At 43.9% G+C, this 922,746-nt stretch carries 771 protein-coding genes, 14 pseudogenes, 4 riboswitches and 1 other annotated feature (3 of these 790 running past the window's edge); of the genes and pseudogenes, 363 read left to right on the top strand and 422 right to left on the bottom strand.

The genetic code is table 11. The features are described 5' to 3' along the window. Window positions 1-13, top strand: partial view of an ABC transporter ATP-binding protein gene (locus MHB43_RS19690; RefSeq protein WP_221820427.1) — the end only. Its footprint begins 758 nt before the window's first position; 13 of the gene's 771 nt are visible here — the last part of the coding sequence; the start codon falls outside the window, past its left edge; it ends in the stop codon at window positions 11-13. Further along, a protein-coding gene (locus MHB43_RS19685) for an ABC transporter permease (RefSeq protein WP_221820429.1) crosses the window boundary here: on the top strand, window positions 1-1,946 show its 3' portion. Its footprint begins 13 nt before the window's first position; 1,946 of the gene's 1,959 nt are visible here — the last part of the coding sequence; its start codon lies off the left edge, out of view; the stop codon is at window positions 1,944-1,946. Before MHB43_RS19690 ends, MHB43_RS19685 begins: the two co-directional genes overlap by 26 nt. Window positions 1,947-2,090: 144 nt before the next feature. Next, window positions 2,091-2,432, top strand: coding sequence for a cupin domain-containing protein (locus MHB43_RS19680; protein WP_221820430.1), 342 nt, complete (start codon window positions 2,091-2,093; stop codon window positions 2,430-2,432). A 223-nt stretch (window positions 2,433-2,655) separates the two neighbouring features. On the opposite strand, the gene MHB43_RS19675 is transcribed toward MHB43_RS19680, so the two are convergent. From MHB43_RS19675 to MHB43_RS19655, 5 genes are read right to left on the bottom strand one after another with little or no spacing between them, the layout of a single operon-like run. Continuing rightward, window positions 2,656-2,955, bottom strand: coding sequence for a metal-sulfur cluster assembly factor (locus tag MHB43_RS19675; protein ID WP_221820562.1), 300 nt, complete (start codon window positions 2,953-2,955; stop codon window positions 2,656-2,658). Window positions 2,956-2,986: 31 nt separating this feature from the next. Next, a complete protein-coding gene (locus MHB43_RS19670; RefSeq protein ID WP_221820431.1) occupies window positions 2,987-4,219 on the bottom strand; it encodes a hypothetical protein in 1,233 nt (410 codons plus the stop codon). Between the two features lie 13 nt (window positions 4,220-4,232). Then, complete coding sequence (locus MHB43_RS19665) at window positions 4,233-4,838, bottom strand: DUF2249 domain-containing protein (RefSeq protein ID WP_221820432.1); 606 nt, start codon at window positions 4,836-4,838, stop codon at window positions 4,233-4,235. Next, entirely contained in the window at window positions 4,825-5,199 is a 375-nt protein-coding gene (locus MHB43_RS19660) for a hypothetical protein (RefSeq protein WP_221820433.1), read from the bottom strand. Before MHB43_RS19660 ends, MHB43_RS19665 begins: the two co-directional genes overlap by 14 nt. Before the next feature lie 18 nt (window positions 5,200-5,217). Beyond that, on the bottom strand, window positions 5,218-5,451 hold the full coding sequence (locus MHB43_RS19655) for a DUF2249 domain-containing protein (RefSeq protein WP_036613358.1): 234 nt from the start codon (window positions 5,449-5,451) through the stop codon (window positions 5,218-5,220). Window positions 5,452-5,770: 319 nt separating this feature from the next. Here MHB43_RS19655 and moaA point away from each other — a divergent pair, with 319 nt between their 5' ends. The 6 genes from moaA to MHB43_RS19625 are packed head-to-tail and all read left to right on the top strand — an operon-like array spanning window position 5,771 to window position 14,952. Continuing rightward, on the top strand, window positions 5,771-6,772 hold the full coding sequence (gene moaA, locus MHB43_RS19650) for a GTP 3',8-cyclase MoaA (protein WP_221820435.1): 1,002 nt from the start codon (window positions 5,771-5,773) through the stop codon (window positions 6,770-6,772). Window positions 6,773-6,829: 57 nt separating this feature from the next. Then, window positions 6,830-10,582 (top strand): nitrate reductase subunit alpha, encoded by a 3,753-nt coding sequence (locus MHB43_RS19645; RefSeq protein ID WP_405117789.1) that lies wholly within the window; start codon window positions 6,830-6,832, stop codon window positions 10,580-10,582. Then, the gene (gene narH / locus MHB43_RS19640) at window positions 10,572-12,041 is read left to right on the top strand and encodes a nitrate reductase subunit beta (RefSeq protein ID WP_076210001.1); all 1,470 of its coding nucleotides are present in this window, start codon (window positions 10,572-10,574) and stop codon (window positions 12,039-12,041) included. Before MHB43_RS19645 ends, narH begins: the two co-directional genes overlap by 11 nt. Beyond that, complete coding sequence (gene narJ, locus MHB43_RS19635; protein WP_405117788.1) at window positions 12,041-12,718, top strand: nitrate reductase molybdenum cofactor assembly chaperone; 678 nt, start codon at window positions 12,041-12,043, stop codon at window positions 12,716-12,718. The genes narH and narJ overlap by 1 nt, the downstream gene beginning before the upstream one ends. Further along, the gene (gene narI / locus MHB43_RS19630; RefSeq protein ID WP_076210003.1) at window positions 12,715-13,440 is read left to right on the top strand and encodes a respiratory nitrate reductase subunit gamma; all 726 of its coding nucleotides are present in this window, start codon (window positions 12,715-12,717) and stop codon (window positions 13,438-13,440) included. Before narJ ends, narI begins: the two co-directional genes overlap by 4 nt. Continuing rightward, window positions 13,441-14,952: an MFS transporter gene (locus MHB43_RS19625; RefSeq protein ID WP_405117787.1), complete on the top strand. Its 1,512-nt coding sequence runs from the start codon at window positions 13,441-13,443 to the stop codon at window positions 14,950-14,952. Between the two features lie 122 nt (window positions 14,953-15,074). Here the strand turns inward: MHB43_RS19625 and MHB43_RS19620 are convergent, their stop codons facing one another. Next, complete coding sequence (locus tag MHB43_RS19620; protein ID WP_339297223.1) at window positions 15,075-15,776, bottom strand: Crp/Fnr family transcriptional regulator; 702 nt, start codon at window positions 15,774-15,776, stop codon at window positions 15,075-15,077. Between the two features lie 70 nt (window positions 15,777-15,846). Between MHB43_RS19620 and MHB43_RS19615 the strand changes: the two genes are divergently transcribed. Together MHB43_RS19615 and MHB43_RS19610 are read left to right on the top strand one after the other, a co-directional pair. After that, the gene (locus MHB43_RS19615) at window positions 15,847-16,575 is read left to right on the top strand and encodes a YwiC-like family protein (RefSeq protein WP_405117786.1); all 729 of its coding nucleotides are present in this window, start codon (window positions 15,847-15,849) and stop codon (window positions 16,573-16,575) included. Window positions 16,576-16,713: 138 nt separating this feature from the next. Further along, window positions 16,714-17,439 (top strand): ZIP family metal transporter, encoded by a 726-nt coding sequence (locus MHB43_RS19610; protein WP_405117785.1) that lies wholly within the window; start codon window positions 16,714-16,716, stop codon window positions 17,437-17,439. Window positions 17,440-17,584: 145 nt separating this feature from the next. On the opposite strand, the gene MHB43_RS19605 is transcribed toward MHB43_RS19610, so the two are convergent. From MHB43_RS19605 to MHB43_RS19590, 4 genes are all read right to left on the bottom strand, one after another. Beyond that, entirely contained in the window at window positions 17,585-18,913 is a 1,329-nt protein-coding gene (locus MHB43_RS19605) for an IS3 family transposase (protein ID WP_338539556.1), read from the bottom strand. 137 nt (window positions 18,914-19,050) lie between these two features. Then, window positions 19,051-19,476, bottom strand: coding sequence for a YlbF family regulator (locus MHB43_RS19600; protein WP_076210007.1), 426 nt, complete (start codon window positions 19,474-19,476; stop codon window positions 19,051-19,053). 146 nt (window positions 19,477-19,622) lie between these two features. Continuing rightward, window positions 19,623-20,309, bottom strand: a complete 687-nt coding sequence (locus MHB43_RS19595; protein WP_405117784.1) for a Crp/Fnr family transcriptional regulator — start codon at window positions 20,307-20,309, stop codon at window positions 19,623-19,625. A 56-nt stretch (window positions 20,310-20,365) separates the two neighbouring features. Further along, the gene (locus tag MHB43_RS19590; protein ID WP_405117783.1) at window positions 20,366-21,358 is read right to left on the bottom strand and encodes a multicopper oxidase domain-containing protein; all 993 of its coding nucleotides are present in this window, start codon (window positions 21,356-21,358) and stop codon (window positions 20,366-20,368) included. A 279-nt stretch (window positions 21,359-21,637) separates the two neighbouring features. Between MHB43_RS19590 and MHB43_RS19585 the strand changes: the two genes are divergently transcribed. Genes MHB43_RS19585 through MHB43_RS19555 form a run of 7 tightly spaced genes read left to right on the top strand, consistent with a single transcriptional unit; the run spans window position 21,638 to window position 26,678 of the window. Continuing rightward, window positions 21,638-22,246 carry a hypothetical protein gene (locus tag MHB43_RS19585; protein WP_405117782.1) on the top strand — a complete coding sequence of 203 codons (609 nt, stop codon included), beginning with the start codon at window positions 21,638-21,640 and terminating at the stop codon, window positions 22,244-22,246. A 39-nt stretch (window positions 22,247-22,285) separates the two neighbouring features. Continuing rightward, window positions 22,286-22,936 carry a hypothetical protein gene (locus tag MHB43_RS19580; protein ID WP_405117781.1) on the top strand — a complete coding sequence of 217 codons (651 nt, stop codon included), beginning with the start codon at window positions 22,286-22,288 and terminating at the stop codon, window positions 22,934-22,936. Then, a complete protein-coding gene (locus MHB43_RS19575) occupies window positions 22,933-23,493 on the top strand; it encodes a hypothetical protein (RefSeq protein ID WP_405117780.1) in 561 nt (186 codons plus the stop codon). Before MHB43_RS19580 ends, MHB43_RS19575 begins: the two co-directional genes overlap by 4 nt. Window positions 23,494-23,538: 45 nt before the next feature. Further along, entirely contained in the window at window positions 23,539-24,273 is a 735-nt protein-coding gene (locus tag MHB43_RS19570) for an SMI1/KNR4 family protein (protein ID WP_405117779.1), read from the top strand. A gap of 21 nt (window positions 24,274-24,294) precedes the next feature. Then, window positions 24,295-25,596: a hypothetical protein gene (locus MHB43_RS19565; RefSeq protein ID WP_405117778.1), complete on the top strand. Its 1,302-nt coding sequence runs from the start codon at window positions 24,295-24,297 to the stop codon at window positions 25,594-25,596. A gap of 32 nt (window positions 25,597-25,628) precedes the next feature. Continuing rightward, window positions 25,629-26,051 (top strand): hypothetical protein, encoded by a 423-nt coding sequence (locus MHB43_RS19560; RefSeq protein ID WP_405117777.1) that lies wholly within the window; start codon window positions 25,629-25,631, stop codon window positions 26,049-26,051. 21 nt (window positions 26,052-26,072) lie between these two features. Then, the gene (locus MHB43_RS19555) at window positions 26,073-26,678 is read left to right on the top strand and encodes an SMI1/KNR4 family protein (RefSeq protein ID WP_405117776.1); all 606 of its coding nucleotides are present in this window, start codon (window positions 26,073-26,075) and stop codon (window positions 26,676-26,678) included. 91 nt (window positions 26,679-26,769) lie between these two features. Here the strand turns inward: MHB43_RS19555 and MHB43_RS19550 are convergent, their stop codons facing one another. Further along, window positions 26,770-27,105, bottom strand: a complete 336-nt coding sequence (locus MHB43_RS19550; RefSeq protein ID WP_405117775.1) for a hypothetical protein — start codon at window positions 27,103-27,105, stop codon at window positions 26,770-26,772. 109 nt (window positions 27,106-27,214) lie between these two features. Between MHB43_RS19550 and MHB43_RS19545 the strand changes: the two genes are divergently transcribed. Together MHB43_RS19545 and MHB43_RS19540 are read left to right on the top strand one after the other, a co-directional pair. Beyond that, window positions 27,215-28,264, top strand: a complete 1,050-nt coding sequence (locus tag MHB43_RS19545; protein WP_405117774.1) for a leucine-rich repeat domain-containing protein — start codon at window positions 27,215-27,217, stop codon at window positions 28,262-28,264. Between the two features lie 149 nt (window positions 28,265-28,413). After that, the gene (locus MHB43_RS19540) at window positions 28,414-29,175 is read left to right on the top strand and encodes a cupin domain-containing protein (RefSeq protein ID WP_405117773.1); all 762 of its coding nucleotides are present in this window, start codon (window positions 28,414-28,416) and stop codon (window positions 29,173-29,175) included. A 467-nt stretch (window positions 29,176-29,642) separates the two neighbouring features. On the opposite strand, the gene MHB43_RS19535 is transcribed toward MHB43_RS19540, so the two are convergent. Beyond that, a complete protein-coding gene (locus MHB43_RS19535; protein ID WP_405117772.1) occupies window positions 29,643-30,689 on the bottom strand; it encodes a Rieske 2Fe-2S domain-containing protein in 1,047 nt (348 codons plus the stop codon). A gap of 408 nt (window positions 30,690-31,097) precedes the next feature. Between MHB43_RS19535 and MHB43_RS19530 the strand changes: the two genes are divergently transcribed. Both MHB43_RS19530 and MHB43_RS19525 read left to right on the top strand, forming a co-directional pair. Next, window positions 31,098-31,544 carry a carboxymuconolactone decarboxylase family protein gene (locus MHB43_RS19530; protein WP_339177304.1) on the top strand — a complete coding sequence of 149 codons (447 nt, stop codon included), beginning with the start codon at window positions 31,098-31,100 and terminating at the stop codon, window positions 31,542-31,544. Between the two features lie 32 nt (window positions 31,545-31,576). Beyond that, window positions 31,577-32,512, top strand: a complete 936-nt coding sequence (locus tag MHB43_RS19525) for a sigma-70 family RNA polymerase sigma factor (RefSeq protein ID WP_405117771.1) — start codon at window positions 31,577-31,579, stop codon at window positions 32,510-32,512. 98 nt (window positions 32,513-32,610) lie between these two features. On the opposite strand, the gene MHB43_RS19520 is transcribed toward MHB43_RS19525, so the two are convergent. Both MHB43_RS19520 and MHB43_RS19515 read right to left on the bottom strand, forming a co-directional pair. Next, window positions 32,611-33,564 carry a hypothetical protein gene (locus tag MHB43_RS19520; RefSeq protein WP_405117770.1) on the bottom strand — a complete coding sequence of 318 codons (954 nt, stop codon included), beginning with the start codon at window positions 33,562-33,564 and terminating at the stop codon, window positions 32,611-32,613. A gap of 240 nt (window positions 33,565-33,804) precedes the next feature. Then, window positions 33,805-34,449 (bottom strand): spore coat protein, encoded by a 645-nt coding sequence (locus MHB43_RS19515; RefSeq protein WP_405132450.1) that lies wholly within the window; start codon window positions 34,447-34,449, stop codon window positions 33,805-33,807. Window positions 34,450-34,592: 143 nt separating this feature from the next. On the opposite strand from MHB43_RS19515, the gene MHB43_RS19510 reads away from it, so the two are divergent. Further along, window positions 34,593-35,129, top strand: a complete 537-nt coding sequence (locus MHB43_RS19510) for a hypothetical protein (RefSeq protein WP_405117769.1) — start codon at window positions 34,593-34,595, stop codon at window positions 35,127-35,129. Window positions 35,130-35,182: 53 nt separating this feature from the next. Beyond that, a complete protein-coding gene (locus tag MHB43_RS19505; protein WP_405117768.1) occupies window positions 35,183-35,887 on the top strand; it encodes a DUF1361 domain-containing protein in 705 nt (234 codons plus the stop codon). Between the two features lie 139 nt (window positions 35,888-36,026). Here the strand turns inward: MHB43_RS19505 and MHB43_RS19500 are convergent, their stop codons facing one another. Continuing rightward, window positions 36,027-36,965, bottom strand: a complete 939-nt coding sequence (locus MHB43_RS19500) for an alpha/beta fold hydrolase (RefSeq protein WP_405117767.1) — start codon at window positions 36,963-36,965, stop codon at window positions 36,027-36,029. 169 nt (window positions 36,966-37,134) lie between these two features. On the opposite strand from MHB43_RS19500, the gene MHB43_RS19495 reads away from it, so the two are divergent. Together MHB43_RS19495 and MHB43_RS19490 are read left to right on the top strand one after the other, a co-directional pair. Then, window positions 37,135-37,743 carry a TetR/AcrR family transcriptional regulator gene (locus MHB43_RS19495; RefSeq protein WP_405117766.1) on the top strand — a complete coding sequence of 203 codons (609 nt, stop codon included), beginning with the start codon at window positions 37,135-37,137 and terminating at the stop codon, window positions 37,741-37,743. 142 nt (window positions 37,744-37,885) lie between these two features. Further along, window positions 37,886-38,908, top strand: coding sequence for a serine hydrolase domain-containing protein (locus tag MHB43_RS19490; RefSeq protein WP_405117765.1), 1,023 nt, complete (start codon window positions 37,886-37,888; stop codon window positions 38,906-38,908). A gap of 86 nt (window positions 38,909-38,994) precedes the next feature. Here MHB43_RS19490 and MHB43_RS19485 read toward each other — a convergent pair whose 3' ends face one another. Continuing rightward, on the bottom strand, window positions 38,995-39,975 hold the full coding sequence (locus tag MHB43_RS19485; RefSeq protein WP_405117764.1) for a serine hydrolase domain-containing protein: 981 nt from the start codon (window positions 39,973-39,975) through the stop codon (window positions 38,995-38,997). Window positions 39,976-40,168: 193 nt separating this feature from the next. On the opposite strand from MHB43_RS19485, the pseudogene MHB43_RS19480 reads away from it, so the two are divergent. Together MHB43_RS19480 and MHB43_RS19475 are read left to right on the top strand one after the other, a co-directional pair. Further along, window positions 40,169-41,235 (top strand): annotated as a pseudogene (locus tag MHB43_RS19480) (ankyrin repeat domain-containing protein). Window positions 41,236-41,702: 467 nt separating this feature from the next. Beyond that, the gene (locus MHB43_RS19475) at window positions 41,703-42,422 is read left to right on the top strand and encodes a hypothetical protein (RefSeq protein WP_405117763.1); all 720 of its coding nucleotides are present in this window, start codon (window positions 41,703-41,705) and stop codon (window positions 42,420-42,422) included. 20 nt (window positions 42,423-42,442) lie between these two features. Here MHB43_RS19475 and MHB43_RS19470 read toward each other — a convergent pair. Beyond that, window positions 42,443-43,096: pseudogene (locus tag MHB43_RS19470) on the bottom strand (IS30 family transposase); the annotation flags it as partial. A gap of 209 nt (window positions 43,097-43,305) precedes the next feature. On the opposite strand from MHB43_RS19470, the gene MHB43_RS19465 reads away from it, so the two are divergent. The 4 genes from MHB43_RS19465 (at window position 43,306) to MHB43_RS19450 (ending at window position 45,741) form a co-directional block, all read left to right on the top strand. Continuing rightward, entirely contained in the window at window positions 43,306-43,767 is a 462-nt protein-coding gene (locus tag MHB43_RS19465) for a hypothetical protein (protein ID WP_405117762.1), read from the top strand. Window positions 43,768-43,981: 214 nt separating this feature from the next. Then, window positions 43,982-44,494 carry a pilus assembly protein gene (locus MHB43_RS19460; RefSeq protein ID WP_405117761.1) on the top strand — a complete coding sequence of 171 codons (513 nt, stop codon included), beginning with the start codon at window positions 43,982-43,984 and terminating at the stop codon, window positions 44,492-44,494. A 102-nt stretch (window positions 44,495-44,596) separates the two neighbouring features. Next, complete coding sequence (locus tag MHB43_RS19455) at window positions 44,597-45,337, top strand: AAA family ATPase (protein WP_405132449.1); 741 nt, start codon at window positions 44,597-44,599, stop codon at window positions 45,335-45,337. Between the two features lie 98 nt (window positions 45,338-45,435). After that, complete coding sequence (locus MHB43_RS19450) at window positions 45,436-45,741, top strand: hypothetical protein (protein WP_405117760.1); 306 nt, start codon at window positions 45,436-45,438, stop codon at window positions 45,739-45,741. Window positions 45,742-45,965: 224 nt separating this feature from the next. On the opposite strand, the gene MHB43_RS19445 is transcribed toward MHB43_RS19450, so the two are convergent. Together MHB43_RS19445 and MHB43_RS19440 are read right to left on the bottom strand one after the other, a co-directional pair. Beyond that, window positions 45,966-46,136, bottom strand: a complete 171-nt coding sequence (locus tag MHB43_RS19445) for a hypothetical protein (RefSeq protein ID WP_405117759.1) — start codon at window positions 46,134-46,136, stop codon at window positions 45,966-45,968. A gap of 25 nt (window positions 46,137-46,161) precedes the next feature. Further along, the gene (locus MHB43_RS19440) at window positions 46,162-46,350 is read right to left on the bottom strand and encodes an acetyltransferase (RefSeq protein ID WP_405117758.1); all 189 of its coding nucleotides are present in this window, start codon (window positions 46,348-46,350) and stop codon (window positions 46,162-46,164) included. Between the two features lie 279 nt (window positions 46,351-46,629). On the opposite strand from MHB43_RS19440, the gene MHB43_RS19435 reads away from it, so the two are divergent. After that, window positions 46,630-46,926, top strand: coding sequence for a hypothetical protein (locus tag MHB43_RS19435; RefSeq protein ID WP_405117757.1), 297 nt, complete (start codon window positions 46,630-46,632; stop codon window positions 46,924-46,926). 714 nt (window positions 46,927-47,640) lie between these two features. On the opposite strand, the pseudogene MHB43_RS19430 reads toward MHB43_RS19435, so the two are convergent. After that, window positions 47,641-48,592: pseudogene (locus MHB43_RS19430) on the bottom strand (IS30 family transposase). 441 nt (window positions 48,593-49,033) lie between these two features. Then, window positions 49,034-49,609, bottom strand: coding sequence for a hypothetical protein (locus MHB43_RS19425; RefSeq protein ID WP_405117756.1), 576 nt, complete (start codon window positions 49,607-49,609; stop codon window positions 49,034-49,036). A gap of 161 nt (window positions 49,610-49,770) precedes the next feature. Here MHB43_RS19425 and MHB43_RS19420 point away from each other — a divergent pair, with 161 nt between their 5' ends. From MHB43_RS19420 to MHB43_RS19390, 7 genes are all read left to right on the top strand, one after another. Further along, on the top strand, window positions 49,771-50,577 hold the full coding sequence (locus MHB43_RS19420; protein WP_405117755.1) for a helix-turn-helix transcriptional regulator: 807 nt from the start codon (window positions 49,771-49,773) through the stop codon (window positions 50,575-50,577). Between the two features lie 135 nt (window positions 50,578-50,712). Beyond that, window positions 50,713-51,669, top strand: coding sequence for an aldo/keto reductase (locus MHB43_RS19415; RefSeq protein WP_405117754.1), 957 nt, complete (start codon window positions 50,713-50,715; stop codon window positions 51,667-51,669). A 137-nt stretch (window positions 51,670-51,806) separates the two neighbouring features. Beyond that, window positions 51,807-52,403: a cupin domain-containing protein gene (locus tag MHB43_RS19410; RefSeq protein WP_237174803.1), complete on the top strand. Its 597-nt coding sequence runs from the start codon at window positions 51,807-51,809 to the stop codon at window positions 52,401-52,403. A gap of 202 nt (window positions 52,404-52,605) precedes the next feature. After that, window positions 52,606-53,286, top strand: coding sequence for a hypothetical protein (locus MHB43_RS19405; RefSeq protein WP_339177272.1), 681 nt, complete (start codon window positions 52,606-52,608; stop codon window positions 53,284-53,286). A gap of 549 nt (window positions 53,287-53,835) precedes the next feature. Next, window positions 53,836-55,425 (top strand): methyl-accepting chemotaxis protein, encoded by a 1,590-nt coding sequence (locus MHB43_RS19400; protein WP_237174804.1) that lies wholly within the window; start codon window positions 53,836-53,838, stop codon window positions 55,423-55,425. 24 nt (window positions 55,426-55,449) lie between these two features. Then, window positions 55,450-55,875 (top strand): chemotaxis protein CheW, encoded by a 426-nt coding sequence (locus tag MHB43_RS19395; RefSeq protein WP_221820509.1) that lies wholly within the window; start codon window positions 55,450-55,452, stop codon window positions 55,873-55,875. Between the two features lie 14 nt (window positions 55,876-55,889). Beyond that, window positions 55,890-57,905, top strand: a complete 2,016-nt coding sequence (locus MHB43_RS19390) for a chemotaxis protein CheW (protein WP_405117753.1) — start codon at window positions 55,890-55,892, stop codon at window positions 57,903-57,905. Between the two features lie 96 nt (window positions 57,906-58,001). Here MHB43_RS19390 and MHB43_RS19385 read toward each other — a convergent pair whose 3' ends face one another. Beyond that, window positions 58,002-58,886 (bottom strand): LysR family transcriptional regulator, encoded by an 885-nt coding sequence (locus MHB43_RS19385; protein WP_036672843.1) that lies wholly within the window; start codon window positions 58,884-58,886, stop codon window positions 58,002-58,004. Between the two features lie 112 nt (window positions 58,887-58,998). On the opposite strand from MHB43_RS19385, the gene zwf reads away from it, so the two are divergent. From zwf to MHB43_RS19365, 4 genes are all read left to right on the top strand, one after another. Beyond that, window positions 58,999-60,522: a glucose-6-phosphate dehydrogenase gene (gene zwf / locus MHB43_RS19380; protein WP_405117752.1), complete on the top strand. Its 1,524-nt coding sequence runs from the start codon at window positions 58,999-59,001 to the stop codon at window positions 60,520-60,522. A gap of 36 nt (window positions 60,523-60,558) precedes the next feature. Further along, window positions 60,559-61,224 (top strand): fructose-6-phosphate aldolase, encoded by a 666-nt coding sequence (gene fsa / locus MHB43_RS19375; RefSeq protein WP_076210039.1) that lies wholly within the window; start codon window positions 60,559-60,561, stop codon window positions 61,222-61,224. Between the two features lie 60 nt (window positions 61,225-61,284). Next, window positions 61,285-62,703 carry an NADP-dependent phosphogluconate dehydrogenase gene (gndA, locus tag MHB43_RS19370; protein ID WP_405117751.1) on the top strand — a complete coding sequence of 473 codons (1,419 nt, stop codon included), beginning with the start codon at window positions 61,285-61,287 and terminating at the stop codon, window positions 62,701-62,703. A 246-nt stretch (window positions 62,704-62,949) separates the two neighbouring features. Next, complete coding sequence (locus tag MHB43_RS19365) at window positions 62,950-64,053, top strand: metallophosphoesterase (protein ID WP_405117750.1); 1,104 nt, start codon at window positions 62,950-62,952, stop codon at window positions 64,051-64,053. A gap of 34 nt (window positions 64,054-64,087) precedes the next feature. Here the strand turns inward: MHB43_RS19365 and MHB43_RS19360 are convergent, their stop codons facing one another. Further along, a complete protein-coding gene (locus MHB43_RS19360; protein ID WP_339304719.1) occupies window positions 64,088-64,585 on the bottom strand; it encodes a stalk domain-containing protein in 498 nt (165 codons plus the stop codon). Window positions 64,586-64,979: 394 nt separating this feature from the next. On the opposite strand from MHB43_RS19360, the gene licT (MHB43_RS19355) reads away from it, so the two are divergent. The 4 genes from licT (MHB43_RS19355) (at window position 64,980) to MHB43_RS19340 (ending at window position 70,135) form a co-directional block, all read left to right on the top strand. Next, window positions 64,980-65,834, top strand: a complete 855-nt coding sequence (gene licT / locus MHB43_RS19355; protein WP_036613466.1) for a BglG family transcription antiterminator LicT — start codon at window positions 64,980-64,982, stop codon at window positions 65,832-65,834. A gap of 132 nt (window positions 65,835-65,966) precedes the next feature. Then, entirely contained in the window at window positions 65,967-67,886 is a 1,920-nt protein-coding gene (locus MHB43_RS19350; RefSeq protein WP_405117749.1) for a beta-glucoside-specific PTS transporter subunit IIABC, read from the top strand. Between the two features lie 49 nt (window positions 67,887-67,935). Beyond that, window positions 67,936-69,399, top strand: a complete 1,464-nt coding sequence (locus tag MHB43_RS19345) for a glycoside hydrolase family 1 protein (protein ID WP_405117748.1) — start codon at window positions 67,936-67,938, stop codon at window positions 69,397-69,399. 169 nt (window positions 69,400-69,568) lie between these two features. After that, complete coding sequence (locus MHB43_RS19340) at window positions 69,569-70,135, top strand: 5' nucleotidase, NT5C type (protein WP_405117747.1); 567 nt, start codon at window positions 69,569-69,571, stop codon at window positions 70,133-70,135. 9 nt (window positions 70,136-70,144) lie between these two features. Here MHB43_RS19340 and MHB43_RS19335 read toward each other — a convergent pair whose 3' ends face one another. Further along, a complete protein-coding gene (locus tag MHB43_RS19335; protein ID WP_405117746.1) occupies window positions 70,145-71,029 on the bottom strand; it encodes a helix-turn-helix domain-containing protein in 885 nt (294 codons plus the stop codon). Between the two features lie 134 nt (window positions 71,030-71,163). Here MHB43_RS19335 and MHB43_RS19330 point away from each other — a divergent pair, with 134 nt between their 5' ends. From MHB43_RS19330 to MHB43_RS19280, 11 genes are all read left to right on the top strand, one after another. Then, complete coding sequence (locus MHB43_RS19330) at window positions 71,164-73,884, top strand: family 78 glycoside hydrolase catalytic domain (RefSeq protein WP_405117745.1); 2,721 nt, start codon at window positions 71,164-71,166, stop codon at window positions 73,882-73,884. Window positions 73,885-73,999: 115 nt separating this feature from the next. Beyond that, complete coding sequence (locus MHB43_RS19325) at window positions 74,000-74,476, top strand: putative immunity protein (RefSeq protein WP_405117744.1); 477 nt, start codon at window positions 74,000-74,002, stop codon at window positions 74,474-74,476. After that, the gene (locus MHB43_RS19320) at window positions 74,457-74,990 is read left to right on the top strand and encodes a GNAT family N-acetyltransferase (RefSeq protein ID WP_405117743.1); all 534 of its coding nucleotides are present in this window, start codon (window positions 74,457-74,459) and stop codon (window positions 74,988-74,990) included. Before MHB43_RS19325 ends, MHB43_RS19320 begins: the two co-directional genes overlap by 20 nt. A gap of 140 nt (window positions 74,991-75,130) precedes the next feature. Beyond that, on the top strand, window positions 75,131-76,219 hold the full coding sequence (locus tag MHB43_RS19315) for an acyltransferase (RefSeq protein ID WP_405117742.1): 1,089 nt from the start codon (window positions 75,131-75,133) through the stop codon (window positions 76,217-76,219). A 227-nt stretch (window positions 76,220-76,446) separates the two neighbouring features. After that, entirely contained in the window at window positions 76,447-76,947 is a 501-nt protein-coding gene (locus tag MHB43_RS19310; protein WP_405132448.1) for a shikimate kinase, read from the top strand. Window positions 76,948-77,000: 53 nt separating this feature from the next. Then, a complete protein-coding gene (locus tag MHB43_RS19305; RefSeq protein WP_237174816.1) occupies window positions 77,001-77,300 on the top strand; it encodes a hypothetical protein in 300 nt (99 codons plus the stop codon). 230 nt (window positions 77,301-77,530) lie between these two features. Further along, window positions 77,531-78,370 carry a BglG family transcription antiterminator LicT gene (licT, locus tag MHB43_RS19300; RefSeq protein WP_036613486.1) on the top strand — a complete coding sequence of 280 codons (840 nt, stop codon included), beginning with the start codon at window positions 77,531-77,533 and terminating at the stop codon, window positions 78,368-78,370. Between the two features lie 167 nt (window positions 78,371-78,537). Next, window positions 78,538-80,475 carry a beta-glucoside-specific PTS transporter subunit IIABC gene (locus tag MHB43_RS19295; protein WP_405117741.1) on the top strand — a complete coding sequence of 646 codons (1,938 nt, stop codon included), beginning with the start codon at window positions 78,538-78,540 and terminating at the stop codon, window positions 80,473-80,475. 446 nt (window positions 80,476-80,921) lie between these two features. Continuing rightward, a complete protein-coding gene (locus tag MHB43_RS19290; RefSeq protein WP_405117740.1) occupies window positions 80,922-82,835 on the top strand; it encodes a beta-glucoside-specific PTS transporter subunit IIABC in 1,914 nt (637 codons plus the stop codon). 34 nt (window positions 82,836-82,869) lie between these two features. Next, window positions 82,870-84,312 (top strand): 6-phospho-beta-glucosidase, encoded by a 1,443-nt coding sequence (locus MHB43_RS19285; RefSeq protein WP_405117739.1) that lies wholly within the window; start codon window positions 82,870-82,872, stop codon window positions 84,310-84,312. Window positions 84,313-84,625: 313 nt separating this feature from the next. Next, window positions 84,626-85,024: a RidA family protein gene (locus MHB43_RS19280; RefSeq protein ID WP_405117738.1), complete on the top strand. Its 399-nt coding sequence runs from the start codon at window positions 84,626-84,628 to the stop codon at window positions 85,022-85,024. A 120-nt stretch (window positions 85,025-85,144) separates the two neighbouring features. On the opposite strand, the gene MHB43_RS19275 is transcribed toward MHB43_RS19280, so the two are convergent. After that, window positions 85,145-86,302 carry a S8 family peptidase gene (locus tag MHB43_RS19275; protein WP_405117737.1) on the bottom strand — a complete coding sequence of 386 codons (1,158 nt, stop codon included), beginning with the start codon at window positions 86,300-86,302 and terminating at the stop codon, window positions 85,145-85,147. Window positions 86,303-86,514: 212 nt separating this feature from the next. Between MHB43_RS19275 and MHB43_RS19270 the strand changes: the two genes are divergently transcribed. The 6 genes from MHB43_RS19270 (at window position 86,515) to MHB43_RS19245 (ending at window position 112,564) form a co-directional block, all read left to right on the top strand. Then, window positions 86,515-87,045 carry a GNAT family N-acetyltransferase gene (locus MHB43_RS19270; protein ID WP_405117736.1) on the top strand — a complete coding sequence of 177 codons (531 nt, stop codon included), beginning with the start codon at window positions 86,515-86,517 and terminating at the stop codon, window positions 87,043-87,045. 231 nt (window positions 87,046-87,276) lie between these two features. Next, a complete protein-coding gene (locus MHB43_RS19265; protein WP_405117735.1) occupies window positions 87,277-88,137 on the top strand; it encodes a Cof-type HAD-IIB family hydrolase in 861 nt (286 codons plus the stop codon). Window positions 88,138-88,545: 408 nt separating this feature from the next. Further along, window positions 88,546-89,751, top strand: a complete 1,206-nt coding sequence (gene fabD / locus MHB43_RS19260) for an ACP S-malonyltransferase (protein ID WP_405117734.1) — start codon at window positions 88,546-88,548, stop codon at window positions 89,749-89,751. A gap of 271 nt (window positions 89,752-90,022) precedes the next feature. Continuing rightward, window positions 90,023-101,914 (top strand): amino acid adenylation domain-containing protein, encoded by an 11,892-nt coding sequence (locus tag MHB43_RS19255; protein ID WP_405117733.1) that lies wholly within the window; start codon window positions 90,023-90,025, stop codon window positions 101,912-101,914. Between the two features lie 35 nt (window positions 101,915-101,949). After that, window positions 101,950-111,771 (top strand): amino acid adenylation domain-containing protein, encoded by a 9,822-nt coding sequence (locus tag MHB43_RS19250; RefSeq protein ID WP_405117732.1) that lies wholly within the window; start codon window positions 101,950-101,952, stop codon window positions 111,769-111,771. A gap of 610 nt (window positions 111,772-112,381) precedes the next feature. Further along, on the top strand, window positions 112,382-112,564 hold the full coding sequence (locus MHB43_RS19245; RefSeq protein ID WP_017687882.1) for a YjfB family protein: 183 nt from the start codon (window positions 112,382-112,384) through the stop codon (window positions 112,562-112,564). A gap of 145 nt (window positions 112,565-112,709) precedes the next feature. Here MHB43_RS19245 and MHB43_RS19240 read toward each other — a convergent pair whose 3' ends face one another. From MHB43_RS19240 to MHB43_RS19220, 5 genes are all read right to left on the bottom strand, one after another. Continuing rightward, a complete protein-coding gene (locus MHB43_RS19240; RefSeq protein ID WP_405117731.1) occupies window positions 112,710-113,447 on the bottom strand; it encodes an HAD family hydrolase in 738 nt (245 codons plus the stop codon). Window positions 113,448-113,517: 70 nt separating this feature from the next. Beyond that, window positions 113,518-114,567 carry a zinc-binding dehydrogenase gene (locus MHB43_RS19235; protein ID WP_405117730.1) on the bottom strand — a complete coding sequence of 350 codons (1,050 nt, stop codon included), beginning with the start codon at window positions 114,565-114,567 and terminating at the stop codon, window positions 113,518-113,520. A 236-nt stretch (window positions 114,568-114,803) separates the two neighbouring features. Continuing rightward, entirely contained in the window at window positions 114,804-116,042 is a 1,239-nt protein-coding gene (locus MHB43_RS19230; RefSeq protein WP_339177219.1) for an aspartate aminotransferase family protein, read from the bottom strand. Between the two features lie 92 nt (window positions 116,043-116,134). Further along, a complete protein-coding gene (locus MHB43_RS19225; protein ID WP_405117729.1) occupies window positions 116,135-117,343 on the bottom strand; it encodes an MFS transporter in 1,209 nt (402 codons plus the stop codon). A gap of 342 nt (window positions 117,344-117,685) precedes the next feature. Further along, window positions 117,686-118,318 carry a hypothetical protein gene (locus MHB43_RS19220; RefSeq protein ID WP_405117728.1) on the bottom strand — a complete coding sequence of 211 codons (633 nt, stop codon included), beginning with the start codon at window positions 118,316-118,318 and terminating at the stop codon, window positions 117,686-117,688. Window positions 118,319-118,522: 204 nt separating this feature from the next. On the opposite strand from MHB43_RS19220, the gene MHB43_RS19215 reads away from it, so the two are divergent. Further along, window positions 118,523-119,224 (top strand): pseudouridine synthase, encoded by a 702-nt coding sequence (locus MHB43_RS19215; RefSeq protein ID WP_405117727.1) that lies wholly within the window; start codon window positions 118,523-118,525, stop codon window positions 119,222-119,224. Window positions 119,225-119,335: 111 nt separating this feature from the next. On the opposite strand, the gene MHB43_RS19210 is transcribed toward MHB43_RS19215, so the two are convergent. The 3 genes from MHB43_RS19210 to MHB43_RS19200 all read right to left on the bottom strand — a co-directional run bounded on the left by MHB43_RS19210 (window position 119,336) and on the right by MHB43_RS19200 (window position 122,424). Continuing rightward, window positions 119,336-120,235, bottom strand: a complete 900-nt coding sequence (locus MHB43_RS19210; protein ID WP_405117726.1) for a DMT family transporter — start codon at window positions 120,233-120,235, stop codon at window positions 119,336-119,338. Beyond that, the gene (locus MHB43_RS19205; protein ID WP_405117725.1) at window positions 120,232-121,083 is read right to left on the bottom strand and encodes an AraC family ligand binding domain-containing protein; all 852 of its coding nucleotides are present in this window, start codon (window positions 121,081-121,083) and stop codon (window positions 120,232-120,234) included. Before MHB43_RS19205 ends, MHB43_RS19210 begins: the two co-directional genes overlap by 4 nt. A 225-nt stretch (window positions 121,084-121,308) precedes the next feature. Further along, window positions 121,309-122,424 (bottom strand): NADH:flavin oxidoreductase, encoded by a 1,116-nt coding sequence (locus MHB43_RS19200; protein ID WP_405117724.1) that lies wholly within the window; start codon window positions 122,422-122,424, stop codon window positions 121,309-121,311. Between the two features lie 223 nt (window positions 122,425-122,647). Here MHB43_RS19200 and MHB43_RS19195 point away from each other — a divergent pair, with 223 nt between their 5' ends. The 8 genes from MHB43_RS19195 to tyrS all read left to right on the top strand — a co-directional run bounded on the left by MHB43_RS19195 (window position 122,648) and on the right by tyrS (window position 130,531). Further along, on the top strand, window positions 122,648-123,229 hold the full coding sequence (locus MHB43_RS19195; protein ID WP_076317587.1) for a TetR/AcrR family transcriptional regulator: 582 nt from the start codon (window positions 122,648-122,650) through the stop codon (window positions 123,227-123,229). 119 nt (window positions 123,230-123,348) lie between these two features. Beyond that, window positions 123,349-123,582, top strand: coding sequence for a Dabb family protein (locus MHB43_RS19190; protein ID WP_405117723.1), 234 nt, complete (start codon window positions 123,349-123,351; stop codon window positions 123,580-123,582). A gap of 45 nt (window positions 123,583-123,627) precedes the next feature. After that, window positions 123,628-124,407 carry an NRDE family protein gene (locus tag MHB43_RS19185; protein WP_405117722.1) on the top strand — a complete coding sequence of 260 codons (780 nt, stop codon included), beginning with the start codon at window positions 123,628-123,630 and terminating at the stop codon, window positions 124,405-124,407. Between the two features lie 314 nt (window positions 124,408-124,721). Beyond that, window positions 124,722-126,038, top strand: coding sequence for a nucleobase:cation symporter-2 family protein (locus MHB43_RS19180; RefSeq protein WP_221821715.1), 1,317 nt, complete (start codon window positions 124,722-124,724; stop codon window positions 126,036-126,038). A 313-nt stretch (window positions 126,039-126,351) separates the two neighbouring features. Continuing rightward, window positions 126,352-127,821: a YdiU family protein gene (locus tag MHB43_RS19175; RefSeq protein WP_221821713.1), complete on the top strand. Its 1,470-nt coding sequence runs from the start codon at window positions 126,352-126,354 to the stop codon at window positions 127,819-127,821. A 91-nt stretch (window positions 127,822-127,912) separates the two neighbouring features. Further along, window positions 127,913-128,365, top strand: a complete 453-nt coding sequence (locus MHB43_RS19170) for an Imm63 family immunity protein (protein WP_221821712.1) — start codon at window positions 127,913-127,915, stop codon at window positions 128,363-128,365. A gap of 10 nt (window positions 128,366-128,375) precedes the next feature. Further along, a complete protein-coding gene (locus tag MHB43_RS19165; RefSeq protein WP_221821711.1) occupies window positions 128,376-128,825 on the top strand; it encodes a DUF4375 domain-containing protein in 450 nt (149 codons plus the stop codon). 99 nt (window positions 128,826-128,924) lie between these two features. Then, window positions 128,925-129,152: a binding site (T-box leader), on the top strand. Window positions 129,153-129,268: 116 nt separating this feature from the next. Then, window positions 129,269-130,531: a tyrosine--tRNA ligase gene (gene tyrS, locus MHB43_RS19160; protein WP_036672932.1), complete on the top strand. Its 1,263-nt coding sequence runs from the start codon at window positions 129,269-129,271 to the stop codon at window positions 130,529-130,531. Between the two features lie 156 nt (window positions 130,532-130,687). Here the strand turns inward: tyrS and MHB43_RS19155 are convergent, their stop codons facing one another. From MHB43_RS19155 to MHB43_RS19140, 4 genes are all read right to left on the bottom strand, one after another. Further along, on the bottom strand, window positions 130,688-130,966 hold the full coding sequence (locus MHB43_RS19155; protein ID WP_017687903.1) for a YxcD family protein: 279 nt from the start codon (window positions 130,964-130,966) through the stop codon (window positions 130,688-130,690). Window positions 130,967-130,971: 5 nt separating this feature from the next. After that, window positions 130,972-131,469 (bottom strand): hypothetical protein, encoded by a 498-nt coding sequence (locus MHB43_RS19150; RefSeq protein ID WP_221821710.1) that lies wholly within the window; start codon window positions 131,467-131,469, stop codon window positions 130,972-130,974. Window positions 131,470-131,567: 98 nt separating this feature from the next. Continuing rightward, window positions 131,568-132,134, bottom strand: coding sequence for a PadR family transcriptional regulator (locus MHB43_RS19145; RefSeq protein WP_036613540.1), 567 nt, complete (start codon window positions 132,132-132,134; stop codon window positions 131,568-131,570). Window positions 132,135-132,307: 173 nt separating this feature from the next. Next, window positions 132,308-132,883: a carbonic anhydrase gene (locus tag MHB43_RS19140; protein WP_036613541.1), complete on the bottom strand. Its 576-nt coding sequence runs from the start codon at window positions 132,881-132,883 to the stop codon at window positions 132,308-132,310. Between the two features lie 349 nt (window positions 132,884-133,232). Here MHB43_RS19140 and MHB43_RS19135 point away from each other — a divergent pair, with 349 nt between their 5' ends. The 13 genes from MHB43_RS19135 to MHB43_RS19075 all read left to right on the top strand — a co-directional run bounded on the left by MHB43_RS19135 (window position 133,233) and on the right by MHB43_RS19075 (window position 151,611). Then, window positions 133,233-134,747 (top strand): carboxypeptidase M32, encoded by a 1,515-nt coding sequence (locus MHB43_RS19135; RefSeq protein ID WP_221821709.1) that lies wholly within the window; start codon window positions 133,233-133,235, stop codon window positions 134,745-134,747. A 159-nt stretch (window positions 134,748-134,906) separates the two neighbouring features. After that, window positions 134,907-135,911 carry an ABC transporter substrate-binding protein gene (locus MHB43_RS19130; RefSeq protein ID WP_237174840.1) on the top strand — a complete coding sequence of 335 codons (1,005 nt, stop codon included), beginning with the start codon at window positions 134,907-134,909 and terminating at the stop codon, window positions 135,909-135,911. A gap of 29 nt (window positions 135,912-135,940) precedes the next feature. After that, entirely contained in the window at window positions 135,941-136,735 is a 795-nt protein-coding gene (locus MHB43_RS19125; protein ID WP_221821705.1) for an ABC transporter ATP-binding protein, read from the top strand. A gap of 38 nt (window positions 136,736-136,773) precedes the next feature. After that, complete coding sequence (locus MHB43_RS19120; RefSeq protein WP_370511416.1) at window positions 136,774-137,565, top strand: ABC transporter permease; 792 nt, start codon at window positions 136,774-136,776, stop codon at window positions 137,563-137,565. Between the two features lie 346 nt (window positions 137,566-137,911). Continuing rightward, window positions 137,912-138,889, top strand: coding sequence for an aromatic acid exporter family protein (locus MHB43_RS19115; protein WP_221821701.1), 978 nt, complete (start codon window positions 137,912-137,914; stop codon window positions 138,887-138,889). 75 nt (window positions 138,890-138,964) lie between these two features. Beyond that, a complete protein-coding gene (locus tag MHB43_RS19110) occupies window positions 138,965-139,525 on the top strand; it encodes an outer spore coat protein CotE (protein ID WP_062835006.1) in 561 nt (186 codons plus the stop codon). Window positions 139,526-139,726: 201 nt separating this feature from the next. Continuing rightward, a complete protein-coding gene (locus tag MHB43_RS19105) occupies window positions 139,727-140,977 on the top strand; it encodes a putative amidoligase domain-containing protein (protein ID WP_339177187.1) in 1,251 nt (416 codons plus the stop codon). 385 nt (window positions 140,978-141,362) lie between these two features. After that, complete coding sequence (mutS, locus tag MHB43_RS19100) at window positions 141,363-144,164, top strand: DNA mismatch repair protein MutS (protein ID WP_339177185.1); 2,802 nt, start codon at window positions 141,363-141,365, stop codon at window positions 144,162-144,164. Window positions 144,165-144,185: 21 nt separating this feature from the next. Continuing rightward, window positions 144,186-146,402: a DNA mismatch repair endonuclease MutL gene (gene mutL, locus MHB43_RS19095; protein ID WP_221821697.1), complete on the top strand. Its 2,217-nt coding sequence runs from the start codon at window positions 144,186-144,188 to the stop codon at window positions 146,400-146,402. A gap of 17 nt (window positions 146,403-146,419) precedes the next feature. Next, window positions 146,420-147,205: a class I SAM-dependent methyltransferase gene (locus MHB43_RS19090; protein WP_307411327.1), complete on the top strand. Its 786-nt coding sequence runs from the start codon at window positions 146,420-146,422 to the stop codon at window positions 147,203-147,205. Beyond that, window positions 147,186-148,142 carry a tRNA (adenosine(37)-N6)-dimethylallyltransferase MiaA gene (gene miaA, locus MHB43_RS19085; protein ID WP_260632777.1) on the top strand — a complete coding sequence of 319 codons (957 nt, stop codon included), beginning with the start codon at window positions 147,186-147,188 and terminating at the stop codon, window positions 148,140-148,142. The genes MHB43_RS19090 and miaA overlap by 20 nt, the downstream gene beginning before the upstream one ends. A gap of 373 nt (window positions 148,143-148,515) precedes the next feature. Next, window positions 148,516-148,758: an RNA chaperone Hfq gene (hfq, locus tag MHB43_RS19080; RefSeq protein ID WP_017687918.1), complete on the top strand. Its 243-nt coding sequence runs from the start codon at window positions 148,516-148,518 to the stop codon at window positions 148,756-148,758. A 171-nt stretch (window positions 148,759-148,929) separates the two neighbouring features. Beyond that, window positions 148,930-151,611, top strand: coding sequence for a PBP1A family penicillin-binding protein (locus MHB43_RS19075; RefSeq protein ID WP_221821693.1), 2,682 nt, complete (start codon window positions 148,930-148,932; stop codon window positions 151,609-151,611). 93 nt (window positions 151,612-151,704) lie between these two features. On the opposite strand, the gene MHB43_RS19070 is transcribed toward MHB43_RS19075, so the two are convergent. Both MHB43_RS19070 and MHB43_RS19065 read right to left on the bottom strand, forming a co-directional pair. Further along, window positions 151,705-152,541, bottom strand: coding sequence for an IS3 family transposase (locus MHB43_RS19070; RefSeq protein WP_405132377.1), 837 nt, complete (start codon window positions 152,539-152,541; stop codon window positions 151,705-151,707). 23 nt (window positions 152,542-152,564) lie between these two features. Beyond that, complete coding sequence (locus MHB43_RS19065) at window positions 152,565-152,885, bottom strand: transposase (RefSeq protein WP_405117721.1); 321 nt, start codon at window positions 152,883-152,885, stop codon at window positions 152,565-152,567. 317 nt (window positions 152,886-153,202) lie between these two features. On the opposite strand from MHB43_RS19065, the gene MHB43_RS19060 reads away from it, so the two are divergent. From MHB43_RS19060 to glnA, 6 genes are all read left to right on the top strand, one after another. Next, complete coding sequence (locus MHB43_RS19060; protein WP_062835000.1) at window positions 153,203-153,766, top strand: DUF402 domain-containing protein; 564 nt, start codon at window positions 153,203-153,205, stop codon at window positions 153,764-153,766. A gap of 113 nt (window positions 153,767-153,879) precedes the next feature. After that, window positions 153,880-154,851, top strand: coding sequence for an AAA family ATPase (locus tag MHB43_RS19055; protein WP_036613563.1), 972 nt, complete (start codon window positions 153,880-153,882; stop codon window positions 154,849-154,851). A gap of 119 nt (window positions 154,852-154,970) precedes the next feature. Beyond that, window positions 154,971-156,257 carry a GTPase HflX gene (gene hflX / locus MHB43_RS19050; protein ID WP_076210080.1) on the top strand — a complete coding sequence of 429 codons (1,287 nt, stop codon included), beginning with the start codon at window positions 154,971-154,973 and terminating at the stop codon, window positions 156,255-156,257. Between the two features lie 84 nt (window positions 156,258-156,341). Beyond that, the gene (locus MHB43_RS19045; protein ID WP_339177174.1) at window positions 156,342-157,595 is read left to right on the top strand and encodes a methionine gamma-lyase family protein; all 1,254 of its coding nucleotides are present in this window, start codon (window positions 156,342-156,344) and stop codon (window positions 157,593-157,595) included. Between the two features lie 82 nt (window positions 157,596-157,677). Continuing rightward, entirely contained in the window at window positions 157,678-158,091 is a 414-nt protein-coding gene (locus tag MHB43_RS19040) for a MerR family transcriptional regulator (RefSeq protein WP_017687924.1), read from the top strand. Between the two features lie 129 nt (window positions 158,092-158,220). Continuing rightward, complete coding sequence (glnA, locus tag MHB43_RS19035) at window positions 158,221-159,549, top strand: type I glutamate--ammonia ligase (RefSeq protein WP_076210082.1); 1,329 nt, start codon at window positions 158,221-158,223, stop codon at window positions 159,547-159,549. Window positions 159,550-159,660: 111 nt separating this feature from the next. On the opposite strand, the gene MHB43_RS19030 is transcribed toward glnA, so the two are convergent. Next, window positions 159,661-160,215, bottom strand: a complete 555-nt coding sequence (locus tag MHB43_RS19030) for a site-specific integrase (RefSeq protein WP_405117720.1) — start codon at window positions 160,213-160,215, stop codon at window positions 159,661-159,663. Between the two features lie 41 nt (window positions 160,216-160,256). Between MHB43_RS19030 and MHB43_RS19025 the strand changes: the two genes are divergently transcribed. After that, window positions 160,257-160,556 (top strand): hypothetical protein, encoded by a 300-nt coding sequence (locus tag MHB43_RS19025; protein WP_339177169.1) that lies wholly within the window; start codon window positions 160,257-160,259, stop codon window positions 160,554-160,556. 22 nt (window positions 160,557-160,578) lie between these two features. Here the strand turns inward: MHB43_RS19025 and MHB43_RS19020 are convergent, their stop codons facing one another. Both MHB43_RS19020 and MHB43_RS19015 read right to left on the bottom strand, forming a co-directional pair. Then, window positions 160,579-160,917, bottom strand: a complete 339-nt coding sequence (locus tag MHB43_RS19020) for a hypothetical protein (RefSeq protein WP_047843403.1) — start codon at window positions 160,915-160,917, stop codon at window positions 160,579-160,581. A 923-nt stretch (window positions 160,918-161,840) separates the two neighbouring features. Continuing rightward, on the bottom strand, window positions 161,841-162,320 hold the full coding sequence (locus MHB43_RS19015) for a hypothetical protein (protein ID WP_405117719.1): 480 nt from the start codon (window positions 162,318-162,320) through the stop codon (window positions 161,841-161,843). Window positions 162,321-162,919: 599 nt separating this feature from the next. Here MHB43_RS19015 and MHB43_RS19010 point away from each other — a divergent pair. Next, window positions 162,920-164,221 (top strand): aldehyde dehydrogenase, encoded by a 1,302-nt coding sequence (locus MHB43_RS19010; RefSeq protein WP_405117718.1) that lies wholly within the window; start codon window positions 162,920-162,922, stop codon window positions 164,219-164,221. Window positions 164,222-164,326: 105 nt separating this feature from the next. On the opposite strand, the gene lexA is transcribed toward MHB43_RS19010, so the two are convergent. After that, window positions 164,327-164,953, bottom strand: coding sequence for a transcriptional repressor LexA (lexA, locus tag MHB43_RS19005; RefSeq protein ID WP_017688034.1), 627 nt, complete (start codon window positions 164,951-164,953; stop codon window positions 164,327-164,329). A 296-nt stretch (window positions 164,954-165,249) separates the two neighbouring features. On the opposite strand from lexA, the gene MHB43_RS19000 reads away from it, so the two are divergent. The 8 genes from MHB43_RS19000 (at window position 165,250) to MHB43_RS18965 (ending at window position 172,249) form a co-directional block, all read left to right on the top strand. Further along, the gene (locus MHB43_RS19000; RefSeq protein WP_076210088.1) at window positions 165,250-165,627 is read left to right on the top strand and encodes a LysM peptidoglycan-binding domain-containing protein; all 378 of its coding nucleotides are present in this window, start codon (window positions 165,250-165,252) and stop codon (window positions 165,625-165,627) included. A gap of 95 nt (window positions 165,628-165,722) precedes the next feature. After that, the gene (locus MHB43_RS18995) at window positions 165,723-165,932 is read left to right on the top strand and encodes a DUF896 domain-containing protein (protein ID WP_017688036.1); all 210 of its coding nucleotides are present in this window, start codon (window positions 165,723-165,725) and stop codon (window positions 165,930-165,932) included. Window positions 165,933-166,057: 125 nt separating this feature from the next. Further along, window positions 166,058-166,567 carry a hypothetical protein gene (locus MHB43_RS18990; RefSeq protein WP_017688037.1) on the top strand — a complete coding sequence of 170 codons (510 nt, stop codon included), beginning with the start codon at window positions 166,058-166,060 and terminating at the stop codon, window positions 166,565-166,567. A 28-nt stretch (window positions 166,568-166,595) separates the two neighbouring features. After that, the gene (locus tag MHB43_RS18985; protein ID WP_405117717.1) at window positions 166,596-167,387 is read left to right on the top strand and encodes an HAD family hydrolase; all 792 of its coding nucleotides are present in this window, start codon (window positions 166,596-166,598) and stop codon (window positions 167,385-167,387) included. Window positions 167,388-167,975: 588 nt separating this feature from the next. Then, window positions 167,976-168,905, top strand: coding sequence for an ABC transporter permease subunit (locus MHB43_RS18980; RefSeq protein ID WP_339177159.1), 930 nt, complete (start codon window positions 167,976-167,978; stop codon window positions 168,903-168,905). 12 nt (window positions 168,906-168,917) lie between these two features. Further along, complete coding sequence (locus tag MHB43_RS18975; RefSeq protein ID WP_036613592.1) at window positions 168,918-169,790, top strand: carbohydrate ABC transporter permease; 873 nt, start codon at window positions 168,918-168,920, stop codon at window positions 169,788-169,790. Window positions 169,791-169,837: 47 nt separating this feature from the next. After that, a complete protein-coding gene (locus tag MHB43_RS18970) occupies window positions 169,838-171,472 on the top strand; it encodes an extracellular solute-binding protein (protein ID WP_339177157.1) in 1,635 nt (544 codons plus the stop codon). Between the two features lie 102 nt (window positions 171,473-171,574). Then, complete coding sequence (locus MHB43_RS18965; protein ID WP_145322120.1) at window positions 171,575-172,249, top strand: GntR family transcriptional regulator; 675 nt, start codon at window positions 171,575-171,577, stop codon at window positions 172,247-172,249. A gap of 96 nt (window positions 172,250-172,345) precedes the next feature. On the opposite strand, the gene MHB43_RS18960 is transcribed toward MHB43_RS18965, so the two are convergent. After that, window positions 172,346-172,891 (bottom strand): cupin domain-containing protein, encoded by a 546-nt coding sequence (locus tag MHB43_RS18960; protein WP_047843398.1) that lies wholly within the window; start codon window positions 172,889-172,891, stop codon window positions 172,346-172,348. A 179-nt stretch (window positions 172,892-173,070) separates the two neighbouring features. On the opposite strand from MHB43_RS18960, the gene metH reads away from it, so the two are divergent. From metH to MHB43_RS18830, 26 genes are all read left to right on the top strand, one after another. After that, window positions 173,071-176,511 carry a methionine synthase gene (metH, locus tag MHB43_RS18955; RefSeq protein WP_405117716.1) on the top strand — a complete coding sequence of 1,147 codons (3,441 nt, stop codon included), beginning with the start codon at window positions 173,071-173,073 and terminating at the stop codon, window positions 176,509-176,511. Between the two features lie 77 nt (window positions 176,512-176,588). Next, the gene (gene rnz / locus MHB43_RS18950) at window positions 176,589-177,527 is read left to right on the top strand and encodes a ribonuclease Z (protein ID WP_221821679.1); all 939 of its coding nucleotides are present in this window, start codon (window positions 176,589-176,591) and stop codon (window positions 177,525-177,527) included. Between the two features lie 356 nt (window positions 177,528-177,883). Continuing rightward, window positions 177,884-178,693, top strand: coding sequence for a TIGR01457 family HAD-type hydrolase (locus MHB43_RS18945; RefSeq protein ID WP_091020714.1), 810 nt, complete (start codon window positions 177,884-177,886; stop codon window positions 178,691-178,693). 6 nt (window positions 178,694-178,699) lie between these two features. Continuing rightward, window positions 178,700-179,521 (top strand): Fpg/Nei family DNA glycosylase, encoded by an 822-nt coding sequence (locus MHB43_RS18940; RefSeq protein ID WP_405117715.1) that lies wholly within the window; start codon window positions 178,700-178,702, stop codon window positions 179,519-179,521. Then, window positions 179,511-180,359, top strand: coding sequence for a deoxyribonuclease IV (locus MHB43_RS18935; RefSeq protein WP_237175735.1), 849 nt, complete (start codon window positions 179,511-179,513; stop codon window positions 180,357-180,359). Before MHB43_RS18940 ends, MHB43_RS18935 begins: the two co-directional genes overlap by 11 nt. 19 nt (window positions 180,360-180,378) lie before the next feature. After that, the gene (locus MHB43_RS18930; RefSeq protein WP_017688046.1) at window positions 180,379-180,717 is read left to right on the top strand and encodes a cyclic-phosphate processing receiver domain-containing protein; all 339 of its coding nucleotides are present in this window, start codon (window positions 180,379-180,381) and stop codon (window positions 180,715-180,717) included. After that, window positions 180,717-181,034 carry a thioredoxin family protein gene (locus MHB43_RS18925; RefSeq protein WP_237174856.1) on the top strand — a complete coding sequence of 106 codons (318 nt, stop codon included), beginning with the start codon at window positions 180,717-180,719 and terminating at the stop codon, window positions 181,032-181,034. The genes MHB43_RS18930 and MHB43_RS18925 overlap by 1 nt, the downstream gene beginning before the upstream one ends. Before the next feature lie 2 nt (window positions 181,035-181,036). Further along, window positions 181,037-181,810 (top strand): ABC transporter ATP-binding protein, encoded by a 774-nt coding sequence (locus MHB43_RS18920; RefSeq protein ID WP_221821791.1) that lies wholly within the window; start codon window positions 181,037-181,039, stop codon window positions 181,808-181,810. Window positions 181,811-181,816: 6 nt separating this feature from the next. After that, window positions 181,817-182,866: an SAM-dependent methyltransferase gene (locus MHB43_RS18915; protein ID WP_339186892.1), complete on the top strand. Its 1,050-nt coding sequence runs from the start codon at window positions 181,817-181,819 to the stop codon at window positions 182,864-182,866. Window positions 182,867-183,056: 190 nt separating this feature from the next. Beyond that, on the top strand, window positions 183,057-184,535 hold the full coding sequence (locus tag MHB43_RS18910) for a serine/threonine protein kinase (RefSeq protein ID WP_405117714.1): 1,479 nt from the start codon (window positions 183,057-183,059) through the stop codon (window positions 184,533-184,535). Between the two features lie 26 nt (window positions 184,536-184,561). After that, window positions 184,562-185,581 (top strand): SAF domain-containing protein, encoded by a 1,020-nt coding sequence (locus MHB43_RS18905; protein WP_405117713.1) that lies wholly within the window; start codon window positions 184,562-184,564, stop codon window positions 185,579-185,581. A gap of 75 nt (window positions 185,582-185,656) precedes the next feature. After that, window positions 185,657-186,370, top strand: a complete 714-nt coding sequence (locus MHB43_RS18900; protein ID WP_221821662.1) for a hypothetical protein — start codon at window positions 185,657-185,659, stop codon at window positions 186,368-186,370. Next, on the top strand, window positions 186,367-187,197 hold the full coding sequence (locus MHB43_RS18895; RefSeq protein WP_405117712.1) for a hypothetical protein: 831 nt from the start codon (window positions 186,367-186,369) through the stop codon (window positions 187,195-187,197). The genes MHB43_RS18900 and MHB43_RS18895 overlap by 4 nt, the downstream gene beginning before the upstream one ends. Window positions 187,198-187,204: 7 nt before the next feature. After that, window positions 187,205-189,031, top strand: coding sequence for an ATPase, T2SS/T4P/T4SS family (locus tag MHB43_RS18890; RefSeq protein ID WP_405117711.1), 1,827 nt, complete (start codon window positions 187,205-187,207; stop codon window positions 189,029-189,031). Then, window positions 189,021-191,087, top strand: a complete 2,067-nt coding sequence (locus tag MHB43_RS18885) for a hypothetical protein (protein ID WP_405117710.1) — start codon at window positions 189,021-189,023, stop codon at window positions 191,085-191,087. The genes MHB43_RS18890 and MHB43_RS18885 overlap by 11 nt, the downstream gene beginning before the upstream one ends. A gap of 62 nt (window positions 191,088-191,149) precedes the next feature. After that, window positions 191,150-191,635 (top strand): hypothetical protein, encoded by a 486-nt coding sequence (locus tag MHB43_RS18880; protein ID WP_062834890.1) that lies wholly within the window; start codon window positions 191,150-191,152, stop codon window positions 191,633-191,635. Window positions 191,636-191,651: 16 nt separating this feature from the next. Further along, entirely contained in the window at window positions 191,652-192,050 is a 399-nt protein-coding gene (locus MHB43_RS18875) for a hypothetical protein (protein WP_221821654.1), read from the top strand. Then, window positions 192,047-192,598 (top strand): hypothetical protein, encoded by a 552-nt coding sequence (locus MHB43_RS18870; protein WP_237174865.1) that lies wholly within the window; start codon window positions 192,047-192,049, stop codon window positions 192,596-192,598. Before MHB43_RS18875 ends, MHB43_RS18870 begins: the two co-directional genes overlap by 4 nt. Then, complete coding sequence (locus MHB43_RS18865) at window positions 192,585-193,568, top strand: hypothetical protein (RefSeq protein WP_405117709.1); 984 nt, start codon at window positions 192,585-192,587, stop codon at window positions 193,566-193,568. The genes MHB43_RS18870 and MHB43_RS18865 overlap by 14 nt, the downstream gene beginning before the upstream one ends. 138 nt (window positions 193,569-193,706) lie before the next feature. Then, complete coding sequence (locus MHB43_RS18860; RefSeq protein WP_405117708.1) at window positions 193,707-195,257, top strand: ABC-F family ATP-binding cassette domain-containing protein; 1,551 nt, start codon at window positions 193,707-193,709, stop codon at window positions 195,255-195,257. A gap of 75 nt (window positions 195,258-195,332) precedes the next feature. Then, window positions 195,333-195,442, top strand: a riboswitch (TPP riboswitch). A 191-nt stretch (window positions 195,443-195,633) separates the two neighbouring features. Then, window positions 195,634-196,329, top strand: coding sequence for a thiamine phosphate synthase (locus MHB43_RS18855; RefSeq protein WP_405117707.1), 696 nt, complete (start codon window positions 195,634-195,636; stop codon window positions 196,327-196,329). Window positions 196,330-196,346: 17 nt separating this feature from the next. Then, window positions 196,347-197,519, top strand: coding sequence for a glycine oxidase ThiO (gene thiO / locus MHB43_RS18850; RefSeq protein WP_405117706.1), 1,173 nt, complete (start codon window positions 196,347-196,349; stop codon window positions 197,517-197,519). Then, entirely contained in the window at window positions 197,516-197,719 is a 204-nt protein-coding gene (gene thiS, locus MHB43_RS18845; protein WP_405117705.1) for a sulfur carrier protein ThiS, read from the top strand. The genes thiO and thiS overlap by 4 nt, the downstream gene beginning before the upstream one ends. A gap of 2 nt (window positions 197,720-197,721) precedes the next feature. After that, window positions 197,722-198,489, top strand: a complete 768-nt coding sequence (locus MHB43_RS18840; RefSeq protein WP_237175737.1) for a thiazole synthase — start codon at window positions 197,722-197,724, stop codon at window positions 198,487-198,489. After that, window positions 198,486-199,535, top strand: coding sequence for a ThiF family adenylyltransferase (locus tag MHB43_RS18835; RefSeq protein ID WP_405117704.1), 1,050 nt, complete (start codon window positions 198,486-198,488; stop codon window positions 199,533-199,535). Before MHB43_RS18840 ends, MHB43_RS18835 begins: the two co-directional genes overlap by 4 nt. Before the next feature lie 119 nt (window positions 199,536-199,654). Next, the gene (locus tag MHB43_RS18830) at window positions 199,655-200,359 is read left to right on the top strand and encodes a winged helix-turn-helix domain-containing protein (protein ID WP_405117703.1); all 705 of its coding nucleotides are present in this window, start codon (window positions 199,655-199,657) and stop codon (window positions 200,357-200,359) included. 110 nt (window positions 200,360-200,469) lie between these two features. Here the strand turns inward: MHB43_RS18830 and MHB43_RS18825 are convergent, their stop codons facing one another. Continuing rightward, window positions 200,470-200,970 carry a C40 family peptidase gene (locus MHB43_RS18825; RefSeq protein ID WP_221821642.1) on the bottom strand — a complete coding sequence of 167 codons (501 nt, stop codon included), beginning with the start codon at window positions 200,968-200,970 and terminating at the stop codon, window positions 200,470-200,472. A gap of 297 nt (window positions 200,971-201,267) precedes the next feature. Then, window positions 201,268-201,909 carry a thiamine diphosphokinase gene (locus MHB43_RS18820; protein ID WP_221821641.1) on the bottom strand — a complete coding sequence of 214 codons (642 nt, stop codon included), beginning with the start codon at window positions 201,907-201,909 and terminating at the stop codon, window positions 201,268-201,270. A gap of 182 nt (window positions 201,910-202,091) precedes the next feature. Here MHB43_RS18820 and MHB43_RS18815 point away from each other — a divergent pair, with 182 nt between their 5' ends. Together MHB43_RS18815 and MHB43_RS18810 are read left to right on the top strand one after the other, a co-directional pair. Beyond that, a complete protein-coding gene (locus MHB43_RS18815) occupies window positions 202,092-202,793 on the top strand; it encodes a trimeric intracellular cation channel family protein (RefSeq protein ID WP_076210112.1) in 702 nt (233 codons plus the stop codon). 1 nt (window position 202,794) lies between these two features. After that, window positions 202,795-203,265 (top strand): low molecular weight protein-tyrosine-phosphatase, encoded by a 471-nt coding sequence (locus tag MHB43_RS18810; protein ID WP_221821639.1) that lies wholly within the window; start codon window positions 202,795-202,797, stop codon window positions 203,263-203,265. A gap of 165 nt (window positions 203,266-203,430) precedes the next feature. Here MHB43_RS18810 and MHB43_RS18805 read toward each other — a convergent pair whose 3' ends face one another. Next, window positions 203,431-204,165 (bottom strand): esterase family protein, encoded by a 735-nt coding sequence (locus MHB43_RS18805; RefSeq protein ID WP_017688071.1) that lies wholly within the window; start codon window positions 204,163-204,165, stop codon window positions 203,431-203,433. Window positions 204,166-204,421: 256 nt separating this feature from the next. On the opposite strand from MHB43_RS18805, the gene pdhA reads away from it, so the two are divergent. From pdhA to MHB43_RS18760, 9 genes are all read left to right on the top strand, one after another. After that, entirely contained in the window at window positions 204,422-205,489 is a 1,068-nt protein-coding gene (pdhA, locus tag MHB43_RS18800; RefSeq protein ID WP_017688072.1) for a pyruvate dehydrogenase (acetyl-transferring) E1 component subunit alpha, read from the top strand. A gap of 101 nt (window positions 205,490-205,590) precedes the next feature. Then, entirely contained in the window at window positions 205,591-206,568 is a 978-nt protein-coding gene (locus MHB43_RS18795) for an alpha-ketoacid dehydrogenase subunit beta (protein WP_405117702.1), read from the top strand. Window positions 206,569-206,744: 176 nt separating this feature from the next. Beyond that, window positions 206,745-208,067, top strand: a complete 1,323-nt coding sequence (locus tag MHB43_RS18790; RefSeq protein ID WP_091029377.1) for a dihydrolipoamide acetyltransferase family protein — start codon at window positions 206,745-206,747, stop codon at window positions 208,065-208,067. A gap of 3 nt (window positions 208,068-208,070) precedes the next feature. Further along, window positions 208,071-209,486 (top strand): dihydrolipoyl dehydrogenase, encoded by a 1,416-nt coding sequence (lpdA, locus tag MHB43_RS18785; RefSeq protein WP_221821637.1) that lies wholly within the window; start codon window positions 208,071-208,073, stop codon window positions 209,484-209,486. Between the two features lie 476 nt (window positions 209,487-209,962). Continuing rightward, on the top strand, window positions 209,963-210,757 hold the full coding sequence (gene thyA / locus MHB43_RS18780; protein ID WP_339177114.1) for a thymidylate synthase: 795 nt from the start codon (window positions 209,963-209,965) through the stop codon (window positions 210,755-210,757). A gap of 50 nt (window positions 210,758-210,807) precedes the next feature. Further along, the gene (locus MHB43_RS18775; RefSeq protein WP_036613663.1) at window positions 210,808-211,296 is read left to right on the top strand and encodes a dihydrofolate reductase; all 489 of its coding nucleotides are present in this window, start codon (window positions 210,808-210,810) and stop codon (window positions 211,294-211,296) included. Window positions 211,297-211,913: 617 nt separating this feature from the next. Then, window positions 211,914-213,401: a glutamate synthase subunit beta gene (locus MHB43_RS18770; RefSeq protein ID WP_221821631.1), complete on the top strand. Its 1,488-nt coding sequence runs from the start codon at window positions 211,914-211,916 to the stop codon at window positions 213,399-213,401. 232 nt (window positions 213,402-213,633) lie between these two features. Continuing rightward, window positions 213,634-214,125, top strand: coding sequence for a Fur family transcriptional regulator (locus MHB43_RS18765; RefSeq protein WP_036613667.1), 492 nt, complete (start codon window positions 213,634-213,636; stop codon window positions 214,123-214,125). A 125-nt stretch (window positions 214,126-214,250) separates the two neighbouring features. Next, window positions 214,251-216,590: a DNA topoisomerase 3 gene (locus MHB43_RS18760; RefSeq protein WP_405117701.1), complete on the top strand. Its 2,340-nt coding sequence runs from the start codon at window positions 214,251-214,253 to the stop codon at window positions 216,588-216,590. 35 nt (window positions 216,591-216,625) lie between these two features. Here MHB43_RS18760 and MHB43_RS18755 read toward each other — a convergent pair whose 3' ends face one another. Continuing rightward, window positions 216,626-217,390, bottom strand: coding sequence for an HAD family hydrolase (locus MHB43_RS18755; RefSeq protein WP_221821627.1), 765 nt, complete (start codon window positions 217,388-217,390; stop codon window positions 216,626-216,628). Between the two features lie 49 nt (window positions 217,391-217,439). After that, entirely contained in the window at window positions 217,440-218,360 is a 921-nt protein-coding gene (locus MHB43_RS18750) for an ArsR/SmtB family transcription factor (protein WP_405117700.1), read from the bottom strand. 206 nt (window positions 218,361-218,566) lie between these two features. Here MHB43_RS18750 and MHB43_RS18745 point away from each other — a divergent pair, with 206 nt between their 5' ends. The 5 genes from MHB43_RS18745 (at window position 218,567) to MHB43_RS18725 (ending at window position 224,095) form a co-directional block, all read left to right on the top strand. Next, window positions 218,567-219,757, top strand: coding sequence for an MFS transporter (locus tag MHB43_RS18745; protein WP_339177102.1), 1,191 nt, complete (start codon window positions 218,567-218,569; stop codon window positions 219,755-219,757). Window positions 219,758-219,840: 83 nt separating this feature from the next. Next, window positions 219,841-220,566, top strand: a complete 726-nt coding sequence (locus tag MHB43_RS18740) for a phosphonate ABC transporter ATP-binding protein (RefSeq protein ID WP_091020744.1) — start codon at window positions 219,841-219,843, stop codon at window positions 220,564-220,566. Between the two features lie 22 nt (window positions 220,567-220,588). Beyond that, complete coding sequence (locus tag MHB43_RS18735) at window positions 220,589-221,908, top strand: hypothetical protein (protein ID WP_221821621.1); 1,320 nt, start codon at window positions 220,589-220,591, stop codon at window positions 221,906-221,908. Next, complete coding sequence (locus MHB43_RS18730; protein WP_017688086.1) at window positions 221,901-222,599, top strand: response regulator transcription factor; 699 nt, start codon at window positions 221,901-221,903, stop codon at window positions 222,597-222,599. Before MHB43_RS18735 ends, MHB43_RS18730 begins: the two co-directional genes overlap by 8 nt. Beyond that, window positions 222,596-224,095, top strand: coding sequence for a HAMP domain-containing sensor histidine kinase (locus MHB43_RS18725; protein WP_339177097.1), 1,500 nt, complete (start codon window positions 222,596-222,598; stop codon window positions 224,093-224,095). The genes MHB43_RS18730 and MHB43_RS18725 overlap by 4 nt, the downstream gene beginning before the upstream one ends. A 114-nt stretch (window positions 224,096-224,209) precedes the next feature. Here the strand turns inward: MHB43_RS18725 and MHB43_RS18720 are convergent, their stop codons facing one another. Further along, a complete protein-coding gene (locus tag MHB43_RS18720; RefSeq protein WP_339177094.1) occupies window positions 224,210-225,433 on the bottom strand; it encodes a glucose-1-phosphate adenylyltransferase in 1,224 nt (407 codons plus the stop codon). Window positions 225,434-225,626: 193 nt separating this feature from the next. Between MHB43_RS18720 and glgB the strand changes: the two genes are divergently transcribed. From glgB to MHB43_RS18705, 3 genes are all read left to right on the top strand, one after another. Continuing rightward, window positions 225,627-227,633, top strand: a complete 2,007-nt coding sequence (gene glgB, locus MHB43_RS18715; protein ID WP_405117699.1) for a 1,4-alpha-glucan branching protein GlgB — start codon at window positions 225,627-225,629, stop codon at window positions 227,631-227,633. After that, window positions 227,630-229,069: a glycogen synthase GlgA gene (glgA, locus tag MHB43_RS18710; RefSeq protein WP_405117698.1), complete on the top strand. Its 1,440-nt coding sequence runs from the start codon at window positions 227,630-227,632 to the stop codon at window positions 229,067-229,069. The genes glgB and glgA overlap by 4 nt, the downstream gene beginning before the upstream one ends. 137 nt (window positions 229,070-229,206) lie before the next feature. Next, window positions 229,207-230,913, top strand: coding sequence for a right-handed parallel beta-helix repeat-containing protein (locus MHB43_RS18705; protein WP_405117697.1), 1,707 nt, complete (start codon window positions 229,207-229,209; stop codon window positions 230,911-230,913). A 78-nt stretch (window positions 230,914-230,991) separates the two neighbouring features. Here the strand turns inward: MHB43_RS18705 and MHB43_RS18700 are convergent, their stop codons facing one another. Both MHB43_RS18700 and MHB43_RS18695 read right to left on the bottom strand, forming a co-directional pair. Beyond that, on the bottom strand, window positions 230,992-232,743 hold the full coding sequence (locus tag MHB43_RS18700) for an alpha-glycosidase (RefSeq protein ID WP_405117696.1): 1,752 nt from the start codon (window positions 232,741-232,743) through the stop codon (window positions 230,992-230,994). Between the two features lie 237 nt (window positions 232,744-232,980). After that, window positions 232,981-234,156, bottom strand: a complete 1,176-nt coding sequence (locus MHB43_RS18695; protein WP_405117695.1) for a M20 family metallopeptidase — start codon at window positions 234,154-234,156, stop codon at window positions 232,981-232,983. A 209-nt stretch (window positions 234,157-234,365) separates the two neighbouring features. Here MHB43_RS18695 and MHB43_RS18690 point away from each other — a divergent pair, with 209 nt between their 5' ends. The 3 genes from MHB43_RS18690 to MHB43_RS18680 all read left to right on the top strand — a co-directional run bounded on the left by MHB43_RS18690 (window position 234,366) and on the right by MHB43_RS18680 (window position 237,603). Beyond that, complete coding sequence (locus MHB43_RS18690; RefSeq protein ID WP_397376263.1) at window positions 234,366-235,802, top strand: ABC transporter substrate-binding protein/permease; 1,437 nt, start codon at window positions 234,366-234,368, stop codon at window positions 235,800-235,802. Next, the gene (locus tag MHB43_RS18685; RefSeq protein ID WP_017688094.1) at window positions 235,789-236,511 is read left to right on the top strand and encodes an amino acid ABC transporter ATP-binding protein; all 723 of its coding nucleotides are present in this window, start codon (window positions 235,789-235,791) and stop codon (window positions 236,509-236,511) included. Before MHB43_RS18690 ends, MHB43_RS18685 begins: the two co-directional genes overlap by 14 nt. Window positions 236,512-236,731: 220 nt before the next feature. Next, window positions 236,732-236,929, top strand: a riboswitch (cyclic di-AMP (ydaO/yuaA leader). Window positions 236,930-236,931: 2 nt separating this feature from the next. Further along, complete coding sequence (locus MHB43_RS18680; RefSeq protein ID WP_221821611.1) at window positions 236,932-237,603, top strand: 3D domain-containing protein; 672 nt, start codon at window positions 236,932-236,934, stop codon at window positions 237,601-237,603. A 104-nt stretch (window positions 237,604-237,707) separates the two neighbouring features. Here MHB43_RS18680 and MHB43_RS18675 read toward each other — a convergent pair whose 3' ends face one another. Next, the gene (locus MHB43_RS18675) at window positions 237,708-238,499 is read right to left on the bottom strand and encodes a polysaccharide deacetylase family protein (protein ID WP_339177081.1); all 792 of its coding nucleotides are present in this window, start codon (window positions 238,497-238,499) and stop codon (window positions 237,708-237,710) included. Between the two features lie 153 nt (window positions 238,500-238,652). On the opposite strand from MHB43_RS18675, the gene MHB43_RS18670 reads away from it, so the two are divergent. The 5 genes from MHB43_RS18670 to MHB43_RS18650 all read left to right on the top strand — a co-directional run bounded on the left by MHB43_RS18670 (window position 238,653) and on the right by MHB43_RS18650 (window position 241,554). Next, complete coding sequence (locus MHB43_RS18670) at window positions 238,653-238,994, top strand: hypothetical protein (protein WP_221821609.1); 342 nt, start codon at window positions 238,653-238,655, stop codon at window positions 238,992-238,994. A gap of 111 nt (window positions 238,995-239,105) precedes the next feature. Continuing rightward, window positions 239,106-239,777: a PspA/IM30 family protein gene (locus MHB43_RS18665; protein ID WP_076210133.1), complete on the top strand. Its 672-nt coding sequence runs from the start codon at window positions 239,106-239,108 to the stop codon at window positions 239,775-239,777. 95 nt (window positions 239,778-239,872) lie between these two features. Then, on the top strand, window positions 239,873-240,274 hold the full coding sequence (locus MHB43_RS18660; protein ID WP_036613690.1) for a DUF350 domain-containing protein: 402 nt from the start codon (window positions 239,873-239,875) through the stop codon (window positions 240,272-240,274). Window positions 240,275-240,297: 23 nt separating this feature from the next. Continuing rightward, window positions 240,298-240,804, top strand: coding sequence for a DUF4178 domain-containing protein (locus MHB43_RS18655; RefSeq protein WP_076210134.1), 507 nt, complete (start codon window positions 240,298-240,300; stop codon window positions 240,802-240,804). A 12-nt stretch (window positions 240,805-240,816) separates the two neighbouring features. Further along, the gene (locus tag MHB43_RS18650; RefSeq protein WP_221821608.1) at window positions 240,817-241,554 is read left to right on the top strand and encodes a DUF4247 domain-containing protein; all 738 of its coding nucleotides are present in this window, start codon (window positions 240,817-240,819) and stop codon (window positions 241,552-241,554) included. A 111-nt stretch (window positions 241,555-241,665) separates the two neighbouring features. On the opposite strand, the gene MHB43_RS18645 is transcribed toward MHB43_RS18650, so the two are convergent. Further along, window positions 241,666-241,956: an HNH endonuclease gene (locus tag MHB43_RS18645; RefSeq protein WP_339177079.1), complete on the bottom strand. Its 291-nt coding sequence runs from the start codon at window positions 241,954-241,956 to the stop codon at window positions 241,666-241,668. Window positions 241,957-242,155: 199 nt separating this feature from the next. Between MHB43_RS18645 and glp the strand changes: the two genes are divergently transcribed. Together glp and mobB are read left to right on the top strand one after the other, a co-directional pair. Further along, window positions 242,156-243,445, top strand: coding sequence for a gephyrin-like molybdotransferase Glp (gene glp, locus MHB43_RS18640; RefSeq protein WP_405132447.1), 1,290 nt, complete (start codon window positions 242,156-242,158; stop codon window positions 243,443-243,445). 6 nt (window positions 243,446-243,451) lie between these two features. Next, window positions 243,452-244,012 carry a molybdopterin-guanine dinucleotide biosynthesis protein B gene (gene mobB, locus MHB43_RS18635; RefSeq protein ID WP_221821606.1) on the top strand — a complete coding sequence of 187 codons (561 nt, stop codon included), beginning with the start codon at window positions 243,452-243,454 and terminating at the stop codon, window positions 244,010-244,012. Window positions 244,013-244,231: 219 nt separating this feature from the next. On the opposite strand, the gene xerS is transcribed toward mobB, so the two are convergent. Next, window positions 244,232-245,338: a tyrosine recombinase XerS gene (gene xerS / locus MHB43_RS18630; RefSeq protein ID WP_339177077.1), complete on the bottom strand. Its 1,107-nt coding sequence runs from the start codon at window positions 245,336-245,338 to the stop codon at window positions 244,232-244,234. A gap of 179 nt (window positions 245,339-245,517) precedes the next feature. On the opposite strand from xerS, the gene MHB43_RS18625 reads away from it, so the two are divergent. From MHB43_RS18625 to MHB43_RS18615, 3 genes are all read left to right on the top strand, one after another. After that, on the top strand, window positions 245,518-246,006 hold the full coding sequence (locus MHB43_RS18625; RefSeq protein WP_076210139.1) for a GNAT family N-acetyltransferase: 489 nt from the start codon (window positions 245,518-245,520) through the stop codon (window positions 246,004-246,006). 115 nt (window positions 246,007-246,121) lie between these two features. Beyond that, complete coding sequence (locus MHB43_RS18620) at window positions 246,122-246,895, top strand: SDR family NAD(P)-dependent oxidoreductase (RefSeq protein WP_405117694.1); 774 nt, start codon at window positions 246,122-246,124, stop codon at window positions 246,893-246,895. Between the two features lie 126 nt (window positions 246,896-247,021). Next, complete coding sequence (locus tag MHB43_RS18615) at window positions 247,022-247,915, top strand: aldo/keto reductase (RefSeq protein ID WP_339177074.1); 894 nt, start codon at window positions 247,022-247,024, stop codon at window positions 247,913-247,915. Window positions 247,916-248,384: 469 nt separating this feature from the next. Here MHB43_RS18615 and MHB43_RS18610 read toward each other — a convergent pair whose 3' ends face one another. Both MHB43_RS18610 and MHB43_RS18605 read right to left on the bottom strand, forming a co-directional pair. Then, window positions 248,385-249,029, bottom strand: a complete 645-nt coding sequence (locus tag MHB43_RS18610; protein WP_221821602.1) for a LysE family translocator — start codon at window positions 249,027-249,029, stop codon at window positions 248,385-248,387. Window positions 249,030-249,184: 155 nt separating this feature from the next. Beyond that, on the bottom strand, window positions 249,185-249,934 hold the full coding sequence (locus MHB43_RS18605) for a YqcI/YcgG family protein (RefSeq protein ID WP_405117693.1): 750 nt from the start codon (window positions 249,932-249,934) through the stop codon (window positions 249,185-249,187). Between the two features lie 139 nt (window positions 249,935-250,073). Between MHB43_RS18605 and MHB43_RS18600 the strand changes: the two genes are divergently transcribed. After that, entirely contained in the window at window positions 250,074-250,937 is an 864-nt protein-coding gene (locus MHB43_RS18600) for a manganese catalase family protein (RefSeq protein WP_339185411.1), read from the top strand. Between the two features lie 204 nt (window positions 250,938-251,141). After that, window positions 251,142-251,996 (top strand): manganese catalase family protein, encoded by an 855-nt coding sequence (locus MHB43_RS18595; protein WP_336758586.1) that lies wholly within the window; start codon window positions 251,142-251,144, stop codon window positions 251,994-251,996. Between the two features lie 154 nt (window positions 251,997-252,150). Here MHB43_RS18595 and MHB43_RS18590 read toward each other — a convergent pair whose 3' ends face one another. Then, the gene (locus MHB43_RS18590; protein WP_145321997.1) at window positions 252,151-252,504 is read right to left on the bottom strand and encodes an AMP-dependent synthetase and ligase; all 354 of its coding nucleotides are present in this window, start codon (window positions 252,502-252,504) and stop codon (window positions 252,151-252,153) included. 173 nt (window positions 252,505-252,677) lie between these two features. Between MHB43_RS18590 and MHB43_RS18585 the strand changes: the two genes are divergently transcribed. Further along, a complete protein-coding gene (locus MHB43_RS18585; RefSeq protein ID WP_339177069.1) occupies window positions 252,678-254,126 on the top strand; it encodes an amino acid permease in 1,449 nt (482 codons plus the stop codon). Here MHB43_RS18585 and MHB43_RS18580 read toward each other — a convergent pair. Further along, a complete protein-coding gene (locus tag MHB43_RS18580; protein WP_272907476.1) occupies window positions 254,119-254,784 on the bottom strand; it encodes a LysE family transporter in 666 nt (221 codons plus the stop codon). The two genes, MHB43_RS18585 and MHB43_RS18580, sit on opposite strands and share 8 nt — an antisense overlap. Before the next feature lie 97 nt (window positions 254,785-254,881). Between MHB43_RS18580 and MHB43_RS18575 the strand changes: the two genes are divergently transcribed. Genes MHB43_RS18575 through MHB43_RS18565 form a run of 3 tightly spaced genes read left to right on the top strand, consistent with a single transcriptional unit; the run spans window position 254,882 to window position 258,834 of the window. Further along, entirely contained in the window at window positions 254,882-256,486 is a 1,605-nt protein-coding gene (locus tag MHB43_RS18575) for a spore germination protein (RefSeq protein WP_339177067.1), read from the top strand. A gap of 12 nt (window positions 256,487-256,498) precedes the next feature. Beyond that, window positions 256,499-257,707: a Ger(x)C family spore germination protein gene (locus MHB43_RS18570; RefSeq protein ID WP_307411499.1), complete on the top strand. Its 1,209-nt coding sequence runs from the start codon at window positions 256,499-256,501 to the stop codon at window positions 257,705-257,707. A gap of 20 nt (window positions 257,708-257,727) precedes the next feature. Next, window positions 257,728-258,834 (top strand): endospore germination permease, encoded by a 1,107-nt coding sequence (locus tag MHB43_RS18565; protein ID WP_339177064.1) that lies wholly within the window; start codon window positions 257,728-257,730, stop codon window positions 258,832-258,834. Window positions 258,835-258,910: 76 nt separating this feature from the next. On the opposite strand, the gene MHB43_RS18560 is transcribed toward MHB43_RS18565, so the two are convergent. From MHB43_RS18560 to MHB43_RS18530, 7 genes are all read right to left on the bottom strand, one after another. Next, on the bottom strand, window positions 258,911-259,222 hold the full coding sequence (locus MHB43_RS18560) for a spore coat protein (protein WP_339177062.1): 312 nt from the start codon (window positions 259,220-259,222) through the stop codon (window positions 258,911-258,913). Window positions 259,223-259,235: 13 nt separating this feature from the next. Then, window positions 259,236-259,427: a spore coat protein gene (locus MHB43_RS18555; RefSeq protein ID WP_339185410.1), complete on the bottom strand. Its 192-nt coding sequence runs from the start codon at window positions 259,425-259,427 to the stop codon at window positions 259,236-259,238. A gap of 107 nt (window positions 259,428-259,534) precedes the next feature. Beyond that, window positions 259,535-260,374 (bottom strand): manganese catalase family protein, encoded by an 840-nt coding sequence (locus MHB43_RS18550; protein ID WP_339177060.1) that lies wholly within the window; start codon window positions 260,372-260,374, stop codon window positions 259,535-259,537. Between the two features lie 174 nt (window positions 260,375-260,548). After that, complete coding sequence (locus MHB43_RS18545) at window positions 260,549-261,061, bottom strand: DUF3231 family protein (RefSeq protein ID WP_237174895.1); 513 nt, start codon at window positions 261,059-261,061, stop codon at window positions 260,549-260,551. 211 nt (window positions 261,062-261,272) lie between these two features. After that, the gene (locus MHB43_RS18540; RefSeq protein ID WP_405117692.1) at window positions 261,273-262,769 is read right to left on the bottom strand and encodes an amidase; all 1,497 of its coding nucleotides are present in this window, start codon (window positions 262,767-262,769) and stop codon (window positions 261,273-261,275) included. 309 nt (window positions 262,770-263,078) lie between these two features. Then, complete coding sequence (locus tag MHB43_RS18535; protein ID WP_074095439.1) at window positions 263,079-264,059, bottom strand: DMT family transporter; 981 nt, start codon at window positions 264,057-264,059, stop codon at window positions 263,079-263,081. Window positions 264,060-264,203: 144 nt separating this feature from the next. Continuing rightward, window positions 264,204-264,357, bottom strand: a riboswitch (FMN riboswitch). 84 nt (window positions 264,358-264,441) lie between these two features. After that, the gene (locus MHB43_RS18530; protein WP_339177056.1) at window positions 264,442-264,942 is read right to left on the bottom strand and encodes a DinB family protein; all 501 of its coding nucleotides are present in this window, start codon (window positions 264,940-264,942) and stop codon (window positions 264,442-264,444) included. Window positions 264,943-265,087: 145 nt separating this feature from the next. On the opposite strand from MHB43_RS18530, the gene MHB43_RS18525 reads away from it, so the two are divergent. From MHB43_RS18525 to MHB43_RS18510, 4 genes are all read left to right on the top strand, one after another. Further along, complete coding sequence (locus tag MHB43_RS18525; protein ID WP_405117691.1) at window positions 265,088-265,639, top strand: CGNR zinc finger domain-containing protein; 552 nt, start codon at window positions 265,088-265,090, stop codon at window positions 265,637-265,639. A gap of 120 nt (window positions 265,640-265,759) precedes the next feature. After that, window positions 265,760-267,130, top strand: a complete 1,371-nt coding sequence (locus MHB43_RS18520) for an amidohydrolase family protein (protein WP_405117690.1) — start codon at window positions 265,760-265,762, stop codon at window positions 267,128-267,130. Window positions 267,131-267,749: 619 nt separating this feature from the next. Next, window positions 267,750-268,829, top strand: coding sequence for a hypothetical protein (locus tag MHB43_RS18515; RefSeq protein ID WP_339177050.1), 1,080 nt, complete (start codon window positions 267,750-267,752; stop codon window positions 268,827-268,829). Window positions 268,830-269,065: 236 nt separating this feature from the next. After that, complete coding sequence (locus MHB43_RS18510; RefSeq protein WP_405117689.1) at window positions 269,066-269,986, top strand: tyrosine-type recombinase/integrase; 921 nt, start codon at window positions 269,066-269,068, stop codon at window positions 269,984-269,986. A 279-nt stretch (window positions 269,987-270,265) separates the two neighbouring features. On the opposite strand, the gene MHB43_RS18505 is transcribed toward MHB43_RS18510, so the two are convergent. Further along, window positions 270,266-271,195, bottom strand: coding sequence for an L-lactate dehydrogenase (locus MHB43_RS18505; RefSeq protein WP_405117688.1), 930 nt, complete (start codon window positions 271,193-271,195; stop codon window positions 270,266-270,268). A 337-nt stretch (window positions 271,196-271,532) separates the two neighbouring features. On the opposite strand from MHB43_RS18505, the gene MHB43_RS18500 reads away from it, so the two are divergent. From MHB43_RS18500 to MHB43_RS18400, 21 genes are all read left to right on the top strand, one after another. Further along, window positions 271,533-272,810 carry a YCF48-related protein gene (locus tag MHB43_RS18500; protein ID WP_405117687.1) on the top strand — a complete coding sequence of 426 codons (1,278 nt, stop codon included), beginning with the start codon at window positions 271,533-271,535 and terminating at the stop codon, window positions 272,808-272,810. Between the two features lie 146 nt (window positions 272,811-272,956). Beyond that, window positions 272,957-273,166: a hypothetical protein gene (locus MHB43_RS18495; RefSeq protein ID WP_405117686.1), complete on the top strand. Its 210-nt coding sequence runs from the start codon at window positions 272,957-272,959 to the stop codon at window positions 273,164-273,166. A gap of 593 nt (window positions 273,167-273,759) precedes the next feature. Next, on the top strand, window positions 273,760-275,382 hold the full coding sequence (locus MHB43_RS18490; RefSeq protein WP_405117685.1) for a serine hydrolase domain-containing protein: 1,623 nt from the start codon (window positions 273,760-273,762) through the stop codon (window positions 275,380-275,382). A 61-nt stretch (window positions 275,383-275,443) separates the two neighbouring features. Beyond that, complete coding sequence (locus MHB43_RS18485; protein WP_405117684.1) at window positions 275,444-276,223, top strand: phosphotransferase; 780 nt, start codon at window positions 275,444-275,446, stop codon at window positions 276,221-276,223. Window positions 276,224-276,431: 208 nt separating this feature from the next. Next, window positions 276,432-277,067 (top strand): SMI1/KNR4 family protein, encoded by a 636-nt coding sequence (locus MHB43_RS18480; RefSeq protein ID WP_339177041.1) that lies wholly within the window; start codon window positions 276,432-276,434, stop codon window positions 277,065-277,067. A gap of 63 nt (window positions 277,068-277,130) precedes the next feature. Further along, on the top strand, window positions 277,131-277,556 hold the full coding sequence (locus MHB43_RS18475; RefSeq protein ID WP_221821582.1) for an NUDIX hydrolase: 426 nt from the start codon (window positions 277,131-277,133) through the stop codon (window positions 277,554-277,556). Window positions 277,557-277,792: 236 nt separating this feature from the next. Beyond that, a complete protein-coding gene (locus MHB43_RS18470; protein ID WP_339177039.1) occupies window positions 277,793-278,539 on the top strand; it encodes a class I SAM-dependent methyltransferase in 747 nt (248 codons plus the stop codon). Between the two features lie 143 nt (window positions 278,540-278,682). After that, on the top strand, window positions 278,683-279,177 hold the full coding sequence (locus tag MHB43_RS18465) for an AAA family ATPase (RefSeq protein ID WP_221821580.1): 495 nt from the start codon (window positions 278,683-278,685) through the stop codon (window positions 279,175-279,177). Between the two features lie 41 nt (window positions 279,178-279,218). Continuing rightward, a complete protein-coding gene (locus MHB43_RS18460; protein ID WP_221821578.1) occupies window positions 279,219-279,812 on the top strand; it encodes a C39 family peptidase in 594 nt (197 codons plus the stop codon). A 317-nt stretch (window positions 279,813-280,129) separates the two neighbouring features. Next, on the top strand, window positions 280,130-281,260 hold the full coding sequence (locus MHB43_RS18455) for a collagen-like protein (RefSeq protein ID WP_339177037.1): 1,131 nt from the start codon (window positions 280,130-280,132) through the stop codon (window positions 281,258-281,260). 254 nt (window positions 281,261-281,514) lie between these two features. Further along, window positions 281,515-281,907 (top strand): hypothetical protein, encoded by a 393-nt coding sequence (locus MHB43_RS18450; RefSeq protein ID WP_339177035.1) that lies wholly within the window; start codon window positions 281,515-281,517, stop codon window positions 281,905-281,907. Next, window positions 281,894-282,082, top strand: coding sequence for a hypothetical protein (locus MHB43_RS18445; protein WP_339177033.1), 189 nt, complete (start codon window positions 281,894-281,896; stop codon window positions 282,080-282,082). The genes MHB43_RS18450 and MHB43_RS18445 overlap by 14 nt, the downstream gene beginning before the upstream one ends. Before the next feature lie 209 nt (window positions 282,083-282,291). Beyond that, window positions 282,292-282,684, top strand: a complete 393-nt coding sequence (locus tag MHB43_RS18440) for a DUF2500 domain-containing protein (protein ID WP_017688132.1) — start codon at window positions 282,292-282,294, stop codon at window positions 282,682-282,684. Between the two features lie 147 nt (window positions 282,685-282,831). Beyond that, complete coding sequence (locus MHB43_RS18435) at window positions 282,832-283,581, top strand: glucose 1-dehydrogenase (RefSeq protein WP_076217071.1); 750 nt, start codon at window positions 282,832-282,834, stop codon at window positions 283,579-283,581. A gap of 204 nt (window positions 283,582-283,785) precedes the next feature. Beyond that, window positions 283,786-285,471, top strand: a complete 1,686-nt coding sequence (locus tag MHB43_RS18430; protein ID WP_339177032.1) for a hypothetical protein — start codon at window positions 283,786-283,788, stop codon at window positions 285,469-285,471. Window positions 285,472-285,631: 160 nt separating this feature from the next. Beyond that, window positions 285,632-286,054, top strand: coding sequence for a cell wall hydrolase (locus MHB43_RS18425; protein ID WP_221821779.1), 423 nt, complete (start codon window positions 285,632-285,634; stop codon window positions 286,052-286,054). Window positions 286,055-286,129: 75 nt separating this feature from the next. Continuing rightward, on the top strand, window positions 286,130-286,588 hold the full coding sequence (gerQ, locus tag MHB43_RS18420) for a spore coat protein GerQ (RefSeq protein WP_076217085.1): 459 nt from the start codon (window positions 286,130-286,132) through the stop codon (window positions 286,586-286,588). A gap of 225 nt (window positions 286,589-286,813) precedes the next feature. Beyond that, the gene (locus MHB43_RS18415; protein ID WP_339177031.1) at window positions 286,814-288,397 is read left to right on the top strand and encodes a sigma-70 family RNA polymerase sigma factor; all 1,584 of its coding nucleotides are present in this window, start codon (window positions 286,814-286,816) and stop codon (window positions 288,395-288,397) included. Window positions 288,398-288,625: 228 nt separating this feature from the next. After that, window positions 288,626-289,039: a MerR family transcriptional regulator gene (locus MHB43_RS18410; protein WP_339177030.1), complete on the top strand. Its 414-nt coding sequence runs from the start codon at window positions 288,626-288,628 to the stop codon at window positions 289,037-289,039. Then, window positions 289,039-289,563, top strand: coding sequence for a hypothetical protein (locus MHB43_RS18405; RefSeq protein WP_339177029.1), 525 nt, complete (start codon window positions 289,039-289,041; stop codon window positions 289,561-289,563). The genes MHB43_RS18410 and MHB43_RS18405 overlap by 1 nt, the downstream gene beginning before the upstream one ends. 606 nt (window positions 289,564-290,169) lie before the next feature. After that, window positions 290,170-291,486, top strand: coding sequence for a hemolysin family protein (locus MHB43_RS18400; RefSeq protein ID WP_221821572.1), 1,317 nt, complete (start codon window positions 290,170-290,172; stop codon window positions 291,484-291,486). 68 nt (window positions 291,487-291,554) lie between these two features. On the opposite strand, the gene MHB43_RS18395 is transcribed toward MHB43_RS18400, so the two are convergent. Further along, the gene (locus tag MHB43_RS18395; RefSeq protein WP_339177028.1) at window positions 291,555-292,205 is read right to left on the bottom strand and encodes a hypothetical protein; all 651 of its coding nucleotides are present in this window, start codon (window positions 292,203-292,205) and stop codon (window positions 291,555-291,557) included. Between the two features lie 231 nt (window positions 292,206-292,436). Between MHB43_RS18395 and MHB43_RS18390 the strand changes: the two genes are divergently transcribed. Then, window positions 292,437-292,949, top strand: a complete 513-nt coding sequence (locus MHB43_RS18390; protein ID WP_339177026.1) for a hypothetical protein — start codon at window positions 292,437-292,439, stop codon at window positions 292,947-292,949. 5 nt (window positions 292,950-292,954) lie between these two features. Here the strand turns inward: MHB43_RS18390 and MHB43_RS18385 are convergent, their stop codons facing one another. The 4 genes from MHB43_RS18385 to MHB43_RS18370 all read right to left on the bottom strand — a co-directional run bounded on the left by MHB43_RS18385 (window position 292,955) and on the right by MHB43_RS18370 (window position 297,277). Beyond that, window positions 292,955-293,905 (bottom strand): hypothetical protein, encoded by a 951-nt coding sequence (locus MHB43_RS18385; RefSeq protein ID WP_221821569.1) that lies wholly within the window; start codon window positions 293,903-293,905, stop codon window positions 292,955-292,957. Beyond that, complete coding sequence (locus tag MHB43_RS18380; protein WP_074095416.1) at window positions 293,883-294,473, bottom strand: RNA polymerase sigma factor; 591 nt, start codon at window positions 294,471-294,473, stop codon at window positions 293,883-293,885. The genes MHB43_RS18385 and MHB43_RS18380 overlap by 23 nt, the downstream gene beginning before the upstream one ends. A gap of 247 nt (window positions 294,474-294,720) precedes the next feature. Beyond that, the gene (locus MHB43_RS18375) at window positions 294,721-295,953 is read right to left on the bottom strand and encodes an aminopeptidase (protein ID WP_339177025.1); all 1,233 of its coding nucleotides are present in this window, start codon (window positions 295,951-295,953) and stop codon (window positions 294,721-294,723) included. A gap of 91 nt (window positions 295,954-296,044) precedes the next feature. Continuing rightward, a complete protein-coding gene (locus MHB43_RS18370; protein ID WP_221821567.1) occupies window positions 296,045-297,277 on the bottom strand; it encodes an aminopeptidase in 1,233 nt (410 codons plus the stop codon). Between the two features lie 210 nt (window positions 297,278-297,487). On the opposite strand from MHB43_RS18370, the gene MHB43_RS18365 reads away from it, so the two are divergent. The 19 genes from MHB43_RS18365 (at window position 297,488) to MHB43_RS18275 (ending at window position 324,575) form a co-directional block, all read left to right on the top strand. Further along, on the top strand, window positions 297,488-297,760 hold the full coding sequence (locus MHB43_RS18365; RefSeq protein WP_047843332.1) for a hypothetical protein: 273 nt from the start codon (window positions 297,488-297,490) through the stop codon (window positions 297,758-297,760). 180 nt (window positions 297,761-297,940) lie between these two features. Further along, complete coding sequence (locus MHB43_RS18360) at window positions 297,941-298,750, top strand: MBL fold metallo-hydrolase (RefSeq protein ID WP_036673769.1); 810 nt, start codon at window positions 297,941-297,943, stop codon at window positions 298,748-298,750. A 179-nt stretch (window positions 298,751-298,929) separates the two neighbouring features. Further along, window positions 298,930-299,940 carry an aldose 1-epimerase gene (locus MHB43_RS18355; RefSeq protein WP_339177023.1) on the top strand — a complete coding sequence of 337 codons (1,011 nt, stop codon included), beginning with the start codon at window positions 298,930-298,932 and terminating at the stop codon, window positions 299,938-299,940. A gap of 132 nt (window positions 299,941-300,072) precedes the next feature. Next, entirely contained in the window at window positions 300,073-301,461 is a 1,389-nt protein-coding gene (gene fumC, locus MHB43_RS18350; RefSeq protein ID WP_074095411.1) for a class II fumarate hydratase, read from the top strand. A gap of 176 nt (window positions 301,462-301,637) precedes the next feature. Next, window positions 301,638-304,382 (top strand): CHASE3 domain-containing protein, encoded by a 2,745-nt coding sequence (locus MHB43_RS18345; RefSeq protein ID WP_405117683.1) that lies wholly within the window; start codon window positions 301,638-301,640, stop codon window positions 304,380-304,382. Window positions 304,383-304,807: 425 nt separating this feature from the next. Then, window positions 304,808-306,430, top strand: coding sequence for a PucR family transcriptional regulator ligand-binding domain-containing protein (locus tag MHB43_RS18340; protein ID WP_339177021.1), 1,623 nt, complete (start codon window positions 304,808-304,810; stop codon window positions 306,428-306,430). A 239-nt stretch (window positions 306,431-306,669) separates the two neighbouring features. After that, window positions 306,670-308,175: a factor-independent urate hydroxylase gene (gene pucL / locus MHB43_RS18335; protein ID WP_405117682.1), complete on the top strand. Its 1,506-nt coding sequence runs from the start codon at window positions 306,670-306,672 to the stop codon at window positions 308,173-308,175. Beyond that, complete coding sequence (gene uraH / locus MHB43_RS18330; protein WP_221821561.1) at window positions 308,175-308,552, top strand: hydroxyisourate hydrolase; 378 nt, start codon at window positions 308,175-308,177, stop codon at window positions 308,550-308,552. Before pucL ends, uraH begins: the two co-directional genes overlap by 1 nt. 43 nt (window positions 308,553-308,595) lie before the next feature. After that, window positions 308,596-309,999, top strand: a complete 1,404-nt coding sequence (allB, locus tag MHB43_RS18325) for an allantoinase AllB (RefSeq protein ID WP_405117681.1) — start codon at window positions 308,596-308,598, stop codon at window positions 309,997-309,999. Then, window positions 309,996-311,303: a Zn-dependent hydrolase gene (locus tag MHB43_RS18320; protein WP_339177016.1), complete on the top strand. Its 1,308-nt coding sequence runs from the start codon at window positions 309,996-309,998 to the stop codon at window positions 311,301-311,303. Before allB ends, MHB43_RS18320 begins: the two co-directional genes overlap by 4 nt. 6 nt (window positions 311,304-311,309) lie before the next feature. Continuing rightward, complete coding sequence (locus MHB43_RS18315) at window positions 311,310-312,551, top strand: alanine--glyoxylate aminotransferase family protein (RefSeq protein ID WP_076217052.1); 1,242 nt, start codon at window positions 311,310-311,312, stop codon at window positions 312,549-312,551. Further along, window positions 312,545-314,140, top strand: coding sequence for a gamma-glutamyltransferase (gene ggt / locus MHB43_RS18310; RefSeq protein ID WP_339177015.1), 1,596 nt, complete (start codon window positions 312,545-312,547; stop codon window positions 314,138-314,140). Before MHB43_RS18315 ends, ggt begins: the two co-directional genes overlap by 7 nt. 45 nt (window positions 314,141-314,185) lie before the next feature. Continuing rightward, complete coding sequence (locus MHB43_RS18305) at window positions 314,186-315,508, top strand: 5'-deoxyadenosine deaminase (RefSeq protein ID WP_091029542.1); 1,323 nt, start codon at window positions 314,186-314,188, stop codon at window positions 315,506-315,508. 42 nt (window positions 315,509-315,550) lie between these two features. Next, on the top strand, window positions 315,551-316,831 hold the full coding sequence (locus tag MHB43_RS18300; protein WP_339177012.1) for an XdhC family protein: 1,281 nt from the start codon (window positions 315,551-315,553) through the stop codon (window positions 316,829-316,831). Then, on the top strand, window positions 316,797-317,444 hold the full coding sequence (locus MHB43_RS18295; RefSeq protein ID WP_339177010.1) for a nucleotidyltransferase family protein: 648 nt from the start codon (window positions 316,797-316,799) through the stop codon (window positions 317,442-317,444). Before MHB43_RS18300 ends, MHB43_RS18295 begins: the two co-directional genes overlap by 35 nt. 290 nt (window positions 317,445-317,734) lie before the next feature. Continuing rightward, complete coding sequence (locus MHB43_RS18290) at window positions 317,735-318,649, top strand: FAD binding domain-containing protein (RefSeq protein ID WP_405117680.1); 915 nt, start codon at window positions 317,735-317,737, stop codon at window positions 318,647-318,649. 33 nt (window positions 318,650-318,682) lie between these two features. Then, window positions 318,683-321,115 carry a molybdopterin cofactor-binding domain-containing protein gene (locus MHB43_RS18285; protein WP_339177008.1) on the top strand — a complete coding sequence of 811 codons (2,433 nt, stop codon included), beginning with the start codon at window positions 318,683-318,685 and terminating at the stop codon, window positions 321,113-321,115. After that, window positions 321,112-321,630, top strand: a complete 519-nt coding sequence (locus MHB43_RS18280) for a (2Fe-2S)-binding protein (RefSeq protein WP_221821545.1) — start codon at window positions 321,112-321,114, stop codon at window positions 321,628-321,630. Before MHB43_RS18285 ends, MHB43_RS18280 begins: the two co-directional genes overlap by 4 nt. Before the next feature lie 365 nt (window positions 321,631-321,995). Then, the gene (locus tag MHB43_RS18275) at window positions 321,996-324,575 is read left to right on the top strand and encodes a X2-like carbohydrate binding domain-containing protein (RefSeq protein ID WP_405117679.1); all 2,580 of its coding nucleotides are present in this window, start codon (window positions 321,996-321,998) and stop codon (window positions 324,573-324,575) included. Between the two features lie 106 nt (window positions 324,576-324,681). On the opposite strand, the gene MHB43_RS18270 is transcribed toward MHB43_RS18275, so the two are convergent. Continuing rightward, window positions 324,682-325,302 (bottom strand): YitT family protein, encoded by a 621-nt coding sequence (locus MHB43_RS18270; RefSeq protein ID WP_339177006.1) that lies wholly within the window; start codon window positions 325,300-325,302, stop codon window positions 324,682-324,684. Between the two features lie 122 nt (window positions 325,303-325,424). Between MHB43_RS18270 and MHB43_RS18265 the strand changes: the two genes are divergently transcribed. The 6 genes from MHB43_RS18265 (at window position 325,425) to MHB43_RS18240 (ending at window position 332,502) form a co-directional block, all read left to right on the top strand. After that, window positions 325,425-325,943, top strand: coding sequence for a GNAT family N-acetyltransferase (locus MHB43_RS18265; protein WP_405117678.1), 519 nt, complete (start codon window positions 325,425-325,427; stop codon window positions 325,941-325,943). Between the two features lie 691 nt (window positions 325,944-326,634). After that, a complete protein-coding gene (glpX, locus tag MHB43_RS18260) occupies window positions 326,635-327,717 on the top strand; it encodes a class II fructose-bisphosphatase (RefSeq protein WP_076217229.1) in 1,083 nt (360 codons plus the stop codon). Between the two features lie 509 nt (window positions 327,718-328,226). Continuing rightward, window positions 328,227-329,273 (top strand): LacI family DNA-binding transcriptional regulator, encoded by a 1,047-nt coding sequence (locus MHB43_RS18255; RefSeq protein ID WP_405117677.1) that lies wholly within the window; start codon window positions 328,227-328,229, stop codon window positions 329,271-329,273. 57 nt (window positions 329,274-329,330) lie between these two features. After that, a complete protein-coding gene (locus MHB43_RS18250) occupies window positions 329,331-330,503 on the top strand; it encodes a Gfo/Idh/MocA family oxidoreductase (RefSeq protein ID WP_339176999.1) in 1,173 nt (390 codons plus the stop codon). Between the two features lie 70 nt (window positions 330,504-330,573). Next, the gene (locus MHB43_RS18245) at window positions 330,574-331,299 is read left to right on the top strand and encodes a ThuA domain-containing protein (RefSeq protein WP_405117676.1); all 726 of its coding nucleotides are present in this window, start codon (window positions 330,574-330,576) and stop codon (window positions 331,297-331,299) included. Between the two features lie 96 nt (window positions 331,300-331,395). Further along, complete coding sequence (locus tag MHB43_RS18240; RefSeq protein WP_405117675.1) at window positions 331,396-332,502, top strand: Gfo/Idh/MocA family protein; 1,107 nt, start codon at window positions 331,396-331,398, stop codon at window positions 332,500-332,502. Window positions 332,503-332,669: 167 nt separating this feature from the next. On the opposite strand, the gene MHB43_RS18235 is transcribed toward MHB43_RS18240, so the two are convergent. Both MHB43_RS18235 and MHB43_RS18230 read right to left on the bottom strand, forming a co-directional pair. Next, on the bottom strand, window positions 332,670-333,488 hold the full coding sequence (locus tag MHB43_RS18235; RefSeq protein ID WP_339176994.1) for a radical SAM protein: 819 nt from the start codon (window positions 333,486-333,488) through the stop codon (window positions 332,670-332,672). Further along, window positions 333,485-334,069, bottom strand: coding sequence for a bifunctional transcriptional activator/DNA repair enzyme AdaA (locus tag MHB43_RS18230; protein WP_339176992.1), 585 nt, complete (start codon window positions 334,067-334,069; stop codon window positions 333,485-333,487). Before MHB43_RS18230 ends, MHB43_RS18235 begins: the two co-directional genes overlap by 4 nt. A 382-nt stretch (window positions 334,070-334,451) precedes the next feature. Here MHB43_RS18230 and MHB43_RS18225 point away from each other — a divergent pair, with 382 nt between their 5' ends. The 3 genes from MHB43_RS18225 to MHB43_RS18215 are packed head-to-tail and all read left to right on the top strand — an operon-like array spanning window position 334,452 to window position 337,104. Next, window positions 334,452-335,432 (top strand): Gfo/Idh/MocA family protein, encoded by a 981-nt coding sequence (locus tag MHB43_RS18225; protein WP_405117674.1) that lies wholly within the window; start codon window positions 334,452-334,454, stop codon window positions 335,430-335,432. A 30-nt stretch (window positions 335,433-335,462) separates the two neighbouring features. Continuing rightward, on the top strand, window positions 335,463-336,197 hold the full coding sequence (locus tag MHB43_RS18220; protein WP_339176989.1) for an SAM-dependent methyltransferase: 735 nt from the start codon (window positions 335,463-335,465) through the stop codon (window positions 336,195-336,197). A 13-nt stretch (window positions 336,198-336,210) separates the two neighbouring features. Then, entirely contained in the window at window positions 336,211-337,104 is an 894-nt protein-coding gene (locus tag MHB43_RS18215; RefSeq protein ID WP_339176988.1) for an NAD-dependent epimerase/dehydratase family protein, read from the top strand. Window positions 337,105-337,332: 228 nt separating this feature from the next. Here MHB43_RS18215 and MHB43_RS18210 read toward each other — a convergent pair whose 3' ends face one another. Then, entirely contained in the window at window positions 337,333-338,349 is a 1,017-nt protein-coding gene (locus tag MHB43_RS18210) for a LacI family DNA-binding transcriptional regulator (protein ID WP_339176987.1), read from the bottom strand. Between the two features lie 412 nt (window positions 338,350-338,761). Here MHB43_RS18210 and MHB43_RS18205 point away from each other — a divergent pair, with 412 nt between their 5' ends. The 4 genes from MHB43_RS18205 (at window position 338,762) to MHB43_RS18190 (ending at window position 343,382) form a co-directional block, all read left to right on the top strand. After that, window positions 338,762-340,552 (top strand): L-fucose isomerase, encoded by a 1,791-nt coding sequence (locus MHB43_RS18205; RefSeq protein ID WP_339176985.1) that lies wholly within the window; start codon window positions 338,762-338,764, stop codon window positions 340,550-340,552. Window positions 340,553-340,676: 124 nt separating this feature from the next. Continuing rightward, a complete protein-coding gene (locus MHB43_RS18200; protein WP_221821521.1) occupies window positions 340,677-342,167 on the top strand; it encodes a rhamnulokinase family protein in 1,491 nt (496 codons plus the stop codon). A 70-nt stretch (window positions 342,168-342,237) separates the two neighbouring features. Continuing rightward, window positions 342,238-342,900, top strand: a complete 663-nt coding sequence (locus MHB43_RS18195) for a class II aldolase/adducin family protein (protein WP_339176984.1) — start codon at window positions 342,238-342,240, stop codon at window positions 342,898-342,900. A 131-nt stretch (window positions 342,901-343,031) separates the two neighbouring features. After that, window positions 343,032-343,382, top strand: coding sequence for a hypothetical protein (locus tag MHB43_RS18190; RefSeq protein WP_405117673.1), 351 nt, complete (start codon window positions 343,032-343,034; stop codon window positions 343,380-343,382). 111 nt (window positions 343,383-343,493) lie between these two features. Here MHB43_RS18190 and MHB43_RS18185 read toward each other — a convergent pair whose 3' ends face one another. Then, window positions 343,494-344,120, bottom strand: a complete 627-nt coding sequence (locus MHB43_RS18185) for an FMN-dependent NADH-azoreductase (RefSeq protein ID WP_339176981.1) — start codon at window positions 344,118-344,120, stop codon at window positions 343,494-343,496. A gap of 236 nt (window positions 344,121-344,356) precedes the next feature. Between MHB43_RS18185 and MHB43_RS18180 the strand changes: the two genes are divergently transcribed. The 6 genes from MHB43_RS18180 to MHB43_RS18155 all read left to right on the top strand — a co-directional run bounded on the left by MHB43_RS18180 (window position 344,357) and on the right by MHB43_RS18155 (window position 351,173). Then, window positions 344,357-345,295: a sugar-binding transcriptional regulator gene (locus tag MHB43_RS18180; RefSeq protein WP_062836066.1), complete on the top strand. Its 939-nt coding sequence runs from the start codon at window positions 344,357-344,359 to the stop codon at window positions 345,293-345,295. Window positions 345,296-345,520: 225 nt separating this feature from the next. Then, window positions 345,521-346,171, top strand: coding sequence for a deoxyribose-phosphate aldolase (gene deoC, locus MHB43_RS18175; RefSeq protein WP_076215422.1), 651 nt, complete (start codon window positions 345,521-345,523; stop codon window positions 346,169-346,171). 226 nt (window positions 346,172-346,397) lie between these two features. Then, window positions 346,398-347,585: a NupC/NupG family nucleoside CNT transporter gene (locus tag MHB43_RS18170; RefSeq protein WP_036613804.1), complete on the top strand. Its 1,188-nt coding sequence runs from the start codon at window positions 346,398-346,400 to the stop codon at window positions 347,583-347,585. A 30-nt stretch (window positions 347,586-347,615) separates the two neighbouring features. After that, window positions 347,616-348,794, top strand: coding sequence for a phosphopentomutase (gene deoB, locus MHB43_RS18165; protein WP_405117672.1), 1,179 nt, complete (start codon window positions 347,616-347,618; stop codon window positions 348,792-348,794). Window positions 348,795-348,930: 136 nt separating this feature from the next. Further along, window positions 348,931-349,638: a purine-nucleoside phosphorylase gene (gene deoD / locus MHB43_RS18160; RefSeq protein ID WP_017688193.1), complete on the top strand. Its 708-nt coding sequence runs from the start codon at window positions 348,931-348,933 to the stop codon at window positions 349,636-349,638. 233 nt (window positions 349,639-349,871) lie between these two features. Then, window positions 349,872-351,173: a pyrimidine-nucleoside phosphorylase gene (locus MHB43_RS18155; RefSeq protein WP_036613808.1), complete on the top strand. Its 1,302-nt coding sequence runs from the start codon at window positions 349,872-349,874 to the stop codon at window positions 351,171-351,173. Window positions 351,174-351,297: 124 nt separating this feature from the next. On the opposite strand, the gene MHB43_RS18150 is transcribed toward MHB43_RS18155, so the two are convergent. Beyond that, a complete protein-coding gene (locus tag MHB43_RS18150; protein ID WP_405117671.1) occupies window positions 351,298-352,281 on the bottom strand; it encodes a TIGR03943 family putative permease subunit in 984 nt (327 codons plus the stop codon). Between the two features lie 83 nt (window positions 352,282-352,364). Then, entirely contained in the window at window positions 352,365-353,399 is a 1,035-nt protein-coding gene (locus MHB43_RS18145) for a permease (RefSeq protein WP_339176977.1), read from the bottom strand. A 235-nt stretch (window positions 353,400-353,634) separates the two neighbouring features. Here MHB43_RS18145 and rpmG point away from each other — a divergent pair, with 235 nt between their 5' ends. From rpmG to MHB43_RS18115, 6 genes are all read left to right on the top strand, one after another. After that, entirely contained in the window at window positions 353,635-353,784 is a 150-nt protein-coding gene (gene rpmG / locus MHB43_RS18140) for a 50S ribosomal protein L33 (protein WP_339176975.1), read from the top strand. Between the two features lie 50 nt (window positions 353,785-353,834). Next, window positions 353,835-354,542, top strand: coding sequence for a metal ABC transporter ATP-binding protein (locus MHB43_RS18135; RefSeq protein WP_339176974.1), 708 nt, complete (start codon window positions 353,835-353,837; stop codon window positions 354,540-354,542). Beyond that, window positions 354,488-355,381 carry a metal ABC transporter permease gene (locus MHB43_RS18130; RefSeq protein WP_339176973.1) on the top strand — a complete coding sequence of 298 codons (894 nt, stop codon included), beginning with the start codon at window positions 354,488-354,490 and terminating at the stop codon, window positions 355,379-355,381. The genes MHB43_RS18135 and MHB43_RS18130 overlap by 55 nt, the downstream gene beginning before the upstream one ends. Further along, on the top strand, window positions 355,368-356,495 hold the full coding sequence (locus MHB43_RS18125) for a metal ABC transporter substrate-binding protein (protein WP_339176972.1): 1,128 nt from the start codon (window positions 355,368-355,370) through the stop codon (window positions 356,493-356,495). The genes MHB43_RS18130 and MHB43_RS18125 overlap by 14 nt, the downstream gene beginning before the upstream one ends. 163 nt (window positions 356,496-356,658) lie before the next feature. Further along, complete coding sequence (locus MHB43_RS18120; protein WP_339176971.1) at window positions 356,659-357,126, top strand: hypothetical protein; 468 nt, start codon at window positions 356,659-356,661, stop codon at window positions 357,124-357,126. A gap of 59 nt (window positions 357,127-357,185) precedes the next feature. Continuing rightward, a complete protein-coding gene (locus tag MHB43_RS18115) occupies window positions 357,186-357,887 on the top strand; it encodes a M50 family metallopeptidase (RefSeq protein WP_405132446.1) in 702 nt (233 codons plus the stop codon). Window positions 357,888-358,001: 114 nt separating this feature from the next. Here the strand turns inward: MHB43_RS18115 and MHB43_RS18110 are convergent, their stop codons facing one another. The 5 genes from MHB43_RS18110 to MHB43_RS18090 all read right to left on the bottom strand — a co-directional run bounded on the left by MHB43_RS18110 (window position 358,002) and on the right by MHB43_RS18090 (window position 361,944). Then, window positions 358,002-358,373 (bottom strand): DUF4363 family protein, encoded by a 372-nt coding sequence (locus tag MHB43_RS18110; protein ID WP_237174956.1) that lies wholly within the window; start codon window positions 358,371-358,373, stop codon window positions 358,002-358,004. Between the two features lie 26 nt (window positions 358,374-358,399). Continuing rightward, a complete protein-coding gene (locus MHB43_RS18105) occupies window positions 358,400-359,128 on the bottom strand; it encodes a DUF421 domain-containing protein (protein ID WP_339176969.1) in 729 nt (242 codons plus the stop codon). A gap of 170 nt (window positions 359,129-359,298) precedes the next feature. Beyond that, complete coding sequence (locus tag MHB43_RS18100) at window positions 359,299-360,162, bottom strand: SDR family oxidoreductase (protein ID WP_124115137.1); 864 nt, start codon at window positions 360,160-360,162, stop codon at window positions 359,299-359,301. Further along, complete coding sequence (uxuA, locus tag MHB43_RS18095) at window positions 360,159-361,226, bottom strand: mannonate dehydratase (RefSeq protein ID WP_036673719.1); 1,068 nt, start codon at window positions 361,224-361,226, stop codon at window positions 360,159-360,161. Before uxuA ends, MHB43_RS18100 begins: the two co-directional genes overlap by 4 nt. Window positions 361,227-361,266: 40 nt before the next feature. Then, window positions 361,267-361,944 (bottom strand): GntR family transcriptional regulator, encoded by a 678-nt coding sequence (locus MHB43_RS18090; protein ID WP_026081054.1) that lies wholly within the window; start codon window positions 361,942-361,944, stop codon window positions 361,267-361,269. A 273-nt stretch (window positions 361,945-362,217) separates the two neighbouring features. On the opposite strand from MHB43_RS18090, the gene MHB43_RS18085 reads away from it, so the two are divergent. Both MHB43_RS18085 and MHB43_RS18080 read left to right on the top strand, forming a co-directional pair. Beyond that, window positions 362,218-362,520: a helix-turn-helix transcriptional regulator gene (locus MHB43_RS18085; RefSeq protein WP_017688208.1), complete on the top strand. Its 303-nt coding sequence runs from the start codon at window positions 362,218-362,220 to the stop codon at window positions 362,518-362,520. A 90-nt stretch (window positions 362,521-362,610) separates the two neighbouring features. Beyond that, the gene (locus MHB43_RS18080) at window positions 362,611-364,014 is read left to right on the top strand and encodes an aldehyde dehydrogenase (RefSeq protein ID WP_405117670.1); all 1,404 of its coding nucleotides are present in this window, start codon (window positions 362,611-362,613) and stop codon (window positions 364,012-364,014) included. Between the two features lie 76 nt (window positions 364,015-364,090). On the opposite strand, the gene MHB43_RS18075 is transcribed toward MHB43_RS18080, so the two are convergent. Beyond that, window positions 364,091-365,002, bottom strand: coding sequence for an AraC family transcriptional regulator (locus tag MHB43_RS18075; RefSeq protein WP_405117669.1), 912 nt, complete (start codon window positions 365,000-365,002; stop codon window positions 364,091-364,093). A 220-nt stretch (window positions 365,003-365,222) separates the two neighbouring features. Here MHB43_RS18075 and MHB43_RS18070 point away from each other — a divergent pair, with 220 nt between their 5' ends. The 9 genes from MHB43_RS18070 to MHB43_RS18030 all read left to right on the top strand — a co-directional run bounded on the left by MHB43_RS18070 (window position 365,223) and on the right by MHB43_RS18030 (window position 375,961). Then, on the top strand, window positions 365,223-367,412 hold the full coding sequence (locus MHB43_RS18070) for a glycoside hydrolase family 52 protein (protein ID WP_405117668.1): 2,190 nt from the start codon (window positions 365,223-365,225) through the stop codon (window positions 367,410-367,412). Continuing rightward, complete coding sequence (locus MHB43_RS18065; protein ID WP_405117667.1) at window positions 367,409-369,556, top strand: alpha-glucuronidase family glycosyl hydrolase; 2,148 nt, start codon at window positions 367,409-367,411, stop codon at window positions 369,554-369,556. The genes MHB43_RS18070 and MHB43_RS18065 overlap by 4 nt, the downstream gene beginning before the upstream one ends. 81 nt (window positions 369,557-369,637) lie before the next feature. Next, the gene (locus tag MHB43_RS18060) at window positions 369,638-370,705 is read left to right on the top strand and encodes an NAD(P)-dependent alcohol dehydrogenase (RefSeq protein WP_405117666.1); all 1,068 of its coding nucleotides are present in this window, start codon (window positions 369,638-369,640) and stop codon (window positions 370,703-370,705) included. 166 nt (window positions 370,706-370,871) lie between these two features. Next, on the top strand, window positions 370,872-371,138 hold the full coding sequence (locus tag MHB43_RS18055) for an HPr family phosphocarrier protein (RefSeq protein ID WP_026081056.1): 267 nt from the start codon (window positions 370,872-370,874) through the stop codon (window positions 371,136-371,138). A 144-nt stretch (window positions 371,139-371,282) separates the two neighbouring features. After that, the gene (locus MHB43_RS18050) at window positions 371,283-371,534 is read left to right on the top strand and encodes a type B 50S ribosomal protein L31 (protein WP_062834756.1); all 252 of its coding nucleotides are present in this window, start codon (window positions 371,283-371,285) and stop codon (window positions 371,532-371,534) included. Between the two features lie 149 nt (window positions 371,535-371,683). Beyond that, on the top strand, window positions 371,684-371,989 hold the full coding sequence (locus tag MHB43_RS18045; RefSeq protein WP_221821497.1) for a Dabb family protein: 306 nt from the start codon (window positions 371,684-371,686) through the stop codon (window positions 371,987-371,989). Window positions 371,990-372,140: 151 nt separating this feature from the next. Beyond that, the gene (locus MHB43_RS18040) at window positions 372,141-372,902 is read left to right on the top strand and encodes an SDR family oxidoreductase (RefSeq protein WP_339176958.1); all 762 of its coding nucleotides are present in this window, start codon (window positions 372,141-372,143) and stop codon (window positions 372,900-372,902) included. Between the two features lie 253 nt (window positions 372,903-373,155). Beyond that, window positions 373,156-374,883, top strand: coding sequence for a ubiquinone-dependent pyruvate dehydrogenase (gene poxB / locus MHB43_RS18035; protein WP_405117665.1), 1,728 nt, complete (start codon window positions 373,156-373,158; stop codon window positions 374,881-374,883). Window positions 374,884-375,205: 322 nt separating this feature from the next. Then, window positions 375,206-375,961 (top strand): SDR family NAD(P)-dependent oxidoreductase, encoded by a 756-nt coding sequence (locus MHB43_RS18030; protein ID WP_124115125.1) that lies wholly within the window; start codon window positions 375,206-375,208, stop codon window positions 375,959-375,961. 108 nt (window positions 375,962-376,069) lie between these two features. Here MHB43_RS18030 and MHB43_RS18025 read toward each other — a convergent pair whose 3' ends face one another. From MHB43_RS18025 to MHB43_RS18010, 4 genes are all read right to left on the bottom strand, one after another. After that, window positions 376,070-377,254 carry an MFS transporter gene (locus MHB43_RS18025; protein ID WP_405117664.1) on the bottom strand — a complete coding sequence of 395 codons (1,185 nt, stop codon included), beginning with the start codon at window positions 377,252-377,254 and terminating at the stop codon, window positions 376,070-376,072. A gap of 232 nt (window positions 377,255-377,486) precedes the next feature. Then, the gene (locus MHB43_RS18020; RefSeq protein WP_036613842.1) at window positions 377,487-377,771 is read right to left on the bottom strand and encodes a helix-turn-helix transcriptional regulator; all 285 of its coding nucleotides are present in this window, start codon (window positions 377,769-377,771) and stop codon (window positions 377,487-377,489) included. Window positions 377,772-377,941: 170 nt separating this feature from the next. Continuing rightward, window positions 377,942-378,283: a ribosomal protein L7/L12 gene (locus tag MHB43_RS18015; protein WP_237174968.1), complete on the bottom strand. Its 342-nt coding sequence runs from the start codon at window positions 378,281-378,283 to the stop codon at window positions 377,942-377,944. Between the two features lie 40 nt (window positions 378,284-378,323). Next, a complete protein-coding gene (locus MHB43_RS18010) occupies window positions 378,324-379,523 on the bottom strand; it encodes a cytochrome P450 (protein ID WP_405117663.1) in 1,200 nt (399 codons plus the stop codon). A gap of 189 nt (window positions 379,524-379,712) precedes the next feature. Here MHB43_RS18010 and MHB43_RS18005 point away from each other — a divergent pair, with 189 nt between their 5' ends. The 15 genes from MHB43_RS18005 to MHB43_RS17935 all read left to right on the top strand — a co-directional run bounded on the left by MHB43_RS18005 (window position 379,713) and on the right by MHB43_RS17935 (window position 402,731). Further along, the gene (locus MHB43_RS18005; RefSeq protein WP_405117662.1) at window positions 379,713-380,690 is read left to right on the top strand and encodes an aldo/keto reductase family oxidoreductase; all 978 of its coding nucleotides are present in this window, start codon (window positions 379,713-379,715) and stop codon (window positions 380,688-380,690) included. A 418-nt stretch (window positions 380,691-381,108) separates the two neighbouring features. Next, window positions 381,109-382,209: an AAA family ATPase gene (locus MHB43_RS18000; RefSeq protein WP_405117661.1), complete on the top strand. Its 1,101-nt coding sequence runs from the start codon at window positions 381,109-381,111 to the stop codon at window positions 382,207-382,209. Beyond that, window positions 382,197-384,665 carry a DUF5682 family protein gene (locus MHB43_RS17995; protein ID WP_237174971.1) on the top strand — a complete coding sequence of 823 codons (2,469 nt, stop codon included), beginning with the start codon at window positions 382,197-382,199 and terminating at the stop codon, window positions 384,663-384,665. The genes MHB43_RS18000 and MHB43_RS17995 overlap by 13 nt, the downstream gene beginning before the upstream one ends. Next, window positions 384,650-385,873 carry a VWA domain-containing protein gene (locus tag MHB43_RS17990; protein WP_237174972.1) on the top strand — a complete coding sequence of 408 codons (1,224 nt, stop codon included), beginning with the start codon at window positions 384,650-384,652 and terminating at the stop codon, window positions 385,871-385,873. Before MHB43_RS17995 ends, MHB43_RS17990 begins: the two co-directional genes overlap by 16 nt. Before the next feature lie 19 nt (window positions 385,874-385,892). Next, window positions 385,893-389,450: a DUF4132 domain-containing protein gene (locus MHB43_RS17985; RefSeq protein ID WP_405117660.1), complete on the top strand. Its 3,558-nt coding sequence runs from the start codon at window positions 385,893-385,895 to the stop codon at window positions 389,448-389,450. Between the two features lie 4 nt (window positions 389,451-389,454). Then, on the top strand, window positions 389,455-391,287 hold the full coding sequence (locus tag MHB43_RS17980) for a hypothetical protein (protein ID WP_405117659.1): 1,833 nt from the start codon (window positions 389,455-389,457) through the stop codon (window positions 391,285-391,287). Beyond that, window positions 391,274-391,552, top strand: a complete 279-nt coding sequence (locus MHB43_RS17975; RefSeq protein WP_405117658.1) for a hypothetical protein — start codon at window positions 391,274-391,276, stop codon at window positions 391,550-391,552. Before MHB43_RS17980 ends, MHB43_RS17975 begins: the two co-directional genes overlap by 14 nt. Window positions 391,553-391,759: 207 nt before the next feature. Beyond that, window positions 391,760-392,302: a sigma-70 family RNA polymerase sigma factor gene (locus MHB43_RS17970; RefSeq protein WP_405117657.1), complete on the top strand. Its 543-nt coding sequence runs from the start codon at window positions 391,760-391,762 to the stop codon at window positions 392,300-392,302. Window positions 392,303-392,315: 13 nt separating this feature from the next. Then, complete coding sequence (locus MHB43_RS17965) at window positions 392,316-393,731, top strand: hypothetical protein (RefSeq protein WP_405117656.1); 1,416 nt, start codon at window positions 392,316-392,318, stop codon at window positions 393,729-393,731. 173 nt (window positions 393,732-393,904) lie between these two features. Next, on the top strand, window positions 393,905-396,412 hold the full coding sequence (locus MHB43_RS17960; RefSeq protein ID WP_405117655.1) for a WG repeat-containing protein: 2,508 nt from the start codon (window positions 393,905-393,907) through the stop codon (window positions 396,410-396,412). Between the two features lie 426 nt (window positions 396,413-396,838). Further along, window positions 396,839-398,638 carry an ABC transporter ATP-binding protein gene (locus tag MHB43_RS17955; RefSeq protein ID WP_405117654.1) on the top strand — a complete coding sequence of 600 codons (1,800 nt, stop codon included), beginning with the start codon at window positions 396,839-396,841 and terminating at the stop codon, window positions 398,636-398,638. Next, window positions 398,635-400,383: an ABC transporter ATP-binding protein gene (locus tag MHB43_RS17950; RefSeq protein WP_405117653.1), complete on the top strand. Its 1,749-nt coding sequence runs from the start codon at window positions 398,635-398,637 to the stop codon at window positions 400,381-400,383. Before MHB43_RS17955 ends, MHB43_RS17950 begins: the two co-directional genes overlap by 4 nt. A gap of 83 nt (window positions 400,384-400,466) precedes the next feature. Continuing rightward, entirely contained in the window at window positions 400,467-401,429 is a 963-nt protein-coding gene (locus tag MHB43_RS17945; RefSeq protein ID WP_339304028.1) for an ABC transporter substrate-binding protein, read from the top strand. A 139-nt stretch (window positions 401,430-401,568) separates the two neighbouring features. Beyond that, window positions 401,569-402,033, top strand: coding sequence for a hypothetical protein (locus MHB43_RS17940; RefSeq protein ID WP_405117652.1), 465 nt, complete (start codon window positions 401,569-401,571; stop codon window positions 402,031-402,033). Between the two features lie 299 nt (window positions 402,034-402,332). Further along, entirely contained in the window at window positions 402,333-402,731 is a 399-nt protein-coding gene (locus tag MHB43_RS17935) for an RDD family protein (RefSeq protein WP_339176930.1), read from the top strand. A 263-nt stretch (window positions 402,732-402,994) separates the two neighbouring features. Here MHB43_RS17935 and MHB43_RS17930 read toward each other — a convergent pair whose 3' ends face one another. From MHB43_RS17930 to MHB43_RS17915, 4 genes are read right to left on the bottom strand one after another with little or no spacing between them, the layout of a single operon-like run. Next, window positions 402,995-404,479 (bottom strand): hypothetical protein, encoded by a 1,485-nt coding sequence (locus tag MHB43_RS17930; protein WP_405117651.1) that lies wholly within the window; start codon window positions 404,477-404,479, stop codon window positions 402,995-402,997. Further along, window positions 404,476-405,450 (bottom strand): AAA family ATPase, encoded by a 975-nt coding sequence (locus MHB43_RS17925; protein ID WP_405117650.1) that lies wholly within the window; start codon window positions 405,448-405,450, stop codon window positions 404,476-404,478. The genes MHB43_RS17930 and MHB43_RS17925 overlap by 4 nt, the downstream gene beginning before the upstream one ends. Before the next feature lie 17 nt (window positions 405,451-405,467). Next, window positions 405,468-407,444: a hypothetical protein gene (locus MHB43_RS17920; protein WP_405117649.1), complete on the bottom strand. Its 1,977-nt coding sequence runs from the start codon at window positions 407,442-407,444 to the stop codon at window positions 405,468-405,470. Beyond that, entirely contained in the window at window positions 407,437-408,114 is a 678-nt protein-coding gene (locus MHB43_RS17915) for a Tn7 transposase TnsA N-terminal domain-containing protein (protein ID WP_405117648.1), read from the bottom strand. Before MHB43_RS17915 ends, MHB43_RS17920 begins: the two co-directional genes overlap by 8 nt. A 131-nt stretch (window positions 408,115-408,245) precedes the next feature. Here MHB43_RS17915 and MHB43_RS17910 point away from each other — a divergent pair, with 131 nt between their 5' ends. Further along, a complete protein-coding gene (locus MHB43_RS17910) occupies window positions 408,246-408,461 on the top strand; it encodes a helix-turn-helix domain-containing protein (protein ID WP_405117647.1) in 216 nt (71 codons plus the stop codon). Between the two features lie 88 nt (window positions 408,462-408,549). Next, window positions 408,550-409,587, top strand: coding sequence for a tyrosine-type recombinase/integrase (locus MHB43_RS17905; protein WP_405117646.1), 1,038 nt, complete (start codon window positions 408,550-408,552; stop codon window positions 409,585-409,587). Between the two features lie 55 nt (window positions 409,588-409,642). Here the strand turns inward: MHB43_RS17905 and MHB43_RS17900 are convergent, their stop codons facing one another. Continuing rightward, the gene (locus tag MHB43_RS17900; RefSeq protein ID WP_405117645.1) at window positions 409,643-409,969 is read right to left on the bottom strand and encodes a hypothetical protein; all 327 of its coding nucleotides are present in this window, start codon (window positions 409,967-409,969) and stop codon (window positions 409,643-409,645) included. A 128-nt stretch (window positions 409,970-410,097) separates the two neighbouring features. Here MHB43_RS17900 and MHB43_RS17895 point away from each other — a divergent pair, with 128 nt between their 5' ends. Next, entirely contained in the window at window positions 410,098-410,439 is a 342-nt protein-coding gene (locus MHB43_RS17895) for a helix-turn-helix domain-containing protein (RefSeq protein ID WP_405117644.1), read from the top strand. A gap of 47 nt (window positions 410,440-410,486) precedes the next feature. Here the strand turns inward: MHB43_RS17895 and MHB43_RS17890 are convergent, their stop codons facing one another. Together MHB43_RS17890 and MHB43_RS17885 are read right to left on the bottom strand one after the other, a co-directional pair. Then, window positions 410,487-411,326 carry a hypothetical protein gene (locus MHB43_RS17890; RefSeq protein WP_405117643.1) on the bottom strand — a complete coding sequence of 280 codons (840 nt, stop codon included), beginning with the start codon at window positions 411,324-411,326 and terminating at the stop codon, window positions 410,487-410,489. Window positions 411,327-411,610: 284 nt separating this feature from the next. Next, entirely contained in the window at window positions 411,611-411,775 is a 165-nt protein-coding gene (locus MHB43_RS17885; RefSeq protein WP_405117642.1) for a hypothetical protein, read from the bottom strand. 246 nt (window positions 411,776-412,021) lie between these two features. Here MHB43_RS17885 and MHB43_RS17880 point away from each other — a divergent pair, with 246 nt between their 5' ends. Further along, complete coding sequence (locus tag MHB43_RS17880) at window positions 412,022-412,180, top strand: hypothetical protein (RefSeq protein ID WP_405117641.1); 159 nt, start codon at window positions 412,022-412,024, stop codon at window positions 412,178-412,180. Between the two features lie 987 nt (window positions 412,181-413,167). Here MHB43_RS17880 and MHB43_RS17875 read toward each other — a convergent pair. The 9 genes from MHB43_RS17875 to MHB43_RS17835 all read right to left on the bottom strand — a co-directional run bounded on the left by MHB43_RS17875 (window position 413,168) and on the right by MHB43_RS17835 (window position 422,464). After that, window positions 413,168-413,854 carry a hypothetical protein gene (locus tag MHB43_RS17875; RefSeq protein WP_405117640.1) on the bottom strand — a complete coding sequence of 229 codons (687 nt, stop codon included), beginning with the start codon at window positions 413,852-413,854 and terminating at the stop codon, window positions 413,168-413,170. 547 nt (window positions 413,855-414,401) lie between these two features. Next, window positions 414,402-414,689, bottom strand: coding sequence for a helix-turn-helix domain-containing protein (locus MHB43_RS17870; protein WP_405117639.1), 288 nt, complete (start codon window positions 414,687-414,689; stop codon window positions 414,402-414,404). A gap of 241 nt (window positions 414,690-414,930) precedes the next feature. Beyond that, complete coding sequence (locus MHB43_RS17865) at window positions 414,931-415,296, bottom strand: type II toxin-antitoxin system RelE/ParE family toxin (protein WP_405117638.1); 366 nt, start codon at window positions 415,294-415,296, stop codon at window positions 414,931-414,933. Window positions 415,297-415,862: 566 nt separating this feature from the next. Next, window positions 415,863-416,444, bottom strand: coding sequence for an IS3 family transposase (locus MHB43_RS17860; RefSeq protein ID WP_405117637.1), 582 nt, complete (start codon window positions 416,442-416,444; stop codon window positions 415,863-415,865). 9 nt (window positions 416,445-416,453) lie between these two features. Beyond that, on the bottom strand, window positions 416,454-416,654 hold the full coding sequence (locus MHB43_RS17855) for a hypothetical protein (RefSeq protein ID WP_405117636.1): 201 nt from the start codon (window positions 416,652-416,654) through the stop codon (window positions 416,454-416,456). Continuing rightward, window positions 416,642-416,968 (bottom strand): transposase, encoded by a 327-nt coding sequence (locus MHB43_RS17850; RefSeq protein WP_405117635.1) that lies wholly within the window; start codon window positions 416,966-416,968, stop codon window positions 416,642-416,644. The genes MHB43_RS17855 and MHB43_RS17850 overlap by 13 nt, the downstream gene beginning before the upstream one ends. Window positions 416,969-417,115: 147 nt before the next feature. Beyond that, a complete protein-coding gene (locus MHB43_RS17845) occupies window positions 417,116-421,156 on the bottom strand; it encodes an NACHT domain-containing protein (protein ID WP_405117634.1) in 4,041 nt (1,346 codons plus the stop codon). 1 nt (window position 421,157) lies between these two features. Then, entirely contained in the window at window positions 421,158-421,553 is a 396-nt protein-coding gene (locus tag MHB43_RS17840; RefSeq protein WP_405117633.1) for a DUF6375 family protein, read from the bottom strand. Then, a complete protein-coding gene (locus tag MHB43_RS17835) occupies window positions 421,550-422,464 on the bottom strand; it encodes a radical SAM protein (RefSeq protein WP_405132445.1) in 915 nt (304 codons plus the stop codon). Before MHB43_RS17835 ends, MHB43_RS17840 begins: the two co-directional genes overlap by 4 nt. A 365-nt stretch (window positions 422,465-422,829) precedes the next feature. Here MHB43_RS17835 and MHB43_RS17830 point away from each other — a divergent pair, with 365 nt between their 5' ends. Both MHB43_RS17830 and MHB43_RS17825 read left to right on the top strand, forming a co-directional pair. Then, a complete protein-coding gene (locus MHB43_RS17830) occupies window positions 422,830-423,612 on the top strand; it encodes a hypothetical protein (protein ID WP_405117632.1) in 783 nt (260 codons plus the stop codon). A gap of 232 nt (window positions 423,613-423,844) precedes the next feature. After that, entirely contained in the window at window positions 423,845-424,045 is a 201-nt protein-coding gene (locus MHB43_RS17825; protein WP_405117631.1) for a hypothetical protein, read from the top strand. A gap of 22 nt (window positions 424,046-424,067) precedes the next feature. Here the strand turns inward: MHB43_RS17825 and MHB43_RS17820 are convergent, their stop codons facing one another. The 12 genes from MHB43_RS17820 to MHB43_RS17765 all read right to left on the bottom strand — a co-directional run bounded on the left by MHB43_RS17820 (window position 424,068) and on the right by MHB43_RS17765 (window position 443,043). After that, a complete protein-coding gene (locus MHB43_RS17820) occupies window positions 424,068-425,006 on the bottom strand; it encodes a hypothetical protein (protein ID WP_405117630.1) in 939 nt (312 codons plus the stop codon). Between the two features lie 211 nt (window positions 425,007-425,217). Then, the gene (locus MHB43_RS17815) at window positions 425,218-425,793 is read right to left on the bottom strand and encodes a hypothetical protein (RefSeq protein WP_405117629.1); all 576 of its coding nucleotides are present in this window, start codon (window positions 425,791-425,793) and stop codon (window positions 425,218-425,220) included. Window positions 425,794-426,234: 441 nt separating this feature from the next. Continuing rightward, the gene (locus MHB43_RS17810) at window positions 426,235-426,405 is read right to left on the bottom strand and encodes a hypothetical protein (RefSeq protein ID WP_405117628.1); all 171 of its coding nucleotides are present in this window, start codon (window positions 426,403-426,405) and stop codon (window positions 426,235-426,237) included. 40 nt (window positions 426,406-426,445) lie between these two features. Continuing rightward, on the bottom strand, window positions 426,446-427,045 hold the full coding sequence (locus tag MHB43_RS17805; RefSeq protein ID WP_405117627.1) for a hypothetical protein: 600 nt from the start codon (window positions 427,043-427,045) through the stop codon (window positions 426,446-426,448). Between the two features lie 1,058 nt (window positions 427,046-428,103). Next, complete coding sequence (locus MHB43_RS17800; protein WP_405117626.1) at window positions 428,104-432,006, bottom strand: CHAT domain-containing protein; 3,903 nt, start codon at window positions 432,004-432,006, stop codon at window positions 428,104-428,106. Window positions 432,007-432,182: 176 nt separating this feature from the next. Next, window positions 432,183-432,587 carry a hypothetical protein gene (locus MHB43_RS17795; protein ID WP_036673688.1) on the bottom strand — a complete coding sequence of 135 codons (405 nt, stop codon included), beginning with the start codon at window positions 432,585-432,587 and terminating at the stop codon, window positions 432,183-432,185. A 528-nt stretch (window positions 432,588-433,115) separates the two neighbouring features. Continuing rightward, window positions 433,116-434,618: a PIN-like domain-containing protein gene (locus MHB43_RS17790; RefSeq protein ID WP_405117625.1), complete on the bottom strand. Its 1,503-nt coding sequence runs from the start codon at window positions 434,616-434,618 to the stop codon at window positions 433,116-433,118. A gap of 119 nt (window positions 434,619-434,737) precedes the next feature. Beyond that, the gene (locus MHB43_RS17785) at window positions 434,738-435,277 is read right to left on the bottom strand and encodes a DUF4145 domain-containing protein (RefSeq protein WP_036673684.1); all 540 of its coding nucleotides are present in this window, start codon (window positions 435,275-435,277) and stop codon (window positions 434,738-434,740) included. 702 nt (window positions 435,278-435,979) lie between these two features. Then, entirely contained in the window at window positions 435,980-436,627 is a 648-nt protein-coding gene (locus tag MHB43_RS17780; protein WP_405117624.1) for a restriction endonuclease, read from the bottom strand. Between the two features lie 853 nt (window positions 436,628-437,480). Further along, window positions 437,481-438,509 (bottom strand): hypothetical protein, encoded by a 1,029-nt coding sequence (locus MHB43_RS17775; protein ID WP_405117623.1) that lies wholly within the window; start codon window positions 438,507-438,509, stop codon window positions 437,481-437,483. A 292-nt stretch (window positions 438,510-438,801) separates the two neighbouring features. Beyond that, entirely contained in the window at window positions 438,802-441,828 is a 3,027-nt protein-coding gene (locus tag MHB43_RS17770) for a DEAD/DEAH box helicase (protein WP_405117622.1), read from the bottom strand. A gap of 624 nt (window positions 441,829-442,452) precedes the next feature. Then, window positions 442,453-443,043, bottom strand: coding sequence for a hypothetical protein (locus tag MHB43_RS17765; protein WP_339185409.1), 591 nt, complete (start codon window positions 443,041-443,043; stop codon window positions 442,453-442,455). 336 nt (window positions 443,044-443,379) lie between these two features. Here MHB43_RS17765 and MHB43_RS17760 point away from each other — a divergent pair, with 336 nt between their 5' ends. Next, entirely contained in the window at window positions 443,380-444,588 is a 1,209-nt protein-coding gene (locus MHB43_RS17760; RefSeq protein ID WP_339185407.1) for an IS110 family transposase, read from the top strand. A 792-nt stretch (window positions 444,589-445,380) separates the two neighbouring features. Here MHB43_RS17760 and MHB43_RS17755 read toward each other — a convergent pair. From MHB43_RS17755 to MHB43_RS17740, 4 genes are all read right to left on the bottom strand, one after another. Next, window positions 445,381-446,217 (bottom strand): alpha/beta fold hydrolase, encoded by an 837-nt coding sequence (locus tag MHB43_RS17755; protein ID WP_145148156.1) that lies wholly within the window; start codon window positions 446,215-446,217, stop codon window positions 445,381-445,383. A 344-nt stretch (window positions 446,218-446,561) separates the two neighbouring features. Then, window positions 446,562-447,584 (bottom strand): glycoside hydrolase family 43 protein, encoded by a 1,023-nt coding sequence (locus MHB43_RS17750; RefSeq protein ID WP_339176878.1) that lies wholly within the window; start codon window positions 447,582-447,584, stop codon window positions 446,562-446,564. 479 nt (window positions 447,585-448,063) lie between these two features. Then, a protein-coding gene (locus MHB43_RS17745) for an IS3 family transposase (RefSeq protein WP_339183318.1) occupies window positions 448,064-449,397 on the bottom strand; the annotation gives its coding sequence in 2 pieces (ribosomal slippage) (window positions 448,064-448,995 and window positions 448,995-449,397; 1,335 coding nt in all). A 715-nt stretch (window positions 449,398-450,112) separates the two neighbouring features. Beyond that, the gene (locus MHB43_RS17740) at window positions 450,113-450,523 is read right to left on the bottom strand and encodes a sigma-70 family RNA polymerase sigma factor (protein WP_339176876.1); all 411 of its coding nucleotides are present in this window, start codon (window positions 450,521-450,523) and stop codon (window positions 450,113-450,115) included. Window positions 450,524-451,184: 661 nt separating this feature from the next. Between MHB43_RS17740 and MHB43_RS17735 the strand changes: the two genes are divergently transcribed. After that, entirely contained in the window at window positions 451,185-452,393 is a 1,209-nt protein-coding gene (locus MHB43_RS17735; RefSeq protein WP_339176875.1) for a sugar efflux transporter, read from the top strand. A 149-nt stretch (window positions 452,394-452,542) separates the two neighbouring features. On the opposite strand, the gene MHB43_RS17730 is transcribed toward MHB43_RS17735, so the two are convergent. Further along, complete coding sequence (locus tag MHB43_RS17730; RefSeq protein WP_405117621.1) at window positions 452,543-459,859, bottom strand: DUF5695 domain-containing protein; 7,317 nt, start codon at window positions 459,857-459,859, stop codon at window positions 452,543-452,545. Between the two features lie 415 nt (window positions 459,860-460,274). Between MHB43_RS17730 and MHB43_RS17725 the strand changes: the two genes are divergently transcribed. Further along, window positions 460,275-461,168 carry a helix-turn-helix domain-containing protein gene (locus MHB43_RS17725; RefSeq protein ID WP_405117620.1) on the top strand — a complete coding sequence of 298 codons (894 nt, stop codon included), beginning with the start codon at window positions 460,275-460,277 and terminating at the stop codon, window positions 461,166-461,168. A gap of 137 nt (window positions 461,169-461,305) precedes the next feature. On the opposite strand, the gene MHB43_RS17720 is transcribed toward MHB43_RS17725, so the two are convergent. The 5 genes from MHB43_RS17720 to MHB43_RS17700 form a co-directional block, all read right to left on the bottom strand. Continuing rightward, window positions 461,306-463,291, bottom strand: a complete 1,986-nt coding sequence (locus MHB43_RS17720; RefSeq protein ID WP_339176869.1) for a beta-L-arabinofuranosidase domain-containing protein — start codon at window positions 463,289-463,291, stop codon at window positions 461,306-461,308. Window positions 463,292-463,907: 616 nt separating this feature from the next. Further along, on the bottom strand, window positions 463,908-464,891 hold the full coding sequence (locus MHB43_RS17715) for a family 43 glycosylhydrolase (RefSeq protein WP_237175072.1): 984 nt from the start codon (window positions 464,889-464,891) through the stop codon (window positions 463,908-463,910). Between the two features lie 28 nt (window positions 464,892-464,919). Then, window positions 464,920-465,738 (bottom strand): carbohydrate ABC transporter permease, encoded by an 819-nt coding sequence (locus MHB43_RS17710; protein WP_397376262.1) that lies wholly within the window; start codon window positions 465,736-465,738, stop codon window positions 464,920-464,922. Window positions 465,739-465,769: 31 nt separating this feature from the next. Continuing rightward, window positions 465,770-466,666, bottom strand: coding sequence for a carbohydrate ABC transporter permease (locus tag MHB43_RS17705; protein WP_221821455.1), 897 nt, complete (start codon window positions 466,664-466,666; stop codon window positions 465,770-465,772). 84 nt (window positions 466,667-466,750) lie between these two features. Then, window positions 466,751-468,088, bottom strand: coding sequence for an ABC transporter substrate-binding protein (locus MHB43_RS17700; protein WP_237175749.1), 1,338 nt, complete (start codon window positions 468,086-468,088; stop codon window positions 466,751-466,753). Between the two features lie 262 nt (window positions 468,089-468,350). Here MHB43_RS17700 and MHB43_RS17695 point away from each other — a divergent pair, with 262 nt between their 5' ends. Further along, the gene (locus MHB43_RS17695) at window positions 468,351-469,415 is read left to right on the top strand and encodes a GntR family transcriptional regulator (protein WP_339176867.1); all 1,065 of its coding nucleotides are present in this window, start codon (window positions 468,351-468,353) and stop codon (window positions 469,413-469,415) included. Window positions 469,416-470,454: 1,039 nt separating this feature from the next. Here MHB43_RS17695 and MHB43_RS17690 read toward each other — a convergent pair. Continuing rightward, entirely contained in the window at window positions 470,455-470,967 is a 513-nt protein-coding gene (locus MHB43_RS17690) for an AAA family ATPase (RefSeq protein ID WP_339176865.1), read from the bottom strand. Window positions 470,968-471,098: 131 nt separating this feature from the next. Further along, complete coding sequence (locus tag MHB43_RS17685; RefSeq protein WP_339176864.1) at window positions 471,099-471,548, bottom strand: MerR family transcriptional regulator; 450 nt, start codon at window positions 471,546-471,548, stop codon at window positions 471,099-471,101. 173 nt (window positions 471,549-471,721) lie between these two features. Here MHB43_RS17685 and MHB43_RS17680 point away from each other — a divergent pair, with 173 nt between their 5' ends. Next, window positions 471,722-472,573, top strand: coding sequence for an aldo/keto reductase (locus MHB43_RS17680; RefSeq protein WP_145321661.1), 852 nt, complete (start codon window positions 471,722-471,724; stop codon window positions 472,571-472,573). Window positions 472,574-472,949: 376 nt separating this feature from the next. On the opposite strand, the gene MHB43_RS17675 is transcribed toward MHB43_RS17680, so the two are convergent. From MHB43_RS17675 to MHB43_RS17665, 3 genes are all read right to left on the bottom strand, one after another. Next, complete coding sequence (locus tag MHB43_RS17675; RefSeq protein ID WP_339176861.1) at window positions 472,950-473,969, bottom strand: DUF4367 domain-containing protein; 1,020 nt, start codon at window positions 473,967-473,969, stop codon at window positions 472,950-472,952. After that, window positions 473,930-474,514, bottom strand: a complete 585-nt coding sequence (locus tag MHB43_RS17670) for a sigma-70 family RNA polymerase sigma factor (RefSeq protein WP_339176859.1) — start codon at window positions 474,512-474,514, stop codon at window positions 473,930-473,932. The genes MHB43_RS17675 and MHB43_RS17670 overlap by 40 nt, the downstream gene beginning before the upstream one ends. A gap of 942 nt (window positions 474,515-475,456) precedes the next feature. Beyond that, window positions 475,457-475,780, bottom strand: a complete 324-nt coding sequence (locus tag MHB43_RS17665) for a helix-turn-helix domain-containing protein (protein WP_339176858.1) — start codon at window positions 475,778-475,780, stop codon at window positions 475,457-475,459. Window positions 475,781-475,924: 144 nt separating this feature from the next. On the opposite strand from MHB43_RS17665, the gene MHB43_RS17660 reads away from it, so the two are divergent. Beyond that, window positions 475,925-476,809, top strand: a complete 885-nt coding sequence (locus MHB43_RS17660; protein ID WP_339176857.1) for an NmrA family NAD(P)-binding protein — start codon at window positions 475,925-475,927, stop codon at window positions 476,807-476,809. 174 nt (window positions 476,810-476,983) lie between these two features. On the opposite strand, the gene MHB43_RS17655 is transcribed toward MHB43_RS17660, so the two are convergent. After that, window positions 476,984-478,183: an MFS transporter gene (locus MHB43_RS17655; RefSeq protein WP_339176856.1), complete on the bottom strand. Its 1,200-nt coding sequence runs from the start codon at window positions 478,181-478,183 to the stop codon at window positions 476,984-476,986. Between the two features lie 509 nt (window positions 478,184-478,692). On the opposite strand from MHB43_RS17655, the gene MHB43_RS17650 reads away from it, so the two are divergent. Both MHB43_RS17650 and MHB43_RS17645 read left to right on the top strand, forming a co-directional pair. Next, window positions 478,693-479,649, top strand: coding sequence for an IS30 family transposase (locus MHB43_RS17650; protein WP_076210700.1), 957 nt, complete (start codon window positions 478,693-478,695; stop codon window positions 479,647-479,649). Between the two features lie 337 nt (window positions 479,650-479,986). Further along, the gene (locus MHB43_RS17645; protein WP_339176855.1) at window positions 479,987-480,535 is read left to right on the top strand and encodes a cysteine hydrolase family protein; all 549 of its coding nucleotides are present in this window, start codon (window positions 479,987-479,989) and stop codon (window positions 480,533-480,535) included. A gap of 177 nt (window positions 480,536-480,712) precedes the next feature. Here MHB43_RS17645 and MHB43_RS17640 read toward each other — a convergent pair whose 3' ends face one another. The 9 genes from MHB43_RS17640 to ytxJ form a co-directional block, all read right to left on the bottom strand. Next, window positions 480,713-482,143 carry a 6-phospho-beta-glucosidase gene (locus MHB43_RS17640; RefSeq protein WP_339176854.1) on the bottom strand — a complete coding sequence of 477 codons (1,431 nt, stop codon included), beginning with the start codon at window positions 482,141-482,143 and terminating at the stop codon, window positions 480,713-480,715. A 43-nt stretch (window positions 482,144-482,186) separates the two neighbouring features. After that, window positions 482,187-484,118 carry a beta-glucoside-specific PTS transporter subunit IIABC gene (locus tag MHB43_RS17635; protein WP_339176853.1) on the bottom strand — a complete coding sequence of 644 codons (1,932 nt, stop codon included), beginning with the start codon at window positions 484,116-484,118 and terminating at the stop codon, window positions 482,187-482,189. Window positions 484,119-484,226: 108 nt separating this feature from the next. Further along, complete coding sequence (gene licT / locus MHB43_RS17630; RefSeq protein WP_339176851.1) at window positions 484,227-485,069, bottom strand: BglG family transcription antiterminator LicT; 843 nt, start codon at window positions 485,067-485,069, stop codon at window positions 484,227-484,229. A gap of 233 nt (window positions 485,070-485,302) precedes the next feature. Beyond that, complete coding sequence (locus tag MHB43_RS17625) at window positions 485,303-485,701, bottom strand: rhodanese-like domain-containing protein (RefSeq protein WP_339176850.1); 399 nt, start codon at window positions 485,699-485,701, stop codon at window positions 485,303-485,305. Between the two features lie 86 nt (window positions 485,702-485,787). Beyond that, window positions 485,788-485,943, bottom strand: a complete 156-nt coding sequence (locus MHB43_RS17620) for a hypothetical protein (protein ID WP_339176848.1) — start codon at window positions 485,941-485,943, stop codon at window positions 485,788-485,790. A 142-nt stretch (window positions 485,944-486,085) separates the two neighbouring features. Continuing rightward, window positions 486,086-486,427, bottom strand: a complete 342-nt coding sequence (locus tag MHB43_RS17615; protein ID WP_339176846.1) for a thioredoxin family protein — start codon at window positions 486,425-486,427, stop codon at window positions 486,086-486,088. A 40-nt stretch (window positions 486,428-486,467) separates the two neighbouring features. Further along, window positions 486,468-486,959 carry an OsmC family protein gene (locus tag MHB43_RS17610; protein ID WP_105598995.1) on the bottom strand — a complete coding sequence of 164 codons (492 nt, stop codon included), beginning with the start codon at window positions 486,957-486,959 and terminating at the stop codon, window positions 486,468-486,470. A 36-nt stretch (window positions 486,960-486,995) separates the two neighbouring features. Next, window positions 486,996-487,460: a DinB family protein gene (locus MHB43_RS17605; RefSeq protein ID WP_339176845.1), complete on the bottom strand. Its 465-nt coding sequence runs from the start codon at window positions 487,458-487,460 to the stop codon at window positions 486,996-486,998. Between the two features lie 41 nt (window positions 487,461-487,501). Beyond that, a complete protein-coding gene (gene ytxJ, locus MHB43_RS17600; RefSeq protein WP_076331732.1) occupies window positions 487,502-487,840 on the bottom strand; it encodes a bacillithiol system redox-active protein YtxJ in 339 nt (112 codons plus the stop codon). Window positions 487,841-488,065: 225 nt separating this feature from the next. Between ytxJ and MHB43_RS17595 the strand changes: the two genes are divergently transcribed. Further along, on the top strand, window positions 488,066-488,740 hold the full coding sequence (locus MHB43_RS17595) for a GntR family transcriptional regulator (RefSeq protein ID WP_181155444.1): 675 nt from the start codon (window positions 488,066-488,068) through the stop codon (window positions 488,738-488,740). Between the two features lie 162 nt (window positions 488,741-488,902). On the opposite strand, the gene MHB43_RS17590 is transcribed toward MHB43_RS17595, so the two are convergent. Further along, a complete protein-coding gene (locus tag MHB43_RS17590) occupies window positions 488,903-490,225 on the bottom strand; it encodes a 6-phospho-beta-glucosidase (RefSeq protein WP_339176843.1) in 1,323 nt (440 codons plus the stop codon). A 139-nt stretch (window positions 490,226-490,364) separates the two neighbouring features. Here MHB43_RS17590 and MHB43_RS17585 point away from each other — a divergent pair, with 139 nt between their 5' ends. Beyond that, the gene (locus tag MHB43_RS17585) at window positions 490,365-491,330 is read left to right on the top strand and encodes a LacI family DNA-binding transcriptional regulator (RefSeq protein ID WP_339176841.1); all 966 of its coding nucleotides are present in this window, start codon (window positions 490,365-490,367) and stop codon (window positions 491,328-491,330) included. A gap of 197 nt (window positions 491,331-491,527) precedes the next feature. Here the strand turns inward: MHB43_RS17585 and MHB43_RS17580 are convergent, their stop codons facing one another. Continuing rightward, window positions 491,528-492,721 (bottom strand): MFS transporter, encoded by a 1,194-nt coding sequence (locus tag MHB43_RS17580; RefSeq protein ID WP_339176840.1) that lies wholly within the window; start codon window positions 492,719-492,721, stop codon window positions 491,528-491,530. 141 nt (window positions 492,722-492,862) lie between these two features. Here MHB43_RS17580 and MHB43_RS17575 point away from each other — a divergent pair, with 141 nt between their 5' ends. Further along, window positions 492,863-493,282, top strand: coding sequence for an Lrp/AsnC family transcriptional regulator (locus MHB43_RS17575; protein WP_339176838.1), 420 nt, complete (start codon window positions 492,863-492,865; stop codon window positions 493,280-493,282). 122 nt (window positions 493,283-493,404) lie between these two features. Here the strand turns inward: MHB43_RS17575 and MHB43_RS17570 are convergent, their stop codons facing one another. Next, window positions 493,405-494,412 carry an LLM class flavin-dependent oxidoreductase gene (locus MHB43_RS17570; protein WP_339176837.1) on the bottom strand — a complete coding sequence of 336 codons (1,008 nt, stop codon included), beginning with the start codon at window positions 494,410-494,412 and terminating at the stop codon, window positions 493,405-493,407. Between the two features lie 333 nt (window positions 494,413-494,745). On the opposite strand from MHB43_RS17570, the gene MHB43_RS17565 reads away from it, so the two are divergent. After that, window positions 494,746-495,504 (top strand): MBL fold metallo-hydrolase, encoded by a 759-nt coding sequence (locus MHB43_RS17565; protein ID WP_339176836.1) that lies wholly within the window; start codon window positions 494,746-494,748, stop codon window positions 495,502-495,504. A 188-nt stretch (window positions 495,505-495,692) separates the two neighbouring features. On the opposite strand, the gene MHB43_RS17560 is transcribed toward MHB43_RS17565, so the two are convergent. Together MHB43_RS17560 and MHB43_RS17555 are read right to left on the bottom strand one after the other, a co-directional pair. Continuing rightward, complete coding sequence (locus MHB43_RS17560; RefSeq protein WP_339176835.1) at window positions 495,693-497,141, bottom strand: 6-phospho-beta-glucosidase; 1,449 nt, start codon at window positions 497,139-497,141, stop codon at window positions 495,693-495,695. Beyond that, window positions 497,039-497,254 (bottom strand): PTS transporter subunit EIIB, encoded by a 216-nt coding sequence (locus tag MHB43_RS17555; protein WP_405132444.1) that lies wholly within the window; start codon window positions 497,252-497,254, stop codon window positions 497,039-497,041. The genes MHB43_RS17560 and MHB43_RS17555 overlap by 103 nt, the downstream gene beginning before the upstream one ends. Before the next feature lie 590 nt (window positions 497,255-497,844). On the opposite strand from MHB43_RS17555, the gene MHB43_RS17550 reads away from it, so the two are divergent. Continuing rightward, window positions 497,845-498,753, top strand: a complete 909-nt coding sequence (locus MHB43_RS17550; protein WP_339176834.1) for a DMT family transporter — start codon at window positions 497,845-497,847, stop codon at window positions 498,751-498,753. A 664-nt stretch (window positions 498,754-499,417) separates the two neighbouring features. On the opposite strand, the pseudogene MHB43_RS17545 reads toward MHB43_RS17550, so the two are convergent. The 10 genes and pseudogenes from MHB43_RS17545 to MHB43_RS17500 form a co-directional block, all read right to left on the bottom strand. Next, a pseudogene (locus MHB43_RS17545) lies at window positions 499,418-499,639 on the bottom strand (AAA family ATPase); the annotation flags it as partial. Further along, window positions 499,615-499,968: a hypothetical protein gene (locus MHB43_RS17540; RefSeq protein ID WP_339176833.1), complete on the bottom strand. Its 354-nt coding sequence runs from the start codon at window positions 499,966-499,968 to the stop codon at window positions 499,615-499,617. The pseudogene MHB43_RS17545 and the gene MHB43_RS17540, both read right to left, overlap by 25 nt. Then, on the bottom strand, window positions 499,969-500,175 hold the full coding sequence (locus MHB43_RS17535) for a helix-turn-helix transcriptional regulator (RefSeq protein ID WP_076215179.1): 207 nt from the start codon (window positions 500,173-500,175) through the stop codon (window positions 499,969-499,971). Window positions 500,176-500,457: 282 nt separating this feature from the next. Then, entirely contained in the window at window positions 500,458-500,895 is a 438-nt protein-coding gene (locus MHB43_RS17530; protein WP_339176831.1) for an Imm26 family immunity protein, read from the bottom strand. A gap of 192 nt (window positions 500,896-501,087) precedes the next feature. Next, the gene (locus tag MHB43_RS17525) at window positions 501,088-501,462 is read right to left on the bottom strand and encodes a DUF2750 domain-containing protein (protein WP_339176830.1); all 375 of its coding nucleotides are present in this window, start codon (window positions 501,460-501,462) and stop codon (window positions 501,088-501,090) included. Next, a pseudogene (locus MHB43_RS17520) lies at window positions 501,443-501,574 on the bottom strand (hypothetical protein); the annotation flags it as partial. The gene MHB43_RS17525 and the pseudogene MHB43_RS17520, both read right to left, overlap by 20 nt. 249 nt (window positions 501,575-501,823) lie before the next feature. After that, the gene (locus tag MHB43_RS17515; RefSeq protein ID WP_405117619.1) at window positions 501,824-503,872 is read right to left on the bottom strand and encodes a glycoside hydrolase family 16 protein; all 2,049 of its coding nucleotides are present in this window, start codon (window positions 503,870-503,872) and stop codon (window positions 501,824-501,826) included. A gap of 153 nt (window positions 503,873-504,025) precedes the next feature. After that, entirely contained in the window at window positions 504,026-505,567 is a 1,542-nt protein-coding gene (locus MHB43_RS17510; RefSeq protein WP_339176827.1) for a response regulator, read from the bottom strand. Window positions 505,568-505,570: 3 nt separating this feature from the next. After that, window positions 505,571-507,409 (bottom strand): sensor histidine kinase, encoded by a 1,839-nt coding sequence (locus MHB43_RS17505; RefSeq protein ID WP_405117618.1) that lies wholly within the window; start codon window positions 507,407-507,409, stop codon window positions 505,571-505,573. A gap of 74 nt (window positions 507,410-507,483) precedes the next feature. Continuing rightward, entirely contained in the window at window positions 507,484-509,136 is a 1,653-nt protein-coding gene (locus MHB43_RS17500; RefSeq protein ID WP_405132443.1) for an extracellular solute-binding protein, read from the bottom strand. Window positions 509,137-509,336: 200 nt separating this feature from the next. On the opposite strand from MHB43_RS17500, the gene MHB43_RS17495 reads away from it, so the two are divergent. Further along, window positions 509,337-509,594, top strand: a complete 258-nt coding sequence (locus tag MHB43_RS17495; protein ID WP_036613911.1) for a GlsB/YeaQ/YmgE family stress response membrane protein — start codon at window positions 509,337-509,339, stop codon at window positions 509,592-509,594. 209 nt (window positions 509,595-509,803) lie between these two features. Here MHB43_RS17495 and MHB43_RS17490 read toward each other — a convergent pair whose 3' ends face one another. Then, a complete protein-coding gene (locus tag MHB43_RS17490; protein ID WP_036673638.1) occupies window positions 509,804-510,232 on the bottom strand; it encodes a MarR family winged helix-turn-helix transcriptional regulator in 429 nt (142 codons plus the stop codon). A 166-nt stretch (window positions 510,233-510,398) separates the two neighbouring features. On the opposite strand from MHB43_RS17490, the gene MHB43_RS17485 reads away from it, so the two are divergent. Then, window positions 510,399-511,709 carry an amidohydrolase family protein gene (locus MHB43_RS17485; protein ID WP_405132442.1) on the top strand — a complete coding sequence of 437 codons (1,311 nt, stop codon included), beginning with the start codon at window positions 510,399-510,401 and terminating at the stop codon, window positions 511,707-511,709. Window positions 511,710-512,117: 408 nt separating this feature from the next. On the opposite strand, the gene MHB43_RS17480 is transcribed toward MHB43_RS17485, so the two are convergent. The 7 genes from MHB43_RS17480 to MHB43_RS17450 form a co-directional block, all read right to left on the bottom strand. After that, a complete protein-coding gene (locus MHB43_RS17480; protein ID WP_237175123.1) occupies window positions 512,118-512,483 on the bottom strand; it encodes a hypothetical protein in 366 nt (121 codons plus the stop codon). Window position 512,484: 1 nt separating this feature from the next. Then, on the bottom strand, window positions 512,485-512,832 hold the full coding sequence (locus tag MHB43_RS17475; protein ID WP_405117617.1) for a YolD-like family protein: 348 nt from the start codon (window positions 512,830-512,832) through the stop codon (window positions 512,485-512,487). Next, window positions 512,829-514,067 (bottom strand): DNA polymerase IV, encoded by a 1,239-nt coding sequence (locus MHB43_RS17470; RefSeq protein WP_405117616.1) that lies wholly within the window; start codon window positions 514,065-514,067, stop codon window positions 512,829-512,831. Before MHB43_RS17470 ends, MHB43_RS17475 begins: the two co-directional genes overlap by 4 nt. A 354-nt stretch (window positions 514,068-514,421) precedes the next feature. Then, the gene (locus tag MHB43_RS17465; protein ID WP_405117615.1) at window positions 514,422-514,637 is read right to left on the bottom strand and encodes a hypothetical protein; all 216 of its coding nucleotides are present in this window, start codon (window positions 514,635-514,637) and stop codon (window positions 514,422-514,424) included. 638 nt (window positions 514,638-515,275) lie between these two features. After that, window positions 515,276-516,079, bottom strand: coding sequence for an undecaprenyl-diphosphate phosphatase (locus tag MHB43_RS17460; protein ID WP_405117614.1), 804 nt, complete (start codon window positions 516,077-516,079; stop codon window positions 515,276-515,278). Between the two features lie 202 nt (window positions 516,080-516,281). Next, window positions 516,282-516,473 carry a TetR-like C-terminal domain-containing protein gene (locus MHB43_RS17455; protein ID WP_405132441.1) on the bottom strand — a complete coding sequence of 64 codons (192 nt, stop codon included), beginning with the start codon at window positions 516,471-516,473 and terminating at the stop codon, window positions 516,282-516,284. Continuing rightward, complete coding sequence (locus MHB43_RS17450; protein WP_405117613.1) at window positions 516,470-517,405, bottom strand: copper amine oxidase N-terminal domain-containing protein; 936 nt, start codon at window positions 517,403-517,405, stop codon at window positions 516,470-516,472. The genes MHB43_RS17455 and MHB43_RS17450 overlap by 4 nt, the downstream gene beginning before the upstream one ends. 147 nt (window positions 517,406-517,552) lie before the next feature. On the opposite strand from MHB43_RS17450, the gene MHB43_RS17445 reads away from it, so the two are divergent. Beyond that, window positions 517,553-518,923 (top strand): TolB family protein, encoded by a 1,371-nt coding sequence (locus MHB43_RS17445; protein ID WP_405117612.1) that lies wholly within the window; start codon window positions 517,553-517,555, stop codon window positions 518,921-518,923. A 955-nt stretch (window positions 518,924-519,878) separates the two neighbouring features. Here MHB43_RS17445 and MHB43_RS17440 read toward each other — a convergent pair. From MHB43_RS17440 to MHB43_RS17410, 7 genes are all read right to left on the bottom strand, one after another. Beyond that, the gene (locus tag MHB43_RS17440; protein WP_047843212.1) at window positions 519,879-520,208 is read right to left on the bottom strand and encodes a metal-sensitive transcriptional regulator; all 330 of its coding nucleotides are present in this window, start codon (window positions 520,206-520,208) and stop codon (window positions 519,879-519,881) included. Between the two features lie 245 nt (window positions 520,209-520,453). Then, a complete protein-coding gene (locus MHB43_RS17435) occupies window positions 520,454-520,693 on the bottom strand; it encodes a glutaredoxin family protein (RefSeq protein WP_145325338.1) in 240 nt (79 codons plus the stop codon). A gap of 33 nt (window positions 520,694-520,726) precedes the next feature. Continuing rightward, window positions 520,727-520,930 carry a heavy-metal-associated domain-containing protein gene (locus MHB43_RS17430; protein WP_307412308.1) on the bottom strand — a complete coding sequence of 68 codons (204 nt, stop codon included), beginning with the start codon at window positions 520,928-520,930 and terminating at the stop codon, window positions 520,727-520,729. A 5-nt stretch (window positions 520,931-520,935) separates the two neighbouring features. After that, window positions 520,936-521,565, bottom strand: a complete 630-nt coding sequence (locus tag MHB43_RS17425; RefSeq protein ID WP_405117611.1) for a nitrite reductase — start codon at window positions 521,563-521,565, stop codon at window positions 520,936-520,938. A 16-nt stretch (window positions 521,566-521,581) separates the two neighbouring features. After that, window positions 521,582-522,436, bottom strand: a complete 855-nt coding sequence (locus MHB43_RS17420; RefSeq protein ID WP_405117610.1) for a hypothetical protein — start codon at window positions 522,434-522,436, stop codon at window positions 521,582-521,584. A gap of 51 nt (window positions 522,437-522,487) precedes the next feature. Next, window positions 522,488-524,926, bottom strand: a complete 2,439-nt coding sequence (locus tag MHB43_RS17415; protein WP_405117609.1) for a heavy metal translocating P-type ATPase — start codon at window positions 524,924-524,926, stop codon at window positions 522,488-522,490. A gap of 29 nt (window positions 524,927-524,955) precedes the next feature. Beyond that, a complete protein-coding gene (locus MHB43_RS17410) occupies window positions 524,956-525,156 on the bottom strand; it encodes a cation transporter (protein WP_047843207.1) in 201 nt (66 codons plus the stop codon). A 438-nt stretch (window positions 525,157-525,594) separates the two neighbouring features. Between MHB43_RS17410 and map (MHB43_RS17405) the strand changes: the two are divergent. After that, window positions 525,595-526,332: pseudogene (gene map, locus MHB43_RS17405) on the top strand (type I methionyl aminopeptidase). A 113-nt stretch (window positions 526,333-526,445) separates the two neighbouring features. Here map (MHB43_RS17405) and MHB43_RS17400 read toward each other — a convergent pair. The 7 genes from MHB43_RS17400 to MHB43_RS17370 form a co-directional block, all read right to left on the bottom strand. Beyond that, window positions 526,446-527,732 (bottom strand): diguanylate cyclase domain-containing protein, encoded by a 1,287-nt coding sequence (locus MHB43_RS17400; RefSeq protein WP_405117608.1) that lies wholly within the window; start codon window positions 527,730-527,732, stop codon window positions 526,446-526,448. A gap of 326 nt (window positions 527,733-528,058) precedes the next feature. Then, a complete protein-coding gene (locus tag MHB43_RS17395; protein WP_237175141.1) occupies window positions 528,059-528,712 on the bottom strand; it encodes a GntR family transcriptional regulator in 654 nt (217 codons plus the stop codon). A 155-nt stretch (window positions 528,713-528,867) separates the two neighbouring features. Then, window positions 528,868-529,872, bottom strand: a complete 1,005-nt coding sequence (locus MHB43_RS17390) for a tyrosine-protein phosphatase (RefSeq protein ID WP_405117607.1) — start codon at window positions 529,870-529,872, stop codon at window positions 528,868-528,870. A gap of 47 nt (window positions 529,873-529,919) precedes the next feature. After that, the gene (phnE, locus tag MHB43_RS17385; protein WP_405117606.1) at window positions 529,920-530,759 is read right to left on the bottom strand and encodes a phosphonate ABC transporter, permease protein PhnE; all 840 of its coding nucleotides are present in this window, start codon (window positions 530,757-530,759) and stop codon (window positions 529,920-529,922) included. Continuing rightward, window positions 530,756-531,547 carry a phosphonate ABC transporter, permease protein PhnE gene (gene phnE / locus MHB43_RS17380; RefSeq protein ID WP_076216831.1) on the bottom strand — a complete coding sequence of 264 codons (792 nt, stop codon included), beginning with the start codon at window positions 531,545-531,547 and terminating at the stop codon, window positions 530,756-530,758. Before phnE (MHB43_RS17380) ends, phnE (MHB43_RS17385) begins: the two co-directional genes overlap by 4 nt. A 1-nt stretch (window position 531,548) precedes the next feature. Further along, window positions 531,549-532,316 carry a phosphonate ABC transporter ATP-binding protein gene (phnC, locus tag MHB43_RS17375; protein ID WP_405117605.1) on the bottom strand — a complete coding sequence of 256 codons (768 nt, stop codon included), beginning with the start codon at window positions 532,314-532,316 and terminating at the stop codon, window positions 531,549-531,551. A 30-nt stretch (window positions 532,317-532,346) separates the two neighbouring features. After that, on the bottom strand, window positions 532,347-533,267 hold the full coding sequence (locus tag MHB43_RS17370; protein ID WP_405117604.1) for a phosphate/phosphite/phosphonate ABC transporter substrate-binding protein: 921 nt from the start codon (window positions 533,265-533,267) through the stop codon (window positions 532,347-532,349). A 633-nt stretch (window positions 533,268-533,900) separates the two neighbouring features. Here MHB43_RS17370 and MHB43_RS17365 point away from each other — a divergent pair. Next, a complete protein-coding gene (locus MHB43_RS17365; protein ID WP_237175144.1) occupies window positions 533,901-534,059 on the top strand; it encodes a hypothetical protein in 159 nt (52 codons plus the stop codon). Between the two features lie 79 nt (window positions 534,060-534,138). Here the strand turns inward: MHB43_RS17365 and MHB43_RS17360 are convergent, their stop codons facing one another. The 15 genes and pseudogenes from MHB43_RS17360 to MHB43_RS17290 all read right to left on the bottom strand — a co-directional run bounded on the left by MHB43_RS17360 (window position 534,139) and on the right by MHB43_RS17290 (window position 549,170). Then, entirely contained in the window at window positions 534,139-534,909 is a 771-nt protein-coding gene (locus tag MHB43_RS17360) for an ABC transporter permease (protein ID WP_405117603.1), read from the bottom strand. Beyond that, the gene (locus MHB43_RS17355; RefSeq protein ID WP_405117602.1) at window positions 534,909-535,667 is read right to left on the bottom strand and encodes an ABC transporter ATP-binding protein; all 759 of its coding nucleotides are present in this window, start codon (window positions 535,665-535,667) and stop codon (window positions 534,909-534,911) included. Before MHB43_RS17355 ends, MHB43_RS17360 begins: the two co-directional genes overlap by 1 nt. Before the next feature lie 15 nt (window positions 535,668-535,682). Next, window positions 535,683-536,033: a DUF1048 domain-containing protein gene (locus MHB43_RS17350; protein ID WP_405117601.1), complete on the bottom strand. Its 351-nt coding sequence runs from the start codon at window positions 536,031-536,033 to the stop codon at window positions 535,683-535,685. A 12-nt stretch (window positions 536,034-536,045) separates the two neighbouring features. Further along, a complete protein-coding gene (locus MHB43_RS17345) occupies window positions 536,046-536,393 on the bottom strand; it encodes a DUF1048 domain-containing protein (RefSeq protein WP_405117600.1) in 348 nt (115 codons plus the stop codon). After that, window positions 536,390-536,698 carry a PadR family transcriptional regulator gene (locus MHB43_RS17340; RefSeq protein WP_405132440.1) on the bottom strand — a complete coding sequence of 103 codons (309 nt, stop codon included), beginning with the start codon at window positions 536,696-536,698 and terminating at the stop codon, window positions 536,390-536,392. The genes MHB43_RS17345 and MHB43_RS17340 overlap by 4 nt, the downstream gene beginning before the upstream one ends. Window positions 536,699-537,062: 364 nt before the next feature. After that, a pseudogene (locus MHB43_RS17335) lies at window positions 537,063-537,592 on the bottom strand (amino acid permease); the annotation flags it as partial. Continuing rightward, a complete protein-coding gene (locus tag MHB43_RS17330) occupies window positions 537,580-539,064 on the bottom strand; it encodes a glycoside hydrolase family 32 protein (RefSeq protein WP_405117599.1) in 1,485 nt (494 codons plus the stop codon). The pseudogene MHB43_RS17335 and the gene MHB43_RS17330, both read right to left, overlap by 13 nt. Window positions 539,065-539,075: 11 nt before the next feature. Then, window positions 539,076-539,462: pseudogene (locus tag MHB43_RS17325) on the bottom strand (MFS transporter); the annotation flags it as partial. A gap of 116 nt (window positions 539,463-539,578) precedes the next feature. Further along, window positions 539,579-541,039, bottom strand: a complete 1,461-nt coding sequence (locus MHB43_RS17320) for a glycoside hydrolase family 1 protein (protein ID WP_405117598.1) — start codon at window positions 541,037-541,039, stop codon at window positions 539,579-539,581. 13 nt (window positions 541,040-541,052) lie between these two features. Continuing rightward, window positions 541,053-542,918, bottom strand: a complete 1,866-nt coding sequence (locus MHB43_RS17315) for a beta-glucoside-specific PTS transporter subunit IIABC (protein WP_405117597.1) — start codon at window positions 542,916-542,918, stop codon at window positions 541,053-541,055. Window positions 542,919-543,065: 147 nt separating this feature from the next. Next, on the bottom strand, window positions 543,066-543,905 hold the full coding sequence (gene licT / locus MHB43_RS17310; RefSeq protein ID WP_076216836.1) for a BglG family transcription antiterminator LicT: 840 nt from the start codon (window positions 543,903-543,905) through the stop codon (window positions 543,066-543,068). A gap of 303 nt (window positions 543,906-544,208) precedes the next feature. Then, complete coding sequence (locus MHB43_RS17305; RefSeq protein ID WP_405132439.1) at window positions 544,209-545,096, bottom strand: RCC1 domain-containing protein; 888 nt, start codon at window positions 545,094-545,096, stop codon at window positions 544,209-544,211. Window positions 545,097-545,274: 178 nt separating this feature from the next. Continuing rightward, a complete protein-coding gene (locus MHB43_RS17300) occupies window positions 545,275-547,206 on the bottom strand; it encodes a fructose-1,6-bisphosphatase (protein ID WP_405117596.1) in 1,932 nt (643 codons plus the stop codon). 274 nt (window positions 547,207-547,480) lie between these two features. Next, complete coding sequence (locus tag MHB43_RS17295; protein WP_405117595.1) at window positions 547,481-548,197, bottom strand: class I SAM-dependent methyltransferase; 717 nt, start codon at window positions 548,195-548,197, stop codon at window positions 547,481-547,483. Window positions 548,198-548,261: 64 nt separating this feature from the next. Then, window positions 548,262-549,170, bottom strand: a complete 909-nt coding sequence (locus MHB43_RS17290; RefSeq protein ID WP_405117594.1) for a LysR family transcriptional regulator — start codon at window positions 549,168-549,170, stop codon at window positions 548,262-548,264. Window positions 549,171-549,315: 145 nt separating this feature from the next. On the opposite strand from MHB43_RS17290, the gene MHB43_RS17285 reads away from it, so the two are divergent. Next, window positions 549,316-550,335: an alpha/beta fold hydrolase gene (locus MHB43_RS17285; protein ID WP_405117593.1), complete on the top strand. Its 1,020-nt coding sequence runs from the start codon at window positions 549,316-549,318 to the stop codon at window positions 550,333-550,335. Between the two features lie 4 nt (window positions 550,336-550,339). Here MHB43_RS17285 and MHB43_RS17280 read toward each other — a convergent pair whose 3' ends face one another. The 8 genes from MHB43_RS17280 to MHB43_RS17245 all read right to left on the bottom strand — a co-directional run bounded on the left by MHB43_RS17280 (window position 550,340) and on the right by MHB43_RS17245 (window position 557,209). Next, complete coding sequence (locus MHB43_RS17280) at window positions 550,340-550,489, bottom strand: hypothetical protein (RefSeq protein ID WP_405117592.1); 150 nt, start codon at window positions 550,487-550,489, stop codon at window positions 550,340-550,342. A 72-nt stretch (window positions 550,490-550,561) separates the two neighbouring features. Next, a complete protein-coding gene (locus MHB43_RS17275) occupies window positions 550,562-551,602 on the bottom strand; it encodes an NADH:flavin oxidoreductase (RefSeq protein ID WP_405117591.1) in 1,041 nt (346 codons plus the stop codon). Window positions 551,603-551,806: 204 nt separating this feature from the next. Next, window positions 551,807-552,382, bottom strand: coding sequence for a TetR/AcrR family transcriptional regulator (locus tag MHB43_RS17270; RefSeq protein ID WP_221821419.1), 576 nt, complete (start codon window positions 552,380-552,382; stop codon window positions 551,807-551,809). Between the two features lie 215 nt (window positions 552,383-552,597). After that, window positions 552,598-552,843, bottom strand: coding sequence for a hypothetical protein (locus MHB43_RS17265; protein WP_405117590.1), 246 nt, complete (start codon window positions 552,841-552,843; stop codon window positions 552,598-552,600). A gap of 32 nt (window positions 552,844-552,875) precedes the next feature. Continuing rightward, window positions 552,876-553,850, bottom strand: coding sequence for a phosphotransferase enzyme family protein (locus MHB43_RS17260; RefSeq protein ID WP_405117589.1), 975 nt, complete (start codon window positions 553,848-553,850; stop codon window positions 552,876-552,878). 409 nt (window positions 553,851-554,259) lie between these two features. Continuing rightward, the gene (locus tag MHB43_RS17255) at window positions 554,260-554,964 is read right to left on the bottom strand and encodes a hypothetical protein (protein WP_405117588.1); all 705 of its coding nucleotides are present in this window, start codon (window positions 554,962-554,964) and stop codon (window positions 554,260-554,262) included. 101 nt (window positions 554,965-555,065) lie between these two features. After that, a complete protein-coding gene (locus MHB43_RS17250) occupies window positions 555,066-556,430 on the bottom strand; it encodes a HAMP domain-containing sensor histidine kinase (protein WP_313771458.1) in 1,365 nt (454 codons plus the stop codon). Between the two features lie 71 nt (window positions 556,431-556,501). After that, complete coding sequence (locus tag MHB43_RS17245; RefSeq protein ID WP_127549319.1) at window positions 556,502-557,209, bottom strand: response regulator transcription factor; 708 nt, start codon at window positions 557,207-557,209, stop codon at window positions 556,502-556,504. Between the two features lie 157 nt (window positions 557,210-557,366). Between MHB43_RS17245 and MHB43_RS17240 the strand changes: the two genes are divergently transcribed. Continuing rightward, window positions 557,367-557,624, top strand: a complete 258-nt coding sequence (locus tag MHB43_RS17240; protein WP_024630063.1) for a GlsB/YeaQ/YmgE family stress response membrane protein — start codon at window positions 557,367-557,369, stop codon at window positions 557,622-557,624. Window positions 557,625-557,767: 143 nt separating this feature from the next. Here MHB43_RS17240 and MHB43_RS17235 read toward each other — a convergent pair whose 3' ends face one another. Continuing rightward, window positions 557,768-558,403 carry a TetR/AcrR family transcriptional regulator gene (locus MHB43_RS17235; RefSeq protein WP_405117587.1) on the bottom strand — a complete coding sequence of 212 codons (636 nt, stop codon included), beginning with the start codon at window positions 558,401-558,403 and terminating at the stop codon, window positions 557,768-557,770. Between the two features lie 130 nt (window positions 558,404-558,533). On the opposite strand from MHB43_RS17235, the gene MHB43_RS17230 reads away from it, so the two are divergent. After that, entirely contained in the window at window positions 558,534-560,126 is a 1,593-nt protein-coding gene (locus tag MHB43_RS17230) for an FAD-dependent monooxygenase (RefSeq protein ID WP_405117586.1), read from the top strand. Window positions 560,127-560,208: 82 nt separating this feature from the next. Here MHB43_RS17230 and MHB43_RS17225 read toward each other — a convergent pair whose 3' ends face one another. Next, complete coding sequence (locus MHB43_RS17225; protein ID WP_221821414.1) at window positions 560,209-560,667, bottom strand: pentapeptide repeat-containing protein; 459 nt, start codon at window positions 560,665-560,667, stop codon at window positions 560,209-560,211. Window positions 560,668-561,043: 376 nt separating this feature from the next. On the opposite strand from MHB43_RS17225, the gene MHB43_RS17220 reads away from it, so the two are divergent. Next, complete coding sequence (locus tag MHB43_RS17220; RefSeq protein WP_221821413.1) at window positions 561,044-562,600, top strand: BCCT family transporter; 1,557 nt, start codon at window positions 561,044-561,046, stop codon at window positions 562,598-562,600. A gap of 164 nt (window positions 562,601-562,764) precedes the next feature. Here MHB43_RS17220 and MHB43_RS17215 read toward each other — a convergent pair whose 3' ends face one another. The 3 genes from MHB43_RS17215 to MHB43_RS17205 all read right to left on the bottom strand — a co-directional run bounded on the left by MHB43_RS17215 (window position 562,765) and on the right by MHB43_RS17205 (window position 565,211). After that, on the bottom strand, window positions 562,765-563,196 hold the full coding sequence (locus tag MHB43_RS17215; protein ID WP_405117585.1) for a universal stress protein: 432 nt from the start codon (window positions 563,194-563,196) through the stop codon (window positions 562,765-562,767). A 5-nt stretch (window positions 563,197-563,201) separates the two neighbouring features. Next, window positions 563,202-564,434 (bottom strand): MFS transporter, encoded by a 1,233-nt coding sequence (locus tag MHB43_RS17210; RefSeq protein WP_221821411.1) that lies wholly within the window; start codon window positions 564,432-564,434, stop codon window positions 563,202-563,204. A gap of 216 nt (window positions 564,435-564,650) precedes the next feature. Further along, window positions 564,651-565,211, bottom strand: coding sequence for a helix-turn-helix domain-containing protein (locus MHB43_RS17205; protein WP_221821410.1), 561 nt, complete (start codon window positions 565,209-565,211; stop codon window positions 564,651-564,653). A 178-nt stretch (window positions 565,212-565,389) separates the two neighbouring features. Between MHB43_RS17205 and MHB43_RS17200 the strand changes: the two genes are divergently transcribed. Next, a complete protein-coding gene (locus MHB43_RS17200) occupies window positions 565,390-566,334 on the top strand; it encodes an NAD(P)-dependent oxidoreductase (protein WP_405117584.1) in 945 nt (314 codons plus the stop codon). A gap of 31 nt (window positions 566,335-566,365) precedes the next feature. Here the strand turns inward: MHB43_RS17200 and MHB43_RS17195 are convergent, their stop codons facing one another. From MHB43_RS17195 to MHB43_RS17105, 19 genes and pseudogenes are all read right to left on the bottom strand, one after another. Further along, the gene (locus tag MHB43_RS17195; RefSeq protein ID WP_237175179.1) at window positions 566,366-566,851 is read right to left on the bottom strand and encodes a nitroreductase family protein; all 486 of its coding nucleotides are present in this window, start codon (window positions 566,849-566,851) and stop codon (window positions 566,366-566,368) included. Between the two features lie 16 nt (window positions 566,852-566,867). Next, window positions 566,868-567,443: a nitroreductase gene (locus MHB43_RS17190; RefSeq protein ID WP_237175180.1), complete on the bottom strand. Its 576-nt coding sequence runs from the start codon at window positions 567,441-567,443 to the stop codon at window positions 566,868-566,870. 20 nt (window positions 567,444-567,463) lie between these two features. Further along, window positions 567,464-567,946 carry a MarR family transcriptional regulator gene (locus MHB43_RS17185; RefSeq protein WP_221821406.1) on the bottom strand — a complete coding sequence of 161 codons (483 nt, stop codon included), beginning with the start codon at window positions 567,944-567,946 and terminating at the stop codon, window positions 567,464-567,466. Between the two features lie 194 nt (window positions 567,947-568,140). Further along, window positions 568,141-568,330, bottom strand: a pseudogene (gene tnpA / locus MHB43_RS17180) (IS200/IS605 family transposase); the annotation flags it as partial. Between the two features lie 177 nt (window positions 568,331-568,507). Beyond that, window positions 568,508-569,470, bottom strand: a complete 963-nt coding sequence (locus tag MHB43_RS17175) for a glycosyl hydrolase (protein WP_405117583.1) — start codon at window positions 569,468-569,470, stop codon at window positions 568,508-568,510. A gap of 36 nt (window positions 569,471-569,506) precedes the next feature. After that, window positions 569,507-571,186, bottom strand: a complete 1,680-nt coding sequence (locus MHB43_RS17170) for an ABC transporter substrate-binding protein (RefSeq protein ID WP_405117582.1) — start codon at window positions 571,184-571,186, stop codon at window positions 569,507-569,509. 65 nt (window positions 571,187-571,251) lie between these two features. Then, window positions 571,252-572,190 (bottom strand): carbohydrate ABC transporter permease, encoded by a 939-nt coding sequence (locus MHB43_RS17165; protein ID WP_076210480.1) that lies wholly within the window; start codon window positions 572,188-572,190, stop codon window positions 571,252-571,254. 15 nt (window positions 572,191-572,205) lie between these two features. After that, complete coding sequence (locus MHB43_RS17160; protein WP_221821403.1) at window positions 572,206-573,165, bottom strand: sugar ABC transporter permease; 960 nt, start codon at window positions 573,163-573,165, stop codon at window positions 572,206-572,208. A gap of 184 nt (window positions 573,166-573,349) precedes the next feature. Further along, window positions 573,350-575,512, bottom strand: a complete 2,163-nt coding sequence (locus MHB43_RS17155; protein ID WP_339303966.1) for an alpha-galactosidase — start codon at window positions 575,510-575,512, stop codon at window positions 573,350-573,352. A gap of 65 nt (window positions 575,513-575,577) precedes the next feature. Continuing rightward, entirely contained in the window at window positions 575,578-577,149 is a 1,572-nt protein-coding gene (locus tag MHB43_RS17150; RefSeq protein ID WP_405117581.1) for a glycosyl hydrolase, read from the bottom strand. Window positions 577,150-577,337: 188 nt separating this feature from the next. Next, entirely contained in the window at window positions 577,338-578,927 is a 1,590-nt protein-coding gene (locus tag MHB43_RS17145) for a response regulator (protein ID WP_405117580.1), read from the bottom strand. After that, window positions 578,905-580,707: a sensor histidine kinase gene (locus tag MHB43_RS17140; protein WP_405117579.1), complete on the bottom strand. Its 1,803-nt coding sequence runs from the start codon at window positions 580,705-580,707 to the stop codon at window positions 578,905-578,907. The genes MHB43_RS17145 and MHB43_RS17140 overlap by 23 nt, the downstream gene beginning before the upstream one ends. Window positions 580,708-580,973: 266 nt before the next feature. Continuing rightward, complete coding sequence (locus tag MHB43_RS17135) at window positions 580,974-581,933, bottom strand: nitronate monooxygenase family protein (RefSeq protein ID WP_237175195.1); 960 nt, start codon at window positions 581,931-581,933, stop codon at window positions 580,974-580,976. A 39-nt stretch (window positions 581,934-581,972) separates the two neighbouring features. After that, window positions 581,973-583,100 (bottom strand): NtaA/DmoA family FMN-dependent monooxygenase, encoded by a 1,128-nt coding sequence (locus MHB43_RS17130; protein WP_405117578.1) that lies wholly within the window; start codon window positions 583,098-583,100, stop codon window positions 581,973-581,975. Window positions 583,101-583,554: 454 nt separating this feature from the next. Next, a complete protein-coding gene (locus MHB43_RS17125; RefSeq protein ID WP_405117577.1) occupies window positions 583,555-587,358 on the bottom strand; it encodes a GH32 C-terminal domain-containing protein in 3,804 nt (1,267 codons plus the stop codon). Between the two features lie 172 nt (window positions 587,359-587,530). Beyond that, a complete protein-coding gene (locus MHB43_RS17120) occupies window positions 587,531-587,641 on the bottom strand; it encodes a GH32 C-terminal domain-containing protein (RefSeq protein WP_405117576.1) in 111 nt (36 codons plus the stop codon). Between the two features lie 155 nt (window positions 587,642-587,796). Further along, window positions 587,797-588,045: a hypothetical protein gene (locus tag MHB43_RS17115; RefSeq protein ID WP_405117575.1), complete on the bottom strand. Its 249-nt coding sequence runs from the start codon at window positions 588,043-588,045 to the stop codon at window positions 587,797-587,799. A 423-nt stretch (window positions 588,046-588,468) separates the two neighbouring features. Next, complete coding sequence (locus MHB43_RS17110; RefSeq protein ID WP_405117574.1) at window positions 588,469-588,618, bottom strand: hypothetical protein; 150 nt, start codon at window positions 588,616-588,618, stop codon at window positions 588,469-588,471. A gap of 225 nt (window positions 588,619-588,843) precedes the next feature. Next, window positions 588,844-589,725 carry a LysR family transcriptional regulator gene (locus MHB43_RS17105; protein ID WP_405117573.1) on the bottom strand — a complete coding sequence of 294 codons (882 nt, stop codon included), beginning with the start codon at window positions 589,723-589,725 and terminating at the stop codon, window positions 588,844-588,846. Window positions 589,726-589,901: 176 nt separating this feature from the next. On the opposite strand from MHB43_RS17105, the gene MHB43_RS17100 reads away from it, so the two are divergent. Both MHB43_RS17100 and MHB43_RS17095 read left to right on the top strand, forming a co-directional pair. Further along, window positions 589,902-590,696 (top strand): SDR family oxidoreductase, encoded by a 795-nt coding sequence (locus tag MHB43_RS17100; protein ID WP_405117572.1) that lies wholly within the window; start codon window positions 589,902-589,904, stop codon window positions 590,694-590,696. A gap of 28 nt (window positions 590,697-590,724) precedes the next feature. Beyond that, entirely contained in the window at window positions 590,725-591,066 is a 342-nt protein-coding gene (locus MHB43_RS17095) for a nuclear transport factor 2 family protein (protein ID WP_405117571.1), read from the top strand. Window positions 591,067-591,185: 119 nt separating this feature from the next. Here MHB43_RS17095 and MHB43_RS17090 read toward each other — a convergent pair whose 3' ends face one another. The 7 genes from MHB43_RS17090 to MHB43_RS17060 form a co-directional block, all read right to left on the bottom strand. Then, on the bottom strand, window positions 591,186-592,280 hold the full coding sequence (locus tag MHB43_RS17090) for a Ger(x)C family spore germination protein (RefSeq protein WP_221821384.1): 1,095 nt from the start codon (window positions 592,278-592,280) through the stop codon (window positions 591,186-591,188). Continuing rightward, window positions 592,277-593,398 (bottom strand): GerAB/ArcD/ProY family transporter, encoded by a 1,122-nt coding sequence (locus tag MHB43_RS17085; RefSeq protein ID WP_221821755.1) that lies wholly within the window; start codon window positions 593,396-593,398, stop codon window positions 592,277-592,279. Before MHB43_RS17085 ends, MHB43_RS17090 begins: the two co-directional genes overlap by 4 nt. Beyond that, complete coding sequence (locus MHB43_RS17080) at window positions 593,395-594,855, bottom strand: spore germination protein (protein WP_221821383.1); 1,461 nt, start codon at window positions 594,853-594,855, stop codon at window positions 593,395-593,397. Before MHB43_RS17080 ends, MHB43_RS17085 begins: the two co-directional genes overlap by 4 nt. A gap of 449 nt (window positions 594,856-595,304) precedes the next feature. Then, window positions 595,305-596,387, bottom strand: a complete 1,083-nt coding sequence (locus tag MHB43_RS17075; protein ID WP_405117570.1) for a nucleotidyltransferase domain-containing protein — start codon at window positions 596,385-596,387, stop codon at window positions 595,305-595,307. 156 nt (window positions 596,388-596,543) lie between these two features. Continuing rightward, window positions 596,544-596,810 (bottom strand): CD3324 family protein, encoded by a 267-nt coding sequence (locus tag MHB43_RS17070; protein WP_237175200.1) that lies wholly within the window; start codon window positions 596,808-596,810, stop codon window positions 596,544-596,546. Window positions 596,811-597,161: 351 nt separating this feature from the next. Continuing rightward, entirely contained in the window at window positions 597,162-598,247 is a 1,086-nt protein-coding gene (locus tag MHB43_RS17065) for an L-dopachrome tautomerase-related protein (RefSeq protein WP_405117569.1), read from the bottom strand. 250 nt (window positions 598,248-598,497) lie between these two features. After that, on the bottom strand, window positions 598,498-598,779 hold the full coding sequence (locus MHB43_RS17060; RefSeq protein ID WP_405117568.1) for a hypothetical protein: 282 nt from the start codon (window positions 598,777-598,779) through the stop codon (window positions 598,498-598,500). A gap of 187 nt (window positions 598,780-598,966) precedes the next feature. On the opposite strand from MHB43_RS17060, the gene MHB43_RS17055 reads away from it, so the two are divergent. Genes MHB43_RS17055 through MHB43_RS17035 form a run of 5 tightly spaced genes read left to right on the top strand, consistent with a single transcriptional unit; the run spans window position 598,967 to window position 601,280 of the window. After that, entirely contained in the window at window positions 598,967-599,209 is a 243-nt protein-coding gene (locus MHB43_RS17055) for a hypothetical protein (RefSeq protein WP_036615405.1), read from the top strand. 11 nt (window positions 599,210-599,220) lie between these two features. Then, window positions 599,221-599,607, top strand: coding sequence for a spore coat protein (locus MHB43_RS17050; RefSeq protein WP_221821374.1), 387 nt, complete (start codon window positions 599,221-599,223; stop codon window positions 599,605-599,607). After that, a complete protein-coding gene (locus MHB43_RS17045; protein WP_221821372.1) occupies window positions 599,604-600,740 on the top strand; it encodes a zinc-dependent alcohol dehydrogenase in 1,137 nt (378 codons plus the stop codon). Before MHB43_RS17050 ends, MHB43_RS17045 begins: the two co-directional genes overlap by 4 nt. Before the next feature lie 31 nt (window positions 600,741-600,771). Beyond that, window positions 600,772-600,972, top strand: a complete 201-nt coding sequence (locus tag MHB43_RS17040; RefSeq protein WP_221821370.1) for a hypothetical protein — start codon at window positions 600,772-600,774, stop codon at window positions 600,970-600,972. Window positions 600,973-600,983: 11 nt separating this feature from the next. Beyond that, window positions 600,984-601,280: a spore coat protein gene (locus tag MHB43_RS17035; RefSeq protein WP_047843175.1), complete on the top strand. Its 297-nt coding sequence runs from the start codon at window positions 600,984-600,986 to the stop codon at window positions 601,278-601,280. A gap of 164 nt (window positions 601,281-601,444) precedes the next feature. Here the strand turns inward: MHB43_RS17035 and tenA are convergent, their stop codons facing one another. The 5 genes from tenA to MHB43_RS17010 all read right to left on the bottom strand — a co-directional run bounded on the left by tenA (window position 601,445) and on the right by MHB43_RS17010 (window position 609,826). Further along, window positions 601,445-602,107, bottom strand: a complete 663-nt coding sequence (tenA, locus tag MHB43_RS17030) for a thiaminase II (RefSeq protein ID WP_405117567.1) — start codon at window positions 602,105-602,107, stop codon at window positions 601,445-601,447. 113 nt (window positions 602,108-602,220) lie between these two features. Then, window positions 602,221-602,318: riboswitch (TPP riboswitch) on the bottom strand. A gap of 207 nt (window positions 602,319-602,525) precedes the next feature. Continuing rightward, complete coding sequence (locus tag MHB43_RS17025) at window positions 602,526-605,198, bottom strand: endo-1,4-beta-xylanase (protein ID WP_405117566.1); 2,673 nt, start codon at window positions 605,196-605,198, stop codon at window positions 602,526-602,528. A 298-nt stretch (window positions 605,199-605,496) separates the two neighbouring features. Then, window positions 605,497-606,348 (bottom strand): PRD domain-containing protein, encoded by an 852-nt coding sequence (locus MHB43_RS17020; protein WP_221821364.1) that lies wholly within the window; start codon window positions 606,346-606,348, stop codon window positions 605,497-605,499. 17 nt (window positions 606,349-606,365) lie between these two features. Next, entirely contained in the window at window positions 606,366-607,808 is a 1,443-nt protein-coding gene (locus MHB43_RS17015) for a glycoside hydrolase family 1 protein (RefSeq protein ID WP_221821362.1), read from the bottom strand. A 59-nt stretch (window positions 607,809-607,867) separates the two neighbouring features. Then, window positions 607,868-609,826, bottom strand: a complete 1,959-nt coding sequence (locus tag MHB43_RS17010; protein ID WP_221821361.1) for a beta-glucoside-specific PTS transporter subunit IIABC — start codon at window positions 609,824-609,826, stop codon at window positions 607,868-607,870. Window positions 609,827-610,231: 405 nt separating this feature from the next. Here MHB43_RS17010 and MHB43_RS17005 point away from each other — a divergent pair, with 405 nt between their 5' ends. Further along, window positions 610,232-611,452, top strand: coding sequence for a cytochrome P450 (locus MHB43_RS17005; protein ID WP_221821359.1), 1,221 nt, complete (start codon window positions 610,232-610,234; stop codon window positions 611,450-611,452). A 71-nt stretch (window positions 611,453-611,523) separates the two neighbouring features. Here the strand turns inward: MHB43_RS17005 and MHB43_RS17000 are convergent, their stop codons facing one another. From MHB43_RS17000 to MHB43_RS16980, 5 genes and pseudogenes are all read right to left on the bottom strand, one after another. Next, window positions 611,524-612,930, bottom strand: coding sequence for an MFS transporter (locus MHB43_RS17000; RefSeq protein WP_405117565.1), 1,407 nt, complete (start codon window positions 612,928-612,930; stop codon window positions 611,524-611,526). Between the two features lie 289 nt (window positions 612,931-613,219). Further along, complete coding sequence (locus MHB43_RS16995) at window positions 613,220-613,993, bottom strand: glucose 1-dehydrogenase (protein ID WP_313771463.1); 774 nt, start codon at window positions 613,991-613,993, stop codon at window positions 613,220-613,222. A gap of 533 nt (window positions 613,994-614,526) precedes the next feature. Continuing rightward, window positions 614,527-614,640, bottom strand: a pseudogene (locus tag MHB43_RS16990) (alpha/beta hydrolase); the annotation flags it as partial. A 639-nt stretch (window positions 614,641-615,279) separates the two neighbouring features. Further along, window positions 615,280-618,120 (bottom strand): alpha-L-rhamnosidase, encoded by a 2,841-nt coding sequence (locus MHB43_RS16985; RefSeq protein WP_221821356.1) that lies wholly within the window; start codon window positions 618,118-618,120, stop codon window positions 615,280-615,282. A gap of 52 nt (window positions 618,121-618,172) precedes the next feature. Then, complete coding sequence (locus MHB43_RS16980; protein ID WP_221821355.1) at window positions 618,173-619,819, bottom strand: extracellular solute-binding protein; 1,647 nt, start codon at window positions 619,817-619,819, stop codon at window positions 618,173-618,175. Between the two features lie 192 nt (window positions 619,820-620,011). Here MHB43_RS16980 and MHB43_RS16975 point away from each other — a divergent pair, with 192 nt between their 5' ends. Both MHB43_RS16975 and MHB43_RS16970 read left to right on the top strand, forming a co-directional pair. Further along, window positions 620,012-621,694 carry a sensor histidine kinase gene (locus MHB43_RS16975; RefSeq protein WP_405117564.1) on the top strand — a complete coding sequence of 561 codons (1,683 nt, stop codon included), beginning with the start codon at window positions 620,012-620,014 and terminating at the stop codon, window positions 621,692-621,694. A gap of 150 nt (window positions 621,695-621,844) precedes the next feature. Beyond that, the gene (locus MHB43_RS16970) at window positions 621,845-622,405 is read left to right on the top strand and encodes a TetR/AcrR family transcriptional regulator (protein WP_221821349.1); all 561 of its coding nucleotides are present in this window, start codon (window positions 621,845-621,847) and stop codon (window positions 622,403-622,405) included. Between the two features lie 190 nt (window positions 622,406-622,595). On the opposite strand, the gene MHB43_RS16965 is transcribed toward MHB43_RS16970, so the two are convergent. Next, window positions 622,596-624,878: a glycoside hydrolase family 3 C-terminal domain-containing protein gene (locus tag MHB43_RS16965; protein WP_339185405.1), complete on the bottom strand. Its 2,283-nt coding sequence runs from the start codon at window positions 624,876-624,878 to the stop codon at window positions 622,596-622,598. Window positions 624,879-625,219: 341 nt separating this feature from the next. On the opposite strand from MHB43_RS16965, the gene MHB43_RS16960 reads away from it, so the two are divergent. Beyond that, window positions 625,220-626,821, top strand: coding sequence for a response regulator (locus MHB43_RS16960; RefSeq protein ID WP_047843166.1), 1,602 nt, complete (start codon window positions 625,220-625,222; stop codon window positions 626,819-626,821). 324 nt (window positions 626,822-627,145) lie between these two features. Continuing rightward, window positions 627,146-627,529, top strand: a complete 384-nt coding sequence (locus MHB43_RS16955) for a hypothetical protein (protein WP_047843165.1) — start codon at window positions 627,146-627,148, stop codon at window positions 627,527-627,529. Window positions 627,530-627,599: 70 nt separating this feature from the next. Here the strand turns inward: MHB43_RS16955 and MHB43_RS16950 are convergent, their stop codons facing one another. The 5 genes from MHB43_RS16950 to MHB43_RS16930 all read right to left on the bottom strand — a co-directional run bounded on the left by MHB43_RS16950 (window position 627,600) and on the right by MHB43_RS16930 (window position 634,132). Beyond that, window positions 627,600-629,339 carry an ATP-binding cassette domain-containing protein gene (locus MHB43_RS16950; RefSeq protein WP_339176758.1) on the bottom strand — a complete coding sequence of 580 codons (1,740 nt, stop codon included), beginning with the start codon at window positions 629,337-629,339 and terminating at the stop codon, window positions 627,600-627,602. A 144-nt stretch (window positions 629,340-629,483) separates the two neighbouring features. Further along, window positions 629,484-630,866: an erythromycin esterase family protein gene (locus MHB43_RS16945; RefSeq protein ID WP_339176756.1), complete on the bottom strand. Its 1,383-nt coding sequence runs from the start codon at window positions 630,864-630,866 to the stop codon at window positions 629,484-629,486. Window positions 630,867-631,116: 250 nt separating this feature from the next. After that, on the bottom strand, window positions 631,117-632,148 hold the full coding sequence (locus MHB43_RS16940) for an alpha/beta fold hydrolase (RefSeq protein WP_221821343.1): 1,032 nt from the start codon (window positions 632,146-632,148) through the stop codon (window positions 631,117-631,119). A 180-nt stretch (window positions 632,149-632,328) separates the two neighbouring features. Beyond that, window positions 632,329-632,973 carry a response regulator transcription factor gene (locus tag MHB43_RS16935; protein WP_221821341.1) on the bottom strand — a complete coding sequence of 215 codons (645 nt, stop codon included), beginning with the start codon at window positions 632,971-632,973 and terminating at the stop codon, window positions 632,329-632,331. Continuing rightward, complete coding sequence (locus MHB43_RS16930) at window positions 632,960-634,132, bottom strand: sensor histidine kinase (RefSeq protein ID WP_339176755.1); 1,173 nt, start codon at window positions 634,130-634,132, stop codon at window positions 632,960-632,962. Before MHB43_RS16930 ends, MHB43_RS16935 begins: the two co-directional genes overlap by 14 nt. Window positions 634,133-634,832: 700 nt before the next feature. Between MHB43_RS16930 and MHB43_RS16925 the strand changes: the two genes are divergently transcribed. After that, entirely contained in the window at window positions 634,833-635,243 is a 411-nt protein-coding gene (locus MHB43_RS16925; protein ID WP_339176753.1) for a VOC family protein, read from the top strand. Between the two features lie 349 nt (window positions 635,244-635,592). After that, a complete protein-coding gene (locus tag MHB43_RS16920; protein ID WP_405117563.1) occupies window positions 635,593-637,356 on the top strand; it encodes a methyl-accepting chemotaxis protein in 1,764 nt (587 codons plus the stop codon). Window positions 637,357-637,499: 143 nt separating this feature from the next. Here MHB43_RS16920 and MHB43_RS16915 read toward each other — a convergent pair whose 3' ends face one another. From MHB43_RS16915 to MHB43_RS16905, 3 genes are all read right to left on the bottom strand, one after another. Then, a complete protein-coding gene (locus MHB43_RS16915) occupies window positions 637,500-638,219 on the bottom strand; it encodes a CPBP family intramembrane glutamic endopeptidase (protein ID WP_339176750.1) in 720 nt (239 codons plus the stop codon). A gap of 1 nt (window position 638,220) precedes the next feature. Beyond that, on the bottom strand, window positions 638,221-638,769 hold the full coding sequence (locus MHB43_RS16910; protein ID WP_221821331.1) for a PadR family transcriptional regulator: 549 nt from the start codon (window positions 638,767-638,769) through the stop codon (window positions 638,221-638,223). A 175-nt stretch (window positions 638,770-638,944) separates the two neighbouring features. After that, entirely contained in the window at window positions 638,945-639,346 is a 402-nt protein-coding gene (locus tag MHB43_RS16905; protein ID WP_221821329.1) for a hypothetical protein, read from the bottom strand. Between the two features lie 245 nt (window positions 639,347-639,591). On the opposite strand from MHB43_RS16905, the gene MHB43_RS16900 reads away from it, so the two are divergent. After that, complete coding sequence (locus tag MHB43_RS16900) at window positions 639,592-641,352, top strand: methyl-accepting chemotaxis protein (protein ID WP_339176746.1); 1,761 nt, start codon at window positions 639,592-639,594, stop codon at window positions 641,350-641,352. 125 nt (window positions 641,353-641,477) lie between these two features. Here MHB43_RS16900 and MHB43_RS16895 read toward each other — a convergent pair whose 3' ends face one another. From MHB43_RS16895 to MHB43_RS16855, 9 genes are all read right to left on the bottom strand, one after another. After that, the gene (locus MHB43_RS16895) at window positions 641,478-642,365 is read right to left on the bottom strand and encodes an aldo/keto reductase (protein ID WP_339176745.1); all 888 of its coding nucleotides are present in this window, start codon (window positions 642,363-642,365) and stop codon (window positions 641,478-641,480) included. Between the two features lie 347 nt (window positions 642,366-642,712). Continuing rightward, a complete protein-coding gene (locus MHB43_RS16890; protein ID WP_339176744.1) occupies window positions 642,713-644,407 on the bottom strand; it encodes an alpha-glucosidase in 1,695 nt (564 codons plus the stop codon). A 52-nt stretch (window positions 644,408-644,459) separates the two neighbouring features. Then, window positions 644,460-646,088 (bottom strand): alpha-glucosidase, encoded by a 1,629-nt coding sequence (locus tag MHB43_RS16885; protein ID WP_339176743.1) that lies wholly within the window; start codon window positions 646,086-646,088, stop codon window positions 644,460-644,462. A gap of 22 nt (window positions 646,089-646,110) precedes the next feature. Next, entirely contained in the window at window positions 646,111-647,004 is an 894-nt protein-coding gene (locus MHB43_RS16880; RefSeq protein WP_339176742.1) for a carbohydrate ABC transporter permease, read from the bottom strand. Window positions 647,005-647,017: 13 nt separating this feature from the next. Then, window positions 647,018-647,932 (bottom strand): sugar ABC transporter permease, encoded by a 915-nt coding sequence (locus tag MHB43_RS16875; protein WP_076253174.1) that lies wholly within the window; start codon window positions 647,930-647,932, stop codon window positions 647,018-647,020. Between the two features lie 61 nt (window positions 647,933-647,993). Continuing rightward, window positions 647,994-649,730 (bottom strand): sugar ABC transporter substrate-binding protein, encoded by a 1,737-nt coding sequence (locus MHB43_RS16870; protein WP_339176741.1) that lies wholly within the window; start codon window positions 649,728-649,730, stop codon window positions 647,994-647,996. A gap of 252 nt (window positions 649,731-649,982) precedes the next feature. Next, entirely contained in the window at window positions 649,983-651,389 is a 1,407-nt protein-coding gene (locus tag MHB43_RS16865) for a response regulator (RefSeq protein WP_339176739.1), read from the bottom strand. Then, a complete protein-coding gene (locus tag MHB43_RS16860; protein WP_339176737.1) occupies window positions 651,382-653,097 on the bottom strand; it encodes a histidine kinase in 1,716 nt (571 codons plus the stop codon). The genes MHB43_RS16865 and MHB43_RS16860 overlap by 8 nt, the downstream gene beginning before the upstream one ends. 276 nt (window positions 653,098-653,373) lie before the next feature. After that, entirely contained in the window at window positions 653,374-659,757 is a 6,384-nt protein-coding gene (locus MHB43_RS16855) for a GDSL-type esterase/lipase family protein (protein ID WP_339176736.1), read from the bottom strand. Window positions 659,758-659,964: 207 nt separating this feature from the next. Between MHB43_RS16855 and MHB43_RS16850 the strand changes: the two genes are divergently transcribed. Next, the gene (locus MHB43_RS16850; RefSeq protein ID WP_339176735.1) at window positions 659,965-660,837 is read left to right on the top strand and encodes an AraC family transcriptional regulator; all 873 of its coding nucleotides are present in this window, start codon (window positions 659,965-659,967) and stop codon (window positions 660,835-660,837) included. Window positions 660,838-660,965: 128 nt separating this feature from the next. Here MHB43_RS16850 and MHB43_RS16845 read toward each other — a convergent pair whose 3' ends face one another. Continuing rightward, on the bottom strand, window positions 660,966-661,703 hold the full coding sequence (locus tag MHB43_RS16845) for an SDR family NAD(P)-dependent oxidoreductase (RefSeq protein ID WP_076210575.1): 738 nt from the start codon (window positions 661,701-661,703) through the stop codon (window positions 660,966-660,968). Window positions 661,704-661,879: 176 nt separating this feature from the next. Between MHB43_RS16845 and MHB43_RS16840 the strand changes: the two are divergent. Continuing rightward, window positions 661,880-662,495 (top strand): annotated as a pseudogene (locus MHB43_RS16840) (TetR/AcrR family transcriptional regulator). On the opposite strand, the gene MHB43_RS16835 reads toward MHB43_RS16840, so the two are convergent. Further along, window positions 662,440-662,694 carry a helix-turn-helix domain-containing protein gene (locus MHB43_RS16835; RefSeq protein WP_405132438.1) on the bottom strand — a complete coding sequence of 85 codons (255 nt, stop codon included), beginning with the start codon at window positions 662,692-662,694 and terminating at the stop codon, window positions 662,440-662,442. The pseudogene MHB43_RS16840 and the gene MHB43_RS16835 sit on opposite strands and share 56 nt — an antisense overlap. Further along, entirely contained in the window at window positions 662,615-663,055 is a 441-nt protein-coding gene (locus tag MHB43_RS16830; protein WP_405132493.1) for a hypothetical protein, read from the bottom strand. Before MHB43_RS16830 ends, MHB43_RS16835 begins: the two co-directional genes overlap by 80 nt. A 35-nt stretch (window positions 663,056-663,090) precedes the next feature. On the opposite strand from MHB43_RS16830, the pseudogene MHB43_RS16825 reads away from it, so the two are divergent. Next, window positions 663,091-663,234 (top strand): annotated as a pseudogene (locus tag MHB43_RS16825) (L-serine ammonia-lyase, iron-sulfur-dependent, subunit alpha); the annotation flags it as partial. Window positions 663,235-663,344: 110 nt separating this feature from the next. Here MHB43_RS16825 and MHB43_RS16820 read toward each other — a convergent pair. Together MHB43_RS16820 and MHB43_RS16815 are read right to left on the bottom strand one after the other, a co-directional pair. Next, window positions 663,345-664,079 (bottom strand): hypothetical protein, encoded by a 735-nt coding sequence (locus MHB43_RS16820; protein WP_221821305.1) that lies wholly within the window; start codon window positions 664,077-664,079, stop codon window positions 663,345-663,347. A gap of 80 nt (window positions 664,080-664,159) precedes the next feature. Continuing rightward, window positions 664,160-664,459 carry an immunity 53 family protein gene (locus MHB43_RS16815; protein WP_221821304.1) on the bottom strand — a complete coding sequence of 100 codons (300 nt, stop codon included), beginning with the start codon at window positions 664,457-664,459 and terminating at the stop codon, window positions 664,160-664,162. A gap of 176 nt (window positions 664,460-664,635) precedes the next feature. Between MHB43_RS16815 and MHB43_RS16810 the strand changes: the two genes are divergently transcribed. Further along, complete coding sequence (locus tag MHB43_RS16810; RefSeq protein ID WP_221821303.1) at window positions 664,636-664,992, top strand: DUF3221 domain-containing protein; 357 nt, start codon at window positions 664,636-664,638, stop codon at window positions 664,990-664,992. A 302-nt stretch (window positions 664,993-665,294) separates the two neighbouring features. On the opposite strand, the gene MHB43_RS16805 is transcribed toward MHB43_RS16810, so the two are convergent. From MHB43_RS16805 to MHB43_RS16790, 4 genes are all read right to left on the bottom strand, one after another. Further along, window positions 665,295-666,881 (bottom strand): glycoside hydrolase family 43 protein, encoded by a 1,587-nt coding sequence (locus MHB43_RS16805; RefSeq protein WP_221821302.1) that lies wholly within the window; start codon window positions 666,879-666,881, stop codon window positions 665,295-665,297. A 62-nt stretch (window positions 666,882-666,943) separates the two neighbouring features. Beyond that, on the bottom strand, window positions 666,944-668,920 hold the full coding sequence (locus MHB43_RS16800; RefSeq protein ID WP_339176732.1) for a YjhG/YagF family D-xylonate dehydratase: 1,977 nt from the start codon (window positions 668,918-668,920) through the stop codon (window positions 666,944-666,946). Between the two features lie 16 nt (window positions 668,921-668,936). Next, entirely contained in the window at window positions 668,937-670,403 is a 1,467-nt protein-coding gene (gene gucD / locus MHB43_RS16795) for an alpha-ketoglutaric semialdehyde dehydrogenase GucD (protein WP_339176731.1), read from the bottom strand. 21 nt (window positions 670,404-670,424) lie between these two features. Then, on the bottom strand, window positions 670,425-671,300 hold the full coding sequence (locus tag MHB43_RS16790; protein ID WP_221821298.1) for a fumarylacetoacetate hydrolase family protein: 876 nt from the start codon (window positions 671,298-671,300) through the stop codon (window positions 670,425-670,427). A 217-nt stretch (window positions 671,301-671,517) separates the two neighbouring features. On the opposite strand from MHB43_RS16790, the gene MHB43_RS16785 reads away from it, so the two are divergent. Then, a complete protein-coding gene (locus MHB43_RS16785) occupies window positions 671,518-672,441 on the top strand; it encodes an AraC family transcriptional regulator (protein ID WP_339176730.1) in 924 nt (307 codons plus the stop codon). Window positions 672,442-672,636: 195 nt separating this feature from the next. Here the strand turns inward: MHB43_RS16785 and MHB43_RS16780 are convergent, their stop codons facing one another. Both MHB43_RS16780 and MHB43_RS16775 read right to left on the bottom strand, forming a co-directional pair. Beyond that, entirely contained in the window at window positions 672,637-673,092 is a 456-nt protein-coding gene (locus MHB43_RS16780) for a DinB family protein (protein WP_221821294.1), read from the bottom strand. A gap of 85 nt (window positions 673,093-673,177) precedes the next feature. Beyond that, window positions 673,178-674,272, bottom strand: a complete 1,095-nt coding sequence (locus MHB43_RS16775; protein ID WP_339176729.1) for a stalk domain-containing protein — start codon at window positions 674,270-674,272, stop codon at window positions 673,178-673,180. A gap of 163 nt (window positions 674,273-674,435) precedes the next feature. On the opposite strand from MHB43_RS16775, the gene MHB43_RS16770 reads away from it, so the two are divergent. Further along, window positions 674,436-674,912 (top strand): hypothetical protein, encoded by a 477-nt coding sequence (locus MHB43_RS16770; protein ID WP_339176728.1) that lies wholly within the window; start codon window positions 674,436-674,438, stop codon window positions 674,910-674,912. A gap of 262 nt (window positions 674,913-675,174) precedes the next feature. Here the strand turns inward: MHB43_RS16770 and MHB43_RS16765 are convergent. From MHB43_RS16765 to MHB43_RS16725, 9 genes and pseudogenes are all read right to left on the bottom strand, one after another. Further along, window positions 675,175-675,265, bottom strand: a pseudogene (locus tag MHB43_RS16765) (ArsR family transcriptional regulator); the annotation flags it as partial. A 324-nt stretch (window positions 675,266-675,589) separates the two neighbouring features. Then, window positions 675,590-676,768, bottom strand: coding sequence for an MFS transporter (locus MHB43_RS16760; RefSeq protein WP_339176727.1), 1,179 nt, complete (start codon window positions 676,766-676,768; stop codon window positions 675,590-675,592). 24 nt (window positions 676,769-676,792) lie between these two features. Then, window positions 676,793-677,611, bottom strand: coding sequence for a helix-turn-helix domain-containing protein (locus MHB43_RS16755; RefSeq protein ID WP_339176726.1), 819 nt, complete (start codon window positions 677,609-677,611; stop codon window positions 676,793-676,795). 249 nt (window positions 677,612-677,860) lie between these two features. Continuing rightward, window positions 677,861-678,280: an arsenate reductase (thioredoxin) gene (gene arsC, locus MHB43_RS16750; protein WP_047843093.1), complete on the bottom strand. Its 420-nt coding sequence runs from the start codon at window positions 678,278-678,280 to the stop codon at window positions 677,861-677,863. 38 nt (window positions 678,281-678,318) lie between these two features. Further along, entirely contained in the window at window positions 678,319-679,620 is a 1,302-nt protein-coding gene (locus tag MHB43_RS16745; protein ID WP_339176725.1) for an arsenic transporter, read from the bottom strand. Window positions 679,621-679,687: 67 nt separating this feature from the next. Next, window positions 679,688-680,014 carry a metalloregulator ArsR/SmtB family transcription factor gene (locus tag MHB43_RS16740; RefSeq protein ID WP_221821278.1) on the bottom strand — a complete coding sequence of 109 codons (327 nt, stop codon included), beginning with the start codon at window positions 680,012-680,014 and terminating at the stop codon, window positions 679,688-679,690. Between the two features lie 153 nt (window positions 680,015-680,167). Continuing rightward, the gene (locus MHB43_RS16735) at window positions 680,168-682,636 is read right to left on the bottom strand and encodes an FAD-dependent oxidoreductase (RefSeq protein ID WP_339176724.1); all 2,469 of its coding nucleotides are present in this window, start codon (window positions 682,634-682,636) and stop codon (window positions 680,168-680,170) included. Further along, window positions 682,633-682,947: a helix-turn-helix transcriptional regulator gene (locus MHB43_RS16730; protein ID WP_036615511.1), complete on the bottom strand. Its 315-nt coding sequence runs from the start codon at window positions 682,945-682,947 to the stop codon at window positions 682,633-682,635. Before MHB43_RS16730 ends, MHB43_RS16735 begins: the two co-directional genes overlap by 4 nt. Before the next feature lie 233 nt (window positions 682,948-683,180). Beyond that, entirely contained in the window at window positions 683,181-684,995 is a 1,815-nt protein-coding gene (locus MHB43_RS16725) for a family 43 glycosylhydrolase (RefSeq protein ID WP_405117562.1), read from the bottom strand. Window positions 684,996-685,346: 351 nt separating this feature from the next. On the opposite strand from MHB43_RS16725, the gene MHB43_RS16720 reads away from it, so the two are divergent. The 3 genes from MHB43_RS16720 (at window position 685,347) to MHB43_RS16710 (ending at window position 688,228) form a co-directional block, all read left to right on the top strand. Next, entirely contained in the window at window positions 685,347-686,708 is a 1,362-nt protein-coding gene (locus tag MHB43_RS16720) for an alkaline phosphatase (protein ID WP_339185404.1), read from the top strand. A gap of 502 nt (window positions 686,709-687,210) precedes the next feature. Further along, window positions 687,211-687,651 carry a hypothetical protein gene (locus MHB43_RS16715; protein ID WP_339176722.1) on the top strand — a complete coding sequence of 147 codons (441 nt, stop codon included), beginning with the start codon at window positions 687,211-687,213 and terminating at the stop codon, window positions 687,649-687,651. 106 nt (window positions 687,652-687,757) lie between these two features. After that, window positions 687,758-688,228 carry a ferritin-like domain-containing protein gene (locus MHB43_RS16710; RefSeq protein WP_339176721.1) on the top strand — a complete coding sequence of 157 codons (471 nt, stop codon included), beginning with the start codon at window positions 687,758-687,760 and terminating at the stop codon, window positions 688,226-688,228. A gap of 128 nt (window positions 688,229-688,356) precedes the next feature. Here the strand turns inward: MHB43_RS16710 and MHB43_RS16705 are convergent, their stop codons facing one another. From MHB43_RS16705 to MHB43_RS16630, 16 genes are all read right to left on the bottom strand, one after another. Beyond that, on the bottom strand, window positions 688,357-689,244 hold the full coding sequence (locus MHB43_RS16705; protein ID WP_221821269.1) for a cation diffusion facilitator family transporter: 888 nt from the start codon (window positions 689,242-689,244) through the stop codon (window positions 688,357-688,359). 338 nt (window positions 689,245-689,582) lie between these two features. After that, a complete protein-coding gene (locus MHB43_RS16700; RefSeq protein ID WP_405117561.1) occupies window positions 689,583-694,646 on the bottom strand; it encodes a hypothetical protein in 5,064 nt (1,687 codons plus the stop codon). 230 nt (window positions 694,647-694,876) lie between these two features. Continuing rightward, window positions 694,877-696,085: a GDSL-type esterase/lipase family protein gene (locus MHB43_RS16695; protein ID WP_339176719.1), complete on the bottom strand. Its 1,209-nt coding sequence runs from the start codon at window positions 696,083-696,085 to the stop codon at window positions 694,877-694,879. 17 nt (window positions 696,086-696,102) lie between these two features. Then, window positions 696,103-698,319, bottom strand: a complete 2,217-nt coding sequence (locus MHB43_RS16690; protein WP_405117560.1) for an FAD-dependent oxidoreductase — start codon at window positions 698,317-698,319, stop codon at window positions 696,103-696,105. Between the two features lie 110 nt (window positions 698,320-698,429). Next, window positions 698,430-700,040 carry a response regulator gene (locus MHB43_RS16685; protein WP_339176717.1) on the bottom strand — a complete coding sequence of 537 codons (1,611 nt, stop codon included), beginning with the start codon at window positions 700,038-700,040 and terminating at the stop codon, window positions 698,430-698,432. Continuing rightward, a complete protein-coding gene (locus MHB43_RS16680; RefSeq protein WP_405117559.1) occupies window positions 700,040-701,779 on the bottom strand; it encodes a histidine kinase in 1,740 nt (579 codons plus the stop codon). Before MHB43_RS16680 ends, MHB43_RS16685 begins: the two co-directional genes overlap by 1 nt. Window positions 701,780-701,871: 92 nt before the next feature. Then, window positions 701,872-703,458 (bottom strand): extracellular solute-binding protein, encoded by a 1,587-nt coding sequence (locus MHB43_RS16675; RefSeq protein WP_339176715.1) that lies wholly within the window; start codon window positions 703,456-703,458, stop codon window positions 701,872-701,874. 65 nt (window positions 703,459-703,523) lie between these two features. After that, complete coding sequence (locus MHB43_RS16670) at window positions 703,524-704,393, bottom strand: carbohydrate ABC transporter permease (RefSeq protein WP_036615551.1); 870 nt, start codon at window positions 704,391-704,393, stop codon at window positions 703,524-703,526. A 13-nt stretch (window positions 704,394-704,406) separates the two neighbouring features. Next, on the bottom strand, window positions 704,407-705,354 hold the full coding sequence (locus tag MHB43_RS16665; RefSeq protein WP_036671347.1) for a sugar ABC transporter permease: 948 nt from the start codon (window positions 705,352-705,354) through the stop codon (window positions 704,407-704,409). Window positions 705,355-705,629: 275 nt separating this feature from the next. Further along, entirely contained in the window at window positions 705,630-707,915 is a 2,286-nt protein-coding gene (locus tag MHB43_RS16660) for a DEAD/DEAH box helicase (protein ID WP_339176714.1), read from the bottom strand. A 116-nt stretch (window positions 707,916-708,031) separates the two neighbouring features. Continuing rightward, window positions 708,032-710,332: a stalk domain-containing protein gene (locus MHB43_RS16655; protein WP_339176713.1), complete on the bottom strand. Its 2,301-nt coding sequence runs from the start codon at window positions 710,330-710,332 to the stop codon at window positions 708,032-708,034. Between the two features lie 265 nt (window positions 710,333-710,597). Next, complete coding sequence (locus MHB43_RS16650) at window positions 710,598-710,939, bottom strand: YxeA family protein (protein WP_221821249.1); 342 nt, start codon at window positions 710,937-710,939, stop codon at window positions 710,598-710,600. 23 nt (window positions 710,940-710,962) lie between these two features. Further along, the gene (locus MHB43_RS16645) at window positions 710,963-712,909 is read right to left on the bottom strand and encodes an FtsX-like permease family protein (protein ID WP_339176712.1); all 1,947 of its coding nucleotides are present in this window, start codon (window positions 712,907-712,909) and stop codon (window positions 710,963-710,965) included. Further along, window positions 712,896-713,681, bottom strand: coding sequence for an ABC transporter ATP-binding protein (locus MHB43_RS16640; RefSeq protein ID WP_221821246.1), 786 nt, complete (start codon window positions 713,679-713,681; stop codon window positions 712,896-712,898). The genes MHB43_RS16645 and MHB43_RS16640 overlap by 14 nt, the downstream gene beginning before the upstream one ends. A 141-nt stretch (window positions 713,682-713,822) precedes the next feature. After that, complete coding sequence (locus MHB43_RS16635; RefSeq protein ID WP_339176711.1) at window positions 713,823-714,869, bottom strand: sensor histidine kinase; 1,047 nt, start codon at window positions 714,867-714,869, stop codon at window positions 713,823-713,825. 13 nt (window positions 714,870-714,882) lie between these two features. Next, the gene (locus tag MHB43_RS16630; RefSeq protein WP_339176710.1) at window positions 714,883-715,566 is read right to left on the bottom strand and encodes a response regulator transcription factor; all 684 of its coding nucleotides are present in this window, start codon (window positions 715,564-715,566) and stop codon (window positions 714,883-714,885) included. A 216-nt stretch (window positions 715,567-715,782) separates the two neighbouring features. Here MHB43_RS16630 and MHB43_RS16625 point away from each other — a divergent pair, with 216 nt between their 5' ends. Beyond that, window positions 715,783-715,962: an H-type small acid-soluble spore protein gene (locus MHB43_RS16625; protein WP_145325494.1), complete on the top strand. Its 180-nt coding sequence runs from the start codon at window positions 715,783-715,785 to the stop codon at window positions 715,960-715,962. Between the two features lie 87 nt (window positions 715,963-716,049). Here the strand turns inward: MHB43_RS16625 and MHB43_RS16620 are convergent, their stop codons facing one another. The 4 genes from MHB43_RS16620 to MHB43_RS16605 form a co-directional block, all read right to left on the bottom strand. Beyond that, window positions 716,050-716,676 carry a spore coat protein gene (locus tag MHB43_RS16620; RefSeq protein WP_145325495.1) on the bottom strand — a complete coding sequence of 209 codons (627 nt, stop codon included), beginning with the start codon at window positions 716,674-716,676 and terminating at the stop codon, window positions 716,050-716,052. Between the two features lie 714 nt (window positions 716,677-717,390). Continuing rightward, complete coding sequence (locus MHB43_RS16615) at window positions 717,391-718,617, bottom strand: multidrug effflux MFS transporter (RefSeq protein ID WP_339176709.1); 1,227 nt, start codon at window positions 718,615-718,617, stop codon at window positions 717,391-717,393. A 168-nt stretch (window positions 718,618-718,785) separates the two neighbouring features. Beyond that, window positions 718,786-719,418, bottom strand: coding sequence for a nitroreductase family protein (locus MHB43_RS16610; RefSeq protein WP_339176708.1), 633 nt, complete (start codon window positions 719,416-719,418; stop codon window positions 718,786-718,788). 40 nt (window positions 719,419-719,458) lie between these two features. Continuing rightward, a complete protein-coding gene (locus tag MHB43_RS16605) occupies window positions 719,459-720,052 on the bottom strand; it encodes a TetR/AcrR family transcriptional regulator (protein WP_339176707.1) in 594 nt (197 codons plus the stop codon). A gap of 127 nt (window positions 720,053-720,179) precedes the next feature. On the opposite strand from MHB43_RS16605, the gene MHB43_RS16600 reads away from it, so the two are divergent. Beyond that, window positions 720,180-721,361, top strand: coding sequence for an MFS transporter (locus tag MHB43_RS16600; protein WP_339176706.1), 1,182 nt, complete (start codon window positions 720,180-720,182; stop codon window positions 721,359-721,361). Window positions 721,362-721,491: 130 nt separating this feature from the next. On the opposite strand, the gene MHB43_RS16595 is transcribed toward MHB43_RS16600, so the two are convergent. From MHB43_RS16595 to MHB43_RS16575, 5 genes are all read right to left on the bottom strand, one after another. Beyond that, the gene (locus tag MHB43_RS16595; protein WP_339176705.1) at window positions 721,492-722,715 is read right to left on the bottom strand and encodes a macrolide family glycosyltransferase; all 1,224 of its coding nucleotides are present in this window, start codon (window positions 722,713-722,715) and stop codon (window positions 721,492-721,494) included. 70 nt (window positions 722,716-722,785) lie between these two features. Further along, the gene (locus MHB43_RS16590; protein WP_339176704.1) at window positions 722,786-724,225 is read right to left on the bottom strand and encodes an MFS transporter; all 1,440 of its coding nucleotides are present in this window, start codon (window positions 724,223-724,225) and stop codon (window positions 722,786-722,788) included. Window positions 724,226-724,347: 122 nt separating this feature from the next. Then, window positions 724,348-724,635: a Fe-S cluster assembly protein HesB gene (locus MHB43_RS16585; RefSeq protein WP_339176703.1), complete on the bottom strand. Its 288-nt coding sequence runs from the start codon at window positions 724,633-724,635 to the stop codon at window positions 724,348-724,350. A 21-nt stretch (window positions 724,636-724,656) separates the two neighbouring features. Beyond that, window positions 724,657-725,016 (bottom strand): iron-sulfur cluster assembly accessory protein, encoded by a 360-nt coding sequence (locus MHB43_RS16580; protein WP_339176702.1) that lies wholly within the window; start codon window positions 725,014-725,016, stop codon window positions 724,657-724,659. Beyond that, on the bottom strand, window positions 725,006-725,341 hold the full coding sequence (locus MHB43_RS16575; protein ID WP_076317828.1) for a helix-turn-helix domain-containing protein: 336 nt from the start codon (window positions 725,339-725,341) through the stop codon (window positions 725,006-725,008). Before MHB43_RS16575 ends, MHB43_RS16580 begins: the two co-directional genes overlap by 11 nt. A gap of 264 nt (window positions 725,342-725,605) precedes the next feature. Between MHB43_RS16575 and MHB43_RS16570 the strand changes: the two genes are divergently transcribed. Both MHB43_RS16570 and MHB43_RS16565 read left to right on the top strand, forming a co-directional pair. Beyond that, window positions 725,606-726,265 (top strand): metalloregulator ArsR/SmtB family transcription factor, encoded by a 660-nt coding sequence (locus MHB43_RS16570; protein WP_339176701.1) that lies wholly within the window; start codon window positions 725,606-725,608, stop codon window positions 726,263-726,265. 200 nt (window positions 726,266-726,465) lie between these two features. Continuing rightward, entirely contained in the window at window positions 726,466-726,867 is a 402-nt protein-coding gene (locus MHB43_RS16565; RefSeq protein ID WP_339176700.1) for an extradiol dioxygenase, read from the top strand. A gap of 29 nt (window positions 726,868-726,896) precedes the next feature. Here the strand turns inward: MHB43_RS16565 and MHB43_RS16560 are convergent, their stop codons facing one another. After that, window positions 726,897-728,075 carry an MFS transporter gene (locus tag MHB43_RS16560; protein WP_339176699.1) on the bottom strand — a complete coding sequence of 393 codons (1,179 nt, stop codon included), beginning with the start codon at window positions 728,073-728,075 and terminating at the stop codon, window positions 726,897-726,899. After that, on the bottom strand, window positions 728,065-728,904 hold the full coding sequence (locus MHB43_RS16555; protein WP_339176698.1) for an SDR family NAD(P)-dependent oxidoreductase: 840 nt from the start codon (window positions 728,902-728,904) through the stop codon (window positions 728,065-728,067). Before MHB43_RS16555 ends, MHB43_RS16560 begins: the two co-directional genes overlap by 11 nt. Window positions 728,905-729,061: 157 nt before the next feature. Here MHB43_RS16555 and MHB43_RS16550 point away from each other — a divergent pair, with 157 nt between their 5' ends. After that, on the top strand, window positions 729,062-729,949 hold the full coding sequence (locus MHB43_RS16550; protein ID WP_405117558.1) for a LysR family transcriptional regulator: 888 nt from the start codon (window positions 729,062-729,064) through the stop codon (window positions 729,947-729,949). Between the two features lie 37 nt (window positions 729,950-729,986). On the opposite strand, the gene MHB43_RS16545 is transcribed toward MHB43_RS16550, so the two are convergent. Beyond that, window positions 729,987-730,874, bottom strand: coding sequence for an AraC family transcriptional regulator (locus tag MHB43_RS16545; RefSeq protein ID WP_237175277.1), 888 nt, complete (start codon window positions 730,872-730,874; stop codon window positions 729,987-729,989). Window positions 730,875-731,029: 155 nt separating this feature from the next. Here MHB43_RS16545 and MHB43_RS16540 point away from each other — a divergent pair, with 155 nt between their 5' ends. Beyond that, entirely contained in the window at window positions 731,030-731,962 is a 933-nt protein-coding gene (locus MHB43_RS16540; protein WP_405117557.1) for a DMT family transporter, read from the top strand. 9 nt (window positions 731,963-731,971) lie between these two features. Next, a pseudogene (locus tag MHB43_RS16535) lies at window positions 731,972-732,121 on the top strand (tRNA-binding protein); the annotation flags it as partial. Between the two features lie 129 nt (window positions 732,122-732,250). Here MHB43_RS16535 and MHB43_RS16530 read toward each other — a convergent pair. Then, complete coding sequence (locus MHB43_RS16530; protein ID WP_405117556.1) at window positions 732,251-732,931, bottom strand: TetR/AcrR family transcriptional regulator C-terminal domain-containing protein; 681 nt, start codon at window positions 732,929-732,931, stop codon at window positions 732,251-732,253. 136 nt (window positions 732,932-733,067) lie between these two features. Between MHB43_RS16530 and MHB43_RS16525 the strand changes: the two genes are divergently transcribed. Beyond that, window positions 733,068-734,420 carry an MATE family efflux transporter gene (locus MHB43_RS16525; RefSeq protein WP_405117555.1) on the top strand — a complete coding sequence of 451 codons (1,353 nt, stop codon included), beginning with the start codon at window positions 733,068-733,070 and terminating at the stop codon, window positions 734,418-734,420. 91 nt (window positions 734,421-734,511) lie between these two features. Here MHB43_RS16525 and MHB43_RS16520 read toward each other — a convergent pair whose 3' ends face one another. The 5 genes from MHB43_RS16520 to MHB43_RS16500 form a co-directional block, all read right to left on the bottom strand. Further along, window positions 734,512-735,489 carry an alpha/beta fold hydrolase gene (locus MHB43_RS16520; protein ID WP_405117554.1) on the bottom strand — a complete coding sequence of 326 codons (978 nt, stop codon included), beginning with the start codon at window positions 735,487-735,489 and terminating at the stop codon, window positions 734,512-734,514. Between the two features lie 164 nt (window positions 735,490-735,653). Beyond that, window positions 735,654-737,300: a DUF4179 domain-containing protein gene (locus tag MHB43_RS16515; protein WP_237175281.1), complete on the bottom strand. Its 1,647-nt coding sequence runs from the start codon at window positions 737,298-737,300 to the stop codon at window positions 735,654-735,656. Beyond that, entirely contained in the window at window positions 737,275-737,820 is a 546-nt protein-coding gene (locus MHB43_RS16510; protein WP_405117553.1) for an RNA polymerase sigma factor, read from the bottom strand. Before MHB43_RS16510 ends, MHB43_RS16515 begins: the two co-directional genes overlap by 26 nt. Window positions 737,821-737,966: 146 nt before the next feature. Continuing rightward, a complete protein-coding gene (locus MHB43_RS16505) occupies window positions 737,967-739,265 on the bottom strand; it encodes an NCS2 family permease (RefSeq protein WP_076210644.1) in 1,299 nt (432 codons plus the stop codon). A 365-nt stretch (window positions 739,266-739,630) separates the two neighbouring features. After that, window positions 739,631-739,759, bottom strand: a complete 129-nt coding sequence (locus tag MHB43_RS16500; protein WP_219845137.1) for a DUF6254 family protein — start codon at window positions 739,757-739,759, stop codon at window positions 739,631-739,633. 181 nt (window positions 739,760-739,940) lie between these two features. On the opposite strand from MHB43_RS16500, the gene MHB43_RS16495 reads away from it, so the two are divergent. Further along, complete coding sequence (locus MHB43_RS16495) at window positions 739,941-740,792, top strand: aldo/keto reductase (protein WP_405117552.1); 852 nt, start codon at window positions 739,941-739,943, stop codon at window positions 740,790-740,792. A gap of 123 nt (window positions 740,793-740,915) precedes the next feature. Here MHB43_RS16495 and MHB43_RS16490 read toward each other — a convergent pair whose 3' ends face one another. Genes MHB43_RS16490 through MHB43_RS16480 form a run of 3 tightly spaced genes read right to left on the bottom strand, consistent with a single transcriptional unit; the run spans window position 740,916 to window position 747,261 of the window. Next, a complete protein-coding gene (locus tag MHB43_RS16490; RefSeq protein ID WP_339308561.1) occupies window positions 740,916-745,373 on the bottom strand; it encodes a carbohydrate binding domain-containing protein in 4,458 nt (1,485 codons plus the stop codon). A gap of 43 nt (window positions 745,374-745,416) precedes the next feature. After that, window positions 745,417-746,295: a carbohydrate ABC transporter permease gene (locus tag MHB43_RS16485; RefSeq protein ID WP_221821204.1), complete on the bottom strand. Its 879-nt coding sequence runs from the start codon at window positions 746,293-746,295 to the stop codon at window positions 745,417-745,419. Window positions 746,296-746,310: 15 nt separating this feature from the next. After that, a complete protein-coding gene (locus MHB43_RS16480) occupies window positions 746,311-747,261 on the bottom strand; it encodes an ABC transporter permease subunit (protein ID WP_145325512.1) in 951 nt (316 codons plus the stop codon). A gap of 146 nt (window positions 747,262-747,407) precedes the next feature. Here MHB43_RS16480 and MHB43_RS16475 point away from each other — a divergent pair, with 146 nt between their 5' ends. Beyond that, window positions 747,408-749,117, top strand: coding sequence for a sensor histidine kinase (locus tag MHB43_RS16475; protein ID WP_405117551.1), 1,710 nt, complete (start codon window positions 747,408-747,410; stop codon window positions 749,115-749,117). Between the two features lie 11 nt (window positions 749,118-749,128). Beyond that, window positions 749,129-750,769, top strand: a complete 1,641-nt coding sequence (locus tag MHB43_RS16470) for a response regulator (RefSeq protein ID WP_237175285.1) — start codon at window positions 749,129-749,131, stop codon at window positions 750,767-750,769. 155 nt (window positions 750,770-750,924) lie between these two features. Here the strand turns inward: MHB43_RS16470 and MHB43_RS16465 are convergent, their stop codons facing one another. From MHB43_RS16465 to MHB43_RS16440, 6 genes are all read right to left on the bottom strand, one after another. Further along, on the bottom strand, window positions 750,925-752,610 hold the full coding sequence (locus MHB43_RS16465) for an extracellular solute-binding protein (RefSeq protein WP_405117550.1): 1,686 nt from the start codon (window positions 752,608-752,610) through the stop codon (window positions 750,925-750,927). 188 nt (window positions 752,611-752,798) lie between these two features. Beyond that, window positions 752,799-753,512 (bottom strand): glycoside hydrolase family 16 protein, encoded by a 714-nt coding sequence (locus MHB43_RS16460; RefSeq protein ID WP_221821745.1) that lies wholly within the window; start codon window positions 753,510-753,512, stop codon window positions 752,799-752,801. A 310-nt stretch (window positions 753,513-753,822) separates the two neighbouring features. Next, the gene (locus tag MHB43_RS16455) at window positions 753,823-754,527 is read right to left on the bottom strand and encodes an ankyrin repeat domain-containing protein (RefSeq protein ID WP_405117549.1); all 705 of its coding nucleotides are present in this window, start codon (window positions 754,525-754,527) and stop codon (window positions 753,823-753,825) included. A gap of 34 nt (window positions 754,528-754,561) precedes the next feature. Beyond that, a complete protein-coding gene (locus MHB43_RS16450) occupies window positions 754,562-756,046 on the bottom strand; it encodes an S-layer homology domain-containing protein (RefSeq protein WP_405117548.1) in 1,485 nt (494 codons plus the stop codon). A gap of 119 nt (window positions 756,047-756,165) precedes the next feature. Further along, window positions 756,166-756,858, bottom strand: coding sequence for a response regulator transcription factor (locus tag MHB43_RS16445; protein WP_237175289.1), 693 nt, complete (start codon window positions 756,856-756,858; stop codon window positions 756,166-756,168). Between the two features lie 3 nt (window positions 756,859-756,861). Then, on the bottom strand, window positions 756,862-758,334 hold the full coding sequence (locus MHB43_RS16440) for an ATP-binding protein (RefSeq protein WP_405117547.1): 1,473 nt from the start codon (window positions 758,332-758,334) through the stop codon (window positions 756,862-756,864). 218 nt (window positions 758,335-758,552) lie between these two features. On the opposite strand from MHB43_RS16440, the gene MHB43_RS16435 reads away from it, so the two are divergent. Both MHB43_RS16435 and MHB43_RS16430 read left to right on the top strand, forming a co-directional pair. Continuing rightward, window positions 758,553-759,380: a helix-turn-helix transcriptional regulator gene (locus MHB43_RS16435; protein ID WP_405117546.1), complete on the top strand. Its 828-nt coding sequence runs from the start codon at window positions 758,553-758,555 to the stop codon at window positions 759,378-759,380. Between the two features lie 79 nt (window positions 759,381-759,459). Further along, window positions 759,460-759,798: a cupin domain-containing protein gene (locus MHB43_RS16430; protein WP_047843047.1), complete on the top strand. Its 339-nt coding sequence runs from the start codon at window positions 759,460-759,462 to the stop codon at window positions 759,796-759,798. 131 nt (window positions 759,799-759,929) lie between these two features. Here MHB43_RS16430 and MHB43_RS16425 read toward each other — a convergent pair whose 3' ends face one another. The 5 genes from MHB43_RS16425 to pdxS all read right to left on the bottom strand — a co-directional run bounded on the left by MHB43_RS16425 (window position 759,930) and on the right by pdxS (window position 765,279). Beyond that, a complete protein-coding gene (locus MHB43_RS16425) occupies window positions 759,930-761,066 on the bottom strand; it encodes a choline esterase (protein WP_405117545.1) in 1,137 nt (378 codons plus the stop codon). Continuing rightward, the gene (locus MHB43_RS16420; protein ID WP_405117544.1) at window positions 761,063-761,722 is read right to left on the bottom strand and encodes a TetR/AcrR family transcriptional regulator; all 660 of its coding nucleotides are present in this window, start codon (window positions 761,720-761,722) and stop codon (window positions 761,063-761,065) included. The genes MHB43_RS16425 and MHB43_RS16420 overlap by 4 nt, the downstream gene beginning before the upstream one ends. A 275-nt stretch (window positions 761,723-761,997) precedes the next feature. After that, window positions 761,998-762,846: a stalk domain-containing protein gene (locus MHB43_RS16415; RefSeq protein WP_405117543.1), complete on the bottom strand. Its 849-nt coding sequence runs from the start codon at window positions 762,844-762,846 to the stop codon at window positions 761,998-762,000. Between the two features lie 204 nt (window positions 762,847-763,050). Further along, the gene (locus MHB43_RS16410) at window positions 763,051-764,133 is read right to left on the bottom strand and encodes an ABC transporter substrate-binding protein (RefSeq protein ID WP_339185257.1); all 1,083 of its coding nucleotides are present in this window, start codon (window positions 764,131-764,133) and stop codon (window positions 763,051-763,053) included. 261 nt (window positions 764,134-764,394) lie between these two features. After that, the gene (gene pdxS, locus MHB43_RS16405; RefSeq protein ID WP_200869424.1) at window positions 764,395-765,279 is read right to left on the bottom strand and encodes a pyridoxal 5'-phosphate synthase lyase subunit PdxS; all 885 of its coding nucleotides are present in this window, start codon (window positions 765,277-765,279) and stop codon (window positions 764,395-764,397) included. A 147-nt stretch (window positions 765,280-765,426) separates the two neighbouring features. On the opposite strand from pdxS, the gene MHB43_RS16400 reads away from it, so the two are divergent. The 4 genes from MHB43_RS16400 (at window position 765,427) to MHB43_RS16385 (ending at window position 769,676) form a co-directional block, all read left to right on the top strand. Next, complete coding sequence (locus MHB43_RS16400; protein WP_405117542.1) at window positions 765,427-766,917, top strand: PLP-dependent aminotransferase family protein; 1,491 nt, start codon at window positions 765,427-765,429, stop codon at window positions 766,915-766,917. Window positions 766,918-766,976: 59 nt separating this feature from the next. After that, window positions 766,977-768,023: a DEAD/DEAH box helicase gene (locus MHB43_RS16395; RefSeq protein WP_405117541.1), complete on the top strand. Its 1,047-nt coding sequence runs from the start codon at window positions 766,977-766,979 to the stop codon at window positions 768,021-768,023. Further along, window positions 768,020-768,997 carry an ATP-dependent DNA helicase gene (locus MHB43_RS16390; protein WP_405117540.1) on the top strand — a complete coding sequence of 326 codons (978 nt, stop codon included), beginning with the start codon at window positions 768,020-768,022 and terminating at the stop codon, window positions 768,995-768,997. The genes MHB43_RS16395 and MHB43_RS16390 overlap by 4 nt, the downstream gene beginning before the upstream one ends. 151 nt (window positions 768,998-769,148) lie before the next feature. Continuing rightward, window positions 769,149-769,676, top strand: coding sequence for a DinB family protein (locus MHB43_RS16385; protein ID WP_405117539.1), 528 nt, complete (start codon window positions 769,149-769,151; stop codon window positions 769,674-769,676). A 78-nt stretch (window positions 769,677-769,754) separates the two neighbouring features. On the opposite strand, the gene MHB43_RS16380 is transcribed toward MHB43_RS16385, so the two are convergent. The 5 genes from MHB43_RS16380 to MHB43_RS16360 form a co-directional block, all read right to left on the bottom strand. Then, entirely contained in the window at window positions 769,755-770,327 is a 573-nt protein-coding gene (locus MHB43_RS16380) for a family 43 glycosylhydrolase (RefSeq protein WP_405132437.1), read from the bottom strand. A 143-nt stretch (window positions 770,328-770,470) separates the two neighbouring features. After that, window positions 770,471-772,189 carry a discoidin domain-containing protein gene (locus MHB43_RS16375; protein WP_405117538.1) on the bottom strand — a complete coding sequence of 573 codons (1,719 nt, stop codon included), beginning with the start codon at window positions 772,187-772,189 and terminating at the stop codon, window positions 770,471-770,473. A gap of 71 nt (window positions 772,190-772,260) precedes the next feature. After that, complete coding sequence (locus MHB43_RS16370) at window positions 772,261-773,946, bottom strand: hypothetical protein (protein WP_405117537.1); 1,686 nt, start codon at window positions 773,944-773,946, stop codon at window positions 772,261-772,263. A gap of 291 nt (window positions 773,947-774,237) precedes the next feature. Beyond that, the gene (locus tag MHB43_RS16365) at window positions 774,238-775,107 is read right to left on the bottom strand and encodes a carbohydrate ABC transporter permease (RefSeq protein ID WP_062325227.1); all 870 of its coding nucleotides are present in this window, start codon (window positions 775,105-775,107) and stop codon (window positions 774,238-774,240) included. 18 nt (window positions 775,108-775,125) lie between these two features. Beyond that, window positions 775,126-776,010, bottom strand: coding sequence for an ABC transporter permease subunit (locus MHB43_RS16360; protein ID WP_338708955.1), 885 nt, complete (start codon window positions 776,008-776,010; stop codon window positions 775,126-775,128). 316 nt (window positions 776,011-776,326) lie between these two features. On the opposite strand from MHB43_RS16360, the gene MHB43_RS16355 reads away from it, so the two are divergent. Beyond that, window positions 776,327-778,036, top strand: coding sequence for a sensor histidine kinase (locus MHB43_RS16355; RefSeq protein ID WP_405117536.1), 1,710 nt, complete (start codon window positions 776,327-776,329; stop codon window positions 778,034-778,036). Beyond that, window positions 778,036-779,385, top strand: a complete 1,350-nt coding sequence (locus MHB43_RS16350; RefSeq protein ID WP_339185238.1) for a response regulator — start codon at window positions 778,036-778,038, stop codon at window positions 779,383-779,385. The genes MHB43_RS16355 and MHB43_RS16350 overlap by 1 nt, the downstream gene beginning before the upstream one ends. On the opposite strand, the gene MHB43_RS16345 is transcribed toward MHB43_RS16350, so the two are convergent. The 4 genes from MHB43_RS16345 to MHB43_RS16330 form a co-directional block, all read right to left on the bottom strand. Beyond that, complete coding sequence (locus tag MHB43_RS16345) at window positions 779,379-780,245, bottom strand: aldo/keto reductase (protein WP_405117535.1); 867 nt, start codon at window positions 780,243-780,245, stop codon at window positions 779,379-779,381. The two genes, MHB43_RS16350 and MHB43_RS16345, sit on opposite strands and share 7 nt — an antisense overlap. A gap of 29 nt (window positions 780,246-780,274) precedes the next feature. Then, the gene (locus tag MHB43_RS16340; protein WP_260632752.1) at window positions 780,275-780,625 is read right to left on the bottom strand and encodes a helix-turn-helix transcriptional regulator; all 351 of its coding nucleotides are present in this window, start codon (window positions 780,623-780,625) and stop codon (window positions 780,275-780,277) included. A gap of 210 nt (window positions 780,626-780,835) precedes the next feature. Then, window positions 780,836-781,666: an SDR family oxidoreductase gene (locus MHB43_RS16335; protein WP_221821742.1), complete on the bottom strand. Its 831-nt coding sequence runs from the start codon at window positions 781,664-781,666 to the stop codon at window positions 780,836-780,838. A gap of 45 nt (window positions 781,667-781,711) precedes the next feature. After that, entirely contained in the window at window positions 781,712-782,464 is a 753-nt protein-coding gene (locus tag MHB43_RS16330) for an SDR family NAD(P)-dependent oxidoreductase (protein ID WP_221821177.1), read from the bottom strand. Between the two features lie 116 nt (window positions 782,465-782,580). Here MHB43_RS16330 and MHB43_RS16325 point away from each other — a divergent pair, with 116 nt between their 5' ends. Then, complete coding sequence (locus MHB43_RS16325) at window positions 782,581-783,024, top strand: MarR family winged helix-turn-helix transcriptional regulator (RefSeq protein WP_221821176.1); 444 nt, start codon at window positions 782,581-782,583, stop codon at window positions 783,022-783,024. Window positions 783,025-783,320: 296 nt separating this feature from the next. Here MHB43_RS16325 and MHB43_RS16320 read toward each other — a convergent pair whose 3' ends face one another. From MHB43_RS16320 to MHB43_RS16305, 4 genes are all read right to left on the bottom strand, one after another. Continuing rightward, window positions 783,321-783,599 (bottom strand): hypothetical protein, encoded by a 279-nt coding sequence (locus MHB43_RS16320; protein WP_221821175.1) that lies wholly within the window; start codon window positions 783,597-783,599, stop codon window positions 783,321-783,323. A 183-nt stretch (window positions 783,600-783,782) separates the two neighbouring features. Continuing rightward, complete coding sequence (locus tag MHB43_RS16315) at window positions 783,783-785,021, bottom strand: DUF418 domain-containing protein (RefSeq protein ID WP_221821174.1); 1,239 nt, start codon at window positions 785,019-785,021, stop codon at window positions 783,783-783,785. Window positions 785,022-785,190: 169 nt separating this feature from the next. Next, on the bottom strand, window positions 785,191-785,931 hold the full coding sequence (map, locus tag MHB43_RS16310) for a type I methionyl aminopeptidase (protein ID WP_221821173.1): 741 nt from the start codon (window positions 785,929-785,931) through the stop codon (window positions 785,191-785,193). A 157-nt stretch (window positions 785,932-786,088) separates the two neighbouring features. Next, complete coding sequence (locus MHB43_RS16305) at window positions 786,089-787,051, bottom strand: YafY family protein (RefSeq protein ID WP_221821172.1); 963 nt, start codon at window positions 787,049-787,051, stop codon at window positions 786,089-786,091. 129 nt (window positions 787,052-787,180) lie between these two features. On the opposite strand from MHB43_RS16305, the gene MHB43_RS16300 reads away from it, so the two are divergent. Further along, window positions 787,181-788,305, top strand: coding sequence for a GerAB/ArcD/ProY family transporter (locus tag MHB43_RS16300; protein ID WP_405132369.1), 1,125 nt, complete (start codon window positions 787,181-787,183; stop codon window positions 788,303-788,305). Window positions 788,306-788,426: 121 nt separating this feature from the next. Here MHB43_RS16300 and MHB43_RS16295 read toward each other — a convergent pair whose 3' ends face one another. After that, entirely contained in the window at window positions 788,427-789,326 is a 900-nt protein-coding gene (locus MHB43_RS16295; protein ID WP_339185220.1) for a sugar-binding transcriptional regulator, read from the bottom strand. Between the two features lie 257 nt (window positions 789,327-789,583). On the opposite strand from MHB43_RS16295, the gene MHB43_RS16290 reads away from it, so the two are divergent. The 6 genes from MHB43_RS16290 (at window position 789,584) to MHB43_RS16265 (ending at window position 795,888) form a co-directional block, all read left to right on the top strand. Further along, entirely contained in the window at window positions 789,584-790,318 is a 735-nt protein-coding gene (locus MHB43_RS16290; RefSeq protein ID WP_221821170.1) for an MBL fold metallo-hydrolase, read from the top strand. A 27-nt stretch (window positions 790,319-790,345) separates the two neighbouring features. Next, window positions 790,346-791,212 carry a Cof-type HAD-IIB family hydrolase gene (locus MHB43_RS16285; protein WP_405132368.1) on the top strand — a complete coding sequence of 289 codons (867 nt, stop codon included), beginning with the start codon at window positions 790,346-790,348 and terminating at the stop codon, window positions 791,210-791,212. Window positions 791,213-791,290: 78 nt separating this feature from the next. Next, complete coding sequence (locus MHB43_RS16280; protein WP_221821740.1) at window positions 791,291-792,286, top strand: ABC transporter substrate-binding protein; 996 nt, start codon at window positions 791,291-791,293, stop codon at window positions 792,284-792,286. A gap of 17 nt (window positions 792,287-792,303) precedes the next feature. Beyond that, entirely contained in the window at window positions 792,304-794,058 is a 1,755-nt protein-coding gene (locus MHB43_RS16275; protein WP_405132367.1) for an ABC transporter permease, read from the top strand. Beyond that, the gene (locus MHB43_RS16270) at window positions 794,055-795,104 is read left to right on the top strand and encodes an ABC transporter ATP-binding protein (protein ID WP_405132366.1); all 1,050 of its coding nucleotides are present in this window, start codon (window positions 794,055-794,057) and stop codon (window positions 795,102-795,104) included. The genes MHB43_RS16275 and MHB43_RS16270 overlap by 4 nt, the downstream gene beginning before the upstream one ends. Window positions 795,105-795,108: 4 nt before the next feature. Then, window positions 795,109-795,888: a Cof-type HAD-IIB family hydrolase gene (locus MHB43_RS16265; RefSeq protein WP_221821166.1), complete on the top strand. Its 780-nt coding sequence runs from the start codon at window positions 795,109-795,111 to the stop codon at window positions 795,886-795,888. Window positions 795,889-796,095: 207 nt separating this feature from the next. Here the strand turns inward: MHB43_RS16265 and MHB43_RS16260 are convergent, their stop codons facing one another. Continuing rightward, entirely contained in the window at window positions 796,096-797,364 is a 1,269-nt protein-coding gene (locus MHB43_RS16260; protein WP_221821165.1) for a cytosine deaminase, read from the bottom strand. Continuing rightward, entirely contained in the window at window positions 797,333-798,610 is a 1,278-nt protein-coding gene (gene codB / locus MHB43_RS16255; protein WP_221821164.1) for a cytosine permease, read from the bottom strand. The genes MHB43_RS16260 and codB overlap by 32 nt, the downstream gene beginning before the upstream one ends. Window positions 798,611-799,107: 497 nt before the next feature. Here codB and MHB43_RS16250 point away from each other — a divergent pair, with 497 nt between their 5' ends. Continuing rightward, window positions 799,108-800,061: an ABC transporter substrate-binding protein gene (locus MHB43_RS16250; protein WP_339185203.1), complete on the top strand. Its 954-nt coding sequence runs from the start codon at window positions 799,108-799,110 to the stop codon at window positions 800,059-800,061. 172 nt (window positions 800,062-800,233) lie between these two features. Further along, the gene (locus tag MHB43_RS16245; protein ID WP_221821162.1) at window positions 800,234-801,958 is read left to right on the top strand and encodes an AraC family transcriptional regulator; all 1,725 of its coding nucleotides are present in this window, start codon (window positions 800,234-800,236) and stop codon (window positions 801,956-801,958) included. Window positions 801,959-801,993: 35 nt separating this feature from the next. Here MHB43_RS16245 and MHB43_RS16240 read toward each other — a convergent pair whose 3' ends face one another. The 3 genes from MHB43_RS16240 to MHB43_RS16230 all read right to left on the bottom strand — a co-directional run bounded on the left by MHB43_RS16240 (window position 801,994) and on the right by MHB43_RS16230 (window position 804,631). Then, the gene (locus MHB43_RS16240; protein WP_405132365.1) at window positions 801,994-802,611 is read right to left on the bottom strand and encodes a hypothetical protein; all 618 of its coding nucleotides are present in this window, start codon (window positions 802,609-802,611) and stop codon (window positions 801,994-801,996) included. A 228-nt stretch (window positions 802,612-802,839) separates the two neighbouring features. Continuing rightward, window positions 802,840-803,871: a ketopantoate reductase family protein gene (locus MHB43_RS16235; protein ID WP_221821160.1), complete on the bottom strand. Its 1,032-nt coding sequence runs from the start codon at window positions 803,869-803,871 to the stop codon at window positions 802,840-802,842. 13 nt (window positions 803,872-803,884) lie between these two features. Then, a complete protein-coding gene (locus MHB43_RS16230) occupies window positions 803,885-804,631 on the bottom strand; it encodes an acetoacetate decarboxylase (protein ID WP_082704226.1) in 747 nt (248 codons plus the stop codon). Between the two features lie 346 nt (window positions 804,632-804,977). Between MHB43_RS16230 and MHB43_RS16225 the strand changes: the two genes are divergently transcribed. Then, the gene (locus tag MHB43_RS16225) at window positions 804,978-805,865 is read left to right on the top strand and encodes a LysR family transcriptional regulator (protein WP_405132364.1); all 888 of its coding nucleotides are present in this window, start codon (window positions 804,978-804,980) and stop codon (window positions 805,863-805,865) included. Between the two features lie 88 nt (window positions 805,866-805,953). On the opposite strand, the gene MHB43_RS16220 is transcribed toward MHB43_RS16225, so the two are convergent. Continuing rightward, window positions 805,954-807,311, bottom strand: a protein-coding gene (locus MHB43_RS16220) for an IS3 family transposase (protein WP_405131066.1) whose coding sequence is annotated in 2 segments (ribosomal slippage) — window positions 805,954-806,858 and window positions 806,858-807,311 — 1,359 coding nt in all. Because the reading frame shifts where the segments join, the coding sequence is not laid out codon by codon here. Between the two features lie 90 nt (window positions 807,312-807,401). Further along, entirely contained in the window at window positions 807,402-808,808 is a 1,407-nt protein-coding gene (locus MHB43_RS16215) for a glycoside hydrolase family 4 (RefSeq protein ID WP_405132363.1), read from the bottom strand. Window positions 808,809-808,984: 176 nt separating this feature from the next. Here MHB43_RS16215 and MHB43_RS16210 point away from each other — a divergent pair, with 176 nt between their 5' ends. Beyond that, the gene (locus tag MHB43_RS16210; RefSeq protein WP_405132362.1) at window positions 808,985-809,836 is read left to right on the top strand and encodes an AraC family transcriptional regulator; all 852 of its coding nucleotides are present in this window, start codon (window positions 808,985-808,987) and stop codon (window positions 809,834-809,836) included. Between the two features lie 104 nt (window positions 809,837-809,940). Here the strand turns inward: MHB43_RS16210 and MHB43_RS16205 are convergent, their stop codons facing one another. The 5 genes from MHB43_RS16205 to MHB43_RS16185 form a co-directional block, all read right to left on the bottom strand. After that, window positions 809,941-811,059 carry a phosphotransferase enzyme family protein gene (locus tag MHB43_RS16205; RefSeq protein WP_405132361.1) on the bottom strand — a complete coding sequence of 373 codons (1,119 nt, stop codon included), beginning with the start codon at window positions 811,057-811,059 and terminating at the stop codon, window positions 809,941-809,943. Window positions 811,060-811,232: 173 nt separating this feature from the next. Beyond that, complete coding sequence (locus MHB43_RS16200; protein ID WP_405132360.1) at window positions 811,233-812,699, bottom strand: glycoside hydrolase family 1 protein; 1,467 nt, start codon at window positions 812,697-812,699, stop codon at window positions 811,233-811,235. A gap of 41 nt (window positions 812,700-812,740) precedes the next feature. Next, on the bottom strand, window positions 812,741-814,678 hold the full coding sequence (locus tag MHB43_RS16195) for a beta-glucoside-specific PTS transporter subunit IIABC (protein ID WP_339185193.1): 1,938 nt from the start codon (window positions 814,676-814,678) through the stop codon (window positions 812,741-812,743). Window positions 814,679-814,836: 158 nt separating this feature from the next. Then, window positions 814,837-815,685 carry a BglG family transcription antiterminator LicT gene (gene licT / locus MHB43_RS16190; protein WP_336757865.1) on the bottom strand — a complete coding sequence of 283 codons (849 nt, stop codon included), beginning with the start codon at window positions 815,683-815,685 and terminating at the stop codon, window positions 814,837-814,839. Window positions 815,686-815,917: 232 nt separating this feature from the next. Further along, complete coding sequence (locus MHB43_RS16185) at window positions 815,918-816,850, bottom strand: ArsR family transcriptional regulator (RefSeq protein ID WP_339185189.1); 933 nt, start codon at window positions 816,848-816,850, stop codon at window positions 815,918-815,920. A gap of 208 nt (window positions 816,851-817,058) precedes the next feature. Here MHB43_RS16185 and MHB43_RS16180 point away from each other — a divergent pair, with 208 nt between their 5' ends. Next, window positions 817,059-818,567, top strand: coding sequence for an alpha-N-arabinofuranosidase (locus tag MHB43_RS16180; RefSeq protein ID WP_339185187.1), 1,509 nt, complete (start codon window positions 817,059-817,061; stop codon window positions 818,565-818,567). 554 nt (window positions 818,568-819,121) lie between these two features. Here the strand turns inward: MHB43_RS16180 and MHB43_RS16175 are convergent. The 6 genes from MHB43_RS16175 to MHB43_RS16150 form a co-directional block, all read right to left on the bottom strand. Beyond that, window positions 819,122-819,703: a hypothetical protein gene (locus MHB43_RS16175; RefSeq protein ID WP_339185184.1), complete on the bottom strand. Its 582-nt coding sequence runs from the start codon at window positions 819,701-819,703 to the stop codon at window positions 819,122-819,124. Window positions 819,704-819,840: 137 nt separating this feature from the next. Then, on the bottom strand, window positions 819,841-820,404 hold the full coding sequence (locus MHB43_RS16170) for a GNAT family N-acetyltransferase (protein WP_405132359.1): 564 nt from the start codon (window positions 820,402-820,404) through the stop codon (window positions 819,841-819,843). Window positions 820,405-820,477: 73 nt separating this feature from the next. After that, window positions 820,478-821,497, bottom strand: a complete 1,020-nt coding sequence (locus tag MHB43_RS16165; RefSeq protein ID WP_405132358.1) for an alpha/beta hydrolase family protein — start codon at window positions 821,495-821,497, stop codon at window positions 820,478-820,480. After that, window positions 821,484-822,131: a GNAT family N-acetyltransferase gene (locus MHB43_RS16160; RefSeq protein ID WP_405132357.1), complete on the bottom strand. Its 648-nt coding sequence runs from the start codon at window positions 822,129-822,131 to the stop codon at window positions 821,484-821,486. The genes MHB43_RS16165 and MHB43_RS16160 overlap by 14 nt, the downstream gene beginning before the upstream one ends. Further along, window positions 822,128-822,913 (bottom strand): MerR family transcriptional regulator, encoded by a 786-nt coding sequence (locus tag MHB43_RS16155; RefSeq protein ID WP_405132356.1) that lies wholly within the window; start codon window positions 822,911-822,913, stop codon window positions 822,128-822,130. The genes MHB43_RS16160 and MHB43_RS16155 overlap by 4 nt, the downstream gene beginning before the upstream one ends. A 165-nt stretch (window positions 822,914-823,078) precedes the next feature. After that, entirely contained in the window at window positions 823,079-823,993 is a 915-nt protein-coding gene (locus tag MHB43_RS16150; protein ID WP_405132355.1) for a DsbA family protein, read from the bottom strand. 133 nt (window positions 823,994-824,126) lie between these two features. Here MHB43_RS16150 and MHB43_RS16145 point away from each other — a divergent pair, with 133 nt between their 5' ends. Continuing rightward, window positions 824,127-824,474 (top strand): helix-turn-helix domain-containing protein, encoded by a 348-nt coding sequence (locus MHB43_RS16145; protein ID WP_076253083.1) that lies wholly within the window; start codon window positions 824,127-824,129, stop codon window positions 824,472-824,474. A 162-nt stretch (window positions 824,475-824,636) separates the two neighbouring features. Here MHB43_RS16145 and MHB43_RS16140 read toward each other — a convergent pair whose 3' ends face one another. Both MHB43_RS16140 and MHB43_RS16135 read right to left on the bottom strand, forming a co-directional pair. Further along, complete coding sequence (locus tag MHB43_RS16140) at window positions 824,637-825,101, bottom strand: NUDIX domain-containing protein (RefSeq protein ID WP_165980276.1); 465 nt, start codon at window positions 825,099-825,101, stop codon at window positions 824,637-824,639. A 111-nt stretch (window positions 825,102-825,212) separates the two neighbouring features. Beyond that, the gene (locus MHB43_RS16135) at window positions 825,213-826,097 is read right to left on the bottom strand and encodes a LysR family transcriptional regulator (protein WP_405132354.1); all 885 of its coding nucleotides are present in this window, start codon (window positions 826,095-826,097) and stop codon (window positions 825,213-825,215) included. A 124-nt stretch (window positions 826,098-826,221) separates the two neighbouring features. On the opposite strand from MHB43_RS16135, the gene MHB43_RS16130 reads away from it, so the two are divergent. From MHB43_RS16130 to MHB43_RS16115, 4 genes are all read left to right on the top strand, one after another. Further along, window positions 826,222-827,232, top strand: coding sequence for an alpha/beta fold hydrolase (locus tag MHB43_RS16130; protein ID WP_405132353.1), 1,011 nt, complete (start codon window positions 826,222-826,224; stop codon window positions 827,230-827,232). Between the two features lie 186 nt (window positions 827,233-827,418). Further along, window positions 827,419-829,023 (top strand): hypothetical protein, encoded by a 1,605-nt coding sequence (locus MHB43_RS16125; protein WP_405132352.1) that lies wholly within the window; start codon window positions 827,419-827,421, stop codon window positions 829,021-829,023. 90 nt (window positions 829,024-829,113) lie between these two features. Next, window positions 829,114-830,004, top strand: coding sequence for a sugar ABC transporter permease (locus MHB43_RS16120; protein WP_221821140.1), 891 nt, complete (start codon window positions 829,114-829,116; stop codon window positions 830,002-830,004). Between the two features lie 18 nt (window positions 830,005-830,022). Then, a complete protein-coding gene (locus MHB43_RS16115) occupies window positions 830,023-830,913 on the top strand; it encodes a carbohydrate ABC transporter permease (RefSeq protein WP_307412710.1) in 891 nt (296 codons plus the stop codon). Between the two features lie 105 nt (window positions 830,914-831,018). On the opposite strand, the gene MHB43_RS16110 is transcribed toward MHB43_RS16115, so the two are convergent. Both MHB43_RS16110 and MHB43_RS16105 read right to left on the bottom strand, forming a co-directional pair. Beyond that, on the bottom strand, window positions 831,019-832,764 hold the full coding sequence (locus MHB43_RS16110; RefSeq protein WP_405132351.1) for a sensor histidine kinase: 1,746 nt from the start codon (window positions 832,762-832,764) through the stop codon (window positions 831,019-831,021). A 28-nt stretch (window positions 832,765-832,792) separates the two neighbouring features. Then, window positions 832,793-834,409 carry a helix-turn-helix domain-containing protein gene (locus MHB43_RS16105; protein ID WP_405132350.1) on the bottom strand — a complete coding sequence of 539 codons (1,617 nt, stop codon included), beginning with the start codon at window positions 834,407-834,409 and terminating at the stop codon, window positions 832,793-832,795. A 187-nt stretch (window positions 834,410-834,596) separates the two neighbouring features. Between MHB43_RS16105 and MHB43_RS16100 the strand changes: the two genes are divergently transcribed. Continuing rightward, complete coding sequence (locus tag MHB43_RS16100) at window positions 834,597-834,872, top strand: hypothetical protein (RefSeq protein ID WP_405132349.1); 276 nt, start codon at window positions 834,597-834,599, stop codon at window positions 834,870-834,872. Window positions 834,873-835,065: 193 nt separating this feature from the next. On the opposite strand, the gene MHB43_RS16095 is transcribed toward MHB43_RS16100, so the two are convergent. From MHB43_RS16095 to MHB43_RS16055, 9 genes are all read right to left on the bottom strand, one after another. Then, the gene (locus MHB43_RS16095) at window positions 835,066-837,726 is read right to left on the bottom strand and encodes an ABC transporter permease (protein ID WP_405132348.1); all 2,661 of its coding nucleotides are present in this window, start codon (window positions 837,724-837,726) and stop codon (window positions 835,066-835,068) included. After that, window positions 837,719-838,408 carry an ABC transporter ATP-binding protein gene (locus MHB43_RS16090; RefSeq protein WP_405132347.1) on the bottom strand — a complete coding sequence of 230 codons (690 nt, stop codon included), beginning with the start codon at window positions 838,406-838,408 and terminating at the stop codon, window positions 837,719-837,721. The genes MHB43_RS16095 and MHB43_RS16090 overlap by 8 nt, the downstream gene beginning before the upstream one ends. Window positions 838,409-838,513: 105 nt before the next feature. After that, window positions 838,514-839,761: an ATP-binding protein gene (locus MHB43_RS16085; protein ID WP_405132346.1), complete on the bottom strand. Its 1,248-nt coding sequence runs from the start codon at window positions 839,759-839,761 to the stop codon at window positions 838,514-838,516. Window positions 839,762-839,763: 2 nt separating this feature from the next. Then, window positions 839,764-840,459, bottom strand: coding sequence for a response regulator transcription factor (locus tag MHB43_RS16080; protein WP_405132345.1), 696 nt, complete (start codon window positions 840,457-840,459; stop codon window positions 839,764-839,766). A 240-nt stretch (window positions 840,460-840,699) separates the two neighbouring features. Further along, window positions 840,700-842,427 carry a thiol reductant ABC exporter subunit CydC gene (gene cydC, locus MHB43_RS16075; RefSeq protein ID WP_405132344.1) on the bottom strand — a complete coding sequence of 576 codons (1,728 nt, stop codon included), beginning with the start codon at window positions 842,425-842,427 and terminating at the stop codon, window positions 840,700-840,702. Further along, on the bottom strand, window positions 842,424-844,250 hold the full coding sequence (cydD, locus tag MHB43_RS16070) for a thiol reductant ABC exporter subunit CydD (protein WP_405132343.1): 1,827 nt from the start codon (window positions 844,248-844,250) through the stop codon (window positions 842,424-842,426). Before cydD ends, cydC begins: the two co-directional genes overlap by 4 nt. A gap of 14 nt (window positions 844,251-844,264) precedes the next feature. Next, window positions 844,265-845,278: a cytochrome d ubiquinol oxidase subunit II gene (locus MHB43_RS16065; protein WP_179088516.1), complete on the bottom strand. Its 1,014-nt coding sequence runs from the start codon at window positions 845,276-845,278 to the stop codon at window positions 844,265-844,267. Beyond that, complete coding sequence (locus tag MHB43_RS16060; protein WP_405132342.1) at window positions 845,278-846,642, bottom strand: cytochrome ubiquinol oxidase subunit I; 1,365 nt, start codon at window positions 846,640-846,642, stop codon at window positions 845,278-845,280. Before MHB43_RS16060 ends, MHB43_RS16065 begins: the two co-directional genes overlap by 1 nt. A gap of 398 nt (window positions 846,643-847,040) precedes the next feature. After that, window positions 847,041-848,435, bottom strand: coding sequence for an MFS transporter (locus MHB43_RS16055; protein ID WP_405132341.1), 1,395 nt, complete (start codon window positions 848,433-848,435; stop codon window positions 847,041-847,043). A gap of 109 nt (window positions 848,436-848,544) precedes the next feature. Here MHB43_RS16055 and MHB43_RS16050 point away from each other — a divergent pair, with 109 nt between their 5' ends. Together MHB43_RS16050 and MHB43_RS16045 are read left to right on the top strand one after the other, a co-directional pair. After that, window positions 848,545-849,420 (top strand): LysR family transcriptional regulator, encoded by an 876-nt coding sequence (locus tag MHB43_RS16050; RefSeq protein ID WP_405132436.1) that lies wholly within the window; start codon window positions 848,545-848,547, stop codon window positions 849,418-849,420. A gap of 30 nt (window positions 849,421-849,450) precedes the next feature. After that, complete coding sequence (locus MHB43_RS16045) at window positions 849,451-850,017, top strand: GNAT family N-acetyltransferase (RefSeq protein WP_405132340.1); 567 nt, start codon at window positions 849,451-849,453, stop codon at window positions 850,015-850,017. Window positions 850,018-850,104: 87 nt separating this feature from the next. Here MHB43_RS16045 and MHB43_RS16040 read toward each other — a convergent pair whose 3' ends face one another. The 4 genes from MHB43_RS16040 to MHB43_RS16025 form a co-directional block, all read right to left on the bottom strand. After that, window positions 850,105-851,079, bottom strand: a complete 975-nt coding sequence (locus MHB43_RS16040; protein ID WP_405132339.1) for a hypothetical protein — start codon at window positions 851,077-851,079, stop codon at window positions 850,105-850,107. Beyond that, the gene (locus MHB43_RS16035; protein WP_036615805.1) at window positions 851,079-851,570 is read right to left on the bottom strand and encodes an RNA polymerase sigma factor; all 492 of its coding nucleotides are present in this window, start codon (window positions 851,568-851,570) and stop codon (window positions 851,079-851,081) included. The genes MHB43_RS16040 and MHB43_RS16035 overlap by 1 nt, the downstream gene beginning before the upstream one ends. Before the next feature lie 150 nt (window positions 851,571-851,720). Next, window positions 851,721-853,301 (bottom strand): histidine-type phosphatase, encoded by a 1,581-nt coding sequence (locus tag MHB43_RS16030; protein ID WP_405132338.1) that lies wholly within the window; start codon window positions 853,299-853,301, stop codon window positions 851,721-851,723. A 241-nt stretch (window positions 853,302-853,542) separates the two neighbouring features. Continuing rightward, a complete protein-coding gene (locus MHB43_RS16025; RefSeq protein ID WP_237175352.1) occupies window positions 853,543-853,965 on the bottom strand; it encodes a DUF3237 domain-containing protein in 423 nt (140 codons plus the stop codon). Window positions 853,966-854,115: 150 nt separating this feature from the next. Between MHB43_RS16025 and MHB43_RS16020 the strand changes: the two genes are divergently transcribed. Then, on the top strand, window positions 854,116-855,318 hold the full coding sequence (locus tag MHB43_RS16020) for an MFS transporter (protein ID WP_405132337.1): 1,203 nt from the start codon (window positions 854,116-854,118) through the stop codon (window positions 855,316-855,318). Continuing rightward, window positions 855,311-855,955 carry a TetR/AcrR family transcriptional regulator gene (locus tag MHB43_RS16015; protein WP_405132336.1) on the top strand — a complete coding sequence of 215 codons (645 nt, stop codon included), beginning with the start codon at window positions 855,311-855,313 and terminating at the stop codon, window positions 855,953-855,955. Before MHB43_RS16020 ends, MHB43_RS16015 begins: the two co-directional genes overlap by 8 nt. Before the next feature lie 173 nt (window positions 855,956-856,128). On the opposite strand, the gene MHB43_RS16010 is transcribed toward MHB43_RS16015, so the two are convergent. The 4 genes from MHB43_RS16010 to MHB43_RS15995 all read right to left on the bottom strand — a co-directional run bounded on the left by MHB43_RS16010 (window position 856,129) and on the right by MHB43_RS15995 (window position 862,693). Beyond that, complete coding sequence (locus MHB43_RS16010) at window positions 856,129-856,686, bottom strand: PTS glucose transporter subunit IIA (RefSeq protein ID WP_076210790.1); 558 nt, start codon at window positions 856,684-856,686, stop codon at window positions 856,129-856,131. Between the two features lie 264 nt (window positions 856,687-856,950). Further along, a complete protein-coding gene (locus tag MHB43_RS16005; protein ID WP_076210792.1) occupies window positions 856,951-859,362 on the bottom strand; it encodes a helix-turn-helix domain-containing protein in 2,412 nt (803 codons plus the stop codon). Between the two features lie 426 nt (window positions 859,363-859,788). After that, entirely contained in the window at window positions 859,789-861,204 is a 1,416-nt protein-coding gene (locus MHB43_RS16000) for a glycoside hydrolase family 1 protein (protein ID WP_218639188.1), read from the bottom strand. A 22-nt stretch (window positions 861,205-861,226) separates the two neighbouring features. Beyond that, a complete protein-coding gene (locus MHB43_RS15995) occupies window positions 861,227-862,693 on the bottom strand; it encodes a PTS transporter subunit EIIC (protein WP_405132335.1) in 1,467 nt (488 codons plus the stop codon). A 376-nt stretch (window positions 862,694-863,069) separates the two neighbouring features. Between MHB43_RS15995 and MHB43_RS15990 the strand changes: the two genes are divergently transcribed. From MHB43_RS15990 to MHB43_RS15980, 3 genes are all read left to right on the top strand, one after another. Further along, window positions 863,070-864,232 (top strand): IS3 family transposase gene (locus tag MHB43_RS15990; RefSeq protein ID WP_405132334.1). Its coding sequence is split into 2 segments (ribosomal slippage): window positions 863,070-863,334 and window positions 863,334-864,232, totalling 1,164 coding nucleotides; the frame shifts between segments, so codons are not numbered across the junction. 140 nt (window positions 864,233-864,372) lie between these two features. Beyond that, window positions 864,373-864,693: a transposase gene (locus tag MHB43_RS15985; protein ID WP_405117721.1), complete on the top strand. Its 321-nt coding sequence runs from the start codon at window positions 864,373-864,375 to the stop codon at window positions 864,691-864,693. After that, a complete protein-coding gene (locus tag MHB43_RS15980; protein WP_405132428.1) occupies window positions 864,690-865,553 on the top strand; it encodes an IS3 family transposase in 864 nt (287 codons plus the stop codon). The genes MHB43_RS15985 and MHB43_RS15980 overlap by 4 nt, the downstream gene beginning before the upstream one ends. 111 nt (window positions 865,554-865,664) lie before the next feature. Here MHB43_RS15980 and MHB43_RS15975 read toward each other — a convergent pair whose 3' ends face one another. The 12 genes from MHB43_RS15975 to MHB43_RS15920 form a co-directional block, all read right to left on the bottom strand. Further along, window positions 865,665-867,926: a glycoside hydrolase family 3 N-terminal domain-containing protein gene (locus MHB43_RS15975; RefSeq protein WP_405132333.1), complete on the bottom strand. Its 2,262-nt coding sequence runs from the start codon at window positions 867,924-867,926 to the stop codon at window positions 865,665-865,667. Window positions 867,927-868,024: 98 nt separating this feature from the next. Further along, window positions 868,025-868,945 (bottom strand): carbohydrate ABC transporter permease, encoded by a 921-nt coding sequence (locus MHB43_RS15970; protein WP_339308501.1) that lies wholly within the window; start codon window positions 868,943-868,945, stop codon window positions 868,025-868,027. 15 nt (window positions 868,946-868,960) lie between these two features. Continuing rightward, the gene (locus MHB43_RS15965; protein WP_051153902.1) at window positions 868,961-869,902 is read right to left on the bottom strand and encodes a sugar ABC transporter permease; all 942 of its coding nucleotides are present in this window, start codon (window positions 869,900-869,902) and stop codon (window positions 868,961-868,963) included. Window positions 869,903-870,223: 321 nt separating this feature from the next. Beyond that, window positions 870,224-871,900: an ABC transporter substrate-binding protein gene (locus MHB43_RS15960; RefSeq protein WP_405132332.1), complete on the bottom strand. Its 1,677-nt coding sequence runs from the start codon at window positions 871,898-871,900 to the stop codon at window positions 870,224-870,226. A gap of 42 nt (window positions 871,901-871,942) precedes the next feature. Beyond that, window positions 871,943-873,604 (bottom strand): ABC transporter substrate-binding protein, encoded by a 1,662-nt coding sequence (locus MHB43_RS15955; protein ID WP_405132331.1) that lies wholly within the window; start codon window positions 873,602-873,604, stop codon window positions 871,943-871,945. A 121-nt stretch (window positions 873,605-873,725) separates the two neighbouring features. Continuing rightward, window positions 873,726-875,465, bottom strand: coding sequence for a sensor histidine kinase (locus MHB43_RS15950; RefSeq protein WP_405132330.1), 1,740 nt, complete (start codon window positions 875,463-875,465; stop codon window positions 873,726-873,728). After that, window positions 875,447-877,033 carry a response regulator gene (locus MHB43_RS15945; protein ID WP_405132329.1) on the bottom strand — a complete coding sequence of 529 codons (1,587 nt, stop codon included), beginning with the start codon at window positions 877,031-877,033 and terminating at the stop codon, window positions 875,447-875,449. The genes MHB43_RS15950 and MHB43_RS15945 overlap by 19 nt, the downstream gene beginning before the upstream one ends. A 472-nt stretch (window positions 877,034-877,505) precedes the next feature. Further along, a complete protein-coding gene (locus MHB43_RS15940; protein ID WP_405132328.1) occupies window positions 877,506-879,824 on the bottom strand; it encodes a glycosyl hydrolase family 95 catalytic domain-containing protein in 2,319 nt (772 codons plus the stop codon). Between the two features lie 288 nt (window positions 879,825-880,112). Further along, entirely contained in the window at window positions 880,113-880,538 is a 426-nt protein-coding gene (locus MHB43_RS15935) for a MarR family transcriptional regulator (RefSeq protein WP_339308490.1), read from the bottom strand. Window positions 880,539-880,682: 144 nt separating this feature from the next. Next, window positions 880,683-881,423, bottom strand: a complete 741-nt coding sequence (gene nfsA / locus MHB43_RS15930) for an oxygen-insensitive NADPH nitroreductase (protein WP_405132327.1) — start codon at window positions 881,421-881,423, stop codon at window positions 880,683-880,685. A gap of 14 nt (window positions 881,424-881,437) precedes the next feature. Beyond that, the gene (locus MHB43_RS15925) at window positions 881,438-882,784 is read right to left on the bottom strand and encodes an NtaA/DmoA family FMN-dependent monooxygenase (RefSeq protein ID WP_237175366.1); all 1,347 of its coding nucleotides are present in this window, start codon (window positions 882,782-882,784) and stop codon (window positions 881,438-881,440) included. Window positions 882,785-882,897: 113 nt separating this feature from the next. After that, the gene (locus MHB43_RS15920; protein WP_405132326.1) at window positions 882,898-884,001 is read right to left on the bottom strand and encodes a Gfo/Idh/MocA family protein; all 1,104 of its coding nucleotides are present in this window, start codon (window positions 883,999-884,001) and stop codon (window positions 882,898-882,900) included. Between the two features lie 266 nt (window positions 884,002-884,267). Between MHB43_RS15920 and MHB43_RS15915 the strand changes: the two genes are divergently transcribed. Beyond that, on the top strand, window positions 884,268-884,612 hold the full coding sequence (locus MHB43_RS15915) for a helix-turn-helix domain-containing protein (protein WP_074095086.1): 345 nt from the start codon (window positions 884,268-884,270) through the stop codon (window positions 884,610-884,612). A 72-nt stretch (window positions 884,613-884,684) separates the two neighbouring features. On the opposite strand, the gene MHB43_RS15910 is transcribed toward MHB43_RS15915, so the two are convergent. From MHB43_RS15910 to MHB43_RS15845, 14 genes are all read right to left on the bottom strand, one after another. Beyond that, window positions 884,685-885,482: a peptidase gene (locus MHB43_RS15910; protein ID WP_405132325.1), complete on the bottom strand. Its 798-nt coding sequence runs from the start codon at window positions 885,480-885,482 to the stop codon at window positions 884,685-884,687. A gap of 621 nt (window positions 885,483-886,103) precedes the next feature. Further along, window positions 886,104-887,066, bottom strand: coding sequence for a sensor domain-containing diguanylate cyclase (locus tag MHB43_RS15905; RefSeq protein WP_221821114.1), 963 nt, complete (start codon window positions 887,064-887,066; stop codon window positions 886,104-886,106). Beyond that, the gene (locus tag MHB43_RS15900) at window positions 887,059-887,694 is read right to left on the bottom strand and encodes a hypothetical protein (RefSeq protein WP_017688455.1); all 636 of its coding nucleotides are present in this window, start codon (window positions 887,692-887,694) and stop codon (window positions 887,059-887,061) included. Before MHB43_RS15900 ends, MHB43_RS15905 begins: the two co-directional genes overlap by 8 nt. Continuing rightward, window positions 887,684-888,058 carry a response regulator transcription factor gene (locus MHB43_RS15895; protein ID WP_036615858.1) on the bottom strand — a complete coding sequence of 125 codons (375 nt, stop codon included), beginning with the start codon at window positions 888,056-888,058 and terminating at the stop codon, window positions 887,684-887,686. Before MHB43_RS15895 ends, MHB43_RS15900 begins: the two co-directional genes overlap by 11 nt. A 282-nt stretch (window positions 888,059-888,340) precedes the next feature. After that, window positions 888,341-889,243 (bottom strand): carbohydrate ABC transporter permease, encoded by a 903-nt coding sequence (locus MHB43_RS15890; protein WP_017688457.1) that lies wholly within the window; start codon window positions 889,241-889,243, stop codon window positions 888,341-888,343. A 12-nt stretch (window positions 889,244-889,255) separates the two neighbouring features. Next, on the bottom strand, window positions 889,256-890,221 hold the full coding sequence (locus tag MHB43_RS15885) for a sugar ABC transporter permease (protein WP_083657036.1): 966 nt from the start codon (window positions 890,219-890,221) through the stop codon (window positions 889,256-889,258). 110 nt (window positions 890,222-890,331) lie between these two features. After that, window positions 890,332-891,987: a sugar ABC transporter substrate-binding protein gene (locus MHB43_RS15880; protein ID WP_339185130.1), complete on the bottom strand. Its 1,656-nt coding sequence runs from the start codon at window positions 891,985-891,987 to the stop codon at window positions 890,332-890,334. Window positions 891,988-892,126: 139 nt separating this feature from the next. Then, window positions 892,127-893,668 carry a response regulator gene (locus MHB43_RS15875; RefSeq protein ID WP_339308479.1) on the bottom strand — a complete coding sequence of 514 codons (1,542 nt, stop codon included), beginning with the start codon at window positions 893,666-893,668 and terminating at the stop codon, window positions 892,127-892,129. A 13-nt stretch (window positions 893,669-893,681) separates the two neighbouring features. Then, window positions 893,682-895,463 carry a sensor histidine kinase gene (locus MHB43_RS15870; RefSeq protein ID WP_237175374.1) on the bottom strand — a complete coding sequence of 594 codons (1,782 nt, stop codon included), beginning with the start codon at window positions 895,461-895,463 and terminating at the stop codon, window positions 893,682-893,684. Between the two features lie 4 nt (window positions 895,464-895,467). Further along, complete coding sequence (locus MHB43_RS15865) at window positions 895,468-896,583, bottom strand: response regulator (RefSeq protein WP_237175375.1); 1,116 nt, start codon at window positions 896,581-896,583, stop codon at window positions 895,468-895,470. 348 nt (window positions 896,584-896,931) lie between these two features. Continuing rightward, window positions 896,932-897,771 (bottom strand): SUMF1/EgtB/PvdO family nonheme iron enzyme, encoded by an 840-nt coding sequence (locus tag MHB43_RS15860; RefSeq protein WP_101313768.1) that lies wholly within the window; start codon window positions 897,769-897,771, stop codon window positions 896,932-896,934. 132 nt (window positions 897,772-897,903) lie between these two features. After that, window positions 897,904-898,539, bottom strand: coding sequence for a glycoside hydrolase family 11 protein (locus tag MHB43_RS15855; protein ID WP_405132324.1), 636 nt, complete (start codon window positions 898,537-898,539; stop codon window positions 897,904-897,906). A gap of 71 nt (window positions 898,540-898,610) precedes the next feature. Continuing rightward, on the bottom strand, window positions 898,611-899,384 hold the full coding sequence (locus MHB43_RS15850) for an alpha/beta hydrolase (RefSeq protein ID WP_405132323.1): 774 nt from the start codon (window positions 899,382-899,384) through the stop codon (window positions 898,611-898,613). Between the two features lie 41 nt (window positions 899,385-899,425). Further along, window positions 899,426-900,709: an SGNH/GDSL hydrolase family protein gene (locus MHB43_RS15845; protein ID WP_405132322.1), complete on the bottom strand. Its 1,284-nt coding sequence runs from the start codon at window positions 900,707-900,709 to the stop codon at window positions 899,426-899,428. Between the two features lie 290 nt (window positions 900,710-900,999). Between MHB43_RS15845 and MHB43_RS15840 the strand changes: the two genes are divergently transcribed. Further along, on the top strand, window positions 901,000-902,142 hold the full coding sequence (locus tag MHB43_RS15840) for a glycosyl hydrolase family 8 (protein WP_405132321.1): 1,143 nt from the start codon (window positions 901,000-901,002) through the stop codon (window positions 902,140-902,142). A gap of 220 nt (window positions 902,143-902,362) precedes the next feature. On the opposite strand, the gene MHB43_RS15835 is transcribed toward MHB43_RS15840, so the two are convergent. The 14 genes from MHB43_RS15835 to MHB43_RS15770 form a co-directional block, all read right to left on the bottom strand. Then, window positions 902,363-904,021, bottom strand: coding sequence for an ABC transporter substrate-binding protein (locus tag MHB43_RS15835; protein ID WP_405132320.1), 1,659 nt, complete (start codon window positions 904,019-904,021; stop codon window positions 902,363-902,365). Window positions 904,022-904,041: 20 nt separating this feature from the next. Continuing rightward, window positions 904,042-904,971 (bottom strand): carbohydrate ABC transporter permease, encoded by a 930-nt coding sequence (locus MHB43_RS15830; RefSeq protein WP_237175380.1) that lies wholly within the window; start codon window positions 904,969-904,971, stop codon window positions 904,042-904,044. A gap of 27 nt (window positions 904,972-904,998) precedes the next feature. Beyond that, window positions 904,999-905,853, bottom strand: a complete 855-nt coding sequence (locus MHB43_RS15825; protein ID WP_036671100.1) for a sugar ABC transporter permease — start codon at window positions 905,851-905,853, stop codon at window positions 904,999-905,001. 275 nt (window positions 905,854-906,128) lie between these two features. Beyond that, complete coding sequence (locus MHB43_RS15820; protein ID WP_405132319.1) at window positions 906,129-908,480, bottom strand: helix-turn-helix domain-containing protein; 2,352 nt, start codon at window positions 908,478-908,480, stop codon at window positions 906,129-906,131. A 294-nt stretch (window positions 908,481-908,774) separates the two neighbouring features. After that, window positions 908,775-910,481 carry an RICIN domain-containing protein gene (locus MHB43_RS15815; protein WP_405132318.1) on the bottom strand — a complete coding sequence of 569 codons (1,707 nt, stop codon included), beginning with the start codon at window positions 910,479-910,481 and terminating at the stop codon, window positions 908,775-908,777. A 275-nt stretch (window positions 910,482-910,756) separates the two neighbouring features. Then, window positions 910,757-911,704, bottom strand: coding sequence for a carbohydrate ABC transporter permease (locus tag MHB43_RS15810; protein ID WP_036615897.1), 948 nt, complete (start codon window positions 911,702-911,704; stop codon window positions 910,757-910,759). Between the two features lie 17 nt (window positions 911,705-911,721). After that, window positions 911,722-912,567, bottom strand: coding sequence for a carbohydrate ABC transporter permease (locus MHB43_RS15805; RefSeq protein WP_082219083.1), 846 nt, complete (start codon window positions 912,565-912,567; stop codon window positions 911,722-911,724). 53 nt (window positions 912,568-912,620) lie between these two features. Further along, complete coding sequence (locus MHB43_RS15800; protein ID WP_405132317.1) at window positions 912,621-915,197, bottom strand: DUF5696 domain-containing protein; 2,577 nt, start codon at window positions 915,195-915,197, stop codon at window positions 912,621-912,623. A gap of 17 nt (window positions 915,198-915,214) precedes the next feature. Further along, a complete protein-coding gene (locus tag MHB43_RS15795; protein ID WP_036670948.1) occupies window positions 915,215-915,850 on the bottom strand; it encodes a YIP1 family protein in 636 nt (211 codons plus the stop codon). Next, window positions 915,834-917,297: a hypothetical protein gene (locus MHB43_RS15790; protein ID WP_405132316.1), complete on the bottom strand. Its 1,464-nt coding sequence runs from the start codon at window positions 917,295-917,297 to the stop codon at window positions 915,834-915,836. Before MHB43_RS15790 ends, MHB43_RS15795 begins: the two co-directional genes overlap by 17 nt. Window positions 917,298-917,312: 15 nt before the next feature. Further along, on the bottom strand, window positions 917,313-918,188 hold the full coding sequence (locus MHB43_RS15785) for a carbohydrate ABC transporter permease (RefSeq protein ID WP_026081082.1): 876 nt from the start codon (window positions 918,186-918,188) through the stop codon (window positions 917,313-917,315). A 2-nt stretch (window positions 918,189-918,190) separates the two neighbouring features. After that, complete coding sequence (locus MHB43_RS15780; protein ID WP_036615906.1) at window positions 918,191-919,147, bottom strand: carbohydrate ABC transporter permease; 957 nt, start codon at window positions 919,145-919,147, stop codon at window positions 918,191-918,193. 19 nt (window positions 919,148-919,166) lie between these two features. Continuing rightward, window positions 919,167-922,064 (bottom strand): extracellular solute-binding protein, encoded by a 2,898-nt coding sequence (locus MHB43_RS15775; RefSeq protein WP_221821089.1) that lies wholly within the window; start codon window positions 922,062-922,064, stop codon window positions 919,167-919,169. A gap of 105 nt (window positions 922,065-922,169) precedes the next feature. Beyond that, window positions 922,170-922,746, bottom strand: partial view of an extracellular solute-binding protein gene (locus tag MHB43_RS15770; protein WP_076317898.1) — the end only. Its footprint extends 779 nt past the window's final position; 577 of the gene's 1,356 nt are visible here — the last part of the coding sequence; its start codon lies beyond the right edge, outside the window; its stop codon occupies window positions 922,170-922,172.

The raw sequence follows: 922,746 nt of genomic DNA, 5'->3' as shown, positions 1-922,746 counted from the left end.
AGTTCGCGTTTAATAACATTCGCCGGAATGGGCGAGCGTATATTGCTTTTTTTCTTAGTAGTGTGTTTATGGTCATGATTTTCTTCGCGTATGCGGTATTTATCTATCATCCATATGTGGCAGAGTTGCCAATGGGTGACACAACCGCTACGGGGATGCAGATCGCTTCGGTTATTGTGTATGTGTTTGCATTTTTCTTTGTTATGTATTCCATCAGTGCTTTTCTCAAATCACGGAACAAAGAGTTTGGCATTCTGACCATACTTGGTGCGGAGCCTAGGCAGATTCGGAGATTGGTCATTCTGGAGAACATGTTGATCGGCTGCCTGTCCATTATTGCCGGGATCGGCGGAGGTATGTTGTTGTCCAAGCTGTTCCTGATGTTAACTACTCGTTTTATCGGGATGGATGATCTGCCCTTTTATTTTCCGGTGAAAGCGATTCTGATTACGATCGGGGCCTTTCTGTTATTATTTTTCTGCATATCACTCTTCACATTGGTTTTTATCGGGAACAAACGAACGTTAGAACTTTTGACGGGAACCAGCAAGCCTAAAAAAGAGCCCAAAGCTTCATGGTTCTTCTCACTTCTGGGTTTTGCATTACTAACAGTAGGTTTTGTGGTACTCCGCAGCGAGTTAAATGGCGGAACAATCATGATTGCAGCTGTAACAGGGATAGCGGGAACGTATTTTTTCTACTCTCAACTGTCTGTCATGATCATTCGCTTATTGAAACGTAATCGTAAAACCGTATGGCAGGGTACACGTCTGTTATGGATCTCAGAGATGAGTTATAAAATGAAGGATAATGCACGCATGCTCTTTATGGTGACCGTGGTGATTGCGATTGCTTCAATGAGTGCAGTTGTAATTTTGTCACTGGATCAGGAGAACCGGGAACAGTTTACGAACAACGATTTTCCAATTCAATACAACGTCTTCAGACCAGCGGAGCAATTGGATATGAGCGCTATTGATTCGAAACTTGAAGCCGCAGGCTTGGATTATCAACAGATATATCTGGAATATCTGTGGTCCTCTGCAGATCAGAGTGCTGTCTCGGTTATGCCGCTTAGTCACTACAACCAATACAATCGGACACAAGGGAGAAAGATGTTCCAATTGGATACCGGATCCGTTTTATTTGTGGATACCCGCAATGAGAAGGATCAGGGTCAGATCGAGCGCAACAGATTTCGTAATTATGCGAAGGGAGACAAGTTGACGTTGAATCTGAACGATAGCCCTCTGGAAGCCCGGGTTACGGATACAGATATCGATCCACGGTTTGGAACCCTACTCTATGCTACAGGTGTAGTTGTTCTCCCGGATGAGAAGTATGAAGAGATTGCCCAACAGATCAAAGAGAATATGATATCAGGAAAATATCTGTATCAGATCCCTGCATGGGGCCATGCTGTACCTGACCGCCACTCCTCGGAAGCCATGGTTAGCGATCAGCTTCTATTCTCCGTAAATTCCATTGGAAGCAGCAACGCTTCAACGGATAACAACTCTGGATATCTGACTACACGATATGGAGATTTTGAGAGATACAGACAGGGTACAGCACTCTTTACCTTTCTGGGTATATTTATCGGATTAATCTTCTCGATATCTTCCGCAAGCTTTCTGTATTTCAGACTGCATACCGATCTTGAAGCAGATGGAAGGATGGTGCATTCTCTTTCGAAAATGGGCCTCAGTTTCCAGGAGATGAAACGATCATCCACCGTTCAGATTGCCATTCTGTTCTTTTTACCGATTGGGGTAGCTATCATTGAAACGTTGGTAGTGGTTAAACCATTCCTGACTGAGTTTGGTATTACCAATTATACGATGCCGGTGTTGACTGTTTTTGGTGCCTTTGTACTTGCACAGACGTTTTATTTCATCGTCATACGTTCCAGATATATCGCTTCTCTGCGCAAAATGATGGTGTAACTATCTTAAAAACAAACGATCATAAGGGACCGACTATGATTTGTTCATTTGCCCGTATTTCTTGATTCAGATCAAGGAAATGCGGGCTTTCTTGCGATAAGATGAATGTATTCACAGATTACATTATCGAGGAGGACGATTAGGATGAGTATCACGTCATTGCAAGAAGTCAAAGCATTCAGTGAGGAGCGTTTTACTAAACGAGTTTTATTCCAACAGGGTGGTGGAGTGACCTTTGTACTTCATTTTCTGCCAGGTCAGCAGCTTCCCGTTCATAAACATCCAGGCACAGACGTTATTTTGCTGGTGGTCGAAGGCACAGGCACACTTATGCTGGATGGAAAAGAACAAGAAGTGAAACAAGAGGATGTAATTCATTGCGGCGGTGAAGTGGAGTTTGCATTCCATAATACAGGAGCTCAGGAGGTTCGTTTGTTCGTGGTGTTAAACAAAGTGCCAGCAGCATCCTATGCAAAGGACATCTAACATCGAATATCAAGGAAGCGATACAACGATTCACTGATCGGAACTAATATAAGGGGAACTCTATTCTGGAGTTTCCTTATTTATTTTTATTCAAGAATATCTTAATCAAGTGTTTCCCATCGCAAAACAAAAAGCATACTTGAGTCTGAGAACATCAGATTTAAGTACGCTTCTTCGTATTCCGCCAGCAACTTGTTCATTATCCGGTCTATAGTCATTCTGCCTAGAAGTATCCCAGCAATTCCTTGGCTTCATTCGACATCATCTGTGGAGACCATTGTGGCTCCCACACCACTTGAACGTCAATATCAGTCTTATTCGTATTTTCCTGTAAAACCCATTTCACCGCACCAACGATGGTATCGTGCAGCGGACAACCTGGTGTAGTTAGCGTCATCCGTACATGTACTCGTTCAGCTTCTTCCTTTACTTCATACACCAGACCAAGGTCAACGATATTGACACCTAATTCAGGGTCATATACTTCCTTGAGACATTCCAGTAAATGCGTTGTTTGTTCCATCATGTTCACCCTCCAATCTACCTTTTTAACATTAACGTCTGAATACCAAAGCAATATTCGCTATATAAACGATGGAAACCAGAGATAAGGCTGTTCCTCCAACCATCATAACCTCTGCCAGATTAATCAGAATTCCACTGACTAGCAGAAGGCTTCCAGCCACCATGGCGATCATCCCCCAATTGACGTTCCGTTCACTCAGCATACCAGCCATTAGCGGTGTTCCGGGTCTGCCTGCCTGCTTGCCGTATTTGTGGGTCCACCAGAGAAAAGGCACGATTTTGGAGGCATATCCGAGTATGGTGAGGGACACCCAGCCCCCGAGATATACCCATCCAGACAGAAGAACAACCCTTGGATGGAGCAGCAGTTCGGTTCCTTGCGCCGAATAGATCAGTAGGGCGACAGCATATGCGGCAAAGGCACGGCTTACATACACAGACCAGCGAATACCCGGCCCGGGGTTGCTTTTGTGACGTTTCTCCTGAATTTGCTCCAAGTGATACACATAGAAGAGTAGGGCTGCGGTTAGGAGCAAGAGCGCGAACCAGAGCAAACCTCCCTTAAGCCCAGTCAGAAATGCGACAACGCCTGTAATTACAGCTGCATTCCACAGAACCAGGACCACTTTCTGTAATCGAAGGGAGTAATCGTGGGACAGGTAGAACATGGGCAGCATTTTGTAACTGAATCCGGTAATTAACATGCCAAACCAGCCGAGTGTTCCCATCCAGATATGTGCGCCGAACAAGCGTTCATGCATACCATTCCAATCACCAAAGGCAAAATTCAGACCCATCAGCATACCGGATAGCCCGGTAAGAACCAGATAAAGACACGAACATGCTGCACTAATCGTTACCGGATTCCATTGTGAGGCACGTAAGAGGGTAACAGCCATATTCCATCCGAACAACAGGATGCCAGAGAGCGCGAGTGTCGCAGAACCGGAAATCCAGATGACATCTGCACAAATGAAGCCGTATAACATGCCTACGATTCCGATACTGAACAAGACATAATGACAATAACCGAGAACCAGACTGTAGATATTGGATTGCAAAATAACATGTATCAACTGATAAACGGCACCCATTGCGAGCATGGTTGCCCACCCGAGCACAAACAGATGAGCATGAAACCAGCCTTCGGGTCCTCTGAGTTCATCACCAAGCCAGCCTGTCAGCGAGAGCAGGGAGAAGGCGTGATACATTACAAATCCAAAGATGCCCGTGATGATGAAAAGAAACGGCAACCTGGACATGGCTTTCTCCTCCTTACCCTTTTTCAATTCTCACTTTGGCTGTGCCATCGGCTTGATCTTCAACCGTGTAGGTGCAACCTAGATTGTTTAACTCTTCAATCAGGAATACAGGTACACGGTCATTGTGAATCAGTACGATTTCCCCAGGTTTGCAACGCTCCAGAGCGGCAAGTGTTCGCATCATGGGCTGTGGCGGTTCCAATCCGCGATTGTCCAGTATAACTTTGGGTGCCTGTGGAGTTTCAATGTTTGCAATCGCAACAGCTTGCTCCTCCGGATGTCCTTTGCATGAAGCTGATTCTTCGTCTGAACCGGGCTCCGAATTAACTTCTGATCCAGGTAAAACCATTGCAGATAATGCTTTTGCACCGGTTTTATTTTTTTTGTGCACAAATGTGGTAACCCAGTGATCTGAACCTTTTCGTTCCGATGTGCTGGAATATCCTTTCAGCTTGAGAATACCGAGCAGAGGCGTTGGTTTGAATGGAGCATGTAGGACAAACACATCGTCATGCTGAAGGCCCTTGACCGTGTCCATAATCAGCTGAAACGGCTCCAGCTTTTTACTCAGATGAGGGCGCACATCCAATTCAACCATACGGATATCAGATGGAGACATGTGCGTTCACATCCAATCCTGCACTAGCTACATCCGCCTGTTGTACCAACTGCAGAGATGATTCATACAGGGCGGCCATTCCACCGTACAGCGCGTAGAAGAATGACTCCGGCGCATCGAGGGAGAAGGACAGATAGGCTTTGGGGTCCATGCCGAGCACACGCTCAAAAAGTCTTGCACTGTCATAGGCGTAAAAACAGAAGTGAGTATATTCGAACACAGGCATTTTTTCGTAAATGGTAACAATCTCTTGCGCATATTCGGCCTGTTCACGCTGTGCTATCTGCACCATGGTTGTGGCATCTTCCAACCTCAGCGTGATGCGAAGTGTAGTATTGTCAATGATTTCAACGTGGGCCATAGCGGTTCAGCTCCAATTCTATAGTTTGCTGATCTTGACCTGGAAGGTTGTAGGGCCCTGCTCAATATACTCCCAGTTGAAGCCATCAGGATGTGTGGACTGGAACTGGAATCGAAGTGGCTTTGGATCGTGATCATTGATGAGCAGCATGGATTCCTGTGGTTGCAACTGATCAAACGTTTCGAAAATAACTTTATGTTTCAAATGCGGTGGATACTCCGTGGCATTAATGGTTGCTGCGTATGTGTTCATGTGTCATTCCTCCAAATAGGGATAGTGTGGTGCTGCAATTTGATTATAGAAAACGTGAAGAGGGGTCTGTGTGAGCAGGCTCACACATTTCTTTTTGCCATAATTTAGACTTATTTAGACCAGAATCCTGTTTGGAAAAGGGCTGGTGAGCATATATAGATGTGCAACTGTGCGCTATGTTTCACTTCTTGTGATATTTTGCACAGTTCAGCGAGTGAGACATCCTTATATTTAGCGTCAAGATGACACTGGATGAGAGAAAACAGGTTTCTCCTTCGGCTGATGTGAATACAGCACCCTAGAGAAGGGAGGTATGTGTATGGAATCAAAATTAATGGACCCGTTTGGAAGAAAACATGATTACTTAAGAATTTCGGTTACGGATCGTTGTAATCTCCGCTGTGTGTATTGCATGCCAGAGGAAGGAATGCAGTTTGAACCGACAGAACGAATCCTGTCCTATGAAGAAATCACGTCCATCGTTAAGGCGCTTGCTCCATTGGGCATTCGGAAATTGCGTTTAACTGGAGGGGAGCCTCTTGTTCGTAAGGGGCTGGATCAACTGATTGCGATGTTGTCCGCTATTCCAGGAATTGAAGATATCGCATTGACCACCAATGGCATCTATTTGGCAGCTTATGCGGATCTGCTGAAGGCTGCGGGGCTAACACGGGTGAACATAAGCCTGGATTCTTTGAAGCCAGAACGATTCGCAAGCATTACCCGAGGCGGCAAGGTGCAGCGTGTGCTGGACGGCATTAAGGCCAGCCAAAAAGCCGGATTTCATCCGATCAAGCTGAATGTGGTGCTGATGAAAGGCGTGAACGACGATGAAGTGGAAGACTTTCTGAGGATGACCCGGGATGAACCCATTCATATTCGTTTTATCGAGTACATGCCTATTGGTGAAAGTGGAGAAGGTTGGAGATCTGGGTATATGCCCCTCGAACATGTGCTGGAAACATGCGGAGCACAATGGGAGTACGAAAGCTGTGGAGAGATTTATGGGAATGGACCTGCAGATAGTTATCGCATTGTGGGAGCTGCCGGAACCTTTGGTCTGATTCATCCGGTGAGCAGCCATTTCTGCGGAAATTGCAATCGGCTCAGGCTGACAGCAGACGGAAATATCAAACCTTGTCTCTACTGGTCAGATGAGTTCAATGTTCGTCCACTCGTAGGTGATGACAAGGCGGTGCAGGATTTATTTTACAAGGCACTCGGAGCCAAACCCGAAACACATGACATGTTAAAAGCCTTAAACGGGCAACAGATTGACGGCACGCCAACGCTGCGACATATGTCGCAAATCGGAGGTTAGCAACAGCAGTTCAGGATTCAACTTGCATCAACAGGTCATATATGTGGGAGGACAACAATGAGTAACAAAAGCATGCCCTGGATGGGCAAACTCAAATATTTTGCCAAACGTGAAAAAAGTGCGGAGGGCTGGAGTGAGATGTCCCCAGTTAACCGGGATTGGGAAGATGTCTACCGCCGCCGCTGGCAGCATGACAAAGTGGTGCGTTCCACGCACGGCGTCAATTGTACCGGATCATGCAGCTGGCAGATCTATGTGAAAGACGGCATTGTCACTTGGGAAACGCAGGCTACCGACTATCCTTCAACCGGACCGGATATGCCGGAATTTGAACCACGAGGTTGTCCGCGTGGAGCGAGCTTCTCCTGGTATCTGTACAGCCCGCTGCGTGTCAAACATCCTTATGTACGTGGTGCGCTGCTGGACATGTGGCGTGATGCGCTTCAGACACATGGTGACCCGGTTCAGGCGTGGTCCAGCATTGCGGATGATCCGGCCAAAGTGAAAAGATACAAAACGGTACGTGGTAAAGGTGGATTAATTCGCGCGTCATGGGGTGAAGTGACACAGATTATTGCCGCTTCGCTAATTCATACGATCAAAGAATACGGACCGGATCGGATTATTGGTTTCTCTCCAATTCCTGCTATGTCGATGGTCAGTTATGCAGCAGGGTCGCGCTTCCTCTCCCTAATGGGATCACCATTGCTCAGTTTCTACGACTGGTATGCGGATCTGCCGCCGGCTTCACCTCAGATCTGGGGCGATCAAACGGATGTGCCGGAGAGCAGTGACTGGTACAACTCGGGATACATTCTGGTATGGGGCTCTAATCTGCCAATGACGCGGACACCGGATGCCCACTTCCTGGCTGAAGCACGTTATCGGGGAACGAAAGTGGTATCGATCAGCCCGGATTATGCGGAATATGTGAAATTTGCAGATACATGGATGTCGGTAAAACAAGGAACGGACGGCGCTCTGGCGATGGCTATGGGCCATGTCATCCTGAAAGAGTTTTATATTGAAAAGCCTACGGACTATTTCATGCAATATGCCAAACAGTATACGGACTTTCCAAATCTGCTGATTGTGGAAGAAAAGGACGGGATACACACAGCAGGCAGATTTCTCGTTGGGGAAGACCTGGGTATTACGGGCAATAATATGGCATGGAAAACGCTTGTATACGATGAGAACAGTGGAACCTATGCGATGCCAAAAGGAAGTTTGGGATTCCGTTGGGGTGAAGAAGGCACATGGAATCTCAAAATGGAACAGGTGGAGAACGGTGAGCCGATTGATCCAAGACTATCCATGCTCGGAGTCCATCATGATCTCGTAACCATTCAACTGCCGTACTTTGATGATGAGGGAAAACATGTCATGAAGTGGCAGATTCCTGTACGCCAGATCTGGCTGGGAGACAGATGGATTACGGTAACAGCCGTATACGATCTGGTACTTGCCAAATACGGAATTGAACGTGAAATGACACGTTCTGCGGATTCAGCAGAAGTAGTCACTGGTGCGGAGCAGTGGAGTGTACGTGTTCACCGTGGAGACGACATCTTACATGCACCACAGGTAAAACCATTCACTCCGGAGTGGCAAGAGAAAATCACTGGTGTGGACCAAGAGACTGTCGTACAGATTGCACGTGAGTTTGCACAAAATGCGATCGATACCAAAGGGCGTTCCATGATCATCATGGGAGCCGGTATTAATCACTGGTACAACTCCGACGTCATCTATCGCGCCATCATTAACTTAATACTGATGACAGGCTGTCAGGGTGTGAATGGTGGAGGTTGGGCGCACTATGTTGGTCAAGAAAAACTGCGTCCGGCTGAAGGCTGGCAGACGATTGCCTTTGCTCGTGACTGGACCGGACCTGCACGTCTGCAGAACGGAACATCCTTCTTTTACTTTGCAACAGATCAATGGAGATACGAGGAGACCCAAGTAGGAGAATTGACTTCGGCGCTTGAGGGTGAACCGAGGTTCCAGCATGTGGCTGATTATAATGTGATGGCTGCGCGTATGGGCTGGCTTCCATCTTATCCACAATTCAATCGTAACTCAATTGATCTGCATCAGGATGCACTGCAGGCTGGAGCAACGACGAAGGAAGAGATCGGTGCTTATGTAGCCTCTGAATTGCAGAACAAAAATCTGAAGTTCTCAATCGAGCAACCCGATGATCCAGCGAACTTCCCGCGTGTACTATTTGTCTGGAGAGCGAATCTGATCTCAAGTTCCGGCAAAGGACATGAGTATTTCCTCAAGCATCTGCTCGGTGCAACGAACGGATTGCTGAATGATGACGATCATGGACTGCGCCCGGAGCATGTGGAATGGGTGGATGAAGCACCGGAAGGCAAACTCGACCTGATGATCAATATGGATTTCCGGATGGCAGGTACGGCGATGTATTCCGATATTGTTCTGCCAGCAGCGACCTGGTATGAGAAAAGCGATCTGAGCAGTACGGATATGCATCCGTTCGTTCATCCATTTAATCCGGCTGTAGCCACGCAGTGGGAATCCCGTTCGGACTGGGATACCTTCAAGGAAATTGCACGTGTATTCTCCGAGATGGCTGCGCAGCAATTTGATGGTCCACAGAAGGAGATCATAGCTACACCGCTGTTGCATGATTCACCAGATGAGCTTGCTCAACCGTACGGAGAGATCAAAGACTGGAGTGCGGGAGAATGTGAAGCAATCCCGGGCAAAACGATGCCGCATATTCAGGTCGTGGAACGTGACTATGCTGCGGTATATAACAAAATGATCAGCCTTGGACCTGTAGTGAAGGATAAACCAATCGGTACCAAAGGCATATCCTGGTCAGCCAGTGAAGAGTATGAAAAACTCAAGGGTATCCTGGGCGTGAACCGTAAAGATGGCGTTGGACAAGGATGTCCGGATCTGAGCACAGACCGTAATGTTGCAGAGGCCATTCTGACCTTGTCCAGTACAACGAACGGAAAGATGGCTGTGCGTGCGTGGGAAGCACTTGAACAGAAAACAGCATTGCATCTGAAAGATTTGGCTGAGGAACGGTCTGAGGAATGTTTTACGTTTGACGAGATCACTTCCAAACCGAAAACGGTCATTACCTCGCCTGCATTCAGCGGATCGGAAAAAGGAGGACGCCGATATTCGCCATTCACCACCAATGTGGAGCGCCTGATTCCATGGCGTACATTGACGGGCAGACAGCAGTTCTATATTGATCATGCGATGCTCCGCGAGTTCGGAGAGACATTAGCGACATTTAAACCTGTGCTGAAGCATACACCGTTCCATCCAAACAGCAAACGTCCGATCGAAGGGGGCAAGGAGATTGTCCTGAACTACCTGACACCGCATAATAAGTGGTCGATCCACAGTATGTATTATGATGCGCTGCCGATGCTGACGTTGTTCCGAGGTGGCCCGACAATCTGGATGAACTACGAAGATGCAGAAGAAGCCGGACTGGTTGACAACGACTGGATCGAATGTTTCAACCGTAACGGGGTAGTCGTTGCCAGAGCCGTAGTGACACACCGTATTCCTCGCGGCATGGCATTCATGTATCACGCTCAGGACCGTCATATTAATGTTCCGGGCACCAAAATATCACAGACACGTGGGGGTACGCATAACAGTCCGACACGTATTCATGTGAAGCCTACCCATATGATCGGTGGTTATGCCCAGTTAAGTTATGGCTTCAACTACTATGGCCCGACAGGCAATCAGCGTGATCTCAATGTCATCATAAGAAAACTGCAGGAGGTGGATTGGCTTGAAGATTAAAGCACAAGTCAGTATGGTCATGAATCTGGACAAATGCATAGGGTGCCATACATGTAGTGTTACGTGCAAAAACACCTGGACCAATCGTCCAGGTGCAGAATATATGTACTGGAACAATGTAGAGACCAAGCCAGGGGTCGGTTATCCGAAACAATGGGAGGACCAGGAGCGTTATCGCGGTGGCTGGGAGATGAAGAATGGCAAACTGGAATTGAAGTCCGGCACACGGGCAAGACGCTTGCTTAACATTTTCCATAACCCGGATCAGCCTACCATTGATGATTATTACGAGCCATGGACCTACGAGTATGAGAAACTGACGAACAGCCCGGAGAAAAAACATCAGCCTGTAGCAAGACCGAAATCCCAGATTACCGGTGAATATATGAATCTGGAGTGGGGACCTAACTGGGAGGATGATCTGGCAGGTGCCCATGTAACCGGGATGGAAGACCCCAACATGAAGGGTGTCGAGGATTCGATCAAGATGGATTTTGAACAGGTATTTATGATGTATCTGCCACGGATCTGTGAACATTGCCTTAACCCAGCCTGTGTGTCCTCCTGTCCTTCCGGAGCGATGTACAAACGGGAAGAAGACGGGATTGTACTGGTTGACCAAAATGCATGCCGCGCATGGAGATTCTGTGTATCGAGCTGTCCGTACAAAAAGGTCTATTTCAATTGGCAGACAAACAAAGCCGAGAAATGTACGCTATGTTTCCCGCGGATTGAAGCGGGTCTGCCAACGATCTGTTCCGAAACCTGTGTGGGACGTATCCGCTATATCGGCCTGATGCTGTATGATGCAGACCGTGTTGAAGCTGCTGCTTCCGTTGAAAATGACCAGGATCTCTATGAATCCCAGATGGATATTTTCCTTGATCCGAATGACCCTGAGGTGATTCGCGAAGCGCGTGAGGCAGGAATTCCCGAGGATTGGATTATTGCAGCGCAGCAGTCCCCTATTTATAAAATGGTTATCGACTGGAAAATTGCGCTCCCGCTTCACCCTGAATACCGTACCATGCCAATGGTATGGTACATTCCACCGCTTAGCCCGATTACCAATCGGGTAGAGGGACAGGGAAGTTCACTGGAGGCTAATGATATTTTCCCTGCGATTGATAACATGCGTATTCCGGTGGAGTATCTTGCCAATCTGCTTACAGCAGGAGATACGGATCGAATTCGTGAGGTCCTGCGGAAGATGGCCGTTATGCGCATTCACATGCGTAATCAGCAGACGGGTAAGACCAGTGAATCGGCATTGTTGGAAAGAGTAGGCATGGATGCGCAGGAAGTGGAGGACATGTACCGACTGCTCGCGATTGCGAAGTATAATGATCGTTTTGTCATCCCGCCAGCCCACCGTGAGGAAGTGGAAGATCTCTTCAGCGAACAGGGCAGCTGCGGACTTGATTTTGCAGGTGGTCCTGGTTCTTGTGGGGTATTTTGATGGGAAAGGAGACAATGACAACGATGACGATCGAACCCAATGAGGGAACAGGTCAGGCTCTGGTTTACGATACGAATACGAGAAGAATGGTCTGTAAACTGATCTCCTACCTGTTGCAATATCCGGATACAGCGTGGAGAGAAGGACTGCAAGGAGTGAAGGAAGCTATACAGTCCATTTCCGATGAGACGGGGAAGCAGATTCTGTTGACATTTGTAGATGAAGCACAGGCTGTTAGCTCGATTGAGTGGCAGGATTCCTATGTTCGTACATTCGATTTTGATAAAAAGTGTAACCTCTATCTCACGTATGCTCTTCATGGCGATGAACGGGATCGGGGCCCGGCTCTGATTGAATTGAAACGCAGATATGAAGCTGCGGGATTTTATATGGAAGTGAGTGAGTTGCCGGACTATTTGCCTATGGTGCTTGAATTTGTAGCTGAGGCTCCCGAGGAAGATGCCTTAGGGGTGCTCTCCAGTTGCCATAAGGCGTTGGTCACAATGAGCGAAAGCATTACGGGACAGAACAGCCCATATGGACCATTGCTCAGTCTGATGTTACAGGTCATTCCTGAGCCTCCTGCCCCTGATGTGCCAGAACAAGAAGAGACAGTTAACCAACAACCTGCAGATCTTATGCAGATCGCTGCCCAGATGAGGAGGGGGAATCGGTGAGTACACTGGAACTGTTGTTATGGGGCGCTCTTCCCTATATGGTCATTGTTTTCTGTATTACGGCGACAATCTGGCGTTATGTGACGAATCCTTTCAGTTGGACGTCCAAGTCCAGTGAGATGTTGGAGAAACGCATGCTAAAATGGGGCAGTTTACTCTTTCATATCGGGATATTCGCTGTAATCTGTGGACATATTGCCGGTTTGCTTGTTCCAGTGGAGTTCTATCGCTGGATTGGACTGAGTGATGAAGGATATCACTTGATGGCTATCGCAGGAGGACTGCCTGCGGGGATCATTGCATTGGCAGGTGCTGTCATTTTGCTGGTTCGCCGTTATGTTGCTCGCAGAGTGCGGGCGACAAGCAGCATCGGGGATTGGATGGCACTTGCCATGTTGATCATAGTCATTGTCACCGGAATACTGGCGACCTCGGCTAATGCGGTGAATCACACAGGTTTTGACTATCGAACAACGATTAATCCGTGGTTGCGCGGTCTGATCGTATTCCAGCCTGATCCCGTTCTGATGCAGAATGTACCGATGAACTTCAAAGTACACATTCTGCTTACCTTTGTACTGTACTGCGTGTTTCCATTTACACGTCTGGTTCACATGTTGAGTATGCCACTGGGTTATCTGAAACGCAGTTATGTGCTGTATCGCAGAAGAGATGGTGCTGTGTATCCGAATCAGGAACAAAAAAAGGAAAGGGCGATGTAGATGCAACATAAAGGAAAGGTTCAACTGCCCTTGCAAACGGCAAGTCTGGTTCTGGGTTTCATGGTATGGGTTATCCTGTCATCTCTGATGCCATTTATTAAAGAAGATATTGCGCTTACGTCTTCCCAGCTTGCGTGGGCGACAGCGATTCCCGTATTGATCGGATCGATTGCCCGTATTCCGATTGGTTATTGGACGAATCGATATGGAGCACGCAATATTTTCATGATCAGCTTTGTCCTGCTGCTGGCTCCGGTATGGTGGATTAGCCGTGCGACGTCGTTCAGTGATCTGGTGATTGGTGGATTGTTCCTCGGTATTGGGGGAGCTGTCTTCTCCGTCGGTGTAACTTCACTGCCCAAATATTATCCGAAAGAGCGACATGGATTTGTTAACGGGATCTACGGAATTGGTAACCTGGGTACAGCACTGTCTGCATTCGGAGCCCCGCTGATCGCTGATCGTATGGGATGGTCTACGACGGTTCTGCTCTACAGTATTTTGCTATTAGGGATGGCGGCGCTGAATTTCGTTCTGGGTGACAAACAGGAAGTACGAGTTAACGCTCCTTTAATGCAGCAACTGAAGGCCATATCACGCAACAATAAACTATGGTTGCTCTGCTTGTTTTATTTTCTGACATTTGGCTCGTTCGTGGCATTTACGGTGTACTTGCCGAATTTCCTGGTTAGTCACTTTCAGATGGATAAAGTCGATGCAGGTATTCGTACAGCGGGATTCATTCTCGTTGCAACCATTATGAGGCCCGTGGGAGGTTGGCTTGGAGATCGATTTAATCCATTCAAAATATTAATGTTTGTGTTCGGCGGATTAACGATCGCAGCGATTGTATTATCCTTCGCGCCATCATTCTATATCTACACGATTGGATGTCTGACTGTGGCATTATGCGCAGGGACAGGTAACGGAACCATTTTCAAATTAGTGCCAATGTATTTCGTTAAACAACCAGGGGTAGCGAATGGGATGATCTCCGCTATGGGGGGACTGGGTGGATTCTTCCCTCCGTTGATGTTGACTTTGTTGTACAGCATGACCGGTCATTATGCCATTGGTTTCATGGCTTTGTCTCAGATCGCGTTGGTCAGTCTTGTACTTGTGATCTGGATGTTCTACCAGGAGAAGCTTCAGTTATCTGCGAGCATTCTGGAGAGTACCATTGAAGCCATTCTGATCACAGATACGAACAGTGTTATTACATCCGTGAATCCGGCCTTTACTGCAGTCACTGGTTATAGTGCTGAAGAGGCGGTTGGACAGAAGCCAAGTCTGCTGAAATCCGGTAAGCAGGATAAACGTTTCTATGACCAATTATGGCTGGAATTACGTGAAAAAGGATATTGGCAAGGCGAGATCTGGAATCGGAAGAAAAACGGAGAGATCTATCAGGAATGGTTAAGTATTACGGCAATCCGTAATGAGGCAGGCGAAGTCAAATATTATGCGGGCATGTTCAGTGACATGGGCAGGCCAGAGCTCACAATCGCCTGATAATTGTATCGGTAATTGTGCATACAGCAAGAGACCTTAACATCGATTGCAGGCGTTAAGGTCTCTTTTTGCTCACAGAGATTGGTTTAAGGACTTGGGGTAACCCCAGTGGAGCTGGGTGATCATGCATCCTTTTGTTGTTTCAATGCTTGTAAATCAAGAATGATAATTCGGCTGCGATCCACTTCGATCAAATGCTCTTTTGTAAGCTGATTTAGAAGCCGATTCGCTGTTTCCCTTGTTGTACCAATGGAGTTGGCAAACTCCTGGTGTGTCATGGGCAGGTTGATGATAATTTGGTCTCCATGCGTCTGTCCGTGTTGCTCTGCGAGCATGAGAAGGAAGGAGAGCACACGGTTGCGCACATCCTGACCAGAGAGTACCTGCAATTTATCCTGTAATTCTCGTATTTTGTCTCCGAGTACACGCATGATTTTGATCGCAATCGATGGAGTGCTCAGCATTAAACGTTCGAACAGTCTGACGGGTATGGCCAGCAGTTCGGTAGGGGTAATCGCTTCAGCGGTAGCCGGATAGGGGTGTGCGTTAAAAAAGCCGGTATGCGGGAACATATCCCCTGTTTTGAGGAAAGAGACAATCTGTTCATGGCCGTTCTCATCCGTTTTATATGCTTTTACGATGCCGGTACGAATGAAAAAAACAGCTTCTTTTTCGCTACCTTCGCTAAAAATGACCGTTTTCTTATGAATGCTTCTGGAAATGGCGATATCTTCGACCTGCATTAATTCTTCTGGACTAAGGTCCTGAAAGATGGGGAACTGTTGTAGAAACTCCGCTGCTGAATCTTTGTTTACCCTGCTCATGAGAATCTTTCCTCTCTGTGTTCATATTTCTAACTTCGATATCATTCAATCCTAGGAGGTTAACTGTGAAGTGAAAACCAATACGCATTCAATCGTTATCCCTCATGAACATGGCGGCTGGGCCATGGTTAGTGTGCCTTTTCTGGTAGGTGTGATTGCAAGTGGTCCGCACTGGCTGCATGCGCCCTTATTTGTAGCTTGGCTTGGATTATATCTAACCGCGTATCCCTTACTACAGTCTTTGAAAAAGAATGCCAATCGACATCGTCTCTACAAGTGGGCGGTAATCTACGGTACAGTGGCTCTAATCTGTCTGATCCCACCCGTTCTGGGTCAGATCTCACTATTATTCTTTGGCCCGGTACTGGCTGGCTTGTTGTTGGTGAACATCTGGCATGTGAGACACAAAGTAGAACGTTCGCTTACCAATGACCTGTGTGCCATGCTCGTATTCTCTCTAGGGGGAGCAGCTGCTTATCTCATAGGAGGCGGGCACTGGGACTATGGAATGGCGATCGTCGTTTTATTTTCTTTCTTACATTTTACAGGAAGTACGTTCTTTGTGAAATCGGTCTTTCGAGAGCGAACGAATAAGCGTTGGCTGATGCTAACTCGCATGGTACATATCCTTCTAATTATCATACCGATGGTGATCGGTTATCCATGGATGTCTTTGGCGTATGTCTATTCCGCTGTACGCACCTTCATATATGCAGGCAGAACACTGCGCCCTATGAAGGTCGGTATCATTGAAATTATTGGAGCCGTACAGTTCCTGATCTGGTCTGTTCTGTTGTAAACCGCATCATTTCATCATAGCTTGATTTTTGAACACAGCAGGTGATATAGGTCACAACGTCACAGGATTGTTTTTGATTCGTCGGCAAGGGTTAATGGAATGATAGAAGATTATTGAACAAGAGAGGGGTCGACCCGGATGTGGACTGCATTCATGTGGGGCGGCATCTCTGCCTCAGCGGTTGTCATTGGTGCACTCGCAGCCCTGTTTCTACAGATTCCTAAACGAGTCATCGGATGGATCATGGCTTTTGGGACAGGTACATTAATCGGGGCAGCTACCTTTGAACTACTCGGAGATGCGCTGAATGATGGGGGGATTATCCCTACAGCCATTGGTTTTACGGCAGGTGCCGTCGTGTATACCTTGTTTGACCTGCTCATCTCGGCAAAGGGTGGGGCAGGGCGTAAACGCTCGGGAAGGTCAGGAGACTCGAATCAAAGCGGCTTGGGGATCTTTGCAGGCACAGTAATGGACGCTATCCCGGAATCCATCATGCTTGGAGCCAGCTTGCTGGCCGGCAACGGTGTCAGTGTGGTGCTGGTGGTGTCCATCTTTGTCAGCAACATCCCTGAAGGTCTGTCGAGTACGGTTGGATTGCAGGGCAGCAAGTACAGTCGTGCGAAAATCATGTTGATGTGGTTAAGTGTATTGCTGATCTCCGCGTTTGCAGCTCTGGGTGGATATCTGTTTCTCGAGCAGCTTCCTGAGGAGATGAGTGCAGCGATTGGTGCATTTGCAGGTGGTGGAATCATTGCGATGATCTGCTCGACGATGATGCCAGAAGCCTTTGAGGAAGGCGGACCTGTCGTGGGTTTGATTGCATCCATGGGATTGCTCGTATCACTGTTGTTGGATCTGTAGATGACAGAATACGCTTCCGATCGCTGTCCTCTACATAGTCGTGTAAATATTAGTTAAATTGATATAAAAAGAGTATCCGAACAGAGTGGTTTCTGTAATCTGGCCCCCGTGTCAAGGACACTAAAAAAAGAGTGGCATTAAAGATTTACGAGGCGAATAATAGATGATTCCTGTATTGAACAGGGGTCATCTTTTTTAATCCCCATTGATATCTGTGGTTGTTGTAATAGCGAATGTAACGATCGATTTCTTGCTTTAACTCTTGAAGGGAACGGCAACTACGATGATCGACATGGTCCTTCATGTGGCCGAAGAACGATTCTTGGGGAGCATTGTCCCAACAGTTCCCGCGTCTGGACATCGACTGGCCTAACCCATTCTTCTTTAACAACTCCTGATAGATGGGACTGGTATAATGGCTGCCCTGATCTGAGTGGATGAAAGCATCCTTTTGGAGCTTTAGACGTTTCTGTTTCTTGAGAGCGTCAACAGTATCCGTGGCAATGTCTAATGTCAGCCGATGGGATATATTGTGAGAGAGGACCTCACTTGTTGAGGCATCCAGTATGGTCGACAAATAGGCCATCCCGGATCGGCCGTATGGAAGGTACGTGATATCCGTAAGCAAGGCCAGACCCGGTATGCCCTTCTTGAAGTCCCTCTGCAGAGTATTGGGTAAGGTTCGGTGTTCCAGCGTAGCTTTGGCCATGCGTTTATAAGGGTTGATTTTTCTGTGCGGACATACGATGTTAAATTTCTTCATCAATCTACGGATTTTCTTTAGGTTATAGATGACACCAAACTCGTGCTCAAGAATCATCTTGATGGAGCGTGAGCCCTTCTTGTAACCCCTTCGTTCGAAAGCCTTCTTAATCAGCTTCCCTGCCTCAGCATCCGAACGGACCCGCTCTAAACGTAAATCTGCAGCTTGTAAGTAGCTGTAATACCCCGAACGAGATACGTTAAGCAATGAGCAGAGGTATCCCGTCATACGTTCCAAGCCTTGATCCACGGCTTCCTTTATGAGCTCGAACAACTTAATCTTGCTTAGGTTCATTCCCTTTGCTACCAGCAACCTTTCTTTCGTATCTAGCTTTTTTAGCAGTTCTACTTGAGATTCGAGTAGATGAATCCGTGCTTCTTGTTTTGCAATGATTTCTTCCTGCGATAACTCTCTATGTAAAGGGCGACCCGAGGCTTCTTTTCGGGAGTCAGACAACCCAATAATCCCTCCAAGGTCATAGGCTTTTTTCCAACGTCCGGCAGATTGTTCTACTCGTTTCATTCCAATTACGGTAACATCAAACCCATGAGTTTCAAAGATCTCTCTAGGTGTCTTTCCCATCATATATTCGTCAATGAATAACTGCTTAAATTCATCTGCATAGGTTATCGCTTTGTCGCTAACATTCCTTACATATCTGTTCTTTGATATCTGTTCACGTTCTTCTTCTGTGAATCGCTTCTTGCTCACGATGTAATCCCCTCCATTGCTTCTTCAGTATACAAAAAGGTACCCACAGTCCGCACACCTTTTTTCAAAGTGTCCAGTCTATGGGTACCAGTGTACTGATCGGATACTCTTTTTTATTATTTAGACAAAAGATGATCTTAGTGGTTGCTGGAACAACTTCCTCCACACCCGCAAGCTTCTTTACCCAGTTCATTCGCTTCGGGTAGACGGTTCATTTCCACGGATTTCGTGAAATAGTGACTGATCTGCTGATGCAGCTGGCTGAACTCACGCTGTGCATAGATGAACCGGCGAATGAGGGGATGATCATAAAGGGCACGTTCTTCCTCTTCATATACCTGAATTTCAGAGGCAAGCAACTCAATATTTTGCCGTTCTTTCTCCTCCAGTGCCTGATGTTTCTCCATAAAACGCTCATACTGGGCTGTGGCCTGTTCATCTGCTGCAAACTGATCAATCATGTCCCGCATCTCTTTGTATCCTTCATCTTGTAACAGTAGTGAACATAACTCCTGCATTTTGTGCATAATGATCTGTTTGTCCAATTTAACAACCGTATTCATCGCAAAACCCTCCTGTAGATCTTTTCTTAACTGTATACGCTAAGTTAAGCCCGCACTGTGACGATACTCACATCTGATGTGAAATATAATACTTGTCCAAATACGCTGTTATTCTGTCATCTCAGTGTTATTGTCAAATCTTTAGTTCAGTGAGTAACCTTTTCCCTAAGCTGCTCCAGTTGAAGAATAAGGATGCAGTTTCCTGTAACCTGAAGCAGTCCCTGAGTTTGCATCATGGTAAGTTTGCGACTAAGTGTTTCGGGTGTAATCCCGAGCAGCAGAGCCATATCTTTTTTGTAAACAGGCAAGCGGATCTCATGCCTTGCATGATTTCGGGTATGGAAATACAAAAGCAACTTGGCAATCTTCTGTTCCGTTGTCATCGCACTTAGCGAGCTGTTCCATTCATCTGTTTCACGGAGCAGCTTGGTAATGGCAAGCAGGAAATGATAAGCAAGCTTTGGATCATGTTCAAGTAATTGGTCAAAGTCATGCTTGCTGATAGAGCAGATGGCCGAAGGCTCCAGAACTTCGGCGTTCGCGGCATGTGGTTTTTGGTGTAACAGGGAATCTTGTCCGAAGAAATCTCCGGGAAACAGAAACCGGATAATATGTTCTTTGCCATTTTCATTGTATTTGGATAACTTCACACATCCCTGATGAACCACATAAAGCGTATCTGAGTGTTCGCCCTCCTGGACGACAACTTCGCCTTTGTTATATTTGCGGGTATGCAGAAGGGAGATCAACAAGGCAGCTTCGGATGGATCAAGATGCTGGAACAGAGATACTTTGGAGAAACAGGCATCCTTCGCTTCGTGTGTACAGATCATCTTTTAATCACCTCGAATTGTTCAGGATAGGTATAGCCATGATCTATTGTCATGTCTCAGTGAGACATCGCGGGTCCACCATGATCCGTACCATCCTTGGTCACACGCAGAACAGCGGCAGCTCCTTTGGCTACATGGTTGAACTGATGGGTTACAATCGCATAATCACCTTCTTCGGTCACGGTGAACTCTACGACAGCTCCACCACTTGCGGGAAGCATAACCGTCTGTATTCCATACTGGATGTTACGTGGGTTACCATCGGTATACACACGGTCCATAATTGTACCTACAACGTGGAAGGATGAGACTTCATTGGGGCCGGCATTACTGACATAGATCCGCACCGTATCTCCTACTTTGGCTAACAGGGGATGTTTTACTAATCCATAATCATTGCCGTTAAATACGACATAATCCGGTTCCCCGTTCAAAAAAGCTTCGTAGTCATGTTCTTTGTACCATTCACTCTGAACAAGGGTATACTCACGATCAACCAAGTGATCGGAAGGGTATCCAGCCTTGGGTTCAACAATAATCATGCCGTACATCCCGTTTGCGATATGGGCAAGAACCGGTTTGGTTCCACAATGATACATGAATACACCGGGTGAGGAGGTTGAGTAGGTGAACGTGCCTTCCTCGCCTGGCATCACATCAATAAATTTGCTGCTTGGAGCAGCATGTACAGCGTGAAAATCCATGGAGTGAGGCAGGCTGGAATCTTTATTTTTTAACGTGAACACCAATGTATCTCCCTCGGTCACTCGTAGGACGGGTCCGGGGACGGTACCATTAAATGTCCAAGCGTTGTATATCACTCCTTTGGAGATTTCGACATCTGTAACCTGGGCCGTCATCTCAATATATACCGTAGTCCCTTCTCTGCGAATGATCGGGTCCACCGGGGGTTCACTGACCGCAGAGGAGGAGGAGACTTCATCGTGGTGAACAGGTTTAACTGTATCGGTTGAACTACAGTGAGAGAGCGTTGCTGTGAATATAGCGAATACGAGTGACCATTTATATACATTCAGTAAGGAGAACATAGTTGCACAACCTTTACTTAAGTGATGTTTTTCACAATCTAAAAAGCAGGTTTTCTTTCATTTCAGTAGTTATTTAGTTATAGATTACGTTATTGAGGTGGGGACGGGTGTGATGAGGCACACACTTGGGTATGTCGTATTAGAGGCATTTCCAACAATCTGTCTTCAATTGTTGTGCTGAGCAACGGAGTTTCATATAATTTTAGAGAGATGGATTGGTAAATGTTGAGTATTTTGACGCTGTGTTTGTCGTAGTTTCAGAAGAAAGGTGGATACAGGATGAAACGTTTCGAAGATGAAGGTGCGTATAAGTATAGTTTCTATTCGGTTGTTCGACGGGGAGAGCGGATTGATGTGAAATGTCCCAAATGCGGTGGGCACGCTTCGATTGATCAACGGAATGGTCAACTGGGATGGAAGTGTTACGAATGTTACGCTCAAGCTTTTGAAGAACCAGTATATCAATATAAAGCCAAGGGGAATTGTGCTGTATGTGAACGTTGGTTTAACGTGGAAGTCACAGACGAGAAGAAGACGTCTCACCGATCGACGCATGTGGAATGTCCGCATTGTAGTTCTGTTAATCAGGTTGAATTACACGCCAAGCCGACATACCAAAGGTGTTTTTCCGAGATTTGTGCAGGGAAAGATCCTGTGTTCGGGCTGGAATTATACTTCCTGGATAATTTCAGAGGAAAAATAATATGGGCTGTAAATCGGGAGCATCTGAATTATCTCATCGCTTATGTCTCCGCAGATCTGCGTGTAAAATACGGCAATATGCCTATACGAACGGCTTCACATAGTATTCCGGCTTATATCAAGGATGCGAAGAACAGGGATGTAGTTGTGCGTACACTGTCGAAGCTTCAGCACAAGACTGGATGAGACTGAAATTGAAGAGTTAAAGCCGCAAGGAGAGAAGAAATGAAACTACGAGTTAAACTTACTATTTTTGCAGTCATTCTGGGTTTGTTGATGATTCCGGCTTATTTTATTTTACAGACATTTGGTGTATTTCAAAAAGAGACAGTATTATCTGACTATGCTCTGGCCGTTGATGTTCATGGGAAGTCCTATGGGGCTTGGCCGCTGATTAACAGTTTTGCAGCGATGGACAAAGAGGAAGATAACCGTCAGTTTTATTACCGGATTGATATGAATCATATCCAATACCTGTTTAATCTGGCTTATAAGGAGTATGATGTGAAGCCCGGCGGGGACAATCCGTATCTGGCTGGTACTGTAAACTATCAACGTACAGATCACAACTATGTACAGACCGAGAGACAGTATGAGAACGCCAATGATTTCACAACGGTTTTGAATCTTTATGATCAGGATGGGCAGGTGATCTACACCTACAATAACACCGGCAAGGGAGATAAACAGCTGGTAGAATCCATCATTCATCAGGGAATGAGCCGTAATAGTGGCGGTAGTAGCGAAGCTGCTCGCGATCCTTATATCAATATTACGGCGTTATTCCGTGACAAGCTGAACATCGATGTGAAACTGACGGTGGATGAGGAACACAAAGTAGTTACTATTCGAATGAACAAATCGGAGGCGAGATGATGAATGAGTATGGTGTACAACACGGACCTGTTTATCTGGAAGGATTAATTAGGAAGGAAGAGGATATAAAGTCCGATGAAGTGGAGTGGAAAGGCAAACTTCAAACGAGTGATGGTCATGATAAATTCCATATTTTTTATTATGGTGACTTAACCGAAGATGATCTGATTACCTGGCATGATTCGACACCGCTTCTTGTATATGCGGAGCATACGGTCACGGGTGAGCGCTATCTGCTTATTGATACCGCCAAGCACGGATATGATGCCATGTTATGTGAGACCTATTCGGAAGACGCACTACATGACAGACCCCTTCGTCCTTACCTGGATGTTGAAGGAGAGGACATATTTGAAGTAGAGTTGACGGCTTATTACAATGTGCCTTGGGATGAAGAGTTTGGCGAAGATGTAGATGAAAATGGTGCATATGAACTGATTACGGGAGAGCGCATGCATTTTGATCAGGTCAAGCGTGATGCATATGATGCTTTTGCAATTCGCATTCTGAATCGTAAAGGGGTATGGACTGAAATTGTACAGGAAGAACTGGCTTAGATTCTGAAAACGAATGAACCAAACTGAGATGGGAGATGTCGAAAAATGTATATTGTATCCCGTGTACTTAAGCCGGTTCCAACAGAGGAACTGGATCACTTTGAACAACAGCACGGCATCTCGCTACCTTTATCATACCGCACCTGGATTGAACAATATGGGGAAGGTACATACACGGGATGGATGAATGTGCAGAGACCGGACCCGGAAGTGTTGAAGCCTTTTGTTGATTATGATTTTTGGATACATACGGATGATTCGCCTATAAGTCAGCAGCAACTTGAGCAGTGCATCTCCATCGGCAGTTCTGTAGATGGAGATTTCCTTGCTGTTCATCCGGAAGTTGAGGGGCTGTTGTGGCTACCGCGTCATGATGAGAATATCACCTTATGGACATGCACGGAAACTGAATTTGGCGAAACGCTGGACCGGATCTATTGTGGGTATTACCATCAGGATAAACCAATAACGCCACTATACTTTGAACCGTGGAATGAGCTGCGGAAACATACGTTTTACCATTTTTCAGGGACGGAACAGGGAAGCTCCATGAAGGAACTCGCCGATACATGCAAAACAGAATTTAAGTGGGACGCTGTGTTGGAGAATGAGTACATGTGTAAGATGTTTATGGTGTCGATGGGAGGATATTTACGATTTAACTATGCAACGGGGAGAGAGGTTGCCCTGTTCTATGAAGAAAAGAATGGTGCGGAGGAGGCGATGGATAACGAGATCAGTATGTTCTTGCAGGCACATCATTGTAAGGCATATGAATAGGGGCAGAGTGGAGGGGAATAGATGAGTTGGTTAAAGGAAGACATTGCAGAACAATGGCGTAATGAAGGCAAGCGTTATGCAAGGGATGTCAATGCATTTGTCCAGAAAAGTATGCAGGGAGAGCAACCGGATGAATCCGAGCTGGAGGGAGACTCCAGAAGCGGAATGAGTACTGAAGTATTCCAGATGGTGAGAAAGGCCAATCTCCACGGTGATGTGGAGGTGCTTCGACATGAGCTACCCGCAGCGACGTGGCCATTGAACGAGGCGTTTCAGGCTTCCATGCAAGCGGTCAAAGTTGTAGGTTACCTGAACGAGGAAACGGTTGTATGTAATACGGGGATACTCACGGAGAATGGTCACATATATACGATGGATCAGTACGGATGGCAGTTGAGCTCTCCATATACTTTTGCAGGTTGCTCATCAGACGGATTGGACTATGCGCTTGCAGGACCGGATGGGATTCGTATCATTCGTCAGCCAGATCGCAGGTTGGAAGGACAGGAGATAGCGACATATCGATGGGAAGATATTCAAGCCCGGATACAGTCGTCATTACCTCGGATTGAATCACTTGCAGACTGTGAGCATCCCGAACGGACACTTGAAGGACTTATACCTATGGATGAAGGCAGAGCACTACTCATACATTCAAGATACGGGATATATCTTGTCACACAAGCCCAGGTGACCTTGCTTCATCCCGATCTGGCAGAGATCGAAGAGTATGAGCTAGAGGATACACAGATAGACATGGGGCATGCAGCGGTATCTCGGGATGGTCGATGGATTGCATATGGTAGCCAAGGAAGCAATCATATAGTGATGGACCGCCAGCTGAACAAGACATACTCTCTCTATCCAGAATCGAGCTACCCTCATTATGCGGCATTCACCAGTGATAACCAGACCGTCTGGTTAAACGCATGTCATTTCTATAACGGGGTCACGATACAAGTCCCGCTGGAATCAATTGCAGGCAACGAAACAAAGGAAGATTGGCCAGTGATGGATGAGAATGCACGTGTGTATGCAGCAGTGGAAATAGAGGCAGGCATGGTACTTGGAGATGCATATGGTTATCTGTATTGTGTGAATGGCGAGGGTAAGGAAGTATGGCGCCATTTTGTGGGTAGTACGATCTATTCTCTCGCCGTATCACCAGAGCGAGCCAAACTTGCAGTTGGCACATATGGTGGCATGCTGCATCTGCTTGATCTTTGTTCCAAAGAAATGGACGAGTACGGGATCGGTACAGGCACTCTTCGTGAGTTGGAGCGGTATGTGTTGTGGCGTGGAGAAGAACCTCTGCGCTGGTGAGGCAGCATTTTGACCTAGTTAGGGGTGAAGGGATGGAACGTGAAGAGGCTGTAACGTTATTAAAATGTCACTCCTTTTCTTATGATGATCTGAGTCATCCCAAGATGGAGAACGGTTTTATTGGCAGTCTGCGGCCTTTCCGTGGACATTTGATTAAGGAGAATTTTCATGAGTTGATGGAGATACTGCGTGTTCTGGCACCAGAACTTGCACGGCCTTCACTGGATCGGGAAGTCATGGCATGTCTATGGGGGATTACTCACATGGCCCGTGCTTGGGCCGTTGAACCCGAAGGCATGCTTCGCAGAAATAATCTTATTTCTGAGGAACAGGTGGCGTTGATGGAACAATGGCTTAATTTGTTATCTTACGCAGTCATGATTCTGATTGAAGGCGGCGGAGAGGAAGAAGCGTTTTGGGAATATCATCAGTATCTACAAGAAGAGAAGAACTGAGATAGGGGAGGTGTGGTGAGATTGGAGCCGAATGTATCCTTAAACGTGCTAATGGATGAGCTGAATCACTTGTTAGCTGAGAAAATACAGGATCAAGAGATTCGACAATTGTTTGAAGAATATCAACAGCGGGAAGGTGCATCCGAGGAAAGTCTGGATCTATTCGAAAAGGAGTATGGCGTCCGGCTGCCTGGCGATTTTCGTGCCTTTTACCAAAGGAAAGACGGCAGTGGCTACGGGTTGCATGTGCTGTACTCGGGTGATGCCGAGACGGGCAGATGTACACCCTTTTATCTGATGTCATTGGAAGAGATTCGAGAGACCAAACAATACTTCTGTGAAGTGGATGAGAAGCTTGAAGAGTATTATTCTGCCGAAGAGATCAGCCAGCTGGACCCGGAGATCAAACCATATTTGTTCCATAAAACATGGATACCTTTTGCAACGATCGCCGGAGGCTCACTGTATCTGATGCTCGATTTTGATCCAACGGCGGAAGGCACGTATGGGCAGATTATTATGTACGTGCACGATCCGGACTTTGTCTATTATCTTACACCTACCTTCACGGATCTCCTCAGCATGTCGAACCGTAATCTAAAGATGATGGATGAGATCACCTATTAAAATCCTGCATGATTAGACAATTCCTTCAATAATAAAGAAGCTGCCGAAGCAGCTCCTTTATCTGAACCAGTACTTTGAATAAGTCTAATGATTACCACTGAAAGAAACGATGTCCGTGAAATCCTCCGCCCGGAGGTCCTCCGTGTCCACCAAGACCACCCGGGCCGCCAGGTCCACCGCCGTGAGGTCCGCCTGGATAACCACTTCCTTGGAAATGACCAGGGTGTCCACCGGGATAGCCACCGCCCGGATAACCGCCGCCTGGATAGCCACCATGCCACCAAGGACCACCGATCGGATATGGTAGTGGAACAGGAACGATGGGTGGGTAAGGATAAGGGTAAGGATACGGTGAGGGTGGCGGATAATAAGGATAAGGATAACCCGCAGGTTGCGGGGATGACACTGAACCAGGGCCGTATGCCATGTAACAAGCCTCCAATAACTGCATTGATGATATTAGCCTATGCCACAGTGGTTTCAGATGATACAGCAGATTGAAATTATGAATATAAATATGAAGGGGGAAATATAAGGTGGCCGTAGCTTTTCACACCGATCCTAGAGGAACTGCCTATGAACTGTTGATTGACGAATTGATCGAGAAGACAGATCGTTTTATGCTGGTAGACAGAAAAAGGTACGAAGAGAACGAGATACCGGAAGTAGTTCGTGTGTTAGAGAGATTGAAGCCCTATCTTGTGGAACGTGCTACGATGGAAGAGATGATGCTGAAAAGCGGAGCCTATTATTCCGAAGGCATCTATTATACATATCGCTGTACTCCGGAATCGGGTCAAGTGCTCAAAGAAGAAGCCAACCGTTTTCATGATTGGTGTTACCCGTCATTGCCGGACGATCTTTGCTTTATGACAGAAGACGGAAATGATTATTTTTTCTCTGTTGCCCATGAGCATATGTACGGCATGAGGATTACATACAAAGAAGCGAGTGAACTTATGGAGCGGATTCCGGGGGTGTTCTTTGATTTGGATCGTCATAAGGAAATTGATCATCTTCTGGACGATGCGATCAGGCATCAGACCGATAAGCTGGATATCAGCTTACATGGTTTAAGTGAGCTTCCCGAACGAATTCGGGAGTTGAAGCACTTGAAGGAGTTGACGATTTTTGAGCAGAATCTGTACTCCCTCCCTACAGGTCTGTTTGAACTTACTTCATTGGAAAGATTGGTCATTACAACGCTGGATCTGGAACGTATTCCGGCAGAGATCGGGAAACTGAAGCAACTTCAAGAGTTAAGAATTTATTGTGGCAGTCCTTTTGAATCTGCACCTGGTTGGAGGCCCAAGCCACAAACTGAGTTGGGATTAAATTGTATCCCGCCTGAGATTGGTGAATTAAGTGAGCTGAAGTATCTGGAGATCGTATATTCCGGGATACGTGAACTTCCTCCCGAGTTGGAAAGAATGAAGAATTTGCGTGCTTTACTGGTGACGAATGCACTAATTGAGGGAACTCCGGATGTTGTCACAAGAATGCACTGGCTGGAGTATGTAGACTTAATGAATATTCCATTTGGAACCCATTGGGAAGAAGTCTGGGAAATGAAAAAGAACATGTAACAAATAGAGCCCTGCTCGGGATGTCCGAGTCAGGGATATTTGTTATGCGACGATAACTTGGCGGAAATGGGCTCACGAATCTGGGCGCTGGGCATAAGCTGGCATATAGGTTATGACCTAAACCGAGAGCGAAGGGCAGGCGTTTTATTTTGGCAACCTCATACATGGATTTTACTTTACCAACCATCGAATTTACTTACGATTTGAGCAAAAATCCGTTATTCAAGAAGGACGAGAACAACTATATTAACGCACTTTCCATCACACAGTTAAACACATTGGGCAATGCTTCTTTACTGGATATTTTCCTCAGCACTGGCAATGTGGTTGAACCACACATTCATCAGAATGCAACTGAACTGGTATACTGTATCAGCGGTTCGGCCGTCGTGTCCCTCATTAATCCGTTCACCAATGAATTGCTTCATTTCCCGATTACTCCAGGGCAGGTGGCTAATGTACCACAAGGTTGGTGGCACTATGAAATGGCTACTGTAGATCATACGCACTTACTGGCGATCTTCGATGCACCTGTGCCTGAAGCGATATTTGGCTCAGACATCTTGCGTCTTACCCCTGCGAATGTTCTGGCTCATACGTACTGTCTGGACGAGACAAAAGTTCAAGAAGCGCTCGCCCCCATCCAAAAAACAGTGATTATTGGCCCACCGGCAGATTGCCAGGCTTCAACTGCCCCTGTCTCTAACAGTGCTCCAAATGTGAATCATCAGCCTTACGTAATGCCGAATGTACAACCCAACATGCAACCCAACACACAGCCAAACATGCAACCTTACGTGAACCGTCTTCCGTACTGGGGCACTTGGGTTGATCCACGTATTATTCATGAGCCGGGCTGTCCGTACTATAGAGAGCTTCCTGTGAATACGAATAATCAAGAGGAAAGATGACGTTAATGAGGCAAGGTTTATCTAATACACATAGGTACTTCAATTAAATTAGGTATAGCAAAAGAAGCGTCCGCGAAGGAACGCTTCTTTTTTTGATTAAAGGTGTCTTCAAATCTGCTGAAAGCAGATGCATACCTGAACGTGTCCGGGAGCATGGAGTGCTAACGAATCGTAGGCGTCTTAATTATTGATTTGAAGCGTGCCCAGAAATCTAAAGAATCTGAGACACGTTATATCAGAATAAACAGCCGTATGAAGTGTTTTATCGGGGAATTTTGGGAAATAACGAGTCTGAGATTCCTTACAATTTAAAAAGAGAACCTAGAGGCCAAATTAGATGTCCTGAGTTCCTAAGAAAATTTTCAACACATTCCCCCAGAGTCCGCAGGATGGTACTTCAAGACTTTTAGGCGCTGACATGCATCATCGATAACTTGCCTGAGGTTAAAGAAGAACACCTATATAATTTATGATGTGTAATTTCGTCCCAAGCCAAGCTCCGTTAATAATTGACGATAAGCAATCGAAGTACGGTCTGCGGGAATATGGGCTTCGGCATGCAGATCAAGGGGCAGATCCTCCGGTTTCTGTGACTCGACCATCTCGCGGTCTTCTTCAAATACCTGTAAGTTGAACTTGATTGTGTCTTCAATTGGAGCGTCTTTGTCAAAGTTGCGTGTGATTGGACAGAATAAACGTGTATAACGAGCAGAGATCGGCGAAGCACAATTCAGAATATTCAGCTTGTCGTCTCCTGGGAAATGTACCGTAAGAGAAGCCGCAAAAGGTGGGAACACTCTAAACTCGCGCAGCCATTGGAAACCTTCAGGTGCAACAAGATCTTGCCCTTTGCCATAGTTACTTACCGTACTCCAATACTCGACCAATAACTCATTACCTTCGCGTTTCACTTTATATTGGGGGACTTCTGTGTTGTTTCGGTCACCAAATGTTTCGGTATGCACATAGGCAAAATGGGATACATCCAGGAAACCCTCCATTTGACGTCCAGAGGAACCAGCAATGTCAAAGTTGGGTGGCAAAATATTGATATAATCCGGATCATCCCATCCAGGGAAGGAGGGGATCTGTTCTTCTGTTCCGGCCAGTGTGGTCCATATTAAGCCATAACGTTCGACTGCCGGGTACACAATGAGTTTGAGCTTGGGCGAGATCTTGGAGCTTGGGTGTGCAGGTACTGCAGTACATTTTCCTTCACAATTATAACGGAAACCGTGATAAGGGCAGACAATCTCACCATTTTCTACCCAGCCTTTGCTAAGTGGAGCCCCGCGGTGAAAACAAAGATCTTTGGCTACCACAACCTGATCATTACTGCGATAGAGAACCAGCTTCACATCGAGTAATTGAGCAGCCAGGGGCTTGTCGGTTACTTCGGTTACCTGTGCTACCGGGTACCAATATTGGGATAATACATGCCAGTCTTCAGCGGTGAACGTGCAACCCCTAGGCAATTCAGATGTCACGGTACGGTTTTCATTGGAAGTTATCATATTAAAACACTCCTTGCCGATATGAATAAATGATTCTCTTTTTATGTCAGAAAAGTTAACTTGATTAGCCGTATGTTACTACTCTTTTCGTCAAAGTATCAATATATCCAACCTACTTTTGGTTGAAATCACAAACGGTACAGCAAAAACCGTACATGAATACGGAAAATTTCGGATTTACATTACGTCAGATGTTAATTGTAAAAAAGAGAACAACCTTTCAGTATGTTTTTCCATTACTGATTATTGACTCCATGGAGGTTGTCCTGCCATCAGAATCTCAGTGTGAATATTCGTTGGTGGAGCAACCATTCTTGTGGGCATAAAGAAATTTTCGCAAAGAATGTCACAGATCCCGGCGGTCATTTGTCTACAGTATGTAAACCAAATGACGGAGGCGAATGAAAAATGAATTTAAGAACGAATTACAGAGTAGCGAATCCAGGCGCATTTAAAGCGATGATGGCAATGGAGCAATATATTTCTGGGCAATTTGAAGATAAAGTGTTATACGAGTTGTTAAAAATCCGAGTGTCCCAGATTAATGGCTGCGCCTTTTGTCTCGATATGCATGCCAAAGATCTGATGAAACTGGGAGATTATGCGGATCATATTCTTTTGCTGAGTGTGTGGCGTGAAGTGCCTTTCTTCACAGATAAAGAACGTGTTATGCTGGAGCTGGCTGAAGCTGTGACTCTAATCTCGGAACAGGGCGTACCCCTTGCGTTGTACGATAAGGTTCGTGAACATTTCAGTGAATCCGAGCTGGTGGATCTGATCCTGGCCATTAATACAATTAATAACTGGAACCGGATTGCGATCACAACTGGGATGTATCCGGGTTGCTTTAACTAAAAATACATGCACCATGCCAGAGGAGGCTTCTTATGAATTCTAATTTCCACGCCAATGAGCCAGAAGTGTCTTCTCTGGATGTTGGTGAGCTGTATATTCGTTATAAAAATTATGCATTTTCGATAGCATACCGTATGCTGGGCAGTGTGGTAGAAGCTGAAGATATTGTGCAGGATTGCTTTGCGGGGATTCAGAGCAAGTCTGCTCAGGATATTCGAAATCCCAAGTCCTACATCGCCAGACTGGTTGTGAACCGAAGCTTGAATCTGCTAAATTCCGCCCGCAACCAGCGGGAAAGTTATGTTGGTGAGTGGCTGCCAGAGCCGATGGGTGATCGTGAAGTGGATAACATGCCAGAGGAAACGATGCAGAAGAAAGAGATGATATCGTACGCCTACTTGGTCATGTTGGAGCGTCTTTCGCCCATGGAACGGGCAGTGTTTGTACTTCGTGAAGCGTTCCGGTATGACTATTCCGAAATAGCGGATTGGTTGGGCAAAACGGAGAGTAACTGCCGTCAAATCTTTAGCCGTGCCAGACGAAATCTGCCTGAAAGACTACCGCCGATCGAGCAGAGTGATGCGGATATGATAGCCAAAGGCGAATTACTGAGCCGTTTTACAACGGCGTTCCTTCGTTATGATGTCTCTGCCATGCTGGAGTTACTGGCGGATCAGCCTGTATTTACAGCAGATGGCGGTGGCGTTGTGCATACGGTTATGAGAACGATGAACGTTCACAAAGGCGTGCTTGCACTCCTGACCTCACGGCGAGTCCTTACTCGATTGCGTGAAAGAGAATGGGTACCGATGTGGATCAATGGCGAGCTTCAACTCGCGTTGATGAAAGAAGGGCAGTTGTCCGAGGTATTCTGTTTGGAGTTGGACCCTTCCCGTGAGCGGATTGAGGGAGTATATCTCGTCGTAAATCCGAACAAACTTACATCGATTGACACGTCAACTTTTTGATTAAATCGTACGGATTGGATATTTAACCTTAAAAGCGGCAACCTCTGTCACGAGGATTGCCGCTTTTTTGCATTCACATTTAGCTGTTCACCATTCGATTATTCACTAGCAAATTGTTGTTGAACAGGTTCAATGATTGCTCTAATCTCAGGTGTAAGCTCATCATTGTTCTGATTGAGAACCAGCAAAATCTTTTCCATGGTATCCAGAAGAACACTCTTCGTGTTGGGTTCTCGCTTAGCTAAAGCTTTCTCGTAAGCCTGTTTCACCTCAGGGTCCATGGTGCGGATTTCTTCGTCCGTGTACCAATCATAAGCAGGCGTGTTGTCACTTCCGTAAAAGAGATAATCCACAAATAACCCTTGCTTCACTGCTGATGTACGATTGGAATTCGGATAGTTGTTCAAAAAGGCTTCTTTCTCCAATGTACGCTGGATTAATTCGTTCCAAGAGATGATAATGCCCCCATCTGAAGTTGTCATTTGGTTGGACTCGGTAGCCATAATATCAATGTATGCAGCAATATCAGCCTTAACAAAAGGTTTGAACTTTTGATATATCTCATAATTGATGATGGGGTAATACAAGCCTTCACTGGTTTCCAGTTTGAACCCGAGATCTGAAGCTTCCTGCAGAAGTTTCTTCACGGTCGGATCTTTAATTTCTTTGAGCAGACGACGATATGTAAGCTTCTGTTCGTAACCAAGTTGTTCATGGGCTTGAGATATGGCCTGTTGAAATTGTTCCGTATACATTTGGTAATCCATATCAGCCAATTTCACGTTCTGCATGTTCTCCAGTTGCAGCGTCATTAGTGTGGCCTGCCAAGGGTCGACTTTATCGATATGATTCATCAAGTATTTACGCGCTTTAACCAGACTTTCTGTGGACTTTACTGCTTCTGTTCGATAGGTTTGGAATTGATGATACACCGCTTTGGAAGCAGGAACAGGTGCAGCCAGTGTTGTTGAAGGTGTGATTATTGCGCCAATGGCAGTACAGCCTAGAGCCATAGCCAGTAAACCAAGTTTAGCAGGGTGCTTCCATCTCATTTGTATACCTCCCCATTATGAAGAAAAAGCCATTTGAATTCTCGTATAACGGCATTTCACCCTATTTTATATGTATGATCCGTATGTTGAATATGTAAGTTCTGTCTTTGATTAAACCAGTTTCTGGTAAGCGAATCAAGTATCTTCAGTAGGAAAATGATTACAAATAATGAAAGAACAGCCCCTAAAACCCAAAAGGGTTCAAGAGACTGTTCTAGGTATTCGAACATTATCTTCTAATTAATGAAGTGGTTTATTACTACTATTAGGCATCTGAGGTGCTCCGGTTGCTGGAATATATGCCTGAAGCATCTGTTGTGTATCACTTTGAGTGAGTTGAGGTACTTGGTAATAGGCGTTTTTATTCTGGAACATGAAAATTTCATAGGCCATCTCGATAAAATGCTGGATCTGCGAAGCGACGACTCGGCGAACCGTTCCATTTGTGATCTCGTTGCAGGTCATGCCGAGCAGACTGGCATGTGATTTGATCAGTCCCAGCATATGACCGCTAATTCCGGCATCCTTTACATCAGCCAAGCTCTGATTTGGCTTTTTCGGTGCTGATGGCTTAAGGCCATATACCGGTGGTACCATGTTGGGGATCATATAGGTAGCTGTCTCTTGATGAGGCTTCTGTCCGGATGCAAAACACTCTGCTGTCAGATTGTACTGGGATAATATGAAATTGTACTGCCGGTCGAGAATGCCAATCAGTTCCTGGCTCTGCACAAATGTACGAAAGATCATGTATTGATCCAGGACGTTAATGGTGGAGGACAGAATCTCATGCACATCGAACATCTCATGGCCGCCATGATTCATGTTAAGGGTGACATTTGGATTAGCATTTAATGTGGGTTGAACTAAATTCTGAGGGTTCATGGAATTTGGATTCATTGTAAATTTGATTCTCCTTTGGTAAATGGTATGATTCTAGTATGCTTGGCGAGTAGTAAATTTATGTATTGTGAATGGATAAAAGCGTAAGCACAAATAGGAATAGGTATGGTGGTGGTTAAAGAAAGATGGAAGAGACCAATTGGAGTGTTGCAAAGGATTTGTTCGTCAAACATTACGGGAGCGCTATACAGATGCATCGAGAAGGCGTGTATGCAGACTATAAGCGATGGGACGTACCCCAAGAGTTAGAGGAACAATGGATAGGGGAGCGAATTCAACAATTAAGTTCCGAGCTGTCTATCATGAATTGGGATGCGGTGGATGAACTTGCTTTTATTTCCAAACATCGGACAGAACCGACAATTGTTACGGCAATTACTGCATTTGCTTCAAGACAATTGAAGAGTGCGGACAGTATGGTTCGTCTCGTGTATGCTGAACGTCTGATTGAGCTGATTAAACGGTATGAATCTTCTCTGTCGATGGACAAGTTACGCGAGACCTATCAATTGACGATGGACTTGCTGGTCGATGTGGCAACTAAACCGTTGGTGATTGATCCAGGCCATGAATTACAGCAGTATGGATTAAAGGATAAACGTGGATTGAATTTGCGTGTTGAAAAGAATAAGGAAGAAATCATCCGCTATTTTCGAAACTAATTGAATTTTACCAAGTGAGGTCAGAATCATTGAGAAAACTGAATTAGATTCGCATGTTTATTTTCCTTAGTGTGGTCACAATAGTAACGCTTGGGTTGTACTATGTAGCCGCAGATTGGCTGGATCAGCGTTATTTCCGCTTCCTGATCTGGAATCTGTTCTTGGGCTGGATTCCTTTTGTGTTCTCTTATGCAGCCTATCTTCTAAGTGCTGTGAAATGGAAAGGTGCCGCATGGCTTGCAGTCGCAAGTGGTCTGCTGTGGTTGTTGTTTTTCCCGAACTCTTCTTATATTGTTACGGATCTGGTTCATCTGACAGCGAGAAGTTCCCGGTATTATGGTGGGAACGGAGTGAACTACACGTATTGGTACGACTTGAGTGTTTTATTAATGTTTGTCTGGACTGGACTCCTGCTTGGATTCCTGTCGATGTATCAGCTTCAGGAAGTGATCTATCACCGAATTGGGCGCTGGGCATCCTGGATCTTTGTACTGGCAGGCTGTGCTTTGGGAAGTTACGGGGTATTGCTTGGACGTGTATATCGACTGAATAGCTGGGATGCACTGACGAATCGCGAGACGCTGATTGAACTGATGCACGAGAGTGTAAGCCGCCCGTCTCTGGCGTTTTGCCTGTTTTTTGGCACCTTTATCACTACAATCTATGCCACATTGTATTATCTGATCAATACGAGGTCTCCCCGTGAAATGAAGAAGAGTGCAGGAAGTCCCGAGTCGGACCTGCAAGCGTTACGCTAACATATTTTTTTAAAAAAGCCGAACTTATTAGATCTAATCTTAATGTACATTGCTTGAAGGGCTGTTCCAAGTCATACACTGGCTATAGGAACAGCCTTTTAACATTGGATCGAGCGCAGAATGTTCTGAAAAAATATCTCTACTTATCAGAGATTAGTTCAAGGATTGTTTTCACAACCAGTTCAGGTTCATCGTGAATAATCATATGCCCACTGCGGGTGGCCACAATGAGCTGACTATCCTTCGATATATTCAACATGTTACGTTGTCCCGATTGCCATATGGATTCGAGCTTCTGCCCAATTTCAACCGGAATCCCTGCACTAGCATAGTCTTGAGGACGTCCGCGTGCAATGATACGTACAGGGATTGATCCAAGACGTTGGCCACGAATGGCATCTTCTGTTGAATGGGCGTGGAGGGCTTCTTCTTCTTTGGCGTGAAAATAGGAAGGGGTAGCAATCACATTAACAAAAGTATCCCGATCTTGCTTGGCAACCAGACCATCAAGCATAAAGTCTGGAAATAATCTGAAAGCTCCAGATACCTTCAGTAAAGATAACAAGGAGGCAGGCGGGTTTCCCTGAAACTGAGCCTGTTCCAACAAAGCCTTTGTGTTCCGTTCATCATCCTCAGGTCGCGCATCAATGAGGACAAGGCTCTGAACCTCATTTGAATAGGTCTGTGCAAAGAGTCTAGCATACATACCCCCAAGAGAATGACCTACCATAACGTAAGGGCCGCGTATGTTCTCCTTCTCCAGAGCAGCATGTAAATCTTTGACGATATTTGCACCTGTACGTTCTGTAGGTGCAGATTCACTCCAGGCATATCCTGCGCGATCATACGTGACCACCGTTGCATGTTCGGCCAGTTCCGCAGGAATGTCTCTCCACGACAAACTGGTCTCACCACTTCCAGCCTCCATAAGTATGGTCGGCGAACCGTTGCCTTGTTTATGAATGTGTAGCTGGTAACCGCCGACTTGAACGAGTGTACCTGGAGGTGGAAAGTCCTTTTTGGCCTGCGACGAAGCAAACCACTCATAGAGGAATGCGGCACCGATCAGTAGTAGCATTGTGCAGAATAACCTTACTATGAAGGTGAAAACTCTGAAATTCTTGCGTGTTGAGGCTGGGGTAGTTGTATGCATGATCTTATGAATTCCTCTCCTACAGCTGTTTTTATATTTTAGTACAATGTATTAAAAAGATTATAGCACAGTGTATTACAAAAAGAGAAGTTTGTTGTATAATGTTGTCATGCCAAAAATCGTAGATCATGAAGCTCAAAGGAAAATCGTTGCTGATGCAGCAATCCGGGTCATTCAAGAGCATGGACTTGAGCATGCTACCGTTCGGAATATAGCAAAGGAAGCGGGACTATCTGTAGGTTCCATGCGTCATTATTTTGCCACACAGGCCGAATTGTTCACCTTTTGCATGAATCTTTTTGCAGAACGTGTACAGAAAAGGGTGGAGGCGTTACAGATGAGTGGATCTGTACTGCAGGATATGAAGAATTTGCTCTTGCAATTTCTCCCGTTGGACGATGATAGAATGATGGAAATGGAGGTCTGGTTTTCGTTTACAGCCAAATTATTGGTGTACCCCGAATTAAAAAAGTTAAGTGATCAGATGCATCAGGGGATGTATCGATCGGTTCAATGGGTGATACATGAGTTGCAGAAGCAGGGGATGACACATCCTGAACTGGATGCCGAGATGGAGATAGAGAAGTTATATGCTCTTGTGGATGGGCTCGCCATTCACATCCTAATGCAGCCAGATAGACTTACGGTAAAACGAGTGGAACAAGTGATTGATCAACATTTGAGCATGCTATGTCAAACTTAATCTTACGTTGTCTGAAGAAGGGTTATTTCCTTTTATAAGGAGTAATCCTTCTTTTTATGAAAATATGGCAGGTATGCAGGATATGACGAAGAATTAAGAATGAGAATCTAATGAATACATAGATAAGTAGGTGAACAACAAAATGTTGAATGCAGTAGAGCTGACAACAAAAGTAGAAGAAGTCATGGAACGCGTGAATTTTTCGGGTGTTGTATTACTCCAGCAAGCCGGGAAACCCCTATTGAATATGAAACGTGGTTATGCCAATCGTAGCGAGGAACTTGCTAATCAGGTGGACACACGCTTCGGAATTGCATCAGGATGTAAGATCTTCACGGCAGTGAGTGTATGCCAACTAATTGAAGCAGGCAAGTTGTCTGCGGACTCCAAGCTTACGGATGTGTTGGATGTGGAGTTTCCACTGTGGGACGAAGAAATCACCATCCAGCAATTGTTAACACACACGTCAGGCATTCCGGATTATTTCGATGAAGAAGTGATGGATGACTTTTCAGAATTGTGGAAAGACAGACCCGTCTACGCGATGCGGCGATTAAGTGACTTTCTGCCCATGTTTCAGCATCTGCCAATGAAGTCTGCTCCGGGTGAACGTTTTCATTATAATAATGCGGGTTTTATTGTGCTGGGGCTTATCGTGGAACAACATTCAGGACTGTCGTTTACAGATTATGTGGAAGAGCACATTTTCAAAAGGTGTGGCATGAAGGACTCCGGTTATTTCTTAACAGATCAGCTCCCGCGTAACACAGCTTTAGGGTATATCGATCATGAAGATGGTTCTTGGAATACCAATATGTTCTCCATTCCTGTCAAAGGTGGATCAGATGGTGGAGCCTATGTTACAGCACCGGATATGATTCGACTTTGGGATGCTTTGCTGGGTCACCAATTGTTGAATGAAGAGGCGACACAGCAGTTATTAACTCCACATGCTCATCAAGAGAATGCAGAGTATTATGGGCAGGGTATCTGGATTGACCGTAAGGGAGAAGCGATTTTCAAATTTCATGTCATGGGGTTTGATCCAGGGGTGTCGTTCATGTCTTCCGTGTATCCGGACTATGACCTACAACTGGTTGTGCTCTCTAATCAAGAGTCTGGTCCGTATCCAATAACAATTGCCGTAGAAGAAGCTTTGGCATGACAAATAAACCCTCAGCCTATGGGCTAGTTATGCCTACATAAGGTTGGGGGTTCATTGGTCAAACAGGATAGAAGGACTGCCTGCGTTTATAACATTTTCCATAGCTCAGGGGCAATTAGTCGAGGGAAAACATCCAACGGAGGTTTCTCTTTCTTTCGTTTGTCATTGGTTAACACCGTAACAAGTTCGAGCTCTGGGACAATATATACATACTGACCACCAAATCCTCGCGCGTAATAATAATGGAGATTGGGTTTGTCGTCTTCAGCAGCAATATTTTCGGAGTCAGACCTTTCGTTCGGATAGACATCCACCCACCAATGCCAAGCATAACTGCCGCGATTCGGTGGAGTGACTGTAATGAAAGGCTGTGTCGAACGGGAAACGAGATCACTTGAAATGAGAGACTTACCCTCCCACATACCTTGCTGTAGAAACAGCTGACCGAATTTTAGCAGATCTACGGGTAACAGCTTAAGACCGAATCCGCCAGTATGTACACCTTGAGGGTCGCTTTCCCATTCATAATCCTTAATTCCCAGCGGGCCAAAAAGATAACGTTCCGCGAACTCGGCTACGTTCATACCTGCATTTTGCATCAGGATGGAGGATAGGATCTGTGATACTCCTGAGTTGTACTCCATATATGTACCGGGTACATGGCTTAGGCGTTGTTCCAACGCAAAATCCACCCAATGATCGGTGCGGGTCATGCGAGGGAATGAATTCTGCCCGCCGAACTCATCCCAGTTGAATCCGGCTGTCATGGTAAGCAGTTGTTCCAGCGTGATCGCTGGTTTGCGTGGGTCAGGATCGGATGTCAACTGTGGGAAAAAAGTAGAGATTGGGGCCGATGCCTCTGGCAACAAACCTTTATCCATCGCTATACAGATGAGGGTGGATAGCATACTCTTGGTACATGAATTGATTTTTGCAATATCAGTCGCAGCCTCTTGGTTGCGGTAGTGTTCATACAGGATCTCACCGCGTACGCTAACGAGGCAGCTTCGCAGATCCAGCGGTGGAATGATATGTTCTAATTTGGAAGACAGTGATGAAGGATTCATAGTGTCCTTTCTGTGCGGTTGATTTGTTATAGGATTTTGTAGAAATAGGTGTCCATTATCTTAGCATACTAGTTGAGCGGAGCTCAACAAACGATTACTTATTCAGATTGTGATAGGTATACTGGTTAGCTAAGGAGTAGGAAAAAAAGACTGATCGTAGTGTAGAAGTAAGTAAACGAAGGAGGGTACACCTTTGTTCAAAATCGGAAATCAAGGATCGTTTGAAACACTACCTGATCACGTTAGGGCAATATATGAGGGAGACACGGATGCTGTAAAAGAATTTATTAAGCAGGGCAGGGATCTTGAAGAAGAGATTGTACTCAGTAAGTACATAGCATTGACGCCACTCGACCTTGCCTTAATCTGCAATCAACCGGAAGTGGTTAAGTTGTTGGTGGAGTATGGAGTTAACCTGAATGTCATAAATAATTCGGCGATCCTGAAGGCCGTTAGATATTGTGGAGAAGAAATGGTGCGTTACCTGTACCAGCAGGGTGCCAAGTTAAATTAATCGGGTCAAATCTAGTACATATGACGAAGCCTGCTATGGTAACAAAAGAATATAAAAGTGCTGAATGAACTGGGGCTGGATGTTCGAAAATATGGAGGCAAAACGTTACGTAAGGCGTAGCTGATCACGATATGAAGACAATCCAGTATTTACTGGATGAAGGGGTAGACGTCAACTACAATGAACCGGATATGGTATATCCTTACAAGGCCACGCCTCTCACGGTAGCTGCCCGACTTAATAACATGAAGATGGTTCGATATCTGGTAGACCAAGGAGCAGATGTGACTATTCAGGAGAAGGATGGAGAGCGGGCGTAAACGATTGCAGTGAGTCAGAAAAATGAAGTAATGGCTGAATATCTAAAGGGGCTTGAACCTCAAGACTTTCATGATATGAGCAACAAATTGCATGCATTAAAGTCTTGTAAACTACCACAGCAACTGATTGATTTCCTAACCGGTGGTCTCCAAAGAATGGACTTGTCAGATAATAAATCAGGCATTCGATATATAGAATTCTTTCATCTGATCGATACAGTGGAGATGAAAATGGGCAGACAGAAGCTACTGCGTATATCCTCGAACGTCGATCAATATTCGCATATTCTGATCGTCTGGAAACCGAGCAAAAAAATGATTGGATATGCAGACATTGAACATCAAGAACATGGAACGATAGCTACAACTGAAGAGTTCTTGGCAGATCCGGCTAAACAAATTGTAGATTTTTTTGATCAAATGTGATTATGTACATAATAGCGACTCGTTATGATAAATTAGCGTGTACGTTTAAGTCTTTTATGGTCTTTCCATCCATTATGGTGTGGCTTGCTTGAGTTAAAGACACGCCCTAGTGAAATATTACTTTAATATAGCTAAAATCAGATTTAGAAAAATTAAAACTTATTTCTTTTATTGGATTAGGAAGCCCACACAGTGATCTCTCTAATATCTGTAATTCTTGCTTAAGCTTATTAATGTCAAAGATGCAGTTATACAGGGGTGAATTGCCTTGTTTATTACTACCTATGATTTTTCCGAATTTGCTATAAAAATAGTTTGAAAAGGGAGGGAAATATAGATGAAGAGCTTATCACGTGTTTATGCTTTTTGATGAAGGGTATGCTGATGCTTTCTCCATTCGCATCGTTACATTGGCTTTACTATGAGAGTTATGCAATTGATTCTGTAAGAAAGAGGATATTAAATTCATGAGTTATTACGAACTAGCTGTTGAAAGAATTAAGAATATAGACGCGAATCAATACATTGGAATCTCCAACAAAAGATACGAAGAGGTAAGGTCTGAAGGTGAATATAAAGCAGATGCTAGCTTGATTGCTGAGTATTACCGAAGAGTTGGTGTTTATTTACAGTTCATCTCCAAAGAAGTCACAAGTATCTATGTGGGAATGGATTTGTTATTGGGCTATAAAATGGCCGATAATGAATGGGACGAGTTATTGGTAACAGCTCCGAACTACAAAGAAGTCGATTTTTATCTTATGAAATTATTAACCATGCACTATCTACGATGGTGTAATCTGCTTGATAGTGGCAACAATATTGTACTTCAGTTTCCAGATATATATGAACCCATGATAAAATTGTTCGAAAGAGGTGGCGGGCGGATTAGTACGCATCATCATGAGTTGGTTGGTGGGTTTGGAGCTTTTTCTCGTTCAATTGACGCAAGAAGAGGAGACATGAAACCTTTTGATATAAGTGATAAAGCTCTTGAGCTTATAATTAAAGAGGTAGAATTCGCAGAATCCTATGTGGTGGAGTATAAAAGAGGTAATCTATCAGAAAAAACATGTATTCGATGTGGGAACAGATTATTGATTCAATCCAACGTAACTGAGCATGGTTATCAATGGTACAAAATTAAATGTGAATCTAAAGGTTGCTTTAATAATAATTTCTCATGATATTACATAATGACGGATTGTCAAACCAAGTGCGACAGTTCCTCTGTGAAGGATTCGTGAGCGGTTCTCCAACCCAAGCATTTTCGTGGTCTGTGATTCATTAGATCGAGTGAACGGGCGAGAGCTTCATCCTCTACTTGAGCGAGATATGTACCTTTAGGGAAAAACTCTCGAAGCAACCGGTTTGCATTCTCGTTGGAACCGCGTTGCCACGACGAATACGGATCCGCAAAATAAACGTGCAGGTTATGGGTCGTTTCCAGATTGGCATGGCATGCAATCTCCATCGACAAAGCGGTACGGTCTGGCATGAGAACAGCGGTATAAAGACGTGTTTTACGTTCAATCAACGTTGCTACGCAGCCTTTACTTTTCCCACGACCCGATACGACGCTATCCAGTTCCCAGTGTCCAAACGTTTCGAGGGAATGAACCTCTTTGGGACGTTCTGAAATGGATCTGCCGACGGCGAATTTACCGCGAGTTTCTGCCGGTTTCTGGCGCTTCCCCTTGTGCCGAAGAACCTGTAATACACCTCGAACCAAGCGCCCAGCGTAGATCCAGCGATAGATGGCTTTGAAGGAGACTGCACGCCGGCCTTCGATACGGAAGCATTGAGTGATCTGTTCTGGAGACCACGTTTCCTCCAGTTTTTCCTCCAGTGAAGCAACAAGGACTTTTGCATTTCATTCTTTAAATCCAAAGGAACAACAATCTTTGGCAGCTAGTCTCCCATCAGTTATTCAACTTTCTTTTTATAAAATATTCTAAAGCAAAAAGTTTCTTGTTCAACTAACGGGCGTTTTACCTGAATAGTGACAAAGCATTGAAATTAGCAACCTATTCAAGAAAGTGTTCGTCTAATTATACGGTGATGATACTAATGACGAAAATGAATAGCTCCATCATAATGTTAGTTTTAGTAGTATGCATGATTTTAGCAGGCTGTACAAAGGAAAATACGGAGTCAGAACCAATACACACTGAACCAGTAGCCACAAATATTTTTAAAAAGGAGCCATCAGGTCCAAACAGTAATACAAATCAATCTAATTTAGTCGGTTCCCTTAAAATAGAAAACGTAGGTTCAGATACTAAAATAATGTATACTTTCAAGAATCAAAGTAAAAAAATAGTGAATGTTATTGGCGGAGCAAGGTATAGGTTGATAAAAAACAACAAAGTAGTAGACGAAGGTGGTGTACCAACAAAAGACTATATTGATTTGGAGCCTGCTCAGGACTATACAGATATAAAGACATTTTCGAAACTGGAGCCCGGCTCATACACCATCCATGTGGAATGGAACAAAACTGTTGTATATGCTGAATTCGTTCGAAACTAAAATTGGGTAAGCTAAAAGGAAACGATAGCCAATAATACGAAGAAAGCAGCTGATCAATGTGATCTGCTGCTTTTGTTCAAGTAACGGGCAGGTTAACTCAATGCCATCTTGCGAATTACAGGTGTAACTTTTATTAATTGATAGCGTTGTTAATAACGAGGAACTTCTTATAGGTTTTTAGAATAACTAATAAATGAATACGAGGGATGAAGTATTGAAGAAAAAGAGATTATTTTTTACTGTTGTATCATTAGCTTTAATAACAGCGATCGCAACTGCCTGTGATTCAACAAGTCCAACTCAAGAGAATAAGTCTACTCCAAAATCTGGTGTATTATCAAGCAAGTCGGAAAGTACATCCCTTTCTAATTCTTTAAGCGAACAAGAGAACAAACCCTCGCACTATATTGCTTCTGGAGGCGCAACGGTACAGCAACACTTTTCCGTAAATCCTGAATTTGTACATATAAAACTGCTTATGAAGAACAATAGTAGCCATGAAGTCAATGTTAGTTTAACGCACTTAGCTACTAGTGAAGTGTATTTCGCTAGAACGATTGCTGCCGGGGAATCTTTAGATTGGATAAATAGTAAAGAAGGTTTCACACAAGGTATGAGTACTGGAGGCTACTTGCTTCAATGGAGTGGTGGCGGTTATCGCGTTGATGGGGAAGTGTGGGGATATGCTGGTTCAGACCTGGACGATACTGTTCATCAATCTTATTGAACTAACGGGCAGGGTAATTTCGGTATGTGGTATTATTTGATTGATGGAGTAAACTAAAGGGAGTGAACTATATTGAATGTACAGCATTCCTATTTACGACAAATTCAGCTCAAGAGGTACCAAGTACCCACTTATAATCGTTACCCCTTTAATTTGGCAGTCATTCGAAGCCTAAATACTCTTGATTTCCACCCCAAGGTAACCTATATCGTAGGTGAAAATGGGATGGGCAAATCAACACTGATGGAGTCCATTGCTGTCGCATGGGGATTTAACCCGGAGGGTGGGACGATCAACTTTTCCTTCTCAACCCAGGCTACCCACTCGAGCTTATATGAATATATACAATTGATCAGAGGTCCGCGACGCCCGAGGGATGGCTTCTTCTTCCGGGCAGAGAGTTATTATAATTTAGCCACGACGATCGATGAGTTGGACAGCCAACCTTCATTCGGTCGGCCGATTCGCCCTATTAAAGATTCGTACGGTGGCAAGTCCTTGCATGAGCAATCGCACGGAGAGTCGTTCTTTTCCACTTTCATTCATCGGTTCGGGGAGAATGGATTATATATACTGGATGAGCCTGAGGCTGCATTGTCTCCTCTTCGCCAAATGGCGATGTTAACACGAATCCATGAACTTGTTTTGCAAAACTCTCAATTTATTATTGCGACCCATTCCCCAATCCTGATGGCATATCCAGATTCGATTATTTACAATCTAAAGCCGGATGGTATCGAGGTCCAAGTATTGGAAGAAACCGACCATTTTATGATTATGAAAGAGTTTGTGAATAATAAGGATCGGATGCTCAGAGAGTTATTCGAAGAAGTGCAAGATTAAGCTAACGGGCAGTACAATTCTAATATGTGGTATAATTTTGGACTAAGGTATGACTCATCATGCTTAAAAAACTATTGTGTTTCAGGAGGGTCATATGTATGGGAAAGACATTCAGCAAAAGAGCTAAAAAGATAATGGTAAATGGTTATCAATTTCACTGTGTTATCAATGAGATTCCTAGTAATAAGTTTGTTAATTTTAAGGTTTATTCATCTAAAACCACATATTTTGAAGTCTTATTTACATGGGAAGGTAGTTGGCACTTTAACCCACACAGACCTAGGAATTGCGAACTTTTAATAAGGCATGCAAATGAAATTGGTTGGGAATTCAAGCAAGAAAAAAACTCATTAAAAATCGAACAAGGTGATTTACTCATTAATAAGCTTGGACTAACTGTATGATTGCTCAATGCTTATTTATCGAAGCGTTAGCTTAATAAAACTTAAGAAGGCAACACAGTGATCAGCTATGTTAAACTTGCTTGTTGAATTTCATATAAACGTTAACCGCCCACCGTAAGGCGGTTAACTTAATCCAACGGTTTATAAATGCTTTTCATAAAATACCATTGTCATTTTGTCGTTGATCACTTTTGTTGCACCCGTTTTTTTATAGCCTATCTTTTCTACAAATAACAGTTTCCTTTTTCTTGTAAGATGGTACCCAATCTCCATGACTTCGTCTCATCATAGATCTGTTCAACCAATATAAAGGCTTTTTGAGCAATTCCTTTTTCTTGATGTTCTGGCAGTATAAAAATTGGGCTAACAATATAGATTTGATTATCTTTTTTCACGACTTTAATTCCACCAACATCAACCTCATGGAAGAATTATAAAATAATCTGTACAAGATTGATTGATTTGAGTAACAATTCTTTCTACGGTTTCATTGGCGGGGCTAGTTTCAAAATCCTGATATTTTTCCAACAAAGGCATAAATGCTTTGACTTTCATTACATGAATAGTCGCTGCATCTTTTAAATCTGCTTTACATAATGAAACCTCCATTAAATATATCCATCCTATTGAAATGCTTGTTAAAATAAGTATAAAATTTATCTTTTAAAAAATTTCTATTTAACGGAGTATACATGCACAATTTACACTGAAAGGAAAAACAAGTGATTCCATGTATACCCATAGCATGTTGAGACAGGGTAGACTATATAAGAATCCGATGGGGGAATGAGTTTCATTTGACATTGTTTTTACTTGATTTATAATACGTTGGAGATAACGACGGTGTGGTTGATTTAATCGAATCTATTCAATAGGAGGTTTGAGTGAATGGAAACTGTAACGGAACTCTTTAAGAGATTGGCAAAAGAAAGAGAAGAAGGATTAAAGGTAAACCCTAGATACGATATCGATAAACTTGCAGATGAAAACGGCGAAGTACCTATCTACTTTCATTCAAATATAGAGTACCGAATGTACTTGGATGGTAAAAGTGTAATTGGCTCAACAGAGCGTTTTCTCCATTCAGATTTATTACGTAATGTGCAGAAAGATAGAATTGAAAAATTGACCGACGGAAGGACTTTAGCACATATTTCAGCTTTATCAACGACAACAATCGATTAAGGAGGGGTTGAAGATATTAAAAAGACATTGGGGCAAATATTTAATTCTACTTGCGATTATTTTACCGATCTCTATTGTTACTATCTTTACGCTCTCTCATGATAAACGCTATATTGCAGTAGCCATATTTCCGATACTATTCTGGGTATCGTATTATTCGTGGATTGCATTCGAGAAGAAAAAGAAAGGTACATAAAACACGGGCTGGAATCAATGATGTGAAGCTTATCCATCGAGTTGACCTAATACATGGATCGAAGTCTTTGCAAAGGATGATATCGTTAGGACTCACAATATTATTGAAGGAGAGCCAAAAATAATTTTTGAGTCATGGAACGAAGTGAATGTGGAGCACCGCATGATATCCTTAAGGATTATAAGGTTGAGAAGTATCTAAAAAGATCTTTGTGAAAAACAGAAGTTGTTAATTAACGGTCAGGTGAATATTACATAGTAACTCTTATGGGGTGATAGATACGTGTATTTACTAACAAAAACTGCAACCATTCTGACGTGGATTTTTGATCACCTTGGACTTGTTGTTTGGATTTTGTTTGGAATTGTAGCTTTAATAGGCTTACTATACACATACGGTGAAATAGACTACATTGAGAATCTTTACTTCCTAGCACTGCTTATACCCGTTGATATCATGTTAAATTAGTCGTAAAAGAAAAAATAGAGTAAAAGAAAATGTATTCATACGACGGATTGTCAAACCAAGTGCGACAGTTCCTCTGTGAAGGATTCGTGAGCGGTTCTCCAACCCAAGCATTTTCGTGGTCTGTGATTCATTAGATCGAGTGAACGGGCGAGAGCTTCATCCTCTACTTGAGCGAGATATGTACCTTTAGGGAAAAACTCTCGAAGCAACTGGTTTGCATTCTCGTTGGAACCGCGTTGCCACGACGAATACGGATCCGCAAAATAAACGTAGGTTATGCGTCGTTTCCAGATTGGCATGGCATGCAAACTCCTTTCCTCGATCAGCTGTAGCCGTGAGGAAGGTCCCTGTAGGTACTGTGGGATCGCTACACCGAGCGCAATCTACATCGACAAAGCGGTACAGTCTGGCATGGGAACAGCGGTATACAGACGTGTTTTACGTTCAATCAACGTTGCTACGCAGCCTTTACTTTTCCCACGACCCGATGCGACGCTATCCAGTTCCCAGTGTCCAAACGTTTCGCGGGAACGAATCTCTTTGGGACGTTCTGAAATGGATCTGCCGACGGCGAATTTACTGCGAGTTTCTGCCGGTTTCTTCGCTTCCCCTTGTGCCGAATAACCTGTAATACATCTCGAACCAAGCGCCCAGCGTAGATCCAGCGATAGATGGTTTTGAAGGAGACTGCACGCCAGCCTTCGATACGGAAGCGTTGAGTGATCTGTTCTGGAGACCACGTTGCCTCCAGTTTTTCCTCCAGTGAAGTAGCCAAGCTGTCTGACCATTTACCTGAAGAGACAGAGGCTTTACGACGCTCCTCATAAGCGTTCTGAGCGTGTTCTGCCTGATAGGGATGCAATGAATTAGCACGATCTAGTTCACGGCAAATCGTGGATGAGTGCCTTCCCAGCTCTTTTGCAATAGCTCTTGAGCGTTTGCCTTGTCTGTGGAGATTTCTAGCTTGCTGCGTTCGATTATGCTAAGATGTGAATAACTCATGGACTGATTCTCCTTTTGTGAATGCTGGTGTGGTAACTTTCATTCTACACGAACCAGGCTATGAGCCATTTTTTATTTCCAACGGGTGTCGCACTTCATATTACAATCCGTCATACAAAAAAGAGGGGCCTGCCATGTTCATAACAGGACTCTCTTTGTGAAAATAGCTGTTTTTTTGGTGAAATATTGCCGCCATAGTGACTGGACGAATTGAAACATGTAACCTAAAAATCCCTCAAACGATCAAATACCTCGTATAATTCCTCATGATTAACCTTAATAGAATCATCTTGACGCATTTCCAAATTCTCCTTTAACTGATTCAGTAACTCCGTTAGAACCACATCTCTACAATAAGTTTGGTCAGGTGGCTCTTGCTGATATCGAGCATCGTTTGACCATGATTTATGATATGAAGTTCATTGATGAACGGATTCTCCTCTACAAATGAAAAGATCGATTCCGTATGTCCATCCACTTTTCAATATGTGTCAAACAAGGTAGCTTGGCGAGTTCGGCTACATCTTCCGCAGATGTAGGGCTGAAATCGCGGAGTGTACTCGTACTGCGCCGTATTACACGATTGCCAACCATGACTTCTTCGTCATCATTCGCAGCTTGTTTGAACTGTGCTCTTCGGATCGCATCGATACCTTCCCATTCACGCTGGTAATAGAGACTTTCTCCGATCGGCCAGCCTCCGCTATACGTATTTGTTTCCTCGGTGTAGAGAGGAGGGATGTTGCCTGCAAGCTCATACTGTGGAGGAACATTAGCATGTACGAAACTATGGGCAACTCGATCATTCCAGAAATAGAAATTACAGATCAGTGGCTTCATCTGGTGGAGCTGCATTTCATTAGGCAGTTGATCACCAGTCCAATCCAATTGAAGGACTGAGGCAAGCGTATCGGAAGTTTTACCTTCTGTTTGTTTCAGTCCAGTTACCTGGCAGGCGGCATATTTTTGTAATTTTTCGACATACACACAGTACACATCACCAACTCCGGGGATCATGGATGTTCCTTTTGTTCTGCACCATTCGATGCTAAGCTACTTGTAAACCAAGTACTCTGCAGAAGTAATAATAGATGAATTATATCAAAGTCATTCAGAGACTACCATTTTGGGATAGAGCCGAATAGGCTTGAATACTTTTAAAAAAAGGAACGATGTCTATGGATACAGGTATGAGCCGTAACAAAAAACTGGGTGAGTTCTTGAAATCACGGAGAAGCCGCATTCAACCGGAACAAGTTGGATTGTCAGGATCTTATGGACAGCGGAGAACACCCGGTCTACGGCGGGAAGAAGTAGCGGTGTTGGCTGGTGTCAGTGCGACGTATTACACGTGGCTCGAACAGGGTAGGGAGTTGGCGGCTTCACGAGAAGTGATGCAGAGTATAGCGGATGCGCTCCGTTTAACCATGGAAGAGAAGAGTCATCTGTTTGACTTATGGGACCCTAATACGGAACATGAATTCCTTGCTTCGTATTCGCAACTGGAGCCTGGTTGGCAGAGTATTATTGGTCAGTTGGATCATCCTTCCTTTATTACCAATGAACGTTCTGAGGTACTTGCCTGGAATGAAGCTGCAGATACGAACCTCTTCAACTTCTCCTCGATGAATGTGAATGAGCGTTTAATGATGCGGATTTTATTTCTGGATAAAGCGCTCAGGGAGCGTATGCACAACTGGGAGGAATTCGCGCGGCACTCGGTAGCGGTATTCCGTACTTATTATGACAAGTATACGAGCGACCCCGTATTTAGCAGAATCGTGAAACAATTAAGTGAAGAAAGCGTGGACTTCCGAACGATCTGGAACCTGCACCAAGTTGAGTTCAAACAAGTCAATCGTGTCCTGCTTGAAACGACAGATCGGGCAGATGGCGTTGTTCATGCATACGATATCTTTTCCATGAATAATCTGAACAGCCAATCAGGCATTCATTGTTGTATTTACGTTCCTGTTGCCATATAGAAAATTGATCAAACTGGTAATTTCTTTACTAGCATAAACAGAGTGTGGTTGGGATCTCGGGAGTGAAATAGAATGAACTCAAGTTCATACGTATCTAGTTGACGTTTCTATTTCAAGATGAAAAGAGGGAGCCACATGCTCAAAACAAGAACACTGGGAAATGATAAATTACAAATATCTGCGCTCGGCCTGGGTGTAATGATGATGCCAGATAATGACGAATCGGTACATACCATTCAGGGCGCGCTAGATGCAGGAGTTACCATGTTTGATACGGCGGATCTGTACGGAGCGTATGAAAAACAGCGATTTGGTGGGAATGAAAAACTGCTTGGACGCGCGCTTCAAGCTCGAAGATCCAAAGCAATCGTTGCCACCAAATTTGGTATAACACACACGCAGGGCCCCAAGGGAGATCCAGCCTACATCAAAAAATCAGTAGATGCGAGTCTCTACAACCTGGGAATGGATTATATCGATCTGTATTATCAACATCGTCCTGATCCGAATACACCCATTGAAGAGACCGTAGGCACACTTGCCGATCTGGTTCAACAGGGAAAGATTCGATATATTGGTTTGTCCGAAGCGCCAGTAGAGATCATTCGGCGTGCACATGCTGTTCATCCAATTACAGCGTTGCAGACCGAATATTCATTATGGAGTCGAGAGCTTGAGGATGAGATTATACCTGTCCTGCATGAATTGAACATTGGCTTGGTTCCATACAGCCCATTGGGACGTGGTTTCCTTACAGGTCAGATCCGTTCAATAGAAGATTTGCCGGAAGATGATTATCGTCGTCACTATCCGCGTTTCCAAGGTGAGAACTTTCAGAAAAACCTGGAGGTAGTTGGCTTGATTCAAGAGATGGCTAAGCAAAAAGGATGTACAGTCTCTCAACTTGCTCTGGCCTGGTTGCTTGGAAAGGGAGAACATATCGTTCCGATCCCGGGGACTCGCAACTTGGATAGAGTTCATGAGAACTTAGGAGCGCTGAAGGTTTCGCTTACAGATGATGAGATGAACCAGATCGATCACATATCACCTCAGGGCATTGCAGCTGGAGGCAGATTCCCTGGTCAAGTCTAGTTTGTTTATACATGATGCCAAGCAACCTAAAGTTCAGGATTAAAACACTATATAACATGTGTCAACGGTATTATCTTTCTATTCTCCGGCATACAGTACAACAATGAGATGTATGCCCAAGGAGGAGAAATGATCGTATGATAAATCCGATTTTGCAAGCCCCGAATGTTCCGCTGGCAGCCGATTCCAATGCGGTTGTCAATTATCAGAGGGATTCACGCAACTATGTAACCCAGTTGTTTGGAGAACAGCTGCCGACCATTGCGAATGGGTTCTTCAACGTGTACTTAAGCAAAGGAATCATCGTGCAGCCGCACTGGCACACCAATGTCACGGAGATGGTTGTTGTCATCACCGGTGAAGTTACAGCATCAGTCTTTAATCCGTTTACGCGTGAACGATTGACATATCGTCTGAAACCAGGGCAGGTTGTGGTATTTCCGAAAGGCTGGTTTCACTGGTTTGTCGCTGAGACAGATGATGTATATTTATTAACAATCTTCGATCAACCAACGCCTGATATTGTGTTTGGAGCGGATTTCTTGGCAGCTACACCGCCGGAGGTGGCTCACCGTGCGTACTGTTTGGATGAGGAGGCATATGCGAGAGCTGTTGCTTCTATTAAAAATGATGCGATTCTGGGCCCTCCAATAGGGTGTGATACGCAGGTTTCTGATCAATCGACTTCACCCTCCAAGACGTCCGTGTCACCATCCAATAAACAGGAGTCTTAATTCAAGCTTCCTTATTCATGATCAAAGTACAAAGCCTGTAACTGGAGAATAACAGTTGCAGGCTTTTTGATGTGTCGATGTAATAATTGTATGAAGTCCAGGGGATTGACATTATATTAGAAAATAATTTAAAAGCCTGAGTCAGTGTGTTACGTTCTCTGTTAATATAGTATGAACATCCAACAAAACGGAGGACTCATGAATGAACATATCAGAACTGAATACGCTTGAAACTGCAATGAGTTATGCACCGATTTTGATGTTTGACAGAGCCGAACCCTTTTATCCTGATTTTGTTGGCATTTCTGTGTTGCATCAATCTGGGCCTTCACCATCGTTCAGAAGAGACATTAAGTTTCCGACCGAGGCAGTACAATATGTAATTGAATATGCAATCTGGTGGGATTATGAGATTGGACATCTGTATGAAATGGAACATGTATGGGTTTATGTGGGTCATGACGGAGAGGTAGTAGACTGTGAAGCCAGCTTTCATGGGAAGGTGCTGCGCGGATTGTTGAAGGAACGGGTCAATGTGATTGGACGTCATGTATGTCTGTACTCGCAGCCTGGCAAACATGCTTTCTCGCCACTTCCGGTTGTATTTGAGTTACTGCCAAACCTGTATAGTGCAGCAGGTGCCGAAGCTGGATGTGATGGGCTACTTGTGAATGAGTTGTTTCAAGATTATTTTGAAACGAATGAACAGATCAATGCTCAGGTAGAGCGTTATCTGTCGACCAAAGCATTTGTACCTACCATGGAGTTCGAAGAATATCTACTAAAACCGGAGATGTTTATGACGTGGGATAATCTGTTTGGTATTATTCCGCACAGGATCAAGGACCGCTTAATTGAACTGGAGCAGTTATATAACACATAAGTAATTAATTTTAAACGGGTTTTATATTAATTTAAAGTATATTTTTTTCGCTTCAAAACCAAACTTTGTTGATTCGGGTTTGGTTTTTTTTATGGGAAAATAGACTCAGAATGGGTGAGCTATTATTAGACTTAAGTCTTGAAGTATTGAGTGTGTACAGAGAAATACATCATTTTTTTGCATGGAAAATGATATTTGTTATACGTATGAACTATATAACTTCTTATGTAAATATAAGAAGATCATATCACATGAAATTTTGTATGGAGATGTATGTGTAAGTCGATGCAGAATTTGGATTATACGTATATATGTAAATAAAAAATGAAATTTAATAGGTAAAAAGTATAATTTATATTAAAAAGAAGATTCTTTATATCTGAAATAAAAATTCATAATAGTGCAAATTTATAGAAATAAAAATCTCCTATTCAGTTTTAATATATTTATGTCGAAATAGATCGTAAGTTGTCTGGAGCGCGACCTAGAGAAGGGTTTACCAAGCGTTATATACATAACTGGACACTACGATGCCTAGGAGGAGATTACATGAAGTGGTTTGGGAATTTGAAAACAGCAACAAAGATTATCTCAGCGTTTTTAATTGTGTCGATAATCCTTGCGGCGCTTGGCGTCTACTCTGTAGTAACATTGAGAAGTACGAATGAACGAATGCAAGAGATGTATAACAACAATCTAATCTCAGTTCGTGAGCTCTCTTCAGCTCAGGTTGATTATCAGAGATTACGAGTTAACGTACGTGATTTGAATTTCGAAACTGTAGCAGCAGAACAGACCAGAATTACAGAAAATATTGCCACGATTCGTCAATCCATGGAGGAGCGACTTGCTACGTACCGTCCTCTTGCGACTACCCCGGAAGAAACGGAATTGCTTCGTAAGTTAGATACCCAATACAGTAGCTATATGAAACTTTATGATCAAGGCGTCACTATGGCGCTATCAGAGGATGATGCAGCTTTTATTGAATTCCTGAAATCGACATTGAAATCACCTGGTGATGAGATTGTAAAAACACTCGCGGACCTGGTGAATCTTAATGTAACGTTGGCAGATCAGGCTAACACGAAGTCTGAAGAAGCCTACACAACGGCCTTTACCGTTACAATTGTTATGGTTGTTGCATCTGTACTCTTCAGTATTCTGATCGGTTACATTATCTCTCGTTCCATTTCCAAGCCACTCATGGCCATGTTGGGTCTGGCAACGGAAGTCGCTAACGGAAATCTGACTCTCCAGTCAGACATCTCCAGCAAAGATGAAGTGGGTCAACTGGCCGCAGCTCTGAATCGTATGGTCGACAATCTGAAAGGGTTAGTCAACAATATCGTGATGAACTCCCAAAGCGTTGCCGCTTCTTCGGAACAGATCTCAGCAAGCACACAGGAAATTGCGAGTACCAGCACAAGCCAATCCAGTGAGGCAGGAAATATCTCCGAATTGTTCAAGGAGCTTTCACTTGCCATTAACTCCGTCGCTGCAAGTGCGGAAGAAGCGGCTGAACTGTCCAACGATACGGTGAAGACTGCTCGTGAAGGTGGACTTGTTGTACAGACTTCATTGGAAGGTATGCAAGCTGTTAATACAAAAATGACCAAACTTGAAGATGATTCTCGTAAAATCGGTGACATCATTGAAGTGATTGACGATATCGCTGAGCAGACCAATCTGCTCGCGCTGAATGCTGCTATTGAAGCGGCACGTGCCGGAGAACAAGGACGAGGATTCGCTGTAGTCGCAGATGAAGTCCGGAAGCTTGCCGAACGAAGCGGAGAGGCGACCAAAGAAATTACAGCCATCATCAAAGCAATGCAGGAAAATACGAGACAAAGTGTGCAAGCCGTAGCAGCCAGTGTTGAGCAGTCTTCCATGACTGGACAGGCTTTTGATCAGATCATTGATATGGTCAATAACTCTTCACAGAAAGTAAACGAAATTGCTGCTGCATGTGAAGAAGAAGCAGCCCAAGCCGCAGAGGTGATGAGCTCTGTTGAATCCATCTCGGCTTCCAGTGAAGAATCTGCGGCTGCATCGGAAGAGACTGCGGCAACGTGCCAGTCTTTGGCACATCTGGCGGAAGAGCTGGCAAATTCGGCAGCGGCCTTCAAAACAAATTAATAAAATTGAATTGAGGGTGAATTGATGTCTTCACTTCAGAAGGAACAATATATTGAACTGTCTGTAGGTGCAGAGACCTGTGCCATTCGAATTGAAGAAATTCACGAAATTATTAAAATGCTCAGCATTACAGATATCCCATTCAGCCGCCCAGAGATCAAAGGGGTAGTAAACCTGCGTGGCAAGGTTGTATGTGTGATGAGTCTGCGGAACTTGCTGGGTATGCCGGATGAACCGGACACCAGAGCCACACGTATTATCGTGGTTCGACATCAGGAAGAATATATTGGCTTGATCGTGGATCGCGTGAACAAGGTAACCACATATTCGGACATACATCCGCCAACTGGCGGATATGGTCGTAACCGTGAAGATTTATTCCATGGTGTGGGTCAACAGGAAGACAAGCTTGTGGGCATTTTGAAACTGGACGAAATATTGGGCGGTTAGGGAGGTATATACGAATGATGGATTTGTCTGCCTACCGTGACATCTTTATCGAAGAACTGAATGATCAACTGGAACGTATGGATCAGTCTTTATTGGCATTGGAGCTTACGCCTTCTGTAGAGCTGGTTCAGACGCTGTTTCGGGCAGCCCATACCATCAAGGGATCGGCATCCACAATGGATTTTCGTGAATTAAGCGACCTCACGCATGAAGTGGAGTATGCTCTTGAATGGGTCCGGGAGAAAAAACCGGAGATGACTTCGGAGCTGATTGATACGTTGTTCCGCTCTTTGGACGCCATGAAGGTGCTTCGTGATCAGTATATCCGTGGGGAAGCCTATGCGGACTTTCGAGCGGTAGTACGAGAAATAAAGGATTTAATTCAGACCCCGGCAGTAGTCGGGCAACTTAAAGTACCTCAATTGCAACCAGCAGAATCGGTTATGGCACAGGTGGCTATTGTATCAGGCAAGCAGTTATTGTCCCTTCATATTGTGCTGGAGCAGAAGTGCATGATGAAAGCGGCCAGATATCATATTTTGCGACAACGTATTGAGGACATCTGTGGTACGGTTGTCGCTACTTCGCTCATGGAGAGCCAACCGGGCGCGCAGAATGAAGATGATCATTATGGTCAGTTCATCATCATCGTAGCAACATCGAAGGACCCACAGCAGCTTAAGACAGAGCTGTCTTCAGACTCGGATATTCATAGGCTGGAGATTGATCCATATCTGCTGGAATCCAATGAGGTTGCAGCGACTTCTGCACCACTTGAATTAATCTCTGAAACAGAGCAAACGAAACCAAGCTTGCCTACCGTGAATACAACTGGCTCGGATGAGAAAGTGAAAGCTGCTCAACCTACAGTTCGTGTGAATGTTGAGCGTCTGGACCATTTAATGAATTTGGTCGGTGAACTGTTAATTGATCAAACATCCCTTGCAGATCTGAGTGGATCGGGCGCGCGTAAGGAGTCTTCAACACTCATCCAGAGTATTAGTGGTGTATCCGATCATATGGGCAGGGTGATCAAGGAACTTCAAGAAGGTGTAATGAAGACACGGATGTTACCCATTGATCAACTATTCAGTCGCTTCCCGAGATTGGTTCGTGACCTTTCTCAGAAGCTGGGTAAGGATCTGGAACTGGTTATCCAAGGTGGAGAGACTGAGCTTGACCGGATGATTATTGAAGAATTGAGTGACCCGCTGATCCATCTCATCCGCAACAGTGCAGATCATGGCATTGAAAGTGCAGAGGTTCGGGCGGAGAACGGTAAACCGTTCAAAGGACGTATTACATTAACTTCGTTTCATGAAGAAAATCATGTTGTCATTCGTTATTCGGATGATGGCAAAGGTATCGATGGTGAGAAGATCAAAGCTTCCGCCTTGGGCAAAGGTATCATTAGTGAGGAACAGGCTGCACGTCTAACAACACAGGAAGCTGTCCATCTCATATTTGAGCCCGGTTTCTCCACAGCTTCTTCTGTCAGTGAAGTATCGGGGCGTGGTGTTGGAATGGACATCGTGCGTAGCCAGATCGGACGGCTCAACGGTATCATTGATATTGATACGGAGGTTGGTGTTGGCACCACGTTTATGATTCGTCTACCACTTACTTTGGCGATTATTAAAGGTCTGTTAGTCAAAGTATCGGGTCGTGTTCTGATCTTGCCGATGTATAATGTTGCTGAGATTGTTCGAATTTCACCTGAAGATATTCAGATGATCCAGGGGCAACAAGCCATCCTGAATCATGGACGAATTGTACCTTTTCACCGATTGTGCGACAGGCTCAACTATCCACGAACGGACCGTAAATCCAAAACCATTCCGCTGGTGATCGTGCGTTCCGTTGATAAAATTGCAGCTTACGCAGTAGATGAGATTATAGGAAATCAGGAAGTCGTTATTAAGACGCTAGGTACGTATCTGGGAGCGATGAACCATCTATCTGGCGCAACGATTCTCGGTAATGGTAAGGTTGCCCTTATCTTGGACGCGTCCTATCTGGTGAGTCTTTAATTGTTAGATAAAAACAAACATGATGCAGGCCAAAGAGCCTCATCATCCATAACTGGATGGTGGGCTCTTTGTTGTACCTTTTGACATTGTGATCACTCAGGATTTGAAAATGAGATCCATAAACCGGTTGGCAGCCAGAGAAATTGGCATATTACGTTTGGTCATAATCCCCACATGGGAAGGGGGGAGCGGGACATCAAGCTGAATTTCGAAGAGAGAACCTTCCTCCAGCTCTTTGGAGATGAACTCACGTGTGACATAGGAGATCCCCAGTCCTCGACGCGCAAACTCAATCAACAGATCAACGCTACCAACCTCAATCTCAGGTTTCAACGTGTAATTATAGCTGTTAAACAACTCGGTAATAGCCATCCGAACCCGGCTGTTCCGGGAGAAGAGGATCAGTTGATGCTCCAGAAGCATCTCAAGTGTCATGACTTTACCCTTCAACTGAGCATAACGTTCCCCAGCTACAAAACAGTCCTTCAACTGAATACTTTCCCTGACTTCTAGCTGTGGATCAACAATGGGCATCCGAACTACACCAAGGTCGATCTTGCCTTCTTTCAGAAACGTAATGACTTCCGGCGTAGTTCCATGACTCAGATGTAGCTTGATGTTAGGGTACAAGGTGTGGAATTCCTCTAGATACGCCAGCATGTAATGCTTGAACAGGGAGTCACTGCCACCAATTCTCAATTCACCATTGTCGAGATTCTTCAGTGCGGCCATTTTTTCTTCCGCAAGTGAGATCAGAATCTGGGATTGTTCAATATAGGAGTATAGACTGGCACCTTCCTGTGTCAGCGCTACACCCTTGGAATTTCGATAAAACAAGGTAAGACCAAAGCTCTCTTCCAATTGCTTAATGGCATGACTGACGCTGGGTTGAGTGATATACAGTGCTTTCGCAGCCTGTGTCAAACTTCCCGTTTTGGCGGCCCAATAAAAGACTTTATATAGTTCGTAATTTGTAGTCATAGATGTGGTCTATAGCTCCTGTGAAATATATTAATTACTTGTATAGCTATAAAACGTATTATAGTGTAACTACAACAAAGAAACCAGAGTTACTTGGAAGGAGAACGGTAAGATGGAACCAACTACCATTGTTTTATTTGGTGCAACTGGCGATTTAGCCAAAAGAAAAATATATCCTGCCTTATATAACTTATATCTTGAGCAGAAGCTTCCTGAAACCTTCTCATTGATTGGTCTGGGGCGTAGAGATTGGTCTGATGAATTCTTTCAGGCACAAGTGGAAAAATCATTAAATGAATTTTCCAGACGCCAGGCTGATCCTGAAGTTGTGAAGTCATTTGTGAAAGCTTTCCGCTACAGTGTATTGAATATAGGCCATAAGGAAGATTATATAAAGCTGTTGGGATTAGTTGAACAAAGAGAAGCTGAGCTTGGCATTCCGTCCAATCGCTTGTTTTATCTCTCGGTTGGTCCGGAATTTTTCGAACCGATTGCCGAGAATATTCAAGAAAGTGGACTGGGTTCCACAGATGGCTGGAAACGTCTCGTCATCGAGAAGCCATTTGGTCACGACCTGCAGTCTGCCAGAGACCTTAATCGCAAATTAAGCGAATCGTTCACAGAGGAAGAGATTTATCGGATTGACCACTATTTGGGCAAACCGATGGTACAGCGTCTGGAGACGTTGCATCAGAGTAACCCAATCATGAAGGCATTATGGAACAACCGTTACATCTCCAATGTGCAAATTACGGCGAATGAGACTGTAGGTGTGGAAGAACGTGCATCCTATTACGATCATGTTGGTGCAGTGCGAGACATGTTCCAGAATCATATGTTGCAACTGCTCATGATGATGGCGATTCAGCTTCCATACAACAGTACTTCCGAAAAAGTTGGATTGAAGAAAAAACACATTATGGAATCAATTCAGCCGTTACAAAAACAAACTGTGGGCGCAAACATCATCCGTGGACAGTATGCAGAAGGCAACATTCAAGGTAAACCGGTAAATGCGTATACTTCTGAACCGGGTGTAGCCGAGAATACGATGAATGACACATTCATTGCTGCCAAATTGCAAATTGATGACTTCTTCTGGCGCGGTGTTCCGTTTTACATTCGCACGGGTAAAAGAATGAAGGAGAAATCAACACGTATCGTGATTGAATTCAAAGAACCTTCAGGACAGACAAATGTGCTGAAAAACAAGGGTTCCAAGCCAAACCTGCTCGTCATTGAGATGAGTCCGGATCAGAGCATGACATTGCAACTGAATGCAAGTGATCCTGAGAATAAAGGTGAATTCAAACCGGTTCATATCGATCTTTCTCCGGATAAAGGTGACCTCGCGGAAGCTTACGAGAATCTGATTCGTGATGCTTTGCTGGGTGATCCAACTTTCTTTGCCCACTGGGATGAAGTAGAATTGTCTTGGGCGTGGGTGCAGCCAATTCTGGATGCATTCCAGGAAAATCTGTTACCACTTCACCTTTATCCTGCGGGTAGCTATGGACCGGCTGAATCAGATGTTATGCTTGAAGAAGAAGGTCACCACTGGTGGTTTGATGAGCCGGCGGATCAGGAGTCTGTAGTTACAAATAGCATACCCTTGGCGGTTAATGCGAATCTCTAAACCAAAATAAAAAATATATCTGGAGGTAATTAAATCATGAAATTTTTTATCGATACAGCTAACGTGGAAGATATCCAAAAAGCATACAAAATCGGCGTATTGTCTGGTGTAACAACTAACCCATCTTTGGTAGCCAAAGAAGGCGTGAAATTCGAAGATCGTATTGAAGAAATCTTGCGTTTGGTACCTGAAGTGGAGTCCGTTTCTGCGGAAGTGACACCAGATGCCCTTACTGCTGAAGAAATGATCGCGCAAGCAGACGAATTGATCAAAATTAACAACAGCGACAAAAACATTACGATCAAATTGCCAATGACACTTGCAGGACTGGAAGCTTGCCGTTACTTGACCAAAAAAGGCGTGAAAACCAACGTAACGTTGATCTTCACTGTGAACCAGGCGCTTTTGGCTGCTCGTGCTGGTGCGACATATGTATCCCCATTCCTGGGACGTCTTGATGATATCTCCGAAGATGGCGTACAATTGGTTGCCAAAGTTGCTGAATTGTTCCGTACACATAACCTGGATGCACAGATTATTGCTGCTTCTGTAAGACATCCGGATCACGTTACACGTGTAGCGATGGCTGGAGCACATATTGCTACTGTTCCATTCTCCGTCATTGAACAGATCTCCAAACACCCGCTGACAGATCAAGGTATGGACAAATTTGCAGCGGACTGGAAAAAAACAGTACAATAATCTATAACCATTCATTCGTTTCAACTTACTATATAAATAATGGAGTATTGGGAGGACATAATGAGTAAACAACAGATTGGTGTTATTGGATTGGCAGTAATGGGTAAAAACCTGGCTTTGAATATTGAAAGCAAAGGTTTCTCGGTAGCGGTATTTAACCGTTCCCCGGAGAAAACGAACGATCTTCTGAAAGAAGCAGAAGGTAAAAACCTGACAGGTACGTTCACCATTGAAGAATTCGTGGAATCCCTGGAGTCTCCGCGTAAAATTCTGATCATGGTGCAAGCTGGTAAAGCAACAGATGCAACGATTGAGCAACTGCTTCCTCATCTGGATCAAGGCGACATTATTATCGATGGAGGTAATGCGTACTTCCCTGACACACAACGTCGCAGCAAAGAACTGGAAGAAAAAGGGTTCCGATTCATCGGAGCAGGTGTATCCGGTGGGGAAGAGGGCGCACTGAAAGGCCCGGCAATCATGCCAGGCGGTCAGGAAAGTGCTTATCAGTTGGTAGAACCGATCCTCACAGCGATTTCCGCTAAAGTTGGCGATGACGCTTGCAGCACATATATCGGACCAGACGGTGCCGGACACTATGTGAAAATGGTGCATAACGGTATTGAATACGGAGATATGCAGTTGATTGGTGAAGCTTATCACTTGCTCAAATCCGTATTGAACGTTTCCGTTGAAGAGTTGCATGAGATCTTCACGGAGTGGAATCAAGGGGAGCTGGACAGCTACCTGATCGAAATCACGGCAGATATCTTCTCCAAATATGATCCAGAAACAGGCAAACCAATGGTTGACGTTATTCTGGACGCAGCTGGACAAAAAGGAACAGGTAAATGGACAAGCCAAAGCGCGCTGGATCTCGGCGTACCATTGTCCATGATTACAGAATCCGTATTCTCCCGTTTCCTCTCTGCCATGAAGGACGAGCGTGTAGCAGCTAGCAAAATCCTGAGTGGACCAGCAACTGAAGCATTCTCTGGCGACAAAAAAGCGTTCATTGAGAACGTGCGTAAAGCATTGTTTGCAAGTAAAATCGTATCTTATGCACAAGGATTTGCACAAATGCGTGCAGCTTCCGATGAATACGGCTGGGATCTGAAATACGGTAACATTGCCATGATCTTCCGTGGTGGTTGCATCATCCGTTCGCAGTTCTTGCAAAACATTAAAGAAGCATATGACAAAGATGCAGAACTCAAAAACCTGCTGCTTGATCCTTACTTCCAAAACATCGTTGAATCATATCAAGGTGCATGGCGTGAAGTTATAGCGGCTGCTGTAAAACAAGGTATTCCGGTTCCTGGCTTCTCCAGCGCACTGTCTTACTACGACAGCTACCGTACAGAGCGTTTGCCAGCAAACTTGCTGCAAGCTCAACGTGACTACTTCGGTGCTCATACATTCAAACGTGTGGACAAAGAAGGTTCATTCCACTTCCAGTGGATGGACACTAACGAGTAATTTTAATTCCGAAAATAAAGCATTCCTGCGGTTGTCTTTGAATTTAACTATTCAGGGCGACTGCAGGAATGCTTTTTCTGGTTTATGGTACGAATTTGAATATCATCAAATTGTAATAAAATGTACCTATCTGGCTTTTGCAAACAGGTGATCTGACCCTTCAACTACGTTATACTTGTTCAGACGGACTTGTGTCCATGATGAAAATTCAGAATACAACTTATTGACGTGGAGGTTAGACCGGGCATGTTTGTATTAGCGGGTATATTGTTTTTGGTTGTATATGGTTTATTAGTGTTCTACATAGGCTGGAGCGGTTGGAGTTGGATGAAACCTGTCGTGTCCGCCAGATTTCGGTGGTTGTATATTATAGGGCTTGTATTCCTTGCCATTTCCTTCATATTGGCACGATTATTTGGAAGCATTTCGTTCCTCGGTATTATCGGTTCTTACTGGCTAGCGATTTTCTCGTTGTTATTGTTGATCCTGCCCGTCGTTCACCTGACGATGTGGTTGCTGAGATTAACCCGTATTCCAAGACATCACACACAGAAGTGGGCAGGTGTCGTTACGCTGGTGCTGTTAGTGTCCACATTAGGTTATGGAATCTTCAACGCCTACAGCCCGGTAGTGAGAACATATAATATTCAGATTGATAAAAAAGTAGAAGGTGTAGACAAGCTCAACATTGTCATGGCTGCCGATATGCACTTTGGACTTCTGTCTGGACCTGCACATGCCAAACGCATGGTGGAGGAAATTAATGCACTGAAGCCGGATCTGGTGCTGTATCCAGGAGATATTATTGATGACAATCTGGATATGTACCTCAATAGCGGAATTGCCGATATTATCAGTGACATTCAGGCTCCATATGGTGTCTATGCTTCTCTCGGGAATCACGACAAGTTCGATGGTCCCATTGAAGATCTGATTGCTGCACTGGAGAAGAGCAACATGCAAGTTTTGTACGATGACAAGATCGTTTTGGATGACAAGATTACCCTGATTGGACGGAAAGACCGGACAGAGAAGGATCGTGCAGAAGTATCTACGTTAATGCAAGGTACTGACTTGAACCAACCGGTACTTATGATGGATCACCAGCCGTATGATCTGGATATTGCGGAGCAAAACAATATAGATCTGGTGGTATCCGGCCACACCCACCGTGGTCAGATTGCACCGGCTCAGTTCATCACACAGGCCATTTATGAGAACGATTGGGGTTATCTGCAAAAGGGCTCCATGCACTCCATCGTAACGTCAGGATTTGGATTCTGGGGACCTCCGATTCGCACAAGCAGTCGTTCGGAGATTGTACAGATTAATGTGACGTTCCAGCAATGATGAAAGGCCCTTCGAAAGAAGGGCCTTTTAATAACTATAGTTTTACCATTTTCTTGGATTTGAAGTTCCATTCGTAAACTTCCCCTGTGTACATGTGTATGTAGTAAAGGCCATAAGTTACTTCATGTGTTTCTCTGTCAGAGTATGAACGCATTACATAATAATCTCCGTCTTTTGGTTCCTCATCAACAGTTAGACTATACATTTCGATTTCTTTTTTTATTTTTTTATATAACAGTTCAAACGCTTGATTCCCTGTTAATTTAATTAATGGTTGTTTGCCGATGTACAGATTATTTGACTTTAAAGCTACGTTCTCACCGAGTGCAGTACTTATACTTCTAACTGGTACATATGTAGTGTTGTTATAGGTTATTGAATTAGCTGTCAACTTCTTTGTTCCGTCTACATAAATATTTACTTTCTGTAGTAAAGCTTTTATTGGCGTTCCTGATGCTGCATAAGCTGTAACTCCTGTAAGCATTGATCCAATTGTGATACCAATGAGTAATCCTTTTACTTTGTCCCTCACGAATAAATCCCCTTTATCTAAAATTACTTCCTATCAATTAAATCATTTCTCTATTTAAGGTGAAAAATCCTTCAAAACATTTACTTTAGTTATAATCTCATACAATTCAAGCGATGAGTCGTTGGGAATATTTCGTTTGAATCTGCATCAAAATGTGAATATTAAAACATATGAACCCCTTAAACGTGGAAGCGTAGGGAAATGACTCATATAAGGGAAAGAACCGGAATAGAGCATTACTATTTTTTTGGTTGACACCGTTTTCAGGTTATGATAAATTAGATCCGAGGCTTGTTACCGGTAATGCGGGCAAAACCACGATGGAAATGATTTTATTATTTCTGTTTTGGTTTTGCCCTTTTTTATTCCTCAAAAAAAACCAGGTGGGTCCATAATGATTATTAAACAGATATTTAATAACAATATTGTCAGTACCGTGGATGACAAAAATCAGGAACTACTGATCCTCGGCCGGGGTATCGGATTTAAGTTCAAAGCAGGCGATGAGATTGATGAAGAGCGGATTGAGAAGGTATTTCGTCTTCAGGATGCATCGATTTATGAGAAATTCAAATCCATCGTAGCTGAAGTGCCGATTGAGATTCTGCAGGCAACAGATGATATTGTGACACTGGCACGAACGCAATTGAACAAAACCATCAGTGACGGGATCTATGTCTCGCTGTCTGATCACATTCACTTTGCTGTTCAGCGCTTGGAAAAAGGAATGATTACTCGTAATCCACTTTCTTGGGAAGTTCAGCACTTCTATAAGGCGGAGTATGATGTAGCCAGAGAAGCACTGACCTTGCTGAAGGAAAGACTGGATATTGAGTTTCCCAAAGATGAAATCTGTAATATTGCCTTGCATTTCATCAATGCGGAAGTCAATGATTCCATGAACGATGTCACCCATCTGATGCAGCTGTTGCAGGAGATCATGAATATCATCAAATATCACTTCAACGTTGAATTGGATGAAGATAGCGTCAATTATTTCCGCTTCATCACCCATTTGAAATATTTCTGTCAGCGGGTCATTACACATTCTTCACATGATGATGCTGAGGAGTATTTATATGAAGTGGTTCGGAAAAACTATCCGGAGACATTCAAATGTATTGGCAAGATCGAGACTTTTATCCATAAGAACTATCAGTATGACATGACTCACTCTGAGCAGTTATATCTAACGCTCCATCTGGAACGTTTGATGAAAACCAAGCGGGACGAGAAGTCCACGCAATAGAATCAAATTACAACTGGATATCCTATGGGCTTGTTACTGTTCAATCAGGCAATACCCGAATGAGATGGCGCCATCCATATGCGCTAGATTCGTTCGGGTATTTTTTATTGGAAAAATGAGGAGGAAAACATCATGAAACATCAGGAAACGGCGCAGGAAATCATTAAAGCCGTTGGGGGAACAAACAATATTAACTCCGTTTATCACTGCGTCACACGTTTGCGCTTTGATCTGAAAGATAACGAGAAAGTTGACAACGGCTCACTCAAGAAACTGGATAAGGTCATGGGAACGAATATTTCCGGCGACCAATTCCAAGTCATTATCGGTAATGATGTGGCAAAAGTGTTCGATGCCATGGTGAAGGAAAATCCGGCAATCCAGCAAACTACAGAAAAGAAAGAGCCAAAGTCGGATAAAAAACAAAATGTAGTATTGAAAATTTTTGAAACAATCGCAGGTGTCTTTGCCCCGATGCTTCCAGCGATTACTGCGGCAGGTATGCTCAAAGGATTACTTGCACTGTTCGTATCCTTAGGTTGGATGTCTGCCGGAACGGATACGTATCGTATTCTTTCAGCCATCGGTGACGGCGTATTCCATTACCTGCCTTTACTGATTGCAGTCAGCGCTGCTCGTAAATTCGGCAGTAACCCGTTTGTTGCGATTGCACTAGGAACGGCACTCATGTATCCAGACATGACAGCATTGTTATCTAGCGGTGAATCGGTTGGATTCTTGGGAATCCCGGTTACGGCTGTAAGTTATGCTTCATCGGTTATTCCGATTTTACTTGCAGTGTGGTTGATGTCCTATGTTGAGAAATGGGTTGACCGTGTTATCCCTGCTGCACTCAAGCTATTGCTTGTGCCACTGATTACTTTGCTTGTCATGGTTCCGGTAACGCTGATTGCGATCGGTCCATTGGGTACATTTGTAGGTAGCGGATTGTCTGGCGGCATCAACTGGCTGCTGAATGAAGGCGGATTGATTGCAGGTATTGTTCTTGGCGGCGCGATGGCGCTCATTATTATGACAGGAATGCACTATGCACTTGTGCCGATCATCCTGAGTAATATCGCTACACTGGGCTTTGATAAATTCTTGCCGTTGACCTTTATCTCCAATATGGGTCAGGCGGGTGCAACACTCGGCGTATTCTTCCGGGCAAAAGATAAAAAACTCAAAACCGTGGCATTGTCCACGAGCTTTACAGCGCTGATGGGTGTAACGGAGCCAGCTATGTACGGCGTAAATATGAAATACAAAAAACCATTTGCCGCAGCCATGATTGGTAGCGCAGTGGGTGGCGGATTCGCCCTTGCTTTTGGCGCGAAAGCGTATGTACTTGCGGGTAACGGTGGTCTCCCAGGACTTCCTTCCCTGATTGGACAGACCTTCTGGTATTCCTTTGGGGGTATGATTTTGGCCTTTATCGTGGGTGCGATCATGTCTACGATATTTGGTATCAAGGAAGAAGAGGGAGACGCAGAGGCGTTAGCTCAATTCTCACCGGGTGCTTCTACTGCACCAGCGAAAGTAACTTCCAATGACGTTGCAACTTTAAATGTGGACGACATGGGCGATCCAACACCAACGAGTGATGCAATAGCAGTTGCACCGATGACAGGTAAATCCATCCCACTCAAAGAAGTCAACGATCCAACATTTGGTGATGAATTGATGGGTAAAGGTGTGGCATTTGTTCCAACGGTGGGCGAATTGGTTTCTCCAGTGACAGGTACCATCATGAATGTGTTCAAAACAAAACATGCGATCGTTGTCCGCAGTGATAACGGAATGGAATTGTTGATTCATGTTGGAATTAACACGGTGAAGCTGCGTGGACAGTATTTTGATGCACATGTTGCTACTGGAGCACGTGTACAGGCTGGAGACAAGTTACTCACGTTTGAACTGGCCGAGATTGCAAAAGAATACGATATCACAACCGCTATGGTTGTTACCAATACGGCTGATTACAAGCAGGTTCTACCTGTGAAATTGGGCGAAATCACGATGGGTGAAGACGTCTTGAAAGCTGAGATCTAAATGGTCCGTCTTAGGACTAACAATATTAACAAAAGAAGGAGAGATTCGAATGATTAATCGACAAGGGTTCCCGGAAGGTTTTCTATGGGGCGGCGCTATTGCCGCTAATCAGGCTGAAGGTGGATTCGACGCTGGTGGCAAAGGCTGGTCGACAGCCGACATGGTTCCTTATTTTGAGAAAAAGGACTACACGAACCTTAGAGAACTGATGCATGTTACCAGTGCAACGGTTGAGAAAGCAATGGCACATCACAGTGCAGAAGGTTATCCGAAGCGTTACGGGATTGATTTTTACCATCGTTTCAAAGAGGATATTGCGCTCTTCGCAGAGCTGGGCTTCAAGACATTCCGACTGTCCATCAACTGGCCGCGTATTTTCCCGAATGGTTATGATGCCGAGCCCAATGAAGAGGGACTGCGTTTCTATGACGAAGTGTTCGATGAACTCCGGAAATACGATATCGAACCACTTGTAACCCTCTCGCATTATGAGATGCCTATGGCACTTGTTCTGAAATACAACGGCTGGGCTGGTCGCGAAGTGATTGCACACTTTGTGAGATATGCCGAAACCGTGATGAACCGATACAAGGACAAGGTCAAATACTGGCTGACGTTTAATGAGATTAACACAACCATTATTGAACCGTTCACAGGTGGCGGTATTATTGAAGACCGAGTTGAGAACACGATGCAGGCTTCTTATCAGGCACTTCATCATCAATTTGTAGCCAGCAGCCTGGTAACAGAAAAGGCACGTCAGATTAACCCGAACTTCCAGATCGGATGTATGCTTGCGCGTATGATTCACTACCCGGCGACATCGAAGCCAGAGGATGTGCTGCAAGCACAGATCGATAATCAGCTGAACCTGCTGCATACGGATGTACAAGTTCGTGGCAGTTATCCAACGTTCATGGCTCGGTACTGGGCAGAGAACGGGATTACGATTGTCATGGAACCGGGAGATGAGCAGATCCTGCGTGAGCACACGGTTGATTTCATTTCGTTCAGTTATTACACATCCTTGGTGTCCGCAGTGAACCCAGAGGAATATGGAGTGACGGGTGGTAACCTGTACAGTACGATCAAGAACCCGAATCTGGAGCGTACAGAGTGGGGCTGGCAGCTTGATCCGATCGGCCTGCGCGTGGCATTGAAAGAACTGTATGACCGTTATCAACTGCCATTGTTTGTGGTAGAGAATGGCCTTGGTGCCAAAGATACCGTTGAAGCAGACGGTTCTATCAACGATGATTACCGTATTGATTACCTGAGAAAACATATCACACAAATGAAAGAAGCCGTTCTGGACGGAGTGGACCTGATGGGATATACCAACTGGGGAGCGATTGATATCATCAGTGCATCCACTTCGGAAATGTCCAAGCGTTATGGCGTAATCTACGTGGATCAGGATGACAACGGACAAGGCACATTGAATCGGTATAAGAAAAAAAGCTTTGGCTGGTACCAAAAAGTCATTGCCTCGAATGGCGAGAACTTGGAATAGATATAATCTATATAGGCACCCCGAGCGTAGCTGGTATTACGGCGCCGGGGCGCCTTTTTTATATGATCCTGTAGTATTCTCATCAACGCTATTGGCATTTCAAGGTAAAAAAGATGACTACATAACATACTGGATGGTATACTGTGATCGTATTGGGGGAGGGATAACCATGAAGAAGCCTATTATTGCTGTAGATATGGATGACACGATATGTCATCTGGTCAAGCGGGCTATATATCACAACAACCTCAACTTCCCGACCCATCCGCTTCGCTATGAGGATATGATTCATTGGGATACATCCCATTTGCGTCATCCAGAGAGCACGCACGATGTATTTTATGGTCGGCCGGGTCTGTTCGAGGAATTGGAATTATACGACGAGTATGTAGTAGATGAGATGCGAAAGCTGAACGATGCTTATGATGTTATTGTTGTAACGGCAGCGGAACCAAGAACAGTTGTTGAGAAGTGGAACTGGCTTCAGCAGCACATGCCTTTTATAACCGCAGAACAGTTTATTACATGCAAAAGAAAAAACCTGCTCGCTTTTGATTTGCTTATTGATGATGGGGCACATAATTTGATTCCAGCGCATGAGGATGGCAAAAAGGTCATCTGTATCCCGCATCCATGGAATATACAGGAGCGTGAGCAATACAACTTTCCGTTATTGTCTTCATGGAAAGAGGCCAAGGCATACATAGATGAAGTGTTACAGGTTGTTGGTGTCTGAGAGTTAACCTTATTGTCCAGAGTGCTGTGCTCTGGATTTTTTGCGATAGGCGAGAGGTGTTTCGCCTGTTATTTTTTTGAATGCAGCATAGAATGAATCCATATCCCGATATCCAACCAGCTCTGCAATCAGACTGACTTTGTGCTGTGAACTCTTTAATAGTTCGCAGCTTTTTTGTATACGGAGGTGTTGCAGGTAGCTGCTAAAGGTCTGACCGGTATGTCGCAGAAACATTCGGCCAATCTGTTTTTCGCTAAAGCCCGATACACGTACCAGATCAGACATCCGAATACGATTGCCTACGTGTTCCTTGATATAGTGAAGGATGTAATCAAAACCGGTGGAATGATTCTCTTCATCATGTTCCTTTTGATAAAGTTGTCTGTAGGTCATCAATACCAACTGGCTCACCAGGGTGTATAACATGGTAGACGAACCGATTCCCTGAACGGATGATTCACGATATAGCTTCACCATTACTTCTTCAATCCGGTCGTTGTGATCCACAACGGAAATATAAGGAACCTGATTTTGTGCCAGATCCATCAGATGTTGAATGATTTCTTTTTCTTGAATGATTGCTGTCAGCGTGTGGATCAATTCAGCATTAAATAAGCAATTATATAGAATTAACGGATGCTCGGTCACGTTGGTGCTCACAGGACGAAAGACATGAGGAACGCCGACAGGGATGACAAACAGCATCCCCTTTGTCACCGGAATAACATCTTCCCCGATATGATGAAAGCCCTTTCCTTCGGCAACATAACTATACTCAATAAAATCATGTGCGTGAAAAGGAAGCACAAAATCTTCAGAGCAACGATTGACAAAAAGTTGAAGATGATTATGCAGAAAGTATTCGCTTTTCATGAGTTGTACAGATGAATTCACAAGCAACCTCCTCGCACAGATGGCTGAATCACCGGATGAAATAGTCCTGATTACCGGGTATTTAGGGCAACAGGATCGATATAATTATATCGTAACCCCGAATGGGAAGCCAAGATGGAAAGGACGATCTGCTAATGTTCAACGTTAGTCACCTTCGCTGTGAGTATAGAATTAATCCGATAGGCCTTGATGTCAAATCACCGAGATTAAGCTGGCAGTTACAGTCTGATCGTCGAAACTGCATGCAATCCGCATACCAGATCCAGCTGTCCCTGTCAGAAGATTTTGATGAGATTGCATGGGATTCTGGCAAGATAAGCACGGATCAATCCATACATGTGGAATTAAACCATTTTCAGCCTTCTCCGCAAACGCGATACTACTACCGAATTCAGGCATGGGATGATGCAGGAAGTGATTCCGGTTGGTCCGAAACGGCCTTTTTCGAGATGGGACTTATGGATAGTCATAACAAGTGGCAAGCAGAATGGATCACAGCTCAATCATCAGATGATGGAGATACGTCATGCCCGCGTATGCGCAAGCAGTTTAATGTGAAACAACCTGTTACGTCTGCCAGAATATATGTGACAGCACTTGGATTATACGAGTTGCATATGAACAACACAAGAGTAGGAGAAGATTATTTTACACCAGGCTGGACTTCTTATCGTAAGCGATTACAATATCAAACCTATGATGTAACTCATCTACTTCAGGATGGGCAGAACATATTAGGCGCTTATCTGGGTGATGGCTGGTATCGAGGGTATCTCGGCTGGAACAAAGAACGGGAGATATTTGGTCCAACGTCCGCATTGCTGCTGGAACTGCATATGAAATATGCAGATGGTTCGGAGGAATGTATTCTATCCAATGGGGAGTGGACGGCTGCTCCTAGTGCCATTCGTATGTCGGACATCTATATGGGGGAGACGTATGATGCACAAATGGAGTCCGATTGGTTGGATTCATCTCAGAGGAATTGGTCACCCGTGAACGTACTGGAGCATCCCAAAGATATCATCGTTGCGCAGGAGAACGTACCCGTTACCCAAGTCGAACAGCTACAGCCAATCGCATTGTTAACAACCCCACAGGGAGATCGTGTAATAGACATGGGGCAGAATATGGTGGGATGGGTGAGATTCAGCATTCAAGGTGAGGCGGGTCATACGGTTGAGTTGCATCATGCAGAGATATTGGATCATGAAGGCAACTTCTACACCGATAATCTTCGCGCCGCCAAGCAGTGTATTCGCTACACCTGCAAGGGGGATGGAGTGGAAACATTTGAACCGCATTTTACGTTCCAAGGGTTCCGCTATGTGAAGCTGGTTAACTTCCCGGAACACGTCCGTCTGGATGAATTCACCGGAATAGTGATGCACTCGAATATGGAGCCAACAGGTCAGTTCTCATGCTCCAGTCCACTGGTGAACCAACTGCATCACAATATATTGTGGGGGCAAAAGGGGAATTTCCTTGATGTGCCGACAGACTGTCCACAGAGGGATGAACGGCTCGGATGGACCGGGGATGCACAGATGTTTGTCCGCACGTCCTCCTACCTGATGAACACGGCTCCCTTCTTTACCAAATGGCTGCGGGATCTGGAAGCGGATCAGGGAGAAGATGGCGGTATTCCATTCTTCGTTCCGGATCTGAGAAGTTCCACCTCAGAAGGGTGGGGAGACACCAGTCATTCCTCCGCCGCTTGGGGGGATGCTGCAGTCATCTGTCCTTGGACCATCTATGAGATGTATGGGGATGCCAGATTACTGGCCGAGCAATATGAGAGTATGAAGCGGTGGGTTGAATACATTCACGTGCAGGGTGACAATCCGTATCTGTGGAACACGGGATTCCATTTTGGCGATTGGTTGGGACTGGACTCCAAGCCCGATAGTTATGTCGGTGCAACGGACACGGATTATGTGGCAACTGCATTTTATGCCTATTCAGTGTCGTTAACTCAAAAGGCAGCTGAGGCACTTGGAAGGACAGATGATGCTGAATATTACAAGCAGTTGCATACAAACATTGTTCATGCGTTTCGAAATGAATTCGTGACTCCAGCCGGCAAAATTGCTGTTCCAACGCAAACAGCACATGTTCTTGCGCTTCAATTTGACCTGCTGGACGCCACTGCCCGAACTCGTGCTGTTGGACAATTGGCAAAACTCGTGAAAGAGGCGGGCAATCATCTTACTACAGGTTTCGTGGGCACACCTTATCTGAATCCGGTATTGAGTGATGCAGGTCTTCACGACCTGGCTTATACATTACTTTTTCAAGAGGATTATCCGTCCTGGCTATATCAGGTGACTCAAGGCGCAACGACCGTTTGGGAACATTGGGATGGGATAAAAGAGGATGGCAGTCTCTGGAGTGCTGATATGAACTCATTTAACCACTATGCGTACGGGGCGATTGGAGAATGGTTGTATCGTTATGTTGCTGGCATTCGGTCCGATGAACATCAGCCAGGATTCCGAATGGTGCATATCGAGCCGCAACCTGGACCTGGACTGGATTGGGTGGAAGCGAGTCTGGAGACGATGTATGGTCAAGTGGCTTCAAGCTGGCACCGGTTGGCGGAGGGTGAAATGGAGATACGGGTGCATATTCCTGTCAATACGAGAGGTACGGTACGTCTTCCTGGAGCAGGTGCACAGATCGTTCTGGAACAAGGGAAACCGTTGGATCAGATAAGTGGAGTTCAGGATATTCAAAACATTGGAGGCGATGTTGAAGTCACACTTGGATCTGGGAGTTACCAATTCACTTACACAGACACGGATGCGAAAAAGGGTCGGGATGTTCAGGAGTCTACGTTGACAGAGTCCGTATAGTGATAGAATAAGCCGTAAGAGGTACACTTGAAGAGGATCTGCACACACGCAGGTCCTTTTTCGAACTTGTCTGAGAGTGAATTTGTAGTTTTTGAACAATGAAAGGAGCATGAGTATGGCAAAACCTGCATTCAAAGATGCACCTTTGCGCCGCGAAATAGAGGATTTGGCTAAGCAACAGGATCACCATACATTGGCCTGTTGGGCTGCGGAGTGTGCGGCACGTGTCTTGTATATATTTGAGAAGAAGAAGACGGAGGATCTCCGCGCACGTGATGCCATTGATGCAGGAAGAGGTTGGATCCGTGGAGAGATTGCCATGGTTGATGCTCGAAAGGCGGCTTTTGCAGCTCATGCTGCTGCACGGGAAGCCAATCATGTCGCTGCCTCTGCTGCATCTCGTGCGGCGGGACACGCAGCTGCAACTGCTCATGTGAAGGAGCATGCGGTACATGCCGCAACGTATGCAGTGAAAGCTATCTTTTATGACTGTTTGATGGAAGAGCAAGAACGTCGTGTCCTGGAAGAGAGAACGTGGCAATATCAATATCTGTTGGGAGGATGTAACGAACATGGGGAAAGAACAAGTTAGATTAATTAAACCATCAAAAGCCTATAAGGATGCATATTTGGCATTTTATGAAGACTGGGTCAGAAGTGGAGAATTGATGGTACCTTGGGTCATTTCCAAAGATCCTTATGCGTTCGATGAGATGTTGGCGTTTTTGCAGCGCAATGAACAAGGGATCGACATCCCGGAAGGCTGGGTCAAAGACAGTACATATTGGCTGGTCACGGAGAGTCAACAAATCGTGGGTGCTGTGAATATAAGGCATGAGCTTAACGATAAATTGTTCAATAGTGGAGGACATATTGGTTATGGTATTCGTCCGGGCGAGCGGCACAATGGCTATGGTTCCGAAATTCTCAGGCTTTCTTTGGAGAAAACGAGAGAGCTTGGAATTTCCAAAGTATTGGTCGTATGCGATGCGGTTAATGAGCCTTCCAGAAGGGTTATCCTTCGAAATGGTGGCACTCGGGATGAAGACTATGTGGAGTCCAATGGCAACGTTGTTGAACGATTCTGGATGAAAAATGTCGAATAATGCAGAATAATGATGTAAAATAACGAAAATAATATGGATTATGATTGTATTACCCTCGTGTGCTGATTAAAATGAAGCATAGAATCTGGATTGCGGCCGGAAACTATCATCCCATATCAGGCACAAGTGAGGTTATCTTTATGAATCAACCAGTTAATCGGCCCCGGCGAATTGAGTATCTGGATCTCTATCGTGCTTTTGCCATCATGGCAGTGGTAGCTATTCATGCAACTTCAACAGCAGTTGCGCATTACCCCAAGCATACATTAGATCATGATGTGTATTACTTCTGGAACACGTTTTTGCAATTTGCCGTTCCAGCGTTTCTGTTCCTGTCATCCCTGGTCTTGTTCTACAACTACAGCTCCAAGATGAATGAGAAGGGTTGGATGCTCGCTTTTTATAAGAAGCGTTTATTTAATGTATTTGTACCTTATTTGGTGTGGTCCCTTATCTACTTTGCCATTAAACAGTTGCTTGCAGGCAAAGAACCTTTGACCCATGGTGTTCAATTTGCCAAACAATTAGTGATGGGAACCGCTCATACGCACTTGTACTTTTTTCTGATTATTCTTCAATTCTATATCGTTTTTCCATGGCTTCTGTCCCTTACACGCCACCGTTTGTTTAATCGGTACTTGCCATTATTCTTTATTGCTGGCCAAGCGATCTTCTATGCACTACATTTGCAGTTTCACTTCGAACGGACAGGAAGTTTGTTACCCAGTTATCTGATCGTGATTGGATTTGGCGCATGGGTTGGGTTGAACTTTGAGTGGGCATTGAACAAACTGTATACTCACCGTTATGTGCTCATAGCTGCGTTGATAGGTGGAGGTGCCATTTTTATATATGGTAATGCTTATTTCAAAACCGCTTTTGCTGCATATCCGGTTATAACCTATACCGTGCTGTTCCTGTTCCGAAATCTGTTTACCTTGTCAGCCTGCCTGCTCCTGCTGATCTTTAGTGAACGAATGGGCACAGGAAAACATACCGAAGTTCGAAAAGCTACGCGTATTCTGGACTCCTTGGGTACAGTTGCGTTCGGAGTATTTTTAATGCATCCACTTGTACTGCTCTTCTGGAGACGTGAATTCACAGATGACCTGGCTCGGCACTTCAGCGTGGGCATCATACTTTCTTATATTGTGGCGCTCCTGATCTCATGGATCTGTGCGATGGGTTTGCGCCGGATGAAGTGGGGATGGGTACTGATCGGACGGTAAGTATAAATAAACATATGTAATTTAAGATAAGAGATTTCAAGCCCTCACGCGTTGAGGGAATCACTTGAAACCTCTTTTTTATTTGCGCTAAAGGAGGTATCATAGAGTTTAATGTCCATAAAATTGAATTAATGGAATGAACACTACCTTGTCAGGAGTGATCGAAAATGAAATTGGTGATTATTTTTGGTCCGCAGGCTGTGGGCAAAATGACGGTCGGGTAAGAACTGGAGAAGATAACGAATTTAAAATTGTTTCATAACCATATGACCATTGAAATGGTGTCTCCTTTCTTCAGCTATGGCACACCACAAGGCAAAAGACTGGTGAGTCTGTTCCGGCAGGAGATTTTTGAAGAAGTGGCAAAGAGTGATCTGCCGGGTCTGATTTTTACTTTTGTATGGGCGTTTGATCAGGAGCAAGATGGAGAGTACATCCGTAAGATTAGCGAATTGTTTGCATCTAATGGAGGTCAGGTCTGTTATGTGGAACTGGAAGCCGATGCATCGGAAAGACTAGAGCGCAATAAAAGTCCGCATCGCCTGTTGCATAAACCAACAAAGCGTGACATCGCGTGGTCTGAGCGAGATTTACTGGATACGATGAAGCAATATCGACTGAACTCGGAAGCGGGAGAAATCACGCATGAACACTACATAAGGATTGATAACACACACAATAGCCCGGATGAGGTGGCAAAGTTAATTCAGGAACGATTTAATTTGTAATCTGAACATCTATTTTAGCAAAGTAGATGCTTTCTATGAGAGGGGCACTACACATGTATTTTGTTATATTTTTGCTTATAGGACTTGTTTTATGTTTTCTGATCCCATTTGGTCCAATAGTGGCCGGGGGCATTATTTTTGCACTTGTTGTAGACCAATACCGTCAGACGATGCATATGCGTGAAGATATCCGGGATATCAAGAATCATCTGGGCCTAATGAACAATAATGAGGCAAAAGAGTACGAGTTGGATAAAGAATATACGCAAGTTGATCAATTGAGCTCAGAAGAAATGAACATGATTAATCGAAGAATTGAAGCGGAACTGGAGAAAGACAGCAAAAAACAATAACCGTAAATCCTTGTAAAAAAATTCTTGATTTTCTTACTCCTGTGAGTATATTTACCTAGATCGGGAGTCATGCTAATTCGATATTAACTTTTTGTTGCACTGTGTAGAAGTTTGTAATATTATGAGGGAAGCGCGTACAACATATCGGGTTGTAACTGTTGAATCAGGCAAAGCCGTATACCTTGAGAAAAGGGATTGGTTTGTCTTTTTCTGTATATTGGAGTGATAAAGTGAAAATCGAGAAGGTGCTGAACAATAATGCTGTAGTTGCAATGAATGACGAACAGGAAGTTATTATCATTGGCCGGGGGATTGCTTATCAGAAGCGGGCGGGTGATATGGTTTCCGAGCAGCATATCGACAAGATATTTACTTTACAGAATGAAGATATTCAGGAAAACTTCAAGGCATTAATCTCAAGCATTCCTCTGGAATACATGAAAGTATCCGAGGAAATCATCGCTTACGCCAAATTAAAACTTGGCAAGAAATTAAATGAGAGCATTTACTTACATCTCACAGACCATATTCACTTTGCCATTGAGCGGTATCGCAAGAATCTGCCCATACGCAACGGTTTAATCTGGGAGACAAAGCAGTTATACAAAGAGGAATATGAAGTCGGAATGGAAGCGCTCAATATGATCTGTGATCAGTTTGGTGTAATCTTGCCCGAGGACGAAGCCGGTTTTATGGCACTTCACTTTGTCAATGCAGCTTTGAACGAGGAAATGCCGAACATCAAGAGTATGACGCAGGTCATGCAGGAAATCTTGACAATCATCAAGTATCATTTCAAGATTGATTTTGATGAGAACTCACTGACATTTTATCGCTTTGTGACACATTTGAAGTTTTTCGCCCAACGTTTGGTGAAGGGAAAACATTACAAGAGCAACAACGACGATGAACTGTTCCTGATGATTCAGAAAAAGTATCCGGCAGCGCACAAGTGCTCGGAGAAAATCAAGAAATTCATTGAAAGCAACTACACGTATCAACTAACTGACGAAGAATTGATGTACTTAACGATTCATATTGAGAGAGTTGTGAATGCAACTTCTGAATAATCCCATAGATCAGCTTGCAGGGTTGCAACCACTAGGGCAAAACCTGAACGCTTGAATGACAGAACATACCGTTAAACGGATGTTCCATACATTCAGATGTTCAGGTTTTTTTATTCTCTCCAATATGCTTCGAATCCGTGTTTAGCCAGAAAGGAAGAAAAGACTTCATGAAACACGAGCAATTAGCCAAAGATATTCTGTCTGGTGTTGGTGGAAAACAGAACATTAACAGCGTGGTGCACTGTGCGACCAGACTTCGTTTCAAATTAAAAAATGACAATAATGCCAAAACAGACGAGCTCAAAAATCTGCCCGGAGTCATAACGGTAATGCAAAGCGGGGGGCAATACCAAGTCGTTGTGGGTAACGAAGTGTCTGATGTGTATAAAGCCTTGTTACAGGTGGGTAATATGAATGCGGATGAACCGGTCTCAAGTGATGATTCAGAATCTTCCGGTAAAAAAGAGAGTCTCTTGGGTCAGTTTATCGACTTGATCTCGGGTGTATTTACACCCATTCTCGGCTTGCTTGCTGCAACAGGGATGATCAAAGGTTTCCTGTCCATGTTTACTTCTCTCGAATGGTTGGACCCGGCATCAGGAACATATCAACTGTTGAATGCCGCAGGAGACTGTCTGTTCTACTTCTTCCCGATCTTCCTGGGTTACACAGCTATGAAAAAATTCGGTGGATCTCCATTCCTCGGGATGGCCATCGGAGCATCACTTGTATATCCGACCTTATCCGGTCTTAGTGGTGGGGAACCGCTCTATACGCTGTTTGCAGGCACATTGTTTGAATCACCGATTCATATCACGTTCCTGGGTATTCCCGTTATCTTGATGAGTTATTCCTCATCCGTCATTCCGATTATTATTGCTGCTTATTTTGGAGCAAAGGTAGAAACGTTCTTCAAAAAAATCATTCCTTCTGTTGTGAGAACGTTCCTCACGCCATTCTTTACAATTCTGATTGTTGTCCCTGTAACATTCCTCTTGATTGGTCCAATCGCAACATGGGCAAGTCAGCTGATTGGTGCCGGGGTATCGGGCATCTATGACTTGAGTCCGTTGGTAACCGGTATTGTTGTGGGTGGATTGTGGCAAGTATTGGTCATCTTCGGGTTACACTGGGGTATCGTACCAATCATGCTGCTGAATCTGTCCACACTGAAAGCAGATCCGATTCTGGCGATGATGTTTGCTGCTTCTTTTGCTCAGATTGGTGCTGTTCTTGGCGTTATGCTTAAAACAAAAAATACCAAACTCAAATCACTGGGTGTTCCTGCCTTTGTGTCCGGGATTTTTGGTGTAACTGAGCCTGCTATTTATGGCCTTACGTTGCCATTGAAAAAACCATTTATTATGAGTTGTATTGCTTCTGCAACGGCTGGTGGTATTATTGGCTTCGCAGGTTCCAAAATGTTTGTATTTGCTTCAGGAATCTTTGGTGTTCCAGCGCTGATTAGTCCCACAGAGGGGATCAACTATGAATTCTGGATGGCCATGATTGCCACTATCATTGCTTTTGTACTAGGCTTTGTTCTCGTTTATTTTGTAGGATTCAAAGATCCTGCTAATCCAGAGACTGCCAAACAGGCTCCAGAGCCAGTAAAAGAAGAGAAGGCTGCACTTGAGCCCAATCCAAACAATCGCTACGAAATTGCCAGCCCGATGACGGGTGAGGTGGTTCCTTTGCAAGAAATTAACGATGCTACATTTGCTGGTGAACATATGGGTAAAGGGATTGCTATTCGTCCAACCAGTGGGAGAGTTGTATCCCCGATTAATGGTGTGGTACAGACGATTTACCGTACCAAACATGCAATTGGACTTGTAGATGATCAAGGTGTAGAGATTCTGATCCATATCGGTCAGGATACAGTACAGCTCAAAGGTCAACATTTCACTGCACATGTGAAAGATGGAGATCGTGTGAGTGTTGGCGAACTGATCGTTGAATTCGATCTGCAGGCCATTATTGAGGCGGGTTATGAGACCGTAACACCGATTATTGTAACGAATACGGCTGATTATTTGGACGTGGTTGCTACAACAAGTCGTGAAGTGCAAGAAAAGGATAAATTGCTTACGGTTATTGGTTAATTCTGCTTCGGTGCGTATTTTATTAATGTGAACATTAGCTATAAAGAGACCACTTTGGTGCTTTCGAAGTGGTCTCTTTTTTTTCATTTTCGGTCACTCCTATGTATTTGCGAACTTAATAAAAATAAGTGTTGCAAACGTAGTTCAGATGTACTATGATGAGTTCAAGAAGTAAGCGCATACATCAATCGGATTGTAACTGTTCAATCAGGCAATGCCGACCATCCTCAGTTCAGAGGGGATGACATGCAACTTACTTTCGTTATCCAAATAATTAAATACCAATGTGTACAGCCTTACAGGGTTGCAACCGTTAAGGGCAAAACCTGAATTGCTGAATAACACGACTGATTTCCGGACGATCCGGTATGTTGTGTATGTTCAGTGGTTCAGGTTTTATTTGTTTCAAAAGTCATGGGGAGTCTACTTAGAGAGGGAGAATTACAATGAGCAACTACGATCAATTGGCTAAGGACATTCTGTCACGTGTAGGTGGTCGCGAGAACGTAAATAGTGTATTCCATTGCGTAACAAGACTGCGGTTTAAACTGAAAAATGAAAGCGTAGCCAAAACGGAAGAACTTAAAAATCTGCCAGGTGTTATTACCGTCATGCAAAGTGGTGGACAATATCAGGTCGTTATCGGCAATGAAGTGCCGGATGTATATAAAGCAGTTGTTAAAGTAGGGAATTTCCCAAGTGAAGGACAAGTTGAAGAGGAAACGGACAACTCAGGCAAAAAAGTAGGGTTGTTCAGTCGATTTATCGACATGATCTCCGGTGTGTTCACACCACTACTCGGTTTGCTGGCTGCAACAGGTATGATCAAAGGTTTCACAGCCATGTTTTTATCCTTTGGATGGATTACAGACACTTCTGGAACGTACCAACTGTTGAATGCAACAGGTGACTGTCTGTTCTACTTCTTCCCGATTTTCCTGGGTTACACTGCAATCAAGAAATTTGGCGGTTCACCGTTCCTGGGTATGGCGATAGGTGCTTCATTAGTTTATCCTACGCTGTCCGGTCTGACTGCTGGAGATCCACTGTACACCCTGTTTGCAGGTACATTGTTTGAATCACCGATTCACATCACGTTCCTGGGTATTCCGGTTATTCTGATGAGCTATTCAACATCGGTTATTCCAATCATTATCGCTACATTCTTCGCTGTTAAAATTGAAAGATTCTTTAAAAACATTATTCCTAAAGTCGTTAGCACGTTCCTTGTTCCATTCTTTACTTTGCTCGTTATCGTTCCGGCAACATTCATTCTTATTGGTCCAGTATCCACTTGGGCAGGCCAATTGATTGGTGCAGGAGCAACAGGTATTTATGATTTAAGTCCAGTTGCTACAGGTTTGATTATTGGTGGATTGTGGCAAGTGTTTGTACTGTTTGGTCTTCACTGGGGACTCGTGCCGGTTATGCTTCTCAACCTGAGCACATCCGGAGCTGACCCGGTGGTTGCGATGTCTTTCGCCGCTTCCTTTGCTCAAACAGGTGCTGTACTTGCCGTAATGTTGAAAACCAAAAACACGAAATTGAAATCATTAGGTATTCCTGCATTCATCTCGGGTATCTTCGGTGTGACTGAGCCAGCCATCTACGGTCTGACACTTCCACTGAAAAAACCGTTTATCATGAGCTGTATTGCAGGTGGTATCGGTGGCGGTATCTTGGGATTGGCCGGTTCGAAATTATACATCTTTGGTGGACTGGGCGTGTTCGGTTTCCCAAGCTTCATTAATAAAGCAACAGGCGTTGATTCAGGTTTCTATATGGCTCTGGTTGCATGTGGTATCGCATTTATCCTTGGTTTTATTCTGACGTACGTGGTTGGATTCAAAGACAAAGTGGAAGCTACACCAGCTCCAGCACCAGTACTTGATCCAAATCCGAACAACAGATACGAAATTGTAAGCCCAATGGCTGGTGAAGTCGTTGCATTGAACGAAATTAATGACGTAACGTTTGCAGGTGAGCACATGGGTAAAGGGATTGCAATTCGTCCAACAAGTGGTAGAGTGGTATCTCCAATCACCGGTGTTGTTCAAACCGTATATCGTACCAAACACGCCATTGGTCTTGTCAGCGATGATGGTGTAGAGATGCTGATCCATATTGGACAGGATACGGTCAAGCTGAAAGGTGAACATTTTACAACTCATGTGAAAGACGGAGACCGTGTTAACGCAGGTGACCTGATTGTTGAGTTTGATCTGCAAGCGATTAAAGATGCAGGGTATGAGACGGTTACACCGATCATTGTTACTAATACTTCAAATTATCTGGACGTTGTAGGAACAAAAGATGCATCCGTTCATGAGAAAGATAAATTGATCACGGTATTAAGCTAATTGAAATTACAGATTGTTTAGGAGGGGCTCCTCAATGAATGAAAAGTTTACAGCCTTCCCGGAGAATTTTCTCTGGGGAGGAGCAACCGCAGCGAATCAATTGGAAGGTGCTTATCTGGAAGGTGGCAAAGGTTTAACAACGGTAGATCTCATTCCGATTGGTGCCAATCGATGGAATATAGCTCTGGGTAACCTGGATTCGTATGAGCCCAAAACAGGGGAATTCTATCCTTCGCATGAAGCTATTGACTTCTATCATCGATATAAGGAAGATATTGCGTTATTTGCAGAAATGGGATTTAAGTGCTTCAGGCTTTCTATAGCCTGGGCACGGATTTTCCCTAAAGGTGATGAAGCGGAGCCAAACGAAGCAGGCTTGCAATTTTATGATGATGTCTTTGATGAGTTATTAAAATACAACATTGAACCTGTGGTGACGATCTGCCATTTCGATGTACCTGTACATCTGGTCGAGACTTACGGCGGCTGGAAGAATCGTAAGATGATTGGTTTCTTCGAGAAATATGCGACGACTTTGTTCAATCGATACAAGAATAAAGTGAAATACTGGATGACGTTTAACGAGATCAACATGTTGCTGCATCTTCCGTATATTGGAGCGGGAATTGTCCTTCAGGATGGTGAAAACAAAGATCAGGTTCTGTATCAGGCAGCACATCATGAATTGGTAGCGAGTGCACTTGCTGTTAAGGCTTGTCATGAGATCATTCCGGATGCACAGATTGGATGTATGTTAGCCGCTGGAATGGTGTATCCATACAGCTCTAATCCAGATGATGTATGGAAAGCCATGGAGAAAGATCGCGAATCATTCTTCTTCATCGACGTGCAATCGAAGGGAGCATATCCGGGTTATACAAAAAGATTTTTCAGGGAAAATGACATTCGGATTGACATGCAACCGGAAGACGCAGAGATCTTGATGCAGAACACGGTCGATTATATCGGTTTTAGCTATTACGCAAGCCGATGCACCAGTACAGACCCTGAGATTTTGAAAGATTCGACAGAAGGCAATGTATTTGGTTCGGTGAAGAACCCTTATCTGCAAGCTTCCGAGTGGGGGTGGACCATTGATCCTAAGGGGCTTCGAATTACGCTTAATCAACTGCATGACCGCTATGGCAAACCTTTGTTTATCGTAGAAAATGGACTTGGAGCAACCGATGTGTTGTTAGACAATGACTCCGTAGAAGATGACTATCGCATCGAATATTTGAATAGTCATTTTGCCGAGATGGCTGAAGCGATTCAAGACGGTGTAGAGCTCATAGGTTACACAAGCTGGGGACCGATTGACCTGGTCAGTGCGGGTACTGGAGAGATGAAGAAACGTTATGGCTATATCTATGTAGATAGAAATAATGATGGTACGGGCACACTTCGCAGAGTGAAAAAGAAGAGTTTTCACTGGTACCAAGATGTCATTGCGAGTAATGGCGCACAATATTTCTGATACAAGGTGTCCAATGCTATAGAATAAACAAAGAGCAGTCTCGTTATTACGGGATTGCTCTTTGTTTATGAGGGGATGAATTTGACCCATGATGTGGCTTTCAGATATAATAAAGAAATGAAGAGAATCTTGTCACTTAAGAAAGGGGAGCATCCACTCATGAAGAAAAAATCACTTGCGTTTATATCTTCGGGATATGGATACTCCACTGCTGTCTTTTTCTAGAATCTATTCCAAGGGTGAAGTCTGCCCAAAATCGGAAGAAAACTAGGAACTAACGCAGAAAAATCTTAAGAATGATGAGGTAATCCAAATGAATATGGACAAAATTACTAGAACAAATCCAGCAAATATGCCAGCTCCTGTAGGTCAGTACACGCATATTACAAGAATCCCGAGGAATGCAGAGTTATTTGTGACTTCAGGTCAAATTGGAGCAGATCATAATGGACTCTTTCCAGAGAGTTTGAATGAGCAAGTCACTAATACATTTAATAATATTAAAACAGTGCTCGAATCTGAGCGCTTAGATGCTGAACATATTATCAAAGTGAACGTATGGGCAACCGAGGAAATCGATTGGGATTTCTTATATGCCGAGTGGGGACAATTATTTAGTACGGATTATCCTGCAATGACGATTGGATACATTACGGCGTTAGGTCTACCAGAGATTAAAATTGAAATAGAGCTTTGGGCAGCAAAAGTGTAACATCGAATACATTTTAACCAAACGAAGGAGCATCTAACTTACAGATGCCCCTTCGTTTTTTAATTTGTGAAAAATGGAAAGGATATGCCCTGTGTGCAATCATGAGCGATAGTAGGTGTATTATGGCACCTGCAAGCTCTGATAAGCATTCAGTCGACCATATGTCCAGTAGATCCCGGAGCCTGATACCGGATCAGAAGCAAAACACAGCGCATCCCGAATCTGGGCATTTGTTTTCCCTTGTGCAGCGAGAAGTGCAGCCACTCCAGTCACATGTGGGGCAGCCATGGACGTCCCGCTAAGGTAGGCATAGGAACCTCCCAAGTATGTGGATAGAATGGTATCACCCGGTGCAGCCATATCGACCCAGGAACCGTAGTTGGAGAAATTGGATTTGAGATCGGAGGGATTGGTTGAAGCGACGGCAATCACATTGGGATACGATGCGGGTACGATTGGGAAAGAAGTGTTGTCGTTACCGGCTGCGGCAATAATCACAGCTCCTCGATCCCAAGCATACTGTACGGCAGCTTGAAGGAAAGCATTTCCCATTGGCCCACCAAGGCTCAGGTTAACAACCTGTACACCGTTGTTGGCAGCAAAGACAAGCCCGTTACCGACATTACCTATCGTTCCTTGCCCGTTGTTATCCAGTACCCGGAGCGGAACAATGGATGCGAGTGGTGCAGCGCCGGCGATGCCCACTCCATTGTTGGTAACGGAGGCAGCGATCCCGGCTACATGGGTGCCGTGGCCGTTCCCGTCCTCAGGGATATTATCATAATCAACATAATCATAACCGGGAAGGAGCTTCGAGGCCAATTCTGGATGGTTCAACTGTACACCAGTATCGATAATGGCGATTTTGACAGAGCTGTTACTCTGTGTAATATCCCATGCAGCGGGTGCATTGATTTTGGACAGGTTATACTGATAAGGAAAGAAAGGATCATTGGGAGTGAAGGATGCCTCAACGAGGTAATTCGGCTCTGCATGTTCAATAAGCTCATGATCTTTGTAATGTTTCAGCATCCGGTGCATTTTTTTGCGGGATTCCACACGGTACCATCCTAAATCTTCATAGGTCTCAGCGACCTTACATCTCCCTTTTTTGTGAAGTGTGTGCATCTCATCATCTGTTGTACCCTCCTTGAATTGGACTAAGAGCTGCTTGGGAGCGTGAGGGTGAAACCTGCTCTCAGCAAGTTGGTCCAGATAACGATACACGAACACGATTGCTAGCAAAATGAAAGCAAAAACACCTAACCATAACCACATGAGCGTTTATCCCTCCAATATGAATTGTGACACGCCTTATCGTATGCGAACTCTATCAGACGGCGTGGGCACTCTTGCAATTTGGTTAGTAGTGTAGATAGGTTGATAGGAAGGGATAAGTTCGGTAAGATGAGATGAAGAGAGCAGATATTGGCATGAACAAGCTTTAAGGAAGGGGCAAGAAGCAGCTCCTAATACAGAGGATAAGGAATGTGGATTTATTGACACAACTTCAGGGTATACCGACAGTCACACCAGTTCAGGCACACCAGATTCATGATGCCATTGATTTTGCCATGCGTGTGCGCAGAGAAGTGTTTCCGATGATGGATCATACGAAATTGCCTGTGGACTTCGAGCAGTTCAAAGAACATTATCTGGACTCCGATGGTTCGATCTTTCTTGTTGCAATGATGGGGGATGCGGGGATCGTCGGTTCTATTGGGATATTACCATATGATGGACGTATTGAAGCTGTGGATGGTCGATATGCAGCCCAGTCTGCAGCCGAAATAGTAAAATGTTATGTAGATCCTGCGTATCGCAGATACGGCATTGGTTCGATGATGTTAAAGGAACTGGAGAATGTGGTAAAGGATATGCACTATACGACACTGTATTTGCATACACATCGCTTCTTGCCAGGTGCCGTAGATTTTTGGAAACGCCAAGGGTTTACGGTTATTGCTGAACAGGATGATGACTGGCAAACTGTACATATGGACAAGTTGGCTTGTAAGTGACCTTTGGAATTTATTGAAGGAAAATGACATTGTGATGGTAATGGGAAGCTGGAGCTGTTTGTACCGGACGAGGATGAATATTACTATTTTGATACGCGGATTCTTTTGCCGAATTTTTGGAGAAGTTGATCGATCAGCGAACACCACGGAATAGGTAATTTTGTATAAGGAAATGCCTGTCGGCACTCGCTCGGTTAGACATAGACAACATACATGATGGGGGCTAGGCAGATGAACGAAACGAAGCAAAAAATTGTTTTTATTGATATTGATGGCACATTGGTTGACGATGATGGAAACATTCCGTTGTCAGCACAGAAGGCTTGTAGACAGGCCAGAGAGAATGGACATCTGCTCTATTTATGTACAGGCCGATCCAAAGCGGAAATTTATGATTCCATCTGGGATGTCGGATTCGATGGTCTGATTGGTGCAGGTGGGGGTTATGTGGAGTTTGGCAAGGACGTGTTATATCACAAAAGGGTAACAGCGGAAGATGTTCGACATATGGTCGATTTTTTCAATGAAAACGGCATTGACTTCTACCTTGAATCCAATTCGGCATTGTATGCGAGTAACAATCTTCAACCTCACCTGGAACGCCGTATCTATGGCGATGTGGAGAATGACCCTGTAGCCAGAGAGAAGAAGGAGCTGAAACCGCACCCGTTTATTGCCGGATTAACGTATGGTGAGACCGACCTGTACAAGGATGATGTGAATAAGGTATGTTTCTTGGAGAGCTCAGCCATCCCGTTTGAGCGGATCAAGCAAGAGTTTGAAGGAAAATTCGAAGTCATTCAGTGCACTGTGCCGATCTTTGGTGAAGGAAGTGGTGAACTGATGATCCCTGGCATTCACAAAGCCATCGCGATCGCCGATCTGCTGAAGCATCTGGGCATGTCCCAAGAAGATACTTTTGCCATCGGTGATGGCATGAATGATGCCGAGATGTTGGAATTTTGTAACATCGGAATTGCCATGGGTAATGCGAAGCCAGGTCTGAAAGCCATTGCAGATGATATTACTGGAACAGTCGAGGAAGATGGATTGTATCATAGTTTTGTGAAGTATGGATTGATTGAGGGATAAGATAATCCGATTCACACGAAAAAGATGGTAACACACATATCTGAAGGAATTGTCGTTGAACTTGAAATTAGTGTATTCAGATACTTAAGATAATGAGGAATAATAAGAATCGAATGATCAGATCAGAACAAAACAGGCATCTCCGTATTGGAGATGTCTATTTGTCATGTTCAGGCTTCAGTTAATATCCAGTATAGAACTACACTAAATGCCCCGACACAGAGTCCAAAAAGAAGTCCAAAAAGAATCACGTATTTTTTTCCGTTCATAGAAATAGATGACCCTCCTTTTGGCTTTATTTGCATAACTCCCAATGAAAGTTTATTATAAATTTTGAAAACAAGGAATTTATTGGTTTTCAGTTATCGAAGTGCATAAAATATAAAGTTGATACATGGAGGATGCTGGATGAGTAATGTAGCTCTGTTGTTTCCTGGACAAGGTTCTCAGATGGTTGGGATGGGTAGAGACTTTTGGAATAACTTTGATGTAGCTAAGAAGTTATTTGAAGAAGCCAGTGATGCCATTTCTTTCGATTTGAGAAAGTTATGTTTTGAAGGTAGCATGGCTGATTTGACAATGACGATGAATACTCAGCCTGCACTTTTGACTGTTAGTGTCATAGCATATCAGGTGTATATGCAAGAAATAGGGATGGAACCCGCTTATTTGGCTGGGCATAGTTTGGGAGAATTTTCGGCTCTGGTATGCGCTGGTGTTCTATCTTTTCGTGAAGCTATTAAACTTGTGAGACAACGAGGGATCATTATGCACAATGCAGACCCGGATCAGAAAGGTACCATGGCCGCCATTTCAGGTATTCATTTAGATACACTTCAAAACATATGCGAACAAGTTTCCACGATCGAGCGTCCTGCTTGTGTGGCTTGTATGAACGCTGACCAGCAGTTTGTCATTTCGGGACATCGGCACTCTATTCAAGAAATTATTAAAAGGACAGAAGCCCTAAGAACGAAACATTCGTATATCAATGTAAGTGGTCCCTATCATTCACCCATGATGCAAACCGCAGCAGAACAATTCAAAGTTGAATTGGATCAACATCAATATGCTCATGCAAAATACCCGATTATTTCCAATGTTACAGCAGCAGCCTATGAGTCTGATCGATCTGTCGTGGATTACTTAAACATGCAGATGACGATGCCTGTAAGATGGTCAGAGTCTATGCGCTATCTGGTTGCAAATGGGGTTAATGAAGTTATAGAGTTGGGTTCTAAACATGTGTTAGTTAGTCTTATGAGTAAAATAACGAAGCGTATTGTACCTTACTCGCTAAGTCAGCCTTCCGATTTACTAATGCTTACAAATATACAAGAAAGGAAAAATAAACGGTTAACGATTCGTAAAAAGTTGTTATCAGAACTAATGGTAACCGCACTCACTTCACGGAATTATAACCAAGATTCGATATCATATGCCAAAATGGTTGAGCCATTATTTCATCATTTACAACGGGTACAGGAACAAATACACAAGAATGGATACGAACTCAGTGAAGAAGAGATAAATGATGCTCTACAGGTATGTCATTCCATTATTATAGCAAAAAAAATTCCATTGGATGGAACCGCGTTGATTGATGCAATCTAGTACCCGATTTGTGCTTTTGCAAGATCTATATTACAGACAGACTGCCTTTTTATAAGGTAGTCTTTTTGTCCTTTAATGCATCTAAACTTGTTGAAACTTCAGATGTTTGGTATTAAATATGTCAATAACTCCCGAATCAATCTCTATTTTTTTACCATATAGTAACAATAAATTGATTGATTTTACATATATTTCTATGGTAAAATTTTGCTTGAAATATGTGTAAATAATTAGATAAGCATGTTAGAGATGATTCATTTGGAGGAGAGATATGTATACTAATCAGTTTCAAACATTAGTGGATGTTATCAACGACAGAAGTAAAATAACGGACCGTGGTATTCGTTTTATCGACGCGGACAAACGTGAAACTTTTATATCTTATCATCAATTATTTACTGAGGCACAAGGGTATTTAGGTTATCTACAAGCCATCGGAATTAAACCTAAACAAGAAATTATTTTTCAGATTCAAGAAAACAAACGGTTTTTAGTCGCATTCTGGGCTTGTATACTCGGTGGAATGATCCCTATCCCTGTAAGTATTGGTGAAGATGAAGAACAAAACTTGAAAGTATGCCGTATTTGGAATTTGCTAAATAACCCTTTCATGATTGCATCTGAGAAGGTGCTAGATAAAATGAAGAAATTTGTTTTGGAACATGGCATGCTTGATTTCCATCATCAATTAGAAGTCAGAACGGATCTGATCCAAGACACCATATACAATTATGAATCTATTAATAATATAGTTGAACCTCAGTCTGATGACTTGGCATTTATTCAATTCTCTTCTGGATCAACCGGTGATCCCAAAGGCGTGATGCTCACCCATCGAAACCTGATTTATAATACTTGTGCTGCTATTAATGGCACACAAATTAGTTCAAACGATAGTTTTCTCTCCTGGATGCCCCTTACCCATGATATGGGTTTGATTGGATTCCATATCGTACCCCTCGTGGCAGGAATTCATCAATATTTGCTCCCAACGGAACTATTTATTCGCAAACCGATTCTATGGATGAAAAAAGTAAATGAACACAAAGCAACCATACTGTCTTCTCCTAACTTTGGTTATAAATACTTCCTGAATTTCTTTCGCGAAGACAAAGCGGAGGGATGGGATCTGTCATCTGTCCGAGTCATTTATAATGGGGCGGAACCTATATTACCCGAAGTGTGTGATGAATTCCTAAATGTATTGTCAGCATATCACTTAAAGAAAACAGCCATGTTTACCGTATATGGACTAGCAGAGGCCTCTGTTGCCGTCTCCTTTCCCAAGGTAGAAGAAGAGTTTACTGCGGTGTACGTTCACCGGGATCATCTGAACTTGGGGGAGCGTGTCATCGAAGTCGAAAAACATGCTGAACATGTGGCATCATTTGTTGCCGTTGGCGAAGCAATTGATTATTGCCATGTTAGAATTTGCGATGAGGAAATGAACAGTGTTCCCGATTTGGTTATTGGAAAAATTCAAATCAAGGGGGATAACGTCACCCAAGGTTATTATAACAATTCACTAGCAACGGAGAAGTTATTAACGCACGATGGATGGGTGAATACAGGAGATCTGGGTTTCATCATGAAAGGAAAACTGGTTGTAACAGGGCGGGAAAAAGACATTATCTTTATCAATGGTAAAAATGTATATCCCCATGACATTGAACGTGTTGCCATACAATTAGATGATATTGAACTCGGAAGAGTTGCTGCTTGTGGTGTGTATGATTCGAATAGTCAAAGTGAAGAAATTATTGTGTTTGTCGTGTACAAAAAAAAGATCGAATACTTCCTGCCGCTTGTTAAAGAAATCAAAAAACACCTATATAAACATGGGGGATGGAGTGTCAAAGAGGTACTGCCGATTAAAAAATTACCGAAAACAACAAGTGGGAAAATCCAGCGCTATCAGTTGGCCAAGCAGTATGAAGCAGGCAAATTCTCAACAGAATCTGCATTCATCCATGACTGGATCAAGAATGACAATGACAAGTCAAAAGAAAAGGCAGCTGTTTCGGTTCGAGTCATGGAACGTGAATTAACTTCACTATTTTCTGAAGTGCTGGTTGGGAAAAAGGTTGAACTTGAGGATAGCTATTTTGATATGGGTGCAACTTCATTACAGCTGGCCCAAATCGCTGAACGTATAGAACAAAAATATGGAGAAGAGCTTGCTGTTACGGACCTCTTTACCTATCCCTCGATAACTGAATTGGCAGCATATCTGGCTAGAGGTTACAGCGAGACCATGCAAGTCAACAAAACTCAAGAGGATCATACGCCATCCAAAGATATTGCTATTATCGGTATGTCTTTGAATCTCCCTGGTGCATCAAATGCAAGCGATTTTTGGCGTGTTTTGGAAAATGGAACGCATAACATTCGGGACTACCCTGAAAGTCGGATAAAAGACGCTGCGGATTATATACAATCCATGCGAAGTGAATTGAGCGAAGTTCAATGGATCAAAGGTGGTTACTTGGATCAGATTGATCAATTCGACTATTCTTTCTTTGGCATAACCCCAAAAACTGCACAATTTATGGACCCGAATCAAAGGATGTTCTTGCAAACGGCATGGCATACGATTGAAGATGCTGGGTATGCAGGGGAAGGAATCAATGGAAGAAATGTGGGCGTGTACGTGGGGTATTCCAAAGTTGGGTATGATTACGAACGGCTCGTGACGGCGAGTTACCCCGCAGAACTCAAAAATTATATCATTGGAAATTTACCATCTGTACTGGCGAGCAGAATTGCATATTTCCTGAATTTAAAAGGCCCGGCCTTAACAATTGATACCGCTTGTTCCTCCTCACTTGTTGCTGTTCACATGGCATGTAAAGGATTGCTCGCTGGAGACTGTGAAATGGCAATCGCAGGAGGCATTCGAACGGCATTATTACCGATAAGTATCGGACTGGATATGGAATCTCCAGATGCATTGACGAGAACGTTTAGCGAAGATGCCAACGGCACGGGATTTGGCGAAGGTGTTGGGTCGGTCATGTTGAAGCCAATGCAGCAAGCGATTAAGGACGGGGATCATATCTATGGTGTGATTAAGGGAAGTGCGATTAATCAGGATGGCAAGACGGTAGGAATTACAGCACCTAACCCGGAGTCACAGACCAATGTGATCGAACAGGCATGGAAAGAAGCCGGCATTTCTCCTGATACGCTTAACTTTATTGAAGCACACGGAACAGGGACCAAATTAGGTGATCCGGTTGAGTTCAATTCTTTGCGTAAAGCTTTTGAGAAATATACGGATCGGAAACAATTTTGTGCAATCGGATCTGCCAAAGCTAACATTGGACATGGTTTTGAAGCGGCGGGGATCGCTGGATTAATTAAATCTATTCTTATGTTTCAACATAGAAAGATTCCACCATTGGTTCACTTTGACAAGCCTAATCCCCTGCTTAAGTTTGAAGCTTCACCTTTTTATGTGAATCAGGAACTAATGGATTTTGGTGAAAAAGAGGGTCCATTACGATGCGGGGTTAGTTCTTTTGGTTTCAGTGGTACCAATGCGCATGTGGTTCTCGAAGAATATGTTCCTTCCCCAACCGTAGATAAAAGAATGTCCCAAGAGCCTAATCTATTTGTTCTGTCTGCTGCTACGGAACGGGCGCTGGATGAATTGGTCAGAACGTACCATGAATATCTAACCGATCACACGGATGTTTCCATTCAACAAATCTGTTATACAGCCAGTACGGGAAGGGCTAATCTGGATTATCGACTTGCCATTGTAATAACGAGTACACAAGAATTACATGAAAAATTGCATCACATTGCAATGGGAAAGGACAAGCTACCCAATGTCTATTTTGGTTACGCCAAGAAGGACAAGACGCTGGATACCGATCATCTCTATGTTCAGGGAAAGGCAGAATCTTTAAATGAACTCGGTCAGTTATATACACTGGGGGCAGTGATGGATTGGGAAAGATTTTATAATCATGAAGTCATTCGGAAAATTCCATTGCCTCTATATCCATTTGAGCAGAAGCGGTGTTGGATTGAAGTCAAACATACGATACCAGCGGGACATAGTTCAGAGAGGAATGAGGTTCAAATGGAGATGAATACAAACGATATTGAATTAAAGATTAAAACAAGCATCAGTCGTGCATCTGGTTTGAAGTTGGAAGAGCTGGATCATCAAGCTCATTTTCTCCAGATGGGATTGGATTCCATCATTCTTGTGCAAATTCAGAAGGAGATCTCAGAGCTGTTCCGTTTGGATATCCCGATGGAAATGTTTTTTGAAACCCTTACTAATATTAATTCCTTAGTTAAATATGTGTCAGAGAATATAAAGCATCATGATGTATCTGAAAATATAAATAATCAAACAGTTCAGGAGCATGCTGAACAACAAAATCTGGCATCTGTGAACAATATAAACACGGCAAAATCCTCAGGGAATGTGTCGGAACAAATTGTGATGTCTGCAATTCAGCTTATGGAGTCCCAATTAAAAAGTTTGAATGTGCTGTTAGGCGAGCAAATGAATACTGTTCAATCGCCTCTTTTGGAGATGAAACATCATGAAACCAAACCAACCCAAGAGATCCAACCCTATTCGGAATCGAAGGAAGAAAAAAAACCTTTTATACCGTATCAATCGTTGAAGATTCATGAAGAGAGCGGATTATCACCGCTTCAGAACCAGTATGTTGAACAATTTATAGCCAAGTATACCGCAAGAACCAAAGGCTCCAAATTAAAAACAGGCCAAACACGTTTGGTTCATGCGAATAATCGCAATGTGTCCGGATTTCGCTCGTATTGGAAGGAAATGGTATATCCCGTTATTTCAACGCGTGCAGAGGGAGCTAAGTTATGGGATCTGGATGGGAACGAGTATTTGGATCTGACGATGGGATTTGGTGTAAATCTATTTGGCCATAATCCAGCGTTTATACAAAATGTAATAGCAGATAGCCTCAAGGAACAATTGCCTCCATTGGGCCCTATGTCAGACTTGGCAGGAGATGTTGCAGCTAAAATTTCCGAGCTAACAGGTGTAGAACGTGTCGCATTTTATAATTCAGGAACAGAAGCTGTCATGGTTGCACTTCGTTTAGCGCGGGCGGCAACGGGGCGTTCGAAAGTTGTATTATTCTCCGGATCGTATCATGGTACACATGACGGCGTGTTGGGTGTAGCGAATCCTGGGGATGCTTTATCGTCTGCAATGCCTATGGCTCCTGGTATTGTAAATAGCGCTATGGAAGATTTGATTATTCTTAATTATAACCATCCGCAATCCCTGGATATGATTCAGAACCTGGGTGATGAATTGGCTGCTGTGCTTGTAGAGCCGGTGCAAAGTCGAAGACCTGATGTACAGCCAACACAATTCTTACGGGAACTTAGAGAAATAACAAATCAATTTGGGACTGCACTTATTTTCGATGAAGTCATCACTGGATTTAGAATTGGTCTGGGTGGAGCACAGGATTGGTTTGGGGTTAAAGCAGATTTGGTTACCTATGGAAAAGTGGTCGGTGGCGGGCTGCCTATTGGCATAGTCGCCGGTAAGGCTGAATTTATGAATCCGGTAGATGGTGGAACCTGGAACTTTAATGATGATTCTTACCCTTCCGATGCAGATAAGAAAACGTTTGTCGGCGGAACCTTCTGTACACACCCTCTTACGATGAGAGTGATGTTAACGGTACTACAGTATCTTCAATCTGAAGCAGAAACGTTATATAAGGAATTAAATGAAAAAACCAATTATCTTGTAAAAGAATTAAATGCGTTTTTCAAAACAGCGAATGTACCGATGCAAATGGTGAACTATGGATCTTTATTTCGATTTATATCATTTGGAGATATGGAATTATTCTTCTACCATTTAATCTATAAAGGTTTATATATTTGGGAAGGCCGTAACTGTTTTATATCGACTGTGCATTCCATGGGTGACATGGATACGATAATCAGAATCGTGAAAGAGACGATCCATGAACTACGCGAGTGGGGGTTTATCCCTGGTGAATCGCCTGTTTCGGAATATCCGCTCTCTTTAGAGCAAAAACAATTATTGTTGACTTCATTACATGGTGAAGATGCGAATGCTGCATTATATCAGAGTGTTATTTTAAAAATGACAGGTGGAATAAAGCCCTCCACACTGGATCAGGCCGTGAATCAGATCGCACAGCGTCATGAAACTCTGAGAACAGTCATTCATGCCGATCGTGAAACACAACAAATCAGATCCGTAATGGAATTTCAATGTACATGGTTGGATTTCTCGGCATATGCGGGTGAGGATCAAGAACGGGAAATTTCCAATTGGTTATCTGCCGATGCAAATGAATCCTTCAATTTACAGTCTGGGGAACCTCTATTTAGAATCACCTTGCTTAAAAAGGCAACTGATCAATACCTTATGGTGCTGACATTTCATCATATTGTTGTAGATGGCTGGTCGATTGCTGTATTCATTCAAGAGTTGGAACATACCTATTCTGCTCTGGTCCGAGGAGTTCCGGTTCAATTACCTGAAGCCACTCCATTCCGTGAGTATTTAAGCTGGCAACGACTTGAACATGAAAAAGGGTCATTTACCGAAGGAGTCCAGTTCTGGAAAGAACAATTTTCCTTATCCTATCCCAACATTACACTTCCAACGGCACCGTCCGATGATGTGCCCAAGGGATATGACGGTGAAAGATATTCCATCAAGCTGGATCATCAATTAACAGAGTCATTGCGAACGTTAAGCATCAATAATAAGAGCAGTTTGTTTGTAACGATGTTTGCAGCGTTTCATTTATATTTGCATCAACTAACAGGGCAGTCTCACCTTGTCATCGGCGTGCCTACAGCGGGTCAGTCTCACATGCGAAAAAATGCGCTGATTGGCAACTGTGTCAACATTGTACCTGTTCATCATGCCTTGTTAACGAAGCAATCCGTTGTAGACCATGTTCTTCAGCTCAAGGAAACGCTGGCTCTAGTCATGAAGCATCAGCATGTTCCATTGACCCTCGTATCCGAACAGCTTGCTCATATGACTGCACCGGATACCCGGATTTTATTCAATATGGACAGAACGATTCATCATCTTCAATTTGAAAATATCAAGACTGAATTCATGTCGTATCCGATCAAACATATTTCTTACGATTTGTTTCTTAATATTACGGATGTTAGCCATGAATTGTACCTGGATTTTGATTACAATACCGATCTCATTGGACCTGAGATGATGAAACTGTGGTCTGAAGGATTTAAAGGTTTGCTGCAACATATGGTGAGTCATCCAGAGGCTGAAATCTCGTCTTTGACGTTGTTCTCATCCGAGCAACAGGATCAATTACAAGAGATGTACAATCGGTTTGTTACGGAGCGTCTTCCTCACGTTAATCATGCAGCCATATTCGAGTCTCCAGTCAATGACGTGGAGAAAAAGCTGGCCTTGATCTGGGAGGACGTATTATCCCTCGATCAAGTGGGGAGACATGATCACTTCTTTGATCTCGGAGGTAACTCGCTCAAGGCGACTGTAATGTTATCCAAGGTACATGAGCAGTTTCAACACAAAATTTCAATCGTTCAGTTCTTCCAAAACCAACGTCTGAAAGAGCTTGCCAGTCTGATTACAGGCGAGAACGAGGAAACATTCATTCCGATTAAGGCATTGGACGTCAAGGAATTTTATGAGACGTCATCTGCACAACAACGGATCTACTTTTTGGATCAATTTGAGCCGAATAGTGTGTTTCAGAACATGTGCGGTCATATCACGGTCACAGGAAATATCAATGAAGCTAAATTGATTTCGTCATTGGAACAAATCGTGCACCGTCACGAAGCTTTTCGCACCAGTTTCCAACTCATAGATGGAGAGCTATACCAAAGTATCGCCCCAACGATTGATTTTGAAGTGAAACGAACTCAGAAAAGCCCTGATTCATTCGAACAACATGTTAAGACGTTTGCCAAACCATTTGATTGCTCCAAAGCGCCGCTAATACGTGCCGAATTCATTCGTATAGGCGATGATCATGCAGAGATCCTCATTGAGATGCATCATATTATATCGGACGGATATTCCGTTGGCATTCTTGCGAATGAACTGATTGATGCGTATGACGGAAGAAGCATGTCAGAAATTGAGGTTGAGTACAAAGACTTTGCAGCTTGGCAGAAAGAATTTCTGGCGGGAGAGTCTTATAAGCAGCAAGAAAAATATTGGCTGGATCAATTCAAAGGAGAACTCCCGAACCTTAATCTGCCTACTGATTTTGTTCGGACACCTCAGTTGACTTCGGCAGGTTCAAGATTGTCATTTGTGTTGGACGCACACTTGAAGCAGTCGCTGGAGAAGCTTGCGAAACAAACGGGAACTACGATGTTTATGGTGTTATTGGCAGCGTATAATATGCTGCTTCATCAATATACGGATCAAGAAGATATGATTGTAGGCACGCCAACATCAGGAAGAAACCATCCGGATGTCGAGAATATGATAGGTGTCTTTATCCAGACGGTAGCGATTCGATCACAGCCGGTGGGGAATAAGTCGTTTCGATCCTATCTCGAGGAAATTAAAAAACAATCCCTGGATGCATTGGATAACCAGGACTATCTTTTTGACAATCTTGTAGAGAAATTAAACACACATCGGGATACCACCGGGACAGCACTTTTTAATACAATGTATATCTTTTTAAATACCGCGTTGAATCAACGGCAAGAACAGGATTGCAGCTTTAAAGTTAGAGAATTAAATGTCGGTGTATCGTTGTATGATCTGATGTTCATCGTTGAGGATGATAACGAGTGTCTGGAAATGCACTTTAATTACAAGACGGAGCTGTTTGAACGGGATACCATCGACAGGATGAAAACACATCTGTTCAACATCCTCAGAGACATTGTGATCGAACCTGATATAGCCTTGTCCGATATTCAAATGCTGTCTGAACATGAGCAGAACGTTCTTTTATATGACTTTAATGATACCAACATAGAATATTCCCGGGATCAGACCATCCAGGAGTTATTCGAAGCACAGGTGGAACGTACACCCGATCAATTAGCCGTGGCTTTTGGAGATGAGCAATGGACGTATCGTCAATTGAATGAACGGGCGAATCAGTTGGCATATACGCTTAGAGCTGAGGGAGTGCAGCAGGATCAATTTGTAGGTATTCTGACAGATCGTTCGATTGATATGATCGTTGGCATCTTTGGCATTCTAAAAGCAGGTGGGGCGTATGTACCGATTGATCCGGATTCTCCTGAAGAGCGTATCCGGTACATCTTGCATGATTCGGGGGCAACGTTGTTAGTCACGCAAAGGCATTTGAAGCAGTTGGTATCGTTTAATGGAAAAATGATTGATTTGGACGATGAAGAAACCTATGCAGCTAATCTGTCGAATCTGGAACCGTCAGGGAATTCCGAGCAGTTGGCTTATGTGATCTATACTTCAGGCACAACAGGCATGCCAAAAGGTGTGATGATCGAACATCGTCAGGTTCATCACTTGGTTAAAGCGTTGTACAGTCAAGTTATAGATGATCAGTATAGCGGTTTGCATGTCGCTTTACTTGCGCCTTACTATTTCGATGCATCTGTGAAGCAGATTTTTGGCGCACTGCTGTCAGGACATGCCTTGTTTATTGTAGACAAAGACACGGTACTGGATGGACAAGATTTAATGAATTATTATCAGCACCACCAAATTGATTTGACAGACGGTACGCCTGCACACCTGAAATTACTATCGAAGGCAAAAAACGTTCAAGGCATATCGCTAAAATATATGCTCATTGGCGGTGAAGCTCTTTCTCAGCAAAGTGTAAATGAAATCACATCATTATTTGCTCTCAATCAGATCACGCCGCCAGCCATAGTTAATGTGTACGGTCCAACAGAATGTTGTGTGGATGTTGCGACATACCGTGTACTTCCAGAACACCTGGATACAGCGAATCAACGAGCTCACCTACCGATTGGTCGAACATTAGGAAATAATCGCCTGTATGTATTGAACAAACATGGCAAAGTTCAGCCTGTAGGCGTCGTAGGGGAATTATGTATCTCTGGCGATGGGGTTGGTAGGGGATACTTGAATTTACCTGAGCTGACAGCAGAAAAATTTGTGCGTGATCCGTATGTCCAGGGAGCGACAATGTACAAAACGGGAGATTTGGTGAAATGGCTTCCCGATGGCCATATCGAGTATTTAGGAAGAATGGATCACCAGATTAAAATTCGCGGATACCGGATCGAAGTAGGAGAAGTCGAAGCAGCACTGTTAGATCTAGAGTGTGTGAAAGAAGTTATCGTCATTGCACATAAGGATGACCACGGGGACAAATCGTTATGTGCATACTTTACAGCGGATTCCACGCTGACGGTGGGAGAGTTAAAACAAAACCTCTCTAAGGTGTTGCCGAATTACATGGTTCCAGCCTACTTTATACAATTGGATCACATGCCTCTGACATCGAACGGGAAAATCGATCGCAAATCGCTTCCGAGTCCAGAAGAGAACATACAAACGGGAAGTGAATATATAGAACCCCGAACTGGGGTGGAAAAACAGTTGCTGCCTATTTGGCAGGATGTGCTTGCCGTGAAAAAAATCAGTGTAAAAGACAGTTTTTTTGATGTAGGAGGCAACTCTTTACGTGCGACCAAGCTGGCCGCCAAAATCAATCAAAAGCTGAATATCCGCATATCGGTAAGAAACGTCTTTGAATGGCAGACCATTGAAGAGATGGCTCAATCTATTGAACAAATGGAACAGGAAGTATTAGTGTCCATTCCTCAAGTGGAGGAAAAAGAATATTATCCTATTTCTTCGGCGCAAATGAGAATGTACATTATGAGCATCAAAGCCGGCAAGGAACTCATGTACAACATGTCAGGTATGTTTATGCTGGAGGGATCGCTTGATCGGATCAAATTGGAAGAAGCATTCCAACAATTGATTCATCGTCATGAATCGCTTCGGACTGGATTCAAAGTCATACACGGAGAACCGAAACAGATCGTGTACCCTAAAGTGAACTTTGGAATTGAATTGATCGAGTCAACGGAAGAAGAGATCGAAGATCGAATTGAACAGTTTGTTCGCGCATTTGATCTCGGGCAAGCACCTCTTATGAGGGTGGGACTTATTGAACTTCAGCAGGAGCGTCATGTATTGCTGGTAGATCTGCACCATATCATTGCAGACGGATTATCCGTACATCTTCTGATGACTGAACTTAGCCAGTTCTATAAGGGAGAGGAGCTGTCTCCTCTTCGAATTCAATATAAAGACTATGCTGAATGGCAGCAAATGCAACTTCATAGTGAGTGGATGAAAAAGCAGGAGAAGTATTGGCTTACTGTGTTTGGTGAGAGTATCCCACTATTGGATCTGCCAACAGACTACGAAAGACCTGAAACGCTAAGCTATGCGGGAGATGTATTGGACATTGTTTTGCAAGAAGACATCCTTCCAGGCTTAAGGAACATGGAAATACGGACAGGAACAACGTTATATATGATTCTATTAGCCGCCTATACGATTCTATTATCTAAATACAGCGGGCAAGAAGATATCATTGTAGGCACGCCGATTGCAAGCAGGACACATGCTGAGCTGGAGCCGGTCATGGGGATGTTTGTGAATACACTGGCTATTCGAAATTATCCTGCCGCGGATAAAACATTCACGGAGTATCTGCTGGAAGTGAAAGAAAATATGTTGAACGCTTATGAGAATCAGGATTATCCGTTTGAAGAATTGATTGAGAAAGTAAATATAACCAAAGATGCTCGGCGGAATCCGTTGTTTGACACCATGTTTGTATTGCAGAATACAGATGCTTCAGAGATTCAGATGGATGGAGTAACCTGCAAGCCTTATGCTCCAAATACGAGAGTATCCAAATTCGATTTAACGCTGTATGTTACCGAATTGCAACACAAGTTAGAAGTGGCCTTTGAATACAGTACGATTTTATTTGAGAAAACAACGATTGAAGCGATGTCACAAAATCTGTTGGTCATATTAACAACCATTGCCAACGACCCTCATATTGAAATCAAGAAGATTCAATTGGTTGAAGAATTAATAGATGGGGATACGCTGGCTGATCTAATTGAAGTAGATTTCTTCTAAGCTAACCTAAAAATATAAAGTGATCGGGGTGCCGTATGTCTATTTTTAAGAAACAGGAATCGTATTGGGCAAGCCGATTTGAAGATGATGACCATCTTGTTCATTTGCCTTATTGCAAGACAACCTCCAAACACCCAGACGATACGCAGCACCAGAATGCTATATATAAGTCTTTGTCAGCCGATGTTTCACATAAAATCAAGTCCATGTCGCGAAATGCTCCTATGGCGATATATACGATCTTATTAACGGGAGTTCAGTGTCTGTTATATAAATACACGAATGAAACCAAGATGATTATTGGCCTACCAACGATGGAAGAAAAGAACAATGATCTATCGCTCTCGAATAAGGTTCTTGTCTTAAAAAATAATATCAATCATGCGATGTCATTCAAGTCCGTATTTAATCAAGTGAAGACCAGTTTAACTGAAGCCATTCAGCATCAACGAATTCCTTTCAGAAAAATGGTTGAACGTTTAAATGTTCAGTATGATTCGAACCATGTACCTCTAATTCATACCTTGGTTTCTTTGAATGAAATTCATCCCACCCTTGATGAAAATAACGTAAAAGCGGTGACAATGTTCCACTTTGATCTGGAGAACGACTCCATTCAGTTAAGATTAGTTTATGATGATGATCGTTATGATCGCGATTATATGGTTCAAATTGTAGAGCATCTTGACCAATTGTTATCCGTTGTGCTGAACCAACCTGATCTGGAGTTAAGTCATGTCGATATGTTATCAGAGTTTCATCGAAACAAGCTGTTATATGATTTTAATGATACAAGGGTTGGGTATCCACAGAACAAGACGATGCATCAATTATTTGAAGAACAGGTGGAACGAACACCGGACCATCCGGCAGTCGTATTTGAGAATAGACAGTTAACGTACAGAGAGTTAAATCAAAAATCCAACCAATTGGCCCGATTGCTTCAAGCTAAGGGGGTGCAGGCAGGTCAGTTCGTTGGCATTATGGCAGAGCGCTCACTTGAGATGATCATAGGTTTATTCGGTATTCTAAAAGCTGGCGGAGCATATGTCCCAATCGATCCGGAATATCCGGCAGATCGTATTCACTATATCCTTGAGGATTCAAAAGTGGCTTGGTTGCTGCATCAAAGTCATATACAGAAGCCGGAACATTATGCAGGGACATGTGTCATTCTGGATTCTGAAATAAATCACCATGATGATCATTTAAATTGGGTAGATGGAGCGATCTCCAGTGATTTGGCATACATGATCTACACGTCTGGAACAACAGGTCATCCCAAAGGCGTAATGATTGAACATGCCAGCATTGTGAATTCCCTGCAATGGAAATCGGATTTTTATCATTTTACCGGAGATGATCGGGTATTAATGCTGAATCCTTTCGTTTTTGATTCATTTATTACTCATTTCTTTGGTCCGATGATATCTGGCTCGACAGTGTATTTGTTAAACCAGCAACAGTGTAAAGATGCTATAGCCATCAATACGATGGTCAAAAAACAGCAAATCACTCATATCCAAAGTCCACCAAGTTTCTTGATGACACTGTTGGAACAAGTAAGCGCGGAAGATTGGACATCCATGAAAAATGTGGTGGCTGCGGGAGAGAAGATTGTTCCTGCCTTAATACACAAATTGCAGCGCATCAATCCACGCATCGAAGTGTGTAATGAATACGGTCCAACTGAAAATAGTGTTGTATCCACAGTTCTGTCGATCAAGTCGGCAGATCAAAATATCTCAATCGGGAAGCCTATTGCGAACAATAGAGTCTACATTTTAGGAGAACGGAATGAATTACAGCCTATTGGAGTTCAGGGAGAATTATGTGTAGCCGGAGCAGGGCTATCCAGAGGTTACTTGAACCGTCCAGATCTGACTGCGGAGAAATTCGTGGATGATCCATTTGTTTCGGGAGCAAAAATGTACAAGACAGGTGACTTCGCAAGATGGCTGCCCGATGGGAACATAGAGTATATAGGAAGGGTAGATCATCAAGAGAAAATTCGTGGACACCGGATTGAACTTGGTGAAGTGGAGACGGCTCTTCTAAATAGTACCCAGATAAAAGAGGCCATCGTCATAGCCAGAGAAGATGAAACGGGAACCAAACAATTATGTGCGTACCTGGTAGGAGAGGATGCAATCACGATCGGGGAACTGCGGGAGACGCTGTCCCAGCAGCTGCCAAACTACATGATTCCGTCCTATTTTGTACAGCTGGATCAGATGCCGCTCACGTCTAACGGGAAAATCGATCGCAAAGCTTTGCCTGCTCCCAAAGAACATATGTTGAAGGGCATGGAGTACGAAGCACCCCGAACTTTGGTGGAACAACAACTTGTATCGATCTGGGAAGAGGTACTTGGGGTAGAGAACATTGGGATTTTGGATAATTTCTTCGAGCTTGGAGGAGATTCGATTAAATCCATTCAAGTTTCTTCAAGATTATATCAAGCAGGTTACCAGGTGCAGATGGATCATCTGTTTAAACACCCAACTGTTGCAAGCTTAATTCCCTATGTTCAACCTATTAGTACGATGTCTGAACAGGGAATCATTACGGGAAAAGTAATGCTGACTCCAATTCAGCATTGGTTTTTTGAACAATACAAGGTGGACGCCCATCATTATAATCAGTCCGTGATGCTGTACCGGAAAGAAGGTTTTCACGAAGCCACACTTCGCGGTGTATTCGATAAACTGAGTGAGCATCATGATGCACTTCGTACAGTATATCGCCTTACAGAACAGGGTTATGAAGCGTGGAATGAAGGGTTGGCAAAGGAACCCTTATATACACTTGAAGTGATGGACTTCAAGTCATTAGCAGATCCATCTCAACAAATTGAGAAGAAAGCAAACGAAATGCAAAGCACGTTCACTTTGGATCGTGGACCTTTGTTGAAGCTGGGCGTGTTTCAATGTGCAGATGGAGATCATCTATTGATCGTTATTCATCACCTCGTCATCGACGGGGTTTCATGGCGAATTTTGATTGAAGACCTATCGAGGGGCTATGAACAATTAAGTCATGGAGAATCGATTCAACTACCGCAAAAAACGGCTTCATTCCAATTATGGGCAGAACGGCTCCAGTTGTATGCGAACAGTGATGCGATAACGCAAGAGATTGCATATTGGAATGAAATTGAAAAAGCAACCTATAAGCTGTTACCTACAGATTTCGAAGCGGATCATGCACTGGAAAAAGACAGCGAAGAAATCACGATGGAATGGTCAGCGGCAGAAACGGAACAATTATTAAAACAAGCGAATCGTGCGTATAAAACGGAGATTAACGATTTGCTGCTCCATGCACTAGGCATGTCTATTCACCAATGGACAGGCATGGATAAAGTGCTGGTCAATCTGGAGGGACATGGAAGAGAACAAATTTTACCGGAGCTCGATATTACACGAACGATCGGATGGTTTACGAGCCAGTATCCGGTTGTACTTGATATGGAAGCAAGTTCTAATATGTCTCTTCTCATCAAAACAAACAAAGAAATGATTCGTCAAATCCCTAAAAAAGGGATTGGGTATGGTATTTTACGATATTTAAGTGCACATCAGCAAGAAGCGCCCTTTACCTTGAATCCTGAAATTAGTTTTAACTATTTGGGTCAATTTGATCAGGAGCTCCAGAATAGTGGGATGCAGATCTCTCCCTATCCAGGTGGAGCAACAGCAAGCGACAACCACAGAAGAAATGTTCTTATCGATATGAATGCCTTAATTGTGGAAGGCAAATTGACGTTGTCACTTCGGTATAGTCGCACCCAATTTCAAAAAGAAACGATGGAGCGAGTGGCAACATATTTTAGAGATCATCTGCAAGAAATGGTAATACATTGTGTGACAAAAGAGAAGCCGGAATGTACACCAAGTGATCTAACGTTAAAAGGAATTACGATTGAAGAATTAGAAGGATTTGTTCAAGAATCGGAACATATTGGTGAAATCGAAGATATATATGCTTTGTCACCGATGCAAAATGGGATGTTCTTTCATCATTTGCTTCATTCAAACTCTGAAGCGTATTTCCTTCAAACCACGCTGGATCTTCATGGTCCGTTAGACGTGGAAGCTTTTACGAAAAGTCTGGATCAGTTGATGCAGCGTAATTCGATTCTCAGAACAAATTTTCATAGCAAATGGAAGAATGGACCTCTGCAAGTGGTATACCGTCATAAACGGACTGGGCTAATATACGAAGATTTGCGTGAGATGAATGAAAAAGATCGTGAAGCATACGTGGCAGAATATACAAGAGCAGATAAAATAAAAGGTTTCGACCTGTCTCAGGATGTGTTAATGCGTATTTCGATCTTGCAAACGCATGACCAAACCTACCGTTTCATTTGGAATTATCATCATATTTTGATGGATGGCTGGTGCTTGTCGCTTGTCATCCAGGAGTTGTTTGATGGATACTTTGCTATTCAGGAACAACGAAAACTGGAGGCAAAGAGTACGATTCCATACAAACACTATATTGAATGGCTGGACAACCAAGATCATGAAGAGTCCCTGAAATACTGGCGTGACTATTTGCAAGATTATGATGAGCAGACCACTTTGCCAAAAGAACATGCAATTACGAAGAGTGATGAATATCATTCAGAGCATATGATTTGTACACTTAGTCAGGAATTAACCGGACAAATCGCACAAGTGGCCAGTCAGAATCAGGTGACGCTGAATACGTTCATGCAGACAGCCTGGGGAATGTTGCTACAGATATATAACGGCAGTGAGGATGTTGTATTCGGAAGCGTAGTGTCGGGCAGACCTGCGGCGATTGTTGGAGTTGAGCGAATCATTGGTTTATTCATCAATACCATTCCTGTACGCATTCAGAGTCAAGGTAACGAGACATTTGCAGCGATTATGAAGCGGAATCAGGAACATGCTGTCGCTTCTCATCCACATGACACGTATCCGTTATATGAGATTCAAGCGGAAACATCGCAAAAGCAAAATTTGATTGATCATATCCTGATATTCGAGAATTATCCTGTACAGGGCATTATGGAACAGTTTGGGGATCAGGAGGAGACAGCTCTTCGGATTACGAATGTTGAAGCAGATGAACAAACGAACTATGACTTTAACCTGATTATCAAACCAGGCCAATCCATGAAATGTATGTTCTATTACAATGCTAACGTCTATGATCGGGCAAGCGTAGAACGGATTCAAGGTCACTTGATTCAGATGTTGGAGCAAGTGGTCAACAATCCGAATATTCCGATCCATGACATTGACTTGACCACAACACAGGAGAAAATGCAAATTTTGGAACAGTTTAATGATTCCATGGCTGAATATCCAATGGACAAGACGATTCATGGACTGTTTGAGGAACAGGCGGAAAGGACTCCTGAACACGTTGCGGTTGTATTTGAGGATCAACATTTGACCTATCAAGGGCTGAACGAGAAAGCCAACCAATTGGCAAGAACGCTGAAGGCTAAAGGCATTCAAAATGATCAGTTAATCGGGATCATCGCTGATCGTTCACTAGACATGGTTGTAGGAATCCTTGCGATTTTGAAAGTGGGTGGCGCATACGTGCCGATTGATCCCGAATATCCAGAGGACCGTGTCAACTACATGCTTGAGGATTCGGGCGTACAGATATTATTACTGCAAAGTCATCTGCAAGAACGCATCTCTTTTGCAGGAGAGGTCGTTTGCCTGGATCTACCTGAGTCCTATCATGAAGATCATTCCGATTTGGGAATTACTGCTGCACCAACAGGCCTGGCATATGTAATTTATACCTCAGGAACGACAGGTAAACCAAAAGGGACATGTATTGAACATAAAAATGTGGTGCGATTGTTGTTCAACAGTAAAAATTTGTTTGATTTTAATGCATCAGATACATGGACCTTATTCCATTCTTTTTGTTTTGATTTTTCGGTATGGGAAATGTACGGGGCATTGCTCTATGGCGGAAAACTGGTTATCGTACCTCAAATGACGGCAAAAAGTCCGGAACAATTTCTACAATTGTTAAAAGACGAGCAAGTGACGATATTGAATCAAACGCCAACGTATTTCTATCATCTTCTTCAGGAAGAACTGGCAGGTCATGCAGCAGATCTGAAATTAAGAAAAGTGATTTTTGGAGGAGAAGCCCTCAATCCCGTGTTATTGAAGGAATGGAAGCTGAAATATCCATTTATCCAGTTAATTAATATGTATGGGATAACCGAAACAACGGTTCATGTAACTTATAAGGAAATAACCGACATTGAAATACATGTTGGAAAGAGCAATATTGGCAAACCAATCCCGACGTTGCAGACCTATATTTTGGATAAACATCAACGCATTCAACCGATCGGTGTTCAGGGAGAATTAGTTGTAGCAGGTGAGGGCCTTGCCAGAGGTTATCTGAACCGGCCTGATTTAACCGCAGAGAAATTTGTTGATCATCCCTGGATTACAAAAGGGAAAATGTATCGCACAGGAGATGCCGCAAGATGGCTGCCGGATGGAAATATTGAATATTTGGGACGAATCGATCATCAAGTGAAAATTCGCGGTTACCGAATTGAGCTGGGCGAAGTGGAAACTGCGCTTTTGCAAATAGACTCCATTCAGGAAGCGGTCGTTATTGCCCGTGAGCATGAGGATGGTTCGAAGCAGTTGTGTGCGTATTGGAAAGGCGACAGCTCACTGACAGCGAAGAAAATCAGAATGGCATTATCTCATGAAATTCCGGATTATATGATCCCGTCTTATTTTGTTCAATTAGAGCATATACCGTTAACTTCCAATGGGAAGGTTGACCGTAAGGCATTACCATCTCCACAAGAACATATGCAAAAAGGGACCGAGTATATGGCGCCGCAGAACGCTGTAGAACAAGCGATCGTCTCTTCCTGGGAAGCTGTGCTTGGTGTTCAAAAGATTAGCACATCAGATCACTTCTTTGAACTCGGGGGCGATTCGATTAAATGTATTCAAGTTTCCTCACGACTGCTTCAAGCGGGGTATAAAGTGGAAATGAAGCATTTCTTCACCTATCCGACAGTAGCGGAGTTGAGTGAACACGTTACATCCGTGAGCACTATTTCTGACCAAGGGGAAGTTACGGGGCAAGTGATGCTGACACCTGTTCAGCGCTGGTTCTTTGATCAAAATATGGTGGACGTACATCATTACAATCAGGAAATGATGTTCTTTCGTGAAAAAGGGTTTGATGTCCGCTTCATTCACAGCATCATGGATAAGATCGTTAAACAGCATGATGCTCTCCGCATCCTTTATCGACAAGCGCCTGAAGGCGGATATGAAGCGTGGAATCGAGGGGCAGACGAAGATGGATTATACAGCCTTGAAATCGTTGACCTCAAAACAGAAGCAGATCCTGCATCGTTCATTGAAAATAAAGCAAAAGAAATTCAGAGTGGTATGAATCTGTCTCACGGACCTTTAATCAAACTTGGGTTGTTCCAATGTGCTGAAGGGGATCACCTGCTTATTGCCATTCATCATTTGTTGGTAGACGGGGTTTCATGGCGTATTTTATATGAAGATATTCAGACAGGGCAAGACCAGTTCTTAAGAGGTGAAGAAATCCGGCTTCCTCAAAAAACGACCTCGTTTAAACAATGGGCAGAACAATTGTCTACGTTTGCAGACAGCCCGGTGATGAAGCAAGAGAATCCATACTGGAGTCGTGTGGAGCAGGCCCAGCTAAGCCCGCTGCCTAAAGATATGGATTGTGATGAGACGATTGGCAAAGATAGTGAAACGATCACCATTCATTGGACAGCAGCGGAAACCGAGCAATTATTAAAGCGAACACATCATGCGTACCATACGGAAATTAATGATATATTGCTAACGGCATTAGGAATGGCTGTTCATGATTGGACAGGCATGGGAGAAATCCTCGTAAATCTGGAAGGGCATGGTAGAGAAGACATCCTGTCAGAGCTGGACATTACGCGTACAGTGGGATGGTTTACAAGCATGTACCCCGTTATGATTACGATGGAGTCCGGGGCTGACTTATCAAGGAAGATTAAGACCGTCAAGGAAGGACTGCGCCAGATTCCAACCAAGGGCATTGGTTACGGGATTTCGAGGTATTTGTCACATGGAAATGAAGGATTCAAGTTAGAGAAAAATCCCGAAATTAGTTTCAACTATATGGGACAGGTGAATCAGGATTCGGGCCAAGATGGCATTAAATTCTCGTCTTATTCCAGCGGGCCATCCGTAAGTGAAAACAACAAGAGACCATTTGTGCTGAATATCAATGGCATTGTTACAGAGGGTCGGTTGTCGCTGTCCATTAACTATAGTTCAAAACAATATCGCCGGGAAACGATGGAGCAACTGGCTTGTTTCTATAAGGAAGGTCTTAGTAGAGTCGTTGAACATTGTGTAACGAAGGAACAAACCGAGCTTACGCCAAGTGATATTTCATGCAAGTCATTAACCATTGATCAATTGGATCAAATCGTGGAACAAACGGGGCACATCGGTCGAATCGAAAATGTGTACCCACTTACACCATTACAGAAGGAAATGCTGTACGAAAGTGAACGGAATCCAATTTCGGGCGCTTACTTTGTACAAATCATGTTTGACATGCGTGGAGATTTGGATGTTACCTCTTTTGCGCAAAGTTTGGATCAGTTAATGCAAAGGCATGCGATATTAAGAACTAATTTTTACAGTGATTTCGTGGACATCCCTCTTCAAATTGTGTATCAAGAGAAGAAATTTGAATTTAACTATGAAGATGTGGCTGGCACAAGTGAGCTGCAACGTAAAACGTATGTTGACGAGTATATCGAGCAGGACAAGGCAAGAGGATTTGACTTACAACGAGATTCACTAATACGTATGTCTGTTTTACGAACAAAGAAAGATGAATACCGCGTCATATGGAGTTTTCACCATATTTTGATGGATGGCTGGTGTATGTCTCTGGTAAGCAAGGAAATATTCGAGAATTACTTTGCGATTCGGGAAAATAGAAAGCCTCAAGTGACTCTATTAACCCCATATAGTCAATTCATTGAATGGCTGGAACAGCAAGATCATCAAGGTGCAATAACGTATTGGACTCATTACCTGAAGGGTTATGAAGGACAAACGAAATTGCCTGGAGAAAAAATCAAACCGAAACATGAAAGACAGGATTCCAGAACGTTAAACTGTTATTTGGATGATGTACTAATCGAGCAAATGAAACAGATTGCGGAACAGCAGCATGTTACTCTCCATACGTTAGTGCAGACGGTCTGGGGTGTATTGTTGCAGCAATACAATGAAAGCAACGATGTTGTATTCGGAAGTGTGGTATCGGGCAGACCACCTGTCATTCCTGGGATCGAAAGCATGATTGGATTATTTATTAATGCGATTCCTGTTCGTATCCAGGCTAAGGCAGATGAGTCATTTATATCTCTAATGAAAAGGAATCAGGCACAAGCTGTGGAGTCACATGCATATGATACGTATTCGTTATATGATATTCAAAATCTGACCAAGCAAAAACAATTTCTGATTAATCATGTTGTTGTGTATCAGAACTTCCCGGTAGAGAACCGAATGGAGAGTCTGGGTCAGAAAGGTGAAACACCGCTTGAGATTATGAATGTTGGGGGTACAGAACACAATAGTTTTGATTTTACTTTGATCGTCAAACCCCATGAAAATATGAAGATCATTTTGATGTACAATGCCAATGTGTATGACCCATCTACCGTTGAACAGATTCAAAAACACTTTATTTCCATGATTCAACAGGTGGTAAGTAACCCGGAAGTTAAAATAAACGAACTTGCGTTGAGTACGTCGAACAGTTATTAATGCACAAGTAAGGGGCCGCTCCAGAAGTGAGTTTCCTCCTCACTCAAAGCGCTAACGAATCTGACGCGTCTTAAGAGGTAGATCGACGTGAATGGCAAACTTAAACAAACCTCAGTAACGTTATTTCATCATATCAGGGTGTCAGAACCTAAAAAACGACCCAATCGACGAAATAACGTCTCTGTGATTCGTTACACCACAGACCTGTGCAAATCAGAGCGAATAGCGTGTGCCAGGTTCATTAGATTAAAATAAACCTTAATAAGGGGTGTCCTCAGTCATGCTAATGACTTAAGGCATCCCCTTTTTATACTCCGTTAATGATGATAGCTGGAAAATTACTGTAGATGGAGAAAAAAGCTTTTTACGTGGTCGGATCAACATTGTGATGTCACCAACGTTGCATATCAGCTATTGAAATTGCGGATGTTACTTCAACAGATCGTGGAAACGGCAGAAGTCTACAAAGAACTACCCCAAGCTGAGGGCGGTTATGATTGAATGGAATGGATTCCCTATTCATTTTGATCGACCTTTTAATATTTGCTCCCTTCTAACCGATATATAATAAGTACATCTATGTAACCAGAAAGTGAAAGGAGTGCAGAACATGGATATTGCAGCATTATCAATGGCGATGAGCCAAGCTTCAGTAGTGCAGTCGGCAAGCTTGCAAGTGATGTCGATTACAAAAGACATGGCACAGCAGCAAGGCCAGCAGATGGCGGAAATGTTAAAGTCAGTGCCTGCTCCTCACCCCAATCTGGGTGGAAGTCTCGATCTTTCGGTTTAGTTGAAATTACAGCATGTGTCCTCATGTAACACCCATTGCAGCAAGCAAAACCCAAACAGCTCCAATTCGAATGAATTGAAGCCGTTTGGGTTGTTTTTTTCTGAATACTCATTCCTAAATTACGATCTTTTTTATTACGATCTTCTCAGCGAAACTTTGACAAGCTTGGCAATCTGCCTTCAAAGGGCAGTGTATTCTTCAATGTCCATAACTCATCGTAACTGGAAATCTGAAGATCGGCTTTGGACAAGTCCTGATTGCCTGATCCCGGATTGCGATATCCGATACAGCGCATGCCTGCACTTTTGGCGGCCTGAACACCATTAAGCGAGTCCTCGATTACCAGACAATTCGAAGGGGATGCACCGATCATCTCAGCGGTGGTCAGGAAAATATCTGGTGCCGGCTTGCCGTGTGTAACTTCCTCACCTGTCATTCGCACCTCAAAGTATTGTCCAAGAGCGGTTTTGTCCATGATCAAATCAATCAGTGCACGTGGAGAGGAAGAAGCTACAGCTATGGGTACATGTTGCTCATGCAGCCAACTTAACCAGCGTTCTAAGGAAGGCATTGCCGTGAGATTCGGATGGGCAAGCATGGTTTGCATCACATTGTGCTGATGATAAGCAAATATTTCTTCCAGCGTAGCTGTCAGCTGATGTTTGTCCAGTACTTGCTGCCACATGGATTCCAGCGTAACTCCAACATAGGTATGATGTTCTTCATCAGTCACTCTTGCTCCAAAATGGGAAAATGAGCTGCGCTCAATCTCGAAATAAATCGGTTCACTGTCAATCAGTACACCATCCATGTCAAAAATGACCGCTTGAATGATGTCATCATTGGGGGCTCCCAGTCCGTTAGATTCTTTGTTCGCTGCCATGTGTATTCCTCCTCCAGGATTGTGTATACATATATCTCTAATGTAGTCCATTCATGGTTGACGTTCCACTTTAGAAACTGGAACCGCTGGATTGCAGCACAACTTTAATGGCATGTGAAGAGGCTTGAAGTGTGCGTCCCTGAATATCGCAGCCAAGTGTGCGGAATGCTTCTTCGTAATCCTCCAACGGGAAGGAGTGGGTGATGATTTTTTTTGCCGGAATAATCCCTTGTTCAATCATATAATGTGCGGTTGCAAATGTTCCCAGAGAATCAATGGAACCAATAATTTTTAGACTGCGGTCCACAACTTCCTTGGGATTGAAGGATGTGTTTCCATCTCTCAGACCAACCAGCATCAGGTAACCGCCGCTGGCGAGCTGGGATAGCACTTGTGTGCCCACAACGCCAGTTGTATCCACAATCATATCGACCTGATGGGTTGCGGGTGACAGTGATTCTATTGCATTTTCGAAGGATGAATGAACCTCCCAACGTTCTGGTGCAATGGAACCGGCAATAGCTAAGCGTTCTTCGGAGATGTCGACCAGACAGCCGGTAACCCCTTTGGAAGCGAGCGCGTAGCTGTACAGAATGCCAATCGGGCCTGCACCAAGGATGATTGTTCTGAAATTCGGCAGTAGATGAATCTGATTAATCCCCGTCAGCATACAGCTGAGTGGTTCCGTCAAAGTTGCTTCTTCATAGCTCACATGGTCCTTCAATTTGTACAAAAAACGATCCTCGGTCACATAATAATCTGTAAATGTTCCGTCAGCACTCACACCTGTCTCGGTAACAGACTTGTGTGTGCAATGATTTTGTCTGCCTGTTCTGCACATGTCACATTGTCCGCAAAAGTAGGTAGGATCGATCACAACACGGTCGCCCGGTTGTAATGTCGTTACCGCAGAGCCAACATCAATGACTTCCCCGGCAGACTCATGACCGAGAATGACAGAAGGAACTGCATGATATTTGCCGCTGACAATACCGAGATCGGTACCACATACACCTGTCGCCCGAATACGAACCAACACCTGATTATCTCTTGTAATTTCCGGGACAGGCCGTTCCTCAAGCGCCACATCCCAAGCCGATTTGTATACCAATGCAAGCATGATATAACCTCCTTATAATTATATAAAATATAAATATAGCGATTCATCTTAAACAGTTTTTTCAAGATACGAAAGTAGTGAAGGGGACGAAATCGATTCTGGAGAAGCGAAGCGTGCGCCTTTATCAACGGATTTTTCCCTTGGGAAAGGGAAATCAAGAAAATCCGTGGATAACAGCGATCATAAGAACGATTCGTAACCGAAACGACCACTTCGAACAGTTGCATTGAAATGTTTTAATTAACGCTGGCGAGCACTGAATCCAGTCGCTCCACGATCTCTACCAGTTCGTCTTCGGTTGTAGTAAGGGAAGGCCGGACCTTAACAACGTTGCCAAATCCATATCTTGAACTTCTCAAGATTAGATGCTCATCTGTAAAAGCACGGTCAACAATGGCATTGGTTTTGAGCGTATCCGGTTCATTACCGTCACCTACAATCTCGAGCCCCCACATTAACCCGACACCACGAGCTTCACCGATACTTGGGTATTTCATAGCCAATTCATGCAGCAATTCACCCAAAATTTCACCTTTGCGTTTCACCGCATCCAGGAAGCCGGGTTCGGATACCACTTCCAATGTGGATTTGGCAGCGGTTACGGAGATCAGATTACTTCCTGAGGTGAAGGAGTGTTCGTGCTTTTCGAGCACGTTCAGCCGGGATTGCATTAACACCGCAGCAACAGGTACGCCGATCCCGCCAAGACCTTTCGCAAGGGTAATCATGTCAGGCTGGATATCAAACAGTTCGCTGGCAAACATGGTTCCGGTACGACCGATTCCTGTCTGCACTTCGTCGGCAATAAGAATAATATTGTACTCATCACACAGTTTACGCAGACGTTTGAAATATCCGGCAGGAGGAATGATATTGCCGCCATTCCCGAGAATGGGCTCGATGATCATGCAGGCGACTGAGCCGGAACTTGCATATTCTATCGCATCAGATATAGCTTCAACGCATTGATAGGCGCAGTCTCCATTTGAGGATTTGAATGGGCAACGAAAACAGTATGGGGCAGGTACATGGACCGCGTTAGCCACAGCCGAATTGGGGAAGCGTTTCCGCCGGAAGGCATTCCCTGAAATCCCGGTGGCAAATTGGGTCTGCCCATGATGGGATAGATACAGGCTGATGATGTCTGTCGATTCGGTATACTTCTGTGCAATTTTGGTTGCACATTCGTTGGCAGTTGAACCAGTGATATCCCGCATCCATCCGGCATTAATGTCGTTTGGAGCATATTCGATTAAGTGATCAAGTACTTCATTTACGTACGGTTCAGTGAAGGAGGAAGACATATGCGTCAGATTGCCGACTTGTTCCTGAATTTTGCTGACTACATGTGGGTGATTATAGCCCAGTGACAGATTGAATGTTCCCGACACGCCGTCCAGGTATTCAACACCTGAATCGTCAATCAACTTAATCCCTTTTCCGGCTATGAAGCGGTTGTTGGTTAAAGTTTGCATACGATTTCCTCCAATTGTAATGGTGTACTAGCTCGAACGAAGCTCAAAAAATCCCGGATGATGCGGGCATCACCTCCCTTAAGAAACGATGTTTACATTTCCTTGCTATGTTGTGCGAGAGCAGCACGTACTGCATTATTTTTTACAGTCCATAGATGAGAGACCATCAAAGTAACAAGCAAGATCAGACAGAATCCGGCCAAAATCCAGATCGTATTCACGACAGGACCTGTGCTCATACTCCATCCAGTCACATACTGCAAGATGGCACCTCCAATCCCCCCCGATGCGATCAGGATACTGGTTGTCCGCTCGGTCATGCCGGGAATCAGAACATTTGCATAGACAAGTGCGATACAGAACAGCCCTGACATGAACAGACCGGTTCCGAAGATGAGCACATACGTTGCCCACTGTCCAGTTACAAATACCATAGCGACCGTAAACAAAAGCGTGCCAACCGTACTCCAGATCAGGAAAGGCATATAGTTGACGGCTTCCGCTATTTTTCCGGAGAAAAGACGACCGATGATCATCGCAATCCACAGGATGGAGACACTCAGCGATGCAACAGATTCCTGAAGGTGCAGTCGTTCTACGAGAATGGAGGGCAGGAAGTTCATCAATCCCAGTTCCAATCCCATGTAGATGAAAAAGAAGATGACGAAGATTGTCAGCAGACCCAGATGTTTTCTCGAATATTGGGCTTTACCTGCTGCATGTGCCACTGTATTCTCGCCAGCCTGTTCCAGATACAGTGCGGCTGGCCGGGGCATTGTGATCCACAGCAGCATGAGAATCAGTGACAACACGGCGACCGTATAAAAAGTAAGATGCCACAGCTCCATCCAGATGAATAAAGCAGCAACAGCCGGGATGAGAAGTGCTCCAAGAGCAAAGAAGACATCCAGCTTGGACATGGCGACCGCCTTCTGATTCTCAGTGAATTCGATCGTGAAAGCACCTACAGAGGGTTCGATGATACCTGAACCGAAACCTACGATAATCGTTAGAAGAAGAACTACAGACCAGGATGGCAGAAAACCGAGTAATATATAGGCGGCTACAATACAGATCAGTGCAAGGGTCAGCATCGCTTTTCTTCCGATACGGGCTGTCAGGGTAGGAGCTGCGATTACACCGACAAGAAATCCAAGAAACTGCAGAAATAACAAAAATCCGCCATCACTGTAACCGCGCTCATAATGTGACAATAAAACAGGGAGAAGTGCACCGAGCACAACGCTGGTTATGCCGATTAACAGATAAAAACCGCAGCTTAGAGCGAATATTCTTTTCAAAAGCCCGCCTCCTAGTTGGATAAAAATTTTATATTATGTAATTAATGTTTATTTCATATATAACTTATACCATAAATGCACAAATGTACATGCTTTTTGTTGTAAAATAATGTTAAATTTTGATGAAGAGAAATATTTCTCGTGCTAAGTTTCATCTAAAACGATTTCGTGTCGAAAGGATAAATATGATCCAATTCATATGACCGTTTAACAGGATTTGGCATCTGTATTGATCGAGAATAGTAAAATGTGCATATATAAAAAAAGTTCCCTGTCTGAGTAGACGGGAAACGTTCTGATTAACCGTTTTATATGATGATACCTGACTTCCACGTATCGCTATTAAGCAGTCTGTACAAAGAAAATTCCATCGAATGGTGCGTAAGCAGACGCGGGACCCTTTCGCAAAAATAAATAACCATTTGCATCGGGAAGACCCAATATATCCCGATAAGGCTCAGGAAAATCTCCGGAATATATTTGACACACCAGTTGATGTTCCTCTAGCAAATGGTCAATTCCTTTCACACCGTTTGGTAAAGTGGGAGAGAAAAATGAAAATGCAGGGAACGCCTCATCGTCTAACTCCGTTTCAATCAAACGTACGCCGCTTAACGGAATGGGTGGAACGGGACATACGGAAGTAAGTGGATGCGAAGATACCGAGACATAAGTGCTTCCGGCAAGAATATTCTCGTTCCATTCCAGCTTATCTCCCGTATAGATTACCTGATCCAGAAAATATTCGGAGACGGAGTAGGTCGAGAAGACTGAGATATATTTATCTTGTGGTAAAGATGGGATATGGACCTGCTGTGAAAGTGTATTACAATTGATGGAGAACAGATGCAATAAAGGCTGACCATCAGAGTTGAGTGGCCAGTCGGAAACGTATGCAGTTTCTCCACCAATCCACATGCCAGAGTCTTGGTTGGGATCATCGGGGTCAACTGTAAATCGAGTAACTTTGTACATGAGAAACTCCTTCCAGAGTGTATTTGGGCTTTCCTATGTAACGGTGTATGTGTTTTTATATAACCATTCATTGCTTCGTTTCAGTATAAATGAGATGATGTGGAATGAAAATCAGTACAAGGTACTAACTCATTGCACGATGCGAATGAACGTACCAGCACTCTAAGAACCAGTGGCAATATTATAGATGAGAAGTGGTGACATATGCTAATTAACAAATACATAAGTGAAACGGGATTCTGCTCCCGTCGGGAAACGAACCGATTAATTGCAGCTGGGCGCATAACGATCAATGGCAGAGTATGTGAAAAAGGGGCGGATGTTGAACCACTCGATGTGGTACTCATTGATGGGAAGCAGATCCCTCGTAATGACAGCGAACCTGTCTATATTGCTCTAAATAAACCCATCGGTATTGTCTGCACCGCAGCAGAACACGTAGAGGGGAATATCATCAAATTTATGAATTATCCTTCTCGCATATTTGCCATAGGCAGGCTGGATAAGGCATCTGAGGGGTTGATTTTGCTAACGAATGACGGAGGCATTGTGAACAAGATGATGCGTTCAGAGCATAATCATGATAAAGAATATGTAGTGACTGTAGACAAACCCATAACAGACGAATTTGTACATTCCATGTCCGAAGGAGTTGAGATTTTGGACGTGGTGACCAAGCCGTGCGAAGTGTATAGGCAAAGTGAGGATGTATTTCGTATTATTTTGACACAGGGTCTCAACCTGCAGATCCGCAGAATGTGCAAAGCCTTGGGGTATCGCGTGTTGAAGCTGGAGCGCGTCCGAATTATGAATATTAAGCTCGATCAATTAGAGCGGGGCCAATGGCGTCATCTGGAGCAAGAGGAACTGGAGATTCTGATCTCTCAATTGAATGAGATAAAATGAGTTCTGCTGCATGTCAACGCAACGGTGTTCAGTCACAATAAACGTTTATAACTTAAAAAAAGAATCAGACACTAACCCCTGCCTGGATTAGTGTCTTTGTTGTTGAATGGCTTACCTTTTTCGCTCTGAAATGTAAGATCCGAGTAAGGTTAAGAACGCCCCGAGTATGGTCACCCAGGTTATCCGTTCCTGAAGAATCAGTGCAGATGACACGACAGTAATGACAGGCACCAGATAGATGTAGACACTCGTTTTGATAGCGCCAAGAAGATTAACGACTCGGTTCCAGGTCACGAAACACAACGCGGAGGCACCCAGGCCGAGGTATATAATATTGGATAGATTGGTCATATTCGTGAAGCGTCCAAGATCCCAATGGAATTCAAATAGGAACAGAGCTGGTAACATGAAGATCAGGCCATAGAAGAACACTTTGCGAGTCGCACCAGTGGTGTGATAACAAAGCTCGCCAATTTTCCGCATCAACACAGAATAAATTGCCCATACCGCGGGTGCTATGAAAGCAAGCAGATCGCCTAGCGGATTGAGTTGCAGAATGAAACTGCCGTTCAATGCGATGAGTATGATGCCGCTCAGGGCAATCCCGAATCTGATAATAAAGCGGCGAGTTAACTTTTCTCCATCCAAGAAGAAATGTGCGAGCACGGCAGTGAAGAACGGGGCAATGGAGACAATGACACCCACGTTGGAAGCTGTTGTGTACACCAGAGCAATATTTTCAATAAGAAAATATAACGTCACCCCGCATATGCCTGCTCCGATAAATAACCATTCTTCTCTGAATGAGGCGATCCGCAGTGAACGTGGATAGATCAATAACAGTGCCAAATACCCGATCAGGAAACGGAAAAATAAAATTTCTACAGGAGTGAAATCAATCAACAGAACCTTCGTAGAGACAAAGGTAGTTCCCCAGATAAGTATAGTAAACAAAGCGAGTAAATGTCCGGTAGAGGCTTTAGTGTTTTGATGACCAAGATGACTTGTCATACGATGTTAGTGGTGGTACGTTTCAACTCCGAATCATGATTGAAGATCCGTCTATATTGCTTGGGTGTCAGGCCAATCAGTTTTTTGAAAAAATTCGTGAAATGGCTCTGGTCACTGAATCCTGTCTGTGCGGCTACTTCAATCGGAAGCAGACCTTGTTCCAGCAGACGTTTGGCTTGATTAATGCGAATCGTCTCCAGATAACGGTAAGGTGATATCCCTTTCTGGCGGGTGAATAAACGCAGCAGGTGGTATTTGCTCATCTCCGTCAAATCGGTTAAATCGTTCAGCGAGATGCTCTCCATGTAATGAGATTCTATGTAATCACATATGCGTCTGATCTCCAAGGTAACATCCTGTGTGGAAACAGGCGGTTCAGCATCCGAATAATCTCGTAGCAATTGATCCAGTAGTAAGAGTAACAATTCTTCTTTGCAGAAATCCGATTGCTCCTCTAGAATCATCTGATGCAGCTCGTGCAGGGAACCCACAAGTTCACTTTGGTAGAGAACGGGGGATGTAAACCGTGGCAAGTAAGCTTGTCCAGTAATCTCTCTCGCATACTCTCGCATAACCTCAGGCTGGACATTGATACAGCGATAATCGAGGGTTCTTCCATCCACCTGTTCGCAGGCATGAGGATCATGTGGATTAAAAACAATCATGTCTCCGCTATTCAGAATGTATTCTTCGTTGTTGCAGACGAGGTGTCGCTTGCCTTGTTCAATGAATCCAATGACGTAATAGTCATGAAAATGATTGGGAAACTTCTGCATAATGCCTTCAAATTGATAAGCTTCTAGCTGTAAGTCGGTATCAAATACTACAGTCCGGACTTCCCGTGTCATGATGCACCTTCTTTCTGGTAAGTTAAGATCATTATAGGTTGCAAAGAAGGAATTTTCTTGAACGATATTGCTATTGCTCGAAGTGTTTGAACAGACAGATATCTCTAAAAACAAAATACCCGCAATCCCGGAAGGAAAGCGAGCCCTTTGCTAAGTATAGTTGATTCATGAGTTCAAGCCTATATATATGGGAGAAAAAATGTCTTGAACAATTAGTAATTGTTCTTAGTGTAACGTAGCGAGTGCTTCAGGTGTAAAAGCCTGTATCTCGGATACACGTCCTTCGCGTATTTTGGCAGCCCATGCCGGATCACCAAGGAGTGCACGTCCCACAGCTACCAGATCAAATTCCTGTTGCTCATATCGCTTCATGAGTTCGCCCATACCTGGATGTGTTGCTTTATCTGCTCCTGCTTCAGACTCATCTGGCATACCCACAGAACCAACGGTAATTGTGGTTTGGCCACTCAGTTTTCTTACCCAACCTGCAAATCCAAGATTAGATCCTTCGAACTCGGGCTCCCAGAAGCGTCGTGTCGAGCAGTGGAAGATATCTACACCTGCGTCAACCAACAAGCTGAGGAATTGTCCCAGTTGTTCGGGTGTGTCGAACAGTCTGGCTTGATAATCATCCATCTTCCATTGGGAGATCCGCATCGCAATAGGGAAATCAGGACCTACCGCAGCCCGAACTGCCATTACAAGTTCAACCGCGAATTGAGTTCGTTTCTGAAGGTCACCACCATAGCAGTCCGTTCTCCTATTCGTTGTTTTCCAGAAAAACTGATCGATTAGAAAACCGTGCGCACCGTGAAGTTCAATTCCGTCAAAACCAATACTTTGCGCATTGGCTGCTGCATCTGCATAAGCTTGAATCACAGTTGCGATCTCTGTCTCCGTCATGGGCTCACCTACTTGAGTACCTTCCATATCAACTCCCGATGGACTCAGTGAGGCAGCTTCCGGGTGTGGGTTAGATCCTGAAGGACGAACGATTCCCATGTGTAAAATCTGAGGGAAGATTTTGCCGCCGGCTTGATGGACTTGTTCGACCACTTCAGCCCAGCCTTGAAGAGCTGCTTCTCCATACATATGAGGGATTCTAGGCTCACTTGATGATGATGGATGCTCAATGGTCGCACCTTCGGTAATAATGAGTCCAACACCATGCTCGGCACGCCGACGATAATATGCAGCTACATCGGGGCCCGGGATACCATCCGGGGAGAAGGCACGAGCCATGGGGGACATGACGATGCGCGAGGACAGGGTTAACTTTGAAACGGTGTATGGTTGAAACAGAAACTCGGTAGAAATAACGTTATGTTGTTGATCACTCAAACTAAGCACCTCCATTATGTTGCACCTTCAAGCGGGTACGAGTGCAATCTTAACAAGGTCTATAGGCATGCTCAACCAACAATCGGAGCATTTTGTTGCTTAAGCGAAAGACACTGATTATTGTATGGTGTCTGTGCACTTACTTTCACTTGTTGAACAAATAACACTTATCTATAATGAAGGAGTCTAGCCAAATATTTTGTGTACAAAGGAGGATTGGGGCATGTCTGGTGTATTGTCTCCAAACTCGAATGATCCGCGTGTAATCCGCACGCGTCAATTAATTCTTGATGCGTTTTTAAACCAATTGAATCTTAAAAATTTCAACAGCATTACGATTCAAAACATTACGGAACAAGCCACAATTAACAGGGCTACATTCTACGCCCATTTTCAGGATAAATATGCATTGCTTGAAGCCTTGTTATCGGATGCTTTTATGGAATATGTAACGAAAAGGGTAGACCCGGATGCCCGGTTATCAGCCGAAACCATACAGCAGCTTATATTTTCATTATGTGATTATCACGTCTCAAGTAATGGATGCATCAAAAAATATGAGACAGTTGCGCCAATTATTGAAGAAAACATCAAGACACAGCTGGAGCAATTCCTTCTTGAATTAATGAGCAAAGTAGCGGGAGATGTAGATCCCAAAACACTGAAAATTACTGCAACCATGCTGAGTTGGTCGATCTATGGGATGACATATCGATGGAATATTGAAGGAGGGCAGGAATCCCCGGCTGAATTAGCCAACAGAGTCGTACCCTATATGATGGGCGGATTGGAATTGTTGAATTAACTTCATTTAACGAAATTGCATGACTATTCGAATGGACATGGGAGGAATAACAAGATGTTTGAACATTTGGTTGTTTTAAATTTAACGATAAAACCACGTTAGCCAAACAGCAGGATTGGGTGGATCAATTACTCGCGTTACAGGAACAAATCCCGGGGATTGTCGGGCTGACCGCAGGAATTAATGCAACGGAAGAAACGGACCGTATTCAAGGTTACACGATTGGATTGAGAGTGACGTTTGAAGATCAGGAGGCATTACGCGCCTATGGTCCACATCCTGCTCATCAGGCATTTGTAGCGTCCCTCGATGGTTGGGTGGAAGATGTAATTGTGGTTGATTATGCGATATAAGGCGCAAAATTAGAGGTTTAACCAATATAGGAGTTGAAGATTCCCATGTGTTTAATTTTATTTGCTTACAACATGCATCCAAAGTATCCACTTATATTGGGATCAAATAGGGATGAATTCTATCACAGACCTACGGCTCAAGCACACTATTGGGAAGACTATCCTCATATATTGGCTGGCCGGGATTTGTCGAAAATGGGAACTTGGATGGGCGTAACCACAGAGGGGCGTCTGGCTGCTGTCACGAATTATCGTGATCCGAATGAAGAGGTACATGCCAAGGGCTCAAGAGGAGATCTGGTTGCTGATTTTTTAAAGGGAACGTCCACCCCCAAGCAATATATGCAACATGCGGAGCAAAGTCGCAATGATTATCCTGGCTACAATTTGTTAGTGGGTGATCCTGACGACCTCTATTATTATTCTAATGTGGGTAATGTTGTGATGAAGTTGAAACCGGGAATATACGGGATTAGTAATCACTTGATTAATACAGATTGGCCCAAGTTGAAACGTGGGAAAGAAGGGCTGGAAAAAATAATCCAAGGGGAGGACGAAGCTCCCCTCACAGAACAAATATTAGGCTTGCTGCAAATGACAGATCCTTCAGTGGATGAACTTCTGCCTCATACAGGTGTTCCATTGGAATGGGAACGCTTGCTTTCTCCCATCTTCGTTAGAAGTGAGAAATTCGACTATGGGACCAGAGCTTCATCCGTTGTTCTGATGAACAGAGAAGAAGTGTTTTTTACGGAGAGGGTTCACCAGAACGGAGAAGTAATGGAGCAACGTTTTAACATCAAACCTCTTAACTCGACAAGCTGAGAATATGAAAGAAGTGATGTTCTGACATTATGCATTAACATGAATCACTGAAGTTACATCCCAAGTTCATGTTTCATTGCTTCTGAGTTTAAAGGATTATTTGAAAATTTTAGTGTCAACTAATATAACGCGACATAAACCGTTTGAGAGTACCTTTTGTATAACACGCCCAATTTTAGTTGGGCTCTTTATCTCTTATCACAATTCTATGTTATGAATCATGGAACTTCCCTGAATAGTTTATATAATGTGAATCAACATAACATGATTTTGCAGCGGTTCTGTTGATTCTAATTTCAGGGGGGCAACTTGGGATGAAAGAAACCAAAAAGATGAGAGTTTTTTCACTGGGTATTCAGCACGTACTCGCGATGTATGCGGGAGCAATTCTGGTGCCTTTGCTTGTGGGCAGAGCATTAAATCTGACTGCAGAGCAGTTGGCGTATCTGGTATCCATTGATCTGTTAACGTGTGGGATTGCAACATGGCTTCAGGCTCGAAAAGGGAAGTATTTGGGTATTGGTTTGCCAGCGGTGCTCGGAAGTTCTTTTGTAGCAGTGACACCCATGATTGCGATTGGATCGCAATACGGAATTCCTGCCATATATGGGTCGATCATCGCAGCGGGGTTGTTTATCGTCATCTTTGCCGTATTTTTTAGCAAAATCGTCAAATTGTTTCCGCCAGTTGTGATCGGTACAGTGGTAACCATTATCGGTCTTGCGCTAATCCCAACCGGCATTAAAAACATGGCGGGTGGAGCAAACAGCGAGAATTTCGGAAGTTTGGACAATTTGGCGCTTTCATTTGGTGTATTACTGTTCATTCTAATCCTGAATCGATATGCTCGTGGTTTTGTTAAATCCCTGGCTGTTCTCCTTGGTATTATTGTGGGAACCCTCATCGCAGCCATCATGGGAAAAGTGAATTTTGCCTCTGTACAGGAAGCCTCCTGGTTCCATTTGCCTCAACCCTTTTACTTTGGATGGCCTACCTTCGAAATAGGCCCAATCATTACAATGATTATTGTAGGTACGGTGGTTATCATCGAATCAACAGGTGTATTTATGGCTTTGAGCAAAATCTGTGATCAACCGATCAACGAAAAAGATCTGGCACGGGGATATCGCGCAGAAGGTCTCGCGTTTGTTCTAGGTGGCATATTCAATGCCTTTCCATACAATACATTTGCTCAGAATGTCGGTTTGGTTCAGCTCTCCAAGGTGAAAACGACCAATGTGGTGGTTGCAGCCGGAGGTATTCTAATCTTTCTGGGACTCATTCCGAAGGTAGCTGCTTTTGCAACCATTATTCCAAGTGCTGTCCTCGGAGGAGCGACTGTTGTCCTGTTTGGAATGGTCGTCTCATCCGGGATCAAAATGCTACAAAACGTCGACTTTGGCAAACAATCCAATCTATTGATCGTGGCTTGCTCCGTTTCACTTGGGCTCGGCGTTACTGCTGTACCCGACCTGTTTGCCCAGCTTCCTCAAAGTATTCGGATTATTGTTAGCGATGGTATTATCACGGGAAGCCTGTCAGCGATCCTGCTTAATGTCTTCTTTAACCTTGCTTTGAAAAAAGAGAGCTTGCCAGTACAGCCTGTACAGGCTCAAGAAGCACACACGTAATCTTTGTAATAACAGATGTGTCATCTGGTAGTAAGAGGAATAGATCCAAGAGGGTTTTCTGGGAAGTGGAGTGAAAGACACTGATTCCACTTGGCAAAGAAATCTCTTGGATTTTTTTGTGCTTACGATTCATGAGGAATGCAAAAGGCATGCAAATATGCTAAAGTTTCATCAAGAACATTTTAGATGTTCGTTTAAGTCAACAACATCTTACATTGAATTTCCATGCGACTACATAAATGAGCATTGGTTCACAAGGCTACAATATAACCAAGGGATATCCCTGGGGTACAGAAAAGGAGTTGTGATCACCATGCAACAAGAAACATTGAACAAAGGGTGGAACTTGGAGAATAGTTATGCGAAGTTACCGCAACCCTTTTTTACAAGTCAGGGCGCAGTGCCTGTTGAATCACCAAAGCTGATCATTTTCAATCGACTGCTTGCATCCAGCCTAGGACTGGATGTGGAGTCTCTTGACAGTGATGAAGGAGCGCAAATTTTTGCAGGTAATTCGATTCCGGAAGGAGCCGAGCCTTTGGCTCAGGCCTATGCAGGACATCAATTTGGCAATTTTAACATGCTTGGAGATGGACGTGCTTTGCTGCTGGGTGAACAGATTACGCCACAGGGCGAGCGAGTGGATATCCAGCTCAAAGGATCAGGAAGAACACCCTACTCCCGTGGGGGAGATGGACGTGCTGCTGTAGGGCCCATGTTGCGTGAGTATATTATTAGTGAAGCGATGTATGCACTGGGTATTCCAACGACACGCAGTCTGGCGGTGGTATCAACAGGAGAAAACATTATCCGTGAAACAGAGCGGCCGGGTGCCATTTTAACCCGGGTGGCTTCCAGTCATATCCGGGTAGCAACCTTCCAGTATGCAGCCAGATGGGGATCTATCGACGATCTTCGGGCGTTGGCTGATTATACGTTGCATCGACATTTTCCTGATGTTGCCCAAGCTGAGAATCGCTATCTTTTGCTCCTTCAGGAAGTAATTAAACGGCAGGCGGCACTCATTGCCCAATGGCAGCGTGTTGGTTTCATTCATGGCGTGATGAACACGGATAACATGGCGATCAGTGGTGAGACCATCGATTATGGTCCGTGCGCCTTTATGGATGCTTACAATCCTTCAACCGTATTTAGCTCCATTGACAGGCAAGGTCGCTATGCTTATGGTAATCAACCGTATATTGCGGGGTGGAATTTGGCTCGTTTTGCCGAGACGCTTCTGCCGTTGCTGCATGAAGATGAAGAACAGGCCGTGCAACTCGCTCAGGATGCTATCGCACAATTTTCTGAATTGTACCATCATCATTGGCTCAAGGGAATGCGTGCCAAACTGGGCTTGTCCGATGAAGAGGCCGAAGATGAAGCGTTGATCAAGGAGCTTCTTGAACTCATGGAAAAGCATAGTGCAGATTACACCAATACGTTCCTGGCATTGACCTTTGATAGGTTGGAAGGGACAGCTTTGTTTGGCACGGCAGAATTTGCTGAATGGAATGAGCGGTGGCAAGCAAGATTGGACAGACAGCAAGGGGCGAAGGAAGTCTCTCGGGAGTTGATGAGAACGAACAATCCAGCCGTCATTCCCCGCAATCATCGGGTTGAGGAAGCCCTTGAGCAAGCGGAGAACCACGGAGATCTTAGCGTGATGCAGAAGCTTTTGGCAGTTCTTTCAGATCCGTTTGCGCACTCACCTGAGCAGGCTGAATATGCCGAACTACCTGCACAATGCAATACTTCGTATCAGACTTTTTGTGGGACCTGATTGAACAGTATGGAATGAAGAGGCTGCCTTGGGCAGCTTTTTCATTTTTTCATTCTGTCATCGACGTTACTTTATAGAGGCAGGTGCATTCATGTCCAACATGTTAAGCAAACAACAATTGGCAGACATCCTTTTACAGCTTTTAGAGCGTACATCTTTCCCTAGGGAACAGATGCAGAACTATGTTAACCGCTTGTTTGAGAGCTTTAAGTGGGATGGGGTGCCTTATGTAGAGGCTGAAGAAGATGCGTATATCGTTCGAATATACGAACGTGGTCTCGTTTCATTGGAGAAACGGGTGAAACAGCCGGATGAAGTCATCTATTGGGTGCTGGAGGATATTATTTTCACCGCGACGCATGTAGGATTGTTGGAACGAAATGGCGTGGATAATAAAGAGACGCATTTGAACTATACAAATGAAGTGATGAAGGACCTGAACAGGGGTGTTCAGGAAGCCTTCCAGCAGATCGGTGATCCGTATTCACATTGGCATCAGGCGGGTAAACGTCAGGAGTTGGAGAGCATGCATAAAGAAAAGTGAGGTGTGTTACATGAGCGAGCAAGATATTAATGATGTATGGTATGACTTTGCTGTGTTATTTGTCGAAAAAAAGAATGAATTTGAACAGGGCTGGGCTTCGTTGACTTCGAACGAGCAGGACATTGCTGCTTTATGGCTGTTAGAGGCGGATGTCTTTAATGGCGGTTTTATACAGTTTTTCTGCAACTGGGGGGAAGAGGTATACCGTTACGCGTTGCGGGCATTACATATCATTGATGCGACTCAAGTCGTGGAGATTATAACGTCAGCATATGGCTGCATTGAGCACTTGAAAGAGGATGAAAGGCTTACTGAACTATGGGATATACCTAAATTCCTGACAAAGGAACAAGAGCAGCAGTTAGATGCGTTAGATCTGCAGTTTTGGAACAATGAGGATCAGGTCGCGGAGAAAGCGTATGGTTATTATCACGGAAAATTGAACATGATGATTATATAATCTGGTTTCAACTGTGCATCCGTGGTTCAGTTCAAAGATTGTATACTTGGTCTTGCAATGACTGAAACGTTCGGCTATACTTGCTATAAATTGAATACATGAATCACGTTGATAGAGCGCAGTAGCGGCTTTGTCCCTGTTACAGAAAGTCAGGGGTTGATGGAACCTGATACATACAAGGGCTGCGAATTACACTCTGGAGTACTTGGGTAATGCCAAGCGGATGGGCAAACGATATATTGCCAAAAGTGGTATGGATAACGTGTTAAGCTCACGTGTTGTCCATGCAATTTGGGTGGTACCACGGTTATGATAATCGTCCCTGTGTCTAATGAAGACAAGGAGGCGATTTTTTTGTGTCCAAAAAAGCCGTTCCAGCGTGTAATTTCGTATTTTAACGTAGATCATGACTGAATCTTGAGGATAGAAAAGGGGTTATACACATGAATATTATTGATGAACTACAGTGGCGTGACGCCATTAACCAGCAGACAGATGCAGAGGGACTGCGTGAGTTGACCGAAACCAAATCAATCTCATTGTACTGCGGCGTTGACCCTACGGGGGACAGCATGCATATCGGACATCTCATTCCATTCATGATGCTGAAACGTTTTCAACTGGCAGGACACCGTCCAGTCATTCTGATTGGTGGAGCTACAGGAACGATTGGTGATCCAAGTGGTCGGCAGGCTGAGCGTTCTTTGCAAACGATGGAGCAAGTGCAGGAGAATGTGGATGCACTGACAGCGCAGATGAAGAAGTTGTTCGTAACAGACGGTGATAATCAGGTTCGCATGGTGAACAACTACGATTGGACACACAAAATCAATGTGATTGAATTCTTGCGTGACTACGGCAAAAACTTTAACCTTAACACAATGTTGGCTAAGGATGTGGTTGCGAGCAGATTGGAAGGCGGAATCTCGTTCACCGAGTTTTCCTACCAGATCCTTCAATCACTCGACTACCTGCACCTGTTCCAGAACGAAGATGTACAGCTTCAAATCGGTGGTTCGGATCAATGGGGTAACATCACAAGTGGTCTTGATCTGATTCGTAAAAAAGAAGGATCTGAAGCGAAGGCGTACGGTCTGACCATTCCACTCATGCTCAAATCCGACGGTACCAAATTTGGTAAAACAGCTGGCGGCGCAATCTGGCTTGACCCGAACAAAACAACACCATTTGAGTTCTACCAGTTCTGGGCGAATACAGATGACCGTGATGTCATTAAATACTTGAAATACTTTACTTTCCTCAGCAAAGAACAAATCGAAGCTTTGGCTGAAAAGGTAGAGACAGAGCCGCACAGACGTGAAGCACAGAAAGCACTCGCGGAAGAAATGACAAAATTCGTTCACGGCGAAGAAATGCTCGAACAGGCTAAGCGTATTACAGCGGCGCTGTTCAGTGGTGATATCCGTTCCCTGACAGCAGATGAAATCGAGCAGGGTTTCAAGGAAATGCCAACATTCGAAACGGACGGGGAAGCGAAAAATATCGTCGACTGGCTCGTAGATCTGGGGTTGGAGCCATCCAAACGCCAGGCGCGTGAGGATGTCACTAAAGGCGCGATCTCCATGAACGGTGAGAAAATCACGGAGCTTGAATTCACAGTGTCGGCAGAGCATGCCATTGGCGGTAAATTCATCATTATCCGTAAAGGTAAGAAGAACTACAGCCTGGTTAAACTTCAATCGTAGTTTCCAAGAATTAGAACGTAACACAGAGACGTATAGAGACTACAATAGACGCACAAATAGAGCTACAAATACAGAAACAAAAAGACCGCCTTCCATCTCTGTCAGGCGACAGAGGGGAGGCGGCCTTTCGTATATCAGGCCAGTGAGTGACCTATCTTATTGATTAACGATCGCTGTGATTTCTTCATCCAGATCAAGTCGTACATTCTCACGGTACGCCCGGATGTTGTATTCACTGTGCAGGTAACGAAGAATCGCTTCAATCATATTGGACTCCACCAGATATTGACTACGGCCTTGAATCCAAACTTCAGCGGAATAACCTGTATCTTCTTCCCAACTCAGTTCTACATTCACATCGGTTGGACGTACACCTTTACGTTCTGCCATATGAATACAGATTGCATTCACAATTTCATCCATGCTCAGAACCATAGAGATTAGTACCGTCCATTTCTGTTATGGTCATCATCACGATCATTGCGACGGTCATAACGACCATCCGCTGCAGGTTTGCGACGATTGGAGATGGCTCTGAAGAGTGCCATAGCCAGCATAACAATCAACATAATTGCTGCAACGTTCACGAGCAATCCAAGGATGTTACCCAGAGCGCCCATGCCACCGAACAATCCGCCAAACATCATACCAGCAAGACCACCAAGCATCATGCCTTTCATGAATCCGCCGCCACCGCCGAAGAATCCGCCACGGTTCGTTGTAGCTGCTCCATTGCTGGAATTGTTATTCGTATTCGATTTGCTTACATTGCTGTCGGATTTCTTAGGTGTATTGCTATAACTTTTTGTACCGGATTTGAATCCGCCACCGCGTCTTGCATCTGCAGAATCCGGATTCGCTACTCCCACTGTTGCGAACAATAATGTAAAGGCCATAAATACCATCATTAGATGTTTAACTCCGAATTTTTTCTTCATTGTAAAGATCGTAACCCCCCGATTAATTTGTTTGAATCGCCCAAAAATGGACCTTACTCATGTAATACGGTCAACTTGCAGCAACGTTTCAAATTTTATTAAATTTCTGAAACGCTTGGACTTGGGTCTTGAATTGCAGCTTGGCCATCAAGCAATTGGGTAACCCAATGACACCATTCCAGGCCTGTTTGTGCGTGCATCAACCCTTTTTGTACCAGGATGTAGCTTCCAAAGTCTCGGTTGCCTACACGAAGATTATCCTGAGGTATACGTGACTTCAGATCCTCGAAATAACGTATGCGTTCCATAAACCAGCTTTTACGCTCGTTAAGAATGCGTCTCATGCTTCCGTCTTCCGCTATGCCAACACACAAAATACGCAAATTAAATTCATCGCGTGTAACAGGTGCGGTAACAGGAGTAATCATCCATTCCAAGAGCTTTTCAATGCCTTTTTCCGTAACTGCGTACATTTTCTTGTCCGGTTTGTCAGACTGTTGTACCCAGCGGGAGGCCAATAACTCATCGTTTTCCATCTTGGACAGGAGTGGGTAGATCTGGCTGTGTTTCGCCTGCCAATGTGGCTGGATTTTCAGCATCAGATCATAGCCCGATGACTCCTCGCGGGTGAGCAGCCCGAGCAATCCGTAGGAAAGTATGTTCATGCACATGTCTCCTTAATATTAGGGCTAGGTCAGAGAGAACAATCGTTTTTACTTTCTTTGACCGCTTTCATAAAAAGTGTACACTGAAACTGTATGGTTTGACAACCTGACAGAACAACTGCCTTAATTTAGACAAAAAAAGTGCGAACCATAAGGTCCGCACTCCAAACCATTTAGAGAGATGCCTGTTGTCCATACCCCTCAGCGACAAGATCAAGCTCACCTGTGGCAGAATCGATAACCATGCCGTGGACGGGTACATTGGGAGGAAGTAATGGATGCTTTTTGATCACTTCCACAGTATGTTTTACCCCTTCTTCAACGCTGTCAAACCCACGCAACCATTTTTGTAAACGGATGCCCGAATTCTCCAGAGTAGTCATGACTTCTTCCGATACACCACGCTCTACCATATGTCCAATCATGGTCTCAGCGTGAAGGGAAGCCATACCACATTCCGTATGTCCCACTACCAGGACTTCATCTGCACCCAATTCATAGATGGCGACAAGTACACTACGCATTACACTCCCGAAAGGCTGAGAGATAATTGCGCCTGCGTTTTTGATGATTTTCACATCGCCGTTTTTCAAGTTCATAGCCTTGGGCAGCAATTCCACCAGACGTGTATCCATACAAGTGATGATAACCATCTTTTTGGTTGGAAACTTGCCAGCCGTATACTTTTCGTATTCTTTGGTCTCGACAAATGATTTGTTGTAAGTCAAAATCTCTTGAATGTTGTTCATGTCCATTGCCTCCTGTTATCCAATACGACGAGCACGGCCACTTGCATATGATGCAGCTTGTCCTACGCGCCTTTGCTTTAATAGTATTTCACGGTCAGCAGATGGCATTACTCCAACCCTTTAGAGGTTGTTCAAAAAGTCCACTTTTGATTACGAATCATGCCTGAGGGCATCATCAGCATCGAAGTTGAACGCCATTTCTATCTTCTCGGTAATGAAAATCAGACTTTTTGAACACGTATCTTAAGGAGAACAATGCAATTTTCATCTGTTAAAAGTTGATTATACGCAATGCAAAAAGTATCATCAATAGGGTATAACATTTTTTTTGAAGAGGTGAACGATAACAATGGATAAACAAACACAGGAACATTTGGAATCCTTCCGTAATCTGGCTCGTAAAATTAAGAGCTATCATGAAGCCATTGGTTTGCTTCACTGGGATCTGCGCACAGGTGCGCCGAAAAAAGGCGTTCCGACTCGTTCGGAGACGCTGGGTATGTTGTCCACCGAAGCATTCAAGCTGCAAACCTCGGCTGACATGAAGACTTACCTGGATGCATTAACGACTCCAGCAGTATTGGAACAGCTCGAAGATATAGATCGTCGTCTGGTTGAAGATTGCAAGAAAGAATATGATCGCAGTCAGTCTGTACCACCTGAGAAAGTACAAGCCTATACCGTGCTCACGGCCAAGTCCGAAACTGCATGGGAAGATGCCAAGCATAACAGTGATTTTGCAGGGTTCTCCCCATATCTGACAGATATCGTTAAGCTCAAACAGGAGTTTATTGATTATTGGGGTGTGAAGGATACACGTTATGATACGCTGCTTGATATGTATGAACCGGATCTGACGGTTGAGAAAGTGGATGCTGTGTTCGCCCGCCTCAAAGCACGTTTGGTGCCTCTACAAGAGAAGATTAATGCTTCAGAAAACAAGCCCAATACAGCGTTCCTGAATCAGTTGTTTGACACCAAACAGCAGGAAAAATTCAGTCTGTTCATCCTGGAACAAATGGGCTATGACTTTGAAGCTGGACGATTGGACGAGAGTGTTCATCCTTTTGCAACGGGTCTTAACCCGGGTGATGTGCGGATCACAACACATTATCTGCAAGATGATGTAGCAAGCGCAGTCTTCAGTTCACTGCATGAGGGCGGACATGCCCTGTACGAGCAAAATATTGATGACAGTCTGGCGGGTACCCTACTTGCCGAAGGAACGTCCATGGGGATTCATGAGTCCCAGTCCCGTCTTTGGGAAAACATGATTGGTCGCAGCCTGCCATTCTGGACACGTTATTACAAAGATTTGCAGCAGCATTTCCCGCAACTGAGCGAGGTTGAACTGGAAGATTTCTATCGTGCAATCAACCGGGTGGAGAGTTCACTCATTCGGATTGAAGCGGATGAACTGACCTATAACCTGCATATTATTATCCGATATGAGATTGAGAAAATGTTATTCAACGATGGTCTGGAAGTGAAAGACCTGCCGGAGACCTGGAATGCAAAATACAAGGAATACCTCGGTATTATGCCAACGAATGATGGAGACGGCGTTCTTCAGGATGTTCACTGGTCTGGTGGTGACTTTGGTTACTTTGCTTCGTATTCTCTGGGTAATATGTATGCAGCTCAAATTCTACATACATTGCGCAAGGAAATGCCGGAATTTGATACCTTCATTGCCGAAGGTAATCTGATTCCAATTAAGGAATGGCTTACAGACAAGATCTACCAGTATGGTAGAAGTCGCACACCTTCCGAATTGATTGTTGCCGTAACGGGTGAAGAATTGAACCCGGATTATCTGGCCGATTATCTGGAAGCCAAATACGCCGAGATTTACAAGCTGTAGGTATCCCATATATACCATATTGAATAACATTTCGAAGAGCTGAAGAGTCGGGCATTATTGCCCGGCTCTTTTTTGCATTTAAGTTCTTAACCTTTTGTTGGGCATCGGCATATCCATAATAGAGAGAAACTGCTGAAACCAGTGAAGGAGGGAAACAACATGAAATACACGCCATGGTTCGTCCGGGGCATCGTTATTCTGCTGATTATCATTGTGGCGCTCACCAGCTGTAATAAGGAAGAGAATGAAGCCAAGATTACGATTGGCGAAGTGACTCGTTCGGTATTTTACGCACCGGAATATGTGGCTGTGGCTCAAGGTTTTTTTGAGGAGCAGGGACTTGAGGTGGATATCCAAACGACTGCTGGTGGTGACAAAACGATGGCGGCATTACTCGCAGGTTCGGTGGATATCGCACTGGTAGGAGCAGAGACGTCCATATACGTCTATCAGCAGGGGGCGGAAGATCCGGTCATTAATTTTGCCCAGCTCACCCAGACGGATGGTACATTTCTGTTCGCTCGTAACACAGAAGATAGCTTCGATTGGGAGCAACTGAGGGATTCCACATTTCTCGGTCAACGCAAAGGCGGCATGCCGCAAATGGCAGGGGAGTTCGCACTGAACAAACATGGCATTGATCCGCAAAGTGATCTGGAGCTGATTCAAAATGTGGATTTTGCCAACATTGCGTCTGCTTTTGCCTCAGGCACGGGAGATTATGTTCAACTGTTTGAACCCCAGGCATCGATCTTTGAACAAGAAGGTCGGGGCAAGGTTGTTGCATCTTTTGGAACAGAAAGTGGTCTTCTGCCTTACACCGGCTTCATGACGAAACAGAGTTATCTTAACGACAATAAGGATATCGTACAGAAGTTTACGAATGGTCTACACAAAGCGCAGGCATGGGTGGATTCCCATACGGCTGAAGAGATTGCTGAAGTCATTTCTCCTTTTTTCAAAGACATCGATCCAACCATTTTGGTAAGCAGTGTGAACCGTTATAAGGAACAGGGCAGCTATGCAACGGATCCGATCATTGATGAGGAAGAGTGGAACAATCTGCTTGATGTCATGAGTGCCGCCGGAGAGTTGAAAGAACGCGTGGATTTGAATGCTATTGTGGATAATGCCTATGCGGAAGAAGCTACGAAATCAAAGTAATGGGGTATTCAGGAAAGGAAGTGAGCAGAATGCCTGAATCCGAAAGTGTGATCCGACTGGAGGGGATCTCTCAAGTATACGTCAGCGAGCGGGAAGCTTCCTTGGTGATTGAGGACTTGAGTCTGGAGATCCAAAAAGGAGAGTTCGTCAGTCTGGTTGGACCGAGTGGATGCGGTAAAACGACATTGTTGTCGATCATCGCCGGGCTGCTCACACCCACCCGAGGAGAGGTTAAGGTTAAAGGCAAACTCGTTGGCGGCCCTTCAGCACAGATTGGTTATATGCTTCAACAGGACTATCTGTTTCCATGGCGGACTATTCTGGATAATGCATTGATTGGTCTTGAACTGACAGGCAGAATGGATGAACGGAGCCGTGAGCGTGTACGGGAACTGCTGGTAAGTATGGGGTTGGCCGGAACGGAGAATCAGTACCCTTCAGAGCTTTCAGGAGGCATGAGACAGCGAGTAGCCCTGGTGCGCACGCTCGCAACCGACCCAGGGATTTTATTGTTGGATGAACCATTCTCCGCACTTGATTATCAAACCAAGCTGCAATTGGAGGATCTGGTCTCGGACACGTTAAAACAGTTTGGCAAAACATCTGTTCTCGTCACCCATGATTTGTCTGAAGCCATTGCGGTTAGTGACCGCGTCATTGTGCTTGATCGTAATCCCGGCCGTATCCGTCGTGAGTTTATTATCCCCGATGGAATTCGGAAGGCTCAGCCGTTTCATGCCAGGGAGCAAGAAGGATTCAATGCGTTGTTTCAGGCGTTATGGAGTGAACTGGATCAGCCCGGGGGAGGTGAGGAAGACGCGTGAATCCAATGAATCCGAAGCAGGAAAAGCGTGACGAATGGATGGGGCAGCTGCATCGGAATCATATTCAGCAGGTGGCCAGATGGCGACATCAAGTGCTTGCCGTACAGTTATCTATGTTAGTATGTATGTTTTTGCTATGGGAAGTGGCAGGCAGACTCCGTTGGATTGATGTACTATTATTCAGTTATCCGAGTAAGGTTTTTGCCCAGATTGGCAAGGACATCGCTAGTGGCGAGTTGTGGGCACATGTTGGGGTAACCGTAGGGGAAACGGCAGTTGGTTTTTTACTGGGAACACTGGTGGGAACCTTGCTTGCGGTTTTAATTTGGTGGTCTCCTTTTTTGTCCAAAGTGTTGGACCCCTATATGGTTGTGTTCAACAGTATGCCAAAGGTAGCACTTGGCCCAATCTTTATTGTGATGTTCGGCGCGGGTTTTACAGCGATTGTTATGACCACATTGTCCATCACGGTCATTATCACGACATTGGTCGTGTATAACAGCTTCAATGAAGTGGATCCCAATTATATTAAAGTTATTCGTACGTTTGGTGGAGACCGTTCCGAGATTTTTACGAAAGTTGTATTACCTGCTTCTTTTCCGGCGATTGTATCGACCTTGAAAGTGAACGTTGGCATGGCTTGGGTTGGTGTAATTGTAGGTGAGTTTCTGGTCGCCAAACAAGGGCTCGGTTATCTGATTATCTACGGATTCCAGGTATTCAACTTCACGCTTGTATTATCAAGTCTGTTAATTATTGCGGCAGTTGCAACAGCCATGTACCAACTTGTTGTCTATGCAGAACGCAAAATGCTGGCTGGCCGCAGGTGATTCGGAGTGTTTTACTCGTAATGTGACCGGGGATGATATTTATACAATTTCACAATGGGTGTCACGTTGCCCGATACCGTAAAATCAAGTACCATATTTAGTATGATTATTCCGCGCAGATCCGGAATGAATGCGATGATTGGAGAAGAGGGCCTTGAGGTTCTGTCGCAACGATCTAACTTGCCAGCGTCCCTCATTCGGGGCGTGTTGCTGTGACCGGCATGCATGCGCATGTCGGTTGATGTCGTCTAGTTTACTTTTGGATGAGACATACTAGTCCTGATAATGAAAGAGGCGACGAGCTGGCTAAGAATTTTTTTGCAGCTTAGAGGAGATGGAATGTTAAATGGGTTTTAGAGTAATTAAAACTGCAATCGCCGCATTAATGGCCGTATTGATTGCAGACTGGTGTCGCTTGCCGGGGCCAACATCAGCGGGATTGCTTGCCATTCTTGGCGTGGATGTAACGAGAAAACGAAGTATTCGCACCATATCGGCGCGGTTCTTTGCTTCCGTAGTTGGACTTTTATTTGCAAGTGTACTTTTTCACTTTCTAGGCTTCCATTATTGGGTGCTGGCGGTATACATATTGATCGCATTCCCGGCTATTGTCCGGGTAGGCTTCAAAGAAGGTATTGTTACAGGTTCAGTTGTGGTGTTTCGGGTGTTCGGCGGCGGGGAGATGGACATGCATGTCATCCTCGTACAAATTGCTTTGCTGTTAATTGGTCTTGGTTCCGCAATGGCGGTTAACCTGGCCTATATGCCGGCAGCAGATCCACAGATGCTGCGCATTCGCAAACGAATTGATGAACTTTTCTCGAAAATTTTCAAGGAATTTGCTGCCACGCTGCGTAATCCCAATGAAGCATGGGCGGGGAGAGAGCTGATTGAAGCAGATCAAGCGATCCTTGGCGGTATCGATGCGGCCAAGCGTTCTCTGGAGAATCAGGTGATTCATCCGAATGAGGAATGGAGTGTCTACTTCTATATGCGCAAAACGCAGTTGGACTCTATTCAGCACATGATGCATCTGGTGTCCCAGATCTATCAGAAGATGCCTCATGCGGAAATGGTATCGGAGCTGTTCGATCAGCTTAGTCAGGATGTACTTACTGAATCCTACACCGGACGAACTGAAAAACTTCTTGCGGATGTGCAAGAAGAATTCAAACGTATGGAGCTGCCGGATACAAGGGAAGAATTCGAGATTCGTTCTGCAATTCTCCAGCTGTGCCGTGAACTCGCGCTGTATCTGAAAGTCGCGAAGAAGGACAAAGCGCCGTCCCCAATCTCGGACCGGTCCCAATCTACAAACGAATAATAGAAAATAGTTGTCACCCTAGACGAATGCCCTGCATACACTTGTAGTGAATGATTGTATGGAGGAGGTTTAAAGATGTCATTGAGTCATAAACATCAATGTAGAGAGATTATCACGAAGGCGATCTGCGGCAAAGGTCGTAAGTTCTCTACCGTAACACATACCGTGACTCCGCCAAATGGTCCGACAAGTATTTTGGGGGCTTGGATTATCAACCACCAATATGAAGCCGTATCAGCGGGTGACGGAATTGAAGTTATTGGTACTTACGATATCAACATTTGGTATTCCTACGACAAAAATTCTCAGACGGATGTAGCCAAAGAAACGGTCTCGTATGTAGAACATGTGCCTTTGTCCTATCTGGACCCGAAACACCGGACTTCCACAGTAGAGGTATCTGCGGATGCAACGCAGGAACCTAGCTGTGTGGAAGCCACAGTATCAGCAGGTGGAAGCAGTGTAATTATCCGGGTAGAACGGGAATTCGCTGTGGAACTCGTTGCCGAGACTAAAGTTTGTGTGAAGGTCTGCACAGATGGATGCGGTGATTACGAAGACAAGGACTATGACTTTGGCAGTGGCGATGGAGATTATGACGATCTCGATCCCGATCTGCTCGACGATGAGCTGTGAGATTGACGCCTGTATTTGATAACCTAAGGTAGCATATGCGCCAGAAGGCGCGGTGAAGAGGGCGTAAGCCCTCTTTCTTCTTAAATATTGAAAAATGGGTGGTAACGAGCCTCGCAATGTGCCTGGAATACCTTTCACGGGAAGGCTCCGCATTGCGGGGTTATTTTTATTTTAGTTGCATGATCTGGGAGGGGGGACGTGATGAATGTGATGGAACAAGCGGAGGAAGCGCTGCGCCGATATGAAAGGATGACTGCCGGAGAACGTGCAGAACGGCTGAAACAGGCAGGCATTGAAGTACTGTCACTGCACGATCGGCGCAAACGTGAACCAGGCTTGCGTGTACGCTATGACGTAGAGATAAGTTGTCTGCAGGCAATCCGGATCAAGCGCAAGGATACTAGTGGCATGGGAGGGGCACAGGAAACTCTGTTGGAGCGTGAAGCGAGTTCAACCTTGTTCAAGCGCATAGAACGACTTGCGATCAAAACGCTGTATACGCTAGGACTGGATCATGGAGCTGTTCGAATGGAATCTTCAGAGAATGGCGGATGTGCAGTGATTTCGATCGACTCGTGTCCCTGGAAAGGGGTGACCAACCTTGCTGCTACCTATAGGGAAAGCTGGAAGCAGCATCAGGAACTACTGGATGAGGAGGCGAATCACAGACCCACTCCGATACTCGGCATGGACCCGGAGTTTCTTCTGGTGCAGATGCCGGAATCCAAAATCGTACCCGCCTCCAAATTTCTTGAACGTACAGGAATGGCAGGCTGTGATTCCGTGACGATTGGTGGACGGCGCATATATCCGGTTGCCGAACTGAGACCGGCTCCCAGCTCCGAACCACGAGAACTGCTGGCCCATCTGATGAGGGCATTTGCAGCCGCTTCCCGCAGCATCAGTGATCACTCGCTCATCTGGCAGGCAGGAGGGATGCCACAACGGGGGTTACCTTTGGGTGGTCATATTCATTTTAGCGGGGTGAATCTTACCGGGGAACTGCTTCGTGCACTGGACAATTATCTGGCATTGCCACTGGCATTTCTTCAAGACCCCCGTGGATCGGGAAGGCGACCCCGTTATGGAGCACTTGGTGATTTTCGTCTGAAATCCTATGGTGGGTTTGAGTATCGTACGTTACCCAGCTTTCTTGTGTCACCCCTTGTTGCGAAAGGTGTTGTGGCCTTGGCAGGTCTGATCGCGAGCGGGTATACTCAATTACGGCAGCGACCGTTGGCGAAAGCTGAGGTTCATGCCGCTTTTTATGAAGGAAAGCGGGAAATGATTAAGGAACACATCCCAGCCCTCGTAGATGATCTGAAGAAGTTGGATGGATATGCACGTTATGAACGGTATGCGTCTCCGTTAATCCTTCAATTAAAACTGGGAAGAACATGGGATGAGAGCCGCGATATTCGCAAACTCTGGAATATTCGGGCAGGTTCATGAAGTACGGACGTTTTTTTGATATAATAAGAAGCAAGTCTTTTTAAGTACGTGTTCAAAAAGAACGGTTTTCAGTACCGAGAAGATGGGATGAAGCTAGAAATGGAGTATCGGAGCGTAGGAAAACTACGTGAGCAACGGACATTTCGGCTGAATGCCATATTCGACGCTGATGATGCCACTAGGCATTTTTCGTAATCAAAAGCGGACTTTTTGAACAACCTTTATAAGTGATAGCTACGGAAGATATGGAGCAGCAACCCTTGAAGGAAGTGGCGAATAGCCAACACATAAGGCGGAGGCGCAAACACAGTGCCTGACCGTCTTATTGTCCTTCCAGGACGCGTTTCTTCCTGACATTATAGGAACGGGATGGAGGATATTCATCATGGCTCAGTATACGCCAATGATTCAACAATATTTGCAAGTGAAGGCCGAAGCACAGGATGCTTTTCTATTTTTTAGACTGGGTGACTTCTATGAACTGTTCTTTGAGGATGCAATTAATGCTTCCCGTGAACTAGAGATCACGCTGACCGCACGTAACGGAGGCACGGATGATAAAATTCCGATGTGCGGTGTACCTTATCATTCGGCTGACAATTACATACAGCGTCTGATTGAAAAAGGATATAAAGTTGCGATATGTGAACAGATGGAAGATGCAAGTGTAACGAAAGGCATGGTACGACGTGAAATTGTACGTGTGGTTACACCCGGAACGGTGATGGAAGGCAAAACGCTGGGGGATAAGTCCAACAACTACATGGTCTGTCTTACAGGTAATCAAAATACGTTGGCGCTGGCGGCCTGTGATCTGTCAACGGGTGAGTTGTATGTGACATCGGTGCCCTATTCCAAGGAGTGGCTTAAAGATGAAATCGGCATCTACGAACCATCGGAGCTGGTGGGGGATGCAGCGCTGCTTGAAACGGTAGAAGCCGAGGCGTCTCCAATCGGTCGCCCTGTGGTCTACACGTCCTGGACAAAGAATAAGGAAGATCTGGTCCGTCAGCAGTTTGGCGAGGCTGTGTGGGCCAGATTAGAGCCTGAACGTCAAGCGTGCATTGCACGTCTTTTCTCCTATCTGAGTGAGACACAGAAACGTTCTCTAGGACAATTAACACAAATCTCAACGTATGAACCAGATCATTATATGATCTTGGACCCGTTTACCCGCCGAAACCTGGAATTGGTGGAAACTGTGCGTGAACGCTCCAAAAAAGGTTCATTACTCTGGTTGCTTGATCGGACCGAGACGTCCATGGGTGCAAGGATGTTGCGTCGCTGGGTCGATAAGCCATTATTGCAAAAAGGGAAGATTAATGAGCGCCTTGAAGCAGTGGATACGCTGTACAACCAGTTTATATTGCGTGAGGACCTTCGGGCAGAACTCAAAGACATCTACGATCTGGAACGTTTGGTAGGTCGGATCGCGTTTGGTAATGCCAATGGTCGTGACCTGAATGCGCTCAAGTCATCGCTGGAGAAAATTCCAGGACTTCGTCAACATTGCGCAGGATCATCTTCCGCAACATTGCAGCATATTGCCGAAACGATGGATGATTGCAATGATCTGCGTGAAGCCATCGGGCAAGCTATTGTGGACGAGCCGCCGGTATCGGTAAGGGACGGAGGTCTGATTCGTGAAGGGTACCATGAACGTCTGGATGAATTGCGTGAGGCTTCGGTTAACGGGAAACAGTGGATTGCCGAGCTGGAAGCGAGAGAGCGTGAGGCGACAGGCATTCGATCGCTGAAGATTGGATATAACAAAGTATTTGGTTATTATATCGAGATCACCAAGTCCAATCTGTCCGCGCTGCCAGAGGGACGTTATGAACGTAAACAGACACTTGCCAATGCAGAACGTTACATTACGCCGGAGTTGAAGGAAAAAGAGACGCTGATTCTCGAAGCTCAGGACAAAATGGTTGATATTGAGTATGGGCTGTTCGCAGAGCTGCGCGAGCGGCTGAACAAAGAGATTGCAAGATTGCAGAAGCTGGCCGAACAGGTAGCCGAAATTGATGTGTATCAATCTTTTGCGGTGATTAGTGCTGAGCGAAACTTTGTACGTCCTACGTTGACCGACGGCTATGATCTGGTTGTGGAAGAAGGACGCCATCCGGTCGTTGAGGCGGTTATGCGAGATGGCGCATTTATTGCCAATCACACGGCAATGACCAAGGAAGAGGCACGTATTCTGCTGATTACCGGTCCAAATATGGCTGGTAAGAGTACGTATATGCGACAGGTCGCTTTAATCTCCATTTTGGCGCAAGTGGGTTGTTTTGTACCTGCGGGTCAGGCGGAAGTGCCGATCATGGATCGCATTTTCACACGGATCGGTGCCGCGGATGATCTCATTGGCGGACAAAGCACATTCATGGTGGAGATGGCCGACATTCAGGTCATGACGGACAAAGCCACACCACGCAGTCTGATTATTATCGATGAATTGGGACGTGGGACATCGACCAGCGAAGGTATGGCGATTGCTCAGTCTGTTATTGAATATGTACATGATATTATCGGCTGTAAAGCTCTTGTATCAACTCATTTCCATGAGCTTGCTCATCTGGAGGAGAGTCTGGACAAGCTGGCCAACTACTCGATGGCGGTACAGGAGAGTGGTGACAAAGTTAATTTCCTGCGCAAATTGATTGCCGGGGCAGCCAGCAGCAGTTATGGTATCTATTGTGCACGCCTTGCAGGTCTGCCTGATAGCATTATTGAGCGGGCGAATGGACTATTGCATGGGTTCGAACATGCGGCTGCACAAGTAGCTGTAGGCAGTGAATATATCGGAAGCGAAAAGCAGGAAACAGGCCTGAATGTAAAAGGTGAAGAATTCCAGCACACGGATTCAGCACCATTGATCCGGGAACACGAGATTGTGGATATTGCAGAGTACACACCTTCTATTGAAGATTCGGCAGGGAAGCAACATGCCAAGAAAGCAAACAGCAAAGCACAGTCCAGTGCAAGCCAATCGGATGTGGTTCAACTGTCCATCTTTGGGGATGATGAGCCGAATGTGGCAACGAAACCGGATGTAGTTGCGGTGGATAAACCAGCGCGAGAATTCATCCGTACGATGAAAGATATCGATGTCATGAATATGACGCCTCTTCAGGCGATGCAGATATTGAATGATCTCAAATTGAAGGCACAGCAATTATCCTGAGTATAAGGGAGGGGAAAACCTGTGGCGAAAATACATGTGCTTGATGAACATATTGCCAACCAGATCGCGGCGGGTGAAGTGGTCGAACGGCCTGCTTCAGTTGTCAAGGAGTTGCTCGAAAACTCGGTGGATGCAGGCGCCACCAAGATTGAAGTGACGGTGGAAGAGGGCGGACTCCTCAGTATTCGTGTCAAAGACAATGGTTCAGGTATCGAGCCAGAGGATATGGAAACGGCCTTTTATCGTCATGCGACCAGCAAAATAGCCCATGGCCGAGATCTGTTCCAGATCACAAGTCTTGGATTCCGTGGAGAAGCCTTGGCGAGTATTGCTGCAGTATCCAAGGTAGAGGTACTGTCGGCAAGTGACAATGATGGGCGGGGGCGCCGCATCGTGATTGAAGGCGGGAACCTTGTCTCTCATGAAGATGCAACCTCACCCCAAGGTACAGATTTTGCAGTGAGAGAACTATTTTACAATACACCAGCCAGACTCAAATATATGAAAACGATCCAGACGGAACTGGGACATATATCAGATGTCCTATACCGGATGGCGATGTCTCATCCAAACATTTCGTTCCGACTGCGCCATAATGAGAATGTGTTGCTTCAGACGTTGGGCAACGGTGATCTGCTGCAAGTGGTTGCAGCGATCTATGGTACAAGTGCTGCCAAAGCGATGCTTCCCATTCAGGGAGAAAGTCTGGATTACCGGGTGAGTGGGCTGATCAGCCTGCCAGAATGGACACGAGCGAACCGTGGTGGTATGTCGACGATTGTTAATGGGCGATTTGTTCGCAATTACGGTCTCAATCAGGCGATTCTCAAAGCCTACCATACCTTGCTGCCCATCAATCGCTTCCCACTTGTCGTGGTGCAGTTGGAGATGCACCCCTCTCTCGTGGATGTGAACGTGCATCCGGCCAAGTTGGAGGTTCGCTTCAGCAAGGAACCAGAACTATATGAATTCATAGAGACGACGTTGCGGGGGATACTCCGGCAGGAGGTATTGATTCCACAGGTCAAAAAACAGCAGATTCGACGTGGGGACGATAGCTCCTTTATTCAGGAGCAATTCCTCTTTCCACGTGGTCCGCTGAAAGATGCATCTGATGCAGAAGGATATGGACAACAAGGTCCACTCGGGAAACCTGCTAGTGCATCGCTGAAGTTGACTACGGAAGATGATGATCTGGATTTGGATGCTCCGGCGGATGTGGCCACAGGACAGCCGGTATCTGAACAGGGTCACTCAGTGCCACTACCCGAAGCTCCACCTGAGATTACACTCCCCCCGGAGCAGTTAGAAAGTTGGAACAGAGATATTTTGCAGAAGATTGCTAGTCATGACGGGGTGCAGACATCCGCTGACGTGCAGGAAGGTACTAAGGATGTAAGTGCTAGTTCTACCGAGGCTTTTCCCAAAACTGACCTGTCTTCTCAAGATGGTGGAGGTCGTGTAGCAATAGAAAAACCGCTGGCTGAAGGCAAACCAGCTACGTATCGTTCCGATTCCGTAAATTCACCGGTTAGGGAAGCACGTTCATCGTATAATCCGTCTTCAGTTCCGAGAAGTGAACGGACGTGGAAAACTTCAGGTCTGCCTGATGCCACTAAACTTGCTGCTGCCATTAAATCAGATGCATCCATGCCCGCATTTCCGGAGCTGAGTCTGATCGGACAGCATCATGGTACGTATTTGATCGCGCAAAATGACCAAGGTTTATATTTGATTGATCAGCATGCTGCTCATGAACGCGTGAATTATGAATACTATTACGAGAAGTTTGGTAACCCTGCCCAGGCCTCACAAGAGTTACTGCTGCCTATTACGCTCGAATTTACACCTTCGGAGACGGAAAAGCTGAAAACAAGACTGGCCTGGTTCGAGCAGGCGGGTGTATATTTGGAGCATTTCGGTGGACAGACGTTTCGTGTGCGTTCCCACCCGTTCTGGTTCCCCAAAGGGGACGAGAAAGACATTATCGAAGAAATGTCCGAGTGGGTTCTTAGTGAACGCAGCATAGATGTGGCCAAGATGCGAGAAGCTGCATCCATTATGTGCTCCTGCAAGGCGTCCATCAAAGCGAACCAGAAGCTGACGGATCAGGAAGCAGAAGTGTTAATTCAGCGTCTGGGTTCATGTCGTCAGCCCTACACTTGTCCACATGGGCGGCCGATTGTGGTTTCATTTTCAACGTATGATCTGGAAAAATTATTTAAACGAGTGATGTAGCTATTTAGGGGGACATTATGTACATTACAACCGGTGACAAGGAGATTGCCTCTCAGGTGGAGCGTGCGCGTAAGCTCGCCGAAACGACAGGAGGTACCTACGTACCGCGCAATAGAACGTCTTTACCCAAACTGATTGAACATTATGGTATCAACGAAATACTGGTCGTGCTCAATGGCAGAGCACGCTTGTTTCGCAAGGATGCAACGGAGCTTGAGTTTCACCCCAGTATGGGATTTGTTCGCGCTAAACGTGTTCTAAGAGGGGAAGCCGATCCCATGCTGGAAGCTGGTGCGGTACTCGAAGGAGACACCATTGTTGATTGCACCGCTGGACTCGGTTCAGACGCGCTGGTATTTTCGGTGGCAGCTGGGAAGAGTGGACAAGTCATCGCCTGTGAAAGTTCTCAACCGCTCTATACCCTGCTGCTGGAGGGCATGTCCCATTATAAAAGCAACCAGCCCTTGGTGGATGAGGCTTTCCGGCGCATAGATCTGCGGCATGTGGATCATCTTGAGTTACTGCGGTCCATGCCGGATCGAAGCTGTGATACCGTATATTTTGACCCCATGTTCCGGGAACCGATGATGGATTCAAGTGCTATACAGCCCTTACGAGATTATGCAAATGCTCACGCGCTGGATGAACAGAGCATTATGGAAGCAAAACGTGTCGCCCGTAAACGGGTAGTCATGAAAGAAAAGCGCGGCAGCGCGGAGTTTGACAGGCTCGGATTTGAAATACTTGATCGGGCGAATGCAAAAACCCTGTACGGAGTGATTAATGTTGAAAGTGGAAGTTAAACCAAAACCTAAACTACTTGTGCTGGTTGGACCAACAGCAGTAGGCAAAACAAGAATGAGCATCGAGCTTGCCCAAGCTTTCAATTGTGAGATTATCTCAGGCGATTCGATGCAGGTATATCGTGAAATGGATATCGGAACTGCCAAGATTACCTCTGAAGAAATGAAGGGTGTACCTCATCATCTCATTGATATCCATGAACCGGAGTATCCGTATTCTGTGGCCGAGTTTCAGGAGAGTTGTACACGATTGATTAGTGAAATCCATGAACGCGGTAAAATGCCTTTTATTGTAGGTGGCACTGGTCTATATGTGGAATCAGTATGTTACGGCTTCCAATTTTCGGATAGTGGTTCAGATGAAGCGTTCAGAGAGGAACAATTCAGCTATGCGGAGCAACACGGAGCACAGGCCCTACATGATCGATTGAGGGAAGTTGACCCCGTTAGTGCGGATCGTCTGCATCCGAATGACCAGCGGCGAATTGTACGTGCGCTTGAGATCCATCATCTCACAGGCGAGAAGTGGTCTGATCAGCTGGCAGTACAGAAGAAAGAGTCGCCTTATGACCTTCTTATTGTTGGTTTGACAATGGATCGGCAGAAGTTGTACGCCCGGGTAGAAGAGCGGATTGATCTGATGATCGAACAAGGTCTGGTGGATGAAGTGAAGTCCCTGTTGGAACGCGGAGTGGCCAGAGGTCATATTTCCATGCAAGGACTGGGGTATAAGGAGATTGCAGCGTTCCTGCAAGGGGAAGTGAGTTGGGAAGCTGCGGTTGAGTGGTTGAAGAGGGATACACGTCGGTTTGCCAAACGGCAGCTTTCCTGGTTCCGCCATATGAAGGATATTGAATGGGTGGACATGACGGATACCCAGGATTTTGAAGGGAAATACAAGCAGATAAGTGAATTGATTACACGAAAATTTGATTGATTTGAGCGATTATTAGTATTCTTCTGACATGCATCGATTAGATCAAGATATGTAAACCTCTACCTTTTAGTTATCAAAAGGATAGAGGTTTTTACTTATCACTAGAACAGATGGTAGAGATTGAGCATTCGCTAAACAACGCATAAATGTGCTTTAAAATGAAGATTTAGTCCCTCTTTTGCAAAACAGACAAGCGGTGTATAATGGGTAAGTCTTCTATTTTTTCACCTCGCCAAGAATGGGGGTAAAATAGCAGACAAGGGGTTTTTGTGGATTATATGAAACTGTTCATGATATAATAGCACGAAAGCTACTCAGCGATATTGAATATTACTTGAACACGAATTCAAATGAACCAATGGGGGTACGGCTAATGAACAAGTCCATCAACATCCAAGATACGTTCTTGAACCAACTGCGGAAAGAAAATATTCCTGCTACGGTCTATCTGACCAACGGCTTCCAAATCCGCGGGACGATCAAGGCATTTGACAATTTTACGATCGTCATTGACAGCGACGGACGCCAGCAAATGGTCTACAAGCATGCCATCTCCACGTTCACGCCGCAACGCAGCGTATCGCTGATGCAGCAAGATAACAGCGGCGAAGCTTAAAAAAATTACGAAACCTTTTCACCAACCATTTCGTCTACAAGTATAGGTATTGAAACAGAGCAACCTGAATAAAGGGTTGTTCTTTTCATTCCGGGCAAAATATGTTTAATATATGCCTGAGCCTATAGACGAATAGAAATTATGCAACCGAAAGGGAGTCAGGAGGTTAACATGCCAAACGATCCGTTGTCGAGGTCTAACAATCGCAACAACAATAACAAGTCACCCAAAAAAGCGAAGCCAAAGACCTCTAAAAAGAAAAAAATTACGGGTAAACGCGTTGGATGGACACTGTTTTTCACGATGGCAATCGCCATATTCTGTGCACTTGGCGGATATTTATTTATTATGGTGAGTGGTGAAAATCTGCTCAAAGCCAACAAGGACAAAACCACAATTAATGAAACTTCAAAAGTATATGATCGCAATGGCCAATTAATGGGGGAGCTATCCATTCAGAAGCTGGAACCCGTCAAAGAAGATGATATTCCTGAACTGGTGAAGCAAGCCTTTGTTGCAACGGAGGATAAGCGATTCTACGATCATCAAGGCGTGGATATCTGGTCCATTGGGCGTGCAGCCGTTAAGGATGTCATGGCTCGTTCCATGGTGGAAGGTGGTAGTACACTAACCCAACAGCTTGCCAAGAACATGTTCTTGTCCCGTGACAAAACGTTCTTTCGTAAAGCAACGGAAGTATCGATTGCCATGGCATTAGAGCGCAAGTACACAAAAGACGAAATCCTGACGATGTATCTGAACCGGATTTTCTTCGGACATCAGCGTTACGGGATTAAAGCGGCATCTGAATTTTACTTTGGAGTTACTGATCTCAAGAGGTTGAAGTTGTGGCAAATTGCTACATTGGCAGCTATGCCGAAAGGGCCTTCTGCCTATAATCCGGTGAGCAATCCAAACGACTCAAAAGCACGTCGAGGTGTGGTATTGCAGCTGATGTATGAACAAGGCTACATTACCAAGGCGGAGATGGACGAAGCAAAAGAGATTAACTATAACTATAAGCGACCAGAGAAAGACAGGAAGTATCAAGGTTTTATAGATTATGTACTTCGTGAAGCTGAGCGAGTAACAGGCAAAACGGAAGATGATCTGAATATCGGCGGATACAAAATCTATACAACCATGGATGCTCAGGCTCAAACAGCCATGGAAACGGCCTTCACAGATGACAGTTTGTTCGAGGCAAGCAAAGATGATCAACAGGTCCAAGGCTCCATGGTCATCATGAATCATGAGAATGGTAGCCTCGTTGCCCTCTTGGGTGGACGGGATTATCAGACTAAAGGTTATAGCCGTGTAACGCAGAGTCGAAGACAACCAGGTTCAGCTTTTAAACCGATTGTGTCTTATGCACCGGCGCTTGAATCAGGAAATTACAGTGCCAATTCCTCGCTGAGTAATGCGAAGCAATGTTTTGGTAACTACTGTCCTGGTAACTTGCATGGATATTCTTCAACGATCAGTATGACGGAAGCCATTACGAAATCGGAAAATATTCCGGCCGTTTGGCTACTTGATAAAATAGGTGTTAACACAGGCATTAATTTTGCCAAAAGTGTAGGCATACAGCTGACGGATGAAGACAAAAACCTGGCGATTGCCCTTGGTGGTCTAAGTAAAGGTACAAATACACTGGAGATGGCGCAAGCCTATAGTGCATTTGCCAACCTCGGAGAATACCGACAAGCCTATGCGATTAAAGAAATCAAGGATAGCGCAGGCAAAACCACCTACAAACACGATAATTCGGACACAACGCGTGTCATGAGTGAGCAAAATGCGTATCAGCTTACACAGATGCTGCAGAATGTCGTTAATGACGGTACGGGACGTTCAGCGCGTCTGGACCGTCCGGTTGCGGGTAAAACAGGAACAGTTCAAAGTGGTATCTCTGGCAACAGTGCCAACCGTGATGTATGGTTTGTTGGATACACACCGGAATGGACTGCCGCAGTCTGGATGGGCTATGACAATCCGGATGCCAATCATATGCTTAAGAACAGCAGTAAGCTGTCGGCAGCTTTCTTTGCCAAAGTCATGGGAGATGCTTTAAAAGGCGTTCCAGTGAAGCAATTCAAAGCACCAGCTGGAGGGCAGGCACCTCCGCCAGTAGAAGAACCAGAAAAGCCGGCTCTGTCCGTTAGTGGGCTGAGTGGATCATACGATCCAAATGCACAAACCGTCTCACTGAGTTGGACTGGAACGGGTGACGCGAGTACGCAATATCGGATTTATCGGAAAGAAACATCGGAAGCCCAGTTCACTCATCTTATTGATGCAATAGGAGCGACCAATGCACAAGATTTAAGTGCGTTGCCTGGTCTAACTTATGAGTACTATGTGACAGCTTACGACTTGGCATCAGGACTTGAGACGGATCCTTCCAACACCATTTCCTTGATGATTGAAGCGCAGGAAATGCCGCCGGAGGAACCTGATCCTGGTATAGACCCTGGAACAGAGATAGATCCTGAGCAGCCAGGTACAGAGAATCCGGACATTGGTTCACCGGATAATGGCAACTCGAACGGTAATAATGGTAATGGGAATGAAAATGGCAACAACGGAAATGGTAATGGTAATAACGGAAACAATGGTAACAACGGAAACAACGGTAACAACGGCGGAGCTGGCCAAGGAAACGGTCAACCTGGGGAAGGAAATACGACCCCGCCTGGTCAGGGGACAACAGATCCGGGCGGTACCGGTGAAGGTTCCGATGATGGAGCCGTAACAACGCCAGGTGAGGTAGTAACTCCGGACAGCGGAACAAGTGGGGATACTGGAGGGACAGATGCACCTGCAGATTCTCAAGCTGGAACCGGCGGCTAAGCCAATGAATCACTAAATAGCTACATTGAAAAAACTGCTTCCCGGAAAACCGGTGAATGGTCATACCCCTGTCAAGTAGACAGATGAAAAAAGCTATGCTGCCAGTGCGCATCGATATTCAATCGGTGCGCGCTGTTTGAGTTTGGCTTGAAATCGTCGGTAGTTGTAATGGTACATGTAATCTTCCACGGCTTGTCGAATCTCTGCTTCTGAATTACACTGGTTAAGGTACAGCTTCTCTGTCTTGAGATGCGAAAAGAAGGATTCGATGCATGCGTTATCCAGGCAGGTTGCTTTGCGAGAGTGGCTGCCCTTCACGCCGAATGCTTCTAATCGTGTGTTGTACGCCTGAGACGTGTATTGGAAGCCTTGATCCGAATGGAGCACGGCTTCCGAAACGTCTCTTTTTTGTGTCCATTGTTCCACCGTATCCAATACGAGCTGAACATCGTTCCGTTTAGATAATTGCCAAGCTACAATTTCGTTGTTGAACAAGTCTTGAATGACAGACAGATAAACGAATGTGTTTCCATCCGAAATATAAGTAATATCCGTCACCATTTTTTGCTGGGGGGCTGTGGCATGAAATTTGCGCTTCAGGCGATTCGGATAAATCACAGATGGCGTATAGCTGGACTTCTTCCGCTTCTTACGAATGACCGATTGGATCGATAGTTCCCGCATGATTCGCCATACTTTCTTGTGATTAACGTTCAGACCAGCCTCCCAGAGCGCCGTTGTCATGCGAGGATAACCAAACTCTCGGTTTGCAAAATGAATAGCCATCATGTGTTCTTTGATCTCACGATCACGGTCTTGTCTTGCGTCTCGCTGCGGCTGTGTTGCTCGCCATTTGTAATAACTGGAACGGGGTATTCCTGTAATCGATAATAGGCGTGTAATGCTATGCGAGCAGCGCAATTCGTCTATGATATCGTAGTTCTCCCGTTGGCTCAGCGCTTCTCCTTTACTAGATTTGGATACCGCTTTTTTAAATAATCCACCTGTGCTTGAAGGTAGTCACGTTCTTCTTCTACACTGCTAAAGGCAGTACGGGGACGTCCTTTCATTGGATTCGGAACATTGTTTTTTCGCTCATCGAACGATTCCCCGTTTTTCCACTTTTTCACCCACACCTTCAGTTGTGAACAGTTTCGAATTCCTTCGCGTTCAGCTACCACTTTATAACTTGAAGACCCTTCGACATAGGATCTAACCGCATTCAATTTAAATTCTTCGGTATACGTCTGAAATGTTTGTCCTTTTTTTGCCATAAAAATATCCCCTCCAAGTGTCACTTGAACCCTCATGATAACATGAAGGCTTTTTCAAGTGTCTACTTAAAGGGGATAATACCATGAAGCAGTTTTTTGGTATACGGAACCAACTGTAATGGAAGCTGATTTGATGAATAGGTGGGACAAAGCTTGATTTTGAGTGTAAACCTTAAATATGGTAAGCTGTAACTATTCGTAATACGTTGTGCAAGGGCGGGCCCAGAGCGCTGGAATCCATCAGGCGGACGTTATTACATTGTTCACAATAACATCAGAGCAGGTCACGGACCTGTAGTCGGCAAAGAGGGGTTCGTATGAAACGGAAATTCGGGGACCGCGCGAACTGGCGCCGGATTACGAACCGACAATTCACATGCCGGTTCGTTCAATCCAAAATTTTCACAGGTTATATTACGTTGTACACCATACAGGATTTGAAAGAACCTCTGTGGAAAACTTATGGAGGCAGTACCTTCTGTATCGCAGATAAAGGGTATTCCTGGCTGCAATACTATCCGAAGGGAGAGCATTTTGTTGTTACAGCGATGTTTGACGATCAGGAACGGATTGTAGAGTGGTACATTGATACATGTCGTAGTCAGGGGATAACCGATCAGGGTGTTCCTTGGTTTGATGACCTGTATCTGGATGTCGTTGTGCTGAAAGATGGAGAAGTATTTTTGCTGGATGAAGATGAGCTTGAAGATGCATTGTCACGGAAGCATATTACTACAGGTGATTATGACTTGGCTAACAAGACGGCAAAGGAATTGCTGCATGCCATTGATGCACATGTATTTCCATACTTTCAGTTATCGCTGAAGCATAGGCAGAGTTTGTTTGAGAACGGAGAGTTTCGAAAAAACATTCAGATTTGAGGCATGTACTTCGCCGTAGAATTCTTCTTCATGATCCTTCTAATATTGGAGCACCTGATAGAATACATTAATAATCAGGAGAGTTCAGCCCGATAAAATAGAGGTGATGGCGAATGAACGGACGGGTCATGGCTGCAGGAGAGCAACCAGGAGGCAGACCATCCAGACAAATTAATATTGTGTTGCGTAACCAGGAACCTCAGATGTTGGTCAAAGATGAAGCAGCGGCAGTACAGGCAGCCAAGAGTATAACCAAACATGCTCACTTCCAGGAGATACAGGGTGAACTGGAGCAACTGGTTGGACTTGAAAATATCAAAGACTTGGTATTTGAGATTTATGCTTTCCTACAGATTGCTCAGATGCGCACTGAAGCAGGTTTACTTAGTGGTGCGCACGTGTATCATATGATCTTCAAAGGCAATCCGGGGACTGGTAAGACCACCGTTGCGAGAATCGTTGCCAAACTCTTTCAGAAGATGGGTGTGTTAAGTAAAGGGCATCTTATTGAAGTAGAGCGTGCGGATCTGGTTGGAGAATATATTGGTCACACGGCGCAGAAAACAAGAGATCTGGTCAAGAAGGCACTCGGTGGAATATTGTTCATTGACGAAGCTTACAGTTTGGCCCGCGGTGGAGAGAAGGATTTTGGAAAGGAAGCCATTGATACGCTTGTAAAATCAATGGAAGATAATAAAAACCAATTTATCCTCATATTGGCTGGTTATTCAGATGAGATTGATTTTTTTCTTCAGACGAACCCTGGATTACCTTCCCGCTTTCCCATTCAAGTGGAGTTTCCAGACTACAGTATTGATCAGTTGATTCAAATCTCTGAGATTATGGCCAAAGAGCGTGATTATATTTTAATGCCTCAGACCATACTCAAACTAAAGCAGCATTTGCTTCAGGAAAAAAATGATTCGCTGCATGCGTTCAGTAACGCCAGATACGTTCGTAATGCCATAGAGCGTTCGATCAGGCATCAGGCGGTTCGTTTGTTGGAACAATATTCGGAAGGCAGTCCAGGAAAACTGGAGCTGATGACAATCCGTACAGAGGATTTGAACTTTGAGCGAAAGTAAGCGATAATATAGTTTTTACAACAGCCGGCCGGGCCAACCGGTTCGGCTTAAGGCATGCCATGGCATATTCGTGGTAATGAATACTAATGGATTAGTAATTAGAAGGAGTGAACATATACATGACAAATGGCACACATGATACAGATATGGTCAAAAAAGATCGCGCCGTCTTGGTTAGTCTTGTTACGGATGATGTAAAACGTACAGGTATCAATCCTGAGTACTCTTTAGAGGAACTGGTGAAACTTGCCGAGACAGCTGGAGTGGAAGTGCTAAGTGTACTTTCTCAGAACAGGGAAAAACGTGATACCAAATGGTTCATTGGTAAAGGTAAGGTGGAAGAGCTCCGTGCGATTGCAGAGGAACTCGGAGCAACTACAGCTATTTTTGATCAGGAATTGTCAGGGGCACAGGTTCGGAATCTGGAAGAAACCCTCGATCTCAAAATTATTGACCGTACCCAATTAATTTTGGACATCTTTGCACAACGTGCCAACACTAGAGAAGGTATCATTCAAGTGGAATTGGCTCAACATAGCTACTTGCTGCCACGTTTGTCGGGTCATGGCAAGAACCTGTCCAGACTTGGTGGCGGAATCGGAACAAGGGGTCCAGGTGAAAGCAAGCTGGAGACAGACCGCCGTCACATTCGTGGTCGTATCGATGATCTGAAGCGTCATCTGGAAGAATTGACTCGTCATCGCAAGTTGCATCGTGAACGCCGTAAAAAAACAGGTATTGTTCAGGTGGCCCTTGTTGGTTATACCAATGCTGGCAAATCAACCTTACTCAAGCAGTTGACGGCTGCAGATGTGTATATTCAAGATCAGCTATTCGCTACTCTGGATCCAACATCACGTACGATGGAACTTCCAAGTGGAAAAGAAATCGTCCTTACCGACACGGTTGGATTTATTCAAAATCTACCGCATGATCTGATTGCAGCGTTCCGTGCAACGCTGGAGGAAGTGAATGAAGCAGACCTGATCCTGCATGTTGTAGACGCCTCATCAGCTATGCGTGAAGATCAGATGCGGACGGTTAATACAATTTTGCAAGAACTTGGTTCAGGGGACAAGCCGCAGTTAGTCCTGTATAACAAAAAAGATGCGTGCACACCAGAGCAGCTTGAGATGCTTCCATTGGATAAAGACCATATCAAAGTAAGCGCATTAGACGCAGACGATTTGCTTAAAATCCGTGAATTGATCCAGACAGAGCTTACAGGTGACACGAAGCGCTTCCGGATTCCGGCAGAACGTGGTGATCTTACGTCCGTCCTCTACAAAATTGGTGATGTAGTAGATACCAGCTTTGAAGAAAATGATGTAATTTATGAAGTGGAATTACAAAAAGGTGAATATGAGAAATTTGGTCATATGCTTGAAGATTTCATCGAATTGTAATACTCATGACATATTGATGTGATAAGTTGACACGATAATAGATATTTAACGTCAGATTCGTGCTATGAAGGGGAATGAAGTAAGATGGTAAGCTTTGATTCAGAAATATCTGAACTTCAACATCAAGTGGAGCGTCAGATTGAAGGAAAACTGCAACAGATTGATCGGATTACAGATCACAATCAATGGAAGGTGATTAATGCTTTCCAACAGCGAAAAGTAAGTGATTTTCACTTTGCAGGTTCAACAGGTTATGCCTATAACGATCGTGGGCGTGAAGTGCTTGATGAAGTATATGCTGATGTTTTCGGCGCGGAAGCCGCGTTGGTACGTCCTCATTTTGCTTCAGGTACACATACGATTAGTACAGCTCTTTTTGGAGTGCTGCGCCCAGGGGACGAATTATTGTACATCACGGGTAAGCCTTATGACACATTGCATAAAGTTATTGGCAAACCCGGTGATGGCACAGGTTCATTACGCGATTTTGGTATCGGTTACCGTGAGACGGCCTTAACTGATGAAGGTGGAGTGGACTGGGCAGCAGTTGAAAAAAACATTACACCGGCTACAAAAGTCATTGGGATTCAACGTTCACGTGGTTATGACTGGCGCTCCTCCTTCTGTGTTGCTGAGATTGCTGAGATGGTTACGCGTGTTAAAGCACTGAAGGAAGATGTTATCGTATTCGTAGATAATTGTTACGGTGAATTCACAGAGGAACATGAACCGACAGAAGTCGGAGTTGATCTGATGGCCGGGTCACTGATCAAGAATCCTGGTGGAGGTATTGCGGAAACCGGTGGATACATATGTGGGAAGGAACAATACGTACAGCTGGCAGCTTATCGTCTGACAGCCCCTGGAATTGGGGGAGAGGTTGGAGCAATGCTGGGCACAACACGTGGCATCTACCAAGGACTTTACATGGCACCGACAATTGTAGGACAAGCTATCAAAGGAAGTACGTTTGCTGCTGCGATGTTTGCTGAATCCGGATTTGTAACCAAACCCGCCTGGAATGAAGCTCGCACAGATCTGATCCAGGCTGTTAAGTTTAGCTCTGCTGAGCATCTGATCGCCTTCGTGCAGGGGATTCAGCGTGCAGCAGCTGTGGATAGTCATGTGGTTCCTGAACCCTGGGATATGCCTGGTTATGAGCACCCTGTCATTATGGCGGCAGGTACGTTCATTCAGGGTGGAAGTCTGGAATTATCAGCCGATGCGCCTATTCGGGAGCCGTATATCGGGTATATGCAAGGCGGATTAACGTACTCTCATGTCAAATATGGCGTTTTGATGGCGTTACAGACTATGAAAGATCGTAAATTATTGTGAGTTTATCTAACACGTCATTGACACTTGGTAATAACTAAATGTACAATAGGGTGAAGAATAGATGACTGGAAGGTTGATGAACATGGGTGATGAAATCCGCAGAAATATGGCCTTATTCCCGATTGGTATTGTAATGAAACTTACGGATCTGTCTGCACGTCAGATTCGTTACTATGAGCAGCACAGCTTGATCGTTCCTGCGAGAACGTCAGGTAATCAACGGTTATTCTCTTTTAATGACGTAGAGAGATTGCTAGAGATCAAGGCTTTGATTGAAAAAGGAGTTAACATCGCGGGGATCAAACAAGTGATGAATCCTGTTTCAAAAGAATCCGAGGAAGCTACAGTTATCACGCCGGATACTGAAGTTAAACGCAGAGAGCTGTCCGATACGCAGTTGCACCGCTTGCTGAAGCAACAGCTTGTATCAGGTAAGAGACCAGGACAAGTATCTCTCATTCAGGGAGAGCTTTCCCGATTCTTTAATAAAAACTAAATTCGCATAACTTGGCGAGTGAGGGGAAAACATGCACTTTTGGTGTGAGACTCCTTGACCCGTGGAACTTTCTAATGTACAAATATAACAGGCAAGCCAAATACGCAGATAAGAAAGGGAGAGGTTATAGTGAGTTATACAAAAGAAGACATTCTCCGCATTTCGAAAGAAGAAAACGTACGATTCATTCGATTGCAATTTACTGATTTGCTTGGAGCTATCAAAAACGTTGAGATTCCTGTGAGTCAGTTGACTAAAGCTCTGGATAACAAAATGATGTTTGATGGATCTTCCATTGAAGGTTATGTACGTATTGAAGAGTCTGACATGTACCTCTATCCAGATCTAGATTCTTGGCTTATTTTCCCATGGGTTGCAGAGAACCGTGTTGCACGTCTGATTTGCGACGTATATCTTCCGGATGGTAATCCGTTCCCAGGAGATCCACGTGGCATCTTGAAACGAAACCTGAAGGAAGCCCAAGATATGGGATTCACTTCCTTTAACGTTGGTCCTGAACCCGAGTTCTTCTTGTTCAAAACAGACGAAAAAGGAAACCCAACTAACGAACTGAATGACCAAGGTGGTTATTTCGACCTTGCGCCTACGGATCTTGGTGAAAACTGTCGTCGTGACATCGTTATCACACTTGAAGAAATGGGCTTTGAGATCGAAGCTTCCCACCATGAGGTAGCTCCAGGTCAGCATGAGATCGACTTCAAATATGCTGATGCTCTGAAAGCGGCTGACCAGATCCAAACGTTCAAACTCGTTGTTAAAACGATTGCACGTCAGCATGGTTTACATGCGACATTCATGCCGAAACCGCTGTTTGGTATGAACGGATCCGGTATGCACTGTAACCAATCCTTGTTTAAAGGCAATGAGAACGCATTTGTTGATGAGTCGGACGAGTTGGGTCTGAGCAAAACTGCTCGTCACTTCATGGCTGGAACTCTGAAGCACGCACGTGCGTTTGCAGCAATTACTAACCCAACTGTGAACTCATACAAACGTCTTGTACCAGGTTATGAAGCACCTTGTTATGTAGCATGGTCTGCTAGTAACCGTAGCCCAATGATTCGTATTCCAGCTTCCCGTGGTCTGAGTACACGTGTTGAGGTTCGTAACCCGGATCCGGCTGCTAACCCTTACCTGGCTCTGTCTGTTCTGTTGAAAGCAGGTCTGGACGGAATCAAACGTGAGCTTTCCTTACCAGCTCCAATTGACCGTAACATCTACATCATGTCAGAAGAAGAGCGTGTGGAAGAAGGCATTCCAAGCTTGCCAGCTGACCTGAAAGAAGCATTGAATGAATTGATCCGCAGCGAAGTCATCTGTGACGCTCTCGGCGACCACGCCTTGGCTCACTTCTATGAGCTGAAAGAAATTGAGTGGGATATGTACCGCACACAAGTCCACCAATGGGAACGCGATCAATATATTACGTTGTACTAATAGCTCAATCCCTTGGCGCTCTAGCGCTGAGGGGTTTTTCTTTTTGTGGTCAAGTACCTATATATTTAAAGAAAAATCAAAGTGCCCACAAAATGCCCACAAAATATTTTTTTATTCGAAAATTTCTTCAGTGAATTTCTCAAATCTATCTATATTGCTTTTCTGGATCTTGTCTGAGATGTGGGCATATACATCTGATGTGATTTGAATACTTCCGTGACCTAATTGTTCTTGAACGAATTTTATATCTGCCCCGGACTCAAGTAAAAGAACCGCGCAGGTATGTCGGAGAGAGTGAATGGGGAGGGATGGGAGATAACAACGTTGTAAGATGCGGGAGAAGGCATTGAACAATGATGATTTAGGCATGAAGTTTCCATCTTCCCTACATAGAACCAGATCAAGGTCATGGTGGTATCTATCCCCAAGTATCCCTTTGTTATGTTCCTGCCACTCTCTGTGAAATTTAATGTGATTTACTAGGTTCATAGTAATTTTAATTTTTCTTCCTGGTTTTTCTGTCTTGGTGTCATTGTATAATTCTTCTTTGTTTTTCGCTGTAAAATCTAGATTTTCATCAATTGTAATAAAATGATTATCCAAATCAATATCGATCCATTTTAGAGCAGCTGCTTCGCCTTTTCGCATTCCAGTTTCAATTAACACTGGGAAAATATCCAGTATACATAACCATATTGACGAGAATTTTGCATAAACAATGGTATATCATCGGAATCAATAAAGTGGACTTCCTTTTTGGATCATCTCAAGCAGGCTTCGGTGATGATGCGATTATGGACGGTCATGTTCATGGTGTTGTGGCATACCTGGGACTGAAGACTAAATCCGTGAAAGGGGAGAAGCCTATGACGATAGAAGGGATGAAACAGTTGGAGGAGCTGAAGGCCATTGTTAAACCGCAGGCCCAGTTCGATTTAAAACAGGCGCTGTCGGAGGGACTCCTGACAGCGCCTGTTATTTTAGTGCACCTGGCATTCGTGCACTAAATTTTGTCATTGTTCATTGATACTAATAGCTAACATGGAATTTGAAAAGTATCGTATAAGTACCGTGGTTTGCACTTACAACTGTAAGTCCAGGTTGAATAGGAGTAACTAAAAAGTCAGGGCCAATATCACAAGCGCCATCGCTATAGATCACATCATAAGTGTAGCCGCTATACCATTGTCCAGGTTGGCCTACTTTTAGGTAAATATCGCGCTCAAAAAAAGCATGAGGTGCTATCACCTGGGACATTTCCGATGGTGAAGAATTAGGTGTTGAAATATTGGCATCAGCGAAGGACGTGGATCCAATTGAAAAACATGCAGATACAGCTAATAATCCAGCAAGTAATTTCTTTTTCATTTAATCTATTCTCCCTTTAGTTATTTTATCCCGATCGGTAAATTTATCATACCTCATATGGAAAATATAAACAATAATTAAAAATTTAAGTTGTTTAGTTTCTATTTTGGTTTTTAGTGAATAAGAAAACTCGCTAATCTTTTGGGTCGATGCTTTTGTGTGTGTCAATCGGTATCTCCTGACCGCTGTTGTACTATTATATAAGGGTGTTTCTGACATTTGATTTATAATCCATTGGAGCTGTCCTGACGGTTCATTTAAAGTTCGTGGGGCATCACCCAAGTCGAAAAAAGGTATGATCGACTACTAACTTTAGTTCCTATTCGATTGCGTAAATAGCGCATAAATATTGAAAGAAACAATAATATGAAGTGATCGTACATAAACCGCACCCCAGTCTACCATTGGAAACGCGTCAATATATCACGTTGTACTAATAGCTCAATCCCAGGGTGCTCTAGCGCTGAGGAGGTTTTCTTTTTGTGGGTAACTCTCCACATACTTAATGAAAAACCAAAGGCCCACAAAATCCCCACAAAATTTTCTATTTGTGCGAAATAAGTGGGTAAAAATAGTTATTAACAAGGTCAATTAAAGAGATTTTTCAGAGTGATTTACTCTGTAATTGAAAAGCTAAGATTGCTACTTTTATCGCTAAATGTAGATAATTTTTATAAGCGATATATTTCCAGGCGTATAGAAATAAAATAAGGCCTTATCAGCACTTAGCTGACAGGGCCTTATTTTATTTATTCAGACTTTTCTTAACAATGTCGAATATCGTCTGATGGTAGACTTAGTTATTAAATGCCCATTTCGGATTTCATAGTTATCCATATCCCAGTTTGATGAACGATGACTTATTTATATAGGTTTGAGCTGGAAAATGCTCTTTCAGGCTGGGCTTCACAATCCGATCTTCATTACATTTTACTGTCAATCTGAAATTTGAAAGAATCGTAACCCGTAAGATCATCCATTGAGTAAAACTCAACCGTTTTGCTTTCACCTTTTCCCAAGAAGTCAGCCGTACCGTCTGCTGTACCGATTTGTTTTCCGTCTTTGTCGTTAATGGTCGCCTTGAGCAAAGCAACTTCGAATTCTTTATCAGTGTTTTCAATAGAGGCTATTAAAGACCACATCCCACTATCATCTTTGACGGACACTTCCGATATTTTTAGGCCATCAAGTTCATATTCGATTGCTTCAACTGTTTCTGCTACTTCCTCTTGCTTAGTTTCTTCTTTTGCCTGCTCAGTGTCTTCTAATACAGGCGTTTCTACTAAATCTGTTTCAGTTGATTTCACTGGCGCTGTATTGTCTGTTTTTTCTGTCTCACTTCCACATGCTGTTATTGCTATAGTCAGCATTAAAGCTGACAATAAAAGTGATGCTTTTTTCAAGATGATTCCTCCAATATATGTATTCTGCATATAGTCTATCAGACCTAGGTATATTATTCTATGTAAATGAGTGGATATGGAAAAGCTAATACGATGTGGAGTCACAACTAGATGTGGATAGCCTCTCAGAAAGCTTAACCAAGGTGATTGTTTCAGTCAGTCTGTCCTAGATGGTCGCGAACTTCTAACTTCTTGCGGCACCTTGTCTTTAGACATCTCAGTTGTTCTTATCGAGCAACGAATGAACATTTAGTCATTTCTCCTTAGCCATTCATCCTTTTACTCAGAAATTAGAATAACCTGCTACGATAATAGATGTATTCCATGAGAATGTTTAGTTGGAAGCCAGAATTCCCCTACTATCGTAGTAAGCTGATACTGTCTATAGAATGAAAGACTTACATAGCAACCTCATAAGGCAACTTGATAGCCACGAAATAGAAAGGAACACTAGCATTCACTCTTTCAAAATTCCAACCATCGTTCAAATACATACAAATGAATGTTTCATTAGTATGTTGAAAGTTTCATATAGAAGAGGTATACTTTAATTAAATTTTGAGCAATTTAATTTTAAATAATTAATTGGAGATGTTAATATGGATCAGGCAAAACAACTTGTGACAGAACAACGTACATTTTTTTATACAGGGCAAACTAAAAATATTGAGTATCGGATTAATGCTCTTCAACAGCTTAGAAAAGGAATTGAAAAGTATCAGCAACGGATTCAAGATGCACTTCGGGCGGATCTGAACAAATCTGAGGCGGAAGCTTACGGTTCCGAGATTCGCATTGTTTTGGGTGAACTGGATTTTGCATTAGAACACCTGCAGGAATGGGCTGCACCAAAACAAGTTCCAACCAATTCGGCTATGCCGGATGGGGTGAGCACCATTTACCCTGAACCATACGGAGTGGCTCTTATTATTGTACCTTGGAACTATCCTTTCCAACTGGCCTTTGGTCCACTGATTGGAGCAATTGCAGCCGGTAACTGTGCAGTTATCAAGCCTTCTGAATTAACACCAGCCGTATCTCGTCTGACGTATGATCTGATTAAGGAGATCTTCCCTGAGGAGTATATTGCCGTTATGGAAGGTGAAGTTGAGGCAAGCACAGCATTGTTGAAAGAGAAGTTTGATTATATTTTCTTCACAGGCAGCACAGGTGTTGGTCGCATTGTTATGAAGGCAGCTGCGGAGCATTTGACTCCTGTAACTCTTGAGTTGGGTGGTAAGAGTCCTGCTATTGTCCATAGCGATGCAGATCTGAAGCTGGTGGCCCAGCGTATTGTTCGTGGTAAGTTCCTGAATGCAGGCCAAACATGCGTTGCTCCGGATTACTTGCTTGTACATGAACAAGTTCATGATGAATTGATCAATCTGATTGGCGCTGAGATCAAAGATAAATTTGGGGATGATGTGTTACAGAATGCTGATTTCCCGCACATTGTCAACGCGCGTAACTTTGATCGGTTGTCGAAATTCCTCACAGATGGCAAAACGCTGATTGGTGGACGTTCTGTACGTGAGCAGTTGTTCATTGAGCCGACTGTACTTGGCGATGTGAACTGGGAATCAGCTGTCATGCAAGAAGAGATCTTCGGTCCGATTCTTCCTGTATTTACGTACAGTGACCTTGATCCTATGCTGGATGAGATTGTTCGCCGGCCAAAACCATTGGCGCTATATCTTTTCACACAGGATGAGCAACTGCAGGATCAGGTTCTGAATCAAGTATCCTTCGGTGGGGGATGTATTAATGACACACTTTCTCATATGACTTCACATTATCTACCGTTTGGTGGTGTAGGAGAGAGCGGTATGGGCTCATATCACGGACAACAGAGCTTTGATGTGTTCTCGCATCACAAGAGTGTTCTGAAACGCAGTGAATAATTAGCCGCAAAAATAACATAAACATGAAAAAAAGAGGTTGTCCTGTTGATCAGGGCAACCTCTTTCGTATTTCATTACATCTAATTTTGTTACTCAAGTTAAATATTAATGAATATCTCGGAAAAGGCCAATGACTTTACCCAGAATACTAACATGTTTCAAACGTAAAGGTTCGAAGGTCGCATTCTCCGGTTGAAGGCGAATATGATCTTTCTCTTTATAGAACGTTTTCACTGTAGCTTCATCGTCTTCAGTCATTGCAACGACGATATCACCGTTATCAGCAGTTTGCTGTTGACGGACAATAACGTAATCTCCATTAACGATTCCAGCTTCCACCATACTATCTCCCACTACTGAAAGCATAAACACTTTCTGTTCGCCTACATAGTGTGTAGGAAGAGGGAAGTAGTCTTCAATGTTCTCGGTTGCAGTGATTGGAACCCCGGCTGTAACCTTACCAACAACAGGAATACGTGCAACGCTATGAGCAAATTGATGAGAATGCTCAGATTCTTCCTGGCTCAAAAGCTCAATGGCTCTTGGCTTGGTAGGGTCGCGTCGGATCAAACCTTTTTTCTCCAAACGATCCAAATGTCCATGTACTGTTGAGCTGGAAGCAAGTCCAACCGCTTCACCAATTTCCCGTACGGAAGGAGGATACCCCTTCAACCGGACTTCATTTCGTATAAACTCCAGAATAGCCTGCTGCCTGCTGGATATCTTCGACATACCGTATCAACCCCATTTTAGTAACGTTTGGGAAAATTATAACATAGAACCTCCGTTCGTACAAACATAAGTTCTAAATAAAATAGCTTTAAATCAGTGTTTTTTAACTTATAGAACAGAAATTGGCCAAAAGTCAGAGCATAATACTGCAAATGTTTTGCAAAAGTACTTGAAATAAGATATTGCTCCTTCTAAAAAGAAGCGAACAATTGTTCTAAAAATATATTGAACAAAACAAGTGTTCGTGTTATATTGATTTCAACAGATAGGAACAAACGTTTGGAGGCGGGTATTTAATGAGATATTCTACTTATCAAAGCATTTATGAACCAATGAATTCGGAACTGGTGAAGTCTAACATAGGGAACTACAAGAAGGTTTTAGCGCGTTTCAAGATTTCTTCATGGATGTTAAAGGTAGCCATTACCTCTATGATTATATTTATTGGATGCAGCACTGTTTTAACTGTATTTGCCGGCAATGAGAATGATGTTCTGCCTGGAGGAAAGATAGCTGTTTCACAAGGGGAAACATTATGGAGTATTTCTTTGGAACATAAACCGACGAATATGGATACACGTATTTATATAGAAGCAATTAAGAAAGTGAATCAACTTCATACGACTTCCATCCAAGTGGGACAAGTACTAGCTCTACCGCAATTTGCAGAATAAAATGCACATCAATGAGTGTTAACGCGTGTCAGCTTGACAAGCTGCCTTTATAATGGCAAAGTTAATATGACTTTGTATTTTTGGAGGGGACAAGCTTGGATATAGATAGTCTGGTAGCACGCATTAACGAATTGGCTCGTAAGCAAAAGTCCACTGGATTGTCGGAGGAAGAACTTGCCGAACGTGCCGAGCTAAGAGAGATTTATTTGAGTAATATTCGCAGCAATTTCAGACAACAACTGGATACCATTGAGATTGTTGATGATGAGAATGACAAAGGCCACCAAGGCAAACTCAAACACTAACGAAACCTAATGATATCATTATGATATTTAGGTTTCTTCCTGTTATTTTGAGTGTGCAATTTATAGGGGGAAATGTTGGTTTACAGTTATGTAAGCCGATACAAAGACACATAAGGGGGATTCTCATGTCGCGTTCGTTCGAGAGAACGGTTAAGAAAAATTCCAAGCAGTTAAATCAGCAGCGCAAAAAAAGTGGTCAACCAATCACAGGTACACCAGGCGAAGAAGTCTTTAAGGGACGCAGCCTTTTGTTCCCTATATTTTTGATTGGTCTCGCCTTTTTGTATCTGTTTATGAGCACGTTCCTTGTGCAAGCTCCGATGACAACCTGGGACTGGGTGACGATGCTGCTTTACGTATTTTTGGCAGTCATCTTCATGCTTCGCCGTCCATACATCAAGATTAGCAGTAATCGGATTATAACGACGAAGGGTAATCGTGAACGTTCAATTGGGGTTGACGATATCGTTAAATTCAGAATTGAACCAGGTACAGTTGTTATCGAACATAACAGTCGCGGGAAAAGATGGGTGTTTACCAAGTTATTGAACCGTTACGATACAGATGCGATTGCAGAACGTTTGCTGAAGTTTGCAAAAGCACACCAGATCACCGTGGAAACCGTCGAAAAGTAATTATTGCATAAAGGGGTAGATGATCGGAATGGCGTTAAAAGCGATTTTGTTCGACCTGGATGATACTTTATTGTGGGATGAGCGTAGTGTTCGAGAAGCTTTTTATGAGACTTGTCTAATCGCAGCGCAAGAGACTGGGGTCAAGCCGGAAGAACTTGAAGAAGCTGTTCGTAATGAGGCACGTGGACTGTATGAATCATATGAAACCTTTCCTTTTACCAAAATGATTGGAATCAATCCGTTTGAAGGCCTATGGGCTAACTTTACTGGTGGGGATCAACCTGAGTTCCGTCAGTTGGAACAGCTTGCTCCAGTTTACCGTAAAGAATCCTGGCGTCGTGGCTTGTTGAAATTGGGTATAGATCGGGAAGATCTTGCTGAACAACTGGCCGCGCAGTTTGGAGTAGAACGGAGATCCAGACCTCATGTATACGAAGAAACGATGGATACCTTGCGTCAATTACAAGGAAAGTACAAATTGTTGTTGTTAACGAACGGTTGTCCTGCTTTGCAACAAGAGAAGTTGGATGGTGTACCTGAATTGACTCCTTTCTTTGATGAGATTATTATCTCGGGTAACTTCGGAAAAGGAAAACCAGATCCGTCAATATTTGAACATGCTTTGAGTAAACTGGGTGTTAAACCCGAAGAGAGCATGATGGTTGGGGACAAGTTAACGACTGATATTCGTGGTGCTTTATCATCTGGCATCCAATCCGTATGGATTAACCGTGAGCATAAGACCAACAATGAAACGTATGCGCCAGACCATGAAATAACGCATTTATCGGAATTAAATCAGCTTATTGCTAATTTCTAAGCAGATCAGCTATAACATCTTTCCTCAGCACCCTGAAACATTGGTAACTTCAATGAACGATGATGTCGTTCTTGAAGTTACCAATGTTTTTTTATTTGAACATGTTGACTAAATTACCTTGTTAAATGAGATCTCTATTTTTTTCACTAAAAGTTATTGAAATTAGGGGGAAGCTGGATTAGAATATAACTAACATACTAGTATGACTAGTATTTAGATTGTCCTAAAGCAATTTCTTTTTGACTTACTTCATTAAATGGAAGCAGGGAGTTATTGCTTATTATTTTCGATTGATTGTAAGCGCTTAATATTTTGAGAAAGCTTCTTTGGATTTGGAGATCACACCACTTAGTAAGTGCTAATTAATGATGTGAAGCACCTTGGATTGTGTGATTCTACATAATACATTAAATTGATATCGCTTACATTTAGAAATTATCTATTTCGTAGTGGGGGTGAATTTGAAGGAGTTGTTGTCTTCTACAAGAGGAGAAACGATGGGAGTTGTACATGAATTACTCTTACTTATCAAGTCCTGGATCGGAGTGAAAACAAATGGAGTCGGAAACCGCTAAAACAACGTTAACCATGACATCTTTACGTAAAGAGAGCAGATTACGAACGGCAGCAACTTTGTTCCGCAAAGACTGGCAGTTGTATTCACTGTTAATCCTTCCCATCATTTATCTCCTTATTTTCAAATATGGGCCGATGATTGGTAATGTGATTGCGTTCAGACGTTTTGTTCCTGGGGGAAGTATATTTGGAGAAACGTGGGTTGGATTAAGGTACTTCAAAATGTTCATTGAGGACCCTACCTTCTGGAGAGTATTTGGTAATACGCTGATGTTGGGCGGACTTGCGTTACTCTTTACATTCCCGGTTCCAATCATTTTTGCCTTGATGCTTAACGAAGTGAAGAGTAAACGATTCAAAAAATTTGTACAGACCGCGTCTTATCTGCCTCATTTTCTGTCGATCGTTATCGTTGCGGGTATGATCCTGCAGCTGACAGCAGTGAATGGTTCCATTAATGGACTGGTGGCTTTCTTCACCGGAGACAATATTCCTTTTATGCAGCGGGCTGAGTGGTTCAGAACAATCTATATCACTTCTGAGGTATGGCAGGGTATGGGTTGGGGAGCAATTCTTTATCTGGCTGCCCTAACAACCATTGATGATTCTTTGTATGAAGCTGCGCGTATCGATGGTGCCAATCGGTGGAAGCAAACGATTCATGTAACGTTACCAGGGATCTTGCCAACGATTGTGACTTTATTGATTTTGAACATGGGTAATTTCCTGGCTGTTGGATTTGAAAAAATCTTACTCTTGTACAATCCGCTGATCTACGAGACATCTGATGTGATCTCCACTTACCTGTATCGGGTTGGACTGGAATCCAGTAACTTCAGTTATGCTACCGCAATTGGCTTGTTCGAATCGCTGATCGGTCTGATTCTGGTGTTCTCCGTAAATGCCATCTCACGCAGACTGACTCAAAGAAGCTTATGGTAAAGGAGGAGCATCATGCAGGAATCCAGATCTTACAAGGTATTTAAAGTATTCAATGTCATCTTTCTGCTGTTCGTGGTATTTATAACACTCTATCCATTCTTAAATGTCGTGGCACAATCCTTCAGTAGTGAGTCCTATATTAATTCCGGTAAGGTTAGTTTGTTCCCAAGAGGATTCAATGTGGAGACATACAAGACCATCTCACGTGACAGCATGTTCTGGACGAATTATAAAAACACGATTATCTACACCGTAGTAGGTACGTTAATCTCCATGTTTATGACGACTATTTTCGCATATGCCCTGTCCAAAAAGAGGTTGATGGGTCGCAAGTTTCTGACGATGTTCGCCGTATTCACGATGTTCTTTAGTGGTGGATTGATTCCAAACTATGTGTTGATTAATTCCCTTGGGTTCAACAACACCATGTGGGCACTTGTTGTTCCTGGCGCAATTAGCATATACAACATGCTGATCATGAAGTCATTTTTTGAAAATATGCCTGAAGAACTGGAGGAAGCTGCCTCCATTGACGGTTTGAACACCTACGGGATCTTGTTACGTATTATATTGCCGCTTAGTAAAGCAGTTATGGCAACCATGGTGCTGTTCTACGCAGTAGGTCATTGGAATTCCTGGTTCCCAGCCTTTCTGTATTTGGACAAAAAAGAATTGTTCCCGGTCACCATTTATTTGCGCAATATGATTGCAGGAGCGACTAGCGGGGCGTCTGCCGGTGCAACCTCAGCTGATAACCTGACACAGATTGCTGCCAATATTAAGTCTGTAACGATGGTATTAACCATCTTGCCGATACTCACCATCTATCCATTTGTCCAAAGATACTTTGTAACCGGTATCATGTTAGGGTCTGTTAAACAGTAATACGTAGAAGCTAGAATACCTAAACCAAATTCAGGGGGATAACCTAAATGAATCAAAAGCCACGTAAGTTTGTCGGTAAAATGGTGTTGGCAACAATGATGACCGTCGTTCTGGCAGCATGTAGCAGCGGTACCGGAGCTGGAGGTGAAGTCACAGAAGTTCAAACCAAGGCAGCGATGGAGACGTACAATGTAGGGGATACATTCAAGGCGACCGAGCCATTTAATCTCTCCATACTCTATAGTGATCAACCTAGTTATCCATATAAAAAAGACTGGTTACTTTTTAATAAAATTACCGAACTGACGGGTGTTACGCTTGAGCCAACGATTGTACCGATGAGTGATTACTCTCAGAAGAGATCTCTGTTGATTAGCTCCGGTGATGCACCACTGGTTATTCCGAAAACATACCCTGGTGAAGAGTCTGCATTTGTGTCCTCCGGTGCGATTTTGCCGATTAGCGATTATATTGATTTGATGCCAAACTTCAAGGACAAAGTGGAAAAATGGGGTCTGGAAGATGAACTTGAAGGGCTGCGACAGGAAGATGGAAAGTACTATGTACTCCCGGGTCTGCATGAAGAAGTATGGCCAGATTACACATTACTCGTAAGAACGGATGTCTTTGAAGAAAATAACATCGCCATCCCAACCACTTGGGACGAATTGTATGATGCAGCCAAAAAGCTGAAAGAGATCTACCCGGATTCTATTCCGTTTTCGGACCGATTCCAATTCAATAGTACGTTGAACATCGCTGCTACTGGCTTTGGTACCAAGGCTGGGTGGGGTTTTGGTAACGGATTGACGTATAAGGAAGATCAGGATGAATTTGTGTACACGGCTACAACACCAGAATACAAAGAGATGCTAACGTACTTTAACAAGTTGGTATCCGAAGGATTACTCGATAAGGAGAGTTTTACACAGGATGATGATCAGGCTGTACAGAAATTTGTATCCGGCAAATCATTCATGATTAATGGTAATTCCCAAACGGTGGTGCTGCACCGAAATGATATGAACAAAACGCTGGGAGAAGGTAAATACTCAGTTGCAAAGATTACAGTACCTGGTGGGCCAAAAGGGCAATTAATGTCCGGCTCCAGACTTGAAAATGGTGTCATGATCTCCGGGAAAATTCAAAAAAGCGAAAACTTCAAAGCCATTATGCAATTTGTGGATTGGTTATACTACAGTGACGAGGGTCAAGAGTTTGCCAAATGGGGCGTTGAAGGTGAAACATTCACCAAAGAGGGCGGAAAACGCAAATTGGTAGAAGATGTGAACTACAATGGTTTGAATCCAAAAGGCACGAAAGACTTGCGTATTGACTATGGCTTCTCTGGTGGTGTATTTGCCTACGGGGGTACCACAGATTTGTTGCAATCCATGTTTAGTGAAGAAGAGTTGAAATTCCAGCAAGACATGAAGGATACCAAGGAAGTGATTCCGGCAGAACCACCGATTCCTTACTCTTCAGAGGACCGTGAACGGGTGACACTTCTGAGTACACCACTGAAAGACTACTCTGATCAGAATACACTTAAATTTATCTTGGGTGAGCGGGACTTGTCTGAATTCGATACATTTGCCAAAGAGCTTGAGAGTCAAGGGTTATCTAATTATCTGAAGCTGGCAAATGATACGTACAAAGCCTACAAAGAAAACAAGCAATAATATAGTTGATGTTGGCCAGATTACCGTTTCACACCGATATATAAGTGGAACGGTAATTTGTGCTAAAATGAATGAATACGGCTGATAGAAAGAGGTCTAGGCATGTCACTTAATCAAAAAATTAGAGGCTCGACCCGGGCATATTCATATAACCTGTTAAAAGAACGAATTCTTCATCTGGAACTTAAGCCAGGTACCAAGATTTCAGAGAAAGAGATTGCAGATGAACTGCAGGTGAGCAGAACACCCGTTAGAGAAGCTTTCATGAAGCTTGCTGAAGAAGAACTGCTGGACATTATTCCCCAGAGTGGAACGATTGTCTCTCATATTAATCTGGAGCATGTGGAAGAAGGCAGGTTTATGCGGGAGAAGATGGAGAAGGAAATCGTGACTTTGGCATGTGTTTCTTTTCCTGAAGAGTTCAGATTTCGACTTGAAACCAACATTGCAATGCAGGAAGTCTGTATAGGGAAAAACAATTTCTATCGACTTTTTGAACTGGATGAAGAGTTTCATCAGATTTTGTTCCAGGGCACGGGTAAGCTGAGAACATGGAAAATGTTGCAACAGCTGAATATTCCTTTTAATCGGTTGCGTTTATTACGTCTAGCGGAGGACTCCAACCTGGAGGTCATTATCTCCCAGCACAAAGAGATTTATCGTCTTATCACAGAGCGTAAGACCGAGCAAGCTGTGCAGGTGATGGAAGCTCATCTTAGACTAGTTGTGATTGAACAAGAATCGATAAAAGCGAAATACCCGCATTATTTTATATAACGCACCTACGTTGTATAATACTCTCCATATGCATATGCGAAAACCCCTGTTCAATTGAACAGGGGTTTTGGTTAAGCAAGTTGTAACACGAGAGTGTTAGGCTTGTTTGATAAAAGTAGGATCAGGGTATGGATCTGCAATCCAGCCATCTTTTTCGATGAACAGACGTACAGCAATAATTTGTTTGTTCTCCATTAAGGTGAAGAAGTGCGGTGTATTCTCAGGTACAGAGATAACGTCTCCAGGAGACAGTTCTACATTAAAGTAGCCCACATCATCTGTAGCTTTGATAACAAAGATTCCTTTACCAGCGACAATCGCACGAATCTCATCTTCAGCGTGGGTGTGGATCTCTTCGAACTTGGCCAGCTTTTCTTCGATATCTGGTGTTTGTTCGGACAGCGTGATGACATCCCAGATCTGGTATCCGCGACGTGCAGCCAAATCTCTGATTTCATAATCGTAAGTTTCCAAAACCTCGGTTTTCTGTTCATCAGTTAATCCAAAGTTATTTTGCAGATCAGTGTTCAGTTTGGATGCGTCCCACTTCTCATATAATACTTCGTATTTGTTCAAGAAATTTCGAACATTTTCGTCACCAGTGATGCGTTCGTTCGTATTTCGGATAACAATTTCAGCCATGTTCTTTCCCTCTTTTCCACTTGGTTTAATTGAATTATATCGGATTGCTTTGTTTTTGTCGATTCTCAAATTCCGTTCATATTCGTGCAAACCCGCCATCTTTCGGGACCAAACCCGATCTTTCACATTAAGTTAGTTTCTGTTAAACTAAGATTTAACGTTTTGCGGGGGTGAAGATATTGGATAAGATTAGTCTACACGATGCATTAAAACAACGAATATTAATCCTCGACGGTGCAATGGGGACCATGATTCAACAAGTTGATTTGACTGGCGAAGATTTTGGCGGCGAAGATTTGGATGGATGTAATGAAATGTTAGTGCTTACTCGTCCAGAGCTGATCCAGCGCATTCATGAAGAATATCTGGAGGCTGGAGCCGATTTAATTGAAACCAATACATTTGGTGCTACATCCGTTGTGCTTGCTGAGTACGATATTCAGGATCGGGCACGTGAGATCAACCTGGAAGCAGCCAGAATTGCGAAAGCTGCGGTTGATCGTTTCTCTACACCGGAATCTCCACGTTATGTGGTAGGAGCGATGGGACCAACAACCAAAACACTGTCTGTAACTGGGGGCGTAACGTTCCAGGAACTTATCGACAGTTATTTGGAGCAAGCGCTTGCTTTAATAGAGGGAGGCGTTGATGCGCTACTACTCGAAACCTCACAGGATACCCTCAATGTAAAAGCAGGCAGCATTGGAATTCAGCAGGCCTTCGAACAGAGTGGTGTTACACTGCCCCTGATGATATCAGGAACGATCGAACCGATGGGAACGACCCTTGCGGGTCAGAACATCGAATCCTTTTATATATCCTTAGAACACCTTAACCCAATTTCGGTAGGACTAAACTGTGCTACGGGTCCAGAGTTCATGCGTGATCACATTCGTTCGCTTTCCGGAATGGCATCGGTTGCCGTTAGTTGTTATCCGAACGCGGGTCTTCCGGATGAGAATGGTAATTACCATGAGTCACCGGACTCGCTTGCTCAGAAGATTGGTGCTTTTGCCGAACAGGGCTGGTTGAATATTGCTGGTGGATGTTGCGGGACAACCCCTGCACATATTCGGGCGATGCGCGACAAACTTGCCCAGTACCCCCCAAGAGAAATGAACGGAACACATCCACCAGCATTGTCTGGTATAGAACCAATCTACATTGAACAGGACAATCGTCCATACATGGTTGGTGAGCGTACGAACGTGCTGGGATCACGTAAGTTCAAACGACTCATTGTAGAAGGCAAGTATGAAGAAGCTTCGGAAATTGCTCGTGCTCAAGTGAAAAATGGAGCGCACATTGTTGACGTGTGTGTACAAGATCCGGACCGTGAAGAGTCTGAAGACATGGTGAAGTTCCTTGAACTGGTTGTGAAAAAAGTTAAGGTTCCTCTCATGATCGATACGACAGATGCTTCAGTAATTGATCTGGCCCTCCAGTACTCACAAGGTAAGGCGATAATTAACTCCATTAACCTTGAGGATGGCGAAGAGAAATTTGAGCTGATTACGCCGTTGCTTCATAAATATGGTGGTGCGGTAGTTGTCGGAACGATTGACGAACGGGGTCAGGCGATTAGTCGGGAAGACAAGCTTGACGTAGCCAAGCGCTCTTACGATTTGCTGGTGAACAAATATGGTCTCAAACCAGAAGACCTGATTTTTGATACGTTGGTGTTCCCGGTAGGTACGGGGGATGAACAGTACATCGGTTCAGCCAAAGAAACAATTGAAGGTATAAGAGTGATTAAGGAAGCGATGCCAGAATGTCATACGATCCTCGGTATCAGTAACATTTCATTTGGGCTGCCTGAAGCAGGTCGTGAAGTGCTGAACTCCGTATTTTTGTATGAATGTACCAAAGCAGGTCTCGACTATGCGATCGTGAACACTGAGAAACTTGAGCGTTATGCATCCATTTCGGAAGAAGAACGTAGACTCTCGGAAGAGCTTTTATACAACACAAATGATGAAACACTCGCGGCGTTCGTAGCGGCGTTCCGTAACAAGAAGGTTGAGAAGAAGGAAAAAATCTCGAACCTTTCATTAGAAGAGCGTCTCGCTTCATATGTTGTGGAAGGAAGTAAAGAAGGATTGCTGCCAGATCTCGAACAGGCACTTGCCAAATACACAGCACTTCAAGTGATTAACGGTCCACTGATGCGGGGGATGGAGGAAGTAGGTCGTCTCTTTAACAACAATGAGTTGATTGTAGCTGAGGTGTTGCAGAGTGCGGAGGTTATGAAGGCTTCTGTAGCATATCTGGAGCAATTCATGGAGAAGAACGAGACTTCGGTTAAAGGCAAGATCATTCTGGCCACTGTTAAAGGCGATGTGCATGACATCGGGAAGAACCTGGTCGAGATCATCCTGTCCAATAACGGTTACCAGATCATTAATTTGGGTATAAAAGTACCACCAGAACGTATCATTGAGGCATACCGGGAAGAAAAAGTCGATGCGATTGGCCTCTCGGGTCTATTGGTAAAATCAGCACAGCAGATGATTCTTACCGCTCAGGATTTGCGAACAGCAGGTATTGATGTACCTATTATGGTTGGCGGAGCGGCGTTAACACGTAAATTCACCAAAAACCGTATCCGTCCTGAATACAACGGAATGGTTGTATATGCGAAAGATGCGATGGATGGTCTGGATCTGGCGAACAAATTGATGAATCCCGTTTCACGTGAAGTGATGCAACTGGAGATGGAAGCAGAAAAAGAAGCTGATGCTTCAGGTGCTGTAGCTGTTCAGGCTCTTCCAGAGCTTACGCGAGTGGAGCGTTCGGATATTGCTGTAGATCATCCGGTTCTTGTCCCGCCTGATCTGGAGCGGCATACGATGCGTAACTATCCTTTGTCACATATCCTGCCATACGTGAACATGCAGATGTTGCTTGGACATCATCTGGGGTTGCGCGGTTCAGTAGAACAATTGCTTGCTTCAGGTGATAAGAAGGCTACCGACCTGAAAGCAGTCGTGGATGATATCATGCATGAGGCTGTTCGTGACGGGATTATTCAGGCGCATGCCATGTATCGTTTCTTCCCGGCTCAGTCCAGTGGTAATAGCGTCATCATCTATGATCCAAAGGACACCAGCAATATTTTGCATACTTTTACGTTCCCACGTCAAAAAGTCGAGCCGTTCCTGTGCCTGTCCGACTTCCTGAAACCTGTTGAATCCGGTCAGATGGATTACGTTGGTTTCATGGTTGTTACGGCTGGACATGGTGTACGTGAACTATCCACTGCGTGGAAAGATCAAGGGGATTACCTTCGCTCGCATGCTCTGCAATCCGTAGCGCTTGAAGTAGCAGAGGGATTAGCTGAACGTGTGCATCATATGATGAGAGATATCTGGGGATTCCCGGATTCTGCCCAGATGACCATGAAGCAACGTCACGGTGCACGTTATCAAGGGATCAGGGTATCTTTTGGATATCCGGCTTGTCCGGATCTGGAAGACCAGGGGCCGCTGTTCAAGTTGCTGCAGCCTGAGGATATCGGTGTAGAATTGACGGAAGGTTTCATGATGGAACCTGAAGCTTCCGTATCAGCGATGGTATTCAGCCATCCGCAAGCTAAGTATTTTAATGTAGAGAAGGCATAAATTCAGTAGAGTGTCAGGCAAAGCCCTCCGCATTGTCGGAGGTTTTTTGCTGGCAACAGAAAGAGGTGCGATCCAGAATGGAACTATATTTCCTGGGAACTAATGCTGGTGTACCTACGCTTCAACGGAATGTAACTTCCATTGGGCTACGCATGTTGGATGAGCGCAGAGCTTTGTGGTTGTTTGACTGCGGGGAAGGAACGCAGCACCAGATTTTAAGTTCTCCGCTTAAACTGAGCAAATTGGAGAAAATATTCATTACTCACCTGCATGGGGATCATGTATTTGGACTTCCAGGACTGCTTTCGAGCAGAGCCTATCAAGGTGGCACCACACCATTAACCGTATATGGTCCGCCAGGTACGGAACGAATGATCAGTACAACAATGGAGCTTAGCCAATCCCGGGTTAACTATGAGTTGAATATCGTGGAACATACGGGCGGCGTTCTGTTCGAGGATGACAGTTTTATCGTGGAAGCGGCTTTGCTTGAGCATCGGATTGACAGCTATGGATACCGGATTACGGAAAAAGATCGTCCAGGAAGCCTGGACCCAGCCAAACTGGCGGAATACGGTTTGAAACCAGGCCCATTGTTCGGCCGGCTCAAACGTGGAGAAACCATTACGCTGGATAACGGTGATTCGCTTCGTCCAGAAGATGTATTGGGAGCGCCAAAACGTGGTATGGTAATCACCATATTGGGTGATACACGTCCATGTGACAATGTACAGCCTCTTTCCATCAATGCAGATGTGCTTGTGCATGAAGCTACATTCATGCATGATCTGGCCGATACAGCGCATGAGTACTATCATAGTACTTCTAAACAAGCGGCAGAAGCGGCTAGAGCAGCCAATGTAGGGCAACTAATCATGACTCACTTCAGTTCACGCTATAAGGATGAGGATCAACTTCAGCCACTTTTGGAAGAGGCTCAGTCCGTATTCCCGAATACCAGACTTGCAAACGAACACCAGCTTATTCCTGTCGTGCATCGCAAGCAAGAATCTTAACCCTGATTGCGAACCAGTGCACGGTTAAACACGTCATATAAAGATCCGGGTAATTGCACGGGACTGAGGGAGAGGAACTCCCGCGGTCCCTTTTGCAATCTGGCCAGAAAGCGTGTAGGATGGGCAATATGAAGAGGGAAATGATTCAAATTATTTTCCGGGAAAGCGCAGGAAATGACAAGCTTGTACAGAAGACGCGCGAGTTAAACCGTCGGTGTTCGATTCGGTTCGACTTGTTGCGTACATATGTCAGCAAGCCATTATTTTTTGCCTGAATACATAGGTTCGCGGTCAAGTTCGAGGTAAATGATTAAGGACATGAAATGTTAATGGAATAAAGAAAGGAAGTGCTGTGTGTGATTAAGGCCTATCTGATTGACTTGGATGGTACGCTCTATCATGGCAGACATCGTATCGAAGGAGCCGATCAGCTTATTCGAACACTGCAAGAGCTAGGAAAGCCATATTTATTTGTAACAAATAATTCTTCCCGTACACCACAAGGTGTGGCAGATCATCTAAACGGGATGGGCATACCTGCCGACGCGTCTCAAGTATGTACTTCTGCTGTGGCGGCTGCTGAATATGTTGCTGAAGAGTCCCCGGGTGCAAAAGTGGCATGTATTGGAGAAGCAGGACTGCTGGAAGCCATAGAAGAAGCAGGATTACAGCTGACGGAAGATGCACCAGATTACGTGATACAGGGGATTGATCGTGAATTTTCCTATCATAAACTGACCAAGGCGCTAAGGTGGATTAATGCGGGATCAAAATTCATCATGACCAACCCGGATCTGCAGCTTCCTTCCGATGATGGACTGACACCTGGGGCGGGGACTATTGGAGCAGCAATTGAAGCAGCAACCGGAGTCCATCCTACAGTCATAGGAAAGCCATCGAGTGTTATAATGAAGTCGGCCATTAGCAGGCTAAACCTGGCGTCTCATGAAGTGGCAGTGATCGGAGATAATATGCGAACCGATATTGCAGCTGGAGTGGCAGCAGGGTGTGAGACACTGTTGGTACTTACTGGTGTGACAACACGAGATAATATGGATGGACACATTCAAGCAGCGAAGGCTCGACCTGATCATGTGTTTGAAGATTTGCATAAATTGATGGAGTGGCTGTCGCAAGAGGCAGACCAAGCTTCCAAAAAGGGGTAATGTACGATGCCGGAACTACCGGAAATGGAAAATTACCGGACCTTGCTGTCCGAGAACATACTTGATCTACTGATTACAGGTGTTGTAATTAACCGCGATAAAACGATAAATACGGAGCCTGATCTGTTCATCAATGAACTTACAGGCAATCGCATCATATTTGTTGAGCGCCGAGCGAAGCATCTGATTTTCCACTTGGCTAATGGTAAACGTTTGGTGCTGCACCTCATGTTGGGCGGTATGATTTTCTGGGGCACGGAAGAAGAACGTCCTGATCGTTCCACACAAGTGGAAATCCAGTTTGGCGATCACATTTTATTCTTTATTGGACTGCGCTTGGGTTATTTACATCTGCTTACTTCGAAAGAAACCGAAGAGGCGATGTCTGATCTTGGACCTGAACCTTTGGATCGACGGATGAATGTGGAACGTTTTGCTTCTCTGTTGAAAGGGCGTCGGGGTACACTTAAGACAACGTTGGTAAACCAGCATATCATTGCAGGGATTGGCAACTGTTATTCGGATGAGATTGCCTTTGCTGCCGGTCTCAGACCAAGCTCCAAAACGCAGAACATCGTGAATTCACCTGAGCTGACGGAGCGCTTGTTCCATTCGATGCAGTCCGTGTTGCGTGAAGCAGCTTCTGAGGGTGGTTATATGGAAATGCCACTGATGCAAGGAGATACGAAGACAGGAAGTTTTGACGAGCAATGTCGGGTGTACGATCGGGAAGGCGAGACTTGTCCGCGCTGCGGGGGAACGATTGAACGAGTGGAAATTACGGGCAAGAAGGCATTCTTCTGTCCGAAATGCCAGCATGAGGCCTAACAGCGGAATCGGGGCACATGTCAGCACTAGAGGTGGATTTCTTCAGGCAGCCAAGAGAGCACATGCAATGGGGGCAACGGCATTTCAGTATTTTCCGAAGAACCCGCGTAGTCTTGGTCTGAAAAGTCTGGATCTCAAGGATGCTGAGCAGTGCAGGGATTGGTGTGAACAGCAGGGACTTGCTTCGATTGCACATTCACCCTATCCCACGAATCCGGCGTTGGGTATGACCCGTGGAGAGGCGGGGTTTCATGCTACAATAGCTTCTATTCGCAATGATCTTGAAATTTCGAATGCTTGCGGTTCTGTTGGGACAGTGGTCCATTTTGGACATATCAAAACAAACGATCCGCTGGAGGGTTATCAGAACCTCATTCATTGTCTGGATACCGCCTTGGAGAATTGGAATGGACATTCAAAGGTACTGATTGAAAATCAGGCAGGTGATCATGGCCCGATGGGCACGACAATGGAAGAAATGATACAGATTCGCAAATTGAGCCGATATCCGGAACATATTGCTTTTTGTTTTGACACATGCCATGCTTTTGCTTCAGGTTTGTGGGCGTCAGGCAACGAAGCGGTGATGCTCGATAAGGGCAGGATGCTCGGATATTGGGATAATGTTGCTGCTGTACATTTCAATGATTCCAAATATGCGTCTGGTTCATGTAAGGATAGACATGCGAGAATCGGACAGGGTTATATCGGAAATGAATCGATGAAAGCATTGTTAAATGCGCCTGAGTTTCAAAATGCGGTTGTTGTGCTAGAGACAGAAACGGGCGAAGATGGAACGCACCATGATGATATAGCGCTCATGCGTTCCTGGTTATAATGGGGAGAGGAGCGATTGTATGCATGTTTTTCTGGATGACTATCGGGCGTGTCCGAAAGGATTTGTTCTGGCAACAAATGCAGAAGAGTGCCTGATGCTGCTAAGAGAAGGTGACGTGGACATTTTGTCTCTGGATTATGAGCTTGGTCCGGATTCGCCTAACGGCGGTGAGGTAGCGGCATCCATTGTACGAGAAGGTTTATTTCCGCGCGAGATCTATTTGCATACGTCCAGTATGTTTGGGAAACGCCAGATGTACGAGATGTTATATAGCAATAAGCCGGATTCGGTAACCATTCATAATGGGCCAATGACGGGTGAGGTCATGCTGCGAGTTGCCGCGGGAGAAGAAAGTTAATGAAGCCAATTACATCCAAAATGTTAATGCGCAGTGTATGGGAAGGCATGCCACAGGCTGTATTTATATATACCCCTTTATGTGGGACATGTGCGGCAGCACGGCGTATGTTAGATGTCGTTGAGCACATGCTGCCAGAAGGTATTTTATCCGAAATGAACATTCATGACATTCCTGAACTTGTACAACAATTTCAAATTTCAAGCGTACCAGCAGTGATGCTGTTTGACGGCCAGCAAGATGTTCCAAAAATGGTTTATCGGATGAGCTCTGTGGAGCATTTGCTCTCGGAGATCCGAAAGGCGGTGCTGAAATGAGTATAATCTCGATGGAGCATGTCTCACTTAGACGAGAAGAGAATCAAATCTTGGATGACGTACATTTGCGTATCGAACAAGGCGAACATTGGGTTATTCTGGGCCGGAATGGTTCTGGAAAAACAACGTTACTCGAAATGATGAACGGATATATGTTTCCAAGCCAGGGACGTATTGAAGTACTCGGTAATTTGTATGGACAATGTGACGTCAGGGAAGTACGTAAGGAAATCGGTTATATCAGCCAGACGTTAATTGAGAAACTCACACCCAGAGATCCGGTATGGGAGGTCGTCGCTACAGGAGCTTATGCTTTTTTGCGTTTTTATCAGACAATTCCTGATGAAGTAAAAGCAAAGGCAATGAGTTTGTTAGGTGACATGGGTTTTGCCAATCTGGCTAACAACGCGCTGGGAACGTTATCCCAAGGGGAGCGTAAAAAAGTCATGCTTGCTCGTTCGTTAATGGCTGAGCCAAAATTGCTAATTATGGACGAGCCTTGTGCCGGACTGGATTTATATGAACGTGAGAAAATGCTGGCTGAGATTGATCGTCTGCGCCAGCGTAACATTACAGTTGTGTATGTAACACATCATGTTGAAGAGATCGTACCTTTATTCACGCATGTGGCCTTGATCCGCGATGGACGTATTGCCGCGGCTGGCCCTAAGCATGAAGTTTTGACACAAGATACAATTAAGCATACGTACGATGTTCCGGTCGATATCCAGTGGGATAATGGTCGTCCATGGATACGCGTACGTTCTGGAGGGTAACACAATTTGAGTACACAATCGTCTTGGGAAGAAGGCAACTTCTCCCGTTTTATCTGCACAGCCAATCATGGCTTTGCCCCTTATGCTCAGGAAGAGTTGCGCCGTACGTTTGGTGCGGTGAAGAGCACGGTACTCGTACCAGGAGAAATACTGCTTGCGGGTCTGCCTGTAGCGGAGGAAGAAGTTGCAGATAAGCTGTGGGCAGAGTATCCAACGTTTTTACGTCATATTCAACCTGTTCAGTTTCAGGAGAATACAGAAGATTCGGAGCAGTCTATTGAGAAATTGATTGCATTTGTGTTGAATCATAAGGAATTGAACGGTGCCTCTGTCGTGCTACAGGTACGGAAGACAGAAGGTGCCTTTTGGCAAGAAAATGCAGCCTCATTGAAGCAACTGCTAACTGAAAAGCTGGATGAGCTAGGCTGTGAATGGGTTGTACGTGATGCTGAATATGTCATTTCTGTATTTGCAACGAATGATATGTTGTATGCTGGCATATCCAGACCTGAACAGAACTTGTCAGACTGGAGCGGGGGAGCCGTACGTTTTCAAAAAGAAGATGGGCAGATCTCGCGGGCCAAATTCAAATTGCTTGAAGCCGAGCAAACGTTTGGCATTGACTTTACTTCATTTCATAAAGCACTTGATATCGGTGCAGCACCAGGTGGATGGACCTCCTTCCTGCTTGAACGTGGGCTTGAAGTAACGGCGGTAGATCCGGCGAAGATGGATGCGACCCTGCTGGCATCACCCAAACTGACTTTCTTGAAAAAGAATGCAGGGGATGTTCGTTTCCGCGAAGGAGAATTCGATCTGCTCGTATGTGATATGAGTTGGAGTCCGAAGCTGATGAGCCGACTTGTATCAGACCTTCTATATAGTCTGCAACCCGGGGGGACAGCAATTGTTACCGTGAAACTGTTGCATAAAAAACCGCTCGCGCTCATTAAAGACGTCATTGATACGTTTGAGCGTTCACGGATGCAGATTCAACGTTCCAAGCAGTTATTCCATAACCGGGAAGAGATTACACTTTATATGGTCAAATATTAAGAAATTGATTCGATTAAGCTCATTAAATTTTGTGCTTTACAATCTATTCCTGTCTGTACTATAATGATACCAATATTAACCATAACAAACCTGAGGGAAAGCATCCCGAAGTGAACGAAACCGGATATCCGGTCTGTTCTTCTTCGGTGAGGCTTTCCCTTTTTTGTTGTGTATTAAAGGAGGAATTGGTATGAGACATCCGGCCAGGCTGGAACGCGGAAGCCTGCTGGGAGGTAGATATCGTATCGTATCCATTCTGGGAACAGGCGGAATGAGCCATGTATACGAGGCGGAGGATCTGAAGTTGCCGGGCAAGTTATGGGCAATTAAAGAAAACGTAACGATTATGCCATATGAAGGCAGTATGGAGACGGAAGCCGCTCTTCTGACATCTCTTCGTCATCCAAGATTGCCGCAAATCGTTGATTTTTTTGTTCCGGATGAAGACGGGTACACATACTTGGTGATGGAATACATCGACGGGTTAACGCTCAGTGAGTATTTCAAGCAGTGTCGTGGGAAGATCCCAATGGAGCAGTTGACGGAGCTTGTACTTCAATTGCTGGATGTGTTGAGTTATTTGCATAATCTGAATCCACCTGTGATCTATAGGGATCTGAAACCATCAAACATCATGATCACGCCGGAACATGAAGTAAGATTAATTGATTTTGGCATCGCCAGAAGTTACAAACCGCAAAGTGCTGAAGATACCGTTAAGTTGGGAACCGCTGGTTTTGCCGCTCCAGAACAGTATGGCGCGGGTCAGACCGATGCCCGTTCAGATCTATATGGACTCGGAGCATTGCTGCTGTATCTTATGACAAGTGGGGCCTATACGGAATGGATTCAGGGTGTGGAAAGCTCTATCCGGAGTGATGTTCCACGGACGTACATTCCTGTGGCAAGAAGACTGTTAAGATATAATGCCGAGGAGCGATTCCAATCTGCCGATGAGGTGCGGAAGGAACTGCTTCGAATACCCGGTGGAATAACGCCTGGTGGAGATGCAACCATGACCTTGAATGGCGGAACAAGAGTGATTGCCTTGACTGGTGCTTCATCTGGTGTAGGGGTTACCCACACGGCTATAGCTATCAGTCATTATCTCGAAAGGCAAAACTTCAAAGTAGCTGTGATTGAAATGTCACCTCGCTCTCAATCCTTTGCAAGAATTCAACAAATCGCTCAAGCGGGTAAACCAGTGCCAGCAGGCAGACAGTTTGCAGTGGATGGTGTGCATTATTGGAAACAATCCGGGCGAGCGGATATTTTGTCTTTGCTTGGGGGGAGTTATCAATTCATCGTGATGGATCTTGGTAGTGGTCAGGATCAGAACCGGCTGGAAGAATTCCTGCGTGCAGATCTACCAATTGTTATAGGCTCAGGTGCCGAATGGAGACAGGCGGAGATTGGCGCTTTTGTTCGGTCACATCATCGGTATCCACGAGAGAAATGGATCTATTGTCTGCCCCTGGCAGCAAGTGAGGCAGTTCAGCGCATTCGTAAAGCTCTGGATACATCGAGTGTATATGGGCTGCCGTTACATATTGATCCTTTTGACAAGGACGCACAGATGGATAAAGTGTTTTCTCATATTTTAACGCATATGATGGCACAGCAGCCCAAGAAACGTTCATTCTTTTCAAGAAGGAAAGTACATGATTAGAAGAGATTACGAAAGGAGAGCCTCTTTTGTCTAAATTAAGAAAGCAAAGCCGTCAACTGATCTATGCCGGACTTATCGGAGCGGGAGCTGTAGGGTTGGTGTTTGGAGGATATGTTATTTACAATGTCAAAACGATGGGGGATGTCAGGTCAACTGTAGAAGCCCGTTATTTATCGGCATATGAGGAAAAGGAAGCTGAATTAAAGCAACAATGGGATTCGGGAGCACAAGGATGGGTTACGATTCGGGATATTGAAGCAGGTGAACCGATATTACCGGAGGATCTGAAGCTCATTGCTGTTCCGGATGCACAAGCACCGCGAAACCTCTGGTCCAGTACCAAGCAGATGGAAGGCCAAGTGGCCAAAATAGAGTTGAAAAAAGGAACAGCCATTACCACCGAGATGGTGTATGAGGATGTACCGGCTCCGCCTGATTTAAGAAATCGGGAGCTGCAAGTTGTATTACTGCCGTCCTCACTCGTTAAGGGAGATATTATTGATGTTCGTATCCAATTCCCTACCGGACAGGACTATGTTCTCTTATCGAAGAAAAAAGTGGAACGACTGAATGCAGCTACCTTATGGATTACGATGACGGAGGAAGAGATTCTGTCACTCTCAAGTGCAATTGTAGATGCCTATTTACATAAAGCTTCAATCTATGCCTTAACCTATGTAGAACCACAGTTTCAGACACCTGCAATCGCGACGTATCCTGCCAATTCAGAAGTGTTAAAACTGCTGGAGAGTGATCCGAATATTGTTCGACGAGCCGAACAGGAATTATCCAGACAGGTGCGAAGTTCGCTTGAAAGTTCACTGGCCGCCTCCATGACAGCACCGTCAAAAGGGGTTGAACAGGATGTGGCACAATCCTCAGTTACATATAACAGTCGTCCATCATCAAATAATCCGGCAACGTCGGATGGAGTGATGTGGAATGATGGTTCAGGTAACGGAGCAGGAGCTAATGCTGGAAGTGTAAATGATCCTGCTGAAGCTTTACAAACAGAACAGCAGAGCTTGTTAACGGGTGGAGAATAGAGCGAAATCCGAGGTTTACTTTAGGATAATTCAGATAACAAGAGGTTTAAGAAAAAGAAAGGAGTTGTAACATCTATGCATACATGGATCTTTGCGGGTTTATGTGAGAAGAATGATCTGATGTTATATCTTTGCAAGATATTGGCTTCAACAGGCAACAAGGTCTTACTCGTAGATGGAACCTTACAACAGAAGTATGGGTACGGTGTTGGTGACAGTCAACAGTCTTTGCGAATTGCGGAATTTGAGGGATTTGATATCGCTTGTCATTTTGTCACTTCAGCAGCTGTAGAGAATCATCTTGAAGTAAATGGAGAGCGATTGGACAGTTATGACTATGTGTTATATGACATGGAGACCTCGCATTTTGCATCCCGTAATCTCTGGCTGAATGCCGATGTAAGAGTCTGGGTGAGTGATTATGAGCGTTACAATCTGGAACGTGGTAAGGGCTGGTTGAAGCGGTTGCTTGAAGAACAGTCATTACCTGGTGAGCTGCCATTTCAGCGGCTCTTAATTAACGGGGTTGACTGCAAGCTTGAAGCTCGTTATCTGTGGGCGTATCTGGAGGGCAGTCCGTTTGTGTGGACAGGAGAATCTTTAGTTCTTCCGTGGGATGAGTTAACAGCGGCGGTTAAGCTTGAGAATGAGCATCATCGCCGAGTTCATCTTGGACCTTTGTCACGAAATTACAAAAAATCGTTGTGTCGCGTGGTCGAGCAGTTAACAGGTTGGGAAAGTGTTCGCAGTCGTCGTGCGATGAAAGAAGCAGAGAGGATGAGAGCATGAGCACCATTACCTTTTGGAGCCCTTTTGCAGGAACAGGTTGTACTTCAAGCACATTAATTAGTGCTTATGCGATGGCACTCCACTACAGGACAAGAGTGTTACTTGTTAATGCAGGCGTTGCAGGAACTGGCACAGAAGCTGCTCTACCGTCCAAAGATACGGATTCAGCGGATTTTATGTTCTCCTTCGAAGAGGGTGGCTGGGATGCGATTGAACGGCTGCATTCGAGCGGAAGTCTGAATAAGCACAATCTCAGGGATTATACCAAGCCACTTCTGAAAGAAAGACTTGATTTCCTAACCGGAAGAATGGATGAGATGGAACGTTCCCCGCAGGAACATGGTGAGACTGTGAAAAAGCTGCTGAATGTAGCTAACGAGTATTATGATCTGGTTCTTCTGGATGCGGATCATGCTGGTGTGGATTCACGGCTCAAGCTGCAACAGGCGGACTATGTTGTAATTAATCTCGATCAAAATATGCGAAATCTGGAGTTGTTCTTTGAAGAGATCCTGCCAGAACGAATGAACAATATGAATATACATGTTGTAATTAACAAATACGATTCGCATGCCCGTGCAACGCTTTCCAATATTCGGCGCCAGTTCAGATACAAAGGCACGATATCTGCGATACCGTACACAACCGGATACCTGGATGCAATGAATCGGCGAGATGTCGCTAGATACTTGCAGTTGGAAAGTTTGACTGAGGATAAGGATATTCGTAAAGGGAGCTTTGCTGCAAGCATGAGCGAACTCGCTCGCCTGATTATGGACGGTGCAGGTATGCGCACAGTTCTGAAGAGGCTGGAAAGGGGAGCCTGAACCTCCGATGCTCTGGAATACCATATGGATAAGTTTAATTTTGATTCTGTGCCTGACTTATATCTGGTTCAAGTACAGAACGTTTCTTCGTGAAAAGAATGCTCGTGTTCCTGAACAGGAATCATTCACGATTGACATGTTAATTGAAAAGGTGAAGAACTCACTTCATGAGCTTAGTCATAGTCAGCTCGCGGATGCGGGTATGCATGAAGAAGAATATCGTCGAAGAATTAATCAACGTGCCGAGATGAGAAAAGCACTGAAAGGCTGTGTCTCAGGCAGTGTCAGCGACAAAACGTATGTTAAAAATCTGATAGGGGATCTGCTGACCCGAAGCATAGGGCTGAACAAGTCAAATGTAGATGAAGTTATTTTGTTTGCAGAACCAGATTTGTTGACGATCCAGGACCGATTCGAAATTGTGTTTTATCTGTACCGACAGCAATTCGGTGTGGATGCACTCTCCCGCATGATTGATACCTATGATCTGGGAAGACTGCGAATGGAGGAAGGTACGGACGATGGAGGAAGTTATTATATTTCTGAGGAGGATATTCAGTATGTTTTCGAGTGCGAATATCGAGAGCTTGGATTCAGAGAAAAGACGGATATTATCGTGCAACGTATCTATCAACATTATAAAGGGTTCTCGGTTGTTGATGAGATAAGGGACCAACGGATTGACGGCGTTAGTGGTGGTGTCAGCGGTATGCTTGATACTGTTCATAATATGGGACTTCGAAAACCGGCATCATGGAATGATTTGCTGGATCAAGGACTGGAGGATGATGCACATGAAGAACCGCTTAGCGGCATGGAAAGTGTCTGGATTTTTTATAAAGGTAAGTCCATTCATCTATCCTTTCTGTCGTTCGGCAGCATCCGTGAACTGAAAAGGGTATGCCAGAATATATACAAATACAATTATCCCGGACAGCTGTCGGAAGCAAGTGGATACAAGGTGAACGAGATGAAAGACGGCTCCCGTGTCGTTGTTGTTCGTCCTCCTTTTGCAGAATCGTGGGCATTCTTCGTCCGGAAGTTCGATATTCCGAATGCTTCACTTGAACAATTGATTACGGGTAACAACGCAGATCTGCCAATAACCCTGCTTCAATACCTGATGAAAGGAAGCCGGATTACAGCTGTAACCGGTGCACAGGGTTCTGGTAAAACAACGTTGCTTATGGCTATGGTCAAACACATCTATGCATCGTACACCCTTCGGGTGCAGGAGATGGCGTTTGAACTTCAATTAAGACGGATTTATAGCCGACGTAATATTTTGAGTTTCCGAGAGACTGAACACATCTCAGGTCAACAAGGGCTTGATTTGCAGAAAAAAACGGATGGTACCGTCAATATTCTTGGTGAGGTAGCGAGTGATGAAGTGGCCGCATGGATGATTCAAATGTCTCAGGTAGCCAGTCTGTTCACCCTGTTTACCCACCATGCCAAAACGTTTCGTGATCTGGTCTTCTCCCTCCGTAATTCCTTGCTCAAGACAGGTATGTTCCAGCATGAGCATATTGCTGAGGAGCAGGTTGTGAGTGTCATCAATTTCGATGTTCATATGAAGAAAGATGCTGAGGGACGAAGATATATCGAACGGATTACGGAATGTCTTCCTCGTGCGAATCAAGGTGACAGCGTGGAAGAGAGGGCAGGTTTTACATTTCGTAATGTTGTGGAGTACAGAGATGGAGCGTATGTTGCAACAGCTCCAATCTCCTCTGGATGCATGATGGATATGCGAGAACAGATGACATTACAGGATGCTGAGAAGTTTGAACAGTTTATGAAGCAACACTGGGGTGATCAGTATGACAATTAAATGGATTCTGCTCCTCGTATTAAGTATTTGTGCAGGAGGTTTGCTGATCACACTTCTGGTTTTAAGTATGTTACGTCACAGAGGAGGTGGTTCAGCAATTCAATCCGGCGTGATTTTTGCTCCTAGCGGGAAGGGATTCAAGGGATTGGGATCAATCTTGTTGCAGTCCTATCGTCTTGGAATGAAAGTGCCACTGCTATCAGCTTATATTCTACAGGTTCAGAAACGTATTTCATTCCGCCATGTTGGGGATGAGCCTTCACTTCGCAGGCTGACGATGACAGTGGTTCTGATTATTCTTGGAGGTTATGGAGGAATAAGTGTCATTCTGTTTTTACTACAGCCGGGTATCGCTTTTGTAATGCTTTCCGTACTCTGTGCTGTGGTGCTAAACAGTCTGGTATTGGATATGTGCCTCAGTCGTATGGAGAAAAGGTTGCTGGTGCAGATGTTGGATCTGTTTGCAGATGTAAGGCATCGGTATCATCAGCATGGCATGGTTGAGGAAGCGCTCTATGAAGCCGCTGAAGCAGGTACAGGAGAAGCGGCAGAACAGGTAAGACTGATCTACGAAGCTCTAACTTCTCCAGATCCAAATGAAGCACTTGAGCGTTATTATGAAGTGGCTCCCAACCGTTTTCTCAAAGGATTCGCCGGCGTTTCCTATATGGTCATGGAGTTTGGGGATAAGGACAGAGCACAAGGCTCTATCTATCTTAAAGGACTGGGTAACCTGACTCAGGAAATTCATCTGGAGATTTTGCGGCGTGATAAATTGGATTACCTGCTCAAAGGACTTAATATCATTGCGCTAGCTCCGGTATTGTTCACCGCTCCAATCGAACGCTGGGCTAGAGTCAGTTTCCCAACGATGGATGAATTTTATCGCAGCAAAATCGGTTTTGTTACCAAAATATCGATCTATGTCATCATTATCCTTGCTTATTTGCTTTTGCAAAGGCTCCAGCAATACGATGAGACCCGTTACCGGTCAGGGCATAAGCATTCATGGTTGGATCAGTTTCTGTACAGGCAAACCTTCATACGGAAATTGGCAATGTTGTTTGCAGCAAAACCTGGCAGTGCACAGTACAGTCAAACGATACGGCTCATGAGGGAGAGCAGCTCAGAGTTGAAATATGAATGGCTTGCGATCCGACGAGTGATGTTATTCGCAGGTTGTTTGGTCCTTACAATGGGTTGCATCTTGCTGTTGCACCAGGTTGAACGTAACCACATCTTGCATGATCCGATCCGGGATGATCGAATGTTTGGTGCAATGGCTGAAGCGGATCTCAAGAAAGCTGAGGAAAAAACAGCATTAGATCAATCCGTACTGAAAAGTATAGAAATGAACCGAGGAGCTACATACGAAGAAGTCTCCAAAGCGTTACAGCAGTTATCTCCCGTTCAGTTGGACCATGATACTCAGGCTGAGACGATCGCGCGCATTATGCAGAAACTTGAGGTGTATAACAAGCAGTATGTACGCTGGTGGGAAATGATTATAGCCATTCTCATGGGTGCAGCAGGGTACTACATGCCCGTATGGCTCATGATATTTCAGCGAAAAATGCGAAGGTTGGATATGCGACATGAAATCTATCAATTCCAGACAGTGATATCCATTTTGCGTGAAATGGACCGAATGTCAGTCGAGGAGATATTGGAATGGCTTAATCGATTTGCCGTCATTTTCAAGCGCCCGCTGCAAAAATGTTTGTTGCATTTTGAACATGGACCAGAGCTTGCACTTGAACAATTAAAGGAAGAGGCGGGCTTGCCCGAGTTCCAGCGACTGGTTGATAAATTGCAGCTTGCCCTTGGCAAAATCTCAATACGTGAAGCCTTCGATGATCTCGAGAGCATGATGGCATTTTATTTTGAACAACGCAAGCAGGAGTACAGCAAAATGATAGATGTCAAAGCATCTTGGGGGAGAACCATTGGATTCACACCTATGTACGCCCTTATCTTTTTGTATCTGGTTATTCCATTGGTCGGTATGAGTTTTTTGCAAATGAGCATTTATTATGAGCAAATTCAGAAACTGTAGCACAATTCATCTGTGTGATAGTCTGAAATAGTTTAATATCTTATAACTTGGGAGGATTTATTATGAACAATGCATCAAGCGCTTTAAAGGTGGCAGCAGGGATATTTTTAACAATCGCTTTGATCACAATTGTAGTTCTGTTGTTTATTTCAGCTCAGGAGGCAACCAAGACGGCCCAGAACAATTTTGCTGATATCCAAACCGAGTTGTCCCAGGCTGCATTTACAGTATATGACGGAACAACTATTAGTGGATCACAGGTAACCAATGCGCTGCGTAAATATGCGGACAAGGATCAGTTCGGTATTCAAGTCATTACAGGTAAAAATAAAGCGGGTCAATGGTACGGTAATCAATTGAATATTTCACAGGATCTCAATAATGCGGACTACGGCTCGGTTATTGCGCCTGATGATAAAGTGGGGATTATTAACCAGACCATGAGTGAAAAAGACAATCAATATGTCAATCCAAGTGGTAAATTCAAAGCCATTATCGTAAAAGACCGATCCAACGTGGTAAGAGGGCTGATCTTCCAGCAATCCTGACAGGAGTTGGTTTAACATGTCCCGGAATACCCAGCATCTCATGTTGTTTTGTACGGCGGTTGTCCTGTTTGTGACAGCCTGCCTGTACGGGCAACATAATGTTAAGATTTTATCAGCGGCCTTAAACGACAGAGTTCAGACAAAAGCAGGCATGGAAGGCCGGCTGACAACAACACTGCATACCACCAATCCGTATCAGTATAGTGGTGCGGAAGTGTTGCATACCGTAAGACAGATGACAGGCACAGGCATTCCTGTAGAGGTAGATGGAACTTCGTATGTGATCGATCCACTTGTCAGCAAAACAGCGACTATTCCTGTCCAGCTCGATGCCACCTACAGTCCGGAGTTTATACGAAATGAAACTGGAGAACTGCTCAAGATTGTTTTTTGGAAGGAGGCCAGTGTGAATTGATTAATGCCGCATCCAAGCTGCTTGCCGTATTGCTCGCAGTCCTTTTGCTCTATGTGTACCCAGCTGCTGAAACAGCTGATCGGCAGGATGATATAGCACGTATGACGGCTGTTCAGAATGTAACACGTTTTGTTGATGCTGTCCGAACGAAAGGGTATATTTCACCTCGAATGTTGGCTGAGTTTGAGGAGCAACTGGCCCAGACGGGCAATCTGTATGAGGTGTCGATGGAACATTTGCATAAGAAATATGTACCTCACTATACAGACCCGATGGACCGTAACAGTTTTACCGGAACTTACGAGGTAGTTCAGGATGGATATTATGCAGCTCAGATTCGAGAGCGACTATTCCCATCCTCAGGTGTGATACCGGTTGATGATCCTGGCCGAAGATATACGTTGACCACAGGGGATTTTTTCACCGTGACGCTCCAAAATACAAATCGTACACCTTCCATGCTCATTCGTGAATGGTTGAGTGGTACAGCTCAGGCTTCAGCGGTATTTGTAACATACGGAGGTATGGTTCTCAATGAAGATTACTGAGCTGTCCATTGTATTCGTGCTGATCTTCTTCCCACTCTTCTGGATCATCTCACTCCATACCCAAGATGCCGAAGAGGCTCAATATCTTGGTCAACGATACAGATCTGCACTTCAAACTGCAGTCATGGATGCAGGTGCGGTGATGCATCAGAATGAGAAACAAAATGATGAAGCAGGTTATGATTCAACCAAGTTTGTTAAAGCGGACAAGGAGCTCGCCTTGTTGACATTTACGCAGACGATGGCTTTGAATATGGGGATTCAGAATGATCCCGTTGCTATTCGAAACATGTTTAATTACATTCCTGCCGTGGTTATTCTGGATTATGATGGCTATTATATGTTGTCCACAGAAACAGAGATGACGGGTAACCTTGAAGATTCTTTCAGGCAAGTATGGAGCCCCAAGAAACCTTATACATATTCAGATTCTAATGGTAACAGTATTAACTTTACACTGGACGACTACGTATATGCCTATGACGCAAACGCAGGGAAATGGATTGAGGGATTTCAAAAAGAACTGGCTTCAAACACACAGATTCCTTTACTTCAGAATACCAGCGTATTTGAGCAAGTTAGACAAAGCCGGATTGTGACTATTGTGCAGGATGATCTGGCTGATGTGATTAACCGCCATAATGAGTTTGCCAGAAAGAACGGTATTTCTTATACGTTTACGATGCCCCTGATTGCGCAGGAAGATTGGTACAACTCCATTAACGATACAGGGATTATGGCCTTTATCCAAGGTATAGGTGTGGGTGACCAGAAAATCAACAATTACGCAATTGGTGGGGGCAGACTTGTGAAGAAAACGGCCATCGTAGGTGGGGTAGATCCTTTAACGGGTATCAAGTACTACTATCCCTCCACATGTGGTAATGGTTACCGTGCTGAAGAGGTGTTCACAGACGCAAGACAAGCAGCTGCACAAGGCTATTTCGAATATAAGTGCTCTAATCGTTAGGGTAGCCTGTATGACAAAATCATGGAAGAGGTTCCTGAGCTGTTTACATTACTTTCAGAAAAGACGGGACTTGTGCTAGAATAGGGTTTCGGAACAATCACAAAAGTAATGTCTAATAGATAGGAGCAACCTCATCTTATGAGTTTATTGTCAGTAGAGAACGTAAGTCACAATTTTGGAGATCGCACGTTATTTAAAAATGTATCGTTTCGTTTACTTGCCGGAGAGCGCGTAGGACTTGTTGGTGCCAATGGTGTGGGTAAATCCACATTAATGAACATCCTTACCGGTAAATTGCTTAAAGATAGTGGAAAAGTGGAATGGACACCTAAGGTCCGTTATGGATATCTGGATCAGCATACAAAGCTTACGCCAGGCAAAACCATTCGTGACGTTCTTAAGGATGCATTCCTTCCGTTGCTTGAATTGGAAAAAGAAATGATGAATATTACGGACCAGATGGCAGATGCAGATCCAGACAAGCTGGAGCAGTTGCTGGAAGAGATGGGCGATATTCAAGAACAACTGGAACAGGGCGACTTTTATCTGATTGACGTAAAAGTGGAAGAGATGGCCAATGGTCTTGGTTTGTCCGCAATTGGTCTTGATCGAGATGTCGCAGCTCTAAGTGGTGGACAACGTACCAAGGTGCTTCTTGCCAAGCTTCTGCTCGAGAAACCTACAGCTCTTTTGCTGGATGAGCCGACCAACTATCTGGATGTAGAACACATTGAATGGTTGTCACGTTACCTGAAGGACTACCCGCACGCGTTTCTCTTAATCTCCCATGACACGGAATTCATGAATGAAGTCGTAAATGTCATTTATCATTTGGAATTTGCCAAATTAACGAGATATGCAGCGAACTATAACAAGTTCCTTGAGATGGCTGATATGAATAAAGCCCAGCATATTGATGCATACGAGAAGCAGCAAGAGTACATCAAGAAGCAGGAAGATTTCATTCAGCGTAACAAGGCACGTGCTTCAACTTCAGGTCGAGCAAAGAGCCGGGAGAAACAGCTGGACAGAATTGAACGTATTGATCGCCCAGATGAAGCGGCCAAACCAACGTTCAAATTCAAGGATGCCCGTGCGAGCAGCAAAACGGTCTTTGAGGGTATTGATTTTGAAATTGGATATACGTATCCTTTGCTGCCCAAAATGACGATGACAATTGAACGTGGTGAAAAAATTGCCATCGTAGGTTGTAATGGTGTGGGTAAATCGACACTGCTGAAAACTATTCTGGGCAAAATATCTCCACTGAGTGGAAAGACCTTCTTGGGAGATTATCTCGAAACGGCCTATTTTGAACAGGAAGTTCGTGCTGGAAATATCACGCCGATTGAGGATGTTTGGAATGAGTTTTCACATTTGACCCAGAATGAGGTCCGAGGTCATCTCGCTCGCTGTGGGTTGAAAAATGAGCATATTACCCGTCCGCTTAACATGCTGAGTGGTGGAGAACAAGCCAAGGTTCGTTTATGCAAACTCTTGATGCGTGAAAGCAACTGGATTCTATTCGATGAGCCGACAAACCATCTGGATGTCACAGCCAAAGCGGAGTTACAGCGTGCTTTGCAAGAATTCAAGGGAACGGTGTTACTGGTATCTCATGAACCTGATTTTTACGAGGGTTGGGTCACCAAAACATGGAATGTCGAAGAATGGTCTGAGGAAAACTAGACGATTCAAGACAATGTTTAACAGAAATGACGGTGACAAAAAAATCCGTCTATGGTAACATAGGCTACAACTTCATATGAACACTAGGGGGGCCGCACGATGCGGCTGAGATGGAAGAATGCGATTCCGGACCCTTTGCACCTGATCTGGATCATACCAGCGTAGGGAAGTGGCGAGCGCGTTTCAGTGAATGACGTGAGCAAACGGCAATTCGAAGGATTCAACCGTCTGTTTAACGAATTGAAACATGCAGTTGCGTGTATAACGTTAAGGCTATAGAGTCTATAGCTTTATTGCACGAAATGAACTGTATGTATCAGTCAGTCATCTGGTCCTATAATTAATACGCAGCCACTCCCCTACGGGAGTGGCTTTTTTGTGTTTTCATAGCATTCATGCCTGGAAGGAGATGAACAGTACGGTATTTTCTCATGAACATGTACACGGATCATTTGAACTGCATGTTGTATCTACGGGTGCAGGGGATCAAGCATCTTTTGTAAAAGCTGCAAAGAACGTGTGGCCTTGGGTGGACTATATTCACATACGAGAGAAACAACTCTCGTGGCAACAAAAGATCGCTTGGGCTGAAAGTCTGCGTGGTGTTGGCGTTCCATCTTGTCGTATCGTTATCAATGGTTCAGAGCTGCCTTCACAGAATGACATCCATGGCGGTGTACATTGGGGGCAAGATGCAATACGTAACTATAACCCTGCAGCTATAATCAATGTGCAGCGACTTCGTCTGGGTGTATCTGTTCATTCAATCGATGAGGCAAAAATCGCTGAAGAACGGGGAGTCGATTACCTTTTCTTCGGGCATGTCTACTCAACCAACAGTAAGCCTGATCTTGAACCAAGAGGATTATATGCTCTGGCTGAAGTGTGCTCCGGTGTCTCCATTCCTGTCATGGCGATTGGGGGCATCGAACCGGGAAACATTCACTCTATTCGCTCTGCAGGCGCACAGGGAGTCGCTGTGATCTCGAATATATGGGCGAGCGAGTCCCCGGATCGGGAGGCTGCATTATTAAGGCAGGCTATCGTTGCTACAGAAAGTCTGAGCCGCTGAATCAAGGAGATGAGAGGATGAAAAAGATCATTACTGATAGACCGGATAAGTTTCATGCAGAAACGATTATTGTAGGTGGAGGCGTTGTTGGTTGTGCCATTGCATATGAACTTGCTTCCCGTGAACAGGATGTGCTGTTGCTGGAGCGTTCGGCGATTGCAGGAGGCACTTCTTGCGCGGCGGCTGGAATGCTGGCGGCAGATAGTGAGGACTTTGCTCATCCTTTGATGGCTAAGCTCGCCAGACAGAGTAGACAGTTACTTATCGAGCAACAGGTGCTTATGGCTACACTCAGTGAGGTAGAGACTGGTCTGCAACGCCAGGGATTCTTAACTCCTTTTCGTTCATACAGTGAATTAAGTAGTTATAAGGACAATCGGAAGTCTGCGTTGTCTGCTTCTGCTGATGAGGTGTGGTGGGATCGTTCCGTTGTGCAGCAGGAGGCATCATGGCTTAACAGAGATACGTATGGAGCCTATTACAGACCTTACGAGAGTGAAATTCTCCCAGTCCACCTAACGAAGGCATACGCCGAATCCGCTCAAGCAATGGGAGCACGGGTTATGGAGGACATACAGGATATACGTGTGCAAGCAAACGAACACGGTGTGCAGGGAATCACCACATCGATCGGTGAGATGAGATGCAAACATGTCATTATAGCGGCTGGATTACAGAGTGAAGAGTTGATGAGACATGTGAATCTGAGCTTGCCTGTGTGGTCGGTAAAAGGTGAAATAGCCGCCGTTCAGTTCTCAGATGAACATGCAGGGTACAGACCTGACAGAACGGTGTATGCAGAGGATATCTATATTGTTCCCAAAGCCAATGGCGAAGTTTGGCTCGGGGCAACCAGTCTGCCAGGCAGAACGGATCTGAACGTTTCTGTACAGGGTGTTCAGAAGCTGCTAACAGCGGCTACCCACTGGGTGCCTGGGATGAAAGAAGCACAATTTATACGAGCGTGGGCAGGCGTAAGACCGGCAACTCCCGATGGACTGCCTTATATAGGTGCTTGCAAGAGTATACCCGGGCTGTTCGCCGCCTTTGGGCATTACCGCAACGGTATCTTGCTTAGTGCGATAACAGGCAGGCTTATCGCTGAGTTGCTCGCTGGCAAAAGCTCAGAAGAACTCGGAATTGAGGAGCTGAGCCCTGAGCGATTGAATAGAAAGGGAGTGGTGCAGTGAATATCATCGTTAATGGTCAACGGACGGAGATTGAAGAAAGATTGAATCGTGTGGATAAATTGCTCCAATCTTTTGACCTGCAAGTTAAGACTGTAGTTGTTGAGCTGAACAAGCATATCTTAACGCGTGAGTATCATGAGTCAACGGCATTAAGAGAAGGCGATCGAATTGAGATTGTACATTTTGTAGGAGGCGGTTGATGATGTTGAACATTGGTAAATATACGTTTGAGTCCAGATTGTTGCTCGGAACAGGCAAGTTTTCGGATCTGGAAGTGCAAAGTCAGGCTGTGGAAGCATCTGAAACGGAAGTTTTAACCTTTGCTGTTCGTCGTCTAAATTTGGAGGAACGTAATCAGAAGCATTTCCTGGATACGTTGGATTTGGACAAATACACACTTCTTCCGAATACGGCAGGGGCTTCCACTGCGGAAGAGGCGGTGCGGATTGCCGAGCTTGCGCGGGCTTCAGGACTTTGTGATATGATAAAAGTCGAAGTCATAGGAGATGGAATGACGTTACTCCCAGATCCGATTGAAACGTACAAGGCTTGCGAAATTTTGCTTGAAAAGGGCTTCACGGTATTGCCTTATATTTCGGATGATGTCATTCTGGCCAAAAGGCTGCAATTGCTTGGCGTACATGCTGTAATGCCTGGCGCTTCTCCCATCGGAGCTGGCAGAGGCATCATCAATCCCTATAACCTTGAGATCATCATTGAGCAGGCCGTTGTACCTGTGATTGTGGATGCAGGGTTGCGCTCCCCAAAAGATGCTGCTTATGCGATGGAACTTGGTGCAGATGGTGTATTGTTAAATACAGCCGTATCCGGATCAGGCGATCCAGTGAGCATGGCTAAAGCGATGCGATTGGGGGTAGAAGCAGGCAGATTGGCATATGAGGCAGGCATGATTCCCATAAAGCGTTATGCAGCAGCCAGTAGTCCGGTGGAAGGAATGGTTCATACATGACAGATCAATTAACATCCTCAGAACAGGCCGATCGTTATTCCAGACAGGAACGTTACGCGCCACTTGGCAAGGAAGGCCAGGCCAAATTGAGCGACAGTAGAGTTTTAATTGTAGGCGCTGGGGCACTCGGAACAGGAATTGCAGAAACGTTAGTTCGTTCAGGAGTTGGACACTTAACGATTGTGGATCGTGATTATGTGGAGTGGAGTAACCTGCAGCGACAGCAATTATATGTAGAACAGGACGCGATTGAGCGGATGCCGAAGGCGATGGCAGCGGAAAAACGTTTATCTGCCATTAATTCCACGGTTCATGTGGAAGGGAAAGTGTTGGACGTCAGAGTAGATGAGTTGGAAGAACTCGTTCAGCATACCGACTTGATCATGGATGCAACGGATAATTTTGATACCCGACTACTCATTAATGATATGGCACAGAAACACCATATTCCCTGGATTTATGGTGGATGCGTAGGTAGTTACGGCATCACCTATACGTTTATGCCAGGAGATACGCCATGTTTAAATTGTTTGCTGGGTGAAGTCCCTTTGGGTGGAGATACCTGTGATACGTCTGGCATCATACCTCAAGCGGTACAGATGGTAACGGCGAATCAGACCGCAGAAGCGATGAAGTTACTTAGTGGCAATGCAAATGCATTGAGACGTAAGTTATTGTCATTTGACGTGTGGAGGAACGAATACATATCCATCAATGTGGATGGTGCGAAAAAGCAAGACTGTTCTTCCTGCGGCACTTCGGCAACGTATCCATATCTTTCTGCGTCCAATCTGGAGAAAACCGATGTGTTATGTGGCAGGGACACCGTTCAGATCCGACCTGCACGGCGTATGAATCTGGATCTTAAACATACGGCAGAACGTCTGGATAGACTTCAAGAAGGAAAAGTGGAATCCAATCCGTTTCTGGTTTCTTTTACAACAGGGGTCTATAGAATGGTCATTTTCCAAGATGGACGTGTCCTCGTACACGGAACAAAAGACACAGCTGAAGCACGTACGCTCGTCCATCGCTACTTTGGTTAAAGCAAGAAAGAAACAAAGTCTGTTCCCTTAAGGGAATGGACTTTTTCATTTTACGGCATGCTATCTGTACCAACCATTGCTGCGAGCAGTGGGGATAGAGACAGGCCGGGTGAAAAAGAGTGAAAACAGCCATTTTGCTGATTGGAGCAGGAGAGCAGGTCAGCCTTATTCAGGATGTTTTATGTAGCGAAGGGTATAAGGTGCAACGAATGGAGTGGTCCGAACTAAACCAATCCGTCGAGCCTTCGTTGCTGCATATTAACCTGATCATCCTGGTAGACGAGGAAGAGGGGAATGAACATTGTGGCCAGGATCAGAAATTAGAGTTAAAACAGTGGATAGATAAAGGTCATGTTATACCTCTACTCGTTATCACTTCTAATGCATCTCCTCAGTTCATCGTGGAATGGCTGGATTACGGAGCTAATGACGTGATGGAGGAACCTATCCACTTGACCGTGATGCTTGCCAGAATACGAAATTTATTGCGTGTTTTTGCGAATGCAACACCAGAGGGTGAGGAAGTAATTGTAGTTCATGATCTTAAAGTCAATTTGCGTTCAAGACGGGTAAATCGTGCGGGTGAATACCTGACATTAACGCCAAAAGAATACGAATTGCTGGAATATTTGGCTCTGCATGTGAATGAAGCATGTACCCGGAGTGATATTTTGCGGGAAGTATGGGGATATGAGTATGCGATGGATACCAACGTTGTGGATGTGTATATCAAACATTTGAGGGTTAAGGTAGATAAGGGAAGAAGTGTGAAACTGATTCATACTGTGCGTGGGATCGGTTATATGCTGCATGATAAAAATTAGATTACGAAGTTAGTTCCATGAAACACCAGTTTAGAGTGTGGCAAAAAGAGGGTAAAAATAAAAGACCGGATAGTAACCTCCGGTCCTTACTGATTAGCTATAATGTGATTCTAAAGTACACGACGAGCTTTAACATACGTTCTCTTCCAAGTACCGGAGTTCAGATCAGAAAGGGTTACGCCTGGAGATCCGTACGTATGCAGAATCTTACCATTTCCCGCATAAACGCCTACGTGAGTGACATTGGAGCCGGTAGAACGGCTACCACTGGAGAAGAATACCAGATCTCCGACACGCAGATTAGCTTTAGACACAGCTTTACCTTCTTTGGATTGTTTCACGGAAGTGCGCGGCAAATCTACACCATACTTTTTGAAAATATATTTCATAAAAGAAGAACAGTCAAAAACCTTGGTTGTTGAAGTTGAAGCACCAAATTTATATGGAGTTCCAGTGAACTTTTTGCCATAGTTAACAATTTGTTGACCTTTGGATACAGAAGCAGTTGCTGCCTGTGCAACAGGTGCGTTAGTCATTAGTACAGCTCCAAAACCTAGTGTAGCGCACAACCCGACGGTTACGGCCTTTTGGACAAAGATGTTTGTTTTCATGTTAGTTAGTACCTCCAAAATTCGTTTTCGTTAAGTTGCTAGAGCGAGTATAACAGCTTTGTAACAGCCTAGAAATTGGATAGAGGAGTGTAATCCCTTGCGCCACAATGGTTTGGGTATGTTTATTAAAATATGATTAAAAATGTCAAAAAATTAATCATTGACGGATGAAGAATTAAGATGAAACAACAAAGACCCATTGAATATCAAGGGTCTTTGTTATGTGTGAACCTATTTTCTTCATTGAATCACTGGTTACAAAAACGTAATAAATAATTATGAAGCATACAAATAGATTCAATCTTTGCTCTGAATAATCAGTAATAAGCCACTATCAATAGTGACTGTACCGGAGGAGCCTAATAGCTTGTTGCTTACACCCAAGGATTGTCCCATGCGAATGGTGGCTTGATCTAGCGGATACATAAAACCATCCAGAGTTATTCCTGCAACTTCATGAGTCAAGGGGAGCAGAGAAACATATTTATAGTCACGGTGCTCAACCACAGCTTTGGATGTGGTCAGTGTCATGTAATTGTGCTTGTCCTGAATGGCACAGGAGATATGATGCTGCATCGCGCGAACCATAATATGTACATTGGCGAGTGTGTGATCCATACGTGTACCTGTAGCACCTAACATTAAGATGTGAGAAGGTTCATAATCTAGCGCTGTCTCAAAAGCCATTTCTGTATCAGTAAGATCCTTATGAACAGGGTCACATGTAATGAACCGAATGCTATTATTGCTTACAATGATACATTCCTCTTCAGTAATGGAGTCGAAGTCTCCTACTGCAATGTGAGGCTGAATGCCGTGTTCAATTAAAAATAATGCACCACGATCGGCCGCGATGATCATATCATCTTCTCGTATTTCCTGAAGTAATTCTACAGATAAGTTTCCGCCTGTAAAAATAACCACTCGTTTCACCGTCATTTTATTTCATCCTTCCTAATTCAGAGCAAAATAGGTCATTGTTCAAATATAATGTTGGAACCTGTACAAATATATTCACCAAACCAGTATAATCCACAAAATGTGGTTGCACAATTTCAGTGCTCGCGGATACAATGGGTAGAGCGACATGGAGATGACTTGAAAAGTGAGGTTTGAACAGGTTGGACTTACACATTTTTGAAGTATTCAGCATTATAGGCACTATCGCATTTGCAATGTCCGGTGCCTTCGTGGCTATGGAAGAGGAGTATGACATTCTGGGTGTACTAGTGCTTGGACTTGTCACGGCATTCGGAGGCGGGATTATCCGGAATGTACTTATAGGTATACCTGTAACGACACTGTGGAGTCAGGGATCACTTATTATGTTAGCCCTAGTATCAGTAGCGATTGCGTTTATATTACCTCTCAAGTGGATTAGTCACTGGAAGCGAACAGAGGCGCTGTTTGATGCAATCGGACTCGCAGCATTTGCAATTCAAGGGGCTCTCTACGCGGCGAACATGGGACATCCTATTAGCGCAGTTATCGTTGCAGCAGTAATGACCGGTATTGGTGGGGGCGTTATTCGTGATGTGCTTGCAGGACGTAAACCGCTTGTATTGCGTGACGAAATCTATGCTGTATGGGCAATGACAGCCGGTTTTGTTATAGGTATGGGTTGGTTAACAACAAATGCCGGATTGTTGCTTTGTTTCGCGGCCGTTGTGTTTTTCCGGATGTGTTCTGTACATTATAAATGGAAACTGCCACGTCGTTCGTTGGTGCCGTCTGAGACCGGGAACGTCAGTCCTCAGCCGGAGAGCATTGTGACACAGCCAACATCGTCGGTACTTCAAGGTACGCTAAGCAAGGGGGATTAATATGATTAATGTTTTGTTTGTATGTCTGGGCAATATATGTAGATCACCAATGGCTGAAGCCGTTCTGCGTCACAAAGTCGTGGAGAAGGGGCTTGAACACCAGATTCGTGTGGACTCTGCGGGTACAGGGGACTGGCATGTTGGTAAACCTCCGCATGAAGGGACTCGAAATTTGCTGGATTCGTACCAGATTTCCTATGCCAATATGGCAGCGAGACAATTCGCCAGCGAAGATTTTACTCAATTTGATTACATTGTATGTATGGATAATTCGAATGCAGATAATGTGCGCAACGTTCCAGGTGGAGCTGAGTCGGACATCATCAAGTTCATGGACATGCTTCCCGAGGAAAAACTCAGAGAAGTACCTGACCCATATTACACAGGCAATTTTGAAGAGGTGTACGAGCTGGTTAACGCAGGCTGCGATGTTCTGTTGAGTAAGATTGAAGCGGAACATTCCTTAGCCTAAAAAGTAAACGAAATTCATGCTCAATTTGTAATTCGACAAAGAAGCAGGATTAGAGCGCTTAAAGCAAGCAGGATATCCTGCTTCTTTTTCAGATTACAATTGTAAGCGGTATCATTAAAATGAAAAACAATAGCGGCATTTCAGCCGCCTGTTAAAGTGGTCCTTTTATCTTTCCTGGAGAAAATAAAGTAATGCTTCGGGCAATTCCTTCTGCCAAAAACCCCATTGGTGTTTTCCGTCTTTCTCCTGGTAGGAGACGAGGGCACCACGTTTTTCCAGCAATTCTCGAGTATCCCGGTTTAATTGAACAAAATTATACGTACCCGTGTCTGCCTCAAAATCAGTCTCCTGCAAACCAACGATCATCCAGATCGAGAGCCAGGACAGATCTTCAGCTGCGGCATAGATTTCCTGTGAAGCAGAGTAGAAGGCGCCAGACATGCTGATCACACGTGTGAACAGATCCGGATATAACAGAGCAAGATGAAGCGAAACACTGCCACCGAGCGAATCTCCGGCAAGAATGCGTTCCTGCGGAGAACGGCGTACAGGATATTTCTCTTCTATATAGGGAATAATCTCTTCAGCGAAGCAAGCAGTATATGCCTTGAACCGATCTCCAAATGGAGCATATTCCTGCGTTCTCACAGACACATCGACCTGAACCCCTACAATAATGAAAGGTTCGGCTCCTTCGTCCAGAATAATTTGGTTAGCTGTTGTAGCAATTCGTCCGAAATTAAAAAATTCTTCGCCATCCTGACAATAAACGACAGGGTAGCTAAGCAATTCGTTATAGCCTGGGGGAAGGTAAATACGGAGCGTTCGCTTCTCTCCGAGATAGCGACTTTCAATCTCTTCCTTCACAATCGTGCGTTTCAAATAGCGGGAATCCGTCATAAAACGTCACCTTTCTCGGTTAATTTTTTGCATTCGACCGCGCAATACGGTAAGATTACCCTTGTGCGGGGTTAGGTCAAACACGCAATCATGTATTATGCTGTTATACCAATATTAAGCCCCTGTTATACATACAATCCGGCAGGAAACATAAAAAAATTACGGATTTCTTTGACGTATGGAGTGAAACAGGTGTATAATAATATTATAACAGCGGAACTTGATATTCAAATTTTTTGTTGAGGTGAAGAAAAAAATGAGCAAGGTTCCTTATGAAGTGTATACAGAGGATGTAGAAGCTCTGTCCGTGCTGTCTCCTGACGGCGAAATTGTTAACAAAGACATGATGCCTACACTTTCCGATGATCAATTAAAAGAAATTATGTACCGCATGGTATTTACCCGTACTTGGGATGACCGTGCAGTAAACCTGGGCCGTCAAGGTCGTCTTGGTTTCTATGCTCCAGTATCTGGTCAAGAAGCTACAATGGTTGGTAGTGAATTTGCAATTGAAAAAGAAGACTTTGTATGTCCTGGCTATCGTGACATTCCGCAACTCGTATGGCATGGACTTCCTCTTTATCAAGCATTCTTGTACTCCCGTGGACACCAACATGGTGGACAAATTCCAGATGGCGTTAATGTATTGATGCCACAAATCATCATTGGTGCACAAATTCTGCATGCAATGGGTATCGCTATGGGTTACAAATTGAAGAAACAAAAACAAGTTGTTATCACGTACACAGGTGATGGCGGTTCTTCTGAAGGTGACTTCTATGAAGGTCTGAACTACGCTGGTGTATACAAACTGCCTGTTATCTTCTTTGTACAAAACAATGGTTATGCCATCACAACTCCTTTTGCTAAACAAACAGCAGCTCTGTCCATCGCTCACAAAGCGGTAGCAGCAGGTATCAAAGGTGTTAAAGTTGACGGTATGGACATCTTCGCTGTTATCAAAGCTGTTCAGGAAGCTGCTGAGCGTGGACGTAACGGAGAAGGCGCAACATTGATCGAAGCAGTAACATACCGTTTCCGTCCTCACTCCCTTTCGGATGATGCTTCCAAGTATCGTACAAAAGAAGAAGAGGCAGAATGGTCTGCTAAAGATCCTATCGCACGTTTCGCTAAATATCTGGAGAAAAAAGGTCTTTGGACTGAAGAAGATACAGCACGTGTGAAAGAAGAAGCTAAAGCTAAAGTAAATGAAGAGATCAAAAAAGCGGAAAAAACCGAGAAAATGACGATTTCAGGCTTGATCGACAGCATGTTCGAACAAACGCCTAAGCACTTGGAAGAGCAAAAAGCTGATTTCCAATAAGTTTTTTCCGATAAAGCATAAACATCCGCGACTTTAATGTCCCGGTATACATGTACGAATTCAAATGTGAACTGTCAATGTTTAAGGAGGAAATGAAGCAAATGGCACAAATGAACATGAAAGAAGCAATCCGTGATGCGCTTCGCGTGGAGTTGAAACGTGATCCTAACGTTCTGCTTTTCGGTGAAGACGTAGGTAATGTAGGCGGCGTTTTCCGTGTAACGGAAGGTCTGCAAAAAGAGTTTGGCGAAGAGCGTGTATTCGATACTCCACTGGCTGAGTCCGCTATTGGTGGTCTGGCTGTAGGTCTGGGTGTACAAGGCTTCCGTCCGGTTGCTGAGATCCAATTCGTTGGTTTTATCTTCGAAGCCCTTGACCAAATGGTAGTGCAAGCTGCTCGTATGCGTTTCCGCTCCGGTGGAAAATACAATTCTCCAATCGTATTCCGTACACCATTCGGTGGCGGCGTAAAAGCGGCAGAATTGCATACAGATTCCCTGGAAGGTCTGCTCACGCAAACACCAGGTATCAAAGTCGTTGTTCCTTCCAACCCTTACGATGCAAAAGGTCTGATGATCGCTTCTATTCGCGATAACGATCCTGTATTCTTCATGGAGCACTTGAACTTGTACCATGCTTTCCGTTCAGAAGTGCCTGAAGAAGATTACGTTGTTGAGTTGGGTAAAGCGAACGTTGTTCGTGAAGGTTCCGATGTAACGATCATTACTTACGGTATGATGGTTCACACTTCTGTGAAAGCAGCAGATGAACTCGAAAAACAAGGAATCAAAGTTGAAGTTATCGACCTTCGTACGGTTAGCCCGATCGACATCGATACTATCGTTGCTTCCGTTAAGAAAACAAACCGTGCAATTGTTGTACAGGAAGCTCAAAAGAGCGCAGGTGTTGCAGCTGAAGTCATTGCCCAAATCAATGAAAAAGCAATTCTGCACTTGGAAGCACCGGTTCTGCGTGTAGCTGGTCCGGACACTGTATATCCATTTGCACAAATCGAAGATACATGGCTGCCTAACCCGGCGCGTATCGTTGCTGCGGTTAACAAAGTCGTAAATTTCTAATTTAATCATCTGACATGCCGCAAGGCGCAGTATGGTGATTCACACCGCAGCGCAAGCTGCACTGTAAACAGCCATTAGCCCCTTGAGTAACAGTTATTTGCATTAGCAGTAACAGTTGTTTCTTGGAGTTAAGGGTTGTTTTCAGGATTGAGCACATAATCAAGGAGGTTTTTCAGTTGGCTAAATTTGAATATAAATTCCCTGAATTGGGCGAAGGCCTGCACGAAGGCGAAATCATCAAGATGCACATCAAAGTCGGTGACAAAGTAACTGACGACGACATCATCATGGAAGTACAGAACGACAAAGCGGTTGTAGAAGTACCTTGTCCGGTTAACGGAACAGTTACAGAAGTATTCGCTAAAGACGGTCAAGTCTGCCACGTTGGTGAAGTTGTAGCGATCATCGATGCAGAAGGCGAACTTCCTGAGCAAGACGACGCTCCTGCTGGCGATCAAGGCGAGCAAGAGAAAGATGCAGCTCAAGGCGGAGCTGACACAAGTGGTTCTTCTGCAGCAGCTTCCAGCTCGGATGCAGCTAAAGAAGGCGGCAACAACAGCGTTCCGGCAGTACCTGCCAAAGACGTTCTGGCAACACCAAGCGTGCGTAAATTTGCTCGCGAACAAGGTGTAGACATCGCTCAGGTTAACGGCACTGGCAACAACGGTAAAGTAACCAAAGAAGATGTTGAATCCTTCAAAAACGGTGGCGGTTCTTCCGCAGCGGCATCTTCCGAAGCTCCGGCTCAAGAAGAGAAAAAATCCGCAGCACCAGCAGCGGCTGCAGCTGATCAATACCTTGAAGAAGAGCGCGTACCATTCAAAGGTATCCGTAAAGCAATCTCTAATGCAATGGTTAAATCGGCTTACACAGCACCTCACGTTACAATCATGGACGAAGTGGACGTAACTGAATTGGTTGCTTTCCGTACTCGCATGAAACCAATTGCAGAGAAAAAAGGAACAAAAGTTACTTATCTGCCATTCATCGTTAAAGCACTGGTTGCGGCTTCCCGCCAATTCCCGGCTCTGAACGCTATGATTGATGAAGAAGCTAACGAAATTGTTTACAAAAAATACTACAACATCGGTATCGCTACAGATACAGACAACGGTTTGATCGTTCCTGTTATCAAAGATGCTGATCGTAAATCCATCTGGATGATTGCTGATTCTATCCGTGATCTGGCTGCTCGTGGTCGTGAGGGCAAATTGAGTGCGAATGAAATGAGAGGAAGCACAATCTCCATCAGTAACATCGGTTCTGCTGGCGGTATGTTCTTCACTCCAATCATCAACTTCCCTGAAGTTGCTATTCTCGGAACAGGACGCATCAGCGAAAAAGCAGTGATCAAGAACGGCGAAGTAGTTGCAGCACCTGTAATGGCTCTTTCCCTGAGCTTTGACCACCGTATCATCGATGGCGCAACAGCACAAAACTTTATGAATTACATTAAACAGCTGCTCGCTAACCCTGAGCTGCTTGTTATGGAGGTGTAAGATATGGTAGTAGGCGACGCTTCTCTCAATATCGACACATTAGTAATTGGTGCGGGTCCTGGCGGCTATGTAGCTGCCATCCGCGCTGCTCAACTGGGCCAAAGCGTATTGATCGTAGACAAATCCGAACTGGGCGGTGTTTGTTTGAACCGTGGATGTATTCCATCCAAAGCCCTGATCTCTGCTGCACACCAATATGAGTCTGCACTTCACGGTGAAGCTTTTGGTATCTCTGCTGAGAACGTAAAAGTGGACTTCAGCAAAACTCAAGAGTTCAAAAACGGCGTTGTTAAGAAAATGACTGGCGGCGTAGCTGGTTTGCTCAAAGGCAACAAAGTTGAAGTTTTCAACGGTGAGTGCATGTTCATTAACGAAAACGAAGCTCGTGTATTTAATGACCACGAGTCTCCACGTTACAAATTTAAAAATGCAATTATTGCAACAGGTTCCCGTCCAATCGAACTGAAACCTTTCCCGTTTGGCGGACGCATTCTGTCTTCGACAGAAGCTCTGAACTTGCCTGAAGTACCAAAAAGCATGATCGTTATCGGTGGCGGATATATCGGTGCTGAGCTTGGTCAAATGTACTCCAAATTCGGTTCAAAAGTAACAATCATCGAAGGTTTGGATACAGTACTGCCAGGTTTCGATAAAGACATGACTAGCCTTGTGGCTAAAAACATGAAGAAAACAGGTATCGAAATCGTTACGGGTGCAAAAGCAGAAAGTGCTGAGCAAACGGACAAAGACGTAACTGTTAAATATTCCGTAAATGGTGAATCCAAAGAAGTTACTGCAGATTACTTGCTGGTGACTGTTGGACGTCGTCCAAACACGGATGGAGAACTTGGTCTCGACATGATTGGTGTTGACGTTGACGAGCGTGGATTTGTCAAAGTTGACCACCAAGGTCGCACAAGCATTCCTCACATCTTCGCAATCGGTGATATCGTATCTGGCTTGGCTCTGGCGCACAAAGCTTCTTATGAAGGTAAAGTGGCTGCTGAAGCAATCGCAGGACAACCATCTGTAGTTGACTACAAATGTATGCCAGCTGTTGTGTTCACAGATCCAGAGTGTTCCAGCGTAGGTTACACTGAAAAAGAAGCTAAAGAAAAAGGTTACAAAGTAAAAGCTGGCAAGTTCCCTTATGCGGGTAACGGCCGTGCTGTATCTTTGAACCACGCTGAAGGCTTCGTGAAAATCGTAGCTGACGAAGAAAGCGGCCTTGTATTGGGTTGCCAAATCGTAGGTCTGGAAGCTTCCAACTTGATTGCTGAGCTTGGTTTGGCAATTGAGATGGGCGCAACTTTGGAAGATCTGGCTCTCACAATTCACGCTCACCCAACTTTGGGCGAAATCGTGATGGAAGCTGCGGAATTGGTTATGGGTCACCCGATCCACATCATCTCCCGTTAAGATCATCTAAGCTTCGGATCCGTCCGGCATTATACGTATATCAGAAGAGACGAATAACGTTAACGCGTTATTCGTCTCTTTTTTCTGAGCAAGAGCCGAGAAATTTAAGATACTTGTGTATGTAATATGATGAAAATTTACACGCTCATAAGTTTCAGTAAATTGATTTTATCCAACTTCTGAATTGTGGTACACTGTAGTAATGATCAGTCATGATGTGGCTCCAAGCCAATCACGGTCTATGTATTTAGTTAACTAACCTTTTACACGAGAACGTAGAGGACAGAAAAAATCTGAAGAAGCGGAGCTAAAAGCTTTCTGAAGGAAAGCTGCATCGGAAGCATACGCTTCGCCTTTATCCCCGGATTTTACCTTTGGAAAAGGAATTCAAAAAAATTTGGGGATAACAGCGATCGGAAGGTTGTTCTGTCATCGGAGTGGTAAGTGTAAATATTCTTTAGTGAGGGGATATCAACATGAAAAACTATCTCGATTTATTGCAGGATATTCTGAACAACGGCGTGCATAAAGGAGACCGTACAGGAACGGGGACACAATCTGTATTTGGCAGACAACTCCGTTATGATCTCTCCGAAGGATTTCCGCTGGTAACAACCAAACGAATTCATCTCAAATCGGTTATTCATGAACTGTTATGGTTTTTGAGTGGCGATACGAATATATCTTATTTGAAAGAAAACGGTGTGAAGATCTGGGACGACTGGGCGGACGAAAATGGAGATCTTGGACCGGTATATGGTTCGCAGTGGCGTACATGGGAAGCACCAAACGGAGAAAAAATTGATCAGATCGCCGCAGTGATTGATTCGATCAAAAATAATCCGGATTCGCGTCGTCACCTTGTCAGTGCATGGAATGTGGCTGAGATCAACAATATGAAACTTCCACCTTGTCATTTTGCGTTTCAGTTTTACGTTGCAGAGGGTAAATTATCATGTATGCTTACGATGCGTTCCGTGGATACGTTCCTCGGGTTGCCGTTTAACATCGCGAGTTATGCGCTCTTGACTCATATGATCGCCCAGCAATGTGATCTTGAGGTGGGTGATTTCATCTGGTCTGGAGGGGATGTTCACATCTACTCTAACCATGTTGATCAGGTTAAAACTCAGCTGGAGCGTGAACCTTATGCTTTACCTAAGCTGGTAATCAAACGTAAGCCGGATTCTATTTTTGATTATACGTTTGAAGATTTCGAGTTTGAGAACTATCAGCATCATCCGGGCATTAAGGCTCCAATTGCAGTCTAATTATGTGTTCAATCTCGATAAGAGACTTGGATTGAAGGAGTGTATTACCCTTGAGTATTGAACTGGTATGGGCAATGGGGGAGAACGGTGTGATCGGATTGAATAATTCGATTCCATGGCGTTTACCCAAGGATATGGCCTTTTTCAAACAACGTACGCTGAACAAAACAATTATCATGGGACGCAACACATGGGAATCTTTTGGTGGTAAGCCGCTTCCTCAGCGCCGTAATATCGTAGTGACAAGAGATCTGAACTACAAGGTGGAACAGGCTGAAATCGTACATACGATTGAAGAAGGGCTGAGTGTAACCAAAGGTGAGGAACTGTGCGTAATTGGGGGTTCCCAAGTGTATCGTGAGTTCCTGCCACTTGCAGATCGTCTTGTGGTGACCAAGATTCATGAGAATTTTGAGGGAGATACGTTTTTCCCTGAAGTGGATTGGTCCGAATGGGAACTGATTGAACAGATTGAAGGCGAACAGGATGAAAAAAATGTTCATGCGTATACATTCGAATTTTACGAACGTAAACGGTAAATGTGGCATAAGAAATTCCTGACTTCGGTCGCATTTGTATGATGAGAGGCGCTGATTGCGAAATATTCGTGAACAGCGTCTTTTCTTTTATAAAAAAATGAGTCACTTGTTTAAACTGGAATAACATATAACATTAATATAACATAAGTAATTGGTATTTATGTATATTATACATACGCTCAAGCATTAAATAGTAAAAAAGTGTAAAAATTTTGGGGTTTTAACGTTGTGAAGCCCTAAAACAGGTCTGATATTCGGAATTGAGAACGATTTATAGCAAAATATGTTGGATTTGATGACAAATTATCTGACATTTACTTAACGTTTCGACAGTTTATTTCTTTAACACACAACAGATTCCGCAGTTCAAAACCACATTAAACACCAAAATAAGGGTATTGACCATGGGTAGACTTGAAAGATATGATGTATAAAATACAAATAATTATGCGGATAATCCATTTAATATTCAGCACAGTAAATGCTACTATAATTGAAATATCTTCGAGAAGATTTTGTGATACAATAGACAAAAACTCAAGTAATGAGTAATCCATTTCATATAGAACCATGCACATGAAGGGATTAAGACAAGAACGGATGGGGGAAAACGTAAGATGTCTACACCTACTGGATTTATGGAATACAAACGTCAACTGCCAGCAGATCGTGAGCCAGCGGAGCGGATTAAGGATTGGGAAGAGTTTCATAAACACATGGCTGAAGAAGAGCTCAGAACACAAGGTGCACGATGCATGGATTGTGGTACCCCGTATTGCCATACAGGTATAGATATGATTGGCGGCACGTCAGGTTGCCCCGTGCATAACCTGATTCCAGAATGGAATAATCTTGTATATCGCGGACTGTGGAGAGAAGCACTTGAGCGCCTTCACAAAACGAATAATTTCCCAGAGTTTACAGGTCGCGTCTGTCCAGCTCCTTGCGAAGGATCATGTACAGTTGGCTTAATTGGTCAGCCTGTAACCATCAAAACGATTGAAGAAGCAATTATTGAAAAAGGTTTCGAAGAAGGATGGGTCGTTCCCCAACCTCCTGAAAAACGTACGGGTAAACGTGTAGCTGTGGTAGGTTCAGGTCCAGCGGGATTAGCTACTGCGGCTCAGTTGAATAAAGCAGGACACTCGGTAACCGTATATGAACGTTCGGACCGTGTCGGCGGATTGCTGATGTACGGTATCCCAACGATGAAATTGGATAAAAACGTAGTTCAACGTCGTGTTGATCTGCTCGAAGCAGAAGGCATTCAATTCATTACGAACACCGAGATTGGTAAAGATATTGCAGCACAACAACTGGTGGATGAATATGACGCTGTTGTATTGTGCGGTGGTGCAACGAAGCCGCGTGAATTCAATATTGAAGGCAGCGACTTGAAAGGCGTTCATTACGCAATGGATTTCCTGAATGGCAGTATTAAGAGTTATCTGGACTCCAATCTGGAAGATGGTCAATATCTGTCCGCTAAAGATAAAGATATTATCGTCATTGGTGGCGGTGATACAGGATCTGACTGTGTGGCTACATCGCTGCGCCATGGTTGTCGTACGATCACTCAATTCGGTACGCATACACAAGCGCCTATGGAACGTGATCGCATTAATAACCCTTGGCCGCAATTCCCGAACGTATACACACTTGATTATGCGCAAGAGGAAGCCAAAGCGTTGTTTGGTCAAGATCCGCGTGAGTTCTCCATCATGACAACAAAATTTGTCGGAGACGATGAGGGGAACCTCAAAGAATTGCATACAGTACAGATCGAGCGTATTGTGGATGAGACTGGTCGCAAGATTTATCAGCCGATTCCAGGTACGGAGCGTGTATTCCCGGCTCAGATGGCCATGATTGCCATTGGTTTTGATGGACCAGAACAAACGTTGGTAGAGCAACTGGGACTTGCAACAGATCGTCGCACAAACGTTAAGGCACGTTACGGCAAATACAACACCAATGTGGATAAAGTATTTGCAGCAGGTGACATGCGTCGTGGTCAAAGTTTGGTTGTATGGGCAATTAATGAAGGCCGTGAGGCTGCTCGTGAAGTGGACAAATACTTGATGGGTGCTTCGGTTCTGGTGTAAAAGTATAGAACAAGATATCAATGACAACCTTCGCGATCAGCGAGGGTTGTTTGCTGTCTATTGAATAGAAAAGACTACATATTTCACGTAAGTGTGAGCAATAGCATTGCTTTTTAGGTGATAAAGATTTATTATTATATTATAATGATTATAAATAAGGATTCACTGAAACCAAGAAATTCGTACGTTAAAAGTAAAATTTAATGAATATAAACCGGAGGTGCGACCTGCTATGGCAAGTAACCGGGACAAGTCCATTTCAGAACAGATCTTTCACATTAAAAATCAATTGGTTGAAAAAGGATATAAGTTAACACAACAACGAGAAGTTACTGTACGTGTATTGCTTGAACATGAGAAGGATCATTTTAGCGCAGAGGAAGTATTCCTGCTGGTTAAGGAGCAGTTCCCTGAGATTGGATTGGCTACCGTATACCGCACTCTCGAACTGCTGAGTGACCTTCAGGTCGTTGAAAAGATTAACTTTGGTGACGGCGCTGCGCGCTTTGATCTGCGAAGTACAGACGGTTCCCATCACCACCATCATTTGATCTGTACAGAATGTGGTAAAGTGGAAGAGATTATGGAAGATGGTCTGCTTCGTTTGGAACAACAAATCGAGCGTCAGTATGGCTTTGCTGTTACGGATCATCGTCTGGATTTCCAGGGTGTATGCAAAGAGTGCAGACAAAAACATGTATTAAAGGAACAAGCAGCAGGATAATTCATTTCGGGAAGGTGCTCCCGAATCCAAAATCTGATATAATGAGTTTCAGAAGCAAGGGGCTTCCGTCGGCGGAATGCCCCTTTTTGCCGTCATGCGGACGGTGAAGGAGGAGAGATGGACGGATGAAGACACTGGTTATAGCGGAAAAACCCGACATGGGTCGAACCATTGCCGCCGTCATAGAACCAAAGGCCAAGAATAATCGCACATATCTGGAGGGTGAGCATTACATCATCACTTGGGCGATAGGGCATTTGCTTGGACTGGCTGAACCGGATGCCTATGATACAAAGTACAAACGCTGGAATATAGCGGATCTGCCGATTATACCCGATCAGTTCAAGATTGTACCCAATCCGAGGACTAAAGATCAGCTTAAAATGATTGGAGAACTGGCAAAACGGGCTTCAGCGATCGTTAATGCTTGCGATGCAGGGAGAGAAGGTCAGTACATCTTCGCTCTCATACAACAGCAATTGAAGCTGCGTCAGCCTGTAAAGCGTTTATGGATATCGGATTTGACGGCAGAGAGCATTAGACGTGGTTTTGATGGTCTGAAGGATGCCTCTGAATTTGAAAATTTGACCCATGCTGCTCGCGCCAGAAGTGAAGCCGATTGGCTGATCGGCATGAATGCCTCACGGGCGTTTACAACCCGCCATAATGCATTGTTGTCTGTAGGCCGTGTTCAGACGCCGGTACTCGCGCTAATCTACGATCGGGAAATAGAGATTGAAGCGTTCCAGTCACAGACCTTTTATGAAGTAGCCGCCTGGTTTCGGCAGGAAGGTGTCGAGTACCGGGGACTGCGTCAGGGAGATAAGTTGACCGATGCGGAGGCAGCAGAGGCCATTGCAGCCAGTGTGAAGGGCAAAACAGGGCAGATTACCAAATACGAAGCGAAGCAGACAAAGGAGTATCCGTATCGTTTGTATGACCTGACCCTTTTACAGCGTGAAGCCAATGCCAAGTTCGGATATGGTGCCAAAAAAACACTGGATATCGCACAGGCCTTGTATGAAAAACACAAGGTAATTTCGTATCCGCGGACAAACTCCAACTATGTTACAGAACAGAATATTGAAGGTATGCACAAAACGCTAAACCTGCTTAAAAATGGTACCTATAGTGAGCTTGCGCAAGGGGCCAAGCCAGAGCTTGTTCATAAGAATAATAAAGGGGTATGTAATCCAAGCAGGGTTGAAGATCACCATGCGATTTTGCCTACATTAAAGCGACCAGGTACCTTATCCAAGGATGAGCAAAACATCTATGATTTGATTGTCAGACGGTTTTTGTCTCACTTTTATCCTCCGGCGGAGTATAAGCAACATACCGTGCTCACCGAAGTGGAGAAACATCAGTTTAAGACATCTGTCAAAGAGCTGCTGTCCCTCGGATGGAAAGTGGTTCTCGGTTCTGGAGATCAGGAACAGGGCGGTGCAGGCAAGAAGAAGAGCAAGAAAAACGGCAATGAGGATGAGGAAGCTGAAGAGTGGACGGACAAGGCTTTTGCTGTACAACCTGAATTGCCTGTTCAATGTACGAAGAGTGAGTTCAAGGAGAAGGCGACCCAGCCTCCCAAAAGTTATACCGAGGGAACATTGCTGAAAGCGATGGAAAGTGCAGGCAAGCAGATCGAGAATGAAGAGCTGCGAGACGCGATGAAAGATAGTGGTCTAGGTACTCCGGCTACACGTGCGGCTACAATTGAGCGTCTTAAAAACGTAGGTTACATTACGCTGCAAGGGAAGAAAATGCAGTTAACGCTGAAAGGCAGAACAGCTATTGAGTTGATTCGCCGTGCAGGCGTAGATCTGTTAACTTCACCTGAGATGACCGGGCAATGGGAAAGAAGATTATATCAGATTTCCAAAGGTGAGGCGAGTCAGGACAAGTTCATGGAGAACGTCAAGAAATTCACCTTGTCCATCATTGAGAAAGTGCGTGTACAAGCCCCAGCCCCAGCAGATGCTTTTGGGGAAGATTCACGGGCAGGCAGGGGGAAAGGTAAAGGAGCCAGGACCCAGGCCGGCAATACAAGGACATCTGCCAAGACGGCTAGTGGCAGTTCAACTGTAAAAACGTCCCGTCAGACTTCGGCATCTTCATCGAGAGCCGGCAGTGGGAAAAATGCGACCACTAAGGCGCCGTCCTCAAGTGCGAGCCCATCGGGAGTGAGAGAGTTACTTGCACCTTGCCCCTCTCCTGGCTGCACGGGTCAGATTATAGAGGGCAAGAAGGGTTATGGATGCTCACGTTTCAAAGAAGGCTGTTCATTTGTAGTCTGGAAAGAGTATGCGGGCAAAAAAATCACCAGTACGATGTTAAAATCGCTGATTGAGAAGGGGAGTACGCAAGTACTGTCTTTCAAACGAAAAGACGGGAGTACGGTGAAAGCACGGATTATTTTACAGGACGTAGTAACAGGCAAATTATCTGGTGAGAAGCAGGATGCTTGATCTTAGTTAACAGTTAACATACAGCAAAAGGACCCTTAACCAAGGGTCCTTTTCTGTTGCTGCTGTTGTATATTTTCGTGTATGACTTTTGGTACCTCTTCCAGTGCAGTGATGGTATACATCGACGTTTCCGGATTAGGCTGAAGTTCTACGATGTTGTATTGCCATTCGTTCGGCTGTTTGATGTATATGCTGTGAATTCCGGCTTTTACAGCAGGCATGATATCTGTGCGTAGTGAGTTGCCAATCATCCATGTTGCACGACGATCAAACGGTCCATTAGATAGAATGCCTTCGAGTGCCTCGACGTTTTTGTGTTGTCGGATATAGATCCGATCATCAAAATAAGCCGAGAGCTTCATCTGATCAATCTTGCGCTGCTGAATCACGGTTTCGCCGCCGGTATATAAGTATAGGGAATGTCCAGCACCTTTAAGGTTCTCAAGCGTTTCAACCATATGAGGGTAGGGTTCAACCTCCTGATCGTACACACTCATACCCAACTTGCTCAGATAAGACTCTTCTCTGGGAGAGGTTAATCTGGCGAACTTGCCGGAGAAATAACGATAGGTGTCAATCAGGGATTGCGGGAAATGATGACTCGCAAAGCCAAGCTTGTTCACTCCGGTTACATCAATCTCCAGTTGTTTTTCCCGAATCTCTTGTGTTGTCAGAGAATGTCCATCAAACCACTCTTGCATATTCTCAAAGAATTCTCCCAAAACCAGGTTGAAGTATTTGTTGCAATACACGAGTGTATCATCAAGGTCGAACATAATATGTTGTTTCATTATTTTCATGATCTAACTCACTCCTTGTTGCCAGTAACTCCACAATGGTTCAACTAAATTATATGCGAATATAGGATTCCAGGAACATATTCAATTCAGATACGCCATCCGGACGAATACTGTATTTCTCTTTACGATTACTTCCCAGCAGATGGGTTCGCAGCAGACCTGCGATGCGCAACGCCATAACCTGATCTTTGACCGTGTCTTCATCTTTACCCAATTCTTCACACATCTCAGCGAGGGATTTGGGTTCATCCGATACGTAACGAAGCAGGCGAAGTCTTTCAGGATCAGCCAGTGCATGGGTGAAACGTAAAAGGCATGTTGGTGGTTGGTCTTCGTTCTCTTCAGGTGCATCTACGGGATACTGCATGATCATCATACCCTCATAGAAGCAGTACATATTAATAGGGCGGTTATGCACCGTTGGAAACAGAATGACTTCGTTCAGTCCAGGCATCGGTTCAACAAGAACGCCAGCTGTAGCATATTCAATGAGCAGTTCAGATCCCATTTTTTCAAGCAAAACGCGTTTTTCTTCAGCATCTTCTTCGAGCCATACACGCTGATCTTCACTTATATTCTGACAGTAGTGTTGATCCCATAGTCGCAATAATGGGACATAGCTGTTCCGAATACGCGTAGATTCTTCTATGGTAAGGGCGGGCAGAAGAGGAGACACACGTGCATACAGGTCATCCGCTGTCATTCCGGCAAGCATGTCCAGAAACTCTTGATTCTCCTGCGTATCATTTTGATACGCAGCCCATGCAAACAGGACATCAAAATCATCAAATGGCCAAGTGGCAGCAGGTGCGAGCGCAGCTCGTACATTGGAACTTAGTTTGCCTTCCACTTCCAGAATCCATTCAGGACCTATATCCAGATGCTGAATCCATTTTTTCGTAACATAAACCAGAAAGCTGTTGAGCATTTCATATATCGGTGAAACATCAATTTTCACATGATAAGCCATATTGTTGCAGAATCCTCCCGTCACATCTAAGTGTACGCAGCGACTTAAGTACATTATGGCTTGTTTTGCAGGGCGTTGTCCACTATAATGTTCAAGTCCGGGGCAAAGCCCCGACTATGAATAGCAGTTCAAAACCATATGTATACCATACGAAAGTCGTCAGCGATGGCGATTTTTCTTTGTGTGCTCGCAGGAGGAATGAATTCGTGTCATCGATTACTCGCCCCAAACTATCACACTCGACAGCCAACTATCTGATTTTGATTACGGTTATTGTGGTAGCTGGAATTAGTCAGGGGCTTTTGCTGCCTGTGCTTTCGATTTTTTTGGAGCAAAAAGGGGTTTCACCAGGTTTGAACGGATTAAACGCCGCCGCGTTGTACGTTGGCTCTTTTGCCATGACTCTCGTTGCGGAGCGACTACTAGGTGCATTCGGGTTCAAAAAGCTGATTGTGGGTGGCCTGATATTAGTCATGGTCCCTTTAATACTATTTCCGTATTTACCAGATATTAAAATATGGTTCATATTGCGTCTGATCGTTGGAATAGGAGACAGCGCACTTCACTATGCGGCTCAGCTCTGGGTACTGCTTGTTACGGCACCTGAGAAACGTGGGCGCTACATATCGCTATATGGCATGTCCTACGGGCTGGGATTCAGTATTGGTCCGCTGGGAATTAAGCTGCTTGGCTTTGGTGATGCTGTCCCTTTCTGGGTATTGTTCGTATGTATGGCAGCAGTACTTATACTGGTATTAATGAAGCTTCCGAATACAAAGCCGGAAAAAGCAGAGCATGGCCAGCTTCCTGAACGGCGCTTCCGTCGTAGTCTGGCATGGGCTTGGTACGCACTGTTACCTGCTCTTCTATACGGATATATGGAGGCCGGCATGAATAGTAACTTCCCCGTGTATGGCCTGCGTATTGGGTTCGACACCGATCAGATTTCGTCGTTGCTTCCCTTTATTGGGATTGGAGGTTTGTTCCTTCAATTGCCTCTGGGGATGCTGAGTGACCGGTATGGGCGTAAAAAGATATTGATGTTTGCGGGAATCAGTGGGGGGATCATCTTCATGCTGGTTCCCGTCGCAGGTACGCATTTCTGGTGGACGCTTGTATTGTTAACAATCGCAGGTGGCCTGGTCGGTTCCTTTTTTTCGCTGGGCCTGGCCTATGCCGCAGATATTTTGCCTAAAGTGTTGCTGCCTGCAGCCAACGTTGTGGCTTCCTTTCATTTCACGATTGGAAGTATTATTGGACCGAATCTGGGTGGTCAGATGATCAACTGGATTTCACCCGGAAGCATGTTCACCTTGCTCGGAATCATGTATCTTCTTTTTGGCGTGGCAGGTATATTATTTCGTCGTAAACCGGAGTTCGAATCTGTGTTAAAATAGAAGCTGGTGTTCGCATGGAAATTGATGTCCATTTCCGAGTACACTAGTGGTAGGGAAAAACATGGACAAGAGGAGACATCGCGATGATCAGAGTAGAGAACTTGAGTAAATCCGTTGGCGTGGACCGCGTTCCCGTTCTACGGGATATTCGATTTGATATGCAACAAGGTGAGATGATAGCTGTAGTTGGTTCAAGCGGTAGCGGTAAAAGCATGCTGCTCAAATGTCTGGCTATGATGGAGAAATGGGATTCCGGCCGGTTTACGGTGGATGGCGCCGAGATTTTGAAAGAAGGCTGGTCCGGAAAACGGAAAATCAAACGGGAATGGGCATACTTGGAACAGAATCCAGAACTATTTCCCAGACGTACGGCTCTTAAAAATGTATTAATCGGACGATCGGGTCAGACTCCTGTATGGAGAATGGTAACCGGTATGGTACGTTCAGATGATTATATGGGTGCTATGGATTATCTCGAAGGATTGGGATTACTTGATAAAGCACATCAAATAGCAGAGAAGCTCAGTGGTGGCGAGAAGCAGCGTGTTGCCATTGCAAGAGCACTTGCTCATGGTGCCAAAGTGGTTTTGGCTGATGAACCAGTGATTGGTCTTGACCCGCACACAGCAGATTCGGTGCTGGAAACGCTGCGCAAATTATGTGAAGAAGAACGTGCAACAGTCATTGCAGTATTGCCTATTGAACTTGCTGAGAAACATGCCACGCGAATCTGGGGATTGGCAGACGGCAAGATTGCTTTTGATATTCGTGGACGGAGATTGACACAGCAAGAAAAAAACCAGATTTAAACTATTGAAAAGAGTGATGAGATTGTTTAATTCACGGTGGGGACGCTTTGTAGCAGCAGGAACAATGGCGATCATGCTTGGTTCTGTTCTAAGCGGATGCACAGTCATAAGTGACCCCAAAGGTTTGATGAGAAAACCAATGATGTCCACTGATAAGGAGAAACTGTACAACGTGGTTCAGGTTAAACTGCCGCCAGAGAGCACGTTGATTCGTCCCAAGGATATGAATAACACCAGTATGATTCGAGTAGAAGACCTGAATGGGGATGGAACTCGGGAAGCGATTGTTTTTTATGAGACACCAAATGAGAATGTGCGAATCCATGGCATGATTTTGGAAGAGCAGGGAGGCACATGGGTTAAAAAGCTTACATTTGATGTGCCGGGAAATGAGCTGCAATCCTTTAAAGTATTGGATATTACGAATGACGGAAATCCGGATATTATTCTTGGTGTAAGTCTGCAGGAGCAGAAGGCCCTGACTGCATATTCCTACAAGGGCGGGGCACTGGAGCAGGTCTTGGGTGGAGTTCCGTATAATCAATATATTATTGATAATGCGCAGGGGAACACGCTGGATTTAAGTGGGGATGGCAAGAGTGATTTTGTTATCATTTCGCTGAACAACAGCGGTTTTGCAACGATTGCGTTATACCAGTACGAAGATGGCAGCTTCAAGGAAGTGGATCGGGTGCAGACCGATTATACCGTTAAAGAAGTTTATAATGCGCTGGGCGGAGAGATCGCCGAAGGACAGATGGGCATTGTACTGGATGCTGAGCTGGATGATCGGAGTTCCTTCTCGCAAATTATGTATGTTAAGGATAACAAGTTAGTCAATGCTTTTAAATCACCGGATCAAACGTATAGAGATGACAAAATTTTAAGCGGTGATGTCGATAATGATGGTATTATTGAGTTTGGACTTAAAGAGACTCCGAAAGGCTGGGAGCATTATGTTTTTGACTCCAGGTTGTGGTTCTATACCTATTACCAATGGGATGGTAAAGAAGGCAAGAAATTTGTCTCGTTCCAATTCCGGGATGACGCTGATTTATTTCATCTAAATCTCAAACCAGAATGGTACGGTAAGATTACTATTGACACCAAATCGGAGAAGGAAAAATATATTCGATTTAAAATGATTGATACGGACGAAACCGTGGCAGAGATCAAATATTTCACCCTTTCCAAGTGGGAGCAGGAGAAGGGTAAAAGCTGGAAGGAAATTACGCGTACCAAAGATCGGGTTATTGCTTCACGAGTAGCACAATCAGAGGCGGGTAAAGATGCACTAAGCAATACTTCTCAGCTGAATAGAAAGGGAGAACTTAATGAGTAAAGTACTTATTCTTGAGGATGAAGAATCCATCCGCAGTTTTATAGTGATTAATTTAAAGAGAAACGGATTCGAAGTGCTTGAGGCGGGTGACGGCCATGAAGCGCTCCGCATACTGCAGACAGTACCGGATATTGATCTGGCTCTACTGGATGTCATGGTACCTGGTATTGATGGATTTGAGGTCTGTCGACGCATCCGTGAAACTAATGAACGTCTGGGCATCATCTTTTTGACCGCGAAAGTTCAGGAACAGGATAAAGTGTATGCTCTCTCCGTTGGTGCAGATGATCATGTCAGCAAGCCTTTCAGCCCAACAGAGTTGATTGCACGTATTCAGTCATTATTACGCCGTGTGAACGTGCATCGGGAAACTGCGGCAAAGGTTACGTTCCAGTCTGGGCCATTTTCACTGGATCTGATCTCGAAGCAATTCAAGAAACAGAATGAAGCCATTGAGTTGACTCCAACGGAGTTTTCCTTGATTCAGTTTTTCCTGGAAAAAGAAAATACACCGCTCAGCCGCGATGTATTGTTAGATCATGTATGGGGAAAAGAGTACATGGGTGATCCAAAAATTGTGGATGTCAACATTCGTCGTCTGCGTCAGAAAATTGAGAACAATCCTTCCGAGCCCGAATACCTGCAGACAGTATGGGGTCACGGGTACAAATGGAAGGGCCGGGAGCAATGATTAAAAAAGGCATTACTCGGCAGATCGTACTACATTATTTCTTTGTAGTTTTTCTCGCTCTGCTGTTGGTCGAATTCGTATTTATGTTGGCAGTTCAAAGGTATTATTATGAGAGTATCTACAATACGATTAGTACCCACATTTCTAATTCAAAGGACTTTTTCGAGCCAATCGCTCGTGAGAATACTACGGAGGATGGCAATAATCTATCTAGACTCCTTGTGAACTTGGCATTGTCCAATACTGAATTGGAAATTTTGGATCTGAACGGGCGCGTATTGGCGAGTTCGACTGCTTTTGAATCTGACCGTGCTGTGCTGCAAACCAGTGATATTATGCAGGCTCTGAATGGGGATATGGGACGCTGGATTGGAAGACAACCAGGTACTGGAGAATCCGTCATGGCCGTTTCACACAAGTTTGATCTGGGCGGCGAAAATACTTATGTTATTCGATATCTGACTTCACTCGAAGATGTGAATTCAAAGCTGTTGAATATGGGACTACTCGCCGCTGCGGTCGGTGTTGGCGTGCTTGCTATAGTATTGATCATCAGCGTTGGTATGGCAAATTCCATTGTACGTCCAATTAACAACATCACCGCAGTATCTGCCCAAATGGCCAGAGGACGGCTGGATGTCAGGGTTAAAGGGAATTATAAGCACGAACTGGGCGAATTGGCATCAACACTTAACTTCATGGCACATGAGATTGTGCGCAGTAATCAGATCAAAGATGATTTTATCTCTTCGATCTCACATGAATTAAGGACACCTCTGACCAGTATTAAGGGCTGGAGCGAGACACTGGACTCAGGCGGTTATGATCCGGAAGAGACCCGTATCGGTATGGGCATCATTTCCAAGGAAACCGAACGACTGATTGGACTTGTTGAAGAGATGCTGGATTTCTCCAAATTACAGCAGAATCAGATGAAGCTGGTTAAAGGAACGGTCAACATTCGTGAAATTGTACAGGAAACGATGTTGAATGTCTGGGCCAAAGCGGAACAAAAACAGGTCCATCTCAAGTTGGAAACGGACGAGACACGTGCTTATAATGTCCATGGAGACGGCAACAGACTGAAACAAGTCTTCTTAAACATTGTGGATAATGCGATCAAATTTTCACATGAGAATTCCTGGATCTTCTTGTCCGTTAAAGAGGAAAATGGTCAGATCATTGCAGCTGTTCAGGACACCGGTATCGGAATTAGTGAAGAACATCTAATCAAAGTACGGGACCGCTTCTTCCAGGTAAATCATCAAAATGGGGGAACGGGACTGGGTCTTGCAATTACACAAGAACTGGTAGAACTGCACGAGGGAACGATCACGATGCAGAGTGAACTTGGATCTGGTACAACCGTTACGGTTACGTTACCGGCTGTGTCTGAGGAGATGGGTCCAGAAGAATCTATAACCGCGTCTGGTGTTGCTGAAGTCACAGATGAGATAACAGCAAGCGATACAAAATCGGATATAGAAAAGTCTTAAGGTTTTAAAAGATAAGAGATTTTTCTACCTGACCCTCGAGCATGTTAAGCTTTATAACATCCATATCAACACAAAAAAGGTGAGCCATTCAAGGCTCACCTTTTTTGCATATTCTTATGAAGAAAGTTCACCTGTGCGCAGGCGCCCACTTTTCTCATATACTTCTTTCAAACGAACAGGTTGCGTGCGGACAGCCGGTTTGGCAGAGACGATCTCATTAGGTCCAACGACAACAATTTCATCTGCCGTACCTTTAACAATTGCACCGTCCTTGATTATTGCCCCTTCACCGATGATGGCGCGTTCGATGTGAACCCCACGGCCTATGCGTGCGTTAGGCATAACGACACTGTCTTTAACCTCAGAGCCTTTACCCACTTCTGCACCGCAGAAGATAACGGAACGCTCCGAACGACCTTCGATTGCACAAGAATCGTGAATCATGGAAGTAACATGTTCGATCTTTGTATGTCTTGCTTTGTAAGCACTTGGCTTGGAGCGCCAGTCGCGAGTAAACATCGGCCAGTTTTCTTTTTGCAGACTCCAGTCTTCGTCGTTGTGTAACAGATCCATATGTGCATCCCAAAGGCTCTTAACCGTACCTACGTCTTTCCAATAACCATTAAAGTTATAGACAAAGAGGGGATTATTTTCGTTCAACATTTGAGGAATAACATCTTTACCGAAGTCATGGCTGGATTCAGGGTTAGCAGCATCTTCCAAGAGATGGCGTTTCAGATAATCCCATTTGAACATGTAAATGCCCATTGAAGCCAGATTACTTTTTGGTTCAGCCGGTTTCTCGGCAAACTCGGTTACACGTAAATTCTCATCAGCAGCCATAATACCGAAGCGATGTGCTTCATCCCATGGAACTTCCATTACTGAAATCGTTGCTGCTGCATTATTAGCCTTATGAGCCTCCAACATCTCGCGATAATTCATATGATAAATATGATCACCCGACAAAATTAGAACATTTTCGGGGTTTTGCTGATCAATATAGTCAATATTTTTATAAATAGCATCCGCCGTTCCCAAGTATTCGTCATTTCCTGTATGATAAGATGGAAGTAAGGAAATTCCTGCCTGACTTGAGTTACCATGTCCCCATGGTTCGCCTTGACCAATGTGATCATGCAAAGATTCCGCTTGGTACTGCGTTAATACGCCTACAGTATCGATCCCTGAGTTTACGCAGTTACTGAGAGGAAAATCGATGATCCGGTAGTGCCCGCCAAACGGTACAGCGGGTTTTGCGATACTTGAGGTTAAAGGGGCTAATCGCTTCCCTTCTCCTCCCGCCAACAGCATAGCGATGCAATCTTTATTAAACATAATCGTTTCCCTCCCAAAATATTGTGCATTGTAGTACATCATTAACGCAAAGTAGAGCAGATGAAACGATTGTTACTGTAAAAATTCAGAAAAAAGACAACATTTTCTAAGACACCGCATTTTTCTTTTCAACTTGGCTAGAATGGGGTAATGGTTACTGTTATATCTATTTTCTTGAGAAGAAGGTGATCTCTTGGCCATTCAACCGTTGGCACACCCGGACATATTGCCGGAGCATATTTATTTATTTCATGAAGGTAACCTTCATCACAGTTATCGAATTTTGGGCGCACAGCCTGAGATCTGCGATGGCCGTCAGGGGTATCGCTTTACCGTGTGGGCACCAAATGCCGCAGAAGTAGGATTGGCTCTGGACCGTAATGGATGGAAAGGTGAAAAGGAACCTTTATATAAGATACCCGAATCAGGATTTTGGAGTCGTTTTTTTCCGGAAATTAGTGAAGGAACTTTATACAAGTTCCGTATATTAACGGAAGACGGAACAGAATTGCTCAAAGCCGATCCTTATGCGTTTCATGCGGAGGTTCGACCTCAGACAGCCTCTGTCACCAGTTCAATCGAAGGGTACAAATGGAATGATGGAGCCTGGAGACGCAAACAACGCGGGCTGTATAATAAACCCCTACATATTTATGAAATGCATATGGGAACCTGGAAGCGCAAAGAAGACGGAAACCTCTACAGTTATCGAGAGATGGCTGATTTGCTTGTTCCTTACTTATTGGAAATGAAATATACACATGTTGAGATGATGCCTCTTAGTGAGCATCCTTATGATCTTTCGTGGGGATACCAAAACACTGGATTTTACGCGCCAACAAGCCGTTACGGACAGCCCAAAGATCTGATGTATCTGGTGGATACACTACATCAGGCTGGAATTGGAGTTCTGCTGGATTGGGTACCAGCGCATTTTGCCAAAGATGCTCATGGGTTGCGTATGTTTGATGGTACGCCTTTGTATGAGTATGCAGACCCGATGTTAGCAGAGAAGCCAGGCTGGGGTACTCTTAGCTTTGACTACTCGAAACCTGAGATTCGTTCATTTCTGATCTCCAATGCATTATATTGGATGGAGATGTATCATTTTGACGGACTCCGTGTTGATGCGGTTACGAGTATGCTTCGGCTTGATTTTGAGAAGCAGCCAGGTCAATATCGTACCAATGATGAAGGTGGTCTTGAGAACAAGGAAGCTGTAGCTTTTTTGCAGCAGCTGAATCAGACGGTGTTCAAGTATTTCCCTTATGCATTGATGATGGCTGAAGAATCCAGTGCATGGCCAATGGTGACTTTACCTGTAGATGAAGGTGGTCTGGGCTTCAACTACAAATGGAACATGGGCTGGATGAACGATACGCTTGATTACATGGAATCTGATTTTCATGAGCGTCCTTCCAAACATCATTTGCTGACTTTCCCGGTCGTATACTCCTTTGCTGAAAATTATGTGCTACCTCTGTCACATGACGAGGTTGTTCATGGCAAAAAGTCGCTCCTCGACAAGATGCCAGGAACCTATGAGCAGAAATTTGCCGGCATGCGTGCTTTTCTGGGCTATTTTATGACTTTCCCAGGGAAAAAGCTGTTGTTTATGGGTGGAGACTTTGGCCAGTTCATCGAATGGAAAGATGAAGATCAACTGGACTGGTTCTTGCTGGATTATGACAGTCACCGCAATTTGCATAAGTTTGAGCGTGAGCTGTCTAACCTGTACTTGAGTGAAAAAGCTTTGTGGGAGCTTGATCATTCCTTGGACGGTTATGAATGGATCACTCCGGATGATCAGGACCAGAGTGTCATTTCATACGTACGCAAAGGAAAAAAACCTGCGGATACACTCCTTGTGCTCATTAACTTTCAGCCGGTCAAGCGGGAGCGTTACCGGATTGGTGTCATGCGTCCCGGTATGTATACCGAAGTACTGAACAGTGACCATTCCATTTACGGCGGTTCAGGCATTACTAATGATATGCAACTGCCTACCGAAAAGATTCCTTTTCATGGGCATCCGCATAGTCTCGAATTGGTATTGCCTCCGCTTAGCATCGTGATTCTAAAAAAGAACACGCGTCGGAAAACGGATGAATCGCCTTCGAGTATAACTTCCGTCAGTTCAAAAACGAAGAATAAGAATGAAAGTAATATGCTCAAACCGAAAAGGAGGACAAAGGCATGAATATTCTATTTGCTGCTGCTGAAGTACATCCATTTATCAAAACAGGAGGCCTTGCCGACGTAATCGGTGCTCTCCCGCTTGCATTGAAGAAGAGCGGGGCAGATGTCCGGGTGATTATGCCTAAATACAAGGGGATTCCCGATGAATATAAAGACGCGTTACAGCCCGTAATTACAACGGATGTGCCTCTTGGCTGGCGGAGACCTTATTGTGGAATAGAAATGCTGGTTCATGATGGGATTCCAGTGTATTTTGTGGATAATGAGTATTATTTTGGGCGTGATGGGGTGTACGGATATATGGATGATGGCGAGCGCTTCGCCTTCTTCAACCGTGCAGTGCTCGAAGTGTTGCCACAGATTGAGTTCAAGCCTGACGTGCTGCACAGTCATGACTGGCATGCAGGGATGATTCCTTTGCTGCTCGAAGCACACTACAGGCAGGATTCATTCTACAGTGATATGCGAACGGTATTCACCATACATAACTTGTTGTATCAAGGGGTATTCCCGCATCAGTTATTCAGTGAAATCCTGGAGCTGGACGATCGATATTTCACCGTGGATGGTGCCGAGTATTACGGTAATGTCAACTTCCTGAAGGCTGGAATTGTGTACGCTGACCATGTGACAACCGTTAGTCCAACTTACGCACAGGAAGTGAAAACATCTTATTACGGATACGGTCTGGACGGACTGCTCAGTTCACTTGGAGATCGATTCAGTGGGATTGTAAATGGCATTGATACCAAGAGCTACAACCCGGCTACAGACACCAAGATCCCGGTGAAATACAGAACAAGTCTGTCCAAGAAAACGGAAAACAAAATCGAGCTGCAAAAGGAACTTGGATTGCCTGTTCGACCAGATGCACCTCTTATGGTCATGGTCACAAGGCTTGTGGATTCCAAAGGACTTGATCTGGTCTGCCGCATCCTGGATGAATTGTTGTATTATGATGACATTCAATTCGCTGTACTTGGAACAGGGGAGCAGTCCTATGAACACTGGTTCCGTGAAGCCGCGAATCGTTATCCACTCAAAATGTCTGCCCAGATCAAGTTCAACGATGGGTTATCCCGTCGGTTCTATGCAGGCAGTGATATCTTCCTCATGCCATCCAGGTTCGAGCCATGTGGTATTAGTCAGTTGCTGGCTCTGCGGTACGGCAGTGTGCCTCTCGTAAGAGAAACAGGTGGTCTGAACGATACTGTGCAGGCATACAATGAGTTTAGCGGTGAAGGAAATGGTTTCTCATTTACCAGCTTTAACGCACATGACATGATGAATACCATTCGACGTGCGGAGGAGATCTACAAACAGCCAGAACACTGGAAGAAGATTGTGAAAAATGCAATGAACGGGGATTATAGCTGGGATGTCTCCGCCGATGAGTATATGAATATTTACCGTGGTATTGCTACATCGTCCGAATAAATATTATCACTCTAATGAGCCGCAGTATTCTACTGCGGCTGTTTTGCAGGCTTATGTCGGGGAATAGTAACATTTCCGTTTGTATTTTGCAGATGAAATGTGATTCATTCAAAACTTAATGAAAGAGAGTTGGTAAAGTGAACAATCACATTAATTTCACCTCCGCTTACAATCCACATATGGAGGCATTGAGTAGTGCCCAAAAATTTGATCCTGTAAAATTGAATGAAATGTTTAGTCAAGTGATGGGAAATATCGCATCTGTGCAAGCCTTAACGACCGGAAATACGATTAATGTAAGGGATTTTGCTCCTGGAGATGGGAGTAATCAGTCAGTTCAGATCAAAGCTTTTTTTGACTCAGCCAATGAAGGCGACGTTTTGTTATTTACACCAGGGCACTATAAAGTGGTGAAGTCAGGATGGTTTTATACTTTTACTGGAAGATCGGTAATCATTAGAGCCCTTCCGGGAGCGATATTTGAGGTTTCTGATCAGGGATTGAGATTTGAGGATAGTAACCATATTGAAGTGAGTGGTTTGACATTAATTCGGACTACACAAGCTGGTTGGAGTAAAGGAAGAACAGGAATACATGTAGAGAATTCAAGCAATGTTATTTTGCAAAATAATGATATTAGCAAATTTACTGATGGAATTGGAGTTAATGGTCCAAGTAGTCAAGATCGTCCATCCCGAAACGTGGTTATCAGAAACAATAAACTTCATCATTTAGGTGAAGAGCCCATCGCCGTGAGGAGCAATTTAGCTTTTGTGATCATAAGTGAAAATGACTGTTTTAGATTCCTTGGAGATGGAATCTTGATTAAAGCGACTTGGAATGTATGTATTACAAACAATTATTTGCATACTCCTGTGCTATCAACCGATAGTGATTATCCTACTTTTACAGCAGGATTACAGGGTACGAATGTACCCAAAGTTGGTGGAGGCATAACCTGTAACAATGAAGGTGGCGAAACTGGGTCAAGAAATATGCATATTCATGCCAACAGCGTCATTGGAACTGCTTTTGGAATAGGGCTTATTGGCTTCAGAGGCGCATTTGTTACTTCGAATGTTTTTAATGATATCAGGAACAGTTCTGTTATTTCTGTTTCTTTCTTTCCTTCACAATATAACCCGGGAGGTGTACCCAATCATGTTTTTGTTATTCAAGGCAATCTCATTGACACGATTTCCAAAACAAGTTCCACATCAGCTATTGAAGCAAGAAGTAGTATAGGAACTGATGGTATGGACATCGGGATCATATCAGATAATATTATCATTCCCAATGGAAACCATTGGGGCATTGTCGCAGACGGTAATATCATTATAAAAGGAAATTATATTGCTAACGCAGGAATCGCGATGGATATAGGTAATGGTGTTATTGCTTCGAATAATATTATACAACCTGGTTTTGAAATAGCAAATTCTGACCGGATGGTCAGTGTTAATCATAGTGTTACGTTTACCAATAATTCAATTTCAGGCAAAACTACGACACTTAAAGTTCGTGGCTCCAACAATGTCATTACGGGAAATCGTATGAAATATGATGGGAGCTGGTGGGCAGTTCACCTGGATAACGCAAATCATATTGTTGAAAATAACATAATAAGAGATAACGTGTTAATTGTATCCGCAAATGCTACTGGCCGATATTTATTCGGTTCGAACCCTTTTCCGGATGGGAAAAATGTAGTGATCGACATGGTCAAAGACAATAATGGTATTGTCTATCAAGTGGTCAACGATCTCGTGCTTGTCGGACCTAATTCTACACGCTGGAAAGTTATTGTTGACTCAAATGGCAATGTAAAAGCTACAAAGTTATAGCAAAATCAACAAAACCTCCTGAAGTATCGGAATCCATGAAAGATTAGTTCTGATACTTCAGGAGATTTATGAGTTAATTTAAGCCGGATCAAGCTGCCTGTACAAAATCCGGTACCCGTAGGGATCAAGCTTAACATTCATCATGCCATCAGTTGGATACACAGACTCTTCCGTTAAAGCATCCTTCCAGTCTTTGGTTTCCATGGGATGAGAGAGCGTACGATCTTGAGAAGTATTATTCATCCATACAGTAAAGTGGAGGTTTTCATCTACACGTTCGTACACGATACAGGGATCGTTAGGATCAGCTTTGAGGAAACGGAAGCGTCCTTTGCGCAGGGCTTCATTGCTTTTGCGTAAATCGATCATCAGACGATAGAAATCGTAGAGTTCTCTGTCTTGTTTAGCAGGGTCCCATTCCATGCATTTTCGGCAATCCGGGTCAGCACCACCACTAATTCCAACCTCATCTCCATAGAAGATACAAGGTGTGCCAATATAGGTGAATAGAAATACAACCGATAACTTTAATCGGCGTTTGTCTTCTCCTAACCGGGTGAGCAGGCGAGGGGTATCATGGCTGCAGAGCATATTGAAGATTACTTCATTGGTTTGTTGCGGATAGCGCATAATCAGTGAACCCATCTCGTTGGCAAAATTATACCCATCCATTGAACCACAGAAGAACTGAAGCACTTTGTCGGCAAAAGGATAATTCATGACGGAATCGAATTGATCTCCCATAAGCCAGGTCAAGGAATCGCTCCATACTTCACCAACAATATAAGCTTCAGGATTCGCAGCCTTAACAACCTTGCGGAAATCACGCCAGAAATGGTTGTCCACTTCATTCGCTACATCCAGTCGCCAGCCATCCAGCTTGATCTCCTTGATCCAGTACTCAGCCACATCGAGTAGATAGGCCTTAACCTCTGGGTTGGCTGTATTGAATTTGGGCATGTTGCCATAGAACCCGAACGTATCGTAGGTAGGTATACCGTCCTTAATCTGCAACGGATATTCATTGATGTGGAACCAATCCGCATACTTTGAGTTTTTTCCATGTTGGAGTACGTCTTGAAAAGGAGGGAAGTCTTCGCTGCAATGGTTAAACACCGCGTCAAGCATGACACGTATACCCAGGCGATGGCATTCTTCTGTCACTTGTTTGAGCATGGCGTTATCACCGAAATGGGGGTCTACCTTTTTATAATCAATGGTGTCGTATTTGTGGTAGGAATTAGCCTGAAATAACGGGGTAAAGTAAATGGCGTTCACGCCAAGTTCAGTCAAGTCATACAGATGATCCAGCACACCTTGCAGATCTCCACCAAAATAATTGTCCAACTCAGGTTTGCCACCCCAGTCATGTATTCCTTGTGGGTTCAGTTTGGGATCTCCATTGGCAAATCGTTCAGTCATGATCTGATAAAAGACGGCTTCTTTGGCCCATTCAGGCACCTTAAACACATCGATCTCGTGGATATAAGAGAACTCATAGTATCCTCCGGTGGGATAGGGGGTCTCATAATGAATTCCATTATCCGCAAGAAACACATCCTCTGAACCGGCGGTTATCCGAAATATATAGGTGAGACGTTTGAATTGTGGCTTGACGGCAGCCTCCCAATAATCAAACATGCGATCGGAAGCAGCTTTCTCCAGTTGAATTTCCTTGTAGGTTCCGTTCCAATTGTACTTATCTCCGGTCAGTGCAGTCACGTATTGCACATCATTGCGCTTGGTTCGTACGCGCAGATGTATGGTAGACGAATTATAGGCGTAAGCCCACTTGTCACGAGGGACATGATACATGGCTTCGAGCAGCATGACAGCACCTCCTGAATATAGGATAAGTTATAGCAATATATAACCAAGTTAGCCAGCGAATGAACCATATTTACTGTAATAAAATGTATTATTTTCAGTGTTTTCAAGGCTTTTTTTCATAGCATATCCAGCTTCTTACTGGATATACTTACAGATTATTACGAAAAGGGGTACCCGGAACAAGCTTGAAATTCAAGCCCTCTCAGGGTACCCCTATGCAACGTGCTGAAACAAATGTTAACGAATAGCTTGCTCGAACTCAGTAAGGATGGATTGAAGCAGTTCCGGCTGGCTCAGGACGTCATAGGCTGTTGTAGCGAGTGCCTTGGCTCCCAGAATCATCCCGTCCAGGGCACGCTCTTGGAGTGCAAGATCACGGAAGGCTATGGAGTGCAGTGTGTGCACCTCGTCTACAACACGAATGTAAGGATGGATGGCAGGACATTTCAGGGAAACGTTACCGATGTCCATGGAGCCATGATCGTTACCACTCACTATCTCTTCTTGTGGGATACCAAGTTCCATCAGATTTTGACTAAACGCAGCTGAGAATGCTTCATTAGTGACCATCTCGTCATAGGACGTTTCATAGTTGGATGTCACGAGCTTACAACCTGTCTGGAGAGCAGAACCTTCAGCGATCTGAATCACACGTTCTGTGAGAATATTCAATTCTTTGCGAGTTGCTGCCCGTACATAAAATTGCGCAGAAGCATAGTCAGGAATGATATTTGCTGCCTGACCTCCGTTGTTGATCACACCATGAATGCGCACGGTGCTTTTCACTTGTTGCCGGAATGCATTGATTCCGTTGAACGTTTGAATGACAGCATCAAGTGCATTAATACCTTCGTGCGGACTTGCAGCGGCATGTGAAGATCGGCCATGGAATTCAAATTGCACAGCATCAATAGCCAGCGAGCTGCCTGACTTTTCGAAGGCATAATATGGATGCGCCATAAGAGCGACATCACAGTCATCGAACAGACCTGCTTCCGCCATCGGAACTTTGGCACCACGTGTCTCCTCAGCGGGTGTACCAAACACTTTAATTGTTCCGCCGACTTCTTCCAGAATGGATTTCAGCCCCACAGCAGCCCCAAGACTCATCATGCAGATCAGATGGTGACCACAAGCATGACCGATCTCCGGCAATGCGTCATATTCACACAATAATGCAATGGTAGGGCCGGGTTTGGCGGCTGAATAGGTTCCGATAAAGGCTGTCTCCAGTCCAAGGATTGGAGCCTCTACAGTGAACCCGTGATAGATCAGTTCTTCTTTTAGACGAGCAGAAGCAAGATACTCTTCATTCCCCAGTTCGGGGTTGGCACCGATATATGATGAAATGGCTTTAAAACGGGAAGCATATTGATCAATAACCGTCAGGATCTGTGATTTGTTAGATGTCATTAGTAAACTCCTTATGCAAAATGAAAATAATTTATTGATTATATCATGTTTGCTTTATTTTTTCAGAAACAAGTCAAGATTTGTATTGTCAAAATGCATTGCATAATCATGCATTGTACTTTATAATGACTCAGTCATCAACATGAGAAGCATACAAAGTATTGTAAGGGGAGAGAAAAAGGTTGAAATTAATAAGTCGTTACACCATGATGCTGTTGACCTTTGTTGTTCTGCTGACAACTGCCGTTCCTGTGGCACTTGCAAGTGGAACTACAGATAATTCAGGCAGTAAAAAGCTGGTGCTCGGTACAAGTGCCGATTTTGCACCATACGAATTCCATAAAGTGATTAATGGTAAAGATGAAATCGTCGGCTTCGATATTGAGATCGCCAAAGAGATTGCCAAAGATCTTGGCGCTGAGCTTGTGATTGAGGATATGGGCTTCGACGGTCTTCTGCCTTCATTGCAGAGCGGGCGTGTTGATCTGGTGATTTCAGGTATGACGCCGACGGATGAACGGAAGAAAAGTATCGATTTTTCCGACACCTATTATAAATCAAAACAAGTGATTATGGTTCGCAATGTGGATAAAGACCAATATCCAACCATGGCAGAACTTGAAAATGCGAAGATTGGCGTTCAGAAAGGCTCCATTCAGGAAACGATCGGACAGAGTATTCCAGGAGCGAAGCTTACTGCGCTGGATAAAATCTCCGATATCGTGCTTCAACTGCAAACAAAACGCATTGACGCGGCAATCGTTGAAGATACCGTTGCTGCAGGTTATCTGGACGATATCATTGGACTTGCTGCTGCTGTTCCGGACGAAGAGCAAGCAGAAGCGGCAATCGGGATTCGTAAAGGTAATACCGAGCTGCTAGCTGCAGTAAATGGAACACTGGAGCGACTGAAAAGTGAAGATAAAATCAATCAGATGGTGACGGACGCCAGCCTCTTGATGGCGGATAAAGCGAACAAATCACAAAATATTTTCCAAGTATTCTGGGAGTACAAAAGTTTCTATGCTACAGGTGTAGGATACACACTTCTGTTGTCTGCACTTGGGGTTATCTTCGGGGTAATTATTGGATTGATCATCTGTTTGTTCCGTTTGCATGACGCTGCAATCTTGCGCTGGATCGGTACTGCTTACGTTGAAGTGATCCGTGGCACACCGATGCTGGTACAATTAATGATTATTTACTATGGTTTTTCCCTGAGCTTTGGCATTAACTTCACTGCCCTTCAGGCAGGTATCATCACGCTTTCCATTAATAGTGGTGCGTATCTAGCGGAGATTTTCCGTGCAGGTATCCAAGGGGTGGATCGTGGCCAGTTGGAAGCAGCTCGCTCCCTCGGAATGGGCAGAGGTGCAGCCATGCGCTACATCATATTGCCACAGGCTTTCAAGGCCGTATTGCCGGCAATTGGTAATGAATTCATAACGATTATCAAGGAATCCTCCATTATCTCTGTTATCGGTATGGTGGACATTATGTATCAGGCAAGTGTAGTCAAGAACATTACGTACCAAGGCTTGAGTCCATTTTTGATTGCAGCAGCCATCTACTTTGTAATGACGTTTATTTTGTCCAAGCTGCTGGGACGACTGGAAAGGAAGTTGAGTGCAAGTGATAGACGTTAGACAATTACACAAATCTTATGGAAATAACGATGTGCTTAAGGGCATTAATGTGACGATTGGCAAAGGCGAGGTTGTCGTGGTTATCGGTCCTTCCGGTTCAGGTAAAAGTACATTCTTGCGTTGTCTGAACCTCTTGGAACAACCTACATCAGGTGAAATCGATTTTGAAGGTGTTTCAATTACGGACCCCAAGCACAACATTAATGCAACTCGGGAAAAAATGGGCATGGTGTTCCAGCATTTCAACCTGTTCCCACACAAAACGGTACAGCAAAACATCACGATTGCTCCGATTAAAGTGAAGAAACAATCCACGCAGGAAGCGGAGAAAATTGCTGCTGATCTGCTTAACACTGTGGGCTTGTACGATAAAAAAGATACATTCCCGAATCAGCTGTCCGGTGGACAGAAGCAGCGGATCGCTATTGCAAGAGCATTGGCTATGCAGCCGCATGTCATGCTGTTTGACGAGCCTACTTCGGCACTGGACCCCGAGATGGTCGGTGAAGTGTTGGATGTCATGAAACGTCTTGCAGAAGGTGGGATGACTATGGTCATTGTAACGCATGAGATGGGTTTTGCACGTGAAGTAGGAGACCGGATCCTGTTCATGGATGGCGGGGTTATTGTAGAAGAGGGAACACCTGATGAGGTGTTTGGAGCACCAAAAAATTCACGTACACGTGATTTTCTTGCCAAAGTACTCTAAATGAAAGTGATCAATAGCGTTACTGACTTCGAGTCGGTGACGCTATTTTTTTATGGTTAATAATCACGTATGGATTCGGAAAAGTAACTATTCTGTTACCAAATGTAAAGTAATCGGGTCGTCCAATATTTCTAAAGTATCCAGTACTCTTACATATGCTTACATGCTAAAAAACCATTTGGTAAGAATTACTACAAGTTCAGGTTACAAAATTGTGATATATTGAACTCTGCCGAAACTTCCGGACAGGGAGTGCGGGGGATGTAACGATGCAGATTTGTGCAGGGGGAAGATCTACAGCACACTGCTTGGGGTGAATTAGGGGTACATAACGTTTCAAATGTAATGAAGAACCTATAGGGTGGGCTCCTCATCCGAATCCGACAACTAACTTCGCAGGCACAATGAGGGAGGAAGACCATGATTAACAAGAAACGTATAGCCAAAACAGCAGTAGCATTAATGACAACAGCAATGCTCATTCAAGCCGTTCCGGCTCACGCCGATTCAGTTCATGTGGCCAAAGAAGGGGATACCTTCTACACCTTATCAAAACAATATGGAGTAGCAATGAACACGTTGGTTAAAGCAAACAACGACATTTCACCTTACAATATTTATGGTGGTTTGAAAATTACAATTCCCGGTAAGGCAAACAATCTAGCTGCCGCGGCGACGGGGAGCAAGACCCAAGCCAAAACGGTTACTACAGCAAGCTTGGACGTTAACGCAGATAACAAAGTGGTTCAAGCCTGGGGTAAAACATTCGATTACAGCAAAGCTGTGAACGTGAAAGCAACGGCATACTCTGCAGATCCGTCTGAAAATGGAGGCTGGGGTGCAGTCGATTATTTCGGAAATGACCTTGAACTGGGTACGATTGCAGTTGATCCAAGTGTAATTCCACTCGGAACCAAAGTACTGGTAACGGGTCACAGCCATCCAGGATTGCCAAAACAGGCTTTTGTAGCCACAGCGCGTGATGTAGGCGGTGCAATCAAGGGTCACCGGATTGATATCTTTATCCCGGGTAGCAAACAGTCCGTAAGCACATTTGGATTTCAGGATATCGAGCTGTACATTCTGAAGTAGAAAATTAATTACATCTAACGAATTCAAACAGGGTGTCTGCCAGTCGCAAACTTGCGATTGAACAGCACCCTTTTAATATTCTCATTTATTTCTTCATCGTCATCTTAATCTTTGGCCTTTGACAATCCCAGCATTTCGTCCAAGGTGACAAGTTCATATCCGCGCTTTTGCAATTCCTCAATGATTTCAGGCAAAGCCTCAATCGTGCCGTTCAGGTTTGATCCTACACCGCCTCCAGCATGTTGCAGAACGATGGAGCCTGGTTTTACGGCAGACAGGATGTTATCTTTCACCTGTTCCTTTGAAAGGCCTTTCCAGTCCAGAGAGTCTACGTTCCAGTTCACAATGCTATAGTGTTGTTTGGCAGCCCATCTCAGCTGTTCTTCATTAATGTCTCCATAAGGCGGCCGAATCATCTTCGGCGTATATCCCGCCAAACGTCGAATAATATCCCCGGTATGTAAAATTTGTTTGCGAAAGGCATTCATCGACAGCTTACTGAATTCAGGATGATTGTAGCTGTGATTACCAACCATATGCCCTTCCTTAATGATGCGTTTCACCAGATCCGGATGTTTCTCTGCACGACTACCCACGATGAAGAATGTAGCTCTGACATTGTATTTCTTCAATACATCCAGCACTTGTGGAGTAAATCGTGGATCAGGTACATCATCAAAAGTCAGTGCAACCTTCTTTGTTGAAGGACCATTGGTTTTGAACGTATCGGCATATTTTTGACGTAACTGTCCCAATGTCAGTTGTTCTTCTTCCGCAGAATCCGAACCTGATACGGATTCACTTGGCGGGCTTGAAACATCCCGCGATGAAACTGGAGCATGATATCCTCCGAGAAAAATAACGATAACCATCAGCATAATGAGGCGTACGCGCATAATAACGGCCTCCTTTTCCAAAATGACGTTCTCTTTGGTATGCCCGGGCTATCCATAAGTTATGCGTAGTGTGAGAATTTTCATTGCCGATGTAGCTCATGAAAGCCATAATTCCTCCATATATAACATATAGAAAAGGATAGGTGGATGGGTATGAGTACATATGATTTGAAATCCATACGTTTACAGGTGATTGAAGCAGGAGAAGATAAGGTTTTTCTCGTTACGGGAGGAAAGGCGCATATTGGCGCCGCAGCCACATTCTATGTAGATCATGAGCGCGTAAGCGGGACGACGGTACATATTCCCGGTCATAAGGAACAAGAACTGTGTGAGCGGCTTGCCCGGAAGGCTGCCCAGCAGCTGAAAGTAACCGTTACGGTGATCATGGGTATTCATTTTGATTCCATCACGCGGATGCAGATCGACGAAATCGTGCAGACTGCAGAGAGGTTGATGGAAGATCATCTGATCAAAGATAAACGATCTTCCTGACGTAAGAGTCATCGAATGTTTTGATTTTATTTGCTAAAATTGAAACGAGTTGTAGATTGTTACGTATGTATGTTTATATACGATGTAATATCGACTAGGAGGAATAACATAATGTCCATTTTCAAACGTTTGCGTGATCTAACCATGTCTAACATCAACGCCATTATTGACAAGGCGGAAGATCCAATCAAGATGACGGACCAATATATCCGCGACATGCAAGAGGATCTGGAAGATGCGGAGAAAGCAGTAGCTCAACAAATCGCCATTGAGAAGAAATTTAAGCAGTTATTCGAAGAGCAGGAAGCTCTTGTGAAGAAACGTGAAGAGCAGGCGCATACGGCGGCACGTGCTCAGAATCTGGATTTGGCTCGACGTGCTCTGGAAGAGAAAAAGGCTGCTGAAGAGAAGATGGCTGAGTATAAAACCAGCTATGACCAAAACAAGGCTTCTGCAGATAACCTGCGTGGCAAGCTCGACGAGATGCGTAAGCAACTGACTCAAATGAAGAACAAACGTGAAACACTGGTAGCCCGCTACAATGCAGCAAAAGCCCAAACGGAAATCAACAAAGCGTTGAATGGGTTTGGCTCTGATACTGCAAGTGCTGGTATGAAGCGTATGGAAGAGAAAATGATGCAGATGGAAGCACAGGCAGAAGCAAGTAACGAAATGTCTTCCAAAGGCAAGTCTTTGGATGAAGAGTTCGAGAAGTTGGGTAAAGATCAAGCTGTTGAAGACGAACTCGCAGCATTGATGAAACAGTACGATAATAAGAACTAATACCTTGGTTGTCAGCAGGGTTAACCAGCGGAGGAGAAGAGCATTTCTCCTTCGCTTTTAAATGCGGTTCATGTTGATATGTGGGGGCTGTGTAAATGGATTTGAATATTTTGGCGATGTTGGTCTGGACCGGATCTGGTTCGGTTTTGCTGTTTGTCTTGATGTATGTAGATTCACTGTTCACGAAATATAAGGATTTTGCTGAAGTTAAGGCTGGCAATATGGCAGTAACCACACGTATGGTGATGAAATTATTTGCACAAGGGTATGTACTCGCTACGTCCATTTCTACAGCTGGTCATCTTGGAGAGGCATTGCTGGTCTCCGTTGTATCCTTTATCATTTTGTTGATTCTGGAGAGCGTTGTACACTTTATGATTCGCAAATGGGCCAATCTGGATCTGGATACGGGAATTCAGCAAGGGAAGACAGGATACGGGTTGTTCTCTGGCGCTTTACATATCGTGGGCGCACTGATTATTGCAGCTTGTTTATAAGATAAGGAACAGGAGTAATTCTCATGAGTGTATGGAAACGAATTAAAGGAATACTAACAAAACCTGAACCACCGCAGGCAGAGAAAACGATGCTTCAGCTTGCACCTGGTGATATCTGTGAGGTTTCTCTGGTCACTTATGAAGTCGTTGGTCGGGTACAAAATCGCGCTCGAAATGCAGTTGTGCTCACGCTGCAGGATGGTACCGCATTTCGATATTTGCATATCGAAGAACGGGAACTCACACGTTACGCTCTATATACACCAATTGATGGCAGGCTTGATGCACCTGATGAGGTGCCCACGTTGCTGGACCTGGATGGACGCGCATTTCATCTGGAGGAAGAGTATGGAGGCATGGTATCAACGGCAGGTAGAACTCCATATGGCCAGGCTGGAGAACAATTGGTATGGCAGTATCAGTCGGATGATAATATGCTTCTTCGGGTGGAGTGGCAAGACAGAAGATTTACACTGTATGAGGGTGAGTCCATTCTTCCTGCGGATATCAAAGTGATTCGTTCGAGCTAGGAGAGGTTCCCAATGAAAAAACGCTTGGCACATGGATTAAAATTAATGCTGGTCCTCAGCCTTGTGATGTCTCTGTTGTCCGCGTGCGGAGCACCTTCTGTTCAGGACACATACCCGCTTGAATCGGTTAACGGCAGTGGTAACTCAACGTCCTATGTGTACCGGGCTTCTGACCGTACCGTTCCGGAAGTGGCCCAGGAATTGTCTGACCAAAGGCAACCGGATCAGATCTCGGCAGAGAACACAGAGCGTATGTTCCTCGTGTATCAGGACGAGTATTATCACCTGCAACAAGACCCGAACAAGCCGGAGGATACCTTGGTTGAGGTGGACTCCAAGGAATATGTTCGGCAGAACTACGATTCATCTTTTTTACAAGGTTATCTGACCGCTACGTTAATCGGTAATCTGTTCGATTCTTTTGGCGGGCGAGGTTATGGCAACTATCGAGGATATACCAATAAAGATACGTATAAACCGAGTGCAGGATCTTATCGTGCACCAACAAGTAATGACAAGAAGCTTGCCCCACCTATTACTGTTGATCGGAAAGGTACGATTACAAGGCGTGGAAGCGATAAAGATTCAAGCGTGGGATCTGGCGGAGGATTATTCAACCGCAACAGGGATCAGAGCAAGGGGACCATTGATCGTAACAAGAGCAGTGGTGGGTTGTTTGATTCACCTAAGAAATCCTACAAAAAACCAAAAACCAGAGTGGGCGGCGGCCGAATTAAGAGGCGAAGATAATAAACATCTAATCATAAGGATGGCTGCCAATCGCATAGTTCATTTAAGAACAGTGAAAAGGGAAGGCGAATCACCTCGCCGGCATATGACCTTGGAGCTGTTCTTTTTGGTTTACGATTGGCGAACATGATTGGATTTGCGTACACGGGGAATCGTTGAAGCAGGCTGTTTACGAATCCAGCGGATAAATGGAATCATTCGTTCATCCTGTCTCAAGGATTGCAGGTTCGTGAGACCAAGGGTTACAATGTCGCGATTGGTGTATAGCGAATGAATCTGTTTGTGACAGGGGATGCACAGGTTGGCTGTTGGCAGTAATGTTCCGCCCATTTCTTTGGGTGTCAGATGATGAACGGTTGTGTTCACAGGTTCTCTTCCGCATAATTCACATTGATTACTCATGATTATCGCCTCCCTTTGTCACTTATATTATGAGCAGACAAGATGCCTTTCATGTTGAATATTGGTCAAGGATGTTACACCTGTAAGAAATAAGATTTTGTCACAGGATTCAATAAGTGATGTACTTGTTATCTTACAGCATTCGGGCTACACTTTCTAAAAGATGATATGTCTCTAGGAGGTAAGAATACTTTTGAAAATGAACTCACATTCACATGATATGACAACTGCCAAATTCAATCGTACAGCTGTACAGGTACCGGATGCCCAAGCCAAAATAGCTGCAAGAGTTACTGAAGGCTCCATTGAGAAAGTCCACCTTGAATCTGCTCATGGCCGCACACTTGCAGAGACAATTCAGGCTCCTCATCCGTATCCATTCTTCCGGAGATCGGGCATGGATGGCTTTGCCATTATAAGTACAGATACTACAGATGCATCAAGTGAGCAACAAATCTGGTTTCGTGTAATTGATGAAATTCCTTGCGGCTACACCTCGGATCACACCATTGTTTCAGGTACAACTGCTCGCATCATGACGGGTGCACAGGTCCCGGAAGGTGCGGATGCGGTAGTCATGATGGAGATGACCGAGAGCAAGGTAGAAGACGGAGAACAGTGGATTGCATTGAAACGGCACATATTGTCAGATGCTAACATCACCCCAATCGGACTGGAAGTCCAAGAGGGACAGCAACTGCTCGAAGCAGGAACGATCATCGGGGCAGGGGAGCAGTCCGTGTTAGCTACTTTTGGCATAGCAGAAGTTCCCGTATTTCAACGTCCAAAGGTGGCGATATTCGCAACCGGCACGGAATTGCTTGATGTAGATGAACCATTACAACCAGGTCGGATTCGGAATAGCAACAGTTACATGCTTCGCTCTCTGGTTGTTGAGGCAGGTGGAGAGCCTGTGATGTACGGTTCTATTGCAGACGATGTGAATACGGCAAGGGCCAAACTGGAAGAAGCCATTCAAGATAATGATATCGTGGTGACCACAGGCGGAGTGTCTGTCGGGGATTATGATATTATGGGTGAACTTGTGCTGGAAGAACATGTGGCGATGTTGTTTAACAAAGTGACGATGCGACCAGGCAGTGTGACCACAGCTGCTGTATATAAAGATAAATTGCTTTTTGCACTTTCGGGTAACCCAGGGGCTTGTTTTGTAGGTTTTGGTCTGTTTGTTCGTCCAACCATTCGTTCCATGCAAGCGGATGCTCATCCTTATTTGGAAGAATGGACTGCAATCTTGAAAGAGGAATACACCAAAGTTAATAATTTTACACGGTTCGTGCGAGGACGCACAGAGATTCGCAACGGCATGGTGTACGCGATACCGGCTGCTGCCCGTGTAGATGAATCCAGTGTGATGATTACCATTAAGGACAGTGATTGCTTGATTGTTGTTCCCCCTGAGAAAAAAGGTATTCCTGCGGGTGAGCAGGTACGCATTCTCAAACTGCCCTCAGGTCATGTGAGGTAGTGGTAGATGACTACAATGAGTGATACAAAACCACATATCATACAGATTGTTGGATACAAAAACACGGGCAAGACAACCTTGACAGCCGCGCTGATCGGGCACTTTTCTTCCTTCGGACTTAAGGTAGCGGCGATTAAGCATGATGGACACGACCATTTCGAGATGGATCAAGAAGGAACGGATTCGTATCGATTTGGAGAGGCTGGGGCCTCGGCGGTGGTTGTTATGTCAGAGAAACGTACTGCGATTATGGAGCGACAGTCAACCAAGCTGGAGGATATGTTAAGTCATCTGTCCGATTATGATTGGATTGTTGTTGAAGGTTTCAAGGATGCTTCTTATCCCAAATTCGTGATGGTTCGAGAAGAGAAAGATCTGACCTTGGTTGATCAGCTTGAAGGGGTAGTGGGTATGATCTCATGGCTACCTTCAGAGCTGTTTATAGAGCGGAGCACCGTAAACAGAGATATAACGTGGTACTCAGTTCATGAAACGGAGGATATAGCCAAAGCGTTGTTAGCGATGGTTGAGAGCGAGTATAGGCAGAATGGTGAAGTCAAATCGTAGAAATGTTAAGACACGGGGACATAATGGTCTCTATACATGATTGAATGTACAGTGAGCGTGATTGATCGTCTTTGAATAAACGTAATTTTTATTATGTAAACTAAAATCATTTCTGCTTATGCTCTTCTCTTTGAATGATGCAAAAAACAAAACAAGCAGCAGACCTTTCTCGGATCGAAATCCTTGATACGGCTTGCTGCTTTTATGTTGTTCGGGATGTTACATCCCGTCGTCAGTACGGCGTTCGATGGCTTCGGACATCGTTTTGTCGGTAAGGTGAGCATAGATCTCGGTCGTTTCCGTAGAAGCGTGGCCGAGCTGCTCTTTTGTTTTGTAAATATCATTTTGCAAATAATAGTCCGTTGCGAATGAATGGCGTAATTTGTGCACAGTCAGGTATGGTTTGCCAAAGCGCTTGGCGTATTTCATAATCATGGCCTGGATCGCTCTTTTGGTCATTCGACTTCCTTCTGAATCTCCGTTTCGCATGGCAATGAACAGACCTTTTTCCCGCTTGGGCGTACGGTAACGTGATTGCCGCAGATTCATATAGGTCGCGAGTTCGTCCTTGGCCTGTTCCCTGAAATAAACGGGTGTTTTGTACGTCTCATCATTGTTACCTTTGCGATAAACATACAGGAGTTTGTTGTTCAGATCGAGGTCATCGACGTTCAGGTTCACAACTTCCGACACCCGTAAACCTGAATTGAGAATCAGGCTGGCAATGCAAGCGTCCCGTTCTTTATTGAGCTCATGGGAATAGATTGCCTGCTTGTTCTTCTCCATATCAACAGCGTAACCTTCAAGGATATAACCGATAAATTCCAGCAGTTCCTCTTCCTCCAGGATTTTACCTTTGAGTTTGGCAGCGGTGTCCTTGGGTTTATGGGTACGTTTGATCTCGATTTTGGCCATAATGTTCCGCTTCAGCAACGGATAAAAGTCTTCATCTTCCGCAATCTGGCTCAGATAATGAAAAAGGGAGCGAAGGGAAGAGAGTTTGCGAGAGACGGTAACTCTCGAATTGGTTCCTTCCCGTTTGGTTGTGAGAAATAACCGATAGGCGGTAACCGAATCCATGCGAAGTACTTCCAGTTCAGTCAACGTAACTTCTTTATTAGAGCTTGCCTCGGAGAGCCCTTCTGCTCGCAACCATCCGAAGAAAGCTTCGTAATCTCTCAGATATTCGAGCAGGGTAGAGGGGGACAGGTCAGGCAGTTTATAGTCCATGAATTGCTGAACGAACCAAGGCATGGAAGGTAGTTTGTCATCCAGCTTGCGTCGATCAATCTCTTTTTGCACGTTGGTCAAGTTCGACACCTCCATGTGAAAAACATGATAAAATTAATATTCAATTTAATAGTATTCTATGTTCTAGTGTACCATAATTTACATGCTCACAGCTTGTTCACCAAAGCAGGCAATAAGTAGGGTATGCTTCCTTGCCCTTCGGCACGTAAACCTTTAAAGTAATCAATATAGGTAGAGCAGAGGAGGTGAACCGGATGAATATGAAAATAGAACTGGTTCCCCGGGAACGCAGTCAGGTGATTCGGCATTTAATGCAATTTTATCTATATGATTTTACCAAATATCTGAATATTGACGTAGACAGTAACGGCATTTTTCCGGAGTATCCCGGTCTGGAGGCATTCTGGACAGAGGAGGACCGCAAGTTTCCTTTTTTGATTACAAGTGATGGGGCACCTGCAGGGTTTGCTCTGGTGGAGAAATTGGAGCCTGGAAGCAAGGATAATGACTACTATTTGACTGAGTTTTTTGTGATGCAAAAATATCGGCGCAGTGGAGTGGGCACTCGGGCAGCATATGAATTGTTTAAACGTTTTCCTGGCAGATGGAAAGTAACCCAGGTTCGGAACAATGTCATTGCCCAGGCGTTCTGGCGAAAAATTATAGGGGAATATACGGGAGGACGCTTTCGGGAGAAGTTCCATCCGGAGCTGGGCAATCCAAGCCAGTATTTTGTAACCTGATTCGCGTCAGGGTTTCAATTACATATAAGCATTGATGGAAGGTTATTCTGTCATCGTAGTGTCAGTGTAAATAATCTTTAGTTCAACTTATAAATCTGATGAAGGAGTGAGCAACATGAACGTACCCACATTCCATCTTGATGGACAGACAGCACTGGTGACAGGTGCAGGGAGAGGGATCGGAAAAGCAATTGCGATTGGACTTGCCCAATCAGGCAGTGACGTTGTACTTGTATCCCGAACGATGAAAGAAATTGAGGAGACAGCCGCCTACATCTATGAACAGACAGGGCGTAAAGCGCTCGCTCTGTCTGCGGATGTGACATCAAGAGAACAAATGGAAGAGACGTTTCAAGAGGCGATCTCGGAGATGGGCAGCCTAGATATTCTGGTGAATAACGCAGGTATGAACATACGGACGCCAGCACTTGAAGTAACGGACGAGCAGTGGGAGACCATCATGCAGACAAACTTAAAATCGGCTTTCTTCGCTTCGCAATTGGCTGGTCAGCATATGAAAGAACGTGGGACTGGGAAGATCATTAACATCTCTTCGGTAGGTGGGCATACGGCTTTACGGACAGGGGTTGTATATGGCGCGACCAAAGCTGCGTTAATCCATATGACCAAAGTGCTCGCACTGGAATGGGGCAAGTATGGAATCCGTGTCAATTCAGTAGGGCCATGGTATTTCCGAACACTTTTGACTGAAAAGCTGCTGGATGATCCTCAGTATTTGCAGGAAATTGTAAGCCGCACACCGCTACAGCGAGTGGGAGAACTGGAAGAAGTGGTAGGACCAGTTGTATTCCTGGCATCAGATGCAGCAGGGTACATAACGGGTCAGACGTTATTGGTTGATGGTGGAATGTCCATTTATGGCTTCTAAATAAATGAAGTTGGGGTGCAGCCTAGAAAAGTGGGTGGCATAACCAACTCATGGGTAATAACATAGGGATAGTTAATCATTTCTATTTATCTGTACCCAATTCACTGAACTTGGAGGAAGATAACCATGGAAACGCGCAAGTATGGTAATACTGGCATGAACGTAAGTACACTTGGATTTGGCGGAGCGGAAATAGGCAAAGATGTATCCAAAACGGATGTAGCGACATTGCTGAATAGTGCCCTCGATGCAGGATTAAACGTAATTGACACGGCTGAATGTTACGGGGACAGCGAGGAATTAATCGGTGAGGTGCTGTTACATCGGCGTGATGACTACTATTTGTTCACCAAATGTGGACATGCTGCCGGGATCGAAGGTCCGGATTGGGATGCCAAAGTACTGGAGCAAACGATTGACCGTAGCCTGAAACGGTTGAAAACGGACTATGTGGATGTTATCCATTTGCATAGCTGCTCTGAAGAAGTACTCCGACAAGGAGCAGTAATCGAAGTACTGCAACGTGCCAAGGAAGCAGGGAAAACCAGATTTATCGGATACAGTGGGGATACTACAGATGCGCTATATGCGATTCAAACGGGGGTATTTGACAGTCTGGAGACTTCATTAAATATCGCAGATCAGGAAGCGATTGAACTTACGTTGCCTGAGGCTAGAAAAAGAAACATGGGTGTAATCGCCAAAAGACCTATTGCCAATGCAGCCTGGACGTATGAAACACTTTCGGAAGAGGCGTATCCCTTTATATACTGGAAGCGCTTAAGCGAACTCAACTATGGTTTTCTGGGTGAAGATGCCCAGGCTGCGGTGGAAACTGCACTGCGTTTTACACTAAGTACCGAAGGTGTAGACACAGCTATTGTAGGAACAGCCAAGCCAAATCGCTGGCAGCAAAATGCTGATCTTGTGGCTAAAGGGCCACTTCCGCAGGAACTGTATGATGAGATTAGAGCACGATGGAAAGAAATCGCCGGAGCAGAATGGACTGGCCGGACCTGATTCTTTGCATTTGCCAAATGGATTTTAATTTTGCGAAGCTGCCTATAGGCAGCTTTCTTTTTGTCATAAACCTTATATTTTCAACATATGAAAAATTCACAACAACTAAATAATCTAACTATTTCGTAAAATGTCCCAAACCATCTTAAGCATACTACTTTATTTTTGAGACAACGATAAACGATAACTATGTTGGCTCTAAAAGCTAATTCGCCACTAATATAATATTTCAACATATGAAAAATTCACAATAGAAAAGAACGCACACCGCTGTTACTACCTACCTTTTAGATACGATTCAGCACGCCCCACGACTAAATGAACTGCCATCCTTCACTGTGAAAGTCAAATGATTTCTGATTAAAAAATTAGATATTCCAGAAAAGTACCTGCAGCAGCGTATGGAAAAGGAATCCAAAGAAAAGGTTGCCCCTTTTTCAGAAGGAACAACCTTAATTTCTCGAAATAACTACTGAAATAGAAGCCACAGAGCCAATATAAATTTATATAAAAAGTAGAACGAGAAACCCAGCAAAAGCACTCCAGCCATGGCAGAGACTGCTTGTATCATTTTTTTGCTCATTACTTTTCGTGTCACAGATACAATGGAGAGCAGACCCAGGTCATGAATGAGAATTCCACATAGTACGCCAAATCCTGCAATGATAAAACTCAGCTTACCGGTAGATTGGTATGAATCGGACAATACAACACCAAAAACAGATATCCAAAAAATAAGATTACCAGGGGAAACCGCTACCAATAAGCCATTGCGGTATGTCCTCCAAAACGATTTTTTGATTTTTCCTTTTGTATTATCTGATGTTGCCATATCCAGATCGGAGTTCCGGATCGAATCGTATCCCAGAAAGGCAAGAAATCCCGCTCCCGCAAGCCATAGTGGAATTTGTACATAAGGAAGAGATAAGACGGAAGCAAACCCGAAGTACATGGCCAGGATCAAACCAGCATCAATTGTCATGCCTCCAAGACCGACGGCCCAGCCATGGATAAACCCATTTCTCAATCCCTGCTTGGTCATCTCTACAGTAATTGCTCCCACTGGCATGGCAATAGCGAGACCAATCAGGACGAACTTAATATAGATTTCCATTGTCATTTCCTTTCCGTCTGTAATGAATTCTTATTTCGATAGGGCTTGTCCAGCTGCTTATGTAGTTGTAGCGAGTATGGAGCACAGGGCTCTCCTCCTATAAATGGGTGGTATAGAGTTTATTCGGAGGAGAGTATTTTTAGAATCGATTTAAGCTATTCCTTTACGTTGTCCTGCTGAAGGGATCGAAGAAACGGGCATTTGGAAGGAGCGGTATCGTCATCTCGCAAAAAATATTGTTTATACTCCAGGTTGCCTTGTGATCCGTATTGCTTTAATTCGGGATGAGCCGGTATGGTATCGTAGGTAGCCAAGCGTGCGCGGATTCTTGGAGCAATCGCTGCAGCTTTCTGAGGTTGTGCGTTCCATATATCGAGTACCCAGCGCGGTGTTAGAGCTAACATGAAATAAGGAAAGTGGCGACTTTGTCGTGATACATGGGCTGGCGTCCCGCAATAGACAAAATACCGTTCGTCATTGTAACAAAACTCCCACATGGGATGCTCTGGGTCTTCTGGAATATCTTTTGGCCAAGGCTTGTTATCCAAGTGTCTAATCTGGCTTAATAAATCCCAGAAGGCTGTTTCATAGGCCAATACATCCCGGACTTGTTTTTCCTTATCAAAAAATAAAATCAATGAAGAATATTCTCCGAATGAACGAGAGCATTCTCCATATTCCTTGAGTATGTCTGATACATTACGTTCTGCAGAGTCGTCTCCGAAATTAGAAACAAAACCGTATCGAAGGTGACCCAGGGCAAAAGCCTGTGTAGCCGGAATACAGGGAAATCGAGCCTCCCGGTCACTCATTTTCGAAGAGAATAAACGGTAAGCATCTCTTTTCCAGGTTTCGAGAGGAATCTCCTCATTCTCAATCTCAGAAGATGAAAACAACAACGACATGAATAGTCCTCCTTTTACCTATAGGATATAACCCAAGGGAAAAATGGTGACAGTCCAACTTATTTTTGTTATGGAGACATGCAAGTGATCGATGTAATAAACATACATATCACTTATCTTAAACGGATGAGGTGATATGTTGTTTTTTAATATCAAGGAATTGCAGTATCATGCCAAGCCGGATCGACCCGACCCCGTATTTGCAAGAAAACTACAAGAAGTACTGGGAGGACAATTTGGCGAAATTACCGTAGCCATGCAGTATTTATTTCAAGGCTGGAATGTCCGTGGAGATGGGAAATATAAGGACCTTCTTATGGATACGGGAACCGAAGAACTCGCTCATGTTGAGATGCTGGCTACGATGATCGCTCGCTTGCTGGACAATGCTCCATTAGCCACACTGGAAGAAGCCGCCAAAGACCCAGTTATTAATGCGATACTCGGTGGGAGCAATCCACAACACGCGATTGTAAGCGGACTAGGAGCAGCCCCAACCGATAGTAATGGATATCCCTGGAATGCAAAGTACACAATAGCAAGTGGTAATTTATTAGCTGATTTCAGACATAATCTAGCAGCAGAATCTCAAGGCAGACTTCAGGTTGCCAGGTTATATGAAATGACCAATGACCGCGGTGTGAAAGACATGTTATCGTGGTTGCTTGCTCGGGATACCATGCATCAGAATCAGTGGATTGCAGCGATAAGAGAACTTGAAGAAAAAGAAGGAATTGTTGTGCCCAGTACGTTCCCGAAAGAACTTGAGAAGAGAGATGTGGCGTATGTTCTCTTTAACTTCTCTCGTGGTGATGAGAGCGCAACCGGACGGTGGGCTCACGGTCCAAGTATGGATGGGCAAGGTACTTTCCAATATGTTCAGCATCCTCAGCCTTTGGCACCTGCGCCTAAACTTCCGCCAGCTCCGCCGTATATTTTTGATACCCCACCTGAGGTTCTAAGAAAAGGAAGTTCAGCTGATATGCCACCGTTTATGCCATAAGAATATGTATTCAAAATAGATAAAGGGAAACAGAATATATTCTGTTTCCCTTTTCATTAACAGAATGCATTATTCTAGTTCATGCACTTCTATTTGTTTTATGAGGTTGGAGCCAATACCAGAGATTGTTAACGGCTGGTTTACATAAAATTAGGAAGGGAACAGAAACTAGAATAGTAAGTTAATTCAGAATGGAGGAAAACCATGTTTTTTTATCGTGAAGACCTGATCAATATGATCGTACCAGACAAGCCTGATCCCGCGGCAGCAAAAGTATTGCAAGAGACGCTTGGCGGTCAATTCGGTGAAATGCGGACGATGATGCAATTTTTCTTTCAAAGCAGTAATTTTCGGGGCAACGCCACGCAGTTTAGAGATCTGATCCGTGGTGTATTTCTTGAGGAATTAAGCCATATTGAACTGGTGCAACAAACCATTAATCAGTTATTAACGGGAGCCGGTGCAGAGGGCGCGGGAGATGCAGGGGTCGACGGTGCTCCATTGGATGAAGCGATTAAACATGCCAACCCGCATCATTACATCATGGGGGCTCAGAGCTCATTGCCTGTTGATGCTGCAGGTAATCCATGGCTTGGAAACTATGTGTACGATCATGGGAATCTGGTAAGCAACTTACTTGATAATATTGTGTTGGAGTCTACGGGTGTGTTGCAAAAATCAAGAATATATGAAATGAGTACCAACAAAGCATTCCGTGAAACGCTGGGTTTCCTGATTGTTCGTGATAATGCGCATCAAAATGCATTTGCCAAAGCACTGGAGACCCTGGGTGTGAATTGGGGCAAAATATTCCCGATTCCCAACTATGACATTAATAAATATCCCGAATGCCGGAAATATGTAGATATGGGCTTCCACAATGCGCAGTTTAATTTCCGTTTAGACAATACACGCATCGCTGAGATTTTCAGTGGTCAAACGCCAAGTCGTAATGGTGGGGAACTGCAGGTAATCGATCCCCCACAAGGATATCCACTTCCTTATATGCCTGAACTTCCAAATGAGCATAGCCCAGGGATACATGATCTCAATGCATAAAGAATGAACATCAAGTATGAACAAGCACTCTATAGTATAGGACGGGTATGAAACTCAAGGTAATGACGAAAAAAGAGACACTTGTGCTCTCTTTTTTTGCAACGAATAAAAAAGGAACCCAAAGCTGGGTTCCTTTATGTGTTACATGAAAATGTTATTGCGGGCGGTTTTGATTCGAATACGAACCAAAGGATTGACCATTAGTTGAGATATTGGGAGTGTTGTATGGCTGCTCAAGATAAGATACGTGCTGTGAAGATGAGTGTGCAAGTTGTTGTGCAAGATTGGAGATTTGTTGTAATTGCTGGATGGCGGTTTGATGTCCTTGCAGTGCGGTCTGGATCATATGTGCAGCTTGTTGCTCGCGTTGTGCCAATTGCTCAAGTTGTTGAGCGTTGCTTTGTTCTTGTCTAAGTAGTTGTTGATATTGCATCGAAGCCTGCTGTGTTTGTTGTGTAAGTTGTTGAGCCAACTGCGTAATTTGCTGCGATTGAGAGAACTGATTCATGTGTAAAACCTCCTATGTGTTTTGATGTACTCGTGTATTATTTAATGAGGCCTCAAGAATTATTCAATATATCCAGTTTGTCTGAAATAAGGATTAATTTATGAACATGATTCGCTGTGGATTGGGAAGGCTACCTTTAGTGACCTAAAATGATACAGAAAAGGAATGACAACATGAGTAAAGCATCGACTAACGCTACAGAAGAAAAGAAACTGAAATGGTGGCAATTAAGTCTGCTAGGTGTGGCAGGAACAATTGGTACAGGGTATTTTCTGGGTTCCAGCCTTGCGATCTCGATTGGTGGTCCAGCTGTGCTGCTGGCCTATATCTTGGCGGCCTTGGGTACATATGTAGTTTTTGATGCGCTCGCGAGAATGACAGCGGACCATCCGGAACAAGGATCTTTTCGCTCATATGCCAAGAAAGCCTTTGGAAGTTGGGCAGGCTTTGCTAGCGGATGGTTCTATTGGTTTTCGGAGTTGCTCATTATGGGGAGTCAGCTAACCGCATTGTCCATTTTCTCCAGGTTCTGGTTTCCGTCTGTTCCGCTCTGGATCTTTGCTGCAGGATTCGGAATTGTAGGTCTTTGTATTGTATTCTTCGGTAACAAGGGATTTGACCGGGTTGAAAATGTACTGGCTATCATTAAAATTGCAGCCATCATCATGTTCTTGGTGCTTGCCATCGCCCTTCTCGCAGGGTGGATTGGGGGAACCAAGTATGAACACAAAGTACCGCTGGATATGGCAGCTATTTTTCCAAAGGGTGGCATCGGATTGTGGTCTGCGTTTCTTTTTGCGTTCTATGCTTATGGAGGTATTGAAGTTCTTGGCATTATGTCATATCGGCTTCAAAAACCGGAGGATGCCCCAAAGGCAGGAAAAGTCATGCTCATTGCGCTATCCACCGTATATGTTGTATCCATTGGACTCGCGTTAATTATGGTTCCTTTAAATGCATTCAATCCCAAAGAGAGTCCATTTGTACTGGCACTCAGTAGCGATCACCTTGCTTTTGTCCCACATTTGTTCAACGGGGTGCTCATTGTAGCCGGATTTTCAACGATGACAGCTTCGCTCTATGCGGTGACGTCTATGATTATTACCCTCGCTCAGGAGGGAGACGCCCCGCAGTTATTTTCTCGAAAGTGGAAAACGAAGTATCCGTTATTTGCCTTGTCCCTCATTGGTTGTGGGTTAGTTGGTACGATCATCATGTCTCTTTTACTCCCAGGCAAAGTATATGAATACATCACGACTGCAGCTGGACTGATGCTTCTGTACAACTGGTCGTTTATTTTGTTATCCTCCGGTAAACTGTTGAAATCAGGCAAGTTTGATGTGATCAAACGATGGATCGGCTTATTGTTAATCGCTACTGCAGTCACAGGAACGCTTTTTCATGCACTCAGCAGACCAGGTTTCTATATTAGCTTATTGCTTGTCTCTCTCATTGCCATTAGTGACGTTATTGTACAACGGATTCGCAAGAAGAAACCTGCGTCCCAAACATCATCAAACGCCGAGAAAGACGAAAGTGAAGAAAATGAGCAGCATTCTACGGGTATAAGCAGTTATCACATCACGGGTATTCGGTTACGCAAAAAAAACAAACTCAAATAAAGAAGAGAAATTGAATGGCTTTATATCCGAAGTAACAGCCAAAACCGACTAAAGAAAGTCCGGAAATGAGAGCAATTCCTTTAAGCACAGTAGAAGTGAGGTATTTGCGAAAAAAACTTACGGTAGTCGCCATGAATAGATCCCACAGAAGTACGCCAAAGATGATAGCTCCACTATAAATCAACAATTGATCCATAGGGGAGTCATTTACGGCCTTGGCTAGAACAGAGCCATAAATGCCTAGCCAGAACATGATGGAAAGAGGGTTAAACAGAGACATCAGGAATCCTTGAGTAAATGACTTGACAAGCTCCGAATCATCTCCTCTCATTTGAGAAGGGGCAAGGGTTCCTGCATTTTTAATACTTTCCACACCCGTATAGATCAATACAAAACAACCAAACATCCAGAGGAATACCCTTACAAACGGAAGTTCAAGCAGATGTACGATGCCGAAATACACCAGCAGCATGTAGATGATATCAGCTGCGATGGCTCCTAGTCCAACAAACCAGGCAGGCATGAACCCACCTCGAATACCCTTGTCCAATTGCGCAGCATTGATGGGTCCAATAGGGGCTGAAAGTGATAGCCCCAGGATCACATAACCTAACAGTATATAAATAAGATTGTCCTCCTTCCCATACTGTAACAGCATATTCTTCAAAATGCTTTTGTAGGACATGATTATTCAGGGCAATGTATACTTTTTGCACGATTGATCCATATTACTCGGAAATAGTGGGGGTGATTGTATGCTTATACGTTGGATAAAGGAGGTATTTACATCACAAAAGAAAGGAGAAACATTCAATAAACGAACACAACATTCACAAAGACTGGATATTTCGCTAGAAGATAAACTTAACAGTATTATCGAGGCATTTGAGTATAGTCCTGATTTTGTAGTTCGGGAGTTCCCTATGTTAGAGGAGGAGGGTACTGCTCTAGCTGTTTGTTACATGGAAGGGTTAACAGATTCTACGCTGTTGGTTGAACTTATGGACAATATCATTCAATGGATGAATACAGATCCGCTACCGGGAGATCAGCCTAAAGATGTGTTAGTGAAAAAAATCTTACCCGCCGGAAATATCCGAAATATTGATTCGCCGCAACTTATCTATGAAACTTTGTTAACAGGCCACGTCGTTATTCTTATTGATGGTGTAAAGAATGTTCTTGCAGTGCCGATCGCCGGAGGAGCCAGAAGATCTGTAGAGGAACCCACGTCCCAAACGGTGGTCAGAGGACCAAAGGAAGGATTCACAGAGGAACTAACGACCAACATTACTCTTGTTCGACGAAAAATACGAACTCCTGATTTAAAATTCCAGATGCATACCATTGGAAAGTACACCCAGACAGTGGTTGCACTGGCTTACATCCAGGGTATTGCAAAGCCACAAGTCATTGAAGAGGTTACTAGGCGTTTAAATGCCATCAACACAGATAGTATACTCGAGAGTGGTTACATAGAAGAATTTATTGAGGATGCACCGCTTACTCCTTTTCCGACCATGATCAATACGGAGCGCCCAGATACGGTTGCCGGCAGTCTATTGGATGGTCAAGTAGCCATTATGGTAGATGGTACGCCATTTGCCTTGATTGCACCTGTGACTTTTTTTAATTTTTTTCAAACGCCCGAGGATTATTATCAGCGTTATGATATCTCTACCTTTCTGCGGATTATACGGTTAATCTGTTTCCTCGTATCTTTGTTGCTGCCTTCGACTTTCATCGCACTAACCACCTTTCAGCAGGAGATGATACCTACAACGTTATTGGTCACCCTGGCTGCACAACGGGAAGGGGTCCCTTTCCCGGCATTACTTGAAGCTCTCCTTATGGAAATCACGTTCGAGGTCATTCGTGAAGCTGGAGTGCGAATGCCGCGAGCCATTGGACCTGCAATCTCCATTGTTGGTGCATTGGTCATCGGACAAGCTGCGGTAGAGGCGGGATTGGTCTCAGGCGCGATGGTCATTGTGGTTTCTTTTACAGCAATAGCGAATTTTGCTATACCCTATTTCAGTATGGCCACAGCAGTAAGGCTATTACGTTTTCCGTTTATGGTACTGGCAGGTACGCTGGGGCTGTACGGCATATTGGCCGGAGCCATCCCATTACTTGCACACCTGGTATCTCTGAAGTCATTTGGCGTTGACTATCTGATGCCGTATAGTCCGTTTTTCAAGTCAAATATGAAGGATCTGTGGTTGAGAGTACCCTGGTGGGCTATGAAGACTAGACCTGATGAGAAGTCCAATACGAATAAGACGAGACAAGCCCCTCATCAATACCCGTCAGGATCGGATAACATTATAGACCGTATTAATGAAGCTGAGAACGAATAAGGAGCGATTTATATGATTCGTTTGCAGTCCATATTAATCTTACTCATGGTTGGACTGATTACTGCTGGTTGTGGAAATCGCACAGAATTAAATGATCTGGGCATCGCAACAGCAACAGGATTTGATCGAAAAAACGGAAAGTGGATCATTACCTATCAGATTATTGTACCACCAGCGAGCAGTTCAATTGGGTCGTCGTCTGGTGGATCTCAAGCCCCCGTGAACACATTTTCATCAGAAGGCAAAACGATTCGGGAAGCTGTTGCCCAAAGCAGCGTGGAGAATCCCAAAAGATTATATTTTGCACATACCAATGTCGTTCTGATTGGTGAAGAAGCGGCAAGATACGGGATTGCGGAGATCATGGATCACTATTATCGAAATATTGGTTCTCGGGAATCTGCCAAACTTATTATTGCAGATGGTCAAGCAAGGGAGTATCTCGAAAAATTGATTCCTCCAGAGAAACAGCCTGGCCGTGCTTTATCCGAGATTTTGGAACGGAATAATGAAAAAGGGTCGTACTATCCCGTGATGAACATACATGAGGTTGCTCTGAAGATCACTTCAGACAGTGGATCAGCCGGAATTCCTGGTGTTACAACAGATACACTGGGCGATAACAAACAGAGTTCAATTGATATTTTTAAGGAAACATCAATACCCGGGAATTTAAGAATTCAAGGATTAAGTGTATTTCTCAAAGACAAAAAGATCGGAGTTCTGAACCAAAAAGAAAGTATGGGTATCGTCTGGCTAACAGACAGGGTGAACTGGACCAACTTGACCTATAAAGGTGCAAAGGGGGAGGTGAACTCTTTTCTTGTGCGCAAAGCAAAAGTTAAGGTCGTTCCTGTGAAAAAGGGGCTTCATTATGCTGTTCAGGTAGATGCAAAGGTCGACGCTGAACTGGATGAGAGCACATCTGGTGAGGATATAGTTAGAACACACACTATTCATGAATTGCAGCGACAGGCTGAACAAGTCATTCAAGCACAGATATTGGACGGATGGAGAGGGAACCAGAGGCTTCATGTCGATATGTTGGGGATCGCGAACAAAATACATCAAAGACATCCCAAAGAGTGGAAAGTTCTAAAAGACAACTGGTCTAGTGAATTGGCACAGATGGATATTAACATAAACGTAAACGTAACTTTGGAACGAGTAGGTTTGCTTCAAGATTCTTTCAGCAAGTTGCTTGGCGAACAGAAAGACTAACACCAAGGAGAGGTTCAATCATGAAATTGTCTAGGGAGCTTCGCGTATCCGAATTGGCTGTTTGTCTTTCCTTATTTGAAGTTGGCAGTACAACCTTGTTTCTGATAGGTGGAGATGCCAAACAGGATGCATGGTTAGCCATGCTCGCCGGGGCTGCTGGTGGCTTGGTGTTACTACTCCTACATCTGGCTATTCATCATCAGGAACCTGAATTGGATTTGTTTCTTCTGTGTCGCCGTTATATGGGAAAAGTACTAGGGACAATCGTAAGCCTTTCATTTGTAGCTTATTTCGCCTATGAGGCTTCACGAAATTTACGTGACATCAGTGAAGTCACTGAATTGACCTTACTGAACAGAACGTCGATGTGGATCATCAGCATGATCATCATTATCGTTGTATCCAACACCGTACGATATGGATATCGTGTACTGTTTCTCATGTGTATGATTCTGTTTCCGCTCATGGCGCTGGGCTATGCGTTAATCAGTTTCTTAATTCCAACAACAGGTCTTTTTCACTCGGATCTGGCCTTGCCTGTTATGGAGAATGGGTGGAAGCCGATTTTTCAAGCTGCTTTTCCGGAGATCGTATCCTTTCCATTTGGGCAGGTTGTCTTATTCCTGGTCTTTTATCCCTATGCTCGGAAAGGAAGGAATCTTAACAGAGCGGTGATCATCGCCTATATCCTAACGGCTCTCGCTTTAACATTTATCAATCAACTTATCATTTTTGTCTTGGGTCCTCAGATTGCTGCCTATAGTACACTCCCGCTTTTGGAGACAGTACAATTAATCAATTTGACTGAAGTGTTTGAACGGATGGATGCCTTGTTCACTTTACTCCTTTTCCTCGGATTGGGTATTAAAATGGCTGCATTTTTCCATGGCGCCGTAATTGGACTCGAAAGAGTAACTGGAGCGAACTATAGGAAATGGGTGTTTCCAGTAGGGCTTGTTCTATATGGGTTGTCTTTTTTATCACCGACATTCACAGAACATATTGAGATAGGGCGAGGATTCACTTTGAATTATAGTTCTCCTGTATTTCAAATCTTTTTACCCATACTACTATTGGTCGTCATTCTCCTGAGAAAGAAAGGGATGCAGAAAAGCGAAAAAAACTAGCTTTAAATATGAAATTCATATACTCTGGAATCAAAAAACGACCCAGTCGTAACTGAGTCGCTTTAGGCGTTAACCATTAATTGTCATCCAACAATTTCAACGCCATGTCTGATTTCTCCATATCGTGTTTAACTTGCTCTTCTATACTATAGGGATGATACATCTCATTCTTGATCATATAGTCTGCGATCTTTTGGTGGCTTTCGATTGCCGTATCCAATTGAGCTTTAAGGACTTTCCGAACTCGGGGGGTTGCAGTTTCGGTAAGGGCTATCGCATAGGTACGTACCGCCGACTTAGCAGAAAGAAGCATATCGGTGGCAATGGCCATATCATCCATGGGAGCAACGGCTTTAACGAGCATTTCTTTCGTTTTGGTTGTAGTCATAAGAGAACCCTCCTTATTTTAATAGAGATTTTAATTGTTCAATAGCGTTGGAAGAGTTGTCCAAATCATCTTCGATTAAGGATTTTAGTGTGTCGTCTTTTACGAGTTCCAGCATCGTTACGGCTTTGGTGGCACACGAAGTTTTGAGAGTTAGCAGTTCATGTACTTCGAGTTTCTCATGTAATGCAAGTTCCTTAGTTGCCATCATTAAGCACCTCCAAAAAATAGTTGTTTATAATAGCTAATAACCTGCTGCGAAGCATATAAACAGGATTTATTATAATTAATTCGAGAAAAATAGTATTTAACTTTTTATTTATCTGTTGATCTCATATCCAGGTCATGGTGAAGTTCCGTGGCAGGAATGACGGGCTCAGGTATCTGTCCCTTTGGAACAGGATTGGAGATATATACATAGTCTCCGGTTCCATCAGGTGCACTTCCTGTAGCCCATAAACCTTCGGCGGATTCAGTTCCCTCGGAGAGATTCCAGAATTCATAGGCCTGCGGCTGAGATTCTTGCTCGGCTTCAGGAGGGAAAGAGGCTGGAACAACGACTCCATTCTTTTCTTCCAGTTCCTGAATAGCGGCCATCCATTGATACTGGTGATAACGATCACGTGCTAACATTTTACGGAAAGTAGCCCGCACACCTTCATCAGTTGTCATATGGTACAGTCTTGCCACCTGAAGGCGACCCTGACTCTCGGCATGCAAATTGGAGCGCATGTCTGCAAGCAAGTTTCCGCTTGCCACGATATACGAACCATTCCACGGAACACCGTTAGAGTTGGTTGGCAAACCACCAAGACCGCTGACGAGCAGATGTTGTGGGTTGATACCGCCCATAATTGCTGCTGTCACAGGATCCTTAGCGGCTTGTTGTTGTTCCTCAGGAGTAGCACCATCCAGCAACTGACTGATCAATGAGCAGAGCATCTCGACATGTCCAATTTCTTCGGTGCCAATATCCATTAGCATATCTTTATATTTCTCTTCACCTCGACAATTGAATCCCTGAAAAAGATACTGCATCATGACGGTCATTTCACCAAATTGCCCTCCCAACACTTCTTGAACCTGACGTGCAAGCATGGGATCGGGACGATCTACTTTGACTTCAAATTGCAACTCTTTCTGATGTCGAAACATGTGAATCCCTCCAATAAAGATGTCTTAAAATTCTGATGATTTCAAAATTTTATTAACCTGTCTATTGGAAATTAAACAGTAAAATTAAAAAAGACAAAGCAGGAGAATGGGGGCTTCTCCTGCTTTGTCTTTTTAATTCACTACAACATTTTGTTAGACGTCTTCCAATAAACTCTATTCTGAATCCGGTCTTTTGACTTGAAGCGGTGGAGGGATGAGCCAGCCTTTTTCTTTGTTCATTTGAAGAATTCGGAGGCCTAGAGCTGTTTTGGTTGCATGATATTTAGCAAATAACGCGCCAATATCTTCTCTGATCGATTGCCCAATCGTTTGGCTTGCAGCAACCAGACCCATGGCTGTATCGGCTGTTACTTTTGCAGCAATCTCGGGATCTGTGAATCTTGCGCCAGCCGGGATATCCTCAAACTCAACATGTGGTCTTTCCGGCAGTGTTGGTGCAGGGGCAATACCATTTTCAGTCAATAGTGTATCACATTCTTTAATTTCGAGTTTGGCTTGGTCCAGCAGGTCTTCCAAGATTTTCTTCAAATCTTTATCTCCTGCATGACTCATATAAGCTTGGTAGCAAGACACAGCGCCTTTGGCTATTGTGGAACATTGCCATACACTAAAGATTTCACCATAATGCATCGGCTCGTTCTTGGGGTTGCCACTTAGAATACCCATGATTTGATTTCCCTCCAGTATGTTAATTTACCACCAACTTATGATCGCCTGTATTCTATAAAATTATGCACTGAACGGGGAATCGAGGATGTTATCTAAATTAACAACATATTTATTATGTAAACTAAGAGAATCTAAACAAATTTATCTTGTTATTCAAAAAGGAAAAACCAGCAGAACAGGTCTGCTGGTAGGAGTGCAACGTGTATTTTTAGACTGGAAAAAGTGGGTTACCATTCATCCCGATCCATAATTCTGACTTTTCAAGCTGTCCAGCCAGATGTAATAACCAATCTTCACGTCCCTTGGTTGCCATCACCTGAACACCCATTGGCAAACCTTCTGGTGTCATATGCAAAGGCACACTTATCGCAGGCTGGCCTGTTAAATTCGCAAGCTGGGTGAACGGAGTATACGTAAGACTTGGCTCAAACATCTCATAGATGAGTTGTTGCTGCTGGGTCTTGTCCAGTTCGCTGATCCGCATCAGGTTACGGATCTGTTCATCATGAGGTGTTAACTCTCCAATTTTGGGCGCAGAAAATGCATTAACGGGTGTGACGTAGAAGTCGTAACGCTCAAACAAAGTGGACATCTGAGCAGCGGCAACATCCCATTCAGCCAGACTATGCACGAATTCCGCAGCGGACACCTTTTTGCCAGCTTCAGCCAGAACCCAGGATTCAATCTCCATATCATCTGAGGTAAGAATTCGGCCCATGGAACGTTCCATGGAAGAGATCATTGCCGCCATTTCTCCACTGTTCATCATATAGTAGTTCTCCATCAACCGGACTCCGTTAACCGGACTCAGCTTTTCTTCAACAAGATGCCCTTGGTCTTCCAACCAGCGAACGAGTTTGTGCACAGATTCTTTGGCTTCTGCGCTGACGGGTGTACCTACAGGTGAATCTGTTGTGTACGCAATTTTCAGTTTGCGTTGATGAGGATAGCTCATATCTGCCAAGTAACTGCCTGGAAATAGTGGAGCATGAAACGCAGCTTCAGGCTGAATGACTTGCAAAGTATCGAGGAGGGCGGCGCTGTCCCGAACCGAGCGGGACAGGGCAAAATCAATGGATGCGCCTTGCCATTGACGACCAACTCCAGGCCCCACAGGTGTCCGTCCGCGTGTTGGTTTTAATCCAAACAAGCCGCTAAAGGAAGCCGGGATACGAATCGAACCGCCTCCGTCACTGGCTCCGGCAAGCGGGACAATCCCTGAAGCTACTGCCGCGGCAGCACCGCCACTTGACCCACCTGGGGAGTGATTGATATTCCATGGATTGCGAGTTGGACCATGAAGACGGGGCTCGGTAATATTTTTTAAACCAAATTCAGGCGTATTGGTATGTCCTATAATGATAAAGCCTGCATCACGTAGTCGAGTGACAAAATTGGAATTGCGTAATGCACGATGCTCGCTGAACAAACGGGAGCCTGAAGTCAGAAATTCACCTTCCAAGGATTGCGAAATATCTTTCAGGAGCAGGGGCACACCGGCAAAAGGTTGTTCGCCGGGGCGAACCAAACCGGCTTCCTCCCGTGCGCGATTTTCATATGTACGAATAACCGCATTAAGTTGCGGATTCACTTCTTCAAGGCGTGCAAACGCCGCTTCCAGCATTTCAACCGGGGATACTTCCCGGGATCGGATCAGTTCAGCCAAACCTACGGCGTCGTAGGAGGTATATGAGAATGAAGACATTAATGATCGTTCCTCTCTGAATATAATTCATCTGTTTATTCCATATGTCATCGTACCACCGGATTAGACAAAAGACAAAACATAGAAGAGACGTAGTGCGATGATATGCATATTCGTTATGAGGTTGGAGGGAGAAGAGCGGAGGATTTGCGATATAGAAATAAAGAACAGGGTTAATAGCTCATATTGCTAATTGAGAAAATGATCGAGTAATGGAATTGAAAAAACCACTGCTCATCTAATTTGATGTGCAATGGTTTTATTTTATATTTGACTATTTGTTTATATGTGAACCTCAGATATATCCACTTACTCTGTACGCAGCTTCGGTGCAGCATCAGCCGCAGTTGATGATCTTTCCTGCTGTCTGGAAATGGCGAAGAGGGCCACCCAGATCAGGATAAAACCAAGCAGCTGCTCCCATGTAATCAGTGTACGGAAAGCAATCCAGTTCACCAACACACCCGCCATCGGGAAGCTAAGTTCTGCGAGTGTTGCAACAGATGCTTTGGTTGACGACAGACCTTTGTAATACAACAGAAGACTGAGCAAACCTGGTAACAATGCCTGACCAAGAATGTTGAGGATGACAGCAGTCTGTTCACCCGTTCCGGACGGAAACGTCCATGCCGCACCTTCATTCCACGTCATAAAGATCAGGAGCGGGAGAGCAACGACAAAGCGAAGAGAGGTGACCGTTTCATAACGCGCCTGCCCCAGCATCAATCGGCCCATTACGGTTGAACCTCCCCATAAGGCAGCAGCCCCAAGGGATAACAAGCTTCCAGCATGAATCCAGTTGTCCCAGTTACCTAATGGCAATGTGAAGCCAAATGTAAGCAGGTACGTTCCTGCTAATGCTATGAAGAACAATCCACCAAAGCGACGTGGCAAGGTTTCTTTTAATAACAGTTTAGCCAGCACGATAGCGAAGAGGGGTTGCATTTTTTGCAATAAAAGCACCGTATTTGGATCGTTATGTGTTAGTGCCATGGTGAACAATACCGTTGCGAGTGCTGATCCTCCCCATGAGATAAAAATCACGGCAATCCAGTGGCGAGCACGCAGGTTTTTCAGGTCAGACCGGAATTTCCACAGCACGGGAATGGCAATAAGACTGACGATGATATGTTCCACCAGTACAATCTGCGTGGATGTCATCGTGTTTAGCAAAATAATGCGGAAGAGTGGGTCGACACCCCATAAGGCGGCGCCTAGAACTACAAGCCAGAATCCGGTATTACTTCGTTCCTTGCGGTAAACAGGTGATGCTGCTGATGTCTTTTCCATATTCAGGACTCCTTCGTCAGAACACGGAATCTTCAGTTGGCAAAATCGACAAAAGCCCCCGTTTTGGTATATACCAAATAAACGGGGGCTCATCCAAGGACATGCGTCAGGAAAGAGGCCTTCCCGTGAACGGCATGTCAATGTGTTGATCTTCTCTCATCCGGACTGTACCGTCGGCCTTGGATTCACACCAAGTCAGTCGCTAAATGTCCTTTGTTAAGAACAAATAGCGAGTCGCGGGCTGGTTCCGAAGAACATCACCGCCGGTTGGGAATTGCACCCTACCCCGAAGATCCTATTCAATTATATAGTGTGTTGAACAAGCTGTAACATTAATAAGTTCATCTTATTCCTGTAAGCGCTAGCAGTTCAAGCATTTTTTTTAGAAAACGATTTTCCAGCTGCCTTGCTGTCTGCGAAGGAGTACGATCTGACCAGCGTGATACGCATCATGGAGTACCCAGCGAGCTAGTTCGTGTGCCCATTTCTCTTCGGAGTCCATATATGCGGCTTCAAGATCTGACTCTTGTAGTGCAGCCAATTGATCTCGCAACTGTTGGGCTAATCGAGTTGTACCTTGTAGCAGTGTATTCCATCCGGCTGTGTCAGTTGCATCTCCAGGATTCCCAAATGTGTATTCATTGGAGTCTACAGCAGGAAGGGTAGGCTCCTTACCTTGCATGCGACATAATAAGCGATGGTTGTAATAATACATATGGTTAACCAACTGCCAGATACTTAATCCCCCTGAGGGTGGAATCCAGGCTGCTTGTTCTGCTGTAAGACCCTCCAAGGATTTCGACAAAGGTACAATCCAATTACATTGATCCCAGGTATCATCCTTCTGAATACGTAACACATCTAGTGCTGTTGTTTTCGTCATTGCCTTTTCCTCCTTGCGTATAATTGTGATATGTGTTGTAACTAGCTAAAACTGGTTAATGAGGTTACACTTAATATAACACATCAAAGATGAGTTGTAACCTTCTTTATCAAATTAGATGGTTACACTAAACGGAGGTATATATATGGACAGGTTATGGACCGATTTTGTAAACAGCGATTATCACGACTGGCGTGGGGGAGATCGATCGGAGGACAGGCTTGGGAAGGCGAGCTGGCAGCAAGACTTTCTGGCTCGATGGCAACTTAACGCTTCTGTCCCTGCATCTCCAGAAGATGAGTTGTCCATGAGAAACTTCAGGAACAAATTGAAGGCTCTGGGAGCCCGCTTGTCTTCTGGAGCATCATTAACGGATATAGAAAAACAATGGTTAAATGGCATTATGGAAAAAGGGCATGTGAGAAGAACATTGACTACAATTGATCAGGAACTGAAACTCCAACTGTTAGCTGTAGAAGCACATTGGCATCAGGTTATGGCTGAGGTAGCTGCTGATTTTGCCACGACTTTGGTGGAGGGCGAAGGGCATAGGATTCGGATCTGTGATAATTCGGATTGTCGCTGGATGTTCTATGATGATACCCGAAGCAGAACACAGAAGTACTGTGATGATAAGATGTGTGGAAATCTGATGAAGGTCAGAAGATTTCGGGCGAAACGAAAATCCCAAAATTGATAAATACTAACAATAACTATATAATGTATATATACTAGCGAAAAAATAGTCAGAAGCAGTACAGATTCGTAAGCAGGATATGATCGTCTTTCAAACCAAATCAGATGGGAGATGTGTCTTGTGCGGACAAGTTATCTGTTGAAAAATGGCTGTGTGTTGTCGATGGATGCTCGAATTGGACAGTATAAGAGGGCGGACGTTCTGATCCAAGATTCGTTGATCACGGCGGTTCAACCCGATCTGGATATTCCGGATGCGGAGATCATTGATGCTTCATCGATGATTATTATGCCTGGGCTGGTGGACACGCATCGGCATATGTGGGAATCACTTGTCAAAACAGCGGGAACCAACTGGTCGTTACCAGTTTATTTGCAAAATCTCTATTATGGTGCAATGGGAAGCAAGCTCCGTCCAGAAGATAGTTATATTGCCAACTTGCTCGGTTCCTTGGAAGCGCTTAATGCAGGAGTGACAACGGTGTTGGATTGGAGCATGCCGTATTCCCCTGACCACACGGATGAACTGATTCGTGGACTTCAGGATGCTGGCATTCGGGCGGTATTTGCTCACGGAGTCCCTGGTGAGACGGACTACTGGAATCGGGATAGTCGACTTACGTATTCGAATAATGATGTGAGAAGAGTCAAAGAACGTTATTTTTCATCACGGGATCAATTACTTACTTATGGGCTTGCCATTCGTGGTCCGGAGTTCAGTCATTGGGATACAACCGTGAAAGAGATCGAACTAGCACAAGAACTGGATGCGATCTGTTCCATGCATGCCGGATTTGGCAGTTGGGGATCTGTGGATCGCTCGATTAGTCACTTGTACGAAGCAGGACTGTTAAGTCCACGGGTGAATATCGTTCATGGTAACACTATGGGCATGGATGAATACAAAATGCTGGCAGATAGCGGCGCTTCCTTGTCGGTCACACCTGAAGTTGAAATGATGATGGGTCATGGATATCCGGCCACCGGCTATTTTCTTGAACATGGGGGAACCCCTACACTTGGTGTAGATGTGGTAACGTCGACAGGCGGAGATATGTTCTCGCAGATGAAGTTTGCACTTCAAGCTGAACGATCCAGAGCCAATGAACAACTTTTGCAGCAGGGTGAGATGCCTGGTGAGTTGAACTTGCAGTCCAGCCAAGTGCTGAGATTTGCAACTTCAGCTGGTGCACAAGCATTGGGATTGGAGCAGAAGGTGGGCTCGTTGACCCCGGGAAAAGAAGCGGATCTGATCATGATTCGTACCACCGATCTGAATATGTTCCCTGTTCATGATCCAATCGGCGCTGTCGTGCAATTTGCCAATCCATCCAATGTGGATACGGTCTTTGTGGCAGGTAGACTTGTGAAGCGAGAGGGCAAACTTTTGAATGTTGATCTGGATGCGATTCGGGATACGGCGATGCAGAGCAAAGATTATTTGTTAACCCAATACCGGATGTCAGATGCAGAGAGAATTGCTTTCTCATAATTTACTTTTTCATAAAAACCTGAAATGAAGTCAGTTTGTATTTTTATATACACCTCTACCTATAGCAAGAAATAAAGGGCCGCATAATGATATGTGGCTCTTTTATATGCCTTCATATCGTGGAATTAGACAGGATAAGGGAGGAAGATACAGCAGAAAAAGACGAAAAGAGCTCTCATTCTTATAACTTCAGATAACAAGGATGTAGAGGTATTCTTCACGAAAAATAAGGCTCTTAAAAACTGCGCATAATATAAATTATACGCAGTTTTGTTTTAAATCCATTTTCATATTCATCCACGTGCAACAGATCATGAACATTTTCGCGATAAAACAACAAAATAAGCGATCTCCAAAAATAAATTTAACCAAGCAACGCTATAACGTGTTAGATTAGTTGCAAACATCTTTAACCGAGCACATATTCATTTTTCCTGGATTTTTTTATATAGAAGCTAAAGGAAGATAACAGCAGGGGAAGGTTGGAATTTTCTTCATATATGGGTAAGTAATTAGGGAAGTAACCAACTTAATCACGGGGGCGGGGTTGCGGCTAAGCCAAATATGAAATATATTTGGGGATGTGACATGCCATCAGACATAAGAGAGGGGATGTATCATGAACACACCATTACATACGAATTCAGATCATCAAAATGAAGCTTTTGGATTTGCCTTGGCTGACTCATCCGTACTTGCAGAGGCACAATTAGTTGTTTCACAATCAGGAGGTGCAGATGACCTACAGTTGGATATTGATCCGCAGCGTCTTCTGAAGGATGGACGTAAGGTATCTGTCATTGCACAACAGTTGGATTCACCCGTCAATCGTCAAGATGCCAATATCATCTATGGTCAGGAGCTGGCATACGTGCAGTATGCTGTTAATCTGAAACCGGATAGCTCAATCTCCATTACATCTATTGAAGGCGTTGAACAGTCTGTTAATCTTGGTTGGGCAGCATTTACAGAGGGGGAATACGAACTGCGAATCTCCCTGCATATGAAAACACCTCGTATTGCCGAAGGTACACTTGAACCTGAACAGCTTGCAATGGTTAAGTATGCACAAGTTATCACTGTATATATATCGCTTTTCCCGGCAGAAGCAGCGTCGTTGAGTTCACCAACTCAAGCTGTGTGGAGCAGAAACCATCATGTGTTTGACTCCTACGGGAGAGGAGGGTTCATTCTCGCTGACCTGCCTCGACTCGCTGAACGTGTAGAGGAACTGATAGGACAAGGTAACCATAATCTGATCGAGCAATTTGCCGAAGGGAATCTGTCAGATACGTTGCTGGAAGAGGGGCTGATGGTGATTGCCTGGGGCGTGACTCCGTGGTGTTATTCACTCTATTCTGCACCAGATGAGCAGTCGGCTGGAATACTTGCCGTGGACAAGCTGGGTGATGAACCTGAACGGCAAGGGATCTACCGTATTGATCCGTCCATTCAACAATTAAGTATCATACCTGCGAATGAGCTGGCTTACTGGCCTGCCTGCGTTCAGAACGATTGGCCTGTCATTGATGTGGCGGGTGAAGGCGAGACGTTGCATATGAATTTGTATACTCAGATCTGTGAATCCGTGAATGGTCTGCACGAGAATCCATTGCCATCGTTTGTACTTACCCGTAGTCAAGGCAAACCTGAAACGATCATTCCGCTGATTGACGTTGTCATTGTGGATGAAGCGTAGAGCACTGCTTTATAATAAATATATAAATTGAACTAATCATTTACACGAAAACGGAGAGGACAGAAAGAACCTGAAAAAGTGAAGCGTTCGCCTTTATCCACGGATTTTCCCCTTGAGAAAAGGGAATCAGAAAAATCTGGGGATAACAGCGATTGGAAGGTTGTTCTGTCATCGCAGTGCCCGTGTAAATAATCTTAGTCAATTTATAAAGAACCGAATTGAGGTGACGTAGACAGATGATGACCGAGGAGATTCAGGAGCAATATGCGGACGAGCTAGAAGCTTTTCACATATGGATGAAGGATGCCGGATATACAGGCCATACGGTAAAATCATACACAGGTGACGTAGTGGAATTCCTGGTCTCCATTCAAGGAAAGTCACTGGAGCAGGTCAAAAAGCTGCATGTGTTGTCTTTTCTGTCCCGCGCTCGGGAGCGTGGGGTTAGTGATGCCACGAGAAATCGCAAACATGCCGCGGTGAACTGTTTTTACAAGTCCCTCATTGAACTCGATTTGTTAACCAATAATCCGGCGTTTGGGATCAAAAAATCCAAAACCGAGAAAAACCGTGCGCCCGTTTTCCTTGATGAAAGTGGGCTGACACGTTTCTTGGAGTCGGTAGAAGGCAAGTATCGTACACGTAATCTGGCTGTTTTTCTACTGATGGGATATATGGGATTACGGGTTGGAGAAGTGCATGCTCTGGATTGCAAAGACTATAATGCGGAGCGGCGTACATTGGATGTATTTGGTAAAGGTCGTAAATGGCGCTCCCTACCTGTACCGGAGACTGTGGCAAAAGTCTTATCACAAGCGATGGCTGAGCGTCTCGATCCTTGGCGACCGAAAGAGGAAGCGTTATTTGTCTCGCAGAAAGGGAAGAGACTGTCTATTCGCAGTATCCAGCTCATATCTACAGAAACCTTTGAACGCTTCCAGCAGGAATCACCAGCCAATCAACGTCAAAATTACTCCAGTCATAAGCTGCGTCACTCCTTCGCGACCATGATGTTACGGCGTGGAGCCGACCTGCGTACCGTGCAGGAGCTACTGGGTCACGCTTCGATTCAAACAACAACGGTGTACACTCACGTCACCAGTAGGGAGAAAGAAGAGGCTATGGCTCTGCTGGACGTTAAACTCCCGACATATTAGAAGTAAAAAGCCAATATTTATCCCAAAAAGGAGTCTGTCCAAGTGACAGGCTTTTTTGTTATTGGTTTGGATGGAGAGTGATTAAACATAATTAATATTATGTAAACTAATATGTAATACCTAATATCTAAATAGTCATATAAATTGAAGTCAAAACAAAAAACCATTCGCTTCTTCTCTCTGGAAGAAACAAATGGTCCTTTTAGCCAGCACAGATATCTTAATTCACAACATTCAACATGCTAAATCGTTCACGATATGAATGAATGCGAGGCTAGATTATTCCAATCCAGCGATCTGTTCTTTTAATTTGTTAGCAGAAGCCTGGAAGGCTACTTTCTCGGAATCATTCAGCGGAAGAGGCAGAATTTCGCGCACACCGTTACGATCGACAACACATGGAACACCCAGATAAACATCCGATACACCATTGTAGTCTTCAAGGTACGTGGATACGTTCAGAACGGAGCCTTCGTTGCCGAGAATTGCAGCTACAATGCGGTCCAGAGCAAGGGCGATTGCATAGGAAGTCGCTCCTTTGGCATTAATAATCTCATACGCCGCATTTTTGGTACGGTCGAAGATATCCTGTTGTGTTTCTTCATCCAATTCCAGATCTGTTCCTGCAACGTTAGCCAGGCTCCATACCGGCACTTCGGAATCTCCATGCTCACCAATAATGTGTGCGTGAATACTACGCGGGTCGATCCCTTTATTCTTACCAATCAGGTAACGGAAACGTGCGCTATCGAGCAATGTACCTGAACCGATGACACGGGAAGCAGGCCATCCGCTTTGTTTCCACGAAGTATAGGACAAAATATCTACAGGATTGGTTGCAATCAGTAAAATACCATGAGAATTCACTTCAGTAATACGCTCAATAATATCTTTGAAAATGCTTGCATTTTTCTTCAGCAGATCAATCCGGGTTTCGCCAGGCTTCTGGGAAGCACCGGCTGTAATAATAATGATATCCGCATCTTTGCAGTCGGAATAATCGCCAGCCCATACTTTCACGCCTCCCGTAAATGGAAGACCGTGGTTCATATCCAGCATTTCGCCGGTTGCCTTATCATGATTCACATCCACAAATACCAACTCGGACGAACGCTGTCTCAACATTAGCGTGTATCCCGTTGTTGTTCCCACCGCACCCATGCCTACAATCACGACACGACTTGGTTTCAGAGCTGCACTATTTGTCATGTTCATATCATCTCCTTTTTGGGTTATACTCCCATCCATATTAAGGGATTAGAGAATATAAAGCGAGTGTTGTCTATAAAATAGTTCACATTTCATGTCTTTTTACCAATTATTCCGTCGAAAAACAGTTTAGGATGAAATTAATGGTAATAAATGTGCGACCTATAGCCCAGAGTATGAGCTGGAAAAAGGGAGTGGGTCAACCATGAGTCGGCAATTGAGCCTTTTACATAAGGTTTGTGGTAGAATAGGAGCAGTGGATTCTGATGAATCGTAAATAAAACGCCATAGGACAGGCATGCGCGCCTGTATATTGGATGAGAGAGGTGGAACCCACTTGCGTTTGCAATGGATTAAAATCGCGCAGACAGCATTGCTGTCTATAGGTATAGCAGCTGTATTGGCTGCATGCACCGACTCAGATCAACCTCCGGAAGCAGAACCTCCGCAGCAGCAGGAGGACGCCGGGAATACAGGGCAGATATTAACTGTCGTTCCCCCTGTGAACAGTACAGAATCTGCAGATATGGCCAAGTACCAAATACAGACCCGTTTGACCGATTTTCAGTTGCTCAATGACAACGGAGGATTGGCGTGGGGTGTGACGCGGAATGCACTGCGCCTGTACTACACTCAGGATCAGGGAAAGACCTGGACCAATATTTCACCTTCGGAAAATGTACAGTTTCCGGCTAACCCTAAATATGGACAAAGCATTTATTTTGTAGATCGTGCACATGGTTGGATTGTTCGTGAAGGCATGGGTGGAACAGATACCATGGTGCTTCGCACCAACAATGGGGGCGTAACCTGGAGCCTGTCTTCTCTGTCCAAGACGGATAAAGTGACTGCGATCTCATTTGTATCTCCTGAGAAAGGCTGGATTCTCACCACGGTCGATACCGCTATTGGTAAACAGGACAAGAAACTTTACTTCACCGAGGACGGTGGAATTACCTGGAATCGGATGTCATCCAGTGATGAAGATGGCAAACAGGAAGCAGAAGAGATTTCCAAACGTGGATACACCATGGGGATGACTTTCTCGGATCCAAAACATGGTTTCTTAACAGCGCTGGAGTTCGGCACACCGAAGTTATATGTAACATCAGACGGCGGAGAGAACTGGAATACTGGACCAACCTTCTTTGATCGAAACAAATTCAACGGGTGTGGTAATTTCAGTGTTAGTTCACCACAATTTTTTGGACGTGAAGCGCAATCAGCCTGGATGTCAATGTCCTGTTCTCAAGGGGAGAGCACGACATTCAATGGATTCTTTACCACCGATGGCGGAAAGAGCTGGAAGCTGTCCAATTTCACTTTAAACAAACAAACGGGTCCGAATCGTAACCTTTCACCGGTATTTCTGAACGCATCGGAAGGTTGGGCGATGCAAAAGGGCATAACCTACCACACCAAGGATGCGGGCAAAACGTGGAGCGTTCTTCCAGCAAGCAGTGTACTGGAGAAAATTCTCGAAGATTATCCGGAGATTGTGAAGATGCAGATGGTGACTCCCATGCTTGGCTGGATATTGGTTGAAAATACAGATGCCAAAAGATCATTGTTATTGCAAACGGTAGATGGCGGTGTACATTGGAAAGTACTCTAAAGTAGAGTGTTATCGATGTGAATAGATAGGAGAATGGAGAGGAGCCTAAGGGTTCCTTTTCTTTTTTGCTTAGTTTGTGAAATAAATCACAAATAAATATGTTAGAAGGTGATATATTTAACTCAACAAGAGAAGGAGTGATGAAGATGAGAACCAACGGTCAAACTCAAATCACGCAGGCGGATGAATTAACCAGATATATGCTTCAATTATGCTACACATGTGATGATGCGAATCGTTGTACGACAGAGGAAGCGGTGAAGGCTTGCATGGCAGAACACGCACAAGCAGACCAGCCCGAACAAGCCGAAGGTGAAGATGTAACTCGCGGGTTTATGGACTTGATGTACGCATAGGCTAATGATACACGGGTCATTCACAGAGAACGCTCCTGCGGGAGGGTTCTTTTTGATTTGGAGAGAAATGTATGCGCTTTTAAATTCACTTCGCAAATATTGCAGCATGGGTTATTATAGAAATAATTAAGGTAAATTACTCAAAATGTGGAATTGTTTTATTGACTCTTAGTTTGGAGGAAGGTGACAAGGATAAACGTAGTATTCATTAAACCAATGGCTTGTTTTGGGATACCAAAGGACAACTTTTGTCATCCACAAATGTGTTGCTGCAGAAGAGGATAGACTTGTTTATAAAAAATGTTACTTTGATAATTGATGCAACTGTAAAATGATGATTTTGCTAATAAAGCAAAGATGCTCCCTGTAACCTTTGTGATAAAGGCACGAAAACTATATTAGAACGATAAGGAGAGTGGCTAATGAAGATTAATCGAAAATATTACTATGTTAATAAAGTAATCGCTTGTGTTCTGATACTTGCATTCATCATTACGACATGTGCGGTACCTGTAAACGCTGAGGTAGAGAATGTGGAGACTACGCCCTCCAGGATTGCGTTGTCTTCGCTAGAGGAAACGATTGATTCATACGTGGCCACGAATCAGAAGAATACCGCTGCCGTTTCGGTTGTAGCTATCAAGAACGGTGAGACCATTGTGAATAAGGCCTATGGATATGCAGATTTTGAGCTACAGAGAAAAGCAGACACCTCTACTGTATTTGAATGGGGTTCAACTTCTAAACTATTGGTCTGGACGAGTGTTATGCAGCTTGTAGAACAGGGGAAGCTTGATTTGGATACCGATATTCAGGACTATTTGCCGGAAGGATTTCTAAAGAAGCTTGAATACGATGCTCCCGTTACCCTAATGAACCTTATGCATCATAACGCAGGATGGGAGGATAGATTGATAGATTTATGGTATTCATCCGAGAGTGATATTGTGGAATTAGGTGAAGCTTTACAAAAATTTGAACCAAGGCAGATCGATAAACCTGGGAGTGTTGTTGCTTATTCAAACTATGGTACGGCTATGGCTGCTTACATCGTTGAAGTGCAAAGCGGACAACCCTTTTACAAATATGTCAACGAACATATATTTAAACCACTGAACATGAAAGACACATCGATTCACCCGTCACAGTATGATAATCTAAACGTCTTGAAAAGAAGAAACGAGATTCAGGGGTACACTACGAATTTGAAACTCATCCCTAAGAACAGAGCATACATAAGCTTATACCCTGCGGGGGGCGCCATTGGAACAGCAGAGGATGCAGCTAAATTTCTCGCAGCCTTAATGCCGGTGGATCGTAGCAATTTATTGTTTGCGAACAAGGACACGTTAGACGAGATGCTGTCAACCAGTCTATATTACGATGGGACTTCTACTCCACGAATTGCACATGGCTTCTTTGAAGTAGAGTACTGGGTGCCTGCACTGGAACACGCTGGAAGTACGGCGGGATTTTCAAGTAAATTTGTTTTTGACCCGGAGTCTAATTTTGGGTTAGTAGTCATGACAAACCAGTCAAATGAAATGGCTTATAACATTGGTCTTGTACAAAAGGTGTTAGGAAGTAGTTTCAGCACGAATTCAGTTGAATCTGAGGGAGGAGGATATTATCTGCCTGCGCGGCGGGTCGTTTCCGGTTTTACGAAGGCATATTCGATGTTAAGTCTACAGAAATATACCACATTTGACCTTAGTAACTTTGCAAATGTTGTTGAGCGTAACGGCACTGTTGAGAAGGTTTCCATCCCTTATAATGACTTTTTGCCCGTATCCAATTTAACGATAAACTTGATCAAAGCATCTTTTATTGCTCTTGCAATAGCGATCCTGCTCAGTTTGAGAGCGATAATTGGCTATTTTATTCGGTTATCCAAATACAAATTAAAAAACTGGGAAAGACCCGGTACAGGGTTTGATAAATATCATATTGTCATTAATATCGCCAGTCTGGCATTCATTTTGAATACGATCCTATTGTTCATGCGTGCCTTAGGCTTCTCCCCCTATTCTTCATTGCGCACACATCTCATCTTGAACCTGGTTTATGTGATTCTAGCTGTGGTGTATCTTGTCTTGTTGTTCTACAAACTGCTGAAAAGAAGCTATAGTAAAAAGCAAAAGGCGGTATACATCATGTCTGGCATGTCGGCTTTCCTATTTGCTGCTTTTATTATGGGATGGGATTTGTACTTTTAGAGCGGAATTATCGACGAGAACATGATCAGAAAGAGCATGAGATAGTAGAAAGGATAAAACTATGAAAATTCAAGATCTCCCAATTGAAATAAAAGAACATATAGGGAAAGTCCAGAAAATCACTTTTCCTAAGCAAGGTCATACTTCTACTGTGGCTATACTGGATACGTTTGATCAAAAGTACATCATCAAGAAGACAGAAAACGATCTTTATAATGAATGGTTATCCGATGAATATAAGGTGCTTCAATACCTTTACCATACCGGACTCCCTGTTCCAAAGGTATATTCATTTCATACTGAGGACACATCGAGATGGCTGCTGATGGATTATATTGATGGAATAAGTTTAAGAGAATTTCTCTCTAAGATGCCTGACCTTCAAAGTAAAGAAAAAGCGATTTTTAACTTTGGGCTTTGTTTAAAGAAAATACATGAATGCTCTTGTCCTGTTCAATTATTGAACAATAACACTCCTTGGTTAGATTTAATGCTTAACAAAGCAGAATATAATCTAACTCACTTTGCTGTAGACGGATCAGAAGAACTACTTCAACAGTTAAAAGAAGTAAAACCAAAACCAATAGAGAACACTTTCATTCATGGAGATTTTACTATAGATAATGTGCTAGTTAATGATTGCAATATTGTTGGAGTTATTGACTGGGCAGGAGCAGCTTATGGCGATCCAAGATATGATGTAGCATTAGCCATTAGACCGAAACATAATGCGTTTGATAATGAAAGAGATAGAGAAATATTTTATAACGGGTATGGAAATTTAAGAATAACGGATGAAGAATACAATTATTTTGAAGACGGGATATATAACTTCTTTTAGTCTGGCTATAAATCATATTCTTTCAGATTTAAAAATGTTCCGTTTCAGTCATTTGGCTCTTGATCTGTTGAATGCATTAGAGAAGTAAGTTCACACGAACACAACCGAACGGACTATCCGCATCGCAACTAGCGATTGGGCTTAATTCGGAGGAAGTCGTGAACTCAAGACCGGCATACGATAACTTTAAGCAAAGGGATGAAATCTTATGGAATCTTCGGAAATCTTCAATATAGTTGAGTTAACTCTAGAGGGTTTGAAGAAAAGATTAGATAGTAATAATTCATTATTAATACAAGGTTCAACTGGTTATAGTGAGCCTGCAAGATTTACGTTTTATCCGGGTTCATCAAATCAGGAGATCGATTCTTTATTTGAAGAGTTAAATTTAGTTATTCCTTGGGACTATAAAGCTTTTTTACTAAATCATAATGGAGCAGATATATTCGTGCATCCCTTTTATGGAGGGGGGATCCAATTGTATAGCTTAAACATGATTCGACAGGTATACATAGATTATGATTATGTTAGCATGATACCGCAGGGTTGGATTCCAATAGGTTCGGATAATGGAGATATGCTTTTTATAAATACGAATGAATGCATTGATAGATTTTCTAGCTATTTGTATTGGACTGAAATGTTGTTCGTTGATAGCGCAATTAAGGTAAATATGAATTTTGAGAGATGGTTTGAAAGACTGATTATATGTAATGGCGCGCATTTCTGGAATTGGAATAATGAAAATTCTGAACGTTATTATAGGCATTTACAAGGACACATTGAAAATGTGAATAACTATGATGGCAAGAACTATACGCTCGCTTTGTCAAAGAAGGATTAATGACTCCGTATTAGAATAAAGAACTTCAATTCATATCCAATCTCTCTAGAAGGAGTCGAATAAATGAGCCCTCCAAAACATATCTTATCTGCCGCTGCTATCGTGATAAACGACAAGAATGAATTATTACTTATTAGAGGACCACGAAGAGGATGGGAAATGCCAGGTGGTCAAGTAGAAGAAGGAGAATCCCTAAGTCAAGCTGCGGTCAGAGAAACGAAAGAGGAGTCCGGAATCGACATTGAAATCATCAGATTCTGTGGAATATTTCAAAATATTGAAAATTCAATATGTAACACATTATTCCTAGCCAAACCAATAGGAGGAGAATTAATCACATCATCGGAGAGCTTAGAGTCTGGTTTCTTTCCGATCGAAGAAGCCATTTTAAAAGTCGAATGGAAAAACTTCAGAGAAAGAATAGAGTATTGCTTAAAACCTGAGATGCAACCTTTTTGCATTGAGTTCAGTGATAAGAATAATATTTAAAATTTTCCAGAAAGGAAGTTCAATCAATGAACCGATGTAAATCGTCGGAGGGAGAGAAGAGATATCAAGACCAGACGAAATCTCTGAGATTGCATGGTTGGATATAACACAGGCAGATGAGCTTATGCCTTATTACAAGAACGGCTTTAAAAGCTTACTTAATGGCAATGAGATTACATATTTCAACGAAGGTAACAAGTAATGTTCTGAATGTAGTGTATAAAGGAGGCTATCAGATGAACAAGTACAGTGTTTATGAAACAAACAGCTTTTATTGGGATACAAAAGGGAATGACTTTTTGAGTGCAATCGTGCTTCCACATTATGGAGCATTTATCTCAGAAGAAAAACACCAACTTTTTGGTGATGTCTCAGGATTAAAGATGTTAGAGGTGGGCTGTGGAAATGGTCAATCCTTGCAGTATCATGGAGACCGCAAAGCAGGTGAACTGTGGGGTATGGATATATCCCAGAAACAGATAGAAAAGACACAACAACACTTGAGGACATACGGAATTCCTGCAACATTGATATGTTCACCCATGGAAGAGGAATGCGGTATTCCTACTAATTATTTTGACGCTGTGTATTCGATTTATGCCATAGGTTGGACAACCGATCTTGAAGGTACTTTCAGCCGAATCGCTTCTTATTTAAAGAAAGATGGTATTTTTATTTTCAGTTGGTCTCATCCAATTCATAGATGTGTCGTTGAAGAAAATGATAGATTTGTCTTCAATAAGCCATATTCTGATGAATCGTGGTATGCGATATCTCCTGATTTTTGTCAGGGTGAATTAACCTTGGCTGATCGTCAACTATCAACCTATGTCAATGCGTTAGCGAAAGCGGGATTTGTCATTGAACAAATGATAGAAGAATCCGATGAGGACATCATGCAATTACATAATAATAGCGATAGTCTCCTTAAAAGAGCAAAGATGTTACCTGTATCTTTTGTGATTAAAGCAAGAAAACGGTGATTAAATGAAATGAATCGGAGAGTGGGCTATGTTTAAATATCAAATGGATACTGCTACCTATATATCGCTATTATTTATGCCTTGAAAGCAGATCAATGGAGAACGTAATAAATCAAATTTTATTTTAACTAAAGGAGCGAGTTATGAGAAGATTACCCCTTTTTGTAGTGACAGGCGCAAGTGGAACAGGAAAAACAACGATCTCTTCGCATGTTCGGAAGCAGCTACCCGAATTTGACGTTTTTGATATGGATATCATCGATAATGTGGATTGGCAGATTGCCAAAGAGAATTGGTTGAGGATTGCGTATAACATATCGCTAAGTGGGCGAGGGACTGTTTTATGTGGAACGATGGTTCCGGAAAACATTGCATCGTCCGATTACATAGATCGATTTGATCGAATTCTATATATGAACTTGCATTGTGACGATGTTACTCGCGAGACGCGTTTAAGAGCCCGTGGGTGGGACGTGAACTTGATTGAAGATCATAAAAACTTTGCCAACTGGTTACTCCATAATTCGGAAACTGCGTTTGACCCGCCAATGCAAACAATTGATACGACAGAACTTACAGCAGTGGGAGTAGCTGAACAAATTAAAGATTGGGTTTTAAAGAACTGGTGCGAGGAATGAACATCTAAAAGACATCTTGATGAGACGAAGGAGGTCACGTTTTGTTTCTCAATGTATTACTTTGGTTGATTATTCTCTGGGTGATCTCCCTTTATTTCAGTTTCCCTAAGAAAGATCGCATGTACACAGTCAATGTGCCAAGCACATATTACATTCAATCTTCAAATCGGTTGGATATTCAGAAAAACTACGAATGCGCTGCATTTTCAAGTGCGTTTGTCTTGAGACATTTCGGTTTGGAGTCCAACGGAACAAAGTTATATGAAACCTATCCTCGCAAATTACTGGATGGGACGGTATATCCCAAAGCGGTCGTTGTTTTTTTCAGGAAGCTAGGATATCAGGCAATGTACTTACGAGGAAATGCGAATACGTTGAAAAAACAGATCAGCCAGGGTGTGCCTGTTATTTTATTTATTAGAGTACATCCCAAGCAACGTTATTTGCATTTTGTTCCCGTCGTTGGTTATGATGAAACACATTTTTACTTGGCAGAATCGTTAGACCACAAGATTAATTGTGATGAAGAATATTACAATCGAAAAATCAGTATAAGTGAACTCAACATGTTATGGAGGTCCTGGTTACCTTTTTCTCAAAACTCCTATATCGTTGTACACCCGATGCAGATGTAAGACGACTCTCTTTCAAGGGGTATGATATATTAGCTTTAAACGAACTAATCTGCTTTATTCGGAACGTCTGCGTGATTAAACCAAGCAACTCATGCCCAAATGGCATGAGTTTTTTTGTGAACAAATACCGTTACGTAAACCAGCTCGACTCAATTAATGGTTATGACCGATTTAGATCAACCGTAGGGACGGTGTGATTCAATTTTATTGTTTTTCCTGGGAATAAGCTGAGTTTTTCACTAAAATGGTTGTTCGTCCACGCACCTTTTCATCTACATACGTACGTTAAACTATGTCTTTAGGGAGGTGTCCACACGGTGAGTTATTCAGAAGTGAAGAAACGTATGAGGAGAAAAAAGGCAACATTACACCCGTGTAAAATTAAAAGAAAAGAACGCCGATTAAAAGTGGTTAAAAAGTTCGTTCAAGTAAAATGTCCGCCTCCAGAAGTGAATATATCTACACCTACTGTTGTTGGCCCAACAGGACCACAAGGTATACAAGGCGTACAGGGCGTACAGGGTATTCCAGGTAAACAAGGGGTTGAAGGACCACCAGGAGCTCAAGGACCAGCAGGGGGGCCACCTGGACCACAAGGACCTCAGGGACAGCCTGGTCCTGCTGGAGCGGTAGGCTCTCAAGGCCCGGTCGGACCTGCTGGACCCATGGGAGCACAGGGGATTCCGGGAGAAGCAGGGGCCGTAGGGCCACAAGGTCCGCAAGGTAATCCAGGTCCTGCCGGAGCGATTGGACCTCAAGGTTTCCCCGGACCCGCTGGAGCAGTAGGCCCAGCAGGACCAACAGGTGCAACAGGAGCAATAGGCCCTGCTGGAGCAGTAGGCCCGGCAGGACCAGTCGGTGCAACGGGAGCGGCAGGCTCTGCTGGAGCAGTAGGATCGGCAGGACCAGTCGGCGCAACAGGAGCGGTAGGTCCTGCTGGAGCAGTAGGTCCGACAGGTGCGACTGGAGTAGCTGGTCCCGCTGGAGCCACAGGAGTTACAGGTGCAACAGGAGCAGCCGGAAGTGTACTGGGGTTTGCGGACTTTTTCGCACTGATGCCACCTGATAATGCAGCAACGGTTGCTCCCGGTACTGATGTAAGCTTTCCTCAGGATGGGCCGACAAGTGGAATAACGATCGCACGCACAGGGCCTAGTTCATTCAATCTGGCAGCCATTGGTACGTATCAGATTTTGTTCCAGGTGAGCATCAATGAAGCCGGTCAATTAATCTTAACTCTCAATGGGGCAGATTTGGCTCCTACTGTAGTTGGGCGAGCAACGGGAACGTCTCAGATTGTGGGTATGGCTTTAGTGCAGACAACCGTGATTAATTCTATTCTGACCGTACGGAACCCGGCTGGTAATGCTACAGCATTAACAATCACGCCACTTGCGGGCGGAACAAGACCTGTATCGGCACATCTTGTGATCACACAATTAGCTTGAGTACGTTAACAGCCTAGGCTAATTGTCCTTTGCTTTATTAAATATGCATCTACAATGGTAATATGGGTTTGCTTGAACTGAGATAGCAGTGCTTTACCCGAGGCTGTTATCTCAGTTGGAGCGGATAATGGTACAGGAGTAACTACATATCGGATCCCCTGTTGATTTGTGAGGAATGGTGAAAACGTCACTACTAATTATTTTCTCAGTTGTTAATATGATAAAAATATTGGAAAAACATCAGAGGTGAGTACATGAGGAATGGACACTGGAGAAAAATAACATGGATTGTTGCGGCATTATTATTAATCATGATCACGGCTTGCGGCAATAGCAAATTCAATCCAAACGAATTTTCAGAACAGGATCTGGCTGTGACGAAGACCGACAGTGAGGATAAGATTACGTATGGAATGAGCCAGGAAGAGGCGGAGAAAATCCTCGGTGAGGGAACATCTACTGGTGTGGGTCAATCCTATCAATACAATAATGGAATCACGATTGGGTATAGGGATGCCAAAGTCGTTAGTATCATCTTGAACAAGGACTCGAAAGGGTACTTTAAGACGGCTCGCGAGGCAGAGGCGGGGATGACACATAGAGATTCTCGACCTGTATGGCAAGGAACATGTTTTGGTCGAATCTGAACGTAATATCGATTATGCCTATCATATTCAGAAGGAAACATTCCTGGATGAGAAGTCGCTGCAAGCGGAAAAAGATGATCTGGCTATCTATCGTGCATCGTTTATGCTGACAAAAGAAGGACAGGTTAATCAGGTTATATTGACGGATCAACGATTTGCAACAACCTTTAAATAAAACAGGGCTGCTAGTTAAACAAGGTATTAGATAATGAAATAGTACTTATTTTCGGATAAAGCAACCCTTCGGTATTCTGCCGGAGGATTTTCCCCTTCACACCGTTCGATTTTAATCCGGATAACAAGTTCCTTATTTACGTGCATATACATTACTGGAGACGGGTCAAGACTCCGGCTGTCCTAAGTTGTATGAACGGAGGGAGAGACATGGGCATTGAATCATCCTGGATGTTTGATTTGTTTGGAACCGTCTTTCCGGTTGTATTTGTTCTGATTATAGGTATAGTCCTTCTGTCGATGGGAAAGGAGGTATGGAGGTGGGGACGCAACAACTCGGAGCCGCTATTGACCGTGCCTTCACGAATCACCAGCAGACGGATGAAGATGAGTCAGTCGCAATCTGAACCGGGCAGTACAGCACGAACGTTATACTACGTCACCTTTGAAGTAGAAAGTGGAGATCGGCTTGAATTCAAAGTCAATGGTGAAGAGTATGGTTTGTGCGCCGAGGGGGATGAAGGACGGCTCTCGTTCAAAGGAACGCGTTATGTAGGCTTCGAGCGATATAATCGCGTATATTCTGAACGCCTACGTGGTTAAACTGAGCAGCTTGCGCCAGAAGGGCGTGAGCTTTTTTTGATTATTTGCTGGACAAGCGTTTCTTAATGGGCCTATCGTGTTTTTATATAAGAAGAGGCTTAATGTGGTTATGATCAAAGGATCATTACAATAGAGGAGGCAATCAATATGTCATATACAGATCAGGTCGTTGTTGTAACCGGGGCCGCTCAGGGAATAGGACGGAGTGTGGCTGAGGCTTATGCAGTCGCCGGGGCCAAAGTTGTACTTGCCGACTACCAGGAAGCAGAAGGGGCGGCAGCTGCAGCTTCCATTCGTAATGAAGGCGGAGAAGCCATCTTTGTCCAATGTGATGTTCGGAGCGAGCAGGATATTACGAATCTTTTTCGTACAACCGTGGAAGAATTCAAACAAATTGATGTGTTGGTGAATAATGCAGGACTCGCCAAGTGGAAGTCACCCTATGAGCTGACGCTGGAAGAATGGGACGATGTACTCAATACCAATGTGAGGAGTTGCTTTTTGGCGAGTCGGGAAGCAGCCAAACATATGAAAAGCAATGAACATGGGGGTGCCATTATCAACATGGCTTCTACCCGTGCGCTGATGTCTGAGCCGGATACAGAAGCTTATGCCGCATCCAAAGGAGCGATTGTAGCTCTGACGCATGCGCTGGCGGTCTCACTGGGCAAGGACCAAATTCGGGTCAATTGTATCAGTCCGGGATGGATTGAGACAGGTGACGTGGAGAAATTGAAAAAGGAGGATCATGAACAGCATCCCTCCGGTCGTGTGGGTGTTCCTTCGGATATCTCCCGTGCTTGTTTATATTTGTCTGATCCAAGCAATACCTTTGTCACAGGGACCAACCTCGTTATTGATGGAGGCATGACCCGAAAAATGATATATGAGGACTAGAACCGGGATTGAGCCGGGCGAGCCCTAAGCTGTCCCAACTTAAGAGCAATAAGCCCAAGTTAAGCACTTGGGCTTATTTGTTTTTAATAACTCGGTTGCTATAATTAATGTGATTTTACAACAGTAGAGGAATGGAGGGAGTATATGTTCGGGAAACAATCCCGGAAGGTATTTTGGCTGTTACTGCTGATCGGAGGGATGATAATGATAGGGAATGAGTCTCCTGCTGAAGCTGACGGCGCAGATATACGGGCGGCCTGGGTATGGCAGGCGCAGTCTGTTAGCAACGGAGATGAGCTGTTGGCCAATGCAGCTAAACATAAGATAAACAGGCTGTACGTGAATATAGACATGACGCTGTCCAAAGAGGTATACCAGACGTTTATAGCCAAAGCCAGCCGTGCGGGTATTACGGTTGAAGCACTGGGAGGCGATCCATCCTGGGCACTCAGTGGCCGTGAAGTCCCCATGCTCAGATTAGCGTCGTGGGTAAGTGATTACAATCAAGCTGTTGAGACTAACGAGCAATTTGATGCCATACATCTGGATATCAAACCCTATGTGTTACCGGCCTGGAAAGAGGATGCCAAGCCACTGGTACAATCATGGGTAGCCAATATGAATCTGTTATTTGAGCAAGTGAGACAGGATGGCGCAGTTGCAGTGAATATTGACCTGCCATTTTGGCTGGATTCCTATACCATCACAGGAAATAGAGTTTCTGAGGATGCAGATAACGAACCATTGTCACGTTGGTTCATTGAACGAGTGGAGCATGTTACTTTACTCGCTTACCGTGATAACGCGCAAGGCAACAATGGTATTATACGTTTAATTGAACAGGAAATGAACTGGGCCGATACCAGCAATGTGAGCGTTACGGTTGGGTTGAACACCAAGCCCATGCCTGGCGAGGAGTTCACGACATTTGCCGGTAAAGGTGCAGCACAACTGGAGAGTGTTATTGAAGAAGTTGCCTCCGCATTCAGCGAGCATAGTTCTTACGCAGGTTCTGCTGTACATGACATCGTATACTGGGGACAACTGGAGCCGTCGGAACTGCCATCACCGGAGATTCCATCCAATCAGCCAGAGATTCGGGGAACGTATATCTGGGAGGCCTCTCAGGTGACGCATGACGGGGGAGAGCACATACTAGCGTTTGCTAGAGAGCAGAATATTAACTGGTTGTATGTCCGTTTGGACCTGGATCAACCCTATTCCAGTTACCGCAGTTTTGTGAAACGGGCAAAAGCGCAGGGCATTGAGATCCATGCGATGGGTGGACATCCGATCTGGGGCAAGAAGGAGAATCGTCCACGCATTAAGCGCTTGATTGATTATGTGAAAAACTATAATGCTGAATCCGAGCCGGATGAACGATTTGAAGGCATCCATCTGGATATTGAGCCTTACACATTGCCAGAGTGGGAGAATAGTCGGGACACCCTGTTGACCGAATGGGCTGCCAACATTACATTTTTCCAGGAAGAAACAAAGAAGGACAGTGATCTCGAAACAAGCGCAGACCTTGCTGTATGGCTGGATAGCTTCGCGTTGCCAGGAAAGGATACATCAGTGGCTGAATTTATGATCCGTACACTCGATCATGTGTCGCTGATGGCTTTCCGTAACAACGCCGAAGGTTCCAATGGGATTGCTGCTGTTGTGAGTCAGGAGATGGAGATTGCCGATCGTTTGGGTAAAAGGTTGATGATTTCGGTAGAAATGAAGCAGAACCACGAAGGTCCTCATATTTCTTTTTATGAAAAAGGGGCAACGGAGATGGAGCTTCAGCTTGCCAAGCTTCCGGATCTGTTGGCCGAACATCAGGCTTACCAAGGCAACATTGTCCATGCCTATGATTATTGGATTGAAGCCAAGCCTTGAACAGGCGAGTATTATAAGAAACGAGTTGCTTCGGGACTTCACCTTGGGTGAGGTTCCGGGCTTTTTTTTATGGAAAAAAGATGGAATCGTGTCACCGAATGGGCTCCTGCACAATACGATGTACGGTGATGAACAGCTGAAACAAAGGAGGAAACAGACTATGGCTGTTATTAAAGCCAACTCAGAGGACGTCAAGCTGCTGGCTAGGCTCATGAGGGCAGAGGCTGAAGGTGACGGCGAACAGGGTATGTTGCTTGTAGGCAATGTAGGTGTGAACCGGGTGCTTGTGGATTGTCTGGATTTCAAGGATATTCGCGATATCAATCGTATGGTATTCCAGAATCCAGGAGGCTACGAGTCAACACAGAAGGGGTACTTTTACCAGCGGGCAAGACAGTCCGAGATTCGTCTCGCACAACGGGTGATCAATGGAGAGCGCATCTGGCCAGCGAGCAATTCATTGTGGTTTTTCCGACCTGTGGGCGACTGCCCACCAACGTGGTATAACCAGCCAAATACAGGACGTTTCAAAGCGCATTGTTTCTTCAGTCCGACAGGCGATGACTGTCCGGAAGTATATTAAATTTTGGGAGGAATCACCATGATTAATCAGCCTTATCAACCAACGACTCAAACACTGGGTCAGCAAGCGAATTCTGTGTTGGGTCAACAAGCCAATTCTCAGGTTCAAGGTACGTCTTACAAAATTGGTAACGGAATGCCTGCCATGTCACCAATGCCAGGGATGGTATCACCAAGCTCCACAAGTGTACCCCCACTCGTATCCAGTGGAAGCCCAATGACACCAACGGGTGCAGTGATTACAACAACGGCTCCACAGTTTGAGCAATCATACATTGAGAATATTTTACGTCTGAACCTTGGTAAATTCGGTACATTCTACATGACTTACGAAGGCAACAAAGAATGGAACGCTCGTATTTTCCAAGGTATCATTGAAGCAGCGGGCCGTGACCATATTATCATCAGTGACCCGAAGACAGGAAGACGAATCATGCTGTTGATGGTCAACTTCGACTATGCTACATTTGATGAGCCGTTGTTGTATCAATATCCAGGAGTGGTAGGCAATTACCCGCAAGCTCCAAGCAGATAATCATTGGCCCTCATCATTTTGATTGATAACTGACATGTCTAACACATACTGATTTGCTTCGCTGTCCTGAATGTGGAGGTAATCCGCAGACAGGACAGCTTTTTACATAAACATATATACGAAGGTTACTATAGGTTTAGAGTCATACGTAACCTTTTGGCGATAACATGGCACTTATACATGAATAGAACAAGCAGCATGCTTATATGAAGGGAGTCCATAGCGTTGAATTCATGGATTGAAGGAGCGATGAAGGGCGAAACCGAAGCTTACGCACAACTGATGTCTCAATATCGCGGGATGGCACTTGCTGTTGCCTACAATCGTTTAGGAGATACATTTTGGGCTGAAGATGTCGTACAGGAAGCATTTACTGAAGCCTTTGGCAATCTGTCCAAGCTGGAAGCTCCTGAGGCTTTTCCCGGGTGGTTCAAGGTAATCGTGGAGAGGCAGTGTTATCGCTGGCTAAGACGCAAGCAGCATACCATGATTCCAGTTCAGGAGCTGGAGCATGTATTCCATGAAGAGGATCAGGCGTATGATCCGGAAAAACAAGTGGTGCAAAATGAAATGCATCGTACGCTTCGTGATTCCATTGCAATACTGCCATCATCGATGCGGATTGCTGTTGAACTGTTTTATTTGGAAGGATACTCGCTCAAGGAAATATCGGATTTCCTCGGGGTGAAGGTACCTGCATTAAAGAAAAGACTGTTCGATGCCCGATCCAAACTCAAGCGCTCTATGCCAGTAAGGGATCTGGTCTCTGTATTCAGTGACTTGTATGAAGGGGGAAAAGGATTGTTACACATTATGAATGGGGATCACGCTGCCAATCGTTTAAGAGAGAGTGGAATTCAGGGAGACATCCTGGTATGGAGAGAGTTGTATACGTACGGCCCGGTAGCCAAAGAGATGGGAGATACAAAGAAGCGGAAGAATCGTGCATCCGTCTTAGAGCAGCAGTTGGGCATTCCACAGGCGGAATACTTGAAGATTGAAGAACTTGAACACAAGTTGCAGTCGTTTCAACAATACAAGGAAATTGTCTTATGGTTCGAATACGATCTCTATGATCAGACGATGTTATCGTATCTATTGCATTATTTCAACGGACAAGCGCTCCAGAATACGAAACTGAATCTGCTGTGCATTGACTCGTATCCAGAGATTGAGCACTTTAGAGGACTGGGACAGCTTACCTCCACACAGATTGAACGTCTGTCCGGCAGTTGGCATGTGATTGAGAAAAACGAGTTACAAGCCGGTGCACAGTTCTGGGAAGCCTATACGTCGACTGATTTCCGGCATCATCTGGATTACTTGCAGGCAGACACTTCTGCGCTACCCTTTGTGGAAGCTGCCTTTAAGGCACATTTGTCCCGTCTGCCATCTGTATCGAATGGTCTGGGGCTCATTGAGCAGACAACACTGGAGACCATTAGAGCGGGTGTGGAGCATCCGTATCCATTATTTCGCGAGGTAGGGGACAAGCTGCATATTCTCGGGATGGGTGATCTTGAATACTGGGCCCATCTGAGGCGGATGACAGAAGGACCTCATGCCCTTCTTCAGATGAGCGATGCAACCACTTTCCCTAATTTCAAGCAGCATGATGAAAAATTCCGTGACGTAGTCCTGTCACTAACGGAACTCGGAATTCAGGTGTTGAATGGAGAAGTCGATTGGGCACTGCTGAAGCAGGATGAATTCTGGATCGGCGGATTGCATAACGCAAGCGGGAAACAAGCCAAGTGGCGCTGGAACCCCGTTTCTGAGACGGTAGTGGAGATTGAGTCGACATCGTAATCAACGGATAGAATTTGAGAAAATAACAGTATTACAACAAGAGAGTATCCAGCCATGCGGAAGCATAAGCGAGGGTGCTCTCTTTGGTTTGGTTAGAATTAGTTGTGTTTCTCAAAATGATATTCTCCTTTTTTAATAGTTTTTTGACTAGATGTATACCTGTACAGTAAACTGTATATATTACAGTTTACTGTACAGGTATACACTAAAGTGTAAAGGAGTGAGGTTATGAATCAGTACACTGCAAAGCGTATCTCAGAAATTCTTCAAGAAGATGATACTAAGATGAATCTGAGGACGGTTCGGTACTATACACAAATAGGTATGGTTCCTCCGTTAGAGTTGGTAGGAAATAAAAGAGTGTACACCGATAAACACATTCATTATTTTCGAGCAATTATAACTTTATCAAGAACTGGTGAGAACTTAGCATCCATCCAAGAAAAATTAAATCCTCTTTCTTTAGAGGAAGTGGAAAAAATCGGTCAATTGATGAGTTTATATAGTCCTGACCGTGTCTTGGAAAACGAAACCCTAACAATAACAGATGATGTTTCAATTACATTAAGTCCTCGAGTTTCTGCCGAATTAAAACAGAAGGTAATTGATTCTGTTTCACAGGTTTTAAGGGGGGGGATTTAATGATGCTTAATTTACGGCTGGCTAAAAAAAAGATGGAAAAAGAAGAAGGAATGAATCATTTATGGATTGAGCTCACCCATACCAATAATTTAACTGAAAATGCAATATTACGTATTCACCTCCCAAAAGGTCTTTATCGAGGATTAAATTTGAATGGGAATTTTGAAACAGAAACAGGTGAAATAAAATTAGTGTCACGAGACAAAGACGTATTTATTGAGTTTTACACACAGTCGAGAATAGATTGTGATGAGGCATTGATTAATGTGGAATTATGTTATCAAAGTAGTCATCTAAATTGGAAAGGGATAAAACAGGACATAACAGTTCGCTTTGTAGACGAGGAAGATGTAGATGATGAGCATATCGATCATCAAGTCATTGAACGAGTGATGAAACTCGAAATTAATTCGTCTAGCAAGGCTGGCTCAGATAGTGAATTATTAGTTATCAGACCAAGGACGTATCAAACAAGGGACAGTGAATATGCTTATCTTGAAAAGGACTATCGAATAAACTACTAGTGGAAGGGAGCGCTCAACGTATTTTACGAATGCATAAACTTATTGATAATGTGATATGTAAAGCACAATAACAATGGGCAGGTGATAAAAATGGACCAAGAGGCAATCGAATATTCCGTAGAATTCCAAGATTCTTATGGGATCATATACACTCGAGAATTGAGAGCTGAAAGTATAGCTGAAGCCAAAATTATCATTCAAAATAACTATCCTGATGTTGTAATTCGAGCAGTCACACGTATTACAGATAATGATAAGTGATTAACTCTCTAATGATCTGAAAGTTAATCACTTATCAATACAACTGAGAAAATAGGAAGCATAACGGCGTATTGAGTAAAAATTTTTTACGGGAAACAGCGTAATCGTTACTTTTGTTAAAGAAAAAAGGCGTTTGTGCCATTTCGTTGTCATAGGACACGGATTGACTGTGTAGTGTAGAATTATATAATAAAAGAAGCATATCTTTGTTATTCGACAGAACAAGGTGGAGGTGGAAGCATTGGGAAGTTGAAATTGCATATGAGCGGCAGAATGGCAAATATCCTACATTTTCGAAGGAGGTGGACCTATTTGCCGAAGAATGACGGCGAATAGGATGAAAATTTGAGTGACCCCTTACCGAGTATTTTAAATTTAGTATTAATTGGTTTACTTGTATTAATGAATGGTTTCTTTGTGTCGGCGGAATTCGCGATGGTGAAGGTTCGTGGAAGTCGGATTGAGGCTTTGGTGGAAACAGGTAACAAAAATGCCATCTATGCTTCCAATATCATACGTAATCTGGATGCATATCTGTCAGCTTGCCAACTAGGTATAACTTTGGCTTCATTGGGACTCGGGTGGCTGGGAGAACCGGCAATTGCACATCTGTTAGAGCCCATGTTTACCGCATTTGGACTGGGACCAGTCTACGTTCATGGAATCTCTATTGCCATTGCATTTGTGATCATTACGATCTTGCACATTGTACTGGGAGAACTTGCTCCCAAAACGATGGCGATTCGAAAGTCTGAGACGATCACATTGTGGTCTGCGGCTTTGCTAACGTTCTTCTACAAGTTAATGTATCCATTCATATGGGCACTGAACGGTATGGCTAACGGCTTGTTGAGACTGTTCCGAATGGCACCAGCTTCGGAGATGGACTCCGCACATAGCGAAGATGAAATACGTATTCTGATGAAAGAAAGCAATAAGAGCGGTTTAATTGATAACACTGAATTAGCACTTGTTGATAATATATTTGATTTTACGGATACAACCGCCCGTGAAATTATGATTCCGCGGACGGAAATGATCTGTCTGAACGCCAATGAGTCCATGCTGGAAAATCTGGAGATTGCCAGTGAAAGTATGCGAACAAGGTATCCGGTATATAACGGAGACAAGGATCATATTATCGGCTTTATTCACATCAAGGATCTGATGCGATCCCAACTTACGGATACCATCTCCGTAATCCGGCCCATCCTGGCTGTGCCAGATACCACGCTGATCAGTGATTTGCTCAAGCGTATGCAGCGTAGCAAGACACAGATTGCGATTCTGATTGATGAATACGGCGGAACCTCCGGGCTTGTCACACTTGAAGATATCATGGAAGAGATCGTAGGCGAGATTCAGGATGAATTCGACCATGAGCGTCCTGTCATTGAGCAAGTGGATGAGATGGAATACTCCATTGATGGATTGATGCTGATTGAAGAAGTCAGCGAACGATTCGGACTGGAGATGGATCGTGCCGATTACGATACCATCGGGGGCTGGTTATACTCCAGAGTAGACGCTATTCCACCTGAGGTCGGTCAATCGGTTGAGTATGGGGGGTATGTATTTGTCATTCAAGAGACAGAGCATAAGCGGATTTCCCGAGTGAATGTGATTAAGCTGGAACTGTTGGTTGAAGAAGAAGGCGCGTAGCCGGATCGCAATTGTAACAAATGAAGCTGTATGGTGACGTAATGTCATCGTACAGCTTTTTTGCATGCTCATGATTCTTTGGGTGCATGAATGACAATATCGGCGTAACGATTCTCCGTGACCAAGCTATTCTCGATAGAAATTCGCTTATAAGTGACGTAAACATTCTCTCCCGGAGCCAGATCATGCTGGATATTCAGCTTTTTTTGAGTGGATTGGGTTGTTGTCGGTGTCTTAATGGTGATGATGGCGTACATAGGCGTATCGACAAAAGTAACCTCGTAAGAATTGAAGTCCCCCACCTTAGTGGTGGATAATACCGGAGTTTGCTTATACTGGGTCAGGTGATCATTCACCATGCCAAGTGTTACGGGTAACACATAAAACAGAAGTACCAGAGGCAGAAGGCAGAAAGCAATCCCGAAAACACGAAAAAATTTGACATGGGAAAGGGTTCGTCCGCTCTGCTTGAGGAAAAGAAAAGCAAGGATGGGGGACAGTACAAGTCCCCAGATCATAAAGGGCAATACATAGCGGTCAATCCCCATGCTTATCCAGCTTTCCCGAGCTGTAGCCAAGATATATATTAAGGTCCCTGCGGTAAGTGCACTCACCAAGATAACAAGCCAACGTTTGAACGAGCCGGAAACTTCGATATGTAGTTCATTCGGGTTGGAGCTGTGACGATGCCTTCTGGATTTGGATTGAAATTTACTCAAGTTACCACCTCATTTGCAAATCTGGTTGGTTCATATGGTTTCGTGTATCCATTACCCAATACATACGGGCTGGAATAATTTAGGTTTCAACCATGCTGGAGATGCATGCATAGACAAAAAACGCTGCCGACAGAAACATCGGAGCGTCTAATTTTTTTTGAAACCTGTGACCCGATCCGTCCGTTTATACCCTTACACAAAATCAAGTATGGAAGCGGAGGATGGATCAATATGCGGAAAATGAAAACGAAGAGTGCAGCATCTATGCTAAAAATAACCCTTGTTGCCTTGTTAATGGTGCCAACAATCCTGGCTATACCTACGTCCGAACCAGCCGTTGCAAGCCCGATGGTCAACGTGTCCTCTGGTGCCCTTACACCCCCACCGCCGCCGGAACCATCCATCCATTCGCTTGTTAACACTCGAGAACTTGGACATATCTATCAAGCGGTCGGTGCAGTCATTCCTGGGGGTGGACTATCGGCTATCGTCAATACCAAGACCATGACATATACAGCAATGAAGACACTTTCCGTAGATTATCGACTTGAGCGCTGGACAGGAACAGCATGGGTAACTTTCAAAACCAATTCCAACAATGCAACGAATACAAACTTACTGAATGCCACATCGGATTGGACCGTTATGCCAGGATATTATTATCGGGTTACCAGTATTCATACAGCGTATGATGGAAGTACCATGGAAACAAGCAAACATGTCTCTGGCACCGTGTTATTTTGATCTTATCAACGGGTGCTGCCGGGAAACTTCTGCTCTTGGAAATCGTTGGCAATAGCAGTCATTTCTTCTTCCGAAAGGGTGCCAAACAGACTCATATTGTTGGAACCCATCATCCACTGAAAGGAGTTATAGGGTGGGCCGATATACATCAGTGCTTCCGATCCATCCGCCAGCTTAACGGTGCTCATATCACGAAGCATGGCGCCTTCAATTTTCTCCCCAGGCATGACATAGACATAATCAAACTGGATAATCTCATCCTCTATGCTCTTGCCTTCACTGGTATATTGAACTCTCATTTGTGTGGACTCATAATAATCGTCTGGATTCACAGGGTTTTCAGTATCAAGCACGAGTTCGAATTTAACCTTGTTGAATCTCTCGGGAATGGCATTGGATAACAGAAAGTCACCCATGAACCCTTCGCGTGCGATCTCTTCCGTAACAAGTACTGGACGAAGCAGGTGGCTCGATAACTCATACGAAGGTGTATTAAGAGCTTCTTCTTCCTGTACTTTAAGAATGTCGTCTAAGCTGGTTTCCGGTGGTGGAGGTGTTTTGGCTGTTGACGGATCAGCCCCCAGATGGGTCGTGCGATCCTCGATGATAATGGATTTCATGCCATTGCCCCAATCCTTGATGGATTGCACAAAAGGGGATACCGCTTGCGTACCGGACGGCAGGCTGAAAATAACGGCTCCGATGGTCACGGACGCTGCTACGACAACTGAAAGTCGTAAGGTACGAATTCTTTTTTTGCGTAAACCGATTCTGTTAATTTCCCTGTGTACCTTCTGCCAGGATTGCTGCATGGATTCGGTATGGGAGGCGGAAGGGGCAGAGACGGCCTGATGGAAAGCTTCATCAAAAGCCAGGTCAAACGCAGCGTCGAAATATTCGTCTTCCAGCTCTGAATCGAATGGCTCTACGTGCTTATCGGACTTGCCTTTGCTCAATGCTTCCACCCCATTCCTTATGTAATTTCTTCTTGATACTGCCACGGGCTCTGAACAAACGTTGTTTCACAATGTCTTCGGAGGTATCCAGCAGTTCGGCCATCTCTCGGTAAGAGAGACCTTTTTTCCACCGTAACTCCACCAGTACACGGTATTCCGGTTTGAGCTGTCCGAGATAATATTCAATGGACTCTTCCATCATCTGCGTTTCTACCATGCTTTCCACGGAAGCTGCCGTCTGATTCATCGTCTCCATATCTATAAAAACACTATCCGTATCCAATTGGTTACGGTTATTTTTATTTTTTCTCAGATAATTAATAGCTGTGTTCCGTGTGACAACCTTGAGCCAGGCTTTCAGTTTGACCTCGTCTTCAAAGATGGGTTTGTTTTTAATGATTTTGATAAAAGCTTCCTGAATAATATCTTCTGCTGCAGCACGCTCCTTGATGATATAAACGATAAGACCATGTACCATATTATAATATTCATAATACACTTCTTCTTGAAGTGCAGAGCCTAAATTATGGAAATCTGAGGCTAGTAATAACTGGAGCCGATTGGCCATGATGTTCTCCTTTCTGGTGAACAATCCACAAACATTGGTATCATTACATTTTACAACATAATATGGAAACGATACAATGGGATGTTGGTCCGGGAAAAACCAGATGAGAGAAGTGTGTATAACATGCGGGAAAGTTTGCTTAAGATTAATAAAAGGCCGTCTCGCCAACCATGAAAAAATGGTTGCAAGACAGCCTTTTCGACTGTTCAGAGAAAATACATTAAGGGAGATAACTCTCCGTAATCAGTTAGAATGCCCAGTCTCCCTTAAGGAAGATAGCTTCACGTTCGCCGTTTGCCGTGATACCGTAGATGTCCGTCTCGGGTGAGCCCATCATGAAGTCCACATGGGTGATGCTGGTGTTCATGCCACGGGCTGCAAGCTCTTCAGGAGACATCGATTTGCCACCTTCGATATTGAATGCATAGGAACTGCCAATCGCAAGATGGCAAGACGCATTTTCATCATACAATGTAGTGTAATACAGGATGCCACTCTCAGAGATCGGTGAATGGAAGGGAACCAAAGCGACTTCGCCGAGGTAATGAGAGCCTTCATCCATGGAAATGAGTCTTTCCAGCGTATCCTGCCCTTCTTCAGCATGAAAATCAATGATACGTCCGTTCTCAAATGTGAGTGAAAAACGATCAATGATACTGCCGCCATAACTGAGTGGTTTGGTGCTGGACACCTTGCCGTTAACACCGTGCTTGGCTGGAGCAGTGAATACTTCCTCTGTCGGGATATTGGCGACAAAAGGGGTGCCTTGCTCATTCACGCTACCAGCCTGCGCCCAGATATGACCTTCTGGAAGCTCGACAGTAAGATCCGTCCCTGGGGAGAGGAAGTGCAATGCTTGATACTTCTTGTTGTTCAGGGCAACGGCTTTGGTCTCCAGTCGTTCAATATGCTGTTCCCAAGCCGCTACAGGGTCCTCCAGATCGGCTCTCACCGCAGCAAAAATGGCTTCCCACAGCTGGCTAACCTGCTCGGCTGCCGGGAGATCCGGAAATACTTTGGCTGCCCAATCGGGGGAAGGACAAGCCACACCCGTCCAGCTCATTTTATCCGCCTGTTGATACTGACGGTACTTGGCCATAGCCTGACCAAATGTACGCTGATGGGTCGAGATCCGCTCCGGGTCAATCCCTTTCATCAGGTCTGGGCTGGATGACAATACGGTCAGAAAGGCTGCATTATTGGCCGCCAGTTCTTCAAGCTCCGCTGCATGCCATTTCGGCGGCTCTTGGAAGGATTCCTCAGGGGCCATCTCAAACCGCAATCGATTGACGGTTTCATCTCCGTATTTTACAATCACCTGCTTGGCGCCAGCTTCATATCCCTTACGTACCAGCAAACGTACGAATTCAGCGGTATCAATCATCGCAGAGATGACAAATACTTGTCCTGGTTGCACGTTAGCACCTACTCTTACAGCCAGTTCAGCGTAACGATCCAGTTTTTGTTCAAAACTTAACATATGAGTTCCCTCCAATTGTTGAATTTTCGACCTGTTGACGCAGGAAAAGAGAGGAGTAATCTCCTCTCTCCTAAATCACATCAAACGGTTATTAAAATGCCCAGTTTCCTTGCAGGAAGATCGGCTCTTCCGCGCCTTCGGAGGTCACACCGTGGATGTTCATTTCTCCGGATCCAATCATGAAGTCTACATGAGTGAGACTGGAGTTCATGCCACGTTCAATCAGCTCTTCTTTGGACATCGTTTTACCACCTTCCAGACAGAAGGCATAGGCATTACCAATCGCCAAATGGTTGGAGGCATTTTCATCAAAGAGTGTATTGTAGAACAAAATATTCGTATCCGAAATTGGGGACTGATGTGGAACGAGAGCAACTTCACCCAGATAGTGTGCACCTTCATCCATCTCGATCAGGTTTTTGAGTGCATCGAGACCTTGATCAGCGGTGTAATCTACGATTCGACCGTTCTCAAACGTAAGGGAGAATCCGTCAATCAGGTTGCCACCGTAGCTCAGTGGTTTCGTGCTGCGCACTGTACCGTTAACACCTGTTTTCAGCGGAGCCGTGAATACTTCTTCGGTAGGCATATTGGCAATAAAGACATGTCCTTGCTCATTCACACTTCCACCGGATACCCAGATATGGCCTTCTGGAAGTTCAATGGTCAAGTCTGTGCCTGGAGCTGTATAGTGAAGTTTTTTGTATTTCTTGTTGTTCAGCAGATCAGCGCGGGAATCCAGGTTTTGCAAATGGGTTTTCCATTCGGCAACAGCATCCTGCTCACCGATCCGTACCGTTTTGAAAATGACGTCCCACAGGCGATCCACTTGCTGTGCTTCTGGAAGATCCGGGAACACTTTAGCTGCCCATTCCGGAGAAGGAACGGCCACGATAGACCAGCTGAATTTGTCAGCCATCTGATAAGCACGATATTTTTCGAGCGCTTTGCCGCGCACTTTTTGGCTGGTAATAATGCGTTCCTGCGCTACACCGTTCAGCAGATCCGGATTTTCAGCGATGACGTGCAGAATAGCGGCACCTTCTTCAACGAGTTCAGTCATTTCAGCTGCAAACCATTTCGGTTCAATGGAGAAGGCTTCATCAGGTGCAAGATCGTAATGAAGACGTGTAACGGTTTCATCGCTCCAGTTTACTTTGACCAATTTCGCACCTTTACCGTAAGCTGCTTTGACAATCAGTCGTACAAAATGTGCTGCCGAGATTGGAGCGTTAACCACGAGTGTCTGTCCAGGATGGACATTGACACCGACTTGTACAGCCAGTTCAGCATATTGCTGCAGATTCGTTTCAAAAGTATTCATGCTATTTTTTCCTCCAATGTGATAATAATATCGTAGCTTGTTGGCTATTATAGACCTCATTACAACTATGTAAGGACTCAGAATGGTTCCTTCATTGAATAAGGTATACGTTGCTACGTTATATATTGTACAATTAACCAATAATAATTACCAAACTAGGTTTACCAGAAATGTTGGAGACCGACTGTAGATGAAAGATTAAAGGAGAGAATGATTGTGAATATTGAAATTATAAGTGCTGAAATGCGCCGTGAAGGTGAAAAAGGATACGTGGGAAATACCGTTTACCGCACAGAAGGCGAAAAGTCAGTATATGAGATTACCTTCATGAGCAAGAACGGAAAAGATTGGGACTATAGCTTGCATTTCACGGAGCAATCCGGTGATGAAGAAGAGTTACTGCGTATGGACGAGTTGCTTGAAAATGATGACGATCTGTACAATCAATTGCTCGATGCTGCTTTGGAGGCATTTCCGGCTTAACTAGCCGAGATGTTCTTGTTCTATTGTGTTGTGTCGATGACTATACTAGACGGTGTATGCCCGAAACAGGGTGTATACCGTCTATTTTATTGGAAATGTTGAATAGATGATCCAGAAAAGGGAAGTCTACGAGATGAATGGAACCAGAGAGACAATCCGCCTAATGGGAGGTAACCGTGAATGGCATCTGACAATCTGATTACAGAAGGGTTGACGGGACTTGAAGAAGTCGCGCCCGATATTCTCAGTCTACGTACACTATTCGTTAATGTCGTGTTCATCGGAGAGCCAGGAAGCAGGAACTGGGTCCTCGTGGACACCGGAATGGCGAGGTTCACAGATCATATTGTTCAGGTTGCAACAGAACGATTTCAAGGTCCGCCGTCTGCGATCATATTGACGCATGGTCACTTCGACCATGTAGGAACCGTTATTGAGCTGGAACAATTCTGGGGTGTGCCAGTGTATGCTCATCCGCTTGAAATTCCGTATTTAACAGGATTAAAAGATTACCCGCCAGCGGACCCTTCTGTAGGTGGAGGTTTAATGTCCAGGTTGTCATTCGCATATCCCAATGAGGCGATCAATCTGGATGATCGGATATTCAGTCTACCCAAAGATCATTCCGTTCCAGGTCTATCAGGATGGGAGTGGGTGCACACGCCAGGTCATACGCCTGGACATGTGTCGCTCTTTCGAGAAGCAGACCGTTTGTTAATTGCGGGAGACGCAATCATCACAGTGAAGCAGGAGTCGCTGTGGAGTGTATTGCTTCAGGACAAACAGTTGCATGGTCCACCTTCCTATTTTACAACCGATTGGCAGGCTGCTCATCAATCTGTCCAGCATATAAGGCATCTGGAGCCGAAACTTGCAATTACCGGGCATGGGCATGCCTTGAGCGGAGATATGCTGAGTGAATCCTTGAAGCGGCTTGATCTGGACTTTGAAGAGAGCACTGTGCCGGATCATGGCAAATATGTGGATTAATTGAACCATCCTATGAAAGACAGCAGAGACAGCCGTAACGTATTGCAGCTGTCTTTTTCCTGTCTTTTTTGTCTTTCTATTATGAATTTGTTCTCTATCATAGATTGGTATTTTGCGCTCGGGCATGATATAGTCGAGCCGTATAATATAACCTTAGTATGCAGGAGGTACATATAACGATGACACAGCAAGATGCAGCATTTGAAGAACAATTTGGAGGGATACCAGCCATTTGGCTTCGTTTTAATCAGTTTGAAGCGGCAGTTATTCCAAGCGTGGGTGCCAACCTCGTTGCTTTTCGTGATACAGAAAAGGGTTTTCGTTACTTGAGAGAGCCGAATCAGGATCAGATGGATGAATTTATGGCAGCACCTGCGGTTTATGGAATTCCGATTCTTTCTCCACCGAACCGTTATGAGGATGGACGTTTCCCTTGGAATGGTAAAGTTTATCAGTTGCCTGTGAACGAACCCGCTACAGGTAACCATTTGCATGGATTTTTGCATGATGCCGAGTGGAAGGTTGAAGGATACGGTTCTGATCAGCTGGAGAGTTATGTGTTGCTTAGCCAGGACGTGAAAGAAGGACATACATTCCATCAGTACCTGCCTTTTACGTTCACAGTGACGCTTCGTTACTCTTTGAGCAGCCAAGGACTTCAGCAACAATTGATCGTCCGCAACAACGGGACTGAATATATGCCGAATTTGTTTGCATTCCACACGGCGATTGCTGTACCTTTTGCACCGGACAGTCAGGCCTCGGATTACACGGCCAAAGTTACAATTGGACAACGTCGTGAATTGAATGAGCGATCTCTGCCAACAGGACAATTTCAACCGCTTACACCTGAGGAAGAACAATTGAAAAAAGACGGGGTTAGTCCGTTCTTTGCTGCCATGGATAATCATTACACTGCGGAGCCGCAGAATGGACGTAACTATATGGAACTTACGGATCACCGTACTGGAGACAAACTGGTATACGATGTGGGTACTTCGTACAAACACTGGATGATCTGGAACAATAACATGGGTGGCGAATTCTTCTGTCCTGAACCACAGATGAACTTGGTTAACGCTCCTAATGTTGAAGGCATACCTGCAGAAGAAATCGGATTGATCGGTTTGGAACCAGGTGAACTATTCGAACAGAGCAGCCGATTGTATCCAATTGCGTCACAAAAATAATTCACGCTCATTTTGCGCTACGCTTACAATTTTGTCGAAAAGGTGAAAACCTGCTCACAAATCATGTATAATATGACGAGATACACAAGCTTTGTAGAGACCCAAACCATTTTTTTGGAGGAGGACAAGCAAGTGGAATACCGCATTGAGAGAGATACGTTAGGCGAAATGAAAGTACCAGCCGACAGGCTGTGGGGAGCTCAGACGCAGCGTAGCAAGGAAAACTTCCCGATTGGCAGTGAACATATGCCGATGGAAGTTATCCGTGCCCTTGCCATTTTGAAAAAAAGTGCTGCGGCTAGTAACCATAAATTAGGTAAATTATCTGCGGCTAAGTCCGATGCTATTGCTTATGCAGCAGACGAGATTATTGCAGGCCGAATTGATGACCATTTCCCACTGGTAGTATGGCAGACGGGAAGCGGAACACAATCCAATATGAACGTGAATGAAGTGATTGCCAATCTGGGGAACCAACTGCTGGAGCAAAAGGGCAAGGAAGAGCGTCTGCATCCAAATGATGACGTGAATATGTCTCAGAGCTCCAACGATACATTCCCAACGGCTCTGCATGTCGCAGGTGTTCTTGCTGTTGAGGATCAACTCTTGCCCGCCATTGCGGTATTAAAAGCTACTTTTGCAGACAAGTCTGAGGCATTCAAGGATATTATCAAGATTGGACGTACCCACCTCCAGGATGCAACACCAATTACGCTTGGTCAAGAGATCAGTGGTTGGGAAGCCATGCTGGGCAAGAGTGAGCGCATGATCCGTGAAAGTGTACAGTATCTGAAGGAGCTTGCGATTGGCGGTACAGCTGTCGGAACGGGCATTAATGCGCATCCGGACTTTGGGGACTTCACTGCCAAGGAGATTGGCAAACATACGGGGAAAGATTTTGTATCTGCACCAAACAAATTCCACGCACTTACAAGTCATGATGAAGTTGTATATGCACACGGTGCGGTTAAAGCGCTTGCAGCTGATTTGATGAAAATTGCCAATGATGTTCGCTGGTTAGCCAGTGGTCCTCGTAGTGGATTGGGCGAGATCCGTATTCCGGAAAATGAGCCAGGCAGCTCCATTATGCCGGGTAAAGTCAACCCAACTCAGAGCGAGGCCATTACTATGGTGGTTACGCAGGTCATGGGTAATGATGCAGCGATTGGTTTCGCGGCAAGTCAGGGTAATTTTGAGCTGAATGTATTCAAACCGGTTATCATCTATAACTTCCTGCAATCCGTGCAACTCCTGGCGGACTCCATTATTGCGTTTAATGACAAGTGTGCCGTAGGCATCGAGCCTAACCTGGATCAGATTGAACATAATCTGAACAACTCGCTTATGCTGGTTACAGCGCTTAATCCGCATATTGGTTATGAGAATGCAGCCAAAATTGCGAAGCTTGCGCATAAAGAAGGCTTGTCTTTGAAACAGGCGACGTTACAAACGGGCCTGCTTACCGAAGAGCAATTTGATCAATATGTCGATCCGGCCAAAATGATCGCTCCAAAGGCCTAAAATCAGCCCAAATGAGCAATATAGATCACTGAAGAGGACGACCTGCACAAGCAGGTCGTTTTTCTAATGCAAATCGATGAACTTAAAGCTTGTCAGGCTATACGTATACATATAAACTACATATGCACCAGTTTTAATTTAATTATGGGATTCGTATATATTTGGAGGTTTCCGCGTTGTCAAAAACGAGAAGATTTACGATACGCTCCAAAATTTTATTGGGCTATCTTGTGGTTGTGCTTTTGTTTGGAGCTGTTCTGCTAGTGCTTACGGCCCAAATTAATGTGTTACAGAAGGAAAATGATTTTATCTCCCATCATGATCTGGAAGTACATAATCTGACCAACGCGATTGAAAAAAATGTCTTGAACATGGAGACAGGACAGCGTGGATTCATGATTACAGGCAATGAAAGTTACCTGGAGCCTTATTCCCAAGGCATATCCCAGTGGAGTTCCAACTATGATCAGCTGAATGCTCTCATTAGTGATAACCCTTCACAGCAGCAGAGTCTGGAGAATATCAAAGCTCATATTACACGCTGGATTGAGATTGCTGGGGAGCCGTCGGTGGACTTGAAAAAGCAAGGGGATCAAGCAAAAGTTGTTGCATTTTTTGAATCTGATCCGGGTAAAACTGAAATTGATCTACTGCGCTCGCAACTTACAACCTTCCGTAACACAGAGATCGCTCTGACCGAGGCGAGGGTTACTGAACTTGCCAGACGCAGTTCCACACTGCTGACGATTATGTACACGCTGTGGGGTATTATCGCAGCATTATCCATTGCAGCCGCGATTGTGATATCAGGAAATATCGTCAAAACGTTGCGAGATGTTATGCAAACCATAAGTGATATCTCCAAAGGTGGAAACCTGAAGCAGCGAATTCAGGTTCGAACACATGATGAAGTGGGAGACCTGGGCCACGAAACCAACAAATTACTGGATGAAGTACAGGAACAGAATCGGGTCAAGGACCAGATCACAGGGATTGCCACACTTTTACAGAACCCGACCAATCTGGGGGGATTGTCTCGCTTGTTCCTGAACGAGCTTGCCATGTTGTTTGAAGTTCCATATAGCGTCTTATATTACTGGAAAGACAATCGACTGCTGCGCCTGGCTTCATATGCTGGGGATGGAGAGAAAGAACGTTCGCTCGGTAAAGTGTCGCTTGCCCCGGGTGAGGGGCTTGTAGGTCAAAGTGCTGTGGAGAAGCGAGTTCTACGCATGAATGATCTGCCCCAGAACTATATCCGAATCTCTTCGGGTCTCGGGTATACATCTGCCACATCACTTACTGTAGTCCCGGTCCTGTTCGAAGGCAGAACGATTGCGGTAATCGAGCTTGCTTCAATGAAGCCGTTGCAAGAGAATGATATGAAGCTGATGCAGGAACTGACGGATATTTTTGGTGTTTCACTACACTCGACCGTCACTCGCATGGAATTACAGCAATTATATGATGAGTCACAAGTTCTGAATGAAGAATTACAGGCACAATCGGAGAAACTTCAGGCTCAGACCGAAGAGATGTTGTCTCAGACGGAGGAACTGCAAATGCAGACCGAAGAGCTCCATATGCTTAATGATCGCCTGGAAATACAGAAGAGTGCTGCTGAGACATCAGCCAATGAACTTGCGGTTGTGGCAGATCAGTTACGAACAAGCTCAGGGTACAAATCCGAATTCTTGGCGAACATGTCCCATGAACTGCGGACACCGCTTAACAGCATGTTGATTTTATCCGAAATATTGTCTGAGAATAAAAACCAGCACTTGAATAGTGAGGAGCAGAACTATGCTTCAGTCATTCACAAATCAGGTAAAGACCTGCTGAATCTGATCAATGATATTCTGGATCTATCCAAAGTGGAAGCCGGACAAATGGAAGTGGATTTCGATGATGTCTATCTGGGCAGTGTTCCTGAAGTCATGAACCAGTATTTCCTGAAAACAGCGGAACAGAAAAAAATAGATTTCCGGATTCAGCTCCAAAGTCCTTTGCCGGAAACAATCGTGACAGATGAGATGAGATTGCACCAAATTCTTCGAAATCTGCTCTCTAACGCATTTAAGTTCACCAGTGAGGGTGAAGTTGCCTTAACGATCTCCAGCATGAGTCTAACTCATCCGGTAGCCAAAGACCAAGAGACCGACGTGTTTGCTTTCTCCGTCAGTGATACAGGGATTGGCATTGCGGATAACAAACTTCTACAGATCTTTGATGCATTCAAACAGGCGGACGGAGCAACAGCTCGTAAATATGGGGGGACAGGACTCGGCTTGTCCATCTCTCAATCGCTTGCGACTCTGCTGGGAGGTTCTATCTCAGCGACAAGCCGTGAAGGGCATGGCAGTGTATTCACGCTGTTCCTGCCACTGAGAATGGATGAGCCTGAGACCATGCACACATCCCGGTTGTTCCTGAATGAGGTGGCTAGCACCACTCCGGAGATCAACAAACTCCCTTCATTGACCACAGCTCCATCGGATGTGTTATTAACACCTCTGGAAGAAGCGTTGCTCAGCGGACGCCAAGTGCTTGTCGTTGATGATGATATTCGAAATGTATACGCACTAGCTAACGCTCTTGAGCAATACGGCATGCATGTTATTTCAGCGCAGAACGGATACGAGTGTCTGGAACTGTTGGAACGCGGAGGAGTAACGCCTGATCTCATCATGATGGATATCATGATGCCGGAACTGGATGGTTATGAGACCACTCGACAGATCCGTGAACGACTTGGGATGACCCAGCTTCCGATTATTGCGCTAACAGCCAAGGCCATGAAAGAGGATCGGGAAAAATGTATTGCAGCAGGTGCTTCGGACTATCTCAGCAAACCACTGAACATCAAAGAAGTATTATCCCGCATGAAATTATGGATGAATCACGAAACATTGGAGATCTGATCGTAGTTGAACTAAAAGTTATTTACACTGACACTATGATGACAGAACAACCCTCCAATCGCTGTTATCCCCAGATTTTTTCGATCCCTTTTTCAAAGGGGAAAATCCGGGGATAAAGGCGAACGCTTCGCTTTTTCAGGTTTTTTCTGCCCTCTCCGTTATCGTGCAAATGGATTACTTCAACGTTATGTGGATCATAGTAACTTATAAAACCTATGCCGATTACAGTAAATTGCGCTGTAATTAGGTCATAGGTTTTATTTTTTTGCCGTGTAAGCTTTATTTAGAAAATTGATGTTATAATACTTAACAACAAATAAAAGTTAAATGCATAAAGATGGATTTAATTAGAAAAATTATGCGAAATTTAGTTTCGTTAACCAGAATGACATTATATTGTGTTATATATATGGGAGGTAGTGTCCATGCAACTTACGGTTAAAGAGGCTTTACAGGTATACCCGTTGTCAGAGGCCAAACTGGTTGCGGGTGGGGAAGGGACTTCACGGATGATGAAATCCGTTAACGTCATGGACGCTCCTGATATCGCGGATTGGATCAAATCCGGAGAAATGTTGTTCACCACCGCTTTTATTATGAAAGACAGTGAGACGGATGCATTACGTTTGATGCGGCGCTTGAATGAACGCGGCTGTGCAGGACTCGGCATCAAGCTGGGACGTTTCTGGCAGTCCATTCCCCAAGGTATTGTCGAGGAAGCTGATCGGCTTCGTTTGCCGCTGCTTGAGCTCCCCTTTCAATTCACTTTCTCGGACCAGATGAATGCCTTGTTCAAGGCTGAACATGAACGTAGCAACCGATTGCTGCATGAGGTCGTGCAAAAGCAGAAAAAATTAATGCAGTTTGCACTGCAACAGCAACCACATCGGAATGTGTTTGCCGAACTTGCCACGGTGCTGAACTATCCGCTTGCCGTCATTGGTTCTCGAGGGCATGTGCTGTACGGTAGTGAAGGCATCGCAGGGGATGCTGTAACCCAAGGCTGGCCTTGGAAATCCGTCATGCACCGAGTGAAATGGAATCAGGGAAGTTGTCATCGTGTACCGATTAAACAAAATGATGAAGAATACGGATCGTTGCTTGTGTTTACCGATTCAGCCTTATCCCTTCGAGCGGAGGAAGAGCTGTTCCAGCAGGCTGCGGATGTACTGGCATTTTATATGGATATGACTTATCGTGAGCATATTAATCCGACCGTGCAAGATGAGATGCGTACGCTGCTTACACAGTATCTGGATAACAAAATGACCGTGCAGGAATTAACCACCATGAGTGAAAACAAAGGTGTACATCTATTCCAGGGAACTTATCAGTGCGTATTGATTACACTTGAGCCGACTGTATTTGCCGAGGGGAAGCTGCTTAAACAGATTCATCGCGAATTACAATATAATCCGCTGATGCAATTCACGGCCTCGCAGCATTTTCAGATTGAGGATGGCATTCTGTCCATCTACACCTGTCCAACAGGGCGAGATTATGGAGAGGAGCTGTCAAGTTTTCTCTTGAGCCGTTTCGGTGATGTTCTGGCAGCGCAAGAAGCAAAAGGAGCACCGGCTCCGCGTTTCTGGATCAGCAAAATGAAACATGAGCCCAAATCGCTCCGTGAAGCATACCAGGAGTGTCTGGATACTCGACAACTGGCTCGTCGATTCGGCATGAAAGACCGTGCGTTGCAATTTGAAATGCTCGAATTTGCCTATGTGTTCCAACACGTACCGGATAACATCATGGAGAACTACTGCAATAAAGTACTCGAACCACTACTTGCCAGGGATGGTGATCCCAATCAGGTGCTGATGAATACATTGGAGTCCTTTATCGAGAATGACGGACTGATCAATGAAGCTGCCAAGCAACTGTTTGTGCATCGCAACACGGTCACTTATCGGATGGAGAAAGTTGGCAGCTTGCTGCAAATGGACTTTAAGAAAACGAATGATCTGCTTAAATTAAAGCTGGTATTTACCTTCCGCAAGTTCGTGCGGGACAAAGCAGTTGCAAGACCGCACAATGTCCAACTCTAGACCGCACATTGTGCAACATGACAATGCTACTGGGCTAGACCCCCAAGAACCGCATTCCGTTGATGGAGTGCGGTTTTTTCATGTTTAAGGGTAACAAAAGCTGCTCTTCCCGTGCACAGCAAACAAATCACAACTCTGATGTTATGTTATATTACAAAATTGCGTAAATATTGTTGTCGCGACATTGAACGGCACTTAGAATGAAGAACAATAATCCACAACAGACCGGAGGTTCTAACATGAGCGACTTAATTAAACTTGTTAACAACTGGTCTATCACACAGTTTGTGCATACGTTTGGCGGCTTATTTGAGGAATCACCGTGGGTGGCTGAGCGTGCCGGGCTTTTACGACCTTTTGATTCATTGGAACAGATGATGCATGTGATGACGAGTGTGGTTCAGGCATCGGATGACCAGGTGAAGTTGCAGTTGCTTCGAAATCACCCGGATCTTGGAGCACGAATCAGCATGAGCAGCAACTCCGTTCAGGAGCAGGCTGGTGCAGGACTTGATTCCCTCTCACAAGAGCAATACAACGAACTTCAACAATTAAACAAAGCATATACAAGCCAATTTGGCTTTCCTTTCATATTGGCCGTAAAAGGCCATACCGCAAACTCCATCCTCGAATCCATGAGGCAACGTCATCGCCGAGGCAGGGAAGAAGAATTCGAGACTGCATTGAAGGAAGTATTCAAGATAGCGGGCATTCGTTTGGAGCAGTGGCTCGCACAGATCGGTCATGAACATGAGTTCGTGAGCAAACCAGCCGCAGTGCAGCAGCGGACCATGTATTACGGCAAAGGGGATGTGTGGATGTATCGTTCCTACGCCAAACCGTTGACGGGCATACAGTCGATCCCGGAATCTCCGTTCATGGGACGCAGTAATATTCTGTTTGGATTGAACATTAAGGTCGCTGTGCAGGGTGATGAATTCTTGCCTTCTTTTGCAGAAGGGGATAATTCGCTGGTGGTCGCAACCGATTCGATGAAAAATTTCATTCTCAAACATGCAGCGGATTACACAGGGGCGACGGTGGAAGGGTTTCTTGCGCTGGTAAGTCGGCGTTTCCTGGAGACGTATCCGCAGATGAGCAAGGTTCAGATGACAGCGGACCAGATTCCATTTGAAGATATACCCATTGGATTAGAAGGAAGTTATCGACCGAGTGCGCTTGTATTTCGTTATTCACAGAATGATCGGACGACAGCTGCCGTGGAAGCAGAACGATCAGGAGACTCGATTGAACTCAGCAACCATTTCAGTGGTGTAGCCGATCTGAGACTGATCAAGGTCAAAGGCAGTGAATTTGCCGGATTTATGCAGGATGAATATACCACTCTTCCAGAGACAAGGGATCGACCGTTATTTATTTTCCTGAACATCAATTGGCGTTATGAAGATCCGAGAGATGCCATGGACGATCAGCGTGGACGGTATGTAGCGGCGGAACAGGTCAGAGATTTGGCTGCTGCGGTATTTCATGAGTGTCGATCCGCTTCCATTCAACATCTGATCTACCAGATTGGACGAAGGTTATTAAGTCGATTTGAGCAACTGAGTGAGGTTTCGTTTGAGTCCAACAATCGGACTTGGGAGACAGTGCTGGAGGAAGTGAAAGAGGGAGAAGGCAAAGTATTTACCGAGCCGAGACCACCATATGGATTCCAGGGTTTCTCGATGACAAGGGATGATCTGGGAACAGACGGCCGTAACGCCGGGAAAGAAGGTGACGTCTGATGTCGATATCTGGTGGACGAATTACAACACATGTGCTGGATACATCCAAAGGCGTCCCTGCTGCGGGTGTTCGGATCGAGCTGTATACCCTGAAGAGGGATGGAGAACAGGAAAGCAAGCTAAAAGTGGCTGAGTCGGTGACCAATGCGGATGGACGTTTGGATGCACCGCTGCTGGATGGAGGCAAGTTGGAGTCAGCCATATATGAGCTTCAATTCCATGTCGAGAGTTATTACGCACAGCGTTCGTTGGAGGAGCTAGGCCAAGCATTATGGACGATTGTTCCGATTCGTTTTGCCGTATCTGATGCCTCAAGCCATTACCATATTCCATTATTGATTGCTCCAGGAGGTTACAGTACATACCGGGGAAGCTGAATGTGCACACATCCGGTTCTGATTCAGGGGGAGGGTCATCCACATGACAACATTTGATACCATCATCCGGGGGGCCCGGGTGGTGCTGAGAGATCGGGTAGAACAACTGGATATTGGCATCACTGGTGAGAAAATAACGGAACTATCCACGCGGCTGACCGCTGGTGAAGCGACTTGCATCATAGAAGCTGAGGGGCATACAGTGATGCCGGGCGTGGTGGACATTCATGTACACTTCAATGAACCCGGACTCGCCAGTTGGGAGGGATTTCGATCAGGTTCGGCAGCCCTTGCCGCAGGGGGAATCACAACCTATGTCGATATGCCGCTTAACGGTGTACCACCAACCACAAGACCGGAAGCATGGGAAATGAAAATGAAAGCAGCGGCAGACCAATCGTACGTTGATTATACCTTCTGGGGAGGCTTGGTTCCCGGCAATCGTGGTGATCTTGCTCCATTGGCAGGGTTGGGTGCTGCCGGATTCAAGGCATTTATGTCTGAGCCGGGTGGAGAAGGAGAAGATATCTTTGCCAGAGCCGATGATCATACGCTACTGGACGGGATGAACGAACTTGCCAAATTAAACCGTGTGCTGGCACTTCATGCAGAGGACGAAGGCATGGTTGCCGAACTCGGTGCAAAAAGCATTGCTGAGGGAAGGACTGAACCGATGGATTATGTCCGGTCCCGTCCTGCGGAAGCCGAAGTCGTCGCGGTTGCGCGAGCGTTGAAATACGGTGAACAGACCGGGTGTGCGCTGCATTTTGTGCATATTAGCACCCGGGAAGCGCTGGATCTGATAGCAGACGCCAAACGGCGTGGGCAAGACGTCACTTCGGAGACATGCCCTCATTATCTGACACTGATCGATCAGGATGTGGTCCGATTAGGTGCTGTAGCGAAATGTGCTCCACCGCTTCGCAGCTCTTGCGAGCAAGAGCAGTTATGGGATGCACTGACTTCGGGATTGATTGATGGTATTGCCTCGGACCATTCTCCATGTCCGCCATCCATGAAACAATCTGATAACTTCTTCGAAATCTGGGGCGGTATATCCGGGGCGCAAAGCACACTGCTAATCATGCTGGAGGATGGACATCTTCAGCGTAATATCGACCTCCCGTTGCTCGGAAGAGTGCTCTCCTTGCAACCTGCCAGAAGGCTTGGTCTGGAGAGCAAAGGAGAGATTGCGATTGGCAAGGATGCAGATCTGGTCCTGATTGACTGGGAGAAGAGCACAACCCTGAACACGGAGGATCTGCTCTACACGCATAAACAGAGCCCTTATGTAGGACGTACATTTAACTGTCAGATTGCAGACGTATTTTGCCGTGGGCATCGTGTCTACAACTCGGAATCCGGATTATCTCCCGTGCCTCTCGGGCAACACATTGCGGCTTACTCTTCTAGTCCCATCGAAGCGGGAACGGAGGAGACGACATGACGGAATCTGGAGTATACCGGTCATCCGGTACAAATAATGCTCCTCTTCCATTGCCGGATGTGGAACAGGTGGAGCTGCAAGCCATGCTTGACTGGCTGTCGACATATGGTGCGGATACACAAGGTGGCGTCACACGACTGTTGTATGACTCGGCTTGGTGTGAAGCACAAGGTGCCCTTGCAACCAAAATGCAGGAGAAAGGGCTGTCTCCCGAATTTGACCAGTCCGGTAATCTGTATGGCACACTCAAGAGTGAGGGTAAGGAATCAGCGACTGGTGCTGAAGAATTACCGATTGTGACCGGATCACATATTGACAGCGTGGTATACGGTGGTAAATATGATGGTGCTTACGGTGTGGTGGCGGGAGTTCTTGCATTGGAGTATTTACAAAAGCATTTTGGAGCACCGAAACGCACACTTCAAGTGGTATCCCTATGTGAGGAAGAAGGAAGTCGTTTCCCTTTTGCGTATTGGGGTTCGCGCAGTATAACAGGAATGACAGTTTTCGAGGACGTAGAGCATTTGAAGGATCAAGACGGCATTACCTTTGCACAAGCGATCCGCGATGCGGGCTTTGGACCCGATAGTGCATATAGACCTGCCGCGAAAAATTACGGTGCCTTTATTGAGCTTCACATTGAGCAAGGTCAGGTTCTGGAACGTCTTGGACATTCAATTGGAGTTGTATCCGATATCGTAGGTCAGAAGAGGTTCAGTATTACCGTCAGCGGTGAAGCGAATCACGCGGGGACGACGCCGATGTCCTGGCGCAAGGATGCACTTGCCGGAGCAGCCGAGATGATTGCTGCGGTAAGGAGTATCGCATTGGAAGCAGGAGAACCACTCGTAGCCACGGTTGGGCGAATCACGGCCGATCCGGGTGTTGGGAACGTGGTTGCAGCCCGGGCGGTGTTTTCATTGGATATTCGTCATATCCGGCAGGAGAGTATTGATCGCTGCTGGCAGGAGGTGCTCCAGGCTTTTAGTCGAATCGCAGCCGAGCAGCAGCTCGGACTGGACTGGGAAGAACATCTATCTGTCACACCCATCCCCATGAATGCGCAGATGATCTCGGACATTCAAAACATCTGTGAGCAGGAGCAATTGTCCTACTGGCCCATGCCAAGCGGTGCCGGACATGATTCGCAGATTTTTCAGCCGGCTTGTCCGACAGCGATGATCTTTGTGCCGAGCCAGGATGGTATTAGTCATAATCCACTTGAATATACAGCTGAAGCAGACCTGATGCACGGTTTTCGGGTTCTGGTCCAGCTACTCTATAAATACGGTTACGGGAGTTGAATGAAGATGTCCAACTATAAAGAGTTATCTCCGTCCTTGCGGACCATTATGACCCCGGGCCCCGTTGAGGTTGATCCACGTGTACTTAGAGCATTATCCTTTCCGATCCTAGGGCAGTTTGACCCGGAATTCACATCTTTGATGAACGAGACAATGGCGATGCTACGAGAGTTATATATGACTGATAACGAGTGGTGTTATCCAGTTGATGGTACATCCCGTTCAGGGATAGAAGCTGTGTTGGTCAGCCTAATTCAGCCCGGTGACAAAGTTCTCGTTCCGATCTACGGGCGATTCGGACATCTGCTGGTTGAAATATCGGAACGTTGCGGTGCAGAGGTTGTCTTTTTTGAAACGGAATGGGGAACGGTATTTGATCCGGAAGAGGTGATCAAGGCGATCCATACCCATAAACCAAGTCTGGTTGCGATGGTTCACGGTGAGACTTCCACCGGTCAGATGCAGCCCCTTGCCGAGATTGGCAAAGCCTGTCGCGACCTTGATATTTTACTCGTCGTGGATGCTGTGGCTACCATTGGTGGAACGCCGGTGGAGACGGATGCCTGGCATCTAGATGCGGTGATGGGTGGCACGCAGAAATGCCTGTCCGTTCCTTCAGGAATGGCACCTCTCACGTATAACAGTCGTGTGGAGCAGAAACTGATGAGCCGCAAAACAGTTGAACGCGGACTGCGGGATGCAACCAGTGCGCGGGCAGAAGGCCGCACGATTGCCAGTAATTATTTTGACCTGAGCCAATTGCAGGATTACTGGAGTTCGGCACGGTTGAACCATCATACGGAGGCTACCTCCATGCTCTACGGTCTTCACGAAGGATTACGCATTCTGCTGCAAGAAGGATTGGAGGCCAGGTTCCAGAGACATCTGGTAAATGAACGTGCGTTGGTCGCTGGAATTCAGGGAATGGGACTGCAACTGTACGGGGATATGTCAAGCAAACTTCCGGTGGTCACTTGTATCACGATTCCGGAGGGGATTGATGGTGAGTCGGTGCGCAGCATGTTGCTGAACGATTTCGGCATTGAGATTGCCAGTTCATTTGGACCGTTAAAAGGGCAGATCTGGCGGATCGGTACAATGGGATTCAGCTGCCAACGCAAGAACGTACTTCATGTGCTGGGAGCGCTGGAAGCTGTTCTTCTCCGTCATCGTCACGTATTACCTGCCGGTGAAGCGGTGCAGGCCGCATTGGATGTGTATGCAGGGAAGGAGGGCGCCTTATGTTAAATCAGATGCCAATCTCCAGAGAGGTCATGGTCACCTCTCCTCATTATCTGGCGAGTGCAGTGGGAAGCTCCATCCTCCAGAAGGGCGGGAATGCTTATGATGCTGCTGTTGCGGTCAGTGCAACACTGGGTGTGGTATATCCACATATGACCGGACTTGGAGGGGATGCTTTCTTCCTGATTCATGACGGAGCCAGTGGTGAGATTACCGCCTATAACGGAAGTGGCCGCTCAGCCGCAGGCATTCATGCGGATACGTTCAAAGCGATGGGCATGAATGCCATCCCTCAGCGTGGTGTGCTTAGTGCCATCACGGTTCCGGGAATGGTGGATGCCTGGTGGGAAGTCTGGTCCCGGTACGGTAAGTTACCGTGGGAGCAGTTGCTTGAACCTGCGGTGCAGTATGCAGAAAAAGGATGCCCTGTATCCCGGAATCTCCGCCTGTGGATGGAAAGGGATGAAGATTTCATTATGGGGCATACACCGCTGCGAGCGGTATTTGCGCCTTTGGGTACACTTTTGCAGGAAGGTGAGCTGCTGATCCAGCCTGATCTTGCTGCCTCCATTCGTCTGATTCAGACGGAAGGGCGAGATACTTTTTATACAGGAGAACTCGCGGATCGTCTGACTTCGGCTATTCGTGAGGATGGGGGCATGCTTGCACCAGCAGACTTTGCAGGGCATCGGGGCGAGTGGGTGAAACCCGTTAGCACGGAGTATCGTGGCTATGAAGTTCATCAGATGCCGCCCAACTCGCAGGGATTCTCGATGCTGATGATGTTAAATATGCTGGAGCATACCGATCTGTCCTCTGTAGCACGTACCTCACCTGAATTCTATCATCTGATGGCGGAAGTGGTGAAAAAGGCATTTCGGGATCGTGACCGTTATCTGACGGACCCGGATTTCAGGGACATTCCGCTGGATCTTCTATTATCCAAGAGTTACGGAGACCAATTGTGGAATGAGATTCAGTCTGCTCCACCTGTAGCACAACCGTTTTTGTCCAAAACGATAGGTCAGGACACGGCGTATGCAGCGGTTGTGGATAGCGAAGGCAATGCCGTTTCATTCATCCAAAGCCTGTATTTTGACTTTGGTGCAGCCTATGTCCCAGGGGATACGGGGGTTATCATGCAGAACCGGGGGTCGTTTTTCTCCCTAGATCAGAGAGATGCCAACGTACTGGAACCGAACAAACGCTCATTCCATACCCTCATGCCGGGCCTTGTTACACGAGATGGCAAACCTTATATGCTCGTGGGCACGCAGGGCGGAGAAGGCCAGCCGCAGACACAATTATCGGTGCTTACCGGAGTGCTTGATTACAGGCTCAATATCCAGGAAGCGATCAGCCTGCCCCGTTGGGTGTACGGACGTACCTGGGGTGAAGAAGGCGATACGATGCGTGTGGAGAACCGATATCATGATGACGTATGTGCAACCCTTGCCCAGTGGGGACATAACGTTGAAGCGAGAGCGCCGTGGGACGGTATTATGGGACAGTCGCAAGGCATTGTCATTCGGGAGGACGGCATGATCAGCGGCGCAGCAGACCCTAGAGGCGACGGTATGGCTATTGGATGGTAACAGCTACATGAATACTATAGACAGACACAGATAGGGGAGATTGGCATGGGAACGATCCTGCTGAAAGGCGCACAGCTTGTGACGATGAATGCAGAAGAGGAAGTGTTCATCGGAGATCTGTTGATCGAGGATAACAAAATCAAGGAGATCGCAGCTCACATAGACGTGCAAGCTGACCAGGTCATTGATGCTCGTGGCAAAGTGCTGTTGCCAGGTTTCATCCAGACGCATATTCATCTGTGTCAGACCTTGTTCCGTGGACGTGCGGATGATCTGGAACTGATGGATTGGCTCCGTCAACGCATCTGGCCGCTGGAAGCAGCGCATGATGAGGAGTCCGTCTATTATTCGGCAATGCTTGGACTTGGCGAATTAATCTCCAGCGGAACGACGACCATTCTGGATATGGAGACGGTACATCACACGGACTCGGCGTTTCAGGCGATGGCACAGAGCGGCATCCGGGTCATCTCCGGCAAGGTGATGATGGATCATGGAGACGAAGTTCCGGAACCCCTGCGTGAGGATACAGCGACTTCGCTGCAACAGAGTGTGGATCTGCTGGAGAAATGGAACGGGTTTGGCGGAGGACGCATTCAATATGCTTTCTGTCCACGTTTCGTTGTATCGTGTACCGAGGAATTGTTGATAGAAGTGCGCGACCTGTCCAATAAATATCATGTCAAAGTCCACACCCATGCCTCCGAGAATCGCGGAGAGATTGAACTGGTCGAACACGAACGCGGAATGCGTAACATCGTATACCTCGATCATATCGGTCTGGCGACCCCCAGATTGGTGCTGGCACACTGTGTATGGCTGAGTGAAGAAGAGAAAGAGATCATCCGCAAGCGCGGTGTCAAAGTCACTCACTGCCCTGGATCAAATATGAAACTTTCCTCCGGGGTAGCCGATATTCCGGATCTGCTGAATCGTCAGATCGCGGTTGGGATTGGGGCCGATGGTGCCGCATGCAACAACAATCTGGATATGTTTCAGGAGATGCGCCTCACAGCTCTGATGCAGAAGATTCCTCATGGTCCAACAGTGATGGATGCCCGGACTGTATTGCGTATGGCTACCATGGGTGGTGCAGAGGTGCTTGGCTTGTCGAAGGAAATTGGCAGTCTTGAAGTGGGCAAAAAGGCAGATATGCTGCTGCTGGATCTGGATGATTTCCACACGTACCCTTCCTATGAGACAGATGTCTATTCCCGCGTAGTGTACTCCGCAACACGTAGCTGTGTGGATACCGTTATTATTGACGGAAGTATCGTGCTCAAGAATCGTAAGATTCAGACGATTGATCGTGGCATTGTGCTACGTGAGTCGGATAAGAGTATTGCGAGATTGATGAAACGTATCTGATCGAAGGAAGTTTATGCAATTCCAGAAAGGATGGGGACCGCTATGGAAATGCATGATCTGTGTGCAATCGCAGCCCGTGAAACGCGCTGTGTGCTCGCAACAGCGATCAAGGTAGAGGGTCATGCTTACCGTAAGCAGGGAGTCTCTATGCTGTTGACCGAGGATGGCAAAATGGTTGGCAGTATCAGTCCGGGATGTCTGGAGAGTGATCTTCAGGCCCGGGTGAGCCGTGTGCTGGATACAAACCAGATGGAATTCGCGGAGTACGACATGCGTCCCGAAGATGATCTGTCCTGGGGGGAGACGATTGGCTGCGGCGGACTCGTTGTTGTGTTGCTTGAACCTGTGTGTGGTGAACTCCGAAATACGTTGCAGCAGATGCAAGAGTGTTTTCAATCCGGCGCTGCAACAGCGTTAACCCGAACGTTCCAAGATGATTACACAAGGGTTCAATATGGATGGACACGGATTGAACTAACGAGTACTCCGCGCCACGCAATCATGCGTCCTTCGCTCGTCCCTCCTCATGATCGCGTGGCGAATTATAATCCAGCTTCATTGCAGATTGATGAACAGTACAGTAGTGGTAATATCAAGCATGAACATACGGCATCAACACAACATTCTCCCGATATACCTCACCTTACGCTTGTGTCTGAAATGGTAACTGCTACGTCAAACGAATCTCACTCTTCCCATCTATCCGGTGATTCACAACATATCTCTGATACTGATGCTGAAATACCGACAAATGACGGAATTTCAACGAATCCCTGGGAGCTTCCGCAGCAACTTACTTCGTTGTACGCTCCTAAGCCTCGCCTGATTATCGTCGGAGCCGGGAATGATGTTATTCCTGTTGCCAGCCTCGCCGGGTCTGCAGGATTCCGTGTTGTAGTTGCCGATTGGCGAGAGTCCTTATGCACCTCGGAACGATTCCCTGAAGCTGAACTGGTAATGGGTTTCCCGTGTGAGATTATGCCTTTGTTAAACGTGCACAACGGAGATTATTTGATTTTAATGAGTCATAATTATCCCCACGAACGTGAACTGTTGGAGATGTTAGTGGACTGTGAGTACGCGTATCTTGGCATCATGGGTTCGAAAACACGAACGGCCCGTCTGCTGGATGGCTTACCACCGTTGAAATGTGTGCATTCTCCCGTTGGATTGAGCATCGGAGCAGATGGGCCCGAACAGATCGCCATCAGCATTGCAGCGGAATTGATCGCATGTAAACAGAAGGTCTCTTCCTTGAGTTCTGAGGTTCAGAAGGGGAGCGTTGCACATGCGAATGACGGGCATAGTTCTGGCAGCAGGTAAGAGTCGTCGTCTTGGTCGGGATAAACTCGCGGTTATCATGCCTGACGGGAGGTCCCTGGCTGCATGGTCACTGGAAGCTGCGCTGAATTCGGAGTTGGATCAAGTGGTTTGTGTGGTCAAACCGGAAGATTCGTTGGCATGGCTGCCTGTAAAATGGTTTGATTCTGCCGCGTATGCCTATCATCCCACAGCAAGACTTCGAATTGTGGTCTGTGCTGACTATGCCTGCGGCATGGCCAATTCTCTTCATTCTGGCGTGTTGTCGGCCATGGAGTACAAACCGGAGGGCATTCTCATGTTACTGGGCGATCAGCCTTTATTACAAGCACAGGATATCAATCGGGTGACCAGAGCACTGGCTACCCACAACCTGTGTGACTATGTCGCAGCTACCGATGGTGAGGGAGGCAAGCCTCCTGTTGCTTTTCGCTCCCATATGTTCGGGCCTCTGTTGTCTCTACATGGAGATGAAGGGGCACGCAAGATCATGCGTAGCGCTAACTATTCAGGTGTACATGTACCACTGTCTGAGACTAGTTTCTGGGATGCGGATACAGAACCGGAATTGGAACGCATTCTGAATCATGTATATGAATCGCAGCAGACAGACTAAATAACAGGAGAAGATTAATGACTATGTATAATTTAATAACATGATCAGGTCAGCCAGGCAGTCTGGTTGGCCTGTTTGTCTTCTTTTAACATGTTCTGAATGAGAACCCGTGTTAGCTTTCGATAGATCATCATGCATCAAGCACAAATAGAACGCAGGTTTTATACATTTATCCAAAACGATGTAAAGGTAATTGACGTTGCTGCTGAACTCTCATATGATTTGAAGAATTATCTGGATCAGACGGTTGAATTTCCTGCCCAAGGAAGAGAGAGAAAGGGGGTGCAGCGATGGTAACACCGGCATACGGTTCTGGAGCCGTGCCATCGGTATGGCAGCCTGAGAATCTGCAAGAACTGCAAACGTTGAGAAGTAGACTCAAGGGAATATGTTGTTACACGGCAGGTGGAACATTGCTAAGAACCCAGTGGGAGGGCGGCTTGGTTCCAGCGCCTGAACACATGATTAGCCTGGCTCGTATTCCTGAAATAAGCGGTGTATCTACTCGTGGAGACGAGATGGTCATTGGAGCCATGACCCGATTAAAAGAATGTGCTGCACAAGTGTTGCTGCATCAACTGCCGATCCTGCAAGAAGCGGTGAATGCAATTGCTGCTCCTTCCATTCGAAACGTGGCAACCATTGGCGGGAATATTGTATCCGGAGTAGGAGATACGTTGCCTGCTTTGCTTGTATATGATGCGGAGCTGCACTGGTTGACTGACAACGGAATAGAGATTCGCAGTGTGTCTTCCTGGCTTCAGGGTGGACGGGATGGCAGCCGTAATCCAGGGGACGTATTAATCTCGATTCATATTCCGATGAGACCGTCCTCTATGCTTGATGTGGAAGGTGAGTACAGACCTGCTGCACGAGCAGTTTCCTTTTATCGCAAGCTGGGTCGACGGGAGACGTTCAGTGCATCGCTGGTGACGGTTGCGTTATACGGTGAGATTGACTCGGATAACCGCTGGACCAAGATTGCGATTGCGGCTGGCGGGGGCTCAGGCATGGCGATGCGACTTCTGGAGTCAGAACAACAGCTTCTTGGTAGCGAAGCTTCTGTCATGCAAGCCGCGACTCTTTCAGCTGCTGTGGCTGATGAGTTTACAACGTATGGTGATGCATTTGCAACAGAACAATATCGCAAACAGACCGCAGGCAATATGCTTGGTGCTGGGCTATGGGAGGCACTTCACGAATAGAAGACTTCGATCACACAAAGGGGGAGAGGGATCATGCTGCTGAACCGGAAACAGAGCGGGAAACGTTGGCACCTGCGGCCAGATGGGGCGCCCAAAGTAACAGGCCAGCTTCAATATCTGACGGATATGACGCTACCTGACATGATTCATGGCAGAGTATTGCGAAGTGAATATCCTCATGCTCGCATTCTGTCTATAGATACTTCGGAAGCTGAGGCGTTGGAAGGTGTCTATGCGGTTCTGACCTCCAAAGATGTGCCTGGTCTGAATCGTTTTGGTATTGCGACCCCGGACCAGCCTGTGTTCTGTGAGGATATTGTGCGTTATGTCGGTGACGCCATTGCAGCGGTTGCTGCGGATTCTCCGGAACGTGCGGCGTTTGCACTGGATACGATCCGTGTAGTGTATGAGGAACTCACACCTCTGAATAGTACAGACGCTGCCTTGGCTCCAGGTGCACCAGAGTTACATGAGCATGGTCCAGGCAATGTGCTGCATCGCACGGAGATCAAACGTGGAGATGCCGAGCAAGCTTTTGCCACGTGTGATCATATCGTGACAGAGACGTATTATACGCCTCGTCAGATGCATGCGTACATGGAGACAGAAGGTGGCCTGTTTGTCCCGGATGAAGAGGGGAGGCTGAATGTATACGCGGCAACGCAACATGGTTATAAAGACCGGATGCAGCTTGCGCGCATCATTGGTTGTCCTGAAGAAGATATCCGGGTGGTGTCTTCACCGATTGGTGGTTCATTTGGCGGAAAAGATGAACTAAACGTACAGCCTTATGGTGCATTGCTGGCCTTGAGATGTGGTCGTCCTGTGAAAATGCATAATTCACGCAAAGAATCCGTCCGTGCGGGGCTGAAGCGGCATCCGATGAAAATTGAAATGCAGACGGGCATGAGTCGAGAAGGTACCATACAAGCGCATCGTGTCCGCATTACAGCAGATACGGGAGCCTACGCCACACTTGGTGCACCCGTGCTGAACTTCTGCACCGAACATTGCCTTGGACCCTACGCTATTCCGAATGTGGATGTGGAAGGTGTATCTGTATACACGAATAATGGGCTGTCAGGTGAGTTTCGCGGATTTGGCGGGAATCAGGCGATTTTTGCCATGGAAGGTCAGATGGATCGGCTTGCAGCAATCATGAACATGGACCCTTGGGAGTTCCGCAGACGTAATATGAGGGAAAAGAATGATCCTGGACCACTGAATCAACGCATTCTGGTTACGGATGGACTGTCCCAAGTATGGGAGGCATTGGATCGCTCCGAACTGTGGCAAAAACATCAGCATCCCCCGGCAGATCCTGCTCTGCCGCCGTGGATCAAACGCGGAGTCGGAGCAGCCATCGCGATGCACGGTGCAGGGCTCGGTTACGGTATTCCGGACCCTGCGGGAGGCCGCCTGTCCCTGAACAACGAAGGCAAGATTGAGGTGGCGTTCAGCTACGAGGAATTTGGTCAGGGGCTTATTGCAACGCTGGAAATTATGTTATGTGATCTGTTTCAATGCAGTACATCGGATCTCAGTATTATTATCGGAGATACGGATCGTGTGCCACACAGCGGATCAAGTACAGCTTCACGTTCAACAACGATGGCAGGGATGGCTCTTCAACGCTTGCAGACTCCATTTCGTTCCCGTGTTCTCGCTGTCGCGTCTGAAATGTCGGGCATTCCGGCAGAGCAACTGGTGACAGGACCTGGCGGTGTATGGCGTAAAGACCAGCTTCCTGGTGAAACTCCTGAAGTGGAAACAGCTGGGCAAGGGGCAGGAACGAGCGAGAAGGAGGAAATGCAGGCGCTGAAGGGAGTAGATCAAGATTCTGAAGCTGGGTTCGATTCTGCAGCAAAAGAAGGAGTTCGCTCATGTGCTGTGGTTTCGTATGCGGAGCTTGTCATGCAGGGCGAGCCCGATGAATGGATTTTCGATACAAAGTTTGATTACCCAACTACGCCAGACAACGTGGTAGGCGGGCATTATTTGTATACGTATGCGGCGGTTGCGGCAGAGGTAGAAGTAAATACATTGACCGGCGAAACCAAGCTACTTGATACACGCCATGTTGTAGCGGCAGGCCCGGTTATCAACCCTATGGGTTATATCGGACAGATTGAAGGTGGCAGTGTCATGGCGCTTGGATTCACGTTAACCGAGGATGCGGTCATGCAGGACAGCCGTTATGTAACCACCAACCTCGACACGTATCTGATCCCAACCATTCAGGATATTCATACCAATCTGGAGGTTGAGGCAATTGAAGACTTACCAGAAGGTGATACGTTTGGCCCTAGAGGGATCGGTGAAATTGGCTCCGTTGCGCTTGCGCCGGCCATAACAGCTGCAATTCATCAGGCAACAGGCGTATGGGTTAACCGTCTTCCTGTACCGAGGGAACAACTGGTCAGACCTTTAAATGTACCTTTGCAGGAAGGAGTGAGTCCATCATGAGTAAGCCAATTGATAATCACTGGACAGCCGTGGTGAATGGCGAGCAGAAACATCTGGAGATTGCACAAACGACCCGACTTGTCGATGTGCTTCGGACTCATTTGCAGCTAACGGGTACCAAAGTATCCTGCGAAGTTGGTCGCTGCGGCGCATGTATGGTTCTGATGAATGGAGAGCCTGTGAATTCCTGTCTTGTCATGGCTTATCAATGTGAAGGCAGTGACATTATGACGATTGAAGGTCTGCACGGCGAGGAGAAAGGCACTCTGCATCCAATTCAACAGGCTTTTGTAGAGGAAGGTGGTTTTCAGTGCGGCTATTGTACTCCGGGCATGGTGATCTCAACCAAGGCATTACTGGATGCACATCCTGAGCCTTCTCAAGAACAGATTGAAACGGGATTGTGCGGGAATCTGTGTCGTTGTACCGGCTACGGTGGCATTATTCGGGCGGTACGCAAGGCAGGGGAACGCTGTGTGATAAAGGAAACATCTCCCGAGGAATCCGTTAGTTGAGTCGGGACGCAGGACGTAGACATAAAAAAAGATGAATTGAAGAAACGCACTTTGAAAAAGCATCCGATCCAGGAATGCTTTTTTTGTTTTTGTAGGTTTTCTGCCAAGTACATTCATCAAACGGGAGACGAAGTTTAGGCCCGAAACTGATTAGATAATGAACCGTTTTCGAATTGTCTTCAATATTGGTGGAACGATGGACAAATGGCGTTCAAAGTACTGGTACAAAAGAATTTCAAACATTCTTATTCACCATATATTTACAAATATTGGTGTGCATGCTATGTTTAAAATGAAAGCGCCATCATGAATGGGTTCATTGACATTTCATTATCATATTTCACTTGGGAAGGAAGATGGAATTGATGAAAAATTTGCTCAAAAAGGCAACCGCAATGATGCTGGCATTGGCCCTACTGATTGGATTAATGACAGCGCCCGTTCATGCAGACACACCATTGTTCACCATCGAGAGCGAAGATGCGCAGCTCACCCCAGATCTTCAAGTGGTTACTTCAATCTATGGACAACCCAAGCCCGGATTCTCAGGGGCCGGATTTGTCTGGATGCAGAACTCTGGCACATTAACCTTCACAGTGACTGTCCCGGAAACCGGCATGTACGCGATCTCCACACGATATATGCAGGAGCTCAGTGCAGATGGAAGGTCACAAAATTTAATCGTAAACGGTGTTACCAAAGGTTCGTATATGCTTCCGTACACGACAACATGGTCAGACTTCGATTTTGGCTTTCACAAGTTGAATCAGGGTGCCAACACGATTGAGCTGAAGGCTGGCTGGGGCTTCGCGTATTTTGATACTTTTACAGTGGATCATGCGGATTTGGACCCTTTGAATGTACAACCAGTTCTCACTGATCCTGAAGCTACACCGGAAACTCAAATTTTGATGAATTATTTAACGGAGGTATACGGAAACAACATTATTTCTGGTCAGCAAGAGATCTATGGAGGAGGGAATGACGGAGATACAGAGCTTGAATTCGAGTGGATTCATGATCTGACCGGAAAGTATCCTGCAATCCGTGGCTTTGATCTGATGAACTATAATCCGTTGTATGGTTGGGAGGACGGTACAACCGATCGTATGATTGATTGGGTGAATAACCGTGAAGGTATTGCAACAGCTTCCTGGCATATCAATGTACCTCGTAATTTCAATACGTATGAGCTTGGGGACTTTGTGGATTGGAAAGAGGCGACCTACAAGCCAACAGAAACGAATTTTAATACAGCAAATGCGGTAATTCCCGGTACCAAAGAGTATCAATACGTGATGATGACCATCGAGGATCTGGCAGAACAACTGCTAATTTTGCAGGACAACAACGTGCCAGTGCTTTTCCGTCCGTATCATGAAGCAGAAGGCAACGGCGGGCTGAACGGGGAAGGGGCATGGTTCTGGTGGGCTTCGGCAGGTGCAGAAGTGTACAAAGAGCTATGGGATCTGCTATATACTGAATTGACCGAGACGTATGGTTTGCATAATCTGATCTGGACCTACAACAGCTACGTATACAGCACTTCTCCTGCCTGGTATCCGGGAGATGATCAGGTAGATCTGGTGGGATACGACAAATACAATACGATCTACAACCGTTATGACGGTTTGTCTGGCGTGCCGAATGAGGATGCAATTACCTCGATTTTCTATAAGCTTGTTGAGTTGACGAATGGTACGAAAATGGTAGCCATGACGGAGAACGATACGATCCCAAGTGTGAAAAATCTGACAGAGGAGAAATCAGGATGGCTGTACTTCTGCCCTTGGTATGGCGAGCATCTGATGAGTTCTGCTTTTAATTACCCGGCAACATTGAAAACGCTTTATCAAAGTGATTATGTCATTACGTTGGATGAGCTGCCAAATCTAAAGGTTAACAATCCCAACCCCAGTGCATCCATTACACCTGGAAACGTTGAATTTGACAAATACACACCCAATCAAAGCGATAAAACCGTAACTGTGAATGCAAACGGTCATACGCTGACTGCTCTCCGGGCAGGCAACAATGCGTTGACCGCAACGACAGACTATACCTTGAACGGAAGCACATTACTGTTGAAAAAAACTTATCTGGCAACCCTGCCAGTTGGTGAGCATTCGATTGTTCTGGATTTTAATCAAGGTCAGGACCCTGTGTTAAAAGTCAAAATTGTGGATTCAACACCGGGTACAAATGCTGTGATTTCTCCTGTGAATGCAACATTTGATAAAGCGACGACTCCGTCACAGGATATTTCCGTATCTCTCACCTTAAATGGCCGTCAGCTTACAAGCATCACAAAGGGGAATGCTACGCTTGTAGCGGGTCAGAACTATACAGCATCCAGCTCTGCTGTTGTTCTGAACAAATCCTACCTTGCTACACTGCCGCTTGGCCAGAACATATTAACCTTTCACTTTAATGGAGGCAATAACGCTGAACTTACAGTGAATGTAGTAGACAGCACGGTTACTGTACCTGCGGGGGATTTGACGATTCAAGCTTTTAACGGCAATATAAGTGCATCCGCCAACGGTGTCTCACCCAAGTTCAAGCTGGTCAACTCAGGCAATTCGGCTATTCCGCTAAGTGATGTAAAACTCCGGTATTACTATACCATTGACGGGGAGGAAGCTCAGAGTTTCTGGTCCGACTGGGCCAGTATGGGCAGTGCGAATGTAACGAGCCAATTCGTTAAACTGGCGACTCCAGTTGCCGGAGCGGATCATTATCTTGAAGTGGGCTTTACAAGTGCAGCGGGATCACTGAATGCAGGCCAGAGCGCAGAGGTTCAAGCACGTTTTTCCAAGAACAATTGGACGAATTACACACAGACTAACGATTACTCGTTCAAGGCATCCGGTAGTCAGTTCGCAAACCATGATAAGGTTACCGGTTATGTGAACGGCCAGCTGGTATGGGGAATTGAGCCGTAAAAGGTAGAAAGAACGTTTAGTGAGCTGGATCAGGGTTGAAACCTCTGATCCAGCTATTTATTTTGTAGACGGTGTACACTCATTAGATCGAATGTTCTTTCTCATGTTAAGTGCTCGACGATGTATCCATGTCTCTTAATATGTGATCTATTGTCTTTTTCGTATGGCCCATGATGAACTGAAGAAGTAGACCCGCAAAACATACGGTTAGCAACGTTCCAAGCCCGATCGGTCCACTGAGCAGAAAGGCCAGAATCAAAAATACAAGGTAAATGAATGTTCTTGATATAAATAAAGGAGTTCGAGTGAGTTCATGCAGGATTAATGTTAAGCGGTCAATCGGAATGGGTGCGAAGTTAGTCTGCAAATAGATTGCAGTACCGATACTGATGATCACTAAACCAATGACAAAAGTCATCAATTTGGTGTAGTAAACTTCGGGTGTAATCAAGAAATCAGATACATAAAGCCATATATCAATCCCCACACCAGTAATGAATGCGGTGACGAGTCCCAGAAACTCGGGTTTTTGCTGCTTCAACAGCGAATTGCATCCGATTAACAGGAAAGCAAGGATGACTTCCCAGCTCCCTACACTTAGGCCTACATGTTGTGACAACCCTACCAGCAGTGCGTCAAAAGGTGAAGTACCCAGTTCAGATTGAATGGTAAGGGAAATACCAAGCGTTAAGATTAGAATACCTGTGACAAAAAGAACATATTTCAATTCATTCAACCTCTTCTTTTATATTATGTTGCAAATACAACAAAATTGAGTTAAATTCAATGTAATACTTTTTTATTGCATTTGCAACAAATGATTAACTTGATAAAGGAATGTGATTATAGATGACGATTCGTATAGGGATATGTACCATCGAACAGGTGTGTGAACTGCAGGAGATTAGTTATGAGACGTTTAATGAAACGTTTAAAGCGCAAAATTCACCCGAAAATATGAAAGCTTATCTGGAAAAGGCGTTTAATCGGGAGCAATTAGAAACGGAACTATCCATTGCGGATTCACAATTTCTTTTTATTTATGTCAACCATAAAGTGGCAGGGTACATGAAAGTGAATATCAATGATGCTCAGTCTGAGAAGATGGGCTTGGAATCCTTTGAGATCGAGCGGGTGTACATCAAAAAAGAGTTCCAAAAACATGGCCTGGGTAAGGTACTGCTCCATAAAGCTATAGAGATGGCAGCTGAACATCACAAGACGAATATTTGGTTAGGCGTGTGGGAGAAAAATGAAAATGCCATCGCATTTTATGAGAAGATGGGGTTTGTACAGACTGGAGCCCATGCTTTTTACATGGGAGATGAGGAACAGATTGATTTGATAATGACCAAAAAGATATTGTAACTGGATCATCGAGGGAAAAGCTTGGGAGAAAAATGCTATTGAGCAGAATTCTTTCGGGCTTTTTTATGTTTTGCCAGAACTGTTGAATCATAAAATGAAGAAATCGATGAATTTTAATACATAATAAATATTATGTAAACTTATTATTTTCGATGACCTTCATAAGCTGCATCTATGGCTTTAGCAAAAGTTAAAGGCCTGATTAATACATAATTAGTAGTAATATTTTGCTCAATAATCGTGAAAGTAATAGGCTGATCTCAAGGATCATCAATACAATGTATTAGTTTATTTCTACGTTTGGACAGTCAGCCGAAAATCGTTTTCGTTCGTAGTCTGTTAGATAGCGTTACGTTCTTAATAATCAGTACATAAGTTGTATATACCTCATGTTAAAAGAACTTTTTACGCACGAAACGGACGTGTTAATCCACCATGTTGAATTATTTTGTTTTTGAGCGGAAAATGGAAAATAAAATTAATATTATAAGTAAGAAATCAGAAGGATTGGACGCTTAACATCAGCCCAAAAAAGGAGCGAATTCGATCCATATATTAATTGGATAAATAAGGTATACATCGTTGAAAAGGCGCTACTACGCCGATTATAGATCAATTTCATATGGATTTGCGATGGATTTAGTACCGCTTTCACGTTATGCTTTTGGAAATTGGAAAGGAAGTGGGAAAAATGGAACGCGAACTGGCGTTGGAAATTGTCAGAGTAACAGAATTGGCTGCGTTAGCCTCAGCACCCTGGATGGGACGAGGCGACAAGAACAGTGCAGATGAAGCGGCTACTTTGGCCATGCGCGCCATGTTCGATTCCGTGTCCATTCGCGGCACGGTGGTAATCGGTGAAGGAGAAATGGATGAAGCACCCATGTTGTACATCGGCGAGGAAGTGGGCAACGCTGAGGGGCCTGAGGTTGACGTGGCTGTAGACCCGCTCGAAGGTACAGAAATCGTGGCCAAAGGACTAAACAACGCTCTATCGGTTATTGCAGTGGCGGGAAAAGGTAACCTGCTCCACGCACCGGACATGTATATGGAGAAATTGGCGGTAGGGCCTGCGCTTGTAGGCAAGGTCAGCATTGAAGACCCGGTTGAAGTTACACTGGAGAAAGCCGCTGCCGCATTAAACAAAAACATCTCGGACCTCACTGTGATGATTCTGGATCGTGTACGACATGAGAGCACCATCAAGACGCTACGCAAGGTTGGCGTGAGAATTAAGTTCCTCAGTGACGGTGATGTTGCGGGTGCAATGGCACCTGCATTCCCGGAGGCGGGCATTGATCTGTATGTCGGATCTGGAGGAGCGCCAGAAGGTGTGCTGGCTGCCGCAGCGCTATCTTGCCTTGGGGGTGAGATTCAAGGTCGTCTGATGCCTGCCAACGCAGACGAATTCCAGCGCTGCTTGCAGATGGGAATTGATAATCCTTACAAAGTGTTAACGATGCAGGATATGATCGGCACGGAGGATGTTATTTTTGCCGCAACAGGTGTGACGCCAGGTGAGATCTTGGGAGGGGTACGGTATCTTGCGGATGATCGCGCCGAGACGGATTCGATTGTTATGCGTGCCAAAACCAAAACAATTCGGTTTATTCGTTCCCAACACTTCCTGCCGAACAAAGAAGTACTGCACAAAGTAAGACAGCTCCAATCCACGCCAGAACCCTCGGATCGCATTCCGAGTCATGCGAAAACAAAGGAGCAGGCTGAGTTCAGCCAATCCTCCGTTGATCTTGGCGTTACAACGACGTTGTGAGCTGTACTCCATATAATTGAACAAATAAAAGCAACTGTAATCGTTCTAGTGTTTTTGATAAGTAACTTGAACCCCTAAGATTACAGGTGCTCGAATTCAATGAAAATACCATCTCTGGCAAGATAATAATGAGGGCTTGGATTAACCCAAACCCTCATTATTTTTTTGTGTTAAAAGCATTGACAACGGTTACATGGCATGAGAAAATGTACGCGCGTACATAAATATCGATTTTTAACCATTTTATGATTTAATGATGAGCTATATATGTTGAACTAATCATTTGCACGATAACGGAGAGGACAGAAAAAACCTGAAAAAGCAAAGCGTTCGCCTAAAAGCTTTCTGAAAGAAAGCTGCATCGGAAGCATACGCTATCCCCGGATTTTCCCCTTTAGAAAAAAGGAATCGAAAAATCTGGGGATAACAGCGATTGGAAGGTTGTTCTGTCATCGTAGTGTCAGTGCAAATAGTCTTTAGTTCAACTTATATAGAAGGGGGTGGAATTCATGGCATCTCGTAAAGAAGTGGCTGATTTTGCGGGTGTTTCCGAGGCGACGGTCTCCCGGGTGCTGAATGGGGTAGGTCCTATTAAAGAAGAGACACGCCGCAAGGTTCTTGAAGCTTCCGAACAGTTAGGCTATGTGCCCAGCGCTCTTGCTCGCAGTTTTGCCAGAAGTAAAAGCGGGAATCTTGGCGTGGTATTACCTTATGTTCCGAAGGCGCATCTGTTCTCGGCGTATTTTTTCTCGGAAATGCTGAGTGGGATTGGGAGCAAAGCCAGAGACAATGGCATGGACCTGTTGGTTATGTTCCGAACACCCGGTGAAGTGATGAATTATACAGATCTGTTCCGGCGTCAGAAAGTGGATGCCTGCATTATCCTTGGTGCCAGAGATGATCCTGAAGAACTGGCTGCCATGCAGCAGCTTCACCGGGAAGGACACCCATTTTGTGTCATGAATCAGCATTTTGAGGGGCAATCGTTCACGGAAGTGGATGCGGATCATGTGGAAGGAAGCAGGATTGCCATACGTCATCTTACGGATCAGGGGTATCGCAAAATCGCTTTTCTCAATGGTCCGGACAGCTATTCCAACAGCCAGGAGCGAATGGAAGGTGTCTGTCTTGGCCTGCAAGAAGCAGGTATGGAGCTGGACCCGAGTCTATTGCTTGAGGGGAATTATAGTAGACGAAGCGGCACTGAGGCGGCAGCGATTGTAGCAGATCGCCTACATGAGATTGATGCTGTATTTGCGGCCAATGACCGGATGGCAATTGGGGTCATGCATGGTTTGCGTGAGCGGGGAATAGGGCCTGCGGATTTTCCGGCATTTGTGGGTTATGACGACTCCGATGCCGCCGAGATGGCGGTTCCGCCGCTGAGCAGCGTCAGGGTTCCATTTTTTGAGATGGGTGAACTTGCAGCATCGAAGCTTATGCATGGATCTGTGGGTGACACACATAAAGCGAATAACTCTGTTGTAACGGTAACCGAATCAGCGAGAGCGTTGTTGCCTACCGAACTGATCATCCGTGCTTCTTCTATTCGTTAATAGTTTATTGGTACACCTATAGAAAGACTTTTTATTATTCCAAAGGAGGAAATGACCATGTCAAATCGTCTTCGTGTCGGAATGGTTGGATACAAGTTTATGGGGAAGGCCCACAGTAATGCCTATCGCAGTCTGCCGATGTTTTTCCCGTCTGCTCCGCTGCAGCCTGAGATGTCTGTGATCTGTGGACGTAACGAGCAGGGAGTTCAAGAGGCGGCGAGCCAGTTCGGTTGGTCCGAAAGTGTAACGGATTGGCGCGAACTGGTGAAGCGGGATGATATCGATCTGATTGATATTAACGCGCCAAGTGATGCCCATAAGGAAATTGCGTTGGAAGCAGCTCGTCAGGGCAAACATCTGTTTTGTGAGAAACCACTGGCCCTGTCACTTGCGGATTCGCGTGAGATGCTTCAGGCAGCAGAGGATGCTGGAGTCGCACATATGGTCGGGTTCAACTACCGTTTCTCACCAGCGGTGCAATTAGCGAAGGATCTGGTGGAGAGCGGACGATTGGGTAAGATCTATCATTTCCGTGCTTTTTTCTTGCAGGACTGGATCATGGACCCTTCGTTCCCGCTGGTATGGCGTTTGCAAAAAGAAGTGGCTGGCTCCGGTTCCCATGGGGATCTGGGGGCGCACTTAATCGATCTGGCTCGTTTCCTTGTTGGTGAATTCCAGGAAGTCATCGGCATGAGCGAAACCTTTATCAAAGAGCGACCGCTTGCATCTGAGATGACCGGACTAAGTGCAAAGGGCAGTTCCAATGCAGATGCACCGAAGGGAGAAGTAACTGTTGATGATGCCACGCTTTTCTTGGCACGATTCGCAGGAGGTGCGCTAGGAAGCTTCGAGGCTACACGTTTTGCAGCAGGTCATCGCAGTACGAACTCGTTTGAGATTAACGGTAGTCTGGGTAGCGTACGATTTGATTTTGAACGGATGAATGAACTGGAAGTCTATTTTACAAAGGATGAAGAGGACGTACAGGGATTCCGTCGTGTACTGGCGACTGATCCGGCACACAAATATTCCGAAGCTTGGTGGCCTGCCGGACATACGATTGGATTCGAGCACACGTTCACACATGAAATGCTGGAGCTGGTGACAGCGATCTCTGAAGGACGACAACCATCACCGAGTTTCCACGACGGGGTCGCCTGTCAGGCTGTACTGGAAGCGGTAGAACGTTCGGTAACAGAACGGCGTTGGGTGACGCTTGAAGAGATGTGAGCAAGCAAGGCAGTGCCGTCAGGAATAGGGTTGAACACAACTAAACTAGGCGAAAGCGAGTGAATAAACGATGAGTAAAGCACTGATTGTATGGGGCGGCTGGGATGGACATGAACCGGAGCAGGTAGCAGCGATTTTTGAACGTATTTTGAAGGAAGAGCAGTTTGAGGTTGAAGTCTCGAATACGTTGGAGTCTTATGCGGATGCAGAGAAGCTGATGGGTCTGGATTTGATCGTGCCTTTGTGGACAATGGGACAGATTGAGCAGGAGCTGGTCAATAACGTATCAGCGGCTGTTCAGAGCGGTGTGGGCTTGGCTGGTCTTCATGGCGGGATGTGTGATGCCTTCCGAAATAACGTAGACTGGCAGTTTATGACGGGTGGACAATGGGTTGCTCATCCAGGCAATGATGGTGTGGAGTATATGGTAAACATGAAGCGTGGCTCTAGCCCGTTATTGGATCATATTGAAGATTTTCAGGTAAAAAGTGAACAGTACTACCTGCACGTAGACCCGGCAGTGGAAGTGCTGGCAACAACTCGTTTCCCAGTGGTGGCTGGTCCGCATGCGGCGAATGGTCCTGTAGATATGCCTGTTGTCTGGACGAAACGCTGGGGCGCAGGGCGGGTATTCTACAACTCCCTGGGACACCATGCAGACATTGTAGACATGAAACCCGTGACTGAAATGATGCGCAGTGGTTTCAAATGGACAGCAGCAGGCAAAGAGCTTGCCAAGAGTCGAGTAAGTGCATCAACAGAAGTGTACACAGGTATGGCGGACAACCAGAACTAATGAGATTGTAGTTTGATTGCAAACGTAACTTCAGTATTAACCATTCATCCTCAACGGATAAACCATTTCTGATCCACGGCGAAGGGAGCCCCAGGTATGAAAACAATGAAAGTAGGCATTATTGGCTGCGGTAAAATCAGCGGCATCTATATGGAAAACTGTCATCGGTTCGAGGTGCTGGAACTTGTTGCTGTTGCGGATCTCGACCAGAAACGTGCCGAGGAGCAGGCAGCAGCCTATAACGTGCCTAACGTATACAGCGTCGACGAAATCTTGGCTGATCCCGAGATTGAGTTGATCATCAACCTGACGATTCCTTCCGTTCATGCGGATGTATGCTTGCGGGCGCTTGAATCTGGCAAACATGTTTATGTAGAAAAACCGCTCGCTGTTACCCGTGAAGAAGGGCAGGCCGTGCTCGAAACAGCGAAGCGTAAGGGACTGCTCGTGGGTTGTGCACCAGAAACGTTCTTTGGTTCAGGCATCCAGACTTCACTTCAATTGGTGGAAGAAGGGGTAATCGGCAAGCCGGTGGCGGCGACCGCATTTATGATGAGTCGTGGTCATGAGCACTGGCATCCAGATCCGGAGTTTTATTACGCATCAGGTGGTGGGCCAATGTTTGACATGGGTCCATACTATCTTACCGCATTGGTCCAACTGATGGGCCCGATCAAATCGATTGCAGGTATGACAGGTAAAGCCATGGAAGAACGGACGATTACGAGTGAGAAAAAGAGGGGCCAGACGGTTTCCGTCGAAATTCCTACTCACGTTACCGGTCTGTTACAGTTTGAACAGGGAGCCATTGGCACACTGATTACAAGCTTTGATGTATTTGGCGGAAGTGCGCTGCCACCGATTGAGATATATGGCACGCATGGTACATTGCAGGTACCTGACCCCAACACTTTCGGTGGTCCTGTTCGTTACCGCTTGCTGGGTGAACATGAATGGACGGAAGTTCCGCTTCTCCCAGGATATCAGGAAAATACACGCGGCATCGGTGTGGCAGATATGGCCTATGCAGCACATAATGGACGTGCACACCGTGCGAGTGGGGAACTGGCATACCACGTACTTGAGGCCATGTGGGCATTCCACGATTCATCAGATGAGCAGACGTTCTACCAGATGAAAAGCTCTTGTCAGCGCCCGGCTGCATTGCCTGTGGATCTGCCATTGTATACATTGGATAAATAAGATAGTCATTATGCTTTATATCATGACGAAAAGCCCTTTTCCTTCGAACAAGGAAAGGGGCTGTTTTTTATTAAATCAAAAAAATCTGGGGATAAAAGCGATCAGAAGGTTGTTTTGTCATCGGAGTGACCAGTGTAAATATTCTTTAGTTCAACGTATATAGCCATTTAGGGCTCAAATCCCGCCTGACTGATCCAGATCTCATCCTCGGAAAAAACGTTTTTCATCCGCTGAACAACAGTCTGATAAACATCTGGATGGTACCAGTGCTCCATCCCCACTTCTTGATAGAGCGACTCCATGCCGAGTCGACGGGTGCGCTTGCCCTCACTGCCATCACCCATGAAATAATCGTCAATGCATACACGCTGAACCAGAGGTCTCAAGATGGCTGCAAACTGTTCACTGCTGGGTAATACGGGAGCAATCGCAACCTGTGTCGGTATTCCGGCATCCCTCAACTGTTCCAATGCGCGTAATCGGCCTGCAATTGGGGGAGCGGAAGGGCTGAAATGCTTGCGCATATCGTCCAGATCCGTTTCCACCGTCATGCTGACCCGAACCCGGTCACCTAACTGTTGTAACAGATCTATATCACGGGTAACGAGTGGACTGCGGGTTTGGACTAATACAAAATCGGGTGGATGCTGTACCATCGTTTCAAGTAATGAACGCGTGATACACTCCTTGTATTCGGCGGGTTGATACGGATCGGTACTGGAGGACATGAACAGAGTGACCTTCCCTTTCTGTAAGGCACGCTGCAATTCTTTGGCGAACACTCGAGAAGCCTCCTGTTTCACATCCACCCAGCTCCCCCAATCCTCTTTGCGAAATAAGGAAACAGGCATCTGTCTGACATAACAATAGGAACAACCGAAGGCGCAGCCTGTGTAAGGATTCAGCGTATGTGTATAGCCATTAAGGAACCCTGTCCCCTTGTTGAGTAACGTTTTTGGTACTTTGTAAGTAAGATTTGTCTTCATAAGTTCTCATGCCTTTCGCGGTAGTGTACAGGTGTGAGACCTGTGTGTTTGCGAAATACAGTAATGAAATAAGCTGAGTTAGGTATACCGACATGGCGGCCAATATCGGTGACGGTAAGTCCGGTATGTTCAAGCAACTTCCGGGCTTCGGTGATTCGTTTATCCTGAATATATTGAACCGGTGTGCGGCCTGTAATCCGCTTGAACACACGATGCAGATGATAAGGACTGCCATGACTTACAGTTGCAAGGACATCCAAGGTTAGAGGTTCGGCGTAATGATGTTCGATGTAATCCGTGATCCCGTATATCCACTCCTGATCAGGTACCCGCTCGCCTGTAGGTTTACAACGTTTGCAGGGTCTGAACTTTCGTGCCAATGCTTCTTCAACATGTTGAAATATCAGCACATTTTCAGCTTTGGGTGCTCTGGATTTACAGGAAGGTCGGCAAAAGATACCCGTTGTTTGCACACCGTAAAAGAACGTTCCATCATAAGAATTATCGTTGTGGATGATGGCATGCCAGTATTTTCCATCTATAGATTTGGGCAGTATGCGATCTTGATCTGGACTTTCCACGGTGATCACCTCATCTCTAATTATACCCTTGATTCGAAGGGATTGACGAAGTTTCAACTTAAAAAGCAAGATATCAATATCTGGGATAAAGTACCTTCCTTCAATCTGAACGAAATATGAGCTACAATATACAGGATGGTATACAGGTTATATAGGTCCAACTAAACTTTCTACACGAGAACGGAGAGGACAGAAATAACGTGAAGAAGCGAAGCGTTCGCCTTTATCCCCGGATTTTCCCTTTGAAGAAGGGAATTTAAAAAAATCTGGGGATAACAGCGATCGGAAGGTTATTCTGTCATCGGAGTGTAAGTGTAAATATTCTTTAGTTGAACTCATATAGAACTCCAATGAAATTTATAGACGAAAGAGGTAGGTAGGCATGGTTCGTTTTGGCGTAGTGGGTACCAACTGGATTACAGAAAGGCTTCTTGAAGCCGCAGCACAGGTTGAAGGATTCAAATTGACCGCCGTGTATTCAAGAACTGAAGATAAGGCTAACGCATTTGCAGATAAATATGAGGTTGAACACCGTTTCACCGATCTGGAAGACATGGCGGCAAGTGATGTAATCGACGCAGTCTACATTGCAACACCGAATACGGTTCATGCGGAGCAGGCTGAGCTTTTTCTGAGAAACGGTAAACATGTATTGTGCGAGAAACCTCTGGCTGCAAATAGCGCCGAAGTTCGGAGCATGATTGATACAGCACGAGAACATCAAGTTCTGCTCATGGAAGCGATGAAATCTACCCTTGTTCCCCAGTTCAAAATGGTGCAGAAGAACCTGCACAAAATCGGCCCTGTCCGTAAATACGTAGCAGGATACTCTCAGTATTCTTCGCGTTATGACAAGTACAAAGAGGGGATTGTCCTGAACGCGTTCAAGCCTGAACTAGCTAATGGAGCGTTAATGGATCTCGGTGTGTATTGTCTCTATCCATTGATTACATTGTTCGGTGCACCTAAGCGGGTTCAATCCCAAGCGATGATGCTGGAATCGGGCGTGGATGGACAAGGCAGTGTGCTGCTGGATTATGATGGGATGGATGCGGTTGTTACATACTCCAAAATCTCCAATTCTCATCTACCAAGCGAAATTATGGGGGAACTGGGCAGCATTATCATTGACAAGATTGGTTCACCGGAACATGCAGAGATACGTTACAATGACGGTACGGTGGAGCAGCTCACAGTCGAACAAAACCATCCGGCGATGTATTATGAAGTGGAGGAGTTTGTGAATCTGGTTCATGAAGGCAAAAAGGAGTCTGACATGAACACGTATGAACGCTCCGATGTTACGATGCAGGTCATGGATCAGATTCGGAAGCAGATTGGGCTTGTGTTCCCTAACGATTGATTCAAGCGCAGGAAAGGAAGCTGAGACGAGATGAGCAGAGATGAGCAGAGCAACCGGTCTAATGATTCTGGTGGTTTGGAACTGACACAGATCGTTTTCATAGGAAGAACCTTCGAGGAATATATGAAGATGTTCAACCTGACGGTGGAGGATCTTACAGGCAAGTCCATTCTGGATTGTCCAGGTGGAGCGTGTTCGTTCAGTAGCCAGGCGCGCAAGTTGGGTGCAGACCCCATGGCCTTGGATATTGCCTACGAATACGAGATCGACGAGCTTGAGGTAAAGGGATTTCAGGACATTGAGCATACGATGAAACAGATGGAATCGGTGCAAGGCATATATGTGTGGGACCAATTTGGATCAATCCAGGGGTTAAAGGAAGAACGAACTCGTGCCATCACAGATTGCATTGCAGATATGAGAATGTTTCCTGACCGTTATGTAGCGTCTGTGCTCCCGGATCTACCCTTTGCGGATGAACAATTCGATCTGACGTTATCCGCCCATTTCCTGTTTACGTATGCGGATCGATTGGATGTTGATTTTCATCTTGCAACCGTAATGGAACTACTGCGTGTGACCAAACGAGAGGTTCGCATTTTTCCAACAGTTGATCTGTCTGGCGAACGTTACAAACACATGGATGCATTAAAATTTATACTCGAAGAGCGTGGGTGCATCGTATCCGAAGAACCAACTTCATACGAGTTTCAACGGAATGCTCACACCATGCTTCAAATTGTTAAACATAATCGAACAAGATAGGAGGTTTTTTTGGATGAATAAAGTACTTATACTTGGGGGTACACGTTTTTTCGGTAAACGTCTGGTGGATCACTTGCTGTGGGAAGAGAAGTCTCAGATTACAGTCGCAACTCGTGGTAAAACGGATGTTGACTTCGGACCCGAAGTGAACCGAATCAAGATGGATCGTGAAGACCCGGAATCACTGGCAGAGGTTGCGCAGACAGACATGTGGGATGTTGTGTACGATAATATCTGTTATTCACCGGATGCGGCGAAAGCGGCATGTGAAGCTTTTGCAGGACGCACCAAAAGATACGTTCTGACATCCACACTCTCGGTATACGGTGATCCCCGACCTGGATTTAAGGAAACGGATTTTGACCCGTATACATATCCATTGCAGTATGGGAGTGCGGAGGATTTTTCGTATGGAGAAGGCAAACGGCTTGCGGAGGCTGTATTTTTCCAGGAAGCAGATTTCCCGGTTGTGGCGATGCGTATTCCCATTGTACTCGGGATTGATGATTATACGAGAAGACTTCATTTTCATATTGAACATGTGCAAAAAGGAAAACCGATCGGCATGCCAAATCCGGATGCAGAGATTGGATTCATCAATTCCACAGAAGCGGCAAGATTTCTCGCTTGGCTTGGACATTCGTCCATTACCGGTCCGGTGAATGCAGCTTCCAAGGGTGCGATTACGCTGTCAGCCATGATGCATCTGATCGAGACGGTCACGGGCATGCAGTCCCAGATCCTTAAGGAAACTGTGAAAGAAGACATGTCACCCTTCGGGATCGAGCAATCATGGACGATGGAGACGACCAAGGCAGAACAAGCAGGTTATACGTTCGAACCTCTGATGGACTGGTTCCCGGGACTCGTTCGTGAGGTCGCTCTTGCATTACAGTCGGAGCGGTAGAATATCGGTATGGATGGAACCATAATGAAACTGAATGAACCTGACGAAATGACCGGTTCGAACGAACAGGTCATCTAACGAATGAATATCAAACAGGGTGCAACCAGAGCGTAATCTCCGGTGCACCCTTTTTATGTTGTACATTTTTCGAATTTGAACAGGACCTAATCTAGATAAGTGGGACTAATCTTTTACACGATAATATTTGGTCAACTCTTGCGCTTAACTCTATTCTTGTTCACGTGGGGCAGTAGCTGAAGCCCGTATGCGCAGTTCTGATGGTAGAATGACGGTTTGGGCTTCGGAAGGGGCCTTGCCCTCAATTCGGTCAATCAGCATCTGTACGCCCTGAAACCCAAAGTCATATGCTGGCTGTGCAGCTACAGTCAGGAAAGGATCAAAAGCAGAAGCCAGATCCAGATCGTCGAAACACACAACAGAAATGTCTTCTGGTACACGCAGTCCTCGTTTGCGCAAAAGCCGAATGACCCCAATCGCCAGCATGTTGTTGGCGGCAAAAATGGCTGTTGGTTGATCCGATTGAGAGAGTAGTCGATCCAGTCCTTCTTCATCGCTGAAATCCCGGTACCCGGTTCGAAGCACAAGCTCGGGATCGATATCAGCTCCGGCCTCTCGTAAACCCGCTATATAACCTTCCTCCCGCAGTCTGGCGGTAGAAACCTCCGAAGAACCATTGACCAGTGCAATGCGCCGGTGCCCCAGTTGCACCAGATATCGGATCAGTTCAATCGCGCCTTCCCGGCTATCTCCAGCAATGATATCTGACGTAATGCCAGGTACGGTGCGGTCCAGAAAGACAAACGGAATGTGACGTTCCTGCAGCTGTTTCAGATGTTGGAGAGAACGATCTCCCGCTGGGGCAAAGAGTACACCATCCACACGAGTAGACAGAATCGCATCTACATAATCCTTTTCCTTTTTGTAATCCTCGTCACTATTGCCGAATAAAAGACGGTACCCACGAAGATGGGCTGCATCTTCAGCACCACGCGCCAGTGTTGTATAAAAAGGGTTGGTAATATCCGTAATAAGCAGGGAGAGCATCTGGGTTCGTTGAAGCACAAGGCTGCGTGCATTGGAGTTCGGGATGTAACCCAGTTCGTCGATCACCTGTTGCACACGTTCACGTGTCGCGGAACTTATACGGCCTGTATGATTAATGACCTTGGAGACTGTCATGGCGGAGACGTTGGCTTTTTTGGCAATATCGTAAATGGTAATCATTATAATCTAACCTTTCCGCAACATAGTCTTACCATTCTATAGGATAATGTCAATTGACAGCAAGATAGGCTCGTGCTATGTTAGGGTTACCGATAACCCTAAAGGGTTCTGAACGTATTTACTACATAAACCATTTCGCTGAATTCGCTCATGCACGTTCCATTTTCTTGAATAGAGGAACTACATTCATAGCTAATTAATGAAGTGGTTTATTGTTATTTTTAAAAATATGTAAACGCATTCAATATCAACCAAGGCTCTTGGTAATCTGTGTATGTAGTTCTTGCGTGCAACTCGGGTATCGGTTATATCTCCGTCATTATCTTATTCCAATCACTGCACATGGATCAGACAGAAGGCTACTCAATTCAACCCAAATTCTATGAAACGAATTGAAGGAGGACATTCCAGTATGACACATCAGGATTATCGTTATAAACAGGCTTTCCCCAAGATTGGTATTCGTCCCACGATTGATGGAAGACGCAAAGGCGTTCGGGAGTCACTGGAAGAGCAAACGATGCGTATGGCTACATCTGTTGCGGAACTGCTTGCAGCCGAACTGCGTTATCCTGACGGCTCCGCGGTGGAGTGTGTTGTGGCCGAGACCTGTATTGGCGGAGTAGCCGAAGCGGCCGCAGCAGCAGAACTGTTCAGCCGTTCGAACGTTGGTGTAACGATCACCGTGACACCGTGCTGGTGTTATGGTACGGAAACGATGGATATGTCGCCGTCCACTTCAACAGCCATCTGGGGTTTTAACGGAACTGAACGTCCTGGTGCTGTGTATCTGGCGGCAGTTCTCTCTGCCCATGCACAGAAGGGGATTCCGGCCTTTGGGATCTATGGAGAGGATGTTCAGGACGGCGGAGATACAACGATTCCCGATGACGTGCGTGAGAAATTGCTCCGGTTCAGCCGTGCAGGTCTTGCAGCCGCGACCTTGAAAGGGCAAGCCTATCTGTCTATTGGATCAGTATCCATGGGGATTGCAGGTTCGATTGTGAACGATTCATTTTTCCAAGAGTATCTGGGCATGAGGAACGAATATGTAGATATGAGCGAACTCACTCGTCGTATTGAAGAAGAAATCTATGATCCTGAGGAGTATAAGCTCGCACTGGCTTGGGTGAAGGAGAATTGTAACGAAGGTCCAGACAACAACGCTGCCCATCTGCAAACGGATCGCAAACGCAAAGAGTACGAATGGGAAACCGTTGTGAAAATGACCCAAATCGTGCGTGACTTGATGGCGGGTAACCCAAGATTGGCAGAGCTTGGTTTTACAGAGGAATCGATGGGTCACCACGCGATTGTATCCGGCTTCCAGGGACAACGGCAGTGGACGGATCATTCTCCGAACGGAGATTTTCTGGAGTCGATATTAAATTCTTCCTTTGACTGGAATGGCAAACGTGCGCCTTATCTGGTGGCAACGGAGAATGACAGCCTGAACGGGGTATCGATGTTATTCGGCTCGTTACTCACGCATACGGCACAGATCTTTGCTGATGTGCGTACGTATTGGAGTCCGGATTCAGTACAGCGTGTGACGGGGCACCAGTTGGAAGGAAACGCGAAGGATGGCATCCTGCATCTGATTAACTCCGGTTCCGCAGCTTTGGATGGCACTGGGCAACAGTCCAGAGATGGTAAGCCTGTACTCAAGCCATTCTGGGAAATTACAGATGAGGAAGTTCAGGGTTGTCTAAAAGCAACATCGTGGAGACCGGCATCCGTAGAGTATTTCCGCGGGGGCGGCTATTCAGCGGATTTCCTGACCAAAGGTGGCATGCCTGTAACGATGACACGTCTGAATCTGGTCAAAGGACTGGGACCCGTACTGCAAATCGCTCAGGGTTATACAGTCGATCTGCCTGAAGATGTGCATGATACGCTGGATCGACGGACAGACCCAACCTGGCCATCCACCTGGTTTGCACCTGTTCTAACCGGATCGGGAGCGTTTACTTCCGTATACGAGGTCATGAATCAATGGGGCGCCAATCATGGCTCCATCTCGTATGGACATATTGGTGCAGATCTGATTACTCTCGCTTCCATGCTTCGCATTCCGGTAAATATGCATAATGTACCTGAAACGGAAATTTTCCGTCCGCGTGCATGGGGATTGTTCGGCACAAGTGAGCCGGAGAGTGCAGACTACCGTGCTTGCAGTGTGTTTGGCCCGTTGTATCGTTAAAATAAAGTTCCATTCCTGTCAAACGCCATGTTCCTTGTGAGATGAGGTAACATGGCGTTCTCTTGAAAGCTGTGTTCAGAACTCGAATACGGCTTATCGCGTAGAGTTAAGGAGGCTTGAAAGAATGGGCAATCAAGCAACACATGTGCTTGCTGCCGATTACGGCGCCGGTAGTGGACGCGTAGTCCGGGGTTCTTTTGATGGAAACAGACTCTCGTTACAAGAAGTGCATCGATTCAACAATGAACCCGTTCAGCTGGGGGACGGATTGTATTGGGATTTCTTACGACTTTTTCATGAATTAAAACAAGGCATTGTGAAAGGGACGCAAGGCATCTCTCCATCGGTCCGTTCTATAGCTGTGGATACGTGGGGAGTGGACTATGGACTGGTGGATGGTGCGGGAAGGTTGTGCTCGAACCCTCGTCACTATCGGGAAGCACGCAATGCACAGTGGATGGAAGAAGTTCTGCACAAGGTGAAAGAAGAAGAACTGTATGCCATGTCCGGCGTTTTGCCGCAGCAGATCAATACAGTTTTTCAACTGCTAGGCAGTGTACGAGAGCAGGCCGAAGGTTTGCGTCCGGATGTGCGCATGTTATTTATGCCGGATTTATTTCACTATTATCTATCCGGTCAGCAGGCTTGTGAGTATACGATTGCAAGTACCAGTGGGCTGTTGCATGCAGGCGAGGCGCGTTGGAATTACCATCTGATCGGGCGTCTCGGTATACCGGAAACATTATTTCCAAAGCTCGTTCAACCGTGTACCGTGCTGGGCAATTTAACAAATGAGTTGTGCGCCGAGTTACGGACTGGACCGATGCAGGTAGTCTCTGTGGGCTCACACGATACGGCATCTGCCTTGGCAGCGATTCCTGCGATGGATTCGGATTTTGCTTTTATCAGCTGTGGTACCTGGTCACTTATGGGGGTGGAGCGTGATACACCTGTATTGGATGACCGAAGTCGTGCATTAGGATTCACCAATGAAGGGACGGTACGTGAGAAAGTACGCACCCTGAAAAATCGTTCAGGCCTGTGGCTGCTACAAGAATGCAAACGGCAATGGGAGCGGGAGAATCAACTTTTTACACATGAAGAACTGATTCAGCTAGCTACCTTGGCAACGCCGCATCAAAGTTATGTATCGCCGGGAGATGGCGTGTATTTGGCGCCAGGGAATATGGCTGAACGCATACGCCAACAATGCAGTCTCACCGGACAGACTGTCCCCGAAACGACTGGAGCGATTGTGCGCTGCATTCTGGAAAGTCTTGCACTGGAATTCAGGCAGACGCTGGATGAACTGCAGTTGGTTACAGGTGCAAGACCTCGTGTCATTCATATGGTTGGTGGTGGTGTACATAATCGCCTATTGTGCCAGTTTACAGCCAATGCAGCCGGTGTCCCGGTGGTGGCAGGCCCGGCAGAGGCGACTTCAGCCGGGAATTGCATGCTGCAATTCCTTGCGCATGGAGAAGTGAGTAGCTTGGCCGAGGTACGGGAGGTCATGGCTGCTTCCTTTTCCCCCGAGACCTATGAGCCTGAGGATACAGAGCTGTGGCAGGAAGCTTATGAAAACTACCAAAGTCTGAATCAAATCAAAAGGTAATAAATAGATTCAATGCAATGAGCATTGACGCAAAATGCTAAAAAGAAAAGTAAGAGGAGTGGTTAGGAATATGTCTGAACAGCAAATAAGGGAAGAGTTGACGAAGTATGCACGTAGAGCAGTTGCCCAAGGGCTCGTGGTCGGACCCGGTGGGAATCTGAGCGCACGCTCTGGGGGAACGATGTTGTTGTCTCCGAGCGGATATGCACTTGAAGATCTGGAACCGGACGAATGGATCGCCATTGATATCGAGACAGGAGAGACTCGTGCGGGATCAACACGTCCGTCTTCCGAAGTATTAATGCATCTGTATAGTTATCGTGTGAATCCTGATATCCAAGCCATTGTGCATACGCATCCGGCATATACGATCGCACTTAGTCTTGTTTTCGATGAATTGCCACACTTGTTCCCTGATCAGTCCGCCTTGGTGGGCGATATCGGATTTGTTCCATACGTTCTGCCAACGACGAAACTACTTGCCGATGCAGTCTCAGCAAAGGTAGACGAACATACGGCACTCATTCTTGTCAATCACGGATTGGTTACGACCGGTAAAAACCTCCGCGAAGCCTATTACCGCACCCAGGTGGTGGAAGAAAGCGCGAAAGTATATATGATCGCCAAGGCAGCGGGAGAACCCAAAGTGTTAACTGCTGAAGAATATAAGGAAATTCAATCGCTTGAAAGTGAAGCCTACCGTGTGCAATTATTGCAACAACTCAAGTCTTAAACGGAGATTATCCATTCGTCAAAACATGACATGAAACTGAACAATCCACTATTTTTCTCGACAACTATTGCATAACCTGAAATACCGAGTATAATACTTGGTAAATAGACGAAAAGGGGATGCAATAAACGATGAAAACACATGCTGAATTGAACTCACTTCTTGTTGACGATTATCTGGATCTCCTGAACATTGCGAAACAGCTAGGTGATGACGAATGGAAAGATGCTATTCTGCAAGCATTGAAGGAAGAAGTCGATGCGAATCATCATCTGGATTCCAAAGAGGTAAGACAGGATTTATGGATTCAATTTGAAGGCATTAATGAACAAATGCATGATCTGTTAATGCAATTGAAGCATGCCGACAGTCCTGAGGAGAAAGAGCAGATTATTGAAATGATCTGGGGATTGAAAGTAGGCCGTCATGCGATCACACGTAAACTTGAAACCATGAGCCGTGCCAGCGCTGGACATCAATAAGCTCTAGGTTGATTATACATTGAAACCCGCGTGTTTCCTGGGATTATCCCCTAGGTGGCACGCGGGTTTTGTTTATGTTTTGATTGTTATTCTACTTTTTGAACTACCTCTCTAAAACTGTTTTGCAAAAGTAGTTGCTTGCTCGATAGCTTGTTGCTTGATCTCATCCGCACGATCTTTATATTGATTGTGCCCCTCGACAAAAATGCCATCAAGCTTCGGCACGCCGAGGAAAGACATGATAATGCTTAAGTAACGATGACCGGATTCCATCTGGGCAGCCGGACCTTCGGAATAAATGCCACCGCGAGCCTGAATATGCAACGCTTTTTTGTCAGACAACAGTCCGACAGGACCTTGTTCGGTATAACGAAATGTTTTGCCAGCTACGCAGATCGAGTCCACATAAGCCTTCAGAATAGGAGGGAACGAGAAGTTCCACATCGGAGTTACAAAAACATATTTATCTGCTGCGGCAAATTGATCCGACAGTTCATTCAAACGACTTACTTTGGTCTGCTCTTCGGCAGTCAGGTCACTACCCGATTGCAGTTTTCCCCATCCACTGAAGACATCCGCATCGATATGCGGAATATCCGAACGATACAGATCGAGGTGAACAACCTCATCAGACGGGTGATTTTCACGATACGCGTCAATAAATGCTTTGCCTGTAGCCATGCTGAAAGAGGTTTCATGATCGTGAGGATGGGCAGTAATATACAATAAGGTAGACATGTAGTTCTTCCTCTCTGTGCGATTAATGGGGTGAAGCAATCTTGGCAATGATGAAGCGACCGCAGTAGTATGCATCGTTTCCCCCGTTTTATACGTCAGAAAGGGATATGAATGGATCGATCATGATACTGAACTGGATGCTTTATGGTGACCAGATACTCAATCCATGTATAATATATAGGACGAGTATTTATTTTCCAAAGACAATAGGATGAGTGAGATGAGCGCACATGGGAATGGACCTGGAGAAGCAACGATTAAGCATTGAAGCAGCGAAATTGTATTATCAGTCCGATTATAGCCAGCAGGATATTGCCGCAAGGTTGGGCGTGTCGCGTCCAACGGTGTCAAGGTTACTTCAGTACGCCAAAGATCGTGGATACGTCCGGATTGAAATTATGGACCCGCTGGAGGATATCGACATCATTGCCGGAGAACTTAAGTCGAAATATGATCTGGATACGGCACTTGTGTGTTTTGCCCCGTTGAAGAGTGATGAGGAAATACAGAAGCATATCAGCAAACGAGCAGCAGACTACCTTCAAGAGACGGTTCAGGATGCAGATATCATCGGGGTGACTTGGGGAACAACCATGCATGCTGTAGCACGCCAACTTCGTCCCAAACAGGTTAAAGGTGTCGAAGTCGTGCAATTGAAGGGGGGCGTAAGCCACTCCCATGTCAATACGTATGCCGCTGAGATTGTTCATTTGTTCGCTGAGGCATTCCATACGGTACCAAGGTATTTGCCGCTGCCTGTTATTTTCGACAACATTGAAGTGAAAAACATGGTGGAAGCGGATCGACATATCGGCAGAATCGTGGAACTTGGCAGACAGGCCAACATTGCTTTGTTTACCGTGGGTACTGTGAAGGAAGATGCATTATTGTTCAGGCTCGGTTACTTTAATGAAGAAGAGCAACAATTGCTGATGAACTCCGGTGCAGGTGACATATGTTCACGCTTTTTCGACGCGGAAGGTCAGTTGATCAGTGAAGAGATTAACAGCAGAACCGTTGGAATTGATCTAGCAGAGTTGAGAAATAAGGAAAAATCAATTCTTGTTGCCGGGGGACAACGCAAAATTGAAGCCATTCACGCCGCGCTCAAAGGTCATTACGCAAATATTCTGGTCACGGACCAGTACACAGCGCAGGCATTACTTCGATTTTAATTTCAAATTTAATTTCAAATGGATATGGATGACAACATCTGCCACGTAAAAAGGGCGGATGTTTTGCTTTTTTAGGAAGAAAATATAACGAAGAAGAAATGTAAGTGTAACTGTGAACAAAAGTTCAAGTTGATTTTTACATATGTTCATGTTAGTGTAAGGGTATAGAAAATAACTAGTTCAGATAAGGGAGAGATTCAATTGACTACACCACAATTAGCTAAAATGATCGACCATACGTTGCTTCGTGCGGACGCAACGCAAAGTGAAATGGCCAAGTTAACCGAAGAAGCAAAGCAATATCAGTTTGCTTCCGTATGTGTTAACCCAGGCTGGGTTGCTTATGCTGCTGAGCAGTTGCAGGGTTCTGGCGTAGATATCTGCACCGTTATTGGTTTCCCTCTGGGAGCATCTACATCGGAGACAAAAGCTTTCGAAACGAAAGATGCGATTGCTAAAGGTGCAACTGAAGTCGATATGGTCATCAACATCAGTGCTTTGAAAGATGGCAAAGATGATTTCGTTGAACAAGATATTCGTGCTGTTGTTGAAGCGGCTGCGGGTAAAGCTTTGGTGAAAGTTATTATTGAAACTTGTCTGTTGACGGATGAAGAGAAAGTACGTGCTTGTCAGGCAGCTGTGCGAGCTGGAGCTGATTTTGTTAAAACTTCTACAGGTTTCTCCACAGGTGGAGCAACGCCAGAAGATATCGCTTTGATGCGTCGTACGGTAGGTCCTGATGTTGGCGTTAAAGCTTCCGGTGGCGTACGTAGCCTGGAAGATATGCAGAAAATGATCGAAGCGGGTGCTACTCGGATCGGTGCAAGTTCTGGCGTTAAGATTATGCAAGGTGGTCAGTCTACATCTTCTTATTAAGCAAAAGCATCTTAGAAAAAGCTTAATAAATAAAAGTAATGTTATATTCTCTGTACTTGGGCGTTCGACTCAGGTACAGGGAATACAACTTACACTTATATTTTAATTAACGGAACTTATTGTAAGCGCTTCATAAGTTTTCTGAAAGATTACTGATAAAAATGCTTAAGAACCCTTTGAGCTGAATTTTCACATCCGGCTTAACTACCTTCAAAGGAGAAATCAAATGAAATTTCTAATTGCCATTATCGGCTTACTCGTTGTTTTTGGACTGGCTTATATCGCAAGCAACGGCAAAAAGCAGATTCGTTACCGGCCGCTGGCTATCATGATTGTTTTGCAAGTTATACTAGCTTATGCTCTGTTGAATACAGGAGTGGGTACTTTTTTAATTGGCGGTTTCGCGACCGTATTTAAAAGTTTACTCGACTATGCGAATGAAGGTATCGCATTTGTATTTGGGGGTTTGACTACCGTAGGTGCCGAAAGCGGGGGGGCACCGTTCTTCCTCAGCGTATTGATGCCGATTGTTGTCATCTCCGCCCTTATCGGTATATTGCAGTATATCCGAATCTTGCCTTTTGTTATAAAATATATTGGTCTGGTATTAAGCAAAATCAACGGAATGGGCAGACTGGAATCATATAACGCGGTTGCTTCGGCTGTATTGGGGCAATCTGAAGTGTTCATTTCTGTGAAAAAACAAATTGGGTTGTTGCCAAAACATCGGCTGTACACCTTGTGTGCTTCGGCGATGTCCACGGTATCGATGTCGATTGTTGGTGCTTATATGACCATGATCGAGCCGAAATATGTGGTTACAGCTCTTGTACTGAACCTGTTTGGCGGTTTTATCATTGCTTCGATTGTGAATCCTTATGAGGTTACAGAGGAAGAAGATATATTGGAAGTACAGGAAGAGGAAAAACAGTCCTTCTTCGAAATGCTTGGCGAATACATCCTGGATGGATTCAAAGTTGCTATCATCGTAGCTGCGATGTTAATCGGTTTTGTTGCCTTGATTGCACTTGTTAACGGAATTTTCAGCGCGGTGCTTGGCATTTCGTTCCAAGAGCTACTTGGTTATGTGTTTGCACCATTTGCCTTCATCATGGGTGTTCCATGGAAAGAAGCGATTCAGGCAGGAAGTATTATGGCAACCAAAATGGTATCCAACGAATTCGTAGCTATGCTTAATTTGAAGGAAACTGCAATGTCTGCCAGAACAACGGGTATCGTATCTGTCTTCCTCGTGTCGTTCGCCAACTTCTCCTCCATCGGTATCATTGCTGGTGCGGTGAAGGGACTCCATGAGAAGCAAGGTAATGTGGTCGCCCGCTTCGGTCTGAAACTGCTTTACGGTGCTTCGCTTGTCAGCGTGCTGTCAGCGATCATTACTGGACTGTTCTTGTAAGCTGGATTATTTGGAAGGAGTGCTTAAGTTATGTCAACATTCAAAAGAGTACATCTGATTGTTATGGATTCTGTAGGGATCGGCGAAGCGCCGGATGCAGCAGAATTTGATGATTTTGATGTCGATACCTTCGGTCACATTGCACGTGAACGCGGAGGTCTGAAAATGCCTCATATGGCTAGTCTCGGACTGTCCAACATCAAAGAAATCGAGGGTGTCCCTGTAGCGGAAGCACCTAAAGCGTATTACACCAAGATGCAGGAAGCATCCAGAGGCAAAGACACAATGACAGGTCACTGGGAGCTGATGGGTCTTTACATTGATACCCCTTTCCGTGTGTTCGAGAATGGTTTTCCCGATGAGTTGATTCAGCGCATTGAAGAGAAAACGGGCCGCAAAGTAATTGGTAACAAACCGGCCAGCGGCACGGAAATTCTGGATGAGCTGGGTGCAGAGCATGTTGAAACTGGCGCGCTCATCGTGTACACATCCGCGGATTCGGTTCTGCAAATTGCAGCACATGAAGACGTTGTTCCACTGAAAGAACTATATGAGATCTGTGAGTTCTGCCGTGAAATTACACTTGAAGATCCGTACATGCTCGGCCGCATTATTGCACGACCATTTGTAGGTGAAGCGGGTAACTGGAAACGTACTGCGAATCGTCATGACTATGCACTCAAACCTTTTGGTCGTACGGTTATGAATGAACTGCAAGATGGTGGATTTGATGTGATTGCTTTGGGTAAAATCGCAGATATCTATGACGGCGAAGGTGTAACCAAGGCTGTTCGTACCGTCTCTAACATGGATGGCATGGACAAGTTGTCCGAAACGATGGATGAAGAGTTCACTGGACTGAGCTTCCTGAACCTGGTTGATTTTGATGCCCTGTACGGTCATCGTCGTGATCCACAAGGTTATGCTCAGGCACTTGAAGACTATGATGCACGGCTGCCAGAGATTTTTGGCAAAATGACCAATGATGATCTGCTGCTGATTACAGCTGACCATGGTAACGATCCAACATACCGAGGTACAGACCATACACGTGAATATGTACCACTTCTTGCCTACTCACCGCGCTTCAGCGAGGGCAAAAAGCTTGATCTGCGCAGCACATTTGCTGACCTTGGCGCAACCGTAGCTGAGAACTTTGGAGTGAAAATGCCGGAATATGGTACCAGCTTCCTGAAGGATTTGAAATAAGTTAATTTTAGGTAACCGAAACTTTAGGGATTTAAGTTTTCTTTCAAAAATGGATTAGGGATGTCGGAGTAGTTGAGGCTGCTCCGGTTCCTTTCATCGTAATAGAGATAAACATATAACTGGAGGAGATTCATTCATGAGTACACATATTGGAGCAAAACCCGGAGATATCGCAGAAACGATCCTTTTGCCAGGAGACCCTTTGCGCGCTAAATATATCGCAGATACGTACCTTGAAGATGTTGTATGTTACAACGAAGTTCGTGGAATGCTCGGTTACACAGGTACATATCAAGGACACCGGATTTCGGTGCAAGGTTCAGGAATGGGTATTCCGTCCTTCGCAATCTATGCTAACGAATTGATCAGCGAATATGGCGTAAAAAACCTGATTCGTGTGGGTACTTGTGGCGGTATGCAGGAGCATGTACGTGTACGTGATGTCATCCTTGCACAAGCAGCATGTACAGATTCCAGCATGAACAAACACGTGTTTGGTGGATATGACTTCTCACCAATCGCTACGTTCTCCCTGCTGAAAGAAGCATATGACCGTGCAACAGCTAAAGGTATGAAGATTCATGTCGGTAACGTGTTCAGCTCCGATTCTTTCTACCGCGATGACCGTTCCGTTACCGAGAAGTTGATGAAACACGGCGTACTCGGCGTAGAGATGGAAACAACAGCACTGTACACCATCGCTGCCAAGTTTGGTGTTAACGCACTGACCATCCTGACGGTAAGTGACCACTTGCTGACAGGCGAAGAAACATCTGCCGAAGAACGTCAAAAAACGTTCAATGACATGATGGTAGTTGCCCTGGACACAGCAATCACACTGTAATTGTTATTCATAATCATTTGATTTTAATCGAAACTTTTGTTTTAAGCACGGAGTGAAGGACCCGGAATCGATTCTGAAGAAGCGTTAGCGTTCGCCTTTGTCTCCGAGTTTTCCCCATTGCAAAATGGATCAAAAAAACTTGGAGACAACAGCGATCGGAGGAACGATCCGGAGCCGGAACGGTCCCAGTACAAAGTGTTCTATACAAATCATTTACCCGAGGAGAGATCATCATGAGAATGGTAGACATTATTGCTAAGAAACGCGACGGAAAAGAACTGACAACAGCTGAGATTGATTTTGTGGTTCAAGGATACACACAAGGAGAGATCCCGGACTATCAAGTCAGCGCTTGGGCGATGGCAGTATTTTTCAAAGATATGACAGACAAGGAACGCGCTGATCTGACGATGTCGATGGTGAATTCCGGTGAAACGATCGACCTGTCCGCTATCGAAGGCATCAAAGTAGACAAGCACTCCACAGGAGGAGTGGGCGATACAACAACACTGGTACTTGCTCCGCTTGTTGCTGCGCTGGATGTTCCTGTTGCCAAAATGTCCGGACGTGGACTTGGTCACACGGGTGGTACAACAGACAAGCTGGAATCCGTTGCTGGTTTCCACGTAGAGCTTGAAAAAGAAGAGTTCATTCGTCTCGTAAACGAACATAAGGTTGCAGTTATCGGACAAAGTGGTAACTTGACGCCTGCAGACAAAAAGCTCTATGCCCTGCGTGACGTAACAGCTACCGTTAACTCCATTCCACTGATCGCCAGCTCCATCATGAGCAAGAAAATTGCAGCAGGTGCTGATGCAATCGTATTGGATGTTAAAACGGGTGCTGGTGCATTCATGAAAACAACGGAAGATGCTAAAGAATTGGCACATGCCATGGTAAGCATCGGTAACAATGTTGGCCGTAAAACGATGGCTGTTATCTCCGATATGTCCCAACCACTGGGTCTGGCGATTGGTAACGCGCTTGAAGTGAAAGAAGCCATCCTCACCCTGCAAGGTAAAGGTCCAAAAGATCTGGAAGAACTGTGTCTGGCTCTTGGACGTCAAATGGTATTCCTTGCTGGTAAGGCAGATTCCTTGGAGCACGCTGAGGAGAAATTGAAAGAAGTGATCCAGAACGGTAAAGCCCTGGAGAAATTCAAAGATTTCCTGGCAAACCAAGGCGGAGACGCTTCGGTTGTAGATCATCCAGATCGTTTGCCACAAGCACAATATCTGGTTGAAGTCCCAGCAGACAAAGACGGCTATGTTGCAGGAATCGTCGCTGACGAAATCGGAACTGCAGCAATGCTGCTTGGCGCAGGCCGTGCAACAAAAGAGTCCGAGATCGATCTCGCGGTTGGTCTGATGTTGAACAAAAAAGTCGGTGACCCAGTCAAAGCTGGTGAGTCCCTCGTAACGATTCATGCCAATCGTGAAGACGTAGCAGACGTCATCGCGAAGATCAAAGAAAACATTACAATTGCGGATCATGCCGATGCTCCTGTATTGGTTCATGATATCGTAACGGAATAATACAATCAGAGCAGACGAGATGTAATCTCATGTCTGACTGAACATGAAAGCCCCAAAACGATGTAATCCATCGCTTTGGGGCTTTTGTCGCTGAGGTGCCGGTAGTTACTACTACTACGAGCAACTACGGGCTCTTTATTTTCTCATACGCCATCACCGAGTCCGCATTGGTATAAATATAAGGCGTGGATGGCTCGGATACAGGTGTCACCTTTGTGGCCCGAATCTCAATCGTATCCTTACCGTTAACCTGTGCAGAGCCTATGCTGCCATCAATTTGCACCCAGCTGTCTGTAGGGAAGCTATCCGCTTCTGGGATGTGAATCATCACGCCGAAGGGAGCAGCATCAGCCGGGCAACACATGACGAGAAATCGTCCCAGTGCAAAATGTGATTCATGATCCATACTTTTGTCCCGATAAACGAATCCGGTTAAGGAGATATCTTTGCCTGCAAATTGTCGCTGGAACATGTCGATCGTGCCGAGTGTTTCAGAGAAGATCTCAGGATAGACTCGGATGACCTGTTCTGCATACAACTTCTCTGCCAGTTCAGCGAATTCGCGGCTATACTCGTCTGGGGGAATGAATTGTACTTTGGTAGCCGATGCAGGCTGAACGGTCGTTGATTGTTGTGTAAGATCTTGTACATTCAATTGCGTTGCCGGATCAGGTAAAGGCTCTTTCCGGCGAATCTCGGGAGGGGCATAGGTGAGAGACATGCCTTTCTGGCTAGCCATGGAGCTGCCGAGCGCCCGATCAGGTAACAGAAACCCCAGCAACAAGGGGATAGCAATCAGACCATATACCAACGAGCTGCGTAGGAAACCGGAAGGAGGTGGATGTTCACAGTCGCAATGAACCTCGTTTCTGCCGAACAGTCCATGCCAGGCCATGATAACTGCAATAAACATTAAGGGAACAGGGCAGCATAACAGCAGTTTTTGCATGGTAGGCGCCAGATAATAATGAAGCGAATCACTTGAATTCAAGTGAATAATGTACACTGCCACCCCGCCGATCCAGCCTGCACGGATCAGGTTATGCCATTGGATGACGTGTGACCTTGGAACAGGAGGCTTGGTCATCATGTAGACATTGTGGTTCATAATCATCACCTCATCTCTATTCATAGTCAGTATGAAAGTTCATGGGATTAACCATTCAGGTCATGAAGTATGTTGCTCAACCTTTATACCAGCAGGTTAATCAACCACGAGCCGGCGAAGACGAGCGTAATAATGGCTAGACTTAGACCAATAACAAACCGGGTACGGAAGGTTGAGAGCAGCATCAGGGTGCTTTTGAAATCCAGCATTGGACCAAGCACAAGGAAGGATACCAGCGGCCCCAGTGCAAACGTATGTGAGAACGCAGAAGCCACAAAAGCATCTGAAGTGGAGCAGAGAGACAATACATAAGCAAATCCCATCATAAACACATAGGAGGCGACAGGACCATTGCCAAGTGAGATCAGATCGCTGCGGCTAATGAATGTCTGGATGCAGGCTGTAATCAAGGCACCGATCACCAGATATTTGCTCATATCGACAAATTCATCTCCGGCATGAATGAAGAAGTTGCGCCAGTTTTTTACATGGTTATGATCATGTGCATTTGCGTGCGCGTGAGGTTGCGCCATTTTAAAACCAGGATGCGTCTTAACCTCTGTCACTGCGACTTTTGGCATCCGAAGGGGATTTCGACGAACGAACACATACACAAGCATGCCTATGGAAGCTGCTACAGCAAAGGCCAGTCCCATTCGGGCAATGGTAATCTCAGGATGGGAGGGAAAGGCGAGCAAGGTTGCGGTAAATACGATGGGATTGACTACGGGACCACTCAAGATGAATGTCACTGCGATATAGGAAGGCATGCCTTTGTGCATCAACCTTCTCACTACCGGGATCATGCCACATTCGCAGATGGGAAAAATAATACCGAGTAGTCCTGCAACCAGCACACCGCCGATCGGATTCTTGGGTGTGAGTTTGCGGACCATTTCTTCGGATACGAACCACTGCATGAGTGAGGACAATAGTACACCCATGAGCAGAAAAGGTGCGGCTTCAAGGAAAATACCTATGAATACGGTTTTCATATTTTGCAAAGCTTCACTGTTCCATGCTTCCTTCAGGTCTGGAGCCATTGTGATCAACACGGGAACAAGAAATGCACAAGGGATCAGGAAGGACAGGAGCTTCAAATTGGCTGCCATTTTCATGAAACAGACCTCCACAACTAGGACTTTGCTAAAATATATGCTTGTACGTGCAGCAACATACATCATTCCTATGTTCTAATCAACATTTTTACGATTAATCAAGATTTTTCATCCATATGTAGAACTGGCGTGAACTTGAATGTTCATTTTCCGGCGTGGAGTTGACAAAAGAAAAGCTATAGACTAATATCATTAAATAGTAATAATTACGATTAAATAAGAGGAGGCAACAACCATGAGAGTCATTGTAACTTTAGCCTGCACCGAGTGCGGGGACCGCAACTATACAACAACCAAGAACAAACGTAACCATCCAGAGAGAATTGAGATGAAGAAGTACTCCCCGCGCTTGAAGAAAATGACGATCCACCGGGAAACCAGATAAAATTTTTTTGTTATTTTTAAATAGTAATATTTACGAAAAGAGGGAAAGGCATGATATTATCCTCCATGCGTGATGTTGTATTTGGATATGGCAAAGAGCCGATCATTGATCAACTGTCGCTGGATATTCATGTGGGAGAGTTCATAGGCATCGCAGGTCCCAACGGTTCTGCCAAAACGACCCTGTTAAAGCTGCTGCTAGGGCTATTGAAGCCCTGGAGCGGCACGATACATATGAATCCGCAGTTGAAACGTGGGACCAAGTCCAATATCGGTTATGTGCCCCAGCAGGTGGCATCGTTTAATAGTGGATTTCCCAGTACGGTGAACGAACTGGTCCGGTCCGGGTGTTACACCAGGCTGGGATTATTCCGCAGATTCACAGCAGAGCAGGATGCCATCGTTGAACGCAGTCTGCGTGAAGTTGGCATGTGGGAATATCGGAATACACGCGTGGGTGAGCTGTCTGGCGGACAGAAGCAGCGGATCTGTATTGCAAGAGCTATGGCTGGGCAACCGCAGGTTCTGGTACTGGATGAGCCAACAACGGGAATGGACCGCCACAGCCGTGAAGGATTTTACAATCTGATGCGCCACTATGTTGATGCTCATGGGATAACGATTATTATGGTTACTCATGGACTGGAAGAGATGGGAGATCGATTGGACCGAACCATTACTCTGGAACGGCAAGAAAGTGAGGAATGGAAGTGTTTGAGTACGAATTCATGCAACGTGCCTTCTGGGCAGGTGGACTGATTGGAGTCATGGCTCCAATTCTTGGGGTTTATCTGATGCTCAGGCGGCAGGTCCTAATGGCAGACACGTTATCCCATGTCTCACTCGCAGGGGTGGCGCTCGGTTCGGTCATGAATCTTAACCCGGTGGTCTGCGGATTTGCCGTTGCCATTATCGGTGCATTACTGGTTGAACAACTGCGGCGAAGTTACCGAACCTACAGCGAGGTACCTGTGGCGATCATCATGACTTCGGGGCTGGCTCTTGCTGTAGTGTTGATGAGTCTCAAAACCAATCTGTCCAAGACCTTCAGCTCATACTTATTTGGATCTATTGTCGCGGTTAGCGATATACAGTTGTGGATGATGGCAGGTGTGTGTGTCATGGGTTTACTTTTTTTCATCCTGCTCCGGAGACCGTTGTATAACTTTACGTTTGATGAAGAGACTGCTTCCATTGGAGGCGTCCAGGTAAAAGGTTTATCGTTTGCATTTGCCATTCTGATAGGAATGACTGTAGCATCAGCCATGCCGATCGTCGGTGTGCTACTAGTGTCTGCTCTCATTGTATTGCCCGCTGCCTTGGCACTAAGAGTGTCTCGCAGTTTTACAACAGCCATTATTGTTGCGATAATTACAGGTTTAATCGGTATTTTTAGCGGACTCACCGCATCTTACCATCTAAATACACCACCGGGAGGAACAATTGCACTCATCCTGTTGGTCATCCTATTGACTGGAATATCAGCGCAAAAGCTGATTGCACGATATAACCGCAAGCGCCATCGCAAAGAAACGAAATCACAGCACGTCATTCTGGTCAACCATTCTAGGAGGAATACATCACATGAAACTCAGTAAAAAAGCTACGCTCGGATTGTTGTTTAGTCTTACACTTATCGTCGCAGGCTGCGGACAAAAATCCGCTTCTGATGCAAATACAAGTTCTACGGGTGCTTCTAATACGGTCTCCACAGAGAATGAAGTAGCAAAATTAGACGTGCAGGTTAGTTTCTACCCCATGTATGAATTCACTAAAAATGTAGCAGGCGACCTAGCGGATGTACATACGCTCGTTCCAGCGGGTTTGGAGCCTCATGATTGGGAGCCAACACCACAGGACATTGCCAGTATTGAGAAAGCGGATGTGCTTGTATACAACGGTGCGGGTATGGAATCATGGATTGATCAGGTCACCGGAAGTCTGAGTAACACTTCACTCATTCAGGTGGAAGCAAGCAAGGGCATCAACCTGCTTGAAGGTGGAGAGCATGATCACCATCATGAAGATTCAGAGGCAACAGAACATGAACACGATCATGACCATGCGAATGAAGCGACTACAGAAGAACATGATCACGACCACGATCATGCAGATGAAGTGACTACAGAAGAACACGTCAACGATCATGACGCCGAGGCAGAAGCAGGACATGATCACGATCACGGGGGACTGGATCCCCACGTATGGCTGTCACCTGCATTGGCTGTAAAAGAAGTGCGCAATATTGAAGCAGGTTTGGCGCAGGCTGCCCCGGAACACGCTGAACAGTTCAAGCAGAATGCAGATGCCTATGTTGCTCAACTGGAGTCACTGGATCAGGACTTCAAGGCGGCTGTGACGGAAAGTAAACGCAAGGATTTCATCACACAACACGCTGCATTTGGTTATCTGGCACAGGAATACGGATTGCAACAGGTGCCTATCGCAGGATTGTCTCCTGAGCAGGAACCTTCGGCAGCGCAGATGGCATCTGTCATTGATTTTGCAAAAGAGCATCAGGTGAAGACGATTTTCTTCGAAACACTGGTTTCATCCAAAGTGTCTGAGACGATTGCAAGTGAAGTGGGGGCCAAGACAGCTGTATTGAACCCGATTGAGGGACTTACCGAGGAAGAAATTGCGGCGGGAATGGACTACATCAGTGTGATGAGACAGAATCTGGAGGCACTGAAACTGGCGCTGAACGAATAATAAAAGACCAATTTGATGCCTGTCACCGAAAAAGGTACAATAATACAACATGCTGAGGAATGGAGTGCCATTCCTTTGCCTTTTTGCGAAGCAGAGAGCACAGTGATGTGCTCTCTGCTTCGTTTAAGGTGACCCGATTGAGGAGAACAGGAGGAAGCAGTAGATGAATTCATATGAAGAACATGAAGTGCTGTTAAGTGAACAGCCAGCCCATCTGTGGAGACGGCGCAAGCTGGAGCTGATGAACTGGACGGAGCGTGACAAACATACAGTATCTGCGAAGATAACGGAGATATGGAATGGCGTTGAAGTGGATGCCGAGCTCGTGAACGCATTGTCCATACTTCGGAATGCGGGCGTGAAGACTGAATTTTCATGTGCAGGGGTGAGTCCGCTTGATGAACCTGTCGATCATTCCCTCTATGCGTATGTTACCCTTGTGCAAAGTGAAGTTGCGGATCAATTCGTGAACTACGCGCTCCGTCGGATGCGGAATCGACTGCTCGTTACGCTAGAGGCTGAAAAGGGCCGCTATGATCTATCTTCTTTTTTCATTGGACACAATCGGAGCTTCTGCTGGTGGATGGAGCACTGTGCTCTACAGTTTTGGAAGCCGAAACGAATCGAGTGAAAAAAGCGTAGTATAGAAGATAGACTTGTTTACTTAAAGGAGAAGGAGGTATGACACGATTGAATAAGTGGGTCAAAACGATACTTTTTCTACTAGGCTCCGTCTTTCTTACACGATTCATCCCATTCTCGTCCTTGTTCCGTAACCTGGATACGATGATTCACGAATTCGGTCATGCACTAATGACACTGGTATTGTCCGGTAAAGTGCTGCGCATTGAATTGTACGCTGATCATAGTGGTGTAACTTACTCTTCCATGCTGACGCCAGGCAGATCGATCCTGGTTTCTCTGGCGGGATATATCAGTGCATCACTGTTCGCCTGGCTGTTGTTCTACTTATACCGCAAAGGCTTGCACATGTGGGGACTCGGTATTATGACAGCTGTCGCTCTGGTGTCGCTCCTGTTATATGTAAGAGGGGAGTTTGGCATGTTATGGCTGACCGGGTTTATCGTACTGAACGTTGTCATTATGATTTTTGGTGCCAAGATCGTGAAGTTCTATTATCTGTTACTGGCGTTTCTTACGCTGGAAGAGTCGGTCGTTGGTGCCGTATACGTTGGATTAATGTCCTGGACTCAGCCTTCACGGGCAGGGGATGCAGCGAATCTTGCTCAGCAGACGTTCCTTCCGGCGCTATTCTGGGGCACTTTGTTCGCTTTGTTTGCACTGTGGTGTGCCAAGGGAGCACTCAGTCTCTTTTTCCGCAAAGAAGGCACTTCGCGACCGTCACGGTCTCGGGGATTACGAAGAGCGTAACGGATAGTAAGTTATATAAAGCAAAGAAGGCACTTCCTTTCTTCATAAAAGGATAGTGCCTTGTGTTATTGAACTTACATCTGATATTAGAGTCTGATATTAAAGATATTGAACCTAATCTCCAAGATTATCCCATAGGACATAAAAGTAATAAATCTCTTCCATAATCGCCTTATCATCCTCTGCCGCAACGCCGCCCTTGATCCGAGCAAGGGTGCCCAGAATATCATATATCGTTTCACGCTCCACACTGAACTGAATGCGGTTGACGATTTTATCCCAGGCCTTCATTGCGTAATTAACTTGAGACTTGGCTTCAGTCCATTGATTACCCTTAACCTGTTGCTCTAACGTTTGTATAGATTCAAGCAAGCGATCATCGGTGCCAAAGGGCTTTTTGAGAAAGGATCCGCTAGCCATAATTGCAACGAACACAAGAATGAGGAAGATCGGAAGCACATATAGCAGCCAGAAACGCGTTTTCATTCAACCGCCTCCTTGATGTGAAGAGTTTAGAAAGGCCCCTCATAATCGCCCATATCTATTTTTTCAGTGATGTTATCCTTGAACAGATCTACATACAATTTGTCATTGGGCAATATGGCGGCAAAAGCAATATCCTGTATCGTGATCTTTTGTTTCTTGAGCTGCTCGCTGAGCCAGTTGATATCTTTGTTTCTTTCCTCCAGATTTTGCTTAATCAGCAGGCCATCAATGATAATCTCGGTCATTAGCTTGCTCTTGGGCGGGTGCATATGCATGTCTTTGGCGGTTACCGGTTGATTCTCAGGTTTCAATACAACTGAAAGGCTGCCGTCCGGTTCCAGAATGGCATAATCCAGCGTTGTGATATCAAATACATCCTTTTGCCGCAGCATCATGGTCAATTCGTCAATTTTGACTCGCATTTTACTCAGGTTCTGTTCGAGAATTTTACCGTTCTGGATGATCAATGTGGGATCAGAGTCCATTAATTTGGAGATGGTGCGATTTTTAAGTGTAATATACTGAAAGATGATCGTAATGATTGTGAAAATGGTCAAGGCCACAAAATGAATCCACGCTTTCGATGAGAGATCGGTTGCAAAAGTCCCTGCAATGGAACCAATTGTGATGCCGTTAATATAATCAAAATACGTCAAGTTACCCATCTGTTGTTTGCCCAGCACCCTTGTGTAGATGATCAGAGTCAGAAAGGCAATAATAGAGCGTACGGCAACAACCCATGTTTCTTCCATCATGTATGTATCACCTTCCTTTACTTCACTTCGCATAGTTACTATAACAAGCTTTTCCTACACTGGATGATCTTATGCTTGAACGCAAAAAACCGAAACCTGGGTAAGTATCCCAAGTTTCGGTTTCTATAAATTCTCTATATTAGTTGAACTGATTATTTACACGTTAATCGTTATACACCAGAATAGGCCATAAATCCGCCATCTACCGGAATGACTGTGCCAGTGACAAAGCCGGATTGTCTTTCATCCGCAAGCCACATCAATGTGCCAAGCAGGTCTTCCGGTTTGCCAAAGCGGCGCATAGGAGTATGGGCAATGATTTTACTCGAACGTTCGGTAGGAGAACCATCTGGTTGCAGCAATAGATTACGGTTCTGTTCTGTCAGGAAGAACCCGGGTGCAATGGCGTTGACACGAATACCGGATTCAGCCAGATGCACGGCGAGCCACTGCGTGAAGTTGTTAATCGCTGCCTTGGCAGCACTATACGCTGGAACTTTGGTCATGGGCGATGGGGCGCTCATGGAAGAAATGTTTATGACAGTAGCGGGAACATCGCGCTCTATCATATGTTTTGCAAAGATCTGAGTGGGGATGAGAGAACCGACAAAATTCAGATCCATCACTTGACGAAATCCCTCTACACTTACATCGAAAAATGTAGTTACATCGCTCTTTTCCAGATCTTCCAATCTGAAAATTTCATTCGTGGTGTTGGCACTGGCGTTATTGCCACCTGCGCCATTGATCAGAATATCACATGGTCCGAGCTGTTCCAGCACCGCATCTGCCGCTGCTTGCACACTATCGGCCTGGGTTACGTCACAGGCAATAGCAATCGCTCTGCCACCTGCAGCTTCAATCGCAGCTACAACTTCCTGCCCCTTGGACACAGTGCGGTTCAGGATAGCTACACTTGCGCCGTGTCGAGCGAGTTCTTCCGCCATGGAGCGGCACAGTACTCCAGCACCTCCGGTGATTACAGCTGTTCTGCCATTGAGACGAGATGAGCGTTCATATTGGTGTTCACTCATGCTTTTGCCCTCCTTTGCAGGGAATCCCAGACGCCCCAGAGATACATGATCCCCAAAGCCCGGTCATAGAGTCCATAACCAGGTCGGCACTGTTCTCCCCAGAGATGGCGACCGTGGTCGGGTCTTGCATACCCTTCATAACCGATATCGTGATAAGCCTCAACAACCCCTGCAATATCAACACTGCCATCCTGACTGCGATGTGAGGTCTCGATAAAGTCGCCATTATCGTAGATTTTGACATTACGAATGTGGGCAAATGGAATCCGATCCTTGAACTCGTGTATCATCCCGATGATGTCATTATCAGCATTCGCTCCCAAAGAGCCACTGCATAGTGTCACGCTGTTGTAAGGGCTGTCATAAAGATTCAAATATTTCCGAACATTCTCCTGACTTGTAATAATCTTTGGTAATCCAAAGATTGGCCATGGCGGGTCATCCGGATGGATGGCCATTCGAATCCCCAGCCGTTCGGCTGTAGGCATAATCTCTTGCAGGAAATAACGTGCGTGCTCCCACATATGATCCTCGGTTACATCCTTGTAGGCTTCGAACAGACCTGTTAGATACTGCAATCGTTCCGGTTCCCAACCTGGCATGGTGAGTGCGGAGTTTTCCGTAATGCGTCGAACGAGTTCTAGAGGTTCTATATCTGCGAGTTTACTGTGCTCATAGAAGAGGGCAGTTGAGCCATCCTCCATTTCCTTGTGCATATCCGTGCGAAGCCAGTCGAAGATTGGCATAAAGTTGTAACAGATGACCTTCACACCAACTTGAGCCAGTTTCTCCATTGTTTTAATATAGTTCGCAATGTATTTATCCCTTGATGGCAGGCCCAACTTGATATCCTCATGGATGTTCACACTCTCAACGACATCCAGATGTAACCCGGCCTTGTCCGCTGCTGTTTTGACAGCGAGTATTTTGTCCATTGGCCATTCCTCGCCAGCAGGAACATCGTGCAGTGCCCACACAATACCTTCAACACCCGGAATCTGCCGGATATGATCCAGCGTTACCGTATCATTGCCTTCGCCGAACCAGCGAAAAACCATTCTCATCACGTTCACCTCATCATGAATAGTAGGAAGAAAAATTCAGTCATTGAAAATAGGACGGATATGTATCCTGCAGGACAGCCAAATCGGTGACAGTTAAATGCAAGTGTTCCTGCATCAGTCGCTCTGCTGTGTCGGCATCATGCTGCTGAATGGCCTTGACCATAGACCGGTGCTGTTCAATCAGGTGATCCCACTGGTGGTCTGAGGACAGGCGTAACATGCGACTTCGATTCAAATGTACATTCATCTGCTGGATAACAGTCCAGGTGTTGCTTTTGTTGCAGCCTGCAAAAAGAGTGCTATGGAATTCCTCATCCAATTGGAACATTCGTTCATCATCCGGTTTGACCCTGCATTCCTGTTGCCATGCAAGGTTCTGTTCAAGAGCTACCATCTGTTCGTTCGGAAAGTTCTCGCAGGCGAGCCTGATTACGGCTCGTTCGAGCTGTTCACGCATGAACCGTGCTTCCTCAACGAGGTCGACCTGAATCAGAGAGACGTATGTGCCACGCTGTGGATACACTTCTAGCAGACCTTCCTGAGCAAGCCTTACAAAACTTTCTCGAACAGGTGTCCGGCTTACCTGGAATTCCAGCGAAATCTCCTTCTCAGAAATAGCTGTTCCCGGAGGCATTTTCAGACTCAAAATGAGTTGTTTCAGCGTGAAGTAAACGACATCTCGCGTTGAGTAAGATTGCTTATTATTCATGGAAGACATATTGCTCGCAACAGGCAACAAACCGGCTTTGGATGATAACTTTGGGGTATATTCCACAACTTCAACTCCTTCAATGCCATACTACCATACAAGTATGGTAGTATGGAAGCGCTTTATCGATATTGTTTTAAATTTAGTTGATGGTTTACTTGCAGTTCAAGTGAATACAGAGTACAATTCAGTCATTGGGTTCGAATGTTTAAACTAACAGACATCAGACAGAAAATAATATGCGTAGAAATAATAAAGAAGAAATAGTATAGAGGTGAAACCATGGGACAAAAAGCAATTAGCGTTTTTCAAACCTGTATCCCGTTATTTCAGGTGTTAAGTGACAACCATCGTCAATCCATTTTGCTGACACTTACCGAGAAGGGCAGAATGACGGTGAATGAAATTACTGAACAATCCAGCCTATCCCGGCCAGCCATATCTCATCATCTCAAGCTGCTGTTAGAGAAGGGGCTTATATCTGTGGAACAGAAGGGCACACAGCGCTATTATTCGGCTTCATTGAATGCATCGGTGGAACTGTTGAAGGAACTGGTAGCTGCTCTGGAAGAAGAGTGTCTGTAGATTAATAGTAATAAAACATGCTTTTGCATGTGCCTTATAGGTTCGTAAGTTTAAACGCTTGATCAATGATAAATAGAGGGGTGTGTATATATGACAACGACGATACAGGAAGTAACCAGTCAGGAAGTTGAACAGATCTTGGAGCAGCAACGACAGTTCTTTCGTTCCGGGGTCACACGATCTGCAGAAGCTCGAATTGCACGTCTGACCCAACTCAAGCAGGCCATCCAAAAGTACGAATCCAGACTGACAGAAGCTCTCTATCAGGATTTGGGCAAAAGTGAGTTCGAATCCTACACAACCGAGATCGGATTCATGATGGATAGCATCACACACACCATTCGTAAAGTGAATAAATGGGTGAAACCCGTGAAAGTGAAAACGCAAATGGCGCTCCTGGGTTCGAAAAGTTATATCATACCCGAACCCTATGGGGCGGTTCTGATCATCGGACCGTTTAATTATCCTTTTCAACTCTTAATCGAACCATTGGTAGGTGCTATTGCAGCAGGTAACACAGCCGTGCTCAAAGCGTCAGAGAATACACCTGCGGTGTCCGCTGTTGTCCGTGAAATGATTGCGAGCGTATTCGAACCCGCATACGTACAAGTGCTCGATGGTGCAAAAGATACAACGACAGCACTGATTAACGCGCCATTCGACTATATCTTTTTTACAGGCAGTGTGCCGGTAGGCAAAATTGTGATGGAGGCAGCTGCCAAAAATCTCGTTCCCGTTACGTTAGAACTGGGAGGCAAAAGTCCTGTTATCGTTGATGAACAGGCGGATATCAAAGTAGCAGCTGAGCGCATTATATGGGGCAAACTGCTCAATACGGGACAGACCTGTATCGCACCCGATTATTTACTTGTGCATGAGCGTGTGAAGGAACCGTTAATTACAGAGATGAAAGCAGCGATCGTGTCCTTCTTTGGTTCGGATATCCAGCACAACAAGGACTATGGACGAATCGTGAACAAGGGACATTTTAAACGTCTCACAACTTTGATTGAGCGGGATCAGGCCAAAGTGATATATGGGGGAGCTTCGGATGAGGAAGATCGCTTCATTGAACCTACTTTAATTGATGCGGAGTCCTGGGATGCAGCAACGATGGAAGATGAGATTTTTGGACCGATTCTGCCAATCATTAGCTACCGTAACATTGATGAAGCCATTGTAGAAATCGTAAAGCGGCCGAAACCACTCGCCTTGTATCTGTTCACTTCCGACACCCGGGTTCAGGACAAAGTGCTGCGCGAAGTTTCTTTTGGAGGCGGCTGCATTAACGATACCATCACGCATGTAGCGAATCCGCGTCTGCCATTTGGCGGTGTTGGTCATTCTGGTGTTGGCTCGTATCATGGGCAGTACAGCTTCGAAACCTTCTCTCATCTCAAAAGTGTACTGAAAAAAAGCACCAAATTGAATCTGCCGATTCTGTATCCACCGTATGATAACAAGCTGAAGCTGATTAAGCGTTTGTTAAAATAACACTTCATATAAAAACAGAGAACAACTTGAATCGAATCATGCAAAGAGTTTAAGCCCAACAGCCTGCTACTGGACCTTATTCCAGAGCAGGCTTTTCCTGTCGGTAACGGGATGGTGACATGCCAGACCAGCGCTTGAACTGACGACTGAAATGGGCAATATCCTTATAACCAAGCATGACGGCAATATTCTGAACGGACAGCTTCGGATTGCCCAGAAGAAGCTTCGCTTCATGCAAAACCAACTGGGACAATACAGCACGTGGAGACTGACCAAATACCTGCTTGAACACGCGATTACAGTGAGAAGAACTGATGCCCAGCTCTGCTGCAATATCATCAATGCCATAGTGACCGTTGGATTCGTGTCCCTGTTTGAATTGTTGACTCATCAGGCCTTGCAATCGATTACGAATCTGGTGGGCGAGTTCGATCTTCTCGTGTCCGTCGGTAAACCATTGCGCTGCCTCTTGCGAGACCGCCTGCCACAGATGGCCAAATAGTTCAAATACCGCAGATTGCAGCTGCATACGCTGTACCATCGTATTTGCTGTTTCATCATCCGCAGATGACATCAATTTGCGTAAAACGGGCTCAATCTGCTGTGTAACCGGACTATCCGCACTGAATCGCACTTGTTTGATGCGCGCCAGCAACGATAGGAACAACTGATCATCGATGTCAAAATGCATGCAAAAATACGTGAATCCCTTGCCGTTATGGCTCTGGCTGGAATGAATGCTTCCCGGAGGAATCAGGAGCAGTTCGCCAGCCTTTTGAATGTATAGGGTACCATTTACCATCATGCGTTGCTCGCCTTCCGTCACATAATTCAATTCATATTGAGGGTGCTCATGCGCCGGATAATCCCAGTCCATACCGACACTTCGTAAATGAATGGCGAACAGATTGACCGTTGTTTGCACATCTGGATAAAAAACTTCATGGACACTTTCTCCCAAAGTAGGAGGCAAATACGTTGAAGACATGGAAGATCCCCCTTCATAGAGGTTGTTCAAAAAATGTGATTTTGATTACGCACGTATATCAAATGGAATGTTTTTTTTGTAACCGCTTTAATCCATTATAGTCTATCAGCTTGATTTGGGTAAATATCCGATTGATTTGATCATGGTCGAAGGTGGAACCACGTGTTAGGATGGGGCTAATGAAAACGTATGCATACCATTCTGAGAGGGGTTATGATTCATGAGCAAATTCAAATCCATCTTTTATAATGCACATCACGCACCGATTGGTGCTTTTGCGAGTTTTACACTGGGTTACAAAGGTGCCAAAGGCGGGCTGGGTCTTGAACTCGACAAGCCGGCCGACCAGAATATATATATTGGATTACAATCTCGCGATGGCGACAATTATCAGGCGCTTCCTTTTTATGAAGCTTCCGAGGATGAGAGCAGCCGCTATGATGTAGAGAAGCTGGAGAATGGGGACCCGGCGTCGACAAACGCGACCAAAGCTCCACAACCTCTTATTACGGCTTTTCGCGATGAAGATATTACCCGTGAATTTACCTCAGGTACGGATACGTGGACTGCTGGAGATCTGACGTTCCGTATCTACTCGCCTGTACGTCCAGTACCTGATCCAACGAATGGGGATCGTGAAGAATTAATAGATGCACTCGTACCTGCCGTATTGGTAGAGATGACGATTGACAATACGGAAGGTCAACAATCCCGCAAAGCCTACTTTGGCTATCAGGGCAATGATCCGTACTCTGCGATGCGTCTGATTGGGGGACCGGAAGGTGGTTCCATCACAGGTGTGGGACAAGGTCGACTTACAGCAATTATGTCTGCAGATGACGGACTGTGGCCCGCACGCGGATTTACGCTGGAGAAACTGTTGCAGGAGAAACATCGGGAGAATCTGGCATTTGGACTTGGCTCAACCGCTGCACTACTGATGGAGGTTCCGGCTGGAGAGAAACGTACGTATCAATTCGCAGTATGTTTCTATCGCGGGGGCATTGTGACGACCGGAATGGACACAACGTATTGGTATACGCGGTACTTCTCCGATATTCAGGCAGCAGGAGAGTATGCACTACAACGCTTCAGTGAGTTGACCGCATCCTGTGGAGAGGTTGAACAACGCCTTGGATCGGCTGCTTTGACCGAAGATCAATCATTCATGCTTGCTCATTCCATTCACAGCTATTATGCCAGTACTCAATTGCTGGATGCCGATGGTGAGCCACTCTGGGTGGTGAACGAAGGGGAGTATCGGATGATGAACACACTTGATCTGACGGCTGATCAGTTGTACTTCGAGCTTGCCTTGAATCCATGGACGGTGCGTAATGAGCTGGAGTGGTTTGTGAAACGTTACAGTTATACGGATCAGGTTCGTTTCCCGGGGGAAGAGAAGTTATATCCGGGGGGAATCACCTTTACCCATGATATTGGTGTTGCCAATGTGTTCTCACGCCCTGGACACTCGGCATATGAGCTGGTTGGCATTGACGACTGCTTCTCACAGATGAGCCACGAGGAACTGGTGAACTGGCTCTGCTGCGCGACAGTATACATTGAACAGACACAGGATCAAGCTTTTGTGAAAAACATGTTGCCTGTTATCCAGGATTGCTTCGAAAGCATGCTTAATCGTGACCATCCCGACGCTGAGCAGCGTAACGGTCTAATGGGTCTGGATAGCAGCCGTACCCAAGGTGGAGCGGAGATTACAACTTACGACAGCCTGGATGTGTCACTTGGACAGTCTCGCAATAATATCTATCTGGCGGGTAAATGTTGGGCGGTCTATGTCGCATTGGAGAAGCTGTTCGCAACTGAGAAGTTGGCAGATCTGTCCCATCAAGCAGGGCTTCAAGCGGATCGCTGCGCTGCCAGTATTGCTGCACAGTTGACTGATGGCGGCTACATTCCAGCTGTTATTGCAGAAAATAATGATTCTCGAATCATTCCGGCGATTGAAGGTCTGGTGTTCCCGTACTTTACAGGCTGTGAAGCAGCACTGGATGTCAATGGTCGTTTTGGACCTTATCTGAAAGCACTCCAAACTCATCTGAAGACGGTTCTTGTACCGGGAACATGTCTGTTCGAAGATGGAGGCTGGAAACTGTCCTCAACAAGCAATAACTCGTGGCTGAGCAAAATCTATTTGTCCCAGTTTATTGCTAGAGAGCTGCTGGGTGTGGAATGGAATGAGACAGGCAAGGCAGCAGACGCGGCTCATGTCAACTGGCTGTTGCATCCGGAGGAATCCTACTGGTGCTGGAGTGACCAGATCCTGTCTGGTGTGGCGGTTGGCAGTAAGTACTATCCGCGTGGTGTAACGTCGATTCTATGGCTACTCGAAGGAAAAGGGAATCACCTTGGGCAAATCTATGCCAGCAAGGAGGCGGTACAATGAGCCAATCCGTCGTTCAATCTGCTTTGTCAGGTCCACAGTACGATGCGTGGCTGGGGTATCACTCTGAATTGCCAAGAGCGAATGAGTTTAACCAAAAGACGGCTCCTGCGTGGAGCAAGCTGATATTGGTGGAAGAGAACCATGGAGTAATTACAACAGCTCTGACCGAACTTTCACGGGGACTGGAGAGGTTATATGGCGTGAAACCGTCGGTCAGTCATCTTTCTGATACTCAGGAAAGTGAACGGGACAGTCATGCTTCCGCTCCCGCAATACGAATCGGCACTTGGACAGGGAGCGATTCCGTGGCTGGGTTGTTCAGCGAGACAGAGCGTTCAACTGTTCAAGGGGAAGGGTATATCATTCGTGAGAACGAGACCGAGGGTGTACTGGTCATTGGATCAGAGACTCCCCAAGGTGTGCTGTATGGTGCATTCCATCTGCTTCGAGAGCTGACAATGGATCAAGGAAGAGCACATGAGGCGGATGACGCTGTGAATAAGTGGAGCTTCATTAGAGAGCAGCCGACCAATGCGCTACGGATGATTAATCAGTGGGATAACGTGGACGGCAGCATTGAGCGTGGTTACGCAGGAGAATCCATTTTCTATGATAACGGGGAATTCACGCTGGACTTGGGACGCATCCGGGATTACGCACGTTTACTCGCTTCCACGGGAATCAATGCCATATCGATCAACAACGTCAATGTACACCGCCGTGAGAGTCTGTTTCTGACGGAACGTTATCTTAGTGATGTGGCAAAGGTTGCAGCTGAATTCAGAGCGTATGGCATTCGATTGTTCCTGAGCGCCAACTACGCAAGTCCAATTGAGATTGGTGGATTGCGTACGGCTGATCCGCTGGATGCGCAGGTACGGGAATGGTGGAACATTCAAACGGCCAAGGTGTACGCAGTGATTCCGGATTTTGGCGGTTACCTGATCAAGGCAGACTCCGAGAATCGTCCGGGACCATTCACGTATAACCGTGATCATGCCGATGGTGCGAACATGCTGGCTGAAGCCCTTCGGCCATTCGGTGGATTGGTCATCTGGCGTTGCTTTGTCTATAACTGCAAGCAGGACTGGCGGGATCGTTCCACAGACCGTGCGCGGGCAGCCTATGACCACTTTACGCCGCTGGACGGGCGTTTTGCCGAAAATGTCATTTTGCAGATCAAAAACGGGCCGATGGACTTTCAGGTGAGAGAGGCGGTATCCCCGTTGTTCGGCGCCATGGAAAATACAAATCAGGTGATTGAATTTCAGATTACACAGGAGTATACCGGGCAACAACGTCATCTCTGTTATCTGGTTCCCCAGTGGAAAGAAGTATTGGACTTTGACACATATGCCAAAGGTGAAGGTTCAGAGATCAAGAGAATTGCGGACGGTTCTCTGTATAAACGACCATACAGTGGCTTCGCCGCAGTATCCAATATTGGTGCAGATGCCTGTTGGACAGGACATCCACTCGCGCAGGCGAATCTATATGGATATGGAAGACTTGCGTGGAACCCGGAGCTGTCCGTGGAAGAAATTGCTGATGAGTGGGTGAGACTCACATTTGGACATGAAGACGAAGTTGTGCGGCAGGTTACGGGCATGCTTTTGACTTCACTAGATATCTATGAGAATTATACGGCGCCTCTCGGTGTGGGTTGGATGGTTAATCCGGAACATCATTACGGTCCGAATGTAGATGGATACGAGTATTCCAAATGGGGAACGTATCACTTTGCCGATTGTCATGGCATTGGTGTAGATCGAACCGTGAAGAGCGGTACAGGATACACTTCACAGTATCACCCTGAGAATGCTGATCGTTATGAGTCCGTAGACACCTGTCCGGATGAGCTGATCTTATTTTTCCATCATGTGCCGTACACCCATGTTCTGCATTCGGGTAAAACGGTCATTCAGCATATTTATGATACACACTTTGAAGGTGTTGCGCAGGCGGAGGCGTTAGCCGAGACATGGAGAGGGTTAGAGGGCAAAATCGACCCGGTTATTTTCAGCAAAGTTGCTTCATTACAGGACAACCAGGCCGAACATGCCAAGGAATGGCGGGACATGATCAATACGTACTTCTATCGCAAGAGCGGCATTGCGGATGAACAAGGTCGAACAATCTATTGATTGGTGATATGAAGAAAGAAGATACCTTGTTTTCTTTGATGTACAATAGACAGCATGGACATACATGAGGAGGAGAACCGTATGGGACAATATCAACTGCCTGAAACCATGAAGGCCGCTGTCATGACAGAGCCAGGACACATTATTATTGAGGAACAACCCGTCCCGCAACCGGCAGCGGATGAGGTGTTAATCCAGGTAATGGCTGTCGGGGTGTGTGGCTCGGATGTGCATTATTTTGAACATGGACGCATTGGCAGATTTGTGGTGGAGAAACCGATCATTCTGGGTCATGAGTGTGCGGGGATCATTGCTGCTGTTGGCTCGAACGTATCACGTCTCAAAACAGGGGATCGGGTTGCTATTGAGCCTGGGGTGACTTGCGGACGTTGCTCGGCATGTAAGAAAGGTCGTTATAACCTGTGTCCGGATGTACAATTTCTAGCGACCCCTCCGGTGGATGGGGCATTTGTACAATACATGGTGATGCGTGAAGATATGGTATTCCCGATCCCCGATCATCTGTCTTATGAGGAAGCAGCTATGAACGAGCCATTCTCTGTTGGTATTCACGCTGCACGCCGCAGCAAACTGGCTCCGGGTACAACCCTGGCGATTATGGGTATGGGTCCCGTTGGACTCATGGCCGTGGCTGCTGCCAAATCTTTCGGTGTCGAGAAGATCATAGTAACGGATCTGGAGGAAGTTAGGCTGGAAGCAGCTCGCCGCATGGGTGCCACGCATACCATTAATGTGCGGAATGAAGATGCGCTGGCTGTGATTCGCGAGTTAACAGGTGGTGTGGGTGTTGATACCGCTTGGGAAACAGCGGGGAATCCGAAGGCGCTACAATCTGCTCTGTATTCACTTCGACGTGGAGGAAAACTTGCGATTGTGGGCCTGCCTGCACAGGACGAGATCGCACTCAATGTTCCCTTTATCGCAGACAATGAAGTTGATATCTATGGCATATTCCGTTATGCCAACACGTATCCGGCAGGAATTGAGTTCCTGAGCTCCGGGCAGCATGACGTGATGTCACTGATTACAGATCGTTATTCACTGGAAGAGACACAGCAAGCGATGGAGCGCGCATTACACAATAAAAGCGGCAGTCTGAAGGTCATGGTATATCCGAACGGTATGTAAGAACAACCTGGAAAGAGTCCTGTGGTTCAGGACTCTTTTTTTGTTTTTTTCACAAAAAAGTATGGGTCAAGCTCCCATAACATGGTATAATTCATGAAGATTTTAATATATAAATGGATACACACCATATTGGTGAATAAGTACTTAGCGAAAGGAACTGAAGGTTGTGAGAGTACATGAATTTATGATACACGCTGATTTTCATCGGGATGATCTGATGTCGGTATCTTCTCAAGCGTCGCGTTTTTCCTCGGATATTATTTTGTCGTATATGGAGTCTGAGCATGAGCATCGTGTAGATGTCAAAAGCCTGCTTGGAATGGCGTTACTACCCATTCGATATGGTAGTGTTGTCAGATTACAGACAAGGGGCAGGGATGAACTGGAGGCTTTGGAGTACATGTTGAATGTACTGGAGAAAGGGACGGCGTGACACCTGATTAGGTGCAAAATCACAGATATCATATTTTTTTTAGCTATTCCTCAAAACCTGCTGGTACTTTGTCCAAAAAAAGAGTATAATAAAATGTAGTTTGATTCTAAAGAAGTACCCATATTAAAGGAGTGTAAATAGATTATGCCAAAAGTTGACATCCATCCAAAGACACAACTCGTAATTTTTTACGATGCAAGTGCTGATTTCAAATTCTTGAGTTCTTCCACGAAGTTCTCTAACGAAACTATGGAATGGGAAGACGGTAACTCTTACCCAGTAATCCGTGTGGACACTAGTTCCGCATCCCACCCGTTCTTCACTGGTAAACAAAGAAACGTGGATATCGGTGGCCGTGTTGATAAATTTAACCGTAAATACAACATCAACAAATAAGTTTGTCCATACATTACAAAAAACCTCGGGATTTGTCCTGAGGTTTTTTTGTGTACATTAAAAATTAATTCAACCAATTATTGCGCTTACAACACATTCGGATGTACACTAAGAAACAGAGTACGAACATATTGGAGGAGGAAATAGAGATGAGCAGCATCACACATATGGTAACGTTTACACTTTACGCGGGTAAAGATACACCGGAGGCCGAAGCCTTTTTGAAGGAAAGTTCGGATGCACTGGCTGTCATTCCTGGCGTAGAGCAGTTTCAGATTCTGAGACAAGTAAGTGAGAAGAATGAGTTTGACTACAGCTTCTCGATGGTCTTTGCAGATCAGGCTGCGTATGATGCATATAACAATCACCCGGTTCACCGTCAATATGTAGAAGAGCGTTGGGAAAAGGAAGTCAGCCGCTTCCAGGAAATTGATCTCATTCAACATCATAATTAATAGTCTCCACATATAGGAAAAAAGTTGAACTATCATATACAGCATTGAAGAATGCTGTATATATCTCTGAATAACGCGTAATTAATGAACAAAAATAACATATTTTCGAAATCGTTTTCGGCCAAATGAATTCAAGGAGGTTTTCGCTGTTATGCAATTGGATCTCTCAGGAAAAACGGCTCTGGTTACAGGAGCAACCGGACAATTGGGGAGAGTCATCGCCCGCACGTTGGCAGCCTGTGGCGCCAATCTGGCTCTACATTACATAAATAATGATACCAAGGCTCGGGAGCTTCAAGGTGAGATTGAAGCACTCGGTCGTAAGGCTGTAATTGTACAGGGGGATATTACAAAGCAGGATACGGCATTGCGGATGCGTGATGAAATTCAGCCTGTCCTCGGCGGAGTGGATATTGTTGTTGCCAATGCGGTCATTCAATATGAATGGACAACGGTGTTGGAACAGTCTCCTGAAGATTACTTGAGCCAGTTCGAATCCTGTGTCATGCAGAGTGTCTATCTTGCCAAAGCTTTCATTCCACATATGCAAGATATCAGAGCCGGTCGGTTCATTGGCATCAATACGGAATGTGCAATGCAAAATTTCGCTCATCAATCGGCCTACACCGCTGGTAAGCGTGGAATGGATGGTGTATATCGTGTGCTTGCCAAGGAGGTTGGTGAGTATCAGATTACCGTAAACCAGGTTGCACCTGGATGGACAATTAGTGAACGTGATCGTTCCAGTGAGCCTGGACATGATGAGGCATATACGCGTACTGTGCCGCTGAAGCGCAGGGGTGAAGATCAGGAAATCGCCAATGCAGTAGCTTTTCTCGCTTCGGATTTGTCTTCATTTATCACTGGTGCCTATATCCCGGTAAGTGGTGGCAATGTGATGCCTGCTATCTAGTGTCTGATTTGGATTCGGGAATCACATAAAAATGAATAAACTGAGTTTAACCGTAATCCGTTTGTCATTCGACAAGCGGATTTTTTGGCATTTTGCTATGTCTGAAATAACGGTTCAAGGGGCGGTTTTTGTTTCATATATCCAGACATACATATGAGTTGGTTCGGTTTTCGAAAGATTGGGGTATAAGAATAGGTATATTAACAGAGTGGAAACATAATCAAAATGAGCAATTAAAGGAGACCCATCACTTATGAAAAAAACAGTCGCGGACGTTCTGGTTGAATCCTTATTGAACGCTGGCATCAAACGCATATATGGCATTGTTGGAGACTCCTTGAATGCGGTACTCGACTCCATTCGTCGTTCGGGCAAGATCGAATGGATTCATGTACGTCATGAAGAAGTAGCTGCATTTGCTGCTGGGGCGGACGCTCAGGTCAGTGGAAGTATCGCTGTCTGCGCAGGTAGCAGTGGTCCTGGTAATATGCATCTGATTAACGGTCTGTACGACTGTCATCGCAATCGTGTTCCTGTACTCGCCATCGCTGCACATATCCCAAGTGACGAGATTGGCAGTGAATATTTTCAGGCGACTCATCCGGAGTATCTGTTCCAGGAATGTAGTGATTATTGTGAAGTCATTACAACAGCAAAACAGATGCCGCGTTCTCTCACGATGGCCATTCAGACAGCAGTCGCACGTTCAGGTGTGTCTGTCGTTGTATTGCCGGGGGATGTAGCAGGACTTGAAGCAGCCGATCTGCCTGTGCCTGAGCATGTGTATCATGCGACCAATCCCGTGGTACATCCTTCTGAGCCTGAACTCGTGAAACTGGCGGAATATCTGAATCAAGGCAAGAAAATTACGTTATTGTGCGGTGCAGGCTGCGCAGGCGCTCGGGAACCCCTTATGCAGCTCTGTGATCGCTTGAAATCCCCGATGGTTATTGCGCTACGAGGCAAGGAATATTTGGAGTATGACAACCCCTATTCCGTGGGTCTTACGGGTCTAATTGGGTATTCATCCGGTTATCATGCCATGATGGACTGTGATGTACTATTGATGCTGGGAACGGATTTCCCATATCGTCAATTCTATCCCGAAGATGCGAAAGTCCTTCAGGTCGACATTCAATCTTCCCATCTGGGTCGGCGCACGAAGCTGGATTACGGCGTATGTGGGGATGTAAAAGCGACCATTGAAACTTTGCTTCCTTATCTGACAGAGGAACACAGTGACAAACATCTGCGTAAAAGTGTGGATCGTTATGTGAAAGTACGCAAAGATCTGGACGAGCTGGCCGTTGGAAAACCGGGTAAAAAGCCCATCCATCCGCAGTACCTGACCAAGGTCATTAGTGATGCCGCAGCTGAAAATGCCATCTTCACCTGTGATGTCGGAACTCCGACAGTATGGGCGGCCCGTTATATCGAGATGTCTCGTAATCGCAGGCTGCTCGGTTCATTCAGTCATGGTACGATGGCAAACGCTTTGCCACAGGCCATTGGTGCTCAGGTCGCTGATCCGGGCAGACAAATCATCTCGTTGTCGGGTGATGGCGGTATTACGATGCTGATGGGTGATCTGTTGACACTGAAACAGCATAATCTGCCGATCAAAGTTGTGGTGTTTAATAATGGAGCGCTCGGTTTTGTTGAGTTAGAGATGAAAGCTGCCGGATTCCTGGAATCTGGAACAGAGCTTGTAAATCCCAACTTTGCGATGGTTGCTCAAGCCATGGGCATGGAAGGTATGCGGGTTGAGGATCCGGATGAACTGGAAGGAGCTGTACAGCGTGCGCTTCAGCATGATGGTCCTGTGTTGATTGACGTGGTGGTGAATCGTCAGGAATTGTCCTTACCTCCGAAGATTGATATCAAACAGGCGGAAGGATTCACCTTATGGATGATGAAAGCCGTGCTCAACGGACGCGGTGACGAAATTATTGAATTGGCAAAAACCAATTTGCTGCGTTAAAGTGTTTTGATAAGCAGATATGCACCATTTGAAGTGAAGAGATACCGACTTGAAAAAAATTGTATATGTAAAAGAGGAGCATGCAACAAGACGTTATAGTTGTGTGCTCCTTCAATAAAAATGCTGAAAATATGACAGGTTATATAGTATTAATACATATTATATGATTTGTTTTTATGTCGAAAGTCTATTAGAATAGGTAAAGTCAGGAAGGTTTTATGACATTTTTGACCTACATATTGCATCATTACATGTAAGTACGTTTCATATCGTATTCATCGATCCAATTACAAGATGACACACACACATGGAGGAGATCAACATGAGTCACGCAGGAAAAGTAGCCATTATTACTGGAGCAGGAAGTGGATTGGGCCAAGCAGCAGCACTGAAGCTGGCTGAGAAGGGTGCATCCATTGTCGTTGTGGATCTTGTCGAAGAGACAGGTCTTGAAACGGTTAAGCAGATTGAGAAGCTGGGAAGTAAAGCTATTTTTGTACAAGCAGACGTGAGTAAAGCACCTGAAGTGGAGAATTACGTAAAAAAAGCAGTCGAAGAGTTCGGACGAATCGACATGTTCTTTAATAATGCAGGTATTGCAGGTCCTGGGATCAAGCTGATTGAACATACGATTGAGCAGTTTGACCAGATCATTGATATTAACCTGAGAAGTGTATTCTACGGGTTGAAGTATGTAATTACGGAAATGCTCAAAACAGGTGGGGGTTCCATTCTGAACACGGCTTCCACAGCGGGTATTGTTGGTGTACCTGCAGTTGCACCTTACGCGGCGACCAAACATGGCGTGGTAGGCTTGACGCGTACAGCTGCAATTGAATATGGCAAGGACAACATTCGTGTAAATGCGATTGCCCCAGGTACAATTGAGACGCCGATGGTCATTCAGTTCGGTAAAGACAACCCTGAAGTGTTCAAGGCAACCGTCGACAGCATTCCATCAGGACGTCTGGGCAGACCGGAAGAGATCGCTAATCTGGTTTCCTTCCTGCTTGGAGATGAAGCGCCATATATCAATGGTGCAGTATATCCGATCGATGGTGCAGTTACGGCTCAATAGGAGTTCTGCTTATCGGTAATAGAATAGCCGTTAAAATGGTTAAAGAGAGGCTGCTGTATACATACAGTGCCTCTCTTTTTGGTTTGTTTTTTGTACTAGGAATTCATATTATGCAACGTTATGTGATGTATGGGTTTGTGTGCTTTTCGCAGATGCTGAACGATACGAGCCTATAACGATGATGACGGCAACAGCGACCCCGACAGCGCCAATCCAGGTAATGGATGACAATGAAACGCTGCTGACCACGATTCCGCCAATACCTGCGCCGGCAGCCATCGCCAGTTGCATCACCGAACTGTTAAGGCTTAGCATAATGCCTGAGGATTCCGGAGCCATGGTGACTAGGTTATATTGCTGAGTTGGACCCGAAGACCAGGCGGCAAAAGACCACAAAATCAGAACAAGGAAGACAGCGAGATGAGAGCTTGCCGTTATATTCAATAGGACCAGACTCACGATATGCAAAGTCATGCCTGTGATCAGCGTTCGTTTGACACCCAATCGGTCAGCACCGAATCCTCCAACTTTTGAACCGATCAGGCTTGCTATGCCAAATGCGAGTAAAGCTGAACTGAGTAGTGCTTCGCTCATTCCTGAAACGGATACAAGGTAAGGTGAAATATACGTGTAAGCAATGGAATACCCACCTAACCAGAAAAAGGTCACCAGCAGTGCCAATACAATTCGTGGCTGTTTGAGCAAAGACAGTTGTTTCTTCAGTGGAACAGGCGCTTCTGCTTTGGAAGGCGGAATGGCGGCCGCGATCACCAGCATGGCGAGAATGCCAAGAACGGCGATACCTGCGAAAACAAGCTTCCAATCCCAAGATGCTGCCACAAGCCTTCCGAGCGGAACGCCAACGATCAAAGAAGCCGTAAATCCAGTGATTACTGTGGCGATTGCACTAGCTTGTTTGCCCTCTGCCGCTATTTGGGAAGCAACCGTTAATGCCGTGACAACAACAACGCCCGCGCCCAAAGCCATCAATACTCGTGCTGCGACGAACAGTCCATAACCCGGCAACAGGTAGGCAAGAACATTAGCCACAACGAATAGACCAAGGAAGTACAGCAACAGCTTGCGACGGTCCCAGCGCGAAGTCAGTGCAATAATGACAGGTGTACCGAGCGCATATACGAGTGAAAAAATCGTAATGAGCTGTCCGGCAGCGATTAAAGAGATATTCATCGTATGTGCAATACGATCCAAAATACCGGCAATGACATATTCGGACGTTCCCACAAGGAAACTGACCAAGGCAAGAACATAGATTTTGAGCGTAGAAGACATGGAAACATAACCTCTTTCTGATTATAATTATTATATTTTTAGAAATATAGAAATAAAGACGATAGAACAAGACATGAATGCTCTGAATGCAACCCATCTGCGCGAATGGTAATGCTACAACCTAGATAATGAATATTGTTATAAGCGTAAACGTAGGTGACCTAGTTTTACTAATAAATATTGTGCTTTGTTTCAATGTTTCTAATTATATAGAAATATAACTCAAATTTTTTTATTTATTTAGCAGATAGGGAACAAACTTTTGTGCAGTCTCCGTGTTTAGGCTGTAGTAGATATACGTACCTTTCTTCTGCGATGTAAGCAGACCACAATCGGACAGCTGTTTCAGGTGATGAGACAGAGTCGATAGGGCAACCGTAACAAGGCGGCTCTCCAGATCGGCGGGACACAGGTTGCTTTCGCCCGATAAAATCTGAATGATTTTGTAGCGTGTTTGTTCGCCCAGCGCTTTATGAATTTTGACGACTTGTTCAATCTCATTTGAGTTTGATTGCATAATGATCGGTCCTTTCGTCTTTATTTCTTATTTCTAGTAATATAGAAATACAGTAGCATATGTCGTTTGAAAAGTAAACTCTCGGACGAAGGTTCCAGACTTTCTACTGCGTCTGTGTTAACAGCCGAAAGTCTGGAGTGACTTCCCCCGAGAGTTATGTGAGTTGTATATTACTGATCCAGAGAATCAACATAGTCTTTGGCTTCCTTCAACGAAAGACCTCTGGCTTCACGCAGTCGTTTGATCGCCATAATTTTTTTCCCTTGTTGTATAAGTGTAAGCAGTTCCTGATCCAGATCCGTTTGGGCTGGTTGGCTTGTGTGGGAAGGAGATGCTTCCTTCGGCGACAAGGTGTAATTGAAGTCTGAGCGTGCGCCTGCGGTTGAACCGTTCTCCAGACGCTCCACATCTCTTTTCAATTCATTCAATTGGCGTTGCAGGCTGGTGACTCTGACCAGTAACACAAGGATCAGAAGCAGCAAAACGATCCATACCAAGGTGTTCATTTCCATGATGTCAGGTGCCTCACTTTCATTTATTCATATTTAGCCATTATTTTAGTTGAACCGGAATTTCCTTGACACCACGAACATTCATACCAGGTCTCCATTCCAGTTCATTCACATCTGCCTGAAGCTGTATATTTGGAAAACGATTCAGAAGTGTGCTGACTGCAATCTCACCTTCCAGACGAGCAAGCGGTGCACCCAGGCAGAGATGAATGCCTTTGCCAAAAGCCAGATGCGAACTCTTCTCGCGTGTGATATCGAAAATATCAGCATCCTTAAACTGCTGTTCGTCCCGGTTCGCGGAATCAAGCGCAACTATGACAAGATCACCTTGAGCGATACGTTGTCCACGGAATTCAATATCTTCCAGAGCCCAGCGGGATGTGCTGAACTCCACCGGTCCGTTATAGCGAAGCATCTCTTCAATGGCGTTGTGAATAAGCTCGGGCTGGTTGATGAGCAGTTCGCGTTGCTCCGGATGCTCCAGCAGGGCGAGAATCCCATTTCCAATCAGATTCACGGTTGTTTCATGACCGGCAATAATTAATAAGGAGACAACGCCAAGCAGTTCTTGTTCAGTTAACTGCTGCCCGGATTCTTCCGCAATGACGAGCTGGCTGATCAGATCAGTGCCGGGATCTCGGCGAACTTTCGCAAACCAGGCCGTCAGGTAATCCGTAAACTCCCTGGCATGCTGCTCAAACAGCTCGGCGCTCTCGGCTATGGAAGCATCAATAATCGTATTGGACCAGATGCGGAATTTGTCACGATCCTCAAGAGGGACTCCCAAAATTTCACTAATGACAATGATGGGCAGCGGGAAGGCAAAGTCATCGATCAGATTCATTTTTTCCTGTGACGGGAGGTTGTCCAGCAGTTCATCAGCAATGTCCTGAATATGGCTCCGCATGTCTGCGACCAGTTTGGGTGTGAATGCTTTCTGCACAAGTCCACGAAGACGTTTATGATCCGGCGGATCGGAGAATAACATATTATTGGAGAAGATGCTTTGATTCTCAGCGCCGTAACGTCGGACCATGTCTTTGCTGAAGCGAGGATCTTTCAGGATCTGGACTGCGTCCTCATATCGGGTAATAATCCAGCCGAATTCCCCGTGAGGAAACATGATTCTGAAAACGGGCTCATCTTTTCTTAACTTTTCATACACCGGGTAAGGGTTATGCGTGAATTCTTTCGTGAAAAAAGCTGGCTTTGAGAACTCGTTGGCTTCATTCGGGTTCAAATGCAAAATCTCCTCTCATATTCCTGCATAATACCTGCACCCTCTATATATTCAATACACAAGCTTTTGAAACCTTGTTTCTTCTTCATATAGATGATAGAGCAGGAAAATAGAGGAAGATGGAAGAAGACATGGTAGAGAGAATCGGTTATTATGCTTGGTAAAAATGAAAATGAGGTGAACGCTGACATGTTTTACGCACAACTTCCTTTGCATCACCACCAGATTCCGGCAAGTCGAATTGTTCTTGGGTGTATGCGGTTTGGGGGTGAATGGGATGGGCTCCCCATTACTTCAGATCTTGTGGTAGAAGGTCATCGAGCAGTAGAAGCAGCTATTGAAATCGGCATTAATCACTTTGATTTGGCGGATATTTACACACGTGGTAAGGCAGAGCATGTATTGGGGCGAGTTTTATCCGAAACTCCTGGTTTGCGTGAACAGATCATTATACAGTCGAAATGTGGTATACGTCTTGTAGGTGATGATGAAGGACCGCAGCGTTATGACACCTCAGGTGCACATATCCTGGCGAGTGTGGACGGTATCCTGGAACGGCTCGGGATCGATTATCTGGATATTTTGCTGTTACACCGTCCTGATCCACTTGCCCATCCGCAAGAGATTGGAGAAGCACTGGCTGAGCTGCATCATTCCGGTAAAGTGCGACATTTTGGTGTGTCCAACATGGGTTCTGAACAGATTCGCCTTCTTCAGCTTCATAGTAAAGTACCTCTGATTGTGAACCAGCTGGAGATGAGTCTGGACAAAATCGGATTCGTAGAAGCTGGTGTGACGGTAAATCGGCCGCAAGCCAGAGACAACATGTTTCCCTATGGCACGATGGAATATTGTCAGGCAGAGCATATTCAACTGCAGGCTTGGGGTCCACTAGCTCAGGGTCGATTTACTGGCAGGGTGGTTGAGGGACAGCGCGCAGAGATTGAGCATACGGCTCAATTGGTTGATCGAATGGCCAAGGAGCGTGGAGTTACACCGGAGTCTATTGTACTGGCTTGGTTAATGAAGCATCCAGCAGGGATACAACCTGTCATTGGTTCGATTCGACCAGAACGTATCCTGGCCTGTCGTGATGCAACGAATATTGAGCTTACCCGTTATGAGTGGTACGAGCTGTATTCGGCTTCATGCGGGCGTAGAATGTAAGTAGGGACTTCAAAGAGATGGTCAGTTTCGATCAAAATTCATAGATGTTGGGTGAAATTGAACATATAAGAAGACACAGGCAGCTAATGGCCTGTGTTTTCTTTGTAATAATCGGCTTCATTTGGTTGAAACACATGATCGAAAGTGTAATGAATCCTGAGGTCATATGGCCTACAATGCGTTTACATGGTAATAAGCATGCTGATTCGGATCCGGAAACAGTGTGTTGGCACGGCTGTAAGGATGGTTCACCTTCATACTTGCGCTAGAGGCTATGTCCATGGACTTAGGAAAAGTGCTGATAAGAAGGACGTTTCAACCATTTTTATCGTTTTACCGGGTAGTTGTTCGAGGGCTGTGATAAAATGATAGGAATAAGAACATACGATCTGTTTAATTGAGAGGAGACACCTTGACGATGGAGATGCTCAAACCACCCGCCGAGACATTATACGAGGTTGAATTACGCGCGTTGCGAGAGGAAGATCAGGGGAAACGTCCCCCGAACTGGCTGTTATCTCCCGCCTATGTGCGCGATTTTATTATTGGCAGGGATAAGCCTGCGTTATTGAATGGAGAAGAGATCCCGATTACCCGCAAATTCTATGGCAATGACGTGTTAATTGAACGTGCAGTTGTTACTCTGGCAGGCAACCGAGGATTAATGCTCGTGGGAGAACCCGGGACAGCCAAGACCATGCTTAGCGAACTGCTGACCGCAGCGATCTCCGGTACCAGTCTAAATACGATTCAGGGTACAGCAGGCACAACAGAGGATATGATCAAGTACTCATGGAATTACGCCATGCTGCTTGATAAAGGCCCTTCGGAAGCCGCACTTGTACCATCGCCGTTGTATAACGGAATGAAGAAAGGTATTCTTACCCGTTTTGAAGAGATTACACGTTGTCCCGCCGAAGCGCAGGATAGTCTGATCAGTATTCTCAGTGACAAGGTCATGAGCATTCCTGAACTGGACGGTGGTGTACTGTTTGCCCAACCGGGATTTAACGTCATTGCTACAGCCAATATTCGGGATAAAGGTGTTAACGAAATGAGTGGTGCATTGAAACGGCGGTTCAATTTCGAAACGATCAAGCCCATTCATAACGTAAAGATGGAAGCCAAAATCATTGAATCCCAGGCACAAAGCCTGTTATTACATAGTGGAATTGATATTGACATTAACCCGGATGTGGTTGAGTTGCTGGCTACAACATTCATGGAACTGCGCACCGGCATGACACGGGAAGGATACAAGCTCGATACCCCTCAAGCATCCATGAGTACGGCGGAAGCAGTGTCTGTCTATGTCCAGAGTGCGATGACTTCCTATTATTACGAAGATAAAGCTATTGGGCTGGATCGGTTGGTGCAGAACATGCTGGGGACCATTGCAAAGGAAAACGACAAGGATCTGTCCATTCTCAAAACCTATTTCTCCAAGGTCGTAAAAGAGCGTTCCAGAGAAGAGGGAATGTGGAAGGACTATTATGAGGAGAGAAAATGGATCGGTTAACAGCGGTACTGGACCCTGATGTTGATCAGTTACAATCCTTGTTCGAATCCCAGGTGTATAACCTGAGTAATCATACGGTTTATTATCCAATACGACACCATAGCCCTGCATGTTCATATCACTTGTTACGATTAATCGGAGAGTACAAGCCGGATATCATTCTGATCGAAGGACCAGAGAGTGGCAATCCGTTAATTCCGGTGCTGAGTGATGAGGCAACCTTACCTCCTGTCAGTCTGTACTATACCTACGAGAGTGAATTGGAGAGAGAAGCCTGCTATTATCCGATGCTTCGGTATTCGCCTGAATATGTAGCTTTGAAAGAAGCAAAACGGTTGGATATTCCGGCGAAGTTTATTGATCTGGATTATCAACACTTCTCCACTCGTGCATCCAAATCCGGCCAGACAGAACAAAAGGAGATCTCCATCCAGGACGAAACCTTGCTTGCGGGGTCTGATTTCATTAACCGGTTGTGTCAAAAAACAAACTGTCGCAGTTTTGATGAATTGTGGGAAAAGGTGTTTGAGATTGGCGGCCTGGAAAAATCCACTCAGGCATTCGTGCAGGATGTATTCACGTATTGTACCTTATCCCGAATGTGTTATTCCACGGAACGATTACAGTCTTCTGGTGATCTGGCAAGAGAAGCACATATGAAACAACATATTAATCAAGCGGTGCAGGAACATGAGCGTGTGCTTGTCATTACCGGTGGGTTTCATACGTATGGACTGTTGATGTCAGAGAAACATGAATCAGAATTGGAACAGCCAGAGATGGATAAACAGCATACAGACCAACGTTTGGATGGACAAGGTAAACCAGGAACGTCTCAACTTAGTGCGGTTAATCCAGATACGGTTCACCAACAAATGTACCCTATGGTCTATACCTTTGCTGAAGCGGATCGGCTAAATGGATATGCGAGCGGCATGCCTTATGTAAATTATTACGATCAGATCTGGAACCAGCTGCTTCGCAAAAAGAGTACACCGTATAATCTAACGGCTCTGGACTTGTTATCCCGGTTGATGCGCCAATTACGGGACGGACACGAGCATGTATCAACCAGTGATGCAATTGAGGCATACAGTATGATTCAAGGTCTTGCCGGGCTTCGGGGTAAAAGGGAAGGCGGCGTCTATGAGTTGATGGATGCAGCACTCTCTTCCTTTGTGAAGGGGGAGCTTACCTTGGCTACCGATAAACCGCTGCAAGAGCTGCAGCAGTTATTGACAGGAGACGTCATTGGAAGTGTGGCTCCCAATTCATTCAGTATTCCCATCGTGGAGGACTTCAAGGCGCGTTGTACAGAGTACAAACTGCAGATCCGCACAACAGGACAGCACAAGAAAGTGCTGGATCTGTATGCGAAACCGGAGCACCGTCAGATAAGTCAATTGATTCAGTGCATCACCTATCTGGTTCCGGAATTCGCGAAACGGCAATCGGGGCCGGACTGGATCGCAGAGCGTGACATGAATCTCGTACGTGAAACCTGGGTTTATATGTACTCCTCCCGTATTGAAGCCAGATTGATAGAAAACTCTCTCTATGGCGGAACACTTGCTGGAGCGGCTACACGCAAAATGGAAGAACAAATGCAAGAAATACCGGATCATCATAGCGGTGAACTTGCCCGACTCATGCTTCAAGCGCTACTTATGGGGCTTCAGGACACAGCGATGAAACTCTATGAACAGGTCCGCTCAGCGCTGAGAACGGACGGGAATTTTCTATCCCTATGTAATAGTCTGCATGTCTTGAACCGAATTCATCAACACCGCAGGTTGCTGGGATTATCTGACGAGCAACATCTCCCTGATCTGGTATCCGAAGCTTATAGGAACGCCGTGGACAAGTTGTTACAGCTCTCCAGAGCCAATCCGGATGAACATGAAGCCATTATTCAGGGATTGAAGCTGCTAGCTATGCTCGCGGAGTCATCGGAGGAGCATTTTCAGGATGAGACATTCCGAATACATCTGAATGAGCTTCTGTCTGATCACCAGCTTCCGGCTCAGCTGGAGGGTGTGTGTGTGGCTATTTCCTCAGGGCTCGGTGACAGGCCCAGAGATGAGATTGTTGATCGTGCTCGCGGGTATATCCATGGTACACCGGATCAGACCCGTCAAACGGCACTTTTTTTACAGGGAGTATTCACTGTAGCACGTGACGCTTTTTTGTATGAAGATCAGCTCTTGTCTGAGTTGAATTATCTGATTGAACAGCTGTCATACGACGACTTCATCAGTATGGTACCGGAATTACGGTTGGCATTCACCTACTTTACACCAATGGAGACGGGCTTGATTGCTGAACGGGTGGCGAGTCTGCATCAGGTTGAGCCAGAGGAAATGTTGAGGCCTGCGGTGGATGAGCAGATGCTGACTCAGTCCAAAGCATGGGACGAAGCGCTTCGAAAGGAGTTTGCTGCATGGAAGCTAATATGAATGAAGCGAATCGGACAACGGAAGGAACCGGAGAAATCAATGAAAGTTCCAATCCGGATGGAAACAACCGAGGGGATCATCATTCTGCTGAAACTTTAAATCGATGGCGTCTGATTCTCGGTGAATCCGCTGAAGAAGGGTTGTGTAATACAGACCAATACACTTCGGCTGAATTTCAATATACGGAAATCGATGAGATTCTGGGGTATCTCTATAACCGTGAATACGGTGAAGAACAAGGTTATCGAAAAGAGGGAGGACGCGGTGCGTCTAACCTGACTGTACCGAAATGGCTGCACAAGGTCAGGGATCTATTCCCCAAACCAACGGTAGAAATATTGGAAAAACAGGCGCTTGATCGTTATGGGCTGACAGAATTGTTAACGGACAAAAAGCTGCTTGAATCCCTTGAACCAAACATGAATCTGCTCAAGAACATTATGCAGTTCAAAGGACGGATGAAAGGTGAGGTGTTAAGGAGCGCCAAGGATATTGTGCGAACCGTGGTTGAAGAGCTGCGCAGCAAGCTGGAATCTCAGACCCGAGCGAGTATCATGGGCAAGCGCAGTCGCTATACCTCCAGTTCAGTGCGATCCTTACGCAATCTGAATTTCAAGCGAACCATCACCAAGAACTTGAAGAATTACGATAAAAACAAGCGCAGGTTTGTGATTGATCGTCTGTATTTCGATGGGAATATTCAGCCCCATAACAAGTGGAACATCATCATTGGTGTGGACGAGAGTGGCAGTATGCTGGATTCAGTCATCTACAGTTCGGTGATGGCCAGCATCTTCTATCGCTTGAATGCACTGCGCACGAAATTATTCATATTTGATACGCAGGTTGTTGATCTGAGCGACAGGTTGGAAGACCCCGTAGACGTGCTCATGAATGTACAGCTCGGCGGGGGCACACATATTACCAAAGCGCTGCGTTATGGCGAGACGTTAATCGATAATCCGGGCAAAACCATCTTTATTCTGGTCAGTGATCTGGAGGAAGGGTACCCGATCGCGCAAATGTACAAAGCCTGTAAAGATATCATCGATACAGGATGCAAGCTACTGGTTCTCACCGCACTCGATTTTAACGGGGATTCAGTCTATAACAAACATGCCGCACAGACGTTAACCAATATGGGGGCACATGTAGCCGCAATTACGCCTAACGAACTCGCGGATTGGATTGGCGAGATCATCACTTAAATTCAAGGAGGAATGTGTAATGCTTACCGCAGACCGCGCAGTTGAAACTTTGGTGGAGAAATTCGCAGTAACCTGTTCAAACGAGTATTCATTAAAAACAGATCGAAGCTCCGAAATTATCGATTATGTATTGGGAACGACAGACAAGTTTCCGGATATGATGGGAAATTCGAGTCATTATGTGTATCAAACGATTGATCTGCTCATGAAGCTTGCCAAAAAAGACGATGGAGATATCTTTTACCGTGCCGGGGCTATTGTGATATATCTGGAATCCAATTATTCCAAAAGAAATTCATGGAGAACGGATGCCTTTACTGTCTGTATGGGAAATGACTCCGAAGCTTACGGATTAAGCGGGAAGAGCAAAAGCGCTGATCGTATGGATGGATTGTTGTCTCGGTTGGAGAAGATCAAACAATTTGCAGGCGAGAACGAAATTTTGACTGAATTAAAGAGTAAATTAAAGCGTGCCCAGTGGCTTTTTGATTCCAAAAAAGCGGACAGTCAAGGGGATTACCGGGATGTAATTAATGCATTAATGCTGCTGCAATTATATTCAAGACTCAGTGACACGGCTTCTCATCTTGCAGAGGTTCAATCTTCTGTTCAATCGTTACCAGTGTTGTTTCAACATGTAATGGCTAATGATCCAGATAAGTTGCGGGACGAGCTACATACGTTGATTGAACCTGTAGTGGTCAGTAATATTCAAGGAAAACATAACGGATCTTCCCAAGAATTGAAGGATGAATTCCTCAAGGAGAAGCGTAGTCAGCTCATAGCTGAGCTGTATCCCAATACATCGTTCTCTCCAAAAGAGCAATGTTCACACACTGTATTCCATCAAACTATGGTGCTTGTGAGTGGTGCCTTGTTGTACCTGATTAACATTAGCGGAGGTAAACAACGGTTCCTTGATACAAATAGTGAGATTGGACATGTTTTGCTTCACACAATACATCAATTACATGAGATTTATCCACTTGAAGTTCGCCGTTACTTGCTGAGTATGGACCCTAGAGCAAAGAGTCCAAATGATCTGCTTGCTGGACTTGTGCCTCTGGATGAGCCTTATCAGTTGGTTGAAATGTTGCGGGACGAGCTTAATTCGTACACGGTATCCTGGAACATGTTACAATCTACGATCGCGAATCGTCCTGAACAAGCGATTCGAGCATACGAGATTATGAAACCGCCATTCCTTAAACTTTGCATTCAGAAATTCATGGACGATCAAGGCTTGACATTGCCTAATGCGGAGGGGTCACTGGAGCAAGCGGTATTTAACGCTCTTCGGCATCCTTTGGACGGGGGACGTCAAGGACTTGCGATTGCAAGATACTTAAGTGGGGAAAACACGCTGGAGGAATATTGGGAGGACCCGAATAGTCGCGGGTTGTTTAATCAACTGAATCGGGATAAGAAGCGTGTTCACAACCTCATTAGTATTAGTTTTCTGCCCTTGGACTCGGAGGCGATGCGCAGGTTCGCAATCCTGACCACTCATCCGGATTGGACGCTGGATATTATCTCGGACATGTACAATTCATACGCGTTTAGTGGAGAGCAGCTGCTTCAACGTTATGGGCAAGATCCTGAGGTGCAACGTGAGAAATTGCTAACCAGCCTGATCTCACTTAATGGCATGACCGACTACAGATACAAATCGATGCCGCATGACGAATACCGCCGAATCATTCAGCAGAATCTGGACTATGCACTGACACAGTACAAGAAACTGCCAACGGATACGCGCATTTTAATTCTGGAGATAACCTTTGAGCAGCGTGATGAGTTATCGAAGAAAATATTGGCCGAAGCGATTCGTGCCGGATTGCAGGATTCTTCCAAAAAGGCCAACGGCGTGGCGTTAGCGGAATTCAACCGAATTCCGGATCAGGACTTGTATACGCTCGTCTACCTCTCGGAGAAAAAAGTGGGAATCAAAGAGATGGCTCTGACCGCAATCCGCAGTCTGGAAAACAGCAAGGAGCTGTATGGTGAGCTTTTGAAGAAAGAGAAGTCCGAGGATTGGAAGAACCTGATTCAAATTCTGCTGGATACCGCAGATCTGAGCCCGGAGTATGCTCATGCTGCGCTCGCTGATCAGGCAGATAGCAAAAAGCTGTCCAGATTAAGCTGGTTGTCTCTGAAAGACCTCCCTTCACTGATACGTATTGAAGACAATCAGCCTTTAGATGACCGGATTAAACAGTATGCTTTGGTCCACTCATTGGATCATACATCCGGTCCTAATGAACGGTTGAATGAATTACGAGATTACGTAAGTGAGGCATCGCTCGCTCGTTTTGCAAGTGAATTGCTTCAGGTCTGGATTCAAGAAGGTGCCCCCGCGAAAGAAAAGTGGGTGATGTATGTTTCAGCACTCTTTGGTGATATTCAGATTGTGAATATTTTGGCTCCGCAAATTAAGGAATGGACAGAAAACAGTCGTGGCGCGATTGCAGCAGATGCTGTAAAAGTGCTCGCTTATCTGAAAGATCCATCCGCTCTTATGGCGATTGACAAAATCAAACGTGGGGTGAAGAACCGTCAGGTGAAAGGTGCAGCCGAGGAAGCGTTGCAGCTTGCAGCGGATAATATGGGACTTACCTCGGAACAACTCGAAGATCGGCTGGTCACTACACTTGGTTTTGATGAAAAAGGAACCATGCAGCTGAGTTACGGAGAGCGCTCCTTCCTGGTTAAGGTCAATGGAGACTTACAGGTCGTTGTCTTAAATGAAGAAACAGGAAAATCCGTGAAGAGTCTTCCTGCTCCTGCACAGAAAGATGATCCTGAATTGGCAGCGCAGTCCAAGGCACGTTTCACACAGCTGAAAAAAGATCTCAAATCCATGGTTAACATTCAGGCGCAGCGTCTTGAAGAGTCATTGTCCAAGCAACGTCTGTGGTCTGCCGATGAGTGGAAAGCACTGTTTGTACAAAATGTAATCATGCAAAAATTTGCTGTTGGTCTGATCTGGGGAACGTATGAGGATGGCGCTCTGATCAGCACGTTCCGTTATATGGAGGATGGCACTTTCAATTCTGTGGATGAAGATGAGGTTGATCTGCCTTCGGGTGCGCAAGTGGGACTTATACACCCGCTGGAACTGGATCAGGCGACACTTGAAGGTTGGACAACGCAGTTGGAGGATTACGAGATCAAGCAGCCATTCGAGCAATTGAATCGTGAGATTCACCAGCCGGAAGATGAGGATAAAACGAAGAATGAATACGATCATCTGCCCGAGTCTGATTTTTCACCAACGGCTTTCCCCAAAGCACTGGAGAAATACGGTTGGATCAAAGGACCGGCACAGGACGGCGGCTGGTATCATGAATTCTATAAAGAGTACGGAGATCTTGTTGCGGAATTGCAATTCAGTGGTACAAGCATCACGTATTACGAGGGATTGGATGACATTACCCTGGAATCCCTACATTTCTTCAAACCGAATAACAAGCAATATTATTACTATGGGGACAATAAACCCATTGCTCTAGGCAACGTTCCAGGTCGCGTGTTCAGTGAAACGATCTACGATATTCTGAGAGCAACGGGGCGTTGATGACGTGAGTGAATTCAAGGAAAAATTCCGGATTTTTTCGAAGCTGTGTACGGAGGATTATTTGATTCGGTATGCCAACAAGGGGTTGTATAAAAGGTCTTTGAAAGAGTTGGACAACGGTGTAAGTGTAACGTATACATGGAATGAATCATCGGTGAATTGTCAGCTCAGTGACGGGACACAATGTACGCTTGAGAATACAATGGATCATTGGGAATGCTCCTGCCCGGCCGATCATATCTGCAAGCATGTGCTGATTGCAATTCTGTATGATCAACGGGAATATACGGCAGAGGATTCAATCAATGCAGACGAGAAGCATGCGCTGGATAAGGACTCAGGGATATCAGATAATGATCCGTTGGACGTACCAAAAAACGTATCAGTAACAGAATCAGCATCAAACTTAGTATCAAATGTGGACGATCCAAGCGAAATTCCGCATACGGTGTCACGTGAGATCGAGTCTCGCTTCCGCTGGATGGCGAAGTCTGACCTTCCCGTGTTAATTAAATCGTATAGTTCTTCCATGATTGAGGAAGTTATTTTCCGACTGAGATACCCAGAGGAAATTAAGATCATTGAAGATTCACTTCTTACGGTTCATCTGACTACCCAGAATATCGAGGTGTCTTTTACTGAGGAACCGAACCTTGCCAAAGCACTATGTAAAGTGCCGCACACTGCTGGGAAGATGGCCAAGCTTGAAGCTTTGCTACGATATCGGAACCTAAAAGGCCTGGATGATATGGATGCATTAAGTGGACGGGTGTACGAAGCCAAGTTCTCTTTGCAGACGGTGCAGGAATGTCGTATTATGCTGGCAGGATTGTTGAAGACGGGACTGGCCCGCCTTCCTCAGTCCTATATGGCACAACTGGAGACTTTGGCAATTGCAGCTCATAGTGGCAACCTGCCTGACATAGAACGCAGTTTACGAGGGATTCAAGGAGAACTACAATTGTTTTTCAACAGACATATACGTTTCTCCATGCAATCCATGTTGGATCGGGTAAGCAAGCTGTATCTTGCACTCCAGGTTCTTGAAGAAGAAAAGGTATCTGTCATTCAGCAGAGTCAGCTCATTGGCAGTTTTCGAAGTAAATACTTTACGGTTCCTTCACTTCACCTGTATGGACTGGGAGCTGATGCGTGGGAGACACGATCCGGTTTCCGTGGAATCACCTATTATTTCTATTGTTTCGATGATGAGGAAATCTACACCTATAGCGATGTACGTGCTGTATATTACGATGATCAGCAGTTCTCGTATACAGAGCATTATGGTGCATTCACACCATGGCTGCCTAATCTGACCTTTCGCCAGTTTGTGGGGGAAGAAGTTCAATTCCATTCAGTTAAAGTGAATGAGGAACGCCGGATCTCTTCCGGGGAAGGTGCCAAACTTGCTATTTTGCCACGAACGGGTGTGGAAACGTTGAATCTGGGCAAAACCATGCAAGACGTAACGTCAGTACTTCAAGAGGAATCGCGATCGTTCGACTTGTTTGCTGCTCCCAAAGAACGATTGGCTGTGATCAAAGTTGCTCGAATCGTGGACCATAACTTTGTCAAACAAACGCAGGAGCTTGTCCTGACGGTTGAGAGTACCGAAGGGGAAAGACTGGCACTCACTCTCCCGTATTCATCTGACTGGCAGGTGATGATCCAAAGACTGGAGTCAGGATATGGTTCCCAATCGCTTGAACACTTCTATGCCTTTGTGCGTGTGGAACCAAAACGGATTAGCCCAATCAGTTTCCTGAAGGGCAAAACGGTGCTCAGTCTGAAACTGGATATCGGTAATGGGAGGATGGGCAGACTTGGAAGAATATAATCAGTTCATGCAGAGAATTAACGGCTGGTCAGAAGAGTTGCTGCTGCGCGGGTTATCCCAGTTTACGATCCGAGATATTGAGGTGCTTGAGCAGCTCACAGCGGAATCCTCGCGGTTGCAGATGAGTTTCCTGCATGAGTTGTTGAATCACCTCATCAAGGAAGGGCGTAGCGTGGCTCTTGGACAAGGTAATGAAGAGTTGCTGTTATTTCAGTATTGTCGTCTCACCCAATATGTACAGCTCAGTGTGCAAGAAGAGGCGTAATATTGGTTAGTATTCCAAGCGAAGGCCAATGAAGCGATATGATGTAATAAATAATAACGTTGTATTATAGAATATAAGAAGATTTGCAGCAGGCCACAAGGTCACTGCAAATCTTTTTTATCGTGGAGTAAGTAAAAGTCATTTGTTAAACGAATATAGGTAGGTAGCACAGATTAATACGAGCATGGAAGGGAGGGATACATAATCGTGGAAGAAGAACAAATACGGAAGGCAGTAGTGAATCGTGATCCTGAAGCCATGGAATGGGTGATGAACCACTACGCAGGTTTGTTATGGAAGATTGCTCATTCCATCCTACATCATGCACCGGCAGAAGAGATAGAAGAATGCGTAGCAGATACATTTTTTGCTTTTTGGCAGAATCCGGATGCATTCCAATCTGGACGAAGTAGCCTGAAAAATTACCTTGCAACAATCACGAAACATAAAGCGATTGATCGCTACCGGAAACTTAATCGAAGATCTGAGCTTACATATGAAGAGGAGATTCATTCGGTGCAAACGGAGGATTTGTTGATTCAGATGATCACTAAAGAGACGTATACGGAACTTAATCACATGATTGAATCTTTTCCAGAACCGGAACGGGAGATTATGAAACGTCGGTTTTACGAAGGTCAGAGACCCCATGAGATATCAGAAGCATTGTCTCTACACGTTAGGCAAGTCCATAACAAGCTTTATCGCTCCAGGCAACGATTGAGGACATGGTGGATGAACAGGAAATAAAGGAGGGGATCCAATGCGAAAATCCGAAAAAGAATTCACTGAGCAGAACCTCTTTAATATTAAAAAGTTGTTCTATGATAAATTGGCGATGAATGAACCACAAACCCTTACGAGATCAGATACATCATTTTATCCACCTGTATTATATCCATCCGCTCCATCCGCACAGACAAAGAAGTCCATGAATAAAAGAAAAAAGTATCGCAAAGCCATCTATATTCCTGTAACCGCTGCGTTATCGTTATGTCTTGTTACAGGTGCAGCTGCATCGGTGGGCATCATTGACCTGCCTTCTATTCTTCATTTTCTAGGTGCAGATCGGATTGGCATTCTTCAGCCTGTTCATCAGGTGAGTGAAGATCAAGGAATTCGAATGGAGGTTATAGGTGCTGTCAGGGACGGAGATACAACGGAAATCTATGTTTCTTTGTCAGATCTGACGGGTCAACGTATTGACGAGACGCTGGATGTATATGATTACAGGGTCACCGGAGGTAATGCAAACAACGCTCAGATTATTCATTATGATGAAGCTAATAAAACGGCTATTGTCCGATTCCTCATTCAAGGAAAAGTCAGCAAAAATCGAATTACCGTTCAGATTAATACGCTGATGTCGGGTGCATCTCGACAAGATGGTTTCAACGTACAAGTGGACTGGGAGCAGTTGTTACAAGAAAAGCAAAACAATAACTATGATATCGTGGATCAAGATCGTATAAGTGGCTTGGGAGGTAAAACCGATTTTCAATTGGAAAATGATCCAATTCCGGTACTGCATCAAGATGTAACAAATGTCCCCGTTGAGGGTATTGATTGGATGCATATTTCTAATATAGGTTTTGTGGAGGACAAGTTACACATTCAGATTAATCCGGATAATGAGATAGGCGAGTATAATCATGGATATTTCTACTTCACGGATGAGCAAGGTCAAAAGCTCGATATACCTGAATATTCCGTTAGCTATGGACATTATATGAAAGATGGGGTCGGGTATGGAGGAGATTATGAGGAGTTTGTGTATGATCTGTCTGCTGTTGACGATTTAGATAAACTGAGACTTCAAGGCAGTTTTACGAGTATTAGTGAAGTTGTTCAAGGGAAATGGAAAACGACCTTTAACTTGAGTCAAAATGCTTTGAGTAAAACAGGGAACATTCAGCTTGATGCAAATGGAGCTTCACTGGCAAATGTTACTCTTTCCTCGGTTGGCGTCACACTTACAGGTGAGGCACTGAGCAAGATTCCGGTGGAGGACTTGAGTATTGAAGTTCACCTGAAGGATGGTACAAAGTTGTCTGGAGCATCTGGTTTCCTCCAGCTGGATCAGGATCTCATTAAGTGGATATCCCCTAAGACCATTCCGGTGGACGATGTGAGCTACCTGCTAATCAATGGAGAAAAAGTGACTTTGCAAGAAGAATAATTAAAAGGTGAATCAAAGAATCAGGGGATAAGTGCAATCAGAAGGTTGTTCTGTCATCGGAGTGGTAAGTGTGAATATTCTTTAGTTCAACTTATACAAAATGAATTACATGTCATATCCCGATTTATGACGCATACCATTAGGCGAATGCGGTCATAAGGGAGGAAACTGAGATGTCCATGAGCGAACCGCTGTTAACGCAAATTGTGAATCAACATATTCCGGCTGGTGCAACGGTCGTCACTATTGATAAACCTGTTCAACATCCAGCGATCTATGCGGCAGATCTTACCGGTGACGGCATGCCGGAGATTGCTGCAGTCTATCAGTTGAATGGTGAGCTGTATTTGCTTATTCTGAAATTTGTTCAAGGACATTGGATCAAGATGGCACTAATTAAGGGATTGGGGTATGGGGTGACTTTAATGACTGCTGCCCCTGTAACTTCAACGGCAAGGAACAATCTCATTATCGGTTGGCGGATTGGTTCTATTTGGTCTAAGCTTGCCGTATATGAGTGGACTGAATCAGGGCTCAAAGATCTGGCGCCTGACGATCTATATTATAGCTATGCAGAGATTATAGATATGCCTGGTACACATGGTCGAGATGGGAAAGTGGAGATTGCACTCTGGATACATGACACAGGGGAAGCCTATCGTGTGGAGATTATCCGATGGCAGAATGGGAAATGGGTTCCTGCACCGGACGTATATGCAACCTATTATCCCAAAGTGGTGCAATATTACGAGCAACTAACCCAGCAATATCCTGATTATATCTTTTACTGGTATTACCTTGCGGATGCTCAGTACCATGCGGGCCAGTATCCGGCAGCACTTGCTTCCGTTCAGAAGGCACTCAGTTTCCCGGAAGCATATCCTTCCAGAGAGGTACTACAGGAGCTGGAAAAGAAAATTAAGCAGGCGATGGTCCCTATAAGTCATACCCGGGTAACGACATGGTTATATCCAATCTCCGTTCGAACTACGAGTGGGACGCGTTGGGGGTATATGGATGCCCAAGGCCACATTCGGCTTGAGCCGGTACTGGATGACGCGCAAGAGTTTCAGCCCAATGGATTGGCTGTGGTTGTGAAGGATGGTCGTGCCGGCGTTATTAATCTTCAGGGGCAGTATGTCGTTCAACCTGTATACGATTCCATCAATTCCTTTTCCGAAGAACGGGCAATAACAATTGATTCTCAAGGATTTAAGATGATTAATGAACAAGGTACTGTCCTGACCAAACGGGCGTACCCGTATATCTCGAATATGAACGACGGCCGAGCGTTGTTTTACGATTCAAACCCTGGTCAGGCAGATGGATCGGTGAGTCGGTATGGTTATCTGGATGCGTCGGGCAATGAGGTGATTCCGGCACAGTTCGCTTCGGCGAATGATTTTCAAGATGGCAAAGCAGTTGTGCAGATTAAGGACAATGAATATGCACTCATTAATCGCAATGGACATCGGCTCGCAACATATCCATATGCCTATGTGGGACCACTAGGGGATGGGCTGTTGGCTTTTCAAAAAGAAGTATCGGGCAAATATGGGTACATCGACGAACGGGGTAATATTCGTATTCAGCCTAAGTTTTCATCGGCATTTCCTTTTAACGGCGGCCAAGCGATTGTTAATACAGCAGAGGATTACAAATCGAACTATGGTGTCATTAATACGCAAGGATCGTTTATCATTCAACCCGCGTATAATGACATCCGCGAACTAGGCGAGCATCGTTATGCGCTGGGGCAAGCAATTAATCCCGAACAGCCGTATATTGGCTCTGTATACGCGATTGCAGATACCAATGGCAGAAGACTTACGGAGTTCCTATATCGCGAAGTGGGTAATTACAAAAACGGCCTTGCTTCTGCATCGGATGGCAGACAAACCTATCTGCTGGATCTGAGTGGAAGACCTGCCGCTGGGTATCCCCATGTAGAAGGTTCGGGTACGCTGGAGGTCGTGGCACCAGATCTGATTAAGGCCTATGTAGACCAGCGCTTATCGTATGTGAATCGGGCCGGACAGATCATCTGGCGGCAAAATACAATCGTTCCACTTCATCTGCCGTACCGTGTACGCGAAGAGAAGTACAAACCGAACAGGGACTATCTCGTATATTATCCGCAGGTGGAGGGATTAACGAACCAAGCGGAGCAGCTTGCGCTGAATGCCAAGTTGAAGCAACTCTCCCAGGTTAAACCGATCCCTGCCGATCAGCAGCTGGATTACACGTATACAGGGGATTTTGATATTACGTTTTATCAGCAGCAATTGCTGCAACTGCAACTCACAGGTTATAACTACCCGGCGGGTGCAGCGCATGGTATGCCTACGATGATCTATGCGATCATTAATCTGACGGATGGTCAGTTGTATGAGCTGAAGGATTTATTTAAGCCGAATAGCGACTACGTAAAAGTGTTAAGCCAGATTGTGGGGGATCAGATCAAAAACGATCCTCAATACTCGTATGTGTTTCCGGACACCTATACGGGGATTAGTGCGGATCAGCCGTTTTTTGTCACAGCGGATGCTCTGCATCTCTACTTCAACCCATATGATATCGCACCCTATGCGGCAGGGTTTCCAACGTTTAAAATTCCCTTTCTCCAGATCAAGGACATCATTAATACAGAAGGTTCGTTCTGGAAAGCTTTTCATAGTTGAGTGCCCATTCACAGGTTAAGCGAGGAAGCCATATATCTAATATGGCTTCCTTTTGGATTCAATAGGCGACAGTTTAATGATGTAAGTAACTCCTTCACATATTTATCCATACTAAATGGAAAATATTACGGGAGTTACAGATCAAATAAGTCACATTTATCTATACAAGTAAAAAACGAAAACATTCTCCAACAACACTTCTTTTTCTTGGCGAGAATGTAAATGCTTCACCAGTCATTCTCAAGTTAAGCGACGAGGTCATATGTCCAATAGGGTTTATAAGAAGCTGTGAGACAACAATAATCCGTGAAGAGGTATTATTGCTCCGCGAAGAGGTAGTGATCATTCAGGGCTCTATGAGATATTAATGTGCGTATATAACACCGCGCTATATTGAGAATGATTATTAATATCAGGAGGGGTGAGATGAACAACACGTCTGAAGTGTCCGGACTAATGCAAGTAACGAAGGAGCGCAAAGGTCTGCTGATTACAGCAAGTATCTTCTCGACCCTGTCGAGTCTGTTGCAGATTGTTCCTTTTGTCGGAGTGTATAAGATCGTTGAGGAACTGCTTACACATGCGGGGCAACCCTCTGCCATGGACAAAGATCTGTTGATCTATTGGGGGATCATCGCGTTCGTAGCCCTGATTGCAGGGCTTGTTGCGCTCTATATCGGGGGGATGTGCTCACACATCGCTGCGTTCAACATTTTGTACCAGCTCAGAGTGAGACTTGCTGAACATGTTGCCAAAGTACCGATGGGCTATCACACCCGGACGGCAACTGGTGAGCTTAAGAAGATCATCGAAGTCAGTGTGGAGAAAATTGAGAAGTTTATCGCCCATCAGTTGCCGGATCTGGTGAGTGCGATCGTTATTCCACTGATGCTCTTGGGATATCTGTTCTGGCTCGATTATCGCATGGCGCTGACGCTTTTGGTTCCGATTGGAATCGGGTTCTGGCTGCAAAGTCGTCTGTTCCGCAGTGAACGAGGCCGTCAGGCTTATCGTGATTTTCAACTTGCCATCGAAGAGATGAATGCGACGGGTGTTGAATACGTGAGAGGTATGCCTGCGGTGAAAGTATTTGGCATTACAGCCGATTCGTTTCTGACGTTCAAACAGGCGGTGACGCGGTACCGGGATATTTCGTTGAGAATAACAGATTTGTGTAAAACATCCTACGGGCTGTTTTTTGTAATCATGATCTCGTTATTTACCTTCATCGTTCCGGTGGGTATTCTGGTGTCGAGTGGAAATGCGGGGAATCAGTCGTTTGCGATCACGTTTATTCTGTTTCTGATCATTACCCCGAGTCTATCTGCTCCGTTATTGAAGTTAATGTATCTGGGTAGTGGGATGCGAGAGATTGTGGAAGGACAGAAACGGATAGAATCGGTGTTTGCCGAGCCGGTTGTACAAGAACCTGAGTTGCCTAAAGTTCCGGATACATATGAGGTTGCCTTTCGGCAGGTATCTTTTGCTTATGAACGTAAGGAGAGCGAAGCATATAAACCTGTACTTGAACAGATTGATTTTGTAGCCAAAGCAGGAGAAATGACCGCACTTGTCGGACCTTCTGGTGGGGGGAAGTCAACCATTGCGAATCTATTACTTCGTTTCTGGGATGTTCAGGAAGGTGAGATTACGATTGGTGGGATTCCGATTCAGGAGATGGGTACGGAGAAACTGATGGATACCGTGTCCTTTGTATTCCAGGATGTACATCTGTTCTACGATACGATTGAAGAGAATATTCGGATGGGCAATACATCAGCTTCACGGCTGGACGTTATAGCTGCGGCTCAAACTGCTTGCAGTCATGAATTTATTGAGAAACTGGATGCCGGATATGACACCAAAATCGGAGAAGGCGGTACGTATCTATCTGGCGGTGAAGCACAGCGAATTGCAATTGCACGAGCACTGCTTAAAAATGCTCCCATTCTGGTCCTGGATGAAGCGACGGCCTACGCGGATGCAGAGAATGAGCACAAGATCCAGCAAGGTCTGGCCCAATTGGTTCAAGGCAAAACGGTATTGATTATTGCTCATCGTCTAACAACGATTCGTGCAGCAGAGCAAATTCTCGTGATCCGACAAGGGGCAATTGCCGAGCGTGGGACACATGATCAATTGCGTGCATTAGGCGGAGTATATGAGCACATGTGGCAGACCCATATCAGTGCAGCTTCCTGGAAGCTTGGAGGTGCAGTGCAATGAGGAATTATTTATACAATATATCTGGGGGTAACCCTCGTAGTCTGCTTCCTTCGGTAATTGCAGCGATTCTGGACGGGATTGCAAAGATTGTTCCTGCGGCGCTGCTTGTGGACATATTTAATACGATCTATACGTCTTTTGCTGAACCGGACAAAGGACTGGATATCAACCGAATGTGGATTGTATGCTGCATCTTGTTTGTCTGGATTCTGGTGGAGTATGCGGCTTACGCCTCACTCTATGACAAGACCTATCGGGCAGCATACAGCCTTGCGGCCTCAGGAAGGTTGAAGTTGGCCGAACATATTCGCCATCTGTCGCTAGGTTTTTTCGGAAAACGTGATCCTGGGGATCTGACGAATCTAATCCTGAGTGATTATGGTCAGGTCGAGCATACGATCTCTCACAATCTGTCGCAGCTGATCAGCGCGATTGTGCTTCCGGTGCTTGCTTTTGGCGGACTTCTGTTGGTGGATTGGAGAATGGCCGTAGCTATGTTTATTGCCGTTCCCTTAGGTGTGGCGCTGTTATGGCTTACGGATTCGATTCAGGCACGACTGAGTGAGAACCATGTTCGAGCCAAAAACGAAGCCGCCAGTCGGCTGCAGGAGTACCTGAGCGGTATTCGTGAGATTAAGGCCCACAATATGGGGGGCAAACGTTTTGAGCGGCTACGTCGTTCTTTTGACGAATTGAAATCGGCTTCCATTCGGTTGGAAGGCATCATGGGACCGATGATCATGGGCGCGATGTTGCTTGCACGATCAGGAATGACATGGATGATTCTGGTGGGCAGTTATTTGCTTGCAGGCGGTGAGTTGTCCTTACCGGTATTTCTGTTATTTTTGCTGGTAGGTACGAAGGTATTTGAACCGTTAACGGTTGTACTGATGAGTTATGGGGAGATGCGGTACTCCGCATATAGTGCAAGGCGCATTATGGATGTGCAGCAGGAAGCTCCGATGGCAGGAAAGGGAGATGTACAGCCCAATCAGGCGATTTCATTTGACCAGGTGACCTTTGGATATGATGATCAGCAGCCGGTGTTGAAAGACTTGTCGTTTACGATTGAGCCGCATACCATTGCTGCGCTGGTTGGCCCATCCGGTAGTGGTAAGAGTACAGTCACACGTCTCATTGCCCGCTTCTGGGATGTACAGCAAGGAACGATTCGCATTGGCGGCAGACCCGTTGATCAGATGGACCCCGAGAAGCTGTTGCAGGATATCTCTGTGGTCTTCCAGGACGTGTATCTGTTCCAGGATACAATCGGCAACAACATTCGTGTAGGAAAGAAAGGCGCTACGCAATTCGAGATTGAGGAGGCGGCACGGAGAGCTTGTTGTCATGCATTTATCTCCAGTCTGCCTCAGGGATACGATACGCTCGTTGGTGAGGGTGGATCGACGTTATCTGGTGGGGAGAAACAGCGGATTTCCATTGCACGTGCCTTGTTGAAAAATGCATCGATCGTCTTGCTTGACGAAGCCACCGCTTCACTTGATCCGGAGAACGAAGCCGCGGTGCAGCAAGCGATTAATGAGCTTGTGGCCGACAAGACGGTCATTTTGATTGCACACCGATTAAAGACCATTCAGAATGCCGATCAGATTATTGTATTGGACCAAGGTCAGCTTGTAGAACAGGGAACGCATGCGCAATTGCTAGGTTACTCGGGCATCTACGCTCGTCTGTGGCAATTACAACAGGATGCTGAAGGCTGGCAGGTAAAAGTAAACGGATAATGAGTTCGATGAGATAGATAAAGTAACTGAAGCGAGTAAGCCTCATGTGGCTAATGAACTGACATAAAAGGAGAATGACAACGATGTTTAAGCGAATTCCTGTATGGATTGCACTATGCTGTATGCTCACCTTGGCGGCCTGTGGAACAACCCAGACGACCAGCGAAGTGAACAGCCCCTCCGAGGGAACGGTAAAAGCAACGACCAAAGTGATTACCAATCCAAATCGAGAAGAGATTACAATTCCCTTGAGCCCGGAGCGCATTGTCGATCTATCCGGCTCGACAGAAGAGCTATTAATCCTTGGCAAAACGCCTGTAGCGACGATGAGCGCTGATTATGGTAATCCGGAGGAAATCACACCAACCATTAAGGATCAGCTGAGTGCAGATACTGTTAATCTGGGCTGGTATGGTTCACCGTTCAGTATTGAAGCAATAGCAGGAGCCAATCCGGACCTGATTATTCTGGGAAAGGATTTTAACACGGATCAATATGAAACTTTATCTAAAATTGCACCAACAATTGCATTGCCATACTCCTACTATGATTGGAGAGAACGCCTGACATTCCTGGCAGATACGTTTGGAGAAGAAAGCAAGAAAGATGAATATCTGGCCAAGTATGATGCGAAATCTGCAGAGTGGAAACAAAAGCTGGAGGCGGCTGTACATGGTGAATCCTTTGCCGTAATTGAGACATATCCAAACAACCTGGTCATTTATTCCAATAAAGGGGCAGCTGAGATGTTATACAGTGAATGGGGCCTGAAGCGCACAGAGGGTATCCCTGATCCAGAGGGCTGGGGAGGCAAAGAGATCGCTCTAGAGGCTCTAGTTACCGTTAATCCGGATCGTCTGCTGTTGATGGAGAATAGTGAGAACAAGATGGTCGATAGCAAGGTGTGGAATAACATGAACGCAGTGAAGAATGGCAAGATCTATAAAATCTCCAATGTCGATAATTATAATTATTCATACACAGCGATGGGGAGAATGGAGCTTATGGACCGTTTGGGTACGATGATTCTGGAAGGCCAGAAGTAGTTGTTGGATTAGAGCAATTCATGATGGATTAACTTTAACATTTACAGAATCTAATGGCGGCTTATGTATAATTGTGTAGTTTGTTCGAAATCATGTAACTTGAGCGGTTCTGGCTGCGTTTAGACATTGGGGTGATCTGATGTTGGTGAACGCGGTTCAACGTTACATGGTATTAGGACTGATATTTATCGGAATCTTCTTTACAGCACTCATCGTTCTTGAGAGGATAGAAGGGTACCATATTACAACGACAGAGTATTACGGCTTACGTAATCTAGGGGGCTTGATATATATGTTGTCGCTCATCCTGGGATTTGGTCACTATTTACTCGCTTTTTATGTTGTTATTCTTATCCCGATCTCATGGCTGCTGCGGAAATATGTATGCTTTCCTATGGTGAGAACTTTCATCTATATGATTGGGTTTGGATGGGGCGGGCTATGGGTTTTTGATCTCATGTACAATCCATATTTCGTGAGTGGATACCATCTGAACCAAATGACATCGATATGGATATTTGCCATCGCCGGTTTAGTCTACGCCATTGTGGAGAATAAGATTTGGCGAAGAGGGCAGATGCAGAACGAACAGAAGGCTACTTAACAAATGTTGAGTAGCTTTCTCGGTTTACATAATTATTATGGTGTTTTCATTGGGGAATCAGTTAGAAAGGATTATGTAAGAGTAAGTAGTGAACATGAACAGCGGTTGAGTTAATTCGATAGTTTGTTATAAAATTCACAAGGGATGCGAGTGAAATGGAATAGGAGTTTTATCGTAAATAGGTAAAATTTTCTGTTATACTATTTGAGTTGTGTACATAAAGTTAGATATTTTAATGAAGGGAGTTCATGAAAGAAATTAGCCGTTTAGTTTAAAATTGTAGTTTGGAGGAAAGCATTTTGTATAAAGCAGGTTTTTGGATTAGATTAGCAGCAAGTGTGTTGGATAGTCTGATTATTTCAATTCCATTAGTAATTATTGCAGGTGTGCTTACGGGGAACTTTGATGCGGATGAGCCGATTGCCAAACTGCTTAGTGCGTTATACTCAATCTTATTACCAGTTTACTGGTATGGTCGAACCATAGGGAAACGTATATGTGGAATTCGTATACGCCAATACGACACACACGAACCGCCAAAAATTGGTACAATGCTGATGCGAGTTGTTGTAGCTGGACTTGTGTACGTATTAACTTTGGGTATCGGAGTTATTGTGAGTGCTTTTATGGTCGGTATGCGTGAGGATCGACGTGCGATTCATGACTTCGTAGCAGGAACAGAAGTAGTTTGGGATTAATCGGATTAAAGTCAGGTAGAAGTAAAAAAAAGGCTGCACAGAGTTAAAAATCATGTGCAGCCTTTAAAAACATTATTACTGTTTCACAAAACTCGTATTTTGTACATATGTATTCAATTCATATCGCTATCGTTTCCCGATAGTTGTCTGAGGACAAGAACATTGTTCCTTAAAAGACAACAACATTGTTCCATTGCCGCCTATACCTTACCTTTTTACTGCAACAAAAAACCGTTAATCATCATATCACAGATTTAACGGTCCTAAAAATTTAATCTCTTCACATATTCTTCAACTGATTTTTGTAATACTTTCTTTTCAACAACATCATGGGTGTTTCTTCTGATCAGTATCGCAACTGATTGAGGTGTATAAGACGTCATAGTATAAATATTACGTTTGGCACTTTCGTGTTGATATGGACAAACGTATTTATAAGACGACACTTCTTCATTTTCTGAATAGTGATACTCGATGGAACTTGATGAGATTTTCTCAACAAAGTTGTATTTCAGAGCTACGTTTGGAAAAGATCGATCTCTCATTGTATTTATTTCGTTCCAAGAAGGCGTGCTAATTTCCTTACTCCTCTTCCCTGCTATCTCCAGCCAGGCATTAAAAAAATTTTCGCTGAATTGAAAAACTAGTTTTTCAATAATCCAAAAGAGAACTCTTGCATCAATACAACGTTGGATTTTCATTTGAAGACTTACAATTTGTTCGCAGAAATAATCTAATTGATCCTCAATTATCAAAGGAGCTCCCTCAGATATATTGATTTTCCTTAGAGAATTTTCGTCAAAAAAATGTTCCTTTTTGAAAAGAGATTTTCTCCAAAAAACATATGCGTATGCATAAGGGCAAATCTCAGGGAATTCGGCCATATCATCTGTTTTTCTAAGTTCCATCAATTGAGTAATACAATGTTGATGGTTCCGAAGGAGATTCTGGAATAACCTGTCTTCGACTCGTCTACAAGCTTGTGTGTTTTTTCTCAATAATTCCTTTTGGAACGATTTAGAATAATAATCATTTTGGTGAAGGGGTTCTATTGAATCAAAATGATTAGTTTCCTTGGGCTCGGCTTTAATTAACAGCTTCAGATTGCAATGTTGCTCATGAACGATCCATTTAGGTTGTACCTCTAATTGATGCATGTTCGATCGAATCCATTCTAAAACAGCTTGATCTATTTGCTCTGGTCCTTTCCATTCATTCCAACTGGATATATGAAAGGATCCAATAGGAAACCCGCACTTACATCTGAAAGCATAACCCAACTGTTTATTAGACAATAAAAAGGGTATTGTCTCATTACAATCAGGGCAGCTATTGATCAGATTAAGATTATGAAATGCACATTTGTCTAAAAGCTTAAACTGGTGAAGCCAAGAATGAAAACCTCCTTCCATACACTTTGGGCACCAATGCAATTTTCTATGAAACCAGTGGCTCCATGTACTGTATAATCCATGGAATGGCGCAATCAATGCATTAATTATATTTTTATTGTGTTCTAACAAATCAAAATTTAGTGTTTGATGAAGTTTTTGAAGATCAAATCCATTTAGCAGCAAAAGATTTCGATGATAGTCTCCGATGTACTGCTTGATATTCTTTACTTTTGGATTACCAAAAACTTTTAAAATCTCATTTCTATCTACAAGATTAACCAAGGCTAATTTTTCAAATACTGACCAAGGTGATTCGTATTCATAGATCCACTCTTTCCTCCAAACGATATTCATTTTTTGTCTTCCTTTCGCGCTAAAGCCATGTAAATTTCAGATTCTATATAACCCGTAACTTTTATGGCCTCTAACCACTGCTGTGAAGTAATCCATTCAAGTTCATGGCCATGCGCACCGAAGATTTTCAGAGCATTTTCTACGGCATAAGTAAAGTACTCCATGGGAATTTCAAGCTTTGATGTTACACCATGTTCTTGGCGAAGGTCCATGAATTGATGGTAAATAATGCCGGCATCTTTCTCCAGACGGAATCCTTTATCATATCCTTTTGGAAAGAAGTATCTGGTGAAGCTACAATTGCTATTTTCAGGATACTCTGAAATTTCAGGTGAATCGTAGCAGCGAAGTACACTTTTAATGTCTTCTAGTGAGGTGATTCCAAAAAAACGATGCTCGTGTGTCATAAATCGTCCGATGATTTGTGATTTACCATGGCCAAGGAAAAACGTTCGTCTATTCAATAACTCTTCTTGACCCGCAGAGATTATGGACATGCTAATCTTTGCACGATCTAGCTGATTGTAAATATCCATTAACCATTGATAATGAGCCTCAGTTAAGTTTTGCCCTTCATCCATAATTACTATGACCCTTCTTGTACCTGATGTCTCCGCTTTCTCTTTTAATAAGTTAACAATTTGATTTCTCAACTCGGCTGATTTTCTACGTGATACAAACGGAAATTCAAAATCATGTAGAAGGTCAGAATAGAATTTCTCCTCACTAGGAAACTTGTATGAATTACTATTGGCTATAAAAATGGGGATAGGCGCGTTTATAAAGTTTGGTAAATTCTCTAGAGCATACTTTAGTGCAGTTGTCTTACCTAAGCGGGGGCGCCCATAAACTATCATTCCAGGTAATCGATTCATTACAATCTTTTTAAGATTATCCATTAACCGAAGCACTTCTTTAGTCGGAAGCATATAGTGTCCCACTTCAATAGGGTGTGTCCCGGGTTTCTCCATAATTGTGCTCTCCTTTATTAATACATTTTAGTCTTAAATTGTTTTAACATGCGTTCGTAATTTTCCATCTCATTGAGCTTTTCTCTATTGAGTTGCTCTTCCCGAGCTTTATCTAGAAGTTCATTTTGGAAACTAGCTTCATCTAAAGCTTTAGTTTGTTCAGCAGGTGGGTTTTCAGGTTTATAAGTACTATCTTCATTTACACGAACTTGTTTGTTGACCAATTTTTTAGATTTTTTTTGATTCATAAGATAGTCAGTATATATAAAAATAGGGTCGTCCCAGGTTGTAAGATGTATCAATTTATCTTTAACTAGGGAATTTATGGATTTTCTTGTTTGTAGAGAATGTGGAGTTAAGGACCACCTTCCGCTTGCTGTCAGATAGCCAAATTCGCTCCCATCGGGTAGATATGCTTTTAATGTTCTAAGATCATCGACATTTACATGGAGTATGAGCTCTGTATTTAACAAGTATGCGGAATTAGCAAGTCTTTCACTTCTATACGATACACCTTCATATTGAACATACGGCTTCTTTCCTGATTCCAGTGATCCGCGTATAGTTCGTTTTTGGATGGTTTGCATAAAGAGTAGCTCCGATCTTTTCTCTTTTTCTAGGAGTCTTGGCTTTAACCCCGAAACATTCATTCTTTTTTCAAGTAGTTCTAGTGGAGTTTGATGATAGATTCCCCCGTGAGGTGTTCCATTATAATTTGAAATTAATACATCAATCAGTTGTTTTAGATGCTCATACGTGATATTTAGCTGTATTGCTTGTTCTTCAGGATTCTTTCTTCTCGGATCCTTCGGTCCACTTCCTGTAGTGTTGGGTAAGCGGTGAAATCCATTTTCCTCAAGCGTTTTGAAGAATCGTTCAATAATTCCCCTTCTCATGGGCAGGGCTACTGGTCCAAGATTCATAAAACACCCAATCAAATTTTCAAGCCGATCTTTTACCATTCGAGCATAGTGAGATTTGGCATTATCTAAGCAAATAACGTCCCAAACGGCCCAAGCTATTTCTGGGAACTTTTCTGAAGGAAAGCCTCCCACTGAATGATAAGATAATCCGGGTATCGTGAGTTCTAGACGTTTATGTGGTATTACTGCATTACGTACACAATGCATTACATCACTTGCGCTATATTCTTGATTTAAACTTATGGCGTACCCCAGGATATTTCGGGTCGCCACGTCAATAATTGTAAGGATCCATAAGCGCCTTAGTATCCTGGATACGGAGTCCCCTTCAGGTGTATTCATTTCTACAGCAAAGAAACCATCAATTCGATGAGCGTCGAATTGAACTTTTTGAAACGGAAATAAGTTTGAAAGTTGGTTTTGTACCCCTTCTCCAACATACCTTGCTTTTTGTATTGCATCGTCCCCGAAACGCTCTGCAGATCTAGAAAAATTTTCAACGGCGAATTTTCTAAGATACCGCTGGACAGCTTTATATCCCATACACTCTGTATTTAAGGGATAATCAGCTTGTGTGAGGCCTATCTCACGACATTTTTCGACGAAACGTTTATGAATATATTTAATTTTCATGACGGGCTCTAGTGAACGTTTCTTTTTGCCGTGAAACAGGTCCTCTATAAGTTCTCTAAGTTCAGGATATCTATCGAGTAAACGAATAAATTCCCCTGTTTTTCTACCGACGTTATATTTTTTACTCAGTAGATCTAGTTGATACTTATTTACATTCTTCTGTGGAATTAAAGCTCTGAATCCCCAAACTATACCCTCTTGATCATATTGCATACAACGTTTAGCGAATCTTCTGACGTTTTGACGGGCAATTCCTGTTACGTGTTTGATTTCTTCTAAACTCTCTTTCTGAAAGTACATTATCACGGCTTTTTTACGTATACGGAATTTTAAACATTCTGATTCTTGGAGCACACTTTCATCAACGGTAAGCCAAAGTTCTGGATTCGTTTGTTCAAGTGTTAAGCCGCTTTGTTCATAAACTCGCTCTCTACTCACGCTTATATACCTCCAAACCATTCCCGAAAATTTGATCTTCGATGTTTGCACAGACATGCCCTTCATAATACAACCACTTCAGTGCCAAATTCACCTCTGCAACAGAATACTGAGTTAATTCTTGAGTAATATCTGATATTGTTCTCTTGTTAAAAGAAATACTATGTAGTACATCTAAAGTGCATGCAGGCTTAGTACTATTGAGGACTGCTGTCACTATAGATGTTCTGTTCTCTACTGAATGCCGTCCACTCCTAATTGTTTTTTCAGTACGTACCTCATAGGCTTTATTATTTATCCTGCACCATTCTTGTTGTGCCTCAATTTGACGTTTTGTTCGATCATATTTAGGAAGATTTGATGTGAGTTCCTTCTCGTATTTGACTTCAACAAAGGTTTCAGAACCATCTTGATTTAAAATCCACATATCAAATATACTTGTGCGTAGTTGACCCTTCAAAACATAAGATATCTTCAAAGGTTGTTCACAGTATGTGATAACCTTAGGGTTCGTCTCCACGGTAAGCCAGTGGTCAAACTCTAGGTCACTGTAAAGTTCAATGTTGCGGTTTCCTACTTTGTTTCCTCGTGAGTTCCAGTAGTTATTCCCATACTTCATACTTCTTGGAATCTTGATCGGTTCATATTGGATGCGATCATTACTTTCCATGAAAAACATCCCTTTCTTAATTTTGTTTATGGTATGAACAAATATGGAGTTTTTTATACTTCTCTATGTATAATAAGTCTCTCTCTATGAACATACTAAGATGTAATAGAATGATAGATGGAGGGGTTCAATTGTCCGAAGAAGAGTTTTATAAATGGCTGGGAGAGCGTCTACGAGGTCTTAGAAAATCTAAAAAGAAAACACAAAAGGAGATTTGTCAGAGTTATCCTCTTGCTCGATCTTCGTTAGCAAATATTGAGCGAGGGAGGCATATGATCAGTGCATATAACCTATATCTGATTCTTGATGTTTTAGATGTTCCTCTGGAAAAGGTATTTAATGAGTAATCGTATAAATGAAGACGTTATTTAAATGTATAAATAGACAATGAAATGGGAACACCTCCAGGAAAAGAACAAAGGATGTGTTTCAGTTATGAAAGTACAAGAAAATCGTGATCTAAAAAAACTATCAGTTATATCAGAAGTGCTGCCACAGGTGATTGCTACATTTATTAAAAAAAAGCTAAGTGAGAACGTTTCCCCTTCAACTCTATTAGAATATTCAAGGGATTTTCGTATATTCTTCAGTTGGGCTAGGCCAAAACTATGGCCATACGTTGCTTCTGAGAGCGAGCTCGAGTTAGAGTTGTTTAATGATATTAAACGTGAGCACGTGCATGATTTTGTTGGATATCTCTATGCTTCAAGAAAATTGCAATACAGCTCAATGCTCCGTAAGTTCCACTCACTACGTTCATTATTTAACTATTTACATCTTGAGTTTGAAAGCAATGGGGTTCCGGTTATAAAACGTAATATATTTGCTACCTTCACGATGGAGAGACCCAAAGCACCACTTGAGGTAGCTCGCCAATTACAAACCAAAGTATTACGGTCTGAGGAGATCGATCAATTTGTTCGATTTGTTCAGTCAGGAATTAGCGAACAGAATAATGTTCAAGCTCAATGGTTTTACATTCAAAATCGAGATCGTGATGTAAGTATAATTACATTACTCTTGGACTCGGGCTTAATCGTTAGTGATTTAGAGAATATGGACATAAATGATATAAATCTCAAAGACGACTACATTCTAATTACAAGGCAACAAGCCAAAGTCAGAAAGAATCATAAAGTTAAGTTTGGTGAACAAGCCAAACGATACCTTATTGATTATATAAATGTAAGAATTAACTCTTACAATCCGTATGAAGGTGAAAAAGCATTTTTCTTAGCTAGACCCAATGGAGAAGCACACGGAAAACGAATTTCCAAAAGGGCTATTCAAGCTTTGGTTAAGAAGTATGCTTTAAAATTCGGTGCCTCAGAACTTACTACAAGGCAACTTACCCACTCTTTCGGGCTGCAGTACTCTGAAAGTAATACAGTTAGTAATACAAAACAGCAAATGGCTCAGCGAAATATAGAATCAGTTGAAAAATACTTAATTTTGTCTAGCATTATCAAATGAAGATCATGAAGAGCCTTATCTATTTTGATGAGGCTCTATTTTTTATAGTGAAGTCTTAGTTTATCTGTTTAGTTATGCTTTTCTTAAGCATCTTTAATTTGTTTAGTTGCTCATGATAATGTTCAACTTCTTTCAAATTCAAGTCGCTGGAATTAACCCACGTAGCCAGACTTACCTCCTGGTGTTTTAAAGAAATAATAATTATGGCTTCATGATAGTTTTGTAAGTAAATAATCGGTATCTTCCACTCTCCGTTCTCTCTCGCTATTACAAACCATTTCTTTTTTATCACTGCACGGTTTGTGTATATTCTGTCATTAAACAATATTCCTCGAGCTGTTATGGTAGCAATTCCAACATAAGCTTTTAGGTGACTTGTCATCTCCTCCACCTCCTTTATCATTTATGTCCAACAAATTGATATATAAACTTATCATTTTAAATAAATAATCTATATACATTAATGTATCGGAGGTTTTGCATTGTTTAGACTGAATTAGAGGTGTGGCAATGAACGAACCTGTTTTAAGATTAGTAGGACAACGTGTTCGAGAATTACGGAAAAAACAAGGATATTCGCAGGAAGAATTAGGCGAAATGGCTGGTTTTCACTTCTCCTACATTGGAGGCGTTGAACGTGCCGAAAAAAATATCACCTTGTTAAATCTTCAAAAAATTGCGGATGCTCTTCAAGTCAATGTCCATGAACTCTTTGTTTACAGCAAGTATGTTAAGACTGGAACCAATGATAAAGAGAAATTGCTAAATGAGATCAATGAGAAGCTTTGGCCTATGAAATCTTCCGATTTAAAAAAGGTTAACCTGCTCTTATCTGAATTTTTCGATAGTTAACACAAAAAAACCAATGTCCTCTGACATCGGTTTTTTGTGTTTCAAATTTATTGCTTCCACTCTGCTTCACTTTGTATGTTAATCCAAGAGTATCTGTTATTCTGCTGTATACGTCCCTCCATCATATTGCGCTCGCTTTTTAATGTTAAAAGCAAATATTTCGTTTGGATGTTCTCCACCTGTAGATGTTTATACACTTGTGACAATGAAAAGTATCCTCTAGCTGCATATAATCTCACTTGTTCCATGTTAATCTTTCCACTTCGTTGTAGCAGCTTCCTCCCTCCCATTTTATATGCAGCATCTGCATCAATGTTTGGATCTGAAATTACTATACTTAGCTTCCCTACAGGTAAGGTTACTTTGTGCTGATTCGTACGCAACATTTCTTTACATGCCAGATTGCGTATAGATTCCCAGTGTTCAACAAAGCTAGAGTGGATCCTTTTATAATGCTTCCATTGGCCTAAACACCAGTATATGTTGTTGTTTGTGATGTTCTTTCTATATGCAAAGAGTTCCTCTTCTCTCTGGCCGCTATTAGCTCTGATCGGAGAAAATCTTAAGTAAGGGTTGCTAGCTATACAGAATTCTTGAAGTAATACTTTTTCTGACTCATTTAATTTGTTTAGTTTAATTCGGACCACCTTAGATAGAACACCATGATTATCAAATAAATCGAACAATTGCTGATTTTTCAGATCGTACTCTTTAGTTGCAATAAATTTGCCAACAACATTTTGTTCTGTCCACTCAAGTCTCTGAAGTCCAAGGGATGATTGATATTCACCTATGGCTTGTCTAAGCAATTGGACTTTCGCACCTGAACTGTGCATTTGCTCATAGTTCCATGATTGAACAAAATAAAGGATTTTTTCTATGCTCACTAATCTATTCTCCTTTGCTTCAGCAGATTAGTGAGTGGTATTGACTACTTTTATAAATTTTATTCAAAGTAAAGATTAGTGAGTATCAGAATTGGTCTCAATATATGGATAAATGTGTTTATTTGTACCTATCTTCCTCGTGATTTTTCTCATTTCATATGGTCTATTATGCTAACCGTATGAAATTGGTTGAGTCAAACATCTACATGACGTGCTACTTCGTTATCACTTATAAAGAATAAAGCCAGCATTTAAGCGCTGGCTTTTCATTAATTAGAAAGCGTTTATTTATCTTTGAGAAATGACGGCCTTCCATAGTTTGCCTTTCGCTGGTAAACAACAGTCACTTCCCGATCAGGACCACCATCTAACGAAGGAGCCATGAGTTTCACTTTCGGAAGGTCGCCAACTCGCTGTTGTTTAATAAACTCTTCATTCGTTTTACTCATTTTAATCCCCCCAAAAAAAAGATGATTTAATATGGTGAGCAGTTCTTGATTGATTTTCTTTAAACTCTTCAATTGAAACCTTTTTTTGACTCCGATATGAAGAGTGACTCAATTTTACCCAAAGGATAACATAGTTAATGTGAAAATGACACTCTGTCATCATAACTGTTGAATGTTACATCAAAACAATAGATACCGACCCTTTAACTTCAAAGGTCAGTTTACCCAAAATCGAGAGAAGAAAAAATGGTTTTACCGATAAGACATCTTACCTTTCGGGGAACCGGCATGATTGGCAGCGCAGAAGACGTTCTTAAACTGCTGGAAGCTTTGCCGCAGGGAGGGAATCCGATTCTGTCGATGGTTCAGCCGCAGAAATTGCAACCAATTAAATTCTTAATCTGATTATGTCCTATCTATTTGCCGGGGAGAGGTTTTGGCCTTGGTTTCACGCAGCTAAAAGACTCAGCATAAACAAATACACCTGAATCGCCGAATCGAGGCGGACGGGCAGTACCGTGGTCACTCCTGGTTTGTTGATCCGAGTGAGGAGCTTAGTGTTGTAGCGTTCACCAATATGGCGCTTGAAGGAATGTCAGGCTTGTTTTACAACGGAGCTGTGCTAATCTGTCTACAAAGGCATTCAAAGAAATTAAGTAAAGAGTAAGAAAGTAACACACTCCCTAGTCTAACTATACGGAGAATCAGGCGGTTATATATTCAAGTTGATCCTTCCAGTGATTCGTTGGAAAACGTCACTTAAACGGCTGGCACTTCTAATTGCCAATTAATCATTTTAAAAGTCTAATGAATCAACAAGGCACAAGATTCTGAGATAAGCCCACCTTAACTCAGACGGTCACACCACAACAAATGGCAAAATGAGAGGTCCTATTTCGCTTTTCATTCTTAAGTCTATCTAATCGGTAATGGGAACAAGAATTTGTACCGATAAAATAAAAAAGCCGCTAAAATAGCGACTTTAATGAGAACAGTAACCTCCTCTGTTTGAGGACAAGGAAGAATAAAAAAGGGCTTAGTCCTCTTTTTTATCTTACTCCGTTGTTGAAAAATCAGGTCCTCAACGTTGATTTTAAGCACTTTGCATTTTTCGATCTTCTGTATTAAAAGATGTCACCTTCTAAAATTAAATTGAGTAATCTATTTGTCAAAAGAACTTGATATCGATTCAAATCGAAGATTTGGAAGGCGTACATTTAAAATGAAGAACCACAAAAGAATTTAAGAATGATAGATTACGCTCTCTGAAATCCCTAGTTGACCGTGTTTCTCTTATCGAGTCTTCGTTCCCATAAGAATGTAAAAACTTCCCTGTATTACGCTACTTATACATCATTTTTCATTTAGATAATCATCTAATCGGTAATCAGACTATGTTCTTGTCCCTCGACAATTTAGATGAAATCTGACCATTATAAAAAAATTGTCCAAATTTTCAATGATTCTTTTATATTCATCATTACTTGGGTATAAGGCGTTCTTTTCATGTCCAAATTTATTACGATTTGATAGAATTTTCTTTGCTTCATTTTTAAAGCTATTCCGCATTTTCTTTGCTTTTGTTTGGTCTTTTTCTGTGAGTATTTCCGTTGCATGTTTTTCGAGTTTATCGATTAAAATTTTGATTATTCTACTTATTTTTTCTTTTCTTACTAAAACACCGAACATCGTTCCTACTTCCTTGATTATTTCCTCATTCATTATATATGTACTTGCAAGTATACTTTTCATATATCGAAAATGAGGCCCAACAAAAATATTGTCTGGATTTGATCTATCAAAACTGTTTTCGTTAATCTCTTTCAAAATATTACTATTGTACACGAGTTCATATGTTAAACTTTCAGCTAATGCTACATCAAAAGAATTTGTGTCTTTGACTTGCTGGGTGATCTCGTTACACATATTGATTATTTTATTACTGCTATGTAAATAAGGTTTAAGTTCTTCAAGCATCCCATTTGCTTGTCTTAAATGTACTGTACTACTATCGTCTAACCCTTTTCTATAGTCTTTTTCTATCCGGTCTAATAATTCAAGTCTCTCTTCGTCATTCATTAAAATGTCCCCCTTTAACTTTTCACTATCCTCAGCGTTATCTATCCGAATAAATTGATAAGCAAAAACTTATTAGTCATTTTCTTAAATCAGAAAAAACGTGTCGATTCTCCCTTAGATACTAAAGGTTTCACAATCTATAACTCGACTGTTTACGGGGAGTATGTTACAGATTTTTGATTCATTACTACTACTGTTTGTGGTTGGAAAAAATGAATTTCACTGCCTTTCGATCTCCAACAACTTAACTCATACGTTGATTTCGGTAAGCAGGACAATAACTTGTAACAATCACATAAAGAAGTCTTTTCAATGGAATTACTTGAAAAAGAAAAGTGTGCCCCTGGCAGTCAGGGGCACTTTCTTAAGTTTTTTTGGGTATAGTACAAAGGTTAAGCTCTAGTAATTTCTAAGGTCACGCCCTCTTAAGAAGGTTCTATACCTCAACCATTCGCGTGCCGTACTCCCTTTGTCCCGTTGAATAAAACAAAAGTGGATCTAAACCTTAGTTCTAAATAAACATCTCTTAATTGAGTAAATTCTTAAATCATGGTGTCGGTGTAGTTCCTCGCTTTTGAAGGACAATCTCCAGATCCAAAACATCTAAGATCCTCAGCAGAGTCTCAATATTATAATTTTCTCCGCTAGTCACTCGAATGATTTGAGGATGTTTCACCCCCACTTTGTCAGCCAATTTTCTAACAGACATATTCCTTTCTCTCAATGCCTCCTTGATGCCATGTGTAATCTCCAATTTCGGAATGGAGATCGAATAATATTCTGGGGGTACATTGATGAGATCATGGAGATTGTGAACTGTGGTGTTGTTATTCATAGGTGTCATCTCCTTTCTAACAAATGTCCCTTTCATTCAAAAATAACTCTGAATACAATAAAATTGTTTTCTTGATCTTTGAAAAAGATCTCTTTTTTCTGCTTGCATGACTAGTAGTTCCACCCTCCTTTACTTTGAGATTTAAGAAATATGGTTGATAAAATTTTCTGTCTTACTTGTCCCCATACCTTCGCATTTGTTAAAGACCAATGTTGGTTTAGAAGCGTGATGAGAGAGGCTGTTACCAGCCTTCTCTATCAGCGATTCGCACAGCCTTTTTCATATCCTGTTTTTTAATGGCTTCGTTTTTCTTCAAGAAAAAATGAACGATTCCATACTCTGAGCCGCCAATGTGCTTAAACAAAAAGCGCCATTCCCGCTTAGAGCTCCCCTTAATTTTCAGTTCCCAGATCCCGTCACGCTTGGTATTTTCGATCTTCTTTCCAAGATACGATTTGTCTGTACCATAAGCATTCAGTAAGCCAAAAGCTTCCAAAATCTTACGTTGAGCATCATCGCAGATTTCAGAGTTCTGAGTCCACTCCTTAAGGGGTTCATCTGCAAAAAACAGGTTAGAAAATGGCTGGATTTGATGGTTCCCCATCATCACCAACTCCTTCTTAACCAATATTCGAATGTATAAAGAGCAAAGTAAGCAGACTCACCGCTTAATATAAAAATGGTACCATATCTGTTACCAATTTGTCAAACGTCACCAGTTATATACAACATAGATAGCGGTAAGAGATAAACCACCAAAACTTTGTATTGGTACGCATAGTGCGACAATCGAATAGTTAAGTAAATCGCTAAATGTTGAAAGTAACTCATGCAACCAGCAACGTAGGATCTATATATGTACTAACCAATCATGTCGAAAACGGAACAGGATACAACATGTTGAATATTTGAGGTCATCTGTTTCATGTATTGGTTCATATTCAAACTCCTTATCCTTTCTAAGGCTACATCCAACTCCTCATTTATTGTCTTTTTTTAGGTTAAGGGATCAGGATTTTGGGCGTTTCCTCAAATTCAGATATAGAAGAAAGTTTAAATTTTCCGGTGAACAAAAGGGAGAAGACCCGTAAGTGGTCAAGAGCCCATTTTGTAGACATTGAAAAAAGACCCAAGGTAGCAAACAGTCGTCGGTACTCTACCGGCGTCTGTTTTTTAGTTTCCGTTGTGGCCGTTTTCGATTGTAAAAACGGATGTATTTTCGATTTTGCTTTGTGCTTCGGCAATGGTTCGGATATGATAGGGATAGAGTCCTTCCGTTTTAAGATGCGAGAAGAAACTCTCCATATAGGCGTTGTCATAACAATTTCCTCGGCGAGACATGCTGATTTGGGCGCCAACCTTTGGCAGTATGTCGTGGTAAGCGTGAGACGTGTACTGGAATCCCTGGTCGCTGTGAACGATCAGTCCGGTTACGTCTTTTTGCTTTGCAAAGGCTTTGGTGAATGTACGGAGTACCAATTCATTGTCGTTGCGTTCGCCCATTTCATAGGCGACAATTTCGTTGTTAAACAGATCCTTTATGGCCGAAAGATATACCCAGCGCTCTCCAACACGATACTGAGTAATGTCGGTTACCCATTTCTGATTTGGCTTTTCCGCATGGAAGTCTCGCTTCAAACGATTCTCTGCCACACGCTGAGCAGGTACGTAGGAGCTGCTGGAACGTCGTTTACGACGAACTCGAGATTGAATACCGAGCGTCTGCATCAGGCGTAACACCTTTTTATGGTTCATCCAAATCCCTTAATCTTGCCAAAGAAACAATTGGAGCTGTCGATAACCATATTTGCCTTCATATCGTTGATACGTTTGGAGCACTAGTTTCCTCGCCTGTGCATCACGATCCATTCGTTTACGTTTGGCATAGGCATAAAACCCACTTCGAGACACGCTAAACACGTGACAGAGTTTCTGGATATCACCGTACCCAGCTACCTTTTCCATGATTTCAAATCGCTCTTGTTTGCTTCCTCCTTCCAGGTTGCCAAGCACTTTTTTAACAATTCATTCTCCCGTTTCAGTTGTTGCACATAGCGGTCTTGATCGATGTATTCTTTTCGGCGACCTCGCTGATCGAGCAGTCCGAACTCACCTTGTTCCCGATATTTTTGCATCCATCGCTTCATTCGTCCTGGGTCATGAATTCCCAGATGTTCATTAATCTTTCGGTATGTCCATCCCTCAACCGTATGCAGACGAATGGCCTCTTGTTTAGTCTTCTCCGAATACGTTTTGAACTTTTGTCCCTTCATTGCCATAAAAAATGCACCCCCTAGAATTCATCGGCTAACCCTAGGGGTTTTTCCAATGTCTATTCTAATGGGTGCACTTCATAAGTTGGGCGGGCGCGATTTTGTTTCATTCTCCCAATTCATTCTTACCGTTCTAGAGTTCATTTCATAAAATCAATTTAATCTATTAACAAATTTAAATTCCTTATAAAGTTGTTCATAATCATCCCTTTCTTCTCCATTAATATCTTTTCCAGTTAATTCACGCTCACCCCAAATAACCCATATTAATTGTAAATTATTCTTTTTAAGATATGATTGTAAATAATCCTCTCTGATATAAAAAAATGACTGTGTATTATTATAATCACTACTATAATCGCTTAGATTTATAGTTGCTTGATCACCTTCTTTGGAAAACAAATCAAGGGTTTGAGGCTGTCCTATCAAATTCAGATTACTAGCAATACTTTTACTCAATGTAACGGCGTGCTCTAGAACGTTTGCTGCTGACTTACTTATATCCCATTTGTAATCGATAACAGGGTTCTTTACGACAAAATCGATGAATTCTTTTTGTGTGATATTTTTTTCACTTGATACAAACGTAAAGTTTGTATCATCATTTTCCGGAAAAGTCTCACACCATGGTATCTCTCCCCCGAAAGTATTGTGTATAATTGGCTTTGCAGGCAGCTCAGGATTACTTTTGACTAGATAATCATAGAGTTGGTCTACTTCAACATCATTGACAAGGAAACTTCGGAAAACACAAGAAATCTTACGCCCCTTCTTTTTATCCGCCTGAATCATATATCCATCTAACATAATCCATAGTCCTTGTTTTTGTACTAAATCAGTAATCTGTACATATTCAAGAACCTCTGGATTAGATTCATTCATCCAATCTTCATTATCTGATGTACTTTCTCCAAGAAAATCATTCTCAATGATCTTTATTTTAGTTGCTTGTTTTGGAAAACTAGGATCAAGTTCAGGATAAAACGCTCGATCTCCTACAGATCCGAGTTTACCTTGATCTTTTAAGCGACCAAACATTTCATAATAGGCAATCCATGAATACTTTTTAGCATAACGGTCAAGTCTTCTAGTATCCATCCCCATACGATAACTATAGCGATCGTTATTAATTGAACTATCAATGTCTTTAAACAGTTCATATGTCCAACCGAGCTGCTTAATGCGCCACAAAATTTGAGCTCGTATATTTTTATACTCGGTGTTGTTATAGTCATAATTCCTCCGATTGGGAACCAAACCACCTATTGTGTAGTTCTCGAAATCCATGTGAAAGGGAGATTCCTTTCGAGGAGAAATTTCATCAATTTCTAGCCCCCATTCCGAGTGTTCCCCAACTATATTTGAAAAGTTAAGTCTTTCTTGTTCAACCTCGGTAAATAAATTAGGCTTATGAAGCATCGAGATTTGTATGATTCTTTTTGCGTAATCCCTCGTTAAGATATGTGTTGTCATACAATTAGCATTAAAGGAAAACATATTATTGTATATTTCTATTGCAAATTTAGGAAGGATAACACTGACAAAAGAGTCATCTAGCCAATCGTTTTGTCTCGCCATTGTTACACCATAACATGCTGCAAGTAAGCGATCTTTTACGTAAGGATCATTGATCTGTAATGTTTCCAAACATATTGAAAATAACACTTCAGGATATTTTACTCCAATCGAATATATTATACGTGTAGCATGATCTCGAAGCTCGTGATCCGTAGAAGTGAGATACCAGTTATACCATTTAACTTGTAAGACGGTCTGTCTAGTCTGCATAGTTATATCATCTTCTTTGTTCGATATTTCACTGAACAGTTCTCTTTTATTTTTTCTGAGCCACTCACTCCAACATAAATCACGATCAGTGATTGTGAGCTTATTAAGAAAGCTATCGAGAAATTCTGAATTGAGAGGATGATTCAAAGCAAATCTAAATTTTCGAAGATGATAAAACATACTGTTTCTGATTTTTTCATTTTCTAACATTAACTCTTTAAGAGCAGAAACAGTAGCATTGTCTATAAATTCTGCCTCTACTTCATTTATGAATGCTAATGCTGCTTTTTTTAAGTTTTTTCGTACATACTTCCATAATTGTTTTCCATTAAATCGTCTTGGGAAAAGGGCTACTAATGATTTAAAAATATCATTACTCAGCTGATGATTATCTTGGCCAATAAACGAATACTCGAAGTCCTTATTTTTGAGCCACTCGCATTCATAGTCTTTTTTATTCTTAAGTAATAAAGAATTAGCAATTAAATAGCCTCCAAGTGCATCATATGTTGGAGTAAGTACATATTGACCTGGTTCTTCCCCGGGATTTCTAAATAATACTCCTTCTTGTGCGAAGAGGTTTACAATGCTGCTGTTCCAAGGTCGATTGGTATCATTGACAATGTTGCGGAATTGAAATTCGCTAACTTCTCGAGTTTTTCCTTTCCATAGCTCAATACCAAGTACATAGATTGCATTTTGTACATCTTGTGTCTCAAACGAAAATTCTAAGTTGTTCATTTGAGCGATCCTGTTACAAATATTATCAATATATTTTTCTAATAGTACTGAGAGGGAATAAGAGAAATGATTAACTATAACTTCTTTATCCCGTTTAGAGTTAGTAACTTCACAAAAAATACGTAATGTCAAAGGATGTCCTAATAAATCAAGCGGAATTTCAGCGTCTTCCGTAGAGATGCGGAAATATTTGAAATACTTCTCAATTGCCTCTTCCACATCCTCCCCAAATCCATCATATTCTATTTTTTGGACTTCAGTTGGAAGAGACTGAACAGCAAATGACTCCCTTTCATTTATATTTGACTTTGCAAAATTATGCCTTTCACGTTTTCGTTCACCAGTTCGGAGTGTACAAACCATTAGCACATTCGGATAACGTTTTAAGGTTTCTTGAAGTGATGCTAAGGGTTCTCTCCAATTCTTTGGGTTTTCCGCTTCGTTAAGCCCATCTATTATAATGGGAAGACGACATTTTGAACGCTTAGCCGCTGAATCAAGTGCCGCTAACAGGTTTTCCATACTTGAGACTGGAGAACCATTAATCAAAAAACTCTTTGCAAGATCATTTAATGAGGCACCCTTATTAAGGTTCCGGCCATGTAATAAAATTCCGGCAGGCCTTTCTTCCTGACTAGCTGTGAGTTGAGCAGCCATTTGGGTTTTGCCAGAACCTGCATCTGCTATAATAGCGACTAACCCAATTCCAAGATCATTTTCAATATCATCAAGTAAATGCTGTGCATAATACATATCTTCTAATGCATTAGTAGCTTCTAACGCTATCGGTAGATTTTCTTTTCTAAGCCATCTAGGAATTGATCTAATATGGTCATCTAAAAATGTCTTTCTTTGACTCAAATTTTGATGGATTAATTCTAGATCCCCTTCAGCAAGAATGGTATGAAAACTTAAAAGTATTTCTGAGAATAAATTGCAAGCTATGGCCAAGGGATGTAACACTTGTTTAATCATTTCGTTAGAATCAAAAATTGTCTTCTCAAACAAATCATTATAAGTTCTTAAATCCTTCCCCACTTCTAGAATTTCATGCCATGATGATGGTTCTCCCAGCATCCGTCTTATCGCTTGTTCAGTACTCAAAGTTTGGTGAACAGGCTTGAGCCAACGTTCCCTTATTGGTTGTACAGCTTCGATATGGCGTTTCTCTAGTTCCTCTCTGGTTAGAATTAACTCGCCGAAGTATGTATTACGAAGAATTAAACCTTCTCCACTAAGATAAGTGTCTAATTCTTCCAGAGCCCAAAGATGTAGACTTATCTTGTCAGAGAGTTTATAGTACCAGTCTTGATCTTTCTTACTTAGAGTATAAGGAGTCCATAGTACCCAATCTGTTAAATCAGGTATTAACTTTATACTCTTTTCTAACGAATCTTCAATATCTTTTTTACTTGCTGTTCTTAAATCTTTGTTAGCTGTCAATGTGTGAAATTTGCATTGCCATCCGTACCAACGGGGGGGAGAGCCCAGACTGCAGCTATTAGTTAACTTCAAATGAAATTCAACACCAGGCTGATTTGAAAGTGCCATAAATTGACCGTATTGGCCATAATGAAGTCTCATCAAGCTTCGGCATAAGTTTTCAAAATTTAGAGACTTCCCCCCTGGCAGGGAATCAAAGGCAGACCAATCTAAAGATGGCATCTTATTTCCCCCTTCCAAACTCTAAATCAGGATAATCATGGGCAGAGTAAACTTCTATTTTTGCTCCTTTTTCGATCATTAACTTGAAAAAAGCTGATATTTCTGTTTCTTCTGTTGTTAGTATTAACTTGTCTCCATCAACTTGTATTGTTGTGTCATACAAGAATTGTTCAAGTTCGGAAGGACTCAGTATATAACTATTCACTTCTCTCAAAATTCCCATCATATCATTGTCATATCTACTATAATTTCTTCCTACCTCAATTTTACCGTCTACAGCTTTTGTTATTTTTGTTATAAGCTCATTAGTTTCTTCAGCATCATTAGGACTTTTAAAATGACCTATCATAACAAGATTCATTGAATGTTCAGTACCATACCCATACCATACTTTCATTTGAGTTTCTCCTCATCTTCCATAATTTTTTTAAGTCTGTCTAAAGCAAAAATCACCCCGTCTTTTGTAATTTGGATTCCATTTAAATCATATGATGATCTTTTTAGAATTCCAGAAGCGTCAATATGTGCAAAGGAAAAAAGTCCCTTTTCGAATTTAAGCGGATTGCTTATGGGAAACCCGTTAGAAGATTTTTCACTTATGGAAAGGGGAATATTGCCCCGATAATCTTCGACCCATTTTCTAAGATCATTTAAAGTCTCCTGATTTATTTCCTTGCCTCTTCCTGCAGCCACTTCAGGAATCAATAAAAACTCAGAACATTGAAGTTCTTCAGCAATTTCTATTGCGCTATCAAGATCCCCAATGGTTTTTGAATTAACCACATAATTAATACCGAAATTTGCAACCTTTTTTATAGCAACAATACGTTCTAGTAAGGTCTCAAAGCGTCTCTTACGAAGTGTTTCATATGTAGATCCAACTCCATCCATACTAACTCTAATGAAATTCAAGTTACCATCAAGCTCACTAAGAGCAGAGTCGGATAAGTTATGTGCATGTGTAGTCATGGTAACAGCTAGTGTAGTATTCTCCATAGCATAACGACAGAGCTCTTTAAACCATGGATATAATGTCGGCTCCCCTCCACCGAATCCAATTCCAAAGCATCCATTCTGGTCCAACTCTATGAGCCACTTCTTTAACAGTTCTAAAGGAATTACAGCTGGCTTTTTCGGAGCATAACAATAAGGGCAATCTAAATCACAGGCATTCGTTAAAGCAATTGAGACTTGTCGTGGCGCTGTGGACCAAGATTTTTGTGGTAAAACTACTTCATCGAGTAGAAGATTAAATCCTGTTTGTCTATTAAACAAATGAATTCCTGATATTGTTGATCTTAATTTCATTCTATCCAAGTAGATCTCTCCCCTCTTTCATGCAGTCATTTGCTTAAATTATGTATATTTTTTTGTTTTAATTTGGGTTAATTCCCCATCTCATACTCCGACACTCCCATAGATTATTCTGTTGAAAACAGATTTTCTTCAATGAACGGCTTAATTACCACAATCTGTTTACAAATTTTTTTGTATTCATAACGCTTCCATAATAAATCTTTACAAGTGAAGAAGACTGGGAAACAAGAGTTTATTCATCCACAATTAATAATTATATACTAGTATAATCGACTTCACATTATTGAGCGCTAACAACTGTCTGAAGTAATCATTTTCTTATATTTATCCGATAAAGTTGGTAAGGGGGGATTAATTTGCCAGGCATGTACAGGTACATACGACAAGTAAAAGTACACACCAAGCAAGATACAAATTTGTCAAAGGAATCTGTTCAGGACCAAGAAATAAAACATGATCTTTTCAAAATTTTAAAAGATCACTCCAGGCAAACAACGATCATGGGACCGGCAGCAAAAAGAATTGAGGTATTCGGTATAATAACGCTAATCATTTTAATTTTATCAATTATTGTTAGTACTGCGTCTATTTTAATAACCGGGAAAGAAACACCTGATATTATAGGTACTGTATTCGTATTCCTAGTATTTGTTGGAATAGGTTGCTTTATCGGATCGACCATTGCCTCAAACATCTATATTAAGAGAGTATACAGCAATTTTTCCTTCTTACTAAGATTTTCTTTATTTACTTTTAACAAAGAAGCACTCTTTGTTTTACAGTGTGACGCAGTATACAAATATATCAAAAGCAAAGGGAAGATGAACAAAGAACAAATTGATTACCTAATTGCTTATTACTTAGAGCAAAGCGAAACACTACGAAAACTGCGCTGGTTACCTATAGCCATATTTTCGGCTTTCTTATTCCCTTTATGGAATATTCTTTTAAATAAAATACTTAAAGAACTTAATTGGTCCAATTGGATTGCCGTATCTTTAGTAATTGTACTAATCCTTATTCCATTAGTCTCTTTTATTGTTTGGATATTCAGAAGGAATATCGAACCTGTTCTATTTGAAAAACCTAATAAGTATCTTCAGCTAGCAGCAATTTTACGTGCTCTCAAATCCTATTAATTGGATTCCCACATAGCCACCAGAGTAAATGCTCTGGTGGTCGCTTTCTTAAAGGCCTGACAAACTGTTAAGTCAGCACCTTATGTCAGACCCCACACATTGTAGACTTTATCTACTTACAAAATTTAAACTTTGCGACCCGCTATGAACGGAAGAACACCTTCCAATAAATTGGTGGAAGTTACACTCATTTTTACTTCATTATATGGTAACAATACTGAGGAAATAAAAAATGCAATATAACGTACCAATTGATGTAATGATAACCGGCGCATTAAATATTGGTTCGAATGGCAGGAAAATCGTTTGGATTTCACCTAGCGTAGGCATTCAATCAATGAATACTCAAGGAAATGAATTTCAAGAACTTGCAAAAGCGAAATTTGACCCTCTCACTGAGGCCGTTCATGCGAGTTTCTCGGTACAGTTATAGAATATCTATCCGGTAACCTTCATTAGAAATATTGCGTTGGATCAAAGGGTGATGGTTTATCTTCAGTCTGAGGGGTTTCCTTACTTCGTTCGTGCTTTTGCTCATAATCCTCATTTTCATCCCCATAAAAATCATCTGTATCGATAATGAGATCATCGGTTTCAATGTTGAAATTTAACGGATCATGAACATCAAGCTCAAGATTGATAATAAAAGGATAAGACGCCCCTATACGGGTACCGTCTCCCTTATCAAAATCGCGATCAGAACCATACTGATGCTCGACATCTACATAACCATCGACTTTGACTTTGATGCTTTGATCATCGATAGAATCTATCGTAATTAGATTAACTCCGCTACCTTCAACGATGTAATGTGTAGCTAGGACGTCAACTTCTTTTAGTACATCATCAATGGAAGCATACATGACTGAATCGTGCAGAGATGTCTCTAGCGCTTCAGAGACCATATTCTTGAGATCATCTATAACTTCAAAAAATCTCTGAACAGCAAGTAAGGTGTTCTCAACAAGCTTATTGCCTATGCTAGGGGCGATATTGAAGGTGTCTTCAGTATAATGAACGTATTTGTTGAGTTCATCCACAGCTTGATGTGTTCTGTCGATAATCACTGATAGGTTTAGTTTAAGCACTTGGGTAACAAATTCATCCGACAGTCCACCTCGAATGGCATATTCCATTTTTTCTGTTCTCTTTGCCGTCGTAGTGTCTTTCTTCCTAGGCTTATCTTTCCACCATTCACACGCTACGACCTTCTCGTTAGGGCCTAAACGTTCGATCACATGATTAGAAACAAGTTCTCTAATCCCTAAAGAAAAAAATCCGTAGCGCAATGGATTATGTGTAGATTCGAGTGCATCGAGTGATCCTTCGAATGCACTAATTTCCAGTGAACCTTTTAGGTATTTATGAATGACATGTTCTGGGGATTGCAACATTGTTGTGACCACCTTTATGAGTTCTAGTTACTTATTATAATACGCCAATCACGTTAAACTGTCTCATTTACACAGGGAGCAACCTCGTACACTACCTTAAGCTTGTTTCCTCCGTTACTGGCTGAAACGTTTTATTCGCTTCTATGTACTGCTGTTTTTGTTTTTAAAAAAAGCCCACTCGTAGACACGGTCACAAGTGGGCTTTGATCTATTATAATAAAACATTAATATATCTCACATTTTCCAATGGTTCCGCCAAATTAAAATCAACAAATCCATACCTATAATGTTCATCCTTAAAGCCAATCAATAATGTTTGTTTCTTAAGCATTACTCCGTGATTTGCGAGCCACCCCAATACTTCGTTAGCACCTTCGTTAAAACTTACATTCCCTGTCTTTCCTTTATTGGTATAGTAGTGCTCAAGAGAACCTGCCACAAGATCCGACAAACTTAAGATATCTAGAAACACTGGATCTGTGCCCTTCTCCCAAGGGTTAGCATAGATAATAGTCGAGTATTCACGTTTTTCTTCCAATGAGTTAAGAACATTACTAAACATATTTGCGGCTGCTGTAGACATTCTATCATTAGCCATTATACTATCGTCATCCGTCATCCCAAAAAAATTCTTCCCATTTGGGATAAGTAGATGTGTTAAATACCCCATTGTGCCGATAATTCTTTGTACTTTCTCAGCGTTCTTAGGCGACCATTTTCCTAAATTATTCTGTTCAAACATTTTAGACAACTCTTTTAGAGCGTTCTTATTATTTTCGCCAAACATGGAGATGACTTCTTTACTAATGACTAAAGTGAATATGAGTCCCATGTAAACCCCAATTCATTACATGTAGATACTCTTTAAGTACTCTTTGAATTGGTCCATAACGTAGATCTTTAAATGATATTTCTTTATACGGTTTATCTAATCCGTACTTATCGCGGATCTTTAAGATCTCCCTTTTGTATGTACCATTAAGTAAATCATAGTCAGCAAACGTAAAGGTATATGTAAGATACTTACTGTTAGGAGCTTCTCCCCCATAGTCAGATAATATAAGAACGGTGTTGCTTTTCTCGAAATTTGGAAGTAACAATTTCCGATTATGGCGCCTTTGTTGAAATGCCACGTTAAATATATCGAATAGAGGGGGATTACGATCCTCCAAATTTAATCGGAAGCTTATAGTCTCTTAATATTAATGAATCAACTATACTATCGAGATCATATTTCTGCATTTTCCATTCCCCAATCATATAAAAGAATCATGTGTGAATCGATTTTGTAGGTGCTGCCGCAGCATGATGAGTAACTGCACTGCGCTTCGCTCACAGAATCTTCCGGGTGGAATTTGCCGTTTGCTTCCGCTTCGGCACGCCCGAATGAAGTGCCCACTCGATCGGAGCGTCCTGCGATATCTTTGACCTTGGTCGAATCAGTTGCTGGGTAGCTCTTGCTCTTGCGGCGATCGAATACATCCGCGCAGCGGCACCGTCTCTTGCACCACTCCGGAGCTGAACGTGACCTTATATCTGCTCGGCTTAACCTCTTCGAGCATGCCGTCCGCCGAGACTTTCAGACCGGCAGGCGAACTGCTGGAGTAGGAGGTCGCTTTTTTCGGGATGGCAAATGTGCCGTCGCCGTAAGGGGCCATGATCTGCATCGGCAATTTGTTTCCCGGATTCAGCACCAATTCGTCATATTGGGCGTATAAGCCCTGTATGGTACAATTCTTGAACGACCAGGTCTTGCTGCGTAGCTGCGATTCTGTATACAGCTTATAATCGAGCTTTACTGTATAGACGTTGTACCTGTTCAGCACATCCTCGGATACAAGAACAACGTATCGCCTTGCAGTTCGCTGTTCGCTGTAGTAACGGAACTTCATGCCCTTGGAGTCTACGATTCTCTCTTTAAACGAATCGATGGCGAAACCTGTCGTAGCCGAGATGATGCCACCCGAGTATTTAATACCGAAACGGACTAGCAGATTCGGAATCTCGGATCTGTAGAATCCAACGTCGACTCCTTTCATGCCGTCATACGTATACAGTTTGTAGATTGAAATCCCTAGTTATGATGAAACACACCGCTATTTTGATGAACATATTTATGATGTCCGTATCCATTGTGATTCAGAAGCTACATACAAAACTCAATCAGGTGCTAGTATATGTGAAAATCATATAGAGCTATATGAGGTCTGCACTGATTGTAATTTGACATATGATAAAGATTCTCTAGATGATGAGAGGTGAGGCAGTTGCAGTGAAAATATAAGAGAACAGTAATTATCCTCTATAGGAAAGTGACTGTTTTCATGATTCTTACTAAAATTGTTTTTCCTCACTATACATCGGCCGGCTAGCGCCGGTTCTGGCATTTAATTCCCATTGAGTAGTTAGCCTCGTACTATGACACTGGACTTTTGGTGAACAACCTGATTTATACCGAGGGAAATATCTCGCTAATCGACTGGATACATCCGGATGAGCTGTTTGGGTGAGGACCTCGCAAGCCTGATTGCAGATGATGAAGCCTGTTATATTTGAGTGTACAAACGTCAATAGCGCCAGTTCGGAAGCTACCGAATGAACACTTGCTATAAGACAGAAAACAGGTGAACCCGTATCTTATTTTCAAATATTCTGGTTTCACTAAGCTGCCCGTAAGCTTACTGAATTAGCAATCAGAGATTCGAATAGACATACTTCTAATCGGCAAAAAGCTCAAGTTCTTGTCCCTCGACATGTTGTACACTGGTCCCAAACCGTAGCACTAGATAAACACCATTTTATTTTATCCAAGCCGCTAAACAATTTAGTTTAGGGCTTTTAATGAAGCAGTTAGTTTTCTTTTGTGATTTGACTATTTGGATTTTGAACTTTTAAGGTTATGGATCATGTTCAATAAGAAAGGTTCCTTTTCTAAATTGACATAAAAAAACGAAATACTTACATTAATTAACCGATTTTGAAAAATGACCATCCTCCATTGGAATACTAGGAGACGGTCATTTTTAAAATCATAGCCAGTTGGTTTGTTTTAAGCGTAATAACAATTTCGAATCAAAATGGGTGTGGTGGTGGAGATTTAAACTCGAGATCCCCAGTACTCCAGCCCTGCCCAAAAAGCTGGGTTTTTCCATTTATCAATCTTCATTAATTTTCGCTGACTCGTAACAAGGGAATCAACTATGTTAACAACACCTTTATTTGTTATATCTTTCAAGAAAAAATCGAGGATTTCAAATGTTGCTTGAGCATTAACATCCCAGCGGCACAATACTACACCCGAAAAATCATAAGATAGGATACTGTTAAGAACACCAGTACTTGATTCGATCTGTTCTTCATAGCTTGAGCCAGCACTGCATGATATTAATATAAGATTATCTGTTAACTCTTGCAACTTTTCAAATTCCTCTCCCCAAATCGTATGGGATTGGCCTTGGATACCAACAGCACCGCTTAATAAACCTGCGTTTCTATCACTGATCCCATGTCCTATAACAATGACAGTAGATGGAGTTTCCTTTTCACAAAGCGATGCTAATTTATCAATTTCATCTTCTTGACCAGCAAGCTCAAGATGTATTATTTGTGGGTAGGTTATCCAATCTTTTATTTTATTCCTCGCTATTCCTATGGCTTTATCCTTCGTAGAACCTAGAGTCACAATTACTACTTTTGTATTTCCTTTCTTTACAACTCTTTGGTTTACTACCTGAGATAAATCAAGAACGTTACTAACTCCATTCACTTTGTTAAGTAACCACTCCCCTCTATCATTCAATAAACTTACAGAAAACAATGGAAGTGATAAATCAGGAGAAATATTAAGAGCTATTTCTGACATCCCCATACTTATAGACGCTAAGAAGTCATTCAAAATTATTAATATTGGCTCAGACAAACTCTCAGCAAATATGCTGAACAGCTCTTCTTCCTCCTTTGTGTAATCATATGAATCTTGCAGCATGTTTCCCAACATTTTAGCTGCTTCCTTGTATTTAAATGTATCCAACGGTACGTATTCTACATCAAGCTTTTTATTACTGGCTATTAGAACGATGACCCCAAACTTCAGCACTGCATACTGAACAAAGATACTTTTATCTTCTAATTCAGTGTATAAATCAGCAATACTTGAAGCTGTAATTGATAATGATCGGTAATAGGGATGGTATTTCTTTAACTCCTCTACGATCTCATTCTGTTTATGAACAAGATCAGCCTTTTCCTTCGAGTGTTCCAGCATTATTATTTCTTGATAAATCCGCTTATAAGATTTTTCCAACTCCCTTAGCTCAGGTGTCAAATTCGAGTCACTCGCTCGAGTTTCGAGAACAGACCTTGGACTGATATAAGGGAAAACTTCTAGAAGATCTTGTAGTGCCGATTGCTTTTCTTCAACAGAGAATCCTTCTCCTTTATATATCAATACGAGTATCTCAAGATAGTCAAGTAATGTACTACGGTGAGAATCGGAGAAATTTGCGCGCTCCCCTTTATGAAAGAGACCACTTCTTCTAGCATCCATAATTTCTACTGCAACTTTTAATAGACGACGGGTAAGATGATATCCATCTAAGTCTTCCACCTTAACGCTAATCAGAATTTGAGACCAAGATTGTAAACACCTGATGAGCAAATCTTTTCTCACAAGTAAATGTGGAATCACCATTTCAGAATATTTAGTAATTAGCTCCGATGCTTCTACAGATCTATCTGTTTCTATACATGCCATGATGTAGTTAGAAAGATGGATCGCCCAATTTGTATCTAATTCAGTTGGGAAGGTATATATAATAGGATTTAACAGATCATAGAGCTTATCAAAATCATCAGTTAAAATAAAAGAATGAATTGCGACATGATGTGCATCAGTTCTATTTGAGAATTTTTCGAATAGTTCAGTAAGGTCTTGTTTATGAACAGATGAAACAACAACTCCCTGATCTAAAATTATGCGCTGAATCATACTTATACCATCTTCCACAAACGCTCCTAATTCCCCAGTCATCCTTGCTAATCTCATACCCACAATGATTGAGAATACACCTTCTGTACTATTTCCAATTCTAAATTGAGTGTTCCCCCAGGAAAAAAAGGCAAGCATTCTTGCTATATGATTAAATGGTTCTGAAGTTGCACTTGCAATTTCAAACAACGTCAATGAATGATTTAGAGACTCTTGATCTTTTCCCATCGCCCCCAATATTAATGCAGCCTCGTACCTTATCCAAACTTTGTTTTCTATATCGCCAGAGGCTTCAGAGTACATAAGTCCCCCTTCAATAATCTTAAGGAGTTCCTCCTCATCTTGACCTCGAACAAAACTCATACTTTTTAATTTTCTTAGTAGACGCAACGACGTTGCAGGAGTTAATTCCATATCAAGATCAGCTTCTAAATCTTTCTTTATTAAATATGATTGATTTATTATTTCATTATCAACTAATTTCCATTCTTCAATTTCTGCTAAGAATGCTTTTGATAATCCTTGTTTCCATGTACTTTTAGTATATGACTTATCAATGTAGTTACCCCAGATAAGATAACCTTTTTGGTTTGTGGACAGAACCTCCATACTCTTTATAAGTTCCATGACCTTTCGATCTAGTAATCTTTTATCTTCCCGTACATCATCGTCCTTAAGTCTAATTCTTAAAACTTTACATGCTACTAAATTATCCTCAAGTATCTTAAGCCTGCCTTTTGCAGCTTCAAATGCAAAAGGGGCATCAGTAGTATAAGGGACCTCTGACCAGTGCTCAAATGCCTTGTATGCACTACCATAATTAATATTAAAAAATAACCCCAGTCTATAATGAGCTTCTGCCTCAAGATCTGGGAATTCTTGAACTTGTGACAATACATGACTAGATACCACACCTAAATCAGTAGGAGGACTAACTTGCAAATCCAAGAAACGAGCTAATAATAGTTCTGTAGGATTATGATTAAGTGTATAGATATTTCGTCTTATGATTGCGGCTTTTTGGTAGTCCCTAATTTGGTTATACCCATTGGCAAGAAAATCCAATATTTCTGGATTTTCTTTTTCTAATTCTTCGCTAGTTTCAAGCCAATATCGGATCTCATTGTCATTAATAAATTCAACGGCTAATACAGATTTAATTATTATTCTAGCTACACCATTAACAAAAGGGTCTTCTTCAATCAGTTGCTTACCAATTTCAAAAGATTTTTCAGGTTCATTATTTGCATAGTACAGATCCGCTAAAGTAATTAATTCATTGGATTGAAGCGACACTCTTTCGCTTTCATATAATGATATTGCATTTGTTTTTAATCCATGCTTAGTGTAAGTTATAGCTTTATATATATTTATTATTTTTTTTGGCAATTGATCTCTTTGGTTATCAATTATTTGAATCATGTCTTCTAAACTTTTAGTTTGCATTTCCTCAAGCAGTTTCTTTTGAATATCAATTACAACATTATCTTCTTCTGCCATAGAAAATACAGCAATATCTACATCATCGTTATCTTCTAATATTTTGTAGATCGTGTCTCTGGAATCCTCTTCTACATAAAGACAAACAATAGCTTTCTTTTCATTTAGCAAATCACCTAGCCTTTTTACAAAACTCGACAGCCAGTTCCAGTCAAGTTGATGTTGTTGAAAGAATCTAATTCGCTGATTTGCGATTTTTCTTATAAATAATCCATCTCCATTAAAGGATTTGATTAACCTTTCAACTCCATTAATTACGAGGTAATTATAATTAGTGTGCTCCATTAACGAAGTAAACAAATCATTAACTGACACAGATGTCATGTTCAGGACTTCGATCTTGGGATTTGTAGATTTCTTTGGTTTTCCATAATAATCGACAATGAGTATTTCTCCCTCATGGCTCAATAGATTACCCGCTATTACTTGAGTTAAATCTGGACCTATATTGTTTAATAAAATAGTAACCTTATTCTCAAAAAAAACAGTTCCTGTAGTCGCTGGTGCTTCCATACGGTTCACTCCCATATTAGTAAAGTTCCGTTCGGATACTACTATTATTTAACAATTAGTTCCTTCACCTAGGAAACTAGGTGTTTTCTATGAGTGTTGCTCGTTTTCACTTTGAACGCCTGAATAGTGAACTGGAGCCTAAAATTCAAATACATCTGCTATATTGACATAAATGTTTACAGATATTTGAATGCACTGACTATTCCATAAAAATCCAATATGAGAATACTGCTATTAGCTAGAACCATTACTAATCTGAATTTATAAATCGAATCAAAGTCAGCATCAGGGTCATCAACTACCTTCTCAATTAAATCCATCATGCGTTTTGGAAATAACAATGCAATAGTTGTAAATAACATCGCAAATCCGCTTAGCAAAATGTAAATAAGAGCACTCGCAGCCGTTTTAATTAACGAATCAGCTTCTCGAGTGACGGTTGAATTTTTTGATGCTTCGTTGAAATTTTGTGTTATCTGATTAAATTCAATAGACGACCAAATTGAGATGCTTATATTAACAATCGAAATAAGAATCAAATATATTATTGCCAAATTAACTGACCAATGATTAGTCTTCATGTGCCTTATCCCTATGCCTATTATCAATAAAGAGATACGTGTTACGTAGCTAAACCATATAATAACGAAACTTTCCTATGAACTTCTTTATCTTGCGATCAGTAAGCTAATGAAAAAATAGAAACGAAGACACTGTAATACATAAGAATCTCACTATCAGTCATCCCTAGTTATAAATATAAGACTGATAAATGAGGGGTGGCCTGAAGCAGCTGATTATCAAAAGGAGATTAATTCCATTTATAAATGCTAAAACATCCTCCTAATAATAGGTTGATAAGTATTGTTCAGAAAATACTGATTTATAAACGGCAACTTTATATAGATCTCTCCCTTTCAAGCAAAGAATGATACACGTAATTAAGATTACTACTGAAGTGAAAATTGAAATGTGAATACATCAGTTAACATGTGATGCCCGCTGTATTAGTTTTTAATGAATCTCTTGCTTCAATTGTACTGAATGAATTACTAATGTAGTTTTAGTATCTAATATCGGAAAAGAACTCTCTGGGTTATGAATAGAAACTATTCTTCTTCTTCCCGTAACCTCTCTTCGTAGTCATCTTGAGCTTCTTTTTGTCGAATACGTTCTTCAAGATCTGCTTCAATTTCTTCCACGCTAATGTGTTCCTCATTGGCAAAAGCTGATTCTTTTTGTTCCTTATTTCGTTCAAATTCTGCCTCAAGTTCATCAGTACGTTCCTGGTCTTCGTAGGGTTCTGTATCTTCTTGAAATGCATCATCATAATCCTCATCATGACCTAGCGGATCAGTTGAACTGATCACTTCAACTTCATCCAGTTCAATGTAAGGTGAATCAATATCAATTAATTTAATTTGATCGTTATGTGTACCAGAAAAAATTTCAATATAAACCCTTGCATCTACCTGACATTTTATTACACTAGGAAGCTCAATGTTAGGTTCTCTACTACCAACATAATAATTATGATCAACATATACAGTAAAATTCACCTTACAATTAATAATCACTATTTCATCATCAATATCATTAATATAATTATTAATCTCTATATCTTCAACCACATCCACTGCAATAAAGTCTGAATTATATTCGATACTTTCTATATTTGTAAGCTTTTCTTCAATTTCTCCGTGCATATTTTCGTTAATATAAATTTCTATTTGCTCAGCTAATTCATATTCTTGATTATCAACTTTCTCCTGTAGTTCCTCGAAGTTTCTGCTTACAAATTCAAGACTCATTTTAATAAAATCATTGAAGTATATGACAAACACTTCGGCATTGTTCGCTTCCATCTCTTTACGTAGTTCTTCTCGTACTTCTACAATCTTGTTATCTGTTAGTTTGAACCAATCTTCTTTTTTATCTCTTGTTATAAACAAAATAGGTTTTTTTTCTTCATTGGACTTTTTTAATAATTCCTTCCAAATGATTAAATCCCCGAATTTATTTGTGGCTTTGTTTCGATCACTGTATCCTGGCGGGATACTATTTTCATATCGTATGATACCTTCTTGTTCAATATCTGAGACCTCTTCGTCAGTAAACCCAGTGCTAGTTCTAGAACAAAGTGACTTTTGGAATACTTGTACCAATTTTGATTGAAGGAAATCTTTGTTCTCTTCGGTTGATAAAGCTACATTTAATTTGAACTTGCTGATTGCATCATACAAAACTTTATTTATATCGATTTCAGCAATTAAATCTGACAGCAACTCATGACCTTGTTCATCTAGTTTTTTGTGTAGCGATTGAAATTTTTCATCTATGGCCGAGATAGTTTTATCGAACTCCCTATCAAAATTATTTAGACTTCTAATTGAACCAGTTATTTCACCGGTATAATTGAGTTGGGGATCCATCTCAACATTAGCAACATGGGAAGGAATCCAAATACGATCTTCAATAAAAAGTAGAGTGTCCATTGCATATTTAGAAAGCGGTGAATTACATTCTTGTAAAAAAAGCAATGCAGATGTGTCAACGGATATGAGAGCACTTTTCCAAAGTCTCCTGAAATCTTGTTCACTTAGATAACTCATCTATTCTCCTCCATTACATATTCAGCTTGTATGTTTCGCATTTACCAGTAAAACTTAAAATCAGTTATAAGCGTGACCATGTGACCCAGATCTCTCCTCTTTATTTAACTCAGCTTTAATTACTCACTAAGACTACGATTATGTAAAATAAGAAATAAGGAATTTATTTCTGTACATAGATTTTTCAGTACATCATAGGAAGGCAACCCAAGCTGCGCTTGAAAAGATGGATGAGCCTGCATATTCCTAAATTTTCTTATGTTATGGAATTTATACTTTTGTTCAGTATCTATAATTCTTCTCTTAGACAATCTGTCAATCATAGCTGAAAGTGTCACACGGTTACCTTCAGAGTAATTTGATCCATAGACCTTCTCGTGAACATGAGCAACGGTAGCCTCAAAAGCCTTAAATGCTTGATCCAGCGATAGTGTCAGGAAACTCCAATATAAATAACCGTAGGCAAAGAGAGCTTTAGATACTTCTAACATCTCTTTTATGTCTGGAACAATATGTTCATTAAGATCAAGCTTATCGATCAACTCTATCAAGTGACTCTCCGTAATTTTTTGTTCTTCACCTGTCTGTAGATTGGGCTTAACAAAATAACTAAAAAGTTCATCAGCTTTATAAAAGTTCTCATTTGTTATTCGTTTCATATACATACCCCACTTTTCCAATAGTTTACTTGCTATACATCATATATAATAAATATTATCGGCTACTTAACTGATGAAACATAACCCTTGTTAAAGTTTCAAGTACTCACCTATACTTATGGATCAGAGAAGAGAATGATTGACTAAAAGTTGCAATTACTAGGAGTGAATATACTTTGTCAGCACAAACAAAAGTCTCCTTTTCGATTTCTCATAGCCACAAAGCTGCAGAGTGGGATACAAAGAAAAATAAAAGGATTTCACCGAACGATGTAACTGCAGAATCTCATCGTTGAGCATCGTGGGTATGTGAGTTTGGCCATGAAGAGTTTAACCCGGTAAGGATCAGGGTTCGTGATGCCGGCTGTACTGACAATTTACTTCTGGTGAAATGATTAAGTACATCTCCCCATTCTGATGGCAACCAAACCTCATCACAGCTGATACTTTCTAAGATTGCTATTATTCCCTTATCATGGTCACTGTCTTTGTGTGTGCACACAGCAGCATTTACTTTATCCTTACCTACTATGTTTTGAAGTGTTTAGCCACTCTGATTCATCTCCACCATCTACCATTACCGATTTCTTTTAATTATGTACTCTTATTTCTAAATAGAACGAGTCACCTTTATTCAACTTAAACGCTATAAACTTTCCCAATATCCCTTCCTCCTCTTCCCATGGATAATAATATATATTCTCATTTACTCATCACTTTTTTTACATACTTCTCGGCCTTGTAATCCTTACGAACTTCATGCAGCGTAGTTGAATTTGTCTCTGACCAGGATTCAAGTAACCTTCTGGGTTCCGCTTCGATTATTTTACGTGCTTCAAGGGTGTCACCAGCCCTGAAGGCCTCAATAATGTTGGATAAGTCAGTTCGATCAATCAATTTCACATAATTGATACCTGCCAGCATTTCACATGAATCTGTGAATCTGGTTGTTGCAATGACAACCGCTTTTTTGGCCTTATAGTATCTCATACAAGAGAAGACTTCTTGAACGGCACTAATGCCTACCGGATTTTCTACAGCGTATCTTTTGGCTTGGATGACATTTCTGACTCCATCCGGATCAGTAAAAACTACGTCAGCTCCAAAGTCACGACTACCCACAGTCTTATATACACCGGAGTAGCCTAGCTCGATTAATAATCTGTATAGGTACATTTCAAAACCTGAGCCGTCACCCATCCTATCAATATCACCTAAAGTGATTTCTCTTAGATCGTAATCCTCCTTATCAAATACAACGATAGTCTTTTGTTTTCTCGACAAGATGAGAATTAATATAGACAACACAAAAACTGCAGCAATAATCAGCAGAAAAATAATATAGTCCATTAGGTCTACCCTCCTTCTAATTTCTAGTACAACAATACCATATATTTCAAGGTTATAGATAGAATTTGTGATCGTAGTATTATGAAAATCAAGATTTTGAACTCTGTTAACAAGCCGTAGGCCAAGGTTTGAAGCGGATGACCCGGTACTTTTGTGAGCTTTTAGGGGTCTCCAGATCCGGCTACTATCGTTATCTTCAAGCAGCAGATGGTACGCTTAAAGCAGGCTCAGCGCGATGAAGATGTCTTTAAATGGGTGAAGAGAGCCTTTCATCGCCCAGGTTTTAAGAAAGGTTCACGTTCCAGCAAAATGACGCTCATCATGAGTTTGGTATCGTGTATAATCTCAAACGAATTCGCAGATTGATAAAGAAATTCGGTTTGGTCTGTCTTCATCTGAAACCCAAACCATTCAAACGGATGGCTAAGGCGGCTCAGGAGCACCTAACATTACCTAACCTTTTATAGAGAGACTGCATGAAAAGAATCCCTGGTCTCGCTCTTCTGACGGATATCACCTATCTACCTTAGTGACAGTCCAAGATGGCCTATTTGTAAACCATCCTCGATATTACTATCTAATCCGAAATGACACCAAGTTCCTGTCCTTTTCGGCAATGGAATAATGTCCTTGTCCCTCTACAAAAAAAGCCGCTATAATAGCGACTTCAATGAGACTATGTTCTTGTTCCTCGACACCCTTTAATCCTCTCTCAGCACAATCTTGCTGGCGACATCCTTGATCCTATGGCTGGCAGATTTTTGTTTCGCGTGTTTCATACACTCCACTTTTTAAAGCTATAACATTTGAGATCTTCACATAAGAAGATCTCGTTTTTGTGATTTGCTACAAATTACGGTAATTGCATTGCTCGATTCATAAAAATCTCATCTACTTGACTCAATGTCATTCCAAAATGTGTACTAGCTCTTTCAAGTATAATGGGATCGTGTATTTCAGGAACGTAATTGTTTCCGTAATCCGTTAAGATATCGAACTCCTTCATCATATAATTGTAAACTGTGTCAGCATCACTGTTTTTAGTATCACCGAATTGTTCACTTTTAGTTGCATAATATGCGAAGGAGGTTGGGGTAATTCGGTTTTTTCTGTAGAGTGCTACGTAATCATTAAAGCTAAAAGGAGATTCATCTTTGTAAAAATCATTTAAATATTTGTAGTAATTAATCAAATCCTCATTTCGACCCTTATAGTTCTTAGGGATGCTATATAAGGACTCTAATGCTTTTTTATCATCTCCAGCTTGGCCATAGATATGATATTTTGAAAAGTGATACATCATCTGGAGATCCTGATCTGTTGTTTGGATCTTATCAATAAACTCCGTTATGAGAGCGTATTGTCCTGTGGCTAAATAGCCATTTAACTCATCCCAAACCTTCTCGCTCTCGGTCGCTGCGGTCTGAGAATCACTCGTGCTAAAAGAATACGTATATCCGATCATTTTTCCAAGAGTCTCTTGGGACAAAACAAATTCACCCTCAAGATTCTCACCTTGTTTACCAATTATGTTTTGAACTGAAATAGGTTGTATGATACCTGCTTGAGACGTGATTTGAAGGCTATACTTTCCAGGAACTAACCCTGCTCCATTATTAGAAATCAACTCACTTTCTAACTTACCATTATTGACTTCAACTTCTTTCTGAGCTGAGAATCCATCTTCACCTGTTATAGATAAAACAAGTTTCATTCTATTTGGTAAATTAGTGGTGCCGGTGAAAAGGAGTCGGTTATCCTTATCGAAATCTTCTTTTACGGAAAGTTCAACATGGAGACTACTACTTGCTTTCTCTGAGCACGCACAGAATAAGAGAATTATACTAAGAAAGAGTAGTATAGATTTTGCATTGATTCTCATAAGCTATGTTTATACCTCCAATTTTTATTACTCCTTATATCGGAGAGACAGTTTTGAATGTTGATACCTTTAGAGATTGCAGTTATTTCGCAAGTTATAGACTTTTTCTAATTAGAAAGGATTATGGGTTTGGCTTATTAAGCCATCTAAGTCCAGCTTGTCCTAAACCTAAAAATTCTACTACCCAGTTGTATATATTAAACGGTTCTAATCCTATAAAATATAAACTACGCGTACAACTCTTTACAGTTGCACGCTCTTTTTTATGTCTTTGTAAGCCACAAATATCCAACTAATTACTAAAAAAGCATGTCAAACGTAAACCAAACGTATCTTTTAAATAAGTATCTGTTGCTAGGATAATTTGTTTCATAGAGTTTGTGATCGCTAATATTGATACTCCTGGTTGGACAATAGAAATTTCAAATTCTGTTTCATAACCAGCTCTCACCATCTTTTTTAACATATTTAAAGTTTGTAAGTTCCCTTTTTCAAATCGTGTTTCACCATAGCTTTTCTGTCTCGAATTTTCCCTTTCAATCATTCTTTGTATTATTTCTAATACATTATCATTCCAAACAATTGATTTTTCAGCTTGGCCGCAAACTTCATATAGATCTGAGACACGAGAACCGGGATGCTCTCCGTGTGAATACTTACAATGATAAAGATGAAATATAATTTTTCTATGCTGCATATCAATTTTAATAGAAACAATATCAGCAATTTCCCCTGATCCATCATCGTCAAAAATTATGTCTGAACTTTGATCGACAATATTGTGTATCGTAGCGTATTGTATAGAATCAATCTTTCTTCCTCTCCCTTGTGATTCTGATTTAATATTGACTCCAAGATCAGGCCAGTTAACAGCAATAAGAGCATCTGAAGATAACTTAATTCCACTTTTTGGTTTGATCACTGTTTTTAGATTCTCCTGGACTACAATTACAGTTCCATCATGCTGTATAAAAGATATTTCTGGGGAATACTCATATAAGAAATCGATCATTTGAACTGATTTCTTACCTAATTTTACTATCAGCTTTTCACCTTCAATTTGCTTAAAACTATAAGAGGACTCATTAATAATTTGTTCAAATATAAATTTTCTTTCATTTATCAAGAATTCAAATCGAAGATTTCCATCAACCAAACTGGGGTTGCTTAATTCCGATTGATAGAAGGGATATGCCCTTTCTTCTTTAGTAATATACAACTGTTTCGTGAAACTATTAGATGTTTCAATCGGTTCCGGTAATAGTATCTTATAAGGAACACCTTCTGGGAAGTCCTTTATTACTTCTAAAGTGAGTGAATTATTTAAAATACTATTTGTATCAATGGTATCATCCAACACTTTTTTCCCTATATCCTGACACCACTCTGTCCAAAAGTTTATACGTTCCACCCAGCGCATCCAAACTTTCCCTCTATACGAACAACCGATACTTATACGTTCCCCACCTTGATAACCATAACCGAATAAATTAGATTTAGTCGAATTTGACACGATTGCTTCACTGATTCCAGACTTAATATCGGTACCCGCAAACATTCTAAAACTAATCCTTCCACTTGGTTGTTGTTTCAATCCTAAAGTGCCAATCATTAACCTATTTATCTCATTCAAGCTTCGATATACTGAATCTCCCTTAATTGCTGTGGCTTGTGGAAACATACTTTCAACGAGTCGATTCCCCTTTCCTGTATCAGTTTCGTTTATATGTATTATTCCATTCTCTTTGTCCAAAAACAAAACAAAAAAATCATAATCATATTGCATTATATCCTTTTGATCAGACCAAACTACTTTTGTTTCAATTTCCTCAATGAAAATGTAAACAGAATCCTCTTCATTTATCATTGATGTAGTTCTATCTGGATCCAAGACCAGTTTCCACGCGTCTACAAAAGTTCTTTCAGTAGGACACCGAAACATTCGGGTGCTTATTTTCATCTTGAGTTGTGATATATCTATATCCGTAACATGCCCTTTTTCAAACCTTCCAATAAACTCACTAAGTTCAATTTCTTTATCAATAGCTTGATGTGAATGTATATTGAGGAGCGAATTCCAATCAGAATCTTGACGATATAACTCTTCTATCGAGTCCTTTAGATCATCCATTGCCACATTTGTTATGAGCTTTGCATTTCCTAAATTATTACCACTTGTTCGAGCAAATCGTCCAATAAATTGAAGTGTAATTGGAAGTGACTTATATTTATCATGGATTGCTGCAATTTTTAATGTTGGAATATCGATACCTTCACCAAACATGTCTACACATACCACAATCTTTGCATTACCATCCTTAACTTCTTGTAAATATTTATTTCTTTGGGTAGAAGCAATACCAGTGTGAATTACAACTGGGTTGTATTCTGTATACTGAGAATATACTTTTTCATATAACTCATCGGCGCGTTTACGACTCTTCGCTCGTGCTAGGAGAACATGCTCCAATCCTTTGCCCAAATCTTCTTTTAATTGTTGGATTGCGATTTTCGCGATCTCTTCATCAGACTTTTGTTCGTCAAATTCTTGAATTGGATAAAACTCGATTGGCTTGAAGTATCCAGCTTTTTGCGCCATTGCCAGTCCGTAATTGAATATTATCTTACCATCAACTTTCTTTCCATCATTTCTAAAAGGGGTTGCAGTAAATTGTAGAATTTTCTTTCCTAAAACCATTTCTTTCACCGCTCCCCAATCCGGTGATGCAAGATGGTGTGCTTCATCAAAGATTACCACTTCTAGTTTTTGAATAAATTTCTCCCAAACAGATGAAGGCATTTTTTTTATCATACCTGGCGTAGAAACAACTATGTTCGCCTCCTGAAGTGCAGCAATTAGAGCTTTTTCATCTGTAGCTTCAACTTTAGATTTATAAAGGAAAGTAGTTGGATAAATAGACTCATTAGAGATCATATCTAATTTGGGAAGTATTCCAAAATGACGCGCTCCTTCATAAATTTGTTCTCTTAAGAGATTAGAAGGCACTATGATTAATGTTGAAGCAATTCTTTCAGAAATAATTGTTGCATACATTGTTTCGGACTTTCCTGTACCAGTAGGCAACACTATTGTAGCTGGAGAATTTGATGTTACCCAATGTGCACGAATTGCCGATAAAGCTCCAAATTGAGGTGAACGTAAGCCAATCTCACCTTCCCTTCGCGAAACTCTCTCCTGATAAGACAATCTCCAACTATCAATAATTTTTGCTTGACTTAATTTATTACCTTTGCTGTCTGTACAACGACTCAATTTATTACCACGTCCTATGGTTGACACTACTGTTTTATACCGCATGAAAAAAACCTTCTTTCTGTGTTAAAATTTTGAAGATCTCTTGAAGTAATTATATAATAATTCTTTCAGAATACGGTTAACAAAAATTATTTCTATTATTTGTAAATCGGGCATTCTGAATAGTTGTTTTTAGCGGATTCGGCTCAATACTGTGAGTTGGGTTGTCCCGCCCGAGTATATCTCTTGTTTATATGAAATGAAATGTGAAAATCATACTTCATATGCTGCATATTCATGTTTTAAGTAAATGAGCTTTTTGTTTTGACGTTTATCTAACCGGTATAGAGAAGAAGTTCTGTTCCCTCTTCACTTACATTTAGGTAAGCTAACCTGTCTGTTAGCTTAATGAAACAGATTAAATATCCCACTCTATTCAGCATTGGAACGGAGATTTTGCCTTCAGAAAACGATTTGAGCCTTATCCCACCACATTAGTTCTGTCATGATAATATTTAGATAACAATCAAATCCGCAATGACACAATGTTCTTGTCCTTTTCGGCAAAGGAACCAAGTTCTTGTCCTCAGCTTGGGACAAGAACTTGGTTCCTTAAAACAAAAAAGCCGCTATAATAGCGACTTTGAATGGAACAATGTTCTTGTTCCGCGACAGTGCTTGTTGAAGCTATTCAAGACTAAAGACAATCTTTGTTCCCGTCTCTTTTTCACTGAATGGCTTAAAATATTCTATAAACGTTAACTCAAGTCCTGGAGTTTTATCAGGTAATGGCGGTGATACTACATAATTAGTAAAAGCATGACCTGAATGACCACCACCTTTTAGCATTCGGCAATCATATTCATCTCCAATTTGCAATTCAAAATGGTGGTGATTATTAGTAAATGAGGGTACCTCAGTCTCATCCCAATCAATATTAAAAGTCACTACACTTGCATTATTATATTGCTTTATTGAATTTAAAGTATAAAAGAAATTCCCTTTTTCGACTGATTTTAATACGGGTATATGTTTTCTGAAATCCGATGGATCAACCATTGGTTTATAATGCTCTTCACTTCTCAATGTTCCAAAAACGACTTTCAGAAAATCCTCGTAAAGTTCAAAAGTTTCAGCCCATTCAGAGATATATTCAAATGGCGGGAAACCAGGATTGTTGTGTGAAAGCTGCTTCCGAAGTTTCAACATCTCACAAATTTGCTCGTCAATTTTAGAAATCCGTTCGTCATAATGCTCCGTTGGTCGTTCAAAAGGCATTCGTTTCAACTTTGATCTCCCCTTTACCTTGCTTAGTTATCGACTTCTCCCAGAGGTTATTCTCCACCTTCACTAAACTATCCTGCCCGTTCGTATTATGAGATCAACCAGTTCTTTCTGGTTGATCCTTTTTTCATTTGCATAGAGGATTAAGGTAGTCCGGTCGATCGTACCTGCCCGTGGGACTTGATCCCGAGTGCTATAGTGTTCGCCCTACTTGTCATGACCATGATTGAGGCTGGTTGGGACGTAAGATCCCGTATAACAAGCGATGCTATGGAGCGACAGAAGAACCTTAGGGATGCCGGTGAATCTAAACTTACAGGGAGAGATGAAATGAATCCAGTTGTCGGTCTAGATATTTCAAAAGAAGAAAGCCATGGACAAGCCTTTTTAGCACGCGGAAAGCCCTTCAGAGGGACATTCCAGTTCGAGCACACTCGTGATGGCCTAGCAATTTTACATCAAGTTTTGAAGGATGTTGAGACTACATCCAAACTTCGGCCTCTGCTTATTCTAGAAGCAACCGGCCATTACCAAAGTCCCGTTGTTCAGTTCTTAGAAGAACATCACTACATTTACATTGTCATTAATCCGCTCATCTCAAATCGGCTTAGAAAATCTCAACTTCGTAAAGTAAAGACGGATGCTGCGGACGCTTACCTATTAGGAGAGTTGTACTACAAGGAAGAGTTTGAACCTTTTAAGAAAAGAGGTGTGCAACTTCTCAATCTACGCTATCTTACAAGACAGTATGAGTCCCTTTCAAAGATGTGTGTACAGACGAAGCTGCAATTCCAAGCCGTTTTAGATCAGGTTTTCCCAGCTTACAAAGGCGTCTTTGGAGCTATGTATTCCCGTATTTCACTACGGTTTTTAAGTAATTTTCCAACCTCATATTCAGTTTTACAGACGGATGAAATTACACTCAAAGCTAAGATGAAAGAACTACTTTCTTCGAAACGGGGGCGTTCAGAGGGCTGGATTAACCAACGGGTTCAGCGACTGCTACACGCGGCGAAGCAAAACCCATTTCAGCAAACCATGTATGCAAGCCACTTAATCAATTTGAAAGTTCTTATTACCCTTATTCTTCAGTACCAAGAGCATCTTGCTGAACTGGAACAGAACATAGATGCTCTCGCTGAAGAAATTGAAGAGTATGAATTAATTCAGTCGATTCCCGGTATTGGGCATAAAATTGCTGCAACAATTTTATCTGAAATTGGAGAAGTCGACCGATTTGATCACCCAAAAAAGCTGGTGGCTTTTGCAGGCATTGACCCGAGTGTCTTTGCTTCGGGTAAATTTACAGCAACTCGAAACCGAATCACGAAACGCGGTTCTAGGCAGTTGCGTTACGCCCTGGTAATGGCTGTCCAGTGTGGGCTTATACGCTCGCGAAATATGCGAATCAAAGCGTTCTATGATCGCAAGAGAGCAGAAGGAAAACCACATAAAGTAGCTCTAATCGCATGTGCAAATAAGCTCGTCCATTGGCTCTATGCAATCTTGAAAAACAAAAAGGAATTTCGTCCAATTTAAAAGATTACTATTGGCATAACCTTCCAAGACAAATCGGAAATTGGAGGGTTATTTGGCATGCTCATTTTAACTATACCACATGATTTAGTATCACTTTACTGGTAATCTTGACAAGCTATTAGCTGGTATAGCTTAATGAATTAACGAGGAAAAGAACCGTTTAGGTTTATGCCTAATCGGTAATCGGACTATGTTCTTGTCCATTCCGGCAATCGGTACAAGTTCTTGTCCTTGGCTTGGGACAAGAACTTGTACCGATAAAATAAAAAAGTCGCTAAAATAGCGACTTCGAAGGGACCATGTTCTTGCCCCTCGACATATTTACATACTCAGTAACGGTATTAAGCTCAGCTGTTGAAGTACATGCAATATATAATGGAAATATTTTAATTTGTTCACCTCTTCGATTTTTATATATGCATATGTCCTGGCCTTAGATTAAGATTAATTATCAAACTTAGGGTTAAGGTGGTCTTCTTCTATCTTCGAACGAAGCTCTCTTCATGAGAATATACAGGTTAGTTGGCGTATACAAAGTACTATTAATTTCAGACAGTGTTTCAGTATGGAAAGTCGTTGATAATAAACATTGAGTTTGGTTTTTAGTACGTCATGGAGTGAAGAAGCGGTCGCTTCCTTGCACAACAAGGTTGATACAACCAGGATTGTCCGGGAACAACATGATACAGTCGAATTTCTGTAATCGTTGAAAGAGCAGGACACCCCTACTCCAAAAGGGTGTCCTGCTCTTTTTTTATTTCGTATGTTTTTCTAACCAGTTTTAATCAAAGCTTAGCTCTTCAGAAATTCGATCAACGCTGCATTAAATGCTTCAGGATGTGTCGCATTAAAGCCATGTGGTCCACCTTCTACAACAACAAGCCGGCTGCCAGGGATAGATTCATGTGTACGTTGTCCACTGACTTCAAGCGGCACAATGGCATCGGAATCGCCATGAATAACCAGGGTCGGAATATTGAATTTCTCCAGGTCCTGACGGAAATCGGTAAGAGCAAAGGCAGCAATGCAATCCAGGGTACCCTTAGGGGATGCCAGAGCAGCAATATCCCGGTTATATAGACGGAACGGCTCGCTCACAAGGTCTGTACGATCTCCTGCAGCGAAAAAGTTATTTGTAAATCCATCCAAGAAGGCTAGACGGTCACCCTTAACCCCATTTTGGAATTCAGCAATCGTTGCATCGTCCAATCCTCCCTGTGGATTGTCCTCGGACTTATACAGGTAAGGAGGAACAGCGCCTGCAAATACAGCTTTGGAAACCCGTTCCGTTCCATATGTTCCGATATAGCGAGCTACTTCGCCGCCTCCCATGGAGAACCCAACCAGTGTAGCATCGCGCAGATCGAGGTGCAAAATCAATTTATGTAAATCAGATGCAAAAGTATCGTAGTCATAACCATCCCAAGGTTGGGAAGACTGACCAAAACCACGACGATCATACGTGATAACACGGTAGCCCGCTTCAATCAGGATAGGTACTTGTTTCTCCCAGGATCTTCCACTCAAAGGCCAGCCATGAATAAGGATGATGGGTTTCCCCTCGCCATGATCTTCGTAATACAGTTCAATTGGTTGTGCATTCTCTTCGCCTACGTTTACTTTAGCCATGGAAAATCCCTCCGTTTAGTTATGATCGTTTAATTGTTACTATTCAAATGCTACATATGCAATCTACTATTGTCAATCGTACCCAAGAATTAAATAGAATCGTTCATTGTAAATTGGAAACTTCTACACTCCTTTCTCCTGCAACTCTAAACCAATCAATAAAAAGTGATCTCTTATGATTAATGGTAATGGTCCTCAATAGAAAGAATCATTTTCTACTGTTCTACACATAGTCTCACAGTAAAATATTCTTTGTTCAGCAGAGATTTTCTCCAAGTTTGAGTAACACAACTGATCCTCCTATCAAAAAAGCAGCCCCGTCAGGAGCTGCCTCATGTTATGCCTTATTTTGTAATCCTATCTGTTTCCGCTAACTCGCCACCCGGATAAGGATTGATCTTCTGGATCGTTCCGTCTTCGTTGTATTTCAGTTCGGAATATTTAACGCAGCGCTTGTGGTTGACGCCTTCCGACAGGGAGCTGTCGTGATAGAACAGATACCACTTATCTTCAACTTGCACAATGGAGTGGTGGGTTGTCCAGCCGATAACTGGAGAGAGAATCTCGCCCTTGAACGTGAATGGTCCCATCGGGTTCTTGCCGATCGCATATACGAGCTTATGCGTGGTTCCTGTAGAGTAGGACAGGTAGTAATAGTCGTTATATTTATGCATCCATGGGCCTTCAAAATATCTCCGTTCCTCATCCCCGGCCAGAATCGGATTCCCGTCTTCATCGACAATTGATATCTCGGCAGGCTTGCCCTGGAAGGACAGCATATCGTCACTAAGCAGTGCAACTTGCGGTCCAAGCGCTGGCTGGTCAGGACCCGGTCCTTCTGCATCTGGCATGAAGCTGCCGGTCTGCCATTTCTCCAGCTGTCCGCCCCAGAGTCCGCCGAAATAGATGTATGACTGATTGTCGTCATCCACCAGTACAGCTGGATCGATACTGAAGCTGCCTTCCATATAATTCGGCTGCGGTTTGAACGGGCCTGCCGGAGACTCTGATGTTGCCACACCCAGACGGAAGATGCCGTCATGGTCCCGTGCCGGGAAGAACAGGTAATAGGTATTGTTTTTATAAGCGGCATCCGGTGCCCAGAGCTGCTTGGAGGCCCACGGAATATCTCTCAGATGCAGCGCTTCGCCGTGATCGACCACAGGGGAATCGAAGTTGTTCATCGAGAGGACATGATAGTCTTCCATTTTATACTGGTCGCCGTTATCGTTGCTCGGCTCGTCATGATCAAGGTCATGGGAAGGATAGATGTAGATTTTGCCCTCGTAGACATGGGCGGACGGGTCCGCAGTGAAGATGTGGGTTACGAGTGGCTGGTGGGGCTTAGGTAGTTGTTGTTGATTCATAAGGCATCTCCTTTGGTATTGGATAATAGAATCCTTCATAATTAGGGCTGGTGTTCTCTGTACCGTTGCCCAAGGCGCGCAGCCCCAGGTAGACGCCGGTGAAGCAGCTGGCTGAGGCAAGCCAACAAGGGAGGCGCTTCATCGTCCAGCATGTAGGCATTCCCGCGCTAGGTTCAGAATAGCGCTCAAGTATCCAGCGATTACGGTAATTCATTGATTGCATCCTCAGAATTCAAAGCAAGCGTTTACAATCTCTAATGTTATTGTATAAGCCCCGCTTATTCTTTCCTATACACATAATAAAGATCTTTCCCCCGAAAAAATGTACAATTCCCGCCTATTTGATTATATTGGAAATATACACCTATTGCTCGCGTTTTGCTTCTTGTTTTGTGTCGCCGCACAACAAGGCCAAGAAAAAAAGGCCGCTGGCGCAAATGATAAACTGTACCCTATGTAAAGGACATTTCTAAAAAAAACTATATGGCTTCAAGAAGATGATCTCTGTATTGTACAGGGGTCATCCTTTTTAGGTTCCACTGGTATCTATAGTGATTATAGTAGGTCATATAGGCTTTAACTTCACGTTTGACTTCGTCTAACGTGGCATAGCTCTTTAAGGAAGTTTCATCCTTAAAATGACCAAAAAACGACTCCTGCGGTGCGTTATCCCAACAATTTCCTCGTCTTGACATGGATTGTCCAAGCCCCATCCGTTTCACTTTCTTCTGAAAATCCGGATGAGTGTAATGCGTACCTTGATCGGAATGAATGAAGGCATTACGACTCTTCTTGAATTTGCGATTTTTCTGTAAGTGAAGCAACGTGTTTGTCGCCAGATCCATCGTCATTCGCTCCGACACATGATAAGCCAAAATTTCATTGGTGGAACTATCCTTAATGGTGGACAGATAGGCGCGTTTCCCTTGGCCGTAACTTAAGTATGTAATATCTGTTAGAAGTACTTTGCCCGGGATGCCTTGTTTGAAGTTGCGTTGTAACAGGTTAGGCATGGTTCGATGTTCATGGGTTGCCTTCATCATTCGTTTGTAGGGATTAGCTCGTCGATGAGGACATACAATGTCGTATTTTTTCATGATTCTTCGGATGCGCTTGAGATTCCAAATGATCTGAAATTGTCCTTGCAGCGTCATCTTAATGGAACGAGCGCCCTTGTTACGTTTCTTAAACTGGAAGGCTTGACGAATGTACACACCTATTTCCTCATCAACCTGTTCCTTCTTCGTGCGTCTGTGAATGGCTGAAGTGCTCCAGTATCGGTAATATCCGCTTTTGGAGACCCCAGCAGTCTCACACAGAACACTTACCATTCGCTGAAGATGGTATTTCTCAATCACGGTTCGGATTAACCTGTATCGAAGGCTAGGCGTTAGTTTTACTCGTGGTTCCACCCCCGTTCGGCCAGGCGAATCTTTTTTAAGAGTTCATTCTCTGCTTGGAGCAGGTGAATCTGCGCTTCGAGTTTCGCGTTCTTTTCTGCCAAGGTTAACTCTCGTTTTAGAGACTCTCCTGAATGTTTGCCTCGTGTATCTTGTAAGCCTATAGCCCCTTGCTCGTTGTAACTGGCTCTCCATCGGTCGGCTGCGGCTTTGACCCGAGTCATTCCAATGATCTGAACGTCAAATCCACAAGTCTCAAAGATCTCTCTAGGCAGCCTTTCTTGCTGATTTAATGTAATAAAGAGTTGTTTGAACTCGTCCGTATAAGTGATTCCCTTGGTCGAAACAGACTTCACATAGGGATTTGTAGCAAGTTGCTCTAGTTCGCTTGTTGTAAATGTTTTCTTACTCATTAATCGTTCTCCGTCCTTGTCTCGTACATGGTATATAACAAAAATACCCCATAGAGAGACTTTTTTAAAGTATCTACTCTATAGGGTACAGTTTAATGATTGCGGGTGGCCTTTTGCTGTAATCGAATATGAGGGTGTGCAGAAAAGGAGGAAAGCGCGTATTAGCTTGAAAAATTAGACGCGTTCATTGTGCCTCTTCTGACCACGAATAGGTCGTTCCTGCCGTTCTTAGGTAAACTTTTAGGATAGCGTCACCATACACACCTGTGGACGAAATGGAGAATCGCTCCGACGAATCGGTCTACACTGGAATTCTCCCCAGTTTCTTACCTTTTTGCGAATCTTGATAACTGACTTGCGACTGTAAAGCTTTCGCCCATTTCCGGTGAATTTCCTTCCTCGGCAAAAAACTGGAATTGTAGTTAGATATCCCATCTATAAGTCAACTTTTTGCCAAGTTTATCAAAAAGGAATCTTCGGGGATACCTATTTAGGTGGAGCATCCATGTTGGAGCCAAGCAAATCTTCTATTGTTACTATGGATTGTATTCAAGGGTAAGAAAGATTATTAATGTTGAACAAAAGTGCTCTCCGACTGAGATCGGCGAATGTTGCTTAGATAATCTGTACTCACTCTTTACTTTGTATTTGAGTTTGTTGTTTAGAACACTAACGAGATGTAATCATCTCTTCAGCTATTTTGACCAGATCCTCTTTACCTAGCGTCCCTCCATCCAATTCGATGGTAAGTAACGTAATTAGTTTCCTTATCCCTGGCATCGGGACTTTTATTCAGAATTCCAGCAATTTCAGCAAACGATTTTTCTTCAAAAACACGCAGAATCAATAGGTTCCGTTCAACTACATTTAGTTTCTCAAGCGCCCGGCTTAGTGGTTCGTTAAAGAGTTGGCTATCCAGCATTTCTGCAGGACTAATGGTAGATTGATCATGAGCCATTAATCTGAAATTCCATTTCTGTTGCATTTTTTTTCGACGGATTATGTTTATGTAGTGATGATAGGCCAATTTGTAGAGCCAGGCGGAGAAATAAACCTCAGGCTTAACGTAGTCCTGAATTTCGCCCGCTTGTACTCTTTTAATTCTGTATTCGGTTTCCTCATCCATGTTTCTTTAAGACACCTCCCAGGTATTCGCGATGAAGTTGATATATGCATAACAAACTAGGTAGTTCTAAAGGGACATTTTTTAGAAAAAGTTTCTAACAACAATATGGTAACTTAGGGAGTTCGCATCTGTGTATGTTATAAAACAAAATTAAAGCTGATTTGAGTACACCTGATTTGTTTTAAAACCTCATCTTTTTAAATCTATCGCCTGTCTTTAATTGCGTTAACTTTAACGCTCATCCCCCTATCTTGTAAAATGGATTTTTGGTGGCTTCAAGCATAGTTTACAGCAGAATGAGGCCTTGGATCATGCTCCACATGTACTGTCTTAGAAATGACTATGTATTTCCTTAATAACAACCTGTTGATAGTGAAAAGGGAACCTCCTTTTTCCGGGAACTGCCTTTAATTTACTGTATACTCACACGAGTCTATGGTAGGTTTAGGCAAGCATTTGGCACGAATGTTATATTGTTTGTGTTGTCATTTAGTACATAATAAAGATGTACGATTGATTCTATTCAGCCATGAATGTGAGCGTTTATTAGCTTCCCAAAGTGGATGTGAAGAATTCACCAGTAAAATGCAATTAGACGAGATAAAGCAAGGTCATGCATGGTGGTTACACAACAACAAATTCTGAGGAGTAATTTTACACTATGATCAATCGATTCATCAGCTTATTTTCCATTCCTTCGTATGCTTTACTCTTTATGTGTATGGCATTACAGGGAATGGGCATTTCACTCAGTACCCCCTTTTTATCTATTTATTTCACGGAACAGCTTGGCGTATCTATTGGAATGTTTGGTCTTTATCTAGCTGTTACACTAATTGCAGGAATATGGATCAGTACGCTAATCGGGAGACGTTCTGACCTCGGCTTGAATCGGAAGAGCGTTTATCTTTTCTCTACTCTCTCTAATGTCCTGGCCTTTAGTGGATACTTGTTCATTCAAGATTTTCCGATGTTGTTCATTTACATGACTGTGTTTACTGCCCTTGGTGCACTAGGGATGCCCCAGTTGTTCGCTATTTCTAGAGAAGCAGTGATAAAGAGTCATTTTACGGAGCGTGCGTTTGCTAATTCTACCTTGCGTTCTGCTTTCTCTCTCGGCTTTATTACAGGTCCTTTAATCGGCACTTTATTACTCACTGCTATTGGATTTAAGGGGATTTTTTTGGGAACGATCGGAGCTTTCCTGCTCGTAGCTCTGCTTGTTTTCCTGTTTCTCAAATCAAACACAGAAATGAAGAGCAGTAATGCTGAAGCGAATATAAAAAGTTTCCGACTGGCTCAAAACCGGGATATTCTAATTCCTTTTCTCATTATGATACTCATGTATACGGCTCATTGGATGAGCACCATAAACACGGCTCTCTTTATTACAAACAATCTTGGGGGAACGACAAGTCATGTCGGTTTAGTCAGCAGTATATGTGCTGCGCTGGAAATTCCCTTTATGATTGTACTCGGTCTACTTAGTGCAAAGTATAGTAACCGAATCTTGGTGTTTTGCGGGGCTATTTTTGGAGGAGCTTATTATTTCGTTATCCTTATCTCGAACGAGATGTGGCAAATGCTTGCAGCACAAATTTTGCTCGCTGTTTTTGTCGCCGTCATTTCTGCGATTGGAATTAGCTACATTCAGGACCTGCTACCTAGTATGCCGGGATATGCTTCCACACTCTATTCGAATTCATCCACAATCGGCAGGCTGATTGGTAGTCTTGTTGGTGGTGGAGTAGCCAGCATTGTGGGTTACCGATACTCATTTATCTTCTGCTTTATACTTATCATTGTTGCTGTAATTATGCTTGTGGTAAGTGGACGACAGCCTGTAGATGAACCGCAAATTTCAACCTGACTACGCCGATTCAATGGGATAATGTAGATTTTTAAGCTTTTCCAGGTATGGGGTAATTAACATTGGCAAGGCATCATGCTCGAAGCATTCCCTGAAAAAGAAACCGACCTTGTTCCTGCATAAAACAGGATCAAGGTCGGTTTCTTTAATTATAGCTGCAAGAAAATCTTACACAGAACCTGAGCAGCTTCTGCTCTGGTTGTCGTTCCAGCAGGACTCAAGGTGACATTGCTTCGCCCGTTTATGAAACCCATTTTAACCATTGCAGCCATGTCATCAACTGCGTACTTTGCTACATTTGCCGCATCTGTAAATCTCTTGAGATCCTCAGCTGTATGGGTCTGCTCGGTTTTGCCCACTGCCCGTAAAGCCCGCATGGTCAGCACAGCCAAATCTTGTCTAGCAATTTCCGTTTCCGGATAGAAGCTGCCGTTCGTGCCCAGGGCGATCCCGAGTGCTTTGGCGATTCCGATTTCCTCATAATAAAGGTCTGTTCGCTTCATATCACTGAAGGTGGTGTTTAACTCTGCTTTGAGATCCAGTGTCCTTACCAACCAGGCTAGATACTCACCTCTTGTGACCTTTTGGCCAGGACTAAAGCTTGTTGCTGATGTCCCGTCGATGAATCCTTTGGACGCCATTATTTCAACCGCTGGTGCGTACCACGAATCCTTGATGACATCATTGAAGAACTTCTTTGTATACACAACTGCATATTGACCTGTGTTTGACGCTGGAAAAACCATGGCTTGTAGAGCACTGTCGTATTTGCCATTCAGTAACTGAACAAATGTACTATTCGCAGCCACGTACGAAACTGTAAGGTATTTGGAATTGGCCAATTCTTCAACATCAGGAGCATAAGGCAGTCTGATTTCAGCCGGTGTATTCAAGGCTACCATTTCTTCTCCATCTAGTTGAACAGCGAATGCAATAACAGGTCTGCTGGCTGTTACGGATTTTACTTCTGAATGTAGCTTTGCCGTATCTAGCCAGCTCAGTGTCAGTTCCACACTTTTGGCACCTGATACATACTTCAGCAAATTAGAAGGTACGGTAACGGTTCCAAATTCCGTATTAATCTCGATCTTGATGTTGGCATGCTCTGCGGTTAGTGCAGCTGCAGGAAGCTCAACCGCATAGGAATGGGCTCCCTCTGCTTTCGGAATATCCACCATAATTGTTTTAATATTATTGCTATTCGACTTTACATGCTCCAGAGCCTTATTAAGGTCTTCCTGCCGGATGGGTGCTCCTTTAGCTTTACCGGTTTTGGTATCCGACTTTGGTGCCACAATCTTAATCCAATTCCCTTCGACTTTGATGTTTTCAGGAACCGGTGAAGGTGTGGTCACTGACACAGGTGCATCCGTTGACGGCGGTGTTTCCGTAGGCTTCGGATTGATGACTGGATTGCTGATAACGACAGTAAGGGATTGGCTCGCATAATGAGTTGCCGTCTCTTTATATCTTACCTCGTAAATTCCGTTGCCAAGACCTGTAACCTCTGTGCCTGTGATCGCATTCCAGCTGCCAGCGTCCACTCCTACTAGCCGATATTCCATTACAGGACTTACACCAGTGATCTTACCATCCTTGGCCCCAGCTGCACTGACATTTACAGCCTTGACCTCTGCACTGGACGGCGGACTTTGCTCCTGCTTGGTTCCGTCAGGCACAACGATCAGGATAGCAGGACTTGGATTGCTCATATCCGTCCCGGCGTACCGGAGCTCATAGCTGCCGGCCTCGAGGCCTTCAATGCGGGATCCACTAACCGGCATGTAACCACCTTGATCCGCCTTTCGGTACTCCATATCGACAGTCATATTTTCAATTCTGCCATCATTCCCGCCTGCCGCTGTAGGCGGTGTAATGACGAGTCCTTCCGCTGTTGGTGCCTCTCTGTCTGCCCTGGCTTCATTGCGAATGTCCACGGTTACCGGCGGACTTGCCTTAAGGATGTCTGTGGCTGCATACCGGATCTGATAGCTGCCAGGCTCCAGATCGTTGATACTTGAACCTGTAACAGGCGTGTAGTCCTCTTCGCCCAGCTTCCGGTATTCCATCGTATCATTCAAACCCTCAATTATGCCTTTTATGCCGGTATCCGAATTGGCGTGTGAGATTACCCACCCACTCTCATCGGGTGCAACCTGCTCCTGTGTCTGCGCTTCCGGAATAAAGACTTCCTTATCCAGGCTGGCGCTCAGCGAACCGGTCTTCATATACCGGACATAATATTTACCGGCGGTGAGACCTGTGACCTCAATTCCTGCAATTGCAATATATTCTTCTTCGCCTTCCTTCTTATACTCCATTTCTGTTGTCACACCAATCAGTTTGCCGTCATCTCCATCAGGAATGGACGGTGCCATACCGGCCGGTGTTACTGGAGCCTCACGATCAGGACTGGGTATGGCCTGGTGAACTTCCCATTCCCATAGGCCTACACCGTTATCGCCTGCCCGCGATTGTTTGGTCAGGGTAACCCGCAGTGCTTTTACATTCAGCACCGAGTCAAACGTGTACGGATTGGAGGATTCCACTGGAGTATGTTCAACCACTTTGATTCCCTCCGTAATCGTTCCCGCTGTTATCCATTCATCAGTTCCGCTATCCGCCGGGATGTAGGAATATACAATTTGGGTAGGCGGCTTGATTCCGCCGGCATCTGACCACAGCAACAGATTCGAACTCCGGATGGTGGCACCCTGCGGCCATTCATATTGCACCCACTCCTCTGCGCCCTCATGGCCCCAGGTTCCCCAATGCAAAATGTTATTGCCATCTTTCTTTCCGTCGTTTACTGCAGCCAAACTCTCCCAAGGAGAGGTATAGCTGGAAGAAGCATTTGCGAGGAAGGCCATATTGCCGCCTCTCGGACTGAGCAGACGCAAATCCATCAAAAGCTTCTCAAGCGCCAGGCTAACTTCTTCGTCTGTGGCATTCATATTCTTGATCACAGCAGATGCATCTGTCTTCGCCGCTTCTATTGGCGCAAGACCAGGATCTGCAAGGTTCGAAGAATTTAATGTATTTACATAGTTATAGACCTTGATCAGTTCTGACTTATCTACCGCTCCGGTATAGCCGTATACCTTCCATTCCAGAATACCGCTGCCATTAACGAAAGGCTTCATGTCCATACGAACACCTGTAATATATGCGGGCTCAAAGGTAGTCGTATTGTATTTATTAAGTTCATTTCCCAATCCCTTTATGTCCCGCGGGGTGTACCATTTCCCATCTTCGCCGCGAAGCATAAGTTGTATATCCTTTGGACGAAAGTTCCCGCCGTTGTCTTGAAATACATATACATCCATGGATGAGGCCAGGAATGGCTGATCCCATTCATACGTCACCCATGCTGGATCTCCTTCTCTACCCCAGTTATGCCATGCACTGTTGGGGGCACCACGGTTCGGCGAGAAATCTGCCGAGCTTTTAGGTTCAATGCCGTTATTCATCGCTTCCGGATATCCGTCGCCACCAGAGAAGCTAGCGGAAGCCTTGGCTGTCAGCGCCGCATTTTGAAGCTCAGTATTCACGACATGTACGGTAGCCCAAACCTCCAAGGCACTGCCATTGACCGTTCCTCTGGCTTCAAATTGGCCTACACTAGCATAGCCGCTTGGATCTATAGCATCCCAAGTGATTTCCTGCTCTAAATACCCTTCCTCTGACAGAATATAGATTTGTCTAGGAAGTTCTGGTTCAATATCCTTCTTGGTGACAACGCTGAGTGCCCGGTAAACGTCAACGGTATCTTCCTTAATCTCTATCGTTATATCCTTGCTGGCCTTCTTGTCTCCGTCTGTCGCACTGAAGGTAAACACGTAGGTGCCTGCCATGCTTACACGCGCATAGGCTGCTGTTTTGTCACCATCCACAAATGAAATGTCCGCTGAACCTTGAGGCTTTTGCTTGACGGCCCAAGTGTACTTCAACTGGGGTTCTTCTGCCTCGCTATGCACAGGGTCAGGAATGGCCTCCCCGGACAATACCACGATACTGTTATTTGCAACATCCTGAACCGCAGTTACGTGGCCAATTGCTGGAGGCTGTTTATCCGGCGGTGAAGCCAGTTCGAAGATGACCTGGCTGGAGCCAGTCAGTTGTCCATCACTTGCGCTAAGCTTAACCGTATATGAGCCTGCTTTGGTACCCGTAGCCTGTGTAATGCTTGCTTTCGGATGAGTAAAGGTTAGCTTGGCGCCTTCTGGGGCACTGACCACTTCCCATTGGTAAGACAGAGTTCCTTCCGGCGCGCCGTCATCGGTTACAATCCCATTCAGCATAAATGGAATCAACGCCTGTGGATGTTGTGTCGCCAGCTCTACAGTAATTTGCGGAGCTTCATTTTCACCGCCGGCTGACTTTTCAATGATCAATTCAGCACGCTGCACGCTACCCATCTGAAACATGGCAACGCCTTCATTGTTCTGAACATAGAACTGTCCGGCAGCTGCACCATTCAGCTTCATGGTATAGTAGCCATTCTCGATCCCCACTCCATCGAACAAAATCCGTGAAGTATGCTCTTTCCCTGATGGATTCAGGAGCTGGAGAGTAAAACCCTTACCATCTTTTTGAATTTGCGCGCTTTCTACTTTATCGCTTTCCAGCTCCAAATAGATTTTCTCATCGATCAGATTGATCCGTTTGCCGAAACCGTCTTTCGGCGTAATATTGTAGCTATCTCCTTCGACAGTTACCAGCGCTCCATAACCGAACAGCCCGAATATCGGATCTGTAACAATATCGGAGCTGATACTGAGAAGGGAACCATAGAGGCCTTCTTCTGATTCGCCCGAAAAATCATTCCAGCCGTTACTCATGACGCGTGAGCCGCCATCGTATACGTCCTTCGTACCTGTGCCTCCTTTATACATCGAATATCTCCAAGAGGTACCGCCAACTGAATTAGCCGAAATCTGTCCCATATTGACGGCATTGAAATTCGAAATCTTAGCGGCATAATTGCGCTGCTGTGCAATGGCCTTCTGCTCCACCGATCTGCCATCATTCTCATACCTTAGCCAGTCATCCATAATGTAACCTGCTAAAGACGCAGTATATTGGAAATTCCACCAGCCTTCACCGCCGCGGAAAACGGGCACGGAATAATGGAACCAGGTAGGCTGAATCCCGCGCATAGCACGTGTTTTCCAATCGGCCATTTCCATACTTTTCTCAGCTGCACCTGTAAGCGCGTCTGCTGGATAGTACGTGCGCAGAGCCTTCGCTGCTGCATAAGCCCCTTCTTCGCCAGTATTGTCATATTCAAATTCCGATCCGTAAGGATAAGTGGCTCTGGTCATATTCCGTCCCTTGTCGAGGGCGAACTTCTTCTGCAGATTGGTTGACTCGTTCTGCATCCCCTCTTCCTTCAGTGCTTCAATCATATCCGGGATTTGCTGCTCGCCATAGAATCCGATGGCCCCGGTGGAAACGCGCTTATAGTAGATGTTATAAGCTTTCTCCAGATAAAACTGAGGCGATTCCCGGTACTCGATCAAATTAGGATAAGCCTTCTGAATCCGGTACATGTTGAAAAATCCGGTAGCTTCCATGATTTCGGAGAAGGTACGTGTATAAGGCTTATCTTTGTCGGTATACGCTCCAGAATCTTTCAGCCAGTTCGCAACGATGTAGCTATCCTGAGTATTCTTCATGTATCGTTCCCACATGAAGTCGATCAGGAATGTCTCGATAGAGCGAATTTCATCGGGATTGGGAGCCAGATAGTTCTTCATCGTCATGAAGTTGATGTTGTCATGGCTCCAGTCATCTCCCCAATGGCTTGTATTTAGATCGATGCCGCTTGTAAGATACCAGTCGAAATAGTTACCATAAGTTGGACTTTCCGGATTCTTATCCTGTGTTTGCTGGACCATGAATTCGGAATGGGCATCCGAGATTGCATCCAGCTCGGCTAGAACATTGAATTCAAATTGAGTGAATTTATCCACCCATTCGTTGCCGTCCTTCAGCTTATATTCGATACGCACACTGTTGTTGCCGATCGAATCAAACTGAAGTGAATAAATATGATGCTGTTCACCATTTACGATCTTGGTCTCCACAAACTCAACCGACTCGTTGTAGCCGGGGTTCCCGTCAGGCAGTCCACGTTCGGCCCGCGAGTTATCAACCATTTCCTTTCTGCTCTTCCCAGGCTTGATATCCGGAATATGCGCTTCGTCAAACGGATCATTCTCTGCCACATTTTGAATATCGATGGATTGTACATCAACGATACTGTCGTCATAGTGCAGGTCTATCTTGACAGGCATATCGATCGCTGTCTGGAAGCCCGGCACCGCTACGGCATCAATCATACCTGATTTATATAGGATGGACCGGAGATTGGCTTCACGGTCTTCCATCGAGGTCGAACTATTATTTGGGCTTTGGGCGCTTTCCTGCGGCGTATTGTCGCCTCCACGGACTGCGGAGAATTTGAACTTATACGTCTTGGACTCATCCGGTCCTAGGACGAGGCTGGAAGCATCAGTAAAGTACCCGCGTCCCGTTTTTTGGATTTCTTTGGAGTGAATATAAAGCACGTTCAGCCCCGGATACCAGCCGCCACTGTCTCCTGTCCAGTTCTTAAAGGTGTCTGCAGCACGTCGCTCTCCTGCTTCATGCATCCAATAATCCACATACTCGATTCGAGCGCCGCTTTCCGGCACCGGAGTGAAGAGCATAAAGTTTCCCTCACCACTGGTGCGGATGGCATAAGAATATCCACTGTCAGCACCTGCAAAATTATGCACTGTCACACGGTCATCATAGGTATCGGATAAGGTCTGATATTTGTTATTCCAAGGCATTGGCAAGCCGATATCTCCGAATTCGATATACTGATTGCTCTTGTTCTTCACCGTAATTTCCCAAAGCAGTGAACCGTCATTGGTCTCCATATCAAAAACGGATTTCACATCGAAGCCCTTCATTACCCGCTGGCCCGTAGAGTCTAGGTTCTGTCCAATAAAGTTGACTTCTACCTTCTTGCCGTCTGCTGATGCGGTCTTGTTCATATAGGGGTTATCCGGATTAATGGTCGAATATTGTGTAGATCCCCCGGCAGCCAATGTTTTATTGGCATCAACTTCTACAAAGCCGTCCCTGTTATCAGGGAATTGTCCATTGGCACCCGTACGGTAAGAGAAGATCATTTCTCCCATCCATTGGTGCTGAGTACCATTCTGCGGCGATGTAGTGTTAGGCAGGACGAAATTGATTGGCTTCCCCTGTTTATTGGTAGGATTGTTGTTGATATAAAGCTCCTCAATCTGACCTAAGTCGCCAACTTTGGCGGACAGGCTGGCATTGGAGATACCGGTCTTTACTGCAGCCGTCGCGGCCGCAGGCAAAGCGCTAACCTGCAGCGGCAGACTTGAAAATGCCAGGAGCAGCGCGATCATGAGCGGCTTCCACTTCTTCGAAATCATTGTCATTATAACCTCCTGTATATATGTGATCATATCCATTAGGGGTTTAATTCTCTTAAACCGGTAAGTATAGTTTCTTCTACGAAATACCTTTGACCGATCCATCGAAAATGACGTTCATTCTTTCGTCTAAAGTAGAATCTCTAAGTCGATTGTTAAGATAATCGAATCCTATAACCGTTACTCCACTTACGTGGAGCCTATATCGTGTAGCCATACAGGGGCAGGATAATAATTTCCATTGGAATCATCATCACAACCAGCACGAGAGTGAAGATAAGGTTCTAAACCTGAATCCGTTGAAGGTTAAAACTGAATTTCGTAAGCGCTTTATTTTCTATGTTACTTGCTGTATCATAAAAAATAAATTCTCGATGCCAACATGAATTTTAAATATTTCAACCTGTTCGGAGGTGCCGGATTGGACTCGCCCATCCTTCATTTCATTACCCCGCCCATTCCCTATTTTATTGATTGCGGACGTGCTTGTTACGAAGCCGGTGAATATCACATTAGCCGCAGTGACATCGGTGTCTTTGATCTAATTGTTGTTACACGCGGTTCGCTCGCCATTAGCGAGAACGGGACAGAATGGCTTCTGAACCAGGGAGAAGCACTGATCCTTAAGCCGGATGGACATCATTACGGCAGCGCAACCTGTAAGGCGGAAACGGAAATGATCTGGATTCATTTTCAAACCTTTGGCAGCTGGAGAGAGTCTGCCAACATGGACGAATGTCTCGCCAATCAAGCCGAACTAATCGAGACACATAAGGTGAGCGCATATCTGAACCACTGTGATGTCTGTTCCATCTTCATTCCCAAACATTTGCACATTGCAATCAAAGATATGGAACTGCTGGAGCATTTCTCTCAGCTTGATCAGGAGCCTCAGTCCCTGCGCAATTGGAAACGACAGGCGACCTTCCAGCAATTTATGCAGCATCTGGATCTTGGGCTGTCTTCACTGTTAGACGTTGCCGCAATCCGGATTGCCGAGAAAGTTGAACTCTACATCCGCCACAATTACCCGCTACCGATCTCCAATCCGATGCTGCAAAAGGAACTTAACTACCATCCAAACTATCTCGCACGCAGCATGCTGAAAGTGTATGGCATGACACCCATGGAATATCTGCTGCATTACAGAATCGAACAGGCCAAAAAGCTGCTGCTGCAAACCGCCTGGTCCGTTGCTCGCATCGCCGAAGAGATCGGCTTTAATCATGTATCCTACTTCTCTTCCTGTTTCTCGAAAAAAGAGGGCATCTCTCCTTCCAACTTCCGCAGCAAGTTTACCAACTCAGATAAATAAACTGACTCAATCAGAACTGATGCCGTGAAAAAAGTGTCCGCTCATCAAAGATCGCGTTATCCTACAGCGCGTATTGTGGGTCTATCGGGCGCTTTCCTTTTGCATACCTTTTTACAGCAGCACGAGTAGACTTCTTCTTATTCGCTTTCGCGAATCCAAACGCTCATTTCTCCTTCATCCCGATTGGCCCAAGTGAAGTAAGGAATGAACCGAAGCTCGGCAGGCTGTATATCCCAGTGAACATCACTGCGATACAGATGTATTCCCCAGTCTTCTTGGGATACGATTCTCTGCCCAATGGTTGTAAGATCCGGAACCCCCAGAGGCATCTGTTCCCCGCTACCGATATGAAACTCGGCATCCCGGGGCAGCTGAATGCGATGCAATCCGCGGCCATTGTCGACTTCTTCGAGACAGTACATAAACGGTCCCCGCTGGATGGCTACTTTTCCGAAAGCGGTTTTGATGTGATCATGCCCTTTCATCCGCAGCAACTCCATAGGGAAGTGAAGTTTAATCTCATCACCGGCTTTCCACGAACGGTTCACTTTTATGTAACCGTATTCAAAAGTAAAACCATCCTGTTCGCTCTTCTCCCCATTAATCCACAGCTCGGGAATCTTGCACCAGTCCGGCTTTCTCAGAGCTATCGTAAACTGCATTCCCTCTGGGGAATCAGGCCGAACGATCAGCTTCACATCTCCAGTGGAGGTATAGTCAGAGTCCATGGTTAGGGCTGCTCTCCTACCCTCAAGTGTGAATTCCCCTTCCCCTCCGATGTACAATTGTACATACAACGCAGCCTGTTCCACAGCCGGGGTATATACATATTGATCCAATGAGGCAATTAATCGCGCAATGTTCGGCGGACAGCAAGCACAACCAAACCACCCTTGCCGGCGTGTTCGCACGTGGGCATAATTAGGATTTACACGTTGCATCTTCGGATCGACTTCAAGCGGATTCACATAGAAGAAACGTTGACCATCCAGAGACATTCCACTAATCACCGTGTTGTACAGGGCTCGCTCCATAACGTCTGCGTACCGGCTATCCTGCTCCATCTGCAGCATGCGCTTCGCCCAAAAGATCAGGCCAATTGAAGCACAGGTCTCTGCGTAGGCGGTATCTCCAGGCAGATCATAATCGCCTGTAAATGCTTCTTCTTTGGCTGATGAACCAATGCTTCCCGTAATGTACATTCGCTTGCTTACGATGTTGCTCCACAACCGTTCACAGGCTTCTTTCAGCGATGTATCCTCCGTTTTTGCAGCTACATCTGCCATAGCCGCGCACATGTAAACCAGTCGAACCGAATGGCCTTCTGCTGTCGACTGCTCCCTAATAGGCAGATGGGACTGCGAGTACGTGTGTCGGTGAACCATATCCAACTCGCCAAAATGTATGGTACGGCCTCTTTGCTCCCATTCCTCTACAAAAAAATGCGGACTCGCTCCCCGCTGATCCAGAAAATAACGGCTCAGTTCCAGATATTTCTCTTCTTTTGTCGTCTCATACAATTTGAATAGTGCAAGTTCAATCTCTTGATGTCCATCATAACCTGGCAATTGTCCCGGCTCTGTACCAAATACGGTGCCTATATGATCCGCCAGGCGAATAACCACATCCAGCAGCGTGCGCTTGCCCGTGGCATGATAGTACGCCACACCAGCCTCAATCATATGTCCTGCGCAATAAAGTTCATGACACTCGGCGAGGTTCGTCCAGCGCGCCCCAGGTTCACGCAGGGTGAAGTACGTGTTCAAATAACCATCGGCTTGCTGTGCCCGAGCTATGGTCTCAATAACAGAATCCACGAGGACTTCAAGTTCCGGGTCGGGCTTCGCGGAGAGCAGGTACGAAGCTGCTTCAATCCATTTCGCAACATCGCTATCCTGAAAAACCATGCCATAATGAACGCCCTCTTCATCCCCTGCAGCAATGCGGAAATTCCGTATGGCCCGGCTTGGTTCAGCTCCTTCGATACGGTCATTGAGCGCTTCCCATTGATAAGGAACAACTACGTTGCGGACCAGTTCAATATAATGCGACCAGAATGGATCATTGATTTTATGGCTATAACCTGATGTCTGTGGATGGTGCGTGACGTCTGGCTTTGTCATGGGAACCTCTCCTTGTTCTTTTTTGATAACCTTATTTTACAAATCATTACATCAGGCTGAAATCATCATTTCCAACTGAAATTTATATAATTACAACCTTGTACATATGCTAACCTTGTAACAAATCAGAAACTTACCTCTTACAGTTCGTCTTGCTGTAAGTGACTCAAAGCCCGTTTTTGTATCTTATCGAGTTGTTTGTCCCATAAGAAATTTGAAAACTGTGCAAAATTTATGCTGCCTGTTAAGATTTAAATTACATCTTTATTCTTTAGATGTACTTCTTAACGGTAATCGGACAATGTTCTTGTCCATTCCGGCAATCGATAGAAGCTCTTGTCCTTGGCATGGACTAAAAATCGTACCGATAACATAAAAAAAGCCGCCGATCCTATTGATCAGCGACTGTTTTTGTTTTTTTGATATGATTTTCCGGGATAACTGGAGCGGCAAGTTTTAAGGCAACTTTCCACTACTTGTATTACGGTTCGACGTATTATCTGTTGAGCGAAGTCGAAGACACCCAGTAGGGTGCCTTCGATGTTCTAACTGTCTCTCTTTGGCAAGTTGGATAAACGAACTCAAATCCATCAACCAACCTTGTTGGGACACTCGTTCACTGTACAGAACGTGCAAGTGCTGCAACAGAGCCGCGGAAATCGGGTTTGCCGTCAGCCGTCCACAAAAGCTCCGTCACAAATGTATGGCGATTCGGATCGTACAGCGGATCTCCTATAATGTTCTTGTACGTTCTTGCGTGGAACACAAATAGCGTCTCTTCGCCGTCCTCTGACACCGTGAAGGAATTATGACCGGGACCATACATTGAGATACTCTCATCTGTGGAGAAAACCGCTGCTTGAGACTTGCGCCATGAGTTGGCATCGAGCAAATCAGCATCCGCATCGGCTTCAAGTAAGCCCATGCAATAATTGAAATCCGTGGCGCTAGCCGAGTAAGAGAGGAATACCCGATTACCTTTGCGAATAAATGCCGCGCCTTCGTTCACTTTATAACCAATGATTTCCCAGTCATATTCCGGCATCGAAATCATCGTTTGCGGCCCAGTCAACGTCCACGGATTGCTCATTTTAGATATATACAGATTAGAGTTACCTTCAATATTCGGATCCTTTTGTGCCCATACGTAATAACGGCTGCCATTATGCTCAAAGGTAGTGGCATCGAGGGCGAAGCTTTCCCACTCGGTACGAACCTGCCCTCTTTCCGTCCAAATGCCTTCGAGCGGATTGGCATTCTCATTCTCTAGCACGTACATCCGATGGTCGAACAAGCCTTCATTCGTTTCCGTCGTGTGTGCGGCAGCGAAATACACGTACCATTTGTCATCAATAAAATGCAGTTCTGGTGCCCAAATATTAGCACTAAGGATACCAGTCTCGCGCTTTCTCCAGATCACTACAGGAGTTGATGTAACAAGCCCTTCAAGGTTCTGGGCTCTACGGATTTCAATCCGATCATACTCCGGAACGGATGCTACGAAGTAATAATAACCGTCCGAATGTCGGTAAATAAAAGGATCAGCTCTTTGCTCAATCAATGGTTGAATGTCATGTAACGCTCGTTGTTGGATTTCCATCTTATCACCTGTTTCATCATAATATACACTACCCTTTGACAGCGCCTGCAGTCATACCATCTATGAAATATTTCTGAAAAGCAATGAACAGTATAAAAATTGGAATGATGGAGAAGAACGAGCCTACGATCAATAGATCATAGTTATTGCCATAAGGAGTTAACAACGTTTTCAAACCGATTGGAAGTGTATATTTACTCTGATCTCCGAGAACCATGAATGGCCACAATAGATTATTCCAGCTATTCATACCATTCAGAATGGCCATTGCTGCAAAGGATGGCTTCATAATCGGAATAATTAGTCTAAAATAAATCGCATACTCGTTTGCGCCATCAACCCGCCCAGATTGAATAATTTCTTTGGGTATGCTTCGTAGATATTGCCTGAAGAAAAATATTGTCGCGGCATTGGCTATACCGGGCAGAATGATTGCCGAATAGCTATTCACCATTCCCAAATCATTAATTAGGCTGTACAAGGGAACCAGCAGTATTTCGAAAGGCACCATCATAATGAGCAAAACACATATAAAGAGGAAGTTCTTACCTTTAAAATGATATGCTGCAAAACCATATGCAACAAATGCGCTTACAAAAAGCGTTAAAACCACTTGAACGATTGTTAAAATCATACTGTTCCAAAACCACACAAAATAATCATGTTGTCCAGTAAACAGATAGATGAAATTATCAAAACTCATGATTTCAAAATCCAAACTTAGGTTAAGACCATATCTAACTAATGATTCACCTGGTTTAAAGGAAGATAGGGCCACTGCGTAGAATGGGATCATAATTATAACGAATAGTATAATGAATAAACAAATAATTACTATTCTAGAGATGAAATCACTCCTCGTCTGACTTCTGCCCACTTTAATCCTCCTCCTTTTTGAACATTCCACTAAATTTCAACTGCGTTAAATTGATAACCATAGCAATGACTAACAGAATGATACCAACTGCAGCTGCGTAACCCAGCTTATTCTGCTCAATCCCTTGTCTATACAGGTATCCAACAATGGTTAAGCCAATATTTTTGGGTGAATTGTTACCGTTAAACATCATCAGGCTCTCGGTAAACATGGCTAAACCTGCATAAACACTAATTGTCGTAACATATACCGTGGTCGGCTTCAATAATGGCATTGTGATCGTTCTAAACTTCTGCCAAGCAGATGCCCCGTCAATTGAAGCAGCCTCATAATATTCATTGTCAATGCTTTTCAAACCGGATAGATAGTAAAGCATATTAACACCTGTCCATCTCCAACATGCGAGGATTAATAGTGCTGCCATACTCCAATTTCCGTCTTTCAAAAATTTAATAGGCTCTATACCAAATAGACCCAGGAAACTATTCATTAATGAACCTTCCATTTCACCGAATGTAAGCCGGAAAATGGTACCCGCAACTGCGACAGAAGTCAATGCAGGGAGAAAGAACGAAGATTTAAAAAACTCTCTTCCCTTCATTAACTTACTGTTTATCATAACGGCGAATAACATAGGAAAAGGAATTAACAGCACTAAGGTTCCTAACATGTACACAACGCTATTTTTAATAGATGTCAAAAACACTTTATCAGTAAGTAATTTCGAATAATTCGCTTCACCAATCCATTTAGGATCCTGTCCTAACATTCTATCTTGAAAGCTCATTACGAATGAATTTACAAGTGGAAAAAACCAGAATATCAAAAATATAAGTATAAATGGCAATACAAAAACATACGGCGCAACTTTTTGAGAGTATACAAATTTCTTTATCATATTCTCAATCTCCCTTGACTAAGGTTAAACCTGCCGACTACTATACCTGCCGACAGGTCTAATCAAATCATTTACTTATTATATTTATTTCAATTCTTGTTCAATTGCTGCTTGTGCTTCATCCAAAGCTTCCTTCACGTCTTGGCCATCTTCAAAGATAGCATTCAAAGTTACCGTATTGAATATATTGCCGATGGTTGGTGAGGCTTTAACGGACTTAATCGCTCTAATTTCGTCCTTGATTTCATTCAAAGTATCAAATGCATTTGTTTTAAAGTATTGGACGTATTCATTATCAGGGTTTTTTGTAACTGCATCATCTTTCCATACTTCCATGTTAATTGGGTCAAATCCAAGTGTATTCCAGATTTCAGTAGTAGCTTCTTTCGAAAGCTTAGCAAAGGCTACAAATTCTTTTGCCAACTGAACGTCTTTACCATTCTTAGTAACAACTGTGCCAGTACCGCCTAAGCCAACGGAACGAGGATTACCTTCTTCAAATACAGGCAATGGAGCTATTGCATACTTACCTTTAAGGTCTTTCATTTCGTTTACAAAGCGGGACATGTACCATTCAGGCATCAATGCACTTGCGTAGTTGCCTTTGTTGTATTCGCCTTTTGCTTCTTCTGTGTCGGGTTGTCCGCCAGGGATCGTATGAATAACATTGTTCTTCTGCAGATCGACTAACATTTCATACGCTTTAATCATTTCAGGTGAGTTCACTTTTGGATTACCATTTTCATCTGTAAAATCAGCGTTTTGCTGAGCTAGTAGCAGCGATGCTTGCCATGTAGCTGATGTATCAGCAGTACCTAAGTACTTGCCAGTCTTTTCATAAACCTTGATACCTGCTTGTTTGTAATCTTCCCACGTTTTGATTGTCTTGTAGTCAACACCTGCTTGCTCGAGAATTTCAGTATTGTAGAAAGCAAGCGTCGCACCTACGTGATAATCGAATCCATAAACCTGTTCGGCTTTGGAATAAATCTCGACACGTGAAGGAACAACAACGTCTTTGTATGGTGCAAATACATCATTCAAAGATTCCAGTGGAACGTTGTCACCTTCCAAGAATTTAGGAAATTTACCAAGCTCAATATCCGCGATATCAGGAGCACCTTTTCCGCTTGTAACTGCCAATAAGAGCTTGTTGTGCATATCATCGTAAGGCATAACCGTTACATTCAACTTAATCTGTTTGTCTGGGTTCTGTTGGTTCCATAACCCCAGCATTTTATCCAAATGCTTGCCGTGCAAATCTACGAATGTCCAAAATGATAATTCTGTTGCATTCTCACCGGCATTAGCGCCTAATTGCTGCGTTTCCGTTTTTGAACCGGAAGGATTACCACATGCAGTAAAAACAAGTGACATAATAAGGAGTGTAACGATGGAGATTAAAGCACTGCGTTTTTTCATTTGTTCGTCATCCTCTCTTTTTTTGTTATGCATTTGAAAAGTTGGCTGACTAGTTAGTTCTGTTAATTTAAGCGGTTTCAATACACCTTGGCACCACCATCCTTAACATAATTCTAACCTTTCAAAGAAAAGACCCCTTCGCAACAATTTCTTAGATTCCATATTGTAAGCGCTTTACATGCCGTATTATAATATATATGAAATAAGCTTTATATAACCAATTGATTATAAAATCATAAAGTTTATGGGGAGATGCTACTCTTTGAAAAAGCTGGCGCTCTACAAACAAATTCGAGAAAACATTATACAGAAAATTAAATCAGGGCAGCTTCGGCCAACGGATCGCATTCCTTCTGAACAAGAACTAATGGACGAATTCAGAGTAAGTAAAATTACCGTCAGGAACGCCCTAACCCTACTAGCTGACGAGGGATTAATTATACGCGTACAAGGCAAAGGCTCATTCGTCTCTTCTAGTCTTGTTGTTTCTAGCATCAATTTCTCGCCATCCCCATGCAGCGCGTCCTCCATGCCGCTCATCGGCTTCATCATTCCGACGATGAGAACCCGTGTCATTCAGAAGCTCGTTGACTACACGGAACACTACCTACAAGAAGCCGGCCTCAGCATGGTACTAAGCATCACGCGCGAGTCTTCCTCTATCGAATCAAACGTCATTCGTACACTAACGGAGCTCGGTGTGAAGGGGCTGATCGTTTTTCCAACAGAAGATGAGAAGTACAACGAATCATTACTGCGTCTGTCGCTCGATAAATTCCCGTGTGTGTTCATCGACCGCTATCTGCGCAACATTGAGACGTACACCATTACATCCGACAATTACGGCGGTGCGTATAAAGCTGTGTCCCATTTGCTATCCAAGAGTCATCAGCAGATTGCGCTCATCTCACCTGAAAATGCCAATACAGCCGTCGAGGACCGCACGCTCGGCTTCGAGCAGGCGTACACAGATCAAGGCATCTCGATTGACAAGCGCTTGTGGTGTCACATTCCTCTCGACATTCTACGCAGCGAGCAAGCATTGGACTATGTAAGCAACTTCTTGCAGAACCACAGTGGAATTTCGGCAGCCTTCTCCTTGACTGAAGAAACAGCACGCCTTACATCCGCCGCGATCAGTCTTCTGAACGAACACTCAAATATCGATTTACTATCTTTCGATAATCCACATCTTTCAGGCGTAGCTTATGTGCAGCAGGATGAACAGGAAATGGCACGAACAGCCGTCAAGCTGTTATGTGAACAGATGGAAGATATTTATTCTCCTAAGAACGCCGTCATCCCCGTGCAACTCATCTTCCCTTGACACGACAAAGGTTGTAGCCAGGCGATAGATAGATAGATAGATAGATAAACTGGGCATATTGTTTGGTTTTACCGACGATGTTGTTCATGATTGTCTGCCTAAAAAAGTTAGTTCATGATACAAAAAAACTTACTCAAGCTCTCGCCACAGGATTCCATCATAATACTATTTAGATAATTACCTAATCCGAAATGACACAATGTTTTTGTCCTCAGCTTGGGACAAGACTTGGTTCCTAAAAAAAAAGCCACTATAATAGCGACTTCAACTGGACTATGTTTTTGTCCTTCGACATTTTGTCATTCCATCACATCATCAGCTGCTTCTTCCTTGGTTTTATTGAACTAACGTTTCTTCGTTAGCTTATTGGAAAACTGTACCTTGATTCACTTCTTAAGCTAGTTCAATCACGAGGTCGAGTTCTTTATTTGGAGCATCCAAAAATCTTTCCTGTCCGTGCGCTCAGCAGCAATACAACTCTAAGTCCTTACCTATTCTCATATTGCTGCGTATATATTTGAAAAGCTCTACTAAACCGGTTATATATAATCCTGCTGCATCCTCTTCCGTATTGTAGACCTCCATAAGTTTATCATCCTTAGCGGCAGGGTTCACATTCGTAACATAAGGAAGCTCATGGCTTGCACAATATAATAAAATAGTGTCACAGATCAACCTCATCTCCGATCTAAAACCATTTTCCAAAGCTTTTAATACCAACTATTCTATCTAACTGCTCCATTAACCGCCAGTTATCTTAATTAAAAAAGGAGCAGCTACCAACGGCAAACTGCTCCTTGCTATTACTCAACTAACGTTTCCCGTTAGTGGAATACCCTGAGTAATAATTTACAATTGTAATACCATCAAACTATGCTTCTTCTTTATATTGAATCAGTACGTTTTCTATGCTACTTACCTTGTTTAATTGTACATTCAAACGGTAACTCTAACTTCTCAACCTGTTCTCCAGACCGGTTCAGTGCAATTCAGCATTCTTATCGTATAGATTTGTTCCATGCGAAACCAGACTACACATTCAATTAGTTGGTATTGAGAACCGCTGAATAATAAAGTCTGCTGCTTGCTCGGCGGTGATGTTCGAGACATCCACTTTAGTTGTATTCAGTTGTTCGTATAGAGGAATGCGCTCTAGGCTTCTTAATAATATATCTTCCGTACGATTTCCGACATCTACATCTTTAGTCAGCCGTTCTTTCAATGCCTCTATACTGCATACCAAGGATATGAGATGCACTTTGCAACCTTGTGTATCAAGACGTGTAATAATCTCATCAACAATAGCTTGCTGATGCATTACCCAGCAAAAGACAATATTTTCATAAACGGTACACTTGATAAAATTATTCAAAAGGAAGCATATATTTTGCATAACCATCTCTTTGATTTCCTCGGTCACTTGAAATGGACGCATGTCCCAGCACCAGTCCCCATCAAGAAATACGCTGTTGCTCAATTTATCCTTCATAATTTGGCAAGTTGTTGTTTTTCCTACGCCCATTGTACCGCCAATCAGAAAAATGTTTTTCATACCAAGCCCCTCTAAACTATAGTCTCCCGTTAGTTCAATCTAGATTGATGTGAATCTAGTTCATTGCAAGCCAATCAAGAGTTTTAAACCGAAGATTTTCCCCAAAACGGTTGATGTGCTCAAAATATGTCTCACGCCTTCCGAACAGAGGACGAGTAAAATACGTCAGCATGCATATGCTGAATTTTGTCCCAGTTACCGGGATTGGTCGTGTCTGGAGTGCGGTGCTCCAGAATGGCCTGATATAGGTCGGTTTTTTGTTCTAAATGGGCAACGTGCTGTTTGGCTTCTTCAAGCTGAACGAGCGCCGCTTCTTTATGCTCCATCATAAGTGCGAAGCGTTGCGGAATGGTCGAATCCCCTTCGAGACAGAGATCGATATACTTTTTAATGAATTCAATCGGCATCCCGGATTGCTTGAGGCATTTCACGCCATGCAGCCAGTTGATTGATTCGTCGTTGAACATCCGAATGTTATTTTGATTGCGCTGTACGCTAGGCACCAGGCCTTTATCCGTGTAAAAACGCACGGCGTGCTGGGTGAGTCCCGTTATCTGGGCGGCTTCTTTGACCGTATACATGTCAATTCCTCCTTGGAAAATAAAGTTGTGAAGACGACTTGACTTCGTGTAGCACGAAGGTTCTAAGCTTATTGTAATGCAATTCAGCCGTAAGTGGAATTACCGCTGCAGTGCCCGATTCCCGGGATACGCGCCGTTTGCTATCATACATTTAAATACTAGGAGGAGTTAAAATGCAAAACGTAACATTGAACAACGGAGTGAAAATGCCGATTATCGGCTTCGGAGTCTACCAGGTTCCCGATGCTGAAGAATGCGAGAACGCGGTATATGAAGCGCTGATGGCCGGTTACCGCCTGATCGACACCGCCGCCGGTTATCTGAACGAGGAAGCGGTCGGACGCGCGATCAAGCGCAGTGGCGTGCCGCGTGAGGAGCTGTTCATCACGACCAAGCTCTGGGTTCAAGATGCAGGATACGAGAGTGCCAAGCTGGCGTTTGCCAAATCCTTGAAGAAGTTACAGCTCGAATATCTCGATCTATACCTTATACACCAGCCGTTCGGCGATTACTATGGCGCTTGGCGTGCGATGGAAGACCTATACCGTGAAGGCAAGATCAAGGCGATCGGTGTCAGCAACTTCCTGCCCGACCGTCTGATGGACCTCATCGTGCATAACGAAATCGTACCTGCAGTCAACCAGGTTGAAACGCATCCGTTCTACCAGCAGATCGAGAGTACCGCTTTTATGAAAGAGCAGGGAGTGCAGCACCAGTCGTGGGCGCCGTTCGCTGAAGGAAAGGGCAACATGTTCGGTAACGAAGTTCTGGCCTCGATAGCAGAAAAACACAACCAGTCCGTCGCTCAGGTCGTGCTGCGCTGGCTTGTTCAGCGTGAAGTCGTTGTTATTCCAAAATCGGTGAGAAAAGAGCGGATCGTCGAAAACTTCGACATTTTCGATTTTGAGTTGAGCGCAGACGATATGCAACAGATTGCCACCCTCGATACACGGGAAAGTCTTTTCTTATCCTACCACGATCCGAAATTCGCCAAGATGCTGGGCACCTTGAAAGTAGATCTGTAAACCTTGATCGAACCGTAAACTCATCAGGATTTTACACTCATCTATAAAGAAAGGACAGGTCATCCCTGTCCTTTTTTTACTTGAATTGCAAATTCTAAAAATAGCAAAACTGCAGCTAGTTGTGTAACGAAATCTCAGAAGCACCAAGATCTCCCGAAGTATCCTGCCCGTTAGCTTAATGAATTAACGAGGAAAAGAACCGTTTAGTTTTAATGCCTAATCGGTAATCGGACTATGTTCTTGTCCCTCGACATATTAAATTAAATTATCATCTGGAGTTAGATTCACATATCAGTGCTGCCGCATATCTTGTGTCCTTCAGTAAAGCAGAACTAATGTCTAAAGTGCCATGTTTATCCCTTTGTTGTTTAGAGCACTAAGGAGATGTCAGAATCTCTTCAGCGATTTTGACCAGATCCTTTTTACCTAAATTACTGTCCCTATTATTGGATATTTCATACAACAAATGATTGTGATCGTCCCTCCATCCAATCCGTTGGTAAGGAACGGAATTAGTTTCCCTATCCTTAATATCGGATTGAATATAATAGACCTCATTACCTTGAATGTTCAGCTTCTCGGATTTAGCCTGATCGTCCTGGAATATGGTCACTTTGGAGTCGGGGAATATTCTTGTTGCCATTACAGTTACAACGTTCTTCCCCTTAACATAGCGTGCCAAAGAGAAGTCAGCCTTGTTCCAATTCAGTTTTTGAATATAGACCCGTTGCCCATCCGAAGAAGATTCAGCTTGTCTTTTAAGGTCGTCTGTTAACTTCAGGTAAGCAGCATCTGCGAGATGGTTTGTATACAGATCGGCAGGATAAACGTATCCGTAATCAAACTGGTACCCTTGAGGAAGTTGCGTTATTGATTTTAAAACTGGAGCTTGCGTCCGTGTAATTTCAGCTTGCAAACTGCTGAAATTTGAATATTCGATCCACTTATATTCAAATTTTACGGGGGTTAATTTATCAGCGTTGTTAATTAACTCATCTTTGACATAATAGGCTACATAATCCCCAGGTCGCAATTGTTCTTTAATCTGATTTGTGTAAAAGCCCAGTCTTTTTGTGTAATTGGTAACAAAGTCAGTAGGCTCTTTGGCGGCTGCAGTGTTTAGTACCACCTCTCCTTTATTGTTAAGGAATTCAATATATTGTGAGGCCGCATACCCTGTCACTGATACTCCAAGAACGAACATTGCGGTTAGCCCGAGAACCACGACTCTTTGACGAACTCGTGCTCTGACATGCAAGCCTCTCTTGTGAACTGCCAGCTTATGGACCCGAGTCATGACTTTGTCAGTGACATCAAAATTCTGAAACTCCTCTTGGATCAAGAGATCCATTTCTTTCAGATTTTCGTTTTGAGAAGTACGTTGTAATTTTGGCATAGTTCTTCCTCCTTTGGTGTCATCCATTTTTTGAGTTTGATTTTGGTTCTAGCAAACTTTTTCTTGACGGCATCGGGACTTTTATTCAAAATTTCAGCTATTTCTACAAACGATTTTTCTTCAAAAACGCGCAGAATCAGTAGGTTCCGTTCAACTACATTTAGTTTTTCAAGCGCCCGGCATAGTGGTTCGTTAAAGAGTTGCTTATCCAGCATCTCTGCAGGACTAATGGCAGTTTGATCTTGAGCCATTAGTCTGAACTTCCATTTCTGTTGCATTTTTTTTCGACGGATTATGTTTATGCAGTGATGATAGGCTATTTTGTAGAGCCAGGCGGAGAAATTCACCTCAGGTTTATAGAGATCTATCTTCTCATAAGCCTTAACCAGAACGTCCTGAACAGCATCCTCTGCTTCCTGTTTGTTTGAAATAAGTCTCCAACAATACATAAATATCTGTTTTTGGTATTTTTGAACGATATAAACGTAGTCCTGAATTTCGCCCGCTTGTACTCTTTTAATTCTGTATTCGGTTTCCTCATCCATGTTTCTTTAAGGCACCTCCCAGGTATTCACGATGAAGTCTATATATGTACAACAAACGAGGTAGTTCTAAAGGGACATTTTTTAGAAAATTCTTTAAATTGTTGTTCAACCATACTCCTCTTTATTTGTATGTGATACAGAATCGGTCTGGTTAATAGGCCTCAGATTACTTACAACAGTACCAATCAAAACCCAAACACTGTAAGAGCAAATTCAACATCTAATGTTTCAATATACATCCTTTGATCTCTATGGTGAACCTCTTCTTTGCCAATCAGTAATCGGACCAAGTTCTTGTCCCACGACATTTGGAAACCTTTTTTTTCTGGCCATTAGTTAAAATTCTGGAATATAAAAAGCTGCTCATTGCCTGTGATTTTTCCCATCAAAATCGTATTCTGTCTTATGTCTTCAATGGATTAAGTGTTAAGATACGCATAGGATACTAGCTTCTTTAAGAATTCCTCTTAAATTAGCATGGTCGAACTTGTTGTTTTGAAGTATTTTGACAACCACTTACAATTACCAGCATTATTAAAATAAAGACTGTAAATTTAAATCGACCCTTCATCAGTTTTGTCCCCTTATTAGATCTTTTTTTTCTTAAAGCATTATTATCCCGGGTTTACACTTTAATTATGAATGGCTGGTCTGCTACTAGTCGTTTCATCTACGAGGAAGTCTTCTTTCTCAAAGTATTTTAAATAAGCTTATCCTTAGATTTATAATTGCTGAATGCCTCAGCTGAACTATTCGAGAGGTAAAAAGCTATCTTTATACATGATTTAAATAAAAGATGCCCCCAATGATGTATTCAATCATTGGGGGCATCTTTTAAATATCAGTTTAATTCAGATATGAGCATGAATAATACCGACTCCTTATAATAGGAAAATTGGCTATTACAGCGACTTTAATGGTGTTTTCTTGTGTTCAAGGTGCTTACATATGTTGTAGACCCCAGTTTTGCAATTGCAATAGAATCGGGGTGAGACTATGTCCTTTATCTGTTAGTGAGTATTCGACACGAGGAGGCATTTCAGCATAAGCAACGCGGCTCACTAGCCCATCTTCTTCAAGCTCACGCAATTGACGCGTAAGTGTACGATGCGTCACCGTGGAGAGTGATTTTTGTAGTTCGTTAAACCGTATAATATCTTTATTCAATAAATGGTACAAAATTAGAATTTTCCACTTGCCACCGATTGTATTGACTGCAAATTCAACCGGACAAGGACTGCAATTTTCCAGTGGTTCGATCTCCATAAGTTTACCTCCAAAAGTATCACGGGAGATACCTGATATCCCGAATGTGCGTACTTACATAAAGTTTGTGAGTTAGTTATTATAAATATAACATTTAGTTCAATACTGAACAAATGAATGTAACTATAAGGAGCTGTTGTATATATGGAAACGATATTAGTCTATGGAGCGTCAGGGGTACAAGGTGGAGCCGTAGCAAGATTGTTAACTTCCCAAGGGGTAGCTGTTCGCACCATTACACGTCATGACAAAAACGTAGCGACTTTAAAAGAACAAGGTATAGAGGCATTTGTTGGAGATCTGTCTGTACCTGAATCGCTGAATGAAGTTAATAATGGTGTTAATAAAGTCTTCTTGAATATGCCAATCGAGTATGACACAGCATTAATGAAGCAACAAATTACGAATGCCGTTGAAGCAGCTCGACAAGCGCACGTGAAATTGATCGTTGTGAATTCGAATGGCTTTTTACCAGAACAACCAACCGACACCAAAACGTTGGATGTTAAACGAGAATTGATCGAGTACGTACAACAAAGCGGTATTCCAACTATTTTGGTAAAACCCACACTCTATATGGAGAACTTCTTGATTCCGGGTCTGATCAATAATGGGATGCTCTTTTACCCTGTGCCAGCAGATAAACCGATCCCTTGGATCAGCTCCGAAGACGCAGCGCAATATCATTATTATGCGTTAACCCATCCTGAGCTGGCAGGTCAAGTGCTGTTAGCTCCAGGTTCGGAAGCACTTACTGGTGCAGAACTCGGTGAGCGTTTTACACAAGCGTTGGGACAAGATCTAAAATTCAATTTCTTGAACTATGATGATTTTGAAGCAGCGCTCACACCAGTAATGGGGGCGGACCAAGCAGCTGGTATTGGAGGCTTCTATCGTTGGATCGGAGCTAATATTGATTCCCTGAACTATTATGACGTGAAAGATCGTGTGGTTGTCCCTGATATCCAATTGACCTCGCTGAAGGTTTGGTTGCAACAACCGCATATAAAAACAATTTTTGGTTCTTAAGAATACTTTCAGTAACATCGCTCAGAATTCGTTTCAATAACACTTTAATCTCTCAGGGAATGTGCTACAGTACATTTCCTGAGAGATTATTTTATCAGCCACCCTACTTTATGTTGTCTCAAGGCTATATTCCACGTCTCTTCCACTTGGCGTTTCTCCCCTTAAAAACACTTCTTATCGTAGTGAGGCTTGATTAGATTTTCCTTTCCATAATACTGTAAGTCCTAAACCAATGATCAGAACTATTCCTGCAAAAAGGTAAGGGTAGTGAATATTAATGTCAAATAGAATACCACCCAATGCTGGGCCAAAAAAATTCCCCAAGCTCGTGTAAGTAGAGTTCATACCTGCTACAAAACCTTGCTGTTTACCAGCAGTTTTAGATAAGAAGGTAGTTAGGGCAGGTCGTAATAAATCAAACGCTAAAAAAATAAAACAAGTTACAATCAAAACGGCTATAAAGCTCGTGACAATAGTAGATATGAATGCTAAAACCGAACCCATGATTAGGCAGATCTGAATCACCATTTTTTCGCCTAATTTATTTACTAATTTGCCGAACAATAAAATTTGAATAATTACCGCTACAATGGAACTTATGGTGATGATACTTGCGATATCCTTGGGGCTAAAGCCAAATTTCTCATCAGAAAACAAGCTGAATACCGTTTCGTAGGCAGATAATCCGAAAGCAAGGACAAAGACCATAATAAAGGCTATGAAGTAGAGTGGTTGAATTGATTTTCTTAAATCCTTAACGAAGCTAGATCCCTTTGTGTTTAACGATAGTTGTTGCATCTCATCATGTGACAGAGGCTCTTTTAATATAATCGAAGAGGAAATAGCGGCTAGGAGTGCCATAGCAGCGGCAAAGAAAAATGGCATCCTAATTCCATAATCGGCAATAAATCCACCCACACCTGGCCCAATAATAAATCCGGTGCTGATCGCAGCGGAGACGTATCCCATCGCCTTTGGTCTATCCTCTGTAGTCGTAATATCAGCAACGTATGCTGTTACAGCTGGCATGATAAACGCAGCACTTATTCCTCCCAGTACCCTGGACAAATAAAGTATCGAAACGTGTGTTCCTAGTCCGAAAATTAATTCTGACAAACTGAATACCAGTAACCCGATAACGATCATTTTTTTTCTTCCAAAACGATCAACCCATCTACCAGCAAAAGGCGAAATAATTAACTGGGATAAGGCATAGATTGCAACCAGATAGCCCATTGTACTTCCGGATAAATCCAACATGTCTTTGAAAGAGGGCATAACGGGAACAATTAATCCAATTCCGAGAAAGGCTGTGAAAATATTACTTAGTAAAATCAACATCACCATTTTTTGATCTTTTAGTGGCTTTTTCATCTGAATACTCCTCTTACGATTAAATTCATAAACTTCAAATGATTAGATAACGTCAGATATAAAAGTTGAAATTTTTCTCTTAGTTATTATTTCATCATAAGATATAGTCTATAAGCTTTTAGTCCATTTTTACATAGATGTAGTAAAGTGTTTCGATCATTCTCATTGATTGATGAAAGTGTTCTTGAAAAATCCAAAAAAGTCACATAATTTGCGACTTTGAATGTACTATATTCTTGTTAATCAAAAAATCTATTCACTAAAGTAGTTTTCACGGTATCTCTGACTCAGCTTTGGAGCTACAAAAATGTACTATCTTAAATTCACACATTCATCACGCAATTCTGAGAAAAAGATTTAATTGCTCTTGAGAGCTGGTTTTATTTTTTTAAATGACAGATTGTAATATGAAGTGCGACACCCGCTGGAAATAAATAAATAATGGCCCATGGCCGGATTCGTGTAGAATGAAGTCACCACAACAACCATTCACACAAGGAGAATCCACCATGAGCTACAGACATCTTAGCATAATCGAGCGCAGCAAGCTAGAAATCCTCCATCGGCAAGGTCAAAGTTCAAGAGGCATCGCAAAAGAATTAGGAAGACATCCTTCGACGATTTGTCGTGAATTGAATCGTGCTACTTCATCGCAAGCCTATCAGGCAGAACAGGCTCAGAGCGCGTATGAGGAGCGTCGTAAGGCTTCTGTCTCACCTGGTAAATGGTCCGAAGTCTTAGCTATTTCCTTGGAGGAAAAACTGCAAGCCACGTGGTCTCCGGAACAGATCACGGAACGTTTCCGCATCCAAGGCCTGCCGTCGGTCTCCTTTAAAACCATCTATCGTTGGCTCTATGCCGGACGTCTAGTTCGAGGCGTGTTACAGGTCCTTCGACACAAAGGGAAGCGTCAGAAACCCACAGAAACTCGCGGTAAATTCGCTATCGGCAGATCCATTTCGGATCGCCCCAATGAGGTTCGTTCCCGAGAAACGTTTGGGCACTGGGAACTGGATACCGTCGTATCAGGTCGTGGGAAAAGTAAAGGATGCGTAGCCACGCTCATTGAACGCAAAACCCGGCTGTATACCGCCATTCTCATGCCGGATCGTACCGCTTTGTCCATGGAAATTGCGCTTGGTGTAGCCATCTCCCAGTACCCTAAAGGCACCTTCCTTACAGCCACGGCTGACAGAGGCAAGGAATTTGCTTGCTATGCAAACCTGGAAGACACACATGGCTTTCACGTCTATTTTGCTGACCCGTATTCTTCCTGGCAACGCGGTTCCAACGAAAATGGGAATGGACTACTGCGGGAGTTTCATCCCAAGGGTACCGACTTCGCTCAAGTAGAGGATGAAGATCTCGGCCACTCACTGGATCTGATTAACCACAGACCCCGAAAATGCTTGGGCTGGAGAACCGCTCACGAATCTTTCACAGAGGAACTGTCGCACTTGGTTTGACAATCTGTCAAATGGTAAAAGCCTTCTCTCGATACGCGGTGAACCTCCAATACCTCTCTTCGATCGTTCATTGATTTTATAACAAATGATGGTCTGTTGTTTTCATATAGAAAATGACAAAGGCTGTAAAAGAAAAGAAAGTCCCAATTCCCAATGAACACGTGCATTTTTAGATAGTAACCGAAGGATCTGAAAATCAATATGATCAAGTTCCATAATAGATTCCTTTCACCATGAATTTTTTTGGGATAAAAGTGTTTCGTTAACTTATCGAATAAAATTACAATTCGATTTATGATCATAGTGTAACAAAATATTTTATACGAGGTGGAGAATAATGAGCACAGCTCTAATTATTGTAGATATTCAAAATGACTATTTCCCGAATGGGAAGATGGAATTAAGCAATCCTGAAAAAGCAGCTTCTAATGCTGCAAAAGTGCTTGATTGGTTCAGACAAAATCACAAGGATAACATTTTCCATGTTCAGCATATCGCAAGTGACCCAGCGATTGGTTTCTTTCTTCCAGGTTCGGAAGGTGTAAAAATACATGAGGCTGTTCTACCATTAGAAAATGAAAGTATTATTAATAAACATTTTCCTAACAGCTTTTTGAATACCGAATTACAAAGCAAACTTAAAGAGAAAGAAATAACCAAAGTAGTGGTTGTAGGGATGATGACACATATGTGTATTGATGCAACCGTTAGAGCTGCAGTTGATCTCGGCTATGAAACAACACTTATTGAAGATGCATGTGCAACGAGAGAGCTATCCTATCAAAATAAGGTCGTACCAGCTGAACAGGTCCATTATGCCTTTGTCGGCGCACTTAATGGCATGTATTGCGATGTGAAATCGACTGAAGATTTCACATCGCAATAAGAAATAAACACGGTATTACAGAACACAATAGTTCAGATTAAAGTTGAAGGTGAAAAACTTCGAAACCAGTTGCAAAATTATTTTATTGTAAAATAATAAAATTAGAAAACATAAGGTCACTTCCACTCTGTCAAGCAAAGTGGGAGTGACCTTTGTTTATGTTGACCTTATTATGAATTAGGCATCCAGATTCTGACCATTTGACTCAATAACCTTCTTGTACCATTCGAATGATTTTTTCTTGGAGCGTTTTAATGTTCCTTGACCATCATCGTCCCGGTCAACATATATGAAACCATATCTTTTTTTCATTTCTCCCGTACTTGCACTTACAATGTCAATCGGTCCCCATACAGTATACCCAAGCAAATCGACGCCATCATACTCTACAGCATCTCTCATCGCTTTTATGTGCTCGCTTAGATAAGCAATTCGATAGTCATCTTCAACATATCCGCTCTCATCCGCTATATCGGCAGCACCGAGACCATTTTCTACAATGAATAAAGGTTTTTGATATCGATCATAAATGTTGTTCATCGTAATCCGCAAACCGAGTGGATCAATTTGCCAGCCCCAGTCACTAGCTTTCAAGTAGGGGTTAGGCAAGCTGGGGAACAAATTGCCTCCAATCGTATCCGTTTGTGTAGGATCTGCGCTAACCACACTGGAAGAATAGTACGAGAATCCGATAAAATCAACGGTGTGGTGTTTTAGTAATTCCTGGTCTCCTTTTTCGAATGGGAGTACTATATTTTTGCGTTCAAGATCTTTGAGTGTATAGACAGGATACTCACCTCGTACCTGAACGTCAATGAAGAAGTAGCTTTGGTTCTCAACCTGCTTCGCTTTCCATATATCCTGTGGGTGGCATGTTCTAGGATACGGAGCATTGGCAGCAAGCATACAACCTACCATATTTTCCGGATCAACTTCATGGGCAATTTTGGTGGCCAACGCACTGGCTACCAGTTCATGGTGACTGGCTGTGAACTTTACAGCTTCCGCGTCTTCGTGTTCTTCAATGAACAGCCCAGCTGCTAAAAATGGCGCTTCTAAGACCATATTAATTTCATTAAAAGTAATCCAATATTTAACCAACCCTTTGTAACGATTAAATATCACCGTACACAGTCTTTCATAGAAATGAACCATTTTTCTGTTCCGCCATGAACCATACTCCTTGACCAAATGCATTGGAACATCAAAGTGAGTAATGGTGACGAGGGGTTCAATATTATACTTTTGGCACTCTTTGAACAAGTCTTCGTAGAATTGAAGCCCAGCCTCATTAGGTTCTGTCTCATCTCCTTTGGGGAAAATACGGCTCCAAGCAATCGACAAGCGATATACCTTGAAACCCATTTCGGCAAACAAGGCAATATCTTCTTTAAAATGGTGATACATATCAATGGCTTCTTTAGCGGGATAGTAATAATTCTCGTCAAAGTCAAACATTTTAGTTTGTCCCATAAGTACACTTTCTCGCACGTCGCCAGTCGGGCTCAAATCAACGTTTGCTAGCCCTCTGCCGTCCGCATTGTAAGCTCCCTCTGATTGGTTAGCCGAGGTTGCCCCTCCCCATAAGAACCCATCTTTAAATCCCACATTTATCGTCTCCTTCTTTTTTATGAGATATATAATTATTCTCTTACAACAAGCCTGTCAGCAGCACATCGCCTGCATTCACTTTATTTTCTTTGGTCTCGACGATTTCCAGATAATTCTCCGTGTTTGTAACAATCATTGGCGTTACTAAGGAATATCCTTCTTTCTCGATCTCGGCAATGTTAAATTTGACCAGTTTCTGCCCTTGATGCACAATGTCCCCTTCTTGCACGAAACTTTCAAAATGCTTTCCTTTCAATCGAACGGTGTTAAAACCGATGTGAATCAATACTTCCATTCCTTCATCCGAAATTATTCCAACGGCATGTTTAGTCGGGAAGAGCGTAACGATTTTTCCGGCAAAGGGGGCAAACAGTTCGCCTGTAGAAGGACGAATTCCAATCCCTCGACCTAATAGCTCTTGAGAGAAAGCCTCATCCTGAACGTCTTTAATCGGAATGATCTCCCCGTTCATCGGACTGAGCATCGTATGTTTTTTTCCAACTTTAGACACTGATTTAGGTGGATCTACAGACAATGTAGCAGAGTCAGCTTCCGGCTTATCATCCTTGAACATGACGAGTGTTAATGCAAACGAGACAACCATGGCAAACACTACACCAATGATGGCAATCATAATATTAGACGTGCCTGGTTCATTAGGGTCGAACATCGTCAAAAACTCAAATATACCAAATCCACCAAAAGTAAACTCTCTAAGGTTGTACAGTCCATAAAATCCACCAGCAACACCCGAAACGATACAGCTCATAATAAACAGCTTCTTGCGCGGCAGGATAATACCGTAAACGACCGGTTCAGTGATGCCAAACAATGCAGAAATGGCCGAAGGGAAGCCTAGAGCCTTAAGCTTTTTATCCTTGGTTTTCACGATAATTGCAAGCACAATGGCCAACTGCGCAAATGAAGTTGCAAAGACGGAGGCCATGATAGTGTCATATCCCATGCTCGTAATGTTGTTAATATATAAAGGGATGAGTCCCCAATGCAGTCCGAACACGACAAGTACTTGCCATGAGAGCCCCAAAAGGAATCCTGCAAATAATGGACTTGCGTCTCGTACCACCAGTATGCCTTGAGCAATTAATTCAGACGCATAACTCGCAACAGGTCCGATCAATAGGAAGCCCAAGGATAAGGAAATCAGCACCGTGACCATCGGGATCATGAAAAATTTAATCGCACTCGGAACAATTTTATCCAGCGTACGTTGAACTTTAGATGCAAAGTAAACAACGATGATGATTGGCAGAACAGTGGATGTGTAGTTCATGCTGATCAATGGAACGCCGAACACATCCAGATAAACTGGAGAACTGAAGGCAGATCCGCTGAATAGTGTGTAAAGCGGCTCTCTAGAACCTGCCAAGGCATCCAACTGAATAGCGGGATAACACATAGCTAATCCAATGAGTATGCCGATAAAAGGTTGTACTTTAAACTTGTTAGCAGATGTATATCCCAAGAATACAGGAAGGAACATAAACAAAGCATCCCCCATGGCATTAATGATGATATATGCCCCGCTATCCGTTGTATAGAGGTTAAGTGTGCTGAACAACGTATTGAAGCCTTTTAGCATCCCCGCAGCTAACAGAATGCCGAGAATAGGTTGAAACAAACTTGATATTACATCAATGAAAGCGTCCAGCGGCTTTTTCTTTTTAACAACTTTTTCGTTTGAAGAACTCGTATTGTCTGGATTCCGTTTAACTAGTGAGTTGACCTCCGAATAAACTTCAGAAACATGATTTCCAATAACGACTTGATATTGCCCACCTGAACGTACGACTGTTACTACCCCGTCCAGCTTTTTCATAACTTCATCATCGGGTATGGAATCGTTCTTCAGATGAAATCTTAACCTTGTAACACAATGAGTGAGGTCACTAATGTTATCTGATCCCCCTACTTGACTCACAATCTCTTCCGCTAACTGTTGATATTTTCCCATTTATGTTCTCCTCCATATTCTAGCTGAAACAGCATAGTGAAGGGTTTGGCCAACTTAATGTCACCATCCTGGCTTACTCTTAAACCCTCACCTCCTTTCCTGGTTAAGTCATGTTCTTGTCTTATACACCACGCGTTGAATGTGGACCGTCAAATACAGTTTTTCTTCACCCGTAAGGCTGTAATTGTAGTTGTTTCTGATGTAGGTTTCGATTTTGCCCACACAACGATACGCATTCTGATGTTTTTCTTTTATCACATCCAGAAGATCTTGGTCGCTTTCATTCTCATGTAAATTTCCACTGATTAATCTTTGCGCAAAAAATTTCAGATGCGTAATAAATCGATAGAATGCTACGGATTGTTCATCGAATTCAATTTGAAAATAATACCTGACAATGTCGCTAATTTCCTGAATGATTTTGGTCACTCTGTAGATATCTTGACTTTCTTGGCGATCCTCTGCATTGACTATGTGCAAAGCCAGGAAACCAGCCTCATCTTCCGGAAACTGAATATCAAAAGACTCCTTGATGAATTGAAGCGCCTTCAAACCAACCTTATACTCATCCGCGTAAAACCGTTTAATATCCCAAAGTAAAGCATTTTTGAGGGAGATTCCGTCTCTAAAACGGCTTACGGTTGAGAAAACATGGTCGCTGAGCGATATATATACACTATCATTCAGTTTTTTGCCTAGCGTCATTTTTGCGAAATTTATGATTCTATCCGCAACATCGAAGTAATCTAAAGGGATTTCCGTCAGGAGTTCCTGAAATTTGATAAATGCCTCCTTGGTAGAAAGGGAGTAAATTTTATCAATGCTTTGCTCATCAAGAGCATCGCCTATTCTCTTTTGGTAAGCAATTCCTTTGCCCATCACAATGACTTCCTGACCCAATTTGTCGTGTGTAACCGCCACATTATTGTTAAGGATCTTAAGAATAATCATCTCATTTCCCCCTTAATACAAATAAAAAGACCCACCCGCACATCTTGAAATAAACGCTAAATATAGCGCAAATTCACGATGTGCAAGCAGGTCTAGCTTGTAATTAAACAATCACTATCCTTAACTCGCATTCTCATTATAGCCGCGGCCGAAAGATTTAGCAATAACCGTTTTAATTTGTTCAACTGCTTGTTTTTGCCTTAAATCTGTTGCACAGCCATTAATGAAACGCTTCATTGCATACATGGACACGGAGATGCCACGTTTCCCTTATTCATTGAAAGAAAACAACCTCTAACAGCATACAACTGCCGAAAGCCCCGACGTGCCAGAATTCTTGCAGCTTTTTTTCGCTGAATCCAACTTCGGGAAAAGATGAATACTTCATCATGCGGCTCAATATGTTTGCTCCACAATACAGGCAGTCTGCCAACCGAGATATTTATTGTGCCCGGAATATGAGCAGTCCAATACTCGCTCGCGTCTCTGACATCCAGGATTTTCACCTTTCCCCAACGTTCTTGAGTGAGGTCCAAGTCCTCGATATTAATATAAGTAAGGGAACGCAGAGGCCATAGTTGAGTCAGTCCCCATATACCCGCCAGCCCCAATAAGATATAAATCAATGTCATCGTACTATCCCTTCCTCCACAAAATTGCAAGACCTGAAACTTACTAAATTTCCTCTCAAGCTACGTGACAAAGCTGGACATCCTTCTTACCAAAAGCGTTTTAATTCATGGATTTCACTGCTGTTTTCATTTCGCATTACACGCAAACGCCCTTTTAAGACAAAATAACCTGCAATTACGGAAGCACTAACGATCAACATTTCCAGGCTAATATTGAAAGGACCAATTGTAATAAACTGCAAGGCATATCTCCTATTCGAGTGCACAGTCGGCACAAGTAATCAACGGGAAATGAATCAAGCTGGCTCCAAATTTGATTGGCGCCAGCTCAAGTAAGTGTGACTTTTGCCCGGTGTTGTTCCCAAGAGTTCCGATTCATTGGGTTTACATGGACTGGGTGTACAATTGGTATATCTGATCCAGTTTATGCTTAAGCTCGTTAAAGCGAACAAATCGATCTGCTCTGACATATTCCTTCTGTTCTATGATCAGCAACATGATCGGAGCTGTGAAAATCATATATTTCTCTGCTATGCTCTCTACATTGTGAATGTCGATATGCCCCAATTGAATCTTAGGATATTCTTCTAATAGCATTCTGATCTTAGGGAGCAATGCATGACAAACACTGCAATTCGTTTGAGATACATATAAAAAACTTAATTCATGTTCACTAACAAACCGTTCCACCATATCTAGCGAAGCTAATTCCATCATTTCTTTCATATCTGTATCCTCACTGACGAACCTGCATTATGATTGAACGTCAATCCCAGTTTAGTTGATTTTCCTCAATGTATTGACTTACTACATCTGTACCAGATTCAATCTCTACTTTGCCTTCTACTTCAATCTGAACACCTGCTTTTTTGAGCAAATTTCCTACTTCACACACTTGCTCTGCGCTAATCATGATTTTGCGCACAGACTGAATCTGCTCTTCAGTGGAATTCGCGGACAAAATAACTTGAGGAAGATGGACAATTCGAAATCCTTCTTCTTTGGAATTTACAGCCTCTGTATTCATCACTATTCCAGTAACTGACAGTTGCTTCTGTTCCAACATATACACGAGTGTCATGATGTAACAAGTAGTGGCAGAGGAAACCAACAATTCTTTAGGATTGGCTCCTTCCCCACTCCCTCCCGAAGACTCGGGAATCGCGATATTCGTTTTAAGATAATCTGCCTTCAGTCTACCGCTACCTTTAGTGTCTTTATACCATGCAGTATTCAAATTAGATTTCATATCGGCCATGTCGATCCGCTCCTTTTATTGTCCAGTCAGTTTCCCTTAGACGATGCGCTTTAAGGCATGGATGAATCCCGTATGCATCGCTTCGTGATACAGGGCTAAGTTACACACTTCCCCCATGCAATTCAATTGGAGAACAGGTCCCAATTTCAATGGTTCTGGCAGGGTTTCATCAGAATAAATCTCTACGTGTTGTTTGATACGTACAACCTGATCCTGCAACTGCGCAAGTAATGTTGACAACGGAATGGGCTCACCTTTCCAGTCAGAGGGTTTGGTACCGGGAGCGAACAAGCTGGTATATTCCTTAGGTAGGCCAGAAGTTTGGAGATTGTTGAAAATAAACATTTCAGCTACTGTAAGAATGTGCCCAACATTCCAACGTATCGTGTTACTGAATCCGACGGGTTGTTTGTCGGCGCTAGTTTCGGATACCGATTCCAATACTTTGTATAAATTTCCGCGAGTGATATCTAATTGTTTGGCAAAGTGTGAATAATTCATTGTATACCATCCTTCATTTTAGGTTTATAAAGTAGTAGTTATTAGTTCAAAACAGCGGCTATGTGTTCTTTTGTAATCGACCAATGAGAGGTAGTCCAAAATTTCTCTTTGTTATTAACATAGATAATTTGAGGAGATTCATGTTTAACATCAAGATCGTGAGTAATTTGATTAGACACATGACGCGATTCAAAGACCTTAACAAGATAAAAATCAATGTCTTCAGTGTGGCTCTCTTTGATGTACTGTTCGTATTCCCCTAGTGCATTCGCACTCACTGGGCATGTAGTGCTATGCTTAAGTATTATCTTTCCGCGTTGATCCGACTGTTCCAATACTTCTTTCCATTGGTCCAGTGTCGATATCTCTTTCCAGTTCAACAAAATCACTCCTTAGTAGAATAATCATTTTTTGATGCCTAGTTACATAGTTAATTGGTTAACTAGGATAATGTTATTCGAATGATTTATATTTGTCAAGATGATCTGTTCTCATATAAAACCATTATTCCTATTGTTTATTACCTTTATTGATTTTTGTGAACGATTGTTTTAATATTGAGCTTATCTAGAACACTAGTTAACCCAGAAAGTTGGATGGTTATTATGGAACATTCTCGTTTGCCCTTCAAAACAGATCCCCAATCTCCACTGCCTATTAATGTGCAAATTAAAGAACAAATTAAATGGCTGATCAGTAAAGACTTTCTGAAAGCGGATGATGCTTTGCCTTCAACGAATGAATTAGCGGAGCAGCTCTCTGTTAATAGAAACACGATACAGTGGATATATTCACAGCTCAAAGAAGAAGGACTGCTGATCATGCAAAAAGGACGAGGAACTCAAATAGCTAATGAAGACCGGATAAAGGAATTCAAGCAGCAAAATTCTTATTTTTCATTCGTGGAGAAGACCGTAAAAGACGCATTTGAACAAGGTTTCAATATAGAAAATGTCATGTTGTCAGGATTTGCATATACACAATTATTTGGAGCCAAACACGAGAAGAAGAAGCGTTACCTTTTCATTGAATGCAAAACTATGGCCTGCCTGTTTTATCTGGACGAAATCCAGCGTCGTTCTTCCGCAGACATTCAAACGATTGATATCTCATCACCAGACGAGGAGCTTTTTCAGGCTATACAAAGAGCGGATGTGGTAGTGACCGTGAACGAAATGACGGAAGTTGTAAAAAAGAAAGCTGGATCTTCAGAAACAAAAATAATATCTGTAAGCTCGTCCCAAGATGTGACTCTTTTATTCGACATGCTTTTACAATAAGAGCAAACGTATACGATTAGATTCACTTTTTTATGTAAGTAATTACTCAGAATATCCCTGAACTCGGTACGAATTAATCCACCCCGTTGAATTCAGGGATATTCTGTATTATCAAGTGACTAATGCTGATGAATATTCGTGATCTTGTTAACCATTTTTACTTTATTGATGAAACTGTGGTAAATAAGCTCGGTGAGCTTCAAGCAACTCATCCAGCAAGGCCTTTGCTGTGTCGCCACTTTGAACAAGCGGATTTATGATAAATGCTTGTAATGCCGTAGCATAATCGCCTGTCACAGCGGCTTCTATAGTGAGTTCTTCCATAGCTTTCATAACTTGCAACAATCCTCGTTGTGCGGGTGGGAATGAGCCGAAATGGACTGGTTCTGCACCGTGAGAAGTAATCATGCTTGTAATTTCAATGGCACTCTCACTTGGCAGATCACTGATTGCCCCGTTGTTCCGAGTGCTTACAACCATTCGAGTTCCTTTATCGTTATAAATGGAATTAATGATTTCGCATGCAGCATCACTATAATGCGCACCACCTCTTTTTTCCAACTCTTTCGGTTTGTAATCCAGCTCCGGATTTCTGTACAGTTCAAAAAGGTTTTCTTCCAACTCTTTGACGACTTGGCCACGGCTACCTACTGTGTTTACTTCTTCCAGCTCTTCATGGATCATGGCATCGGTCATGTAGTAATAACGGTGGTATGGACAAGGAAGCATTTTCAATTGGAGAACCTGTTCGTGCAAAAATCTCATATTGGGGATATTCTCAACCATTTTATCCACTTTGGCTTCCGGTCCGTACATTTTTTCGATTGCTTCAAGGGTAAGATCTTGTCCGGACTTATCATAAATCTTGTGCCAGTGCAGATGGTTAATGCCCGCAAATTTGAAGAATAGTTCCTCCTCCTTTATTTCCAATACAGTTGATTCAATTTTGGTGGACATAATAGGAACATTGCATAGTCCGATCACTTTGTCCCACTTTCCATAACGGAGAACCGCTTCCGTCACCATGCCTGCAGGGTTGGTGAAGTTAATGAGCCATGCATCCGGACAGAGTTCTTTCATATCATTAACAATGTCTAAAATTACCGGAATGGTTCGAAACGCTTTAAGCATGCCTCCTGCCCCATTTGTCTCTTGTCCAATCATTCCATATTTATTGGGAATAGTTTCGTCCTTGATACGGGCATCCATCAACCCAACTCTAAGTTGTGTAGTTACAAAGTCTGCATCCGTTAATGCTTCCCGGCGATCTAGCGATAAATGAACTTCACAGTCGATTCCTGCGGCTTTTACCATGCGTTTAGCCATGGCACCAACGACCTCGAGTTTTTCCTTCCCCGCCTCGATGTCCACAAGCCATAATTCTTTGACAGGAAGTTCATGATGACGTTTGATAAATCCTTCCATAAGTTCCGGTGTATAGCTAGAGCCACCGCCGATGGTTACAATCTTTAATCCTTTTTTCATATCTTTACCTCCTGATGTAAGGGTTTTGAATCATAGTTGTACTGTAAATTGTGTAATGCATTACATGTCAAGCATCAATACCACGATTTATTTTATAAGCTCATTGAGATGGCGAGATTACAACAAAGAGGTGGACTACATGGCAAATATCAGCGAGATTGCCCGTTTGGCGGGTGTATCCACTGCAACCATTTCACGTGTTATTAATAGGCATCCGTACGTAAGCGAATCTACCAGAAAGAAAGTAATTGAAATCATGGAACAACTGGATTATGTACCTAACGGTAATGCAATATCTCTAAAAAAGGGCGCTACCTGTTTGATTGGAATTGTTGCAGTCGCTTTCAATCCGCTACTTATCAGATTCATACAGGCCTTTACCCAGTCTGCCGAGAAACACGGATTCAACATTACTCTATTCATTACGAATGGTCAGGTAGAGAAAGAACTGGTAGCACTCGAAATGCTGAAACGGAAACAACTGGACGCTATAGTATGCGTGCTCCGAAGCAATGAGTGGAAGGTTATCGAATCCTATACCAAATATGGCCCGATCGTCACATGGCAGCGGCTTGAAAACAGTAATATCCCCTCTGTGTTTATGGATCAATACGAAGCATATGGGATTGGACTCGAACACTTATACCTCAAAGGATACAGAAAGATCCTTAGTGTATATCCCATATCTAACGGACTTAACACAAAAGAGCGTATGAGAGCACACGCTGACTTTATTGCCAAATATAAATTGACGGTGGACTTCCCGAATTTTCAGGATAAGATTTATGTGCGAGACGGAGAAGAACTTGCAAGATGGTGGATTGCACAAACAAACAGACCCGATGCTGTTTTTTGTGCTAATGATGAGGTTGCAGCCGGATTTATTACTGAACTAAGGAGGTCTAAATTTTCGGTTCCAGGGGACGTTGGGATCATCGGATTTGATAACACCGAGCTGGCAAAATTAATGGATCTGACAACGATTCACTATCCTGTGGATCAGCAGGCAGAGAATGCATTTTTAATTCTACAGAACATGCTTCATTCAGCTGACAAAACCTTGATTCCTCTGGAATATACTTTAATTGAAAGACATACAACGTAGGTGATTTCAAGAAAGAGCTATCAGCACTAGGTCGACTCTGGTCGACAAGGGTATCAAATATTGGATATTTTGGGAATGATGTTCTGCGCTCGGTATATTCTCAATTGTCAGAAGCGTTTCCAAAGAGACTAAACGACCGTCCCCTAATACAGCATGGGAAACGGCCAAATTAAATCCTCTTATTGCATATCTACCTGTTATCGTTCTGTTGTAGAAAGTTGTTTTCGATGTGCACTTTCTCTTCTACCATATAAGAAATAATAAAAAACAAGAGTTGTCAAAACAAGAAGGCCAAGAAATACGTACAAACCATCATATCCTGTATATGGAATGATCATACCGATAACAGATGGTCCAAATCCGTTCCCTAAATCTATGAATATAAAGAAAGTGGCAGTTGCTAAACCAACTCGGTGGGGTTCGGCTAAACTAATAGATACCGCTTGAGATATAGAAGAAATGTTACCAAAACCTAGAGCGACCAGTCCTGCTGCCACCAACAAAGTAACGCCACTGGTAACCGATCCTAAGAGGAGTAAACCTGCCCCGAAAAGGACAAAAGCGGGATACATGATTACGTTTGCTCCTTTTTTGTCCACGACCCGTCCAGTAAATGGTCTCGATATCAGGACAAAAACGGTATACACCATAAAGAAAAAACTTGCCGAATCTACTAAGTTCAATTCCAAAGCATAGACATTTAAATACGAGATTATACCAGAAAAACAAAAACTCATCAGAAATGCAATGATTGCTATGGGTAACACTTTCAGTTCTATAAAGTCAGAAAGTTTTATACCCTTTTCTTTTTTCGCTTCAGTGTTATTAGGCAAAGGGATTTTTATGAAAATTGCAATCACAAAATTAATAAGTCCCAACAAGAAACATAAATAATAAATCATATTGAAGCTTACATTCTGACTCATATACATACCGATAAATGGACCTAAACCAGTCGCTAATGCCGTACTAATTGCAAAATAACTAATCCCTTCACCCTTTCGAGATGCTGGAAGAGTCATAACGACAACTGTGCCTACAACAGTCTGTGCCATCCCTACCGTGAATCCATTTATCAATCGACTTAAAATGAGAAAAGAAATATTGTAATGAATGAGGTAAAGTAATGTTGTTAAAATAAACATAAGCAGTCCAGTTATCAATATTTTTTTTGATTTTACCAGTCGCCCTGTTAATAACCGACCTATTAATGATCCGATAATGAAAACACCTGCAATAATCCCTGCTTGGCTGGATGTTGCATTAAACTCATTAATCGCATACAACGTAATTGTCGAATTTAATAAAAAGAAAATTAAAGTTATAAAGAAATTTATAGCTGAAAGAGAAATGAACTCTCTTGTCCACAGTCTTGTATTTAACTGGCTCATGATGATTCTCCTTGATTATTTATAAGTATCTTACATATTTGTGCGTGGTGTATTGTAATGAATCAGACTATAGTTGTTGCATAGGGGATAGAATGAAATTAAAGATATCTGATCCTCAATTCATTAAAGGAAGGAATTCAAATGTTAGATAATACTGATCGTCGAATATTAGATGAATTATCCAATAACAGTCGAGTTACGATGAAAGAACTTGGCACTAAAATTCATATGACTGGACAAGCTACTGCGTCCAGGGTAGCAAAATTAGAAGACAATGGAGTCATTGAGGGATATACCATTAAAGTTAATCAAGCTAAATTGAACTGCTATATACATGCATTTATTACAATATTCACAAAAGAAACAAACCATCAATTTTATCTCTCTTTTATAAAGACACAAATGAACTATATAATAAATAACTATAGGATTAGTGGAGAGGGATGTTATATGTTGGAGTGCAGGTTTCCGTCCAATGAATACTTAAATGATTTTCTAGTTGATTTAAATAAACATGCCAATTACAAACTCTCCACTGTTATTAATAAAATGGATATTTGAAGCTTTGATGATTAAATATTAAGTTTGTGTCATAATTCCAGAAAAAAGCGAGACTCATTAAGACCCGCTTCTTTCCTGGAATTATTTTCATTTCAAAGAAGAAGGAACTAACTTTCTTTAAGTCACTTCTGATCGGATAATTCATCAACAACGCTTTTTAAAATCTCATAAGAATGAATTTCCTTCTCAGATTCGTATATATTTGATATCACAAAGAGTTCATCAACTTGATATGTCTGCTGAAATTTAATTAAATCTCGCCGAAGAGTGTCCGCATCGCCCAGAATGGTATACCCTAGTCGATGATATATAATGTCCAATTCAGCTTGGGATAAAGATTGAAGGAATTTTTCAGTTGGCGGAACAAGCTGACTTAAATTATTTGTATAGATATCAATATATACTTGCAGATGGCTCGCTGAAATTAGTGTAGCCTCCTCCACCGAATCCGCTGCGATCACACAGATACAAGCCATCACATATGGTTCCTGCAGATCGGCAGATGGTTTGAAGTTCTCACGATAAATATCCAGTGCTTCCCTCATATCGTGAGGTGAAAACTGTGCCCCAAATACATAAGGTAAACCAAGATTTGCCGCGATTTTAGCTGAACCTATGGATGAACCTAATACAAAAATTGGCACATTGGTTCCAATACCTGGATAAGCACGTATCTCCCCTTGAACGCTCTCGTTTCCTACATATTGCAAGACTTCTTTTACTTCTCGTTCGAAGAAAAATACACCATTGTGGTTGGACCGTCGAATCACTTCAGCAGTTTTTTGATCCGTACCAGGTGCACGTCCTAATGCTAAATCTACTCGACCCGGATACAACGTTTCAAGTGTTCCGAACTGCTCAGCTACAACTAGAGGTGAGTGATTAGGTAACATAATCCCACCTGAACCCACACGAATTTCCTCTGTGTTTGATAATATGTGCTGTACAATTGAGACGACAGCTGCACTTGCATATGCATCGTGATTATGGTGTTCTGCAAACCAAATACGTTTATAACCCATTCGATCTGCAGCCTTAGCTAAAGATACTGCGGATTCTATTCCTTCTTTCATTGTTTCGCCTTGTCTTAATGGAGCAACGGACAAGACAGATATATCAAATTTTTTCATGATTTCACCTCAAAGTACTATTTATGCATAATTGTGAGGAATAATAATCTTTTATGTTGAATGTAGACCTCTCGATTGCATACCAAATAAATGTATACTTTCTTCATCCATTGTTACATAGAGAAAATAAAGTAATTTCGCGCTTTTGCTTTAAAGATGAAAGTTTTATATAAAAATAGATTTTGCATAGTCACCGTAGAAGAATACCTAACGGTCAAACATGCTTTCATAAATAAACTAAAACATCAAAAACACTTGAATTAATTTATGTATTCGTCTGAATTAAGTGTGTAGACTATAAAAGAAATATCTAGAAAAGGGAGCTACAAAACAATGAAGATACAACAAATTCGAAATGCAACAATTGTGATTGAATATGCAGGATACAAATTTTTAGTTGATCCATTTTTAGCTGAAAAAGGAGCATATCCTCCATTTCCTAATTCTATAAGAGAAGACCGCAATCCATTGGTCGATCTTCCGGTACCTACAGAAAGCCTGTTAAATAATCTAGACGCTGTTATTCTTACTCACCTTCATTTGGACCACTATGATGATGTAGCCAAGAAAGTCATACCTAAAGACATTAAAATGTTCGTTCAAAATCAAGAAGATGCTGATCTTGTGCAAAAAGATGGTTTCACTAATGTTGAGGTACTTCAAGAAGACACTGAATTCAATGGGATCCGGATGATAAAGACTCCAGGCGAACACGGAAGAGGAGAAATCTTGAAAATGGCTGGATTAGTTTGCGGAGTTGTTTTTAAGCATTCCAGTGAGAAAACTTTGTACGTAGCTGGCGATACAGTATGGTATGAAGCTATTCATAGAGTACTAACTACGTACAAACCGGATGTCATTGTTGTTAATGGCGGAGACAATCAATTCATTGAAATGGGCTCACTTGTTATGGGGAAAGATGATATTTATGAGGTCTGCAAAGCCGCCCCTAACGCTAAGATTATTTCTGTGCACATGGAAGCTGTAAACCACTGGGGACTATCCAGAGAAGAATTGAAAAAGTTTGTGGATGAAAGAGGTATATCAGATAACGTGTTTGTACCCGAAGAGGGAGACTCGTACGCTTTTTAAAAGGTTCCGTAGCCATGGATGAGTTGCGAAACACTTAAACTCATGACATCACCAATAAACCCCAGCTTTTGAAGCGGAGTATATTGGTGATTTTCTTATACAATTTGATTATACATTTCAAAGTTAGAGGGAAATGATTAATTGGTTTTAATGGTTATAGAAAGCAAATGCCAATATCGATCCATCAATTATTCATGAAAATACTTTGCTCCATTAGTATCGATAATCTCTTTGTACCAATGAAAACTTTTCTTTTTGATTCTTCGGAGCGTGCCAGAGCCATCATTGTTTTTGTCGACATAAATGAATCCATAGCGTTTTTTCATCTCGCCGGTACCGTTACTGACAAGATCGATCGGTCCCCAACTTGTATATCCTATAATATTAACCCCGTCTTTTATTGCTTCAGCAATCTCTGCAAAGTGAAGATCTAGATATTTAATACGGTAATCATCATCAACGGTATCATTATCCAAAAGAGTATCTTGCGCACCAAGTCCGTTCTCTACGATAAATAATGGTTTATTGTATCTTTCATGCAACTGGTTACAAGTAATCCGCATACCCTTCGGATCGATTGTCCACCCCCATTCTGAGGTTTCTAAATAAGGATTGATTACAGAACCAAATACATTCCCATCTGTGTAATTCTTTAATATTTCAGGATCAGCACTGGTACAACGGCTCGAATAATAACTAAAACCAATGTAATCCACTGTATATTTCTTCAAAATTTCCAAATCTCCAGGCTCAAACTGAAGTTGAATTCCATTCTCGATGAAAAATCGTTTTGCATATCCGGGATAATCCCCTTTAGATTGTACATCAATCAAGAGGTAGGACTCTCGTTCCATTTCCATCACTTCCCAGTAATCTTCTGGATTACTACTGTACGGATACACATTTCCAGCTGCCAACATACAACCGATCATGGCGTTAGGCATAATTTCATGACAAGCCTTAACTGCCAGAGCACTTGCAACCAGTTCATGATGCACTGCTTGATACATAACTTGTTGTTTGTTCTCTCCTTCTTCAAAAATAATACCAGCTCCTGTATAAGGCAGATGCAACAACATATTAATCTCGTTAAATGTCATCCAGTATTTCACTTTAGTCTTATAGCGTCCAAACAATGTTCTGGAGTATTTTTCAAATAGATCAATTACGATTCGATTTTTCCAGCCTCCATACGTTTTCACCAAGTTTACAGGTAAATCAAAATGACAAATGGTTACGACAGGCTCAATATTATACTTCAGAAGTTCATCAAATACGTCATCATAGAATTGCAATCCAGCTTCATTAGGAGTTACATCGTCACCGTTTGGAAAGATGCGAGCCCAGGAAATCGACATCCGATATGATTTGAAGCCCATTTCTGCAAAAAGAGCGATATCCTCTTTATAACGATGATAAAAATCGATAGCTTCGTGTGAAGGATACATTTCGCCTTCCTCTGGTAAAAATGAATTTAAATTACCCATGGAGACCTCATTACGCTTAGGTCCCTTCGGCATCAGATCGATGGTCGTTAGTCCCTTACCATCGGCCAAGTAAGCCCCTTCAATTTGATTGGCAGCCGTAGCACCACCCCACAGAAAACCCTCCGGAAATGTAGTGATTTTATTAAACATATCCAATTATCTCCTTCTTTAAATTGAAAGCGCAATCGTGTTATACAATGAACCATGCTGTTAACGTTTTCAACACTGTCAACATGGCTGCCCAGTGGATAGACTCTAAACATCATTTCCATGCTGAAGTTCAGCGTTCTGTTTACTTACACAAGGATGCTCAATTCTGCAAGGCTATTTTAGTAATTTTAAATTGGTCAGGCTTCGAATTTTGTGAAAAGTTAGCAAATAGTACGTCTTTTCTGGCCAGAAGTGGTATTGCCTGATTGAACAGTCACAACCCAGTTAATGTACAAGCTCTCTTTGCGGACAATAATAAAACACTTTTTTAAAAAAATGCAAGTTTTTTTTACTAGAACTTGACTTATAAAGAGGTATTCAACTGAGCATCCTTACATTTCATATATGAAAGAAAATTTAGTCCAAATATTCCATAGCATTTTGAGCATGATTGCTATATAAGTACATTGCTTCTTACTCAACTGTTTCTGTGAATCTCACTTACTTTAAACTTTTATCCTCATACTCTCTGTCACAAGTTATTGACAAGAGCAAACCTTTGCTTTTATACTGATACCGAAATGAACGAAATACTAAAACCCGATGGATGTGGATTTTTCTAGAGAGTGATCTCTATTTTCGCCACACGAATGCCTTTGCGCATTTGTGTGGCTTTTTTGTATGCAAAAAAGGAGGATTATTTATGAAATTATGGCATTACGCACTTATTGTTTTCTTGGGAGGCTGTTGTTACGGTATACTTTCCACATTTGTTAAGCTGGCATATAGTGCAGGTTTTTCTACGCCAGAAGTCACTGGTGCGCAATATTTCTTTGGTACGGTTTTAAGTTGGTTTTTTGTAATTTTTGTCAAGAAGAAAAGCCTCACTCTAAGGCAAATTACAAAACTTCTATTATCCGGAATTCCCTTTGGACTGACAGGTATGTTTTATTACCAATCATTACAGACCCTAAATGCTTCTCTAGCTATTGTCTTACTATTTCAGTTTGTTTGGATTGGGACATTATACGAATGGGTTCTTCAAAAGAAAAAACCAACCCGAGGTAAACTAATCTCGATTGGAGTCCTGCTCTTTGGTTCCGTACTGGCTGCAAATGTTTTTTCTCAAGGAGATCTCTCGTTATCATGGCAAGGAACCATTTGGGGACTACTGGCTGCTTCAACCTTTGCTTTATTTGTTTTCCTCAGTGGTTCTGTTGCGAAAGATACATCGCCCTTAATGAAAAGCGCACTTCTTTCAACTGGAGCTGTTATTACTGTCTTTGTGGTCTTCCCTCCAACCTTCTTATTTAACCTGGATGTGCTGGCAGGATTGAGCCCGTATGGATTAGTTCTCGGAGTTTTTGGTGTAGTATTACCTCCACTTTTGTACTCTATAGGTATGCCACATATCGGTTCAGGAATGGGTACAATTATGACCGCATCTGAACTACCCATGGCCGTTATTATGTCTTCTCTTGTACTGGGGGAATTTGTAGGTTGGTCTCAATGGGTTGGAGTTATCATTATTTTATGCGGTATCGGATTTAGCAGCATAAGACAAAAAGGTTCAAGAACACAATCTTCAATGAAGGAATATACATCTCTTTAGACTCAGCGATGTATGAAGAAGAAAGTTTTAAGTGCTGCTATCGTTACACATATATCAAAATCCAAAACTCAAGGAATTGATGAAATAATGATTCAGAACAAGACTTGAAGCATTCACACGCTGTGTGGAATTTGCGCGAGTTGCACTAGTAACGAAGATGAACTGTTTGATTCCCTTCTAGTGAACAACAAGTATAATAGAAGAAAAAATTAAATCTTGACCGACAAACAGTGATGCTGGCAACATCATTCTTCATAAGAAGGGTCCTAGATTGGTTGCAGTAAAAAGTCCTAATCCTTATTTAGGAAAAGAACTTTGTTTATACTTGTAGATGCAAAAAGGGTTCCAGTTTTTCAAATCGTCATAAGTTTGATTTCCAGACTCATCACCTAAATGACCACATGATTCCTAGACTTTTCTGCCTTTGTAAATTTCCAAAAGATACTGTCGACATAATTGAACTAACCTGCCCGTTACCGTTATTTGAACAAAAGAAGCCGAACACTATGGCCGGCTGTCTCCTTGGTTTTATTGGGCTAACGTTTCCCGTTAGCTTAATCTTGAGCTTCTTCGAATAATTCTCTGAGCATCCGATCCTTGTTATTTACAAACTCTTTCATAATCATATAATGGTCCGTTTCTTCCAATACTTGGACTTCAATCCGACAGCAATGGACTCCATCAGTGTTGATTTGCCCATCCCATTTTCACCTACGATGTAGGTTACTTTGGGGTGGAAATCAAGAGTGTTTAGGTTTCGAATAACTGCCAAATCAAAGGGGTAACGATTATAGGTTGGTACTTTTTGCCGCTTAAGCTGAATTTGTCGTAAATAGGGATGCTGTATATTAATATAGTTTGCTATATCAAACAAATAATACCACATACCGAAACTGATCTGCCCGTTAGTTTAAATCTTCTAATCGACATCGGTACCATGTTCTTAACCATTTCAACAACGGTACTAAGTTCTTGTCTTAGGTCGGAAAAACCAATTCCTGATACAAAAATCGCTTTTATATACCTGACGAGGAAAAAAGCGACGGCCACTTCAACCCCGATAAAAGCGCCTGTGTGAAATCCCTTTATAAAACTAGGCAAATCGGGTAGCCCACCTCGGTAAAATATAAGTCCTACATAAATCAATAGTGTAGCAGCAGCTACCAGTGACAGTACGTTTTTGCGAGTTTTTACTTTAATCTTGTACTTGTCCATTTACATTTCCTCCACTTCGCTGAAATCAAAAACATCTTCAATGGCGAGTCCGAAAAAATTGGCAATTTTGTAAGCAAGTATAAGGGAAGCCGTATACTTTCCCCTTTCAAGGGAGGTGATGGTTTGCCGGGTAACACCAACAATTCGTCCCAGCTCTTCCTGTGACAGCTTATGCTGCTTACGCAGTTCTGCAATTTTTGTCTTCAAGTGATCACGTCCTTGCAATGTTTACTTTGCATTGTTATTTGCCTCTGAATGCAAACCAAGCCAAGCCAAGCACCTCTTTGTAAAAGGAGGGCTTGGCTTGGTTGATTTTGTTTATATAAGATGCCAGAAGAGTTCACTTTAACAGAGCAAATGGTTGAAGCGCTTGGTGTTACCCCTATAGAAACGTATGTAGGCCGTGACTTAATGTTTGTATTGGAAAGTGAAAAAGCGGTTCAAACCGCTACACCTGATCTCTGGAACCATAGATGGTATACTCGTACACTATTTATTCGGGTAACGGTGCCACTTATCATCTCCCATTATTCTATCAACAATATGATGGGCTTCCCAAACAGCCGCAATCTCTAATCCTTCGCTTTCTTCGCTATTAGAAGGTCTAATCTCTCCCATATGATAAATCAAATATTCTCCTGATATCTTATCAATGATACAGGCAGGTGGGGGCCAAGCCTCTTCTTCATCCGGGAATGGACGATTCTCAATGACCGGCCAATCGCCTGATTTCAGTACATCATCATATACACCCACGATAAATTGGTATTCTTCTTCTTGAGGTATCTCTTCTATAGAGTCACTTATAAGATTATAGATTGCAATGCTGGCATCTTTAAGCCTTCTCCCAAAGGCAAACTTACCGTTAGGCAAGGGGATAGCGTAGATATCACCCAATTTTATTCGTTTACGTTTCGTATTTTTCACGGTTTTCCAAACTCCTTCGTTGCGGATTTGATTAACTTACTGTACTTCTTATTTTTCGGAGAAATGCCATTGATCGCATTCCCTGAAGTACCATTTTGAGATTTGGCGCCGCCCCGCCATTTTTTATGATCATTTGCTGTTCTCTTTCACGTATAGCATTTTTCTCACTGGGAATAGCGATTATCAATCCTGTTAGTATTTTTCAAGTTCTGTCTTTAAATCCTCAATTAGTATATCGACTTCTAATACAGCAGAATCAGCATTATTTAAGAATATTGAAGGTTTTAAACCCTCTTTTTTTAAATTGGGTAGAAAATCGTCTATGAACTCGTACAAATCCATACTTTTACTTGAGTAAATTTCCCAACCATCAGTTGCACAATGTTCCGCGAATTCTTTCTTAGGCCAAAATGGAAGTAATTTATTACCTTCATCATCTTCAGTAACTGACCAACCATTCTCATAAAGCCCCCACACTTCTTCTGAATCTACTACTTTTTTGATGAAATATTCATAACGAATATTTGAAGGGAGATTGATGACTGAGTCAAATTCTTTCTGATTCATATTTCCTCCTAATGATGTATCTTATTTTTCCATTATTATCGTATCTATGTTTCGTCTTATGGGTTTTTGTAATATTTAAAATACTGTGCTCGTAACCGTAACCCTTCCCTGCCTCGAAACCACGTGATAGGAATCATTTTCTGGTTATTCAGGTAACCAGTATGTTACCTATGTCCTTGTCCTTCGACAAGAGTTGCAGCCGATGAACTACATTATCAAGTCTAAATTTAAACGACCGATTCCCAGGTAGAAATATTGGGAATCGGTCGTAAGCCTATTTTAGAGTATGAGATTTCAGGTTCTCTGGTTTGCCCAGCATCTGTTCCATCTGATCTTCATTTGCTCTATCCGAAATCGCAAATTACTGTTCTTTATACACGCGTACATAATCCACTTGCATCGTCGCCGGGATATCGGAGGCGTTTGGAGTACGGCCGCCGTCAAAGTTTCCGCCGACTGCCAAGTTCATAATGAGGTAGAACGGCTCATCGAAAGGTGCATTCGGATTATTCGGTGCAGCTGCAGAATACCACTGCTGGTTAGTGACTTTATAGTAAAACTTGCCGTCTACATACCATTTAATATTGTCCTCTTCCCAGACTACCGAGTATACATGATAATCATTGGCAAAAGTTTGCCCCGCCGGGAAGTGATAATCGCCGCCCGAATACTGGTTCCCGGGCCATTGTCCACCAAAGTGTATGGTACCGCTTACTGATCGAGGCAGACGGCCTCTCGCTTCCATAACATCAATTTCACCTGATGCAGCCCAAGTGCCATATACCGAATCTTTTGGAAGCATCCACAGTGCTGGCCATACACCATCACCTGTAGGAAGCTTGGCACGAAAATCTACTCTGCCGTACTTCAAGGACAGTTTATCCTTGGTGTTAATCTTTCCCGAAGAATACTGTGCATACCGATTCGGGTCTTGTGGGAAAGATTTGCTGTCGTTCATGGCTTTGATATTCAGCTTCCCGTCCTGTACATATACATTTTGGGTGCTGTTTGTGTAGTGCTGCAGTTCTGCATTTCCCCATCCCCAAGTACCGGGATCGTTATTGAGATAATATCCTGTTTCATAGTTCCATTTACTTGTATCCAGCGTAGTTCCGTTGAATTCATCCTGCCAAATGAGGTTCATGCCCGCGATTGCCGGATCGGTTGGCGTTCCAATTGAGATATCCTCTTGATCGGATACATCCGGACGCGGAGCATTTGGATTGCCGATGAAAGTATAGTTCACGAAGTTGTTGCCAATATTTCCACCCGCCTGTCCGTTCAGCGGATATCCGATACGGATCTGCATATTTTCTTGGATTGGCTGGAACCAAAGACCATAGATATGATCGGCCCAGTAACCCCACTGGTTGGCATCGGACATATTGTTATACCCATTAGCGGAGTATGCAAATTTGCTCTGGCTGGAGTTACTCATATCAACCCATTGCCCATTCATGTTAATTTGGTATACAAAATTACCCAGTTCCTTGGCGATTGGCGCACCCCCATCAATTTTGGGAAGCGGAACCCCAATGGAACCATTCGCATCTGCTGTGAAGGTTGTTCCTTCGTATGGCGTAATGACATAAGAATTTCTTGTAGGTTCATTAAACGTAATGGTATAAACAAGATTAGCCGAAGAAGTCTTTGATTCTAATTTGACATTGATCGACTCCGTTACGTTAAACCAGTACCCACCGCCGCCATCCGTGAATTGGCCAAAATTGTGATCGTAGATCCAGCCGCTGGCTGCGTTATTGTCAATATCAATCCAGGTGCTGCTGTTTACAGGTTTGAGATACACCTTCAAATCATCCGCAACAGCTTCATAAGTGACCGCAGGATTATTGTTGAACGTTGGATATGTAAAGCCTGCACCGCCTGTGAAACTTGCTGTGATTTGTGGACCTTGTGTCGGATTCATCGCTGTAATGGTTGTTTTGTTGATGTTTTGGAATACAAGTTGATACTCCAGCTTAACACCATTCGCTTTGGAGTACAGTTGAATCTCGGTTGTTGCGGAGAGGGTGAACCAATAGCCATTGAAGCCGCCATCGCTCCAGTGCCCCCAGTTTTGGTTATAGATATAACCGCCTGCCTGGTCGATATCTACCCAGTTGTTGCCCACTTTTACATTAACGCCCACATCACTGTGAACATCATTCCATGTCGCGGAGCCTCCATTGAATTTAGGCATAACAAATCCGTAGCTGGCCTTGCCAACCCCTGATTTTGAAATAACAGGCCCGTCTGCTGGTGAGAAGTACTCCATTGAGGTTACGGTAGTTCCCGCTGCCTGAACCTTTGAAGTTGGCAGTATGCCAATACTAGCCAGCATCACAACCACAAGGAACATACCGAGTACCTTTTTCATAAACCGTTTCGCCGTAAAGTGAGATGGTTTCATAATTGCCCTCCTTTAATAGAATAATAGCTTCTCCCAATCCATGCGCATTAAGGAAATCGCTTACATATGGGAATATCTTTATTCTATCCAATAGGTTAATTTGTTGAAAAGGTACAATTGTTTTTGTGGTATCCCATTTTTTTGGCTTTTGATTCAATCTGCCTTCTGCCGCATCATCTGTCGGTACTCTGTGGGTTGGATCTGCATCACAAGTCGGAACGCGCGTGTAAAGCTTTTGTAGCTTTCATATCCAACCATAGCAGCCACCTCAACAATTTTATAATCGGTTTCGGCGAGAAGCCGCCGCGCTTTATCCAGACGCACATCTCGTAGGTATTCAGCAAAACCTTTACCAATATTCTTCTTAAACAGATTTGAAAAATAAGCATAATTAAGCGATACATGATTGGATACCATCGCGAGGTCCAGCGGTTTGTGGTAACTCTCATGTATAAAACGAATGGCTTCATTTAGATCCTGCGAATGGCGATAGCTGCACTTATAGTCATAATATAACTGATTCAGCCGAAGCAGCTGCTGTTGCAGTGCTTGTATATAATCACGCATCCCTTGATAATCAAAGAGATTATGCAATGATTCAAGGTCCAGCACTTCTTCCCCCATATAAGGGTGGATAACTCGTTCGTATTCCTCCATCATCTGAACGGTGGCGGCGCAGAGCTGTTGGGTATAGCGAATAGGATAACGTTGCAGCACCTTTTTGTGAAATATTGCAGAAATACCCTGAGTAATTGTTCCGCTGTTATCCGTTCCAATCGACTGGAACAGTTCATATAAGTCTTCATAGGGAAGTTGCCACTGCTGTTCCATATGCTCAATATGTGCTGGGAAGATACTGTGCTGATCAGGAAACAGGTAACTGTGGCGATAGAGCTCAAGCACTTGGGTATAGCTGTCAGGTAGTTCTTTTAACCCCTGAATCGGGTTAGTCGTGGCCGTTATGGCATCGATCTTTGCTTCCTTGAGCGCTGCAGACAAAACACTTGGATCTATGGACGCATCCACCGCAAGGATCAGGTATGGGCGATGTTGCAGGCAAATATAACCTTGTCTGCCAAACACACTATACGCGATGGCTTCCATGCTATGGGCGCTACTGGCTCCGGGCTGGTTCATGCAAACTTCTTCCCGCAGCAGGGCTAGGCGATAATTACGCCATAACGCATAATGTTGTTCCTCAATCTGAAGAATCCATGCGTCATCACATAACGCACCTTGCATAAACATTCTTAATTCTTTACGATCGGTTTCTTGGGCGAGACGGGATACACGCTGCATATTATGCGTAAGTGCTTGCCGTGTCCGGATCTCTTGCCATACATGCTCCAGGGAATGTTGCAGATCCTCTCGCTTCAAAGGTTTGAGCAAGTAGCCCTTTGCCCCAAGCCCGATCGCTTTTTGGGCATATGTAAAATCACTGTAACCGCTGATAATGAGGTATTCCACATCCATGTATTCCTCTTTGGTTTGAGTCATGAGTGCCAACCCATCCATATCCGGCATCATAATATCGGTAATAACGATGTGAATGCAATGTTGCCGCAATAGGGACAGCGCCTCAATCCCGCTGGCGGCACAGTATATGTTGTTCAGCTCCAGAGGAAATTGATGCAGCATGGCCTGCAGGCCGTCACGAATGTGTTTTTGATCGTCCACAATCAGGATATTAAGCATGCTCTACCACCCTCCAAGATTTACATTTTCCCAAGGCAAACGTATCGTTACGCAGGTATATGCACCTTGCACACTATCAATCCAAAGACCGCAATTCTTGCCATAATGAAGCTGCAATCGCTTATTCACGTTTTCCAAACCAAGTCCGCTCCTGCTAGTAACCATCGGTGTATCCGATTCGCTCCGCAGTACTGCCTGAAGACGGTGTAACATTTCAGGCTCTAGCCCCTTTCCGTCATCTCTTATGTTAATGAAAAGCAGACTGTCATTCTCCACAGAAAAGGTAATCTCTATAGTTACCCTGCCGCCTGAAGGTGCCCCGTGATGAACTACATTTTCAACGATGGGCTTCATACACATCTTGGGAATGGCGTAGCGAAGTATCTCCTGAGGAAGATCCGCCGTCATAACGATACTGCCGCCTTCCATAAAGTTGATAAATTCAATATAACTTTGGATATTGGCAAGCTCCTCACGAAAAGCAACGGTATCGCTACGCCACTGCATGCTGTAACGAAGCTGGGAGCCCAATGACACCAATGAATTGGCTATAGCAGGCTGTCTCTGTACCTCTGCCACCATACGGATCGATTCCAGGGCGTTATGTAAAAAATGAGAATTAATCTGCGAATGCAAGGAGTGCAACTGTGCGTTTTTGGCAATTAACTGTTTATCCACGACTTGTGTCATTAGACGTTTGACCTCATGTAACATTTTATTGTAATTCACTGCCACCTCATCGATTTCATCCCCTCTTTCGTTCTCATCAAGGCCTGTATCAATCATTGAATCCAGCTCGCCTTTCCGTACCTGACGCATGGATTCCAGTACGCTGTCCAACCGTCGGAAAATACGCCGCGTCGTTTGGGATACAAGTAGCATAATCAGCAGCAATACACATAATGTAATCGTTACCACAAATACATACCAACTGCGAGGCCCCTTCATCAAAGCCTGATGGGAAGCAATATCAACCACATAAGTGTTCAACGGAGCGATGTATCGATACAATGCATAGAAGCTCTGATCTCCCACCTTAACCTGGAGCGGGTTTTCCTGCGGCAATATATCCAGCTGGCGATGAATACTGCCAAGGATCTCCTCCATCCTCTGCCCGTACTTCTCAGAAAACTCATGCTGGGGATTGTAAACATACTGGGGAGGATCGCTTGCGTTCATCAACACCGAAAAGAAGTCCCCCTTGCTCTCCTGGAGCAGGTCGCTGAAAAACATGCTGTGCGGGACTCGCACTTCCATAATACTAGGGCGTTTTTGTTCCTGCCCTTGAAGGCGAACCAGACGATAGTAGGATAAAGTGTCTTCACCATCCCTAAAAGAAAATAAACGGTAAGCCGCACCACCTTCGTCCCGTAGCTTTATCCAATAATCCTGCGGCCAAAATTTCTTATAATGATAGATTTCAGGCCAGATTTCATACAAGTTCGGGTTATCGACGTAAAAGCTAAGCTCACTGATCATCGCATTGCTCTGAATGATATTAAGCATTTGCTCAAACTGGTTTTGCTTAAACTTCACCAGACGCAGTCCATCCACAAGCATATTGGAATGAATAAAATCCACAAAAGACTTTTGAGTAAGGGCTGTATTGGAAGCGTTCTCAATCATATCCATTCTTCTGCGCAATTGTTCATTCAGCCATGAAACGTGACTGTTACCCGTTGCCATAGCATCCTTATATAGCTGGGTTTCTTGCATGCGGATATACACAAAGGAGATCAAAATAACAGGTATGGCAATCATCAGGCTAAATGCCAGAAACAGCTTTTGGGATATACGGGCATTGCGATAAAGCTTCCTCAATCTCGTTAGCAGGTATTTCATTCTGATGTATTCACCACCTTTGTTATACCATATATTACTAGTTAGCTGATCGTTAACAATGTAGTAGGGAATGGTTATCTGGCTATCTTGGCTTTTCTCAGTTCCAGTTCAGCCTGGCGATACTCCATCACCTGGTTAAAGCCGTAGTTCACACGACGTATCAGAAAATTTTCAAAAATTTTGTCAAAGGCAGCTTCATCCTTCGCTGTAATCAGTTCTGGCAGCACTTCTTCCCAATTCTGAGAAATACGTGACCAAGCTAACGCGATATCGGAATCCCCTATAGGATCTAGTCCCTTATAGATGCCGCTGTCCAGATCGGCCTGTTGGTTGGCGAACTCCTCCATTTGTTTAATGGATGGGGCATTCTCTGGTCTCCACTTGTTAACGAAAGCAGGGTTTCGCAGCATCCAGTAGGTATCCATAATGCCATATTCCTTTTCCAGCCGCTCCCTATCCGTGTCATGCAACTGAACCATTGCCGCCGTCAACTGCGGTTTGCCGTTCTTCATCGCCCAGGTTTCACCTTCTTTGCCCAAAAATAAATCCCTTTGGCCTTCTTCGCTGGCCAGATAGGTCAAAAATCGGATGGCCCGTTCAGGGTTTTCCGTGGATCTGCTAATCATCGTAACCATCCAGCCATCCATGCTGCCAGGAAACAGTTTGGCGGATTCTCCCCTGCTGCTCCGGGGTCCATCTACAGCAATATAGTATGAACTCTGATTCGTAATGACTTCCAATTTCGAATTAAGGTCTGCTATGTCTGTCCATTCCCGAATCATCATAAAATATTGGGCTTGGTTGGTTTTTTCCTGCACCTGTGCACTGGAGTCGACCAGAAAATCAACATTAATCAGGCCCTGCTCGTAAGCGATACGAAATGTTTTCAGCCACTCAATATAATCCGGATCTGTCATTCGGTCGTATACTTTACCGTTCTGTTCATGGGGGATCGCAAGCAGATTTTGCAAATATTCGGTCATCCCATAGGATGCATTCCCTTGTGCCCAGAACGGACTGATCAGCTGACCTTTATAAACAGAATATTGATTCTTCAGCAGTTGCAATGCATTTAGAAAACCTTTCGGTGTGGTAAGGTCCGGTTTGCCCATCGACTCATACAGATCTTTACGTACGAGAAAGGTTTGGTTCGCTCCCGTCAAGCCGGTTGAACGCATCTGTTCGGGACTGTACGCATCATTGGGAATGACATAGGTATGGCCGTCTTCCTGTTGATACCATTGTAGAGCACCATCACCTGCTACCTTGTAAAAGTAAGGATCATACTTGTTGGCTAGCTCATCCAGGGCATAGACGAGATTACTCTCCCGAAGTTTGTTAACCGCACTCTCCCAGGAGCCGATAGTTATCAAATCCGGCAGACTACCGGTCGTCAACATCCGTGATAACATCTCGCTTGGTTCACCAGTTGATACTTCAAATTCGATATTGACCCCTGTTTTTTGGGTGACATATTTGGAAGTCAGGCTCTCACCCCAAGTGTGCCCGTACCATTCGGCTCCAACGAACCACGTTAGATTCACGGGGGTGGTATCCAGCTTCCATGACGGTTCTTCCAGATTCAGATTAAGGCTCTGTATCTGCTCCGTGAAGTCAGCCTTTGTCGAAGCACCCCTATCTTCCGATTGCTCTGACTCAGAACAAGCAGACAAGCCTGACATCAGAAACGTCATCAACAAGGCTATAATAAAAGGACTTCGAAACATAAACACCTGAGCGCCTCCTTTCTATACTGGCCATCTCCTTCCCCATCTGCACCAGCATTCATACTAGTGGTGGTACAACCGATTTTACTACCCTTGGATTAAAATGGAAATGGTTTTTAGTGGTCGATTCGCAGATGATCCGCAACATTCCCCCTAACGAAACATAACTTGTAATAAATCAATGGAAGGGAGACCAATTCATGTATTTAATCTGGATACTTATTGTCGGTGGGCTAATTGGCTGGTTAAGTGGAAATCTGATTGGACGGGACGTGCCGGGAGGCGTACTTGGAAATATCATTGCTGGCTTTGTTGGATCGTGGTTAGGGTATGAACTGTTGGGACCGAGGGGGCCGGTGGTGGGTGGATTTCATATCATACCCGCGATCGTCGGGTCGATCATTGCTCTCTTGATTTTCTATGCTCTGGCGCGCGCTGGAGCGTTTCGAAGACGTTAAAGGCGGAGACGACAAGTTTTTACCCAATTGATTGGGTATTGAAGTAAAGCTTCTTTCGCCACCGTTGCATAATCTTCTTCACAAAGTGTAGTTTCCCGTAGTCGAATAAAGCCGCCGATCCTGTTGATCGGCGGCCTCCTTTGGTTTCTAATCGGGAATGGGAACATGATCTTGTCACGCGCCCTCAGGCACCTCTGCCTGCCCATCTGTTATATGCGTTCATTAATTCTGATCAGTAATTTCTTTAAGATTTGCTTCTCCTCGTCATTAAGGGCTTGAACGATTTCATCTTCCACTTTTTGAAATGAGTTATTGAAGTCTTCAATCAAGTCAACCGCTTTTGGTAATACATAAATATTTTTTTGCCGTTCATTATTGGCCGGGATTTTACGTTCGATGAAACCTTTTTGCTCTAGACCTTGAAGCATGCTTGTAACGCTTGCCCCACGCAGATGAAACCGATCTGCAAGATCCTTTTGAATAATATGATTATCTTGATTCTCATAAATATAATCGATTACTTTTCCTTGTTGAGAACTTAATCCTAGCTCTTTTATACTCTCATCTGCTCTTTTCTTTAACTTAAGACCGATAATTTGAAACAAATCCATATAAGGCGTATCTTCTCGGGAATGCATGACCGTCCATCGTCCCCTCTGTAATTGTTAGGAATCTAATTGTAAGTAGCTAAAATATACAGTGATCCCAAGAGGATTGTCAAATAAATATTAGACTATTGACTGTTAGATTTCTAACAGTTATACTCCGAAGTGTTTAATCACAAACACATTAGGAGGAGTTATGATGGTGAAATTAAATCAGAATGCTGGGTCAGAAGGAATTACGGCGATTACAAATGTACGAATCTTTGATGGATATCAAATTATTGCTCCCAGACATATTGTCATTAAAGGGGTGTCCATTATTTCAGTTGGCGGAGACATCCCAAGTGACGCAACAATTATCGATGGAGAAAATGCGACATTAATGCCTGGTCTGATTGATGCACATGTCCATACCTCCATTGGCGGATTACGAGATGCCTTAAAATTCGGTGTTACAACGGAACTCGAAATGAACGGCGATTTTACGAAAAGAGGGCGCGAAATTCAGCTAAAAAATGTGGATGACATCGCAGACGTCCGATCTGCTGGGACAGCGATTACCGCTCCTGGTGGGCACCCAGATGAATTACTGCCTGATGGAGATGAAATACCTGAATTCGTATTAAAGGAACTAGAGAAGTTATCGGAGGAAGACCGGGAAGCAATGTTGGCCGCCTACGCTCACGATCACGAAGAAATACCTCAAGTGACAACGGTTGAAGAAGCGATCAAACATGTGCATACCCAAGTGGAGAATGGATCTGACTATATTAAGATCATGATTGAAGAGGGAACGGTTATGGGTGCACCCGGCCTGCCTGTTCTAAGTGATGAGATTCTAAAAGCAGCCGTTACTGAAGCCCACAAGTTCGATAAGTTGGTCATTGCCCACGTTTTGACGGCTCTTTCATCGAAAGCAGCCATCGATTTTGGAGTCGACGGTTTGGGGCACTTGTTTATCGACAGACCAGAGTACACGTCCGAATTGGTCAAATCCATAGCTAATTCTGGAGCTTTTGTTACACCGTGCTTGGTGTTAAATTCATCGATTATAGGTAATCCGGCATCGGAATTGGCTAATGATCCACGAGTTCATTCCAAATTAAGTCCGGATTGGATCGATATCTTGAACTCAAGCTTTAATACATTCCCACAAGGCAATATGGAGAACAGCTTTAAGAATGTGATGGATCTTCACCGTGCCGGAGTTGATATTCTTGTAGGGACGGATGTCGCACCGGTTCCCGTTCCGAACCTTGGTGGGCTTGCTCATGGGGCCAGTGTTCACCACGAAATGCAGCTGCTGGTGAAGGCTGGGTTCACTCCGATCGAAGCTCTTCAGTCGGCTACTTCCAAACCAGCCCGTTGCTTTGGTCTACATGATCGTGGCCGGATTACCGAAGGTGCACGTGCTGATCTTATTCTCATAAACGGTGATCCGATCACTAATATTTCAGATACCTTGTCAATCAAATCTGTGTGGTTCAATGGTTCGCAAAAACTAGGCTAGAACTAGTAGATTATATTTCCTAATTGTAAAATCACTAAGAAGAGGGAGTGCAAAATGCAGTCCCTCTTCGACTTTAATCTATTTATCCAACTACTAATTTTTTGGAACGATGCCCAGATCAATGATGACTTGATAATTACGTCCCGCAAGCGAACCCGGAAATTGGGAATCCTGCTGATTTTTAGACCGTCTTAAACCTTCTGCTATTCCTCCTCCTTCGTGGCTTTTCTTTTGAATGTCCTTACTGAATACAGGGGCAGATATAATAATGAAGTTTTTTATCTTTGACATCAAAACATAGTTTACTCTGCCTTTTTATTTATCTTTTTTGTGATTCCCGGTTTGCCGAAAGATCTGCTCGTGCTTGTTGCCGAATCCATGAGTTAGACAACTTGTTTTCTATGTTTATTAAAGCAAATCAGTAATATCAACGTTCATATGTTCGGTAAGCATTATGGTTACATCTACTTTCACTTTGCTCCATAATAATGTCATTTTATGAATGTAACCTCTCACCGAATAATCTACCGTTAAACTCAGCTCAGATCTCACTTCATCTATGATTTTTATATGATGTTCCTTTAGCCTTTGCTTTGATTTGTACATTTCTAAAGCTATTTTCTTTTGGGTACCGTCCAGGTAGTCAACATACACAGATTTCATTTTGAAGTTTGAAGCGTATATTTTATGCTTATCTACCTCCAGAGCACCTAACAGATAAGGGAGCTCTACCACTCTCTTCACGAGTGAAAGTTCCTCGAAAGTCTGTCGCACTTTACACGCCTCCTTCTTCAAGTTTCACAGCGACCAATTGATCAAAATCGACCCATTCAAATCCATTCTCCATTTCAATTTTGATTTTCTTTCCAAAGGTACTGACTGAAGTGACGATCCCGTGTATATCCCGATTGCCTGACTCAGTAAATATTTCAAAGGTGGCTTGCAATGTATAATTGAGCGACATATCTATATTCTGAGTAATAATTTCCCACTCATCTTCATGGATCAGTGGTTTCGTTTGATAATGAATTTGAGTACGATGCTGTATAATTCGTTCTTTATGTTGTGGAAGCATCATGCGGCTCGATTCCCATAATCCATTGGCCTCCAGTTTTTTGCTCATTTATAATGCCCCCCAATTTTAGATGCTCGATCGATCGCTTGACCCGCAGCCGTAATGGAGCTCGCTCGTAAAATGGCAATGTCGCCAAATCTATCCTTAATGTCGTCCATCACCTGATCAATGGCCCGTTTCTGCTCTTGATCATCAAAAAAAGATAGTTGATATGTATCCGCGTTGGATAATTGAGATAGGGATACGCCTACACGGCGCACGGGTTGCCCATCCCAGTGTTGATGGAATATGCGTTTGGCTATCTTGCATACATCAACAGTTATGTTTGTAGGATCAGACAGTTTAACCTGCCTGTGAAAACCAGTGGGGTGGTCAAAATCCGCTCCAGAAACACTTACGGATACGACTCTACCCATCAGTCCCTTTTTACGGGCTCTTCTGCAAACTTCTGTACAGATATCGAGGATAACTACTTCGATCTCCCAAGCCTCTATGAAATCTCTTGGCAAGGTCATTCCGTTTCCGATATCCTTTTGTGTACTGTGCGTGTTGACGGTTACCGGTGAATTGTCGATTCCATTTGCGACTCTCCAGATGACTTCTCCATTAACACCCCACTTACTTCTTAATTTGGAAAGAGGCGTATTCGCCAGGTCTCTAATGGTTCGGATGCCCATCTTCCACAGATGTTTTTCCATTCTGGAGCCGATCCCCCACATATCGCGGATGGGCTTTTCTCCAATGTGGAGGTGTAATTCCTCTTTCTTTAAGTGGAAAATGCCCCCCTCTGCTTTTTTAGCGATCATATCGCAGCACAATTTACTAATGATTTTGTTTTCGCCGATACCAGCTCTTGCATAAACGCCTGTTTCATTATAGATCTTGTCTTGAATTTGCTTGGCCAAATCGACTGGATCATTACCGAATAGATGCATTGATCCTGTAAAATCAGCGAATAATTCGTCTATACTGTACGGTTCAACTAGATCGGTGAACTCCTCAATAATGGACATGATTTGAGTGGATACTTCGATGTATTCTTGCATGTGTGGTCTCACAATGATCAGTTCAGGGCACTTCTGAAGAGACTGCCAGAGTGGTTCCGCGGTAGATACCCCCTTCGCTTTGGCTAGTGGACAAGCAGCAAGGATAATGCCAGAACGTCTTGCTGGATCGCCAGCGACGGCGAGTGGTCTATTTTTGTATTGAGGCATTTTTGCCTTTTCGACTGAAGCATAAAACGACTGCATATCGATGAGCATAATGGTTCGCTGCTTAGCCAACACTGAAATCACTCCTGTACTTTTAAGAACGTATGTTTGTATATTATAAACCGAACGCATGTTCTTTATGCAAGAGGTAAATATTTATATTCATCCGAGATAAGGTCATATTAGCATTGAAAACGATTACTTAAGACAAAAGAAAGACCCCCTGAGGGGTGATGTCAGGAGATTGAGTATATCCCAAAATTTGTGCCAAACATCTAACATTTGCACGGCTGACGAAGCATTCATCCGCAATATTATAACCGTACCGATAATATAAAAAAAGTCGCTAAAATAGCGACTACAATGGGGCTGTATGGTTGTGGCTGAGCTTATCAGTTTACCTATTCAGGTAACAGTTTTAAATTCCTATAGTTTTATTTTTTGTTGTCCATGAGTAGAGCTTAAAGTAACCAGATTTCGAGTCAAACCTTGCGTTTCACTTAATTCATCTGCCATCGGTTTTGTATTCAAATCAATATCTTGGGTCATGTTTTTTGAAAGAACATATATTGAAATTTCTTTAGCATAATCTTTAACAACCATTATCCAGTTACCCTCTAGCTTATCTGCATTATGGCCCATCCGCTTCAAATATACGTCCTTTCTCAATATTATTTTTTTAATTCTATACCGTATGTAACTTTACCTGAATTCCTCTTTGATAATAAACTCTCGAACTCATCATCATTTTTTATCATATTCCTACCCGTTACCTCCTTCAACTAACCAGCCCGTTAGTTCAACATCCTAGCATAAGTAATCGTAAAAGATTAAATCAAAAATTAAGGTGAATAATCTAATGTCCTGATGGTACTATCTCTCCACCTCAAATGTACTTTTCATAAGTCTCATGTGTGCAGGATTGCCTAACGCGCTGGCGATTTGCATTGGCAATATTTTACTCATTAAACTTTGTTCTCATCTTTGTGGATAAGCATTATGAAGACAAAGACAGGAGTTTTAATAGAAATGAACGTTCTCACCAAATCCATCATTGGTTTGCTTTGCGTGACGACATTGGTCCTCGTATGAGTCATTTATCACGGACTGCAGCCGCTACTTGTCATACCCCGCCAGCCAGAAGGAAATTTCGCTCAACCCGGATCAATTAGAACAAATTCAGCGTTTGAGAACGTTCGGAGGACATCCCTACCGTATCTCGATCAGATGAGAAACTTACATACCTCCGAAACTGAGAGTTTATAAATTATAATTTACAGTTACAGTATGACGATTAAATAGAAAAGGGCTGCTAATCCAAAACGGTATAGAGCAAACCACTCCAATCGAAGTCGCTTGATCAGTCTAATAAACGTTACTACCGCAATCATAGCCACAAGAAAGGATGTCATAAAGCCAATTAACATTAGATAAAAATCGTCTAAACTAAGTAAATCGCGGCTATCATATAAGTCCAACAAGGTAGCACCAAACATAACAGGTACAGAAATAATGAACGTAAAATCTGCGGCAGCTTTTTGGCTAGTACCGAGCAAAAGGCCACCTGAAATCGTCGAACCCGATCTCGAAAAACCTGGCCACAAAGCTAGACATTGGAATAAGCCAATCCCAAAAGCTTGTTTGTAACTAATCATATCAATTGTATCAAGGCTGGTAGTTCTCTTACTCTGTGCTGCGATGATCATTAACAAACCACCAGCAACTAAACCAATTAAGACAGGTGTAGGGCCGAATAATTGACTTTTTATAGTGTCCTTTAGTAGAAGATATACGATTAATGCTGGTAACATAGCCAAAATCATATGTATTACGTTTAATCCTTTACTTTTTGAAAAGTCCATTTTAATTAAGTTTGACCCAATCTCCATATACCTTTTCCAATAAAGAATTAGAACTGCCATTACTGCACCCAACTGTATAACGATTTTAAAGGTTATTGCCGCGTCTCCCTCAAAGTTAAGTAAATTGCCTGCTAAAATAAGATGTCCAGTAGACGATACGGGTAAGAATTCAGTTAAGCCTTCTATTATGCCAAGTATTATTGCTTTTATTACATCAGTCATTAGGAGATATCCCCTTTACGATAATAAACTCGCTTAGCAAGTTCAAGTATAAGAGTAAATGACTATATTTTCCCATCGATTAGCATAACAATATTCATTTCAGTGTGACATTATTGTCACATCATTTAAATGATATGCTGATCATATCAATTATCACCTCCTATCTTCTCAAACATTAGAAAACACAAAAGAAGCCGCAAAATTAGCGACTTCCAATAGAACGATGTTCGTGTCTTTCGACAACCGGGTTCAGCAAATTCCAAAATTGTTCAACCATGACGGATGGCGGATACGGCATCGAACGGATAATCCACCATTCCAATACACCCACTGATGCTGAAGTTAAAAGTCGAAGCAACTGGTTAATCTCAGCTGCTATGCATTCCGATATTATACTTCTTCATAAACAACGACGGTTTTACTTTCTTCTTCCCATTGCACGGTTGCATCCAATGCCTCACTTATGAAACGTACGGGTACATAAGTACTGCCTTTTGTGATAGTTGCTGGCGCATCCAAAGAGACGTTTTTGCCATTAACTGTTGCAGTCTTACTGTCAACCACAAGTTTAATGCTCACCCCATCCTTCGTGACAATGATGGAGCGTTCTTCGGGATTCCATGCCACTTCGGCTTTCAAAGACTCAGCTATGGCGCGAAAAGGAACAAACGTGTTGCCCTTTTTGACAAATGGTTCGGAGTCAGAAGCTTCCCCGTTCACATACAGCTTCACCCCATTCTTTTTGCCCGCCTTTTCATTGAGTTTTCCCATTGTTTTGTACAGGTCCAGGTTTTTAAAATTGGCTTTAATGGCCTCTTCCTGCAAATACACCGCGTCAGTCACACTACCGTTTTTTTCGAGCATTTCTGCTGCAGTTTCCAACGCCTTGTCCTTTTCAAGGATGGCTTCAAGTTCTTTGATTTGTTCGTCCGTCAGCTCAGTCGCATATTTTGTAAGCAAAATATCGGCTAGTACAGCACCTGCCGGTTTATCTTCCACATGTTGAATGGCATTTAGCAAACCTTTGTATCCTTTGGAGCCTTTTTTCTTGGATTCGGTTGGATCGGTTGTATTGTTGGTTGTATTCTCTGTCTCCGATGTTGAGGAATCCTTAACTTTGTCATCTTCAGTGCTGACCATTTCAGAAGACTCGACTTCCTCGGTCTGTTTCTCCTCAATTGGAGTTTCTTTGTCTTTGGGTGCTTTTGACGATACCTCTTTACCTGATTGTCCGGGTGGAGTGTTTCCCGGTTTGGCTGAGGTTGTGCCTGCGGCGGTGGCTAGCATTAGCGCCAGACTGGTTAGCAAGATGACTGTTTTTTTCATTGACGATTCCTCCTGAAGTAAAAAAATATATGCTCCTTCATTATCGGCAGAATAAATACTTCCTGATAGGAATTTAACGAATAATTCGCCTATCTCCTTTTCTTGAATACATTGTAGTGAAATCAAACCTGAAGGGCGGCATCAAATATGAATTTTGCTTATCATGAAGCGATCCTTTTTACTTCAAATGTTGGGGGTGGTTCGTACGACATTTGGATTTATCAACCTTTAACAGGTCAGACCATTAAGCTAACTCAGGATCTTGGTGAGACATTTACAATTCCATATTGGTCGCCAGATGTCCGGAACATCGCCTTTATCGGCAAGAAAAATATCGTGTATGTATTCAATCTAAACAGCAGAACATGGGCACAAATTGATCAGATTGACCCTTATACTTTACTGAGCTGGTCGCCGGATAGTCTATACTTGAGTTATGTAAAAAACGGACGAATTGTGATCTACAATATCTACTCCCATGCCAGCGGTTCAATCGTTCAACAAGGAGCCACCGATGTCCAGTGGTTTCCTTCAGGAGAGGCTCTCCTGTTTGCAGCTCCGGATGAAGCAGGCAATACCCAACTATATAAAATCAACCGAGATGGCATGATCAAACAGCAATTAACTCAAAATACGGAGGGTCCTCTCCACAATGTCAGAATATCACCTAACGGAGAGTTTGCCCTATATACATCCCCGGGAGCCAGCATTTCGTTGATCACTACGGTGAACCTGACAACAGGAGCGAGCTACCAACTTAATGGTGGCCCTCAGGCCAAAAACTATTTCCCCGAATGGTCCCCGGACTCTTCACTCATCGCATACAGTGCCACCGACTTCGTGGATAATCAATATGTTTCTTTAATCCAGACCGACAGCCGAGTTGGAGGGCAACAAAAAACATGGGCGGTCTCCACCTGCTTCTCTACCCCTTTAAGTTGGTCGCCGGATGGGAACCGAATCGCTTACTTATCAGGGTGCAATAATCAAGAACAAGCAACCGAAATGTGGATTATTGATATAAGAAACCCTAATAATCCGATCAAAATTGTTGAAGCACGGTGGATTACAGCTCTTAGATGGTCACCACGAGTGCATGATGTTCATCCGTATGGATTATATCTCAATCAGGTATACAAGGTATCTTTCTATTATCCGCGAAGCTGGCACAAAGTTACCGAAGAACGATTCGAAGGAGCGGACGGTTTTTTTCAGATATCCGCTATCTCTTCTGAGGAAGGAATTCACGAGGTATGCAGAGCGGAAGCTTTTCATATGTTGAAACCCTATGGGGCAAACCCCCGAATTTTCCCTGCTGTTATTCAAGCACAAGAAGCCTGTTTCATATTTCCTTCGGAAGACCAACCCGTGGAAATGAGAAATCAGGCGGCACTTATTGTAAAATATCCTGCTCCCGTTGTGATTCAAGGATATACGTATTCATATTTCATTTTATGGGCTGATCAAAATCACTTGATTTCACTGGGAAAGACACTTACTTTTAACTATCAAAGTTAATACGTTGAATAGGTCTCCATAAATTATTTTTATTTGAGATATTTGTGTTTGAGAAATAGGTCTTTTGTTTTGAGGACTCATTGGAGTTGATTCAGGAGCTGTAACAAAAATAACTGTTGTTACTTTAGGACTGTAACTTCTTTCCAATAAGCGGAAAACTCTTTCGAATCAGTAACATACGATATTTCAGTATAATAGATTGGAGGAATGAAAATGGTTCGTACACTTGACGCTCGTACTTCTCTCGCCTCCACGGGCATTACTCCACTCAACATTCCACTTCCATCAAACACACCTACCCTGCTTGGGATCGTGGGACTCAACATTGTTAATCCAGGACCGCTCATCCGTACTCAGTTTAATGGGAGCTATCGATTCTCAGTGCCCAGTTTATCTTCGTTGCCCTCTACTATTCGAATTGAAATCTTCAGGGGGGCCACTAATACAGGCCAACCTATTTATGTCGTTTCCCAGCCTATATTCACTTCCACCAACACTATACTCGCAAGTTTCGAAGGTTCAGATTACAATGTGCCTCCCCCTGGAAATGGTCAACTTATTTATTCTGCGTACGCTACACTCACCTATAATCCAAGCTTCAGTGTTAACAACGTTCGCCTGGGACCCGAAAGTTTCAATGCTACAGTGTATTCCGATGATTAATAGCTATGAGTTAATTGAGGATCAACTTTTCCCTTTATTTAGGCCAACTGTAATCCTCTTCTGCCCAACAATCTTGATTCTCCTGTTTGGCTTGTCAATTAATGTGACGGTACAAGTTCTTGTCCTTGGATCGGTATACGAACTTGTACCGATAAAACAAAAAAGCCGCTAAAATAGCGACTTCAACGGAACATGTTCTTGTTCTCGACATTTTTTCATCACTAGCCATAATAAACAACCTTGATGGGCCATTTGCCTGAATAAAACAAGAGGGTATCTCCCTGATTCTAGCTTATTTAATTAACTTATTTACAGTTATCATCAGTTCATCCAAAACTTTGTGATCGCCTTCTGAAATGCGTTCAATGACACAGCTTTTCATATGATGTTCCAAAAGCTGCTTTCCTACTCCATTCAACGCGGATTGAATGGAGGCAATTTGGTGCAAGACGTCATCACAATACGTATCCTTCTCAATCATTCCTTTTACTCCACGCACTTGCCCTTCAATCCGATTCAACCGGCTAATTAATTTTCGCTTCGTACTCTCCGAATGATGGCTTTTCCGCTCGTTTGAAGATGTATGGTCACATGAAGCAGCCTCAAGTATCGTATCATCCAAAGTTGATCAACTCCTTTATTACACATTACCATCCCCCCCTACCCTATGTAAAGAGAGCAAGAAGTATCATGGTACGTGCTAAGAGAACGGCTTGTCAGGCGTCACTGCTCCACATGCCCATAAGCGATGCAAGTATCTTTATCTATGCAGTATATTAGACATATTATACCCTCCCCTCCTACAACGATACATAAGTCAAAGGATTAAGAATAACCCCGGTCGAATGTTGACCGGGGTCATCAGAGTTACTTCACTAACTCACTGATTTCAGTGAGATTTTCGGCAAAGCCTACAAAGACCTTATCTCCAATGACAATGGTTGGAACAACCTGTTTGCCAGTCAACTTCCAGACTTCCTCAGCGTACTTGACATCTTCTTCACAATTGTAATCCGTATAGGGAAGCTCACGCTCTTTAAAGTAACGTTTAGCATAATTGCAATCGCTACAGGTTGGGATTGAATAAATCTGAATGGATTCCGTCATGCCCAATTACTCTCCCTTGTATTTCAATATATATTACGCTCCGACGTTATATCCTTTTCTACGGATCGCTTCTTCAATTTCAGCGATTTGAACTTTAGAATCGTCAAATCGAACTTCTACTGTTCCCTGTTCAAAATTTACGTGGCCTTCAGCGCCAAGAGCGCTAATTGCACCTTCAATTTTAGATACACAAGAACGGCAAGACATACCTTGAATTTTTACAGTTGCTTCTTTCACTGTTTTCACCCCCTTTCAAGCGTCATAGACTTCAAGTTTTCCAGTGTCATTCGATTAACGAATTTCCTGAACTTTTCTTTGCCTTTCGCATGGTTCTTATAATAATCAATAATTGCGGTAACGAAAGGAATAAGCTGATCCTCCATTAATCCGGAATGTAGCAGCTTGGCGAAGGAGGGTTTAAGCCCCTTCGACTCGCCACCAACATAAACATCGAACTTATCGCGCATTTTTACGATCCCAATATCCTTAATCAACGGTTCACTAGTGCCTAAGGCGCATCCAGCATATCCAATCTTGAGTGGTGTAGGCGTATCGATACCGGAAATGGCTTGATTTAAATTTTTGGCTGTTTCCATTCCTGCTTCTTCTGCACCTCTACAAAAGTTGCAAGCGATCAGACTTTTGGTTACAAATCCTGCAGGGTTTATTTCAAGACCGTGATCTTCAAGTTTATTTTTGATCTGATCTCGTTGTTCAATCGATACTTCTGCGTAGAGTTGCTTAAAGGGTGTCATCTCCACTTTTGAATCTGGACCAATAATCTCGCCAATTTTAACTAGTTGCTCCGGAGTGAATAAGCTTCCACCAAGTTGGATTGCTGGACTAATCGCTATTTTAATTTTATCTCCCATGCTCATACCTCTCTACTCACTTTACATCTACGACGAAAGGTACTGTAAAGACTTCCCCATCATGTTGGAATTGGCCCCAGATTTTATAGATTCCGCTATGCGGGAAGGAGGTCATAAATTCCGCTTTTGGACCTGTTGCCTTTTCCTCTGTTGGATGAACATGCAGATATTGCTCTGCATCCTCAAAAAGGATAACAACATGACCTACAGCACCGAGGTATTGTTCCAGATTATTAATCCCTTCGTCCGTTTTCGCATCCATGATATTAAAGGTCAGATTTACGTCTTCGTTGGCCTTTGTGCTACTCAATGAAAGTTCGATTTTTTTACCATCCACTTCTTTTACAAGGTTGGAATCCGCTTGAACAGGCTCTTGGGCTTTTTCTGGACCCCCAACGTTCACCCATTCACTGGGGGTAGTACTCGCTCCACCTTTTGGTACAAAGTCAGAAAGGATTTTGTATTCTCCGCCAGCTGGAAATGAAGTTTCAATCACAAACGTTCCATCGCCTTTAAAATCTGGATGAATGTGATTAAAGTAAGAAAGATCTTTACTCACCACGATAAGGTGCATTCGTTTTTCGTGACCCATTTCAAATTCATTAACCGGTTTACCATCGACGTCCGTGATTTGGATTGTCAGATGTGAATTTTCATTGGCCTTCACATCTGATGCAAAGGAGAACGAGGTTTTAAGGGTACTTGCTGTTGAATCAGCATGAGACCCTGCATGATCATGACTCGCACCTTCAGTTTCAGAATTCATCTCAGTATGATTCATACCACCATGTCCATCTGAATGTGCACTTTCTTTAGGGGTTCCGCAAGCAGACAACACACCAAAAGCTAAAACACCAGTTAACATTAGCATGATTTTTTTACTCCTCCTCATCATTATGTTCGCTCCTATTCTAGTTCCTGACTAGTGACGTACTTTTACGCGTTGCAATCGCAGGGCGTTCAGAACGACCGATACCGAACTCAAGGCCATCGCTGCGCCTGCAACCCATGGTGCTAACAGACCGATAGCTGCAATAGGAATGCCTAAGGTGTTGTAACCAAGTGCCCAGAACAAGTTTTGCTTAATGTTGCGCATGGTCTTGCGACTCATGTAGATAGCATCAGGAATACTGGATAGATCGCCGCGCATGAGTGTTACATCAGCTGCTTCCATGGCTACATCTGTCCCCGTACCAATCGCCATACCAATATCTGCAGTTGCCAAAGCGGGTGCATCATTGATACCATCGCCAACCATGGCCACTTTTTTACCTTGTGATTGCAGTTTTTTCACTTCTTCCGCTTTTCCTTCAGGTAAGACCTCTGCACGAACGTGGTCAATACCTACTTGAGCAGCGATGGCTTTTGCCGTCCGTTCATTGTCACCTGTAATCATAATGACCTGAATGCCCATTTCTTTCAGACGGCTCACTGCAGCTTTCGAAGTTTCTTTAATCGTGTCTGCTACAGCGACCATACCTGCATACTGCCCATCAATGGCAACCAGCATCGCAGTTTTGCCCGCTTCTTCCAAACGTGACATCGAATGATAAGCTGCTTTTGCATCGATATTATACTTTTCCATCAGTCGACGTGTACCCACGAGCAGTTGTTTACCTTCAACCATTGCCTGGATTCCGAAACCCGGAAATGCTTCAAAGGATTGAGTTCCTGGTAGTTCGATATTTCGTTCCTGGATGCCCACAACGATTGCTTCTGCAAGTGGATGCTCAGAGTTTTTCTCTGCAGCTCCAACAAGTTTCAGGAATTCATTCTCATTGCCAAGAGCAACGACGTCAGTCATTTCAGGTTTACCTTTTGTAATAGTACCCGTTTTATCCAGAAGGATCGCATCAATTTTATGCGTCTGCTCCAGATGCTCCCCGCCTTTGAACAACACCCCTAGTTCAGCCGAACGACCAGACCCTGCCATAATGGATGTTGGGGTTGCAAGTCCAAGTGCACAAGGACATGCGATAACAAGAATCGCAATTGCTTTTTCTAACGAACCTGCAAAATCACCTGGTGTAACCCAGAAGTACCAAACCACAAAAGCAACTATTGCAATCCCTACAACGATCGGGACGAATATGCCCGAGATCACATCGGCTACCCGCTGAATTGGTGCTTTTGATCCCTGAGCTTCTTCAACAACCTTAATAATTTGTGCAAGAGCAGTTTCTTTACCTACTTTGGTTGCTTTGATCCGAAGAATACCGTTTTTATTAATCGTAGCTCCAATCACAGCATCTCCGACTTTTTTCTCTACTGGAAGGCTTTCACCCGTAAGCATGGATTCATCTACAGATGAGCTCCCTTCCAACACCTCTCCGTCTACAGGAACTTTATCGCCTGGGCGAATAAGGACAACATCTCCTACAATGACTTCATCCACTGGAATGGTAAGTTCTTTGCCATCCCGAACTACTAATGCCGTCTTCGCCTGCAGACTCATCAGTGATTTAATTGCCTCTGATGTTCGGCCTTTCGCAAGTGATTCAAACAATTTACCCATAAGAACCAATGTAATAAGTACCGCACTCGTTTCATAATAGAGGGATGGACCATGAGGCATCCCTTCAACCATACTCGACCATTGAATGGTTAAATACAAACTATAGAAGTAGGCTGCAGAGGTACCAAGTGATACCAACACATCCATGTTGGCACTCCTGTTTCGGAGAGCCTTATACGCACCCATATAGAACTGTCTACCAATATAAAATTGTACTGGTGTAGCCAGGATTAGTTGGAACCACGGATTCATAAACAATTCCGGCACATAGATCCATGAAGTGAACGAGAAGTGACCTACCATAGTCCACAACAGAGGCAAGGAAAGAATCGCCGAAATCAGTAATTTTCGTTTTTGATTACTCAGTTCTTTAGCACGATGGTCACTTGCACCATTACTGGTACCGTCTTGTTTGACGATCGCCGTATAACCCAGTTTATTCACCCTGTTTTTCATGTCTTCGATGGAAACTTCACCAGGAGAAAATTCAACTCGGGCCGTTTCCATGGCGAAGTTTACTGTAGCGTTAGTCACGCCGGGCAGCTTATTCAGCCCTTTTTCAATTTTGTTCGCACATGCTGCACAGGTCATGCCTTCAAGATTGAATTGCGCAACCTCTGAAACGGAACCATATCCAAGTTTTTTGATTTTTTCCTCAAGTTCTTTCATTTCCACTTTCGTGGGATCATACGTTACACTTGCTTTTTCCAAAGCGAAGTTAACATTCGCTGATGTTACCCCGTCCATTTTGCCGAGGCCTTTTTCGATTTTGTTTGCACAAGCTGCACAGGTCATACCTGTAATTTGTATACTCGACTGTTTCGTCTGAGCCGCTGTTGTTGCCACAATAACTCACTCCTCTCATCGTCCATTACTTACGCTACTTCGTAGCCTTGTTCTTCAATAACTTCTTTAATTTGCTCCAAGGAAACTTGATTTTCATCATACGTCGCTTCAACCGAATCATCACTGAGATTCACCTTGCCACTCACTCCAATTTCTTTCAGAGCACCTTCGATGGAGTTTACACAATGTTGGCAGCTCATACCTTGTACGTTCAATACAATGTTTTTCATCTTATTTCGTCCCTTCTTGTGGGTAATTTTTTGGTTTAGTTTGACCTAAACGATGGGCTGTACTCTCGAGGCCAGTTCCTCAGGTCTCGTTGACCTCTTGTTAAATAATATACCCCCCTACCCTATATTTAGTCAACATCTTTTTATACCCCTCCACCCTATATGAACTATCTTTCTCGTTAGCTCAATGAATTTATGGAGAGAAGAACCGATTAGTTATACGCTGATTGGTAACCGGACCCTGTTCTTGTCCCCCGACATTTATCCTATTACTTCGAACTAATCTGTCCGTTAAATGAACAAAAGCAGCCGATCACGTTAGTCCGCTGCCTTCTTCATTTTATTGATCTAATGTTTCCAGTTAGCTTAACGCTTGCGTCCGGTCTACAACTTTATTATTGCGGCCTAATTCTTCTTTTCAACGACAGCGTCGACCATATGCTTGCCGTTCTGGTCGGTTGCTGTGGGGTCCACTACTATGCCGCCAATTCCGAATGCCATCGTACAATTGCCCCACTCATCAAACCGGGCATTACAACCAATGAGATTGAGCGCATATTCGAGGACATTATTTTGAAGCACGGTGCTAAGCCATACGAAAAGGGAAACAAGGGCTATCCATATGCGACCTGTGCCTCCGTCAACGACGTAATCGCACATTGCTTGCCTAGCAATAAACCACTTGAGGAAGGCGATATTGTGACGATCGACACGGTCGCGGAGCTAGACGGCTGGCTCGGCGATTCGGCCTAGAGCTATGCGGTTGGGCAAATCTCACCGATGGCCGAGAAGTTGATGCGCTTCACAAAGGGATGTCTTGACCTGGGCATCAAACAGGCGCAGCCCGGCAAACGACTCGGCGATGTAATAAGCACGATTCAACGGCATGCGGAGTCGCACGGCTTCGGTGTCGTGCGTGACCTTCTAGCCCATGGCATCAGCCGTGACCTGCACGAGGAGCCAACATATATGCATGTAGGAAATCCCGGAAAAGGCCTCCGTATCAAGGAGGGTATGGTGTTCACGATTGAGCCCATGATCACCGAAGGCACCTACTTTATGACACTTGTTTCTGACGGCTGGACCGCACGGACGATGGACAACAAGCTTGCCGCTCAATACGAGCACACAATCGCCATCACAGCTGAAGGTCCACAAATTCTGACCGCGCAATAGAAAAAAAGAAGTCAACCAATGAATTGGTCGACTTCACAATGGATTAATTATGCTACTCAATCGCCGTCTAACAAGTATTACGCTGTTGTAGCAGGTATATCATTTTTTCAGTTTCAGCGCATTGATAAGTCACGGAATGAGTAGATGCGATATGTATTTTTGCCTTCCGCTTTGGCAAGATAAAGTGCTGCATCTGCTTTCTGAAGCAGTTCTTTTACTGAATCGTCTTCTTCATAAAAGGCAATACCGATGCTTGAAGTTGTATAGAGCTCCTTCCCGTCGAGTATCCAAGGGAGCTGCAATGTTTCTAAGATGTTTTCCGCCAAAAGGCTGAGTTCTGAGGAGGATTTGACATGAGGAAGTACAAAGACGAATTCGTCACCACCCATTCTGGCCAGGACATCGTGTTCTTGAAGACAAGCTCCTGCTCGCTTTACAAATTGCCGTAGCAATTCATCCCCCGCATCATGACCTAATGTATCATTGATCTGTTTAAAATTGTCTAGATCCGCAAACATGACGGCTAGCTGGCCAACGCTTGTCGTTGCTGCACTTAAAGCATCGCTGAGCATTTTATTGAGATATCTCCGGTTAGGGGCACCGGTAAGTGCATCATGATAACTTAATTGTTCCAGTTGAACTTGGTACTTTTTCCGCTCTGTAATTTCTCTTCCCACGAGCATCATGTTTTTAAAATCACCATCCTCGTCGAACATTGGTGTCCCTTTCATCTCCAGCCATACAGGATAACCCTGTTCATGCTGTCGTTTTATTTCGTAGGTAAACGGCTTTCTCAAAAGCAACATACTCATAAATACTGTACGAAACTTATCGTCCACATCTCCATTTGGTTGGTAGAATACCCATTTACCTATATATTCTTTTGGATCGAAGCCAAGCACCATTTTATGAGAAGGAGAGGCATACTCCACAATGCCATCCAGGTTGATCAACTGGATGAGATCAAGGGAGTTATCGGCTAAGAGGCGATAGCGCTCTTCGCTTTCTTTCAAAGCCTTAAGCAGCTGCCTGTACTCAGTAATGTTTTTAGCTACTCCAAAGATCCCATTTACCTTACCTTCAAAAAACAAAGGAACTTGTTTAATTTGCAAATAAACAATTTCTCCATTTTTATGATGGGCTTCGGCAACATATTGACAGGATGCACCCTTTAAGACTTCCGAAAAATATTGACTGATCAAATCAAGCTGATGTTGACAAAAGAGATCTTTGTAGGAGGAACCCATGATTTCTTTCTTTTTAAACCCTAAACACTCTGTAACTCCTTCATTTACTTCTACGATCGTTCCTTCGTTCGAAACGATAAAAGTGGCATCTGGATTGTGATTTATGATTGATCTAAATGCCTCAATGGACTGCTCGCTCAAAAACTCTTTCATACTTTCCGATCAATCCTCCGCTAGAATGGCTAAATTGGTAGAATAACTATACAATATTTTAGCAAATTTTGTTTTCATTTAATATTACTAAAATTATCCAATCGCACGTCTTCTGCTGCGGATCACTTCGATTCCTCCAATGAAAAAAGGCCGATCCATTAAGGAACGACTTTGGCTGTTATATGTACAATAATGGCTAATCGGGTGACGCTTTTAAAAAGATTGGCGTCCATACCGTCCGCCCTTACAAAATAAGCTGCCCGTTAAGGCAGCTGCTTTTTAGTTCAGCAGAATTGACGTTAGCAATCCACCGACTAACTTCAAAATTAAAATTGCCCTGTAACAAGCATGCGTTCTCTGGTTATAGGAATGAGAGATAACACAACCTCTTGAGCTGCCTTATAATCATTATTGGATAATGCGTGCAGCGTATCCCGATTAATTCCGATTGCACTGTAGTGCTTGATATGCGGAGTTCGCTTGAAGCGGACGATGGAGTACATGTAAAGTTTATCCCGAAAGGAGTCAAATGTGTTCAGCATTACGCCATTGTTCAAGGATTCAACGATCTCGCGCATGAAAAGAAAATGATGTTCGGTGTATAAGGCATAGTCATTCCTTTTCTCGGCGGTCCGCTGGATCTCAACATGAGCTGCAAGTGATTCAAGGTTTAAGTAGATCTCTCGGTTCGGGTTTTTCATCATTTCGAAAGAGTAAAAAAGCATGGATTGAATCTGTTCAATCAGATCAAGAAATTCCTTACCCCCTACATCCTTGACCAATACACCACGATTTTTGAGAGAAGTCACATATCCTTCTGATTCAAGGCGAGCAATGGCATGACGGATTGGTGTACGGCTCATTTGATACTCCTCCGCCAATTCGTTCTCTGAAAGCAGAGTTTCGGGCATTAATTCACCGCAAACCATTCGCTCACGAAGCATCATGTATGCTGTATCGACAAGCGATATTTTGTTCATATCATAATCCCTTTCTCTCATTATGAGGACTTCATTTGAATTTTAATGCGATCTACACATTTCATCCTATATTACCAGTCTTAGGAGAAGTTACGCAACCAGACTGTGACAAGAAGGAGCCCGACACTGTATCCCAGTTTCTGGACTCCATTTTTTTAAACCAGATATTTGTTTTGAAGAGCTGTCCTCTGCTCGGCGCTAATGCCTAATCCCTCTTTAAGATACTGATCAAAAGAACCGTAGTTCTCGTCGATTGCTTCAAGTGCCGCTTGGATAAAGGCCGCTTTCATCATTTCCGGAATCACTCCCTTAAATTCAGGCATTTGATCCATGTATTTTTGATAATCCTTGTTGCTTCCGGAGAGGAAGCGCTGCATGAGTCCGTCCACCGCGAGATTCGTCAGTTCATAGTCTTCAATAACTATATCTCGCGGTACACCCAAGGTGAGAAGGATCACTGCACATACAACTCCGGTCCGGTCTTTCCCGGCTGCACAGTGGAACAAGGAGGTGTCCCGCTCTTCTTTTAATAGTTCATTTAGGATAAGTGCACATTTGTCCGTATTTAAGATCATCGCTTTGTAGCCTGCATGCAGATCATGTCCGATCTTCTGCATTTCCTCAGGACTTGCTTCCGCCATAAAGGGAATATTCGTGTTGATCGCATGGCCAATGGCTGGGCTTGGACGGCTAGCTACTTCAAAATCACTGCGCAGATCACAAATCCAGTCAATACCGAGCGTAGTGGCCGTGTGCAGGTCCTGCTCACTAAGCTCATGCAGATCAGCAGACCGCAGCAGCATTCCCCATCGAGTCGTACGACCATCTTCTGTGAGATAACCGCCCATATCACGGAAATTAATTACTCCATCGGTGTAAATCATGCGATCGTTAATGGTTGATATCGACCCATTCGTGAACTTCACATGATAATAGTTTCGGCCTGGAGACACCGTTCTCGTAAATACTGCTCCTGACGGGTCGATTTGTACATCAAGCAGTGTGCTGTTGGATTCAATCAATTCCGGTAGAACAGAGTGGTAAACTGCCTCCGCCTCCATGTTCTCTTCCATATTCCAGGCTAACGTAATCCCGTTATTATCGCTATACCTAGCCTGTACTTGAGGGCCTTGTTTCAAAAGTGAATTAGATGTTGACATTGATATTCCTCCTCAAAGTGATATTTATCGTTATGCACATGAATGAATTAGTTTTGACGTATTTTTAGCTTCATTTTGTATCGGTTTGCCACAAATTCCACACTGAATACCATGACGAAAACGACCAATCCGACAAACAAAGCAGCCGCAAAGTTATAGGATTTCATGGCATGAGTCATCTCATATCCAATACCTCCTGCGCCAACCGCACCGAGAATAGTGGATTCGGCAATACCGCCTTCCAGCTGCAGCACGCACCAGGCAATAAAGGCTGTCTTCACGGTAGGCAAAATACCTTGCATGACAATCTGCAGCCAGCTGGCACCCGTAGACTGCATCGCTTCGAGTACGCCCTTGTCGATTTCCTCCAGTGACTGGGCAAATACTTTGACAAGCATGCCTGCCGCAGAGACGGCAATCGCAAGCACGCCGGGAAGCGGTCCAAGACCAACGGATACGATAAAAATCAGGGCCCACACGATCGTAGGAATCGCACGAAGCAAGGAAGCCGCGCTTCGAATGATCCAGGCAACGAACGGATGAGGTGTCAAATTGCTCGCAGCCAAGAAGGAGAGAAAAAACGCCACGACAATCCCCAGCACTGATCCGAGAATAGCAACTTGCAATGATTCTACAGCAGCGAGCAGGACATGGCGCCAGGCCGAGAAATCAGGTGGGAACATGGTTCCCATGTAACCGCCGAGTTTCGTAAAGCCTTGGGCCATCTTAGAATAGTCGAACTGCAGCTGAACGAGACTGAACACAAAAAGCACAGCAATAAGCGGCAGACCGATCACGAACAGCTTGTTTCTTTTCGGCTTGGGTGGCTCTGGTATGGAAGTATACAGCGTAAAAGATGGCTTCGCTTCGTTCATTCGCATACTCATATGATTCGCTCCCTTACGCGATTGGTGATCATTTCCACAACAAGAACGATAACAAGCACAAGTAGCACGGCCATGCTGGCTTCCTGATACTGAAACAACTTCAATTTGGATTGCAAAATAAATCCGAGACCACCGCCTCCAACCATACCTACAATTGTAGAAGCGCGTACGTTGATTTCGAAGTTGTACAAGCTCCAACCGATAAACCCGGGTAAGAATTGTGGAAACACGGCTTGGGACAACACTTGTAAATAACTCCCGCCAGCAGCTCGAACCGCTTCTACCTGTCCCATGTCAATTTCTTCAAGCACTTCGGCAAAGGAACGAGTCAACATACCAATGGAGATCAGGATCAGCGACATCGTACCGACTACAGCCCCCAGTCCAAACGCAGCAACAAGCAGAATCGTCCAGATAATTACCGGAATGTTACGAAACAGTGATGTAGCCGCACGAACAAATACCTGAAGGTAAGGGTGAGGGCTTGTCGTGGCTGCTGCTAAAAAGGATAACATTCCTGCTACAACCGACCCGATGACCATCGCCACCACACTCATATAAAGGGTCTGCATGGCAGGTTCAATGAGCTGGGAAAGTGAAGATAAATCAGGTGGAAGAAAATCAAAAAAGATAAATCGGAAGCTCTCTCCTACCCCTGCGAACAAAGCTCCAAATGAAAACTCTGCGCCGATGGAAGACCAGATGATGAGAGCCAACAGCACGATAAAAAACAATATCGTCTGTGTGCGTTTCATTTTTCGGGCAGATTGTAACTGAGCCGCATTCATGTCAGGCTGTCTCCTTCACTTTGGGATTGGTCTGGTTGTATATGAGCCGGATCATATCTTCCGTCAGTTCATCAGGTGTCCCGTCAAATACCTTGGACCCTTTATGGATACCGATGATACGGGTTGCGTATTTCTTCGCGATATCTACCTGATGCAGATTACACAGGCAGGCAATGCCTTCCTCTTTGCAGATCGTATACAAGTAATGCATAATCGTCTCTGAGGAAGCAGGGTCGAGACTGGCTATGGGTTCATCTGCCAATATCAAGTCCGGATTTTGAGAAAGTGCACGTGCAATACCCACTCTCTGCTGCTGACCTCCACTGAGTTCATCTGCCCTCTTATACATCTGTTCATGTAAACCAACACGGTGAAGCATAAACTTGGCGGCTTCTGTATCTGCTTTTGAGTAAAGACCCAGTGCCCCTTTCAGCGGATTCATGTAGCCTAATCGTCCATGCAGCACGTTATTAAGAACGGACAGGTGGGTGACCAGGTTATAACCCTGAAAGATCATGCCCATATGGCGGCGGAGTTCACGGAGCTTTTTACCCTTGATGCCCATAGTTTCACTGCCTTTAAACTGAATCTTTCCGTTTGTCGGCTCGATCATTCGGTTCAGGCTACGTAACAAGGTGCTCTTCCCGGCTCCGCTCGGTCCAATGACAACAACGAACTCTCCAGCATTAATTGTTAAGTTCAAGTTATCAAGAGCTTTTGTTCCGTCGGAATATACCTTGGACAACCCTTCCACCTGTAAAAGTGTCATTTTAATTCCTCCTCCTCGCAAGTTTGAATCCTACTTCTTCAGCAGTTCTTCAGGGGACATATCCAGTGCTTTGGCGACTTCCCGGATTGGATCAAAGTCACTGTCACTGCCTTCTACAAAACGGGCTGCGCCGACACTTTCCAGGAATTCAGGATTTTTCGTATCGTAATCCAGCATAAGATCACGCAGCTGAGTAACCAATTCCTCTGGCAAGTCTTGACGATAAAGCAGTGGAGCCCCACCGACGATCGGATCGGATTCGGCAATCACGCGGAAATCTTCCTCTTTAATAAGTCCTGATTCTGCCATCATTGGCACCATGAGACTTGACGTCCCAATCCCATCTGCATTACCGTTTGCCAATGCAAGCAGTGATTTGTCATGTCCACCGGAGAACGCTACACTGCCGAAAAAGGAATCCAGTTCCTTATTGGAAAGACCAAGCTCTTTCATTAATGTGGCACGTGGGTACAGATTGCCTGATGTTGATGCCGGATCGGCAAACAAAAAATCTTTTCCTTTTAGGTCCTGTACAATTTGATATGGAGAGTCCTTACGAACAAGGATGACTGTATTCGATTGTTGATCACTTTCGGAACGGACAAGCAGTTTGGCATTGGCTCTTTCCGTAGCGATGATGTAACCAAACGGCCCGATCAGTCCAACTTCAATTTTGCCTGCACGCAGGGCTTCGATAACCATGTTATAATCTTCAGCTACAAAAATTTCCGCAGGAATGCCGGTTGCTTCAGTAATGTCTGTTGCAAGCTGTTCCTGAGAACGGTTCATCTCGCCCTCTTCGCTTGGCATAATACCGATTCGGATTACTTCTGGCATTCCGCCTTCACTGGAGCTTGAACTTGCTGATGCCCCGCATCCAGACAGGATGACAAGCATAAATACAAGCGAGAAGATCAAGCTTTGATACCCTTTACGTTTACTATTTTTCACAATGTATACCCTCCTGAAATTTGGTTGCTTCCATACCGGATTCTCTGGTACACAAGTAGGATACAAGTTGAATGTAAGAAGAATGATTTGGTAAATCACCGAATTTGTAAAACATTTATCGGACTATGATTTGTCAATTTCGGCAATCGGTACAAGTTTTTCTTCTTGGCTCGGGACACGAAACTTGTATCGATAAACAAAAAAAGCCGCTAATATAGCGACTTTCAATGGGAATATGTTCTTGTTCTTCGACAATTGTTCGTGTTACTAATTTAGTAGCCGCTGGCCCAAACCATGATTTCGGCCTGTTCCGGAATTTGCTCTATCTTATCTAAGAGCTCATTGTATTCTTCTACGAACTCGATATAAGCGTCGATTACTCACGCAATATTGTTACGGAACCAATTGCTGCGTGCCATACGACCTTCCAACGTTTGGACCAATAGCGTAATTCTCCCGTAACGTTATCAACTTGTGTGTTTCCGTACAGTCAAGACTATCTGTTGCTTTTTTAATCGCTAAAATATCTTTCAATTCCATTTCATTACACCTCATTGGCTCTCCATGACTATTTAATGAAACAGATTTAATTCGAATTCGTAGTATATAAAAAGTAATTTGGAGGTATTAACTATGAATAAGAAATCTCTCGCAACGGGTGTATCTTTAGGATCGGTTTTTGGCGTTATTTTTTTCATGGCGCTTGATAGTATTCCATTGGGCATTAGTTTTGGGGTTCTTTTTGGAATTGTCTTCTATCTTGCTACTAAATCAAAGAAAGAAAACTCCTGATCTCGGTACAAGTTCTTGTCCTTGGCTCGGAACACGAAGATATATAGGTCCCTATCTATGATTATAATGCATACAGCCATTAAGCTGCATTGCCTTTGTATGCACGCACCGCAAAGATATAAGCCACGAATATAATCCCGACGCACCACGATAGGGCGGCCCATATGTCATTACCCACTGGCTGTTCTGACAACAGGGCGCGAATAACTTCAACAATTGAGGTCACCGGCTGATTTTCAGCAAAGATCCGAACAACTTTCGGCATCGACTCGGTCGGGACAAACGCCGAGCTGATGAACGGCAGGAAGATTAGAGGATAGGAAAAAGCGCTTGCACCTTCTATCGTTTTTGCGGACAGTCCCGCAATGGCTGCGATCCAAGTCAGAGCCAGCGTAAACAGCACGAGTATACCTGCTACGGCAAACCAAGAGAGCACCCCCGCCGAGGAGCGAAATCCCATAATAAGCGCTACGAGAATGATGACCACAATAGAAATAACGTTGGATACTACCGAGGTTAGCACATGCCCCCACAGCACAGTGGAACGCGCAATCGGCATGGAGTGGAACCGCTCGATGATGCCCCGTTGCTTATCCATAAACAGACGATAAGCAACATAAGCCACCCCACTCGCAATAGCCATGAGCAGTATGCCAGGCAACAGGTAGTTCACATAGTTTTCCGTACCGGTTTCGATTGCGCCACCAAGCACATAGACGAACAGCAGCATCATTGCAATCGGAGTGATACAGACGGTGAGGATGGTATCCATACTGCGGAAAATATGGCGCATGGAACGACCAAGCATAACGATCATATCGCTGAAGAAATGTTTTATTGTTGTCTCCATTAAAGGGCCTCCTTTTTACCGATGATTGCGAGGAATATTTCCTCTAAAGTTGGCTGTTTTTCAACATACTCTACCTTTGGGGATGGAAACAGCTTTTTTAGTTCCGTGAGCGTGCCGCCCGCGATAATCCTGCCCTCGTGCAGAATAGATATTTGGTCGGCAAGCTGCTCGGCTTCCTCTAAGTACTGTGTGGTCAAAAATACCGTCGTGCCGCTGTCTGACAGTTCCTTTACAATCTTCCATACTTCGATACGTGCCTCTGGGTCAAGCCCAGTGGTTGGCTCGTCGAGGAAAATGATCTGCGGTTTACCCACAAGGCTCAAGGCGATGTCAAGCCTACGGCGCATACCACCCGAATACGTAGATGGCTTGCGATTGGCTGCGTCGGTTAATCCGAAACGTCTCAGCAAATCGTCCACAACTTGGTGCGGATGATCTAGATGCCGCAGCTTGGCAATCATGATCAGATTTTCCCGTCCGGTCAATATCTCGTCTACAGCGGCAAATTGCCCGGTCAGACTGATCACTTGCCGCACATTTTTGGGTTTTGACACAACGTCAAATCCGTTTACGGTGGCGGTGCCTCCATCTGGTTTAAGCAATGTGGTGAGGATTCTAATAATCGTCGTTTTGCCTGCGCCGTTAGAGCCAAGCAGGGCGAAAATTTCACCTTGCCTCACTTGAAAATCGACACCCTTAAGGACTTCTGTGTTCTTGAATGACTTTCGCAGACCCTTCACTTCAATTGTGTTTTCCATCCCGAAGGCCCCCTTTTATTTTGTTTTATCCGTAACCTTTTTCATGGCCTTTCTAACTTCTTGGTCAACAGATTCTTGATAAATGTCCGCATAAGTTTTGGAATCTTTAATTAGATCATCGCAGAAAGCCGCTACATCACTGCCCGTAACTTCGAGCACGCTTTTCCCCGAGACCGCGCCCTCTTCAAAAAGATCGACAATTCCCGAGAGCAACCCCGTCCCGTTAGTAAGCTCAACAGGGCCAACCTTAAAGAGATATTTTTGAATCTCTTTATAAACAATCTGATAATCTTGCGGGAGTCCTTTGACACGCGCCATATGCGCTCTCCACTCTTTTTTTCCTTCGATAATATCTCGGATTTTCATTATACTCTCCTCCTATTTACCTAATTTTTTAACAACATTATTATTGAGTTGCTTGCGCCAGTTGTCCCGATAAGATTTTGCCCCTTCTTCGCCAGCCAGTGCAGAACAGAAGCCTTTGATATCGTCACCTAAAACCTCTTGGATCGGCTGCTCATCCCCTGCGGTTTCTTCCAACAAGCCAAGCACACCGTCCAAAATTGGCATGAGGTTGCGCCCGGTAAAATCGGAGTGTGGCCAAAGATGGTCATTAATTTCTTTCCATGCCGCTTGATAATCCGCCGGCAGTTTTTTGACTCGCGCTTCAAAAGCTTTGAATTCTTTTGTCATGTCGTTTCCGGTGATTTTATCCCAAAAATTCATTGTTTTTTCTCCTTTAACTCGTTCATTTTTGATGATACGAATTCCCATTTTGCCCAGAACTTCTGCAGTTCCTCATGCCCTGCTTCGTTGATCGCGAAAAACTTTCGCGGCGGTCCCATTTCGGAAGGTTTCTTGGTGGTTTCCACCAACTTGTTTTTTTCAAGCCGGATCAGGATCGTGTAAACCGTTCCCTCGACAACATCTGTGAAACCAAGGGCGTTCAGTCGCCGCGTGATTTCGTAGCCGTATGTTTCTTGGCGGCTTATAATTTCAAGAACACAGCCCTCAAGCACGCCTTTGAGCATTTCCGTTAAATTTTCCAGCACAATCACCCTTTACTATTCTGTATGACTGGTATGCAGTGTTACTTACTACTGCTATAAAGTATCACGTAGTAGATGATAAGTCAATAGCGTTATGACTGACATGCATTCTACATTTTCAACTATCCTTCCCGCTAGCCTAATGAAGAAAAAAGTGAAATCATTTATTACTATTCGTAGTCGGAACAAATCTTGCTCTTTTCGGTTAAGCGGTACACGTTCTTGATCCTCGGCTCGAGGGTAAGAACGTGTACCGATAAAATAAAAAAGCCGCTATTTTAGCGACTTCATTGGGGCAATGTTTCTTGTCCCGCGGTATGCCCAGATCAATTTTGTTGGCTTCCTTCTACAATGACTTTAAGAACAACAACTGATACTTTTCTGCTTCAAAATGCTGCCATCCTTTTTTCGGAATAAATTGAGGTATAATTACCGTCACCTGATAATTAGATTCATTGGCCTTGCGTTGTACCGTATCAATGAATTCTCCACCACATGGGTAATACCAGCAACCGGGAGTATGACTACGTTACCCTCAATTGGGATTGCGGGCTCGCAAGACGTCAAACGAAGCTGGTCTGCGACAGCATCATAATGCTTACGAATACGGTAAAAGATCAGAATAATCAGTGGCAGAAAAATTAGCACTGACCACACTTGATTGAATTTAGTCAGGAAAAACATCATTGCTACAATAAAGCTGATTAAAGCACCCACTGTGTTTATTATAAATTTTAAAACCCAACCTTGAGGCTTTTGTCGAATCCACTTCAGCAACATACTGGTCTGGGATAATGTAAATGGGATAAATACCCCGCCGAGCCGAATATCAACGCCGCGTCCTGCCATATTTGTAGACACCGTTACGGCGCCGATTTCTCCTGCTGCCAAATATCGTTTAACTCCCAGCATGTGAGCCCATTAACATAGACATCTCCGCCTTCCGTTATGACTTCTATGCCTAACAGTTTCTCACTTGTATAGATGCGACTTGTCATCGTAGCTTGTCCTTCATTCGCAAATATTTCAATGGATGAGCGATCCAGAAATATTTGCAATGTCAGCTGCCCCTCAGTTTTGAAGGCTGTTTGCCGTACTCCATCCGTCTTTTTACCTGATTTGGAACAATTAAGTTTGAGTTTCTGATCCGGGATAGAATAAGTGATAACCGTTTCTTCCTGTCCTGTTCCACGAAGCTTCAAACCTACCAGATCTGCAGTTGACTTTGTGAGATCGAAAACAACTTTCACTTCGAGCAGATCTGCCTCAACGTTCTCGAAGTAACTTTCACGAATAGTACCTTTTTGGTACAAAACATGTTTACTCTGACGAAGTAACTTCATTTCTTCCACAGGATTCATAAGCATTTTATTATTTTCGTCCAACGTAATTACACGCGGAATCGTCATTGCTCCGCACCATCCGTCCCCTTTCGTAGGCATATCCGATTCCCACATATCCATCCAACCCATTGCAATACGCCGACCTTGATCATCTAAAAACGTTTGAACTGCATAGAAGTCGTGACCATTGTCCAACTCAAGAAACTCTCCATGTATATATTCATTACGTTCATAATTATATTCGCCAACATAGTACCCCGTCTGGAATAAGTTATTGTACTTGTCCCCTCGCGCGTTAATACCTTGAGGGGAGAACATGAATATATGCTTACCGTTCAGTTCAAAGAAATCAGGACACTCCCACATGAAGCCCATACTCTTATCTCCCTGAAGGAGCACACCCTGATAGGTCCAAGTTTTAAGATCAGGAGATGAATATAGAATTACCCGCGGTAGATCTTCTTTTGTGCTATTGCCCAGGATCATGTACCATGTATCCTCATTCTTCCACACTTTTGGATCACGGAAATGCTGAGAGCTATCTGTCGGAGGCTCAGCGATTACGGGATTCTCTTTTAATTTCGTGAAATGAATACCATCAGTACTTACGGCCACATTTTGGTTTTGGCTGAAGATATTATTTGGTTGGTCAATATATTGATGACCTGTATAGATCAGTGTCAGTTCACCGTTATTATCTACTGCACTTCCTGAGAAACAGCCATCAAGGTCACACGCATCTCCAGGTGCTAAAGCAATTGGACAATGCTCCCAATGTACGAGATCTCTACTCTTCACGTGACCCCAATGCATTGGACCCCAGTTCTCATCATATGGATGATGTTGATAGAATACGTGGTATTCTCCATTAAATTGAATTAATCCGTTTGGATCATTAATCCAATTTGCTGGTGCCATAATATGATACCCTAAGCGATAGCGTTTGTTCATTTTTGCTGCTGACTGTTTTAAAGCTTCCTCAGCTTGTTTCGTATTATTGCTCATTTCTTTTCCTCCTATGCTGTTTTAATGTGTGTGTTAGGTTTGGGATTCAGCTTTTTCGGTTCTCTCTTCAAGGTGAAAATCGAAATTGTTGTGAAGGCAAATACGAAGATACCCATAATCACGTACGTATTTGCAAAGCCTCTAATGTCATAAAACACTCCAGCGATTGGTGACAAGATTGAAGCTCCTACCTGACTCGTAAACTGATAGCCCACCAGATACAAAATTGAAGACAAACGTGTATCGAAATGAGCAGCCAAATACTTAAATACGGAGATCAGCATAATTGGCAGTTCCAATGCATGAATCAACTTCATAGCTGAGATACCGTAGGGTCCAATTATTAATCCAGAACCCATGATTCTGATAGCCATCAAGTACCCTGGTTTTATTATTGATGCACAAAAAAACCAAGTACTTGTCTCACAAAGTGATAAGTACTTGGTCTATTGATAGAATTTTAAGTGTTATGACCCATCTGTCTGTTAATTAAATAAAGGCAGCTGATTGCGAATTATGTTTCCAAATTCAATCTTTCCCCGTTGGATTCAATCACCTTTTTATACCAGTGGAAACTGTCCTTTTTACTTCTTTTCAGGGTACCACTGCCCTCGTTATCCTTATCTACATATATGAATCCGTAGCGTTTCTCCATTTCGCCAGTTGAGGCACTAACGATGTCGATGCAACCCCAAGCCGTGTAACCGATAAGATTAACGCCATCGAGGATAGCTTCTCTCATTTGTTCGATATGATCTCGCAGGAAATTGATCCTATACGTATCATGGATAGAGCCATCCTCTTCGATGACATCAACCGCTCCCAGACCATTTTCAACGATCATTATAGGGATTCTATACCGATCGTACACATGATTGAGTACGTAACGAAGTCCAACTGGATCGATTTGCCACCCCCAATCATTTGCCTTTAAATAAGGATTTTTGAATCCACCAAAGACATTCCCTTGAGTTTCATCACCCTCTGGGCGGGTACCCACTACATGAGATTTGTAGTAGCTGAAGCTATAGAAATCAACACAGCCCTGTTTTAGCACTTCTTCGTCTTCTTCTGCCATCTCAATCTGAATATTGTTCTCATTAAAATATCTCTTGGCAAAGTCAGGGTATTCCCCTCTAACTTGCACGTCGCTGCTCAGCATATTGTTAATCTGATCCATTCTCAGAGCCTTCAACATATCTTCCGGTTTACATGTACTTCCGTAACCATGACTATAATTAATCATGCAACCGATTTGGAACGCCGGATTAATCTCATGAGCAAGCTTAACAGCTTTTGCACTTGCTATAAATTGATGATGTAAAGCCTGGAATCTTAATTGCGTACTATCCACAACCGTATTGTTAAATACACCACTATCATCAACTAATAATGCCCCTGCTATATATGCTCCTGCTGGAACAATTAAACTATTGATCTCATTAAATGTAATCCAGTACTTCACGACATCCTTGTAACGGGTGAAAATGGTCTCACAATACCGTACGTAGCAGTCGATCATCTCTCTGGAAGCCCAAGCATTGAACTTCTCAGTTAGCGCAAACGGAGCTTCGTAATGTGAGATCGTAACGATGGGTTCAATATTATACTTTTTCAGTTCACTGAACACCTTGTCGTAAAATTGAAGTCCTGCTTCATTTGGCGTTACATCGTCCCCGTTGGGGAATATTCTGGACCAAGCAATGGACATTCTGAAGCTTCGAAAGCCCATTTCTGCAAACAGACGGATATCTTCTTTGTAATGATGGTAAAAGTCTACTGCCTCATGGGAAGGATAGTTTACGCCCTCCTCAATGTGTTTGGTGATCCGTCTTGGAGTAGTATGCGTTCCACCCGTCATCATATCTGCTGTACTTGCCTTTTTACCATCAATGTTCCAGGCACCCTCGTATTGATTCGCCGCTGTTGCGCCGCCCCACATAAAAGAGTCTGGGAATACGGTTTTGTTCTTCATTGGAAATTCCTCCTTATATGATCTTAATTAGTTTTTCCCCGATCGTAATCGATGGTTTGTCTATACCAATTACATCTGTAAAGTCATCTGAATTCGTAACGATAATTGGTGTAGTCAGATCATAACCTTTGGCGGCTATTGCATCTGTATCGAATTCAATAAGTAAATCCCCAGCTTTTACTTCATCGCCTTCTTGCACATGTACCTTGAAATGTTCACCTTTCAGCTTGACCGTGTTCATGCCAATATGAACGAGGAGCTCAGCGCCATTATTCGAGCTAATACCGATTGCGTGGAAGGTAGGGAATACCGCGGATATTACACCATCGGCTGGTGAAACAAGCTTTCCGACTGTAGGTTCAATGGCGATCCCTTTTCCCATAGCTCCAGTTGCAAAGGCTTCGTCCTTTATTGTTGATAACTCTAGAACTCGACCAGTCATTGGTGCTATGAGCACATGTTCAGAAACACTAACAACAGGCACACGGTTTGATGAAGAGGAATTGGCTGTTGCTCGTTGATCCTCTCCATCCTCAGGCACATCTTCAAATCCTAAAATAAGCGTCATCAAGAAGGTAACAACAAAGCCAATGACCAGACCAATGGCTGCATGGATTAGGTTCCATGGATTATCTGTGATAAATGCTGGTAACGTAGCCAAGCCGGCAATGCCTAGAGCAGATCGAGCTACACCGAACAAGCCAACGTATATTCCGCCTACAATACCACCAATGACAACAGCGATCAGTGGTTTTTTCAACCGGAGATTTACACCAAACAATGCAGGTTCGCTAATTCCTAACAGCGCAGTTAAACTTGTAGAGTATGCAACTTGTTTAAATGCCTTATTTTTGGTTCTTAATGCGACCGCGAGCGCAGCTGCACCTTGAGCAATATTGTGTACGAGCATACCTGGGCCAACAATGCCATCGGTTTTTGTTTGTGCATAAGCTGTGAGGACAACGGGTCCCAAACTATAGTGCATCCCCGTCAGAATCAGGAATGGGAATGCGCCGCCGATAATACCAGACACTAACCATCCTGCGTGTGTATTGACATAGGATACAGCAGAAGCAAGGTAGTTACCGGCAATTGCACCCAATGGGCCTAGAACAATTAATGTTAGAGGTGCCATAACAAGGATTACAACTAAAGGTTTCAAAATGGATTTGATCACGGAAGGAGAATACTTTTCAGCAAATCGTTCCACATATGACAGGATCCATACAGCTAGAATAATTGGAATAACGGAAGAAGAATACGTCGCTTGTGTGACAGGCAGACCGAAGAACGTAACAGGCTCACCCGCAGACATCAACGCCGAAAAACTAGGATGCAACAAGATACCCGCAATGGTTAACGCAAAGCCCACATTAGCTTTAAGTTTAACAGCAGCACTCCAGGCGAGTAGCATTGGCAAGAAGTAATAAGCCGCATCCCCGACGAAAGTCATAATCGTATTAAATTGACCGTCAAGGTCAACGAGATCAAAGGTTTTCAAAATAAGAAGAACTGCCTTAATCATGGCACAACCGATCATCGCCGGTAGGATGGGTGTAAAGATTCCGGCAATCGTGTCGAGAACCGTAGAGACTTTTCCTTTTTTCACTGTTGGAGCATCATTCTTGCTTGTAAAGTTCCCTAGCTGCGCAAGGGCTTTATAGACGTTGTTGACCTCATTACCAATAATGACCTGATACTGACCTCCACTACTGGCAACGCCCACAACTCCTTGTACGTTTTTCAGTGCTTCGTTGTTTGCAATCGACTCGTCTTTCAAATTAAAGCGCAGCCTGGTAGCACAGTGTGTAACACTTTCAATGTTTTTTTCACCACCAACAAGTTTTAGAATGTCGGTAGCCGTTTGTTCATGTTTCATTTTTTGTTCCCCCTTCAATGTATTTTTTTACAAAAAAAGACCTAGAGTTCTATCGAATATAGATATGCTCTATACACGATGGAACTCTAGGTCTTGCCTGCATCACCAGTAACAATCCTAGTATAGTCATTATGGAGCGATGATGGGTCAATCCCTTTCTTCATCAGTCACCCTTTTGATATGAACAGTTAAATATACCAATTCGTCTTCGGTTAATTCTTTCCCATAGTCTACCCGAATCAACTGCGCAATTCTTAGACTACATTGGTACTCTAGCTTATATTTTTCTTTAATAATATGGAGGAAATCGTTATCATTACTTTTCATCACCGTATTGTTAAACAGACGATAGGCAAAAAACTTTAGATGCGTGATCAGTCTGGAATAGTGAAGGGAACTTTCATTAAAGTGAATTTTGAACTGATAACGAATAATATTTAAGACCTTTTGAATCAATTGTGTGATCTTCATGGTATCTTCCATTTCAGATCCGAGTTCTGCATTGACGATATGAAGCGCAATAAAGCCGGCCTCATCTTCAGGCAACGTAATGTTGAATTCTTGATTAATCATATCCAAAGCCTTCAAAGCCACTCGATACTCATTGGCGTAGAATGCTTTAATTTCAGACAATAACGCATTGTTGAAGTTCATTCCCTGTTTATAGCGAGATACGGCGAAGTTAATATGGTCTGTTAGCGTCAAATATATATTTTCATTCAGCTCTTTATCCAAGGATTGCTTGGCATATTGAATAATACTATCGGACACACGGATGTACTCCATCGGAATTTGCGCGAGCAGGGCATATAATTTGCCAGTTACATTTTTGGACTTCAGGAAAAATTCTTTCTCAATCTTCTCTGTGTCCACATCGTCTCCTTTTTTCTTCTGAAAACCAATACCACTTCCTAGAAGCATCATCTCCTGGCGTCTTTCATTTACAGCGCAGACGACATTATTATTAATAATTCGCGTGATTTTCATACGAATCTCCTTTTAAAATGAAACGTTAACAGAATTTAGCAAATAAAAAAGACCATTAATAGTGCACACATGGTAATTATACTCTACATGTTTGCATATTAATCGGTCTTGCCTGCTGATCAGTAACAATCCTGATTATATTCATTATTTACTTGTACGATTATCTTAGTGGAAGGCGTTAAATTTGTCAATATAGTTATTTAGAGTACTTTCTATAACTCAAAACGATCATTTAAAATTATATATTAAGCGTGCCGCTAAAATAGCGACTTCCATAGGAATATGTTCTTATTCCTCGACATTTTATTGTTGGATGCTACTCCATCCTCTTACATCACATTGTCCATAATCATTATCACCCACAGCAACCATCGTACCATCCGATTTCAGTCCAATCGTATGGGCACACCCCGCCGAAACAGCTCGAATATCGTGCCAGCCACGTACATCGCATTGGTGATGTTTATTCGAACCCACCGCAACCATTGTACCGTCAGACTTAAGACCAACGGTATGATAACTCCCCGCTGAAACTGCCACAATATCGCGCCAACTGCTTACGTCGCATTCACCATCATTATTTCTTCCCACAGCCACTACCGTGCCATCCGATTTAAGTCCAACCGTATGAAGATACCCCGCCGAAACAGCCAATATGTCGCTCCAGTCGTTTATGCTACATTGGTTATACTTATTGTTACCAACCGCTGTTACCGTACCGTCTATTTTTAGACCGACTGTATGCCAGTCACCTGTCGTGACCGATACAATATCACGCCAGCTGCTCACGTTGCATTCCCCTTCATTATTTCGCCCCATCGCAACCACGGTGCCATCTGATTTAACCCCAACCGTACGGCACCAACCTGCCGAAATGGTTACAATATCGCGCCATTCGCTTACATTACATTGGTCATGCTTATTCCAACCTATAGCAGTTACCGTACCATCAGATTTAAGACCAACGGTATGTGCATTACCGGTGTTCGCAGCCATATGAACATTACCAGCAGCAACTGCGACAATATGGCACCAATCGCTTACCTTACATTGACCGTATTTATGATCACCCACAGCTATTACTGTTCCGTCAGATTTAAGAGCAACGGTATGACGACGACCTGCCGCTATGGTACAGCTACGGAACCGTTTCGTCTCAAACACTGTTTCCTTCGGTGAATTGTAGTCCATATCTTCCTCCTCTCCACTAATTGAAGGCAAATTCACATTTCCTCTACGTTGTTAGATCGCACTGCTACAAAAGAAAGGCTCGTACAGGCTGGGTATTATTACTTCCCTGCCCAATACGAGCGTCTACGTCATATTGCACTCAAACGGTTGATCCAGATGTGTATTTTTAGCAATCGTTTCATTTCATGTCGCGATAGTCTAATAGATCCTTCAAATTTGAGATTTTCTGTAACAGCTGTTCACCGACATTGGTTTCCCTCACCAGTTTCCGTGCCAGTTCTTTGTCCACCAATCTTTTTAGAGATAACACGTCCGTTCCGTTACATAAGACATCTTCTTTTGAGTTAAATTTCTTATGGGCGACAAGTTGCATGCCAAAGGAATTGTACAACAAGGTATATCCGGCAATTCCCGTTGTGGATTGATAGGCTTTGGAAAAACCGCCGTCAATCACGATCATTTTTCCGTTTGCTTTAACAGGGCTCTCTCCACTAATTTCTTTGACTGGTGTGTGGCCGTTAATGACATGTCCATGATCTGGATTCAAATCAAACTCCTGCAAGATTTTTCGACAGATCTCTTCATTTTCACGTAAATGGTAGTACGGATTCTTTCTCTCTTTATGTGCTTCTTTATCTTGGATAAAATACCGTTCAAAAGTGGTCATTTCTCTCTTTCCAAAGAGCGAGGAACATTCTCCTGTCCAGATGTACCATACCATATCCGTCGCCAGATCTTCTGTCTCTTCCGGATGCGCAAAGGCGTAACGTAGATAATCTTCAAAAACATCAAGCAATTGACGGCCCGCATATGTCTTGTCTTCAATCTGCAGTTCTTCCATATTTCCTTCTTCAGCCAAAGGAATACAGCCGTGGATTAACAAATTCCCGTTGTATTTTAAATAAAGGCTGCCCTTTTTCATGAGAAAATTCATATGTCTGGCCATCTTTTCGGAATGCTGAACGGAAAACAACAGCTTTTCCATCACCTGACGTTCTTCCTCCAGCAATTGTTCAGGTTTCTGCGGATTTACGGTTGCGAAACAGGTGTTTTCCAGCAGGTACGTTTTACCGCAGATGTTGATTTCATTGTTGTCGTAATCAATCTGCTCCAGCAAAAGTCTTTCAGACATATTAAAGTATGGGCGTCTCTTGATAATCGGGATTTCAAGTTTAAATTGAATCATGGCAATGGCTTGGTGAATTTTGGTGATCTGCAGAATCTCCTGCTCCGATACATTATGGCCAGCCTGCAGCTTAGGTCTGAAGGATGGATTGTCTTCGTAATATTTCTCCGCCAGGTTTAGCAGTGGGCGCAGATTGATTCCGTATACATCTTCAATGATGTCCAGATTATCGTATCTGGCGCAGATCCGAATAATATTCGCAAGGCAGACCAGGGAACCTGCGTAGGCTCCGATCCAGAGGACATCATGGTTCCCCCACTGTATGTCTACAGAATGGTAGTTGATCAGCGTATCCATAATTTTATCGGGGTACGGCCCACGGTCATAGATATCTCCAACCACATGAAGATGGTCAACGACCAGGCGCTGTGTCGTATAAGCAAGTCCGATAATGAGATTGTCCGCCTGGCCCAAGGATATAATTTGCCGATATATTTCCTCGTAATAAGGATTCTTATTGTTGGTCGAATCCGTCTTGTATAAAAGCTCTTCTACAATATATACATATTGCTCCGGCAGAGCTTTACGCAATTTTGAGCGTGTATACTTGGAAGAGGCATAAGAAATAAGCTTAAGCATGTGTTCAATTGTTAGTCTGTACCACTGGTTCAAAGCCTGTTTATTGCTCAGTTCCCCTATAACCAGCTGTATTTTTTCTTCCGGGTAATAAACTAACGCCGCAAAATCATTGATTTCTTGTTCCGTCCAAACCTCCCGGAATAATTCTTTGATTTTCTCTTTGACGGTACCCGAACCGTTTCTTAGTACATGCTGAAAAGCGTGGAACTCCCCATGCAAATCACTGACAAAATGCTCGGTTCCCTTTGGGAGATTGGAGATCGCTTCAAGGTTGATGATCTCTGTTATGATTTTTTCTTCCGTATCATATTTCTCGGCCAATAAATCTAGAAACTGCTCATCCAAAACAGATGTCCCCCTTCAAGGAAGTATGGTGTTGTATAGCCGGGTCCAAAAGCTTTAGACCTATATAAAATTACACTCTATACTTGGCATTGATTATATGGTGATTATCAGCATTGCCTTCCCCCATCATACTCCAGTTCATCATATATGAACAAATTTCATTGAATGGATTTGAATGAACAATGTCTGTAGTTATTTTAGGAATAAAAAAGCCGCTAATATAGCGACTTTCAATGGGACCAGGTCTCTGTTCATCGACATTTTTTCCTAACTGCTATTTTACACAATGAAAAATAAACGATCTATTTTCCGAATTTGCTTGTTTAAATTCCCAATCACCATATGTTTTTATTTTTGAAAAACCAATTTGTTTCAGCGACTCATCAAGTTCTTCTTGATTTCGAAACCTCAGCTGCATTTTTTCATGAACTAACACTTTTTCTGTTTTGGTATTTTTTACTATTTCATAGAAAGTGTAGATATCTCCCTCAAACCCTTCATATTCTGTATAAATTTCTAAAGGATCTCCGCTTAGTCTATCTTTAGCGAAGTCAGGAGTTTTGTCCTTCTCCCATTCTTCCCATACTTTTACCAAAGGGTTTCTTGTATCAAAAATAAAGTGACCCCCGATTTTTAGGGATCGGAATACGTCTGAGATTACTCGCTTCCAACTGTCATCTGTAAGAAATACCTGTGCAACATTGGCTGTCATAATTACCGCGTCATAGGTATTGGTTTGCAAATCCGCACTATCACCTATAATCCAATTCACATTTCCAGAATTATCTTTACCTCGCGCCATTTCAATCGCTTCTTTATTGGGATCTATAGCAGTAATTTTATAACCGCACGGAACAAGATGAGTAGTCCATCTTCCTGTTCCACAGCCCAGGTCAGCTATAGATTCTACTTGTAATCTCTTTAACAATGCAAGGAAAAATTCATCATCTTTTCCCCAATGGTTAATCTGGTCGTATACTAATGGAATCATATAATGTCTACCCACTTTCAACAGCGTTTTACTGTGCTCAACAGTTTGATGTCTCATACATGAGCTATACGGTTTTAGTCTCATTCTGTGAACCAAAAACTTCCCTGGTTGCTTCTATAAAAGATAACATCATTGGTGAAAGCCACTTGTCTTTATGCCACAACATCTGTGTATATACCTGCAAGTCCGGAATTTGCCATGGGAGGACAACAAGTTCTCCGCGTTCAACTTCAGATTCCACGACGATCTCAGGAAGAAAGGCAATACCGATGCCTGAAATTGCACATTGTTTAATGGCTTCCGCACTTTGAAACTCTAAATATGTAATGCTATCAATTCCCTCTTTCTCAAATGACCGATCAAACATCGTTCGATAGGGACAACCCTTCTCATTTGTCAGGAACACTTCTTCATGAAAATCTTCCAATTGCAGCACAGTTCGTTTGGCGAGTGGGTGATCTGGAGCAGCTAACAATCGGAAATGTTCTTCCAGCAAAGGCTCCACGGAAAGTCCACTCGAGCGAATGGGTTCATCCAACATATAAACCAAATCCGTGGTTCCCTCAAAGAGCGTTTGCTTGAGCTCTTGATTCGGAACTGAGCGGAAGATTAGACGAACTCCCGGATGCTGCGAACGAAACCGTTGGAAGACAGGTGGAAGCCGATAGGAGCAAATAACCTCATTCGCACTTATCGTTAAGGTACCACTTAGTTTTTTATTATCATGGACAGCACTACGAGCTTCGTCCATTTTTTCAAGAACGCCTTGGGCGTGTGTTAAAAAGCGTTTACCCGCAGTTGTGAGCGCGAGTTGCTTGCCCAACCGATCGAAGAGGCGAACACCTAGCTCGTCTTCCAATGCTTTGATTTGCATCGTGACGTTGGAAGGAACGTAGCTCAGCGCTTCTGCTGCCCGCGTGAAATTCAATGTTGTTGCAACGGTACAAAACGTATTCAGTTGACGCAATTCCATCCGATGATCCCCCCTTCATCTTTCAATTTTATTGAATGCTATTATGAATTATATTCACTTTTATTGAGAGTATCACAGCTCTATACTGAGTACAAGAGATCACAGTGAACATGTGGTTTTTCATTTTGAAGGGAGCGACTATACGATGGATTATGAAATTTTTAATTTGGGTGATGTACTCTTACAATCAGGAGTGACGTTACCAAATGCTTTTCTTGCTTACAAAACATACGGAAAATTAAATGAACAGAAGGATAATGTTATTGTCTATCCAACGGCTTTTGGAGATCAGCATATTCAGAATGAATGGCTCATTGGCATCGGGATGGCACTGGATCAAGAGAAATATTTTATTATCGTACCCAATTTGCTGGGCAATGGACTCTCTTCCTCACCCAGTAACACGCCTCCTCCATTCGATCGGGCTAACTTTCCACAGGTAACCATCTACGACAACGTTCGATTCCAGCATCAACTGCTGACCGAAAAATTCGGTATTGAAAAGATTGCTCTCGTCGTCGGGTGGTCGATGGGCGGCATTCAGGCATTTCAATGGGGGGCAAGTTACCCGGAGATGGTTGAACGAATCGCACCTTTCGGAGGCATCGCCAAGCCTTGGCCTCACACATTTGTGGTCCTGGAAGGCGTGAAAGCTTCACTGCTATCTGCAGTCGGTTTCGACTCAAGTAAATTAAACCAACTAAGTTCGACAGACATGCGTGCCGTTGGTCGGGTGTATGCAGGATGGGGACTATCACATGCATTTTATAGAGAAGAGCATTACCGTGAGATGGGATTTGACACATTGGAGGATTTTGTAGCTGGTGTCTGGGAAAATAGCTTTATGAATATGGATCCGCATAATGTTCTGGCCATGTTATGGACAGGGCAACATGCAGATATCAGTGCAAACCCCTCCTATAACGGAGACTTTGATAAAGCACTTCAGAGCATAAAAGCTTATGCTTGTATCATGCCGGGAAGCACGGATCTCTTTTGCACAGCGGCCGATAATGAATACGAAGCTAAGCGTATACCTAATGCTGTCTTGAAACCAATTCAATCGATCTGGGGCCATTTTGCCGGTCGTGGAATCAACAGTGCCGATAATCAATTGATTGATGACAATCTAAAACACTTGTTGTCACTTAGCACTAATGAATAGATCGTCACTTGCATTGGATGTCTGTCAGGCCTATCAAGATTCCCTGTTCTGCTCTAAGCAGTGCAATTCTCCATTTCGATACCGGTACCTCTGCCAGTCTCATCTCTATGTCTTTCATCTTTAATTCCACCGGATAACTCACTCTGGTTGCCATTACAAACACACCTCCAAGATGATCTTGAAGGTGTGTTTGATTAATACATATTCCTAATGATTATAACTGCAATTAAGTAAGTACAGTCATCGCCTCTCTTGTGAATGGAACCAGATCATCAATACGTCCTTCTTGAATTTTCTTAACCCATTCAGGGTCGACTAGAAGAGCACGGCCTACAGCAACCAGATCAAACTCATCATTCTGAAGTCGTTGTACCAATCCCTCGATACCGACGTTACTTGCGCCTTTACCTTCTGTGAACAGACTTGTAAAGTCACCATCAAGACCAATCGATCCAACAGTGATTGTCGGTTTACCAGTCAGTTTTTTGGTCCATCCAGCAAAATTCAGATCAGACCCTTCGAATTCCGGCTCCCAGAAACGACGTGTGGAACAGTGGAAGATATCGACTCCAGCTTGAACCAACGGTGCGAGAAGCTGCTCCAGTAATTCCGGTGTTTCAGCCAATTTAGCCTGATAATCATCTGTCTTCCACTGAGATAAACGCAGTACAATAGGGAATTCCGGTCCCACTACTTTACGGCAAGCCTCAATCACTTCAACTGCAAAACGTGTGCGAGCCAACATATCTCCACCGTAACGATCCGTACGAGAGTTGGTTTTCTCATACAGGAATTGGTCGATCAGATAGCCGTGTGCTCCATGGATTTCAACACCATCGAACCCAACGCGTTTCGCTTCTGAGGCTGCTTGTGCGAATTCCTGAACGATTGTAGCAATCTCAGCTTCCGAATAATCATTAACATGACCTTTGGCTCCCATATGCCAGATCTGTGGAATAATTCGACCGCCAGCTTCATGTACTTCAGATACAACATGTGCCCAACCATTCATTGCAGCTTCGCCATAAAAGTGCGGCACATTGGCTTGATTGGATGCATCCGGATGATTAATTATTGTCCCTTCTGTTACAATAAGTCCCACTGCGTTCTCTGCTCTACGGCGGTAATAGCCCGCAACATTTGAACCCGGGATACCGTCCGGAGAAAATTGACGCGTCATCGGCGCCATCACGATCCGATTGGATAACTTCAAGTGACCTAACTCTACAGGTTGGAACAATGCTTCTACGGATTGAGAATAATTCATAATAACCTCCACATATTTCGTTTTATATAAATTGACCTAGGAGATGTTAAACAGCAACCAGCCTGGTTAACAGCTAGACGTTATTTCCAAATGAATCAATACACGATTTTTATCAAAAAGCTCCACCTCCTTCAAGGTTTCGTGGTGTATTAATCCGCCTTCAATTATTTTTGACTTCGTAGTCAAGAATTTCACAAAAAAAGATCAAGACATGATCATGCCAAATGAAGTACGCAGAACCGTCTCGATCTGTTCACGGGATGAACCTGATTTCTCCATAACTCTCACACCAAGAATGGTGTTATTTAGATAAGATGCAAGCTCTATACTCGTATACCGGTTGGAAATTAACTGTTGTTTCTGGCCACTACGTATGATCTTCTCTAATACCAGTTGAATCTCTTCTGCCATGAGCTCAGCTTCTCGTGTGACCTGCTCGTCATCTGTTCCGAATTCAAGTGATGCATTCACAATTAGACACCCTTGGCAGCTAGTTTCATCGTCTAAAAGGGAATATCGTAAGGTATCCAGTTTATCAACGGGAGACGAATCCAGGGCTTCAATCTGTTTCAGTTTCGCTATAACCTGTTCACGGTAAAGTGCCAGCGCCTTCAGGAACAACGATCGCTTGTCTTTAAAAACACAGTACAAACTTTGCTTTTTGACTCCTGTAGTACGCGTAAGGTCCTCATAAGAAGTTGCTTTGAAGCCTTGATTCCAGAACACTTCCATAGACTGGTGTAATACACGATCGACATCAAATTCTCTTGGTCTGCTCATGGGATTAATGTATCAGTTATTGACCATGCAGTCAAGAACTGATCATTTTACATCCTGTTTGAAAACTGTTTATGTTTTTGTCGTTCGCATACCTGGCGTATATTCACAAAATTCATCTATCCTGCCCGTTAACGTAATGAAGGCTGCCGGCTAACACAGGCAGCTTCATTTTCGTCGTATATTCAATTATAATTTCTACGTTAGCGCAACAAGCGTTAACTTTTAATATCTTCTTCAGCCTTTTGTCTATATCGAATTATGGAAAGAGGCAAATTAACTACTCCAAGAATAAAAGAAGAGCCAATAGATATCCATTGAGATATTGAAGGATAATTCGGTTTTCCGTCTCCTACAGGACCTATTTTGGGTTGGTGGCTATCCCACAAAACATATAAGAGACCAACAGCAGGTAACAATATGCAAATTACACTTGCAACTATATGTAACACATACTTGTTCAATTCTACCCCTCCATTTATTGTATTCCTGCTCCTTAGTTTAACAAAAATTTTTCTCCTTTAAGATATTTCCTAAAATAGTTTTCAATAACTGATGGAAAACTTGCCGCTAAGGATTGTTGTTCATTTGGATTTAGTGAATGGAATGCGAAAGTCCTAATGATTGACCAAATAAAAAATGCTTCTAATAACTCGACATAATTCTCTTCCAGTTGATTTACTTTGCTATACGATGAAATAAATACTTTCCTATTATCAGATGAAAGATGCAAAAATGTTTCAGCCATATCAAATAAATAAAAGCCATAGCCACAATTCGAAAAATCTATAGGTTGAGGAGTATCGTCATAAAATACATAGTTACTCTCATGAAGGTCAGAATGAATAACTCCCCAGTTACTTGGCAAAGGTTTATAATTTTGTATCACATTTGCTATTTTATGTGCTGACTCTTCCACATGAACAAACACTTCACTTGGGATAAGCTCTAAATTTACTAACCGTTTTAATTGATTTAGTGATGAATATAAATGATCAGAATTGTATATTGGTCTATTAAAGCCTTCAGGTGCATTCCACTGCATAGAATGTTTATGTAGAGCCGCCATTAAGAGAGCTAAATTTTCAGTTTCATTACTTGTTGGCTCTCTTTGAAGTACGCTTCCATGAATCCAATGATGAATAGTCGCCATGATTGTATTTTCGCTAAGATCAGTTGAGATTTCTGTTACCAGATCACCTTGAAGATTTCTAACAGGTGCAGGTACGACGAGATTTGTATCTTTAACCAAAGCATCAAGCCAAATAAGCTCTGATGCGATATTCCCTTTTGATTGAATGGAAATTGTTGAGATATGGATTTTGATAAGAAACTTTTGATGATCATCGTTGGTCTGAACTTGAAATGTAACATTATCACTCTTTCCGAGATACAGAAGTTTTTCCCAATAGATTGGGTATTGATGTAAAGCTTCTTTCGCCACCTTCGCATAATCTTCTTCAGAAAGCATAGTATCCACTCCAGTTAATGTGATTTTTACTTTACAATTTTACCAAGTGAACTTTATTTTATGGTGATAAAAGTTGATTATAACTAAACTTTACTGCCCGGCCGATCCTGTTGATCGGCGGTCCCCTTTGGTTTCATGGAACTATTGTTTCCCTTTAGTTCAATCGACCTTCTTCGTTTACGATACTGTCCTCCGTGTTGTCTGTAACAGCAAGTTTTAGAGCCATCCTATGAGGGATGACCCTTTCGCTTTGTTATACAATCGTATACTTAGGACAATCGTTACGTTTTCTTTACTGATATCAGATCCTACCCTGTGTATGCCATGGCATCCCATTGTACCGATAAAATAAAAAAGCCGCTAAATTAGCGACTTCAATAGGACTATCTTCTTGTCTTTCGACTAAATATTAATCCAAAAGGCTGTAGATCTGAATGCTCTCTACCTTGGCATCCTTGATATGAAACGACATTACATCCACATAATTGGATGGCTCGTAACGGTAGTCATCTTCCTCATTAGGGGCTCCATCACCAAGCAGTTTCCCCTCGGGGTAGGCGTCTTTGAGTGTATCCAGACTATCTCCTGCTTTAATGTTTCGCACTGTCGTGTACTTAGGATCTGTGATTTCGATATGAAAGATGGAGTCTTGTTTTCCTTCCGGTATACTGATTGTTTTAATCTCCAGACCAGGATACGTATAGACCTTTTCTGTAAAACCGATTAACGTATCCATGTTGGTTCCATCGTCGGCACTGTACGTATGAGATTTCAGGTTATCCGGTTTGCCCAGCTTCTGTTCCATCTGGTCTTCATTCGCTGTATCCGAAATCGCAATGGTGTGCTCATTATAGACAAAAGCAAGCTCCTTCAGCACCACATTGCCTTCCTTCTCCATCGAACCTTCTTTAATAGCTTCAGTACCCTTTTCTTCCGAACTATCGGAAGCAGGCGCAGGAGAATTGGTTGCTCCTTCGCCTTTGCTCTGTTCATTCGCTGTGTTCTGTCCGGTTGCTGGGGGCGTAGCATCATTGGACTGACAGCCCGCTAATGCCACCGTTAGTAGAGCACCTAGTACGATAACACCTGTTGCTTTGTTTATCAATTTCATCATGATCCCTCCATAAATGTGTGATTTGTTCTTATGAAGTGATTATAAATAAAACATTTGTTAGTCTCATAACAGAAATGTACCAATCTTGTAACGTTAATTATTTACGATTGTGTTTCCGCACGGGGCAACACAATCGTAACGGTTGTTCCTTCCCCGATTTGACTTTCCATGTCAATATAACCATTAAACCGCTCGACAATCTCCTTGCAAATAGAAAGCCCAAGACCTGAACCGTTCGCTGTGCTAGCATTTTTGGCCCGGTAAAAACGTTCCTGCACTCGCTCCAGCTCCTCGCCCGAGATACCGATCCCTTGATCACGTATCCGTATAACTACCTCACTTGGCGTATGTTCCAACTTCAATTCGATTAGCGATGGACTGCCTGAATATTTGATGGCATTGTCCACAAGGTTCGCGATCGCATGGGACATCAGCATTGGATTCACGTTGGCGTAAACTTTTGTCGTACCCTCATCATCTGGTTCTTCCTCCACTTGACTGACTCTGATCTCGATACCTTTATCCTTAGCCTTGGCTCCCATATTCATTGTGACTTCCTGAATAAGTTCATTCATTTCCGTTGTCTCGACTTCCAGTTCGTTAGAACCAGCCTTGTCGAATCGGGATAACAACAACAGTTCATTAATCAAGCGTGTCAGCCGATCCGATTCCTGCAGCAGATGAGCATAGATTTTTTGCAGCTCCTTGTTCTCAGTCTCCCCTTCAACCAAGTATTGAGAGAAACCACGAATGGCTGCCAAGGGTGTTTTTAACTCGTGAGATACGTTGGAGACAAATTGTTTCTGATACTGAATGTAATCATGAAGCTGCCGCCCCATGGAATCCAGCCCATCTGCCAGCATGCCCAGCTCATCCTTCCGGTTTAGATGAACTCTACGAAACTCCTGTCTAGAGAAACTTTGCGCAGCGCTAAGCAACAGTTTAATCGGCTTGGTTGTGTTGCGGGCAATCCACAGACTGGATAACGTAATCAGTATAATAAATCCGCCTGCGCCGACAAACAGGATATAACGGATTTGATCCATAATCGCATAAAAGTAGGAAATATCCTCCACGAACTCATACACATAAGCGTTTTCGTAGAATTGATCCTGAATGGGCGTCGCAAAATAAAGCAGATGATCTTCCGTGACGGTGTAGGTATAACTGCCGCTCAGGGCTTTCTCTATATTTTTGTCAAAAATAAGCGGTTTGGCATCATTAATGATGATGCCATCCACAGCCAGGCCCAGCAACTGCTTGGAGCTGTCATAGATACGTACTTCCTTGCCTGAAGCTTTCAGCTTCTCTAGAGCAAGTCTGACAATTTCCTTGGTCTGGGGCTCTCCTGAAGATGACCTATGTTGCGACAACACCTCACGGAAGGACAACTCGGACAGATCCGCTTTCTCCATCATCTGTTTCTCAATGGTAATGAAGCTGTAGTAATCGATGGCTTTATTCACCGCAAAAATGATGATGCCAAAGGACAGCACGGAGAAAAATAAATAATTCAGCAGTAACCGGGTTGCATACTTCAGGCCTCGCCACCTCCAAGTTGATAGCCAAATCCATAGATCGTCCTGACATACTTCGGTTCGTCCGCGTTATCCTCCAGCTTCTTCCGTAACCGCATGATGGTCATATCCACACTGCGACTGTCTCCCATAAAATCATATCCCCATCCGATCTGCAACAGCTCATCCCGGGTAAAGATTTTGTCTGGCCTTTTGAGTAACGTTTCCAGAATTTTAAACTCTTTAGCCGTTAAAGACACGGGTACACCGTTTTTCAGCACCCTGCGGCTTTCCAGATCAAATGTCAGCTCTTCATGAATGATGCGTGTAGATTTCACCTCTGTTCCTTCACTTGATTCTTCCTTGCTCTCGTTTCTTCTCAGAATGACCTTGATCCGTGCGAGCAATTCACGGTTGTCAAAGGGTTTGGTCATGTAATCTTCCGCCCCTAGCTCTAGTCCCAACACCTTGTCGATTACCTCGTTCTTGGCAGAGAGCATGATCACAGGAACGGCACGTTTCCCGGTGATTTCCTTGCACAGGTCATATCCGGAGCAGTCAGGCAGCATTAAATCAAGCACCACTATATCGGGTTGAAAAGAGTCGAGCAGCTGCAAGCCCGTTTTGCCGTCCTCTGCGGTCTGCACATCGTAGTTTTCTCGCCTTAGCACCAGCTCAATTAAATCTCGAATTGCGATTTCATCATCAATGACTAGGATTTTCTTCAACTGTACACCCCTATCTAGCCTTGTTTTCACCAGCTTCAATCAACTATTAACCCATCTTAGCACAGACACTTTAGATTCCTCCACCAACTGGAAGGTGAGATATATTCCACTCAGCCCAACATAACTTGTAATAAACTCGAAGAAAGGAGAACAATCCATGGATCTGCTTTGGGTACTCATTGTTGGTGGACTTATTGGCTGGTTAAGCGGCAACTTGATTGGGCGGGACGTACCGGGCGGTGTACTTGGGAACATTATTGCGGGTTTTATCGGTTCCTGGTTAGGAACGGAATTGCTGGGACCAAGGGGGCCGGTGATTGGCGGATTTCATATTATTCCCGCCATCGTTGGCTCGATTATTGCTCTGCTCATCTTCTTCGCTCTGGCACGCGGCGGAGCCTTCCGAAGACGTTAACCAAGAGAGACGGGAACTATACCGTCGTTCATTAAGGATAAACACAAAAGGACCGAAAGCATTCATCGATGGAAGATGAACATTTACGGTCCTTTTGTGTTTTTTGAACAAAATCGCAATCAGTATGATGGTTGATTTTCGTTTTAAACGGTACGAGGTCCATAAGCACTAAGAAAGACGCTTACGCCTTCAGTGATGATACGTTTGGTTTGTTCCTCTTCGAATGCCTCTGTTTTTCTAGGTTGATTAAATACCAATAAAAACGTTAATGCAGCGAAGTGCTTTGTAGCCATTTCAGGATCGGGCACATGGAGCAATCCGGTTTGTCCAAACTCTGTAAACCTCCTGATAATCCCCTCTTCAGTTGCGTTATCCAGCCTATCAAAAAACGAGTCTGGCAGGTTGGCGGCTTCCACCATAACCAGACGGATCAAAGCCATGTAATCGGACGAACCGTTCGCAGAAGCTACGATTTGTTCGCAAAATAAGATGAGCGCCTGCTTCAGATCCTCGAATTCCAAGAGGTGATCTGAAATCCCTTGCTCAATCATGTCAAGAACCGCCAAACTGGATTCTTCAACAACGGCAAGCAGTAGATTCTGTTTGTCGCCATAATAATCATAAACTGTCCGTTTGGAAACTCCCGCTTTAGCTGCGACCGCATCAACGCTGGATCGATCAAACCCATCGGAAAGAAACAGGTCTCGTGCTGCCGCCATAATTTTAGCTCTTTTGTCTGAAGAGCCTTTGCGGATTTTCTTGTTTTCCGTATGATCCATTCTTACGTTGCCCCCTTATAGGTATACCATCAGAAATTAATTAGAGTTCCGTTCTGTTTACGAATTACACTGCACGGTGTAGTATAGCAAATGTAGCATATCAAATCAATGAACAAGGAGGATTCTATTCATGAATAGCAAGCCGTCTTTTGTTGATGTTCTTATTGTCGGGGCAGGACCTACAGGGCTTACACTTGCCTGTGATCTCGCCCGTCGAAACATCAACCATCGTATTATTGAACGAAGCTCCTTATTTAACGTTGCTTCTCGCGCCAAAGGAATACAGCCTCGCTCGCTTGAAGTCGTCGATGATTTGGAGGCCGTCCACTACATTATTGACACAGGTGTTGTGGATTTGCCTGTTCGTTATTATACCGCAGATGGCAGGAGTGTGGACAAGCCGGCTATTACCGTTGCAGCCAGCCCCGAACTTGAAACACCCTATCGTGATCCGGTTTGGATTGCTCAATATGATGTGGAAAAAGCATTGCGCGACCGATATGCAGTGCTTGACGGTCAAGTTGAGTTGGGCATGGAAGCCATAAGTCTTGTTCAGGATGAGGATGGTGTAACGATAACCGTGAATACACCACAAGGAGAAGAGCAAATTCGCGCTCGTTATGTAGTCGGCGCTGACGGAGGCAAAAGCAATATCCGCAAATTTATTCACTTACCGTTGGTTGGGGAAACACACGATCATGAGCGATGGTATCTTGGCGATGTACGATTGGAAGGGTTAGATCGTGACCATATCCATATCTGGACTTCTTCGGAGGGGATGGTCGGGGTGACGCCGCTGCCAAAATCCGATATTTGGCAACTGCAGGCTACAATTCCGGAAGACATCGAAGAACCAGAGCAGCCGTCGCTAGAGGCGTATCAAGCCATGTTTGACCGTCGCGCCGGGGCAGACCGTGTTCGGCTCACGGATGCTTGCTGGCTGTCCATCTATCGGGTCAACGTTCGTATGGTCGAATGTTACCGCAACGGCCGGGTCTTCCTTGCCGGCGATGCTGCTCATGTTCATTCGCCGGCCGGTGGTCAAGGCATGAATACGGGGATGCAGGACGCGTACAATCTCGGCTGGAAGCTGGCGGCTGTGATGCGGGGAGCGGACACCGCCTTACTCGACACGTACGATGAGGAGCGCCGCCCAGTGGCTCAATCTGTTCTTGAGGACAGCACGAAGAAGATGGGAGTGGTCATAGGAACGGCGACTGAAGGCGGAGGGTTGTCCCAAACTTTGAGCACCATATCCGACGATCTGACGAGCGGGCTACTCATTTCCTATCGCTCAAGTTCGCTTATCCGTCGTTCTGCTCGAACAAATGCTACCCGTTCATTTCCTGGGGATCGTGCTCCTAATGCTACGGGCCTGCAAGGCACCGGATTTGCAGGAAGTCTCTTTGACCTATTGCGAGGCCCACACTGGACGCTTTTGGCTTTTGCAAGCAGCATCGATCCTTCGCTGAAGAACTTCACCAACAATGAACTCCATATGCATTATATCCTGCCATCCCACGTGGAGGGGGCGGCGGAAGGTATAATAGACACAGCAGGTAATGCCTATCGAATTTACGATGTAACAAATAAAGAACTCATATTGATTCGTCCCGACGGTTACATTGCAATGCGTACCTCCATTGATGATATTTCATCGATTTTGAATTACTGGAATTCCATTTATCTGGCAACTGATTTGGATAGGGCCAGCGGGAAATAAGATTAATCAAGAGGAAATTAAAGAGGGCAACTTTTGTCACTAAAAGCGGCCCCCTTCCTTTCACTTCAATCCATTTTTAAATTTACGCAATGTTACAATCCAGACTACTGAAAAATCGTTCAACAAAAACATCACCATATAGTTTCTTCATATGCGCTGTGTTAAAAATATATTGTTCCATAGGCTCAAGCTTGCGGAGACTGCGTACAAGTACTTTCCGATCATCGTCAGATAGATTAGGGTCATCATCTATCTTCGTCAGAGCATTTTTCACACGTGCGGATACCTGTTCAACATACACATGGTTTTTGGATTTTGGCGGAATACATTGCGTCAGGTCACAGTTCACAAAACGAACATCGTCAAGGATGCAGTTTTCAAAATTGGCAATTAACTTTTGGTGGCCATTTCCCTCAAACGTAATATCCACTAGCTTGCCGGTAAAGGAGCAATTGACGATATTCGCCGCTTGTAAAACCCGGTCATTGAATCTACATTTATAAAAAGTACAGTCGATAAACGTAGCATTCTCCAATGTCATCCCTATCACCCTATCATATCTACAGAATCTTTTTCATTATAATAACCTTATTTTGGAGTTGAATTCTCGTTGGAATCCCCCTCTCATTTTACTCTAAAATGAGCATAGCTAAACAAGAACCTAACTTTAGATGTATGCTTAATATACTTCTAAATCTTAACAGAAATGTTGCTTTGCATGCTGACGATAAAATGGATAGCGCATCAGCGGCTTATCACAATGCCCCATCTAAAAAGGGAACGAATAAACCGACGGGTGTTTCATTACACGGCGGTTTGTTTTAATTTATCAACAGCTAGCTTTCCGAAATATTACAAGTCGGACTAGCACATACTAAGGAACAGTTGGCTAAGCTTACATAACGGAGGGTCTCATCATGGTATTTACAATCACAATTATCATCGTTGTACTGTTTGCAATATGGGGAGCCGTCGCTCCTGCTCAGCTGGCGGATGTGGCTAATGTTGCCTACAACTTCTCTATTCAGAATTTTGGCTGGTTTTATTTGCTAGCGACACTGTTCTTCCTGATCTTTGCTTTCTATCTTGCGTTCAGCCGATTTGGCGGTATTAGGCTGGGGGATGACGATGATGAGCCGGAATATTCTACGGTTTCCTGGCTGTCCATGCTGTTTAGCGCTGGTATGGGCATTGGGCTGGTTTTCTGGGGAGTTGCTGAACCGCTGTCCCACTATTTATCTGCACCGGAGGGCGCGGTACCCGAAACAACGCAAGCAGCAAGACTTTCAATGCGTTATTCCTTTTTCCACTGGGGGCTTCATCCTTGGGCTATCTATACCGTCATCGGCTTGGCGCTCGCTTACTTCCAGTTCCGGAAAGGCTACAAAGGACTGATCAGTTCCACCTTTATTCCGCTGATCGGTGAACGTCTTGCTGCAGGCTGGCTTGGTAAGATCATTGATATTCTTGCAGTCATTGCAACGATCTTCGGTGTTGCAACCTCTCTTGGATTGGGTGCGCTTCAGATCGGTGGGGGTCTGAATTACTTATTCGGTATTCCAAACTCGACGCTGTCCCAGATTGTCATTATCTCAATTGTTACCGTACTGTTTTTGATCTCGGCAACCTCCGGTCTGGATAAAGGTATTAAGATTCTGAGCAACACCAATCTGGTTATAGCTGTGCTATTGATGGTGTTTGTATTGGTGACTGGACCGACTTCTTTTATATTTGACACATTCACGACAACATTGGGCAGTTACATGCAGAATATTATTAACATGAGTTTGAGACTGACACCGTTCTCAAGAGAAACCTGGATTGGAGCATGGACGTTATTTTACTGGGCATGGTGGATCGCATGGGCTCCCTTTGTTGGCACGTTTATCGCAAGGGTATCCCGAGGAAGAACCATAAAGGAGTTTGTAATTTACGTCATGGTTTTTCCAAGCCTGTTCGGATTTATCTGGTTCTCCGTTTTCGGTGGAACAGGACTTCACCTCGAATTGTTTAATGCCGCCCATTTGGCGGAGGCCGTCAAACAAGATACGACAACCGCTTTATTCCTTACACTGGAGCAGCTTCCTTTGGGTACGATCATAGCATTTATCGCTACACTCCTGATCATGACCTTCTTTATTACGTCGGCTGATTCGGCTACCTTTGTGCTGGGTATGCTGTCTTCAGATGGCAAGCTGGACCCGAGTACGAGAGTGAAATTAACCTGGGGAATCATGCAGTCCGCCATCGCGGTAGTCCTACTGATCAGCGGGGGGTTGAACGGTCTACAGACGGCCTCCATTGTGGCCGCACTGCCGTTCGCTGTTGTTCTTATTGGTATGTGTTTCTCCCTGCTCAAGGCTCTGCAAGCTGAGGACAGAGAGCGCCGTCAGAAAGAAAAACGGCAGCGCCAAAAACTGAAACGACTGCTGGAGGAACAAGAACACTCGCTGAATGAAATTCCCGGCAGGTAATGTATACTTGATGTTAAAAACAAACAAAAGCCCGCGTCGTTGCGGGCTTTTGTTTGTTTCATGTATTGAGTTTTTGGGATCTGTCATGAATTCTGTTTGAACCCCAGGCGGAATGATTTCTAACACTTATTCATACTATGAACGTTCCCCAGTTCCCGAAGGAGTTAATGTACAATGAGGACTGGACAACTTGATAGTTGTGAAACCTTGTGGCTGACACTTCCAAGCATCATTTCCTTAACGCCCCTAAGCCCACGGCTTCCGATAATAATAAGTTGCTGCTCGGTATCCTTTGCATAATTCAATATTTCATGCCCAGGATCTCCCTTAAGATGAACAGTTTCCGGGTTAATCCCCGCAGACTTTAATTTAGATTTGGCTTGATGCAACTGTTCCAAACTGGCTTTCTCCATTTCGTTCAGTATGTCTTCCAAAAAATTCTCTGGTACATATGTCATGCCATTTGACACATAATCCTGGCTGACATTAACCAAGGTAACTTGAGTTTGTTTATTTTGGGCTATTTCAACGGTTGCATCAAGGAGTTTGTTCGTTATTTCAGATTTATCAATGGCCACCATAATTTTGTCAAACATAGTTATCATCCTTTCCGTGGCAATTCGTAACCATTTCGACTACCTACAACACGATTACTTGCTGCTCCTATACCAACTATAAATAGTAACACGGAAGCCCCAAGAAGAATGAAAAGTGGCAGGTTCCAACTATTTGTTGCATCGTGCAGATATCCTATAAGGGCTGGACCGATTGCGGCAAGAAGATATCCGATCGATTGGGCCATGCCAGATAGTTCCGCTGCTTGATGCGCATTATCAGTGCGTAACCCGAAAAACATCATGGCCAAACTAAAGGCGAAACCTCCACCAATTCCGAGTATGACGATCCACAACAGAATGACATTAGAACTTCCGTAAAGAAGTCCGAGCGTCCCCGTCAAAAGCAAAATGGTTGTGATAACCACTAACAAACGTTGGTTAGACATACGCCCGGCAATAACAGGGACAATAAAGGTAAATGGAAGCATCGCTAACTGCATGATCGAGAGGTACCATCCAGATTGGTTGGAGTCAATTCCTTGCTGCTTTAAAATTTCAGGCAACCATGCGATCAATACATAGAAAACCATAGACTGTATACCCATGAACAAGGTTACTTGCCAAGCAAGCGGGGATCGCCAAACATTCACATCGTTGCTTGCCATTTGTTGACTCGTCTTGGCGGTTTGTTTTGTTTGATTTCTTAATTGGGGTAACCAACAGAGGATTGATACAAAGCTTAGAATCCCCCATATTCCCAATGCTCCCTGCCATTTTAGCCCTGCGTTCATGGCTAGCGGTACACTGATTCCCGATGCGATTGCTCCACATAAATTCATTGAAATGGAGTAAACTCCTGTCATGGAACCAATTTTATTTGGAAAATCCCTTTTGATTATACTTGGCAATAATACATTACATATGGCAATGGCGAATCCAAGAACTGCTGTTCCAATAAACAGATTAACTGCGCCAGATAAAGATCGTATTACAATACCAACAGTCAGAAAGATTAGGGCAATCAAAATGATACGCTCAACCCCATACCTCCGTCCTAATTTTGGTACAAGAGGTGATAACACAGCAAAGGCAAGCAAGGGTACCGTTGTGATCAGGCCTGCTAATGTATTTGAAATATGAACGTCATCCCTTATAAAACCTACTAAAGGACCAACTGAGGTTAAGGGAGTACGTAAATTAGCTGCAATAACAATAATGCCGAGAATGATCAGCGCTACAGAGGATGGCACGAATTTTTTATTTTGTTTATTCGGCATTCTTCATTTCTCCTTCCTGAATTCCTACGTCTTATATTTGCTTCTTGTTGGTTGAAAAACTTTGTTATAACATCCGCGCGAATAATGAAAGTATAGTATAAGATACTTTTATAAACAATAATTATTTCATAACATACTAAAATTGAATAAAAAAATACAACTCTGAATTCCCGTCATGGAATTCGGAGTTGCATTTAATAAGTGGATTTTCGACGACTAGAAACCATATTTTAAGGATATATGGAGCACTGTTTCGTTATTCGTATGATTGGTATAAGCGTGGGGATAATCTGCACGAAAACTGATCGTATCATATTGATTCAATGTGTACATCTCTCCATTGACTTGTAACTCGATGGAACCCGTCATTACTGTCGCAATTTCAGTTGTATTCACATGATGACCTTCAGGGTAATACGAGCTATTAGGCTGTAGGTATGCCCGACACATTTCAATATCGTTGCTTTTAAAGACGGGTTCAATGACCCAATTTTTTTCATCATTAGAAAACCGCAGTCCCTCCCCTGCTCGATACAAACTAACGGGTTTCTCTGATGTGAACAAAGCCAATAGCGGTAAAGATATTCCTTTTGAAATTTTCCATATGATGGCCAAAGTTGGATTTGTCTCACCACGTTCGATATTCCCCAGAGTAAGTTTGCTTACACCCGTTAATTCTGATAAGTCGTCTAAGGTCATGTTTTTTTCTTTTCTATACTTTTTTAATGCACCGCCGATTTGTAATACAATTTGTTTTGACTCATCGATTTCATCCATTTGATATTCTCCTCAACAAAAAAACTATATAGCTAGTATATTGTTTATCAAGATTCTTTTCCATTCCGGTTCAATAGAACGTAATGAAATCTTTTGATAAAATTGTATTAAAAGGATAAAATGACGAGCATCAACGGTTTTATTTGAAGAATGGTAGCTTATGAAAGGTGGTTTAGCAATGAAAATTCTCATCGTTGGCAATTTTAGCGAGACCTCAAAATCCAATATTGCAGGGAGTTTTCCGCGAGACTGGAACGTTGTAATTGTTCCGCCCGGAAAAGAAATGCTGCATCATATTGAAGATTGCCAGGTAATCATTCCGGAACATATTAAAGTGGACCATAGCCTGCTTTCTAACGCAAAAAAATTAAAATTGGTACAGACGGGTGCAGGATTTGATAATGTGGATGTCCCTGCCTGTACACAGCTCGGCATTTGGGTGGCCAATGCTGCAGGAGTGAATGCACAGGCAGTGGCCGAGCACGTCATGGCACTGTTATTGTCTTATTATAAAAACATACCGTCTCTTGATACTTTCATGAAAAATAAGATGGATGAAAATCAATTGGACTATACAGGAAGTGAGTTAAAGGGAAAAACGATTGGAATTATCGGTTTGGGTGCAATTGGAAAAAAAGTAGCTGCGTTTTGCAGGGTTTTTGATATGAATGTACTGGCGTATGCGAGAAATGCCACTGTACAATCGGACGATTTTGTGAAAAAGACGGATTTTGATACTCTTGTAAGCACATCGGACATAGTTAGTGTACATGTACCCTTGAATGAACAAACCAAACAGCTGATTAACAAAGCGACATTCAAAAAAATGAAAAATACTGCTCTTTTTATCAATACAGCCCGCGGCGGCATTGTCAACGAAAGAGACTTGATTGATGCATTAAAAAACGGGGATATTTCTGGCGCATGCCTGGATGTGTTTGAATCTGAACCGCTTCCTATTGACAGTGAGCTCCGGAATCTGGGTAATGTGATACTTACTCCACATACAGCGGGAATGCCCGATGGTCGGAAATTTCATAAAACAAGATATGATTTCTTTATAAAGAATATAAAACGTGTAGAAAATGGTGAGGAGCCTGAAAGCAAGCTCAATCAGTTATGATGTTTTGGTGCAATAAAAATTGATCGCCACCCTACAGCAGTTCAAAATGAAGTTGAGTCTCAGGCAACTCTGTATTCCCTTTCCACTGATTTGCACCGTATCCCAATTCCAGAACCGCAGCAATGCGCTCGTTATTCAGTACACCAAACATTTCAGTACGGCTCGAATCGTACATCCAGTCATGCAAGGTACAGCGCACACCCAGACTTTGCTCATGAGCCAGCAAGCGGAAATTCTGAATTAGGCAGCAGACAGCTGCAAAGTCCTCTTCCCGCTTATATTGATCCGCCTCTTCCTTCACCAAGACCAGAAGATACGCAGGGGCAGGCTCCTGTAATCCCTGCATGATGTTCCCACACCGGTTATCGGCAAAGATAAATCGCCACGGCTCTCGGAGGCCATCATTTGGCGCCCATACGGCATGATTAAGCAATTCAAGGATGAGGTCGTGCGATACCGGTTGTTCCAAAAACTCACTCGGACCGCCCATGACTCCTTCCAGATCTGACAATTTCATTTTATATCCTCCTCTTCTATGTAGACTGTCCTCGCAATACGGTCCATTTCTGCTCGGCTGGTGTTCTTTTCCGACTTCTTGGCGCTTTGTCGTAATATCCTATATGAAGAATACCAACAAATCTTTCATCCTCACGTAAGCCAATTCCATTGAAGAACGCTTCATGCTGAATCATGGACTCTGTATCCCATAACATTCCTAACCCTCGTTCCCAGCCCAACAGTTGGAAGCTCTGCATCACCCCGCAGGCAGCCGCATAATTGCGGTCATTGGTCAGACGATCCGGTCCTACAGTCGACATAACAATGACGTGGGCAGGAATATCGGTAATTCTCTTTTTAAAAACATCCAGAAGTTTCCCTGGAATCAGCTTGCCGAGCTTGCTTTGTGACATCTGTTCCAGCATGCAGTCCACCAACCGTTTGCGTGCTTCTGGAGTTCCGGCATATACCACACGCCACGAGCTAGCTTCAACCAATGGTTGAAGCCGTATAGCCTTACGCAGTAATTCTACAATTAACTCCTGCTCCACCGGCGTAGAGTTACATTTACGAATACTCCTGCGCTCCCTGATCAATTCCGCCAGACTCATATGCTTCACTCTCCTTCGCTCTATCTGGATTCAATATTCATACTGCTGTCTTGAAGAAATTGATGAATTACTTTCAGCTCCGTTTCCGAGTATTTGTCGAGAGTACGATAGAAGCGCTCAGCCTCATGTATATGCAGACGTTCATGCAGTTCAAAGATTTTTTTACCTTGCGGTGACAACCGGAAATAACTCTCCTTTTTGTTGTCGTTCATTTTTGTACGTTTGACGAATCCCTCCTCCAGCAGTTTGTTACCAATTTTGGTGATACTTGCTTTGGACAAATTCATCGCCTCGGCAATACCCGTGTTGTTAATAGGCTCATGCTTGCCTATGCAATCTATCATATGAACCGCGGTCAAATGCTGAGGGATTTTCTCGATACTTTCTCGCTGGGCGATACTTAGGAAATGCTCGATTTCTGTATCCTTGTGGTTCTCATACACATGTAAAAAACGGATAAATTGGTCATAAAGCAACTGTTTTGTTCGATCTTTTGAGATCATTCTTTGATCGCTCCTTATTTACTTGTAAACAAAAATATCATTTAAATAGTAGGGTTTTTCTAAATAAACCCTTATATTTAGTTTACTAGTGAACAATATATCATGAATGATAATGCTTATCAACTTTATTCTCTGGCATTGCAACAACTCTACAAACAAAGACAGAGACCTGCGTTGAACTGAATATCTTTTATTGAGACTGCAATCTTCGTTGGAATCGCTACCAGCATGTGGACATGATCGGGCATCATATGACCTTCTATAATTTCTACTCCCTTGTACTTGCATAAACGTTTTGAAAATTTCGATTAAATCTTTTCTGACTTGATTATAGATTTCTTTCTGTCTATACTTCGGGGTGAATACAATGTGGTATTTGCACATCCACTTTGTGTGTCCAGGCTGTAGCTCTTGTTTGCCAACTGGCTAAAGCCGTAAAAATAAAATAAGGACGGATATACTCCGCCCTTATTTTTCGTTAGTATCACGACACACACTCAAACATGCGTTCCTTTTCCTTCGTTTCACGCCTGATCGGCTGCAAGAGGTGTTTTTGAATATTTAATATAGCTTTGGTAGTTTGTCCAATGTTATAGCATAGTTACAGTGATATGCACTGCGCAGCTCCTCTTTTGTCGTAAACTTCTCCGTCCTACCAAAATCCTGAGACCATGTCATAAACCACAGCCACGGGATGCGCGAGGTGGACAAGCTTCTAATACTCGGAATCGGGCCAATCTCTCCGATAGCAACAAGTTTTGGAGTTCGTGTAACACCAATCAGTTCATCATATTCCTTACGTAAATCCGTATGTTGGTGAGCTGGGGGATACATATCCCTGGAAATAATGTCAACCACGTCATCCCCAACGTAACCTTCGACCAACGGTGAGTTCCACACCCAAATTAAATTATTTAGATTATGATAATGCGTATACCTCTCATACATGATACGGTACAATTGTTTTGCGATTTCCGGGCCTTGACTGCCCCACCAGAACCAAGTGCCTTCCGCTTCATGAAATGGTCTCCACAAGATCGGAATACGTTTGTCGCAAAATTCCCGGAGGATATTGGCCATATGGTCCATATCGGACAACAGGGCTTCATATTCTTTGGTTCCTTCCGTAATCGCTTTACTTACGTTAAAATTTGTATGCTCCGAATAGAAGCTTTTATCCCGTCCGCCAAGCGGTGAAAACCAATGCCATGTGAACGTAAGCAAGCCTCTGTTGTTCTCCGTCCACTCCCAGGCTTTTTGCAGCGTATCCTGGTTTTCAGCGATTTCCAGCAAACACTCTTCGCCACTATCGTCATAATTAATGTTTGGAGAATACCCAAGAAGCTCGAACCCGCATAGTGCCGGCCACTTCCCTGTTACTTGATAGATGTAGTTTAATTCCTCCTGCGCCATGGTTTGGGTGTGCTGTCCCGTAATGATGCCAGTCCCTTGGATCTCGTGGAAATAGTTGAGCACAGAACGTACTTCTTCCGATGCATTAGGATTGCAAGGTATCGATTTCATCGTATCCTGCCTTTCTGTCTATTCTCAATTGAATGCTTATTGACCGCTCCATAGTTTAACACGGTCTTTCACATATTGACCAAAAGCCTCTTCCATCTCTTCCACTCCAGCCTTTTCCAATTCCGCCATGTACTCATCCCAGACTTTATCGAAATTTTCCGGTTTGGCCATTACAGCTTCAGGAATTCGTTTCCATGTGATATCCTTCATTTTGGCCATTAATATTGTCGCCTGGCTATCGCTTGGCAAAGCAATATTGTAAACGGCGCCGGCTTTTCTTTCAGGAAACTCTTCTTCTTTTGGGAAAAGATCTCTCCAATGCTCGACTTTGTAAGCGGCCAAAGCATCTTTTTCGGGTGCACTGTAGGTCGCCGCTAAAAGGTCACTGTTCGTTTTCGTATAATAATTGCCTGTAGAGTCCTTAATTCCGTCACCATAATGAACCGATAGGTTCCAATACAGGCCGAGACCCGATTCCTTCATGTAAGCACTACCTTCGTTGTCCATCTTTTCTTGAACATCCTTCGGTACAGTTCTTTTTCCATTCTCTACAACGTAATCTTGTCCTTCGATCCCCCAGTTCATCAGAATCTGTCCTTCTTCCGAAGCCAGGTAATCCAAAAATTTGATTGCAGCCACAGGATCTTTGCACTCACTGGAAATCGCGATCCCATATCCTCCGTCAAACCCAGCGGACCAGAAATTAGTATCCTTATACTCTTCAGACAATGTTACTGGATAATGACCGTAAGTCCGGTCAAATTTCCCTGCAGCCTTCAATGCCTGTTGAGCATCACCATAGTCCCATGCAGGGTCGATCAGGCCAAGCACACGCCCAGATGAAACCTTGGATTTGAATTGATCCGTCTTTTGGACAAAACTTTCCTTATCCAATAAACCTATGTCGTTCATATGGTTCAGCCAGCGGAAATATTCTCTTTCCTCTGGACGGCGGAAATGATAAGTTACATCAAAAGTTTCTTGGTCCACATAGTACTCTCCATCATCCGGTGCACCTGTCGTAAAAAATCCCATGTTCGTCACCTGATACATATGCCAATCATCGGCATTAATGGTTAGTCCGATATTTTTGTTACCGTTATCATCTGTTGGGTGTTTAGCTATATAGTCTGTAAGGACCTTCTCGTAGTCCTTTACCGTACGAATTTCAGGATAACCAGCTTCTTTTACAACACGATGTTGAAGTTGGAAGCCACCGTCGGCTTTGAATTTACGTTCATCGATAGCAGACCAAGTCGGAATGGCATAGATGGCTTGATCCTCCAAACTATATTTGGCACGAACAATCTTATCGCCAAGCATCTTTTTAATATTAGGCGCATGTTCTTCAATCAAGTCCGTCAGATCGAGAACTGCACCGACATCCACTAGCTTGCCAAGATCAGCCTTAGCAGCTATGAGATCGGGAACTTCACCAGTGGCAGCCATGATGGATACCTTTTGCACAGGGTCCCCCACTGCGAATTCAGCATCCAAAACGACACCTGTTTTCTCTGTGATGACTTTTCCTATACGGTCATTCATATTGTTCCAGTTAGGACTTCCATCCTCTGAAAAATAAGTAAGTGTGATAGGATTTGAGCCATCTTGACTTGCTGATTCCCCACCACCACTTCCACTGCAGGCTGCGAGCTGACTGAGCAACAGACCAGCTGAAAGTAGTGTTACTGCTGTTTTTCGGGTTCGCTTTCTCATAAAAACAACACTCCCCATGTTTCAGATAATTTAAGGATACAAAGTCATTTACGGTTAGAGTCTCATCAGCTTTTGACCGCACCTAGTGTCATGCCTTTTACAAAGTACTTTTGCAAGAATGGGTACACAATGAGAATAGGCACAGTTGCGATGATGGTAATCGCCATTTTGACAGCGTCAGGAGACACTTGCGACATCAATTGAGACATGTTTTCCCCACGTATATTGTTCGAGTTTGTGGTGGTACTCTGAAGCACTTTCATGAGCTCATACTGCAAGGTGGTCAGGGAGTCATTGGAACCATTATAAAGGTACGTATCAAACCAGGAATTCCATTGCCCGACAGCAAGGAACAAGGCTACGGTTGCAAGAGCAGGCTTGGTGAGCGGTAGTATGACACGCCAGTAAATGGTGAAATCGTTTGCCCCATCAAGCTTGGCCGATTCTTGCAAAGCATAAGGAATTCCATCAATGAACGAACGGATGATGAATATATTGAAGGCGCTTACGAGTCCTGGCAAAATATACACTGCGAACGTATTGATCAGATCCAGATTCTTGATCAAGATAAAACTAGGAATCAAACCGCCCGACACATACATTGTGATCGCCAGAAATACGGAAACAAATCGTCTTCCCTGAAACTCTCTACGAGCAAGTGTATAAGCAACCATTGAACCGCTTACCAGACCTGCCAGGGTTCCTATTAGAGTTCGAAGCACCGATATTTTGAATCCCGTGATCAACCCCTCATAACTAAAGATGAGCTTATAATTTTCAAGAGTGAATTGTCTAGGGAAAATAGAAATACCGCCTCGAACAGTATCTACGGAATCGTTGAATGAAATGGCGAGCACATTCAAAAAGGGATATAGCGTCGCAATCGTAACGACTCCAATGAAAACATAAACAAAGGTGTCAAATATCAAGTCTTGGGGAGATTTTGCGCCTATCTTCGGTCGTTTGGGTGTGACGGAAGAAGTTGTCGGCTCGGATGCTTCCATGTCTGTTCCTCCTCCTTACATAATGCTTTCGTTAGCGAATTTTTTAAAGAGTCCATTCACGACGAACAGCAAAATCACGCTGATGACCGAGTTAAAGATACTAATAGCGGTACCAAAAGAATATCTCCCCATGGATAAACCGTAGTTCAACGCATACAGATCCAACACTTCGGAATAATCGCTAACCATGTGATTACCAAGCAAGAATTGCTTTTCAAATCCGATTCCTACGAGGTGGCCAATCGACATAATAAACAGTACGATGATTGTTGGCCTGATGCCTGGGAGTGTAATATGCCATATTTGTCTCATACGACTGGCGCCGTCTACCCTTGCTGCCTCATACAGTTCAGGACCAATCCCCGAAATGGCAGCCAAATAGATAATGGCGTTCCACCCTGTCTCCTTCCAAACATCGGCTCCGGTCACTATTCCCCAGAACAGTTGACCCTTGGCCATAAATTGTATCGGTTGGTCAATCAAATTCAGCCCCAAGAGCAAGTCGTTTATCGCGCCTCCGTCGGTTGACAGCATTTTGATGACGATCCCGGCGGCCACGACCCAAGACACGAAGTGAGGCAGGTAAGAAACAGTCTGTACGAAACGCTTCATAAACTGAACTCGTACCTCGTTTAGAACCACTGCGAACAATACAGGAAACACGAACCCAGCCACAAGCCCCATAAGGCTCATTGCCAGTGTATTTCTTAGCACCAAATAGAAATGTTCATCCTGAAACAGTGCTTGGAAATGATCGAATCCAACCCATTTTTGATCGAAAAAACCTTTGCCTGGTCTGTAGTTTTGAAATGCCATCGTCCATCCCCACAGAGGCAAATACTGAAATACAAACACCCAAATCACAAACGGAAATGACATCATGTACAGATATTTTTGATTCTTAAAGACTTTCCACTTTTGCGAATTTTTGTGTTTGCGTGTGCGGAACCTTCTCTCTTCTGTTATCGCTTTCATTTCATCCCCCCCTTTCCTCTTTCATCATAAAACGATTGTTATATTGGCGACATATCGGAGATCCAGTAGGATTTCATTCAATAATCTATACTGTTTTCAGAAAAGACAATTTTGTTTTCATAAGTTGGTATAATAAAAATCCCCTGCATTAAACCAATGCAGAGAATTTTTATTATCGCCATATTTATTGAGTGGCGCTCAACTTGAACCATGCACTGGTATAATCTCCTGTAAGGGGAGGGATGATCAAGCCTGCTTGCATTAAACGATCCCCGCCGAAAGATCCCATGTGTCCACTCTCTCCAGTCACTTCATAAGTATACGAATGATCCAATCCTTTGAGCTGAAGTACATCAGCAGCAGGAGTGGGCTTGGCTAAAACTCGAAAGTAAAATACGATAGCTTCGCATCGATTGTCCGAAACGAACATCCAGGATGTTTCATTGCCTTGAAAAGGGCTCCGAAGTCTAAATAGATCCCCCTGTTGTATGAGAGAACGATGTTCTTTGTACATGGCAACCTGTTCTTTCACCTGGATCTTTTCGGCATCCGTGAATTTGGTCAGATCAAGTTCATAGCCAAAGTTTCCCGACATCGCAACGTCCCCTCTGAATTTAAGCGAGGTATCGCGGTGAACTTGATGGTTCGGCACGGCGGAGACATGAGCTCCGATGGTACTGACGGGATATACCAAACTGGTCCCGTATTGTATTTTTAAGCGTTCCACGGCATCCGTGTTGTCACTTGTCCAAGTCTGCGGCATGTAGTACAGCATTCCGGGATCAAACCGACCTCCACCGCTGGAACAACTTTCGAATAAAATTTCCGGAAATGCAGTCGTCAGTTTATTTAAAAGATCATAGAGCCCAAGCACGTAACGATGTGCAATCTCCTGTTGATTCTCGGGTAAAGCCGTTGCGGAACCAATTTCGGTCAACGCACGGTTCATGTCCCATTTTACGTAAGAAACAGGTACGTTGGTGAAGATTTCAGCCAGTGCATCATACAAATAATCACGGACTTCCGGCCGTGAAAGATCCAATACCAATTGCCAGCGGGCTTCCGTCCGGCGACGGCCTTCAACGTGCAGGCACCAGTCGGGGTGCTTCCGGTACAGATCACTTTCGGGTGAGATCATTTCAGGTTCAAACCATAATCCGAATTGCAAGCCTTGGCGTTCAATCCGCTCTGCCAAATCACGCAAGCCGTTAGGAAGCTTTCTCCGATCTTCAACCCAGTCTCCGAGCGAACTATTGTCGCTGTCACGTTTGCCGAACCAGCCGTCATCAAGCACCAACAGTTCAATCCCCAGATGAGAGCCTGTCTCGGCAATCGCTTCAATCTTTTCTGCAGTGAAATTAAAATAAGTTGCCTCCCAATTGTTCACGAGAATCGGTCGCTCCTTGTCCCTATGCACGCCGCGGCATAGACGGTTCCGGTAGAGTCGATGATAGATTCGGGACATGCCTCCGATCCCTTCATTTGAATATACCAATACAGCCTCAGGAGTTTGGAAGAATTCGCCAGGAGGAAGCAGCCAACCAAAATCAAATGGATTCAGACCAATGCCCAAACGAACGACGCCAAAAGCATCCACTTCCGCTTCGGCATGGAAATTACCGCTATACACCAGATTTACAGCAAAAACCTCCCCATGATCCTCATCGGCTCCAGGGCTAACGACAGCCGCAAAAGGATTGTGCTGATGACTGCTCATTCCACGTTTGCTCCCAAGACTAGTACCTCCTGGGCCCAGGGGTCTGCGTTGAAGATGCGCCTCTCGAGCCCAATGACCCGCGAGGTATAACAATTCATAATGGCTCTTGCCATACAAATCAACATTGGCACTAAGCGCACGTAAAAGTTTGATCGTGCTGTGACCGTTGTTCTTAAAGTGAACTGACCTGGTAATAGCACCATCCCTGAAGATGCAATATTTCAGAAGAACGGTGATTCCTGCGTACGCATCCTCCAGTTCCAGCTCCAAGGTATCTGCTTCATGGTCTGTTTCCGTATACACATACGGCAGACCATCAAGTGCTGGTTTACCAGCGCCGGTTGAGTACCCTTTGAAGCGTAGCTCTGTAATGCGGCTCCCGTCTTCAAGTAGAACTTGATAGGCAGGTGATCTGAAGTCACCTGTTCCATATTGCGGATATTCATGAGGCATGGAGCCTAGCTCCGTTTTTTCCAGACCTGGTACAAGTTTTTCAAGGTTTCCTTTCTCGGACAATCTTTGTCCCCAATATACCAGTAAAGGATAGCCGTCTATGATTTGAATAACATAACTGGTTACGCGGGATTGCAGATGAAAAATATGCTGTGACTCGTTAATATAAATAGCCATTACATGATTCACTCCTGTTAAACTAGATTGTTCCTGCTCAATAATAAAATGTATCCCTTTTCGATTTAGGGACTACCATACAATCCTTCGGGAAGTTCATCTAGCGTGATTACGTTGTCATGATTGTATACCTTTTTCAAATATTCCTTTGTATTCGTTTTTCCGTCGCGCAGATAATCTCCAGTCCAGGTATTGAAAAAGTTCCAATGTGCGCCGTAAGTGTGGAGCAGATCAGGATCCGGAATAGGCCCGTTTTCTGCAAGCGCTACAAGCTTTTTGTGCTTGCCCAAAAACAAGAGTTCATCATACATGGCAATGTTAGGGCTATGATCGCCCGCTGGATTGTAAACGTCGATACTTACAATGTCGACCATATCATCGCCCGGGTACCACTCCTCCTTCACAAAGTTCCAAACCCAAATGAGATTGTTTAACTGATGGAGATCGGTTAAACGTTGGTACATTAGTCTATATAATTTTTTGGCAGGTTCAGGACCTTTGGCTCCCCACCAAAACCAGCCGCCCTCTGCTTCGTGCAGTGGTCTCCAAAGTACGGGAATGTTATGATCCTGTAGCCGCTTCAACTGAACAGCGATGGCATCAATGTCTCGAATTAAAAGCTTGTAATCTTCCGATTCCGGATGATTCAGGGCATATTCTACATCGAAGGTTGTAAACTCGGTATTAAAACCTCGCCACCATTCGTGGCCCGGTTCGTTGCCGCCTATTCCCTTCGGCGCATTCCAATGCCAGCTTAATGATACTATTCCTCCGCGTTCGTACCATTCAATCATCTTCTCCACCTCGTTTGAGGTACTTCCATTTTCAACACGGGATGGAGAATAATCCATCAAATCACTGGAAACCAGCGCAGGGGATTTTCCTGTCTGCTTGTAGATCCACTTCGCATCTTCCAGTGTCTGCTGTCCTGAAATTATCTTCTTTCCATATTGGCTGGTCATAAAATCCAAGAGTGCTTTGGCTTGGGGAGTTGCTTTGGAATTACTTAAGGTATCCATCTTTATATCCTGTTTGGATACGTTGGGCTCTATACGTTTGAGCTTGATGTACTCAATACCATAGTATCCCCACCCCCGTAAGATTTGGATGGAGTTACTGCCTTGGTTCAGAAGCACTTTGGTCACCTTTTTTTCAGCACGGACCTGCCCTGGGTTGGGAGCATTAAGCATCAATTCACCAGCACCTGAACCATTCACTTGAATAGAGGTCGTTTTGTCCCCATTTCCTTCTGGAATGTAATATCCCAAGCTCAACTCATACAGGCCATCTTCCGGTGCTTCAACCTTGAATGCAGCGCTTCCTTTAGCTGAATTATCCTCTTCAAAAAAATAAGAAATGTAACCTTTGCCATCATATGACTTGTCCTTGGCTTTGGCAGTTTTCTCATCACGTTTTTCAATCCCGTACCCTTCTAGCTGAGCATCTTTAAATGTTACTATTAATGCTTGTGTTTGATTAGGTTCAACAACAAATCCAGGTACCGTAATGGCTGCTTCCACCCTGGAATGAGTGAAACTCGACATGATGATGCCCAAAAAGAAAAAAGCCGATCCTAACATGAAATAGGTTTTATTTGACGCTGCATACCTTATCATTGAACCTGATTTAGTCTTCATTTTATGCCTCCCCTCCGTTCATTACATTCCTGTTATCGCTTTCATTTGTTATGGCCCCTCCTTTCGTATCAACTATATTGGCTGAGGAGGCTCTCGGACATATCACAAATCTTAAATCCTTTCATTCTAAAATCCTTTGTATTTTCAGAAAATACATTTCTTTTCATATGGAGATTAAAAAAACTCCCCTACTGTTCGTTACTTCCGTTAGTAGGGGAGCATGGTTTAAGGTTATTCTTTTTTTGATAAAAAGAAGGTGACTCCCCTTCTAGTTTCTTGAATTTGGTGTAGAAATAATTGACGTTTGAATATCCCACCCTTTCAGCCACTTCGTAAACCTTCATATCCTGAGCCAGTAATTCTTTCGCTTTCTGAATCCGTATCCGATCAAGATAGGCGTTGAAATATTCCCCTGTGTAACTTTTGAAGAGTTGGCCCAGATAGGAACTACTGTAGTTAAACAATACGGCAAGCATTTCTAATCTTAGGTTATCCCCATAGTGCCGATCTATATAATCCAGCAATCGCTTCATTTCATTGTCTTTACTATTGTAATCTGCGCATCGAGCGAGCCTCTCCATAACAACAGAAATACGGTCGACGAGATCCTGAATATATCGGGAATGATATACTTCAGCAAGGAATTGGGCCGGGTCTCCTGGATAATCGCTTAAAGACCAGACACGGGAATGAATTTTTCGAACTGTTTCATTAGCAAGATAGAAGAAACGGTCACGGATCTCCTTTTCATCAGCCTGATTAGCTACTTGTTGTAATGCTATTTCGTTCAAAAATGACGAGATTGCACTTGCATGCCCAACATCGACCAGATAATGCAACCTGAAAGCTTCTTCCTCCTTATTTGACATAGATAATACTGGAGAATGGACAGTTTCCTGTCGATAGCTTTCTGGTGTTTCCTCAGTGAGAAGCCTTCCTCTGTCATAGAAAAAACTACGCTCCAAAAGGGATTTTGCTGTCCTAAACGAATGAACAACTTCCTCAAGAGACCGCACGGGCTGCCCTACTGCTACGTCCATTTCAAATCGAAGCTCACCTGATAAGAGTTGGAGATTCTTGTGAAGCTCGGTCCATCCCAATTCGCTAACAGGAGAGTTACTTAGCAATAAAACAATGTATGGTGCAAAATATAAAACGAACCCTTGACGTTCCGAAGCGTAGGTTCTGCTGACTACATTTTTGAAATTCTGAATTTGTTCGCTTTCTTCTGGATCTGAACCTGAGAACCCGATTAAAACGATTTGATACGTAGTCCAGCTGATTTCAAATGAGTCTGACCACTTACTCAAAATGGAATCCTCTGAAGCATGATTACCGGTTAGTAGAGAATAAAGTATCCATTCAGGTGTATTCATTTTTTGTAACATATTTTTTTTCTGCACGTTTGAGAGCTGTTCATGAATCTTTTGAAGTGATGCTGATAGTTCTTCCTTGTTTACAGGTTTGAGCAGATATGCTTCAACACCGAATTGAAGAGCTTGCCGCGCGTACTCAAAATCGGCGTAACCACTGAGTATAATGACATGACTGATCCAGCCACGGTGACGGATCTGCTGAAGGAGTTCCAATCCGTCCATGCCTGGCATACGTATATCCACCAACAATACGTCGGGAATCGTTTCTTCGAATATTCGGAGAGCCTCATTTCCACCAGCTGCCGTTCCAATCACTTCAAATCCCAATTCCCTCCAAGGTATTAACGTTTGTAACCCCAAACGTAGTTTGGGTTCATCATCAACAATGATCACGGAGAACATCAGGTTCCCCTCCTTCCTTCGGAATACAAAATGTGATGCAGGTGCCTCTGCCCTCTGTGCTTTCAATTGAAAGCCTTGAACGTGTACCGTAGGTAAGTTCTAATCGGTCGTTCACGTTACGTAGCCCAATACGATCCCCGGCTTCATCGGAGTTCATTAACTGTTTTTTTATCTCATTCATTTTCTTTGGAGGTATACCCGCACCATCATCATGGATTTCTACAAATAACGTTCCCTGATCGTTAACTTTCGTTCGAACAGTGATCAACGTTGGACCCTCTTTGCGATCCAACCCATGGAGTATCGAGTTCTCAACCAAAGGTTGAATGATAAGTGGGGGGATTTCAATGTGTTCGCTTGCTGGGTCGATTTCCATAATGTATTGAAGTCGGTCTTCGTACCGGAATTTTTGAAGTTCCAAGTAACAACGAACCATGTTTAACTCATCTGAAAGTGGGATCTGGCGACTTCCGACCTCTAAACTATTTCGGATCAACACGCTAAGCTGCCATACAGCTTGGGCTAAACCCTCTTCCCCGCGAAGATGTGCTTCCATTCGAATGGACTCAAGTGTATTAAACAGGAAGTGGGGATTGACCTGGCTTGCTAACATCTTAAATTTAATATCATTTTGTTTTTGTAATAGTGTCTGTTTCTGCTGGTTACTCTCTTCCACTTCCAACATTAGTTCACTGATTCGATGAACCAGATCATTGAATTGTCTGGAGAGTTGGCCGATTTCATCTTTTCCATCGAGGTCAAGATAAGTATCCCAGGACACCGTACCTACTCGGGACATGTGCTTACTAAGTCGAAGCAATCTTCTCGCAATAAATGATGCCGAAACATAAACAAGCAAAACTGCGATGATTAGACATCCACCTATAACAAATGTAGCCAAGCGAATGATAGCGTTTGCATCATGTAGAATCTCAGACACGGTAAAAACGGAAATGATACGTAGTCCATTCCAACTATTCTGTGGAGTTATGTTTGCTATAACCACCTTCGAATTTTTCCCATCCATAACAGCTTCGTAGCTACCCTCCGTTTGAGACAACATATTACTCCCGGCATGCACAGAGGCAAGGTTTTTACCGTAGAGATCAGGGCGGTTGGCTGCCACAATATTATTGTTGTCATCCACGATCATCGTTGAGAAAGTCTCTTGGGATAGAATAGAGTTTAGCAAATCAGAATTCACATTAATCACCAAAACACTTTCATTTTTCAACTCATCCAGATTGATTTTTCGAACCAGACTTAGATAATGTCTATGATCACGCTCATCCTGAATATAGTCCCAACCTGCAAGCCCCTTTTGACTCAAGGCGGCTCTATACCACTCAGACTGTTTCGTTTGGTCGTCTGGCTGCATAAATTCCCAATTATTGAGCATCGTTGAATTAGACGTATATAACCGAATTGATTTTATTTCCTTATACAGCCGCATATAATCCCGAATGTCAGTATATTGACGATAGGTTTGGATAACTTCGTTATAACTTTCATAATTGCGGCTTGCTATGGACTTCATTCGGTTATCATTGGAGAGTTGATAGGAAATATCAATAGCTACATTGATAACTTCCTCGGTCCTTTTCTGTACACGCTCCACGTTATTGGTTGCTTGTTCAGCGGCATTCAGGATCATGACTTCCTTCAGCTTGCTTGTTAGATAGATACCACTTATTAAAAGTGGGAGTACGGCCACGGTTATAAAGATCAATGATAGCTTACTTTTAAGTCTGATGTCATTTAGTACTCGGATAAAGCGCATAGCACGGGCCTCTTTCCTATATGTAGTTCCGATAATGATGGATGAAATTCACATATGATTAATATTGTACTATTTCCTTTTTACATAAAGCCAAATCTACTCTTCTCTTTTTGAATAGTCAATGAAACATTTTATATGGGATCGAGAGGGTCCGATTGGTTCGTAGTAGGTCAGAGTTATTTCATATCGAGTTTTTCTAACTAATAATAAACCAAGCAACCGATCATATGATCGGCTGCTTGGTGAGGGTAAGTCTATCAAGGCAATTATTTAAAATCTTGCATTAAATCATCGATGACTGCTTTTACAGTTCTAATCTCTTTAATTGGTGTAATTCCTGTGCCGACAGTAATATAGCCATCGTCTGTATTGCCTTCTAGCATTCCGATCCGCATTCCAATTGATCCACGCATCAATTTTGCTGTTTCTTCACGACTGGCACCTTGTTTATCCATATCGACTAGTTTATTCGCCAATTTAGTAGGTAAAGAACGATAGTATGCTGGTAAAGTACGGAACATTAGTAAATCTTCTGCTGTAGCATCTACAATCATTTGTTTCACCTTTTCTGCTGCTGGATTTTCTTTTGTTGGAATAAACACACTGCCAGCAAACACACCTTCAGCGCCTAAAGCAAATGCGGCACGCACTCCTCTAACGTCTCCAATACCACCAGCTGCCATTACAGGAATATTTATAGCATCTACAATCATTGGAACAATCGAAAATGTTCCAATAACTCGTTCTGGAACCGTACCACCTTCATCAAATCCAGTCGCTACATAAACATCGATTCCAAATTGTTCTGCAGCTTTTGCATTTTCAATAGTAGGCGTAAGGGGTCTATAAACAATTTTAATATTGTTTTCTTTTAATGGTTTAAAGATTCTTTCATCCAATATATCATTCACCAGAACAACAGGAACTTTCTCGTCAATAACTGTTTCTATAAGTGGCCATGTGTAAGCTAAATCACGATTCACGATCAATGGAATGCCAAATGGCTTATTCGTTAAAGATTTGGTTTTTTGTATTTCAGTTCTCATTCTTTCCGCACTTATTTCGGGTGAGCGGGTTATATCAACCTGACCGGCATTTGGACCTAGAAATCCTAATCCACCTGCATTGCTTATTGCTGCAACCAATTCGGCATTAGTAACCCAAGACATTGGTCCTTGTATAATTGGCTTTTTAATATCTAATATTTCACATATTCTGTTAGCCATTTTGATCTGTTCTCCTCTTGTTAAACGAATTTTATATTATTACTTCGTGTATTTATTTTCTGGGTAAGGTAGACCTAAATTTCCCCGAAGTGTGTCGTCCTCATATTCCTTACGGAATATGCCTCTATCTTGCAAGATAGGAACAACCAATTGGATAAAGTCCTTAAATCCTGCAGGATGATCTTGTCTAATCAGCAAGATATCCATGACACCTTCTCGATACCAATGTTCGATTTGTTCGGCAACCTGCTCTGCCGATCCTATCAATCCAGGTTTCGGCATTCGATAACCTTTAGGCATCCATGATTCAATTTCCCTTAGCTTTTCCAAGGCTTCTTGTTCCGTTCTACCAACGATCGGGTTGTGAGAAGGCATCATCAACAGGTCATATGGTGAGCGCCCTTGATTTTGAACTTTACGTTTAAGATCATTAGTGAATGCCTTGAGATATTCCAAATCATGTCCAGGTGCCATGATGACTTCGGCATGCTGTGCAGCAATATCCATGAACTCCGGTGAGGTGCCCGCTTGAAAGACCACTGGTCTTCCTTGCCTCGATCGACTGATGTTTAAGGGACCCTCCACGGAAAAGTAATTCCCGGTATAATCTAGCGGATGCATTTTACGCGGGTCATAAAATATCCCACGTTCCTTATCACGTATAAAGGCATCATCTTCATACGAGTCCCAAAGTCCTTCAACAATCTCCAAAAACTCTTTTTTCATGGGATAAAGTTCTGCTTTCTTCAGATGGGACCGACTGTAATTGGCTAATCCTCCAGGATTGGAGGTAATTGCATTCCACCCTGCTCTGCCTTTGCTAATCTTATCAAGGGAAGCGATTTGCCTAGCAACCGTAAAGGGATCAGCGTATGAAGTCGCTATCGTTGCGGTTAAACCAATGGAATGAGTCACCATACTCAATGCAGATAGAATGGATACACCCTCAAACATGCTTAGATAGTGCGGGATCATGCCAGGTCCGATATGACTTACGTCTGCCAAAAAGATCAGATCGAACTTTCCCTGTTCAAGTTGTATGGCTTTCTGTACGTAATACTCAATATTTTCACTGGCATCTGCTGGAATATGAGGGTGTCTCCAACCCGTGTAATTCCAACCCACGCCATCAATAATTCCTCCTAGTTTAAGCTTTCTTTCTTCCATAATAGAATGATCTCCTTTTCACGAGTTCACTTACTTTCCTTGTAGAACACCTAATTCCTTAGCCAATAATTTATGCCCTTTCTTCCGACTCTCTTGATTCGGATAGAAGTCAGCGCTCCGTTACTCCTTGCCCTCTTAAGTTTATTATTTAGCTTGCTAACTATAGGAGTGAAAATATTTGGTTGTGAGCCAATCTTAAGCGTAATCGTTTCGTTTGCAAAGAGGGCAATTTAAATGAACATAGTACATCTTTTTGTACGTATAGATTGGGAGTGGTTTGAAGATTACACCCTATTTTAAATAATGAGTCTGTCTTTCAAACCCAAAAGGCCATCCTTTGTTGGATGGCCGTGTGTGCTTTGATAAAAACCTCCAGTTGTCGTCCCCTTTGAGTCTATCCCAACCAATATAATTAGAATATCTATGAGATACGCCATCATGGAATAAATTTTGATTATTTTGCTAATATCCATTTTTGTCGATCAAGTGATGGATTCAGTTCACTCAGGAAGAGTTCGGTCCCATCTTCCGATACTTCTAATGCTTTTTGATGATGAGCTGAAGTAACATGAACTGATCCGTCTTTGTTCTGGTGAAGGACCCAGCGCTGGTTGTTGTATCCTAAGTAATGATACAGCTGAAGTTTGTTTTGTCCTATATCCAGATCAAGCGTCTGACCGGCTGCAGTACGAATCGAATACGAACCTGCTTTGTCGCCTGTCGGAACAAATACCCACTTCTGGGTGGAGGCTGCACTTGCATCTTGTAAGGTAACCGGCTCCCCGTTGACAAGGTTGGCTGTGAAAATGGATTTCTGCGTTGCGGCATTTACAAGGCTGGACTTGGTGAGGTTTGCAGGTTCATCGTTGCTCACATTGACGTTCTGATAAGATGCGGAGCCGCCAAATACATGGAGTCCAAAGTGGCCTTCTGCAAAAGTACCATCCATGATATCTATGACTTTGTGACTGTCCACGTGAACGACAATATGCGGACCATTCGCTTCTATTTTCACCTTATACGTTTGACCTGGTTGAATGAAAGTTGGTACTTTCGCAAGAACCTGCCGTTCTTCAAATCCTCCGTTGATTTTATAGAACAGACGAATTGCCTTCATGTTAGGGTCTAGATTCAGATAGTATCCACTGCGACCATCCTCGCTAGCCCTGAACAAAATAGAACCTGCCCCTCCTGTTTCACCGAGCATCATGTCTGCTTCATACGTAAAATTCCCAGCCTTCTCTTTGGCAATATAATTTGCATCGCTAAAATGTTTACCCCGAATCCCATCTTCACTAACTAACCATGAAGCAGCAGTCAGATCTTTAGTCCATCCACTCAGGTTTGTCCGGAACTCGCCACCTGAGACTTTAACGAGTACACTAGTGGAAGTTTTGCCATTCGGAGTAGATACGGTGACTGTGGACTCCCCTTCTTTTTTTGCCTTAATAACTGCGTGTGAATTGTCTACCAAATCTATGGCTATTACTTCGTTATTACTGGAATTCCACTTCAGTGGTTGAACGCCTAAACCTGGTCCATACTCGACCATCGCCTGCAGTGTATCCGACTCGCCTACCCCCAGTTCCCGAACCCTCGTATCCATTTTTATTTGAGCTTTTGAAGGAATGTCCGCATTCCAGACAGATTGAAGTTGATGCACTTTCAAGGAAACAACATTCACATTCCCGCCTTTTACGTAAAAACTCATCGCTCTACTAACAGGATCCGGAAATATAACATCTGAAAAGACGACTTTGCCGTCGTTACCAAAGGCTTCAACAGAAGATTCATCCACAAGAATACGCATCTTAATCCGGTTATTCTCCATTTGCGTAGGCGCTTCATGTTTCTTACTAAAAAGGTTAGAAAATTCCGTTTCACCGGATGCAGTTCGGTCCACAAACATACGACTATCACTTGCCTGATAACCCACGACCGTCTTCTGATTTGCACCCTCACGAATGTTAAAGCCAAACTCGGTCACTGTGCTAGCTTCAGGGATTTCAATTTCAGCTTCAATTTCGTAAGCACCTGAAATAATACCTTTTAGCAGATTCCCGGATGAAGGACTCACCGACTTGTTGGAAGTAGAATACAAAGGTTTACGCAGTGATTCCAATTCTTTAATTGGACTTTGCACCATCCGAATTCCATCTTTGGTCGTTACCAATGATACTTCTCTCGGAATGGTTAGTTCACCTTTCCAATTGGACGTTGGGAAAGCGAACGGATAATCCCAATTCGTCATCCACGCCATCATCACTGTGCGATGATCAGGCATGTTAGCAAAAGACATCGAAGCGTAAAATTCTTTACCAAAATCTGTTCTTAGCACCTCACCCGCCGGATTATCGTTCACGAATTTACCATCAGCTGTTAAATGACCGATAAAATACTCGGCATCTGATCCGCCTGTTTTGGGATTTGCTCCTGTACTGATCATCATAACCCACTTCTTCTGTGAAGTTCCGTCTACCGGAAGCTGGAACAGATCAGGGCATTCCCATACTCCTCCGCGGACGTAATCCCCATATCCCCAATTATCTGTCAATGTCCAGTCAAGTAAATTCGTTGACGTGTAGAAACGAATATGATCTCCTCCCGATACAACCATAACCCAGCGGTTATTCTCATCATCACGGATCACTTTCGGATCTCGGAAATCCCAATTCCCAGCTTCATTTCCGCCCTTACCCGGGTTCTCAATCACAATCGGGTGTTCCTTCGAATACTCCCAAGTACGACCTTGGTCTTTGCTATAAGCCAGACCTATACGCTGGTTCCCATTCGGGCTATCCGGATTAAAGGAAGTATAGTATGCAATAAGGCCCTTGCCTCCTGAATCTCCGAATAAACCAGATGCATTTGTCATATCCGCAACAGCCGACCCAGACCAGACATGTCCGTGATCATTCCAGGGAAGTGCAATCGGAAGTCGTTTCCAGTTCAGCATATCTTTACTTACCGCATGCGCCCATGTTCCTCCATCCTGATGGAAGAGATGATATTCTCCTTCGAAGTAGACAAGTCCATTCGGATCACTCGCTGAACCACGTATTGGCGTGTAGTGATATTGTGGACGATATATCTCATTGTAATATTGGCTCAGTTCCGTCACATAAGTATCCTGGAAGTAAGCCGTCCCCTTTTTTACGACGATTCCAGTACTTCCACTCCTGTAGGTTGAATCTTTCACGTCAATCGCGGCCGTAGTGTATCCGTCCAGGAAGACCTGAATTCGATCTCCCTTTGCCTTGATTTCCACATGATGTTTGGCTCCCATCTGACTCGGATAAGTACGTTGCGAACTTGCAATTACGGTTCCTTTTGTATTCGTCAAACTTACACGGACCTGATCTCCTTCCTTCGTAAGAGTAGCTTCATATCCTTCAGCTCCATCGCTTGAAGATCGAAATGCGAGAGCTGCAATAGAATCAGGACGAAGGGTAATATTCCCTTCATAGACCATATCAGTCGCATTTTTATTATAGATTTGCTGTGCTTTGCTCTCCTGTTCTACCGCCCCTCTTTTTCCGTTGATATCAGGCTGCCATCTTCCCTTGCTAGAAAGCACCGTACCCAAATTACCTTTCAGATCGCTCACCACGATGTTTGAAAACAAGGCGGATCCATCCCATACATGGAGTCCAAGCTTTCCGCTTTGATACGAAATGTCTTGAACATCAATTAATGGTTTATATTGATTGCCCCAATATACTTTTAGCGAGGAACCCACTGCTTTCACTTTGAGATGATAGATTTGCCCCATCTCAACAGAAACTTTACGCTCCTCCTTTAATTTCCCCTCTCCATTTCTTGCATCTCTTAACCGAATCAGACCTGCGTCCGGAACAATTTGCAACATGTACGAGCTAAAGCCATCCTCATTAGAACGAAACAACAATGTTGCGTCTGCCTTCGTATCCCTGATCATGACATCAGCTTCATAGATAAAATCTTCGGACACCGTCTCTGAGATGGCCATTACATTTTCTTTAGGCAGCGAAGTCAGTAAGATTCCTTCTGAAGTATCCTCTAATCCCCCTTTTCCTTTCACTTGCCAGCCTATCAAATTGGTATTTAATTTGGATGCGCTTTCAAAAATATCAAGCTCCTCCTTTGCCTGTTTATTTGTTTCCTGATCAGCGAGCACAGCACTAGCCGCAATTGATTTAGATGTAAAAATACCGTTTGAAGTCAGAGCCAATCCGGTTGCCATCAGAAGACATATTGCATATTTAGATTTATCTTTCATTCCATACCCTCTTTTCTAATAGGATTGTAAAGTTATTGCCCCGCGGAAACGGGTAAAAGTCCACTTAGCCCTAAATTGGTTTTGGACACCCAGTTCAGTCCGGTTGATTTTCCCAAATGCTTACGAGATCATTGATTTGAAGCGACATGACTTTTAGTTCTCCACCAATGGCTTAGAGTTCCAGTCCTCTACTTTCCAAGTCGGGGAAAATCGTGTCTGAAATGATAGTTGTCCCGTTGTTGCCAAAGATCTCTACACTTGACCAATCAACATAGATGCTCAAATTCCGCAATAATTTCCATTTTTGCAGCAGAAACAGCAGACAAAACGTTCATATCTGGTTTAATCGTAATGTCTTGTAGAGACAGAATTGATCTTCTAAGTTGGTTTAACTCAGTTATGGGTGCTTGAATTAAGCGAAGTCCTTCCGAATACGTCCTAAACATCAGGACATTCAAATATTCCACGATGGATGCCAGGAATATCAGAACCGAAAGCGCTTGCAAAATACCAATCCTTAAGATTCGAAGATGTATAAGATTTTACACGGTCGCTTACAGCAAGAACCATTACCCAGTTTGAAGATTCTTCATGCCAGAATACCTTTGGGTCTCGAAAGTCTGGCGTATCCGTGGGGAATAAAACAGGGTTACAAGTTTTCTGGATCTTTGCTGATACTATCTTCACCTGATAGATGTACTTTTTTAATTTTATTCACGCTCCCTTAAGCTACTTAGAATCTAAAAGAAGAAGTATGCATTCCTTATTAACAAAATAATCCACCCGTTTTCATTTGTCAAAGTGTTTTTATATAAATAAACATTATTTTTTATGTATATGTCTTTTTTTAGTTTACATTTGCACATTTTATGCCTGATTATAGAAAATAACAATTTTTACTTAAGTCGATCTAATCATTTTTTTATTACTTTAAACCTAATGGTTTACAAATGTAAAAAAGGTGACTTCTAAACTTCTCTTTACTTGTTCAACAAAATATCGTTAGTATTAAACCCAATTTTACCGATAAAACAAAAAAGCCGCTAAAATAGCGACTTCAATAGGAATATATTTTTGTTCTTGACATGTTCTAAATAAATTAACGTCTTTTTATGCTTTAACAACTTCAACCTTTTTGTCCCCTGCTGACTTCGCTACCTCTAACGTTGTGTTACCTTGGATAGTGACTATTACGCCAGTAGCCAGCATAGAACCGATTAAAGCTGCGCTGAGGGCTGTGGAAATTTTCTTCTTAACCATAATCATACCTCCGATATCTATTATGTTGTAATAAGCGGCTCAAAGAACAGATGAGCCGAGTGTGACTTGATACTACAATATTTCACTTTTTTGTTGGGTAATCTACCTGTTGATTGTATTATAACGTACTGCCAATCATTGTAAAAGGATTTTTTCCTTGTGTTCAAATACAATAAAGTATGATTATTTTCTCAGAATTCTTTTCAAAACTAAAAAATATGGCGGTCATTCTCCTTGATGTAAAGTATCCACATATTCAATAAACCTTTTCGCTGCGGGGGAAATATTATGATCATCTCTCCACTTTAATCCTATTTCCCAGTACCATCCTTCATCAATGATAGGGATCCAAACCAATTCATCTAACATCAACCCCAGTGTCTTAGGCAGTACTGATACACCTAGACCCGACTTTATAAAACCGGCTACAGTGATCAGGTCCTCCGCTTCATAAGCAGAAGCAAGAAAAAATCCGGTATGTTGGAACCGGGATAAAATCGTTGCTTTTAATCCGCAGTTGTTTTTCAATCCAATAAATGGCTCGCCAGACAGCTCTGCCAAACTAAGAGCGCTACAATCTGCATAACGATGTTGGGAGGGAACAACAATGTATAAAGGAACATTTAGAATAGTCTTCCAGTGATGATTATTCAAAGTAGATTCCCTCGATGTAATCATAATATCCGAAGATCCTTGCTCCAGATGTTCATCAATATCTCCTAAGTTCCCTTGTGTCAATTCGAATCGAACTTTGGGATACTTCAATTGATAACTTCGAATTAGGCTAGGGATTAATTCAACACCGAGAATGTTTAGATAAGACAACGTAATCACACCAGTATCCGGGTTGGACCACTCTTCGATTTCCTTTAGACCATTTTCAATATTATGTAGGGCCCTACCAATCCATTTAGAGAACATAGTACCGTTTCGGTTCAGCTTAATATTTCGTCCATTTCGCTCAAATAAAGGAGCTCCTATCTCGTTTTCAAGCTTGGCGATTGCATGACTTAAAGCGGGCTGAGTGATACCTAGTTTTTTGGAAGCTAAGGTCATATGTTCAAGCTGTGCAACGGTCATAAAGTATTCCAATTGTGTAAGTTCCATTAAAACACCCCTCCATATATTAATAATATTCATCATTTCTATTATTATAATAAATTGGACGTTATGAAAGTAGCAAGTGTAGTATTAGTTCTAGCTCCTCTCGAACTACACATTAAGGTTTAGAGACAGAGCAATTTTAAATTAATCATCGAATACCATCACTAGGAGGAATAGTTATGCATAAAGAATTTGAGTTCTCTGTATCAGAATTTAAAGGTAAAAGGGTGCTTGTAACCGGAGGAACAAAGGGAATGGGGCAAGCAGTTGTGAAAAGACTTGCAAACGGCGGAGCTACAGTTCTTACTACTGCCCGTTCCCTATCTGCTGACTTGCCCAATTCGGTCAAATTTGTTCAAGCAGATGTCGCCACACCTGAAGGTGTAGAGCAAATAATTACAGCAGTAAAAGAGCAACTTGAAGGTATCGATATTATTGTCCATTGCGTAGGTGGATCAACGACACCACCAGGAGGCGCACTTGTATTGAGTGATGAGGATTGGCTTCATACATTAAATTGGAATTTACTCGCAGCAGTTCGACTTGATCGTGGCTTAATTCCACTTATGTTAGAAAATAATTCAGGCGTTATTGTTCATTTCACTTCCATCCAGAGACGTTTGCCATTATATGAAACTACACTGGCTTATGCATCTGCAAAAGCCGCGCTGACTAATTATAGCAAGGGATTATCGAATGAATTTTCCCCACAAGGAATTCGCATCAATACGTTGTCTCCCGGGTTTATTCAGACAGAAGCAGCTGACGCATTAATTGATCGGATCGCAACGGAAACCGGAAGTCGAGAAAGTGCGCTTGAACAACTTATGACTTCACTCGGAGGTATTCCAATTGGTCGGCCAGGATTTCCTGAAGAAGTCGCTGAGCTGGTCGCATTTCTGGTCTCAGACCGAGCAGCATCTATTACAGGTAGTGAATATGTCATAGATGGGGGAACGATCCCTACCGTCTAAAAATTAATTAATAAAGGGAGAGAACAATATGGATCTCAATCATTTACCGTCTGTAGTTGGCAAATACATTACTGCATCTAACAAGCCAGACCCAGTAGTATTTGTAGATTGTTTCTCAGAAAATGCCGTTGTGTTGGATGAAGGGAAAAAGAGAAATGGCAAACAGGAGATTCGGGAATGGAGTGATCAAAACCATTTCGCGGCGAATGTAACGTTAAAGCCAACAAAAGCCAAAAAAATAGGTGATGAAATTGTGTTAACATGCGAGTTGGATGGTACCTACGATAAGACTGGTCTACCCGATCCACTATTATTGAATTATCATTTTGTTATTGTTGACGATAAAATCGTCAGACTTTCCATTTTCTAAAGATATCCAAATGGCTTGTCCGCCACGGGCTGCAGTAATAAGCTCTCTTTGTACATGATTTGAACAAAAAAGATGCCCCCACAATGATGTATTTGATCATCTGGGGGGCATCTTTTGAATCACGACAGCCGTTCAACATTAATCAAAGGCTGTATTTTGATGTCGAAGTCAACATTAATCTTCATATTTTCCCAATATTTCAACCATTGCTCTTCCGTTATTGGTTTAGAAAAAGGCTTAAGTGAATGTGTTCCGACCTCTAAGGGATCCACTTTCAACCGTTGCATACTTTTTAATAATTCTGACGTTTGTTCCTCAAGGTATACCTCAATCTCATGAATTAAATGTTCCAATTCTTCCTCGTTTTGAATATTCTTATCTCCCTGATATTCCTCAATTCTTCCTTTCAGTCCCACATGTAAAGACAAGGATGAATAGTCACTCGATAGTTTCATGCGAATATTGGATCGAACACGTCCTAAACTGATCGATAACTTTGGAATGGCCAAGACTTTTAAGAAATGATCGTTATCCAGAAGTTGAAAAATTTCATCGCTTACGTCTTGAGTGACCATTGTTTCTTTGTCATTTCGGAACAAGGCCGTTCCAACGTAATTGAAATTGTTCTTATCCGCTTGAAAAACGGGAAGAATCGGATCCTTAAGAGGAGAATATAACTTCTTCATAAATTGATGAATATTGACAATGCTCATTTCACCCTGGTTATGCTTCTCGTAATGCCTTAACATCCGATAAAGAAAATAATCTTGGTTTTCTTGCTTCGTCAATTGATTTTTTATGTATTCATCAAAATCCCCTCTAACAACCACTAAATAGACACGCATTGAAATATCGGGATCTACCAATATCGTATTGATCAGCTTTTCAATACCTTCTTCTTTTGCCAGTTTCTCATTGATTAATAATATTCGCAGCTGCCCCTGTTTTAGTTCCCGATAATAAATTAAATTAAACTCCTTGCCTCCCTGCTTTATCAGATCAACTTCCTTGGAGAGAAATCGTTTTTTTTCTTTGATGAGTGGTGGTACTAAAGTGCTGATTTTAAACTTTCCCTCCGTCCCCTTGTCAACCGACCAGAAAACGACCGGAGCGATCTCTTCGATCAGATTGTTTTCGACATATGGAGCAGAGCAGCCGGTTATCCACATAAGGCTTACAATTGCCAATAAACCATAATACTTGTATGGTATCATGCCTGCATACTCTCCTTTCGTTTAACCACAGTGAAAAGGATCGCAGGAACAAGCAAATAAATGAATGCTCCTAGCCAGATTTGAAGGTTCAGTAACATCGTTTGACCCGGAACCGTTTGCCATAACCATTGATCCATTATGATGATACTTATCAAAATGACGAACCAACTCGACAATAATCCAGTCAGGGTTGTACTTGAATTCATTTTTTTCATAAAAACTCTTCCAGCTCCATAAAAACACAACAACAGAATTGAAATGTCAAATACGTAATTAAACATATGGAAAGAGATAAGAATGTACTCGATTCGTTCTAAACCGCTCGTTTGAAGATAGCTCCCCATGTATGCTACCGGAAAGTTGATCTTGCTTAAGAAGTTGGAACCATAGAACAATACCGAAGCTATGAACAATAATGAAAATTCCAAAATCGTCAGCATGTTGCCCATGACAAGATATTTGGTTATTTTTGTGTTGGAGCTTATCCATGGAACAATAAAGGCCAAATACACTGGACCGGAAAATGCCGACCATATAAACAACAAACTCTGCCACGATTGCCCTGACCATTCGGTGGGGATTAGAGGATACAAATCGCGGTAATCTGAAATCGATGAAAAGAAAAAAGGAATAAACATGAGTAAGATCCACGCCCCGCATAGAAAGGCGATAACGACAAAACGCAATGTTTTCTCCATGCCATGTGAAGCCACAAATAAACTGATTGATAGAATAACGAGGATCAGCCACGTTTTATTCATTGATGGATAAATAAAACTATGGAGCATTTCAACGTAACCCAGAGTGATGATTGAAATTTTCAACAGTATTATCAAAAAACCAAGTATCGCGAAAATGTGAACCGTTCGTTTTCCAAAAAGCTGTACAAATCCTTGATAGCCTTTGGCTGCATAACTGGAAGAAAACCATCTGGACAGCATCATCAAATTAAGTTGAGACAGCAGCCCCAAGGCGACAATACCCCAAACCATATAGGAATGGACCAAATAAACGGGCATGATTAGAACAAAATAATGCATTTGCGTACGATTAACCAATAAAAGGAAATGGATGCTACCAAGGGTGGAGGTTTGCTTGAATAAGGATAGAGTCTTCATTTCTTCATCTTCTCCTGTCGCCATTTCTGTAATGGTTTTAGATTACTCGGACGCGTTTTCATCCAAATCAAAGGCCCGCGAATAAAGAGGTCAATCCAATCCTTCCCGTAAAAAGGAGAAAGAGGTGCCAGATAAGGTTGACCTAATGACGTTAGTGCATGGAGATGCGCAAGAATCCCGATTAGCCCGACCACGATTCCTGGCAGCCCAAGAACCGATGCAAGGATAAGAAGAAACACTTGCAACAGAACCATGGATTTTGTCATTTGATAGTTGGGAACTAAAAAGAAAGCAATAGCGGATATACCCATCAAAACAATTAATACTTTACTTGCAAAGCCTGCCTCTACAGCCGCTTGTCCAATGACAATACCACCGATAACCCCTAGAGTTTGACTGGTTTTGGTCGGCATTCGCAAACTTGCTTCTTTGATGATTTCCAGCGTTACGATCATGAAAATTCCTTCCACAAACGGAGTAAAGGGCAATTTGCTTCTCGATTCCAATAATACGAAGAGAATCGGCAGCGGAACCATTTGGTAATGAAATGTCGTTAACGCAACATAAAAAGGAATCATCGTCAAAGAAATAATAAAACTTCCATACCTCATTAAACGTAAAAAACTGGCTACCGGCCAACGAAGGAAGTAGTCTTCTGGTGATTGGAATAGATGGAATAATGTAATGGGACAAATTAAAGCAAACGGTGAATTGGAGACTAATAAAGTCAGCTTACCCTCACCTAAGGCGAAGGCGCAGGCATCCGGCCGATCCGTTTGTAGAAACTGGGGAAAGACCGTATGGTTATGATCTTCAATAAAAGCTGCAAGCTGTGCGGAGTCTAAAAACTGATCGAAATCCACACTTTCAATTTTCTCTCTTGCAATCGAAACAAATTCCGGATTAATTATTCCGTCTATGTACATTAACACAACTTTTGTTTTACTCAGTGATCCGATAGTGAAGCTTTCCGTTTTTAATGTCGTTATAGGCAAACGTCTGCGCAACATTGTAATGTTATTATCGATTTGTTCGCTGAAGCTATCTTTCGCTCCATATATAACAGTTTCCGTTTGGGAAGGTTCAATTGCCCGGCCAAGAGGATTTTCCAACTGTATGCCTAGCCATTGATCGTTGACTGAATCGTATAGAAGAATATATCCTTGCATTATTTTTTGCCCAGCATCTTCGATCGATATAACTTCTGAAACATCAGAATTGATTATGCATGAAGAAAGCGAATTTCCGCCTGATTGATGAAGTGGCTGAATAATCGCCTCGTTTAAACGCTCTTGATCTATTAACGTTTTTATAAATAAAAGATGGACTGAAGCACTCGTACCTATTTTGTGCTCAATGATTTCGGCATCTTCCATATGGTTTAATATCTGTTTTAAATCATCAAGCCATGTAGACTTTTGATGATTTTTCATTTGAGGCTCGTATTTTTCAACCATGGTCTTCTCCTTTATCAAAGTAATAAAATGGTGATAAGGTTAATATCTTGTCCTGTAATCGAAAAATCATACGACCGGCAATGTGTATACTAAGCCTCATCATGTTTGAGAATGAGGGTAAATCGGGATCGGGATTCTTTTATTCGGTGAGAATGCATGTGGTAATCTGTTTTTTTTTCAATGCATATGAAAAAACCTCAGCCGGTAAAGCGAGCTGAGGTCAATAAATTAACGATTAATATTTTTTTAGTTGCTACAACTGTTGGTTTTAATTCTGTTGGCTTTCGCATTAGGTGCTTCGAATACCCTGATTGGAACTACTAGAGTTGCACCTAACTTCTTCATTTAATAATTTCAACCTCTTTATCCCCTGCTGACTTCGCAACCTCTAACGTTGTTTTACCTTCAATTACAGTCCCGTCTCCGCGGACTTATAAATGAATGTAAGGTCAGTGATTCATATAATGGGCATATAGTTGCTCGTAGGTTGTAAAACGTTCGACTTCTCTGCCGACCTTATTATACTCGTCTAGATATTCGTCCATCACTTCAAGGAACTTCTCTTTTATAACTGGTAGATTGCTTGCATCAAAGTACTGCATAAGATCAAATTTCTGAGTTCCTTTCTCTACAGCCATTTCATCAAGATACCCATGTGCTCCAAAGGCCGAAAGAAAGACGTAGGAAGCATTGTTCGTTATAACACTGTTCAAAATTTTATTGCGGTAGTTGCACCACAATTCTTCGTATGTCCCCCTCAGATTATCAAAGGACGGAGCCGGTTTAACAATGAAGTTATCACACATCGTTCTATGCAACCTCGTAACACTGCTTAACATATTAAAAGATGCTATTCGGATATCTTCAATGGTATGAGCTTCAATGATTGACATGTATAAGGGTTCGAGATCATCCGGAACATAGCGAAACAAGCGTTTCTCTTCCAAATATCGCTTGATCCCTCGTTTGATGCACGTGTTATTCATACTCACCAAGGCATTGACTAGATTATACAGAACCTCAGCAGATGCATATCTCACTGAACCGATATCTTCACTAAGCATCGTATCGCTGTATGCTTGCTTAGCCAGATCAATCCATTTATTTGCTCGATTAAGACACACTTCTCCTATCGGGTTCGCAAGTGCATCAAGAGCTTTTTGCTGGAAGTCGTTCAATTTTTCCAAATCCTCAGGCTTAGCATAGTAGAGTACTTTGAGCTCGGTTAAGCTCGATACGTTTGGACTCTCCAAGGTGGATTGCTCTTGTATTCTTGAATCCCATGGCGTGCAATAGATGTCATACCCAACGTCGTCCAAGATGAAGCAGTCGGATATTTCCCATCCCTTTTCTGTATTATTAATGATAATTAAATCAAGATCGCTCTTCTCGTGAAAGTCACCGGTGCTAAATGAACCAGTAAGCCCAATAATGGCGATATCCTCTAGAAAATCTCTTTTTACGCGTTCAATCACCATGTTAATGAGCAGTTCATTTTTGTCCAGCAGCTTCTTCTTTATGATTTCGTTCATTCGTTACACCTCTTTGTATGATCCGGCCGTCCTTCATCACAACAACCTTAACTTGAGTCTATCGACTTAGAGGTACGGTTACTATGCATAAGTTGATTTAAGTCATCTTTGCACAAAATCCGCTAAACCGTCGAAACGACGAGTTAGCGGATTTCATTAGTTCTTTGTATAGACTATTTTCTTTATGCTTTCGCAGGACAAGAAATACCGACCCGCCAACTCCTCTATTCTGACTCCATTGTGGAATAAGGATTTAATCTCAGCGTTTCGAGCAGAGACCCTGCTCTTGCTCTCTGTTTTCTCGCCCCATTTTAGGTGTGCCTCTTTGGGCTTTGGGATATAAACCAATTCCCCTTGAACGTATTCTTGTATGATACGTAACAATTCTTCCGGAAAAATAGATTCGGCTTTTGAATATTTCATGCGCCTCACTCCTTATTTAATAGATCAATAAGGTGCAAAGCCAGTTCGTAGAATATTACGATTCGTCGTTGGCAATGTGTTTATTCCCGCGCTCTATGCAAAGCATTGCCATATCCTTCACTGGCTTTGCATAGAGCTGTGCATGTAAGAATCCTACCCCGATTGTTTTCAATAGCCTCACCTCCATAGAAAATAGATAGTTGCTATTTGCTTATTATATCAGGGCTTGTTGTTAAAATGTTTAATCATGTCTTTTTGAGCTGACAGGGTTGTACGCTTACTGGATCATGTATAAAAAAATAAAATACATTTCTACGTAAATAAAAATCCACTTTAAAAATGGGATGTATATCAAAAGGTAGGAGCCGGTAATTCATCAACTTTTATACGTAGTAAACTATAAGGTTTTTGTCGCAGGTCTCTTCCATAATGAAATCTCGCCTGCCTATGTAATTGGTTCACAATTACATATAAGTATTGATCCGGACCAATAGAAAACGTATCTGGCCATAAAACTCGGGGATCATGAGCGATGGTTTCCATGATTCCATTTGGCAATATCTTTCGAATACTATCGTTTTCATAATCTCCAGCATAAACGTTTCCTTTTGCGTCCGTGATCATCCCATCAGATGCACCCTTCTCTCCCCAATACTGCACAAGATCACTTAACTTAAAATCCGGTATCGTTCTGTCTCTTAACGATTCTGTTGAGATCGAGTATAGCTGGCGACTGGTTAATGGACAATAGAATAACATTTTTCCATCAGGGGAAATGGCTATACCATCAGAGGCCAATCGAAAGGGAGATGTCGAACCATCCGCGTTTCGATTCATCAAAATTTTACCTTCCACTTTTGGCACAAAATATGGATCGGGTGAGGTCGAGCTTGCTCCATGCAACCGTCTATACGCATTTCCGTTTTCTAAATTTACGACGATAATAGCGCCTGGCCCATTGGAAGAAGAATCCGTTATATATGCGTAACCTGCTTTTCCTACACGAAAGTCAAATCGGACATCATTTAGATACGTTGTCGGCAAGACTACATCATCTGCAAATGTATATACTTTTCTAATTGTATTTGTTTCTAAATCTACCGCGACTAATTTTGCCCCTCCTTTAATTGGCTCAGAAAAATTTGGTGCAGCCGTGTCCAGTACCCACAGGGTCCCCCTTCCATCTGCAACAACACTTTGAACACTGATGAAGGACATAACAATATTTAATGGGTTGATCAAATTCGTTTCTACATTAGGATAAGGTTGCATCTGACCCTCAACAATTTCCGCTACCGTAAATCTAACGTCATCTCCCCATTTTGGAAAGCAAATAAAGATACGCCCGGTTTCGGATACACTAACGCCTGTAGGCATAGCCCCGTAAAAGGAATGAACGAGTTCTAACTTACCAAAATATTCTTCCATAGGTAACATAGGCTGTATGATGTCCTCCTCAACATAGTTGAATAGATATTACCTATAATTATGTTCGAGACTTTTTCTAATGCCTGGCCCTTAATCATTCTTTTTCAACCTCGATTTTGAAAATGTCCGATACATCTAAAAATACAAGAAACTTCGGCGTAAGCCGAAGCATGTTGACGGTGACTACATGTGCTAGGAAAAATGCTTCCTCCGATCGTCAATGCAAAACTCTGCCAAGCTTATCTGTACCAAAACCGTTTTATTGTTGGTCCGGCAGACGTAATGCGTTTGCTGAAGTTAGCTTTTGATCTAAAAATTCCTCTGCTCGGGTCAATTGCTGCCTGGCAATCTCCAACGCTTGTGAATTTGTTGCATTAGATTCACTTAACAAGCTTATTGCCTGATTTAAAGCCGTCTGCACCTCAGAAACCGCGTTAGATGCATGCTGCTCTAGCGTATTACTACCACTCGAGTTAAGTGCATCTTCTGCCGGTTTTCTTGCGTTTTCGGTTGCTAGATCAATTTTGTTTTTATTGGGCACCGTGACTTCTCCTTCCTTCAGTAAAATCATTCATTTAGACAGAAATAAGTATGGGATTGAGATTTTGTTTATATCCCTGCGACTGATGGGAATATTCGGAACTTACCTCTCCGGTGATCCATATTAGTATAAGATCCGATGCATTGGAAAATCTAATCTTGATGAAAAAGGAGGGGATCATTTCTGAATGGCTAATCCAACGCTAGCGCCGCACGAATCGATGGAACTGCATGAAGCGTTAAACTTCAAAACGCTCTGCATCGCTAAGTCGAAACTTATGCAAGGCCTGGTCTTTGACCAAGAGCTAAAAGCATTAATGCAGAAAGACGTAATTCAATCCATACAACAGATCGCTGAGCTGCAAGCAATCTACGCAAGAGCTCCTTTTCAAGCACCCGTTCCGAATAATCCGACACCTATAACACATTAAGGGGAACTCAGATGAATACCGATTATTTAGATCCGATTAATTCATTGAATATGCCGGAAATGGCAGATATGACTTTTGCCATGGACTTCCTTCTTCGTGCCAAGGAGGGGGTACGTAATATGTCCATCGCCCTGACGGAAACGGCTTCACCGGATGTAAGAGCCCTGCTGCATACTCATCTTAAGCAGGGGATTGCAATGCACCAAGAAATCTCGGAGCTCATGATTCGCAAAAAATGGTTTCATCCTTATGAGCTGAACGAACAGTACCAACTCGATCAGCTTTCGGCGAAAAATACGGTGATGATCGGGCAGATGAATCTGTTCCCGGGAGATACGTCACGTAAAGGGATGTTTGATCGGACCCCAGATGAGCATATTGGAGGACATAAAGCATGAAGGCGGTAACGTATCAAGGGGTTAAAAATGTTGTGGTCAAAGAGGTGCCGGATGCGAAGATTGTGAAACCGGACGATATGATCGTAAAGATCACCAGTACCGCCATTTGCGGTTCTGACCTTCATCTGATTCACGGGATGATCCCTAACCTTCAGGAGAACTATGTCATCGGACATGAGCCGATGGGGATCGTAGAAGAAGTAGGTCCTGGCGTGACCAAGGTAAAAAAAGGCGACCGTGTGATCATTCCGTTTAACATCGCATGCGGAGAATGCTTTTTTTGCAAAAATCAGCTGGAAAGCCAATGTGACAATTCCAACGAGCACGGGGATATGGGCGCTTATTTCGGCTACTCCGGAACGACCGGCGGATATCCCGGCGGGCAAGCCGAGTATTTACGGGTCCCATTTGCTAATTTTACCCATTTTAAGATCCCTGAGAACTGCGAACAACCGGACGAAAAGCTAAGTTTGATCGCCGATGCCATGACGACAGCATTCTGGAGCGTAGATAACGCCGGCGTTAAGAATGGTGATACAGTCATCGTGCTCGGCTGCGGTCCGGTCGGACTCCTGGCCCAGAAGTTCTGCTGGCTGAAAGGTGCTAAGCGGGTCATAGCCGTCGACTATGTCGATTACCGCTTAAAGCATGCAAAGCGAACGAACAATGTGGAAATCGTAAACTTCGAACAGGATAAGAATATTGGGAACACTCTCAAAGAAATGACCAAAGGCGGCGCCGATGTTGTGATTGATGCGGTAGGAATGGACGGCAAGATGAGCGATCTTGAATTTCTAGCCAGCGGTATGAAACTGCAAGGCGGCACCATGAGCGCATTTATCATTGCATCTCAGGCTGTCCGCAAAGGTGGTACCATTCAAGTCACTGGGGTATACGGCGGACGTTATAACGGATTCCCACTCGGTGACATCATGCAGCGAAACGTGAATATCCGTTCCGGACAAGCTCCGGTCATTCACTACATGCCATACATGTACGAGTTGGTGACGTCTGGCAAAGTGAACCCTGGGGACATTGTTACGCACGTCATTCCGCTCAGCGAGGCCAAGCGGGGCTATGAAGTGTTCGATACAAAAACGGACGATTGCATTAAAGTCATCTTAAAGCCTTAAATATGAGTAGATACACGGGAGGACAATCTGAATGAATTCCACTTACGCTTTGCATGAGATGCTCGAGGTGCATGAAATAGCTGCGTTCAAGACGGTTTGCATGACTAAATGTAAGACGATGCAAGCTCTGGTAACCGACCCGGAGCTCAAACAAATTTTGAAACAAGATGCGATATTATCACAACAGCAGCTTCAGGAGCTCGGTGGAGTGCTGTCTAAAGCGACTGTATAGGAGATAAAAAAATGAACCCAATATTAGAACACATGACTGGTCTTAATACGCTGACCGATGACGTGATTGCAATGGATTTTTTGATGAACGCCAAGAGCAGCGTCAGAAACTACGCCATGGCTGTGACCGAATGTGCCACCCCCGAAATCAAACAAATTTTGATGAAACAGCTCGATGAAGCCATAGACTCTCATGAAAAGATATCAAATTACATGGTGCAGCATGGCTTATACCACCCTTACCATATTGCAGAGCAAATTCAGCTCGATCTGAAAAATATTCAAACTGCTATGAACATTCCGTCCTGACACCCTTTTTTCGGTATCGTTGCAGCTCCACGAGAGAAACAAAAGGTAACAAACGAAAGCTCGTATGAAGCAAGGGGGGATAACCTCCCTCTTCAATACGAACTTTTATGCCCTCTTATTGTTTATGGACGCTGCTCTCTAAATTGAATTAACTACCATTGAACTCAAAGCTCCAGCCTCCATGACATCTCCCAAAAATCAAGCTCAAAGCGACTGCACATCACGAAAATATCTTCCATCCGTTGGTACGTTCCCTCGCTACACCCCTCTAATAGCTTATCCGTTAACGTCACAAGGGATTGATTGTTACTGTTGTATTCAGAGGAAGCATATCCTGTGATCCACTCTCCATAAAAAGGATGATCAACTGCACCTGGTTTTTGAGCAAGGGCTTGACCAATCTCCGCATAGCTCCATGAGCAGGCCAAAATGGATACAAGTACTTCTGCTATGCCACCCGCATGGGAAACAGAGAGCATATAGTTAGTATAGGCTGCATTTTTTAGTGCAGGTTTTACCTGAAAAACATGATCCTCTGTAATCCCTAGTCGTTCCATATAAGATCGATGAATTTTCATTTCGCCATTCAGGATGTTATCTACATTTTTACTAAAAAACTGCATCAATTTGGGGTCGTGCGACTTGACGATACCCAGTGCAAATACGCGGGCATAATCGAACAGGTACAAGTAGTCTTGCAACAAATAATAACGAAATTGTTCAACCGGTAAGGAACCATCTCCGATTCCTTTCACAAAGGGATGCTCAAGACATTCCTTCCACACAGGCTGTGCCGCCCGATATAGTCTCTCTGAAATAGTCAACATATGTTCCTCCAATTCATAATGTACGTATTTAAAAACAAAAAAACGAAACATCCATAGGATGTTTCGCAGACAAATACACTAAAACAAGAGGGTTCGCATGAGCTACCCAAGTACAGTGTTTCATCGTTGCATCCCTACGTTGGCATTATCCAAATCAGGTAAGGTCGGTTTAACACCCTCTCAGCCGGTTAAGGCTCCCTCGCAAACGGTTGTATGTAGTTGATTACTTTCTTATCCCCATAAAAGAATAAAATAACATCCATTTAGTATATCAAGGGCTGTTTAATACAGTCAAGGCAGATTGTATCACGCCTCATCAGCTTGAGTGACGTCTTTAAATGATGAAAACCATCACAACAATGGTTGAGTTTTATCCACTGTTATGATGGTTTCTATTCTTACAATTATTGTTGATGGTTTAATGCCCGAGCTTGTTCTTTCCGACAAAAGTGAGTATTCCGTACTGGGAAGTGTTTCTCCAGCTCTCATTGGTCGTAGCATTCCATTTGGCTACGTTCTGTTTACCTCCGCCCTGGTTGTCGTTAATTTGAAGATCGAAACCGAGAACATTTCCTGCTTTGGGCGTCAGTGAATGTAACTGGATTCGGGCTTCTACGAGATATCCTTTATTTGTTTTCTTCACAGCACTTACAAGGCGTCCGGGTGAGGCACCCCCTGCAAAGGTTCCCACATTGTCTGCACTGATTCTGAACTGGGCATCATCATATTGAAAATACGGTGTGCGCTGGTGATTCTCGTCCAGGAAAATCTCAACCGAATCCTGATCCCATGGGTTGATGTTATCTGTGATGATGTTTGGATCAGTGACGTCGATCAGCAGGTATAGATACTCACCTGTCCACATTGCCCGAGCGACTGCCTCTGCACCTTCGTTCTCATTCAACCGTTTTACTTCAAATGGTACAGCCTTATTCCATGATGTGTCTTTCTTCCCATCAATCTGAACAATCCCTTGTACAGCTTGTGCAGATTTGGGCATAGGGGCAAGCTGAATCACGCCGTATTTGCTTGTATCCTGTTCCTGAGATTGTGTTCGATCATTCCAGTACATTGGATTATAAGGTTGTGTCCCACTTGAACCGCCATCAGTCACACGGATATCCAATCCGGCTTCATATTCTGATCCGACTTGGATACCACCCCACGGAATGGACAATTCAACCTGATATCCTGCTTTGGTCTCGCGTACACGATATGAACGCTGCTCCACGCCCTCAGCTTTGCCCGACCGCTTAATGATTACGTGTCGGTCATCTGCTTCATATGAAGTGGTCTTGCCATTATTGAGATCAACAAAGATATCTACTCTGTCGTTCACATCTGCCTTCGCATCCTGAACATCCACAAGGATATACAGGTTACTTTGATCCCATAAGGTGCGGAAACTGGCTGATCCCGAAGAGTCGCCCTTCAGTGGAGTAGACACCGCTTTGTTCCAGAGTGGATCTTGTGAATGTTTTTTGATATCCGGTTTACCCGAAAGTGAGACGGCTCTCTGTGTCAAAACAGGCAAGCCTGATTCATCCACGAGCCCCCAGTATGCTTTTTTGGCCTTCAGGGCTGAATCAAACAGCATAGCCTGGTTGTTGTAAGACTTCTCATCTTGGAGTCCCCATAAGGTAACTGAAGAGATGTGATCTTTGTGTTTTTGGTACAAATCCAACAGTTCCTTATATCGATACGCCTGTTTTACCGCAACTTCATCCGACATCTCTTCACCAAATGGAATTCCGCTATCCACATCCAGTTCCGTGATCTGAATATCCAATCCAAGTTCGGCGAACATGTTGATCGTTTTTTCAATTTCCTTGATGGGAGGGGATTCCAGGTTATAGTGGGATTGCAAACCCACACCATCGATAAGCCCCTTATCTTTCAGTCGTTTGACCAACTGAAACATATGCTCTCTTTTCTCAGGGACTTCCGTGAAGTATTCGTTGTAATATAATTTGGCATTCGGATCTGCTGCACGAGCGAATTCATAGGTTTTCTCAATGTAATCCGGACCGATTAGTTCATAAAAGGGACTTTTACGTAAACCGTTGGCATCACCATTGCTATCCGCAATCGCCTCGTTTACCACATCCCAGGCATAGATCTTACCTTTGTATCGGGTCATGACGGTTTCAACGTAATCCTGAATCCGGGCAAGCAGTAATTCTCGACTCGCAGGGTTACCCTGAGGATCTTTGAACATCCACTCTGCTGCATCAATATGCCACAACAACGCATGTGCGCGTACGCCCATACCATGCTCCTCGGCGAACTGAACATATTGATCGGCTGCCTCGAACTCATAAACACCCTCGGAAGGAGACATGTACTTCGGTTTCATCTCATAGGTTGCGGTCAAGCTGTTAAAGTGCTTTGTGAGAAGTTGTCCATATGCGCCTTCCAACTGCCAGCGATACACCGCTGCACCAATGGGGAAATCATCTTGATACAGGTCCTCCAGAGACCGAATACCTTCTTCAATCTCCAGTTGCTCGGCCAGAGTAAATGATACATCATCCACATAGAACGATAACGTATCTACGCTACCTTCAGAGATGTAGGGTGTTTCGATGAACAAATTCAATTCAGTGGGATCATCGCTATACTGAAATTTTCCGGTGATCTTGTGCCATGTATTCCACTCTGCTTTGGCAATTTTCACGCTACCGATCGGGTTCCAGCTTTCAGCAGTTGTTTTTTTATATGTGGTGAGCTGTAGTGTTTGATCCGTGATGGGCTCCTGGGTAAGTCTTACATATGCCGTAATTTCGTACTCTTGGTTACGCTCAAGCAGATCCTTCATGGATAACATCGGTCCATGATAGGAACGCTCACGGTTGGCGATCAGCATACTGGACTGACCTTCGTGTGCCTCCTGCTGTGTCACTGTCAGCCTTTCGTTACCTGTACGTGGAGTCCATCCCTGAAGTGTACCGTCTTCAAAGTTTGTACTCAAATGGCCTCCTTCCACTTCCGTAACTGCCTTGGCTGCATGTGAGACATTCGAAAATGGAAGCATGGCAAGTACGAGCACAAGAACCAAGGCTGTTATATTCCATTGACCTAACCGTTTCATACAATTCCTCCTCTTGATCTGGTCTAAGTATTTCTGAACGGATTAACATCCAGATAAATAGATTATAGCTCTTTAGATAGCGCTTACATATAACGAATTTACAATAATTATAATAAAATGTTATCAATTGGTAATTATGATTTTAGGAATCAGAAGTTCGTTAATCATGGAATATCAAAAAGCCGCTACATATTTGCAAAAATAAAAGACCGTTTCCCGATAAAATACGAGAAAACGGTCATAGTTAGAAAATATCTTTCCCGAAAAAGAGTTAAGGGAATACAACTTTAACTTTGCTTTATAATCGTCCATCATCACCCTGTTCCTCCTGGACAATTCGAGCAATGTGAATCATCAAATATAATAATTCCTCGTTCGATATGGAGATGTCCAGCATATTCTGCACGTAGGTTTTGATCATCTCCGCGCATTTGTATTCAAGCGGATGCTCCTTCACCATGTGCTGAAATATAAAATCTTTCGCCGAATTGCCCAGACGCCCTTCTTGTAAACGCTGGATGAAGAATTGCAGGTGTGTGACAAGTCTCACATAATGGATGGAATTTTTGTTCAATTGCATATCAAGGGTGTATTGTATCAGATTAAAAATATCTTTTAACATCTTAACGGATTGCATCGTGCGCTCCATATTCTGTTCATGCGTTTGGGCATTCACGAAATGAAAAGCGATATTCCCTGCTTCTTCTTCCGGCAGTTCAACCCCCAGTTCTAGATTCAGCAACTGAACGGCTTCAAGGCCAAGTTCGAATTCAACAGGGTGAAACCTCTGGATCTCCCATAACATGCGATTCTGTAGTGCTACACCTTTTTTCCATCGTTCAATGGCAAATGACAAGTGATCCATAAGCGTAAAGAAGATTTGGTCGTCAAGAGACAACTTTTCTTTTGCATTGGTAATCAGTTTATTTATGACATTCACATGTTTTTCCGGCATGTTTTCGATGGTTCGTACGTAAGCCTGCGCAGACGGATTATTTTGCAGAATGAATCGTTTTTGGATGTGTTCTTCATCCAGTCGCTCGCCAACTTTGCCTTTGAACGCCAACCCTTTTCCCATGACAATCATCTCTTGCCCCTGTTCATCTTTGGTCAGAAGCAAGCTGTTATTTAATATTTTGATTACTTTCATGCATTCATCACGATCCTTTATTCTTTCGTGACCGCCTGATCCGAATTTCCGATACATCTGCCATTTTGTTTAATGACCTCTTGATACCACGAGAAGCTTTTCTTCTTCAAACGCTTCAAGTCTTTCAGATCCTGTTCACCACGGTTTACATAGATCATGCCGTAGCGTTTCCCATAACCCTGATGGGTGCTTACCACGTCAATAACGGACCAAGGGCAATAACCAATCACATCCACACCATCCGTCAGAGCCAGTCTGATCTGTTCCAGATGTTTCTCAATAAAATCAATCCGGTACGTGTCGTTAATCGTGTAATCTGCCTCGAGTATATCTGGGGCTCCTATACCATTTTCCGTAATTAGAATCGGGAGACCATATCGTTCACATACCTTACGCAATGTTAACCTTAGGCCAATCGGATCGATGACCCAGCCATATTTTGTTTTTTCGGTATAAGGATTCTCCGCGGCTCGGTAGACTCCCTGCTCACCAAGCATAATTTGCTGATCACCCGCACGAGCTGTAACATCCGACGCATCTCCCATACTGGCGGCAATGGTTGCCGTCGAGTAGTAGTTGATTGCTACCAGATCGGGGCTGCCAGACTGGATATCTTCCATGTCACCCTGCTCAATAACCGGCTCGATGCCGCGTTCCTGTACATAACTCCAGAATAATGGATTATACCGTCCCCACACCGATAAGTCGAGAAAACCCCATCCACGAATTGTCTCCCAGTTATGTGCAGCGATTGCATCTGCTGGTCTGGAGGTTGCCTGGTACATGGAGGTCATGTTTAATGCAGGACCAATCTTGCCTTGCGGGAGCATATCATGAAATAGTCGCATCGTTCTGCCTTGAGCCACAAACATGTGATGATTTTGCTGATACAGTTCCTTACTGGAAGGCAGACGTCCGCCTTTTGGTGTACCAATAGCACCGGGATGGAGAATCATTGTATTCTGCTCATTAATGGTCAACCAATATTTCACTTTATGCCCGTAATGCTCAAACAAGATACGCCCGTACTCCACAAAGGCATCAATCGTCCCCCGGTTGTTCCATCCTCCGGTTTTCTCAAGCTCGTAGGGTAAGTCGAAATGATACATGGTCACAATGGGCTCAATACCATGGAGCAGCAATTCGTCAATTAATTGGTGATAAAAATCGAGTCCCTTTTCATTAACAGGCCCTGTGCCTGAAGGCAAGATTCGAGTCCATGCAATCGAAAAACGATATGCTTTGAGGCCCAGCTCTGCAAAAAGCTTCACGTCTTCTCTGAATCGGTGATAGTGATCGCTCGCAACCGTGAAATCGGCGGTTCCAGCCGGATGATCACACATATCGATGACGGACAGGCCTTTGCCATCTTCGTTCCAGGCTCCCTCGACTTGGTAGGCCGAGGTAGAGCCTCCCCACAGAAATTCATTGGGGAATGGTTTGGTGTGTTGATATAACATCTCAAACACTCCTTCATTTTAATGTTGATTAAGATATATGACGGACCATATTAAGCTTGTTACGAAAGGTGGATAATCGTCGCTCCAACCTCCACAGGACTCTGCTTCTCCAGCTTAATGTCCGGGAAACGATCCGAATTGGCGATAATGATCGGGGTTATGACTTCGTAGCCTTCTGCCTTGATGGCGTCGATATCAAAGCGGATCAACAAGTCCCCCCGTTTTACGCGATCCCCTACTTTAATGGAAGAGTCGAAGTGTCGCCCCTTCAGGTTTACGGTATCCACTCCAATATGAATGAGCACCTCTTCTCCATCGTAACCATTTAATTTCACCGCATGTTTGGAGTCCATGAAAGCCGTAACTTCACCTGCGATCGGAGCATACAGTTCTCCTTTGGCAGGAATGATAGCAGCGCCCTTACCCAGTAATCCCAAAGAGAAGACATCGTCTGGTACACGGTCTAGATGGACTAATTCCCCTTGCATCGGACTTGCGATCGTAAGTGGGCGTAATTCATTTTGGGTTGGTCCATTCGCATTTGTTGTTGCAACTGACTGCGTGCTTAGAGTGTTGTCTTGAAAAGACAGCCCGGAAAGTGTCTTGTCATCGTTAACGTTGGTATTGCCTTCTTCTTCATCATCCACTGGATCCTCAAAACCAATGATCCATGTCAGAGCAAAAGTAACGATAAAAGCGATCAGACAAGTCACAATGGCATGAACGATGTTCATCGGATTGCTTCCAATGAAGGCAGGTAACGCGGCAAGACCCGGAGAAACGAAGGCATAACGTACTAATCCGGTCAGACCAGCATATATCCCTGCTACACCACCACCAATCATTGCGGCAATTAAGGGTTTCTTCAGTTTCAAAGTTACTCCGTACAAGGATGGTTCCGTGATGCCCAGTACGGCGGTGAAACCGGATGAAGCAGCGAGCTGTTTCAGTTTTTTGTTTTTTGTTTTTAATGCTACAGCAAGGGTGGCCCCACCTTGAGCAATATTGGACGCGAGCATTCCCGGGCCGTTGATCATTTCATATCCATTTTTGGTTAGTTGGCTAGTTGCAATCGGTGTCATCGCCCATGCAGTGCCTGTTACGATCAGGAATGGTTGCAAAGTTCCCATTAACAAAGGAATCAGCCAACTGGCTCTGGCATTAATCGCTTCTGCACCCATGGCAACCAGATCATTCAGGTACGTTCCGAAAGGTCCAATCGCCACCAATGCAAGTGGTGCTGTAATCAATAGTACAAGCATTGGTTTCGTGAAAAATTTGATCATTGAAGGCGATACCCGATCCGCGAAACGTTCAATATAGGACATGAGCCAAACGACGATAATAATCGGCAGCACGGAGCCCGCGTAATCGGTTAGTCGAACTGGAACACCGATGAAAAACACATCTTTTCCTTCCGCCATCATGGCGCTCCATCCCGGGTGTAACAACACGCCGGCAACTGTCATCGCCAGAATGGGACTAGTTTCAAATTTAATGGAAGCTCCATAAGCCAGCAGAATAGGCATGAAATAAAAAGCCGCGTCCGCAATGGTATTAAGAATATAGTAGTTTTGGCTTTCCGTCGTTACAAGGCCTGTCAGCACAAGTACGGCTAATATCGCTTTGATCATACCCGCGCCAATGATTGCCGGAATTACCGGAGTAAATGTTGTTGAGATCACGCTGATGAATCTGGAGATCCAGCTCTGTTTTTGTTTTGGTCCGTTATTTTTGCCAGAATCCGATTTGGATTCCGCACTTCGGGTAGCAGAACCCATCTGCTGAGTGATAACTCGGTAGACCTGCTGCACCTCATTGCCCACAACGACCTGATATTGTCCACCATTGTTCACAACGGTAATGACACCTGGAAGTGCTTTGAGTTTTTCTGTCTCCGCTTTGGAGATATCGTGCAGTTCGAATCGTAGTCGGGTTGCGCAGTGCGTAAGCCGAGCGATATTATCCTTCTTCCCAACCAATTCCGTAATCTCTTGTCCCAACTTGCGATAATCCATACCAATGCCTCATTTCTGAATTTGGATATAAAAAAGACCAAAACGATATGCCTTCCCCTACTCACATAAGGAAAATGCAAATCATTTTGGTCATGCCTGCTTTACCAGTAACAGCCAAACACTGCTAATATTTAATTCGTTGTAGATGTAAACGTTTACTGGATCATAATATCACACAATAAATTTGTTAGCAATCACTTTATTCGACATTTTTCTGCATTTTGATATGAAAATGTTTCTTCATCTGTGACCCTAAGAGTATCTCTAAATAATTGATATTCAGTAAAACATTTCATTTAATTGCTAAATAAGTGTGATTTATGGTACCTTTAAAACAAATAATGATAGTTTGGCTATCATTATTTGGAGATTTCCACAAACTACATTAAAGGATGGCGAGGAGACATGCAGACTGATAACAGATCGATCGTTATTCATCAGGTATCTAATTTAGAGACACCTGAAGAACTTTGGAATCCATATGCTTATTATGAGTACATGCTGGAGAATCATCCCATCTATTTTGACGAGAAGCAGCAAGTATGGAATCTGTATCGTTATGATGATGTCAATTCCGTTCTAACAGACTGGAAACGGTTCTCCAGTGTTCGTAAACGGAGTGTATCCCCGGTTCCACCGGTAATTACCCGAGTGAACATCAATTCTGTTGATCCCCCTGTTCAACGTGATATTAGAAAGTTAGTCTCTAGTGCCTTCACCCCACGTCAGTTAAAAACCTGGGAGCCTCAAATCGCGGCTATCGTTGATGAGTTAATGCTTGAGATGAAGACGAAAGATGATGTGGACATTGTTCGAGACCTAGGGGTTCCACTTCCTGTTACTGTCATTGCCGATCTACTTGGGGTAGAGAGGCAACACCGGGCACAGATCAAAGCCTGGTCTGACATGTTATTTTTCCCCAATGCCACAGGTAATGAGCAGGAGCAGATGAATGCGAAGTATGCGGCTATGCAAGAATTTAACGAATTTTTGCTCCCCATTGTTCAGCAGAAGAGAAAGCATCCTGCCGAGGACATTATTTCCGATCTCACACTTGCCGAGCTGGATGGGGATCAACTAACCGATGAAGAGGTTGTTACCTTTAGCTTGGGCCTCCTTGCTGCTGGGAACGAAACAACGACTAACATGATAAACAGCCTGTTCTACAGTTTTATGTATGATCAACCCGGAATCTATCAGGATATTGCCGCAGATCCAGAACTGATAGAGAATACTGTTGAAGAATCGTTAAGGTATCGTTTTCCCACGACACTTGATCGTGTGGTAGTAGAGGATACAGACATCCTTGGCGTGCCTATGAAAAAAGGAGATGTTATATTAACCTGGCTGGGTGCAGCCAACAATGACCCTAGACATTTTCCCGAACCTTCCCGCTTTGATATCTACCGTCCCAACAGCAATCGTCATCTCTCGTTTGGCAAAGGACCTCACTTTTGTCTGGGCGCTCCATTAGCCAGGCTAGAGGGCCAACTGGTGCTGAGAGGGTTCACGAATCACTTTTCCAATATTACTGCAAAAATCAAATTTGAAGCGGCAAGCCAGCTCTACCCGGGTACACAGACTCTTCAAAACCTGCCAGCCATCGTAACAACCAAGCTTTTTTGAACTAATTTCATCAAATTAAAAGTGCCCTTACACACAAGCGATTGGCTGTGTGTAAGGACACTTAAATCTTGTTATGCCTTTCTTCTACCTTCAAGCTCTCTAATAATCGTTGGATATTCCTTGTCCAGCTTGTTTTTGTAAAGGAATACTACAAGAAGAATGAATACAACAATGGGGACGTATATATTCAACGCGATGATGGCCTGCTTTGCTCCTTCTCCTTGGGTTGTAGCTTGTTCGACATATCCTCCTAGCGCGAGGAACCATCCAATCATTGCTGTGCCAATGGCTGTGCCTACTTTTGAACCGAAACCGATGACACTATTCGTTAAACCAACAAGTCTTTTGTTAAATTTCCATTCGCCGTATTCAATCGTGTCTGTGACCATTGCTCCACCTACTGCCATTAGCGGAATTGTACCAAGCGTTTGGAAGATAGAACAGATCAGACCCAATGTAATGCTCTCGGGAGCGACTAACCGAACGGCTGCTCCGAGGAGTCCGATTAATATACCGCCGAGGGCTGTATTTCGCTTGCCATAACGTTTGATGAATGGTCCGGACAAGGCAAATCCGATAATAACCGGAATCAAACCAATAGCACCCATAATGCCGATCAGGCTTACATTGCCCCAAATATATTTGGCATAATAACTTCCTGCTGCCACGCCCAGAGCAAACAAAATGCTAGCGAGAGCCATTACGAAGAACATATATACCCAGTATTTATTGGCAAAGAGTAATTTCAGTCCTTCACGAATCGGCGTTTTATCCTGAAACATGCCAAGCTCATCCAATTGAACATTGTTGTACTTTTCCCTATTGGACAGGAATGAAATGAAAATCCCGATTGCTGCAACACCAGCAAAAATTGATGCGAGCAACGTCCAGTCACTTCTGCTATTGCCCATGGCTGTAACGATTGGAACAAATGCAACGGCAACAACCATACCTGCCAGATACCCGCTGCTTGAACGGATAATACCCATTAAGGAACGCTCGTAACTGTTACGCGTTGTTAACGCCATCAAACTGTTATATGGAATCGAGGTTGGAGTAAACACCAAAATGTAGAATACAAGATTCGTAATAATCGCATATATAATTTTGCCTGTAGAACTTATATCCGGCACGGAAAACATTAAGAATAATGAGATGAACATTGGAATGGTCATCCATAACAACCAGGGACGAGCTTGCCCATACTTGGTTTTGGTCCGATCCACCAGTACACCCATACCGATGTCTGCAAACGCATCCAAAACTTTGGTAAGCAGCATTACCGTACCGACTACAGCGGCAGACACGCCAACGACATCCGTATAATAATACGTGATCAAACCCAACAATCCACTTGAAATGTTTAACCCGAGCTGTCCCATTGAATCGCCAATTAACTTTTTCGTTGGTATTTCCCGGGGTGGCTGAGCCGGCGTATTATCTACTTTAATATGCTGCTCGTTCACTGCAACTCCCATAACACTCGCCTCCGTTACTCTTCATGTTGAATTTCTCTTCCTCTTCTATACTTTCATTTTATGTCCTGGCATATATAACAGATATAGCGCATTGTTAAGATCAAATAACGCAATCCAAACAGAAGGTATTCCTGCTGTTTGAACGACAAAAAAACTGACTCAGGTATACTGAATCAGTTTTTGGTCCATCTGTTTTATGCACGATTCTTATGAATAAAATGAACCGAAATAGATCAGGAATCGGCTTTAAAATCGCTAGAACCATGTTCGAAAGACTTGCTGTTACTCCTTAAAGTGTCAATCCACCGTCTGCTACAAGGATAGAGCCTGTCATATAACTGGAGCCGTCCGATGCCAGGAATGCTACGAGTTCAGCCAGCTCCTCTGGCTCCGCAAAACGCCCAATTCTCATATTTGGGAATTCTTCGGGCATATAATCGCTTTCTTGTAACATTTGCGGAACAGCTGCGGTCAGCGAAGTGGCTACACCCCCAGGGCAGATAGCATTTACCCGAATGCCCTTTCTGACGTACTCAATCGCTGCTGCTTTTGTCAATCCGGCAACACCGTGTTTACTCGCTGTATAAGCGGCCAGACTGTGCTCAGCTCGAAGCGCCGTGGTTGATGCTGTATTTATCACATGACCGTAACCTTGTTGAACCATCACGTTGAGAGCGTGCTTCATCCCCAGGAAGATCCCCTTCAAGTTGACGTCAATGATACGGGAGAAATCGTTCAGGGATGTTTCATGGAAAGGCTGGAACTTCTGAATGATTCCTGCATTGTTGAACGCGACATCGATTTTACCAAATGTTTCAATTGCTTTTTGAATATAGTTTTCTACATCCTCTTCCTTGGATACATCAGCTTGAACAAAGATGCCCTCGCCATCCTGCTCCTTCACAAGCGCAAGTGTCTCTTCCCCTGTTGTTACATTGTAATCCACCAGAACGAGCTTGGCTCCTCTCGATGCCATCAACACTGCACTAGCTCGGCCAATACCGCTACCAGCGCCTGTGATGGTAATCACTTTGCCTGCAAACGAATCGGAGTTGGTATTCACAGCTTTGCTCGCTTTAGGAGCCTCTGCAGATTCGAAGGTTACGTTAGCAAGATCCGCTTTCAGTGCGGACAAAATGTCTTCTGGCAGATCGACCTGTGGAACGGCTGCGAGTTGATCCAGCGTAAAATGGGAAGCCATTTTGAATGATGGCTCGTTAATGAATTCAGGTAGATGTTTGGTAAGCAATGTTGTTGCTTCATCATTATTCAATAGTTCCGAAATTTTAATGTTTTCATTGTAAGTTGTCATAGTTGTTTCCTCCAAATTTCATTTTGATAGTTTTACTATTATATTGATATAAATACTATCATTTTGTGTCTTTTTTTGCAATTCGTCATTTTAATAGATTAGGAACGAGCCCGAAAATGGCTAAAGGACTTATTCTGTTTATGCTGTGTTTCCTCCAGTGTTATGTCACCGAAATAGTCTTTAGCCCATCGTTAAGCTGCTTCTGCTCTTCCTCGGTTAACAGGTTCCACGCCTGGAACGGGCGCAGGAAAAATATCACTCATCTCCTCCAGAATACAAGGATAACCAAGAATCATTGCATTAGGCCGAGTGGAACCCATCGTCCCCAAAGCTGCAGCAAGATGGCCCCCTGCGGAGAAGCCGCATACCGCTACTTTTTGAGGATCCAGTCCGCACTGTTGGCCCGCTTGAGTGTCAACGCTTCCTCCGTATCATTCAATGGTTTTGGAAATACAGCATGCTGATTGAGTGAATTTCACAGGATAAAGACTTGATAACCTTCAGCCAAAAATGCCGTAGCAAACGGGTTCAGCTTCTCGATCAGAACAAGCTCTATATCCTCCACCTGGAAGCACAAGTACCGCTGGCCGCTTTTTGGTATTTGCCAGCTCGGGTGAAGAATCCAACAGGTAGAGTGGATTGACATGGCCAAAAGGATACTTCTATTGTAGATTTCAAGTGAGACGATCGACTATAACGCGATACAAAGATCGTGTAGCGTAATTCAAGCCCATTGCTAGTCAAAGACAAAGAAAAAACCGCGAAATCGCGGTTAAGTAGGGCTATCCTCTCGTATTATGATTATTGGCCTTCCGTGTGATATCAAATGCATCCGGGTCAGCGAACTGATTCTCATCCCGGTTGACTGAGGAACAAAGAGCATGTCGCCCTTACGGATGTGCTTGCCACCGAATTCGACATCCTCGGTAGCCCAGCGAATATTACTCACCTCAGCAGGCCATCGGTTTGAGATGATTTGCATTTAAAGAAACGTCATCGTGTTTCGTTTTCGTCGTATCTACGAGCAATGATTTATTCTATACGATTTGAATGGTCTCCAGCTTGAGATCGAGCTGGTCAAGTTCTTCCTCTGGCGTACTGAACGAAGGATAGGTGGATAGATCACGCAAGCTTGCTTCCCCCATCGGGCCAATTGTCCCCGGGTCCAGCGAAGCCAGCACCGGTGAAAGCTCGTGCAGCATACTCCGGCTATGCTCGTTACGAAGCAGTACATTCAGAGGTGTACGGGTGCTTAACGTTTGTTTGTATGGCACGGATGGTACATAAATAAAATCATACGTGCCACTCACCACTTCGATGATCACTTCATCTTCAACCTGAACGACAATCAGGCCTGTATCCGAAAGTGTAATTCCGTTCATCATCACCTGATCAACCACGGCGCGTGGCAGCTTGATCGTTGCTGTTGCATTAAATGGAACAGAGAAGCTTAAATACAGCTTACCTGCTTCATCAAACCTCCATTCACTGCAATAAGTTCCTGCAGCGGTGTCAATGCGACCTTTAGTCCACTGGATTCTGAAATCAGGCATCGGTGCCAGCAGTGCATGGCGGAAGCCAGGTCGATCCTCTACTGGATTGATCCCCGCCATATGACGATACATCCATTCAACAACGGCACCATAGGCATAGTGATTAAGCGAGTTCATACCATTTTCACTGATTGTACCATCTGGCAAAATGGAGTTCCAACGCTCCCAGATTGTTGTTGCTCCCATATTGACCGCATACAGCCAGCTTGGGTAATCATCATTGAGCAGAAGCGTATAGGCGATATCATTGCTTCCATATGCTGATAGAACCCGGTTCAAATACGGCGTACCTACAAAGCCAGTTCTCAAGTGGTTCTGATCCTTGCGTACACGCAAGCGAATAGCTTCTGCAATCCGTGCTTTATGTTGCTCAGGAACGAGATCCATATACAACGCTATAGCGTATGCGGTCTGTGTATCTACTGCCAGACGTCCATTCGCAGTAAAGTATTCCTTCACAATTGCAGCTCTAACCTCTTGCGCCAACTGGTCATAGGATGCGGCAAGATCATGATGTCCAAGTACTTTGGCAGCCTTGGCTACGATATCTGAAGAATAGGCATAGTAGGCTGAGGCAATAAAGTAATTATCTGTTCCCCCCATTGGAGAGTTCGGATCATCCCCATCTAGCGCAAGCCAGTCACCAAAGTGAAAACCTATCGCCCATAAACGTGTACTACCGGATTCGTCATCCGAACGCTTGATGTAATCTACCCATGTCTTCATGCTGTCAAACTGCTGCTCCAGAATGGATGGGTCCCCGGAATGCAGATACGTGTTCCACGGAATAATGGTTGCCGCATCTCCCCAGGCGCTGGACCCTCCGCCCTGCACACGTCCAACCGGAATGACCATCGGAACCATACCGTTCCGATCCTCTTGTTCCATCCACAGATCATATCCATACTTGTTAAAAAAGGCATACGTATCCATATTGTAATTTGCTGTACCGGAGAATACCTGTGCATCCCCTGTCCAGCCCATGCGCTCATCGCGCTGTGGACAATCGGTAGGGGTATCTAGGAAGTTTCCCTTTTGCCCCCAGAGTGCATTTTCGAACAAACGATTCACGCCAGCATGACTGGTTTCTAAATACCCGGTACGTTCCATATCCGAGTAAACCACACAGCCTGTGAAGTCATTCAGATCCAGTTCGCCTGCCCAGCCTTCAACCTTAACATATCGGAAACCGTAAAATGTGAAATACGGACGCACAATAGCTTCTTCACCGTTTGCTGTATAGATGTACTCCGCCTTAGCCGAGCGAAGGTTCTCCCGGTAGAAATTGCCTTTCTGCAACACTTCGCCATATTGCAAATGGATGACCGTTCCGCTTGGTGCCGTAGTACGGAATTGCAGCCAGCCTACCATATTCTGGCCCATATCAATGACCGTTTCTCCCGCAGGCGTGGTCAAAATTTCGATCGGCTTCAAGGTTTCCTTGATCACGACCGGAAGACTTTTTCTTGCTTGTAAAAGCTCATACCCCATTTCACTTTCCCGAACTGGATAAATCTCAGTCACGTCCAGCGTGGCATCATAGATTTCTCCGTCATAGATGTTACCATCCACCACATTCGAGCGGGTGGCATGCCAGGACAGATCTGAAGGGACAACAACTTCTGTTCCATCCGTATACGTAATCACCAGCTCGGACAGCAATGCAAAATGATCACCATACAAATTGGCAGTGGTATCTCCTTCAAAACCAAACCGTCCCTTATACCAGCCATTCCCCAAACGGACATCTATCGCGTTGGACCCTTCTTGCAGCAGGTCGGTAATATCGTAAGTTTGATACTGAAGCCATTTGTGATAGGCATTATAATGAGGGGCCAAGTACTCATCCCCAGCCTTGACTCCGTTTAGTTCCAATTCGTATACTCCCAAACCACAGATGTACGCCCGTGCTTTGGCGATGGGACCTTTGACTTCGAACGTTTTCTGGAGGACTGGATGAATCGTCGGTTCCAGTTCAGGTGTAATCCACTTTGCTGTCCATGGTTCATCCTGCTTAGCCGTTTCAAACCAGGCCGTTTCACTGGTCGCCTTTTCCCCAAGCTCATTCCATAATCGAACTCTCCAGAAGTAACGCGTCCGTGCAGCCAGTTCCAGATCCGGAGAATACGCGAGCGAATCAATATCCTCTGTTATTCCACTATCAAATACAAGTTCTGTAAAAGATTCATCCAGTGCAATTTCTACCTGTGCGGCGATCTGCGTTGTCGCTGTCGTATCCGTAACGGTATAAGAAAAGGTTGGCTTGGTTACCGCAAAACCGAGCGGATTAGTGATGTGATTTGTTTTCATATGAGTAATGTTCATCGATGAAACCTCCCCTTGTCGATTACCTTTCGGAACGTTTAACCATCCTGCTTTAAGGCCGAGTCTGCGCCAATTGGTACCATTCATTCACTTCTTCCGTGATTTTTCTTCCGCCTGAATCCATCCATTTTTTCACGAACTCATCAAAAATGGTGAGTGGCTCCTCTCCATAAATAATGGAGTTGAAGGTGTCCAGTTCCATTTTTTGCAAATAAGTGTTTCGAGCTTGCATTGTTTTTGTCGGGGGCCCCTGAAACAGATTGACTCGATCAATCTGCCGCTGCCTGGTCTCTACAACATTTGCCTTCATAATGGGATACTGCTTCTCATCCTTAGGGTCAATTCCCATACTGAACAAAATGGCGCGATCATGAGAGCTGAGCCCTTCTCGCTTGCCCATTTTCAGAAGAGCTGCTCTGAATCGGGAAGGGTAACTCGCATATTGTCCCATGAGGGTATATTTGAACGTTATCACTTTCCCCCCGGGAATATCGCGGCTGTCACTATCCACCGAACCATCCGGGTTCAGTACATAATCATATCCATTCTGATAGGCACTCAGATACAACGGATTATTCGTCACCGTAGCCTCATACAGATAGTTCTGATACTTAAAAAAAGCCTGCAAGGCTTCTTCAGAAATGTTTGCGCTGATCATTAAAGCCCCGCTGTAAGAGTTTCCTTTGAATCTCGCTGTGGTTCCGTCCATTCCTGCAGGAATCGGATAAGGCACAAACTCAGCCTTCGGATCCTTTTCATTAAGTTGTTGCAGCGGATAATCTCCAAACCAGCGTGGACCAGCTACCATGCCAACTTTGCCATCAAAGATATTTTTATTGACCTGATTGAAGTCCTGCAGAGCTATGTTATTGCTCACATATCCTTTTTTCTTCCAGTCTTGCAGTTTTGCCAGTGCGGTTTTGATCTGAGGCTGGATACTTCCGTACACGAGATTGCCCTGTACATTCTTGCTCCATATACTTGGAATCGCTCCATACGCACCAAATACCCAGGATATGTCTCCGATAGGCGAGGCCAGATACTGGTCCTTGATTGCAAAATCAATACCGTAGGTATTCTGTACGCCATCACCGTCTGGATCATCATAGGTAAAGGCCTTCATTACACTTTCCAGTTCGTCAAGATTGCTTGGTGCCTTCAGGTTCAGATAATCTAGCCAATCCTTGCGAATCCAAAGTACGGACTGCGAGGCTTGCTCCGTAATGATCGGAATCGCCATCCGTTTCCCGTCAATCTCAAAAGGCTTCCATGCTTCTGGCACTTCAGCCATAGCCGCTTTCCAAGTGGATGATGCATATCGATCAAAGGCTTGTCCAGCGTCCAACAGTTTGCCTGAGATCATAAATCCATTGACTGTGTCCATGACATTGGATGAGAACACGTCAGGTAACGTATTGTCAGCAGAGAGCATTAATCGAAGCTTCATATCATAGTCATCGACAGGAGCACTCCATTGGGTCCGAATATCCACGCCAAGCGTTTCTCTGGCCCAACGGATATGTACATTATCGGTAGCAGTTTCGCCATTTTTGTAGATGGTGGTTGGATCATTCATTTTGACTGTTGTTACGATCACACCTGTTTTTACAGGCATAGGCTCTTGTGCTTTACCACTGCATGCGGCGGTAAACAGAATCAAACAAGCAACAGAAAGAAACAGGTATATTTTGCTACTCATGTGCGAAATGCACTCCTTCATCTAATTCATCTTCATCATATCGTGCCAGTTATACAGTCGAAATAACGCTTTTTCAACATTAGATAATTCATTCTTAACCTTCATCTATATTACATTCCAAATCACTTGTATTTCATCCAATGCCAGCCTACAATAAGGTGAATTTACATCGTTGGCAGGAGGCGTTAAGGGTTGAAAAAGAAATACAGGACCTTTATGAACATAGTGGCCATCACGCTGATTATGCTTGTCGCCGTCCTGGTCATGTATACCTTCTCGGTTCAATCCAGTCTGGATACCGTTCAAAAGGATATTGAAACCAACAATCTCAATCGAGTGCAGTTTGTCGTTAACTCACTCGATCAGAGCATAAATCGGCTGAATATGTTATCCATCTCCATGGAAACGGACAATTCTATTGCACTGCTGCGATCCATTGACGTGATGAGTTCCTTTGAGCAGGTACAGTTGATTCAAAATGTTGCTGTGAGAGTCAATTTGCAAAGTTTGTCCGAGGGATGGAATAACAAAATATCGGTCTACTCGGTTCTGTTGAATCAATGGATCATTTCTTCGGAGTTAGATATGAAGACTCCCTCTGTAGATTCACTGAAATCAGGCTGGAACTATGATGCAGCTACAGCTAAATATTATAAATACAAGGTCAGTCCACAGATCATTATTCGGTTGGAGTTCCCGCGCAGCAATCTGGAGGATATAGTTGAGAACTCACATCAGAGCGAGAATGAGACGTTATTCTATAAACCGGACGAGCAATTGATTACTCGCAAAGAGGCTAATTCCATTACCCCTCTCATCATGAAGGAGCTAACCGGTCATCTACAACCATCCTCCGGTACAGAAACCGTTTCGGTTAACGGAGCCCAGTACATTGTCAATTATGTGTACTCTCATCAGCTCGGTTGGTATTTAATTGATTTTATGCCTCTTGATAAAGCGTTAAAGCCTATACGAATGACCCAATTCTGGTTTTACTCTGCCTGTGTCATGCTGTTTATGGCGGGGGTCACGATTATTGTTGTTCTTTTCCGCAAGGTACAGATCCCCATACTTGCTCTGTTAAAAGGTGTTCGTCTTTTGAAGCATGGCGACTTCTCTTATCGTATTCAGCGGCAGAGCGGTAATGAATTTGATTACTTATATGGTCAATTCAACGACATGGCCGGACAGATTGAGGATTTGATTGAAAAGGTATACAAGGAAAAAATCGTAGCTCGTGAAGCGGTGCTGAAACAGCTACAAGCCCAGATTAATCCTCACTTTTTATATAATTGTCTCTTTTTCATTAATAATATGACAAGATTGGGCAATGAGGAAGCGGTTACTGCCATGACCCAGAACTTGGCTGAATATTTCAGGTACACCACACGCCTTGACGAGCCGATGACCTGTTTGGAAAAAGAGTTGGGTATCGTTCGCAATTACCTTGAGATACAGAGCTTACGCATGGACCGTCTCTCTTATCAGATTGAGCTACCGGACGAGCTAAGATCTGTCCCGATTCCCAAACTACTCATTCAGCCTTTGGTGGAAAACAGCATCATCCATGGCATAGAAGCCAAGTGGGATTCCGGTTCCATTCATATCACCGTTGAGCGCACGGAACACGGGCTCTGTATTGTGGTTGACGACGACGGGAAAGGCATGACGGAGGAAGAAATTAATGCACTTAAGGCCAGAATATCCGAGCCGCCTGTGGACACGATGGGATGTGCACTCTGGAATATTGCGGAGCGTCTGCGCATTCAGGACGCTACCCATTCGGGTATCCAGTTTGAACAGAGTCCCCTTGGAGGCATGCGTGTCCGATTAAACTGGTCGCTCGCCAATTGGCAGAATGAATCCTTACGTTGACAGAAAAGAGTCTAGTTTGATAGCATAGTTTGAGTTCATTCCAACAAGGAGGTTTTTACAATAGAACCCCGTCAAAGGCTTCAACAAGAGCGCAGTGACCTCAAAACAAGAAGACGAGCAGCTATAATTGAAGCAGCTAAAATTGCTTTTTTGAATAAAGGCTTCGAGCAAGCGACCATGCAGGATATTGCGGACGAGGCAATACTGGGGGTGGCAACAATCTTCCGCTACTTTCCGCGGAAAGAGCAGCTTATTGTTGCCGTAGCATCAGATATTGTTCAGTCCGAGGTTCTGGTATTCTCCGATATTATCAGAGGTGAAGGCACCTGCTACGACAAGCTTGGCCGCCTTTTCGACTCGCTAGTTTTTTTCCAGCAGGTAGAAAGCCAGCAAAGCTCCAAATTAATAGAAGCGTTTGAGTGTTACGTCGCAATGTCCAAGTCCCCGTTGGAGGATATCGAGATGTATCATTCTAACTATCAACAGATTATTATGCTTTGTGCAGAGCTGGCTGAGCTTGGTCAAAAGGATGGATCTGTTCGTAACGATGCCAATGTGGTTGAAACGATTAACACGATGATTAATGTCTTTGGCAACTTCTCCAAAAAAACAGCGATGCTCAATGGCATTGAAGCCTTCCAAACAAAAGTGGACGAAGCCGAGCAATTTAATATCCTCAAGAACATATTTTTGGATCATCTCAAGTCCTGAATAGCGGTTCCGATTTTAAGATATAACTGATAGCTGTGCTATGAGGACCGCTGTGAGATCAGATGGAGCAGCCCTCTCGATGATGTGTACATCCTGAATACATCTTATAACATCCTTAGATGGAAAACGCCTATAAGTCATGACTTATAGGCGTTTTTGAGCGTTTTATAGTTGAAGCAGAAGTTTGATTTTACTGACGAACAGCCGCATTTAATCCAGCAAGCAACTGGGAAAGAGTTTCCTCCGTGAAAGCCCCTCCCGTAAACGGAATCAACGAACGAAGCGGCATGTATTTCATGGTTGCCTGAATCATTTCGGAGGATATCGCATCGGATTGTGCCTCTTCCGTTCCCTCTGGAACCAGTCCCTGTAATTGACTCATGACAGCCATCGTTTTTGGATTGGCGAGCAGCTCACCCAGCGTTGTATTACGGTCAAAGGTAGGTACTGGCCCGGTTGTTGTGGACTCCACGTTGACCGTCTGTTGCAGGAGAATGGAACGAGAGGATGAGCCAATCAAAATATCATAGGAACCGCTCTCTACATGCCAGTCCTTCAAATCAACATTATAATAGGCAAAGCTGCGTTTATCCAGTGTGAAGGAAACGCTGCCCTCAGCGTCCGGCTCCAGTCCGATTTTGGCAAATCCCTTCAATTCCTTGTCCGGACGACTTACTACGGTTTGCTGATCCCGCACATACAATTGCACAACCTCTTGACCGTAACGAGTGCCTGTGTTTCGAATCGTAACAGTTACCGTAACCCGATCCGTATCCTTGAACTGTGTATCGTTCAGATTCAGACCGGTATATTCAAACTGTGTATAGCTCAATCCGTAACCAAACGGGAACAACGGTTCAATACCCTTACGATCATAGTAACGATAACCAACATATATGCCTTCACGGTATTCCACACGATCTCCGTCCCCGGGGAAAAACAGAGCCGAAGGGTTATGATGCACCGATTGCGGGAACGTTTCCGCCAGCTTACCGCTTGGGTTGGTTTCTCCGAACAACAGATCCGCCATGGCTCCTCCAGCTGCCTGACCACCCAGATACGCCTCCAGTACTGCCTTCACATCATCAAGCCATGGCATCACAATCGGTGATCCATTGCTTAATACGACAACAAGGTTAGGCTGCTCTGAGGCAACGGCTTTGATTAGCGCCGATTGGTTAGCGGGGATGTCCATGTGAGACCGGTCATATCCTTCCGATTCATAGCGGTCAGGCAGACCAATGAACAGCACAGCGACTTCCGCTGCCTTGGCCGCCTCGACGGCTTCCTTCATCAATAGCGGGTCACTTTCATCTGAAGCAAGCTTGTAGCCCTCAGCATAAGTCACCGATGCATCCGCTTCAGCAAGTAAAACCATCTGTTCATAAGGATTATCCAGTTGAGTAGGATGGATATGCGAACTGCCGCCGCCCTGATATCTGACCTTCTGAGCTAGCTCTCCGATAACGGCAATGCGGCTATTCTTGCTCAGCGGAAGAATATCGTCCTCGTTTTTCAACAAAACCATTGTTTCTCCTGCTACCTCTCTGGCAATCTGATGATGCTGCTCAGAATCAAAGGTTGCTTCTGGACGTTTATGCTCTGCCGTCTTGAAAATAACAGCTAACAACCTCTCCACGGATTGATCAAGCTTTTCTTCGGATAACTCGCCGCCATTCACCGCCTCCACAATTTTACGTGGTCCTTCTCCGTTGGAAGAAGGCATTTCCAGTCCAAGTCCCGCGGCGATGCTGGCTGCGATCTCATTCACTGCGGACCAGTCTGTCACAACAAAGCCCTCATGTCCCCATTCTTCCTTCAGAATGGTATTCAGCAAATATTCATTCTCCGACGCATACGTTCCATTCACTCTATTGTAAGAAGACATTACTGTCCATGGCTGCGCTTGCTTGACCGCCTTCTCAAACCCGGTAAGATAGATTTCTCTTAACGTCCGCTCGTCGACCACCGCATCGGTAGTCATTCGGCGATGCTCCTGATTGTTCACTGCAAAATGCTTAAGTGAGGTTCCCACACCCTGGCTTTGCACACCTGAAATATGAGATGCTGCCAGTTCACCCGTCAGGTAAGGGTCCTCTGAGAAATATTCGAAGTTGCGCCCGCATAACGGGGAACGCTTGATGTTCGCCCCTGGGCCGAGCAGAATGGCGACATCCTCCGCTTGCGCCTCTTTACCAATTGTTTCTCCGACAAGTTGAACGAGATCCCGGTTCCAGGAGCTGGCCAACCCAACCGCCGATGGAAAACAAGTGGAGGGAACACTTCCATTCAGTCCCAAATGGTCGGCATCACCTGCTTGCTTGCGTAATCCATGAGGACCATCAGTCATCATAATGGATGGAATATCCAAACGTTCTATAGCATGCGTTGTCCAAAAGCTGCTACCTGAGCATAGTGTTGCCTTTTCGTTTAAAGTTAACTGTTTCACGATTTGCTTGATATCACGATTCATCATCCAGACTCTCCTTCATCTATCGGCAGGTATCCTTGACATGCAAAACGGTTATGTAAGGTCCCGCATAATATTGTTTTAGTTCTCTTTTTAATAATACTGTCTCGTTGAATGACATGAAATAGCGCTTTCTTAATGTGATATAACGCAATCTGAATACAAAGAAAGCTTTCATGCCTCGCAAGCCATTTGCAGCGGTAATCCGCATAGGTATTTCTGAACATCTGTATCGTTTTCTTAAGATTTGAGGTGAGCCAAGGCGGCATCCATTGAAATGATAGTTCGGCCATCATACAATACAATAAGTGTTGTAACAGCTTGTCTATAGAGGGGGAATTAGCTTGTACGGTTTATTAATAGTGGATGACGAGAAATCGGTTGTTGATAGTCTCGCGCTGACAATTCCCTGGGAAGATTATGGCATCCAGGAAGTGCATAGAGCTTACTCGGCTGCGGAGGCTCTCGATATCGCTTCCAAATACGCTGTTGATATCATGATTACCGATATTCGTATGCCCGAGATGGATGGTTTGGAGCTTATTTTGGAGATTCGGCGATTCTCCAGTAAAATTAGATGTATTATTTTGTCTGGTCACGATGAGTTTGAATATGCCCAAAAAGCAATTCAGTATCAGGCTGCTAATTATCTGCTGAAGCCGATAAATACCGATGAGCTCATCCAAGCTGTAACAAAGGCTATCGCCAATATTGAGCACGAATGGGAACGCATCAGTTCATTTCAGCAAATTCAGCATGCTCTTCACGCCAATATGCCCTTGTTGCGCAATCAGCTGCTCAAGGAACTTCTTCAGAACAAAGCCATGAGCCATCAGATTTTGGCCGGGCGTCTCAGCATGCTGGAGATTCCCTTTGCGTCCTCTGACCCCTTTATTATGATGGTCATTCGGATGGAGGAAGAATTTTCCGGTTATGATCTTCGGTCATTATCCTTGCTCGAATATGCTGTAACCAATATAGCCGAAGAAGTGTTTCAGCATCCGTTCAAGCTGTGGCATTGCATTACAGAGCAGGGATATCTGGTATTTCTGATCAAAAACAGTGATCTGCATGCACTCGATTCAGTCGACTCCCACGCGGTCAGACTGCAAAACAATGTGCAAAAATTTTTAAAGGGAGCCATCTCCATTTGTCTGAGTAAAGAGCAATTCTTCCCTGACCACCTCTCCGATCTATATTTAGCCTCCGTGTCAGCCATCAATCGGAATGTGGGCAGCAACAAAAGCTATTTTATTACGCTGGACAAAAAGGATGCGGATTCCCATGAACAGCAAAACCTCATTAATTTGTATGAGCCACCCTTGCTCCCTAACTTGCTGGAATCAGGTAATTGGGATGAGGCCATAAGCAAAATTTCCAGAATTCTTTTCTTGAACGAAGTTGGCAAAGAACTGTCCCACGATCAATTGTTTACAGTACTACTCTACCTGTCTTCCACATTCTCGATTTCACTAAAATCGCAGGACACGACGGTTGAGGAAATGCTTGGGGAGGAGTTCGAATTTTTGCTTCGGAAAAAAAGCCAGTTATCCGGCCAACGCATATATAGCTGGGCAGAGAAAATGATTAATCAGCGACGCAAGCAGGCCTCCAATCAGCTGATGAATGCGCACGAACAAATTACGTCTAAAGTGAGAACATACATTCAGGAGCATTTGGCAGAAGGTATCTCCCTTCAGGTCATTGCCGATTATATCGGCCTGCACCCCGTTTACCTGTCCAAGGTGTACAAAACGGTCACTGGAGAAACGATTGGTGATTATTTGTACAGCTTACGTATGAACAGAGCATCTTACCTGTTATTGAACTCAGACCTCAAAATTGCAGATGTCAGCAAGGCGCTTGGTTTTTTGGCTCCGCCGCATTTTATAAAAATATTCAAAAAGCATTATGGTTGCACACCACAGGACTTTCGCACTCGTTAACGAAATGAATGGAAAAAAAAGGTCTTGGCCTATCGCTCATTTTAAAAGGAGAATGCACCGGGATTGCTCCCAGTGCATTTTTGCAGTTCGTATAAATCTATTATGGCTTCACCGTAGTTTTGTCCAATTTTCCCAAAACATGAAAGAAACTCACTACTCGGACATGCCCAAGGATAAACGGTCGCAGCTTGAGCTTGTCTTTATTTTGAATATCCGCCTGACAAGGCCATGACCAAATTAGCAGCCTTTTATAGGCTTTCACCCATTCCCCTGCTCAATTGCCTACATACAATACATTAGACTAATGAACAGGAGTGATGTGATATGACATTTTTACCTCCTTTTGGACCTGGTGGAGGATTTGGCGGACCTGGGGGTCCCGGAGGACCAGGAGGACCCGGCGGATTTCCTGGTCCGCCATCGTTCCCCGGGGGTGGAGGCGGCGGACCACAAGGCGTGCAGGCACCTACCGGACCGCCACCATCATTCATTCCACAGCAACCCGCTTCGTTATATGCGGTAGATCCAAGAGCCATATCCGGCTGTTTGTTTCGCTACACATATATTTGGCCGGATCGTGGTCCCGGCTTCTGGATGTACCCGGTATTTGTCGGTAGAAATTCGGTGGCTGGCTTCCGCTGGAATGGCTTCTTCTGGCTATACACCGGCATTGATCTGCAGCGAATCAGCTCGTTTAGCTGTTTCTAGAAGTAAATCCCCCTGTATGCGGATTAATCCACATACAGGGGGATTTAGATTTATGGAATATTCACCTTGTCTAAAGCAACTTAATCAGCTTTTCTAGCTCATCAACCAAACTCTTTGCAAGTTCAAAATTAGTATCTTTCAGAGCCAATTCAATTTTCATTTCAACTGACTTTTTCTTTTGTTCATTTTCTAGATAGTTTTCATCAAAATGACTCGCATAAATCATCTGTCTGAATTCTTCTATACTCATTTTACTAATCGTTTTGTCCTCAATAATTAAAACATAATCCATACCATTTACAACCGAATAGAAATCATGAGAAATCATGATAATCGCACCTTTGTAGTCCTCAATGGCTTTCTCCAATGCGATTTGTGTATAGATGTCCAAATGGCTTGTTGGTTCATCCAGGAGCAATACGTTGGCTTGACTGGCAGAAACTTTAGCCAATTGAAGCATGTTTTTTTCTCCGCCAGATAACGATTCAATCTTTTGATCAAGGATTTCTCCTTCAAAGCCATAGTTTGGAAGATACGATCTAATTTCATCATACGTTTGAAACCCGGAATCTATGAATTCATTTAGGATGGTATTCGAATCCTTTAACATTTCGCCTTGAACCTGAGATAAATAGGCCACTTTAACATCAGGATTGATTTCAATGGAATCCTGATTGTTTTTAAAGATTTCTCGGAGTAAAGTCGTTTTCCCGGTACCGTTAGGACCGATCAGGGCTACTTTATCTGTTGATTTGATCTCAAAGTTCACATTTTCCAAAAGCAACTCGTCAAAGGAAACGCTATAGTTATTGACGTTAACCACAACGGTGTCTTCCATTTCCTTATCGATTCCAAAACGGATATTCGGCTGTTTGATATCGACAAAGGGTTCTTTTATTCGACGCGCTTCCAATCTCTCTTGAAACTTGACTCTGGCTTTTAACGCTCTGCCTCTCGAGGCTTCCGAATTATATGTGGCGATCTCTCTAAGATTGTCGATGATGTGATCGTATCTCTCAATTTCTTCAGCTTCTGCAACCGCGATTTCTTGCAGTTCGATCTTAGACTGAAGCAGTGAGAAGTTATAATCGATATATCGCCCGTCAAACTCCTGGAGCTCTGTGTTTTCTAGGTGTATGATTTTGTTGAAACAATGATTCAACAGATACCGGTTGTGTGTAACGACCAGCAGCATTCCCTTGTGGGAGTTAATCAATTTTTTAAGCGCGTTCAGGTTTTCAAAGTCTAGAAATACATCGGGTTCGTCCATAATCATGAAGTCTGGACGATTCAGCATTTCCTTCATCACTTGAATAAGTTTGAATTCCCCGCCACTTATGGCGGATATACTAAGATCTTTGAGCTTCATGAGGTTGGCAAGGTTTAACTGTTTATTGATGTTTTTTTCGAAATTGTCCCCATCCATCGCTTCGAAGGCATCCAAAGCCAATTGAAGCTTTTCCATCAGGGAATCCATATCCGATGTGGTGGCCATCTCCGCATAAATCGCTGTAATTTCATCTTGTATCTTGATGAATTCTTCTGCGATATATTCAAAAACGGTCATTTCTTTTGTTTTGTCTACTTGCAAAAACTGACTCACATACCCGATTCTGCAATCGGGGTCTATCTCTAACTTGCCCTCGAACAAATATCGTTCCGGATCCATCAGGATATCAATCAGTGTACTTTTTCCACTTCCGCTTGTTCCGATAAAAGCACAATGTTGTGCCTCTTCAAACGTAAATGAAATGTTTTTATATAGTTCCTTTTGTGGAAATGAGAAGGATAAGTTTTCAACTTTTATCATAGTGTTACCTTTCTTTATAACTAAATTGGTGGCTAGTATTGAATATATTGTCGAACACAGACTTTTAGAGTAACACTGTTTACCACCAAGTACAATCGATTTTTAGCCCTTACCCTCACTTCGAAATTTGAGTACGTTGCTCTCCTAGTGATTAGAGGGATGGATTTTATGAATAAGTAATATTCCATCATACTGATCGCGAGGTATCATCTTTTCATCTAAAACTCCCCATGCTTTGGCAATTCGAGGTGTGTACATCCATTCCGTTGTTGGACTTAACTCCTTGTCCTTCATGTTGATGAACCGGGCTGGACCCATTTCAATTCCTGCAATATCTTCAAGACTACCTTTTTCATGAGGCAGGACTTGCTCTTCCTCTTCATTGTTTTTATATGCGCTTCCTTCATATGCATACAAACCTATAACATAACCAGCTTGCTTGAGTGAGTATGGAAGCATCTCACCCATGGTTGGATATGGATTATTATCATAATCGTATCCGTTATGCTCTGTGATCATTGTGGAATTATTCTTACGTATATGATAATTGTGTCCCCATAAAATAATTTTCTCCTCAGGATAGACTGTTTCTGCAAGCCATTCTACATTATCAGCCATCACGCGATCTCGTTCATAACTTCCCAATTTCAAATGCTTCTCAGGGTCTACTCCTGCTAGCAGATTTACAATATGAGGATGGTAGTTATCTAACATGTCTAACCTATTTTGTAAGACGCGATCTACCAGAGATATCAGATTGAGTTGCTCTTTCTGATTCCTGCTTAATTCAGCTTTGTTGTCTCTTACAAACTTTTGGAGAGTAATATATTTTTCTTTTATTTTCTTCTTTTGAATATTAAAATCGTCTACTTTGTTAACCATGTTAAGCTTTAAATACCAGCGTTCCGTTTGCGCAAATGCTGTTGCTTTATTCTTGTCAACCTTAGCAAACCACGCCTCAACGAATTGAATAAAAGACTCCGACGTGCCTTGTGAATCAAATCCAGTTAATATAAGCGGATGATCTGTGTTGCTTTGTTGTGCAATGTATTCAAATAAAGGTAAGTTCTCTTCAACCTGCCACACGCCATAGACAGAGCTCTTCATCAATTCCTCTGGCGTTGTATTATGTATTTGAGCATATGCAGCAGTAGTATCGGCTAGATTGGATTCAAATGCAATGACATCATATCCTAGTTCTTCATGCAAAAATTTTACGAGTCTTACTTTCATTGAATTGTATTCTGATGTTCCATGCGATGCTTCTCCCAAGCTAACGATTCGTTTATCCGCTAAAATAGACTTTAGAAACATCAAATCAGAGTACTGATCATTTTTTTCTGCGTTAACGGATGTAATCGTATTTGCATTTGAGCGAACGCTCTCTTTCCAAATTAATTCTGAAGATATTGTATTCTTCTTGTCTACTAAAGTTGATCCAGACATATATGCCACCGGACCAATGGACATCACACTGAAACTGCACACCACTGTAGACAATAACACTTTTCTAACCAACTGATTCATTAGGCTGACACTCCTCTGTTTTTATGTATATCAGCCTAACATCTGGAGTTTAAAACCAATGCACGTTGCGTTTAAGATTTGTTTAAAAATGTATCAAATATTATGGGCTTTAGCTCTATAATGCTCTGTAAATGTATACAAAAAAATCGTCAGCATTTCTGCAACGATTCCTAATGTCAGTCTCTATTTGAAAACAGCAGCGGATTACTTTTTATTTACGCACACTTCTCTTTTTAATTTCTAACAAATGTTATGGAGTGAACGTATCTGTCATCCAATTGAAGAATCTTTCCTTTTCTTCATAGTGTGGGTAGTGAGCCGATTCTTTATAAGAAATAAATTCTTTCTTGTTAGCTTTAATTCCGTCAAAAAACTGTTTGGCAGCATGGGACGAAGTCATAAAGTCATAATCTCCCATTACAAAATAAAATGGCAGATCCAGCTTCTTAATTAAGGAAGGCAATGGACGACTCATCACTTCACCAATTAGAATTCCTTGTGAATAAGTCATTCCTTTATGATAACGTATGACATCGAGCATGTTGTATTCACTGCTGAACGCCATTCCAAGAAAACTGTCATCAGGGTTATCCATCAATCTCGCGGCACCTTTGTATCGTGTAACAATGTCTCTCGGTGTAAATGTCTGCCCTTGATTAATGGCTTCAGAAACCTGATTAAGTCTTGCTATGTCATCATCATTACCTGCAAGCTGAGCTTGTTTCATTACATAATTCCAACCGTCTATCTCACTCTGCTTGGTATCTCCTACCTGACCAATTCCGATGTAGGCTTCATATTTCTCCGGTGCTTTATGGGCAGCCAAAGAACCAATGTAAGTACCGAAGGAATGGCCGATCAGGATCACCTTTTCCTTGCCAAGCCGTTCAGATATATAATCCGTGATGGTCAGTATATCATCAACCAGCAAGTCCGTTGATAAATTGGAGTAATCCTCAAAAAAATGATAAGACTTTCCGCTTGCTCTTTGATCATAGTTCACAATGGTAAATCTGGATTCCAATACATCCTGATATTGCTTTGCGTGCGGAATTTCAGACGCGCTCGGCCCACCGTGTACATACAGAATAACCGGATTCTCTACATTTTGACCGCGGATCATGATTTCATGACCTGTTCCATTGATCTCTACTTGTTCCAGTACACTAATACTATTTTCCCCTTTTATTTTCGGAGTCCATGTTGGAAAGTAAAGAACCACCATTGAAAGTATTAAAACAGCAATACCGATCCCAAAAAATATTTTTTTCATTTTTTTCATTCGAATTACCCCTCTCTGCGCTTCAATCTTCCGAAATGATTGTTCCGCTTGTTATAAATTTAGACTTTAAAAGTCATATAGACATAGTGCGATTTAGTCATGAATTGACCTATGACATAAAAAATCGGCAACTCCAATGAGTTGCCGATTTTTTATGAACATCAGTAATATTCTACCTGTTTATTCTTCCATCATTCCTGAATCTTTGGCTTTGCGAGTTGCCTCCCTCCTTCCTTTCACATCCAATTTGGAATAGATGGAAGAAATATAGTTTTTAACGGTCCCTTCACTAAGAAACAAAGCCTCAGCAATATCTTGATTGCGCAAGCCAGATGCCAACTTGTGAAGTACTTCAATTTCACGTGCGCTCAATCCGTACTCGTTGCTCTTTGGAGCAGCAGACGGGGGGATATTTTTTATCAATTTGGCAGCCACTTCCTGAGAAATCAATGTACCTCCTGTATGAACCACACGTATTCCTGCAGCCAGCTCCTTGGGACGGATCGCTTTGAGTAGATAGCCCTCTGCTCCATGACTTAATGCCGTCAAAACATAATCCACTTCCTTATAAGAGGTCAGCATAATGATCTTAATCGCCGGAATCTGCTGCTTAATTCGTGACGTTGCAGCAACGCCATCCATGACGGGCATATTAATATCCATTAGCACGATATCAGGCTGAAATTGTTTACTGCCTTCAATGGCTTCTTCCCCATTTTTGGCTAATCCGACAATCTCAAAATCTTCTTCAAGAGACAGGACAATATGCAGACTTTCCAGAATAAGCTCTTGATCGTCGACAATTAATATTCTAATCTTCTGCATGTAACATCACTCCATTTAATGGAATTTCGCATCTCACCTCGGTGAACGACGTGGCTCCAGATGAGGATGAGAGGGTAAGCTTACCTCCAATTTCCTGAATCCGTTGCTTCATCGTGGTCAAGCCAAAGCCGTATTCCAATTTGTCCAATGGCTTACCATTATTTCGAATAACAATATGTAAGGCTTCCTCAACAAAGGAAAGCTCCAAATTCAGCTTAGACGCTTTTCCGTGTTTTAGCGCATTCGTAAACGATTCCTGAATCATGCGAAGAATAGCTTGTCGCGCTTTAAGAAGCATTGCATGTTCTGTCATAGGCAGATCCAATGTAACATTCGTTCCAGTGTGCTCGGCAAAGCTATCAGCAAGTACGCTAATCTGCTTAAAGAGGCTAGTATCGTCTTCTCCCATTTCGTGAACAACATCTCTCATTTCGTCGAGATTCCTCTCGGCTAACGCTCTCAAGCGAATAAGTCTATCTTTCACCTCAGCAGGCTTATGATCCAATAGAGCAATGGCCGCATCCAGACTCATGATCAGGGAAATAAAGGAATGCCCAAGTGTATCATGGAGTTCCTTGGACATACGACTTCGTTCTTCCATTAACGTTAATTTCTCGACCTGAGCGGCATAATGGCTCAACAACCTGTTCTGATGTTCAACTTCAACCGCCAAGGCATTTTTCTGACGATAAGCATTAGCTATGAAGCTTACCCATATACCAATAAAGCAAAATAACAAGTTGTCGAACCCCATACTCATGCTCAGGTTCAAGGTGTATCCTTGATTGAACAGGAAGACGAATGGTATCAAAAAAACAGTAGGGATAATCCAAAATGTCTTTCTGGTCAATAAGTAGCCCATGGTTAGGCTGGGAAGCAAGTAATCAGGCGAGGAGATGAATTCAGAATGGATAGTCATATTCACATAATATGAGCCGCCAAGAACGACCTCGGTAATACAAAACCACAGATTGTTCAACCGCAGTTGTGGAAACCAAAATAAGATCGGGACAAGGAAGGCCGCCAAAAGCCAGATGATCTCCAATTGAACGTGAGCCGAGTCTCCGGGTACAGTTAGAATTAGAATGGCAAGCAACAAGTAATGATAAAAACGAAGCGAGAATATACTCCAGTCCATGAAAGAAATGATTTTTTTCATTCTAGCTCCTAGATAACGAGAATCATTGAACGATGACTGCTCTGACTCCACGAAAATATTTTTCCACTCCCTACTCATCAAGTTTTATCACTACCTAAGAGTAAATCTTAGATTATTTCGCAAGAAAAATACAGTTCTTTTCCAAGTGGTCATAATTCTTTACGGCTTATCCATCTTGTGCATATGATCCATGAGAGTGTATATACTACAACACTAAATGCAGCTACTATTCCGTATACTAAAAGAGATTTTCTTCTATGTTCATATAGTAGTCTAGCAATGTTCTTAACCCTGCAATGGCAAGGGCAGTGACTACATAAGAAAGGATTATTCCGGCTTACTTTTTTCTCCATCAAGTAAAAAAGAACAGGGAATGTTCACACTAGCTGGCAGAAATGCAAAAATAAGAAAAAAGTATACATTCACATATACAGTAGATAACTCAAAGCTCGATAATATCATTGAAGCAATAATACAAATTACAGTAGCAACCAACTGTGAGATCCCTTCCGGCGTTATCGTTTCTCGTTAGTTCAATCCGCTCACTCTTATTCTATGGTTTCTTCATAAAACACTACTGACATACCGTTGTCAGTAGTGTTTTTATATAGTTGGAGTAAGAAATTGTAAAGGAGTAGAAGTAAATGCGAAGTGTTTTTGATCCAAAATGTATTACTTATTATAGGAAGGATGATATCTTGTGAATTTTGCTTCTGTGCGCATCATTACTGATGATGTGGATCGTCTTGTCGAGTTTTATGAGAAAATTACGGGTGTCTCAGCAGAACGCCCTGCACCTGTCTTTGCCGAACTTGTTATGCCATCGTGCACTCTAGCGATCGGCCACTCCCAGACGGTGCAACTATTTGGCGCTGGTTCCGCTGTCGCGGCCAACAATCGTACAATCATTATTGAGTTCCATGTCCACGATGTCGATGCGGAATACGAGCGCTTGAAGCCGTTTGTCGATGAGTGGGTAAAGACACCTACCACAATGCCTTGGGGGAATCGTGCTTTGCTGTTTCGTGATCCTGACGGTAATCTGGTTAATCTCTTCACACCGGTGACCGAGGAAGCAATTCAACGGTTCAGTGGTAGGCATGCTTTCTAACGATCTCAATAAATGCTTCTACTTGAATGTTCTGATTATATCGACCGTTTCTGCAATGAGCATCCATGAGTATGTTTGTATATTGAACAGAATGTCTTAGAGAAATATTAAGCGCTCCACTGGCATAAAGCTGGTGGAGCTTTTTTGGTTAATGACAACGTTTCTTGATGCAAAGTAATTTCTACATTCGGTTTGAGTGCACTGGTACCACAAATGATCACATTCTCCTGCGTATATGTATATACAAGTTTAGTGTTAGTCTTCATTTTCCTCTTCAATATTACGATAAATATTAAGGGGTTATATGAATAACCATATTTACTTTATTACATCCAAGGGGGAACAGGATTTGAGAAAGACTTACCAAAAAAAGATGGATTTAAGATTCAAACTGTATTTGATTATTCTGGTTCCGCTACTGGCCATGGGCGGTCTAATTATGTGGGCCACTATCGACTCCAGTGAAAATGCATCATTAATGACCATGCAGCATAACAATCAGCAGCTGGCTGTGAATACCGCCTCTCAACTTGGTCAGGAATCGGAATTAATTAAGACATTATCTTCTACTGTTTCAGAGGAGAGCAAGGAATATAAAAGTCTTAGGGACGAACTCGTTAAAGTTAGGCTTCAATCGGGAGCCTTGTATGTTTATATGTATAACAAAACTTCGGACGGGTGGATCTACACCGTGGATGGAGCGGATTGGAATGATACAGAGTATAGTCCTTACGGCACTGCAATGGAATTCAATCCCCAGATTCAGGAACGCTTATTACGCGGTGAAGTTGTCACAACAGGCATTGTAGATGATCCAACCTGGGGACAGCTATTGTCCTCCTTTACACCAATCAAGGATTCGCAAGGTACTGTCATTGGCTATCTGGGCGTTGATATTTCTGCTGGAGCAGTGAATCAAGTCTCCGCGACATCTGTGAATAATGCTTATCAGACCATAATCCCGATTTTTGTGGTTGTACTGATTCTTTCTTTGGTCATGATGTTATTCGTAGTAAGAGGCATTCTCAGACAAGTACGCGATATTAAGTCAAGCCTCGAACAGGTTGCTGATGGGAATCTCAAAGTCGTATCCACACATATGACCAATGATCAACTCGGTGACATCAGTGATTTGATTAACATCATGGTTGCCCAATTGACGAACATTCTGATGGGAATACAGCAAGGATCAAATACGTTACAGCATTCATCCAAAGATATTTCGGAAACCGCTCAGACGAACCAGCGTCAGAGCGAAGAACTTTCCAGAGCGATTGAGGAGATTGCCATGGGTTCAATGAAACAGGCTGAAGAGACAGAACACTCCGTCCAGCACTCAGAGAATCTCGGCAAAATAATGGATGAAGTAGGTTCATATGTGAAACAGTTTACTTATACTTCAGAGCAGCTATCTTCTGTCCAAGTACAAGTTACACGTGAACATGAGGTTCTGCTTGAGAAAGGCCGAGAGAATGCCAAGCGTGTTGAGCATCAACAGGACATTTCCAGGTCTCTGACGACTCAATCCGAACTAGCTTCCTCTATTAGCGGTCAAATTCACAACATTTTAAAACAAACTCAAATACTATCCCTGAATGCTTCAATTGAAGCAGCCCGAGCTGGAGAAGCAGGTAAAGGCTTTGCAGTCGTTGCTGGTGAAATGGGACAGCTCGTTCAACAATCCGAACGTTCGATCCAGGAGATTGATGAGATCCTGAGTTCATTCGTTCAAGAGATACATCGTATGGGTAGTCATTTTGATGCGAATATGGTAGCAGTTAAGGAACAGGAGAAACAGATCGCTGATTGCCTCCAGGCATTTAGACAGGTTAGCCGCTTATCGACCGAAGTGCATGAGTTGGCTCAGAGTTTGGACAGCCGGACAATGGATATGCACTCTATTCGTCAGGAGTTGGAACAGAACCTCAGTTATATTGCTTCCGCAACCGAGGAAACTTCAGCCATGGCCGAAGAAGTCACGGCTAGTGCTGTGGAACAGCAACGGTCGGCGAGCGAACTGTCGAACATCTCCGGGGAACTCGCTGGTCTTGCAGGGGACCTCAAATCATATTCCGATCAATTTCAGATCGAAGTCCGTAAATCAGGTCCATAATAAAAAGACGGGTGTAACCAAAGTTATTAACGACAAAATGACAATGGTAATTTATGAGAAACACCTATAGAGGAATAGCCAATGGATTAAGTTAACCGCCTTTTAATGGGCGGTTAACTTTTGGTATGAGCTCCCAAGCCCAGCTACTTCATAAATAAGGCACTAAAAATAAGAACATCCTGCAAGAAATGAATCGTCAGCGCCCAGAAGAATCCTTTCGTTTCTAACATCGATTTGGCTAAAAACCATCCGATAAACGCTGCCATAATTACACCTGCTATCCCGCCTGGATGTCCAAAATAATGAACGGCGCCAAAGATTGCAGCCGCCAGTCCTTGAGCTACATACGAAGACAAACCATATTTACCTACAACGGCAACAAATGAAAACCGAAAGATGATTTCTTCAGAAAAAGCATTCATTAGTGCAAACACAAGGATGAGGACAACACCGGGATACAGCTCCAGTCTTACGCTTTCGCCGTGCACCACTTGGAAGTAGATAACGACAGATGTTACCAACGTAATGATGACCGCAAAATTTAGACCTAAGTGTTTCCATGTCTCTTTTTCTTTCGGCTTAATGCCGATCCACGGTTCGGGCCGAATTTTTCCATCTCGCTTTTTCAGATTTAAATACCTAAGTCCCCCCTTACCTGCCAACCCGTATACAATGCCAATCACAATAACAGCTAATAACAACACCGTAATTTGATAACTAATCTCCAGGTTGTATTCATCGCTGTCGAAGACCTTTAATGGGAGAAGCGGACTACTTCTAAACCATAACAGGAGAGGTGCGCAGGCAACCACCACGATCGTGATCAATAGGATGGGAATGAGGGTGGATCGTTTTTTATTCATTTTATTCTCCCTTGTTTGGATGACTTAAGGTTTCCAGCGCATGCTGACACCATTCCGTAGTCATCCGAAGATATCTCTCCCCATAGTCCAGGGTTAACAACCAGAGCTGGGCTTGCTTGCTTTTCCCTTTAGGAACACTCGCTTTAATTCCTGCCAACATCGTGATGAGCTGTTCGTTAGCTGTTAATTCCTCTTCAAGAAAAGTGATGAGTTGCGGGATATGACGTTCATCGGAGACAAAAAGCTTCATCAGCAGTTCGTTTCTCATTACGGGTTCTTCAGGTGGCAGAGCCAGCCAGGAATCAAGTTGGTCACATCCTTGCTCTGTAATGCCGTAGACAATTTTACGTCTCCCCGTCTTCGCTTCTTCTATCACCGAAACTGAGCCTTCTAACTGCAATTGTTTGATACTCTTATGAATATGTCCATACGATTCGTTCCAAAAAAGGCCGATGCTCTCCTTCGAAAACTTAACAAGCTCATATGCGCTCATGGGCTTCACACGAAGCAAGCCGAGAATCGCAAAGTGGGTGGTATTGATTCTTTTCATATGCCCTCCCATTCAAAATATATCTTTGAGATATATACAATTAGCATATTACTCCATTAGGATGAAGATTACAATTCATTTTTAGATATCTTTCATTCTGTTCTACAATACAAAAAGGAGTGATTACCGTAAGGTAACACCCCTTCCTATCTATAATAATGCAATATGCCTCAAATCATTTTTGAGTGCTGCTTAAACCTTTTAATTCCATGCCTCTTGTAAAAAACACAATTCCAATTGCAGCAAAGGTTACGTAATTACTTATCTTGGCTATTACTTCTTCATCATCCTCATAATTGATCCAGAACAAAAGAACGAATGGTGATACTATCATTAACACTTTCATAGCTAACATAAATACATAATGAATTCTTTGCTTACGCAAATTGCCTTCTTGTGAGGTTATTCTAAGGCTAACCTTAGAAGAGTCATAGATCGTTATTAATAGTGCGATGATGCTTGAATATGCCGTTATTTTCAAACCAATCTCAATCCATGGAACAAATGCTGCAACGGCGATACCCAGATAAATCCCAGCAGCTAAGTAAAAAAGGTTAATCTTAATCTTTCTGTGCAAAATCCCTCGCTCCTATCATATCACCTGTATATTTTACCATCATTATACAACAATAAGTATTTGTTTACCTTTGTTTTATGAAACATCGCAGACAAAAGGTCGAGTTCGTTTACAGAGATTTTCATCGCTCAAAGACTTCATTTTAGCTCCTCTTTTTTCGATATATTAGGTACAGATTTAATTTAAATTTTAACTATCAGGTTCTGAGTTAGATCTGTACATTGACATACTTAGGGGGAACTGAAGTGAAAACAAAGATAGGATCCATTCTAAAAATGAGAACGTTAAGGGCTAAGTTAGTTTCTTTGTGCTTGGTTATACTTATCGTGCCCACAATCGTAATAGGGTTCAGTTCTTATACCGTTTCAAAAAATGAAATGAATGAATCCGGCAAGGCCGCACTTGAAAATAGTGTCCGAATGGTCATTGGTATGATTAATCTCCTCAACGAGCAGGTAGAGAATGGAAGTTTAACATTGGAGCAAGCGCAGGAAAAGCTCCGCGTAGAACTGCTCGGTGAAAAGAATGCAGATAATAAGCGGCCTGTAAAAAGTGAATATACTGTAGGGGAAACAGGATATCCATGGGCTGTTGGCAAAGATGCACATTCCGTAATGAATCCTTCAAATGAAGGTCAGGATTTGACAGATGTCGTTACAGAAGATGGCGTATATTTGGGAAAAGAGCTCGTTAATGTTGGAACAGCCGGAGGCGGATTTGTCACCTACAAGTGGGCTCTACCGGATACAGGTGAGGTAGAAACGAAAGTTTCATATGTTGAAATGGACCCGCATTGGGGATGGATCATCGGTTCGGGTGCCTACTTAAGTGAGTTTAACAGTGGTGCCACACAAGTATTGTATCTTGTTCTTATAATTATGGCTGTGGCGGTTGTTCTTGGTTCCATTATCGTTAGCATCATCTCAGGACGCCTAACGAAGCCGATCCTTATGGTCGCTAAGCGATTGAAATCCGTTGCGGACGGTGACCTAACCGTTGAAGAAGTTAAGATGAAGTCCAAAGATGAGATCGGTGAGCTTTCACAGGACTTTAATCATATGATTAAAAACATGAGAACGCTTATTAGTCAAGTCGATCTCTCTACCAAGCAGGTAGCCTCATCTTCCAAAGAGTTGACTCTTGGTGCGGAGCACACCAGTCAGGCAACTGAGAATATCACCATTTCCATCCAAGAATCTGCAGCCGGTGCACAAGAGCAACAAATGATGCTTCAACGGACAACCAACTCACTCGAGGAAATATCGATCGGGATCCAGCGAATTGCGGAAAGCTCATCAACCATTGCCGATTCTTCTGTTGATGCGATGGAACTCGCGAACATAGGTGGTACAGCCGTAGAGCATACGGCGAAGCAAATGAATCTGATCAACAAGTCGGTTAATGAAACGGATGTAGTTATGAGAATGCTAGATGAACGTAGCCAGCAGATCGGTACGATGCTCATTGCAATTACGGATATTGCGAAGCAGACGAATCTTCTTGCTTTGAACGCTTCGATTGAGGCAGCCCGTGCAGGCGAAGAAGGACGCGGTTTCTCCGTAGTAGCTGCTGAAGTGAGAAAACTTGCTGAACAATCGAACCAGTCATCCGGGCAGATTTCTACGTTGATTCAAGATATGCGTACAGATATCGAACAATCGCTCAAAACGTTGAATCGAGTTAAACAGGACGTTGACTCCGGCATACAGATTGCTAATGAGACGGAACAACAGTTTAACAAAATCGTAGAGTCTACCAACTTTATCGCCCAACAAACGGAGGAACTTGCCAGCGTTACACAGCAGATCACGGCAAGCGTCCAAGAAATCACAGCGGGCCAGGAGCAAGTCTCCAATCTAGCACTTCAAGCTGCAGACAACTCCCAAAATATAGCTGCTTCTTCAGAAGAACAACTGGCTTCCATGGAGCAAATCACGAGTTTATCCACAACCTTGCAGGAAATGTCTCAAAAGTTAGAGCGTTTGACGATTCAATTTAAATATTAATTATGATTCTTCCAGGTCAAAAAAAGCAGCCGACCCCTTATACTTTGGTCGGCTGCTTTCTCCTTTTTAATTCACTTTAATCCACGATTATATTGCCCTCAGCAAGCTACACCAATCAAGCTCGCTTATAATTCCAGATCTGCAGCCCGGGCGTTCGCTTCAACCTGATCCGGACTTTTGCATCCTGGAATGACGCAGCTAACGGCTGGATGCTTCAGACACCAGGCAAGGGCCCACGAGGCCATGTCGACCCCTTCAGGGACTTCGTTCTTCTGGATTTCACTTACCAGCTGCAGTTTCTCATCGATCTCTTGACGCTCGCGTCCCTTTCTGACATTGTCATTGAACACGGCGCCCGGCTTGTACTTACCGCTCAGATAGCCGCTGGCCAGTGGGACTCTTGCAAGCACACCAAGGTCCTGCTCCTGACATGACGGGAATACCCTCTCCTCGGGCTTCTGGTCCAGACGGTTATATACGACCTGTATTGCCTTCGCGTTTAACTCACTAGCCTTGCTCGTCTGATGCAGATTATCGTTGCTGCCAATGGAGATACCAAGATTTCGAATTTTACCGGCCTGTACCTGCTTGTCCAGCATGGTCCACAGCTCGTCGTTATCAAACGCCTCATCTGATCCGGAATGGAACTGATACAAATCGATATAATCTGTTCTTAGGGCTTTCAGGGATTCTTCCAGTTGTACACGGATCTGATCCACACTCCAGGCATTGGTCCAGTGATCATGCCATTGATGACCAAACTTCGATGCGATCACCCAATCCTCACGCCGGTCACGGGACATAAAATCCCCGATAAAGTTTTCCGACATATGGTGAGGTCCGTAACATTCCGCTGTATCAATCAAATTAATACCAAGCTCTTTGGCACGGTAAAGAATATCATCGACTTCCTTCTGGGTATAGTCTTTACCCCAGTCCCCGCCAAACTGCCAGGTGCCCACACCTACGACGGATACATCCAGCTCGGTTTTGCCCAATCTTCTGTACTTCATGCTACTCACCTCGAGGTTTAATATGTTGGTCAATTGACCGAATGGAACAATAAGTATTCAATTTACGATAACGCTTTCATAATAAAGGATAATTAACAAATTTTCAATCTGAGGTATGCTCGTCGGTATACGCAGGAAGAACCCTCTCAAATTTAAAGGTTGACTTAATGTATCCCCTTTAAAGAAAAATGACTTGGCTTCACTCGTTTCACGCCCTCCGCTGGCTGAAGGCATAACAAATAAAGCCCCTTAGAAATTCATTGGATAAGCGGCACTGATTCCAATACCTTTTCTAAGGGGTCCACTTGCTCGATGTCAGAAATTAGAGAGTGAATTCTCTGTTTGCTTCATTGGATACCTGTAGGAACATCAGATTTATACTTTTCGCTTAATCCAACAATAGTTTCAAACGGTCGCAACACCAGCGGCAGCAAGCCATTCTCATAGTTGGTAAGCCAGATCTCTGAGAAGTTGAGGCCAAGCTCATCTTCCTCAAGCTCCACCATGTGTTCAGTAAGATTGATTACTACCAGCACCTGTTGGTCTGCCAGTGTACGTGTATATGCATATACACTCGGATGATCCGGCATATGAAGCTCATAAATACCATAAGTCAACGTATCGTGCTCTTTTCGCAGCTGAATCATTTGTTTATAAAATTGAAGAATGGAACGTGGTTCCTGAAGTTGTTTCTCTACATTAATATGGATGTAATTGTCATTCACTTTCAGCCATGGCGTACCACTGGTAAACCCTGCCTCTTTGGCCTTAGACCATTGCATCGGCGTTCTGGAATTATCGCGACTCGAAGCCCAGATGATGTTCATGATCTCCTCATGTGACATCCCCTCTTCACGTTTGATCTGATATAAATTCCGATCCGCTATGTCGTTATAATCCTCTATGGAAGGGAATGCCACGTTTGTCATGCCGATCTCTTGCCCCTGATATATGAATGGAGTGCCTTGCATGAAAAAGTACATGGCTCCAAGTGCTGTAGCACTTTCATACCAATATTCTGTATCATTTCCCCAAGTTGAAACTTTACGAGGCTGATCATGATTTTCAATAAATAAAGCATTCCAGCCGACGCCTTCCAGTGATTTTTGCCACTTGGTCAAGACGTTTTTCAGTTTGGGAACATCCAGTTGCCTGTCTGTGCTGTTTTTCCAAAGGTCCAGATGTTCGAATTGAAAGACCATATTAAATTTCCCTCTGACTTCACAGATCCAATCCAGCAGATCTTCTTGGTCCTCTACCTTTACTCCATTTGCTTCCCCAACAGTCACGACGTCATATCTGGATAATGTGTTCTCTTTCATTTCTTGCAGATAACTCTGGATTCCCTTGACATTCATATGCTTTTCAAAAGAGGAGATGTACTTGACGCCTTCTCTTATTGGCATGTCCAAGAGGCCCTCTTCTTTGTGAATATGGCTGATGGCATCCACACGGAAACCATCAATACCTTTATCCAGCCACCAATTCATCATTTCATATATGGATTTCCGAACTTCCTGATTTGCCCAATTCAAGTCTGGTTGTTTTTTGGAGAATAGATGGAGATAGTACTGTCCGGAGACTTCATCATATTCCCAAGCAGAACCGCCAAAGATGCTCTCCCAGTTATTTGGTTCATCTCCATTCTTCCCATCTCTCCAGATGTACCAATCCCGTTTGGGGTTATCCAGCGAAGCTCTGGATTCAATAAACCACGGGTGTTCGTCACTTGTATGATTAATCACCAAGTCCATAATGAGTTTCATGCCGCGGTGATGCACTTCATTCAGTAATTGATCAAAGTCCGCCATCGTGCCGAATTCATCCATAATGGAACAGTAATTGCTGATGTCATACCCATTATCGTCGTTGGGTGACTTATACATCGGACAGATCCATATCAGATCAATACCGAGATCTTGAATATAATCCAGTTTTGAGATGATCCCCTTAATGTCACCAACCCCATCTCCGTTGGAATCCATAAAACTTCTCGGATAGATTTGATAAGCTACTGCCTCTTTCCACCATACTCTTTTCATTGAATACAATCCTTCTTTCTTGAGAACTGAACATCATATAACGTATTATGCTTTAATTATGAATAACGTACATTCTTGCTTCATATGGACGTAATTCACTCTCCGAGAGTTCACCTGTATAGTTAGCTATCAAAAGCTGATGGGACCCTGTCAATTGCTCCTGAAGCGGGAGTTCAGTCGTATATCCTTTGAAATTGCATAACACAAGAATTGTAGTACCATTCAGCGTACGGGTGTATGCAAACACGTCTGGGTTCTCTGGAAAGATCAGCTTATAATCACCATATACGATGACTTCATGATCTTTTCGTAATTGAATTAACTTCCGGTAATAATGGAATATGGATTCAGGGTCATTCAAACTTTCCTCTGCATGGATATACGTATAATTTGGATTTACCTTAATCCAAGGTTCCCCTCGTGTAAAACCAGCGTTATCGGAACTATCCCATTGCATAGGTGTGCGTGCATTATCACGTCCCTTGGCGTAGATCGACTCCATCACGCTTTGTTCAGGATAACCTTTCCCCATTCTTTCCTTATAAAAATTGAGCAATTCAATATCCCGATAATCCTCGATCGAATATTGAACATTCGTCATCCCCAGCTCTTCACCTTGATATATGTAAGGCGTACCTTGCATGCCATGAAGAAGGGTCGCCAACATTTTAGCCGATTCAACTCTGAATTCTCCATCATTTCCCCAACGTGACACGATACGTGGCAAATCGTGGTTGTTCCAGAATAGACTGTTCCAGGCATCACCCTTAAGCTCCGTTTGCCACTTGGACAGCACTTTTTTTAATGCCATCACATCCAAAGGTTTAAGATCCCACTTTCCTTTGCCATCTTGTTCATCCAAACTGATGTGTTCAAATTGGAATACCATTGAAAACTCACTGCCGTCTGGATTGCTGTACAGTTTGGCGATTTCCGGAGTGGCGCCCCATGTTTCTCCAACCGTAAGCAGGTCTTCTGCTTTTTGAAACGTCTCCTTGCTCAGTTCCCTGATGTATTTATGCAGATTAGGTCCGTTTCCCGTAATCTTCAAATCCGGTTCTTTACCGATTAAGTCGATCACATCAAGTCGAAAACCACCCACACCCTTTTCGATCCACCAATTGATCATGTTGTATATTTCCTGCCGGACTTTGGGGTTTTCCCAGTTGAGATCTGGCTGTTTTACGGAAAATAGATGCAAATAATATTGCCCGATCTCAGGCACCCATTCCCAGGCTGAACCACCGAAGGTGGACCCCAAGTCGTTCGGAGGTATTCCTTCCACGCCATCTCTCCAGACGTAGTAGTCATGGTACGGATTGTCTTTACCTTTTTTGGCTTCTTGGAACCAGGGGTGTTCATCCGAGGTATGGTTCAACACCAAGTCCATAATGATCCGAATGTCACGTTTCTTGGCTTCAAGAATTAACGTTTCCATATCTTCCAAAGACCCAAACATCGGATCGATGTCCTGATAATCTGAAATATCATATCCGTAATCATCTTGAGGGGACTTGCAGACAGGTGATAACCAGATCGCACCAATGCCGAGTTGCTGCAAATAATCCAATCGGGACACAATGCCCTCCAAGTCTCCGATTCCATCACCGTTTCGATCTTGAAAGCTGCGTGGATATATTTGATATACCACAGTTTCTTTCCACCATTTTTTATTTTCCATGTTCCATTCAACCTTTCTAAGGTTATTCTTTGACCGATCCTACAACAATGCCAGTCACAAAGTATTTTTGCAGCAAGGGATAAATCAGTAATAGCGGGATAACAGCAACTACGATTTTGGCTGCGTTCAGGTTTTTATTCGAAATTTCAGTCAGGTTGCTGAGTTCGCTGGAATTCGTGCCGGCTTGAAGCAAATCGGCAATATTCACATTAAGGGACTGAATATAGGTCATTAGCGGGTAATTGCTGACTTTGGTCATATAGATCAAACCACTGAAGAAGTCATTCCATGTACCGACGATACTGAACAAGGCGACTGTCGCCAGCGCAGGAATGGACACAGGCACATACACTTTGAACAAGACCTGAATGGGATTTGCTCCATCGATGAACGCTGCTTCTTCAAGCGCTCTAGGTACAGCAGAGAAGAAATTCATCACAAGGATGACACTGAATATGGGGACAGCGCCTGGCAGAACCAGTGCCCATATCGTATTCAGCATGTCCAGGTTTTTGATCAACAGGTAACTCGGAATCATGCCTCCGCTGAACAACATGGCAAAAATCATGATATTCATATAAATGTTTCTGCCTTTGAAATCCCTCTTCGATTTGGATAACGGATAAGCCATCAAAATAATCAAAATCATGTTAAGCACAAGGGTGAGCGCGACACGCAGAACAGATATGCCAAAGGAACGCCAGAACTGTGCATCATCAATAATTTTGGTATAAGCCGCTGTTGTAAAATTGACCGGAACGAGACCTACAGCATTCGCGGATACCGCCTCGCTGCTGCTGAATGAAATGGCGACGATATTCCATAACGGAAGAAGGCAGACCAATGCCAGCATGATGACGATGGCATAGATGACAAACCGGCCAATTCGATCTTTGAAGTTTGAAGAATAGGACACAGGTTTGGCCTCCTTAGAATATTTTTCGATCCGTATATTTTTTGGCCAACTGGTTGGCAGACAAGAGCAACACAATGCCGATTACGGACTTGAACAAACCAACAGCTGTACCGAAGCTATACTGTCGTCCAACGAGACCGATCCGATAAACATAGGTATCCAGAATGTCGCCTGACTCGTAGACAACCGGGTTATACAGATTATAGACTTGGTCGAAACCGGCGCTCAAAATGTTGGTCAGACTCATTACGCCCATGAGCAGAATAATAGGTAGCATGCCTGGCAATGTAATATGCCACACTTTTCTCCACCAACTGGCTCCATCCATTCCTGCCGCTTCATACAGACCGGGATCAATCGATGTGATCGCAGCCAGATAAACGATGGAACTGTAACCAAACTCTTTCCATACGTCTGTACCGATAATCAGTGGCTGGAACCAGGTGTTGCTGCCAAGGAAATTAATATTTTCGAGGCCAAAAAACGCCAACATTTGATTCACAATGCCATCCAGACTGAACATGTTGACAACAACGGATGCCAGTACAACCCAGGATAGAAAGTGTGGCAGATAAACAATCGTCTGCACGGATTTTTTAACGTATTTGATACGAATTTCATTTAATAAAACGGAAAAAATGATGGCCATCATCGTTCCAAGCAGAATCTTGCCAATCGCAATCACCAACGTATTGCTGACGACCTGCGCGATATCCGGCAGCTTGAACATATACATAAAATGCTTCAAGCCTACAAATTCAGAGCCGAACATGCCCTTGGCCGGTATATAGTCCTGAAACGCTGTAATGATACCGACCATTGGAACATAGCTGAATACAAGCAAAAACAAAATGCCCGGAATCATCATCATATGGTACATGGCACCTGGGCCGAGCCGCCCTCGCGCTTTCAAATTCCCCTGTTTCATGGATGAACCCCTTTCGTTGAAGAAAGGCTGCGTATCGCAGCCCTTCCACTGTTCATGGATATTATTGTTTCGATGCGATCTCGTCTTCAATTTCCTGAATGACTTGATCACCACCCTGTTTTTTCCAGTTGCTCACGAATGTATCGAAGTAATCGAGCGGTTCTGAACCCGTTATGATTTTGATAAACGATTCCTGTTCCAACTTCGTCAGATTGGCCCACGTCTGTTTCATGCTTGGTGTAGTGCCAGAGAAAGCAGGTGTCATCCATACAAATTTGCTTTCTTGTGTCAGTTTGTCGATTAGTCCCACTCCGTTGATCCGCGAATGATATTTTGACCAAGCAGTCACATCATCCGTATCCATGTCGCTCAAATAGGTTTTGATGCTTCCGATATTGTTCTTCGATTCGGTAGTGCGAACCTCATCCAGGGAAATCTCTCCTTTGATTCCTCGAACAACATCAGAGTAATCATCCAGCAGCGATGTAGCCGAGTTGACTTCGATATTAAAAGGTCTCGTAGATCCGTCTACCCCGGTCTCCTGATATTTGGCAGCTTCCGGCATGGTTGTTGCGGCATCTTTATCATTGGCCAGTTTATCGTAGAACAGGTTTACAATCTTAACGGCCAGTTCAGGGTGTTCATAACCCTTTCTCACCACGATAAACTGATTGGATGGATTGGCATGCGCCACGTTGACCTTGCCGTCTGCATCTTCCAGCGTATAAGCCGAGAATTTCGCATTTTTATCCATCTGTTTTGCACTGATCAGTCCCCAGTCAGGGATATGCCACGGTCCAAAGGCAATACCGCTTTGGCCATTGGCGTAGAGTGCGGTAATATCATCAAACGTGCGGGTTCCGAATTGCGGGTCGATAATACCATTCTTGAACCAATCCGCCATGGTACCCAGCATTTTCTTCGTTTCTTCTGTTGTGGAACCATACACGATTTTGCCGTCTTCACCATTCATCCAATATTGCGGGAAGGCTCCCTCGGTTGAGGCCACACCCAGCATCGTATAAGCAGAGCCATTATAATCTGTTGTATTCATCGTGTTCACAAATGGAATGCCTACCGGGTTTCCGGATTGGCCAGGATCTCTTTTCAGGAATTCCAGCGCTGTTTGCTCCACTTCATTCAGTGAAATGGCGCCATCTCCGTCTGCATCAAGTTGAATCCCCAGCAGATCCAACCAATCTTGACGGACCCAAACCATCGTTGGTGCGGAATCCAGGGAAGTCGCCGGAAGGCCCATCAAACGTCCATCGATTGTTGCATTGTCTAATGCCCGTCCATCATAGGAATCGTACATCTGCTTGATGTTATCTGTGGCATATTGATCGTAAATGGACGTCAGATCCTCAATCAGGTCATTATCCACCAATTCTTTCAGTTCGTCTTTGGAATCGACGCGCATCATGTCAGGCAATTCCCCGGATGCGATGGCGAGTGAAACTTGACGGCTATAATCTTCGCCATTGGCTTCAAATTGATCTGTAATCTTGGCGTTAAACGTGTCTTTGACCAGCCGGGTATACGCATTATTCTCATAGGTATCTCCAGCCGGCAGTTTTGGGTTGGCTGTGGTTACTCGTCCCATGGTTACGGTGATTTCGTCTTTATAGGCACTGAACGGATCTCCCGGCGTCACCTCATATTTGCCTGCTTCCTCTGCAGTAGGAGGATTGGAAGAGTCTCCACATGCCGCTAGGGCTGCAACCATCAAGGCAGACATGGACAGCACAGCGAGACGCTTCGTCAACCGGTTGCTTTTCATAGACCATTTTGTTCTCATCTAGTTCGATTCCCCTTTATTCTGATGTTCAATATATTTGTTTGCGCTTTCATTATAAAATGAAGTGGAGGCTAATCGAGATAGGGATAACACGTCCGTTTGGATAGAGAAATGGTTACAGTTTTCAGTCTGTATTAATAAGTATGGTTAACTTGTGATCATTTACCCTACCTACTGACTAACATTCGTCTATCTACCCCTATTCTCGATCAAAAACAAAAGCCGGCAGCTCCTAAAACAGGAAACTGTCGGCTATTTATTTCCTCTACCTAGCTGCCGATATTCGCTTGGCAGAAGACCTATCAGTTCGCGGAAAATCCGGCTGAAATATTTTTCATCCGTATAACCCACTCGCTCCGCAATCCAGAAAATCGTATTATTTGTATTGAGCAAGTACTCTTTGGATTTCTCTACCCGGATGAATCGGGAGTACTCATTAAAGGTTTTCCCCATCAGATCTTTGAAACATTGACTGAAATAACTTCGGCTGATGTTGAGTTGTTGGGAGAGACCTGAAGCTGTATAGGCCTGCTCCAAATCATGCTGCATGATCATCACCGCTTTTTTCACGGCATCGATGATTTCCTGTGAATACGAAGTCTGTTCATCTGCCTTTCGAATGCTTGCAGCAATCTGTTTGATCCATTCTTCAACCTCGTACCAAGACTCGAAAGAATGGATCATCGAGATTCTTCCAAGCGTAGTTTGGGCAAAAATACGGTTCCACTCCATTACGATCGAGTACAGCAATCCCATCAACTGACCTTTATGTAATCGTAAGGATATAAACTGGTCAATAAGTTGATTGTAGTAACTGTCATGGTGGGTCCATGGTGTCTGGAACCAACTTTGCTTAATCCGATCAAGGTCCTCATCCTGCGGTTCTTTTGAAACTGTATCTTCCTCATTCATCGAAACGGCAATGACTTGGTTATTGGGATTGTACGCATAGAATAAAGTCGTCTCTGTATAATTCCTAATCCAGTTTTTGATTTGCGACCATGTTCGCTCTTGTATATCAGACAAAACCAACAACGTACTATGGGGAACTTGATGCACGCATTCCTTCAATTGCTGAATTAGTTGATCTTCTAGGGACGGGGGTGCAGCCCACATGCAGCTATTACGCTCAACCTCCCACCTTATCTCGTCTTCATGCGCAGTTAGCTCCATTGGCCACTTATGTTCTGATTTACGATCCTGTGAAACAAGTGCATACACATTTCGATAATGGAAATTGACTTCATTCTGCGAAGGCATCTTCCTTATCGTGCTTGTCAACCCGTTAATTCGGGTGTGTATCCGTTGCAGAACATGTTCGAATTGCTCTTTCTCCAGCTGCACTTTGGCTATATAATCGATGGCTCCGAGTCGTAGCGCTTCCTGGATATAATCGAAATCCTGATGTAGTGTTAACACAACGATATGAAGTTCGGGATAGAGCTGCCTCGCAGCTCGCATCAGTTCAATCCCTGACATGACGGGCATTGCAAGATCCGTTAGCATCAGATCGACCGGTTGGGTTTTTAGGAAATCCAGCGCTTTCGCCCCGTTGCTGGCCTCTCCTACAACCTCCATGTTGAACTCGTTCCATGGCATCGCAGAGCTAATGCCTTTGCGTACCAACTTATCATCATCTACAATCAATACCTTAATCATGCGAGATATCTTCTCCTTTAATAGGCAATACGAGCAATATGTTTGTCCCTGTTCCCAATTCACTCTCAATCACCAGTTGCGCTTGGTCCCCGTACTGTGCTTTCAACATGCGGTGAACGTAATTGAGTCCGATGCCCATCCCTACTTTTTGTTGTTCAGCTTCACGATTGTTCAGCAGATTATGAATGGTTTCCTCCGTCATACCTGCGCCATTATCTTGTATCATAATGTTCAACGTTGAAGTGCATGTCACTTCAATCTGAATAAAACCTTCGTCACTCAATCCATGATATAACGAATTTTCAACCAGCGGTTGCAGAATAAAGCGGGGCACAGGAATCTGAAGCACTTTTTCATCTGCAGTAATACGGACGTCAAATTCAAAGTCATAGCGAATTTGCTGCAAAATCAGATACTGTCTTAACGCATCGATCTCCTCTTCCATGGTGGATACTTGCCCTAATTTGCCTAGATTGTAATAGAGCAGCTTGTTCAATGACTGCACCAGCTTGTCGATCTCCCCTTGTCCGTTCATGACCGCCAGCCAGTGCACCGTATCCAGCGTATTCATCAGAAAGTGCGGATTGATCTGATAGAGCAGTTTTTCCACTTCCAGGTCTGCACGAATCTTCTCTTTCTGCTGAACTTCCTTGAAGAGGTCACCAATCTGATGCTGCATATTCGAAAATTCACCCAACAGAAAATCAAATTCGGGAATCTGAGTGCGAGCTCGGCTCCCTATTGTTTGTGGATTTTTGGACATCCCATTGATCTCCGAATGGAACAGACCGAGTGGTTTGTAGACCATCTTCCACAGCAGCCAAGCGAGAAACACGGTAAAGCCGAGGAAAAATAAAGCGACCAGCAAAATTTGAAGCAACCACTGGTTTTTCTCCTGTTGATATTGAGACTGCGAAATGACCGATACGACACTCCAGTTCTGTGAGGAATCCTCTTTGAACCAGTGATACCCGCGGGATATTCCGTCCTTGGCAGGATCGGCCGTTAAGCTGGTGAAATTCTCCCCTACCTTCATGGCTTCCGGTATTTCGCTGTACACAATGTTGCCTTCACCATCCAGGATGAGATGAGATAATGCGCCGTTGTATTGATTGTAGCCCAAGATATCCTGTGTAAGTCGAAAACCTGATTCTACGTAAATGAACACGTCGTTTCTCGCGGAAAGTTGTACTTTTCGCAAAGCAGACAGAACGAGTTGATCATCAAATCGGTTCATACTCATATGGGGGCCATAGTACTTAATGCCATAAGTTTGGAAGAGCACAGGCAGAGACTCAGGAGAGAAACGATCCTTAATTGGAAAGTTGCCGAACTGCGTAGTACCTTCTTTTTGAAAGTAATACAGGGTCAATCCGATATTAGGATTGGTGAAGGTGACAACACTTAACTCGTTCTTTAATTCGTCCCTGGCCTCAATCAGTTCGAAGATATCAGAGGACGGATTCAAGAATTCATCTAATCTTTTGCCTAAAGTACCCCTGTAAGATAATTGCTGCGTAACGTGATTCAGATTGGTGATGGAGTTCTCCAATGAGGATGTCACCTGCTGTAAATTGCTACGGATGCCATCATCGATCTTATTTGCGAAAATGGAGTCGATCGTATAATAAGAAATCGCAAATATACTGATAAAGGGGATAAACGCACTGAGAAAGAACAGTAAAAAGATTCTTTTTTTTAGTGTCATGGGAACCTCTTCTCCTTCTGAAAATAAAACAGCAAGCCTCCTGTGTATGGAAGCTTGCTCTGAAATATACATTCAAGCGGACACGCTGTCTGTATCCTGTCCAAGTCCAATTTCCTTTCATCATTATAGATTGATATTCAAATAAGTCAAACGCTTTCATACTGTGCGTATATAAAAAGTGCTACTCCTCAAAATGATGAGGAATAGCACTTTTATATGCGTACCTTACTTCAGTTGAAATCACTTCTTGTTCATGGAATGCTCAGACATTTCAGTCTACTCTCGTACCGTCACATTTAATTTGTGTGATCTGGTTTCCCCTGAGGGATTGCGAAGTACCGCTTCATACTCGTAGATTCCAGGTGCCCTTCCAGAGATTGCCGTAACTGCAGACTGTGCACTAGGCGTATTGGATTGAAGCGATTGTGTGTCGATCAATACACCATTTTCGTAAAGTTCATATTCGGTTGCGTTTATTCCCCACCACAGATTCATGGTGACATTATAGTTGCCGTCACCGTCCCAGTTGTCATTCGACAGAACCGCTTGCCCTGGGGAAGCATCTGTGACGATGACTGTCAGTGGAACACTCATGGTTGAACCCAGTGCATTGATCAATTCTCCAGTATAGGTATAGGTGCCATTTTTCTGTCCAGTAATATCCACTTGAACAGACTGGGCGGACGGGGATTGATCGACCAGAGAAATTTCTTTAATCAATTCACCATTCTCATACAGGTTGAACTGATTGCCGTTATTCCCCCACCATAGATTCATCGTGATTGTATAGTCTCCGTCTTTGAGCCCAGTGTCGTAACCATTATTATCAGATAACACCGGAGTGCCAGGGGCACCGTTTGCAAGTGGTGTTGTCTGATGGAGCCATTCCTCCCACTTAATCAGCACACTTGCCTGCTCATCCGTAAATACGTTTCCTCTAGCTGCTTGAACGTCATTACCGTAGGATGCAAGCAATTGACGCGCTTTTGCTCCTTCACGATCGTTTGCTGCCTGTTTGGCTTGCTGTAACGTGTTTGTGAGTTGATTAGCTAGAACACCAGCACTAGGATCGATCGATTCATCAGCAAAGGCGTTGGTCAGATTAATCAGGCTGTCGAATGTAGCAATAACGCCAAAACGATATTCTACCGTCTGTTCCCAACCAGCCAAATCGGAGACCGTTGCCGTAACCTGGTTCAGACCGGGTTCCAATGTATACGCAGGAGTGTCGAGAAGCACACCCTCCGGTTCTTCCACACCGGATACCGAATCGGAAGCTGTATATCCAATTTCCACATGCTGATCAATGGTGTACTCGGTTTGACCATGAATTTCAATGGTTGGAGGTACGAGATCAATGGATATGGACAAAGACTGTTCACTCTCTTTGTTACCGTCAACATCGACACTCCAGTAGGTGATGGTATGTGTACCTTCTTCAGTTAGGGTCAACTGTGTGCCACTCACCGTTTCACCACCATTGATTTGATAATAGGTCCCTTCGATTTCGGAATCTTCATCGCTTGCTGTGAAGGTTACTTGTGCCGGAGAAGTATACCAGCCGTTCTGCAATTCTCCTTCCACAGTTGCCGTAGTATGCGGCGCTTCCTGCTCCGGAGTTTCCCCTTCCAACGTAACCAAATCAGATAGCGGAATATTCAATTCCTTCACAAGGCGTGCCACGAGTTCAGATACCTTGATTGCACCGTTCATTTGCAAATGTGTATTGTCCTCGGTTGAGCCTACCCACATGAATATCGATTTGGTTCCTTCTGTGCCAAGCTCCTGGAAATGCTCCCAACTGGCTTGGTTCAGATCAATGATGAGCGTCTCCGTTTCCTGCGCCGTTTCTTTCATCGCCTGTACGTATTCCGGGAAGCTTTTGTTCAGCACTTCTCGGGTAAAGTCACGGCGGTTCACTGGCGTGACCAGAACTGGAATCGCACCTCTCTGCTGAGCACCGTTAATGTATTCTTTCAGATATACCTTAAACTGCTCTGGTGTAAGATAACGCTCTGGACGGGACGGTGTGGAATCATTATGAGACCACTGCATGAACAGATAATCGCCTTCTTGAATGTCGAGTAAAATATCGTTGAGATATCCACCGACAAGGAAGGTTTTACTGCTCAAACCTCCAACTGCCCGGTTATCAATACTGACTTCATTCGGAACAAAATATCCACCCAACGTTTCTCCCCAGCCCGCTTGCGGACGATAGTTTTCCGCGTAATTGGCTACAGTGGAATCGCTGGCCAAATAAATAACAGGTTTATCGCTTGCACTGTGATCTGGCAGACGCTCCAGCTTCAACGCATTGATCTTTGGTGCATTTCCGGTGAAGTTGAAGTTAAAGACCCCATCGATCAGGGCAATGTCATACGTGATTTCTTTGAATTCGCCTTTGGCAATGCTTGTAAGCGGCAGCTTTGTCATCTGCTCTGCAACGACATTTGCGCTGGTCAATTCCCCTGCATCCCCGATGGTCATTGTTACCCGGTAATTCGCCGGCTCCATTTCCACCAGGAAAGAGGTACCGTTTACTCGTGTGAAATCCTCTTTGAGAGAGTCTCCGGTTTCCCGGTTCTCATCTTTGGTCAGCGCTGTATCGGCAAAACCGTACCCGTTGCCTTCAATGTAAGCTCTTTTCGCACCTACCTTGATGTATCCATCGGCTGCGCTGCCAGAACCAAAGTCAAATTTGTAATCGCTTATCTCTTCGCTCGGTTCACTTGTTAATGACTCCTTCGCAACAGTTAACATGTTAAACGCATGGTCAACTTGAGCCTGCGTGGCTTCCGTATTGAATATAGCTTCCGCAGCTGCCAAAGCCCGATTCACCACGGCCTTCGATGCATCTGTATAATCCGACAGATTCAGTGCTTTGATCTCATCGTACAGGGCGATTAAGGCTGTCTGATCGCCGTCCTCCGAAGTGAGCTGAGTGCCTTCAATTCGCACGTTGTCGATCTGGGTAGTCCAGTTCAACGTGCCTCCACCACCTTTTCTCGTTCCCAGGAATCGCATGGATCTGACGTTGTCCGCATATGCGCTGGAACTCAGCGAGATATCAGCAATCGTTTGGGTAACTGTCGGATCGGCCAGATTCGTTAATGTCAGATCCAGTGTTTTCTCGGCAAAATTAACGGTTGCATCCACATTGACCCACTGGTTCTTGGTAATATCTGTAGCCGTTCCCCCTTCTGGTATGGCTGTATCCCCTGTGCCATAGTCCGGATTATATGCACCGACAAAATAATGAATTTTGGTGCTTCCGGTTTTGGTATACAGCGTGAACAGGGCATTTTCGTTAGAATCCTGAATCGTGAGATGACCTTCTGATGGATAGGCACTCACATTACCGGATTGCCAGTCAAAGTTCACGTTCACCTGATCGCCGTTTACGGCATCAAACAGACGGAATACTTTGGCCCTATTGCCTGAACCTGACCCCGCGACGGACAGGACCTTATTTCCGGACTGTTCAACAACGGTCCCCGTCATGGTTCCTCCAATACCCGTGGCATTGACCATCGCATACTGGTAACCGGCAGCGTCGCCTTCAAAATCCTCCTCATATAGTTGGATTTCCGGCTCTGGCTCGGGTTCGGAAATATCCGGGTCGATGACCAGCGGCGAAATGTTCAGCTCCATGTCTTTGACCGCACCAGCAACGAGTCCGGCAATTTTCTGTGCACCATAGCTGCTGAAATGCGTATTATCGTTGATCCCATTCGGGTATTTCGGATATTCACCCGGATTAGCATAGAGGAACACTTTCTCCGTAGCTGTATTACCAATTTTGTCGTAGTACGCAATACTCAACTTGCTGAGATCAATCAGCGGCACGTCCTGCTCCTCCGCCACTTCTTTGGCAGCCTGAACGTATGCCGGGAAGCTGACGTTGAATTCTTGAGTCACCGTGTTGAAATCTCTGCGTCCAACCGGAGTGAGCAATACCGGTGTAGCGCCGCGCTGTTTGGCACCGTTTACATAACGAGCTAAGTAGATCTTATAATCCTCAGGGGATGCATACCGGTCCGGTATTCCTGCACTCGCGTCGTTATGACCAAAGGAAATGAAGAAGAAGTCTCCCGGCTTAATTCGCTGCAGGATGGTATCCAGACGACCATCTACCATAAACGATTTGCTGCTTCGACCGCCGATCGCATCGTTCACGACGACTGCCCCATTGGAGAAATAACGTCCGAACTGCTGGCCCCATCCTTCTTGAGGAGCCTGCGCTTCACTGTACGATTGCATGGTTGAATCACCAGCCATATAGATCGTTGTTGCCGCACCAGCCGCTTTCTCTGGATACTTCTCGATGATGACATCTTGAATGTCTATGGCTGTCCCTGTGAAGAGAAGATCGAGCTGTCCATCCACTAATGCAACATCATAGGAATACTCCAGCGGTGCTCCTGCTGTCACATTGGTTACGGCGAGCTTCTGAACGAATTCAGATTTGACTCCAACGTTCGAGTCATTTGCATCATTGCCCAATCGCAGCGTCACCTTATAGTTCGCATTGGGCAGATCAACGGCAAATGTCGTGCCTGCCGCGACCGAAACCTGGTTTGCCCCTACCGTAACACCACTTGTATCCTTGAAGCCGTATCCCGGATCTTGTGTGTAGAGCGTATCCTGTATGTTTGTACTTCCCGACGCAGTCTCTGTACCGAAATTAAAGCGGTAGACCGGCTCCAGCATTTCAGCTTCACGAGTCAGCGCCAGATCGGCTTTAGGGAATGCTGTAGCTTCCGCTCCAAGGTAAAAACCGGTATGAGGCGGCTGGTTGTAGGATACATTTTGCCAGGCTACGCCAAGTCGATACACAGGGTCCTGCATCAGCGTAGGGATGCGGTAGTCTGAAGGAATGGTCGTTGTGTAGAGACGATACTCTGAACTATCTTCGCTCCGCAGCAGAAGCTCCTCACGCCAGTCGCCCAGAATGTCCGCCTGGAGTGCCGGATTGCCTTTGGTATGGTTGTTCGTTAATGTACCGGTTGCCCGGAAGATTTCATTCAGCTTTTTGTTTTGGTAATCCCACTTGTAGATGAGCGGAATTCCTTTGGCTGTGCTATTATCCCACTCATGGTCCAACAGCTCCCGCTGAAGATCTCCATCCCACCAGATGGCGAAATTGGCGGTTTTGGGCCCTTCGTCCACAGTGTAGATAGCCTCTCCGGCTGCTGAATAGGTATTGGTTACAGGTACACTTTGCCCATTGGTAACGGTCGTGGCCCATGATTCGTAACCCGGATAGTTCGGATCAATGTCCGCCGACATCCCGCGGCCGGTGTCAAAACCTGTTTTCTCACCCCAGAGGATTTCACCTGTTGCCGCATCGCGCATCTCCAGCCCGTATGCCGCATCGGAATGCTCGTGCACACTTACGACCTGATAGCCCTCCCGGTTCGGATCGAGCTGGCCGGCGTGCATGGCGTCACCGTGCCCGAGTCCGGTGCTGTACATCAAGCTGCCGTCATCGTCAATGGCCAAGGCGCCAAACATAATTTCGTCCTTGCCGTCCTTGTCAACATCCAGCACACTTAGATTGTGGTTGCCCTGTGATTGATATTGTGATCCTGCTTCATTCGTGTCGAACGTCCAGCGCTTGACGAGTTCCCCGCCAACATAATCATAAGCAACAAGCACTGTGCGGGTATAATAACCCCGGCTCATCACGACACTTGGCTTCGTACCGTCCAGATAAGCGATGCCGCCAAGGAAACGGTCTACACGGTTGCCATAGCCGTCACCCCAATCACTGACGTTGCCTCTTGGCGGATCATAATTCACGGTGGATAGAGCCGCGCCAGTCTCACCGTTAAACAGCGTGAGATATTCTGGACCTGAAAGTATGTATCCGCCGTCGTTGCGATAATCCTTCGTGCCGTCACCAATGACCGTGCCTTGGCCGTCCTTTGTGCCGTCCGCCGTCTTGACAACAACCTCAGCCTTTCCATTGCCATCGAGGTCATACACCATTAACTGCGTATAATGCGCTCCGGCGCGGATGTTGACTCCCAGGTCAATCCTCCACAGCTTTGTGCCATCCAGCTTGATGGCATCGATATAGACATTCCCCGTATAACCGGCCTGCGAATTGTCCTTGGAATTGCTTGGACTCCACAGGAAGACAATTTCATACTCGCCATCCCCGTCCAAGTCAGCTACGGAAGCATCTCCAGCATAATAGGAGTACGTTCCGCCATCCTTAGTCCGACCATCGGCCGGTTTATCGAGCGGAATAGGCAGATAATCGTTATGCCAGACTGATACAACCTCTGGTTGCATTTGCTCTTTGCCTGCAATAACGGTGGAGATCTGATATTGCGAGCTGTCGAAACCAGTGGTGTCCACGTAGTTTGTCACATCGCTTATGGGTGATGTGTTCACTTTAGTTCCATTTTTATATATATTGAAAGCGATATCATCTGGATCGTTGTTTAAATACCTCCAGCTTATAAAAACGCCGTTGTCTACAAGAACCGCAACCAACCCCCGGTTAAGATACTCTCCTTGGCGACCCGGCAGGCTGCTTGATGACTCTGCACGTATCGGCGCCGGAGGAACAGCCAGTGAAATAACCATAAGGAGTGCTAAAAAAGAGACCAACATCGATTTCTGGATGGAAACAGTTCTTCGGATCATTCGATTAACTCCCCCTTATCTAAAAATTCATTTTTAGAATCATCAGTTCGACCCTGCCCAGATTGTTGTCATTTGAACACAATTTATAGCCACCCCCTTATATGTTACCGCTTACATTTATCTTACAGGTCTAAAAAAAGACAGACAATCTAAAAAATGTGACGTATTATATAAGATAATTGACTTTTTTAGGAAGGAGATGAAACGATGGTTCATACGGTTTCTTATGCTTTTCGTAATGACGATACATCAATCATGACACTGGACTCTATTGGATGGCAGATCGTTTCTAGCGAGGAATATCGTTGTCCAAGTGATGGTAGACCGGACCCGGGGCACGTCGTTTTTCAATACACGCTTAATGGCCAGGGTTATCTGGATATTGAAAATCAAACGATTCCTTTACCAAAGGGACATGCCCTACTTGTTAAAATCTCCGGAGAACATTGCTATTACTATAAACAAGAAAACAACGAACCATGGGAATTTATATGGATCAACATTCGCGGGGATGAAGCTAACCGAATCTGGGATATGATGCATGATAATGAGGGGCATGTCATTCGACGAAACGCGGACTCTCCCTTGATTCAAGAGTTATGGCAAATTATCCATTTGATTCATCAAGAGAAAGTTACGGACAAGTATCGCTTGTCCATGCAAGTCTATCGGTGGTTGCTTATCCTGGTACAGACGAGTCGGGATGCGGAGAAGGATATCGGTGCCCTATCCATAACAACAATTGAGAAATGTAAAAAGTTCATCCGAGAGAATTATGCATCTCCATTGACGTTGGATCTTCTAGCCAGCCATTGCGATATCAATAAACACTACTTGTGCAGGTTATTTCAGAAATCGGAGAAAACATCACCGCTAGCCTATCTCAAAGACAGACGCATTGAGGTTGCAATCCGACTACTCCGCACAACGGAACTTCCGATTTCCCAAATTGGTCAACAATGCGGGTTTGAGAGTCCCAGTTATTTCGGCAAAGTTTTTCGGCAATATATGTCCATGTCACCCAAAGAATATCGCTTGAATAAGTTAGAGTTTCCTTATGAGGCCATCTATTATGAATAGCTAAACTCGCTGTTTGCCAGTTGTCCTTGGATTGGGAACTGCTCTTATACCAATACAATAAAAAAAGCCGCTAGAATAGCGACTTTTAATGGGACTATGTTCTTTGTGTGCTTCAATAATTGCTGCACTTATTGAGCGGTGTATCCTCCGTCTATGATCAGGCTATTTCCTGTCATATATGAAGAATCGTCGCTAGCTAGGAACAGAACGGCTTTTGCCATCTCTTCTGCTTGACCCAGACGTTTCATTGGTGTTGCCGCAGAAAGTGCTTGTTTGCTCTCTTCCGGGATAATTGGTGTATCGATGAAGCCAGGGCAAAGGGAGTTCACCCGAATATTCTGCTCAGCATACTCCAGCGCCAGCGAACGAGTCAGGTTTACAACGCCGCCTTTAGCTGCATTGTAGGCTGCAGAGCCAGGCGAACCAACCCATCCGTACATGGAAGCCGTGTTGACGATTGTACCTCCACCAATTTTGAGCATTTCGCGAATCGATTCACGAGCAACCAAGAATACGCCGTCCAGGTCAACATTGACTGTATTGCGCCATTCGGCATAATCAAGTTCATGCGTCGGATGAACACGCCCGATTCCCGCATTGTTGAATACGATATCCACTTGACCAAATGCTTCTACGGTTTGTTTGAAAATCTCAGAAACCTCTTCTTCACTTGTTATGTTTGCTTTAATAAAGAGAGCCTCTGCTTTAAGCGCTTTCAGTTCCTGCTCAAACGCCTTGCCTTTTTCTTCATTTAGATCCACCAAGACCACTTTAGCTCCTTCGGAAACGAATAAGCGAGCTGTCGCTGCACCAATTCCGGATGCTCCTCCTGTGATGACTGCAACTTTATCTTGAAGTTTGCCCATGAATAAATCCCCCAGTATAATATTTTGAATAGCGCCTATATAAATAGTGCTATATGATGTTTACAAAACTAATTCTATGCTTAAAATTGTACCAATCCAATCATTAAGATGTGACCAAGTGTCTACCTCGTAGACACTTTATAAAACTATGTCTATATTTATAGGAGTTTTTTTGAATGAATAATGAACTTACTGTGACATCTCAACATCGTAATCGAACCAAGGAGCACCTAAAAGCTGCTCTGATTCAGCTCATTAAGAAAAAAGGATTCCATGGTGTTTCTGTCAAAGACATCGTTGATCAGGCGGGTTATAATCGCAGCACGTTTTATTTACACTACCAGGATAAATATATTCTCGCCGAAGAGTTGTTGACTATGACACTCGAAGGATTGAGGGGCGCAGTAGGCAAACCCTATTGGCACGGTCAAAAGGTCTCAACCAACAAGCTGGATGCCGAATCTTTTCAAATCGTGGATTATATCTACGAGCACCGTGACTTCTTCGAACTGATTCAATACGATGATACGTTACCCGGTCTACATACAGGCTTTCCACAAACCATACTCAAAATCTATCAGGAGCAATTTGTCTTTGAGACGATCAACAACTCCCCAGTGAACATGGATTATTTCAAGTACTATACCGCCTACGGTTTTTTTTGGACTGTTGAACAATTGGATATTAAGCGGATATCATGAATCACGCGAGGCATTTATCAAAAACGTGATTGAACTCACCAAAACGCATATTCACTCTTTTCATTATGTGGGTGACAGGTTTGAGGCGTGATTTCGAGTAAGTTGATTTGAACATCACGATGAACGAGATGTCTGCTTGAGATAACAGGCCTGTTGCGGTGGAGCAGATGCTCCTGATCACTCAGGGACATGCCCAGAATCTCTTCGATTTTATGAATACGCTGATACAAAGTATTGATATGAATATGAAGTGCTGCCGCAGCTTGGACCGCATAACCTCCACACGCCATATACGTCATCAGTGTTTCTTCTATCCCACCGGTCTGCCCTTTGGCAGGCCGAAGTGAATACTTCTGCCATAAACGCATTCAAATCCTCAGCCGTTTGCCGGATAAACAACCAGTTAACACCGATATCCGTATATCGGATCGTCCCCTGTTCTCTTCTTGTCTTCTGGTATGCAAGCGCCTTGTCCGCTTCCTGGTATCCCGTCCACTCCGCAAATTCCAGCAGTCCCACCACGATGGAGGTTGAAGGAACGATTCCGATCTCCCCAGACTTCTGCCAATAATCCTCTGTAAAATCCACAAAGGTCATGGATACTCTTGCCTTGACCATTAACGCTTCGATCGCAGGGTCATACCTCCACAACCCACCTAAGCACTCATAAGGGATAACCGTATGCAGCCGTCATCCCTTCGGATGAGGTAGTGCAGGTCATGATGGAGGTTGGATCAGCCATGTCTGAATCTCTTCGCGAAACAGCAGCCGGCGGCCTCGCCCAGACACCAACAGGACGCAAAATCACAAGAAATTTACAGCATAAATAAAAACGGGCATGTCATTTATACGAGAGGAATCCAACCTCAAGATAAAAGCATGCCTAATAATAAAAGTTACCATGACACCAGCTGGACAATGTTTTTTAGCGGCCAAATAATTAATATTTCAGGGTTACAGAGTGCCTTTCAGTACCTGTTTTATTAATTAAAGCAACTTCAAAATCAGATACCCATGTAAGTTCACCTAGATGTTCAGCATAGGCAAATTCATCTGGTTGTTCTGATATGACCTTCTCTACAAGTACTTCCGTACCATCACGTTGTAAAATAGATAGGAATATATCCATGCTATCTACATTATGATGACATATGACTCTAGCATTGTACTTTTTATTAGGGCTCTTCACATCCTTTTTCCAAGTCCATTCATTTACATAATCTAACTCCTCGATTTGCAAAGCTATCTCCCTAAATGGATCAATCTCCCAATTATTACGTAGAGCAAGTTTCTCTATGCCTTCCATTAGCAGTCGAAGCGTAGTCTTTTTTTTCTCCAGTTCATTTTTTGCACTAAAATCATTCAAACTAAATTGGATCGGTACCGAACACACACCAGAATCGTTAACAATCCGTTCATCCGTAATGTTTTCTACACATTCTATTAGGACTTTCCAACAATCTTTCGTTTTGTATTTCCCCAACAGACGTTCATACATCGCTGTAATACAGCGAGTTTCCAAGCTAAAAGAGCGTCTTTTCCATTTCCAATTCAACGCATAATCTAATTTTGTAGCTTCGTTGCGATCGCAATTTTGCTCTTTCATTATAGATTCAATATTTTCATCATCTACAATATACGGTAAATCTAAATTGAATTCTTTTAGATACATCATCTGATCCTCTCCATGGTTTATAAATAAAAAAACTAAAAGGCATTTAGCCAATCAAGGCCTCATCCTCAGTCAGTTCATCATTAATTTCTATCCAAATTCGAAGCCCAATTTTTGAAGCAATTAAGCATCTCTTCTAAATTTTTTGCTCCCCCTGCACTGTGAAACACTCCATCTCTCACGATACAGTAGAACCAATCTTGTTCATTTCTCTCTTCTTCAATCGAATCAAATGGCACATCTTCTAAATATGTATCCGACAAATCGATTTCGACAGACCAACCAGGATTATCCACCGTATCAATTCGCACACCGTATGAATGCTCCCAATCGCCGTCACAATTTTCATAATACCAGCTTTGAATCCATTTTAGGCTATCCATCGTCGTGACCTCTTTTTTTGTTTTTTCGACTCTAGGAACTTATTATTTAAAGGAATCCTCAAGCGATGTTTCATACTTTTCTCGTATGAATTACCTTTTAGTAATAATTTGCTTTTTTTATGTAGGGTATACTTAAAAGCAAGGGGAAAACTTTATTTCAAATCAAGGAGGTTATTATGAAAAAAATAATATTGTTTATCTTCATTAGTATGACTATACTTGCGGGCTGTTCTAACAAGGATGAGAAAGAGAATTATCCAGTTTTCGAGGGCACTGTAGTATTTAAAACAGATGAAAATGACAAGTATAAATTTCTTGTACTACAAAATATAAGTAAGGAAGATCTGGAGAATGGAAATCTTGAGGATTTTATAAAACTAGCACAAGACCAGGAAGGTTCGTATTATTCGGTCAATAGAGAAACATATGAAACAATTGAGGTAGGGCAAAGAGTAAGAATTACTACTGGCTTTGACCAACTAGAACCCTCGCCACCCATTAGAACGGTTGTGAGTATTGAAAAAATAGGCTGAGATTTTTCTATTGCCAAACGATAAAAAGTCCTTAACGTTTCAAGTGAACGTAAGGACTTTTTATCATTTTGGGTTCAAAAGTTCGGAGTTAAATCTCGCGCGGTTAAATCCGACGGGCCTCTATTTCCATCATTGTCCCAACCATATCAACTGATTTATATGGAAGATGTGCCTTATTAAAATTAAAATCCGCTGATGATTTTTAATTTCACATGGATAAATATGTGATTTGGTCCTCTTTGGATTGTCCCCTGCTCCTTCCAAAAAGACCGTCACATGTTTTCCAATACACCAGCTGCATGCTATATTTCCTTATACATAAAGTAATCAAAATCGGCATGTTTTCGGGTTCCGCCAAGATCCTGCACACAAAGACCGATATAGGTTCCCGTAAACCGGATATACTCCGGAGATTCATCGGACAGATGTGTGATATCAATCCACCCGCCTGCTGTATTCCAGGATGAATCACTATTTAACGCATAATAAAAGCGGGCGCGATCTTGATCTACCACAGCCTTTAAACGGAGCGTGCTCACCGACTCTAGCGGAATATCCTCCAGCAGTTCGTCGTATACCCCGTATTTGGACTGAATAATCCCCAGGCAGTGCCCTTTCTCTTCATGATAAGTTACACGTAAGTAGAGATAGTCCTGGGTATCGTAGTACAAAATCAATCCTGCCATTTGTTGTGGATGGTCCGGCGCAAATTCCAGACATGTCTCGGCTTCACACTCCAATGCCTGAAGTCTGCGTGCGATCATGCTTTGCCTGTGCGTTGAACTCATCGACTCCATGCCGTGCAAACGCAAGTAACCGGGACGTTCCGTCAAGCTGAGCCAAGTCGAATCGGGTGGAATACGAAGTGTATTCCAATCCTGCCGAAGCTCAAATTGATCAAAGTGATCCATTTCAGTAATCGGTTCAAATGGATGTGACGGGATCTTCGGTGCAGGCACCTGAACCTCCGGATATCGGTCACCGCTCGCAAGTCTCAGCCAGCCGTCCTCACTCCACGTACACGGCTGAAGTGCAGTCTCACGTCCAAGAATGCAATATTTGTGATGAACGGGTCGTCCAACCAGATGAGCCATGTACCATTCGCCGGTATGCGTTTCGACCAGACTACCGTGGCCTGCCTTTTGCAGAGCTAAATCCGGTCTGCCGTATGAAGTGAGGATCGGATTGGCAGGATCGACCTCATAAGGACCTTGTAACGTACGGGAACGTGCAGCGGTAACCGCATGCTCATAACCGGTTCCACCTTCAGCCGTAATGAGATAATAATAGTCGTTGTGTTTGTACAGGTGTGGTGCTTCGGTCAGGCCTAGTTCTGTTCCCTTAAATATGTTCATGGCCGGTCCGATCAGCTTATGTTCCTGGACAGAATATTCCTGAAGAACGATGCCTGCAAACCGATTTTTGTCCTTACGATGATCCCATATCATATTCACCAGCCACTTACGCCCGTCTTCATCATGAAACAGGGAAGGATCAAAACCGCTGCTGTTCAGATACACCGGATCGGACCAAGGGCCCTCGATATCCGTTGCTGTCACAAGGTAATTGTGGGTATCTTTAAAAGCGCCTACCCGGCTTTTGACATCGGTGTATATCAGGTAAAACACACCGTTGTCGTAACTAAGACAGGGTGCCCATACGCCTCCGGAATTAATGTTGCCCTCCATGTTCAACTGCGTTACACGAGTCAGCGGAGAAGCGATGGGCCGCCAATGAACCAGATCCCGGGAATGGTGAATCCGTACACCAGGGAACCATTCAAAGGTGGAAGTGGCGATATAATAATCCTCCCCTGCTCGGCAGATGGACGGATCGGGATGGAAACCGGGAAGGATGGGATTGGTGATCATTTTCTGGATCTTATTCATGGAAGAAACCTCCGGTATGAAAGTAATGATCTGTACAACAACAGATACACAAAAGGTGGATATCAGTACCAGCCCAGCGCTTTTTTGCCGGCTTCCAGGGCGGTTACGATCCGCTCGACATCATATATATTCCCTCTCCAAGTCCCACCGCTGACCGATTGCAATGCAGCCCAGAGCTTTGTATCATCCGGCAAAGCTTCATCAGGCCTCATATCTGGATGAAAGGGCCTTTGTGCCAGGATGAGAGCGCCTTCTTCCGGTGAAAACTCCAGATCGCCTTCTCCGACAAAGTTAACGCTGCCCTCCAGCGTGTTACGATCAACCGTGATGTCAATCAGGTCTCCGTTCCGCAGCTTGCCAATCGGTCCGCCTGCCAGCGCTTCGGGGCCAACATGACCAATACACGCTCCGGTGGAAACACCGGAGAACCGGGCATCCGTAATCAGTGACACGTATTTGCCAAAAGGCAAATGTTTAAGCGCAGATGTAAGCTGGTACGTCTCCTCCATTCCAGTTCCCGATGGACCTCGCCCGAGAAGCACAACAACGTCGCCAGCCAGAATACCTCCGGTCTTAATCGCATGGATCGCCTCACGTTCAGTGGTAAACACCTTTGCTCTGCCACGATGACGGTATACGCCATGCTCATCCAGCACAGCAGGATCAATAGAGGTGGATTTGATGACAGAACCTTCTGGAGCGATATTCCCGGTTGGAAATGTTACGGTCGATGAGATTCCAAGCCGCTGAGCGTGTTCTACACTCATGATGACACTGTCCGGATCGATACCGTCCTGCTCTTTTAACTGCGTCCGCATGAGATGACGGCGTTCCGACGATTCCCACCAGTCCAGTACCTGACCCAATGAAGTACCTGTAACCGTTGGTACAGACTCATCCAACAGACCAAGCTGTCTGAGGTGTAGCATGACCTCCGGTACACCTCCTGCCTGAAAGACACGTATGGTCGGATAAAAGATCGGTCCGTTTGGTAGGGCGCTAACCAGCCTTGGAACATTTTTGTTGACCTGTATCCAGTCGTGTACCGTGGGTACGGTTAAACCGGCGGCATGGGCAATCGCCGGTATGTGAAGAAGCAGATTGGTCGATCCGCCAAACGCGGCATGAACGGTCATCGCATTGCGAATGGATGCATCGGTGACAATGTCTGCCATCCTCATCCCCTGTGACTCCATATGGATGAGTGCACGTGACGATTGGCGCGCCATTTCAAACCAGATGGGCTGCCCGGAAGGTGCAAGCGCGGCATGAGGCACTGTCATACCCAGTGCCTCTGCTACAACCTGGGCCGTAGCAGCGGTACCTAGAAACTGACAGCCTCCTCCCGGTGTAGCACAAGCTCGACATCCTAAATCGGACGCCATTTCCAGAGAAATTTCCCCGTTGACGTACCGTGCACCGATGGTCTGAATTTTACCGGCGTCCTCTCCATCGGTAGGCGGAAGTGTGACGCCACCGGGAACGATTACACCAGGCAATTGAGGCATTCCAGCAAGTGCGAGCATCATCGCTGGAAGACCTTTGTCACAAGTGGCGACACCAAGCACGCCTTTACGCGTTGGCAGCGAGCGAATCAATCTGCGAAATACCATAGCGGCATCGTTCCGGTACGGAAGCGAGTCAAACATGCCGGTTGTCCCCTGTGATCTGCCGTCACACGGATCGCTGACATATCCAGCAAACGGGATTCCTCCCCGGCTTGAGAGTTCCTCTGCGGCAGCCTTCATCAGTAGGCCGACCTCCCAGTGGCCGGTATGGTAACCGAGTGCTGCCGGGCTGCCGTCTTCATTGCGTATGCCACCTTGTGTACTCAAGATCAGAAATTGTTTTCCGTTCAAATCCCCGGGCTTCCAGCCCATTCCAACATTCTGGGACATGCCAAACAAGTCGCCGCTTGGAGCATTCCGCAGCAAATCATCCGTTAGAGGCAGACGTCCTGCAGCCCCTGGAGCATGGGCTATGATATCGAAGCAGTTGGATGCGGTCTCTCCCATAATCGACGTAATCTGTTCGTACATGATAGCCTCCCACAGTTTATGACTTCACAAAGACCGTTTTGATGGCCGTGAAAAACTCGATAGCCGCTTGCCCCTGTTCTCTGGAGTGTGAACTCGACATCTTCATTCCGCCAAACGGAGCCTGCAGCTCTACGCCGGCCGTTTCTGCATTAATTCTGACGAGTCCTGCATCCATGTCCCGGATGAAAGACAACATGGCTCCGACGTTCTGTGTATAGATGGAAGCACTCAAGCCATAATCGCTATCATTAGCCGCTTCGATCGCTTCCTCCAGGGAATCTACCGCAATCAAGGCCAGAACCGGGCCAAAGATTTCTTCCCGGGCGATGGACATATGGGATTCGACCCCTTCAAATACGGTAGGCTGCACATAGAATCCCTCTTCCAGTCCCGGACCGTCACCTCTTTTTCCGCCAGCGAGCAGAACAGCACCTTCATCCTGGCCTTTTTGAATGTAACTCAGCACGGTATTGAGCTGTCCTTCGCTTGCACATGGACCCATCCAGCTTCCAGAAGACATGCCGTCACCCAGTCGAATTTCCTGGATTTGCGAGAGCAGTTTTTCTTTGAAGGCATCGTATACTTTTCGTTCAATAATGACTTTGCTGGTGGCCGTACATTTTTGTCCGGTCGATTTCAACCCTCCGCTGATTGTGGCTTCCACAGCCAAATCCAGGTCAGCGTCAGCCGCGATAATAATCGGGTTTTTCCCACCCATTTCAAGTTGATACTTGGCCCCACGTGCCAGTGCTGCGCCGCCGACCCGTTTGCCCACTTCATTGGAACCTGTGAACGTTATTCCGCCCACATCCGGATGCTCAGCAAGTGCAGATCCGATCACTGAGCCTCTGCCACATACCAGATTAAGAACACCTGCCGGAATGCCCGCCTCTTCAAAACACTCCATTAATCTAGCTGCAGTGACCGCAGTTTCCTGAGCAGGCTTCAACACAACCGTATTACCGTAAATTAAGGCCGGAGCCGTTTTCCAGATCGGAATGGCAACCGGGAAATTCCAAGGAGCAATAACCCCTACAACGCCAAGGGGTACGCGGGTCGTAAACATCAGCGCTTCGCTATCCGTTGATGGAATGACATCACCGGTTTTTCGCATGCCTTCTCCGGCGTAATACCTTAAGATCGCGACACCACGCAGTGTCTCTCCTTTGGCTTCAGGGAGTGTTTTGCCCATTTCCCTGGTCATCGCCTCTGCAACTTCATCGGCCCGGCGTTCCAGCACATTGGCTGCTTGAAATAGATAGTTTCCGCGTTCCGCACCCGATAACCTCCGCCAATCTTTTGCTGCTTCCTTCGCGGCTGCAACAGCCCGGTTCAGATCCTCTACGCCTGAGGTGGGTACGTAACCAACTACCTCCTTCCGACTCGCCGGGTTGATGCTCGGTTCGGTTTCACCGGATATCGCCTTCACCCATTCTCCGTTAATGTAATTGCTGTATGTCTGCTCTACCTGAAATGTGGTCATTGCATTCATCCTCCTCGTACATTAGTTTGAAATGACTGGATTAATAAGTGTCCCGATATCGCTAATGGATATTTCAATGCGGTCCCCGGGTGCAAGTGTAAAATCATTAGGGGGCACAATGCTTGTGCCTGTCAATAACACCGTACCGTCAAACAGATCGTTATCTCTTGCCAGAAAGGAGACCAGTTCATCGAGTTTTCGGTTTAACTCACTTGTGCTTGCCTCGCTTTTGACAACTATTTCAGCTTCACGATATATCTCGCAAACGATGCTGAACGCATATGGATTCTGCACCGTTTCCGCCAGACGAATGGATGGACCTATCGAGCAGGAATTGCGCCACATTTTTGCTTGCGGCAGATACAGCGGGTTTTCCCCTTCAATATCGCGGCAGCTCATGTCATTGCCAACGATGTATCCCACAATGCTGCCATCTGCGGCAAGCACCAACCCCAGCTCAGGCTCCGGGATCTGCCAATTGGAATCGCTGCGAAGTGTGACAGCCTCATTGGGCCCGACGGTGCGGGCTGCTGTAGATTTAAAAAAGATCTCCGGTCTTTCGGCATCATAAACTTTATCGTAAAAGGTTTTTGCATCCAGCTTGCCTTCGGTTGCTTCATAATTTCGCGCTTCGCGGCTGCGTTGATAAGTTACACCCGCCGCCCATACTTCCGGAGCTTCCAATGGAGTAATTAGATGCAGGGAAGTCCAATCGTCAGTTAACTTGTTTGACGGTTTAAAAGCGCTTTCAACAAGTTGAACTGGAGAAATCCCCTGCTTTCTTGCTTGATGGATCAAAGTCATAAAATCTGCTTGTGGCAAACGATACGCTTGTTCATCATCCGTAACGGCTGCCAGCCACTTCTGTTGTCCGTCCAGAAATCGAATAATTCTCATTCAAGCTTGCCTCCATTTTTCCCCATCGGGTTGATAATACTACCATAGCACCGGCTATGGTTCATGACGATGTTCTAATCACTCCGACGATTTACCCTTTTCACGCATTTTTTTTCTGTTAAGATGAGGTTATATCCGTTGAACTGAAAATAATTTACGAGGACACTTCGATGACAGGATGTTGGAATATAGAATCGTACAAGGGGGTTGGTTTGCTGTGACCAAGCTTTCGGATGCTGTGTATTTAGGTCGTCTACCCGATGTTCGCATGTCTTTTCAATTATTGGGGCTGCATGCAAGAAAAGTTGATTCCAGCTGGACTTATCCGTCTCATGAACATTCCATGTATGAAGTTCACTGGATGATGGACGGGCAGATGAACATGGTGGTCAACGGGCAGTCTTATCGTCAGTCGGTTGGCGACCTCCTGTTCATCCGACCGGGTATGACCCACTCTTGCACCGGAGCCGGACCGGAGGGGTTCACTTATTTTTCCGTGCATTTCAGCATACACGATACATCCTTTTGCAGAGAACTTAACCGTTGCAAAGACATCTATTATCCGGCAAATTCGAATTTGGCTCTGGGGCTCTCCTCTTCCCTGTCTACCTTGTATGGTCTGGCTACAGAGCATCTGTCTAACTCGTTATCTTCCTCCAAACAAATGAAGGTACATGCCGCCGTGTTTGAACTGCTTGGTTCCCTGGTTGGCCAGTTATCTCAGCAAGCTTCCGTTACGTTGTCGAGAAAAGAAACTATTGCCCATCAGATTGCTGAGCACATTGAGGATTCGGTAAGATATATCCATCTTCACGGGGAAATTCAGGAGAGCGATCGAACCTGGATTCAGGACATTGCCAAGTCGCTGAGCATTAGCCCGTCACAGGTTAATCGTATTTTTCGGCAGGTATACGGCATCGCTCCACGCAAGTTTCTATCCGAAACCCTTCTGAACGAAGCGCAGCGGCTTTTAAAACAAACCGACCTGAACATAGACCATATTGCGATGATGTTGGGGTATAAGACCAATGCGCATTTCAGCCGCCAGTTCAAGCGGTGGACAGGCATCGCGCCAAGCGAATATCGCAGCCAATCGCAGCAGACTGCGGTAGCCGATCATCCTGATGGTTCATACCGCTGAGCTTTTCTTTCTATAAAAGGTAATAATGTTGGGCTGGTTCATGGCGTCTAGCATATTACCGTCAAGATTTACCGCGGCGACGTAGTTGTAAAAGATTTTTGAATTTCGAAACAAAATAGCCGCCAGGTTGGCGGCTATTTCTGCGACTATTTTGTTATTACTTGGCACAGCAATGTTGATGATTTTCCCCGCCCTTTAGAGTCGTGCGAAGGTGATGTAATCAACTTGGACAGGCTCCGCCGATTCGGTTCGAAGTGCCCGGTTAATCTGTCCCCGGTGATACTGCCCATGTAAGATGACTTGCGAGAGAATGTCCCGGATGGAAGTTCGGAACGGAACCCCGCTCTGGTTTGCATAGTCAATGATCTCATCCAATTTGAATTCCTCGAGCCCGTCCATATAGACGCGATATTGCTCGATGTTTTCTTCGAAGATCTCCCGGATCGCCGTCAAGTCTTCCGTTTCTTCCCACAATGAATATTGTGCGCTACCCTTGCCTTGCAATCGGGACAGCCATACGCGTTCCGCAACCGCAACATGTCGAACCAGCTTCAGAAGCTCCTTGTTCTCTGTCTTTGACTCCTCGAGCGCGTCTAAAATACGTTCGTCTGCCCAGTACAGATGGTCCATCATGCGCTTGATCGTATTCATTTCACTTTCCCCCTTATCGTCTCACTGTCACTACACGACTTATCATGCTCCGATAGACTTTTAGAGTTTGAAGCCACAGTTTCCGTCATCTGAACTCGGAATAAGGAATAATAAACTCTGGCATTCCTTCAGCGTAGGAAGTATATTCATATTCTGTGAAATAGATAACGATACCATCATGGCTCAGGTAATAATCTCGATCAGCTTCAATCGTCTTAAATGGAGTGGACAACTCCAATCCGCGATGATTGATGTGATCTGTGATTTGGCTGTTAATGATAGAGACATAATCGGCGTTACCTGCTGCTTCCTTCAACGAAATCAGATCACCTGTTACGAGATCGAACGTGTAAGGAACCCTCGTCGTCATTCCGTGCGCTCCCCCCATATAAAGATCATAATCCACATATAGGCTCAATTTTCCATTCTCGTTATACATAACTGTAAATCTGCCATCGAGGCTCGGTTGCCGAATTTCAGCCTTTGGATTTTTGATTAGTAATTGATTATTCGCTTTTACGACTGTATCCATTTCCTTCGATCCCGCTGCAATGTGCTTGTCGGTCTCCTGCTTCAAAAAGGCGTTGATCTTATCCTGTACTTTCTCTCTTGCATAGCCCTTAATTACCGGATAGTAGACGAGCAATGATTTGCCATCTCCGTCGGCACCGATCTCTTCCGCTTGAACCTGCAAGTCGTTTTCCTTAATCGATTGAATACCGACCTGCTTAGTACTATTCTGATATGAAATTACATAGCCCATCCGCTCCAATAGGAAGCGAAGTGGCAAATAAGTTGTATTGTCCTGGAGAATGACTTGAGGTCCAAAGACCGGTTGTCCGTTCAAATGAATAGTATTGTTAGAGAGATTAATTTGAAGCGATCGTCCATTTCCCGACACTTCAACGAGTTGATTAGTCTTATTGAAATTGGTGGTTAAACCCAGGGCTGTATTTAGGTTCCTAAGAGCAATATAGGTCGATCCGTTTTTATTAATCGTACCAATGTTTGATTTCTTTCCTTCAATGCTGAACGGTTGTGCGGTAACTTTATATTTGGAAACGGAAGCTGCAGCGGCTACCGGTTGGCCTTCGGCCATGAAGTGTGCCAGGGGCGATGCCAGTAATGCTGTCATAATAGCACTTACAATTAACTTATTTCTCTTCTTGTTTCTATTCATTTTTTTTCTTACATCCTTTCTGGATTCAAGTTCATTGCCTTCTAGCTTTTAAACGCAGCTTTTAACTAAAAGGTTTCAAATCAACATGGGACTTGATTGTCATTACTGTGATATTCTTAATGTTACGAGGAAGAACAGTAAAACTGCAGGAGGTTAGACATCCATGAAATCCAAACGAGCAATAATCGATCGAAGAAACGCCGAGCGTCGGGTTCGCCGGGAACAGAAAATCAATCCACCCGGTCCTTTCTTCAAGCTGTTCGACTGGATGTGGAAGATTATATTTATCTTGTTCCTGTCATCTCTTTCTGTTGTTGCCTTCTGCCATTGGTTTTTGCGCACGGGTTCTGGTCCGGGAGGATCAAATCTCATCGCTTTTACTGCTGAACGAATGGCAACTTTAATGCTTTTTATAATGCTGGCTACTGCCTGCATAGTCGGTATACGAGCTATGATTAAGTCTAAAGATAACTCTGCCAGCAGAGCTTCCAAACATCCGGACGGAAAACGTTTGATCATAATGAAAATTATTGTTTTTCTGTTCTTTGTAATCGTTATGGTCATTTCAATCATTATCTGCTGGGCGCAGCTGAAAGTTTTATTGAAGATTGGAAAACGATTGTTATTGTCTTTAGGTTGATCGGGATGGCCCTTTATTTTAACAGGATTATCAGCGAATAAACAGTTTCATCAAATTTATATAAATTGGGTTGATCATGTAGCCATTCGGGCTTATGGAATATCTCTTACCTGTGTCCAACCGCCGTATATGGTCCATGTCCTCCTCATTCAGTTCAAAGTCGAATATTTCGATATTCTCTTTAATCCGTTGAGGGTTCGTTGATTGGGAATGACCATAATTCCGCGTTGCAGATGCCAGCGCAAAATGACTTGCGCAATTTGCGATTCTTTTAATATTTTCAGATGATGGGATACGGTCGGTCGGGATAGATGTGTTTTCATCCTGATCTCGCCTACGCGCATGCCGGTTTTTTGCGGTGCTTCGTTGCTTTAATTGTTGTTTGCCCACGTGTTTAAGGTGCTTACATATGCTGTAGACCCCAGTCTTGTAAATCTATATGGAGAACTTCTTGATTCCGGGTCTCATCCATAATGGGTTGCTTTTCTACCCAGTGCCAGCGGATAAACCGATCCCATGGATCAGCTCCGAGGATGCAGCACAATATCATGTTTATGCGTTAAACCATCCTGATCTGGCGGGATTTTTCAAGGAATGTACGACTTGTACATTCCCTCTTTCTAATTAGGACTATAACGCCAGATAGATCTCCTGTGTAACTTAACCAGTCCACCTACCTATTCACCAGTAACCATAGAGTTTTCAGTCCTACTTCTCATCCTTTTGAATAGAATTAGGACAAGAAATAAAGCTACGCTTACAGCTCCAAACCCCAACCAATTCAAATACATGACAGATGAACGACTGATCACAATCCCACCTAATCCAGATCCCAATGCAAAACCAAATTGGATAAACGACGTATTTACGCTAAGGGCAATGTCGGGATTACGAGGTGCCAGTGTAACCAGATATAGTTGCTGGGCCGGAGATATGCTCCACGTTGCTAACATAAAAATCATTAAAACCAAGATTAACATGATAAGATTAACTCCAGCTAGAGCGAACAAAAGAAGAGTTACCCCTTGTAACAGAAGGCCTAGACAAATTGTAAACTTTGATCCCTTTGCATCTGCCAATTGTCCGCCCACTTTTGATCCGACAAAGCTGCAAATTCCCGCGAGAAACAGAACACCGCTTATCTCGGTCATGGAAAGAGAAGACGTAGCTTGCAAGAAAGGCGTAATATACGTGAACAGTGTCGAATAGCCGCCGATATACAATAATGTAATAAGCAAGGCAGTCAGAATGAGTGGATTTTTTAAAATGGAGACCTGCATTCTGAGGGTGATCTTTTCTTCCTCTTTGATTGCCGGAACCTTTTTGTAGATAATAAGTAATGGAAGAACACTTAATAATCCAATGATTACAAATAGAACTCTCCATCCAAACATTTCACTAAAAAATGTGCCCAATGGGACACCGAGTACAAGCGAACTGCTGAGCCCCATCAAAATGATGCCGATAGCATTGCCCCTTTTTTCTTTTTCAACTAGTCGTGTCGATACGGCCATCGCTACTACGGTAGCCACTCCTCCGCTAGCCCCTTGAATAATTCGCACCCATAGTAAAGTTTCATAAGAAAGGTCAACAAGCATAAGTCCGTTGCTGGCAATAAACACGCTGAGGGCGGCCAACAGTAACTTCTTGCGATCCATATTTATTGTAATTGCAATGAGAATCGGAGCGATAATGGCCGCTGCCAGAGCAAATACAGTCACCAGTAAACCCACTTCAGAAGTAGATACGCTCAAGTCTGAGGCGATCATTTCAATGACTCCTGTAATAATGTATTCAAGGGTTCCGATCAGAAAAACAGCCAATGCCAAGATATATATAATCCATTTATTTTTCACTTTAATCCACTCCGTCTTCTCTAGTTATCTATTTAGTATTGGAATTTGTATTTCTATAAACTGTACATCTTGTTCTTGAGATAAGGGTAAATATAATTCCCTACCAGCTCCGTTCTCCTTGATCTGATAGTTATTATTCTCAATCCATGTAGCTAGATGAACACAGGCTTTACAGGCAAAGGTGGCATTGGAACGATAAGCTATGGTGGCCATCATGGGCTCAGCAGGAAGAGTCCGCAGTTGAAATGGGTAGGGAGCTGATCGCAGCTCACAGGTTAAGAAATAACCTATTTCAAACTCGAACGCTTCCTCTTGTCCTGCGATTTCTTTCCACAAAACAACCTGTGGTCCAGGGATCAGTTGGCGCATTTCTTTTGTTAATGACTGATCAAACTGATGAAATAAACTCGGGATCTTCTCTTCCCTCCCGCACCCTGTCTGAAAAAGAAACTGCCGAGCACCTTCCTCTTTGATTCGGATTTCTTGCCCGGTTTCAATGTGCCCCTCTTCCTCTAGAAGCTGCATGCGTTCCTCAATTCGGACGAGTTTGGTTTGTTCCGTATCGATAATCTGCTGAATTTCGCTTCTTTTTAGCTTAAACATGCCTTGAATATTCTCCAATGTGATATGTTCCTGTAACAGCTGTGTGATTTGTGGCAACGTGAACCCCAATTCTTTATAAATGAAGATTCGGTTAAGCTCGAGAAGCTGATCTGCGGAATAGTAACGGTAACCCGTATCGTGATCTACCTTTCTCGGCTTAAGTATGCCAATCTGGTCATAATAACGCAGTGTTTTTAATGAGACCCTGCTTAGCCTGGAAAACGCACTGATTTTGAACAATATATCATCTCCAATCTTTTAACATAATACGAGTATATAGTTTCCCGTACAGGGGAAAGTCAAGGGTGTATACGCTTCTCATTTTTATATAAAATCAACCACCGTCCTTGTCCTCACTCTATGTTGCTGTTATGGGCAAGTCAAAGAACCGTTTCTGAATGAAACGTTCATTTTTTTTGAACAAAAAAATGCCACTGATTGTGGCATCTCTCGGTACGCATTCAATTATCCTGCTCAGGCAGGTTTGTATTATTTTCCGGTTTCAGCAAATGTTTTAATACGCTCCCCGATCTGGTCACGAACCCTTTGGAATACGGCCCATTTCTCTTCATCTGTACCTTGCGCTTTGGCAGGATCATCAAATCCCCAGTGTTCCCGCTTCACATGTGGAGGCGTCATGGGACATTTATCTGCGGCATCCCCACACAACGTGACTACGAAATCAGCATTGTTCAACAACTCTGAATCAATGATGTCCGAAGTTTGAGTCGAAATATCCAGATCAACTTCGTTCATGGCTTCCACGGCTTTTGGATTCAGACCGTGTGCCTCGATTCCTGCACTATAGATGTTCCAGTCCTCACTTAGATATTTCTTGGCCCAGCCTTCGGCCATTTGGCTCCGGCAAGAGTTGCCTGTGCACAGGAAGTACAGTGTTTTTTTACTCATGTTCATCGTCTCCTCGTTACTTGAATTATAGATTGCTTTTATAGAATGCTTAACCACAGATACAGACCCACTAGCGTAATAAGCAGAGTCGGAATGGTGATTATGATACCTGTCTTGAAGTAAGTGCCCCATGAGATTTTGACACCTTTGGTGCTCAGCACATGAAGCCAAAGCAGGGTCGCGAGTGAACCAATCGGGGTAATCTTGGGACCCAGGTCTGATCCAATAATATTGGCATAGATAAGCGCCTCCCGAACAGTCCCTGTAGCTGTGGTTGCATCAATGGCAAGCGCATCAATCAACACGGTAGGCATATTGTTCATCAGGGATGAAATGATTGCCGCAATAAAGCCCATACCCATCGTTGCAGCAAACAATCCCTGATCCGCCACAGCCTGAATGACCACGGCTAGAAGATCCGTTAAACCCACGTTACGTAGACCATAAACCACGACATACATGCCGATGGAGAAAAATACGATGGCCCACGGCGCTTCTTTGACAACCAATGTAGTTGGTACAGCAGAACTCCGGGAAGCCATGATCAGGAAGAATATCGCAACAACACCTGCTACAAAAGATACGGGAATGCCGATAAATTCACTGGTAAAGTATCCAATAAGCAGAACCCCTAACACCACCCACGACAACCGGAACATTTTCATATCCTTAATGGCAGATACCGGAGGCTTCAATTCACTGGCATCAAAATGTTTGGGAATACTCTTGCGGAAAAAGAGATACAGTACACCGATACTCGCCGCCAGCGAGAACAGATTTGGAATAAACATCCTTCCTGCGTACTCCATAAACGTAATACCAAAGAAATCGGCAGACACTATGTTGACCAGGTTACTTACAACCAGCGGCAAGGAAGTTGTATCCGCAATAAATCCGCTGGCGATAATGAATGGGAATACTTTTTTCTCATCGAAATTCAGTGCACGTACCATGGCTAGAACAATCGGTGTCAGAATCAGTGCGCCTCCATCGTTGGCAAAGAAAGCAGAAACCACCGCTCCCAGGATGGAGACATAAACAAACATTCGTACACCATTGCCATGAGCGGCTTTGGCCATATGTAAAGCAGCCCATTCAAAAAAGCCGATACGATCCAGAATTAATGAGATCAGAATGATTGCAACAAAAGCAAGCGTGGCATTCCATACGATTTGTGTCACATCCCATACATCTTCCAAATTGACCACACCCACAAGTAAAGCAAGGATTGCTCCTCCACAAGCAGACCAACCAATGGACAGGTTTTTAGGCTGCCAAATAACGAGTACAAGTGTAATCAAAAAGATGATGCAGGCTAACAGCGTAGAAAACAAAACCATGCACCCCCTTTCAGTTCAGCTTTATTTATATTTGTATATAATGATATACTTATATAATGATCAAAAATTAATTACACTCTGAAGTAAAGTTTTCCTTATTTAACGATTTAAGAATAGTTGCTGTATCCGGCATCAAATCCAGGACAGATGTAATATAGGGTGTATTCTCTACATTTAAAGAGTAGTATACCCACTGACCACGTTTATTTTCTTTAACCAAGCCTTGATCCTTCAGCTTGCGCAAATGTTGACTAATTCCAGGTTGTGACATGTCTAAAATCTCTACAAATTCACACACGCACCATTCACGTTCTTTGAGGAGTGTAAGGATCGTAAGGCGTGTTTTATCACCCAGCAATTTAAGCTTATCCGCTACCTCTTGCATAGAATCCATAGCACTTCCTCCTTCGACTACATATAAGTGTATGCTTATATTATAATATCGAAATAATGAAGTCAATGTTTACTACTTGATGATTAAGTCCAAAAAGCCAAAAAGCGTCGGTTCGAATTCGAATCAACGCTTTTTGGAGTTTGTGATAATTTTTTAAATAAACAGATTATGATTGGCTTGTGATGCTTGTCCAAGATAGTAACCTACACCACCAATTTTAACTTGGTCTATTAATTCTTCACGCTGAATTCCCATTAAATCCATAGACATTTGGCAGGCAACGATCTCTACTCCTTGTGCAATTGCGCTCTCAATCAATTCTTCCAATGAAGGCACATGATGTTTTTTCATCAAACCACGGATCATCTTCGGGCCTGCTCCGAGCATATTCATTTTGGACATGCCAAGCTTCTGGCTCCCGTGAGGTAACATCATATCAAACATACGGCCGATCATGGTTTTGGATAACTTCTGCGGCTGCTGCTTGCGAATAATGCTCAATCCCCAAAACGTGAAAAATAGGGTTACTTTCCGTCCACTGGCTGCGGCCCCATTTGCAATAATGAGTGAAGCGATCGCTTTATCCAGATCGCCACTGAACACAACCATCGTGCTGGCTGGATCGCTGATGGGGGATTCGGATACGGGTTGTGCTGTATTTTTAGCAATGACAGACTCAATCGTACCGCCTTTCAGCCTTTCCAACTGCAAGATTGTGGAACCCGACATCGTGGCCCATGCTTTGACATCTTCATAGAAGCCTGGATCGGAAGCTTTCACACGAAGGGTTTCTCCGTTTGAGAGTTGATCCATTTTCTGCTTAACCTGAATCAGGGGACCAGGACAACTTAATCCGCATACGTTCAACTCATGATCAATACGTTGCGGCTGTGCTGAGTCAGTAGGAATAGACTCCTTTTCGTTCGCGTCTATCACAGGATCTTGCTGCTCTTGTGTTGTAGCAGTAAATGGAGCAGGCTTAAATTGGGCTTGTCGGTATGTTTTATAACCACCACTCAGGTTTTTTACGCTAAAACCATGCTGACGCAAAATTTGCGAAGCTGTATAACCACGTAAGCCGACTTGACAGTATAGCCAGATTTCTTTGGAAGGGTCTAATTCATCTAAACGTTGACGAAGCTCATCAACTGGAATAGAGAGTGAATCCGGAATATGACCATTTTGATGCTCGATTTCACTGCGAACATCCAGAAGTATCGACTGCCCCGGCTGACGATCAGCCAGTTGATTATAGGTGAACGTCTGAACACGTCCGGTGATCATATTCTCTGCTGCATATCCAGCCATATTCACGGGATCTTTGGCAGAAGAATAAGGTGGCGCGTAACTCAGTTCAAGCTCTGTCAAATCCCGGACATGTCCTCCAAAATGAATGGCTACAGCAATGTCATCTATTCGTTTATCCACTCCATCATAACCGACTGCTTGTGCGCCCAAAATTTTACCTTCCGGAGTAAACAGCAGTTTAAGAGTAATCGCACTTGAACCCGGATAATACGATGCATGAGAAGCAGGATGTACGATAACGGTTTGATATTCCACGCCGAGACGTTGCAGTGTTTTTTCATTACTGCCTGTCGTGGCTGCGGTCATTCCAAATACTTTGATAATGGACGTACCTTGTGTTCCTTTATAGGTAGAAGGAAGCCCTGCGATACGGTCGGCAACAATACGGCCTTGTTTGTTGGCAGGTCCGGCAAGTGGTATTGTTGCCTTCGTACCATGAATAGTTTCCGTTACTTCGATCGCATCCCCAACAGCATAGATATGTGGCACGCTGCTTTCTAAAGCTTCATTTACGATAATATGTCCACGTGCACCCAGCGAAACGCCGCTATCTTTCAAAAAATAGGTGTCTGGCGTTACGCCTATCGCAAGAATAACCATGTCAGCTGTCAACACATGACCATCCGCAAGTTCAACCCCTATGCCTTGCTCCAGGGAATGAAATCCCTGGACACGTTTGGAAAACAGCAGGTTCACACCATGATTCTCCATTTCTTGTGCCAATGCGGCTGCTAACTCGGTATCATATGGTGTGAGTACTTGTGCGTTCCCCTCAATCAGCGTTACATCCAGACCAGCTTCCTTTAAATTCTCAGCCATTTCCACGCCAATAAATCCACCGCCTATGACAATCGAAGACTGGTTGTTAGAAGAACTTACCTGTTCTTTGATCCGATCAATATCTGGAATACTTCGTACGGTATAAATTAGTGGATTGTCCTTGCCCGGAAGATCAGGAATGAGCGGTTTTGCACCTGGTGACAATATCAACTCGTCATAACTTTCTTCATATGCACCGCGCTCCTGAGACTGTATCTTAACCACTCGCTTCTGCGAATCGATAGCTACAACCTCACTTCCTGTACGAACATCGATACGAAAGCGATCTGCCATCCCTTTTGGCGTTTGCACTAGCAGACGCTCTCGAACTTCGATTGATCCACCTATATAATAAGGTAAGCCACAATTGGCAAATGAGATATAAGGCCCTTTCTCAAAGATAATAATCTCGGCATGTTCATCCAGACGGCGAAGACGTGCAGCTGCAGATGCACCTCCAGCTACACCGCCAACAATCAGTACTTTTTTGCTCATGATTCACAATCATCCTTTTCAAATAAAGTTTTAATAATCTGTTCAACCCGTTGATCGGCAAGCACATAGTTTACTTCAAGACCATTCCGCTCCGTCGCAACAATACCTGCACTACGAAGCTTCTGGAGGTGTTGAGAGACTGTTGATTGGGGAAGATCCAGACATTCCTGCATATAAGAAACATTACATTTTTTTTTCATCATCAGTCCCCGCACAATGCATAAACGAATGGGGTGAGATAAAGCTTTCAGCAGGTTAGCAGGTTCATCGAACTGTTTAATATTATTGCTGTCAAAAGCGGGAGTGTTCAAAAGGTATTCCTCCTAAATCGTTATATCGTAATAATACGATTTATTGATTCTCCTGTCAAATGTATTCTGAAGTTAATGCGTTTAATAAGTTCCATACCCGCTCAACCCTAAGGCTTTGGCTTGTTCCAGGTGGATGATAAAAATGCCTGCCAAAACCGCTAAAAGCGACATTTGGCAGGCATTCATGTTGTATCAGATCTTCATAAAATAATGATTTAACTGAACGTCTTATATTAGAGTATAACAGGCTGAATCAGTCCGTCCTTACCAAAAAGAAGCGGGTCCATACATATTTCGCGGTGATAACCCTTTCCAGAGGAAAATCTGGATAGTGGCGTGACAAAACGATGATAGGAAATCTGGTATTGACCCGTTTCGGAATCATTAAATATACAGTGATGACCTGTGCCCAGCATGCCCTTCTCCACATTTTTGCTCAGGATTGGGTATCGATAGGTGATTGGACCATATAGCTGCTCTGCCGTACCGTAATTCACATGATAGTCTTCACTGCCTGTGTCATCACAGGACCACGTAAAGTGGTAAAGTCCACCCTGCTTCAACACGGCTACAGCCTCACGAAAATCATGCAAGCCCGCCAGATTGCTCATTGTGTCCTCTACGACACTTATCATGTCTTCACCAAGCTCCACAATGGCAGCATGTCCATTGCCAAATAGCAGATACGTTCTTCCATCCTCTTCGACATAGATGGAGGGATCAATGGCCTGACCCATGGTGATGCCCAGACGTTTCAACTGCTCCATTGTGATTAAAGGCTGTGACTCGGCCAGGAATGGACCAATCGGTGTATCTGCTACAGCAACGCCAATGGCACTCTCGCCGTTCAGCATTTTGCCACAGAAATAAAAATAGAACTTTTCGTTACGGTTGGCGATTGCCGGTGCCCAGGCATTACCGGTTGCCCAAGCTACATCCTCTGTTCCCAGATCAAGGATAACACCTTCATCTTGCCAATGCTTCAGGTCTGAAGAAGAAAACACTTTGAACTGTGTCCCCGACCACCCCTCGAAGCCATCTGTTGTGGGATACATATAGTAACGATCCCCAAACTGTGCGACATCAGGATCGGCATATTGTCCGGGAAGCACCTGATGACCATCCCCGAAAGCCGTGAGAAGCCGGCTGCACTCCTCAGCTGTGATTGGCAGGACACTTCCATGACGCTTTTGATTCGTTCCCATATCAAAATCACCATCAGGGACGATTCGGAATTCTCCACTTCTTAGATCTGTAGTCAGCAGAGGAAGATAACCCTTTCCTTCAGCAAATCGATCAACAATCAGGCACCATTCCTCCCGGTCATTGAATTTAAAGATTTGAGGTCCCTCCACACCTGCCACAGCCTCCAGTACCGGAGCTTGAAGTGTAACAAACGCCCCTTTGTCGAGAGAGTCTCCTTTTTCTACCCGTATGTTTTTGGTTGTTTCATCCTTGGAGTATCGATAATAAGAGCCATCCGCTGGAAGAATCGTTGTATCAATAATATGATTATCCCGCTCAATGTATTTTTCCGATGCGGAGAACGTACGAAAGTCTTTTGTGCGAGCGCTGTATATTTTTTGTTTTCGTTCTTGCTCCTGAGGTTCCTGCGTCGCAGAAGCCCAGAATACAAGAAACTCATCTGCCATTTCATCATACACAGCTTCCGGTGCCCAGACACATCCAGCGCCCTCAACACCTAGTGTAACGTTCCATGGGGATGACCAGTTCACGAGATTGCTGGATTCCCATATGATTACGTCACGGCTCCCGGCATTAACGGCATGAGTCCACCCTTTGCCGCTTGCGATGCGGAGATCCGTAGCAATCAGATAAAATTTATTTTCCTTGACTGAACGAACCAGAAACGGGTCCCGTACCCCCTTTTCTCCAAGGTCGGAAAACAGCACAGGAGATCCGCCATTAAGATCCTTCCAGTGAAGACCATCCTCGCTATAGGAGAAATAAACCTGCTCTCCGTCTGGTTGTTCGCCAATAAAATGTACAAAGAGATACCCATCATAAGTTGGAGTTGTTTTGGTCAATGGTAAAGAGCCTCCTGAAAGTGAAATTGATTTTATACTAACAGTAAATATAAAAATGAAAGCGTTCTACATATGTTGTATCATACTTCAAAACCAGCGGAATGAGTATATTTTTTGTGATTTGGTATGGCACAGATCATGTGAATCTTTCGCCGGGATCATTTTACTTTGATTGGGATGTTTGACTTAATCCTCATGCAAAGAATATTAAAATATCGCCTTTATTTTACCTCAGGTATACAAAATTCTTGGTTTTCATTTACAAATTAATGCTAATCTTCTTAATGATGAACAAATGAATATAGACTCATGCATTCATTTTTTGTTTTAGAGATATTACGAGGAGGAATCATTGTGAAATTATCCAAAAGAGTATTACCAGCGGTAGCGCTGACTCTGGCTGTTTCGGCTTCTACTCTGTTGTCTGCCGGACAAGCGAGTGCGGTTCAAGCTGTAAGTGTGGAGAAAAAACAAATCAAGAACATCATCTTCCTCATTGGGGATGGCATGGGGAACTCTTATACTTCCGCCTACCGTTATATGAAAGATGATCCTTCAACGAAGGGCATGGACAAAACCGTATTTGACCCTTATCTTGTTGGGGCACAAATGACCTATCCGGATGATGATAAACAAAATGTGACGGATTCCGCTTCCGCAGCAACGGCTATGTCGGCGGGTGTGAAAACATACAATGCGGCCATTGCGGTTGACCCTGAGCAGAAGGAAGTCAAAACCGTACTTGAGCAGGCCAAAGAAAACGGCAAAGCCACCGGACTCGTGGCTACATCGGAGATCACTCATGCCACACCAGCTGCATTTGGTGCCCATGATATCAGTCGAAAAAATATGGATGCAATTGCGGACGATTATTATGATGAGTTGATTAATGGCAAGCATAAGGTGGATGTACTTCTTGGTGGAGGGAAATCCAATTTTGTACGCGAGGGTCGTGACCTGACGAAGGAGTTCCAGAAGGCCGGTTTCAGCTATGTGACGGATCGTTCCTCTCTCCTTGCTGATAAGAATCAACAAGTTCTTGGACTGTTTGCGGACGGAGGTATGGACAAGTTGATTGATCGTAGTGCTGCAACTCCATCATTGGCTGAGATGACCAATACAGCGATTGATCGTCTCAGCTCCAACGACAAAGGATTCTTTCTAATGGTCGAAGGCAGCCAGATCGACTGGGCAGGACATGATAATGATATCGTTGGCGCGATGAGTGAAATGGATGATTTCGCAGCAGCATTTCAGGCAGCTATTGATTTTGCCAAAAAAGACGGTGAAACACTTGTCGTAGCTACTGCCGACCACTCCACGGGCGGACTTACGCTTGGAAAAGACGGAGAATACAACTTCTTCGTAGACCCAATCAAAGCTGCACTGCGCACACCTGACTTCATGGCAGCACAAATTGCAAAAGGTGCTTCGGTTGAAGAAACACTGAAAAGTTATCTCAAACTGGAGTTGAAACCTGAAGAGATTCAATCGGTGAACGAAGCAGCCAAAAGTGCGGATGTAACAAAAATTGATAATGCCATTGAAGCGATTATTGATAACCGTTCATTTACCGGCTGGACAACAGGTGGACATACAGGTGAAGATGTTCCGGTCTATGCCTACGGTCCGGCAAGTCATCGCTTCGCCGGTTTGATCGACAACACAGATAATGCCAAGATCATATTTGATATTCTCAGCAAGCACCAATAATTCAATAGTTTAGGATCATCCCTTCTCTTCTTTCATCCGAAGAGAAGGGATTTTTTTCATAAAATCCTTATTGATATGCCACTCTACCTTTTTATGAACATCCTTAACCGTAGCCGTTCTATACTTGGCTTTTTTCATGACCGAAACTTGTCCATTCACTTCGAGTATGGCGTACGCCTGTTCCGAATTTGCTAATATGCATTATATCCCATGGAGTTGGTTACCTTATACAAAACCACTTGCATTGAAGGGAGAGAAATCCGATAAATGCAATTAACGATTGGTTAAGGCAGCTTGCCCACAATTATATTCTCATTGTCATTGCTGCGGTGCTCTTTTTTGCAGTCAAAGCAGTCATTGGGTTCTATACGTACAAGCATTATGACAAAAAATTGGATGCACTCACAGATAAGGTCGATCGTCTTCTGGAGGAGAAAACAACGGAGTGATGCAGTTTATTAATTGTGAGCTATAGAAATAACAAGCTTTGGAGGAGAAAAGCATGTTAGGGAACATTCTGCTCGGTATGGTCATTCCCATTATATTGGGTGTATGGATTCTGCGTCGGAACTTTAAAATCCTTATTCTATATTATCCACTTGGTGTGGCTGTATCAGCATGCATCAACAATATCGGGTTCAATTACTTCTGGAATATTCTTCCGAATACTCATAATCAATCCTTGGCTGCTCTCCCAATGGATCTTGGAATCTATCCGATTGCCGGCTGCTTGATGATGTATGCCATTATCGTCAAAGGTGCCAAGCCATGGTTGGCGATTCTTGTTGCATCATTGTCGCTGACATTAATCGAATGGGTTGCCAAAATGATGGGACATGTCATTTATTTTAATGGATGGAACATTCTTTGGACCTTTTTGTCATACCTCCTGCCATTTGTTCTTGCTTATGGTTACAGTAAAATATTGAGGTATACCAAGTGAAGTTTTACTGAAGCTTTCCACTAATAAGGCAGGACAGATGATATGGGTTAACGCTGATGGGCATACGTGCATATCTTAACTCATATTTGTCTTGGAGGGATTCGTAATGTATGTGGCATATCCTTATGGTTACAGGTACACTTTTACTCCGGTATGGGCAACATCATCAACCGAAGCACTTGAATTAATCAAAACGGCTGTTCAAGGAGAAAAAAATGATGAGATGTTCTATGATTCACTGATTCAGTTGTCACCCGATGCCAATCAGGCTGACATCATCACGAGCATCCGTAATGATGAACGCGGACATAATCAAATGTTCCGCCAAATGTACAAGGATCTGACTGGTCAGGAGATTTCGGGCGTAAGTAGTGAGCCAGTTGAGACGGTCACCTCTTATCTTGCCGGATTGCAAAAGGCGTTTCATGGTGAATTGGCCGCCGTGGAAAAGTATAGAAAAATATGGTTTGGTCTCCCTTATGGCATTTATAAGGATACGGTGTGGGGAATCATCCTGGACGAACAGAAACATGCGGATAAATATAACAATCTGATTACCTACAATTTGCAGAGATAGTCATGTATGGGATGAATAACGCGCGTATTCTTTTAAAAATGAACAATTGAAAGCAGTAAAAAACCAGTGAATGAGTAAAGCTCACTGGTTTTTTTGCTTTGCCGAGTCTCTCTTTTATAATCCTGAGTTTAAATGCACTCTTCCAACATATCAGGTTCCACATGAACGTGAACGGTGTATACGTCATGCTCCTCCATCAACTCATTCTCCACATCTGTACAGATATCGTGTGCTTGTTGAAGATCCAGCTCTGCATCAACTGTTATGACAACGTCTACTACAACGTTATTGCCATAGTTCCGAGCTCTCACGTCTTTAACCGTCTCTACGCTGTCAATTCCGGCAATCGTTTTTTTGTATTCCTGAATCAGTTCAACATCAAAACCGTCCGTGAGATGATGTGTGGCTTCCTTGAAAATGTCCCAAGCGGTCTTGCAGATCAGAAAACCTACGATGACAGCCGTTACAGGGTCCAGCCATGGGAGGCCGAACTGGGAACCCACGATCCCAATGACCGTACCGGTGCTCACCCAGGCATCGGAGATATTATCTCGAGCTGCAGCCATGACTGCCTGACTTTTAATACGAGTAGCAAGTCTCTTGTTATAGCGATAGACCAGATACATGATAACTGCGCAGAAAATGCCTGTGTACCCAGCGATGATATCCGGAGATTCATGTTTACCCTGAAACACAGAACCAATGGCTTGAAACAGTACTTGTAAACCTACTGCCATCATAATGAAAGAAGCAACAAGTGACGCAACGGTCTCTGCTCTCCAGTGACCATATGTATGATCTGTGTCGGCTGGGCGTTGGGCAAGCTTCAAACCGATCAGTACAGCTATTGAGGCCACAATATCGGTGGCATTGTTTAATCCATCCGCCTTGAGCGCTTCTGATCCGGCCATATTGCCAACAATCAGTTTTAATACGGTCAAACATATGTAGGCGATAATGCTGATGATAGCTCCGCGCTCCCCCAGCTTTAGATTATCGTATTTAAGTTGATCCACATGATATCCTCCTGCAATCTTCAATTCTAGCACGTTTATGATGGTATCATTGATGATTTGTGTGGGTCTAGAGAAACGTTTTGAGTGTGACGAAACATAATCTGAAAGCGGCAATTTTTTTACGGGAATCCAAAAAAGTTGGATTTGGCAAACTTAAGTGATTTATGGGTGGTAAGAGGAAGGCGGCCGACTGCATTTCCTTGTAAACACACTTTCTTGCACCTAGACATAAAGAGCCGAATGGATCGTTTTGATCCACTCGGCTCTTAGCGTTATTTTACAATCATTTGTATAACGTCACTTACCGTTGTTCCACTTCCATTCATAATTCACTGCCATTATTCAGAAAGTGTCGGTTTAACTGGCACCTCATTGGCAAGCGGCTCCGAATCCTCGGAATGTCGTTCGAACATAACAGCGTCAACCCTCGTATAGATCATATCCGCAGGAAGTGTTGGCGGGTCTACCGTTGTAGGCGTAACCCTGGTTAACCGGACATACTCGCTGCCGTCACCCGTAAAGTCGAACGTCCCTAGATTAACCCAACCTGATGAGCCAACCGTTGCATCCATATAGGTGACCTCGGTACCCGTTTTATGCTTCACTTCCACTTTGACATTATTATCGTTTCCCGTCGTATGGACAAGTTTGTAGATCGAGACCGTATATTTCCCCTCTGGAAACTGGCCTTTCCACGTCGCTGATGAGCCTTGAACTGTTGAATAGCGGGATTTAACCCCAATTTTGTATCCGGCTAAATTGCTTTGGCTCCAAGACCCTTCTGTCGTGTATAACCCTGTTGTATTTGTACTGTCCACGATAACCGTTAGGTCCCTGATCGTGATATTCAAAGGTGCTGTGGTTAAGGTCACTCCGTCAATCGTAACAGTAGCCCATACCTCAATGTGATCCGTGTCTCCATCAAGATTAAGAAGGGTCAACACCCCACTGCTATTCACTTCGGCCAGATCCGTACGATCAACGAAATATTGCACATCGGCCTGTGTAAGATCACCGACCAAACCGTTATCCAAATAACCGGTTACGCTCAGTTGTGCGGTTTGAGTCATCTGCAGTTCGTTCCGATCGGACAGGATCACAGCAGACTCCAATTGCGGTACCCTGTTTGGGTCCACCCACATGATTGCATCGGCAACGACTCTGGACTTATTGGCCTTATTGGTTAGTTCCACGTACCCGCTATCGCCTGCAGCAAAAGGATAATCCCCCAGGTGCACCCAAGTACCATTCGCTGTTGTCTCATCAACTGTCACCGTATCGGAGCCTCCGCTATGATAAACGGTAAATGAGACATTTGTTGCCCAATTTTCACTCGCAGCCGTGATTTGCGGAATCTTATAATACACACTGTAAGTGACACTTTCCGGCAGCTCAGGCCGCCATCTCATTTTGCTTGTCGCTGTGCCGGTCGTAGATTTGGCATACACATAGTTATCATAATAATAATCGTTAGCCGTCGTATCCCTTATCCAGACGCCTTCTGTCTCCGCCTCCGTATTATCCACGATGATGGTTGAACTATCCTGCCCATCGGGTTGAACTGGAGTTTCCGATACCTGATCCGGCAGATAGAGTGTCCGCTTACGGGTCTGTTTCCCCTCCGATTCCACGTAATACGTGAAAGTTTGGGATAAATCATTCACCCGTATAGACCATTCCATCGGGTATATCGTATCTGGCACGGTTGTGTACGTTGCCCCGCCATCCAGGGAATAATGGATTGTCGCTGGTTTCGTCGTTTTGGCCTGCACATAAGCATCATAAACCGTTTCGTCAGGCTTAACGATCAGCATGCCTTTAACCGCATCAATTGGACTGTGGGTATCAAAGAAATAACTTGCATCCGATGTATCTGCCGTTCTGACCTGATGCAACGGTACATCAATATCAAGTCCCTCTACAATGATCGCGGTGATGCCCTTGCCTGAAACCGTGGCTTGAATGATTCCACCACTCATAACTGCTTGTTCTGGTGTACCATTGTCACGGATGATCGTTACGGTGTAATCCTGTGCCGGGTTGAATCCAATAATGTGTTCATTCAATTCAATTGGAGTCTGAACTTCTTCTGAAGATGCGTTACTTAATCCGATGTAGAATTTATCGCCGCTCTCACCCGTTATCCAATTCAATTGAGGATGATTGGTCTTAATAATCCCCTTGGGCATCCATAGCCAAACGTCGGAATTACCATAAAATTGACCTGGTTTATTCCCATAGAGGTGATATTTGAACCATAAAAAATTCGTTTCAAAAACGGAAGGAAACGTAATACTGCCGTTCGATTTCAATGATTGTTCGCTGATCAAATAATCCATCGTTTGCCCGAGCTGCCCCGGGATATGGTGATAATAGATGGATGTAGCCCCGCTTGGGCCTTCCAGAGGAAAGTCCGGTTCAAGTTGGCTAACGGCGAAGCCTTTATAATAATAACCTGGATAACTGGAATATCGTCCAATAACCGCATTATGAGCAATATCCTGCAGCAGTTCATCCCCTGTATAAAGCGACAATCTCAGCATGAATGGAGCTTCCTGAGCATTCATCCGATAATAGCCGGTTGTACTTCCTGCTTCAAACGTCAATCCGCTTGGTGAAACAAGCCAACGCTCCGCTTGAACACCTCCGGCAATATCTTCTGGGAGCTTGAGTCTAGGATATTGAAATTTACCACTTTCCGGCCAATGGAACGACTCCGCGTAATTATATGTCTCCGGCTGAGGAATCGTAACGTTACCTTCAGGAACGGGGCGAGCAACAAACATTGTTGCATAGCGTTTGGCTTCCTTATAGGCGGCATCCAAGTATTTGGGATCCTGAGTTTCCTCATATAGCTCCAAGATTTCCATCCACAGCTTGCTGTAATAATAAATGAACTCATTTTTACTCACATCGACGGATGCAGGCGTATCGATATGTTGCGTGATATAACTGTCGGCTGCATCCTTTGCAGCTTGCAAATACTTCGCATCTCCCGTCATCCGATACATCATAAGAGGTTGAATAACAGGCCCCCGGTCTTTCTGGTCAGGATCACGTACGAGGTATTCTTCCTGTGCCAGCGCCCCAATACCTGCCGAAGTTCCCATCATCTGATTTACAGCGGCTACACTTGAAACATCGAACGGCAGAGTAGCCATTTTCCATAACGAAGGCACACCGTAAACTTTCTTCTGCGTTGGTGACCAACCGATACCATTTCGCGATACGCCATACTGGACGGACGGCAGTGCTCGCGTATCGTATAGCTGGTCATCACCCGTTAAATAGTAAGCTCCCAAAAGAACCGCATTCGAGCTTGTTCGGACGCTATCCTCGTTTTCGATATCGATAAAGCCCTTGGCGCGGCTCCACCACCCGCTCGGTGAAGGGACATAATTAACAGAATCGTCCCCTTGTGGCTCAACCTTAAGCAAATCGATCATATTAAACATCGCGTCAGTGAGTGACTGATCTGACACATTTTCCCGGTATGCCGAATAATCGTACTCATTGCGAAGTATATCCGCGTAGGACTCATACAGATTGCTTTTTTGAGCGATTAGACCCATATGAAATTGATAAGTGCTTTCTGCGGTCATTTGCGAATAAGTCCCTAATTGAGGAGCATAAAGGATGGGCTGCACACTGCCTTCGTTGTTGACCAGGCTCATGCCAAGCCGTTGTTTCGTCACGCCTCCCGTCGGTTCAAATTCAACCGGAAGCTCTGCCGAAGGTACAAATACCCCATACGTCATTGGATTTCCCGAACCATCATTTTTCTCAACCAGGCTCATCGGAGCGCTCAGCTCTCTTAAACTTGTTGATTCCACCGTACCTACCATTTTGGCATGTGACCTGAATCCATTTAACACTTCATTGATGCCCGAGACTGCCTCTGTTGTGAAGGACTGATATCCAATCACATAATTGCCGTCGCGGCGAGGCGTAAAGGCAAAAGAAACATCTGGTTTATCCCCTGCCATGGACCAATTCACTTCAAAATCGTAATCACTGCCATGCGTAGAATCGGTTAATACCGCCGTCTGGCTGTCAGGAAAGGTGATCCCGTCGAATGTAATCCAGCGTTTGTTCATCGTATCATAATAATTGGTTCGGCTCCCCGCATTCCCGTCCAATAAAACCCATTGTTCCTCAAGTCTTTCTGATTCATTATTGATTGGCATCCAGTTTCCCGTGTCCGTGTTCTTGTAGAACATGTCACGCACGATGGATTTGCCTCCATCCCATGCTGCCTCATAGAAGGTCGTCTTGTAGTTAGCATTTTCGATGCTGCCTTTCTCTGTGTAACTGAGATTCGCTAAGGTACGGCTTCTTAGCGGGGGCAACGGTGGTGCTTGTTGACGGATATTCCCCTCGAACTTGACTGCATCAGCCCGCGTAATAATTGTACCCGTAGAAGGCTGCGTTCGAGTCAGCCTGACAAATTCGCTATCATCACCACTAAACTCATACTCCCCCAGATCCACCCATCCAACCGATGGACCTGACGAAGGTCTAAGATCCATAAACTTCACATCCGTAATCCCGTTATGAACAATCTCAATCTTCACATTACTATCTGCTTTATCCGCCCAATCCAGCTTATAGAACGATATTCTCGCCGTCCCTGCTTCCAGGCGTGGATTCCATGTGATGCTTCTATTTACGGCGTCTGTATATTTGGAACTGGAATTATTGTAACCCTTCACTCCCGCACTTGTGCTCCAATAAGGTGCGGAAAATCCGTTATTAGCGTTGCCGGAATCAACCGTGACGACATGATCAATTGTGAGGCTCCCATCATCAATGATGATTGTCTTATGTGGCTCTTTCTGCCCTATATTCCCTTCGAACTTGACCGCATCAGCACGTGTAAGGATCGTGTTTGTGGTGCCGGTAGACCGGGTCAATTGAACAAATTCTTCACCAACACCGGAAAAATAGTACTCTCCCAAATCAACCCATCCCGTTGGTGCGCCAGATGAGGGTCTCAGATCCATAAAGACTACATCCGTCGTTCCATTATGAACAATTTCGATTTTCACATTGCTATCAGCCTTATCCGCCCAATCCAGCTTATAGAAAGATATTTTCGCCGTTCCTGCTTCCAAGCGTGGATTCCATGTTATCGTTCTGCCTGCTGTACTTGTATATTTGGTGCTGGAAAGATCATACCCCTTCACCCCTGTGCTTGTAGTCCAATTTGGAGCCGCATATCCATTGTTCTCGTTACCCGCATCAGGTGTCACAACATCATTAATCTTAATGCTCCCGTCATCGATAATAATCGTCTGATAAGGTAAGGTCTCCGCATAAGCGGTCCTTATTCCGATCAGGCTGGAAGGAACTACGATCGTCAACATGAAAACGATGAAGAAAAACAGCTTCCTTTTGACCATACAATTCACAGCCTCTCCTCATAATGATAACGCTTCCAAATAAAGTTGCCTTCTGCCTAGTCCCACTCTGTCGTTATTATCTTAGCATGTTAGATTACGGTGAAATTTCTTTCATTTTAAGAATTTCTTATACGATTTTAAGTAAAAAAAGAAACCTACATTCTAATTGATTGCTCAGTTGCAGTCAGATAGAATATAGGTCTTCCAAGTGTTCAGAGTGATCCAATCAATTATAATGGCGGCTGCACCAATAACAACTTTCCAAGCTGAATGACCGTTTGATCATACCAAGCTGGATGCTGTCGAACATGTTCCATACTTCGTTCATTGCCGCTAGCCTCAAACACGGCCGCTTTGTCAGTTTTCTCATGATCGATCTCGAAGCGAACTGTATGTTTCCCATTGGGGAGCTCCGGCAAGAAAACATATTGATTTCGATTATGATCGTTGTAGGGCGTGAATCGATCAATAAGGAAGGGTTCCCCTCCATCCACCGACACCTTCAATCTGCCAGAATCTGGCCCCCCGATATCAAATAAGCCGATGTGTGTTCCCTCAAACTCCACAGTGACCGTCTCTCCGGGATCAACTGCTCGCCACAGACCAGGGAACAACCAATCGTACTCGCGTACTAAAGGAAAATTATCGGGAGTCATGTAAGACCATCCTGCCGAAAAATGACTAAGACGATCCAGTGGCAGCATGGTTGCATACTCCCAAGGATTGGCCGGGACCAAAGTGTCCTGCGGCAAGTGATGTTCCACTTTTCCCGGGTGATCTCGAAGTTCGCTCATTTTCTCAAATGACCTGGTGATTGTATCTGTGTAAATCTGATGTCCTTCGGGAATCGTTGGATGGATCGAATCATGCGTGAAAATAACGGCTCCGGGGATAGACACGTCTGCTCTTGAAGTAAAAATAAGCTTTCCATCCGAAACCAATTGACTGACCGCTACGCCCAGATGAATGGAAGGAATGCCGTAATAGTCGGCGACTTCCTCTTGCATAAGAGCGCCCTTCTGGTATTCGCCGGATTGAAATGAGATCAAATCCCGCTCCTTAACCGTATATACAAACAGGATATCGGTAAACCGGCTCCGCTTGCGAATCTGTCGGACAATGCCTTCGATCCGCGCCTTGGATTCGGGAACTCCGCCATCGTTACCAACAAATTCAACAAATACGAGATCAGGCTGATGACTCAGTACATCTGTCTCCAAACGGGCACAGCCGAGGTCCGATCCTGTCCCATCAATGCCTGCGTTCACAGCGCGAATATCGGCATGCGGATATTGCCCTCGCAGCCAATCCGCCATCATGACCCTGTATCCTTTCGAACGTGTATTACTGCCGCCAAAATAGACAATGGTTACTGTTTCTCCATTTTCCAACTTTTGAATGACATTAGGCAGCCCTCTTCGAGGGAAAAATTCCTTCATCTCGACTTCACCCGCCCTCACCTAGCGTTTTTAGGAGCAAAAAGTTTTACAGCAAACACTTCATAATAAGGCGAACCATACGTAGCACAAAAATCAAACCGGATTTGGGTTACACCTTGTGCATGCACCTGATGTTTGTTCAACGAAAGATAATTCCCGCGGACTTTAATTTCACTCTCGGTTCCATCCTCTAACGTTAGGGTCACATCATAATCTTGGATCAGTGGTTCGATTGGATCGTCGAAATGCTCCAAATTCAGCTGCGAATTGAAAACAAGATGGATTTCATCCAGATTCTTGGGGCTTGCAAAACCAAATTCCAACCATTCCTGTCCTTCTGTACGTTCCGAAATCCAGCCGTTCGGCAGACCACAAGGTCTGGAGAAGCCGTTGACGACATTCGCAGGATTATACATATTCTGGGGTGGAATCAGCTCCTTGAAGCAAATGCTCTTATTAAGCTTCTTTAGCCTGGATGGCTCTTCAGGTCTATAAAGGAAGCTAACCGCTCCAGTCATTCTCTCTTCATTGCTGTGTACAGTAAGGCCCGCCGTACCTTCCAATACGATGTAAATTTTGTCGTCTGCTGGCTTCTTGCAGCTGAGGTCCAGTGTAATCCAGTCATCATGACCCGCTGAAATCACCAAATTGTAACCTTTCAGCTCGCTGGTGGGAATATAATTTTCCTTTCGATCCCCGCCAAACAGCTTCACATGCAACGTTTCCGAATACCCGGAACTATTTTTAATTTTGATCTGCACGCTTTCTGCTACGGATGTCTGGATCGGCAAGACCAAACATAACGCTTTTTCCAAGGAGATCTCTTCGGTTAGATGAAGTTGTTCATAGCTTCGCTGAGACGAGGCACGAATCGTTAATCCGTCAGCGAAATATGGATCCAACGGCTCTTGAAGGCCTACAATCGTTTGCCCGTCGCGAAGCAGCTGCGCCTGAAGCTCATCCATATGGGCTTTGACTATGTTCGCGGGGTCTGTATCGTATTTTACGCATAACGCAGCAGCCGTTCCTACCGCCTGCCCCATACAACCGCAGGTTGCCATCACCCTTGTAGATCCAAAAGCCACATGGGTAGCACTTATATTGCGGCCAGCGAACATAAGATTAGGAATATTACGTGAAAACAAGCTGCGGAAAGGGATATTATACAATCCCGGCACAAAATTCCATGCTGTGGCCGGTCCCTCATCGTAGATGCCTTTATTTGCATGCAGATCCATATACCAGCCTCCGACGGATACCGCATCTTCGAAATGAGGCTTTGCTGTAAGATCGTTCTGAGACAGCATGTGTTCCCCTATAAACCGTCTCGACTCCCGCTTTCCCGGAATCGGGCATACATAATCCAGGATGAGGTTGTCTACATCATCAAACTCACCGCTATTTTTGATATAATCCCATATCCCGTACACCAATTTCCGCAGTTCCAATGCGATGTCTTCATTATTCTTGATAATATCCATATGTCCGCCGTATTCCAGCCACCACAATCCGCCAAGCCCGTTGATTTTCCTTGGAAAAGACCGATGGTTTAATCCTTTTCTGATACTATCAAAAAACTCCAGCTTCGTAATATCATACGCAAAGCCAGGCTTTTTGTAAGGAACGGAATAGTTTACGTCACGGGCTTGAAACAGAATCGTATCACCCATCGTGTAATGATCTGCCACTTCTGGAGCGAGCCCCTCCTGGTATTCATGCTTCGCCTCTCTTCCCCATCGGAAGTGAGCACCTGCTTGGTATCCAACAATTCCATCCCCGGAGCAATCGATGTAGGTTGAGCTTTCAAAACGAAATTTTCTTTCGGAAGCTAGTTGAAGGCCCTCCACCCATTTGATTCTGCCGTTCTCCATGCCCGTTTCATGCACACATGTATTCAGAAACAGAGAAATGTTGGGCTCATCATACACCATGTCGAGCAAGACCGTATCCGAAAGTGAAAGCATAAGTTTTTTGTTGTATAACGGGTTGTAATGAAAGATCTTCAGTTTGAGTTCTTCCACCAACCCGCCCTCGCGAGCATAATAGGATGGACTGTTTCCGAGATATGCAGACCCATTGATATGAACTCTGACCTCGCTGCTCGCATTTCCACCCAGAACCGGCCGATCATTGATAAGTGAAACCTGCAGCCCTTGGCGTGCGGCAGCAATGGCAGCACATATCCCGGCAATTCCTCCGCCTATGACGGTTACATCTGCTTTGATAAGTTCCATTTTGATAACCTCCATGATTAGATGCTCCTATCATGGTAATGGTTTTGACCCCTTTTTTTTTACAGGATTTCGCGAAAAAATCATACATTTTTTGCATCCTTATTTGGATTCTACCGTGTCATTTTTATCCGATATTGCTTAGGTGTATCCCCCGTATATTCTTTAAACAGTTTGCAAAAGTACCCTTCATTGACGATACCTACTTCCTCGCACAATTCCAACAAAGAATAATCCTTCACATTTAACAGCTCGAGAGCGAGGTTGATTTTTTTACGATTGATGTAGCTGATCACGCCTTCGTTCATTGTTTTTTTGAATAAGCTGCTAAAATACGATGGCGCTAGATTCACTTCCTCGGCAATTGCTTCCAGCGTTAAGCGTTGTTTCAAGTTTGTCTCTATATAATGCATAGCACTCATGATTTCTGCACGATGTAACAGTTGGCCCGCATGCACGTATTCGAATGTGAAATCGCCAATATAGGCGAGCTGCTCCTGAAAAGCCATAAATTCCATGGGGAAGTCTGGAACTTCCGTGGCCATCTTATTCCCCGATTTAAATTTCACGGTAATGTCTCTGTACAAGTCTCTAATCATTGGCGCCATGATAGACTTGTGGATTTTATGGTCCGTAACAAATTGCGACAGATCGGCAAGTGCATTGTCCAGCTCTTCCTTGGAAATCTTCCTCTTCAGGCGTATAAGAAAATCAGCCAGCTTCTGCTGAAAATCTGCTTTTTTGTCATTATGGTATTGGAACCGATGCATCGGTGTTTTTACGACTTTTTCAGTATGATAATAGAAATCCTCACTCACATTTTTTGCTTCCGTGTACGCCTGTTTGATCGATTCCCAGCCTCGGTGCGGACCTCCAAAAGCGACAGATACCCTTTTATTCAAAAATTGATGCAAATGAGAGATGATCTGCCCTCCCAAGGATAGGCAAGCATATTCCGTTTCCATATCACTGCGGTTATTTTCCCAGGATAAAAAACCAATAAAACGATTATCCGACAGATCCGCAGCTACCCCACTACTACCATTCATCACTGTTTCTTCGATGATATTTGTTATCGCATACTTCAAGATGTTTTGATCTGCAGCCGCGTATTCGTTTCGGAAACTTTCATACGTATTCATTTCAACGATGAAGCAGCAATAGTTGGATTGAAAGAAATGAAACTGCATGCGATTGGCAAAATCCGATGCCCGATGAGAAGGAATTTCACCTCGGATCAATTCGTTAAAAAATTGCTTGCGGACTCTGTATTTATTTTCAAGCACGGATACGTTTAACGAGTGAAATTCCGCTTCTTTTTTCTCAAACTCATTTAAAATTCCGGCTGCCTTATCCAACGCTCGATTCAGATCCGCTTCCCTTAGCGGAACCTTTACAATGTACTCCAATACGTTGGCTTGAATCGCTCGCTGAGCGTATTCGAAGGATGAATAGGCGGTCAGAAGTATGTACTGGGTATGGGGGAGCTCCGGCTTGAGCTGCTCAATCATGGAGATTCCGTCCATTCGCGGCATTACAATATCGGATATGACAATATCCGGTTTAAGTTTTAAGATCTCCTCGATCCCATTCAGCCCATTATTCGCTTTGCCCACTAGAACAAATCGTCTATCCCTATGAGAGAGTTCATTAAAAAACAATTCCAATCGTTGAATGATCAGGTCTTCATCGTCAACAATGAAGCAGGTATAGTCTCTCCCCATTATGCATCTCCTTTTGGCAATTCTGCCGGGAATACAGCGCGTATACGGGTTATTTCCTTAGGTATGCTAATGATTTGCAGTCCGAATTGATCTCCGTAGTGAAGTCTTATTCGACCATGAATATTATTCAGCCCAATTCTTTTTCTTTTTACTTCCTCTTCACTCGGTTCTGAGATTAAAATATGCTTTATTTGATCAGCTGGAATTCCCTCGCCTTGATCAACAACTTCGATGATAACGATACTGTCCTCCCTGTACGCATGAATCGTAATTGGCCCCTCAATTCCCCCTCCGTTGTAACCATGGAAGATACTATTCTCCACAAGGGGCTGCAGCAGCATTCGGAAAACTGGAAAATCCATCAGTCCTGCTTCGATATCTTCAATCAAGTGGAAGTTTCGGTTATACCGGATGTTCTGGATCTCGATATAGTCCGCTACATTGCGTAATTCCTGGCGTAGGGAAACCTTCTCAGAAGCATCGTCTACCCCGTACTCCAATAAAGAAATGAGCGACCCGATCACCACATCTACTTTCTCTATTTGTCCGAGACGTATCACATTGCTGATTGAACCAAGCGTGTTATACAGAAAATGTGGATTGATTTGAGACTGTAACACCTGGATTTCCAACTTCCGCTCAAGTTCATTATGATGCTCGGCTCGGCGAATAAGTTCAACAATCTGCTGAAGCATACGATCGAATGCCCGTGAAAGATCGCCAAACTCATCGTTTCGATTAATTGTTATAGTCGTTGTGAGGATGCCTTGTTCCACCTGCTTCATTTTTGTTTTGAGCGTATAGAGTGGTTTTCTTATATATTTTGCAACCAAAAAAGAAATGAACAAACTTAAAATAAGACCTGCAGCGAGAAGCTCGAGGTAATAGGTTTCCAATCTGGACAACGCTGCTTTTAAGCGTGATTCATCGTTGATCGAGATGATGGTCCAGTTGAATTTCTCCGTTGGTTTTTTCAAAAGGGAGACCGGAATACCGTCGTTGGTAAACAGTTGAAGGTTTGTTTCTGTCGTATCCAGAATTTCTTCCGCTGACGTCTCTCCGATCGAAAAAGAATGATCTTGAATATTCAGAGGTCCTTTATTTTCAGAAAATCCGGCAATGATCTTACCTGACGCAGTGATCAGAGCCAGATTCATTTGTTCCTGTTTATTAATCTTGAACAAGGTTTCTTCAATGGCATTTAGATCCAAATCAACCGCAATGGCCATAGGAAACGGAGTACCATTCAGATATCGAACCATCGTAACGGTCCAGCCGGAATACTTCGATTTGTAAGGTTCACTAACAAAGGTAGTCCTTCTATTCTTATCAGCCGCATCAAATAAAGGTGCTCTTTCAGATAACGGTTCATCAAATATACGAGTAGGTGTACTTCCACCCAGAATGGATAAATCGCTTTTGATCAAATAAATATTACTGACATAGATACTGTTGAGTTCATACAGCTCCCTTAATTGCTTTTTAATCACTTCGGTATTGTTAATGTTGGCTTTCACTGATGTTTCAACTGAGAAGAGAATCGTCTGGAAGGAGGAGAAATTAACAGTGAAATACTGGTCTACCTTGTCTAGTATTTGATTGGTGTAAAAAATGTCATTGGTTCTTATTTCCTTTTGGACATAGCGATAAGACAATTGGCTTATCAAGATGATGCAGCCTAATACAAAGGCAAATACGATAAAAAATAATTTTAAAGGCAAGCTGATTCTTCTTCGCATCCATCATCTTCCTTTTAGTTCCGTTTTAAACTAAGAATAGCATATGCTAATAAAGAGAGGGGCTACGAATAGCCACTCTCTCTACGTTTATTTTACTTGATAAGGCCGGCTTCTTTAAATTGCTGGATTGCTGTTTCTTTATATTTCTGCATGTCAAACTTGGTATCCAGCGTCTGGAGGAAATTGTCCCAGTTGGATAGAGGCTCTTTGCCCGTCATAAATTTAACCAAGCTTTCATTAATGAAACGTGTGCGGTCAGCATCCAAGGTATCGCTAGGGTCTGGGGTCAATAAATTTCCGGGCAACGTTGGCCCCACATATTGCTGATTGTCCTTGAAAGCTTCCGCCGTCTTCGGATTCTGGAAACTGAAGTACTCCGCATCATCACCACGGCGTGGCATTCTATAATGATCGACCCACAGATACTTCTCTTTCATTTCCTTCGATAACTCGGAGGTTTTATTTTTGATCTTGCCGTCTACGACATCCCAATGAATCCCTTTGATACCGTATGCAAAGTTCGGATAGGCTTCTTCATCCGTAAAAAGATAATTTAGCATGGACAAGATCCGAATGATTTTATCCTCGTCCGCTTTTGCGGATATGGCCCATGAGTTGCCCTGGAACGATTTTCTCTCTACAATTTGATCCCCGTAAGGACCTTTCATCGGAGGGATAACGATCCATTCCGGCACCTCGCCACTAATTTCTTTCATTTTCTGTTGATAATCCGGCTCTAGTCTACGAGCATCTCTGATCATGAAGCCAACTCTACCCTTAAACATCTTTTGGTCCAACAGATCAGGCGAATTCATCGTCACCCAGTCCGGGTCAACCACCTTGGCTGCCATCATTTTATTAATGTAAGCAAGCGCCTCTTTCATTTTGGGGTCGATAAACAGAAATACCGGTTCATTATCTTTTATCTCAACGGCTGAAGGAGGATTGACGCCAAACATCCACATCAAGCTATCAAAGCCGTAGGTTTGCAGATTACCTTCTTTATTCATACCACCGATGAATCCGTACGTATCGTTTTTACCATTCCCGTCCGGGTCTTTCTCTGTAAAGGCTTTCATAACTTCGAACAGCTCGTCAGGTGTCGTTGGTACCTCCATATTCAACTTTTTCAGCCAATCGTTACGGATAAAGAAGCTTCGACTGATACCGTTTACATTATCATAGCCTGGAACTCCAATCGTTTTTCCTTGATAGGACATCGCCTCCCAGGAGTCGTTGCCAAACCGTTTCTGTAGTTCAGGGAATTGGTCCATATACGGTGTCAAATCCGCAAGAACACCTTGGTCGTAATATTGCGCAAGATCAGCACGGCTCTTCAAGAAGATCAGGTCTGGAATATCCCCGCCTGCAATAAGTGTATTCAGTTTGGTTGTTGCTTGACCCGCCTGAGGAATCATCATATCCAAGTCGATGTTCATCTCTTCTTCCAACATTTGGCGTTGAATATCTTCTTCACGTGGAGGTACCGGAGCAGCAGCATTAAAAGTGCCTTGGTTAAACATTGAGATTTTCATTTTGGTTGCAAACTGGCCAGACTGGCCTTGCGAATTACCCGAAGTTGTCGATGTAATTTCTTCATTTCCCCCACACCCTGACAATAGCGTTCCAAGTCCTAAGATTGCCGACAGAATAGCAAATGAAATCTTTTTACGCTGCATATTGACCTCTCCTTTGCTTGTATATTATCACGGTTTCCCCGTAATAAGTTAGGTTGGAACACCTTTTATCCTTTAACGGATCCCAGGAGTACACCTTTGGTAAAATGCTTTTGCAAAAATGGATAAACGATCAATATCGGAACTGTAGTTACAACAACTGTAGCCATCTGCACTGCGAACGTACTGACAGCCCCGGAATTGGCGAGCGAATCAGCGCTTTGAGTTGCAACGTTAAGCAGGATGTTGCGCAAAATCACTTGAAGTGGCATGTAGTTGGAATCATTGATATATACAATGGCATCAAAATAACTGTTCCAATGCCCGACTGCGTAAAATAAGGAAATGGTGGAAAGGACAGGTAAGGACAGGGGTAAAATGATCCGCCATAACGTCTGAAGTTCACTTGCACCGTCTACCCTCGCTGATTCCTCGATTTCACCAGGTAATTGCTCAAAAAAACCTTTGATGATCACCAGATTAAATGCACTAATGAGATTTGGAATGATCAATACCCAAGGACTGTTTAACAATCCCAAAGAGCGGATTAGTAAATAAGTCGGAATTAATCCCCCACTGAACATCATGGTAAACACAATGAAGAGTAAAAACGGACTTCTTCCGGGCAAATATTTTTTGGATAACGGGTAGGCCGCGATTACCGTAAAAAACACATTTAACGCAGTGCCTACAATCGTTCGAAATAACGTAATTTTATACGCCTGCCAGATCCCATGCGAGATGAATACTTCTTTATAGGCCAGAAAGGTAAAGGATTCTGGTATAATGACAATCCCTCTTCTTAATACTTCCGATTCTGGTGTTACGGAGACAGCAACCACATATAGAAAGGGCAGCACGCACAGTAGGGATAATATAATAAGAACTACATAAACGACGGTTTGCCAGACTTTTTCCCCGATTGTCATATGGATCATTCTAAAGACCACCTCACCAGATTTGCCCATCGAATTTTTTGGCGAGCTTATTCGCTGCCAACACTAAAGCAAATCCGATGACAGCTTTAAACAATCCTACAGCCGTAGCCAAGCCAATCTTAAGACGTTCCAACCCTTCGCGGTATACCCATGTGTCGATAATATCGATCTTCTCCTGGTTAAAGGTGTTGGCAAACATGAATATTTGGTCAAAACCCGCATCCAGGATATGGCTTAATTTAAGAATCAGCATCAGAATAATGACTCCTCGAATACCAGGTAACGTGATATGCCAGAGCTGTCTCCATTTGGATGCACCATCCATTCGAGCCGCTTCATACAAGCTTGGATCGATTCCTGCCAAGGCGGCAAGGTACAAAATCGCCCCCCATCCAATATCCTTCCATACTTCAGATAAGATGATCAACATTCTGCCCCAGGCAGGTTCGGTTAGAAACGAGATGGGTTCAACACCAAAATCCTTCAAAATCATGTTAAAGAGACCATCGCCAGGGGCTAGTAAGGCTACCATAATTCCATACACGATGACCCATGATAGAAAATGAGGCAAATAAGTGATGGTCTGTACGATTTTCTTAAACCATTGGCTATACACTTCATTGAGGAGTAAAGCAAGTACGATGGGCGCGGAGAAACCGAACAATAGCTTATACAGCGATATAACAATCGTATTTTTCATGATGTCCCAGAAATAAACGCCGTTCATAAAATCGGTAAAATTTTTGAATCCCACCCATGGGCTATCCCATAGTCCCAAAGCCAGGTTGTAGTTTTTAAAAGCAATCATGATTCCCGCCATAGGAATGTATTTGAATACCGCAAAGTAAATTAAAGCTGGTAACAAGAGAGCATACATCACTTTGTGCTTTTGTATCGTCCTTATCCATGTCTTTCGCTTTTTGGAGATGGGAATGGCGTCCGCTGCCAATTTTGCTTGCATTTCATCACCTCGTCTTTGTTTGTATTTGTATAATAGCACCCACCTATCGGATAAATTTCTGAGATATCAAGAATTTCTTATAAGATTTTAAGGAAGTGTGCCTGGCTCGTTTCAACAGCTAATCCCGGCAGGTGAGACAAGAACTTGTGCCACTGAAATAAAAAAAGCCGCTATAATAGCGACTTTCAAATGCCGTATTTATACTTCTCCCCAAAAACTCTCAGTTCACAATCGAATTCAACAATTATTGTTCATCGATCGTCACGCTCCCATCACTATTTTGACATCCTATATACTGGCTTCAGTAATAGCTTCAAAATCTTACTGCCCCAAAAAGCAAATACCGTCGTTCCGGTCCATGAGCTGCGCTTATCTTGGCTGTACTGATCGTTGATCATATAGGTCCGAGTCGAAATAGGACTCTTCAGACCGAACTGTTCCCATTTCTCGGGATCATTCGAACCTCCAAGTTTTCTAAGCATATTTGCCGACTCATGATCTATTTTAGCCGGAATTTGCTCGAATGCTTGGGTGATTTGCGTATGAAACTCGTCGATTGGGTTACGACTGGTAATGCTCTCGAGATGAATGCTTTCACGAATGTAAGAAACGTATGCGAGATGGTCAGCCCAGAACTCGTCGATATAAAAAAGCCGTACACGCCGCTCCGATGGACTCATCAGTCTCTCAGCTTTCAAAATTCCGAGCCGTTCTTCATATAGAATTCGCCTCTGATCCTCCACCATATCCGAATAACAGTTCAATTCCCGCTGAATATCGAAGTTTTGACCTATAATAACGCGCTGGATATGCTCGATTTTGCTGCGGAGCGCCGGATCATCAAGAACCTCGTCCTGATTTGGAGCGCGAAACAGTTTATGAATGCCAAAGCGAAGCATCAACTCGTCTTCCAGGCTGATATAAAATACGGAAGACCCAGGGTCACCTTGGCGGCCGGAACGCCCGCGCAGCTGGTCGTCAATTCGCATACTTTCATTCACATATGTACCTATCACGTATAATCCGCCCAGTTTGGCAACCACTTCTGCCTGAGCGGGATTACCACCGCCGAGACGAATGTCGACGCCGCGCCCTGCCATATTCGTAGATACCGTTACCGCGCCTATTTCTCCCGCTTTAGCGATGATTTCGGCTTCTTTTGTATCGTTTTTGGCATTCAGAACCTGGCAAGGTACACCAGCAGCGGCAAGCGCCTCCGCCATCATATCAGATTCCTCGACGCTTGACGTACCAATAAGAATGGGGCGTCCCATCCTATGGACGGAAGAGATTTCTTGTACAAGCGCCTTATATTTGGCTTCTTTATGGGTGTAAATTCGGTGCTTGTGGTCGATCCGTATGTTTGGCTGGTTTGGCGGGATCTGCACGACTTGTAACGCATAGATATCCTCAAATTCCATTGCTGAAGCGTGAGCCGTAGCCGTCATTCCGCAAATTCCCGAATACAGGCTAATAAAGTGCTGAATCGTGATCGTACCGAGAATTCTCCCACCGGCCTTCCACTGCAACCCTTCTTTTGCCATCAGCGCAGCTTGCAGCCCGTCCGGCAAATACCTGTTCTCGGCCACACGGCTGGTGTGTTCTTCGATTAGCTCGATTCCACCGTCCCGGACGATGTAATCGACGTCTTTTTTTAATAACGATTCCACATGCAGCGCACAATTCAATGAAGTTAACCATTGACTGTTATGGCTATCGTACAAGTTGCCGCATCCCAGCAGCAACTCCGCTTTTGCAGCACCCGCTTCATTCAAGTAAACGTTCCGCTGGAACTCGTCAAAATCGTAATGCTCTCCTGGCCGCAGCTGCCGGGCCACTTCTGCGAAAAGAACGCCATCACTCTTGGAAGCACTCGAATCGCCACTAATGACTAACGGCACCCGTGCTTCATCAAGAAGCAGCGAATCTGCTTCGTCAACGATGACGTAATGGAAAGGACGATGCACGGTATCGGCTTCATTTAATGTTATTGTGTCACGCAAATAATCGAACCCTGCTTCTTTAGCTGTAACATAGGTTATATCCTTGGCGTAAGCTTCCCGTTTCTCGAACAGGCTCATGCCCGATTGAACCGAGCTTACCGTTAACCCGAGGAAGCGATAGATCGGGCCCATCCACGCTGCATCTCGATTTGCCAAGTAGTCGTTAAAAGTAAGCACGTGAACGCCTTTGCCTGTCAGTGCGTTGAGGTAAACAGGCATAACAGCAGAGAGTGTTTTTCCTTCACCGGTATGCTGCTCGATCAAAAATCTCTCGTGCAAAGCAATCGCAGCCATAATTTGCACATCGTAAGGCTGTAATCCGAGTGTTCTCTTCGCAACCTCGCAAACTAGAGCATAAGCATCAACAAGCAGATCATCCAAAGGCTTGCCTGATCTTGCTTCTTCTTGCAGCCGAAGAGATTCCGCTTGCAGGTGCTGATCATCCCAAACTTCCAAGTTCCGTTTCCTGATAAGCTCCACTTTGTCTCGATAATCCTTCAACAATCGCCGGTTATCTCGCTCTTTGAATTCACGTATCAACTTGACGACTACATTCATCGGAATTTGATTCCTCCTTAGTAGAAATAAGTTGTGAAAAGAAAAGACTCCATATGGAGTCTTTTTTGTCGATGATTAAAGTGCCACCAAACCATTCGTTATAAGAGAAACCTACATTACTTCTCCGATGGGAGTGGTGTAAAGAGCAGATTGACCGGCAGGTTGCTTCCTGGTGCGGCAGAGAATAGAATGGTTACGCTCTCTCCAGTTGAACCGGTGCGGTAAAGCACGCTTTGTTCACTTGAATTGGCAACCGCAACGTTACCTTCGGCAATCGATACCAACTGATTGTTCACCAGAGCTACTCCGGAGTACTTCCCTCCACGAGGGTTAAAGGAGATAAGTGTACGCGGTGCAACATTGGTCAGCGTGATTTTGTACAATACGCCGAAATTACCCGCATTGGATGCGTCTGTGTATGCCATCGGATCTGTTCCTACCAGATTGGGATCGCTTGAATTGTCACCAAGTGGCAGACGGGCAGGTTTGATTCCCACGTGCTCATCGTACTTTATAATGCGAGTCGCATTCGGGTACGTACCCCGGTTGTGCACTCCGTCACGATCAAGCACAGGTAGCAATGGCAGAGCCTCGAACGGATCTTTATTTTCTTCCACCAGGATAACGTTATAATCTAAGGAATAATCACTATAAGCGTCCGAATAGAGGGAGATGACTTGTCCTTCTTTCATCGGCGTTTTATTAAGTTCTGTCAAAATCAGTTTGCTTTCTCCAGGTTGAAGGTACTCTTTCTTTTGATCCGCTCCAGTCTGAATCGACTTGAACCATTTATCAATAGACAATTTCCCAGCTACGGTAGCATACGGTGTAGGTCCGGCAAAGCCCATATTCTGTTGTTCAAATACGGCTGGATTCGGATTGTTATTGGTTGCAATCACATACATTTTTACTCTTTTGCCTGTATTGTTCACGTGGTGAATCATGAAACGGGTCTGCCCCGAAGATGATTCTTTATATACAATGCCTTCCGTATTCACAGTTTCCGGACTGTTACTGCGGATCAGCAAACTTGGCTCATCCATGTACGTATAAGGCACTTTCTCCATCGTAGTCACTTCGCCGCCATTAAAGGTGAATTTCTGTCCTACCGGCGTGAAGAGTAAATTAAAATCGGTAAATGAATATAAGGTCTCATTGGTTATGGTGATGACTTTGGAGTACGTGTTCGTAGCACCGTGATTGTCAGTTACCGTAAGAGTCACCGTTTTTGGACCCGGTTCAAAGAACGCAAGTGAATTGTTCTCCCACGCCGCTTTAACAATATTATTTTCATCATCTGTACTTTGGTCTGTGTATGTTATTTTTTCGCCCATTTTATACTCTTCTTTATCCGTGGCGAACATGGCTACAGGAGGAAGATTAGGAGCCAAAACTTCAATCGTAGTTGAATAGGGATCGCTCCATTGACCATTGGAATCCTGTACTTGATATGAAATCGTATATGTACCTGCTTGATCAAATGAATCCTGGCGACCAGTCCAGCGTTCGTCAACGATATCCATTCCATTAGGTGAACTGGAAGAAGTCACGTAGTCTACTTGATCACCCGCAAAAATTTCCTTTTGGGAAATGGTAAAGCTTGCAACAGGTTTTGTATTAAGATTCAACACAACCGTTTTAGCCGACTGATTCACTTTATAGGTGATGTTCAGAGCTTGAGTAATGGAAGTTAACGGCACCATGAATGTACTTTTTTGCTGATAAGCAGGGCCTTTCATCGTTCTGGTCTCTCCATTTACCGTATAGTCCTTGCTGTTAGTTTTGAATCGGAGTTCATCTTCACCACTAATAATGATGGTTTCCTTGGTTTTGTTATCATATTTGACGCCATATCCCACACGGTCAACCAGCGCACGGATTGCAACATAGGATACACCGTTTTTTACAGCCATTGGCTGTCCAGCAAGATACGTTTTTCCATCCTGCTCCATTTTGTTGCTATTCATGTACAACGTCAGATTTCCACCTGCTGCTGCAGGAGACGTCCCATCAACGGATGGTTGCTCTATCTGAGCAGGCGTAGCTGGCGTTTCAACCTTCTCAGGGGTTTCCTCTTGAACTACAGGTTTTGCACCCGTTTCGTTTGTAGTCGACTCTCCCCCATCCAATGCAGGTTTCTCGCTGTCTGTTTTAGGTGTTGCCTCAGTGCCGGTTGAGGTTTGAGTGTCCTTGGTTTCAGTGGGCGGAGTAGTGATAGATTTGTTATTGCTCTCCGTCTTCACTTCACGCTCTGCAATCGGCTGCTCTTGTTTTAACACCTCAACTGATTCTACATTGGCTGTGTTTACTGACGCGGTGTCACCTTGCGGTGCTGATTGCGCACTCACAGAACCAACTGCAAATGCTTGAAAAACGGCTAAAGCGGTAAAAATGGATAATTTCTTCTTCATATTCATGTGTTGTCTTTGGCTCCTTCTACTCTCTAGTAATGTATAACCCCTCAAAAAGTCATAGTATTAGACGCTAGATTTAGGAAAAAGTTTCTAATTGAATTGTAAATTATGGATGGTGCAGCAATTTCGAATGATATAAACAAAAGTTACGTACAGTAAAAAGTCGCCAAAGAGGCGACTTCGAATACAAATATTCTAACAAAACCCAAATGGTAACTCTTCTTCTATGAGATGATGCTGGTCGTACTCCCCCAATTCAATCCCATTTTCAATGAAAGAAATTACTTGGCATCTCTTCCTTTTGTATTAATGTCCATTGTTTCGTATAGGCTCCCTTGGCAAGTACTTTCACATATGTGTCCTGTTCCAATTCTTTACTTGACGAGAAAGTGACCTTTGTTTCCTCCCCTTGTGCTGTGTAACCGGTCAGATTATATCTGTACCGGATCCATTCATTTTTACCTTCCTTCTCGGCTGGTTTATTAATTAAAGCATAAACATATTGCTCCTTATACAATGGGTTGAATTGATCAAACTCACGTTTGAATGTTACATATAGACCTGAGCAAACTACTACTACAATTAATATAAAAATAAATTTTTTCTTCATACATGCACCTCCTGAAAATAGTCTTACAACATCGCATGTTTAACAATTTTCCGATAGTAACCCAGTGTGAAGAGAGCGAATAGAAAATAGATGGATGCATACGCTCCTATCGAAATAATTGTTGGAGCAGTAATGTCCGAAATAATGATGATTGAAGCCGCTTTTACTGCGAAGATTGAATGCAGTACACCAATCAATAGAGGGAGAAGAAACACAACCATCTGCTTTCGCACAATGCCCTTCATAATCATCTTCTCTTCAAATCCGAGCTGGCGCAGTGTCTTGAAGCTCTGTTTCTCCTGCTCGGCCTCAGTCATTTGTTTGAAATACAGGATGCTGCCGGTAGAGGCGAGAAAGGCGAGTCCGAGAAAGGCAGCGATAAAAATTAATAATCCGGAAATCTCAAGTGTCTGTCTATATCGTGAATAGAAATCGGTCGTAAAATATTCGTCAAGATTATATTTCTGGTAAAGGGAGGAAGCTAAAGCAAGCTCACTTTTGTCTGGAATACGATAGGTATCTATGTGTACTCTCTCGTAATCGGCAGTGCTGGACATGCTATCCTCAATTTCTCTTAACGTTTTTTCAGACACCAAAATCTGATTTCCAGATATATCGGAATTCACAAGATTCTCGACAACTAGTTCTTTCAACGGATAACTAACTGTCTGTCCCTCTGATATCAGTTCAATTTTCGTCGGGTAACGCTTTGAGAAATCACTGTCGTCAAATGCAGTCTGTGCAGATACACTGTATTCTACAGCTTCACCGTGTGAAGGCACCGATAGCTTTTTATCTGCCCTTTGAAGCTGTTCAGCTGGAAGCCACAACAAGTTTCTCTCCTCGATATGGCTGGATTCATCAAGTGGATTAAGAATAACACCCTTAGTCCGGACGGCCTCGATGGACAGGTAGCTGAAGTTAATTCCTTCCCGCTCAAGCTCGGTTACGAACGATTGTGCATCCGACTGCCTATTCTCAAATGAAAAATCATATGGAATCTCCATGCGGACCGTATTCTCGGTGGAGTAATACACAGAATACGCCATGGTAACCAGAGTTATGGTTAAAGCAGACAACACTGTAATCAAGGTGAGCGAGTTGGCATTACCTTTCATCCGGTGCATCAGCGGAGCAAGTGACAAACTATTATACAAGCCAAGATGACCATTTTTTCGTTTGCGAATCCATGAGAACCACCATTTGATCGTCACACGAAACAATATATATGTTCCTGTAATCGTAGATAAAAGCACCAGGAATGCATTTAAGATTAATTGTTCATCTACCATCCGACCCGATAATTCATAGCCGTAGCCAAGAAGTACAATACCAAGCACGGCATAAATAGCCGTAAGAATAGATGCAAGGATAGTTGGAGGCTGGCTGGATAAGTCAGGCTGCTGATCTGCTTGAAATAGATGTAACAGTGTACTGCGATATATCATGAATATCATTTGTAAGGAAGTAATAACAACGACGAGAACAAAGACTTTTACCGTATCAAAGGCTGCGAGTAACGAAAAGTCAATGGCAGGCATCCCATCCAAACGGAGCAATTTCATTAGAATGAGGACAAACAAACGTGATACCAATGCTCCACAGATAATTCCAGCGATGAGTGCACCTAAACCGAGTAGTACATTCTCAATGATTAAATAGCGGGCTACCCAGCCCTTGGATAGACCGATGAGCTGATATAATCCGATCTCACGGCTGCGCCGGCGTAGAAAAATTTGGTTAGATGATATAGTAAAGATTACAATAATCCCAATGAGCAGAATTGCTGCAGACTGAAAAGCGATTAGAAATTTGTCGCTTGATTCCAACATGGACTGAACTTGCTGATCGTGTAACAAGGAAGCGAAGACAAAGAACAGACTCATACTGAAAATCAGCGCGAAGAAATACAAGTAGTAATGTTTCACATTTTGCCGCATGCTGCGAAGTGCTAATTCAAATACTGTCAATGTGGTCGCCCCCTAAAACAGCCTGCACATCGATGATTTCTTTGAAGAACGACTGTCTGGATTTCTCTCCCTTGTACAGTTCGGAATATATCTTTCCGTCTTTTAGGAACACCACACGATTACAGTAACTGGATGCGACTGGATCATGCGTAACCATGATAATCGTGACCTTTCTTTTCCGGTTCACCTCCTCCATTACTGATAACAGTGATGAAGCGGATTTGGAATCGAGTGCACCAGTAGGCTCATCTGCAAAGATGATGGAAGGCTGATGTATGAGGGCCCGCCCAGCAGCAGTGCGTTGTTTTTGACCCCCTGATATTTCGAATGGGTATTTTTGCGAAAGTTCCTGAATCCCTAACACGTCGGCAATCGCTGTGAACTCGTTTTCTGCCTGCTGTTTGCTTTTTTTGCTAAGTGATATAGGTAAGAGGATATTTTCCTTTACCGTCAATGTGTCAAGAAGATTATAGTCCTGGAAGATGAATCCAAGCTTGTTTCGACGAAATGCAGAAAGAGCCGTATTGTTCATGGTAGAGATATCTTCATCTTCGATTAAGATTGTGCCATCTGTTGTCCGGTCAATCGTGGCAAGTACGTTAAGCAATGTTGTCTTCCCCGAACCGGACGGACCCATAATTCCTACAAATTCTTTACGGAGAACACGTAAATCTATTCCCTTTAATACCTGTTGGGCACCACCTTTTGAACCATATGATTTGTGGACGTTTCGAGCGTGTAAAACCGTTTCTTGTTCATTCCATTCATCCATGTTGAACCTCCCAAAAATGATTGTAGCTTAAGTGTACGTTGATCTCCCCTACTTGTCGTACGTTCTGGGTGACGAGTTGATTAGGTAGATGACAAATTTGTCATGTTCACAAAAAAAACAGTCAAGAATAATCTTGGCTGTTTATAGTGGGATATTTTCCTCTTGAGTTCTTCTAACCATTTCGAATGCATTGGGATCCGTAAAGGTGATCCGCATCGTCGTCCCTTGCCTCTGATCCGCTAGGACATGAAGTGCAATGCCCATTTTCCTTGCTACAGTTTGGGCAAGATAGAGCCCAAGTCCGGTAGCGGCATTGTGAATTCTTCCATTCTCGCCTGTGAATCCTTTGTCAAAGATACGTGGTAGGTCATGCGGTTGTATCCCCGGACCTTCGTCAATTAAATCTAGGATAATGTTCTCTTTTTCAGACATCACTGTCATGAATGTAATCGCCTTGCCGGATGGACTGTATTTAATGGCATTGGTTAATAACTGCCGAAGGATGAAGCGGCACCATTTGCGATCCGTAACGACCATGACATCATTTCCTTCGATGCTGACTGCCAAATTTTTTTCCATACACCATGGAGCCAATTCCCGGATTTCTTCTGCCGCAAGACGATGTAACGAAACTCGTTCAAGCACAAAGTCTGATTCCAAGGCAGGAAGACGTGTCATATACAACTGACGGTCTATGAGAAGATGGATCCTCAGCCATTCTGATTCAATTCTACTTAGATCCGGATCACTCGGTCGTGCGTCCAGAATCAGTTTCATAGCAGTAAGAGGCGTTTTAACCTCATGAATCCAGGAGGCAGTGAAGTCGTTCTCGATCAGTTGGACTTCCTTATCATGAGATAACTTGCGGTTGAACTGATAAAAGGCCTCTCGTAATACATCGTTCGTTATACTATCGAGTTCATGCTCAGGTTCCGGAAGACTCTCCATCCAATCCGAGGCCATGACTTCTTGCAGCTCGAGGAGCGCTGCTGCATATTTGGTTTCTTTCTTGTAACGCCATAGAAAAAATACAAGAAATATAATTATATACAGACCATTTAAATATAGGAGAGATGTCAATTCTACATGGATTCCCTGCTCAATAAGGATAAGTACATCGGTCAGACCTAGCAAGCTAACAAAAAGCAGGATCCAGCTTTTTCTTGTTCTGATGTAACGGATTAACATGCGGCTATACCCCCTATAAAGTGACGGCCATATAACCCATCCCTTTCTTTGTGACAATCGCATCCGAGAGTCCAAGTGGTTCTAATTTCTGCCTTAGCCGGGTGATATTAGCTGTAAGGGTATTATCGTTTACGAACTGCTCGTCCTCCCATAGCTTACGGATCAAGTCATGACGGGAGATAATGACATTATTAGCTTTCACGAGCGCAATCAACAAGAAGAATTCATTTTTGGTCAGGTCTGCTTCCTCGTCTGATTTTCGGATAACACCTCGCTTCAGATCAACTAAGGCACCATTCCATTCGAGAATATCTGTCTGGCCATCCCCATAAGCATAAGTTCTGCGAAGAAGCGCCTGGATTTTGGCATATAGCACATTCGTATGAAAGGGTTTTTGAACAAAGTCATCCGCACCCATATTAAGTGCCATGACCATATCCAAGGGGTGATCACGGGAAGATAGAAAAATGATAGGTACCTCGGATACTGAACGGATTTCTCTGCACCAATGAAAACCATCATATTTAGGGAGTGTAATGTCCATGATAATAAGGTGTGGTTGTTGATCCTGAAATGACCGCATGACTTCATGAAAATCATCAGGTCTTGTAACTTGTAAGGCCCACGCTTCCAATCCTTTTTTCAACGCTTCAAATAATGCATTATCATCTTCAACGACAAATATATTAAATTCCATAGAAGTAAACCTCCTCGTAATCTTTGAATGATGTACATGCTATATTCTTTTCAACAAGAATAATAACATGTACTGTCGGGGAATGCTTACTACACTAATCCTTCTCTACAAACTTGCATAAACTTGCACGGTTTGGTGCATTGTAGTGATGCAGAGTTTTAAAAACCTCACCGTCTTGTTGATCAACAAATGACCATTCGGGATAAGGAGAACGTTATGAACAAACAAAGAGCGATCGAAATATCTGAATCGACCATTATGAAAAAGGTAACTTATCAGGATACCCCTATCTTTATCCAGCATGTCAATGAGGATGAAACGGCCCGAATCTATCCGGTCGGAGACTCAGAGCAGGAAATGACAGTTCCTTTGTCCAGTTTGACTGAACATCCTTAGTATAGATGACGGCTTTCATTGCAGACCTGTTTCAAAATGGTAACAAATAAAACGCCGTATCTCGAAATGAGATACGGCGCTTCATTTTTAGTGGGGAAGGTTACCAGGGATTTGCGGCTGAAGCGGTGCAGGAGCATATCCATTTTGCATTTGCTGCATATCTTGCTGGGCAAGCTGTGGTACTTGGTAGAAGCCATTCTTATTTTGATAAATCGAGATCTCATATGCCATTTCAATACAGTTTGGTAAGGAATCCGCAAGCACACGGCGTACAACAGGATTCGTTGTTTCCAATGCTGCTGTTGTTTTCATTACAGCCCCTGATTTTACTGCATTTAACATACTAAGAGAGATGCTTTGGTCGCATATCTCACCTGCAGTTTGCATTGGCTTTTTCGGTTGGCTTGGTTTCATGCCATAAGTAAAATCGTTACCCTGATTCATTTTATAACTTTGAGTCGGTTTGGAAGGATCCTGACCGGTTTTAAAACATTCCAATGTAATGTTATATTCATCCGTCATAAATTGCTTCTGACGTTGTAAAATATCCCGAAGCTCCGGATCTTTTACATGTTCACTCATCATGGTATACGTATTCATGGTATTGATCGCTCCTGCCAATACTTCATGGACATCAAACATTTCATGCCCGCCATGGTTCAGTTGAGGTGGAACAGTACCTGTTTCAATGTTTTGATGGTTTTGCAGTTGCATTTTTGTATTTCCTCCTATTAATTGTTTCCTGCAAATGGTGGCTCTTTCTATCCGCAGTCTGTGGTTATTATGAATTTCATGGACCCAATATATTCAGATTAATTTTTATTTTTTTACGTCTCGTTCACAGTACCTTTTATAGGCGCATGCATAGGCTAACACATAACTTTAGGAGGGATTCATGTGTATACTTACGAACCAAATCGACAAAACCATCATCTCGCTTGGCAAGAAACGATGGAACTTCACGAATTGACAGCCTTTCAGAGCAATCAGTTAACACATTTTAAATTAGTATTGAATGACGTAAAGAACCAGGACCTCCACACACTCTATATGGAAGCCATTAGTTGTTTTAAATTTAAATAGCTCGTGTCAAACCCTGTGTCCCTACAAAAACACATCTCTAACAAGAAGCATGTATGACATCCTATAGTTCTTGTAATAGTACATCTATCAATAAAGTTCGGAACGCAATACAGGGCGTTGGCCTCGTATTCAGTGCCTTCACGCATGGAAGCAGCCAATAGCGATTTTAAGGTCGAAAAAAATGCTACGCTAACTAGCTCTTACCCGCTCATAACCAGCCAATTGAGGATCGAGCCCAGACCTGGAAATCTATCTGCAAAGCAGATCGGCTCATTGAATTTAATATACTTCATAATGCCAAAAAAGCCGATTCCAGTCTGGAATCGACCTTTTGCTACTTCTAATCTAAAAGTTAGGATCAGTCTGGGCATGTTTTGGTTGATGTGAGATTTTTTTAACAAGCAGAAAATAAGTAACAATGGCAATGATACTGGTCATTAATAAAGTGAGTCCTAACGGGACGGCAGTGTCCTCACCTGCGATGCCGACCAGAGGAGCAACCAGTGCACCCAGAAGAAAAGGAACAACGCCGAGCAGTGCTGCTGCACTTCCGGCCATCTTAGCTTGACTCTCCATGGCCAGCGGGAATGCCGCTGTAGACGTAATGCCGATCGAGCAAACAAAGAAGAACAACGGAATAACCAAAGCAAAAAGCGGACCATGAGCAAGGGTTACGACCAAAGCAGCAACACTTGCTATTATAGCAAGCCACAGCCCGGATAATAGAAGCGTCTGCTCAGGGATACGTTTGGCCAATCGACCCACGATTTGAGATCCGATGATCAAGCTGATGCCGTTCGAAGCAAACAGTATAGCAAATACTGTGGGTGTGACTCCATATATATTTTGGTAAATAAATGGTGTTCCCGCCACATAAGCAAAAACCCCTGCCGTCATGATTCCCTGTGCCAGCATGTAACCAACAAACTTGCGGTCACGCAGAAGCATTCTGTAATTACCCAATTGCTGTTTGAAGTCAGGAACCATACGTCTTTCGACGGGGTGTGTTTCTTTTAAGCTCCACTTTGTCATGATTAATAAGAAAATCCCCAAGAATGAAAGGCAAATAAACACGCCAATCCATGTTGTGAAGGAAAGAACCCCACTTCCCGCGATGGGTGCTGCCAGAGGTCCCAAATTCCCTACAAGCAACAGCAAAGAGAAAAATTTAGTGAGTTCATGTCCACTGTATAGATCTCTAGCTATCGCACGGGAAATGACAATGCCAGCCGAAGCCGCAAATCCTTGCGTGAAACGAAACAAAATCAATAGTCCGATATTCGGAGCAAAAGCACAGGCCAAGGAACATATAATATAGGCTGCCATACAGATCAACAATGGTCTACGTCTACCGTATGCGTCACTCAAAGGACCCATAACGAGTTGTCCTACACCCAGTCCTAATAAACAAGCAGTAAGGCTAAATTGTACAAGTGATGCCGTTGTATTCATATTTTGTGCAATCTCCGGAAAAGCCGGTAAATACATATCAATCGTAAATGGACCTAATGTAGAAAATAAACCTAGTAGTATTGCCAGTCCAAAAACATTCCAATTCGTGCTCTTCGCCATAATAAATAAAATCTCCAATTCCTTATATAATTTGCAAGCCTAATCGAGTATAAGACATAGAGTTAACTGTAGGTCAAGTCTTGAGACCATTAAAATTAAAAAAAGCCGCTAAGATAGCGACTTTCATTGGTACTATAGTCGAGACATTTTTTCCAAGTAGTAATCCCGTTATTTCCACTCTGTAATTTGGCTGATCGGAAGACGAACAGGCGGGCGTGCATCTGAAGCTGCCTTGCCGATTGAAATGAGTAGTATTGGAACATAACGCTCTGGATCTAATCCCAATACTGCTGCAATCTTCTCTTTGTTAAAGCCTGACATTGGATTTGTCGCATAACCATGAGCATGTGCCGTAAGCATAAATTGCATAGAGACAAGTCCGCCATCCAGCAACACAGACTCTCTTTTCTTATCCATTGAAAATTGATTATACATGGGTACAACCATAGCAAGCATCTTATCTTTAATCTCCTGCGTTATATAGCCAAGATCAGCGGTTTCCTTGTAAATTTCTTCTGCACTGTCAACAAAATTCAGATCACCAAAGACGGCGATAACTGCTGACGAAGTATTAATTTGTGAAAAGTTGAAAGGCGCAATTTCGAGTAGGTCTTCCTTACCTTTGTTACTGTCAATAACGACAAATCGCCAAGGCTGTAAATTGAATGCTGACGGAGCCAAAGCAGCATCTTCGAGCATTTCAGTGATTTCTTCCCGACTAATTTTATAATTCGGATCGTATTTTTTTATCGTACGACGGCCATGTAAAACCTCACTAAAATCTTTTTTTATTAAATTCATTCTCGTATTCCTTCTTCCTATAGTCGTTGAACGATGCAAATCATTGCTTATTAACAGCAAGTAGCTGATCAATGATCCCGTTCAAAGCATTTTTTCTCTCCAGATAATCTTGTTCATTCCAGGTAAATACACCACGATCAAGCCAAAATGCAACACCTACCAAAAGAAACTCCGCTTTGAGCTCCGGTTGTTGAGCAAGAAATTCTCCCTCTTCTGCCCCCTGCTGAACGATTTTTTTGATGTAGGGAATCAATGCATTAATTTCGATCACAATCCATTTTTGATGCAAGGTACTGTTACTTTCCTTATGAAGATATTCAAATACATCTTGATCCTCTTCGTTAGGGGTTGCATCCATAAAAATACGAATAAGTTTTTCTCTCGCGTTGAGATCGCGATTTTCAACTAACTGATTTATGGCTTCCAAACGAGATGCTAATGTTCGTTCACAAGCAGCATGAAGTACATCTTCTTTAGATTGAAAATAATTGTAGAAAGTTCCTTGTGAAACACCAACTTTTCTTACAATTTCACTGACGGATGTATTTTCGTAGCCCTTGGAGTTGAATAATTCCATAGCCACAGTCAGTATTTCATTTTTTCGTTCCTGGGGGTTCTTGCTTACTCGTGCCATTGTCAGATCTCCTTTGTCACTCCTTTATATTAGTTTAAATGTACAACTTGACTAACTGTCAGTCAATGTTATAAGCTCAATATACAATAATGACTGACAGTCAGTCAATATAATTTGGAGGTTTTTTATGAACAAACGACGATTACTCTTTATCTTGGGAATTTCTGCCGCTATTGTATCTCTTGCTCAAAGCCTGTACATTCCTTTGCTACCTGATCTGCAACAAGATCTAAATACGTCATTACATTTAGTTAATCTAACGGTTACTTTATTCACTGTGGCCATGGCAACCATGCAGATCATACTTGGCCCCATTGTTGATCGTAATGGACGTAAGAAAATCCTAGTCCCGGGTATAATTATTTATGTAATTGCTACTATAGGATGCATGTTTTCAGGTTCTATAGAAATGTTACTCATTTTTCGAGTCATTCAAGGAATAGGCGCATCATCTGTTCCGTTAGTAGCTGCTACAATGATCGGAGATGTTTTTGAGGGTAAAGAGCGTGCAGAAAGTATGGCTACATATCAGATGATTCTTGGAATTTCACCAGCTATTGGTCCGCTCATCGGTGGTATTATCGGTAGTAAATTCGGTTACACGGGTACATTTGGTTTTGCAGCAGTCAGTGCTCTTCTAATCTTGATAGCAGCCATATTTATGTTACCTGAGACAAAACCAGTCAACATAAAACCAGCGGGAACAAGACTAGGTTTAAAAGCATTCGGGAAAATTCTGAGCAACAAAACCGGCGTTGTAGTTCTTTTGAGCGGTTTCATCATGTATGATGTCTTTTACACATTTATTGTATTTCTACCTACAATATTACAAACTAAGTATGCTTTAGGCGCTGCAAGCATTGGATTATTCTCTCTTGCTCTCATGATATTCAATCTTGTTGGAAGTAAAATGAGTGGAAGTTTACAAACCCGAATAGGCTCAGTACGCACACTCTTTTGGACCGGTATAATGACCATTTTGAGTCTTGTGATTTTTATTTTTGCTGCAGATCACTCTCTAATTGGTTTGCTTATCTCTCTGATGCTTACTGGATTCGTGTTGGGACTTGCAACACCAGTGATGCCAACCCTCTTGTCCTCAGAGTTTGTTGAAGAGCGCGCTACGGCAATGGGTGTCTATAACTTTGTTCGTTATCTTGGTATGGCTGCAGCTCCACTAATTGGAAGTTTTTTGTTTCCTATAGGCAATATCCAACTTTTAAACGGGATAACAGTTCTTATGGTAGTAATAGTCGTATTTGCAACAAGTCGTTTACTACCAATTAAAAAGCCCGAGGTGTCAAACTAGACTCACTGATCATGGATCACAGACATCATATATTTCGTATAACTTGGTTATAAGTTCACAGAAGATTAATCAACGTTAAAAATAGACGACCCTGGATTAACAGGATCGTCTATTTTCACTGCCTACTTTATCAAAATTCATAAAGTTCTACCCCTGAACCCATATGACTCATGATCATTTCAGCAGCTCGCTTGTAACCGCCAGCCTGCCTTAAAGATTCGCCAATGAGGTAAGCCTGCCGTCTATAAAGTGAATTGTGTAGTACTTCTGTTAATGCCTCTCTCAAGTTAGTTGCACTGAGATTATGTTTATTTAAAGTAATACCCGCGCCCAACTCCTGTACCCGATTGGCGACAAGAGGCTGATCCGATGTTAATGGAATCATCACCATCGGAACGTTGTAATATAACGCCTCACTTGTGCTGTTCATTCCAGCATGTGTGATAAAAACATCGGTATGCTGCAGCATGTCCAACTGGGCAATGTATGGCTTGACGATAAAATTAGGAGGTATTTGATCAGCCAGCGGCTCCATATCCGTGTATTTTCCCGAAGATAAAACAACATTCACGGGTAGATCCCCTAATGCTTCAAAGCAAAGCTGATAGAAATCCAAGTTTTTATTTAAAATCGTACCCATAGCAATGTACACGGTTTGCGGGTATCGTTCACGAAGCAACTCAAACGAGAAGCCCGGTGCATCTTGCCGTGTTATGATCGAAGGACCCGTGAAAATAAAACGATCGTCCAGCTTTTCTGCCTGCGGCTGAAAATAACGGCTGGTGTACACGAGCTTTAACTGACCTGCATGTGCTGGAATCTCTTCTATGGCTGGAATACTCACTTGAAACTCTTCGGCTAACTCCGTTGTGATCTTCATCGTAGCCTCATAAAGCTCCTTCGTCTCCGTCTCATTCAGAACTGAGCTAGACCCGAGAGGCTCCACAAAAGCAAAGGACGCAATCGAGCACACCGCAGGAATTCCCAGTTTTTCTGCAAGAATAGTCCCTCCCCATCCCATCAGGGAATCAAAGATCATATAATCGAACTTTTGATCCTCTACCACCTGCAGCACATTGGGGATGATCCCCCGGATAATACCGCTTACCATCATATAAATGAATTGATAAGAATGCTTGTATTCCTGGGGTTTCAACACCGGATCATGAGAGAAGGCATCTTGTGGAAACGGATAGGTAATGATCTGGGCACCGGTTTGTTCAATTCGGGAACGGTACTCCTCCGTGCACACATAGATGACTTCCTCACCATTGTTCGTCAACTGAGTAACTAATCCTAATGATGGATTCACATGTCCTTCAGCTGGAGTAATGACTACTAATACACGTGCCATCTTACCCACCTCCCAATGCAATTAGTCCCCCCGTTCTTCATGATGTATTTAACGACGCGGTTGTCATCCGTTACATGGAGATGTTATCCTTCGCTTGGTTGATTGGATGATGTTCTTGATGAACGAGTTTGGTAATTCGTAGTGATGCCAAGAAACTTAACAAGACCCATAATAATTGCAGTGTTAACACGATCAAAACACCTGTCGATATGCCCCACTGTAACGTTTCGGACAAGGCAATTAGAGCGCCACCAACTCCAATGCTTATGCCCATATAGAAGGAATCCACAAATTGCAGATTCGCGGACATTTCTCCCTCTTTCCTGGGCAAGGCATGTTGTAAAGCAATGGCTGCCGTTGTAGGGTTGGCCAATCCAACACCAAACCCTGTAATCATTTGTGAGAGAAGGATGAGTATAATCCCGCCGTCCGTCAAAATAAGAGCCAGTATCACAAGTGCAGTTCCAACGATCATAATCCCAATGCCTGTCATAACCCTACCCTTTCGGGCTCGACCTTGATCTCGTGCATCAAGCTTGGCTTGTAACCACGCTGCGGCGGACCAGCTCAGAGAACCTGCTGCTACAATGAGGCCAGCAAGGTCAGCTGATAACCCCTTCACTTCGGTTAGTGCCAAGATCACAAAACTTTCCGTTGTAAAATAACAAGCAACATATAGCCCTCTCGAAACCAGAGTAGCAGGCAATCCTTTTTGTACCGAGAAAGTCCCCACAGGCAGCAATTTACGCATTGGTGGGATCATGATGACTAATCCAGCCAAAGTGAGTACTATACCTTTCCAATCGGTTATCATACCAAGTCCTGTGAGTAACAGCCCCGTTCCAACGGCAAGCAGAATCGCATACATAATCTTTGAGTCGGTTGCTCGCGCTGGACCTGACAGATCTTGCTGAAGCTGCAAATGACGGAAAGAACGGAATGTGAGACTCAACGCTATTCCAATCAAGGGTAAAACGATCCAGAAAACATATCGCCACGAGATGTAGGAAGCAATAAGGCCTGCTGCATAAGGTCCGATTAAGGTTGGCAGGACAAATGCCATGGAGAATGCGGCCAGGATTTGAGTACGAAGTGTATCTGGATAATGTAACGTCACACAGGTATAAACACATGTGATCAGGGCCCCCGCTCCAAAACCTTGAAGGGCTCTTCCGGCAATAAGCATGTGCATATCGAAAGAAATAGCGGAGACCACAGTTCCTAACACAAAAACACTAAAAGATATCAGCATGGATGTAAAAACGCCGCGCTTGTCAATCTGCTGACCCATAACCAAAGTTCCAATAAGCTGAGATAACAAAAATGCGCTGAAGATCCAACCGTATAAATGAATACCATCTAAACTTTGTGCCATTTTCGCGGCAATCGTTGTGATAGCCAGTCCTTCAAAAGCTACGGTTGCCAGAACCAGCATAATCCCAATTGTAGGCGCCCTGTACTGAGCATCAAAAATCCCAATCTGATTGTTGTTTGTCTTCCACACCTCCATGATTTGATGGATATTATGGTAAAATAAACCTTTTTTACTCCCTGAATATACATGAAGTGTTATACTTTGTAAAGTTAAATGTTTAAAAAGTAAGACCATGATTTAGAATAGGATTCCCATGTTTAATAGGAGATTTTGCTTGAAAATATGCCATGTTCATTACAGTCAATTTGGAGAAGTTCATCCTCCAGGATCCAGGCATCTGTTTTTTCAACAAAGAAATGAAATCCTCCAATGGATTGAACCAGTGCGGGATCGACCGGTGTAGCACTCGCATTTATGCCAATTGTAAAAGCATCGGAGCCTCCTCCGACATATTTTGCGTAAATCCTTACATATTGGTCCTCTTCCAATTCCCATTCATTCTTAAATGAATCGATTGCTTGTTCAGATACTACAAATGAGATCATTGCTCTGCACTCTTTCCTTCATTAATCACATTTTTTCACTTCGCCACGATAATTGGCCATTCTGAAACTGGCCCCGCATCCACATGAAACTTTGGCATTTGGATTATTCATGGTGAATCCGCCTAACATTCCGCTCACTTCATAGTCAATCTCAAGCCCATCAATATATGGAATACTGTTTGCGTGAACCAATATTTTAAATTGCTTTTTATTTAACACAATGTCTTCTTCTGCCTGCTGTTCATCCACGATAAGGGTATAAGACAAACCACTGCATCCCCCTTCATCAACGCCTACTCTAAGAAAGGCATTTTGGATATCTGCACTTGATAAGATCTCAACGATTTTGTCCGATGCTGTATCACTGACCTCAATGATCATCTTTATTCCTCCCGGTGGTATCATTTTGAAATTTGGTATCCCAGTCCATTAGACAGGGTATGAATGCTGCAAGAGCAGCTCCTTTTGGCGTAAGTTCATAAATAATTTGTGTAGGGCGTGTCCGTATTGTTCTTTTGACCAAATGATCATCTTGAAGACCCTTTAAACGTCTGGAGAGGATCATTTCGGAAATGGAAGGAATGTTATCGAATATTTCACCGAATCTCTTCGGGCCTTGAGACAGAGCACATAAAATATGGATCGTCCATTTCGTTCCGATGATGCGATAAGCTGTAAATAGTTTATTCGGATCTTCAGTGAGCAATGGTCTGTACACCCACTTTCTTATTCATCCGCGTGGTGAGATCCGAGTGCTGGCAATGATACTCGTGAGGATCAACAAGAGATGGAAACCCATGGCATGAAATGTGACCTCCAAGAAAATTGGTATGTATACATCGTATCCGGATACTTAGTAAACATTTTTGTTTATAATGTCTAAGCTACAGTTCGGCTTTGACTTTGTCAACATTTTTGTTTAAAATGTAGTTAGTCATGTAGATTCAGTTGCGTCACAAGGAGGTAAACCATGAGCGGAAATCAAACCAAAAAGGATGTCTCGACCAGTACCCGGAGAGCAATTATTAATCTGTTAAAAGAGCGCGGGGGAATGGATGTTGTCACTCTCTCCTCTCAGTTTTCGTTATCCGGAATGGCTATTCGTCAACATCTGAATGCGCTAAAAGGAGAAGGATTGGTTACCACTGTGGAAGAGGCCCGTCCCATGGGTCGTCCCACCAAGTTATGGATATTAACTCCCGCGGCTAATCGTTTTTTCCCAAGTGGATATTCGGATTTATCCGTCAGCCTCATCCATTCGATGAAAGAGGCTTTTGGTACTGAAGGGCTGGACAAGTTGCTGGATGTTCGAAATAAAAATATGCAAGAACAATATCTTCAGCATCTTGGCGATTCATCAGGAGTCAGAGAGAGATTGGAGAAATTGGCCGAAATTCGTACAAATGAAGGTTATATGGCCGAGGTTAAGGAGCAGGATGATGGCAGTCTCCTACTCATTGAGAAGCATTGCCCCATCTGTGAAGCGGCCGCGGTATGTACCGGGTTATGCAAGAATGAGTTACATTTATTCAAAACGGTTCTAGGCGATAATGTTCATATTGAACGTGGAGAATACATTCTGGCCGGAGGAAGAAACTGTGTGTACACTGTTTGGCAAAATAAGCCATAACCAAAAGAGCAACCTCATTGGAGATTGCTCTTTTAATTTGGATTTTGAATTGACTAGAACGATTCGGATTTCTCTAAATCATCCTTCATTATACAAGGTATTTCTAACTCTTTCATAATCGTATGTACCCGATTATGTAATTTTGAATTGAGGTAGAGTATAGTAAGAGTGTTGAAAATATACTCTAGGAGGCTACAGCCATGTCACAAAAAATCTGGATGAACCTGCCGGTGAAAGATGTTGTGAAATCCACTGCCTTTTTCAATGAGATCGGATTCCATGGGGAGAATGTTGGTAACGAGAGAGCCCAGCTTGTCATAGGCTCAACAACGATTCTGCTTTTTCCGGATGCAACATTTGAGAAATTTACAGGTGCCAAAATCGCAGATACATCCCATAGCGCAGAAGTGATATTTTCCATTGGTGCTGACAGCAGAGAAGAAGTTGATGCTTTTATTAAAAAAGTCGAGTTAGCTGGAGGAACCATCTTTGGCAAGCCTAGTGAAATAGATGGCTGGATGTACGGCGCGGGATTTGCCGACCTGGACGGTCACCGCTGGAATCTGCTCTACATGGATGAGAGCAAAATGCCGAAAAGGTAATGTATAACGCCTATCACTACGTCCGCCTCTTATCCTCCAACTTTGGAGCCCTCGAATCGGCCAGTCATGGAGATTCTGAAGTAATTCGTTACGATACTAAAGATAAGGAACACGATTCCTCCAACTACAATATATTGTATACTTATTCCAGTTACGATTAGTCCACATACACTAGCACCAAGTGTTGTTCCCAGGTTGGAAGAGGTCAGAAAGATCCCATTCGACAATTCGGGTGCCTCTGGTGCTGCAGATACCACCCAATATTGAGTGATATTGCCCCCTATGCCTCCTATGATCCCCCAAATGAAAATAAGGAAGGCCGTTGGCACACTGAATTGTCCGAAGGTGAACAACAAGATGTATACCGTTATTAATACAATGGGATACATCTTGATCGTTCTTAAAGGGAAATTAGCGAGCAGTTTCCCTGCTATCATGTTTCCAACCATATTGGCCAAGCCATATAGAAATAACAACACACTGACGGTGTTCCAGTCATATCTTGTCACGGTTTTCAGAAACTCGGCAAGGTAACTATAGACCCCAAATACAGCTCCGTTCATGAAAATCACGCCAGCAATGGATAGCCACATCACCGATCTTCTCAATACATACAGATGAGTACCCATAGAGATTCTTTTCGTAACTGGCATGGAGGGCACAAAAAGAAGTGTTGCTACAAATGCGATGATCGTTACGGCGGCAAAGAACAACATTGCATAGAACAACGATGTGCTGGTAGCAATCAAGCTCGAAAGGGGGACTCCGAGTACCATGCCTGCCGAGACGCCTACAAATACTTTAGCCACTGCCTTCGGCGCCTCTTCCTTGGGGACTGACGCCGCTGCGACCGTAAATGCCAATGAGCAATAGACAGGATGGAAAAAAGCCGGAACGACACGTGCAATGACCAATACCGTAAAGTTTGATGTGATAGCGGAGACCAGGCTGCCCACAATAAAAATGCCAAGTACGAACAACATAACATGCTTGCAGTTCATGCCCGAAAATAATAAGGGCAAAATGGGACCAGATACAGCAACCGCAAGCGCAAAAAGACTCACAATCAAACCAGCGGTTGAGATACTGACCTGGTAATGGTCTGCAATCAAAGGCAACATTCCGATTACGCCCATCTCCGTATTTAAAATACTGAATACACCAAAGGTCAGAATGAATACAAGCAGGTGATTTCGTTTAGTTGTCATATGCCATGGATTTAGAGAGATCCCGGTAAGCATTGATCTCTAACTGAAGGTTGGCAATTTTCTGCTCTGCAATGTCTATCGCGTCGGCTCCTGCAATGAAGCGTTGCGGTGGTTGGGCCTCGTTTGCAATCTTGAGGAGGGCCTTGGCAAGTTTTTTTGGGTCTCCAGGCTGTTGCCCGTTCTGATTATTAAAAAATTCCATATGACCAGCTCTCCGGTCATCATAATCTTCAATCGAGGGCTTAGCGAAAGTTGAGGATGCGTCCGTAAGAAATTCTGTTCGGAAAAATCCCGGATTTACTATAGTCGTATGAATACCGAAAGGAGCTACCTCAGGAGCCAATGCCTCCATCCATCCCTCAAGCGCAAACTTCGCAGCACTGTATGCCGAATTAAACTCAAATCCTGAAAGGCCAGCGCCCGAAGAGATCGAGATCACATGTCCTGAACGCTGGTTGCGCATCACAGGTAATATGGCACGGGTTACATGCATGGAACCCACCAACGCCACCTGTAGCTGATGTTCAATCTGGTCAGGGGTCAGTTCCTCAAAATACCCTCCACAGAAATGTGCCGCATTATTTACAAGTACATCGATCGCCCCGAACCGTTCAATTGCCGCCTTAATTGCGGCATGTGCATCTGCAGGCTCGCAAACATCTAATGGGACAACCATTACATTCTCGGAATCACCGATCGCACGAACCACTGCATCGGGATTCCGGCCGGTAGCAACAACCTTGTGTCCAGCATTTAAAGCAGCCTTAGCAATAGTTGTGCCCATACCTCGACCAGAGCCAGTGATAAACCATACTTTTGTCTTATCCATATCATTCATTCCTTTCAATTTCTTCTCCAGTTGCCTTGCTTTTTAGTTTAGCGTTTATACACCACATAGCAAATACTCATATCTTATAACGAGTTATGCTTGAAAGGCATTTCTGCAAGGTTTATTGTAGAATATAAAGGATAAAGGAGGAGTTACGATGGAGATTAGAGTATTGCGTTATTTTCTTACGGTCGCCAGAGAAGGAAGTATTACACGCGCTGCTGATTTCTTGCATGTTACGCAGCCCACCTTGTCCAGACAATTGAAAGACCTTGAACAAGAGTTGGGAAAGAAATTATTTATTCGCAGTAGTTACCGAATTATTCTCACAGATGAAGGTATGCTTTTAAGAAATAGAGCTGAAGAAATTGTGGGTATGGTTGATAAATTAGAGGCAGAATTTGAATCCATGGAAGAAACCATAAGTGGAGATATTTATATAGGCGGTGGAGAAACGGAAGCCATGAAACAGATTGCAAGAGTGGCAAAAGAAGTTCAGAATAAATATCCCAATATACGCTATCACCTATACAGCGGCAACGAAGATGATGTAACTGAGCGGCTTGACAAGGGACTCCTTGACTTCGGTATTCTAATCCAGCCAGCGGATGTTTCCAAATATAACTATATTAATTTCTCCGACAAGGATGTTTGGGGAGTGGTTATGAGAAAAGAAAGTCCACTCGCCTCCAAAGATACGATTCAATCCACAGACTTATTACATGTTCCACTGATCTGTTCAAGACAGTCGATGAAGCAGACATTTTCGAAAAATGAGTTTGCGGATTGGTTTGGGGAAGATTTTGACAAATTAAACGTCGTTACTACATACAATCTTGCATATAATGCTGCCATTATGGTTGAAGAAGGCATTGGTTATGCATTAACACTAGATAAAATAGTGAATACGTCCAGTGAAAGCGATCTTTGCTTCAGACCTCTAGAGCCAAGACTTGAATCTGGCTTAAATATGGTTTGGAAAAAACATCAGGTCTTTTCCACTGCTGCGGAATTGTTTTTAAAAGAAATTCAGGCAAAATTTTAAGATTCACTAAAAACGTAAAAGAATATTCGTTTAGCATTTATACAGGGTATGGAGAGCACCGAAACTCTTTCGGTGTTCTTTCTTCGTGCTTTTTGAAAGACTGGATAAAGTGATTCACGTGATTAAAGCCTACTTTCTGAGCGATCTCGGTTATTGTATCATTTGTTGATATTAAGAGATCCTTACTCTTCTTAATCCGATATTTGATTAGATACTCGTATGGCGTCATATGAGCCGTTTTCTTAAAACATCTCGTGCACTCTGAAATGCTCAAATGCGCGACATCAGCAATCTCACGAAGGGTAACCGGATGAGCGTAATTTTGATGGATGAAGCTGAGCATTAACTGTAGTCTTTCCTGCTGACGCTTCTCGCTTCTCGGGGTTTCCTCGGAAGGAATCGAAATGTTGGATATCAACACAAACCATAGTTGTACTGTTTTAATTGAAATTTCATATTCCCATCCCCATGTTTTCTCTGAATTGAACGTCTCCCTCATTCCCCAAAGCATGTCTAATATCTGCGTTTCCCACTCCGAATCTTTTGTAATCACAAGTGAAACCAAAGAAGAATTGGTATAAGGCAGTACATAATTTTTTTCCATTGCACTATCTGTATGAAAGGCTAATAGCTTTTCCGGAAAATTAAAACTAACATATTGAGCGTCATGGCTTAGCTCAGTTGTGATGTGAAGAATTCTCTTGTTGATCAGGATCGCTTGACCTGTTTCCAATGTATAATCAATTCCGTTAATCTGAATAACCAGCTTGCCTTTTGTGACTAAAGTGATCTGTAGCTCTTCGTGCCAATGCAGATCGTTGAACCCTCTGCCTTCGGGGATACTTGTATGACGTGTATGTGTGTACATGATATAGGGAAACGAATGATCGGAATACAGAATATCCTCATAAAGTTGCTTCGCCATTTTATGATGTTCCTTTCTTTGACGATATATCTATATTATACAGCGATTTAATTGCACGAAATCCACAAAAATAATGATATTATTATATCAAATCTTTGACTTATCACAAGAGCCTGTGCACAGACGACCGGATAAGAACTTTTGGAGGCTTATATGTGAAAGAAACTAAACCATCGCTACTTTTTCATCCTTATGTATTACTTTTTATCGCCATTTTGTCGGTATCCGTCTCTTCAATCATGATCAAGTCTTCGGATACTCCGACCACTATAGCCGGTATGTACAGGCTATATATATCGGCCATTATTATGCTTCCTTTTATCCCCTGGAAAACGATTCGTTTCTTAAAACTGAATTCAAAGGATTGGAGCACCGTTTTTCTGGCTGGCCTGCTTCTTGGTCTATATTTCTTGTTCTGGATGGAATCGCTGGTGTATACCTCAGTCGCTAGTTCCATGGTCATTCTGGCGCTGCAACCTTTGTTTGTGATGGTCGGGTCATACTTTATGTTTAAGGAAAGAGCAAGTATACCTACCGTTCTATGTTTAATTACCGCCCTATTCGGTTCGGTGATTATCGCCTGGGGAGATATAGGCATTTCAAGAGAGGCTCTGATCGGTGACGCGCTGTCACTGGTAGGAACCATTCTGGTGTCGGCGTATATGCTGGTGGGACAGAAAGTAAGTCGAAAAATCGACGCGAATATATACAGTGTTGTTGTCTTTATGATTGGCGGAAGTGTCCTGCTGGTCTACAGTTTATTGAATAACTTTTCGTTGACCAATTACGAATCATCCGATTGGCTGTATTTCCTCCTACTTGCGATCATACCCACTATTTTTGGTCAGTATATTTTCAATCTGCTGCTCAAATCCATTGGTGCAACAACGGTTTCAGTAGGCATTATCGGTGAACCCGTTTTGGCCATTATGCTGGCTTATCTTCTTTTGGGAGAAACCATCTCTGCTTTTCAATTTGTAGGCGGTTTAATTACGTTGTCAGGAATGCTGATGTACTTTGCCCTGAAATCCTACAATATCCAACTGCCCAAGTTCCTTCGTTTCAATCGATTCAGGAAATTAGGATAAAAATGAAAGATCGGAAAGCAGATTATAGGTGTGGTTAATTTCCCTCCGCTTCGTATATTAGGATTCAATTCAGAAGTGTTGGTGCTTGGCGGGCTGCCCGAACAACAGCAAGATGTTGTTTTATTGAAACCTGATCTCGAGCTACCAATGCTTCTGTGATCGGATGATAAGAAGAAACCCTCCGGAGCTTAATTCGGTGGGTTTCTTTCTTATCAAAACATCAATCAGTTCTATGTAGAACTAATGTCTGCTATGTGATTAAATTTACTTTACCCAAAATCGTGGTAGCTACTTCTTATGTTCCGTAACCACTTGTTCGATCCCGAGCAAAATAATCTTCAAGCCGAACTCAAACGCACTGTCCGTTCCCATCACCTCAAACATACCGTTTTTATACATCCTGCTGAACAGACCAACTTCCTTCTCGCTCATAGAATCCAGAAGGCTAACCATCTCTTCACCTTGAAGTACTTCCTGCTCTTTAATGGCAGCAGATATATTACGCTGATGCTGATAATCGTCCAGTACGAAATAGAATACATAGTTGACCAGTGTAAGAACGGCCTGTAATTTCTGCTCTTGCTCTAGTGGTGTTGATTCCATGCAGAGCAACATGCGGTTGGTGAAGCGGATCATGTCCGGTTCATGGGGCAGCGTCATCATCATGAGCTGTGTAGAGCACGGGTACCGGCTGAGTACACTTCGCACCGTCACCGCAAGCCCCTCCATCTGTTCCTTCCAGTCCCCTTCAGTGTGAAACTCGTCCAGAATAATTTTCGATATCTGGTTAGCCAGACGCTGGTAGAGCGTCTGCTTGCTCTTAAAGTACCAGTATAGAGATGGAGCCTGAATCCCCAACTTGTCTGCCAAGCGTCTCATGCTGAATTTCTCGATGCCCTCTTCTCCGAGAAGCTTCCACGAGATTTCCAAAATCTTATCTTCCGAAATCTGAGGCTGTTGTTTTTTCATCGCTATCCGCCCTTTTATCTAACAGTGTAAGTTTATGCTTTACAGGTTCATACGTTCATGATAACATCTAACACTGTAAGGTTCAATCTAACGGTGTTAGATTAGATCAATATTAACGAAGAAAGTAGTGACCCACATGGATGCAGAAAACCTCCATTACTTTGAAAGAGCACCAATCGCCAAAGCCGTAGCTCATTTTGCTGTCCCAATGATGCTAGGCACGTCAATGAGTGTTATTTACTCCATCTTGAATGCCTATTTTCTTGGCACACTGGGTAATACGGCAATGTTAACCGCACTCGCACTAACTTTACCTTTATTCGCGGTCATCATGGCCCTTGGTAATTTAATTGGTATAGGTAGCGGTACATTCATCTCTCGTTTGCTGGGAGAGAAAAAAGTAGATGATCTGAAGCATGTATCTTCATTTGCCTTTTACAGTAGTTTAGTTCTCGGAATTATCGTGATGGCCGTTGGGCTCCCGCTGATTGAACCAATCGTTCATGGGCTGGGGGCAACGAAAGAGTCCTTCGGATTTACGAAAGAGTATGTCACGATTATGCTTATTGGTTCACCCTTCGTCATCTTATTCTTCACGCTGGAGAATATCGTGCGCTCAGAAGGTTCAGCAATCACTTCTATGACAGGTATGATTCTCAGTGTTGTTATAAATATTATCCTTGATGCACTATTCATTTTTGTCTTCCATTGGGGCGTGATTGGCGTTGCATCTGCTACCGTCATCTCCAACTTGGTTGCGAGTGCATTTTACGCTTACCATATGAGTTATAAGAGTCCATTCTTAACCGTCTCCCTAAAATGGTTCAAGGTGACGAAGGACATCCTGAGCAATGTGTTCAAAATCGGTGTTCCCGTCTTTGTTATGAGTGTCTTCTTGGGAGCAATGTCGCTTATTCTTAACCTTTTTCTTGTCGAATATGGGGATCAGGCCGTTGCGGGGTATGGAATCTCATCACGTTTATTGCAATTTCCTGAGTTTATTCTGATGGGCTTGTGCGAGGGAGTTGTGCCGTTGATTGCCTTCTCATTCACAGCGAACAAATTACGCATGAAACAAACGATTGGATTCACGATCAAAGCTATTTTGGGCTTAGCCGTCCTGTTCGGTGTTATCGTTTATCTGATCTCTGACCACTTGATTGGTTTATTTACGACTGACCCGCAATTAATTGAAATGGGTAGCTATATTCTTCATGTAACCTTCTTATCCTTGTTCATTACAGGAATGACTTCTTTGTTTATGGGTATCTTCCAAGCAACAGCCCAAGGAACCGCCGCGTTTGTAATGTCCATAATTCAAGGGATTACACTAATTCCTGTGTTGTATGTCGCAAATCAGATGAACGGCTTTCATGGAGTGATCTGGTCACTTGTTATTGCTGATGCCGTCGCGTTCCTAGTTGGGGCCATCATGTTATATGCTTTGCGGACCAAATTGCAGCCGGATCTGGAACATTTGGTACAGTAGTTATCCAAAAAAACGAAAGAAGGCAGGATAAGGGTATCCCCTCAATCCTGCCTTCAACTATTGCAACACCGCTGTTCAATGATCGATCATCTTATTGGATTTGTTTCATGTAAGATTTGAATTCCTCGGCGATTTCTTTGTATTTCGTATGATGCAGGTAATGTGAACCTTCCATTGGAATCATTTTTCCTTGCGCGGATTGTTTCACTTGCTCCTCATGCAGCGGAATCCACTGCGGGTTTTTCTCGTTATTGGAAAGAACAAAGAGAAGCACTGGCAGATCACGAGGATACGTGAGTTTTTCTCCATTTTTGAAATTGGAACCCAGGTGTTTAAGCTCATCGACTAATGTCGGATTTGTCGAGACTTGATTCGAAATCAACTTCATCTGTTCTTTGGTATGTTCATCATAGTCAAGTGATGCACATGAATCACCACTCACTTTATTGAGTACTCTCATTAAGCCTGATTTTTGAAGGAATTTCATTAAGTTCAAAGGTAATTTAACATCCATGCCAGGTTGATTCGGAACACTGCTATCGATCCCGACAAAAGCAGAGACTTCATCCGGATACGTGTTCACATAAGTCGCCGCGTACAGTCCCGTGATGGAATGCCCCATCAGAATATAACGATCTATACCGAGCTGCTGTACAGCTTCATGAATTTCACTAACAATATTCTCGGTGGTTCTCTCCTTTTCGGTCTGGTCGCTTAATCCATAACCGAAAGGCTCAATCGCCACAACTTTGTAATCAGGTGTCAATTCATCGATTAACAATTTGAAATCAAGCACTGGCGACGGGGTCCCTTGTCCGGGAAGTAGCACGATGGTTTGTTCGCCGCTGCCTTGAATGGATACATTCATATTTTTTCCGTCGACATTGACATATTGGCCGTACGATTCGATTTTCTTTTTCTCTGCCCCATTACTTATCGTATGAACGACAAACGTGATACCCATGAACAGCACCAGCGCGCCGACAATACCACCTATTATTTTTAACCATAAGTTCCGTTTTTTACGGCCCTTAGTCCCCGTTGTTGTTACATCCACTGTTTCTGCCATATCCATCTTCTCCTGTCCTTTATATCTGTAGAGCCGCTCTTGCGACATAGGTATAGTGTAACCATGGAAGATGTCCCCTTCGTGACGGGAATATGAACGGAGTATGAACAAGCAAAAATTATGTTGAGGCGCATAGACTACTGTACATAACACATTTCATGATTTCATAACGATTTTCCAGTAAGTGATACTCGGAGTTCCTTCTCCTGTGACCTGGTTGTATAGTTCCAAACGTATAGCTCTAAATCTGATTTCTTAAAATCTTTATACACGTCCATATGTTTGTTCCCTAACTCTGAGAAAAAGTGGGGTACTAAGTAATGTTTTTCTTCTCCTTCAAGGAAGTAGGTTTGGTTAAGCCCTCCAAATGTATTATCCGGGCTTTCTGACTCTACGTACAGATTATCGTCCTTGATATAATAGGTCCAGATGATAGGAAAACCTTCGTAATCGCTCGCAATAGTTTTCGGTTCAGTGGATATATCAGTTAAATGAATGGATGCACGACTACCTGCATGTTCATCTACCCTTTTCTTTGCGATTAAAGTCATTGGTTTGTCTACTAATGACTTAACATCCATAAGAAAATTGGATTGTTCAAAGCGCAATTCTGTTTGATTTGCATTCATTGTTCCATCAAGCGATATCAAGCCATCCATGACCTTGCCGTCCACTTCAAGTTGATAAGTCCGGTACGGCAATCTGAAATATTCTTCATCATGATCGATCGTTAAGCGAATTTGTGTTGGTGTTACTACCATGCTACTTATACTTGCCGCATCAGCTAAAGAATGTATTGGAATATTCAGTTCTTTTTTAAAGGTGCCCGTTTCCATTTCTTGACGAGATAAGAGTAAATTCAGGTTCCATGTGCCTTCTGTCCGTTGTTTTTCATGAGTGTATGTGAAGGTGAAGCGATCCCCCTCTTTGAACTGCTGCTCGTTATACATTTGTCTGCTGAAATAGTCACCGGATACTCCCTCCATGCCATACTCAGGATTCTCCGTTTCTTTAATAACCTCTTGTTGAGTATCATAAGCTCTGATGCCAGCCCAAGATTGTTCCTTCGCCTCTGAATCAGAGAAGGTAACCTTAGAATTAATCATGATTTCGCCTTTAGCATATTTGAATGACTGTACTTCTATTTTGTCGATCCCATTCTTTTGTATATTAAACTGCTGCGTACTTGAATCTTTAGGATCAAGACGAATCTCTTGCTCAAGGTCTTCTAAGTAAAGAACATCAGAAATGGAGAACTGAAGATCTGATTGTTTCTCTTGCATAACCCAGTCTGTCTCAAAATATCCCTGAAAAACGCCTTGTGCAGCATTCCATTTCTGATAATAGTGCCCTTCAATAGGTTGCCCATTACTGTCTTTTAAGAGCATTTGATTATATCTGATTTCTTGTTTCTCAGTTTCCAATTCTGGCTTGACTGTGTATAGTAAAACGGTCCGGTTGTCATCCACAAATGCATTATGCACCGTTAAGGTAACTCCGTGGGCTGTTATGCTTTGTTCAATGAGCTGGCCATAACCAGCTTTAAGGGCCGACTCAATCCCTGATTTATTGGACAAGACATCGCTCCAATCATATTGTAAGGCTGCGTATACAGGAGTGGCCATGACGGCTAAGGAAATACCCAGGACAACAGCTGCCTTCGTTTTCTGCCTTTGGGGTCTGTTATGAACATCATTAACTACTCGCAATTCTCCCGTTTGAATGCTATTGAACATCTTTTCAAAGTCTGGATACTCCACCTGTTCTGAGTGAATCAAATGATTTTTAACCTTGTATTCTACTGACTTCATAAGTGTTATCTCCTCTCATGTTAACCTTTTCGTAGAATTCAATTTTTTTTCGCATTAACTTTAGAGCTTTGTATAATCTCGTTCGCACTGTCCCTTGTCGAATGTTTAAAGTCTCTGCAATCTCAGCTACGGATAGATCACCAATATATCGGAGAGTCACAACACTAAGAAGCTTGTCCGGCAATTTTTGGAGCTGCTGCTCCAGTTCAGCAAAGGAAAGCTTAGCCATAACAGTAGTGTCAACCGGATCATTAGATAATACTTCTTGTTTATGCTGTAACTGCATTTTGTTTTGCTTCTCGCCCTTAACTTTGTTTCTTCTAATAATGTTCAGACATTGATTCATGGCAATTCGCATGATCCAGGTCCTTAGATGTGACACATTTCTCCAGTCTTGGCGGAACACGACAACAAAAACATCATGGCATACATCTTCTGCATCCTGCACGTTTTTGAGCATATACAGACATGTGCGATACACGTCTTTGTTGTAAGTATGGAATAGTTCATGCTCGGTCACTTCCGGCACTCCTTTCTTGTTAGGATATAATATAGACAAAGTAGAGTCGGAATGTATTCACTTTTTCTTTGAGTAAGCGTTTTTTTGATACAAAAAAAGGAGAACTGCCATTACACAAGCAGTTCTCCTTAGGATAAAACAGTTTCTTAGTGGTCCAGGAACACAAGCTGAATGAAGAACAATACCGCAAAAATGTAGAAGATTGGATGAACATCTTTACCTTTTCCACGAAGCAGCTTAAGTACCGGATAAAAGATGAAACCTACGCCGATGCCTGTCGCAATACTGTGTGTCAATGGAGTAAGGATGATGATCAGGAAGGCAGGAAATGCTTCTTCGAGATCATCCCATTTGATTTTGCTGATGACGTTAATCATAAAGTATCCAACAATGATCAGTGCCGGAGAAGTGATCGCCGGAATGCTTGATATTACACTTACGATCGGAGTGAAGAACAAGGTCAGCGCAAGCAGCACACTTACCGTTACCGCTGTCAGTCCCGTTCTTCCTCCTGCGGCTACCCCTGTGCTGGACTCGATATAAGCTGATGTTGGACTTGTTCCGAGCAAAGCGCCACTGGTTGTTCCTACGGCATCTGCCAATAATGCGCCACGCGAGCGTGGAAATTTACCATCCTTAAGCAATCCTGCTTGTTCAGCAACGCCGAGCATCGTGCCTGTCGTATCAAACAGTGTGATCAGCAGGAACGTAAATATGATCGTATACAAACCATTCGAGAATACACCTGCCAGATCCAGTTGCAAAGCCGTTGACGCGAGGCCTTGAGGCATGGATACAATCGATTCCGGCATTTGGAATAGTCCCATGATCCAGGCAAGTATCGCTGTTACCACCATTCCGATGAAAAGGTAACCTTTCACATTGTAAGCCATCAGCACAACGGTAATAATCAATCCGATAATGGTCAGATAAGCCATTGGCTCAGCCAAGTTTCCGATCGTAATCAAATTCGATTCTGAATCGGCAATAATCCCGGCATTTTGCAAACCTACCGTTGTAATAAACAATCCGATCCCTGCGGTTATGGCATGTTTTAAGCTAGCAGGAATTGCATCAAGCAACATGTAACGGAATGAAGTCAGTGATAAAATAATAAACAAAATCCCTGCTATAAATACGGCTCCCAGTGCAACCTGCCAAGACACGCCATATCCGGCAACTACGCTATAGGCAAAGAATGCATTCAGGCCCATACCCGGCGCGATGACGATTGGATAATTGGACCATATTCCCATAATCAGAGTTCCCACAATACTTGCCAGTACCGTTGCTATGAATACTCCATTAAAGTCCATGCCTGTGCTGCTGAGGATTCCTGGGTTTACGATAACTATGTATACCATTGTGAAAAATGTTGTAACCCCTGCGATAATTTCTGTGGGGATGCTCGTGCCTCGTTCTTTAAGTTTGAACCATTTGTCCATGGTAAAGCCAGCCTCCAACTTTCAAATTATACTCCAAAGCTAAAAACAAAAAATCCTAATCTTCATATAGGATTGTAATATTGTCGCTCCTATATTCGTTGTTAGGATTTAAAGATTCAACAGCTAAGCTCTAAACTAAACATAAAGATACTCATATCTGTTTTCAACCTGAAGTCCATTTCGTATTCTAATTAAAATGACATGCAATGTCAATGAATTAACGATTTGTTCACAGTTATTTACGAACTATACAGACGTTATATCTTGTGTTCATTCGTTTTTAGAATAGAGTATATAGATGTATGGCTCAATGTCTGCAATATATGAAGAAAGACTGCCAGCAATATTCACTGACAGTCTTTTGCTTAATTCGTAGTAGGTTTCTCTTCATATTCGCTGGATAATTCTTTAAGCGATTTGATTTTGCCATGGGGATGCTGTTCTTGCTTACGTGACTTCCAGGCAGCTTCTTTGCGTTTCTTCTGGTCAGCCATACAAGATATCCTCCTCTGGAAACTGAGATGTATACTACTTCTTTATGATGTCATTTCTGGACAACTTTATTCTGCATGCATAGGTAATAAGAGAATTAGGCAAGCATATAAGACAAATTAGATATCGGCTTTTAGAGCAGGAATGCAATAATATAGACATGCCACAACTGGAGGTTAATATATGCAAAAAGTAATTTTAAATAATGGTGTTGAGATGCCTGTTCTCGGCTTTGGTGTGTTTCAGATTGCAGATGCAAACGAATGTGAACAAAGTGTTATGGATGCCATATCGACTGGGTATCGTCTCATTGACACTGCTGCCTCTTATCTAAACGAGGAAGCTGTGGGCAGAGCGATTAAACGCAGTGCAGTGGCTAGAGAAGAATTATTTGTCACGACAAAACTTTGGGTTCAGGATACGGGTTATGAACGTACCAAACAAGCATTCGAAAAATCTTTAGAACGATTGCAATTGGACTATTTGGATCTATATTTAATTCATCAACCATTTGGAGACGTACATGGTTCTTGGCGTGCAATGGAGGAGTTGTATCGTGAAGGAAAAGTACGTGCAATCGGAGTGAGTAACTTCCAGCCGGATCGTCTGATCGATTTGATTCTTCAAAACGAAGTGACCCCTGCTGTAAACCAGGTCGAAACACATCCTTTCAACCAGCAGATCTTAACTGGACAATTCATGAAAGAAAATAATGTTCAGATCGAATCTTGGGCACCTTTTGCTGAAGGGAAAAATGACTTGTTCCAAAATGAGGTATTGGTATCTATAGGTGAGAAGTACAACAAATCGGTTGCTCAAGTGGTTTTGCGTTGGTTGACCCAACGTGAAGTCGTGGTTATTCCAAAATCGGTTCGTAAAGAAAGAATTATTGAGAACTTCAATATCTTTGATTTTGAATTAAGCCAAGCAGATATTGAGTCGATTACTGCGCTAGATACCCAACAGAGCCTATTCTTCTCCCATAACGATCCTGAAATGGTGAAATGGATTAGCACTCGCAAACTAGATATTTAATCCTATCTATCCGATAACAATCTAGTCCTTTCTCTTCACGGAGAGATCAAAAAATCCGATTCCGGCATCACGGAATCGGATTCTTCATTTATTGTAGCCTCAATAATATAGAGAATTCAGAAGTTAATTGGCAGGACCCAGATTAATCAAGCTGACCTCGGATAATGAGACGGTTGTGTTGCCATCTTGCACACCATCAATGTTACCCAGATCAAATGAGATTCGAGTATTCGCATAGCTGTCTTCTGTTGCATCAAATGTAAACGTGAACTCCTGTTTTTCTGGAGTCAAATCAACTCGTGCCCCAAAGAAACCATGCCATTCATAGTTGGCAGCTGCATCGACCCATCCAATCCCCAATCCCAATTTCCTGGACTTCTCCGCTTTGGCTTTAAACGTTAATTTATATTTAAAACCTTGCTGTATGCCAAATCCTTCATTGATGACTTGACGATCCCATGGATGCTGTCCTGCATCACCAATTTTGGCTTGAAGCTGTTGATTGTTAACTTGCATCTCAAGGTCCGCTGCATTACCATCCGCGTGGGTAAACCAACCTTCCTCACCTTTGGAGAAGTCGCCATTGGGGATAAGATTAACATGAGCTGGCTGCCCTCCTTGATCTGCATTTGGATTAACTTCATATAATTGAACGTTTTTGATGTGAATCGAGTGTTCACCTGTAGATAGCGGATATCCTAATCCAAATGCAAGCATGGCTGCCGAATCGGAGGTATCTCCCATGGTGAAGGTATAAGTATACGACTTTTGATCCGCGGTTAATTCCACTTCTTCTTCAAAATACTTCACAAAATCCCCTGCATTCTGAGAAAGAACCGCTTGCATGGATTTAGGACTTGAAGCAGATGCCTCGAAGGTAAGTCGGTACGTTTTGTTTGCATCCAGTTTGACCTGACCTTGTTGTAACAAAGCATCCCACCAATGTTCACTTGTACCAGGCAAGTGGATCGTTAATCCTGCGCCCTCGTCATGTGAGGCTGTCAGATCATTAGGAGTTAGCTCCCAATGATTCAGATCAGCTGTTAGCTCACTGTTCTGAATTTTGTTTTGTGAAATATCCACCCAACGTGTATTATAATCTGCTCCTTCAAAATTCACATAATAGGGTTTGCCTGCTGTTAAGTTGACGCCTGGAAAATACACCGTTTGATATGCTTGCCATCCACCCGTGTCTCCAAGACTCAGGTCTGATTGTGCAACGGTTGTACCTTGTTCATCCTGAATGCTGAACTGAACCTTGGAATCACTCTTTCCACTGGCCATTCGGGCAGACAGAACATATACTCCGTCGTGAGCTACATCGATTTTATATTGCAGCAGATCTCCCTGGTCCATGTAACTGACATGTTTTCCTCCTTCTACGGAGTCCTCCAGTTGTAAGCCCTGCATCATCCAGGCTTCGGTTGCAGGTACATGTGCGTAGCCATTCACTGACAGAGGTTTTCCGCGTTTCGTCAGACGAACATTGTCCACGTATACCTTACCTTTAGAACTGCCAAATAACAGTCTTAGCTCGGATTGTGCGATTGATGCTCCATCTCCAATGATGATTTCTCCAGTGAATGTTTTCATTTCTTGGTTCAAGGAGAGGTTTTGCCCTTGATGAACCTGTACCGTATGCCCATTACTGCTGACAACATCTATGTCGATACTTCGCGGTGTGTCTGCCTTGGCATCTAAGGAGAAACCATACGTTGTATTCGCTTCCAGCTTCAAATCCGGTTGGTTCACCGAAACTTGCTGTGGGTCTCCATTCGTTTGAGTAACATCAACAACCAGCTGACGCTCCATAATTGGGAATTTCGAAAAGTTATTTACACTTATATTGGCTGCCGCACTGTCCTGAATGCTGCTTGACCAGAATCCCAGACGCTCCTTGCCTTGATCGAATGTGCCATTGTAAATAAAGTTGCCATCAGGTAGCGCGTTTCGTTCGACAGTTAACGGATCAGCTTCACCCACCTCGATCAGTCTGACATTGGCAAACCAAACGGTTGTATCATCCAACCCCAGATTAAATTCGAATCTGGCATTGTTATCCGTGCCATCCCGCATATTGAAGGTATAGTCATAGGATTGCCAATCTGTCGTGAGTGCAAAGGTGTTATCGCCCGAATAATTGGTCCAGCTTTTTTCGAATTGGTTCACTTTGGACATGATTGTACGGTCAGCAGATGCCTTCGCATCAAACTGTATTTTGTACTTTTTGTTTTTCTTAATGTACATCGGCATCTGAGTGAGTTGAACCGAGTAGTTTTCAGTACCCGATGCATCAATGGTAACTTCTGCTGCTTTCCCTTTCTGCTCATCCGTTACAACTTTGACACTGCCAGCTCCATCAGCATTTGTGATGAATTTCCACTGCAGAGGCACTCCATTGTCTGCAGACCCTTCCGAAAAACGATCATTGTAGATTTGATTGCCATCGGCTTGTGGGTCACGCTGTTGCGCAGGCTCGATGGGATTTGTTGTTACATCAGGCCATGTGTCTAGATTTTTGTAAGAATATACTCGCACAAAATCAACATTCATCTTTTCGGAAGTGAAGTTGCTTTCAGGTGCCCCCGGCCAGTCTCCTCCAACTGCCAGATTCAGAATCAGATAGAATGGACGATCAAATGGTGCAGGGAACGTATAATACTCGGGTTGGCCCGCGGCCTTCGTTTGCCAGTTGGTCACTTCATGATGCAGCTTTCCATCCACATAGAAACGAATCATACCCGGCAACCATTCTACCTGGAAATCATGATAATCGTCAGCGAAAGTTTCTCCTTTCTGAAGAGTAAGGCTTCCCTGATCATGTCCATGGGAACCGTCAGGCTTCACACTGTCATAATGCAATGTGCTATATACCTTGTTATTACTCTCTTTGCCACCAATTAGCTCCATAATATCGATTTCTCCAGAGGCAGGCCATCCTCCATAATGCGCTTCATCTGTTGGCATCATCCATATGGCAGGCCACATGCCTTTTTCTATAGGAAGCTTCGCACGTACCACCACTTTACCGTAGGTCCAGTCGCCTTTTCCCATGGAGATCAGTTTGCCAGAGCTGTAATCCTTACCATTTTTCGGCCCCTTTTTCGCTTCAATCTGCAACACGCTACGATTCTGATCTTTCGTAATGCGAGTGTTATCCGGGCTGTAATATTGCATTTCATTGTTATAAACGAGTCCTGTATCCTGCACGGTCCATTTGGAAGAATCAATCGCAGGCCCGTTAAACTCATCATTCCAGACCAGCTCCCATTGATCATGCGGAATTGTTGTTGCTGGAACCGGTTTTTCACCCGCAGGATTACTTGGTGTCGATGGTGTAGACGGTGATTGCCCGTCTGGAGAAGATGGTGTGGATGTGCTTGTCACATTTGTTGAACCGCCAGGCTGCGAAGAAACAGGTTGTTGGGCTTCACCCACCATGGATGTGCGCAATCCTTGTTTTACTTTCTCTCCGTTGATCACAACATCATCGGCATCTACACTCAATTTTTGGATTGTACCTTTGGTATCCACTTGAGTCTGACTCGCTTCTGCATGAATATTCATGGAATCAATCAGGCTGTTTGAAGAGATCTCCAGAATGGATTTCTGCTTTACATGCATCTCCTGAATGTTGCTTTCTTCCGTAATGGAGATTCTGACGGGTTCCCCACGTTTGTCAACGACTACTCGATTTAGCTTGGAGTTGTTAATGTTGATGGAATGGCTGCCTCCGCCTTTAATAATGACACTTCCTGTAACCGTTACGCCCTGAAGAACAACAGATCCCTCGCCAATGCCTTCGGCCAGCAGCAGATTTCCATTAACAATCATATTTTTTAACGTGACATCCGTTGAATTAATAATCAAGTTGCCATCCACTCGGGACTCATATATACCAGGAGCACTTTTCACATCTGCAATCATCGCCGACAACATTGTTGCCGTCTCCGCTCGTGTAATCGGGGCTTTGGGATTTAATTTGCCTTGGAAACCTTTAAGAATATTTTCGTCCACCAGATAGGTAAGCGCTTTCTTTGCATAACCGGAGATCTCATCTGCATCCTGAAATTTCAATTGTTCACTATCTTCATTGGTAGCCGCTGAAAGTTGAAAAGCTCGATCTACCATAACCGCTGCATCTTGACGTGTAATCGGTTGTTGTGGTGACAGATGTTCACGGTCTGTTCCTTCGATGATGTCAGAACCATTCGCTCGTACCATGACGTCATAGTACCAATCGTCTGAAGTCATATCCACATATGGGCCAGTCGCTGCATTACCGGTGAAACCAAAGGCCCGATCCAGAATCATAACGAATTCAGCTCGGCTAATGACCTGACTGGGCTTGAATGTACCGTCCGTATAACCTTTCAATAGATTCAAGTCTTGCAAACGTGTAACTGCAGATTGTGACCAATGCCCGGTCAGGTCTGTATAGGGAACAGAGAAGTGCAGGCTTTTCGCCTGCACATTTCCCACCTCCGCTTGACCCTGTACACTTTCTGCTCCAGCAGTTGCTGGATAAACGAGAGAAGCCATTAAACTCCATGCCATCATACAGGCCAGTCCTTTTCTCATCCTTCTTCCTCCCTCAGCTCAGTTATCCTTGCATTTGCATAGCCTATTCCTTGACTGCTCCAATAACGATCCCCTTAACGAAGAAACGTTGTAAAAACGGGTATACCATCAGGATCGGAAGCGCGCCGATAAAGATCTGTGCTGCGCGTACAGTTCGCTGCGAGATATTCTCCAACATGGAAGGATCGACGTTGATTTTGCTGAGATCTTGCTGAACGATAATAGTTTGTAGCAGAGAAGCAAGTGGATAATTTTTAATATCAGACATATAGATCATGCCGTCGAACCAGGAGTTCCACTGATACACCATCGTAAATAAGGACAAGGTTGCGATAGCTGGAAGCGACAGTGGTACGTAGACCAGAATCAACGTTTTGATATGACCTGCTCCATCCAAATAAGCTGCTTCCTCAAGTTCTTTGGGCAGTCCGCGGAAGAAGTTCATCATGAGAATAACGTTCCACACGGACAGTGCGCCAGGCAGAATAAGTGCCCAGATTGTATTCATCAAGCCAAGCTTCTGGATCAGAATGTAACTTGGAATCAAACCGCCGCTGAACAAAATGGTAAATACGAAAAACCACGTATATAAGGAGCGACCTTTAAAACTGATATCTTCCTTCGACAACGGAAATGCGGTTAAGAGCATGATGACTATACCAATGATCGTCGCAATTACAGTCCGTTTAAGTGATACGATCAAGGAGTTGATGAAGTTTGAATTCCCGAATGTTTTCACATATGCGTCGGTTGTGAACCCGATGGGCCAGAAGGTAACCAGGTTTGATGATGCTGGCGCCATACTGCTGAATGAAACAGCCAATATATGAATAATTGGTAAAATGCAGAGTATCGATAATATCCCAAGAAAAGTATAGTTAGCGATGCTGAATATGCGGTATCCTTTTGTTTTATAATACAAGCCCTTTTCTCCTCTCTAGAAAACTCGATAATTAGCTAGTTTGTAAGCCATTCTGTAAGATATAACAATCAAAATGGTAGCAACCACAGATTTGAACAACCCTACTGCTGTGGCAAAACTCATCTTCCCGTTCAGAATCCCGAGTCGATATACAAACGTGTCAATGATGTCGCCTTTGTCATACACAAGTGGATTATACAAGTTGAACACCTGATCAAAACCGGCGTTCAGGATATTACCGATAGAGAGTGTCATCAGTACGATTGTAATCGGCATTAATGCCGGAATCGTAATGTGCAGCGTCTGTTTAAATCGGTTGGCCCCATCCACCTCCGCAGCCTCGTAAAGCGCTGGATTGATCCCTGAGAGAGAAGCCAGAAATACGATCGTACCAAAACCAAATTCTTTCCACACATCACTGACGATCAGTGTTATCCGGAACCATGTACCATCTCCAAGGAAAAAGATCGGTTCTCCGCCAAAGGCTTCGACAAGTTGGTTCACCATGCCGCCCTGTGGAGACAGGATATCGAGCAGAATACCACCGAGAATAACCCATGATAGGAAATGCGGTAGATACACAAGCGTTTGACTTACTCTCTTGAATGCCGTCAAGCGCACTTCATTGAGCAAAATGGCAAACAGGAATGGAGCGAACAGTCCTGCGATGATTTTGAAAAATGCAATGACCAGCGTATTCCAGATCACCTGACCGACGTCCGGATATAAGAATAAATATCGGAAATTGTCCCAACCCACCCATTTGGATTCAGAAAATCCCAAGTATGGTTTGAAATCCTGAAAAGCAATTACAATGCCACCCATCGGTATGTACTGAAACACCAGTGCCAGCAATACAGCTGGAATGAGCATCATATGCAAGGTCCAGTTCCGTTGCATATTCCAGCGCTGTTTAACCCTGGTGGAGCGCCGTTTATGCGGCGTTTCTAACGTATGTTCCTTCACTCCTGCATCCCCCATGTTCTAAATTTTGTATTTTACAAGTCATCGTGAACTTGTATATTAAAATTATAGCAATGGAAATTTGTGATCTATATCCTAATATTGCAACAACGATATCAATATTTTAATAAGATTAAGGAGGTTGGACTTTGTTCACACGCTTGAATGTCTTTACCAAAATTACACTGTTGTTTGTGATGCTGCTTATTCTGGTGCTGTTTCTCTATACATACTCTAACCGGGAAAGCGTGCGTGTTATCGAACACGAGATTCAGAACAATACGATGAATCATCTCTCGACATTTGCTGATTCAGTAGAATCCAATATTTACCAATTGTCATTGTATGGAATGTCTATTGGGCAAGATTCGAGTATTCAGGAATATCAACGTCCCGACTACAAGGACATTCCCTATGAACGTGTGAAAGTTGGAAGCGCCATTCTGGAGAAAATGAATCTGTACAACGCAGCAAGCAAATGGCATTCGACCATCACACTATACTTTCCAAGGATGCAAAAAGTGATATCAACGGATTATTATGCTTACATTCCGTACAGGGATGATGAATTTAAGGAGCCTCTCTCGCAGTCCTGGACCTATGCCGACAATCAGTTTATCTGGTACACTACCGATCCAACGACAGCGATGGCGAGACCTGGCAAAGCCAGATTGATTACCAAAATCAGTTTTCCAGTTCATCACTTAACTGCACTTCTTAATCAAAACAAGTTAAATAATAAAGGTGACCCGTTCATGTTCCATCCCGATTATGGATTAATCAGCAATAGTTCTGGAAAGGAGACCTTGAACGCAATCCTGCCTTCCCTGAAAGAAGCAAAACTGCAGGCCAGCGGTGGCTTCAGTACAACGTTGAACAAAACGGAATATTACGTCTCCTACATTCAATCCAAGAGCCTCGGCTGGTATTATATTGACTATGTGCCTATGCAGCAAATTTTGAAACCGATTACGAGTAGCCGGAATCTTTTTTACGCTTCAATTGCCGTTCTGATCGTGATGAGCGTTGTTGTATTATATACACTCTACCGAAGTGTGCAGCTTCCACTCTTACAGTTGGTGAAAGGGACAAATCGCTTGTCCACCGGGGACTTTTCCGTTCGGCTTCATCATTCTGCACGCAATGAGTTCAGCTTGTTATTTGCACGTTTCAACATCATGGCTCAACGAATTCAAGAATTAATCGAGAATGTATATGAGGAGAAATTAAGAAGTCGGGAAGCCACGCTCAAACAGTTGCAATCGCAGATTAATCCGCATTTTCTATATAACTGCCTGTTCTATATCAAGAACATGGCCCGAATGAAAAATGAAAAGGCCGTGGTAGCTATGGCACTGAATCTGGGAGAGTATTACCGATACATAACCAGGTCCGAAAAGGATCAAGCCACGCTTCGTGAAGAGCTGACAATGGTCAAAAATTATTTGGAAATCCAGTCACTTCGTCTGGAACGAATGCATTTTACAATCGACGTGCCCCATGATATTTTAGATAAAACAGTTCCCAGACTAACCCTCCAGCCTATTATTGAGAACGCTATTATTCATGGTCTGGAGCCCAAATCGGTAGATGGTGAGATTAAAATCTATGCGGACTGCAAGAATGATGTGTACACAATTATCGTGGAGGACAGCGGGCTTGGTATGTCTGAGAAACAGCTTGATCATCTGAGAGATAATCTTCTTAAACCGCTGGATGAGAATATGGGATGTGGTACATGGAATGTCCATCAGCGTTTATCTTTTCTGTACGGTGAAGGATCTGGACTATCTTATGATCATTCTTCAATGGGTGGGATTAAAGTTAACATCACGTGGCACGACAATACAGACAAGTAGGTGAACGACCCATGCTGCAAATATTATTAGTTGACGATGAACGTTCCGTCGTGGAAACGTTGGCAGAGACCATTCCGTGGGAAAGCTGCGGGATCGGTACAGTTCATGAAGCCTTATCTGGTGCAGTAGCGCTGGAAATTATGGACAACCACGACATTGACATTGTAATTACGGATATACGTATGCCCGAAATGTCAGGCATTGCACTGATTACAGCGATTCATGAAAAGTGGCCGCATGTGCAGACGATTCTGTTATCAGGTCACGCAGACTTTGAATATGCGAAACAGGCTATTGCGCAGGAAAGCTTTGATTACTTGCTGAAACCTGTTAGTGATGAAGATCTGATCGAATCCGTGCAACGTCTTGTTCATCGAATTAAAGAAAAGTGGGAAACAGCAGCATCACATCAAAGAGCCTTACACGCCTTTCAGGATCATCTGCCATTGCTTCAATCCACGATGCTGCATGAGTTGCTGACTGGAAAAGTCTATGATCAGAAGACACTGGCAGACAAGCTTGATCTGCTGGAACTTCCCTACTCCGTAGGAGAGGATCTCGGCATGCTGATTATCCGTATGGAGAAACATCTATCCGATATGGCGCACGGCGACCTGGCCCTAATGGAATATGCAATATGTAATATCATTAGTGAAGTGATGCATAATCATTTTCATATCTGGCATACACGTGACGTTCACGATTACATTGTTGTTCTGGTTAGCATGAAGCATCCGCCAACGATGAGTTACAGCAGGAGCGAGACGCCTCAGACATTGCTTGAGCAGTACGCTGCCCAGATTCAAACCAATGTTCAGTTATACCTGAAAGGTGCAATCTCCATTTCCGTCTCCAGTTGGGGCAAGTTTCCCCACGAAATTGGAGAACTCTATGAGCGAACAGTTATGTCCATGCGTAAACGGATGGGTCAGGTGCAAGGTTTGTTTGTCACCGCTTCCGATGAAACGGATGCCAATCCTCTACATACGATTAGGTCGCTGTATCAGCCACCAACGTTGATTAGCCTGCTCGAAGCTGGTCGCTTTGAGGATGTGGAACAGAAAATCGAGCACATATTTGAGGAACTGCTGCATTCCAATGAACATCATGATATTGCAGAGTCAACCTTTGAGGTATATTTTGCTATTGCGGGCGCGTTTGCGTACATCATTCATAAAAATGGCAAACAAATCTCTTCTTTGATTCCAGCAGAGTCCTATCGTTACTTTCAAGCTCCCAGCTATTCCACTGCGCAGCAGCTACAGGACTGGTCCGTGCGTACACTTCATTACATACGAGATGATGCTGAACAAGAGCTTAGAGACAATCACAGCACCATTGTGCGCAGTGTCAAAAGTTTCGTCGACCTTCATCTGGCTGGAGATGTATCGCTGCCTGCAATTGCCGACCATGTGCATCTGCACCCGGTGTACCTGTCCAAGGTATACAAGGCAGAGACCGGTGAAGCACTTACAGCATACGTGTACCGGTTAAGAATGGAGAAAGCAGCCTATCATTTGCGAACATCAACCGCCAAAGTGTTTGAGATTGCAGAACTTGTCGGTTACAACAATACCGCATATTTCATTCGAGTTTTCAAGAAATTTTATGATCTTACACCGCAAGAATATCGGGAAAATCTGCCGGTTTAAGAGATAACTCTTGCCAGCCTTGACATTCTGGTAATCTCTCCGGTTTCCCTTCCCCATATCGAATACAAAAAGGCATTGCAGGAGAAGATCTCCGGCAATGCCTTTTTGGTGCTTATGTGGCCGCGATGAATCAATTCAGCCAGCCCTGCGTCATCCTATTTTCCGCTTTTCACGGAATCATACCACTCGTTAACTTCTTTCGTAATCTGATCTCCACCTGAAGACTTCCATTTCTCAACAAATGAGTCGAACGCGTCCACAGAGGTTTTGCCATACACAATTTGAGAGAAGGTGTCTTTCTCCATCTTTGTCAAAATGTCATTGTTCATCTGCATCGTCATTGAAGGTGCACCGGTAAACATTTGATTGAACACGATATCTTTTTGATCCAAAACAATCTTGGCTGCATCAAGCATAGGTACTGGTACACCTGATTTGATTTTTTTCTCAAACGGTGTAGTTGCTTCTTCACCGCCTGCCAGCTTGGCAAGTGTTGTCATACTTAGATTGGGAATACGCGCTCCATCAAAAGTCAAAGTGTACTTCTCGGGAGCATAACCCCCCGTAAGACTTGCATCAGTTGATGGTTTCCCATCTACCATAACCCAATCGTATCCTTCCGCAAATCCATGCTCAAACTCATCGCCCTCTTTAGGATTCGCATAGTGATCAAAGAGATAGTTCTGATAGGTGAAAAAGGCTTCCGGATTTTTCATGTCTTTGTTAATTAGAACTACGCCATTTCCGTTTGACGTACCATGTCTTCCTGCTTGACCATTTGGACCGGAAGGAATTGGATACGCCTTGTATTCAGCCTCAGGATTGTTTTTCTTCACATCCTCCAGCGGCCAGGAGGGCATCCAGTGAGGACCAACCACAATACCTGCTTTTCCGGCAGTAAATTCTTCAGCAGCTTTTGTCTCGTCATACACGCCGGCTTCTTCCGGGATATACCCTTTGCTCATCCAGCTCTGTAATTTGGCCAAAGCCTGTTTCGCACCAGGTGTAACGGAACCGTATTCAAGTTTTCCATCTGCCGTCAGATTCCATTGGTTTGGCATTGTACCATAAGCGCCAAATACCCACCCAGCTTCAGACATCCATGTGTTCAGCCAGTTCTTGAAGCCAATGGTGAGTCCGTAAGTGTCCTGCTTCCCATTGCCATCCGGATCTTGATTCGTAAACGTTTCCATAATGACTTCAAGATCATCTATAGTTTTAGGTGCTTCCAGATTGAATTTCTTCATCCAGTCTTCACGGATCCACATGACAGGATCACCATTATAGGAATAGTCCAGAATCGGAATACCGATCTTTTTGCCATCTTGCATGTATGGATACCATACGGAAGGATCTTCGTTTACGGCTGCTTTCCATGTGTCGCTGGCATATTTGTCAAACAACTCGCCCGCATCGACAAATTTTCCGGACTCAATCAATTCACGCACCAGATTGAATTCGCCGCGATACGAAATAATGTCCGGCATGTCCGCATTGGAAGCAAGCGATAGACGCAGTTTTGTCTCAAATGCATTATTGGTGGATGGAGATATCCACTGGTTTTTCAACTCAATTCCGAGTTTCTCCTTAGCCCATTTGGTATGGACGTTGTTATCCTGATCCTCGCCTGACTTAAACTTCACGTCTGGACCCCATGGTCGTAAATACGTAATGGATACTGGTGGATCATACTTCCCATTTTTGAGCTCCAACGTTGTCGCTGGTGTACTTGATTCAGTTTTCTTTTCGTTCCCGTTACTACACCCACTCAAGGCTGCAGATAGGGCCAATACACCGATCATGACCAAACTGCCTACTCGTCTCTTTTTACTTGTGTCCAACTTCGTTCCCCCAGTCTATGTAATGTTGCTTACAGGTTAATCATAATGAATGTTTGATATTTATGCCCATACTAATATTGCAACATTTATTGCATTAATTTAGGATATTGGATATTGAATACATATATTGAATAAATACAATGCCAAAATATAGAAAAAAGCAACCGCTAACGGCTGCTCCAGTCTGCTTAATTACTCGTATATTTAACCCAGTCATATTCCGCATAAAGTGGATTGGCACCGTTATAAGGACCGAGCCAGCTATCTACACCTGTTCCATTCCACAGGTTCATCATGATTTTTCCGGGTGTTTTAGGAATATTGCTGGTTGCCGTGTGCTTCAATACACCATCTACATACCATTTGATATGTCCCGGCTGCCAGTCAAATGCGTACGTATGGAAGCCTTGGGATGCATCAAAACCTAGATTGATAATCTTCTCATGATTACCAACCCCATTGGTGTAATAATTAAACTGCACTTTGGTTGTGTCTTTTCCTAAAAATTCGATATCAATCTCATCCCATTGGGTGCCATGTGCGGGCCCTGTGTATGTGAAAAATGAGGAAACTACACCTGTGTTCTTGGCAGGTTTCATACTGACTTCATACAAGCCGTACCCATACGTATTTGTGGTACGATACTCTCCGCAATCAAACTTGTTCTGTGCAGAGCTGGTCAAACCAAGCTTAAGCTTGCCGTCACTTGTAAAATTAACATTGTTAGCCCTCCACGTACAGTTAAACATGCTCCCATTGGAATACCCATCCGCTTTTTGCCACGTGCTTGCGTTAAAATAGGTTAGAGGTTCCCAGAAAACATAACCCGCGAAAGCGCTTACCGAAAAAAATAAAGAGATGACACCAGTTACCACCAAAGTATACCAAGACTTCCTCTTCATCATACACCTCCATGAATGATTCCAACATGTACAGCAGTAAAATAATAGATAGCGCTTACATGGTTGGTATTTCCATTTTATCTGGAAGTATAGTGGTACACTATAGCAAACTTCAAAGCAGAGATATTCAATTTTTAACATCCTCGTTCTCGTATCTAATCATGTCATGTTAAGACTATGCCAGTTTCATACACGTAAGATGGATTGAATGAAGCGCCTGCCCTTAAGCATAGAAGGAATCAGGCGCTCCATGTAAACCATTTTTGCATATATCTCAACATGTTTGTTTCTTTATTCAGCCTAAAAAGGTCTATTTCGCACCAGCTCGTATCAAAATATCTTCAATTTCCTTAAAGCCTTTATTCTTCGCATGACTGAGTGGTGATACCCCATCACGATCCGGTATGTTCACGTCTGCTCCGTGATCAATGAGTAATTGTATCGTCTCCTGCTGCTGAGCATTGCCATCGTTAAGAATGATCGCTTCGAGTAGTGCTGTCCATCCCAATTGATTCACATGGTCCACATCCACCGAAGTTTGAGTCAGTAATTCTTGCACTACATCCACATATCCATGCTCCGAAGCTGGAATAAGTGCTGTTCCTCCATATCGATTCGTTATCGCTGGGTCCGCTCCCGCCTCGATTGTCAGCTTCAAAATATCCAAGTATCCTTCAGCGCCAGCATACAGAAACGGGGTATTTTTCATATCGTCCTGTATATTCACATCTGCCCCCGCTTCAATTAACACTTTAGCCGATGTTAGATCATTATTGTAGGTTGCAATCATTGTAGCGGTTCGTCCACTCTGATCTTGAACATTGATATTGGCGCCTGCTTGAATCATTTGTTCGATGCGCTCAGTATCGCTGTCCTCGACTGCCTTGAACAGCTGTTCATCTGCTGAAGTCATGGCCTTTACCTCCACGTTAGAGTCGTATCTCATTTCAGGCACGCAGCCTTGGACGATCAACATACTGCTTATCAGGACAACGATGATCAGCGATTTACTCATACTGCCTCCCTTACTCCAGTGTCAAGGTGACCGACTAAGCGATACTCCAATCCCCAACTGGGTTTATTGTATACGTAATACCCGGAGTCAACTTCCCATCATTCGTTAGGTCAAATACACCCGTCGCCCCTTTTCGACTTGAATATTTATAAGTGGCCGTCAGAACATCCCCGCTAGGTGAAGTTAACGTTACACTTCGACCAGAAAACAGTTCATCCCCAGGGTCCTGGTCGAGCGTAACTTCAATGGAGGTTTCGCTCACTGCTTGAGCACTTGCAACCACTAGTGCATCAAACGATTTCGCCGTAAATGAAGCATTTTCGATGTTGGCCCAATCCGAAGAAACCGTATATGTGACACCTGATTTCAGCGTTTGTCCCTCAGGCAAACGGAACTTCGGTTCTTGTTTGCCATCTGTGGATTGCGTGAACGGAACATATCTGGCAACGATAGGCTCGCCACCTTCTGGCGTAATTACAACTTGTCTTGCCTGCATGGAAGAGATGATCTGATACGTTTTTCCTCCTGCTTGCTCTTGATCATTCAACACAAATGCATTAGCTCCTCGACCACCGCTGTAAGCCGAAATGATGTAACCATAATCCACGACACCGTTCACTTGCAGTGCTTCAATCTCGAATGTATCATTTGTTACTTGACTAGCCGTTGTCATGTTTATTTTCGTGGCACTGCCTTCAAAGGAACCTGCGTCTTGGCCTTTGTAAGTCAGGTTGTACACTTCACCAGCATCTTGTACGGACGTTGGAACGATGTAAGTCGCAATTGACCCTGTTTTCAAACGGGGCATATTGGTTAACGTCAACCCGCCACTAAACGCAAAGTCCGTTTGTGCCTTGGCAAAAGCTTCATTCGCTGCTGTCAGCGGCTTGTCGAATGTGACGATTAACGTAATGGCATTCAGAGATCTAACGCTCTTGATTTGAGCTTGCTCCGAAGGAATAGCTTGGTGTGCAGTTTGCAACAGCACTGCTGTTTCGCCGCGAGTTGCTGTACCGTTCTCGGAGTAAAACTCGCTCATCCAATGGTGAACGGACTTTACATCACGTTGCATCGCTTTGGATACGACCTGTTCGAGTTCAGCATCCGACACTTGAGTTTGCGGATTGAATTGTCCATCGTTAGCCTGCATGATGCCAAGTTCAACAAGCTTTGACGCATATGGCGCATACCATGCATTCGGATTCACATCCGTCAATTCTACGGTTTCTCCCGTCTTGCTCACCAAATTAAACGTTTTGAAAACCAATGAAGCTAACTCCGCACGGGTAATTGCTCGATGTTCACCCATAGATTGATCTGCATATCCGTTCATGATCCCCAAGCTATTCAGATCCTTGATAGCAGCTTCAATCTGTTGTTGGTTAAGCTGTGTGGTTGTTGCCGCAATGTTAGTAACGTATGTAGCTGCATGTACTTGATTCGCAGTTAACGGGAACACTGCTGTACCTAATGCAGTTATGGTCAGAAATGTAGCGATTTTGCGGGTTGTAGAATTCATAGTTGAATTCCTCCTCTATAGGTTGTAGTTGCCTGTATCTATAGAATAGAGGACAAAAAGAAACTCCCAAGGCTAAAGTTATTAACAAAATATAAACTGGCTCTAAATTTTCACGAAACTTATGCAGTAAACCGGTAGCCTGCACCCCAGACGGTTTCAATATACTCCGGATTTTTGGGGTCTGTCTCCAGCTTGCCGCGCAGTTTGCGAATATGGACGGTAACCGTTGCAATGTCACCGGTGGAATCCATGCCCCAGATCCGCTCGAACAGATCCGATTTGCTGAATACACGGTTGGGATGACTTGCAAGAAATACAAGTAACTCGAATTCCTTGGTTGTAATCGCCACCTCTTCTCCATTAACAAAAACGCGGCGTGAACCTTTATCAATGTGAAGCCCGCGAATGTGGATTTCATCCTGCTCAGCTGGTTTGTTTTTGCCAAGTAGTCTCTCGTATCGGGTCAAATGAGCCTTTGCTCGCGCAACCAATTCACTTGGGCTGAACGGTTTTGTAATAAAGTCATCCACTCCCAGATTGAACGTCCGGATCTTATCGATTTCTTCCTTTTTTGCTGAAACGACAAGGATGGGCACTTCCTTCACCTCGCGAATGCGCCTGCAACATTCGAAGCCGTCGAGTCCCGGAAGCATCAGATCAACAATGATCAGATGATAGTCCCCCTCCAGTGCCTGCTTCAGGCCTTCATCACCAGTATGGCAGAGATCCACAGAAAATCCGTTGAGCTCAAAATAATCCCGTTCCAGTTCCGCAATCGTTGTTTCATCTTCAATGATCAAAATATTTGCCATTACTTATTGATCCCTCTCTTCATTCAGCCGTTTCAGCTTGATATATATGCTCGTGCCATCATTGGGCTGGCTTTCAGCCCAGATGAAGCCCCCATGTCCATCAATGATTTGGCGGGCAATTGCCAGCCCGAGTCCACTTCCACCCGTTGAGGAATTGCGGGATTGTTCTGCACGATAGAAGCGTTCAAATATATAAGGTAGTGCCTCTTCCGGGATGCCTTTGCCATTATCCTTAAAGGTCATCGTAATCCATTTCTCATCCGCTTGAAGTGTAATCTCGAATCGTTTGTGTTCATTCTCCATGTATTTGAGTGCATTATCCACCACATTAACAACGGTACGTTTTAACTTCTCCGGATCCACAGCTGCTATAGCGGGACCAGATACCTGGTTATTCCACTCTAAGGCAACGCCTTTGTCCTCCAGATCGTATCTCAGCTCTTCAATGCTATCTTCTAGGAAATCAGCGAGATCAACTGTTTTGAACAGGAAAGGTTCTTGGTTCAAGTCGAGCTTGGAATACAAAAACAGTTCATCCACCAGCTTATCCATGCTAACTGCTTTGGAGTGAATGATATTAACATAACTCTCCATTTTCTCCGGAGTATTAGCCACTCCGTCACGAATACCCTCAATGTACCCTTTGATATTGGTAATCGGCGTACGGAGATCATGCGAAATGTTGGAGATAAGCTCTTTGCGGTTCACTTCGTCCTGCTGACGTAACGCATAGGAGAGCTGTAATTGATTCCGCATGCTCTCAAATGCTTCGCTGAGTTGACCAACCTCGTCATTGGAGTTTAGCTGAAGCTTAAAGGATAGATTGCCGTCCTTAATATGCTCGGCTGAACTTCGAAGTTGATTCAAGGGTTTAATGAAGCTGCGCGTGATCCAGCGGAACAAGAGCAGATTCGCAATGATAAGGACACCGATAAGCAGGATTGACATCACAGGTAGCAGCTTGCGAGTAAGCTCCGCAAAGGGGCTTCTCTCACGAATGACAAAGATACTCCCCCGTTCCCCGTCTGAATATTGAAAATCAAATTTCGCATATGCGTAAAATCGCTCACCAATATTGAAGGTGCTCCGAATCTGATAATTGTTAAGATCATAGGCAGGCAGTGCCTGCTTCAGTTCCGGCTGGTTGAAGGTCAGTGATTCGAAGATCTGACTATTCTCCCGTCTGACGTAGAGCCCTGACTTCTCAGCTCGAAGCTTCATATCATATTCACGCAGCAAAACCTTGTTCTGCAGGTCGTCAGGGTCATTTTTGGCCAGAAACTTCATCTCTTGAAAGATCGATTCTCCCTGTTCAGTCAGGGGGTTGATCTGATAATGTACCTTGTAAATATCGCGGAAACTCTGTAGATCCCCTGTAGCCGCAATCGTATACAGACTTGCCGTAAGCAGGATGAACAGTAGACTTATAACAAGCATGCCCGTGAAGGACAGCAGCATTTTTATTCGAATTGACATGGGTTCCCCTTCTCAAACAAGCAATTGGATTGTTAGTGCACATGTTAACACAAGATGGATTCTATTGCCCATATGGAACGCTGGTTTTTATTTAGCCGAAAGCAACCTTTTCATTATATATGTTGACAGTGATAATCGTTATCAATAATGATGGAGTAAGGTGCATAACGATTTATCTTAGAATGACCGGAAAACACTTTTGAAATGAGGTACGTAATGTGAAAGTAGACGTTAATCAGTTAGCAGCGCATTTTGCACATATTCCTTTTCAAGTAGAAGGAGTATATCGATATGCTAGAAATCCAGGGGTTCCCCAGGCTGACTATACCGATTCTTTTCCTGGATTTGTATTTCCTCTTACAGGAAAAATACAATTTCAATTTGATGGCACGCCCTATATCTTTTCACCAGGAAAAGTTGTACATGGGGGCGCGAAAATGAAACTGGATCAAACCGTGTTTCATAGAACGGACTGGGAATACATTCTCGTTTTATACCGAATATGTAGTTTGGACCTCGAAGAGACAAGCTTTTCCCATCAGCATTTTGAATTATCAACGGGTCAATCCCCACGTCTGATCGAATTAATCACGCGTCTTTGGCATGTGTATAATCAGCGCGGAGGTATTTCAAAGTTTCAGACCGAGATGCTGTTTCGCGATGTACTGAATGAGACTTTAATATGTGTTGATCATAGGCAAAACAGTTGTGAAACAGATGTTTTATTCAAACGGGTCTCTACCTATATCCAAGAATACTATGATCAAAGTCTGACTGTCGCATCGCTTGCAGAACAAAATAATGTTAATCGAAATCGACTTTCCTATGTGTTTAGAAGACATGCAGGTATGGGTCCAGCAGAATATGTATTGAAATATCGTATAAACATGGCACAGCAAATGTTATTGGCAAGTGATGTGTCGGTACAACAGATTGCTGAGACCGTTGGCATTGCTGACCCCTTTTATTTTAGCAGAGTGTTTAAGAAACAATGTGGTATTTCTCCTACGGAGTATCGTCTGAAGTTCATCAATAATCCATCCTGATTTCAATAGGCATCCATGTTATACCAAAGCTTAGATCAGTATACTGAACATATAGGATTAATACACAGGAGGAATGACGATGCACTATCAAGCTATTCAATTAAATGAGGAATTTTCGAAATTAAACGATCTTTGGTCTCCGAAACTCATTGGTGAAATGAATGACTATCAATTTAAGATCGTTAAGATTGCTGGAGATTTTGAGTGGCATGTTCATGAGGAGACCGACAAGTTATTTTTTGTGCTTGAAGGGGAAATGATAATTGATTTTCGTGATGGGCAAGTGAAGATTTCCAAGGGAGAGATGTATATTGTCCCCAAGGGAGTCGAGATCAAGCCTTCCGCCGAAAAGGAATGTCATATCATGTTGATGGAACCTGGAAGCGAAGTAAACACTGGCGGGACTAAGGCCGAATAAGCATCAGTTATTGGAACCAGGATGTCAATTTGCAATATCAGAGAGCCGATAACCGCGTAATAGTGGTTATCGGCTCTGCGTCTGTACGGCTAGCTCTTCGACATGCATTAATCAGCAAACTCTCGGTTATGTCACTTGTTGCTGGTCTTCCTGATCAATTCCACACCATCGTATGCCAGACTTTCCACACTTGCTGCCTTCTGCAGTATGTAATGATCAAAAAAGTTCTTTGCATAGTCTGTAACAAGATTTCGCATCTCCATAGCATCTCGTTCACCTCTGAGTTCCTCATTAACACTGGTAAACACGATGTCACAGTAATCCAAATGTGCAACACGATCAACTGAGTAATAATAGGTTTCCATGCTATTGTTAGCGCCAATAATCGCATTCATATTATAGTTAGGTTCACAAAATAGTAGTAAGAAGGGTTTCTTAAGATCGCTGTCAAGAAGTCCAAACGCACCGCTATCCAAGCCAATCCCGCAGGCGAACCGATCGTCATCCCGGCAAACCATCGCCGTCGTAGGCCCTCCATAAGAATGTCCGACTATACCCATGCCGATGTCAAGCAGCAATCTGCCCTCAAAGATGGAATTCAGCTCTCCAGAGTCCAGTTTGTAAAGATAATCGGCTACATACCTCACATCTTCTGCCTGTAATTCACTATACTCTGTTAATTTGGAAAGTATCGGTAGTGCAAGCACGTTACGGCACATCTCAATGGCAGTTTCATCGTCAGGCCGCATCTCCATCTTACCAGCCAACGCCAGCATCTCCGGATCTTCACCAAAGGCTGTAATGACATCCGAAAAACCCTTGGATACGTTAAACAGTCGCCCATCTTTACGTTTATACATCGTGCTATTCTGATGGCCGATGCTTACCACAACATACCCCATGCTTGCCAAGTCTGTACAGAGCACTGTCCCCCATTCTGGAGATCCGCCTCCACCGCACACATAGAATAACACTGGATAGCGCTTTTCCTTTCCGGAGAGAGCAAGGTCGTCGTAACACTGGGTCTTGATATCTATAGAGAAAACATCCTTCAACGCAGTGACAAGTGGCTGCTCAGTAAACATCTCGTAGACTTCGGGAAACATGTACGTTGATGTAGTCTTACCTTCGCTACTGTCGGACGGATAGTACACAAAAGCGGTCAGTTCTCTTTTGGAGTCATCTGATGCCGTGTACTCAAAATCTATCTGGGTTCGACCGACAGTATAGCCGCCAATTGGTTCTGGAAATACGTCATAGGTTTTCATTTTCTTTCCCCCTTGAGATCGCTAACCATTTCAGCATATTTATGATCTTCAAGCAGCCCATGGCCCATAAATTCAGCAAAGTATTTGCTGATCTTATGTTGCAGATTAGAGTCCTTAATGTCGAATTCTCTAAAAAACAAGATTAAATTAAGCTGCATTGACTCAAACATAAAAGAAATCAGGTCGTCGTCAACATCCGGTCGGAGATATCCATCAACCCTCATTCGGCGTAAAATGTCCTTGATCATGGGGAATGACTCGCCCTTTAACACATTCACATATACTTTCAGTAAAATGTCCTCAGGAATATATGAAAATGTTTTAGTGAGTTTGATTTCCAACTCATTCAGTGGCTCGGTGACCATGCCATTAACGTTACCAAATAAGCCAGTAAGGAAATAGCTGTAAAGGGAATCTTCATTACTGTTATTAAAATATGCAACTCTTTTCTGGGTCACATTACGTATTAAGTGACAATAAAGATCATCTTTGTCTTCAAAATACCGATAAAATGTTCCGGGGTGCATGGACAAACTATCCAAAACCATCTTCATAGTTATATCCTCGTAAAGATTATCAACAAAAAGATGCATAGCGCTATTCGATATTTCCTCGCGCCTTGCTTCGTCTAAACGAAAGAAAGTATTTTTTGGCATAGACTACTCCTTAATGTATAGTGTGAACTGATTCACACTATACTGATAATTCATTCACAAGTCAAGCTATCTTGTTAGTTTAATATCATTATAAAAATTTAAAACCACTGTATTCAGATTTACAAAAAGATAGCCTAACTATTTTTGGTTTTGAAAAGATTCGGGAAGAAATATGCAAGAGCCGCTGATCACTCTGATCAGCGGCTCTTTGAGATGTTTGTATTAAAATCAGTTGGTGAGGGATGAAATTCATGAATATCGGATCAGATATCTATTCAACGAGAAAGGACTTCAAGTACTTTACCACTTCCATCTTCAATAATACGTATACTGTTGTCATCGATGAGTTGAATGGTACTATCTGAATTCAAAATTTCCTGCTGGTCCGTTACCCCGTGAGCAATGGATTTGCGAATCAGACCTTTATTTTTGAATACCAAGGTGTACAGATCGTAGTCTTCCGTATTACGATTAGTGTGTTCAATGATGACAATAAGTAGATTTTGGGGGCTCCTCTTGAAATTTATCTTAAGATCATGAGTATTCACATTCATGTCCTTGATCCCTAAGGGTATCAAACTCTTTTGTCCAGTAGAAGCATTCGTAATCTCAAGGTCTCCTTTTGCAGTGCGAATGACATAGGTGTAACCCATGTCGCTACCATAAAAAGTATCGGTATAATTGCTCAGCCCAGTCACAGTTATCTTATTCGTCTTCGTATCTCGATGAGTCACTTCCCCGTCCAAAGCAGATGCAAGAAATCTAATGGGCACATAAAGGTGACTAATATACGACACAGGTTCTGTGCCCATATCTACTTTTTGACCATCTACCTCGGCAATGCTGCTTCCCAAGTGCACAACAATATGCTTCTGACTGTTCTTCAGTACGGCTGTATTATCATCTTCCATCCCCCACACTAGGCCTGCCTTAATACCCAGTGAGAAAAAACTTCCATAAGTGACTCCATCCTTGATTAACGTCTGAACATGGTTAATACGACCGTCTGCCCACTGAATTTCCAAATCAACATATTTGGATGCTGCTTCAGATTTTTGCGCCCCCAATGGTAATAACACCGACATCACTAATGCAACGACAACTACTTTTTTCAAGTGCTTCATTCTCACAGCGATTCACCCACTTCATGTAATTTTTAATCTTACAATAGTAACGTTATGTTCCAATAAAAGTTTGATCAGCTTTAGACAGGAATTTGGTTCTTTTATAACAAAAAAAGCCGTTAAAATAGCGACTTTCATTGGTACTATGCTCTTGGCCCATGAAACGATCTTGAGGCACGAATGGTCACTAAGCCGAAATTTCCATTACAAGCCTAGATCATCAGCAAGTCCTTCAACGCCTGTGAAGATGGAATCTCCGTATCCCCAGAAGTTGTTGAAATCAATAATGTAGATTTTTTTATTTTTAACTGCGTTAATGTTTTGTACCTGCTTGTTGGCAAGCAGCTTTTCAATCGTCTGCTCAGGATCAATACCACCTGCATATCTCGAAATAATCATCACATCCGGATTAATCTCGATTAACTTCTCCAGACTGAGTGTGCCGGTTTCATTAATCAGCATATTATGCATATTGATTAATGACATTGCACTTTCAATAAACGTATCACCATTTCCGTTGTAAATGCCAATGGTTCCATCACCATTATCCGAAAATGATGCATAATTGATCGTCTCAGCGCTAGCTCGGGCCGACAAGGCATTCTCGCGTGCTTTAAGCGTCTCAATATATGCCGCTGCATTGGCTTGTACGTTGAATATCTCACCTAATTCAGTAATATCCTGATACAGACTATCTAACGATGCATCAGGAACACTGGTGCTTTGTACATATGTTTTGATCCCCATATCATTCAAGCTGCTTACTGTACCAACACCCCAGTCCGCATCCTCAAACAATCCACCACGACCAACAACCAGTTCAGGCGTAGCCCCTATTGTCACTTCCTTGCCTACATAGCCTTCAGCTAGCACAGGAATTTGTTTAAACTCGTCCGCAATATCTTCAGGTACACTACCAAACAACGCAGCTACACCTACAAGTTTGTCTGTCAAACCAAGGCGAATCATCAGCTCGGCTGCACCTTGGGTATTGGCAACTACTCGTTCAGGTGCCTTGTCAAACGTTTGATCCTTCTTCACCCATGTGCCGTTCTTTGTTGTATAGTTTAAAACGGTTACCGGGTAAGTTGTTTCGGCAGGTGCTGAAGCGTCAGCGTCGGTTTGTTTCCCATTTGTTGTTGCATTCGTGGCGCTGCTCTCCGCAGCTTGCTGTGAACTGCCATTTGCATCTTCGCTGCCACCATTGTTGCCTGAACACGCTGCGAGCACCAGAATCATTGCAGTAATCAAACAAAGAAACATCCCTTTTTTAACGGATACCAACATGTAAATAATCTCTCCCTTTTGAATTCTCTCTTGTCATTTAAACCCATATGTAAAATAACTATTGTCAGTATACAGTAAATGTCGAATCTCGTAAATGATAATTATAATCATTCTCAATTGATATGGAAATGGATATTTTCCTTGCCTTCTTTGCTTTTGCTTTCGCCAAGAATAACAAAAAAGCCGATCAATTAAGGTTCAATTGATCGGCTCTTCTATATAAATGTTCAAACTACCTATTCAACTAGATGTCCTGCTATCTTACCAACCGCGGTTGGACATGCGCTCTTCTGGAGCCAATTTAGAAATTTCAATCCCTTTCATCGGGGCGCCCAAGTTTTTGGATACTTCGGCAATCAGTTTGTAATCCGTGTAATGTGTTGTAGCTTCAACGATTGCACGTGCAAATTTCTCAGGGCTATCGGATTTGAAAATACCTGATCCTACAAACACACCGTCTGCTCCCAGGTGCATCATTAATGCTGCGTCCGCCGGAGTAGCTACACCGCCTGCTGCAAAGTTAACGACAGGAAGTTTTCCATTTTCATGAACTTCGCGAAGCAACTCATAAGCTACGCCCAAATTTTTGGCTTCAGCGTACAGCTCGTCCTTGGACATGTTTTGTACTTTACGGAGCTGGCTGTTAATTAGACGCATATGACGAACTGCCTCAACAATGTTGCCCGTTCCAGGCTCACCTTTTGTACGAATCATCGATGCACCCTCACCAATACGGCGAAGAGCTTCTCCCAAATCTTTGGCTCCACATACAAATGGTACAGTAAACTCATGTTTATCGATATGGAACACTTCGTCTGCAGGAGTAAGAACTTCACTTTCATCGAGATAGTCCACACCTAGGGATTCAAGCACTTTGGCTTCTATGTAATGACCGATACGTGCTTTAGCCATAACTGGAATAGAAACAACCTTCATAACCTCTTCAACGATGGTTGGATCTGCCATACGAGCTACACCGCCGGCTGCGCGAATATCGGAAGGTACCCGTTCAAGAGCCATAACAGCTGTTGCCCCTGCCGCCTCAGCAATTTTAGCTTGCTCTGCATTCATAACGTCCATGATGACGCCACCTTTTTGCATTTCAGCCATTCCTCTTTTTACACGATCTGTACCTGTTTGCATGATTGTATTCCTCCTAAGTAACTTTTGGGTGGTTTTCAATAAAGGCATCGCTCTAATCTATGATTTAGTATAGAATGATAATGGTCATATAAAAAGATCCAATAATTTTGATTTTTATTGTACCACTTTAATGATAACTCTGGAGGTCCTATGCAATTTCATGTAGCTTACAGTTCATATTTGAACCGAAAATATACCAAGATGAAGGCTCTCTATCATGCCATTCGTGATGCAATTCATGAAGGTAATCTTATACATGGCGAGAAATTACCCTCTACAAGAGAGTTAGCTGCGACGTATCACATTTCCAGAGGAACCGTGAATCAGGTCTATGATACGTTGACTGCGCAAGGTTACATTCATTCAGAGCATGGAAGAGGAACCTTTGTTGCTTACCAGTTGGATTTGAACAATAATGCGTCCACCGAGAAAGCTTGTACGCATCACTTATCCGCCTGGGGGAATCGTATTCAGCAGTTTGAACAGCCGTCGATTCAAAGAAATACACCAGCCAATGCTCATACACATGATTCCAGAATGAATAGCGACGAAGTGATCGACTTTAGCAAATATCAACCTGATTTCTCCAAGTTTCCTTACGATGAATGGAATAATCGATTGTATGCAGAGATAAGGCAGCGTGAGCATCACCTGAAAACAACCTCTGCCATGGTTAGTTCAACCGGGGATCCAAAATTGAGAGAAGCCATTGCTGCCTATCTTCGGAGGATGCGGGGCATTCAAGTCGATCCGGATCATATTGCAGTAACTGCAGGCTCCATGCAAGCTATAGCTTTACTCACTCAATTACTTGCAGATCCTGGGGATTATGTCGTGACAGAGAGTCCTTGTTATGTCGGGATTTCTAAAGCCATATTGGCTGCGGGTGCAAAGTTGATTGAAGCTAATCTCGATGGTCAGGGCGTTGTACCCCAAGACTGGGAAGCACGTATGTTGTTTGTCACGCCGTCACGACAATTTCCTACTGGTGAAATGCTCAGCCTGGAACGCAGACAAACCCTGCTGGACTGGGCACAGCGAAATGATGCCATGATTGTTGAGGATGATTATGATAGTGAATTCCGATATCGCGGAATGCATGTTGAACCACTGAAAACACTGGATAAAGCAGGCCGCGTAATCTACCTGGGCAGCTTTACCAAAACCTTGCCTTTAGAAGTACGACTTGGTTATGTGGTTCTCCCCCCTACCTTGGCTGATACCTTTAGAAAGGCACAGGCATTATACGAGCCAAGACCCGTCAACCTGATCGAACAACGGGCATTAGCTGCATTCATGACAAGTGGTCAATATGAGCGTCATCTGCGCAGAATGAATCGATTATACAGTCGTAAATTCCATCTATTACTCAAACTTTTGAACAAGCAACTCTCTACATGGTTTGATTGGGTGGAGAATGAAGCGGGGCTACACGTGTTTGGTTGGTGGCGAGGTAGTGTGACCACTTATGAGGCCTTTCGGGAATCAGCGAGGTCACAAGGTGTGGTATACTCAGAAGTCAGCAGTTCAACGACTGTTGGTACGAAGTATGGTATCTATTTATCTTTTGCACATTTGTCAGATGAACAGTTACAGGAAGGCGTATCCAGATTGAAAAATGCTGTTACAACTGCATTGTGAGGTAAATCGTCTCCAAAGTGAGTACAAAAAGATCATCATTCGGAAGAGGGGCGATCGTTATGAATTGGTTAAATGAACTTTATAAAATGAATAAACAGGAACCGGACAAGGAAATCGAACGTTCTTTGGTTAACGCCATCTTCCGAATATATGACCGGTTCCCCCGAATTGGCCTTAGAGAGCGGATCGGACAGCAAGAAATGTCTCTCGATATCGCCGATGCTTATATCCATGGACATAATGCCATGATTGAAGCTGGTGTCGGAATTGGTAAGTCTTTTGGATATCTGATCCCAAGTCTGCTCACGAATCAAATGTCTCAGAAACCAGTCATTATAGCTACCTCCTCCATTCAGCTCTCGGAACAGATACATAAAGATTTAAGGATCATTGGTAGTCGGTTGGGATTCTCAACGGTTCGCTCCGTGGTGGGAAAAGGCATGGGGCAGTATGCCTGCCGAAGTAGAGCAGCGGAATGGATCAGTCTTGATGATGCTAACTCCTCCGTATCTACCCTTGCACAGCGCATATTAGATTATGAAATTGATGAAAGAGCCGATATTAAAGCTGGAGTTAGTGATGCCGTATGGTCCCACGTTTCCGTGAATGATTGCAAATTTGAACGTTGTCATCACAAAAATACATGTTTGTTTTACGATATGAGATCGAAATTAAATGCAAAGGCTCACGAGATTGATTTTATTATCGTGAACCAGGACTTGCTCATACGAGATTTGATGAAGAAAAAAGAAGGAACCAAGAGCATCATCTCAGAACAGCCTGCTTTGATCGTCATTGATGAAGCGCATAATCTGGAAGCAAAAGTTCGAGATGCCAGAACACTTGAGTTCACTTATCGGGGAGTCTGCCGCATTCTGGATAACACGGTGCAGCTTCTCACGAAGCAGTCCGGCGATAAAAGTCTCTTCTCCCAATCCAAGTTCATCAAAAACTGCGCTGAGCGCATCTTCAAACAGGTAAACGCGGATCTGCTCCACCATGCCAAACAGGATAACGACCGAATCAAAGTGTCGGAGATCAAAGGAATACCGTTGAACCAGGTCTCAAACGATTTAAAGATCTCAGCCTACGCCTTTCCATTTTGACCTCACGACACGAGCGGGAGATCGATGACGCTTTTGAAGCCATCAACGGGCTTATTACCCTCATTCGTGTCTTATCTGAAATGGAGGACAACTATCTTTTATGGGCAAGCAGTCCCCTTGGAGTACCCACAATCAGCATCTGTCCCAAAGATATAAGCCAATTTCTGAAATACGCTTTATTTAATGGCAAGGTACCTGTAATCCTAACATCAGCAACGCTGTGCCAAGGCGGGGATACGCTGGAGGAACAATATTCTTATATGACGCACTCCCTTGGTTATAAGGGAGATTTCCTGGAGCGTCAACCCTCCCCTTTTGACTACACCAACCATGCCATGATGTACATTTCGAACAAAGTTCCCTATTACGACCATGACCAGCGCGAAAACTATCTTGAAGCAGCTTATAACGAAGTGGTTCAACTCTGTAATCTAACTCAGGGAAGAACAATCGTCCTTTTTTCAGCAAAAGAGGACATGAAATACATTCATAAGAAGTTGAGTTCAAGGGCTAATGAATATACATGGGCACTCCATGTTCAAAAAGAGGGTTCTTCCCAGGACAGTGTTATCGCTGAATTCAGGAAAAGCAAAGGTGTACTCCTGGGTACAGGTGTATTCTGGGAAGGCGTGAATATCGAGGGTTCTGACCTGTCACAGGTTATTATTTTCCGTCTGCCCTTCCCTGTTCCTTCGGATCCTGTTTATGAATATAAGGCATCTGTAACAGAGAATTCGTTTATGGAGGTGTTTGTACCGGATATGCTTCTGCGGTTACGCCAAGGAACTGGACGCTTGATCCGCAGTGAAACGGATCTTGGCATACTCAGCATACTTGACTCCCGTCTTAGCGCTGCTGCAAAGAAGAGTTACCGGGAACAGGTGCTGGAAACGTTGCCGTTCAAAAAAGTGACGGAGGATTTTTCGGTTGTGGAGAAATTTGTGCAAAATAAGCGGATACGACGTACGGATTAGAAATGGTACAAATCAAATCATGTAACTGTTCAAATCAAATCACATGAAAAAGCCCTTCCGCCCATCAAACGGAAGAGCCAATTTCAATGCTGGAAGTAAGATATATGCTACAATATATTCCAGAGCTACGAATCCCAAAGGAGGCATTTACATGGTTGAAAGACCAACTACAGAGGAATATGCAGTCTATTATGAAAGATACATCCAGCTTGTTCCTGAAGGGAACATCATCGAACGCTTAGAGCTGCAAGCCAACATCGTACAAACTTTGCTCTCTTCATTGACAGAGGAGCAAGCAAATTATCGTTACGTCGAAGGCAAATGGAGCGTAAAAGAGGTCATCGGCCACCTTTTGGATAACGAACGCATCATGAGCAGCCGATTGCTTCGCATTGCCAGAGGTGACAAAGCGAATCATCCCGGCTACGATCAGGACGTGCTTATGCAGACCCACCCTTTCAATACGTATACCCCCGCCGATTTGAGCGAAGAATATGCCGTCACACGCCGCTCAACCATTCTTATGCTTCGTCGCCTCACGCCGGAAGCTTGGCTCTGTAGAGGGATCGTCAGTGAGAATCCTGCTTCAGCTCGATCGATTGCATTTGTTATGGCTGGACATGAGCTCCACCATTTATCAGTACTTCGCGATCACTATTCGCTGGATGTGCAATTATAAAATTCATTTAAAAAGACTTTGAACCTTCATTTTCTGTAGGATCAAAGTCTTTTCTCATCAGTCGTTTTATCATTCAAATTATCGTTCAAAATGAATCAGATGTGCGTCCTCTCGCGAAGATAACGTGGAATAATGATTCAGAATAGGAATGTCCCCATTGAACTCAATGGGCAGGACCACATAGCTGGACTGAAAATAATCCGATCCGTTCCAGCGATCCGAAAAGTATAGGTACTCCTCTTCTGACCGCTTCAGCACAAATGCTGGTTGCGTTTGGTACGTCGTTTCATCGCCAAAATCGCTGAGCATCCCCCATGGTCCATCCATCGTATCAGCCATCGCGTATTTCCCTTGATTGGGAGCCCAACCCGTGCAAAATGAGGTTAGCATATAATACTTCCCTTTTCGTTTGAAGACAGCTGGCGCCTCCCGATACTCCCCCTGCCACAGCTTTCCGACAAGACTTTCGACATTAAGGTAATCCTCCTGCAGACGATAAATGTGCAGGTCCGCATTGTCTCTGGCAGCCGAAATAAAATAAGCCGTCCCGTCATCGTCCTGAAAGAGTGTGCAGTCACGCGACATATACCCATACGGATTAAAGCTGCCATGATAAACGAAATGGCTATCTGGAGAATCAGAGGTGGCTATGGCGCACGCGGCATCATTGTAATTGTCACCATTCTCATAGTGGACCCATGAGCATGGATTGGATTACCGCTTGAATCATTCCAGATGCCACCATTGGTTAATTGATTATTCACACCGTTACCTCTCTTCTTTTAGGAACATCGTTAATTGGTCTCCGATCCAAATACCTTCACTTCCCAAAGTCTTGGCGTGTACCAATTGTTAGGGTTGTTATGAAGTGCCGCATTTTGCATATTAATTCGTACATACCTTGCAGCAGTGCTCGATAGCGTATCTGATGTGAAACCGTAAGATGTATTATTGGTTCGATCCAATGCCACGGTCCAGTTTACGTTATCCGTACTGGTCTCTATTTTATATTTGTAATAACCTTCGGAGCCTTTTTGCATCCACCAGGAGATTTGCACATTATTTAACTGTTGAACGGAGCCGAGATCGACCTTCCACCAATGTGGCCAGGAACTGCCTGTGCCGATCCATTCGGTTTGATAGTTACCATCATTAGCAAAACTTGCCGGGTTCGTTCCGGTAGCCGTTTGGGCTGTTGCAGGTTTGCCTTGCGACAGCAGTTTTCCATTCTGAACGGGAATGACAACATCATTGTTTGTGTTGTACAGGACTTGATCAAAATAATCATAAAATGCGTAACGATCGGAGAACCAAACGGGAAGCAAACGTTCCTCCGTTGTTCCATTTTGCGTGCCTGCCCAGCCGAACATCCAGCGATATGCAACCATAACCACGTTGTTACCCGTATCTGGCTTCACCCGCATGACGGAACCCGACTGCGCCGAGAAGGTTGACGTGTTGCCAATCGTCCGTAATTCAGACCAATCGCCGTCTATGCTTGTTGCTGAAGAATACAAGGGTATGCTCGGATACCAACCTGCCGCTTGGGAAGAGAACAAGTAATAAATGCCATCTTTTTTGATCATTTTGGGCAGTTCCCTGTGTTGATTTTGGTAAATAACTGAAACTTGATGATCTACATCTAGCCAATCGGAGGTTAACTTATATAAGATGGTGTCCGAATTATTATTGGCCGTAGAGATCAGATACGCCGAATCATCATCATCTTTGAAAATGGAGATATCTCTGGACTCGTTTCCTTCCGGTCGAAAGCTTTTGTGAAATGTAAAGTCTTCTCCAGGCGTGGCTGAAGCCACGGATACTCTGGCAAGTGTATAGTCTGTACTGTTTTCATAGTGAGCCCAAAAAACGAATTTGTTCGTGGACGCATGGTATAGGATATTAATCCCCTCAAATTTAGAATTCGCCAGATCGGGATGATCCGTGTAGGAAAGAACCACTTTGTCGTTACCGTAGGTGATATCATCCGTTGATGTCTGTTGAATCATTTCACCAAAACCGCCTGATGATTTTTGTACAAAATTGAATCTGTAGTAGGTATCCCCCACTTTTAGTTCATTCGGAAGCATGAGCGTTGATTGCGTTGTATTATCAAAAGTTGTGAGGTTTTCTGGAAGAGTGTAAGGGGTATATTCTGGTGAGACAGCGGAGGCAATTAAGGAAGTTCCTCCATATGCTTTCACTTGGTATTTGTACGTGCTACCTATGTTGAGGTCATAATCGTCCGTCGTTATACCGGTTAAGGTCTGTAATAAAGTATAGGGCGCATTGTTCTCGGATCTGTACAACTCGTATGCTGTGGCTCCCGCTACAGGTGCCCAATGGATTTTGGCATTGGATACTTCGGATTCGTTCTTCAATACAAACAGTGTTGCAGCAATGTGGGTCTCTTCGCCAGCGGCAGCGTGAACGGTCTGAGCTGAGGACGTTAATTGAAGTGTTAACAACATCAATGCAATGGCGATAGCCATCCACGATTTACCTTTGATCATGTCTCATCATCTCCTTTTTTAGAAGACCAACCTTCCTGTTGCCGGAAGGCTGGTTCAGGTGAAACTAGACTTTATTTCAAATTCATCAGTGTCATTACATCCGTCTCGCTGGCTTGGTTGTACCATTCGTTAACTTCTTCGATCACGGTGTCTCCGCCTTTTTCATGCCACTGTTTCACAAAGGTATCAAATGCTTCAAGCGGCTCATTGCCATATATGATTTTGGTGAACGTCTCTTGTTCCATCGTGGTCAACTGTTCCCACACATTTTGCATCGTTGGCGTTGGTGGACCGTTAAACTCATTTGGCAGTAAAACATCTCTGTTTTCATACGAAATCCGATATCCGTCCTGCGTCGTTTGATCCTTCGAGGCGCTCTGAATGAGGACACCCGTGTCGGCTTTAACTCCACTCGCCAGATCGTAGTAGGATTGGCCGGGACCATCAACACTCGGTGTATTTTTGGTAAATGCCATTTTCCCAACGCCTTGCACGGCCTCTAATGGCGTATTAAATTTCGTTGGATCGAAAGTGACTTCCTCTTTGACGATATCGTAATCGTATCCCTGAGCGTAGCCGTATTTGAATTCTCCGGTGCTGAACGCTGCGTCGTACATTTTATCGTAGTACAGGAAGAAAGCTTCCATGTTCTGAAAGTCCTTGTTAAACATGAACACACCATCGTTCAATTGTGCGGACTGATAGGTCTTATCGCCGTTCACGCCTTGAATGGTCGGGTAAGCACTAATTTTCGCACCATTCACATTTTTCTCCACGTCTTTCACACTGTCGTAAAGCCACGGACGACCAATGATGATGCCTGCTTTCCCCTCCGTGAAATCGGATAGTGCGTCCCAGGCGCCTTGAGTAGCCAATTCTTTGTTCAAATACCCTTTTGCATACCAATCGCGCAACTTGGCCAGTGCCTCTTTGTTGCCATCAGCCACAGATCCATAGGTGAGTTTGCCGTTGTCGTTATGCCATTGTCTGGGAAGGTGCTTGCCCGTGTATGCGCTGAAAATCATGACCGGATCGCTAACCCAGCCCGTATTGTAGGAATCTTTACCCGAAAATGTAAAACCATATGTGTCTTTCTTGCCGTTCCCGTCCGGGTCCTCATTGGTGAACGCCGCGATGACTTGCTCAAACTCTTCAATCGTTGTTGGCGCTTTCAAATTCAATCTGTCCAACCAGTCCTGGCGGATCAACATGACTTCGCCTTCCGTCAGATTGGGTGCGATTGCCATCCCGTAAACCTTACCTTCTCTAACCACTGGATTGAAGGTTGTTGGGTATTGTTTGTATATGTCTTTAATCCGGTCAGGCATGTAGGTTGAGATGTCTTCTGTAATCTCCTTGACCTGTCCCGAATCGATCAGATCATTGACCAGCATGGTGTCATAGACGGGCAGAACATCGGGTAGTTTCTCTGAACCCGTCAGTGCCAGCCGCAGCTTGGTGTTATATTGTGAAGCATCACCTCCCAGCAGGGTGGTTTGTATTTTGATACCCAGATTTTGTTCGCCCCAGCGGGTCAATACATTGTCATTCAACGTCTCACCGTTGATGTACTTTCCAGCATTTTCATCCTGTTGTTTGGCGATGGTGATCGTAAACGGTGGATCATATTTTCCGTCCTTAAGCACCGATGCCGGTGCGGTCTCGGAAGCACTCTCCCCTTTGCTACAACCAGCCACAAGAATAGCCGACAGCATAACCATACTTACCATTTTCCATAAATCAGTTCTTTTCTTCATGGAAAGATGCCCCCTTCACTCAAGCTCAATTTGTTTTCTATATAAGTTCAACTAATTGCATATTTACACTGGCACTCCGATGACAGAACAACCTTCCGATCGCTGTTATCCCCAGAATTTTTGATTCACTTTTACAAAGGTGAAATTCTGGTAATAGCGTATGCTTCCGATGCAGCTTTCTTTCAGAAAGCTTTTAGGCGAACGCTCCGCTTCTTCAGGCTTTTTCTGTCCTCTCCGTTATCGTGTAAATTTCAGTTGAACTTATAGTAATCCAATTTTTCGTCATCCTAACTATTCTTTTACGGCTCCTAGTACAATACCCTTCACGAAATATCGTTGTAAAAAAGGATAGACCAAAATGATCGGCAGCGTACTGACAAAAATTTGAGCTGCCTTGATACTTTGCTCCGACATTGCCGCCACCTCGGACTGGCTCATCGCCATATTTTGCATATTGCTCTGCACGACAACAGTCTGTAAGAACGAAGCCAGCGGATACTTACTCGCATCCGACATGTACAAAATCCCGTCAAACCAGGAATTCCAGTGCCCCACCATAATGAACAAGGATACGGTCGCTATGCCAGGCAGAGATAACGGCAAATATATTTTGCTGAGGATCACGAAAAAGGACGCTCCGTCAATGAATGCTGCTTCTTCCAAGGCTTTTGGAATGGTTTTGAAGAAATTAACGAGAAGAATCAGATTATACGCACCGAAAGCTCCCGGAAGCACAAGTGCCCAGATGGTGTCCTTTAATCCAAGGGCCGTTATCAAAATGTAAGAAGGGATCAATCCTCCTGAGAAGAGCATGGTGAATATAAAAAACCACATGAGCATGTTGCGGCCCCGGAATTCCTTGGACAGGGCATAACCTGCACAGATCAGGATGAACATGCTGATGCAAGTACCCAGAACCGTTCGAATGATGGATGTCAGCATGGCACCGTTGAAGTTGGAATTGTTGAACGTTTTGATATAGGCATCCACATTGAACCCGACCGGCCAAAATGACACCATATTACCGCTTATGGCGGCTTTACTGCTTAGCGATTGTGCCAATAGATGAAGTAGTGGAAGAAAACACGCCAGACCAGCCAGTATCATGAACGCGTAATTAAAATAGGAGAATACTCTATAACCTGTCGTCTTATGGTACATGATCCCTCTCCCTCCTTGTTAGAATATTTTGTAATTGGCGTATTTATAGGCCAGCCTGTAAGAGACAACGATCAAGATCAAACTAATCCCCGATTTGAACAGTCCTACAGCTGTCCCGAAGCCGTATTGCCCGTTTAACAAGGATGAACGGTAAACATAGGTGTCAATAATATCTCCCGTACTGTAGACAAGCGGATTGTACAGATTGAAGACCTGATCAAAACCCGCGTCCAGAATATTTCCCAGACTCAATGTAGAAATGACGATGATCATGGGCAACATGCTAGGCAAAGTGACGTATCGAATTTGCTGCCGGCGTGTGGCACCATCGATCTCGGCCGCTTCGTAATAGGAAGGATTAATTCCCGCAATGGTCGCCAGATAAACAATCATGCCGAAACCAAAGCTCTTCCACACATCGCTGACCACAACCGTGAATCGAAACAGATCAGGATCACCCAAGAAGTAAATGGGATCGTTGCCGAAAACCTTTGTTAAGATGTGGTTGATTCCCCCGTCTAATCCAAGAATATCAATCATCAACCCCGCGACCGTAACCCAAGATAAGAAATGTGGCAGATACACCAGCGTCTGTACACTTTTCTTAATGCCCATATTTCGGATCTCACTCAGCAGGATAGCCATGACTATTGGAACGATAATACCAACGATAATTTTAGAAACGGCGATAATTAACGTATTAACGATCGCTTGTGTGGCTTCTTTGTACTGGAAAATTCGTTCGAAATTATCTAACCCGATCCACCGTGAACCTGTGATGCCCAGCCATGGTTTGTAGTCCTGGAATGCCATGAGCAAACCTACCATCGGGCCATAAGAAAAGATGCAGACAAACACAAATGCGGGAATACACAGTACGTACAAAGGCCAGCTTTTCTTGATTTCCTTTTTGAATGAAGTTCGCCGGGGAATCTTTGGTTGTGTTTTTTTTGCAGATCCGACGGGCACAGTTTCGTTAATGTTGCATACCTCCTCTATGTTGGCTCTTCGAAAGTAATCCTCGCAATTAAGCTTAACAAAAGCGCTTTCACTCCAAAATGCCAAAATTTCAAGATCATCACCTCATCCTGAATCAATTTTAAAACGCTTTCATTTATAGCAGATGCTGCCCTTCCGCTTTTCGAAGGTTTGGCTTATATTAAAGTTAATCCGATAGGAATTTATACTTCTACGCCTTGCGATATGAAAGGAAACTCATATGATCCGAAAAATGTATATGAAGCGATTCTTCTATTTTTTTGTTTTTTTTCTGCTGCTGACGTTGAGTTTGTTTTTCGTGATGAACCGATTGAGCTCCAAGACACTTGAGGAGAATCTGATCGGTGCTTCCAAAAACCAGCTTGATTATGTGAAAGGCATTCTTGACGGGATTATATACGAGGCTAATATGTACGGGGTTCAGTATGCGGCAGACAGTGATGTCCGGTTTTATCAGAGGCATGTTATCGAGCTGAGCAATTACGATTCCCAAATGAAGAAAAACGATATCGTTGATCGCTTGCGGCAAACGCTCCTATCCAGTCGATCGATTGAATCGATCGGCATTTACTGGAAGTCTGAAGAAACATTTCTGTCCACCAACAGTACGCCTGAGGCGAGACTTCCGTTCAAGGATGTTCATCAACGGGGATGGCAAATCGTCGGCAATAGCTTGTATTACTTCGCCCTCTATCCTTACATCCAAAAATCTGGGGAAAATGAACCGACTCAGTACGTCGTTGGTGTAAAGCTGAATACCGATTATTTGAAAAATCTGCTGAAAAAGGCTGTGAACAACGATAGCTCAAATGCTTTTTTTTGGTTTAATTCCCATCAGTTATGGAGTGAGAAAGAAGTCGATAACGATCTGTTGAAAGCGGTTACTGAAATACTTTCTCCACAGCCGGAGATCACTTTGAAATATGATTATCACACCAATTCAGACGACTATTATGTTCTTTCCCGATATATTGAATCAATCGACGCCTACCTGATTACATATACACAGACAAATGATTTTCTGCAACCGATTGACCGCAACCGTAAAGTTTTTTTTGCCAGCATTTTAGCCGTTTTCACGCTTGGTCTGGTTGTGATCTTTACGTTTTACCGGAACTATTACCGTAATATTCGTTTGTTGGAGCGGAAGTTTTCACAGGTTGAACAAGGCAATCACAATACACGTATAACCGAAAATACGGATAGAGAGTTTTACAGCCTGTTCAGAAGTTTTAATCATATGGTTACTGAGATCCAGGATCTGTTCGTATCCTTGAAGACTGAAACGGAACTAAGACGAAGTGCGGAACTTCAACAACTGCAAGCTCAGATCAATCCTCATTTTTTGTACAACAGTTTGTTTTTCATTATGTCGGTGGCTCAATTTTCACCTGATTCTGTCATGCGCATGAGCAAACATCTGGCTGAATATTATCGTTATTTAACCAAGTTGGACCGGCATGAAGTCACGCTGGAAAGCGAGCTTCAGTTTGCGGAACATTTCCTGATTATTATGGCTCTTAGCAAAAAAATGGAGTACAGCATTGATCTGCCGTCGGAATTGTCCTCCCTTCCCCTAATGCCGCTGATCATCCAGCCAGTGGTTGAAAATGCGATTCAACATGGCATTGAAGGACAACAAGGTGCCCATCGGGTGACGATTGATGTAAAACAGATAGAGACTGCGATAACGATCAAGGTCTCCGATGACGGCAAAGGTCTTTCACTGGATGATATCCGCAGCCTGGAAGCTCGGCTTGAGAGTGATACCCCGCCTGAAGGAATTAAAGGCGTAGGGCTCTGGAATGTAAATCAACGTCTGAAAAATACGTACGGCGAACGTAGCGGGTTACATTTTACTACTAGTGATTGGGGCGGCTTGTCCGTCCTGTTGCTCATCAGCATTCCCGAGGTGAAAGGAGATAACTAATGCGATTATTAATTGTGGATGACGGACATTATGTCGTTGAATATATGAAGCATTTACTCGATTGGAACACCTTTGGCATTGATCAGATCGAGACGATGACCAATTCGATTGAAGCTCGAGACATGTTGACTCAAAATCATATCGATATTCTAATCACTGACATCCGAATGCCTGAGGTGTCGGGTATTGATCTGCTTCAACATGTCCACCAACATAGCTTGCCTACCAAAGTGATCATCCTTTCCGGCTACTCTGAGTTCGAATACGCGCAACAAGGAATTCGTTTAGGTGCGCTCGACTATTTACTCAAACCTGTAGACAAAGATGATGTGGAGAAAGCCATGTCCAAAGCCATCAACCATATTACAAAGATACGGCCCTCTCAATCTGTCGCATGGGAGAACTTCAATGGCTTGGGGTATCTGCTTTCACTTCTTGGTCATAACGAGACATTAAGGAAGGAATATGATTCGTATACTGAATTTTTAGGGGAACGCCGTTTTTGCTGCTTCAAGCTGGAGGGTTTCACACAGGAACATGAGGATGTTATAAAACACGCTGTCGGAGACAAATTGGATCGTCTCGTGTGGGCTGCCGGAACGTGGCTGTTCGGTCTGGTTCCGGAAGAAGCTGCTGCAGAACTGACCATCAAACTGGAGCAATCGATCGCGTCTCCTCCCTTTTCATTGACTGATCGAAACGTGACCCGACAGATGTTCTACAGGTTCTTTCTTAATGAGGACGTACACTTAGAAGACTTCAATGGCATATTCAACCATTCTCCGTCATGCGGTGATTGGGAGTCGGCCGGAAATATCATTAAAAAATATGATCAAATCCATCTCCATAAGCAAAAAATAATCTTTCTCATGGAGACCATTCTATATGTATATCTGACGGACAAGGATCGCGATCCCTCTGAAACCGTGGAGTGGATATTCAACCAGTTACGACATCCTGATGAACTAGCTTCAACTCTCATGGATCGGGTCAGTCAAATCAGAAACAACAAACAGATGTCCATTCAAACCATCGTTGACAAAGTACAAACGTATATCGAAGAGCATCTGTCACATGGCCTTAGCCTGGATGAACTGGGGAAAGTTGCACATCTCCATCCCGTCTACTTTTCCAAACTGTTTAAACAGGAGACAGGAGAAAATGTGTCAAACTACATTTCCAGGAAGAGGTTGGAGAAGGCTTCTCAATTGCTTCAAGATTCGGAACTCCGTGTAGCCGATATAGCGCAGATGGTTGGTTACCGAAAAAATCAATATTTTATCCAGTTGTTCAAAGTGGAATACGGAGTTACGCCCTACCAGTACCGGAGAAATATGATCCATCAATGAGAGCGAATAAATAACTTCATCAAATTGATATAAATCGGGTTGACCATGTAGCCATTCGGACTTACGGAATATCTCTTACCCGTGTCCAACCGTCGTATTTGTTCCATTTCCTTCTCATTCAACTGAAAGTCGAATATTTCGTTATTCTCTTTTATCCTTTGAGGATTCGATGATTTGGGGATGACAATAATTCCGCGTTGCAGATGCCAGCGCAAAATGACTTGCGCAACCGACTTCTGATGGCAAAGGGCAATTGACGCTAGCTCCGGATGCTCCAACAGCGCTTTGCTTCCCTGTCCCAACGGTCCCCAAGCCTCATGCAGAATCCGATGCCGAACCATATAATCATGCAATTCATGTTGCGGAAATTCCGGATGGGTCTCGATCTGATTTACCATCGGCGAAATCCGGGAATGCTTCTTCAGATACTCCAGATGCCGGATCTCGAAATTGGCTACACCTATAACTTTGATTTTACCTGCGTCGTATAACTCTTCCATCGCCTTCCAGGCATTCACGTATTGAGGACCGGCAAAATGAATCAAATACATGTCGAGATATGTTACGTTCAGCTTCTGGCAAGTCTGCTCGAACGCCTTTTTCGTCGCACGGTACCCCAGGTCTGTCGTCCATACCTTGGAGGTAATGAAGAACTCCTCCCTGGGAATGCCGCTGTTTTGGATGACCCGACCTAGCGCCGCTTCATTACCGTAAATTTTGGCCGTATCGAAATGGCGATAACCCATTCGAATAGCCTCCTCGACTGTCCTCTCGAAGGTCCCCCCGTCTTTGATCTTATATAGGCCGAACCCTAGTTGAGGAATGCCCACTCCGTTTGCCGCTGCGACTGTCTGATTCATTCGCAACTCCCCCTCCCCGTGTTTTCTATTTATTGTTCCGATGCTTGTTCTTCGCATTGCGCTAGCAACTTTTCTATTTGGTTCACCAGGTTTTTCAACAATTTCAACTTGCTACCTGAGTCAAGGCTGTAATAGTTGAGAGTTCCTTCTTTACGAACACTTATTATCTGTGATTCTTTCAATATTTTCAGATGATGTGATACGGTCGGTCGGGAAAGGTGAGTCTTCATCCTGATCTCTCCTACGCGCATGCCGGGTTTTTGCGGCCCTTGAATCAAGGCTATGAGGATGGCTTGCCGAGTCTCGTCTCCGATCGCATTCAACACCTTCTGATTGTTCTTAAATTCAATAGCGATCGTGGTCGCAAGTTCCTGATCCAAGTAAATTATCCCCTTCCATTTAGAACGTGTAATACTTTTGTAGATACAGCCTATCACAATCTCGGATTCGGCTGTACATCGGGAAAGAAATTCAAGAACCTATTTTTCCCATGTCTTAAGAATACATTAGCAAAAGAAGAAGCCACCCCTGATGAATGGAGTGGCTTCTATTAATGGTTGTTATTTTTTAAAAAGGCGTTAAAATTCCAATCAGTTGTTGAAGTAATGAGACTGTTTAAGGTCGGGAATCAGTGCAGGTTGCACTGGCCGCCATCCCATAAGTTCCTGTGTTGCAACGCTTGATCTTGGGAGATCGAGCGCTGCGAGTGTGCTGAGAAAGCCAAAATGGGCATCTGCCTCTTCACGTGAAATACTGACTACAGGTACGTTCAGCTGCTCACCAATAGCACTCGCGATGTCGCAAAATGGCACTCCTTCATCTGCGACCCCATCTAGTCGTGAACCAGCAGGTGCCTTTTCTAACGCCAGGCAATATAGATGCGCGGCGTCAAGGCGATGTACAGCCGGCCAACGGTTGTTCCCCTCTTCCACATAGGCTGAGAAGCCCTTAGTCTTGGCAATATTGATCAGACTCGGCACAAATCCTGTGTCACCCTCACCGTGTACCGATGGACAAAGCTCTACAATCGATGTACGCACTCCACGCCCTGCCAGCGCTAACACCATGTTCTCCGTTGCCACTCCATTCACATGCGTGGTGATTACGAACGGCTTGCCCGATCCTTCAAGTGCCGCCCCCATCGCTTCTACGGCATGCAGATCTGTTGTGAGTGCTCCAGCGAAGTTCGAGAAGTCGTGATGGAATGCCAGATGAATGACGCCATCCGCAGCAGCTGCACCACTACGGAGGCTGTCAAGATCGTTGATGTCACCGCGGTGTACTTCGGCCCCGGACTCTTCTAGTTTCGCAGCACTACTGTCTGAACGCACGAGACCGATGACCTGATGCCCCCTTTCAATAAGTTCACGGGTGACAGCGGAACCAATGTAGCCTGTTGCTCCTGTTACGAAAACGCGCATCATGAAATCCTCCTTAAGTTGCTCACCCTCATTGTATAACTATGATCACCAAGCAATGGGTCCATCCTCATCTGAGAATGTTCCTGTTGGACCACCAGCTCCAATCATCGCCAGCCGGACCGCTTCACGAGCCCCTTGTTTAACACTACGAGTACCAGCAAAATTATTAAGCGCAGTTGATGTGAAGCCTGGACATGCCGCATTGACCTTGATGTTTGTTGGTTCAAGCGCAAATGCAAAGGCAAGTGTCACCGCATGAACAGCCGATTTGGATGCCGAATAGGCACCAAACATCGCACGATGCGAGTTTTCCGGAATAGAGTTCCAGCTAAGGGAGCCGCCGGTACTGCCTATGTTGACGATACGTGCTGCCGGGGCCTCCCGCAAAAGTGGCAACATCGCCTGCGTGACAGCAATAACACCAAAAACATTAGTCTCATAAACTGTACGAATATCTTCAAGCGAAGCAACGGTCAAAAGACCACTCGCTGCTCCACCGTTCGGAAATGGTTCACCCGATCTGCCTGCGTGCGAGATCCCCGCATTGTTCACGAGTACATCGAGACGACCAAATTCGTTCCGAATACGTTCTGCAGCAGCAGCGATGGAGGTTTCATCTGTAACGTCGAGCTGGAGAGCGTGTGAATTCAAACCGATGCTTTTTGAGGCAGTTTCTCCATTCTCGAGGCTGCGAGATCCAACGAGCACGGTGAAGCCGTGTTCCGTAAGATCCTTCGCAATTTGAAGGCCGATACCTTTATTAGCCCCAGTGACCAGAGCAACGGGTTTATTTTGCATAGTTATAATCTCCTTTTTTTGTGATTGGTGGGTTCATATGAATCAAGTTGACGCGTCAACCTTGGATCAAATTTAGCACATTGAAGTTGACACGTCAACCATGTTATTATGCTCCTATGGATAAAAATGAACTTAACGAAGAAGAAATGCGAATATGGCATATGTGGAAAGGTTCCTTTCAGACCATCTTCGGTCGCATCGTCAAAGATATGGCCGATCACTCAGGATTGTCAGAGGGTGATTTTGGAGTATTGGACCGATTAGTCCTTTTTGGGGACGGTAGCCTTCGCCAACAGGAATTAGCTGACTCTATGGACTGGGATAAAAGTCGGTTATCTCATCATCTGAAGCGTATGGAAAAACGTGGACTCGTGATGAAAAAACCATTAGACAACGATCGTGGAGTACAAGTCAGTATCACTTCTTCTGGAAAATCAATGTTAGATGATGCCCGTCCCTTCCTCTCCAAGGCAATACGCAAACATTTTTTTGAACAATTAACCGAACAAGATATCGAGTTGATTATTAAACTGGCGGAAAGGACAAACTCAAGCTCTTAGCGTCTTATCTAGCCGCCCTCTCGACCACGTTTGTTAAAGGGGAGATTCTAACAAACGTGGTTTCGGTTTACCGAAATGAAAAGTAACTTGCGTACAGTACGCGCTCTCCCCCACTCAAAACAAAAAAAGCCGCTACTATAGCGACTTTGAATGATGCTTTATCAACATCAAGAATTGTACGTTGTAATGGGGTCAGAAAATCTTCCCCCACTTGAATACTCTTACCCACATTGCAATTGAACGGGGCTCCTCTTAGTCTGCACGAAATTTTACTCCAATTCGTAACTACTGTCCTATTACTGTCCTTTTCCTTTTCGTTTAAAAAACATCTTGCCTACCATAAGTCCCATAGCCGATGAACAGATCAGATATCCAAAGAACAAGAATAGTAAATAAACACCATGAAGATCTGGAGGAATCTGTTTCAAACCTTCAAACCAAGCAAAACGAAAAGGATAAAAGATGACTACCCAAATGATCAGCAAGAAAAGAAGAAAATTAATTATTTTTAGCACAATAATGATCCTTTCAAGCCTGAGTGGAAACAGTTGAATGTATATGCTTTCATCTTTCATTTCGCATTACCTTCCACTGTCTGCACTATAATAGTTAGCTTATGTATTAGGGTTAATAGTTGAATCTATAAATAATTACTAATTATAACAGGAAACATTAGGAAGATGATCATTACGGCATAAAGAAGCCCTTTCTTTTGGTGGAACGAGCTTCTTTTTGCGTTTCACGATAACACTTTATGCTTACTGAACACCAGGAGCGTTTTCATTCGTAGTTAAGTTCGATCTTTTCTTCTTTCTTGGCTGCCCTTTCCAGGACAGATATGTCCAAATCCGTAGCAGGTACTCGACAGGCCCAGTGCTAAATTTCTTAAGATATAGCGGACTGAGCCACAATTGAATGCCGTAGACTGCAAATGCAATAATCGCTCCGATAAACACGCCAACACTTCCAAACAGTCCCAGGCCATATCCATAGAAAATTGTCGTACAGATTACGCTCTGCATCAGGTAATTCGTCAACGAGAGACGGCCGACCGCCTCGAACCTGTCCATCAGGCTGGAACGGCGGTATCCAGCATACAACAGCGCAAATGCGTATATGTATCCCAGCGCAAGCAACGATCCTCCAAGCGTTCCCCCGATACCGATACCGAGCCAACCTTCCGCACCCAATTGTGGCGCCAATACACCGTATGCTTTGAGTATCAAACCTACCGGAATCAATAATGATGCCCGGCGAAGATACATAGTCCGCATCGTTTGGGGATCGCTAAACGTGCCGATTCTGGCAGCGTGCATGCCGAGCAGGAACATTGGTACTGTCATGAGTGGGGCTAATAGCAGGATCAATAGGGCGAATGACACCTCCATCTCTCCGCCGAATGGATCGCCGTTATTACTGAAATTCCTTATCTCCGTGTAGCTGCCGCTACCGTATACATCCTGACTTTGAATGATGTAGTTCTCCATATGAATGGACTCAATCGCCAGCGGGTTCATCGGATTAGATGCCGGGAGACCAAGTATCCCCGCTCCCATGAGTAGCAGTACCGCCCAAATGAGCAGCGTTATAGGCTTCCGATTAAGGAACATGAGCAGGAAGAAACCGAGTACGCCATAAAAAGCCAGGATATCCCCTTCCCACAGATAGATGATGTGTAGTAATCCGATTCCAAACAGTAGTAGAAAACGGCGTGCCAGATGACACTTTGGTCGTAAATCTCGTGATTTTAGGCTTTCCGAGAGCTTAACCATTCCAAAGCCAAACATAAATGCAAAAATCGGCATAAAACTGCCCACCACAGTGATCAGCAGAAACGAGAGGAAAGCCTGATCTGCTCCACCGATCCCGAATAGTTGGGGTTTGCTCTGGCCATACATTCCATATTGGAAAGCCAGCATATTCGCCAGCACAATGCCTGCCAGACTGAATCCGCGCAGTCCATCAATGACTTGAACGCGCTTTTTTGATGTGCTCAATCAATCACCTCTGTCTATAACATAAAGATCAGATCTAAATATACGTTAAATCCTTCCATAATTTCAACATAAATTAATAAGTGAACGTTTATATTTTGATTAGCTTTGACGTACCAATAAAACAAAAACAAAAAAAGTCGCTAATTTAGCGACTTTCAGTTTGAACACCTTAAAGAGTGACAATAATCGGACCATTTTTAGTAAGTATAATGGTATGTTCTATTTGAGCTACATAGCTGTTTTTAGTAACAAAGGTCCAGCCATCTCCAGTTTGAACTACTTCTTCTTCTGAAGTTGAGATAAATGGCTCGAAAGCAATAACCATGCCTTCTTTTAACAATTCATCATCCGATGGATCATTATAATTATAGATGTGGTCAGGTGCTTCGTGTATTCCACGTCCAACACCATGTCCTGTAAGGTTTTTAATAACCGTTAATTCATGCTGTCTGGCAGTTTGGAATACGGCTTTCCCGATTCCGCTTTTTTTGGAGCCTGGTTTTGCCTTTTTAAGACCTGCTTCAAATGCCAGTTTAACAACGTCGCATATTTTCGTTAACACTTCTTCACCTTTGCCTACGACAAACGAGATTCCCGTATCTGCAAAATAACTGTTCTTGGAGCCAGACACATCAATATTGACGATGTCCCCTTCTTGAATAACCCGATCTCCCGGAATACCATGTGCCACTTCTTCATTAACACTAATACAAGTAAATCCCGGGAAATTATATTCACTTTTTGGAGCAGAAACTGCGCCAGCTTTCTCAAAAAGCTCTCCTGCCAAATCATCAAGTTCTTTAGTGGTTATCCCTGGGATGGTTCTTTGAACCAATTCATCTCTAATAGAAGCTACAATTTTGCCAATTTCCTTCAAGCCATTAAAATCTTCTTCTGTTTTTGCGATCATTTTTTCTTACCTCACTATCTTTTATCATTAATTGATTACATAAGTATTTTTTTAATCGAACATTAGATAATCATATCCAAAGCAGCAAAGCTTCGCAACTTTTTTATCAAGTTCACAGATCAAAATCCGATAAGTTCAAATACTGTCAGTGAAGTTGTTAAAGTTGATAGTATTCCATTAACTCGGATACAACAGCAACAAGTCTGTCCTTCACACGCTGTGGTTCGATGACTTGAATGGATTTCCCATAGGATAGGAGAAAATAGGGGACGTATGTATCAATTGATTTTTCATCAAATAAAAAGATGGCTTGATTAGAAGTCCGCTCTTTCAGATAATGTCCCATAAACCAATGCAGCCCCAAGTCATCCAATGCCTCTGATCGGCCTTCGATAACCAAGGAAATTACCCCCTCTTTGCCCACTACATCAGGTAATAAATTTTGCATAAATAATTCACGAGCAGAAAAAGATTCCGAACGCTTAAAGCGGAGCGGAGTAGGGTTGATTCGCAGAATCCGATCTGCCCGAAAGCTGCGGAACTCATTTCTCAAGTGGCAAAACGCAATGGTATACCATTTATTATTCCAGTAAACCATTCCATAAGGGTCTATTACTCTATTCTTGGGTTGTTCATCACGGCTTCTGCGATAATCAATTTCGACAGAGCAATCATTAGCCACGGCTTGCTCCAATTCCGCCAAGATCGGCTGAACGGATGGATCTCCCATGCGATTGATAACGTTAAACCCTGCTAAATGACGACGAAGTGTGTTTTCCTGATCCTGATTTGAATACATTCTCAATTTGGATGTTGCATTGTCCAATGCCTCACTCAAAGGGTATCCAGCTTCTTTTGCAAACACAGCAGCTTGGAGAAGTGCCTTTTTTTCTTCAATATCAAATAACAGAGGTGCTTTGATATGCTGATTCAGCAAGCTATACCCGCCGTTGTGACCTGTATCGGAAATAATCGGTACTCCACTGGTGCATAATGCATCAATATATCGATATACGGTTCTTATATTGATTTCTAACTTTTCGGACATCTGTTTTGCAGTTACCTTGCTGCCTGAATTCAGCATCCATAGAATGGCTAACATATTATCGTTCTTTGGCATAACCTACATCCTCATCTTCAATTCATTATTGGATATCACTACATTATATCAGTACAGCATTTTTACATAAAACAACTGCGTTGGGCGATACTACCTAGAAATATATTCTCCGGTTTGGAGCGAAGTCCAATGAAGCAATCCACAACTAATATTAATACCTCCGAGGTCATTATTGTAGTTATCAATTCAATACTCGGAGCTGGAATTCTAACACTCCCTCGCACAATTAGTAAAGCAGTAGGAACACCAGATGTATGGATTTCTGTTATTTTATCAGGATTAATTGTAACCACAATCAGCATTCTCCTTGTAACCTTGTGTCGTAGATTCCCCGGTAAAACGGTGTTCGAATTTATACCCGAAATCACAGGTCAATGGATTGCTTATCTATTGGGACTTTTAATTATCGTGTATTTTGTTGTTCTTTGTTCATTCGAAGTCAGAGTCATGGCCGAAATTACAAGTATGTACATCCTTGAGCGCACGCCTAGTTGGGTTACCATCATGGTTAGTTTATGGATTGGTATCTATATGTTAACAGGTGGTCTAAAAATCATCATCCGAGTTTTTTCCATTGTGTTGCCCGTTACGCTTGTGTTGCTAGCACTGGTTTTCCTTTTAAGCAGCAAGATGTTTGAACTTAATAACCTCAGACCACTTCTGGGCGATGGATTCATGCCTGTGTTGAAGGGTCTTAAACCTTCGTGTCTCTCCTATTCTGGATATGAAGTTTTACTCATCATCACAGCTTACATGGTGGACGTGAAAGCGAGCAATAAAGCTGCTATATACAGCATACTTATTTGCACGATTATCTATTTGATCACGATTGTCACCGTTGTAGGGAATTTATCTTTGCCAGGAATTCAAACACGGATGTGGCCAACGTTCGATATGGTTCGAAGTTTTGAAATTGAGGGGTTTCTTTTTGAGCGTTATGAATCACTGTTTATTGTATTTTGGCTGATGCAGATCTTTGCAACGTATGCTTTTAAACACTATTTTGCGGCAATCGGGATCCGAGATTTGTTTCGTCTCAAAAATATTACGAGCATACAATTCGCGATGTTGCCAGTCTTATATGTAATTGCTTACTTGCCAAAAAACCTGGAGGAAACATTAGCTTTAGGTGATTTTCTTGGCAATATCTCCATTTTTTTATTTGGCTTGTTACCACTGCTACTGCTGATCATTAGTTTTGTTCGTAAAAAAGGTGGGAAGCAGGCTTCTAGTGAAGCCATAAAGGTAGGCTAAATGGTTAGTCCTTCTTATAGGTGCACAGGAGAACCTTGTCGTTCTCCTGGCTTCATGAATATACATTTAGTCTCGGCTTCAACTTGTTTCATTAGCCAAACGAAAGGATGTTTCTCGAACATCAAATTTTCGTAATATGACTTGCTGTGGCTTCATCCGTAATGAGCATATTAATATATCCACCCCGCAAAGCAGCCAGTATGCAGTCTATTTTGTGCAAACCAAAGGCCATGCCTACCACCGTTTTAGTCTTCTTTAACTGCTCCAGTCCAAGGCCAATGACTCTATGATTAATGGGATGCTCGGTGATTGTACCTTCACGAGTAATAAACACAGAATTAATATCCGCTACCGTGTGAAGTGCCTTTAATTCAGTTAACACTTGCTCATTAAGATAACCCGATCGTTCCATCGTTGACATGGAATACGGATTTCCGATCCCCACCAGCGCTAGATTGATATTCTCCCCCTCTTTAAGAACGGCCGAAATATTAGGCATGCCAACAATCTGCTCCCTTAACTCTTCTGTTTCCACAACGGCCGGAGCATATAACGTATCACAGGTTACGCCCATTTTTTTGGATAACTCATAGGCGATCTGATTAGAGTGCATTTCATTGCGCGAATTCCCTGTTCCACCCACCAGTGGAATAATTTTGACATTCTCTTTTTTCTCCAAAGGGAACTCTCGCACCATATGATAGAGCGTATTGCCCCATGAGACACCTACACGGTCACCGTTTTTAATCAATTTTTGGACAAATTGAGCGGCAGCCTTGCCTACAGCACTCGACAACAACTCTTTATTCAGATCCTTGGTTGGGACGACCAACACCTGTTTGAGGTTAAATATGTCTTCCAGTTTTTTCTCCAATTTGGACGTTTCGTAATCATCATCATGAATGACAATCTCAATAATGCCCTCTTCCTTCGCACGTTGCAGCATCTTGGAGATGACTGGCCTGGATACACCTAACTTCTCCGCAATCTTCTCCTGTGTCCAGGATTCATAATAATACATCTTACAGACTCTTATCATATTTTTGCGTTCGTCTATATTCACATATAAGTCCGCCTTTGACGTTTAAATTTCCCTTCTAACACATTTCCCACTATAAAATGGGATTCGCGGCGGAGTCAAGCCAGGATAACTTTGCCAAAAGCAGTTTTACAAAAGATTGACTTTCGGTTGACACGAGAGAAACAAACCCTTTTTACAATTGTAACTGTACGGAACATTTGTAAAGAATGTAGATCAAGACAGACAGAGGTGCAAAGATGAATGTGAAGATATTAGGTTACTGGGGTGGTTATCCCGCCTCTGGCGGAGCAACCGCGGGATACCTTGTAACCACAGATGAAGGGCAGATTTTGTTGGACTGTGGCAGCGGCGTTATGAGTAAACTCCCCAGTGAGACATGCGTGGAAGATCTATCAGGTGTTATTTTGTCTCACTTGCACCATGATCATATCGCCGATCTGGGAGTCCTTCAATATGCTGCAGCGGGTGCGATCCGCAATGGTCGCATGTTGAATAAACTGAAGCTGTATGCACCGGATAATCCAGTGGATATTCTGAATGGTCTATATGGTGAACATACCGAGATCATCTCGATTGATCCTTCATCCAAAATTCAGCTTGCTGGCGCAGAAATCGAATTTGTACAGGTGCAGCATACCATTACATGTTATGCCGTTAAAATCACATATCAAGGCAAGGTGCTGGTGTATTCCGGTGATACCTCGTACTGTGATTCTCTTATCGAACTTGCTCGTGATGCAGACATCTTTCTATGTGAGGCTACCATCTGTGAAGGCAGTGTACATACAACTGGCCAAGGACATATGAATGCACTTCAGGCAGGCATGATTGCTGGTCAGGCTAACGTCAAGCAGCTCGTCCTTGTCCATCTTCCCGGAGATGGCGATCTGGAGTTCATGCGGGATGAAGCAAGTCGCTCTTTCCAAGGGCCTGTGGATATCCCCGAACCACTTCGTATGTATGTTGTGTAAGTTAATCGATCCGGGAGGAATATGTTCATGTACAGATTGTTAGCCCTTGATCTGGACGGTACGATGCTCAATCCAGATAAAATGATAACACCTATGACACGAAGTTCCATTCAACAATTAATCTCAGCGGAAGTGAATGTCACGATTGCATCTGGACGATTTCCCGCTTCCGTATGGTCACATGCTAAGGAAGTCTCCATGAATTTCCCACTGGTAGCACTAAACGGTGCCGTAACGGTAGATCCCTTGACAGGACAACTGCTTGATGGCGTTGCGCTGAAAATAGAAGATATGCTGTTCATGTTGGATATCATCCAGCAAGAAGAAGCCTACATCCATTTCTATGGATACAATGTCCTCTATGTTCAAGAGATTAATGATATCAATAGGAACTGGGCCATCAATAATAGGGTCAACAGACCGGAATTGGATTCTTTCGAAGAACGTGATGAACTTGATGCTATAGAGGCTGATCTTATTCGCTTCGTTGAAGTCGGAAAGGATTTCAGAACCTTTGTAAACCAGATGCCAGGCATGCTGTTCAAAGCAGCCGTGATCTGTACAGATCACGACTCACGCGAAAACCTATTTCGTACCCTTGAAGAATCAGGGTTATTCCAATGTACACGAACAGGAAGTTTGCGGTTTGATGTTAATTCAGCCGGAGTCAGTAAACGAGGCGCACTGGAACGTTTATGTCATGCACATCAGATCGAACGCGAGCAGGTAGCTGCAGCCGGAGACTATGATAATGATCTGGACATGCTGCAATGGGCAGGATTAGGAATCGCCATGGGAAATGCAGAGCTTCATGTGAAGGAAATCGCTAATGTTGTCACTGCCAGCAACGCTGAAGATGGCGTTGCACAGGCAATCCATACGTTCTTACTCTAATCTATCAGCTAGACACCAAAGGAGAGATTATCTGTGATTCCATTCAAAAAGTCGTTATTACTGCCCCTTTTGGCAGGCATGATTGTATTCAGCGGTTGTTCTGCACAGGGACAAGCCACGACAGATCAAGATAGTTCAGGCGCAGCTTCGAGCACAGTCTCAGGTAAGCTTTCATTCTATACATCCCAACCAGAAGAAGATGCAGGCAAACTGGTAAAGGCGTTTAACGATAAATATCCTGATGTTCAAGTCAGCATCTTCCGTTCCGGAACCGAAGAAGTCACTGCCAAGCTTCAGGCAGAGCGTCAAGCGGGTAAAACACAGGCGGATGTACTCCTGCTGGCCGATGCCGTTACCTTTGAAAATCTGAAAAAAGATGACCTTCTGCAATCGTACAAGTCCCCAGAGCTAAGTGAAATCCCGACAGATCTGGTTGATTCGGACGGTATGTACGCCGGTACGAAGGTTATGGCAACGGTACTCGCTACCAACACCCAAAAAGTCACTACTCAACCGACATCTTGGCAAGTGCTGACCCTGCCGGACAGTAAGGACGCAAGTATTATGCCGAGTCCCTTATACTCTGGTGCAGCAGCATACAACATCGGTGTGTTTAGTCGAACAGATGGGTTTGGATGGGATTTTCTACAGGAAACCAAGATGAATGGCATGGCCGTAATTAAAGGAAATGGTGCTGTTATGAAAGCTGTAGCCAGCGGTGAAAAATCATATGGCGTCGTTGTTGATTACCTCGTCGCACGTGAAAAAGCGAAAGGTTCTCCAGTTGAACTGATCTATCCAGAAGAAGGTGTTCCCATCATTACAGAACCGATCGGGATTATGAAAGAAGCTGCCAACGTACCGGCTTCTCAAGCCTTTGTAGATTTCATTCTCTCTGAAGAGGGCCAGAAGTTGTCTGCCGAGATCGGTTACTCCCCTATTCGTGAAGGTATTGCCCCACCTGAAGGATTGAAAGGTGTAACAGAAATGAAGATTTTGCCTGGCGATGCGGCCAAACTTGCAGCGGATCGTGAAACAGATAAACAGCAATTCATTAATGTGTTTGGCGAGTAAGGATTGGAGCTGTCTGAATGGAGAAATTGAAGAGAAACATGATCATTCTTAGGGGGCAAGATAACGGGCGCAAGTCCGTTTTCTCCCTCCCCAGCCTGTTTCGTTGGAATCGATTGATCGCCCTGTTGGGTGCTATAGCTGTTCTATTATTCTTTGTATACCCCATCCTGAAGCTGGTTCTTCTCAGCTTTCAGGGTGAGCAAGGGTTAACGTTATCACATTATAACGAATTGCTTCAGCAGGAGCGCTTCTGGTCCACATTACGCAATACTGTATATATCGTCATCGGTTCAACTGTGTTCTCACTCGTGATTGGAACTGCACTGGCCTGGGTCGTCGCCTATACGGATATACGACACAAATCGGCCCTTCATATGGGAATCATGCTTTGTTTTATTCTTCCCTCTTATGTTCTCACGTTGTCCTGGTCTTCATTTACCGGGTCACAGAGCTGGCTCGCACATCTGCTGCAATGGATTCATCCCGATCTGGCTCCTTGGAGTATGTACAGTATGGGCGGCATCGTGTTTGTGATGGGTATTCATCATTTTCCGTTGGTGTATATGTTCACTTTGGATGTACTCCGCAAAATCCCGCGTGATCTGGAGTGGGCAGCCAGAGCCGGTGGTGCCAGCAGGATCGAGGTCTTCCGTCGTATTACACTGCCGCTTGTTCTTCCGGGTCTTACGGCGGGCGGATTGCTGGTTTTCCTGGCTTCGCTGGACAATTTCGGAATACCTGCTTTCCTTGGCACACCTGTGAATATTTCCGTTCTCAGTACACTTATATATGAAGAGATTATTGGATTCGGCCCTTCGGCATTTGCCCGTGGTGCATCGTTATCTGTACTACTCGGTGCTGCTGCGGTAGTCGGCAGTCTGTTGCAATGGATTCTTTTACGTAAAAGTCATGCTTCGGATACGATGCAACCTGATCTTACCCCAAGGTATAATTTGGGTCGCATGCGCAAGCCACTGACCTTCGCTATATGGGCAGGTCTCGCACTGATTACAATTATTCCGTTGTCTTCGATGATCTCGATGTCTTTAAAAAGAGCGTATGGTCTCGGTCTGACTCGTGCCAATATGACCCTGGACAATTATAGATATATTCTCTTCGAGAATGAGCGTGTATGGCAGGCGATCCAAAACAGCTTGGTCCTTTCTCTTGTCACGATGCTGGCTTGTCTGATTATTGGTTCAGGATTTGCTTATATACGAGTTCTCAAACCTAATCAATTCAATAAAATAGCCGAACTGGCCACTGCTGTTCCCTATACATTACCCGGCATTGTGTTCGCACTGTCCATGATTCTGGTATGGATGGAGCCGGTTCCCGGTTGGAACCCTGGCATCTATGGCACCATGACCATTTTGTTTATTGCCTACATCTGCCGATTCCTCATTCTTCAGATCCGTTCAAGTGTCACTTCATTCATGCAGTTGGATGCATCCATGGAAGAAGCCGCGCGGATATCCGGAGCCGGTTTCTGGCGTAAGTGGACTGCTGTTCTGCTGCCTTTATTGCTGCCGGGTATTCTGACCGGAGGCATGTTGGTCTTCCTGACTGCCTTGACCGAGCTTACTGTATCAGCATTGTTATATTCATCAGGTTCACAGACTATTGGTGTTACCATATTTAGTTTTGAACAGGCAGGAGATACCCTCTATTCAACTGCATTGTCCAGTCTGATTGTCGCACTTATTGCGACAGGCGGCGTAATTTTGCTCATCGCTCAACGTTGGGCAACTCGTAAGGGAGTGAAGTCATGAGTATCCAGATTCAACAGGTTAGCAAATCTTTCGGAAGTTACCAGGCTCTTCATTCCATTGATTTAACGATTAAGGATGGCGAATTCGTGGCGATTCTTGGACCGTCAGGCTGTGGAAAAACCACATTGCTGCGCATCCTTGCCGGATTTGAGCAGCCAAGCAGCGGTAATGTTCTGATGGATGGCAAGGTAGTTGCAGGTTCAGGGACATTGCTACCTCCGGAGAAACGGAGAATTGGCATGGTGTTCCAGTCCTTCGCACTTTGGCCGCATATGAATGTATCCGAACATGTCCGTTTTCCCATTAGAACACATAAATCAACACCTCCTCATATTAAAAATAACGAGCAGAACCGCATTCAGGAAGTCCTGAATATGTCTGGACTGTCCCATCTGGCCGAACGTATGCCGCATGAGCTATCCGGAGGGCAAAAACAACGCGTCGCTATTGCACGCGCCATCGCTCCCCAGCCCTCATTGCTGCTGATGGATGAACCACTCAGCAGTCTGGATGCCATGCTTCGCATGGATATGCGGCGTGAGATTCAACAAGTACATCGGAATACGAAATCAGACGTAGTTTATGTTACGCATGATCAGGGAGAAGCCCTTGCCATGGCTGACCGAATTATCGTGATGAAGGATGGTCGTATTGAACAGGCTGGCACGCCGCAGGAGATTTATTTGCGGCCAGAGACCGAATTCGTGGCGAGGTTTGTATCGAAGTCGAATTTGGTCAAAGGTCACTGGGATGCAGATATGTTCGTCCCTGAAGGCGGTACGAATATTGCTTGGCCTGGCAAGCATGTTGCACACTATTTTAAATCCAACGGTTTGTATCCCGTTAGACCCGATGAGTTCCATTTACAACCTTCCAGTGAAGCTGGAATAATGGGCGAGATCGCCAATGTTCAGTTTCAAGGGAAAGAATTTCACTATGATATTCGTAGTGATACGAAACGTTGGGAAGTCATCTCCCCTCTTCCTTTCGCCCTGAATGAACAAGTAAGTTTGAGTCTTTCTTCCGTCGGCGGTGAAGGAGTGTGACGTTATGACTCAAAGCCCAAAACTGATTTTTTTTGACATTGATGGTACGCTGCTCGACCGCCATAATCGAATTCCCGCTTCCGCGAAACAAGCCGTTCTTGCATTAAAGAAAGACGGACATGTGGTCGCTTTAGCTTCAGGTCGATCTCCGTTTATGTTGGAACAGGTTCGGCTTGAACTGGAGCTGGAGTCTTATGTTAGTTTCAATGGACAATATGTGATGCATCAAGGAGAACTCATTCACAGTAATCCCATCTGTTCGGAAGCTTTGGAGCAATTGTCTGCATTTGCTGAGTTGTCGGGACATCCTCTCGTTTATCTGGATCATTCACAGATGAGCTGCAGTCAGGAATATCATCCGCATGTAGACCTTTGTCTAACTTCGCTTGGTGTCACGTATCCTGGGTTTAGCAAAAGCTTTTGTACAAATAGACTCATCTATCAGACGATGTTATTCTGCTCACCAGAAGAGGAAACGGTATACCGTGAAAGGTTTCGTGATCTCCACTTTGTACGCTGGCATCCGTTGTCCATGGACGTTCTACCCGCGGGAGGCTCCAAAGCCGAAGGGGTTTCCCGACTCGCAGACCGCTTGGGATTCTCCCCTGAACAGGTGTATGCTTTTGGCGATAACTTCAATGATCTGGAGATGTTCCGTTATGCAGGCTGTAGCATTGCCATGGGCAACTCCCCGCATTCTCTACAACAACTGGCATCTCATGTTACAGCAAGTGCGGAGCAGGACGGGATCTGGCATGGTCTGAAATGGGCAGGATTGTTGTAAAAAAAAACAAGCAGTACTCTACTCAACTGTGGCAAAAATATGAGTACACAAAGACCTCCTCTATAAACATAGGGAGGTTTTTCAATTTGTCTGTTGATACCTTTCATGTTCCTTATAAAATACATCGTATAGGTCAGGCAGTATAACAGGTGAAAAAGAAAAAAAGCCGCTTAAATAGCGACTTTTAATGGGATTCGTTCTTCTTCATTATTTATTGAAATTAACCTTCTCTGTACCGCCCTCAAAAATGATGGATGTGTCTCGCGGCTTCGATTCCGCAATTTTACGACCGCCTCTGTAGGAATAAAGTACGCCGGCTTGTTTGCGAACAGCCTCATATTCATTCTCTGCTTCAAGTACGATGAAGTTAGCAGGTTTACCCTCTTCAATACCGTATACATCCTCAATGTGTAACGTTCTAGCGCTGTTTTTCGTAATGAGGTCAATTGAATTCACGATCTGGTCGTAACCAAGCAACTGCGAAGCATGAATCCCCATGTGCAGTACTTGCAGCATGTTGCCTGTACCGAGCGGATACCAAGGATCGAAGATGTCATCGTGACCAAAGCACACATTCAGACCTGCTTCCTGCAGCTCTTTAACCCGCGTCAACCCTCTTCTTTTCGGATACGTATCGAAGCGTCCTTGCAGATGAATGTTAACCAGTGGATTGGAGACAAAGTTCAAATCAGCCATCTTCAGCAAACGGAACAACTTGTACGTATAAGCGTCATTATATGACCCCATCGCGGTTGTATGACTTGCCGTTGTGCGTGAACCCAGTCCACGTTCGAAGGCTTCCTTGGCAACAACTTCAACAAAACGGGATTGCTCGTCATCGATTTCATCACAATGGATATCGATCAGACGGTCGTATTTTTCAGCCAGATCAAAGGCAACTTTCATCGAATCAACGCCGTATTCCCGTGTGAATTCGAAATGTGGAATGCCGCCGACCACGTCAACGCCCATTTTCAGTGACTCTTCCAGTAATTCTGCCCCGTTTGGATAAGAGTGAATGCCTTCCTGTGGAAAAGCAACAAGCTGGATGTCCATATATGGAGCCATCTCTTCTTTTACTTCAAGCATTGCTTTAACAGCAATCAAGCTTGGATCGGTAACGTCGACATGTGTTCGTACATGCTGGATGCCCTGTGCCAATTGCCACTTGAGTGCCGTTTTGGAGCGTGTTTTCACATCCTCATGTGTTAAGAAAGCCTTGCGCTCTGACCAGCGCTGGATGCCTTCGAACAGCGTTCCGCTTAGATTCCACTCTGGCTCGCCTGCGGTGAGCGTTGTATCGAGATGAATATGTGGCTCAATGAAAGGTGGCAGGACAAGCGATCCGTTGACATCCAGGATTTCCTCATTTTCAGTCACTTCCAACGATTGTGTGATTCGTTCAAACTTTCCGTCTTTCACAACGATATTCCATAGTCCTTCTTTACCCCGCAATTTTGCGTTCTGTATAATCATTTATTTTCCCCATTTCTTTAGATTCTTTCGCAGGAACAATCAGCATCAAGACGATATAGGCCACTGCTGTACCAAGCAGTGCGTTCAATGGTGTTACGCCAGGAGCCAGTTGGGCGAATGCCACGCCGATGGCCCAAGCCACCATCGCTACCCAGTTTACATTTTTGAATGACATGTCGGCAAATGGCTTATAGTTTCTACGTTTCACAATGAAGTAATCTGCGATAATAATAGCCCCGATGGACGGTACCGCCGCGCCCAGTACGTTCAGGAAACTGACGAAGTTGTTGTACATCCACATGGCGAATACGGTACCCACGATGCCGTTAACGATGACGAAGAATTTCTTTGAGATTTTGGTGATGTTGGCAAAACCAAGACCCGAAGCGTACAGTGCATTATCATTCGTTGTCCAGATATTCAGGCCCAGAACAATAATTGCCGGGATCATTAACCCTTGCAGGAACATCACCTCTGAGATATCGGCCAGGTTATAGGCCATCGCACCAACTGCACCGAACAGAAACATGAGTGAGTTACCCAGGAAGAATGCAATCACTGTTGCGGTAACTGCCTGTTTCGATGTCCGGGAAAACCGCGCAAAATCGGGTGTCAGTGTTCCGCCGCTTATAAATGATCCGATACAGATCGTTAATGCTGCCGCCGTGGTAAGCGACTGAGTCGGCGTGTATTCAAGCAACCCTTGCAGACCACCCAGCGAACCTGCCCCTTCGAACATGGAGTAACCACCGAGAATGGCAATCGCAGGAACCGCGATATATCCGAGAATGACAAGTGACTTCATACCGAAGATGGCTGATGCTGTCATGGCAAGTCCGAACACGATGATGAGCAGGTACACGTTCCAGTCCATGGCTTTGGCAACCGGGATTGCGAACATGGCTACACCTACTCCGAACCATCCAACCTGAGTGAAGCCTAACAGGAACGAGGGCAGATACGACCCTTTTGCACCGAACGCATATTTAGCGAGCAAATGTGTGGACAGGCCCGTTTTGGCAGCGATATGTGCCAGTGCCCCTGTATAAATACCGAGCACAAGATTGCCTGCGAGCACGATACCCATAAACTCCATGAACGTCAAGCTGACGCCCAATGTCCCTCCTGCCAGCATGCTTGCTGAGAAAAATGTGAAACCGAGCATGACGGATAACGTCTTCCAAAATTGGTTTCTTTGTGCTTTCGGCACCGCTTGCCATGAAAATTCTTGATCTTGTTTGCTCATCAGAATACCCCCAACAGAAAGTGTATCTGATACCAAAAAAAGCAGAAAAAAGAGGCTACTCGTCAAGTTATACACTGACAAGTAGCCCTTTTTGCATCATAACCCGCGCGAAGACACAGAGCATCCCATGACGGGATAAGCCCTGATTCTCGCGTGATTATGAAATCCGCTGCCCTTGCCAGCCTCTCTGGACTGAATTAAAGGTACCAGTATTCAATTACATCCTATTATTTTGGAAAAACCTGCAGTTGTCAATGTAATTATTATCCAAAGGTTATTAATTCCTTATACAGCAAGCTGTTTTTGATCACGCATACTCCGATGACAACACACCTGCGGATTGAAAATAAAGCAACGAACAAATAGATACACGCATTGACATTTGTACAAATAAATTCACTGCGTTTTTTTCATTGTAAGCCGCTGAAAAGGCACCTATAATTACGTTGTAATTGATAATGGTTATCAATGAGAAAAAGAGAACTTAGGGGGAAACAATGATGAACAGTACAATTAAGAAACACCTATTCATATGGGGAGCATGCTTCCTTCTTCTATCCGTCCTTGCAGCATGCAGCCGTTCGGAAAGCGCTCCTTCACAAGAAGCTGTGAAGACCAACGAACAAACGACAAAAAGCTATACAACCCAAACAGGCGAAGTGATTGAAATACCCACTCAGCCGCAACGGGTGATCTATCTTGGTTCAACACTTGGAGATCTCCTCGCCATGGATATTCCCGTCGTTGGAGCCAATCTGATTCATGCTTCCGAAAGCTATATTGTAGACCGATTAGAAGGTATTGAGGATGTCGGAAATCCTGGTGATTTGGAGGCAATAACAGCCTTGCAGCCTGACTTGATTTTGAATGGTTATAACCAAGATGCTGACCGAAACACCGCTTTTTCGAAGATTGCGCCTACCATTCCGTTCAACTCGGCGTTACCATTTACGGAACGCGTCCGCGAACTTGGCAACATTTTTGGCAAACAGGATGAGGCAGAGCAATGGATCAGCAGATTTGATACAAAAGCGGAAGCGATGTGGGACAAGCTGAATGTGGCAGAGGGCGAGACAGCGACCATCTTCTTGCAGTTGGGTAAACAGCTCTATGCGATGGGCAATCGTTCATTGGGTGTAGTCTTGTATCAAGAGCACGGATTTGCAATTCCACCAGCAATCCAGCAAAACATTATCGACAAGGAGCTAACATTCGTCGAACTTTCGGAAGAACTAATGCCGGACTATGCAGGAGATCATCTCTTTGTCCTAACGCTGGATAATGACGAAAGTCGAGCTGAATCTGATCGGTTGTTACAGAGCACACTATGGAAAACATTGCCGGCCGTTCAGCAAGGACACGTTTACACAGCATCAGCCGATTGGAATACCGACAACCTGCTGGCACTGGAGCAATTGCTTGATGAACTACCGAAATGGATGAATCAATAATATCGCATAGATAACGTCAAAAATCCTCCAACCCCTTTGGGTTATGGAGGATTTTTGGATTTTGTAAACTTTTACTGCGTGTAATAAGGTCTGTAACGAAACATTCTCTAACGTGTAAAATGTGGTAAACTAGTAATTGAGAATTATTATCACTAGATCGGAGTGCTCCAGAATGCAAATGGCTTCCCTTTACATCCAACTGCAGCAGCATGATCTGCTTCAGCTCACACCACTGCAGGAAACCAATCATCATAATCCATCAACCAAGAGCAAGGCTGCCAATGAATATACATTGCTTATTGCTCTGGATCATGGAATTCGGCTGTTAACAAACAACATCTCCCAAGATCTGAGCCAAGGCAGTTGTATTCTGCTCCCTACTCAGCAATCATACATTGTCAAAACGATAAAAGAGCAAGCGCATATAGCTCGGTTTACCTTTCTTGCTTTTCAAGTGGATCAGTTGACTCTGCTTCCGGCTTGCCCTCCTCTTATTCTGGGCTTTCCTTACAGGCTGTCTCTTTCTACTATAAAATTGGCGTTGACAGGAGAGGACTGGATCTCTCCGCTGCCTTTGCAATCAAACAAGCAAAATCGGTTGCAGGAGAAGAAATTTACGCCTACGCATCATTCAAAATCAGCAGTTACTCAGGTCCGGCTGCAACTGATACTTAGCCTGATGGCTCAGCTAGAAAGCGCTGCTCCGCCAGTGCAAAATGATCAAGCGGTACAGCGTACACTCAGCTATATGGAGCAGCACTACAACGAAGATCTTACCGTAGAGCTTTTGGCCGAAATGGCCGGCATGGTACGATGGCAATATAGCAAATTGTTTAAGGTGATGACTGGCAAGAAGCCGACGGACTACCTGACAGAGATTAGGGTCCAGCACGCTAAAAGACTACTGTCCCGTTCTACCGAGACCTTACGTGAAATATCCCGACAAGTCGGTTTTAAGGATGAGTATTATTTCAGTCGACGCTTTCATCAGCTCACAGGACACCCTCCCCGGGAATACGCCAATATACTAAGACGTACCAGGCAAAGAACGATAACCGATTCCCTCGGCAGGCAGATTTCCCTCCCAGATGCGGCTATACGAATCGTGGCCACAGGTACCAATACCCTTGGTGAGTTGCTTGCTATCGGTATCCGTCCAGTCGGCGCGGGTATAACTACAATGAAATCACAAGTCATATATCGAAACAAACTGCATCAGATCCCGGATATTGGACTGCAAGGCGTACCGGAACAAGTCTCCCTACTGAACCCTGATCTTATACTGTTAGGCAACTATAGTGAGCAGCAGTTACCTCGACTGGATGCCATTGCCCCTACCATCGTTTATCACGAATCAACCAGCACTTTTGAGCGTCTTCGTTATATTGCGGATCTTTTCGGTCGAAGCAGAACGGCTGAACAGTGGATCGACCGCTATGAGGAGAGTGTCAGGAGGATACGGCGACAATTGGCGGATGATTATATTGCAGGAGAACGAGCAACTGTTTATCTGGTGCTGGGCAGAAACATATATGTTATGGGACAGACGGGATTTGCTGCTACCGTGTATGAATCACTTGGCTTTCGACCCACTGAATCCGTAAATCAACTGATCATTAATGGCAGACCTTGGATACAAATCGATCACAATAAAATCACACAATACGCTGGAGACCGAAACTTCGTGATGATACCTCAGGAGGAGATGCATTTAAATATTCCTTCTCCACTCCAAAGTTTGGTTGGCATGTTGGGACCCGGTAATGTATTTGTAGTAGAAGCTGGCTGGAATTACGATGATCCTCTTACGCGTGAGAGGTTACTGACGGTTCTCCCCTCTATTTTTGCTAAGGAAGGACTGGCACCTGTACTAGCAAATGGAAAAAATAAACCGTGAAGCACGGTTTATTTTTTCAAAACATTTTCACCATCTTACGATATGTGTTCAACAACCTCTGGTAATACTCTTTCGTATTCCTTATATAAAACATAACGATTAACACCTCTGGAAGAGTTAAGTGCTTCATGCGCGTGCTGAATAGCGGTATCACGGTTTTCTGCTTTGAGTTCAATACCCGCGAGCAATGTTGATCGCATCCACTGTTTTTTAATGGATTGAAGTCTTTCAAGCGCTACTTCACTTTTCCCGTCTTCCAAGAGTAGAATGGTTTCGTAATATGTACGGTAGTCCGATAAGCCGATATGAGGTACAGCTTGCCGAATGGCAAACATATCCTTGCGATATAATCCGTGAGCTGCCTTGAACTGTGCTTGTGTTGTTCTTCTCTTATATTTCTGCATAATTTGCTCCATAACTAGTTCTACCTCATCATCAAGTCTGTTTGCAAGAACATAAATAATGTATGTCCCAGGTGTATTTTGTTGCTTGGATAAAAAGGACTCTAAACGATCTATACGCTTATCAAATACTAAAGGATAAAAAACATGCTTAATAAACGCGATAAGAATGGTAACGACTACAACCCCCACAATCAGAAATAGAGGATATTCGTTTATTTGCATAAACAAGACAAACATTAATACAACCAAATAAAACCCGAATTCCCACCAAGAGTACCTCATAATGAATCTCCTTCGAATAGAAAAATAACCAGCAAGTCTACATTATATCAAATTTAATCCCCCTTTTTGTATAATATTAGGAAACAAAAATTACAAAGAATATTCTATCCGTCGTAAATTCAAGCCTGACTAGATTTACTGATGCAACAAAAAAGCCGCTATATTAGCGACTTTCAGTTGAAATAATTGAAATTATTATTGTGCACTTAATAGTTCTTCAAAAGCTTTTATGTTCGTGTCAAAATCAGGAACGGTTCGCGTTTCTTCAGCAGATTTGACCAGTTTTACAACTAAATCATTATAAGGTGTCACAATTCCAGTACCTTCTGCCCTGCTGGAAACAACCCCGTTAATATAATCAATCTCTGTTTTGCGGTTTTTCTCCAGATCTTGAAGCATGCTTGCTTTGAGCAGTCTGGAGGGCTCCATCACGTAACGTAATGTTTTCACCCGTTCAGGAATATCTTCTGTGCTGTTCAGTTCGAGTGAAGCGATGTCGAATCCATTCATTTTAACCAAAGTGACCCCATTGGCACGAGCAACTTTAATCGTCTCGTCCGCAATATGAGCTGCACTCACAATGCCGGCTTCATGATCGATAATGTCTCCGTATTCCCCATTCAATGCAGCGGACAAACCACTGAATGCATTGTTAATCAACAATTTGGACCATTTGGTTCCAACCAGGTTATCGGAAATATGTGTTCCACCCACAAGATCCAACACCGATTTCACACGTTGAATTCGTTCGGTGATTTCACCATTTAATTCGCCAATCTGAAAAGCATACTGCTTAAATTGAGTGTACTCGGTAGTCAGACTTGATACACCTGGTTCAATGAACGTAGCGCCAAATTCAACGGAGCCTGCAATGACACGTTTTTCACCCACGATGGACGCCACTTTTTCTTCCGGAATCCCGTTCTGCAAGGAACACACCATACTGTCTTCTTTCAAAAATGGAAGTAATTCCTGAAGAATTGAATCGTTATAAAGTTGTTTGGTTAATAGTAAAACGAGGTCATACTGTCCTGATTTTTGATCAGGAGTAATTGCGTTTACTTTGGCCTGAAACTCTGTAGTACCTGTTACTCTAGCACCTGTCTGATTTAAAGCATTTACATGTTCCTGATATGCATCAATTAACTCAACGTCCAGTCCCCCATCCGCAAGGTATGCCCCGACGATGGTTCCCAAAGATCCTGCGCCTACAATTGCAATTCTCATTTTAATTTCCTCCTTATTTTTCTTCCAGATAGTTATATACAGGTTGTGCTGCGTTTAAGGTTAGGTTGGTAAGGATATGAGAAGCGGACACCACTTCCAACACAGGCAGATCTGCAAGAGGTGCAAGCGCATGTTCGAACAATTGAAGTCGGGCAGGTCCTGTCCAAGCTTCCTTCACTTCGATGTCCGTAATTTGAGTACGGATCAGATCACATATTCTTAAATTCCCGGTATAGTCCGTAGCAATCTTAATCATAAAATTAGGTCGGCATATTTCACGTTTGGCGAACTCCTTATCCATCTCCACATGTTTATAGCCCATCGTTGCCGTGGCTACACGCAGCGTCCCATAATCTAGTGTGCCAACAAGTGTATCTGAATCGGTATACAACTTGGGCGCACCCAGCTTTTTCGGATAGGCGGTGAGCTCTCGACCACTCGCTATCGCGGGGAAATTGTCTACGTACATCGAATGCACATAATCGCCTTCCTCCCCATTGAATTGTACAGGGATAACTTGTCCAGCTTCTGTATAAGCACCCAGTCCAGAAACATCTGGCATCCACATCACTTCGAATTTAACCAGTGGTTCCGTAATTTCGAGAGGTTCTGGTACGGCTGCCCGCAACGCTTTTTCATCAGTTCGGTAAATAATATTCAAGTATTCACGATTCACGAATTTGTACGGTGGCATCGGGTATGCCGGAGCCGTTAGGGGTGTATTCAGATTTTTAGCTATGTTATTCACATCGATTTTCATCAAAGACACCTACCTTATGTTTTGGTTCTATATAAGTTGAACTCAAGATTATTCACACTGACACTACGATGACAGAACAACCTTCCAATCGCTGTTATCCCCAGATTTTTCGATTCCCTTTCTAAAGGGGAAAATCCGGGGATAAAGGCGAACGCTTCGCTTTTTCAGGTTTTTTCTGTCCTCTCCGTTATTGTGTAAATGAGTAGTTCAACTTATATAGTCAGTTTTTTGGTATTTTAAATTTGATCTGTATCTCATAAAAAAATTCTACATCAATATTTAAATTTAATATAATACATAATAAGTACTATATATATTTATCAAAATAAATAAGGAGTGCAGATAAATGGAATTACTTCAACTTAAATACTTTCAGACTGTTGCCTATACTGAACACATCTCCAAGGCAGCTGCGCAATTGAATATCGCTCAACCTTCCCTAAGCTTAACGATTAAAAGACTTGAGGATGAACTGGGTACCCCCTTATTCCATAGGAGAGGACGAAACATTCAATTGAATTCCTCAGGTGAAATTTTATTGAAACATGTGAACAGGATTTTTATTGAAATTGAAAATGCAGAGATGGAGATTAAAGCGGAGGAACAGCAAATATCCAATATAATCCGGATCTCGATTACGAATACCCGATTTCTCACTGGTCTCATTAGTGACTATATCAACGGTTCCCCCGAAACCAAGCTTCATCAGGGTATTGGGACCCGCAGTGAAATTATTACAGGTTTGAAGAAAGGTGACATGCATCTGGGCATTACCGGGCATCCGATTCAGGATGAGGAGATTGAGAGTGTTGTCCTTGTTGAAGAGGATATTGTTCTGGTTGTGCCAACAAATCATCAATACGGCGGAGAGACAAGAATTTCATTAAGTATTGTTGCAAATGAGCCTTTTATTGCCCTTGCAGATAATAAGGAGTACAGCCGATTTACCACCATGCTCTGTGAAAAAGCAGGTTTCCTGCCCAATCATGCATTTGAGGTCGATTCTCATACCCTGCTCGAAATTATCAGGCTTAATCAGGGTGTTGCATTACTTCCGATCTCCGTATGTAGAACACTGGGGTTACACTATGTAAAAATTGCTGATGATTCAGCGATATATCCCATTAGCCTCTCCTGGGTCAAACAAAAATGGTTATCTCCTGCTGTAAGGGAATTTCGTGATTTTATTACTTCGTATTATGAAGACCATGCTGGCTTGTTTAAAGTGGAGTAGGATTTATTTTGAAAATAGTAGAAAGCAAAGACCACCTTAGCCCTTTGAAGGAGTGAAGTGACCCCGTAAAGTTAGACAGATTATATCTTTAGGCAACTTGTTGGGCATGAATCCGGTATCGTACCGGACTCATGCCTTTTAGTTTTGCCTTAATGCGTTTGTTGTTGTAATAATCGATGTATTTGGATAGCTCTTGTTTAAAATGTGAGACACTTTCAAATTCCTTTAAATATAATAATTCGGATTTCATGATGCCAAAGAAATTCTCCATGACGGCGTTATCGTAGCAGTTACCTTTACGGGACATACTTTGCGTGATGCCACGTTCTTCAAGGGCATGACGATACGGTCTCATCTGGTAGTGCCAACCTTGATCCGAATGAATGAGGAGTTTATCTTTATTTGTTAAACTGCAAAATGCTTGATCTAACATCGTGGAAACAAGCGAGTAGACCGGTCTTGAACCAATCGTATATGTAATGATTTCTCCGTTATACAGATCAAGTATGGGAGATAAATATAGTTTTTCTCCGAACAATTTAAATTCTGTAATGTCCGTAACCCACTTCTCGTTTGGCCTTTCAGCGTGGAAATTGCGTTCTAATAGGTTCGGTGCAATCTTGCCAATTGTCCCTTTATACGAACGATATTTCTTCATACGTACCAAACACTTTAATCCCAATACTTTCATCAAACGCTGTACCTTTTTATGATTTACATGGTGTCCACGATTGATTAACTCGTCGCGAATACGACGATAACCATAGCGTCCCTCATGCTCCTTATAAATCGCTTGTATCATGTCTTTTAGCTCTAAATCCTTGTCTACCGTACCAAACGCTTTTACCACGTAATAATACGTGCTACGAGGGATATCTGCTAGCTTTAGAAGTGCTTTCACCGAAAATTCGTTCCTTAGTTCATAGACTACTTGAGCTTTGTCTTGTTTGGTGATTTTTCCTTGTTTCGAACTAAGGCATTCAACTTTTTTAAATAAGCATTCTCCATTTTCAAACGCTCTACCTCTGCTTGTAAAGCCTCTACAGATCCTTCTACTAGCGTTTGATTCTTCTGTGCTTTAGATCCTTTTTTCATGGATGAGCGCCCCTTTTTCTTTGGTTGAAGGGCGTCTATCCCTTGTAATTCCAAGCTTTTTTGCCAACTTAAAAGGGTACTATGGCTAGGAATATTAAATATAGCAGCCGTTTCTCTAACAGACGTCCCAAATTCGTTCATATAATGAAGTACGTCTAGTTTAATCTGCGCAGGATATGATGTATAGCCCTTTTTAAAAGCTTTTTCACCATGATGCTCATATTGTCTAATCCAGTTTAAAAAGACAGAATGGTGAAGCCCGATTGATTTTGCAATGCTTTTCAAGCTTTCTGATCCCTTTTTATAACGCATAACGGCTTGTATTTTTTCATCTGAACTGAATTTAGTCATGAAAAAACTGCACCTCCAATTGGTAGTTGTGTCTAACAATTGGGGTGCAGTTCAGAGCCAACGTGGTCTTTATCATTATCTTAGCTTAGCTTAGCTATACTGCAATCTGTCCTTGTACCAAACGTCAGGAATCATCTTACGCTCCAATTCCAACAATTCATGGATGATCTTGTCCGCGTCACTGATGGAACTCACGAGCGGGTCGGTGAGCATCGCCCTTCTCAGCTTCTCGTAGCTCTGTTCCAGAACAGCTTCAACCGTAAGCTCATGCGTATCCAGTACAAGTTCTTGCATCCCTCTAATTCCGCGCGGCATTTCGCCTACATGGAGTGGCTTCACTCCATCCATATCTACATCGCACAGGAGTTCCAGGAACGAATCGTTATTCATATTGGTTACGGCGCCTTGATTGAGCGTATTGATAAAGAACTTTTTGCCCAAGTTCCCCACCATATTCTCAATGATGTCGGTCGCATGATCCGGTCCAAAGGTGCTCATATAATCGGCAATCGGGATGTTCCCTGCAAGAAAGTCATCCACCTGACGCCACATTTCGTCATGACGCTCATACCTGTCCTCTGTCTCCCAGATCGATAATGGAGGAATGGTGTCCGCAGTTTTGCCGAGACCCTGCCAATACCGCACGTATTCCTTCGTATGCGCCGTACAAGTGGGAATGATTCCGAAAATATCATATAGTTCATAGGTAATCGCATCGTTAAAAAGAGCTTTTGCGCCGCGATCACCGCCGTTATTCTCATCACCTGCCAGCTTGCGCATGGCTTCTGCAATTGTGGGCATCACATTTTTTCCTTCATACTCGGCTTTGAGCAGCCAAGTGAAATGATTAACACCCGCGATACGAAAATCGAATTTCTGGTTGATCTCTTCGGTGAACTGGCTTGTATTTTCAATGATTCCGGCTCGTACAGCATAATAGGCTTTTTTATGCGGCATATGATGACTATCGCACAGCGCAAATGATTTGAGACTGGGTGCATATCGATGTAATGCGATGCCATGAACGGTAGACGGGTTAATATAATTGATCACCCAAGCATCCGGACACAACTCCTCAATGTCTTTAGCACATTCCATAATAACCGGCAGTTCCCGCATCGCGCGAAAGATTCCACCAGGGCCAATTGTATCGCCGGAACACATACGAATTCCATACTTTAGAGAAACCTGGCAGTCAATGCCCCGATATTTCACCGATTCTTCCGCAAAGCTGAGCACAACGAAGTCGGCTCCCGGTAGTACCTCTCTTCGGTCCACTGAACCCTCAATCTTTAGGGATACGTTGTTCTCCTTGGCGACCATCTCCGCTAGTTTTACCATTTTCGAAAGCCGTTCCTCGTCCGTATCCACCAAAGCCAGCGTTCCCTGATTCAAATATGGGGAGTGTACCATCTGCCAGATGGACTGCCGACCAAAAAACAGGCTGCCCGCCCCAATAACAACTACCTTTGGATGCTGAGTACTTGTAGCATTCATCAATAACCCCTCCTCTTAACGATATAAGTTCATTATAGGTGAGTGGGCTGGAATCGGAATGTGTGATAGTTTTCAAAACATGTCATATCGTACGCTAGTTAACAAGAGATAAATCCTTTGTTATGATAGTGAAATATAAAGGATGTCATAAAGTCGAGAGGATTAGGTCGGATTAGATGCACACAGGAACTGTAAATATGAGTATAATCGACGAACTTTCGGAGTATATCACACTTCGCATGAGCTCTTATTTGGAACAAACACACGACAGTAATTGGACGGAGCACAAGTCTCATTCCGATTATGATCTGTGGTTCATTACAGCTGGCTCCGTCCAGATTACCATCAATGGAATCGAGCATATGGCGAACCCGGGTGACGTCGTGTTTTTTTATCCGGATATGCCCTATATGGCTTCCACGACCGGAGAGTTGTGCCGATTCGTATACATGCACTTTGATTTCAGCATCGCTGAGCAAAAGCGGATTCTCGGCGAGTTTCAACTCCCGGGCATCGTACCTGGCAATCTGATTCAAGAGGAATCAACGCTATTCACCTCGTCCTATCGAAGATTCAAGCAGAGTAGCGGCGCTTCCGCCAGTCCACTTTATTTGAAAGCCTCTCTACTTCTTGTCATCGCCAAAATTTTGGAATTACATAGGCAAGGCCTATATCACGGTGAGTTTCTGAAAGACCGAAAACCGAGGAAGATCGAAGGAAGTCTGGAGGTTCTGCAAAATGTCTTCCCATACGTGGATGCGAATCTGCATCGTGCCATCCGAATTAACGAACTTGCAGATATTGCCGGCGTCTCTGAGAAATATTTTATTTCGTTGTTTAAAAAAATTCTCGGTATCACACCGGGGCAGTATATCAATCAGATCAAAATGAACCGGGCCAGAGACTATCTGTATGAGAAAAAATATACGATCCAGCAAATTGCCGGATTTCTGGGTTATCCCGATCCCTTTACGTTCTCCAAAGCATTCAAAAAATTCTACAACGTGCCCCCTTCCAAATTTGAATAAAATACAGCAGACAAACAAAGAGGCAACCGGTCGATCCGGCTGCCTCCGCACTTGATGAATCCTTGGTTATTCAGGTTTTAGTTTACGTACAGGTCCCTTCAGCGTCACTCGTACTCAAAAGGAGCTTCATTGGAATACATCTCATGGAAAAATCCTTTATACGGTATATCCTCTTCCAGACATGTAATGAGATACAACAGTTCTTCGTTAGCTTCCAGTTCTTCGCCAGCACGCTGCATTTCCTCAAATTGACCTAGAATATTCTCCAAGAGAGTGACTTGAATAAATAAAGGCAGCTTCTCCAGCATCGAATCTTCGATCTTGGTCTCGGAAGTATATCCAGCGAGGGCGGTTTGGAAATAGTCATCCATGAACTGTTTGCGTTTATCCGCATTCGGCTCAAATTGAATCCAGCCGACGCCGTGCGTCCATAGATCTGCCAGATCATACATATACCAACCGAAGCATGAATTATCAAAATCATACACGGTGATCTGACCGGTATCAAAATCAATCGAGTAATTCCCATCGTTATAATCAAAATGGATCATGCCGAATGTTTCCTTATTTGCATCCAAACCTTGTAAGGTATATAGAAGCTCAACCATCTTCTCCTTAAGCAGAGGAAATGATTCAGGTACCAGGTTATCGATATATTCACCGCTGTAATTGTCAATCAAATGATGCCGGCGATGGACGGGAGTGTACCCTTTCGATAGTTGATGCATCCTGCCCAGAACTTTTCCGCTATTATAATAGTATTCGCTAAGTGGAACCCCTTCACGGTACTGATAATGGTTTTCTACCAGCAACTTCCCCTTGGCTTTTACAAACATACAGACAAAGAACGTATGCTCATCATAAGTGATCTCTTCCAGAAGATGGCCCTTTTTCGAGCTGACTACATTCGAGACACTTGCACCGTGCTCAAACAGATACCGGACATACTCCAGTTCGGCCATGTAATCTGCCCGCTTTCTGTCAGGCAAAAAAGACACCCGTAGAATTAGCGATTTACGCCCCTTTTGCTCGCAAGTGTAAACGACATTACGTCCACCCTCATGAGGCGGAATAAGCTGAATATCGTAACCCTCCAGGTCAAACAGCTCGGATACCAATGCCAGTATATGCGTATTGCTAATGTTAACAGCTTCGTTAAAGTTAATTATGATCTCCTCCAGTAAACATTGTTGGGACGGTTTCCCGCACTGCAATGTCCACAAAAGGAATCCCTGTAACGCAAATATCCTTTTGTGAACCTAAAGCACAATCACCTTGTTAGACATTTAAAATTCACTCCTTTTGTTTGAATACCGCCATTATACCTAATTCATCCCAAAAAAACCATGAAAAACCGCCCTGAAGGGCGGCTTGTAAGAGATAAACGTTTTATTTATTAAAGAATCTCTCCATTGGACTCGATAACTTGTTTGTACCAGTAGAAGGAATCCTTGCGGGTTCTTTCTAATGAACCATTGCCGGCATTGTCTTGATCTACATAAATGAAACCATAACGTTTGCCCATTTCAGAAGTGGAGCAGCTAATGATATCGATAGGTCCCCAGCTAGTGAAACCCATCAATTCAACGCCGTCAGCGACAGCTTCTTTCATCTGTTCAATGTGGCTGCGCAAGTAATTGATGCGATAAGGGTCGTGCACTGCCCCGTCCTCTTCCGGTGTGTCGATAGCACCCAGCCCGTTCTCAACGATGAAGAGCGGCATCCGGTAACGATCATACAATCGGTTCAGCGCGACGCGAAGACCAATTGGATCGATAGGCCATCCCCATTCAGTAGCTTTCAGATGAGGGTTTTTGATCTGACTTACCAGCATACCTGAGTTGCTGTTGTCATTTGGGTCATATTTTCCGATATACGTCATGTAATAACTGAAAGCAATAAAGTCCACGGTATTGTCCCGGATAATGGCATCATCCTCAGGAGCTTTAACCAGTTCAATGCCATTTTCCTCAAAATATCTTTGCATATAGGATGGGTATTCGCCCCGTGCCTGTACCTCTGGGTAGAACAGGTTCATCTGATCTTCCTTCATCGTCTGCAACACATCTTCCGGTTTACTAGAAGCAGCATACGTTTCCAGACGGCAGATCATGCAGCCAATCTGAGCATTTGGCATCTTCTCTTTACCGCTTTTGACAGCCAGTGAGCTTGCTACAAATTGATGATGCGTTGCCTGATAGGCTACCTGCTCCGGTGTACCCTTAATTTTATCTTCCAGAATGCCGCCGCCAGTATACAGACTTGTCAGCATCATATTCATTTCATTGAAGGTAATCCAGTATTTCACTTTGTCTTTGTAACGGTCAAACAGCGTATTGGCAAATTTCAGATACAGATCGATCATCTCGCGGCTTTCCCAGCCGTTGTATTTGCGGGTTAACTCTACGGGCATCTCGTAGTGAGAGATCGTTACGAGCGGCTCAATGCCGTATTTCAAGAGTTCATCGAGCACGTTATCATAGAAGGCAAGACCAGCTTGATTGGGAACTGCTTCTTCTCCTGTCGGGAAGATCCGTGTCCACGCGATCGAAAGACGAAACACTTTGAAACCCATCTCCGCAAACAAGGCAATGTCTTCTTTGTAGCGGTGGTAGAAATCCACGCCGTTCCGTTTCGGGAAATATACGTCTGTGTTACCGCTCAGGTATTCTTCCAATTGAACAGAATCGACGTCGAAGGTGAAATCCTTGCCATTGCGCTCCTCATGAGGAACGAATGGAGCCATGTCTGAGGTAGAGAGTCCTTTGCCGTCTGCGTCATATGCACCTTCGAGCTGATTGGCAGCAGTAGCTCCGCCCCATAAAAATCCTTCGGGAAATGAGTGTTTAATCGTTTTTGTCATATTGTTTCTCTCCTTTTTTGTATGTGGTATTCATGAAGCTGTCAACGAACGGTGAGGAGAAGCAATTCATTCATTGGAATCACCCCCTTCACCTGAACTGGTACTACATCGAGGTAATCCGGCGTATTGGTTACGATGACTGGTGTCACAAGATCAATACCCGCACCCTGAATGCCATCCATATCAAATTCTAGAAGCAAATCACCCTTCTTCACTTCTTGTCCGGCAGCAACCTTCACGTCAAAATATTTCCCTTTGAGCGACACACTGTTTAGTCCAACATGAATGAGAATGTCGATTCCACTGGATGAGGTCAGCATAATCGCATGTTTACTTTTGGCAACCAACGTGACGGTTCCGTCAAAAGGAGCTGTAACACGTCCATCCTGCGGACGAATGGCAATACCTTTCCCGGTCAATTCCTCGGCAAACGTTTGATCCGGAAGCTCTGATAGCGGCACCAATTCACCAATGAGCGGGCTGAAAACCTCCCCTTTCTTTTCCTCAATGGAATGTACTGTTACAGATGTCACCATTTCTTGAGAAAAGGCAGTGGTTGTCTCCTGATCCTGTTTGGTTAATGTTTGTGTTGAGTCGGACATGGCGGAATTGCGTGTATTTGGCTCATCCCATTTGAGCAGCAAAGTCACCACGAAGGAAACGCTAAAGCTGATGCCTATTCCGATTAATGCATACCAGAAGTTGGACATGCCACCATTCGGCCCAATGTATAACGGAAGTGAAAGCAATCCTGGTACAGCAAAACCGAAGCATTTCAGACCCACTGCGGTAATAAAGCCACCCCCTGCTGCTCCACCGATGAGTGAAGCGTAAAATGGTTTTTTCAGCTTCAAGGTGACACCGTACAGTGCGGGTTCAGTAATGCCAAGCAAGGCGGATATACCACTGGATAAAGCAATGGATTTCATTCTTTTATCTTTGGTCTTGAGGAAAACAGCCGTGACTGCACCAGCCTGGCTCATATTCGTTATCAGGTTGATCGGCTGCAAAAGTACGTCATATCCGAGTTTGCTCAGATTCTGCAATGTGCCTGGGAAGAACGCATAATGCATTCCCGTCATAACAATCAGAGGCATGAGGCCGCCAAGAATAATGCCGGTTAACGGACCCGAATGGGCAAAGAGCCAGGAAGTGCCCATTTCCAGATAGATGCCCATGTAATTCCCTAGGGGGCCAATCGCAATTAATAGAATCGGCACCGTGATGACTAGTACAATCATCGAGGTAAAGATGACTTTGACCGGACCGGGAATAAAACGATCCACCCAGCGATGTACATAACTCAGAAGCCACACGCCCAGAATAATGGGAATAACGGACTGGGTGTAATTCACAATGGACACGGGCAGCGAGAGAAAACGAATCGGTTCAAGCTGGTTTGCCAGATACGCATTCAGCATCGTAGGATACAATAAAGTACCTGCAAGCGTCAGGGCGATATATTCATTCACTTTGAACTTTCGGGCTGATGATAGAGCCAGAAGAAAAGGCAAGAAATAAAAGGCCGCGTTTGCGATGGAAGACAGAACTTGATACTCACCGCTTTTCTCCTGTATTGCTCCAAGTGTAACGAGCAATGCCAGAATCCCCTTTAACATCCCGGTACCTACGATGGCAGGCAGAATCGGAGTGAAAATGCCGGAGATCGTATCCAAAACAGCATTAATCCCTTTAGAGCGTGGCGCGTCTGTTTCGGGCTTCGATATGCCACTCTGCTTCATCTGATCCTCGATCTGCTCATATACGGCTGCAACCTGGTTGCCAATGACCACCTGAAACTGATCGTTTTGAAACTGTGCGCCGAGCACACCATCGAGTGCTTTGATCTGTTCCAATTGAACTTTGTTTTGCTCTCGAACGTTGAAACGAAGCCGTGTGATGCAATGCCAGGCTTGGGTAATATTCTCTTGCCCTCCTGTTAACTGGATAATTTCTTTGGACAACTCCCGATGATTCATGCTGCTTCCTCCTTTTTTGGCGAAAAAAAAACCAAATGTAATACCGGCCCGCTGCAGATGCGGAGTCGGAAACATTTGGTGGTGCCTGATCGAATCAGTAACACTCCATATTCAATTCATATTGATGATGGTATAACTTCAAACAGGTTGTATGGAGATCAATCCGTAGCGGTACGGGATGTCACTCTCTCGATGTGGATCATGAGATATACCATCTCATCGGGAGTAATCACGAATCCGCGTTGCTGCTCCATCGCCTCCTTTATTTTGAGTGCGCATTGGAAACTGACAGGATATCGCTCCGACAATACATCATATAGAAATTGCTGATCTTTAAACGAGAGCACTTCCCGGTTCAACTGACGAACAATAAAGTATCTCAGATGGGTGATGAACCTGGAAAAATCAGCAGATTCCTGATTCAGTGCCATTCCAAAATGTTCTGTCATGATACCTAAAATGTCATTAATCATCTGTGTAATTTTAATCGTTTGGTTCATACTGCCCGAGTCGAATTGTGAGTTCACGAAATGAAGGGCAATAGAGCTTGATTCACCAGATGGCAATGAGACTTGAAAAGCATCATTGATTTTTCGAACTGCCCATTCTCCGGCACGGTATTCGGCAGGATATAGATGGCGAATGTCCCAATGAAGCGGATTTTGCACATCCACGCCTTTTTTGAAACGATCCAGCGCAAAATGAATATGGTCCGCAAGTGTTAACAGGATCGAGTCATTCAGCTTTTTTCCGATTATCGTCTTGCCTTCTTCAATAATCTGATCCGTAATATCGATGACTTGCAGTGGGATATCACTGAGAAATTGTTCAACTCGCTGATATTTATCATTCGAGCCAATTCGGAACATTTTCTGGATCTGGCTCTGCTCAATCGGCTGTCCCTTTACTTTTTTGAAGCCAACACCCGTTCCGATGACAATGACTTCGTAGCCTTCGGCGTCTTCCGCCAGTGCGATGTTGTTATTTAACGATTTTTTAAACCTCATGATGCAATCACCCCCAGTATGCAAAAAGCACCACCAATGTCCAATTCACAAGTAATAAACAAACTTGTGGAATCCAGACTTTGGTGGTGCCTGATCGAATCAGTGACACTCCTTATATAGCTGTATCTTATATCAGCTATGTAATCGTTGTCAATACCATTACTCTGGAATTGTTCTGCAGGTGGTTCATCGTGGAACTTTCCCTCTATAAACTGACATCAAAACGAATAACCTATTCATCTGGAGTCTTGTTTTCCCGAGCATCATAATAGTATCGAATCAGAATATCCTGATCATAGTTGCCAAAACCTTTGCCAAACAGGGTAAGTCCGCCTCGGCCAGCTACTCCCTCTTCTGGCTTCAATCCAAAGGTCCAATAGGTGGATGCACCAAGATTCAGGTCTTGAACACGCACGTCCGAGATGCGCTGACCATCCATAAACGTGCCTTCCCCGTTAATACGCAGCATTTTCAATACACCATACTGGTTGACGTCCAATTTCCACCATAGTGGTGTATGTTTACCTTTCCGATCCCCGAAATCGCCAGGGCTTGTCCAGGTTCCGAGGTGATGACCATTAAGGGAAAAACGGATGTCGGAAGGCCAGTTTTCATTAACTTGGGGAGCTTCCGAACTGAGTTCGAGTGAAATTTCAATTTCCTGGAGATGCTGTTCTGTATTCAGATAATTGGGAATCTTATATTCCAGAAAACCTCGTGCCAACCAAAGAATACCTGCATTGACCCGATCCGGGTCCATGAAGCAGGCCGGGGTATCATATTGCCCAATCATCTGCGTTGTTGTTGCAATGCCACAGGTGGGCCAGGCTTCGTAATCCGTATACTGACCAACCGGAATAGAGACTTCATGAAAAGGAGCATCAACTGGTTCAGGGGAGAGATTAATAGTCATAAATTCTTGCAGAATAAAACAGTATTTATACGTTCCGCCGTTCTCCCGTTTCATTCGGCTGCCGACAATTCCGGCTTTTTGCAGCTTGCTGACATGTGTACTTACAATAGCTTTGCTCAGAAAAAGCTCTTGGGCAAGCGCATTGATATGCATTTCTCTGTTTTGTAGCAGCAGGCGCACAATGTTTAATCGGGCTTCACTTCCCAGTGCCTCGTAAATTAGCAATGAAGCTGCATCTGTCCCAAGCATCATGATGTTCACTTCCTTTTTGAGTAAAATCGATCTATTTCAATCTCAGGATTCGTTATTTAGCGAACTCATCAAAATGAACTTGCTCAATACATAAGCATTATGATACATATTAGATAACAAATCAATGAATTGATTTTGCTTTTAAGCGAATTCAATATCGCTGTTACTTCTTTCAAGAATATGAATTCATCCAATGGAGGTACTTACCATGCTTACATCCAAAATGCTTATCGATAAAGACTTTCAGATTGCTGAAGTAGATCCGCGTGTCTATGGTTCATTTATAGAACATCTGGGACGGGCCGTATACGGCGGTATTTATGATCCAGGTCATCCTACTGCAGATGCTCAAGGGTTCCGTCAGGATGCCATTGAAGCGATTAAAGCTTTGAACGTACCCATCGTTCGTTACCCTGGTGGCAATTTCGTATCCGGTTACAACTGGGAAGACGGTGTGGGCCCGGTAGCGGAGCGCAAACGCAGACTTGAACTCGCTTGGTGGACGATTGAAACGAATGCAGTTGGAACAAACGAATTTGCAGATTGGGCCAAACTCGTTGGAACCGAAGTGATGATGGCTGTAAATCTGGGTACTCGCGGTATTGATGCGGCCAGAAACCTGATCGAATACTGCAACCACCCATCTGGCACATACTGGAGTGATCTGCGTATCTCTCACGGTTACAAGGACCCGCATAAATTCAAAACCTGGTGTCTAGGCAACGAAATGGACGGCCCTTGGCAGATTGGTGCAATGACTGCATATGAATATGGGCGTATTGCCAATGAGACGGCTAAAGCGATGAAATGGGTAGACCCGGATATCGAGCTTGTGGCTTGCGGCAGTTCCAGCCGTGACATGAGTACATTTGCAGATTGGGAAGCAACCGTGCTGGATCTCACCTATGAAAATGTGGACTACTTGTCCCTGCATCAGTATTACAACAACAATAAAGAGAACACGTATGACTTCCTGGCGACATCGCTGGATCTGGATCAATTTATTGATAGTGTGGCTTCAATCTGTGATTTTGTACAAGCCAAGAAACGCAGCAAAAAGAAATTAATGCTGTCTCTGGATGAATGGAATGTCTGGAAATCCATCGGCACAAGCCGTATGGAAGAACGTTGGCAGATTGCGCCTCCAGAGTTTGAAGATGTGTATACACATGAAGATGCACTAGCTGTGGGTTGTTATCTGATTACCATACTTAAACACGCCGACCGTGTAAAAATGGCTTGCCTTGCTCAGTTGATTAACACCATTGCACCAATCATGACGGAAAATAACGGAGCGATCTGGTTCCAGACGACCTATTTCCCGTTCATGCATGCATCCAACTTCGGTCGTGGTACGGTGTTGCGATCCATCACCTCTTCACCTAAATATGATTCCAAAGACTTCACAGATGTGCCTTATCTCGAAGCAATCAGTGTGCATGATGAAGAAAACGGCACGATCACAATCTTTGCGGTGAACAGACATCTGGATGAGAAGTTGGAACTGAATGTGGATCTGCGTTCCTTCGGAGAAACCACATTTGTGGAGCATATCGTATTGGAGAACAACGACTTGAAAGCCACCAATACCAAAGAAAACCCACGTAACGTTGTTCCTCACAACGGCGGATATACAACGGTTGATCAGGGTAAAGTGCAAGCAGTCTTGAACAAAGCATCATGGAACGTGATTCGCCTCAAAACCAAACAAGCTTAAAGGCTTAATAACAGCGGAATAGAATCGGTTTCCACTCTGCAACAACAGCAATGCTTTTCGCACCGCGTGCAGCTCCCAGCGCGCGGTGCTTTTTGCTGTATGACAATGGTCGGTCGAACTACATGGTATCAAATTTAGATGTTAGACGCGTATTTGAAACCTCAGTTTTCATTCCTCGCAACGAAGGAATTTAACGAACACAGGAGAAGTTATGATGCAGAATCAGCCCCTTTTCACCTACATTTTGCAGCAAATAGGGTGTGTCTTGTTCGTTAGAATTTTAACGGCTTGATATTGACCCGAATAAGGTTTCTGAAGTTCGTTAGCGCTGAGCAAGCATACTATATTGAGCTGGTTCGAACCTCATATACAGCATAAGCAAATAAGCCACCCTCCGTTTGGCTTACGGAGAGCAGCTTGCAGTTAAGCATCTAGCGGAGAAGATAAGGAACAGACCAGATCAGAAAGAAATCAGATCACCCAACATACTAGCAATGCTTCTTTCCCAAATGCAACGCAGGTTGTGTTCTATTTCACGATTTTCATTTCAAGTATTATCCTTGTTGTGCTTCCTCGTCACCTTCGGCTTCAGCCTGAGCTGCTTGGCTTGCTGGAGTCATCAGCCCTTGAACTGCCCCCATAAATGGCTGAATCTGCTTAATCATGCCATACCCCATTTTGACCACAGGTGTAAACCGCTGGATCATGCCAAACAACCGCATACCACCGCCTAACATACCTCCAATTGAGCCTGCACCACCAGCTCCGCCGAAGCCACCTAACAACGAGCCTAGCATAGGCATGAAAGAGGATACCTGAGCTGGCCGAGACGTTGAACGAGACATCGACCGGGATCGCACCTGCGACTTACAAGTACTGTTCACCCGTTTACGGTTCCGAGAGGAGGCTGTTTTTCTCTTCACCCCTGCTTTAGGTTTGGTTTTGCGAGCACTGCCTTCAGATGAGGTTGCTGTGATTGCAGCCTGAGTAAGCTTTCCGCCCCCGGTAAGCACTACGCCTTCGCTGTTAACGCCAGAGATGTACCCGACGTACGTTTCGCCATTATGAAGAGTCACGCAGACTGGGCGATCCTTGAGCCGTTTCACCCGGACGTGTATTTCATTGGTTTTAGCCATGGAATTCACCTCACTTGACTTGATCTACTTCAGTCTACGCAATGGGTGGACGACTTGCCTGTGCGATAGTACATCCGTGTGCCGAAATTGAAAAATGACCAGCGCTTCATTGGATAAAGTAAAATCGTTTGAGGGGTCTAGCTCTTCCGATAAGCAACCTTGTGAAAAGCATTGATATAACGAAACAGTGCCTCACCATCATCAGGCACATGCATGCTTCTATCCAGTGGCAGCATCATTGCCTGATATGGTTCTGGCACCATTCTATATTGATGGATATAGGAGGTCAGGATGAACCCGTTGCGTTGCCAGAACTGAATGCGTTCCTGATGAGCCCCCGTTGTCCCGGACTCCGCCTCGATAAGTATACCTTTGATCTTATGTTCCCTTAACGCCCAGGCTCTGAGCTGCTCCAGCATCCAGGTTCCTATGCCCAATCCGCGCAGCTTCTGATCAACTGCGAGGTAGTCAATGATCAGAATGCGGTCCACAGCCTCCCCCTCCAGTCCAGTAACAGCCATCGCAACCACTTTTCCCTGATGCACACCCGTGTGTAAATAACCAACCCCTCGGTCCAGCATACTGCGCAGAATCACTTTTGTCTTCGCACCGCTTTGAAAGGCCTCATGATAGATCCGCTCCATCCGTGCCCACATTGCTTCATCCCACTCCTCTATAGTAGTAAACTCTAATTCCAGCATCTCGTTCACCTCCAGAACTTTATTATACCTTCTAATACGAATCGATATAAAATCGGTGCTCAACCTGTTCTCTTTATAACGCCAATTTGCTCAGGAATTGTTCAATCTCGTCCATATACTCAGCGGTGGTAATACTTCTTGGAGCAAACAGGAATCTCAGACCCATTCTCCATTCCGAGCCTGCAATGGATGTAGGAAGCATCGAATGCTCTGTGTTTTGGAAAATCTTCTCGTGAAGCAAATAAGACGGCTTGACTTCCTGACGATATGCACGCTCGGTATCCTTGATATCAACATTGACGTCATCTTCTCCAAGCAATAGCAGGACTGGTGTTTTGAAATTGTGCAAATCCTCCGTTGCATCCACTGTGAAGTTTTTACTCACAAAGTTCCAACGATCCTTGTTCATCTGCTCCTCACCTTGACGTGCAAACCTAATGTATTCCTCATAAGAACCATGACGTTTCAACACATCATTGATCTTGTTATTGTAATCCACCTGTGCTTGTATCTCATCCGCCGAAAATCCATCCTTGGCCATTTGACTCCTTGTGTTGTATTCTCCCTGTCTCAGCCAATTGATCGCTGGAGAAACGAGAATACTAAATGCGAGATTTACCTTGCCTGCAAGCTCGGGAATGACCCACCCCGCCTGACTCGCTCCCCATACACCAATTTTGGAACCATCAATCATCGGCTGCTCTTTTGCCCAAGCGATAGCTTGCTCGGCTTCAACTACCCGATCATCGATGCTTTGATTCAGCCAGTTGCCTTCGGAACCACCTATGCCGCGTTTGTCCAGCGACAACGAAGCGTATCCTATGGAAGCAAGGCGCTCCCACAATGGCTTATATCCATCACTATGTGTCGAATCAATCGGACCATCACCATGGATGAAAAGCACGAGTCCCAGCTTGCCTGATTCGTTCTCAGGCAGAGACAGTGTACCTGTCAGTTTGCCTTGTGGGGTTTGAATTTCGATGTGTTGTTCGACCATACTGTAGTCCTGTTGCACGATAATGTACGTTCCTGTACCAACAATTAATAAAATGAAGACGAGTAGTGAAATCCAGATTCCTTTACGTTGAAGCATGATTGTCTCCATTGTGAGTCATATAATTCCATTGTTGTTCACCGAGAAGCATACCGGTCATCCAGCTTTTTGTACTGTTTTGTGTGTGAAACTGCAGACGTTCGTACATCTGAATGGCTTTCAGGTTGTGACTTGCCACATGCAGACTGAGATACGACATCTGCGGGGATTGCAGCATGTATTGCTGCGCCCAGGCGAGTAAATGTCTGCCGATTCCCTTGCGCTGATGTTGTGGATGCACAACGATATCCTCGATGTAACATTCCTGCGTCACAGGTTCGTGTTTCAGCAAATGAATTCCCGTTAACAGCAGAAGGCGTCTCCAAGCGCCGATGTGATTGCAAGCGTCCCACACCTGGGAACCCTTCACCTTTCCAGAGATCTGTTCATGAGAGCCTGGTTTCCACTTCAACGACATTGTGCCCACAATGACATCGTCTTCTCGTGCGACCATGCGCAGATTACCAGTATCTTGGGGAACATGATGCAGCATCTGCTCAAAAGCTGTAGCCAGATCTGACAAGGACATTGCAGTGGATCTCTGGAATTTATGTCCAAATCCATAAGCCATCAGTTCGCTGGCTATTTTGTAACGATCAGGCTGGATGCATTCAATCTGAACGAGATGTGTCATAAGGCAACCTCCTGTTCTGTTATAATCTGTGACAGTAATTCATAATGAAGCTTGTCGGGTGTGAACAACGATAAATACGATTTTTCCACCATGAGTAGTGGCCCCTGACAGGCATACCCCACCTCTTCGGCGTTAGCATAAAAATGCTGAATGTGAGCAGCCAGTTGTTCTTCATTTTCCACAAAAAGATGACAGGAGAGGTACGTACCCGCTGGCAGCATCAGATGATGCATTCCTTCCTCAGTGGGAGTGTACATGCCTACGATGCCGGACGAATCGTAGACATAATGGAGATCTGCTTCAAACAGATTGGTGATCTTGCCTTTGTGCTGTACAAGTGTCTGCGCATTCAGCGTGGCAGTAGCCTCCATCTCAAACCATAGCGATAGCGGCGTGGCTTCGCGCTGAATGATGTTATATGCTGTCTCCATCGGATCGGCAAGATTTGCTTTTTCCTCCAACAACTTCTCCATAAAATGCTTGGTCTCCTGAAGTTTCTTAATCTCGGCTTCGGTATCGGTCAGTGCCTGATGAAAGAGTCGTGTGATCTCTTCGGGAGTCAGACGTGTAAGACATTCTTTGATCACTTGAACGGACAGCCCCATCTTACGCAGCAATAAAATATGGGCAAGCCTGTACACTTCATCCATGCCATACATCCGGTACTGATTATCACCTGTGTAAGCCGGATGCAACACTCCTTTTTCCTCAAAATAACGAATTTGATGTACCGATACGTGCATCAGCTGGGCCAATTCGCTAATTGTAATTTCAGCATTCACTGTCATCTCCACCTTCGCTGTTCTTCCTGTACATAGCATAAACCTTAGGTCCGACCCAAGGTCAAGCCTCGTTTTCAATTCAAATCAGTTTTTTTCGCAGATGTACAAAAAAAGCAAGTCATATCGCTGACCTGCTTTGGATTTGATTTCTTGTATTTTCCTGCCTCAGATATGTCCAACATACATCTCATTCAAAATATGACCCACACGATATGTGTGCTCTGCCAATTCAGATTTCACATATGATTCAATATCACTCTTTTCGATACTGTACAAGACCTCAATTTCTTTAGAAAAAAGAAGGTGTCCCTCATTGATTTTCTGCTCCAACGAGTTTATTTGTTTTGGTTTCAGATCACCACCAAGCACCTGCTGAAGTGCTTGCACATATGTTTCAAGAGAACGCGCTCCGACAATTTTTATACCCTGGTTCTCTTCATTCACAATGATAATGGATGGGAAACCTCTAACTCCCAAACTAGCGACACGCTCAAAGTCTTCCTCTAATAACTCTTGTGCAGATTGCTGTGCAGCCGCCTCAACCACTTCTTTTCCATTCAAGCCCAGTTGATTGACGATATCCGTCAGCACATCATCTTCTCCAATATTTCGATTAAATGCAAACACAGCTTCACGCGCACGTCTCAAAAAATCCTGCTCTTTACCAGGGTGCGTACTCTGAATGACCTTAAATACGCGAGATGGCGGATAGGAAGAAAGTATTGGATTATCATGCCATAAGGAACCGTCGATGGGCATGCGTGAATGCTCACCCACTTCCTTCCAATGCTCTGCAACGTCCGAAGGTTTCTGAATCCCGTTAGCGCCATCCGAGAAACCATTCCAGTTAGCCAGTAGCCCACCCATTTTGATTTGCATCGTAAAATAATGGCCGTATTCCTCAATAAACCGATGAAGCACAGGCTCAAGCGCCCAGCAGTGAGAGCAGATCGGATCTGTTGCGTAATAAAGAGTTATTCTTTTCTCAACGTGATTCAGATTGATTTCTTGCATCGCCTCTTCTTCGTTCACACCACATACGCCTGTTTCCAGATCACACATCATAGATTCGTTACTCACGTTATCCCGCCTTTATATTGTCTTATGAATTGATTTTCTTGTGTTAGTTTGATTATAATGTCTACAATCTTCTGAACAAGTACGATTCTTTTTCTGACTTAGTATCAAAAAGTATACTATTGGAGGGTATCAAGTGAAATACGAGTTTAATTTCGATCAGTTATGTCCAGCGACTTATGCATTTCAGGTCATTGGAGGCAAGTGGAATCTTCCGATCCTGGCAATCCTCAGTGAAAATGACTGTATACGTTACAATGAATTAAAGAGAAGACTGCCTGGCATTACCGGAACGATGTTAACGAACTGTTTGAAGGATTTGATTCATTCCGGCATCGTGCATCGGGAGCAATATAACGAGGTGCCACCGAGAGTGGAGTATTCGCTCACAGAATCGGGCAAGGAATTGGTTCCTTTAATTGAATCCATGGTAATATGGGGTCAGAAAAATATGACAGCAGGCGTGAAGCAACAAGATATATAACTCCTGGCCTAGTGTAATCCCTTATCATAGATGTTCATTTTTGAATCGCTCTGTACACTTTGTTCAACGACAAAAAGGCTATTTCACTGGACCATCATGTCCTTTGAAATAGCCTTTCCTTTATAAATACAAGACGGCCGCTTGTTTACGACGTGTACACATCTAACTATTCAGGTCGTCATCTTCCTCATTTCCTAAATACATAACCGTTTTTTCTCCCTCAACCAATCTAATGATCTGCTTTCGTAATTTTGAAGGAAATAAAGGTAGTTCGTTTATATTTTTAATTTCAAGCCATTCATATTCCACCTGATTTTCGTCACTTGGCAGAATAGAACTATCTTGGTCCATCAAACCTATGTACTCGCATAAAAAAACAAAATCTACACGATGAAGAGCTTCACCGTATACACCTTCAATGACAAATTCCAGTGATAACGGTTCTACATCTATTCCGATTTCTTCCGCAACTTCACGCTTCACAGCATCCGTCAGGGTTTCACCTGCATTCTGGCTCCCACCAGGCAGAATGTAGATGACTTCATCATTATCATCCTGCTTCATTGCAAGCATTCTCCCGTCTTTAATGATCAATGCTTTTGCAGAATTTCTAATCTTTCTCTCCATTGCTAATCCCCCATATATATCTGTATCATGTTGTTGAAGGTTGATTCCATTTAACCTCACGATCTCCATGAAGAATATTTTAACACATACATCTAAACAAATTCTGAACAATCAAATTAACTCACTCTTGGCGACCTCCATGAAAGCAGCCATGGATGGAGAGATCCATTTTTCCCGATGCCGGAGCATTTGCGCAGAAAAGGATACATCTGATAAATCCCACGGCAGAGCAACCACTTCCCCATCGCTCAACTCTTTCTTCAAAGCCATTTCAGGCAATAAAGCGATCCCCAGACCAGCCACAACACATTGTTTAATGGCTTCTACACTATGAAACTCCAGCTCTGTCAGAGCATCCGCACCTTTCTTCGTTATGGATTGGTCAAAATGAGTTCGATACGAACAATTCTTTTCGGTCAGTAAAAAATGCTGTTTGTTGAAGTCATCTATGACTAACGCGGAACGCGATGCTAACATATGATCGGGAGAAACGACCATTTGAAAGGTCTCATCCTTTAAAAACTCTGACTGAAGGTCTTTGGAATTCATAGGCTCATCCAATACAAAAACGACATCGGCATGCCCTTCTCTCAGACTCGATTTAAGCTCTTGCCCAGACAAGGGGCGGAACAATAACCGCACACCAGGGTAGTCCGCTCGGAAGCGTTTGAACAAGGCTGGAAGAAGATATGCACACAGCACTTCGTCTGCTCCGATCACAACCGTTCCCGCTAATTCTCCGTGCTGACTGGATATGCACTTTGCTTCCTCTACATCGTTTAAAATCTTAGTGGCGTACGGCAGAAACTGTTGGCCAGCATCCGTTAACACGACCTTTTTGCCTAATCGATCCAGCAATTTTACACCAAGCTCTTCTTCCAGCGATTTGATTTGCATGGTTATGGTAGAGGGTACATAGCTCAACAATTCAGCAGTTTGACTAAAGCTGCAGGTCGATGCAAGTGTCCAAAAGGTTCTTAGCTGCCGTATTTCCATGAGTCAGGCACCTCCCAAGTTCAAAATAAATGAATGATATGTTCGATAACGTTTCGTTGAATTGATAATAGACGTATTGTAGAGTGAAATCAAGTTATTACTATTTTATAAGGAGAATCCATCTATGAACGATTATGAAACATATAACCTTGGAGATACTTTGCTTCAATCGGGACAACAGCTCCCTCAAGCCTTTATCGCTTACAAGACCTATGGAAACTTAAATGCGGCAAAGGACAATGTTATTGTGATCCCAACATGGTTTGCTGGAATTCACACAGATAATGAATGGTTAATTGGAACGGACAAAGCACTGGACCCCAGTCGTTATTTTATCATTGTGCCCAATATGTTGGGTAACGGGTTGTCGTCTTCTCCAAGTAATACCCCTGCCCCATATGATAAGAACAACTTCCCTCTCATCTCCATGTACGACAATGTGCGTGCCCAACATCAACTCATCACTCAAAAATTCGGTATCTCCAAAATCAAACTTGTTGTGGGCTGGTCGCTGGGAGCCATGCAGGTTTATCAATGGGGAACCAGTTATCCTGAGTTGGTCGAGCGTATTGCCCCCTTTGGCGGAACGGCAAAGAGCAGACCCCATACACAGTTGGTATTCGAAGCAATGATCGCGGCGTTACAGGCAGATTCGAATTATAAAAATGGTAGATATGAGCGCCCTCCGGTTGCCGGTCTAGCAGCGATGGGAAGAGCTTATGCTCCATGGGGTTTCTCGCAGGCGTACTATTTGGAGAAAATGTACCAATCTGAGGGTTACGACTCCTTGAAATCTTATGTAGAAGATTACTGGGATCAGGTATTTCTTCTCTTCGATGCTAACGACTTGATTACCATGTTGCGTACAGGAATATATGGAGACATTAGCAATAATCCCGTAGATGACGGCAACTTCGAACAGGCGTTAAGCAAGATCACTGCTCCTGCACTCGTTATGCCAGGATCAAGTGACTTGTTTTTCACGCCAGAAGACAGTTCGTATGATGCTCAGCATATGCCAAACGCGGTGTATCAACCTGTAGAGTCCAAGTGGGGACACTGCTTTGGAATCGGAGCAAACGAAGAGGATTCACTCGTTATCGATCATCATCTAAAGCAATTTTTGGAGTCATGAGTAAAAAAAGAAGGTGTACAAAGTAAAAAAAGTGCACAAAGCTCATTTATCTTTTCTCCGCTACAACTCAAAAGTAAAAAAAAATACCGGTTCTCGTCAATAACCTTTATATCCCGTTCCCCCTTTCTCGTTTAGAATATTTTCAAGTAAGCGTTATTGAAATATGACTGATAAGGGGGAAAAGAAATGAACAAGAAAACGAAAACCTTAGTCTTGTCTGTGTGCATGTCAACCTTATTACTCGCAGCCTGTAGCAATGGAAGCGGTGCTGATAAAGGTTCAACGACGGACAAGGATTCCAACGAGGCTGGAACAACAACCATTCATACCGTAACATCAGAATACTCTTCTGCAAAATATCCAAAGGGCGACGATATCACCAACAATGTATGGATTAAGCGATACAAAGAGAAGTTTAATATCGATGTCAAAACAGACTGGGTTAGCGATGAGTACGATACAAAACTCAATTTGGCTATCGCATCGAACGATCTTCCTGACGTATTCAGAGTTAATCCATCACAACTGAGACAGTTAGTCGAAGCAGATATGGTCATGGACCTTTCCGAGGTCTTTGATCAACACGCTTCAGATCGTCTCAAAGGTTACATGGAAGCAGATGTGGACAGTTACGAATCTGGAAAAAAGGACGGTAAGCTGTACGGGATACCACAGATGCATTGGGGATTAATAGAACAACCAGACTTCATCTGGATCCGGAACGACTGGAAAGAAGAATTGGGAGTCCAGGATCCGAAGTCTGTGGAAGACATCAAAAATATCGCACTCAAATTCATGGAAAAACACGGCGGTTATGGTATTGCGGTAGACCAATCATTGGATTACCTCAACCTGCTTGCTATTGCATGGAATGCACATCCGGATATGTGGATGGAAGATAACAGTGGAAAACTCGTGTACGGCTCCGTGCAGCCTGAGATGAAAAATGCGCTGGCTGAGTGGTCAGAATGGTACAAGCGAGGCATTATTGATCCGGAATTTGCAATCAAAGACTTTAATGCGATGAACGCGGATATTGTAGCCGGCAAAGTGGGCATGCAGCCTTATTACCAGTGGTGGGGTTATAATCCGGGTGTCGATACGGTATCCAATCTGGGTAAGGACGCTATCTTCTACCCTTATATCATCCCTACCGTTGATGGGAAAGAAGCCAAACAATCCATCTTTTTCGCTAACAACAATTATATCGTCATGAAAAAGGGATTTAAAAGTCCTGAAGAAGTGATCAAAATTTTGAACGACTATGCTTATATTGTGGATGAAGGCAATGGCAAGGAATCCACAGAAACGTTATCCGCCTTGCTGGACAACGATATTGCCCATGTTGTTGGAGCGTTCCGTGTACTTAATCCGAATTCCGATTACGAGCAATTTGAGGCGGTCTCCGCTGCCCTTCAATCCAAGGATACCAGTGGACTCACGACTTCGGGTATGTGGCAAAAATATAACAACAGTGTGGAATTCATAGAGAATGCAACCCCAGGAGCAGTTGGTGATTATTTGCAACAAGGGGCTCCAAAGAACGCGTATGGTCTTGCCAAGAAAGTACTGGACAGCGAGAACTATACAAAGACGGCCTTATGGGGTGTTACGCCAGAAATACTTTCAAGCTACGGCACAACCTTGGATGATATCCTGACCGAAGGTTTCACCAAGATCATTATGGGTAGCGAAAGTATCGATTATTTCGATGTTATTGTCCAAAATTGGCGTGCAGCCGGGGGCGATGACGCAACCCAGGCAGTTAATGAAGCCTACGGGAAGAAATAATCTCGTTTGTCACAAAGAGGGGATGAGGGTGATCTCTCCCCTTTATTTGATAGCGATTACATTTGGCGTACAAGGAACGGAGGAATATGTATGTTGAGAAAATGGAAGCAGCAGAGTCCTTACCATCTCATGTTGATCCCAAGCCTGGTCTTGGTCTTCATCTTTTGTTACATCCCTTTCTACGGACTTATTATTGCGTTTCAGAAGTACAATCCGGGTCTCGGCTTCAACTCGCCATGGGTAGGGTGGGATAATTTTACCCACATATTTAATCAGCCGAACTTCGTAAGAACGATCTGGAATACATTGTACATGTCTGTCTTTAAGATTATCGGTGGTATAATCGTACCCGTAATTTTCGCATTATTGCTTAACGAGGTACTACACAGTGGAATTAAACGTACATTTCAAACACTTGTCTACATTCCGAACTTCCTCTCTTGGGTCATTATGGCTGGCATCATGCTGGATATCCTTAGCTCCGACGGTATTATCAATACATTTCTAAGTGTATTTGGGATTGCACCGATCTCCTTCCTTGGCACACCCTCTATTTTTCCTTGGACGATGATTGTGAGTGACATATGGAAAGGCTTCGGATTTGGCACGGTTGTTTATTTGGCAGCTCTGACCAGTATTGATCCGGGACTTTATGAGGCCGCAGTGATCGACGGAGCGAAACGGTGGAAGCAGACCGTCTACATCACGTTGCCTCTCCTCATGCCAACCATTGTTTTAATGACCGTACTTTCACTTGGGAACGTACTCAATGCTGGCTTTGACCAAATCTATAATCTCTACTCCCCTGTTGTTTATCAGACCGGTGATATTATTGATACCTATGTCTACCGTTTAGGAATTCAACAAGCACAGTATTCAATTGGTACCGCTGTCGGGTTATTCAAATCGATCATTTCCAGTGTTCTCGTTGCTGTATCGTACATCCTGGCTTACAGAGTGGCTGGTTATCGTATCTTCTAAGAAGGAGGAACTTACATTATGATCTATGATAAAAGTATGAGCAGACGTGTATTTCTTATCATAAACTACACCATATTGCTTCTAATCTCTCTCCTATGTATCCTGCCGTTTATCAACCTGCTGGCTGTTTCATTCAGCAGCAGCGCGGCTGTATCTGCGGGGAGTGTTACGTTCTGGCCTGTGGAATTTACGACAAAAGCCTATGAATTTGCATTAACGGGAGGATCATTTTTCTCCTCTCTCTGGGTAGCCATTCAACGAACCGTTATCGGAACGTTGGTGAATCTGGTTCTGATCGTACTCACGGCTTATCCCCTCTCCAAATCCAAACAAAAATTGATGGGGCGTAATATCTATATGGGATTTTTCATCGTAACCATGTTATTCAGTGGAGGTCTAATTCCAACCTATCTGGTAGTCGTCAAAATGGGACTGATCGATTCCATATGGTCTCTGATCCTGCCTGGGGCCCTCCCCGTATTCAGTATGATTATCCTCATGAATTTCATTCGGGGGCTGCCCGAGGAGATTGAAGAATCAGCCATTATCGATGGTGCTGGGCCTGTACAGGTATTGCTTCGTATTCTACTCCCACTTCTCAAGCCCGCTCTGGCTACGGTTGGTTTGTTCAGTATCGTTGCCCACTGGAATTCGTGGTTCGATGGCATTATCTATATGAACAATCCAGACAATTATCCATTACAAAGTTACCTCCAGACCCTTCTGCAAAGTTTTGAGCAAATCATGCTGAAATCTGGGTCAGATTATACGCAGCTGTTGTCCATGATGAACGCCAGAACGGGGCGCGCCGCTCAGATGTTCTTGGGTGCCATTCCGATTTTGCTCGTGTATCCATTCTTACAGAAATATTTCACCAAAGGTTTGGTGCTAGGTAGCGTCAAAGGGTGAACAAAAGGGCTTGCAGTTCATACTGCGAGCCCTTTGTTTATATCTAAACTTATTTTTATGATCGCTGTACTGCATTATGAGATGCATAAATGAAAGCATGAATGACTATTTGGCTTCTAGAATGGCAGGCAGCAGAATGGAGAAAATGGTACCTTCACCCATTTCACTCTCCACCTGTATTCCATAGGGTTTCCCAAAATGAAGTTGAATTCGCCGCTGCACATTATGCAATCCAATCCCATTCGTTCCCGTACGTGCACCGGACTTCTCTTCCAATAGATTCTGCATCGTTTGATGATCCATTCCCACGCCATTATCACAGATTTCGATCACAACTTCATCCAGCTGTGATTGAATCCGAATAGTGATGATTCCGTCTTCTTCCAGTTCGGCCAGACCATGAAAAATCGCATTCTCCACAATCGGCTGCAGGATCATTTTGGGCATGCGATAATTCAGCAGTCTATCCTCAACCTCATATCTCATCTGAATACAACCATAGTACCTGACATTCTGAATCGTTACGTAATTCGCTATATTATCGAGTTCTTCACGAATGGTTACGAGAGTTCCATCAGATTTTGTTGCATAGCGGAGCATCGAGATTAGTGCATCGGTCATTTCCACGATTTTATCAGCCTGCTGCATCGAGGCAATCCATTTCACCGACCCAAGGGTGTTATACAGAAAATGAGGCTTGATCTGGTCATGGAGCGCACGCATCTCGGCCTTGGCTTTCTCTATCTCTTCCTGCTGCATCCGTTCGACCAACCGTTTCAATTCGTGTGACATTCTGTTGAACCGAATGGATAAATGTCCAATCTCATCTCTGGAGCCAATAGGTACAACTTGTTCGAACTGACCTTTCTCCACTAGAGCAATATTCCGCAGCAATTTTTTAATGGGAGTTGTGATCACGTGAGATAAAAAGATGGATATGACGGCAGCAAAAAGAACAATGACGATGGCAAGCGTCACCAGATTACGGCCCAATATTTTGCCATCAGCAGTCAGTTCATCCAAAGGCATATATAAGTACGTTGTCCATTTTTGCTGACTAAGGGGACTGGTCACCACGACATTTAGTGATTCAGGCGGACGAACGTTGTCACGGAACAGTGTCCCGATTAATCGTTCGTTCACGTTATATACGATCTTGTCATCCTCATCAACAATCATGAATCTGGAGCGCAGTCCTTCCTGCAAGTTGCGGTTGACGATTTCAATGAATTTGATATCAATGCTGACAACAATCACGCCAAGCAGTTTTCCACTAGTCACATCATGAATTTTGCGTGCGTGTGACACTGCCAGTATTTTATTCTCCAATTGCTCGTCGATTCGTGTTGTGAGGGTAATGGTTCGATCCTTATCATGCATGAACTTTTTAAACCACAATTCGTTTGCTACTTTGAAGTTTGGATCAATGGGTTGATGTGGACTGACAAAAAGGTCTTGCCCCCCGTTCATATTGTAGAGGTAGATGGAGAATACGCGATCTTTCATCATGATATAATTCATCAGAATATTGTATGCGGCAATCTCATGATGTTCATCACCCTCTCGCAGGAAATCCTGGATCGGAAAACTCCCTTCATGAGTCGCAGACAGATTGTCACTAAGGCCATTGCTGGCTAGCAGCGAAATTTTCTCAATCTCCTTGAGGAACTCGTCAATGCGGATATTCGTTTGTTTGGCCAGATCGTTTAGCAACGTTGTATAGTTCTGTGCCAATAACCGCTCTGAGGAGTAATACGAATTGATTGTCATCACCAATACCGGAAGGATAATGACCGTCATACAGATCACCATAATTTTGTACTTGATTCGGAAGGGCCGAACATGCTTCATATGCTGCACCTCTATTCACCGATTACATTCATCCCTGCTGTAATTCTCGATATTCCTCAGGAGTGACCCCTACCGATTTTTTGAAAATCTTACTGAAGTACGTGTAATTATGGTAGCCCACCTTTTCTGCGATTTCATACACTCTCATTCCTCTGCTCAATAGATACGCCTTGGCATGTTCAATTCGAACTCGGGTCAAGTACGTGATAAAGTTCTCTCCTCGTTCCTGTTTGAACACACGGCTGAGATACGACGGATTCACACTGATTTGGCTAGCGATACTTTGTAGTGAGATATCTTCCGCATAATACTTGTCGATCAATTCAGTAGCGAGATCGGTGTACGTGCTTTCCTGTTTGATTTGGGAATCGGTTTGGAAGTAATACGCAATATGAGCAAGCATATCTTGGTGAATATCCTCCCAATACTCCCCCTTGAGAACGATTTCATAGGGCGATTTTTCTGTTAAAGAAGGGGCACCTCTTTCCGTAGCACGGGATAGATGGGAGTGTATCGTTTCCATTACCATGATATATTGCTTGCGAATGCTATTCTCATCTGCTCGTAGCTGTTCCAGATTGGATCGGATTCCTTCCAGGAACTCTTCCGCCTTTTGGTTGTCTTTGCTTACCCACAACTTCAACAAATCTCGTTCTTGTTGCGGGCTTAAAGCCCCCTTAATCTCATGTCGATCTGGGGATTGAACCATATCTTCGTAATACAACACCTGGTTGCTTCCTGTGAAGAAACCCTGTTGTAGAGCCGTTTCTGCCTCTTGGCAGGCCTTCCTGATGTGAAGGAACCCGGAAGTCATTCTACTTACCCCAGCCGTGAGCGATAGATTCATAAAATCCTTGATTGAAGACAGCAATTTATTACATAGTTTATTCAAGTCGGCGTGTACAGATGGGCTCTCAGGAAGTACATTGACGATCACCCAATATTCTGAGGAACTTTCAACAAAAATCTCTTTCTCCCATTTCGAAGGAATAATCTCTTCCATAATATTAAGAATCGAAAATCGGAGCAGCTTTTCCCCCTTCTCTACATATTTCCGCTTTGCATCCTCGTAATAATTCACGATGAACTTTATAACAACCAACTGGTCAGAACGTATACGAAAATGCAGTTCTTCCGCTTTGGTGACGATATCCTCCTCACTAATGAATCCGCTTACAATATCTTGGAAGAAACTATCCTTCAGATATCTTAGGCTCTTGGAATAGTCCTGTGTCATAGAGGGTGTGTTGGTTGGGTGAACATGTTCACTTTGAAGTTTCTGTCCAACCGCGCTCAGTAGGTCAATAAGGGAGGATTCGGTGATCTCACTTTTAATCAAGTAATCTGAAGCACCAAGTTTTAGCGCCTCTTTCACATAATGAAATTCGTCAAAATTACTCAGGATGACATACTTACAGGTTTTCAGTACGCAGGAGGCCTCTTGTATAAGCTGCAGCCCATCCATAATCGGCATCTTAATATCTGTAATGATTAGATCAGGCATCACTTCAAGCGCAAGGCTTAGTGCCTCTTTTCCATTTCCCGCTTCACCAACAACATAGAAATTGTACTCTTCCCAATTCAGCATGGAACGAATTCCAACCCGCATGAGCAATTCATCATCTACGATCATCAGTTTATACATGCGTATCCCCCAACATGAACCATTTTTAGATATTTTACCATTAAACGAACTCTTGCAAAGATGTCTAGCGAACCTTATTACATTGCGGGTATCATAAATAACACTTTTACAGAACGTATGTTCCTGTTATAATCAGATTATCGTATTTGGTGTAGCATAACATGCCCGTCTGGAAAGGATACATATCATGAATTTATACAAGTTTGAATTAACAGTGAACGGATATCTATTACGCGTGCATTTCAGTGCATCTGAAGAAAGTGGATTGAAATGGTGCAAACGAGTTGCTTCTGAATTCCAGAATAACGTTGCCAATCTGGAGATCAAGGTTGATATACATAAAAAGCAGAAACAAAAGCATGCACGGGAATATCACGGAAAACCATATCTGTATGATAGGACACTAAAGAAAAAGCCGCTTGCGAAGAAAAATAACGCGTCTGAATCATCTGCTGTTATGTAAAAGTGTTTACAAGACGTAAGAAAAGACAAGTGAACTGGAACACATTCAATCGTTGTTTGATTTTCATGTTGAGTACAATTATGAGGTGTTCTTCTGAGTACCGCATAAGAACTAAGCTTCTTAAAACAAAAAAAGTCGCAAGCTATTTATGCGACTTTTTTAAGGGATTCTATTTTATAGCTCTCCAGTTTCTCTAGGTTTCCTTTCTCAATGCCTCTACGATACTTGTTTGGTTTAATCGATACATCGGCCAAGCTGTAGCAACGAGTGTTGTTGCTATGGCACCTGCACATGCAAGAACAATACTAGACCATGGAATGGCCCAACCTACGTCGAAAGCACCTTTGAAGAGATGATGTATCCCATAGCTTAGTGCTATTCCGAATATACTACCATATAGCGCAGAGTAAAGGCTGTATAAAACGCCTTCCAACAGGATCATTTTCCCTACATTACGCTGTGTCATGCCGATCGCTTTGAGCACCGCAAATTCTTTGGTTCGTAGAATGAGATTGGTGCTGACGGTGTTAAGTATATTCAGGAACGCAATCAGGACAATGACACCCATAAAACCATACAAAAAGATCTTTGCGGTTGTGGTGTCGTTTTTGGCTTGGGCAAGTTGCTCCACCTTATCTGTGTAGCTGTAACCTGCATCTTTTTGGGGCAGGGTTTTGAGATAGTCCGTAATTGGTTTGTTGGAAATATCGGTTTTGGCAAGAATAAAGATTCTGGAGTACGTATCGTTCCCTGTAACCTTCTCTACGACTTCAGGCGTCGTTATGAATTCAATCATTGAACTCTCATTATAGCTGCTCGACAACAAGCCTTGATCAACAATTCCTGTTACCGTCAGTGTTGTGTAACCACGGCCCTTCTCGCCCAATTCCAAGCTACGTACTTTGATGTGATCCCCAACCTTGAGTTGGGTTTGATCCATAACAATCTGTCTTCCATCCTCTGTTATCATACTTAATTTCTGATTGACGATAACGCCATTTTCCCGGTTCATCTTCTCTTTGTCGATCTTACCAGCCGTTAGTCTGGGTTTCAGAGCATCGAGTCCGTTATCTCCATAGGATTCAAGGTAATTGTTGTCTGTGCGGTACCCCCCTCCCTCTTCAACAGAATACATTCCCGGACGGAGTTCATAATACTTGGGATTAATTTTTTCTTTCGGAAAGATAGCCATCACTTGATTATTGTAATACGGATAGGCATGTTCAACTGCATCAAGCTTAACAATGTCAGAATATACGGAATCATCGATCCGTTTGGAAGGTCCTTCATAGATAACCGAGTAGGAATAATTGGTACCTGATTGAGATGGTTGCCCCAACAAACCAGCTAGTCCGCTAAAAACAATAAATAGAATCATGCTGACCACTATGGAAAAGGCAGTGATGCGGAAGCGCTTTTTGTTCCGCCTGATGTTCCGATTAGCAAACTGTCCTTCGATACCCAACAGCTTCCCCAGCAGTTTTGATTTCCGGACAGATGTTACGTTCTCCACTTTCGTGCCTCCCGAGCTAAGCACCGCCTCAAGTGGGGATACCTTCGCTGCCAGTCTCGCAGGTCCGATAGCAGACAGATAAACAGTCAATAATCCCAACGCACCAGCTATGATCAAAATTGGTAGGGAGATGACCATTTTCATATCATTCAGAAATCCCAACGCCAAAAAGCTGATGTTGTAAAACAGAAGCTTCATAAAAACAGTTCCCATCAATAATCCAACAGGAATACCAATTAGACTCAGTATTGTAGCCTCTTTGAGAACCAATTTACGTATTTGTGATGGGGTAGCCCCAATGCACCGCAGCATTCCGAATTGCGAGGTCCGCTCCAGAACAGAAATATGAAACGTATTATATATCACTGCACTCGTACAACCCATAATAATAATGATGATTGCTGCGAATGCATATAACAAACTATGGTTTACACCTTCATAGGTGCTTTTACCAAACAACTTAAGCAGTTCATTATTATAATCGACACGAATATTTTTATATTGATTATCCTTATCCAGCGCTATGGCAGAGCCTTGATCCACTTGCTCTAGCTTCAATGCAGATATCATCGCTTCCGTCTTTGCCTGAATCTGATTCATCGATTTCATTTTGACATAAATAAAATAATTTTTATCCGCATCGGTTTTCACTTTATCTTCATACGTGATGGCTGGAAAGATGAAGCTGGAAGACCACGAAGCGTTACTACCTGTCTTCATAAATCCCACAACGGTGAATTCTCTCTCTTTTTGGGGACGAAAGCCTTCATCTAGATCCCAGCCAAAATCACCCAGACCATTGATCGGTTTGATCTCCCCGGTTGATGCGACAGTTCGTTCTCCCAGACTCAGGGTAATCGAATCTCCAAGCTTTGGTTTGGTCGCAAAACGATCCAGACTCCAGGTCGAAAGAATAACTTCATGCGAATTTTTCGGCAGCCTGCCCGAATCCAGCTGAACCTGGAGCATGTTCATCGCATCGGCATCATAACCTTTGAGATTCAAATACCGATAAGGTGCAGCAAACGGGTTTTCCTTCTTTTCTTTCTCACTCGTTTTGCTGATGACCGAATAACCTTCTCTGCTAATGATCCCAGCACTCTCTACGGATGCGTTATTGACGACTTTTGAGACTGCTTCTCCCGGTAATCCGTTAAAAGAAACATGGTAATCCCCGTACTCTTGAACGGTTTGACGAACCACCTTGTCTCTGAAGCTAAGGCCAATGGTTCCTATGGCTGTAAGTAGAGTCACAGACAAAATAATGCCAACGATCGTTAGTATTGATCTTTTTTTCTGCCCTAGTAAATATTTTTGGGTAAGACTGGTATATTTATTCACGATCTTTCACCCCTGTTTGCTGCAAGAGTGTACCATCTTTTATATTTACAACACGGTCAGCTCTCTGGGCCACATTCAAATCATGTGTGATCATAATCAAGGTTTGATTGTATTTTCTGACGGAGAAGGTAAGAAGATCCACAATCTCTTTACTGTTCTTGCTATCCAGATTGCCGGTTGGTTCATCCGCCAGAATAATCGATGGTTTATTGATCAATGCGCGTCCAATTGCAGTTCGCTGCTGTTGCCCGCCTGATAATTGGGACGGAAGATGCTGCCTTCGATCGCTGAGTCCCAGCACGCTCAATAATTCCTCAAGATAACCATCATCCACATGTTTATTCTCAAGCAGCATCGGCAATTTAATGTTTTCTTCCGCAGTTAACACCGGGATCAAGTTATACGATTGAAAAATAAAACCGATTTTGCGTCTTCTGAACACAGCTAGTTCATTTTCACTTTGAGAATACAGATCCATACCGTCAATAATGACTTGGCCACTTGTTGGTTGATCCACTCCCCCGAGCAGATGCAGCAGTGAGCTTTTGCCAGATCCGCTGGCGCCCACGATCGCAACGAATTCTCCTTGATTGACGGACAGATTAACATCTCTCAATGCTTCCACCCTAGACTCAGCACTTCCGTATATTTTACATAAATGTTCGGTCTTCAAAATTTCCACCCTGTTGTACCTCCAGTTGTATGATTAACATTGCTTGATTGTTATTATAGGTGTGGAAGCTTACGTTGAAGTGAAGAAGAAGCTTACATTTTCGTAAGCTTCTTCTTAAGTCCACTCTTTTTTGAAAAACGAAATTCTGAATGTCGTTCCTTCTTGAGGCACACTCTCCACCGTAATGATCCCGTGTTGTTCCTCAATGATCGATTTGGTCAAAGCCAGACCAATCCCTATACTGTTGGGCTTGTTATGGTTCTTGCCTTTATAGAATCGTTTGAAAATGTGAGGTATATCATCGGGATGAATACCTTCGCCGTTGTCCTGAATAATGATTGTATCAAACAGTGCATTTTCCTCCAAATGGATTCGAACCTTCCCCTCTGGCGGGGTGTGTTCCAGTGCATTTTTTATCAAATTCATGACAGCTTCCTTAAGCCATTCTTCATCTGCTTGCACAAACGCATTCTCACTTCCAAGGATGGTTATGTTTTGCCGCTTCTGGTCTGCTACCGTCCGGAGTGAATAGACAACGCTCTCCACCATCTCCCTTAGCTCGATCCTTTCTTTACGAAATCCAATTGCTCCCGCTTCGACTCGTGCCAGCTTGAGCAGGCTGATGATGAGCCATTCCATTCGATCAAGCTGCTGCCGACTTCGTTCCAGAAACGTCATTCTCATTTCTTCTTTCATCCCGGGATCATTCAGCAGATTTTCATTGAACACTATCAGAGAAGACAGGGGTGTTTTGAGTTGGTGGGAAATGTCGGATAACAGATTGCGCAAGAAGGTTTTTTCCTGCTGGAGTAGCTCCAGGCTGTTAGTTAGTCTTTCAGCCATCGCATTGAAGCTCCGGCCAAGTGAGCCGAAGTCTCCATCCTCCGTCTCAGGCAGTTTTTTATCAAATTGCAGTTCCACAACCTGCTCGGCCGCATGGGAAATCGTTCTGACTTTCACAAAAAATTTACGATACTCCCACAGAAGCAATACCATGAGTGGGATCAAGAACAACAATACTTGAGTCGCTGTTTTTAAGGGTAATGCTAGTCCTGAAAGAGCCGGCTGATCTTCTAAAGACATACCCGCCTGATATCCGTATTGTGCAAGGATACGTTGCCCCTCAGTGATATCATCGGTATGGGCTCCTTGGGTAACAAAGTGAATCACCTCATTCTCCAACTGGGGATCCTTCATCAACAAATGTCCGATTAGGGCGCTATTCTGATTCACGATAGTTGTATTGATGCTATCAACTTGATGTTGCATGTATAAAAACATCATAAACGACAAAAGAACTTGCAGAGCAAGTACTTTAATGGCGATAGATTTCCACTCTGGATTTCGCAAAACTTCGATCATGTTCATCTCCCTATAACTTCCACATTCCATTTATACCCGATCCCCCGAACGGTTACGATATATTGTGGTGCTGCAGGAATATCTTCGACCTTCTCTCTTAATCTGCGGATATGGACAGAGAGCGTATTATCATCAATGAAGTCGCCCGAGAGATCCCAGAGATGATTCAGAATTGAACTTCTGCTGCATATCTGCTTCGGATTAGAGATCAACATCAATAATAGTCGGTATTCAAGCGTCGTTAGTGTAATTTCGCTATTGTTTTTGAGTACAGTTCCTTCTAAAATACGCACCTGGATGCTATCGGACATCCATAAGCTTACTTCTTGTTTTCCCTTGTTGTTACGTCGTAATACGGCTTTAATTCGTGATATAAGTTCTTTGGTACGAACAGGCTTGGTTACATAGTCGTCTGCTCCGAGATCAAGCCCTGCGACCACGTTTGCTTCCTCATCCAAAGCCGTCAAAAAGATTATGGGCACTTGCGACGTTACCCTAATCTCACTGCACAGTTGATATCCCGATCCATCAGGCAAAGTGACGTCCAATAAAATCAGATCGATCGACTCTGCCTGCAGTGCCTGTCTAGCTTCTTCCAAGCTACCCGCCACAACGACCTCATATCCTTCATTGGACAGTGTATATTGAATACCAAACACCAGATTTTCATCATCTTCTACGAGTAATAAGCGATTCATCGTACACCTCAGCTCATGCGAGTTTGAATTTGTATTTAATTCATTTTGATTATAGAGTTCCTGCGTCATTATACATCAATTGAGATCATAGAAGTGAATGTCTGCTCACTTTACGATGTTCTCGATGATCAGTAAAAAGACTAAAGAACGACTTACTGATGAGAACAGATAACGTCAGTAATGTTCTTTAGCCTGTTATGAAGTACTATCGACACCTTTAGTAGGAATAATCTTACGTTTTTACGCCCCGACGTCTCCAATCATTTGTCGTTCAATTTGTTTCATTTCATAAAAATAACCTTTTTGCTCCATCAGCTCGGAGAAAGAACCCGATTCTACAATCTTGCCTTGGTCCATGACCACAATCCGATCCATCTCTTCCAATCCCGTCAGCCGATGGCAGATCAGAAGAAATGTATCTTCGGATGCTTGTGCAAGAAGATGCTGGAGCACATGTTTCTCTGTGACGTAATCCAACGAAGAAGTTGGCTCGTCCAGAAGCCATAACCGTCCTTTGCGCAGCATGGCCCGTGCTAGAGCCAGCCGCTGCTTCTCACCATCCGACAGGTTCTCCCCTTTTTCATAGACCAAATCACTCAACAACTTATTTGGCAGTTGGACTTTATCCAGCACAGCCGACAGTTGTTCATCTGAATGTCCTTCTCCATTCAGCAACAGGTTGTCCCGGATGGTTCCCCGGAAAAAATGACTTTGCTGCAACACAACATTTGCCCTTTGCCATATGCTCTCTTCATTCAGTTCCTGCACCGGAACATCGTTTAATCGTATATCGCCAGACGTTGGTGCACGCAGCTTGAGTAACAAATCGATAATCGTTGACTTACCTGAACCGCTCGGCCCGACAATTGCTGTTTTGGAACCTGCTGCAAGTTGCAGGGAGAGCTCCCTCAGCGCCGGTCTCCATTCCCCTTCATATTGGAAGTTAACAACGGATAGGTCAATCGAAACCGGCTGATCGGCTGACACTTCACCGCTTGGCTGTACAGGTTGCACATCGGAGGTTGGCACCGTTTCCGCCAGTCGCTGAGCGGCGTGTTCACTGTCCTGTTTATATAGAGGCAATATAGCCATTGCGGCAGCTTCTTCGAACACGGTCTGCGTGGCCAGGATCAACATGGCGAGAAATACACCGGCAAACGCTCCGTTCACAATTAAGAAGGCGCTGAGTGCTAACACACCCCATGTAACAAGATACGTCACAAAAACGTGCATGGATTGCCCGCGCAGCAGGTGCGAAGCGGCTTGTTTCTGTTCCGTTGCCAATGCAGCGGAAGCCTGCTGAAGCTGTTGCTCACGCTGTTCCAATTGGCCGTATACTTTCAAATCTCGGAAACCATACAACACTTCGGTTACTTCCGTGGACAGCAAGGCCCGTTGCTGGCGGACACGTCCATGTATTTTTCGCTGACCTAACAAGACAATCCCTGGTACAACAAATGCCGTGATCAGCATGCCTAGTACTAACAAACACGCAATCCAGATTGAAAAGGCTGTAGTGAACAGCATGGTAGCCAAAAACACCATAACAACCATGATGGGTGGATACGCGACCCGCAAAAAGTAATTTTGCAAGCTTTCCACATCACCTACAATCCGTGCAAGCAAATCCCCGCTTCGGTTTTTGTTCAATATACCTGGCGTTACCGGGATCAGTTTGGAAAAAAAGGACGTCCGCAAGCGGCTCAGCATGGAGAATGTCGCCCTGTGGGAATACAAGCGTTCTCCGTAACGACTTGCCGCTCGAAGGAAACCGAGCAGTTTGACCATGGAAGTGAGTACAATTAAGGTGTACAGCGGTGGCGCAAATACCGTTTGCGATATCATATACCCACTCGCGGAAAAAAGAGCTACCCCTGCTATGCCGGCGATAAATCCGCCCAATATCGAAAGCAAGATATCCTTGCGCTCATGAATCATCGCTTTTGACAGAATCGTCAGCTCATTCATGCTAACCCTCCTTTCCGTTGCATATCCACCATCTCCGCATATTGAGGCAGGCGCGCCAGAAGCGCTTCATGATGTCCTGAATCCACCAACACCCCATTGTCCATAAACAAAATGTTGTCCGCATGTTGAATTGTATATAAACGGTGTGCCACCGTAATCATCGTTGCCGTTTTGGCTAATGCCGCAATGGATTGTTGCATTACCCGCTCGGTGTGCAAATCCAATCCTACGGTGGGTTCATCGAACAAAATGACAGCTGGTCGCTTCAGAAAAGCACGTGCCAAAGCAAGTCTTTGCTTTTCCCCGCCAGACAGCCCCCGGCCACCTTCACCAACAAACGTATCCAAGCCCTGCTCCAATTGTGCAACAACGCCAGCAAGCCCTGCTTCTTCTGCCGCCTGCTCAATTTCAGCTCTGGAGACATTCCGACCCGCGCCAATCGCGATATTTTCGGCAAATGTACCTGCAAAAATATACGGATGCTGTGTAATGTAGCTAACACGTTCAAACCATGCAGCCTCATCATGTTGTGAAATCTCGCTTCCGTTAACCAGAACCGCTCCCGAATCTGGTTTCAGTAAACCGGCAATGAGATGAAGCAGCGTGGTTTTACCTGAGCCACTTTTACCTACAATAGCGATCTGTTCTCCCGGTCCAATCAAGATTTGTCCTGTCTCTAGTCCAAAGGAATCAGGAGCGTACTGGAACCGGACATCGTTCAGTTCAATGGTTGGTGGCATTGTTATGAACTCGGCGCGAGGGGCGTGTACCCCAGTCTGCTGCACGATCTGACCATTAGTATCACTGGTATGTGTGGCCTTCTCAACATTCTCAGGCTTCGTTTGTGTGCTCTTGATACTTGTTTCCTCAAGCATTTGTTCCACCTTACGAATGGCCCCCATACTGGTTCGACCGCTGTGAAAAGCCGTTCCCGTATTCTTCAACAGACTGTAAAACTCAGGGACGAGTAACAACACGAGAAAGGCTGTGTGGAAGCTCATCGATTTGAAAACGAGTAACTGAATAGCCAGTTCAAGCGCGACAATACCAATGCTTAACATCACGATTGATTCCAGCATAAACGTATTTGTAAATGCAATCTTCAAAATTCCCATGGTGGCATCACGATACCCCAGACTGCTGCGTTCAATTTCCTGCTGCTGACGTTTAGCCCGTCCGAATATTTTTAACGTAACCAGCCCTTGAAGCGAATCCAGAAACGTACCGGAAAACTCGGCCAGTTGGGCGTATTTTTCTTCTGATTTGTTCTTCGTCTGGAGCCCCACCAAAATCATGAACAGTGGGATAAACGGTGCCGTGAATAGCATAATCCAGCCTGTGTTGGCGTGCTGCGTAAATGTAACAACCAGAATCAGAATCGGGATCATCGCGGCTTCCATCATTCGAGGCATATATTGACTGAAATAACTGTCAGCCTCATCCACAGCATCCAAAGCAACACTGACCTTTCCTCCCGTCTGTCCACTCAGGGTTGAAGGCATGGAAGCGCGGGTCAGGTTCTGCAACACAGATGCTCGCATATTCGTCTTGGCGCGTGCTGCCATATGCAAGCCCACTTTCCCATTACCATACGACAACAGTGAGCGTACAGCCATGACAGCCAGCAATAGGCCAAGCAACAGCATCACTGATGAAAAGGAAGCTTTCTCTACAAAGATTCGCTGGACTGCTTCAGCTACCAAGGTGGCCTGGCTTACAATAGCTACACCAAGGGCCAGCGAAATGACCGCAAGGAGAAGTCTGTTTTTTCGTTGTAAAGACATTTGCTGCGAGATCAGATTGGATTTGGCTCTCCTCTTCATTGAACGCTCCTCCTTTATTTTTTCCCTTTCACATAATCCGCATCAAACAGGAACAGTTTGAAGACCAGAATCAGAGAAGGAATTAACAGGCACAGACCACCGATAAACACTACGACGAGTGCAAATCCCATTGCAGGTGGTGTGGCGCTGCTCTGAATCGTGATGTATGGATCAAGAATGTAAGGATATTGCCCAATCCCGTAAGCGAAAAAGGCTGTGAAAAATTGCAGCATGATGCATATAAAAGCTAATCCGTAACGCCGTCCGTTATATAACAGCCACATGGCAATCATGAAAAACGCAACAGAAAGCGCCAGCAGCCACCATAAATCCATCATATTTTGAAAATGACGCTCATTGTGTTGACCCAAATATATAAATGCAGTCAGCGCGAGAATAATGGTCGGTGTGCTCCAGAACAAAGCATAATTCCGCATCAGCTTCAATGCCGAATGGTCCTCTGCGCGAGAAGCGTAAAATGTGAGAAATGACCCGCTAATGAACAATACGGACACGATGGCTAGTCCAACGATGCTCCACGATAATGGATTCGTAAATAGTGCCCAGTAATCGAGGGAAACGGTATCTCCCTGCTTCAAAATAAAGCCACCTTCAGACAGGGTCAGTGCCACTGACAATGACGCTGGAATAAGTAGACCCGTAGCTCCGTATAAGAACAAATACACGATACTTTTTTTGGAACCATAATTTTCGAAAGCATAGAATGAACCACGAATGGCAAGTAAAATGACGGCAATACTTCCCGGAACAAGCAGCGCGGAGCCATAATAATAGGCCGTGTCCGGGAAAAATCCGACGATGCCAATATAGAAAAAGACAAAAAATACATTGGTGATCTCCCAGACAGGTGATAGATAACGGGAGATCAGACGATTAATCAGGTGATCCTGCTTCGTCAGGCGTGCATAAAAGGCAAAGAAACCTGCTCCAAAATCAATGGAAGCTACAATAAGATAGCCGTACAAGAACAGCCAGAGTACCGAAATACCAATTAATTCATAACTCATTATGCCTGGCCCCCTTTCTCGGCTGTTTGATCATGCTTCTCCTTCAACCATTTCTCCATCTCGAGTTCAGCAGGATTATTATTGAACAACCGTCTCAATACGACGACACACATAACGCCTAGCAGGATGTAGAGAAGCAAGAAGACGAAAAATAAAATTCTCACACTCGGTGAAGAAGTAGCGGCCTCTTCCACTCGCATATAACCTCGGATGATCCATGGCTGCCGTCCCACTTCGGCATAGAACCAGCCCATCTCAACGGCCAGAAAAGCAAGCGGTGCACTGAGTGCAACCATACGAAGCATCCACTTGTTAAACTGATTTCGTTTCTTCCAGAATACAAACAGGAAGTACAGACTTGATATAGCAAGCAGAGCAAATCCAATTCCAGCCATTAGATCAAACAAATAATGCACAAGTAAGGGTGGATGCTCATCTGGTGGAAATTCGTTCAGCCCGGTTACCTCGGCGTTAAAGTCTCCAAAGGCAAGGAAACTGAGCACCTTCGGCAAATGTAGTGCGCCTATAATTTCATGTTCAGCATTCAGCCATCCCAAAAAAATCAAATCCGCTCCGCTTTCCGTCTCGAAATGCCACTCGGCAGCTGCGAGCTTCTCCGGTTGATGCTCAGCCAAAAACTTGGCAGATACATCTCCAGCTAAGGAATTTAATAAACTGAATACCAGCACAACGGCCATCATGAGATTCAAGCCTTTTTTGTGGTAGGCTGACACTCCTTTTCTCAGCATTGCAAAGGCTGCTATTCCTGCTAACAGGGCAGCTCCTGTCAGATAAGCTGAGCTTAATACATGGAACACTTTAGAGAACGTCGCCGTATTCAGCATCGCTTGTACGGGGTTCACTGCCATGAATTGGCCTGCTTCCATCACAAAGCCTTCAGGCTGGTTCATGAATCCGTTCACTGTTGTAATAAAAACAGCAGACATACCTGCCCCGGCGACAATTGGAATGGTCAGCAACCAGTGGATATACGGATTTTTGAACCGATCCCACGTATACAGGTAAATGCCCAGGAAGATGGCTTCAAAAAAGAACGCGAATACTTCCATAAATAGTGGCAGTGCAATGACATTCCCGGCCAGCTTCATAAAATTCGGCCATACCAGGGCCAACTGCAGCGATATCGCTGTGCCTGTTACGACACCAACCGCGACAGAAATAACAAACCCTCGTGACCACCTCTTCGCCATAAGTATGTAATGGTGATCTTTCTTCCGAATGCCGATGAATTCTGCAATAGCGATCATCAAAGGTACGCCGACACCAAGTGTTGCAAAAATAACGTGGAACCCGAGCGTCAAACCAGTCACCAGCCTGCTCCATAACACCGTATCAATAACCATTCGTTATAATGCCTCCCTTCAAACTCTGTTCAATTTTGAAACATTCAATATCAGCTTCGGCCAAGCTCAATGCATAGTTGCGAAATATTTCACAAAGTTAGGTACGACGATATCTTGCCACACCTTTAATGCGTTTACTCCTGTTGGCTCCCGATTATAACAAGCGCTGGATGCCTATGAAAATCTGATATTGATGCACTTCAAGTACTGACCAAGCCTATTAATCAAAATTATTATATCTTTATTTTTACCTAATTCAATCAAAGACACGTCTTCTACCCTAAACGTTCAAGAAAGGATCAACTCTTTCTGACAACTTGGTGAAAAACAAAAAATACACCCAATGGAGCTATTGATTCATTGGGTGTAAACGTGCTATTGCACGGCAGATTCGCTATTTACTTGCTTACTTGCTCCGGACTCACCGCACCTGCCTCGCGACGTACGCTCATGATGATCAATGATGCAGCTAATACCGTAAGGATGATGCCAAGCATGTGAAATCCTGTCACATTAAATGTATCTCCCATAACAATTCCAATGAATAACGACGATAAGATGGTCCCCAGGTAGCGTGATGTATTAAAAATACCCGATGCGACTCCAATCATTTCTTTGGGTGTGCTTTTGAACAGTGCTGCTTGCATGCCAACCGCGTTTAGGCCGTTACTTATTCCAAATAAAGCTAAGGCAACAATGATTATGAAGATTGGAGAAGTTTCATTCATAACAACGATCAATATAGAGCCCAATGTCATTAAAGAAGCGGATACGATCAGCGCTGGCCGTGATCCTGATCTGTCAATCCAGCGCCCTGCAATCGGAGCAATAATGACTGAACATAACCCCAAAGCCAGCATGCTTATTCCTGTATGAACTTCATTGAGATGTCGTATCTGCTTCAAATACGTAGGAACTCCAAAAAATAGTGCGTAAAACAGGATGTTTACCAGCATGTATTGCACATTCACCCAAGTCATTTCGGGATATGTGGCAAAGGTTCGCAGAGGGATGAAAGGTGTGACTGCTTTTAATTCATGTCGAATGAACATAACGAGTGCGATTAACCCGATCGCTCCTGTCAGCAGATGCCATGTTGAAATTTCTCTTGTGGAATTTACTGAAAGTAAACCGATGAGCAGAGTTACCAAGGCTACCGTAAACATCAGGATGCCTGGTGCGTCAATTAACGCAAGCCATTGCCGAATGGACATGTGACCAGAGATAGACGGGGATTGCTCGTCCTTCGGGATTGTTTTCCAGGCGAACCAAAAACTTGCCATGACAAACGGAATATTAACGATGAATATGCTATGCCAGTCCCACCAATGAATCAATACTCCACCAATAAAGGGCCCGATCGCAGCCGCTCCAGAAAGGAATATAGCCAAGGTGGACAAGGCGGAGGCTTGCTTGTTAGTCACGTTAATTCTGACAATCGCCATTCCGACGGCCACCATCATGCTTGTGCCAATCGATTGAACGATCCGGAATACGATGAGCCACGAAAAACTGGGAGACCACGGAGCTAGCATGGATGATACAAAAACAATAATAAGACCCATGAGGAATATCTTCCTGCGGCCAAACAAATCACTACATTTGCCCATGACGGGTTGAGCGACAGCACTAGAAATGTAAAATGATAAAATAATCCACGAGACGGCTGTAAAATTAAGTTGATACACTTGTTGTAATCTTGAAATAGCCACCGAAATCATGGAGGAATTCAACGGATTCAACATAATTCCGAGTCCAACAGCTAACATCAATCCTTTATTTCGAACGTTCATCGGTGCATCACTCCTTCTTCTGCTGTCATCTTACTTGAAAACATTCATTTATTCCAACGCATTATATGTTATGATTTGATGAACTAGAAGGAATGAAGGAATGGTGCAAATGGAACTTCTTCAACTAAAATATTTCCTGACGGTGGCCCGATGCGAACATGTTACGGAAGCTGCGGGAAAGCTGCATGTCACGCAATCCTCCCTGAGCAAAACGATACAACGATTAGAGGATGACCTCGGAGTCCCTTTATTTGATCGAATCGGGAGAAAGCTGCGATTAAACGACTTTGGAAAAACATTTCTTCAGCGAACTGAAAAAGCCTTATTTGAATTGGAACAAGGAAAGCGGGAAATCGCTGACCTCTCCAACCCGGATCAGGGTACACTGCAATTGGCGGTGACTACGGCAAGTACTTTGCCAGGTATACTACGGGAATTCCGGAAAAACAAACCGGACATTCAATTTCATGTGCAAATGGTTTCGTTAGAAAACATGTCCAGACTTCTACATCGGGGCGAGGTGGACTTTTGTCTATCCTCCCCTCCGATTCAAGGTGAAGATATCGAATGTCAGATCCTATATGACGATCCGATTGTAGTCGCTGTTCCTATGGGTCATCGATATGCAGATCGAAGCAGCATTCAATTAGCCGAGCTTAAGGACGAGTGGTTTGTTGGGGTAAAGCAAGGCTATGGTGTTCGTGATATGGTGGATTCCACATGTCAATCCGTTGGTTTCCTACCGAAGTATGTGTATGAAGGTGATGAGCCTGCAAGATTAACCGCCCTTGTTGAAGCGGAGATCGGTCTCGCGTTTATACCTAGTACAGCCAGAAACCCGCATGAGCGTATTAGATATCTTCAGGTAGAGGAACACCAACTCGTTCGGGAAATCGCTCTGCTTTCGCACAAAAACAGGTATATTTCAAAAGCCGCTTTAGAGTTTCGCAGCGTGGTTATGGACTATTTCAGTGCTATGTCTTGAGCATAAATTTAATCCAGAGGAGATGTTATTTTGAAATTAAAAGCAGAAAAATTTAATCATATTTCAGAGACAGAACAGCTAGTCATCAGACCATTACAGAAAGAAGACTATGAAAATTGGTTATTTGAATTCGAAAACCGTCATCCCTCCCAACACCGCCATGATAAAGGCAAAATGGATATGAGTGAATGTACACTGGATTGGTTTCATGATCTGGTAGATCGACATCAAGAGTTAGCGCGTACAGATGCCGTTTATGTATTTGGTGTGTTTAGAAAGCATGATGGTACACATCTGGGTATGATTGATATTGCTACCTTGGCAAGAGATCATTTTCAATGGGGAAGCTTCGGATACACGATCCATAATCAGTATTGGCGAAAAGGTTATGGGAAAGAAGCAGTGAATGAAGCTCTTCATATTGCATTTGAACATCTGAAATTCCACCGCATAGAAGCTCATATTAATGTGGATAATACCCCTTCCATGAAACTAGCAGAGAGTGTTGGTATGGAATTTGAATGTCTACGTAAAGGGTTTATACACGAAAATAATGAATGGACCGATCACTTGGTGTATTACAAAAACTCTAATTAATCTAATCCACCGATATTCAAAAGAGCGAACAAAGCACTTGCGTGCCATGTTCGCTCTTCTTCATGAATCCATATTACTGTCTTCGCCTTACTCACCCAAGCTGTTCCAGAATGGTTGAAATGCGCCTTTCTCCACTTCCAGGAATGCCGGAACATTACCATAACGAACCAGACCTTCTTCACCAAACAGAACCAGTGGGACCTGCGTTTTGTCTTCCAGCGTGAGATAGATGATCTTGCGATCTTCCTTGCCGTAGAGGTTCTCTTCCAACTCCGGGCTCGTTGCGATCGGTTTGGCAGCATTTAGCGATGAGATAAAGCTGTCCAGTGCTTCATCCGCTGCTAACGGTTGAAGCTGCTGCAATCCGTTGTTCCAGCTGTCGAACGTCTCCCATTGCGCAGAAGTGATGTTGCCTTCGAGATGAAGCTTTCCAATCATGTCTGCTCCGCTACTGATGGTGATCCCGTTATTTTTGTCGAATAGTTGAGCATACACCTGACCATCGATCTCGGTGTATGACATGATGCGGAAGTCCTTGTCATAGCCATTGACCGCATAGATGTCCGCTTCGCCAATGTTGGAAGCAAGCTCCGTGTATTTATCCTGGCCGCTCCACTCATCAATGCCGCCAGTAGTGGTACCGAGTTTTTCGCCGCGCAGGTTGAGCGCACTGGTGCCTTCAAGTAAAGTTGCGGACTGTAAATAGACGTTCCCCTCATAGACAACCACTGGCAACATGCTCGCCTTGGCACCTTTGCCGTTTGAATCCGGCAACTCCATCTTCGGAATCACAATCGGGTCGAATGATGCGCCCGGGGTAACCCCTGCCACCTGTGGTGTTGGTGCGGCTGGCCCATTGAATTGTTGCCATACACTCGGCGCAGCCAAGCCAATGCTGGCAGCGATAACGACACTTGCTGCAATGTATAATGGTTTACGTTGACGTTTTGGTCCCTGATGTTGTGAGTTTAAGGATTTCTCTACTCGTTTCTTCATTTGTTCGTTTGCTTTCATATGATCCACCGCTTTCTTGTAGTTTTGTTTGAATTGCTCTTCGTTCATTACAGTTCCTCTCCTTCCAGCTCCAGTTTTAACAGCTGTCTGCCACGTTTCAATCTCATTTTCACCGCTGACTCGCTAATCTCCAGGATCTCGCTGATTTCTCGGATCGGATAATCTTCGTAATAATACAGATGAACCACTGATCTATACTTGACAGGCAGTGACAGCACGAGTTCGATCAGCGCGTGATCTTCAGGGTTGTCTGTTGTAAGAGGATCGACTCCCTCCAGCTTGACCTCCCGTTTACGCCAGCCTCTGCCTAATAAGGATTTGCAATGATTGGTGATGACCCGAATCAACCATGCTTTCTGATGCTCCGCATCGTTGAATGTAGGTGCTTTTTCTATTAGTTTGATGAAGGTATCCTGAGTGGCTTCCTCCGCGTCTTCTCGTCTGCCGAGGTGCACCATGGCAATCCGGAACAGCGTATCCGCGTATGTCTCATAGACTTTCATCACATGATCGCCCAGCTGGGGCACTGATCGCTGCATGGTTGTATGCCCTCCTTTATACCTCTAACACTCTTACGGACGGCATTTGGTCACATTTTGTTTTAAGATTTTTTATTGGTCCATTTCATTCAAAATGCAAAAAAAAGAAAGCAGCTCCATGGAGAGGAGTTGCTTTCTTCATCCAACCAACTAGAATTTCTTCTGTAATAGCTCAATGTTGTCTTCCAAACTGCTGTCCAAGCTTACGCCTACCTTCTGCAGTTTGTTTTCGTAATATGTCTTCACATCTTCCCATTTATAGTACGGATAGGTCTTTGTTTCAATCGGGAAGGCAATCTCTTCTTCATTTCTAAGCATTTTTACGAGAATATCCTTACCATTGGAATACAGAATCCATTGGATATTTGCCCCCATCGGTGAGATAACCGAGCCATTCCAGTTTTGGATCACGTCCTGCGGTTTATCAATACTCACATTAGCTCCGGCGATATCCAGGAATGAAGATAGTGGAATGATGGTTTCTGCATGAGCAAAACGAAATATACCAGCCGTGTCTTTCTGCTGAATGGACTGTTCGGTAGACACGATCAACTCTTTGACCAGAGGTGCAATGATATTCTGCGGCAGATCTGTTGACGTTAAAGATGGACCTTTTTCATAAAAGTCATTGATATTATCAACGCTCTCGTACCAACTTAACTGATTGGTCGTAAAATACCGCCCGAATTCAAAGTCACCTTCTCCTTTAATATTCGAAGAGATGATGTAGAGTTCATATAGATTAGAAGCAGCCTCGGTTGGGTTGCTGAGCTTCACTTTTCCTTTCTCATCCTTCAATTCAAACTCTCCAGAATTCAATCTCTCATAAAAGTCTTCAGAGAAAAATTGCAGAAGGACCTCTTTTGCATAACGCGTTCCCGTGCTCTGTGTGACATAATCCTCGTATAACTTAACCCAGTCTCCATCTTCTACGTACTCGTTATACTTCGTAGCTAGGTCGTAGGGCCGTAGATAGGGGTCTTTCCCTTCTTCAAAGGCTGAAGCGAGAATGTCTACCTTGTTATCTCCCAAGCTTTCCTCTAACCCGTCAATAAACTGATCTCTGCTCTGGGGCGTTCGATCTTTGAAGGTCGCTTGAGCGATTACTTTTTTATCTGATGTAAATAGTTCTCTGAAATTCTGCCCAACTCTGGTTCCTATTCCTTTCAGTTCTTCTCCACCCGTAGTGGATAACAATCCATAATGGTCTTTTTCAACCTTCATCAGTTTGCCAATTTCCTTCTTCAACTCTTTGCCGAGATTGGTAGCCTGCCCATCCTTCTCAGCGATGTCAAGCAGTTCAAAGAGCGTCTTGTCGTATTTGGAACTGGATAGATGTCTGGAACCGTGTCTCCCTATGTAGTTAATAAATACGGGTTCATATCCATTAGGAGCTTTTGTATAACTTGTTGCCTTAAAAGGATATGGCGTTTTGGTGCCGCGGTATCCCTGCTGATCGTTCATTTTTGCTCCAACAAATACCGATTGGGTGTTGTTATCCCAGTCTACATCTTGCCCCAGGGCCTCTCCAACAGCTCTTGCCGGTACATAAGTAACTCCATTGTAGAGAAACGACTCTCCTTCCACCCTTTGTCCGTTCACGACCACATTAGCCGATTGTTCGGAAACTTCGATCATGCGTTTGGAGCCTGCACCATATACGTCAAACACACTTACAGACGTTAACATGGCGAGTGATGCTACTGAAATCCCGATTTTTTTGATCATCATATTGAATTTTTTTCTCCCTTGATATGCTCGTATTAGTTTTATTTTCGCTCATCATACTATAGGTGAGAAGTGTCTGCGCAGTATCCATCCTATGTTAATTGATTGTAAAAGAATACATATAAAAATTGACGTAAAGTCTCATACACAAAAAGAGCCGCATTATTTAGCGACTCTGACTTTTCATTATAAAAAGCTATCTTCTCTGCCATACAATAAACAAATAATTGCTATTTATCCCGCATTACAGCGGTTTTCTATATATTTTTATATCTACTCCGGACTCCGTCGGATGACCTTCTCCAACAAGTGTCTCACGATTCAAGAAGGATAAGGCTTTGCTGTCTGTAATCATCTTGGGGGAAGTACGAAATAAAGCAGTTTTCAGCGTTTTATCGATGATTCCGTTATTTTCGATATAAATTTTGCATGTATGCCCTGTGTAGTCCTTGCCTTGGAGCATGTATCTTGCCGATAGAGTATGCGGACCACCATTCTTCCCGATGATCTGCGTATCCACTCCTCCACCCAGCACGATTCCTTCAAAGTACTTTCCGGTTACGCTGCCTGTAAAAGTAATCATGACAACCGAATCATCTTCGCTATTCTGTAAATCAAATGACTTCTCAATGTTCACATGTACCGTAAACAATTCTTCTAAATTCACGTATTCTCACCTCCATATATGGACAATTATAACTCTACTCATTAGACTGCTTCACTAAAAAAAAGATTTACATATTTCCTTCAAATCATTTAAAATGGTTTACACGATGTAAAGGTTAACAAGTTGTAAATGAAGGGGTTAATGACGTACATGAGTACATTACCAAAATCAGTTCGATTTCCACTGTTCATTCTGATGTTAAATCTGTTTATCGCTTTATTGGGGCAAGGGATGCTCATCCCCATATTGCCTGAGTATTTGAAGCTTTTTCATGCGGGAGGCACAGTAGCAGGATTTTTAGTTGCCGCCTTCGGTGCCGCTCAATTCTTCTTTTCACCTCTCGGGGGACAACTGTCTGATCGATTTGGACGCAAAAAGTTGATCATCGCAGGTATGTTTCTGTCTGTCATTTCAGATATCATATTTGCGCTGTCGACGTCATTACCGTTCCTCTATGTCGCACGGTTTATCGGTGGAATCAGTCTTGGTTTAATGGTTCCTGCCAACCTCGCATATGTCGCCGATATTACAACGCCAGAGACACGTGCGAAAGGCATGGGTTATTTCGGTGCAGCTATGAACTTGGGAATGGTTCTGGGACCTGGTCTGGGCGGTCTCATCGCCGAGATGGGCATTCGCATGCCCTATTTCTTCGCAGCGGGTCTGGGACTGATTGCGGCCCTAATGACGCTGCTATTGCCCGAGACACTTCCCCCGGAGAAAAGAACGGTCTCCATCCGTCTTCAAAAAGGAGATCACTTGGGCAAAAAAATCTGGAGTTCTTTTAAAGTCCCCTATTTCAAATATTTGATTGTGTTGCTTGTCATGACCTTTGGCCTCATGAGTTATGAGACGGTATTCGCTCTTTTTGCAGAGCAAAAATACGGATTTGACGCTGCAACAATCTCCATCATTATTACCTTGGGCGCGATTATCGGTATCGTTGTGCAGATCTGGCTTTTGGATTGGTTCGTACAGAGAATCGGTGAAATTAAGTTGATCCGTCTCTCCTTGATAATCACACCTATAGCTTTATTGTTAATGTTAATTAAGGTCAACCTTGTGTTTCTGTTGTTCGCTTCTGCGTTATTCTTTGCCTTTAATTCGTTTTTGCGACCTTCGGTCAGCACGTTAATATCCAAGAATGCAGGAGATCGGCAAGGTTATGCATCCGGTCTGAACACCACATTTTCCAGTCTCGGAACGGTGATTGGGCCGCTGATCGCAGGACTATTGTTTGACAAAAACATAAACTTCCCGTATATTTTTGGTGCAATTATGCTGCTCGCTTCTCTCGGACTGACCTTGAACGCATTTCGTTCGAAGAAAGGACAATTGTATACAAGTGAATGAAAACTGGCATCAACAATTGGGAAATAAACATCGTGATGATTTGATTGCAGCAGGTAAGGAGCTTTTTTTGAAATATGGATTGCTCCAGGTGAAGATTACGGATGTATGTACGAAAGCTGAACTTAGTAGAGTGACCTTTTATAAACATTTTCAGTCTATGGATGAGCTTCTTCTAGCCATTCAGATGCAACTGATCGAACATTTAACAAATGAGATTAGTCGTACATCAACGAAGGACATGAACGGGCGAGAACAACTCAAGGTCATGTTGAATGCATGGGTTGTGTTTGCCCAGGATCATCCAGACTACATCCGATTTATTCAATTATTTGATATCAACTATGAGATGTATGATTTTAGTCCTGAATTAAGAGAAAAGTATGATAAGTTCAACCAGCACGGGAAAGAAGACCATTTCCTCTTGCATGCTTTAACTACAGGCGTTGCTGACGGCAGTATCAAGAATCCGTCCCCCCCACTCGAGCTTGCTCAATTCATCTTCACAACGATGATGGGTATGCTACAGAGGATCGTTAAGATCGATCCGTCCAAATCCGATGAAATGGATACACGGATCAGGGAGCAGTTTGTGAAGATGCTGCTCCATTTTGTCTGTAGCGAGGAAATACATGAGTGACGGCATATCCAGAAAGTGCAAAAGACTGATTCCAGCAGATGGATCAGTCTTTTGCATCTTTTCTGCCTTCGGGTTGGTGCACTCAAGAGTAAACGAACTTATGTACATACCAAAAAAACCGCTATGACAGCGGCTTTATATGGGATATGCTATTGCACTCTATATTAGTAAATTTAAACTTCGGCATGTAGTTGCAGGATTTGTTCGCCGATAATTACTTTTTTATATTCGTTTTTTTCAATCTGAGAGTAGTTCGAACTATTCGTAATAATTATCGGTGTAGTTACTTCATATCCACTCTGCTTTATCATGTTTAAATCAAATTCAATAAGTAAATCTCCAGCTTTTATCTGTTGTCCTACATGAACCAGAACATTGAAATGCTCTCCTTTAAGCTTAACCGTATCTATCCCAACATGAATTAATATTTCTGCGCCATTCTTACTATTGATAAATAATGAATGTTTGGATTTAGGCGTATTCATAATAACACCATCTACTGGTGATAAAACCTTTCCTTCCATGGGTTCAATAGCGATTCCATCCCCCATAGCCCCCATAGCAAAAGCAGGATCTTTTACATCACTCAATGGAATTAATTGCCCGATCATAGGACTAAGCAGTATTTCGTCAGAAATAGATGGTTGAACTTCATCTGCAACAACTGTTGTACTTTGTTGCTCTTGTGGTTGTTTCTCAGTTCTAAATAATGCACTCATTTTCTTAAACAAAAGCCATTCCTCCTGTTTCACTTCGTACCCCATGTTAATAATTTAATAACTTATACTTGTAATCTCAACATGGGGTTTATCCGATTTTTTGGACTGAAGTAACCGATTACATATCATATTTTAGTTACTTTTTCATAACAAAGATTGCATTTTACCTACTAATTACTCCTACAATCTTGATGATGTTAATTTTTCTAAGACTTGATGGTTAATTTAGAGCAATTACTTATATACATACAACCTAATGATTAGAAAATATAGTTCTCAATACATTCGCTCCAACGTAATACAGAGTATCTGTTGAGGCTCAATCTTAATATCCATTTCCAGAGTTCCCCCACGAGCCTGGATATGTCTCAAGTAAGTTACCGGGGTACTCCGGACTTTTAAGTAATCTATAGTCTCCATGTCGAATGAATTCAGACTGGTCATCTTTAAAGCCTCATCTAACGCATTTCCATCGTTGAAGCTTATTTTTTTTACGACAGCTCTGTAGTTACGGCAGTCTGCAGGCAGGTTATATAGTTGTAATATCATATTTTTGGATGCAGGATTGTGAAAGATGAATTTGTTACTGTTCATATCGTATTTTTCGAACGAGCTAAAATATGATGGGTCTACCGGAGCGTATAAATAAGCCAAAATTGTAATATCCTCATCTTCGTTTTTGGTGATGAACAAGGATGAATCCCGAAAAAGCAATGTATTTCCAAGTTTGTTCAGGAATTCATAGGCATAAAAGCCGATTTTGGGAATGCCACTCACGGTTAGAAGTCCGGGACCACCACTAAACTCAATGGTTTCCTCCGCAATTTCATTTGGGTAAGCAAAATCTGACACCAACCAATATCCAATGCCTTTGTAGAGGTCAGTGAGACCCAGATGTTGGTGAAATATATATAATCCTTTGAATGCCATATCGTTCAACTGATCGCGACTCGATGACGTAATGTTGAATTCGGTGAGATAGAGGTCTGGTACGTTCAGATTATCCTCCAGATACGTAATCAGGCTTTGGGTCATCATCAATAAATAGTTTTCTTTGGTTGACTTGACGATTGCAGATTTACCGTTAGTGGTACTGTTCTTTTTGGAATACGGCAGTGCGGAAATTCCACAGAAGTCTGGTTCGATACCCTCATGCACAAGATGAGCCAGAAAGCCATGCTGATGAGTCTCCTTATTCTCTAACACAATGCCTCCGATCCCAACCTGTAAACCGGGTTCCACCTTTTTGAGTAATTTCCGTACTTCATCGTAGTACTTAACAAATTCTTCATCCAGGGATAAGTCATAACTGCGAAGTTTTCCCTTGAAACGTTCACAACCATGATTAATACCCGTCTCATAATGCCATGGGCTAGGTCTGACCACTTCGATTTTCCATTGGACCAACGCTGATTTTCCGTATTGATTAAGTAACAGACGGAACAATTCTTGAATTTCCTTTAGCCAGTTTTCCAAGGAGTATGTTCTATGGTTATGACCAACACTCGTAACGACTTCGGCAGCTTCGGGAGGATTAAGCACAATAAACGGCTTCCAGCCTCTGGCCACAAGCTTTCCGATCGCTTTTGCAACCAGTGCGTAATCAGGAGTATTTCCTTCTACGCGAAGCATGTTTCTGTTCAGGAGTCCACTTACTCTTGAGAATTCAAATATCTTGTACTTTTCAAATACAGCAAGTTGATCGTTCAACTCAGTCATCAGCAGTTTTGAAGCTTGTCCTACATTCAAGATTGCGGACGAGATCCTTATATCTTCGCTATTCTGAGCTTCTATTCGAATTTTACGCTTCTTCTCCTGATTCACATGCTGCAGAACGGCTTCTAATTCTTTTTGATCGCATTCCTCTGATTCAATATTCCGAATAACCGGATTAGGCGTCTTCGTTTTACGGAATGTGCTCGGACTTATGCCATGTTTCTTTTTGAAAAGTCTGTTGAAGGAATTGATATTCGTAAACCCCGCCTCGTATCCAATAGAGGTTACCGGATCGTTTGTCTCGAGCAGTTGTCTTTCCACGTTGCGCATTCGATGCCCCAGCAGATAGTCGCTTAACGATTGTCCAACGATTTCAGAGAATATTCGTGACAAATACTGTTCTGATACGAAGAACTTCTTGGCGATTTCCTTCAACTTGATATCTTTCTCGAAGTTGTTACCCAGGTAGAATTTAATCTCTTCAATTCGGCTGCGCATATTTTTATTACTGCGAATGGGAACTTCCTTATAATACTTTCTCTCCAGCAAGCTCAACATTGAGAAGTAGAGGTTAAATACCTCGACGTCAGACATGCTGTTTTTCTCCAAGTAAAATCCGGACAGTAGCTTATTGGCAAGATGACTCATCTCCTCGTCACTACCATTCCCGCCTTTTCTCGAATCGCCACGAAACTCGAACTGGTATCCGTTGTCTCCCTGATTCTTATCATAGTTATAATAGAGTGCGATATCGTAGGAAAGAGTCTGTGTTGACGTCAACTGAAAGGAGTCGGATCTCGGTAAAATATAAAACCCTGGCGACTCGACCTTGATCGATTCCTCTTCACTTTCAACTTCGATAGAGCCCTTCAACACATAAAGGATATGAACTTTCCCATCAAAATTATGGATGCTGCTTCCAGGGATGATTTGTTGAATCGCGATATTTTCCCACGGGTTTACAAGTTTCATAACAAGCCTCCAAAAAAGCCATAAACGCAAAAACATTTCGCGTTCATGGCTACCTTTAATTCTTCTTTAGATTCATTTAGTAATTATACCCACCATACTCAAGTGGTTGTTTGTTATCTAACTACCAAGATGCCATGTTTCTAACAATACGTCAATTTTTCAGCGTTTCCATACCTATGCCAGGCGAAAACCATTCATTAGAATTGCTACAACAGGTTTGCCGGCGGCTTTCATCTTGCAAATCTGATACAGGATACGAGACTTTCGTCTAGTCTTTCCGATACTTTTCCCCGTCTGGCATCTCCTGATACATTCATCTTAGATGCAAAATATCGTTTGTTTCTTTTCTTTGGATCAGAGACCATACATCAAAGAGGCCACTCGTTAGACGAGCCGACCTCATGAGATTTAGTTACAGAACCTTACTTACAAGTTTTCACCGTTTGACCTAACAACCTCTTGGTACCAGTCGAAAGATTTCTTTTTGAAGCGGTCACCCGTTCCTTGCCCTTTATCATCCAGATCGACATAGACCAAGCCATATCGCTTGCTCATTTCTCCGCTGCTGGCACTAACGATATCTATCGTCCCCCACGTGGTATAGCCTATGATATCGACTCCGTCGGACATGGCGTCTTGCATTGCCTTGATATGGGAACGGAAATAGGCAATACGGTAATCGTCTTCCAGATAGTTATTCTCGTCCGGAGTTTCTCTAACTGCGAAACCATTCTCGACAATAAAGAGCGGCTGGTCATATCGGTCATACAGCTCATTCAACGTGATTCTAAATCCTGTCGGATCGATCTGCCAGCCCCATTCGTTAGCCTCCAGATATGGGTTTTTCAATGTACCATTAATGTTGCCGCCAGTCTTCTCTTTGTCTTCTTTATCCGAGGATACGAGCCGCGTAGAATAGTAGCTCAACGCTACGAAATCACTGGTATATTTACGCAGAATGTCCATTTCTTCTTCAGTAGCTTTCAAATCGATCTCGTTTCTTCTAAAGTAACTCAGCATATAGTCGGAATATTTCCCTTTGGCTTGTACGTCTACTAGTGAGAACTCATTCTGATCCGCTTGATAAGCTGCCCAGACATCCTCTGGGTTACATGTGTAGGCATAGTTCTTACCTGCTCCGATCATGCATCCGATCTCAAAATCAGGATTGATCTCATGTCCAACCTTTGTAGCGAGTGCTCCAGATACAAGCTGATTGTGAGCGGCTTGGAATTTGGCTTCCAGAATGTTCTCTTCCTTATTAGGATCGATCAAACCACCAACTGCTGGAATACCCAGGACCATATTGATTTCATTGAATGTGATCCAATACTTGACGTGATTTTTATATCTTCGGAATACCGTTTCACAATAGGTGACGAAGTAATCAATGACCTTCTTGTTTTTCCAACCGCCTTTGTGAATCAGAGCAAGCGGAGTATCGAAGTGGTTTAATGTAACTACAGGAGTGATTCCATACTTCGCACATTCTGCGAATAATCGATCGTAGAAAGCCAACCCTTCTTCATTTGGCTCAGGATCGTCCCCGTTCGGGAAAATTCTAGCCCAGTTAATTGAAGTACGAAGAAAATTAATCCCCAGCTCCGCCAGCAACTTGATATCTTCCGGGTAACGATGATAGAAATCGATCGCGTTATGACTTGGATAGTAATCGTATTTTGTGTTCATCGCCTTTTCGATATTATAGATCGCATCCCAACGACCTTCGCTGATTGCGGGGAAAAGATCAGCTAGCGTGAGACCCTTTCCACCTTCGAGATAGCCGCCCTCACTCTGAGTCGCACACATCGCTGCACCCCATAAAAAATCTTTTTTCATCATGGTTTCTCTCTCCCTATTGAATCTATTTGTTTGAAATATTATCTTTTTTACCACGATACATCAGTAATGTAAGAGCAAAAGGTATAACGAATGACAGGATCATAACAACCAGTACAACGATAAACCCTACCTGTGTTCCAGTGTTTTGAGTATCAATAAATCCTGGCAGAGCGAAGATTCCACTCGGCGTTAGTTGCAAAAGTTTGGCTCCGAAATATCCAATGGCTCCCCCACCAATACCGGAAACAATACAAACCATCGTTAAAATCTTTCTCTCAGCAAGCAGGAAGCCATACAAGGCTGGTTCAATGACTCCCATAAGCCCCGAGTTAAATCCGGCGGAATAAGCAAGTCCTTTTTGCTTTTTGTTGGTATTTTTCATACCCATAGCCACAATTGCACCAGCAATCGCAAACGAATGACCTGTAATCATTGGGAAGATGACATCATAACCGTTAGTGAAGAAGTTCGTCAGGGCGATCGGTACAATAGCACCATGCAAACCCACAGCAACCATTGGAATCCACAATCCACCTAAAAGCGCGCTAATTAATGTTGGACTCAAGCCGTACACACTGAGAATACCTTTAGCGATCATCTGGCTTAACAGCATGGCTAGTGGTCCAATTACAATCAATGTAACTGGAATAGAGATTAACAGAACCACCAGTGGAACTCCGAAGCTTGAGATAACCGAAGGTATATATTTTTTAGCTACATGCTCGACCTTGGAAGCAAAATACACGGCCAGAATTGCAGGAATAATTGTCGCTGAATAACTGGCTAACAAAACAGGGATTCCCGCAAATGTCGTATAAACGGGGGCTTCCAGTAGGGAGCCTGACATTAGTACGCTGATCGGGTCAGCCTTAAGCAATTCTGCCAGTGTTGGATAGAATAATGCTGCACCGATCGCCATACCCACCAGTTCGTTCATTTTGAAACGTTTAGCTGCGGAGAAGCCAACAAAGACTGGCATAAAGTAGAAGATTACGTCCGCGACGACATAGAGTACTTTGTAAGTTCCACTCGAATCCATAATCCATCCTAGTGACAGGAACAACGCCAAGAATCCTTTGACAATACCAGTTGCTGCCATAACTCCAATCAAAGGTCCCATAATGCTGATGACCGTCTCCAGCAGTTTACTGATCGGATTTTTCTTTTTTGCAGGTTTAACTTCATCTGATTGCTTTTCCTGCGGCGTGGATGTTACTTCTTCGTCGTCTCCGGAATCACTGTTAAATGAATAAAGACGCTGTATGTCATCAAAGACCTTTGATACTTGACTACCGATGACGACGTGATACTGACCAGTTGCCTCCAAGGCCTGAATCACCCCGTCTAGCTCCATCAATTTGTTTTTGTTTGCCTTGTCCGGGTCCTTCAAAACGAATCTTAACCGTGTTGCACAGTGCATCAAAGAAGTTACATTCTTCTCTCCACCAATGTTTTTCACGATTTGTTTGGACAGTTCTTTATAATCCATATCACTTCACCTCTAGTCGGTTATTAACCACAGCATTTTTTGAACGTTCGTTTTCAAATAAGCGGTTACATTCGTTATTTTATTGACTTCTGGTGTATATAGATTGCTTAAATCATACCTCCTATACGTACAATTATGATGAGAATATGTATTCGCTTTCAATTGCGGTTAAAATTGAGCAATCTTTTTTTAACATCAGGGGTGCAATACGTTCTAGTATGCCATCTGAGATCGGGTCAAGTTCTTCTACCTAAGAATAATGACCTGTAAATCAAAAAAAAAGCCGCTATAATGGTATTATCCCCTTTTAGTAGACAAGAGAAAAAAGACATCTGTTAAGATGGACTTAATCTTGCCAAACGAAGGGGATTTTTTCATGGCTAAAAAAGGACAAACTTTCCGGCGGTACTCCTTAGAATTGAAATTGGAGGCGGCCCGGCTGGTCAACGAGGAACACATGAGTATACGTGAAGTGGCGAAATGTTTGGGTATTCAAAATAAATCTCAGGTACAAGTATGGGCAGCGAAAACGAAACAGGGAATGAGTTTAGAACCTGTTACATCCAAACGGGGACGCCTTAGAACAAAGTTTTCCAGTATCGAAGAAGAGATGGCATACTTGCGGGCGGAGATTGAATACTTAAAAAAGCAGTATCCAAATCTACACAAGGAGTGACGAGTAAAGCTGCCCGATTTCAGATCATAGAGGATTTACGAGTACGCCACAGCCTTTCTTGGCTCTTAAAGTTAGCTGCGGTGTCTCGCTCGGGCTATTACAAGTGGAGAAAAAGCATACCAGCGGCAAAAGAACGTAGACACAAACAACATGAATTGGAGTCGCATATGCTTGCGATCCATCGCGCACATCCCTATTATGGTTATCTTCGAATGACGGTAGCTTTACGAAAAGAAGGCCTTAGAGTCAACCACAAAAAGGTGTATCGATTAATGAAACAATTAGGAATCTCTTCTGTCATTCGAAAGAAGCGTCGATTCTTTGGAAAACAAGCTTCTGTGGTGAATCCGAATCGACTTCAGCGCCAGTTCCAGACGGATACGCCATGTACTAAACTGGTCACAGACATCACCTATATTCGTGCTGGAGAACACTTTGTGTACCTGTCTGTCATTCAGGATTTATACAATAATGAGATCTTAGCTTGGCATCTATCTGAACGAAATGACCTGGCTTTGGTTCATGAAACGCTGGATAGACTCCGTCAGCACGCGGATCTGAGTGGCGTAATTCTGCACTCGGATCAAGGATTTCAATATACCTCGAAGCCTTTTAACCGTAAACTGGAACAGCTCGGCATGCTAGGCAGTCACTCTAGGCGTGGAAATTGCCTAGACAATGCCTGTATCGAGTCTTTTTTCTCTCACTTAAAGACGGAGAAAATATACTTGAATAAAGCGGCAAATAAAGCAGAGGTTGAACTACAAGTGAGCGAATACATATTGTTTTACAACCAAAACCGATTTCAGAAAAAACTAAACGACCGTTCTCCGGTAGAATACCGGGAAACGGCCGCAGCTTAAATTTTGTCTTTTTTGTACTGTCTACTTGACAGGGTTATGACCATAAAAGCGACTTTTGGTATTATCCCCTTTAAGTAGACACTTGAAAAAGCCTTCATGTTATCATGAGGGTTCAAGTGACACTTGGAGGGGATATTTTTATGGCAAAAAAAGGACAAACATTTCAGACGTATACCGAAGAATTTAAATTGAATGCGGTTAGATCCTATGTCGAAGGGTCTTCAAGTTATAAAGTGGTAGCTGAACGCGAAGGAATTCGAAACTGTTCACAACTGAAGGTGTGGGTGAAAAAGTGGAAAAACGGGGAATCGTTCGATGAGCGAAAAAACAATGTTCCGAATCCAATGAAAGGACGTCCCCGTACTGCCTTTAGCAGTGTAGAAGAAGAACGTGACTACCTTCAAGCACAGGTGGATTATTTAAAAAAGCGGTATCCAAATCTAGTAAAGGAGAAGCGCTGAGCCAACGGGAGAACTACGATATCATAGACGAATTGCGCTGCTCGCATAGCATTACACGCCTATTATCGATTACAGGAATACCCCGTTCCAGTTATTACAAATGGCGAGCAACACAGCCGCAGCGAGACGCAAGACAAGACCGTGATCGTGAGATCAAAGAACACATGATGGCTATTCATTTTGCAAACCGAGAGTTTGGTTATCCTCGCATGACAACGGCGCTCTGGGAGGCTGGTCTGAACGTTAATCACAAGAAAGTATGGCGAATCATGCGGGAACTATCGATCCAATCGGTCATTCGTAAGAAGCGGAAGAAGTCCAGCTATACGCCATCTGTGATTTATCCGAATCGCCTGAAGCGCAAATTTCATGCCACAGCCCCCCAGCAAAAAATGGTGACGGATATTACTTATATTTCGGATGGAAACACATTCGTTTATCTGTCTGTCATTCAAGACTTGTTCAACAACGAAATTGTAGCTTGGCAATTATCTAAACGGAACGATGTTCAGCTCGTATTGGATACGGTGGAACAATGGACACAAAAAAGAGACGTTTCGGAAGCCGTGCTCCATTCGGATCAAGGCTTCCAATACACGTCTCAGGCGTACAACACACGATTAGAAGCATTCGGCGTGAAGGGCAGCCACTCTCGCAAAGCAACCTGCCTGGATAACGCATGCATCGAATCCTTCTTTTCGCATCTCAAGACAGAGAAGCTGTACCTTAACCAGTGTAATTCAGAAGCAGAGATTCGACAAGCCGTGGAAGATTATATGTACCATTACAACTACCGACGTTTTCAAGCCAAACTCAAACAGCGCGCACCGATTGAATATCGATGCGCGCTGGCAGCATAGCTTTTTTCATCTGTCTACTTGACAGGGGTATGACCACTTTAAGGGAGTTTTTTCGAGACAACCCAGTTTCTCTTTTTCACTGGGTTACATTAATGTTCTATAAAGTATCATTTAATCCGTTAGTACCGGCAACTGTCCTCCAGCTTTCAGTTGACCAAGCAATACTTTGATCCCGGCAGACGTATTTGGCTCCTGCTTTCCATACACAGCAAGCCCTGAGCGCACGTTCTGTAAATAGATCATCTCGTAAGGGTTACCGAGTGAGAACAGCGTATATCGCTGATTACTCTTGTTCATCGCATTAATCAAGGTTTGATAATCACCCCAACCGAACTGGCTGGCCACATTGCGGAACTGGTAAGAAGCAAGAATGACATAATTGGCTTTGCCAATTGCTTGGAGCGTTTCATTCATGTTGCCTTGACCAACAAGTACAATTTCAGTTTTTAACGACAGATTATTAGCGGCCTGCAACAGTTGCTTCTCAAGCTGTTTCGCCTGTTCCTGCTCGGCTGCGACAATAACGACCCGGTCGCCTTGCTTCATTGGATCAGGAAGCACACCTTCGCGACTGCTGAGTACAGTGACCGCCCGCTCTGCGATTGTCTGCTCCACTGCTCGGTGCGCCTTCGATCCGATGATACCGTTAAGTTTAGTTAGCTTTTGCGCGAGAGTTTGACTGCGTTCAAATAAACCATATTTCGCTTTCATCTCCAAGATTCGTTTCACAGATGCATGTATGGTTTCATCCTTGATCGTTCCATTGTTCACCGCGTTCACCAGCGTTTGATGGGCCGCTGCTGAATCTTTTGGCATAAGGATGATATCAACACCTGCGGAAACGGCGCGTTCTACTGATTGATTCTCCCCAAAATGCTCCGCAATTGCATTCATGGTAAAGGCATCCGACACGATGAGACCTTTGTATCCCAACTCTCCTCTAAGAAGTCCTGTCAGTACCTTTTTCGATAAGGTGGCAGGAATCGGCACACGTTCACCGTCTTTGAGCGAAGTGACATGTTCGTTGTCTATGGCAGGGAAAGCAATATGCGCGGTCATAATCATCTCTACCCCATTTTTAATCGCAGCCCGAAACGGTTTTAATTCTACCGCATCAAGCCGTTCTCGGTTATGGGCAAGCACAGGCATACCAAGATGGGAATCTACCGTTGTATCTCCATGTCCCGGAAAATGCTTAACTGCCGCCATCACCCCTGATTGCTGTAGCCCTTTTATCGTTGCCAGACCAAGCCTTGTCACCAAATCCGCATCCGAGCCAAACGAACGTATACCAATGATGGGGTTATCTGGATTACTGTTGATGTCCAGTACTGGCGCAAAATTGATCTGCAATCCCAGTGCCTTCAGCTCCTCCCCTGTCAGCTGACCGGCTGCTTCGGCTAGCGTTGCATCTCCAGTTGCGCCAAGCGCCATCTGCCCGGGAAGGTTCGTGCCTCCTGGTATTCGCTTAATAACGCCTCCTTCTTGGTCGATGCTAAGAAATAGAGGAATGTCACCTGCTTCTCTTTGTATATCATGTGTGAACGTTGTAAGCTGCGTCATGTCTACAATATTTTTGTCAAAAAGAATAAGTCCGCCCAAGTCCTGATCATGGATCGTGCGTTTCAGCCCCTCATTAACGGTCGTTGTCGCTTTACCATTCCATTGCCTAATGTCAGGCATAAGCATCTGACCAACTTGCTCACTTACCGTCATATAGGATATCAGCTTATCCCAATCTTGTGTCCGAATGGCCGCTTCACGTTCGAAGCGAATTACTCTCGCCATAAATACGGCATATTCAGCACGCGTGACAGCTTGATTCGGACGGAAGGTGGCATCTGAATAACCGCCGACCAAGCCATTTGAACTCATAATAAGAATCGGTGCTGCAGCCCAATGCCTGTCCGTATCTGTCCATTCTGCGGGGTTCTTACCTTCCGCCAGTGAATAAGCCCGTGTAAGGAAGGCCGCAGTCTCTGCGCGGCTAAGCGGTGCGTCCGGACGGAAGGTTCCGTTAGGAAAACCACTTGCAAGTCCATTTTTAGCAGCTATCATGATTTCTCGATGGAACGGGTGTGTAGTTGGCACATCCGAATAGGTTGTGCCTTCCACTGCTCTTTGAAGCTGATCTGGATAAAGCTCCCGCACCATAAAAGTGACAGCTTGTGATCTTGTCACAAGTGCCTCTGGCTTGAAGATCCCATTGCCATATCCGGCTACTGTTCCCCGTTTCGCCATATACGTGATGCCATCCTCTGCCCACTTGGAATACTTTAGATCAACAAACGTTTCTTCCGCAGCTGCCGTTCCCACCCCTATAAGCATAGAGCCGACAACAGCACCAATAATCGTCTTCCATTTTACATGCATTTGTTTCACTCCTGTTGTATTCTATGGATGAATAGACGCTACTACGGTACAGTTTGTTGCGTTTTCATACTTCTATGAAATTATATTCAGGTAATTGACTATCCCTTCACGCCTCCAATCGTCATGCCCTGAACAAAGTATTTCTGTAAGAACGGATACACCATCAGAATAGGAACACTTGCAATAATGGTCATGGTCGCCCGAATCGAGGTTGGTGTGACCGCCGTTGCATTACTCTCGGCAGACTGATAAGCATCACTTGCTGATGATGTCGCTGAGGTCGTCGAAGTTTGCAGAATCTTCATCAACTCGTATTGCAATGTGCTTAATTCTTTATTGGAAGAGTTGTACAAGAATACATCGAACCAGGAATTCCATTGTCCCACGGCTACAAAGAGTGATACGGTTGCCATTGCGGGAATCGTTAGCGGCAGGACAACGCGGATAAATGTCGTGAACTCCCCTGCCCCGTCAATGCGTGCTGACTCCAGAATGCCTTCAGGAAGACCTTCAATAAATGAACGGATGACAATCATATTGAAGACACCGATTACACCCGGAATGATATATACCCAGAAGGAACCAATCAATCCAAGGTCTCGAATCAGCAGATAACCGGGGATCAACCCCCCGCTGAAGTACATGGTGAAGACAAAAAACATCGTAACAAACTTGCGAAGCACAAATTCCTGACGACTAACCGTATACGCGAGCATGGCTGTACAGAAGACGGACACCACGGTTCCAATGACCGTACGCAGCGCCGAGATCAGAGTTGCGTGATAGATATCGGATTCGCCAAAAATGTATTTGTAGTTGTCCAGTGTCCATACACGAGGCCATAGATATATTCCACCCCGAATGGCATCATTTGCATTATTGAAGGATACGGCAATCATATTAACAAAGGGGTAAATCGTCACAATCATCAGACATACCATGAAGACGATGTTAATGGTGTCAAACGCTCGATCCCCGGTGCTGCTATTCCGCAAGCGGGATGTGTTTCCTTTACGCATGGCATAGGCCTCCTTTTAGAATAGTCTGCTCTCTCCCATTTTTTTTGCTATATAGTTCGCGGAGAAAAGGAAGATGAAGCTGACCACAGTTTTGAATATGCCGGCTGCTGTACCTAAGGAAAAGTTCCCCATCCCTAATCCATATTTCAATACAAAGATGTCCAGATTCTCCGAATAGTCCATATTCATCCCGTTACCCAGCAGATATTGTGGTTCGAATCCGGATTCAAGAATACTCCCCATGTTCATGATCAACAAGATCACAATAACCGGTTTCAAGCCAGGCAGGGTGATATATAACATCCGTTTGAAGCGACTGGCTCCATCAATCTCGGCAGCCTCATATTGCGCAGGATCAATTGCCGTAATCGCTGCCAGATAGATAATGGTGTTCCAACCAACATCTTTCCAAACCTCAGTTGCCCCCAGAATACCCCAGAAGTATTCTCCTTTCCCCATCCATAATACCGGACTGTCAATCAGGTGAAGCTTCATCAGCAGCAGATTGATAATTCCGTCTGGTGAGAGGACTGTTAATACAATACTGGAAGCAACAACCCACGAGATAAAGTGAGGCAGATAACTGACGGTTTGCACAAAACGTTTAAATATGACATTTTTCAGCTCATTCAGCAAAAGGGCCAGTGTAATTGCTGTAACAAATCCCAACACCAGTTTGATGGAACTCATAACGAGTGTATTTCGCAGCACTCGGTAGAAGGTATTGTCCTCAAACAAGATACTAAAATGATGCCAGCCGACCCACTGCTGATCGGAGAAGGACCTCGCCGGTTTGAAATTCTGAAAAGCCATGGTCCATCCCCATAACGGCAGGTACTTGAAGATAAAAGCCCAGATGACAAAAGGAATACACATCCAGGCAAGCGTTCGTTGCTGCACAAGTCGCTTAAAGAACGAGTGTGCTCTGGTTCCCTTCGGACTCGAGGCTGGAGGCATCGAGTTAAGGGAGACATTAGGTTTCTCCACGGTGAACCTGCTCCTTTCCTGTGCTGTTATTCATGCGAGGAGAAACCGGAGTTTATGCTCTTTCGTCTTCTCCTGCGCATGTAACAGTTTGTTTTAAAGAGGTTGTTCAAAAAGTCCGCTTTTGATTACGAAAGACGCCTTGCGGCATCATCAGCATCGAATATGGAATTCAGCCGAAATGTCCGTTGCTCACGTAGTTTTCCCTACGCTCCGCTACTCCATTTCTAGCTTCATCCCATCTTCTTGGTACTGAAAACCGGTCTTATTGAACACGCACTTAAAGTGTTCGTATTACCATTTTCCTGCTACACGATCCTTCACAACTTTGGTAATGGTCGCTTCATAACCAGTTTTGTCCAATTTGTTCAATTCAGCCATGTAGGCATCCCACAGCTTATCAAAATTCGATGGTGCTCCCAAGATCATTTCCGGTAAGTATTTACGTTGCAGATCATCCGATTTGGTGGTGAAGATCTGTTCAGGTGATCCTTGCTCAAGGGCGATGGACCATGCGGGGAACCATGGCCGCTCTTCCGGTTTGTTAAATAATTCACTAAAGGTTTGGATACCGTAGGCTTCAAGGAACTTGTTGTCTCCCTCGGTGTAAGATGCAGCGGCTACTTCTGGCTGGTTGCCAGGGCTATAAGCATTACCATCGGTAAGTGTAGATTCACCGCCATATCGCGGCCAGTCTGATCCGAAGTAAGTGAACCCGAATTTACGGCTCAGCTCCAGATCATCATGGGCTTTGCGTTGATCCTCATTTGCAAAATAAAATCTGCCCTTATCATCCACACTGTACGTCTCGTCCTTGATTCCCCATTGCACCAGAACCTGATTTTCTTCCTTCAGCAAATTATCAAAATATTTGATGATACGAACAGGGTCTTTGGCATTCACCGAGATACCTGTTGCATAGTTGTTGACAAAGCCCGGAGGATCAACATATTGATCCTTAATTCCTTCATCAAACACAATCGGAAGTGGTGCATAACGTTTCTCATCAATGCCTGCCGAGAGCAGGTTTTTCGACGCGTCTCCAACCTGCCAGCCATAATTGAAGTATCCTAACACACGACCCGAAGTCAGCTTGGCCAAGTACTGGTCTTTGTTCATCGTAAAGGATTCCGGATCAAGCATGCCTTGAGCATTGATTTCATTCAACTTCTGAATCCATTTTTTCTGGGCATCTGTTCCGGCGACGACTTTTGCCTCATGGGTAGTCATGTCGACCATGACACTGCCATCGTTCGGATAACCGGCAAGATGCATCGCTGGATTTTGCAAGGTGAAGAAGTTATTGGCTACACCCGCAAGTGACACAAATCCGATTGTGTCTGCACCGTCGACAGTTGGATGTTTTTCCTTATAATCCTGGATCAGATCAAAATATTCATCCAGTGTAGTGATCTTGGGATAATCAAACTCTTTGAGCACAGAGCGTTGAATCCAGAAAGCTCCTCCGCCCACATTTGGACTACCTGAATACTCACCCTGATTAGCTGTATAAGGCAGCGCATAGATTTTTCCGTCTTCGGCATTTTTCATTTTATCGAAATATGGTCCATACACCCTTTTGATATTAGGGCCGTATTCCTCAATCAGATCATCCAGCGGAATATAGGCCCCGGCATCCAGCAACTTGGACATCTCACCACTGGAGCTAATGACATCAGGGTAGTCTCCACTGGCAATCATGACACCGGCTTTGGTAGCACTATCACCTACCAGATATTCCAACTTCCAGTCCACACCCGTCTGCTCTTGCAACGCTTTACCGATGGTTGTTTCGCTTGCCAGAGCATCCTTCTTGCCTGGAGAGAACATGTAATACGAGAACGTGACTGGGCTGTTCTCATCTTCACCTGTGGCTGAAGGTGATGATGACGAGTTGTTCTGACTGCACCCAGCCAGCAAAACTGTTAGTAATACAGCTAAACCCGCTGTTCTAAATTTTGGTTTTAACATGTGAATATTCCCCCGTTCCGTGTGTTCTCTTATGGATTACACTCACCATTTGCCAGCTACACGATCCTTAACTGCCTGCGTTATCGTTGCTTCGTATGTTTTCTTGTCGAGTTGATTCAATTGACTCCTATATTCATTCCATGTGTTCTCGAAAGTGGAAGGTGAGTCCATAATCATTTTGGGTAAATATTTCTTCTGGAGATCTTCTGCCTTGGTGATGAAAATCTGTTCAGGAGAGCCCTGCTCCAATGCAATGGACCAAGCAGGAGACCAAGGACGCTCATCCGGTGTGCTGAATAATTCTGTAAATGTCTCCACACCGTATTTCTCTAACAAAAGCTTGTCTCCGTCCGTGTAGCTAAAGGTAGCCACTTCTGGTTGATTGCCCGGCCCATAGGCGTTGCCGTCCTCCAGTACGGAGTTATTGCCGTAACGAGGCCAGCTGTAATTAAAATAGTCAAAGCCGAATTTACGACTTAATTCCGGATCTTCATGTGCCTTGCGTTGGTCATCATTTTCAAAGTAAAAGCGGCCCTCATCATTCACACTATACGTCTCGTTCTCAACACCCCATTGAACCAGAATCTGGTTTTCTTCCTTGAGCAAATTATCAAAATATTTAATAATTCGCACGGGATCTTTGGCATTTACGGTAATTCCGACACCATAGTTGTTCACAAAACCTGGCGGGTCCACATACTGGTCTTTGACACTGTCATCAAATACGATTGGTAGAGATACGTATCGTTTATCGTCAATACCAGCCTTCTTGAGATTGTTCGTTGCGTCTCCAACCTGCCAGGAGTAACTGAAATATCCCAGCACCCGACCGGATGTTAACTTGGCGAGATACTGATCCTGGTTCATTGTGAAGGATTCTGGATCAAACATCCCCTGTGCGTTAACCTCGCTTAACTTCTGAATCCATTGTTTCTGATAATCAGATCCGGCTACCAGTTTGGCTTCATGGCTCTGCATATCCACCATCACACTGCCATCGTTTGGATAACCTGCCAGATGCATAGCCGGATTTAGCAGGGTGAAGAAGCTGCCCGATTCACCCGCAAGTGTGGCGAAGCCGATGGTTTCTTTTCCATCGATCTGCGGATGCTTTTGCATGTATTGTTCAATCAAGTCAAAATATTCGTCCAGCGTTTTGATCTTGGGGTAGTTAAACTCTTTTAACACAGCACGCTGAATATAGAAGCCGGTCTGAAAATTAGGCTCTGACACATAACCGATGTTGGCAGTGTATGGAAAGAAATAGATCTTTCCATCCTCCTGTCTGAATTTGTCCATATAAGGCCCGTATACCCGCTTGATGTTAGGCCCGTATTGATCGATCAGTTCATCCAGCGGGATAAAAGATCCAGCATCCATCAATTTGGCCATTTCACCACTGGAATCGATGATGTCGGGGTAATCCCCACTCGCAATCATCACTCCTGCCTTGGTTGCACCGTCACCGACCAGATATTCCATCTTCCAGTCAACGCCTGTTTGTTCCTGTAGCTTCTTGCCAATGGTCGTGCTGCTTGCCAGAATGTCCTTCTTGCCACCCCCAAACGTGAAATATTTAAAGGTGACCGGGGTGTTGTCATTACTGTCAGGATAAGAGGCTTCCGGGCTGGCTTTATTACACCCTGCCAGGGTTACAGCCAGTAAAATGGCCAGACCTGTTATAATGTTTTTTTTTCTAAACATGTAGCAAATGCCCCCTTGAAGTATTGTTTGTGTCTTTAAGCCTTCTCAATATATCAAGATAGCGCTTTCAAAGTTACCCATGAAAGTGTACCTCCTACTTTGAAAAGTATATCCCTCGTATTTAGTCGCCTGGCATGGCTGATGGATCAAGTGGAAGCTTAATTTGGATACGCGTACCTTCTCCTTCCCATGTCTGGATGTCGAATGTAAAGTGATTTTTATAACAAAGTTTTAAGCGACTATACGCATTTTTCATGCCAACATGCTCTCCCATATCGGTGTTTTGATCCAGGTAACTTAACAACTCTTCCAATTTTGCTTGTGACATCCCTATACCGTTATCCGTTAGTCTGATATGGAGCTTATCATTTTCCATTGAAACGAAGAGTTGAATGATACCTGCACCCGGAGATGACTCAATTCCATGAATACTTGCATTCTCAACAAAGGGAAGGATAACCATCTTGGGGATTCGGTACATCAGTACCGCAGGATCTGCCTCAATGGTATATTGGAGTTTTTCTCCAAAGCGGTATTTTTGAATTTGCAAAAAACTCTCGATTAGTTCCAATTCTTCCTTCACTGTCACATTATTCTGATTCCAACTAATCGACTTGCGAAACATCTTAGCCATGTTATGCACGATTTTGGCAGTCTCTTTCTCGCCTTTGATGAGGCTCCGCATACGTACCGACTCCAGGGTATTAAACAAAAAATGTGGGTTGATCTGACTATGGAGCGCATGAAGCTGTGCTTGCTGCTGCTTTAACTCCAGGTCTTTCTTTTGGATGTCGGCGAGATATACCTCATGAATCAGGTTATGGATCGTCTCGGTCATTCGATTAAATTCCATCGTGAGTTGACCTATTTCATCTCTTGCATCTTCAGGGGGAATCGTCTGGAAATTCTGTGTTTTTACTTTTTTCATATGTTTCAGAATGCGCACCAGCCTGACATGGATGGATCTGGACATCGCCGCAATGATAATAGAAGGCAGGACAAAATTAATACAAGCCAGCCATACGACGAAGGAACGGGACTTCCGCACCTCCTTCAACACAATTTCTTCATCCATCACTCCATGCAGGGACCACCCTTCCAGATAGTTAATACCTGTATACGTAATTTCAAAGGGAATCATTTTATTCGGAAACTGGATCTCGCTGTAACGTTTCCCTGTCTGAGCTTCTTCTGCTGTAGAATCATTTGAAAATTGGATGTGTCCTCCCGGATCAAGAAGATACACTTTTCCATCAAATCCGCTGTTGTGGAAATACTGCTTGATCATATCCATATTCAAGTCAATTTTAAGTAACTGCTCTCTCCCCCCAGTGTCCAGATTGTCGAGCCTTTGAACCAGACTTAACATCTGATCCGATGAGATCAATGCCGGATAAGGGGCGGAGTATGCCTGAAATTGAACGTACCAGTCCGAGTTGCGGACATCGTCAGTTAAACGATCAATATAACCGGAAGATAAAATGGTAGAATTATCGGTATACACTTGATACCAGCGAATTCCCTGATTCATTTGACCGGAGAATTGCCCTTTTAGATAGGAATTATAAGCGTCAATATACTCAAAATGACTTTGAAATGAACGGGAGATGGTGTCGTTGAATACAGGGTCAGTATATAACGAATAAGAGAGGCCGACGCCCTGATCGATGGTTACCCGAAGGTCGTTCTTCAGATTGTTCAGTGTCATGCCGGCATCACGAGTTTTCTGACTACGAATATTGGAGGATGTGACATTATAGAACACCACATTGGTAACAACGATGGGAATAAATACAGATAAGACATACATAAGCAGTAGCTTATCTCGAAGCTTCATGTAATTCAGGTTCCATCTTGGCATTGTGCACCTCGCTGCTCATTTCCCATAAGGAGATTGCGATATTCTGTAGGCGATAACTTAACAAGTTTCTCAAACTGGGTTACAAAATAATCCGCATTCTGAAATCCTACGCGTGCAGCAACCTCGTACATTCTCAGATCCGTCTGGCGCAATAACTTCTTCGCCTCATGAATACGCAGGTTCAACAGATAGTCATTGAAATATTGATTGTAACTTTTGCGGAATAATCGCCCAAGATAAACGGGATTCATGTAGAAGAGTGCAGCAATGCTTTTGAGATTGATGTTCTCGGTATAATTTGCATCAATATATCGTTTGATCTTGCTGATATCTCCTTTGGATCGTTCCATCCGCAGATGAGAGACATAATCCTCGGCTTCCTCCAGCGCGGTGAGAAAAGCATTTTTCAATAGTCGTAAATTCCAACCTTCATGACTTTGTTGTGCTAGCTCTTTCAGCTGCTGCAACCCTTCATCATTACCACCCATTTCGTTGACTACAGCGAGAATACCCGTTATATAACGCAAAAGAGAACCCGATACAGCTTGAGGAGAAAATCGATTCATATGAAACAATTTGAATTTCTCCTCTACAACCTTGTGATAAGCTGACCTATTCCCCTCTTCCAGGCTCAAGATTAAGTGATCCACCTCGTCCTGGTATACATTGAAAACAAACAGCGGTTTGTCCTTGATCTCCGTATAACGTACGACACCACCAGTTTCTGCATATTTATGCTTGGCTGCTTCTTCAGCCGCCATAAGGGATTGTGGGACATCACCAATTTCTTTGACGAGTGTTCCTGCGTAAAGACCGATATCCAGGTTAAACCTTTTGCTCAGTGTTATATGAATATTGTGCAGTTTATCCTGTAACGCCGGACCCCCTTGATGATGATCAGGCCACAACAGTAATAATGCAAACATGCCACGTTGTTGCTCACTGATGAACATTTTGCATAAATTACTCTCCAGAGAATGTACTGCTTCACGTAGCTGTTCAATGGTAATTTTAATTTCATCTAATCCGGTCTGAAGTTCAATCAAAGTCATGAGCAGACTGGAGTTACGATTGATCCCAAGCATCTCGGCATATCGGTGTTCATCCTCCTTCTGTACATGGCCTTTGATCACATCCTCCAGCATGATGTTACTGGCCTGTCCCTCAGCCAAAAGAATATGTTTTCTTTTATTGCAAATCAGATTTGCCGACTTCTGCAACGTCGCCGTCAGTTCTTCATCATCAATAGGCTTCAGGATATAGTCATGAACGCCGTACCGGATTGCCTGCTGTGCATATTTGAAGTCATGATAACCACTGATGATAATGAACACAGGTTCCAGAAGTGGCATTTTCTCTACGGCCCGTATCAGTTCCAGCCCATCCAGGATTGGCATACGGATATCTGTAATAATCACGTCTGGTTGCAGGCATTCAATCAGATTTAATGCCTCTACGCCGTTCTCTGCCTCTCCGATAATCTCCATATTAAGATCCATCCAATTTATGAGTTCATACAGCCCCTTTCGTACATACATCTCGTCATCTACCAGTAATACTTTTAACATCCGTTTGTCCCCTTTCCTCCAACAAAAATAAACCGCCGGCAGCATCTCTTCCTATCGGCGGAATGAATCTAATATGGTGACTGTTGTAGTTCGATGATCGATCCATGACCAGTCCTTCCGAATGACAGAAGCGTTCAGACATCCATCCTTTTTTTGCCATAGTCGAATTCTTGATCATAACGATTATAGGTCTGACAACCCCACCCGATGGTATCCATCATGTTAGGATGGTTACATTTTATAGGTTCACGTCTGCAATTTCATTGCACAAACGGCTATATTTATTGCGCGAAACGATAGGAGGTCATATATCTGATATGAATGAGACCTCAGAATACCTGTTTGATAAATCTTATTTGCATTGAGCAAAAACACGCCAACTTTTGCCTATATCTTATTTCAGCAAAAAAAAAAGAGCGAATTCACCCGGCAATTTTGTCAGCCGGTATTCGCTCAGGTAATCGGTAAGTTATTATTTGTTATTCCATTTATCCCCTTTTAATTCAATCATGGCATTGGGGCCAGGGAAAGTTAATTCCATCTTTTGGTCCAGATAGGATAGGGTTACTCTTGATTCTGCAATAGAGCGAATTCTGGTATTTAACAGACGACCATTTTCCCACTCCAGATCTATTTCAAATCCGCCACGAGCCCGAATACCACGAATATATCCTTTTGGCCACGCTACTGGTAAAGCAGGTAACAATCTGATTACTTCGTTATGGCTCTGGAGAAGCATCTCTGCTATCCCTGCAGTACCTCCAAAGTTCCCATCAATTTGAAATGGAGGATGGTCACAAAACAGATTGGGTAACGTGGAGGAACGTAGAAGTTCCACGATGTTATCGTGTGCAAGTTCCGACTCCTCTAATCGTGCCCACATGTTGAGAATCCACGCCCTGCTCCATCCTGTGTGTCCGCCACCGTGTTCCAGTCTTCTGTCGAGTGTTACTCGAGCTGCCTTGGCGAGATCAGGCGTTGATTGCAACGTAATTTGCGTTCCAGGATGCAAAGCGAATAAATGGGAAATATGTCTGTGGCCAGGTTCCAGTTCATCATAATCGTTACTCCACTCTTGGATCTGCCCATGTTTGCCAATGGAAGTCTCCGGTATTTTGGTTAAAGCACTACAGAGTACTTCCCCGAATTCCTGATCTTCCTGCAATATCCGGGTACTTTCAATGCAACGCGTGAAGAGTTCTCTAATAATCTGATTGTCCATTGAAGCACCAAAACATAAAGCCCCCGACTCTCCATTATCTAATATATAGCGATTTTCCGGTGAGGACGAAGGACATATCACCCAATTGCCGGAAGGATCCTCTATTAGATAATCCAGAATAAACATAGCCGCATCTTTCATCGTGGAGTAAACTTTTTCGAGAAATTGAACATCCTTATTGTATTCGTAGTGGTCCCATAGATGTAATGAAAGCCATGCTCCTCCCATAGTCCAAAACGTCGATGTCATACATACATCCTGCGGAGCAGTGTCTGCCCAGATATCCGAATTGTGATGAGCAACGAACCCCTTGCATCCATACATGGTTCTAGCGGTTTCCTTTCCCCGGACTTGCAGTCGATCTATAAAATCAAACAATGGAATGTGACATTCAGACAGATTGCAGCTTTCTGCAGGCCAATAGTTCATCTGTGTATTAATATTAATCGTATATTTGCTATCCCATACAGGAAGCATGTCTTTATTCCATATCCCTTGAAGGTTTGCAGGTAAAGAACCTGGACGACTGCTTGAGATAAGCAGATAGCGACCAAATTGAAAGTATAGACTCAACAGTTCCGGATCATGCTTACCAGCTCTAAGCCGCTCAAGGCGCTGATCGATTGGAAGTTCGGAACATATCACATCTTTGTTTTCATCTTCGAGATGTATATCCATCCGCTTGAATAAGGATTGATAGTCCGAGACATGATCGGCGAGCAGTTCGTTATATGGCTTTGTTGAAGCGGCCTCAATTCTGCGGAGACACTCCGCTTCAAGTTGTTCCTTGGGTACTCGGAAATCCGTGCAAGCCGAGATTAGAATTGTTGCTGAATTACCATTCTTCAGAGAAAGCTGACCGCTTGAATAGTGAACCTGTCCTCCTTCAGATATAAGGCGAATCGCACAACAAAATCGGATTCCTTCTTCTCCCCCACTTCTTCCCCGGATGATCAAGTCATTCGTTCCACGCTTCTCGATCCGGTCCAGATAGGATTGGAAACCAACAGGATGCTTAAGAATATCTGAATAGGATGTTGATTGCAGAACGGTTCCCCTGCCAAAAATAGTGGAGAAAGATAACTTTCCAGGTACGCTAGATTTGAGATGAACAACGAGCACTTGATCCGGGTAGCTGGCAAAATAATCACGGCTGTAAATGGATTGATCTGCGGTATAATTCACGTTTACCTTGCCATGTTCCAGATCGAGATGTCTTTGATATTCATTCGGTTCATGTTCACTGTGGTCCATAGCGATATAAAAGTCCCCTAATGGCTCATAATGCCTTTGCCCGTCAGGAACACCTACCAGAGTATCTGCTGCGAGTTCTTCTGCTTCCCTAATCTTACCGTCAAAAATCAGGTTTCTGATCTGAGATAAAGATTCAAGTGCTTGAGGATTATTCCGCTGCATCGGACCACCATACCACAGACTATCTTCATTAAGCTGAATTCTCTCGATCTGTGTTTTGCCAAAAATCATTCCTCCAAGAGTTCCATTTCCGATAGGCAATGCCTCTTCCCATCTTCCAGCAGGTTGATTAAACCAGATATTTTTGGTCTTCACGTTAAAACCTCCAACGAATTATAATTCCTCACATTTTTTATATTTAGTGTGTTCCGTTTGTATGTTCTTTCAGTGTACTGTAATCTCTTCAGCATCTAAATGAACAAAATTAACTTGAATTATCACAATCTTATCCCAGCATTAGAGGTGTAATCGTGAATTCGGATACGGACAGTACAAATTCTTGTTCTGGACAAGGAAGTATAGCTATTGGCAATAAAAAAAGCCGCTATAATTAGCGGCTCTGTTTCGTTCATTTCATTTAGTTTACATGAAGCTTGGCGTAATTTATAAGATATTTCGCTCCATTTGTTGCATGAATTGCCTCAATATCAGCCGATCTTCCGAAGAAATGGATTGAAGTAGTTTCTCCTGCTGCTCTCTCCATTTATGCTCAACCGGTTTTTCTAATTCTTTGCCCTTATCGGTTAGAAAGATACGCATGATCCTTGCATCCTGTACATCACGTTTGCGATAGATAAATCCGTTCTGCTCCAGTGATTTGACCATGTTTGTAACCGTTGGTGGTTCGCATTTCATATGTTCACTTAGTTGCATCTGTGTTACCCCATCACCCAACCACAGCCGATACAACAAATTATCTTGTCCTACATAGAGATTTAGTTCCCGGAGAGATTCACTATAGTTTCGACGCATTTGGGAGGAAATTCGATCTAAGGACTGTCGAATATCACAATCTACTGCATCTGTCATGAACGATCCCTCCCTAACATCCGAATTATATTTAGCAGACTAAATGTATCATGGGGATATTTAAGTGTCAATTCACCTTAGTGTCGTTATAAGGGCCTCTTCCTATCCAATTTTCACAACAAAGATTGCATTTTATCGTAAAGCTTATTTTTTGGCAAAACCTTGCTTGTTCAAATAGGTCATCATTTGCGGTTGAATACTTCTCTCGAGGTGATCTTGGATATGGTCACTCCATCCTTTTACTTTTTTCACAGTGAAAGGGGCTCTCGTCGGTCGATTTTCATAATACTTCAACATGGTCTCATCATAGATTGCTAATTTCTCTTGATCCATTGGTTGGTATTGATTATCAAGCAATACCATGGATTGAGGGAGTCGAGGTTTCAGTTCCGGCTTATCTCCAGCTGGATTACCGATACATAACCCCACCAGAGGGATAACATATTTAGGTAAATTCAATACGTCAGATAGTTCGCTAATATTAGCTCTGACCGCACCAATGAACACTCCGCCAAGTCCCAGCGATTCAGCCGCGGTTAACGCATTTTGTGCCATCAGGCCAGCATCGAATGAACCAATCAACAGAAATTCAATATATTCAATATCCACATCTGGAGCGATTTCATGATTTCGGTTGAAATCTGCACAGAAGATCCAGAATTCTGCCGCTTCTTCAATATAGGGTTGATCGACACAGAGATGTCTGAGTTTTTTTCGAAGTACTGGATCTGTGATGCGTATAATGGATACCGCCTGCAGAAGACTGAACGATGAAGTTTGATTTGCTGCCTGAAATATTGCATCTATTTGTTCCTCAGTTAGGGGTTGAGATGTGTAAGAACGAAACGATGTATGGTTATGAAGCAATTCGAGTGTGTTATTCATTAAAAAGCTCTCCTTTATTCGTTGATTCCATGTTCCTGCAATCCGTATTCGTAAGGAACGCCCATATTCTCGCGTAGTGTTTTTCCTTCATATTCCTTATGGAACAAACCGCGTTCCTGCAAGATAGGTACTACCTGATTCACAAAATCTGCAACGCCATCAAAAGATACATCGGGCACAACTGAGAATCCGTCACATGCTTCAGCCAAAAACCATTCTTCTAAGAAGTCAGCAACCTGTGTCGGGGTGCCTGCAACAACCGGATGATAGTTGATGACCCCGTGAGCGAGAACATCCCTTACAGAGAGTCCATCTTTTAATAACTTTAAAGCTCTCGGAGAACGGGGGTCCATGGGGTTGGCATAAGCATTTTTTAACAAGTCTGCCGCTAAAGGTTGATCTATATCTACTGAGTTTACCGACAATGGTAAACCAACCATGGATCCGAGGTAACTTACCCTGCTGGGGATTTCCTGAGGATTGAAGCTCATAAGCTGTTTCCGACGATCCAGAGCTTCTTCCTCCGTTGAAGCCAGAGAAAACATAAACCCTGCAAACATTTTGATATCATCGGGGTTTCGACCGAAACGGGCAGCACTTTGCCTTATGGCTTGTCTGTGTTCTCGGGCAGACGTAATATCATAAGGATTGGCGTACACTCCGGAAGCATATTTCCCAGCTAATTCTAATCCTTCTCCTCCTCCCCCTGCCTGGAAAATCACTGGCTGCCCTTGCTCAGAGGGGGGAATGGGCAAAGGACCACGAGATGCATAGTATTGACCCTGAAGGTTTATAGGCTGGATTTTGTCCATATCAGCAAATTCCCCTCCTTCTGCATCTAACGTCCAAGCGTCTGGTTCCCAACTCCCCCACAAGGCCTGAACAATTTGTATGCTTTCATGTGCCTTGTCATAGCGTTCTTGGCGATTTTCAACCCGGGCACCGAAATTAGCCGCCGCTAGGGGGTCGGATGTGGTAACCGCATTCCATCCCACACGTCCATGACTGATAACATCCAGTGCTTTGAACTGACGTGCAATGTTGTAGGGATAATTAAATGTTGTAGAGAGGGTAGCAACAAGCCCGATGTGTTGTGTCTCTCTTGCTACTGCCATAAGTGCCAACATGGGGTCCATAGGAAACATAGGCGTCTGTGGACCTAAATTATTGGATAATGCTGGAGTATCAGCAATGAAAATCATTTGAAATTTTCCTTGTTCAGCTAATTTAGCCCGTTCTACATAGCTATCCATATTGGTGTAAGCTGCAGGATCCGTACCAGGCATTCTCCATGCGCTAAATTCGGCTCCATAACCCGAAACCATCTGTAAAGCCAGTTGCATTTCACTTCTTTTTTTCATAACGATTTTCTCCTTCGTTCTGGAAAGGCACAAAGTGTGCCCTTACTATAGCGCGAATATATTTAGCATGCTAAGTATATGGATGGATCCGATTTTGTTCCATTGAGGGAGGGTTATAGATATTGACGTTCACCGGTCTGGGCTGATTTCTCGACGGCATCCAGTAACTGATGTAGTTTCACCGCATCCGCGAAAGTAGGTGCTAAGGTAGTGCCTTCTTGAATATCTTTGGCAAACTTGCGATAAGCCTGAGCCATGTTTAGAACAAATCCGGAGTCGTTATATAGAGAATTTGGAGCCGAGAAATAGACATCGGGAATGGTTAGTTCACGAAGCTCGTTGTCCGTAGATCCTGCACCGCGTAATTGGTGTGATCCGAATTGAATGGATGCAGGAGCGCTCAGCACAATTGTGCCGTTGTCTCCGAAGATTTCAAGTGTGAGTCCTGTCTGATGTTTAACTCCACCTTGAATATGGACACTGGCTGCTGCCCCATTAGTCAATTTTCCTGTAATCATGATCTGATCATCCGTTGTTTTCTTGATGACTTTCTGAATATCTACCAATTCAACTTCTGGAAACTGTTGAGCTGTGGTTGCAGACAATTCTGTAAAGTCCCCAAGCATGTAAGTGAAGGCATCCAGATTATGACCCCCTACAATGGTCAGCAAGTTCCCTCCAATTTTCCGGTCATACAAGTACGCAGTCGACTTGTCACCAACACCACCCATGCCATCTATAGCGATCTTCAGGTTGGCAGATAACACTTTGCCGACATAACCGTCTGCCAATAAATCTTTTACGTATTGAACGGCCGGGGCTTGTCTAGCCTGTAATCCAATCGCATTTGGCAGTTGTGCGGACGCTACCCATTCCTGCATTTCAAGCGCTTCCTCTGTATTAGAACCCAGTGGCCATTCACAATAGATTGGTTTGCCAGCTGGAGCGATGGCTTTGACAGCATTATAATGTTCCTTGACGTTAATACTGACAACAACCATATCCACATCAGGGTGCTGAGCCAACTCCTCCATATTATCAAAGCCATGATCTGCCCGGAAAGCTTCTGCGCTTTTCTTTGCACTCACCATATTACTTGTCCCAACCGCTGTAAGCTCGAATTCATCCAAATGCTGAATAGCTGGAATATGTGTACCACTTGCCCACCCGTTATTAATGGATGCTCCTATGATACCTGTACGAATTTTTTTACTCATTGTTAAACATCTCCCTTGTTAATATTTACAGTATGATTGAATATTGATTTGTCTCCAGCCCTTATAAGTCACTCATTTCTATGATATATTTTATTTAGCTTGCTAACTATTCAATCGAGATAACATTATTATTCTTTCGCATTTTAGGTAAACTAAAATTGTTTTGGTGTTGACACCATCATAGGTGTATTTGTTTTGTTTGCAAAGAGGGCAATTTAAATGAACATAGTACATCTTTTTGTACCTTTGGATCAGGAGTGATATGAATGAGAGTTTGCAATGAAGGATTTGAACAAGAATTTATAGATGGAAAAAGTGATATGTACGCCATAGCTTTTACTCAGAATGTCCTTTCTGGGCGTTGGAAATATTTCATTTTATGGTACCTAAAAGACGAAACACGTCGATATACGGATATCAAAAAATTCCTTGGAGATCTGTCTCAAGGCTCCCTCACAAAGCAGCTTAAAGAGTTGGAGAATGATGGTGTTATCCAACGTGATGTATATCCGGAAGTTCCTCCGCGAGTTGAGTATTCCTTAACAGACAAGGGAATGAAGTTACTACCGATCCTTGAAAAGATGGAGGACTTCGGCAAAGAATACGGCTAAGCAACTTAATTGAAATGGATAGCTTAACCCAAAAAAGCCGCAAATTTAGCGGCTCTTTTACTCTGAAAATTTCTATTCTACTTTATAATCAGTAACTACATCAAATTCTCCAATAATATTGTCTCCTTCTACATCATACAAATGAATCGTTCGAACAGTACCATTCACTTGTGTTTGTGCCAAGGCTTCTTCGATGGTAGTGATTTTAGGTGTAAGATCTTCAGCTTTTAGATAACCCTCGATTCCATTGGTGCCAATTGCAGCAATCAAATCGGGTTCAACCCCAATGATTGGTTCAGATAATGCTGAGCCATAGGTATCGCCGTGTGAATTGACATCATATTTAGTTTGAAGCAATAATTCGTGAATCGTTTCCGATGTTTCAGTGTTGTTTTCAAATAAAACATTTGATGAATTTACGTTCGATAACTTTAAGTGTGGCGACTTGTATCCAGTATACCGAGTGTATCCATTCCCATTATAGAATTCACCAACGTTCTGAGCATAATACGTCGTTTTAGTCGTTATTCTTGGAGAGTAGACAAAAAAACTAGAGATTTTCGACGTATTATATGTCATGGAACTTGAAGCTTTTAAGCTTCCGCCAGATGTGTACAATCTAGCCATAGCTCCCATATATCCATTTGGAACACTTGCTGAAGCCTTCACTGATGCAACGGCTTCAGCAGTCGTACCTGTAGTAAAATTTCGAGTCCATACTTCAGATGTGAAAGTGTACGTGTGTCCCTTAATTTTGGGTGTACTATACGGTGAAGATGCAGTATTAGCCAGGACTGTTGAAGATGCCAAAAATAACGATAGAATACAAATCATTACCATACTAACTTTCTTCGTTTTTCTCTTATTCATAGTTTATCCTCCTCATAATAAAAATATTTGGATTATAGTTTCAATCTTTAATCCCTCTCTGTAAATATATTAAATTTATTGTATAAATTAGATTTATTTCCCTTTTATCATACCACTGTTCCAGTTTTTTTGAAATAGATTCGCTAGTTTTCTTACCTTAACATCAAAGACATATTTATAAGATGTATTTCAGTCAACAATAGTGAAACCATCCACAAGGGAGTGATTAATTCTATGTTGTTGAATGTGATATTGGGTTTTGTGATCCCTATTGTTGTGTTGACTATCGCCTCTTTCAGACTTCTACTTATTTAAAATCCAAAAAAGCCGCTAATATAGCGGCTCTCAATCGGGCCATACTCTGGTCCCTCTCAATATTGTGGTAGCAACATTAATCCTATGGTTTAATATTAGCTGGCTGACCATCAGGAGCCACCGACTCGTTCGTCTTCACACCCCTGCGCTTCTTGTAACCTTTGAATATAAAATACCCCACTATGATTAAGATAATCGGCATTCCGTACAATAATAGAGGAGAAAACGTATTTTTTCTTATGTTAATTGTATAGACAAATAAAGTTGCTATTGTAGCAACTTTATTAAAAGACATTTTTAGATTTCTTAAACATTTTCAGGCTCATAAATTCCGTAACCATTCTTGCCATTCTTTTTAATCTTATACATGGCTCCATCCGCATGTCTCAGAAGTTCGGAAGGCTCCTGTCCATGCTTGGGAAATAGGCTGATACCAATACTCATCGAAAGGTTGATATAGTTTCCAGCAATTTTGAAATGGGTACTGAATGCAGCTTCCAATCTTTTGGCGATGACTTCAGCATCGTGATCATCTTTCAGATGGCTTAAAATGATGAATTCGTCCCCGCCAAGCCGAGCTACCGTGTCCGCACTTGGAATTGTTTCACTTAATCGCTTTGCCATTTCCAGCAACACTTGATCGCCAACATGGTGTCCATATGTATCATTCACTTGTTTAAACCCATCAGCATCGACAAACATGACAGCTAGTTTGCTATGGTTTCTTTTAGCATTACTGATAGCCCAGGCAAGACGGTCATTATAAGCAAGACGATTAGGCAGACCTGTAAGTGGATCATGCAAAGACAAATGCTTGCTGATTTTTTCGGAGATTTTGATTTTGGCGTACTCCGTCTCCAGTTCTTTGATCAGATTTTTAAGTTTATATACCCTGGTATTGGTGTGTGTCATGTCAGTAATCTGAATGAGGGCATAACTCCGATCTTCATGATAGAGCGGTTCAACATGCATATTTTGTCTGAATAATTGTTCATCCTCTCCTTCATTAGGAAGAATGAATGCCTTATGTAACGCGCTTGAGCAAAATCTGCTCTGTCCATGATACAGCGCATTTTGCAAGATATTTAGATAGATATTTGACTTAAACCGCGGGCAGACCTCAAGCAGATTCAAGCCTAGTACCTCTTCTACATTCTTGCCAGTAAAGCGCTCCAACCAGGCATTCCACACAACAACTTTCAAATGCCTGTCCACGATCATTATTCCCATATGGGCTTTGTTCAAAGCTTGTGAAATAAGATTATCCATTGTCCGCCTCCAACAAAGCGTCCATTTTGGCCAGCAGGCTCGATATGGAGTTCATGCTTAATGCTATGACAATGATACCTGTCACATCCGTATCGGCAAGTAAAAACGAGGTATGTAAAACCAGGACATAGACTTCATTCTGAAGCAATATTTGCTGATCGGAATTGGTGACATAGATCAGTTCAATATCAGGCAGGACGTATTCCAGTTTGATCTCCAGGAAATTACCGAATTCTCCAATAATGGCGTTAAGCAGGACATTGCTAACTTCCTTCAAAACGTCCAAATCCGTATCCATCAGGTTCGGATCGTTCGGTATAACGCTCTCACCCAGTTCTCCAAGACAGATGTTTGCTAATACTTTAGCCTGCTCAACAGGAAACATCAGAAATGCTTTTCCCTGAAATTCGTATCCAAACTGTAAGGATGACCTAAACAGGTGACCTTCACTAAAGAAAATGTTGTATCTTCGATCTCCAGGATCAACATCGGATATGGAGATTAGTTCCACTTCCGGAATATTCAAAACGATACGCTTGTCTACAATCTCTGACAACATGTTAGCCGCTTGTCCCACGTAAACGTTTACTAGTTCAGTAAGCAAATCCTTCTGTAAATCATTCAGCATGATAGGCCGCCTGAATCAGTTGAATCATGGTCGTTGCCTTCTCTGCGGTTAACGGTTTATTCAAAAAACCAGAAATGCCTAACATTTCAACTTCATCCCTAGTTGTCTTCTGAATATCTGCAGATAAGATAATAATTTTGACATTGCTATCCGTTTCTCGAATCATTCGAAGCATTTCTTGTCCGTTCAAACCAGGCATCAGCAGGTCGGTGGTTATAAAATCAGGTTGAAATTCCTTAAATAGGTTGTATCCTTGCTCTCCATTGTTAGCAATCTGAATCTCGCATTCTGGAATATGATCAACAATCAGCTTTGTAAGCAATTTCTGTACGAAAATGGAGTCTTCTACAATTAATACTTTCATTTTCTCTTCAGTCTCCTTGATAAAATGGTAAGAGCTCGGGATGGTCAGGCGCTGTGGACAGTTCTTGATATAGGGCTTTCGCGCGCAGTGGCACCCTGAAAAGAGACTGACTGGTGAATCAAGTAAATATAAATTATAGTAACTTTAATTTAATTGTCAACAACATTATTGAATAAATTAGATTCGTGTGCAATTGACATACTACCGCCCGTCGTTAAAAAAACATGAAAAAAACGGTCACCTAGTGACCGTTTTGATCGGTTATCTGGAACTGCATTAAGTTTACTCTTTTACCCCTCCAAGCTGCAAGCCATGAACGAAATACTTCTGCAAAAATGGATATACGACTAAGATCGGTAATGCGGCAACAATCGTAATCGCTGCCCGAATAGATACAGGTGTGACCATGTTACGCGCAGCGCCAAGATCTGCACCATTGGCCACGGCTGCACTGCTGTTGGAATTCATAGAAGATGATAATAGTTTCATCAACTCATATTGCAGCGTGCTCAGGTTTTGTTTGGAAGATGCATACAGAAACGTATCAAACCAAGAGTTCCATTGACCGACTGCAATGAACAGTGCAACAGTAGCGAGAACAGGTTGGCACAGCGGTAGAATAATGGAAATGAATGTTCTGAAATCTCCAGCACCATCAATTTTGGCGGATTCGATCAATCCCTCCGGTAGTGTCTGGATATAAGTTCGAATAACAATCATATTAAAGGCACTGATCAGCCCAGGAATAATGTACACCAGGAAGTTGTTTAACAAATGCAAATCTTTCATTAGGAAGTAGGTTGGAATAAGACCTGCACTAAAATACATCGTAAGAACAACTGTAATGGTAATGGGCTTTCGTAATATATAATCTTTTCGGCTTAGTGTGTAAGCCAGCATGGAGGTTAAGAATAGACTTAAAACTGTCCCCAAAACCGTTCTCGCCACAGATATACCAAAGGCGCTGAAGATGGTCCCTCCTGCAAATACTGCTCTGTAGTTTTGATCTGTCCATACCCGAGGCCACAGATAAATCCCACCCCGGATGGTGTCATTACCGGCATTGAATGATACGGCGAGTGTATTCACAAACGGATACAGGGTAACAATCGCGATTGCGATCATCAGTATACCATTTAACGTATGGAAGACAATCGGTTCAAGCCGAGATTTATTGATTCCCATCTCTAGTCCCCCTTATATTAATCGGTCTTCCCCGAGCCGTTTGGAAATTGAATTCGCCGCAAAGATCAGCGTGATACTAACTACTGTTTTGAAGATACCTGCCGCAGTAGCCAAAGAATAATTCCCGATCTGTAGTCCGTATTTCAGGACAAATATATCTATCGTCTGTGACCAGTCGACAACCACACCATTACCTAACAGATACTGAACCTCGAATCCAGCTTCCAAAATCCAGCCCATATTCATGATCAGCAAAATGATAACAATGGATTTGATTCCGGGTAAGGTCACATACAGCATTTTCTTATATCGGTTCGCACCATCAATCTCTGCCGCTTCATAGAGGGAAGGATCGATAGACGTGATGGCCGCCAAATAAATAATGGCATTCCAGCCAACTTCTTTCCATACATGGGATGCGCCTACAATGCCCCAGAAGTATTCCGGAACGCTAAGCCACATGATAGGTTCTTGAATGATATGCAGCTTCATGAGCACCACATTCACAATCCCACCATCTACAGATAGTGAACTTGCAACGATACCTGTCACGATAATCCATGAGAGAAAGTGAGGTAAATACGAAATTGTTTGAATGGTTCGTTTATAAAACTTATGTTTGATCTCATTAAGTAAAATGGCAAATATAATTGCTGTCGCAAATCCGAGCACCATATTGATGACGCTCATCGCAATGGTATTACGAAGCACGTTAAGAAATGCATCGTCTGTTAGCAAAAACTTAAAGTGTTTGAGCCCGACCCATTCCTGCTGCGTGAAACTCTTCGCAGGACTGTAATTCTGAAAGGCCATAACCCAGCCCCAAATGGGATAATACGAGAATACGAGAATGTACGCAACGATGGGCAATGACATGAACATGAGTTGTCTTTGTCCGCGCAATCGTTTTAACAGTGGTGCTTTGGGAACGACTGTACGGGTAGTTTGCTCTGGTATGGCTCCAGGCGTGTTCGCCATCTTTCACTCCTCCTATTGGCTTGCAGCGACTTTAACATGATGTCTCGGAAGGCACTCGCCTGAGTAATCCTTTGGTTGATACCTTCCGAGAGCATCATTGCCGCATTTTTTTATTTAACAGACCAGTTCTCGATTCTCCATTTCAGTTGTTCATTAATCCGATCTTCATAGGATTTAACATCGATCTTCTTGTAAGCGTCTACGTATTCAGTCCAAATGTTATCGAACTCATTCGGTTTTGACATGATTGCTTTAGGCAAGAATTTCAATGAGGTGTCTGTCATTTGTTTGTTCGCTACCGCAGCATCAGAGCCTTCTTTCAGATCGACCTGCCATGCTGGATAGTACACTGGATTTTCTGGTGCAGGAGAGAAGAAGTCACTCCACGTTTTGAAGCCATATGCATCCAGAAGTTCTTTATCTTCCGGTTTGAGGTTGTCATAGAATTCCTCAGGTTGGTTGATCGCTCCAATTGCATTGCCATCTTCAAATGTTCCTTCGAGCTTTGGTGCCGCAGCATAAAAACCTTCTGCTTTGTTAACCAATCTCCATGCCGGATCATCCTGCTCTGTCCGTTGCTCTGGTGTACGATAGAATCTTCCCTCTTCATTCACCTGATAGTCTACACCCTCTTCACCCCATGACAAGAGCTTCTGGTACTTCTCGTCCATAAGCTTATCGAGGAATTTGATAAGTGCAACAGGGTCTTCAGCATCTTTACTGATACCAAAACCATTGTTCAAGTTAATGACCGGACGATCCAGATAATGATCTGTGATACTTGTATCATAGACAAGCGGGAAGCCTACGTATGTCTGGCCAATTTTCCCCTGTGCTACGAGTGGGTCTTCTCCGGCTTGGAAATTCCAGTGCTGGTCGAACATACTAAGCACACGTCCCGAAGAAATTTTGGCCAGATATTGATCGTAGTTCTGAACAAAGGCTTCTTTATCCAGCAATCCCTCGTTATACAGATTGTTTAGTTCTTTATAATACCGTTTGGAGATATCTTTGTCGGCAAAAACGGTTGCGACTCCACTATCATCTACGACTACGCCCCCGTCATTGGGGTGACCCGTAAGATGTTCAGGTGGGTTAAGCAAAGGGAACGTCCGCCAGTCTGAAGCCAATGTAGTGAAACCAATCGTCGGTTGACCATCAATCGTTGGATTCTTGGCTGCATAATCACGGATCAACTTTGTGAAATCATCCAACGTTTTAGGAGTTGGGTACCCAGCATCCTTCAGTATGGACTTTTGGATCCAGAATGCAGGACCAGAATAATAGTTACTAATGAACTCCCCTGTATACACTCCATAGTTAGGCAACCAGTAAATATGTCCGTCACTGGAATCTTTCATCCGGTTCCAGTCTTTACCGAAATGTTTCTTCAGATTAGGTGCATGCTCTTCAATGAGATCTTCGAGCGGAATAACCGCACCCGCTGAGACCAACTTGGTGTCTGCTGTGATCAGATCCGGGAAATCGCCTCCGGCAATCATAACGCCGAGCTTCTGTTGAAGATCACCCACAAGAAACTCCATCTCAAGATTAACGCCGAGTTCATCCTGGATCTTCTTGTAGATTCGGTTATCTTTAGCTGGCGCCTGATTTGGCGTTCCGATAAAGGCCGTGATGTTCAGTACCTCTTTCCCATCCTTTGTAGTCGCTTTCTCTTTGTCACCGCTGCATCCTGCAAGTGCCAAACTCAAAGCCAGAACGAGTGATACGGAACCCCAAAGCTTCTTTTTCTTAAGTCCCCCCATGTACTTGCCCTCCTTGGAAGTGGTATGTCTTACTGTTTTTAGTATGAAGAAATGTATGCGGTTACAAAATATATACATTTAAGGTCTACCCCCCTGTAATTGCAGGTCTTATTCAGGAGGGGTTCTTCTTTTTCATCGATCAATTCGCATACTTTTGCCTGTATTCTACAGGTTTCATGGCTGTTCGTTTTTCGAAGTGTCTGAGAAAATGCTGGTAGCTGCGGTACCCTACCTGCTCTGCAATCGCACTGGATGTTTGATTCGTCTGCTGGAGCAGACGCTTCGCTTCTTCCATTCTTAGATCATGTACTACCTCAATTACACCCTTACCATACTTTCGCAAAAAGGATTGCCCTAAATGGACAGGATTCACGTAGAATCGTTCTGCGAGCTCCTGGATCGTAAATGTCTCCCTGTAATGCATCTGCACATATTCAGCAACCGTCGCCTGGATGCCACCCATTTGCCTCTCCCGGAAAATGGCCAGTTCTGACTTGCATTGCAAACAGAAATGTTCGAGATTGTTAGCAACCTCTTCGATATTTCGATGGCCCTTCTCCAGAATTCCGCTCGCCAATTCGTTCATTAGAGCATTAGGTTCTCCTCCTAATTCTCTACACAGGGACAATCCGCGGAATATAATGTGGGTAGAGAAAATATGTACAATCTCTGGCGCAGCCTTCATCTGTACAAACAGTTCAAAAGCACTCCGAATTGCAGACGAGAGTTCCTCTACAGAACCGTTTTCAAGCAAATCGCAAATATGGTCCACTTCTGATAGCGTTTCCGGATCAAACTGCCAATTCTCCAGCTGAATATCTTCGGCAAACAAAAGACGCTCTTGATTAAAAAACAAATAACGCCCAACTTCCTGAGCAGAGCGAAAGGATTCAGATAAATGCTCCAGTTTGTTGACCGTTAATCCGACCGCGATATGGATATCTTCGCAATCGTTATGTTGCATGGTGTTCATCAAACGCTGGGTAAAAGCTTTAATTGCTTCAAATGTCTCATTTCTATCATTCGTTTCCTCCCCCCATACAAGTCCCAATGAGTCTCTTGTTCTATCTATCACATAACAGGAAGTTGTTTCTTCAGCCGTTTGTTCAACTACTGAACAGACTTCCTGAATATCTCCCTGAAAGGCTATCCGCAGGTATGCCCAATGGGACTTGTTTAAACGAGGAAGGAACTCCGACTTCTCCTCCTCCGATATATTTTGCTTATCCTTAATCAGTGCAGTCAAAAACGCTTTGATCCTTTGCTCGTTTGCATGTTCCCGTATACGCTCCTGGGTTTCACGCTCCTGTAATTGCATACGGAGACGGACCAACATTTCCTCTGCTTCTGTACTGTCAACCGGTTTGGTTAAATAATTGGAGACACCTAATCGAATAGCTTGTCTGGCATAATTAAAGTCACTGTATCCACTCGTGATGACAAACAGCACAGACTCATGTTCCAATCGTCGTGCTTCTTCTACAAGTTCCAGCCCATTCATCACGGGCATACGAATGTCTGTCACCACGAGATCAGGTCGATCTTGTTCCATCATCCGAATGGCTTCCTCCCCGTTGGCGCACACGCCTTTGATTTCAAAACCATACTTTTCCCAGTTGATCAGAAGCTGTAAACCTTCAATGGCATACGGTTCATCATCGACTAACAGTACTTTGTACATGAGAGTTTACCTCCTATTTCCTCTGTTCCAGCTTGGAGATTGGTATACGGTACCCTGCAATGGTTTCCTTTCCAGGTACACTGCTTAGATCAAATATCGCATTTCCTTCATAAAAGAGTTCCAACCTTCGGTAGACATTACGGAGTCCTACATGCTCGCCGTTCCGGGGTCTTTCAGAACGAATATCTCGCAGGAGCTCGGTTAGTCTCCCTGCATCCATACCGATTCCATTATCGATTACCTGAATAACCAGTTCGGAAGCGTTTCGTCTCGCTGTTATCTTGATCTCTCTTCCATTTTTTCGCGCCTGCAAGCCGTGTTTGCAAGCATTCTCGACAAGAGGTTGAATACTCATACGGGGAATGAGCAACGAAGCTGCATCAGGATCAACCTCGAAGGTGTAATCGAACAGCTCACCAAAGCGAAACTTCTCAATCTGGAGATAAAGATTCGTAAATTGCAGCTCTTCTTGCAAAGGAATCAGATTGTCAGAATGACTGAGCAACTGTCTCATCAGCTTGGACAGACTTTTAATAATCTCAATTACTTCCGTATATCCATTCTTCGTACTAACGACCAGCAAGGCATTCAATGTGTTAAATAAAAAATGGGGATTCATCTGACTCTGGAGCATGGACAATTCAGTCCTCACTTGATCCAGCTCCAGATCTTTTTGACGGATTTCCAGTTTATATACGTCATTAATCAGCGTATGAATTTTACCAATCATGATGTTAAATGTACGAATAAGCCCGCCAATTTCGTCGCGGCCTTCGTGAATTTCAATGAGATCGAATCGTTCATTACGAACCTTCTCCATATGTCTGGATAACTTGCGAATCCGATAGTGGTAGGAACGCAAAATAATATAGATCAATACAGAGGGGACCACGATACTTAATGCGAGCAACCCCAGAATTGACTTAAAGGCTTCTTGCAGCAGATGGTCAAGGTGACGTGTATCGGCAACTCCAATCAATTTCCAACCCTTTAGGTAGGCTAGATTCCCCAACGATTTTTCGAGCGTGTAAGCAGAATCCCCAGATTCCTTGAGCATTGATTCATTATTAGGGGGAGATAAGTCGGTTTCGCTGAATTCCCCACTTGAAACGACAGTTCGATTGTTGCTGTCCACCAGACGTAGCTGAAGACTGTCTGATTCACGATTTAAGATGCTATACACCCGGCTAACTTCCAGATCAATCTTGGAATACTTCGCATAATTCGCATACGAGGTATACGTATCCATTTTGCCAATCACACTGATCCTTCTTCCCGCGTTGAATCCGGATGGCTCAATATAATCAACGACAAGAATGCCTCCACTGGTGGATTTCAGCTGTTTCAATCCAGGGAGTACATTCTTGTCTTTCATCACGATATAATGACTGCCCGTCTGAATGGTATCGTTATCCGTATAGATACGCACCTCCAGAATATTCGCTGACATATACCGTGTTAATTTATCTCGCAGGAATGCATGGTACACGTTGTAATAATCAACGGGGGAGTGATAGGTCCGATCCAGTGCCTCATAGAGCGAATCGTCTGCTGCAATAATTCGGCTCAGAGCAACGCTCTCATCTATCATGCCAAGCAGTTCCCCCGCAGCCCTGTCGATGGATTTACGCAGATTCTCCTGTTCTCTAATCTTGATATCCGCAGAGGTTCGTTGATAAAAGAAGATATTAATCGTTATTACAGGAAGGAGAATACTAAGTACATAAATAAGCAGAAATTTGGAGCGGAGAGGAATATCATTAACCTTACGGAACATCCAGAATTTATGACGCATATGATCACCCTTGGTTTTTGTTTTTATAGACTGACGGAAGCTCCCCTGTATGCGCTCTGAACTTTTGGGTGAAATATTCAGCATCATGATATCCTAGCCTGAATGCAATGTCAGTGATCTTCATATTGGTACGTCGCAAGAGTTTACGGGCCTCCTCAACACGAAGCTGGTGTACATAGTCACTGAAACTGACCCCCATCTCCCGCTTGAACTGTTGACCCAGATAGGCAGAATTCACGTGAATACGATTAGCTACATCTTGTAATTTAATTTTACTTCGATAGTGCTGCTTCAATTCATTCACTGCTTCTGAAACCAGCACTCCCGTACCCGTCTTTTGCTTCAATTCAGACTGGGAAAGTTGCTTGGACAGTCGAGCACACAGGTCTTGCAATGTGCCGGAAGACCAGCTCGCAGCCGCATGCCATTCTTTTTCACATAGTATTTCTCTGCAACCCTCTCTTTTTCCATATTTTCGTAGCAACTCCCCATGGATATATCGGATGACATGATGTATCCATTCCAGCGATACCTCTGCTTTCTCACTCTTCTCTAGCAGTGCACTCACTGCAATATCGATGGAATAGGTGTTTTCTGCTTCAATCAACGCCAAGATCTCTTTGGAGATGTTCATCATTTGCTCTAAATTATATTCTTCGCTTATCCGATATTCATTAAGATGATTGTCATAGGCTTCATCTGTAACCATGACTCCATTTTGCTGTTTTTGCTCATTTCTGCGTTTGTCCAGAGGTTCAATCATTTCCATAAGGATTTGATGAATTTCCTCGGGAACAAGAGGTTTAAGCACATACTGATCGACCTGATACCGTATGGCTTGCTTCGCGTAATTAAAATCCGAGTATCCTGTAACGATAACGATTTTAGAGGTATACGCGAGATCTTCTCGCAAGGTGTGAATCAAACCAAGACCATCCATAACAGGCATTTGAATATCAGTGACGACAAGATCCGGTTCAACCGAGTTGAATAAAGCAAGTGCTTCCTCCCCATCCGTTGCCGTTCCGCAGAGTTCGTATCCACAAGTTCGCCAGTCAATCATTGTTCTCCATCCTTCTAGCATAAACGGCTCATCATCCGCGACAATGACCTTGTACATTAGCTCACCTCTCTTTTATCCTTGATCAGCTGCATGTATTTTATCTATATCAATAGGTAAATTCCAGTTGTTCTGAAAACGCTAAACAGCAGAACAACAGCAGGATTGTTGTCTGCTCGCACAACTTGGAGAACAAAATTTCTACCAGTCTCATCGTCATTAATCAATAACATAGAACATGGTTCCATCGGACCGTACTATAAGAACGCTCCGATTGTAGCGAAGCGCCGGGAGAACAATTCAAGTGTAACGCTTACATTTTGGTACAACAACCTGTTAAACTATAGGTTTTCACCCGACAAAGTATAGGTTTAGCTCAGAAGTAATCTTTGTCAGGAGAAAGATTTTTCATTCTCCACGCACAATACGGAATCCTTGATCGGGACCAAAACCATTTGCATCAAATTTGCCTCGAAATGATATTTCATTGTTATTGACACCACCGATCCAGCCTCCGCCTTTCACAACTCGCCAGGATTGATTGGGACTCTCCGAATCGCTGTACCAGTCCCAGCACCATTCTCTCACATTCCCAGACATATCATAGATTCCTAACTCATTCGCCTTCTGAGTTCCGACTTTTTTGGTTTGATTACGATTGCTCTCAATAGCGGGCCAGCTCCAGTCACCCGTCAGAATGTTCTCGCCGGCATTTACCCAGTACCAAGCAACTTCATCAGGATTGTTACTTCCGCTGTATGTGTAATTTAAGCTCTTTTGACCTCCGCTTGCAGCGTATTCCCATTCTGCCTCTGTGGGTAAACGGTAACCGTTGGCGTCCTCGTTGATCGTTACATTCCATTTTATAGTGTCGTTTTCATTGTGATTATTCGTGTCCTGGTTGTCTTTGTCTATATTGTAATAAGGTTTCAGGTTTTCTTTTATACTTTTTTGATTACAGTATTCCACTGCGTCATACCAGCTGACCATTTCAACAGGCAGGTCGTCTCCCTTGAAGCCAGAAGGGTTTTCCCCCATAACCTCCATCCATTCTTTTTGAGTTACTTCGTATTTGCCAATATAGAAGGAATCCAGCGTTTCATTCCTATCAATCTGACTTGGCTTACTGCTCTTGAAGGCTCCTCCTTCGACGAATACCAAGTCATCGCTTAATTTCGTATTACTTGCTGAACAAGCACTTAGACTAACAACTATAGCGATTAAAGTTAACCATACCAGCTTCTTCATTCAATTATTCTCCTTTACTAGCTTAAATCCGGCAACGTCGAGGTCCGTTAGTCTGGAGAATAACGTTACTCAACGCTACCGGAAAATTGAATTCAAGTGCAGGTGCAGACGTTGAACTGCATCACATCATTTTTACCAAACCGTCACGTTTGCGCTTCCGCTGCTTTGATAACCTTCCGTTGCCATCACCTGATAGGACCAGCTGTTGCCTAAGTACATCCCTTTGCTCGCCCATGCATTCACATGATTACTGAACGTGATAGTAGAATTGACTCCGGTCGGTCTCTTGGACTGTCTAACACTCCAATATTGAGGGAAAGTCTGAGTACCATCAATGGAAGGTGCATTGTATCTCATCGTTGTATAGATGTCATATGTGCCACCATCACTAGTCATTGAGCCCTTGTACGTGCCAGTCGGACGATATGTTCCCCAGCTATCCACTACGTAGTATTCAATGAGTGCGCCTCTAGTCCAACCGTAGAAGGTCAGATATCCGTTACCCGATGGAGAAAACACACCAGCATTATAATTGACCACTCGATTAGGCGTACCGTATGTCCACCCTTTCCCGACAACAAAGTTCCCGGTATTTTGCCAATTCACGCTGTAATTCCCGCCCGATCCATTCACGGCGTTGACCGTTCCTCCGCCATCTGTCCAATTTTGCCAATAATCTGTTGCTGCACTCGATGTGGCTGCGAAGACACCAAAACTCATGGCAGATGCAAGAACAACGGTTAACAATTTTTTGCTAAATTTGAACATAGATTATACCTCCTGATATTTTAATAGATTTGGTTGATGCTGCAATCCGATATGAATGTTCTTCAGCAAATTCACTTGAAAAGACGTTGCGAAAACAGATACAGATCGTTCTTCCACACGGGCCAATCATGTCCTCCACTTTCCTCATGCCAAATGTGAGGTACTCCGTGTTGCGCCAAATATTGGTGAACCCCATGACTAATCTCTATAAGATTGTCCTGTTCACCGCAAGAGATCCATAACAGCGAGAGTAATGAAGGCGCTTTCGAAAGATCAGGGACAAGTAGCTCCGGACTTCTGGTGTTTGGGGCTGCGGAGAAAGCACCGATCCATGCAAAATGGTCTAGATTACTTAATCCGATATTTAAGGATTGACCTCCGCCCATGGATAAACCAGCAATCGCCCTTTTATCCCGGCTTTTATACAAAGGGTAGTTCGACTCCATGTAAGGTATCAAATCGTTGAGCAGATCGGATTCGAACCGTTTAAATGCTTTGATTTTCTCAGGTTCAAACAGGTCTCCTTCGGCTCGGTCATTCGACATTGCGCGACCATTGGGGAAAACAATAACCATCGGCTCAAGTAAGTTATCATTGTACAGATTATCTAGAATAATTTGCGGAGAACCATGAGTATGCCATTCGGTTTCGTCTCCACCAATACCATGCAAAAGAAAAAGTACAGGATACATCGTTGTCGAAGAAAATTCTGGTGGGGTGTACACCATCGCTTTACGGGAATTGCCAACCGTGGTGGAAGGATACTCTACCGTCTCCATGACTCCACGTGGTATATTCTCCCGATACTGGTCATATCCCATTACTGCTGATGAGATCAATTCCATTCTCTTTTCCTCCGAACATATGAGTGACTATCAGTCTTCAGTTAATCCACATAGCCAAAACCCAGAATGGTGAAGCATTTATGTTCATGGCCTTCCGCCATTTCGATCTCGATGGAGTGCTCCCCCACATGCTCTTCGTTGAGCAGAAGTGTGGCATGGCAATGGGTCCAGTTCACTTGACGCGGATCGACTTTTTGGACGAATACCCCATCTACCCTGATATCTGCAGTTCCGAATTCGTCGTTACCCGAATCCTTGAAGATTAGAATGAGGCGTTTGCACTGCAAACTTATCCGAAAGCTGCTCTGATTCTCTTTTCCCTCTCCTGTACGCATCCAGTTGTTGGGGAATTGAGGTGTACCATAGTCATGAGCATCCATCTCAGCCATCTGCAGATCCGTGTCCGTTTTACAAAAAGAGCCTGCATCGATTCGGGCAATATGATTGCCGTTTTTCCGATCCAACAGCTTCACATTAACAAATTCATTTCCAATTAGCGGAGCTTTTTCAATATCATGATCTTTCTCATCCCATTCAGAACGATTCGTCACGTCGAACAAATATTCCAAACAATCGGCCATAATTCGATGCCCTATGTTAGTTGGATGATATATATCATGGAAAAATTGCTTTTTGGAAATAACGTTTCCTTCACCTTTTGTCTTGTTGAACTGATCTACGACAGCATCTTTCACACTTACCATTGGCAGATCATAATGCCAGCCTACCGGAGCGAGACGATCCTGTAGATTCCAGTCATTTTCAAATACACTGAATAACAAGATGACCGCTGGCTTGTTATCGGCAGTAAGTGCTTTGAGCACCAGACTCTCGTAACATTTACCTTGGGTTTCATCATCTGCGTCATTGACTGCGAATTCGATTACGACAATATCCGGCTGAACGGCACCTCCCCTCAGCACATCACGATCATAACGTACAATCCCCAGTTCGGAAGGAGTTCCACCCACACCTGCTTTAATCAGATGAATGGGACTATCTTTTGAAAGCGCAAACATAAACTTGAACGACTCATACGATCGATAAGCGTAACTTTGGAGATGAATAGGTACTGCACCAGCACCATGGGTAATGGAGCCTCCAATATAAGCGATAACGACAGGTTCGCCGTTTTTTGCCTTCTCAATGGCTCGTTTTAATCTGACATTATTTCCTTTGTTCAGAAGAGATCGGCCAATCATGTCGCGATATCCATGTGACTCAAAATCAATTGCGGGTTTGACTGCCGACGCTGTCACTCCAACTGGATCGCGCGGTGCAGTGAATTCCGTGTTTTCACCTGCATCTCCTGAATCCTGGAGCATAAATCATCATCACATCCTTCCGGTTAGATTCTGACCATCCTCAAACAACATTTAAAGGATCACAGCTTGGATTATTATTAGATCAGATGTGATCCTTCTCCCAAAGTGTATCCCTTACATAATTTTACAACAACCTGACAAAGTATAGGATTTTAACCAATATATCATTTTAATTTGAGTAGAATTACATGCAGATAAGAACACCTATAATTTTTCATGTAAACGCTTTAATTTGTATACTATTTCCATGTTATAATTTTGAAAAACCGCATTTATGAAGGAGGATACTCATGAATATCACGGGTCAAGGCGCGTGGGATACGGGTACATATACAAATCTGTTTTTGAAGTTAGGCTACGATGAGAATGAGATCACGAATAGATTGGAAGAAACATGGAGCGAGCTGTTTTATGGCGATGAAAATACTCGAATATATTACCCCATGGGTGAGGACAAGGGTTATTTGCTGGACACTGGTAATCTCGATGTTCGCTCCGAGGGCATGTCCTATGGCATGATGATTGCTGTTCAGATGAACAAAAAGGAGGAATTTGATCGACTCTGGAATTTCTCACACACGTTTATGCAACATAAAGCGGGGCGTTATAAAGATTATTTTGCCTGGCATTGCAAGCCTGACGGAACCCGACTCTCGCAAGGTCCTGCTCCTGATGGTGAGGAGTTTTTTGCCATGGCACTTTTTTTTGCCTCCAACCGCTGGGGAGATGGCGCTGAACCTTATGATTACAAGGCCCAAGCCCGCAAGATCCTTCGTGCATGTATACATCAGGGAGAAGACGGCGAAGGCGATCCCATGTGGGACCCGGAAACAAAACTGATCAAATTCATACCAGAAACACCGTTTAGCGACCCATCCTACCATCTGCCTCATTTTTATGAACTATTCTCGAAATATGCGAATGAAGAAGATCAGAACTTCTGGAAAGAAGCGGCGGCCGCTAGTCGTGCTTACCTTCATACAGCCTGCCATCCCGTAACCGGACTATCACCTGAATATGCGAACTATGATGGCTCTCCGGCTCCAATACAGCCGCATGGTGATTTCAGACATTTCTACAGTGATGCCTACCGTGTTGCTGCGAATATAGCGCTGGACTGGGAATGGTTCCGCAAGGATCACTGGCAGATCGAACAATCCAATCGGATTCAGTCCTTCTTCAGTGATATTGAAATGTCCGATTATCGTCGTTATACAATAGAAGGTGAACCTTTCGACGAACCTTCACTGCATCCTGTAGGTTTGCTGGCTACCAATGCCATGGCTTCACTGGCTGCAGACGGTCCACATGCTGACACATTCGTTCGCAAGTTCTGGAACACACCTTTGCGTCAGGGAGAGCGACGTTATTACGACAATTGCCTGTATTTTTTCAGCATGCTCGCTCTAAGCGGGAGATATCGCATGTACTAAACTAAGGGAATGTGCATGAGCCGTTATACCCGTCCTGTGAACGTTTGGCTTGCAGGACAGGTTCAATCTCAATTCTAAGTAGGATGCAATGATATTACGATTTAATCTATATCAATAAAAAACGTTCCCGGCTCGCATATGTTGACTGCGAACCGGGAACGTTTGGTTATGCAAATACAGGCAGTAACTTTTCCCGCTCTGTATGATTCAGATACTTTAATTATTTGGAAACAGAAGAAGTATCATAAGAAGACTGCATAATCTCCAGATAGCGATTAATGTTCAGTCCCTCCAGGCCTTTCACATATTCATCCCAATCCTTATCCAGACTTTTGGCGCCTGTAATAAATTGCAGGGCGTTCTGATCGATGTAATCCTTGAGATTGGTCTGCATCATGCTGGCTTCATCAGCTTGGGACGGATCTACCCACAATGCCCAATGAGGGAAAATCTCTTTCGGTTCCTTGCCTTCCATTAACAATGTCGCCTCATAGAGACGTCGCTCACCACCATCATTGGCATAGATGTCTGTCCCCTGTACTTCGGAGTCCCGATATGCCTGATAATGATTGTACTGACTCAATGCAGCCCAACTGTCATTACGAGGTTCTTCTCCAGGAGGAAGCGGAATGGCTTTATATAACGGCTCAATCTGATCATTGAGCGCCACTTCTCCTTCTTGTGGTTTGCGCCAGCTTACGCCCTCTTCTCCCAGATATGATGCCATGGTTCCTTCCTGGGTATAGAGATAATCCAGCAGCTTTATGGCCGCGATCTGTGTTTCCTCACTGGCTTTGTTTGTCAGTACAAAAGACGCTCCGGGATCAATCGGATAGTTGTACGTAGCATAAGCAGCATGGGGTCCCTTCAATGGAGGAATGGGATTGTAATCATTCCCGTAAGGAGAACCTTCGGCAGTGGTTACGAATAATGATGGATGCATCGCTGCTCCCGCACCGAGAAGCTGTGCATCAGCGTTATCTCCAATTTTTTTGAAGGCCCCGACGTTTTGGGTAAATGCCCCTGGATCAATCAACCCTTCATCGTACAGGGATTTAATATAGGCAAGCCCTTCTTTCCACTCCGGTTTGTTCACTACGGTCTCCACTTTCCCCTGATTGACAATGAGATAATTCCGATCGTCGTCATAGATAAAACCGTTCATCAAGTACGGAATAATGTGCACACCGAAATTTTCAGTCGAACCGCTTAGCGGTACTTCGTCGGCTTTGCCGTTCCCGTTTGGGTCTTTCGTTTTAAATGCCCGAAGCATTTCTTTAAATTCTTCTGTCGTCGTGGGTTCGGTCAGGCCCAGTTGTTCCATCCATTTGGTATTGACCCACATCTTGTTTGGGTATGAACAGTGAAAACATTCATTCAGACCCGTCAGACCATAGATATTTCCGTCGGGAGCAGTGTTCATGGCCCGATAATAGTCATTGCTCTCAAGCACTTTTTTAATATTGGGAGCATGCTGCTCAATCAGATCATTCAGCGGCAAAATAACCCCCTGTTGACCAAACTTCAACAAGTCTGTCTGGGAGAAACGATCTACCCAAGGGATGAGCAGATACAAGTCCGGATAATCACCAGAAGCCAGTGAAATCTGTCTTTTCTCCGCTGCACCGTCGAATGGAACCGTGGTCCAGTTGAACTGAATATCAAACTTTTCTTCCATTTTCTTCGTGAATTTGTTAGTGGACAGGTTGGTATCCGAACCCTGGTGAGCAAACACATTAATGGCTGTCTTGCCTGACGGGTTGCTGCCTTCCCCGTTCCCCTTATCAGAACCTGAACATCCGGCAAGTACCAATGAGGTAAACAGCATACAGGCAAGAATGATGAATCCCGCTTTTTTCAATATAATCCTCTCCTTCATGAATAATAGAAAAAATGAACTTATCCTTTGACTGAGCCAATCAGCATGCCTTGCACGAAATACCGTTGAACAAAAGGATAGATGATTAGCACCGGCAAGCTGGCCATCACAATTAACGAGTACTTCATGAGTTCAGCCATCTGCTGCTGTTTGATCATTTCCGATGCATCTATGTTCCCCGTACTGCTGTTCAGAATAAGAATACTGCGCAATATCAGCTGTAGCGGATAGAGCGACTGTGATTTCAGGTAAATGAGGGCGTCAAAGTATGCATTCCACTGACCGACAGCGTACATAAGTGACAACACGGCGATAATCGGTTTGGCGAGTGGCAGGATAATACTGAAGATAAATCGGATGTCACTGCAGCCATCGATGTCTGCTGCTTCGGACAATTCTTCCGGTATCGAATTCTGAAAAAAGGTACGGGCAATGATGACTTGCCATACCCAAACGGCATTGGGAATCAGCAACGCCCAGCGGGTATCAATCAGTCCCATGGTTTTGACCACCAGATAGGTAGGGATCAAGCCGCCTGAGAACAACATGGTGAAGGTAATAAACATCATTAACGAACTGCGGCCAACAAACGTTTTTTTGGATAATGGATAAGCAATCATAATGGTCAGTGCCACGCTGATGAAGGTGCCGCAGGCTGTATAGAAAAGGGAATTGGCATAACCGGTAAGGACTTGATCATTCCGCAATACAGACTTGTAACCGTCAAACGTCAGGTCAATGGGCCACAACCAGACTTTTCCCGAGGACACGGCAGCTGGGCTGCTGAGCGAAGAACTCACAATATATATCAAGGGATACAGCACGGCAATCAGCACCACTGTCAGCATGAAGTAAACAACCGTTATAAATACGCGGTCTCCCCAGGATTCACGAATCGTACTGCTGCTCTTGATCCGCGAACGACCTGCATTAATCTGTGTGTTAGGCATGAGTTGGTTCTCCTCCTTTCGCTCCCGTTACCATAAGCTTGTATTGGACAGTCGCTTGGCGACCGCGTTTACGATTAATAGCAGAATCAGGTTAATCACCGAGTTGAACAGGCCAACCGCAGTAGCGAAGCTATAATTGGCATTCAGCAATCCTATTTTATAGACATACGTGGAGATGATCTCCGAAGCAGACAGGTTGAGCGGATTTTGCAGCAAATATATTTTTTCGAACCCAACAGCCATGATATTCCCTACACTCAGGATCAGAATGATGACGGCTGCCGGAAGTAGTCCAGGCAGATCAACATTGATGATTTTCTGTATTCGGTTGGCTCCGTCCACTTTGGCGGCTTCATACAGGGATGGATCAACACCTGCCAGAGCAGCCAGATATATCACAGCGGAGTACCCCATTCCCTGCCACACATCGGAGAATACGTAGATGGATCGAAATAGTCCGGGCTCACCGAGAAAATTCACCGCTTCGAAACCAAGGGCGCCTGCAATCGTGTTGACAATACCCAGCCTAGGAGACAGAAAGAGCATAATGATGGAGACCATAACAACGGTAGAGATAAAATATGGAGCATACGTCACCATTTGTACTGTTTTTTTGAATCGTATGTTTTTGATTTCGTTCAGCGCGAGCGCCAGTAATATAGGAATCGGGAAACCAACGATCAGGCTGTAAAACGAAATGTAGAGTGTGTTCTTGATCAGCATGACAAACGCCGGATTTTTGAAAAGTAATTCGAAATACTTGGTTCCGGCCCACGGACTGCCCCAGATCCCCTTGATGACGTTGTAATCTTTAAATGCTAGGACCGCATTCACCATGGGTACATACTTGAAAATAATAAAGTAAGCAATCGGTGGCAGGATCAGCAGATATAACTGCCAATGTCGCCTCCAACTTCTGGATAATGCTTGCTTCAAGGCAAACGGTTTACTTGGTTTCTCCACGGACTTTGATTCACTGGTCATTGTGGTTCTCAGAATCATCCCCCCATTCTTGGCTCCAAATCGTGCTAAACTGCAGCTCGACTTGGTAGCGCTTACTTTTTGAGTAATCATAAGATTGCGCTGGGGATGCGTAAAGGTACAGTTACGCTGAGAAAGTACAAAAAGCGAATATAGTTCCCGAGAAACAACCTACATTAACCGCTATGAACGTCCATTTTCCGAAACACACTCGGAGAAATGCCGCGTACCCGCTTGAAAGCTCGGCGGAATGAATGTGCACTATTATACCCGGTGGCCTCCGCTATCTCGTCAATGGTCTGACCGGTGGAATGCAACAAGTTCGAGGCAGCTTCAATGCGTACTCGTTCTACATAATCGGAAAGATTCTCTCCCGTATGTTCTTTGAACAGTTGGGATATAAACTTCTCGGACTTGCTCATGTGCTCCGCAATCCGATAGATCGTCAAGTTTGCATCCCCATAATGTTGTTGGATAAAACAAATCATTTCGCTTACAGTATCCGCATGTGCTCCTGCTCTTCTTCTCTGGAAATCACCGCAGATGTCTTCCGTTAACCGTTTGAATTTTGCCCGCAGCGAAGTGATCGTTTCTGTCATCTGAATGGATGTTACCCGAGATTTATATTCCTCCAGCAGGGAGGCATCCAACTTGAATTTGGGTTCGTCCAGCTTCAGAAAAGTCCCCTTCAGCTCCATGATGAACTGCTGTGTCATCTCGTAGGACAGTTCCCGCTCCTCTAAATTACGAAGAAACAATTGCTCCAGAATACGTACCGCCTCTTCAGGCTCCCCGACTTTGATTGTGTTCAGCAGGCGCTGTTCAGACTCAATCGGATAATAGAACATTTCATTTTCCTTCATCGTATCTTCAAATCTCACCAGATGATCTGTTCCCATATGAATGGCATAATCCAGAGCTTGTTTGGCTTCGTCAAAGGAACGCCCTGCATCATTCCAAACCTCGTAAGCTGCACCTGTGCCAATGGTTGTAGATATCCGATGCTCCCGGTAGATCACTTCCATCAAGGTGTTCAGCTCTTTTTCACATCTCCCTATAGCTTCATTCAGTTGGTTCTCATCCAATGGACAGGCAAAAGCGATCTGGTCTGTTCCCCAATCCGTGATTAGCAGCTGCGCATTCCACTCTGTAAGTACCTGTTTGATGAGCAGCCTTGCGACGCCCAGTTCATGGATAGTTTCTTCACTGTCCGGATTGGCATATCCGTTTACCTTCACTAAGCCTGCCAAACCCTTGCTGCTATGAAGGGAAATGTGCGCCTGGGATGAGATAACCTCCAACTCAAGTGAGGTATAGACTTCTCCGGTTAACAAACGTTTGATAAAACCGTCTCTCAATAACGGAATCTGCTCATTCATGGCGTTTTTAAGTGAGTCATTATTAGCAATGAGATTGTTAATATGGCTTGCCAAAAAATCATATTCATTGCCCCGTCTGCCTGGGGAATCGGTGATTTGTTCCCGAAAAGAGGCCAACAATCTGTAAACGGGTGCACTATTCCGATAGGCCAGAACCAGCCCGAATAACAGTCCTAGGGCAATGGTTGCCAAAGTAAAGACCAGCGTGACTTGTTTGATTTGGTCCGCTTTGGTCATGAGTGCTTTCTCCGGAATCCCTGCCATGTAATTCCATCCATTTTGACTGGACTGCATCGATATCAGCAGCCGACCATCACTTCCAGGCTGTACATTCTGCACGTTCAGCTCCGTTTCCGCAGCGTTACCTTCTCTCTGGCGACTCTGTGCCATTTGCTCAGCTTCGGCTTGTTCAATGCCATGGGAGAAAATGATCTGTCCTTCCGCATCGGTGACGAGAGTCCAGCCGCCATATTGATCCACAATATTTTGAGTAAGGCTGGCCATCTGATCCTGATCAATCATGACACCAATCGTCGCTTGCGGTTTGTTGAAGCTGTTCAAAGGCAGAGATTGCAGAAACGTAATGGCGGGAACGTCTGCAAGCACAGTGCCGAGTATTTCACGTTTATAGTTTCGAAGCGGTATGATTTCATTAAAGTGTGGTTGTTTGAGAATTTGGTCATGCCACTGTTCAAACGACATACCGTCCAGCTGATTGGCAGCATAATAATGCTCTGGACGATAATACACAGTTCTTGGTGTGATGATGGCATTGTAGTTTGGAATGTGAATGAAGAAATGGGACAAGTAATCATTGGTACTGCTGTACATGGAGAGACTCCGCTGCATACGGTTCATACCGTAGACATTGTAGAGATCATGCGGCTTTGGCCCAGCAATTAAATTTTGCAAATCGGGATTGACGGCAAGCTGCCTGGTAAAGGCTTCAACTTGAAGAAGGTTACGCTCAATGATCTCTTTCCCGAGACTAAGCGACTTCAAGCTGTTTTCAATGGAGCTGGAACGGGCCGCTTCAATAGAAGCTCGGTAAGAGGCATATCCCGCAATTTGAGGAATCATCAGAATGACAAGATACGAAATGAGGAATCGGCGGAACACGGGTGAAAATTGGGACCATAGGAGCTGCATATGTACCCTCCCTTTTTTTATCAAGCGCTTACATTTCTCTGTGATAAGGTAGCTGTTCAATGATACACCGGGCATTTCTTCCTGGTGAAGGTACAACTTCTTCCTTATGGTACATTTACATACTGCGGTGTACAATGCTTGCATGAAAATAATTGTCGGTCTGCGGGTTAGCGCACAAATATAGTTGTATTTTACCTTCGCATGACATCCATCCCAAAGTATCAAAAATAAACGCAAAAAACCTCCCCAAGACATGGAATGACTTGGGGAGGTTCTTGTTTAACGTTGTGCTTATTAATTGCTAACGGCAACAAATTTCCATTGTTGGTTTGTAGCACCTGTGTAGGTGTTCTGCTGCAGCTTGGCTCCATCCGAAGTGGAAGCGTTTGCCACTTCAATCGCTTTATTGCTGTTCACGTTAACGATACTCCAGTACCCGTTACCAAGATCGTTGACCTTAAAATGCTGAGCGGTTGTGTTCAGATTGCTCATGAGTTGAACCGCTTCCCCATTGGTGAGGGTACCGTTGCGAATATCGATGACTTTGTCCGGCGAGTTCACACTTGTCAGTGTATAGTTGCCGCTCCCGATCGAGGTCAGAACCCACTTCTGAGGGTTACCGCCCAGATCACTCCACTGCTGGAGCTGAAGATTATTTTCATTTTGACCACCAGGAACATCAACAACTTTGTTGGAATGCCGGGCTACGATTTTATAAGTTGCACCGGATACAAGACCCGTTGTCGGTCCGCCACCTTGTCCACTGCCCGGGTAAGTCTGAGCACGTTCATGGTACCAGTTGAACAGGAATCGTCCCATGGCACTCCGTGAAGCATCTCCATCCCATTTCAGTCCAGCCGTTGGGTCGGCAAAGGAGCTTCGTGGTCCTTCACTTAGAATGAATCCGTTCATATGAGCTGCAATGCTGACATTGCCTGATGCGTTGAAAATCGTTTTGGTATTGGTGCCAAAACCTTCATTGCTACCATTAAACAAGTTCCAATAGGCCGAATCGCCAGGTTTGTTTTTGAACCAGGTTACCTCGGTAATATTAATCGGATATTTGTCAGCAGCTGCCTTCACGTTGGTATTCCACTGGTCTTGCAGGATAGAGAAGTTGTCATATGCGCCATAACCAGGGTACCAGTGAACCGCATATCCATAGTTATTGAGCGGATCAGTCAATGGATGGCTTGCCGTCAAGCTGTAAAATTGGTTGTATCCCAGACCTGCCGCCCAGATGACGTTGTCCGCACCTTTGCTACGAATTGTTGAAATCATGGAATTTTGGAAATTACGCAAGTCATTCCAGTGATCCACAAAGTCATTTTCCCCGTTGTATCCACCCCAATGTCCATTGGCATAGGATTTCACCGGTTCGTTGATCAGTTCGAAGTGAACGTTGTCTGCACTTTTGATCTCCGGGCGTGAAGCGAGATAACCCCAGATTTCGTTGAATTTTTGCAGGTTGGCAGGTGTTGTTGCCTGATCATCCTTTAGTGTGAAGTCCAGTCCCAGGACAACATAGACACCTTTTGTTTTGGCATATTGAATATACGGAATAATTACATTTTGCGTAACGGTCTGCACACCGGCAAAGTTATATGTACCAGCAGCCACATCTCCCATGTCCTGACGATCGATGAACAGACGTACCTGATTCATATTCCAGCCATGATTGCTTCCGTACTTCGCGCTGGTGTCAGCAAATGTATCGGTAATGTCTTTCAGATAAGCCAGTGTAGCTGCATGACGGTTATTGCCGTGCAGATTGAGATAATAATTGCTGTCCTGATATGTCCAGTAGGCACCTGAGGGTTGATGCCAACCGTTCAGTAGCACAGGCTGGTTGTTGCTGTTCACCAGGTTTTTGCCGTTTACGTGCAGCTTGCCCATCGGCATGCCCACCCATGCTTCGGCACGGCTGCCTCCCCATGGAGCAATTGTGATCAATAAAGCCAGAATGAGTACAAGTTTACAAGATGTCATGAACTTCTTCACTTTAATTCCTCCTGATCTGATATATTGCCTTGCAATAATGCGAGGTAAGCTCCGTCAGAGTATCTCTGATCAAACAGATCGCTCAGGTCGGCGCCCGCTCCCGCAGCCCATTCCACACCAGCAGGGGGATCCTGCGCAGGGAAGGATCGCGGTTCTGCTGTGAGCAGACGTTCATAAGATCGTTACATGCCCCCTTTTCACAGATGGAATGTTGCATGAAGTTCCTCCTCCCTCTTCCAGTCTGATCCCACTCCAAACGTACAGAAGAACTTAACTTAACCGACGATTCCCGTACGCTCTACACTCTCTACGAAATATCGTTGCACAAACAAATAGATGATGATCAAAGGCAGAATGGCAAGAAGAATTCCTGTATCCTGGATCATACTCAGATAGAACGGATCGGCTTGGGAAGCTGCACCGTCAGTAACCTGCTGGGCCAGATTATACGGAAGGGACGATAACTGAGTCGACATGACTTTACTTGAAGTCAGATAAGTCGTCGTATAGAAGCTGTCGTTCCACTGCCATACGAAGGAAAACAGCATGACTGTTACCATGGACGGAATGGCATTGGGCAGCATGATTCTTGAAAATGTTCGTCCGATGCCCGCGCCGTCCACATAGGCCGCCTCCTCCACTTCCTTCGGAATACCTCTGAAGAATTGCCGGAAGATAAAGATGTACAAACCGGCTTTAAGTGAATTGGCCGTAATTGCCGTCAGAATAAACGGCCAATAGGTATTAAGCAAATTAACAGGTTTGCCGGCTATAAGCGTCATAAGCCCCATCAGGTCAAAGCTTTTCAGATTCAGGTATACCGGAATGAGAATGGTCGTTGGCGGTACAAGAATCGTTAGAATTACACCAGCAAACAGCCAGTTGCTTCCCCTGAATTTCAGTCTGGCGAATCCGTATCCTGCAAGTGCACAGGATGCTGTAGTCAGAAGTGTAGTCGTTGCAGACAGGGCAAAGGTATTAAACAGCGTTGCCCAGTAATCCATTACGCGTATCGCCTCTTTGAAATTGTCGATGGAGAAGTTCTGTGGAATCCACACCACCACTGCCGAATACAGATCACCTTTAGCTTTGATGGATGTGGAAACCTTCTGAAATATGGGAAACAGGATAACGAAGGAAAGCCCGGTAATCAGAACGAATCGGATCATGGCCCACAGCCAGCCTTTCCAATGCTCCAGCGATAATAATCGTGATGTTGTCACGTGGGACACCCTCCTTTCTAATCTTGATAGAAGACTCGCTTCGAGAAAATGATGTTTACGATAACCAGAATGATGGCAATGGCCAGAAAGTAGACCCATGCCATGGCAGAACTTAATCCAAAGTCAAATTTGACGAAGCCGGTATCCCGGATCAGTTCCGTCATGGCGTTATTGGCAAACGAATCAATGATTGTATAGATCGCATTGACAAAAATAAGCGGGCTGACCATTGGGAACGTAATTTTCCAAAAGGCTTCATAACCCGTTGCCCCTTCCATCTTCGAAGCCTCATACAGTTGAGGGGAAATCGTCTGGATCCCTGCCAAAAAGATCAAAATCTGCACACCGGATTGACTGACGATCTGATAGATCCGATCTACGGCGCTGCTCAGATACGTAACGATCCAATCGCTCACTCCGGCGTTAACCATCAGATTTTCGAGTTCAAATGTCCCGAGTGAGCTTCCACCTGTGCTGCTCTGATTAACCGCTTCAATCAGGCTGGTGCTCTCCAGTGTCATAATCACTCCCGATGCCAGAATAACGGGCAGGAAAAAGATCGACCGCGCTACAGCCCGGCCCCTGAACTTCTGATTCAGGATGACGGCAAGGAACAGACTGAATATAACGATAAGCGGTACGTTGATGAGCACGTCTGTGATCGCCTCAATTAACGCACGGTTAAAGCTTGTATTGACGGTCAACGCCTGAATATAATTGGCAACACCGTTGAACTGAATTGCTATGCCTTCCGCGTTAGCCTGAATTGTACTCATGCTGTATCGCAGAGAGGCTAACAGCGGAATGAAGAAAAACAACACAAAACCAATGAGCCAGGGAAGCACGTAGATTACGCCCCACATGGCTTTCTGCTGAGCATACGTACGACTTCCCCATTTCCATTTCAGGAGCGTCTTCAGAGCTGCTCACCACCAGTCACATAGCTTTGGGCTTCCACTGTATCGTTGTCAACTTCTACAGGGAAGTCGTTATAATTGACGATGACGAACCCGCCACCTTCATATGTTGTCCGGAAGACGCCCTCCTCCAGGGATTCATGGGACATCATGGAACGTCCGGCAAACGGTTGGTTCACCTGGTTCACCTCGTTGTAGATCTCGGCAGCCAGATCGATCCATTGTTCATAATTCGCCGCGTAGAGATCATCATAATCCGTTTCTTTCACAACATGGTTTGGCGCATTGAACCATGCAAAGTAAGGACTGGCTCCATATTCAATCAGCTTCAGCACATATTGCCTTGCATTGGTATATGTGGAGAGATTGTATGGCGTCCCCGTATAACCGATGCTGCCGTGTACAACGAGCTGATAGAACGGAATCTCTTCATCCTCCAGCTTGAAACGACTGCTGGTCATCGGCGCATCTGTCAGACCAGTTACATACGGCAGGGCATAAGCGTTCCCGCCTTCAGCAACAAGCGAGCCAGCCTGCTGCCCGATCTGTTCAAGTGCCTTCTTTACGGAGCCAAGCGCTTGTGTTCGGTCCACCAGCTTTTTCGGATTCATATCGCTGTTTAACTGAGCTGCCAGATCATTCAGGCTTAGTGACAGTCCATCCTTTTGAAGGGACCTCAGCTCATCTAACATGTCTGCCGTCACGTCCTCGAGCATGTTGGGCGAAAGCACATAGGATGGTGAACGATCCCGGTCCCGCCGCTGGATGGCCTGGTTCATCGGATACAAGACCGCCGGTTCCTGAGTTAATGTGCGTGAAGCTTCTTTGGACGGTTTAAACCCTTTTTTGGATTGCACATTCAGCAGAGCGATATCGGGATAGAAACCGATGCCCGCTTCTTGTGTGTATGCGCTGAATTCCCGCAATCCCTTTTTCCCGCCTACCGCGCCATCTACTTGGATGGAATCCGGCAGTCGATGATGAAGTCCGCCGTTAAGCCATCCCGCATAGCGCACCTGAATATTGGATACCTTCTTCTCCGTCAAGGCGGAGAGAATGTTTTTGGCTTCATCAAACGTGGTCAAAGCCTCCGTTGAGTCATACGGTATGCCCAGCATATGCTGCCTTGTTGTCATGCCGCCGAACAGTTGCAGATAAAAGGGAACGTTACTCTGCTCCTTGCTGGCGTTTAACTCGGGAAGTCCGCCGTTTTGCATCAGATAATCCCGATAGAGTGATGCAAGCCCCGAGTACGAGGCTTTATCCGCCCCCACAAAAGCATATCGAACGACGAAATCAGACGCGGTCGGTTTCTTCTGGAATTTCGGAAGTGTACGAACCATATCACTTGCCTGAAGCGTCACATCACTCTTGTTCACTACATAGAAGCTTGGATATACGTTGTTGTAACTGTTCAGTTTGCCGCTGATATCGGCATTCACAACTGCAACGGCATCCCCTTCTTCAATGATGCCCAGGAATGCTCCCTCTTTCCGAATCAGTCCAAATACCGGCAACCTGGCTCTGGCTTCATTCGAACTTGCTTCCCGTAGTTTCATGGTCATATCCGGTCCGTATATATCTTGTTGATAGGCAGGATACTGCAGCTTGCCATTGTTAAAATGGATCAGCGCTCCCGAACCGTCCGGCACCAGTATGGAGCCCTCTTCTTCTGAACCCCCAGCCCCGAAATAATCCATTACAGATATGCTGTTGATCGGATATTCCTCCGGAAAATGAATGCCTGAGGACGGAACACGTACAAGCAGATCCTCTCCATCCAGCTCATATTCCATCGTAAGCATAAACAGCCGTGGTCCACTTCGTTCCTCTTCAATGCCAAACTCGGCATGATCCTGAGCCAGATCCTCCGATGTGTAACCGGCTGTGTCAAAAGCTTTCAAGGCCCGGGACAATTGCAATCCTTGCATCGCCTTATCAATCCGGACGTAAGCGCCTTCATCCTTGTCTTCCGCATAGCCGACCTTCAAGGCCCGTTGCCCGGCCTTGTCTAGCTGTGCAAGCAGCCTTTGTTCAAATCGCTCCTTGCTGATCTTCATCGGCAAGTCTTCTATGGATCGCTCAGTGCTTCCAAACTGGTAGTGGACCCGCACGCCGCTTGGCAGCACCTCGTAGCTTATCTGCTTGTGTGCAACACTATCCGTGAAGGAATTCACGGTGCTGCTCTGTCCGAGGCTGTTGAAAAAGCTGAGCTTCGTTTGTGATGACAAAAGGTCTTTGTTTATCCCGGCTGCAACCCCATCCTGCTCACGATCTGCAGGATTGCTGCGCCAGATCTGGCCGCTCTGCGTGTGAATCACTGCAATCTCGGCAGTCTCTTCGTTAATGAACAACTGCAGCGCAGCATTCTGCGCAATGCCTACCATGCCGGGAAGGCGGACATCGCTGAACGATGATTTCAGTTTCTCTCCGGGAGGCAGGGAGGGAAAGTCCGTCGGATCAGCGGCAGTCACTGTCTCGTGAGCGAGCGGTGTTGGCGAGAATTGACAACCGCCAAGTAGCAGACTGCCCGCGAGCAGCATTCCTGTTATTTTTTTGGCTACGGTATAATTCATAACAATTTCCTCCTCCCTTAGCCCCGAAGCACTAATTCCTGATAGATGGTTACGACAAACGATACAATCTGCTGTACAAGACTGAAGAATAACAGGCACAGAAATGCCATAAACGCCATCGCTACAAGTGTCAGCAGCATCGTGAGCACCGTTTTGGCTGGTGTGTACTGATGAACCGTCATATTCCCCACAAATAACAGGTATACCGTCCATGCAACAGCGAGTGCATTGGAGAAATAATAAAAGGCAGTTTCCTGCGCAGAGATCACAAGACTCAGCCAGATCCATGGAAAATGAATGAGTAACAACGGTACCAGTGCAAAACACGTTGACATGAATATTTCGGAGAACTTGCCTTCCCCGTCCATCAATGTGGTTAACGACCAGTTAGCCACACACCAAAACAGTACCGGTATAATGACATATAACATTTCGAGTAGACTGTTCAGGTACTTTGGATTACTGAGATTAATGAGAAAACCGCTGTACTGGGCATGCAAAATTTTGGTGATGACCAGAAGCACCAGGATCATGAAAGCAATCAGCAGTGAGTTTCTCTGGTTCCGTTCATATTTCAATTCCCAGTATCCGTCAAACGGATGAAAAATCAGATGCAGCGGGTACTGGTATAGTTGCTTACTTGATGCCTGCATTCGTAGTCCTCCTTTTCTGCCTGCGAACGATGATGACGGTTACAATCGCAGCGACAGCCAGGAATATACCGGACATCATCCATGAAAAATGCTCACGCATCAGCTCTTTGCGATACAAAAGAAAAGCTTTGGAATAGCCTTTGGGCTCCATACTGCGCTTGAAATATTTCGCAGACTCGGCGTATTCCTTCTGACGAAGCAATGCTTTGCCAATTCCCGCATACGCATATTCCAAGTTAGCGTTCATCTCGGCAGCTTGCGCAAACAGCACCGAAGATTGATCTTCATCACCGTTATAGTAGCTACGCACCGCTTCGTGGAGTGTACGTCCGTATTCAGTTGTTTGAAAGACGGTGATTTCACCCAGCGCTTTATCCAGAACTAACATCCGGTCTCCCGCACGTTCCAGAGCAACAGGTGTATTAAACTGGCCCAGCCGGTTCCCAATGCCGCCATAAATATGGAGCAGGTATCCGTCTCCATTGTAGGTGAAGATTCGGCCCTTGCTGGAATCCAGTACGGAATACATGTCACTGTCACCCACATCCACATCAATCAGGCGGGATGGCCCTGCTTCCTGGGTATACAGCAAATCACCCTGCGGAGGCTGATAGCCTTCTCTGCGCAAAATGTCTGTACCCTGGGCATTCAGCTTCTTGACCGGATCTTTGCCGCGATCTCCGCTAGTGGCGTAGATGAAGCCCTCTTCATCCATATCCAGATTGGTAAATTCCGTTGGAGTGAACATCACCATCTGGCTCCGCTGCTCCCGTGTTGCAAACCGTTTCCACAGATACTCCACCGGGTCCACCTGAACTCTGTTCGCTCCAATGAAGGAAGAGAACGTGCCATCGGCGCTGAACTCCATGAATCCATCAAATACGCCTTCGGCCATGACGTAGATACGCTCCCCTTTGTCCATAACAATGCGCATCGGTTTAAACTGGAAGTCTGCTTTTAGCAGATCCGATTTTGGTTCAGACACGATCTTGACCAGCTTCCCTTGTTCATTTAAATGCACCACCCGGTGATTATCCGAATCAGCGACCAGCAGATGACCTTTTTCCGTGACGTACAGTCCTTGTGGATTTTTAAAATGATCTTCCTTGCCTTCCTGCTCAAATGAATCAATCGTCCGTACCAGCTTGAAGTTGCGATCCATCTCAATGATGCGGCCATTGCCCGAATCGAGCACAAAGACGTGCTGATTGGCGGTAACATGCATGTCACTTGGCTCTTTCATAGGAGTTGTGTTCAGCTTCTTGCCGGTGATAATGGTTGTTGCCTCATATGCCGCGGGTGAAGGAACTGCGTCACCCCAGAAGGAATAATGATACGCATCCGTTTTACCGTCTGCACTCACATAGGGCGCCTCTTGAACGAACAACAGGAGGCAGATCATGCCCATGATGATCGATTTACGTTTTTTCCATGTGCTTCTCCGCACCTCGCTGCCTCCTTTCTACTCTTTCATGCCCGAAGTGGCCATCGTCTGCATAACACTGCTCTGAGAGATGATAAACAGAGTGATCGGTACGATCATCAGCAGCAAAGCAACAGCCGCACCTACACCAGCTCTTGCAATCCCTCCCTGCACAATCTGACTGAGCGCATAATGCAGCGTTTTGAGATTTTCACTGTAAATGAAACTCCCGCCATCCGTTCCCCATAACGCTGGAAACTGCAGAATCATGAGCGTGAGCCATGCCGGCTTCACATTGGGCATCACGATGCTCCAGAATATCCGGTATTCATTGGCTCCGTCGATTTTGGCTGCCTCCAGCAAAGCATCGGGAATCTGCTCCATGAACTGTTTCATCAGGAAAAGTCCTAACGAGAACGCAAGTGATGGCACAATAATGGACGCATGAGTGTTAATCCAGCCAAGCCAGGACATCACCATGTAGTTCGGAATCGCCGTAACATGCGGCGAGAACATCAGGGACAGAATGACAATGGTGAACAACACTTTGGAACCCGGAAAACGATACTTCGCCAGCGGATAAGCCGCTGCAGATGCAAGAAGAATATGTCCCGCTGTGCCAAGTATCGTAATGAGCAATGTGTTGGCAATATAGCGGGATAACGGCACCCACGAATTGCCCATGAGGTTGATCAGATCAGCAAAATTCTCCGTTGTTGGATTGTTCACCCAGAAACGCGGCGGAAAAATAAATAGCTCATCCAGCGGCTTGAATGCATTGTTGACAGCATAGATGAGCGGAAGCACCATAAAGGAGCCAAACACGCCCAGCAATGCAAATAACATCAGGCTGACGGTAAATGACCGATTAAGCCTTTTTGGCATGCCAAACACGGCACGTACTTTGCTGGTCATCGTCATTCACCTATCTTTCTAAGCATTTTTTGCGTGAAAACGTTTGTACCGAGCATCAGGGCAAACAGGACCGTTGCGATGGCCGAGGCATACCCCATCTCGAAACGAATGGTTCCGAAGTCCATCAGATGCGTGACAACGGTGTGTGCCGCATAGTTTACGCTCGGGAAACCTGCCAGTGCGATGGAGATCTCAGCTACGGCGAAGGAAGCGGTAATCTGCATTACCGCACCAAACATCAGCTGCGGTCTCATCGAAGGCAAGGTGATGTACCAGAGCTCCTGCCAGCGGTTTTTGATCCCGTCTACGGTTCCTGCTTCAACCAGAGAACGATCAATGGTTTGCAGTCCTGCAATAAAGGCCAGGAAGCTGGTTCCCAGGCTCAGCCACAGCTGTACAATAATGACGATTGCCAGTACATACTTCTCGTCTGCGAGCCATTGGATCGGTTCCAGTACGACGCCAAGGCGCATCAGGAAGCCGTTCATATACCCGTAGCTGTCACCCGAGAAGATGATCAGCCAGATGAAAAAGACGTTGCCCGATATGGAAGGGGCATAGAAAACCAGCGTCATGACCGCCCGAATTTTAGGAGACAGCTCATTGATGATCCACGCAAACAAAAAGCAGGCAATATAACTGAGAGGACCTGTAATTACGGCAAAAAGCAGCGTGTTTTTGAGCGCGATCAGAAATACGTCATCGTTCAGGAAAAGCCTGGAATAGTTCTGCCAGCCGACAAATCGCGGCAGCTCCAGCATATTGAAGTGAAAAAAGCTGAGCCCGAGTGAAATGCCGACCGGAATGACAGTAAACATGAAAAAAATCAGCATAAACGGTGCCATCAATACATAATAATGCCTGCTGAGATACAGATCCCGCTTCAATAGGGACCACCAGCCGACCTGGCGGGTATGGACGGCAGGAGCGGCGGCTGTCTTGGTAGTTTTTGCTTGCAACCGTTACCCTCCCTTTCCTCTATTTCAGATTAAATTCCTTGCGTTTCAAATCAATTTCATCATCAATGTACAAGACATAGTCCGATAAGGCTTCACGCGGATTTTCATTAGCATTGACCACCTTGCGGAAGGCGTTGTCCAGATGTCGTCCCGTGAAATAACCTCCAGGAAGCTGCGGGATTCCCTGTACCCATTCCCATTGTTTCTCGAGATTTTGATAATCCTTCACAGGCCAAGGCAATTGCTTCAAGGCTTCGATATTGGCCGTCGGGTAACGGGCAGCCGCTCCCATAAGACCTTCCATTTCTCTCCCGTATTCAATCTGGGTCTGATCATCAGTCCACCACTTCATGAACTTCCACGCCGCTTCCTTGTTGTCGGCATTTTCGAGCATCATCACCGCGCTCGTAGCGCTGGCCACTTCATGCCGTATGGACCCATCCGGAAGCTGTGTACCCGGAACAATCGTAAAGTCCCAGAGATTGCGGATTTCCGGAGCCATAACCGTCAGCATGTTATACGTGGTGTAATCAGCAATTCCGATCGGCATTTCCCCGGTACGGAAGCGGTTCGGAAAATCGGCTTTGAGCGGAAACTTGTAATTGGTATAAAATTGCGTCCAGCGTTTGAACGCGTCCATTGAAATCTCCGAATCCAGTGCACTTTTCTTCTGGTCTTCGGTGTAGAACGTTCCGTCATTCTGATATAACAACATCGCAAAGGTTGAATTCGGAACCAGGTTGGCATTGTTCAGCGTATCCTCAATCGGCAGATAAAACTCCATGTTATGCTTCTGCAGCACGGCGATGGCGTTATATACGTCCTGCCACGTTTTTGGCGGTTCGAGGCCCAGTTCATTCAGAATATCTTTGCGGTAAAAGAGCATTGGAAAATACTGCTGCTCCGGAAGGGCATATACCCCGTCGTTGTAGCGGTATGGCGTCAATCCGCTTTCACGGAACCTGCCCGAAATTTCCTCGAAATCAGGGAACTGGCTCAGATCCGCCGTTGCATTCCTCATCGCATAGTTCACCGGAATGTCTTCGCCCATCTGCATGGCTACATCTGGGCCTTCCCCCGAGAGTGTTGCGGGCAGCAAAATATTAGGCGGAACGAGACGTAACTGCACGGACACATCCGTATCCGGGGTAAACGAATCGTCGATCATGCCTTTCAGTACTTGGGCCTGATCTCGTCCGGTCGTGATCCATACAGTAATGGCATCCTTCTTTTGTTCCACGTTGCCAATGCTGTCGTAATCTTCGGTATACGAGGCAACATATGCGCCCAGTTCGTGCTTCACCTGCTGGACGGTGCTCGCTTCCGCTTTTGGCAGCGATTCACCCGGCGGAGATACGACAAGGTAATCCAACGTAATCGGCTGTTCACGTACCGATAGAATCCATGTGCCGAGACCACCTACGTTAATTTTGAACGTATCCAGCCGTTTGGGAACCGTCTCTGGTCTGGCGGCCATATCTTCAAGCTGCAATACCATGGCGTGCAGTACGGCCACTTTGTCACTTTGCTCACCCGTGGCTTTTTCCAGGTAATCTGCAACGGAGCGCAAGGTGTCAGCTTGTCGTTCAAACACCTCCGTCATCTCCGGAATACGCCGTTCCAGTTGGTAATCCCGCAGTGGGTCCGGACTGTTGGAGGTGATCATTAATATTTTGCGATACATCTCATTCAGTTCCAGCACGCTGGATTCCACGGTCCGAAGCAGCGGAGCGATGTCGCCAAGTGTAACTGTCATTCGGATTCGGTGTTTCCCTTTTTCAAGATGAAACTGATATGGCTGATCCTCTCCCGAACCCAACACCTGAGTTTGCCAAGCCGGGCTGTAGTTAAATCGAATGCGTTTCATTTCCTTAAACGGAACTTCGCCGTTAATCGTCAGACTGCGGGTGGCATAGATGCCACGCAATTGATCCTGCTTTACCTTAAGCGCCAGTTGATACAGTCCGTCTTCAGGCACGTCAATTTCCCATTCAATCCATTCGCCCGGCAGTTTCCAGTTAATTCCCCCGATAGCGTTCATCCGAATTTTCGATACATTATAAGGCTCGAGTGAAGGACTTGATCGGTCCGAGATTGGTGCCAGTGTAGGAGATGATTTGCTAACAGCTTCCTCCCCCTGAACTTTCAACATGACAGGAGCCGATTGTTTCAAGCCAAGTGAGGCATAGGTTTGCTCCAGCTCTGCATAGGAAGGAACTTCGCTTTCTTGATATAACTCGATATAATCGATCGCCATGCTTTCTCTTAATGAAGTGAGCGATAACTTCTGACTGCCTTTTTCAAAATAAAACTGAAACGGTTCCTCAAAGTACCCTGCGCTGTCCTTGAAGGAAGTCAGCTGCCATTCGGGCTGTTCCACTTGTCTGGGTCTAAGCTCGTTGCCACGATCGTCCTGCCGGACGTTGTCCTCGCGATTCCCCCATACCCTGTCAAACAGAAGAATATCGGCCCCTCTGAACGGGACCTTACCGTTAAGCTCAAGCCTGCGTTCGATCCCGGAGCTTTTACCTTCTACGGGATAATAGTGAATGCGAATGTTGTACAAACCGCTCACTTGAACGGGAACATCCCAGCGAATGGTTCCAGTTTCCGGCGTAATTACGGCATTTCCGTCTAATCCGGCGTACCCTTGCACAACCTCAAATTCCCCATCCTCTGCCTGAACATAAGATTCGCCTTCGATGCGTACAATTTCATCCGGTTTGGCCGTATTGTCATGAGCAGTCAGATAATGCTCATAACTGAATGAATCCTCGGTTCCCGATACCGCCTCAAAGTCCTCAAGCGCATGTACCGTTCCCGGATTACGATCCCGCGATGGATATAGTGTCCATATGGAGAGCACCAAGGCCAGGACAAGCACCAGGATTAGTCCCTTTTTCTTACGTGACCGCATGTTTGAATGTATCCCCTTTCCTGTAAGCGTTGAGAGAACTGGACGATTGACTAACCCGGACAGACCGCACCTTCACTGGTGCGTTCTGCCCGTGTAACGTGATACTTATTTGTAAACCTCATCAATCGCAGCCTGGAAAGGAGCCTTGTATTTCTCGATCAGCGTAGATACGGATACCCCTTCTTTGAGTTCCCCATCAAAATCCCAGAACGGCAAGGACGGGAATGTGTTATGGTCGAGAACCAACATACCTTCCGCAACCTCTCTGGCGTTGTTGATATCTGCTTCATCGGTCAGATGTGTCTCCAGCGTGGATTGTCCTGGATACTCATAGATCGATTCGATCTCATTAATTTTCTCCCAGATGTACATCAGTTGTTCCGGATTCTCTACCGCTTTTGGAATCGTTATCGCTTGGTAACGTGACTCACCGGAGTGATACGCTGTTGCACTTGGACCTTTTGGAAACGGTACAAAACCAATATCGTAATCCTGCATATCCGTCATAATACCTTCGACTTCGTACATGGCACCTGAATACATCAAGGTGTTGCCTTGACGGAAGAACGTGGATGGCTCTGTCCAATCGCCGCCCTCAGAAGCTCTGCCGACCTTCTCTGTAGCCAGTTTGGACAGGAAGTTCAACGCTTCTTTTGTTTTTGGATCTTCCAGGTTCTGCTTA

The organism is Paenibacillus sp. FSL H8-0317 (assembly GCF_045040685.1).
In the GTDB taxonomy this organism is placed as follows: domain Bacteria; phylum Bacillota; class Bacilli; order Paenibacillales; family Paenibacillaceae; genus Paenibacillus.
This window is presented reverse-complemented; position numbering and strand designations above follow the sequence as displayed.

Coding starts and splice junctions, on each gene's coding strand:
- MHB43_RS17490 (WP_036673638.1), bottom strand. CDS start 510,232: ATGCATTCCCGAGAAGATACGCCTTATATGGATTTGTTTCAAATTATC.
- MHB43_RS16110 (WP_405132351.1), bottom strand. CDS start 832,764: ATGAAGCATGTTCGGCCCTTCCGAATCAAGTACAAAATTATGGTGATC.
- MHB43_RS18975 (WP_036613592.1), top strand. CDS start 168,918: ATGCAGGAATCCAGATCTTACAAGGTATTTAAAGTATTCAATGTCATC.
- MHB43_RS19675 (WP_221820562.1), bottom strand. CDS start 2,955: ATGGAACAAACAACGCATTTACTGGAATGTCTCAAGGAAGTATATGAC.
- MHB43_RS18555 (WP_339185410.1), bottom strand. CDS start 259,427: ATGGCAACTAAGGAACTTGCATTACATGAGAAACTCGAAGTACATGAA.
- MHB43_RS19400 (WP_237174804.1), top strand. CDS start 53,836: ATGAAGTGGTTTGGGAATTTGAAAACAGCAACAAAGATTATCTCAGCG.
- MHB43_RS16160 (WP_405132357.1), bottom strand. CDS start 822,131: ATGACACATCTCGTTCAGATTGAATGCATCCAGCCTGATCGTTACAAA.
- MHB43_RS19585 (WP_405117782.1), top strand. CDS start 21,638: ATGAAACGTTTCGAAGATGAAGGTGCGTATAAGTATAGTTTCTATTCG.
- MHB43_RS18760 (WP_405117701.1), top strand. CDS start 214,251: ATGAAGACACTGGTTATAGCGGAAAAACCCGACATGGGTCGAACCATT.
- phnC (WP_405117605.1), bottom strand. CDS start 532,316: ATGACACTTTTACAGGTGGAAGGGTTGTCCAAGGTATATTCCGACGGA.
- MHB43_RS19065 (WP_405117721.1), bottom strand. CDS start 152,885: ATGGCAAAAAAAGGACAAACATTTCAGACGTATACCGAAGAATTTAAA.
- MHB43_RS18255 (WP_405117677.1), top strand. CDS start 328,227: ATGGCATCTCGTAAAGAAGTGGCTGATTTTGCGGGTGTTTCCGAGGCG.
- MHB43_RS18730 (WP_017688086.1), top strand. CDS start 221,901: ATGAGTAAAGTACTTATTCTTGAGGATGAAGAATCCATCCGCAGTTTT.
- MHB43_RS19255 (WP_405117733.1), top strand. CDS start 90,023: ATGTATACTAATCAGTTTCAAACATTAGTGGATGTTATCAACGACAGA.
- MHB43_RS17820 (WP_405117630.1), bottom strand. CDS start 425,006: ATGTTGCAATCCCCAGAACATGTCATTCATAAATACCTAAAAGGTTCA.
- MHB43_RS18750 (WP_405117700.1), bottom strand. CDS start 218,360: ATGGCTTATCATGTGAAAATTGATGTTTCACCGATATATGAAATGCTC.
- MHB43_RS18435 (WP_076217071.1), top strand. CDS start 282,832: ATGTCATATACAGATCAGGTCGTTGTTGTAACCGGGGCCGCTCAGGGA.
- MHB43_RS18900 (WP_221821662.1), top strand. CDS start 185,657: ATGCATACATGGATCTTTGCGGGTTTATGTGAGAAGAATGATCTGATG.
- MHB43_RS19000 (WP_076210088.1), top strand. CDS start 165,250: ATGAGATATTCTACTTATCAAAGCATTTATGAACCAATGAATTCGGAA.
- MHB43_RS18575 (WP_339177067.1), top strand. CDS start 254,882: ATGCTTATACGTTGGATAAAGGAGGTATTTACATCACAAAAGAAAGGA.
- MHB43_RS17840 (WP_405117633.1), bottom strand. CDS start 421,553: ATGAAAGTATGGTATGGGTATGGTACTGAACATTCAATGAATCTTGTT.
- MHB43_RS19265 (WP_405117735.1), top strand. CDS start 87,277: ATGAACGAAACGAAGCAAAAAATTGTTTTTATTGATATTGATGGCACA.
- thyA (WP_339177114.1), top strand. CDS start 209,963: ATGAAAAACTATCTCGATTTATTGCAGGATATTCTGAACAACGGCGTG.
- MHB43_RS19150 (WP_221821710.1), bottom strand. CDS start 131,469: ATGAAGAAAAAATTCGGAGTTAAACATCTAATGATGGTATTTATGGCC.
- cydC (WP_405132344.1), bottom strand. CDS start 842,427: ATGAATGAGCTGACGATTCTGTCAAAAGCGATGATTCATGAGCGCAAG.
- MHB43_RS19395 (WP_221820509.1), top strand. CDS start 55,450: ATGTCTTCACTTCAGAAGGAACAATATATTGAACTGTCTGTAGGTGCA.
- MHB43_RS17835 (WP_405132445.1), bottom strand. CDS start 422,464: ATGAAATTAAGATCAACAATATCAGGAATTCATTTGTTTAATAGACAA.
- MHB43_RS17925 (WP_405117650.1), bottom strand. CDS start 405,450: ATGGAGAAACCCGGGACACACCCTATTGAAGTGGGACACTATATGCTT.
- MHB43_RS18985 (WP_405117717.1), top strand. CDS start 166,596: ATGGCGTTAAAAGCGATTTTGTTCGACCTGGATGATACTTTATTGTGG.
- MHB43_RS17985 (WP_405117660.1), top strand. CDS start 385,893: ATGCTTACCGCAGACCGCGCAGTTGAAACTTTGGTGGAGAAATTCGCA.
- MHB43_RS18295 (WP_339177010.1), top strand. CDS start 316,797: ATGCGAATGACGGGCATAGTTCTGGCAGCAGGTAAGAGTCGTCGTCTT.
- MHB43_RS16080 (WP_405132345.1), bottom strand. CDS start 840,459: ATGAATCGCTTATTACTCGTAGAAGATGATGAAAATCTGGTGTTTGGT.
- MHB43_RS16130 (WP_405132353.1), top strand. CDS start 826,222: ATGAACGATTATGAAACATATAACCTTGGAGATACTTTGCTTCAATCG.
- MHB43_RS16525 (WP_405117555.1), top strand. CDS start 733,068: ATGGATGCAGAAAACCTCCATTACTTTGAAAGAGCACCAATCGCCAAA.
- MHB43_RS16715 (WP_339176722.1), top strand. CDS start 687,211: ATGTTAGGGAACATTCTGCTCGGTATGGTCATTCCCATTATATTGGGT.
- MHB43_RS19560 (WP_405117777.1), top strand. CDS start 25,629: ATGGAACGTGAAGAGGCTGTAACGTTATTAAAATGTCACTCCTTTTCT.
- MHB43_RS19215 (WP_405117727.1), top strand. CDS start 118,523: ATGCTAATTAACAAATACATAAGTGAAACGGGATTCTGCTCCCGTCGG.
- MHB43_RS17240 (WP_024630063.1), top strand. CDS start 557,367: ATGGATCTGCTTTGGGTACTCATTGTTGGTGGACTTATTGGCTGGTTA.
- hfq (WP_017687918.1), top strand. CDS start 148,516: ATGAACAAGTCCATCAACATCCAAGATACGTTCTTGAACCAACTGCGG.
- MHB43_RS18305 (WP_091029542.1), top strand. CDS start 314,186: ATGGGAACGATCCTGCTGAAAGGCGCACAGCTTGTGACGATGAATGCA.
- lexA (WP_017688034.1), bottom strand. CDS start 164,953: ATGTCGAAGATATCCAGCAGGCAGCAGGCTATTCTGGAGTTTATACGA.
- MHB43_RS16770 (WP_339176728.1), top strand. CDS start 674,436: ATGAAATCCAAACGAGCAATAATCGATCGAAGAAACGCCGAGCGTCGG.
- MHB43_RS19130 (WP_237174840.1), top strand. CDS start 134,907: ATGAAATACACGCCATGGTTCGTCCGGGGCATCGTTATTCTGCTGATT.
- MHB43_RS16455 (WP_405117549.1), bottom strand. CDS start 754,527: ATGAGTAAATCGCTGATCATCGTTGTCCTGATAAGCAGTATGTTGATC.
- MHB43_RS17400 (WP_405117608.1), bottom strand. CDS start 527,732: ATGAAAGAGTTTTTGAGCGAGCAGTCCATTGAGGCATTTAGATCAATC.
- MHB43_RS16175 (WP_339185184.1), bottom strand. CDS start 819,703: ATGGCTAAAACCAATGAAATACACGTCCGGGTGAAACGGCTCAAGGAT.
- MHB43_RS15920 (WP_405132326.1), bottom strand. CDS start 884,001: ATGAGTAAAAAAATTCGTACAGGTATCATAGGAGCATCCATTAATAAC.
- MHB43_RS15895 (WP_036615858.1), bottom strand. CDS start 888,058: ATGAAAGTATTAATTGTAGAAGACTCCATTTTCGTACAGAAATTGCTT.
- MHB43_RS18910 (WP_405117714.1), top strand. CDS start 183,057: ATGAGACATCCGGCCAGGCTGGAACGCGGAAGCCTGCTGGGAGGTAGA.
- MHB43_RS19115 (WP_221821701.1), top strand. CDS start 137,912: ATGGGTTTTAGAGTAATTAAAACTGCAATCGCCGCATTAATGGCCGTA.
- MHB43_RS19490 (WP_405117765.1), top strand. CDS start 37,886: ATGTTGAATGCAGTAGAGCTGACAACAAAAGTAGAAGAAGTCATGGAA.
- MHB43_RS15775 (WP_221821089.1), bottom strand. CDS start 922,064: ATGCGGTCACGTAAGAAAAAGGGACTAATCCTGGTGCTTGTCCTGGCC.
- MHB43_RS18130 (WP_339176973.1), top strand. CDS start 354,488: ATGGAAGTGTTTGAGTACGAATTCATGCAACGTGCCTTCTGGGCAGGT.
- MHB43_RS16320 (WP_221821175.1), bottom strand. CDS start 783,599: ATGAAAGATGAAAGCATATACATTCAACTGTTTCCACTCAGGCTTGAA.
- MHB43_RS17740 (WP_339176876.1), bottom strand. CDS start 450,523: ATGGATGAGGAAACCGAATACAGAATTAAAAGAGTACAAGCGGGCGAA.
- MHB43_RS18930 (WP_017688046.1), top strand. CDS start 180,379: ATGCATGTTTTTCTGGATGACTATCGGGCGTGTCCGAAAGGATTTGTT.
- MHB43_RS19090 (WP_307411327.1), top strand. CDS start 146,420: ATGTACATTACAACCGGTGACAAGGAGATTGCCTCTCAGGTGGAGCGT.
- MHB43_RS18440 (WP_017688132.1), top strand. CDS start 282,292: ATGGGCATTGAATCATCCTGGATGTTTGATTTGTTTGGAACCGTCTTT.
- MHB43_RS18620 (WP_405117694.1), top strand. CDS start 246,122: ATGAACGTACCCACATTCCATCTTGATGGACAGACAGCACTGGTGACA.
- MHB43_RS19565 (WP_405117778.1), top strand. CDS start 24,295: ATGAGTTGGTTAAAGGAAGACATTGCAGAACAATGGCGTAATGAAGGC.
- MHB43_RS16675 (WP_339176715.1), bottom strand. CDS start 703,458: ATGCAGCGTAAAAAGATTTCATTTGCTATTCTGTCGGCAATCTTAGGA.
- MHB43_RS19680 (WP_221820430.1), top strand. CDS start 2,091: ATGAGTATCACGTCATTGCAAGAAGTCAAAGCATTCAGTGAGGAGCGT.
- MHB43_RS18610 (WP_221821602.1), bottom strand. CDS start 249,029: ATGGAAATCTATATTAAGTTCGTCCTGATTGGTCTCGCTATTGCCATG.
- MHB43_RS15875 (WP_339308479.1), bottom strand. CDS start 893,668: ATGTACAAAGTACTGTTAGTCGATGATGAACCGTATGCCATTGAAGGT.
- MHB43_RS17495 (WP_036613911.1), top strand. CDS start 509,337: ATGTATTTAATCTGGATACTTATTGTCGGTGGGCTAATTGGCTGGTTA.
- MHB43_RS17965 (WP_405117656.1), top strand. CDS start 392,316: ATGCGAAAATCCGAAAAAGAATTCACTGAGCAGAACCTCTTTAATATT.
- MHB43_RS16950 (WP_339176758.1), bottom strand. CDS start 629,339: ATGATAAAAGTTGAAAACTTATCCTTCTCATTTCCACAAAAGGAACTA.
- MHB43_RS16410 (WP_339185257.1), bottom strand. CDS start 764,133: ATGTTGGTATCCGTTAAAAAAGGGATGTTTCTTTGTTTGATTACTGCA.
- MHB43_RS15860 (WP_101313768.1), bottom strand. CDS start 897,771: ATGAAGAAGCTGGTATGGTTAACTTTAATCGCTATAGTTGTTAGTCTA.
- MHB43_RS17930 (WP_405117651.1), bottom strand. CDS start 404,479: ATGAATATCGTTTGGAGGAAAGAGTGGATCTATGAATACGAATCACCT.
- MHB43_RS18155 (WP_036613808.1), top strand. CDS start 349,872: ATGAGAATGGTAGACATTATTGCTAAGAAACGCGACGGAAAAGAACTG.
- MHB43_RS17825 (WP_405117631.1), top strand. CDS start 423,845: ATGCAATATAACGTACCAATTGATGTAATGATAACCGGCGCATTAAAT.
- MHB43_RS17615 (WP_339176846.1), bottom strand. CDS start 486,427: ATGAAAGAAATGATGGAATTAGCTTCGCTAGATATGGTGGAACGGTTT.
- MHB43_RS16650 (WP_221821249.1), bottom strand. CDS start 710,939: ATGAAGAAAAAATTTATTTTTATATTAATTGTAGTAGTAGTTTGCTCA.
- MHB43_RS17785 (WP_036673684.1), bottom strand. CDS start 435,277: ATGAAACGAATAACAAATGAGAACTTTTATAAAGCTGATGAACTTTTT.
- MHB43_RS17945 (WP_339304028.1), top strand. CDS start 400,467: ATGTTTAAGCGAATTCCTGTATGGATTGCACTATGCTGTATGCTCACC.
- MHB43_RS19110 (WP_062835006.1), top strand. CDS start 138,965: ATGTCATTGAGTCATAAACATCAATGTAGAGAGATTATCACGAAGGCG.
- MHB43_RS16670 (WP_036615551.1), bottom strand. CDS start 704,393: ATGATCCATATGACAATCGGGGAAAAAGTCTGGCAAACCGTCGTTTAT.
- MHB43_RS17635 (WP_339176853.1), bottom strand. CDS start 484,118: ATGGGAAAATATCAACAGTTAGCGGAAGAGATTGTGAGTCAAGTAGGG.
- MHB43_RS18960 (WP_047843398.1), bottom strand. CDS start 172,891: ATGGCTGAAATTGTTATCCGAAATACGAACGAACGCATCACTGGTGAC.
- MHB43_RS18275 (WP_405117679.1), top strand. CDS start 321,996: ATGAAAAATTTGCTCAAAAAGGCAACCGCAATGATGCTGGCATTGGCC.
- MHB43_RS17145 (WP_405117580.1), bottom strand. CDS start 578,927: ATGTTCTCCGTGATCATTGTTGATGATGAACCCAAACTACGTTTGGGG.
- MHB43_RS18250 (WP_339176999.1), top strand. CDS start 329,331: ATGTCAAATCGTCTTCGTGTCGGAATGGTTGGATACAAGTTTATGGGG.
- MHB43_RS16790 (WP_221821298.1), bottom strand. CDS start 671,300: ATGAGAATTATTCGATTTCTGGACGGACAACAGAAGTGGCTGGCAGCC.
- MHB43_RS15970 (WP_339308501.1), bottom strand. CDS start 868,945: ATGCGTAAAGGAAACACATCCCGCTTGCGGAATAGCAGCACCGGGGAT.
- MHB43_RS16845 (WP_076210575.1), bottom strand. CDS start 661,703: ATGGGCAAACTTCAAGATAAAGTTGCAGTCATCACAGGAGGAGCATCC.
- MHB43_RS19180 (WP_221821715.1), top strand. CDS start 124,722: ATGAAAGAAACCAAAAAGATGAGAGTTTTTTCACTGGGTATTCAGCAC.
- MHB43_RS17165 (WP_076210480.1), bottom strand. CDS start 572,190: ATGGAAGCATCCGAGCCGACAACTTCTTCCGTCACACCCAAACGACCG.
- MHB43_RS16935 (WP_221821341.1), bottom strand. CDS start 632,973: ATGCAGAAGATTAGAATATTAATTGTCGACGATCAAGAGCTTATTCTG.
- MHB43_RS15885 (WP_083657036.1), bottom strand. CDS start 890,221: ATGGCGAACACGCCTGGAGCCATACCAGAGCAAACTACCCGTACAGTC.
- MHB43_RS19420 (WP_405117755.1), top strand. CDS start 49,771: ATGGATACAGGTATGAGCCGTAACAAAAAACTGGGTGAGTTCTTGAAA.
- MHB43_RS17850 (WP_405117635.1), bottom strand. CDS start 416,968: ATGGCAATGAAGGGACAAAAGTTCAAAACGTATTCGGAGAAGACTAAA.
- MHB43_RS15995 (WP_405132335.1), bottom strand. CDS start 862,693: ATGGATTATAAAGAACTGTCCAAACAAATCGTGAAAAACATTGGTGGA.
- MHB43_RS19345 (WP_405117748.1), top strand. CDS start 67,936: ATGATTAATCGACAAGGGTTCCCGGAAGGTTTTCTATGGGGCGGCGCT.
- MHB43_RS19280 (WP_405117738.1), top strand. CDS start 84,626: ATGAATATGGACAAAATTACTAGAACAAATCCAGCAAATATGCCAGCT.
- MHB43_RS17435 (WP_145325338.1), bottom strand. CDS start 520,693: ATGACGGAATCCATTCAGATTTATTCAATCCCAACCTGTAGCGATTGC.
- MHB43_RS16965 (WP_339185405.1), bottom strand. CDS start 624,878: ATGAATCGTGATATCAAGCAAATCGTGAAACAGTTAACTTTAAACGAA.
- MHB43_RS17845 (WP_405117634.1), bottom strand. CDS start 421,156: ATGCCATCTTTAGATTGGTCTGCCTTTGATTCCCTGCCAGGGGGGAAG.
- MHB43_RS16865 (WP_339176739.1), bottom strand. CDS start 651,389: ATGATTAAGGTATTGATTGTAGATGATGATAAGTTGGTACGCAAAGGC.
- MHB43_RS16665 (WP_036671347.1), bottom strand. CDS start 705,354: ATGCAAGCAAAATTGGCAGCGGACGCCATTCCCATCTCCAAAAAGCGA.
- MHB43_RS19105 (WP_339177187.1), top strand. CDS start 139,727: ATGAATGTGATGGAACAAGCGGAGGAAGCGCTGCGCCGATATGAAAGG.
- deoB (WP_405117672.1), top strand. CDS start 347,616: ATGTCAACATTCAAAAGAGTACATCTGATTGTTATGGATTCTGTAGGG.
- MHB43_RS16460 (WP_221821745.1), bottom strand. CDS start 753,512: ATGAAGAGGAAGTCTTGGTATACTTTGGTGGTAACTGGTGTCATCTCT.
- MHB43_RS16035 (WP_036615805.1), bottom strand. CDS start 851,570: ATGCAGCGATCAGTGCCCCAGCTGGGCGATCATGTGATGAAAGTCTAT.
- MHB43_RS18020 (WP_036613842.1), bottom strand. CDS start 377,771: ATGCAATCAAACTCAAATGAGATTGAACAAGTCGTCAAAATTCATAAA.
- lpdA (WP_221821637.1), top strand. CDS start 208,071: ATGGTAGTAGGCGACGCTTCTCTCAATATCGACACATTAGTAATTGGT.
- MHB43_RS19075 (WP_221821693.1), top strand. CDS start 148,930: ATGCCAAACGATCCGTTGTCGAGGTCTAACAATCGCAACAACAATAAC.
- MHB43_RS17595 (WP_181155444.1), top strand. CDS start 488,066: ATGGAACATTCTCGTTTGCCCTTCAAAACAGATCCCCAATCTCCACTG.
- MHB43_RS17915 (WP_405117648.1), bottom strand. CDS start 408,114: ATGGAAAGTAATGATCGCATCCAATATGAACCGATCAAGATTCCAAGA.
- MHB43_RS19655 (WP_036613358.1), bottom strand. CDS start 5,451: ATGAACACATACGCAGCAACCATTAATGCCACGGAGTATCCACCGCAT.
- MHB43_RS16170 (WP_405132359.1), bottom strand. CDS start 820,404: ATGCTGGAATTAGAGTTTACTACTATAGAGGAGTGGGATGAAGCAATG.
- MHB43_RS19515 (WP_405132450.1), bottom strand. CDS start 34,449: ATGAACCCTCAGAATTTAGTTCAACCCACATTAAATGCTAATCCAAAT.
- MHB43_RS17345 (WP_405117600.1), bottom strand. CDS start 536,393: ATGAATTTTTGGGATAAAATCACCGGAAACGACATGACAAAAGAATTC.
- MHB43_RS17690 (WP_339176865.1), bottom strand. CDS start 470,967: ATGAAAAACATTTTTCTGATTGGCGGTACAATGGGCGTAGGAAAAACA.
- MHB43_RS17390 (WP_405117607.1), bottom strand. CDS start 529,872: ATGTCAACATCTAATTCACTTTTGAAACAAGGCCCTCAAGTACAGGCT.
- MHB43_RS19055 (WP_036613563.1), top strand. CDS start 153,880: ATGAACGGACGGGTCATGGCTGCAGGAGAGCAACCAGGAGGCAGACCA.
- MHB43_RS18810 (WP_221821639.1), top strand. CDS start 202,795: ATGATTAATGTTTTGTTTGTATGTCTGGGCAATATATGTAGATCACCA.
- MHB43_RS18680 (WP_221821611.1), top strand. CDS start 236,932: ATGATTAACAAGAAACGTATAGCCAAAACAGCAGTAGCATTAATGACA.
- MHB43_RS17105 (WP_405117573.1), bottom strand. CDS start 589,725: ATGGAACTTACACAATTGGAATACTTTATGACCGTTGCACAGCTTGAA.
- MHB43_RS18485 (WP_405117684.1), top strand. CDS start 275,444: ATGAAAATTCAAGATCTCCCAATTGAAATAAAAGAACATATAGGGAAA.
- MHB43_RS17285 (WP_405117593.1), top strand. CDS start 549,316: ATGGATTATGAAATTTTTAATTTGGGTGATGTACTCTTACAATCAGGA.
- MHB43_RS17660 (WP_339176857.1), top strand. CDS start 475,925: ATGGAAACGATATTAGTCTATGGAGCGTCAGGGGTACAAGGTGGAGCC.
- MHB43_RS18045 (WP_221821497.1), top strand. CDS start 371,684: ATGAGCAGCATCACACATATGGTAACGTTTACACTTTACGCGGGTAAA.
- pucL (WP_405117682.1), top strand. CDS start 306,670: ATGAGCGACTTAATTAAACTTGTTAACAACTGGTCTATCACACAGTTT.
- MHB43_RS17035 (WP_047843175.1), top strand. CDS start 600,984: ATGAACCCAATATTAGAACACATGACTGGTCTTAATACGCTGACCGAT.
- MHB43_RS15925 (WP_237175366.1), bottom strand. CDS start 882,784: ATGAAAAAAAGAAGTGAAATGCAACTGGCTTTACAGATGGTTTCGGGT.
- MHB43_RS17730 (WP_405117621.1), bottom strand. CDS start 459,859: ATGACAATGATTTCGAAGAAGTGGAAGCCGCTCATGATCGCGCTGCTC.
- MHB43_RS18550 (WP_339177060.1), bottom strand. CDS start 260,374: ATGTTTCGACATCAGAAAGAGTTGCAATTTGAAGTCAAAGTAGATCGT.
- MHB43_RS18375 (WP_339177025.1), bottom strand. CDS start 295,953: ATGTTAAGTTTTGAACAAAAACTGGATCGTTACGCTGAACTGGCTGTA.
- MHB43_RS19140 (WP_036613541.1), bottom strand. CDS start 132,883: ATGAACAACATTCAAGAGATTTTGACTTACAACAAATCATTTGTCGAG.
- MHB43_RS18895 (WP_405117712.1), top strand. CDS start 186,367: ATGAGCACCATTACCTTTTGGAGCCCTTTTGCAGGAACAGGTTGTACT.
- MHB43_RS18615 (WP_339177074.1), top strand. CDS start 247,022: ATGGAAACGCGCAAGTATGGTAATACTGGCATGAACGTAAGTACACTT.
- MHB43_RS17700 (WP_237175749.1), bottom strand. CDS start 468,088: ATGAAAAAACGCAGTGCTTTAATCTCCATCGTTACACTCCTTATTATG.
- MHB43_RS17780 (WP_405117624.1), bottom strand. CDS start 436,627: ATGGACTATATTATTTTTCTGCTGATTATTGCTGCAGTTTTTGTGTTG.
- MHB43_RS19450 (WP_405117760.1), top strand. CDS start 45,436: ATGGGAAAGACATTCAGCAAAAGAGCTAAAAAGATAATGGTAAATGGT.
- MHB43_RS18220 (WP_339176989.1), top strand. CDS start 335,463: ATGAGCAGAGATGAGCAGAGCAACCGGTCTAATGATTCTGGTGGTTTG.
- thiO (WP_405117706.1), top strand. CDS start 196,347: ATGAAAAAGATCATTACTGATAGACCGGATAAGTTTCATGCAGAAACG.
- MHB43_RS19245 (WP_017687882.1), top strand. CDS start 112,382: ATGGATATTGCAGCATTATCAATGGCGATGAGCCAAGCTTCAGTAGTG.
- MHB43_RS18135 (WP_339176974.1), top strand. CDS start 353,835: ATGATATTATCCTCCATGCGTGATGTTGTATTTGGATATGGCAAAGAG.
- MHB43_RS16710 (WP_339176721.1), top strand. CDS start 687,758: ATGTATGTGGCATATCCTTATGGTTACAGGTACACTTTTACTCCGGTA.
- MHB43_RS16370 (WP_405117537.1), bottom strand. CDS start 773,946: ATGAAGAAAAGAACTGATTTATGGAAAATGGTAAGTATGGTTATGCTG.
- MHB43_RS18665 (WP_076210133.1), top strand. CDS start 239,106: ATGTCCATTTTCAAACGTTTGCGTGATCTAACCATGTCTAACATCAAC.
- MHB43_RS18865 (WP_405117709.1), top strand. CDS start 192,585: ATGAAGATTACTGAGCTGTCCATTGTATTCGTGCTGATCTTCTTCCCA.
- MHB43_RS17510 (WP_339176827.1), bottom strand. CDS start 505,567: ATGCTTAATATCCTGATTGTGGACGATCAAAAACACATTCGTGACGGC.
- licT (WP_036613466.1), top strand. CDS start 64,980: ATGATTATTAAACAGATATTTAATAACAATATTGTCAGTACCGTGGAT.
- MHB43_RS18535 (WP_074095439.1), bottom strand. CDS start 264,059: ATGGAAAAGACATCAGCAGCATCACCTGTTTACCGCAAGGAACGAAGT.
- MHB43_RS18515 (WP_339177050.1), top strand. CDS start 267,750: ATGAACACACCATTACATACGAATTCAGATCATCAAAATGAAGCTTTT.
- MHB43_RS17195 (WP_237175179.1), bottom strand. CDS start 566,851: ATGAAATTGTCAGATCTGGAAGGAGTCATGGGCGGTCCGAGTGAGTTT.
- MHB43_RS17705 (WP_221821455.1), bottom strand. CDS start 466,666: ATGATAAAGAAATTTGTATACTCTCAAAAAGTTGCGCCGTATGTTTTT.
- MHB43_RS19405 (WP_339177272.1), top strand. CDS start 52,606: ATGAACATATCAGAACTGAATACGCTTGAAACTGCAATGAGTTATGCA.
- MHB43_RS19500 (WP_405117767.1), bottom strand. CDS start 36,965: ATGCTACTACTGATCGGTGCCGCATTCCTCTATGAGTGGTTTGCTTCG.
- MHB43_RS18390 (WP_339177026.1), top strand. CDS start 292,437: ATGCGGAAAATGAAAACGAAGAGTGCAGCATCTATGCTAAAAATAACC.
- MHB43_RS18280 (WP_221821545.1), top strand. CDS start 321,112: ATGAGTAAGCCAATTGATAATCACTGGACAGCCGTGGTGAATGGCGAG.
- MHB43_RS15965 (WP_051153902.1), bottom strand. CDS start 869,902: ATGCCTCCAGCCTCGAGTCCGAAGGGAACCAGAGCACACTCGTTCTTT.
- glp (WP_405132447.1), top strand. CDS start 242,156: ATGAACTCACATTCACATGATATGACAACTGCCAAATTCAATCGTACA.
- MHB43_RS16250 (WP_339185203.1), top strand. CDS start 799,108: ATGATGAACAGTACAATTAAGAAACACCTATTCATATGGGGAGCATGC.
- MHB43_RS16910 (WP_221821331.1), bottom strand. CDS start 638,769: ATGAAAAGAATCAATACCACCCACTTTGCGATTCTCGGCTTGCTTCGT.
- MHB43_RS15865 (WP_237175375.1), bottom strand. CDS start 896,583: ATGTACAAGGTCATTGTCGCGGATGATGAGCCGTTTATGCTAGAAGGA.
- MHB43_RS19580 (WP_405117781.1), top strand. CDS start 22,286: ATGAAACTACGAGTTAAACTTACTATTTTTGCAGTCATTCTGGGTTTG.
- MHB43_RS16625 (WP_145325494.1), top strand. CDS start 715,783: ATGAACAAACAAAGAGCGATCGAAATATCTGAATCGACCATTATGAAA.
- MHB43_RS16195 (WP_339185193.1), bottom strand. CDS start 814,678: ATGAATCATCGGGAGTTGTCCAAAGAAATTATCCAGTTAACAGGAGGG.
- MHB43_RS17420 (WP_405117610.1), bottom strand. CDS start 522,436: ATGCTAATGTTAACTGGTGTTTTAGCTTTTGGTGTGTTGTCTGCTTGC.
- MHB43_RS17645 (WP_339176855.1), top strand. CDS start 479,987: ATGAGCACAGCTCTAATTATTGTAGATATTCAAAATGACTATTTCCCG.
- MHB43_RS16850 (WP_339176735.1), top strand. CDS start 659,965: ATGGTTCATACGGTTTCTTATGCTTTTCGTAATGACGATACATCAATC.
- MHB43_RS19195 (WP_076317587.1), top strand. CDS start 122,648: ATGTCTGGTGTATTGTCTCCAAACTCGAATGATCCGCGTGTAATCCGC.
- MHB43_RS16215 (WP_405132363.1), bottom strand. CDS start 808,808: ATGAATGCTACAAGTACTCAGCATCCAAAGGTAGTTGTTATTGGGGCG.
- MHB43_RS17955 (WP_405117654.1), top strand. CDS start 396,839: ATGAACAACACGTCTGAAGTGTCCGGACTAATGCAAGTAACGAAGGAG.
- MHB43_RS17570 (WP_339176837.1), bottom strand. CDS start 494,412: ATGAAAAAATTTGATATATCTGTCTTGTCCGTTGCTCCATTAAGACAA.
- MHB43_RS17020 (WP_221821364.1), bottom strand. CDS start 606,348: ATGAAAGTAATCAAAATATTAAATAACAGCTTGCTTCTGACCAAAGAT.
- MHB43_RS19220 (WP_405117728.1), bottom strand. CDS start 118,318: ATGTACAAAGTTACTCGATTTACAGTTGACCCCGATGATCCCAACCAA.
- MHB43_RS16680 (WP_405117559.1), bottom strand. CDS start 701,779: ATGCGAAGAAGAATCAGCTTGCCTTTAAAATTATTTTTTATCGTATTT.
- MHB43_RS18075 (WP_405117669.1), bottom strand. CDS start 365,002: ATGTCTTCAACGTATTTGCCTCCTACTTTGGGAGAAAGTGTCCATGAA.
- MHB43_RS16355 (WP_405117536.1), top strand. CDS start 776,327: ATGATCCGAAAAATGTATATGAAGCGATTCTTCTATTTTTTTGTTTTT.
- MHB43_RS16385 (WP_405117539.1), top strand. CDS start 769,149: ATGGTTGAAAGACCAACTACAGAGGAATATGCAGTCTATTATGAAAGA.
- MHB43_RS18925 (WP_237174856.1), top strand. CDS start 180,717: ATGAAGCCAATTACATCCAAAATGTTAATGCGCAGTGTATGGGAAGGC.
- MHB43_RS17015 (WP_221821362.1), bottom strand. CDS start 607,808: ATGTTATATCAACACACCAAACCATTCCCCAATGAATTTCTGTGGGGA.
- codB (WP_221821164.1), bottom strand. CDS start 798,610: ATGAGCAAACAAGATCAAGAATTTTCATGGCAAGCGGTGCCGAAAGCA.
- MHB43_RS19600 (WP_076210007.1), bottom strand. CDS start 19,476: ATGAATACGGTTGTTAAATTGGACAAACAGATCATTATGCACAAAATG.
- MHB43_RS16885 (WP_339176743.1), bottom strand. CDS start 646,088: ATGGAAAATAAAAAATGGTGGAAAGAAACTGTGGTATATCAAATATAT.
- MHB43_RS19305 (WP_237174816.1), top strand. CDS start 77,001: ATGTATTTTGTTATATTTTTGCTTATAGGACTTGTTTTATGTTTTCTG.
- MHB43_RS17875 (WP_405117640.1), bottom strand. CDS start 413,854: ATGAATGACGAAGAGAGACTTGAATTATTAGACCGGATAGAAAAAGAC.
- MHB43_RS16490 (WP_339308561.1), bottom strand. CDS start 745,373: ATGAGAAAAGGACTGGCCTGTATGATGGCATGGAGTTTAATGGCTTCT.
- MHB43_RS19590 (WP_405117783.1), bottom strand. CDS start 21,358: ATGTTCTCCTTACTGAATGTATATAAATGGTCACTCGTATTCGCTATA.
- MHB43_RS17320 (WP_405117598.1), bottom strand. CDS start 541,039: ATGAAGAACAAAACCGTATTCCCAGACTCTTTTATGTGGGGCGGCGCA.
- ggt (WP_339177015.1), top strand. CDS start 312,545: ATGTTAAATCAGATGCCAATCTCCAGAGAGGTCATGGTCACCTCTCCT.
- MHB43_RS18650 (WP_221821608.1), top strand. CDS start 240,817: ATGAAAAAACGCTTGGCACATGGATTAAAATTAATGCTGGTCCTCAGC.
- MHB43_RS18470 (WP_339177039.1), top strand. CDS start 277,793: ATGAACAAGTACAGTGTTTATGAAACAAACAGCTTTTATTGGGATACA.
- MHB43_RS15870 (WP_237175374.1), bottom strand. CDS start 895,463: ATGCGTCATAAATTCTGGATGTTCCGTAAGGTTAATGATATTCCTCTC.
- MHB43_RS19530 (WP_339177304.1), top strand. CDS start 31,098: ATGAATTTAAGAACGAATTACAGAGTAGCGAATCCAGGCGCATTTAAA.
- MHB43_RS19330 (WP_405117745.1), top strand. CDS start 71,164: ATGTTCAACGTTAGTCACCTTCGCTGTGAGTATAGAATTAATCCGATA.
- MHB43_RS16505 (WP_076210644.1), bottom strand. CDS start 739,265: ATGGACAAATGGTTCAAACTTAAAGAACGAGGCACGAGCATCCCCACA.
- MHB43_RS19240 (WP_405117731.1), bottom strand. CDS start 113,447: ATGGCAGCGAACAAAGAATCTAACGGACTGGGAGCCCCCAATGATGAC.
- MHB43_RS18370 (WP_221821567.1), bottom strand. CDS start 297,277: ATGAATACTTTTGAAACGAATCTGCAGCAATATGCTGAACTGGCTGTA.
- MHB43_RS16420 (WP_405117544.1), bottom strand. CDS start 761,722: ATGCCAAAAAATACTTTCTTTCGTTTAGACGAAGCAAGGCGCGAGGAA.
- MHB43_RS19340 (WP_405117747.1), top strand. CDS start 69,569: ATGAAGAAGCCTATTATTGCTGTAGATATGGATGACACGATATGTCAT.
- MHB43_RS17075 (WP_405117570.1), bottom strand. CDS start 596,387: ATGAACGAAATCATAAAGAAGAAGCTGCTGGACAAAAATGAACTGCTC.
- MHB43_RS17880 (WP_405117641.1), top strand. CDS start 412,022: ATGGTTTTACCGATAAGACATCTTACCTTTCGGGGAACCGGCATGATT.
- MHB43_RS17065 (WP_405117569.1), bottom strand. CDS start 598,247: ATGTTACCTATGGAAGAATATTTTGGTAAGTTAGAACTCGTTCATTCC.
- MHB43_RS15840 (WP_405132321.1), top strand. CDS start 901,000: ATGAATATCACGGGTCAAGGCGCGTGGGATACGGGTACATATACAAAT.
- MHB43_RS18340 (WP_339177021.1), top strand. CDS start 304,808: ATGCAACTTACGGTTAAAGAGGCTTTACAGGTATACCCGTTGTCAGAG.
- MHB43_RS16260 (WP_221821165.1), bottom strand. CDS start 797,364: ATGATTATACAGAACGCAAAATTGCGGGGTAAAGAAGGACTATGGAAT.
- MHB43_RS15915 (WP_074095086.1), top strand. CDS start 884,268: ATGAGAGTTTGCAATGAAGGATTTGAACAAGAATTTATAGATGGAAAA.
- MHB43_RS17795 (WP_036673688.1), bottom strand. CDS start 432,587: ATGAAGACTAATCATTGGTCAGTTAATTTGGCAATAATATATTTGATT.
- MHB43_RS18405 (WP_339177029.1), top strand. CDS start 289,039: ATGATGCTTAATTTACGGCTGGCTAAAAAAAAGATGGAAAAAGAAGAA.
- MHB43_RS17760 (WP_339185407.1), top strand. CDS start 443,380: ATGAATCCAGTTGTCGGTCTAGATATTTCAAAAGAAGAAAGCCATGGA.
- MHB43_RS18180 (WP_062836066.1), top strand. CDS start 344,357: ATGGACCTGGAGAAGCAACGATTAAGCATTGAAGCAGCGAAATTGTAT.
- MHB43_RS19475 (WP_405117763.1), top strand. CDS start 41,703: ATGAGTTATTACGAACTAGCTGTTGAAAGAATTAAGAATATAGACGCG.
- MHB43_RS17540 (WP_339176833.1), bottom strand. CDS start 499,968: ATGGACAAGTACAAGATTAAAGTAAAAACTCGCAAAAACGTACTGTCA.
- MHB43_RS18245 (WP_405117676.1), top strand. CDS start 330,574: ATGAGTAAAGCACTGATTGTATGGGGCGGCTGGGATGGACATGAACCG.
- MHB43_RS19670 (WP_221820431.1), bottom strand. CDS start 4,219: ATGTCCAGGTTGCCGTTTCTTTTCATCATCACGGGCATCTTTGGATTT.
- MHB43_RS18645 (WP_339177079.1), bottom strand. CDS start 241,956: ATGAGTAATCAATGTGAATTATGCGGAAGAGAACCTGTGAACACAACC.
- MHB43_RS17100 (WP_405117572.1), top strand. CDS start 589,902: ATGCATAAAGAATTTGAGTTCTCTGTATCAGAATTTAAAGGTAAAAGG.
- MHB43_RS16690 (WP_405117560.1), bottom strand. CDS start 698,319: ATGGAACTTATCAAAGCAGATGTAACCGTCATAGGCGGAGGAATTGCC.
- MHB43_RS16290 (WP_221821170.1), top strand. CDS start 789,584: ATGAATGTGAAGATATTAGGTTACTGGGGTGGTTATCCCGCCTCTGGC.
- MHB43_RS18890 (WP_405117711.1), top strand. CDS start 187,205: ATGCTCTGGAATACCATATGGATAAGTTTAATTTTGATTCTGTGCCTG.
- MHB43_RS17770 (WP_405117622.1), bottom strand. CDS start 441,828: ATGCGGTATAAAACAGTAGTGTCAACCATAGGACGTGGTAATAAATTG.
- MHB43_RS19165 (WP_221821711.1), top strand. CDS start 128,376: ATGAGCGAGCAAGATATTAATGATGTATGGTATGACTTTGCTGTGTTA.
- MHB43_RS18015 (WP_237174968.1), bottom strand. CDS start 378,283: ATGGAAATGAACACCTTGGTATGGATCGTTTTGCTGCTTCTGATCCTT.
- MHB43_RS18525 (WP_405117691.1), top strand. CDS start 265,088: ATGGACAGGTTATGGACCGATTTTGTAAACAGCGATTATCACGACTGG.
- MHB43_RS18980 (WP_339177159.1), top strand. CDS start 167,976: ATGACATCTTTACGTAAAGAGAGCAGATTACGAACGGCAGCAACTTTG.
- MHB43_RS17025 (WP_405117566.1), bottom strand. CDS start 605,198: ATGAAACGGTTAGGTCAATGGAATATAACAGCCTTGGTTCTTGTGCTC.
- nfsA (WP_405132327.1), bottom strand. CDS start 881,423: ATGAATAACACACTCGAATTGCTTCATAACCATACATCGTTTCGTTCT.
- MHB43_RS16280 (WP_221821740.1), top strand. CDS start 791,291: ATGATTGTATTCAGCGGTTGTTCTGCACAGGGACAAGCCACGACAGAT.
- MHB43_RS17870 (WP_405117639.1), bottom strand. CDS start 414,689: ATGAATAACAACACCACAGTTCACAATCTCCATGATCTCATCAATGTA.
- MHB43_RS19610 (WP_405117785.1), top strand. CDS start 16,714: ATGTGGACTGCATTCATGTGGGGCGGCATCTCTGCCTCAGCGGTTGTC.
- MHB43_RS19550 (WP_405117775.1), bottom strand. CDS start 27,105: ATGGCATACGGCCCTGGTTCAGTGTCATCCCCGCAACCTGCGGGTTAT.
- phnE (WP_405117606.1), bottom strand. CDS start 530,759: ATGAGTATGCGAATGAACGAAGCGAAGCCATCTTTTACGCTGTATACT.
- MHB43_RS15800 (WP_405132317.1), bottom strand. CDS start 915,197: ATGAATTATACCGTAGCCAAAAAAATAACAGGAATGCTGCTCGCGGGC.
- MHB43_RS16590 (WP_339176704.1), bottom strand. CDS start 724,225: ATGGAGGTGTGGAAGACAAACAACAATCAGATTGGGATTTTTGATGCT.
- MHB43_RS16210 (WP_405132362.1), top strand. CDS start 808,985: ATGCACACAGGAACTGTAAATATGAGTATAATCGACGAACTTTCGGAG.
- MHB43_RS17175 (WP_405117583.1), bottom strand. CDS start 569,470: ATGAAATCGATACCTTGCAATCCTAATGCATCGGAAGAAGTACGTTCT.
- MHB43_RS16605 (WP_339176707.1), bottom strand. CDS start 720,052: ATGGCACGAGTAAGCAAGAACCCCCAGGAACGAAAAAATGAAATACTG.
- MHB43_RS16295 (WP_339185220.1), bottom strand. CDS start 789,326: ATGTATTATTATGAATCCTGGACACAGGAGAAGATTGCGGAGAAGTTA.
- MHB43_RS18170 (WP_036613804.1), top strand. CDS start 346,398: ATGAAATTTCTAATTGCCATTATCGGCTTACTCGTTGTTTTTGGACTG.
- MHB43_RS19660 (WP_221820433.1), bottom strand. CDS start 5,199: ATGGCCCACGTTGAAATCATTGACAATACTACACTTCGCATCACGCTG.
- MHB43_RS18625 (WP_076210139.1), top strand. CDS start 245,518: ATGAATATGAAAATAGAACTGGTTCCCCGGGAACGCAGTCAGGTGATT.
- glpX (WP_076217229.1), top strand. CDS start 326,635: ATGGAACGCGAACTGGCGTTGGAAATTGTCAGAGTAACAGAATTGGCT.
- MHB43_RS16245 (WP_221821162.1), top strand. CDS start 800,234: ATGCAAATGGCTTCCCTTTACATCCAACTGCAGCAGCATGATCTGCTT.
- MHB43_RS16270 (WP_405132366.1), top strand. CDS start 794,055: ATGAGTATCCAGATTCAACAGGTTAGCAAATCTTTCGGAAGTTACCAG.
- MHB43_RS17080 (WP_221821383.1), bottom strand. CDS start 594,855: ATGGTTGAAAAATACGAGCCTCAAATGAAAAATCATCAAAAGTCTACA.
- MHB43_RS18040 (WP_339176958.1), top strand. CDS start 372,141: ATGCAATTGGATCTCTCAGGAAAAACGGCTCTGGTTACAGGAGCAACC.
- MHB43_RS19485 (WP_405117764.1), bottom strand. CDS start 39,975: ATGAATCCTTCATCACTGTCTTCCAAATTAGAACATATCATTCCACCG.
- zwf (WP_405117752.1), top strand. CDS start 58,999: ATGGAACCAACTACCATTGTTTTATTTGGTGCAACTGGCGATTTAGCC.
- MHB43_RS17225 (WP_221821414.1), bottom strand. CDS start 560,667: ATGACATTGGAGAATGCTACGTTTATCGACTGTACTTTTTATAAATGT.
- MHB43_RS16005 (WP_076210792.1), bottom strand. CDS start 859,362: ATGAAACTTGTAAACCCGTGGGAAAATATCGCGATTCAACAAATCATC.
- licT (WP_336757865.1), bottom strand. CDS start 815,685: ATGAGGTTTAAAAAATCGTTAAATAACAACATCGCACTGGCGGAAGAC.
- MHB43_RS17755 (WP_145148156.1), bottom strand. CDS start 446,217: ATGGCTAAAGTAAACGTAGGCGAAGAGAATGCACAACCAATTGAACTG.
- MHB43_RS18085 (WP_017688208.1), top strand. CDS start 362,218: ATGGGACAAAAAGCAATTAGCGTTTTTCAAACCTGTATCCCGTTATTT.
- MHB43_RS19535 (WP_405117772.1), bottom strand. CDS start 30,689: ATGATAACTTCCAATGAAAACCGTACCGTGACATCTGAATTGCCTAGG.
- MHB43_RS17790 (WP_405117625.1), bottom strand. CDS start 434,618: ATGAGTTATCTAAGTGAACAAGATTTCAGGAGACTTTGGAAAAGTGCT.
- MHB43_RS16135 (WP_405132354.1), bottom strand. CDS start 826,097: ATGGAAATACGGCAGCTAAGAACCTTTTGGACACTTGCATCGACCTGC.
- mobB (WP_221821606.1), top strand. CDS start 243,452: ATGACTACAATGAGTGATACAAAACCACATATCATACAGATTGTTGGA.
- MHB43_RS16805 (WP_221821302.1), bottom strand. CDS start 666,881: ATGAATAAGATCCAGAAAATGATCACCAATCCCATCCTTCCCGGTTTC.
- MHB43_RS18190 (WP_405117673.1), top strand. CDS start 343,032: ATGAAAACACATGCTGAATTGAACTCACTTCTTGTTGACGATTATCTG.
- MHB43_RS16120 (WP_221821140.1), top strand. CDS start 829,114: ATGTTGAGAAAATGGAAGCAGCAGAGTCCTTACCATCTCATGTTGATC.
- MHB43_RS15910 (WP_405132325.1), bottom strand. CDS start 885,482: ATGAATAAGAGAAAAACGAAGAAAGTTAGTATGGTAATGATTTGTATT.
- MHB43_RS18720 (WP_339177094.1), bottom strand. CDS start 225,433: ATGTTTAATAAAGATTGCATCGCTATGCTGTTGGCGGGAGGAGAAGGG.
- MHB43_RS17160 (WP_221821403.1), bottom strand. CDS start 573,165: ATGAAAGCGATAACAGAAGAGAGAAGGTTCCGCACACGCAAACACAAA.
- MHB43_RS16300 (WP_405132369.1), top strand. CDS start 787,181: ATGAAGCAATCCACAACTAATATTAATACCTCCGAGGTCATTATTGTA.
- MHB43_RS18070 (WP_405117668.1), top strand. CDS start 365,223: ATGAGCAAATTCAAATCCATCTTTTATAATGCACATCACGCACCGATT.
- MHB43_RS16545 (WP_237175277.1), bottom strand. CDS start 730,874: ATGGCGAAGCAACTTTATGAGGATATTCTGTATTCCGATCATTCGTTT.
- MHB43_RS19505 (WP_405117768.1), top strand. CDS start 35,183: ATGTTTATTTTCCTTAGTGTGGTCACAATAGTAACGCTTGGGTTGTAC.
- MHB43_RS17460 (WP_405117614.1), bottom strand. CDS start 516,079: ATGACTGATGTAATAAAAGCAATAATACTTGGCATAATAGAAGGCTTA.
- MHB43_RS17800 (WP_405117626.1), bottom strand. CDS start 432,006: ATGGAAGCACCAGCGACTACAGGAACTGTTTTTTTTGAGAATAAGGTT.
- MHB43_RS17125 (WP_405117577.1), bottom strand. CDS start 587,358: ATGAAAGATAAATCTAAATATGCAATATGTCTTCTGATGGCAACCGGA.
- MHB43_RS16375 (WP_405117538.1), bottom strand. CDS start 772,189: ATGATCAAAGGTAAATCGTGGATGGCTATCGCCATTGCATTGATGTTG.
- pdhA (WP_017688072.1), top strand. CDS start 204,422: ATGAGCAAGGTTCCTTATGAAGTGTATACAGAGGATGTAGAAGCTCTG.
- MHB43_RS18970 (WP_339177157.1), top strand. CDS start 169,838: ATGAATCAAAAGCCACGTAAGTTTGTCGGTAAAATGGTGTTGGCAACA.
- MHB43_RS17450 (WP_405117613.1), bottom strand. CDS start 517,405: ATGAAAAAAACAGTCATCTTGCTAACCAGTCTGGCGCTAATGCTAGCC.
- MHB43_RS17750 (WP_339176878.1), bottom strand. CDS start 447,584: ATGAATCAACAACAACTACCTAAGCCCCACCAGCCACTCGTAACCCAC.
- rnz (WP_221821679.1), top strand. CDS start 176,589: ATGGAACTATATTTCCTGGGAACTAATGCTGGTGTACCTACGCTTCAA.
- MHB43_RS15960 (WP_405132332.1), bottom strand. CDS start 871,900: ATGTTAAAACCAAAATTTAGAACAGCGGGTTTAGCTGTATTACTAACA.
- licT (WP_076216836.1), bottom strand. CDS start 543,905: ATGAAAATCACGCGAATTATTAATAATAATGTCGTCTGCGCTGTAAAT.
- MHB43_RS18595 (WP_336758586.1), top strand. CDS start 251,142: ATGTTTTTTTATCGTGAAGACCTGATCAATATGATCGTACCAGACAAG.
- MHB43_RS15845 (WP_405132322.1), bottom strand. CDS start 900,709: ATGCTCCAGGATTCAGGAGATGCAGGTGAAAACACGGAATTCACTGCA.
- MHB43_RS19020 (WP_047843403.1), bottom strand. CDS start 160,917: ATGAAAAAGAAATTACTTGCTGGATTATTAGCTGTATCTGCATGTTTT.
- MHB43_RS19625 (WP_405117787.1), top strand. CDS start 13,441: ATGCAACATAAAGGAAAGGTTCAACTGCCCTTGCAAACGGCAAGTCTG.
- MHB43_RS17215 (WP_405117585.1), bottom strand. CDS start 563,196: ATGTTTGACAAAATTATGGTGGCCATTGATAAATCTGAAATAACGAAC.
- MHB43_RS18940 (WP_405117715.1), top strand. CDS start 178,700: ATGCCGGAACTACCGGAAATGGAAAATTACCGGACCTTGCTGTCCGAG.
- MHB43_RS18860 (WP_405117708.1), top strand. CDS start 193,707: ATGAGTTTATTGTCAGTAGAGAACGTAAGTCACAATTTTGGAGATCGC.
- MHB43_RS17860 (WP_405117637.1), bottom strand. CDS start 416,444: ATGAACCATAAAAAGGTGTTACGCCTGATGCAGACGCTCGGTATTCAA.
- MHB43_RS18670 (WP_221821609.1), top strand. CDS start 238,653: ATGAGTACATATGATTTGAAATCCATACGTTTACAGGTGATTGAAGCA.
- MHB43_RS16610 (WP_339176708.1), bottom strand. CDS start 719,418: ATGAATTTAATAAAAAAAGATTTTAGTGAGGTTTTACATGGCCGTCGT.
- MHB43_RS15905 (WP_221821114.1), bottom strand. CDS start 887,066: ATGGATAATCTTATTTCACAAGCTTTGAACAAAGCCCATATGGGAATA.
- MHB43_RS18570 (WP_307411499.1), top strand. CDS start 256,499: ATGATTCGTTTGCAGTCCATATTAATCTTACTCATGGTTGGACTGATT.
- MHB43_RS16265 (WP_221821166.1), top strand. CDS start 795,109: ATGACTCAAAGCCCAAAACTGATTTTTTTTGACATTGATGGTACGCTG.
- MHB43_RS16740 (WP_221821278.1), bottom strand. CDS start 680,014: ATGGATTCTATGCAAGAGGTAGCGGATAAGCTTAAATTGCTGGGTGAT.
- MHB43_RS18820 (WP_221821641.1), bottom strand. CDS start 201,909: ATGACGGTGAAACGAGTGGTTATTTTTACAGGCGGAAACTTATCTGTA.
- MHB43_RS17650 (WP_076210700.1), top strand. CDS start 478,693: ATGAGCTACAGACATCTTAGCATAATCGAGCGCAGCAAGCTAGAAATC.
- MHB43_RS17885 (WP_405117642.1), bottom strand. CDS start 411,775: ATGAGTAAAACGAATGAAGAGTTTATTAAACAACAGCGAGTTGGCGAC.
- MHB43_RS16030 (WP_405132338.1), bottom strand. CDS start 853,301: ATGATGATCAAAAAAATCGGGATTTCAGTAGCATCACTCGCCATGTTA.
- MHB43_RS17815 (WP_405117629.1), bottom strand. CDS start 425,793: ATGTTTGGCGAAAATAATAAGAACGCTCTAAAAGAGTTGTCTAAAATG.
- MHB43_RS15955 (WP_405132331.1), bottom strand. CDS start 873,604: ATGTTTAGAAAAAAAAACATTATAACAGGTCTGGCCATTTTACTGGCT.
- MHB43_RS16325 (WP_221821176.1), top strand. CDS start 782,581: ATGGATAAAAATGAACTTAACGAAGAAGAAATGCGAATATGGCATATG.
- MHB43_RS18105 (WP_339176969.1), bottom strand. CDS start 359,128: ATGATGGAAGAAACATGGGTTGTTGCCGTACGCTCTATTATTGCCTTT.
- MHB43_RS17565 (WP_339176836.1), top strand. CDS start 494,746: ATGAAGATACAACAAATTCGAAATGCAACAATTGTGATTGAATATGCA.
- MHB43_RS17010 (WP_221821361.1), bottom strand. CDS start 609,826: ATGGATTATCGCAAGTTGGGACAAGAGATTACGGAATTGGTTGGGAAG.
- MHB43_RS17960 (WP_405117655.1), top strand. CDS start 393,905: ATGTCCATGAGCGAACCGCTGTTAACGCAAATTGTGAATCAACATATT.
- MHB43_RS18545 (WP_237174895.1), bottom strand. CDS start 261,061: ATGGGTATTCTAAGTGGCAACCCCAAGAACGAGCCGATGCATTATGGT.
- MHB43_RS15935 (WP_339308490.1), bottom strand. CDS start 880,538: ATGACAGATGCAGTAGATTGTGATATTCGACAGTCCTTAGATCGAATT.
- MHB43_RS19155 (WP_017687903.1), bottom strand. CDS start 130,966: ATGGTTCTGAGCATGGATGAAATTGTGAATGCAATCTGTATTCATATG.
- MHB43_RS19570 (WP_405117779.1), top strand. CDS start 23,539: ATGTATATTGTATCCCGTGTACTTAAGCCGGTTCCAACAGAGGAACTG.
- MHB43_RS17805 (WP_405117627.1), bottom strand. CDS start 427,045: ATGAAAGGAGTCGACGTTGGATTCTACAGATCCGAGATTCCGAATCTG.
- MHB43_RS18185 (WP_339176981.1), bottom strand. CDS start 344,120: ATGTCTACCTTATTGTATATTACTGCCCATCCTCACGATCATGAAACC.
- MHB43_RS18825 (WP_221821642.1), bottom strand. CDS start 200,970: ATGAAAACAAACATCTTTGTCCAAAAGGCCGTAACCGTCGGGTTGTGC.
- MHB43_RS19575 (WP_405117780.1), top strand. CDS start 22,933: ATGATGAATGAGTATGGTGTACAACACGGACCTGTTTATCTGGAAGGA.
- MHB43_RS18990 (WP_017688037.1), top strand. CDS start 166,058: ATGTCGCGTTCGTTCGAGAGAACGGTTAAGAAAAATTCCAAGCAGTTA.
- MHB43_RS19205 (WP_405117725.1), bottom strand. CDS start 121,083: ATGACACGGGAAGTCCGGACTGTAGTATTTGATACCGACTTACAGCTA.
- MHB43_RS16085 (WP_405132346.1), bottom strand. CDS start 839,761: ATGATCGAAGTTTTGCGAAATCCAGAGTGGAAATCTATCGCCATTAAA.
- MHB43_RS17720 (WP_339176869.1), bottom strand. CDS start 463,291: ATGACAAAGCCAGACGTCACGCACCATCCACAGACATCAGGTTATAGC.
- MHB43_RS19435 (WP_405117757.1), top strand. CDS start 46,630: ATGGAAACTGTAACGGAACTCTTTAAGAGATTGGCAAAAGAAAGAGAA.
- MHB43_RS17575 (WP_339176838.1), top strand. CDS start 492,863: ATGTTAGATAATACTGATCGTCGAATATTAGATGAATTATCCAATAAC.
- MHB43_RS16550 (WP_405117558.1), top strand. CDS start 729,062: ATGGAGATTAGAGTATTGCGTTATTTTCTTACGGTCGCCAGAGAAGGA.
- MHB43_RS19040 (WP_017687924.1), top strand. CDS start 157,678: ATGGGTGATGAAATCCGCAGAAATATGGCCTTATTCCCGATTGGTATT.
- MHB43_RS19170 (WP_221821712.1), top strand. CDS start 127,913: ATGTCCAACATGTTAAGCAAACAACAATTGGCAGACATCCTTTTACAG.
- MHB43_RS19135 (WP_221821709.1), top strand. CDS start 133,233: ATGGATAAACAAACACAGGAACATTTGGAATCCTTCCGTAATCTGGCT.
- MHB43_RS18005 (WP_405117662.1), top strand. CDS start 379,713: ATGTTTTACGCACAACTTCCTTTGCATCACCACCAGATTCCGGCAAGT.
- MHB43_RS19665 (WP_221820432.1), bottom strand. CDS start 4,838: ATGTCTCCATCTGATATCCGTATGGTTGAATTGGATGTGCGCCCTCAT.
- MHB43_RS15805 (WP_082219083.1), bottom strand. CDS start 912,567: ATGTGGGGCGTAATCTACGTGCTTCCCTGGCTCATTGGTTTTGTGTTG.
- phnE (WP_076216831.1), bottom strand. CDS start 531,547: ATGAATGCGGCTCAGTTACAATCTGCCCGAAAAATGAAACGCACACAG.
- MHB43_RS16180 (WP_339185187.1), top strand. CDS start 817,059: ATGCTTACATCCAAAATGCTTATCGATAAAGACTTTCAGATTGCTGAA.
- MHB43_RS17355 (WP_405117602.1), bottom strand. CDS start 535,667: ATGGAAAACACAATTGAAGTGAAGGGTCTGCGAAAGTCATTCAAGAAC.
- MHB43_RS16425 (WP_405117545.1), bottom strand. CDS start 761,066: ATGAAAACCTATGACGTATTTCCAGAACCAATTGGCGGCTATACTGTC.
- MHB43_RS16230 (WP_082704226.1), bottom strand. CDS start 804,631: ATGAAAATCGATGTGAATAACATAGCTAAAAATCTGAATACACCCCTA.
- MHB43_RS18840 (WP_237175737.1), top strand. CDS start 197,722: ATGTTGAACATTGGTAAATATACGTTTGAGTCCAGATTGTTGCTCGGA.
- MHB43_RS15975 (WP_405132333.1), bottom strand. CDS start 867,926: ATGCATGTAAAATGGAAGACGATTATTGGTGCTGTTGTCGGCTCTATG.
- MHB43_RS17305 (WP_405132439.1), bottom strand. CDS start 545,096: ATGGACTACAATTCACCGAAGGAAACAGTGTTTGAGACGAAACGGTTC.
- MHB43_RS19125 (WP_221821705.1), top strand. CDS start 135,941: ATGCCTGAATCCGAAAGTGTGATCCGACTGGAGGGGATCTCTCAAGTA.
- MHB43_RS16835 (WP_405132438.1), bottom strand. CDS start 662,694: ATGGCGTGTGGAGGTTATGCGGTCCAAGCTGCGGCAGCACTTCATATT.
- MHB43_RS18690 (WP_397376263.1), top strand. CDS start 234,366: ATGCTGTTGACCTTTGTTGTTCTGCTGACAACTGCCGTTCCTGTGGCA.
- MHB43_RS17365 (WP_237175144.1), top strand. CDS start 533,901: ATGAATAAGAAATCTCTCGCAACGGGTGTATCTTTAGGATCGGTTTTT.
- MHB43_RS17410 (WP_047843207.1), bottom strand. CDS start 525,156: ATGAAAAACATTGTATTGAACGTACAAGGTATGAGCTGCCAACATTGT.
- MHB43_RS16365 (WP_062325227.1), bottom strand. CDS start 775,107: ATGTACCATAAGACGACAGGTTATAGAGTATTCTCCTATTTTAATTAC.
- MHB43_RS18935 (WP_237175735.1), top strand. CDS start 179,511: ATGAGGCCTAACAGCGGAATCGGGGCACATGTCAGCACTAGAGGTGGA.
- MHB43_RS18205 (WP_339176985.1), top strand. CDS start 338,762: ATGACACATCAGGATTATCGTTATAAACAGGCTTTCCCCAAGATTGGT.
- MHB43_RS16820 (WP_221821305.1), bottom strand. CDS start 664,079: ATGATGTATCTAAAAGAATTCAATTTAGATTTACCGTATATTGTAGAT.
- MHB43_RS15820 (WP_405132319.1), bottom strand. CDS start 908,480: ATGCAGCTCCTATGGTCCCAATTTTCACCCGTGTTCCGCCGATTCCTC.
- hflX (WP_076210080.1), top strand. CDS start 154,971: ATGACAAATGGCACACATGATACAGATATGGTCAAAAAAGATCGCGCC.
- MHB43_RS16115 (WP_307412710.1), top strand. CDS start 830,023: ATGATCTATGATAAAAGTATGAGCAGACGTGTATTTCTTATCATAAAC.
- MHB43_RS16585 (WP_339176703.1), bottom strand. CDS start 724,635: ATGATCTCATTTGTAGTATCTGAACAAGCAATCGATTCATTTAAGAAT.
- MHB43_RS19235 (WP_405117730.1), bottom strand. CDS start 114,567: ATGCTTGCATTGGTATACAAATCGGCTTGGGATGTGGCGCTTGAGGAA.
- MHB43_RS18605 (WP_405117693.1), bottom strand. CDS start 249,934: ATGTCGTTGTTGTTTTCATCTTCTGAGATTGAGAATGAGGAGATTCCT.
- licT (WP_339176851.1), bottom strand. CDS start 485,069: ATGATTATTCTTAAGATCCTTAACAATAATGTGGCGGTTACACACGAC.
- MHB43_RS16495 (WP_405117552.1), top strand. CDS start 739,941: ATGCAAAAAGTAATTTTAAATAATGGTGTTGAGATGCCTGTTCTCGGC.
- MHB43_RS17150 (WP_405117581.1), bottom strand. CDS start 577,149: ATGAAGACTAAATCAGGTTCAATGATAAGGTATGCAGCGTCAAATAAA.
- MHB43_RS19010 (WP_405117718.1), top strand. CDS start 162,920: ATGGATCAGGCAAAACAACTTGTGACAGAACAACGTACATTTTTTTAT.
- MHB43_RS17555 (WP_405132444.1), bottom strand. CDS start 497,254: ATGTTTAGAGTCTATCCACTGGGCAGCCATGTTGACAGTGTTGAAAAC.
- MHB43_RS18410 (WP_339177030.1), top strand. CDS start 288,626: ATGAATCAGTACACTGCAAAGCGTATCTCAGAAATTCTTCAAGAAGAT.
- MHB43_RS18200 (WP_221821521.1), top strand. CDS start 340,677: ATGGGCAATCAAGCAACACATGTGCTTGCTGCCGATTACGGCGCCGGT.
- MHB43_RS16630 (WP_339176710.1), bottom strand. CDS start 715,566: ATGGAATTTAATATATTTGTCGTTGAAGATGATAATGCATTATTTGAA.
- MHB43_RS16640 (WP_221821246.1), bottom strand. CDS start 713,681: ATGGATGAATGGAATGAACAAGAAACGGTTTTACACGCTCGAAACGTC.
- MHB43_RS15945 (WP_405132329.1), bottom strand. CDS start 877,033: ATGTTAAAAGTATTACTGGTAGATGACGAGATGTATGTACGAAAGGGG.
- MHB43_RS15850 (WP_405132323.1), bottom strand. CDS start 899,384: ATGGAATTGATCTCATCAGCAGTAATGGGATATGACCAGTATCGGGAG.
- MHB43_RS19525 (WP_405117771.1), top strand. CDS start 31,577: ATGAATTCTAATTTCCACGCCAATGAGCCAGAAGTGTCTTCTCTGGAT.
- MHB43_RS17295 (WP_405117595.1), bottom strand. CDS start 548,197: ATGATTCCATTAGTATACGACCAGATTAACCATTGGGGAAAAGATGAT.
- MHB43_RS18450 (WP_339177035.1), top strand. CDS start 281,515: ATGAGGAATGGACACTGGAGAAAAATAACATGGATTGTTGCGGCATTA.
- MHB43_RS18580 (WP_272907476.1), bottom strand. CDS start 254,784: ATGCTGTTACAGTATGGGAAGGAGGACAATCTTATTTATATACTGTTA.
- MHB43_RS16655 (WP_339176713.1), bottom strand. CDS start 710,332: ATGAATATGAAGAAGAAATTATCCATTTTTACCGCTTTAGCCGTTTTT.
- MHB43_RS17130 (WP_405117578.1), bottom strand. CDS start 583,100: ATGGAAGAAAGAAAGCTTAAACTAGGAGGAATTATTGATGGCGTGGGT.
- MHB43_RS18805 (WP_017688071.1), bottom strand. CDS start 204,165: ATGACGGATTCCCGCTATTTGAAACGCACGATTGTGAAGGAAGAGATT.
- MHB43_RS17445 (WP_405117612.1), top strand. CDS start 517,553: ATGAATTTTGCTTATCATGAAGCGATCCTTTTTACTTCAAATGTTGGG.
- MHB43_RS16875 (WP_076253174.1), bottom strand. CDS start 647,932: ATGAAACAGGGGAATTTGAAAGCGCGAGGGCGGCTCGGCCCAGGTGCC.
- MHB43_RS18285 (WP_339177008.1), top strand. CDS start 318,683: ATGCTGCTGAACCGGAAACAGAGCGGGAAACGTTGGCACCTGCGGCCA.
- MHB43_RS16500 (WP_219845137.1), bottom strand. CDS start 739,759: ATGGCTGACCAGAAGAAACGCAAAGAAGCTGCCTGGAAGTCACGTAAG.
- MHB43_RS19290 (WP_405117740.1), top strand. CDS start 80,922: ATGAGCAACTACGATCAATTGGCTAAGGACATTCTGTCACGTGTAGGT.
- MHB43_RS16335 (WP_221821742.1), bottom strand. CDS start 781,666: ATGCGCGTTTTCGTAACAGGAGCAACAGGCTACATTGGTTCCGCTGTC.
- MHB43_RS17135 (WP_237175195.1), bottom strand. CDS start 581,933: ATGGCTAACAGAATATGTGAAATATTAGATATTAAAAAGCCAATTATA.
- MHB43_RS17675 (WP_339176861.1), bottom strand. CDS start 473,969: ATGCCAAAATTACAACGTACTTCTCAAAACGAAAATCTGAAAGAAATG.
- MHB43_RS16635 (WP_339176711.1), bottom strand. CDS start 714,869: ATGTTAATCCGTTACATCAGAACAAGAAAAAGCTGGATCCTGCTTTTT.
- MHB43_RS16285 (WP_405132368.1), top strand. CDS start 790,346: ATGTACAGATTGTTAGCCCTTGATCTGGACGGTACGATGCTCAATCCA.
- MHB43_RS16895 (WP_339176745.1), bottom strand. CDS start 642,365: ATGAAGTACAGAAGATTGGGCAAAACCGAGCTGGATGTATCCGTCGTA.
- miaA (WP_260632777.1), top strand. CDS start 147,186: ATGTTGAAAGTGGAAGTTAAACCAAAACCTAAACTACTTGTGCTGGTT.
- MHB43_RS19510 (WP_405117769.1), top strand. CDS start 34,593: ATGGAAGAGACCAATTGGAGTGTTGCAAAGGATTTGTTCGTCAAACAT.
- MHB43_RS16305 (WP_221821172.1), bottom strand. CDS start 787,051: ATGCCAAAGAACGATAATATGTTAGCCATTCTATGGATGCTGAATTCA.
- MHB43_RS17895 (WP_405117644.1), top strand. CDS start 410,098: ATGAACGAACCTGTTTTAAGATTAGTAGGACAACGTGTTCGAGAATTA.
- MHB43_RS17605 (WP_339176845.1), bottom strand. CDS start 487,460: ATGAATTATTCACACTTTGCCAAACAATTAGATATCACTCGCGGAAAT.
- MHB43_RS17560 (WP_339176835.1), bottom strand. CDS start 497,141: ATGTTTAATAAAATCACTACATTTCCGGAGGGTTTTCTGTGGGGTGGT.
- MHB43_RS16235 (WP_221821160.1), bottom strand. CDS start 803,871: ATGAGAATTGCAATTGTAGGCGCAGGATCTTTGGGAACCATCGTCGGG.
- MHB43_RS16445 (WP_237175289.1), bottom strand. CDS start 756,858: ATGGCAAATATTTTGATCATTGAAGATGAAACAACGATTGCGGAACTG.
- MHB43_RS17270 (WP_221821419.1), bottom strand. CDS start 552,382: ATGAGCAGACCAAGAGAATTTGATGTCGATCGTGTATTACACCAGTCT.
- MHB43_RS17205 (WP_221821410.1), bottom strand. CDS start 565,211: ATGGATGAAATCGATGAGTCAAAACAAATTGTATTACAAATCGGCGGT.
- MHB43_RS16520 (WP_405117554.1), bottom strand. CDS start 735,489: ATGGCAGAAACAGTGGATGTAACAACAACGGGGACTAAGGGCCGTAAA.
- MHB43_RS15950 (WP_405132330.1), bottom strand. CDS start 875,465: ATGCCAAGATGGAACCTGAATTACATGAAGCTTCGAGATAAGCTACTG.
- MHB43_RS16615 (WP_339176709.1), bottom strand. CDS start 718,617: ATGGCGAAGAGCACGAATTGGAATGTTTTTGGACTGGCAATACTACTA.
- fsa (WP_076210039.1), top strand. CDS start 60,559: ATGAAATTTTTTATCGATACAGCTAACGTGGAAGATATCCAAAAAGCA.
- MHB43_RS16400 (WP_405117542.1), top strand. CDS start 765,427: ATGCAATTTCATGTAGCTTACAGTTCATATTTGAACCGAAAATATACC.
- MHB43_RS16020 (WP_405132337.1), top strand. CDS start 854,116: ATGAGTACATTACCAAAATCAGTTCGATTTCCACTGTTCATTCTGATG.
- MHB43_RS16700 (WP_405117561.1), bottom strand. CDS start 694,646: ATGGTCAAAAGGAAGCTGTTTTTCTTCATCGTTTTCATGTTGACGATC.
- MHB43_RS17655 (WP_339176856.1), bottom strand. CDS start 478,183: ATGAAAAAGCCACTAAAAGATCAAAAAATGGTGATGTTGATTTTACTA.
- MHB43_RS17050 (WP_221821374.1), top strand. CDS start 599,221: ATGAATACCGATTATTTAGATCCGATTAATTCATTGAATATGCCGGAA.
- MHB43_RS17715 (WP_237175072.1), bottom strand. CDS start 464,891: ATGGAAATCCAACAACGAGCGTTACATGACATTCAACCATTGATTGAG.
- MHB43_RS19620 (WP_339297223.1), bottom strand. CDS start 15,776: ATGAGCAGGGTAAACAAAGATTCAGCAGCGGAGTTTCTACAACAGTTC.
- MHB43_RS19060 (WP_062835000.1), top strand. CDS start 153,203: ATGAAACGGAAATTCGGGGACCGCGCGAACTGGCGCCGGATTACGAAC.
- MHB43_RS19350 (WP_405117749.1), top strand. CDS start 65,967: ATGAAACATCAGGAAACGGCGCAGGAAATCATTAAAGCCGTTGGGGGA.
- xerS (WP_339177077.1), bottom strand. CDS start 245,338: ATGGAGGTGTCGAACTTGACCAACGTGCAAAAAGAGATTGATCGACGC.
- MHB43_RS18660 (WP_036613690.1), top strand. CDS start 239,873: ATGGATTTGAATATTTTGGCGATGTTGGTCTGGACCGGATCTGGTTCG.
- MHB43_RS19295 (WP_405117741.1), top strand. CDS start 78,538: ATGAAACACGAGCAATTAGCCAAAGATATTCTGTCTGGTGTTGGTGGA.
- glgA (WP_405117698.1), top strand. CDS start 227,630: ATGAATATTCTATTTGCTGCTGCTGAAGTACATCCATTTATCAAAACA.
- MHB43_RS18765 (WP_036613667.1), top strand. CDS start 213,634: ATGGCAAGTAACCGGGACAAGTCCATTTCAGAACAGATCTTTCACATT.
- MHB43_RS15985 (WP_405117721.1), top strand. CDS start 864,373: ATGGCAAAAAAAGGACAAACATTTCAGACGTATACCGAAGAATTTAAA.
- MHB43_RS17665 (WP_339176858.1), bottom strand. CDS start 475,780: ATGGAGATCGAACCACTGGAAAATTGCAGTCCTTGTCCGGTTGAATTT.
- MHB43_RS17865 (WP_405117638.1), bottom strand. CDS start 415,296: ATGATGGGGAACCATCAAATCCAGCCATTTTCTAACCTGTTTTTTGCA.
- MHB43_RS18425 (WP_221821779.1), top strand. CDS start 285,632: ATGGCTGTTATTAAAGCCAACTCAGAGGACGTCAAGCTGCTGGCTAGG.
- MHB43_RS16470 (WP_237175285.1), top strand. CDS start 749,129: ATGCTGCAAATATTATTAGTTGACGATGAACGTTCCGTCGTGGAAACG.
- MHB43_RS19425 (WP_405117756.1), bottom strand. CDS start 49,609: ATGATCCCCGGAGTTGGTGATGTGTACTGTGTGTATGTCGAAAAATTA.
- MHB43_RS17155 (WP_339303966.1), bottom strand. CDS start 575,512: ATGGCTATTTATATTAACGAGTCACAGCATATTTTTCATCTGCAATCC.
- MHB43_RS18300 (WP_339177012.1), top strand. CDS start 315,551: ATGGAAATGCATGATCTGTGTGCAATCGCAGCCCGTGAAACGCGCTGT.
- MHB43_RS16450 (WP_405117548.1), bottom strand. CDS start 756,046: ATGAATTCTACAACCCGCAAAATCGCTACATTTCTGACCATAACTGCA.
- MHB43_RS17900 (WP_405117645.1), bottom strand. CDS start 409,969: ATGACAAGTCACCTAAAAGCTTATGTTGGAATTGCTACCATAACAGCT.
- MHB43_RS17625 (WP_339176850.1), bottom strand. CDS start 485,701: ATGACATTGATTTATATCTTATTGGGGCTGGCGGGTATATGGGGACTG.
- MHB43_RS18540 (WP_405117692.1), bottom strand. CDS start 262,769: ATGTCTTCATTCTCATATACCTCCTACGACGCCGTAGGTTTGGCTGAA.
- MHB43_RS18050 (WP_062834756.1), top strand. CDS start 371,283: ATGCCAAAAGTTGACATCCATCCAAAGACACAACTCGTAATTTTTTAC.
- MHB43_RS18430 (WP_339177032.1), top strand. CDS start 283,786: ATGATAGGGAATGAGTCTCCTGCTGAAGCTGACGGCGCAGATATACGG.
- MHB43_RS19315 (WP_405117742.1), top strand. CDS start 75,131: ATGAATCAACCAGTTAATCGGCCCCGGCGAATTGAGTATCTGGATCTC.
- MHB43_RS18125 (WP_339176972.1), top strand. CDS start 355,368: ATGAAACTCAGTAAAAAAGCTACGCTCGGATTGTTGTTTAGTCTTACA.
- MHB43_RS17425 (WP_405117611.1), bottom strand. CDS start 521,565: ATGGGAGATAAAATTAAAATAGCGATTAGTCCAGCAATCCAACTTGGT.
- MHB43_RS18320 (WP_339177016.1), top strand. CDS start 309,996: ATGACGGAATCTGGAGTATACCGGTCATCCGGTACAAATAATGCTCCT.
- MHB43_RS17095 (WP_405117571.1), top strand. CDS start 590,725: ATGGATCTCAATCATTTACCGTCTGTAGTTGGCAAATACATTACTGCA.
- MHB43_RS18365 (WP_047843332.1), top strand. CDS start 297,488: ATGATTGTGAATATTGAAATTATAAGTGCTGAAATGCGCCGTGAAGGT.
- MHB43_RS16440 (WP_405117547.1), bottom strand. CDS start 758,334: ATGTCAATTCGAATAAAAATGCTGCTGTCCTTCACGGGCATGCTTGTT.
- MHB43_RS18695 (WP_405117695.1), bottom strand. CDS start 234,156: ATGACATCTAACAAATCACAGATCCTGACGGTTATTGATCAATATGCT.
- MHB43_RS17330 (WP_405117599.1), bottom strand. CDS start 539,064: ATGAGCAATAATACGAAACAAGCTGAGGAAGCTTTAAAACAGTCAGCA.
- MHB43_RS17090 (WP_221821384.1), bottom strand. CDS start 592,280: ATGATACCATACAAGTATTATGGTTTATTGGCAATTGTAAGCCTTATG.
- MHB43_RS18675 (WP_339177081.1), bottom strand. CDS start 238,499: ATGCGCGTACGCCTCATTATGCTGATGGTTATCGTTATTTTTCTCGGA.
- MHB43_RS16330 (WP_221821177.1), bottom strand. CDS start 782,464: ATGCAAAATAAACCCGTTGCTCTGGTCACTGGGGCTAATAAAGGTATC.
- MHB43_RS18505 (WP_405117688.1), bottom strand. CDS start 271,195: ATGACAAATAGTGCAGCTCTGAAACCAAGTCGTGTCGTGATTGTAGGC.
- MHB43_RS16595 (WP_339176705.1), bottom strand. CDS start 722,715: ATGGCACGTGTATTAGTAGTCATTACTCCAGCTGAAGGACATGTGAAT.
- MHB43_RS18100 (WP_124115137.1), bottom strand. CDS start 360,162: ATGAGTGAACACCAATATGAACGCTCATCTCGTCTCAATGGCAGAACA.
- MHB43_RS18965 (WP_145322120.1), top strand. CDS start 171,575: ATGTCACTTAATCAAAAAATTAGAGGCTCGACCCGGGCATATTCATAT.
- MHB43_RS16600 (WP_339176706.1), top strand. CDS start 720,180: ATGAACAAACGACGATTACTCTTTATCTTGGGAATTTCTGCCGCTATT.
- MHB43_RS18655 (WP_076210134.1), top strand. CDS start 240,298: ATGAGTGTATGGAAACGAATTAAAGGAATACTAACAAAACCTGAACCA.
- MHB43_RS15855 (WP_405132324.1), bottom strand. CDS start 898,539: ATGTTCAAATTTAGCAAAAAATTGTTAACCGTTGTTCTTGCATCTGCC.
- MHB43_RS18030 (WP_124115125.1), top strand. CDS start 375,206: ATGAGTCACGCAGGAAAAGTAGCCATTATTACTGGAGCAGGAAGTGGA.
- map (WP_221821173.1), bottom strand. CDS start 785,931: ATGATCGCAAAAACAGAAGAAGATTTTAATGGCTTGAAGGAAATTGGC.
- MHB43_RS16555 (WP_339176698.1), bottom strand. CDS start 728,904: ATGGATAAGACAAAAGTATGGTTTATCACTGGCTCTGGTCGAGGTATG.
- MHB43_RS16565 (WP_339176700.1), top strand. CDS start 726,466: ATGTCACAAAAAATCTGGATGAACCTGCCGGTGAAAGATGTTGTGAAA.
- MHB43_RS16955 (WP_047843165.1), top strand. CDS start 627,146: ATGACATTTTTACCTCCTTTTGGACCTGGTGGAGGATTTGGCGGACCT.
- MHB43_RS16735 (WP_339176724.1), bottom strand. CDS start 682,636: ATGAGCAAAAAAGTACTGATTGTTGGCGGTGTAGCTGGAGGTGCATCT.
- MHB43_RS16105 (WP_405132350.1), bottom strand. CDS start 834,409: ATGTATAAACTGATGATCGTAGATGATGAATTGCTCATGCGGGTTGGA.
- MHB43_RS16695 (WP_339176719.1), bottom strand. CDS start 696,085: ATGAAGGAATTTTTCCCTCGAAGAGGGCTGCCTAATGTCATTCAAAAG.
- MHB43_RS18700 (WP_405117696.1), bottom strand. CDS start 232,743: ATGCTGCTCGAAGCCATGTATCATGTCCCTCGTGACAAGTGGGCTTAC.
- MHB43_RS19520 (WP_405117770.1), bottom strand. CDS start 33,564: ATGAGATGGAAGCACCCTGCTAAACTTGGTTTACTGGCTATGGCTCTA.
- MHB43_RS17290 (WP_405117594.1), bottom strand. CDS start 549,170: ATGGAATTGCGTCAACTGAATACGTTTTGTACCGTTGCAACAACATTG.
- MHB43_RS17000 (WP_405117565.1), bottom strand. CDS start 612,930: ATGGGAGTTGCAGTGAACGAGCAGCATATTAAAGTAGATAATACGCCG.
- MHB43_RS19320 (WP_405117743.1), top strand. CDS start 74,457: ATGGGGAAAGAACAAGTTAGATTAATTAAACCATCAAAAGCCTATAAG.
- MHB43_RS19275 (WP_405117737.1), bottom strand. CDS start 86,302: ATGTGGTTATGGTTAGGTGTTTTTGCTTTCATTTTGCTAGCAATCGTG.
- MHB43_RS17950 (WP_405117653.1), top strand. CDS start 398,635: ATGAGGAATTATTTATACAATATATCTGGGGGTAACCCTCGTAGTCTG.
- MHB43_RS17580 (WP_339176840.1), bottom strand. CDS start 492,721: ATGAGCCAGTTAAATACAAGACTGTGGACAAGAGAGTTCATTTCTCTT.
- MHB43_RS16050 (WP_405132436.1), top strand. CDS start 848,545: ATGGAACTTCTTCAACTAAAATATTTCCTGACGGTGGCCCGATGCGAA.
- MHB43_RS18530 (WP_339177056.1), bottom strand. CDS start 264,942: ATGACGAAAACAACAGCACTAGATGTGTTACGTATTCAGAAGGATGAT.
- tenA (WP_405117567.1), bottom strand. CDS start 602,107: ATGTTGACTATTTCAGAGAGACTATATCGGGCGGCACAGCCTGTGTGG.
- MHB43_RS18510 (WP_405117689.1), top strand. CDS start 269,066: ATGATGACCGAGGAGATTCAGGAGCAATATGCGGACGAGCTAGAAGCT.
- MHB43_RS17085 (WP_221821755.1), bottom strand. CDS start 593,398: ATGAAGACTCTATCCTTATTCAAGCAAACCTCCACCCTTGGTAGCATC.
- fabD (WP_405117734.1), top strand. CDS start 88,546: ATGAGTAATGTAGCTCTGTTGTTTCCTGGACAAGGTTCTCAGATGGTT.
- narJ (WP_405117788.1), top strand. CDS start 12,041: ATGGGAAAGGAGACAATGACAACGATGACGATCGAACCCAATGAGGGA.
- MHB43_RS19185 (WP_405117722.1), top strand. CDS start 123,628: ATGTGTTTAATTTTATTTGCTTACAACATGCATCCAAAGTATCCACTT.
- MHB43_RS15900 (WP_017688455.1), bottom strand. CDS start 887,694: ATGCTGAATGATTTACAGAAGGATTTGCTTACTGAACTAGTAAACGTT.
- MHB43_RS16395 (WP_405117541.1), top strand. CDS start 766,977: ATGAATTGGTTAAATGAACTTTATAAAATGAATAAACAGGAACCGGAC.
- MHB43_RS19325 (WP_405117744.1), top strand. CDS start 74,000: ATGGCAAAACCTGCATTCAAAGATGCACCTTTGCGCCGCGAAATAGAG.
- MHB43_RS17235 (WP_405117587.1), bottom strand. CDS start 558,403: ATGGATCATACGGAAAACAAGAAAATCCGCAAAGGCTCTTCAGACAAA.
- MHB43_RS17260 (WP_405117589.1), bottom strand. CDS start 553,850: ATGCTTTCTGAAGAAGATTATGCGAAGGTGGCGAAAGAAGCTTTACAT.
- MHB43_RS16140 (WP_165980276.1), bottom strand. CDS start 825,101: ATGGAGAGAAAGATTAGAAATTCTGCAAAAGCATTGATCATTAAAGAC.
- MHB43_RS18360 (WP_036673769.1), top strand. CDS start 297,941: ATGGCATCTGACAATCTGATTACAGAAGGGTTGACGGGACTTGAAGAA.
- MHB43_RS17275 (WP_405117591.1), bottom strand. CDS start 551,602: ATGAATTATTCTCAATCCGTAGAAGCATTGTTCCAACCTGTAGAGTTA.
- deoC (WP_076215422.1), top strand. CDS start 345,521: ATGATCGACCATACGTTGCTTCGTGCGGACGCAACGCAAAGTGAAATG.
- MHB43_RS18110 (WP_237174956.1), bottom strand. CDS start 358,373: ATGAAAACGCGTTTCTGGCTGCTATATGTGCTTCCGATCTTCCTCATT.
- MHB43_RS17360 (WP_405117603.1), bottom strand. CDS start 534,909: ATGGAGACAACAATAAAACATTTCTTCAGCGATATGATCGTTATGCTT.
- MHB43_RS17765 (WP_339185409.1), bottom strand. CDS start 443,043: ATGCCTTTTGAACGACCAACGGAGCATTATGACGAACGGATTTCTAAA.
- MHB43_RS16000 (WP_218639188.1), bottom strand. CDS start 861,204: ATGATGAAAAAAGATTTTTTATGGGGTGCAGCGATGTGTGCGACTCAG.
- MHB43_RS18880 (WP_062834890.1), top strand. CDS start 191,150: ATGAACAATGCATCAAGCGCTTTAAAGGTGGCAGCAGGGATATTTTTA.
- MHB43_RS18225 (WP_405117674.1), top strand. CDS start 334,452: ATGGTTCGTTTTGGCGTAGTGGGTACCAACTGGATTACAGAAAGGCTT.
- MHB43_RS16275 (WP_405132367.1), top strand. CDS start 792,304: ATGGAGAAATTGAAGAGAAACATGATCATTCTTAGGGGGCAAGATAAC.
- tyrS (WP_036672932.1), top strand. CDS start 129,269: ATGAATATTATTGATGAACTACAGTGGCGTGACGCCATTAACCAGCAG.
- MHB43_RS19385 (WP_036672843.1), bottom strand. CDS start 58,886: ATGACTACAAATTACGAACTATATAAAGTCTTTTATTGGGCCGCCAAA.
- MHB43_RS18065 (WP_405117667.1), top strand. CDS start 367,409: ATGAGCCAATCCGTCGTTCAATCTGCTTTGTCAGGTCCACAGTACGAT.
- MHB43_RS18265 (WP_405117678.1), top strand. CDS start 325,425: ATGACGATTCGTATAGGGATATGTACCATCGAACAGGTGTGTGAACTG.
- MHB43_RS17070 (WP_237175200.1), bottom strand. CDS start 596,810: ATGAAATATTCAAAAGCCGAATCTATTTTTCCGGAAGAATTGTTACGT.
- MHB43_RS16430 (WP_047843047.1), top strand. CDS start 759,460: ATGCACTATCAAGCTATTCAATTAAATGAGGAATTTTCGAAATTAAAC.
- MHB43_RS18770 (WP_221821631.1), top strand. CDS start 211,914: ATGTCTACACCTACTGGATTTATGGAATACAAACGTCAACTGCCAGCA.
- MHB43_RS18060 (WP_405117666.1), top strand. CDS start 369,638: ATGGGACAATATCAACTGCCTGAAACCATGAAGGCCGCTGTCATGACA.
- MHB43_RS15830 (WP_237175380.1), bottom strand. CDS start 904,971: ATGCCTAACACACAGATTAATGCAGGTCGTTCGCGGATCAAGAGCAGC.
- MHB43_RS19365 (WP_405117750.1), top strand. CDS start 62,950: ATGTTTGTATTAGCGGGTATATTGTTTTTGGTTGTATATGGTTTATTA.
- MHB43_RS17340 (WP_405132440.1), bottom strand. CDS start 536,698: ATGCTCAAAGGCGTGCTTGAGGGCTGTGTTCTTGAAATTATAAGCCGC.
- MHB43_RS18215 (WP_339176988.1), top strand. CDS start 336,211: ATGAATAAAGTACTTATACTTGGGGGTACACGTTTTTTCGGTAAACGT.
- MHB43_RS18150 (WP_405117671.1), bottom strand. CDS start 352,281: ATGAACCACAATGTCTACATGATGACCAAGCCTCCTGTTCCAAGGTCA.
- MHB43_RS19465 (WP_405117762.1), top strand. CDS start 43,306: ATGACGAAAATGAATAGCTCCATCATAATGTTAGTTTTAGTAGTATGC.
- MHB43_RS18355 (WP_339177023.1), top strand. CDS start 298,930: ATGACACAGCAAGATGCAGCATTTGAAGAACAATTTGGAGGGATACCA.
- MHB43_RS18080 (WP_405117670.1), top strand. CDS start 362,611: ATGACAACGACGATACAGGAAGTAACCAGTCAGGAAGTTGAACAGATC.
- MHB43_RS16125 (WP_405132352.1), top strand. CDS start 827,419: ATGAACAAGAAAACGAAAACCTTAGTCTTGTCTGTGTGCATGTCAACC.
- MHB43_RS18875 (WP_221821654.1), top strand. CDS start 191,652: ATGTCCCGGAATACCCAGCATCTCATGTTGTTTTGTACGGCGGTTGTC.
- MHB43_RS17775 (WP_405117623.1), bottom strand. CDS start 438,509: ATGAGAATCAATGCAAAATCTATACTACTCTTTCTTAGTATAATTCTC.
- MHB43_RS19410 (WP_237174803.1), top strand. CDS start 51,807: ATGATAAATCCGATTTTGCAAGCCCCGAATGTTCCGCTGGCAGCCGAT.
- MHB43_RS17350 (WP_405117601.1), bottom strand. CDS start 536,033: ATGAAAATCCGAGATATTATCGAAGGAAAAAAAGAGTGGAGAGCGCAT.
- MHB43_RS18465 (WP_221821580.1), top strand. CDS start 278,683: ATGAGAAGATTACCCCTTTTTGTAGTGACAGGCGCAAGTGGAACAGGA.
- MHB43_RS16225 (WP_405132364.1), top strand. CDS start 804,978: ATGGAATTACTTCAACTTAAATACTTTCAGACTGTTGCCTATACTGAA.
- MHB43_RS17735 (WP_339176875.1), top strand. CDS start 451,185: ATGATCAATCGATTCATCAGCTTATTTTCCATTCCTTCGTATGCTTTA.
- MHB43_RS17550 (WP_339176834.1), top strand. CDS start 497,845: ATGAAATTATGGCATTACGCACTTATTGTTTTCTTGGGAGGCTGTTGT.
- MHB43_RS19285 (WP_405117739.1), top strand. CDS start 82,870: ATGAATGAAAAGTTTACAGCCTTCCCGGAGAATTTTCTCTGGGGAGGA.
- MHB43_RS18210 (WP_339176987.1), bottom strand. CDS start 338,349: ATGATTACCATTTACGATATTGCCAAAAAAGCCAACGTCTCCGCCATG.
- MHB43_RS16560 (WP_339176699.1), bottom strand. CDS start 728,075: ATGACAACTAAACGAAATCACCTGCTTGTATTCATTCTGACCTTTGGT.
- MHB43_RS19120 (WP_370511416.1), top strand. CDS start 136,774: ATGGGGCAGCTGCATCGGAATCATATTCAGCAGGTGGCCAGATGGCGA.
- MHB43_RS18120 (WP_339176971.1), top strand. CDS start 356,659: ATGAATTCATATGAAGAACATGAAGTGCTGTTAAGTGAACAGCCAGCC.
- gndA (WP_405117751.1), top strand. CDS start 61,285: ATGAGTAAACAACAGATTGGTGTTATTGGATTGGCAGTAATGGGTAAA.
- MHB43_RS16530 (WP_405117556.1), bottom strand. CDS start 732,931: ATGAAAAAACAACAGCCTCAGATTTCGGAAGATAAGATTTTGGAAATC.
- MHB43_RS19230 (WP_339177219.1), bottom strand. CDS start 116,042: ATGCAAACTTTAACCAACAACCGCTTCATAGCCGGAAAAGGGATTAAG.
- MHB43_RS18145 (WP_339176977.1), bottom strand. CDS start 353,399: ATGAAAATGGCAGCCAATTTGAAGCTCCTGTCCTTCCTGATCCCTTGT.
- MHB43_RS18560 (WP_339177062.1), bottom strand. CDS start 259,222: ATGACTACAACCAAAACGAAAGAAATGCTCGTTAAAGCCGTTGCTCCC.
- MHB43_RS16890 (WP_339176744.1), bottom strand. CDS start 644,407: ATGAAAAGAGTATGGTGGAAAGAGGCAGTAGCTTATCAAATCTATCCG.
- MHB43_RS19415 (WP_405117754.1), top strand. CDS start 50,713: ATGCTCAAAACAAGAACACTGGGAAATGATAAATTACAAATATCTGCG.
- MHB43_RS15880 (WP_339185130.1), bottom strand. CDS start 891,987: ATGGGGGGACTTAAGAAAAAGAAGCTTTGGGGTTCCGTATCACTCGTT.
- MHB43_RS16810 (WP_221821303.1), top strand. CDS start 664,636: ATGAAAAAAATAATATTGTTTATCTTCATTAGTATGACTATACTTGCG.
- MHB43_RS16985 (WP_221821356.1), bottom strand. CDS start 618,120: ATGAACATTACTCATATGAAAACAAATCACATCACTAATCCGCTCGGT.
- MHB43_RS17995 (WP_237174971.1), top strand. CDS start 382,197: ATGGATCGGTTAACAGCGGTACTGGACCCTGATGTTGATCAGTTACAA.
- MHB43_RS17040 (WP_221821370.1), top strand. CDS start 600,772: ATGAATTCCACTTACGCTTTGCATGAGATGCTCGAGGTGCATGAAATA.
- MHB43_RS17315 (WP_405117597.1), bottom strand. CDS start 542,918: ATGAAACATGAACAAACGGCTACCGACATTCTAAAACTTGTTGGTGGT.
- MHB43_RS17280 (WP_405117592.1), bottom strand. CDS start 550,489: ATGGCAACCAGAGTGAGTTATCCGGTGGAATTAAAGATGAAAGACATA.
- MHB43_RS18195 (WP_339176984.1), top strand. CDS start 342,238: ATGTCTGAACAGCAAATAAGGGAAGAGTTGACGAAGTATGCACGTAGA.
- MHB43_RS17905 (WP_405117646.1), top strand. CDS start 408,550: ATGAAAGTACAAGAAAATCGTGATCTAAAAAAACTATCAGTTATATCA.
- MHB43_RS17590 (WP_339176843.1), bottom strand. CDS start 490,225: ATGAAAAAAGGATTAAAGATTGTAACCATCGGCGGTGGCTCTAGCTAT.
- MHB43_RS16065 (WP_179088516.1), bottom strand. CDS start 845,278: ATGAGTTATGAATTAATTGGTATTTCGGTACTCTGGCTGTTCTTGTAC.
- MHB43_RS16685 (WP_339176717.1), bottom strand. CDS start 700,040: ATGGGGAGAGACTATACCTGCTTCATTGTTGACGATGAAGACCTGATC.
- MHB43_RS17045 (WP_221821372.1), top strand. CDS start 599,604: ATGAAGGCGGTAACGTATCAAGGGGTTAAAAATGTTGTGGTCAAAGAG.
- MHB43_RS18090 (WP_026081054.1), bottom strand. CDS start 361,944: ATGTCTTCCATGAATAATAAGCAATCTTACTCAACGCGAGATGTCGTT.
- MHB43_RS15835 (WP_405132320.1), bottom strand. CDS start 904,021: ATGAAGGAGAGGATTATATTGAAAAAAGCGGGATTCATCATTCTTGCC.
- MHB43_RS18835 (WP_405117704.1), top strand. CDS start 198,486: ATGACAGATCAATTAACATCCTCAGAACAGGCCGATCGTTATTCCAGA.
- MHB43_RS18480 (WP_339177041.1), top strand. CDS start 276,432: ATGGAATCTTCGGAAATCTTCAATATAGTTGAGTTAACTCTAGAGGGT.
- MHB43_RS17855 (WP_405117636.1), bottom strand. CDS start 416,654: ATGGAAAAGGTAGCTGGGTACGGTGATATCCAGAAACTCTGTCACGTG.
- MHB43_RS17525 (WP_339176830.1), bottom strand. CDS start 501,462: ATGAATCAGAAAGAATTTGACTCAGTCATCAATCTCCCTTCAAATATT.
- MHB43_RS17255 (WP_405117588.1), bottom strand. CDS start 554,964: ATGATGAAATTGATAAACAAAGCAACAGGTGTTATCGTACTAGGTGCT.
- MHB43_RS17940 (WP_405117652.1), top strand. CDS start 401,569: ATGTTGGTGAACGCGGTTCAACGTTACATGGTATTAGGACTGATATTT.
- MHB43_RS18290 (WP_405117680.1), top strand. CDS start 317,735: ATGGTAACACCGGCATACGGTTCTGGAGCCGTGCCATCGGTATGGCAG.
- MHB43_RS16815 (WP_221821304.1), bottom strand. CDS start 664,459: ATGGATAGCCTAAAATGGATTCAAAGCTGGTATTATGAAAATTGTGAC.
- MHB43_RS16515 (WP_237175281.1), bottom strand. CDS start 737,300: ATGAAGTCAGTAGAATACAAGGTTAAAAATCATTTGATTCACTCAGAA.
- MHB43_RS17200 (WP_405117584.1), top strand. CDS start 565,390: ATGAAAATTCTCATCGTTGGCAATTTTAGCGAGACCTCAAAATCCAAT.
- MHB43_RS15785 (WP_026081082.1), bottom strand. CDS start 918,188: ATGACCAGCAAAGTACGTGCCGTGTTTGGCATGCCAAAAAGGCTTAAT.
- allB (WP_405117681.1), top strand. CDS start 308,596: ATGACAACATTTGATACCATCATCCGGGGGGCCCGGGTGGTGCTGAGA.
- MHB43_RS16855 (WP_339176736.1), bottom strand. CDS start 659,757: ATGATCCGAAGAACTGTTTCCATCCAGAAATCGATGTTGGTCTCTTTT.
- MHB43_RS16930 (WP_339176755.1), bottom strand. CDS start 634,132: ATGAAAAAAATCATTTCTTTCATGGACTGGAGTATATTCTCGCTTCGT.
- MHB43_RS17585 (WP_339176841.1), top strand. CDS start 490,365: ATGGCAAATATCAGCGAGATTGCCCGTTTGGCGGGTGTATCCACTGCA.
- MHB43_RS16780 (WP_221821294.1), bottom strand. CDS start 673,092: ATGAATACGATCAAGCGCATGATGGACCATCTGTACTGGGCAGACGAA.
- MHB43_RS19210 (WP_405117726.1), bottom strand. CDS start 120,235: ATGACAAGTCATCTTGGTCATCAAAACACTAAAGCCTCTACCGGACAT.
- MHB43_RS16775 (WP_339176729.1), bottom strand. CDS start 674,272: ATGAATAGAAACAAGAAGAGAAATAAGTTAATTGTAAGTGCTATTATG.
- MHB43_RS17465 (WP_405117615.1), bottom strand. CDS start 514,637: ATGGGCCATAATGCAGATAAGCTAGAGGGTAACTGGATAATGGTTGTT.
- deoD (WP_017688193.1), top strand. CDS start 348,931: ATGAGTACACATATTGGAGCAAAACCCGGAGATATCGCAGAAACGATC.
- MHB43_RS18590 (WP_145321997.1), bottom strand. CDS start 252,504: ATGAATCAGTTCTCTCAATCGCAGCAAATTACGCAGTTGGCTCAACAA.
- MHB43_RS16040 (WP_405132339.1), bottom strand. CDS start 851,079: ATGAACGAAGAGCAATTCAAACAAAACTACAAGAAAGCGGTGGATCAT.
- MHB43_RS18565 (WP_339177064.1), top strand. CDS start 257,728: ATGAAATTGTCTAGGGAGCTTCGCGTATCCGAATTGGCTGTTTGTCTT.
- MHB43_RS16660 (WP_339176714.1), bottom strand. CDS start 707,915: ATGAATGTAGTCGTCAAGTTGATACGTGAATTCAAAGAGCGAGATAAC.
- MHB43_RS17475 (WP_405117617.1), bottom strand. CDS start 512,832: ATGAGCAAAAAACTGGAGGCCAATGGATTATGGGAATCGAGCCGCATG.
- MHB43_RS17055 (WP_036615405.1), top strand. CDS start 598,967: ATGGCTAATCCAACGCTAGCGCCGCACGAATCGATGGAACTGCATGAA.
- MHB43_RS16345 (WP_405117535.1), bottom strand. CDS start 780,245: ATGAATCAGACAGTCGCAGCGGCAAACGGAGTGGGCATTCCTCAACTA.
- arsC (WP_047843093.1), bottom strand. CDS start 678,280: ATGAGTAAAAAAACACTGTACTTCCTGTGCACAGGCAACTCTTGCCGG.
- MHB43_RS16915 (WP_339176750.1), bottom strand. CDS start 638,219: ATGAATAAAAAACGATCCACCCTCATTCCCATCCTATTGATCACGATC.
- MHB43_RS17680 (WP_145321661.1), top strand. CDS start 471,722: ATGCAAAACGTAACATTGAACAACGGAGTGAAAATGCCGATTATCGGC.
- MHB43_RS17670 (WP_339176859.1), bottom strand. CDS start 474,514: ATGGATGAGGAAACCGAATACAGAATTAAAAGAGTACAAGCGGGCGAA.
- MHB43_RS16185 (WP_339185189.1), bottom strand. CDS start 816,850: ATGATGCTTGGGACAGATGCAGCTTCATTGCTAATTTACGAGGCACTG.
- MHB43_RS17500 (WP_405132443.1), bottom strand. CDS start 509,136: ATGTTTCGAAGTCCTTTTATTATAGCCTTGTTGATGACGTTTCTGATG.
- MHB43_RS17140 (WP_405117579.1), bottom strand. CDS start 580,707: ATGCGCTTTATCCGAGTACTAAATGACATCAGACTTAAAAGTAAGCTA.
- MHB43_RS18495 (WP_405117686.1), top strand. CDS start 272,957: ATGAGAACCAACGGTCAAACTCAAATCACGCAGGCGGATGAATTAACC.
- MHB43_RS16200 (WP_405132360.1), bottom strand. CDS start 812,699: ATGACAAAAACGATTAAACACTCATTTCCCGAAGGATTTTTATGGGGC.
- MHB43_RS17110 (WP_405117574.1), bottom strand. CDS start 588,618: ATGGTTAAGAAGAAAATTTCCACAGCCCTCAGCGCAGCTTTAATCGGT.
- MHB43_RS18740 (WP_091020744.1), top strand. CDS start 219,841: ATGATCAGAGTAGAGAACTTGAGTAAATCCGTTGGCGTGGACCGCGTT.
- mutS (WP_339177185.1), top strand. CDS start 141,363: ATGGCTCAGTATACGCCAATGATTCAACAATATTTGCAAGTGAAGGCC.
- MHB43_RS19045 (WP_339177174.1), top strand. CDS start 156,342: ATGGTAAGCTTTGATTCAGAAATATCTGAACTTCAACATCAAGTGGAG.
- MHB43_RS19390 (WP_405117753.1), top strand. CDS start 55,890: ATGATGGATTTGTCTGCCTACCGTGACATCTTTATCGAAGAACTGAAT.
- MHB43_RS16060 (WP_405132342.1), bottom strand. CDS start 846,642: ATGGTTATTGATACGGTGTTATGGAGCAGGCTGGTGACTGGTTTGACG.
- uraH (WP_221821561.1), top strand. CDS start 308,175: ATGTCGATATCTGGTGGACGAATTACAACACATGTGCTGGATACATCC.
- MHB43_RS18240 (WP_405117675.1), top strand. CDS start 331,396: ATGAAAACAATGAAAGTAGGCATTATTGGCTGCGGTAAAATCAGCGGC.
- MHB43_RS16870 (WP_339176741.1), bottom strand. CDS start 649,730: ATGAGAACAAAATGGTCTATGAAAAGCAACCGGTTGACGAAGCGTCTC.
- MHB43_RS17990 (WP_237174972.1), top strand. CDS start 384,650: ATGGAAGCTAATATGAATGAAGCGAATCGGACAACGGAAGGAACCGGA.
- MHB43_RS18380 (WP_074095416.1), bottom strand. CDS start 294,473: ATGGCCAATCGGCTCCAGTTATTACTAGCCTCAGATTTCCATAATTTA.
- MHB43_RS16800 (WP_339176732.1), bottom strand. CDS start 668,920: ATGTACGAACAGATTACGTCGATTATGGGAGAGACCGCATCCAACTGC.
- MHB43_RS17515 (WP_405117619.1), bottom strand. CDS start 503,872: ATGAAACCATCTCACTTTACGGCGAAACGGTTTATGAAAAAGGTACTC.
- MHB43_RS16860 (WP_339176737.1), bottom strand. CDS start 653,097: ATGACACTAAAAAAAAGAATCTTTTTACTGTTCTTTCTCAGTGCGTTT.
- MHB43_RS16940 (WP_221821343.1), bottom strand. CDS start 632,148: ATGAAAAAAATGAAAAAAATATTTTTTGGGATCGGTATTGCTGTTTTA.
- MHB43_RS17685 (WP_339176864.1), bottom strand. CDS start 471,548: ATGTATACGGTCAAAGAAGCCGCCCAGATAACGGGACTCACCCAGCAC.
- MHB43_RS17170 (WP_405117582.1), bottom strand. CDS start 571,186: ATGAGAAAGCGAACCCGAAAAACAGCAGTAACACTACTTTCAGCTGGT.
- MHB43_RS15795 (WP_036670948.1), bottom strand. CDS start 915,850: ATGCAGGCATCAAGTAAGCAACTATACCAGTACCCGCTGCATCTGATT.
- MHB43_RS17190 (WP_237175180.1), bottom strand. CDS start 567,443: ATGAGTCTGGCGGAATTGATCAGGGAGCGCAGGAGTATTCGTAAATGT.
- MHB43_RS16620 (WP_145325495.1), bottom strand. CDS start 716,676: ATGCAACTGCAAAACCATCAAAACATTGAAACAGGTACTGTTCCACCT.
- MHB43_RS16745 (WP_339176725.1), bottom strand. CDS start 679,620: ATGGTTTTGTTTTCTACGCTGTTAGCCTGCATCATCTTTTTGATTACA.
- MHB43_RS18795 (WP_405117702.1), top strand. CDS start 205,591: ATGGCACAAATGAACATGAAAGAAGCAATCCGTGATGCGCTTCGCGTG.
- poxB (WP_405117665.1), top strand. CDS start 373,156: ATGAAAAAAACAGTCGCGGACGTTCTGGTTGAATCCTTATTGAACGCT.
- gucD (WP_339176731.1), bottom strand. CDS start 670,403: ATGACCACATTTCAGGTAGAGCAGACATACAGCAATTACATTAACGGA.
- MHB43_RS18585 (WP_339177069.1), top strand. CDS start 252,678: ATGAGTAAAGCATCGACTAACGCTACAGAAGAAAAGAAACTGAAATGG.
- MHB43_RS17505 (WP_405117618.1), bottom strand. CDS start 507,409: ATGAAATACCTGCTAACGAGATTGAGGAAGCTTTATCGCAATGCCCGT.
- MHB43_RS16570 (WP_339176701.1), top strand. CDS start 725,606: ATGAGCGGAAATCAAACCAAAAAGGATGTCTCGACCAGTACCCGGAGA.
- cydD (WP_405132343.1), bottom strand. CDS start 844,250: ATGAAGAGGAGAGCCAAATCCAATCTGATCTCGCAGCAAATGTCTTTA.
- uxuA (WP_036673719.1), bottom strand. CDS start 361,226: ATGAGAATGGTTTTTCGCTGGTTCGGCGAAGGCAATGATACGGTAACG.
- moaA (WP_221820435.1), top strand. CDS start 5,771: ATGGAATCAAAATTAATGGACCCGTTTGGAAGAAAACATGATTACTTA.
- MHB43_RS16100 (WP_405132349.1), top strand. CDS start 834,597: ATGAATTTATACAAGTTTGAATTAACAGTGAACGGATATCTATTACGC.
- MHB43_RS18025 (WP_405117664.1), bottom strand. CDS start 377,254: ATGTCTTCTACGCTCAAAATCTATGTTCTTGCCTTGGTCAGTTTCCTT.
- MHB43_RS16980 (WP_221821355.1), bottom strand. CDS start 619,819: ATGAGTAGCAAAATATACCTGTTTCTTTCTGTTGCTTGTTTGATTCTG.
- MHB43_RS16055 (WP_405132341.1), bottom strand. CDS start 848,435: ATGAACGTTCGAAATAAAGGATTGATGTTAGCTGTTGGACTCGGAATT.
- MHB43_RS17220 (WP_221821413.1), top strand. CDS start 561,044: ATGGTATTTACAATCACAATTATCATCGTTGTACTGTTTGCAATATGG.
- MHB43_RS18315 (WP_076217052.1), top strand. CDS start 311,310: ATGTCCAACTATAAAGAGTTATCTCCGTCCTTGCGGACCATTATGACC.
- MHB43_RS16165 (WP_405132358.1), bottom strand. CDS start 821,497: ATGCTTCAACGTAAAGGAATCTGGATTTCACTACTCGTCTTCATTTTA.
- MHB43_RS19175 (WP_221821713.1), top strand. CDS start 126,352: ATGCAACAAGAAACATTGAACAAAGGGTGGAACTTGGAGAATAGTTAT.
- MHB43_RS19145 (WP_036613540.1), bottom strand. CDS start 132,134: ATGAACATACTTTCCTACGGATTGCTCGGGCTGCTCACCCGCGAGGAG.
- MHB43_RS15890 (WP_017688457.1), bottom strand. CDS start 889,243: ATGGGAATCAATAAATCTCGGCTTGAACCGATTGTCTTCCATACGTTA.
- MHB43_RS19250 (WP_405117732.1), top strand. CDS start 101,950: ATGTCTATTTTTAAGAAACAGGAATCGTATTGGGCAAGCCGATTTGAA.
- MHB43_RS19645 (WP_405117789.1), top strand. CDS start 6,830: ATGAGTAACAAAAGCATGCCCTGGATGGGCAAACTCAAATATTTTGCC.
- MHB43_RS19595 (WP_405117784.1), bottom strand. CDS start 20,309: ATGATCTGTACACACGAAGCGAAGGATGCCTGTTTCTCCAAAGTATCT.
- MHB43_RS18755 (WP_221821627.1), bottom strand. CDS start 217,390: ATGAAAATAATGAAACAACATATTATGTTCGACCTTGATGATACACTC.
- rpmG (WP_339176975.1), top strand. CDS start 353,635: ATGAGAGTCATTGTAACTTTAGCCTGCACCGAGTGCGGGGACCGCAAC.
- MHB43_RS18000 (WP_405117661.1), top strand. CDS start 381,109: ATGGAGATGCTCAAACCACCCGCCGAGACATTATACGAGGTTGAATTA.
- MHB43_RS17185 (WP_221821406.1), bottom strand. CDS start 567,946: ATGATCTCAAAAGATCGAACAAAACAGTTGCTTTATGACCAATTTATC.
- MHB43_RS16580 (WP_339176702.1), bottom strand. CDS start 725,016: ATGATCATTGAGGTCAGTGATACAGCATCGGACAAAATCGTTGAGATC.
- MHB43_RS17610 (WP_105598995.1), bottom strand. CDS start 486,959: ATGGCCGATATGAAATCTAATTTGAATACTGCATGGTATAAAGACACT.
- MHB43_RS19440 (WP_405117758.1), bottom strand. CDS start 46,350: ATGGAGGTTTCATTATGTAAAGCAGATTTAAAAGATGCAGCGACTATT.
- MHB43_RS16415 (WP_405117543.1), bottom strand. CDS start 762,846: ATGAAGCACTTGAAAAAAGTAGTTGTCGTTGCATTAGTGATGTCGGTG.
- MHB43_RS18475 (WP_221821582.1), top strand. CDS start 277,131: ATGAGCCCTCCAAAACATATCTTATCTGCCGCTGCTATCGTGATAAAC.
- MHB43_RS16350 (WP_339185238.1), top strand. CDS start 778,036: ATGCGATTATTAATTGTGGATGACGGACATTATGTCGTTGAATATATG.
- MHB43_RS17230 (WP_405117586.1), top strand. CDS start 558,534: ATGAATAGCAAGCCGTCTTTTGTTGATGTTCTTATTGTCGGGGCAGGA.
- MHB43_RS16945 (WP_339176756.1), bottom strand. CDS start 630,866: ATGAATCAGTTGGTTAGAAAAGTGTTATTGTCTACAGTGGTGTGCAGT.
- MHB43_RS17395 (WP_237175141.1), bottom strand. CDS start 528,712: ATGAACAAAATATCGCTTGTCGATACAGCATACATGATGCTTCGTGAG.
- MHB43_RS17005 (WP_221821359.1), top strand. CDS start 610,232: ATGCAGACTGATAACAGATCGATCGTTATTCATCAGGTATCTAATTTA.
- MHB43_RS17210 (WP_221821411.1), bottom strand. CDS start 564,434: ATGCCGAATAAACAAAATAAAAAATTCGTGCCATCCTCTGTAGCGCTG.
- MHB43_RS18235 (WP_339176994.1), bottom strand. CDS start 333,488: ATGAAGACAAATCTTACTTACAAAGTACCAAAAACGTTACTCAACAAG.
- MHB43_RS18885 (WP_405117710.1), top strand. CDS start 189,021: ATGACAATTAAATGGATTCTGCTCCTCGTATTAAGTATTTGTGCAGGA.
- MHB43_RS17485 (WP_405132442.1), top strand. CDS start 510,399: ATGGTGAAATTAAATCAGAATGCTGGGTCAGAAGGAATTACGGCGATT.
- MHB43_RS18725 (WP_339177097.1), top strand. CDS start 222,596: ATGATTAAAAAAGGCATTACTCGGCAGATCGTACTACATTATTTCTTT.